This is a genomic window from Agrobacterium leguminum (genome assembly GCF_005144435.2).
GTDB classification, from domain to species: Bacteria; Pseudomonadota; Alphaproteobacteria; order Rhizobiales; family Rhizobiaceae; genus Agrobacterium; species Agrobacterium leguminum.
This window is the reverse complement of the sequence record NZ_CP120211.1, coordinates 618,456-1,522,737: the sequence shown is the minus strand read 5'-3', so window position 1 is coordinate 1,522,737 and position 904,282 is coordinate 618,456. Positions and strand designations below refer to the sequence as shown.

870 protein-coding genes, 17 tRNA genes, 3 pseudogenes, 2 riboswitches and 1 other annotated feature (2 of these 893 only partly in view) are annotated in these 904,282 nt (G+C 60.1%); of the genes and pseudogenes, 413 read left to right on the top strand and 477 right to left on the bottom strand.

The genetic code is table 11. The annotated features are described in order from the left end of the window. From CFBP4996_RS07505 to CFBP4996_RS07480, 6 genes are all read right to left on the bottom strand, one after another. A protein-coding gene (locus CFBP4996_RS07505; RefSeq protein ID WP_162935855.1) for an ABC transporter substrate-binding protein crosses the window boundary here: on the bottom strand, nt 1-613 show its 5' portion. The gene continues 569 nt to the left of window position 1, outside the view; only the first 613 of its 1,182 coding nucleotides appear in the window; it begins with the start codon at nt 611-613; its stop codon lies beyond the left edge, outside the window. A gap of 773 nt (nt 614-1,386) precedes the next feature. Beyond that, entirely contained in the window at nt 1,387-1,812 is a 426-nt protein-coding gene (locus tag CFBP4996_RS07500; RefSeq protein WP_080851662.1) for an NUDIX domain-containing protein, read from the bottom strand. 8 nt (nt 1,813-1,820) lie between these two features. Beyond that, the gene (locus CFBP4996_RS07495) at nt 1,821-3,317 is read right to left on the bottom strand and encodes a DEAD/DEAH box helicase (protein ID WP_003520451.1); all 1,497 of its coding nucleotides are present in this window, start codon (nt 3,315-3,317) and stop codon (nt 1,821-1,823) included. A 219-nt stretch (nt 3,318-3,536) separates the two neighbouring features. Then, entirely contained in the window at nt 3,537-4,835 is a 1,299-nt protein-coding gene (locus tag CFBP4996_RS07490) for a M23 family metallopeptidase (RefSeq protein ID WP_080851663.1), read from the bottom strand. Between the two features lie 92 nt (nt 4,836-4,927). Continuing rightward, nucleotides 4,928-5,752, bottom strand: coding sequence for a ferritin-like domain-containing protein (locus tag CFBP4996_RS07485; RefSeq protein ID WP_003522668.1), 825 nt, complete (start codon nt 5,750-5,752; stop codon nt 4,928-4,930). Between the two features lie 14 nt (nt 5,753-5,766). Continuing rightward, the gene (locus tag CFBP4996_RS07480; protein WP_080851664.1) at nt 5,767-6,234 is read right to left on the bottom strand and encodes a peroxiredoxin; all 468 of its coding nucleotides are present in this window, start codon (nt 6,232-6,234) and stop codon (nt 5,767-5,769) included. A 234-nt stretch (nt 6,235-6,468) separates the two neighbouring features. On the opposite strand from CFBP4996_RS07480, the gene CFBP4996_RS07475 reads away from it, so the two are divergent. Next, nucleotides 6,469-9,852, top strand: a complete 3,384-nt coding sequence (locus CFBP4996_RS07475) for a YhdP family protein (RefSeq protein WP_080851666.1) — start codon at nt 6,469-6,471, stop codon at nt 9,850-9,852. A gap of 239 nt (nt 9,853-10,091) precedes the next feature. Here CFBP4996_RS07475 and tyrS read toward each other — a convergent pair whose 3' ends face one another. Beyond that, complete coding sequence (tyrS, locus tag CFBP4996_RS07470) at nt 10,092-11,345, bottom strand: tyrosine--tRNA ligase (RefSeq protein ID WP_080851668.1); 1,254 nt, start codon at nt 11,343-11,345, stop codon at nt 10,092-10,094. Between the two features lie 148 nt (nt 11,346-11,493). Here tyrS and CFBP4996_RS07465 point away from each other — a divergent pair, with 148 nt between their 5' ends. After that, nucleotides 11,494-12,615: an anhydro-N-acetylmuramic acid kinase gene (locus CFBP4996_RS07465; RefSeq protein ID WP_080851670.1), complete on the top strand. Its 1,122-nt coding sequence runs from the start codon at nt 11,494-11,496 to the stop codon at nt 12,613-12,615. A gap of 239 nt (nt 12,616-12,854) precedes the next feature. Here the strand turns inward: CFBP4996_RS07465 and CFBP4996_RS07460 are convergent, their stop codons facing one another. Beyond that, nucleotides 12,855-13,532, bottom strand: coding sequence for an alpha/beta hydrolase (locus CFBP4996_RS07460; protein WP_080851673.1), 678 nt, complete (start codon nt 13,530-13,532; stop codon nt 12,855-12,857). Nucleotides 13,533-13,743: 211 nt separating this feature from the next. Here CFBP4996_RS07460 and CFBP4996_RS07455 point away from each other — a divergent pair, with 211 nt between their 5' ends. The 7 genes from CFBP4996_RS07455 (at nt 13,744) to sufA (ending at nt 20,864) form a co-directional block, all read left to right on the top strand. Then, nucleotides 13,744-14,913 carry a cysteine desulfurase family protein gene (locus CFBP4996_RS07455; protein ID WP_080851676.1) on the top strand — a complete coding sequence of 390 codons (1,170 nt, stop codon included), beginning with the start codon at nt 13,744-13,746 and terminating at the stop codon, nt 14,911-14,913. 197 nt (nt 14,914-15,110) lie between these two features. After that, on the top strand, nt 15,111-16,580 hold the full coding sequence (gene sufB / locus CFBP4996_RS07450) for a Fe-S cluster assembly protein SufB (protein WP_020809911.1): 1,470 nt from the start codon (nt 15,111-15,113) through the stop codon (nt 16,578-16,580). Nucleotides 16,581-16,652: 72 nt separating this feature from the next. After that, entirely contained in the window at nt 16,653-17,408 is a 756-nt protein-coding gene (gene sufC, locus CFBP4996_RS07445) for a Fe-S cluster assembly ATPase SufC (protein WP_003522658.1), read from the top strand. Nucleotides 17,409-17,432: 24 nt separating this feature from the next. Then, complete coding sequence (gene sufD / locus CFBP4996_RS07440) at nt 17,433-18,704, top strand: Fe-S cluster assembly protein SufD (protein ID WP_080853141.1); 1,272 nt, start codon at nt 17,433-17,435, stop codon at nt 18,702-18,704. Further along, nucleotides 18,697-19,947: a cysteine desulfurase gene (locus tag CFBP4996_RS07435; RefSeq protein ID WP_003522656.1), complete on the top strand. Its 1,251-nt coding sequence runs from the start codon at nt 18,697-18,699 to the stop codon at nt 19,945-19,947. The genes sufD and CFBP4996_RS07435 overlap by 8 nt, the downstream gene beginning before the upstream one ends. A gap of 38 nt (nt 19,948-19,985) precedes the next feature. Continuing rightward, entirely contained in the window at nt 19,986-20,369 is a 384-nt protein-coding gene (locus CFBP4996_RS07430; RefSeq protein ID WP_003522655.1) for an SUF system Fe-S cluster assembly protein, read from the top strand. A 105-nt stretch (nt 20,370-20,474) separates the two neighbouring features. After that, nucleotides 20,475-20,864, top strand: coding sequence for a Fe-S cluster assembly scaffold SufA (gene sufA / locus CFBP4996_RS07425; protein WP_003495415.1), 390 nt, complete (start codon nt 20,475-20,477; stop codon nt 20,862-20,864). Between the two features lie 217 nt (nt 20,865-21,081). Here sufA and CFBP4996_RS07420 read toward each other — a convergent pair whose 3' ends face one another. Beyond that, nucleotides 21,082-21,357, bottom strand: coding sequence for a hypothetical protein (locus CFBP4996_RS07420; RefSeq protein WP_080851679.1), 276 nt, complete (start codon nt 21,355-21,357; stop codon nt 21,082-21,084). Nucleotides 21,358-21,531: 174 nt separating this feature from the next. Here CFBP4996_RS07420 and CFBP4996_RS07415 point away from each other — a divergent pair, with 174 nt between their 5' ends. Both CFBP4996_RS07415 and CFBP4996_RS07410 read left to right on the top strand, forming a co-directional pair. Further along, nucleotides 21,532-21,765 (top strand): hypothetical protein, encoded by a 234-nt coding sequence (locus CFBP4996_RS07415; RefSeq protein WP_080851681.1) that lies wholly within the window; start codon nt 21,532-21,534, stop codon nt 21,763-21,765. Nucleotides 21,766-21,781: 16 nt separating this feature from the next. Beyond that, nucleotides 21,782-22,261, top strand: a complete 480-nt coding sequence (locus CFBP4996_RS07410; protein ID WP_170988566.1) for a DUF6714 family protein — start codon at nt 21,782-21,784, stop codon at nt 22,259-22,261. A 77-nt stretch (nt 22,262-22,338) separates the two neighbouring features. On the opposite strand, the gene CFBP4996_RS07405 is transcribed toward CFBP4996_RS07410, so the two are convergent. The 3 genes from CFBP4996_RS07405 to CFBP4996_RS07395 are packed head-to-tail and all read right to left on the bottom strand — an operon-like array spanning nt 22,339 to nt 25,572. Further along, the gene (locus CFBP4996_RS07405; RefSeq protein ID WP_080851685.1) at nt 22,339-23,547 is read right to left on the bottom strand and encodes an ABC transporter permease; all 1,209 of its coding nucleotides are present in this window, start codon (nt 23,545-23,547) and stop codon (nt 22,339-22,341) included. Continuing rightward, nucleotides 23,537-24,256 (bottom strand): ABC transporter ATP-binding protein, encoded by a 720-nt coding sequence (locus CFBP4996_RS07400; RefSeq protein ID WP_080851687.1) that lies wholly within the window; start codon nt 24,254-24,256, stop codon nt 23,537-23,539. Before CFBP4996_RS07400 ends, CFBP4996_RS07405 begins: the two co-directional genes overlap by 11 nt. A gap of 14 nt (nt 24,257-24,270) precedes the next feature. After that, entirely contained in the window at nt 24,271-25,572 is a 1,302-nt protein-coding gene (locus tag CFBP4996_RS07395; RefSeq protein WP_080851689.1) for an efflux RND transporter periplasmic adaptor subunit, read from the bottom strand. Between the two features lie 237 nt (nt 25,573-25,809). Between CFBP4996_RS07395 and CFBP4996_RS07390 the strand changes: the two genes are divergently transcribed. Further along, complete coding sequence (locus CFBP4996_RS07390; RefSeq protein WP_080629607.1) at nt 25,810-25,965, top strand: hypothetical protein; 156 nt, start codon at nt 25,810-25,812, stop codon at nt 25,963-25,965. 14 nt (nt 25,966-25,979) lie between these two features. Here CFBP4996_RS07390 and CFBP4996_RS07385 read toward each other — a convergent pair whose 3' ends face one another. Continuing rightward, nucleotides 25,980-26,204 carry a hypothetical protein gene (locus CFBP4996_RS07385; protein ID WP_137396234.1) on the bottom strand — a complete coding sequence of 75 codons (225 nt, stop codon included), beginning with the start codon at nt 26,202-26,204 and terminating at the stop codon, nt 25,980-25,982. 174 nt (nt 26,205-26,378) lie between these two features. Between CFBP4996_RS07385 and CFBP4996_RS07380 the strand changes: the two genes are divergently transcribed. Further along, complete coding sequence (locus tag CFBP4996_RS07380; protein ID WP_080851690.1) at nt 26,379-27,086, top strand: hypothetical protein; 708 nt, start codon at nt 26,379-26,381, stop codon at nt 27,084-27,086. Nucleotides 27,087-27,135: 49 nt separating this feature from the next. On the opposite strand, the gene CFBP4996_RS07375 is transcribed toward CFBP4996_RS07380, so the two are convergent. From CFBP4996_RS07375 to CFBP4996_RS07365, 3 genes are all read right to left on the bottom strand, one after another. Further along, nucleotides 27,136-27,345, bottom strand: a complete 210-nt coding sequence (locus CFBP4996_RS07375; protein ID WP_137396233.1) for a hypothetical protein — start codon at nt 27,343-27,345, stop codon at nt 27,136-27,138. A gap of 141 nt (nt 27,346-27,486) precedes the next feature. Next, nucleotides 27,487-27,563: transfer RNA gene (locus CFBP4996_RS07370), tRNA-Arg, on the bottom strand. Between the two features lie 48 nt (nt 27,564-27,611). Beyond that, the gene (locus CFBP4996_RS07365) at nt 27,612-27,917 is read right to left on the bottom strand and encodes an ETC complex I subunit (RefSeq protein WP_003507982.1); all 306 of its coding nucleotides are present in this window, start codon (nt 27,915-27,917) and stop codon (nt 27,612-27,614) included. 266 nt (nt 27,918-28,183) lie between these two features. Here CFBP4996_RS07365 and CFBP4996_RS07360 point away from each other — a divergent pair. After that, nucleotides 28,184-28,260: transfer RNA gene (locus tag CFBP4996_RS07360), tRNA-Pro, on the top strand. A 53-nt stretch (nt 28,261-28,313) separates the two neighbouring features. Here the strand turns inward: CFBP4996_RS07360 and CFBP4996_RS07355 are convergent. Both CFBP4996_RS07355 and CFBP4996_RS07350 read right to left on the bottom strand, forming a co-directional pair. Continuing rightward, nucleotides 28,314-29,456, bottom strand: a complete 1,143-nt coding sequence (locus tag CFBP4996_RS07355; protein ID WP_080851694.1) for a ceramide glucosyltransferase — start codon at nt 29,454-29,456, stop codon at nt 28,314-28,316. Nucleotides 29,457-29,669: 213 nt separating this feature from the next. Then, nucleotides 29,670-29,939, bottom strand: coding sequence for a DUF982 domain-containing protein (locus tag CFBP4996_RS07350; protein WP_035262940.1), 270 nt, complete (start codon nt 29,937-29,939; stop codon nt 29,670-29,672). Nucleotides 29,940-30,152: 213 nt separating this feature from the next. On the opposite strand from CFBP4996_RS07350, the gene CFBP4996_RS07345 reads away from it, so the two are divergent. Next, the gene (locus CFBP4996_RS07345) at nt 30,153-30,401 is read left to right on the top strand and encodes a BON domain-containing protein (RefSeq protein WP_003522642.1); all 249 of its coding nucleotides are present in this window, start codon (nt 30,153-30,155) and stop codon (nt 30,399-30,401) included. Nucleotides 30,402-30,461: 60 nt separating this feature from the next. On the opposite strand, the gene CFBP4996_RS07340 is transcribed toward CFBP4996_RS07345, so the two are convergent. Together CFBP4996_RS07340 and CFBP4996_RS07335 are read right to left on the bottom strand one after the other, a co-directional pair. Then, entirely contained in the window at nt 30,462-30,944 is a 483-nt protein-coding gene (locus CFBP4996_RS07340) for a DUF192 domain-containing protein (RefSeq protein WP_059760314.1), read from the bottom strand. Then, nucleotides 30,944-31,522, bottom strand: a complete 579-nt coding sequence (locus tag CFBP4996_RS07335) for a cold-shock protein (protein WP_004442353.1) — start codon at nt 31,520-31,522, stop codon at nt 30,944-30,946. The genes CFBP4996_RS07340 and CFBP4996_RS07335 overlap by 1 nt, the downstream gene beginning before the upstream one ends. A 192-nt stretch (nt 31,523-31,714) precedes the next feature. On the opposite strand from CFBP4996_RS07335, the gene CFBP4996_RS07330 reads away from it, so the two are divergent. Together CFBP4996_RS07330 and CFBP4996_RS07325 are read left to right on the top strand one after the other, a co-directional pair. Beyond that, a complete protein-coding gene (locus tag CFBP4996_RS07330; protein ID WP_078052802.1) occupies nt 31,715-32,155 on the top strand; it encodes a VOC family protein in 441 nt (146 codons plus the stop codon). A 156-nt stretch (nt 32,156-32,311) separates the two neighbouring features. Beyond that, nucleotides 32,312-33,559, top strand: coding sequence for a YcbK family protein (locus tag CFBP4996_RS07325; protein ID WP_162935856.1), 1,248 nt, complete (start codon nt 32,312-32,314; stop codon nt 33,557-33,559). 286 nt (nt 33,560-33,845) lie between these two features. Here the strand turns inward: CFBP4996_RS07325 and CFBP4996_RS07320 are convergent. After that, nucleotides 33,846-33,921 (bottom strand) — tRNA-Lys (locus CFBP4996_RS07320). 282 nt (nt 33,922-34,203) lie between these two features. Between CFBP4996_RS07320 and CFBP4996_RS07315 the strand changes: the two genes are divergently transcribed. Further along, nucleotides 34,204-34,950 (top strand): cytochrome c biogenesis CcdA family protein, encoded by a 747-nt coding sequence (locus CFBP4996_RS07315; RefSeq protein ID WP_003523449.1) that lies wholly within the window; start codon nt 34,204-34,206, stop codon nt 34,948-34,950. Between the two features lie 34 nt (nt 34,951-34,984). After that, the gene (locus CFBP4996_RS07310) at nt 34,985-35,923 is read left to right on the top strand and encodes an AEC family transporter (protein ID WP_080851699.1); all 939 of its coding nucleotides are present in this window, start codon (nt 34,985-34,987) and stop codon (nt 35,921-35,923) included. Here the strand turns inward: CFBP4996_RS07310 and CFBP4996_RS07305 are convergent. Further along, a complete protein-coding gene (locus tag CFBP4996_RS07305) occupies nt 35,907-37,115 on the bottom strand; it encodes a UbiH/UbiF family hydroxylase (protein ID WP_080851701.1) in 1,209 nt (402 codons plus the stop codon). The genes CFBP4996_RS07310 and CFBP4996_RS07305 overlap by 17 nt on opposite strands. Nucleotides 37,116-37,324: 209 nt before the next feature. On the opposite strand from CFBP4996_RS07305, the gene pcsA reads away from it, so the two are divergent. The 10 genes from pcsA to CFBP4996_RS07255 all read left to right on the top strand — a co-directional run bounded on the left by pcsA (nt 37,325) and on the right by CFBP4996_RS07255 (nt 48,564). Beyond that, complete coding sequence (gene pcsA, locus CFBP4996_RS07300) at nt 37,325-38,050, top strand: phosphatidylcholine synthase (protein ID WP_080851703.1); 726 nt, start codon at nt 37,325-37,327, stop codon at nt 38,048-38,050. Nucleotides 38,051-38,261: 211 nt separating this feature from the next. After that, nucleotides 38,262-39,818, top strand: coding sequence for an ABC transporter ATP-binding protein (locus CFBP4996_RS07295; RefSeq protein ID WP_162935981.1), 1,557 nt, complete (start codon nt 38,262-38,264; stop codon nt 39,816-39,818). Further along, nucleotides 39,808-40,899: an ABC transporter permease gene (locus CFBP4996_RS07290; RefSeq protein ID WP_080851705.1), complete on the top strand. Its 1,092-nt coding sequence runs from the start codon at nt 39,808-39,810 to the stop codon at nt 40,897-40,899. Before CFBP4996_RS07295 ends, CFBP4996_RS07290 begins: the two co-directional genes overlap by 11 nt. Further along, entirely contained in the window at nt 40,899-41,819 is a 921-nt protein-coding gene (locus CFBP4996_RS07285) for an ABC transporter permease (protein WP_003523440.1), read from the top strand. The genes CFBP4996_RS07290 and CFBP4996_RS07285 overlap by 1 nt, the downstream gene beginning before the upstream one ends. A gap of 35 nt (nt 41,820-41,854) precedes the next feature. Next, nucleotides 41,855-42,928, top strand: coding sequence for a BMP family ABC transporter substrate-binding protein (locus tag CFBP4996_RS07280; protein ID WP_003523439.1), 1,074 nt, complete (start codon nt 41,855-41,857; stop codon nt 42,926-42,928). Nucleotides 42,929-43,130: 202 nt separating this feature from the next. Further along, nucleotides 43,131-43,868 (top strand): FadR/GntR family transcriptional regulator, encoded by a 738-nt coding sequence (locus CFBP4996_RS07275; RefSeq protein WP_031233913.1) that lies wholly within the window; start codon nt 43,131-43,133, stop codon nt 43,866-43,868. Between the two features lie 223 nt (nt 43,869-44,091). Further along, the gene (gene glmU, locus CFBP4996_RS07270) at nt 44,092-45,453 is read left to right on the top strand and encodes a bifunctional UDP-N-acetylglucosamine diphosphorylase/glucosamine-1-phosphate N-acetyltransferase GlmU (protein ID WP_080851707.1); all 1,362 of its coding nucleotides are present in this window, start codon (nt 44,092-44,094) and stop codon (nt 45,451-45,453) included. Between the two features lie 102 nt (nt 45,454-45,555). After that, the gene (glmS, locus tag CFBP4996_RS07265; RefSeq protein WP_080851710.1) at nt 45,556-47,382 is read left to right on the top strand and encodes a glutamine--fructose-6-phosphate transaminase (isomerizing); all 1,827 of its coding nucleotides are present in this window, start codon (nt 45,556-45,558) and stop codon (nt 47,380-47,382) included. Next, nucleotides 47,379-47,882: a GNAT family N-acetyltransferase gene (locus tag CFBP4996_RS07260; protein WP_080851712.1), complete on the top strand. Its 504-nt coding sequence runs from the start codon at nt 47,379-47,381 to the stop codon at nt 47,880-47,882. Before glmS ends, CFBP4996_RS07260 begins: the two co-directional genes overlap by 4 nt. Before the next feature lie 13 nt (nt 47,883-47,895). Next, a complete protein-coding gene (locus CFBP4996_RS07255; protein WP_059760288.1) occupies nt 47,896-48,564 on the top strand; it encodes a DUF502 domain-containing protein in 669 nt (222 codons plus the stop codon). Nucleotides 48,565-48,567: 3 nt separating this feature from the next. Here CFBP4996_RS07255 and CFBP4996_RS07250 read toward each other — a convergent pair whose 3' ends face one another. From CFBP4996_RS07250 to recG, 4 genes are read right to left on the bottom strand one after another with little or no spacing between them, the layout of a single operon-like run. Further along, entirely contained in the window at nt 48,568-48,951 is a 384-nt protein-coding gene (locus CFBP4996_RS07250) for a type II toxin-antitoxin system VapC family toxin (protein WP_080851714.1), read from the bottom strand. Beyond that, nucleotides 48,948-49,205 (bottom strand): type II toxin-antitoxin system Phd/YefM family antitoxin, encoded by a 258-nt coding sequence (locus CFBP4996_RS07245; protein ID WP_080851717.1) that lies wholly within the window; start codon nt 49,203-49,205, stop codon nt 48,948-48,950. The genes CFBP4996_RS07250 and CFBP4996_RS07245 overlap by 4 nt, the downstream gene beginning before the upstream one ends. A gap of 55 nt (nt 49,206-49,260) precedes the next feature. Then, a complete protein-coding gene (locus CFBP4996_RS07240) occupies nt 49,261-49,533 on the bottom strand; it encodes a hypothetical protein (protein WP_080834739.1) in 273 nt (90 codons plus the stop codon). Nucleotides 49,534-49,545: 12 nt separating this feature from the next. Continuing rightward, nucleotides 49,546-51,651, bottom strand: a complete 2,106-nt coding sequence (recG, locus tag CFBP4996_RS07235) for an ATP-dependent DNA helicase RecG (protein WP_080851719.1) — start codon at nt 51,649-51,651, stop codon at nt 49,546-49,548. A gap of 189 nt (nt 51,652-51,840) precedes the next feature. Here recG and CFBP4996_RS07230 point away from each other — a divergent pair, with 189 nt between their 5' ends. The 3 genes from CFBP4996_RS07230 to CFBP4996_RS07220 all read left to right on the top strand — a co-directional run bounded on the left by CFBP4996_RS07230 (nt 51,841) and on the right by CFBP4996_RS07220 (nt 56,392). Next, on the top strand, nt 51,841-52,152 hold the full coding sequence (locus CFBP4996_RS07230) for an FAD assembly factor SdhE (RefSeq protein WP_080851721.1): 312 nt from the start codon (nt 51,841-51,843) through the stop codon (nt 52,150-52,152). 4 nt (nt 52,153-52,156) lie between these two features. After that, complete coding sequence (gene mfd / locus CFBP4996_RS07225) at nt 52,157-55,654, top strand: transcription-repair coupling factor (RefSeq protein WP_080851723.1); 3,498 nt, start codon at nt 52,157-52,159, stop codon at nt 55,652-55,654. Nucleotides 55,655-56,047: 393 nt separating this feature from the next. Beyond that, nucleotides 56,048-56,392 carry a hypothetical protein gene (locus tag CFBP4996_RS07220; RefSeq protein WP_065660851.1) on the top strand — a complete coding sequence of 115 codons (345 nt, stop codon included), beginning with the start codon at nt 56,048-56,050 and terminating at the stop codon, nt 56,390-56,392. 58 nt (nt 56,393-56,450) lie between these two features. On the opposite strand, the gene CFBP4996_RS07215 is transcribed toward CFBP4996_RS07220, so the two are convergent. Genes CFBP4996_RS07215 through CFBP4996_RS07205 form a run of 3 tightly spaced genes read right to left on the bottom strand, consistent with a single transcriptional unit; the run spans nt 56,451 to nt 59,996 of the window. Next, entirely contained in the window at nt 56,451-57,383 is a 933-nt protein-coding gene (locus tag CFBP4996_RS07215) for a DMT family transporter (RefSeq protein ID WP_080851725.1), read from the bottom strand. A 51-nt stretch (nt 57,384-57,434) separates the two neighbouring features. Then, the gene (locus tag CFBP4996_RS07210; RefSeq protein ID WP_003523423.1) at nt 57,435-58,103 is read right to left on the bottom strand and encodes a DsbA family oxidoreductase; all 669 of its coding nucleotides are present in this window, start codon (nt 58,101-58,103) and stop codon (nt 57,435-57,437) included. A gap of 45 nt (nt 58,104-58,148) precedes the next feature. Further along, nucleotides 58,149-59,996: an extracellular solute-binding protein gene (locus tag CFBP4996_RS07205; RefSeq protein WP_080851727.1), complete on the bottom strand. Its 1,848-nt coding sequence runs from the start codon at nt 59,994-59,996 to the stop codon at nt 58,149-58,151. A 307-nt stretch (nt 59,997-60,303) separates the two neighbouring features. On the opposite strand from CFBP4996_RS07205, the gene CFBP4996_RS07200 reads away from it, so the two are divergent. Then, nucleotides 60,304-60,960 carry an invasion associated locus B family protein gene (locus tag CFBP4996_RS07200; RefSeq protein ID WP_003523420.1) on the top strand — a complete coding sequence of 219 codons (657 nt, stop codon included), beginning with the start codon at nt 60,304-60,306 and terminating at the stop codon, nt 60,958-60,960. 92 nt (nt 60,961-61,052) lie between these two features. Here CFBP4996_RS07200 and hspQ read toward each other — a convergent pair whose 3' ends face one another. The 4 genes from hspQ to CFBP4996_RS07180 form a co-directional block, all read right to left on the bottom strand. Next, a complete protein-coding gene (hspQ, locus tag CFBP4996_RS07195) occupies nt 61,053-61,382 on the bottom strand; it encodes a heat shock protein HspQ (RefSeq protein WP_003523419.1) in 330 nt (109 codons plus the stop codon). Between the two features lie 88 nt (nt 61,383-61,470). After that, on the bottom strand, nt 61,471-62,391 hold the full coding sequence (locus CFBP4996_RS07190; protein ID WP_080851729.1) for a DMT family transporter: 921 nt from the start codon (nt 62,389-62,391) through the stop codon (nt 61,471-61,473). A gap of 100 nt (nt 62,392-62,491) precedes the next feature. Next, nucleotides 62,492-63,901 (bottom strand): type I glutamate--ammonia ligase, encoded by a 1,410-nt coding sequence (glnA, locus tag CFBP4996_RS07185; protein WP_003523416.1) that lies wholly within the window; start codon nt 63,899-63,901, stop codon nt 62,492-62,494. Between the two features lie 71 nt (nt 63,902-63,972). After that, nucleotides 63,973-64,311, bottom strand: coding sequence for a P-II family nitrogen regulator (locus CFBP4996_RS07180; protein WP_003515720.1), 339 nt, complete (start codon nt 64,309-64,311; stop codon nt 63,973-63,975). 358 nt (nt 64,312-64,669) lie between these two features. Between CFBP4996_RS07180 and CFBP4996_RS07175 the strand changes: the two genes are divergently transcribed. Beyond that, entirely contained in the window at nt 64,670-66,145 is a 1,476-nt protein-coding gene (locus CFBP4996_RS07175) for an NAD(P)H-hydrate dehydratase (protein WP_080851734.1), read from the top strand. Between the two features lie 261 nt (nt 66,146-66,406). Here the strand turns inward: CFBP4996_RS07175 and CFBP4996_RS07170 are convergent, their stop codons facing one another. Then, nucleotides 66,407-67,447 (bottom strand): GlxA family transcriptional regulator, encoded by a 1,041-nt coding sequence (locus CFBP4996_RS07170; RefSeq protein WP_020810639.1) that lies wholly within the window; start codon nt 67,445-67,447, stop codon nt 66,407-66,409. Between the two features lie 271 nt (nt 67,448-67,718). Then, a complete protein-coding gene (locus CFBP4996_RS07165) occupies nt 67,719-67,937 on the bottom strand; it encodes a hypothetical protein (protein ID WP_059760262.1) in 219 nt (72 codons plus the stop codon). 126 nt (nt 67,938-68,063) lie between these two features. Between CFBP4996_RS07165 and CFBP4996_RS07160 the strand changes: the two genes are divergently transcribed. Next, nucleotides 68,064-69,002 (top strand): LysR family transcriptional regulator, encoded by a 939-nt coding sequence (locus CFBP4996_RS07160; protein WP_020810641.1) that lies wholly within the window; start codon nt 68,064-68,066, stop codon nt 69,000-69,002. Between the two features lie 53 nt (nt 69,003-69,055). Here CFBP4996_RS07160 and CFBP4996_RS07155 read toward each other — a convergent pair whose 3' ends face one another. Next, nucleotides 69,056-69,976 carry a methylenetetrahydrofolate reductase gene (locus CFBP4996_RS07155; RefSeq protein WP_080851736.1) on the bottom strand — a complete coding sequence of 307 codons (921 nt, stop codon included), beginning with the start codon at nt 69,974-69,976 and terminating at the stop codon, nt 69,056-69,058. 90 nt (nt 69,977-70,066) lie between these two features. Then, complete coding sequence (locus CFBP4996_RS07150; protein ID WP_080851740.1) at nt 70,067-70,843, bottom strand: formyl transferase; 777 nt, start codon at nt 70,841-70,843, stop codon at nt 70,067-70,069. Nucleotides 70,844-71,035: 192 nt separating this feature from the next. On the opposite strand from CFBP4996_RS07150, the gene CFBP4996_RS07145 reads away from it, so the two are divergent. Together CFBP4996_RS07145 and CFBP4996_RS07140 are read left to right on the top strand one after the other, a co-directional pair. Further along, nucleotides 71,036-71,197 (top strand): entericidin domain-containing protein, encoded by a 162-nt coding sequence (locus CFBP4996_RS07145; protein ID WP_003495552.1) that lies wholly within the window; start codon nt 71,036-71,038, stop codon nt 71,195-71,197. A 106-nt stretch (nt 71,198-71,303) separates the two neighbouring features. Continuing rightward, nucleotides 71,304-72,068, top strand: coding sequence for a phosphodiester glycosidase family protein (locus CFBP4996_RS07140; RefSeq protein WP_080851742.1), 765 nt, complete (start codon nt 71,304-71,306; stop codon nt 72,066-72,068). Between the two features lie 9 nt (nt 72,069-72,077). Here the strand turns inward: CFBP4996_RS07140 and CFBP4996_RS07135 are convergent, their stop codons facing one another. After that, the gene (locus CFBP4996_RS07135) at nt 72,078-72,428 is read right to left on the bottom strand and encodes a hypothetical protein (RefSeq protein WP_080853145.1); all 351 of its coding nucleotides are present in this window, start codon (nt 72,426-72,428) and stop codon (nt 72,078-72,080) included. Nucleotides 72,429-72,819: 391 nt separating this feature from the next. Continuing rightward, complete coding sequence (locus CFBP4996_RS07130) at nt 72,820-73,086, bottom strand: hypothetical protein (protein ID WP_162935857.1); 267 nt, start codon at nt 73,084-73,086, stop codon at nt 72,820-72,822. Here CFBP4996_RS07130 and CFBP4996_RS07125 point away from each other — a divergent pair. Together CFBP4996_RS07125 and CFBP4996_RS07120 are read left to right on the top strand one after the other, a co-directional pair. After that, a complete protein-coding gene (locus tag CFBP4996_RS07125; protein ID WP_035260630.1) occupies nt 73,085-74,488 on the top strand; it encodes an L-serine ammonia-lyase in 1,404 nt (467 codons plus the stop codon). The two genes, CFBP4996_RS07130 and CFBP4996_RS07125, sit on opposite strands and share 2 nt — an antisense overlap. A 65-nt stretch (nt 74,489-74,553) precedes the next feature. Next, nucleotides 74,554-74,988 carry a DUF1489 family protein gene (locus CFBP4996_RS07120; RefSeq protein WP_035260632.1) on the top strand — a complete coding sequence of 145 codons (435 nt, stop codon included), beginning with the start codon at nt 74,554-74,556 and terminating at the stop codon, nt 74,986-74,988. Between the two features lie 82 nt (nt 74,989-75,070). On the opposite strand, the gene CFBP4996_RS07115 is transcribed toward CFBP4996_RS07120, so the two are convergent. The 3 genes from CFBP4996_RS07115 to CFBP4996_RS07105 form a co-directional block, all read right to left on the bottom strand. Beyond that, nucleotides 75,071-75,679 (bottom strand): transglutaminase-like cysteine peptidase, encoded by a 609-nt coding sequence (locus CFBP4996_RS07115; protein ID WP_035260634.1) that lies wholly within the window; start codon nt 75,677-75,679, stop codon nt 75,071-75,073. Nucleotides 75,680-76,392: 713 nt separating this feature from the next. Further along, nucleotides 76,393-77,010: a PilZ domain-containing protein gene (locus CFBP4996_RS07110; protein ID WP_003508056.1), complete on the bottom strand. Its 618-nt coding sequence runs from the start codon at nt 77,008-77,010 to the stop codon at nt 76,393-76,395. A gap of 183 nt (nt 77,011-77,193) precedes the next feature. Then, nucleotides 77,194-77,751 (bottom strand): PAS domain-containing protein, encoded by a 558-nt coding sequence (locus tag CFBP4996_RS07105; protein WP_162935858.1) that lies wholly within the window; start codon nt 77,749-77,751, stop codon nt 77,194-77,196. A gap of 354 nt (nt 77,752-78,105) precedes the next feature. On the opposite strand from CFBP4996_RS07105, the gene CFBP4996_RS07100 reads away from it, so the two are divergent. Beyond that, on the top strand, nt 78,106-78,843 hold the full coding sequence (locus tag CFBP4996_RS07100; RefSeq protein ID WP_003523400.1) for a rhomboid family intramembrane serine protease: 738 nt from the start codon (nt 78,106-78,108) through the stop codon (nt 78,841-78,843). A gap of 154 nt (nt 78,844-78,997) precedes the next feature. After that, nucleotides 78,998-79,432 (top strand): CBS domain-containing protein, encoded by a 435-nt coding sequence (locus CFBP4996_RS07095; RefSeq protein ID WP_003523399.1) that lies wholly within the window; start codon nt 78,998-79,000, stop codon nt 79,430-79,432. Between the two features lie 159 nt (nt 79,433-79,591). On the opposite strand, the gene CFBP4996_RS07090 is transcribed toward CFBP4996_RS07095, so the two are convergent. From CFBP4996_RS07090 to folE, 3 genes are all read right to left on the bottom strand, one after another. After that, nucleotides 79,592-80,533 carry a patatin-like phospholipase family protein gene (locus CFBP4996_RS07090; RefSeq protein WP_020811307.1) on the bottom strand — a complete coding sequence of 314 codons (942 nt, stop codon included), beginning with the start codon at nt 80,531-80,533 and terminating at the stop codon, nt 79,592-79,594. Between the two features lie 94 nt (nt 80,534-80,627). Then, nucleotides 80,628-81,080 (bottom strand): phosphoribosyl-AMP cyclohydrolase, encoded by a 453-nt coding sequence (hisI, locus tag CFBP4996_RS07085; RefSeq protein ID WP_080851753.1) that lies wholly within the window; start codon nt 81,078-81,080, stop codon nt 80,628-80,630. A gap of 126 nt (nt 81,081-81,206) precedes the next feature. After that, complete coding sequence (gene folE, locus CFBP4996_RS07080; protein ID WP_003495569.1) at nt 81,207-81,833, bottom strand: GTP cyclohydrolase I FolE; 627 nt, start codon at nt 81,831-81,833, stop codon at nt 81,207-81,209. Between the two features lie 282 nt (nt 81,834-82,115). Here folE and CFBP4996_RS07075 point away from each other — a divergent pair, with 282 nt between their 5' ends. The 4 genes from CFBP4996_RS07075 (at nt 82,116) to thrS (ending at nt 85,575) form a co-directional block, all read left to right on the top strand. Continuing rightward, nucleotides 82,116-82,562: an iron-sulfur cluster assembly scaffold protein gene (locus CFBP4996_RS07075; protein WP_003523393.1), complete on the top strand. Its 447-nt coding sequence runs from the start codon at nt 82,116-82,118 to the stop codon at nt 82,560-82,562. A gap of 3 nt (nt 82,563-82,565) precedes the next feature. Beyond that, nucleotides 82,566-82,925 (top strand): membrane protein insertion efficiency factor YidD, encoded by a 360-nt coding sequence (gene yidD, locus CFBP4996_RS07070; protein ID WP_003523392.1) that lies wholly within the window; start codon nt 82,566-82,568, stop codon nt 82,923-82,925. Then, nucleotides 82,922-83,446: a DUF1697 domain-containing protein gene (locus CFBP4996_RS07065; RefSeq protein ID WP_080851757.1), complete on the top strand. Its 525-nt coding sequence runs from the start codon at nt 82,922-82,924 to the stop codon at nt 83,444-83,446. The genes yidD and CFBP4996_RS07065 overlap by 4 nt, the downstream gene beginning before the upstream one ends. A gap of 125 nt (nt 83,447-83,571) precedes the next feature. Beyond that, nucleotides 83,572-85,575, top strand: a complete 2,004-nt coding sequence (gene thrS / locus CFBP4996_RS07060; RefSeq protein WP_080851761.1) for a threonine--tRNA ligase — start codon at nt 83,572-83,574, stop codon at nt 85,573-85,575. A 223-nt stretch (nt 85,576-85,798) separates the two neighbouring features. On the opposite strand, the gene CFBP4996_RS07055 is transcribed toward thrS, so the two are convergent. Further along, nucleotides 85,799-86,779, bottom strand: a complete 981-nt coding sequence (locus tag CFBP4996_RS07055; protein WP_080851763.1) for an RgsD C-terminal domain-containing protein — start codon at nt 86,777-86,779, stop codon at nt 85,799-85,801. 110 nt (nt 86,780-86,889) lie between these two features. Here CFBP4996_RS07055 and CFBP4996_RS07050 point away from each other — a divergent pair, with 110 nt between their 5' ends. From CFBP4996_RS07050 to CFBP4996_RS07040, 3 genes are all read left to right on the top strand, one after another. After that, nucleotides 86,890-87,471 carry a nitroreductase family protein gene (locus CFBP4996_RS07050; RefSeq protein ID WP_020808944.1) on the top strand — a complete coding sequence of 194 codons (582 nt, stop codon included), beginning with the start codon at nt 86,890-86,892 and terminating at the stop codon, nt 87,469-87,471. Beyond that, entirely contained in the window at nt 87,471-88,082 is a 612-nt protein-coding gene (locus tag CFBP4996_RS07045; protein ID WP_080816851.1) for a flavin reductase family protein, read from the top strand. The genes CFBP4996_RS07050 and CFBP4996_RS07045 overlap by 1 nt, the downstream gene beginning before the upstream one ends. Nucleotides 88,083-88,157: 75 nt before the next feature. Then, the gene (locus tag CFBP4996_RS07040) at nt 88,158-89,348 is read left to right on the top strand and encodes a DUF2336 domain-containing protein (protein WP_080851765.1); all 1,191 of its coding nucleotides are present in this window, start codon (nt 88,158-88,160) and stop codon (nt 89,346-89,348) included. Nucleotides 89,349-89,429: 81 nt separating this feature from the next. Here the strand turns inward: CFBP4996_RS07040 and CFBP4996_RS07035 are convergent, their stop codons facing one another. Next, a complete protein-coding gene (locus CFBP4996_RS07035; protein ID WP_080851767.1) occupies nt 89,430-89,849 on the bottom strand; it encodes a hypothetical protein in 420 nt (139 codons plus the stop codon). Nucleotides 89,850-89,955: 106 nt separating this feature from the next. Between CFBP4996_RS07035 and CFBP4996_RS07030 the strand changes: the two genes are divergently transcribed. Further along, nucleotides 89,956-90,411: a GNAT family N-acetyltransferase gene (locus tag CFBP4996_RS07030; protein WP_080851769.1), complete on the top strand. Its 456-nt coding sequence runs from the start codon at nt 89,956-89,958 to the stop codon at nt 90,409-90,411. A 182-nt stretch (nt 90,412-90,593) separates the two neighbouring features. On the opposite strand, the gene CFBP4996_RS07025 is transcribed toward CFBP4996_RS07030, so the two are convergent. Then, entirely contained in the window at nt 90,594-91,832 is a 1,239-nt protein-coding gene (locus CFBP4996_RS07025; RefSeq protein WP_020808949.1) for an AI-2E family transporter, read from the bottom strand. Nucleotides 91,833-92,061: 229 nt separating this feature from the next. Here CFBP4996_RS07025 and CFBP4996_RS07020 point away from each other — a divergent pair, with 229 nt between their 5' ends. Continuing rightward, nucleotides 92,062-93,795 (top strand): ABC transporter ATP-binding protein, encoded by a 1,734-nt coding sequence (locus CFBP4996_RS07020; RefSeq protein WP_080851771.1) that lies wholly within the window; start codon nt 92,062-92,064, stop codon nt 93,793-93,795. A 24-nt stretch (nt 93,796-93,819) separates the two neighbouring features. Here the strand turns inward: CFBP4996_RS07020 and CFBP4996_RS07015 are convergent, their stop codons facing one another. Continuing rightward, nucleotides 93,820-94,047 (bottom strand): hypothetical protein, encoded by a 228-nt coding sequence (locus CFBP4996_RS07015; RefSeq protein ID WP_080851773.1) that lies wholly within the window; start codon nt 94,045-94,047, stop codon nt 93,820-93,822. 372 nt (nt 94,048-94,419) lie between these two features. Between CFBP4996_RS07015 and CFBP4996_RS07010 the strand changes: the two genes are divergently transcribed. Then, the gene (locus CFBP4996_RS07010) at nt 94,420-95,745 is read left to right on the top strand and encodes an Nramp family divalent metal transporter (RefSeq protein WP_162935859.1); all 1,326 of its coding nucleotides are present in this window, start codon (nt 94,420-94,422) and stop codon (nt 95,743-95,745) included. A gap of 5 nt (nt 95,746-95,750) precedes the next feature. Here the strand turns inward: CFBP4996_RS07010 and CFBP4996_RS07005 are convergent, their stop codons facing one another. From CFBP4996_RS07005 to gpt, 4 genes are all read right to left on the bottom strand, one after another. Next, nucleotides 95,751-96,083 (bottom strand): helix-turn-helix domain-containing protein, encoded by a 333-nt coding sequence (locus CFBP4996_RS07005; RefSeq protein ID WP_162935860.1) that lies wholly within the window; start codon nt 96,081-96,083, stop codon nt 95,751-95,753. A 67-nt stretch (nt 96,084-96,150) separates the two neighbouring features. Continuing rightward, nucleotides 96,151-96,873, bottom strand: coding sequence for a DUF4145 domain-containing protein (locus CFBP4996_RS07000; protein ID WP_205529274.1), 723 nt, complete (start codon nt 96,871-96,873; stop codon nt 96,151-96,153). A gap of 91 nt (nt 96,874-96,964) precedes the next feature. Further along, complete coding sequence (locus CFBP4996_RS06995; RefSeq protein ID WP_080851777.1) at nt 96,965-100,783, bottom strand: vitamin B12-dependent ribonucleotide reductase; 3,819 nt, start codon at nt 100,781-100,783, stop codon at nt 96,965-96,967. A 675-nt stretch (nt 100,784-101,458) separates the two neighbouring features. Further along, nucleotides 101,459-101,956, bottom strand: a complete 498-nt coding sequence (gpt, locus tag CFBP4996_RS06990; RefSeq protein WP_080853148.1) for a xanthine phosphoribosyltransferase — start codon at nt 101,954-101,956, stop codon at nt 101,459-101,461. Here gpt and CFBP4996_RS06985 point away from each other — a divergent pair. Further along, the gene (locus tag CFBP4996_RS06985; protein ID WP_137396232.1) at nt 101,955-102,260 is read left to right on the top strand and encodes a hypothetical protein; all 306 of its coding nucleotides are present in this window, start codon (nt 101,955-101,957) and stop codon (nt 102,258-102,260) included. The genes gpt and CFBP4996_RS06985 overlap by 2 nt on opposite strands. Here CFBP4996_RS06985 and CFBP4996_RS06980 read toward each other — a convergent pair. Continuing rightward, nucleotides 102,257-103,102, bottom strand: coding sequence for a universal stress protein (locus CFBP4996_RS06980; protein WP_035263965.1), 846 nt, complete (start codon nt 103,100-103,102; stop codon nt 102,257-102,259). The two genes, CFBP4996_RS06985 and CFBP4996_RS06980, sit on opposite strands and share 4 nt — an antisense overlap. A 221-nt stretch (nt 103,103-103,323) precedes the next feature. Next, nucleotides 103,324-104,115: a competence/damage-inducible protein A gene (locus tag CFBP4996_RS06975; protein ID WP_003523372.1), complete on the bottom strand. Its 792-nt coding sequence runs from the start codon at nt 104,113-104,115 to the stop codon at nt 103,324-103,326. A gap of 277 nt (nt 104,116-104,392) precedes the next feature. Between CFBP4996_RS06975 and wrbA the strand changes: the two genes are divergently transcribed. Then, nucleotides 104,393-104,992, top strand: coding sequence for an NAD(P)H:quinone oxidoreductase type IV (gene wrbA, locus CFBP4996_RS06970; RefSeq protein ID WP_059760465.1), 600 nt, complete (start codon nt 104,393-104,395; stop codon nt 104,990-104,992). Nucleotides 104,993-105,505: 513 nt separating this feature from the next. Here the strand turns inward: wrbA and CFBP4996_RS06965 are convergent. Beyond that, on the bottom strand, nt 105,506-105,751 hold the full coding sequence (locus CFBP4996_RS06965; RefSeq protein ID WP_003523370.1) for a DUF982 domain-containing protein: 246 nt from the start codon (nt 105,749-105,751) through the stop codon (nt 105,506-105,508). A gap of 94 nt (nt 105,752-105,845) precedes the next feature. Further along, nucleotides 105,846-106,151, bottom strand: coding sequence for a hypothetical protein (locus tag CFBP4996_RS06960; RefSeq protein WP_080851782.1), 306 nt, complete (start codon nt 106,149-106,151; stop codon nt 105,846-105,848). A 709-nt stretch (nt 106,152-106,860) separates the two neighbouring features. Between CFBP4996_RS06960 and CFBP4996_RS06955 the strand changes: the two genes are divergently transcribed. Then, nucleotides 106,861-107,013, top strand: a complete 153-nt coding sequence (locus tag CFBP4996_RS06955; protein ID WP_003495626.1) for a DUF3309 family protein — start codon at nt 106,861-106,863, stop codon at nt 107,011-107,013. A 106-nt stretch (nt 107,014-107,119) separates the two neighbouring features. Here CFBP4996_RS06955 and CFBP4996_RS06950 read toward each other — a convergent pair. Then, nucleotides 107,120-107,193 (bottom strand) — tRNA-Cys (locus CFBP4996_RS06950). A gap of 304 nt (nt 107,194-107,497) precedes the next feature. Between CFBP4996_RS06950 and CFBP4996_RS06945 the strand changes: the two genes are divergently transcribed. The 6 genes from CFBP4996_RS06945 (at nt 107,498) to exoR (ending at nt 115,734) form a co-directional block, all read left to right on the top strand. Beyond that, nucleotides 107,498-108,169 carry a protein-L-isoaspartate O-methyltransferase family protein gene (locus CFBP4996_RS06945; RefSeq protein WP_035263968.1) on the top strand — a complete coding sequence of 224 codons (672 nt, stop codon included), beginning with the start codon at nt 107,498-107,500 and terminating at the stop codon, nt 108,167-108,169. A 390-nt stretch (nt 108,170-108,559) separates the two neighbouring features. Continuing rightward, nucleotides 108,560-109,567, top strand: coding sequence for a cell division protein PopZ (gene popZ / locus CFBP4996_RS06940; protein ID WP_080851784.1), 1,008 nt, complete (start codon nt 108,560-108,562; stop codon nt 109,565-109,567). Between the two features lie 220 nt (nt 109,568-109,787). Further along, a complete protein-coding gene (locus tag CFBP4996_RS06935; protein ID WP_080851787.1) occupies nt 109,788-112,631 on the top strand; it encodes a valine--tRNA ligase in 2,844 nt (947 codons plus the stop codon). Between the two features lie 461 nt (nt 112,632-113,092). Next, entirely contained in the window at nt 113,093-114,376 is a 1,284-nt protein-coding gene (locus tag CFBP4996_RS06930) for an outer membrane protein transport protein (RefSeq protein WP_080851789.1), read from the top strand. Nucleotides 114,377-114,644: 268 nt separating this feature from the next. Beyond that, a complete protein-coding gene (locus tag CFBP4996_RS06925; RefSeq protein ID WP_080851791.1) occupies nt 114,645-114,938 on the top strand; it encodes a hypothetical protein in 294 nt (97 codons plus the stop codon). Between the two features lies 1 nt (nt 114,939). Then, entirely contained in the window at nt 114,940-115,734 is a 795-nt protein-coding gene (gene exoR, locus CFBP4996_RS06920; protein WP_080851793.1) for an exopolysaccharide production regulator ExoR, read from the top strand. Between the two features lie 58 nt (nt 115,735-115,792). Here exoR and xth read toward each other — a convergent pair whose 3' ends face one another. Together xth and erpA are read right to left on the bottom strand one after the other, a co-directional pair. Further along, nucleotides 115,793-116,590, bottom strand: coding sequence for an exodeoxyribonuclease III (gene xth / locus CFBP4996_RS06915; protein WP_080851795.1), 798 nt, complete (start codon nt 116,588-116,590; stop codon nt 115,793-115,795). A gap of 305 nt (nt 116,591-116,895) precedes the next feature. Continuing rightward, nucleotides 116,896-117,228: an iron-sulfur cluster insertion protein ErpA gene (erpA, locus tag CFBP4996_RS06910; RefSeq protein WP_080851799.1), complete on the bottom strand. Its 333-nt coding sequence runs from the start codon at nt 117,226-117,228 to the stop codon at nt 116,896-116,898. A 215-nt stretch (nt 117,229-117,443) separates the two neighbouring features. On the opposite strand from erpA, the gene CFBP4996_RS06905 reads away from it, so the two are divergent. The 13 genes from CFBP4996_RS06905 to CFBP4996_RS06845 all read left to right on the top strand — a co-directional run bounded on the left by CFBP4996_RS06905 (nt 117,444) and on the right by CFBP4996_RS06845 (nt 133,478). Continuing rightward, entirely contained in the window at nt 117,444-118,661 is a 1,218-nt protein-coding gene (locus CFBP4996_RS06905) for a deoxyguanosinetriphosphate triphosphohydrolase (protein WP_078053126.1), read from the top strand. A gap of 75 nt (nt 118,662-118,736) precedes the next feature. Then, a complete protein-coding gene (gene argS / locus CFBP4996_RS06900; protein WP_003522720.1) occupies nt 118,737-120,494 on the top strand; it encodes an arginine--tRNA ligase in 1,758 nt (585 codons plus the stop codon). 66 nt (nt 120,495-120,560) lie between these two features. Continuing rightward, on the top strand, nt 120,561-123,596 hold the full coding sequence (locus tag CFBP4996_RS06895; protein WP_137396231.1) for an SPOR domain-containing protein: 3,036 nt from the start codon (nt 120,561-120,563) through the stop codon (nt 123,594-123,596). Between the two features lie 260 nt (nt 123,597-123,856). Beyond that, a complete protein-coding gene (nagZ, locus tag CFBP4996_RS06890) occupies nt 123,857-124,873 on the top strand; it encodes a beta-N-acetylhexosaminidase (protein ID WP_020811354.1) in 1,017 nt (338 codons plus the stop codon). Between the two features lie 58 nt (nt 124,874-124,931). After that, on the top strand, nt 124,932-125,780 hold the full coding sequence (locus CFBP4996_RS06885) for a segregation and condensation protein A (RefSeq protein ID WP_003522723.1): 849 nt from the start codon (nt 124,932-124,934) through the stop codon (nt 125,778-125,780). Continuing rightward, the gene (gene scpB / locus CFBP4996_RS06880; RefSeq protein ID WP_121490267.1) at nt 125,770-126,504 is read left to right on the top strand and encodes an SMC-Scp complex subunit ScpB; all 735 of its coding nucleotides are present in this window, start codon (nt 125,770-125,772) and stop codon (nt 126,502-126,504) included. The genes CFBP4996_RS06885 and scpB overlap by 11 nt, the downstream gene beginning before the upstream one ends. Before the next feature lie 128 nt (nt 126,505-126,632). Next, nucleotides 126,633-126,839, top strand: a complete 207-nt coding sequence (locus tag CFBP4996_RS06875; RefSeq protein ID WP_003509722.1) for a twin-arginine translocase TatA/TatE family subunit — start codon at nt 126,633-126,635, stop codon at nt 126,837-126,839. Nucleotides 126,840-126,996: 157 nt separating this feature from the next. Next, nucleotides 126,997-127,755 (top strand): Sec-independent protein translocase protein TatB, encoded by a 759-nt coding sequence (tatB, locus tag CFBP4996_RS06870; RefSeq protein WP_080851801.1) that lies wholly within the window; start codon nt 126,997-126,999, stop codon nt 127,753-127,755. Beyond that, the gene (tatC, locus tag CFBP4996_RS06865; RefSeq protein ID WP_003522727.1) at nt 127,752-128,555 is read left to right on the top strand and encodes a twin-arginine translocase subunit TatC; all 804 of its coding nucleotides are present in this window, start codon (nt 127,752-127,754) and stop codon (nt 128,553-128,555) included. The genes tatB and tatC overlap by 4 nt, the downstream gene beginning before the upstream one ends. 101 nt (nt 128,556-128,656) lie before the next feature. Further along, nucleotides 128,657-129,940, top strand: coding sequence for a serine--tRNA ligase (serS, locus tag CFBP4996_RS06860; protein ID WP_078053082.1), 1,284 nt, complete (start codon nt 128,657-128,659; stop codon nt 129,938-129,940). 206 nt (nt 129,941-130,146) lie between these two features. Beyond that, the gene (surE, locus tag CFBP4996_RS06855; RefSeq protein WP_020811580.1) at nt 130,147-130,917 is read left to right on the top strand and encodes a 5'/3'-nucleotidase SurE; all 771 of its coding nucleotides are present in this window, start codon (nt 130,147-130,149) and stop codon (nt 130,915-130,917) included. Continuing rightward, complete coding sequence (locus CFBP4996_RS06850; protein ID WP_003522731.1) at nt 130,914-131,567, top strand: protein-L-isoaspartate(D-aspartate) O-methyltransferase; 654 nt, start codon at nt 130,914-130,916, stop codon at nt 131,565-131,567. Before surE ends, CFBP4996_RS06850 begins: the two co-directional genes overlap by 4 nt. Before the next feature lie 345 nt (nt 131,568-131,912). Then, a complete protein-coding gene (locus tag CFBP4996_RS06845; RefSeq protein WP_162935861.1) occupies nt 131,913-133,478 on the top strand; it encodes a LysM peptidoglycan-binding domain-containing M23 family metallopeptidase in 1,566 nt (521 codons plus the stop codon). Nucleotides 133,479-133,765: 287 nt separating this feature from the next. Here CFBP4996_RS06845 and mobB read toward each other — a convergent pair whose 3' ends face one another. The 5 genes from mobB to moaA all read right to left on the bottom strand — a co-directional run bounded on the left by mobB (nt 133,766) and on the right by moaA (nt 138,280). After that, nucleotides 133,766-134,281: a molybdopterin-guanine dinucleotide biosynthesis protein B gene (gene mobB, locus CFBP4996_RS06840; RefSeq protein ID WP_080851805.1), complete on the bottom strand. Its 516-nt coding sequence runs from the start codon at nt 134,279-134,281 to the stop codon at nt 133,766-133,768. Further along, a complete protein-coding gene (gene mobA, locus CFBP4996_RS06835; protein ID WP_080851808.1) occupies nt 134,278-134,904 on the bottom strand; it encodes a molybdenum cofactor guanylyltransferase MobA in 627 nt (208 codons plus the stop codon). Before mobA ends, mobB begins: the two co-directional genes overlap by 4 nt. Next, on the bottom strand, nt 134,901-136,100 hold the full coding sequence (locus tag CFBP4996_RS06830; RefSeq protein ID WP_020809125.1) for a multidrug effflux MFS transporter: 1,200 nt from the start codon (nt 136,098-136,100) through the stop codon (nt 134,901-134,903). The genes mobA and CFBP4996_RS06830 overlap by 4 nt, the downstream gene beginning before the upstream one ends. A 1-nt stretch (nt 136,101) precedes the next feature. Beyond that, nucleotides 136,102-137,070: a DMT family transporter gene (locus CFBP4996_RS06825; protein WP_080851812.1), complete on the bottom strand. Its 969-nt coding sequence runs from the start codon at nt 137,068-137,070 to the stop codon at nt 136,102-136,104. Between the two features lie 160 nt (nt 137,071-137,230). After that, complete coding sequence (moaA, locus tag CFBP4996_RS06820) at nt 137,231-138,280, bottom strand: GTP 3',8-cyclase MoaA (RefSeq protein WP_080851815.1); 1,050 nt, start codon at nt 138,278-138,280, stop codon at nt 137,231-137,233. A gap of 132 nt (nt 138,281-138,412) precedes the next feature. On the opposite strand from moaA, the gene CFBP4996_RS06815 reads away from it, so the two are divergent. From CFBP4996_RS06815 to CFBP4996_RS06805, 3 genes are all read left to right on the top strand, one after another. Next, nucleotides 138,413-138,781 carry a gamma-butyrobetaine hydroxylase family protein gene (locus tag CFBP4996_RS06815; protein WP_080851817.1) on the top strand — a complete coding sequence of 123 codons (369 nt, stop codon included), beginning with the start codon at nt 138,413-138,415 and terminating at the stop codon, nt 138,779-138,781. Between the two features lie 310 nt (nt 138,782-139,091). Then, on the top strand, nt 139,092-140,903 hold the full coding sequence (locus tag CFBP4996_RS06810; RefSeq protein WP_080851818.1) for a monovalent cation:proton antiporter-2 (CPA2) family protein: 1,812 nt from the start codon (nt 139,092-139,094) through the stop codon (nt 140,901-140,903). A gap of 54 nt (nt 140,904-140,957) precedes the next feature. Further along, nucleotides 140,958-141,566, top strand: coding sequence for a pyridoxamine 5'-phosphate oxidase family protein (locus CFBP4996_RS06805; RefSeq protein ID WP_080851820.1), 609 nt, complete (start codon nt 140,958-140,960; stop codon nt 141,564-141,566). 181 nt (nt 141,567-141,747) lie between these two features. Here the strand turns inward: CFBP4996_RS06805 and CFBP4996_RS06800 are convergent, their stop codons facing one another. The 9 genes from CFBP4996_RS06800 to CFBP4996_RS06760 all read right to left on the bottom strand — a co-directional run bounded on the left by CFBP4996_RS06800 (nt 141,748) and on the right by CFBP4996_RS06760 (nt 149,420). After that, nucleotides 141,748-142,818, bottom strand: a complete 1,071-nt coding sequence (locus CFBP4996_RS06800) for a GGDEF domain-containing protein (protein ID WP_020809132.1) — start codon at nt 142,816-142,818, stop codon at nt 141,748-141,750. 506 nt (nt 142,819-143,324) lie between these two features. Further along, entirely contained in the window at nt 143,325-144,542 is a 1,218-nt protein-coding gene (locus tag CFBP4996_RS06795; RefSeq protein WP_080851823.1) for a molybdopterin molybdotransferase MoeA, read from the bottom strand. After that, nucleotides 144,543-145,034: a cyclic pyranopterin monophosphate synthase MoaC gene (gene moaC, locus CFBP4996_RS06790; RefSeq protein WP_003522743.1), complete on the bottom strand. Its 492-nt coding sequence runs from the start codon at nt 145,032-145,034 to the stop codon at nt 144,543-144,545. Between the two features lie 7 nt (nt 145,035-145,041). Next, nucleotides 145,042-145,857 carry an indole-3-glycerol phosphate synthase TrpC gene (gene trpC, locus CFBP4996_RS06785; RefSeq protein WP_080851825.1) on the bottom strand — a complete coding sequence of 272 codons (816 nt, stop codon included), beginning with the start codon at nt 145,855-145,857 and terminating at the stop codon, nt 145,042-145,044. A gap of 10 nt (nt 145,858-145,867) precedes the next feature. Then, nucleotides 145,868-146,887, bottom strand: coding sequence for an anthranilate phosphoribosyltransferase (gene trpD, locus CFBP4996_RS06780; RefSeq protein ID WP_080851826.1), 1,020 nt, complete (start codon nt 146,885-146,887; stop codon nt 145,868-145,870). A 15-nt stretch (nt 146,888-146,902) separates the two neighbouring features. Beyond that, on the bottom strand, nt 146,903-148,762 hold the full coding sequence (locus CFBP4996_RS06775; protein ID WP_233283538.1) for a peptidylprolyl isomerase: 1,860 nt from the start codon (nt 148,760-148,762) through the stop codon (nt 146,903-146,905). A gap of 46 nt (nt 148,763-148,808) precedes the next feature. Beyond that, nucleotides 148,809-149,033: a hypothetical protein gene (locus tag CFBP4996_RS06770; RefSeq protein ID WP_162935799.1), complete on the bottom strand. Its 225-nt coding sequence runs from the start codon at nt 149,031-149,033 to the stop codon at nt 148,809-148,811. 32 nt (nt 149,034-149,065) lie between these two features. Then, entirely contained in the window at nt 149,066-149,200 is a 135-nt protein-coding gene (locus CFBP4996_RS06765) for a hypothetical protein (RefSeq protein ID WP_003522748.1), read from the bottom strand. A 40-nt stretch (nt 149,201-149,240) separates the two neighbouring features. Next, entirely contained in the window at nt 149,241-149,420 is a 180-nt protein-coding gene (locus tag CFBP4996_RS06760; protein ID WP_003522749.1) for a hypothetical protein, read from the bottom strand. A gap of 436 nt (nt 149,421-149,856) precedes the next feature. Here CFBP4996_RS06760 and coaD point away from each other — a divergent pair, with 436 nt between their 5' ends. The 6 genes from coaD to CFBP4996_RS06730 all read left to right on the top strand — a co-directional run bounded on the left by coaD (nt 149,857) and on the right by CFBP4996_RS06730 (nt 155,148). Continuing rightward, nucleotides 149,857-150,351 carry a pantetheine-phosphate adenylyltransferase gene (coaD, locus tag CFBP4996_RS06755; protein WP_080851830.1) on the top strand — a complete coding sequence of 165 codons (495 nt, stop codon included), beginning with the start codon at nt 149,857-149,859 and terminating at the stop codon, nt 150,349-150,351. A 29-nt stretch (nt 150,352-150,380) separates the two neighbouring features. Then, nucleotides 150,381-150,950: a peptidylprolyl isomerase gene (locus CFBP4996_RS06750; RefSeq protein WP_020810244.1), complete on the top strand. Its 570-nt coding sequence runs from the start codon at nt 150,381-150,383 to the stop codon at nt 150,948-150,950. A gap of 37 nt (nt 150,951-150,987) precedes the next feature. Then, nucleotides 150,988-151,497, top strand: a complete 510-nt coding sequence (locus tag CFBP4996_RS06745) for a peptidylprolyl isomerase (protein WP_020810245.1) — start codon at nt 150,988-150,990, stop codon at nt 151,495-151,497. 243 nt (nt 151,498-151,740) lie between these two features. Next, nucleotides 151,741-152,823: a tRNA preQ1(34) S-adenosylmethionine ribosyltransferase-isomerase QueA gene (gene queA, locus CFBP4996_RS06740; RefSeq protein ID WP_080851832.1), complete on the top strand. Its 1,083-nt coding sequence runs from the start codon at nt 151,741-151,743 to the stop codon at nt 152,821-152,823. Continuing rightward, the gene (tgt, locus tag CFBP4996_RS06735; protein WP_080834623.1) at nt 152,823-153,953 is read left to right on the top strand and encodes a tRNA guanosine(34) transglycosylase Tgt; all 1,131 of its coding nucleotides are present in this window, start codon (nt 152,823-152,825) and stop codon (nt 153,951-153,953) included. Before queA ends, tgt begins: the two co-directional genes overlap by 1 nt. A 37-nt stretch (nt 153,954-153,990) precedes the next feature. Continuing rightward, the gene (locus CFBP4996_RS06730) at nt 153,991-155,148 is read left to right on the top strand and encodes an aminodeoxychorismate synthase component I (protein ID WP_080851833.1); all 1,158 of its coding nucleotides are present in this window, start codon (nt 153,991-153,993) and stop codon (nt 155,146-155,148) included. Here the strand turns inward: CFBP4996_RS06730 and CFBP4996_RS06725 are convergent, their stop codons facing one another. The 5 genes from CFBP4996_RS06725 to CFBP4996_RS06705 form a co-directional block, all read right to left on the bottom strand. Next, the gene (locus tag CFBP4996_RS06725) at nt 155,149-156,426 is read right to left on the bottom strand and encodes a type III PLP-dependent enzyme (RefSeq protein ID WP_162935862.1); all 1,278 of its coding nucleotides are present in this window, start codon (nt 156,424-156,426) and stop codon (nt 155,149-155,151) included. Then, entirely contained in the window at nt 156,410-157,942 is a 1,533-nt protein-coding gene (locus CFBP4996_RS06720; protein ID WP_080851835.1) for an AMP-binding protein, read from the bottom strand. The genes CFBP4996_RS06725 and CFBP4996_RS06720 overlap by 17 nt, the downstream gene beginning before the upstream one ends. Beyond that, nucleotides 157,939-158,202: an acyl carrier protein gene (locus CFBP4996_RS06715; RefSeq protein WP_020810249.1), complete on the bottom strand. Its 264-nt coding sequence runs from the start codon at nt 158,200-158,202 to the stop codon at nt 157,939-157,941. Before CFBP4996_RS06715 ends, CFBP4996_RS06720 begins: the two co-directional genes overlap by 4 nt. Nucleotides 158,203-158,307: 105 nt before the next feature. After that, entirely contained in the window at nt 158,308-159,048 is a 741-nt protein-coding gene (locus tag CFBP4996_RS06710; protein WP_162935863.1) for a hypothetical protein, read from the bottom strand. Nucleotides 159,049-159,335: 287 nt separating this feature from the next. Continuing rightward, nucleotides 159,336-160,463, bottom strand: coding sequence for an S-(hydroxymethyl)glutathione dehydrogenase/class III alcohol dehydrogenase (locus tag CFBP4996_RS06705; protein WP_080851839.1), 1,128 nt, complete (start codon nt 160,461-160,463; stop codon nt 159,336-159,338). 428 nt (nt 160,464-160,891) lie between these two features. On the opposite strand from CFBP4996_RS06705, the gene CFBP4996_RS06700 reads away from it, so the two are divergent. The 3 genes from CFBP4996_RS06700 to CFBP4996_RS06690 are packed head-to-tail and all read left to right on the top strand — an operon-like array spanning nt 160,892 to nt 163,273. Beyond that, entirely contained in the window at nt 160,892-162,106 is a 1,215-nt protein-coding gene (locus tag CFBP4996_RS06700) for a TadE/TadG family type IV pilus assembly protein (protein ID WP_080851841.1), read from the top strand. 1 nt (nt 162,107) lies between these two features. Beyond that, nucleotides 162,108-162,674 (top strand): TadE/TadG family type IV pilus assembly protein, encoded by a 567-nt coding sequence (locus CFBP4996_RS06695; RefSeq protein ID WP_080851844.1) that lies wholly within the window; start codon nt 162,108-162,110, stop codon nt 162,672-162,674. Beyond that, nucleotides 162,671-163,273: a TadE/TadG family type IV pilus assembly protein gene (locus CFBP4996_RS06690; RefSeq protein ID WP_080851847.1), complete on the top strand. Its 603-nt coding sequence runs from the start codon at nt 162,671-162,673 to the stop codon at nt 163,271-163,273. The genes CFBP4996_RS06695 and CFBP4996_RS06690 overlap by 4 nt, the downstream gene beginning before the upstream one ends. Nucleotides 163,274-163,279: 6 nt before the next feature. Here CFBP4996_RS06690 and trmFO read toward each other — a convergent pair whose 3' ends face one another. From trmFO to CFBP4996_RS06670, 4 genes are all read right to left on the bottom strand, one after another. Next, complete coding sequence (gene trmFO, locus CFBP4996_RS06685; protein ID WP_162935864.1) at nt 163,280-164,722, bottom strand: methylenetetrahydrofolate--tRNA-(uracil(54)-C(5))-methyltransferase (FADH(2)-oxidizing) TrmFO; 1,443 nt, start codon at nt 164,720-164,722, stop codon at nt 163,280-163,282. A 303-nt stretch (nt 164,723-165,025) separates the two neighbouring features. Then, a complete protein-coding gene (locus CFBP4996_RS06680) occupies nt 165,026-165,544 on the bottom strand; it encodes a hypothetical protein (RefSeq protein ID WP_233283535.1) in 519 nt (172 codons plus the stop codon). Nucleotides 165,545-165,814: 270 nt separating this feature from the next. Further along, nucleotides 165,815-165,958, bottom strand: a complete 144-nt coding sequence (locus CFBP4996_RS06675) for a DUF1127 domain-containing protein (RefSeq protein WP_003495735.1) — start codon at nt 165,956-165,958, stop codon at nt 165,815-165,817. Nucleotides 165,959-166,438: 480 nt separating this feature from the next. Continuing rightward, nucleotides 166,439-166,585, bottom strand: a complete 147-nt coding sequence (locus CFBP4996_RS06670; protein WP_004433052.1) for a DUF1127 domain-containing protein — start codon at nt 166,583-166,585, stop codon at nt 166,439-166,441. A 665-nt stretch (nt 166,586-167,250) separates the two neighbouring features. Here CFBP4996_RS06670 and CFBP4996_RS06665 point away from each other — a divergent pair. The 3 genes from CFBP4996_RS06665 to CFBP4996_RS06655 all read left to right on the top strand — a co-directional run bounded on the left by CFBP4996_RS06665 (nt 167,251) and on the right by CFBP4996_RS06655 (nt 170,038). Continuing rightward, nucleotides 167,251-167,333, top strand: a tRNA-Leu gene (locus CFBP4996_RS06665). Nucleotides 167,334-167,572: 239 nt separating this feature from the next. Next, nucleotides 167,573-169,051 (top strand): trigger factor, encoded by a 1,479-nt coding sequence (gene tig, locus CFBP4996_RS06660; protein ID WP_080851856.1) that lies wholly within the window; start codon nt 167,573-167,575, stop codon nt 169,049-169,051. Nucleotides 169,052-169,387: 336 nt separating this feature from the next. Beyond that, nucleotides 169,388-170,038, top strand: coding sequence for a hypothetical protein (locus CFBP4996_RS06655; protein ID WP_080851858.1), 651 nt, complete (start codon nt 169,388-169,390; stop codon nt 170,036-170,038). Nucleotides 170,039-170,296: 258 nt separating this feature from the next. On the opposite strand, the gene sthA is transcribed toward CFBP4996_RS06655, so the two are convergent. The 3 genes from sthA to CFBP4996_RS06640 form a co-directional block, all read right to left on the bottom strand. Then, entirely contained in the window at nt 170,297-171,700 is a 1,404-nt protein-coding gene (gene sthA / locus CFBP4996_RS06650) for a Si-specific NAD(P)(+) transhydrogenase (RefSeq protein ID WP_004433043.1), read from the bottom strand. A 752-nt stretch (nt 171,701-172,452) separates the two neighbouring features. Continuing rightward, the gene (locus CFBP4996_RS06645) at nt 172,453-172,986 is read right to left on the bottom strand and encodes a DUF1003 domain-containing protein (protein WP_031233651.1); all 534 of its coding nucleotides are present in this window, start codon (nt 172,984-172,986) and stop codon (nt 172,453-172,455) included. Nucleotides 172,987-173,104: 118 nt separating this feature from the next. After that, the gene (locus CFBP4996_RS06640; protein WP_162935865.1) at nt 173,105-175,045 is read right to left on the bottom strand and encodes an LTA synthase family protein; all 1,941 of its coding nucleotides are present in this window, start codon (nt 175,043-175,045) and stop codon (nt 173,105-173,107) included. 222 nt (nt 175,046-175,267) lie between these two features. On the opposite strand from CFBP4996_RS06640, the gene CFBP4996_RS06635 reads away from it, so the two are divergent. Beyond that, on the top strand, nt 175,268-176,947 hold the full coding sequence (locus CFBP4996_RS06635) for an NAD+ synthase (RefSeq protein ID WP_080851863.1): 1,680 nt from the start codon (nt 175,268-175,270) through the stop codon (nt 176,945-176,947). Between the two features lie 254 nt (nt 176,948-177,201). Here CFBP4996_RS06635 and CFBP4996_RS06630 read toward each other — a convergent pair whose 3' ends face one another. After that, nucleotides 177,202-177,579: a glyoxalase superfamily protein gene (locus tag CFBP4996_RS06630; protein ID WP_080851866.1), complete on the bottom strand. Its 378-nt coding sequence runs from the start codon at nt 177,577-177,579 to the stop codon at nt 177,202-177,204. Nucleotides 177,580-177,770: 191 nt separating this feature from the next. Between CFBP4996_RS06630 and CFBP4996_RS06625 the strand changes: the two genes are divergently transcribed. Both CFBP4996_RS06625 and bluB read left to right on the top strand, forming a co-directional pair. Further along, nucleotides 177,771-178,601 carry a TolB family protein gene (locus CFBP4996_RS06625; protein ID WP_080851869.1) on the top strand — a complete coding sequence of 277 codons (831 nt, stop codon included), beginning with the start codon at nt 177,771-177,773 and terminating at the stop codon, nt 178,599-178,601. Nucleotides 178,602-178,665: 64 nt separating this feature from the next. Further along, a riboswitch (cobalamin riboswitch) is annotated at nt 178,666-178,847 on the top strand. Between the two features lie 77 nt (nt 178,848-178,924). Next, a complete protein-coding gene (bluB, locus tag CFBP4996_RS06620) occupies nt 178,925-179,641 on the top strand; it encodes a 5,6-dimethylbenzimidazole synthase (protein ID WP_080851871.1) in 717 nt (238 codons plus the stop codon). A gap of 205 nt (nt 179,642-179,846) precedes the next feature. Here the strand turns inward: bluB and CFBP4996_RS06615 are convergent, their stop codons facing one another. Further along, nucleotides 179,847-180,962 (bottom strand): DUF2865 domain-containing protein, encoded by a 1,116-nt coding sequence (locus tag CFBP4996_RS06615; protein WP_162935866.1) that lies wholly within the window; start codon nt 180,960-180,962, stop codon nt 179,847-179,849. A gap of 136 nt (nt 180,963-181,098) precedes the next feature. Beyond that, complete coding sequence (locus CFBP4996_RS06610) at nt 181,099-183,414, bottom strand: NADP-dependent malic enzyme (RefSeq protein ID WP_020809546.1); 2,316 nt, start codon at nt 183,412-183,414, stop codon at nt 181,099-181,101. A 227-nt stretch (nt 183,415-183,641) separates the two neighbouring features. On the opposite strand from CFBP4996_RS06610, the gene CFBP4996_RS06605 reads away from it, so the two are divergent. Continuing rightward, nucleotides 183,642-184,481 carry a UDP-2,3-diacylglucosamine diphosphatase gene (locus CFBP4996_RS06605; protein WP_059760137.1) on the top strand — a complete coding sequence of 280 codons (840 nt, stop codon included), beginning with the start codon at nt 183,642-183,644 and terminating at the stop codon, nt 184,479-184,481. Nucleotides 184,482-184,960: 479 nt separating this feature from the next. Here the strand turns inward: CFBP4996_RS06605 and dgcA are convergent, their stop codons facing one another. After that, a complete protein-coding gene (gene dgcA, locus CFBP4996_RS06600; protein ID WP_080851874.1) occupies nt 184,961-185,944 on the bottom strand; it encodes an N-acetyl-D-Glu racemase DgcA in 984 nt (327 codons plus the stop codon). 143 nt (nt 185,945-186,087) lie between these two features. On the opposite strand from dgcA, the gene CFBP4996_RS06595 reads away from it, so the two are divergent. The 5 genes from CFBP4996_RS06595 to CFBP4996_RS06575 all read left to right on the top strand — a co-directional run bounded on the left by CFBP4996_RS06595 (nt 186,088) and on the right by CFBP4996_RS06575 (nt 191,173). Next, nucleotides 186,088-187,248 carry an ABC transporter permease gene (locus CFBP4996_RS06595; RefSeq protein ID WP_080851876.1) on the top strand — a complete coding sequence of 387 codons (1,161 nt, stop codon included), beginning with the start codon at nt 186,088-186,090 and terminating at the stop codon, nt 187,246-187,248. 10 nt (nt 187,249-187,258) lie between these two features. Then, nucleotides 187,259-188,095, top strand: coding sequence for an ABC transporter ATP-binding protein (locus CFBP4996_RS06590; protein ID WP_080851879.1), 837 nt, complete (start codon nt 187,259-187,261; stop codon nt 188,093-188,095). A gap of 8 nt (nt 188,096-188,103) precedes the next feature. Next, nucleotides 188,104-189,474 carry an MlaD family protein gene (locus CFBP4996_RS06585; protein WP_020810470.1) on the top strand — a complete coding sequence of 457 codons (1,371 nt, stop codon included), beginning with the start codon at nt 188,104-188,106 and terminating at the stop codon, nt 189,472-189,474. Nucleotides 189,475-189,489: 15 nt separating this feature from the next. Continuing rightward, nucleotides 189,490-190,095, top strand: coding sequence for an ABC-type transport auxiliary lipoprotein family protein (locus tag CFBP4996_RS06580; RefSeq protein ID WP_080851881.1), 606 nt, complete (start codon nt 189,490-189,492; stop codon nt 190,093-190,095). An 88-nt stretch (nt 190,096-190,183) separates the two neighbouring features. Continuing rightward, on the top strand, nt 190,184-191,173 hold the full coding sequence (locus tag CFBP4996_RS06575; protein ID WP_233283534.1) for an alpha/beta hydrolase family protein: 990 nt from the start codon (nt 190,184-190,186) through the stop codon (nt 191,171-191,173). 21 nt (nt 191,174-191,194) lie between these two features. On the opposite strand, the gene CFBP4996_RS06570 is transcribed toward CFBP4996_RS06575, so the two are convergent. After that, a complete protein-coding gene (locus tag CFBP4996_RS06570; protein WP_080851886.1) occupies nt 191,195-191,632 on the bottom strand; it encodes a PACE efflux transporter in 438 nt (145 codons plus the stop codon). 676 nt (nt 191,633-192,308) lie between these two features. Here CFBP4996_RS06570 and CFBP4996_RS06565 point away from each other — a divergent pair. Continuing rightward, nucleotides 192,309-192,557, top strand: a complete 249-nt coding sequence (locus CFBP4996_RS06565; protein WP_080851887.1) for a hypothetical protein — start codon at nt 192,309-192,311, stop codon at nt 192,555-192,557. A 236-nt stretch (nt 192,558-192,793) separates the two neighbouring features. Here the strand turns inward: CFBP4996_RS06565 and CFBP4996_RS06560 are convergent, their stop codons facing one another. The 3 genes from CFBP4996_RS06560 to CFBP4996_RS06550 form a co-directional block, all read right to left on the bottom strand. Further along, nucleotides 192,794-192,982, bottom strand: a complete 189-nt coding sequence (locus CFBP4996_RS06560; RefSeq protein ID WP_003524758.1) for a hypothetical protein — start codon at nt 192,980-192,982, stop codon at nt 192,794-192,796. Between the two features lie 283 nt (nt 192,983-193,265). After that, the gene (locus CFBP4996_RS06555) at nt 193,266-193,496 is read right to left on the bottom strand and encodes a hypothetical protein (protein ID WP_003524760.1); all 231 of its coding nucleotides are present in this window, start codon (nt 193,494-193,496) and stop codon (nt 193,266-193,268) included. 201 nt (nt 193,497-193,697) lie between these two features. Then, the gene (locus tag CFBP4996_RS06550; RefSeq protein WP_080851890.1) at nt 193,698-193,949 is read right to left on the bottom strand and encodes a hypothetical protein; all 252 of its coding nucleotides are present in this window, start codon (nt 193,947-193,949) and stop codon (nt 193,698-193,700) included. A gap of 444 nt (nt 193,950-194,393) precedes the next feature. On the opposite strand from CFBP4996_RS06550, the gene CFBP4996_RS06545 reads away from it, so the two are divergent. Beyond that, nucleotides 194,394-194,891: a cell envelope integrity protein TolA gene (locus CFBP4996_RS06545; protein WP_233283533.1), complete on the top strand. Its 498-nt coding sequence runs from the start codon at nt 194,394-194,396 to the stop codon at nt 194,889-194,891. A gap of 176 nt (nt 194,892-195,067) precedes the next feature. On the opposite strand, the gene CFBP4996_RS06540 is transcribed toward CFBP4996_RS06545, so the two are convergent. Further along, nucleotides 195,068-195,143: transfer RNA gene (locus tag CFBP4996_RS06540), tRNA-Lys, on the bottom strand. 155 nt (nt 195,144-195,298) lie between these two features. Continuing rightward, nucleotides 195,299-195,553 (bottom strand): GlsB/YeaQ/YmgE family stress response membrane protein, encoded by a 255-nt coding sequence (locus tag CFBP4996_RS06535; protein WP_003524764.1) that lies wholly within the window; start codon nt 195,551-195,553, stop codon nt 195,299-195,301. A gap of 122 nt (nt 195,554-195,675) precedes the next feature. On the opposite strand from CFBP4996_RS06535, the gene CFBP4996_RS06530 reads away from it, so the two are divergent. The 3 genes from CFBP4996_RS06530 to CFBP4996_RS06520 all read left to right on the top strand — a co-directional run bounded on the left by CFBP4996_RS06530 (nt 195,676) and on the right by CFBP4996_RS06520 (nt 200,196). Next, nucleotides 195,676-198,357, top strand: coding sequence for a mechanosensitive ion channel family protein (locus tag CFBP4996_RS06530; protein WP_162935867.1), 2,682 nt, complete (start codon nt 195,676-195,678; stop codon nt 198,355-198,357). Between the two features lie 256 nt (nt 198,358-198,613). Beyond that, nucleotides 198,614-199,885 (top strand): hypothetical protein, encoded by a 1,272-nt coding sequence (locus CFBP4996_RS06525; protein WP_233283532.1) that lies wholly within the window; start codon nt 198,614-198,616, stop codon nt 199,883-199,885. Then, nucleotides 199,882-200,196, top strand: a complete 315-nt coding sequence (locus CFBP4996_RS06520; RefSeq protein WP_137396230.1) for a hypothetical protein — start codon at nt 199,882-199,884, stop codon at nt 200,194-200,196. The genes CFBP4996_RS06525 and CFBP4996_RS06520 overlap by 4 nt, the downstream gene beginning before the upstream one ends. Here the strand turns inward: CFBP4996_RS06520 and CFBP4996_RS06515 are convergent. Next, on the bottom strand, nt 200,184-200,408 hold the full coding sequence (locus CFBP4996_RS06515) for a hypothetical protein (RefSeq protein WP_080851895.1): 225 nt from the start codon (nt 200,406-200,408) through the stop codon (nt 200,184-200,186). The genes CFBP4996_RS06520 and CFBP4996_RS06515 overlap by 13 nt on opposite strands. 61 nt (nt 200,409-200,469) lie before the next feature. Here CFBP4996_RS06515 and CFBP4996_RS06510 point away from each other — a divergent pair, with 61 nt between their 5' ends. Next, the gene (locus CFBP4996_RS06510) at nt 200,470-202,983 is read left to right on the top strand and encodes a GcvT family protein (RefSeq protein WP_065115789.1); all 2,514 of its coding nucleotides are present in this window, start codon (nt 200,470-200,472) and stop codon (nt 202,981-202,983) included. A 162-nt stretch (nt 202,984-203,145) separates the two neighbouring features. Then, the gene (locus CFBP4996_RS06505; RefSeq protein ID WP_003524770.1) at nt 203,146-203,979 is read left to right on the top strand and encodes a response regulator; all 834 of its coding nucleotides are present in this window, start codon (nt 203,146-203,148) and stop codon (nt 203,977-203,979) included. 16 nt (nt 203,980-203,995) lie between these two features. On the opposite strand, the gene CFBP4996_RS06500 is transcribed toward CFBP4996_RS06505, so the two are convergent. Then, nucleotides 203,996-205,552 (bottom strand): phospholipase D family protein, encoded by a 1,557-nt coding sequence (locus CFBP4996_RS06500; RefSeq protein WP_020809894.1) that lies wholly within the window; start codon nt 205,550-205,552, stop codon nt 203,996-203,998. A gap of 158 nt (nt 205,553-205,710) precedes the next feature. Between CFBP4996_RS06500 and CFBP4996_RS06495 the strand changes: the two genes are divergently transcribed. Genes CFBP4996_RS06495 through CFBP4996_RS06485 form a run of 3 tightly spaced genes read left to right on the top strand, consistent with a single transcriptional unit; the run spans nt 205,711 to nt 207,028 of the window. Beyond that, complete coding sequence (locus CFBP4996_RS06495) at nt 205,711-206,025, top strand: ArsR/SmtB family transcription factor (protein ID WP_003524773.1); 315 nt, start codon at nt 205,711-205,713, stop codon at nt 206,023-206,025. Continuing rightward, nucleotides 206,022-206,378, top strand: a complete 357-nt coding sequence (locus CFBP4996_RS06490) for an SRPBCC family protein (protein ID WP_080851897.1) — start codon at nt 206,022-206,024, stop codon at nt 206,376-206,378. The genes CFBP4996_RS06495 and CFBP4996_RS06490 overlap by 4 nt, the downstream gene beginning before the upstream one ends. Before the next feature lie 41 nt (nt 206,379-206,419). Continuing rightward, nucleotides 206,420-207,028 carry an ATP-dependent Clp protease proteolytic subunit gene (locus tag CFBP4996_RS06485; RefSeq protein WP_080851899.1) on the top strand — a complete coding sequence of 203 codons (609 nt, stop codon included), beginning with the start codon at nt 206,420-206,422 and terminating at the stop codon, nt 207,026-207,028. Between the two features lie 583 nt (nt 207,029-207,611). On the opposite strand, the gene CFBP4996_RS06480 is transcribed toward CFBP4996_RS06485, so the two are convergent. The 11 genes from CFBP4996_RS06480 to parE all read right to left on the bottom strand — a co-directional run bounded on the left by CFBP4996_RS06480 (nt 207,612) and on the right by parE (nt 227,588). After that, nucleotides 207,612-208,133, bottom strand: a complete 522-nt coding sequence (locus CFBP4996_RS06480) for a DUF2247 family protein (protein ID WP_080851901.1) — start codon at nt 208,131-208,133, stop codon at nt 207,612-207,614. A gap of 2 nt (nt 208,134-208,135) precedes the next feature. Next, nucleotides 208,136-216,409: a two-partner secretion domain-containing protein gene (locus tag CFBP4996_RS06475; protein ID WP_080851903.1), complete on the bottom strand. Its 8,274-nt coding sequence runs from the start codon at nt 216,407-216,409 to the stop codon at nt 208,136-208,138. A gap of 61 nt (nt 216,410-216,470) precedes the next feature. Continuing rightward, a complete protein-coding gene (locus CFBP4996_RS06470; RefSeq protein WP_233283531.1) occupies nt 216,471-216,752 on the bottom strand; it encodes a hypothetical protein in 282 nt (93 codons plus the stop codon). 14 nt (nt 216,753-216,766) lie between these two features. Further along, the gene (locus CFBP4996_RS06465) at nt 216,767-217,267 is read right to left on the bottom strand and encodes a hypothetical protein (protein ID WP_080851905.1); all 501 of its coding nucleotides are present in this window, start codon (nt 217,265-217,267) and stop codon (nt 216,767-216,769) included. 3 nt (nt 217,268-217,270) lie between these two features. Next, the gene (locus tag CFBP4996_RS06460) at nt 217,271-217,813 is read right to left on the bottom strand and encodes a hypothetical protein (RefSeq protein ID WP_080851907.1); all 543 of its coding nucleotides are present in this window, start codon (nt 217,811-217,813) and stop codon (nt 217,271-217,273) included. Between the two features lie 28 nt (nt 217,814-217,841). Further along, the gene (locus CFBP4996_RS06455; RefSeq protein ID WP_233283530.1) at nt 217,842-218,681 is read right to left on the bottom strand and encodes a tetratricopeptide repeat protein; all 840 of its coding nucleotides are present in this window, start codon (nt 218,679-218,681) and stop codon (nt 217,842-217,844) included. Nucleotides 218,682-218,806: 125 nt separating this feature from the next. Then, nucleotides 218,807-220,807 (bottom strand): filamentous hemagglutinin N-terminal domain-containing protein, encoded by a 2,001-nt coding sequence (locus CFBP4996_RS06450; protein WP_233283529.1) that lies wholly within the window; start codon nt 220,805-220,807, stop codon nt 218,807-218,809. Further along, on the bottom strand, nt 220,804-221,718 hold the full coding sequence (locus tag CFBP4996_RS06445; RefSeq protein ID WP_233283528.1) for a ChaN family lipoprotein: 915 nt from the start codon (nt 221,716-221,718) through the stop codon (nt 220,804-220,806). The genes CFBP4996_RS06450 and CFBP4996_RS06445 overlap by 4 nt, the downstream gene beginning before the upstream one ends. Nucleotides 221,719-221,756: 38 nt before the next feature. Further along, on the bottom strand, nt 221,757-222,320 hold the full coding sequence (locus CFBP4996_RS06440; RefSeq protein WP_080851913.1) for an invasion associated locus B family protein: 564 nt from the start codon (nt 222,318-222,320) through the stop codon (nt 221,757-221,759). A 102-nt stretch (nt 222,321-222,422) separates the two neighbouring features. Further along, nucleotides 222,423-224,414, bottom strand: coding sequence for a ShlB/FhaC/HecB family hemolysin secretion/activation protein (locus CFBP4996_RS06435; protein WP_245310885.1), 1,992 nt, complete (start codon nt 224,412-224,414; stop codon nt 222,423-222,425). Nucleotides 224,415-225,476: 1,062 nt separating this feature from the next. Further along, complete coding sequence (parE, locus tag CFBP4996_RS06430; RefSeq protein ID WP_080851917.1) at nt 225,477-227,588, bottom strand: DNA topoisomerase IV subunit B; 2,112 nt, start codon at nt 227,586-227,588, stop codon at nt 225,477-225,479. Between the two features lie 225 nt (nt 227,589-227,813). On the opposite strand from parE, the gene CFBP4996_RS06425 reads away from it, so the two are divergent. The 4 genes from CFBP4996_RS06425 to CFBP4996_RS06410 all read left to right on the top strand — a co-directional run bounded on the left by CFBP4996_RS06425 (nt 227,814) and on the right by CFBP4996_RS06410 (nt 232,038). Next, nucleotides 227,814-228,695: an alpha/beta fold hydrolase gene (locus CFBP4996_RS06425; protein ID WP_080851919.1), complete on the top strand. Its 882-nt coding sequence runs from the start codon at nt 227,814-227,816 to the stop codon at nt 228,693-228,695. A gap of 212 nt (nt 228,696-228,907) precedes the next feature. Beyond that, nucleotides 228,908-229,678 carry a triose-phosphate isomerase gene (tpiA, locus tag CFBP4996_RS06420; protein WP_080851921.1) on the top strand — a complete coding sequence of 257 codons (771 nt, stop codon included), beginning with the start codon at nt 228,908-228,910 and terminating at the stop codon, nt 229,676-229,678. Nucleotides 229,679-229,794: 116 nt separating this feature from the next. Beyond that, complete coding sequence (secG, locus tag CFBP4996_RS06415) at nt 229,795-230,250, top strand: preprotein translocase subunit SecG (protein WP_003524802.1); 456 nt, start codon at nt 229,795-229,797, stop codon at nt 230,248-230,250. Between the two features lie 159 nt (nt 230,251-230,409). Beyond that, entirely contained in the window at nt 230,410-232,038 is a 1,629-nt protein-coding gene (locus CFBP4996_RS06410; RefSeq protein WP_003524803.1) for a CTP synthase, read from the top strand. Nucleotides 232,039-232,297: 259 nt separating this feature from the next. Here the strand turns inward: CFBP4996_RS06410 and fumC are convergent, their stop codons facing one another. Then, nucleotides 232,298-233,689, bottom strand: a complete 1,392-nt coding sequence (gene fumC / locus CFBP4996_RS06405; protein ID WP_080818713.1) for a class II fumarate hydratase — start codon at nt 233,687-233,689, stop codon at nt 232,298-232,300. Nucleotides 233,690-234,101: 412 nt separating this feature from the next. Between fumC and CFBP4996_RS06400 the strand changes: the two genes are divergently transcribed. Beyond that, nucleotides 234,102-236,051 carry a L,D-transpeptidase family protein gene (locus CFBP4996_RS06400; RefSeq protein ID WP_481158976.1) on the top strand — a complete coding sequence of 650 codons (1,950 nt, stop codon included), beginning with the start codon at nt 234,102-234,104 and terminating at the stop codon, nt 236,049-236,051. Nucleotides 236,052-236,363: 312 nt separating this feature from the next. On the opposite strand, the gene CFBP4996_RS06395 is transcribed toward CFBP4996_RS06400, so the two are convergent. Next, the gene (locus CFBP4996_RS06395; protein WP_080851923.1) at nt 236,364-237,065 is read right to left on the bottom strand and encodes a phosphoglycolate phosphatase; all 702 of its coding nucleotides are present in this window, start codon (nt 237,063-237,065) and stop codon (nt 236,364-236,366) included. Nucleotides 237,066-237,255: 190 nt separating this feature from the next. Here CFBP4996_RS06395 and rpiA point away from each other — a divergent pair, with 190 nt between their 5' ends. The 4 genes from rpiA (at nt 237,256) to CFBP4996_RS06375 (ending at nt 241,694) form a co-directional block, all read left to right on the top strand. Next, entirely contained in the window at nt 237,256-237,951 is a 696-nt protein-coding gene (gene rpiA / locus CFBP4996_RS06390) for a ribose-5-phosphate isomerase RpiA (RefSeq protein ID WP_035262017.1), read from the top strand. 16 nt (nt 237,952-237,967) lie between these two features. Then, nucleotides 237,968-238,537 (top strand): DUF2059 domain-containing protein, encoded by a 570-nt coding sequence (locus CFBP4996_RS06385; RefSeq protein ID WP_003524811.1) that lies wholly within the window; start codon nt 237,968-237,970, stop codon nt 238,535-238,537. 146 nt (nt 238,538-238,683) lie between these two features. After that, entirely contained in the window at nt 238,684-240,069 is a 1,386-nt protein-coding gene (gene gor, locus CFBP4996_RS06380; protein ID WP_080851925.1) for a glutathione-disulfide reductase, read from the top strand. A 248-nt stretch (nt 240,070-240,317) separates the two neighbouring features. Further along, on the top strand, nt 240,318-241,694 hold the full coding sequence (locus CFBP4996_RS06375; protein ID WP_035262011.1) for a class II 3-deoxy-7-phosphoheptulonate synthase: 1,377 nt from the start codon (nt 240,318-240,320) through the stop codon (nt 241,692-241,694). A gap of 67 nt (nt 241,695-241,761) precedes the next feature. Here CFBP4996_RS06375 and CFBP4996_RS06370 read toward each other — a convergent pair whose 3' ends face one another. The 6 genes from CFBP4996_RS06370 to CFBP4996_RS06345 all read right to left on the bottom strand — a co-directional run bounded on the left by CFBP4996_RS06370 (nt 241,762) and on the right by CFBP4996_RS06345 (nt 248,391). After that, nucleotides 241,762-243,501, bottom strand: coding sequence for a TadG family pilus assembly protein (locus CFBP4996_RS06370; RefSeq protein ID WP_080816944.1), 1,740 nt, complete (start codon nt 243,499-243,501; stop codon nt 241,762-241,764). A 1-nt stretch (nt 243,502) separates the two neighbouring features. Further along, the gene (locus CFBP4996_RS06365) at nt 243,503-243,925 is read right to left on the bottom strand and encodes a TadE/TadG family type IV pilus assembly protein (protein WP_080851933.1); all 423 of its coding nucleotides are present in this window, start codon (nt 243,923-243,925) and stop codon (nt 243,503-243,505) included. A gap of 137 nt (nt 243,926-244,062) precedes the next feature. Then, nucleotides 244,063-244,896, bottom strand: coding sequence for a RadC family protein (gene radC, locus CFBP4996_RS06360; RefSeq protein ID WP_080851935.1), 834 nt, complete (start codon nt 244,894-244,896; stop codon nt 244,063-244,065). Nucleotides 244,897-244,910: 14 nt separating this feature from the next. Beyond that, the gene (gene map, locus CFBP4996_RS06355; protein WP_080851937.1) at nt 244,911-245,750 is read right to left on the bottom strand and encodes a type I methionyl aminopeptidase; all 840 of its coding nucleotides are present in this window, start codon (nt 245,748-245,750) and stop codon (nt 244,911-244,913) included. A 31-nt stretch (nt 245,751-245,781) separates the two neighbouring features. Next, nucleotides 245,782-246,501, bottom strand: a complete 720-nt coding sequence (gene sfsA / locus CFBP4996_RS06350) for a DNA/RNA nuclease SfsA (RefSeq protein ID WP_080851939.1) — start codon at nt 246,499-246,501, stop codon at nt 245,782-245,784. A 30-nt stretch (nt 246,502-246,531) separates the two neighbouring features. After that, nucleotides 246,532-248,391: a PHA/PHB synthase family protein gene (locus tag CFBP4996_RS06345; protein ID WP_080851940.1), complete on the bottom strand. Its 1,860-nt coding sequence runs from the start codon at nt 248,389-248,391 to the stop codon at nt 246,532-246,534. A 91-nt stretch (nt 248,392-248,482) separates the two neighbouring features. Here CFBP4996_RS06345 and CFBP4996_RS06340 point away from each other — a divergent pair, with 91 nt between their 5' ends. Further along, nucleotides 248,483-248,956 (top strand): hypothetical protein, encoded by a 474-nt coding sequence (locus CFBP4996_RS06340; RefSeq protein WP_233283526.1) that lies wholly within the window; start codon nt 248,483-248,485, stop codon nt 248,954-248,956. A 33-nt stretch (nt 248,957-248,989) separates the two neighbouring features. Further along, entirely contained in the window at nt 248,990-249,298 is a 309-nt protein-coding gene (locus CFBP4996_RS06335) for a hypothetical protein (protein WP_080851942.1), read from the top strand. 293 nt (nt 249,299-249,591) lie between these two features. On the opposite strand, the gene fnrN is transcribed toward CFBP4996_RS06335, so the two are convergent. Further along, nucleotides 249,592-250,317, bottom strand: a complete 726-nt coding sequence (gene fnrN, locus CFBP4996_RS06330; RefSeq protein ID WP_080851943.1) for a transcriptional regulator FnrN — start codon at nt 250,315-250,317, stop codon at nt 249,592-249,594. A 213-nt stretch (nt 250,318-250,530) separates the two neighbouring features. Here fnrN and hemN point away from each other — a divergent pair, with 213 nt between their 5' ends. The 8 genes from hemN to CFBP4996_RS06290 all read left to right on the top strand — a co-directional run bounded on the left by hemN (nt 250,531) and on the right by CFBP4996_RS06290 (nt 258,644). Further along, complete coding sequence (hemN, locus tag CFBP4996_RS06325; protein ID WP_080851945.1) at nt 250,531-251,880, top strand: oxygen-independent coproporphyrinogen III oxidase; 1,350 nt, start codon at nt 250,531-250,533, stop codon at nt 251,878-251,880. A gap of 114 nt (nt 251,881-251,994) precedes the next feature. Beyond that, on the top strand, nt 251,995-252,279 hold the full coding sequence (locus tag CFBP4996_RS06320) for an acyl carrier protein (protein ID WP_003495848.1): 285 nt from the start codon (nt 251,995-251,997) through the stop codon (nt 252,277-252,279). 88 nt (nt 252,280-252,367) lie between these two features. After that, the gene (locus tag CFBP4996_RS06315; RefSeq protein WP_020810293.1) at nt 252,368-252,847 is read left to right on the top strand and encodes a 3-hydroxyacyl-ACP dehydratase FabZ family protein; all 480 of its coding nucleotides are present in this window, start codon (nt 252,368-252,370) and stop codon (nt 252,845-252,847) included. 209 nt (nt 252,848-253,056) lie between these two features. Next, nucleotides 253,057-254,253, top strand: a complete 1,197-nt coding sequence (locus CFBP4996_RS06310; protein ID WP_080851947.1) for a beta-ketoacyl-ACP synthase — start codon at nt 253,057-253,059, stop codon at nt 254,251-254,253. 11 nt (nt 254,254-254,264) lie between these two features. Continuing rightward, entirely contained in the window at nt 254,265-255,548 is a 1,284-nt protein-coding gene (locus CFBP4996_RS06305) for a beta-ketoacyl-ACP synthase (protein ID WP_003524844.1), read from the top strand. Nucleotides 255,549-255,705: 157 nt separating this feature from the next. After that, a complete protein-coding gene (locus tag CFBP4996_RS06300) occupies nt 255,706-256,734 on the top strand; it encodes a zinc-binding dehydrogenase (protein ID WP_059758710.1) in 1,029 nt (342 codons plus the stop codon). A 5-nt stretch (nt 256,735-256,739) separates the two neighbouring features. Next, nucleotides 256,740-257,669, top strand: a complete 930-nt coding sequence (locus CFBP4996_RS06295) for a lipid A biosynthesis lauroyl acyltransferase (RefSeq protein ID WP_416172051.1) — start codon at nt 256,740-256,742, stop codon at nt 257,667-257,669. A gap of 279 nt (nt 257,670-257,948) precedes the next feature. Continuing rightward, nucleotides 257,949-258,644, top strand: a complete 696-nt coding sequence (locus CFBP4996_RS06290; protein WP_080851949.1) for a nitrogen regulation protein NR(II) — start codon at nt 257,949-257,951, stop codon at nt 258,642-258,644. A gap of 49 nt (nt 258,645-258,693) precedes the next feature. Here CFBP4996_RS06290 and CFBP4996_RS06285 read toward each other — a convergent pair whose 3' ends face one another. Continuing rightward, the gene (locus CFBP4996_RS06285; protein ID WP_031233909.1) at nt 258,694-259,497 is read right to left on the bottom strand and encodes a TSUP family transporter; all 804 of its coding nucleotides are present in this window, start codon (nt 259,495-259,497) and stop codon (nt 258,694-258,696) included. 184 nt (nt 259,498-259,681) lie between these two features. Here CFBP4996_RS06285 and CFBP4996_RS06280 point away from each other — a divergent pair, with 184 nt between their 5' ends. The 5 genes from CFBP4996_RS06280 (at nt 259,682) to recJ (ending at nt 265,850) form a co-directional block, all read left to right on the top strand. After that, complete coding sequence (locus tag CFBP4996_RS06280) at nt 259,682-260,641, top strand: nucleoside hydrolase (protein WP_080853161.1); 960 nt, start codon at nt 259,682-259,684, stop codon at nt 260,639-260,641. A 302-nt stretch (nt 260,642-260,943) separates the two neighbouring features. Then, nucleotides 260,944-262,164 (top strand): LL-diaminopimelate aminotransferase, encoded by a 1,221-nt coding sequence (locus CFBP4996_RS06275; protein WP_059758717.1) that lies wholly within the window; start codon nt 260,944-260,946, stop codon nt 262,162-262,164. Between the two features lie 60 nt (nt 262,165-262,224). Then, nucleotides 262,225-263,535, top strand: coding sequence for a homoserine dehydrogenase (locus CFBP4996_RS06270; protein WP_035260791.1), 1,311 nt, complete (start codon nt 262,225-262,227; stop codon nt 263,533-263,535). A gap of 187 nt (nt 263,536-263,722) precedes the next feature. Further along, nucleotides 263,723-263,947: a hypothetical protein gene (locus CFBP4996_RS06265; RefSeq protein WP_003524853.1), complete on the top strand. Its 225-nt coding sequence runs from the start codon at nt 263,723-263,725 to the stop codon at nt 263,945-263,947. Nucleotides 263,948-264,041: 94 nt separating this feature from the next. Then, on the top strand, nt 264,042-265,850 hold the full coding sequence (gene recJ, locus CFBP4996_RS06260; protein WP_080851952.1) for a single-stranded-DNA-specific exonuclease RecJ: 1,809 nt from the start codon (nt 264,042-264,044) through the stop codon (nt 265,848-265,850). A gap of 142 nt (nt 265,851-265,992) precedes the next feature. Here recJ and CFBP4996_RS06255 read toward each other — a convergent pair. Both CFBP4996_RS06255 and CFBP4996_RS06250 read right to left on the bottom strand, forming a co-directional pair. Further along, nucleotides 265,993-266,067: transfer RNA gene (locus CFBP4996_RS06255), tRNA-Glu, on the bottom strand. Between the two features lie 454 nt (nt 266,068-266,521). Continuing rightward, a tRNA-Glu gene (locus CFBP4996_RS06250) sits at nt 266,522-266,596 on the bottom strand. Between the two features lie 279 nt (nt 266,597-266,875). Between CFBP4996_RS06250 and CFBP4996_RS06245 the strand changes: the two genes are divergently transcribed. Further along, nucleotides 266,876-267,085 carry a hypothetical protein gene (locus CFBP4996_RS06245; protein WP_162935869.1) on the top strand — a complete coding sequence of 70 codons (210 nt, stop codon included), beginning with the start codon at nt 266,876-266,878 and terminating at the stop codon, nt 267,083-267,085. A 122-nt stretch (nt 267,086-267,207) separates the two neighbouring features. On the opposite strand, the gene CFBP4996_RS06240 is transcribed toward CFBP4996_RS06245, so the two are convergent. The 4 genes from CFBP4996_RS06240 to CFBP4996_RS06225 all read right to left on the bottom strand — a co-directional run bounded on the left by CFBP4996_RS06240 (nt 267,208) and on the right by CFBP4996_RS06225 (nt 271,478). Next, complete coding sequence (locus CFBP4996_RS06240; protein ID WP_003524857.1) at nt 267,208-267,981, bottom strand: amino acid ABC transporter ATP-binding protein; 774 nt, start codon at nt 267,979-267,981, stop codon at nt 267,208-267,210. An 11-nt stretch (nt 267,982-267,992) separates the two neighbouring features. Then, on the bottom strand, nt 267,993-269,150 hold the full coding sequence (locus CFBP4996_RS06235; RefSeq protein ID WP_080851957.1) for an amino acid ABC transporter permease: 1,158 nt from the start codon (nt 269,148-269,150) through the stop codon (nt 267,993-267,995). Between the two features lie 2 nt (nt 269,151-269,152). After that, nucleotides 269,153-270,349 (bottom strand): amino acid ABC transporter permease, encoded by a 1,197-nt coding sequence (locus CFBP4996_RS06230; RefSeq protein WP_003524861.1) that lies wholly within the window; start codon nt 270,347-270,349, stop codon nt 269,153-269,155. A gap of 106 nt (nt 270,350-270,455) precedes the next feature. Beyond that, nucleotides 270,456-271,478 (bottom strand): amino acid ABC transporter substrate-binding protein, encoded by a 1,023-nt coding sequence (locus CFBP4996_RS06225; protein ID WP_003524863.1) that lies wholly within the window; start codon nt 271,476-271,478, stop codon nt 270,456-270,458. 376 nt (nt 271,479-271,854) lie between these two features. Between CFBP4996_RS06225 and CFBP4996_RS06220 the strand changes: the two genes are divergently transcribed. After that, nucleotides 271,855-273,042 carry a cystathionine beta-lyase gene (locus tag CFBP4996_RS06220; protein ID WP_080851959.1) on the top strand — a complete coding sequence of 396 codons (1,188 nt, stop codon included), beginning with the start codon at nt 271,855-271,857 and terminating at the stop codon, nt 273,040-273,042. Between the two features lie 2 nt (nt 273,043-273,044). Here CFBP4996_RS06220 and CFBP4996_RS06215 read toward each other — a convergent pair whose 3' ends face one another. Further along, nucleotides 273,045-274,226, bottom strand: coding sequence for an FAD-dependent monooxygenase (locus CFBP4996_RS06215; protein ID WP_080851961.1), 1,182 nt, complete (start codon nt 274,224-274,226; stop codon nt 273,045-273,047). A gap of 30 nt (nt 274,227-274,256) precedes the next feature. Beyond that, nucleotides 274,257-274,502, bottom strand: a complete 246-nt coding sequence (locus CFBP4996_RS06210; protein WP_035261222.1) for a zinc-finger domain-containing protein — start codon at nt 274,500-274,502, stop codon at nt 274,257-274,259. Nucleotides 274,503-274,672: 170 nt separating this feature from the next. Here CFBP4996_RS06210 and CFBP4996_RS06205 point away from each other — a divergent pair, with 170 nt between their 5' ends. The 3 genes from CFBP4996_RS06205 to CFBP4996_RS06195 all read left to right on the top strand — a co-directional run bounded on the left by CFBP4996_RS06205 (nt 274,673) and on the right by CFBP4996_RS06195 (nt 276,819). Continuing rightward, the gene (locus CFBP4996_RS06205) at nt 274,673-275,449 is read left to right on the top strand and encodes an alpha/beta fold hydrolase (protein WP_080853162.1); all 777 of its coding nucleotides are present in this window, start codon (nt 274,673-274,675) and stop codon (nt 275,447-275,449) included. Between the two features lie 200 nt (nt 275,450-275,649). Then, nucleotides 275,650-276,474, top strand: a complete 825-nt coding sequence (cysE, locus tag CFBP4996_RS06200; protein ID WP_035261225.1) for a serine O-acetyltransferase — start codon at nt 275,650-275,652, stop codon at nt 276,472-276,474. Between the two features lie 141 nt (nt 276,475-276,615). Further along, nucleotides 276,616-276,819 (top strand): DUF3126 family protein, encoded by a 204-nt coding sequence (locus CFBP4996_RS06195; RefSeq protein ID WP_003524869.1) that lies wholly within the window; start codon nt 276,616-276,618, stop codon nt 276,817-276,819. Nucleotides 276,820-276,874: 55 nt separating this feature from the next. On the opposite strand, the gene CFBP4996_RS06190 is transcribed toward CFBP4996_RS06195, so the two are convergent. Continuing rightward, the gene (locus CFBP4996_RS06190) at nt 276,875-278,269 is read right to left on the bottom strand and encodes a cytochrome P450 (RefSeq protein WP_080851963.1); all 1,395 of its coding nucleotides are present in this window, start codon (nt 278,267-278,269) and stop codon (nt 276,875-276,877) included. Nucleotides 278,270-278,379: 110 nt separating this feature from the next. Between CFBP4996_RS06190 and CFBP4996_RS06185 the strand changes: the two genes are divergently transcribed. Further along, a complete protein-coding gene (locus CFBP4996_RS06185; RefSeq protein WP_080851965.1) occupies nt 278,380-279,039 on the top strand; it encodes a TetR/AcrR family transcriptional regulator in 660 nt (219 codons plus the stop codon). Nucleotides 279,040-279,136: 97 nt separating this feature from the next. Here the strand turns inward: CFBP4996_RS06185 and fdhA are convergent, their stop codons facing one another. Both fdhA and CFBP4996_RS06175 read right to left on the bottom strand, forming a co-directional pair. Further along, nucleotides 279,137-280,327 (bottom strand): formaldehyde dehydrogenase, glutathione-independent, encoded by a 1,191-nt coding sequence (gene fdhA, locus CFBP4996_RS06180; protein ID WP_003524961.1) that lies wholly within the window; start codon nt 280,325-280,327, stop codon nt 279,137-279,139. Nucleotides 280,328-280,488: 161 nt separating this feature from the next. Beyond that, nucleotides 280,489-281,361: an ATP-binding protein gene (locus CFBP4996_RS06175; RefSeq protein ID WP_065655019.1), complete on the bottom strand. Its 873-nt coding sequence runs from the start codon at nt 281,359-281,361 to the stop codon at nt 280,489-280,491. A 206-nt stretch (nt 281,362-281,567) separates the two neighbouring features. Here CFBP4996_RS06175 and yajC point away from each other — a divergent pair, with 206 nt between their 5' ends. From yajC to CFBP4996_RS06150, 5 genes are all read left to right on the top strand, one after another. Next, nucleotides 281,568-281,915 (top strand): preprotein translocase subunit YajC, encoded by a 348-nt coding sequence (gene yajC, locus CFBP4996_RS06170; RefSeq protein WP_003524964.1) that lies wholly within the window; start codon nt 281,568-281,570, stop codon nt 281,913-281,915. An 80-nt stretch (nt 281,916-281,995) separates the two neighbouring features. Further along, a complete protein-coding gene (gene secDF / locus CFBP4996_RS06165) occupies nt 281,996-284,569 on the top strand; it encodes a protein translocase subunit SecDF (RefSeq protein ID WP_080851966.1) in 2,574 nt (857 codons plus the stop codon). After that, nucleotides 284,569-284,961: an Mth938-like domain-containing protein gene (locus CFBP4996_RS06160; protein WP_080851968.1), complete on the top strand. Its 393-nt coding sequence runs from the start codon at nt 284,569-284,571 to the stop codon at nt 284,959-284,961. The genes secDF and CFBP4996_RS06160 overlap by 1 nt, the downstream gene beginning before the upstream one ends. Nucleotides 284,962-284,984: 23 nt before the next feature. Further along, complete coding sequence (locus tag CFBP4996_RS06155) at nt 284,985-285,830, top strand: phytoene/squalene synthase family protein (RefSeq protein WP_080851970.1); 846 nt, start codon at nt 284,985-284,987, stop codon at nt 285,828-285,830. Between the two features lie 145 nt (nt 285,831-285,975). Further along, entirely contained in the window at nt 285,976-286,434 is a 459-nt protein-coding gene (locus tag CFBP4996_RS06150; RefSeq protein ID WP_080851972.1) for a hypothetical protein, read from the top strand. Nucleotides 286,435-286,454: 20 nt separating this feature from the next. Here the strand turns inward: CFBP4996_RS06150 and CFBP4996_RS06145 are convergent, their stop codons facing one another. From CFBP4996_RS06145 to lipB, 3 genes are all read right to left on the bottom strand, one after another. After that, nucleotides 286,455-287,390, bottom strand: a complete 936-nt coding sequence (locus tag CFBP4996_RS06145; RefSeq protein WP_162935985.1) for a DMT family transporter — start codon at nt 287,388-287,390, stop codon at nt 286,455-286,457. Nucleotides 287,391-287,477: 87 nt separating this feature from the next. After that, nucleotides 287,478-288,545, bottom strand: a complete 1,068-nt coding sequence (locus CFBP4996_RS06140; protein ID WP_080851974.1) for an NAD(P)-dependent alcohol dehydrogenase — start codon at nt 288,543-288,545, stop codon at nt 287,478-287,480. A 66-nt stretch (nt 288,546-288,611) separates the two neighbouring features. Then, nucleotides 288,612-289,343, bottom strand: a complete 732-nt coding sequence (lipB, locus tag CFBP4996_RS06135) for a lipoyl(octanoyl) transferase LipB (protein ID WP_121490270.1) — start codon at nt 289,341-289,343, stop codon at nt 288,612-288,614. A gap of 189 nt (nt 289,344-289,532) precedes the next feature. Between lipB and CFBP4996_RS06130 the strand changes: the two genes are divergently transcribed. Beyond that, nucleotides 289,533-289,617, top strand: a tRNA-Leu gene (locus CFBP4996_RS06130). 198 nt (nt 289,618-289,815) lie between these two features. Here CFBP4996_RS06130 and CFBP4996_RS06125 read toward each other — a convergent pair. Next, the gene (locus tag CFBP4996_RS06125; RefSeq protein ID WP_162935800.1) at nt 289,816-290,061 is read right to left on the bottom strand and encodes a hypothetical protein; all 246 of its coding nucleotides are present in this window, start codon (nt 290,059-290,061) and stop codon (nt 289,816-289,818) included. 217 nt (nt 290,062-290,278) lie between these two features. On the opposite strand from CFBP4996_RS06125, the gene CFBP4996_RS06120 reads away from it, so the two are divergent. After that, nucleotides 290,279-290,704: a PAS domain-containing protein gene (locus CFBP4996_RS06120; RefSeq protein WP_020813199.1), complete on the top strand. Its 426-nt coding sequence runs from the start codon at nt 290,279-290,281 to the stop codon at nt 290,702-290,704. 77 nt (nt 290,705-290,781) lie between these two features. On the opposite strand, the gene CFBP4996_RS06115 is transcribed toward CFBP4996_RS06120, so the two are convergent. After that, entirely contained in the window at nt 290,782-290,949 is a 168-nt protein-coding gene (locus tag CFBP4996_RS06115; RefSeq protein WP_003502827.1) for a Thivi_2564 family membrane protein, read from the bottom strand. 111 nt (nt 290,950-291,060) lie between these two features. On the opposite strand from CFBP4996_RS06115, the gene CFBP4996_RS06110 reads away from it, so the two are divergent. Next, nucleotides 291,061-291,486 (top strand): OsmC family protein, encoded by a 426-nt coding sequence (locus CFBP4996_RS06110; protein ID WP_080851977.1) that lies wholly within the window; start codon nt 291,061-291,063, stop codon nt 291,484-291,486. 3 nt (nt 291,487-291,489) lie between these two features. On the opposite strand, the gene CFBP4996_RS06105 is transcribed toward CFBP4996_RS06110, so the two are convergent. The 3 genes from CFBP4996_RS06105 to CFBP4996_RS06095 are packed head-to-tail and all read right to left on the bottom strand — an operon-like array spanning nt 291,490 to nt 294,604. Beyond that, nucleotides 291,490-291,984, bottom strand: a complete 495-nt coding sequence (locus CFBP4996_RS06105) for a peptide deformylase (protein ID WP_080851979.1) — start codon at nt 291,982-291,984, stop codon at nt 291,490-291,492. A 17-nt stretch (nt 291,985-292,001) separates the two neighbouring features. Beyond that, nucleotides 292,002-292,304, bottom strand: coding sequence for a hypothetical protein (locus CFBP4996_RS06100; RefSeq protein ID WP_080851981.1), 303 nt, complete (start codon nt 292,302-292,304; stop codon nt 292,002-292,004). Next, nucleotides 292,304-294,604 (bottom strand): FdhF/YdeP family oxidoreductase, encoded by a 2,301-nt coding sequence (locus CFBP4996_RS06095; RefSeq protein WP_162935870.1) that lies wholly within the window; start codon nt 294,602-294,604, stop codon nt 292,304-292,306. Before CFBP4996_RS06095 ends, CFBP4996_RS06100 begins: the two co-directional genes overlap by 1 nt. A 266-nt stretch (nt 294,605-294,870) precedes the next feature. Here CFBP4996_RS06095 and CFBP4996_RS06090 point away from each other — a divergent pair, with 266 nt between their 5' ends. The 3 genes from CFBP4996_RS06090 (at nt 294,871) to CFBP4996_RS06080 (ending at nt 296,884) form a co-directional block, all read left to right on the top strand. Next, nucleotides 294,871-295,011, top strand: coding sequence for a hypothetical protein (locus tag CFBP4996_RS06090; protein WP_170988565.1), 141 nt, complete (start codon nt 294,871-294,873; stop codon nt 295,009-295,011). Then, on the top strand, nt 294,998-296,425 hold the full coding sequence (gene mgtE, locus CFBP4996_RS06085; RefSeq protein WP_080851985.1) for a magnesium transporter: 1,428 nt from the start codon (nt 294,998-295,000) through the stop codon (nt 296,423-296,425). Before CFBP4996_RS06090 ends, mgtE (CFBP4996_RS06085) begins: the two co-directional genes overlap by 14 nt. Before the next feature lie 72 nt (nt 296,426-296,497). Further along, nucleotides 296,498-296,884 (top strand): MerR family transcriptional regulator, encoded by a 387-nt coding sequence (locus CFBP4996_RS06080; RefSeq protein WP_003524989.1) that lies wholly within the window; start codon nt 296,498-296,500, stop codon nt 296,882-296,884. Between the two features lie 143 nt (nt 296,885-297,027). On the opposite strand, the gene CFBP4996_RS06075 is transcribed toward CFBP4996_RS06080, so the two are convergent. Together CFBP4996_RS06075 and CFBP4996_RS06070 are read right to left on the bottom strand one after the other, a co-directional pair. Beyond that, nucleotides 297,028-297,993: a heparan-alpha-glucosaminide N-acetyltransferase gene (locus CFBP4996_RS06075; protein WP_080851987.1), complete on the bottom strand. Its 966-nt coding sequence runs from the start codon at nt 297,991-297,993 to the stop codon at nt 297,028-297,030. Nucleotides 297,994-298,062: 69 nt separating this feature from the next. Further along, on the bottom strand, nt 298,063-298,755 hold the full coding sequence (locus CFBP4996_RS06070; protein ID WP_003524993.1) for a DUF599 domain-containing protein: 693 nt from the start codon (nt 298,753-298,755) through the stop codon (nt 298,063-298,065). A 503-nt stretch (nt 298,756-299,258) separates the two neighbouring features. Between CFBP4996_RS06070 and cobU the strand changes: the two genes are divergently transcribed. From cobU to ccoP, 5 genes are all read left to right on the top strand, one after another. Continuing rightward, entirely contained in the window at nt 299,259-299,780 is a 522-nt protein-coding gene (cobU, locus tag CFBP4996_RS06065) for a bifunctional adenosylcobinamide kinase/adenosylcobinamide-phosphate guanylyltransferase (protein WP_080851989.1), read from the top strand. Between the two features lie 239 nt (nt 299,781-300,019). Further along, nucleotides 300,020-301,642 (top strand): cytochrome-c oxidase, cbb3-type subunit I, encoded by a 1,623-nt coding sequence (gene ccoN, locus CFBP4996_RS06060; protein WP_080851991.1) that lies wholly within the window; start codon nt 300,020-300,022, stop codon nt 301,640-301,642. A gap of 11 nt (nt 301,643-301,653) precedes the next feature. Beyond that, nucleotides 301,654-302,385: a cytochrome-c oxidase, cbb3-type subunit II gene (gene ccoO, locus CFBP4996_RS06055; RefSeq protein WP_080851993.1), complete on the top strand. Its 732-nt coding sequence runs from the start codon at nt 301,654-301,656 to the stop codon at nt 302,383-302,385. 13 nt (nt 302,386-302,398) lie between these two features. Continuing rightward, complete coding sequence (locus CFBP4996_RS06050) at nt 302,399-302,551, top strand: CcoQ/FixQ family Cbb3-type cytochrome c oxidase assembly chaperone (RefSeq protein ID WP_003525003.1); 153 nt, start codon at nt 302,399-302,401, stop codon at nt 302,549-302,551. A 3-nt stretch (nt 302,552-302,554) separates the two neighbouring features. Continuing rightward, nucleotides 302,555-303,418, top strand: coding sequence for a cytochrome-c oxidase, cbb3-type subunit III (gene ccoP / locus CFBP4996_RS06045; RefSeq protein ID WP_078053008.1), 864 nt, complete (start codon nt 302,555-302,557; stop codon nt 303,416-303,418). A 236-nt stretch (nt 303,419-303,654) separates the two neighbouring features. Here ccoP and CFBP4996_RS06040 read toward each other — a convergent pair whose 3' ends face one another. After that, complete coding sequence (locus tag CFBP4996_RS06040; RefSeq protein ID WP_080851995.1) at nt 303,655-304,011, bottom strand: VOC family protein; 357 nt, start codon at nt 304,009-304,011, stop codon at nt 303,655-303,657. A 10-nt stretch (nt 304,012-304,021) separates the two neighbouring features. Beyond that, on the bottom strand, nt 304,022-304,426 hold the full coding sequence (locus CFBP4996_RS06035; protein ID WP_080851997.1) for an SRPBCC family protein: 405 nt from the start codon (nt 304,424-304,426) through the stop codon (nt 304,022-304,024). Between the two features lie 118 nt (nt 304,427-304,544). On the opposite strand from CFBP4996_RS06035, the gene ccoG reads away from it, so the two are divergent. The 5 genes from ccoG to gndA all read left to right on the top strand — a co-directional run bounded on the left by ccoG (nt 304,545) and on the right by gndA (nt 310,663). Then, nucleotides 304,545-306,128 (top strand): cytochrome c oxidase accessory protein CcoG, encoded by a 1,584-nt coding sequence (gene ccoG / locus CFBP4996_RS06030; protein WP_080851999.1) that lies wholly within the window; start codon nt 304,545-304,547, stop codon nt 306,126-306,128. Beyond that, complete coding sequence (locus CFBP4996_RS06025; protein ID WP_080852001.1) at nt 306,125-306,625, top strand: FixH family protein; 501 nt, start codon at nt 306,125-306,127, stop codon at nt 306,623-306,625. Before ccoG ends, CFBP4996_RS06025 begins: the two co-directional genes overlap by 4 nt. Next, a complete protein-coding gene (locus CFBP4996_RS06020; protein ID WP_080852004.1) occupies nt 306,622-308,913 on the top strand; it encodes a cation-translocating P-type ATPase in 2,292 nt (763 codons plus the stop codon). Before CFBP4996_RS06025 ends, CFBP4996_RS06020 begins: the two co-directional genes overlap by 4 nt. Then, the gene (gene ccoS / locus CFBP4996_RS06015; RefSeq protein WP_003502794.1) at nt 308,910-309,068 is read left to right on the top strand and encodes a cbb3-type cytochrome oxidase assembly protein CcoS; all 159 of its coding nucleotides are present in this window, start codon (nt 308,910-308,912) and stop codon (nt 309,066-309,068) included. The genes CFBP4996_RS06020 and ccoS overlap by 4 nt, the downstream gene beginning before the upstream one ends. A gap of 164 nt (nt 309,069-309,232) precedes the next feature. Further along, complete coding sequence (gene gndA / locus CFBP4996_RS06010; protein ID WP_080852005.1) at nt 309,233-310,663, top strand: NADP-dependent phosphogluconate dehydrogenase; 1,431 nt, start codon at nt 309,233-309,235, stop codon at nt 310,661-310,663. Nucleotides 310,664-310,730: 67 nt separating this feature from the next. On the opposite strand, the gene CFBP4996_RS06005 is transcribed toward gndA, so the two are convergent. The 3 genes from CFBP4996_RS06005 to CFBP4996_RS05995 all read right to left on the bottom strand — a co-directional run bounded on the left by CFBP4996_RS06005 (nt 310,731) and on the right by CFBP4996_RS05995 (nt 314,881). Further along, nucleotides 310,731-311,057, bottom strand: a complete 327-nt coding sequence (locus tag CFBP4996_RS06005) for an RcnB family protein (protein ID WP_035223395.1) — start codon at nt 311,055-311,057, stop codon at nt 310,731-310,733. A gap of 190 nt (nt 311,058-311,247) precedes the next feature. After that, nucleotides 311,248-312,279, bottom strand: a complete 1,032-nt coding sequence (gene mgrA, locus CFBP4996_RS06000) for an L-glyceraldehyde 3-phosphate reductase (protein WP_080852007.1) — start codon at nt 312,277-312,279, stop codon at nt 311,248-311,250. Nucleotides 312,280-312,382: 103 nt separating this feature from the next. Then, nucleotides 312,383-314,881: a beta-mannosidase gene (locus tag CFBP4996_RS05995; RefSeq protein WP_162935871.1), complete on the bottom strand. Its 2,499-nt coding sequence runs from the start codon at nt 314,879-314,881 to the stop codon at nt 312,383-312,385. A gap of 491 nt (nt 314,882-315,372) precedes the next feature. On the opposite strand from CFBP4996_RS05995, the gene CFBP4996_RS05990 reads away from it, so the two are divergent. Next, the gene (locus tag CFBP4996_RS05990; protein WP_162935872.1) at nt 315,373-316,425 is read left to right on the top strand and encodes a LacI family transcriptional regulator; all 1,053 of its coding nucleotides are present in this window, start codon (nt 315,373-315,375) and stop codon (nt 316,423-316,425) included. 195 nt (nt 316,426-316,620) lie between these two features. Here the strand turns inward: CFBP4996_RS05990 and znuA are convergent, their stop codons facing one another. Further along, entirely contained in the window at nt 316,621-317,613 is a 993-nt protein-coding gene (znuA, locus tag CFBP4996_RS05985; protein WP_080852009.1) for a zinc ABC transporter substrate-binding protein ZnuA, read from the bottom strand. A gap of 104 nt (nt 317,614-317,717) precedes the next feature. On the opposite strand from znuA, the gene znuC reads away from it, so the two are divergent. The 3 genes from znuC to zur are packed head-to-tail and all read left to right on the top strand — an operon-like array spanning nt 317,718 to nt 319,865. Beyond that, nucleotides 317,718-318,644: a zinc ABC transporter ATP-binding protein ZnuC gene (gene znuC, locus CFBP4996_RS05980; protein ID WP_080852011.1), complete on the top strand. Its 927-nt coding sequence runs from the start codon at nt 317,718-317,720 to the stop codon at nt 318,642-318,644. Further along, nucleotides 318,637-319,455, top strand: a complete 819-nt coding sequence (gene znuB, locus CFBP4996_RS05975) for a zinc ABC transporter permease subunit ZnuB (RefSeq protein ID WP_003525036.1) — start codon at nt 318,637-318,639, stop codon at nt 319,453-319,455. Before znuC ends, znuB begins: the two co-directional genes overlap by 8 nt. Further along, entirely contained in the window at nt 319,452-319,865 is a 414-nt protein-coding gene (zur, locus tag CFBP4996_RS05970) for a zinc uptake transcriptional repressor Zur (RefSeq protein ID WP_020809932.1), read from the top strand. The genes znuB and zur overlap by 4 nt, the downstream gene beginning before the upstream one ends. Nucleotides 319,866-319,901: 36 nt before the next feature. Here the strand turns inward: zur and CFBP4996_RS05965 are convergent, their stop codons facing one another. After that, nucleotides 319,902-320,435 (bottom strand): gamma carbonic anhydrase family protein, encoded by a 534-nt coding sequence (locus tag CFBP4996_RS05965; protein ID WP_080852013.1) that lies wholly within the window; start codon nt 320,433-320,435, stop codon nt 319,902-319,904. Nucleotides 320,436-320,463: 28 nt separating this feature from the next. After that, a complete protein-coding gene (locus CFBP4996_RS05960) occupies nt 320,464-321,153 on the bottom strand; it encodes a fumarylacetoacetate hydrolase family protein (protein ID WP_080852015.1) in 690 nt (229 codons plus the stop codon). Nucleotides 321,154-321,290: 137 nt separating this feature from the next. Here CFBP4996_RS05960 and dusA point away from each other — a divergent pair, with 137 nt between their 5' ends. Continuing rightward, the gene (gene dusA / locus CFBP4996_RS05955; protein WP_080852016.1) at nt 321,291-322,301 is read left to right on the top strand and encodes a tRNA dihydrouridine(20/20a) synthase DusA; all 1,011 of its coding nucleotides are present in this window, start codon (nt 321,291-321,293) and stop codon (nt 322,299-322,301) included. Between the two features lie 6 nt (nt 322,302-322,307). Here the strand turns inward: dusA and CFBP4996_RS05950 are convergent, their stop codons facing one another. Continuing rightward, nucleotides 322,308-323,108 (bottom strand): DUF72 domain-containing protein, encoded by an 801-nt coding sequence (locus CFBP4996_RS05950; RefSeq protein ID WP_080852018.1) that lies wholly within the window; start codon nt 323,106-323,108, stop codon nt 322,308-322,310. A gap of 56 nt (nt 323,109-323,164) precedes the next feature. Then, nucleotides 323,165-326,086 (bottom strand): excinuclease ABC subunit UvrA, encoded by a 2,922-nt coding sequence (uvrA, locus tag CFBP4996_RS05945; RefSeq protein WP_003525047.1) that lies wholly within the window; start codon nt 326,084-326,086, stop codon nt 323,165-323,167. Nucleotides 326,087-326,350: 264 nt separating this feature from the next. Between uvrA and CFBP4996_RS05940 the strand changes: the two genes are divergently transcribed. The 3 genes from CFBP4996_RS05940 to CFBP4996_RS05930 all read left to right on the top strand — a co-directional run bounded on the left by CFBP4996_RS05940 (nt 326,351) and on the right by CFBP4996_RS05930 (nt 327,569). Beyond that, entirely contained in the window at nt 326,351-326,926 is a 576-nt protein-coding gene (locus CFBP4996_RS05940; protein ID WP_065655441.1) for a single-stranded DNA-binding protein, read from the top strand. A 93-nt stretch (nt 326,927-327,019) separates the two neighbouring features. Further along, the gene (locus tag CFBP4996_RS05935) at nt 327,020-327,286 is read left to right on the top strand and encodes a type II toxin-antitoxin system ParD family antitoxin (protein ID WP_080852020.1); all 267 of its coding nucleotides are present in this window, start codon (nt 327,020-327,022) and stop codon (nt 327,284-327,286) included. Continuing rightward, a complete protein-coding gene (locus tag CFBP4996_RS05930) occupies nt 327,279-327,569 on the top strand; it encodes a type II toxin-antitoxin system RelE/ParE family toxin (RefSeq protein ID WP_080852022.1) in 291 nt (96 codons plus the stop codon). Before CFBP4996_RS05935 ends, CFBP4996_RS05930 begins: the two co-directional genes overlap by 8 nt. 77 nt (nt 327,570-327,646) lie before the next feature. Here CFBP4996_RS05930 and CFBP4996_RS05925 read toward each other — a convergent pair whose 3' ends face one another. Both CFBP4996_RS05925 and CFBP4996_RS05920 read right to left on the bottom strand, forming a co-directional pair. Beyond that, nucleotides 327,647-328,795, bottom strand: a complete 1,149-nt coding sequence (locus CFBP4996_RS05925) for a CBS domain-containing protein (RefSeq protein WP_080852024.1) — start codon at nt 328,793-328,795, stop codon at nt 327,647-327,649. Between the two features lie 132 nt (nt 328,796-328,927). Beyond that, on the bottom strand, nt 328,928-329,557 hold the full coding sequence (locus tag CFBP4996_RS05920) for a MarC family protein (RefSeq protein ID WP_003525062.1): 630 nt from the start codon (nt 329,555-329,557) through the stop codon (nt 328,928-328,930). A 217-nt stretch (nt 329,558-329,774) separates the two neighbouring features. Between CFBP4996_RS05920 and gyrA the strand changes: the two genes are divergently transcribed. Next, nucleotides 329,775-332,567 carry a DNA gyrase subunit A gene (gyrA, locus tag CFBP4996_RS05915; RefSeq protein ID WP_080852025.1) on the top strand — a complete coding sequence of 931 codons (2,793 nt, stop codon included), beginning with the start codon at nt 329,775-329,777 and terminating at the stop codon, nt 332,565-332,567. A 96-nt stretch (nt 332,568-332,663) separates the two neighbouring features. On the opposite strand, the gene CFBP4996_RS05910 is transcribed toward gyrA, so the two are convergent. From CFBP4996_RS05910 to CFBP4996_RS05900, 3 genes are all read right to left on the bottom strand, one after another. After that, nucleotides 332,664-332,924 (bottom strand): hypothetical protein, encoded by a 261-nt coding sequence (locus CFBP4996_RS05910; protein ID WP_080852027.1) that lies wholly within the window; start codon nt 332,922-332,924, stop codon nt 332,664-332,666. An 83-nt stretch (nt 332,925-333,007) separates the two neighbouring features. Beyond that, nucleotides 333,008-334,501, bottom strand: coding sequence for a D-alanyl-D-alanine carboxypeptidase family protein (locus CFBP4996_RS05905; protein ID WP_080852028.1), 1,494 nt, complete (start codon nt 334,499-334,501; stop codon nt 333,008-333,010). 138 nt (nt 334,502-334,639) lie between these two features. Next, nucleotides 334,640-335,359 carry a hypothetical protein gene (locus CFBP4996_RS05900; protein WP_080852030.1) on the bottom strand — a complete coding sequence of 240 codons (720 nt, stop codon included), beginning with the start codon at nt 335,357-335,359 and terminating at the stop codon, nt 334,640-334,642. A gap of 137 nt (nt 335,360-335,496) precedes the next feature. On the opposite strand from CFBP4996_RS05900, the gene CFBP4996_RS05895 reads away from it, so the two are divergent. The 4 genes from CFBP4996_RS05895 (at nt 335,497) to CFBP4996_RS05880 (ending at nt 336,675) form a co-directional block, all read left to right on the top strand. Then, nucleotides 335,497-335,760, top strand: a complete 264-nt coding sequence (locus CFBP4996_RS05895; protein WP_003525070.1) for a hypothetical protein — start codon at nt 335,497-335,499, stop codon at nt 335,758-335,760. Nucleotides 335,761-335,775: 15 nt separating this feature from the next. Then, nucleotides 335,776-336,003, top strand: coding sequence for a hypothetical protein (locus CFBP4996_RS05890; RefSeq protein ID WP_035261278.1), 228 nt, complete (start codon nt 335,776-335,778; stop codon nt 336,001-336,003). 342 nt (nt 336,004-336,345) lie between these two features. Beyond that, entirely contained in the window at nt 336,346-336,498 is a 153-nt protein-coding gene (locus tag CFBP4996_RS05885; protein WP_162935873.1) for a hypothetical protein, read from the top strand. Between the two features lie 87 nt (nt 336,499-336,585). Next, nucleotides 336,586-336,675, top strand: a tRNA-Ser gene (locus CFBP4996_RS05880). A 130-nt stretch (nt 336,676-336,805) separates the two neighbouring features. Here CFBP4996_RS05880 and CFBP4996_RS05875 read toward each other — a convergent pair. Further along, nucleotides 336,806-337,144, bottom strand: coding sequence for a hypothetical protein (locus CFBP4996_RS05875; protein WP_003523701.1), 339 nt, complete (start codon nt 337,142-337,144; stop codon nt 336,806-336,808). Between the two features lie 318 nt (nt 337,145-337,462). Here CFBP4996_RS05875 and CFBP4996_RS05870 point away from each other — a divergent pair, with 318 nt between their 5' ends. The 8 genes from CFBP4996_RS05870 (at nt 337,463) to CFBP4996_RS05835 (ending at nt 346,907) form a co-directional block, all read left to right on the top strand. Then, complete coding sequence (locus CFBP4996_RS05870; protein ID WP_121490272.1) at nt 337,463-338,551, top strand: septal ring lytic transglycosylase RlpA family protein; 1,089 nt, start codon at nt 337,463-337,465, stop codon at nt 338,549-338,551. Between the two features lie 75 nt (nt 338,552-338,626). Beyond that, a complete protein-coding gene (locus tag CFBP4996_RS05865) occupies nt 338,627-339,799 on the top strand; it encodes a D-alanyl-D-alanine carboxypeptidase family protein (RefSeq protein WP_080852034.1) in 1,173 nt (390 codons plus the stop codon). Nucleotides 339,800-339,934: 135 nt separating this feature from the next. After that, on the top strand, nt 339,935-340,609 hold the full coding sequence (tmk, locus tag CFBP4996_RS05860; RefSeq protein WP_080853168.1) for a dTMP kinase: 675 nt from the start codon (nt 339,935-339,937) through the stop codon (nt 340,607-340,609). Beyond that, nucleotides 340,602-341,627: a DNA polymerase III subunit delta' gene (locus CFBP4996_RS05855; RefSeq protein ID WP_080852036.1), complete on the top strand. Its 1,026-nt coding sequence runs from the start codon at nt 340,602-340,604 to the stop codon at nt 341,625-341,627. The genes tmk and CFBP4996_RS05855 overlap by 8 nt, the downstream gene beginning before the upstream one ends. A 305-nt stretch (nt 341,628-341,932) precedes the next feature. Next, complete coding sequence (metG, locus tag CFBP4996_RS05850; RefSeq protein ID WP_080852037.1) at nt 341,933-343,483, top strand: methionine--tRNA ligase; 1,551 nt, start codon at nt 341,933-341,935, stop codon at nt 343,481-343,483. Between the two features lie 11 nt (nt 343,484-343,494). Then, nucleotides 343,495-344,277, top strand: a complete 783-nt coding sequence (locus CFBP4996_RS05845; protein WP_080852041.1) for a TatD family hydrolase — start codon at nt 343,495-343,497, stop codon at nt 344,275-344,277. A 2-nt stretch (nt 344,278-344,279) separates the two neighbouring features. Continuing rightward, nucleotides 344,280-345,104, top strand: a complete 825-nt coding sequence (locus CFBP4996_RS05840) for an MBL fold metallo-hydrolase (protein ID WP_003523686.1) — start codon at nt 344,280-344,282, stop codon at nt 345,102-345,104. Between the two features lie 21 nt (nt 345,105-345,125). Next, nucleotides 345,126-346,907: a chloride channel protein gene (locus tag CFBP4996_RS05835; protein ID WP_080852043.1), complete on the top strand. Its 1,782-nt coding sequence runs from the start codon at nt 345,126-345,128 to the stop codon at nt 346,905-346,907. Between the two features lie 15 nt (nt 346,908-346,922). Here CFBP4996_RS05835 and CFBP4996_RS05830 read toward each other — a convergent pair whose 3' ends face one another. After that, nucleotides 346,923-347,189 (bottom strand): hypothetical protein, encoded by a 267-nt coding sequence (locus CFBP4996_RS05830; RefSeq protein ID WP_080852045.1) that lies wholly within the window; start codon nt 347,187-347,189, stop codon nt 346,923-346,925. Between the two features lie 216 nt (nt 347,190-347,405). Between CFBP4996_RS05830 and CFBP4996_RS05825 the strand changes: the two genes are divergently transcribed. The 13 genes from CFBP4996_RS05825 to CFBP4996_RS05765 all read left to right on the top strand — a co-directional run bounded on the left by CFBP4996_RS05825 (nt 347,406) and on the right by CFBP4996_RS05765 (nt 357,367). Then, entirely contained in the window at nt 347,406-348,707 is a 1,302-nt protein-coding gene (locus tag CFBP4996_RS05825) for an MFS transporter (RefSeq protein ID WP_080852047.1), read from the top strand. Nucleotides 348,708-348,899: 192 nt separating this feature from the next. Further along, nucleotides 348,900-349,559 carry a TetR/AcrR family transcriptional regulator gene (locus tag CFBP4996_RS05820; protein WP_080852049.1) on the top strand — a complete coding sequence of 220 codons (660 nt, stop codon included), beginning with the start codon at nt 348,900-348,902 and terminating at the stop codon, nt 349,557-349,559. A 184-nt stretch (nt 349,560-349,743) separates the two neighbouring features. Next, complete coding sequence (locus CFBP4996_RS05815) at nt 349,744-350,097, top strand: ArsR/SmtB family transcription factor (RefSeq protein WP_035259343.1); 354 nt, start codon at nt 349,744-349,746, stop codon at nt 350,095-350,097. Nucleotides 350,098-350,180: 83 nt separating this feature from the next. Further along, nucleotides 350,181-350,708, top strand: a complete 528-nt coding sequence (locus CFBP4996_RS05810) for an arsenate reductase ArsC (RefSeq protein WP_080852050.1) — start codon at nt 350,181-350,183, stop codon at nt 350,706-350,708. After that, nucleotides 350,708-351,766 (top strand): ACR3 family arsenite efflux transporter, encoded by a 1,059-nt coding sequence (arsB, locus tag CFBP4996_RS05805; RefSeq protein ID WP_080852051.1) that lies wholly within the window; start codon nt 350,708-350,710, stop codon nt 351,764-351,766. The genes CFBP4996_RS05810 and arsB overlap by 1 nt, the downstream gene beginning before the upstream one ends. Nucleotides 351,767-351,768: 2 nt before the next feature. Then, on the top strand, nt 351,769-352,191 hold the full coding sequence (gene arsC / locus CFBP4996_RS05800) for an arsenate reductase (glutaredoxin) (RefSeq protein ID WP_080852052.1): 423 nt from the start codon (nt 351,769-351,771) through the stop codon (nt 352,189-352,191). Further along, nucleotides 352,166-352,894 (top strand): arsenical resistance protein ArsH, encoded by a 729-nt coding sequence (arsH, locus tag CFBP4996_RS05795; protein WP_233283555.1) that lies wholly within the window; start codon nt 352,166-352,168, stop codon nt 352,892-352,894. Before arsC ends, arsH begins: the two co-directional genes overlap by 26 nt. A 370-nt stretch (nt 352,895-353,264) precedes the next feature. Continuing rightward, complete coding sequence (locus CFBP4996_RS05790) at nt 353,265-353,831, top strand: YceI family protein (RefSeq protein WP_080852054.1); 567 nt, start codon at nt 353,265-353,267, stop codon at nt 353,829-353,831. Nucleotides 353,832-353,943: 112 nt separating this feature from the next. Then, nucleotides 353,944-354,333: a COG4315 family predicted lipoprotein gene (locus tag CFBP4996_RS05785; RefSeq protein WP_080852055.1), complete on the top strand. Its 390-nt coding sequence runs from the start codon at nt 353,944-353,946 to the stop codon at nt 354,331-354,333. Between the two features lie 5 nt (nt 354,334-354,338). Continuing rightward, nucleotides 354,339-354,845 (top strand): sigma-70 family RNA polymerase sigma factor, encoded by a 507-nt coding sequence (locus CFBP4996_RS05780; protein ID WP_080852056.1) that lies wholly within the window; start codon nt 354,339-354,341, stop codon nt 354,843-354,845. Next, on the top strand, nt 354,842-355,621 hold the full coding sequence (locus CFBP4996_RS05775; protein WP_080852057.1) for an anti-sigma factor family protein: 780 nt from the start codon (nt 354,842-354,844) through the stop codon (nt 355,619-355,621). The genes CFBP4996_RS05780 and CFBP4996_RS05775 overlap by 4 nt, the downstream gene beginning before the upstream one ends. A gap of 3 nt (nt 355,622-355,624) precedes the next feature. Beyond that, complete coding sequence (locus CFBP4996_RS05770) at nt 355,625-356,269, top strand: cytochrome b (protein WP_080852058.1); 645 nt, start codon at nt 355,625-355,627, stop codon at nt 356,267-356,269. 468 nt (nt 356,270-356,737) lie between these two features. Continuing rightward, entirely contained in the window at nt 356,738-357,367 is a 630-nt protein-coding gene (locus CFBP4996_RS05765; protein WP_080852059.1) for a DUF1062 domain-containing protein, read from the top strand. 72 nt (nt 357,368-357,439) lie between these two features. Here CFBP4996_RS05765 and CFBP4996_RS05760 read toward each other — a convergent pair whose 3' ends face one another. The 11 genes from CFBP4996_RS05760 to CFBP4996_RS05710 all read right to left on the bottom strand — a co-directional run bounded on the left by CFBP4996_RS05760 (nt 357,440) and on the right by CFBP4996_RS05710 (nt 370,088). Next, nucleotides 357,440-358,138 carry an HpcH/HpaI aldolase family protein gene (locus CFBP4996_RS05760; RefSeq protein ID WP_080852060.1) on the bottom strand — a complete coding sequence of 233 codons (699 nt, stop codon included), beginning with the start codon at nt 358,136-358,138 and terminating at the stop codon, nt 357,440-357,442. A 12-nt stretch (nt 358,139-358,150) separates the two neighbouring features. Then, nucleotides 358,151-358,957, bottom strand: a complete 807-nt coding sequence (locus tag CFBP4996_RS05755) for an SDR family oxidoreductase (protein WP_080852062.1) — start codon at nt 358,955-358,957, stop codon at nt 358,151-358,153. 9 nt (nt 358,958-358,966) lie between these two features. Continuing rightward, nucleotides 358,967-360,643 carry a hydantoinase B/oxoprolinase family protein gene (locus tag CFBP4996_RS05750; protein ID WP_137396229.1) on the bottom strand — a complete coding sequence of 559 codons (1,677 nt, stop codon included), beginning with the start codon at nt 360,641-360,643 and terminating at the stop codon, nt 358,967-358,969. Nucleotides 360,644-360,655: 12 nt separating this feature from the next. Next, on the bottom strand, nt 360,656-362,719 hold the full coding sequence (locus tag CFBP4996_RS05745; protein ID WP_080852063.1) for a hydantoinase/oxoprolinase family protein: 2,064 nt from the start codon (nt 362,717-362,719) through the stop codon (nt 360,656-360,658). 145 nt (nt 362,720-362,864) lie between these two features. Beyond that, nucleotides 362,865-363,803, bottom strand: a complete 939-nt coding sequence (gene nac / locus CFBP4996_RS05740) for a nitrogen assimilation transcriptional regulator NAC (protein WP_080852064.1) — start codon at nt 363,801-363,803, stop codon at nt 362,865-362,867. Between the two features lie 322 nt (nt 363,804-364,125). Further along, entirely contained in the window at nt 364,126-365,334 is a 1,209-nt protein-coding gene (locus CFBP4996_RS05735) for an aspartate transaminase (RefSeq protein WP_080852066.1), read from the bottom strand. Nucleotides 365,335-365,369: 35 nt separating this feature from the next. Next, entirely contained in the window at nt 365,370-366,113 is a 744-nt protein-coding gene (locus tag CFBP4996_RS05730) for a branched-chain amino acid ABC transporter ATP-binding protein (protein ID WP_080852067.1), read from the bottom strand. Further along, a complete protein-coding gene (locus CFBP4996_RS05725; RefSeq protein WP_080817072.1) occupies nt 366,103-366,876 on the bottom strand; it encodes an ABC transporter ATP-binding protein in 774 nt (257 codons plus the stop codon). The genes CFBP4996_RS05730 and CFBP4996_RS05725 overlap by 11 nt, the downstream gene beginning before the upstream one ends. Beyond that, nucleotides 366,873-367,859, bottom strand: a complete 987-nt coding sequence (locus tag CFBP4996_RS05720; RefSeq protein WP_080852068.1) for a branched-chain amino acid ABC transporter permease — start codon at nt 367,857-367,859, stop codon at nt 366,873-366,875. Before CFBP4996_RS05720 ends, CFBP4996_RS05725 begins: the two co-directional genes overlap by 4 nt. A 144-nt stretch (nt 367,860-368,003) precedes the next feature. Next, nucleotides 368,004-368,876, bottom strand: coding sequence for a branched-chain amino acid ABC transporter permease (locus CFBP4996_RS05715; protein ID WP_080852069.1), 873 nt, complete (start codon nt 368,874-368,876; stop codon nt 368,004-368,006). 21 nt (nt 368,877-368,897) lie between these two features. Continuing rightward, nucleotides 368,898-370,088, bottom strand: coding sequence for an ABC transporter substrate-binding protein (locus tag CFBP4996_RS05710; RefSeq protein WP_080852070.1), 1,191 nt, complete (start codon nt 370,086-370,088; stop codon nt 368,898-368,900). A 298-nt stretch (nt 370,089-370,386) separates the two neighbouring features. Between CFBP4996_RS05710 and CFBP4996_RS05705 the strand changes: the two genes are divergently transcribed. Both CFBP4996_RS05705 and CFBP4996_RS05700 read left to right on the top strand, forming a co-directional pair. Next, complete coding sequence (locus CFBP4996_RS05705; protein WP_080853169.1) at nt 370,387-370,527, top strand: DUF1127 domain-containing protein; 141 nt, start codon at nt 370,387-370,389, stop codon at nt 370,525-370,527. Between the two features lie 148 nt (nt 370,528-370,675). Continuing rightward, entirely contained in the window at nt 370,676-371,113 is a 438-nt protein-coding gene (locus CFBP4996_RS05700) for a GNAT family N-acetyltransferase (RefSeq protein ID WP_080852072.1), read from the top strand. A 41-nt stretch (nt 371,114-371,154) separates the two neighbouring features. Here the strand turns inward: CFBP4996_RS05700 and CFBP4996_RS05695 are convergent, their stop codons facing one another. Then, nucleotides 371,155-371,805 (bottom strand): glutathione S-transferase family protein, encoded by a 651-nt coding sequence (locus CFBP4996_RS05695; protein ID WP_080852073.1) that lies wholly within the window; start codon nt 371,803-371,805, stop codon nt 371,155-371,157. Between the two features lie 105 nt (nt 371,806-371,910). Then, entirely contained in the window at nt 371,911-373,122 is a 1,212-nt protein-coding gene (locus CFBP4996_RS05690) for an MFS transporter (protein WP_080852074.1), read from the bottom strand. 245 nt (nt 373,123-373,367) lie between these two features. Between CFBP4996_RS05690 and CFBP4996_RS05685 the strand changes: the two genes are divergently transcribed. Beyond that, entirely contained in the window at nt 373,368-374,024 is a 657-nt protein-coding gene (locus CFBP4996_RS05685; RefSeq protein WP_035217366.1) for a peroxiredoxin, read from the top strand. Between the two features lie 65 nt (nt 374,025-374,089). Here the strand turns inward: CFBP4996_RS05685 and CFBP4996_RS05680 are convergent, their stop codons facing one another. Next, nucleotides 374,090-374,893: a hypothetical protein gene (locus tag CFBP4996_RS05680; RefSeq protein ID WP_080852075.1), complete on the bottom strand. Its 804-nt coding sequence runs from the start codon at nt 374,891-374,893 to the stop codon at nt 374,090-374,092. A 32-nt stretch (nt 374,894-374,925) separates the two neighbouring features. Next, a complete protein-coding gene (locus CFBP4996_RS05675) occupies nt 374,926-375,378 on the bottom strand; it encodes a DUF5680 domain-containing protein (RefSeq protein ID WP_080852076.1) in 453 nt (150 codons plus the stop codon). A 166-nt stretch (nt 375,379-375,544) separates the two neighbouring features. Here CFBP4996_RS05675 and CFBP4996_RS05670 point away from each other — a divergent pair, with 166 nt between their 5' ends. From CFBP4996_RS05670 to fghA, 3 genes are read left to right on the top strand one after another with little or no spacing between them, the layout of a single operon-like run. Continuing rightward, a complete protein-coding gene (locus CFBP4996_RS05670; protein ID WP_080852077.1) occupies nt 375,545-376,000 on the top strand; it encodes a YaiI/YqxD family protein in 456 nt (151 codons plus the stop codon). Between the two features lie 25 nt (nt 376,001-376,025). Continuing rightward, a complete protein-coding gene (locus tag CFBP4996_RS05665) occupies nt 376,026-376,685 on the top strand; it encodes a DUF1345 domain-containing protein (RefSeq protein WP_080852079.1) in 660 nt (219 codons plus the stop codon). Nucleotides 376,686-376,714: 29 nt separating this feature from the next. Then, complete coding sequence (gene fghA / locus CFBP4996_RS05660; RefSeq protein WP_080852080.1) at nt 376,715-377,548, top strand: S-formylglutathione hydrolase; 834 nt, start codon at nt 376,715-376,717, stop codon at nt 377,546-377,548. Nucleotides 377,549-377,608: 60 nt separating this feature from the next. Here the strand turns inward: fghA and CFBP4996_RS05655 are convergent, their stop codons facing one another. From CFBP4996_RS05655 to crcB, 6 genes are all read right to left on the bottom strand, one after another. Next, entirely contained in the window at nt 377,609-377,998 is a 390-nt protein-coding gene (locus tag CFBP4996_RS05655) for a RidA family protein (protein WP_080852082.1), read from the bottom strand. A 249-nt stretch (nt 377,999-378,247) separates the two neighbouring features. Then, nucleotides 378,248-378,736: a hypothetical protein gene (locus CFBP4996_RS05650; RefSeq protein ID WP_059752910.1), complete on the bottom strand. Its 489-nt coding sequence runs from the start codon at nt 378,734-378,736 to the stop codon at nt 378,248-378,250. 60 nt (nt 378,737-378,796) lie between these two features. Further along, a complete protein-coding gene (locus CFBP4996_RS05645; RefSeq protein WP_080852084.1) occupies nt 378,797-379,591 on the bottom strand; it encodes an ATP12 family chaperone protein in 795 nt (264 codons plus the stop codon). Nucleotides 379,592-379,620: 29 nt separating this feature from the next. Then, entirely contained in the window at nt 379,621-380,289 is a 669-nt protein-coding gene (locus CFBP4996_RS05640) for an HAD family hydrolase (protein ID WP_080852085.1), read from the bottom strand. Nucleotides 380,290-380,295: 6 nt separating this feature from the next. Beyond that, on the bottom strand, nt 380,296-381,285 hold the full coding sequence (locus CFBP4996_RS05635) for an RluA family pseudouridine synthase (protein WP_035264040.1): 990 nt from the start codon (nt 381,283-381,285) through the stop codon (nt 380,296-380,298). A gap of 66 nt (nt 381,286-381,351) precedes the next feature. Further along, nucleotides 381,352-381,729 (bottom strand): fluoride efflux transporter CrcB, encoded by a 378-nt coding sequence (gene crcB / locus CFBP4996_RS05630; protein ID WP_003523608.1) that lies wholly within the window; start codon nt 381,727-381,729, stop codon nt 381,352-381,354. A gap of 205 nt (nt 381,730-381,934) precedes the next feature. On the opposite strand from crcB, the gene CFBP4996_RS05625 reads away from it, so the two are divergent. Continuing rightward, nucleotides 381,935-382,237 carry a hypothetical protein gene (locus tag CFBP4996_RS05625; protein WP_080853170.1) on the top strand — a complete coding sequence of 101 codons (303 nt, stop codon included), beginning with the start codon at nt 381,935-381,937 and terminating at the stop codon, nt 382,235-382,237. A gap of 237 nt (nt 382,238-382,474) precedes the next feature. Here CFBP4996_RS05625 and CFBP4996_RS05620 read toward each other — a convergent pair whose 3' ends face one another. Together CFBP4996_RS05620 and CFBP4996_RS05615 are read right to left on the bottom strand one after the other, a co-directional pair. Then, nucleotides 382,475-383,446 carry a copper chaperone PCu(A)C domain-containing protein gene (locus CFBP4996_RS05620; protein WP_080852087.1) on the bottom strand — a complete coding sequence of 324 codons (972 nt, stop codon included), beginning with the start codon at nt 383,444-383,446 and terminating at the stop codon, nt 382,475-382,477. Between the two features lie 90 nt (nt 383,447-383,536). After that, entirely contained in the window at nt 383,537-383,917 is a 381-nt protein-coding gene (locus CFBP4996_RS05615; protein WP_080853171.1) for a hypothetical protein, read from the bottom strand. Between the two features lie 172 nt (nt 383,918-384,089). Between CFBP4996_RS05615 and CFBP4996_RS05610 the strand changes: the two genes are divergently transcribed. From CFBP4996_RS05610 to CFBP4996_RS05575, 8 genes are all read left to right on the top strand, one after another. Then, nucleotides 384,090-384,275 carry a DUF3008 family protein gene (locus CFBP4996_RS05610; protein ID WP_080852088.1) on the top strand — a complete coding sequence of 62 codons (186 nt, stop codon included), beginning with the start codon at nt 384,090-384,092 and terminating at the stop codon, nt 384,273-384,275. A 124-nt stretch (nt 384,276-384,399) separates the two neighbouring features. After that, nucleotides 384,400-384,487, top strand: a riboswitch (glycine riboswitch). 154 nt (nt 384,488-384,641) lie between these two features. Beyond that, nucleotides 384,642-385,781: a glycine cleavage system aminomethyltransferase GcvT gene (gcvT, locus tag CFBP4996_RS05605; protein WP_162935877.1), complete on the top strand. Its 1,140-nt coding sequence runs from the start codon at nt 384,642-384,644 to the stop codon at nt 385,779-385,781. A 28-nt stretch (nt 385,782-385,809) separates the two neighbouring features. Next, complete coding sequence (gene gcvH, locus CFBP4996_RS05600) at nt 385,810-386,172, top strand: glycine cleavage system protein GcvH (protein ID WP_003502678.1); 363 nt, start codon at nt 385,810-385,812, stop codon at nt 386,170-386,172. Next, nucleotides 386,172-389,036 carry an aminomethyl-transferring glycine dehydrogenase gene (gene gcvP / locus CFBP4996_RS05595; RefSeq protein WP_080852091.1) on the top strand — a complete coding sequence of 955 codons (2,865 nt, stop codon included), beginning with the start codon at nt 386,172-386,174 and terminating at the stop codon, nt 389,034-389,036. Before gcvH ends, gcvP begins: the two co-directional genes overlap by 1 nt. A gap of 151 nt (nt 389,037-389,187) precedes the next feature. Continuing rightward, entirely contained in the window at nt 389,188-389,730 is a 543-nt protein-coding gene (locus CFBP4996_RS05590; RefSeq protein ID WP_080852092.1) for a sigma-70 family RNA polymerase sigma factor, read from the top strand. Then, a complete protein-coding gene (locus CFBP4996_RS05585; protein ID WP_080852093.1) occupies nt 389,727-390,443 on the top strand; it encodes an anti-sigma factor in 717 nt (238 codons plus the stop codon). Before CFBP4996_RS05590 ends, CFBP4996_RS05585 begins: the two co-directional genes overlap by 4 nt. 164 nt (nt 390,444-390,607) lie before the next feature. Further along, nucleotides 390,608-391,165, top strand: coding sequence for a fasciclin domain-containing protein (locus CFBP4996_RS05580; RefSeq protein ID WP_080852094.1), 558 nt, complete (start codon nt 390,608-390,610; stop codon nt 391,163-391,165). 156 nt (nt 391,166-391,321) lie between these two features. Then, the gene (locus CFBP4996_RS05575; RefSeq protein ID WP_080852095.1) at nt 391,322-392,125 is read left to right on the top strand and encodes an endonuclease/exonuclease/phosphatase family protein; all 804 of its coding nucleotides are present in this window, start codon (nt 391,322-391,324) and stop codon (nt 392,123-392,125) included. A 39-nt stretch (nt 392,126-392,164) separates the two neighbouring features. On the opposite strand, the gene CFBP4996_RS05570 is transcribed toward CFBP4996_RS05575, so the two are convergent. The 6 genes from CFBP4996_RS05570 to cysG all read right to left on the bottom strand — a co-directional run bounded on the left by CFBP4996_RS05570 (nt 392,165) and on the right by cysG (nt 397,765). Further along, the gene (locus CFBP4996_RS05570; protein ID WP_080852100.1) at nt 392,165-392,680 is read right to left on the bottom strand and encodes a hypothetical protein; all 516 of its coding nucleotides are present in this window, start codon (nt 392,678-392,680) and stop codon (nt 392,165-392,167) included. Between the two features lie 159 nt (nt 392,681-392,839). Then, nucleotides 392,840-393,652: a ferredoxin--NADP reductase gene (locus CFBP4996_RS05565; RefSeq protein ID WP_035264028.1), complete on the bottom strand. Its 813-nt coding sequence runs from the start codon at nt 393,650-393,652 to the stop codon at nt 392,840-392,842. A 146-nt stretch (nt 393,653-393,798) separates the two neighbouring features. Next, a complete protein-coding gene (locus CFBP4996_RS05560; RefSeq protein ID WP_059752880.1) occupies nt 393,799-394,305 on the bottom strand; it encodes a DUF934 domain-containing protein in 507 nt (168 codons plus the stop codon). Between the two features lie 10 nt (nt 394,306-394,315). After that, the gene (locus CFBP4996_RS05555) at nt 394,316-395,986 is read right to left on the bottom strand and encodes a nitrite/sulfite reductase (RefSeq protein ID WP_080852102.1); all 1,671 of its coding nucleotides are present in this window, start codon (nt 395,984-395,986) and stop codon (nt 394,316-394,318) included. Nucleotides 395,987-395,994: 8 nt separating this feature from the next. After that, nucleotides 395,995-396,309, bottom strand: a complete 315-nt coding sequence (locus tag CFBP4996_RS05550) for a DUF2849 domain-containing protein (RefSeq protein WP_003521341.1) — start codon at nt 396,307-396,309, stop codon at nt 395,995-395,997. Beyond that, complete coding sequence (gene cysG, locus CFBP4996_RS05545) at nt 396,302-397,765, bottom strand: siroheme synthase CysG (RefSeq protein ID WP_080852103.1); 1,464 nt, start codon at nt 397,763-397,765, stop codon at nt 396,302-396,304. The genes CFBP4996_RS05550 and cysG overlap by 8 nt, the downstream gene beginning before the upstream one ends. A 218-nt stretch (nt 397,766-397,983) precedes the next feature. Between cysG and CFBP4996_RS05540 the strand changes: the two genes are divergently transcribed. After that, a complete protein-coding gene (locus CFBP4996_RS05540) occupies nt 397,984-398,616 on the top strand; it encodes a deaminase (RefSeq protein ID WP_424243864.1) in 633 nt (210 codons plus the stop codon). A gap of 77 nt (nt 398,617-398,693) precedes the next feature. Further along, nucleotides 398,694-399,539 (top strand): nucleoside triphosphate pyrophosphohydrolase, encoded by an 846-nt coding sequence (gene mazG, locus CFBP4996_RS05535; protein WP_080852107.1) that lies wholly within the window; start codon nt 398,694-398,696, stop codon nt 399,537-399,539. 229 nt (nt 399,540-399,768) lie between these two features. Here the strand turns inward: mazG and hflX are convergent, their stop codons facing one another. The 8 genes from hflX to dusB form a co-directional block, all read right to left on the bottom strand. Then, on the bottom strand, nt 399,769-401,205 hold the full coding sequence (gene hflX, locus CFBP4996_RS05530; RefSeq protein ID WP_170988564.1) for a GTPase HflX: 1,437 nt from the start codon (nt 401,203-401,205) through the stop codon (nt 399,769-399,771). A gap of 92 nt (nt 401,206-401,297) precedes the next feature. Next, nucleotides 401,298-401,540: an RNA chaperone Hfq gene (gene hfq / locus CFBP4996_RS05525; RefSeq protein ID WP_003496145.1), complete on the bottom strand. Its 243-nt coding sequence runs from the start codon at nt 401,538-401,540 to the stop codon at nt 401,298-401,300. A 184-nt stretch (nt 401,541-401,724) separates the two neighbouring features. After that, nucleotides 401,725-403,101, bottom strand: a complete 1,377-nt coding sequence (gene trkA / locus CFBP4996_RS05520) for a Trk system potassium transporter TrkA (RefSeq protein ID WP_080852108.1) — start codon at nt 403,099-403,101, stop codon at nt 401,725-401,727. 48 nt (nt 403,102-403,149) lie between these two features. Beyond that, on the bottom strand, nt 403,150-404,514 hold the full coding sequence (gene ntrX, locus CFBP4996_RS05515; RefSeq protein WP_003521348.1) for a nitrogen assimilation response regulator NtrX: 1,365 nt from the start codon (nt 404,512-404,514) through the stop codon (nt 403,150-403,152). Beyond that, the gene (locus CFBP4996_RS05510; RefSeq protein WP_059752857.1) at nt 404,504-406,765 is read right to left on the bottom strand and encodes a sensor histidine kinase NtrY-like; all 2,262 of its coding nucleotides are present in this window, start codon (nt 406,763-406,765) and stop codon (nt 404,504-404,506) included. The genes ntrX and CFBP4996_RS05510 overlap by 11 nt, the downstream gene beginning before the upstream one ends. A gap of 150 nt (nt 406,766-406,915) precedes the next feature. After that, nucleotides 406,916-408,367, bottom strand: a complete 1,452-nt coding sequence (gene ntrC, locus CFBP4996_RS05505; RefSeq protein WP_003521350.1) for a nitrogen regulation protein NR(I) — start codon at nt 408,365-408,367, stop codon at nt 406,916-406,918. Beyond that, complete coding sequence (locus CFBP4996_RS05500) at nt 408,364-409,512, bottom strand: two-component system sensor histidine kinase NtrB (protein WP_035264009.1); 1,149 nt, start codon at nt 409,510-409,512, stop codon at nt 408,364-408,366. The genes ntrC and CFBP4996_RS05500 overlap by 4 nt, the downstream gene beginning before the upstream one ends. After that, entirely contained in the window at nt 409,509-410,525 is a 1,017-nt protein-coding gene (dusB, locus tag CFBP4996_RS05495) for a tRNA dihydrouridine synthase DusB (protein ID WP_080852109.1), read from the bottom strand. Before dusB ends, CFBP4996_RS05500 begins: the two co-directional genes overlap by 4 nt. Nucleotides 410,526-410,801: 276 nt before the next feature. Between dusB and CFBP4996_RS05490 the strand changes: the two genes are divergently transcribed. Further along, complete coding sequence (locus tag CFBP4996_RS05490) at nt 410,802-411,989, top strand: bifunctional 2-C-methyl-D-erythritol 4-phosphate cytidylyltransferase/2-C-methyl-D-erythritol 2,4-cyclodiphosphate synthase (protein WP_080852110.1); 1,188 nt, start codon at nt 410,802-410,804, stop codon at nt 411,987-411,989. Continuing rightward, on the top strand, nt 411,986-412,495 hold the full coding sequence (locus CFBP4996_RS05485; RefSeq protein ID WP_080852116.1) for a CinA family protein: 510 nt from the start codon (nt 411,986-411,988) through the stop codon (nt 412,493-412,495). The genes CFBP4996_RS05490 and CFBP4996_RS05485 overlap by 4 nt, the downstream gene beginning before the upstream one ends. On the opposite strand, the gene CFBP4996_RS05480 is transcribed toward CFBP4996_RS05485, so the two are convergent. After that, a complete protein-coding gene (locus CFBP4996_RS05480) occupies nt 412,477-412,932 on the bottom strand; it encodes a type II toxin-antitoxin system RatA family toxin (protein ID WP_080852117.1) in 456 nt (151 codons plus the stop codon). The genes CFBP4996_RS05485 and CFBP4996_RS05480 overlap by 19 nt on opposite strands. 9 nt (nt 412,933-412,941) lie before the next feature. Further along, entirely contained in the window at nt 412,942-413,511 is a 570-nt protein-coding gene (locus tag CFBP4996_RS05475) for a P-loop NTPase family protein (protein ID WP_080852118.1), read from the bottom strand. A gap of 239 nt (nt 413,512-413,750) precedes the next feature. Between CFBP4996_RS05475 and CFBP4996_RS05470 the strand changes: the two genes are divergently transcribed. The 3 genes from CFBP4996_RS05470 to CFBP4996_RS05460 all read left to right on the top strand — a co-directional run bounded on the left by CFBP4996_RS05470 (nt 413,751) and on the right by CFBP4996_RS05460 (nt 415,812). Beyond that, the gene (locus CFBP4996_RS05470; RefSeq protein ID WP_003496171.1) at nt 413,751-413,927 is read left to right on the top strand and encodes a hypothetical protein; all 177 of its coding nucleotides are present in this window, start codon (nt 413,751-413,753) and stop codon (nt 413,925-413,927) included. A 127-nt stretch (nt 413,928-414,054) separates the two neighbouring features. After that, nucleotides 414,055-414,789: a helix-turn-helix transcriptional regulator gene (locus tag CFBP4996_RS05465; RefSeq protein ID WP_080852119.1), complete on the top strand. Its 735-nt coding sequence runs from the start codon at nt 414,055-414,057 to the stop codon at nt 414,787-414,789. A 93-nt stretch (nt 414,790-414,882) separates the two neighbouring features. Further along, nucleotides 414,883-415,812, top strand: coding sequence for a DMT family transporter (locus CFBP4996_RS05460; RefSeq protein ID WP_080852120.1), 930 nt, complete (start codon nt 414,883-414,885; stop codon nt 415,810-415,812). Nucleotides 415,813-416,014: 202 nt separating this feature from the next. Here CFBP4996_RS05460 and lipA read toward each other — a convergent pair whose 3' ends face one another. The 16 genes from lipA to CFBP4996_RS05380 form a co-directional block, all read right to left on the bottom strand. After that, complete coding sequence (gene lipA, locus CFBP4996_RS05455; protein WP_003521361.1) at nt 416,015-416,986, bottom strand: lipoyl synthase; 972 nt, start codon at nt 416,984-416,986, stop codon at nt 416,015-416,017. A 103-nt stretch (nt 416,987-417,089) separates the two neighbouring features. After that, a complete protein-coding gene (locus CFBP4996_RS05450) occupies nt 417,090-417,338 on the bottom strand; it encodes a GlsB/YeaQ/YmgE family stress response membrane protein (protein WP_003521362.1) in 249 nt (82 codons plus the stop codon). 99 nt (nt 417,339-417,437) lie between these two features. After that, a complete protein-coding gene (gene lpdA, locus CFBP4996_RS05445; protein ID WP_080852121.1) occupies nt 417,438-418,883 on the bottom strand; it encodes a dihydrolipoyl dehydrogenase in 1,446 nt (481 codons plus the stop codon). Between the two features lie 60 nt (nt 418,884-418,943). Continuing rightward, nucleotides 418,944-419,588, bottom strand: coding sequence for an SGNH/GDSL hydrolase family protein (locus CFBP4996_RS05440; protein WP_080852122.1), 645 nt, complete (start codon nt 419,586-419,588; stop codon nt 418,944-418,946). Nucleotides 419,589-419,600: 12 nt separating this feature from the next. Further along, a complete protein-coding gene (locus CFBP4996_RS05435) occupies nt 419,601-420,977 on the bottom strand; it encodes a pyruvate dehydrogenase complex dihydrolipoamide acetyltransferase (RefSeq protein ID WP_080852123.1) in 1,377 nt (458 codons plus the stop codon). A gap of 14 nt (nt 420,978-420,991) precedes the next feature. Further along, a complete protein-coding gene (locus CFBP4996_RS05430) occupies nt 420,992-422,404 on the bottom strand; it encodes a pyruvate dehydrogenase complex E1 component subunit beta (protein WP_080852124.1) in 1,413 nt (470 codons plus the stop codon). A gap of 17 nt (nt 422,405-422,421) precedes the next feature. Next, nucleotides 422,422-423,465, bottom strand: a complete 1,044-nt coding sequence (pdhA, locus tag CFBP4996_RS05425; RefSeq protein WP_035262411.1) for a pyruvate dehydrogenase (acetyl-transferring) E1 component subunit alpha — start codon at nt 423,463-423,465, stop codon at nt 422,422-422,424. 153 nt (nt 423,466-423,618) lie between these two features. After that, the gene (locus CFBP4996_RS05420) at nt 423,619-423,936 is read right to left on the bottom strand and encodes an FtsB family cell division protein (RefSeq protein WP_003502598.1); all 318 of its coding nucleotides are present in this window, start codon (nt 423,934-423,936) and stop codon (nt 423,619-423,621) included. Nucleotides 423,937-424,297: 361 nt separating this feature from the next. Beyond that, nucleotides 424,298-425,572, bottom strand: coding sequence for a phosphopyruvate hydratase (gene eno, locus CFBP4996_RS05415; RefSeq protein WP_003521367.1), 1,275 nt, complete (start codon nt 425,570-425,572; stop codon nt 424,298-424,300). A 150-nt stretch (nt 425,573-425,722) separates the two neighbouring features. Next, nucleotides 425,723-426,568, bottom strand: a complete 846-nt coding sequence (gene kdsA, locus CFBP4996_RS05410; RefSeq protein WP_078053958.1) for a 3-deoxy-8-phosphooctulonate synthase — start codon at nt 426,566-426,568, stop codon at nt 425,723-425,725. After that, nucleotides 426,568-427,437, bottom strand: a complete 870-nt coding sequence (locus CFBP4996_RS05405) for a VOC family protein (RefSeq protein ID WP_080852126.1) — start codon at nt 427,435-427,437, stop codon at nt 426,568-426,570. Before CFBP4996_RS05405 ends, kdsA begins: the two co-directional genes overlap by 1 nt. 126 nt (nt 427,438-427,563) lie before the next feature. Continuing rightward, nucleotides 427,564-428,001, bottom strand: a complete 438-nt coding sequence (gene derI, locus CFBP4996_RS05400) for a D-erythrulose-4-phosphate isomerase (protein WP_003521371.1) — start codon at nt 427,999-428,001, stop codon at nt 427,564-427,566. Nucleotides 428,002-428,062: 61 nt separating this feature from the next. Beyond that, nucleotides 428,063-428,707 carry a dihydroxyacetone kinase subunit DhaL gene (gene dhaL / locus CFBP4996_RS05395; protein ID WP_080852128.1) on the bottom strand — a complete coding sequence of 215 codons (645 nt, stop codon included), beginning with the start codon at nt 428,705-428,707 and terminating at the stop codon, nt 428,063-428,065. 11 nt (nt 428,708-428,718) lie between these two features. After that, the gene (locus CFBP4996_RS05390; RefSeq protein WP_080852129.1) at nt 428,719-429,711 is read right to left on the bottom strand and encodes a dihydroxyacetone kinase subunit DhaK; all 993 of its coding nucleotides are present in this window, start codon (nt 429,709-429,711) and stop codon (nt 428,719-428,721) included. Between the two features lie 57 nt (nt 429,712-429,768). Further along, a complete protein-coding gene (locus CFBP4996_RS05385) occupies nt 429,769-430,644 on the bottom strand; it encodes a sugar phosphate isomerase/epimerase family protein (RefSeq protein ID WP_080852131.1) in 876 nt (291 codons plus the stop codon). A 151-nt stretch (nt 430,645-430,795) separates the two neighbouring features. Further along, nucleotides 430,796-431,683 carry a LysR substrate-binding domain-containing protein gene (locus CFBP4996_RS05380; protein ID WP_080852132.1) on the bottom strand — a complete coding sequence of 296 codons (888 nt, stop codon included), beginning with the start codon at nt 431,681-431,683 and terminating at the stop codon, nt 430,796-430,798. A gap of 169 nt (nt 431,684-431,852) precedes the next feature. On the opposite strand from CFBP4996_RS05380, the gene CFBP4996_RS05375 reads away from it, so the two are divergent. The 8 genes from CFBP4996_RS05375 to CFBP4996_RS05340 all read left to right on the top strand — a co-directional run bounded on the left by CFBP4996_RS05375 (nt 431,853) and on the right by CFBP4996_RS05340 (nt 439,533). Then, the gene (locus CFBP4996_RS05375; protein WP_035262426.1) at nt 431,853-432,614 is read left to right on the top strand and encodes an SDR family NAD(P)-dependent oxidoreductase; all 762 of its coding nucleotides are present in this window, start codon (nt 431,853-431,855) and stop codon (nt 432,612-432,614) included. 59 nt (nt 432,615-432,673) lie between these two features. Next, nucleotides 432,674-433,546 carry a transketolase gene (locus tag CFBP4996_RS05370; protein WP_080852133.1) on the top strand — a complete coding sequence of 291 codons (873 nt, stop codon included), beginning with the start codon at nt 432,674-432,676 and terminating at the stop codon, nt 433,544-433,546. Further along, entirely contained in the window at nt 433,543-434,574 is a 1,032-nt protein-coding gene (locus tag CFBP4996_RS05365; RefSeq protein ID WP_080852134.1) for a transketolase family protein, read from the top strand. The genes CFBP4996_RS05370 and CFBP4996_RS05365 overlap by 4 nt, the downstream gene beginning before the upstream one ends. 121 nt (nt 434,575-434,695) lie before the next feature. Then, a complete protein-coding gene (locus CFBP4996_RS05360; protein ID WP_059752824.1) occupies nt 434,696-435,703 on the top strand; it encodes a TRAP transporter substrate-binding protein in 1,008 nt (335 codons plus the stop codon). A gap of 120 nt (nt 435,704-435,823) precedes the next feature. Further along, nucleotides 435,824-436,357, top strand: coding sequence for a TRAP transporter small permease (locus CFBP4996_RS05355; protein ID WP_035261735.1), 534 nt, complete (start codon nt 435,824-435,826; stop codon nt 436,355-436,357). Continuing rightward, a complete protein-coding gene (locus tag CFBP4996_RS05350; protein WP_059752818.1) occupies nt 436,354-437,613 on the top strand; it encodes a TRAP transporter large permease subunit in 1,260 nt (419 codons plus the stop codon). Before CFBP4996_RS05355 ends, CFBP4996_RS05350 begins: the two co-directional genes overlap by 4 nt. A gap of 247 nt (nt 437,614-437,860) precedes the next feature. Continuing rightward, nucleotides 437,861-438,583, top strand: coding sequence for a transcriptional repressor LexA (lexA, locus tag CFBP4996_RS05345; protein ID WP_035261730.1), 723 nt, complete (start codon nt 437,861-437,863; stop codon nt 438,581-438,583). 272 nt (nt 438,584-438,855) lie between these two features. Beyond that, complete coding sequence (locus CFBP4996_RS05340; protein ID WP_080852135.1) at nt 438,856-439,533, top strand: glutathione S-transferase family protein; 678 nt, start codon at nt 438,856-438,858, stop codon at nt 439,531-439,533. 20 nt (nt 439,534-439,553) lie between these two features. Here CFBP4996_RS05340 and CFBP4996_RS05335 read toward each other — a convergent pair whose 3' ends face one another. After that, nucleotides 439,554-441,983, bottom strand: a complete 2,430-nt coding sequence (locus CFBP4996_RS05335) for a ComEC/Rec2 family competence protein (RefSeq protein ID WP_080852136.1) — start codon at nt 441,981-441,983, stop codon at nt 439,554-439,556. A gap of 307 nt (nt 441,984-442,290) precedes the next feature. On the opposite strand from CFBP4996_RS05335, the gene gltA reads away from it, so the two are divergent. Further along, nucleotides 442,291-443,580, top strand: a complete 1,290-nt coding sequence (gltA, locus tag CFBP4996_RS05330; protein WP_003502585.1) for a citrate synthase — start codon at nt 442,291-442,293, stop codon at nt 443,578-443,580. Between the two features lie 76 nt (nt 443,581-443,656). Here gltA and CFBP4996_RS05325 read toward each other — a convergent pair whose 3' ends face one another. The 19 genes from CFBP4996_RS05325 to CFBP4996_RS05235 all read right to left on the bottom strand — a co-directional run bounded on the left by CFBP4996_RS05325 (nt 443,657) and on the right by CFBP4996_RS05235 (nt 461,750). Next, nucleotides 443,657-444,391, bottom strand: a complete 735-nt coding sequence (locus tag CFBP4996_RS05325) for an amino acid ABC transporter ATP-binding protein (RefSeq protein ID WP_080852137.1) — start codon at nt 444,389-444,391, stop codon at nt 443,657-443,659. Beyond that, nucleotides 444,369-445,028 carry an amino acid ABC transporter permease gene (locus tag CFBP4996_RS05320; protein ID WP_003521390.1) on the bottom strand — a complete coding sequence of 220 codons (660 nt, stop codon included), beginning with the start codon at nt 445,026-445,028 and terminating at the stop codon, nt 444,369-444,371. Before CFBP4996_RS05320 ends, CFBP4996_RS05325 begins: the two co-directional genes overlap by 23 nt. Then, complete coding sequence (locus tag CFBP4996_RS05315) at nt 445,025-445,696, bottom strand: amino acid ABC transporter permease (protein WP_035261720.1); 672 nt, start codon at nt 445,694-445,696, stop codon at nt 445,025-445,027. Before CFBP4996_RS05315 ends, CFBP4996_RS05320 begins: the two co-directional genes overlap by 4 nt. Before the next feature lie 82 nt (nt 445,697-445,778). Beyond that, nucleotides 445,779-446,564 carry a transporter substrate-binding domain-containing protein gene (locus CFBP4996_RS05310; protein WP_035261717.1) on the bottom strand — a complete coding sequence of 262 codons (786 nt, stop codon included), beginning with the start codon at nt 446,562-446,564 and terminating at the stop codon, nt 445,779-445,781. Between the two features lie 6 nt (nt 446,565-446,570). Next, nucleotides 446,571-447,281, bottom strand: coding sequence for a GntR family transcriptional regulator (locus CFBP4996_RS05305; RefSeq protein WP_080852138.1), 711 nt, complete (start codon nt 447,279-447,281; stop codon nt 446,571-446,573). 163 nt (nt 447,282-447,444) lie between these two features. Next, complete coding sequence (gene lpxB / locus CFBP4996_RS05300; RefSeq protein ID WP_080852142.1) at nt 447,445-448,629, bottom strand: lipid-A-disaccharide synthase; 1,185 nt, start codon at nt 448,627-448,629, stop codon at nt 447,445-447,447. Beyond that, nucleotides 448,629-449,492 (bottom strand): LpxI family protein, encoded by an 864-nt coding sequence (locus tag CFBP4996_RS05295; protein ID WP_162935878.1) that lies wholly within the window; start codon nt 449,490-449,492, stop codon nt 448,629-448,631. The genes lpxB and CFBP4996_RS05295 overlap by 1 nt, the downstream gene beginning before the upstream one ends. Nucleotides 449,493-449,495: 3 nt before the next feature. Continuing rightward, the gene (gene lpxA, locus CFBP4996_RS05290; RefSeq protein ID WP_003521399.1) at nt 449,496-450,311 is read right to left on the bottom strand and encodes an acyl-ACP--UDP-N-acetylglucosamine O-acyltransferase; all 816 of its coding nucleotides are present in this window, start codon (nt 450,309-450,311) and stop codon (nt 449,496-449,498) included. After that, complete coding sequence (gene fabZ / locus CFBP4996_RS05285) at nt 450,308-450,775, bottom strand: 3-hydroxyacyl-ACP dehydratase FabZ (protein ID WP_003521400.1); 468 nt, start codon at nt 450,773-450,775, stop codon at nt 450,308-450,310. The genes lpxA and fabZ overlap by 4 nt, the downstream gene beginning before the upstream one ends. Then, on the bottom strand, nt 450,768-451,835 hold the full coding sequence (gene lpxD / locus CFBP4996_RS05280) for a UDP-3-O-(3-hydroxymyristoyl)glucosamine N-acyltransferase (RefSeq protein WP_080852143.1): 1,068 nt from the start codon (nt 451,833-451,835) through the stop codon (nt 450,768-450,770). The genes fabZ and lpxD overlap by 8 nt, the downstream gene beginning before the upstream one ends. A 49-nt stretch (nt 451,836-451,884) precedes the next feature. Then, a complete protein-coding gene (bamA, locus tag CFBP4996_RS05275; protein WP_080852147.1) occupies nt 451,885-454,209 on the bottom strand; it encodes an outer membrane protein assembly factor BamA in 2,325 nt (774 codons plus the stop codon). A 199-nt stretch (nt 454,210-454,408) separates the two neighbouring features. Further along, nucleotides 454,409-455,530: an RIP metalloprotease RseP gene (rseP, locus tag CFBP4996_RS05270; RefSeq protein ID WP_003521404.1), complete on the bottom strand. Its 1,122-nt coding sequence runs from the start codon at nt 455,528-455,530 to the stop codon at nt 454,409-454,411. Between the two features lie 49 nt (nt 455,531-455,579). Further along, complete coding sequence (locus CFBP4996_RS05265) at nt 455,580-456,413, bottom strand: phosphatidate cytidylyltransferase (protein WP_003521405.1); 834 nt, start codon at nt 456,411-456,413, stop codon at nt 455,580-455,582. Beyond that, on the bottom strand, nt 456,413-457,156 hold the full coding sequence (locus CFBP4996_RS05260; protein WP_080852148.1) for an isoprenyl transferase: 744 nt from the start codon (nt 457,154-457,156) through the stop codon (nt 456,413-456,415). Before CFBP4996_RS05260 ends, CFBP4996_RS05265 begins: the two co-directional genes overlap by 1 nt. 65 nt (nt 457,157-457,221) lie before the next feature. Continuing rightward, nucleotides 457,222-457,779 (bottom strand): ribosome recycling factor, encoded by a 558-nt coding sequence (gene frr, locus CFBP4996_RS05255; protein ID WP_003521407.1) that lies wholly within the window; start codon nt 457,777-457,779, stop codon nt 457,222-457,224. Nucleotides 457,780-457,842: 63 nt separating this feature from the next. Continuing rightward, nucleotides 457,843-458,565 (bottom strand): UMP kinase, encoded by a 723-nt coding sequence (pyrH, locus tag CFBP4996_RS05250; RefSeq protein WP_003502561.1) that lies wholly within the window; start codon nt 458,563-458,565, stop codon nt 457,843-457,845. A gap of 97 nt (nt 458,566-458,662) precedes the next feature. After that, the gene (tsf, locus tag CFBP4996_RS05245) at nt 458,663-459,589 is read right to left on the bottom strand and encodes a translation elongation factor Ts (protein ID WP_003521408.1); all 927 of its coding nucleotides are present in this window, start codon (nt 459,587-459,589) and stop codon (nt 458,663-458,665) included. Between the two features lie 358 nt (nt 459,590-459,947). Further along, nucleotides 459,948-460,715, bottom strand: a complete 768-nt coding sequence (gene rpsB, locus CFBP4996_RS05240) for a 30S ribosomal protein S2 (RefSeq protein WP_003496241.1) — start codon at nt 460,713-460,715, stop codon at nt 459,948-459,950. A gap of 192 nt (nt 460,716-460,907) precedes the next feature. After that, nucleotides 460,908-461,750, bottom strand: coding sequence for a cell envelope integrity EipB family protein (locus CFBP4996_RS05235; protein WP_065653928.1), 843 nt, complete (start codon nt 461,748-461,750; stop codon nt 460,908-460,910). A 116-nt stretch (nt 461,751-461,866) separates the two neighbouring features. Between CFBP4996_RS05235 and CFBP4996_RS05230 the strand changes: the two genes are divergently transcribed. From CFBP4996_RS05230 to CFBP4996_RS05215, 4 genes are read left to right on the top strand one after another with little or no spacing between them, the layout of a single operon-like run. Beyond that, nucleotides 461,867-462,337, top strand: coding sequence for a RidA family protein (locus tag CFBP4996_RS05230; RefSeq protein ID WP_003521410.1), 471 nt, complete (start codon nt 461,867-461,869; stop codon nt 462,335-462,337). Continuing rightward, the gene (locus tag CFBP4996_RS05225) at nt 462,334-463,074 is read left to right on the top strand and encodes a glycerophosphodiester phosphodiesterase (protein WP_162935879.1); all 741 of its coding nucleotides are present in this window, start codon (nt 462,334-462,336) and stop codon (nt 463,072-463,074) included. Before CFBP4996_RS05230 ends, CFBP4996_RS05225 begins: the two co-directional genes overlap by 4 nt. After that, the gene (locus CFBP4996_RS05220; protein WP_080852149.1) at nt 463,071-464,264 is read left to right on the top strand and encodes a GNAT family N-acetyltransferase; all 1,194 of its coding nucleotides are present in this window, start codon (nt 463,071-463,073) and stop codon (nt 464,262-464,264) included. Before CFBP4996_RS05225 ends, CFBP4996_RS05220 begins: the two co-directional genes overlap by 4 nt. A gap of 22 nt (nt 464,265-464,286) precedes the next feature. Then, complete coding sequence (locus tag CFBP4996_RS05215) at nt 464,287-464,718, top strand: HIT family protein (RefSeq protein WP_080852150.1); 432 nt, start codon at nt 464,287-464,289, stop codon at nt 464,716-464,718. A gap of 176 nt (nt 464,719-464,894) precedes the next feature. Here CFBP4996_RS05215 and CFBP4996_RS05210 read toward each other — a convergent pair whose 3' ends face one another. After that, complete coding sequence (locus CFBP4996_RS05210) at nt 464,895-465,746, bottom strand: urea carboxylase-associated family protein (RefSeq protein WP_080852152.1); 852 nt, start codon at nt 465,744-465,746, stop codon at nt 464,895-464,897. A gap of 110 nt (nt 465,747-465,856) precedes the next feature. Here CFBP4996_RS05210 and CFBP4996_RS05205 point away from each other — a divergent pair, with 110 nt between their 5' ends. Next, nucleotides 465,857-466,720 (top strand): LysR substrate-binding domain-containing protein, encoded by an 864-nt coding sequence (locus tag CFBP4996_RS05205; RefSeq protein ID WP_080852154.1) that lies wholly within the window; start codon nt 465,857-465,859, stop codon nt 466,718-466,720. A 17-nt stretch (nt 466,721-466,737) separates the two neighbouring features. On the opposite strand, the gene CFBP4996_RS05200 is transcribed toward CFBP4996_RS05205, so the two are convergent. From CFBP4996_RS05200 to CFBP4996_RS05175, 6 genes are all read right to left on the bottom strand, one after another. Continuing rightward, on the bottom strand, nt 466,738-467,082 hold the full coding sequence (locus CFBP4996_RS05200) for an AzlD domain-containing protein (protein WP_162935880.1): 345 nt from the start codon (nt 467,080-467,082) through the stop codon (nt 466,738-466,740). Next, nucleotides 467,079-467,837, bottom strand: coding sequence for an AzlC family ABC transporter permease (locus tag CFBP4996_RS05195; protein ID WP_020810567.1), 759 nt, complete (start codon nt 467,835-467,837; stop codon nt 467,079-467,081). Before CFBP4996_RS05195 ends, CFBP4996_RS05200 begins: the two co-directional genes overlap by 4 nt. 170 nt (nt 467,838-468,007) lie before the next feature. Beyond that, complete coding sequence (gene clpA, locus CFBP4996_RS05190; protein WP_003521419.1) at nt 468,008-470,521, bottom strand: ATP-dependent Clp protease ATP-binding subunit ClpA; 2,514 nt, start codon at nt 470,519-470,521, stop codon at nt 468,008-468,010. Between the two features lie 10 nt (nt 470,522-470,531). Further along, on the bottom strand, nt 470,532-470,888 hold the full coding sequence (clpS, locus tag CFBP4996_RS05185) for an ATP-dependent Clp protease adapter ClpS (protein WP_003521420.1): 357 nt from the start codon (nt 470,886-470,888) through the stop codon (nt 470,532-470,534). A gap of 283 nt (nt 470,889-471,171) precedes the next feature. Next, a complete protein-coding gene (gene cckA / locus CFBP4996_RS05180) occupies nt 471,172-473,757 on the bottom strand; it encodes a cell cycle histidine kinase CckA (RefSeq protein WP_080852156.1) in 2,586 nt (861 codons plus the stop codon). Between the two features lie 174 nt (nt 473,758-473,931). Next, nucleotides 473,932-474,210, bottom strand: a complete 279-nt coding sequence (locus CFBP4996_RS05175; protein WP_080852157.1) for a hypothetical protein — start codon at nt 474,208-474,210, stop codon at nt 473,932-473,934. A 235-nt stretch (nt 474,211-474,445) separates the two neighbouring features. Here CFBP4996_RS05175 and CFBP4996_RS05170 point away from each other — a divergent pair, with 235 nt between their 5' ends. Further along, on the top strand, nt 474,446-475,696 hold the full coding sequence (locus CFBP4996_RS05170) for a flagellar biosynthetic protein FliO (protein ID WP_162935881.1): 1,251 nt from the start codon (nt 474,446-474,448) through the stop codon (nt 475,694-475,696). A gap of 109 nt (nt 475,697-475,805) precedes the next feature. Here CFBP4996_RS05170 and dksA read toward each other — a convergent pair whose 3' ends face one another. After that, the gene (gene dksA, locus CFBP4996_RS05165; RefSeq protein ID WP_003496274.1) at nt 475,806-476,225 is read right to left on the bottom strand and encodes an RNA polymerase-binding protein DksA; all 420 of its coding nucleotides are present in this window, start codon (nt 476,223-476,225) and stop codon (nt 475,806-475,808) included. A 302-nt stretch (nt 476,226-476,527) separates the two neighbouring features. Between dksA and CFBP4996_RS05160 the strand changes: the two genes are divergently transcribed. The 4 genes from CFBP4996_RS05160 to CFBP4996_RS05145 all read left to right on the top strand — a co-directional run bounded on the left by CFBP4996_RS05160 (nt 476,528) and on the right by CFBP4996_RS05145 (nt 480,378). Next, the gene (locus CFBP4996_RS05160) at nt 476,528-477,004 is read left to right on the top strand and encodes a SixA phosphatase family protein (protein WP_059753198.1); all 477 of its coding nucleotides are present in this window, start codon (nt 476,528-476,530) and stop codon (nt 477,002-477,004) included. A gap of 129 nt (nt 477,005-477,133) precedes the next feature. Beyond that, nucleotides 477,134-478,612 (top strand): YcjX family GTP-binding protein, encoded by a 1,479-nt coding sequence (locus CFBP4996_RS05155; protein WP_080852159.1) that lies wholly within the window; start codon nt 477,134-477,136, stop codon nt 478,610-478,612. Further along, complete coding sequence (locus tag CFBP4996_RS05150; protein WP_080852160.1) at nt 478,609-479,688, top strand: YcjF family protein; 1,080 nt, start codon at nt 478,609-478,611, stop codon at nt 479,686-479,688. The genes CFBP4996_RS05155 and CFBP4996_RS05150 overlap by 4 nt, the downstream gene beginning before the upstream one ends. Nucleotides 479,689-479,817: 129 nt before the next feature. Then, entirely contained in the window at nt 479,818-480,378 is a 561-nt protein-coding gene (locus CFBP4996_RS05145; protein WP_003521427.1) for a hypothetical protein, read from the top strand. Nucleotides 480,379-480,392: 14 nt separating this feature from the next. Here CFBP4996_RS05145 and folK read toward each other — a convergent pair whose 3' ends face one another. The 3 genes from folK to folP all read right to left on the bottom strand — a co-directional run bounded on the left by folK (nt 480,393) and on the right by folP (nt 482,142). Then, nucleotides 480,393-480,908, bottom strand: a complete 516-nt coding sequence (folK, locus tag CFBP4996_RS05140) for a 2-amino-4-hydroxy-6-hydroxymethyldihydropteridine diphosphokinase (RefSeq protein ID WP_170988575.1) — start codon at nt 480,906-480,908, stop codon at nt 480,393-480,395. Nucleotides 480,909-480,912: 4 nt separating this feature from the next. Further along, on the bottom strand, nt 480,913-481,278 hold the full coding sequence (folB, locus tag CFBP4996_RS05135; protein ID WP_003502532.1) for a dihydroneopterin aldolase: 366 nt from the start codon (nt 481,276-481,278) through the stop codon (nt 480,913-480,915). Nucleotides 481,279-481,356: 78 nt separating this feature from the next. Then, entirely contained in the window at nt 481,357-482,142 is a 786-nt protein-coding gene (gene folP, locus CFBP4996_RS05130) for a dihydropteroate synthase (RefSeq protein WP_080852162.1), read from the bottom strand. Nucleotides 482,143-482,321: 179 nt separating this feature from the next. Between folP and CFBP4996_RS05125 the strand changes: the two genes are divergently transcribed. Then, the gene (locus CFBP4996_RS05125) at nt 482,322-482,948 is read left to right on the top strand and encodes a DUF922 domain-containing Zn-dependent protease (RefSeq protein WP_020810826.1); all 627 of its coding nucleotides are present in this window, start codon (nt 482,322-482,324) and stop codon (nt 482,946-482,948) included. Between the two features lie 310 nt (nt 482,949-483,258). Here CFBP4996_RS05125 and CFBP4996_RS05120 read toward each other — a convergent pair whose 3' ends face one another. Together CFBP4996_RS05120 and CFBP4996_RS05115 are read right to left on the bottom strand one after the other, a co-directional pair. After that, a complete protein-coding gene (locus CFBP4996_RS05120) occupies nt 483,259-483,579 on the bottom strand; it encodes a 2Fe-2S iron-sulfur cluster-binding protein (protein ID WP_080852164.1) in 321 nt (106 codons plus the stop codon). A 130-nt stretch (nt 483,580-483,709) separates the two neighbouring features. Beyond that, entirely contained in the window at nt 483,710-484,078 is a 369-nt protein-coding gene (locus CFBP4996_RS05115) for an Hpt domain-containing protein (RefSeq protein WP_080852165.1), read from the bottom strand. A 479-nt stretch (nt 484,079-484,557) separates the two neighbouring features. Here CFBP4996_RS05115 and CFBP4996_RS05110 point away from each other — a divergent pair, with 479 nt between their 5' ends. Continuing rightward, nucleotides 484,558-490,911, top strand: a complete 6,354-nt coding sequence (locus CFBP4996_RS05110) for an apolipoprotein A-IV repeat region-like domain-containing protein (RefSeq protein ID WP_137396228.1) — start codon at nt 484,558-484,560, stop codon at nt 490,909-490,911. A gap of 113 nt (nt 490,912-491,024) precedes the next feature. On the opposite strand, the gene CFBP4996_RS05105 is transcribed toward CFBP4996_RS05110, so the two are convergent. After that, nucleotides 491,025-491,942 carry a PhzF family phenazine biosynthesis protein gene (locus CFBP4996_RS05105; RefSeq protein WP_080852167.1) on the bottom strand — a complete coding sequence of 306 codons (918 nt, stop codon included), beginning with the start codon at nt 491,940-491,942 and terminating at the stop codon, nt 491,025-491,027. 303 nt (nt 491,943-492,245) lie between these two features. Here CFBP4996_RS05105 and CFBP4996_RS05100 point away from each other — a divergent pair, with 303 nt between their 5' ends. Next, nucleotides 492,246-493,019, top strand: coding sequence for an NAD kinase (locus CFBP4996_RS05100; protein WP_020810264.1), 774 nt, complete (start codon nt 492,246-492,248; stop codon nt 493,017-493,019). A 21-nt stretch (nt 493,020-493,040) separates the two neighbouring features. Further along, the gene (locus CFBP4996_RS05095) at nt 493,041-493,541 is read left to right on the top strand and encodes a hypothetical protein (RefSeq protein ID WP_080853178.1); all 501 of its coding nucleotides are present in this window, start codon (nt 493,041-493,043) and stop codon (nt 493,539-493,541) included. A gap of 27 nt (nt 493,542-493,568) precedes the next feature. Here CFBP4996_RS05095 and CFBP4996_RS05090 read toward each other — a convergent pair whose 3' ends face one another. The 4 genes from CFBP4996_RS05090 to CFBP4996_RS05075 all read right to left on the bottom strand — a co-directional run bounded on the left by CFBP4996_RS05090 (nt 493,569) and on the right by CFBP4996_RS05075 (nt 499,380). Then, complete coding sequence (locus CFBP4996_RS05090; RefSeq protein WP_080852169.1) at nt 493,569-494,039, bottom strand: cysteine hydrolase family protein; 471 nt, start codon at nt 494,037-494,039, stop codon at nt 493,569-493,571. 75 nt (nt 494,040-494,114) lie between these two features. Beyond that, nucleotides 494,115-495,246, bottom strand: a protein-coding gene (gene prfB, locus CFBP4996_RS05085) for a peptide chain release factor 2 (protein WP_161987956.1) whose coding sequence is annotated in 2 segments (ribosomal slippage) — nt 494,115-495,176 and nt 495,178-495,246 — 1,131 coding nt in all. Because the reading frame shifts where the segments join, the coding sequence is not laid out codon by codon here. Between the two features lie 98 nt (nt 495,247-495,344). Next, nucleotides 495,345-497,792 (bottom strand): penicillin-binding protein 1A, encoded by a 2,448-nt coding sequence (locus CFBP4996_RS05080; protein ID WP_080852171.1) that lies wholly within the window; start codon nt 497,790-497,792, stop codon nt 495,345-495,347. A gap of 328 nt (nt 497,793-498,120) precedes the next feature. Further along, nucleotides 498,121-499,380 carry an N-acetylmuramoyl-L-alanine amidase gene (locus CFBP4996_RS05075; RefSeq protein WP_080852172.1) on the bottom strand — a complete coding sequence of 420 codons (1,260 nt, stop codon included), beginning with the start codon at nt 499,378-499,380 and terminating at the stop codon, nt 498,121-498,123. A 645-nt stretch (nt 499,381-500,025) separates the two neighbouring features. Between CFBP4996_RS05075 and CFBP4996_RS05070 the strand changes: the two genes are divergently transcribed. After that, the gene (locus CFBP4996_RS05070) at nt 500,026-502,920 is read left to right on the top strand and encodes an Rne/Rng family ribonuclease (protein ID WP_080852174.1); all 2,895 of its coding nucleotides are present in this window, start codon (nt 500,026-500,028) and stop codon (nt 502,918-502,920) included. A 148-nt stretch (nt 502,921-503,068) separates the two neighbouring features. Here the strand turns inward: CFBP4996_RS05070 and CFBP4996_RS05065 are convergent, their stop codons facing one another. From CFBP4996_RS05065 to CFBP4996_RS05055, 3 genes are all read right to left on the bottom strand, one after another. After that, nucleotides 503,069-503,773, bottom strand: a complete 705-nt coding sequence (locus CFBP4996_RS05065) for an SDR family oxidoreductase (RefSeq protein ID WP_080852175.1) — start codon at nt 503,771-503,773, stop codon at nt 503,069-503,071. 126 nt (nt 503,774-503,899) lie between these two features. Continuing rightward, a complete protein-coding gene (locus CFBP4996_RS05060) occupies nt 503,900-504,265 on the bottom strand; it encodes an antibiotic biosynthesis monooxygenase family protein (RefSeq protein ID WP_080852177.1) in 366 nt (121 codons plus the stop codon). Next, nucleotides 504,262-504,588 carry an NIPSNAP family protein gene (locus tag CFBP4996_RS05055; RefSeq protein ID WP_003521451.1) on the bottom strand — a complete coding sequence of 109 codons (327 nt, stop codon included), beginning with the start codon at nt 504,586-504,588 and terminating at the stop codon, nt 504,262-504,264. Before CFBP4996_RS05055 ends, CFBP4996_RS05060 begins: the two co-directional genes overlap by 4 nt. A 74-nt stretch (nt 504,589-504,662) precedes the next feature. Here CFBP4996_RS05055 and CFBP4996_RS05050 point away from each other — a divergent pair, with 74 nt between their 5' ends. Continuing rightward, entirely contained in the window at nt 504,663-505,346 is a 684-nt protein-coding gene (locus CFBP4996_RS05050; protein ID WP_080852179.1) for an ArsR/SmtB family transcription factor, read from the top strand. 24 nt (nt 505,347-505,370) lie between these two features. Here the strand turns inward: CFBP4996_RS05050 and CFBP4996_RS05045 are convergent, their stop codons facing one another. Further along, nucleotides 505,371-506,528 (bottom strand): pyridoxal phosphate-dependent aminotransferase, encoded by a 1,158-nt coding sequence (locus CFBP4996_RS05045; protein ID WP_003521454.1) that lies wholly within the window; start codon nt 506,526-506,528, stop codon nt 505,371-505,373. Nucleotides 506,529-506,701: 173 nt separating this feature from the next. Between CFBP4996_RS05045 and CFBP4996_RS05040 the strand changes: the two genes are divergently transcribed. The 6 genes from CFBP4996_RS05040 to CFBP4996_RS05015 all read left to right on the top strand — a co-directional run bounded on the left by CFBP4996_RS05040 (nt 506,702) and on the right by CFBP4996_RS05015 (nt 511,082). Continuing rightward, nucleotides 506,702-507,469 carry a DsbA family protein gene (locus CFBP4996_RS05040; protein ID WP_003521455.1) on the top strand — a complete coding sequence of 256 codons (768 nt, stop codon included), beginning with the start codon at nt 506,702-506,704 and terminating at the stop codon, nt 507,467-507,469. Between the two features lie 125 nt (nt 507,470-507,594). Continuing rightward, nucleotides 507,595-508,032 carry a type II 3-dehydroquinate dehydratase gene (gene aroQ, locus CFBP4996_RS05035; protein ID WP_077982408.1) on the top strand — a complete coding sequence of 146 codons (438 nt, stop codon included), beginning with the start codon at nt 507,595-507,597 and terminating at the stop codon, nt 508,030-508,032. Between the two features lie 25 nt (nt 508,033-508,057). Beyond that, nucleotides 508,058-508,549: an acetyl-CoA carboxylase biotin carboxyl carrier protein gene (gene accB, locus CFBP4996_RS05030; RefSeq protein WP_059752742.1), complete on the top strand. Its 492-nt coding sequence runs from the start codon at nt 508,058-508,060 to the stop codon at nt 508,547-508,549. Between the two features lie 12 nt (nt 508,550-508,561). Continuing rightward, a complete protein-coding gene (gene accC / locus CFBP4996_RS05025) occupies nt 508,562-509,908 on the top strand; it encodes an acetyl-CoA carboxylase biotin carboxylase subunit (protein WP_003521459.1) in 1,347 nt (448 codons plus the stop codon). A 6-nt stretch (nt 509,909-509,914) separates the two neighbouring features. Next, the gene (aat, locus tag CFBP4996_RS05020) at nt 509,915-510,559 is read left to right on the top strand and encodes a leucyl/phenylalanyl-tRNA--protein transferase (RefSeq protein ID WP_080852180.1); all 645 of its coding nucleotides are present in this window, start codon (nt 509,915-509,917) and stop codon (nt 510,557-510,559) included. Nucleotides 510,560-510,638: 79 nt separating this feature from the next. Beyond that, nucleotides 510,639-511,082 carry a hypothetical protein gene (locus tag CFBP4996_RS05015; RefSeq protein WP_233283524.1) on the top strand — a complete coding sequence of 148 codons (444 nt, stop codon included), beginning with the start codon at nt 510,639-510,641 and terminating at the stop codon, nt 511,080-511,082. Between the two features lie 17 nt (nt 511,083-511,099). Here the strand turns inward: CFBP4996_RS05015 and CFBP4996_RS05010 are convergent, their stop codons facing one another. The 5 genes from CFBP4996_RS05010 to gatB all read right to left on the bottom strand — a co-directional run bounded on the left by CFBP4996_RS05010 (nt 511,100) and on the right by gatB (nt 514,861). Then, nucleotides 511,100-511,537 (bottom strand): DUF2155 domain-containing protein, encoded by a 438-nt coding sequence (locus CFBP4996_RS05010; protein ID WP_003521462.1) that lies wholly within the window; start codon nt 511,535-511,537, stop codon nt 511,100-511,102. A gap of 132 nt (nt 511,538-511,669) precedes the next feature. Further along, complete coding sequence (locus CFBP4996_RS05005; RefSeq protein ID WP_003521463.1) at nt 511,670-512,068, bottom strand: NADH:ubiquinone oxidoreductase subunit NDUFA12; 399 nt, start codon at nt 512,066-512,068, stop codon at nt 511,670-511,672. A 109-nt stretch (nt 512,069-512,177) separates the two neighbouring features. Then, entirely contained in the window at nt 512,178-512,651 is a 474-nt protein-coding gene (locus CFBP4996_RS05000) for a GNAT family N-acetyltransferase (protein ID WP_080852184.1), read from the bottom strand. Beyond that, the gene (locus CFBP4996_RS04995) at nt 512,648-513,145 is read right to left on the bottom strand and encodes a GNAT family N-acetyltransferase (RefSeq protein ID WP_003521465.1); all 498 of its coding nucleotides are present in this window, start codon (nt 513,143-513,145) and stop codon (nt 512,648-512,650) included. Before CFBP4996_RS04995 ends, CFBP4996_RS05000 begins: the two co-directional genes overlap by 4 nt. 210 nt (nt 513,146-513,355) lie before the next feature. Beyond that, entirely contained in the window at nt 513,356-514,861 is a 1,506-nt protein-coding gene (gene gatB, locus CFBP4996_RS04990; RefSeq protein ID WP_080853179.1) for an Asp-tRNA(Asn)/Glu-tRNA(Gln) amidotransferase subunit GatB, read from the bottom strand. A gap of 151 nt (nt 514,862-515,012) precedes the next feature. Here gatB and CFBP4996_RS04985 point away from each other — a divergent pair, with 151 nt between their 5' ends. Beyond that, nucleotides 515,013-515,330, top strand: a complete 318-nt coding sequence (locus tag CFBP4996_RS04985; protein WP_162935988.1) for a DUF1294 domain-containing protein — start codon at nt 515,013-515,015, stop codon at nt 515,328-515,330. On the opposite strand, the gene CFBP4996_RS04980 is transcribed toward CFBP4996_RS04985, so the two are convergent. After that, complete coding sequence (locus tag CFBP4996_RS04980; protein ID WP_035238364.1) at nt 515,327-515,836, bottom strand: GNAT family N-acetyltransferase; 510 nt, start codon at nt 515,834-515,836, stop codon at nt 515,327-515,329. The genes CFBP4996_RS04985 and CFBP4996_RS04980 overlap by 4 nt on opposite strands. Nucleotides 515,837-516,110: 274 nt before the next feature. Here CFBP4996_RS04980 and CFBP4996_RS04975 point away from each other — a divergent pair, with 274 nt between their 5' ends. Next, a complete protein-coding gene (locus CFBP4996_RS04975; protein WP_003521470.1) occupies nt 516,111-516,368 on the top strand; it encodes a YjhX family toxin in 258 nt (85 codons plus the stop codon). A gap of 69 nt (nt 516,369-516,437) precedes the next feature. Here CFBP4996_RS04975 and CFBP4996_RS04970 read toward each other — a convergent pair whose 3' ends face one another. From CFBP4996_RS04970 to CFBP4996_RS04955, 4 genes are all read right to left on the bottom strand, one after another. Beyond that, the gene (locus tag CFBP4996_RS04970; protein WP_080852187.1) at nt 516,438-516,905 is read right to left on the bottom strand and encodes a GNAT family N-acetyltransferase; all 468 of its coding nucleotides are present in this window, start codon (nt 516,903-516,905) and stop codon (nt 516,438-516,440) included. A gap of 20 nt (nt 516,906-516,925) precedes the next feature. Continuing rightward, a complete protein-coding gene (gene gatA / locus CFBP4996_RS04965; protein ID WP_080852188.1) occupies nt 516,926-518,407 on the bottom strand; it encodes an Asp-tRNA(Asn)/Glu-tRNA(Gln) amidotransferase subunit GatA in 1,482 nt (493 codons plus the stop codon). 54 nt (nt 518,408-518,461) lie between these two features. After that, nucleotides 518,462-518,749, bottom strand: a complete 288-nt coding sequence (gene gatC, locus CFBP4996_RS04960; protein ID WP_003521472.1) for an Asp-tRNA(Asn)/Glu-tRNA(Gln) amidotransferase subunit GatC — start codon at nt 518,747-518,749, stop codon at nt 518,462-518,464. Nucleotides 518,750-518,874: 125 nt separating this feature from the next. After that, on the bottom strand, nt 518,875-519,579 hold the full coding sequence (locus tag CFBP4996_RS04955) for a metal-dependent hydrolase (protein ID WP_080852189.1): 705 nt from the start codon (nt 519,577-519,579) through the stop codon (nt 518,875-518,877). Between the two features lie 84 nt (nt 519,580-519,663). On the opposite strand from CFBP4996_RS04955, the gene CFBP4996_RS04950 reads away from it, so the two are divergent. Together CFBP4996_RS04950 and ruvX are read left to right on the top strand one after the other, a co-directional pair. Next, nucleotides 519,664-519,966 (top strand): alkylphosphonate utilization protein, encoded by a 303-nt coding sequence (locus CFBP4996_RS04950; RefSeq protein WP_003521474.1) that lies wholly within the window; start codon nt 519,664-519,666, stop codon nt 519,964-519,966. Between the two features lie 14 nt (nt 519,967-519,980). After that, nucleotides 519,981-520,460, top strand: a complete 480-nt coding sequence (ruvX, locus tag CFBP4996_RS04945; RefSeq protein ID WP_003521476.1) for a Holliday junction resolvase RuvX — start codon at nt 519,981-519,983, stop codon at nt 520,458-520,460. Here ruvX and CFBP4996_RS04940 read toward each other — a convergent pair. From CFBP4996_RS04940 to CFBP4996_RS04910, 7 genes are all read right to left on the bottom strand, one after another. Continuing rightward, nucleotides 520,412-520,729, bottom strand: coding sequence for a DUF6105 family protein (locus CFBP4996_RS04940; protein WP_003521478.1), 318 nt, complete (start codon nt 520,727-520,729; stop codon nt 520,412-520,414). The two genes, ruvX and CFBP4996_RS04940, sit on opposite strands and share 49 nt — an antisense overlap. Continuing rightward, complete coding sequence (locus CFBP4996_RS04935; RefSeq protein WP_279511113.1) at nt 520,726-520,857, bottom strand: hypothetical protein; 132 nt, start codon at nt 520,855-520,857, stop codon at nt 520,726-520,728. Before CFBP4996_RS04935 ends, CFBP4996_RS04940 begins: the two co-directional genes overlap by 4 nt. A 278-nt stretch (nt 520,858-521,135) precedes the next feature. After that, a complete protein-coding gene (locus CFBP4996_RS04930) occupies nt 521,136-521,780 on the bottom strand; it encodes a TetR/AcrR family transcriptional regulator (RefSeq protein WP_003521480.1) in 645 nt (214 codons plus the stop codon). A 154-nt stretch (nt 521,781-521,934) separates the two neighbouring features. Further along, the gene (locus CFBP4996_RS04925; protein WP_080852190.1) at nt 521,935-522,309 is read right to left on the bottom strand and encodes a type II toxin-antitoxin system RelE/ParE family toxin; all 375 of its coding nucleotides are present in this window, start codon (nt 522,307-522,309) and stop codon (nt 521,935-521,937) included. Beyond that, complete coding sequence (locus CFBP4996_RS04920) at nt 522,306-522,602, bottom strand: type II toxin-antitoxin system ParD family antitoxin (RefSeq protein WP_080852191.1); 297 nt, start codon at nt 522,600-522,602, stop codon at nt 522,306-522,308. Before CFBP4996_RS04920 ends, CFBP4996_RS04925 begins: the two co-directional genes overlap by 4 nt. Nucleotides 522,603-522,665: 63 nt before the next feature. Beyond that, on the bottom strand, nt 522,666-523,277 hold the full coding sequence (locus CFBP4996_RS04915) for a GNAT family N-acetyltransferase (protein WP_080852193.1): 612 nt from the start codon (nt 523,275-523,277) through the stop codon (nt 522,666-522,668). Nucleotides 523,278-523,414: 137 nt separating this feature from the next. Further along, nucleotides 523,415-525,067: an acyl-CoA dehydrogenase family protein gene (locus CFBP4996_RS04910; protein ID WP_020808932.1), complete on the bottom strand. Its 1,653-nt coding sequence runs from the start codon at nt 525,065-525,067 to the stop codon at nt 523,415-523,417. A gap of 324 nt (nt 525,068-525,391) precedes the next feature. On the opposite strand from CFBP4996_RS04910, the gene CFBP4996_RS04905 reads away from it, so the two are divergent. The 5 genes from CFBP4996_RS04905 to dprA all read left to right on the top strand — a co-directional run bounded on the left by CFBP4996_RS04905 (nt 525,392) and on the right by dprA (nt 530,121). Further along, entirely contained in the window at nt 525,392-525,823 is a 432-nt protein-coding gene (locus tag CFBP4996_RS04905; RefSeq protein WP_080853180.1) for a DUF6841 family protein, read from the top strand. A gap of 238 nt (nt 525,824-526,061) precedes the next feature. Then, the gene (locus CFBP4996_RS04900; protein WP_003521487.1) at nt 526,062-527,003 is read left to right on the top strand and encodes an aspartate carbamoyltransferase catalytic subunit; all 942 of its coding nucleotides are present in this window, start codon (nt 526,062-526,064) and stop codon (nt 527,001-527,003) included. After that, nucleotides 527,000-528,292, top strand: coding sequence for a dihydroorotase (locus CFBP4996_RS04895; protein WP_080852194.1), 1,293 nt, complete (start codon nt 527,000-527,002; stop codon nt 528,290-528,292). Before CFBP4996_RS04900 ends, CFBP4996_RS04895 begins: the two co-directional genes overlap by 4 nt. Before the next feature lie 48 nt (nt 528,293-528,340). Next, complete coding sequence (gene plsY / locus CFBP4996_RS04890; protein ID WP_020808929.1) at nt 528,341-528,958, top strand: glycerol-3-phosphate 1-O-acyltransferase PlsY; 618 nt, start codon at nt 528,341-528,343, stop codon at nt 528,956-528,958. A gap of 20 nt (nt 528,959-528,978) precedes the next feature. Next, on the top strand, nt 528,979-530,121 hold the full coding sequence (gene dprA / locus CFBP4996_RS04885; protein WP_080852196.1) for a DNA-processing protein DprA: 1,143 nt from the start codon (nt 528,979-528,981) through the stop codon (nt 530,119-530,121). Here the strand turns inward: dprA and CFBP4996_RS04880 are convergent. After that, on the bottom strand, nt 530,074-530,307 hold the full coding sequence (locus tag CFBP4996_RS04880; RefSeq protein ID WP_003521491.1) for a hypothetical protein: 234 nt from the start codon (nt 530,305-530,307) through the stop codon (nt 530,074-530,076). The genes dprA and CFBP4996_RS04880 overlap by 48 nt on opposite strands. A 258-nt stretch (nt 530,308-530,565) precedes the next feature. Between CFBP4996_RS04880 and topA the strand changes: the two genes are divergently transcribed. The 6 genes from topA to rpmG all read left to right on the top strand — a co-directional run bounded on the left by topA (nt 530,566) and on the right by rpmG (nt 538,219). Further along, nucleotides 530,566-533,250 carry a type I DNA topoisomerase gene (gene topA / locus CFBP4996_RS04875; RefSeq protein ID WP_080852199.1) on the top strand — a complete coding sequence of 895 codons (2,685 nt, stop codon included), beginning with the start codon at nt 530,566-530,568 and terminating at the stop codon, nt 533,248-533,250. Next, entirely contained in the window at nt 533,247-535,601 is a 2,355-nt protein-coding gene (rnr, locus tag CFBP4996_RS04870) for a ribonuclease R (protein WP_080852200.1), read from the top strand. The genes topA and rnr overlap by 4 nt, the downstream gene beginning before the upstream one ends. 44 nt (nt 535,602-535,645) lie before the next feature. Next, complete coding sequence (locus CFBP4996_RS04865) at nt 535,646-536,089, top strand: DUF983 domain-containing protein (RefSeq protein WP_059752697.1); 444 nt, start codon at nt 535,646-535,648, stop codon at nt 536,087-536,089. A 62-nt stretch (nt 536,090-536,151) separates the two neighbouring features. Then, nucleotides 536,152-536,778 (top strand): NUDIX hydrolase, encoded by a 627-nt coding sequence (locus CFBP4996_RS04860; protein WP_003521495.1) that lies wholly within the window; start codon nt 536,152-536,154, stop codon nt 536,776-536,778. Nucleotides 536,779-536,795: 17 nt separating this feature from the next. Next, a complete protein-coding gene (locus tag CFBP4996_RS04855) occupies nt 536,796-537,962 on the top strand; it encodes an MFS transporter (RefSeq protein ID WP_162144073.1) in 1,167 nt (388 codons plus the stop codon). 89 nt (nt 537,963-538,051) lie between these two features. After that, nucleotides 538,052-538,219, top strand: coding sequence for a 50S ribosomal protein L33 (gene rpmG, locus CFBP4996_RS04850; protein ID WP_003496403.1), 168 nt, complete (start codon nt 538,052-538,054; stop codon nt 538,217-538,219). 899 nt (nt 538,220-539,118) lie between these two features. Here the strand turns inward: rpmG and CFBP4996_RS04845 are convergent. Continuing rightward, nucleotides 539,119-540,489, bottom strand: coding sequence for a PleD family two-component system response regulator (locus CFBP4996_RS04845; RefSeq protein ID WP_020810655.1), 1,371 nt, complete (start codon nt 540,487-540,489; stop codon nt 539,119-539,121). A gap of 18 nt (nt 540,490-540,507) precedes the next feature. Continuing rightward, on the bottom strand, nt 540,508-540,879 hold the full coding sequence (locus CFBP4996_RS04840) for a response regulator (RefSeq protein ID WP_003521498.1): 372 nt from the start codon (nt 540,877-540,879) through the stop codon (nt 540,508-540,510). Nucleotides 540,880-541,010: 131 nt separating this feature from the next. On the opposite strand from CFBP4996_RS04840, the gene CFBP4996_RS04835 reads away from it, so the two are divergent. After that, nucleotides 541,011-541,319 (top strand): DUF3572 domain-containing protein, encoded by a 309-nt coding sequence (locus CFBP4996_RS04835; RefSeq protein WP_003521499.1) that lies wholly within the window; start codon nt 541,011-541,013, stop codon nt 541,317-541,319. A 21-nt stretch (nt 541,320-541,340) separates the two neighbouring features. On the opposite strand, the gene CFBP4996_RS04830 is transcribed toward CFBP4996_RS04835, so the two are convergent. Together CFBP4996_RS04830 and CFBP4996_RS04825 are read right to left on the bottom strand one after the other, a co-directional pair. Then, complete coding sequence (locus CFBP4996_RS04830) at nt 541,341-541,601, bottom strand: BrnA antitoxin family protein (RefSeq protein WP_003502419.1); 261 nt, start codon at nt 541,599-541,601, stop codon at nt 541,341-541,343. Continuing rightward, a complete protein-coding gene (locus tag CFBP4996_RS04825; protein ID WP_080852202.1) occupies nt 541,567-541,854 on the bottom strand; it encodes a BrnT family toxin in 288 nt (95 codons plus the stop codon). The genes CFBP4996_RS04830 and CFBP4996_RS04825 overlap by 35 nt, the downstream gene beginning before the upstream one ends. 179 nt (nt 541,855-542,033) lie before the next feature. Here CFBP4996_RS04825 and CFBP4996_RS04820 point away from each other — a divergent pair, with 179 nt between their 5' ends. Next, complete coding sequence (locus CFBP4996_RS04820; RefSeq protein ID WP_080852203.1) at nt 542,034-543,317, top strand: DNA polymerase IV; 1,284 nt, start codon at nt 542,034-542,036, stop codon at nt 543,315-543,317. A 169-nt stretch (nt 543,318-543,486) separates the two neighbouring features. Continuing rightward, on the top strand, nt 543,487-544,725 hold the full coding sequence (locus tag CFBP4996_RS04815; protein WP_080852204.1) for a L,D-transpeptidase family protein: 1,239 nt from the start codon (nt 543,487-543,489) through the stop codon (nt 544,723-544,725). A 22-nt stretch (nt 544,726-544,747) separates the two neighbouring features. Here CFBP4996_RS04815 and dnaE read toward each other — a convergent pair whose 3' ends face one another. From dnaE to CFBP4996_RS04685, 26 genes are all read right to left on the bottom strand, one after another. After that, nucleotides 544,748-548,248, bottom strand: a complete 3,501-nt coding sequence (gene dnaE, locus CFBP4996_RS04810) for a DNA polymerase III subunit alpha (protein WP_080852205.1) — start codon at nt 548,246-548,248, stop codon at nt 544,748-544,750. 530 nt (nt 548,249-548,778) lie between these two features. Next, nucleotides 548,779-549,462, bottom strand: a complete 684-nt coding sequence (locus CFBP4996_RS04805) for an ABC transporter ATP-binding protein (RefSeq protein ID WP_003521506.1) — start codon at nt 549,460-549,462, stop codon at nt 548,779-548,781. 15 nt (nt 549,463-549,477) lie between these two features. Next, entirely contained in the window at nt 549,478-550,785 is a 1,308-nt protein-coding gene (locus CFBP4996_RS04800) for a lipoprotein-releasing ABC transporter permease subunit (protein WP_003521507.1), read from the bottom strand. A 124-nt stretch (nt 550,786-550,909) separates the two neighbouring features. Beyond that, on the bottom strand, nt 550,910-552,232 hold the full coding sequence (proS, locus tag CFBP4996_RS04795; RefSeq protein WP_003521508.1) for a proline--tRNA ligase: 1,323 nt from the start codon (nt 552,230-552,232) through the stop codon (nt 550,910-550,912). A gap of 655 nt (nt 552,233-552,887) precedes the next feature. Further along, entirely contained in the window at nt 552,888-553,193 is a 306-nt protein-coding gene (locus CFBP4996_RS04790) for a DUF1467 family protein (protein ID WP_003521509.1), read from the bottom strand. A 133-nt stretch (nt 553,194-553,326) separates the two neighbouring features. Then, the gene (locus tag CFBP4996_RS04785; protein ID WP_003521510.1) at nt 553,327-554,994 is read right to left on the bottom strand and encodes a ribonuclease J; all 1,668 of its coding nucleotides are present in this window, start codon (nt 554,992-554,994) and stop codon (nt 553,327-553,329) included. A gap of 203 nt (nt 554,995-555,197) precedes the next feature. After that, the gene (locus CFBP4996_RS04780) at nt 555,198-555,938 is read right to left on the bottom strand and encodes a biotin--[acetyl-CoA-carboxylase] ligase (protein WP_035262833.1); all 741 of its coding nucleotides are present in this window, start codon (nt 555,936-555,938) and stop codon (nt 555,198-555,200) included. Between the two features lie 26 nt (nt 555,939-555,964). Continuing rightward, nucleotides 555,965-557,407, bottom strand: a complete 1,443-nt coding sequence (nuoN, locus tag CFBP4996_RS04775; protein WP_003521512.1) for an NADH-quinone oxidoreductase subunit NuoN — start codon at nt 557,405-557,407, stop codon at nt 555,965-555,967. Between the two features lie 18 nt (nt 557,408-557,425). After that, the gene (locus CFBP4996_RS04770; protein WP_080852207.1) at nt 557,426-558,937 is read right to left on the bottom strand and encodes an NADH-quinone oxidoreductase subunit M; all 1,512 of its coding nucleotides are present in this window, start codon (nt 558,935-558,937) and stop codon (nt 557,426-557,428) included. Next, nucleotides 558,937-560,934: an NADH-quinone oxidoreductase subunit L gene (nuoL, locus tag CFBP4996_RS04765; protein ID WP_035261474.1), complete on the bottom strand. Its 1,998-nt coding sequence runs from the start codon at nt 560,932-560,934 to the stop codon at nt 558,937-558,939. Before nuoL ends, CFBP4996_RS04770 begins: the two co-directional genes overlap by 1 nt. 7 nt (nt 560,935-560,941) lie before the next feature. Then, a complete protein-coding gene (gene nuoK, locus CFBP4996_RS04760; protein ID WP_003521516.1) occupies nt 560,942-561,250 on the bottom strand; it encodes an NADH-quinone oxidoreductase subunit NuoK in 309 nt (102 codons plus the stop codon). A gap of 28 nt (nt 561,251-561,278) precedes the next feature. Further along, nucleotides 561,279-561,893 (bottom strand): NADH-quinone oxidoreductase subunit J, encoded by a 615-nt coding sequence (locus CFBP4996_RS04755; RefSeq protein WP_003521517.1) that lies wholly within the window; start codon nt 561,891-561,893, stop codon nt 561,279-561,281. 136 nt (nt 561,894-562,029) lie between these two features. Beyond that, nucleotides 562,030-562,521, bottom strand: coding sequence for an NADH-quinone oxidoreductase subunit NuoI (gene nuoI, locus CFBP4996_RS04750; RefSeq protein WP_080852210.1), 492 nt, complete (start codon nt 562,519-562,521; stop codon nt 562,030-562,032). A gap of 36 nt (nt 562,522-562,557) precedes the next feature. Continuing rightward, nucleotides 562,558-563,604: an NADH-quinone oxidoreductase subunit NuoH gene (gene nuoH, locus CFBP4996_RS04745; RefSeq protein WP_003521518.1), complete on the bottom strand. Its 1,047-nt coding sequence runs from the start codon at nt 563,602-563,604 to the stop codon at nt 562,558-562,560. Between the two features lie 13 nt (nt 563,605-563,617). Further along, on the bottom strand, nt 563,618-565,699 hold the full coding sequence (gene nuoG / locus CFBP4996_RS04740; RefSeq protein WP_080852211.1) for an NADH-quinone oxidoreductase subunit NuoG: 2,082 nt from the start codon (nt 565,697-565,699) through the stop codon (nt 563,618-563,620). Between the two features lie 149 nt (nt 565,700-565,848). Continuing rightward, complete coding sequence (nuoF, locus tag CFBP4996_RS04735) at nt 565,849-567,153, bottom strand: NADH-quinone oxidoreductase subunit NuoF (protein ID WP_020012329.1); 1,305 nt, start codon at nt 567,151-567,153, stop codon at nt 565,849-565,851. Nucleotides 567,154-567,163: 10 nt separating this feature from the next. Then, nucleotides 567,164-568,261, bottom strand: coding sequence for an NADH-quinone oxidoreductase subunit E (locus tag CFBP4996_RS04730; RefSeq protein WP_080852212.1), 1,098 nt, complete (start codon nt 568,259-568,261; stop codon nt 567,164-567,166). 16 nt (nt 568,262-568,277) lie between these two features. Beyond that, complete coding sequence (locus CFBP4996_RS04725; RefSeq protein WP_003521522.1) at nt 568,278-568,538, bottom strand: hypothetical protein; 261 nt, start codon at nt 568,536-568,538, stop codon at nt 568,278-568,280. Further along, a complete protein-coding gene (locus tag CFBP4996_RS04720) occupies nt 568,538-569,728 on the bottom strand; it encodes an NADH-quinone oxidoreductase subunit D (RefSeq protein ID WP_003496461.1) in 1,191 nt (396 codons plus the stop codon). The genes CFBP4996_RS04725 and CFBP4996_RS04720 overlap by 1 nt, the downstream gene beginning before the upstream one ends. A 1-nt stretch (nt 569,729) precedes the next feature. Beyond that, complete coding sequence (locus CFBP4996_RS04715) at nt 569,730-570,158, bottom strand: GFA family protein (RefSeq protein ID WP_059752670.1); 429 nt, start codon at nt 570,156-570,158, stop codon at nt 569,730-569,732. Beyond that, a complete protein-coding gene (locus CFBP4996_RS04710; protein WP_003496465.1) occupies nt 570,155-570,757 on the bottom strand; it encodes an NADH-quinone oxidoreductase subunit C in 603 nt (200 codons plus the stop codon). Before CFBP4996_RS04710 ends, CFBP4996_RS04715 begins: the two co-directional genes overlap by 4 nt. A 20-nt stretch (nt 570,758-570,777) precedes the next feature. Continuing rightward, the gene (locus CFBP4996_RS04705) at nt 570,778-571,362 is read right to left on the bottom strand and encodes a NuoB/complex I 20 kDa subunit family protein (protein ID WP_003521524.1); all 585 of its coding nucleotides are present in this window, start codon (nt 571,360-571,362) and stop codon (nt 570,778-570,780) included. Further along, a complete protein-coding gene (locus CFBP4996_RS04700) occupies nt 571,353-571,718 on the bottom strand; it encodes an NADH-quinone oxidoreductase subunit A (RefSeq protein WP_035259670.1) in 366 nt (121 codons plus the stop codon). The genes CFBP4996_RS04705 and CFBP4996_RS04700 overlap by 10 nt, the downstream gene beginning before the upstream one ends. A 437-nt stretch (nt 571,719-572,155) precedes the next feature. Continuing rightward, nucleotides 572,156-572,232, bottom strand: a tRNA-Asp gene (locus tag CFBP4996_RS04695). Nucleotides 572,233-572,271: 39 nt separating this feature from the next. Next, a tRNA-Asp gene (locus tag CFBP4996_RS04690) sits at nt 572,272-572,348 on the bottom strand. A 98-nt stretch (nt 572,349-572,446) separates the two neighbouring features. Beyond that, the gene (locus CFBP4996_RS04685) at nt 572,447-572,752 is read right to left on the bottom strand and encodes a hypothetical protein (RefSeq protein WP_162935801.1); all 306 of its coding nucleotides are present in this window, start codon (nt 572,750-572,752) and stop codon (nt 572,447-572,449) included. Between the two features lie 41 nt (nt 572,753-572,793). Between CFBP4996_RS04685 and CFBP4996_RS04680 the strand changes: the two genes are divergently transcribed. Both CFBP4996_RS04680 and CFBP4996_RS04675 read left to right on the top strand, forming a co-directional pair. Further along, nucleotides 572,794-572,869, top strand: a tRNA-Val gene (locus CFBP4996_RS04680). A 318-nt stretch (nt 572,870-573,187) separates the two neighbouring features. Beyond that, nucleotides 573,188-573,325, top strand: coding sequence for a hypothetical protein (locus tag CFBP4996_RS04675; protein WP_003521525.1), 138 nt, complete (start codon nt 573,188-573,190; stop codon nt 573,323-573,325). Nucleotides 573,326-573,531: 206 nt separating this feature from the next. Here CFBP4996_RS04675 and CFBP4996_RS04670 read toward each other — a convergent pair whose 3' ends face one another. The 5 genes from CFBP4996_RS04670 to clpP form a co-directional block, all read right to left on the bottom strand. Further along, nucleotides 573,532-575,730, bottom strand: coding sequence for an esterase-like activity of phytase family protein (locus CFBP4996_RS04670; RefSeq protein WP_080852213.1), 2,199 nt, complete (start codon nt 575,728-575,730; stop codon nt 573,532-573,534). A 353-nt stretch (nt 575,731-576,083) separates the two neighbouring features. After that, the gene (hupB, locus tag CFBP4996_RS04665; RefSeq protein ID WP_006312721.1) at nt 576,084-576,359 is read right to left on the bottom strand and encodes a DNA-binding protein HupB; all 276 of its coding nucleotides are present in this window, start codon (nt 576,357-576,359) and stop codon (nt 576,084-576,086) included. A 289-nt stretch (nt 576,360-576,648) separates the two neighbouring features. Then, entirely contained in the window at nt 576,649-579,066 is a 2,418-nt protein-coding gene (gene lon / locus CFBP4996_RS04660; protein WP_059752644.1) for an endopeptidase La, read from the bottom strand. Between the two features lie 415 nt (nt 579,067-579,481). Beyond that, nucleotides 579,482-580,759: an ATP-dependent Clp protease ATP-binding subunit ClpX gene (clpX, locus tag CFBP4996_RS04655; RefSeq protein ID WP_059752638.1), complete on the bottom strand. Its 1,278-nt coding sequence runs from the start codon at nt 580,757-580,759 to the stop codon at nt 579,482-579,484. 293 nt (nt 580,760-581,052) lie between these two features. Then, entirely contained in the window at nt 581,053-581,685 is a 633-nt protein-coding gene (clpP, locus tag CFBP4996_RS04650; protein WP_003521529.1) for an ATP-dependent Clp endopeptidase proteolytic subunit ClpP, read from the bottom strand. 452 nt (nt 581,686-582,137) lie between these two features. Here clpP and CFBP4996_RS04645 point away from each other — a divergent pair, with 452 nt between their 5' ends. Both CFBP4996_RS04645 and CFBP4996_RS04640 read left to right on the top strand, forming a co-directional pair. After that, nucleotides 582,138-583,385 carry a GGDEF domain-containing protein gene (locus CFBP4996_RS04645; protein ID WP_080852214.1) on the top strand — a complete coding sequence of 416 codons (1,248 nt, stop codon included), beginning with the start codon at nt 582,138-582,140 and terminating at the stop codon, nt 583,383-583,385. 83 nt (nt 583,386-583,468) lie between these two features. Next, nucleotides 583,469-584,722 carry a cytochrome P450 gene (locus CFBP4996_RS04640; protein ID WP_170988563.1) on the top strand — a complete coding sequence of 418 codons (1,254 nt, stop codon included), beginning with the start codon at nt 583,469-583,471 and terminating at the stop codon, nt 584,720-584,722. A gap of 38 nt (nt 584,723-584,760) precedes the next feature. Here CFBP4996_RS04640 and CFBP4996_RS04635 read toward each other — a convergent pair whose 3' ends face one another. From CFBP4996_RS04635 to CFBP4996_RS04625, 3 genes are all read right to left on the bottom strand, one after another. Further along, complete coding sequence (locus CFBP4996_RS04635) at nt 584,761-585,102, bottom strand: cupin domain-containing protein (protein ID WP_059752625.1); 342 nt, start codon at nt 585,100-585,102, stop codon at nt 584,761-584,763. 114 nt (nt 585,103-585,216) lie between these two features. After that, the gene (locus CFBP4996_RS04630) at nt 585,217-585,729 is read right to left on the bottom strand and encodes a hypothetical protein (protein WP_059752622.1); all 513 of its coding nucleotides are present in this window, start codon (nt 585,727-585,729) and stop codon (nt 585,217-585,219) included. A 153-nt stretch (nt 585,730-585,882) separates the two neighbouring features. Next, on the bottom strand, nt 585,883-586,347 hold the full coding sequence (locus tag CFBP4996_RS04625) for a hypothetical protein (RefSeq protein WP_080852215.1): 465 nt from the start codon (nt 586,345-586,347) through the stop codon (nt 585,883-585,885). Nucleotides 586,348-586,611: 264 nt separating this feature from the next. Between CFBP4996_RS04625 and CFBP4996_RS04620 the strand changes: the two genes are divergently transcribed. Continuing rightward, nucleotides 586,612-586,968 (top strand): MarR family winged helix-turn-helix transcriptional regulator, encoded by a 357-nt coding sequence (locus tag CFBP4996_RS04620; RefSeq protein ID WP_233283523.1) that lies wholly within the window; start codon nt 586,612-586,614, stop codon nt 586,966-586,968. 151 nt (nt 586,969-587,119) lie between these two features. On the opposite strand, the gene CFBP4996_RS04615 is transcribed toward CFBP4996_RS04620, so the two are convergent. Next, complete coding sequence (locus CFBP4996_RS04615; RefSeq protein ID WP_080852217.1) at nt 587,120-588,403, bottom strand: O-acetylhomoserine aminocarboxypropyltransferase; 1,284 nt, start codon at nt 588,401-588,403, stop codon at nt 587,120-587,122. A 74-nt stretch (nt 588,404-588,477) separates the two neighbouring features. Beyond that, nucleotides 588,478-588,912, bottom strand: coding sequence for a CoA-binding protein (locus CFBP4996_RS04610; protein ID WP_080852218.1), 435 nt, complete (start codon nt 588,910-588,912; stop codon nt 588,478-588,480). 907 nt (nt 588,913-589,819) lie between these two features. On the opposite strand from CFBP4996_RS04610, the gene CFBP4996_RS04605 reads away from it, so the two are divergent. The 6 genes from CFBP4996_RS04605 (at nt 589,820) to CFBP4996_RS04580 (ending at nt 594,783) form a co-directional block, all read left to right on the top strand. Continuing rightward, nucleotides 589,820-590,656, top strand: coding sequence for an EamA family transporter (locus CFBP4996_RS04605; protein ID WP_080852220.1), 837 nt, complete (start codon nt 589,820-589,822; stop codon nt 590,654-590,656). 249 nt (nt 590,657-590,905) lie between these two features. Then, nucleotides 590,906-591,370 (top strand): 50S ribosomal protein L13, encoded by a 465-nt coding sequence (gene rplM, locus CFBP4996_RS04600; RefSeq protein ID WP_003502335.1) that lies wholly within the window; start codon nt 590,906-590,908, stop codon nt 591,368-591,370. Between the two features lie 2 nt (nt 591,371-591,372). After that, a complete protein-coding gene (gene rpsI, locus CFBP4996_RS04595) occupies nt 591,373-591,840 on the top strand; it encodes a 30S ribosomal protein S9 (protein WP_080852221.1) in 468 nt (155 codons plus the stop codon). Nucleotides 591,841-591,970: 130 nt separating this feature from the next. Beyond that, nucleotides 591,971-592,924, top strand: coding sequence for an agmatinase (speB, locus tag CFBP4996_RS04590; protein ID WP_003521541.1), 954 nt, complete (start codon nt 591,971-591,973; stop codon nt 592,922-592,924). A 70-nt stretch (nt 592,925-592,994) separates the two neighbouring features. Further along, a complete protein-coding gene (gene argC / locus CFBP4996_RS04585) occupies nt 592,995-593,927 on the top strand; it encodes an N-acetyl-gamma-glutamyl-phosphate reductase (protein WP_080852222.1) in 933 nt (310 codons plus the stop codon). Nucleotides 593,928-593,937: 10 nt separating this feature from the next. Then, nucleotides 593,938-594,783, top strand: a complete 846-nt coding sequence (locus CFBP4996_RS04580; RefSeq protein WP_080852223.1) for an aminoglycoside phosphotransferase family protein — start codon at nt 593,938-593,940, stop codon at nt 594,781-594,783. Between the two features lie 6 nt (nt 594,784-594,789). Here the strand turns inward: CFBP4996_RS04580 and CFBP4996_RS04575 are convergent, their stop codons facing one another. Then, nucleotides 594,790-595,893, bottom strand: coding sequence for a COX15/CtaA family protein (locus tag CFBP4996_RS04575; RefSeq protein ID WP_162935989.1), 1,104 nt, complete (start codon nt 595,891-595,893; stop codon nt 594,790-594,792). A gap of 143 nt (nt 595,894-596,036) precedes the next feature. Between CFBP4996_RS04575 and CFBP4996_RS04570 the strand changes: the two genes are divergently transcribed. Together CFBP4996_RS04570 and uppA are read left to right on the top strand one after the other, a co-directional pair. Continuing rightward, the gene (locus CFBP4996_RS04570; RefSeq protein ID WP_020811154.1) at nt 596,037-596,249 is read left to right on the top strand and encodes a DUF2842 domain-containing protein; all 213 of its coding nucleotides are present in this window, start codon (nt 596,037-596,039) and stop codon (nt 596,247-596,249) included. 97 nt (nt 596,250-596,346) lie between these two features. Continuing rightward, the gene (gene uppA / locus CFBP4996_RS04565) at nt 596,347-597,573 is read left to right on the top strand and encodes a polysaccharide biosynthesis GNAT family N-acetyltransferase UppA (protein WP_020811153.1); all 1,227 of its coding nucleotides are present in this window, start codon (nt 596,347-596,349) and stop codon (nt 597,571-597,573) included. Nucleotides 597,574-597,591: 18 nt separating this feature from the next. Here uppA and uppB read toward each other — a convergent pair whose 3' ends face one another. Beyond that, entirely contained in the window at nt 597,592-599,862 is a 2,271-nt protein-coding gene (uppB, locus tag CFBP4996_RS04560; protein WP_080852226.1) for a polysaccharide biosynthesis protein UppB, read from the bottom strand. 210 nt (nt 599,863-600,072) lie between these two features. Between uppB and uppC the strand changes: the two genes are divergently transcribed. The 6 genes from uppC to CFBP4996_RS04530 all read left to right on the top strand — a co-directional run bounded on the left by uppC (nt 600,073) and on the right by CFBP4996_RS04530 (nt 605,871). Beyond that, complete coding sequence (gene uppC, locus CFBP4996_RS04555) at nt 600,073-600,645, top strand: polysaccharide export protein UppC (protein WP_003521548.1); 573 nt, start codon at nt 600,073-600,075, stop codon at nt 600,643-600,645. A gap of 16 nt (nt 600,646-600,661) precedes the next feature. After that, nucleotides 600,662-601,804, top strand: coding sequence for a polysaccharide biosynthesis type 4 glycosyltransferase UppD (gene uppD, locus CFBP4996_RS04550; RefSeq protein WP_162935884.1), 1,143 nt, complete (start codon nt 600,662-600,664; stop codon nt 601,802-601,804). 223 nt (nt 601,805-602,027) lie between these two features. Then, a complete protein-coding gene (gene uppE, locus CFBP4996_RS04545; RefSeq protein ID WP_080852228.1) occupies nt 602,028-603,581 on the top strand; it encodes a polysaccharide biosynthesis glycosyltransferase UppE in 1,554 nt (517 codons plus the stop codon). Beyond that, nucleotides 603,578-604,819, top strand: coding sequence for a polysaccharide biosynthesis O-antigen ligase family protein UppF (gene uppF / locus CFBP4996_RS04540; protein ID WP_080852229.1), 1,242 nt, complete (start codon nt 603,578-603,580; stop codon nt 604,817-604,819). Before uppE ends, uppF begins: the two co-directional genes overlap by 4 nt. Before the next feature lie 79 nt (nt 604,820-604,898). Beyond that, the gene (locus CFBP4996_RS04535; RefSeq protein WP_003521552.1) at nt 604,899-605,048 is read left to right on the top strand and encodes a hypothetical protein; all 150 of its coding nucleotides are present in this window, start codon (nt 604,899-604,901) and stop codon (nt 605,046-605,048) included. Nucleotides 605,049-605,220: 172 nt separating this feature from the next. Next, complete coding sequence (locus CFBP4996_RS04530) at nt 605,221-605,871, top strand: hypothetical protein (protein ID WP_080852231.1); 651 nt, start codon at nt 605,221-605,223, stop codon at nt 605,869-605,871. 71 nt (nt 605,872-605,942) lie between these two features. On the opposite strand, the gene CFBP4996_RS04525 is transcribed toward CFBP4996_RS04530, so the two are convergent. Further along, on the bottom strand, nt 605,943-606,479 hold the full coding sequence (locus tag CFBP4996_RS04525; protein ID WP_003521556.1) for a DUF1269 domain-containing protein: 537 nt from the start codon (nt 606,477-606,479) through the stop codon (nt 605,943-605,945). 218 nt (nt 606,480-606,697) lie between these two features. Between CFBP4996_RS04525 and CFBP4996_RS04520 the strand changes: the two genes are divergently transcribed. From CFBP4996_RS04520 to CFBP4996_RS04510, 3 genes are all read left to right on the top strand, one after another. After that, nucleotides 606,698-606,774 (top strand) — tRNA-Pro (locus CFBP4996_RS04520). Nucleotides 606,775-606,912: 138 nt separating this feature from the next. Next, nucleotides 606,913-607,173: a hypothetical protein gene (locus CFBP4996_RS04515; RefSeq protein WP_080852235.1), complete on the top strand. Its 261-nt coding sequence runs from the start codon at nt 606,913-606,915 to the stop codon at nt 607,171-607,173. A 103-nt stretch (nt 607,174-607,276) separates the two neighbouring features. Next, a complete protein-coding gene (locus tag CFBP4996_RS04510) occupies nt 607,277-607,480 on the top strand; it encodes a hypothetical protein (RefSeq protein WP_020811145.1) in 204 nt (67 codons plus the stop codon). Nucleotides 607,481-607,549: 69 nt separating this feature from the next. Here CFBP4996_RS04510 and CFBP4996_RS04505 read toward each other — a convergent pair whose 3' ends face one another. From CFBP4996_RS04505 to CFBP4996_RS04475, 7 genes are all read right to left on the bottom strand, one after another. Beyond that, on the bottom strand, nt 607,550-608,047 hold the full coding sequence (locus CFBP4996_RS04505) for a ferritin (RefSeq protein WP_078054033.1): 498 nt from the start codon (nt 608,045-608,047) through the stop codon (nt 607,550-607,552). 73 nt (nt 608,048-608,120) lie between these two features. Further along, nucleotides 608,121-608,576, bottom strand: coding sequence for a pseudoazurin (locus tag CFBP4996_RS04500; protein ID WP_080852236.1), 456 nt, complete (start codon nt 608,574-608,576; stop codon nt 608,121-608,123). Further along, nucleotides 608,573-609,394 carry an ABC transporter ATP-binding protein gene (locus CFBP4996_RS04495; protein WP_080852237.1) on the bottom strand — a complete coding sequence of 274 codons (822 nt, stop codon included), beginning with the start codon at nt 609,392-609,394 and terminating at the stop codon, nt 608,573-608,575. Before CFBP4996_RS04495 ends, CFBP4996_RS04500 begins: the two co-directional genes overlap by 4 nt. After that, nucleotides 609,378-610,442 (bottom strand): FecCD family ABC transporter permease, encoded by a 1,065-nt coding sequence (locus tag CFBP4996_RS04490; RefSeq protein WP_121490273.1) that lies wholly within the window; start codon nt 610,440-610,442, stop codon nt 609,378-609,380. Before CFBP4996_RS04490 ends, CFBP4996_RS04495 begins: the two co-directional genes overlap by 17 nt. Before the next feature lie 112 nt (nt 610,443-610,554). Continuing rightward, the gene (locus tag CFBP4996_RS04485) at nt 610,555-611,667 is read right to left on the bottom strand and encodes an ABC transporter substrate-binding protein (RefSeq protein WP_170988562.1); all 1,113 of its coding nucleotides are present in this window, start codon (nt 611,665-611,667) and stop codon (nt 610,555-610,557) included. Nucleotides 611,668-611,963: 296 nt separating this feature from the next. Beyond that, a complete protein-coding gene (locus tag CFBP4996_RS04480) occupies nt 611,964-612,518 on the bottom strand; it encodes a dual specificity protein phosphatase family protein (RefSeq protein WP_003521565.1) in 555 nt (184 codons plus the stop codon). 138 nt (nt 612,519-612,656) lie between these two features. Continuing rightward, nucleotides 612,657-613,244, bottom strand: a complete 588-nt coding sequence (locus tag CFBP4996_RS04475; RefSeq protein ID WP_080852239.1) for a YqaA family protein — start codon at nt 613,242-613,244, stop codon at nt 612,657-612,659. 511 nt (nt 613,245-613,755) lie between these two features. Between CFBP4996_RS04475 and CFBP4996_RS04470 the strand changes: the two genes are divergently transcribed. Then, nucleotides 613,756-614,400, top strand: a complete 645-nt coding sequence (locus tag CFBP4996_RS04470) for an exopolysaccharide biosynthesis protein (RefSeq protein WP_003521567.1) — start codon at nt 613,756-613,758, stop codon at nt 614,398-614,400. 3 nt (nt 614,401-614,403) lie between these two features. On the opposite strand, the gene CFBP4996_RS04465 is transcribed toward CFBP4996_RS04470, so the two are convergent. Further along, nucleotides 614,404-614,682 carry a hypothetical protein gene (locus tag CFBP4996_RS04465; protein WP_020811139.1) on the bottom strand — a complete coding sequence of 93 codons (279 nt, stop codon included), beginning with the start codon at nt 614,680-614,682 and terminating at the stop codon, nt 614,404-614,406. Nucleotides 614,683-614,858: 176 nt separating this feature from the next. Between CFBP4996_RS04465 and CFBP4996_RS04460 the strand changes: the two genes are divergently transcribed. Next, a tRNA-Asn gene (locus tag CFBP4996_RS04460) sits at nt 614,859-614,933 on the top strand. Between the two features lie 85 nt (nt 614,934-615,018). On the opposite strand, the gene CFBP4996_RS04455 is transcribed toward CFBP4996_RS04460, so the two are convergent. After that, nucleotides 615,019-615,378 (bottom strand): DUF2934 domain-containing protein, encoded by a 360-nt coding sequence (locus CFBP4996_RS04455; RefSeq protein ID WP_020811138.1) that lies wholly within the window; start codon nt 615,376-615,378, stop codon nt 615,019-615,021. 168 nt (nt 615,379-615,546) lie between these two features. Here CFBP4996_RS04455 and CFBP4996_RS04450 point away from each other — a divergent pair, with 168 nt between their 5' ends. Further along, a complete protein-coding gene (locus CFBP4996_RS04450; RefSeq protein ID WP_080852241.1) occupies nt 615,547-615,786 on the top strand; it encodes a hypothetical protein in 240 nt (79 codons plus the stop codon). Between the two features lie 69 nt (nt 615,787-615,855). On the opposite strand, the gene CFBP4996_RS04445 is transcribed toward CFBP4996_RS04450, so the two are convergent. From CFBP4996_RS04445 to CFBP4996_RS04435, 3 genes are all read right to left on the bottom strand, one after another. After that, nucleotides 615,856-616,299 (bottom strand): TIGR02594 family protein, encoded by a 444-nt coding sequence (locus CFBP4996_RS04445; RefSeq protein WP_080817213.1) that lies wholly within the window; start codon nt 616,297-616,299, stop codon nt 615,856-615,858. 113 nt (nt 616,300-616,412) lie between these two features. Beyond that, the gene (locus CFBP4996_RS04440) at nt 616,413-616,970 is read right to left on the bottom strand and encodes a methylated-DNA--[protein]-cysteine S-methyltransferase (RefSeq protein ID WP_078054041.1); all 558 of its coding nucleotides are present in this window, start codon (nt 616,968-616,970) and stop codon (nt 616,413-616,415) included. Nucleotides 616,971-617,105: 135 nt separating this feature from the next. After that, on the bottom strand, nt 617,106-617,375 hold the full coding sequence (locus CFBP4996_RS04435) for a DUF982 domain-containing protein (RefSeq protein WP_003521573.1): 270 nt from the start codon (nt 617,373-617,375) through the stop codon (nt 617,106-617,108). 189 nt (nt 617,376-617,564) lie between these two features. On the opposite strand from CFBP4996_RS04435, the gene CFBP4996_RS04430 reads away from it, so the two are divergent. From CFBP4996_RS04430 to sseA, 4 genes are all read left to right on the top strand, one after another. After that, entirely contained in the window at nt 617,565-619,004 is a 1,440-nt protein-coding gene (locus CFBP4996_RS04430) for a cryptochrome/photolyase family protein (RefSeq protein WP_080852243.1), read from the top strand. A gap of 122 nt (nt 619,005-619,126) precedes the next feature. Further along, a complete protein-coding gene (locus CFBP4996_RS04425; protein ID WP_080852245.1) occupies nt 619,127-620,164 on the top strand; it encodes a cysteine synthase A in 1,038 nt (345 codons plus the stop codon). 12 nt (nt 620,165-620,176) lie between these two features. Next, nucleotides 620,177-620,914: an alanyl-tRNA editing protein gene (locus CFBP4996_RS04420; RefSeq protein ID WP_080852247.1), complete on the top strand. Its 738-nt coding sequence runs from the start codon at nt 620,177-620,179 to the stop codon at nt 620,912-620,914. A 16-nt stretch (nt 620,915-620,930) separates the two neighbouring features. After that, nucleotides 620,931-622,352, top strand: coding sequence for a 3-mercaptopyruvate sulfurtransferase (gene sseA, locus CFBP4996_RS04415; protein ID WP_080852253.1), 1,422 nt, complete (start codon nt 620,931-620,933; stop codon nt 622,350-622,352). 153 nt (nt 622,353-622,505) lie between these two features. On the opposite strand, the pseudogene CFBP4996_RS04410 reads toward sseA, so the two are convergent. Then, a pseudogene (locus tag CFBP4996_RS04410) lies at nt 622,506-622,625 on the bottom strand (DNA-binding protein); the annotation flags it as partial. A gap of 54 nt (nt 622,626-622,679) precedes the next feature. Then, on the bottom strand, nt 622,680-623,567 hold the full coding sequence (locus CFBP4996_RS04405; protein ID WP_121490274.1) for a DUF4344 domain-containing metallopeptidase: 888 nt from the start codon (nt 623,565-623,567) through the stop codon (nt 622,680-622,682). 164 nt (nt 623,568-623,731) lie between these two features. On the opposite strand from CFBP4996_RS04405, the gene CFBP4996_RS04400 reads away from it, so the two are divergent. The 3 genes from CFBP4996_RS04400 to CFBP4996_RS04390 all read left to right on the top strand — a co-directional run bounded on the left by CFBP4996_RS04400 (nt 623,732) and on the right by CFBP4996_RS04390 (nt 626,828). Beyond that, nucleotides 623,732-624,199 (top strand): DUF1203 domain-containing protein, encoded by a 468-nt coding sequence (locus CFBP4996_RS04400; protein WP_080852255.1) that lies wholly within the window; start codon nt 623,732-623,734, stop codon nt 624,197-624,199. A 97-nt stretch (nt 624,200-624,296) separates the two neighbouring features. Then, a complete protein-coding gene (locus CFBP4996_RS04395; protein ID WP_003502271.1) occupies nt 624,297-624,632 on the top strand; it encodes a PilZ domain-containing protein in 336 nt (111 codons plus the stop codon). 207 nt (nt 624,633-624,839) lie between these two features. Beyond that, complete coding sequence (locus tag CFBP4996_RS04390; RefSeq protein ID WP_059752563.1) at nt 624,840-626,828, top strand: bifunctional 2',3'-cyclic-nucleotide 2'-phosphodiesterase/3'-nucleotidase; 1,989 nt, start codon at nt 624,840-624,842, stop codon at nt 626,826-626,828. A 44-nt stretch (nt 626,829-626,872) separates the two neighbouring features. Here CFBP4996_RS04390 and CFBP4996_RS04385 read toward each other — a convergent pair whose 3' ends face one another. After that, complete coding sequence (locus CFBP4996_RS04385) at nt 626,873-627,415, bottom strand: DUF2087 domain-containing protein (protein WP_080852257.1); 543 nt, start codon at nt 627,413-627,415, stop codon at nt 626,873-626,875. 272 nt (nt 627,416-627,687) lie between these two features. Next, nucleotides 627,688-628,656 carry a LysR family transcriptional regulator gene (locus CFBP4996_RS04380; protein WP_080852258.1) on the bottom strand — a complete coding sequence of 323 codons (969 nt, stop codon included), beginning with the start codon at nt 628,654-628,656 and terminating at the stop codon, nt 627,688-627,690. Between the two features lie 149 nt (nt 628,657-628,805). Between CFBP4996_RS04380 and CFBP4996_RS04375 the strand changes: the two genes are divergently transcribed. Continuing rightward, nucleotides 628,806-629,423 (top strand): FMN-dependent NADH-azoreductase, encoded by a 618-nt coding sequence (locus CFBP4996_RS04375; protein ID WP_003521585.1) that lies wholly within the window; start codon nt 628,806-628,808, stop codon nt 629,421-629,423. Nucleotides 629,424-629,465: 42 nt separating this feature from the next. Here the strand turns inward: CFBP4996_RS04375 and CFBP4996_RS04370 are convergent, their stop codons facing one another. From CFBP4996_RS04370 to ilvA, 3 genes are all read right to left on the bottom strand, one after another. After that, nucleotides 629,466-630,731, bottom strand: a complete 1,266-nt coding sequence (locus tag CFBP4996_RS04370) for a GGDEF domain-containing protein (RefSeq protein ID WP_020811124.1) — start codon at nt 630,729-630,731, stop codon at nt 629,466-629,468. A gap of 117 nt (nt 630,732-630,848) precedes the next feature. Further along, entirely contained in the window at nt 630,849-631,160 is a 312-nt protein-coding gene (locus CFBP4996_RS04365) for an HlyU family transcriptional regulator (protein ID WP_065654027.1), read from the bottom strand. A 70-nt stretch (nt 631,161-631,230) separates the two neighbouring features. Beyond that, complete coding sequence (gene ilvA, locus CFBP4996_RS04360) at nt 631,231-632,505, bottom strand: threonine ammonia-lyase (protein ID WP_080852259.1); 1,275 nt, start codon at nt 632,503-632,505, stop codon at nt 631,231-631,233. Nucleotides 632,506-632,585: 80 nt separating this feature from the next. Here ilvA and CFBP4996_RS04355 point away from each other — a divergent pair, with 80 nt between their 5' ends. Both CFBP4996_RS04355 and CFBP4996_RS04350 read left to right on the top strand, forming a co-directional pair. Continuing rightward, nucleotides 632,586-634,043, top strand: coding sequence for a TrkH family potassium uptake protein (locus CFBP4996_RS04355; protein WP_170988561.1), 1,458 nt, complete (start codon nt 632,586-632,588; stop codon nt 634,041-634,043). A gap of 106 nt (nt 634,044-634,149) precedes the next feature. Continuing rightward, a complete protein-coding gene (locus CFBP4996_RS04350) occupies nt 634,150-634,404 on the top strand; it encodes a heavy-metal-associated domain-containing protein (protein ID WP_003521591.1) in 255 nt (84 codons plus the stop codon). A gap of 431 nt (nt 634,405-634,835) precedes the next feature. On the opposite strand, the gene CFBP4996_RS04345 is transcribed toward CFBP4996_RS04350, so the two are convergent. From CFBP4996_RS04345 to CFBP4996_RS04270, 16 genes are all read right to left on the bottom strand, one after another. Next, nucleotides 634,836-636,329, bottom strand: coding sequence for an ABC transporter substrate-binding protein (locus CFBP4996_RS04345; protein ID WP_080852260.1), 1,494 nt, complete (start codon nt 636,327-636,329; stop codon nt 634,836-634,838). Between the two features lie 230 nt (nt 636,330-636,559). After that, a complete protein-coding gene (locus CFBP4996_RS04340) occupies nt 636,560-637,570 on the bottom strand; it encodes an ABC transporter ATP-binding protein (RefSeq protein ID WP_003520823.1) in 1,011 nt (336 codons plus the stop codon). 12 nt (nt 637,571-637,582) lie between these two features. After that, nucleotides 637,583-638,665, bottom strand: coding sequence for an ABC transporter ATP-binding protein (locus CFBP4996_RS04335; RefSeq protein ID WP_080852262.1), 1,083 nt, complete (start codon nt 638,663-638,665; stop codon nt 637,583-637,585). A gap of 139 nt (nt 638,666-638,804) precedes the next feature. Further along, entirely contained in the window at nt 638,805-639,710 is a 906-nt protein-coding gene (locus CFBP4996_RS04330; protein WP_020810437.1) for an ABC transporter permease, read from the bottom strand. Next, nucleotides 639,700-640,644 carry an ABC transporter permease gene (locus CFBP4996_RS04325; protein ID WP_080852263.1) on the bottom strand — a complete coding sequence of 315 codons (945 nt, stop codon included), beginning with the start codon at nt 640,642-640,644 and terminating at the stop codon, nt 639,700-639,702. Before CFBP4996_RS04325 ends, CFBP4996_RS04330 begins: the two co-directional genes overlap by 11 nt. Nucleotides 640,645-640,716: 72 nt before the next feature. Then, nucleotides 640,717-641,205 (bottom strand): Cu(I)-responsive transcriptional regulator, encoded by a 489-nt coding sequence (gene cueR / locus CFBP4996_RS04320; RefSeq protein WP_003520818.1) that lies wholly within the window; start codon nt 641,203-641,205, stop codon nt 640,717-640,719. Between the two features lie 11 nt (nt 641,206-641,216). Then, nucleotides 641,217-642,227, bottom strand: a complete 1,011-nt coding sequence (locus CFBP4996_RS04315) for a 2Fe-2S iron-sulfur cluster-binding protein (RefSeq protein WP_080853185.1) — start codon at nt 642,225-642,227, stop codon at nt 641,217-641,219. 12 nt (nt 642,228-642,239) lie between these two features. After that, a complete protein-coding gene (locus tag CFBP4996_RS04310) occupies nt 642,240-644,744 on the bottom strand; it encodes a heavy metal translocating P-type ATPase (RefSeq protein WP_162935886.1) in 2,505 nt (834 codons plus the stop codon). 164 nt (nt 644,745-644,908) lie between these two features. After that, nucleotides 644,909-644,994 (bottom strand) — tRNA-Leu (locus tag CFBP4996_RS04305). A 235-nt stretch (nt 644,995-645,229) separates the two neighbouring features. Next, nucleotides 645,230-645,958, bottom strand: coding sequence for a nuclease (locus tag CFBP4996_RS04300; RefSeq protein ID WP_080852264.1), 729 nt, complete (start codon nt 645,956-645,958; stop codon nt 645,230-645,232). 163 nt (nt 645,959-646,121) lie between these two features. Then, nucleotides 646,122-646,655 carry a MerR family transcriptional regulator gene (locus CFBP4996_RS04295; protein WP_003520813.1) on the bottom strand — a complete coding sequence of 178 codons (534 nt, stop codon included), beginning with the start codon at nt 646,653-646,655 and terminating at the stop codon, nt 646,122-646,124. 274 nt (nt 646,656-646,929) lie between these two features. Continuing rightward, nucleotides 646,930-647,268 carry an integration host factor subunit alpha gene (locus tag CFBP4996_RS04290; protein ID WP_003502236.1) on the bottom strand — a complete coding sequence of 113 codons (339 nt, stop codon included), beginning with the start codon at nt 647,266-647,268 and terminating at the stop codon, nt 646,930-646,932. Between the two features lie 244 nt (nt 647,269-647,512). Then, nucleotides 647,513-648,484, bottom strand: a complete 972-nt coding sequence (locus CFBP4996_RS04285; RefSeq protein WP_059752548.1) for a beta-ketoacyl-ACP synthase III — start codon at nt 648,482-648,484, stop codon at nt 647,513-647,515. A gap of 4 nt (nt 648,485-648,488) precedes the next feature. Beyond that, nucleotides 648,489-649,550, bottom strand: a complete 1,062-nt coding sequence (gene plsX / locus CFBP4996_RS04280) for a phosphate acyltransferase PlsX (protein ID WP_035261625.1) — start codon at nt 649,548-649,550, stop codon at nt 648,489-648,491. Between the two features lie 98 nt (nt 649,551-649,648). After that, nucleotides 649,649-650,212, bottom strand: coding sequence for a YceD family protein (locus CFBP4996_RS04275; RefSeq protein ID WP_059753164.1), 564 nt, complete (start codon nt 650,210-650,212; stop codon nt 649,649-649,651). A gap of 8 nt (nt 650,213-650,220) precedes the next feature. After that, on the bottom strand, nt 650,221-650,760 hold the full coding sequence (locus CFBP4996_RS04270; protein ID WP_080852265.1) for a ubiquinol-cytochrome C chaperone family protein: 540 nt from the start codon (nt 650,758-650,760) through the stop codon (nt 650,221-650,223). 271 nt (nt 650,761-651,031) lie between these two features. On the opposite strand from CFBP4996_RS04270, the gene CFBP4996_RS04265 reads away from it, so the two are divergent. Next, entirely contained in the window at nt 651,032-651,562 is a 531-nt protein-coding gene (locus CFBP4996_RS04265) for an outer membrane protein assembly factor BamE (RefSeq protein ID WP_003520808.1), read from the top strand. 76 nt (nt 651,563-651,638) lie between these two features. Here CFBP4996_RS04265 and CFBP4996_RS04260 read toward each other — a convergent pair whose 3' ends face one another. From CFBP4996_RS04260 to CFBP4996_RS04205, 12 genes are all read right to left on the bottom strand, one after another. Then, complete coding sequence (locus tag CFBP4996_RS04260; protein WP_003520807.1) at nt 651,639-653,777, bottom strand: sodium-translocating pyrophosphatase; 2,139 nt, start codon at nt 653,775-653,777, stop codon at nt 651,639-651,641. Nucleotides 653,778-653,995: 218 nt separating this feature from the next. Then, nucleotides 653,996-655,219, bottom strand: a complete 1,224-nt coding sequence (locus CFBP4996_RS04255; protein ID WP_080852269.1) for an MFS transporter — start codon at nt 655,217-655,219, stop codon at nt 653,996-653,998. Between the two features lie 21 nt (nt 655,220-655,240). Continuing rightward, on the bottom strand, nt 655,241-655,738 hold the full coding sequence (gene nusB / locus CFBP4996_RS04250) for a transcription antitermination factor NusB (protein WP_004441180.1): 498 nt from the start codon (nt 655,736-655,738) through the stop codon (nt 655,241-655,243). A gap of 4 nt (nt 655,739-655,742) precedes the next feature. Then, nucleotides 655,743-656,189 carry a 6,7-dimethyl-8-ribityllumazine synthase gene (locus CFBP4996_RS04245; RefSeq protein WP_020809943.1) on the bottom strand — a complete coding sequence of 149 codons (447 nt, stop codon included), beginning with the start codon at nt 656,187-656,189 and terminating at the stop codon, nt 655,743-655,745. A gap of 163 nt (nt 656,190-656,352) precedes the next feature. Then, entirely contained in the window at nt 656,353-656,985 is a 633-nt protein-coding gene (locus CFBP4996_RS04240) for a LysE family translocator (RefSeq protein WP_003520803.1), read from the bottom strand. 298 nt (nt 656,986-657,283) lie between these two features. Then, nucleotides 657,284-657,895, bottom strand: coding sequence for a riboflavin synthase (locus tag CFBP4996_RS04235; protein ID WP_059752541.1), 612 nt, complete (start codon nt 657,893-657,895; stop codon nt 657,284-657,286). Continuing rightward, complete coding sequence (gene ribD / locus CFBP4996_RS04230; RefSeq protein ID WP_080852271.1) at nt 657,895-659,139, bottom strand: bifunctional diaminohydroxyphosphoribosylaminopyrimidine deaminase/5-amino-6-(5-phosphoribosylamino)uracil reductase RibD; 1,245 nt, start codon at nt 659,137-659,139, stop codon at nt 657,895-657,897. The genes CFBP4996_RS04235 and ribD overlap by 1 nt, the downstream gene beginning before the upstream one ends. 2 nt (nt 659,140-659,141) lie before the next feature. Next, nucleotides 659,142-659,621 (bottom strand): transcriptional regulator NrdR, encoded by a 480-nt coding sequence (gene nrdR, locus CFBP4996_RS04225; RefSeq protein ID WP_003496675.1) that lies wholly within the window; start codon nt 659,619-659,621, stop codon nt 659,142-659,144. A 14-nt stretch (nt 659,622-659,635) separates the two neighbouring features. Then, nucleotides 659,636-660,925 (bottom strand): serine hydroxymethyltransferase, encoded by a 1,290-nt coding sequence (glyA, locus tag CFBP4996_RS04220; protein WP_020809946.1) that lies wholly within the window; start codon nt 660,923-660,925, stop codon nt 659,636-659,638. Between the two features lie 196 nt (nt 660,926-661,121). After that, nucleotides 661,122-662,453 carry a L,D-transpeptidase family protein gene (locus CFBP4996_RS04215; RefSeq protein WP_003520799.1) on the bottom strand — a complete coding sequence of 444 codons (1,332 nt, stop codon included), beginning with the start codon at nt 662,451-662,453 and terminating at the stop codon, nt 661,122-661,124. Between the two features lie 366 nt (nt 662,454-662,819). Beyond that, the gene (gene ldtR, locus CFBP4996_RS04210; RefSeq protein ID WP_026363448.1) at nt 662,820-663,329 is read right to left on the bottom strand and encodes a transcriptional regulator LdtR; all 510 of its coding nucleotides are present in this window, start codon (nt 663,327-663,329) and stop codon (nt 662,820-662,822) included. Nucleotides 663,330-663,563: 234 nt separating this feature from the next. Further along, nucleotides 663,564-664,001, bottom strand: a complete 438-nt coding sequence (locus CFBP4996_RS04205; protein WP_003496683.1) for a DUF6163 family protein — start codon at nt 663,999-664,001, stop codon at nt 663,564-663,566. A 174-nt stretch (nt 664,002-664,175) separates the two neighbouring features. Here CFBP4996_RS04205 and hemB point away from each other — a divergent pair, with 174 nt between their 5' ends. The 4 genes from hemB to CFBP4996_RS04185 all read left to right on the top strand — a co-directional run bounded on the left by hemB (nt 664,176) and on the right by CFBP4996_RS04185 (nt 666,988). Then, entirely contained in the window at nt 664,176-665,189 is a 1,014-nt protein-coding gene (gene hemB, locus CFBP4996_RS04200) for a porphobilinogen synthase (protein WP_080853186.1), read from the top strand. Nucleotides 665,190-665,286: 97 nt separating this feature from the next. Continuing rightward, nucleotides 665,287-665,745 carry an RDD family protein gene (locus CFBP4996_RS04195; RefSeq protein ID WP_035217820.1) on the top strand — a complete coding sequence of 153 codons (459 nt, stop codon included), beginning with the start codon at nt 665,287-665,289 and terminating at the stop codon, nt 665,743-665,745. Nucleotides 665,746-665,923: 178 nt separating this feature from the next. Continuing rightward, the gene (locus CFBP4996_RS04190; RefSeq protein ID WP_080852273.1) at nt 665,924-666,682 is read left to right on the top strand and encodes an arginyltransferase; all 759 of its coding nucleotides are present in this window, start codon (nt 665,924-665,926) and stop codon (nt 666,680-666,682) included. A 60-nt stretch (nt 666,683-666,742) separates the two neighbouring features. After that, complete coding sequence (locus CFBP4996_RS04185; RefSeq protein WP_080852274.1) at nt 666,743-666,988, top strand: AbrB/MazE/SpoVT family DNA-binding domain-containing protein; 246 nt, start codon at nt 666,743-666,745, stop codon at nt 666,986-666,988. A 74-nt stretch (nt 666,989-667,062) separates the two neighbouring features. On the opposite strand, the gene parC is transcribed toward CFBP4996_RS04185, so the two are convergent. Further along, nucleotides 667,063-669,315, bottom strand: coding sequence for a DNA topoisomerase IV subunit A (parC, locus tag CFBP4996_RS04180; RefSeq protein ID WP_080852276.1), 2,253 nt, complete (start codon nt 669,313-669,315; stop codon nt 667,063-667,065). A 229-nt stretch (nt 669,316-669,544) separates the two neighbouring features. On the opposite strand from parC, the gene CFBP4996_RS04175 reads away from it, so the two are divergent. After that, complete coding sequence (locus CFBP4996_RS04175; RefSeq protein ID WP_003520791.1) at nt 669,545-670,735, top strand: aq_1923 C-terminal domain; 1,191 nt, start codon at nt 669,545-669,547, stop codon at nt 670,733-670,735. A gap of 43 nt (nt 670,736-670,778) precedes the next feature. Here CFBP4996_RS04175 and CFBP4996_RS04170 read toward each other — a convergent pair whose 3' ends face one another. The 4 genes from CFBP4996_RS04170 to aspS form a co-directional block, all read right to left on the bottom strand. Continuing rightward, entirely contained in the window at nt 670,779-672,260 is a 1,482-nt protein-coding gene (locus CFBP4996_RS04170; protein ID WP_080853187.1) for a SulP family inorganic anion transporter, read from the bottom strand. A 74-nt stretch (nt 672,261-672,334) separates the two neighbouring features. After that, nucleotides 672,335-672,390 (bottom strand) — a sequence feature (sul1 is cis-regulatory element that is thought to sense ions involved in sulfur or methionine metabolism; They are found in Alphaproteobacteria). Between the two features lie 77 nt (nt 672,391-672,467). After that, the gene (locus CFBP4996_RS04165) at nt 672,468-674,573 is read right to left on the bottom strand and encodes a methyl-accepting chemotaxis protein (protein ID WP_080852278.1); all 2,106 of its coding nucleotides are present in this window, start codon (nt 674,571-674,573) and stop codon (nt 672,468-672,470) included. Between the two features lie 312 nt (nt 674,574-674,885). After that, nucleotides 674,886-676,331, bottom strand: a complete 1,446-nt coding sequence (creD, locus tag CFBP4996_RS04160; protein WP_080852280.1) for a cell envelope integrity protein CreD — start codon at nt 676,329-676,331, stop codon at nt 674,886-674,888. Between the two features lie 256 nt (nt 676,332-676,587). Beyond that, nucleotides 676,588-678,375, bottom strand: coding sequence for an aspartate--tRNA ligase (aspS, locus tag CFBP4996_RS04155; protein ID WP_080852282.1), 1,788 nt, complete (start codon nt 678,373-678,375; stop codon nt 676,588-676,590). 191 nt (nt 678,376-678,566) lie between these two features. On the opposite strand from aspS, the gene CFBP4996_RS04150 reads away from it, so the two are divergent. The 8 genes and pseudogenes from CFBP4996_RS04150 (at nt 678,567) to CFBP4996_RS04115 (ending at nt 686,018) form a co-directional block, all read left to right on the top strand. Further along, nucleotides 678,567-679,838, top strand: a complete 1,272-nt coding sequence (locus CFBP4996_RS04150; RefSeq protein WP_080852283.1) for an MFS transporter — start codon at nt 678,567-678,569, stop codon at nt 679,836-679,838. Between the two features lie 82 nt (nt 679,839-679,920). Further along, nucleotides 679,921-681,081, top strand: coding sequence for a ribonuclease D (rnd, locus tag CFBP4996_RS04145; protein ID WP_003520785.1), 1,161 nt, complete (start codon nt 679,921-679,923; stop codon nt 681,079-681,081). Nucleotides 681,082-681,111: 30 nt separating this feature from the next. Beyond that, nucleotides 681,112-681,372, top strand: a pseudogene (locus tag CFBP4996_RS04140) (hypothetical protein); the annotation flags it as partial. A gap of 207 nt (nt 681,373-681,579) precedes the next feature. Continuing rightward, nucleotides 681,580-682,608, top strand: a complete 1,029-nt coding sequence (locus CFBP4996_RS04135) for an adenylate/guanylate cyclase domain-containing protein (RefSeq protein ID WP_080852285.1) — start codon at nt 681,580-681,582, stop codon at nt 682,606-682,608. Nucleotides 682,609-682,761: 153 nt separating this feature from the next. After that, a complete protein-coding gene (locus CFBP4996_RS04130; RefSeq protein ID WP_080852287.1) occupies nt 682,762-684,120 on the top strand; it encodes an esterase-like activity of phytase family protein in 1,359 nt (452 codons plus the stop codon). 240 nt (nt 684,121-684,360) lie between these two features. Further along, the gene (locus tag CFBP4996_RS04125) at nt 684,361-684,708 is read left to right on the top strand and encodes a YunG family protein (RefSeq protein WP_065654053.1); all 348 of its coding nucleotides are present in this window, start codon (nt 684,361-684,363) and stop codon (nt 684,706-684,708) included. A gap of 174 nt (nt 684,709-684,882) precedes the next feature. Continuing rightward, nucleotides 684,883-685,230 (top strand): hypothetical protein, encoded by a 348-nt coding sequence (locus CFBP4996_RS04120; protein WP_059752498.1) that lies wholly within the window; start codon nt 684,883-684,885, stop codon nt 685,228-685,230. Nucleotides 685,231-685,385: 155 nt separating this feature from the next. Next, nucleotides 685,386-686,018, top strand: a complete 633-nt coding sequence (locus CFBP4996_RS04115) for a DapH/DapD/GlmU-related protein (protein ID WP_080852289.1) — start codon at nt 685,386-685,388, stop codon at nt 686,016-686,018. A gap of 47 nt (nt 686,019-686,065) precedes the next feature. Here the strand turns inward: CFBP4996_RS04115 and ppx are convergent, their stop codons facing one another. Genes ppx through CFBP4996_RS04095 form a run of 4 tightly spaced genes read right to left on the bottom strand, consistent with a single transcriptional unit; the run spans nt 686,066 to nt 691,774 of the window. Continuing rightward, a complete protein-coding gene (gene ppx, locus CFBP4996_RS04110; protein ID WP_003520777.1) occupies nt 686,066-687,589 on the bottom strand; it encodes an exopolyphosphatase in 1,524 nt (507 codons plus the stop codon). Beyond that, complete coding sequence (locus CFBP4996_RS04105) at nt 687,586-689,889, bottom strand: RNA degradosome polyphosphate kinase (protein WP_416172040.1); 2,304 nt, start codon at nt 689,887-689,889, stop codon at nt 687,586-687,588. The genes ppx and CFBP4996_RS04105 overlap by 4 nt, the downstream gene beginning before the upstream one ends. Further along, complete coding sequence (gene hdaA, locus CFBP4996_RS04100) at nt 689,886-690,614, bottom strand: DnaA regulatory inactivator HdaA (protein ID WP_080852290.1); 729 nt, start codon at nt 690,612-690,614, stop codon at nt 689,886-689,888. Before hdaA ends, CFBP4996_RS04105 begins: the two co-directional genes overlap by 4 nt. Nucleotides 690,615-690,616: 2 nt before the next feature. Next, nucleotides 690,617-691,774 carry an AI-2E family transporter gene (locus CFBP4996_RS04095; protein ID WP_003520774.1) on the bottom strand — a complete coding sequence of 386 codons (1,158 nt, stop codon included), beginning with the start codon at nt 691,772-691,774 and terminating at the stop codon, nt 690,617-690,619. Nucleotides 691,775-692,017: 243 nt separating this feature from the next. Between CFBP4996_RS04095 and CFBP4996_RS04090 the strand changes: the two genes are divergently transcribed. From CFBP4996_RS04090 to CFBP4996_RS04065, 6 genes are all read left to right on the top strand, one after another. Further along, nucleotides 692,018-692,812 (top strand): class I SAM-dependent DNA methyltransferase, encoded by a 795-nt coding sequence (locus CFBP4996_RS04090; protein WP_080852292.1) that lies wholly within the window; start codon nt 692,018-692,020, stop codon nt 692,810-692,812. 123 nt (nt 692,813-692,935) lie between these two features. Then, nucleotides 692,936-694,009, top strand: coding sequence for a phosphoribosylformylglycinamidine cyclo-ligase (gene purM / locus CFBP4996_RS04085; protein WP_080852301.1), 1,074 nt, complete (start codon nt 692,936-692,938; stop codon nt 694,007-694,009). Further along, nucleotides 694,006-694,680, top strand: a complete 675-nt coding sequence (gene purN / locus CFBP4996_RS04080) for a phosphoribosylglycinamide formyltransferase (protein WP_080852304.1) — start codon at nt 694,006-694,008, stop codon at nt 694,678-694,680. The genes purM and purN overlap by 4 nt, the downstream gene beginning before the upstream one ends. A gap of 131 nt (nt 694,681-694,811) precedes the next feature. Further along, the gene (locus CFBP4996_RS04075; RefSeq protein WP_080852306.1) at nt 694,812-695,747 is read left to right on the top strand and encodes an omptin family outer membrane protease; all 936 of its coding nucleotides are present in this window, start codon (nt 694,812-694,814) and stop codon (nt 695,745-695,747) included. A gap of 112 nt (nt 695,748-695,859) precedes the next feature. Further along, nucleotides 695,860-696,099 (top strand): type II toxin-antitoxin system Phd/YefM family antitoxin, encoded by a 240-nt coding sequence (locus CFBP4996_RS04070; RefSeq protein WP_035261672.1) that lies wholly within the window; start codon nt 695,860-695,862, stop codon nt 696,097-696,099. Then, nucleotides 696,099-696,497: a type II toxin-antitoxin system VapC family toxin gene (locus CFBP4996_RS04065; protein ID WP_080852308.1), complete on the top strand. Its 399-nt coding sequence runs from the start codon at nt 696,099-696,101 to the stop codon at nt 696,495-696,497. Before CFBP4996_RS04070 ends, CFBP4996_RS04065 begins: the two co-directional genes overlap by 1 nt. Nucleotides 696,498-696,504: 7 nt before the next feature. On the opposite strand, the gene CFBP4996_RS04060 is transcribed toward CFBP4996_RS04065, so the two are convergent. Beyond that, nucleotides 696,505-697,122, bottom strand: a complete 618-nt coding sequence (locus tag CFBP4996_RS04060) for an NUDIX domain-containing protein (protein WP_080852310.1) — start codon at nt 697,120-697,122, stop codon at nt 696,505-696,507. Between the two features lie 55 nt (nt 697,123-697,177). After that, nucleotides 697,178-699,400, bottom strand: a complete 2,223-nt coding sequence (locus CFBP4996_RS04055; RefSeq protein ID WP_162935887.1) for a molybdopterin-containing oxidoreductase family protein — start codon at nt 699,398-699,400, stop codon at nt 697,178-697,180. Nucleotides 699,401-699,441: 41 nt separating this feature from the next. Here CFBP4996_RS04055 and CFBP4996_RS04050 point away from each other — a divergent pair, with 41 nt between their 5' ends. Continuing rightward, on the top strand, nt 699,442-700,305 hold the full coding sequence (locus CFBP4996_RS04050; RefSeq protein WP_080852312.1) for a 23S rRNA (adenine(2030)-N(6))-methyltransferase RlmJ: 864 nt from the start codon (nt 699,442-699,444) through the stop codon (nt 700,303-700,305). A gap of 4 nt (nt 700,306-700,309) precedes the next feature. Here CFBP4996_RS04050 and CFBP4996_RS04045 read toward each other — a convergent pair whose 3' ends face one another. Next, nucleotides 700,310-701,257, bottom strand: a complete 948-nt coding sequence (locus tag CFBP4996_RS04045) for a lysylphosphatidylglycerol synthase domain-containing protein (RefSeq protein WP_003520764.1) — start codon at nt 701,255-701,257, stop codon at nt 700,310-700,312. Nucleotides 701,258-701,464: 207 nt separating this feature from the next. Between CFBP4996_RS04045 and CFBP4996_RS04040 the strand changes: the two genes are divergently transcribed. Continuing rightward, a complete protein-coding gene (locus CFBP4996_RS04040; protein ID WP_080852314.1) occupies nt 701,465-702,238 on the top strand; it encodes a ribonuclease T2 family protein in 774 nt (257 codons plus the stop codon). 112 nt (nt 702,239-702,350) lie between these two features. Beyond that, nucleotides 702,351-702,947, top strand: a complete 597-nt coding sequence (locus CFBP4996_RS04035; RefSeq protein ID WP_059752466.1) for a glutathione S-transferase — start codon at nt 702,351-702,353, stop codon at nt 702,945-702,947. A gap of 118 nt (nt 702,948-703,065) precedes the next feature. On the opposite strand, the gene CFBP4996_RS04030 is transcribed toward CFBP4996_RS04035, so the two are convergent. Continuing rightward, nucleotides 703,066-703,722, bottom strand: coding sequence for an outer membrane protein (locus tag CFBP4996_RS04030; RefSeq protein WP_035261664.1), 657 nt, complete (start codon nt 703,720-703,722; stop codon nt 703,066-703,068). A gap of 350 nt (nt 703,723-704,072) precedes the next feature. Between CFBP4996_RS04030 and CFBP4996_RS04025 the strand changes: the two genes are divergently transcribed. The 5 genes from CFBP4996_RS04025 to CFBP4996_RS04005 all read left to right on the top strand — a co-directional run bounded on the left by CFBP4996_RS04025 (nt 704,073) and on the right by CFBP4996_RS04005 (nt 708,314). After that, on the top strand, nt 704,073-704,861 hold the full coding sequence (locus CFBP4996_RS04025) for an SDR family oxidoreductase (protein ID WP_080852317.1): 789 nt from the start codon (nt 704,073-704,075) through the stop codon (nt 704,859-704,861). Beyond that, nucleotides 704,858-706,909 carry an excinuclease ABC subunit UvrC gene (gene uvrC / locus CFBP4996_RS04020; RefSeq protein ID WP_162935888.1) on the top strand — a complete coding sequence of 684 codons (2,052 nt, stop codon included), beginning with the start codon at nt 704,858-704,860 and terminating at the stop codon, nt 706,907-706,909. The genes CFBP4996_RS04025 and uvrC overlap by 4 nt, the downstream gene beginning before the upstream one ends. 103 nt (nt 706,910-707,012) lie before the next feature. Next, on the top strand, nt 707,013-707,600 hold the full coding sequence (pgsA, locus tag CFBP4996_RS04015; RefSeq protein ID WP_059752461.1) for a CDP-diacylglycerol--glycerol-3-phosphate 3-phosphatidyltransferase: 588 nt from the start codon (nt 707,013-707,015) through the stop codon (nt 707,598-707,600). Beyond that, nucleotides 707,600-707,854: a molybdopterin converting factor subunit 1 gene (moaD, locus tag CFBP4996_RS04010; protein ID WP_065654069.1), complete on the top strand. Its 255-nt coding sequence runs from the start codon at nt 707,600-707,602 to the stop codon at nt 707,852-707,854. The genes pgsA and moaD overlap by 1 nt, the downstream gene beginning before the upstream one ends. 4 nt (nt 707,855-707,858) lie before the next feature. Beyond that, nucleotides 707,859-708,314: a molybdenum cofactor biosynthesis protein MoaE gene (locus tag CFBP4996_RS04005; RefSeq protein ID WP_080852318.1), complete on the top strand. Its 456-nt coding sequence runs from the start codon at nt 707,859-707,861 to the stop codon at nt 708,312-708,314. A gap of 111 nt (nt 708,315-708,425) precedes the next feature. Here CFBP4996_RS04005 and CFBP4996_RS04000 read toward each other — a convergent pair whose 3' ends face one another. Beyond that, nucleotides 708,426-709,322, bottom strand: a complete 897-nt coding sequence (locus CFBP4996_RS04000; RefSeq protein WP_080852320.1) for a branched-chain amino acid ABC transporter permease — start codon at nt 709,320-709,322, stop codon at nt 708,426-708,428. A 52-nt stretch (nt 709,323-709,374) separates the two neighbouring features. On the opposite strand from CFBP4996_RS04000, the gene CFBP4996_RS03995 reads away from it, so the two are divergent. Together CFBP4996_RS03995 and CFBP4996_RS03990 are read left to right on the top strand one after the other, a co-directional pair. Beyond that, nucleotides 709,375-709,935 carry a CGNR zinc finger domain-containing protein gene (locus CFBP4996_RS03995; RefSeq protein WP_170988560.1) on the top strand — a complete coding sequence of 187 codons (561 nt, stop codon included), beginning with the start codon at nt 709,375-709,377 and terminating at the stop codon, nt 709,933-709,935. Continuing rightward, nucleotides 709,932-710,444: a hypothetical protein gene (locus CFBP4996_RS03990; protein WP_020813409.1), complete on the top strand. Its 513-nt coding sequence runs from the start codon at nt 709,932-709,934 to the stop codon at nt 710,442-710,444. Before CFBP4996_RS03995 ends, CFBP4996_RS03990 begins: the two co-directional genes overlap by 4 nt. A 299-nt stretch (nt 710,445-710,743) precedes the next feature. Here the strand turns inward: CFBP4996_RS03990 and ndk are convergent, their stop codons facing one another. Together ndk and CFBP4996_RS03980 are read right to left on the bottom strand one after the other, a co-directional pair. After that, a complete protein-coding gene (gene ndk, locus CFBP4996_RS03985) occupies nt 710,744-711,166 on the bottom strand; it encodes a nucleoside-diphosphate kinase (RefSeq protein WP_003496769.1) in 423 nt (140 codons plus the stop codon). 103 nt (nt 711,167-711,269) lie between these two features. Further along, on the bottom strand, nt 711,270-711,965 hold the full coding sequence (locus tag CFBP4996_RS03980; protein ID WP_020813408.1) for a glutathione S-transferase family protein: 696 nt from the start codon (nt 711,963-711,965) through the stop codon (nt 711,270-711,272). 259 nt (nt 711,966-712,224) lie between these two features. On the opposite strand from CFBP4996_RS03980, the gene CFBP4996_RS03975 reads away from it, so the two are divergent. After that, complete coding sequence (locus CFBP4996_RS03975) at nt 712,225-713,271, top strand: GGDEF domain-containing protein (RefSeq protein ID WP_162935889.1); 1,047 nt, start codon at nt 712,225-712,227, stop codon at nt 713,269-713,271. A gap of 69 nt (nt 713,272-713,340) precedes the next feature. Next, nucleotides 713,341-715,224 carry an ABC-F family ATP-binding cassette domain-containing protein gene (locus CFBP4996_RS03970; RefSeq protein ID WP_080852322.1) on the top strand — a complete coding sequence of 628 codons (1,884 nt, stop codon included), beginning with the start codon at nt 713,341-713,343 and terminating at the stop codon, nt 715,222-715,224. A gap of 35 nt (nt 715,225-715,259) precedes the next feature. On the opposite strand, the gene CFBP4996_RS03965 is transcribed toward CFBP4996_RS03970, so the two are convergent. After that, nucleotides 715,260-717,200, bottom strand: coding sequence for an EAL domain-containing protein (locus tag CFBP4996_RS03965; protein WP_080853193.1), 1,941 nt, complete (start codon nt 717,198-717,200; stop codon nt 715,260-715,262). A gap of 111 nt (nt 717,201-717,311) precedes the next feature. Continuing rightward, nucleotides 717,312-718,526 carry a GGDEF domain-containing protein gene (locus CFBP4996_RS03960; protein WP_080852323.1) on the bottom strand — a complete coding sequence of 405 codons (1,215 nt, stop codon included), beginning with the start codon at nt 718,524-718,526 and terminating at the stop codon, nt 717,312-717,314. 309 nt (nt 718,527-718,835) lie between these two features. Here CFBP4996_RS03960 and CFBP4996_RS03955 point away from each other — a divergent pair, with 309 nt between their 5' ends. Further along, entirely contained in the window at nt 718,836-719,762 is a 927-nt protein-coding gene (locus CFBP4996_RS03955) for a Gfo/Idh/MocA family protein (protein ID WP_080852325.1), read from the top strand. Nucleotides 719,763-719,793: 31 nt separating this feature from the next. On the opposite strand, the gene CFBP4996_RS03950 is transcribed toward CFBP4996_RS03955, so the two are convergent. The 3 genes from CFBP4996_RS03950 to CFBP4996_RS03940 form a co-directional block, all read right to left on the bottom strand. Next, nucleotides 719,794-720,822, bottom strand: a complete 1,029-nt coding sequence (locus CFBP4996_RS03950) for a sensor domain-containing diguanylate cyclase (protein ID WP_080852327.1) — start codon at nt 720,820-720,822, stop codon at nt 719,794-719,796. Between the two features lie 204 nt (nt 720,823-721,026). Continuing rightward, a complete protein-coding gene (locus CFBP4996_RS03945) occupies nt 721,027-721,476 on the bottom strand; it encodes a DNA polymerase III subunit chi (protein ID WP_003520745.1) in 450 nt (149 codons plus the stop codon). Nucleotides 721,477-721,501: 25 nt separating this feature from the next. Further along, nucleotides 721,502-722,995 carry a leucyl aminopeptidase gene (locus CFBP4996_RS03940; protein WP_080853194.1) on the bottom strand — a complete coding sequence of 498 codons (1,494 nt, stop codon included), beginning with the start codon at nt 722,993-722,995 and terminating at the stop codon, nt 721,502-721,504. A gap of 298 nt (nt 722,996-723,293) precedes the next feature. Between CFBP4996_RS03940 and CFBP4996_RS03935 the strand changes: the two genes are divergently transcribed. The 7 genes from CFBP4996_RS03935 (at nt 723,294) to CFBP4996_RS03905 (ending at nt 731,777) form a co-directional block, all read left to right on the top strand. After that, complete coding sequence (locus CFBP4996_RS03935; protein ID WP_035263025.1) at nt 723,294-724,463, top strand: LptF/LptG family permease; 1,170 nt, start codon at nt 723,294-723,296, stop codon at nt 724,461-724,463. Then, nucleotides 724,460-725,548, top strand: a complete 1,089-nt coding sequence (gene lptG / locus CFBP4996_RS03930) for an LPS export ABC transporter permease LptG (RefSeq protein WP_035263022.1) — start codon at nt 724,460-724,462, stop codon at nt 725,546-725,548. Before CFBP4996_RS03935 ends, lptG begins: the two co-directional genes overlap by 4 nt. After that, complete coding sequence (locus tag CFBP4996_RS03925) at nt 725,548-727,929, top strand: LPS-assembly protein LptD (protein ID WP_080852329.1); 2,382 nt, start codon at nt 725,548-725,550, stop codon at nt 727,927-727,929. The genes lptG and CFBP4996_RS03925 overlap by 1 nt, the downstream gene beginning before the upstream one ends. 297 nt (nt 727,930-728,226) lie before the next feature. Further along, complete coding sequence (locus CFBP4996_RS03920; protein WP_003520739.1) at nt 728,227-729,174, top strand: SurA N-terminal domain-containing protein; 948 nt, start codon at nt 728,227-728,229, stop codon at nt 729,172-729,174. A 26-nt stretch (nt 729,175-729,200) separates the two neighbouring features. After that, nucleotides 729,201-730,223 (top strand): 4-hydroxythreonine-4-phosphate dehydrogenase PdxA, encoded by a 1,023-nt coding sequence (gene pdxA / locus CFBP4996_RS03915; protein WP_080853196.1) that lies wholly within the window; start codon nt 729,201-729,203, stop codon nt 730,221-730,223. Beyond that, entirely contained in the window at nt 730,223-731,053 is an 831-nt protein-coding gene (gene rsmA / locus CFBP4996_RS03910; protein WP_080852331.1) for a 16S rRNA (adenine(1518)-N(6)/adenine(1519)-N(6))-dimethyltransferase RsmA, read from the top strand. The genes pdxA and rsmA overlap by 1 nt, the downstream gene beginning before the upstream one ends. Before the next feature lie 73 nt (nt 731,054-731,126). Beyond that, nucleotides 731,127-731,777, top strand: a complete 651-nt coding sequence (locus CFBP4996_RS03905; protein WP_080852333.1) for an alpha/beta hydrolase — start codon at nt 731,127-731,129, stop codon at nt 731,775-731,777. A 32-nt stretch (nt 731,778-731,809) separates the two neighbouring features. Here the strand turns inward: CFBP4996_RS03905 and vapC are convergent, their stop codons facing one another. The 9 genes from vapC to fabD all read right to left on the bottom strand — a co-directional run bounded on the left by vapC (nt 731,810) and on the right by fabD (nt 739,571). Beyond that, complete coding sequence (gene vapC / locus CFBP4996_RS03900; protein WP_020810687.1) at nt 731,810-732,208, bottom strand: type II toxin-antitoxin system tRNA(fMet)-specific endonuclease VapC; 399 nt, start codon at nt 732,206-732,208, stop codon at nt 731,810-731,812. Beyond that, nucleotides 732,208-732,441: a type II toxin-antitoxin system VapB family antitoxin gene (gene vapB / locus CFBP4996_RS03895; protein ID WP_031233980.1), complete on the bottom strand. Its 234-nt coding sequence runs from the start codon at nt 732,439-732,441 to the stop codon at nt 732,208-732,210. Before vapB ends, vapC begins: the two co-directional genes overlap by 1 nt. A gap of 93 nt (nt 732,442-732,534) precedes the next feature. Then, on the bottom strand, nt 732,535-733,197 hold the full coding sequence (gmk, locus tag CFBP4996_RS03890; protein WP_080852335.1) for a guanylate kinase: 663 nt from the start codon (nt 733,195-733,197) through the stop codon (nt 732,535-732,537). A 5-nt stretch (nt 733,198-733,202) separates the two neighbouring features. Continuing rightward, nucleotides 733,203-734,090, bottom strand: coding sequence for a YicC/YloC family endoribonuclease (locus CFBP4996_RS03885; RefSeq protein WP_003520732.1), 888 nt, complete (start codon nt 734,088-734,090; stop codon nt 733,203-733,205). A 67-nt stretch (nt 734,091-734,157) separates the two neighbouring features. Next, on the bottom strand, nt 734,158-735,378 hold the full coding sequence (gene mltG / locus CFBP4996_RS03880) for an endolytic transglycosylase MltG (RefSeq protein WP_020810689.1): 1,221 nt from the start codon (nt 735,376-735,378) through the stop codon (nt 734,158-734,160). Between the two features lie 329 nt (nt 735,379-735,707). Further along, the gene (gene fabF / locus CFBP4996_RS03875; protein ID WP_035261994.1) at nt 735,708-736,970 is read right to left on the bottom strand and encodes a beta-ketoacyl-ACP synthase II; all 1,263 of its coding nucleotides are present in this window, start codon (nt 736,968-736,970) and stop codon (nt 735,708-735,710) included. A 248-nt stretch (nt 736,971-737,218) separates the two neighbouring features. Then, nucleotides 737,219-737,455 (bottom strand): acyl carrier protein, encoded by a 237-nt coding sequence (locus tag CFBP4996_RS03870; RefSeq protein WP_003502080.1) that lies wholly within the window; start codon nt 737,453-737,455, stop codon nt 737,219-737,221. Nucleotides 737,456-737,805: 350 nt separating this feature from the next. Further along, entirely contained in the window at nt 737,806-738,543 is a 738-nt protein-coding gene (gene fabG / locus CFBP4996_RS03865) for a 3-oxoacyl-[acyl-carrier-protein] reductase (protein ID WP_003520726.1), read from the bottom strand. 83 nt (nt 738,544-738,626) lie between these two features. Further along, the gene (gene fabD / locus CFBP4996_RS03860) at nt 738,627-739,571 is read right to left on the bottom strand and encodes an ACP S-malonyltransferase (RefSeq protein ID WP_121490275.1); all 945 of its coding nucleotides are present in this window, start codon (nt 739,569-739,571) and stop codon (nt 738,627-738,629) included. A gap of 224 nt (nt 739,572-739,795) precedes the next feature. Between fabD and CFBP4996_RS03855 the strand changes: the two genes are divergently transcribed. From CFBP4996_RS03855 to rplI, 5 genes are all read left to right on the top strand, one after another. Then, on the top strand, nt 739,796-740,839 hold the full coding sequence (locus CFBP4996_RS03855; RefSeq protein WP_080852339.1) for an aldo/keto reductase: 1,044 nt from the start codon (nt 739,796-739,798) through the stop codon (nt 740,837-740,839). Nucleotides 740,840-741,131: 292 nt separating this feature from the next. Continuing rightward, entirely contained in the window at nt 741,132-741,593 is a 462-nt protein-coding gene (gene rpsF / locus CFBP4996_RS03850; protein WP_003520723.1) for a 30S ribosomal protein S6, read from the top strand. A gap of 16 nt (nt 741,594-741,609) precedes the next feature. Next, nucleotides 741,610-741,858 carry a 30S ribosomal protein S18 gene (rpsR, locus tag CFBP4996_RS03845; RefSeq protein WP_003502063.1) on the top strand — a complete coding sequence of 83 codons (249 nt, stop codon included), beginning with the start codon at nt 741,610-741,612 and terminating at the stop codon, nt 741,856-741,858. A 187-nt stretch (nt 741,859-742,045) separates the two neighbouring features. Then, complete coding sequence (locus CFBP4996_RS03840) at nt 742,046-743,020, top strand: DUF2232 domain-containing protein (RefSeq protein ID WP_080852341.1); 975 nt, start codon at nt 742,046-742,048, stop codon at nt 743,018-743,020. A 14-nt stretch (nt 743,021-743,034) separates the two neighbouring features. Next, the gene (rplI, locus tag CFBP4996_RS03835; protein ID WP_035261991.1) at nt 743,035-743,610 is read left to right on the top strand and encodes a 50S ribosomal protein L9; all 576 of its coding nucleotides are present in this window, start codon (nt 743,035-743,037) and stop codon (nt 743,608-743,610) included. Between the two features lie 259 nt (nt 743,611-743,869). Here the strand turns inward: rplI and CFBP4996_RS03830 are convergent, their stop codons facing one another. From CFBP4996_RS03830 to CFBP4996_RS03820, 3 genes are read right to left on the bottom strand one after another with little or no spacing between them, the layout of a single operon-like run. Further along, entirely contained in the window at nt 743,870-744,937 is a 1,068-nt protein-coding gene (locus tag CFBP4996_RS03830) for an HlyD family secretion protein (protein WP_059753145.1), read from the bottom strand. Between the two features lie 19 nt (nt 744,938-744,956). After that, a complete protein-coding gene (locus CFBP4996_RS03825) occupies nt 744,957-746,702 on the bottom strand; it encodes an MFS transporter (protein ID WP_162935890.1) in 1,746 nt (581 codons plus the stop codon). Then, nucleotides 746,699-747,154 carry a MarR family winged helix-turn-helix transcriptional regulator gene (locus CFBP4996_RS03820; protein ID WP_080852347.1) on the bottom strand — a complete coding sequence of 152 codons (456 nt, stop codon included), beginning with the start codon at nt 747,152-747,154 and terminating at the stop codon, nt 746,699-746,701. Before CFBP4996_RS03820 ends, CFBP4996_RS03825 begins: the two co-directional genes overlap by 4 nt. Nucleotides 747,155-747,466: 312 nt before the next feature. Here CFBP4996_RS03820 and CFBP4996_RS03815 point away from each other — a divergent pair, with 312 nt between their 5' ends. Then, nucleotides 747,467-748,963: a replicative DNA helicase gene (locus CFBP4996_RS03815; RefSeq protein WP_003520716.1), complete on the top strand. Its 1,497-nt coding sequence runs from the start codon at nt 747,467-747,469 to the stop codon at nt 748,961-748,963. A gap of 67 nt (nt 748,964-749,030) precedes the next feature. Here the strand turns inward: CFBP4996_RS03815 and CFBP4996_RS03810 are convergent, their stop codons facing one another. The 4 genes from CFBP4996_RS03810 to CFBP4996_RS03795 all read right to left on the bottom strand — a co-directional run bounded on the left by CFBP4996_RS03810 (nt 749,031) and on the right by CFBP4996_RS03795 (nt 752,913). Then, nucleotides 749,031-750,725, bottom strand: a complete 1,695-nt coding sequence (locus tag CFBP4996_RS03810; RefSeq protein WP_080852349.1) for an ABC transporter ATP-binding protein — start codon at nt 750,723-750,725, stop codon at nt 749,031-749,033. Nucleotides 750,726-750,913: 188 nt separating this feature from the next. Beyond that, entirely contained in the window at nt 750,914-751,216 is a 303-nt protein-coding gene (locus CFBP4996_RS03805) for an AzlD family protein (protein WP_080852351.1), read from the bottom strand. Continuing rightward, nucleotides 751,213-751,917 (bottom strand): AzlC family ABC transporter permease, encoded by a 705-nt coding sequence (locus CFBP4996_RS03800; protein WP_080852353.1) that lies wholly within the window; start codon nt 751,915-751,917, stop codon nt 751,213-751,215. Before CFBP4996_RS03800 ends, CFBP4996_RS03805 begins: the two co-directional genes overlap by 4 nt. Before the next feature lie 138 nt (nt 751,918-752,055). Beyond that, the gene (locus CFBP4996_RS03795; RefSeq protein ID WP_162935891.1) at nt 752,056-752,913 is read right to left on the bottom strand and encodes an AraC family transcriptional regulator; all 858 of its coding nucleotides are present in this window, start codon (nt 752,911-752,913) and stop codon (nt 752,056-752,058) included. A gap of 202 nt (nt 752,914-753,115) precedes the next feature. On the opposite strand from CFBP4996_RS03795, the gene alr reads away from it, so the two are divergent. The 14 genes from alr (at nt 753,116) to rarD (ending at nt 765,280) form a co-directional block, all read left to right on the top strand. After that, nucleotides 753,116-754,291, top strand: a complete 1,176-nt coding sequence (alr, locus tag CFBP4996_RS03790) for an alanine racemase (RefSeq protein WP_080852355.1) — start codon at nt 753,116-753,118, stop codon at nt 754,289-754,291. 65 nt (nt 754,292-754,356) lie between these two features. Continuing rightward, on the top strand, nt 754,357-754,611 hold the full coding sequence (locus tag CFBP4996_RS03785; RefSeq protein ID WP_003520710.1) for a type II toxin-antitoxin system ParD family antitoxin: 255 nt from the start codon (nt 754,357-754,359) through the stop codon (nt 754,609-754,611). Next, a complete protein-coding gene (locus CFBP4996_RS03780) occupies nt 754,608-754,919 on the top strand; it encodes a type II toxin-antitoxin system RelE/ParE family toxin (protein WP_080834033.1) in 312 nt (103 codons plus the stop codon). Before CFBP4996_RS03785 ends, CFBP4996_RS03780 begins: the two co-directional genes overlap by 4 nt. A 6-nt stretch (nt 754,920-754,925) precedes the next feature. After that, nucleotides 754,926-756,332: a DNA repair protein RadA gene (gene radA / locus CFBP4996_RS03775; protein ID WP_003520708.1), complete on the top strand. Its 1,407-nt coding sequence runs from the start codon at nt 754,926-754,928 to the stop codon at nt 756,330-756,332. Between the two features lie 89 nt (nt 756,333-756,421). After that, a complete protein-coding gene (locus CFBP4996_RS03770) occupies nt 756,422-757,009 on the top strand; it encodes a CvpA family protein (RefSeq protein WP_003520707.1) in 588 nt (195 codons plus the stop codon). 139 nt (nt 757,010-757,148) lie between these two features. Next, nucleotides 757,149-758,657: an amidophosphoribosyltransferase gene (gene purF / locus CFBP4996_RS03765; RefSeq protein WP_003520704.1), complete on the top strand. Its 1,509-nt coding sequence runs from the start codon at nt 757,149-757,151 to the stop codon at nt 758,655-758,657. 145 nt (nt 758,658-758,802) lie between these two features. Beyond that, entirely contained in the window at nt 758,803-759,561 is a 759-nt protein-coding gene (locus CFBP4996_RS03760; protein ID WP_080852358.1) for an SDR family NAD(P)-dependent oxidoreductase, read from the top strand. 217 nt (nt 759,562-759,778) lie between these two features. After that, a complete protein-coding gene (gene cysS, locus CFBP4996_RS03755) occupies nt 759,779-761,164 on the top strand; it encodes a cysteine--tRNA ligase (protein ID WP_080852363.1) in 1,386 nt (461 codons plus the stop codon). A gap of 253 nt (nt 761,165-761,417) precedes the next feature. After that, nucleotides 761,418-761,786 carry an endonuclease domain-containing protein gene (locus CFBP4996_RS03750; protein ID WP_080852364.1) on the top strand — a complete coding sequence of 123 codons (369 nt, stop codon included), beginning with the start codon at nt 761,418-761,420 and terminating at the stop codon, nt 761,784-761,786. Further along, complete coding sequence (locus tag CFBP4996_RS03745; RefSeq protein ID WP_080852366.1) at nt 761,783-762,256, top strand: GFA family protein; 474 nt, start codon at nt 761,783-761,785, stop codon at nt 762,254-762,256. The genes CFBP4996_RS03750 and CFBP4996_RS03745 overlap by 4 nt, the downstream gene beginning before the upstream one ends. After that, nucleotides 762,256-762,720, top strand: a complete 465-nt coding sequence (locus CFBP4996_RS03740) for a GFA family protein (protein ID WP_080852368.1) — start codon at nt 762,256-762,258, stop codon at nt 762,718-762,720. Before CFBP4996_RS03745 ends, CFBP4996_RS03740 begins: the two co-directional genes overlap by 1 nt. Further along, nucleotides 762,717-763,202 carry a GFA family protein gene (locus CFBP4996_RS03735; protein ID WP_080852369.1) on the top strand — a complete coding sequence of 162 codons (486 nt, stop codon included), beginning with the start codon at nt 762,717-762,719 and terminating at the stop codon, nt 763,200-763,202. The genes CFBP4996_RS03740 and CFBP4996_RS03735 overlap by 4 nt, the downstream gene beginning before the upstream one ends. Further along, entirely contained in the window at nt 763,199-764,155 is a 957-nt protein-coding gene (pip, locus tag CFBP4996_RS03730; RefSeq protein ID WP_080852370.1) for a prolyl aminopeptidase, read from the top strand. The genes CFBP4996_RS03735 and pip overlap by 4 nt, the downstream gene beginning before the upstream one ends. A 216-nt stretch (nt 764,156-764,371) precedes the next feature. Then, nucleotides 764,372-765,280 (top strand): EamA family transporter RarD, encoded by a 909-nt coding sequence (rarD, locus tag CFBP4996_RS03725; protein ID WP_035237103.1) that lies wholly within the window; start codon nt 764,372-764,374, stop codon nt 765,278-765,280. Between the two features lie 54 nt (nt 765,281-765,334). On the opposite strand, the gene CFBP4996_RS03720 is transcribed toward rarD, so the two are convergent. Continuing rightward, on the bottom strand, nt 765,335-767,095 hold the full coding sequence (locus CFBP4996_RS03720; RefSeq protein ID WP_080852372.1) for a peptidoglycan D,D-transpeptidase FtsI family protein: 1,761 nt from the start codon (nt 767,093-767,095) through the stop codon (nt 765,335-765,337). A 251-nt stretch (nt 767,096-767,346) separates the two neighbouring features. Next, nucleotides 767,347-767,967 carry an LOG family protein gene (locus tag CFBP4996_RS03715; RefSeq protein ID WP_003520687.1) on the bottom strand — a complete coding sequence of 207 codons (621 nt, stop codon included), beginning with the start codon at nt 767,965-767,967 and terminating at the stop codon, nt 767,347-767,349. 156 nt (nt 767,968-768,123) lie between these two features. Here CFBP4996_RS03715 and CFBP4996_RS03710 point away from each other — a divergent pair, with 156 nt between their 5' ends. The 6 genes from CFBP4996_RS03710 to CFBP4996_RS03685 all read left to right on the top strand — a co-directional run bounded on the left by CFBP4996_RS03710 (nt 768,124) and on the right by CFBP4996_RS03685 (nt 775,866). Beyond that, nucleotides 768,124-770,130 (top strand): LysM peptidoglycan-binding domain-containing protein, encoded by a 2,007-nt coding sequence (locus tag CFBP4996_RS03710; RefSeq protein ID WP_080852374.1) that lies wholly within the window; start codon nt 768,124-768,126, stop codon nt 770,128-770,130. 110 nt (nt 770,131-770,240) lie between these two features. Beyond that, the gene (locus tag CFBP4996_RS03705; RefSeq protein ID WP_080852376.1) at nt 770,241-772,127 is read left to right on the top strand and encodes an ABCB family ABC transporter ATP-binding protein/permease; all 1,887 of its coding nucleotides are present in this window, start codon (nt 770,241-770,243) and stop codon (nt 772,125-772,127) included. Between the two features lie 163 nt (nt 772,128-772,290). Continuing rightward, the gene (locus CFBP4996_RS03700) at nt 772,291-772,989 is read left to right on the top strand and encodes a phosphatidylserine decarboxylase (RefSeq protein ID WP_003520681.1); all 699 of its coding nucleotides are present in this window, start codon (nt 772,291-772,293) and stop codon (nt 772,987-772,989) included. Nucleotides 772,990-773,011: 22 nt separating this feature from the next. Further along, the gene (pssA, locus tag CFBP4996_RS03695) at nt 773,012-773,881 is read left to right on the top strand and encodes a CDP-diacylglycerol--serine O-phosphatidyltransferase (protein ID WP_080853200.1); all 870 of its coding nucleotides are present in this window, start codon (nt 773,012-773,014) and stop codon (nt 773,879-773,881) included. Between the two features lie 172 nt (nt 773,882-774,053). Then, nucleotides 774,054-774,185 (top strand): hypothetical protein, encoded by a 132-nt coding sequence (locus CFBP4996_RS03690; RefSeq protein ID WP_003496883.1) that lies wholly within the window; start codon nt 774,054-774,056, stop codon nt 774,183-774,185. A gap of 388 nt (nt 774,186-774,573) precedes the next feature. Then, nucleotides 774,574-775,866 carry a GGDEF domain-containing response regulator gene (locus CFBP4996_RS03685; protein ID WP_059752370.1) on the top strand — a complete coding sequence of 431 codons (1,293 nt, stop codon included), beginning with the start codon at nt 774,574-774,576 and terminating at the stop codon, nt 775,864-775,866. A gap of 15 nt (nt 775,867-775,881) precedes the next feature. On the opposite strand, the gene CFBP4996_RS03680 is transcribed toward CFBP4996_RS03685, so the two are convergent. Next, complete coding sequence (locus CFBP4996_RS03680) at nt 775,882-776,643, bottom strand: SOS response-associated peptidase (protein ID WP_080852378.1); 762 nt, start codon at nt 776,641-776,643, stop codon at nt 775,882-775,884. Between the two features lie 35 nt (nt 776,644-776,678). Further along, nucleotides 776,679-777,002, bottom strand: coding sequence for a YnfA family protein (locus CFBP4996_RS03675; protein WP_031234127.1), 324 nt, complete (start codon nt 777,000-777,002; stop codon nt 776,679-776,681). Nucleotides 777,003-777,134: 132 nt separating this feature from the next. Here CFBP4996_RS03675 and CFBP4996_RS03670 point away from each other — a divergent pair, with 132 nt between their 5' ends. The 9 genes from CFBP4996_RS03670 (at nt 777,135) to CFBP4996_RS03630 (ending at nt 783,109) form a co-directional block, all read left to right on the top strand. After that, on the top strand, nt 777,135-777,551 hold the full coding sequence (locus CFBP4996_RS03670) for an NUDIX hydrolase (protein ID WP_003520673.1): 417 nt from the start codon (nt 777,135-777,137) through the stop codon (nt 777,549-777,551). A gap of 113 nt (nt 777,552-777,664) precedes the next feature. After that, nucleotides 777,665-778,102, top strand: a complete 438-nt coding sequence (locus CFBP4996_RS03665) for a TIGR02301 family protein (protein ID WP_080852380.1) — start codon at nt 777,665-777,667, stop codon at nt 778,100-778,102. A 105-nt stretch (nt 778,103-778,207) separates the two neighbouring features. Further along, nucleotides 778,208-778,465: a hypothetical protein gene (locus tag CFBP4996_RS03660; RefSeq protein WP_003501987.1), complete on the top strand. Its 258-nt coding sequence runs from the start codon at nt 778,208-778,210 to the stop codon at nt 778,463-778,465. A gap of 14 nt (nt 778,466-778,479) precedes the next feature. Next, a complete protein-coding gene (locus tag CFBP4996_RS03655; RefSeq protein ID WP_080852382.1) occupies nt 778,480-779,247 on the top strand; it encodes a hypothetical protein in 768 nt (255 codons plus the stop codon). Between the two features lie 122 nt (nt 779,248-779,369). Then, on the top strand, nt 779,370-780,218 hold the full coding sequence (gene ygfZ, locus CFBP4996_RS03650) for a CAF17-like 4Fe-4S cluster assembly/insertion protein YgfZ (RefSeq protein WP_080852383.1): 849 nt from the start codon (nt 779,370-779,372) through the stop codon (nt 780,216-780,218). 2 nt (nt 780,219-780,220) lie between these two features. Next, nucleotides 780,221-780,844: a YfbR-like 5'-deoxynucleotidase gene (locus tag CFBP4996_RS03645; protein WP_162935892.1), complete on the top strand. Its 624-nt coding sequence runs from the start codon at nt 780,221-780,223 to the stop codon at nt 780,842-780,844. Beyond that, nucleotides 780,841-781,359 carry a tyrosine phosphatase family protein gene (locus CFBP4996_RS03640; RefSeq protein ID WP_080852385.1) on the top strand — a complete coding sequence of 173 codons (519 nt, stop codon included), beginning with the start codon at nt 780,841-780,843 and terminating at the stop codon, nt 781,357-781,359. The genes CFBP4996_RS03645 and CFBP4996_RS03640 overlap by 4 nt, the downstream gene beginning before the upstream one ends. A gap of 75 nt (nt 781,360-781,434) precedes the next feature. Beyond that, nucleotides 781,435-782,256, top strand: a complete 822-nt coding sequence (locus CFBP4996_RS03635) for a mechanosensitive ion channel family protein (protein WP_035260750.1) — start codon at nt 781,435-781,437, stop codon at nt 782,254-782,256. Nucleotides 782,257-782,422: 166 nt separating this feature from the next. Then, nucleotides 782,423-783,109 carry a metal-binding protein ZinT gene (locus CFBP4996_RS03630; RefSeq protein ID WP_003520665.1) on the top strand — a complete coding sequence of 229 codons (687 nt, stop codon included), beginning with the start codon at nt 782,423-782,425 and terminating at the stop codon, nt 783,107-783,109. 163 nt (nt 783,110-783,272) lie between these two features. On the opposite strand, the gene xopAW is transcribed toward CFBP4996_RS03630, so the two are convergent. From xopAW to CFBP4996_RS03610, 4 genes are all read right to left on the bottom strand, one after another. Further along, nucleotides 783,273-784,043 carry a XopAW family type III secretion system calcium-binding effector gene (gene xopAW, locus CFBP4996_RS03625; RefSeq protein WP_279511034.1) on the bottom strand — a complete coding sequence of 257 codons (771 nt, stop codon included), beginning with the start codon at nt 784,041-784,043 and terminating at the stop codon, nt 783,273-783,275. 338 nt (nt 784,044-784,381) lie between these two features. Next, entirely contained in the window at nt 784,382-785,200 is an 819-nt protein-coding gene (locus CFBP4996_RS03620; protein ID WP_003520664.1) for an ABC transporter permease, read from the bottom strand. After that, the gene (locus tag CFBP4996_RS03615; RefSeq protein ID WP_003520663.1) at nt 785,197-785,985 is read right to left on the bottom strand and encodes an ABC transporter ATP-binding protein; all 789 of its coding nucleotides are present in this window, start codon (nt 785,983-785,985) and stop codon (nt 785,197-785,199) included. Before CFBP4996_RS03615 ends, CFBP4996_RS03620 begins: the two co-directional genes overlap by 4 nt. Nucleotides 785,986-786,194: 209 nt before the next feature. Further along, nucleotides 786,195-787,238: an ABC transporter substrate-binding protein gene (locus CFBP4996_RS03610; RefSeq protein WP_080852390.1), complete on the bottom strand. Its 1,044-nt coding sequence runs from the start codon at nt 787,236-787,238 to the stop codon at nt 786,195-786,197. Between the two features lie 290 nt (nt 787,239-787,528). Here CFBP4996_RS03610 and CFBP4996_RS03605 point away from each other — a divergent pair, with 290 nt between their 5' ends. The 4 genes from CFBP4996_RS03605 to CFBP4996_RS03590 all read left to right on the top strand — a co-directional run bounded on the left by CFBP4996_RS03605 (nt 787,529) and on the right by CFBP4996_RS03590 (nt 793,619). Next, entirely contained in the window at nt 787,529-789,088 is a 1,560-nt protein-coding gene (locus tag CFBP4996_RS03605; protein WP_080852391.1) for a VOC family protein, read from the top strand. Nucleotides 789,089-789,352: 264 nt separating this feature from the next. After that, nucleotides 789,353-792,124, top strand: a complete 2,772-nt coding sequence (locus CFBP4996_RS03600; RefSeq protein WP_170988559.1) for a DUF2339 domain-containing protein — start codon at nt 789,353-789,355, stop codon at nt 792,122-792,124. Next, a complete protein-coding gene (locus CFBP4996_RS03595) occupies nt 792,121-792,765 on the top strand; it encodes an HD domain-containing protein (protein ID WP_080852393.1) in 645 nt (214 codons plus the stop codon). The genes CFBP4996_RS03600 and CFBP4996_RS03595 overlap by 4 nt, the downstream gene beginning before the upstream one ends. An 11-nt stretch (nt 792,766-792,776) precedes the next feature. After that, nucleotides 792,777-793,619 (top strand): MOSC domain-containing protein, encoded by an 843-nt coding sequence (locus CFBP4996_RS03590; RefSeq protein ID WP_080852395.1) that lies wholly within the window; start codon nt 792,777-792,779, stop codon nt 793,617-793,619. A 119-nt stretch (nt 793,620-793,738) separates the two neighbouring features. Here CFBP4996_RS03590 and CFBP4996_RS03585 read toward each other — a convergent pair whose 3' ends face one another. Continuing rightward, a complete protein-coding gene (locus tag CFBP4996_RS03585; RefSeq protein ID WP_080853202.1) occupies nt 793,739-794,473 on the bottom strand; it encodes a class I SAM-dependent methyltransferase in 735 nt (244 codons plus the stop codon). Between the two features lie 181 nt (nt 794,474-794,654). Between CFBP4996_RS03585 and CFBP4996_RS03580 the strand changes: the two genes are divergently transcribed. Then, nucleotides 794,655-795,869, top strand: a complete 1,215-nt coding sequence (locus CFBP4996_RS03580) for an MFS transporter (RefSeq protein ID WP_162934057.1) — start codon at nt 794,655-794,657, stop codon at nt 795,867-795,869. Here CFBP4996_RS03580 and recO read toward each other — a convergent pair whose 3' ends face one another. The 9 genes from recO to CFBP4996_RS03535 form a co-directional block, all read right to left on the bottom strand. Continuing rightward, on the bottom strand, nt 795,870-796,649 hold the full coding sequence (gene recO, locus CFBP4996_RS03575; RefSeq protein WP_003521134.1) for a DNA repair protein RecO: 780 nt from the start codon (nt 796,647-796,649) through the stop codon (nt 795,870-795,872). Between the two features lie 56 nt (nt 796,650-796,705). Next, nucleotides 796,706-797,083 (bottom strand): response regulator, encoded by a 378-nt coding sequence (locus CFBP4996_RS03570; RefSeq protein ID WP_035262668.1) that lies wholly within the window; start codon nt 797,081-797,083, stop codon nt 796,706-796,708. 138 nt (nt 797,084-797,221) lie between these two features. Then, complete coding sequence (locus CFBP4996_RS03565; RefSeq protein WP_080852398.1) at nt 797,222-797,974, bottom strand: Crp/Fnr family transcriptional regulator; 753 nt, start codon at nt 797,972-797,974, stop codon at nt 797,222-797,224. 260 nt (nt 797,975-798,234) lie between these two features. Then, nucleotides 798,235-799,185, bottom strand: coding sequence for a GTPase Era (era, locus tag CFBP4996_RS03560; RefSeq protein ID WP_162935895.1), 951 nt, complete (start codon nt 799,183-799,185; stop codon nt 798,235-798,237). A gap of 75 nt (nt 799,186-799,260) precedes the next feature. Then, nucleotides 799,261-799,980 (bottom strand): ribonuclease III, encoded by a 720-nt coding sequence (rnc, locus tag CFBP4996_RS03555; RefSeq protein WP_035218055.1) that lies wholly within the window; start codon nt 799,978-799,980, stop codon nt 799,261-799,263. After that, nucleotides 799,977-800,723 carry a signal peptidase I gene (gene lepB / locus CFBP4996_RS03550; protein ID WP_003496938.1) on the bottom strand — a complete coding sequence of 249 codons (747 nt, stop codon included), beginning with the start codon at nt 800,721-800,723 and terminating at the stop codon, nt 799,977-799,979. Before lepB ends, rnc begins: the two co-directional genes overlap by 4 nt. A 208-nt stretch (nt 800,724-800,931) precedes the next feature. Beyond that, nucleotides 800,932-801,336, bottom strand: a complete 405-nt coding sequence (gene acpS, locus CFBP4996_RS03545; protein ID WP_003521129.1) for a holo-ACP synthase — start codon at nt 801,334-801,336, stop codon at nt 800,932-800,934. Beyond that, nucleotides 801,333-801,911, bottom strand: coding sequence for a DUF2062 domain-containing protein (locus CFBP4996_RS03540; protein WP_035262677.1), 579 nt, complete (start codon nt 801,909-801,911; stop codon nt 801,333-801,335). The genes acpS and CFBP4996_RS03540 overlap by 4 nt, the downstream gene beginning before the upstream one ends. A gap of 445 nt (nt 801,912-802,356) precedes the next feature. Then, nucleotides 802,357-802,503, bottom strand: a complete 147-nt coding sequence (locus CFBP4996_RS03535) for a DUF3563 domain-containing protein (protein WP_162180472.1) — start codon at nt 802,501-802,503, stop codon at nt 802,357-802,359. On the opposite strand from CFBP4996_RS03535, the gene CFBP4996_RS03530 reads away from it, so the two are divergent. Beyond that, nucleotides 802,502-802,675 (top strand): hypothetical protein, encoded by a 174-nt coding sequence (locus tag CFBP4996_RS03530; protein WP_162935896.1) that lies wholly within the window; start codon nt 802,502-802,504, stop codon nt 802,673-802,675. The genes CFBP4996_RS03535 and CFBP4996_RS03530 overlap by 2 nt on opposite strands. Nucleotides 802,676-802,700: 25 nt before the next feature. Here the strand turns inward: CFBP4996_RS03530 and CFBP4996_RS03525 are convergent, their stop codons facing one another. Continuing rightward, nucleotides 802,701-804,935, bottom strand: coding sequence for a RelA/SpoT family protein (locus tag CFBP4996_RS03525; RefSeq protein WP_003521127.1), 2,235 nt, complete (start codon nt 804,933-804,935; stop codon nt 802,701-802,703). Nucleotides 804,936-805,067: 132 nt separating this feature from the next. Then, on the bottom strand, nt 805,068-805,460 hold the full coding sequence (gene rpoZ, locus CFBP4996_RS03520) for a DNA-directed RNA polymerase subunit omega (protein WP_035262680.1): 393 nt from the start codon (nt 805,458-805,460) through the stop codon (nt 805,068-805,070). Between the two features lie 392 nt (nt 805,461-805,852). On the opposite strand from rpoZ, the gene CFBP4996_RS03515 reads away from it, so the two are divergent. Continuing rightward, the gene (locus CFBP4996_RS03515) at nt 805,853-806,422 is read left to right on the top strand and encodes a LabA-like NYN domain-containing protein (RefSeq protein ID WP_003521125.1); all 570 of its coding nucleotides are present in this window, start codon (nt 805,853-805,855) and stop codon (nt 806,420-806,422) included. A 218-nt stretch (nt 806,423-806,640) separates the two neighbouring features. After that, complete coding sequence (locus tag CFBP4996_RS03510) at nt 806,641-808,140, top strand: methyl-accepting chemotaxis protein (RefSeq protein WP_080852401.1); 1,500 nt, start codon at nt 806,641-806,643, stop codon at nt 808,138-808,140. Nucleotides 808,141-808,334: 194 nt separating this feature from the next. Here the strand turns inward: CFBP4996_RS03510 and smpB are convergent, their stop codons facing one another. Together smpB and dapA are read right to left on the bottom strand one after the other, a co-directional pair. After that, nucleotides 808,335-808,817, bottom strand: coding sequence for an SsrA-binding protein SmpB (gene smpB, locus CFBP4996_RS03505; RefSeq protein ID WP_003524122.1), 483 nt, complete (start codon nt 808,815-808,817; stop codon nt 808,335-808,337). Between the two features lie 161 nt (nt 808,818-808,978). Then, nucleotides 808,979-809,863: a 4-hydroxy-tetrahydrodipicolinate synthase gene (gene dapA, locus CFBP4996_RS03500; protein ID WP_003524121.1), complete on the bottom strand. Its 885-nt coding sequence runs from the start codon at nt 809,861-809,863 to the stop codon at nt 808,979-808,981. A gap of 362 nt (nt 809,864-810,225) precedes the next feature. On the opposite strand from dapA, the gene CFBP4996_RS03495 reads away from it, so the two are divergent. Beyond that, complete coding sequence (locus CFBP4996_RS03495) at nt 810,226-812,298, top strand: lytic transglycosylase domain-containing protein (protein WP_162935897.1); 2,073 nt, start codon at nt 810,226-810,228, stop codon at nt 812,296-812,298. Nucleotides 812,299-812,471: 173 nt separating this feature from the next. Here CFBP4996_RS03495 and CFBP4996_RS03490 read toward each other — a convergent pair whose 3' ends face one another. Both CFBP4996_RS03490 and CFBP4996_RS03485 read right to left on the bottom strand, forming a co-directional pair. Beyond that, nucleotides 812,472-813,536 (bottom strand): porin, encoded by a 1,065-nt coding sequence (locus tag CFBP4996_RS03490; protein ID WP_080852403.1) that lies wholly within the window; start codon nt 813,534-813,536, stop codon nt 812,472-812,474. A gap of 602 nt (nt 813,537-814,138) precedes the next feature. Further along, on the bottom strand, nt 814,139-815,206 hold the full coding sequence (locus CFBP4996_RS03485; RefSeq protein WP_080852405.1) for a porin: 1,068 nt from the start codon (nt 815,204-815,206) through the stop codon (nt 814,139-814,141). 617 nt (nt 815,207-815,823) lie between these two features. On the opposite strand from CFBP4996_RS03485, the gene CFBP4996_RS03480 reads away from it, so the two are divergent. Next, entirely contained in the window at nt 815,824-816,348 is a 525-nt protein-coding gene (locus CFBP4996_RS03480; protein WP_080852408.1) for a chloramphenicol phosphotransferase CPT family protein, read from the top strand. A 94-nt stretch (nt 816,349-816,442) separates the two neighbouring features. Here CFBP4996_RS03480 and CFBP4996_RS03475 read toward each other — a convergent pair. Further along, a tRNA-Ser gene (locus CFBP4996_RS03475) sits at nt 816,443-816,533 on the bottom strand. A 162-nt stretch (nt 816,534-816,695) separates the two neighbouring features. Here CFBP4996_RS03475 and CFBP4996_RS03470 point away from each other — a divergent pair. Together CFBP4996_RS03470 and CFBP4996_RS03465 are read left to right on the top strand one after the other, a co-directional pair. Further along, complete coding sequence (locus CFBP4996_RS03470; protein WP_020812132.1) at nt 816,696-817,037, top strand: hypothetical protein; 342 nt, start codon at nt 816,696-816,698, stop codon at nt 817,035-817,037. An 89-nt stretch (nt 817,038-817,126) separates the two neighbouring features. Further along, nucleotides 817,127-817,303, top strand: a complete 177-nt coding sequence (locus CFBP4996_RS03465; protein ID WP_162935899.1) for a hypothetical protein — start codon at nt 817,127-817,129, stop codon at nt 817,301-817,303. Between the two features lies 1 nt (nt 817,304). On the opposite strand, the gene CFBP4996_RS03460 is transcribed toward CFBP4996_RS03465, so the two are convergent. Further along, nucleotides 817,305-818,105, bottom strand: coding sequence for an aldolase/citrate lyase family protein (locus CFBP4996_RS03460; RefSeq protein WP_080852413.1), 801 nt, complete (start codon nt 818,103-818,105; stop codon nt 817,305-817,307). Nucleotides 818,106-818,112: 7 nt separating this feature from the next. Continuing rightward, on the bottom strand, nt 818,113-819,330 hold the full coding sequence (locus CFBP4996_RS03455; RefSeq protein WP_080852415.1) for an NAD(P)/FAD-dependent oxidoreductase: 1,218 nt from the start codon (nt 819,328-819,330) through the stop codon (nt 818,113-818,115). A 306-nt stretch (nt 819,331-819,636) separates the two neighbouring features. Here CFBP4996_RS03455 and CFBP4996_RS03450 point away from each other — a divergent pair, with 306 nt between their 5' ends. Next, nucleotides 819,637-819,981, top strand: a complete 345-nt coding sequence (locus CFBP4996_RS03450) for a hypothetical protein (protein ID WP_020809517.1) — start codon at nt 819,637-819,639, stop codon at nt 819,979-819,981. 155 nt (nt 819,982-820,136) lie between these two features. Here CFBP4996_RS03450 and CFBP4996_RS03445 read toward each other — a convergent pair whose 3' ends face one another. Together CFBP4996_RS03445 and CFBP4996_RS03440 are read right to left on the bottom strand one after the other, a co-directional pair. Next, entirely contained in the window at nt 820,137-821,333 is a 1,197-nt protein-coding gene (locus CFBP4996_RS03445; protein WP_080852416.1) for a ZIP family metal transporter, read from the bottom strand. Continuing rightward, entirely contained in the window at nt 821,330-822,475 is a 1,146-nt protein-coding gene (locus CFBP4996_RS03440; RefSeq protein ID WP_080853205.1) for a multicopper oxidase domain-containing protein, read from the bottom strand. Before CFBP4996_RS03440 ends, CFBP4996_RS03445 begins: the two co-directional genes overlap by 4 nt. A gap of 440 nt (nt 822,476-822,915) precedes the next feature. Here CFBP4996_RS03440 and CFBP4996_RS03435 point away from each other — a divergent pair, with 440 nt between their 5' ends. Continuing rightward, nucleotides 822,916-824,028, top strand: coding sequence for a pyridoxal phosphate-dependent aminotransferase (locus tag CFBP4996_RS03435; protein WP_080852418.1), 1,113 nt, complete (start codon nt 822,916-822,918; stop codon nt 824,026-824,028). A gap of 391 nt (nt 824,029-824,419) precedes the next feature. Here the strand turns inward: CFBP4996_RS03435 and CFBP4996_RS03430 are convergent, their stop codons facing one another. After that, nucleotides 824,420-824,683, bottom strand: a complete 264-nt coding sequence (locus tag CFBP4996_RS03430) for an SEL1-like repeat protein (protein WP_003524109.1) — start codon at nt 824,681-824,683, stop codon at nt 824,420-824,422. Between the two features lie 599 nt (nt 824,684-825,282). On the opposite strand from CFBP4996_RS03430, the gene CFBP4996_RS03425 reads away from it, so the two are divergent. The 6 genes from CFBP4996_RS03425 (at nt 825,283) to CFBP4996_RS03400 (ending at nt 828,784) form a co-directional block, all read left to right on the top strand. Beyond that, entirely contained in the window at nt 825,283-825,621 is a 339-nt protein-coding gene (locus CFBP4996_RS03425; RefSeq protein ID WP_003524108.1) for a DUF2147 domain-containing protein, read from the top strand. Nucleotides 825,622-825,782: 161 nt separating this feature from the next. Then, the gene (locus CFBP4996_RS03420; RefSeq protein WP_080852420.1) at nt 825,783-826,379 is read left to right on the top strand and encodes a P-loop NTPase family protein; all 597 of its coding nucleotides are present in this window, start codon (nt 825,783-825,785) and stop codon (nt 826,377-826,379) included. A gap of 158 nt (nt 826,380-826,537) precedes the next feature. After that, nucleotides 826,538-826,720: a hypothetical protein gene (locus tag CFBP4996_RS03415; RefSeq protein WP_020809511.1), complete on the top strand. Its 183-nt coding sequence runs from the start codon at nt 826,538-826,540 to the stop codon at nt 826,718-826,720. Between the two features lie 10 nt (nt 826,721-826,730). Next, the gene (locus CFBP4996_RS03410) at nt 826,731-826,904 is read left to right on the top strand and encodes a hypothetical protein (RefSeq protein WP_003509979.1); all 174 of its coding nucleotides are present in this window, start codon (nt 826,731-826,733) and stop codon (nt 826,902-826,904) included. A 105-nt stretch (nt 826,905-827,009) separates the two neighbouring features. Then, nucleotides 827,010-828,515, top strand: a complete 1,506-nt coding sequence (gene amn, locus CFBP4996_RS03405) for an AMP nucleosidase (protein ID WP_080852421.1) — start codon at nt 827,010-827,012, stop codon at nt 828,513-828,515. Between the two features lie 59 nt (nt 828,516-828,574). Next, nucleotides 828,575-828,784 carry a type II toxin-antitoxin system VapB family antitoxin gene (locus tag CFBP4996_RS03400; protein WP_080853206.1) on the top strand — a complete coding sequence of 70 codons (210 nt, stop codon included), beginning with the start codon at nt 828,575-828,577 and terminating at the stop codon, nt 828,782-828,784. Between the two features lie 296 nt (nt 828,785-829,080). On the opposite strand, the gene CFBP4996_RS03395 is transcribed toward CFBP4996_RS03400, so the two are convergent. From CFBP4996_RS03395 to CFBP4996_RS03385, 3 genes are all read right to left on the bottom strand, one after another. After that, nucleotides 829,081-829,551, bottom strand: a complete 471-nt coding sequence (locus tag CFBP4996_RS03395; protein WP_080852422.1) for an OsmC family protein — start codon at nt 829,549-829,551, stop codon at nt 829,081-829,083. A gap of 59 nt (nt 829,552-829,610) precedes the next feature. After that, nucleotides 829,611-830,987, bottom strand: coding sequence for an aspartate aminotransferase family protein (locus CFBP4996_RS03390; RefSeq protein WP_162935900.1), 1,377 nt, complete (start codon nt 830,985-830,987; stop codon nt 829,611-829,613). 285 nt (nt 830,988-831,272) lie between these two features. Beyond that, entirely contained in the window at nt 831,273-832,181 is a 909-nt protein-coding gene (locus CFBP4996_RS03385) for a diacylglycerol/lipid kinase family protein (protein ID WP_080852424.1), read from the bottom strand. Nucleotides 832,182-832,416: 235 nt separating this feature from the next. Between CFBP4996_RS03385 and CFBP4996_RS03380 the strand changes: the two genes are divergently transcribed. Together CFBP4996_RS03380 and mgtE (CFBP4996_RS03375) are read left to right on the top strand one after the other, a co-directional pair. Beyond that, a complete protein-coding gene (locus CFBP4996_RS03380; protein WP_080853207.1) occupies nt 832,417-833,661 on the top strand; it encodes an MFS transporter in 1,245 nt (414 codons plus the stop codon). Nucleotides 833,662-833,943: 282 nt separating this feature from the next. Further along, nucleotides 833,944-835,320, top strand: a complete 1,377-nt coding sequence (gene mgtE, locus CFBP4996_RS03375; RefSeq protein ID WP_080852425.1) for a magnesium transporter — start codon at nt 833,944-833,946, stop codon at nt 835,318-835,320. A gap of 171 nt (nt 835,321-835,491) precedes the next feature. Here mgtE (CFBP4996_RS03375) and CFBP4996_RS03370 read toward each other — a convergent pair whose 3' ends face one another. Then, nucleotides 835,492-836,328 (bottom strand): undecaprenyl-diphosphate phosphatase, encoded by an 837-nt coding sequence (locus CFBP4996_RS03370; RefSeq protein ID WP_080852426.1) that lies wholly within the window; start codon nt 836,326-836,328, stop codon nt 835,492-835,494. 120 nt (nt 836,329-836,448) lie between these two features. Continuing rightward, nucleotides 836,449-836,838 (bottom strand): winged helix-turn-helix transcriptional regulator, encoded by a 390-nt coding sequence (locus tag CFBP4996_RS03365; protein ID WP_003524094.1) that lies wholly within the window; start codon nt 836,836-836,838, stop codon nt 836,449-836,451. Nucleotides 836,839-836,941: 103 nt separating this feature from the next. On the opposite strand from CFBP4996_RS03365, the gene CFBP4996_RS03360 reads away from it, so the two are divergent. After that, on the top strand, nt 836,942-837,958 hold the full coding sequence (locus tag CFBP4996_RS03360; RefSeq protein ID WP_080852427.1) for a zinc-binding alcohol dehydrogenase family protein: 1,017 nt from the start codon (nt 836,942-836,944) through the stop codon (nt 837,956-837,958). A gap of 87 nt (nt 837,959-838,045) precedes the next feature. Here the strand turns inward: CFBP4996_RS03360 and CFBP4996_RS03355 are convergent, their stop codons facing one another. Both CFBP4996_RS03355 and CFBP4996_RS03350 read right to left on the bottom strand, forming a co-directional pair. Next, a complete protein-coding gene (locus tag CFBP4996_RS03355) occupies nt 838,046-838,786 on the bottom strand; it encodes a pentapeptide repeat-containing protein (protein WP_080852428.1) in 741 nt (246 codons plus the stop codon). A 401-nt stretch (nt 838,787-839,187) separates the two neighbouring features. After that, nucleotides 839,188-840,852 (bottom strand): electron transfer flavoprotein-ubiquinone oxidoreductase, encoded by a 1,665-nt coding sequence (locus tag CFBP4996_RS03350; RefSeq protein WP_080852429.1) that lies wholly within the window; start codon nt 840,850-840,852, stop codon nt 839,188-839,190. A gap of 712 nt (nt 840,853-841,564) precedes the next feature. Between CFBP4996_RS03350 and argC (CFBP4996_RS03345) the strand changes: the two genes are divergently transcribed. Then, complete coding sequence (gene argC / locus CFBP4996_RS03345) at nt 841,565-842,542, top strand: N-acetyl-gamma-glutamyl-phosphate reductase (protein ID WP_137396225.1); 978 nt, start codon at nt 841,565-841,567, stop codon at nt 842,540-842,542. A 143-nt stretch (nt 842,543-842,685) separates the two neighbouring features. On the opposite strand, the pseudogene CFBP4996_RS03340 reads toward argC (CFBP4996_RS03345), so the two are convergent. Both CFBP4996_RS03340 and CFBP4996_RS03335 read right to left on the bottom strand, forming a co-directional pair. Next, nucleotides 842,686-842,987 (bottom strand): annotated as a pseudogene (locus CFBP4996_RS03340) (cation transporter); the annotation flags it as partial. A 123-nt stretch (nt 842,988-843,110) separates the two neighbouring features. Continuing rightward, nucleotides 843,111-843,824 (bottom strand): DNA helicase, encoded by a 714-nt coding sequence (locus CFBP4996_RS03335; protein WP_080852431.1) that lies wholly within the window; start codon nt 843,822-843,824, stop codon nt 843,111-843,113. 343 nt (nt 843,825-844,167) lie between these two features. Between CFBP4996_RS03335 and CFBP4996_RS03330 the strand changes: the two genes are divergently transcribed. After that, nucleotides 844,168-844,980, top strand: a complete 813-nt coding sequence (locus tag CFBP4996_RS03330; RefSeq protein WP_245310899.1) for a hypothetical protein — start codon at nt 844,168-844,170, stop codon at nt 844,978-844,980. Nucleotides 844,981-845,038: 58 nt separating this feature from the next. Here the strand turns inward: CFBP4996_RS03330 and CFBP4996_RS03325 are convergent, their stop codons facing one another. Continuing rightward, nucleotides 845,039-845,959 (bottom strand): cation diffusion facilitator family transporter, encoded by a 921-nt coding sequence (locus CFBP4996_RS03325; RefSeq protein WP_003524087.1) that lies wholly within the window; start codon nt 845,957-845,959, stop codon nt 845,039-845,041. Nucleotides 845,960-846,141: 182 nt separating this feature from the next. Here CFBP4996_RS03325 and CFBP4996_RS03320 point away from each other — a divergent pair, with 182 nt between their 5' ends. Next, entirely contained in the window at nt 846,142-846,930 is a 789-nt protein-coding gene (locus tag CFBP4996_RS03320) for an SDR family oxidoreductase (RefSeq protein ID WP_078054243.1), read from the top strand. A gap of 18 nt (nt 846,931-846,948) precedes the next feature. Here CFBP4996_RS03320 and CFBP4996_RS03315 read toward each other — a convergent pair whose 3' ends face one another. Then, the gene (locus tag CFBP4996_RS03315; RefSeq protein ID WP_162935901.1) at nt 846,949-847,926 is read right to left on the bottom strand and encodes a sensor domain-containing diguanylate cyclase; all 978 of its coding nucleotides are present in this window, start codon (nt 847,924-847,926) and stop codon (nt 846,949-846,951) included. 408 nt (nt 847,927-848,334) lie between these two features. Between CFBP4996_RS03315 and CFBP4996_RS03310 the strand changes: the two genes are divergently transcribed. From CFBP4996_RS03310 to CFBP4996_RS03300, 3 genes are all read left to right on the top strand, one after another. Further along, nucleotides 848,335-849,633, top strand: coding sequence for an Hsp70 family protein (locus CFBP4996_RS03310; RefSeq protein WP_080818772.1), 1,299 nt, complete (start codon nt 848,335-848,337; stop codon nt 849,631-849,633). 43 nt (nt 849,634-849,676) lie between these two features. Beyond that, nucleotides 849,677-850,576: a uracil-DNA glycosylase gene (locus CFBP4996_RS03305; protein ID WP_080852432.1), complete on the top strand. Its 900-nt coding sequence runs from the start codon at nt 849,677-849,679 to the stop codon at nt 850,574-850,576. 151 nt (nt 850,577-850,727) lie between these two features. Next, nucleotides 850,728-850,919 carry a hypothetical protein gene (locus CFBP4996_RS03300; protein ID WP_003509784.1) on the top strand — a complete coding sequence of 64 codons (192 nt, stop codon included), beginning with the start codon at nt 850,728-850,730 and terminating at the stop codon, nt 850,917-850,919. A gap of 430 nt (nt 850,920-851,349) precedes the next feature. On the opposite strand, the gene CFBP4996_RS03295 is transcribed toward CFBP4996_RS03300, so the two are convergent. Further along, on the bottom strand, nt 851,350-852,285 hold the full coding sequence (locus CFBP4996_RS03295; RefSeq protein WP_080852433.1) for a DMT family transporter: 936 nt from the start codon (nt 852,283-852,285) through the stop codon (nt 851,350-851,352). Nucleotides 852,286-852,725: 440 nt separating this feature from the next. Between CFBP4996_RS03295 and pepN the strand changes: the two genes are divergently transcribed. From pepN to CFBP4996_RS03280, 3 genes are all read left to right on the top strand, one after another. Further along, the gene (gene pepN / locus CFBP4996_RS03290) at nt 852,726-855,374 is read left to right on the top strand and encodes an aminopeptidase N (RefSeq protein WP_080852434.1); all 2,649 of its coding nucleotides are present in this window, start codon (nt 852,726-852,728) and stop codon (nt 855,372-855,374) included. Between the two features lie 130 nt (nt 855,375-855,504). After that, nucleotides 855,505-855,825: a carboxymuconolactone decarboxylase family protein gene (locus CFBP4996_RS03285; RefSeq protein WP_080853210.1), complete on the top strand. Its 321-nt coding sequence runs from the start codon at nt 855,505-855,507 to the stop codon at nt 855,823-855,825. A 237-nt stretch (nt 855,826-856,062) separates the two neighbouring features. Beyond that, entirely contained in the window at nt 856,063-858,399 is a 2,337-nt protein-coding gene (locus tag CFBP4996_RS03280; RefSeq protein ID WP_080852435.1) for a PAS domain-containing sensor histidine kinase, read from the top strand. Nucleotides 858,400-858,626: 227 nt separating this feature from the next. Here CFBP4996_RS03280 and CFBP4996_RS03275 read toward each other — a convergent pair whose 3' ends face one another. Beyond that, a complete protein-coding gene (locus tag CFBP4996_RS03275; RefSeq protein WP_080852436.1) occupies nt 858,627-861,596 on the bottom strand; it encodes a bifunctional [glutamine synthetase] adenylyltransferase/[glutamine synthetase]-adenylyl-L-tyrosine phosphorylase in 2,970 nt (989 codons plus the stop codon). A gap of 287 nt (nt 861,597-861,883) precedes the next feature. On the opposite strand from CFBP4996_RS03275, the gene CFBP4996_RS03270 reads away from it, so the two are divergent. After that, entirely contained in the window at nt 861,884-862,747 is an 864-nt protein-coding gene (locus tag CFBP4996_RS03270) for a MipA/OmpV family protein (protein WP_162935902.1), read from the top strand. 130 nt (nt 862,748-862,877) lie between these two features. On the opposite strand, the gene CFBP4996_RS03265 is transcribed toward CFBP4996_RS03270, so the two are convergent. The 21 genes from CFBP4996_RS03265 to CFBP4996_RS03165 form a co-directional block, all read right to left on the bottom strand. Continuing rightward, on the bottom strand, nt 862,878-863,303 hold the full coding sequence (locus tag CFBP4996_RS03265; RefSeq protein WP_080852437.1) for a thiol-disulfide oxidoreductase DCC family protein: 426 nt from the start codon (nt 863,301-863,303) through the stop codon (nt 862,878-862,880). A gap of 173 nt (nt 863,304-863,476) precedes the next feature. After that, the gene (locus CFBP4996_RS03260; protein ID WP_080852438.1) at nt 863,477-864,886 is read right to left on the bottom strand and encodes a sensor histidine kinase; all 1,410 of its coding nucleotides are present in this window, start codon (nt 864,884-864,886) and stop codon (nt 863,477-863,479) included. A gap of 9 nt (nt 864,887-864,895) precedes the next feature. Next, nucleotides 864,896-865,654: a response regulator transcription factor gene (locus CFBP4996_RS03255; RefSeq protein ID WP_080853212.1), complete on the bottom strand. Its 759-nt coding sequence runs from the start codon at nt 865,652-865,654 to the stop codon at nt 864,896-864,898. 302 nt (nt 865,655-865,956) lie between these two features. Continuing rightward, nucleotides 865,957-867,555, bottom strand: a complete 1,599-nt coding sequence (locus CFBP4996_RS03250) for a Do family serine endopeptidase (RefSeq protein ID WP_080852439.1) — start codon at nt 867,553-867,555, stop codon at nt 865,957-865,959. Nucleotides 867,556-867,711: 156 nt separating this feature from the next. Then, nucleotides 867,712-868,176, bottom strand: a complete 465-nt coding sequence (locus CFBP4996_RS03245) for a cytochrome c-type biogenesis protein (protein WP_162935903.1) — start codon at nt 868,174-868,176, stop codon at nt 867,712-867,714. A 122-nt stretch (nt 868,177-868,298) separates the two neighbouring features. Then, on the bottom strand, nt 868,299-870,290 hold the full coding sequence (locus CFBP4996_RS03240; RefSeq protein WP_080852441.1) for a heme lyase CcmF/NrfE family subunit: 1,992 nt from the start codon (nt 870,288-870,290) through the stop codon (nt 868,299-868,301). Beyond that, complete coding sequence (gene ccmE / locus CFBP4996_RS03235; RefSeq protein ID WP_080852442.1) at nt 870,287-870,799, bottom strand: cytochrome c maturation protein CcmE; 513 nt, start codon at nt 870,797-870,799, stop codon at nt 870,287-870,289. The genes CFBP4996_RS03240 and ccmE overlap by 4 nt, the downstream gene beginning before the upstream one ends. Then, on the bottom strand, nt 870,796-871,959 hold the full coding sequence (gene ccmI / locus CFBP4996_RS03230; protein ID WP_162935904.1) for a c-type cytochrome biogenesis protein CcmI: 1,164 nt from the start codon (nt 871,957-871,959) through the stop codon (nt 870,796-870,798). Before ccmI ends, ccmE begins: the two co-directional genes overlap by 4 nt. A gap of 161 nt (nt 871,960-872,120) precedes the next feature. After that, nucleotides 872,121-872,549: an RT0821/Lpp0805 family surface protein gene (locus tag CFBP4996_RS03225; protein ID WP_031233367.1), complete on the bottom strand. Its 429-nt coding sequence runs from the start codon at nt 872,547-872,549 to the stop codon at nt 872,121-872,123. A gap of 105 nt (nt 872,550-872,654) precedes the next feature. Further along, nucleotides 872,655-874,055, bottom strand: a complete 1,401-nt coding sequence (locus CFBP4996_RS03220; protein ID WP_003521230.1) for an ATP-binding protein — start codon at nt 874,053-874,055, stop codon at nt 872,655-872,657. Beyond that, complete coding sequence (locus CFBP4996_RS03215; RefSeq protein WP_003509815.1) at nt 874,045-874,716, bottom strand: response regulator transcription factor; 672 nt, start codon at nt 874,714-874,716, stop codon at nt 874,045-874,047. The genes CFBP4996_RS03220 and CFBP4996_RS03215 overlap by 11 nt, the downstream gene beginning before the upstream one ends. A 94-nt stretch (nt 874,717-874,810) precedes the next feature. Beyond that, nucleotides 874,811-875,065, bottom strand: a complete 255-nt coding sequence (locus CFBP4996_RS03210; protein WP_003497070.1) for a hypothetical protein — start codon at nt 875,063-875,065, stop codon at nt 874,811-874,813. 137 nt (nt 875,066-875,202) lie between these two features. Continuing rightward, nucleotides 875,203-875,409 carry a hypothetical protein gene (locus CFBP4996_RS03205; protein ID WP_035262738.1) on the bottom strand — a complete coding sequence of 69 codons (207 nt, stop codon included), beginning with the start codon at nt 875,407-875,409 and terminating at the stop codon, nt 875,203-875,205. A 34-nt stretch (nt 875,410-875,443) separates the two neighbouring features. Next, on the bottom strand, nt 875,444-879,253 hold the full coding sequence (locus CFBP4996_RS03200; protein ID WP_080852444.1) for a baseplate multidomain protein megatron: 3,810 nt from the start codon (nt 879,251-879,253) through the stop codon (nt 875,444-875,446). Between the two features lie 15 nt (nt 879,254-879,268). Continuing rightward, a complete protein-coding gene (locus tag CFBP4996_RS03195) occupies nt 879,269-879,703 on the bottom strand; it encodes a C40 family peptidase (protein ID WP_080852445.1) in 435 nt (144 codons plus the stop codon). Then, on the bottom strand, nt 879,700-880,584 hold the full coding sequence (locus tag CFBP4996_RS03190) for a phage/gene transfer agent baseplate hub protein (RefSeq protein WP_080852446.1): 885 nt from the start codon (nt 880,582-880,584) through the stop codon (nt 879,700-879,702). Before CFBP4996_RS03190 ends, CFBP4996_RS03195 begins: the two co-directional genes overlap by 4 nt. Beyond that, complete coding sequence (locus CFBP4996_RS03185) at nt 880,581-881,219, bottom strand: TIGR02217 family protein (RefSeq protein ID WP_080852447.1); 639 nt, start codon at nt 881,217-881,219, stop codon at nt 880,581-880,583. Before CFBP4996_RS03185 ends, CFBP4996_RS03190 begins: the two co-directional genes overlap by 4 nt. A 56-nt stretch (nt 881,220-881,275) precedes the next feature. Beyond that, on the bottom strand, nt 881,276-881,857 hold the full coding sequence (locus tag CFBP4996_RS03180) for a phage tail tape measure protein (RefSeq protein ID WP_080852448.1): 582 nt from the start codon (nt 881,855-881,857) through the stop codon (nt 881,276-881,278). Between the two features lie 70 nt (nt 881,858-881,927). Further along, entirely contained in the window at nt 881,928-882,137 is a 210-nt protein-coding gene (locus tag CFBP4996_RS03175; protein WP_080852449.1) for a rcc01693 family protein, read from the bottom strand. Further along, nucleotides 882,134-882,493 (bottom strand): gene transfer agent family protein, encoded by a 360-nt coding sequence (locus CFBP4996_RS03170; protein WP_080852450.1) that lies wholly within the window; start codon nt 882,491-882,493, stop codon nt 882,134-882,136. Before CFBP4996_RS03170 ends, CFBP4996_RS03175 begins: the two co-directional genes overlap by 4 nt. Further along, nucleotides 882,493-882,900 carry a phage major tail protein, TP901-1 family gene (locus CFBP4996_RS03165; RefSeq protein ID WP_003521219.1) on the bottom strand — a complete coding sequence of 136 codons (408 nt, stop codon included), beginning with the start codon at nt 882,898-882,900 and terminating at the stop codon, nt 882,493-882,495. Before CFBP4996_RS03165 ends, CFBP4996_RS03170 begins: the two co-directional genes overlap by 1 nt. 90 nt (nt 882,901-882,990) lie before the next feature. On the opposite strand from CFBP4996_RS03165, the gene CFBP4996_RS03160 reads away from it, so the two are divergent. After that, a complete protein-coding gene (locus CFBP4996_RS03160) occupies nt 882,991-884,190 on the top strand; it encodes an MFS transporter (RefSeq protein ID WP_162935905.1) in 1,200 nt (399 codons plus the stop codon). A gap of 7 nt (nt 884,191-884,197) precedes the next feature. Here the strand turns inward: CFBP4996_RS03160 and CFBP4996_RS03155 are convergent, their stop codons facing one another. The 11 genes from CFBP4996_RS03155 to CFBP4996_RS03105 all read right to left on the bottom strand — a co-directional run bounded on the left by CFBP4996_RS03155 (nt 884,198) and on the right by CFBP4996_RS03105 (nt 892,890). Beyond that, entirely contained in the window at nt 884,198-884,593 is a 396-nt protein-coding gene (locus tag CFBP4996_RS03155) for a DUF3168 domain-containing protein (protein ID WP_080852451.1), read from the bottom strand. Next, nucleotides 884,590-884,925, bottom strand: coding sequence for a phage head closure protein (locus tag CFBP4996_RS03150; RefSeq protein ID WP_003521215.1), 336 nt, complete (start codon nt 884,923-884,925; stop codon nt 884,590-884,592). The genes CFBP4996_RS03155 and CFBP4996_RS03150 overlap by 4 nt, the downstream gene beginning before the upstream one ends. Nucleotides 884,926-884,928: 3 nt before the next feature. Then, the gene (locus CFBP4996_RS03145) at nt 884,929-885,498 is read right to left on the bottom strand and encodes a head-tail connector protein (RefSeq protein ID WP_080852452.1); all 570 of its coding nucleotides are present in this window, start codon (nt 885,496-885,498) and stop codon (nt 884,929-884,931) included. Nucleotides 885,499-885,697: 199 nt separating this feature from the next. Then, entirely contained in the window at nt 885,698-886,966 is a 1,269-nt protein-coding gene (locus CFBP4996_RS03140) for a phage major capsid protein (RefSeq protein ID WP_080852453.1), read from the bottom strand. Nucleotides 886,967-886,996: 30 nt separating this feature from the next. After that, nucleotides 886,997-887,569, bottom strand: coding sequence for an HK97 family phage prohead protease (locus CFBP4996_RS03135; protein WP_080852454.1), 573 nt, complete (start codon nt 887,567-887,569; stop codon nt 886,997-886,999). 28 nt (nt 887,570-887,597) lie between these two features. Further along, complete coding sequence (locus CFBP4996_RS03130; RefSeq protein ID WP_020808622.1) at nt 887,598-887,918, bottom strand: DUF6107 family protein; 321 nt, start codon at nt 887,916-887,918, stop codon at nt 887,598-887,600. A 195-nt stretch (nt 887,919-888,113) separates the two neighbouring features. Then, complete coding sequence (locus CFBP4996_RS03125; RefSeq protein ID WP_080852455.1) at nt 888,114-889,280, bottom strand: phage portal protein; 1,167 nt, start codon at nt 889,278-889,280, stop codon at nt 888,114-888,116. Between the two features lie 255 nt (nt 889,281-889,535). Next, the gene (locus CFBP4996_RS03120; protein ID WP_003522330.1) at nt 889,536-889,844 is read right to left on the bottom strand and encodes a Dabb family protein; all 309 of its coding nucleotides are present in this window, start codon (nt 889,842-889,844) and stop codon (nt 889,536-889,538) included. Between the two features lie 58 nt (nt 889,845-889,902). Next, nucleotides 889,903-890,541 carry a hypothetical protein gene (locus CFBP4996_RS03115; RefSeq protein ID WP_080852456.1) on the bottom strand — a complete coding sequence of 213 codons (639 nt, stop codon included), beginning with the start codon at nt 890,539-890,541 and terminating at the stop codon, nt 889,903-889,905. Between the two features lie 565 nt (nt 890,542-891,106). Next, the gene (locus CFBP4996_RS03110) at nt 891,107-892,366 is read right to left on the bottom strand and encodes a DNA-packaging protein (RefSeq protein ID WP_162935906.1); all 1,260 of its coding nucleotides are present in this window, start codon (nt 892,364-892,366) and stop codon (nt 891,107-891,109) included. Further along, nucleotides 892,363-892,890, bottom strand: a complete 528-nt coding sequence (locus CFBP4996_RS03105) for a hypothetical protein (protein ID WP_080852457.1) — start codon at nt 892,888-892,890, stop codon at nt 892,363-892,365. Before CFBP4996_RS03105 ends, CFBP4996_RS03110 begins: the two co-directional genes overlap by 4 nt. A 427-nt stretch (nt 892,891-893,317) precedes the next feature. On the opposite strand from CFBP4996_RS03105, the gene CFBP4996_RS03100 reads away from it, so the two are divergent. Then, the gene (locus CFBP4996_RS03100; RefSeq protein ID WP_162935991.1) at nt 893,318-894,958 is read left to right on the top strand and encodes an alpha/beta hydrolase; all 1,641 of its coding nucleotides are present in this window, start codon (nt 893,318-893,320) and stop codon (nt 894,956-894,958) included. A gap of 23 nt (nt 894,959-894,981) precedes the next feature. Here CFBP4996_RS03100 and CFBP4996_RS03095 read toward each other — a convergent pair whose 3' ends face one another. Continuing rightward, on the bottom strand, nt 894,982-895,821 hold the full coding sequence (locus tag CFBP4996_RS03095) for an SDR family oxidoreductase (RefSeq protein WP_080852459.1): 840 nt from the start codon (nt 895,819-895,821) through the stop codon (nt 894,982-894,984). A 142-nt stretch (nt 895,822-895,963) separates the two neighbouring features. On the opposite strand from CFBP4996_RS03095, the gene CFBP4996_RS03090 reads away from it, so the two are divergent. Beyond that, entirely contained in the window at nt 895,964-896,332 is a 369-nt protein-coding gene (locus CFBP4996_RS03090; protein ID WP_003509204.1) for a winged helix-turn-helix transcriptional regulator, read from the top strand. 198 nt (nt 896,333-896,530) lie between these two features. On the opposite strand, the gene CFBP4996_RS03085 is transcribed toward CFBP4996_RS03090, so the two are convergent. Continuing rightward, on the bottom strand, nt 896,531-896,962 hold the full coding sequence (locus CFBP4996_RS03085) for an Lrp/AsnC family transcriptional regulator (RefSeq protein WP_003522324.1): 432 nt from the start codon (nt 896,960-896,962) through the stop codon (nt 896,531-896,533). A 144-nt stretch (nt 896,963-897,106) separates the two neighbouring features. Between CFBP4996_RS03085 and CFBP4996_RS03080 the strand changes: the two genes are divergently transcribed. Next, a complete protein-coding gene (locus tag CFBP4996_RS03080) occupies nt 897,107-898,207 on the top strand; it encodes a saccharopine dehydrogenase family protein (RefSeq protein ID WP_080852460.1) in 1,101 nt (366 codons plus the stop codon). A gap of 173 nt (nt 898,208-898,380) precedes the next feature. Here CFBP4996_RS03080 and CFBP4996_RS03075 read toward each other — a convergent pair whose 3' ends face one another. Then, complete coding sequence (locus CFBP4996_RS03075; protein ID WP_080852461.1) at nt 898,381-899,841, bottom strand: protein adenylyltransferase SelO; 1,461 nt, start codon at nt 899,839-899,841, stop codon at nt 898,381-898,383. A 522-nt stretch (nt 899,842-900,363) separates the two neighbouring features. Here CFBP4996_RS03075 and CFBP4996_RS03070 point away from each other — a divergent pair. The 3 genes in view from CFBP4996_RS03070 to CFBP4996_RS03060 are tightly spaced (at most 30 nt apart) and all read left to right on the top strand, a layout consistent with a single transcriptional unit that may run on beyond the window. After that, entirely contained in the window at nt 900,364-903,102 is a 2,739-nt protein-coding gene (locus tag CFBP4996_RS03070; RefSeq protein WP_162935907.1) for an autotransporter domain-containing protein, read from the top strand. Nucleotides 903,103-903,132: 30 nt separating this feature from the next. After that, complete coding sequence (locus CFBP4996_RS03065) at nt 903,133-903,360, top strand: hypothetical protein (protein ID WP_080852463.1); 228 nt, start codon at nt 903,133-903,135, stop codon at nt 903,358-903,360. Beyond that, nucleotides 903,357-904,282 carry the 5' portion of a glycoside hydrolase family 32 protein gene (locus tag CFBP4996_RS03060; RefSeq protein WP_121490277.1) on the top strand. The gene runs 790 nt beyond the window's last position, so only the first 926 of its 1,716 coding nucleotides appear in the window; the start codon lies at nt 903,357-903,359; its stop codon lies off the right edge, out of view. Before CFBP4996_RS03065 ends, CFBP4996_RS03060 begins: the two co-directional genes overlap by 4 nt.

Below are 904,282 nucleotides of genomic sequence, written 5' to 3'. Positions count from 1 at the left end.
TGCGGTCGACCAGCTCGCGGCTGTAGATCGTGCCGTCATCCACAAGTCCGATGGAATGTCCCTTCCAGTCGCGCAGGATGATCTCCGCGATCCTGTCCGATTCGGCCCTGTCGGACGGGGCGAGGCGAAAGAGCGGCCAGCCGTATTTCAGCGCGTCTTCCATCAGAATCGGCGCGCGGCTGGAAAGCGTGATGGCGGGAATGGCGGCCGCTTTCAGCGGCGGCAGAACATCCTGAAGCGTTTCGGTGCACAAGAAACCGATTGCGGCGCTGACCTTGGCGGCCACGAGGCCATCGGCTATCGCGCCGCCGCTGCCATCTTCGCAGCTTTCATGGATTTCGACCACATCCAGCCCGAGCTTTGCCGCCGCCGCCTTCGCACCCTGCCGTACCTGCTGCCCCAGAAGTTCGTAAGGACCGCTCTGGGGCGCAACGATGCCAATCGATGCCGCGCTTGCTGAGCCCGCGAGGGCAAAACCGGCGATGATCGTTAGCAGGCGAAGTGAAAGCATGACGTGATAGAAATCCTGTTGTCCCGGCTTGATGTTTATCGGCAACAACCGGTTTTCCAAAGGAAAAATCGCCGATGTTCCATCATATTCGCATATCGCCATCCGCGGGACGGCGGATTTGCTCTGAAGTTGTCCGATTCGAGAGGGCAGGTCGTCGTCGCAGCTTGTAGTTGTTGCTGTCCGATATAATTGCGCACCATGTTTTTATTGAAGGATTATTTTTGCCGACGAGCAATTCGCTCCTGCGCCGGATGGGTGGGGAAGTATTTCACATCATTGTCGCGGCGGGCGTTACTTCATAAATCCATTACATGTGGCGCGTATAAGCACAGTTTAGAAAAAGCCGGCCCGCGATTCTGCTTTTTAAAGTGCAGCACAAAAAGATGCACATTTTATTTTCATATTTGTAATTTATTGATATATAACGTAAATATATAAACCTTCCCATCATTCACCTCTTTTCCGCCATGTTTTTTTCGCATTTGCGAGAAGATTTGCTTGACGGAAAGTAAATGATTAGCTTAGATGTAACTGTTTCAGGGGACGACTGAAATTGGCTGTAACAGGCCTCGGAAAGTGTTCCGATTATAAGCACTGCCAGACTATATTGCATTTCATATTCTATTTTTTTCATTACGTATAAACCGCTTCGGGAAACTGGGGCGGTTTTTTATATGAAGCTAATTTAAGCAATTTAAAATTGAATTAGAAAAGCCCTGCGCAAAGACGTTCTTTCATTTTCGAATTTATGGAAAAGATATCGCGCGGAGAGGGCGAAGCCGGCTCCGAGGTACAGATCAACATGGCTGCTTGAAAATGCCCCGTTGACGGCCATTATCGCCCGCGAGCGAGTTCGGTCGGCCGCCTGTGCGGCTTTATTTCAGGGCGGCCAGGGCGTCTCTGGCAAAGGCGGAGATGGGTTCGGGAAGCTTATCCGGATCGAACCAGCCGATGGCGGAAAGCTTGTCGGGTTCGGTCAGTGCCGGCTCACCCTGCGCATCGCGGGTGACGAAGATCAGCGAAACCCAGTGGTGACGATCTTCCGTATCGATGAATTCGCTATGGCAGAGGAATTCGACGTCGCCGATCTTGAGCCCGGTTTCTTCTTCGGCCTCGCGGCGCGCTGCGGCGAGGGAAGTTTCAAGGTGATCGACCTTGCCGCCCGGAATGCTCCAGTATCCGGCTTCCGGCGCCTTCAGGCGCCGGCATAAAAGCACGCGGCCATCACGCATGATGGCGAGGCCGACGCCGACACCCGGAAAATCGAGACCTGGCCTGGCGGTCGGCGTCATGCTGTCCATTCCCGCGGTCAGGCCTTGGCGTTGGCCACGATCAGCATGAAGGCGGGGATGTCGTCGCCGAAACCAACCGGTGTCGGGCCATCGTCATGGTCGCGATAATGGCGGCGGCGGTCGCGGTTGTCGTCATTGGCGTGCAGCGGATTGCGGCTGTTGCGGTCGGAATTGCGCGGGGTCTTTTCCTGCTTGCGTTCTGCTTTCACCTTGTCGTCTCCATGAGCCGCGATGTCCGTATCCGCAGCGGATTGTGCACCCTGATTGATGTTTTCGACCGGCGCTGCGTCGCGACGGTTGCGGTCGCGGCCCCTGCCGCCCCGTTCCTTGCCCCGGCGGCCGGAATTGCTTTCAAAGCTTTCCATCGGCGCGGGAAGGGTGGAGAGGTCACCGTTCTGCCACTCGATCTTTTCGCCGATCAGCTTTTCGATCGCGTCGAGATACTTCGTGTCGCTCCTGGTGACGATGGTGAAAGCCTTGCCCGAGCGGCCGGCACGACCGGTACGGCCGATGCGGTGGACATAGTCTTCCGAATGAATGGGAATGTCGAAGTTGAAGACGTGGCTGACATCGGGGATGTCCAGGCCGCGTGCGGCAACATCGGAGGCGACGAGCAGCTTCAGATTGCCGTCCTTGAAGTTCTGCAGCATCGTGGTGCGCGAACGCTGGTCCATATCGCCATGCAGCGCGCCGACGGAAAAACCGTGACGGTCAAGCGAGCGGAACAGGTCGGCCACATCCTTCTTGCGGTTGCAGAAGATGATGGCGTTCTTCAGTTCGGCTTCTTCGGCGCGGACGAGATCGCGCAGCACGGCGCGCTTTTCATAGTCCTTGTTGTGCGCGGCGACGATGCGCTGGGCAACGGTCTTTGCCGTGGAGGAGGGCTTGGCGACCTCGACACGGACGGGGTTCTGCAGGAACCGGTCGGCCAGCTTCTGGATTTCAGGCGGCATGGTGGCCGAGAAGAACAGCGTCTGCCGGGTAAACGGGATCATCTTGGCGATGCGCTCGATATCGGGAATGAAGCCCATATCCAGCATACGGTCGGCTTCGTCGATGACGAGGATTTCCACGCCGGTCATCAAAAGCTTGCCGCGCTCGCAATGGTCGAGAAGGCGGCCGGGGGTGCAGATCAGCACATCGGCGCCGCGCTCAAGCTTGCGGTCCTGGTCTTCGAAGGAAACGCCGCCGATGAGGAGCGCGACGTTCAGCTTGTGATTCTTGCCGTATTTCTCGAAGTTCTCCGCCACCTGCGCTGCCAGCTCACGGGTCGGCTCGAGGATCAGCGTGCGCGGCATTCTGGCGCGGGCGCGGCCCTTCTCGAGCAGGGTGAGCATCGGCAGAACGAAGGACGCGGTTTTGCCCGTGCCGGTCTGTGCGATACCGCAGATATCACGCTTTTCCAGCGCCGGCGGAATGGCGCCAGCCTGAATGGGTGTCGGCGTCGTGTAGCCGGCATCTGCAATAGCGGAAAGAACTTTTTGGCTCAGGCCAAGATCAGAGAATGTTGTCAAAGGAAGAACTTTTTCCGTTCTGGTTCGGTAAGAACACCTGCGTGCCGCGACGGCACTTGCAAAGACTTGGCGCGGGGATATGCCCAAATTGCCGGAAAGTCAAGGAAACAACGGGAAAAGCGCGCGAAACAGCGGGGTTCGGGCGGGGCTTCTGGGCCTTTGGTGCAGATTTCAGCGATTTATCGTAAAAAGCGCAAAAAAAGCATTAAAATCGGGCTGCTATTTTAAATAGGTTTTGAGTTCCGTTCCGGCGATCAGGAACCGCATCGGATCGACCGGCGTATCGTTGCGGCGCACCTCGTAATGCACATGCGGACCGGTGGAGCGACCGGTGCTGCCGGCGCGGCCGATGACGTCACCGGCCTCGACCCTGTCGCCGGCTTTCACCAGAATGGCGGAGAGATGGCCGAATCGCGTCGAGACGCCCTGGCCGTGATCGATCTCGACCATATTGCCGTAGCCGCCGGAATTTTCCGCCACCGTCACCTTGCCCGCGCCGGTGGATTTGACGTCGGCACCGGTTTCGGCGCGAAAATCGATGCCGGTATGCAGCGCCGGGCGGCCGAGAAACGGATCCATCCGGTTGCCGAATCGGCTGGTGATCGCCCGGCCGGGGGCCGGGTTGCCGAAGGGCAGGTTGGTCGCGGTTTCCTTGACGATGTCGAGCCGGTTCAGCGCATTGTCGAGATTGGTGAGCGACAGGTTGAAAGGATCGGTGTCACCGCGCTCGGGATCGGCATAGGGGCCGCCTATGTCGTCATTGCCGTTCTCTTCGATTTTCAGGCCCGCCTGCCGGATGATGTCCTGCATCGCATTCGCCTTGTCCTCGGCGTCGCTGGTCAGTCTGGCGATGCGCGATATCTGCTGGCGTTCGATATCCTTCAGCGACAGTGTCACCTTGGAAAACACCCGGTCGGCCCGGTCGGATGGCGTTTCGCCGGCTTCGGATACATAGGCGGCGCGTCTGTCCGATGTGGCGGGCTTTTCCGCCTGCGGCTTGCGTGGCGTCATCAGCTTTTCAATGGCCGAAAGGCCGCCGGAGAGGTCAGCGCGTTTTTCCGGCGCCATGGCGTTCGAAAGAGACGAGGGCGCGGCCGGGGAGGCGGCGATGCCGGAGTTCTCGGCGCGCTCCAGCAATTCGCTCATGCGGCCGTGCCGCGAGGTCAGTGCCGCCTGCTGTTCCAGCAGCTTTTCCACTTTCTTTTCAACGACCTGCTGATCGAGCAACTGCCGGGAAGTGACGCGGTCCACCTGGGCTCTCAGCGCTGCGATGCGGTCTTCATAGTCGTTCTGCATGCGGGTCTGGCGGGCCATGGTCGCGCCGATCAGGTCGTCACGCAAAATGAGATAGCCTGTGGCTCCGAGATAGCCGAGCGAAAACAGGCCGATCGTGCAGCCGGCAAGCGCCGCCATCCACGGACGGATGGTCATGTGCCGCACCCTGTCGCCGCGCGCGAGAATGAGCACGTGCGGCTCACGCTTTTTGCCGAATACCCGGTTTTCCGCCGTATCAGTCACAATCTCTCTCCGGACTGGCCGATTTCTTAAGGGAAATCATAATTCGTTAAGGTTAACGAAGTTTTGCCGGAGAGGCCTTTCGGCGGTGTCGGCTATTGGCTGACGGATGTGAGCGAGCGATAAAAGGAGGGCGTCAGGCCGGCTTCGGCGCGGGCAATGTCGTTGAAGGGCGGTTTCAAAGGGCCGCGGAAATTGGCGCGCACCAGCTGCCTGAAGGTCGCGGCCGGGTCCTTCTTTTCACGCGCGCACAGGAACCGGAACCATTTCGCGCCGATGGCGACATGGCCCTTTTCGTCATTATAGATGACATCGAGAACGGCAGCGCTTTCGAGATCGCCCGTCTCACGCATCTTCGCCTGCAGGGAAGGGGTGACGTCCAGTCCGCGCGCTTCCAGGATGAGCGGCACGACGGCGAGCCGTGCGGTGAGATCGTTGCGAGTGGAATGCGCGGCCTGCCAGAGCCCGTCATGGGCCGGCAGATCGCCATAGTCGGCGCCGAGGCTTCTCAGCCTGTCCCGCACCAGCCGGAAATGTTTCGCCTCCTCGAAGGCGACCTGCATCCAGCCGTCGAAAAAGGAATGCGGTACCGGCTCGCTGGCATAACGGGCGACGATATCGAGCGCGAGATCGACGGCGTTGAGTTCGATATGGGCTATGGCGTGCAGCAGCGCGATGCGGCCCTTGATGCTGTGAAGGGAGCGGCGTTCCACGGCGGTCGGCGGCACGAGTTCCGGCTTCTCGGGCCTGCCCGGCCGCTCAGGCAGCGGCGGGTCGAGCGGCGAGCGCAGCGACAGTCGGCGCTCGAACCAGCGTGTCGCCGTTTCCTGCGCGAGTGCGGTCTTTCTGTCGAGATCGGCGCTCACGATGGCATCCGTCGCGCCGCCTCGCAGCGAGATGATTTTGAACGGGGGCGTCACGACGGGTTGGTCCCTCAGAGCTTCTTCACAGCCTCGAGAACGGCCTGGGCATGGCCCGCGACCTTCACCTTGTTCCAGATTTCCGCGATTTTTCCATCCGGGGCAACGAGGACGGTCGTGCGTTCGACGCCCATGTATTTTTTCCCATACATGCTTTTTTCCTTCCAGACGCCATAGGCTTCCAGAACCTTCCTCTCCTCGTCGGAAGCGAGCATGACGGAAAGGGAATGTTTTGTCGCAAACTTGTCGTGGCTTTTGACGCTGTCGGGCGAAATGCCGATGACGACGGCGTTGGCTGCCTCGAATTCGCCGCCCAGCGCGCTGAAGTCGATGGCTTCTGCGGTGCAGCCGGAAGTATCGTCCTTCGGGTAGAAATAGAGGATGACGGCCTTGCCTTGCAGTTTGGACAATGTCACCGTCCCTTCACCGTTGCGGGGCAAAGTAAAATCGGGAGCCGGGCCGCCAATCGTCAAGTCTGTCATAATCTACCTTTCTTTCGCCGGGATGTTGAGGGAAAGTCGCCACATTCGATATATAGCGAAACCGCGCGTCGTCCAGATCACGATTGAGATTTCAGATGGTTTCGACCTTAAATCTCAATCGTGATCTGGATTAAAGAATTAGAGCGGCATTCCGGACGAAAACCGCTTACACTTTTCGCCATCCGCTCCGGTGTTGCGGCGAAACAAAAGCTATTCAGGGGCAAACACGGGCGTATGGCTGAAGTAAGGGGTGAAAAGGTCAAGTTCGGCAGACGCGATATAATTGCGCTGCACGATCTTCCTTCGGCGCAGGCCGAAGATCCCATCATCGTGCATTGCCCGGCGCCGCGCTCCATGGTGCGCGCCTTCATCAAGATTTTCGCAGCGCTTTTCGTGCTGGCCTTCCTGTCCATCGGCGGCATCATTCTTTCCGTCGAGACCGGATCGATCGATGCGACGCTTTCCAGCCAGGCGCAGCAGGCGCTGGAAAGGGCGCTCGGCCCCCATTACAGCGCGCGGATCGGTTCCTCGGCGATCAGGTTTTCCACCGGGCTGCGCCTTGCGCTGGTGGCGGAGGACGTGGATATCATCGAGAAGGAATCCGGCCAGCATATGAGCCGGGCGCGGGCAATCGGCATGGCGCTTGATCCGCTTGCGCTTCTTACCGGCCGCGTCTCGGTGGAGAGCCTCGAGGCCGATGGGATGGAGCTCGATACGGCGCTTTTGCCCAAGGGTAACGGGTTCGATCTCGCCAGCGTCAAGCTCGACGCCGTGCCGCAGCAATTGCAGGAGGCCTTCGGGCAGCTCGACAAGCTCGCTCAGGCTTTTCTGAGCAGCGGAACCGAGGAAATCGATATTTCCAGCGTTTCGGTTCACCTGCCGCCCGGAGAGTTGGGCAAGCCGCGCACCGTCGAAGTGCGCGAATTGTCGCTGACGCCCGATCAAGAGGGCGGATATTCGCTCGATGGAGAAACGCTGTTTAACGGTGAAATTGCCAGCGTGTCGTTGCAGACTTCGGGATCGGGTGGCCGGATAGACGGTTTTGAAGCCCGCATCGACGGTTTCGATATCGGCCCGTTTCTTGAGAAATACGATCCCGACGGGAATCTCCATGAAGGCCTGAACGTCAAGACGGGTATCAATATTGTCGCTCGGCGCGCCATGAAAGGGCAGGAGCCACGGCTGGAGATTTCGCTCGGCCTCGGCAATGGAACGCTGATGATCGGCGGTGAGTCCCAGACCTTTACGGCTGGCAACGTCCATGCGCGTTATGACTTTGCCAAGAGCACCCTTGTCATCGACAATTCGCGGCTGGAGCTCGGGCGGACAATTCTTCCGGTCGCCGGTGAAATCAGCGATACCGAAGACGGTTTCGGCCTTTCGCTGCGGATCGACAACGCCGTTGCTTCGTCCGAAGCTTCGGGCGAGGCCCCGGTTCCTTTCAGCCTGAAGGCGGACGGGCATTTTACGGCGGCAACGAAGCAGCTCGACGTTCCCTCGCTTTATGTGACAGGCCCGCTTGGAGATATGGCGGGATCGCTGAAAATCCGGTTCGGCCAGGGGTCGCCGGAAATCAGCTTCGGCGGGCAGATTCCGAAGATGGAGGCCACGGCGGTCAAGCAGCTCTGGCCGTTCTGGATGGCGCATAAGCCGCGTGACTGGGTGGTGTCCAATCTCTACGGCGGCACCGTCACCAATGGTTCAATCGCGATCTTCATCCCGCAGGGACGGATGTGCGGCCCCGGCTGCCCGCTGGTGCTCGGCGAAAGCGAAATGCAGATCCGTTTCGATATTGACGATACGCGTCTCAATACCACCGGCGACATTCCGCCGTTGCGCGATGTCGATGCGCATTTCGATCTCGTCGGCGGCAAGATGGCCGTCGATATCAAGCGGGGGACATCCTATTTCCCGTCGAACCGGTCGCTCGCGCTGGAGAACAGCCGTTTTCTCATTTCCGCTGTTTACGACAAGCCGCTGCTCGGAAATCTCGAACTGAACGTTTCGGGCTCGGCCGATGCCGTGGCCGAGCTTGCGGCGCTCAAACCCATCAATGCGCTCAAGGATACGCAGTTCAAGCCCGAGGATTTCACCGGCGATGTCAAAGCCCATGCCAACCTGACCGTTGGCCTGCTTTCCAGCCACAACCCGCCTCCGCCGGTGTGGACGGCCGATCTCGATCTGAAGAACCTGTCGCTGACCAAACCCTTTGCGGGCCACAAGGTGACTGCGCTCGACGGTTTCATGACGCTGGACGACCGCCAGCTCAAACTGGAGGGCAGGGGCCGCGTGGACGACGTGCCGATGGACATCGTGATGACGGAGCCGGTGCGCAAGAACAGCGATATCGCACCGACGCTGTCGTTGAAGGCAAGCCTGAACGAAACTCAGGTTGCCAAGCTCGCTCCGGAACTTTCCACGGTCCTCGGCGGCACGACGGCGATTGAAATCGACGGCGCCGACCCGAAACGCCAGGATATCCGGCTCGATCTGACCAAGGCGTCGATCATTCTGCCGGGGCTTGGCTGGAGCAAGGGTATCGGCATTCCCGCCAGCGCCACCTTCACTATGGAAATGGGAGACGGGCGCACGACGATCAGCGACTTTTCACTCGATGGTGATGGCTTCGGCGCTGCCGGCGATATCGCCTTCAGCAAGAACGGGCTGATTTCAGCCGATCTCAGCCGCGTGCAGCTTTCGCCCTCCGATAATTACGCCGTTTCGGTCGCCGCTTCGAAGAACGGCTATATCATCAACGCATCGGGGAAATCCGCCGATGTCAGGCCTTTCCTCTCAAAGCTTCGCAGCTCTTCCGGCAGCGGCGACGGGACGTCGCGTTCGCAGCCATCCCTTGCCATCAAGACGCAATTCGACAAGGTCTATGGGTTCAACGATGAAATCCTTGCCAATGTCAGTTCCGATGTCAGTGTGCGGGACGGCAAGGTCCGCTCCATCGATTTCCGTGGCGTCACCGGCAACGGCCAGGCGGTGGTGGCGCAGACCGTCAATCGCGGGGCGACGGGAACCGTGACGCTGACCAGCAGCGATGCGGGTTCGCTTGCCCGTTTCGCCAATATCTACAGCCGTATTCGCGGCGGCCTTCTCAACCTTGCGCTGACGACCTCCAATGGCAGCGACTGGAGCGGATCGCTCGACCTGCGCAATTTTGCCGTCGTCAACGAAGCCAAGCTTCAGGACATCGTGGCCACGCCGACGGGCGAGGACGGCAGGAGCCTCAACAATGCGGTGCGCCGCAATATCGATGTCAGCTCGGAAAAATTCCAGCGCGGCTTTGCCCGGCTGGTTTATGTCAACGGTTCGGTGGCGGTGGAAAACGGCGTCGTGCGCGGCGAGCAGATCGGCGCGACCTTCCAGGGGCTTCTGAAGGACCAGAGCGGCCGTATGGATATGACCGGCACCTTCATGCCCGCCTATGGCCTGAACCGGCTGTTCGGCGAGCTGCCCTTCATCGGCATCTTCCTCGGCAATGGCCGCGACCGGGGCTTGCTCGGCATCACCTTCAAGCTCTCCGGCCAGACGGACCAGCCGAAGCTGACGATCAATCCGCTGTCGCTGATCGCGCCGGGCGTCTTCCGGCAGATTTTCGAATTTCAGTGAATGGAGCGTCGCAAAGCTTGGCGCAAGCGGCTGTTTGGCGAGAATGGGTGCACCCGCACTCCGTCACCCCGGACCTGATCCGGGGTCCAGTGCGATCAAGTCCTTGATCGCGCGAGAGCCCTTTCACGGCGCAGACGTGCCGTGGCTGGATGCCGGATCTAGTCCGGCATGACGGAAGTGGGGGTATCGGCGCATCGAGGACCGCTTTCGCAGTCCTCGACACGATGTTTTTGTAAGTCTTACGCCGGGCGAACCAGAACGTGCTTCTTCTTGCCGACCGACAGCTTGATGACGCCGTCGCCGGTGATTTCACCGGAACCGACCGTCTGGCGCTCATCCGAAACGCTGACGTCGTTGATCTTCACCGCACCGCCCTGAACGTGGCGGCGGGCCTCGCCGTTCGAGCCGGCGAGACCGGCACGGACGATGAGCGAGAGAACGCCGAGGCCGGCATCGAGTTCGGATGTCGGAACCTCGATGGAGGGCAGGTTTTCGGCGAGCGCACCTTCTTCGAAAGTCTTGCGCGCCGTCTCGGCCGCTTCTTCCGCAGCAGCGCGGCCATGCAGGATGGCGGTCACTTCGGTCGCGAGGATTTTCTTCGCCTCGTTGATCTCCGATCCGCCAAGGGCGGCAATACGGGCGATTTCGTCCATCGGCAGGGTGGTGAAGAGCTTGGCGAAGCGAACCACGTCCGCATCTTCCGTGTTGCGCCAGTATTGCCAGAAATCATAGACCGGCAGCAGGTCCTTGTTCAGCCACACGGCACCGGAAGCCGACTTGCCCATCTTCGCACCCGAAGAGGTGGTCAGAAGCGGCGAGGTCAGCGCGTAGAGCTGCGGCGTCCCCATGCGGTGACCGAGATCGATGCCATTGATGATGTTGCCCCACTGGTCCGAGCCACCCATCTGCAGGCGGCAACCGGTGCGCTGGTTCAGCTCCACGAAGTCGTAGGCCTGCAGGATCATGTAGTTGAATTCGAGGAAGGACAGCGACTGCTCGCGGTCGAGGCGGGTCTTTACGCTGTCGAAGGACAGCATGCGGTTGACCGAGAAATGGCGGCCGACATCGCGCAGGAATTCGAGGTAGTTGAGGCCGCGCAGCCAGTCGGCATTGTTGATCATCAGCGCCGGATTATTGGCGCGGTCATAATCGAGGTAATTGGCGAAGACATGCTTGAGCGAGGTGATGTTGTCCTCGATCATGTCGATCGTCATCAGCTTGCGGGCCTCTTCCTTGAAGGAGGGGTCGCCGACCATGCCGGTGCCGCCGCCCATCAGCGAGATCGGCTGGTGGCCGGTCTTCTGCATCCAGTGCAGCATCATGATCTGGGTGAGGTGGCCGACATGCAAACTCGAAGCCGTCGGGTCATAGCCGATATAGGCGGTCACGGTTTCCTTGGCGAACAGTTCGTCGAGACCTGCCTCATCGGAGATCTGGTGAATGAAGCCGCGCTCATCGAGCGTGCGGAGGAAATCGGACTTGAACCTGGACATAACCTTTTACTTTCTGGTTTGATCTTTGCGGTCATTGAGAACCAATGAACGTCGCGGCTTTATCATTGTTTTTTGAAATGTGCACCCGTTTCGGCCATGAATATCGGGATTCACATCATCATGATTCGAGAATGCAGGGGAGCGGCAGGTGGGCGAGATCAAAACGGCAATCGGGCTGATGAGCGGCACATCGATGGACGGCATCGATATAGCACTTCTGCGCACCGATGGCGAAAGCGTGGTGCGACACGGGCCGAGTGGGTATTTCCCCTATGATCCGGGCCTGCGCGCCATCTGGCAGAAGGCATTGGTCACGGCCAAAGCCATTCGGGAACGGCGTGAACGTCCCGGCGATCTGGCGGAGGCCGAGCGCAAGCTGACGCTCGCCCATGCTGTGGCGGTCAAATCCTTTCTCGATCGTCACCGGCTCCAGCCCGGCGATATCGATGTGATCGGTTTTCATGGTCAGACGGTGCTGCACCGGCCGGATGAGGCGCTGACCGTGCAGATCGGTGATGGGCCTCTGCTGGCTGAGGAAACCGGCATCGATGTGGTTTACGATATGCGGGCCAACGATATGGTCCATGGCGGGCAGGGTGCACCGCTGATCCCGGCCTATCACATGGCGCTTTCCGCCAATCTGCCCGATGGGTTCGAAACGCCGGCCGTCTTCGTCAATATCGGCGGCATCTCCAATCTCACCTATGTCGGTGAGGCGGGGCGGCTCGCGGCTTTCGACAGCGGGCCGGGCAATATGCTGATCGACCAGTGGATCGAGGCGCATACGGGGAAAGCCTTCGACAAGGGCGGCAAGACGGCGGCTGGCGGCACCGTCGTCGCGTCGCTGGTGGCGCGTTATATGGAAAGCCCGTTTTTTTCAGCCAATATCCGTCGGTCGCTGGACCGCAGCGATTTCGTGCCGCCGAAAAAGGGTGAAGTCTCGCTGGCGGATGGGGCGCGGACGCTGGCGCATCTGACGGGGGCGGCGATTCTGAAGTCGGCGAGCTATCTGCCCGAAGCGGCGAAGACCTATGTGGTCTGTGGCGGCGGGCGGCTCAATCCGGTGATCATGGCGGAGTTTGCAGACCTTGCCGCGAAGTCCGGAGCGCGGGTGATCGCGGCGGAAGAGGCGGGTTTCGATGGCGGGGCGATGGAGGCGGAGGCCTGGGCGTATCTTGCCGTGCGCTCGCTGAAGGGTTTGCCGCTGACCTATCCCGGTACGACGGGGGTGAAGGAGCCGGTGACGGGTGGGGTTTTGGTGCGGGGGTAATTGGCGACGGCGGGCTGGGTTTACCCCCCTCTGCCCTGCCGGGCATCTCCCCCTCAAGGGGGGAGATCGAATCGCGGCGACCTTCCGGTTATCTTTAACGCAGAGGCTTAGGCGAGGAGCATGCGTCTAGCTGATCTCCCCCCTTGAGGGGGAGATGCCCGGCAGGGCAGAGGGGGTAAGCTTCACCCGCCGGCGATCATTGTAGAAAAATCGAGCCGCCCGCCAAGAGGCGCAGCCAATCACCGAATGCGCTTGGCCGCCGGTTCCGGCACCAGTTCGCCATTGAGGCGACGGTCGAGATAGTCCTCGCATTGGCCCATCAGGTCGTCCACCTTGCCGTTGAAGAAGTGGTTGGCGCCGGGAACGGTGCGGTGGGTGATGAGGATGCCCTTCTGGGTCTTCAGCTTCTCCACCAGGCCGTTCACATCCTTCTCAGGCGCGACCTTGTCGCTATCGCCGTTGATGATGAGGCCCGACGACGGGCAGGGGGCGAGGAAGGAGAAGTCGTAGGTATTGGGCTGCGGCGCAATCGACATGAAACCTTCGATTTCCGGGCGGCGCATCAGAAGCTGCATGCCGATCCAGGCGCCGAAGGAGTAACCCGCGACCCAGCAGCTCTTCGAATCGGGATGCAGGCTCTGCACCCAGTCGAGCGCAGAAGCGGCATCGGAAAGCTCGCCGGCGCCATGATCGAATTCGCCCTGGCTGCGGCCGATGGAGCGGAAATTGAACCGGAGCGTCGTGAAGCCGCGCTTCTGGAAAAGATAGAAGAGCTGATAAACGATCTGGTTGTTCATCGTGCCGCCAAACTGTGGGTGCGGATGAAGGATGATCGCTATCGGCGCGCTCTTTTCCTTGGAGGGTTGATAACGGCCTTCGAGGCGACCCGCAGGGCCGTTAAAGATGACTTCGGGCATTGGTACTCCGGTCGTGTTTTTTCATTCTCCAACCGCATTCTTCCGATGAGAAGACTTGACGAACTCTGTCATCTTTTCTAGAACGCAGTTTAGAATAATTCGAAACTTTGCGTGTGCTAAAGCACTCGGGTGGTGTCATAAGGCAAGCGCAACTGTAATTTCAAGAAAAATGCGTTTTGGCGCATTGAAGATTGGATGAAGCCTCATCGTCATGACGGTTTTGACGCGGACATATATGGACTGGAACGCCACGGCGCCGCTTTTGCCCGCCGTGCGCGATGTTCTCGTCTCCGCGCTCGATCTTGCCGGCAATCCGTCTTCCGTCCACCGGGAAGGGCGTGCCGCCCGCGCCGCCGTTGAGGGCGCCCGCCGCGAGGTTGCGGCACTTGTTAGCGCGCAGGCTGCCCATGTCACCTTTACCAGCGGCGCGACGGAAGCTGCCAATCTGGTGCTGACGCCTGAATTCAAGATGGGGCGCGCTCCCGTGCGCTATGGCCGTCTTTACGTCTCCGCTATCGAGCACCCCGCTTTCCGCGAAGGCGGCCGGTTCGGCAAGGCTGACGTTACGGAAATTCCCGTTACGTCAGCGGGTGTCATCGATCTTGCGGCACTTCAGACGCTGCTGTCTTCGCACGATGCTTCGACCGGCCTGCCGATGGTTGCCTGCATGATGGTGAACAATGAGACCGGCATCCTCCAGCCGGTGGCGGAAGCGGCGCGGCTGGTGCATGCGGCGGGCGGATTGATGGTGGTCGACGCCGTGCAGGCGGCAGGCCGGGTTCCGCTCGATATCAATGCGCTCGATGCCGATTTCCTGGTCATCTCGTCCCATAAGCTCGGTGGCCCCAAGGGTGCTGGCGCGCTGGTCTCGCGCGGCGAGGTGATGATGCCGAAGCCGCTTATCCATGGCGGCGGGCAGGAAAAGGGGCATCGTTCCGGCACGGAAAATACCCTGTCGGTTATCGGTTTTGGTGCCGCTGCCGCTGTGGCTGCCAAGAATCTCGAGATTGAAGCGGCGCGTCTTGCCGTTCTGCGGGCGCGGCTGGAAGACGGCATGCGGGTGAGCGCGCCGGACGTGATCATCCACGGCGAGGACGTTGCCCGCGTTGGTAATACCACGTTTTTTACCCTGCCGGGCCTGAAGGCGGAAACGGGGCAGATCGCTTTCGATATCGAAGGCATTGCGCTGTCGGCCGGTTCGGCCTGCTCGTCCGGCAAGGTGGGGGAAAGCCATGTGCTGACGGCGATGGGGCGTGATCCCAAGCTTGGCGCACTCCGGATTTCCCTTGGCCATGCGACTGATGAGGCCGATATAGAACGGACGCTTGCGGCGTTTGCGAAAATTGCCGGGCGGCGCAGGCTTTCCGGTCAGGCCGCTTAAAATGCGGCAAAGAATTGCGGAATAGCAATTTTCCGCTTGCCGGGATGTGTGAAAAGCGCCATCCCGCACTTACATGGGTATAAGCTCCGCCCCGCTTAACGGCGCGGTGACATTGCCCGAAGATGGATAAGGCGGCTTTCCGCCTTGATACGTTGACAAGCCACCGGACCTTGGCTCCGGCGAGATTGGAGAACGACATGGCAGCGGTTCAGGAAACGATCGATCAGGTCCGCCAGATCGATGTGGACCAGTATAAATATGGCTTCGAAACCAATATCGAAGTCGACAAGGCCCCGAAGGGCCTTTCGGAAGAGGTGATCCGTTTCATCTCGGCCAAGAAGCAGGAGCCGGAATGGATGCTGGAATGGCGTCTTGAGGCTTACAAGCGCTGGCTGACGATGGAAGAGCCGACCTGGGCGCGCGTCAGCTACCCCAAGATCGACTTCAACGATCTCTATTACTACGCCGCGCCGAAGACCGCGCCCGGCCCGAAGTCGCTGGATGAAGTCGACCCGGAGCTTCTGAAGGTCTATGAGAAGCTCGGCATTCCGCTGAAGGAACAGGAAATCCTTGCCGGCGTCGAAAAGCGCCCGGTCGCCGTGGATGCCGTGTTCGACAGCGTCTCGGTCGTCACCACCTTCAAGGCGGAACTGGCGAAAGCCGGCGTCATCTTCATGTCGATTTCGGAAGCCGTGCGCGAGCATCCGGAACTGGTGAAGAAATATCTCGGCTCTGTCGTTCCGACGACGGACAATTTCTACGCGACGCTGAACTCGGCCGTCTTCACCGACGGTTCCTTCGTCTTCGTGCCGAAGGGTGTGCGGTGCCCGATGGAACTTTCCACCTATTTCCGCATCAACGAAAAGAACACCGGCCAGTTCGAGCGCACGCTGATCATCGCCGAAGAGGGAGCCTACGTCTCCTATCTGGAAGGCTGCACGGCACCTCAGCGCGACGAGAACCAGCTTCACGCGGCCGTGGTCGAGCTTGTGGCGCTCGATGATGCCGAAATCAAATATTCCACCGTCCAGAACTGGTATCCGGGCGACAAGGAAGGCAAGGGCGGTATCTACAACTTCGTGACCAAGCGTGGCGATTGCCGTGGCGACCGTTCGAAGATTTCGTGGACGCAGGTGGAAACCGGCTCGGCGATTACCTGGAAATACCCGTCCTGCATCCTGCGCGGCGATGACAGCCGTGGCGAGTTCTATTCGATCGCGGTCTCCAATGGCCATCAGCAGATCGATAGCGGCACCAAGATGATCCATCTCGGCAAGAACACGTCGAGCCGCATCATCGCCAAGGGCATCGCCGCCGGTTTCTCGGAAAACGTCTATCGCGGCCAGGTTTCGGCTCATCGCAAGGCGACCAATACGCGCAACTTCACGCAGTGCGACTCGCTGCTGATCGGCGACAAGTGCGGCGCGCATACGGTGCCCTATATCGAGGCGAAGAACTCCTCCGCGCATTTCGAGCACGAGGCGACGACGTCGAAGATTTCCGAAGACCAGCTGTTCTATTGCCTGCAGCGTGGCATTCCCGAGGAAGCGGCCATCGCGCTCATCGTCAACGGTTTCGTGAAGGAAGTCATTCAGGAACTGCCGATGGAATTTGCCGTGGAAGCGCAGAAGCTGATCGGCATTTCGCTGGAAGGTTCGGTCGGCTGATCGTCACCCAGACACGCACTTGAGTGCGCGATGTTCGCGCACCTTCGCTCACACAATTCTTAGGATACATCCATGCTTGAAATCATCGACCTGCACGCAAAGATCGCCGATACCGAAACCGAGATCATCAAGGGTCTCAACCTGAAGGTTGCCGCCGGTGAGGTTGCTGCCATCATGGGGCCGAACGGTTCCGGCAAGTCGACGCTGTCCTACATCCTGTCGGGCCGCGAAGATTATGAAGTCACCTCCGGTGACATTCTCTATAACGGCGAAAGCATTCTGGAACTGGATGCCGCCGAGCGCGCCGCCAAGGGCATCTTCCTTGCCTTCCAGTATCCGGTTGAAATTCCCGGTGTCGCCACCATGCAGTTCCTGAAGGTTGCGATGAACGAGCAACGCAAGGCGCGCGGCGAGTCCGAGCTGACGACGCCGGACTTCATCCGCCGCGTCAAGGAAGCTGCCGGCGATCTGAAGATCGACATGGAAATGCTGAAGCGTCCGCTCAACGTCGGCTTCTCCGGCGGTGAGAAGAAACGCGCTGAAATCCTGCAGATGGCGCTCTTGGAGCCGAAGCTCTGCGTTCTCGACGAAACCGATAGCGGTCTCGACATCGACGCGCTGAAGATCGTGGCTGACGGCGTCAATGCGCTGAAGTCGCCGGATCGCGCCACCGTCGTCATCACCCACTATCAGCGCCTGCTCGATTACATCGTGCCTGACAGCGTTCACGTTCTCTACAAGGGCAAGATCATCCGCTCGGGTGACAAGGCTCTGGCGCTGGAACTGGAAAACAACGGTTACGCCGACATCATCGGTGAAGCGGCCTAAGTTAAAGGCCAGGAGGTGATGTCCATGAACATTCAAGCTACCAACCGGCTGACGCCAGCGGAAACCGCGCTGGTCGACGCTTACACCGCCAAGTTCAGCGAATTGCCGGGCGACGGCGCTGTTGTTGCCGCGCGTGACGTGCTGTTCGACGATCTGAAGACCGGCGGTCTTCCGACCCGTCGCATCGAGGCGTGGCACTATACCGATCTGAAGAGCCTGCTGCGCGCCGTTCCGGAAGACCGGCCCGCGCCTGTTATCGAGAAGCTGGCGCCGACGGTTGCCGGCTCGCTGGTTGCCTATCTGCAGCATGGCACGGCCGATATCGGCAAGATTGAAGACGTCCGCGTGTCGCGTTTTGCCGAAAGCCTGCTCGACGGCTCCGCCGCCGCCGGCCTCGCTGAAGCCAGCAAGGATGACGCGATTGGCCGCATCAATGGCAGCTTCGTGCGCGACGGTCTGGTGCTCGAGATCCCGGCCGATGCCGAGATCGAGAAGCCGATCGAATTGCAGGCGATCCATGGCGCAGGCCAGGTTCACAGCCGCTTCCCGGTCCGTTTCGGCAAGGGTTCCAAGGCAACCGTCATCGAACGTCACCTTTCGGTGACTTTGGATGCAGCCTTCGTTTCCTCCGTCAGCGACATCGTTGTCGAGGATGGCGCGGAAGTGACCTGGATCATCCTGCAGCAACAGGGTGCGGCCGATATCCATCTTGGCCAACTGCGCATGAAAATCGGCGCGGACGCCAAGATTCGTCTGTTCATTGTCAATGCCGGCGGCAAGCTGGTGCGTCAGGAACTGCGCATGGACGTGGAAGGCGAGGGCACTGACCTCATCGTTCGCGGCGTTAACCTTCTGGGCGGCGAAACCCATACCGACGTGACGATGGTTCTCGGTCACAACGTGCCGAACACGACCTCGACGGAAGTATTCCGCAACGTGGTGTTCGACCGCGCAAAGGGCATTTTCCAGGGCATGATCCGGGTGGCGCCCGATGCCCAGAAGACCGATGCGAAGATGGCGTGCAATACGCTGCTGATGTCCGACGATGGCGAGTTCTCGGCAAAGCCGGAACTGGAAATCTTTGCTGACGATGTTCAGTGCGGCCATGGCGCGACGGTTGCCGATATCAGCGACAACCATCTCTATTATCTGATGGCGCGCGGCGTGCCGGGGGCCAAGGCGCGGGCGATGCTCGTCAACGCCTTCGTCGCCGAGATCGTCGAGGAACTGGAAGAAGAAAATCTGGTAGAGGCGCTGGAGACGATCATCTCCGGCTGGCTGGAACATCATGCCTGAGAGCGAACGCGCCGCATTGGCGGCCCCTTATGACATCGAAGCCGTGCGCAAGGATTTCCCGATCCTGTCGCGCGAGGTCTATGGCAAGCCGCTGGTCTATCTCGACAACGGCGCGTCCGCTCAAAAACCGCAGGTGGTGATCGACGCCGTTTCGCATGCTTATGCCAATGAGTATGCGAATGTGCATCGCGGCCTGCATTTCCTCTCCAATGCCGCAACCGACGCCTATGAGGCGGCGCGCGAAAAGGTGCGCCGTTTCCTGAACGCCGGTTCGGTGGACGAGATCGTCTTCACCAAATCCTCAACGGAAGCGATCAATACGGTCGCTTACGGTTACGGCATGCCGAAGATCGGCGAGGGCGACGAGATCGTCATTTCGATCATGGAGCATCATTCCAACATCGTGCCGTGGCACTTCATTCGTGAGCGGCAGGGTGCGAAGCTCGTCTGGGTGCCTGTGGACGATGACGGCGCGTTTCATATCGAGGCTTTCGAAAAGAGCCTGACGGAGCGCACCAAGCTTGTCGCCATCACCCATATGTCGAATGCGCTCGGCACCATCGTGCCGGTCAAGGAAATCTGCCGCATTGCCCATGAGCGTGGCATTCCGGTGTTGATCGATGGTTCGCAGGGCGCGGTTCACATGCCGGTCGATGTGCGCGATATCGATTGCGACTGGTATGTGATGACCGGCCACAAGCTTTACGGTCCGTCGGGCATCGGCGTGCTCTATGGCAAGGCCGACCGCTTGCGCGAGATGCGGCCGTTCCAGGGCGGCGGGGAGATGATCCTCGACGTTTCCGAAGACAATGTGACCTATAACGAGCCGCCGCACCGTTTCGAAGCCGGCACGCCGCCCATCGTGCAGGCGATCGGCCTCGGTTACGCGCTGGATTACATGGACAATCTCGGCCGCGCCGCGATTGCCGCGCATGAGGCCGATCTTGCCGCTTACGCTGCCGAGCGTCTGCGAGAGATCAATTCGCTGCGCATCATCGGCAATGCGCCTGACAAGGGCGGCATCTTCTCCTTCGAGCTTGAGGGCATTCACGCCCATGATGTCTCGATGGTGATAGACCGGCGCGGCGTTGCGGTACGTGCGGGCACCCATTGCGCCATGCCGCTCTTGAAACGCTTCGGCGTTACCTCCACATGCCGGGCATCGTTCGGCCTTTACAATACCCGCGCCGAAGTAGACTCTCTTGTTGAGGCGCTGGAATATGCGCGCAAATTTTTCGCCTGATATCGGGATTTGAGAGATCAGGATTGAGGTTTAAGACCATGACTGCCGAAGCCACTGCAAAGACCCAGGATGCGACCGAAGCTCAGGAAAAGGTTTCGACCATTCCGCCGGATGAGCTGGCACGCCTCAGCGATGACGTGATCGCGGCGCTGAAGACCGTCTACGATCCGGAAATTCCGGCCGATATCTTCGAACTCGGTCTCGTCTACAAGATCGACATCGAGGATGACCGGATGGTCAAGATCGTCATGACGCTGACGGCCCCCGGTTGCCCGGTGGCCGGTGAAATGCCGGGCTGGGTGGAAAATGCGGTTGGCGCCGTCGAGGGTGTTTCCGGTGTCGTGGTCGAAATGACCTTCGATCCGCCGTGGACGCCGGACCGCATGTCGGAAGAAGCACAGGTCGCTGTCGGCTGGTATTGACGTGATTTGACTGATGTCATCCCTTGATGACACTCTCAGGCGCTATTAGATTGAAATCCATAAGCATCGAGCCTTGAACTCGATTGTCGAAGGAGAATTAGGCCCATGGGCTTTGCGATCATGACCATGACCGGGGCTGCTGCCTCGCGCGTTAAAGCAATCGTCGAAAATTCCGGGCCGGATGCCAGGGGCGTGCGCGTCGGCATCAAGAAGGGCGGCTGCGCGGGCATGGAATATACCATCGACCTCGTGACCGAGCCGGATGCGAAGGACGATTTGGTTGAATTCGAAGGCGCAAAGGTCTGGGTTCAGCCTTCCGCCGTGCTTTATCTGCTCGGCACCCAGATGGATTTCGAAGTGACCAAGATGCGCTCCGGTTTCACCTTCAACAATCCGAACCAGACATCGGCCTGCGGCTGCGGTGAATCGGTTGAGCTGAAGCCGGCCGATCTGGCGGCGCTGGCAAAGCAGCGTGAGGCTGAGGCCAACGTTTGATTGGTTACGCTATCTCTGCGATGGAGAGACAGACCTTTCTTACGCACACAGCGTTCCTACAAACGCGACGTCATCCTCGGGCTTGACCCGAGGATCCATCCCCGTCAAATCCCTTGAGACGTTTGTAGATCCTCGGGTCAGGCCCGAGGATGACGGATGAGAGGTTTCAGATTCATTTTCCGCAAACTGCGTCCCGCGCAAATCAGCTTTCAAAGGATCATGACTGCTGTTTCAGCGTATCGATAAAATCCGCCAGCGGATGAACCGATGGCGTCGTCGTCAATAGAGGCTCGAGAGCTGCCGCGATCTTCCCGCAATCCTCCCCGGCAAGCGGCCTAAGGCTCGAGCTGACTCTGTTGTAGTCGGGCGTCCCGCGTGACGCGAGGGAGCGATTGATCACAAACAGCTCCGTCTGTCCGTCAATCCGTTCGACGAAGAGGGCGAGCGAGCCGCCGTCTGCGGCAGCGGCGCTGTCCGATACCGATTTGAACATCCAAACTCCATCCGGTAAACTTGAGGGCGAGCCTATCCGATTGACGCCCTGACGCAAGATCAGCAAGGATATCGGATATTCTGCGAGGTTTGGCGGGAGGGGCGGAACCGCCCGCCGCCCATGCTGGAAGGCGTTTCGGACCGCCGGCAGGATTATCGTGGGGAGTGAAGCGGGATGGACATCAGCAGCGCCTCGATTGATATCTGGACGATAGGGCTGATCGTCGCCAGCGTCGTGGCTGGCCTGACGCTGATTGTCGGTATTGTTTGCCTTGCGTTTTACTGGGAGGAGATAAAGGGATCTGCGGCATCCAGGGATGACGCGTTGAATAGTCCCCCGCTCGAACGGACCGAGGGTGGAGACTGGCCGACAGTGCATGGTGACGGGAGTGGGGGAGCCCATCATTGAACAGGCAGACTATGTGATGAGGCAGGAACCCGACAATATTGCGAATGCGAAAGCCGCGGTGCGAGAGGCATTCGCGGGTGTCACCCTGGGCGGCGGCGTCGGCCTTTCCGAGGCACAGGCGCTTGACGATTATGCGAGCAATGAGGTTCGCGCCGCATGTCGCGCTGGCGATGAGAAGAATGATTGGGCGGCAATCCCGCTGAAGGACCTCAACAGACATTCCGGCAGCCCCGCCTTCCTTGATGCTGAAGGAATGCGATTTCATCTGCCCGCCTATATGATCGCCGATCTCGATGGCGACTACAGGCACGAATTCGCCACCTATCTGCGCGGGTGCCATGAGACGTTTTCCTTACTGACCCCTTTGCAACGGAATGCGGTGGAAATGTATCTCCGCGCCATCAGCGAGAAGGAAAACCTGCCGTCCTGTCAGGACGACATAGAGCGCGCGCTCGAAGAGTGGGTGGATAGTGCACGCTCCCCGGTGAGCGACTGAAGCGGATCGGGTCAATCCCCGGGAAGAGGCTGCCGTTTCTTCTCACACAAAGCCGGTTGCGGTTTGAACGCCGGCTTTCATTCATGACGCAAGGCTTCTATCGGGCTCAGGCTCGCCGCCCGTCGTGCCGGGAAATAGCCGAAAATCACCCCGATGGCCGCCGAAAAGGCGAAGGCGAGGAAGATGATCGACGGGCTGGTGACGAAGGGCACGTTGAGATAACCGACGACGGCATAAGCGAGGCCGAGGCCGGTGAGGATGCCGACAAGGCCGCCAAAGGCCGACAGCATGACGGCTTCCACCAGAAACTGCGTCAGTACCTGTTTTTCCAGTGCGCCGATGGCAAGGCGAATGCCGATCTCGCGGGTGCGTTCCGTCACCGAAACCAGCATGATGTTCATGATGCCGATACCGCCGACCAGAAGGCTGACGGCGGCGACGGCACCCAGAAGACCGGTGAGCAACGTCGTCGTGCCGGTCATGGCCGAGGCGATCTGCGTCATGTCGTTGACGGTGAAATCGTCCTCTCGGCCGATGCCGATGCGGCGGCGTTCGCGCAGCAGGTTTTGCAGGTCGCTCTGCACCTTGGCAGTCGAAACGCCATCCTGTGCCGAGACCATGATAGATGAAATGGTGGTGGTGCCGCCGATGCGCCGCTGATGGATCTTAAGCGGCATGATGATCGTGTCGTCCTGATCGTCACCGAGGCCGGACTGGCCTTTCCTGCCCAGCACACCGATGACGGGGCAGGAGATGTTGCTGACGCGGATCGTCTGCCCCACCGGGTTTTCCGCACCGAACAGTTCCTGCCGCACCGTCTCGCCGATGATGCAGCCGATCTGGCCGCCGCGATCTTCGGCGGGCTGGAAATCGCGACCGAGCGCGATGGTCCAGTCCTGTGCCACCAGATAATCGTTGGTGGTGCCGATGACGCTTGTCTGGTGGTTCTTACCGCCGAAAATGACGGTTGCGGCGGAGCTGCGGTTCTGCGGTGCCACGGCACGGATGTCTGATATCTGGTTGCGGATGGCCTCGACATCGCGGTCATCGAAGCGCTTGGCTTCGGTGCTGGCCCTTCCGGGGCCGAACTGGCCGGGGCGCACGAACAGCATGTTGGTGCCCAGCCGCGAAAGCTCCGATTTCACCTGTTCGGTCGTGCCGTTGCCGATGGTGACCATGGCGATGACGGCGGCCACGCCGATGACGACACCGAGCACGGTGAGGAAGGAGCGCAGCAGGTTGCGGCTGATGGCGCGCAGCGCAAGACGCGACGTTTCAAAGAACATCGGCGGTCTCCTTTTTGTCCATCGCGCTGTCGGAGGCGAGGTGGCCGTCGACGAAACGCAGGAGTCGTCCGGCATGGGCGGCGATATCCTCTTCATGGGTGACCATGACCACCGTGATACCCCTGTCGCGGTTGAGCGCGGTAATCAGTTCCATGATTTCGATGCTGGTCTTCGTATCGAGATTGCCGGTCGGCTCGTCGGCCAGAAGCAAAGCGGGGCGGGTGACGATAGCGCGGGCAATAGCCACGCGCTGCTGCTGGCCGCCGGAAAGCTCCTGCGTGGTGTGGTCCTCGCGGCCTTTCAGGCCCACCTGCGCCAGCGCCTCCATGGCGCGCGCGCGCCGCTCCGAGGCCTTCATGCCGCGATAGATCAGCGGCAGCTCGACATTCTCCACCGCCGAGGTGCGCGAGAGAAGGTTGAAGCCCTGAAACACGAAGCCCAGCATATGCCGGCGCAGCAGCGTCAGATGTTCGTTGTCGAAGCCGCTGGTCGGCACGCCCTGGAACAGATATTCGCCTGATGTCGGCACATCCAGACAGCCGATGATATTCATCGAGGTGGATTTGCCGGAGCCGGACGGCCCCATGATGGCGACGAATTCCTTCTCATGAATGGAGAGGCTGACGCCATCGAGCGCGCGGATGGTCGCTTCGCCGCGGCCATATTGCTTGACGACATCGCGGAATTCGATGAGCGGCGGCTGTTGCATGGGCTTGTCCTCCGTCAGCCGGCGTTGCGGGCCGTTGCGTCGGTAATCACCTGATCGTCGGCTTTCAACTCGCCCGATTTTACCACGGTATGCTGGCCGTCGGTGGAACCGGTTTCGATAGCGACGGAGACTGGCGTGTTGTTACGCAGCACCCAGACCGTTCTTTTGCCGGCGGCAGCCGCCTGGCCGGCATCGCGGTTCTGCGAGCGGCCCATGCGCGGCGGGCGGAACAGGCTCATCAGCCCGCCGCCACGGGAGGCGGATTCGCGCGGCGGCGTATAACGAAGCGCGGAATTCGGCACCAGCAGCGTATCCTTGATCTCTTCGACGATGATATTGGCGGTCGCCGTCATGCCGGGGCGCAGCAGCAGTTCCTCATTATCGACCGTCAATATGCCCTTGTAGGTCACGACGTTGGATACGGTTTCGGAGGCGAAGCGCACGGTCTCGATCTCGGCCGGGAAGCTGCGGTCGGGATAGGCATCGACGTTAAAATTGGCCTTCTGACCGGTCTCGACCTTACCGACATCGGCCTCATCCACCGAGACCTGCAATTCCATGTGGCGCAGATCGCCGGCGATGGTGAACAGCACCGGGGCATTGAGCGAGGAGGCGACGGTGGCGCCGGGATCGACGCTGCGGGTGAGGATGACGCCATCGATGGGCGAGACGATCTTGGCCTTGCCGAGATTGACTTCGGCAAGCCTCAGATCCGCTTCCGCCGAAAGCACGGTGGCCTCATTGACTTCAAGCGTCGCGGCAGCCGCATCATGGGTGAACTGCGCGGCGTCCAGATCCTGCTGGCTGGAGACCCGGTTCTGCACCAGCGACTTCAGGCGCTCCATGGAGGTTTTGGCCGAACCGAGATCGGCGCGGGCCTTCAGCACATTGGCCTTGGCGGAGGCAAGCTTGGCGCGGGCGCTCTGCACATCGGCTTCGAGCTTGTTGGTATCCAGCTCCGCCAATACGTCTCCCGCCTTGACCGGGCTGTTATAGGTGACGTTGACCTTGCGCACGGTGCCGGAGAGTTCGCTCGATATATCGACCTGATCCGTCGGCTGAACCGAGCCGGTAGAGGTGACGATGACCGAGAGATCGCCCTGACGCGCAGCTTCCGTGGTGTAGCTATAAGCAACGCCTGCCGCACGTGACTGGTAATAATAACCAAGGCCCCCGCCAATCAGCACAATGGCTGCTGCGGCATAAAGATACCGACGCGACTTTTTCTTGCGGCCGTTTCTGTTCGTTCCCAGAATCTCGCGCAGATCGGGCTGGCTGTTTTCGGTATCGCTGCCACTCGTATTGGCGTCATTCATTCTCGTCACCCGCAAAGTTCAAAATACCACAGAGGGTTGTCGCCGCTCTCCGGTTTGTCCGTCCATCTATCGCCGTTGTATTCCTCTGATTGTGGGAAGTGACATAGCTTGCCCCAAGGGTGAAGTGAAAACTTGGTAATATTTATGATAGTTCTGGTCTGCTAGAGATAAATCCGGGAAGATCGATGCCATAAACGCGGCTGAGCTCTCAGCAGCGATAGTCAGGACGAAGATAGAATGAACGACAATGTGGTGAAGTTCCGCAAACCGGTGCCGCCGAAGAAGCCACGCGAACCGCTGGGACCGAAAGCCAGGAAGGCTTTGACGATTGCGGCTGTCATTGCGTTTTTCGTGGCGGTGTGGGGGTATTTCACGTTGATGGGGCAGGGGTAGGCCGCAAGGGCCGACTAGAGGCACCACGATCGTTGTGATGATCCATTGCCAAACGGTTTCGATTTCAGGAGCGGCTTCTCCGGATCGACATTCTGGACAGGCAGCGTCGGCTCAACGATAGCAGCGCTATCAACAAGATCTTCGCCCGGCGGCAACTCCGGTCCTGACGGCTTTTCAGACTGAACCTGTTTTCCATCGCCGGTGTATCCACTGGCGAGCAATGCCTGCTCGAAGCGCACGGCATAATCGGCAACCTTGCGAGCGCTTTTCCCAGTCGACGGCAAAAGGCCGGCTGGGAGCGTCTAACCGCAGGTAGGACATGTACAAATGGGTATCGCTCATTCTGCACGTTCCCATTGAAAGAATACGAACGACTCAACTACTGTCTGACCGAATTGAAGACGGGGAGACTTATGAGGGAACACTGGGACAGATGGGGATGGATAATTCCCTTCATTATTATCTCGATTGTTATGTTGCGGATCACTATGGGCAGAGCAGCGTTCTGTGGCGCTGAAACCGAACATTGTCTTAGGGAATGGCTTTCGGCAGTTGGCGGATGGGCAGCAGTTGGTGCGGCAGTTCCCTCTATCCTGTACCTTGCTAAGCAAGTTAAGGACGCCGAAAATCAGTACAAGATCAGCAAATCTATGGAGGTCAGAAGGCTTAGAGCACTGGCGAACCACATAATTGACCACAGCACCAAAGTAGAAAAATTGACGAAGGACCACATCGAGAAAACGAAGCAGCACAAACTCAACGGAACTAGCTACACTTATAAGACCGTCATAAGTGAGGTCGATGTCGTACATCGTTTCATTCAGAGCAGTCATTTTGTTAACTTCGAGAAAGACGTATTCGTCCCTCAACGAAGCGCGACATTTATAAAAGCTCAGTTCGATTTTATTCTCGATATGTGGGGCGCGCTGAAGCCTGACGCAAAACTCGATCAGGATGCGTTGGGTGTCGCGATGACTGTCATGGAGGTAGCATTGGAATACGCCAGTTCGATAAAAGAACAGGCCGCCATCTATCTGAAAGACACCGCCCGCTTTGACATGAGTTTGCTCACCGATGAGGCACAAAAACTCAATCATGACCGAAACGCCTCTTCAACATAGGCCAGCGCCGCTTCGATCTCCGGCCGCTCGCGTTCGTCGCCGAGCTCTTTCAGCAAAGCGAAACGGTGGCCTTGCTCACGCCAAGGGCGCGGGCCATGTCCGCCTGCGAGATATCGAGGTAGGTTACGGTGATATAGATCGCGAGCCGTCGCAGTCTGGTTGCCCGCATCCATTGTTCGTCGGCCGTCGCCCAATTGGAGGGATCGGCGGAAAGAATAATACCCGGCTGCACATTGGCCTTGTGCGTCACCAGCGCCACGGCCAAGCGCTATGTGGATTTCGAATCTGATTATATCGAGGGTGACGTGCTGGGCGGGCGGAAAGCCCGTCTAACAGACATGTCGGATGGTCGAACCCATGTCGGAAAAATAACGGAAGTCATCGATTTTGCTTAGATTTTTGGCGACCCCTGCAGGACTCGAACCTGCGACCTACTGCTTAGAAGGCAGTTGCTCTATCCAGTTGAGCTAAGGGGCCGTCATGCCGGGCAATCGATACTCCGGCAAAAACTTTGATCGTCGTGTTTCAGTGCGTCCAGGGCTGGGTGCGGTTGAAACGGAAATTGTCGGTGTAGGAAACGACCTTGCGGGTCGCTTCCTTCGGCTGGATGACGCGGTATTCGATGCCCTTGCGCTGGGCATAGGCTTCGGCCTGTTCCTGCGTCTCGAATGTCAGCTTGAGCTGCTGCTTCATGTCGGAACTGGAGGTGTAGCCCATGATCGGATCGATCTTGCGCGGAACCTCGGCGTCGAATTCCAGAACCCAGACATTGGTCTTCGCCTTGCCGGATTGCATGGCGGTTTTTGCAGGGCGGTAAATCTTCGCAGACATGTCGAAACTGCTCCGGTTGGACAGCGGGGCGAAACGCCCCGAATTATTCATCACGTACCTGAATAGAATAACCAAATCGTGTCAGGAACGTTGAATTTGAAATGGACTGACTTCAGGTGAGAGTCAAGACGATTATCCCCTTGCCGTCCGATCCTGCGCCATCGTTTCGAGGTTACGTTTTGCTCATCGGGGCCGTGGCTGAACAAAGATGAATTTCCCTGTTGCGGACTGCGGGTGAACCGTGTATTCCCCAGCCATCGCCTCGGCGGAGTGTAGCGCAGTCTGGTAGCGCATCTGGTTTGGGACCAGAGGGTCGGGAGTTCGAATCTCTCCACTCCGACCATTTTAAAGCAAAACATCAGCTTTCCGGCGTAACTTCTTCCAAATAGCTGTGATTTATTCCGCGGACGGACCGGCCAGAGTGCTCTCTGCCGTGCCGATCGTCATGACATTGCCGCGCCATGCCACCGCGCTGCCGATCCAGCTTCGCGCCCAGACGACAGGCATGATCATGTCACGGGCGATCATTGCCGGCAGCGTATGGAGCGATATCGGCCAGCGGTTGAGGGCTGCAAGCGCAAGTTCCGGCACATACATGAGGGCGAGGACGGCAAAGGCGGTTATGGCGAGGTTTACATCCATCATGGCGGCGGCGGCGAGCGCGAAGAGGAGCGGGGGAAGTGCGCCGGTGAGGATTTCAGGCGCGAAATATTGCGGGAAGGTCACGCGTCGCAACCGCGCCCAGCGGGTCTGGCGAGACCAGATCTCGCCGGCATGGCGCTGGCCGAGAGGCTGTTCGAAGGGGGCGCAGACCAGATGCACCTTGCGGCCGGCGCTTCGCACCAGCTTCGTCGAGGCGGCGTCTTCTGCGATTTCAGCAGCCAGCGCGCGAATGCCGCCATTGTCTTCCAGAAACGGCTTGTTCCACAACATCGACTTGCCCTGTGCGAAACCCATGCCGATGGCTTCCGCCGCATATTGCCAGCGCCCCTGCGAGCCGTTGAGGAAAGCGCATTCCACATGCGCCCAGAAACCCGCAGGCCTTGACCCGAGCGGCGGCGAGCAGACGAGCCCGCTATCCTGCCGCCAGGCCGACATCATGGTCGCAATATAGGATTTCGGCATCAACACGTTCGAATCGGCCAGAATCACCCATTCATGCCGGGCGGCCCGCCAGCCCTTGACGCAATTGTTCAGTTTCGGATTGGCGCTGATGCGGTCATCGCCAATGAGCAATTGCATGGAAACCGAGGGGAAGGCGGCTTGCGCTTTGCGAACTTCCTCGATCACGGGGTCGAATTCATCGGCGACGCAGAACAGCAGCTCATAATCGGGCCAGTTGAGTTCGAAGGCGCGCGACAGCGTCAGGGGCGTGAAGTTCTCCACGCCGCGCAGCGGCACCACAAGCGAGACAGGCGGCTTTTGCCGGACGAGATCGTTTTCCGTGTCCCGCCTCGTCAGTCGCCAGCCGGCCAGAACGATGCCGAGAAGATTGAAGCCGAGGAGCAGAATTGCGCAAAGGGCAAAGACAGTTTCCATGCTGGCCAGTTCCACTCCCAAGCTTTTGGCGGTCTGCGCGCCAATCGATTCCATGGAATTCGTCTCTGCCGATTATAACGTTTGCGTGACAGTTACATGTCATCATCGGCCGGTGTGCAGGCTGCGCCGTGCATGGAAGCGTCGCAGAAGCCGCGCGCAAAAGAAAAAGCCCTCCGCATGGAAGGGCCCAATCGTCATGACGGTCGATGAATTTTAGTGGACGTTCAGGATATGGGCATGACTGCTTGCGACAAGAAACGATTCCCGCGCTTTCTCGATGTCGCATCTGCCGGCGATGGCATCGAGGCAGTTCCTGCGCGCCTCTTCATATTCCGGCCCGTGTTCCTCGGGCCAACGGTACATCAGCATGTCCAGCGCCACCAGCGGGCTGTAGATTTCCACGGCGACGCACAGCGGCAGGTGGATCGCCACCGGTTTCATCCACGAGGCGTGGTGACACGGCTCCGTTCTGTTAATCAGCATGTCATTCTCCTCCCTGTTTTACCTGCCTTGAAGGTCTTTCATTCTCCCATGCGCGAAATGCCCGCCTCACGAAATGGTTCCCGATCACCTAAAATGTGATCGATCAGGGGGTTCCAATTTTCCAAGATGAATGGAAGATGAACAAATAGATGAACCGGAGATGAACAAAACCGCCCTCAGGGCGTTGTTATGTCCATAAGAAGGAGAACGCATATGTTCAATTTGTCAGGCATTCAGGAAAGCTTCTTCGGGGACCGCATGGCCGGCGTATGCCAGGCAATCACGTCGGCTCTGGCCTTCGAATCGGGGCTCGAAAAGTCGCGCATTTCCGCAACCGTCGAAAATGATGTGATCTATCTGGAAGGCACGGCCGATTCGGTCGAAGCGATCGACATCGCCATCAACCTTGCCGCTTCCATTTCCAATTGCCGGATTCTGAGCCATATCGAGCCGGTCTACTGAATATTGCGCCAGCCGGGCGAAAGCTCGTCCGGCTCATTCAGACGCAATAACGCGGCAACGTCATTTCCGGTTGCCGATTTGCGCGCTGCGAACCATATCGCCCGGCTTGATGCCATAGCGCTTCGCGGTGCCGCCATTCAGTTCAAGCACGAATTTTACTGGCCCGCGGGAGCTGATGATCGCTTCCGAATGCGGAACCGCGTTTTCGTGAATATGGGTAATGCGGCCGTCGCGGCCAATGAAAAGCATGTCGAGCGGAATAAGCGTGTTCCGCATCCACATGGCGACGTCACGCGGTTCACCGAAGTCGAACAGCATGCCGTTTTCAAGCGGCATGCTCTTGCGGAACATCAGGCCCTGTTCGCGCTGGGCATTGTTCAGCGCCAGTTCGGCAGTGAAATCGTGGCTCTTTCCCCCGGCGGTTTCAATCTGCAGCGGTTCGGAGGTGAAAGTCTGCTGTTGCTGAGCCTGGGCGGCGGCGGCGAGCGTGAAAAAAAGAAGCGCCATAACGGCGCTTTTCACCATATGGGGCAGGGCGGACATCAATGCGACATCCCGATGGAAACCGGGTTGTCGGGGTGGATTTCCGCCGCCATCAGGCCCTTGTCGCCATCGCCGTAACGCACCAGAACCACCTGGCCGGGGCGAAGCTCCGTCAGGCCGAAACGGCGCAGGGTTTCCATATGCACGAAAATATCTTCCGTTCCTTCGCCGCGCGTCAGGAAGCCGAAACCCTTGGTGCGGTTGAACCACTTGACGATGGCGCGCTCAAGCCCGCTCGAAGGCGTTACCTGGACATGGGTGCGCACCGGCGGCAGCTGCGAGGGATGAACGGCGGTCGACTGGTCCATGGACAGGATGCGGAACGCCTGGAAACCGCGGTCGCGCCGCTGGATGAGGGCGACGATGCGCGTTCCTTCAAGAATTGTCTGGTAACCGTCGCGGCGCAGGCAGGAGACGTGCAGCAGCACATCCTGCGTGCCGTTGTCGGGCACGATGAAGCCGAAACCCTTGGCGACATCGAACCACTTCACGACGCCGGTAATTTCGGTCAGGTCCACGGCATCGCCCGAAAGGTCCTCGACATCGACTATCGTTTTCGATGACATCCTATCAGCCATATCCTGCCAACCCCTCGATTACGCGCCATACACCGGTCAACTGATTCCTGTGCGCCAGATTAACATCTTGGTAACGGTTTCACGCAAGCCCTAGTTTTTGATTTACGCAGCTGCTTTTATGTCGCCGTCCTTGTCCGGGGCTTGCCATCATGCGTTTAACGGCTCCGGACCCGTGTAATGGAGAGGAAGAAAATGCGGTATCTGCACACAATGGTTCGCGTCAAAGACCTTGGCGAATCACTGAAATTCTATCGCGACCTGCTGGGTCTTGAGGAAATACGCCGAATCGAGAACGAAAAAGGCCGATTCACTCTGGTGTTTCTTGCGGCGCGTGACGACATTGCTGCGGCAAAGGAAAACAAGGCGCCGTGCCTCGAACTCACCTATAACTGGGATACCGAGGATTATACCGGCGGCCGCAACTTCGGCCATCTGGCTTACGAGGTCGACAATATCTACGATTTCTGCGCCCGGCTTCAGCAGAACGGCATCGTTATCAACCGGCCGCCGCGCGACGGACATATGGCCTTCGTGCGCTCGCCGGATGGTATTTCCTTCGAAATTCTGCAGAAGGGCGAAAGCCTCGCACCAGCCGAACCGTGGATATCTATGCAGAATACCGGTTCCTGGTAGGGATTTTCCGGTGAGCAGCGGCGTTTTCGGGTGCTCTTGCCTTGTCCCGAGGGGATGAGGCATAGTCCGCGAATCGAAACGGCCAGTCCCGTTTTGGGGAAGCACACGCGCCCGTTCCCGTGCTGCTGTTGGAAATGCAAGATACGGAGGCCACCCATGACAACTGTCGAGAGCGCGAAAGGACGTCTGGTCCGTCAGCGTCTCGTCATCGCGGTTTCGCTGCTCGGGCTTTCCGGATGCGTTTCGGCGGTGACCGACGATGAGATGGCGGCGGCGACCAAAAAGCCGGAAATTTCCGCACAACAGAAGCCGCAGACCGCCGCTTCAACTGCTGCGGCCGGCGCGCAACAGGGACATTATGTGGATCCGGCCGTGGCATCGGCGGCCGGAGCGGCCGCGCCAGCCCAGCCGCAGGCATCGGGCGGCCCGGCGCAGGCCTATGGCGCCGCCCCCGATATCGGCGGATTGACGACGCAGCCAACGGCAATCTCCGCAGGGACAACGAGCATTTATTCCACCGCATCCGCAGCAGCAGCGCCCGCCAGTGCTGCGGGCGCTCCTACCCAGAGAATCGTTCCCGCCGTCAGCAGCGTCTATTCGGCGCCGGTACAGGCGGCGCAGCCGCAACCGGTGGCAGCGCCGGCTCAGGTCCCGGCAGCCGCACAGGCGCCGGCGGAACAGCACAGCGAAAATCGTCAGCCGGTTCCCGTACCCGTGCCGCAGTCGGCATCGGAACAGCTCGCGGCCGTTGCCGCGCAACCAGCCAAGGACGCCAAGGCGGCGGGCGAGGGGCAGGAAAGCGAGGGTAAGGGCGTAACGCTTGCGGCATTTTTCGCCGGTGCGGCCAAAAAGCGCCTGCCGAAAATGATTGAAAGCGGCACGGCCGGCAATACGCAGGTCGCGGCATTGCCCGGAGTTTCGGACGGGACGATGGGCATCGCCCTTTCCGGCCGCTCCATGATGTCCGACGAATTCGACGACGCCCATCTCGATGAAGAGGATGACCAGCCGACCGGCCTGATGAAGCTCGCTTCGCTCTCCGGCCTCACCCGCGTCGCCCCGAACGGGCTTTTCCTGCAGACGGACCGTGTCGAAGTCGGCTGTTTCAAGCCGGAACTGGTGCGGATGATCAAGGATGTGGAGCGCCACTATAACAGCCCGGCGATCGTCACCTCGGGCTATCGTCCGCCGAAGGGCATAAGGCAGGGCTCCAAGCACTATACCTGCGATGCCGCCGACATCCAGATCAAGGGCGTCTCCAAATGGGAGCTTGCCACCTATCTGCGTTCCCTGCCGGAACGCGGTGGCGTCGGCACCTATTGCCACACCGAATCGGTCCATATGGACACGGGTGAGCCAAGAGACTGGAACTGGCGCTGCCGCCGTACTGCCGCGCGCAAATGATCTCCTGATTGGGTTTGCCGGAATATTAAATACGGTGATTTCCGTGGCTGAGACTTTCGACCTGAGGAACTATTCCAAGCGATTGAAAGCGACTGTCCGGTCATGCCGGGACGCTGGCACATGAGCTGGTGGCCCTAATCGCAGCGGCTGTTATGAAATCCGGGCTTGCGGCGGATATCGCTATTTTACCCTCGAGGACTGTGGGCGAATCTTTTCAATTCCCGCCGGAGTTCGGTCACCTTCGGCGCTAACTCTTTGTGAAATATCAGAAAATTGTATTTGAAAGTGGTGAGAGCGCAGGGATTCGAACCCTGGACCTACTGATTAAAAGTCAGTTGCTCTACCGGCTGAGCTACGCTCTCCCGTGTCGGGGCTTGGCTGCCCTTCGGAAGTGCGCGGAACATAGGTAGAGCGATCCGTTCGGTCAACCCAAAAAAAGCGGTTTCGACAATCAATCCGGTTTTTTTTGTCGCACCCCCGAAAAGGTGATTGGAGAGAGGGGGCGGCTGGGGATAAAACCGGCTTCAGACATGTCGGCCGGACGGGTGAAATCCTTTTGCAGCAATGACATGCACGAAAATGAAGCGTGAAGTGCCAGCGAAGCTCGAGAATCGCGGCGGCTTTGCGGAATGCGGAGTTCTTTCTTGTCGATTGCCGATATTTCCCTGTTCAGCGCGCTTCTGGCCGGCGCTCTTTCGTTTCTGTCGCCCTGCGTTCTGCCGCTGGTGCCGCCTTATCTCTGTTATATGGCGGGTGTTTCGGTCGAGCAGTTCAGGACGGAAGATACCGCGCCGCGGCCGGAGATCCGCAGGGCCGTGCTGTTTTCGGCCTTCTTCTTCACGCTCGGTTTCGCCACGGTCTTCGTGGCCCTTGGGGCCGGCGCCTCGACGATCGGCACGCTTCTGCGCCAGAATCTCGATATTCTCGCCAAGATCGGCGGTTTCATCATCATTCTAATGGGCCTGAATTTTCTCGGCGTGTTCCGCATCGGCCTGTTTTCGCGCGAGGCGCGGTTTCAGGGGGCGGGCAAGCCTGCCACGCTGTCCGGGGCCTATGTCATGGGTCTTGCCTTCGCCTTCGGCTGGACGCCCTGCATTGGCCCGGTTCTGGGGGCTATTCTCGGCGTCGCCGCCGCGCGCGATACGGTTGGCGACGGTGCGGCGCTGCTTGCGGTCTATTCTCTTGGCCTTGCGGTACCGTTCTGGATCGCGGCGGCGTTTTCCGGCTCCTTCATGCGTTTCCTCGTCCGCTTCCGCCGCCATCTCGGCCTCGTGGAAAAGCTGCTCGGCGTATTGCTGGTGCTGACCGGTCTCGCTTTCATGTCCGGTTTTATCACCAATGTGGCGATCTGGTTCCAGGAGACCTTTCCGATCCTGATGCAAATCGGCTAAGCCTCCCGCTGGAGTTGCTTGCGGGGGAAACATAGTGACGGATATCGTCGGATTGCTGTTACCGTTTTTCGGCCTGATCTTCATCGGCTACGGAGCGGCGCGCATCACGAAGCAGCCGGTCGAGGCGATGGGCTGGCTGAACACCTTCATCATCTATGCGGCGCTTCCGGCGCTGTTTTTCAAGCTGGTGTCGAAAACGCCGGTGGAGGAACTGGCGCGGATGGATTTCGTCGCGGCCAGTCTCGCCTGCACCTATGGTATTTTCTTGGCTGTGTTCCTGATCGGCCGGTTCGTGCGGAAAAACAGCCTTGCCGAAACCACGATCCAGAGTTTCGCGGCAAGCTACGGCAATATCGGCTATATGGGACCGGGGCTTGCGCTTCTGGCGCTTGGCGAAAAGGCGGCGGTGCCGGTGGCGCTGATCGTCTGTCTGGAAAACGCCGCCCATTTCATCGTCGCGCCGGCAATGATGGCGGTTGCGGGCGGTGACAAGCGCTCTCCGGCAAGACTTGCGCTGGATGTGGCGCGCAAGGTCTTCACCCATCCCTTCATCGTCTCCGTCATCGCCGGATTTCTTGCCGCTTCGCTGTCATGGCAACCGCCGGAGGCGGTGCAGCGGCTGGTGGATTATCTGGCGCAGTCGGCGGCGCCCTGCGCATTGTTTGCCATGGGCGTGACGCTGGCGCTTCGGCCGATGAAACGGGTGCCGGTGGAAATCAGCTATATCGTGCCGGCAAAGCTGATCCTGCATCCGCTCGCCGCTTATCTCTTGCTCTCGTCGCTCGGGCGGTTCGAGCCGGTGTGGATCTATTCGGCCGTGCTTTTGGCCGCGCTGCCGACCGCGACGAATGTTTTCGTCATCGGCCAGCAATATCACGTCTGGCAGGAGCGGGCGTCGGCAACGATCCTGATCTCGACGGTGCTGTCGGTCCTCACGCTGACCGGCGTGGTCTATTTCATCCAGCCTTTTTGAAGCTGCCGAACAGCAGGGAGGGCAGGGCCTTCAGCCCACGGCCCGGTTCGATGCCTTCGCGCATGACCATGCTTCTAAGCGTGCCGATGCCGGAAAGCACGTGCAGGCCCGCCGCGCGCGCCATCTGCACCGGCAGGAGGTCGGAAAGCAGCGAGCGGTTCAGGAGATCGACGCTCAGTGTGCGGCTGTAGACATCCGCCCGTCGCCTGCGGTCGAAGCTGCTGCCGGCATCGGCCGCAATCGGCCGGTCGGAGACGGCGCTCAGCAATTCCGCCAGCGCGATGATGTCGCGCAGGCTGAGGTTCAACCCCTGCGCGCCGATGGGCGGAAAACCATGTGCGGCCTCGCCGATCAGGGCCACGCGGCCCTTGCCGAAGCGATGCGCCGTCATGGAAGAGAGCGGCCATGCCTGCACGCTGTCCTCGACGGTGACGGCTCCCAGCATGGATTGCATGCGCTCCTCGACCCGGAGGCTAAGCGCTTCCAGCGGTAGCGCCGTCAATTCCTCCGCCTGTTGCGGGGTGACGACCCAGACGAGGCTGGAGCGGTTGCCGGGCAGGGGAACCTGCGTGAAAGGGCCGGTGGGGGTGTGGAATTCCGTCGAGACATTGCCATGCGACCGGCTATGGCCGAAGTTCAAAACAATGGCCGTCTGCGGATAGGACCAGGATTTGACGCCGATGCCGGCAGCATCGCGCACCATCGATTTGCGGCCATCCGCACCGATGAGGAAATCGGCGGAGAGCGTTTCGCCATTCGCAAGCGTCACCGTCACGCGGTCGTTGCCGATGTCGATTGTCTCGGCGGACGTGTCGAGGCGGGTAATATTGTGTTCCTGCCCGACCGCTTCGCTCAGAACGCCGAGCAAAGCCTCGTTGGGGATGTTCCAGCCAAAGGCGTCCAGCCCGATTTCGGAGGAACGGAACTGCACGGTGGGTGCACGCAGCAGGCGGTCGGTGCCGTCTATGATCTGCATGGTGGAAAGGCGTGCGGCCGAAGGCGCAATGCGCGACCACAGGCCGAGACGGTCCATGAAGCGGATGGACTGGTCCATCAGCGCCGTGGTGCGCTGGTCCTTCCTGTCGCTGGAAGGTGCAATGAGCGCCACGTGGCGGCCCGCCCGCGCCAGCGCGATGGCCGCGATCTGGCCCGCAAGTCCCGCACCGGTGATGGCGATATCGAAGTGTCTCATGGTCCTGATCCGTTGTTATTTTCAAAGCATCATAAAGGCTTTGGTCGGGTAAATCCACTTCGGTCCCGGAACATCCGGTTGCGAAGATTCGTTGGTTGTGCCGCGATATTAGTCTTAGGATAAGCGGATTGAGCCGGTTGCAAAGCGTGGTGAATGGCCGCATACCGGAATGAACAGGCGGATGAAAAAACGGGGCACAGACGCTGACTATGAAAATTTTCAACTATAAGCGTGTTCCCTACGCGGAAATCCGCGCCTTTTCCGTCCATATGCTCACGGCCTCCGGCTCGTTCCTGGCTTTTCTCGGCGTGGTCGCCGCAGCCGAACACCGTTTCGTCGACATGTTCTGGTGGCTGGGGCTTGCGCTTCTGGTGGATGGCATCGACGGTCCCATCGCCCGCAAGGTCAGGGTGAAGGAAGTGCTGCCCAACTGGTCCGGCGATACGCTCGATAATATCATCGACTATGTTACCTATGTGCTGCTGCCCGCCTTTGCGCTTTATCAGAAGGGCATGATCGGCGAGCCGCTATCCTTCGTGGCGGCCGGCATGATCGTGGTGTCTAGCGCCATTTATTATGCCGACATGGGCATGAAGACGGACGAATATTTCTTCTCCGGCTTTCCGGTGGTGTGGAACATGGTGGTGTTCACCCTGTTCGTCATGGACGCCAGCGCCACAACGGCCATGGCCGTCGTTACGTTTTCGGTGTTCCTGACATTCCTGCCGATCAATTTCCTGCATCCGGTGCGGGTGAAGCGGCTGAGGCCGCTCAATCTCGCCGTGGTCTTCATCTGGTGCGCGCTTGGCGGTTATTCGCTGCTGATGCATTTCGAAACCCCGACCTGGGCCGTGATCGGCTTTGTGGCGAGCGGCATCTATCTTTATTGCATCGGTGGAATATTGCAGTTTTTCCCCTCGTTCGGCGCGAAATAAGAAAAGGGTAAAGCCGTTTATTGCTTGTGCAAATTGCATTTAAGCGGCTTCTTTTTCAGTTGTGCGCAGCAGCAAAACCGTTATCAATAAGTTCTGATCGCGTATCATTGCATACTTTTTGGTGCGGGATTGGGAACAATTACCGCAACCGTTTGAAACGCCTCGAAGAAGGCATGACGGTTGGTGAGAGAGGGAACTCGTGACTGGAACTTTGGCGCCGGAGGCCGTGCCTCTCCTGTCCGTTCGCAAGCTGACCAAGCTGTTCGGCAATTTCGCCGCCTGCAACGGCATCGATCTCGATATTGCGCCGGGCGAAATCCACGCGCTTCTGGGGGAAAACGGCGCGGGCAAATCCACGCTCGTCAAGATGCTGTTCGGCGTTCTCGCACCGACCGAGGGCGATATTATCTGGCAGGGCCAGCCGGTTTCCGTCGGCTCACCCAGTGAGGCCCGCCGGCTCGGCATCGGCATGGTCTTCCAGCATTTCTCGCTGTTCGAGGCGCTGACCGTTGCTGAAAACATCGCCCTGTCGCTCGATCCGAAAATTTCATTGAAGGAAATCGCCGGGCAAGCGGAAACGCTGTCGCGCGCCTACGGTCTGCCGCTCGATCCCAATGCGCATGTGGCCGATCTTTCGGTCGGCGAGCGCCAGCGCATCGAAATCGTCCGCGCTTTGCTACAGAATCCGCGCCTCATCATTCTCGACGAGCCGACCTCGGTGCTGACGCCGCAGGAGGCCGATAAGCTGTTCGAGACGCTGGAGAAGCTGAAGGCCGAAGGCCGCTCCGTGCTTTATATCAGTCATCGTCTCGAAGAGGTGCAACGCATCTGCGACCGCGCCACCGTTCTGCGTCACGGCAAGGTGACGGGCGCCTGCGATCCGCGCAGGGAAACGCCGGCATCGCTGGCGCGCATGATGGTCGGCAGCGATGTCGCAAGCGTTTCGCGGGCCACGGGCGAGGCGCTGGGTGCGCCGCAGATCGAGGTCATGGGGCTTTCGGTCGCGCCACGCACGCCTTTTGCCGTGGCGTTGAAATCGATTTCCATGACCGTGCGCGCCGGCGAGGTACTGGCGATTGCCGGCGTTGCCGGAAACGGTCAGGGCGAGCTGTTCGATGCGCTTTCGGGCGAATATCCGGTCTATAATAACGATGCGATCCATCTGCGCGGCAAGCCGGTCGGCCGTATCGGCATCAATGGCCGCCGGCTGATGGGCGCGGGTTTCGTGCCGGAAGAGCGCCATGGCCATGCTGCGGTTCCCGGCATGAGCCTTTCCGACAATCTGCTGCTGGCGCGGGCGCGCTCCGACCGCAAGGCGTTTCTGACCGGCGGTTTCCTGCGCATCGTGCGTGGTTCAGTCATCAAGGCGGCGGCGCGGCGTATTTCGGAAACCATGGATGTGCGCAAAAGCGGGGCCGATCCGCTGGCCGGGTCGCTGTCGGGCGGCAACCTGCAGAAATTCATCGTCGGGCGCGAGCTTGACCGCCAGCCTGCCGTGCTGGTGGTCAACCAGCCGACCTGGGGCGTGGATGCTGGTGCGGCAAGCCGCATTCGCCAGGCGCTTGTCGATCTTGCCAGGGCGGGCTCGGCCGTCATCGTCATCAGCCAGGATCTCGATGAAATATTCGAAGTCGCCACCAATATCGCTGTCATTTCCGACGGCAAGCTGTCAGAGACCCATCCCGTGGAAGACATGACGCTTGAAAAGATCGGCCTGCTGATGGGCGGCATCCACACACATTCGGGAGCCGCCCAGCATGCGCATTGAGCTTGAAAAACGGGCAGGGGTCTCGAGGCTTTTCACGCTGCTTTCGCCGCTTCTGGCGCTCACGCTGACGCTGCTCGTCGGCGCTGTCATGTTCGCCATGCTCGGCAAGAACCCGCTGGATGCGCTTTACGCCTTTTTCGTCGAGCCGCTGCTGGAAGTCTGGTCGCTGCACGAGCTGGCGATCAAGGCCGCACCGCTGATCCTGATCGGGGTCGGCTTGTCGATCTGTTATCGCTCCAATAACTGGAACATCGGCGCGGAGGGGCAATTCACCATCGGCGCGATCACCGGCTCCATTCTGCCGGTGCTTTATCCCGACTGGCATTCGCCGCTGCTTTTGCCTTTGATGCTGGTGATGGGCGCCGTGGGCGGTGCGCTTTATGCCGGTATTCCCGCACTTTTGAAGACGAAGTTCAACACCAACGAGATCCTCGTCAGCCTGATGCTGGTCTATGTCGCGCAGCTTTTCCTCGACTGGCTGACGCGCGGCATCTGGCGCGATCCGGGCGGCTACAACTTCCCGCAGACCAAGCCGTTCAACGACAGCGCCGTTCTGCCGGAAATGCTGGCCTCGGGCCGCGCGCATTGGGGTTTCGTTTTCGCCATCGTCGCGGCCATCGCGCTGTGGTTCATGATGCGCTACATGCTGAAAGGCTTTGAGGTCACCGTGCTCGGCCAATCGGCGCGGGCAGGGCGTTTTGCCGGTTTTTCCTCAAGCCGCATGATGTGGTTTTCGCTGCTGCTCTCCGGTGCGCTGGCGGGGCTTGCGGGCATTTCGGAAGCCTCCGGCTCCATCGGCCATTTGCAGCCCAGCATCTCGCCGGGTTACGGCTTTACCGCCATCATCGTCGCCTTTCTCGGCCGTCTTAACCCTCTCGGTATCATCCTTTCCGGGCTGGTGCTGGCGCTGACCTATCTGGGCGGCGAGGCGGCCCAGCTTTCCATCGGCGTCTCCGACAAGGTGACGCGCGTGTTTCAGGGGCTGATGCTGTTCTTCGTGCTCTCCTGCGATACGCTGATCTTCTATCGCATCAGGGTGGTCTTTTCCGGCAAGGCGCATCGTAAAGAAGGAGCGGCATGATGGATATGCTTCAGGCCATTCTCCTCACCGTCATCACCGCCGCCACGCCGCTCGTCATCGCCGCTTCCGGCGAGCTGGTGACGGAGCGCTCCGGTGTGCTCAATCTCGGTGTCGAGGGCATGATGATCATGGGTGCGGTCTGCGCTTTCGCGGCCGCGCATATGACCGGGTCTCCCTATCTCGGCATTCTGGCCGGCATTGCCTCGGGTGCGGTTTTCTCGCTGCTCTTCGGTTTCCTGACGCTGACGCTCGTTGCCAATCAGGTGGCGACGGGCCTTGCGCTCACCATTCTCGGCCTCGGCGTCTCGGGCATGCTGGGTGAAAGTTTCGTCGGCCTGCCGGGTGTGAAACTGCAGCCCATCGTCTTTCCGCTGCTATCGGACATTCCCTTCTTCGGTCCGCTGCTGTTCCGGCAGGATTTGATCTTCTACCTCTCCATCGCGCTTGTCGCCGGCATTGGCTGGTTTCTGTTCAAGAGCCGCACGGGCCTGAAAATCCGCGCCATCGGCGACAGTCACGCTTCGGCCCATGCGCTCGGCATCAATGTCATCCGCACCCGTTATCTCGCCGTCATGTTCGGCGGCGCCTGCGCGGGTCTCGCCGGCGCGCAGCTCTCGCTTGTCTACACACCGCAATGGGTGGAAAACATGTCGGCCGGGCGCGGCTGGATTGCGCTGGCGCTCGTCGTCTTCGCCTCCTGGCGCCCATGGCGGGTGCTGGCGGGCGGTTACCTGTTCGGCGCCGTCACCATCGGCCAATTGCACGCGCAGGCCTTCGGCATCGGGGTGCCGTCGCAATTGCTTTCGGCGCTGCCCTATCTCGCAACTATTGTCGTGCTGGTCATCATCTCGCATAATCGCCGCACGACCTTGATCAATACACCGGCGTCGCTTGGCAAATCCTTCGTGCCGGACAGGTGAAGAAGTCTCAAGTCTCCAAACCAACAGGGGTAAAAATGAAAAAACTGGTCATCGCACTCGCCGCTTCCGTTGCGGCTCTCGGCGGCGTCGTTTCCTCGGCGGAAGCCGCCGACGCCAAGAAGGTCTGCTTCATCTATGTCGGTTCAAAGACCGACGGCGGCTGGACGCAGGCGCATGATATCGGCCGTCAGGAACTGCAGGCGCATTTCGGCGACAAGATCGAAACGCCGTTCCTCGAAAGCGTTCCGGAAGGTCCGGATGCCGAACGCGCCATCGAGCGCATGGCCCGTTCGGGCTGCGAACTGGTGTTCACCACCTCCTTCGGCTTCATGGATGCGACCGTGAAGGTCGCCCAGAAGTTCCCCAAGGTGAAGTTCGAACATGCCACCGGCTTCAAGACCGCCGAAAATGTCGCGACCTACAATTCGCGCTTCTATGAAGGCCGCTACATTCAGGGCCAGATCGCCGCGAAGATGTCGCAGAAGGGGCTCGCCGGCTACATCGCCTCCTTCCCAATCCCGGAAGTGGTGATGGGCATCGACGCCTTCGTGCTCGGCGCGCAGTCAGTCAATCCCGACTTCAAGGTGAAGGTCGTCTGGGCCAACACCTGGTTCGACCCCGGCAAGGAAGCCGATGCCGCCAAGGCGCTGATCGACCAGGGCGTCGACATTCTGACCCAGCACACCGACACCACCGCGCCGATGCAGGTTGCGGCCGAACGCGGCATCAAGGCTTTCGGTCAGGCTTCCGACATGATCGCGGCCGGTCCGAAGACGCAGTTGACCGCCATCAAGGACACCTGGGGCGCCTATTACATCAAGCGCACGCAGGCTCTTCTCGATGGTACCTGGAAGTCCGAATCCGTCTGGGACGGCCTGAAGGACGGCATCCTGACCATGGCGCCCTATACCAACATGCCTGATGACGTGAAGAAGATGGCTGAGGACACCGAAGCCAAGATCAAGTCGGGCGAGCTGCACCCCTTCACCGGCCCGGTGAAGAAGCAGGACGGTTCGGAATGGTTGAAGGCGGGTGAAAAGGCCGAGGACGGCGTTCTGCTCGGCCTCAACTTCTACGTCGCCGGCGTGGACGACAAGCTGCCGCAATAACGGGACTTTCCATTCCCGCCGATAACAGGCCGCGCATGAAATTCATGTGCGGCCTTTGTTATTTTCATATGTTTTACGCCGTGGACGAAGTTTGCCTTTGCTTTTCAGGCGACTTGATGTTTTTCACTATATTCTGACTTGAGATATACACGTCTGGCGCGATCGCCAACCGAACGGAAGGACATGGCACTTGCAGCGCGGAATGCTCGATGCGGCTATCGGTTTTCGAAAGCTGCGGACAAATCATGCACAGGTCGTTCACAAGCTCGGTCTCGATATCGTGTCCGGCACCTTCAAGACGGGCGATATCCTGCCGGGCGATGCCGAGCTGATGGAGCGGCTGAAAGTGTCGCGCACAGTGCTGCGCGAAGCGATGAAGACGCTGACCGCCAAGGGCATGATTTCCCCCAAGGCGCGTATCGGCACCCGGGTGACGGAGCGCGAAAGCTGGAACATGTTCGACAGCGAAGTGCTGCTCTGGCATTTCGAGGCGGGCGTCAGCGACGAATTTCTGCTGCATCTTTACGATATCCGTCAGGCTTTCGAGCCCTATGGCGCTGGTCTTGCCGCGACGCGGGCAAAGGATGCGGATATCGCCAAGCTCGCCGCTTATGCCAACGAGATGGGCAATACGGCCTATTCCAAGGAAAAGCGCGCGCTTGCGGATATGAATTTCCATGTCCTCATCACCGAAATGTCCGGCAATCCGTTCATGCGCACCGTCGGTTCGCTGATAAAGGCGGCTCTGGTGGGCATTTTCCGGATGAGCAACCCGGAAACCGATCCCAATGAGATTTCCGACGTTTCCGCGTCCCACCTGCGGCTCGTGGAGGCGTTTCGCCTGCGCGATGAGGCCGCAGCGCGCCGCGAGATGGAAAGGCTGATCGAAAACGGCCGCCAGCAGGTGCTGGAATTCACGGCCCGCAACCCCCGGCGATAAATCACACCGCGGGAGCGGGATGCGATCCCGTTCCAATCACGTTTGATGAAAATCGGTGCGGAAATTTGGTGCAGATTTGCATGGTTTCTTAAGTGGGCCGCCGTTATAGCAATTCCGGAATGAAATTACCGATGCGCCCGTTCGTTTTTCCGGACGGCGTGAAGTCAAACATATGCCGCCGTCCTGGCCGCCCTGCGGTCGGTGACTGGGTGTTGGAGGTCTTATGGAGCGCAGCTCTCTAGCCGTTATTCTCGCAGCGGGCGACAGCACGCGCATGAAATCGTCGAAATCCAAGGTGCTGCATCCGGTCGCCGGGCGTCCGATGATCAGCCATGTGGTTGAGGCGGTGGCTGGATCTGGCGTCGGCACGGTGGCGCTGGTGGTCGGGCGCGATGCCGACAATGTCGCTGCTACCGCAAGCATGAAGGGTCTTCAGGTCGAAGCTTTCCTGCAGACGGAACGCAAGGGCACCGGCCATGCGGTTCTTGCCGCACGCGCAGCCATCGAACGCGGTTTCGACGATCTCATTGTTGCCTATGGTGATGTGCCGCTCATCACGTCTGCAACGCTCGACCGGGCGCGTGAGGCGATTGCCGCCGGCGCCGATGTCGCCGTCATCGGTTTCCATACCGACCGCCCGACCGGTTACGGCCGGCTGCTGGTCAAGGATGGTGAGCTCGTCGCTATCCGCGAGGAGAAGGACGCGACCGATGTGGAGCGTAAGGTTACCTGGTGTAATAGCGGCCTGATGGCCATCAACGGTCGCAACGCGCTGGACCTGCTCGACCGGATCGGCAACAGCAATGTGAAGGGCGAATATTATCTGACCGATGTGGTCGAGATCGCCCGTTCCCTCGGCCGCCGCGCCGTCGCCATCGATGCGCCCGAAACGGAACTGGTCGGCTGCAACAACCGCGCCGAACTGGCCTTTATCGAGAAGCTCTGGCAGGAGCGCCGCCGCCACGAACTGATGGTGGACGGCGTTTCGATGATTGCGCCCGAAACCGTCTTTCTCTCCTATGACACGAAGATCGGCCAGGACGTTTTGATCGAGCCGAATGTCGTCATCGGTCCCGGCGTCACCATCGAGCCGGGCGCCGTCATCCATGCGTTTTCGCATCTGGAAGGGGCGCATGTCGCCGAAGGTGCGGCCGTCGGTCCCTATGCGCGGCTGCGTCCGGGCGCGAACCTGCACGCCAATGCCAAGGTGGGCAATTTCTGCGAGGTCAAGAAGGCGGAGATCGGTGAGGGCGCCAAGGTCAATCATCTGACCTATATCGGCGATGCATTCATCGGCGCGGGCAGCAATATCGGCGCTGGCACCATCACCTGCAATTACGACGGCTACAACAAGGCCGAAACGCGGATCGGTGCCAACAGCTTCATCGGTTCGAACTCGTCGCTGGTCGCTCCTGTCACCATTGGAGAGGGGGCCTATATCGCCTCCGGCAGCGTGATTACCGATGACGTGCCTGATGATGCGCTAGCGTTCGGGCGCGCGCGGCAGGAGATGAAGCCGGGCCGGGCGACCGTTGTGCGCGAGCGGGCGAAGGCGCTGAAGGAAGCGAAGAAAAAGTCGTCCTGACGGACGTTACCAAACGATACCGAAAGTGACCGGCGCCATAATTGCGGATTGTTCGGGAACGGTTAGTAGTTTCGGCGAAGAGATCGCCGTCTGGAGAAATATATGTGCGGAATTGTCGGAATTGTCGGAACCCAGCCCGTTGCTGAACGGCTTGTCGATGCGCTGAAGCGTCTCGAATATCGCGGTTACGATTCGGCTGGTGTCGCCACCATCGACAATGGCGCGATGGACCGTCGCCGGGCGGAAGGAAAGCTCTTCAACCTGGAGAAGAGACTTTCGGAAGAGCCGCTGCCGGGCGTGGTCGGCATCGCTCACACCCGCTGGGCGACCCATGGCGTTCCGAACGAAACCAATGCCCATCCGCATTTCGTCGACGGCGTCGCCGTCGTCCACAATGGCATCATCGAAAACTTCGCCGAACTGCGCGAAGAGCTGACCGCCGGAGGCGCGAGCTTCACCACCCAGACCGATACCGAAGTGGTGGCGCAGCTTCTGGCGAAATATACCCGCGACGGTCTCGGCCATCGCGAGGCGATGCTGAAGATGCTGAACCGCGTGACGGGCGCCTATGCTCTGGTGGTGATGTTCAAGGACGATCCCGGCACGCTGCTTTCGGCGCGTTCCGGCCCGCCGCTTGCCGTCGGTTACGGTCGGGGTGAAATGTTCCTCGGGTCCGACGCCATCGCGCTGTCGCCCTTCACCAACGAGATCACCTATCTGGTGGATGGCGATTGCGCCATCGTGACCCGTCAGGGTGCGGAAATCATCGATTTCTCGGGCAAGCCGGTGAAGCGCGAGCGTCAAATCTCGCAGGCGACGGCCTATGTGGTCGACAAGGGCAACCATCGCCACTTCATGGAAAAGGAAATCTACGAGCAGCCGGAAGTCATTTCCCATGCGCTCAGCCATTATGTGGATTTTGCCTCCAAGACCGTGAAGCAGGCCGACACGGCCATCGATTTCGCCAAGCTTTCCGGTCTTGCCATTTCCGCCTGCGGTACGGCCTATCTGTCCGGCCTGATCGGCAAATACTGGTTCGAGCGTTATGCGCGTCTGCCGGTGGAAATCGATGTCGCCTCGGAATTCCGTTACCGCGAAATCCCGCTCGTTCCCACGCAGGCCGCACTGTTCATTTCGCAATCCGGCGAAACCGCCGATACGCTGGCGGCCCTGCGCTATTGCCAGCAGGAGGGGCTGAAGATCGGCGCGGTGGTCAACACGCGTGAATCCACCATGGCGCGCGAATCCGATGCGATCTTCCCGATCCTTGCCGGTCCGGAAATCGGCGTCGCCTCCACCAAGGCCTTCACCTGCCAGCTTGCAGTGCTCGCTTCGCTTGCCGTTGCCGCCGGAAAAGCACGCGGTACGGTCACGCCCCAGCAGGAAACCGAACTGGTTCGCCATCTGACCGAGATGCCGCGTATCATGAGCAAGGTTCTCAACAGCATCCAGCCGCAGATCGAAGCGCTGTCGCGCGATCTGTCGCGTTTCAAGGACGTGCTTTATCTCGGCCGCGGCACCAGCTTCCCGCTGGCGCTGGAAGGCGCGCTGAAGCTCAAGGAAATCTCCTATATCCACGCCGAAGGTTATGCCGCCGGCGAGCTGAAGCATGGGCCTATCGCGCTGATCGACGAGAACATGCCGGTCATCGTCATCGCGCCGCATGATCGTTTCTTCGAGAAGACCGTTTCGAATATGCAGGAGGTCGCCGCGCGCGGCGGCCGCATCATCTTCATCACCGATGAGAAGGGGGCCGCCGCTTCCAAGCTCGACACCATGGCGACGATCACGCTGCCCAATGTCGATGAGCTTATTGCGCCGATGGTCTTCTCGCTGCCGATCCAGCTGCTCGCCTATCACACCGCCGTCTTCATGGGCACGGATGTGGACCAGCCGCGCAATCTGGCGAAATCGGTAACGGTGGAATGATCATCCGGCCGGAGCGTCAGGGCGATGAAGCGGCGATCGCTCGCGTTACGGAAGATGCTTTCCGTAACGTCGATTACAGCGACAAGACGGAACATCTGATCGTCGAGCGGTTGCGCAGGGCGGGTGCGCTCACGGTTTCACTGGTTGCCGAGGATAGCGAAGGCATCATCGGCCATATCGGTTTTTCGCCGGTGACGCTCACCAGCGGCGAGACCGGCTGGTTCTGCCTCGCGCCGCTTTCCGTGACACCGGAACGGCAGGGGCAGGGCGTCGGTTCAAGGCTGGTGAGGGACGGGCTTGCCGTTCTGGAGCGTCTGAATGCTTCCGGCGCGGTTGTCGCGGGCGATCCGGACTACTATGGCCGCTTCGGTTTTCGCCATGTCGAAGGGGTGAATGCGGAAGGGATTCCTGACGAATATTTCACAGTTCTTCGCTTGCATGGTGGAACTCCATCCGGCATTGTCGGTTTTCATCCGGGTTTCGATGGCGACAACGCTTAATTCCGAACGGTAAATGACCGATATTCCAGTCAAAATTTCATTCGCAGCCCGCCTGCGCAATAGTTTCCTCACGGGCGTTCTGATCCTTGCGCCCGTCACCATCACCATGTGGCTGGTGTGGAGCTTCCTGCAATGGGCCGATAGCTGGGTGAAGCCCTATATTCCGGCCCGTTACGATCCCGAGCAATATTTCGATGTGGCTATTCCCGGTTTCGGCCTGCTGATCGCCGTCATCGGCATCACCCTCATCGGTTTTCTCGGCAATAACCTCATCGGCAAATGGATTTTCGGCGTCGGCGAATCCATCCTCAACCGCATGCCGCTGGTGCGGCCGATCTACAAGAGCATCAAGCAGCTGTTCGAATCCGTCCTGAAGGAGCATTCGAATTCCTTCAAGAAGGTCGGCCTGATCGAGTTTCCGTCATCCGGCACCTGGGCGATGGTGTTCGTCGCCTCCGAGGCCAAGGGCGAGCTTGCCCATCGTTTCAATGAAATGGGCCAGCAGATGGTCGCCGTCTTCCTGCCGCCGACACCGGTGCCGACGGCCGGTTTCCTGCTGTTCGTGCCGAAAGACAAGATCGTCATGCTGGACATGACACCGGAAGATGCGGCGAAACTGCTGATATCCGGCGGTCTGGTGGCCCCGGATTTCAAACCGCCGAAAATGATTGCGCCGGTTTGACGGTTAGAGAACGCCGAGGATGTCCGTCTGCGAAAAGTCGTTGCCGACATAAAGCAAGGGGCAACCCTCGGTTTTCGCCAGCTCGTAGGCAAAGCAGTCGCCGAAATTCAGTCCGGCGGGATGAATGCCCTTGCCCCAGATGCGGTAAGCTTCGGAAACGCCACGCGCCGATTTGGGGGTAACTGGTCTGATTTCGGCGCTCAGACCTTCGATCAGCATCTCTAGTTCCCGGCTGCGATCGCGCCGCTGCGCCACGATCATGGCTTCCGCAAGCGTCCCCGCGGAAATGAGCAGAGCCTCATCCGTTTCGAGAGCTGCGGCGCAGGCATCCGCTTTGGGTTCATCAAGCAGGATCGCCATCAGAGCCGACGTATCGATAACGATCATTTCGGAAGGCCGTGCTCGTCATAGAGAAAATCCTGACTATGCGCGGCATTCGGGCCATCATCGGCTTTGTTGGCGACAGTCGCGCGTACTTTTGCGAGCGCGGCCCTGCGGGAGGTTTTATCCGCCACGGCAGTGACCGGAACCAGCCGCACGGCGGCGTGGCCATGACGGGTGAGAATGACCTCATCACCGGCTTCGGCGCGGCGCACCAGTTCGGTAAGCTGACTTTTTGCATCCGTCACGGATATCTGCACGGCTAACCTCGGGCGTTAAAGTTAGCATTATAATTAGTCCATTCAATGGACCATATCAATCCTCGTCATCCAGATCATCCACTTCCGTCCCCGTATTGGTCGCGTGGAATACGGGAACGAAAAGCCGCATGTAGACCAGCCGCACGCTCCAGCCTTCTTCCAGCGCCTGGCTCCAGGCCTTCTTGCGGCCGGGCTTCTTGAACGCCTTGCCGATTGCCTTTTTCGCGCTCTTCGCAAATGTCTCCGGTTGCAGGATATTCTGCGGCGAACAGAGCGCGTAGCCCTTGCGGAAGGCGGGTGGCGGGCGGCGCGGGTCGATCATGTTCATGGCGGTTCACTTTCAGCCGGCGTGCAGGAAGCGGATCGCTTCGTCGCGGCGGTGCAAATAGAGCAGGGTGCGCAGCGCATTGCCGCGCGGGCCTGTCAGTTCGGGGTCGCGCTCGATGACGTAAGCTGCGTCCTTGCGGGCGATTTCCAGAAGGTCGGCATGGGCTTCGAGGCTGGCGATGCGGAAGCCCGGCGTGCCGGACTGGCGGGTGCCGAGGAGCTCGCCTTCGCCGCGCAGCTTCAAATCCTCCTCGGCGATCAGGAAGCCGTCCTCGCTGTCGCGCAGGATGGAGAGCCGGGCGCGACCGTTTTCGCTGAGCGGGCCTTTATAGAGCAGGATGCAGGTGGAGGCCTCGTCGCCGCGGCCCACACGGCCGCGCAACTGGTGAAGCTGGGCGAGGCCGAAACGTTCGGCGTGTTCAATGACCATGATCGTCGCGTCCGGCACGTCGACACCGACTTCCACCACGGTCGTTGCCACCAGCAACCGGGTTTCGCCATTCTTGAAGGCCAGCATGGCGGCATCCTTCTCCGGGCCGCTCATGCGTCCGTGGATAAGGCCGATGTTGGCGCCGAGCATTTGCGAGAGAACCGCATGCCGCTCCTCCGCCGACATCAGGTCGGATTCTTCCGTCTCCTCCACCAGCGGGCAAATCCAGTAGGCCTTCTTGCCTTCCTTCAGCGCCGCGCGCAGTCGCTCGACAATGTCGCCGATCCGTTCGGTGGGGATCGTCACCGTCTGGATGGGTTTGCGGCCGGCCGGCTTTTCGGTGAGCTTGGAGACATCCATATCGCCGAAGGCTGCCAGAACCAGCGTGCGCGGAATGGGCGTGGCGGTCATGACCAGCATATGCGGCGTGATGCCCTTGGCGGTGAGGCGCAGGCGCTGGTGAACGCCGAAGCGATGCTGTTCGTCGACTACGGCCAGCACGAGGTTCCTGTAGCTCACGCTGTCCTGAAACAGCGCATGGGTGCCGATGACGATCTGCGCTTCGCCGGAAGCCACGCGTTCCTCGATCTCGCGGCGCTCCTTGCCCTTGGTGCGGCCGGTCAGCACTTCGACGGTGATGCCCGCTGCCTGAGCGAGTTTGGATATGGTGGCGTAGTGCTGCCGGGCAAGGATCTCGGTCGGGGCCATCAGCACCGCCTGTCCGCCGGCCTCCACCGCCGTTGCCATGGCCATCAGCGCCACCAGTGTCTTGCCCGCACCGACATCGCCCTGCAGCAACCGCAACATGCGGTCTTCGCCGGCCATGTCGGTCAGGATATCTTTCACGGCGGCGCTCTGGCTTGCCGTCAGCGAGAAGGGCAGTTGCGACAGGATTTTCGCGGCGACGTCACCCTTGGCGCGGATCGGCTGGCCCGCCACCTTGCGCAGCCGCTGACGCACCAGCGCCAGTGACAGCTGCCCGGCGAGGAATTCGTCATAGGCGAGCCGTCTGCGCGCCGGGGCCTGCGGCTCGATATCGGCGCTGTCGCGCGGGTCGTGCAATTCGCGGAAGCTTGAGGCGACATCGCCGAAACCCTGCCGGGTCTTGAGCGTCTCGTCGATCCATTCCGGGAAGACCGGCAGCTTCGACAGCCCGCCTTCGATGGCGCGGCGCAGCACCTTGGGCGATAGTCCGGCGGTCATGGGATAGACCGCTTCCACCAAAGGCAGGTTTTCCGCCTCGGAAAGCTTCACCATGAAATCCGGATGCACCATGGAAGCGCGGCCGTTGAACCAGTCCACCTTGCCGCTGACGAGAACCTCTTCATCGACGGGCAGGGCCTTGGACAGCCAGTCGCCCTTGGCGCGGAAAAAGGTCAGCGCCAGTTCGCCGGTCTCGTCATGCAGGAAGACGCGATAGGGCGCGTTGCGGTTTCCCGGCGGCGGTGGCTGATGCCGGTCGACGCGTCCCTGAATGGTGACAATGGCGCCGGGGCTGGCCAGCGCAATGCCGGGGCGGTTGCGGCGGTCGATGACGTTGGATGGCGCGTGAAAGAGGAGATCGATGACGCGGGTGTCGTCGGCGCTTTCCCGGCTCAAAAGCTTGGCCAGAAGATCGGCAAGTTTCGGCCCCACACCGGCAAGGGTGGAGACGGAGGCAAACAGCGGATCGAGAATGGCCGGGCGCATGGGTCAGCAAAATCGGGGAAGGGGGCGGCTTATGCAAGACTTCGCTGGCCACAAAGGCGGGTTATCACCGGCAGATTTTCACTACTGCGGCATTATTTCGATAAAAACCGGTTCCCAAGCGTTCGCCTCCTGTTCTATAGGAAGTCGCAGTCAACAATTTGTTGATTAATCAACCGAAAGGTGAATGCGATGACTGGACTGGTGCGCACGAGTGCCGACCTCGATCCGAGACGCCGGCGGATTCTTTACCGCTGCTGGCATCGGGGCATTCGTGAGATGGATCTGGTGCTCGGGCAATTCGCGGAAGACAATATTGCCGGGCTTTCCGATGACCAGCTCGATGAGTTGGAAGTCATCATGGCGGAAGAGGATAACGACCTCGTCAAGATGGTGACCGGCGCCCTTGCGATACCGGAGAAATTTCAGACCCCGCTGTTCGAGAAGATCGCCTCCTACCGTCCCGATTTCGATCTCGTCACCGCCGAAACCCTGAAAGCCTGAAAATATGATAGCCGGATTCGATGCAAAGCTGGTGTCGTCGGCCGATACGCCGCTGACCATCGGAAACGTGCCTTCCGGCATGGAAGCCCTTTTGCTTGCCGATATGGCACGGGCGGGCACGTCGGTCGCCTATGTGATGTCGGATGGCCAGCGGGTCGCCGATCTCGAACAGATCCTCGGTTTCGTCGCGCCTGACATTCCAGTGATGACGCTGCCCGCCTGGGACTGCCTTCCCTATGACCGCGTGTCACCGAGCGCCGACACTTCGGCGCGCCGGCTGGCGGCGCTCTCCGGCCTCATCGCTCACGCGAAAAAGCCGCATCCGGCCATCGTGCTCGTCACCGTCAACGCCATGCTGCAGAAGATGGCGCCGCGCGATATTATCGAGAGCCTCGGCTTTTCGGCCCGCCCCGGCAACCAGATCCGCATGGAAGAGATTGCCGCGCGGCTGGAACGCAACGGTTTCGACCGGGTGGCGACGGTGCGCGAAGTGGGTGAATTCGCCGTGCGCGGCGGTATTCTCGATGTGTTCGTGCCGGGCACGGAAGAGCCGGTGCGGCTCGATTTCTTCGGCGATACGCTGGAGAGCATCCGCACCTTCGATCCGGCCAGCCAGCGCACCATCGGTCAGGCGCGCTCGCTCGATTTGAACCCGATGAGCGAAGTGACGCTAACGCCGGATACGATCAGCCGTTTCCGCAAGAATTACCTGTCGCTATTCGGCGCGGCGACCCGCGACGACGCGCTTTATCAGGCCGTCTCCGAAGGTCGCCGTTATGCCGGCATGGAGCATTGGCTGCCACTGTTTTACGAGCAGCTGGAGACCGCCTTCGATTATCTGAAGGATTTCCGCATCGTCACCGATCACACGGCGCGGGAGGCGGCGAAAGAGCGCTCCAAGCTGGTGCTCGATTATTACGATGCGCGCCGCAGCTCCGGCGAAACCAAGGGCTCGACCCAGGGCGCGCCCTATAAACCAGTTTCCCCCGGCCAGCTTTATCTCGATGGCAAGAGCTTCGATGCCGCACTCGCCGCCGTCAACGCGGTACGCCTGACACCCTTCAACGAGCAGGACAGCGAAGGCCGCCCGGTCGCCACGCTCGATGCCCATGTCGGGCCGCGCTGGGCGCGTCCGCCAACCGAGGGCGAGAGCGAAGAACGGATCAACGTTTTCGATCTGGCGGTGAAGCACATTGCCGAACGCCGCGCCAAGGGCTGGAAGGTGCTGATAACAGGCTGGTCGGAAGGTTCGCTCGACCGGCTGTTGCAGGTGCTGAATGAGCACGGGCTTGAAAAGATCAAGCCAGTCACCTCGCTGAAAGAGGTAGAGAAGCTCGGCAAGGGCGAGGCGGCCTCGGCGGTTCTGAGCCTTGAGGCGGGTTTCGAAACCGGAACGCTGGCGGTTATCGGCGAGCAGGATATTCTCGGCGACCGCATGGTGCGCCGCTCCAAGCGCCGCAAGCGCGGCGCGGATTTCATCTCGGAAGTGGCGGGGCTGGATGAGGGCTCGCTGGTCGTCCATGCCGAACATGGCATCGGCCGTTTCGTCGGCCTGCGGACAATCGAGGCGGCGGGTGCGCCGCGCGCTTGTCTGGAACTGCATTATGCCGATGACGCCAAGCTGTTCCTGCCGGTTGAAAACATCGATCTTCTGTCCCGTTACGGTTCGGATGCGGCGGAAGCGCAGCTGGACAAGCTTGGCGGCGGCGCATGGCAGATGCGCAAGGCCAAGCTCAAGAAGCGCCTGCTGGACATGGCAGACGAGCTTATCCGCATCGCCGCCGCGCGCCTGGTGCGCCATGCGCCGGTGCTGACGGCGCCGGATGGGCTTTACGACGAATTCGCCGCCCGTTTCCCCTATGACGAGACGGAAGACCAGCTGAACGCGATTGAGTCCATTCGCGAGGATCTCGGCGCCGGCCGGCCGATGGATCGGCTCATCTGCGGCGATGTCGGTTTCGGCAAGACCGAGGTGGCGTTGCGCGCCGCGTTCCTTGCCGCCATGAACGGCGTGCAGGTGGCTGTGGTGGTGCCGACCACGCTGCTTTCCCGCCAGCATTTCCGCACCTTCTCGGAACGTTTCCGTGGGTTGCCGATCCGGGTGCAGCAGGCTTCGCGCCTCGTGGGCTCCAAGGAATTGACGCTGACGAAAAAGGAAGTTGCCGATGGCAAGACGGATATTGTCGTCGGTACCCATGCGCTGCTCGGCGCAGGCATCAGTTTCGCCAATCTCGGCCTGCTGATCATCGATGAAGAGCAGCATTTTGGTGTGAAGCACAAGGAGCGGCTGAAGGAGCTGAAGAGCGACGTGCATGTGCTGACGCTCTCTGCGACGCCTATTCCGCGCACCTTGCAGCTTGCCATGACGGGCGTGCGGGAACTGTCGCTCATCACCACGCCGCCGGTGGACCGCATGGCGGTGCGCACCTTCATTTCGCCGTTCGACCCGCTCGTCATCCGCGAGACGCTGATGCGCGAGCATTATCGCGGCGGCCAGAGCTTCTATGTCTGCCCGCGCCTTGCCGATCTTGCTGACATTCACGCCTTCCTGCAATCGGATGTGCCGGAACTGAAGGTGGCGGTGGCGCATGGGCAGATGCCGGCCGGCGAACTCGAAGACATCATGAACGCCTTTTATGACGGCAAATATGATGTGCTGCTGTCGACCACCATCGTCGAATCCGGCCTTGATGTGCCGACTGCCAATACGCTGATCGTGCACCGCGCCGACATGTTCGGCCTTGCCCAGCTTTACCAGCTGCGCGGCCGTGTCGGCCGTTCCAAGGTGCGCGCCTTCGCGCTCTTCACCCTGCCGGTCAACAAGGTGCTGACGACGATGGCCGAGCGGCGGCTGAAGGTGCTGCAATCGCTCGATACGCTGGGCGCCGGCTTCCAACTGGCGAGCCACGACCTCGATATTCGCGGTGCGGGCAATCTGCTCGGCGAGGAACAGTCCGGCCATATCAAGGAAGTCGGTTTCGAGCTTTACCAGCAGATGCTGGAAGAAGCGGTTGCCGAAGTGAAGGGCGACGAGCAGGTGCAGGATAGCGGCTGGTCGCCGCAGATTTCGGTCGGCACCTCTGTCATGATCCCGGAGGACTATGTTCCCGATCTGCATCTGCGCATGGGTCTTTACCGCCGTCTCGGTGAGCTTGCGGATATCAGCGAGATCGATGGTTTCGGCGCGGAAATGATCGACCGTTTCGGCCCGCTGCCGAAAGAGGTGCAGCATCTCCTCAAGATCGTCTACATCAAGTCGCTCTGCCGCACTGCCAATGTCGAGAAGGTGGATGCCGGGCCGAAGGGCGTGGTCGTGCAGTTCCGCAACAAGGAATTCCCCAATCCGGCAGCACTTGTCGCCTATATCGGCAAGCAGGGCACGATGGCGAAGATCCGCCCCGATCACAGCCTGTTCCTGACGCGCGACCTGCCGACGCCGGAAAAGCGGCTGGCGGGTGCGGCGATGATCATGACACAGCTTGCCGAACTGGCGCGGTCCTAAAACTTCGGGAGGTCGTCGACCCAAAGCAGACCGAGGCGCGTGGGGCTTACCCCCCTCTGTCCTGCCGGACATCTCCCCCTCAAGGGGGGAGATCGATCTGTGGCAAGGTCTCGCCCATCTGGAAGCTTGAAAATGAAGCGACAAAAGGGCCTCTTGCCGATCTCCCCCTTTGAGGGGGAGATGCCCGGCAGGGCAGAGGGGGGTAAAGCCCCACCCACCCTCGGCTTGCTAACAAATGGCCAATCCTCGAAAAACCCAACCCGCAAGGCTCAGCAAAAATTACGCCGATGTAACGAAACGGACATGCGCTGGTAGTCTTCACGGGCGTAGTCTCAGCTCCATACCCGGTGCGGCGGATCGGTAGATGCCGCCGGGTGATGAAGGAGCAGGACGATGTGGACCAACATCAACAGGTTTGCCACCGCTGGTCTGGTTGCCTTGACAATTGCGGGCACCACAATTGCCACCACCAGCCAGGCGGAAGCGCGCAATAATTTCGGCCGCGGCCTTGCCGCCGGCATTGCCGGCACGATCATTGGCGGAGCGCTGATTGCGGGTGCAAGACATCCCGGCTACGCTTATGGCCCCGCATATTACGCGCCCGCCTACGGTCCACCCGTTTATGCCGCACCGGCCTATGGCCCGCCGGTTGTTTACCAGCCGGCCTACCCGCGCTGCCACGTGGCGTGGAGGCAGAACGCCTGGGGCGATATGTATCGGGTCAGGGTTTGTGATTGATCGAATGCCATGCCGGCGACGTGAATACGCGTTGCCGGTTCTTCGCATTCGTTATGCTTCAGCGCCCGTCTTCCGGCGTGATGCCGACGGCCACGTTCTGGTCGGTGGCGGCGATCGAGGCGGGCAGCGGCACTTTTCTCTGTTTCTCGCGGATCAGCGTGAGCAGGCCGGAACCGACGATGAGGGCGATGCCGACCAGCATCCAACCGTCGATACGGTCGCCGAAAATCAGGTAACCGAACAGGATGGCCCAGAGCATCTGGCTATATTGCGTTGGGCCGATCATGGCGGCGGGCGCATATTGGGCGGCATACATGACCAGTACGTTGCCAAGCGCGCCGAGCAGGCCATATCCCGCCAGCAGCAGCCATTGCTCGCCGGCTGGCATGACAAAAGTCGGCACCATGGCGATGCCGCTTATGGTGAGACAGCCGAGCACGCCGGCACCATAAAGCGAGACGTTCTTTTCCGACGGGCCCATCGCGCGGAAGATGACGATGCTGAGCGCACCGCTGAAGCCGCCGATGATGGCGCCGAGATGGCCGACGCCCAGTTCGCGGAAGCCCGGCCGCAGGATGACCAGCACGCCGAGGAAACCGATGATGACGGCCGACCAGCGCTTGATGCCCACCTGTTCCTTCAGGAACACCACCGACATGATGGTGACGAAGGAAGGGAGCAGAAAGATCAGCGCGAAGGCTTCCGCCATGGAAAGATGGGTGAAGGCGGTCACGCTGCCGACTGCGCCGGTGCCGGCGGCAAAAAAGCGGATGATCCATAAAGGGCGGTTCGTCGTTTTCACCACATCCACCCAGCGATCGTTGCGTTTGCGGATGAAGGGCAGGGCGACGAGGCCGAAAAGGGCGCCGAAGAAGGCCGATTCGATCGGCGAAATCTGGCCTTCTATGAGTTTAACGCTTGCATCGCTCCAGGCGTAGGCAGCGAAGGCGGCAAAGGCGAGCAGAATGCCTTTCAGGGTCTGGTCGGACACGGAAACACCGGCGAAAAATCGAGTTGATGAAAACCGCCGGTGGTTTGACCGTCAGTTCATCGATCTATGCTCGTCCGCCTTGATTTTTGCAATATCCCGCAGTGCAGCAATCAATACATCCGGCGTTTGTGCACCGCTTATGGCGTATTTCTGGTCGATGATGAAGAAGGGCACGCCGGCGACGCCCATTTGCTGCGCCGCATCAATTTCGGCGATGACGGTATCCTTGTCGGCGTCCGAGGCCAGAAGCCGGGCTACGACCTTGGCGTCCATGCCGGATTTTTCGGCCACATCGGTCAGCACTGCGTGATCGCCGATGTTGCGGCCTTCCTCGAAATTGGCCTTGAACAGGGCGGTGACGACCTTTTCCTGAACGTCGCGGCCTTCGGAATGCGCCCAGAGCGACAGCCGATGGGCGTCGAGCGTGTTCGGGCCGATCTTGATCGCATCGAAATCGTAATTGATGCCGACTTCCCTGCCGAGCTGCACCAGCGTGGCATGCGCCTGTTCCAGGCGCTCCTTGCCGAGCTTTTCCTCGAGAGCGGCTTTCTGGTCGACGCCTTCAGGCGGATAATCCGGGTTGAGGCGGTAAGGACGCCAGTTCACGTCGACGCTGATTTCGTCCTGCACCTCGGCAATGGCGAGATCGAGCCTTGCCTTGCCGAGATAACACCACGGGCAGACCATATCCGATACGACGTCGATAACGATGCGTTCCATGGTTTTATCTTCCCTTTTCTCTGCCGGGGATGGGTGCGGTGCGGTTTATTGCGCCCGTGCATCCCACCAGGTCTGTTTCTGATTGCCGGATATCGGCGTCATATCCGGGCGGTCGATATATTTCCAGCGGGCCACCCATTGCGCGCCGATATAATAGAGCGGAATGACATAGTGGCCGGCAACGAGAAGGCGGTCGTAACCGCGCACCGCCGCCTGAAAATCCTCCGTCGACCTTGCCTGCAGCAGGGCCTCGATCATGCGGTCTATATCGGGATTTGCAGCACCCGCATAGTTGAAGCTGCCCTGCGCATCCCGCGAGAGCGAACTCCAGCGGTTGAGCTGTTCCATCCCCGGCGAAAGCGAGGACGGCAGGGAGCGGATGATCATATCATAGTCGAAGCTGTTCGAGCGGGCCTGATATTGCCCGTCATCGACCGAGCGGATGCCCATGGCGACGCCGATCAGGTTGAGCGAACGCTGATAGGCAAGCGCAATGCGCTCCTGCGCCGGGTTCTGCGTCATGATTTCGAAGGCAAGCTGACGGCCATTGGCGTCGGACATCCTGCCGTTCTTGATGCTGTAGCCAGCCTCTTTCAGCTTGTCGACGGCCATTTTCAGAACTTTGCGGTCCGCGCCGGTGCTGTCAGTGGTCGGCATGGCATAGGTTCCCGCCAGCAGTTCCGGCGGCATGGTTTTCGCCGCATCGCCAAGCAGGGCAAGCTCACGCTCGTCGGCGGCATTGCCATAGGCGCCGAGCGGTGAGTTCTGCCAGTAACTCTGCGTGCGCTTGAAGGAGCCGCCGAGGATGTTCTTGTTCATCCATTCGAAATCGAGCGCATAGGACAGGCCCTCGCGCACCTTTTCGTCGGCGAAGACGGCGCGGCGGGTGTTGAAAACGAGGCCGAACATGCCGGTGGGCAGGCGCGGCTGGAAGACGTCCTTGACGATATCGCCGCGATGGACGGCCGGGAAATTGTAAGCCTGTCCCCAGTGCGAGGTATCGGAAGTGCCGTTGATGGCGTCGCCTTCAGGATAAATGTCGATATCGCCCTTCTTGAAGGCCTCGAACATGGTGGTGACCTGAAGGAAATAGGTGACGCTGATCTCGTCGTAATTGTCGAAGCCGACCTTGCCCGGAATATCCTTGCCCCAATAATCCGGGTTCCGCTCCCAGATGATTCGTTCGCCCGGCCGCAGGGTTTTGATTCGGTATGGACCCGAGCCGACGACCGCGCCGAGGCCCGCCTGCTCGAATTTTTCCGGATCGATCGCATGTTTCGGCAGGATCGGGGTGGAGGAGGCGAGAATGAGCGGCGTTTCGCGGTTCGCCTTGTCATTGAAGGTGAAACGCACGCTGCGATCGCCGATTTTTTCCAGCTTCGCCACGCCGTCCAGACGGGTGTTGAAGGGTGGGCGGCCTTTTTCCTTCAGGAGGTTGAAGGTGAAGATCACGTCATCTGCGGTCACCGGCTCGCCGTCGGACCATTTTGCCTTCGGGTTGAGGTTGAACTGTACGAAGCTGCGCTCCTCATCCCACTCCGCGGTTTCGGCGAGCAGGCCGTAAAGGCTGAAAGGCTCGTCGCTGGAGCGCAGCATCAGCGGTTCGTAAAGAAGATTGCCGAATTCCGGGTCCCAGACGCCGCGTGCGGTGGTCCGCATTCCCTTGAGAACGAAGGGATTGAGGCTGTCGAAGGTGCCGACGACGCCATAGGAAATACGGCCGCCTTTCTTCACGTCCGGATTGACGTAAGGGAGGTGGCGGAAATCTGCCGGCAGGGCGGGTGTGCCGTGCATGGAAATGCCGTGAAGCGGCTGTGCCAGGGCGGTTCCGGCGGGAAGCAGGGATGATCCCAGAAGGAACAATGCGGGGATGAGGGCCGCAAGGTTGCGCATGTCACTATCCTGTCTCAACGGTCAGTCCGATATGTGGACCTGACCGGTTTATCGTCATGATTCTGGCAGATATGTAGCACACGGACATTGCATGACCCATGCAACGGCGGGAAATCTTGGGTCAGCTCAAGAAAAAGTTAAAGAAGTGCTGGATATCGCCGCGATCGGCATGTAACAGGGGGACCGGAAGAGACGGGTCACGCATTTGCCTCATTTAAACGACAGTTGAACGGGCAGAAGGATACCGCCATCGGCGAACAGGATCTTGCGGTTCTGTTCTGGCAGACATTCAGGAGACGGAACTCTTATGATGCACAAGGCAAACACATTCACCCGGACGGCTCTGTCCGCTCTGGTCCTTTCTCTCGGCGCAATGTCCGCTCCGGCCATCTCGCAGGCGCAGGATGCCGCGCCCGCCGCTCAGGGCGCCGGCGCTCCGCCGCTCGGCTGGTTCAAGACCTGCTCCAAGCAGGAAGACAACGATGTCTGCGTCGTGCAGAACGTGGTTCTTGCCCAGAACGGCCAGATGATCACCGCCGTCGGCCTCATCACCGTTGAAGGCAAGGTCAACCGCAAGCTGCTGCAGGTCTCCGTTCCGACCGCGCGCCTCGTTCCTCCGGGCGTGATGATGCAGATCGACGGCGGCAAGGGCCAGAAGCTCGACTACGCCGTTTGCCTTCCCGACAAGTGCACGGCCGAAGTTCCGCTGACGGACGCCATGATCGCTTCCCTGAAGAAGGGTAGCGAGGTGGTCTTCACCTCCATCAACTTCCGCCGCGCGCCGAACCCCATCAAGATTGCACTCTCCGGCTTCACCGGTGCCTATGACGGCCCGGCGATCACCCAGTCGCAGCTGGCCGAAAGCCAGCGCAGCCTGCAGGAAGGCATGCAGAAGAAGGCTGAAGAGGCCCGCAAGAAGCTGGAAGCCGCACAGGATGCTGCCAAGGGCGCGCCGAAGCCCTGATTGCAGCGTAAGCTCCCAAAACAGGAAAACCGGTCTGGCGACAGACCGGTTTTTTTATGCCCCTGGGAGGGAGGGGAGAAATTTGGCGGGCGTCAATGCGCCGTCGACATTTTTGGGCGCCATTCGCCGTTCGGCGCCTTGTCGAAGATGCGGCCGATATTGGGATTTCGGAGCGGCGTCTCGTTTTCGTCGTGGACGAGGTTCTGTTCGGAAACATAGGCGACATATTCCGTCTCCTCGTTTTCGGCCAGAAGATGATAGAAGGGCTGGTCGCGATCCGGCCTGATTTCCGCAGGGATGGCGTTCCACCATTCCTCGGTATTGGCATATTCCGGGTCCACGTCGATCACCACACCGCGGAACGGAAACACCTTGTGGCGGACGATTTCGCCAAGCGTGAATTTTGCGTTTCTTTGTTTCATGGCATGTACTTCCTTTCCCAATACTAGTTGGTATCGGAATGCGAAATATCAAGACCTAGCGGTTTTGGCGCCGGTCTGCCGTCCGCGTTCAGCGCCTTCTGCCGATGGGCGCGGTGGCGATGATGACGCCGCCGGTGACCAGCACGATGCCGATGGCGTGATAGGTCTCGAAAGTCTCCCCCAGGAACAGCGTGGCCATGAGGATCGAGACCGGCGGCATCATGTAAAGCGTGATGCCAGCGGTCGCGGGCCCGAAGACGCGCACCGTATGGGTGAAGCAATAAAAGGCCAATAGTGAGGCGAACAGGATGATGCCGCCGATCTTGGCCCAGGCCATTGGCGTGGCGGGCAACATGCCGCCCTGCGCCAGTTCCAGCGCCGCCGGCGGCAGAAGCACGAGCGCGCCGGAAAAGGCGATCAGGCCGAAAAGGCTGAAAGAGGCCATCTGCCGTGCGGCGGGATCGCGAAGCAGCAGCGAATAGACCGCAAAGGCGATGGCCGCCGTCAGGATCGCGAAATCGCCAATGTTGAAATTCAGGTGCCAGAGAGCGGACATATCGCCCTTGAGCACGATGGCCGCCACGCCGGCAAAGGCGATGACCATGCCCGCCACTTCCAGCTTCCGGATCGGGCGGCCCTGGAAGACGCGCTGGAACAGGATGATGAACAGCGAGGACGTGGTGTAGATCAGCGTGCCGTTGGCGGCCGTCGTCATGGTCAGCCCCCAATAGACCACGCCGCCGCAGATGCCCATGCCGAGAATGCCGAGGATGAGCCAAAGGAGCGTTTTCCGCCGCACGAAGGCAAGGCAATTGCGCCAGTCGGCGATCATGAAGGGGGCGATGATGAGGGTCGAGCCGATCCAGCGGATGAAGGCGGCGATGAAAGGCGAGACTTCGCCGACGACGCCACGGCCGAAAATGACATTGCTGGAGAAAAAGAACGGCACCGCCAGAAAGATGAGCCAGTCCGTGAGGCGCGTTTGCTGAGAGGCTGGCTTGTTCGACATTCTTCGCAATGATGGCTGGGCTTCAAAAGAAAACGGCGGCTTTCCAGGGAAAACCGCCGGAATGGATGGAGCGCCCCGATGGGAGCGCTCCAAAGGCCGATCAGGCCGAGTAGTACATGTCGAATTCGACCGGATGCGGGGTCATTTCGAAACGCATGACTTCCTGCATCTTCAGCTCGATGAACGAGTCGATCTGGTCGTCGTCGAACACGCCGCCGGCGGTCAGGAACTTGCGGTCCTTGTCGAGGCTTTCCAGCGCTTCACGCAGCGAGCCGCAGACGGTCGGGATCTTCTTCAGTTCCTTGGCGGGAAGGTCGTAAAGGTCCTTGTCCATCGGCTTGCCGGGGTGGATCTTGTTCTTGATGCCGTCAAGGCCGGCCATGAGCATGGCCGCAAAACCGAGATAGGGGTTCTGGGTCGGATCCGGGAAGCGGACTTCGACGCGCTTTGCCTTCGGGTTGGAGCCGAAGGGAATACGGCACGATGCGGAACGGTTGCGCGCGGAGTAGGCGAGCAGAACCGGCGCTTCATAACCCGGCACCAGACGCTTGTAGGAGTTGGTGGTGGGGTTGGTGAAGGCGTTGATGGCCTTGGCGTGCTTGATGATGCCGCCGATGTAGTAGAGGCAGGTCTCGGAAAGGCCTGCATATTCGTCACCTGCGAAGGTCGGCTTGCCACCCTTCCAGATCGACTGGTGAACGTGCATGCCCGAGCCGTTATCGCCGAAGATCGGCTTCGGCATGAAGGTTGCCGTCTTGCCATAGGCATTGGCGACCTGGTGCACGACGTACTTGTAGATCTGCATCTTGTCGGCGCTGGAGACGAGCGTGTCGAACTTCACGCCCAACTCGTGCTGTGCGGCAGCCACTTCGTGGTGGTGCTTTTCGACGACCACGCCCATTTCGGCCAGAACCGTCAGCATTTCGGAGCGCATGTCCTGGAGGCTGTCGATCGGCGGAACGGGGAAATAACCGCCCTTGACGCGCGGACGGTGGCCGAGGTTGCCGGTCTCGTAATCCGTGTCGTCGTTGGACGGCAGTTCGGACGAATCCAGCTTGAAGCCGGTGTTGTAGGGATCGGCCTTGTACTTCACGTCGTCGAAGACGAAGAATTCCGGCTCCGGGCCAACGAAAACGGTGTCGCCGATACCCGACGCCTTGAGGTAGGCTTCGGCCTTCTTGGCGGTGCCGCGCGGGTCGCGGTTATAGGCTTCGCCCGAGACCGGGTCGAGGATGTCGCAAAGGACGACCAGGGTGGACTGGGCGAAGAACGGGTCGATATGGGCGGTGGCCGGATCGGGCATCAGCACCATGTCGGACTCGTTGATGGCCTTCCAGCCGGCGATCGAGGAGCCGTCGAACATGACGCCATCGGCGAACATGTCTTCGTCCACACAGACAACATCCATGGTGACGTGCTGCAGCTTGCCCTTGGGGTCGGTAAAGCGCAGGTCCACGAACTTGATGTCGTTATCCTTGATCTGCTTCAAGATATCGTTTGCGGTCGTCATTTAAACGTTTTCCTTGAGTGTGATGATGACGAGGTGAAAACCCAAGCCTCCCCGGCTCGGGACGTTCTTGATTATATGGCGTCCACGCCTGTTTCACCGGTACGGATGCGGATGACTTCCTCGACATTGGAAACGAAAATCTTTCCGTCGCCGATACGTCCTGTCTGCGCCGCATTGCGGATCGCCTCGATGACGGCTTCCGCATTCTCATCCGCCAATACGACTTCGACTTTCACTTTCGGCAAAAAGTCCACGACGTACTCTGCTCCGCGGTAGAGTTCCGTGTGGCCCTTCTGACGACCAAAGCCTTTTGCTTCCGTGACCGTGATTCCCTGAAGTCCGACTTCCTGAAGGGCTTCCTTCACTTCATCGAGCTTGAAAGGCTTAATGATCGCTTCGATCTTTTTCATGAGAAAATATCTCTCCGCTTCTCCCGTTAAAGCAGGTAACTCCCGCTCTGCCACAAGAATGCACGTATTGTGCCAGATCGGAAGCGGGCTTGAAGAAAAAACTTCGATCCCCCGGCTTTCCGACACAAAATGCATTCGCTTTTTGCGCTTTTCCAGCCAATTTCTCGCGGAAACCCGAAAAATCCATCAGCATTTCTGTGAATTTGTATTATTTTAGTTTTTTTGAATATTTGGAAAGGTGTGATCAGAACAATAGCCGTTTGTTTATATTTTATGCATTTGTCTATTATTTAGACATGGCTATTTGCTTATTTTTGTATCGATTGCCTTTCCGGCGTTTTGAAGGGATGATCGGGACATGAAATCCCTTCCGCGCCTCTTCCTGATCGATCCTGTTGCCATGGCCCGCATCGATGCGGCGGCCGGGCAATCCGGCATTCCTCTTTATGATCTGATGGAGCGGGCGGGGCAGGCGGTTGCCGCCTCGGTGCTGCGTCACTATCCGCAGGCGCAGCGTTTCGTCGTGCTCTGCGGCGGCGGCAACAATGGCGGCGATGGTTATGTGGCGGCGCGGGCGCTTTTGCAGAGCGGGGCGGTCGTCGCGGTTCATCATCTCGGCGATGTCGGCGCGCTCAGCGGCGATGCGCGGACGGCATTCGAGCGGAGCGGCGTGACGCCGCTGCCGCTTGACGGCTATGCGCCTCTTGCCGGCGACGTGGTGATCGATGCGGTGTTCGGGGCCGGATTGTCCCGCGATGTTCCGCAGGAGCTTATTCGGGTGATCGAGGCGGTCACGCGGGCGAAGGTGCCGGTTCTCGCCGTCGACCTGCCCTCGGGCCTCTGCGGCAGGCGGGGCGTGCCTCTCGGCGCATCGTTCAGAGCCGAGCGGACGGTGACCTTCATGGCGCGCAAGCTGGGTCATCTGCTGATGCCGGGGCGGGAGCTTTGTGGAACGCTCGAGGTATTCGATATCGGCATTCCGTCCCGCATCCTTGACGCCCATGCGGGATCGGTGGCGGAAAATAGCACGCTGATCTGGCGGGATGCCTTGCCTCATGCCGATATGGAAACCCATAAATTCCGTCGCGGGCATCTGACCGTCTTTTCCGGCCCGGCCCATACGACGGGCGCAAGCCGCATGACCGCGCTTTCGGCACTGAAGGCGGGGGCGGGCATCGTCACCATCGCCGCGCCGAGGCAAGCGCTCGACGTGCTGTCCGTCACGCTGACGGCGGTGATGAACGCACCGGTGGACGATGCCGACGATTTGCAGTCGTGGCTGGACGATGGGCGTCATGGCACTTTCGTTCTCGGCCCGGGTTTCGGCGACCTCGAAAAGGCGCGGCAATTCGTGTCCCTGCTTGGAGACAAGGCGGTGGTGCTGGATGCCGATGCGATCACGGCTTTCAGGGATCACAAGGAGGACCTGTTTGCGCACGTCACGTCAGGCACGGGCAAATTCGTGCTGACGCCGCATGAGGGCGAGTTTGCGCGACTGTTTCCCGATCTTGCCGCCGACAAGATGCTGAGCAAGATCGAGAAGGCGCAGGTCGCCTCGGCGCGCAGCGGCGCCATTCTGGTCTACAAGGGAGCGGATACGGTGATTGCCGCGCCGGATGGCCGGGCGCTGGTCAACACCAATGCTCCCGCGAGCCTTGCTACGGCTGGGTCAGGCGATGTGCTGGCCGGTATCATCGGCGCGCTGCTGGCGCAGGGAGCTCCCGCCTTCGAAGCGGCCGCGGCCGGTGTCTGGCTGCATGGCGAGGCTGGCCATAGGGCAGGCGACGGCTTGACGGCGGAGGACCTCGCCCATGCGGTTCGGCCGTTTGGGTGACTTGGTCTGATTGTGTTGGAGCAGGACTGTGAACCGGGTCGTTGCTGGCCGCTCGCTGAACCTGCGATCTTACCACAGTTTTATCATCCGCACTCCGTCACCCCGGGGCTTCGGGGTCCAGTGCGATCAAGTCCTTGATCGCAGGAGACTCTTCTCACGGCGCAGACGCGCCTTGGCTGGATGCCGGATCTAGTCCGGCATGACGAAGGAGAGGTTTATCCCTGAAGCAAGTCCGTCGCGTTTGCGGCATTCAGCCCGCATTCAATGCGCAGCCTTGCCTGCCTGGCTCGCCATTGCCATCCGCGAGGCGCTGATAAGGAGTTTGCGTTCGGCGCGCTCCTGCTGCGGCGTGCGATTGTAGATTTCGCGATAGCACTTGGAAAAATGCGAGGCGGAGACGAAACCGCAGGCGACGGCGACTTCGACCACCGGCATGGCCGATTGCACCAGCAGGTGGCGGGCGCGGTCGAGGCGGATTTCGAGATAATAGCGGGCAGGCGAGCGGCCCATTTCCTGGCGGAAGAGGCGTTCCACCTGCCGGCGCGACAGATCGGCGGCGTCGGCGATATCGAGCAGCGACAGCGGTTCGGCAAGATTGCCTTCCATCAATTCGATGATCGACAGAACCTTGCTGTTCTGCACGCCGAGGCGGGCCCGCAGCGGCAGGCGCTGGCGGTCATTGGGGCTGCGCACCCGGTCGGTCAATTGCTGTTCGCAGACGCGGTTGACGAGGTTTTCGCCGAAATCCTGGCCGATCAGGCTCAGCATCATGTCGAGCGAGGCCGTGCCGCCGGCGCAGGTATAGATGTTGCTGTCGACTTCGAAGAGGTCCGCGTAGACTTCCACCTGCGGGAAGGCCTCGGAAAAACCGGGCAGGTTTTCCCAGTGGATCGCGCAGCGCTTGCCGTTCAAAAGGCCCGCCTGTGCGAGAATATGGGCGGCGGTACAGAGGCTGCCGATGGCGATGCCGCGATTATAGGCTTCGCGCAGCCAGGCATTGACGGATTTGTTGATGTGTTGATCCACATCGATGCCCGAACAGATGATCGCCATTTCCGGGCGGTTTTCGCCGCTGACGTAGCGCCGCTCATCGGCAAGACAGGTATCGGGCTCAAGACAGATGCCGCTTGACGACATGACCTTCTGGCCATCGAGCGAGGAGAGACGCCACTCATAGGCCTGATAGCCCAACATTCGGTTGGCGATGCGAAGCGTTTCAACCGCTGCGGCGAATGGCAGCATGGTAAATTGCGGAATGAGAAAAAAGACGATTGAGCGCTTCTTCTGGGAGTTTCTGCTCATTTGCCCGTGCTCCGTTGCGAATACGCAATTCCTCCCTTGGAATTGGTCTTCTGGATGTCCTGTTTACGACATCTTTAACGAAAAATACGCCGTGGAATCGGGGCTGTCAAAAAATCGCTTTTGAAATATGCAAATTTTGCGACAAGCCTTTAAAAAAGGCGGTGTGTCGCATGTAAAACAGGCAGGCTATTTTGCGCCCTTGTCCTTCCATTCGAAGGACGGGCAGGGATGGCTCGCACGTCTGGAAACGTTGCGAGCCACCGGTTGAATGTCATCTGCGGATGACGTTTATGCGGCTGTTGTCCGTCGTCGGCCATCCGATATCCTTCAATGTTTCAGGCGGCAATGCCTCCAGTGCGCGAAGCATTTTTTCGCGACGCCATGCGGCGTAACGGGCGGCAACATGGTCGGACAGGCGATGAAGCCAGCCGCTGGATGACGGGCGGTGCGAGGAACGGTTCGCCACGGGGAGATAATGTATCATGGTCATGTCTTGATCCTTTCCTGAACCACGATCCTGTTTGCGACTTCGGTATGTGCTTGCCGACGAGGCTAAATCCGCCCCGTCAATCGATGTCCCGGATGGTGCGCGCTTGTTGACATTCAATCAAACGAAATGATATCCATCTATAAATCAAAATATTTGAAGGTGCGTGCCATGACCGTGACTTTCCGCCAACCGCTACCGTTGCTGGATAACGACATATTGAGAACCTTCGTCGCCATCGCGGAAACGGGAAATTTCTCCACCGCCGCAGAAGTGGTGTTCAGAACGCCGTCTGCGGTTTCCATGCAGATCAAGAAGCTTGAAGAGCAGTTGAAAACGACGCTTTTCCTGCGCGATGCCCGCTCGGTGACATTGACGGCGCATGGGGAGACGCTTTTGACCTATGCGCGGCGCATGATCGCGCTGTCCAACGAGGCCGTGTCGCGTTTCGTCATGCCGGAGCTTTCCGGCGTCGTCCGTCTCGGCGCGCCGGAGGATATTGGCGAGCGTGGCCTGCTGCCGGGCATTCTCAAGCGTTTTGCCGAGGCTTTCCCCGGCATCATGATCGACGTCACCATCGATTCCAGCTCCAATCTTTATAAGCGCATGGATGAGCAGAGGCTCGATCTTGCCCTCGTCAACTGTGCCTCCCATCCCCTTCGGGATACGGGCGAGGTGCTGATGCGCGAGCGTCTGGTCTGGGCGGGCGCAAAATGCGGTACCGCCTATCTGCGCGATCCGCTGCCGATCTCCATCTGGGAAGAGGGCTGCATCTGGCGCTCGGAAGCGATCCATTCGCTGGAAAAGCGCGGCCGTAATTTCCGCGTGGCCTATCTCAGCGGCCATACCATGGCGCAGCGCGCGGCGATTGCCGCCGATCTCGCCATCGCGCCGCTGCCGCGATCCTATGTGCAGAACGACATGGTCATTCTGGGCGACAAGGAAGGCCTGCCGGAACTCGGCTGTTTCGATATCCGCCTGATCATGGGTGACAAGGCGTCGCGCCCTGTTCTTGCCGTGGCTGAAAGCATTCGAAACGCTTTTGTCGAAGTCGCCAAGGCGGCCTGAGATATTGGAGGTGCGCGGCGGCCGTGGCTCGTCGCGCCGTTAGAATCGCGGTTTTAGCCCGCCATCGAATCCGGCGATGCCGAACGGTCCACCGCGCCGGTTTGCCAGCTTCCACGCTTGACCAGCCAGTCGGCCGAATTCTGCAATCCACCGAAGGGGAAGACGTGAATTTGCCGGATCGGCCCCTGCGGATTAGCCTGCCAGTGCCGCTCGATGGGTCCGACGATGCTTTCCGGTGAATGGCCCTTGGCGAGCGTCGTCAGCGAAAGCGCATTTTTCTTGAGATAGGCGATAGAATTGCCGACGCCGCAAAGCGCGGCATATTTCAAAAGCGTCGTGATCTTGGCCGGGCCGGAAACGCCGATATGCACCGGAAGCTCGATGCCTGACGCCGCTAACCCTTCCGCCCAGGCGATGAAACGCGCGGGATCGAAACCGAATTGCGTGACGATGCGCATTGCGGCATCGCTTCTTTCGGCAAAATCGCGTTTCAGCCTGAGTGCGGCCATCGCCGTTTCGTCGTTGAAATCCGGGCTGCCTTCCGGGTGGCCGGCGATGGCGATCTGCCTTATGCCGCAACGATCGAAAATGCCGGTGGACAGCATGTCCATGCTGGATGCGAAGGTACCGGCCGGGCGGTCGACGCCGCCGCCGACAACCAGAACATCGGTTACGCCCGCTTCTCCGGCAAGCCGTTTTACCTGTTCCTCAAACGCTGCGCGGGAGGGGATGCGCCGCGCTGCAAGATGCGGCACCGGCTCGTAACCGAGGTCGCGCAAATGTCCTGCGGCTTCGACGAGCCTTTCCTGCGAGGCGGCTCCAGTGTCGGTGAGATAGACGCGCACGCCCTGCGGAAAGAGACCGGCAAGGTCGGTCGAGCCAAGCACCTGCGCGGGCGAGGCTTCGATGGAGGCGGGAATGATGGAAGCGGCGGAAATATCGGGCAATTTGTGCGTGATCCTTTTTATTATCATGCACCTATTTTGCGGCGAAGTCTGTGCCTGTTGCGGCAAGACAGGCTTGCATCTGCGACGAAGCTCGGCCCTAAACCCTGACGCGCGGCTTCACCAGATCCGTTTCGTCAGGCCGTTCCAAAGCCAGGTCCAGATGGTCGGCGGGAAGCGCAGTACCGATTTGCCGGGTGAGGGCGGCTGCGGTGCAAGGCTGCCGGAAAGGGCGTCCTCGATGGCGCTGACGGCGATATCCACCGAAGCGGCGGTCAAAAGCAGCGGGTAGGTGGCAATTGTGTCGGAAGGGGATGGTTTCAGCCGCTTCTCGTAGAGCGTAGCGCCGGTATCCACGCCCTTGTCGACCAGATGCACGGTCGCGCCGAAATTGCCGCGGTCTTTTTCCACCAGCGCCCAGTAGCCGCCCATCTGCCCGCGATAGGCGGGGTTGATGCCGGCATGGAAATTGATGACCGGGCATTGCAGGGCCTGAAGCGTGGTCGGTGTCAGCAGGCGGCAGGAAATGGTGAAGATCGCCGCCGGTTTCAGCAGATTGGCGGCCTTGCGGCATTCCTCATCGTTGAGCGAGGCGAATTGGGTGACGGGGAGGCTGTGGTGGAGATCGGGAGAAAGGCCGTGTTCGGCGATGATCTCATCGCTTCTGCGAAGCGTGAAGCGCTTGCCGAGCCGTGAGGCGATCATCGTCGCCATCTGGCCCGCAGCGACTATCCAGCCGAGCCGTCGCGCGCGCCGCCTGAGAATGACCGATTTGCTTTCCGGCTGCTCCATGAAAACATGGATGTCGGGAAATCGGGCCGCCAGCGCATTGATCATGACATTAGGGTTCACCCCGCCCGCCGTCATCACCAGAAGCCGATTGTTGATGTCAGTCATATCACCCACGGGATTTTCCTAAGCCATGATCCAGACGCCGAGTTTCACGCGTGAACTTCAAAACCATGTTAATTTTCATCGACAGGATTTTTTGAAATGCCGCTGGAACGGATTTTTGGGACTCACGTTATTGTGACGCATATCACATCGGTACTTGCCTTTGGACGGCAAGTCATAGGGGAGTAGTTTCACATGATCACACGCATTCTTTCGACCGTTTTCGTGGCTTTGTTGACCGTTGTCACCCTGAGCTCCTGCGGTAACACCATTCGCGGCATGGGTCGTGACACGGCGAACGCCGTCGACGCGACGCAGGATGCAGGCCGCAATGTGGACCGCGCCGCCCGTCGCTGACGACATCTCCCCTTAAAGGTCCGGCGTCATCCTGAAACACGGGTGACGCCTTTTCTTTGACCGAATTTTTCTGCGAATGTGCCCCGACGAGAATCACGGGGCGGGCATGAACGGATCGATGAAAAGACTGGCGAAGCTGCTGTTGCCATTGCTGTTGCCGTTTTCGGCTCAGGCCGGCGGGCAGGCGGATTTCTGCAGGGTCATGGACCATGCGGGCGGTCGTTATACGGTCTGCAGTTTCGACCCGGCAAAAAGCACCATCCGGATTTACGACCGCGATCATGTCTCCGGCGAGGGATATGGTTCATTCGCCGCTCTCTCGTCGGCGCTATGGCGGCAGCACATGTTCAGCGTCTTTGCCATGAATGGTGGCATGTATCATTCGGACTATTCCCCCGTCGGGCTCTTTATCGAAAATGGCATCGAACGCTCGCCGATCAGCACCGGCGGCGGCTGGGGCAATTTTCATCTTCTGCCCAATGGCGTGTTTTATCTGAAGGGGGCCGCGGCCGGCGTGCTGGAAACGCAGGCCTATCTGGCGGCCGGCGTAAAACCGGACTTCGCCACGCAATCCGGGCCGATGCTCGTCATCGATGGCAAGCTGCATCCGCGCTTTCTGCCCGATAGCGACAGTCTGAAGCGGCGCAACGGCGTCGGCGTTTCCCGCGACGGCATTGTGCATTTCGCCATTTCGGAAAATACCGTGCGCTTTTACGATTTCGCCACGCTGTTCAGGGATGTGCTGGACGCGCCGAATGCGCTCTATCTCGATGGCACCATATCCAGCGTCGATATTCCCGCGATGAAAAGGCGGGACTCGCTGTTCCTGATGGGGCCGATCATCGCCGTTGTCGACAGGGTGCCGGATTAGCCTGAACGATCAGATCGGCGCCTTGGGATAGGCTTTTTCGAGACCGGCCGATGCCGTCAGCCCCTTGCGGAAGGCGAGAAAAGCGGGATGCTGGCTCGCCCTTGCGGTTTCCGCGATGCGAATCTGCAGCCGGGCAGGGGCATTGCCGCCAAGCCATTCGCCGGTTGTTTCCAGCTTCAGGCTGTTGAGGAAGCGGGCATTGGTCTGCTGGTCGAGATAAAGATTGAGGCCAGCCAGCAGGTTCTCGTCCTGCAGGGCGTTTTCCATCAACAGCAGCACCCAGGCTTTATCCTCGCTTGCAAGCGAAGTGAGCTTCGATGCGACCGTTTCGCGATCAGGGAAGGAGGATGCCTGCTGCATGGGGTGACTCGCATCGTTGCCGTTGCCATCGTCGATAAAGCACAGGTTACGCCCTTTCAAGGCGCAGTATTTCAGCGCGGGAAGTTCGACCGTAACGTGCCGGCGGCCGGGGTTTTCAACAGGCGTTTGTGCATAAGCTTTAAATAACGGTTACACTTTAGTCCAAATTGCGGCGATCGCCAAAATGGCGCTTATGCGGGCTTCACGCTAACGCCTTGTTTTTTCACATACCTATGCACGGGGCGAATGGCAGCTTGTCAAAAACGCCTTCATTTAGCCGCTTTTTGCATTTGCCTTCGCCGCCGGATTTTAATAAATGCTTGCCTCAACGGGCCGGGTCTTGAAGATCCCCCGGAGAGTGAATAGCTGGAGTAATCATGGAAGAAACCGCTCAGAAATCCTGCTGGGGCGTCACCTTGCGCGCACTTGCAGGCTTTGCCGCTTTTCTCGCATTGACGTACATTTTTGGCAGCCCATAAGCATCTCTCCTGAATGACGGGTTTTGAAACGGCGCGGTTTTCCTTTGGAAACCGTGCTGTTTTCGTTTGAAGGCAATTATGTCGCAGCTGCGCAAACCGCTGACGCTCTTTTGTGGCGATCCGTTTCGGCTTTGGATATGATGGTGGTGGAATCCATTCTTATTCAAGGCGAACTTCATGTTTCTTTCGGTCTTTGACGTCTTCAAGATCGGTATCGGTCCTTCGAGTTCCCATACGATGGGGCCGATGACGGCAGCCAACCGCTTTCTGGCGCTGATCCTCAGCGATGAGTGGCCGCGGCCGGCAGGCGCGGCCGTTGCGCAGCTGAAGGTCAGCCTGCATGGCTCGCTCGCCTTTACCGGCATCGGCCACGGTACCGGGCGTGCCGTCATTCTCGGCCTCACCGGCGAACGGCCGGATATTGTCGATCCCGATGCGATGGACGCCATTATCGAGACGGTGGAAAAGGCCGGCACCGTGACGCCGCCCGGCCATCCTTCCTATGTGTTCCGCCCGGCCGAAGATCTGGTCTTCGACAAGAAGAACCCGCTGCCCGGCCACGCCAACGGCATGACCTTTTCCGCCTTCGACAATCAGGGCAGGCTGCTCATCAAGCGCATCTATTATTCCGTCGGCGGCGGTTTCGTCGTGACCGATACGGAGCTGGAGGCGATCAAGCAGCGCGGCAAGACCATCGATAACGGTCCGCGCGTGCCTTATCCCTTCGCCACCGCGCGGGAAATGCTGGATATGGCGGCCCGTTCCGGCCGCACCATCGCCCAGATGAAGCGCGCCAACGAGGAGACGGTGGTTTCCCGCGAGGAGCTGAACGAGCGTCTCGACCAGATCTGGGAAGCGATGAACGGCTGCATCGAGCGCGGGCTGAAAGTGGACGGCATCATGCCTGGCGGCTTGAAGGTGCGCCGCCGCGCCCGCTCCATTTACGAGAAGCTGAATGCGGAATGGCGCAGCAACCGGCTGAACCCGGTCATGGCCAATGACTGGCTGAGCGTCTACGCCATGGCGGTGAACGAGGAAAATGCCGCCGGCGGCCGCGTGGTGACCGCGCCGACCAACGGTGCGGCAGGCGTCGTTCCTGCCACCGTCAGATATTTCCGGCATTTCCATGAGGATGCGAGCGTCGATGACGTGCGCGACTTTTTGCTGACGGCGGCCGCCATCGGCGGCATCATCAAGCACAATGCTTCGATTTCAGGCGCGGAAGTGGGCTGTCAGGGCGAAGTGGGCTCGGCTTCCGCCATGGCGGCGGCGGGCCTTGCCGCGGTCATGGGCGGATCGCCGGAACAGGTGGAAAACGCCGCCGAGATCGCGCTCGAGCATCATCTCGGCATGACCTGCGATCCGATTGCCGGGCTTGTGCAGGTGCCGTGCATCGAACGTAATGCCATGGGCGCGGTGAAAGCGGTGACGGCGGCCTCGCTGGCGCTGAAGGGCGACGGCCAGCATTTCGTGCCGCTCGATGCCTGTATCGAGACCATGCGCCAGACCGGCAACGACATGAGCGAGAAATACAAGGAAACCTCCACCGGCGGCCTTGCCGTGAACGTTGTGGAGTGCTGAGCGGGCAGGGCGTCAGGCATGGTTGCCATGCTTGACGCCCGCCGCAAAAAGGCATTGATAGAACCATGCCTCTACATCTCATCAAACTTTGCGTCGGCGCGGATTCAATCCAGGACTTGAGAGACTGGGTCGCGCATCGTGCTCTGACCGCAATTGCCGCAGGCCTTGAGCCCCACAGCGTCCACACCACCCGGATGATCCCGAAACGTGTCGAGGAATTGCTCGAGGGCGGTTCGCTCTACTGGGTCATCAAGGGGCAGGTGCAGGCGCGGCAGAAACTTCTCGATATCCGCTCCTTCAAGGGCGAAGACGGCATTTCCCGCTGCGATCTCATTCTCGGCCCGGAGGTTATCGAAACCTCACCTGCGCCGAAGCGCCCGTTTCAGGGCTGGCGTTACCTGAAGGACGACGAGGCGCCCCGCGATCTCGGCGGCGGCACGGGCGGCGAGGATATGCCTTCCGATCTCAGGCGGGAACTGGCGGAGCTTGGGCTGCTCTGACGCTCAACGGATTTGAACATGAAAAAGCCGGCATCCTTGCGGAGCCGGCTTTTTCATTTGGGGAGACGGGTCGGTCGTGCGGTCAGTTGATGCCGCCGACCGCATTGGTGGCGCGGCCATCCTGAATTTTGACCCAGCGGCCGGGATTGGCGGTGTCCTGGCGCTTCAGGTAGGTATATTCGGTTTCCGACCAGTTCATGACCTTATTGCGCATGTTGTCGAGAACGAAATCGCCACGATCGGTGCGGACGGTCAGAACGGCATGGCCTTCGCCATTCGGCTGCAGAACCACGGTGATCAACAGGTTGGAAGCGGAGAAGCCCTTGTTCATCAGCATCTTGCGCTTCAGGAGCACGAAGTCTTCGCAATCGCCGACCGTGGTGGGATAGGCCCAGCGTTCTTCGACGCCATAGATTTCCATGTCGGTCATCGGCGTAATGGTGGTGTTGACGGTGTAGTTGACGTCGAGCATCGTCTTCCAGCGCTCTTCGGTCAGCTTCATCGGGCCGTTGTCCAGCGAGGTCGGCTGGCATTCGCTCTGATAGGTCTGGCAGAATTCATAGTGGCCGATCGGCGGATTGGCCTTGCCGATGACGCGCATGACGGCGGCCGGCGAGGCGCTTGCCTGATGCGCGAAGGCGCTGACGATGAATGCGATCAGAGTGAAAACGAAACGGTTGTTCTTGTTCATTGCTTGTCTCCCCGTGGTGAGGAGACATTCGCAGGTATATTTTGACCCGGCGGAAATTTGCGAAGCGCAATTTGAGCTTAAATTTCAGCAAATTAGCCGTTGTTTTGAACTGTATTCGAACTAGTTTTTATGCGTGTTTGAAGCAAATTTTATTACAATTTTACGCATCCTGGCTTTAGGCTTTTGGTAGCCATCTAGACCGCTGTATTGACAGCGGTTTTCGGCGTCCTGCGGTTTCTGCGGTCGCGCGCAGCGGGCTGGCGGCGCGTGGCGAAGAGGTGGATTTCCCGTTTTGGGATGGCTGTTTCAGGCTGGGACAGGCCGGAAAAAGCGACAAAAAAACTTCAAAAAAACTGCATTTTTTCTGGAAAAAAGTTTTGCGGAGCGATTTTCGTGCCGTTGATGATCTGGCCAAGGGCGCAACATGTTCCGCCGCGCTCATCCTTTTTACCGACTATGGTGGATCCAGGTCGGTCTGCCGCATGCCATAGGCGTCAGGGTATGAAATGGGAGTTCGGTAGCGAGAAGTGAGAATAAAGCACCTGACGCCAGGAGCGGCTGGTGAGCCCGATATGGGCGAAGACAGAGCATTGACTGCCAAGGCGCCGTCGGGGAATCTTCGCAATTATGCGATTGGGGCGAGCGCAAAACGCGCCCAAAATGCCGTACGCATTCTTACGGGCGCAAAACCTGCCGTGTCCGGGTGGAACTAGTTAGAGAAATTCGATCAGTGCGTCGGGCGACTGGACGCGGTCGAATTCGACGGCGACGCCTTCCATGAAGTGGCGCACGATCTTGCCGCTCATGTTCTTGCCGAGCTGGACCCGGCTTCCGAGCGGCGGCCGGTTTTCGATCTCGATTGCCGCGCCCGACAGGGAAAGGTCGATCAACCTGCAGGCGACGAGCACGCCGTCTTCCAGAACGAGCTGGGCTCTCGCATTGCGCGGCGTCAGGCGGTCGTGGCGACGGTCTTCCGGCAGGCCGAGCAATTGACGCTTGGCGATCCAGGCGAGCTGCGCGGCGAGTTTTTCCCGCTTGCGCTCCGGCGCGTTGATGGCGATGAGGAAGCCCGATGCGGTGAGCGATGTCACCGTGCCTTCGATCCGGCCGATATGCTGGAGATAGGCGATGACGCGGTCACCGTGGCGGGCAATGCCCGAGCAGGTGAACTGCGCCCTCTCGGCGGTCATCTCGGTCGCAGTGCAATCATATTCTTCATGGTCGGGCAACATCAGACGGCCGGTGAAGGACACACGGACGGCGTCGTCGAGATGAGCTTCCTCAACCGGACGCAGGATTTGGGCGGTGTTGACCGAGCGGGACGAAAACATGGGCAGCGCAATTGTAATGAATGATGACGGTAAGTTTCTACCCTGCGCGAGTTAACAGACTGTATTGTTTAATCTCTACAATTTTTCTGATCGGCAATATCGTTACAGTTCTGACGTATTTTTTTGAGATTCCGGTGCTGCCGGACCTCTCCCGGAGGGGCGGAGAGCGTTGGAACAGGTCCGTCAGCAGCTTTCGGTGCGCGGTGTATCCTCGGCCCCCTTGTTCAGCGGATACCCTGCCGGTGCGATGTCCAGGCGCAGCAGGCGGCTGCTTTGCATGGACAGGCACTGGATGGGCGCGGCGAATTCGTGTCGCGGCCGCTCCGCAAGCAGTGCCCCGAGCAACCTTGGGGCGGTGTCGGGATCGGTGCGTAGCGGCAGGAGCAGCATTTCGAATGCCAGCGGTGCCGCGCCATAGCTGTCCTCTGCCTCGACATCGAAGACCACGGGCAACTGGTGGTGCAGGATGCCGCGCGCGACACGGCAGGGGAAGACGGCATTTGCCGGCTGCCACAATTCCGAAAATGGGCGATCCCGCAATTCCCGGCCGAACAGATCGCAAAGACGTGTACCGGCAAGGCGGAAAAACGGGGTGTTCTCTCCCTTGTCCGTGAGGATAAAAAGATCGCCAAGGTGATGTTTCAGCTTTGCGGGATCGATGTCCTCGCGTCGCGGGGCCGATCGCTTGCCGCGCAGTTCATCCCAATAGGCATATATGTCCAGTCCGGCCATGCTCTTCATAGCATCTCTCCATGTTCGTTTTTGGGACATCATGTCCATCCGAACGTCTGTATCTGGAGGTGTAGCGATTTTCGTGCCAAGTGGATTTGTTAAGGTTAACAAAGGGTTGATATTGCCCAATGGCGATAGTCGTGGCATCGGAGCGGCCATGTCGGGGAAAGCTCCGTCAGCACAATTCGATGGCGTCGCCTGTTATTTTAAGGCGGGCCCGCAAGCCGGACCGCCCGCGGCCCGGCGTCCTTGCCGATAGCGGTTTGGGCGTCGAGCGCTTCGAAGGCGGGACGGCTTTTTTTTCGTTCGGGCTTCCTATATTGCTCGGGGAACGCAAAATTCGACCAAGACAGGGATGGGATCATGTCCTATGGGGACGGCGAACAGCCGCCGGTTTCGGAAACGCCGGAGCCGAAAGACGACACGAACAATCCCGTCTTCAACCTGCCATCGCTGCTGGTCGGCATTCTGGCCGCGCTGATCGTCGCTTATGTCGTTCCCGCCTATCTTCTGTCGGAGGAAGGTAATGGTTGGTTCATCTTCACCTTCGGCTTCATTCCGCTACGTTATGCGGTGCCGTTTTCCCAGCAGGGGCTGGAATGGCTCTGGACGCCGGTGACCTATTCTTTCCTGCATGGCGGCATCGAGCACATTCTCTTTAACGGATTGTGGCTGATGGCCTTCGGAGCGCCCGTTCTGCGCCGGATCGGAACAGTGCGCTTCGTGCTGTTATGGTGCATTTCCGCCGCCGTTTCCGCCTTCGGTCATGCGGCGCTGAACTGGGGCGATGTGACGGTGCTGATCGGGGCGTCGGGTGTGGTTTCGGCGCTGATGGGGGCGGCCTGCCGCTTCGCTTTCCCGGCACGTGGCGGATATAGCGCCTCCTTCGGCCATCTGATGCCGCGGCAGAGCATTCTTGGTGCGCTCTCCAACCGCACCGTGCTGATCTTCACGCTGATGTGGCTGTTCGGCAATGTGCTGATCGCGGTCGGCGTGCCGCTGTTCGGCGATGTCGGCGGTGAAATCGCCTGGGATGCGCATGTCTTCGGCTTTCTGCTCGGCTTCCTGTTCTTCGGGCTTTTCGATCGACGCTTGGTCTGAGCCGATCACGCTCCTTGTCGGCCGTGGCGCAAATTTGCTTTCGCGCGTCCCATCCGGGATTGCATTCATGCGGACCTCAGCGCACCATATCCCATGATTTGCAACCGCCGGGGGAGACTGCGGCGCTGCGTATCGCTGAAAAGAGGAGGAAGGCATGCCAACATTCGTAAAGGATCTTCTCGACCGCAAGGGCCGGGACGTCGTGACTGTCGGTCCGGAGGTCAGCATTGGCGAAGCGGCGGGAACGCTGCACGCGCATAAGATCGGTTCCGTCGTCGTGACCGACGCCGATGGCGTCGTTCTCGGCATCTTCACGGAGCGCGATCTGGTAAAGGCCGTGGCGGGCCAGGGTGCCGCTTCCCTCCAGCAATCCGTGTCGGTGGCCATGACCAAGAATGTCATTCGCTGTCATCACAATTCCACCACCGATGAGCTGATGGAAATCATGACGGGCGGGCGCTTCAGGCATGTGCCGGTTGAAGAGAACGGCCGCCTTGCCGGCATCATTTCCATCGGTGACGTGGTGAAGGCGCGGATTGGCGAGATCGAAGCCGAAGCGGAGCACATCAAGGCCTATATTGCCGGGTGAGTTAGTTCGCGAAGCGTATCGCTTCCCTCATTCCTGTGCTTGTCACAGGAATCTAGTCAGCCCAAGTCCTTGGGCTGAAAGGACTCCTCTCTCCACGCAGACGCGTTTCGGCTGGATTCCTGTGACAAGCACAGGAATGAGGGGCGAGGGTCTCGCGCATCAGCGCCGGAACGCCTGCTGCATGCGCTCGAGCTCCGGAATGCGGGAGCGCGTTTCCTCATATCCCCGGTCGATGGCTTCGCTGGCGCGATGGAATTCCGAGAGGCCGATATCGTTGATGCGGGGGTGAAGCATGAGGTCGGGCGGGTCGCCCGCCAGGCGCGAGCGCGAAATCCTGTCCTGAATGATGTTGAAAGCCTGCACCATGACGCCCGGCAGGCCGGGACGCGGCGGGCTTTCCACCGCCGGTGCGACGCCGCCATGCGATGGCGAGGCGGCGTGCTTGACAACGGCGGAACGGCCGAAGAGGTCGTAATTCAGATTGACGGCGACGACCAGCGCCTGCTCATAGGCCCGGCAGACCGAAACCGGCACGGGGTTGACGAGCGCGCCGTCGATCAGGGTGCGGCCGTTGCACTGCACGGGTTCGAAAATGCCCGGCAGCGCGTAGGAAGAGCGCAGCGCGGTGACGAGATCGCCCTGGTGAATCCAGACCTCGTGGCCGGTGCGCAGTTCCGTCGCGACCGCGATGAAGGGATGGTCGAGGTTTTCGACGCGCAGGCCTTCCAGATGTTCCTGCATGCGCTTGGTCAGCCGCATGCCGCCGAAGAGCCCGCCGCCGCCGATGGTGAGATCGAGCAGGCCGGCAATGCGGCGCATCGTCAGCGAACGGGCGAATTCTTCCAGCTCATCGAGCTTGCCGGCGAGATAACAACCGCCGACCAGCGCGCCGATAGAGGTGCCGGCGATCATGCCGATCTTCACCCCGGCCTCATCCAGCGCCCGCAGGACGCCGATATGGGCCCAGCCGCGCGCAGCCCCGCCGCCAAGGGCGAGCGCTATCCTGCGCGTATCGACGATCTGGGTGACCGGCGGTTCGTTGCCGAAGGCTTCGGGGTTGCCAGCCGAAAGTTGATTGTGACGATTTCCCCATCCCAACATGACCGCACTCCCTGCCAGTTCCGTCAGGCTCCGTCCTATCCCCGGAACCCGCTATATTGGTAGCAAATTGGTGCGGCCGATGGAAGGTGGCCGTTCAAGTTGCGGAATAGGTGGTCGCCGGATCGAAATGGCGGGTATCGTCGGTGATCTTCGTCACCGCCTGGCCGTCGGAGAGTTCGACCGTGCGATAAAAACAGGAGCGGCGACCGGTGTGGCAGGTGGCGTCATGGCCGGCGACGGATACCTTCAGCCACACGGCGTCCTGATCGCAATCGGTGCGGAATTCCTTCACCGTCTGCAGATTGCCCGACGTTTCGCCCTTCTTCCAGATCTTGTCGCGCGAACGGCTGTAATAGTGGGCGATGCCAGTCTCCAGCGTCAGCGACAGGGCTTCCGCATTCATATGGGCGACCATCAGCAACTCGCCGTCACGCGCATCGGTGACAACGGCGGTGACGAGGCCGTGCGCATCGAATTTCGGTGAAAAAAGACCTGCGTTTTCGAGCACTTCCTTATCCGCAGAGGCGGATGGAAAGGGAATGGACATGGTAACCCCGGAAAATCAACTGGCGGAACGATGGGAGCGGCGGATAAACGGATCTGCTTCCGCCACTCTGAATTTTCTTGCGCATCGGATTTTCCGAAAACCGCGTTACGGCCTTCGGTCCGGCGCTTAGCGGTTCCGCACCATGGTCATGAAGCGCACCTGTTCGGCCGGATCGTTCTTGAACGTGCCGGTAAAGCTGGTGGTCAGCGTCGTCGACCCCTGCTTGTTTACGCCGCGCATGGACATGCACATATGTTCAGCGTCGATCATGACGGCCACGCCGCGCGGTTTCAGGGTTTCCTCGATGGATCTCGCGATCTGCGCGGTCATGTTTTCCTGCGTCTGCAGGCGGCGGCCGAAGATTTCGACGACGCGGGCGATCTTCGACAGGCCGAGCACGCGGCCCGCCGGAAGATAGGCGACATGCGCCTTGCCGACGATCGGCACCATATGGTGTTCGCAATGGGAGAAGAAGGGGATGTCGCGCACCAGCACAACATCGTCATAACCGCCGACTTCCTCGAAGGTCGTGCCGAGCACGTCCTGAACGTTCAGCTCATAACCGGCAAAAAGCTCGCGATAGGCCTTGGCGACGCGCTTCGGCGTATCCAGAAGTCCTTCGCGGGCGGGATTTTCTCCTGCCCAGCGCAGAAGAACGCGCACTGCTTCTTCCGCTTCGGCCTGGCTTGGGCGAGCTTCTGCCACGTCGGGTTTTGCGCCAGCGCCGGGGAAATTCTTCACGATCGCATCCATTCCGTCTCTCCCGATGCGGGTAAAGGCCGCACCTGAATTCGTTTTTCATCGCGAACTCTTGTTCGCAGTTGCTGCTATCTGGTTGTTTTACAGCATTTTGGCAAGACCGATGCTGTTATTTCGGTATCGGAGCCGTTAATTTCATCACGGCTTGATGTCCAGAAAGCTCGTTAGCATATAATGAGAATGAAGGGCAGGAAAGCTTCACTGCGACAAACGCTGTGTTTGAAAAATTTGACCTGTCCTGTTTTTGGGCAATCTTGAGCGCGCCGGGCACCGACGATGGACGATATCTACAATAATCGCATTCTGGACTTTGCCGGGAATATTCCGCTCATCGGCGTTCTTGAGGATGCCGATGCCAGCGCCGAGAAACACTCCCGGCTGTGCGGCTCCAAGCTCAAGGTCTATCTGAAGGTCGAAGGCGGCATCGTGACGGCGTTTTCGCATGAGGTTCGCGCCTGCGCGCTCGGCCAGGCCTCCGCCTCCATCATGGCGCACCACATCATCGGGGCTTCCAGCGGCGAAATCCGGCAGGCGCGGGAAGACATGCTCGCCATGCTGAAACAGGACGGCGAAGGGCCGACGGGCCGTTTCGAGGATATGCGGGTGCTTCAGCCCGTCCGCGATTTCAAAGCGCGCCACGCCTCCACCATGCTGACCTTCGAAGCGGTGGTCGATGCGCTCGACCAGATCGAAGGGCGGCCGGCTCTCAACGCCGCGGGTTAGGCGATGTGCGGCGAACCGGGCTGCCGGCACCAGCAGACGGCGGAAAAAGCGGGCCGATCCCGCAACTGGACGGGCAGCTTTGCCAAAACGCCGGGGCGGCTTCTGGGCGTCGGTTTCATCCGGCTTTATCAGCTGACGCTATCCGGCTTCATTGGAAATTCCTGCCGCCATATCCCCACCTGTTCCGAATATGGCTATGAGGCGATTGCCCGACACGGGCTCTGGGCCGGTGGCTGGATGACGCTGTTTCGCGTCGCGCGCTGCGGGCCGGGCGGCACCAGCGGGCTGGACCCGGTGCCGGAAGTGCTCGATGGCCGCAGGCGCTGGTGGATGCCGTGGCGTTACTGGAGCCTGCATCGATGAATGACTATGTGGCCCTGCTGCATAGCATCGTGCTCGGCGCGGGCAAGCGGCTCGTCATGGCCGATTTGCGGGCAATGGCGGAAGAGCTGGGATTTGCCGAATGCAGAACCCTGGTCGCGACTGGAAATCTGGTTTTCCGTGCCGGGGCGGCACCTGTTCGTGAGATTGAGGACAGGCTGGAGCGCGCCTTCGAAGACCGCTTCGGCAAACATGTCGATATTCTCGTTCGTTCGGGCGGCGACTGGCTGAAACTGGCGGCGGACAATCCTTTCGTCCAGGGCAATCCGCCGGATGTCTGCGTCCGGGTGATGCGGGCGCCGCTGGACAACGGCGTCCTCGAATTGCTGGAGAAATACCGCGGGAGGGAAAAGATCGCTCTTGCCGGCGGCGATCTATGGATCGATTTTGGCGGCAAGCCAAGCGAGAGCAGGCTGCTGTCCGTGCTGACCACCAAAAGGCTCGGTATCGGCACGACCCGCAACGCCAATACGGTCAATGGTCTCGCGCAAATGCTTCGCTGAGCTGTCCTTCGCCTTTGACTGCAATGGCAAAAGCCTTTATCAGCCTGCCTGTCCGCTTGTCGCGGGCAAATCATTATTCCAACACCACCCGCATTCGTTGGCGGGACTGGACAGGAGATTAGACAATGTCTGAAGCTGTTTCCCTTACATTTCCCGATGGATCCGTGCGCAGCTACCCCGCCGGTACGACCGGCCGCGAGGTCGCCGAATCCATCTCCAAATCGCTTGCCAAGAAGGCTGTCGCCATTGCGCTTGACGGCACCGTGCGCGATTTATCCGAGACCATCACCGATGGCAAAATCGAGATCGTCACGCGTGAAGACGGGCGTGCGCTGGAGCTCATCCGTCACGATGCCGCCCACGTCATGGCCGAAGCCGTGCAGGAACTGTGGCCCGGCACGCAGGTGACGATCGGCCCTGTGATCGAGAACGGCTTTTATTACGACTTTGCCAAGAACGAACCTTTCACGCCGGAAGATCTGCCGAAGATCGAAAAGCGCATGAAGGAAATCATTCTGCGCAACAAGCCGTTTACCCGCGAAGTCTGGTCGCGCGAAAAGGCCAGGCAAGTTTTCGCCGACAAGGGCGAGAACTACAAGGTCGAGCTGGTCGATGCCATTCCGGCAGGTCAGGACCTGAAGATCTATTATCAGGGCGACTGGTTCGATCTCTGCCGTGGGCCGCATATGGCCTCCACGGGGCAGATCGGCACGGCCTTCAAGCTGATGAAGGTAGCCGGGGCCTATTGGCGCGGTGACAGCAACAATGCGATGCTGTCGCGCATCTACGGCACCGCCTGGGCGACGCAGGAAGAGCTGGACAATTATCTGCATGTGCTGGCCGAAGCCGAAAAGCGCGACCACCGCCGTCTCGGCCGCGAAATGGACCTGTTCCATTTCCAGGAAGAAGGCCCGGGCGTCGTGTTCTGGCACGGCAAGGGCTGGCGGATGTTCCAGACGCTGACGGCCTATATGCGCCGCCGGCTCGCCAATACCTATCAGGAAGTCAACGCGCCGCAGGTGCTGGACAAGTCGCTGTGGGAAACCTCCGGTCACTGGGGCTGGTATCAGGAGAACATGTTCGCGGTGAAATCCGCCCATGCCTTCACCCATCCCGATGACGAGGAAGCCGATCAGCGCGTCTTCGCCTTGAAGCCGATGAACTGCCCGGGTCACGTTCAGATCTTCAAGCATGGCTTGAAGTCTTACCGCGAAATGCCAGTCCGCCTTGCGGAATTCGGCACCGTGCATCGTTACGAGGCTTCTGGCGCGCTGCACGGCCTGATGCGCGTTCGCGGCTTCACGCAGGACGATGCGCACGTCTTCTGCACGGAAGAGCAGATGGCGGCGGAATGCCTGCGCATCAACGACCTGATCCTGTCCGTCTACGAGGATTTCGGTTTCAGCGAAGTCGTCGTCAAGCTCTCTACGCGTCCGGAAAAGCGCGTCGGTTCCGACGATCTCTGGGATCGCGCCGAAAGCGTGATGATGGATGTTCTGAAGACCATCGAGGAGCAGTCCGAAGGCCGCATCAAGACCGGCATCCTGCCGGGCGAGGGTGCGTTCTACGGGCCGAAGTTCGAATATACGCTGAAGGACGCCATCGGCCGTGAATGGCAATGCGGCACGACGCAGGTGGACTTCAACCTGCCGGAACGCTTCGGCGCCTTCTATATCGACCAGAACTCCGAAAAGACGCAGCCGGTGATGATCCATCGCGCCATCTGCGGCTCCATGGAGCGCTTCCTCGGCATCCTCATCGAGAACTTCGCCGGCCATATGCCGCTGTGGTTCGCGCCGCTTCAGGTGGTCGTCGCGACGATCACCTCGGATGCGGATGATTACGGCCGTGAGGTTGCCGAAGCGCTGCGCGAGGCTGGCATGGCGGTCGAGACCGATTTCCGCAACGAGAAGATCAACTACAAGATCCGCGAGCATTCGGTGACCAAGGTTCCGGTCATCATCGTCTGCGGCCGCAAGGAAGCGGAAGAGCGCACGGTCAACATCCGCCGTCTCGGTTCGCAGAACCAGACGCCGATGTCGCTGGAAGATGCGATTACGAGCCTCGTGGATGAGGCGACGCCGCCGGATGTGAAGCGCAAGCTTGCGGCGAAGAAGCAGGCTGCGTGAGAAATGACAACGGCCTCTTCGGGGGCCGTTTTTGTTTGTGGGGCAATGTGCTCAGCAGCGGTATGATTGGCAGAAGCGGGGCACCGCATTCCGTCACCCCGGACTAGATCCGGGGTCCAGCGCGATCAAGTCCCTGATCGCGAAAGACTCTCTTCACGGCGCAGACGCGCCGTGGCTGGATGCCGGATCAAGTCCGGCATGACGGATGAGATGTAGGTGACGCCTACTCGAAATCCCCGGTCATATCTTCCGGCGCCTGATCCTTCATCAGCACTTCCACGTCCGAATCCCGGCCGGAGGTTACTTTGAAGTTGCGCTGGAAAACCTTGTCCTTGTTGCGGGCGATGGCGGTATATTCGCCTTCCGCCAGCACCATGGTCGAAAAGGCGCTGACGCTTTCGTTCACCACGTCGCCGCCGCCGTTCAGCACCGACCAGGCCGTATCGGCAATGGCCTCGCCGCCTTCTTCGGAGACGAGCTTGAGGGTGATCTGGGCGGCTTGATGCTGGAGCGTCGCTTCCGTCAGCTTGCCGGCTTCCACCTGGATGTCGGCGCGCACCACCGCGTTGACGTTGCCATATTCGGAAACCACGTGATAGGTGCCGGCATTCAGCCGCACGATGGTGTTGGGCTTGATATCGGCCATGACGAGGCCGCGCTCGCCATCGGGGCGGGCGTCTGACGAATAGACGGAAAATTTGAGCTGGTTGCCGGAAATCTGCTTGTCGGAACCCGCAACCGCATTCAGCACGAAGCCGCCGGCATCGAGAATCAGCACCTGTTTCTGCACATTGCCGGAAGTCGGAACATTGAGTTTCTTGGTGACGCCCGCACGGCCGAAGGCGACGTTGACGAAATATTCGCCCGGCACCAGATGGAATTCCGCCGAGCCGCCTTCCGAGCTTGCCAGCATCGGCAACTTGCCGTCCGCGCCGGGAATGGGGCTGAAGACGCGCCAGGACAGGCCTTCCTTCACCGCTTCGCCTTCGCTGGTCAGCTTGGCTTCCATGCTGATATCGCGGGCGGTGCTTTCCGGGGCGTTGGGTGCGGAAGGGGCGGTGAAAGCGTTCAGCTTCGGCATTTTAGGCGTGCCGCCGAGCTGCTTGAAGTCTTTGAAGGCGTCCTGCGAAAAAGCGGCTTGCGATAAAAGGCCAAGCACGGCACATGCAATGGTCAGACGTGCCGCGATTTTGATTGCCGACATTTTCGATACCGATTGACTTCTTGATTTTCCCGGATCACTTCAAAACCAATGCCGTGGCTATTTCAAGGCCCATGTTTTTGCGATGACAGCAGAATGGAAGATTTTTGATCATGACAAATGATATCAAGCTCCTCGATTATCTCAAGGTTCGCCGTTCCACGCCGGCCCTGCAACTTGCCGAACCGGGACCTTCGAAGGCGGAAATCGAGGACATCCTGCGCCTTGCCGTGCGCGTGCCTGACCATGGCAAGCTCGCCCCCTGGCGCTTCGTCGTCTATCGCGGCGAGGAGCGCGTGCGTCTCGGTGAGACGGCGCTGAGGATCGCGCTTGAAAAGAACCCGGAACTTGACCTGCAGCAGCAGGAAGCGGAACGCACCCGCTTCACCCGCGCGCCCGTCGTTATCGCCGTCATCAGCACCGCAAAGCCGCATTTCAAGATTCCGGAATGGGAACAGGTGATGTCCGCCGGTGCTGTGTGCCTCAACCTCATCTTCGCCGCCAATGCCAGCGGTTTTGCGGCGAACTGGCTGACGGAATGGTTTGCTTTCGATTCCGCATTCCTCGCGGAAATCGAGGTCGGCGCGGAAGAGAAGGTGGCCGGGTTCATTCATATCGGCTCGACGACATTCCCGCCGGTGGAGCGGCCGCGGCCGGAGCTTGCCGACGTCGTCACCTGGGTCGGGGACGTTTGATGTTCTACACCACGGACACCAACCAGCATGGCCTGCCGCATGATCCGTTCAAGGCCATCGTCGCACCGCGTCCGATCGGCTGGATCGGCTCGAAGGGCAGGGACGGTTCCCTCAACCTCTCGCCCTATTCTTTCTTCAATGCGATTTCGGACCGGCCAAAGCTTGTGATGTTCTCCTCCAGCGGCAGGAAGGACAGTCTGCGCAATGTCGAGGAAACCGGTGTCTTCACCGCCAATCTCGTCAGCCGCCATCTGGTGGACCGGATGAATGCGTCTTCTGCCCCCGTCGGTTATGATGTCGATGAGTTCGCCCTTGCCGGTCTCACCGCCGTTGACGGGCGGGTGGTGGATGCGCCTTTCGTCGGCGAGGCGCTGGCGGTTCTGGAGTGCCGCGTGACCCAGATACAGCAGCTTAAGGACGTCGACGGCCAGCCGGCGGATTCGTGGATGGTGATCGGACAGGTCATGGCGATCCATATCGATGAAACGATCATTCGCGACGGGCGCATCGATATGGGGCTGTCGCGACCCGTGGCGCGCATGGGCTATATGGATTACTGCGATGGCGGCAGCGATGTATTCCAGCTGCAGCGCCCCTCTACTGCGCCATAAATATAGTCCTTCTTCGGCTACGGTTAATTTTTATGGTGAACCAAACGTAAACCATTTGCGCCTAGAGTTTTATACATGGTGGCGGCGATGATGCCGCCATCCATTGTTGCGAATGTTTTCGAGGCTCAGGTGATCGTACAGGCATTTCTTCGCTGGTCTGAAAAGGCTGGCTCGACCGAGCGGGCGAAAGCCGCCAATGCTCTCGGCCGTGCCTATCTTCAGTCCGACATGGCGCGCGAGAACCGCGATGCCGCCTATATGGCGATGACCTATCTGCTCGACGATCCTTCGCCGCGTGTGCGACTGGCGCTTGCCGAAGCGCTGGCGGATGCCCATGACGCACCGCGCGCCATTCTCGTTTCACTCGCCGAAGACCAGCCGGAAATCGCCTGCACCGTCATTGCCCGCTCGCCGGTTCTCGGCGAAGCCGATCTGGTCGACCTCGTCGGGCGCGGCGAAAGCCTGACGCGATCCCTCATCGCCGCAAGGCCGGGCCTGCCGCGCGGTGTCTGCGCAGCGCTTGCCGAAGTCGGCGACCTGCCGGAAACCATCATCCTGCTCGAAAACGACGATGCTTTCATCACGCCGTTTTCGCTCAGGCGCATCGCCGAGCGCCATGGCTCGGACGCCGATATTCGCGATCTCCTGCTTCGCCGCGAGGCGCTGCCCGCCGATGCGCGTCACCTGTTGATGGGCCGCATCAGCGAAGCTCTCGCGGGCTCCGCGCTGGTTCACGCAATGATCGCGCGCAACCGCGCCGACAGTCTTTTCCGCGAGGCGGAAGATTCCGCCACCATCCTTATCGCCGCCAGCGTTTCCTCGCCGGAGCTGCCGGCGCTGGTGGAGCATTTGCGCCAGCGGCTGGAACTGACGCCAGCGCTGCTCATCCATGCCGTCTGTTCGGGCCGGCTGGAATTCTTCACGGCGGCCATGGTCAATCTCTCCGGTCTCGATGACCGCAAGGTGCGCGCCATTCTGGCGACGGGGCGGCCGCATGCCTTGAAGGCGTTGTTCCAGTCGGTCGGTCTTTTCGGCGATGTTGTCGACGTCTTCATCGAGGCGACGCTGATGTGGCGCCGCGCCGCCCGCTCGCAGCTCTCTGATGTGGCGGCCTCCGTCTCGGCGGAACTGCTGGCGCATTTCCGTGACGTCAACGGTTCCGAAACGCTGTTCGAACTGCTGCATGCCGTGCGCAAGCTCGCCATCGCCGAAGAGCGGCAGAAGGCGCGGTATTATGCGGAAGCGCTGACGGTCGAGGCGGCGTGAGGCCCGGGTTTCCGCGGGTGCATCCTCTCACCCTCATTCCTGTGACAAGCACAGGAATGAGGGAAGATCGGTTCCCAGCAATCACTTATCGAACCGTTTGGCGATCCACGAATAGCTGTTTTCAACCATCCTCACCGGTGTCCCCAAAAGATGCTTTATGCCTTCGGTGGAAGGCAGGATACGGCTGACGCGGCTGATTGCCTGTTTGGTGAGGCTTTCCTCTTCCTTCGGCGTAACAGCCGCCGTTGCCTGCGGTGCAGCGGCCGGTGCCGAGGCGGGAGGTTGCGTGCCGGCAGTCTGCGGGGGCTGTTCGCCTGGTGTCTGGCACACGGCCACCACGACGGGGTAGGGTGCGTTGGCGTAACGCTCCAGCTCCTTTTCCGACACGGCGTCGCACAGTTCGATGCTCGTCCAGCGCTGCTGTGAGGTCGCGAGGTAATGGCAATCGGTGGCGCTGTCGTCGCAGCCAAGGAAGGTCATGAGAACGAGGGCTGTTTTCATGGTGTGTGTTGCCTCTGTCGGGATTTATGCTCTAGAAACTCATCTATCCCGATTGCAGTGACATTACGACGAAATACGCATTTTTATAGAGAAGGCAGGCATCGCATTGGCCACCGAAATCAAGCTTGAAACACCCCGGCAGGATGCGGTTCTGCGCCTCATCGACCTTTCCAACGTCTATATGGCCTCGCTTTACCCCGCTGAGAGCAATCATCTGGTCGATATCGGCGCGCTCGAGCAGGACAATGTCTCGTTTTTCGTGGCGCGGCATAACGGCCGCGTCGTCGGTTGCGGCGCGCTGGTGGAGGCGGGTGACGGCACGGCGGAGGTCAAGCGCATGTTCGTCGATCCCGAGGCGCGGGGATTGCGGATCGGCAAGCTGATCATGGATACGCTTGTCGCGCGCGGCGCCGAGCTTGGCCTTTCCGTCATCCGTCTCGAAACCGGCATCAGCCAGCCGGAGGCGATAGGTCTTTACCGCAAGGCGGGGTTTGTGGAGATCGAGGCCTTTGCGCCTTATAAGCCGGATCCGCTCAGCCTGTTCATGGAGAAGGTGCTTTAGGCCTACTGCGCGAGTTTGCCGTATCCTGCACGTCATCCTCGGCCCTGTGCCGAGGATCTAATCACGTATCGTCGAATCAATCGGTAGCAGATGCTCGGGACAGGCCCGAGCATGACGGATGCACGGTTTAAGGACTATCTATCGGCACCAGCGTCAAGGCGTCTGCCCGCAGGCTTCACCGATCAAAACGCCGCTTTCCGAAAAGCGGTCGTTTCCTCGCTATTGTCTTCGAGCGCGGCAACCTCATCGATGGCGTCTTCCTGCGTGGGCGGCGGGGGCGGAGCCTCGGCGCTGGCGGCGGCGGAGATTTCCACTTCACGCACCCATTCGCGCCAGATCGCGACCAGGAGCGCCATCAGCACCGGGCCGATGAAGAGGCCGAGGAAGCCCATGGTCTTGACGCCGCCGACGAGGCCGAAAAAGGTGGGCAGGAAGGGCAGTTTGATCGGGCCGCCGACGAGTTTCGGACGGATGGTCTTGTCGACGATGAAGAGTTCCACCGAACCCCAGACGAACAGCGCCAGCCCGTGGGCGGGCGAGCCGCTGGCGACCAGATAGATCGACACCAGGGTAAACGAGAGCGGCGCACCGCCCGGAATGAGCGCCATGACGCCGGTGAGCACGCCGAGCGTGACGGGCGAGGGCACGCCGGCGATCCAGTAGGCGATGCCGAGGATGATGCCTTCGCCGATGGCGATCAGCGTCATGCCTGTGACCGTGGAGCTGATGGTGGCGGGCACGACGCGGGAAATGCGTTCCCATCGCGTCGGCAGGATGCGTTCGCCGACCAGATCGACCTGCCGGGTGAAGCCCGCGCCGTTGCGGTAGACGAAGAATAGCGCGATCAGCATGAACAGCAGGGTCAGCACCAGGTGGAACGCGCCGTTGCCGGCGGCGAGGATCGCCCGGTAGATATTGCCGATATTGGCGCCGCTGACGAGCTGGATGAGCTCGCCGATGGCGCCCGGCGTGCCGATATATTTCACCCATTGTTCGCCGAGCCAGGGGCCGACGGCGGGCAGCGCCGCGATCCAGTCCGGCACGGGGGCGCCGGTCTTGTTGACATGCACCGCCCAGCCGAACCATTCGCGGATTTCGCTTGCCGTATAGGAGGCGGCGATGAAGATCGGCACCACGAGGAAGGCGAGGATGAGGATGATGGCGATGGTGGCGCCGAGCGTGGTGTTGCCGCCCACCTGCCGCAGAAGCCGCGTATAAACCGGCCAGCTGGCGAAACCGATGACGAGAGCGGCGAGAACGGGGACGAGAAAGCCATGGAAGAAATAAATGCCGGCAAGGGCGACAAGAACGAGAAGCCAGCGCGCAGCCGAGATGGGCGGGATCAGGGCGATCCGCGTCGGGCTGGCGGGACCAAGCCATCTCGGTTCGCCACTGGGCTTACGGCTGTCAATGTTACTCACGGCAGGCTCTTTCTCGCATTCTCCCCGAAGGGTGCATTCACTCTGTCACACCGATACATATAAGTGCAATATAATCGGATCACATTACCGTTGTGTGTTTATTGCTGAACCTATTGAACGATTTTGGTAAAAATAGAACATCGGTCTTGGCGCGCGCATCGAAATATGAGAATTGAACTCCGTTTTTCTTGCGGCGTAAGGTTGCCGCGCCCGATCTCCAGGTCATGCCATGCTCCGCCGTTTCTTCGCCTATTACCGTCCCTATCGCGGTCTGTTCATTCTCGATTTTTCCTGCGCGGTTTTGTCGGGCGTGCTCGAACTCGGTTTTCCGATGGCGGTGAAGGCCTTTGTGGATGTGCTGCTGCCGGGCGGTGAATGGGCCATCATCCTTGCCGCTTCGGTCGGGCTGCTGGTCATCTATGTGCTGAATACCGGGCTGATGGCGACAGTCACCTATTGGAAACATATGCTCGGCATCAATATCGAGACCGACATGCGGCGTCTGGCCTTCGATCATCTGCAAAAGCTCTCCTTCCGTTATTTCGACAACCAGAAGACCGGCCATCTTGTCGGACGGCTGACCAAGGATCTGGAAGAGATCGGCGAGGTGGCCCATCACGGCCCCGAGGATCTGTTCATCGCCATCATGACCTTCATCGGCGCGTTCCTCTTGATGCTTTCGGTTAATGTGCCGCTCGCGCTCATCACCGCCGCCGTCGTGCCCGTTACCGCCTGGGTGACCAGCCGTTACGGCGGCCGCATGACGCAGAATTTTCGCGCGCTTTACGGCCGTGTCGGCGATTTCAACGCCCGTATCGAGGAAAATGTCGGCGGCATGCGGGTCGTGCAGGCCTTCGCCAATGAGGATCACGAGCGGGCGCTGTTCGAGAAGGACAATCAGAAATACCGCCGCACCAAGCTCGATGCCTACAAGATCATGGCGGCCAGCACCTCGCTCAGCTATATGAGCATGCGCCTGACGCAGATGATCGTGATGATCTGCGGCGCCTGGTTCGTGCTGACGGGCAGCCTGACCGAAGGCGGCTTCGTCGGCTTCCTGCTGCTGGTGGGCGTATTTTTCCGCCCGGTGGAAAAGATCAATTCGGTCATCGAGACCTATCCGAAGGGCATTGCCGGTTTCCGCCGCTTCACCGAACTGCTGGACACCGCGCCCGATATCGTCGATGCGCCGGATGCGGTGGAAGCGCCGCTGCTGCGCGGCAATATTGAATATCGCCATGTCGGTTTCGGTTATGCCGAGGGCAAGACGGTTCTTACCAATATCGACCTGAAGATTAGCGCCGGCGAGACGGTGGCCTTTGTCGGCCCTTCGGGGGCGGGCAAGACGACGCTCTGCTCGCTTTTGCCGCGTTTTTACGATGTCACCAGCGGCGCGATCACCATTGACGGCATCGATATCCGCAAGATGAAGCTTGCTTCGCTGCGCAACCAGATCGGCATCGTGCAGCAGGATGTCTTCCTGTTCGGCGGCACGATCCGCGAGAATATCGAATATGGCCGGCTCGGCGCCTCGGATGCGGACATCATGGATGCGGCGCGGCGCGCCCGTCTCGATGGCGTCATCGAGGCCATGCCGCTCGGGCTCGACACCGTCATCGGCGAGCGCGGCGTCAAGCTTTCCGGCGGCCAGAAACAGCGCCTTGCCATTGCCCGCATGTTCCTCAAGAACCCGCCGATCCTCATTCTCGATGAGGCGACCTCGGCGCTCGACACGGAAACCGAACGCGCCATCCAGCAATCGCTGACCGAGCTTGCAAAAGGCCGCACCACACTCGTCATCGCCCACCGGCTGGCGACGATCCGCGACGCCTCGCGCATCGTGGTGGTGGACCAGACCGGCATTGCCGAAACCGGCGCCCATGCCGAGTTGCTGGCCGCCAAGGGCCATTACAGCCGGTTGCACGAGGCGCAGTTCAGCGGGCACCTTGCGGGCCTGAGCTGATAAGCGGCGCGTTGACGCCGCAATCTATTCGCCGTTCTCGGCTGCCTGTTCCTCCACGATGCCGGGGTTGGGCTCCGGCTTGCCGGGATGGCTGGTGACGAGATAACCCATGGCGACCGCGGCGGCGACGATGAACAGCAGTACGATGCCGCTGATCGTCATCAGCCAGTCGCGCGGTTTTCTGTGCGCCATAATATATTTCGGCCATCGGCTCGGATGGTTCACCAGGCTGAATTTGTGGCCCTGTCGCATGAATTTTCCCGCAATAGGTTGCTTCCTGAAAGATCAACGCAGGCGGGTACGCGACCGTTCCGAAGTCGACGGGGCAGGGCGATGACAAGGCCGTGAGGCCCTCGAGATGACAGCGTCTCCGCATTCGCTGCCGCTCTCTTTCCCGACCTCCATCATCCCTGCCTTAGACGGAATCCAGCCGGCGCACGGCGGGAAGGAGAGGAGGGCCAGCCATAAGCGCGTGATGGTGTGTCGGTTCGCGCCCGAACCGGGCACGCGCCTGCGGCATCGTACGTCGATATCCGGCCGCAAAACTCCCCTTGTCAGCCGTTGCCTCTTATGCGAATGATTTGCAATTGCACCAATTCAATCTCCCATTTGAAAGCGCAGAAAATGGACAAGCCAGTCTTTGGATGGCGACGGAACGGCGACGATCTCTCGTTGTCCGACGTTCACAGCTCGATCCGGGTCAAACCGAATGCCGGCACGTTTCGCCGGGCGATGGCCTTTTTCGGCCCCGGCTATCTCGTTGCGGTCGGTTACATGGATCCCGGAAACTGGGCGACGTCGCTCGCCGGCGGCTCCAGATTCGGCTACACGCTGCTCACCGTCGCGCTGGTCTCGAACATCATGGCGATCGTGCTGCAATCGCTCTGCGCCCGTCTTGCGATCGCCTCCGGCCGCGATCTCGCCCAGGCCTGTCGCGATGCCTATCCGAAACCCGTGGCGATGGTGCTGTGGCTGCTGGCCGAAATCGCCATCATCGCCACCGATATCGCCGAGGTTATCGGCACGGCCATCGGCCTCAACCTCATTTTCGGCATTCCGCTCGAACTCGGCGTTCTCATCACCGCGCTCGATGTATTCCTGATCCTTTATCTGCAGAAGCTCGGCTTCCGCTGGGTGGAGGCGCTGGTAATCACCCTGCTTGGCGTCATCGCCGTGTGTTTCGCCATTCAGGTGGCGCTCGCCGATCCCGACTGGGGGCAGGTGATCCTCGGTTTCGCGCCGACGACGGAGATCGTCACCAATCCGGACATGCTTTATCTGGCGCTCGGCATTCTCGGCGCCACCGTCATGCCGCATAATCTCTATCTGCATTCGGGCATCGTGCAGACCCGCGAAATCGGTGAGACGCTTGCCGAAAAACGCGAGGCGCTGAAATTCGCCACGCTCGATTCCACCATCGCGCTGATGTTCGCGCTCACCATCAACGCCTCGATCCTCATTCTGGCGGCGGCGACCTTCAACAAGGCGGGGCAGACCAATGTTGCCGAACTCGGCGAAGCCCATAATCTGCTGGCACCGCTGCTCGGCCTTGCCATTGCGCCGACGCTGTTCGGCGTGGCGCTTTTGTGCTGCGGCATCAATTCCACCGTCACGGCAACGCTTGCCGGGCAGATCGTGATGGAAGGTTTCCTCAAGATGCGGCTCGCCCCCTGGCTACGCCGCCTCATCACCCGCGCCATCGCCATCGTCCCCGCCGCCGGCGTCACCATCTTCTATGGCGATAGCGGCACGGCGGAACTGCTGATCCTGACGCAGGTGGTCTTAAGCCTGCAACTCTCCTTCGCCGTCTTCCCGCTCGTGATGTTCACCTCCGACCGCGCCAAGATGGGCGCGCTGCGCGCGCCGCTGTGGCTCTCGGCCTTTGCGTGGCTGATCGCGGTGGTGATCGCGGCGCTGAATGTGAAGTTGCTGGTGGATTTTATGGGGTGAGTGGGTCAGGCCGCGCCTTTACGGAGCGCGGCCGCCGTTCCCTCGGGGTCGACGGCGATGACTTTTAGATAGGCGCGGGCAGGCTGGTCCGGTTCGCTGCGGCCCTGTTCCCAATCGCGCAGGGTGCCGAGCGGAATATGATAACGGACGGAAAACTCCTCCTGCGTCAGCTTCAGAGCCCGGCGGATGATCTTGATGCGCGGCATTCTTCGGGCGGAGGCGATCTGTTCTGCGGAGAACGGTGGGCTGTCGGGATCGGCAAGCGCGTTTGCTTCCGCCTCTTCGTCCGTCATGGCGTGAAGACGGGCCCAGTCGGTTTGATCGATTTTACCAGCCATTGCACCGACAAAGCACTTTGTTTTCATCCAAAAATGCGGCTTTTCGCTTCATAAAGTTGGTTGTAATTTAATAGCTATTTTTTTTCTGTTCTTTAATTGTGGCAATTCTCGCCACCTGCGCAAAGCGCTCTTCTCGCTTTTGGCGGGCTACGTACCATTCATCAAAAAGACTCTCTAGAAGTCCGATAAGTACTAACGCTTCGTTTGGATCGACATCAACGATATTGTTTATGTCTCTTTCCATGTGTGCGCCAATGTTTCCAATTTTTCGAATCGCGTCGATCGCTTCTAAGCTCTCTTCCGAGACGCCTTTAACTCCAGTCCCATTTTCGAACCTCGATTTAATTTCTAAAATTTCGTCGACCAACCTGCTCTTTGATATTTTACAAAAATCTCTGATCATTCCCTGCAGGCATCTTCGTGCTAGAGTCGCCGAAGCTTTTGGGCTTAAATTGGCAATTCGGCATGCCTCGTAATAGTCTTGAGTAATTGCAGCCGGAACATAATCAGGAATTATTTTTGCAGAGCTTTCTGGTGTTACTTTTACGTGCTTTATTTCCGTAACATCTATGATGTTTCCGTCTCTATCTTCGATAGTGTTCCCGTACGTAAAATCTACCGAAACTTTCTTGCATTCTCGATTTGAGCATCCGATCGCGATAATGCGGAAGCCCACTTCACCGTCTGCATTACTACCGACGTGGATGCTATAATCCCGCACGTGTAGCTTTTCGTTGGAAACAGTTTGATGACGATTACAAAAAGGACAAATCCAATTAAATTCCGTCATCGCATAGATCCTAGCTGTTGCCTTTTTGTTCTATTATGTAATCCAGCCCGAATAGAATTCGGGCTGGGATTTTACTCTATAGTTTGTTTTCTCAGCTGCAACCGCTCGTAGCGCCACAAGTATCGCACTTCTCGCAGGTGCCGTTCCGCACCATCGTGAAGTTCTGGCACTCCGAGCACATGTTGCCCGTGTAGCCCTGGGCAATCGAGCGCATGCGGCGTTCGTTTTCCACCTTCTTGGCTTCCGTCTTGGCCGATGCGGCGTCGGCGGCGGCCTTGTCAGAGAAGAGGGCGGTTGCCGTCTGCTGGGATTCCTGGGCGACGTCGTCGATCACTTCCTCGGCGATTTCTTCGGCCAGTTCCCTGGCGCGCTCTTCATAGTCCCGCTTGAAGGAGACGATTTCGGAGGTTGCGACGGAGACGGTCGGTTCCAGCTTGCGGGCGGCGGAGCCGGCGAAGGAGGTGACGTTGGCCGAGGCGCGGGCAGGGGCTGCCGTTGCAGAGCCCTTCGGCTCGGAAGACGAACGTTCGCCGCCATTGCTGGAAACCAGCGTCGGCTTGTAACCGCGGGTCCAGCCGGTGGAAACGAGGTTGGTCTTGCCTTCCTGAATACCCTTGCCGAGCGCCGTGTTGGAGAAATCCGACGTATCGACATGGGCCAGATCATGGCGGCCGAGATAGGAGACGGCGAGTTCGCGGAACACGTAGTCGAGGATCGACGTGGCGTTCTTGATCGCGTCGTTGCCCTGCACCATGCCGGCCGGTTCGAACTTGGTGAAGGTGAAGGCCTCCACATATTCTTCCAGCGGCACGCCATATTGCAGGCCGAGCGAAATGGCGATGGCGAAGTTGTTCATCATCGCACGGAAGGCAGCACCTTCCTTGTGCATGTCGATGAAGATTTCGCCGATGCGGCCATCGCCGAATTCGCCGGTGCGCAGATAGACCTTGTGACCGCCGACAGTTGCCTTCTGGGTGTAACCCTGACGGCGGTTCGGCAGCTTTTCACGCTCGCGCGAGACGCGCTCGATGACGCGTTCGACGATCTTTTCGGTGATCGTCACGGCCTGCTGTGCAGCCGGCTGCTGGATCAGCTCTTCGATCAGGTCTTCTTCGTCCTCATCTTCCACCAGCGAAGCGTTGAGCGGCTGGGAAAGCTTGGAACCATCGCGGTAAAGGGCGTTTGCCTTCAGCGCCAGCTTCCAGGAGAGCATGTAGGCGCTGCCGCAATCCTCGACCGTCGCATCGTTCGGCATGTTGATCGTCTTGGAGATCGCACCCGAGATGAAGGGCTGTGCCGCCGCCATCATGCGGATATGCGATTCGACCGAGAGATAACGCTTGCCGATCTTGCCGCAGGGGTTGGCGCAATCGAAGACCGGCAGATGCTCGGCCTTCAGGAACGGTGCGCCTTCCAGCGTCATCGCGCCGCAGACGTGAACGTTTGCCGCTTCGATGTCCTTCTTGCCGAAGCCGAGGTGCTCGAGCAGGTTGAAGCTCATGTCGGAGAGCTGCTCGTCGGAAACTTTCAGCGTTTCCTTGAGGAAGTCGGCGCCGAGCGTCCACTGGTTGAAGACGAACTTGATGTCGAAGGCGCTCTTCAGCGCGCCGTTGACGGCCTCGATCTTCTCATCGGTGAAGCCCTTGGCCTTCAGCGTGGAAGGGTTGATGCCGGGCGCCTGGTTGAGATTGCCATGGCCGACGGCATAGGCTTCGATCTCGGCGATCTGGCTTTCGGAATACCCAAGCGAACGCAGCGCATCCGGAACGGCGCGGTTGATGATCTTGAAGTAACCGCCGCCGGCGAGCTTCTTGAACTTTACCAGCGCGAAGTCGGGCTCGATGCCGGTCGTGTCGCAATCCATTACGAGGCCGATCGTGCCGGTGGGCGCGATAACCGTCGTCTGGGCGTTGCGGTAGCCGTGCTGTTCGCCGAGCGTCAACGCCTTGTCCCAGGCGGCGACGGCATGGGCGATCAGGTCCTGATCCGGGCAATCGCCATGGATGAGGGCGACCGGGTTGACCGACAGGCCCTCATAACCTTCCGACTGGCCGTGAGCGGCGCGGCGGTGGTTGCGGATGACGCGCAGCATGTTGTCGCGGTTCGGCGCAAAGCCCGGGAAGGGGCCAAGCTCGCCGGCCATTTCGGCCGAGGTGGCGTAGGACACACCGGTCATGATGGCGGTGAGCGCACCGGCAATGGCGCGGCCCTCGGCGCTGTCATAGGGAATGCCCGAGGACATCAGCAGGCCGCCGATATTGGCGTAACCGAGGCCGAGCGTGCGGTATTCATAGGAAAGTTCGGCGATCTGGCGCGACGGGAACTGCGCCATCATGACCGAGACTTCGAGCACGACGGTCCACAGGCGAACGGCATGTTCGTAATCGGCGATATCGATGCGCTTCGTTGCCTGATCCTTGAACTGCAGAAGGTTCAGCGAGGCGAGGTTGCAGGCCGTGTCGTCAAGGAACATATATTCCGAGCACGGATTGGAGGCGCGGATCGGGCCGGCGGCCGGCGAAGTGTGCCAGTCGTTCATGGTGGTGTTGAAGTGCAGGCCGGGGTCTGCCGATGCCCAGGCGGCGTGGGAAATCTTTTCCCAGAGGTCGCGGGCCTTCAGCGTCTTCATGACCTTGCCGTCCTTGCGGGCGGTGAGGTTCCAGTCGCCGTCATTTTCGACAGCGCGCAGGAAATCGTCCTTCAGCGAAACGGAGTTATTGGAGTTCTGGCCGGATACCGTGAGGTAGGCTTCGGAATCCCAATCCGTGTCATAGGTCTTGAACTGGATGTCCTTGTAACCCTGTTCGGCGAACTGGATGACGCGCTTGACGTAGTTTTCCGGCACCATGTCCTTCTTGGCGGCGCGAATTTCGCGCTTCAGGGCAGGGTTCTTGGCCGGGTCGAAGCAATCGCCATTGTCGGCCTCGCAATTGACGCAGGCCTTCATGATCGCCTTCAGGTGCTTGGCGACGATCTTGGAGCCGGTCACGAGAGCGGCAACCTTCTGCTCCTCGTTCACCTTCCAGTCGATATAGGCTTCGATATCAGGGTGATCGGCATCGACAACGACCATCTTCGCTGCACGACGGGTCGTGCCGCCGGACTTGATGGCGCCCGCTGCGCGGTCGCCGATCTTGAGGAAGCTCATCAGGCCGGAGGAGCGGCCGCCGCCGGAAAGCTTTTCGCCTTCGCCGCGCAGATAGGAGAAGTTGGAACCGGTGCCGGAACCGTATTTGAACAGGCGCGCTTCACGCACCCACAGGTCCATGATGCCGCCTTCATTGACGAGATCGTCCTCAACGGACTGGATGAAGCAGGCATGCGGCTGCGGATGTTCGTAAGCGGACTTGGACTTGGTCAGCTTGCCGGTGAAGGGATCGACATAGAAGTGGCCCTGGCCGGGGCCATCGATGCCATAGGCCCAATGCAGGCCGGTGTTGAACCATTGCGGGGAATTCGGCGCAACGCGCTGGGTGGCGAGCATATAGGCAAGCTCATCGCGGAAGGCCAGCGCATCTTCTTCGGACGAGAAATATTTGCCCTTCCAGCCCCAATAGGCCCAGGTGCCGGCCAGACGGTCGAAAACCTGACGCGCATCGGTTTCGGAGCCGAAACGCTCGGCTTCGGGCACATCCTTCAGCGCCTTTTCATCGGGCACCGAGCGCCACAGGAAGGAAGGAACGTCGTTTTCCTCAACCTTCTTAAGGAACTTCGGCACGCCGGCCTTGCGGAAATATTTCTGCGCCAGAACGTCGGTGGCAACCTGGCTGAACTGCGCGGGAACGTCGATATCCGCCAGACGGAACACGATCGATCCATCCGGGTTCTTGATTTCACTGACGGCCTTGCGGAAGTCGATTTCCGCATAAGGCGATTGGCCGGGCTTCGTGAAGCGGCGTTCAATGCGCATGGTTTCTGTCCTCGTCCATTGGGCGCCCCGGTGAAGGGCGCAAAAATCCGGTCCAGCCGTGCGATGCCTTCGCGCAGCCGGTTGTTGCCGATCTGAAAGGGATGTTCATCCTTGGATGTCATCCCTGTATCTCGTGGCTTATTCGGCTGCAAGCATGTCATGGAATACTAAATATAGTATCAACAGCTTCCTGCCGCCAGTCCCCGCGTCATGTTTTTGGCGGTTCCGAAAGGCGCGCAAAAGCCTGCGGCGAACCGCCCCCTCATGGCCGGGACGCCGCTTTGGACATGCGCGCTGAAGATGGAGAGGAACCGGCCTCGTTACTTTCCGGTCCGTTGCCGCCGCAACATAATTGTCACTTTCCTCTCGCGGCACAGATTCGTCAAGCCATAGATTGAAACCCATTTTTAACCACAAGATATTGTGTGGAGTGCCTGTGGAAAACGGGGATAGGAAAAGCTCTTAGAAAAATCAGTGACTTGGCGGGAAAGTTTGAAGCTTGCGCGAGGCTGGTTTCCGCAAGGGAAAGGCAAAACCCCGCATTTCCGGGGTGAGGCATAAAGGCGACACTGCGGTTTTTCCGTGTTTTTTAGCTGTCGCCATAAAGGCGTTTCCCGACAAAAAAACCGCCCCGATGGGGCGGTTTCAAAGCGTGATTTTTCTCTGCGGGGCTGGTCAGCCGCGCGATCCCTTGGCAATCGGCTCCTGATAGGTGAAACCCATGTCCCAGGGGAAATAAATCCAGGTGTCCTGGCTGACTTCGGTGACGAAGGTGTCGATGGTCGGCACGCCCTTCGGCTTGGCGTAAACACAGGCGAAATGCGCCTTGGGCAGCATTTCGCGCACTTCGAGCGCCGTCTTGCCGGTATCGGTCAGGTCGTCCAGCACCAGCACGCCTTCGCCGCCATCCGCCGAAAGTTCCGGGGCGACACCCTTCAGCAGAACCGTTTCGCCCTGATTGACGTAATCATGGCGGGTGGCGATGCAGACCGCGTCGATCAGGCGGATATTCAGTTCGCGGGAAATGATCGCCGCCGGCACGAGGCCGCCGCGGGTGATACAGACGATCGCGCGGAACTCTTTGTCGAGGCCGGCAAGACGCCAGGCAAGCGCACGGGCATCGCGGTGGAACTGGTCCCAGGAGACGGGAAAGGCTTTATCGGGAAGGGACATGTCGTCTACCATCTGGTCAAAATTGTCGATGGCTTTGGCTAATAGCCGCAAGACCGGCAAAAAGGCAAGCTTTCCGCTTAAAGGACAGAGCTGGAGATTGCCGCTTGTTTCTTCTCCCCGCCGGGGAGAAGGTGGCCCGAAGGGTCGGATGAGGGGGCAACGCTGCCGTAACTCACTGCCCTTGCCCCCTCATCCCGCTGCCGCGGACTTCTCCCCGGCGGGGAGAAGAAACAAGGGGCAAACGCTCATTTTAACCGAGATGGCGGGGCTTGCGGCGCGCTGTTTGCGCCGCATCCATTTTTAACGCGACAGCAGCGTCAGCGCCGTCATGGAATCGAGCAGGGTGCGGGTGACACCGCCAAACAGCAGTTCCCACCAGCGGGAATGGCCGTAAGCGCCCATGACAAGAAGGTCGATGCTGTTATCGGACAGCCGGTTTTCGATGGCCGCCTGCGGCGAGACACCGGCGATCTTTTCTTGCGAGGTCACGGTAACGTTGACGCCGTGGCGGGCGAGCGTGGCGGCCAGTTCCGCACCGGCGAGGCCGGAAGACTGCGTTTCGCTCTCGGCCTGATCGACGGAGAAGATCTCGACGCTATCGGCCGCCTTGAGGAAGGGCAGGGCGTCGAACGTGGCGCGGGTCGCCTCGCGCGAGCCGTTCCAGGCGATCAGGACGCGCTTGATCGGTTTCGCAACGGTCAGCACATGCGGCACGAGGAGAACGGGGCGGCCGCTTTCATAAAGGAAACCGTCAATATCCGAACGGCTGTCGGAGAGTGCGGAGGAGTTGCTCTGGCGGGCGACGATGAGATCGGCGCAACGGGCGCTGTCGATGGCGGATGCGGAGGCGTAACCCACCGATGTGACGAAGCTGCGCCATTCATGCGAGATGCCGTTGGCGGACAGCGTACGCTCAAAAATAGTCCCGACATCGGTGGTTTCCTTATGCGCCACGTCCTGCAGCGCCTGCACGGTGGCGGGATCGGGAATTTCCATCGGTGCGACGAGGGGAACGGCGGCCAGCGTTTCCATATGCAGGCCGATCACATGCGAGGAAAACTGATCGGCAAGGCTTACCACGAATTCGCCGAGCTTTTGCGTGTTCGAAACATTGTCGACCACTGCCAATATCGTCTTGTAACCCATTTCTCTCTCCTCGGTGACATGTCGTTTTCAGATCGTTCTGGCTTTTCTTCGAATCGCCAGAACGATCCAAGTCTCTGTTTTATGCATTGTCCGGACGGAAAAGCTGTTCCGCTTTTCCTGGAAATGCTCAGGGGGAGAGTGGCCGCCTTTACAGGCCGCCACCTTGATTTTGGTCAAAGCTTCCCGGTCTCAAGCCTTTTCTGTCTCAAGCCTTTTCTGCCTTAGGCGGTTGCATCGCCCTTGCTGGCTGCCAGTCTTTTCTCATGGCCGATGGTCTCGATCATGGCGGCAACCGCGTCCGCTGCCGCCTTCAGGACGCCGGCGTCGCGGGCGCGCACCACGATTTCCGTCGAAAAGCGCTGCCCGTCATATTTGGGATACGAGCCGATGCTGGTTTCGGGATGGGCTTTCTGGATGGCCGTCAGCGGCGTGCCGATATCGCCTTCGCCATAGGGCGACCGCACCGCCTGCGACATGACTTTTGCGCCGGTGCGCAGCGTCGGCATGACATTGTCCAGCATGGCCTGAAACACCTGCGGCACGCCGGCCATGACGTAAACATTGCCGATGACGAAGCCGGGGGCGACGGAAACGGGATTGGCGATGTGGGCGGCTCCTCTCGGCATGCGCGCCATGCGCTTGCGCGCCTCGGTGAACTCCATCTCGCGGACGCGATACATGTCACCCAGCAGGCGCAGCGCCTCGGCATCGTGCTCGCAGGGCAGGCCGAACGCCGCAGAGACCGCATCCGCGGTGATGTCGTCATGGGTCGGGCCGATGCCGCCTGATGTGAAGACATAATCATAGCGGCCGCGCAGCGCGTTCAGCGCTTCCACGATCGCTTCCTCCTCGTCGGCGACGATGCGCACTTCCTTCAGGTCGATGCCGGACATGGTGAGGACATCCGCGAGGTGGCCGATATTCTTGTCCTTGGTGCGGCCCGAAAGCAGTTCGTCGCCAATGGCAAGCATGGCGGCGGTCACGACGGATTGGGCGGAGGAGGGATTGGACATGGTTGCACTCGTCATCTGTTTCACCCGACGTTAGCCCCGCTCCCGGGGAATGCAAAGCGGTTTTGAAAAAATGTCTTTTTGTAAATGGTTGACGTTCCGGTTTTCCGTTCACTCATGGTGAACAGTGCGTATGCCAATCCCCGGCTGGCGGGATAAGGGCCTCTCGGCTAGGTTTTCTTCACATACATTTGACGGGTCAACGCCGATGATCATTGAATTTTTGAAGAAGCTTATCGCCGGTACGCCGGAAACAGTTACAACAAAGGAAACGAAGAGAATGACGAAAGTTCTTGTACTCTATTATTCTTCTTACGGTCATATCGAAACGATGGCTTACGCTGTCGCCGAAGGCGCAAAATCGACGGGCGCCGATGTCGTCGTGAAGCGCGTTCCAGAGCTAGTGCCGGAAGAAGTCGCCAAGTCCTCGCATTTCAAGCTCGATCAGGCAGCGCCGATCGCAACGGTGGACGAGCTTGCCGAATATGACGCTATCATCGTCGGCGCCGGCACGCGTTTCGGCACTGTCGCCTCGCAGATGCGCAATTTCTGGGACCAGACCGGCGGCCTGTGGTTCGGCGGCAAGCTGGTCGGCAAGGTCGGTTCGGCCTTCACCTCTTCCGCCACGCAGCATGGCGGTCAGGAATCGACCATCCTCGGTTTCATCCCCACCTTCCTGCACCATGGCATGGCGGTCGTCGGTCTGCCCTATGCTTTCCAGGGCCAGATGGGCGTCGATGAAATCAAGGGCGGCTCACCCTATGGCGCCTCCACCATCACCGATGGCGACGGCTCGCGCCAGCCTTCCGCAATCGAACTGGAAGCCGCCCGTTTCCAGGGCGCGCATGTGGCGAAACTCGCCGCCAAGCTTTCCGCCTGATTGGGTGATGTGTTGAAAAAAAATGCGGCCCACAAGGCCGCATTTTTTAATGCCGGAACGTCACGTCGCCGGTCCTGTCGAAGAAGAATTTTTGCCGTGGGTCAGATCGGTAGGTTGACCATGAAAAGGCAGCTTGCGACCACGAAGCCGAGCATCGAGATTTCGAGAAAACCGTTCAATCCGTCACGCATTCCAATCCTCCTCCTGTTGGATGAAAAGAGAACGGCCAGAGTTTATCGCGGTTCCATAACGAAAGAATGAAATTCAGGAAATTCTAATGTCCACTCGCCCCGTCTTCCGGCGAAGGGGATTTTCGCGCTTCAGCCGGTGACGACGAAGGCCACCACGAGGTGGCCGAGAAGGCCGATCGCTAGGCAGGAGAGGAGAAAAATGAACAGGGCTTTTTTCATGTTTCCGGAAGCTTCCATCTGTTGCGATCCATCCAACGTCTTATTCTGAAAAGCTGACGCCGCAGGCGGCATTTTTAGTCGACGGCCGGCAGGTGTTCCGCCGTCAGGCCTTGATATCGAGGCCGGCTTCGATTGCTGCTGCGATGAAGGCCTTGCGCGCATCCTCGGGCTTTTTCCTGCCGGCATCGACGGCGGCGCAGATCAGCAGCGCCTTGTCCAGCGCATCGCCGTCTTCAATCGGCCAATCCTCGATCAGCGCCCAGGAGGCCGCCTGCGTGGTGTCGATGCTCGTATAGTCGCCCGGCGTTTCGAACGCGATCAGGACGGGTTTTTGCCAGCGCGTATTCATCGCCTATCCATAGTGGTTGTTGCGCCCGGCTCTAAACCAAGCGGTCAGGATGCGCAATCCCGTTCCCGGCCCGTTTCGCGCGGTTGCGGTGCGGTCAGTCGTCGCGCCCGAACAGCCATTCGCGGATGATGCGGCGGTCGATGAGTTCCAGCGAGCGGTCCGGCGCGATGCGGTAGGTTTCCACCGCCCGCGTGCTGGCGTCGATGCGGAATTCATGGGTAAAGGTGCTGCCGATCGGCGATTTCGTCAGTTTGGTGCGCGGCTGGCCCCTGTAGATGATACTGCCGGGAATGGGTTCGACATAGGGCGCGGGGCCGACATAGGCGGCCGGTCCGGCCGTGGTGCATCCGGCAAGCGCCAGTGTGAGCGTGATAGCGGCCGACGATACGAGCGTTTTCATCCTGTCCTCCGAAGTGCGTCTGGGAAAACGATATCGAGGCGCGGCGGTTCCCGGCGGGCAGGGGGCCGGAGACGATTTCCCCGGACTATTTGCTCTTCGGATTCTGAATGTCGCGCGCGACCCAGCGAAAGAAAAAGTAGACGAGGAGGCCGAAGATGAAAAGCGGGATGAGGTTCGCAAAACCGGACATATGATTCTCGTTTCTCCCTCCCGGTCCGGGGTCTAGCCGGAGTGAAACCGGCAAGGCAAGGGAAACGCCAAACACAGCCGGTAAAATATCCGTGTGCCTGCAAAGGAGAATTCGAGGAGCGTGGGGAGGGGCGGGAGAGATCTGGCGCACTGCCAGTGATGCCAGATCTCTCCGTCTCCCGCCAGTTTCAGGGTACGGGGGACTGGCGCTAATATGACGGACAACTGCCGATAGACATAGGCCGAGAAATTACCTCGAATAAATCGCTGCTTTGGTCGATCCCGGTGAAGGCCGGCCCGCAGCAGGCCTTCAGGGCTTCTTGCGGCGATATAATTAGCCAGAGAATTATTTCCCGAGACGGAGCAGGCAAGGCCGCATTCCCGAATTTCCGGTGTAACCCGTTGAAACGGAAGAGGATGCCTTTCCACCATTATGCTGCCGGCTATACAGGAAAGGGAACTTTTTGCGCGTTTCATCATTCAAACAGGCAGGGCACATGCCAATAGTGGAGGGTTACACATGCTCGGCACCATCCTCGTCATCCTGCTCATTCTTTTCCTGATCGGCGCACTGCCAAGCTGGGGTTACCATAATTATGGCTATGGCCCGTCAGGCGGTCTCGGACTGGTTCTGGTGATCGTCCTGATCCTGGTTCTGCTTGGGCGGATCTGATCATACAAAAAGGGGCAGCGTCGCTCGCATGATGACAGGCGAGTTGAACTCAAGCGCCTGTGTGGCGCTGCTCAGTTCATACCGAAATTGGGTGTGATGGAAGATATGGAGGCCTCGCCCGGAATTGAACCGGGGTACAAGGATTTGCAGTCCTCTGCGTCACCACTCCGCCACGAGGCCTCAACCGCTCGTCGTCTTGAGCGATGGCGGGCATTTAGAACGAATCCATTTAGGGTGCAAGGCCCTAATTTCGAATGCGCTTGTTTTTTAGTTTCTGCGCACGAAGACAGATCGTTACGATAAAAAGTCTCCTTCATGGGCGTGATATCCTGTCGCTTTTTCCCACACATCCGGCTTAGCGCGCTTGAAAGCGTGCGCTTGGGCAATTATGAGATTATCCAAAGGCGAGGGTGAGCCCCTGCCGTTTTGAGCTTTTGGAGCCGAGGCTTCCCGACCGGCATCCATGAAATTGAGGCGATACGATATGATGGATTTCGAAACCGCACGCGCCAATATGGTCGACAGCCAGTTGCGCACGACCGACGTGACGTCGCATTCCGTGCTGAAGGCGTTTTTGAGCGTGCCGCGCGAGGCATTCGTGCCGGCGGGCGTGCGGCAGATTGCCTATGTGGACGAGGACCTGCAGATCTGTCCCGCCCGCGATGGCCGTCCGGCCCGTTATGTCATGAAGACCTCGCCGCTGGCGAAGCTGCTGCAGCTTTCGGCCGTGTCGAAGGAGGACGTGGTGCTGGAAGTCGGCGGCGGCGCAGGTTATGCGGCCGCCATCCTTTCGCAGCTTGCCGGTTCGGTGGTTTCGCTTGAAAGCGATGAGGCGCTGGCCGCACAGGCGACCGAGACGCTCGCTTCGCTTGGATATGACAATGTCGCCGTCGTGACCGGCGACCTCGAAAAGGGCTATGCGGGCGAAGCACCCTATGACCTCGTTTTCATCAACGGCTCGGTGGAGGAAGTGCCGGCGGCACTGACCGACCAGCTGCGTGACGGCGGCCGTCTGGTTGTCGTCGTCGGATATGGCGGCGCCGCGAAGGCCACCGTCTATCGCCGCGATGGCAACAGCACATCGGCCGCCACTTTCTTCAATGCTTCGGTCAAGCCGCTGCCGGGTTTTGCCAAGGCGGCCGAATTCGTTTTCTGATCGGCAAACGATCATCTTCTTTTTTGACGCCGGGGTGGAGTTTCCGCCCCGGCGTTTTTATGTTCGGTTTGCCGGCGCGGCGCGTCCTTTCGGGCCGTTCTCACAAAGCTGTGCATCATCACGAAACTTGTCGAATCAGTGATTTAGTTCCTCGCTATGCTGACCTAAACTAAGGGTGATTCGGGGTGTGCGTATTTCTGCCCCGCATGATCCTGCGACGGGGACGGCGAAATGCTCAGGCGCTTGGCCGGCCATGTTTCAGAGCATCGGTGTGACGATCGATTTCGGTTGTCGAAAACGCGATGTGAAAATTGAACAGGTCAAGGAGCGCTCATCCGGTGTCCGAGGGATGCGGCAAGGGCGTTCGAAGAGTGGAAACCGGGGATTGATATGGCTCAGCCAAGCGTAGCGCGTGAACCGTCCATGGAAGAGATTCTGGCGTCTATCCGCCGGATCATCGAAAGCAACGAGACCGGACCTGCCGGTGCGTTTTCCGGGCAATTGCCGCCGGTCTATGACGACGAAGACGAGGCTGCGAGCGAAGCGGCCTTCGTGGCGGAGCCCATCAGCCCGCCGGCGCGCGTTCCCCCCGCCGCAAACCAGGCTTTTGGCGCACGGCCTGCGCAGGATTTTTCGCCGATTTCTGAAGGGCCCATGGCTGAACGGCAGGAAAGCTCCGCCGAGAAGACCATGTCCCTTGCCGATGTTGCCGCCCGTGTGCGTGCCGCCGCAGACCGTAACGCCGCCATGGGGCCGCAGGCTTTCGCCGCGCAGGCCCAGCGTGGCGCGGCCGAGACCGCACCGCAGGCTGCTGCGCCGACCGTATCGCAGCCTTTGTCCGCGCCGTCTTCCGAACGCGCCGCACCGCAGCGCCCGACGGATGTTCGTCCGCTGATGGCGGCTGCGGCCGCCGCGAGCGTGAGCGAGCAGCCGGCATCTGGCGTAAGCGAGCAGCCGGTATCTTTTGCCGCTGAGGATCGCGCTGCCGCTGCCGCCATCGAAAGCGCGTCTTCGGCCGAAAACCGCTTCGATCAGCTTTCGCTGCGCGGCGCTCTCGAAACGCCGCTGACAGCGGAGCGTTTCGACATAGCGGTGCTGGAACCTGCCGTTGAGAAACCGGCATTCGATCTGGCTGAGCCACAGGCAAAAGACGAGGTGGGTGTTGAGGGCGGTCTGTCGCTCAATCTTCTTTCCGCCGCTGCCGGTGCGCAGATCGCCCGTTCGTTCAGCGAGCTTGCAGAGGTTTTCGACGGCGTCGAGCGGCGCTCGATCGAGGATATGGCCGCCGAAATGCTGCGCCCGATGCTGCAGGACTGGCTGGAAGACAATCTGCCGACGCTCGTGGAGCGTCTGGTGCGCGAGGAAATCGAGCGCGTGGCGCGCGGTTCGCGCCGCTAAGTTCCGCTCCGGCCGCATGTGCGATTGCGGCGGATGCGACGAAACAGGGGCCGCTCCGGCATCGGGGCGGCTTTTTTGTTGAAGATGAAGGTGTTATGGGGTCATAGTCACCCGTGGGTCCGCTCAACGGTTGGCTCGCGGGCGGGTTTCTGTTGACTCTCTCCCGTCCATCCTTATTTAAAAAAAATCCACACAAGAACTCTAAAATTCAGGTCAGGAAATGCTCGAAAAGACCTACGATTCCGCATCCGTCGAACCGAAGATCGCCAAAGCCTGGGACGAGGCTAACGCTTTTCGTGCCGGCGCCAACGCCAAGCCGGGCGCGGAAACCTTCACCATCGTCATCCCGCCGCCGAATGTGACCGGCTCCCTGCATATGGGCCACGCGCTCAACAACACGCTGCAGGATATTCTGGTCCGCTTCGAGCGCATGCGCGGCAAGGACGTGCTGTGGCAGCCGGGCATGGACCATGCCGGCATCGCCACGCAGATGGTCGTCGAGCGCAAGTTGATGGAGCAGCAGCTTCCGGGCCGCCGCGAGATGGGCCGCGAGGCCTTCGTGGAGAAGGTCTGGGAATGGAAGGCCGAATCCGGCGGCCTGATCTTCAACCAGCTGAAACGTCTCGGCGCTTCCTGCGACTGGTCGCGTGAGCGCTTCACCATGGATGAGGGGCTTTCCGAGGCCGTTCTCGAGGTATTCGTCACCCTTTACAAGCAGAACCTGATTTACAAGGACAAGCGCCTCGTCAACTGGGACCCGAAGCTGCAGACTGCGATTTCCGACATGGAAGTCGAACAGATCGAGGTGAAGGGCAACCTTTGGCACTTCCGTTATCCGCTGGAAAAGGGTGTCACCTATCAATACCCGGTTGCTTTCGACGAGGAAGGCAAGCCCACCGAGTTCGAAACGCGCGATTATATCGTCGTCGCCACGACACGGCCCGAAACCATGCTCGGCGATACCGGCGTTGCGGTGAACCCGAAGGATGAACGTTACAAGGGCATCATCGGCAAGCATGTCATCCTGCCGATCGTCGGCCGCAAGATTCCGATCGTCGCCGATGACTATGCCGACCCGACGGCCGGCACGGGCGCTGTGAAGATCACGCCTGCGCATGACTTCAACGATTTCGAAGTCGGCAAGCGCTGCGGCCTGCGCGCCATCAACATCATGAATATCGACGGCACGATCTCCATCAAGGAGAACGAGGATTTCCTCGAGGGTCTCAGCCATCCCGCGGCGCTGCATGGCGCATGGGACCGTCTGGAAGGACAGGATCGCTTCTTCGCCCGCAAGGTTATCGTCGAAATCTTCGAGGAAGCCGGTCTGCTCGATAAGATCGAGCCGCACAAGCATGTCGTGCCGCATGGCGACCGTGGCGGCGTGCCGATCGAACCGCGCCTGACCGACCAGTGGTGGGTGGACAACAAGACGCTGGCCCAGCCGGCGATTGCCTCGGTTCGCGAAGGCCGCACCAATTTCGTGCCGAAGAACTGGGAAAGCACCTACTTTCAGTGGATGGAAAACATCCAGCCCTGGTGCATTTCGCGGCAATTGTGGTGGGGTCACCAGATCCCCGCATGGTACGGTCCGGACGGACAGGTCTTCGTTGAGAAGACCGAAGAAGAGGCGCTTCAGGCAGCCATCCAGCATTATATTGCCCACGAAGGTCCCTGGAAGGCCTGGGTCGAGGAGAAGCTTGAGAACTTCAAGCCGGGTGAAATCCTGACCCGCGACGAAGACGTGCTCGACACCTGGTTCTCGTCGGCGCTGTGGCCGTTCTCCACGCTCGGCTGGCCCGAGCAGACACCGGAACTGGCGCGCTATTATCCGACCAATGTGCTGGTGACCGGTTTCGACATCATCCCGTTCTGGGTGGTGCGGATGATGCAGATGGGCCTGCATTTCATGAAGGACGATGCGGGCAACCCGGTCGAGCCTTTCAGCACGGTCTATATCCACGCGCTGGTTCGCGACAAGAACGGCCAGAAGATGTCGAAGTCCAAGGGCAACGTCATCGATCCGCTGGAACTGATCGACGAATATGGTGCGGATGCGCTGCGTTTCACGCTCGCCATCATGGCGGCGCAGGGTCGCGACGTGAAGCTCGATCCGGCGCGTATTGCCGGTTATCGCAATTTCGGCACCAAGCTCTGGAATGCGACCCGTTTTGCCGAGATGAACGGCGTGAAGCGCGATCCGCATTTCCTGGCCGAAACCGCGTCGCTGACCATCAACCGCTGGATCCTGACCGAGCTTGCCAATACGGCGCGCGACGTGACGGCGGCGCTCGAGAACTTCCGTTTCAACGACGCCTCCGGCATTCTCTACCGTTTCGTCTGGAACCAGTTCTGCGACTGGTATCTGGAACTGCTGAAGCCCGTCTTCAGCGGCGAAGACGAAAAGGCCAAGAGGGAATCGCAGGCCTGCGCGGCCTATGTTCTGGACGAGATCTACAAGCTCCTGCATCCCTTCATGCCCTTCATGACGGAAGAGCTGTGGGCGCATACGGCGGGCGAGGGCGAGGAGCGGGATAATCTGCTTTGCCTGACCGACTGGCCGGTGCCGGAATTCCGCGACGATGCCGCAGCGGCCGAAATCAACTGGCTGATCGATCTCGTCTCCGGCATTCGCTCCGCGCGCGCCGAGATGAACGTGCCGCCGGGCGCCACCGCTTCGCTGGTGGTTGTCGGCGCCAATACCTCCACCGAAGCGCGGCTCGACCGCCACGCCGCCGCCATCCGGCGCCTGGCGCGGGCGGATGAAATCCGCGCCGCCGATGTCGCCCCGAAGGGCTCGGCGCAGATCATCGTCGGTGAGGCCACGGTCTGCCTGCCGCTCGGCAAGCTCATCGATCTGGCCGCTGAGGAAGCCCGTCTCGAAAAGGCGATCGGCAAGGTGGATGCGGAAATGGAACGCATCGACAAGAAGCTGTCGAACGAAAAATTCGTGGCCAATGCCGATCCGGAAGTGGTCGCCGCCGAGCGCGAGCGCAAGGCGGAGCTGGAAGTGCAGCTTGCAAGCCTGAGAACGGCGCTCACGCGGGTTAGCGAAGCGGGGTAATAGCTGCCTCTGGCTCTTTTATGGAAACAAAAACGCCCCGTTCGAAACGGGGCGTTTTTGTTTCTGCGTAACAATCCGTCTCGATTGATTGCTGCACTGCAATGGCGAATCATGGGCACCCGAAAGAGCGATTATTTCATGCCATGCCCGGCCAAGAACCTCTGAAACAGCCAAAAAATCCAACAAAAACGGCCTGATAAGCGCGTTTCCTCGGGAAACTCGCGAGTGTGGTTATTTGGCGACAATTCCTGTCTCAAGTGGGAATTTGTTTCATTTTATGTCTGATTGCTTCAATTGGATTAGAAAAATAACCTAAAATGATTATGCAAGGGGATCGACATGAAATTCTTACGTAAAAAATGGAGAAGTGTCGCAGAACTGTGCCAGAGTGCGGCAGATTGTCATTTGCTGCGAAGCGCTTCACTCTTTTGATGATCACATTGCCTTGATTGGGGAGAGAGATGGCAAAAACTGCAATTTTTCGCGGCGCGGTATGTTTCGCAGTCAGCATCGCGGCGGTAACGCCCTCACTGGCGAGTGGCCTTGAGCGCGGCGGCTACAATATCGATCTGCTGTTCGATCCGTCCGATTACGTTCTCGACAGTTCCGCCACTTTCGTCGCGCCGCAGCGCAAGGTGGAGAATGCGCGCGATAATCCGCTGAAGAGCGGCGGTCCGCTGCCCGGTTCCTGGTCGACCACCGCCGACGATTCTGAAAACTACTGGTCGACGCGCGTTGGCGCCAAGGCGGCCATCGGCGATTTCGGCGACTGCATGTTCGACTATTCGCAGCCCTGGGGCGCGGATTTGAACCCCGGCATCTGGCAGGGGTCGAGCTACAATATCGAAACCAAGGTCAAGTCGCATAACTACGCCACCACCTGCCGCGTGAAGTTCGATCTCGGCAAGGGCGATTTCTCGATCATCGGCGGCGGCTTCTATCAGGAAGTCAGCGGTTATAAATACCGTCAGGTGATTTCCCCGACGGCGCTCGGTCCGGCTTATCCTTCCCTTTATTCCGGTGTCGGCAAGCTCGATATGGAAGGCGACGGCTGGGGATGGCGCGCAGGTATCGCTTATGAGATACCGGAAATCGCTTTCCGCACGAGCCTCGTTTATAACAGCGCGGTCGATCACGATCTGAACGGTACGGTCGACCTCAGAAGCCTTCCGGCAGCCGGCAGCCCGGCTCTCATCGCTTACGGCGGCAAGGTTACCCCGGTTTACGGCTCGGTTTCCATGCCTGACAGCCTGGAACTCAAGGTGCAGTCCGGTATTGCGCCGAACTGGCTCGCTTTCGGTTCGGTCAAGTGGACGGACTGGAGCCAGATTCAGGTCGTGCCTTTCTGCCAGGTCGGTGTCCCGTCCTGTATTGCGGGCGTCACCTCGCTCACCACGCTCGATCTTTATTATCGTGACGGCTGGACGGTTACCGGCGGTATCGGCCACAAGTTCAACGACCAGTGGAGCGGCGCCGTCAGCCTGACCTGGGATCGCGGCACATCGACGGTTATCGGCACGCAGACCGATACCTGGATGGTCGGCACCCAGCTCGTTTATTCGCCCACGCCGAACGTCGAGTTCAAGATCGCCGGTGCTGTCGGCCTGCTGACCTCGGGTGAATCCTCGATCAGCGGCGGCCGCTGCAGCAACGTCGGCACCGCGACCTGCGGCGACGAGGCTGGCTATAGCTTCGGCAGCGACGTCGTGGCGGCGATCTCGACCGGCGTGAAGGTCAAGTTCTGACATCATCCTTCCGCAGATGCTAAAATAAAGGTCCGGTTTACCAACCGGGCCTTTTTTCATGCGCGACTATGATTCCTGCTCGATAAAATTTTCTAGCCCGAAAGTTTTGTGACGATTTGGCAACACTTTTCTGCAAGCGTGTGGTCGCGTTGGAATGTGAGCATATCTGTCCATTTCCCGCCACAAACAGGGTGCTTGGCTTATGTTTAGGGACGCGGGAATGGAAGAACATGCAGGCGTTTGATGTGGTGGTGCGCAAGGCCGGAAAGTGAAAACGGGTTTGGATTCAGGGTTTAAGCAAGTAATACGGGAATTTCATCCGGCTTTCTTGTTTGGCGCTGACCGGTGGACGGTGAAATGCCGTTATATTGCCGGAAATTATGCCTATATCTGTCTCACTGGAAAATTAGGGCAATTGCCGCAAAAGACCACCGGTGGTGCGCTGGAAAGTGCTGCCGGAAAGACGCAGTGTGTTCGAAAAATCGCGACCCGGCGGGGTTCGGCTTTGCAGTATTCCGCAAGTATTGGCTATATGCCGGGAAGAGTGAGAGAAGTTCGCTGAAATGCTGAAATGTGAAGCCAACGTTTTAAAGCCGCTCCTCATGGGCATGTTGCTTGCGTCGCTCGCAATGCCTGCTGCGGCTTTTGACATCAATGCGGGCGTGACCAAGGAATCCGGCCCCTTCGACCTGTTCAAGTTCGGCTTCAAGGCCTACAAGAACGGCAATAAGGGCGAAGCCGTCGAGGCCTATCGCTACGCGGCTGAAAAGGGCCATACCGGCTCGCGCTGGGCGCTTGCCAATATGTATGCCTTTGGCGATGGCGTCGCCAAGAACGACTTCGAAGCTTTCAAGATCTACAGCGAAATCGCTAATCAGGGCGTGGAGCCGGGTTCGGAAGATACCGGCTTTTTCGTCAATGCACTGCTTTCCCTTGCCGATTATTACCGTCACGGCATTCCCGGCAGTCCGGTGAAGATGGACCTGTCGCAGGCCCGCCAGCTTTATTTCCAGGTTGCTTCCACCTTTGGCGTCGCGGAGGCGCAGTTCCGTCTGGCGGAGATGATTCTCGCCGGCGAGGGCGGCCGCGCCGATGTGCAGCAGGCCAAGAAGTGGCTCAACCAGGCCCGCAAGCACGGCCATGCCGGCGCCATGTCGATTTTCGGCAACCTGATCTTCCAGGAAGGCCAGACGACACAGGGGCTGGCCTTCATGACGGCGGCGCTCGACAAATGCACGGCGGCGGACTGCACCTGGATACAGAACCTGCAGGAGCAGGCTTTTTCGCTTGCCGGTGAGAACGATCGCCGCGCCGCCATCGCCATGGCGCAGAACATGCAGTTCAACGATCCGGATTGAGAACGGGCCGGATTGAGAATGGCGATCGAGGCGGCTTCTTCCGTCTGATGGAAGCCGGTCAGCCGACCGGACTGAAATCGAAATAACCGCAGACCGGCACATGGTCGGACGGTTTTTCCCAAGCCCGCACATGTTTTTCGATGCTGACGGATTGCAGCCTGTCGGCAGCTTCGGCCGACAGCATCAGATGATCGATGCGGATGCCGTTGTTTTTCGGCCATGCGCCGGCCTGATAATCCCAGAAGGAATAAAGTCCTGCTTCATCCGTCGTCGCACGTGCGGCGTCGGTGAAACCCAGATTCTCCAGCTTGCGGAAGGCTGCGCGTGTTTTCGGCAGGAACAGGGCGTCGCCCTCCCAGACACGGGGGTCGTGGCAATCGAAGGGTTCGGGAATGACGTTATAGTCGCCCGCAAGGATTAGCGGTTCCTCGAGCGCGAGGCGATCTTCGGCAAAATGCCGTAGCCGTTCCATCCAGGCAAGCTTATAGGGATATTTCACCGGATCGTCCGGCGGATTGCCGTTCGGCAGGTAAAGCGAGCAGACGCGGATCGCGCCGCCATCGACGGAAAACACGCCTTCGATGAAACGCGCCTGTTCATCGGCATCGTCACCCGGCAGGCCGCGATTGACCTCGTCGGGCTTGACCTTCGAGAGCAGGGCGACACCGTTGAAGCCCTTCTGGCCATGGGTCTCGACGTGATAGCCGAGCGCCTCCAGCTCCAGCCGGGGGAAACCGTCGTCGACCGATTTGATTTCCTGAAGGCAGACGATATCGGGCGATGAATCCTTCAGCCACTGGCAGAGGTTTTCGATACGCGCCTTGACGCCATTGATGTTCCAGGTGGCAATCTTCATCGGAGTTTCCCTTTTGCGAGGGTACTTTTACCCGATGCAAAAGCGATTGCCACCGTTTTTGGAAATTGATGGTGCGGATGTGGTGGAAAGACGCCGGGCGGGCGGGGTCGCTGCGTTTCTCCTCCCTCATTCCTGTGCTTGTCACAGGAATCCAGCCAGCCAAGTCTTTGGGCTGAAAGGACTCTTCCCGCCGCGCAGACGCGCGTCGACTGGATTCCTGTGACAAGCACAGGAATGAGGAGAGAGATGCGAGTTACTTCAAAGCTTGGTGACTGGCGTGCGGATTGCGCGCCGGTATTTCCCACTCAAATAGAAAAGCTGGTGCCACAGCCGCAGCTTGCCACAGCATTCGGGTTCTTGATCTGGAAGGACTGGCCGAGCAGATTGTCGACGAAGTCGATTTCAGAGCCGGCCATATAGACGACCGACAGGCTGTCGATCAGCACCGTGGCGTCGCCGCGGGCAATCACGATGTCGTCATCGGCTTTGTCTTCAGCCAGATCGAACTTGTAGGAGAAGCCCGAGCAGCCGCCGCCTTCCACCGAGACGCGCAGCGCCTGTTTGCCGGCTTCGGCCGCGACGATCTGGGCGATTCGCTTCGCCGCAGCTTCCGAAAGGGTAATGTCGCTGTTTTCCATGTCGTTTCTCCTGCCGGGGTCAAGAACCGGAGAGCAATAATCTCGTTGTCACCATTATAAACCGGTCAAATTAACGGTCTATAGCCTGTGTGAAGGCGGTCAGCGCGGCGATGATGCTTTGCGCCGACCTCTGCGATAGGTATGAAGGGTGAATGAAAAGGTCAATGGCCGAGACCAAAAGGAAGTCCCGGCTGGAGAAGACAACAGGTGGATGCATGATCATAGACCAGCGCGCATTGGGTTTCGGAAGCGGCGAGAGGGCGGTTTTCGCCTCCGATCCATGGACCACGCGCGGGCGTCTTTTTCCCGAAACCGGAAGCCTGACGCGCTCGGAGTTCCAGCGCGACCGCGACCGCATCGTCCACACGACAGCCTTTCGCCGCCTGAAGCACAAGACGCAGGTGTTCATCAGCCCTGACGGCGACCATTATCGCACGCGTCTCACCCACACCATCGAGGTGGCGCAGATCGCCCGGGCGCTCGCCCGCGCGCTGAAGCTCGATGAGGATTTGGCCGAAGGCGTGGCGCTGGTGCATGATTTCGGCCATACGCCCTTCGGCCATACCGGCGAGGATGCGCTGGATGCGGTGCTTTTGCCCTATGGCGGCTTCGACCACAATGCCCAGTCGCTGCGCATCGTCACCAAGCTGGAGCGTCGTTACGCCGAATATGACGGCATCAATCTGACCTGGGAGACGCTCGAAGGGCTGGTCAAGCACAATGGCCCGCTGGTGAATGCCAGGGGCGAGGGGATCAAGGGACCGGTTCCGCTGCCCATCCTCGAATATTGCGAGCTGCAGGATCTGGAAATCGGCAGCTATGCCAGCCTCGAGGCGCAGGTGGCGGCGATTGCCGATGACATCGCCTATAATACCCACGACATCGATGACGGGTTGCGTGCCGGTTATCTCACCTTCGAGATGCTGGAGGAGGTGCCGTTCCTCGGCGGCCTGATGGCCGAGGTGCGGGCGAAATATCCCGTACTCGACAAGGAGCGTTTCGCCAATGAGATCATGCGTCGGCAGATCACCCATATGGTGGAGGATGTGATCGGCGTCGCACAGCAGAATCTCGCCCGTCTGAAGCCGAAGAGTGCGGCGGATATTCGCGCTGCCGATTTCACCGTTGCGACTTTCTCGCCGGAAATGGCCGAGACCGACCGGCAGATCAAGAAACTGCTGTTCGGCCATATCTACCGCCACCCGGAAATCATGCGCATTCGCGCCGGCGCCACACAGATCGTCACCGATCTTTTCCACCGTTATATGGAAACGCCGGCGGAAATGCAGAGCCACTACTGGGTGGACAGCATTTCCGGCATGAGCGTAGCTGCAAAAGCCCGGCATGTGGGCGACTATCTGGCCGGCATGACCGACAGTTATGCACTGCGCGCCCACCAGCGGCTGTTTGACCACACCCCCGATTTGCGATAGGGCAGCGGGCGATCGCGAAGCCGACCCGGTTAAAAGGCCGGATATAAACAGAAGCCCTTCGCGCAGGTTGGAACGATGAACATTTTTGCCGATTTCGATACCAGGATCAAAAACGCGCTCGAGACCCTCGATCTCGTGAAAGAGAACCGCGAAAAGGTCGATTTCAGTCGAATTACCGTCGAATCCCCGCGCGATCTCAGCCACGGCGATGTCGCAACCAATGCCGCCATGGTACTGGCGAAGCCGCTCGGCACCAATCCGCGCGCGCTGGCAGAACTCATCGTGCCCGCCCTTCAGGCCGATGGCGATGTCGATAGCGTCAATGTCGCGGGTCCGGGCTTCATCAATCTCAAGGTTTCCGTCGGTTACTGGCAGCGTCTGCTTGCCGACATGATCGGGCAGGGCGTCGATTTCGGCCGTTCCACTATCGGTGCGGGCCAGAAGATCAACGTCGAATATGTTTCCGCCAATCCGACAGGCCCGATGCATGTCGGCCATTGCCGTGGCGCCGTCGTCGGCGACACGCTGGCGAACCTGCTCGCTTTTGCGGGTTACGGCGTTACCAAGGAATATTACATCAACGATGCCGGCTCGCAGATCGATGTGCTGGCCCGTTCGGTGTTCCTGCGTTACCGCGAGGCGCTCGGCGAAGATATCGGCACCATTCCGTCCGGTCTATATCCCGGCGACTATCTCGTTCCCGTCGGTCAGGCGCTGGCGGATGAATATGGCATCAAGCTGCGCGCCATGCCCGAGGAAAAGTGGATGCCGATCGTCAAGGACAAGGCGATCGACGCGATGATGGCGATGATCCGCGAGGATCTGGCGCTGCTCAACGTCCGGCACGATGTGTTCTTCTCGGAGCGCACGCTGCATGAGGGCAATGGCGGCCCGATCCTCTCGGCCATCAACGATCTCACCTTCAAGGGCCATGTCTACAAGGGCACCCTGCCGCCGCCGAAGGGCGAATTGCCGGAAGACTGGGAAGACCGCGAACAGACGCTGTTCCGCTCCACCGAGGTGGGCGACGACATGGACCGCGCGCTGATGAAGTCGGACGGTTCCTACACCTATTTCGCCGCCGACGTTGCTTATTTCAAAAACAAGTTCGACCGTGGTTTCTCTGAGATGATCTATGTGCTCGGGGCCGACCATGGCGGTTACGTGAAGCGGCTGGAAGCGGTTGCGCGCGCCGTATCGGAAGGCAAGTCGAAACTGACGGTGCTTCTGTGCCAGCTCGTCAAGCTGTTCCGCGATGGCGAGCCGGTGAAGATGTCGAAGCGCTCCGGCGACTTCGTCACGCTGCGCGATGTTGTCGACGAAGTGGGTCGCGATCCGGTGCGATTCATGATGCTTTATCGGAAGAATTCCGAGCCGCTGGACTTCGATTTCGCGAAAGTGACCGAACAATCGAAGGATAATCCGGTTTTTTACGTGCAATATGCGCATGCCCGCTCGATGTCGATCTTCCGGCAGGCGCAGGAAGCGTTTCCGGGGCTTTCTCCGTCGGCTGAAGAGATGGCGGCCTCTGTTGCTTTGATTAGCGATATCAATGAGTTGCAGCTGGTTGCAAAGCTTGCGGAATATCCGCGCCTGATCGAATCGGCGGCCCTTTCGCATGAGCCGCACCGGCTTGCTTTTTACCTCTACGATCTCGCCAGTTCCTTCCATGGACACTGGAACAAGGGTAAAGACCAGCCGGAATTACGTTTTATTAACGATAAAAACCGAGAATTGAGCATTGCCAGACTTGGGCTGGTGAATGCTGTCGCAAATGTTTTGAGGTCCGGCCTTACGCTTTTAGGAGCGGACGCACCTGCTGAAATGCGATAACATATCACCATTATTTGCTCACAATACGCTGGCAAGAGCTGCAATGCGTAGATGGTGGAACACGTAATGGTCGAAAAAAATGTCGCGTATAACCGGGACGCCCGGTCCGAAGGGTTCGCTGACAACGATCCTCTGGCAGAACTGGCGCGTATCGTCGGCTTCGAAGATCGTCCTTCGCATGCGGGTTCCGAGGCTGCGCCATCGGTGACCCGCCGCGAACCCGAATTCAATCTCGAAGATGAGCTTCTGAGGGAATTCGAGGTTTACGACGCACCGCACGCCGATCCGGTCGTTCTTGATCCGGCAAACGATGTTCGTGCGGGCATCCACCCCAACGATTTCATGCAGCGTGTCGAATCGGTTTTCGCCCGCCGCGAGCCCGAGCTTGCGCCGGCGGATGAACCCGCGCCCGTGGCAGCATCCGCACCGGAGGTGAGGGAAGAGCCGCTTCCGGAAGTCGATCAGGCCTATATTCACAACTATGTCGAAACGACCACGCAGGATATTCGCGCGGATTTCCGCGACGATGCCTCCGCGGTGGCGGAAGTTTTCGATGTGCATTCGCGCCAGTCGCGTCCCGCCGAGCCGATGGTTTACCAGCCCGCCGCCCAGCAGGTGGCATGGGAAGAACCGCAGGCCGTAGAGCCAGAATGGCACACGATGCCGGAGCTTCCGGCCGATGTTTCGAGCAACATTCACGCCGATGTTCATTCCTATGCGCCGGAGCCGCAGGCTTTCGATCTCGCCGATGAGGTGGAAATAGCTGTCGCCGAGGAAGCGCCCGCACCGGTTTCCGTGCGTCCGCCGTCGCATGGCGGCCGTTCCTCGCTGGAATTTTCCAGCCTGCGGCTGCCGCTTGCCAATTTCGGCGCGCGCCGGGATGTTTCGGCCGCCGATCCGAAGCGGGTCGAGCCGCGTTCCGAACAGCAGCCTGCCGCAGCCCGTATCGAGCCGCAGGTCGAGCCCGCTCCCGCACCTGCCGTCGTTCAGGCGGAAGAGACCGCGCCGTCCTTTACGCCTTCGGTCGCCGAGACCTTTGCGCCTGCCGCAGAGCCTCTGGCGTTCGAGGTTGCCGAGAAACCGGCAACGAAACATCTTTCGCCGATGGACGAGCTGATTTACGACGTCGCGAAATATTCCATTCCCGGTCGCGGCGAAACACCGCTGGTGCAGGACGTTCCCGCTGCGCAGGCCGCGAAGGTGGAGCCGCCCGTGGTTGCCGCTGCGCCGGTGAAGGCAGCGCCGATTGTCGCTGCCGCGCCCGCAGCACCCGCTGAGGAGCTTGATTTCACGGATTTCGCCGGCTTCAACGATGATGATTTCGAGCTTGCGCTCGACGATCTCGATCTTGATCTGGACCTGTCTGAAATCGCCGAGGCGGAAGTTGCGCCTGCGCCCGCACCGCAGCCCGTTCGCCAGCCGCCGGCCGCTCCGGTTGCCGCTGCTGCCGTTGCGCCGCAGCCGGTGAGGGAACAGCCCGCGCCGCAGCCGCGCCCGGCTCCCGTTGCCGTTGCCGCACCCGTGGCCGCTGCTGCGGTTCAGCCGCGTCCGGCCGCCGCAGCACCGCAGCCGGCCGCGCCGCAGACGCTGGAAAGCCTGCCTTTCGATCCTTCCCAGATCGGCGAGACGGAAGAACATCCGGAAAACATCGTCGAGATGGACGTGCCGGAACTGCCGGTCGGGGTTTTCGAACCCAAGCCGGCCGCGCGCCGCCACGAGGAAGATCTCGATATCGATACCGAGCTTGCGACGCTGTTTGCGCCCGCGGTTGCCGGTGGTCTCGACCGTCATAAGCATGCGGAAAACCGTGGCGCTGCCCAGGCGCGTCCCGCGCAGGCTCCGGAAGAGGCCGATGAATTCGAACGGGCGCTGGAAGAGGATTTCCGCCGCTCCATGCAGGAGGCTGCGGCTTCCCGTGGCAGCGCCCCGCGCGATGCCGAAAACACCTATGTCGACCATCAGGCGGCCTATCGTGAGGAAGATGAACGCGGCGGTCGCCGCTGGATCATGCCGGTTGCCGCTGCAATCGGTCTGGTGTTGATCGGTGGCGGCGTTTACGCGCTGGTCTCCGGCGGTTCGTCCAGCACCGGTTCCAATGGCGCACCGGTCATCATTTCCGCCGATAACGATCCGATGAAGGTCGTGCCGGAAAATCCGGGCGGTCGCGTTGTGCCGAACCAGGACAAGGCGGTTTATGACCGCGTGGCCGGTGGCAGCGCTGCCGATCCGAAGCAGCCGGCGCTGATTTCCAGCAACGAGCAGCCGGTGGATGTGGTGCAGCGCACGCTGATCCCTGAACAGTTGCCGCTGGAAGGCGAAAACGACGCGGATATGGAAGCCGCCGGCACGCCGGTTGGCGAAACCGAGGATCCGCGCCTGCTTTCGCCGGAAGAAAAGGCCGCACAGACCGAAGGTTCGGCTGCAACCGGCGTTTCGCCGCGCAAGGTCCGCACCATGATCGTCAAGCCTGACGGCACGCTGGTTGCCCAGGAAGTCGAGGTACCGGCAGCCCAGCCGCCGAAGGCCGACAAGGTTGAGGAGCTTGCAGCGCCGCAGACCGCCAAGCCCGGTGAGGGCGCTCCCGCCGTCATCGCCGCATCGCGGGTTCCGGTCGCGCCGGAACAGGCTCAGCCGCAGGCAAATACGCCTGCCGCTACGACACCGACCGCCCATACGGCACCGGCTGCCCAGTCGGCGGCGCCCGTTCCTGCGGCACGTCCGTCCTCGCAGCCCGCCAATGTGGTGGCAACGGTGACCAACCAGGGCAATGTCCGCCCCGCGACCGCTCCGGCGCAGCCGCAGGCCGCGCAGCAGCAGACGGCAGCCGCGACGCCTGCAGCGACCAGCACGCCTTCCGCCGGTGGCTACTACATCCAGATCGCCTCGCTGCCGAGCCAGGCCGAAGCCCAGAAGTCCTACCAGAACATGTCGGCCAAGTTCGGCTCGGTCATCGGTGGACGCGGCGTCGACATCAAGGCCGCCGAAATCGCCGGCAAGGGCACGTTCTACCGCGTCCGCATCCCGGCGGGTGACAAGAACGAAGCCGTGGCGCTGTGCGAAAAGTTCCGCTCGGCCGGCGGTAGCTGCCTCGTGGCGCGGTGATAGAGACGCGCCGGGGGTAGTACCCCGGCGCTGTTGTCTAACGACAGTGACGGAGCACCTAACCTCCGTCATGCCGGACTTGATCCGGCATCCAGCCACGGCGCGTCTGCGCCGTGAAACGAGTCTTACGCGATCAAGGACTTGATCGCGCTGGACCCCGGCTCGGAGGCCGGGGTGACGGACGGTAAACGTCGCCGCCCCGGCATTGGCCGAGGAGCAGGCAAAGTTCTTCCCATCTATTCTGTAACAGGCGTGACACCATGACCGATTGCAAAGCTATGATCCTCGGATGCAGCGGGCTTTCGCTGACTGCCGACGAGATTGCCCTTTACCGCGATGAGCAGCCCTGGGGCTTCATCCTGTTCGGGCGCAACATTGGCGAGCCGCAGCAGATCACCGATCTCGTCGCCGCCATGCGCGATGCCGTCGGGCGGCCAGACGCGCCGGTTCTTATCGATCAGGAGGGCGGTCGCGTGCAGCGCATCAAGCCGCCGATCCTGCAGGCCTATCCGAACGCCCGCATTCTCGGCGAAATCTATGAGCGCGACCGGGGGGCGGGTCTGCGCGCCGCCTGGTTGATGTCGCGCCTGCATGCTTTCGACCTTATGAAATTCGGCATCAATGTCGATTGCCTGCCGGTGCTCGATGTGCCGGTGGAAGGTGCCAGCAATGTCATCGGCAACCGCGCCTATGGCTACACGCCGACCATGGTGGCCGAGATGGGGCAGGCGGCGGCGGACGGGCTGAAGGCGGGCGGCATGCTGCCTGTCATGAAACATATGCCGGGCCATGGCCGTGGCATGGTGGATTCGCACCATGAACTGCCGGTCGTCGATGTGCCGCTCGATGAGCTGGACGCCCATGATTTCGTGCCGTTCCGGGCGCTGAACCGCGAATTGATGGCGATGAGCGCGCATCTGGTATTCAACGCCGTCGACCGCGAACGGCCGGCGACGACCTCGCCGAAGGTGATCGAGGAAATCATTCGCGGCCGGATCGGATTTGACGGCCTGCTGATGTCCGACGACAGTTCCATGAATGCGCTGAAGGGCACGCTCGGTGAAAGAGCTGCGAATATTGTTGCGGGCGGCTGCGATATAGTCTTGCATTGCAACGGTGTGATGGGTGAAATGCTTGAGGTCGTGAAGGAGGTTCCCGTTCTTTCCGGCCGTTCGCTGGAGCGGGTGCGGGCCGTGGAAGCGGGTTTCCCCGTTGCGGACCCTTCCGACGAAGCGGAACTGAGAGCCGAATTCAACGCCATGTGGGCCGTTTCCTGACAGTCGGGCGGCGGCCCGTTAATCGGGACGACAGGCCGGACGCCCGGCGGATGGAACAATGGCCGCAGACAAGTCTCGCAATTCGACACCGATGGACAAGCTCTGGCAGGATGTGACGCCGGAGCGGCTGACGGGCGAGGCCGGGCTGGTCATCGATGTCGCGGGTTTCGAAGGCCCGCTCGATCTGCTGCTGCATCTTGCCCGCACGCAGAAGGTCGATCTGTCGCGCATTTCGGTGCTGGCGCTTGCCGAACAATATCTGCAATTCGTGGAAAGCGCGCGCCGCGTGCGTATCGAGCTTGCGGCCGATTATCTCGTCATGGCGGCGTGGCTCGCCTTTCTCAAATCCAAGCTCCTCATTCCGCAGCAATCGAAGGATGACGGTCCCTCGGGCGAGGAAATGGCCGCGACGCTCGCTTTCCGGCTGAAACGCCTGGAAGCGATGCGCGAGGCGGCGGAACGCCTTGTCAACCGCGCCCAGCTCGGCCGCGATGTTTTTGCCCGTGGCGCGCCGGAGCATATTCCGCATATCAACCGCTCGGCCTATGAGGCGAACCTCTACGATCTCCTGAGCGCCTATGCCAATCTGCGGCAGCGGCAGGCGATTACCCAGGTCACGATTGAAAAACGGCAGGTCTGGTCGCTTGTCGAGGCGCGTGAGCTTCTGACCCATCTCCTCGGCGATGTCGGGGAATGGACCGTGCTCGATCAGTATCTGCTGCAATATGTGCCCGATCCCGCCATGCGGGTGACGGCGATTGCCAGCGCCTTTGCCGCTTCGCTGGAGCTGGTGCGCGAGGGCTCGCTGCAAATCCGGCAGGAGGGCGCTTTCCAGCCCATTTATATGCGTAAGGGTGGACGAGACGACCGTGCGGTGAATGCCGAAAGGACTGACAATGATGAATGACGACGAGACCGCCGAGGCCACCATCGCGGCCGAAGGGGCCGAGCCCGAACCCGCGGTATTTTCCGAGCGCCAGCTGAGGGAGGCCGAGCGGATCGCCGAGGCCCTGGTTTTTGCCTCGTCCGAGCCGGTTTCCGTGGCTTTCATCGCCGAGCGCTTGCCGCGCGGCATGGATGTCGTCGCCATTCTGCAGCATCTCAAGGTTCTTTATGCGGAGCGGGGCGTCAATCTCGTGCAGGTGGGCGGGCAATGGGCCTTCCGCACCGCCGGTGATCTCTCCTTCGTGATCCGCGCCGAGGAAAAGGAGCCGAAGAAGCTGTCGCGCGCGGCGCTGGAAGTTCTGGCGATTATCGCATATCATCAACCGGTGACACGCGCCGAAATCGAGGAAATCCGAGGCGTGCAGACCTCTCGCGGCACGCTTGATGTGCTGATGGAGGCGGGCTGGGTCAGGTTCCGTGGCCGCAGGCGCACACCCGGCAGGCCGGTGACGATCGGCACCACGGTGGAGTTTCTCGACCATTTCGGCCTTGAGGAATTGCGCGATCTGCCGGGCCTCGAGGAGCTTAAGGGGGCAGGGCTGCTTTCGGGCCGCATTCCCTCCAATTTCGGCGTTCCTCTGCCAATGATGAGCGACGAATTGCGCGAGGACGAAGACCCGATCACGCAGCTCGATCTCGAGGAACTGGGCCTGCTTGCGCCGGGCGGCGGCGATGGCGACGACTGATATCGCCATCCTGTTGGCGGGGCCACGAAAACTTTATGCGCACTCGCTGTCGAAGCGGCGATTTGTCGTTTGAAAAAGCCTTTCAAACGTCTTACATCGTCTGAAAGCGAAATTCAGGAGTTTCAGTTATGGGTTCTTTTAGTGTGTGGCATTGGCTCATCGTGCTGGTGATCGTTCTCGTCCTCTTCGGACGCGGCAAGATCCCGGAATTGATGGGCGATGTCGCAAAGGGCATCAAGAGCTTCAAGAAGGGCATGGCTGACGAAGACCAGACGCCGCCGCCGGCCGATGCCAACACGAAGACCGTCGACCACAAGGCTGACGAGATCAAGTAAGCGGCCTGTCGCCGCTTGGTGTGGGACTGGCGCTAGAGCGCCGTGCGTTCTTTCGGACGCACAAGGACGCTCTACCACTTGTATGTTGCGCATCGTTCCGGTCGAAAATCGATTCCGATTTTTAGGGCCGATGCGCTAGGGTCTCGGGAGCATATTGATGTTAGATATCGGCTGGAGCGAGCTTCTGGTGATTGCGGTCGTGTTGATCGTGGTCGTCGGGCCGAAGGACTTGCCGCCCATGATCCGCGCTTTCGGCAAGACGATGGCCGGCCTTCGCAAGATGGCGGGGGATTTCCGCACCCAGTTCGACGAGGCCCTTAAAGAGGCCGACATGGACGATGTGCGCCAGACCATCTCCGATGTCCGCAATCTCAACCCCACCAATTCGCTGCGCGATGCGATGAACCCGCTTCGCCAGCTTGGCAATGAGATCAAGTCCGATCTGCAGAAGGCGACCACCCCGCCGGACGGCCTGTCTTCCACCCCAGCGCCCGTCACAAGCGAGCCGGTTGCGCCGCTGGTCAGCGTGCCCGAGCCGGAGATGAAGCTGCCGGATGCGCCGCCTGCTGTCGCCGCGCCGGTCGCCGCAGCCGTCGCTGCGGAGGAGAAGCCGAAGCGCGCGCGGGCGAAATCGATTGCGACCGTGGAGGCCGAAGCGGTTGCCGCCAAGCCCAAACGCGCCGCCCGCAGCAAGGCCGCGGCGGCAGCGCCCGAAACCGCACCGGCCACGAAAACCGCCGCGAAAACCAGTGAGCCCGCCGTTTCGAAGCCCGCTGTTTCCAATCCCACCGTGAAGGCCGTCGCCAAAAAGGCGGCCGTCAGGAAGTCTGCCGCAGACAAGGCGGTCGTGGCCGAGACCAAGCCGGCGAAAACGGCAAAAACCAAGGCCGCAAAGCCCAAAAAGGATGAAGCATGAGCGGGGATATCGAGGACAAGCCGCAGCCGCTTATCGAGCATCTCATGGAGTTGCGCACGCGGCTGATCTGGGCGCTCGGCGCGTTCTTCGTCGCCTTCATCGCCTGTTTCGCCGTTGCCAAGCACCTGTTCAACCTGCTCGTCATTCCTTACAAATGGGCGGTTCTCTGGGCGGGCCTCGATGTCACGAAATCGTCGCTGATCTATACCGCGCCGCAGGAATTCTTCTTCACGCAGATCAAGGTCGCCATGTTCGGCGCGATGGTGATCTCGTTTCCGGTGGTCGCCTCGCAGCTCTATAAATTCGTGGCGCCCGGTCTCTATAAGAACGAGCGGGCGGCCTTCCTGCCGTTCCTCATCGCGTCGCCGATCCTTTTTCTCATCGGTGCGGCGCTTGTGTATTTCTTCTTCACGCCCATGGTCATGTGGTTCTTCCTCGCCATGCAGCAATTGCCCGAGGATGGCGAGGTGGCGATTTCGCTGATGCCGAAGGTGTCGGAATATCTGAGCCTCATCATGACGCTGGTTCTCTCCTTCGGTCTGGTGTTCCAGCTGCCTGTCGTCACCACGCTTCTGGCGCGCGTCGGGCTTTTGACCAGCGACTGGCTGCGGGAAAAGCGCAAGTTCGCGATCGTCCTCGCCTTCGTGGTCGCCGCCGTGCTGACGCCGCCGGATCCCATGTCCCAGATCGGTCTTGCGCTGCCTGCGATCATTCTCTACGAGATTTCCATCTACATGGCTCGACTCGTGGAGAGGAAACGTGCGGCGGAATCCAAAAGCACGGAGCTGGAGGAGACCTGACATTCTTGAAGGTCTCGCCGCTCACGACATTTCCTCGCGCCGGGCTCATGCCCGGCGTTTTGCTGTAAAACGCGACGATGCAACAACGGTCTGGAACGACGATGCACGACATTAAATGGATACGCGAAAACCCCGAAGCTTTCGATGCGGCGCTTGCACGCCGTGGCGCGGAGCCCGCCGCCAGCGGCCTGATCGCGCTGGATGAAAAGCGCCGTTCCGTCATCCAGTCCCTGCAGGACATGCAATCGCGCCGCAACGCCGCCTCCAAGGAAATCGGCGCCGCCATGGCGCAGAAGAACATGGAGCTTGCCGAAAAACTCAAGGCGGAAGTCGCCGATCTCAAGGAAAACATGCCGCGTGCGGAGGAGGAAGACCGTCAGGTTACCGCCGAGCTCAACGATGCGCTGTCGCGCCTGCCCAACATGCCCTTCGATGACGTGCCCGACGGCAATGACGAGCATGACAATGTGGTGGCCCGCGTGGTCGGCCAGAAGCCCGGCTGGAACCATGAGGCCAGGGAACACTTCGATATCGGCGAAGCGCTCGGCTATATGGATTTCGAGCGCGCCGCCAAGCTTTCCGGTGCACGTTTCACCGTGCTGACCAGCCAGCTCGCGCGTCTGGAACGGGCGCTCGGCCAGTTCATGATCGACCTGCATACCGGCGAACACGGTTATACCGAAGTGTCCTCGCCGCTGATGGTGCGCGATGAGGCGATGTTCGGCACCGGCCAATTGCCGAAATTCACCGAGGACCTGTTCAGGACCACGGATGGCCGCTGGCTAATCCCGACGGCGGAAGTGACGCTGACCAACCTCGTCTCCGGCGAAATTCTCGACCAGGAGAAGCTGCCGCTGCGCTTCACCGCGCTGACGCCGTCCTTCCGTTCGGAAGCGGGCTCGGCCGGCCGCGACACGCGCGGCATGCTGCGCCAGCACCAGTTCTGGAAGTGCGAACTCGTCTCCATCACCGATGCGGAAAGCGCCGTTGCCGAACATGAGCGCATGACGGCCTGCGCCGAAGAGGTGCTGAAGCGCCTTGGCCTGCATTTCCGCACCATGACGCTCTGCACCGGCGACATGGGCTTCAGCGCCCGCAAGACCTACGATCTGGAAGTGTGGCTGCCCGGGCAGAACACCTATCGCGAAATTTCGTCCTGCTCGGTCTGCGGCGATTTCCAGGCGCGACGCATGAATGCGCGCTATCGCGGCAAGGACGACAAGGCGACGAAGTTCGTACACACGCTGAACGGCTCCGGCACGGCCGTCGGCCGCTGCCTGATCGCGGTTCTCGAAAATTATCTCAATGAGGACGGTTCCGTCACAATTCCAGACGTGCTGCTGCCCTATATGGGCGGTCTGAAGCGCATCGAGAAGGCGGCCTGATTGTTCGTCTGCTAAGGGCGCGGCCGTCATTCCGGCCTTGAGCCGGAATCCAGCCAGCCCAAGTCCTTGGGCTGAAAAAGACTCTTCCCGCCGCGCAGACGCGCGTCGACTGGATTCCGGCTCAAGGCCGGAATGACGGTCGTGGGGGTGCTTCTGTGAGAGAAATCATTGTGTCCTCATAGTGGGATGCAGCAGCGGAGGAAAACATGCGGATTTTGCTGACGAATGACGACGGTATTCACGCCGAAGGTCTGGCCGTGCTGGAGCGTATCGCCCGCACGCTGTCCGACGATGTCTGGATCGTCGCGCCGGAGACCGACCAGAGCGGTCTTGCGCACTCGCTGACCCTGTCCGAACCGCTGCGTCTGCGAAAAGTTTCCGACAAGCATTTCGCGCTGCGCGGCACGCCGACCGATTGCGTCATCATGGGCATTCGCGAAGTCCTGCCGGAAAAGCCGGATCTCGTGCTCTCCGGTGTCAATGCCGGCGCCAACATGGCCGATGACGTGACCTATTCCGGCACCATTGCCGGCGCCATCGAAGGCACGCTGCAGGGCGTGCGCTCCTTTGCGCTCAGCCAGGCCTTCAGCCATGCCGACGGCCGTGTCGTGCCGTGGGAAGTCGCCGAGACCTATGCGCCGGATCTTTTGCGCAAGCTGATGAATGTCGATCTGCCCGATGGCACGTTCCTCAATCTGAATTTCCCCAATTGCGCGCCCAAGGATGTGCAGGGCGTTTCCGTGACCGGACAGGGCAAGCTCGATTTCGGCCTGACGGTGGAAGAGCGTCAGGATGGCCGCGGTTTTCCCTATTACTGGCTGCGCTTCGGCGAGCGTCTCGGCACCTTCCGCGAAGGCACCGATATCCACGCTTTGAAACATGGCAAGATTTCCGTCACACCGCTTAAGCTTGACCTGACGGACTACACGGTGAAGGATCGGGTTGCGCAAGCACTTGGATTCGGAGTCGCCGATTGAAATCCGCAATGGTCGAAAAGGAAGGTTTTGCCGCTCTCGTTCTCCGCTTAAGGGGCGAGGGGATTTCCGATCTTGACCTTCTGACGGCGGTCGAGCAGACGCCACGCTCCAAATTCGTGCCGCCGCAATTTGCGGCGGACGCCTATTCCAGCCGCACGATCCCGATCGACTGCGGCGCCTTCATGGAAGGCGCCGACATGGCGGTGAAGATCCTTGCCCGTCTGCAACTGAAACCCGGCCAGCGCGTGCTGGAAATCGGCACGGGCAGCGGTTTCATGACCGCGATCATCGCTCGCCGGGTGGAGCGCGTCTTTTCGCTGGAGCGTTACAAGACGCTGGTGCAGCAGGCGCAGAACTGTCTCGACGATCTCTCCATCCGCAACGTCGTCATCCGTCAGGCGGATGGCAGCAACGGTCTGGTGGGCGAGGGTACCTTCGACCGCATCGTCTCCACCGCCGCCTTCACCACCATGCCCCGCTTCTTTGCCGAACAGATCGTTTCGGGCGGCATGATGATCGCGCCGATCATTCTCGAAGACGAGCGTTGCGTGATGACGCGCTTCTCCAAGACCGGCAGCCGCTTCGAGAAGGAAGAGCTGTTCGAGGCGCCTTACCTGCCGCTCAGCACTCATATTGCGCGTCATTTGTGACAAAATGAAAATTTTGGCGACATTCTATTTTTGTATCCTAATGTTCTGAATTGCCGCAACTATCTGATTTTCAATATCATTATTGTATCAACATGACGCATCCGGTTTTCGTCATGGTTATCGAAGTGTCAAAAAAGCGCTGAACGGCTTAACGTTTTAACGGCGTGGTAACACTAACGCGCTTTAATCATAAACATCGACGCATGGTTTTCCCCACTTCGGGAAATGGGCCTTGCAAGAAGTGAAATTTGTGCCGGATCGGTCTCGATGCGGCGGGTTGGCGTCAGTGTAGATCGAGTCATGCGTATGAGACATTCGTCTAAAATCGGAAAATCAGTCGCAAAAATGTTCGCAGCGGCATTGCTGGCAAGCGTCGCAACGGGCTGTAGCTCGGATGCAACGCGGTTCAGCGGCCTCTTTTCCAGTGGACCGGATCAGATGACCACGGCGTCAATTCCTGCCCGTCAGGGCGGCGGTGCTTACGGGCAGGCCCCGGTTCCGCAGGGCGACATGAATGGCGGTTACGCCTCTGCCGCACCGCAGGGCGGTTATGCCAACCAGAACATGGCGGGCAATTCCTACCCGCAATCGGGCGGTTATGGCGGCGTTCAGCCTTCCACGGCCCGCTCGGCTTCGGCCTCTCCGGTGCAGCGTTCCGAACTGTCGGCGCCGACGGCGGTGGCAAGCCGCGATCCGTCGACCCGCAACGAAGCCATGGCCCAGCCTTTCCCGTCCGCTCAGCCCAAGGCCGCACCGTCTCTTGCAGCGCCCGCCCGGCAGGCTGCCGCTCCCGTCACCGACAATCTGACGACCGCAACCGTTCGTTCCGACAAGAACGGCTGGCACACCGATGGCGCTTCCTCCGTGACCCTGCGTCCCGGAGAAAGCATCGCGACCCTCTCCAACCGCTACGGCGTTCCGGAAAAGGAACTGCTGCGCGTCAACGGCCTGAAGACCGCATCCTCGGCGCAGGCCGGCCAGTCGATCCTCATTCCGAAGTTCGGTCAGGTCCGCAATGCCGCCAAGGACGCGGCCGGCGATATCGCTCTCAACCGCAATGGCGACCAGCCGACACCGCTGCGTAGTCCTGAAGGGAACGTGGCCGTGCTGCCGTCGCAGGCCGCCGCCCGCGACAAGGTTTCCTCCGAGACCGGCAAGCTGACGCCTCCCGGCGGCAAGCCGCTGCCGCCGACCGGTGGCTACAAGGTTCAGCCGGGCGACAGCCTGGCGAAGATCGCCCGCGAAAACGGCGTGTCCGTCGCTGCCCTCAAGGCGGCAAACGGTCTCAGCAACGAAAGCATCCGCGTCGGCCAGACGCTCACCATGCCCGGCGCTTCGACGGATGCCATCAAGACGGCTTCCGTTCCCGCCAAGGAAGCGGCCAAGCCGGTCGAAACCGCATCGGCCAAGCCTGAGCCGTACAAGGCGCCGGCTGCTGCCGCGGCTCCGACTGCGCCTGCCACACCGGCCACCGCCAGTGTCAGCGACATCGAGAAAAAGGCCGACATGGCTTCCGTCGCACCGGAATCCACGGGCATCGGCAAATATCGCTGGCCGGTTCGCGGCGCGGTCATCAACAATTTCGGCGACAATGTCGAAGGCAGCCGCAACGATGGCATCAACATCTCCGTTCCGGAAGGCACGCCGATCAAGGCCGCCGAAAACGGCGTGGTCATCTATGCGGGTAACGGCCTGAAGCAGCTCGGCAACACGGTTCTCGTCCGCCATGACGACGGCAAGGTCACCGTTTACGGCAACGCCGCCAATCTCGATGTGCAGCGCGGCCAGAAGGTTCAGCGCGGCCAGACCATCGCCACATCGGGCATGACCGGCAGCGCCAAGCGTCCGCAGGTTCACTTCGAAGTTCGCAAGGATGCGACGCCGGTGAACCCCTCCAGTTTCCTTGAATAGGTATTGCGTCTCAAGGAATGATGAAGCCGGGTGAAGAGCCCGGCTTTTTCATTTTTGGGTGGGGGATCACGGAAGCTTGCGTCGTCGTTGCGGCAGGCGTTGTGGGTTTCGGCTTCATGGCACATCTCCTCCGTCATGCCGGACCTGATCCGGCATCCAGCGCGTCGGCGCGGCGAGAGGGTCCTTTCAGCCCAAGGACTTGGGCTGGCTGGATACCGGCTCAGGGCCGGTATGACGGAAGTGGGGAGGCGGCCTGGGCGCCGACGCTGCTCCGTTCTGACGCCTGTTTACGCCCTCACTAACCCAACCGTCTTCTCGATGAAATCGGCAATGGCGCCGGTATCGTCGAGATCGAAAACCGGCAGCGCCGTGCCCGTCACCGCGTGATCGGCGGCAATGGCGACGATATGCGGATCGAGCGGCGCAAGCGGTTCGGTCTTGGCGGCCTCCAGCCGGCGTGCTTCGATCTTCGGCACCGGCTCGTATTTGTAGCCTTCGATCAGCACCAGATCGCAGGGGGCGAGGCGGGCGAGAATATCCTCGAAGGAGGGTTCCGGTTCGCCGCGCAATTCATGCATGATGGCGAAACGGGTGCCGGAAACGATGGTGACCTCATGTGCGCCGGCCTGCCGGTGACGCCAGCTGTCCGCGCCGACCTTGTCGATATCGAAATCATGATGGGCGTGCTTGATGGTGGAGACACGGTAGCCGCGCGCCGTCAGCTCGGTGACGATACGGACCGCAAGGCCGGTCTTGCCCGAGTTTTTCCAGCCGGCGATGCCGAAGACTTTTTGTGCCGTCATGATTGCAGGTTCTCCAGATAGCTGCGCGCCAGCGCCAGTTCATCCGGCGTGTTGATGTTGAAGAACGGATCGAGGCTGCCCTTTGCCGTTTCCAGCGGCGGGAAGGCCACGCCGATGGTGACATGCCGGGCGAGATAGGCACGGATGCGCCGGTTCGCATCGTTCTTCAGCCACGCCTCGAGATCGTCGGCCAGCGCCAGCGGCCACAGCGCAAAGACCGGGTGAAGCTGGCCGCTGGAGGCGGCGATGACGATCGCATTGTCCGACAGGTGTTCGTAAAGCCGCGCCACGAGATCGTCCGGGAAAAACGGGCTGTCGGCGGGCGCCGTCAGGAAGTGGCTCGCCGCATCCCTGCGGTGCTGGAAATGGCGCATGCCGGCCAGAATACCCGCGAGCGGCCCGGCATGGCCGTTCATCGTATCGGGCAGCAGCGGCAGGCCGAAACTCTCCGCCCAGCCATTGGCCGCGTTGATGGTGACATCTGAGACCTGCGGCGTGATGCGGTTGATGACATGGGAGATGAGGGGCGCATCGCCCAATTGCACCATCGCCTTGTTGCTGCCCATGCGCCGCGAAAGCCCGCCGGCGAGCACGAGACCGGGTATTTCGAAAGGGGCCGTCATTCCCGCTTTTCCTGCAGCCTTACGACATAGGTGGTGAGGAGGGCGACAAGGCCGGTCGCCAGCATCACCAGAAGAAGCGGCCAGGTTCCGTCCTCCCTGGACAGGACCGAGGAGGCGAGCACCGAGAGCGCTGCGCCGCCGCCGATGGTCATCGCGCCGCCAAGGCCGGAGGCGGAACCGGCCAGATGCGGCTGGACGCTGACCATGCCTGCATTGGCGCTCGGCAGTGTCACGCCGTTGCCGACGCCGATCAAGGCGAGCGGCACGAAAAACGCATAGGCGCTTTCCGCCCCGGCGGAGATCAGCATCATGGTCGTGGCGATGCCCGCAATGGCGATGACATTGCCCGACAGCATCATGCGGGTAATGCCGATTTCGCTGGCATAACGGCCGGAGATGAAGTTGCCGAGCATGTAACCGCTGGCCATGAAGAAGAATTGCAGGCCGAGCATGGCCGGCGCAAGCCCGTAAAGCACGCTGCCGACGAAAGGCGCACCGCCGAGGAAGGAGAAGAACATGCCCGATGAGAAGGTCGAGGTCAGCGCATAACCCCAGAAGAGCGGCGAGCGCAGAAGTTCCGGCCAGGCGTGAAACTGCTGCGAAAAGCTCGCCGATTTATTGTGGTTGGTTTCACCGAGATCGAACCAGGCGAGCACCAGAATGCCGACGCCGAGCAGGGAGAGGAGGGCGAAGCTCGACTGCCAGCCGGAAATGTCGTTAAGCAGCCCGCCAACCGTCGGCCCCACCATCGGCACCACGGACATGCCCATGGTCACGTAGCCGATCATCGAGGCCGCCTGTTCCATGGGCACCATGTCGCGCACGATGGCGCGCGCCAGCACGAAGCCGGAAACGACGGCCGCCTGCGCAACGCGCCCGATCATGAAGACGGTGATGTTGGGCGCGAGCATGCAGACGAGCGTTGCGACGATCATGATGGCGATGCTGGCCAGCATGACCGGGCGGCGTCCGAAGAGATCGGAGAGCGGGCCGATGATGAGCTGCAGGCAGGCGGTGGCGGCAAGATAACCCGAAACGGCAAATTGCATCACCGCGTAGTCGGTCTCGAAATAAACCGCCATGGCCGCAAGCGAGGGCAGGAACACATTCATGCACAGCGCCGCAACGCCGGCGATGACCACCAGCGTGATGATGTGGGGCGGGGTGGTCCTGTCCAGAAAACGGCCGCTGTTCATGTCATTCTCCCGCCTCTTCCGTAACGGCAGTTTTCGTTACGGAAGCCGGCCGTACCGTGGTCGCGGCGGTGGGTGTGGCGGCTGCGCGCTTGGCCATCTGCGAGCGCTTGCGCAGGCTTTCGCGGTAGAAGGTATAAAGGCCCGAGCCGATGACGATCATGGCGCCGACGATGGTGTAATTGTCGATCTTTTCATTGAAGAAGAACACGCCGATCATGAAACCCCAGAGCAGGCCGGTATAACGGAACGGCGCGACGAAGGAGATTTCGCCCGATCTCATCGACAGTATGATCGCCTGATAGCCGACCAGCACGAGAATGGCCGAAGCGGCCATATGCGATACGATCATGAAGTTCATCGGTTGCCAGCCGCCGAAGGGCACGATCAGCAGGCCGCCCACCGCCATGTTGACGAAGGCAGTGATGACGGTGATGGCGAGCGAGGGCACATCGGCATACATTTTCCGGGTCAGCAGATCGCGCGCGGCGGTGACGGCGAGCGATGCGACGACCAGAAGAGCACCCGGCGTGAAGCCTTCGGGGCCGGGCCTGATGATGACGAGCACGCCGATAAAACCGACGATGATCGCCACCCAGCGCCGCCAGCCCACGGGTTCGCGCAGAAACAGCGCCGCACCCAGCGTCACCACCAGGGGCAGGGACTGCAATATGGCCGAGGCATTGGAAAATTCGATAAGGCCGAGCGCCGTCAGATAGAGCACGGCCGCCGTCACCTCGCAGAGACAGCGCAGGATGATAATGGGGCGCATGAGGGTTTTCAGCGGCCGGAGCGCGCCGAAATGGCGGGCGGCGATGTAGATCAGCACCACCGTCATGATGCCGCGGACGAACATGATCTGGCCGGTGTTGATATAGGGGGTGACGGATTTCGTCAGGGCGTCGTTGGCCGTGAAGCTTGCCATGGCGAGCGCCATCAACAGGGCGCCGCGCGTATTGTCCGTCAATGCCATTCCAAAATATCCCAGACCATGCGCGGTTTTCCCGGCCGCCCTTTCGGGGCGATTTGGGCCGCCTTTCCGGCGTGACCGCGCATTCCTCCATGTAAAGAGACGTGGCACGGCACAGCCGGCATTTCAACCGTTTATATGGGTGGGTGGACGAGAAACAGTGTCAGCCGCCGGTCACGCTCATATGGCGGGAGACGGCAGGCCGGTTGTGGGTGCGGTCGATGATGAAATCATGCCCCTTCGGCTTGCGCAGAAGGGCTTCATCGATGGCGCTGGAAAGATAGGCGTCGCTGTCTGAGGCGCGCAGCGCGGTGCGCAGATCGGCGGCGTCATCCTGGCCCAGGCACATATAAAGCGTGCCGGTGCAGGTGAGGCGGACGCGGTTGCAGCTTTCGCAGAAATTATGGGTCATCGGCGTGATGAAGCCGAGCCGGCCGCCGGTTTCCTTCACCGTCACGTAACGGGCGGGGCCGCCGGTCTGGTAGTCGCTGTCGATGAGCGTGAAGCTCTTTTCCAGATCGGCGCGCAACTGCGAAAGCGGCAGGTAGCGGTCGGTCCGGTCTTCCTCGATCTCGCCCATCGGCATGGTTTCGATCACCGTCAGGTCCATGCCGCGACCATGGGCGAAACGCATGAGATCGGGAATCTCGGCGTCGTTGAAGTCCTTCAGCGCCACCGCGTTGAGCTTGACCTTGATACCCGCGGCCTGGGCGGCGTCTAGCCCCTCCATGACACGGTCGAGATCGCCCCAGCGGGTGATGTGGCGGAATTTATCGCGGTCGAGCGTATCGAGCGACACGTTGATGCGGCGCACGCCGCAATCGGCGAGTTCCGCGGCGAATTTCGCAAGCTGCGAGCCGTTGGTGGTCAGCGTCAGCTCGGTGAGGGCGCCTGTGCGCACATGTCGGCCGAGGTTCCTCACCAGCGACATGATGTTCTTGCGCACCAGCGGCTCGCCGCCGGTCAGCCTCAGCTTGCGCACGCCGCGCGTTATGAAGACGGAACAGAGCCGGTCGAGTTCTTCGAGCGTCAGAAGGTCCTTCTTCGGCAGGAAGGTCATGTGTTCGGACATGCAATAGGTACAGCGGAAATCGCAGCGGTCGGTGACGGAAACGCGCAGATAGGTGATGGCGCGGCCGAAAGGGTCCACCATCGGTGTGCTGTTTTCCGTCAGGGTTTTCGCTTTTTCAAGCGAGCCGGAGAAACCGTTCACGTCTCCATCCTCAATGCGCCTTGCGCCGGGCACACACGCCGAATGTGTGCTCTATCAGGTGATGTAGTGGCTTGCCTATCGTGAGGCAAGTCCGTAATTCTGACGCATATGACGAGCTTGCGGAAGTGAAAAATGAGCGATGCCTGGCCGACCGAGCTGCTTGTGTCGAAAGACCGGCGCGAATTGACCGTTTCCTTCGACGATGGAAGCGTTTACCGGCTTCAAGCCGAGATGCTGCGCGTGCTTTCGCCCTCTGCCGAGGTGCAGGGCCATGGGCCGGGACAAAAGGTCACGGTGCCCGGCAAACGCGATGTTGCCATCCGTTCCATGGTCGCCACCGGCAATTATGCGGTTCGCATCGTTTTCGACGATGGCCACGATAGCGGCATCTACACCTGGAAATATCTGAAGGAACTGGGTGAGACCGGCGATGCGCTGTTTGCGGATTATGAGCGGCAGCTCACCGAAAAGGGCTTGAGCAGGGAACCGCGATACCGGTAGGCGGACGCAAGGCCTGCGGACGCTTCTCCCCTCATTCCTGTGCTTGTCACAGGAATCCAGCCAGCCCAAGTCCTTGGGCTGAAAAAGACTCCTCCCGCCGCGCAGACGCGCGTCGACTGGATTCCTGTGACAAGCACAGGAATGAGGGGGAGGAGGACAGCGGCATCTGAAGCCCTCATGCCTGATGGACAAATAACCCGTTGAATCTGCGCATCGTCCTTCAGTAAAATCGTTTTCGCTTTTCACGCCGATGCGCTAGGAAGTGAGGGAGGGAACACCCTCGTCTTATCGAATTTCAGCGGGGTGGCGTGTGGCTGTAGAAGCGAACGGAAATGATCTGGCCCAGGTGGTCGTGTTGCTGGCGGCAGGCGTTGTCGCTGCGCCGATCTTCAAGCGCATCGGCCTCGGTTCGGTGCTCGGCTATCTGGCCGCCGGCCTGGTGATCGGGCCTTACGGTCTCGGTTTTTTCTCCGATTCGCAGGCCATTCTGCATATAGCGGAACTCGGCGTGGTGATGTTCCTGTTCATCATCGGCCTTGAAATGCAGCCGTCGCGGCTGTGGTCGATGCGGCAGGATATTTTCGGGCTGGGGGCGCTGCAGGTGCTGGTCTGCATGGCGGGCCTGACATTGATCGGGGTCGGTCTCGGTTTTCCCGTCATCATGTCCTTCGTCGCCGGCACCGGTTTCGTGCTGACATCGACGGCGATCGTCATGCAGATGCTGCAGGAGCGCAACAGCATGTCGAGCCTGAAAGGCCAGCGCATCATCGCCATCCTGCTGTTCGAGGATCTGGCCATCGTGCCGCTGCTGGCGCTTGTCGCCTTCCTCGGTTCGGGCGGCGAACATGTCACGGCGTCGGAGCGCTGGGCTTCCGTCGGCATCGCGCTTGCCGCCGTCGGTGCGCTCATTCTTGCCGGGCGTTATCTTCTCAACCCGTTCTTTCGCCTGCTCGCGGCTTCCGGCGCGCGGGAGGTGATGACGGCCGCGGCGTTGCTGGTGGTGCTGGGTTCGGCGCTTCTGATGCAGGTCAGCGGTCTTTCCATGGCCATGGGCGCCTTTCTAGCCGGCGTGCTGCTGTCGGAATCCTCCTTCCGCCATCAGCTGGAAGCGGATATCGAGCCGTTTCGCGGCATCCTGCTCGGCCTGTTTTTCCTCGGCGTCGGCATGGCGATCGATCTTGCCGTCATCGCCTCCAACTGGCAGCTCGTGGTCATCAGCGTCGCGGGCTACATGCTGCTCAAGGCCTTCCTGATTTATGGCGTGGCGCGGGCGCTCGGCACCACCCGGCGCGAAAGCCTGGAACGGGCGGTGCTGATGGCGCAGGGCGGCGAATTCGCCTTCGTGCTTTATTCTGCCGCCGTCAGCGCCGGCATTCTCGACCGGGAGGCGAACGCCATACTGACGGCGACCATCATCATCTCCATGGTGCTGACGCCGCTGATGGTCATCCTGCATGACCGGCTGGTGCCGGCGGCGGTTCCAAATACCGACGATCTCGACGTGCCTGAAAATGTCGAGGGCAGCATTCTCCTGATCGGCTTCGGACGTTTCGGCCAGATCGTCAGCCAGCCGCTTCTGGCGCGGGGCTACACTCTGTCGCTGATCGACAAGGATGCCGACTTTGTGCGTGAAGCGGCGGAATTCGGTTTCAAGGTCTATTATGGCGACGGCTCGCGGGCGGAAATCCTGCATGCCGCCGGTGCGGGCACGTCGCGCGCGGTTCTCATCTGCGTCGACGACAAGGAGGCGGCCGTCAGGATCGCGGAGATCGTCAAGCACGAATTCCCGCTGGTTCCGGTTCTCGCCCGTGCTTACGACCGCGGCCATGCCATCGATCTGCTGAAGGCGGGCGTCGATTACCAGATCCGCGAAACGCTGGAATCGGCGCTGAATTTCAGCGAGGAAGTGCTCGGCGCCATGGGCGAGGAGCGGGAAGACGCCGCGCGTCTGGTGGAAGAATTCCGCGACCGCGACGAGGAACGTTTCGCCATGGAAGTCGTCGGTGGCATTTATGCCGGCCGTTCGCTGATCCGCGGCAACGCCCAGCCGGCCGATCTCGTTGCCGCCCGCACCGCGCGCGAGCGGGCCGAGCGGGAAAAGGCGGAAGCGGCAGAGGAATAGGACGCCCCGGTCTTTCGGCGGCGACAGAGGGAATTGGCAGGGATAGGAACGGACATGACGATCATTCGCACGGTTGAGGAATTGAAGGCCATCTATGACAGCACGAGTGAGGCATCGATCGCCAAGGTGACAGCGACGCTGACGGCCGAATACCGGCTGATGATCGAGACTTCGCCCTTCCTGGCGCTGGCGACGGTCGGACCGGAAGGCATGGACTGTTCGCCGCGCGGCGACAAGGGCGGCGTGGTCCGGGTGGCCGATGAGAGGACCGTGCTTTTGCCGGACTGGCGCGGCAATAACCGCGTCGATTCGCTTCTGAACATCGTGCGCGATCCGCGCGTGGCGCTGATGTTCCTGATACCCGGCTCGAATACGACGATGCGCATCAACGGCCGCGCCGTGGTCTCCGTCGATCCCGATCTGCTGGAGAGCTTCGAGATGGATGGCAAACATCCGCGCACCGTCATCGTGGTGACAATCGATGAAGTCTATTTCCAGTGCGCCCGGGCGCTGATGCGCTCGGAATTGTGGAACGCCGATAATTTCGTCGACCCGGCCTCGCTTCCGACACCCGGTCTTCTGCTCAAGGCGGCCAAGGCGGAATTCGATCAGGAGACCTATGACCGGGAATGGGCGGCGCGGGCGGCGAAGACCATGTGGTGAGGCTTCCCCCTCCCGCCCTCATTCCTGTGCTTGTCACAGGAATCCAGTCGACGCGCGTCCGCGCGGCGGGAGAATCCTTTCAGCCCAAGGACTTGGGCTGGCTGGATTCCTGTGACAAGCACAGGAATGAGGGTGGGGAGAGCGCCGTGTTTTTAATGCGCCCAAATTGGCGCAATTTGCTTCACGTCCGATAGATCAGCCAGTTCTTGCCGGTATAGTTCTTCTGCATGCCGTCCTCGTAATAGACGGAGCGGTTCCGGCCGGTTTCCTTGGCGTGGTAGAGCGCCGTATCCGCATGGCCGTAAAGCTCGCTCGGGTTGGTGGCCTGCGCGGCTGAAGCGAAACCGAGGGAGATCGTCACCGTGCCGTAGTCGGCGCCCGATCTCGAATTGCGGAAGGGCGTGCTTTCCAGCGACAGGCGGATGCGCTCGCACATCACCATCACCTCTTCCGGCGTATTGCCGTCCAGAATGATGGCGAATTCCTCGCCGCCGCTTCTGGCGACGAAACCATCCTTGCGGACATTGGCGCGGATGACCGAGGCGACGGTGGCGAGAATCTTGTCGCCGACCGGATGGCCGAAAGTGTCGTTGATCCGCTTGAAATGATCGATATCGAGCAGGACGAGCGTGGTATATTGCAGGCCGATGGAGCTGTCATAGACGGATGCCAGCCGGTCGTCGAAGGCGCGCCGGTTGGACAGGCGCGTCAGCGAATCCGTATTGGCGATGCGCTTGTACTCATCCAGCTCCAGACGCACCTGATGCATTTCCTCGGCATGGCGGTTGACATCGTTGAAGGCCTTTTCGCCGTCGATGATCTTCGAGCCGGTGGCCTCGGCCAGCAGCGAAATCGCATTCCTCAGAATATTGCTGCTGGCGGCATTCTTGTCATCGATGCGCTGGCGCGTTTCGCCGAGAATCCTGTTGTAGTTTTCGATGGAGGATTGTTCGCGCCTCAGTGTGCCCAGAAGGCCCTCCAGTTCGCGCCTGAGCTTCTCATGCGCATCGTCGATGGACCGGGCGGGATTGCCTTCCCCGTAACGCGAGGACAGCTCGTCCAGATCCTCCTGCGTGACCCGGTTTCCAAGCGCGGCCAGATCCTTCGTCAGGGCAGGGTTCGAACCGATATAGGCTTCGTAAAAGAGGCTGTAGTTACGCGGGATCGGCGAAACACCCATGCTCCGCATGGCATAGGCAATCTGCCCGGCAATGTCGGGCCCCGTGGTTTTGGGCGTGGATGCCGTGTTCATCAAGAAACTCCAGTGAGTCTGCTTATCGACTATGATTATTATTATGAAGCTCGTTTTGGAAAGCTTAATTTATGGGAAACTAATTTTTGTGCCCGGAAACTTCATTTTCGTCACTTTTTATTTTATTTAATTGATAAATATAAGTAATTTTCATTTTGAAGAATTCCGGAACTTTTTCCCTCTACTATTCGCCTTGGTGACAGCATCGCATTTATTCTGTCAATCCCAATAACGGGATTCGTGTGATTTATTTTGGCACAACAATATGGAGAAATAATCCCGCGGCGGAAAGGCATGGTGGTTTTTGAATTCGTGGAAATCCCGCCTATAGGCGGTTTTTTTTATCATTCGTGTCGGGATACAGGAATGTTACAGTCTTATCTTCGGTTTCCGTGCCATGCGGCACGTGGCGGTGCCGTTTTGTGACGGCGCGGCAACCATTCGGTAAGGTTCAGGAAGAGGCGAGTTATGCTGCCGGCCGCAGGTCCGGCCGTATCGCCTGCGTGTCAGGATCTCAGCCTGATGACCGGGCATTCCGCCCCAGCCGCCGCCGCCGGCGCATTTGGCGGGCGCACGATCAGCCCGTCGGAATGGGCCAATATCTTCATCATCGATGAATCCTGCTTCGCATGGGCTTCCGCCACCAGCAGGCCGTTTTCGTCCGTGCTGAAACGGGCGCGCAGATAATCCTGCCGGTGATCATTCGCTTTCAACGGCGTGGCGGTGCGGGCGGTCGTCGTGCGTTGCAGCGGCGCGCGGCGGGCGATGCTGCGGAGCAGCGGTTCGAGGAACAGCAGGCCGCAGACGAGGCTGGCAACCGGGTTTCCGGGCAGGCCCAGAACCTGCATGGCGCCGATGGACCCGACCATCAGCGGTTTTCCCGGACGCATGGCGATGCGCCAGAAATCGAGCTGCATGCCTTCCGCCTTCAAGGCGGCCTGCACGAGGTCGTGGTCGCCGACGGAGGCGCCGCCGAGCGTCACCAGCACATCGACCTTCGCCGCGACCGCCTTGCCGATGGCGGCGCGGATCAGCCTGTCATCATCGGCGATGATGCCGAGATCGAGAACCTCGGCACCGGCCTGCCGGGCGAGGGCTGCGACGCCGAAGGTATTGGAGGCGATGATCTGGGCGGGCTGTGGCGCGCTTCCCGGCGGCAGCAACTCATCGCCGGTGGCGAGGATGGCGATGCGCGGCCTGCGATAGACGGTGAGCGCGGCATGGTTCATCGCCGCCGCGAGCGTCAGGTCGGTGAAACCGAGTTCCCGCCCGGCCGTGAGGGCCGCTTCGCCTTCGGTAAAATCCTGTCCGCGCGGGCGGATATGTCGCCCCGCGGTGACGTCGAAGGCGGTGCGGATTTTCCCGCCCTCCAGCACTTCGGCATCTTCCTGAATGAGAATGGTATCCGCACCCTGCGGCACGGGCGCGCCGGTGAAGATGCGCACGGCCTGGCCTTCACCCACCGTGCCGGTAAAGGCATGGCCGGCGGCGGCCTGACCGATGACGGTGAGGACCGAGCCGATCTCCGCCGCATCGGCGCTGCGCAGCGCATAACCGTCCATGGCCGAGGCATCGAAGGGGGGCTGGGTGAGGCGTGCAATGAGATCGGCCGAGAGAACCCGGCCATCGCATTCGGCGAGCGGCAGGGTTTCGCTTTCGGTCACCGGAACCGCTGCTTCCAGAAGGCGTCTCATGGCCTCATCCACGGGCAGCAGCGGTTTCATTCAAGTCTCCTGTCGCCGGAAATCGCCGGATTTGCCGCCGCTCTTTTCCAGAAGGCGGATATTGACGATTTCCATCGCCTTGTCGGCGGCCTTGGCCATGTCGTAGATCGTCAGGCAGGCGATGGATACGGCGGTCAGCGCTTCCATTTCCACGCCGGTCTTGCCGGACAGTTTCACCAGCGCTTCGACCCGCAGGCCGGGCAGGGCGGCGTCTTCGGCAATGTCCACCGCCACCTTGGTCAGCATCAGCGGATGGCAGAGCGGGATAAGATTTGCCGTCTGTTTGGCGGCCATGATGCCGGCGAGGCGTGCGGTGCCGATGACATCGCCCTTCCTGGCGTTGCCCTCGCGGATGAGCGCCAGCGTTTCCGGCTTCATTTTCACGAAGCCTTCGGCGACGGCGACACGGACGGTCTCGGCCTTGTCGCCGACATCGACCATATGCGCTTCGCCGCCAGCATCGATATGGGTGAGCTTTCCCGCCTCGCTCATCGGTGCATTATTCCGCGGCCAGAATGCCGGATTGGCCGGTCAGAAGGGCTTTGGTGGCCGCCGTCACATCGTCCTTGCGCATCAGGCTTTCGCCAACGAGGAAGGTGCCGATGCCGCTTTTTTCGAGACGCTGGCAATCCTCGAAGGTGAAGATGCCGCTTTCGCCGACCAGCAGCTTTTCCGTCGGCACGAGGCCTGCGAGCTTCTCGCTGGTTTCGAGGCTGACCTCGAAGGTGCGCAGGTTGCGGTTGTTGATGCCGAGAAGCGGCGAGGCGAGCTTCAGCGCCCGTTCCGTTTCTTCCTCATCGTGCACTTCCACCAGCACATCCATGCCGAGCGCGAAAGCCTCGTCTTCAAGGCGTTTCGCCTCGTCGTCGGAAAGCGAGGCCATGATGAGGAGAATGCAGTCCGCGCCCCAGGCGCGGGCCTCATGCACCTGATAGGTCTCGAACATGAAATCCTTGCGCAGCGCCGGCAGGGCGCAGGCATTGCGGGCGGCGGTCAGGAATTCCGGGGCGCCCTGAAAGCTTGGGCTATCCGTCAGCACCGAAAGACAGGCGGCGCCACCGGCTTCATAGGCGGCGGCCAGCGCCGGCGGATCGAAATCCGGACGGATGAGGCCCTTGGAGGGGCTGGCCTTCTTGATTTCGGCGATCAGGCCGAACTTGCCTTCGGCCTGCTTTGCCCGGAGCGCCCTGTAGAAACCGCGCGGCGCGCTTTGGCCTGCGGCCATGGCCTTCAGGTCGGCCAGCGAAACCTTCGCCTTGGCGGCGGCGATTTCCTCGCGCTTGTAAATCTCGATCTTTTTCAGAATGTCGCTCATGATCTCGCTCTCATTCCTGATCCTCGTTGGACACGGCAACCAGACGGTCGAGCGCGGCTGCGGCCTTGCCGCTATCCAGCGCCTCGCTGACGATCGCCATCGCCTGAGACAGTGTTTCCGCCCTGCCGGCGATAACCAGTGCTGCGGCCGCGTTGCACAGCGACACGTCGCGATAGGCGTTGCGCTTGCCGGACAGGACCTCGCGCAGCGCCGCCGCATTGGCAATGCCGTCGCCGCCCTTCAAATCTTCCATGGAAGCGGGCTCGACACCGAAATCCTTCGGCGTCAGGTCGAAGGTGCGGATCTTGCCATTTTCCAGTGCCGCGACATGGGTAACGCCCGTGGTTGTCACCTCGTCCATGCCGTCGCCATGCACGACCCAGATGCTTTCCGAACCCAGATCGCGCAGCACTTCGGCAAGCGGCACCAGCCAGCGCGGCGAAAAGACGCCGAGCAATTGCCGTTTGGCGCCGGCCGGGTTGGAGAGGGGGCCGAGCAGGTTGAAGATCGTGCGCGTGCCGAGTTCGACGCGGCTTGGGCCGACATGGCGCATGGCCGAATGGTGAAGCTGCGCGAACATGAAGCCGAGACCCGCCTCGCTGATGCAGCGGGCGATGAGTTCAGGACCGATATCGAGCTTTACGCCGAGCGCGGAGAGCGCATCCGCCGTGCCGGATTTGGAGCTCAGCGCCCGGTTCCCGTGCTTGGCGACCGGCAGGCCGGTGCCGGCGACGATGATCGAAGCGAGCGTCGAGATATTATAGGTGCCGATGCCGTCACCGCCGGTGCCGACGATATCGATGGCATTGGCGGGGGCCGAAACCGGCAGCATGCGGGAACGCATGGAGGAGACGGCGCCGACGATTTCGTCCACCGTCTCGCCGCGCACGCGCAGCGCCATCAGGAAACCGCCGATCTGCGACGGCGTGGCTTCGCCCGACATCAGAATGTCGAAAGCCGCCCGCGATTCCTCGCGGTTCAGGCTTTCTCCATTGGCGACCTTGGCGATCAGCGGCTTCAGTTCGGCCATCTTGTCGCCCCCGGGTTAGAAGCCGACCATCGCCTGATCGGCGAGGGCCTGATTGATGGTGACACCATAGTCATTCTGCAGGCGGTTGACCATCTGGTCCAGCATGTCGTCGCCGGCCGCGCGGGCAATGGCGGCGAACTGCTGGTCGTCATTGGCGAGCGCGTCGGCAGGCGCATTGGTGTCGACCGAGGTGACCTTGAAGAGGATACGGCTGGAACCGTCGGCATCGGCCGCCGTGCCCACCTTGCCCTCCGCGCCGGAGAAGACCGCCGCAATGGTCTGCTGGCCGAAAATAGCGTCTTCGCTGTTGCGGCGCAGGCCGGATTTCTGTTCGACGGCAAGGCTCAGCTCACCGGCCACGGCTTCCAGCGTGTCGCCCTTTTCGACGCGCGCCTTCAGTTCCTCGGCCTTGGCGGCAAGCGCGTTGCGCTGCTGCTCCGCCGTCCAGTCGGCCACGACATCGTCGCGAACTTCAGCAAGTGTGCGGTCGCGGGCCGCGATGATCTGGTCGACATCGAACCAGATGTAGCCTTCACGGCCGAGATTGATCGGCAGCGCTTCCGTGCCGGGTTCGGTCTTGAAGACCTCCTGCGCGAGCTGCGGGGAGGGCAGGCCCTGAACCGAATCGCCCTTTTCATCGAGGCCGGAAGCGTCGATGGCGGCGATGGTGACGGGTTTCAGGTTCAGCTGCGTTGCCGCATCGGCGAGCGAAGAACCGCCGGCGCGCAGATCCTCGTAACGGTCGTGAACATTGGTGATTTCTTCCGCCGCGGCGGCGGTGGCGAGGTCCTTGCGGATATCTTCCTTCGCCTCTTCCAGCGTGCGGGTCGTTTCCGGCTTGATGCCGGTGACGCGCAGGAGAACCGGGCCGAAGGAACCCTGGACCACCGGCGATACGCCGCCATCCTTCTGTATGGCGAAAGCGGCGTCGGCAATCGACTGGTCGGGGATGGTATCCTTGGTGAATTCGCCGAGGGTGACGTCGGAGGCGGTCTTGCCCTGATCCTTCACCACCTGGTCATAGGTGGTGTTGCCGAGGCGGATCTGCTCGGCGGCGGCCTCCGCCATTTCCTTTTCAGGGAAGGTCAACTGCTCCACCGTGCGACGGCCGGCGGTGCGGAAGCTATCCTTGTGGCTGTTATAATAATCGGCGATCTGGGCGTCGGTGACGGCGGCCTGATCGGCGATATCGGACGGCTCAAGCTTCACATAGGTGAACTTGCGGAACTCGGGCGCGCGATATTTCGTCTTGTTGGTTTCGAACCAGGGGGCAAGCACGTCGTCGCCCGGCGCCTTGACCGGCGGAATGACGGCGTTCGAAAGAATGACGTAATCGACGGCGCGCTGCTCGTTGCGATATTGCTTCAGCGCATCCACCAGCACCTGCGGCGCGGCAAAACCGTCGGAAACGGCTTCGACGATCTGGCTGCGGACGGCGACCTTGCTGCGTTCCTTGATATAGTCATCCTCGCGGAAGCCGGAATTGCGCAGGCGTTCGCTGAAGAGATTGCGGTCGAACTGGCCGTTGACCGCCTTGAAGGCAGGGTCTTCGGCAATGAGATTGGCGAGGCGGTTTTCCGAAAGGCCGAGATTCATCCTTGAGGCCAGCTCATCAAGCGCTGCACCGGCCGCAAGCTGACTGAAGACCTGACGGTCGATGCCGAAGGCCTTGGCCTGCTCGGTCGTCAGCCTTGTGCCGAACTGGCGGCTGAGATCGGAAATCTGGCGCTGATAGGCGAGGCGGAATTCCTCCGGGCTGACCGTCTGGTCGCCCACCGTCATGACGGCGTGGGAATTGGCGGTGACAAGCGATGCGGAAACGCCCCAGATGCCAAAAGAGACAACAAGCAGGAGAAGCAGCAGCTTGGCTGCCATGGTTCGAGAAGCATTTCTCAGGGAATCGAGCATCGTTATGCAAACCTCACAGGAACGTCATCGCGGTCGCCGGCTGTCCGGCCCGCAACGTATCGGCGTTCCTTAAATCAATCCAAACGGAAATTGAAGGGAATTTGCCTTGGAAAAACGGGGTTTTGAAAACGCTTGTGTGATTGGAGGCGGGATTTTCCGCCATCGTCTTCGCCCCATCGCCCCCCGCGAGGCGCAAAATAAAACCGCCCGGAAGGTCCAGGCGGTTGAAAAGAATCACTTTTAAGCGGCCGTCTGCCCGGCCCGTCGCGCTCAGAAGGCGCGGTCGCGCCGGATCATCGCCTTGAATTCCTCGTCTTCACGTCGCATCTCGGCGACCACGGAGACCATCGATGTCACGAACATAACGCTGATCAGGGCAAGAAGCATTGTCAGAAATGTGAACATGATATGGTCTCCGGGAGTTTCGAGAAAATTCTCTCCGCTATCAGTAGTAATTCATATACTGATAACGGGCGGTCAGCTGCGGATAGTCCGGGCCCAGCTTTTCAGGCTTCTGTTCATAAAGGCTAAACGTCGTTGCTACCATTGCGATAACCAGTACTGTCCAGGCTGTGCTGATCACGCTGATTTTCGCCGAAGTAGACTGTTTTTCTCTTATAAACATCTGTCCGTTCCTTTGGTTCTTTCTTAACGCGCCATGTCTCGACATGTTCCGCGTCAACCGTAAAAATCGATTAGCATCGCGCCTGTGAAACTTCCTTGAATGGCTCGTTCATCTGGCGTTCAGGAAACTGGCTGATGTCGTCATTCGAGAAAAAGATACTCGGCTGCGAATGAAGCGATGATCGAAAGGACGATCATGAAGGCCAGCATTTTCAATTCTCCGGATGCTTAACGAGTGAGGGGCGTTTCGGTTTCCCGATGCCGTGCATTTAGACAAAATAGCTGTGAAACCGCACTGAACGGCCCATTCATCCGCGGTTCACGCCGCAGCCGCGCTTGTGAGGGGTGGTTATAAAGTCTTGCGCCGCGTGCCTCTCCATGACAAAAGGCGGCACATATGCTGAAGCGTCGAGACGCGCCCACCACCTGAGAGCGATATGACGATTGCCTTTTATCCAGGATCCTTCGATCCGATGACCAACGGACATCTGGATGTGCTTCTCCAGGCGCTGAACGTGGCGTCGAAAGTCATCGTTGCGGTCGGCATTCATCCCGGAAAAGCGCCGCTGTTCAGCTTCGAGGAGCGGGCAGGGCTGATAAAGCGGGCGCTTGCCGAACATCTGCCGGGCGAAGCGGCGCGCATGGAAGTCGTCTCTTTCGACAATCTTGTTGTCGATGCCGCCCGCCAGCACGGCGCGCGCCTTCTGTTGCGCGGCCTGCGCGACGGCACCGATCTCGATTATGAAATGCAGATGGCCGGGATGAACCGCCAGATGGCGCCCGATATCCAGACCGTATTCCTGCCCGCCGGCACCTCGTCGCGACCCATTACAGCCACATTGGTCCGGCAGATCGCCGCCATGGGCGGCAATGTCGACGCCTTCGTGCCGAAAGCCGTGCTTGAAGCCCTCAACGCCAAGCTGAAGCGCTGACTTCAGCCCCACATTCTGGAGCCAATCCGATGAAACTCGTTCGATTTGCCTTTGCCGGCGCCATGTTTGCAGGCGCGCTTGCCGCCAGCACCTTCGCTTCCGCCGCCGAACTCCTGACCGTGCAGCTGAAGGACGGCCCCGTTGTCATCGAACTGATGCCGGATGTCGCGCCGAAGCACGTGGCGCAGATCGAAGCGCTGGCCAAGAAGGGTGCTTATGACAATGTCGCCTTCCACCGCGTCATCGACGGCTTCATGGCGCAGACCGGCGACGTGCAGTATGGCAACATGGAGAAGGGCTTCAGCGCCCAGCGCGCTGGCACCGGCGGTTCCGATCTGCCGGATATTCCGGCCGAATTCTCCAAGGTTCCCTTCACGCGCGGCGTGGTCGGCATGGCCCGCTCGCAGGATCCGAATTCCGCCAATTCGCAGTTCTTCATCATGTTTGCCGACGGTCCGTTCCTGAACGGCCAATATACCGTGGTCGGCAAGGTCGTGTCCGGCATGGAAGCCGTGGACAAGATCAAGCGCGGCGCCGGCGGCAACGGCGAAGTTTCCAACCCCGACCGGATGATCAAGGTCACCGTCGGCAAAAAGTAAGGTAAGGGCAATGGAGCCCGAACAGAGGAGAATAGTCATGGCCGAGATCAAGGATCCGGAAAACACCATCATCATGGAAACGACGACCGGCAAGGTCGTGATCCAGCTGCTGCCGGAAGTTGCTCCGGGCCACGTCGCCCGCATCAAGGAACTCGTATCGGAAGGCGCTTACGATGGCGTCGTTTTCCACCGCGTCATCGAAGACTTCATGGCCCAGACGGGCGACGTGAAGTTCGGCAAGAAGGGTGCGGAAAGCTTCAACCCGGCCCGCGCCGGCATGGGCGGCTCCGACAAGCCGGACCTGAAGGCCGAGTTCTCCGCCATTCCGCACGTGCGCGGCACCTGCTCCATGGCCCGTTCGCAGAACCCGAACTCCGCCAACTCGCAGTTCTTCATCTGCTTCACGGATTCTCCGTGGCTCAACAAGCAGTACACCGTCTGGGGCCAGGTCATCGAAGGCATGGAAGCCATCGACAAGGTCAAGCGCGGCGAGCCGGTGAAGGACCCGGATTCGATCGTTTCCATCAAGCTCGCTTCTGCGGCCTGAGGGGTAAAGAATCAAGCCGCCCCGCAGGCGACTGCGGGGCGGTTCGAATGTTGAGAAGGTGTCAGAACCTCTCCGTCGTCATCCTCGGGCTTGTCCCGAGGATCCAACCACGTTGACGATGTGGATCGTTAGATCCTCGGGACAAGCCCGAGGATGACGCCTCGTTAGAGGAAGCCTTGTCACCACCTTCCACCCGCCCCATGCAATGCAGGGCGGGTTTTGATATTTTCGAGAGCCCTTGCAATGCGTGTAGACCTGTTCGATTTCGATCTGCCCGAGGAGAATATCGCCCTGCGCCCGGCGAACCCGCGCGACAGCGCGCGCCTGTTGGTCGTCGATCCGAATGAAAACCGCATGGAAGACCACCGCGTCTTCGACCTGCCGTCCTTCCTGAAGCCCGGCGATGCGCTGGTGTTCAACGATACCCGCGTCATTCCCGCCCAGCTTGAGGGTGTACGGCTGCGCGAAGGTGCGCCGGAGACGGCGGTTTCGGCCACGCTGCACATGCGCGCCGATCAATCCCGCTGGAAAGCTTTCGCGCGTCCCGGCAAGCGCATCAAGCAGGGCGACCGCATCCGTTTCGGTTACGAGCGCGACAATGCCTGCGGCTTTGCCCATCTGGAAGCCACCGTCGAGGAGAAGGGCGAGGAGGGCGAGATCACGCTGCTGTTCGACGTCTCCGGTCCTGTGCTGGACGAGGCGATCGCCTCGGTCGGCCATATTCCCTTGCCGCCTTATATCGCGGCGAAACGCCCGGAAGATGCGCAGGACCAGACCGATTACCAGACCATCTATGCCCGCGAGAAGGGAGCCGTTGCCGCTCCCACCGCCGGGCTGCATTTCACGCCCGATCTGTTTGCCGCGCTGGACAAGGTGGGCATCGAGCGGCATTTCGTGACGCTTCACGTGGGGGCAGGCACCTTCCTTCCGGTTAAGTCCGACGATACCGACGATCACAAGATGCATTTCGAGGTCGGCCATGTGTCGCAGGAAACCGCCGACCGGCTGAATGCCGTCAAGGCGCGCGGCGGACGGATCGTTTGCGTCGGCACGACATCGCTGCGCCTGATCGAAAGTGCCGCCGACGAGAATGGCGTTGTCCACCCATGGTCCGACGCCACCGGCATCTTCATCACGCCGGGATATCGCTTCCGCGCGGTCGATATTCTGATGACGAATTTCCACCTGCCGAAATCGACGCTGTTCATGCTCGTTTCGGCTTTCTGCGGTCTCGAAACGATGCGTGACGCTTATAAGCACGCCATCGAAACCGGATACCGCTTCTATTCCTATGGCGATTCCAGCCTGTTGTTCCGGAAAAACTGATGCACGACAAATTCACCTTCACCCTGAAAGCCACGAGCGGCGGCGCGCGCCTCGGCGAAGTCGCCATGCCGCGCGGCGTCATCCGCACGCCCGCCTTCATGCCGGTCGGCACGGTCGGCACCGTCAAGGCCATGTATCTCGATCAGGTGCGGGAGCTTGGGGCCGATATCATTCTCGGCAATACCTATCACCTGATGCTGCGGCCGGGTCCTGAGCGTGTTGCCCGCCTTGGCGGCCTGCATGAGCTGATCCGCTGGCCGCACCCGATCCTCACCGATAGCGGCGGTTTTCAGGTGATGTCGCTTTCCGGCCTGCGCAAGCTTGACGAGCAGGGTGTGACCTTCAAAAGCCATGTGGACGGTTCGCTGCACCATATGTCGCCGGAACGGTCCATCGAAATTCAGGGCATGCTTGATTCCGACATCCAGATGCAGCTCGATGAATGCATCGCGCTGCCGGCCGAGCGCAAGGAAATCGAGCGCGCCATGGAAATGTCGCTGCGCTGGGCCGAGCGCTGCCGCGTGGCCTTTGGCGATCAGCCCGGCAAGGCCATGTTCGGCATCGTGCAGGGCGGCGACCAGCCGGACCTGCGCGTCCGTTCCGCCGAAGGGCTGAAGCAGCTCGATCTGAAGGGCTATGCGGTCGGCGGCCTTGCCGTCGGCGAGCCGCAGGATGTGATGCTCGGCATGCTCGATATCACCCTGCCGGTGCTGCCCACCGAAAAACCGCGTTACCTGATGGGCGTCGGCACGCCCGATGACATCCTGAAATCGGTGGCGCGCGGCATCGACATGTTCGACTGCGTGATGCCGACCCGTTCCGGCCGCCACGGGCTTGCCTTTACCCGTCGCGGCAAGGTCAATATCCGCAATGCCCGCCATGCCGAGGATATGCGCCCGCTTGACGAGCAGTCCAACTGCCCGGCCTCGCGCGATTATTCCCGCGCCTATCTGCACCATCTCACCCGCGCCAACGAGGCGCTGGGCGGCATGCTGCTCTCCTGGCACAATCTTGCCTATTATCAGGAGCTGATGCAGGGTATCCGCAAGTCTATCGAGGAAGGCCGTTTCGCCGATTTTTATGCGGAAACCATCGAAATGTGGGCGCGGGGCGATATAGACCCCATCTGACTCTTCCCGACTTTTTCTCCTGTTTCGGACGCTTTCCTTGGCACACGCGCCTTACGTTCTTTTCCGGGATGATACGACCGGCACGGTGACAGCCTTCACCGAGCCGGAAGAGATCATCGTCGCGGATGAACCGGCGTCGTTTTTTGCTGCGCTGAAGCGCATGGAAGAGCTGCGCCGGGCCGGGAAATACCTCGCCGGCTATATGTCCTACGAAGCGGGTTTCCTGTTCGAGCCGAAACTTGCGCCTTTCGCGGACGAGCCTCGCAACGTGCCGTTTCTCAATTTCGGCGTCTTTTCCGGCCCGCAGCCGGATGAGGGGCGGTTCGCGCGCCCAGCAAATCTGCCGGATGCGGATGCGTTTCTGTCCGATCCCGTGCCGGCATGGAGCCTTCAAGACTATTGCCAGCGTTTCGCGCGGCTGCACGGGCATCTGCGTCGCGGCGACTGTTACCAGGGCAATCTGACCATGCCCGTTTATGCCCGCTGGAGCGGCGATCCGCTGACGGCCTTCTGGTCGCTGATCGAACGGCAGCCGGTGAAATATGGCGCGCTGGTCGATCTCGGCGGCCCGGTCATCCTGTCGCGTTCACCGGAACTGTTCTTCTCGGTCGACGGGGAAGGTTTAATCGAAACCCATCCGATGAAGGGAACGACGCCGCGCGGAGCCGATGCGGAAGAAGACCGGGCGATTGTCGCCGCAATGCTGGCGGACGAAAAGACGCTCGCCGAAAACCGCATGATCGTCGATCTGCTGCGCAACGATATTTCCCGCATCACCGAAGTCGGCAGCCTTGATGTGCCGCGGCTGTTCGATATCGAGACCTATCCGACCGTGCACCAGATGGTCAGCCATGTGCGGGCGAAACTTCTGCCTGACGTGACGGTGGAAGATATCTTCGCCGCCCTGTTTCCCTGCGGCTCCGTTACTGGCGCGCCGAAAATGTGGGCGATGAAAATCCTGCGAGAGCTGGAAGCGACGCCGCGCGACGCCTATTGCGGCGCAATCGGCTTCATGTCTCCAAGTGGTGAGATGCGGTTCTCCGTGGCGATCCGCACGCTCAGCCTGTTTGACGACGGCCGCGCCGTCTTCAATGTCGGCGGCGGTATCGTGTTCGATTCCGTTGCCGAGGCGGAGTATGACGAGTGTCTGCTGAAATCGAAATTCGCGGTGGGGGACAGGTTGCTTCGGGGGTGATTATCGCCCTATCACCTCGAACACTCCATTCTCCACCAGCACCTCCTTCGCCGCCGCATGGCTCAGAAAACCCGCTGGGCTGGCGCTGGCGCCATAGGCGCCCGATTGCAGGATGGCGAGGAGATCGCCGGCCTTGAGCTTCGGCAGCGCCGCATTGCGGGCGAGCGTATCGAGCGGCGTACAGAGCGGGCCGACGATGGTTGCCGTTTCCTCATGCTCCGCCCGCATCATGGCCGGTGCGACGATGGGGTAGTTGCGCTTGACGATCTGGCCGAGATTGCCGGAGGCGGCCAGGTGGTGGTGCATGCCGCCATCCATCACCACGAAGGTGGTGCCGCGCGAGGTCTTTACCGAATTCACCTCCGCCACATAGACGCCGCCGGGACCGGCGAGGAAACGGCCGGGTTCGACGATGACATGGGCGTCGGTTATCAGCGGATGCGCCTTCAGGAGCGCCTTGAGATCGGCAATGGCGGCGCTGACTTTTTCAAGATCGAGCGGCGTTTCGCCTGCGAAATAGGGAATGCCGAGACCGCCGCCGAGATCGATGGTTTCGAGCGGCCTGCCGAGCATCTCGGCCATGCGCGCGGCAAGGGAAATGCTGTGTCTCCATTGGGAGACAAGCATGTCGGCATCGAGGATCTGCGTGCCGCCGTAGATATGGACGCCGACGAGATCGATATATCGGGCGTCCTTGAAGAGCGGCAGGACATTTTCCAGCTCTTCCTCATCGAAACCGAAGGCCGTGGCCTTGCCACCCATGCGCATCGCGCCGGCCTGTGCATCCGGCACCGGATTGATGCGGATCGACGCCTTGACCGGCTTGCCGATTGCCTCGATGCGGGCGATTTCCTCGGCGCTTTCGATGTGGATTTCGCCGATGCCGCCCTCGATCACTTCGCGCAACTCGGCCATGCCTTTGCCGGGGCCGGCGAAGATGATGTTTTCCGCTGCGACACCGGCCTTGATGGCGGCGCGGTATTCGCCGACGGAAGCGATTTCCGCACCCGCACCTTCCTGCCGGAAAAGCGAAACGATGGCGGGCAGGGGGTTGGCCTTCACCGAATAATAGATATCGGCAAAACCGTCGAGCGCGGTTTCGAGATCGCGATAGGCGCGGCGCATGGCGGCGGCGTCATAGAGGAAGCAAGGCGTTCCGGTCCCGGCGACAATGTCGCGCACGGGAAGTCCGCCGATCATCAGATCGTTCTCGCTTATGCCGAATAACGCGGCTGCAAAAGCCGGGCCGTGGCTCTGGGGTTTATCCGTTGGCGCCATTGTCCGTCCGTTCGCGCACCAGCGCGCGGTAATCCACCTTGCCGTTGGCCGTGACCGGCAGCCGTTCCACCAGTTCGATAGCGCGCGGGATCATGAAGGGGGCGAGCATTTCGGCCGCCTTCTTCAGAGCCGCCGTCACATCGATATTCTGGTTGGCGGCAGTCGCCACGGCATGGACCTTTTCGCCCGCAAAGGGGTCCGGCAGGCCGATGACGGCGACCTGCTGGAAAAGGCCTGTCGACATCAGGCTTTCCTCAACCTCGGTCGGGCTGATGCGATAGCCCGACGATTTGATCATCGCATCGTTGCGGGCGACGAAGCTGAAGAAACCATCCTCGTCCTCCACCGCCAGATCGCCGGAATAACACACGGTCTCGCCGCCCATCGCCGCCGGAATGAAGGGGTGAGGGCGCAGCACCTTTGCCGTATCCTCCGGCCGGTTCCAGTAACCCAGCGAGACGGTCGGGCCGCGATGCACAAGAATGCCAGACTCACCCGGCTTCGCCCTTTGTCCCTCGGCGGTGACGATGAAGATTTCGCATTCGGGAATAGCCTTGCCGATGGAGGTCGGGCGGCGGTCGATTTCATCGGGCGGCAGGAAGGTGGAGCGGAAGGCTTCCGTGAGGCCATACATCAGGTAGATTTTCGTATCCGGCAGCTTCTCGCGCAGCGCCTTGACGGTTTCCTGCGGCACGCGTCCGCCGGAATTGGTGATGTAACGCAGATGCGGCAGAGGCGTCTTTGTGAGCGACGGGGCCGCTTTCGTCAGGATCGCCCAGATCGTCGGCACGCCGGCGAGACCCGTGATGGCATGGTCGCGCAGATCGCGGACGATCTCATCGCCCAGCCGGAAGGTGGAGATGATCGTGGCCGCGCCCTGTTCCACCGCCGTCAGCAACTGGTTCAGGCCATAATCGAAGCTGAAGGGCAGGAGGGACAGAATGCGGTCTTTGCCGGTGATGTTCAGATAGGTGCGCACGATGCGGGCGCCGGCGAGAAGATTGCGGTGCGACAGCATCACGCCCTTCGGCGAGCCGGTGGAGCCGGAGGTATAAAGAATGGCGGCCAGGTCTTCCCCTATTGCCGCTGAAGGCCGGGCGGGTGCGCCGGCGCGGGCCTCTATCTCTTCCGCCAGCAGGACCGTGACGTCGGGAAGGTCTTCCAGTGCCGCTTTCAGCTCATCCATCATAGCGGCGTCGCTGATGACGATTTTTGCGCCGCAATCCCTGACGATATGGCGGATCTGCTGCGCCTTCAGCAATGCGTTCACCGGCACGAAGACGCCGGACGCCATGCTCACGCCAAATATCGACCAGCATTCCTCGATGCCGCGCGGCAGATAGATGACGACGCGGTCACCGCGTTGCGCTCCCGCTTCCTGCAATGCCGCCGCACAACGGGCCGCTGCTGCGGAAAATTCGCGATAACTCAGCGATCGGTCCTTGTGGACGAGGGCCTGATCGTCGCTCGCCGCGCGGACGGTAAGCAGGTGGTGCAGCAGGAAATGGGGTGTCATCTCCTCCGTTCCCTGAGGACGAAGGCGATGAGATCGGCCGGCGTGCCGAGATTTTCGGGCGTGAAATGTTCGTCATCGAGAATGATGCCGAAACCCTCGCCGAGGAAGATCATCAGTTCCAGAAAGCCGAGCGAATCGATCACGCCGCCTTCGAGAAGCAGCGTGTCGGCGGAAAAGGGGGCATAGGCGGGAAAACGGTTGGAGAGGTAGGAATAGATGGTATCGGCAACGTCGATTTCACTCTTTTTCGCTGCAAGCATGCTCGTTCTCCGATTTCCCGCGTGTTTCCCAATGACCTGCCCGGAACGGCGCTTTTTCTGTAGAGGCCAAGATTCCGTCAAGTCGCGCACGACTCACTAAAATACCTACGGTGGCAATAACACCAACTCTGAGTATGCTTCGTTAATAAATCGTGGGTTCCATGCGCCTTTTACTTGTATCGGTGCAGATTTATGTGCGGCAAGCCCGCCGGCCTTTCGCTCTGCGCCCATTGCCGCCATGGTCAGCGCAAGCCGGCCATGGCCGAGAAGGTGGCGGGCAATTGCGGATATGTGCCTTTGCGCGACCTGCCGGTCTTCGCAATGGATGAGGCGCGCGGATGGCAATCTTTTGGTCGTGGTTTTCAGGAAGACCAGCGGGTAATGGCGGTTCTCCGCCTCCATAACCGCCACGATGCAGCCGAGACGGGCATGGTCTTCCAGCATGTCGCGCATTTCGGCGGAGAGTATTTCCGGTTTTATCTCTCCTGGCGGGCGCAGCCGTGCGCTTGCCGGGCGAAGCGCTGCAAAGGGCAGCGGATAAAAAAGCGTGCAATCGGTCACCGTCGCAAAGCCCAGCCTCTCATTCAGCTTGCAGGCTTCGGGAGAGGGGGTGAGATCGGTGAAGATTTCGTCCTCATTGGAGGATGCCATCTGCAACATGCGCGGGGCGAACCAGCGGCAGGAAGGCTCCACATACCAGCTGGACAGGTTGACGACGATCCTGCCGGTCTCCGGCAGACGGCTTTTGATCGTCAGCAGAACGCCTGCGGCATCGTCGCCCTTCATCAGCAATTGCCCGATAGCGCCGAGTTCGCGCCGCTCGTGATGTTCGCTGACGAGCGACAACCCGCGCGACCAGAAGGCCTCGCTTTTTTCCGGGAAGCCTTTCGCCAGAAGAGCGACGGCGGCGACGCGGTTTCCGTTGTCGATCGGTACGATTTTCAGGGTCGCTCTCCGCAGGTCTGGCGTCGTTCTGGGCGGGGATGGATTTTCAACTCCACCGCGTAGTATCGGCTTACGACGATAGATTTACCGTCCCGTTAATCGCAATGGCTGCAGCGGGTTGGAGGCGATCACATTTGCATGAATGGCGGGCGCGCGCGGTTACGCGCGCCCGCCTGCGTCTTGTTCAATCAATAAACCACGACGCCGCGAATGCTTTCGCCCTTATGCATCAGGTCGAAGCCCTTGTTGATGTCTTCGAGCGGCATGGTGTGGGTGATCATCGGGTCGATCTGGATCTTGCCTTCCATGTACCAGTCGACGATCTTCGGCACATCCGTGCGGCCGCGTGCGCCGCCAAAGGCGGTGCCCATCCAGTTGCGGCCGGTGACGAGCTGGAACGGGCGCGTGGAGATTTCCTGGCCGGCGCCGGCAACGCCGATGATGACCGACTTGCCCCAGCCGCGATGCGAGGCTTCCAGCGCCTGACGCATGACCCTGGTATTGCCGGTGCAATCGAATGTGTAATCGGCGCCGCCGATCAGGTCGCCATTGCGCTTCGTCATGTTGACGAGATAGGGCACGATGTCGTCGCCGACTTCCTTCGGGTTGACGAAGTGGGTCATGCCGAACTTCTCGCCCCAGGCCTTGCGGTCGGGGTTGATGTCCACGCCGATGATCATGTCCGCGCCGGCAAGGCGCAGGCCCTGCAGCACGTTGAGGCCGATGCCGCCGAGACCGAAGACGATTGCGGTGGAACCGATCTCGACCTTGGCGGTGTTGATGACCGCACCGATGCCGGTCGTCACGCCGCAGCCGATGTAGCAGACCTTGTCGAAGGGCGCGTCGGGATTGATCTTGGCAAGCGCGATCTCCGGCAGAACCGTATAGTTCGAGAAGGTCGAGCAGCCCATATAGTGATGGATCTTGTCCTTGCCGATGGAGAAGCGCGAGGTGCCGTCCGGCATCACGCCCTGGCCCTGTGTGGCGCGGATGGAGGTGCACAGATTGGTCTTGCGCGAGGTGCAGGAATAGCATTCGCGGCATTCCGGCGTGTAGAGCGGAATGACATGGTCGCCCTTCTTGACCGAGGTGACGCCCGGTCCGACATCGACGACGACGCCCGCGCCCTCATGGCCGAGAATGGCCGGGAACAGGCCTTCCGGATCGGCGCCCGACAGGGTGAAATCGTCTGTATGGCAGATGCCGGTCGCCTTGACCTCAACCAGCACTTCGCCGGCGCGCGGGCCTTCGAGTTGAACGGTCATGACCTCAAGCGGCTTTCCGGCCTGAATGGCAACTGCGGCGCGAACGTCCATATCTTATCTCCTGGCATTGTCTTGTGATTGAACAGGGCTGTTTTGCCCGAGCTTGGCTGGAGGGACAAGGGGCGAGCCCAAGTTTGTGTTTTCGGAAGAAACCGTGAATGCAAACCCCACACTGCCGTTACGCGGTCATACGATTTTATTGGCGAGCTCTAATTTACTAATAAATAAACTAAGCATATGAATTTGCTTCATATTTTTAGGTTTCGATTGAGCTTTGATTTACGGTTTGCGTGTTAATTGACCCCTGTATTTCAGTGGTCAGGCGAAGTTGCTCGAAAAGCAGCGCCGCCGGCGACCAACGAGCAATTTTAGAGCGATCGGCGTGAGCCGGACATTTTTTAGCGTCGCAGAAAGCCAGGCCTGTCGCTTTTCACAGCGCGCCTTTCCCATGGCGATGAGCGACATGAGACGGTGTTTTGATGACGAGCAGGCGGATAAAAAAAGCGGCATGGAAATGGAGCCTGTTTTCATCGCTCCTCAGGGACCGTGCGGGTACCTTCGCCATCATGACCGCGCTGCTGCTGCCGGTCTTTATCATTTTGCTGGGGCTGCTTTTTGAGGGTGGCAGGGCGCTGGCCTATTACAACCAGTCAAAGCGGGTCATGGCGATGGCATGCGAAAGAGCCACCAAGCCGACTCGCACCTACACGTTGCTTGACACTGTCCGGCGCGACAATGTGACCGCGGCCTTCGATGCCATGATTCAATCCACCAAGCAGAAGGTCCTCTCGCGCGACGTGAAAGTGAAGTGGACTGAGACAGAAATCAATGCCGAGTTCAGTTACGGGCTGATTTTCTCGGAGATGTTCAATCTCGAGAAGCTGAAATATCGCCTTGCCTACTCTTGCGAGGGCATCCCACCCTATCCCGAGGACGATGCGGTCATCATTGACAATATGTTCGAGAGCAACGCTCTCGGCGTCGAGCGGGTTCTGAAAAACGGCGTTACCAAGGAAACCCCCGGCGGTTGCTGGGGTGTCTATCCCTATTCGGAAATCGGATGGGATGGCGGGACCGGCCCCGGCGTCGAGTTGCAGGACTGGAGCAGCCCCTGCTGCCGCCGCAACCACAATTGGGAGGGCTATCCGGCGGGAATGCAGAGCAAGAAACTCAACGAGGCCCCTACCGCCAACGACAAAGCCTGTACTTTGAAGGAGGTCGATAAGGCAAAGACCACCGACAAGATCGAAATCGACAAGAAGCCGGGCACCGAGCTCTCATTGCCAACCCGTTATGTCATGGAGCTCGATAGTGACTGGGGGCCGCCTGAGCCCGGCAAGAAAAAAAATATCGAAGCCAATAGCTCGATCTACAAGGATGTCGAGCTTCATCCCGGAATATATAAGATCATGGTTTGGTACAATGGGCGCCGGGCCGTCGAGAACGTGGAAAAAACAAACGGAATCAAGATCTCGCTCCAACAGCTCCTTCCTGACCTGAAACCCCAGCAACGGGTGTGGGAGTTGACCCAGGATAAAAACAGTATTGCCTGGACACCGAGGGAGTACATTTTAAGGGTCAAGGCCTACTCGATCTATCGGGTGACGATTGAGGCAACCGGCCTGAGCGACAGCTTCGGTGGCATCATCACCGGTTTCCAGCTCATCTATGTGGATCGAATGGAAGAGGGCTGAGATGAAGTCCTTACTTTCCCCGCGTCAGGATAAAAGCCGTGGTGGCCCGCGCAGATGCCGGTTCGCGCATGCCGCATGTTATCGGCTATTTGGCGACCGAAAGGCAGCAACGGCAGTTGAGACGGCTCTGCTGTTGCCGCTGTTTTTTGCGCTGATTTTCGGGACGCTCGAAATCGGCCTGCTGATGCTCTATTATCTTTATCTCTCGTTCGCATCGAATGCGGGTATCGAATATCTCCGTAAGGCGGCGGCGGACGGTAAACCGGCGACCGAGATTGCGTTGCGCAAGGCAATTTCCTCTCGCTTTATTGGCGGGACGGATGAGACCACTCTCAAGATTGCCCTTTTGCCGATCCCCGACGACGATATTGCCGAAGCCAAAGTGCCCATACCGATCGTGAACGATTTTCGCCCGCCCGCCGATACCGCCGGGCAGTACATTCTGGCCATCGGTTACAACTGGAATTTTTTGATGCCGACGACGCGTTTCCTCGTGCCGGACACGGGCGGCATTCATCAGTTGCGCAACATTTCCCTGGCGATCACTGCCGTGCGGGTGACGGAATGAAAAAGGCGACATGGGTTTTGCGTCTTGCTGGTTTCGGCCGTTGCCGTTCTGGCGCTGCGGCGTTGGAAATGGGGCTTTTGGCGCCGCTGCTTGTCCTTATGCTTGCAGTGATCATTGAGGTCGGGCGGGGTTGGCTCAGCTATGACCGGTTCATGACGATAGTCGACGATTCAGCGCGCTGGGCGGCAAGATTCCCCGAATTCGAGGAACGGGTGCGCACGGGGGTTCCGAGTTTCGTCGTCCTTTCCGGCAGCGGCATTCTCCAGGCGGGCAAACTCGACCTGACGCTGAGAAGCGTCAAACTGGTGGATAAGGTCGCCCGGCTGCAATTTCCCGCCCACAATTTTCTGGGATCTGCCGAAGATGTGCCTTGGGAGAAAACCGTGATTGCCAACGGTTTCGTCGCTCAGGAAGCTATCATTGTCGTCTCTGGGCGGTACAGCTATCGGCCTCTGATCGCTGCCGTGGCCGATATCTCGCTCAAATTCGAATATGTCGCGGCGGTCAACCCGTTCTTTTCGCAGCGATATCCTTACCAGAGCGGCAAATCGGATTTCGCAAAATGGAACCTCAAGCGCTCGCCATTCAAACCGAACTGATCGGCCTCAGACAGCCTCTGTCTCGGCCTGGCTTTCGCCGAGCCACGCCGCGCAATCCCGCAACGCCCGCGCTGCAATAAGCTGGCGTTTCATGATCGTCTTGTCCTTGCCGCGGAAACGCTTCACGCCTTCCGGCTTGACGATTGAGCCCGGCGCCAGTTCCGGGAAGAGGCCGAAATTGATGTTCATCGGCTGGAAGGAGCGTTTGCCCGGCTCATCATCGGAGGAGAGGTGGCCGCCGGTGATGTGGTTGAGGAGCGAGCCGAGCGCGGTGGTGGCCGGCGGCAGGCTCGGGGCCTCGCCTTTCTGTTCGGCGGCGGCGAAGCGGCCGGCGAGAAGGCCGACGGAGGCGCTTTCCACATAACCTTCGCAGCCGGTGATCTGGCCGGCGAAACGCAGGTCCGGCCGGGATTTCAGCTTCAGCGAGCGGTCGAGCAGGATCGGGGAATCGATATAGGTGTTGCGGTGCAGGCCGCCGAGGCGCGCGAATTCCGCATTTTCGAGGCCGGGTATCATGCGGAATACATCCGCCTGCACACCGTATTTCAGCTTGGTCTGGAAACCGACCATGTTGTAGAGCGTGCCGAGCGCATTGTCCTGTCGCAGCTGCACGACGGCATAGGCCTTGATGGTGGGGTTATGGGCGTTGGTCAGTCCCATCGGCTTCATCGGCCCGTGGCGTAGCGTCTCGCGGCCGCGCTCGGCCATGATCTCGATAGGCAGGCAGCCGTCGAAATAGGGCGTGCCTTCCCACTCCTTGAAACCCACCGTGTCGCCGGCAATCAGCGCGTCGATGAAGGCGTTATACTGCTCTTCGTTCAGGGGGCAGTTGATGTAATCCTTGCCGGTGCCGCCGGGGCCGACCTTGTCGTAACGCGACTGGTACCAGCAGATATCCATATTGATGCTGTCGCGGTGCACGATGGGGGCGATGGCGTCGAAAAAGGCGAGCGCATCCTCACCCGTCTCTGCCTGAATGGCGGCTGCAAGATCCGGCGAGGTGAGCGGTCCGGTGGCGATGATCGAGTTGCCCCATTCCTTCGGCGGCAGGCCGTTCACCTCTTCGCGGATGATTGTCACCAGAGGGTGATTTTCCAGCTCTTTCGTCACGGCCTCGGAGAACCCATCACGGTCGACGGCAAGCGCGCCGCCGGCCGGCACCTGGTGCCTGTCGGCGCAGGCCATGATCAGCGAGCCGGCAAGCCGCATTTCGGCATGGATGACGCCGACCGCATTGGCGGTCGCATCGTCGGAGCGGAAGGAGTTGGAACAGACCAGTTCCGCCAGCGTATCGCCCTTATGCGCATCCGTGCCGCGCACGCCGCGCATTTCATGCAGGATGACGGGCACACCGCTTTCAGCGATCTGCCACGCGGCTTCCGAACCGGCCAGTCCGCCGCCCACGACGTGAATGGGAGAAGTGGTCTTGTCTTGCATGCTGGCGTCCATCTGGCGTCCATGGGCCGCATGCGGGGCAGAGGCTCCCGTCCGGCGGCTGTCTCTTGAGTGATTGTTTCGCGCGGGTCCCAGAGGACGCGGCATTGTTGCGGGATGCACTAGCATGCATGGCTGAGGCAGCCAAATGTTTTTGGGGGGGAGGACCGGGATGGGGTGCAGGGCATCGTGAAACAAGTGATTGAGATGCTGCAGGCGCGAAATACTTTCGCGCTCCCTCCACGGCAGCGATTCAATTATCTGCTATTCTGCATCGCTCAAATCGTCGCAGTCAAACTTGGCTCAAGCAATGTTGAATCACGCTTCGAGCGATTTGGGAGCCGGGTCAATGGTGGCAGGTGCGTTTTTCGTTTTCGAAGTCTCGCAAACCTTGCCGTCGCGGACTTCGATCCAGCTGGATTGCTGGTGCGCGGAGCAACGGTCAAATATGGTCCATCCAGGCTGACCCTCGGCGGTCATAAACGAAACTACATACAGCCCGCCTGCCAACGCAATCGAGAGTTCCGGAAGTCGCCCGAATAACGCGGCGCATTGAACGTCACGACCGATAAGTGACTGAAAAATCTCTTCCCAGCCTTCTTCGTCGCTCCAACTCCCGCAGACAATCGCGTCTTCACTTTCGATCCGCCAACTCCATTCGATCATGACTGTGACGTCGCCATGCGAATTTCCCGCTGTGCCGTCGCGTTTCTCTTGGGGCGATAAGCCGCCAAACTCCAAGAAAATTGCCGAGCCATGGCCCCGCCACACCGCCGATAACGGTTTTGTTAAAAGTGCAGATCGATACTTTTCGAAAACTTCCGGAGACGACGGCAACGTGTCCCTCCCAACCCATGACGGATGGAATTTCCTGACGATCTAGAACTTTGTCAATAGGACCTGAATGCAGTCAGTTTAGCTGTCCGCGAGAGGCACATCGGCATTGTAAAACCGAATAGTCGTGGGCGACCAGATTAAATCGTCGGAACTAGAATGTTTGCCGCAAATATCGCCAGAATCAAAAACGGCGCCAGAGGCGCCGCTTTTTTTACCTGTCGCTCAATCGTCGCGCCCTGGAGGTCGGGCAGCGGGACGATCGTTTACGCCTTAGCGGAACGAACGGGCTGCTACGTTACGGATGTCGTAACGGGTCAGGCCGATGTCGCTCAGAGCCTGGTTGGAAAGGCTGCCAAGTTCGTTGATCGTGCGGCGGTAGGAGATCCAGTTCTTTGCGATGCGGATGGGGTTCATGGTCGTTTCCTCAATCTATCTCTGTTGATTTCGTCTGCCGGCTCAGCGTTTCTCTGTGCTCTCGGCTGTTGAGGTTTATATATAGACATTGAGCCATGTTGTGCAGTGCAGAATTTAGGCTACTGCCATGCATTTGTGCAGTATGTCGGCTAAATTTGCGGCTTTGAATATCATCTGAGCAAAATATGAGCGGAAATGCCTGTGTTTCAGGCGGTTTTGACTGATATGGCAGCCTTTGGCGGCGCTAAAGGCGCTTTCAGGTGTGAAAAGGCGCGTCGGGAGGGGCTCGGACGCTATCCGGGCGCTGCGTAAATGGTCGGCCATCGATGCATTTTTCATCTGCCGACCCTGCTGGCGGCTGTGGCAGTGCCGCTTCGACGCGGAGAACCGCCCAAAACGAAAAAAGGCCGGAGGCGGGAGCCTCAGGCCTTTTTGGGTAGGTCGTCTCGCATCCGCCGCAAGGAGCGGCGGGGCATATAATCAGAAGCCGACGGCGGTCTTGGCGACGCGGCGGATGTCCTGACGGCCAATGCCGAGGTCACTCAGTTCGCGGTCGGTCATGCGGCCGAGTTCGGTTACGGTCTGACGATACTTGCGCCAGTTGGTGAGCGAGCGTGCAATGTTCATTTTCATCTTCCTCTTCGTGCTGTTCAGTCTCTGCGGCCAGTCTTGGGAGGCTTTGGTCCGGGGCTGAACTCGATCTCTGTATGACCATGAATATAATCGGTTTAATCAAAACAAAAACAGACAAAGCAAGATGTCACCTATGCACGTATTGCAATGCAAGCCGGTAAAACAGGCCGATTGCGGCGATTCATGCATAATTTGTGACCAATTTGTGTGCTTTTGGTGGTCGCCTGGGGCTTCCGCAGTGCGAAGGCGTGAGGGATGACCGGATAAGGGGCGTGGCAGGGTGCGAAAGCCCCTCAATCGCTGGTCTGGAGCAGCGCCCGGCAATCCGGCAATGTGGGCTGCGGGGCGCGCTATATATAATGTCAATGTAGCCGCATAAATATTGCCTGTTTTCTCCGCCGGCCTGCATTCGATGTGCCGGGCGAGGTGGGGTGGGAAGGCGATGAGAGGCGGATGCGGTGCGGCTTGCTTTTTTCCGCGCCAAATCGCCTCTGTCCGGCTGTTGCGCGCTGTTCCCCGGTGCGGGTGGCGAATAAGCGGAGAGCGCGGCCGCCTCCTGCCACCGGCGCGGGGGATGAGAAAAGTCCGGAGGAAACGAAAGGCGGCGATAAGGCGTGCTTGACCCTTTCTGAACATTGTGACATACCGCCGCCCAACGTGCGGGTATGGCGGAATTGGTAGACGCATTGGTTTTAGGTACCAACGCTTCGGCGTGGGAGTTCGAGTCTCTCTACCCGCACCACAAGCAAGGCATGGCTGCGCCACGCTTGCGCCAGAGTGCATCTTTATAAGATGCGGGGAGCTTCGGGGTTCATTTCTCCCCTTTGGTCTTTTCTCCGGTGCAGGCTAAATGGTGTCCGGCAGGCGCTTGTGTAAAGAAATAAGGGAAGCCACGGCCGGGGAACGACGTTTCCGGCGCAGTGCTCGAAAGTAAACCAACGGCTGTCTGAGCACCGCCGCCATGATGTGAAGGTTAGGAAAATGCAGGTTATCGAAACGCTCGCTGAAGGGCTGAAGCGCGAACTCAAGGTCGTTATTCCGGCCGCCGACATGAAGGCCCGTCTGGACGAGCGCCTGGTTGACGCCAAGGACAAGGTTCGCATCAACGGTTTCCGTCCCGGCAAGGTGCCGATGGGCCACCTGAAGAAGATGTACGGCAAGTCCATCATGGCCGACCTCGTCAACGAGCTGGTTCGTGAAAAGCCGACCGAAATCCTCTCCAGCCGCGGCGAAAAGTCTGCGACGCAGCCGGCCATCTCCATGACCGAAGACGAGCAGGAAGCCGAAAAGATCCTGTCGGCCGAATCCGATTTCGAGTTCACCGTTGCCTACGAAATCATTCCGGCCATCGAACTGAAGGTCAATGACGGCATCAAGGTTACCCGCGAAGTCGTTGAAGTCTCCGAAGACGAAATCAACGAGCAGATCCTCAAGATCGCCGAAAGCGCCCGCACCTACGAGACCAAGAAGGGCAAGGCCGCCGATGGCGACCGCGTCACCATGAACTATCTCGGCAAGGTTGACGGCGTTGCCTTCGACGGCGGCGCTGCCGAAGATGCCGAACTGGTTCTCGGTTCCGGCCGCTTCATCCCCGGCTTCGAAGACCAGCTGGTCGGCGTCAAGGCTGGCGATGAAAAGACCATCACCGTGACCTTCCCGGCCGATTACCCGGCTGCGAACCTTGCCGGCAAGGAAGCCAACTTCGACATCACCGTCAAGGAAGTCGCTGCTGCCGCTGCTGTTGAAATCAACGACGAACTGGCCACCAAGCTCGGTCTCGAATCGGCTGAAAAGCTGAAGGAAATCGTCAAGGGTCAGATCGAAAGCCAGTACGGCAACATCACCCGCCAGAAGGTCAAGCGTCAGATCCTCGACCAGCTCGATGAGATGTACAAGTTCGACACGCCAGCTGGCCTCGTCGACGCCGAGTTCGACAACATCTGGCGTCAGATCAACACCGATCTTGCCCAGTCCGGCAAGACCTTCGCTGACGAAGACACGACCGAAGAAGAAGCCCGCGAAGAATATCGCAAGCTTGCTGAACGCCGCGTCCGTCTCGGCCTCGTTCTCTCCGAAATCGGCGAAAAGGCCGGCGTTGAAGTGACCGAAGAAGAAATGCAGCGCGCGCTGTTCCAGCAGCTGCAGCAGTTCCCGGGCCAGCAGAAGGAAATCCTCGATTTCTTCCGCAACACCCCCGGCGCTTCCGCTTCGCTGCGCGCTCCGATCTTCGAAGAAAAGGTCATCGACAAGCTGCTCTCCGAAATCTCGGTAACGGACAAGACCGTTTCCAAGGAAGAGCTTCTGGCTGACGACGCCGAAGAAGCAACGGAAACCAAGAAGAAGGCCCCAGCCAAGAAAAAGGCTGCCGCCAAGGCTGACGACGCCGCTGAAGGCGAAGAAGCCGCTCCGAAGAAGAAGGCTCCGGCCAAGAAGAAGGCCGCTGAAGGCGACGCCGAATAATCTTCTTCAGTGCAAGCTGATTGAAAAAAAAGGCCGTAGCGAAAGCTGCGGCCTTTTTGTTTTGGGCGTCCGGTTTCTGGGCGGTCGCGCGGGCTTCCCTACCTTCGTTTCGATCACAATGCAGTGCAGCATGATTTTTTGCTGCATCTGCTCTTGTTCATCTCCCGTTCATCTGGCACCCTGCGCAGCATGATTTGCCCCGGCCGCTGCATGCGGTCGTTCGGGCATTGTGTGCCGCCCTTGCGCGGCCCTATCGCTGCCAAACCATTGGCCTTAAGCTTTTACCGTGCCTGCCGGGTTCTCCCGGTGCGCCCTTAATTTGCAAGGGGACAAGATATGTCGCCACGAACGGGTTTTACCCTTCTATTGTCTCTTTTCACCGCCGCTGGCACTGCGGCACACGCCGATGAGGCGGGGCTGATCTGGAAGCCGGTGAAGAATTCAGACCGTTCCTATACGGCGCGCATCGGCGCGAAACTGCCGGTCGATACGCCCATTCGCGCGGGGCTGGAAATGGGCATGAGCGCTTCCAAGACGGGGCAGGTGGTGGATACACCGGTGCGGGTATGGGGTAATGTCACGCTGCTGGCCGAACAGCTGCCCGGCGTTTCCCTGGCCCGTGATGTCGGTGTGATCGTCAACGCGCTGACGGGGTCGAGCAGCCTTTCCGTGACCTCGCAGCAGAAGCGCATCGTTACGCCGGAGCTGGATATCGAGGCGAACCGCAATTTCACCGTGCGTTATGACGGCACGGCGCAGCAATGGAACGGGCTGGATGTGTCGCAGTCGCTGCGCCTGTCCCGCTCGGAAACCGGCACGGCCTTTGTGCTGACGGGGGCGAGCCGCAACAGTTTCAACGAGTTCAGCAGCGGCGTGGCGGTGGAGCAGAAGATCGGCGACAATCTGACTGTGCGGGGGACGCTCGATCAGGGCTATGCGGATCATTTCCGGCCGGGGGTGAGTGCGCGGTATAGTATTCGGTGGTGAGGGGGCGGGCTGGCTGTATACGGTTAGTTCGCAGGTGAGAAAGTCTCTTTAGGGGCGCAAACCTTTCCTCCGTCATGCCGGGCTTGACCCGGCATCCAGTCACGGCGAGTCTGCGCCGTGAAAGAGTCTTTCGCTATCAAAGACTTGATCGCGCTGGATCCCGGCTCGAGGCCGGGATGACGGGGTGGGGATGCTATGCTTTCTCAAAAGGCCGATTACGGCAACTCCGCCGTCTCAAAAGCCGCCCCCGGTGCAACCTCAATCCTTCTTGATCTCACCCATGCGGTTCCACGCATCGAGCCCCGCAATCTTATAAGCCTCGGCAAGTGTGGGATAGTTGAACGTATTCTCGACGAAATATTCCACCGTGCCTTTCAGATTCAGCACCGCCTGGCCGATATGCACCAGTTCGGTCGCGCCTTCGCCGACGATATGGACGCCGAGCAGGCGGCGGGTTTTGAGCGAGAAGATCATCTTCAACAGCCCGCTGTCGAGACCCATGATGTGGCCGCGCGAGGTTTCGCGGAAATGGGCGATGCCGCATTCATAGGGAATGCCGCGTTCGATGACTTCTTCTTCCGTCAGGCCGCAGGTGGAAATTTCCGGTACGGCATAGATGCCGTAGGGGAAGAATTGCGGCGGTTCGCCTGCCGGTGCGCCGACGGCGTGGCGGGCGGCGATGCGGCCCTGTTCCATGGAGGTGGAGGCAAGGCTCGGGAAACCGATGATGTCGCCGGCGGCATAGATGTTCGGCACCGAGGTCTGGAAGGTCTCGGGATCGACCTTCAGGCGGCCGCGGCTGTCGGCCTCCAGCCCGCAGGCCGAAAGATTGAGCGTATCGGTGGCGCCGACGCGGCCGGCGGCAAACAGCACCGTCTCGGCCTTCAGCACGCGGCCATTGCCGAGCGAGACGAGGCATTTGCCGCTTTCGTCGCGCTCCACCTTTTCCGCCTTCTGGCCGAAGATCAGCTTCATGTTGCGGTCGCGCAGCTGATAGGTGAAGTCCTCGACGATTTCCTTGTCGATGAATTCCAGCATGGTTTCGCGCGGCTCCACCACCGTCACCTGCGTATCGAGCGCGCTGAAAATGGTGGCATATTCGATGCCGATGACGCCGGCGCCGACCACGACCATGGAGCGCGGCAGTTCCTTGATCTCGAGAATCTCGTCCGAATCGAGCACGGCCTCGCCATCGAAGGGAATATGCGGCGGTCGATAGGGGCGGGTGCCGATGGTCAGCAGGATGGAGGTGCCCGTCACGGTCATGATCTCGCCGTCGCTCTTCACCACCTTCATGGTGTTGGCGTCGATGAAGCTCGCCGTGCCGCGAATGTGCTGCACGCGGTTGCGGGCGAACTGGTGTTCCAGCACTTCCACTTCGTGATCCAGCGTGATGAGCAGGCGGCGGCGCAGGTCTTCCGCATCGATCTCCTGCTTGACGCGATAGGCACGGCCGTAAAAACCACGCTCGCGCCAGCCGGTGAGGTTGAGCGCCGTCTCGCGCAGGGTCTTCGATGGAATGGTGCCGGTGTGCACGGAAACGCCGCCGACGCGGCTGCCCTTCTCGATGACCAGAACCCTCTTTTCGAGCTTGGCGGCCTGAATGGCGGCCCGTCTTCCCGCCGGACCGCTGCCGACAACAATCAGATCGAACTGGTGCATGAAAAACCCCGGAACAGAATTATTGCAATGACCGGATGTCGCATCCGGCATGGCGTCGCCGCGAAATGGTCGTGATGCCATTTTGACGATGGGGAGTGATTCCCCTTCAGCCTTGCCCGCAAGAGTGCAATGCAACAAACGCCTGCGTCAATCTGTAGCGTAAGAATCTGACGGATTCGTAACTGGGGGTGAGGTTTCAGGAGGTTGTGCGATTCATGGGGGGAGGAGGAGCGCGGGGCTTTACCCCCCTCTGCCCTGCCGGGCATCTCCCCCACAAGGGGGGAGATCGGCAAGACGCATCTTTATTGCTTCAATCTCCAGCTTTGTGTCGGACGAGACCGCGCCGCAGATCGATCTCCCCCCTTGTGGGGGAGATGCCCGGCAGGGCAGAGGGGGGTGAAGCCCCATGCACTTTCGGTCTATTGGGAATGGAAATGCCCAAAACCCAACAGCTTCATCCCGCCCAGCGTTACCGGTCGGGGATATTCTGCCTCGGGCGATTGCCCGGCTGCGCTTCGGTTGAGGTTGGTGTGGGTCGGATGCGTTGCGCAGCCGGGTCTTTCACCATGCCGTATTTCGCAAGCGGCGGTGCACCGCCTTTTGCGAAATGGTCCTTTCCACGAACGTTGCCAGCGTTCCACCACCAGGACCGTCCCTCGGTTTCCGCCACGTCTGGCGTCCACCCGGCGGGACTGCGTTTAATCTAACAGCGCGTCGCGGGGTGGGGAAAAGCGGGGATGAATTTTCCGGCGTCAGTCTTCCTTGCGGGTGACATGGCGGTGAAGTGCTGCAAGGTCCTGACGGAGCGCGGCCAGTTCGGCCAGCACCTTCACATCGATCTTTTCATGCAGGGAAAGAACCTCAAGCTCGGCCTTCAGGTTCACCTCGTAGTCCTTGGCGGCCTCGAAACGGTCGCGGGCGGCCTGACGATTCTGCGACATCATGATGATCGGCGCCTGAATGGCGGCCAGCATGGAAAGCAGCAGGTTGAGGAAGATGAAGGGGTAGGGATCGAAAGCGCCGGTCGTCAGGATGATGGTGTTGATGATAGCCCAGAAGATCAGGAAAAAGCAGAAACCGAGGATGAAACCCCAGGAGCCGCCGACCTTGGCGATATTGTCGGCCAGCCTGTCGCCGAAACTCGCGCCAGCGGAAAATTCCGCATTGGTGTCGCTCGAAACCAGCTTCTTCTGGTGCGACAGTTCCAGAATGCGCCGCTCCACTTCGCCGATTTCGCGAGAGGAACGCTTGAAATGCGAAACGATATAGTCGGAGATATCTGACACGGTGTGTCTCCGGTTCTGATGGGGCGATGCGGATGTTATCCCGAGATAAACCCGCATGGCGGTGGAATTCAAACGATTTCCGCCGCCATGCGGTTCAGGCGTCCCCCGCCGAAAAACATCAGACCGATGGCGCACCCTCGTGCAGCCAGTTGAAACCGGGGAAGAAGCGCTCGCGGCCATATTGCTGGCCGAACATCATGTCGAATTGCAGCAGGCGGTAGTCGCGCACCACGTCGGGAACAGCGTTCGGGGCAATTGACCAGTCGGGCAGGGCCTTGCCGTCGGTCGTCACCAGCATATGTCGGTCGATGACGGAAAAGGCCTGCTGAACCTCGCCAAGCGTTCCCGTGTAGAAGGGATCGGAAAAGCCGGCGGTCTTCAGCACATGATAGGGCAAAAGCGCCGGGCTGATGGTTCCGATATTCTTGCGCACGCCCTTTTTGGAAGACCAGACGACGAGCGGCGTCTCGTGTTCCTTCTTCATCACCTCCAGCGGCGCGCGGCGGCTGGCCACCATGCCCGGCATGTAGCCGCTTTCCACGAAGGTCTGGCCGAGCGGCGGCAGATGGTCGCCGAACAGGACAACGATGGTTTCACGGTCGCGCTTCTTCGCCCAGCGCATCAGTTTCAGCAGCGCTTCGTCAGCCTCCGCCACCCCTTGAGAATAGGTGGCGAGCGCCTGCGAGGCCGAGGCGGAGAGATCGCCTTCGACGCCGATGGTGTTTTCGGCGTAACGGGTCGCCTCGTAGGGACCATGTCCCTGAAGGGTGACGGCGAAGAGGAAGAGCGGGTTCTGAGCCTTTTCGGCCGTCGCCATGATCTCGTCCATCAGCGCATCGTCGGAGGCGAAGTTGCCGCGTTTCTCCATGGCCGGCAAAGTCTCTTCAGAGCGGAATTCCTCGAAGCCGAAATTCCTGTAGACCTGCTTGCGGTTCCAGAACCATTCCTGGAAAGGGTGCATGGCGATGGCGGAATAACCTTCACCACGGAAGAAGCTGGCGAGCGACGGCACCGGGCGGCGGATATATTGCTGATAGGGAATGCTGCCATAGGGCAGGAAGGCGTTGGAAAAGCCGGTCAGCGCCTCGAATTCCACATTCGCCGTCATGCCGCCGAATTCCGGGGAAAAGACATTGCCGGACTGTTTGGCGCGGATCGTCGGCATGGGATCGGCGGAGAGGTTCACATTTTCCAGCCGCGTCGGATCCCACAGCGATTCGCTCATCAGCATGATGACATCGGGGTAATCGCCCTTGTTGGCGACGAAGGCGGCGGGCTCGGAGGTCAGGTCGGCAATGGTGTTTTCGCCGTAACCCTGCGGCGCCGAGACATTGGCCATCGGAATATTGAAGGCGAAGGCCATCAGGAAGCCGTTATGGCGGTAATTTTCCTGCTGATCCCACATCATGGGAATGATGTTGAGGCGATCGCGAACCCAGGAATAATGCGAATAGTCCATAAGCGAGGCGAGACCGGCAAGAAGCGGCAGCGCCAGCGCGAGACCGGCGGCGCGTTCGCGCCAGCTCAAGCCCGGTGAATGGCGGCGCGCCAGCAGCCACAGCGCTGCGAGAGCGGCAATCGTGGCGCAGATGCCGAGGGCGACGAGGGCTGCCGTCATCGGCTGGGCTTTCAGCATGGTCGGCAGAAGCTCGAGAATCTGGCGGCCGAACAGCAGGTCGGATGGATAAAGCGGATCGGAAAGATAGGTCTGTTTCTGTGCCGAAATCAGCCCCGTCAGCGCGCAGAGCGGCGCAAGCGCGATCAGCGACAGGTAACGCCTGCCAAGAAGTGCATCCAGCGCCACGAGAAGGGCAAGCACGGCGGCAATGGTGGTCATGCCGGGGCGGGCGGAGGAGGTGAGGAAAGCGCCGACATCCGTGAGCGAGCCGCGGGCGATCCACTCCAGCGCCACGACCAGCACGACGGACGCGACCGTCAGATTGGCAAGCGGATAGGCGATGCCCGAAAGCTTGGAAAGGCTCCTTGTCCATGCAGGCGAAAAGACGAAACCAGCCTTTTCGGAAGCCGTTGTTTTTGGCGCCGAATCTCTCAAACTCATACTCCGGTATTGCAGGCGGCACGGCCGATCCGGGGAGATGAATCGGGTGTCGCAAAATTGTCATGTAACTGTCACATAAGCGCGATGAACGCGACATGAACTTTGAGCAACCTGGCCGGTGCGGCGATAACCTTAGCGTGAACGCGCGCCTGCCATGCGTAACGGGCGTCGCCATGCAATTGCCGCGTTGCGGAGCGGCCACGGGCGCGGTATTGAAAAGCCATGAGCGACAGACACGATATCCAGAACCATCTCCGGATTGCCGTCGGGCAGTTCAATCCCACTGTTGGCGACGTGGCGGGCAATCTCGCCAGGGCGCGCGAGGCAAGGGCCGATGCGGCGACGCAGGGCGCCGATCTTCTGCTCCTGACGGAGCTGTTCATATCCGGCTATCCGCCGGAAGATCTGGTGCTGAAACCGGCTTTCCTGAAAGCATGCCTGAAAGCCGTGGAAGAGCTGGCGGCGGAAACCGCCGATGGCGGGCCGGGCATCGTCATCGGTTTTCCGCGTCAGGGCGAGACGGGCCGGCACAATTCTGTAGCGCTTCTGGATGGCGGCAAGATCATCGCGCTGCGCGACAAGATCGACCTGCCGAATTACGGCGAATTCGACGAAAAACGCGTTTTCTCCGAGGGCTCGATTTCCGGTCCCTATAATTTCCGTGGGGTCAGGATCGGTATTCCGATCTGCGAGGAAATCTGGAACGATATGGGTGTCTGCGAGACGCTTGCCGAAAGCGGGGCGGAAATCCTGCTGGTGCCGAACGGTTCGCCCTATTATCGCGGCAAGCTGGATGTGCGCCATCAGGTGGCGCTGCGGCAGGTGATTGAAAGCGGCCTGCCGCTCGTTTTCGCCAACCAGTTGGGTGGGCAGGATGAGCTGGTGTTCGACGGCGCGAGCTTCGGCTTCAATGCCGACAAAACGCTCGCCTTCCAGATGAGTCAGTTCGAGGCCACACTTGCCGTCACCGACTGGAAACGCACGGCAGACGGCTGGCATTGCGACAGCGGGCCTTTTTCGAAGATTCCCGAAGGCGAGGAGGCGGATTACCGCGCCTGCATGCTGGGCTTCCGCGATTACGTCAACAAGAACGGCTTCAAGAGCGTGGTTCTCGGCCTTTCCGGCGGCATCGATTCGGCCATCTGTGCTGCCCTTGCCGTCGATGCGCTGGGCGAGGAGCGGGTGCGCTGCATCATGCTGCCCTACCGTTATACTTCGGAGGAATCGCTGAAGGACGCAGCCGATTGCGCGAAAGCGCTGGGCTGCCGTTACGATATCGTGCCGATTTCAGAGCCGGTGGAAGGATTCCTCTCGGCGCTTTCCGATCTCTTCGAGGGCACGGAAGAGGGCATTACCGAGGAAAACCTGCAGAGCCGTACGCGCGGCACCATTTTGATGGCCGTCTCGAACAAGTTCGGCTCAATGGTGGTGACGACGGGCAACAAGTCGGAAATGTCGGTGGGTTACGCCACGCTTTATGGCGACATGAATGGCGGTTTCAACCCCATCAAGGACCTCTACAAGATGCAGGTCTATGCCATTTCCAGCTGGCGCAACGCCCATGTGCCGCCGGGCGCGCTCGGCCCTTCCGGCGAAGTGATCCCGGCCAATATCATTTCCAAGGCGCCCTCGGCCGAATTGCGCCCCAACCAGACCGACCAGGATTCGCTGCCGCCCTATCCGGTGCTGGACGATATTCTGGAATGCCTCGTCGAGAAGGAAATGTCGGTCGAGGAAATTCTGGCTCGCGGCCATGATGTGGCGACGGTGCACCGGGTGGAGCATCTGCTCTATCTCGCCGAATACAAGCGCCGGCAATCGGCGCCGGGCGTTAAGATCACCAAGAAGAACTTTGGGCGTGACCGGCGTTATCCGATCACCAACCGGTTCCGAGATCGGTGATTAAACAGGTAGCGCGGGTAGGGAGATGTTTGCCCGGCAATGCCGCGTGTTTCTTCTCCTCGCCGGGGAGAAGGTGGCCCGAAGGGTCGGATGAGGGGGCAACCTCTCGGTCTATCGCTGACGTCGCCCCCTCATCCCGCTGCCGCAGACTTCTCCCCGGCGGGGAGAAGAAACAAGGGGCATGCGCTCGTTCCACAAAAAGCCTTCGTGTTTAAGCAAGCGGCGCGGAGAAAACCCCGCGCCGTTCGCTCATCTCAAATAACCTGCCCCACATCGATGCGGTTGCCATCCGGGTCTTCAAACACAAAGGCGCGCAGGCCGTAATCCTTGTCCTGTAGGCCCTTGATGATGCGCAAGCCCTGGCTCTTGCAGAGTGCGTGCAGCGCGTCCACATCGCTCACCATCATATGCGCCACATTGAAGGGTGCTGCCTTGTGACTGGGCTGCAATGTCAGGTGCAGCTCGGCATTGCCCTGTTTGAGGATCATGAAGCCGACGGGGTTGCCGTTTTCGAAGGTCTTTTCGAAGCCCAGCACGCTGACGTAAAAATCATGGGCCTTTTCGATGTTCTTGACAGGAAGCATTGCGGCGATCCGGCCGAAGCGGATGCCGTGATCGGCGATGGTATTCATCGCGGAACCTCGGTTTTAGGAGAAACGGCAAGGGTCACGGACGGTGCCGAAGCGCTGGCGTTTTTTCCGGTTTGAATTTGCAGGACGGTGCCTGCCGCCCTAGGATCATAATCGAGGCGATGGCGGATGCAAACGGAATGTCTGCATTGCCGGGCGCTTTGAACGAGACACGGACACGCCCGGGAGGCAGAATGCGCAGCTCCATCGAAATCTTCAACATCCGCACCCGGCAGATGCGGGCGGTGTGGCAGACGCCTGATCTCTTCGAAGCGCCGAACTGGTCGCCGGATGGAAAATATCTGCTGCTGAACAGCGAAGGGCTGCTTTACCGCCTGTCCCTTGCCGGTGATGCGTCGCCGGAAAAGGTCGATACCGGCTTTGCGACGCTCTGCAACAACGATCACGGCATTTCGCCGGATGGTTCGCTTTACGCCATTTCCGACAAGGTGGAATTCGGCAAGAGCGCCATTTATCTCATGGCCTCGGCAGGCGGTGCGCCGCGGTTGATGACGAAAAATCTTCCCTCTTACTGGCATGGCTGGTCGCCAGATGGGAAGGGCTTTGCCTATTGCGGCATTCGCGATCAGGTCTTCGATATCTATTCGATGGATATAACAAGCGGCGTCGAGACGCGGCTGACCCATGGCGAGGGCCGCAATGACGGACCGGATTATTCGCCTGACGGTGAGTGGATCTATTTCAATTCCAGCCGCACCGGGCGAATGCAGATCTGGCGCGTGCGGGTGGATGGCTCAGCCGTCGAGCGCATCACCGACAGTTCCTATGGCGACTGGTTTCCGCACCCGTCTCCGAAGGGAGAAAAGGTGGTGTTCGTTTCCTATGACGGCGACGTTTTCGACCATCCGCGCGATCTCGATGTGCGGGTGCGGCTGATGGACATGGATGGCGGCAATGCCGAGACGCTGTTCGAACTTTTCGGCGGGCAGGGCACGATGAATTCGCCCAACTGGTCACCGGATGGGGATGAGTTCGCTTATGTGAGGTATTTCCCGGTGGAATGATGGGGGTGAGGCAGGCCACATTGCCGCACCACCGGCAGGATGCTTGCATTCGCAAACTTTTTTGCCCATAGCTTGCCTGTCAGGTGCCTGCCCTTGCGGCGGGAGAATCGGGAATCCGGTGAAAGACCGGAACGTGCCCAGCGCTGTGAGGCGGACGTTCTTTTTTTAAGCCACTGAAGCAATTCGGGAAGGCGAAAAGGGCGGATGAAGCCAAGTCAGAAGACCGGCCTGACGGGATAGACCGAACCGCGCGGACGGCGGCAGGTTGTTGTCGAGGCGGGGTGCGCATTTGCGCCCGGCCTTCGCATTGTTGGGGATAAACGATGCCAGCCGATCCGTCCGTAAGCAATCCGCCCGGCGCCAGTTCGTTCGATCACGCGCTCTCGCCCGCCCGCCCGTTTTCCTGTGAGGAACGCGAGGCGATTTACCGCGCCATCGAGACCCGTCGCGACGTGCGCGACCAGTTCCTGCCGGATCCGCTGCCGGACGATCTGGTGGAGCGTCTTTTGAAGGCGGCCCATTCCGCGCCCTCGGTCGGTTTCATGCAGCCGTGGAATTTCACCCTCGTCACCGATGGCGCGATCCGTCAGGCGGCCTTCGTGGCCTTCAGCCGCGCCAATGAGGAAGCGGCGGCGATGTTCACGGGCGAGCAGCAGGCGCTTTATCGCAGTCTCAAGCTCGAAGGCATCCGCAAGGCGCCGCTCAGCATCTGCGTTACCTGCGATCCGACGCGTGGTGGCAAGGTGGTGCTGGGCCGCACCCATAATCCGCGCACGGATGTCTATTCCACCGTCTGCGCCATCCAGAATCTCTGGCTCGCGGCGCGCGCCGAAGGCATCGGCGTCGGCTGGGTCAGCATTTTCCACGATAGCGACATTCGCACCATTCTCGATATTCCCGATCATATCGAAATCGTCGCCTGGCTTTGCCTCGGCCGTATCGATGCGCTCTATAACGAGCCGGAACTGGCGGTGAAGGGCTGGCGGCAGCGCGTGCCGCTGGAGGAACTGGTGTTTCGTAACCGCTGGGGCGGGGTGTAGAAGCGGAGGCTTGTGAACAAGGCGGGACGTTGCCGCGTGTTTCTTCTCCCCGCCGGGGAGAAGGTGGCCCTAAGGGTCGGATGAGGGGGCAAGCTCTCCGAACATCGCTGACGCCGCCCCCTCATCCCGCTGCTGCGGACTTCTCCCCCTTGGGGAGAAGAAGCAAGGCGCGCGCGCTCGCCCCACTACGAGCGCGGAAGAGATTTCACTGCTGCGGCTGTATACCCTTCAGTGCCGGGTTCTTCAGGTCGATCCGGCCCGTCTGGTCGGGTAAGAACTTCGGGCCGATGACGCGGACGCGGCTATCGTTCGGGTCATAGTCGCGTTCGGGAACGGGCTGTTCCGGCGGCTTGGCGGCCTGTTGCTGTTCGGCGGGTTTCTCAGCCTTGTCACCTCGCGGTGATGGAATGATGGTGATGCCGGAATAGGGTTTTTCGGGCTGCGGCCGGGCGGCCTCTTCCTGCTTTTGCATTTCATTGTGATAGGCGGCCATGTTGCAGGCGCAGCCCGGCGCTTTTGCCGTGGCGTTCCTGTAAGCGAAGGCGGTTGGCAGGTCCCTGTAGGGTTTGCCTGTTTCTGCAGACACCATATCGGCGGTTTCCTGATCCGTCATGGAGTGGAAATAAAGCTCCGTCTCGGTGCCCGGACACATCTTTTCGCACTGCTCCGCCTGGGCGCGGAAATCGAGCGGCGAGGCATTGGAAGCGATGGGGAAAAACGAGCCGTCGCAGGTACGCACGCACAGCGTCCGCAGCCCGCCCTCGGCGGCGGCGTTGGGGTAGGGCGAAAGCCTCGCCTGTCCCGGCGCGTCGCCGTTCTGCGGGCCGTTCTGCCGAAAGGCGTCGGGATAACGCGTCACATCCGGAGGCGGCGGCAATTGCGTTTCCGTCTGCGGCACGGTGTTGCAGCCATTGGCATCGAGGGCGGCGAGAATGCGCTGACGCCTGATGTCGGCGTCGTCGCTACGCGCGGCCGCCATGGCGTCGTCGCGGTCACGGATGATGGCGTCGCGCTCGCTTTCCGCTTCCGCCAGCGCATCGCCGATTTCGGCGCAGACGCCGGCATTGGGATTGCCGTAGACGATGACGCTGCCGGATGAGCAGCCATAGCCGCGCAGGTCGTTCCTGATCTTGCGGATGACGATGTTCTGGCGGGCGAGCGCATTGGCGTAACGCCGCACCTCGGCCGTGTTGCCGATGACGCGGGGCGGCTCGCGCAATTGCGCATAAAGCGTATCGCAGACCTCATCCGCGAAAGCGGCGGCCGGGGCGATGAAAACAAGGGGAAGCAGGAGGCCGATGATGCGGCTGCGGCGGGTCAATTGTTCGATCCGTTCGATGTCCCCGGCCGGTGGCAGGGGCGTTATACTTCACGAAATCCGTGTTTCGGGAAGATAACATAAGCTGTTGCCGCAAGGCGGCAACAGCCTGTTCAAAATTGCGTTAATGCGGCCTCTATCACACCGAAGGGTGCGATGCCTGCACCACGGCGAAGGCCGCCATGTTGACCACGCCGCGCGAGGTGACGCTGGGCGACAGGATATGGGCGGGCAGGGCCGTGCCGAGCAGGATCGGGCCGACATGCAGGCCTTCCGTCAGGGTGCGGGTGACACCGAGGGTGATGTTGGCGGCATCGAGGTTCGGGAAGACCAGAAGGTTCGCTTCGCCCGTCAGCACGCTGTTCGGCATGGCGCGCTTGCGCAGCGCTTCCGAAAGGGCCGAGCCGCCCTGCATTTCGCCATCCACTTCCAGTTCCGGTGCGGCTTCCTGCACGATCTTCAGGGCGCGGCGCATCTTGCGGGCGCTTTCGGAATCGCGCGAGCCGAAATTGGAATGGCTGGCGAGGGCGATCTTCGGCGTGATGCCGAAGCGGCGGATTTCCTTGGCCGCGAGAATGGCCATTTCCGCCACTTCCTCGGAGGTCGGGTCGTAATTCACGAAAGTATCGGTGAGGAACAGCGCGCCCTGCTGGGTGATGAGCAGGCTGAGGCCGGCGAAGGAACGCACGCCCTCCTGCTTGCCGATGATCTGGTTGACGTCGCGCAGGTGGCGGTCGTAACGGCCTTCGAGACCGCAGATCAGCGCATCCGCTTCGCCGCGCTTCACCGACAGCGCGCCGATGACGGTGGTGTTGGTGCGCACGATGGTGCGGGCTGCTTCCGGGTTGATGCCGACGCGGCCGACAAGGGCGAAATAGTCATCGACATAGTCGCGGTAGCGCGGATCGTCTTCCGGGTTGACCACGGCGAAATCCGTATGCGGGCGGATGCGCAGGCCGAAGCGCTTCAGGCGTGTTTCGATGATCTGCGGACGGCCGATGAGGATCGGGATGCCGGTGCCTTCTTCCAGCAGAACCTGGGCGGCGCGCAGCACGCGCTCGTCTTCGCCTTCGGCAAAGATGATGCGCTTCTTTTCGGCGGCTTTTGCGGCATTGAAGACCGGCTTCATGATGAAGCCCGAACGCCAGACGAAACGGTTCAGCTGGTCGAGATAGGCTTCGAAATCGGTGATCGGCCGGGCGGCGACGCCGCTTGCGGCCGCAGCGCGGGCAACGGCTGGCGCAATGCGCAGGATGAGGCGCGGATCGAAAGGCGAGGGGATAAGGTAGTTCGGGCCGAAGACCGGCGTTTCGCCGCTATAGGCCTTTGCTGCCACTTCGGAGACTTCCTCCCGCGCGAGTTCGGCGATGGCCTGCACGGCGGCCATCTTCATTTCCTCGTTGATCGTGGTTGCGCCGCAATCGAGCGCGCCGCGGAAGATATAAGGGAAGCAGAGAACGTTGTTGACCTGGTTCGGGAAGTCCGAACGGCCGGTGCAGATCATCGCATCCGGTCGGGCCGCACGCGCCGCCTCCGGCATGATTTCCGGATTGGGGTTGGCAAGCGCGAGGATCAGCGGGTTTTCCGCCATGCGCTCCAGCAGTTCCGGCTTCAGCACGCCGGCGGCGGAAAGGCCGAGGAAGACATCCGCACCGTCGATGGTTTCGGCCAGAACGCGCTTGTCGGTCTTCTGGGCGTAAACTTCCTTCCACTCGTCCATCAGCGTGTTGCGGCCATCGTAAACGAGGCCTTCAATGTCGTGGACCCAGATGTTTTCCTTTTTCGCGCCCATGGCGACGAGTAGGTTGAGGCAGGCAAGGGCTGCCGCGCCAGCGCCGGAGGCGACGATCTTGACGCTCGAGAGCGATTTTCCGGCGAGTTCCAGCGCATTGGTGACGGCGGCGGCGACGATGATCGCGGTGCCGTGCTGGTCATCGTGGAAGACCGGGATGTTCATCTTTTCGCGCAGCTGGCGTTCCACCTCGAAACATTCCGGCGCCTTGATGTCCTCAAGGTTGATGCCGCCGAAGGTGGGTTCCAGCGCTGCGATGGTGGAGACCATGTCGTTGATGCCGGGCGCATCGATTTCGATATCGAAAACGTCGATGCCGGCGAATTTCTTGAAGAGGACGGCCTTACCTTCCATCACCGGCTTGGAAGCGAGCGGGCCGATATTGCCGAGGCCAAGCACCGCCGTGCCGTTGGAAATGACGGCGACGAGGTTGGCGCGGGCGGTATATTCCGCCGCCGTTTCCGGATTTTCGTGGATCGCGAGGCAGGGGGCGGCAACACCCGGCGAATAGGCCAGCGCCAGATCGCGCTGGTTGCCGAGCGGCTTGGTAGCCTGGATTTCCAGCTTGCCGGGGCGCGGATAGCGGTGGAAAAAGAGCGCCTGTTCCTCGATGTCGGCCTTTGCCGTGTTGGCGGGCGTGTTGTTCTTATCGTGAGAGGTCATTTTCCACCGTCATGTCTGGTTCAATTCCGGACCCCTGAATACAACAAACTTCCCCGTGGTACAGCCGTTATTTGACCGCACCTTATGCAAATGCGGCCATGGCTTATTCGCGTTTTCGTGAAGGCTTTCGTCATATTCCCTATAAAAACCGGCGTCTGTCATGTTGCTGAAACACGAGTCTGGTTCTGAGAGGTAAGAAAGCCGCAGGGACGCAACCGAACAGGGGGATGAAATCCGTGGCCGGTCAAATCGAAACCAGACAGTTCAGAACGCTTTTCATTTCGGATGTTCATCTTGGCTCCAAGGCGGCCAAGACGGATTATCTGCTCGACTTCCTGAAATATCACGAGGCCGAGACGATCATTCTCGTCGGCGACATCGTCGACGGCTGGCGCCTGCGCCGCAGCTGGTACTGGCCGCAGGGCTGCAACGACGTGGTGCAGAAGCTTCTGCGCAAGGCCCGCAAGGGAACGCGCATCGTCTATATTCCCGGCAATCACGATGAATTCCTGCGGGAATTTCCGGGCATGCATTTCGGCGGCATCGAAGTGGCCGAGCGCATGATCCATGAGGCCGCCGACGGCAAGAAGTACCTCATCATCCATGGCGACGAGTTCGACGTGGTGGTGCGCAACGCCCGCCTGCTCGCCTATCTCGGCGACTGGGCCTATGATGCGGCGATTGCGCTCAACATCGCCATTGCTGCCGTGCGCCGCCGCATCGGCCTGCCTTACTGGTCGTTTTCGGCCTGGGCCAAGCTGCAGGTCAAGCACGCGGTCAACTTCATCGGCGAATTCCAGCGCGTGGTGGCCGAAGAAGCGCGCCGCAACAATGTCGATGGCGTCATCTGTGGCCACATTCACCATGCGGTGATGGAAGACATGGACGGCATCCGCTACATCAATACCGGCGACTGGGTGGAAAGCTGCACGGCGATTGCCGAAAACGCCGATGGCAGCTTCGAGCTGATCACCTGGATGCAGACGAGCGACGTTACCGCCGAACAGGCATCGGACGAGATGGAGCCGGTGGATATTCCGGGGCTGATCGGGAAGCACGCGGCCTGAATTGGGCGCTGCTTGATGGCGGCGGCGATCCCTAAGCGTGGTCTCACTCTCTGGCGTCATCCTCGGGCTTGTCCCGAGGATCTGCAGCAGATCGATTTCACGCGACGTGAATAGATCCTCGGGACAAGCCCGAGGATGACGTCAAGTGTGCGGCAAAGCTGATGGTCGTCTTCATGCGATGTTGCAAGAGCCACTTTGACGGTCGGCGCGGTGCATTCGCGCGAAACTCGAACGTCAATCGTTATCCTCAAAATCTCGTTAGGACTGCGTTCTTCATAGACGAGCCTCGACTAGCTCATATGGAGCAAGCGGATGCCGCTTGTTTCTTCTCCCCGTCGGGGAGAAGTCCGCGGCAGCGGGATGAGGGGGCGAGCTCTCCGTATACCGCTAGCGTTGCCCCCTCATCCGACCTTCGGGCCACCTTCTCCCCGGCGGGGAGAAGAAACCAGCGGCGAGGTTGCGTGCATGTTTGTTGGGGCTTACCCCCACAGTTCCGGCCGCGCCGGATAAACCAGCGAACCCTCATAAACCAGACCGGGCTCACGATCCTCGGCCAGCAGCAGCGGCCCGTCCAGATCGGCAAAGGCCGTGCCCTGCGCCGCCAGCACGGCAGGGGCCATGCCGAGCGAGGTGCCGAGCATGCAGCCGACCATGATGGTGAAGCCTAGCCGTTCCGCTTCCGCCTTCATGACGAGCGCTTCGGTCAGGCCGCCGGTCTTGTCGAGCTTGATGTTGATCGCATCGTAACGGTCGCGCAGGCCGGCGAGGTCCTTCGTGGAATGCACGCTTTCATCGGCGCAGATCAGCACCGGATGGTCGATGCGGGCGAGGATGTCATCCTTGCCGGCGGGTAGCGGCTGCTCGATCAGCGATATCTTCAGCTCTGCCGCAAGCCGCAGATAATATTCGATATTATAATCGTTCCAGCCCTCATTGGCGTCGATGATGATGCGCGCTTCAGGTGCGGCGGCGCGCACGGCCCTTAGACGCGCTTCGTCATCCGCCGTACCGGTCTTGATCTTCAGCAGCGGGCGGCCTGCGTTTTCCGCCGTTTTCGCGGCCATGGTCTCGGGGTCTGCAAGCGAGATGGTGTAGGCGGTGACGAGCGGCTTTGCCGCCTGTCCAAGGATGCGCTCGGCAACGGTTTTGCCGGTGATCTTGGCTTCGAGGTCCCACAGCGCGCAATCGACCGCATTGCGGGCGGCGCCGGGTTGCATCGCCTGCTGTAGTTCCTGCCGTGTCACGCCGCTAGCGATCTGTTCCGCCATCGCCTCGATATCGGCGATGACGCCGTCGATACTTTCGCCATAACGCGGATAGGGCACACATTCGCCAATGCCGGTAAAGGAACCATCGCGGATGGTGCACGTTACGACATCCGCATGTGTGCGGGTGCCGCGTGAAATGGTGAAGCTGCCGGCGACGGGAAAACGTTCCGTTGTGGCTTGAAGGTAACGGGGCATGTTTTTTCACTTCCGATTGGGCGGCAAAAGACACATGACGCCAAATTTATCACGAATTGTCGGCCGTCACTGTGGCTTGCCGGGGGGCAAAACGTTATGAAACCTTTAAGAATCTCGTGACGGCTGCACTCGCTCGGAGCATTATGCAAGAACAGGACACACGGCAACAGGCGAACCCGGCCGCAATCACCGAAGACGATAACGTCTCCGGCGGCGGCTTGCGTTTTGTCATGAGCGGTTCCTGGCGCAACAGCAATCTCGCGGGTGTTTTCCCCAGTCTTGAAAAGATCGAAAAGAGCAAATCCGCCGGTCCGGTGGAAATCGATCTTTCTTCCGTCGAGGCCATCGATACGACGGGCGCATGGATCATCCAGCGCCTGCGCAAGGACCTCGAGGCAAATGGCGCCACCGTCACCGTGACGGGCAATGACCGTATCGAAGAGGTCATCGGCCAGTTGCCCGAAAAGGTGGAGATGGAGGGCGAAGCCGCTGCGAAGGTAGGGCTCGTCGAGCGTATTTTTGCGCCCATCGGCAAGGCCGTCATCCAGAACGGCGCGGATTTCCTGGCGGGCATGTATATTCTCGGCTCGGCCGTGCGCGGCGCGCAGATGAAGCTCGGGCGCGGGCGCGGCGTCTCGCCGGCGGCGATCGTCAACCAGATCGACCATATGGGCGTGCGCGCCGTGCCGATCATCATGCTGATGTCGTTCCTGATCGGTGCGATCATCGCCCAGCAGGGCGCGTTCCAGCTCCGTTATTTCGGTGCGGAAGTCTTCGTTGTCGATCTCGTCGGCATTCTGCAATTGCGCGAAATCGGTGTGCTTCTGACCGCGATCATGATCGCCGGCCGTTCCGGCAGCGCGATCACGGCGGAAATCGGCTCGATGAAGATGCGCGAGGAAATCGACGCGCTGAAGGTGATCGGCCTCAACCCCGTGGGTGTGCTGGTGTTTCCGCGGCTGGTGGCGCTCACCATCGCGCTGCCGCTTTTGACCATTCTTGCCAATTTCGCAGCGCTTTTCGGCGCGGCCATCGTGGCATTGCTTTATTCCGGCATTACGTTTGAGGTGTTCCTGTCGCGCCTGCATGGCGCTGTCGAGGAATCGACCATTGCCGCCGGCATGATCAAGGCGCCGTTCATGGCGCTCATCATCGGCATCGTCGCGGCCGTTGAAGGCATGAAAGTGGGCGGTTCGGCCGAATCGCTCGGCCAGCACGTCACCTCCTCGGTGGTGAAGTCGATCTTCGTCGTCATTCTGGTGGATGGTCTTTTCGCCATCTTCTACGCAGCCATCGATTTTTAGGGAGGGCGCGTTGGAGAAACTGGACCAGAAACCGCAGGAGAGCAGAACCGGGAAAGACGGGCGCGAGGTGGTGCTTTCCGTCGAGGGCGTGACCGTCGGTTTCAATGGCCGCAATGTGCTCGAAAATCTCGACCTCGATGTCTATCGCGGTGAAATCCTCGGCTTCATCGGCCCCTCCGGTGCGGGCAAATCCGTGTTGATGCGCGCGATCTTGCGGCTCCTGCCGCGGCAGGCGGGTGCGATCCGTATTCTTGGCACCGATTACGACAAGGCGAGCGAAGACGACCGCATGATGCTCGACCAGCGGCTTGGCGTGCTGTTCCAGCAGGGGGCGCTGTTTTCCGGCCTGACGGTGAAGGAAAACATCCAGCTGCCGATGCGCGAATATCTCGACCTGCCGAAAAAGCTGATGGACGAGCTTGCCTATCTGAAGATCGAGATGGTGGGGCTGAAGCCCGATGCGGGCGACAAGTATCCTTCCGAGCTTTCCGGCGGCATGATCAAGCGCGCAGCCCTTGCCCGGGCGCTGTCGCTTGATCCCGACCTCGTCTTCCTCGATGAGCCGACGTCCGGCCTCGATCCCATCGGGGCGGCGGAATTTGATATGCTGATTGCGCGCTTGCGCGATTCGCTCGGCCTGACCGTTTATATGGTGACGCACGACCTCGACAGCCTCTTCTCCGTCTGTGACCGCATTGCGGTGCTGGGCCAGAAGAAGGTGCTGGTGGAAGGGACATTGCAGGACATGTTCGCCTGCGACGACCCGTGGGTGCAGTCCTATTTCCGCGGCAAACGGGCGCGCTCTGTCGTTCTTCCGGACGGCAGACACGAAAATCCGGTGGAGTAACAAGAAGCATGGAAACCAAGGCGAACTACACCATAGTCGGAATTTTCACGCTGATCGTGATCGCCGCCGCATTCGGCTTCGTTTACTGGATGGCGGAATTCGGTCGTGGCGGCCCGACGGCCCAGCTTGTCGTGCGTATTCCCGGCTCCGCGAACGGTCTTTCCGTCGGTTCTCCCGTGCGCTTCAACGGTATTCCGGTCGGCACCGTGCGCGGCCTTGCCATTGACCGCGATGATCCGGCCTATTCCATCGCCTTTACCGAAGTGCAGGCCGATGCCCCGGTTTTTCCGTCGACGCGCGCCGTGCTTGAAATTCAGGGCCTGACGGGCGCTGCCTATATCGAGCTTTCCGGCGGCAACAAGGATGGCGAGCGCATTCTGCAGAAAGCCGTTGAAAGCGGCGTTCCGGCCGAGCTGACGGCCGATCTTTCCAGCGTCACCAACCTGCTCGCCACCGCCGATAAAATCCTGAAACGCGCCGATGGGGCCATCGGCGAATTGCAGGGTTTCGTGCAGGATGCGCGTGGCCCTCTGACGCAGACGGTGCGCAATGCCGAAAAATTCTCCGATGCGCTGGCGGCCAATTCCGACGGCATCAAGAATTTCATCGCCAGCCTCAGCTCGCTTTCCACAACGGTGCAGTCGGTTTCGGTGCGTCTCGACGGCACGCTGACGGCCATCGAGGATCTGGTGAAGGCGGTGGATGCCGGCAAGATCGATTCCATCCTGTCGAATGTCGACAAGGTGACGAAGGATGTTGCTTCCGCTTCCAGCGATATTCAGGGCATCATGGAGACGGTGCAGAGCACGGCGCGCAATTTCGAAGCGGCGAGCACGGAAGTGCAGACCGTGGTGAAGCGCGCGGATGAGCTTCTCGCCTCCGTCGATCCGGCCAAGGTGGGCACCGTGGTTGATGACGTTTCCTCTGCGACCGCCGATGCGCGCGATGCCGTGGCGAACTTCAAGCGGATCGCCGATGACGTCGGCGCCCGCCGTGCCGATATCGACCAGGCGGTTTCCGACTTCACCGAAATGGGTCGCAAGCTGAACCTCGCCTCCAGCCGCGTCGACGGCATTCTCGCCAAGGTGGACGGCATGCTCGGCACCGATGACGCCAATTCGCTGTTTGCCAAGGCGCGTGAAACGCTGACCTCCTTCAAGGCGGTGGCGGATAATCTCAACGCCCGCATCGGGCCGATTGCCGACAATCTGACGCGTTTCTCCAGCTCGGGCCTGAAGGATTTCCAGGCGCTGATCGGCAGCACGCGGGTCACGGTCGACAATCTCAACAATGCCATCACCAATATCGACCGCGATCCGCAGCGGTTGATTTTCGGCGGCGAAACCGTGAAACAATATGATGGCAGAACAAGGCGTTAAGAGGGGTATGGGCCAATGACACGATTGATGAACGGCCGTCAGCGCCGCGCCCTCATTCTGGCTCCGCTGTTTGCCGCCTTGATGGCGGGCTGCGCGGGTGCGCCGAAGAACGATACTTTCGATCTCTCCGTCTCTTCGGCGGCGGTGGCGCAGGGGCCTTCGCTGAAAAGCCGGCAATTGCTGATCGCCGATCCGACCGCCCTGAAGGCACTCGACAGCGAAAATATCGTGGTGCGCCTTTCCGGCTCGGAGGTGCAATATCTCGGCAATTCGCAATGGAGCGACCGCCTGCCGCGCATGGTGCAATCCAAGCTGGTGGAAGCCTTCGAGGATACCGGCAAGCTCGGCGGCGTCGGACGGCCGGGGCAGGGGCTGGCAATCGACTATCAGGTCGTGACCGATATTCGCGCCTTCGAAATCGATACGGCGAAGAATATCGCCAATATCGAGATATCGGTGAAGCTCTTGAACGACCGCAACGGCACGGTGAAGGCGCAGGACGTGTTCCGCGCCAGCGCCCGCGTCAGCGGTTCCGGCAACGCCAATTTCGTGAAGGCGCTGGATCAGGCCTTTGCCGCCGCCACGCGCGATATCGTGGCCTGGACGCTGAAATCGCTTTAAGCGTTCGGTGTTATTGTCGTCACAGGAAACCGCTTTATGTTCGCGTAGCGCCGGTCACCGATCGGCCTATGCATGATGGTTCCGATCCATGAGCCCGATCCGTGAGTTGGTGATGCGATTTCTGCTGCTGCTTTGCCTTATGTTTTCCGCCCTGTCTGGAACGGGCGCCGCCATGGCGGCCGGTCTCCGGCTGATCGACGTTCCGTCGGCGAACGGCAAAGCTGCCATGAAGGCTGCGGTGTGGTCGCCCTGCGCGTCCGCACCGGAAGAAGTCAGGATCGGTCCCTTCCTTTTGCCCGCCGTGCGCGATTGCCCTGTTCCTGATGGCAAATATCCGCTCATCGTCATCTCCCATGGCTTTGGCGGCACCTATTTCAGCCATCGGGACACGGCGGCGGCGCTGGCGGATGCCGGCTTCATTGTCGCGGCGATCAATCACCCCGGAGACAATGCGCTTGAAATGAAGAAGGCGGGCGAGCTTTCCGCGCTGACGGGCCATCCGGCGGATATTGCCCGGTTGCTCGATCATCTGCTTGAAGGTTTTAGCGAAGCCGGTTCCATCGATGCCGGACGGATCGGCGTCTTCGGATTTTCGCGCGGCGGTTATACCGCGCTGGTGCTTGCCGGCGGCACGCCTGATTTTGCCAATGCCGGGCTGCCCTGTCCCGACCCGCAGGCGCCGATTTGCACGCAGATGCGGCAGAAGACGACGTTGCCGCAGCATGGCGGTCAGGATGCGAGGATAAGGGCTGTGGTTGCCGCCGACCCGTTGAATGCCTTTCCCGGCGCGGGCGACCTGAAGAATATCACGATCCGCGTCCAGCTCTGGAGTTCGGAACGCGGCGGCGATGGTGTCGCGCCGCAGGATGTTGCAAGGCTGCGCAACGATCTGCCGGTGAAACCGGACTATCGGATGGTAAAAGGGGCGGGGCACTTTTCCTTTATCGCCCCTTGCCCCGCCGAGATGGAAAAGGCCGTGCCCCAGATTTGCAGCGATGCGGCGGGTTTCGACCGGGCGGGGTTTCACCGCAGCTTCAACGCCGAGGTGGTCAGCTTCTTCAAGGCGTCGCTGCGCTGACGTTTTTCCTTTCCGCGCCGGTCAGGCGGCGTCCTGCTGCGACTTCCATTCCGGCAGGGGGAAAACCCGGTCGTAGCTCCAGTTGAAGACAAAAGCATAGACCACGTAAAACAGCGCAAACGAGATATCCATCACCAGCGCGTGGGCAAGGCTGATATTCAGATACCAGGCGATGAAGGGCATCAGCACGATCAGCAGACCGAGTTCGAACAGCACGGCATGGGCGACCCGAAGGGCGGGCGTCTTCAGCGTCGTGCCTTTCAGTCGCTGCATGGCGTGGTCGAAACCAAGATTGTAGACATAGTTCCAGACCGTCGCCAGCGTGGCGCTGACGATGCCGACAATGCCGATATCTTCCATCGGCATGCCAAACAGCAGCGCACCGAGCGGAATGATGAGCAGGAGGCCGATGATTTCGAAGCTGAGGGCGTGGCGGATACGATCTTGCAGGGAACGCATTTCATTCTCCGGTATGTGACCGGGCCGTCCCGCATGCTGTCGCCGATGTGGCCGAGGTCGTCCTCGCGCTGAGGCATATAGAGGTTTTGGGCGAATTTTTCAAGCGCGGGCGTTTAGGCAGTCAATGTCACGGGGAGAGCGCCACTTGTTTCTTCTCCCCGCCGGGGAGAAGTCCGCGGCAGCGGGATGAGGGGGCACGTTCTCCGCATATCTCTGCGCTAGCCCCCTCATCCGACCCTTCGGGCCACCTTCTCCCCGGCGGGGAGAAGAAACAAGCATCGACGCCTCGACCTCTCTCGGAGCAAAGAGAGGGCGATGCGGAACAAGACCGGCGCATTTTCGTTATCGCTTATGGAAGGAGGCGTGCCATGCAGAATTCCTCTGAGGGGAGAACGATAAAGGCCGCCAACACGGCGAAGGTTTCTACTTACACGCCAAGCCTCATTTCTCTTAAGGGAAGTTATGTGGCGATGATATTTCGCAGACCGCTTTGCCGAAATCCGCTGGATGTGCGGAAGAAATAGGGGCGACGGCATTTGCCTGTTGCCTGCCTCCGCACATCGATGACGACGACTGCTGAAATGATGATGACTTTAGATGTCTCTAAAGTGTGATTTTCAATCCGGCCCGTCTCCACCTAGACTGGAGATCGCCACCAGAGCGAAGGGAGAATGACATGAAATCAGTTCTCATTATCGCCGCTGTCTTTGTTTTTTCCGCCAGTGCAGCGCTTGCGGAATGCGCAGGTCATCAACAGATCAACGCTTCCGTTCCTGCCGTAGACCGTGAATTCAAAACCGCAAGCATCGTTCCGCCGACAGATCCGGTGGAAAAGCCAGTCGTCATCCTGAAAAAGACCGACCGCCTTCCTGCGACGGTTGCGACGACCGGTGAACCAGAAGCCGCAATGCAACGCATGCAATAAACAGGAACAATAACCTCTTCATTCTAAAAATCCCGTGCGTGAGGTGATCCGCACGGGATTTTGCTTTCAGGAGGAAGGCGGGGCAACCGTCGCTTTCACAGCGCCGCTCTTGCCGGTTCTTTGCATCGGCGACTAGAGCATTTCCAGTAAAAGTGCGAAGCGGTTTTACGTCCGGAAAATGCGTAAAAACAAAGAGGTAGAGCACGTCCACCGATTCCGTTTAAACCGGGCGTGCTCTAGCTGTCGAGTTTCAGCGACAGCTGTTTCGGCCCTTCGTTCTTTTTGAGCACGTAAAGCGGTCGGGTGATGATGACTTCCGTTCGCCGTTGTAGCTCGCGCCGCCGCTCGAGCGCGCGTTCGCGCATATCGCGGGAGCGGGCGACAACGGAAAGGGCATTTTCTATGGCTGCGTCTGCTGTGTTCATCGCTGACCTCCATAATGTTCACTTTATGTTCTCATTATCGGTGGCTTGTGTCAACACTATGGCAGGGTTGCCGGCAGGTGTTTTGGCCCCGGCGCGATGAACGGATCGGGGTGCGACAGGCTGCGTCGGCGTGCCGCGCGGGATCGGCTTTGCCCACACGTCGACCTTCACAGCACGAACCTGTTCCGGCAGTGTCGACAGGGACACTCCGGACCTGCTGTGTTGATTTTTACGATGATGTTTCGATGACGCCGGCGCTGATCCGCCCGGCTTGAGGAGGGTATCAGGAGAGGGGGCGTTGATCCGGCGCGGGAACGCCGCCGGCGGACAATAGATCGGTGAGATGCTCGCTGGCGAGCGCGACGATGGCAAGGGCGGCCTGCTGGCGGTTCCAGCCGGCATGTTCGGCTTTTTCGATCAGCCCGTGAATGGAAGGTTCCAGTGCGAACTGGCACTCGGCCTGATAGTCCATGGTGTCGATCGAAAGCGACGGGGAATTGATTGCGGCCCGCATCCTTTGGTCTCCCTGTTTTCCGTCATGTCCACATACGCGAGACGCAAATCGGAACATGCACATTCAGAGGCCGGTGATATCGGGTATGCTCATGAGGCCCGCATATCACTGGCAGCGAATCCCCCAGCAGGCGGACGTTAGCGGCAAGTCTTGATCGCTGTCAACGCGTGTGCGGCGGCGATGACGTCGCCATCTCCGTTTTCAGAGCCTTCCGTTCCGGAAAGGCTTTCGCCGCCAGATCAGCAGCGCCATCACATAAAGCGCAAAAAGCACGAACCATGCGACGGGCAGCACCATGAAAAGCGCTGCATAAGCGCAATTTCCCTCAAAACAGGAGCCGAGAAATCCGGAATCGGCAAGCGCTGCCGATAATAAAAACGCACATATCCCGCTCCCGACCGCGCCGAGAATGAAAAGCAATATGTTGATGAGCAATCTCATGGTCCCGATCATAAGGACGATTGAGACAGCTTTGGGGAAACGGGCGGTGCCGCAACGCCAATAATCATCTTTTCGGCGGCCACATGGAAAGCCGGTTGCCGCAGTTGAGCCTGCGCTCTTACGGGGAGGGTCGTGATTGCCAGGGCGTGGGGTGTATATGTCCAGACCGGCGGTTCACCTCACGCGGAGAGCTGACGGCATTATATATCTCTGTGTTTTTGGTGTCTTTTATTTGTATATCTCTGTATTTTATGTTTCTAAATTCGGATTTGCTTGATGATTTTGATGCAAATCGTAATAATTTTCTTCATTCTGCAATTTATTTTAATTTAAAGTTGTTTTATTTTTGGTTTTTATTGATATGTTTAGGCTTGCTGCGATCGTGAAACTTAAGAGCGGGCGAAGCCCCGCAATGCTGCGCTTAATTCTTATTGACGAAATTGATTTCAAGAAACGGTGACGGTCGGTCTGTCCATGCAGGCGGATCTGGCTTCGGTAGAGGGTATTGATTTGATCCCGCATTGGTTTCCATTCGCCAGCGCGTTCAGGCTGTCAGGCCTCGCGGCGCTGGTCCTGTTGTCCGCCGGTTTTTCGACACAGGCTTCAGGCCAGTCACGGGTCTGCAACGATCCCACGCCGGCCGGCAATATCGATGAAATGTTCGATGCGATCTATGCCTGCTGGGTGCCGCCGGAAGACACTGCGGGGCTTGTCGTGACATTGCAGTTCATTCTGCACAAGGACGGACAGATAAGGGGCAAGGTGGTGGTCACCGCCGCGCGCCCACAGGAAGACAGCCCGAGGCGCAAGGCCTTCATCGATTCCGCCATCGAGGCGGTCAAGCGGGCGGCACCTGTGCCTTTCACCGAGCAATTTGGAAGCCGTATCGCGGGGCGGCCGCTGGCGCCGCGTTTTGTCGGGGCAGACATCAAGGCGCCGGAAACGGAATTATAAGCGCTTTTGACACCGGCCCGACCGTTGGCGCTGCCGCGCGTTGCAGGTGACGAGAGCGGCTCTATGCGCAACCACTATCGAAACATTATCGAAAAAGAACGGTTTGGCGAAAGCCAAGCGCGCTTATGCGATGCTTCAATTTAGCATCGCAACGTCTTGTCATTTCAGGAAGAATTTGGTGGGTGATGTAGGGCTCGAACCTACGACCCGCTGATTAAGAGTCAGCTGCTCTACCAACTGAGCTAATCACCCGACCGGCACCGTGTGGCGGTGTGAGGGGGCGTATAAAGGGGAAGTTTGGGCTTGTCCAGCGCGGAAATGAAATTTCTTCGATTTTTGTGACGAAAAAATTTCAGTCGCGCTGGAAAAGTCTGGAAATCCGGGGTTTTACGGATTTTTCCTTTTATTCATCCGCGCCTGAAAGCCCGGCCGATAAGGATGAGGATGCAGGCGCCGATGAAGCCGGCGATGAGATAACCGAGCCAACCCGTCAAAACGATTCCAAATACCGAAAGGATGGCGTTGGCGACGATCGCGCCGACGATTCCGAGAAGGATGTTCATGAAAACACCCATATTGCTTTTCATGAATTGTTCGGCGAGCCACCCGGCGACACCACCGATGATGATGGCTGCGATCCAGCCAATGCCAGCAGATTCCATGATTTCCTCCCATGTTGCTGCATCATCAAAGGTGATGATTCTCGTGGTGAAAAGCAAGGCAAACTCCTGAAAACCTCGCTTTATGCGGGTGGTTTTCCGCGCGGCAGGCGCTAAAAAGCCTGATGCGGCGCAAAGAGACGAAAGGCATGGATGTGCGGTTGATGTTCGGCGGATTGATGGACGGCAGAAGGATGTTCGACGGCCTGGTGCGGGATCGGCGGCAAAGGAGCGCCATGGCGGCGATAATGGCCATGGTGCTTTTTCTGGCTGGCGGTCTTTTGTCGGCAATGCCGGCGGCGGCGCAGGGGGAAACAACATCGCCCGCGCCGGTGGCGATCCAGGCCTCGACCGTCGAACAGGCGAGGGCGGAGCTGGAGAAATGGAAGGCCGATGTCGCGGCGATTGCCAAACAGGTGGAAGCGGGCGGCAGCGACGATGTGCAGCTTGTGGACCTGAAGGGCCGCGCCGACACCATCGCCGCCGATGCCGCCGCCGCCAACACCAAGCTGCGCACCCGTCTCGACCAGATCAAGACCCGGCTGGATGCGCTGGGTGCGGCGCCTGCGGACGACCAGCCGCCGGAAGCGAGCATGGTGACGGAGGAGCGAAACCGGCTGACGGCGGAACGGGCCGAGGTGAATGCGATTGCCGGGGAAGTGGAGAGCACGGCCACCAATGCCGCGCAGATTTCCAATAACATCACTGCCGTTCGTCGGGCGCTTTTTGCCGCCACGCTGTTCAAGCGCACCGAAGTTTCGGCGCAGACACTGGGCGACGCCTCCTCCGCCTTTCTGACCGAATTGACCAACCTCAACAACGCTTTCAGCAGTTGGGCGAGCTTCGTCTGGAACTACAAGCGCCTGCCGATGTTCGGGGCGGTGACGCTGTCGATCATGGCGGCGCTGCTGTTTCTCGTGGGCGGTTACCGCTTTTTCGGCAGCCGCATGGACCGGCGGGCCTTTACGGGCGAGCCTTCCTATCTGAGACGGCTTTCGGTGGCCTTCTGGTCGACCATGGTGCAGTCGCTGTCGCTGTTCCTGTTTCTCGTCACCTCCGCCTTCTTCCTCGATAATTTCAACGTGCTGCGGTCAGACATCGCGCCGATCCTGTTCGGGGCGATGGCGATCACTGGTTTCGTTTATTTCGTCTCGCGGCTGAGCTATGCGATCTTTGCGCCGACGCAGCCGGAATGGCGCCTTCTGAAGGTGTCCAACAAGGGCGCGCACACGCTGTCCTCGGCGGTGCTGCTGATGGCGCTCGTCAACGGGCTCGATTACCTGCTCGGCACGATCAGCGAGACGCTTTATTCGCCGCTGATCGTCACGGTTGCCAAAAGTTTCCTCGCCTCGATCATCATCGGCCTTATCCTGCTGACCGTATCGTTCCTGCGGCCTGTGATCGGCGAGGGGCAGGATTATGAGACCGGCAATCAGCGCCTGCCGCGCTGGCTCGTCATCCTGCTGCGGGTGGGCGGCCTCGTTCTCATCGGCGCCTGCCTGACGGGTTATGTCGGGCTTGCGCGCTTCCTTGCCACGCAGATCGTCGCCACCGGCGCGGTGCTGGCGACGATGTATATCGGCATTCTCTCGGGCAAGGCGATTTCGCGACAGGGCGCCTTTGCGGAATCGCTTGCCGGCCGCTATCTCGCGCGGCGTTTCGGTCTCGGCGTGGTGGCGCTCGATCAGGCCGGTCTTGCCGCGGGGCTTGGCATCTATGCCGTCGCGCTTGCCTTCGGTGTGCCGCTCATCCTGTTTTCCTGGGGCTTCCAGCCGGGCGATATCGAAAGCTGGGCCTATCGTCTGTTAACCGGCATCACCGTCGGCAATGCCTCCATTTCGCTGATCGGCCTCTTCGGCGGCGTCCTCGTCTTCGCCATCGGTTACATCATCACCCGCTGGTTCCAGAAGTGGCTGGACAATAACGTCATGGCGCGCGGCCAGGTGGATGCCGGGGTGCGCAACTCGGTCAAGACCGGTATCGGTTATCTCGGTATCGCGGTGGCGGCCATCTTCGGCGTGTCTTCGGCCGGTCTCAACCTCTCCAGCCTGGCGCTGGTGGCGTCGGCCCTTTCGGTCGGTATCGGTTTCGGCCTGCAGAACATCGTCTCCAACTTCGTCTCCGGCCTCATCTTGCTGGTCGAGCGTCCCTTCAAGGTGGGAGACTGGGTGGTGACAGGCACGACGGAAGGCACCGTCAAGCGGCTTTCCGTGCGCGCCACCGAAATCGAAACCTTCCGCGGCCAGTCGATCATCGTGCCGAATTCGGAATTCATCAATTCCTCGGTCGGCAACTGGACACACCGCAACCGCATCATGCGCGCGGAAATTCCCGTTTCCGTCTCTTACGATTCCGATCCGCAGAAGGTGATGGATATTCTGCTGGAACTGGTGCGCGCCCAGCCGCCGGTGCTGCGCAATCCCGAGCCGCATGTGGAGTTCCTCCGCTTCGGCGATTTTTCGCTGGATTTCGAACTGCGTTTCCACCTTGCCGATCTCTCCAACGGGCTTGGCGTGAAAAACGCGCTCCGTATCGCAATCCTCCAGCGCTTCCGGGAGGAGGGGATCGACATCCCGTTCCCGCAGCGCAACCTCAACATCCACGTGGAAGGCGACGCCAATCCGCAGATGCTGGCGGCGCTGCTTTCTGAGGAGGGCGACAAGGCGGTGGTGGCCCATACGGGGGCGGCATCGCCCGTTGCCGGCGCTGTGCCGGAAAAGGATGCGGGCAAGGCAGCTGACAAGACGGGCGACAAGGCCGTTGCGGAACAGCCGACGGCGGCGAAGGTGGTCGGCAAGGACAATTGAGCGGCTGCGGCCGATCTCGATCATTGGGCCGTCGGTATGGGTTCCGATGGGTGCGGGACCAGGTCTCGCACCCGGCTGCGTTGCTGTGAATGATGGGTACTTCCCGGGACAGCTTTTTACTTTGATGGACGTCGGATATGCCCGGCCGCCGTCATGAAAAATAATCGAAATACCCGCAATGACTGTATTGATATGTAAACTGTAAGTTGATATATTATGGTATTATTTAGTTTATTTCTTTCCTGTCGGGGTTCAAATGCCGGATCCAGTCGATGAGAATGCCCAGCCTGCCCAGCCTGCCCAGCCTGCCCAGCCTGCCCAGCCTCCGGGCCCGGTTCCTGCAAAAACATCTCTTCGGGAGAAGCTGAAGGGGCTTTGGGCGTGGACGCAGCCCCATGCAGCCCGGCTGTCCCTTCTGACGGCGGGGGTCGTTATCGGCTCGGCGGGTCTGTTTTTCCTGATGGGTGAAGCGGATGTGACCGACGAATACCTGCCGAAGCGCTGGAATGAATCCATCCGACGGCTCGGCATCGAACCGGTCTATCCTCCGCAGGAGGATATCTATGTGGGAGACATCATCGCCGAAATTGTCGATTCAGGTCACAAATTCAAATCCTTACCTGCCGATCTCGAAAGCGAATCCTTCATCGGCCGTTACGTCAAGATAACCCAGATACCAAATTTGCGGGGTTATCTCGGGGTGAAGTCGGAGGCGCCCTATTTCGGGGACAGCACATGGCTGGAGGACAAGAAGACGCTCTCGGTTTCGCAACCTCGAGCGGAGATTGCAACGGACGGAACCACCTCGGGCCTGCAGGTGAAGGACGCGCTTTTTCCCGTCATCAAGATCGAGCGCAAGGAGGGTATGGCGGGGCTTCTTCGCAATATTGCTTTCGGCGGCGCACGGGCGGATGTCGAGGAAATCGAACTTCAGAATGTTCAGACCTACGCGATCAACCCCTTCCATGCGCAAAATGCGCTGATGGGGTTTTGCAATGATCAAGATACCAAGGTCTATTGTGCGGATGAATATCTTCGCGAGAAACTGTCCTATATTCTCAGCCGCGACATTTTGAGAACCGCGGATACGGAGGATTGTGGTCCGCGTTATATTTACGATATCCGCCTGCTGGTTGTGCGCCAGGCGTTTCTGACCCGCGGCGTCAAGGTTACCAACGGTCGGGGCCGCTCAGCTTTTCTGGATGCGGGGGGTAACAGGGGAGACCCCGAAAAGGGCATATCCGATGCTGCGGCGGCTGCGACCACCGGGCCGCAGGGCAAACAGCCTGTGGTCCCCGTGGTCAATGACGCGGCCGCTAGTGACAACGCCATTCACAGCACAAACAGCTCCGGTCTGTTTTCCGACCGCCAGTTTGCACGCCCGCTTGTCATAGGCTTCAACAGCGTTTCCATCGGCATGCGCAACAGCACGCCTGCCTGGCTGGATGCTGCAGCAAAGGCGGCTGCCGGTAAGGACGTGAAAGACCGCGCCAGGATTTGTGCTTCTTCGCAGGAGGTTGCGAAATGAGACGGGTCATTTTTCTCTTCGGTATGTTTTTGCCGGTTTTAGCAGGTGCGCAGGATGTCGTTCGCCCGTCTGTGACCGCGGGGGGCCTTGAGCAATTCACCGCTGATTGCATCTACCGCATTCCGCCTTGTGGCGGCGGTGGCTTTCCGCCGCCACCGCCTCCGCCCGGTGGGGGCGGTGGGATACACAATCTGCCAGGTGGTCCTGTCTTCAAGGATTCGATCATCGTTCCCGGCAATGATGTCCTCAAGGGTTTGAAACTGGACGGCCCGGATGTGCGGGGGCTGCAAATGCAGCTTCAGAACCGATAGCCGGCAAGTCCGGCCCGTGGCCTGCCTTTTAGGAGCGTGTTGCAGTTCCCGGTCTGTGCCGGCCCGATATTTCTCGACATCTTTGCCGCCGTCTCTGCAAGCGCGGCGGCGGCAATACGAAAGCCCACCCCGATGGCGGCAATTTCTTCCCTGTCGCAGCACCCTATGGCCATGTCGCAATCAGGCGGCTGAACAACCCGCAAGCGCTTCATATTCCTCCCATCCAATGTCGGCGGAATAAGGCAAGGCCGGCGCTTTTCAGGGGTTCTGTAAATGAAGACACATGCACGGGCGGTGGTGATCGGTGGCGGCGTCGTTGGCGTTTCGACGCTTTATCATCTTGCCAAGAAGGGCTGGAGCGACAGCGTTCTCATCGAGCGCAAGGAGCTCACCTCGGGTTCCACCTGGCATGCGGCCGGGCTTCTGCCGCTGTTCAACATGAGCTATTCGGTCGGCCAGATTCACAAATATTCCGTGAAGTTCTATGAGGAGCTTCAGGAAGAGACCGGCATGAATGTCGGCTTCTCCAAGGTCTCGAATATCCGTCTCGCCCGCACCAAGGATCGCTGGGACGAATATATGTATTATGCCGGCATCGCCGAGACCATCGGCGTGCGCGTCAACATGCTGACGCCGGAGCAGGTGAAGGAAATCTGGCCGCTCTGCGAGACGGACGGCCTGCTTGGCGCCATCCAGCATCCCGACGACGGTTATATCCAGCCTGCCGATCTGACGCAGGCGCTGGCCAAGGGCGCGCGTGACCGCGGGGCGACCATCTATCGCAACACCACCGTCACCGCCATCGAGCAGCTGGAAGACGGTCACTGGAAGGTGACGACCGACAAGGGTGAGATCATCGCCGAGCATATCATCTCCTGCACGGGCTCCTTTGCCCGCAAGACCGGCGAGATGGTCGGCATCAACATTCCGGTCATCCCGGTCGAGCATCAATATATCGTCACCGAGCCGCACCCGGCCATCCAAGAGCGTCGTCGCCAGGGTCTGCCGGAAATGGGCGTGCTGCGCGAATCCGACTCGGCCTGGTATATGCGCGAGGAAGCGGGCGGCCTGATTCTCGGTCCATACGAAGTCGGCGCGCCGGTCTGTTATGTCGACGGTCCCTCCGATGACAGCGAATATGAGCTGTTCCAGGAAGAACTCGACCGCCTGATGCCGCATATCGAAACCGCCATGGTGCGCGTTCCGGCCTTCGGCGAAGTGGGCATCAAGAAGGTCTATAACGGCGCTATCGCCTATACGCCTGACGGCAACCCGATTGTCGGCCCCGCACCGGGCCTGAAGAATTTCTGGCTGAACGAAGGCCATTCCTTCGGCATCACCGCTGCTGGCGGTGCCGGCTGGCAACTGGCCGAATGGATCGTCGACGGCGAGCCGACGCTCGACCTGATGGGTGTAGATCCGCGCCGCTTCGGCCCTTACGCCACGGAAGGTTACCTCATCGCCAAGAACGAGGAAGCCTATGCCAACGTCTTCACCATGCATTACCCGGATGAGGAGCGCTCCGCCGCCCGTCCGCTGAAGACGACGCCGGTTTATGACCGTCTGAAGAAGCTCGGCGGCGTGTTCGGCTCCGTCTATGGCTGGGAGCGTGCCAACTGGTATGCGCCGGAAGGTTATGCGCTCCGCGAGGAAGATCTCGGCGTGGGTGCGGATGTCATCACCAGCCACAACCATGCGCCGGCCTTGGATGACGGTCGTATCGTCGAGAAATGGTCGTTCCGCCGCTCGAACTATTTCGAACATGTCGGCAACGAGGTGAAGAATGTCCACCAGAATGTCGGCGTGCTCGACATGTCGGCCTTCGCGAAGATGGAGGTTTCCGGCCCCGGTGCGCGGGCATGGCTCGACAGCATTCTCGCCAATGCGGTGCCGAAGAAGCGTGGCCGTATCGCGCTCACCCATCTTCTGACGCCGAATGGCGGCGTGAAGGCGGAATTCACGGTCTATGAATGGGCGCCGGGCCGCTTCTACATGGTTTCGGCCGGTGGTCTCGAAGCGCATGACCATGACGTGCTGCGCCGCCTTGCGCCCACCGATGGTTCGGTTGTGCTGCAGCCGATCACGCAGAAATACGGCGTGCTGGTTCTTGCCGGTCCGAAGTCGCGCGATCTCCTGAAGAAGCTGACCCGCACCAGCCTTGAGAACAAGGATTTCCCCTGGCTCACCGGCAGGCAGATTTCCGTCGGCGTGGCGACGGCGCATGCGCTGCGCGTCAACTTCGTGGGCGAGCTTGGCTGGGAACTGCACCACCCGATCGAGATGCAGAACTATATCTTCGACCGGCTGATGGAAGCGGGCGCCGAATTCGGCATCAAGCCCTTCGGTATCCGCGCCATGGTCTCGATGTCGCTCGAAAAATCCTATCGCAACATGGGACGCGAGCTTTCGGTGGAATACAACGCCTATGAATCCGGTCTCGACCGCTTCCTTCGCCCGGAGAAGAGCTTCATCGGCCGCGATGCGCTGGTGGCCTATAAAGAGGCCGGCGTGAAGTGGGTGTTCTCGACGCTCACCGTATCAGGCAATACGGATGTCGATGCGCGCGGTTCGGAAGCGATCTTCGATGAAAGCGGCGCGCTCGCGGGCCGCGCGACGAGCGGCGGCTTCGGCTGGCGTCTCGGCAAATCCATCGCGCTCGCCATGCTCAAACCGGAATATGCGGCGGTGGGCACCAAGCTCAAGATCCGCATTCTCGGCACCTCCTATGATGCCGAAGTGGTGGAAGAAAGCCCGTTCGACACGGACAATGCGCTTCTGCGCGCCTGAGACAAAATATCCCCTCCCAAAGTCGGAATACGGCCCCTCGTGGGCCGTATTTCCGTTTAGGTAAGCATGTGTTCAACTGCTTTTCCGGCAAAAGTGTTATTAATGATTCTGAAAAATGAGCCTGCTATCTTTCCCTGACATACGATGGGGGATCGGGGCAGAATGAATTTTCTAGGCATTACGGGCATGCAATATTCTGGCGTGCCTTTTACCAACAGCCGCATCTTGCTGGCGGAAGATACCAATGTGTTCACCCAGATGGTGAGCATGCGCCTGAAGGAACTGCTGGGCGTTACCGTGGAAGTGTGCCGCAATTTCGAGGAGTTGCAGGCCTGTTACGAACATTCTCCCGAACCGGTGACGCTGGCGATTTCCAACATCAACCTGCCGGGGGCGGAAAAGGGCGAGGCGCTGGAATATCTGATCGATCTTTCGATCCCGACCATCGTTTTCACCAGCACTTTTCATGAGGCGACGCGCGAAACGCTGATCGCCAAGGATGTGGTCGATTATATTCTGAAGGACAATATTTTCGCCGTGGATATGCTGACGGAATCCGTCTGCCGCTTTCTCACCAACCACCGCCATCACGTGCTGATCGTCGATGACAGCCCGACGGCGCGGGCGCTGCTTTCGAGCCGTCTCAAGCGTTATAATTTCCGCGTCAGCCTGGCGGATAGCGGTGCGAAGGCGCTCGATATTCTGAAGGCCAATCCCGATATCGGCCTCGTTGTGACCGATTACAACATGCCCGATATTGACGGTTTCGAACTGACGCGGCGCATCCGCACCGTGCGCGGGTCGCATGAACTGCGCATCATCGGGGTGTCCTCCTCCACCAATCGGCTGCTTTCGGCGCGGTTCCTGAAGGCGGGCGGCAATGATTTCATGCTGCGCCCCTTCATCGACGAGGAGTTTTATTGCCGGGTCAACCAGAACCTCGATACGCTGGTGCAGATACAGCTGGCGAAAGCGGGGGTAAGGCCGGCGGCCTGAGCTTAGGCTTTCCTCCCTAAAGCTGCGATTCCAGCGGCAGGAAGCGCATGATACCGGCGACGATGCGGCGGCTGATGGTGGCGTCGGGTTCGCGCCGGTATGTCCTTGTCCGCCCCTGTTCTTCCGTCATCCAGACGATGTGCCTGCCTTTGTCGATTTCAAGCTCGAAACTCATGGTGCGGCGGATTTCGCCCGCGAATATCTCGTCCATACGGGCAACCAGCGGGGCCGAGTTGAACACGACGCCCATTTCCGTATTGAGCGAGGCGGAGCGTGGATCGAAATTGAGCGAGCCGATATAGCCGGTCCTGCCGTCACGGGTGAAAGCCTTGGTGTGCAGGCTCGCCTGTCCCGAGCCGCGCAGGGTGAAGTTTGACTGATCCGCCTGCGCGCGCAGCTCGTGCAGGCGCACCCCGCCGGAGAGAAGCGGTTTTCGGTAGCGGGCATAACCGGCGTGCACGGCGGCCACATCCGTCGCGGCCAGCGAATTGGTGAGGATGGCGACCGACACGCCGTTCTCGGCGAGCTGTAGAAATATCCCCACACCCTGTTTGCCGGGAATGAAATAGGGGGAGGTGATGTGCAGGCTGTCGCTTGCCGCCTGCATCAGCGGCAGCAGGCTTTCCATCAGGAAGTTATGACCCTTGCGGCGTTTGCCCGCCGCCTTTTCCGGCGGGTCGGCGAGGATATCCGCCGCCTCGACCCAGTGCAGACGGTCCGACATCAGGAAATGGTCGCGGCCATACTGGCTTTCGACCCGCTCCAGATAGGGTTTTGCCGCTTCGCTTTTCGGCAGGGCATCGAGTTCGCGCCGCAATCTGGCGAGTTTGCTCGGCCTGCGCGCCAATAGCGAGCGCACGGGCACGGAAACGGCGCTGTTCCAGTAATCGTCGAAGATTTCCGTGGCGTCGGCGACGATCCTGCCGAAACCGAGAATATCGAAATCGTGGAAATTCGCCCGCTCGGCGGCGTCGAAATAGGCGTCGCCAATGTTGCGCCCGCCGACGATCACGGCCCGGCCATCGGCAATCCAGGCCTTGTTGTGCATGCGCCGGTTGACGCTTCGGAAGCGTAGCACCAGCTCGATGCTTCGATGCAGAATGTTTTCCCGCGCCCTGGTGGGGTTGAACAGTCGCAACTCGATATTCGGATGGCTGTCGATGGCGTGGAAGATGCGGTCGGAGATGGAGACGCCGAGATCGTCGAGCAGCAGGCGCACGCGCACGCCGCGATCGGCGGCGGCGATGACTTCACGCATCATCAGCCGTCCGGTCAGGTCGGCATTCCACATGTAATACATCAGATCGAGGCTGCGCCCGGCGGCACGCGCCGCCGCCACGCGCACCGCAAAGGCATCGAGGTTGGAATGCAGCAGGCAGAGCGCATTTTTCTCGTTCCAGCCGTTTCTTATCGATTGCCAGTGCCGGTCCAGCGTCGTTGCGTCTTCGGCAAGGGGCAGGGCGGTGGAAGGGCGCTTGGGAATTGCCTTTTCCCGCTGTTTGCCGATGACGACAAACAGGCTCGGCCCTATGACCATAAGAAGAATGACGATGAAGACCGTAAATGCAGTCACTTGTTTTGATCGCTCCCGGCCCGAAGAGTATCAGGCGGGATGAAAACGCGCGAGCGGATAAAGCGTTCACGGCACCTCGTGCCATCGGCGTGAAAAGGCGCGTTTTCCACGCGCCGAAAGGGCTTGTGAATCACATAAGTGTATGCTTATGTGTTGTCATGACAGAGAACGATATTTTCCGGGCGCTGGCCGATCCGACGCGCCGCGCCATTTTCGAAAAGCTGGCGGATGGCGCCATGAACGCTTCCGCCCTGCGTGAGGGGATCGAGATCAGCCAGCCGGCCATGTCGCAGCATCTTTCAGTGTTGCGCGGGGCAGGGCTGGTGGTCGAGAAACGGCAGGGCCGTTTCGTCAATTATGAAGTGGATCCGGACGGGCTGACGCGCATTGCGGCCTGGCTCGGCAAATATCGCGCCTACTGGCCGCAGCGCATTGAGGCTCTCAAACTCCTGCTGAAGGATATGGACCAATGAACAGTCAGACACCGGAAGCGCCGAAAAACGGCATCGAGCTTGAATATGATCTGGACGAGCCGCCGCAAAAGGTCTGGCGCGCCATCAGCATTCCGGCGTTTCGTGAAAACTGGCTGCCGAAGGAGGCTTTGGCGGAACCCGATGCGATCGATATCAAGCCCGGCGAGGAGGTTCGCTACCGGCTGCGAGAGGATAATCCGCCATTTCTGGAAAGCACCGTCACCTTCAGGATCGCGGCGAATGCCCATGGCGGCACCAGCCTGCGCATCATTCATGATCTGCCCGTCAATACCGGCCGGATGATAAAGGCCGCCGCAAACCATAACGGTTCGCCGATCAAGCTCGCCGCCTGATCCGGAACGTTCCCCGACATTTCAACGACAGGAGTTCGCCGATGCGCGAAGCGATGCAACTCGTCCCTATGGTAGTCGAACAATCGTCAAGGGGAGAAAGGTCTTTCGATATCTATTCCCGGCTGTTGCGGGAAAGGATCATCTTCCTCAACGGTGAGGTGAACGATGCGGTTTCGGCGCTGGTCTGCGCGCAATTGCTGTTTCTCGAGGCGGAAAACCCGAAGAAACCGATCCATCTCTATATCAATTCGCCGGGCGGTGTGGTGACCAGCGGTCTCGCCATGTATGACACCATGCATTATATCCGCGCACCGGTTCATACGCTCTGCATGGGAACGGCCCGCTCCATGGGATCGTTTCTGCTGATGGCGGGTGAACCGGGCGAGCGGAGCGCCCTTCCCAATGCCAGCATCCATATTCATCAACCGCTGGGCGGTTTCCAGGGGCAGGCGTCGGACATGCTGATCCATGCCGAAGAGATGCGGCAGGCGAAGCACCGCATGACGCGGCTTTATTCCGAACATTGCAAACGCAGTTATGAAAAATTCGAGGCGGCCATGGACCGTGATTTTTTCATGACGGCGGAGCAAGCTCTGGAATGGGGACTGATCGACCGCATTCTGGGCGTTCGCGAGGATATCGCGGCATAAGCCGGACGCTTATTCGGAGGTTTGACCTAAGAGCGCGCGGAGTTGGTCCCCGCTACCGTCAACCCTCCACGCCTCGCGTTACACCTACCGCTTCATCGAGTAGGCGCGGCCTTCGTAAAGGTTTCTCGCGAAATCTGTACTCATCTTCTTGAATTTCTGACTCATCGCCAAGATGTCGCTCGACAGGGGACGGAGCTGCCGAGGCTCTTTCTGCCTTGAATTTTCGCAAACCATGCGAGTGCGGCGTCAACCTCAACCCGCCCTTTAAGTTCACGCTCGGCAATGTCGCAAAATACGGACTTTGCGACGCAACCTCAGCGCAAAGTGAGAAATCTCGACGGCTGCTTCATCGGACGCTCCCCTCCGGCGGCGGAGCCATCCAGAGTTTCATGTTCGATGTCATCTGGTCCGACAGCCGAAATCATCGCCGTCCCGATCCGGCGAGACGATTGGGAAACCGGGAACGCTCGTTCCACACCATGCGAAGCACTGAGCGAATCTGGGTCAAAACATCATCGATTTGCTGGGTTGCATAGCAAAATTGCTGATGTGGTTGGACTTGTGAGTAAACTCCTGCGTCCAATCAGCCACTTTGCTTCCCAAGTGAGGTCAGTGTTTCTTTCTCTTGGTTCAAATAATTCTCCCATTTCATCAGCAATCGCGACCTGTTCTCTTCCAATGAATGAGATGTGGGATCGTATCCATCTTTGGGCGGCATATAAGGAACAAACTCGTCCATGCAGGCGGGGTAATCGAAGTCAGCATAAACTTCCTCTATGCAGGAAAAAACATCGCTGTAAGCGGACCTGTGGTTGAATAAATAGGACAAGGCAATAAAAAGCCACTTCCGTTTTGAATCGAATCCAGTATCAGGTAAAGTAGAAGATGCTAATGTGACCAAGAGAGCGGTAATGTTACTTTCATTCTCAAACTCTTGAAGCGCGAGTGAAATTTCCTCTTCAGAGTAACTGCCTGACTGGATCCGGGATTCCGCAAATTGAATTGCGAAACGTTCATCTATTAGACCAAAATTAACCGCCCACTGGATGTCTATCCAGTTCAATTTGATGAAAGGGCCGACAGAACTAAATTCTAATTTCATCATGATTATGGTTTCACTCGTTGATTTGGTGCGCCATTGATTACTCCTCCTTCGATGAACCTTTGATGGGTTACACCTTTACCTGATTGAAATATATACTCAAATATTCCGCTCTTTCCGTTATATTCAGCTTTGGTTTGCAAGAGCGTTCGCTTTACGCCATCCCCTCCAACTAATTCGAAGACCTTTCCAGTCATCAACTGTTCTGCAGTCGCAAAACTAGCGGCTCGATGCGAACTATCAGCTTTCAGACCACTTCCGATCCGCGGCGCACCTAGTATCATGTCAGCAATGGGACGGCCAACAACGTGACCGACGATCCCCCCAACGACGGAGCCAGGAGCAATCCCTACTGTGACAATTCCGGCTCCCAAAGCGGCGGTGGCCGCCTGCTGATCCGCTAAGGACAACTTCTCAAAACTACCGTCGCCTGCCATCCAGGCGCGAATACCGCGATTGACGCGCGTACGCTCCTCGTCGCTCGTTTGCTGGAAGCGGTCCCGACCCGCCGCCACGGCGTCTCCCATGCCAAGGCTGTCAGCCAGTGCACTGAGAGCCGGCATCATACGCGCCCAAGTATTCCCCCCCAGATCGGAGGCATCGCCCATGGCCAGCAATTGATATTGAAGCGTGGAAATCATGCCCCAGGCCGAATCCGGGTCGGCCTGTGCGATTTTAGCGACATCATAGAGCTGGGAGCCCCAGTTTATGCTCTCATCGTTGAGGTTCTTGATGAGCTTCGCATCAACGGCCTTGGCAATCTGGATTGCATTGGCGCGGGCCACGGCAAGATTGGCATCGGCCCTGTAGCGGCTTTCGTCACTGATGGCGCTGGTGTTCGTTTGCAGATAATTTTCAATGTAGCCGAAGGCATCGAATGAGCCGCCCTGAATGGTCCAGGCAATGGCGCAATCAAGTGCGGCCTGAATTGCAGCATCGATGTTCGTCTGGGGTTGGAGCAGAGTAACAAGCGAGGAATCGATGAAACTCTGTACCTTGTCAGGTGAAAGCTTGCTAAGTTCATTTAGCGGCACTCCGCACGGACTTGAGCCGTAACCGTTGGTTCCGCAGTCCGTGACGATCTTGAGCTGATTGTCCTTCTTGTCGAAGAACAGTTGCTCGCCCGCTGCTGTAAGATAGAGAATCTGAGAGATCTCTTCCTTTGTCTTCTCACCAGACGCAATTGCCGCAGACAGATTGTTCCGTTTCACGAGTTGGTCGTGAAACTCCTGCGAGGCCATATAGTTCTGCAACTCTGCTCCAGTCAGCCCGCGCACGATAGCGTCACGATAGAGATCGATGGCTTCCGGCCCTTGCGCCGCGACAGTTTCGGGAATTGCCGCGTTCTGCGCCCGCTGATAGTTCTGAATCTTCTTCAGATTATCGCCAAACTCGATCAGGTTCTGCACATCAAGCTCACCCGACAGCTTGGTGTAGTCGTCCTTCGTGATCTCCTGATACTTCGAGGCATCCTTGTTGATGGAAGCGAGAAGCTGCTCGGCGGCCGCCTTGTCCGCTTCCGTTCCGGTGACACCATCCTTGTCGGCATCGCGAATGGTGACGTTCAGATCACCGGACGCATCAAGCGTCGTGCGGGTTTCGCCCTGCTTGTCCTTCTTTTCATAGGAGAAGCCGACGGAGTTCAGCCCGCCGCCATTGAGACCGATCGAGCCGCCAACGTTTTTGTATTGGTCTGTGTCCTTCAGGTCAGCCACGGTCAGTGTGCCGGTATCGAGGCTGATATCGCCATCGGTCGCCTGAAGCAGCGCGCCGACCAACGTGGTGTCTTCGGCAACCTTGATATCGATGCCCTGTGCCGCGACAATCTCCGAGCCGGAGGACCATGCCTTGAAACCGTCCTCCTTCGAGCCGCGAACGCTCCAATCGGCGGGGTTGACGCCAACCGTCAGGCCGAAGGAAAAGCCGTCGCGCCAGCCCTGAGCCTGCGGCGAGAGGATGGTGAGATCGCGCCCGACATCGAGATCGACCGTCCTGCCGATGATGTTGCCGCCCAGAAGCGCCGTATCGCGGCCCGATGTCAGCGAAACATTGCCGGCGGAGGTGATGGAGGCATTCGTCAGCGTCTCGTCATAGCCCTTCGACTTGCCGATATCGAAGCCGATCGAGGACAGGGAGAGTTGCAGGCCGAAGGAAGACGACTTGTCCTTGGCATAATCGACAAGCGCCGCCATGAGGATATCGCGGCCGGCATCGATGGAGACATCGCCGCCGGAGACCATCTTCGTGCCCTGATCCAGAATGACGTCCAGCCCGGCCTTCATGACGATATCGCCGCCAGCCGTCAGTTCTGAAACCTGGCTCTCGCTCCAGCGCTGCTCGCTCTTCCAGACGGACAGGTTGATGCCGACAGTCTTCGCTATCGACCCTGCCGTAATTTGTCCTGTTCCAGGATCTCTGAAAGATTTGAGGGGATCGAGTGCGGAACCAACCACACCGCCCTTGCTGGGTCCGAGGGTAGCGTCCACAGCACCGCCGAAAACGGAAGCTCCGGTGGTCGCCAGATTAACGGCAGCCAGCCCCGCCGCAAGGCCATTGTCGGCATTGGCAAGCGTTGCGAGTTTCGCCGTGATCGGATTGATGCCGGCAAGGCCGGAAAGGATCTGGCCGCCGGAGCCGCCCTTCAGCGCGGCATCTATGCCGGCCGATCCCGGGAAGCTCAGCCCGACGTAAAAACCCTTCTCCGTGAAATAAAGCGCATCCTGCGCCGCTTCCAGCCGGATCGTGTCATCGGTCTTCATCAGAAGGTCGTTGACGGCGGCGATCTTCACACCCGTACCGGTGATCGGACCCTTGGCGTTGAGCGAGACATCATTGCCCGAAAGCCGGGTGACGGTCGTATCGACGTCGTTCCACGCCTGCTTGACCGAGCCCCAGCCCAGACCCTTGAAACCCCATTCCTTGTAGCGGTTCTCGACTTCCTCACTGACGGCACCCATGTCGATTTTACCGGTGGCGTCGATCGAGAGCTTGTCGAAGGCGCTGACCAGCGCGCCGTTCAGAAGAACATCGCCAGGAGCGGTTCCCTTCGCGCACAGGCTGCCACCGTCGCATACGCCGTAGCCGGCAAGGATCGAGACATCGCCAACCAGCGACTGGGCGCTGGCCTCGGCTGTGGTGATCTCGTTGCGCAGCACCGTGATACCCGACAGGAAGCCGCGCTTCTTGTAATCTTCAGCGACGAAACTGTCCTTCAGCGTCTCGAAGGTCACATCGCGTCCGGCCGCCAGCAGCATGTCGGTGACGGAGCCGAGTGTACCGCCGCTATTGACGATATCCCGGTCGGCGATGACGGTTAGATCCCGTCCGGCCGAGATGGATGCAACATTATAATCGGTGCGCAGGGTGCCGCAGGCCTTGCCAACACAACCGTCCTGTGAATCGACGGTGCGGGTGTAGCGCTCTGTTTCGTTGATCAGCGAGCCGCCGATCCTCAGATCGATGTCGCCTGCCGAGGCAAGCGTGCCGCCCCGATTCAGAAGATCGCCATCGGTCGCCATGAACAGCGTGCCGGCAGAGATGAGGCCGCTGTCGCCACGCCCACCGGCAAGTGCGCGGTCACGCTCATCGAGGTCGATCAGGCGCTGGTTAAGGATAGAGGAGGCGGAAATCGAGGCGAGCCCGGAGGCCACAATCGCGCCGCTGTTGTTGAGCTTCCCGTCAATATCGATCAGGAGATCGTCGGCAGCGATCAGGCCGGCGCCGCGCCCGCCACGGAGCAGTTCGTCCTGCGAGGGCAGGTAAAGGCGCGGAACAAGCACCGGCTTGCCGTCGATGATGCGGGTTTCATGCCACACGATCGGCTTTTCGAGAGCAGCGCGCTGCGCCTCGGTCAAGGCCACGCCGTATTGCGCGCCGGTGCTCGCCGCGAATTCCGCAGCGTTGCGGTAAAGCTGCTCCCGTTGCTCTTCCACGGAGAGGGACGGATCGACGACCAGATGCGTACCAGCCTGCTGGCGGGCCGCCTCGGCGAGAGCCTTGGCTTCCGCGACCGGATCCGCATAGAAGGTGAGCGCCGCGCCATCTATGCGCGCCGAGCCGAGAAGGCGCGCGGCTTCGGCCGAGCCGGTAACGCGCACGAGGTTGCCGAAATCGGCGGCGTTGACACTGTGCAGGTTCCGCGCTTCGAAAGCCCCGAGGTCGAGAGGCGGAACCGAGACATCATCGAGCACGAAGTTGACGATACCCAACTGACCTGCGGCGTTGCCACTGATGCCACCGGGCGTCGTGCCGCTATAATTGCCGAAGCCGGAACCATCGATGCCGCCCGGCGCGCCAAGGCCGTTTTGCAACTCACCTGCCTCGATGGACACGAGGCTTCCCGAAAGCGTACCGCGATTGGTGATCGCAGCGCCGCCGTCGATCATGAGGGAGCCGCCCGATTTTATCATGGAGCCGACACCGACCGTGGCGGTTCCGACATATGTTTTCGTGGCGTTGCCGTAGGGTCCACTCCCGACGTCTGCCATACGGCTGCCGATCATGATCACATCGGGAATATTGTTCGGATCGATACCGAGCGCAGCCAGATCAAGCAGACTTGCCGCGTCCGCGTATTCGATGACCTGGACGGCGCCTCCGTTGATAACGCCATCCTTGTATTTCTGTTTGCCCGAATAGGTGATCGTCACCGGCGACTTGCCCTTGGAAATGACAATCATCCGGTTGCCGCCTTCAGCGCGTTCGGCAAGCGCCGGGTCCTTGAAAACGGCGGGGTTGAATTGTGCCACGAACCATCGCGGATCGGCGCCAACGGGCGCATGGAACTTGCCGGACCCGTTATCCATGAAGCCCCGGACACCGCCCCATTGCACGCGATAGTGATCGATGTTGCTGGTGACCATGTCGTTGAGGATACGGTTCACGTCGATGGAGAGGTCCTTGACCGCGAGGATACGACCTTCGCGGTTTTCAAGGGCATCACCTGAAATCTCCATGTTTGCGCCGGCGCGGATCGTGCCGGGCAATCGAACCCGAACAATCCCGGAGAACTCGTCGCGCGTGGCAGTCATCGTCCCCCAGTACCGCGCAGGGCTACTGGTGCGCTCGGTCGCATAGAGAATGCTGAGATCGCCGAGCTGGTAATAGTCCTGCGCGCTGTCCGTCCCATCCAAGGCGGTATTGATCAGTGCCGTCGCCTTGATCTGCATATCGGCGCCGCTTTCGATGCGGGCCGACGCGTTGGTCAGTGTTGCCAGGACCTCGATTGCAAGATTGCCGCCAGCGAATATACGGCCGAGGTTGTTGTCGAGATTGCCGCGAACCTCGAGGATCATATTGCCACTGGATTTGATTGCGGCATTGGTCCCGACATTGGCGAGCGACGCGGCCTGGGCTTTCAATCCCGCTCCGGCATGGATCAGCGCTTCGTTTGTCAGCAGGCCGCCAACCACGGCGTTCAGTGTTCCGGGTGTCAGGATCGAACCAAGATTGTGCAGGTTTCCACTAACACTGGCCTCTATCGCGCCGGCATCGATTTTACCTGTGGCGCCGTTGACAAGATTGCCTTTGACATCGAGACCAAGCTTGCCGGCGACGGCAAGCAGCCCGGCATTGGTGAAGGAAGAGCCAAGGATGAGGTCGAGGTTGCGGGCCACCAGACGGGCAGAGGAAGAGCCGGGAATATAGCTATAGGTCTGAAGACGCAGATTTCCACCAGCCTCAATCGATCCGCTGTTGCCAAGGCTCGTTGCCGCTGAAAGCAGCGCACCGTTGACCGAAACGATCTGACCGAGATTGGAGAGACTTCCGGAAAGGTTTACGGTCAATTCGCCAACGGCTACGGGGCCATTTTCTGTCTGGCGTGTCGAACCGGCATATATGCGTCCTGCTTGCTGGTTATCGAGCTTCTCAGCCGAAACTGAAAACCCCTCTCTGCCTTGCAGAAGACCGGAATTCGACAGAGTGGTGTCTGCCGAAAGCCTCAGCGTCCGGCTGGACGCGATTGAACCGGTGCCACTGTTGATCAGATCGCCTACAGTCAGCTCCAGATCACTGGCGGCATGGATAGAACCGCTGTTGGCGAGAAGACCGGAAACGGTTGCGTTCAACGTTGTATCAGAAACGAGTTTGCCGAGATTGACCAGATCACCAACGACCCTGGTCTCTATTGTCTTGGCGACGATTTCGCCGCTTGTGGCATTTTGCACTCCCTGTCCCGCCTGCAAGATCAAATCCCCAGACGCAGCAATCAGACCCGCATTGCGTAGAGTGCCCGAAAGGGTGATGTTTACGTTTGCCGCATAGGTCCCGATCAATGCCGACGCACCGGAATTGAGGAGATCAGCCGCCACGAGAGTGAGGTCTGCATTGGATCGGATCGCACCGGTATTCGTGATCGCGCCGCCGGCGGTGATATCGACGGTTTCGAGTGCGCTAATCGCTCCGTTGTTGCGGAGTTCGCTCCCGAGGATCAACTCTGCCTTCTGGGCGGCCAATTTTGCCCCCTGCGAGTTGGCGATATAATTTACGGCATCGAGTTCAAGTTCACCTGCTGCGGTGATCTTTCCATCATTTGTTACGCTTCCGTCAGAAAGAAGCGTAAGCGTCGTTTCGGAGAGGAGGCTTCCCAGATTGGTGAGATTGCCTGCGGTCGTTATCCTGAGCGTCCCGGCCTTGATGACACCCGTTGCATCAACGATAGCCTGCTGAGCGTTGATCGCGAGCTGGCCGCTTGAAAGGAGTACGCCGGCATTCCTGAAGTTGCGGACATCGAACAGGTGGTCGCCCGTCGTGAACTTGCCGGTATTCGAAATAGCCAGGTCCCGGAAAGCCATGAAAAGCTTGGAATATTCCCCAGTATCGATCCGGGTGCCGATGGTCAGCTCTTCGGCTGCGTTGATAAATACCTTGGAGGTCTTTTTGAACTGGGTGCCGTCACCGATCTCGACATTCGTTGCCGTGATCGAACCCTGTTTTCCCGGTTCGAACCAGGTCGATGTGAGCCTGACATCCTTCGCCCTGATGTCGATGTTCGGTGCGACAAGGGTCGCCGTGTCGGTGGCAAGTTTGTCTGTCGCACGCAGGTTCATATTGCCGACGCTGGCGATAATACCGGACAGAGAAGCACTGCCGCCCGCTTCCACCGTCATCGCACCGCCGGATTTGAGGACGGCAGCGGAAACGATGTCGGCACTCGCGACGATGGAAAGGCCGCGCCCGCCCTCTACGGTCGCCGTATCGAGGAGAGAAACATCGCGGGCGGTGATGGAGATTTCTCCCTGGGCCGCGAGATCGCGCGCAATCTGAAGCGCGCCTGCTGCACGCAGGTCGGCGTTGCCCGCCACACCGCCTGACACCATCCGGATATCACCAGCGGAGACAAGCGAAAGTGCGCCCGGCAGGAGCGCGCCATTGGCGTCGAGCATACCAAGAGCCTGTATGTTGCCAGCCAGCGAAATTCCTGTGCTCAGATCGCTGGAAAGGGCTGCAATCGATGCCGCGCGTAGAACGCCTGCCGCGCTCGAAACGATCCCCTGGCCCGCGGCATCGCCGGCGATGGCCGTCGTTTTGCCCGTTGAACCATCCGTGCGATTGGAGCCGGCCTTGAGGTCGATACGACCCCGCGCATCGATCAGGCCATCGATCCGGATCGACTTTGCATCAAGCCGGATCTCGTCCGGCGACTGGCCGCCCGCGGCCGAAACGCCAGCACCGGAAATGGTGATGTCACCAGACCTGGTTTCCAGTCCCACCGTGCCCGCATTGTAGTCGATAAGCGGTGTCCCGGTCGTCAGCGTCGCGCGGCCGGTGTTGATAAATCCGCATCCCATGCAATCGATGCCATTAGGATTGGCCACGATCACGTCAGCCTTAGAACCAAAAACCTCCGTCACACCATTGAGGTTCGAACGTCTGCTGCCGGTTACTTCGTTGACGATGATCTTGGCGGAGCCGCCACCGACGAGATTGGGATTGGATTCAACCTTGCCGCCGATGATGGAGGTTCCGCCAAGCCCGGAATTGTTCAGGATCAACCCGCGCGTATCGATATTGTACTCGCGCAATTTGTTGTGACTGACGCCGCCGCTCGACGGCTTGACGATGTTTAGCGTCGGCGTTCCGTTGCCCGAAGACGTCACATTTGGACGAAACTCAATTGGCGCGGTCGGATCTGTGATGACCTGCGCACTGGCGGGTGCAAATGAACTGGCGATCGTCGTCAGTACAAGGCTGACCGACGTCACCAATGCGGTCGCCTTCTTGACCAGCTTGCCCGGTCTGGACTTGCGGATCAGCGCTTTGACCATCATCGTTTTCATTCGGATACTCCCACCAGCAATGGCAATTGAGTTCATATTCGGGTAGGCGCAAACCGCGCCGTCAGCAGTTCTTTATGAGGACGGTCCAGATATATTGCGTGGTCCATCCCGGATGGCGGTAAACCGGGCGAGATGTTTCGCTCATGTCGGCGATGGTCGCCCCCGGTCGGCATTTTTCGAGGACAGCCTTTTTGCAGGATTGCTCCGTCGGGGTGACGATCGAATTGGTGCATGTCGCCGACATGATCTTTTCGCCGTTCAGTGTCGCGACCGGCTGCGGATCGGTGGGCCGGCAGCCGGCAGCCAGGGCCAGCGAGAGGAAAACGGGAAGGAAACGCGTCATCTTCCAACAAGCCATTATTTTATTCCTTGCGACTGCCGTGCGTGCCGGAAGGCGATAGCTGCCTCAAGGAACGCGCGCGAACGCGACACTTCACCGGCAATCTCCTCGTCAAAACCACGGATCAGCAATTTGCGATAGATATCCGAAGCGTCCGGGTCGTTTTTCACCGAGACCGGCAACGCTGCCTTCTGCGCGCGACCGTAGGCCGCGACATCCCGCAGATTGTCGAAGAAGCCCGTATATTGGTTTCTGACCGCCGGACTGTAGCCGACAAGGGTGCCGTTGCGCCTGAAATAGGCGCAATCGTCGTTTTCAGGCGGCATCTGCCGGCGAGCGATTGTCAATCGATTTGCCTCATCGATCATCGTGCAAAACGCCTGTGCGTTGCGCAGATTCGCTTGTTCGATTTTTTCCCGCCTGGCTGCCTGTTCAGCAGACGGAGCAGCCCCCTGACATCCGACAAGTCCAATCAGGCTGAATGCGATCAACGCCTTGCCGACAAATGTAACGCGCATGTCTTACCTCGCCCCCGATGCCAGATATTGCCGACCGCGACCCGTCGCTACGGCCGCGTGAGAGAAAGCTCCACTGTCCGCGACGACGGCAACCTCGGTTTCCTTGAACCCGCGAAGGATCATCTTCCGATAAACGATTGCTCCATCCTCGGATTTCAGATGGGCTGGTATTTGCGCTTTCTTTGCGCGTTCCTCGTTGGTCGCCTTTTCCGCCGCCTGGGCGAGTGCAACGACGCCGCCAATCGGCACGGGGATCCCGTTGAAGGCAAAATTCGGTAAAGGCGTCGGGCGGCCGTCGAAACCCACAAGAGTATTGTTCCTGCGCATATAGGCGCAGTCGGGTGCATGTAATGGCTTCTCGTCCACCTTGGTCCTGCGCTGATTGAGCAAATCCACCAGTCCGCAATCCGCCTTGGCGACTCGATCATTCTCGCGATTGTATTCGTCCTGTTTCGCCTGTTGCTCCGGAGAAAGCGGCTTCGCCGTCTGGCAACCCGCCAACAAAAGTGCAGCCCCCGCCGCGATAAAAATCGTCGTGATCTTCATGGTCCCTCTCGAAATTCAATGTGATCGATCAATTTGCTTCCACGGCCTGAGCCGGTTTCCAGTTGCGGGCACGCGCCTGCGCATCCTCGATCTCTGTCGGTGTCATGCTCGCTGTCAGGCGCTCGAGAGCGGCACGCGCGCCGGGATGTCCGCGTTCATTGGCGAGATTGTAATAGAGGTGGGCACGGATCGGATCGGCAGCCACACCTTCACCCTTTTCCAGCATCTCGGCGAAACCGTAGAGCGAGACCGGGTTTCCGAGTGACGCGCCCTGTTCGAACAGCTTCACCGCCCTGGCGAAGTCCTGTTCGGTTCCGGTACCGGTTCGAAGAAGTGCGGCCTCCATGTTGCGCGCGCCGGTGTGGCCATTTTGCGAGGCCTTCTCGTAATAACCGAAGGCAATTGCGGCATCCTTGGCGCGACCAAGACCATCGAGAACAAGACCTGCGCAATTGAACTGGGCTTCCGGATTACCGAGATCGGCAGCCTTGCAGATGAGTTCAGCCGCGGCAGCAAAATCCTGGCGGACATTTTCGCCGCGAAGATGCATGAGCCCCAGCCGGTTCATCGCCGCAGCCGAACCTTTTTCCGCCGCAGCAATATAAAGAGCCCGCGCTTTCACCGCGTCGGGCGTAAAACCCACACCAAGCTCGACCATGCGCGCCAGATGAAAGCCGGCTTCTCCATCGCCCTTGTCAAAACCGTCGGCAAAAGCCTTTGCCGCATTGGAAAAATCCTTCTTTTCCAGAAGCGCCTTGCCATCTTCAAGAGGGCCAGCCGCTGTGGGATGGGCTAAACCCAAAGCGCTCATGAGGGCGATAACTGCCAGAGAGGTGAGGGCCGGTCGGCGGCATGATGTGTTGCGCATGGATTGAACTCCGTGATCGGGATTTTCCGGGTCATGCCCGGGAGCAATGTCGTCTTTTTTCGGCGCCGTGAGTTTGGGCGTCACGGCGAACAGGAATGGTGATTTCCGGTGAATTCGGCCTGCCATCATCTACCCACCATCCCCGGAAAGAGCCCGATGGAGTCGAGGCCGAACGGGTATTCTTCGCCTGCCGTTTCCTTGAAGGTTTCGATGCCTGAGGGGGCAAAGACACCATCTCGCGCCCGCAGCGTGCCCGCAGTCACCTGAACAGGACGGAAGGCATTGATCGTGATACTGCCCTGGGGCGCCTCAAAAACGCCGCCCTGATCACCGGTCCCGATCCACGCGGTCGATCCACCCCAGAAATTGTAGAGGCCGGTTGGACGCTGAACGACGGTCGGGATCGAGCCCCCCTCCAGCACCACGGAGGGAGCACTCGCGTTGATGCTGCCGTAGCTGACGATCTGGCCATATCTGTTCAGGATTGAGGATGAGGCGCGCAATTCGATATTGCCGTTGGCATTGATGGCGCCACCCGAAACATTTGTCGTGGACGAGCCATAACCGATGCAGGTCAACCTGCATCGATTGACGAACTGCAGGGAGCCGGACAGGCCGCCCTCATTGAGGATGCTACTGCCTTCAATATACACCGACCCGGAATCAGCATTGATCGAACTGCCGCGGTTAACGATGTTATCGCCAGCCTTCACCGAAACGCTACTGCCGATTATATATGCCTGTCGGCCGGGTAGACGCGGCTGGCCGTAGTTTATGCTGATAGTTTCGGTCGTTTCCCGCGATCGCCAGAGCGTGTACCAGAGGCGTTTGCCGTCGTCTTTCTGGTGGTGCCAGACACCTTCCCCGTTCAGGATGTCCGCAATATTAAGGACGTCCTTGCCTGCATCGATTGTCGTCTCGCTGTTGGAGAGGAGCCTGCCCGTATTGTTGATAACGGAGCCTTCGGCCTGCACATCAAGCCTTCCCTCTGAACCAAAGACGATTGCCAGTTGATCGGTATTTTCGGTCAACAGTTTTACATCGCCAGCGGCTTTGACGAATGCCTGGCTTTTCCCGCTCATCAGAACACCGGTATTTGTGATGTCACCCGTCCTGGCAAGAAGCGTCAACGCGCCGTTGATGGCTTCGATTCTGCTTTGAGGCTGACCGGCCAGTGAGCGGGCCTCTATCGAGCCCGCCTTAACATGGACATTGTCCTTCGCTTCAATTGATCCGCTCGTCGCGACCTTGCCAGACGCATCGATAACGAAATCACCCAGCATCGCGAGCCCGTTGCCCGCGTGGCTGACACCTGCGCCATTGTTGGTGGCGCGGATGCGGATCGTATTGGCCTTCAACGTTCCGCGGGAGGTTATTTCAATGGCGACAGAATTGTCGTCGCTTCCTTCTGCCTCCATCCGCCCCCAGCTCTGGAGATCGGAGTTCGGAAGAATCGCTGAATCGTATTCGACGGAGCTGCCGCCGGCGGTTAATTCTATAGTAGAACGGAGTTGACCGGCGCTGTTTTCGACAGGCCCGTCTATGCGAATACGCCCGGCCAGCATGTGCAGAGTGCTCATGGCGCCGGACAAGCCGCCGGGACCGACATTGATCGTCCCGTCTTTTGTCTTGAGCAGGACATTGTCCTGGTATGACGTTGGTGTAACTTCGAAGCTCCTGATCGACGCCTCACCGGTGGAAAGTACGACGCCGCCGGTGTTGTGGAAGGATGCGCCGTTCACGGAAATGCCGTTGGGATTGGCAATGATGACATGCGCGGGGTCGCCTACCACCCTCAGCGGGCCATTAAGATTGGAGATGCGGGAAGACGTCACTTCGTTCAGAATCGTGCGTGCATGGACCGTACTGTTGTCGAGATTGACCCCGAAAGGGCTGACAGAAAACTCCGTATAAGTGTTGTGACTGATGGTGGACCCGGGGCTGCCGACCGGTTCGGCTATATGAACCGTCGTTGCACCAGTCGCGACATCGGTGCTCGTCCTCGTATTGCTGCCACCGTCGGGAACGACCTGCGCGAAGGCTGGCAACGCAACGCCGCACAGCAGCAAGGATAGGCTAGCTGCGAGGGAATGCTTCATGTTTGCCAACTGGAACGTGCTTCTCATCTGGAGATGGACTCCCCTGTCTTGCTCGTCAGCCCTGTCAATTTGCACGGGTCGGCCAGTTCAGCCTTGCCGACGATCCACAGGTAATCGTAGAGCCTGCGCTCCTCGTCGGTGATATTTTCACCTTCGGCGAAAGCGCCAACGGTCAGAACCGACGCGTCTGCCTGCGCAAGGGCCTGATAAAGAGAGCGGTCCTTGCGGCCGTGACCACGGCCGACCTGCAGCAGAACACCATGCTTCAACATTCGGGCCTGCTCTGCGGAACCTGCCATCGAAAGATCGCGGCGGATCTGATGGTCGGCGTTCAGCGTGGCCTGCCGGTCCGAGATCAGGCCGCAATGCGCTACCATCATTGCTTTCGTCCAGCTTTCGCGGACTGCGGTTTCGGCTGCACCGAGCCGTTTGCGGATCGCCTTTTTCTCGCCTGGTGTCAGTTCGCTCGTGCGTCCATCTTTTTCCGCCAGATCGCCGCCACGTAACGGAATGCGAAGGCTGAATGCGCGCTCAACGAGCGGCAACCAGTTGTCGAAGGCTGGCCAGCCTCGCGTCCACCATTTAAGTTCTGCGCCCAGCCCGGCCGGTGTTTCCGGATGGTTTTTGCGATAGAGGGCAATTGCCGCATCGTCATCGCGCGAGAGCATTTCCATCACGACGGTTACGGGACGATCATCCTTTGCCATTGCCGACAGCACACAGGACGACGCAACTGCCTGCTCCCTGACGCCATGCCGTTCGCCAAAGAGCACGTAGTCCACCTTGCCGACGCGACCGGCCAGATCGGCAAAAGAGATCGGGCGGCTGTTGGACACTTCTTCAATCCTGCCCGTGCAGTCCTTGAACTCGCCGGGCGCCGCCAATCCTTGTCCGGCCATTGATAGCCAGCCTGCAGCCATCAGTACCGCAGCCAACACATGGCGAGCTATCCCTGCGCATATCTCCCTGTCTGGTCTCATGGTGTTGCCGCATCCAGCGCGTCGATACCGGCGCTGATCCCGTTGAGTGAAACCTTGAGCGGAATGGTGGTTGCCTTGGTGTCCTTGAGAGCGACCGTCAGAACATTTCCCTTGCGCAATGCGCCGAGCAGCGAGCCGTTGAGAGCAAAGCCGGCGTGGCATCCGGAAATATTGCAGGTCTCGAAGATAACGCGCTGTCTCTGCCCGCCATCGATCTTCAACTCCAGACCTGCAGGCAGATAGACGTTCAGGGGCGTCGAAATGATCGCGACACGTTGTTTTCCCTGCCTCGCAATGTTGAACAGAAAGACAACATCCTTCCCGCCGTTGACGGCCTGCGCCTGCTGGAGACGGCATGCTCCGCTTTCCGCTTTCGGCGTGGCGGAAGCCGCCTGCGGCTTGCAGACCAGTTCCCAGTCGCCATAACGTTTGGGCTCTACGACTGCTTCTGCCGCAACCCCGGAAGTCTCTTCCCGGACAGCGGGAGCCTTGCCGTCCTCCGCATTTGCTTTCGCCGCAGGCGCGATCAGCAGTAATCCAACGGCAACAAGCGCCGCCATGCCAATTCCGGATACTGATGAGACCCGCCAGCAGCACAGCCCGAACGTGAGGTGATTATCGCCAGCATTTCTTGAGGGAGGATCGAACAAAAACGGCATGGCTCAAAAAACCTTCAAACGCAGTGTCATGAACAACTCGCCCTTTTCCTCGCTCACGCGCCGGCTTCGGCTGTCTTCAGCAACCCGCCAGGCGTAGCCGATGTCGAAAGAAAGCCGCGGGCCGCCATATCGCAGGCCCACACCACTGCCGACCCGATAGCCGGTGACTTCATTGGCAACGTCGCGGCCGAGCCCGGCGTCGAGAAAGAGATAAGGGTTGAGACGGGAGAGGGTCGTTCGCGCCCATTCCGACGATGGGGCGGATATTTGCACTGGACCCTGGCTGTCCGGCTGTGTGCCTGATCCGGCCTTCTCCAAAAGCAAATCGACCGGCATCGCGAAGGCGACCTCGTTGCGCCACACCGCGCCCCGGTCAGCCTTGAAGCTTCCATTGGAAAATCCGCGCACCGAACTGCGCGAGCCGATCGTCATCTGGTCGTCGGAATAAAGCGCGGTTGCTGCCCATTGTGTGGACAGGCTGGACGAAACGGAGGCGCGCCCGGGGAAGACATAAGACCCCGAAAGAGATGCATCCAACTTTGTGAACTGGCTGTGGGGCGTGGAGTCATCGATATCGTCGGCATCTTCGCGTGCATTGAAGATAGAGAGCCCCTGGCTGGCACCGATCCGGGCCGACAGGTTGGCGCGTTCGAAAAAGCGGCTGTAAGTCAGACCCGCCTGAAGCGGAGAAACGCGCTGGTCCATCAGCCCAACGCCGTTGATGTAGCGGTTCTGTTCACGGTGCGCGACCGTGAAATCGGCGACGAGCCGCTCCGTGCGCGATGAATGAACGATCCAGTCGGCACCCGCGCTAACGTTCCAGGTCGTCATGAACAACTCGGAAAGCGGACCAAGGTCGATCATGTTCTCGGACCAATCGCCCTTCAGCCTCATTGTAGCGCGTCCCACGGGAACAGCGAAATCGCCGCTTAGCTCGTTAGTCTCGACGCCGCTCTTAAGCGTCAGCCCCCACATATCGTTAATGCCGATGAGATTGTCTTTCTCCGCCGTGATCCCGAAGCGAAGCTTATCCACACCTTCAATTGATTCCGTGTCGTAACCGCCGTAGAGCCTGAACGCGTCATTGATGCGGTTCGTGATCTGCACATCGGAGGTCGCCGGCCTTTTGCCCGGAACAAGCTCCGCCTTTGCCTTGTTCGAAGGAACCCTGTTGAGGCTATCGAGTGTGTCCTGCAGGCGATCGACATGCAGAACATCGTCTTTGGCAATTGTGCCAGTCATCGCGATCCGGGCGGATGGCGGCAGCAAGGTCAGGCGTTCGAGATCGTCATCAAGGCCCTCCCACCAGGCATCTGCCTGCTGCACGAACTCGGAAATGGACGTGGATCGTGCGACGTTGCCACTTAATTCGGCCATGCGGGGAAAGAACGCCTTATAAGGCTGCTGCTCCTCCTTGTAGGTGACCGCATCGATCCGCCCGGGCACAACGCGCAGGACCAGCGTTCTGCTGGCGGCAATGTCTTGCTCCGGCAACCAGGCCTGCGTCGTGGCAAAACCCCTGTCGGCAAAAAGGCCGTTTACCGCCTTTAGTAATCCGCCGACGCTTTCATTGCTCTGGCAGGACAATGCGAAGGGTCTTGTCACGTCCTCCACAGCTTCGCTGCCAATGAGTTCGTGGCCGCCTTCGATGCGGATCGTGTCTACCGGAAAACATGGTGAAGCACCGGACGTCGCATTATCAGATATAGGACCTGCAAATGTCTGGATCGTCAGGGCAGGCTCCTGCGATGCGGCGACACCTGGATCTACCTGACCTGCGTTTGCCTCTACCGACGATCGTTTGTTGAGATCATCCCGTGACAATGCCGTTTGTGGAGCAAAGCAAAGAGCTGCGCAGAGAACGACGACCAAGTTTCGCAACGCGGGTGAGGTCAGCGCGATACCGCCGATCACCTTCCCGTCGAAACCACTTGCTGTAGATGATTTGGTAGCTGCCGGAACGACGAATCGCGCTCTGGCCAGATATCTGGTCATCAATAAACTTCAACCCCATGTTGCCCAATGTGACGCATTAATCAATAGAGGGTGTTTTGCAAGACAACTCTGGCGCGCTTATCAAAAGAATGAGAATTGAGTTACCAATTTGCATCAGTTATTCGTTGGATTTCGTTGAGATCGAAGCTCGCACGGCGCTGGCCAGAGTGGATTCAAGGGGCGATACTTCACGTCAGAATTATAGTTAAGTGTTTGCTATTGCTGGTTTTATTTTTCCGGCCGAAGTTAAGCAGGCAGCCGGTTGCAAGCAGTTGAATTGGTCGCAGGATAAGATGCAAAAAGTCATATGTGATTGTTTGTGATCTGCCCCAAATGCCGGCATGGGCACGAAACGCGGCGAATCCGGGACAGATTTTTTGATTTGCCCGACCAGTAACGGCGAAGATGAACGACCTTTACGTGTGTTTTCTAGGCGGTGATTGGGGGAAGGGGCTGTAGGCTCGCGGGTCTGTCCCTATTTTCGCTGAAGCCGGGAAGAGGCAGGCGCTCGGGGCCGAGAAATCCACCTTTCCAGCCGGAGATCGGGTAGTTTCCCCCTGACAAACAGGTAACTCCCTTAATCCGAAACAGCCACCGTCTCCCGAAAACCTGCAGGGAGACTCGTATGTCCATTCAAGACAACCCGAACATCATTAGAATCAATGGAGCGGTAAAGGAATATAACCGGTGGTGGGCCGTCTCCACCCTAAACGAACGGCGTTCAGTTTGGCCCGGGCTATACCGCACGACGACATCATCGAAGCCCTTTGGGCCATCGGTCTCGTACGAGACCTCGACGACATGCGGGGTCTCCGGATTGCGAAGGCCTGAAGCATGTATCCAGAAGAACCGAGCCTGATAGTCGTGCCCGTCCCAACTTGCAATCACCGCGTCTGCCATAATCCAACACCGGGCCTGTCTAGTTTATTCCTGTTTTGTTCCTTAAGGTATTTTCCGGGCACCTTTCAGCACCCGGAAACAGTAGAATGTGGTTTGGCCAGTTTTAGCTTCCAAAATGGCCAGATCTAACGCCTTTTGGCCAATACTTAGATCGGTTTCTCATCAGATATCCAGATTATCCGCGAATGCCGCCCGTTCCTGAATGAAACGGAAGCGGGCATCGGCCTTGGTGCCCATCAGATTGTCGACGGCCTCGCGGGTGCCTTCGAAATCCACATCGTCGATCTCGACACGCAGCAGGGTGCGCTTTTCGGGATCCATGGTGGTTTCCTTCAGTTGCTGGGCCATCATCTCGCCGAGGCCTTTGAAGCGGCCGATTTCGACCTTCTTGCCCTTGAAAACGGTTTCCATCAGCTCGGCGCGGTGGGCGTCGTCGCGGGCATAGGCGCTCTTGGCACCCTGACGGATGACGTAGAGCGGCGGCACGGCGAGGTACAGGTGATTGCCGCGAATGAGTTCCGGCATTTCCTGATAGAAGAAGGTGATGAGCAGCGAGGCGATATGGGCGCCATCGACATCGGCATCGGTCATGATGATGATGCGCTCATATCGCAGGTCTTCTTCGCGATATTTGGTGCGCGTGCCGCAACCGAGCGCCTGGATGAGATCGGCGATCTGCTGGTTGGCGGAGAGCTTTTCGCGGCTGGCGCTGCCGACGTTGAGGATTTTACCGCGCAGCGGCAGAATGGCCTGATTGGCGCGGTTGCGCGCCTGCTTGGCCGAGCCGCCCGCCGAGTCGCCCTCGACGATGAAAAGCTCAGCGCCTTCTGCGGTGTTCTGGGCGCAATCCGCCAGCTTGCCGGGCAGGCGCAGCTTGCGCACGGCGGTCTTGCGGTTGACTTCCTTTTCCTTGCGGCGGCGCAGGCGCTCTTCCGCGCGCTCGATCACCCAGTCGAGCAGCTTGGCCGCTTCGCCCGGATTGCCGGCGAGATAATGGTCGAAGGGATCGCGCAGCGCGTTTTCGACGATGCGCTGAGCCTCGACGGTGGCGAGCTTGTCCTTGGTCTGGCCGACGAATTCCGGCTCGCGGATGAAAACGGAGAGCATGCCGGCGGCCGAGATCATCACGTCATCGGTGGTGATGTCCTTGGCGCGCTTGTTCTGCGTCAGGTCCGCATAATTCTTCAGGCCCTTGGTGAGCGCAATGCGGAAACCGGCCTCATGCGTGCCGCCTTCGGGCGTGGGAATGGTGTTGCAATAGGAATGGATCTGCGTATCGCCGCCATACCAGGTCACCGCCCATTCCAGCGCACCGTGGCCGCCGGTTTTTTCCGTGCGGCCCGAGAAAATCTCGCGGGTGACGGTGAATTCCTTGCCGAGCGTGGCGGCGAGATAATCCTTCAGGCCGCCGGGGAAATGGAACACGGCCTTTTCGGGGATTTCGCCGCCGGCCGGCACCATGCCGGGATCGCAGCTCCAGCGAATTTCGACACCGCCGAAGAGATAGGCCTTGGAGCGGGCCATGCGGAAGATACGGGCCGGTTCGAATTTCGCGTGGTCGCCGAAGATTTGCGGATCGGGATGGAAACGCACGCGGGTGCCGCGGCGATTGTGCACGTCGCCCAGCTCTTCCAGCGGACCGATCGGCAGGCCGCGCGAGAAACGCTGGCGGTAAAGCTTGCGGTTACGGGCCACTTCCACTTCAAGAAGATCGGACAGCGCATTGACCACAGAAACGCCGACGCCGTGCAGGCCGCCCGATGTCTCATAGGCCTTGCCGTCGAACTTGCCGCCGGCGTGCAGCTTGGTCATGATGACTTCGAGCGTCGACTTGCCCGGCACCTGCGGGTGGTTTTCCACCGGAATGCCGCGGCCATTGTCGGTGACGGTCAGGAAACCTTCGGCGTCGAGGTGAACCTCGATGAAATTGGCGTGGCCGGCGACGGCCTCGTCCATGGAGTTGTCGATGACTTCGGCGAACAGGTGGTGCAGCGCCTTCTCATCGGTGCCGCCAATATACATGCCGGGGCGCATGCGCACCGGCTCCAGCCCTTCGAGCACGCGGATCGAGGACGCGCCGTAGTCGTCACCGGATGGTGATACGGGGGCGGGCGGCGTCACGGCCGCAACGGCTGCGGGTTTCGGCTGCACATTCGCGTTGGCGGCTGCGGTCGCCGGGGCATTTACGGCTTTCACCGTATCCTCGTTCGTTTCCGTTTCGCTGTTTCGTGCTGCCGGAAGACCGGAGAAGAGATCGTTGCTGTCGTCCATCATGTCCAAAGTTCAAAGTCGTGTGTCAGAATTTCGCCATGCGAATCATTATGCCAGTAGCGTCAATCATAACGCCAAACGCGGTTCCCGTCCGATTTGAAGTGGGTCCGTCTGGCAAACGCGGCGCATCCTATGCCACGATTGTGTCAGGGTTTCGCAACAGGAGGATTGCGCTGGCGAGGTTGCAATGGCAAGTCTCGCAGCCACGAATGAACGGTTAGCCAAGGCATGTCCACAGCTCATTTCACGTTTTGTACTCTTTTCAGCCTGAGTGTTGCGGCCATGCCGGTTGCAGCCTTCGCCTCCGATGGGCCGTTGCGTCCCTTCAAGGATGAGCTGTTTTCCGCCCAGACGGTGCTTTCCACGGCCGATGGTGGCGCTTCCGAGGTCATCGACTATCAGGAGATGCGCGATATCAACGGCCGCGACGAGGTGCCGGAGCGGCGGGTGAAACGGCAATATGTCGATATGACGCCGAAGAAGGCGCAGGCGCTGGAAAGTGTTTCCGTTGAGGGTAGGGCGCTTGAGGTTGGCCGCGTCGGGCCGGCAAGCGGGCAGGCCTTCACGGTCATCTTTATCCATGGGCGCGGCGGTGACCGGCGGCTCGGCATGAACGACTATACGTTCGGCGGCAATTTCAACCGGCTGAAAAATCTGGCGGTCGCCAATGGCGGCACCTATTATGCGCCGAGCGTGCGATCTTTCGATGAGAACGGCGTTGCCGATGTTGCGGCGCTGATTGCCGATGCGGCGAAAAAATCGGGCGGCAAGCCTGTCATTTTGACCTGTGCCTCCATGGGCAGTTTCATCTGCTACGGCATCAGCCGCGACAAGGCTGCCGTCGCCAATCTCAAGGGCATGGCGATCCTCGGCGGTGCGGTCGATCCGGATTTTCCGAAAAGCGTCTTTGCCAGGGCGAAGAAGCCGGTCTGGTTCACCCATGGCAGCGCCGACAAGGTCTATTCTGCTGATCAGCAGGCCACGATCTTCCGTTCCTTGCTGAAGGCCGGCGAGCCGGCGCGGTTCACGCGCTATGAGACCGGCAGCCACGGCACACCGGTGCGCATGACCGACTGGCGGGCGGTTTTGAACTGGATTTTGAGCCGCTGAGGCGTCGATTTGGGTCAGCAACGGCAAATTTTTAGAAATTGCCCGTCGTTTTGAACCCTTCGGCCGCTTTTTTGTACCATTTGTTGCCGGCTGAGGTTAAAGGAATATCCCGGGATTTCCGGCAGTGTTTCTGTCGCGATTATGGGCCGTGATACGGCTGAGGGAAGGGGCGCCGCCACAGGCGGCCTCAAGACAAAGGGAATGGGATACGCATGACGCCGAATGTTCGACCGCTTGTTGCCGGAAACTGGAAGATGAACGGCACCCGTGCCTCGCTCGATCAGATCAAGGCCATGGCAGAGGGCGTCAAGGGCGCGCTGTCCGAAAAGGTGGATGCGCTGATCTGCCCGCCCTCGACATTGCTCTACGTCTCAACGGCGCTGTGCGATGACAGCCCGCTGATGATCGGCGCGCAGGATTGCCACCAGAACGCCTCCGGCGCGCATACCGGCGATATTTCCGCCGAGATGATCGCAGACTGCTTCGGCACCCATGTCATCGTCGGCCATTCCGAGCGCCGTACCGACCATGCCGAGACGGATCATCTGGTGCGCGCCAAGGCCGTGGCCGCCCATCAGGCCGATCTCATCGCCATCGTCTGCATCGGCGAGACGGCGGATGAGCGCAAGGCGGGCCAGACGCTCGATATTCTCAAGCGCCAGCTCGCCGGCTCCCTGCCGGATGAGGCGACGGCCGAAAATACCGTCATCGCCTATGAGCCCGTCTGGGCGATCGGCACGGGTCTGACACCCACCGTGGACGATGTGCGCGAGGCTCATGCCTTCATGCGCGACGAACTCGTCAAGCGCTTTGGCGACGCCGGCAAGACCATGCGCATCCTCTATGGCGGCTCGGTGAAGCCCGCCAATGCGCTGGAGCTGATGGGCGTCGAGAACGTGGATGGCGCGCTGATCGGCGGCGCGAGCTTGAAAGCCGCAGACTTCCTGTCCATCTATGCGGCATACGAGCAACTGACGGCCTGAGACAGGTTTTCCTGTTACAGATGGCGGGAAAGGGGCTTGGAATAAGCCTTCGCCTCATGTAAAGAGCCGCGAAACCTTCTTTGTAGTGCTCCGCGCGGGGCATGGAATGGATTGTCATGCAGACCGTTTTGATTGTTATTCACCTCATGATCGTGCTGGCGCTTGTCGGTGTGGTCCTGATCCAGCGTTCCGAAGGCGGCGGCCTCGGTATCGGCGGCGGTTCGGGCTTCATGTCCGCGCGCGGAACGGCCAATGCGCTGACGCGCACCACGGCGATCCTTGCCGCGTTGTTCTTCGCGACCTCGCTCGGCCTCGGTCTTCTGACGCGCTACGAATCGCGCCCGACCGATATTCTGAACCGTATTCCGGCCACGCAGGGCCAGGGTAACGGCATTCTCGATACGCTCGGCCCGGCGACGACGCCGTCGACGCCCGCTCCGGCTGAGAATGGCGTTCCGACCAATGGTGCAGCCGCACCGGCTCAGACGACCCCGGCTCCGGCCGCTTCCGGCACGGCCGCTCCGGCCCCGGCGCAGCCCGCCGATCCGAACGCAGTTCCGACCGGTCAATAAGCCCGGTTTTGATTTAACGCTCCGGCAGGCCAAAAGCCTGCCGGTTTTCTTTTGTTCGCATTCCGGCCTGACCCATTGCCAATTCGTCAACAGCGAATTTGCAACAGCATGAAATTTGGGCTGGCGGAATCAGAGGTAAAAAGGTATCCGGTGAATCCCATGGCGCGATATGTATTCATCACAGGCGGCGTGGTCTCCTCTCTAGGTAAGGGCATCGCCGCGGCAGCACTCGGAGCTTTGTTGCAATCCCGTGGTTATCGGGTGCGGCTTCGTAAACTCGACCCCTATCTGAACGTCGATCCCGGCACCATGAGCCCGACACAGCACGGCGAAGTGTTCGTGACGGATGACGGTGCCGAGACGGACCTCGACCTTGGCCACTACGAGCGCTTCACGGGGCGTTCGGCCACCAAGACCGACAACATCACCACCGGTCGCATCTACAAGAACATCATCGACAAGGAACGGCGCGGCGACTATCTCGGCGCAACGGTTCAGGTCATTCCGCATGTCACCAACGAGATCAAGGATTTCGTGATCGAAGGCAATGACGATTACGACTTCGTCATCTGCGAGATCGGTGGCACGGTGGGTGACATCGAGGCGATGCCGTTCATGGAGGCGATCCGTCAGCTCGGCAACGACCTGCCGCGCGGCACGGCGATCTATCTTCACCTGACGCTGATGCCCTATATTCCGGCGGCTGGTGAATTGAAGACCAAGCCGACCCAGCATTCCGTGAAGGAACTGCAGGCGCTCGGCATTCATCCCGACATTCTGCTGGTGCGCGCCGACCGGGAAATCCCGGAAGCGGAACGCCGCAAGCTTTCGCTGTTCTGCAACGTGCGTCCTTCCGCCGTCATCCAGGCGCTGGATGTGGCGAATATCTATGACGTTCCGATTGCCTACCACAAGGAAGGCCTCGATTCGGAAGTGCTGGCCGCGTTCGGCATCGAGCCTGCGCCGAAGCCGCGTCTGGAGCCCTGGGAAGAGGTCTGCAACCGCATCCGCACGCCGGAAGGCGAAGTGACGATTGCGATTGTCGGCAAATATACCGGCCTCAAGGATGCCTATAAGTCGCTGATCGAGGCGCTGCATCACGGTGGCTTCGCCAACCGCGTCAAGGTCAAGCTGGAGTGGATCGAGTCGGAAGTCTTCGAAAAGGAAGACCCGACGCCTTATCTCGAAAAGGTCAACGGCATTCTGGTGCCCGGCGGCTTCGGCGAGCGCGGTTCGGAAGGCAAGATCATGGCGGCGCAGTTCGCGCGTGAGCGCAACGTGCCCTATTTCGGCATCTGCTTCGGCATGCAGATGGCGGTCGTAGAAGCGGCCCGTCACCTTGCCGGCATCGAAAATGCCTCCTCCACCGAATTCGGCCCGACTTCCGAGCCGGTCGTTGGCCTCATGACCGAATGGGTCAAGGGCAACGAGCTGGAGAAGCGCTCCTCCAAGGGCGATCTCGGCGGCACGATGCGTCTCGGCGCCTACAAGGCGGCGCTGAAGAAAGACACCAAGATCGCCGAAATCTACGGCACCACGGATATTTCCGAGCGCCACCGTCACCGCTATGAGGTGAATGTGGATTACAAGGACCGGCTGGAAGAATGCGGCCTGGTCTTCTCGGGCATGTCTCCGGATGGTGTCCTGCCGGAAACGGTGGAATATCCCGATCACCCGTGGTTCATCGGCGTTCAGTACCACCCGGAACTGAAGAGCCGTCCGCTCGACCCGCATCCGCTGTTTGCGAGCTTCGTGGAAGCGGCGGTGGAGCAGAGCCGGCTGGTTTGACGGTTTGAATGAGATGAAGAGGGCCGCTTTTGCGGCCCTTTTTTATTGATACGTTCTCCGTCGTCATGCTCGGGCCTGTCCCGAGCATCTGCTACGTTGCGATTGGCGATACGTTGGCAGATCCTCGGTACAAGACCGAGGATGACGGCGCGTTTGAGGAGAGGTCTGTCGCCTACCCGATAACGTCTGCGGCCATATATGTTTAAACAAAAAAACGGGCCCGAAGGCCCGTTCTGCATTCCACCAGAATCCAAACCGATTACTTCGGCCCGATCATGTTCTCTGGGCGCACATACTGGTCGAATTCCTCGTTGGTGAGGTATCCGCCGCCAACGGCCTCGTCGCGCAGCGTCGTGCCGTTCTTGTGCGCGGTCTTGGCGATCTTGGCGCAGATGTCGTAGCCGAGCTTGCTGTTCAGCGCAGTGACGAGCATCAGCGAGTTCTCGACGCCCTTTTTGATGTTGTCTTCGCGGGCCTCGATGCCGACGACGCAATTGTCGGTGAAGGAGACGGCCGCATCGCCCAGAAGCTGGACCGACTGCAGGAAATTGTAGGCCATCATCGGGTTATAGACGTTGAGCTCGAAGTGACCCTGCGAACCGGCGAAGGACAGTGCTGCATTGTTGCCGAAGATGTGGGCGCACACCTGCGTCAGCGCTTCCGACTGGGTGGGGTTGACCTTGCCCGGCATGATCGACGAGCCGGGTTCGTTTTCCGGCAGCGACAATTCACCGAGACCGGCGCGCGGGCCGGAGCCGAGGAAGCGGATGTCGTTGGCGATCTTGAACAGCGCAGCAGCGGCCGCATTGATCGCACCGTGCGAGAAGACCATGGAATCGTGCGAGGCGAGCGCCTCGAACTTGTTCGGCGCAGTCACGAAGGGCAGGCCGGTAATCTTGGAGATTTCCTCGGCGACCTTTTCGGCAAAGCCGATGGGGGCGTTGAGGCCCGTGCCGACGGCCGTGCCGCCCTGGGCGAGCTTGGAGAGTGCTGGCAGGGTGGTTTCGATATTGGCGATGGCAGACGCCACCTGCGCGGCGTAGCCGGAGAATTCCTGGCCGAGCGTCAGCGGCGTTGCATCCTGCGTGTGGGTGCGGCCGATCTTGATGATCTTTTCGAACTGCTTGACCTTCGCTTCCAGCGCCTTGTGCAGGTGCTTGAGGGCGGGCAACAGGTGATGAACGATTTCTTCCACGCAGGCGATGTGCATCGCGGTGGGGTAGGTGTCGTTCGAGGACTGGCTCATATTGACGTGGTCGTTCGGATGAACCGGCTTCTTGGTGCCCATTTCGCCGCCGAGCATCTCGATTGCGCGGTTGGAAATCACCTCATTGGCGTTCATGTTGGACTGGGTGCCGGAGCCGGTCTGCCAGACGACGAGCGGGAAATGCTCGGTCAGCTTGCCGTCGATGACTTCCTGTGCGGCGGCGATGATGGCGTCACCGACCTTGGGGTCGAGGCCTGCCAGCGCCATGTTGGCGCGTGCGGCTGCCTGCTTGACGATGCCGAGCGCGCGAACGACAGAGGCGGGCTGCTTTTCCCAGCCGATCTTGAAGTTGCCGAGCGAGCGCTGCGCCTGCGCGCCCCAATAGCGATCGGCCTGAACTTCAATGGGTCCAAATGTATCGGTTTCCGTCCGTGTGGCTGTCATCAATCTTGCCTTTTTACTCGTTTTCCTCCGCCAAAACGGCGCCTTCGCCCGCCTTGTGCGGCCGATATATAGAATCATCGCGCCGGCAATGAAAGCGCTGCAATGCAGCGGAGGCAGATATTTCCCGCCGCGCAAAAGCGATTTCGCCGTAAGGCGCGGTGCAGGGTGAAAAAGGCGCCGGCGTGTCATTTTTACTACGACGCGAAATGGCTGGAAAACCGGGCTTTCCGGGGCACCCGGAAGGTCTGATGGGGCAGGGCAAAGTGAATGAAATAAATGGAAATTTAACCATTCTCGCCAATTCTGGAAATTACGTTTTTACGGCTTTGGCTGTATCATAAGGTTCATTTCGGCACGGTTGTGGGCTTTTTCGCGTTTTCTTTTCAACGGGCCGTCGATCGGCTAGACAAGCATGAAACTGATGCCCGCCCTTTCGCTGGCGGTGCTGGGTGCTACGAGGATCAAATTGCAAGTCACATCTGGAAAAACATCGGCAGCACTGGTGCTGGCTCTCGGTCTTTCCGTTTCCACCGCTCTTCCCGGCAGCGCCGGTGCGGTAACGCTGATGGACCTCCTGCGCGGCGGCCCTGGCAAGATCGCGCGTGATCGCGGTGAGTTGCCGCCGGCCGGCATCGTCACCTCGCCCCCCGGATCGAGTGCCGGCCAAAGTGCCGATGCTTCCGATCCCGAGCCGCTGCCGCGTGTTTCCGGCCCGCGCTATTACGACTACAAGGCGGATGCGGCCCGTGCGGTGAACACGGCGAATTTCGGTGAAGGCCTTGCCAATCTGAAATTCAGCGCCACCCCCGAGATCGCCAAGGCGCTGGAAGCCTATTACGGCGCCGGTGGCAAGACGCTCTGGGTTTCGGAAGGCGAGCTGACCGCGCGCGCCAATGCTGTCATCGCCTTTCTCGAGACGGTCGGTGAAAGCGGCCTCGATCCGGCCGATTACAGCATTTCGTCGCCGGCAAAGGATGTGACGGCCAGCATCAGCAACGCTTCCGGTGCGGCTGCGACCGATACGCCGGTGGAGACGGCCTCGGCACCCGTGTCCGACGCCTATCAGCGGGCGCAGATGCAGTTCGAGCTGGCGCTTTCCGCCAAGGTTCTCGCCTATGTGCAGGATACGGCCCGTGGCCGTGTCGATCCGAACCGGCTCTCCGGCTATCACGATTTCAAGCGCAAGACGGTGAACCTCGCACCGGTGCTGAAGCTTGCGGGCCTGAGCCCCGATGTTGCCGCCTATCTGCGCAGCCGCGAACCGTCTAGCGCCGAATATCTGGCGCTGAAGGCGGAGCTTGCCCGCCTGCGCGGTGAGGGCGATGCGGCGCATGTCGTCCGCGTTCCCGCCGATCTGGTGCTGAAGCCCGGCAACAGCAGCGCGGATATGGCCAATGTCGTCAAGGCCATCGAACATCGCGCTTCGCCCGCCTTCAAGGCCGAGCATGCCGCGATCATTTCCGCTTACCAGCAGACGCCGGACTATACGCCCGATCTCGTCGATCTGGTGAAGGCGTTCCAGAGCGAAAACGGCCTGAAGCCCGATGGCGTGATCGGCCGCGCCACCGTGCGCGCCATGGTCGGCGAAAGCAATGACGCGAAGATCGCCAAGGTGCAGGTGGCCATGGAGCAGGTCCGCTGGCTGCCGGCCGATCTCGGCCAGCGTTATGTCTTCATCAACCAGCCCGCCTTCATGGCCTATTACCACAATGACGGCCAGGAACAGTTCGGCATGAAGGTGGTCGTCGGCTCCAAGGCCAATCAGACCTATTTCTTCCAGGACGAAATCCAGACCGTCGAGTTCAACCCCTATTGGGGCGTGCCGCAGTCGATCATCGTCAACGAGATGCTGCCGAAGCTGCGCCGCGATCCGTCCTATCTCGACCGGCTGGGTTACGAAGTGCAGGTGGGCGGTCGTGCCGTCTCCTCCACCAGCGTCAACTGGTATGGCTCCACAAACGCCGTTTCCGTGCGCCAGCCGCCGAGCAGCGACAATGCGCTGGGCGACCTGAAAATCCTGTTCCCCAATGCGCATGCCATCTACATGCATGACACGCCGGCCAAGAGCTTCTTCAACCGCGACATGCGGGCGCTGAGCCATGGCTGTATCCGTCTGGTCGATCCGCGCCGCATGGCCGCCGCCGTTCTCGGCACCAGCGTCGACAAGGTCGGAGAGCAGATCGCATCCGGCAAGAACCGCGCCGTGCAGGTGCCGGAGAAGGTTCCGGTCTACGTGGCCTATTTCACCGCCTGGCCGGACAAGGACGGCAAGGTGCAGTTCTTCGACGATGTCTATGATCGCGACAGCTATGTGCAGAAGGCGTTCGCCGTGACGACGAAGGCGCGGGCCGCGTCGATCTGATTAGGATAGCATCAAGAAAAAAGCGCCGGAGACGGCGCTTTTTTGTTTGAAGGAAAGGCCTGCCCAATTTGTTTGGTGCTGGAGTCCGCCTGCTACATTTTGGCGTTAACGGCAACACCGTACTCCGTCACCCCGGACTTGATCCGGGGGCCAGCGCGATCAAGTCCTTGATCGCACGAGAGCCCTTTCACCGCGCAGACGCGCCGTGGCTGGATGCCGGATCAAGTCCGGCATGACGGAAGAGAGGTTGTTCAGCTCTCATCGACGTCGGAATCGCCGTTCCCTGGCGCTTTACTTGTCTGGTCCAGCCTCTCAGGCGGCTGCTGCACCCTTCGCAACCAGTTCTTCGAACAGCGCCGGCGTCAATTCAGTGAAATCGTCGATCACGACATCCGGCTCCAATTCAACCATCGGCACATCCGAATAACCGAAGGTCACGCCAATCGACGGGACGGCGGCGTTCTTTGCAGCGAGAATGTCGTTGATGCTGTCGCCAACCATGATGGAGCGCTGGACGTCGCCGCCGGCTTTTTCGATGGTGCCGAGAATATGGCGGGCATCCGGCTTGCGGAAGGAGAAGGTGTCGCCGCAGGTGATGGCGGCGAAATAGCGTGTCAGACCGAGTTCTTCGAGCAGCGGCAGAGCGAGGATTTCAGTCTTGTTGGTGCAGACGGCAAGCGTGATGCCGGCTTCCGAAAGCGCCTCCAGAGTATCGACAATGCCGGGATAGGGGCGGCTCTCGCCGGGCATTTCGGCGCGGTAATGGGTGATGAAGCGCTCATAGAGCGGCTCGATTTCGGCTTCCGGCAGTTCCGTCTCGCGAAGCGCGAAGGCGCGCTTGATCATGACCCGCGCGCCCTGGCCGACGAGGTGGGTCAGGTCGTCATAGGTGACGGGGGCAAGGCCGGCTGCGGCAATGGTGTGGTTGAGGCTCGAGACCAGATCGGCGGCGGTATCGACCAGCGTGCCGTCGAGATCGAAAATGGCGAGCGGGGAGAGCGGGCGGGATGTCACGGGAACTGGCCTCTCGGGAATGCGTGTAACTGATGTATCGGTGCTTGCATTCACGCCAAGCCTAGGCAAACGGGCCTGTCTTTGCAACCGCGTCACAACGTTCTGTTCGTTGGCTTGAAAAAGGCTTTCGTTTGGCTTTCGACCCGTGTAAACAGCACGGCGACGACAAAGTTACCGGAGTTTCAGGCACATGGATGCCCGCCAGATGAAGATCAAGGCCGCCGAGGCCGCATTGTCCCACGTACAGGATGGGATGCGGCTCGGTATCGGCACGGGTTCGACGGCCGAGGAATTCGTCAGGCTTCTGGCCGAAAAGGTCGCCGCCGGTCTGAAGGTCGAGGGCGTGCCGACATCCGAGCGCACCGCGCGCCTGTGCGTCGAGCTTGGCGTGCCGCTGAAATCCCTCGACGAGTTGCCGGAACTGGATCTGACCATCGACGGTGCGGATGAGGTCGATCATGCGCTGCGTCTCGTCAAGGGCGGCGGCGGCGCGCTGCTGCGCGAAAAGATCGTTGCGGCGGCATCCGCCCGAATGATCGTGATTGCCGACCAGAGCAAGGTGGTGGAGACGCTGGGCGCCTTTCCGCTGCCCATCGAAATCAACCCGTTCGGCCAGGTGGCGACGCGTATCGCCATCGAAAAACTGGCGGCGCGTTCCGGGCTTTCCGGCACGCTGACGATGCGTTCTTCCGGCGACGGCGCCTTCATGACCGATGGCGGGCACCTTATCCTCGACGCATCTTTTGGCCGTATTCCTGATGCAGAAGCGCTAGCACGCGAGCTGAACACGATTCCCGGTGTCGTCGAGCACGGACTTTTCATAAATTTGGCATCGCTTGCCATTATCGCGGGTCCTGAAGGTGCCCGCGTGATGCAGGCAGTATAACAGGAGCGAGATTTTCATGGTCAAACTAGCGGGACTGGGCAAAGCTGCCGCTGCTTCGATCCTCATTTCCGGCATCGTGTTCGGTACTGCCGCACGCGCTCAGGAAATTTCGGAAGCGCATATCGCTGCCGCACGGCAGGCGATCACCTCTCTTGGCGTTACCGACCGTTTCGACGACATTCTGCCGGGTCTGGCGGAGCGTCTGAAGGCCGAACTCATTCAGGCTTCGCCGAACGTTCAGGACGCAATCACCGAGACTGTTGACGCGAAGGCTCTCGAGCTTGCGCCGCGCCGCGCCGATCTGGAGCGCGAAGCAGCGCTCACCTATGCGCGCGCCTTCACCGTCGAAGAGCTGAACGCCATTTCCACCTTCTACAGCAGCGAAGCCGGCAAGAAGCTCCTGAAGGACGGCCCCATCGCCACGCGCGAACTGATGAAGGCCGCCGACATCTGGGCAGCCGGCATCAACCGCGACCTCAACGCTTCCAGCATGTCGGAACTGCAGAAGGTTGCCGGCGCCGATCTGAAGCCGCTTCCGGCCGATCAGAACGCCACGGGCGGTGCTCCGGCGGCTCCCAAGCCCTGATTGAATGAACAGACAGTTCAGAAATATTCAAAGCCCGGTCGCAAGACCGGGCTTTTCATTTGTGCGTTGCAGCACCTATATGTGCCGTGAAGACGCCACCGTTCGCCTTGAGGCTGATGGCGTCGTTTTGATCAGGGGTTTTGACTATGACAGCTTATGACTACGATCTTTTCGTCATCGGTGGCGGTTCAGGCGGCGTGCGCAGCGGCCGCGTGGCGGCCTCGCTCGGCAAGCGCGTCGCAATCGCCGAGGAATACCGCTATGGCGGAACCTGCGTCATCCGCGGCTGCGTGCCGAAGAAGCTGTTTGTCTATGCCTCGCAATTCCCTGAGCATTTCGAGGATTCGGAAGGATTCGGCTGGAGCGTCGGCGAGCTCAGCTTCGACTGGAAGAAGCTGATCGCGGCCAAGGACAAGGAAATCACCCGTCTCGAAGGGCTCTACCGCAAGGGTCTGGAAAACGCCAAGGCCGATATTTTCGACAGCCGGGCGGAACTGGTCGACGCCCATACCGTGAAGCTGACGAAAACCGGCGAGACCTTCACCGCCGAGCGCATCGTGATTGCCGTCGGCGGTACGCCGAACGAGCACAAGGCGCTGCCCGGCCATGAGCTGACGATCTCGTCCAACGAGGCCTTCGACCTGGAAGAGCTGCCGAAGTCGATCCTGATCGCCGGCGGCGGTTACATCGCGGTCGAATTCGCCAATATATTCCATGGGCTCGGCGTCGAAACGACCCTGATCTATCGCGGCAAGGAAATCCTGTCGCGTTTCGATCAGGACATGCGCAAGGGCCTGCACGAGGCCATGGAAGCCAAGGGCATCAAGATACTGCTCGGCGATGTCATCGAAGAAGTGACGAAGGGTGAGGGCGCATTGCAGGCCCGCACCAAGAACCATGGCACGCTTGCCGTCGAGACGGTGATGCTGGCGCTCGGGCGCGATCCGAACACGAAGGGTCTCGGTCTCGAAAACGCCGGCGTGAAGCTGGATGCGCGCGGCGCGATCGTCGTCGACGACTATTCGCGGACCAACGTTCCGAATATCTTCGCTCTGGGCGACGTCACCGACCGGGTACAGCTGACGCCGGTGGCGATCCATGAGGCCATGTGCTTCATCGAAACCGAATACAAGAACAACCCGACCAAGCCGGATCACGAGTTGATCGCGACGGCGGTGTTCTCGCAGCCGGAAATTGGAACCGTCGGTCTTTCGGAAGAGGAAGCCGGTAAGAAATATCCGGAACTGGAAGTTTATCGCGCCCAGTTCCGGCCGATGAAGGCGACGCTTTCCGGCCGTCAGGAAAAGACGATCATGAAGCTGATCGTCAATGCCGCCGACCGCAAGGTCGTCGGCGCGCATATTCTCGGCCATGAGGCAGGCGAGATGGCGCAGCTTCTCGGCATCACGCTGAAAGCCGGCTGCACCAAGGATGATTTCGATCGCACCATGGCGGTTCATCCGACGGCCGCCGAAGAGCTGGTGACGATGTATTCGCCGAGCTATCGCGTCGTGAATGGCGAGCGTGTGTAACGCCGGTACAGGCGTGATATAATCGTCGCCCACATCAGCCTGCCGCCCTTTGAAAGCGAAGTTTTCGAAGGGCGGCGGGGTTGTTAAATCGTTTGAATTGACTTTTGTGCGTCTGGAGCGCTCAAAACGGGCAGAATGAGCCGGATGGCTCAGGGATCGGCTATGCAAAGCCGATGCTTGGAGCTATAAGCCGCTCAATTTTTCGAGGCGGCCGCGCGACGTCGCGCGGGCGAGAAAAGGGTGAGAACATGGCACAGAATTGGACCCCCGGCAGCTGGCGGCAGAAACCGATCCAGCAGGTTCCCGAATATCCGGATGCGGCAGCGCTTGCGGCAACGGAAGCCACGCTTGCGACCTATCCGCCCCTGGTCTTTGCCGGTGAAGCCCGCCGCCTGAAGAAGCAGCTTGCCAATGTGGCGGAAGGCAACGCCTTCCTGCTGCAGGGCGGCGATTGCGCCGAAAGTTTCGCCGAACATGGCGCGGACAATATCCGCGACTTCTTCCGCGCGTTCCTGCAGATGGCCGTCGTGCTGACCTATGGCGCGCAGCTGCCCGTCGTAAAGGTCGGCCGCATTGCCGGTCAGTTCGCCAAGCCGCGCTCTTCCAACGTGGAAGCGCAGGATGGCGTGACGCTGCCGTCTTACCGCGGCGACATCATCAACGGCATCGAATTCAACGAGGCCTCGCGCATTCCGAACCCGGAGCGCCAGCTCGACGCCTACCGCCAGTCGGCGGCGACGCTGAACCTGCTACGCGCTTTCGCGATGGGCGGTTACGCCAACCTTGAAAACGTTCACCAGTGGATGCTCGGTTTCATCAAGGACAGCCCGCAGGCGGACCGTTACCGCAAGCTGGCCGACCGGATTTCCGAGACCATGGATTTCATGAAGGCGATCGGGATCACGGCGGAGAGCAATCCGAGCCTGCGCGAGACCGACTTCTTCACCAGCCATGAGGCGCTGCTTCTCGGTTACGAAGAGGCGCTCACCCGCGTCGATTCCACCTCCGGCGACTGGTACGCCACCTCGGGCCATATGATCTGGATCGGCGACCGCACGCGCCAGCTCGACCATGCGCATGTGGAATATTTCCGTGGCATCAAGAACCCGATCGGCCTGAAGTGCGGCCCGTCGCTGACGCCCGACAATCTGATCGAGCTGATCGATGCGCTGAACCCGGCGAACGAGGCCGGCCGCCTGACGCTGATTTGCCGTTTCGGTCATGACAAGGTGGCGGACAGCCTGCCGAAGCTCATCCGCGCGGTGGAAAAAGAGGGCCGCAAGGTCGTCTGGTCCTGCGATCCGATGCATGGCAACACGATCACGCTCAACCACTACAAGACGCGTCCGTTCGAGCGCATCCTGTCGGAAGTGGAAAGCTTCTTCCAGATCCACCGCGCCGAAGGCACGCATCCGGGCGGCATCCATATCGAGATGACCGGCAAGGACGTGACGGAATGCACGGGCGGCGCGCGCGCCGTGACGGCGGATTCGCTGTCCGACCGTTACCACACCCATTGCGATCCGCGCCTCAATGCCGATCAGGCTCTGGAACTGGCGTTCCTGCTGTCCGAGCGCATGAAGAGCGGCCGCGATGAGAAGCGTCTGGCAATCGCCAACGCCTGATCTGACAACCATAAACAAAAAAGCCGCCGGGAGACCCTCCGGCGGCTTTTTCATGCGCGGTACTGAATTATTGCACCAGCGCCGGCTGTTGGCAGCGGACATCCGTGACCCGCACATCGGCTTCGCCGATCTTGACGCCGAGAACCAGAAGCACGTTGTAGAGCAGCTGATCGACCGGAGCGGTGACTGCCGCGAGCGTGTTGGCAAGCGCCGACTGAATGCCCGCCAGACCTCCCAAATCCAGGTTGAGGAAGAGAAGCCTGATATCCAGGTTGAGGTTCTTCAGCAGTGAACTGACAAGAGTGGTGACGGTGTCCTTGGTGGAGACACTCTTGATCTTGGCCTGGGTAATATCGGACTGCGTGAAGGTCAGCTTGGTCTTGGTCATATTGGTGGCGTTGATGAGGGCGCTGCCATTGATGGCGAGCAGCGCCGAGTCCACGATTGCGGCCTTGGTGACGCGCGGGTCCCTGCCGAAATTGGCAAAGGCCGTGGTATCGACATTGCCAAGGGCGATTTCGACGACGCCGGGAACGACCTCGACATCGACGGTGCCCTGTCCGCCGCCCGTGCAGCGAATATCGGCAAGCCGCGCTTCGGCATGGGCGACTTCCACATAAAGCGGGAGATTGACCTTGAGGCCGGCAATGGCCTGAAGCCCGTCCACCACGACACTGACCGCAAGACGGGTCTGTGCGGTGCGCACCACGGTGCCCTGACCGCCGACGGCAAGCGATGGCGTTTCGACCGGCGGTTCACCGATGGCGAGCGTTGCCTTGACCGAGGCGAGGCCGAGAAGATTGGCGTTGATATTAAGCCCCAGCTGGTTGCCGCCATTGCCCGCCACGGCGGCGGCATTGATGAGATCGAAGACGCCGGCGGTGACCTTGAGGTTTTCGCCCGTCCCGATCAGCTTGTCCGAGAACGGGCCGAGATTGAGGATCTCCTCGAGCTTGATCTTGACATTGCTCTTGTTGACCGTTTTTTGCAGCGTATTCAAAATGTTGACGACCGCCGGCTGCAATCCCGTGGTTTTCGTCAGCACGTCGAGGAATTTGCCGTAGCTGATTTCCGTCTTCAGAACATCCTTATAGGTGCCGGCGGTGAGGTTGAGATCGATGGCCAGCGCCTCGACGATCTTCAGCGCATTGACATCGGCGGCGAGAAGCGCCTGATAATCCATGAGTTTCAATGAAACCGTGGTGCCGAGCAGGCCGCCGAGCAGGCTGTTGAGAATTCCCTCATCGAGGCTGGCGAGCCGCGATCCCACCGAAAATGCCGCGATCCTCTGGGACGAGGCTGTTCCGACCGCCGAGACCTTTGGCGGCTTGGTGAAGGCGGAAGCGAAGAATATCTGGCCCTGTTCGACGATGTTCACCTTTATCGCATTGGTGGGCAGGGCGTTATCGACGAAACGCTGGCCGACCGGGACTGTCGCATCCGGCTCGTAGTGACCCTTGATGACCTCGGCATAACCCTTGCTGTTGGCGAATTCATTCAGCGGGTCGAAGGGTTGCAGGCCCTTTTCGGTCAAAAGGCCCTGGGCCGTCCTGACGCCGAGATCCATGCCATTGAGGGCGAAATATTGCTGAACCGCCTTTTCGGCGTCCGTGGCGTTGGCTGCTGCCGATATGGCCGCGAGATCGGCGGTCTGCTGCAATTGCCGTTTCTGCAATGTCAGATAACCGTAGTCGACGCCGAGCGCCAATATGCCGATGAAGAGCGGTGCGGTGAGCCCCGCCGAAATGGCGATGTTGCCCGTTTTATCCTTGAGGAAGCGGGGAAGCAGGGAATGAATATCTCGCATGTCATGCTCCTCCGATCCGGATGGTGGAAAAACGCCGGATGACCGGCTCGGGCAGGGTGTAGCTGTAGAGGCTCCAGATCGGCAGATCGCGGGCGTCATATTCGACCTTCACCGTGAACTGGTTGGCATTGGTGGGATCCGTGGCGACATTGACGGTGAAGCGGCTCTTGTCCATGAAGGCGTAGCTGAGGTCGCTTTTGGTGACGAAATCCCGGGCAAGCTGCTGGCGCTCGGTCGTATTGAGGCCGGCAACCGCCGTCCGCGCCGCGTCGGCGGCGATCTGCTGCACCGAATAGGCCGCCATCAGATAAATGCCATAGGCGATCATGGTGAGCAGGACGAGAAAGAATATCGGTGCGACGATGGCGAACTCGACAGCAGACGAGCCAGATCTATCGCGAAAGAAACGCACTCCATTAAACATAAAGCACCCCCGTTCCTTCAGGCATCAAGGTTCGATGCCTTGATTTATTATTTTCGGAAATGCTAATTTATAGGTGTTAATTTTGTGTTGATGCCGCTCCTATGGGTTGCAGCTCTTCTTAAACTTTCGCGTTTACTTCAAATCAGCCGAAGGCCTTTGAAGCTGGCGTGGCCGTCCTTGCCGATGATGATGTGGTCGTGGACGGTGATGCCGAGCGGCTTTGCCGTATCGATGATGGTCTTGGTCATCTCGATATCGGCGCGCGAAGGGGTTGGGTCTCCACTTGGATGATTGTGGATTAAAATCAAGGCGGTAGATGAAAGTTCAAGGGCGCGGCGCACCACTTCGCGCGGGTAGACCGGCGTGTGATCCACGGTTCCCTGACCCTGCACCTCATCGGCGATCAGGACGTTGCGCTTGTCGAGGAACAGGACGCGGAACTGTTCGCGCGTTTCATGGGCCATGGCGGCATGGCAATAATCGATGACCGAGGACCAGGAGCCGAGCACCTGCTTGTTGCGGATTTCGCTTTTCAGCATGCGCTGGGAAACGGAGGCGACAAGCTTCAGATCGAGCGCCACGGTTTCGCCCACGCCCTTCACCTCCTGCAACAGCGGCAAGGGCGCGCCGAGCACGCTGCCAAGCGTTCCGAAACGGGCGATCAGGGCCTTGGCGATGGGTTTGGTATCGCGCCGCGGGATCAGCCGGAAGAGAAGAAGCTCCAGCAATTCATAATCGGCGAGCGCCGCGTCGCCGCCATCGCGATAACGCGCCCGCAGCCGGTCGCGATGTCCATGATAATGGACGGTATCCGTTTCCTGTTCGACGATGGCTGCCGGCCTTTTCGCGCCGCTTCGCGATTCGGCAAAAAAACCGCGCTCATCCGCTCCGTTGAACAGATCGCCTTCGCCCGCCTGAAAGCCGGGAGTTTTGGAAAGATCGGCGGAAGGCGGGGCGGGGCGTTTTGCCATAGGCGGGTCTGGCCTTATGCGGGGGGAAGCGGCGGCAGGCCCGGACGGTCGAAGCCGCCGGGCGACAGTGTGAAGATTTCGCAGCCCGTGGCCGTGACGCCGACGGCATGTTCATATTGGGCGGAGAGCGACCGGTCGCGCGTTACCGCCGTCCATCCGTCGGAAAGCACCTTCACATGCGGTTTGCCGAGATTGATCATCGGCTCGATGGTGAAGATCATGCCTTCGCGGATTTCCGGCCCTTCGTCCGGGCGGCCGTAATGCAGGATGTTCGGCGTGTCGTGGAACAGGCGTCCGACGCCATGGCCGCAGAAATCGCGCACGACAGAGCAGCGCTCGGCTTCCGCATAGGCCTGGATCGCCGCGCCGATTGCGCCGGTGCGCACGCCGGGCTTCACCGCCGCGATGCCGCGCAGCAGGCATTCATAGGTCACTTCCATCAGCCGCTCGGCGGCGCGCTTGATCTGGCCGACCGGATACATGCGGCTCGAATCGCCATGCCAGCCATCCAGCACATAGGTCACGTCGATATTGACGATATCGCCTTCGCGCAGCGGCTTCGCATCCGGAATACCGTGGCAGACGACGTGGTTGATCGAGGTGCAGACGGATTTGGTATAGCCGCGATAATTCAGCGTTGCCGGCAGCGCGCCGTGGTCGGCGCCGAATTCCAAGACGAAACGATCGATGGCGTCGGTCGTCACGCCCGGCTTGACGATTGCGGCGAGTTCATCGAGGCAGCGCGCCGTCAGCTGGCACGCCTTGCGCATCCCGTCGAAGTCCTCAGCGGTATAGAGGCGGATGACGCCGGTATTCTTGAGGGGGGCGGAGGCTGCGTCGATATAGGTGACCATCTTGGTGCTTTCTGTCTCTTTACGTCCCTGTTCATAAAACAGCCGGACGCCATTCGTCCATCTTAACCGTTCCGCTGACCGAAATTTGTGCCGGGGAGACCGTGCATTTCACCGCATAGGCCTCCACGCCGCGCGCCATCGCCCGCTGAAACGCCAGCGCATAGACGGGATCGAGATCGTCGCAGATGCGCATCCGGTCGCAATCGTCGCGCTGGATGAGATAGAGCATCACCGTACGGTAACCTGCTTGCGCAGCGTCACCCAGTTCCTCCAGATGTTTCGCACCGCGTTTGGTGGCGGTATCGGGAAATTCGGCGAGGCCTTGTTCGCGCATGAAATGCACGTTCTTCACTTCCACATAGGCGTCCGGCCGGCCGGGCTCGGACAGCAGGAAATCGATGCGGGAATTGCGGCCGTATTTCTGTTCGCGCCGGATCGTCGAATAGCCGGCAAGTTCCGGAATACGGCCGTTCAGGATCGCTTCTTCCGCCAGCCGGTTCGGCATGCCGGTGTTGATGCCGACCGTGGTGCCATCGGCCTCGACCATTTCCAGCATGTGCCGGTACTTGCGGGTCGGGCTGTCATGTTCCGACAGCCATATGCGGGAGCCCGGAGCCGTAAGCCCGCGCATGGAGCCGGTATTGGGGCAAGAGCCGGTGATCGCAGTGCCGTCTTCCAGAACAGCGTCGAACAGGAAACGCTTGTAGCGGGAAATCAGCGTGGCGGGAGTAAGCGGGTGTGTGAAGAACATGTGGCCTGAAAGGTGAGAAATGATGGAGGGTCAGGAGAGGACGTAGGTTCCCGGCGCATCGCCGAGCACGGGGCGCTTGCCGTCCTCCGGTTTTCGCGCCTTTACCTTCTCGCCATCCTGGCTTTCGATCCAGTTCTGCCAGTGCACCCACCAGGAGCCCTTATGCGGGGTGGCGACGGCCTGCCAGGCATCGAAGTCTCCGGCCGGTGACGGGCCTGTCCAATATTGGTATTTTTCAAGCTGCGGCGGATTGATGACGCCGGCTATGTGGCCGGATGCGCCGAGCACGAATTCCACCGGCCCGCCGAACAGCGCAGCACCCGTAAAGACCGATTTCGCCGGGGCGATATGGTCGTCGCGGGTGGCGAGATCATAGACCGGGATTTTGATATCGCCGAGATTGATCCGCTTGCCGGCGACCCGCATCAGCCCGCGGGCGAGATTGTTCTCAAGGTAACAATTGCGCAGATAAAACGAGTGGCTGGCGGCCGTCACCCGCGTCGAATCGGAGTTCCAGTAGAGCAGGTCGAAGGGCAGGGGCTCGGCGCCGCGCAGGTAGTTATCGACCACATAGGGCCAGATGAGATCGGAGGCGCGCAGCATGTTGAAGACGGTGGCCATGATCGAGCCGTCGAGATAACCGACCGCCTGCATGTGCTTGTCCAGCGCGGCAAGCTGGCCTTCGTCTATGAAGACCTTGAGATCGCCGGCATGGATGAAATCGGTCTGGGCCGCCAGCAGCGTGGCGCTGCGGATGCGCTCATCGCCTTGCTGCGCATGCAGCGCCAGCGCCGAGGATAAAAGCGTGCCGCCGACGCAATAACCGATGGCGTTGATTTCTTTTTCGCCGGTCCGCTCCTCGATGGTGTCCAGCGCAAAATCGATGCCTTCGCGGACGTAATCATCCCAGCCCTTGTCGGCGAGGCGGGCATCCGGGTTGATCCAGGAGACCATGAAGACGCTGTGGCCCTGCTCGAGGCACCAGCCGACGAAGGATTTCTGTGGGTTGAGATCGAGGATGTAGAATTTGTTGATCCATGGCGGCACGATCAGCAAAGGCCGTTTGAAGGCCTTTTGCGTCGTCGGCGCATAGTGGATGATTTCGCAGAGCGGGCTTTTCGCCACCACTTTGCCCGGCGTGACGGCGATATTCTGGCCGATGACGAATTTGCTGTAATCGGTCTGGCGCAGTTTCAGGTGGCCGTTGCCGGCCGCGACATCCTCCGCCAGTTGCGCCATGCCCTTGACGAGATTGGCGCCGCTGGAGGCGACCGTTTCGCGGAAGACCTGCGGATTGGTGAAGACGAAATTGGCCGGCGAAAGGGCCTCCGTCACCTGGCGCATGTAAAACAGCGCCTTGGTGCGGGTATGTTCGTCCAGCCCGTCTGCCTCCGTCACCATCCGGTCGGCGAAACCAACGGTGGTCTGGTAGGCTTTCAGGAGAAAATCGAAGAACGGATTGGCCTGCCAGTCGGCGTCGGCAAAACGCCTGCTCCTGCGTTCCGCAGGGCCGCTTTCGGTGGGTTTTTCCGGGGCCGAATCGGCATCGCCGGAAAACTGCGCCACTGATTTCGCCCAGAGATCGTAATAGCTGGAAAGCAGTTGGGTCTGCGCCTCGAGCGAGCGCTTCGGTTCGGCCATCCAGTATTCGGCGACGTCGGAGAGCGTCTTGACGAGATCGGTTACCGGATCGGCGCTGGTCTGGGGAATCTCACCGCGTTCGCGCGGCGCCAGCCACTCGGATGCGGCCTTGCCGAGATTTTCAAGCGCACGGGCGATATTGATCGCGAAGGTTTCCGGGTCGCGGATCAGGTAGGCCTCGGCGGAGCTGGCGTCGAAGCCGGGCGTTTTGCCGCCCTTTTTCGCGTCCCCGCCGTCAACACCTGCCATGCACCATCCTCCACCAAATTTGTGTTTGCACATTCTGCATGAAAACGAATACAAGTTCCACCAGCAAGGGGAGGCCGCAAAGGGCCGAACCATGGTCGAATTCGATATCGGCAGATATCCTTACAGGCGGAACATGACGATGGGCAAGCACATGGGCACATGGGGAACATATGCGGAAAATGCGGCAAGAATCGCTGTGCTTTCGCTCTCCGGCGCAATGCTCGCCGCCACACTTGCCGCCTGCAAGGCTCCGGAGCCGATCGTCGCGCCCGCCCATATGCGCCGCCCGACGGCCGAAATTGTCGGCCCGCGCCCGGTCAGCGACACTGCGGTGAGCCAGAAGCGCGACACCGGCACCTATCCGACCTTCTCGCAGCCGCTGACGGCCGCAGGCACCCAGATGGGCGAGGATGAGGCCTCCACCATGGAATCGAGCCTGTCGCGCCTCGGTGCGGCACGGCGCAACGGCCAGATTTCGGAAGCCGAATACAAGCGCCGCGTGGCGGAGCTGCGGGCGCTTGCCGAAAACCAGAAGCCGGTTGCGACGCCTGCCGCCTCGCAATAAATCCCAAATCAATACATGCTATGGCCATCGCGTATGGCAGCTTTGGCGCTATATTTTGCGAAACCGGTTTTGGTCGAAATGCGCAATCCAAAAGTGCTTTTAGTTTTTGTAGTTTTGTTGGGCGTTCTGCCTCTTGTCCTGCGCTTACTCGACGTAGGGCCGTCGATGTTTCTCGGTATATCGATCTTTGTTCTGAATATTTTAGTTTGCTTGTGGGGTGCGGCCACGCGATATCGTTTAGGGTGGCTAAGTTACGGGGTCGCCTGCGTATTCGCTTTTGTACTGGCCGGCATGTCCAGCCCTCTCTCCCTCGTCCTGTTGCTGCTTGCAGCGAAAGCCTGATTTGCTTCGACGGCTCTCTCTTGCGGGAGGAGCGGCAATCATAACCCCTTCTTTACCCTGCCTCTGAACCTTCCGCTTACCCAAGATGTTAAGCGGATGGATGAGGTTTGCCGCTTATGATGCGGCCATAACAAACAGGCCGCTGAAAAAGCGGGGCACGGGGTGAAATATCATGAAATGCATCGCCGCTTTGCTGGTTCTTGCCGGTTTTGCGCTCGCACCCGCTCAGGCGCGGGCGCCGCACATCAATTTCGGGGCACCTGCACTTCAGGGGCAGTGAGAGGCGAATTCCGTCAGTCGTTGCCGGCGGCTTCGCTCAGCACGTCGAGATCGGGCACGGTGATGTGGCGATTGTTCTCGATGCGGATAATGCCTTCCTTGCGCAGCTTGGTCATTTGCCGGCTAACGGTCTCGATGGTGAGCCCGAGGAAATCGGCGATATCGGCGCGTGAAAGCGGCAGGTCGAAACAGGATTTGTCGTCGTTTTCCGGGTCGATATGGGTGGCGATCATGTAAAGGAAGCTGGCAACCTTTTCCTGCGCCGATTTGCGCCCCAGTGTCAGCATCCAGTCGCGCGCCTCGTCCAGCTCCTTCAGGGACTGGTTGTGGAGCTTGCGTTCCATATCGGGCACTTCGGAAACCATCCGGTCGACGACGCGGCGCGGGAAGAGACAAATCTCCACATCGGTTGCGGCTTCCGCCGTCATCTTGCTTTCCGCCATGAAGGGGCGGCCGAGAAAGTCCGGTGCGAATTGCAGGCCGACGATCTGCTGGCGGCCGTCCGACATCATTTTCGACAGCTTCACTACGCCGTTCAAAATATTGCCGTAGGAGGTGACGAGTTCGCCCTGGCCAAGAAGCTCATTGCCCGCTTCCAGTTTCTTACGGCTGGAATGGCGGTTCAGCTCGCAAAGCTGCTGGGGCGTCAGGCTGCTGCAAAGCCCGCCATGGCGCGCCTCGCAGGAGCGACAAACGACGGGTTCTTCCGAATTGTGGATGGTCTTCTGCAGCGTGTCCATAAGCCTTTTCCAATGCTGGCTTTTTCAGGACGATTGCGACCGTGGGTGTCAAATCCGGTCTCATGCAAGGCTTTCGCCACGTAGCCGTCGCCCCTGCGTCTACTTTAGCAAGAACTTACGGTGCAATTTGATTGAAGTCAAAGTTGCAAACTGTCGCAGCCGTTACTGAAAGAGAGGAAATCGACATTTTCTTGATAAAAGGCAAATCGGGCGATGAATACCGAACTTCTTCACAAATATTCGGGTGCAGTGCCGCGTTACACGAGCTATCCGACCGCGCCGCATTTCCACGAGGGAATCGATAATGGCGCCTATCGCCGCTGGCTCGGCGCGCTCGGTCACAGGAATCGCCTGTCACTTTATCTGCATATTCCCTATTGCGACCGGCTTTGCTGGTTCTGCGCCTGCCACACCAAGCACACGCTGAAATACGAGCCGATTGCCGTTTATCTTGAAGCACTTAAGCAGGAGATCGAAGCCGTCGGCGCACTTGTTTCGCCGGATGCGGTGGTGAGTGCCGTGCATTTCGGCGGCGGCTCGCCCACCATGCTGAAGCCGGAGGACATGCAGAGCCTGATGGACTGTCTGCGGCGTCATTTCACCTTCGGCCTCGCACCCGAGATCAGCGTCGAGATGGACCCCAACGATCTGGATGACAGCCGCTACGATGCGCTTGCCGCCATCGGCATGTCGCGGGCGAGCCTCGGGGTTCAGGACTTCGATGACAAAGTGCAAAAAACCATCAACCGCATCCAGTCCTTCGAACAGACGAAATCCGTGGTGGATGCGGTGCGGGCGAGGGGTGTTCACTCGGTCAATTGCGACATTCTTTATGGGTTGCCGTTCCAGACCTGCGGGACATTGGAAAAGACGGTGAACCAGATCGTGTCGCTCGACCCCGATCGCATCGCGCTTTTCGGTTATGCGCATGTTCCGTGGATGAAAAAACACCAGTCGTTGATCCCGGAGCACGCCCTGCCGGATATTGCCGAGCGCTACCGCCAGATGACGATGGCGGCGGAGATGCTGAAACAGGCGGGTTACGAGGCCATCGGCATCGATCACTTCGCCAAGCCGACCGATACATTGTGTCAGGCCGCCGAAGCGGGCGCCCTGCGGCGGAATTTTCAGGGTTATACGACCGACACGGCCGATGCGCTGATCGGGCTTGGCGCATCATCCATCGGCAGGCTGCCGCAGGGCTATGTGCAGAACATGGTGGCGACGGGGGAATATCAGCGGATGGTGGGCGAGGGCGGTCTTGCCGCCGTCAAGGGCATAGAGTTGTCGCAGGACGATCATCTGCGCTCGCATGTCATCGAAAGGCTGATGTGCGATTTCGCTATCGATCTTTCGCATTTGCAGCACCGTTTCGGCAAGGCGAGCCATTCCGTGAGAGCCCAGGCGCAGCATTTTGCCGCAAGCGACAGGGATGGCGTGGTGCGGATGGACGCCGATATTTTTGCGGTGACGGAGGCTGGAAAGCCCTTCGTGCGTAACATCGCGGCAATCTTCGACGCCTATCTCGGCAATGGACGCGGCCGTCATTCGGTTGCTGTTTAGGCAACAGTTTTGGGGCAAATTTCAAAGTTACGTCACGAAACCATTGGCTTTTTTGTGCGACTTGCCTATGTGGTGCGTCAGACAGGATAATTCATACGAACGACAATAAGGATTATGGGCGTGACAGCTACATTCGACAAGGTTGCCGACATTATCGCCGAAACCAGCGAAATCGACCGCGAAACCATTACGCCGGAGAGCCACACGATCGACGATCTGGGCATCGACAGCCTCGACTTTCTTGATATCGTTTTCGCGATCGACAAGGAATTCGGCATCAAGATTCCGCTCGAGCAGTGGACGCAGGAAGTCAACGAAGGCAAGGTTTCCACCGAAGAATATTTCGTGCTGAAGAACCTTTGCGCCAAGATCGACGAATTGCGCGCAGCCAAGGGCTGATGTGACCATGCCCGCTTGCAGCGGGCATTTTCTTTTGATGCCGCCTGCGGGCAAACCATGACTAACCGACCAGAGACGGGCCGGACGGATGCTGCTTGAATATTTTCAGATGATCGACAAGGTCGAAGCCGTGGACATGACGACGCGCACGTTGAAGGCGCAGTCTGTCGTTCCCGACAAAAGCCCGGTTTTCGAAGGCCACTTTCCCGGCATGCCGCTGGTTCCGGGCGTGCTTCTGATCGAGACCATGGCGCAGGCTTCCGGCATGCTGGTTCTGGCATTTTCCGATTTTGCGTCCATGCCGTTCCTGATGTCGGTGGACGGCGCCAAGATGCGGACCTTCGTGGAGCCGGGCGCTGTTCTCGACATCGAGGCGGTGCTGGAGCATGACGGTTCCGGCTTTGCCGTTACCAAGGCGAAGATCACCTCGGATGGCAAGAAGGTCTGCGACGCGCAGCTTAAGCTCAGGACCATGCCCTTCAGCGAAATCCCGCTTGGGCCTATCGTCAAGAAGCGGGCCGAGGAAGTCGGCCTGATGGCGGCGATTGCCGCGGATGCGCAGAAATAAGCGTTTCCGTTCGTTTCGAAGGAGAGCGTTTTTCCCGCCGGCCCGGTTTTTGAGCACGAAAATCGTGGGCTCGCGACGGCGGATCAGGCCTTCACCATTGCCAATCCGCATCGCGCGCTTTATTCCGCAACGCATGAAGTGGTTGTTCGCGACCGCTGTTGGATAGCCGTGACCGTTTCGACGGGGCCGGCTGCAAAGGATGACAGACGATGAAATCTGACAATGATGTGGTGATAACAGGGGTCGGCATCGTGACCTGTCACGGCGTCGGCAGCCAGGCGCATGTGGCGCTTCTTTCGGGAACCGCCGTGCCGGAGCCGGTGGTCGAGACCGAAAAGTTCAAGCCCTATCCGGTCCATCCCATGCCGGAGATCGACTGGTCCGCGCAGATCGCCAAGCGCGGCGACCAGCGCCAGATGGAAAACTGGCAGCGCCTCGGCGTTTTCGCCGCCGGTCTCGCACTCGACGATGCCGGGCTGAAGGAAGATGCCGAAGCCTGCGCCACCATGGACATGATCGTTGCCGCCGGCGGCGGCGAGCGCGACATCAATGTCGATACACTGATCGTCGACGAGGCGCTGAAGCGCAATGATCGCGAAAAGCTGCTCAATGAGAAGCTGACGACGGAATTGCGCCCGACGCTGTTTCTCGCCCAGCTTTCCAACCTGATGGCCGGCAATATTTCCATCGTGCACAAGGTTACCGGCTCTTCCCGCACCTTCATGGGTGAGGAAGCGGCCGGCATTTCCGCCGTCGAAACCGCGTTCCACCGCATCCGCTCCGGCGAATCGAGCCATGCGCTGGTGGGCGGCGCTTTCTCGGCGGAACGTCCCGACATGATCCTGCTGTTCGAAGCCATCGGCGCGCATGCGCAGGGCGGCTGGCAGCCGCTATGGTCGCGCGAAGGCCAGGAAGGCGGCGGCATGGTTTCCGGTTCGCTCGGAGCCTTCCTGGTGCTGGAATCGCGCAAGCACGCCAGCGAGCGCGGCGCGCGCATTTATGCCCGCATCGACGCCATCGAGGGCGACCGCGGCAGCCGTGACGAAGGCAAGATGGAAAAGCGTATGGAGCGGCTGCTTGCCCCCGCCAAGGACAGCGCGGCGACCGTCGTATTTTCCGGCGCGAGCGGTTATGACGGCGTGACGGCCCGCGAGAAGGACATTCTCGAAAAGGCCCTGCCAAATGCCGTCATTCGCGGTTTTGGCGGCGTCACCGGTCATGGGCTGGAAGCACAGTTTCCGCTCGGACTGGCGCTTGCCGCACTGACGCTTGAAAGCGGCGCGAAGGTGCCTACCTTCGATGCGGCTGAGGAAAAGCCCATGGGCGAGGCGGCCAGCGAAGCCGTCGTCACCACCGTCGGCCATGTGCGCGGCGAAGGTGTCGCCGTTCTGTCCCGCGACGTTTGAGGAGAAAGACCATGACTTCCAATTTCAGGGATCATCTCGGTCGTCCCATCGTCGCCGTCACCGGCATGGGCATCATCACGTCGCTCGGGCAGGGGCTTGCCGATAATTGGGCGGCGCTGACGTCGGGCAAATCGGGCATTCACAAGATCACCCGTTTCCCGACCGAGGGGCTTTCGACCCGCATCAGCGGCACGGTGGATTTCATCGATATCCCGGTTCCGAATTCCGTCGAGCGTTCCTATGCTTTCGCGCGCGAAACCACCATCGAAGCGCTGGCGCAGGCCGGTATCTCCGGCGATTTCGACGGCCCGCTGTTTCTCGCAGCGCCGCCTATCGAACCGGAATGGAGCGCCCGTTTCGAGCTTGCCGACCGGTCTCCGCCGGCCGCCCAGCCGGGCGATGCCTATGAGCGGTTCCTGACGGCCTTCCGCCAGCGTCCCGACCCGGCATTCCAGGAAGCCGCCCTGTTCGGCGCGATTTCCGAGCGTCTTTCCGACCGTTTTGGCACACGCGGCCTGCCTGTCACGCTGTCTACGGCCTGTGCATCCGGCGCGACCGCGATCCAGCTCGGCGTCGAGGCCATCCGCCAGGGACGCACCGAGCGGGCGCTGACGGTTGCGACCGACGGTTCGGTTAGCGCCGAGGCGCTCATTCGCTTCTCGCTTCTCTCCGCGCTTTCGACCCAGAACGACCCGCCGGAAAAGGCCTCCAAGCCGTTCAGCAAGGACCGTGACGGTTTCGTGATCGCCGAAGGTGCGGCCACACTGGTGCTGGAATCGCTGGAAGCCGCCGTTGCACGCGGCGCGAAGGTGCTCGGCATCATCAAGGGTGCGGGCGAGAAGGCCGATAGCTTCCACCGGACGCGGTCTTCGCCCGATGGCGGCCCGGCGATTGCGACGATCCGCGCGGCACTGGCCGATGCGGGCGTGGCCGAAAGCGATATCGGTTACATCAACGCCCACGGCACTTCGACGCCTGAGAACGACAAGATGGAATATGGCTCCATGCTCGCCGTCTTCGGCGAGGGCCTGAAGGATATTCCGCTGTCGTCCAACAAGTCGATGATCGGCCATACCCTGACCGCCGCAGGCGCCGTGGAAGCGGTGTTCTCGCTGCAGACCATGCTGACCGGCACGCTGCCGCCGACGATCAACTACAACAATCCCGATCCGACCATCACGCTCGACGTGGTGCCGAATGTAAAGCGGGATGCTCAGGTGAGCGCGGTTCTGTCCAACTCCTTCGGGTTCGGCGGGCAAAATGCAAGCCTTGTCATGACGCGGGAACCGGCTTAACCGGTTTCGCCATCAACAGGAGCGTTTCCGCGGCAATTGCGGAAACGCTCTCGCTTCTTTGATTACGCATTCCGGCCGCAAAACGGTTACAGAGTTTTGCGGGAATAGCTTTTAGATAACGCCCCCAGATAAACGCCCCTGGGCGAAGGACTGATATATGCGCGCTCTTCAACTCGTGGACGACCGGAAGCTCGAAAAAGTGGACCTGCCCGAACCGGATGCGCCGGCGCCGGGCGAGGTGACGCTGCGTGTCAAGGCGGTTGCGCTCAACCACATCGACGTATGGGGCTGGCGCGGCATGGCTTTCGCCAAGCGCAAGATGCCGCTCACCATCGGTGCCGAGGCTTCGGGCGTGGTCGAAGCCATCGGTCCGGGCGTTTCGAATGTGCTGCCCGGCCAGCTCGTGTCGATCTACGGCGCGCGCACCTGCGGGCTGTGCAAGCCCTGTCGCGAAGGCCGTGACAATCTGTGCGAACATGTTCAGGGCGTGCACGGTTTCCACCTTGACGGTTTCGCGCAGGAAAAGATCAATATTCCCGCCCGCCAGCTCGTGCCCGCGCCGCATGGCGTCGATGCCGTTGCTGCGGCTCTCGCACCGGTGACCTTCGGCACCGTCGAGCACATGCTGTTCGACAATGCCAAGCTGGAGTCCGGCGAAACCATCCTCATCCATGCCGGCGGTTCCGGCATCGGCACGGCGGCGATCCAGCTTGCCAAGAAGATGGGCTGCACCGTCATCACCACTGTCGGTTCCGACGACAAGATCGAACGGGCGAAGGCGCTGGGCGCCGACCACGTCATCAACTACCGGACCGACCGTTTCGAAGGCGTCGTGCGCAAGCTCACGAAAAAGAAGGGCGTCGACGTCGTGTTCGAACATGTCGGCAAGGACACCTGGGCGGGTTCGATGTTCTCGCTGAAGCGCGGCGGCCGTCTCGTCACCTGCGGTTCCACGTCGGGCGTCTCCACCGATATCAACCTGATGATGCTGTTCCAGCAGCAGCTGAAGCTGCTCGGCTCCTTCGGTTGCCGCATGGAAAACATGGCCAACGCCATGCAGAAGATGGCGCGCGGCATCGTTCATCCCGTCATCGACACCGAAGTGACCTTCGACGATATCGACCGGGCGCTGGAGCGCATGGAGACGCGCCAGGTGTTCGGCAAGATCGTTCTGCGAATGGACTGAGCATCTTGAAGCTGTTCCTGACACGGATTGTCCTGAAACTGGACCACTTCCGGCAGTGGCTGATTGCGACATTCGCCTTCGGCCTCCTCAATCTGCTGAAGCTTTTTCCCGCCGATGCGGGTATTCGCGCCGCCGACCGGCTGGCACGCTGGGTGGGGCCGAAAACCGGCCGCCACAAGCTGATGCTCCATAATCTGGCGCGCGCCTTTCCGGAGAAATCCGAGGAGGAGCGGCTTGAGATCGCCATGGATAGCTGGGCCAATATGGGCCGGCTTGCGGCGGAATATGTGTTTCTCGACCGGCTGTTCGATTTCGATCCGGAAAAGAACGAACCGGGTCGCATCGAGGTCGAGGGCATTCCGACCTTCCTCGAGCTGCGCGACAATCCGCGGCCCTTCATCGTCTTTACCGCCCATAGCGGCAATTTTGAATTGCTGCCGGTGGCTGGCTCGGCTTTCGGTCTCGATGTGACGGTGCTGTTCCGTCCGCCTAACAATCCATTCGTGGCGGACAAGGTGTTCAATTTCCGCAAGGAGCGCATGGGCAATCTCGTGCCGTCGCACGCCGGTTCCTCTTTCGCGCTTGCGCGGCAGCTGGAAAAGGGCGGCGGTGTCGGCGTGCTCGTCGACCAGAAGTTCGGCAAGGGTCTGACGACGAAGTTCTTCGGCCTTGAAGTCCGCACCAATCCGCTGCTTGCCAAGCTGGTGCGGCAGTTCAACTGCGATGTCTATCCGGCCCGTTGCGTGCGTCTTCCCGATAATCGCTACAGGCTGGAAATAGAGCCCAAGGTTGAAATTCCGCGCGATGAGAAGGGCAATGTCGACATTCAGGCGACGGCGCAGCTTCTGAACGACAAGGTGGAAAGCTGGGTGCGCGAATACCCCGGACAATGGCTGTGGTATCACGACCGCTGGGACGTGAAGCACCGGATTTGAGGTGACTGCCGTGCGGCCGGATTTTCCGCGACTTTCACGAAATTCGGTCGGGAAACCGTGCGTTTCGGTGCTTTTCCATATTAGCGGAACCTCATTTTTCGTTCATGGATTATCGAAATTGAAAAATTGGCGGCTGCTGTGATATTTTGGACAACAATCCTCGCGGCGTTCCTGCGTTTCGTTACGTCATTTTTAAGCGCAAAGACGCTATAATCAGGGGGCAAAGGGTTAATCCGTTCGCATTGGGAACCGGGTTATGCCCGTTCAGGGAGAGTTGGGTTGAAAGATTTGATTGAGTTGTTCTGGCTGCGTTATACGGAACTGCAATCTGCCGTTGGTAAAAACGAAGCCGACAAGATCGCAGTGCTGGAGCGTGAACTGGAGCAGCTTCTCGAGCGGGTCGTCGGACGCAAGACAGAAAATTCCGAAGATATTCGCGAGCAGTTCCGTTTCGCCATCGACCTCCTGAACCACGAGGCGGAGGATCTCGGCTGCGTGCAGCGCAATTCCGAGCTTCTGAGAACCCTGGTCGACCGTTATGTCGGCATGCCGCCCAAGGCCAAGGTCATCGGTGACGAGGACGAGGACACCCTGGAATGGCATCACCGCCATCTGATCCTCGATGAGGACATGCTCAACGATCTGGACGAGCCGGTGGTCATCGTTTCTCCCGGCTACCGCGTGTCCTTTGCCAATGCGCTTGACGCTTTCCAGCGCAATGCGCCGGAAGGGCTCGTCGGCTGCCACATCGCCGAACTCGTCGGCGTCCACCGCTTCCAGAACGACCTTCGGGAAAAACTCGACAATTGCTTCAAGGGCGATACGTCGAAATATACCTATGCGGAAGATCAGAACGGCCGGACGATCGTGAAGTCGCTGGAAATGTCCCCCTGCTATTCCTCCGCCTACAAGCTCGTGGGCGCCATGGTGGTGATCCGGGAAATTGCCGATCGCAGACGTCGCGCCACGGCGTGACGGCAGGCGTTAGTCTCTGACGACACTCTCCCGGCTTTGCTGTTTCCTGCTATTTCGGGAACACGGTTTCCCATATCGCGGCGATGGACCATGCGGATGATGCGTCCGCAAGGAGCTTCGTCGCCATGGCCAGGCAGGAAAGCACCAGCAGCGGGCGGATGATCTTCGCGCCGTTCTTCATGGCGAAGCGGGAGCCGATCTGTGCGCCGATGAACTGGCCGACGCCCATGGCGAGGCCGAGCTTCCACAAAACCGCACCACCTATCGCAAACACAACGAAACCGCCGAAGTTCGAGCCGAGGTTCAGAAGCTTGGTATGGGCGGTTGCCTTCAACATGCCGAAACCGGCAAGCGCCACGAAGGCGAGCATGTAGAAGGATCCCGCGCCGGGGCCGAAAACACCATCGTAGAAGCCCACCAGCGGCGCGACGGTGAAGCCGAACACGAAAGGTGTGATGCGGCGGTGGCTGTCGATATCGCTGAGCTGCGGCTTGAAGGCGAAATAGATCGCAATCGCGATCAGCAGGAACGGCATGATGGTGCGCAGCAGGTCGGACGGCACGAAGGCGGCGGTGACCGCGCCGAGCCCGCCGCCAAGCATGGCCATGACGGCCATGGGCAGTTGTTCCCTCAGATTGACATGGCCGCGCCGGGCATAGGCGATGGTGGCGGAGGCAGAGCCGAACTGCGATTGCAGCTTGTTGGTGCCGAGCGTATCGAGCGGTGCAATACCCATGATCAGCATCGCCGGAATGGTGATGAGACCGCCACCACCGGCGATGGAATCGATAAAGCCGGCAAAGATGGCGACGCAGAAGAGAACGATAAATACGTTGAGGGCGATGTCTTGCACTGGGGATGTCCGGGCAGGCGGCGGGAGAGGGCTTCTTCTTTCACTGAAAAGACCGCCACGCAATATTTTTCTGCATGATATGCCGCCTGCGGGGGGATTGCGGTGTTGCCGCTTATCGTTATGTTTCCGTGGCGCGTCGCCGGCAGAAGCGGATGGCGCTTGAAGACATATGGATGAGGGCATTATGCATAAAGTGATATTCGATACGGATCCCGGTGTAGACGACGCCATGGCGCTTCTGTTCCTGCACCGCCACCCCGATATCGATCTGATCGGCGTCACCACGGTTTTCGGCAACGCCCCCATCGATATCACCACCCGCAATGCGCTCTTCCTCAAGCGGGAATGGCAGATGACCGCACCGGTCGCGAGAGGCGCCGGCGTGACTTTCGATCCCGCCCGCAAGGAAGGCCATTGGCCGACCTTCATCCACGGCGAAAACGGCCTCGGCGATATCGATATCCCTGAAACCATCGATCTGCCGCTCGATCCGCGCCCGGCGCATCGCTTCATCATCGAGACGGTGAAGGCAAATCCCGGCGAGGTAACGCTGATCGCAGTCGGCCGCATGACCAATCTGGCGCTGGCACTGCGTGAGGAACCGGATTTTGCGGCGCTGGTGAAGGAGGTGATCGTCATGGGCGGCGCCTTCGACATGAACGGCAATGTCTCGCCGGCGGCCGAGGCCAATATTCACGGCGATCCGGAAGCGGCCGATCTCGTCTTCACCGCGCCCTGGCGTGTGGTCGTCGTCGGTCTGGACGTGACGACAAAAACCGTGATGACCAGCGCCTTCATGGCGGAGATGGCAGAGGCCGGCGGCAAGCCCGTGCAGCTGCTTTCCGACCTGTCGCAATTCTATATCGATTTCTACAAGACCCGCACCGGCGACGGCATGGTGGTGCATGACAGCTGCGCCTGCGTTTATCTCGTCGCGCCGGAACTGTTTATCACCCGCAGCGGCCCGGTGCGTGTCGTCTGCGGCGGTCTTGCCGACGGCCAGACGATCCAGAAGCCGGATGGCCGCGCCTTTCCGCCGGGCGACTGGGACGGGCATCCGAGCCAGCTCATCTGCACGGATATCGAGCCGGAGCGCGTGCTTTCGGTCATCCGCGCGGCAATTGTGAAGGGTGAGCGCGGCTGAAGGGCAGGAATGGCCGTTCTTGAGCATGGCTTGCCTTGCATTTTCCAAGAATCTGGCGTTATGCAAGTTCCCTGATCATAATGCGCGATCCGCCTTGCCGGCGGGGCTGAGAAGGCCGTGCCGGAAGGACGGGCGGATCACCGCTATGCGGCGTGGGACGAGAAAAGCCTTGTAGGTTTTCCCGTGCTTTGCGCTACAATGAATAACGCCTGCCGGGTCGGTTCGTGTCGGCGGCGTTTAACAACAAAAAACGAACCTTCGTTATGGGCCGGCAGAACCGGTCCATTCCCATGAGGAAAGAGATGGAAGAGTTTCACAAGGTCCGGCGTCTGCCGCAATACGTCTTCGAACAGGTCAACCGTTTGAAAGCGAGCGCGCGAGCGGCCGGGGCCGATATCATCGATCTCGGCATGGGCAATCCCGACCTTCCGACCCCGAAGGCCATCGTCGACAAGCTTTGCGAGGTCGTTCAGGACCCGCGCACCCATCGCTATTCCTCGTCCAAGGGCATTCCCGGCCTTCGCCGCGCGCAGGCAGCCTATTATGCCCGCCGTTTCGGCGTGAAGCTGAACCCTGACACGCAGGTCGTCGCCACGCTCGGCTCCAAGGAAGGCTTCGCCAATATGGCGCAGGCCATCACCGCACCGGGTGACGTGATCCTGTGTCCGAACCCCACCTATCCGATCCATGCCTTCGGCTTCCTGATGGCGGGCGGCGTTATCCGTTCGATGAATGTCGAGCCGGATGACAGCTTCTTCGGACCGCTGGAACGGGCCGTACGCCACTCCATTCCGAAGCCGCTGGCGCTGATCGTCAACTACCCGTCGAACCCGACGGCGCATGTCGCCTCGCTGGATTTCTACAGGGACGTGATTGCATTCGCCAAGAAGCACGAGATCATCGTGCTTTCCGACCTTGCCTATTCGGAAATCTATTTCGACGAAAACAATCCGCCGCCATCGGTTCTCGAAGTTCCCGGCGCAATCGACGTTGCGGTGGAGTTCACCTCCATGTCGAAGACCTTCTCCATGCCCGGCTGGCGCATGGGCTTTGCCGTCGGCAACGAGCGGCTGATCGCGGCGCTGACGCGTGTGAAGTCCTATCTGGATTACGGCGCCTTCACGCCGATCCAGGTTGCGGCGACGCATGCGCTGAACGGTGACGGTTCCGACATTGCCGAAGTGCGCAATGTCTATCGCCGCCGCCGCGATGTGATGGTCGACACCTTCGGCAAGGCCGGTTTCGAAGTTCCGCCGCCGGCGGCGACGATGTTCGCCTGGGCGAAGATCCCGGAAAAATTCCGTCATCTCGGCAGCCTGGAATTCTCCAAGCTTCTGGTCGAGAAGGCAGATATCGCCGTTGCTCCCGGCATCGGCTTTGGCGAGATGGGCGACGATTACGTCCGTCTCGCGCTCGTGGAAAACGAGCATCGAATTCGTCAGGCAGCGCGCAATCTGAAGCGTTTCCTGTCGAGCGCAGACGAAACGATGCATAACGTCGTTTCGCTCAACGCCCACAGATAAGGGCAACCCAAGGCGGCCGGGTCCCGGCCGCCACCATCAACAGCAATCAGGAACATACCCATGGCAGATTCATTGAGAATCGGCATAGCGGGGCTCGGCACTGTCGGCGCTTCGCTCGTGCGCATCCTCCAGCAGAGAAGCAACGAACTTGCGATTACCTGCGGACGCGCGATTGAGATTATTGCGGTGAGCGCGCGCGACCGTTCGCGTGACCGCGGCATCGATCTCACGGGTATTACCTGGTTCGACACGCCGGAGCAGCTGGCGAGCGAAGCCGAGATCGACGTCTTCGTCGAACTGGTCGGCGGTGCTTCCGGTCAGGCGGAAAATGCGGTGCGCGCCGCGCTCGCACGCGGTCTCCATGTGGTGACAGCCAACAAGGCGCTGCTGGCCAAACATGGCGTCGAACTGGCGACCATTGCCGAAGACAAGGGCGCGCTTCTCAATTTCGAAGCGGCGGTGGCCGGCGGTATCCCCGTCATCAAGGCGCTGCGTGAATCTCTCACCGGCAACCATGTGTCGCGCATCTACGGCATCATGAACGGCACCTGCAATTACATCCTGACCAAGATGGAGAAGGAAGGGCTGTCCTTCGAGGCCTGTCTGAAGGAAGCGCAGCGGCTGGGCTATGCCGAAGCCGATCCGGCCTTCGATATCGAGGGCAACGATACGGCCCACAAGCTGGCCATCCTGACGACGCTTGCCTTCGGCAACAAGATTTCGGCCGATGACATCTATCTGGAAGGCATCACCAATATCTCCAGCGAGGACATTCAGGCGGCCGCCGAACTCGGTTATCGCATCAAGCTTCTCGGCGTGGCGCAGGTGACCGAATCCGGCATCGAGCAGCGCGTGCATCCGACCATGGTGCCGCTCGATTCCGTTATCGCCCAGGTGGATGGCGTCACCAATGCGGTGGCTATCGAATCCGATATTCTCGGCGAATTGCTGATGGTTGGCCCGGGTGCGGGCGGCAACGCCACGGCGTCCGCCGTACTGGGCGACATTGCCGATATCGCCAAGAGCCGTCCGGGCGCCCAGCAGGTGCCGGTTCTCGGCCGTCCGGCGAAATCGCTGACGGAATACCGCCGCGCCAAGATGAAGAGCCATGAGGGCGGTTATTTCATTCGCCTCACGGTGAAGGATCAGGCCGGCGTCTTTGCCTCCATCGCCACCCGCATGGCGGATAACAACATCTCGCTGGAATCCATCGTGCAGCGCCAGCGCGTGCATGTGGAAGGCGCGCCGCAGACCATCATTCTCGTTACCCATGCGACGATGGAAGATGCGATCCGCAAGGCCGTGAAGGCGATCAAGAACGAGAAATATCTCGTCAGCGAGCCGCAGGTCATCCGTATCGAGCGCACCTGAGACGCTTCGTCATCTTGATGTTATCGAGGGCCGCGCTTCCGGATGGAGGCGCGGTTTTTCGTTCTATGACTGCCTGCATCATGCCGGGAATCTCGCGCCCATAAAATTTGGGGGGACGGCGTCGGAAGCGCTGGAAAACAAGGCGATTCGGCACTATGGTTAATCCTGTTCACCAAGCGAGGGAGGCGTGGCCGTGACATCGATCATCCTGTTCAAGGACAATAAGCGTGCAGGCGTTGCGGCCGCCCATCACCGGGCGCGGCCTCACAATGCCAATGACAATATCCGCAGCATGGAATTCGATATGGGGGAGCATGAGCGCAACTGGTGTTCGCTTGCCGTGTTCTCGCTGCTGCTGCTTGTTGGCGCCGTCTCGATCGTCAGCCCGTTTTTCTCGATTTTTTCGGTGTGAATCCTCATAAGCGCGTTTTTGCTTGAAAAACGCGCCATCGCCATTTAGCCCGTTTTAAAGCGCGATTGGGCGCATGACAGGATGAATGGACAGGATGGCAATGATGGAGCCGGCCGATACCGTGGCCCGCGCGTTTCTAAGCGTGGAGCGGTCGGCGACAGAACAGCGCTGGGTGTCGCGGCTGGATCAGGCCGGGCAGAACCGCGCGCTGGCCATGTCCCAGATCCACGCCATTCCAGAACTGATCGCACGGGTGCTTGCCGGGCGCGGTGTGGGTGTCGATGACGCCCTGGCGTTCCTCGATCCGACCATTCGTTCCCTGATGCCCGATCCGCATGTGCTGACCGATTGCGAAAAGGCCGCCGAGCGGTTGGTGCGGGCCATCGAGACAGGCGAGAAGGTGGCGATCTTTGGCGACTACGACGTCGACGGCGCTGCTTCCTCCGCTTTGATGTACCGGTTTCTCGCGCATTTCGGTCTGACACCGGAAATCTATATTCCCGACCGTATTTTCGAGGGCTATGGGCCGAACCCGGCGGCGATGCAGCAGCTTGCCGCCAATGGTGCGACGCTGATCGTGACGGTCGATTGCGGCTCCACCAGCCATGAATCGCTGAAGGCTGCCAGGGATGCGAGAACGGATGTGGTGGTGATCGACCACCATCAGGTCGGCACGGAGCTGCCGCCGGCCGTGGCGCTGGTCAATCCCAACCGCGAGGACGATCTGTCGGGGCAGGGGCATCTCTGTGCCGCCGGCGTCGTGTTCCTCGTGCTGGTGGCCACCCTGCGGCTGTTGAAAGAAAAGCGGCACAGGCAGGCCTTCACGCTCGATCTGCTGTCGCTTCTCGATATCGTCGCGCTTGCCACCGTGTGCGATGTGGTGCCGCTGAAGGGGCTCAACCGCGCCTATGTGGTGAAGGGGCTGATTGCCGCGCGCCATATGAACAATGCCGGGCTTGCTGCCTTGTTCAAGAAGGCGGGGCTGGGCGGGCCGGTGACGCCCTATCATTTCGGTTTCCTGATCGGGCCGCGCATCAATGCCGGCGGCCGCATCGGCGACGCTGCGCTCGGCAGCCGTCTCCTGACCATCGATGATGCGTCGCAGGCCGAAGTCATTGCCGAGAGGCTGGATGAGCTGAACCGCGAGCGGCAGGCCATGGAAGCCGCCATGCTGGCGGAAGCAGAAGCGGAGGCGCTGTTCGAATATGGCGACGGCTCGGGTGCGGGCGTCATCGTGACTGCGCATGAAAACTGGCATCCCGGCATTGTCGGTCTGCTTGCCTCGCGTCTGAAGGATCGCTTCCGCCGTCCCGCCTTCGCCATTGCCTTCGATCCCTCCGGCAAGGGCACCGGTTCCGGCCGTTCGATCAACGGCTTCGATATGGGGCGCATGGTGCGCGCCGCCGTGGAGGCCGGCTTGCTGGTCAAGGGCGGTGGGCATGCTATGGCGGCCGGCCTGACGGTGGAGCGCGCCAATCTCGGCAAGCTCAGGACTTTCTTCGAGGAAGCGGCGGCAAAGACCGTGAACGAGCTGGTGGAAAGCAGCGTGCTGAAGATCGACGGTGCCATCGGCGCGTCGGGCGCGACATTGCAGCTTGTCGACCAGCTGGAGCAGGCCGGTCCATATGGCTCCGGTCATTCGCAGCCCATCTTTGCCGTGCCGGCGCATCGTCTGCGCGATGTGCGGCTTGTGGGTACAGCTCACGTCAAGATCACGCTGGAAGCCATGGACGGCTCGCGACTGGACGGCATCGCGTTCCGCGCCGCAGAAGCGCCTCTGGGGCAGATGCTGCTGAATGCACGCGGCCGGAATATTCACGTCGCCGGCACCGTGGGCGCCGATCTCTGGCAGGGCCAGAGGCGCGTTCAACTGCGCGTTCTGGACGCGGCTTTCGCGCCCTGACTTTGCGCACTGACAGGGCCTTCCAGCTATCTTGGAATTTCATCGGACACCGGCCCAGGCGAGTGGATGAGACACAACGAGACTTCTTTACGCGGTGCGTGAAGATTTTCGTGCAGGCAGCTGATTTTAAAGGAGAAGCAAGTGGCACGCCCTAGGGGAGTCGAACCCCTCTTTTCAGAATGAAAATCTGACGTCCTAACCGATAGACGAAGGGCGCGTGCGCTTGTGGTGTGGCGCCCTTATAGTCAGGCTCCGGTTGGTCCGCAAGCGGAAAAATTGATTTTTCTCGCTTCGTGACGAGTTTTTTTATGGAGGCCGGAAGGGCTGTGGAAAACTGCGCCAGAACTGGCCAAGGCCTTGAAATATCGCCCCTATCGCTGCGGGTCAGTAATGCCCTCATGCCTTGCGGGAGGCTGTGGACGCAGTTTTCCAACCCTTAGCTGGCATAGGCTGCCGGCTGGATGAAGCGGATGCTGTGGGGAGGACTGAAGGGGAAAGGCAAGCCGGGCCGATTTGCCCGTTGGCGTTTCGTCCGGCTTGCCTTCCATCGGGGGGACAGCATTCTAACGTGCCCGGCGGGAATCGGTTCCGGCGCATCGATCACGCGTGACGAATTTGCGAGCTGATGCGATGCTGTCATATTTTTTAATGGGGGAGAACACGAAGGCAAGTGGCACGCCCTAGGGGAGTCGAACCCCTCTTTTCAGAATGAAAATCTGACGTCCTAACCGATAGACGAAGGGCGCGTGCGCTTGTGGTGTGGCGCCCTTATAGTCAGGCTCCCGAAGGTCTGCAAGCGGAAAAATGCATGATTTGACAAAAAAATGACATGAGCCGCCACAAGCCCTGAAAAACAAGGATTCTTGTTTCGTAACAAATGGTTAAACGGTCGGAGTTTGCTATTTTGCGTGAGTGATATGGCTCGGCTCCAATTGCCTTGCGAAACATGTGGTTTCTCAAGGCTGCGGGCTAGCGAAAATCAAGTCAGGTATTTTCCATATATCAGCAGGCCGGAGAGTATTATTATGATTGCATTGATCGCATATGCCATCCACCGCACAAAATTTGATTTCGGGGGACTGCCGGATATCAAGCTGCTTAATATGTCTCCTAGAAATACAAGCAAACCATCCATCGCAAATATGTCCAAGGCCGCGATCAAATTATCACTACGACTATATCAGGCTGGCCAGTTAGAAGTTCAAGTATTGCTGCTTGGGTCGAGAATAAAATAATAAAGAGGCTCCGGTTTCACTTGCGGCCCTCGGTTTCAGTATCAAAAAAAGAAACGGGACCGTGAGGTCCCGTTTTTGGGTTTGCAATTTGAAAACGTCCGTTCCCGACGCCTCTTCAATGATCAGTGCAGAATCTGGCTGAGGAACAGCCGGGTGCGCTCGTGCTGCGGATTGTCGAAGAATTCGGCGGGCGAGTTCTGTTCGACGATCTGGCCCTGGTCCATGAAGATGACGCGGTTTGCCACCTGGCGGGCGAAGCCCATTTCGTGGGTGACGCACAGCATCGTCATGCCGTCTTCGGCAAGGCTGACCATGGTGTCGAGCACTTCCTTGACCATTTCCGGGTCGAGCGCCGAGGTCGGCTCATCGAACAGCATGATCTTCGGCTTCATGCAGAGCGAGCGGGCAATCGCCACGCGCTGCTGCTGGCCGCCGGAGAGCTGGCCGGGATATTTGTTCGCCTGCTCGGGGATCTTGACGCGCTTCAGATAGTGCATCGCCACTTCTTCGGCTTCCTTCTTGGGCATCTTGCGAACCCAGATCGGCGCCAGCGTGCAGTTTTCGAGGATCGTCAGATGCGGGAAGAGGTTGAAGTGCTGGAACACCATGCCGACTTCACGACGCACCTCATCGATCTTCTTCAGGTCGTTGGTGAGCTCGATGCCATCGACATTGATCGTGCCCGACTGATGTTCTTCAAGCCGGTTGATGCAGCGGATCATGGTCGATTTGCCGGAGCCCGAAGGGCCGGCGATGACGATGCGCTCGCCCTTCATGACCTTCAGGTTGATATCGCGCAGCACGTGGAAGTCGCCATACCACTTGTTCATGCCGATGAGTTCGATTGCCACGTCCGTTGTCGAGACGGTCAGTTTTTTTGCTTGGGTTTCTGCCATTTGAGCGTCCCTTATCGTTTATGCCCGGTGTCGAGGTGCCGTTCCATGAACAGCGAATAACGCGACATGCCGAAGCAGAATATCCAGAATACGAAGCCTGCGAAAATATAGCCAGTCATGGCGGTGACGGGCGTGGCCCAGTTCGCATCCGATTGGTTGAGTGTGACAATGCCGAGCAGGTCGAACATACCGATGATCGAGACCAGTGATGTGTCCTTGAACAGCCCGATGAAGGTGTTGACGATGCCCGGAATGACGAGCTTCAGCGCCTGCGGCAGCACGATCAGTCTCGTCTTCTGCCAGTAGTTCAGGCCGAGCGAATCCGCACCTTCATATTGTCCCTTCGGAATGGCCTGCAGGCCGCCGCGGATCACCTCCGCCATATAGGCCGAGGAGAACAGCGACACGCCGACGAGCGCGCGCAGGAACTTGTCGAAGGTCCAGCCGTCGGGCAGGAACAGCGGCAGCATGATGCTGGCGAAGAACAGGACGGTGATCAGCGGGATGCCTCTGATGACTTCGATGAAGAGCACGCAGAGCATCTTGATCACCGGCAGGTTCGACCGCCGGCCGAGCGCCAGAAGAATGCCGAAGGGGAGCGACACCGTGATCCCGAAGAACGACAGGATGAGGGTCACCATCAGGCCGCCCCAGAGCTGCGTTTCCACCTTCGGCAGGCCGAAGACGCCGCCGATGAGCAGGAAAAACGCAATGAAGGGCAGGATGATGAAAAGCGCCAGCGCATTCAGTCGCTTGAACGGCGCTTTTGGAATCAGCATCGGTATCAGCATGATGGCGAACGCCACCATCACCAGGATGGGACGCCAGCGTTCGTCGATCGGATAGCGGCCGAAGACGAATTGGCCGAGCTTCGCCGAAACGAAAGCCCAGCACGCACCGGACTGGCCGTCCGGCAGCGCGCCGCCCTGCGAAGCGGTCAGGCAGGCGATACGATCGCTGCCGGTCCATACCGCGTCGATGAACAGCCACTTGATGATCGGCGGCACCAGATAGGCGAGCAGGGCAAGGGCGATAACCGTCAGGACGGTGTCCTTCGGTGTGGCGAAAAGTTTGGTGCGCAGCCAGTGGCCGAAGCCGACGGCGCTCGAGGGCGCGGGTTTGGCGTCCTCGATGGTCTGTCGCACGAATGCGTGATTGCTGATCGTCATCGTTATCGCTCCACCAGGGCCATTTTCGCATTGAACCAGTTCATGACCACGGCCGTGAGCAGGGACAGCGAGAGATAGATGACCAGCCAGATTGCAACGACTTCGACTGCCTGTCCCGTCTGGTTCAGGATCGTGCCGCCGACCGAGACGATGTCGGCGAAGCCGACAGCGACCGCAAGCGAGGAGTTCTTGGTCAGGTTGAGATACTGGCTCGTCAGCGGCGGGATGATGATGCGCATCGCCTGCGGAACGACGATCAGGCGCGTCGTGGTGCTGGAGCGAAGTCCCAGTGCATCCGCAGCTTCCGTCTGACCCTTCGCCACGGCCTTGATGCCGCCGCGAACGATTTCGGCGATAAAGGAGGCGGTGTAGAAGGAAAGCGCCAGGAACAGCGACATGAATTCAGGTGCGACGACTGCGCCGCCCGAGAGATTGAACCGCCCGGCAATCGGATAGTCGAATGTCAGCGGCGCCCCGAGCGCCAGAAATGTCGCCAGCGGCAGGCCGATGATGAGAAGCGTCGCCGTTATTCCGGTGCGGAACTGCTGTCCGGTTCTTTCCTGTCTGGCCTTCGCCCAGCGGTAAACGAAGACGCTGAGAACGATGGCGACGAGGAAGGCCAGCGGCACGAGCCAGGTGCCTTCTCCCCACAGCGGCTTGGGAAAGAAGAAGCCGCGATTGTTGAGGTAGGTTCCAAGCGGAAGCTCGAGCGACTCGCGCGCCTGCGGTAGAACCGAGATGACGCCCTTGTACCAGAAGAAGATGACGAGCAGCGGCGGGATGTTGCGGAAGATTTCCACATAGGCCTGCGCGAGTTTCGAAATCAGCCAGTTGTTGGACAGCCGGGCGATGCCGACGATGAAACCGATGATCGAGGCGGCGATGATGCCGAAAAACGCAACCTGGATCGTGTTGAGAATGCCAACGAGCAATGCCCGGCCATAGGTCGCATCGCTGGTATAAGCGATCAGCGACTGGCCGATATCGAAACCGGCTCTTCCGTTGAGGAAGCCGAAGCCGGACGAGATGTTTGACCGTTGAAGATTGGTGATCGTATTCGTCACGATGATCCAGACGAAGGCGGCCAGGACGACGACTGTCAGGACCTGATAAAAAATGCCGCGTATGCGTGGATCGTAGATAAGTGACGACGCGCTTTGCGCGCGCGATCGTTGCGAACTGACCGCGTTGCCTGCCATAGGCACCTTTCCCTTTTATGTGCTCTTTGCGAGCTTATTTATATAATTTGAAGTGGAGGCCGGGCGTCGCCCAGCCTCCTTATGATCTAGCCGGTAATGGGGCCGATCAACGGACCGGCGGTGCGTATTGCAGGCCGCCCTTGGTCCACAGCGCGTTCTGGCCACGCTCGATCTTCAGCGGAGAGCCAGCGCCGACGTTGCGGTCGAAGACTTCGCCGTAGTTACCCACCAGCTTGATGATGTTGTAGGCCCAGTCGTTGGTCACGCCGAGATCGGTACCGATCTTGGTGCCTTCTTCCGTGCCGAGCAGGCGCTTCACGTCCGGATTGGCGCTGTTCTTCTGCTCATCGACATTCTTGGAGGTGACGCCAAGTTCTTCGGCGTTGACCATCGCATAGTGAACCCAGGTCACGATGTCGAACCACTGATCGTCACCCTGGCGAACGGCCGGGCCAAGCGGCTCCTTGGAGATGACTTCCGGCAGAACGACGTTTTCGTCCGGGTTCTTCAGCTTCAGACGGATTGCATAAAGACCCGACTGGTCGGTGGTGTAAACGTCGCAACGGCCCGAATCATAGGCGGAGGTTGCGTCGGATTCCTTTTCGAAAACGACCGGGTTGTACTGCAGATTGTTGGTCTTGAAGTAGTCGGCCAGGTTGAGCTCGGTGGTCGTGCCGGTCTGAACGCAGACGGCGGCGCCGGAGAGCTCGAGAGCCGACTTCACGTTGAGGCTCTTCTTGGCGATGAAGCCCTGGCCGTCATAATAGTTGACGGTGCGGAAGTTGAAGCCGAGCGACGTGTCGCGGCTGATCGTCCAGGTGGTGTTACGGGTCAGAACATCGACTTCACCGGACTGGAGAGCCGGGAAGCGGTCCTTGCTCGAAAGGGCGACGAACTTGGCTTTCGAAGGATCACCGAAAACCGCGGTGGCAATACCACGGCAATAGTCCACGTCGATACCGGACCATTCGCCCTTGTCATCGGGATTGGAAAATCCCGGAATGCCCGCGCTGACGCCGCAGGTGACGAAACCTTTTCCCTTCACATCCTGAAGCGTCGCAGCCGAAGCGACCGAGGCTCCTCCCAAAACTGCTGCGCCGATGGCGGCTGACAGAATTGCCTTTTTCATTTTTCCCAACCTTTGTTTGTTATCGTCACTTGGAAGGGGACCGGCATGTTTGTCTTCCCCAGCTCCCCCTTCAGCGAGATCTTTTTCGATCCGCTTTTTCTATCACAATCACAATTGGCAGCGGGGTCAAGACGTGCGGGCAATAATTGTGCCTATAAAACGGAATTTTCCAAATTTTGGTCGGGAAGTGTGCAAAGGGTGAAAATATAAGCATATTTTTGCGGAAATTTGCACTTGCACAGTATTTGTATACTTCTTGTATTCTGGTCGGCGGTGGATCAATCCGACCTGCTCAGGCGTCTCTGCGGGACTTGACCTTGCGTTGCGGTCTTAGCATTGTCGCACGCGTCAATGTTCCTTCGAAAGCTGATCTGAAATGACCAAGACAAATGACCTGCTTTCCGCCGCAGGTGTGAATACGCGCCTGACCCATGGCGGCAACGATCCCGCGGACTGTTTCGGTTTCGTCAATCCGCCCATCGTGCGCGGTTCGACCGTGCTTTTTCCCGACGCGGAGACGCTTTCGACCGAAAACCAGAAATATACCTATGGCACCCACGGCACGCCGACGACGGATGCGCTATGCAATCTCGTCAACGAGCTGGAAGGGTCTGTCGGAACCATTCTCGTGCCCTCGGGCCTTGCGGCCATCACCGTGCCGTTCCTTGCCTATCTCGGCGCCGGCGATCATGCGCTGATCGTCGATTCCGTCTATTTTCCGACGCGCCGTTTCTGCAATACGATGCTGAAGAAGCTCGGTGTCGAGGTGGAATATTACGACCCGGCAATCGGGGAGGGCATCGAGGCTCTCATTCGGCCGAACACCAAGCTGGTGCATCTGGAAGCGCCGGGCTCCAACACCTTCGAGATTCAGGATGTCAGGCTGATCACGGATATCGCTCACCGGCATGATTGCGTGGTGACGATGGACAATACCTGGGCGACGCCGCTTTATTTCAAGCCGCTCGATTTCGGCGTCGATGTCTCCATTCACGCCGCCACCAAATATCCTTCGGGTCATTCGGATGTGCTGATGGGGTTCGTTTCGGCCAATGAAAAGCACTGGAAGGCGCTTTATCAGGCCAATACCAATCTCGGCATCTGCGTCACCTCTGACGATGCCTATCAGATCCTGCGCGGCATGCGCACCATGGGAATAAGGCTGGAACACCACCAGAAAAGCGCGCTCGATATCGCCACATGGCTGGAGAGCCGTGACGACGTCGTCCGTGTGCTGCATCCGGCGCTGCCGAGTTTTGCCGGGCACGAACTCTGGAAGCGCGATTTCAAGGGCGCAAGCGGTGTCTTCTCCTTCGTGCTGAAGGCGGAAGAGGGCAAATACAAGCAGGCGGCGGCCGCCTTCCTGAATGCGCTGACCTTTTTCGGGCTCGGCTATTCCTGGGGCGGATACGAATCGCTTGCCGTTTCGGTCTCGCTTGTCGACAGGACCATTGCCAAGGGTCCGTCGGAAGGGCCGGTCATCCGCCTGCAGATCGGGCTCGAGGATATCGCCGATCTCAAGAAGGACCTCGAGGCCGGATTTGCGGCAGCGACAGGGGTTTGACCTCAGCCTTTGGCGCGATAGCCGTAGAGCCAGTCGAAGTCCTTCAGGAAGGCGTCGGTGGGGCGCGTGGAAAACACGAAGTCCCGCGCAATACGCACCGGGCCAGTGGCGTGATAGGCAAAACGATTGAGAGAGGCCCGCTTGCGGGCCTTTTCTATGCGCGGCAGGCGCAGGGCCTCGAAGCTGGCAAGGGCCTGCGGCAAGGGCAGGGGCTTTTCGGCATTGCCGCCTGCCGTCGCTCCCGCAAGTTCGAAAGCATCCTCTATCGCCATCGCCGCGCCCTGTGCGGCGAAGGGCATCATGGCATGCGCCGCATCGCCGATCAGCACCGTGTCGCGGCCATTGTGCCAGCGGCCCGGGCCGGCCTGATAGAGCGGCCAGAAGGTGGGATTTTCAGACGAATCGAGCAATCGGACGATATCCGGGCTGAAACCGCGAAACTGTTCCAGCAGCATGGCTTTCTGTCGTCCGCTCGATTCCGCCCGCCAGGTTGCGCCGGGATCGGCACCGAGCGCGATGGCGACAATGTTGAAGCCGCCGACTTCCTTCAGCGGATAGGCGACGATATGGCCGCCGGAACCGAGATAGGCGGTCACTGCGCTTTTGTTGATGGCTGACGGCACGTCGTTTGCGGCAACGGTGAAGCGCCAGGCAATATTGCCGGAGAAGGTGGCTGTGGGGGCGGAAGGGACCGCGAAGCGGGCCGCCGACCAGACACCGTCCGCGCCGACGATCAGATCATGGTCACGGAAGGTGGTTGCGGCAATCGCGTCCACCGTCGCGTTTTCGATGCGCTTGCCGAGATGCAGGCGGCAGAGCGGGTTGCGTGTCACCGCCTGGAGAAGCGCATTCTGCAGCGTCGAGCGGTGCAGCACGCCATAGGGTGCGCCCCAGCGTGTGCGAGCCACCGCGCCCATCGGCAGCGACAGCAGCGTGGCGAGCGATTTTCCGGAGGCGAGTTCGACGCTGACCGGTTCGGTCCAGCGCGCTTCGATTTCCGGCAGCACGCCGAGTTCGGCGAGAATGCGGGCGGCATTGGGCGAGAGTTGCAGGCCTGCGCCCACTTCCGTCAGCTCACCGGCCTGCTCGATGATGTCACAGTCGATACCGTATCGGGCAAAGGAAAGGGCGGCGGTGAGACCGGCGATGCCGGCACCGACAATGGCTACGGATTTGATGGGCATTGGTGCGCCCCGATCAGGAAAAGTGGAAGGTCAGGCGGCCTTCACATGGAAGACGCAGCCCGGAGGATTGGTCTGCTCGGCCTTCAGCGACGGATTGTAGCGGTAAAGGGTGGAGCAGTAGGAACAGACCTTCTCGTTGTCGTCGCCCATATCGATGAAGATATGCGGATGATCGTAAGGAACGGAAGCGCCGGTGCACATGAATTCCTTGACGCCGATCTCGATCATGCGGTGTCCGCCATCGTTCTGGAAGTGGGGAATGGAATGCCCGGCCATGTTCGTCTCCAAATGCAATATCGTTATCGAGCCGCAATCCGTCTTCGCGTGCCGGCTCGTCGTTGCGGATATGTAGCCTCAAACGCATTGCATCTCCATAAAAATCGTCAGCAAAACATGTTCAACATTGCTAATTCCTGCCATATGGTCCGGCAAAAAGGATGTCCTTGATGAATCTCAACACGCCGCAGTTTTCCGATTTTTCCCATGACGGCCTTCGCCTTGCCTATTTCGACGAGGGCGATCCGGCGGGCGAACCGGTTCTGCTGATCCACGGCTTCGCCTCCAGCGCCAATGTCAACTGGGTGCATCCCGGCTGGTTGAAGACGCTGGGCGACGCGGGCTACCGGGTGATCGCCATCGACAATCGCGGCCACGGCGCAAGCGACAAGCCGCACGATTCCGAAGCCTATTATCCGCCCGTCATGGCCGGGGATGCGGTGGCGTTGCTCAACCATCTCGGGATCGCCGAAGCGCATGTGATGGGATATTCCATGGGTGCGCGCATTTCCGCCTTTCTGGCCATGGCCCATCCTGAGCGCGTGCGTTCGCTGGTCTTCGGCGGACTCGGCATCGGCATGGTCGAAGGTGTCGGCGACTGGGATCCGATTGCCGAGGCGCTTCTCGCACCTTCGCTCGATGTCGTCACCCATGAGCGCGGCCGCATGTTCCGCGCCTTCGCCGACCAGACGAAAAGCGACCGGCTGGCGCTGGCCGCCTGTATCGAGACGTCGCGGGTTCTCGTCACGCGCGAACAGGCTGAGAAAATCGATGCGCCAACGCTGATCGCGGTCGGAACGAAGGACGATATCGCCGGATCCGGTGCGGAGCTTGCAGCGATCATGCCGCATGCGCGGGCAATCGATATTCCCGGCCGCGACCACATGCTGGCCGTCGGCGACCGGGTGTTCAAGGCGGCGGTGCTGGAATTTTACCGCTCGCTTTGATCGGGAGCATTTCCGGGAAAAGCGGAGCCCGGTTTTCCGTCCGGAAATGCGGCAACGCTGAGGACGGCAAGAAACGGTTTTTCATGCTGCATGAAGAAAAACTGAAGCCTTGCCGCCTTTAAAGTCGTCATTCGAATCCCATTTCTAATGCACGTCTTTTTCTGTATAAAGAACGACCACTGCAAACGAGGAGACCATTCATGGTCGCACGTACCGAGGCCCGTCAGCCCGAACAGCTGGCGATCGTCGATCCCATCTGGGGCAGCCTGCTCAATGAAGCCCGCAGCGCCGCGGCGCAGGACCCGCTGCTTTCGGCCTTCCTTTATTCGACGATCCTCAATCACCGGTCTCTCGAAGAATGTGTGATCTACCGCATCTGCGAACTCCTCGATCATCCCGACATGCAGGCCGTACTTCTGCGCCAGACCTTCCAGGACATGCTGGATGACTGGCCGGAATGGGGAAGCGTGCTGCGCGTCGACATTCAGGCCGTTTACGACCGCGATCCCGCCTGCACGCGCTTCATGGAGCCGCTCCTCTATTTCAAGGGGTTCCAGGCTATCCAGACCCACAGGCTCGCCCACTGGCTGCTGCAGAAGGGCCGCAAGGACTTCGCGTTTTATCTGCAGAGCCGCTCCTCGAGCATTTTCCAGACGGATATCAATCCGGCCGCGCGCATCGGCAAGGGCATCTTCCTCGATCATGCCACCGGGCTTGTCGTCGGTGAAACGGCGGTGATCGGCGACAACGTCTCCATCCTTCACGGCGTCACGCTCGGCGGCACCGGCAAGGAAGGGGCGGACCGCCATCCGAAGATCGGAAACGGCGTGATGATCGGGGCCGGGGCGAAAATCCTCGGCAATATCGAGATCGGCAGCTGCTCGCGCATCGCTGCCGGTTCGGTGGTGCTGAAGCCGGTTCCGCCCAAGACGACCGTTGCCGGCGTGCCGGCGCGCGTGGTGGGAGAAGCAGGGTGTTCCGAACCCTCGCGCCTGATGGACCAGCTTATCGGGGCCGATATCTGACTGGCCCTGCCGCGCTCCGATGGGGCCGGCATTTTCACGGTCGTCCGTGTGGAAGACACGGATGACTTGCCGCTTTCACTTTACTTTGGCCTTTGTCCCATGCCAAAAGCGGGCCAACGCGAACCGCACAGGAGAATAGTGGTGAAAGCCGACGAAATCAAAAAACTCGACGCCTATTTCAAGCGCACCTTCAACCCGACGATGGTGGTCAAGGCGCGTCCGCGCAAGGACGATTCCGCCGAAGTGTATCTTGGCGAAGAGTTTCTCGGCGTCGTTTATATCGATGACGAAGACGGCGACCGCTCCTACAACTTCTCCATGGCGATCCTCGACGTCGATCTGTGATCGTCACCATCCGGTGACGGATGGAGTTTCGCACTGAACCAGTCGCCCGTGGCGGTTACGCCGCGGGCGATTTGTTTTTTCGGCTGCTCACCTGCATCATCAGGCGGTTTTCCGGCCGCAAGGTGACCCGCATCAGCGGCTCGGTATTTGCCGGGCTTTTGTTCCTGAGGTGGTCGTTCTGCAAAAGCACGGCAAGGATTGCGACAGCCTCCATCATGGCAAAGGCGTTGCCGATGCAGACGCGCGGGCCAGCGCCGAAGGGCATATAGGCATAGCGGTGGCGCGCCTTGACCCTTTCGGGCTCGAAGCGTGAGGGGTCGAAGCGGTCGGGTTCTTCCCACAGTGTTGTGTGCCGGTGGACGGCGTAGATCGGCACATAAAGAACGGTGCCGGCGGGGATATCGTGTTCGCCGAGCCTGAAGTCCTGCAATGCCGTGCGTGTCACGACAGGGGCGGGTGGGTAAAGCCGCATCGCTTCCGAAAATACCTGTCTGGTATAGGTCAGACGGGCGATATGTTCGGCCGCGACCGGTTCACCTGCGGTAACGGTTTCGATCTCGTCGATGACCTTGCGCTCCACGTCGCTGTTTTGCGAGAGCAGATGGAAGGTCCAGGCGAGGCCGAGGGCCGTGGTTTCATGCCCGGCGGTGATGAAGGTCAGGAGATTGTCGATGATTTCCGTATCGCTCATCATGCGCCCGGTTTCCGGATCTTTCGCTTCGAGCAGCATGGAAACCAGATCGTTCCTCTCGATTGGCTTCCGGCGCCTTTCGGAAATGACGGTTGCAAGGCTGGAGCGAAGATAATCCACCGCCGCGCGCGCCTTGCGCCGGCCCGGATGCGGCAGCCATTCCGGTGCCCCCAGCATGGCAAGCGCGAAGGTCCAGCCCGTGGGTTTCAGATAATCGGTGATGCTTTGCTCGACGCGGGCTATATCGATCCCATGGCCGCCGGACATCATGGTTTCGACGATGATGTCGAAGGTCGTCCGCATCATCTCATGGCCGATATCGATGTCGCCGGCAGGCGATGAGTGCCAGCGCTCTTGCGCGCGGCGCGCGGCGTCGATCATGACCGGCAGCAGTTCCTGCAGCTTCTCGTGCCGGAACGCTGCGGCAACGGATTGCCTTTGCCACTTCCAGTGATCGCCATCGGCTGTCAGAAGCCCCTGGCCGAGCGCGGGGCCGAGGGCGCGGCGCACATCTTCGCCCTTGCCGAGTAGCGGCGCGTTCTTGACCAGCGCCTCATGAATAAGCGCAGGGTCGGCAAGATGAACCCGCATGATGCCGCCGAGACGGGTAAAGACCGCCGGCTCGCTGAAAATTTCCGGCGGCAGAGCCTTCAACGGATTGCGGATGAGCGACAGCGCGACGCGGGCTGTTGCGAATTTGGAGACGGGAGCGATTCCGGGCGTATCCGGGGAGGCGGTGCGAAGGTCGGTTCCGGTCATTTACAGGTCCTTTGTCCGCGTTGAACACTTACATTTCCTGTTAAGGTGTATACCTTATTGTGAGTATTTAAGGTGCTTACCTTAGATTTCAATGGTCGGGTTCGAAATCAATGAAGAAAAGCAGTACCGGGCGGACGGCGGCACGCCCCACACGCCAGAGAATTCTCGACGCCGCTCTCACTCTGTTTAACGAGCGCGGGCCCGATCACGTGACGACCGCCGAAATTGCAAGGGCGGTAGAGATCAATGAGGGCAATCTCTATTATCACTTCCGCACCAAGGAAGCGCTGGTTCTGGCGCTGTTTGCCCGGTTCGAAGCCGACGCGCTGGCAATTGTCGGAAAGATTGACGGGGCCGATGAGGGAGCGGCGGCAACCTATGCCGGTTTTCTGCGGCTCTGGTTTTCGCTGGTGTGGGACTATCGTTTCCTGTTTCGCGATCTGGTCGGTCTTGTCTCTTCCGCCCCGGCGCTGGTGGAGCCCGTGCGCGCCATAAGCGCCGCGATGCGCCTTGCCGTCGGCGATATCGTCGCGCGCATGGAGAAAGCGGGCCTCGCCGCGATACCCGAGGAAGAGCGGCCTGCCGTTCTGACGAACCTCTGGATCGTCTCCACCTATTGGGCGTCCTATCTCAACCTTCAGGAAGGCATCACCGAGTTCGGTCCGCCGCAGCTTGACTGGGGATTGAAGCAGGTCTCAAGCCTGTTCAGGCCCTATCTCTCCGCGGAAGCGAAAGCCGAGCTGGAAGTGTTGCTGGTAGGGGAGCCGTAGGTTTCACCGGACGGTGATATGGCCGGAAAACAGGTACGCCCGCAACGATATCCGTCGCGGGCGCTTTTACGAGTATCAGCCATATGCCGCTGAAGTATCAGGCGGCCTTCAGCAGATCGCCATGCGGATCGAGGACGAACTTGGTGGCTGCGCCCTGATCGAAGCTTTCATAGCCCTGCACCGCATCGTCGAGCGCGATGATCTTGGCGTTGACGATATCGGCAATCGGCAGGCGGTCGTGCAGGATCGCCTGCATGAGCTGGCGGTTATATTTCAGCACCGGCGTCTGGCCGGTGTGGAAGGATTGCGCCTTGGCCCAGCCGAGGCCGAAGCGCAGCGACAGGCTGCCCTGTTTCGCCGCCGCATCCACCGCGCCGGGGTCTTCGGTGACATAGAGGCCCGGAATGCCGATGGAGCCGGCGGCGCGGGTGATTTCCATCATCTGGTTGAGAACGATGGCCGGCTGTTCGCCGCCCGCATGGCCGCGCGCTTCGAAGCCGACGGCGTCGATGGCGCTGTCGACTTCGTTGGTGCCGACGATTTCGGCGATCATGTCGCCCAGCCGGTCGCCCTTGGAAAGATCGACGGGTTCAAAACCGACTTTTGCCGCGTGCGCAAGGCGATCCTTGTTGAAATCGCCGATCATGACGACCGCAGCACCCAGAATACGGGCGGATGCGGCGGCGGCAAGGCCTACCGGGCCGGCGCCCGCGACATAGACCGTGGAGCCGACGCCGACGCCCGCCTTGACGGCGCCGTGGAAGCCGGTCGGCAGAATATCCGACAGCATGGTGAGGTCGCGGATCTTCGACATCGCCTTGTCGCGGTCCGGGAACTTCAGCAGGTTGAAATCGGCATAGGGGATGGTGACATAACGGGCCTGTCCGCCGATCCAGCCGCCCATATCGACATAACCGTAAGCGCCGCCGGCGCGGGACGGGTTCACCGTCAGGCAGACGCCGGTATCCTGCGACTTGCAGCAGCGGCAGCGGCCGCAGGCGACGTTGAAGGGCACCGAGACGATATCGCCGATTTCCAGCATCTCGACATCGACGCCTTTTTCGATGACTTCGCCGGTGATTTCATGGCCGAGGACGAGGCCCGGCATCGCCGTGGTGCGGCCGCGCACCATATGCTGGTCGGAGCCGCAGATGTTTGTGGAAATCACCTTGAGAATGACGCCGTGCTCAATGCGGCGGCCATCCGGCGCCTCAAGCTTCGGGTCATCGATATCGCGAACCTCGACCTGACCAGGCCGCATGTAGACGACGCCTCTGTTCCTGCTCATATCCATCTCCTCCATGGTTTGAACACCGTACCTGTCCGCTCCTCCGGAAACAGGTGACTCCATGGGGGCAGCAAACCATGTGAGGGGAGATGTGGCGTTCGGGAATACGACACGCGGTGTGGTCGTAACGACACCGCGTGTCGCCCGATGTCACGGTGGCGTTATCTGTCGAGCGGTTTTCTGAGGCGGCCGGCGGCGTCCTGAATATATTGCCAGGCGACACGGCCCGAGCGGCCGCCGCGCGTGGTCGCCCATTCCAGCGCCTCGTGATGCAGCGTTTCGCGGTCCAGACCCAGATCGAAATGCGTCGCATAGCTGTCGATCATCGTCAGATAATCTTCCTGGCCGCATTTGTGGAAGCCGAGCCACAGGCCGAAACGGTCCGAAAGCGAGACTTTTTCCTCCACCGCTTCCGAAGGGTTGATGGCGGTGGACTGCTCGTTTTCCATCATGTGGCGTGGCAGAAGATGGCGGCGGTTGGAGGTCGCATAAAACAGCACATTGTCCGGCCGTCCCTCGATGCCGCCGTCGAGCGCCGCCTTCAGCGATTTATAGGCCGTATCGTCATGGTCGAAGGAGAGGTCGTCGCAGAAGACGATGACGCGATGGCCGGAGGCTTTCAATATGTCGAGCAAAGCGGGCAGGGTGTGGATGTCCTCGCGGTGCACTTCCACCAACTTCAGCGAAACGCCGCTTGCCGCGCGCACATCTTCGTGAACGGCCTTGACCAGCGAGGATTTACCCATGCCGCGCGCACCCCACAACAGCACGTTATTGGCGGCAAAACCCTCCGCGAAACGCAGTGTGTTTTCGTGGAGAATGTCGCGGACATGGTCAACACCACGGATGAGCTTCAGGGCGATGCGGTTGGGGCGGGGAACCGGCTGGATAAAGGAGTTGACTGGCGCCCAGACGAAACAATCGGCCGCATTCCAGTCGTTTACGGCGGGCGCCGGCCCGGCCAGACGTTCCACGGCGATGGTGAGCCGGCGCAGTTCTGAAAGAAGCAGGGAGGCCGTTTCTTCTCGAATCATGGTGTTTCTTCCGCTTGTCTGGTGTTCAAAACTCTGTTTTGCGCCCGGCCTAGCATGGCGTTTCAGGCCCATAAAGGTTAAGAGGTCCGGAATCGGTACGGCGTGGGTCCTGCATCTGTTGCAATCCCGGCGTTCCCCACTATATTCCGGCGGCTTGAAAGCTGGGGCGGCATCCAAGGTCGTGCCGTAATTCTGAGGAGTTTTATATGTTCATTAGTCAAGCTTTTGCCCAGGACGCAGCGGGCGGCGCATCGGCCTTCGGTTCCGGCCTTGAAATGCTTTTCCTGTTTGCGCCGCTCATGGTGGTCTGGTACTTTTTCCTTATCCGCCCGCAGCGCGCGCAGATGAAGAAGCGCCAGGAAACGCTGACCAATATTCGCCGTGGCGATCAGGTCGTTCTCGGCGGCGGCATCGTCGGCAAGGTGACCAAGGTCATCGATGACAATGAACTCGAAGTCGAAATCGCCGAAGGCGTGAAAATCCGTGCCGCCCGCGCCTACATTGCCGAAGTGCGTGTGAAGGGCGAAGTGGTCAAGACGGAAGCCGCTTCCTGATCCTGCCGGATTATCGAATGCCCGATTGCGAATTTTGACGGGTTGCGCACAGCGCGACCCCAACCCTGACCGAGATCGAAATGCTTCATTTTTCCCGTTGGAAAACAGTCTTCATCTGGCTGCTTGTGCTGGCAAGCGTCTTCATCGCCTCTCCCAACCTGTTTACGGACAAACAGCTGGAGGGCATGCCTGCCTGGTACAAGGACAACAAGGTAACGCTCGGTCTCGACCTTCAGGGCGGTTCGCACATTATGCTCAAGATCGAGCGTTCCGACATCGTCAAGGAACGGCTTGAAACGATCGTGGGCGATGTGCGTACGCAGCTTCGCGACGCCAACATCCGCTATTCGGGGCTCACCGGCAACGGCCAGCAGATTCAGGTCCGCATCAGCGATCCCGCTCAGGTGGAAGCCGCCAAGAACGCGCTTCGCGACCTGACGCAGCCGGTGTCCGCCGGCACGCTGGTCGGCGGCTCCATCACCGAAGTGACGATGAATGACGGCGGTGACAATCTGCTCAGGCTCAACCTGACGGATGAAGGCATCGACTACCGCCTGTCGTCCGCCGTTTCGCAGTCCATCGAAGTCGTGCGCCGTCGCGTTGACGAAGTCGGCACCACCGAGCCGCTCATCCAGCGTCAGGGGTCGGACCGCATCATCGTGCAGGTGCCCGGCCTTCAGGATCCGCAGCGCCTGAAGTCGCTTCTGAACCAGACGGCAAAGCTCTCCTTCCGCATGGTCGATACGACGATGCCGGTACAGGAAGCCATGAACGGCCGTCCGCCCGCGACCTCCGAGGTTCTCTATTCGCAGGACGATCCGCCGGTTCCCTATCTGGTGGAACGTCGCGCGCTTGTTTCCGGCGACAATCTCGTCGACGCGCAGGCAAGCTTCAACCAGCAGACCAACGAGCCGGTCGTCACCTTCCGCTTCGACAGCCGCGGTGCGCAGCGCTTCGCGCAGGCAACGCAGCAGAATGTCGGCAAGCCTTTCGCCATCGTGCTCGATAACCAGGTCATTTCCGCGCCTGTCATCCGCGAGCCGATCATCGGCGGTTCGGGACAAATCTCCGGTAACTTCTCGGTACAGGGCGCCAACGACCTTGCGGTTCTGCTGCGCGCCGGCGCACTGCCGGCCACGCTGACCGTGGTTGAAGAACGCACCGTCGGCCCGAGCCTCGGTAACGACTCCATCACCGCCGGCCTCACGGCCAGCGCCATCGGCGCCGTCGGCGTCCTCATCTTCATGTTCGTCTTTTACGGCTTCTTCGGCCTGCTGGCGAACATCGCCCTCATCGTCAACGTCATCATGTTGCTCGCTGTGTTGAGTGTGATCGGATCGACGCTGACCTTGCCGGGTATTGCCGGTATCGTCCTGACCATCGGCATGGCCGTGGATTCGAACGTTCTGATCTATGAGCGAATACGCGAGGAGGTGAAGAGCGGCAAACCGCTGATCCAGGCTTTGGATAATGGCTTTACCCGCGCCTTTGCGACCATTATCGACGCCAACCTGACGACGCTGATCGTCGCAAGCGTGCTGTTCTACATGGGCACAGGCCCGGTGAAGGGCTTCGCAGTCACGCTGGCCGTCGGTATCATCACCACCGTCTTCACGGCCTATACGCTGACGGCATGGATGTTCGGCTACTGGGTTCGCCGCAGCCGTCCGAAACACCTGCCGAAGGGTGTCCGCACCGCCATGTTCGACGGTCGCGACATTCCCTTCATGCGTTATCGCCGCGTGGTGTTCATGATCACCGGCGCCATCATGCTCGCTTGCGTCGGCGGTTTCGTGGCCAAGGGTCTGAACCTCGGCATCGATTTCCAGGGCGGTTCGGTCATCGAAGTGCGCGCCAAGCAGGGCGAGGCCGATCTCGCCGATATTCGCGATCGTCTGAACCAGCTCAATCTCGGTGAAATCCAGGCGCAGAATTTCGGTACGCCGCAGGATGTTCTCATCCGCATTCAGGCGCAGGACGGCGGCGAAAATGCCGAGCAGTCCGCCATCACCATGGTACGCGGCGAGCTTGAGGACAAATACGACTTCCGCCGCGTGGAAGTCGTGGGTCCTGCCGTTTCCGGCGACCTGACCGTTACCTCCACCATCGGCGTTATGCTCGCCATGGCGGCGATCATGGTCTACATCTGGGTTCGCTTCGAATGGCAGTTTGCACTCGGCGCGGTCATCTCCATGGTGCACGACGTGGTCTTCACTATCGGCCTGTTCGTCTTCCTCGGGATAGAGTTCAATCTGACCAGTATCGCGGCGATCCTTACGATCATCGGATATTCGCTGAACGATACCGTGGTCATCTACGACCGTGTCCGTGAGAACCTTAGGCGATACAAAAAGATGCCGCTTTCCATGATCATCGACGTGTCGCTGAACCAGACTCTGTCGCGTACGATCCTTACCGGTCTGACCGTACTTCTGGCACTGCTGGCACTGTATCTCTTCGGCGGCGAGGTCATCCGTTCCTTCACCTTCGCCATGCTGTTCGGTGTCGGTATCGGCGTGTTTTCCTCGGTCTACATCGCCGCTCCGGTGCTGATCGCCTTCAAGCTGCGTCCTGACAGCAAGGATGCGGAAGACGAGAAGGACGACAAGAAAGAAAACAACACCGGCGCCATTGGCGGCAAGCCTGCCGTCTGATGGCCGGCGGGATTGAAATACGCCCGGCCCATTTTCCCGGCCGGGCGCCCATCGATGCCTATGGCAATGGCGGGTTCCGTTTTGCCGACATGTCGCATCGCGGTTCGCTTCTGCTCCTGCCTTCGGGCATCTATGGGTGGGAGCTTGTCGATGCGAAAGAACTGACGGTCGGACATTTCGAAAAGGTTCTGGCGGAAGCGCGGGATATCGAAGTGCTGCTGATCGGAACGGGCGACGGCATGCGGGTCCTGCCGAAGGAATTGCGCGCCGCCTTCAAGGAGGCGGGCATTTCGGTGGATCCGATGAGCACGGGCGCCGCCGTGCGCACCTATAATATCATGCTGTCGGAATCGCGCGCCGTGGCCGCGGCGCTGATTGCCGTCGAAGGCTGACAGGACGTTTCGCGCGGGGAACCATGGCACCCACAGAAAATCTCGACGTCTGCCTCACGACGCTGCGCGATACCGATCGCGACCGCTATCTCGCCTGTCTTCTGTCGCCTGCCGACAGGCGTAATGCGCTTGCCGCGCTATACGCCTTCAATGCCGAAATCGCCCGCATCCGCGATTCCGTGCGCGAAGCGCTGCCCGGCGAGGTGCGCATGCAATGGTGGCGCGATCTTCTCGACGGCAATCCGCACGGCGACAGCCAGTCCCACCCGGTGGCTGCAGCGCTTTTGACGACGATCGAGCACTATCGCCTGCCGCGCCCTGTTCTCGCCAATATGATCGAGGCGCGTATCTTCGATCTCTATGACGACCTGTTCGAGGATCGCAATGCGCTGGAAGGTTATGCCGGAGAGACCGCATCCGCATTGATCCAGCTTGCAAGTCTCGTGCTTTCCACAGAAGACGCCGCATCCAGCGCGGAGGCGGCAGGGCACGCGGGCGTGGCGCAGGCCATGGCGGGCATGCTGCTGCTCATGCCGCTGCACCGGCGTCGCGGGCAGGTCTATATTCCCGCCGATATGCTGGCTGCGGCCGGGCTCGACCGCGAGACCTTTCTTGAAGGGCAGGACAGGCAGCGCATCGGCATCGCCATCGAAATTTTCGCGGCCCATGCGCTGGATCATATCGAGAAGGCGCGACGCGCGAAGATTTCGAAAAATGTCTTTGCCGCCTATCTTCCCGTCGCCCTGTCCGGGCCGGTCATCGCTGCCGCGAGAAAGGCGGGGAGCGGCGTATTCGACGGCGACCTGCAACTGTCGCAGCTTCGCCGGCAATGGCTGCTGGCAAAGGCTTCCTTCCTCAAGCGTTTCTGATGGCACGGATCGCGCCAGACTGCGAAACGACGTCGATCCCGCAAAGCCACACTTCACACAAGCCTCGGTCTATATGAACCTGAACCGGGTTCGCATCGTTTCGATTCGCGAATCTTGATGTTTCGATGCTGAGGGAGCGTCCCGGATGAGTATTGCGATCTGGATTATCGTTTTCGTGCTGCTTTCGGTCTTCGCTGTTTATGCCTGGCGCATGTCGCGGGCGACGGATGAGGATAACAGTCATGATGTGGGGCAGGCGATCATGGATTTCGCCCGCGCCTTTCCCAATGAGGCGATCAGAAGTCTGCATATGACGGCGGATGGCGGCGCAGCCTTCGTGCGGCTGCACGACAACAATGCCGGCTTCATGCGCAATATGGGATCGCATTATGTGTGCGTGATGATCGATCCCGAGCGCATCCGGGTCGAAAGTCTTGAAAGCGGCGACGGTTTCGTCGTCAGCTTTTTCGACATGCCGAAATATAGCGGCTCATACCGGTTCAAATCGGCCGGAGAAGCGGCCGAGGTTTCCCTCTGGCTGCTCGGCAGTCTTGTGGAGGCGCAGGACCATCACGACGAAGGGCCGCTGCCCTCGAACGGTTGAGGCACGTCAGGTGTCGGCTGTCACTGTCCGTCAAGCGGCGGGTTCGCACCGGCCTGCTGGCGCTCGCGCCAGATGATGAACAGGCCGGATGCGACGATGATGAGGATGCCGAGCCATTTCGACGGCGTCGGGAAATCCGAAAACAGCGCATAACCGAGGATCGTCGCCGAGATGATCTCGAAATACTGGAACGGCGCCAGCAGAGAGAGCGGCGCCAGCCGGAAGGCCCTGACAATCAACAGGTGCATGTAGCCGGATATCGACCCCAACAATACGAGCAGGGCAAGTGCGAAGCCGGATTGCGGCAGCGAGACGGCAAAATCCTTGTCGCCAAGTGCATCGCCGGCGAAAAGTGCGCCCCCCATGAACACGGTCCCCGCAATGCCGGACATTGTCTGCATGACAAGCGGGCTGTCGGCATCGCCGATGGCGCGGTTCAGGAAGAGGTAGAGCGTATAAAGAAAGGCGCATGCGACCGGCAGGAGCGATGTCCAGCCGAAGATTTCGAAGCTGGGCTGTATGACGATCAGCGCGCCGCCGAACCCGACCGCAATCGCCGTCCAGCGCTTCCAGCCCACCTTGTCGCCGAGGAAGAGGGCCGACATCATCGTCAGCATGAAAGGCTCGACGAAATAGATCGCGAAGACATCGGCGAGCGGCATGTATTTGACGGCGGCGAAGAACATCAGGCTGGCCGAGGCGTGCAGGACGCCGCGCAGGCAGTTCATCCACGGTCGTTTGGCGCTGAACAGCGCCCTGGGCGACACCACGAGCAGCAGCGGCAGGGTGCAGAGCACCTGGAAAAAGAAGCGGTAGAAGGTCACCTGCGCCGGCGACATGCCGCCGCTCACCGCCATGTATTTGGCAATCGCATCCATGACCGGCAGCACCAGCATGCAACCCGCCATGATGGTCATGCCCTTGGCGATATCGTTGAAACCGGTCTGGCTGGTCATGGATCGGGGAGTCATGGGTCAGGCTGCGCTTTCGACCAAAAGGTCCAACGGGAGAGGGGACGCCCGCAAGGTCGCCCCCTTCCGGGGTCAGGCGGCCTTCTGGCGCGGCAGGCTCTTCATATCAATGACGAAGCGATAACGCACATCGCTTTTTATCATGCGTTCATAAGCGTCGTTGATCTGATCGATATCGATCATCTCGATTTCGGCGGCGATGCCTTTTTCGGCGCAGAAATCCAGCATTTCCTGCGTCTCGGGAATGCCGCCGATCATCGAGCCGGCAAAGGTCTTGCGGCCGGGAATGAGGCTGAAGGCCATAACCGAGAGCGGCTTTTCCGGTGCGCCCACCTGCACCAGCGCGCCATCGCGTTTCAGCAGCGCCAGATAGGCGTTGATGTCATGGTCGGCGGCCACGGCATCGATGATGAGATCGAGGCTCGAAGCGGCCTTTTTCATCTGCTCGGCATCGCGCGAGACGATCACCTCGTGGGCGCCGAGCTTTTTCGCGTCCTCCGCTTTGGCGGGCGAGGTCGTGATCATCACCACGGTTGCGCCCATGGCATTGGCGAGCTTGACCGCCATATGGCCAAGACCGCCGAGACCGACGACGCCGACACGCTTGCCGGGTCCGGCGTTCCAGTGACGCAGCGGCGAATAGGTGGTGATACCCGCGCAGAGCAGGGGTGCTGCCGCCGCCGGATCGAGGCCTTCGGGAATGTTGAGGACGTAACGGTCATCGACGACGACGTGGGCGGAATAACCGCCGAGCGTATGCGCGCCGCCGCCCATCGCTTTATCGGGCGAATTATAGGTGCCGGTCATGCCGTTTTCGCAATATTGCTCCAGCCCCTCGGCGCAGCTTGCGCATTCCCGGCAGCTATCGACAATACAGCCGACGCCGACGCGGTCGCCCGCCTTGAACCGGGTGACCTGCGCGCCCACCCGCCCGACGCGGCCGATGATTTCGTGGCCGGGAACGCAGGGATAGAGGGAGCCCGGCCATTCGCTGCGGGCAGTGTGGATATCGGAGTGGCAGACGCCACAGAATTCGATCTCGATTTCGACATCGCGCGGGCCGGGATCGCGACGCTTGATGGTCGCGAGCTTCATCGGCGAAGAGCCGTCATCGCAGGCATAGGCGGACGTAGTGAACATGATCGTTCCTCCTCTTGTGGTGATCGATGCTGGAAACACCGGCCTGCGGCAAAGGTTGCGGTGGGATCAGCCGCTTGCGCCGGTTTCGGGCGCTGCCTCGCCAAACACCTCCTCAAAGGCCTCGCGCAGCAGAACGTCGACGTCGCCGATCATAACCGGCAATCCAAGATCGACAAGGCTGGTGACGCCATAGGCGCTGATGCCGCAGGGAACGATGCCGGAAAAATGCGAGAGGTCTGGATCGACATTGATCGAGAGCCCGTGGAAGCTCACCCATTTGCGCAGCCTGATGCCAAGTGCCGCGATCTTGTCCTCGGCCATGCCGCCATCGGGAAGCAAGGGTTTTTCCGGACGCCTGACCCAGACGCCGACGCGATCCTCGCGCCGTTCGCCACGCACATTCATCTTGTCGAGCGTGCGGATGATGACATCCTCCAGCGCCGCCACATAGGCGCGGACATCCTGCCGCCGCCGCTTCAGGTCGAGCATGACATAGACGACCCGCTGTCCCGGCCCGTGATAGGTATATTCACCGCCACGACCCGTGGCGAAGACGGGGAAACGCTCCGGCTCTATAAGGTCGGCGGCATCGGCGCTGGTGCCGGCGGTATAGAGCGGCGGATGTTCCAGAAGCCAGACGAGCTCGTCTGCTTCGCCGCTGGCAATGGCGGCGACTTCACGCTCCATTTCCTCAATCGCCTGCTCATAGGGGACGAGGCCTTCCGAGATTCGCCAGCGAATGGGCGGCGAACCGGCGGCGGGTAGCATGTTTGTCTCGATATCGGTGCGTGTGAGCATGAAAAAGTCCTTTCCACAGCCTTCTCGCAAAATGGCGACAGGGCCGCAACCCCAGCATTTCCGGGCTTCCTGCATATAGGATGGTGCGGTGCGATTTTTAATTTCAAAAAACTGTCACGACGCTCTTGTGCACCGAAAATCCTTTTGCTACATGCACCCCCGTCGGCGCAAGTCGACGCCTACCACGATGCGGTCGTGGCGGAATTGGTAGACGCGCAGCGTTGAGGTCGCTGTGGGGCAACCCGTGGAAGTTCGAGTCTTCTCGACCGCACCAAAGAAACCCGCTTCGGCGGGTTTTTTCTTTTTTAGCCAGTTATTTAGCTTGCTCTCTGTTTTCTGTCCCAGGTTCGTTGGACCGTCTCGGATGTGTCCCACGCCACACCAATCTGCTTTATCCCGCAGCCAGAGCGCCATGAATTAACGGCGGCAAATTATCGACCTGCCGCCGTTCGAATTGAATGGACGAGGTGGATCAGCGTCGGTTGCGCTGCCCGTCGCCGACACGGTAGGGGTCACCGTCCATGACCTGATCCATGCGCCACTCGTTTCCACGATATGGACTATGCCACGTCTGGCACCCGGCCAGAAAGACGGTTGCGGTCAGCAATCCGAAAGTGAGGGCGGCTCGCACCATATTGAACTCCTTCGACATGTCATCCCAAGCCATGTAGGCGCAGGCAGGTGATTTTGCGATGCCTCTTCGAAATTTATCGTCCATTTCGAAACCCTGGAGCACGTCCGGTCAAAACGAAATCGTCGGACGTGCTCTATCGCTTTGTTTTTTCGCATTTCCAGACGTAAAACCGCTACGCACTTTTACTGGAAATGCTCTAGCTGGATTCGGCCATCGTCAAATTTCGGTGGATATCGATGCACGCTGCAGTAGTCGTGCGGTTCCCCCCTACAAAAACGAGGGGTGGAATATTAGAGGTCCGATGTTAGCTTTTGTCAGGAAAATATGTCTGGGGGTTTTCGTGCTGGGGGACAAAACGGATTCAGACAATGCGCTTGGCTATTACATGTGGAGCATTTCCGACAACAGGCTGATCATGGATGCGGTCACTGCGGAATGCCACGGGTTTTCGGAGCCGGTTGCGTCACGCGGGGTGACGATCGAGGAGATTCTCGAAAGAATCGATGTCGAGATGCGCGATCAGGTGGCGCAGGCCATTTTTGAAAGCATCACTACCGGTGTGTTTTTCGACCAGCGCTACAAGGTCAATCTGCCGGACGGGTCGGACCGGTGGATTGTGGCGAAGGGCAGGGCGATTTTTGATGCCGACAATACACCGTTTCTGGGTATTGGCAGCGTTCGGGATATTACCCTGAAAAAAACCTATCAGTTCGAGCCTCGGCAATAGCGACCGGACGGGGTGAAAACCGTGCATAAAAAGAGGCGGCTTTCGCCGCCTTTTTTCGTCTGCACCGTGCGGGGACATCAGAAGACGGCAAGATATTTCAGCAGCGAAATAATGCCGATGATGATGACGATCACCTGTGCGATCTGTTTCGCACCGCCGCCGACCGGCAGTCGCGCGATAAGCCACAAGACGAGCACAATCACCAGGAAGGTGATCAGAATGCTGACGAGCGTAGATGTAACCATATGTCCCAGCTCCCTTTTCAATCAATACTCAACGGTCGTTCACCGTTGCGTGAGTAAAAGCGCGAGGCTAATTTTGGTTCCATCGGGTGAAATCGCGGTGTGAGGTCGGGCATGAATCAGTTCAGGGTTAAAAAGCGGCCGACGGGCGCTGTCGTCACTCTTGGCCGTCTCGGGCATCCCGATGTCGTCACGGCCACCGGAGGCGCCCTGACGGTGGTGACGGCGGCCTCGGAGCCGGGTTTCAATCCGCTCGACCTTCTTTATTCGTCGCTGTCGGCCTGTCTGGCGCTCAGCGCCCGGATTGCGGCGAGCCGCATGGGTGTGCTCGACCGGTTCGAAAAGGTCACGGTGCATGTATCCGGCGAAAAGGCTGAGGAGGAGCCGTCGCGGATCGTGCGTTTCGATGTCCGGATCGAGATAAAGGGGGATTTCGATGAGGCCACGCGCGGCGCCATCGCCCATATGGCGGAGGAAATCTGCACCGTCAGCAACACGCTGAAGGGCGATGCGGAATTTGCGCTGTCGATTACCGGCTGACCATCAGGATTTCCGGGATTTTTCCCATTTTTTCACCAGCCGGTCGCGCTTGAGTTTCGAGAGGCGCTTCAGCCAGAAAATGCCGTCCAGCTGGTCGATCTCGTGCTGGATGCAGATGGCGTGAAATCCCTCGGCGGGCTGCCGGTGTTCGCCGCCGGCTACGTCCTGAAATCTCACCTCGATTTCGGAAGGCCGCTCCACCTCGTCGGTAAATCCCGGCATGGAGACGCTGCCCTCCATATGGCGCATGGTCTGCGTGGATTGGCTGACGACTTCAGGGTTGATGTAGGTAAGCACGGTTCCCGGTGTCAGCTCCAGCACGAAAACTCGCTGCTTGACGCCGATATGGGCGGCGGTGATGCCGACGCCGGGCGCGGCGCGCATCGTGTCGATCAGGTCCGTCACCAGCTCCTGCAATTGCCCGTCGAAAGCCGTGACCGGCGGACAGATTTCGGACAAGCCGGGATGGGGGTAGGGCAGGATCGGCCTGATTGCCAAGGAATGCTCCGTTCGTTTCAAATCAGCAGGGACGCCGCCGCAAGGGCCTGTCCTTCTTCGGTTGCCTCCAGAAAGCTGCGCTGGGTGCGGGCATCGCGTTTTGTCACCCGCACGAAACGTGGCGACAGGGCAGTGATTTCGCGCAGAATGAGGGCGTGTGCAAGCCCCAGCCGGTTGGCGATGCTGCGGCTGTCAGCGGCGATGTTCAGATAAACCGAAAGAAGGATCGCTGCGCCCGTGGCTGTCAGCGCCCGTGAGGAGCTTTCATGAACCCGCTCCACCGCCGCCATGAACGCGGCGGCGGATTGCTTCTCTTCCATCAGGAGGCATCCCGGCGCAGGCGAACGGAGACGAGCACCGATTTCGATGTCGGCGTGAAACTGCCTTCGCCATAGCTCGACAGCGGCACCAGCACGTTCAGTTCGGGATAATAACCGCCGACACTGCCCTGCGGGATATTATAGGGCACCAGCCGGAAATTCCGCGCAATGCGTTCCACGCCGTCGCCATATTCGCCGATGACATCGACGCGCTGGCGGGAATGGGCACCGAGCGCTTCCATGTCCTTCGGGTTCATGAAGATGACGTGGCGCTCGCCATAGACGCCGCGATATCGGTCATCCATGCCGTAGATCGTGGTGTTGTACTGATCGTGGCTACGGAAGGTCTGCAATACGAACAGGTCATCGCGCGTGAGCGCCTGCTGGTGTTCTGTCTGTTCGGGCAAGGGGCCGCTATAGAAGGTGGCCTTTTTCGCCGGTGTGTTCCATTCCCGTTCGGCTGCCGCGTTACGCAGATGAAAACCGCGCGGCACGCGGACGCGCTCGTTGAAATTATCGAAACCGGGAATGACCCGCTCGATCATGTCGCGGATGAGGTCGTAATCATCGGCAAGCGCCTTCCAGTCGACTTGGGCATTGCCAAGCGTCGCCTCGGCGATACCGGCGACGATGGCGACTTCCGAACGCAGCTCATCCGAGGCCGGCGGGTTGATGCCGCCGGAACCGTGCACCATGCTCATGGAATCTTCGACCGTGACGATCTGCGACCGGCCGGCCGAATTGCGGTCGATTTCCGTTCGGCCGAGGCAGGGCAGCACGAAGGAGGTTTCGCCCGGCACCAGATGCGAATGGTTGAGCTTGGTGGCGATATTGACGGTCAGCTTCTGCTTTTCGAAAGCCTTGACGATCAGCGGGCTGTCGGGCGTCGCGCGCATGAAATTGCCGCCGAGCGCGATGAAAGTCTGAGCCTCGCCGTCCAGCATCGCGGCGACGGCTTCGACGGTATTGTGGCCGGGCTTGCGCGGCATGGGGACGCCGAGTTCCTTTTCCAGCGCGTCGAGAAGTGCGGGCGGGGCTTTTTCATCGATGCCGACGGTGCGGTCGCCCTGCACGTTGGAATGGCCGCGCACCGGGCAAAGGCCGGCGCCGGGCCGACCGATATTGCCGCGCAGCAGCATGAAATTGGTGATCTCGCGAACGATGATGACCGAATGCTTGTGCTGGGTGACGCCCATGGCCCAGGTGGCGATGACGGAACCGGCATTCATGTAGATACGGGCGGCTTCCTCGATTTCCGCGCGGGTGAGGCCGGACTGGTCGAGAATGCTTTCCCAGCTCGTCGCATCGACGGCAGCGCGATAGGCCTCGAACTCCGCTGCATGTTCGGCGATGAAGTCGTAATCGATGATGGCGGGTTCGCCCGCCGCCCTTGCGGCATCGTCAGCGGCGAAGACCGCCTTGCTCATGCCGCGCACGGCCGCCATGTCGCCGCCCTGGCGCGGTTGGTAATAATTGGTGGCGATGCGGGTGCTGCTGCCGGTAATCATCTCCACCTTGTCCTGCGGGTCGGCAAAGCGCTCCAGACCCTTTTCGCGGATGGGGTTGAAAACGGCGATGCGGGCGCCGCGAAGGGCGGCGCGGCGCAGGTCTCCCAACATGCGGGGATGGTTGGTGCCGGGATTTTGTCCGATTACGAAAATGGCGTCCGTCTGCTCGAAATCCTCAAGCAGCACGGTGCCTTTGCCGACGCCGATCGAAGCCTTCAGGCCGACGCCGCTTGCTTCGTGGCACATGTTGGAACAGTCGGGGAAATTGTTGGTGCCGTAAAGCCGGACCATCAGCTGATAGAGGAAGGCAGCCTCGTTGGAGGCGCGGCCGGAGGTATAGAACTCCGCCCGGTCCGGGCTGTCGAGACTGTTGAGGATACGACCGATTTCGGCGAAGGCATCGTCCCAGGAGACGGGCAGATATTTGTCGCTCGCCCGGTCATAACGCATGGGGTGGGTGAGGCGGCCCTGCTTTTCCAGATCGTAGTCGGACCAGCTGCGCAGTTCCGAGACGGTGCGGCTGGCGAAGAAGTCCGGCGGCACCCGGGCTTCCGTCGCCTCCCATGATACCGCCTTGACGCCGTTTTCGCAGAACTCGAAAGAGGAACCGTGTTCCGGGTCGCCCCAGGCGCAGCCCGGGCAGTCGAATCCGTCCGGCTGGTTGGTCTTCAAAAGCGTGCGGGCGCCGGAAATCGGGGCACCGGATTCGAGAAGGCGTTTGCCGACGCTTTTGAGTGCGCCCCAGCCGCCTGCGGCGGTCGATGCCTTGCCTATGAAGTCCGTCTTGCTCATGGTCCTGATTCCCGGAATCTGTCTTCTCGTGCCCGCCTGTCGGCGTTTGCCGTTTGTCAAATGCCTATCCAGAAGCGCCGTTCCACGCTGCCTGTCAATGTCTTAATTGTGCATTGCGGCGAAACCTTTGTTCGCCCGTTCGACATTTAAAACGGGAACGGCGTAAAGGGGGTGGGCGTTGTCGCAAAACAAGCTGCAAAGCTTGGCTAAACATGCCTATAGCCGCTGGCCGTGGCTAAGCCTGCGAACCGGAAGAGGAATGTTGAATGGATTTTTCGCCGCAGCCGGAGAGCTTGTTTATTTGCCGCTATCCGGTTGTTGACAATAAACCTTTTAACGCCATTCTGCCTGCGCATCCGTGCACTGCGGCATTTGAATACAAGGGGACGCCAGATGACAGACCGTGACGACGATCCTGTCGCGCCCGAGGACATGAAGCCTGCGGAAGCGCCCTCCGATATTTACGCAGAAGACGGGTCCGTCCGCTCGGATTTTCTGACGATGGTGGGTGCGGCGATCGCTGACCGTGATCTGCTTTTCCTGCGCAAGAACGTGGCGCGGCTGCACGAATCCGAACTCGGCGACCTGCTGGAATCCATCCTGCCTGAACAGCGCCATGCGCTCGTGCGCCTTCTCGGTTCCGACTTCGACATGACGGCGCTGACCGAGGTGGATGAGGGTATCCGCCTCGATATCGTCGATCAGATGTCGAACGAGCAGATCGCCGCCGGTATCGGCGAGCTGGATTCGGACGACGCGGTCTATATTCTCGAGGATCTCGACGACGAGGACCGCGAGGATATTCTCTCGCAACTGCCGTTCACCGAACGTGTGCGGCTGATGCGGGCTCTGGATTATCCGGAAAGCTCGGCCGGCCGCCGCATGCAGACGGAATTCGTGGCCGTGCCGCCGTTCTGGACCGTGGGGCAGACCATCGATTATCTGCGCGAGGAAGAGGAGCTGCCGGATTCCTTCACGCAGATCTTCGTCATCGATCCCACCTTCAAGCTGGTCGGCGCGCTCGATCTCGACAAGGTGCTGCGCGCCAAGCGTCAGGTGAAGATTGAAACGATCATGCACGAGACCAACCACTCCATTCCGGCCGAGATGGACCAGGAAGAGGCCGCGCAGCTCTTCGAGCAATATGACCTTCTCTCCGCCGCCGTGGTCGACGACAACGGCCGACTAGTGGGCGTGCTGACCATCGATGACGTGGTGGACGTCATTCAGGAAGAGGCCGAAGAGGATCTGCTGCGCCTTGGCGGTGTCGGTGACGAAGAGCTGTCTGACTCGATTGCCAGCACGTCCCGTTCACGCGTGCCCTGGCTTGCGGTCAATCTCATCACCGCCTTTCTCTCCGCCTCTGTCATCAGCCTGTTCGATGCGACGATCCAGCAGATCGTCGCGCTGGCGATCCTGATGCCGGCGGTGGCCGGCATGGGCGGCAATGCCGGATCGCAGACCATGACGGTGTCGGTACGTGCACTCGCCACCAAAAGCCTCGATATTCACAACGCCGCCCGCATCATCAGGCGCGAGGCGGGTGTGGGTATCCTGAACGGCATGCTGTTCGGTTGCGCCATCGGCGTTGTCGCCGGTATCTGGTTTCAGGATATCCATATCGGCGGCATCATCGCCACGGCCATGTGTCTCAACATGCTGGCGGCGGCACTGGCGGGCATTCTCATTCCGCTGGTGCTCGACAAGTTCGGGGCGGACCCGGCGGTCTCTTCGGCGGTCTTCGTCACGGCGGTCACCGATATTGTCGGCTTTTTCGCCTTTCTGGGGATCGCGACCTGGTGGTACGGTATTTCCGGGTAGGGCCACGCGGGCGAAAATTGACTTTTACGTGAAGGTCAAATAATATCATCCGGTTATGAATCGGATAGGCCCTTGGACAAGTATTATAGCATAACCGAACTGACACGCGAATTCGGTGTTTCCACCCGTACCTTGAGATTTTACGAGGACGAGGGGCTGATTCACCCTGAGCGTCGGGGGCGCACACGGCTTTTCAGGGCTGCGGACCGCCGCCTCATTCAGGAAATCCTGCGCGGCCGCCGTATCGGTTTCACGATCTCTGAAATTCGCGAAATCATCCACGTCTACAAGGAACCGCCGGGCGAATCGGGCCAATTGGTGCTTCTGATGAAGAAGGTCGATGAAAAGCGCGCCGAGCTTCGGCAAAAACGCAAGGACATCGAAGAGACGCTGGCGGAACTCGACAATGTCGAAGAAGCCTGTCTGACGCGGCTTGCCGAAATCGGCGTTGGGACGTGAACGAAATTTCGGGCGATATTCGCGCTGCGTCATCGTTTAAGAATTAATATGTCTCCTCCGTCATCCTCGGGACAAGCCCGAGGATGACGCCGAGTGCGGATGGGAACGCTCGAAAACGTCGGCTCGATTTGGCCCACTCGTACCTACTGCGCCTCAACCGTACACTGTTGCGCCACCTCGCTGACCTTCGTCTGCTGATCGGCGCTGAGCTTGCCTTCCATCATCGTGTCGAACAGGTTTTCCGCCTGCAGCTTCTCCAGCGTGCAGCCGCAGAAACGCTGGCACAGTTCCAGCCCGTTCGCCTGCTCGACGCAGCTCTTTTCACAGCTCGATTTGTAAAGCTCGACCTGATCGACAGGCGGGGGCGGGGCGATGAGCGACAGGGTGTAGACGAGGCCGATCAGCACCGGCTGGTGGATGAGGTAAAAGGCAAGGCTGTGACGGCCGGCGCCTGCGATCAGATTGCGAGGCGAACTCGGGCTTCGAAAGCGGTCGAGCCAGTCGCGCGGTATGACGAATTGCGAGACCGCAAGTCCGGCGAGGAAGGGCGCAAGCCAGGGCAGCAGCGGCACATAATCGTTCGAGCGGGGCGGCATGGTGGAAAAACCGATCCAGGCCAGCCATTTTGCGTTGAACAGTTCGGATTGCAGATAGTGCGGCAGGATGAAAGCGATCGCTGCAAAAAGCAGCGTCACGGCCGCGGGGGCTCGCAGGAACAGCAGCCCGACAAGGCTTGCGGCGGCGATATTGTGCAATATGCCGAAGAAGATGAAGCTGTCCGGAAAGGCGAAATAGGTGGCGACGGTAATGAGCAGCGCCGAGCCGGCCACCATCGCAAAACGCTTGCCGAAGGACGGCCAGTTCACGCCCTTGCCATGGGCGAGAAACAGGCTGAAACCCGCCAGAAACAGGAACGAGCTGGCGATGCCGCGCGCATAGAGTTTCCACAGGCCGGTCGTCGCCGTGCCGGGTTCGAGATAGCCGAAATATTCCAGATTCCAAGTGAAGTGGTAGGACGCCATGGCGATGAGGGCCAGCCCGCGCAGGGTGTCGAGACCGCCTATGCGGCCTTTGCGGCGGTTTTCGTTTGCGGCTGCGTTCGTGTCCATGGTTTCCGTTTTTCAAGCTTTCGGGGAGGCCGGTACCACGCTGGGCTTGGCCCTTGAAGTGCGGCTATTTCAAGGCCTGTTTTCTTCCATGATGGCGCGTCGCGCTTCGGAAAAGAACTGGCGGCGCAACAGCGCCACGATGATGATGACCGTGCTGGCGATGAAGACGTAAGGGCTGATGAACCAGCCGAGATAACCGATGGACAGAAAGATGGTCCGCAGGCCGTCATTGAAGTTCTTAGCAGCGATGATGTTCATCTTTATGACGTTTTCGGCCGCCCGCTCCGCCGCCTCGCGATCGGCGCCGACATCGTGGACCATGGGAATGGCGCCGAACAGGATCGTGCAATAGTTGAACAGGCGGTAGGACCAGCCGAACTTGAAGAAGGAATAACCGAAAAGACAGGTGAGCCCTATGACCTTCAGTTCGAAGGCCGTGCGCCCGGCATAATGCACGAAAGGCATGTCGCGAAACACCGATTCGACCTGTTCGGTCGCGCCCAGAAGGGCGAAACATCCGCCGATGGCGAAGATGGAGGTGGAAGCGAAAAAGGCGGTGCCGTTCTGCAGGCCGGCCATGATCTGCGTGTCGATCATCTTCAGGTCGCGCTTCAGCGAATTCATGATCCAGTCTCGCCGACGCTCGGCCATGGCCTGATTGAGGCTGGCTCTCGAAAACAGCCTCGTTCCCGTCGTGACATGGGTATAGACGGCCCATAGCAGGATGAAAACGACGATCGAGATATAGTCCATGACGGTCATCACGGGCAGGTCACCTTGCTGTTTGCGAATCTTCGAAAGCATATTGATTTGAAGGCCATGGCAAGGCAATGGCGGCGGCTGCCGTCACTCCATATTCTCCTTTGGCGTTGCGGTTTCATCATTCGGTTTTTCGCTAACTTTCCGGTAACCAAGTCGCTTTATCAATCTTGCCGCGGACGACAGGTCTGCCGGTTCCGGATTAAGGTTTTGCGTCCCGGTTCCGCCTGATTTTTGGCTAACGGCAGGGACCGATTGACAGGATGGCCGTTCGCACCTAGCCTTTCATCAGGACCGGTGTTTCCGGTATCCGGAGCAGCCAAGGCTGATATGCCCCGCATCCTGCAGGCAGGTCTTGTTTTCTCCGGCCCGGTATCAGCGGCAGTCCGGCATGAGCAACCGGGGGACGCCTTTTTCTACGAATCGTTCCCTTCATGTCTGCCTGTCCCTGGCTTGCGACACGGCGAAGATGCCGGTCCGCTTCATTCTTTTCCTTCAGGTTTTAGATGACAGATAAAAACCGCTCCGTTTTCATTCTTGGCGGCGCGCGCTCCGGCAAGTCCCGTTTTGCGGAGGAGCTTGCGGGCAAGTCCGGTGGAAGCCTGCATTATCTGGCCACCGGCCGGGCATGGGATGACGAGATGCGCGACCGCATCGTCCATCATCAGGCGCGGCGCGGCGGCGAATGGGCCACCCATGAAGCGCCCGTCGATATTGCCGCCGTGCTGGAGCAGCTCGACGCGCCGGAAAATGTCGTTCTCATCGATTGCCTCACCCTGTGGCTCACCAATCTGATGATGGAGAATGCCGATATCGAGGCTGCCTTTGCGGCGCTTGAGGCGGCGATTGTATCGGCTCGGGCGAGGCTGATTTTCGTCTCCAACGAAGTCGGTCTCGGCATCGTGCCGGAAAACCGCATGGCGCGGGAATTTCGCGATCACGCCGGCCGCCTGCATCAGCGAATCGCCGCCATTGCCGGTGAGGTCTATTTTGTCGCCGCCGGTCTGCCCCTGAAGATGAAGGGCTGAAACGGCACCAGCGAAAGCAGGGCCGACGTCGCCGCGCATTTTTGCTCTTACGCAAATTCCTCTCAGAAAGCCGCGCCCCGTTTTGCCGGGGCTGCGACAGCTTTGCTTTCTTGATCTGGATCAAGGTGGCGTTCCCCTGCCGGTGGCAATGCTCCAACCGACGCAAAGGCGCGTTTCCGCTCTCCCAGGCGCGTGCCGTGCCTTTCGTCGGTCGGCTTGCACGTTGGGGGAAACCAACAATGAATTACACGTTAGAAACCGCGATCGTGGCGCTCGGCGCCTTTCTCGCGTTGCTCGGGGCAGCCTTTGCCCATGACAGTCTTTTCGCCGCCCATATGTGGGTGCTGTTCTTTACGCTTCTGGTCAGCACGGTGCTTCTGCTGCGCCGTGTCTCCTTCGCGCCTGTCGATTCAGCCGCGCGTGCCCGCCTCAAGTCGGAATATTTCGACGAGGTGGTGAAATACGGCGTCATCGCCACCGTGTTCTGGGGGGTCGTCGGTTTTCTGGTCGGCGTCGTGGTGGCGCTTCAGCTCGCCTTTCCCGATCTTAATATCGCGCCCTATTTCAATTTCGGCCGGATGCGGCCGCTGCACACATCGGCGGTGATCTTCGCTTTCGGGGGAAATGCGCTGATCGCCACTTCCTTTTACGTGGTGCAGAGAACCTGTCGGGCGCGCCTGTTCGGCGGCAATCTCGGCTGGTTCGTGTTCTGGGGCTACAACCTCTTCATCGTCATGGCCGCCACCGGCTATCTGCTCGGTATTACGCAGGGCCGCGAATATGCGGAGCCGGAATGGTATGTGGACATCTGGCTGACCATCGTCTGGGTCGCCTATCTGCTTGTGTTCCTCGGTACGATCCTCACGCGCAAGGAGCCGCATATCTATGTGGCGAACTGGTTCTATCTGAGTTTCATCGTCACCATCGCCATGCTGCATATCGTCAATAATCTGGCGGTGCCGGTGTCCTTCCTCGGGATCAAGAGCTATTCGGCCTTCTCGGGCGTGCAGGACGCGCTGACGCAATGGTGGTACGGCCATAACGCCGTCGGCTTCTTCCTGACGGCCGGCTTCCTCGGCATGATGTACTACTTCATCCCGAAGCAGGTGAACCGCCCGGTCTATTCCTACCGCCTGTCGATCATCCACTTCTGGGCGCTGATCTTCATGTATATCTGGGCCGGTCCGCACCACCTGCACTACACAGCGCTGCCGGACTGGGCGCAGACGCTCGGCATGGTGTTCTCTGTCATGTTGTGGATGCCCTCGTGGGGCGGCATGATCAACGGTCTGATGACGCTTTCGGGCGCATGGGACAAGATCCGTACCGATCCCGTCGTGCGCATGATGGTGATGGCGGTTGCCTTCTACGGCATGGCGACCTTCGAAGGCCCGATGATGTCGATCAAGGCCGTCAACTCGCTCAGCCACTATACCGACTGGACCATCGGCCATGTTCATTCCGGCGCTCTCGGCTGGAACGGCATGATCACCTTCGGCGCGATCTATTACCTGACGCCGAAACTGTGGGGCAGGGAGCGCCTCTATAGCCTGCAACTGGTCAACTGGCACTTCTGGCTCGCCACGCTCGGTATCGTCGTTTACGCCGCCGTCATGTGGGTGGCCGGCATCCAGCAGGCGCTGATGTGGCGCGAATACGATGCCCAAGGCTTCCTCGTCTATTCCTTCGCGGAATCGGTCGCAGCGCTGTTCCCCTATTACGTGATGCGTGCATTGGGCGGCCTGATGTTCCTCAGCGGCGCGCTGATCATGGCCTACAACGTCACGATGACCATCCTCGGTCATCAACGCGAGGAGGGCGCCAGCAAAGGCGCGACACCCTCGCTGCAGCCTGCCGAATAAGGAGGGGCCCCATGTCCATTCTTGACAAACACGCCGTCATCGAACGCAACGCGACGCTGCTTCTGGTCGGTTCCCTGCTGGTCGTTTCCATCGGCGGCATCGTTGAAATCGCACCGCTCTTTTATCTCGAAAACACCATCGAGAAGGTGGAGGGCATGCGACCCTACACGCCGCTGGAGCTGGCCGGGCGCAACATCTACATCCGCGAGGGATGTTATGTCTGCCACAGCCAGATGATCCGGCCCTTCCGCGACGAGGTGGAGCGTTACGGGCATTACAGTCTGGCGGCGGAATCCATGTACGACCACCCGTTCCAATGGGGTTCCAAGCGCACGGGGCCGGACCTCGCGCGCGTCGGCGATCGTTATTCGAACGAGTGGCACGTGCAGCATCTGGCCGATCCGCGTTCGGTGGTGCCGGAATCGATCATGCCCTCCTATGCGTTCCTGAAGACCACGACGCTGAAGATCACCGACGTTTCCATGGAGCTGAAGGCCAACCGCGCAGTCGGCGTGCCCTATAGCGACGAGATGATCGAAAAATCCGCCGCCGATCTTGCCGCCCAGGCCGACCCGAATGCGGATTCGTCGGAACTTCTGGCGCGTTATCCGAAGGCGAAGGTGGGCGATTTCGACGGCGATCCGGCCAGGCTTACCGAAATGGATGCGCTGGTCGCCTATCTGCAGATGCTCGGCACGCTGGTCGATTTCTCGACCTATGACGATGCCGCCGGATACCGGTGAGGAGGTTTAAGCCATGGAAACCTACACGGCCATGCGCCACTTCGCCGATAGCTGGGGCCTGCTTGCCATGACCCTGTTCTTTGCCGGCGTCGTCGTTTTCACCCTTCGCCCCGGCTCCAGACAAGCCGCGGACGATGCCGCCAGCATTCCGCTCAAGGAGGACTAGGATATGTCCGAAAAACACATTGATGACATCAGCGGCGTCGAAACCACCGGCCATGAATGGGACGGTATCCGCGAGCTGAACAATCCCATGCCGCGCTGGTGGGTCTGGACCTTCTATTTCACGATCCTGTGGGCCATCGGCTACACCATCGCCTATCCGGCATGGCCGCTGATCAATGGGGCGACGCAAGGGTTGCTCGGCTGGAACAGCCGTGGCGATATTGCCGCCGAAATTGCCGATGCAAAACAGTCGCAGAGCGTCTTTGTCGACAAGATCGCTAATTCGTCGCTTGCCGAAATTCAGGCCGACCCGACCCTGATGCAATTTGCCCTTTCCGGCGGCGCTGCCGCTTTCAAGGTCAATTGCATTCAGTGTCACGGTTCGGGCGCGGAAGGCGGGCAGGGTTATCCCAACCTCAACGATGACGACTGGATGTGGGGCGGCAGCGTCGACGACATCTATACGACGGTGAAGCACGGCATTCGTTTTGCCGACGATGCGGATACGCGTGCTTCGGAAATGCCCGCTTTCGGTGAAATTCTGAAATCGGACGAAATCCGCGAGGTTGCTGCCTACGTTGTCAGTCTCACCGGCACCCCCTCCAACCCGGCTCTGGTGGAGCCTGGCAAGCAGGTCTTTGCTGACAATTGCGCTTCGTGTCACGGCGAAGATGCCAAGGGTAATCGCGAATTCGGCGCGCCCAATCTGGCCGATGCGATCTGGCTGAAGGCGCATGGGGAGGAAGGCATCGTCGCGCAGATCCGCTCGCCCAAGCACGGGGTCATGCCCGCCTGGGGTGAGCGTCTCGGTGATACGACGGTTAAGCAGCTGGCGATCTTCGTGCACTCGCTTGGCGGGGGCGAGTGATTGCTTGAGGTAGAAAAGCAAAGGGCCGCGTGATGCGGCCCTAAGGCCACGCGGAGATGTTTTGGGCAGAGTGCCTCATCCGCACTCGTCACCCCGGACTTGATCCGGGGTCCAGCGCGATCAAGTCATTGATCGCAAAAGACTCTTCTCACGGCGCAGACGCGCCGTGGCTGGATGCCGGATCAAGTCCGGCATGACGGAGAGGTTTCAATGTGGGCCGCGATGCGGCCTTTTTCTTATCGATCCGACCAGACGGCCAGTTCATACCCGTCCGGATCAGTGAAGTGAAAACGCCGTCCGCCCGGAAACTCGAAAAGTGCAACACTGATCTCTCCGCCGGCGGCTTCGACGCGTCGTTGCACATCCTCGATATCGGCGGCGTAGAGAATGACGAGCGGTCCGCCCTTGGCCGAGACCGGCGCCGTGGTGGTGAAACCGCCGGTCAGTCGGCCATCGGAAAACTCGCAATATTGCGGACCGTAATCCTTAAAGGACCAGCCGAAGGCGCCGCCGTAAAATTCCTTGCTGCGCTCGATATTGGCGACGTTGAATTCGATATAGTCGATCCGCCGGTCGTTCGTATTCGTGGTCATGCTTCCTCCATCAATCCTTTTCGAGCAGCGCCTTCAGCGTTTTGAGATCGGCCGTGATCGCTTTTGCATCCTGCTCGAAATCCTCGTCCGTCATGCCCTGAAGGCGAAGCAGGGTGAAACTCACCTCCGTACCGCTGCCGTTCGGCGTGACCCGTAGCGCGTTATAAACCTTCACGCCATCCGGCAAGGTCACGACATGGTCGATGACGCCGAACTCGTTTGCGGGCGCGAAATTGACGCGCACCTCGCCAAGCGGCCCGCCCTCGGCGATCCAGTCCTCGCCGTCCGGTGTGAGGCCGCCCGCAAGACCTGCGGCCCAGCGGGGCATGTTCTGCGGGTTGGAGGCGAAGTCATAGACATGGCTCCAGGGTTTTTCGACCGACAGATGAATGATTCTCGACTGCATGACAGGCATTTCATCCTCCCTTGGCGGCGCGTTCCCATCTGCGCCACTTTGTCGTCACTTGATGTAAGTCAAGGATGTTTCACCGGGGAGATGGGAGAAAGCAAGGAGATAAAAACGGACTCCTATCATGAACATCTATCGCGCCGGACAGGATCGCCCGCAACAGCCCGTCGAGAGGCTGGAGGCGGAAGCCGTCAATTCCGCAAAAACGCGCAAACCGCTCTACGAAGCACGCAGGAAGATTTTTCCCAAGCGCGCGGAAGGGCGGTTCCGGCGGTTCAAATGGCTGGTGATGCTGGTCACGCTCGGCATTTATTATCTGACGCCGTTCCTGCGCTGGGATCGCGGTCCCTATGCGCCGGATCAGGCGGTGCTGATCGATATCGCCAACCGGCGCTTTTATTTCTTCTTCATCGAAATCTGGCCGCAGGAGTTCTTCTTCGTTGCCGGATTGCTGGTCATGGCCGGGCTTGGGCTCTTTCTTGTCACTTCCGCTGTCGGGCGCGCATGGTGCGGTTACACCTGTCCGCAGACCGTCTGGGTCGACCTGTTTCTGGTGGTCGAACGGGCGATAGAGGGCGACAGGAACGCGCGCATGAAACTGGATGCCGCGCCCTTCACATTCGGCAAATTGCGCAAGCGGGTGCTGAAACACGCGATCTGGCTGGTGATCGGCGTTCTGACCGGCGGCGCCTGGATTTTCTATTTCGCCGATGCGCCGACGCTGGCCATGCAGTTCATGACCGGGCAGGCGCCGATGATCGCCTATTCCACCGTCGCCATCCTCACCGCCACCACCTATGTCTTCGGCGGGCTGATGCGGGAACAGGTCTGCACCTATATGTGTCCCTGGCCGCGCATTCAGGCGGCGATGCTGGATGAGAATTCGCTTGTCGTCACCTATAATGACTGGCGCGGCGAACCGCGCTCGCGGCATGCCAAGAAGGCTGCGGCGGCAGGGGAGAGCATCGGCGATTGCGTCGATTGCAATGCCTGCGTCGCGGTCTGTCCCATGGGCATCGATATCAGGGACGGGCAGCAGCTGGAATGCATCACCTGCGCGCTCTGCATCGATGCCTGCGACGCGGTGATGGACAAGATCGGCAAGCCGCGCGGGCTGATCGCCTATGCGACGCTTTCCGAATACCAGTCCAACATGGCGCTGGCGACCGGCAATGGTGAGCATGCCATCCGCCCCGCCAATGTGCGCGAGGAGGACGGCAGCTTCAGGAAGAGCATCCGCCACTTCAACTGGCGCATCGTCTTCCGGCCGCGCACGCTGCTTTACACGGCAATCTGGTCGGCGGTCGGTATCGGCATGCTGTTTGCGCTGGTGACGCGCGAGCGGCTGGCGCTGAATGTGCTGCATGACCGCAATCCGCAATATGTGCTGGAATCGAACGGCTCCATTCGCAACGGCTATACGGTGCGCATTCTCAACATGGTGCCGCAGCCGCGCATAATGAGCCTGACCATCGAGGGCATTCCGAATGCGGTGATGAAGATCAACGGCATGCCGGATACGGCCGCGCGCACCTTCGAAGTGACGGTGGAGCCGGACGAGGCGACGACGCTGAAGGTCTTTGTCACCCTGCCGGGCAAAGATGTTGCGCGGGCGGCGGAAAATTTCGAATTCATCGTCAGCGATACGGGTGGCCATGAGACGGCCCGCTACGATGCTGTCTTCAACGCTCCGGGAGTGAAAAAATGACCGTGAACAATCGCCAGACGTCCGGTTTCACGTTCACCGGCTGGCATATGCTGGGTGTCATGCTGCTGTTTTTCGGCACCGTCATCACCGTCAACATGGTGATGGCCTGGAACGCGGTCAACAGCTGGAGCGGGCTCGTCGTGCCTAATACCTATGTGGCCAGCCAGCAGTTCAACGCCAAGGCGGAAGCCGCCAAGGCAAGGGCTGCCACCGGTATCAAGGGCAAGCTCATCGTGGATGAAAAGACGGTGCGTTACGAGGTGTTTCATCCCGACACCGGCCCGGTCGACACCGATAGGGTGACGGCGCATTTTCGCCGGCCTGTCGGGGAACGCCAGAATTTCGACATGGAGCTGACCCCGGTTTCCACCGGCGTCTTCACCGGCCCGCATGACATGCTGCCGGGCCAATGGATCGTCGAGGTTACCGCCGTCAAGGACGGCCGGATTATCGTGCATGAGGGCACGCGGATTGCCGTCATCAGGGGGCGCAAATGAGCTGCTGCGCACCGGGAACGGAAGGTTCGCTTCAACTCGGCGAGCCGGTCAATCCGCCATCGTCGGAGGAATTGCTGCTGGCGAGCCGCGATCTGGGGCAGGGGTTGCGCCAGACCGATCTCAGCGTGCCGGATGTGTATTGCGGCGCCTGCATCACAACCATCGAGACCGCGCTTAACCGTTTGCCGCAGGTGGAACGGGCACGGGTGAACCTGTCGTCCAAACGTGTGGCGGTTGTGTGGAGGGAAGAGGTCAATGGCGTCAGGACCGATCCCGCCGAGATTGCCCGTGCAATTCTGTCGACGGGATACCGCACTCATCTTTTCGCCAGCGCGCAGGATGCTTCCGACTCGTTGCGCTCGCAGCTGATAAGGGCGGTGGCGCTGTGCGGTTTTGCCTCCGCCAATATCATGCTTCTGTCCGTCTCCGTCTGGTCGGGGGCGGATGCGGCGACGCGCGACATGTTCCACTGGATTTCGGCGATGATCGCCGCGCCGGCGCTGATTTATGGCGGGCGTTTCTTCTATCAATCGGCCTGGAACGCACTGAAACACGGCCGCACCAATATGGATGTGCCGATCGCCCTTGCCATCACGCTTTCCTATGCCGTTTCGCTGTGGGAGACGATCCATCACGGCGAACATGCATGGTTCGATGCGACCGTATCGCTGCTGTTCTTCCTGCTGATCGGCCGAACGCTTGACCATATCATGCGTGACAAGGCGCGTTCGGCCATTGCCGGGCTTGCCCGTCTTTCGCCGCGCGGGGCAACGGTGATCGGTGAGAATGGAACGCGGGAATATCGGCCGCTTGCCGATATCCAGCCGGGAATGTCGATGGCGATTGCGGCCGGGGACCGCGTGGCGGTGGATGCCGTGGTCGTCTCCGGCAGCAGCGATCTCGACATGTCCATCGTCAATGGTGAAAGCGCGCCACGCCGCGTTACGGCAGGCGACAGCCTTCAGGCCGGTACGCTCAATCTCACCGGTTCGCTCACCGCACGGGTGATGGCATCGGCGAAGGATTCCTTCCTCTCGGAAGTGATCGGGCTGATGGAAGCGGCCGAAGGCGGGCGGGCGCGTTACCGGCGCATCGCCGACCGGGCCGCAAGCTATTATTCTCCCGTGGTGCATCTTCTTGCGCTGGTGACGTTTCTCGGCTGGGGCATTTTCGGTGGCGACTGGAAACAGGCGATGCTGATCGCTATTGCGGTTCTCATCATCACCTGCCCCTGCGCGCTTGGTCTTGCCGTTCCCGTCGTGCAGGTGGTGGCCGCCGGAAGGCTTTTCCGGCACGGCATCATGGTCAAGGAAGGCTCGGCCATGGAGCGGCTGGCCGAAATCGATACCGTGCTGTTCGACAAGACCGGCACCCTGACCGTCGGAAAACCGAGATTGGTCGAGACCGGCGATGTGAAGCCTGCCACCATGGCGATTGCAGCCGGGCTTGCAGCCCATTCGCGGCATCCTCTGTCGAAAGCCTTGCATGCGGCTTATAGTGGCGCTGTGCCGGCCTATGAGGCGGTGCGGGAAATTCCGGGCTCCGGCGTCGAGGCGGAGACGGAAGCCGGAACCTACCGGCTGGGCAATCGCCGTTTCGCATGCCCGGATGAAGTGAGCGTCGACAATGGCGATGCGCGCTCGGAAGTGGTGCTGTCCCTCGATGGCAGGCATCTGGCGAGCTTCGGTTTCGAGGATAATCCGCGCGCGGGTGCGGTTGCGGCATTGCGCAGCCTGTCGGTGCGGGGCCTGATGCAGGAAATCGTTTCGGGTGACCGGGCAGCAGCCGTCAGCGCCATGGCGCAGCGACTGGGGATCGGCAACTGGCGTGCCGACCTTTCGCCGAAGGACAAGGCGGCGCGTTGCGCCGAGCTTGCCGGCGAGGGGCGCAGGGTGCTGATGGTGGGAGACGGTATCAACGACGCGCCGGCGCTCGCCGCCGCGCATGTGTCCATGGCGCCCGCCACCGCCGCCGATATCGGCCGGCAGGCCGCCGATTTCGTGTTCATGCAGGAGGATCTCGATGCCGTGCCTTTCGCAATCGAGACATCGCAGCGGGCAGGAAGGCTAATTCGGCAGAACTTCGCGCTTGCCATCGGCTACAACATCATTGCCGTGCCGATTGCGATTGCCGGTTATGCGACGCCGATGATTGCGGCCATCGCCATGTCGACATCGTCCCTGATCGTCGTGGCCAATGCGTTGCGTCTTGCCGGTACGGCTGAAACCGTCCGTCCTCAGAACCAAGCGAAGACCGGATTTGCAGGCGAGGGGGCGCAACTGGCATGAATATGCTGATCTATCTCATTCCCGTCGCGCTGTTCTTAGGCGCGCTTGGCCTTTTCGCCTTCCTCTGGTCGGTGCGCTCGGGCCAATATGAGGATATGGACGGGGCCGCCTGGCGGGCGCTGGATGACGGTGACGACCGGCCCCGACGATCATAAGAGGCGAGGCGGGCTTGGCGTTTTGAACCGGCCTCGACCTGTCGCAAATATGCAAAGCTGATTTGCGTCATCAAAATTTAATCGTTTCAGTCCCGGCTAGCCTTGCCGTTTGTTCATTACAGTGCCACAACACGACCACCAAAAAGCAAGATGGAGGCACATCCGTGGAACAGGCAGAAATCGGTTTGATCGGTCTCGGCGTCATGGGCTCGAACCTGGCGTTGAACATCGCGGAAAAGGGCAACAAGATTGCCGTATTCAACCGAACCCCTGAAGCGACGAAAAAATTCTACGCCGAGGCTGGGGAGTTGCAGGGACAGTTGATCCCCTGCGAAACCATCGAGGAATTCGTCGCCGCCATTCGCCCTCCGCGCCCGATCATCATCATGATCAAGGCCGGCGATCCGGTCGACCAGCAGATGGAAATCCTGAAACCGCATCTCGCCAATGGCGACATCATGATCGATGCCGGCAATGCGAATTTCCGCGATACGATCCGCCGTTTCGACAATCTGAAGGATAGCGGCCTGACCTTTATCGGCATGGGCGTTTCCGGCGGTGAAGAAGGTGCGCGCCACGGACCGTCGATCATGGTTGGCGGCACCGAGGACAGCTGGAAGCGCGTCGAGAAGGTGCTGACTTCCATTTCCGCCAAGTACAATAACGATCCGTGCGTGGCATGGCTCGGCAATGACGGCGCCGGCCATTTCGTCAAGACCATCCATAACGGCATCGAATATGCCGACATGCAGATGATCGCCGAAATCTACGGCATCCTGCGTGATGGCCTTGGCATGAGCGCCGTCGAAATCGCCGACGTGTTCGCAGAATGGAACAAGGGCCGCCTGAATTCCTACCTGATCGAAATCACCGAGAAGGTCCTGCGCGCCGCCGATCCGATCACCGGCAAGCCGATGGTCGATTTGATCCTCGACAAGGCCGGCCAGAAGGGCACCGGCAAGTGGTCGGTCATCGAGGCGCAGAATATGGGCGTCGCTGCAACCGCCATCGAGGCGGCCGTGGCTGCCCGTATCCTGTCGTCGCAGAAGGATGAGCGCGAAGCTGCCGAGAAGATCTTCGGCCTGCCGACACTCGCAGCGGCACCGGCTGACAAAAAGGCCTTCATCGCCGATCTGGAAAGCGCGCTTCTGGCCGCCAAGGTCGGCGCTTATGCGCAGGGCTTCGCCATCATGTCGGCCGCTTCCAAGGAGTTCAACTGGAACCTGCCGATGCCGACGATTGCCCGCATCTGGCGCGCCGGCTGCATCATCCGCTCGGAATTCCTCGATGAGATCACCTCGGCCTTCACCAAGGACCCGCATGTGGCCAACCTCATCGTGACGCCTGCCTTTGCCGGCATCGTCAAGGATACGGACGCGCCGTTGCGCCGTGTCGTTTCCTATGCCGTTCTGTCGGGTCTGCCGGTTTCGGCGCTGGCTTCGGCACTTGGTTATTTCGACGCCTATCGCCGTGGCCGCGGCAGCGCCAACCTCATTCAGGCGCAGCGCGACTTCTTCGGCGCGCATGGTTTCGAACGCACCGACGGTGTGGACAAGCCGCACGGCCCTTGGGGCAGCGGCGCCGACATTTTCTGATCGGCTGAAACGACAAACGACAAAAGGCCCGCGCGAGCGGGCCTTTTTCATTTCATCTATGCCTGGATTAGCGGGCGGCGGCGAGGCCGACGATCAGGCCGCTGACGGCATTGATGAGCAGGAACTGGTTGTCGACGCGCACCCAGCGCTGGTCGCGGCGCGGCTCGGCAAGGCGATAGCGGCGATAATCGCGGCGGTCGATGACGTGGCGGCGTTCACCCGCAGACAGGCGCTGGCCGCGATCCCAGCGGTGCTTCTTGACGATGACCTTCTTGGTGGTGACCTGACGCTCGACGGTGACGCCGCGATGGCGATCGTCGTGGCGGCTTTGGGCCTGAGCCATCGGAGCGGCGAGAACGGTGGCGGCCAGAAGAATGGTGACGAACTTTTTCATGGAAGTTTCCTCTTGGGTTTCGATGAGGAGAACTTACGGATAAACGAATGAACGGAAACTGAATTTAAAATTACATTTATGTAATGGTTGTTAACGGTTAGGGGTGGGAGTTAATCTTTTGTTTTGAGATTTTTGGCCCGGCTTTTGCAATGTGCAGACCGCCCGGCGGAACCGGGCGGTCTCTCCTCAGTCAGACGCGTTCGGCGGATTTTGCCCAGAGGTTGATATCCGCTTCCTTGGCGTAACGGTCGATTTCGGCAAGTTCCTCGGCCGTGAAATCCGGCTTGTCGAGCGCCTTCACGCAATCCTCGACCTGTTCGACACGGCTTGCGCCAATGAGCGCCGAGGTGATGCGGCCGCCGCGCAGAACCCAGGCAATCGCCATCTGCGCCAGCGTCTGGCCGCGCCGCTCGGCAATGCTGTTGAGTGCACGGATGTTCTCGACATTGCGCTCGTTGAGGAAAGCGGGGTTCAGCGACTTGCTCTGCGCGGCACGGCTGCCCTGCGGCACGCCACCCAGATATTTCGTCGTCAACATGCCCTGCGCCAGCGGGGAGAAGACGATGGAGCCGATGCCCAGTTCTTCCAGCGTATCGACGAGACCGTCTTCCTCGATCCAGCGGTTGATCATCGAATAGCTCGGCTGATGGATGATGCAGGGCGTGCCGAGGTCCTTCAGGATCGCGGCGGCCTCGCGGGTGCGCTTCGAATTGTAGGACGAGATGCCGACATAAAGCGCCTTGCCCGAACGCACGATCTGGTCCAGCGCGCCGCAGGTTTCCTCAAGCGGCGTATTGGGGTCGAAGCGGTGGGAATAGAAGATATCGACGTAATCCAGACCCATGCGCTTCAGGCTCTGGTCGCAGGAGGCGATTACGTATTTGCGGCTGCCCCATTCGCCATAGGGGCCGGGCCACATGTTGTAACCGGCCTTGGAGGAGATGATCATCTCGTCGCGATAGCCGGCAAAATCCGTCTTCAGGATTTCACCGAAGGCGGTTTCGGCGCTGCCGGGCGGCGGGCCGTAATTGTTGGCGAGATCGAAATGGGTGATGCCGAGATCGAAAGCGCGGCGGCAAATGGCCTGTTTGGTCTGGTGCGGCGTATCGTTGCCGAAATTGTGCCAGAGCCCCAGCGAGATTGCCGGCAGTTTCAGGCCGGTCTTGCCGCAATGATTATATTTCATGGATGCATATCGGTTTTCGGCCGGTTGCCAAACCATGGGTCTTCCTCCGCTTGCTGATGACTGGCTGCCGGAGAACCCGGCAACCTTTTGAACCGATGAAGACAGGCGTGGGTTCACCTGTCATTCCCGAGAGGGATGGTTATGCCTTTCTCCGCATGGTTTCAATGCCGGGATTGGGCGAGGATTGGCAGGTATGAAGATCGAAGATGCGGAAATGCGGCTGGGGGCCGTCCGCTTTCGGGGTGAAGATGATACGGCGCGTTTCGCCGGCGGCAAGATCGAAGAGATTGTCGGAATAACGTCCGGGCTGATCTGCCTCCAGCATGACGAAGAGGGCGAGACCGGTGGCGGTAACATCGATTTCGAACTGGCCGTTTTTCAGTGTATTGGTGGTGAATGTCAGGCCGGCGGGCTGAAGCTCCAGCGCCTTGTAGCTATCGCGCACATGGTGGCCTTCGCCGGTCATGCCGTTGGAAGCGATGAAGCTCCAGGCAAGGACGGCGCCGTCAGGCAGGCTGTCCATGTCGATATCGGTCAGCATGGCGGCCCTGTCGGTCGCGCAGGTGCCGTTGGCGGATTTCAGCGGCACGCGGTTGCCGTCCATGGTCAACGCAATGATGTTCATGTCGATCTCCACATCCTCCGCCGTGTCGTTGACCATGGAGAAGTTCACCCGGCGTCCATCTTCTGAGGGGATGGCCGAGACCGTGACGGGCTGGAAGAAACGGCGGGCGGCATAATGCAGCGCTTTCCAGCCGCCGCCATAATCGAGGCTCGACCATGAGGCGACCGGCCATGTGTCGTTGAGCTGCCAATAAAGCGTGCCCATGCAATGGGGCTTGAGCGAGCGCCAGTAATCGACAGCCGTGCGGATCGCCAGCGCCTGCTGCACCTGGCTGAGATAAATGAAATTCTCGAAATCCTTCGGAAAGCGGAAGTAGCGGAACATGGTGCCCGCAATCCGCTCATTGCCGCCGACATTCTTCTGGTGCAGCTCGATGACTGGGGAGGCGATGTTCATGTCCCTGTCTTCCGCGTAGGTGCGGATGACGGGCATGGATGTATAGGACTGGAAACCGAATTCGGAGCAGAAGCGTGGTTTCACCGAACGATAATTGTCGAACGACTTGTTCTCGTGCCAGACGGACCAATAATGCATGTCGCCGGAACCATCCGCGTGCCAGGCATCGCCATAATCGAGATAACCGGAGGCGGGGCTCGATGGCCACCAGTGCGCTTCGGGGGCGGCTTTTTTCAGGGCTCTTTCGATCGTGCGGTTCAGGCGGTCATAGGCCACGAGATAACGGTCGCGATTGTTGCGGGATTCATCGAACCAGGTCAGCGCACCCACCAGCTCATTATCGCCGCACCAGAGCGCGATGGACGGATGGGAGGAGAGGCGTTTAACCTGATAGTCGACCTCGTGTTCGACATTGTCGAGGAAGTCCTCGCTGCAGGGATAGAGATTGCAGGCGAACATGAAATCCTGCCAGACCAGCAGGCCGAGGCGGTCGCAGAGATCGTAGAACCAGTCTTCCTCATAGAACCCGCCGCCCCAGACGCGGATCATGTTCATATTGGCCTCGACCGCGGAGCAGAGAAGGTCTTCGGTCTTTTCCCGGCTGGTCAGCGAATAAAGCGCATCGGCGGGGATCCAGTTGGCGCCGCGGCAGAAGATTTCCCGGCCGTTGATGCGGAAGGCAAAGCGGCTGCCTGCCTCGTCTTTGTCCGTCAGAAGCTCGATGGTCCTGAAGCCGATCTGCCGGGTCACGGTCTCATCGGGCAATTCCACCGTCAGCCTGTAGAGCGTCTGTTCGCCACTGCCGGCTGGCCACCAGAGCTCCGGGTTTTCCACGAAGAAGACGTGGCGCACCACCGTTTCGCCGACGCCGACGCCGCAATCGAGCCTGAGCCTTTCGTCATTCAGCGACAGATAGACCGGCAGGCTCGCGGGGCCTTCGGCAAACAGCGTGACGGCCACATGCAGTTCCACGCCGCCTTCGACATGGTGCTGCGAGGTGACGACATGTTCGATGCGGGCTGTATCGAGGCGCTTCAGCAAGATTTTGCCGTAAAGGCCGAGCGGGGCAATCGCGATATTCCAGTCCCAGCCGAAATGGCATTGCGGCTTGCGCAGCATGTTGCCATTGGCAATCGGCGAATTGCCAGGGTGATAGGGAATATAAAAAGGCTGCCGCGCCTGCCGTTCCGCGCCGGCCGCGATGTTGGAATGGAAATGGATGCGGATGGTGTTTTCACCCGGCCGCACAGCCCGCGAAACATCCGGGCGGTAACGGCGGAAACAATTGTCGGCGCTCAGCACCGGGATGTCGTTGACGAAGACGATGGCGACGGTGTCGAGGTAATCGATATCGAGATACCAGCTGGCATCCCCCTCATCGAGAATGAAGGTTCGCTCGAGGATCCAGTCCTGCTGCGCGACCCATTGTACCGCCTTCTCATTGGCGCCGTGATAGGGATCTGGAATGATGCCCGCATTTTTGAGCGCGGTGTGAATATCGCCCGGTACGGAAAGCTGGGTGGCGTGGTCTCCTTCCACCGAGGTCAGGCGCCAGGACCCGGCCAGATCGATGACGGTTTCGGGCGAGGAAGAAGAAATCATAATCGGACCCTGCATAATATGAATTCGAAGAAGACTGGCCTGCATCATGGTGCAGGCTTGTGTCAGAATCTGGGGGGAAATGGACGCTCGCAAAGCGGCTGCCTCACATTTATCCGGCTTTGCGATTTCCTCCCTTCGGCAACGTTACCGTAAAACAATCGTTCCGTCATTCCTTTGAGTGGGAATCAGTAACATGAAAAATGTCGGGGAACGCCGGGGCTTGACAATGACGTTGTCTCGCTCAGTAATTCGTGAGTTTTTTTATTTTATATTAGTATTTTATGTCAGTTTTTTAATCTGTAAAATGAGAATTTTTATTCCATGATATTCGGACTTTTGGCCCCGTAAGAAAAGGATCGCAGTCGGGAAATATTTTCCGGACCTATATCGTTTTAGCTGAATTGGCGGATAGCCGGACAAGACCGGCCTTTGACCGCAGACCTTTGCCTTTGCAACGGAGCAAAAGCTATCTATGATTATCGTTCGGTAAAGCGTGGCGAAATGACATGAACGATACTGGCAAATCCGGCAGGGACGACATACCCGCGACCACGGGCGAGCGTCCGACCTTGAAGACAATCGCCTATATGACGGGTCTCGGCATCACCACCGTCTCGCGCGCACTGAAGGATGCGCCCGATATCGGCGCTGAAACCAAGGAGCGCGTGCGGCTGATCGCCCGGCAGATCGGTTACCAGCCAAACCGGGCCGGGGTGCGCCTTCGCACCGGCAAGACCAATGTGATTGCCCTTGTGTTGAGCGTCGATGAAGAACTGATGGGTTTCACCAGCCAGATGGTCTTCGGCATCACCGAGGTTCTTTCCACAACACAATATCATCTGGTCGTGACGCCCCACATCCATGCCAAGGATTCCATGGTGCCGATCCGCTATATTCTCGATACCGGTTCGGCGGATGGGGTCATTATTTCGAAGATCGAGCCCAACGATCCGCGCGTTCGTTTCATGACGGAGCGCAACATGCCCTTCGTCACTCATGGGCGGTCCGATATGGGCATCGACCATGCCTTTCATGATTTCGATAACGAAGCCTATGCCTATGAGGCGGTCGAGCGACTGGCGCAATGCGGACGCAAAAGGATCGCGGTCGTCGTGCCGCCATCGCGGTTTTCATTCCACGATCACGCCCGCAAGGGGTTCATGAGGGCAATCAGGGACTTCGGCCTTAGCGAATTTCCGCTGGATGCCATCACCATCGAAACGCCGCTCGAAAAAATCCGCGATTTCGGCCAGCGGCTGATGCAATCCGATGACCGTCCCGACGGCATCGTTTCGATCAGCGGCAGCAGCACAATCGCGCTGGTGGCCGGTTTTGAGGCAGCGGGTGTGAGGATCGGCGAAGATATCGATATCGTCTCGAAACAGTCCGCCGAGTTCCTGAACTGGATCAAACCGCAGATCCACACCGTCAATGAGGATATCAAACTGGCGGGCAGGGAGCTTGCGAAGGCCCTTCTGGCGCGCATCAACGGTGCGCCGCCGGAAACCCTGCAGAGCATCAGCAGCCCTGTCTGGTCTTCAATGGCGCCGAAGCCGTAACGAGCTGCTTTGCGATTGATGGCGCGACGTCTTTACCCAGCGATTGTCGCGCCTCGTTTCCTCATGCATTACTTTATATTTCAAGCGCAAGTAACTTGTTTGAAATATGTATTCTTCCGATCACTCACGCCTCGGCCCGTATTCCGGTTCAAAGCCGGAATGACGGAACCGGGGTGTTAGGGGCGGCAATGCGCATCAGGACAGGCAATCCTTCAGCGAGCCTGCAATGCCGCGCATCAGCTTGAAATAGAGGTCCGGGCCGGGTTCCAGTGTCGCTGCCTCCGGATCGAGCGTCGCCGATTTCGCGGCGGTGCCTTCGGTAATGACCGAAATCAGCTTCGGCTCGAATTGCGGTTCAGCGAAAACGCAGGTTGCGCCGAGCTGGCGAACCTTTTCCTGCATCTGCTTGACGCGGTCCGCACCGGGCAGGGTTTCGGGGCTGACGGTGATCGACCCCGCCGTCTTCACGCCGTAACGATGCTCGAAATATTGATAGGCATCGTGGAAGACGATGAAGGGCTTGTCCTTCACCGGCTTGACCGTTTCCCTGAGTTCGGCATCGAGCGCATCGAGGTCGTCGATCAGTTTTTTGGTATTGGCCTGATAGGTCGCGGCATTGCCGGCATCGGCGGCGATCAGCGCGGTTTCTATCGTCTGCGCCATGGCCTTGGCATTGGCGGGATCGAGCCAGAGATGGGTGTCATATGCGCCGTGGTCATGGCCTTCGTGACCCTCCGCATGGTCGTGTCCATGATCGTGCGCGCCTTCCTCTTCAGCGTGGCCGTCATGCGCTTCGTGGCCTTCATCGCCATGGTCATGTGCTTCAAACGGGCCGCCTTCACGGAAGGGCAGCTTTTCCAGACCCTTGGCATCTTCCAGTTCCACCACGGTCGCCTTGCTGGCAAGCGCTTCGAGCGGCTTTTCCAGGAATGCTTCCAGTCCCGGCCCAACCCAGAAGACCACATCGGCCTTTTCGAGCTTGCGGGCATTGGACGGTCTGAGATTATAGGTATGCGGCGAAGCCGCGCCGTCGACGATGAGCTGCGGTTCGCCGACGCCCCGCATGATGGTGGCGACGAGGGAATGGACGGGCTTGATCGAGACCACGACATCGGGCGCGGCGGTGGCGCCGGAAGCGGCGGCCGCTATTGCCACCGATGCCATGAGCGGGATCAGGAACGATTTCATGAAATGCACTCCACTTGAAGAAGTATAGTTATGTTATTACATTTATTGCGTAACTCTATAACGTATGCAATAGCGGTAAGCAACATCGCCGAACGGACAATCCCATGCTTCATTCCGCCCATCGGGGCAAAGAGATACTTGTTTCCCTTGCCAATGCCGGCGTGCAGCGCAACGGCCGCTGGCTGGTGCGCGGCGTGGAGTTTTCCGTCAGCAAAGGCGAGATCGTCACGCTGATCGGGCCGAACGGTTCCGGCAAATCCACCAGCGCGAAAATGGCGATCGGCGTGGTGAAGCCGACCGAGGGCGAGGTTTCGCGCATTGCCGGTCTGAAGGTCGGTTATGTGCCGCAGAAGCTTTCCGTGGACTGGACCATGCCGCTTTCGGTGCGCCGGCTGATGACGCTGACCGGGCCGCTGCCAGCCCGTGAAATCGACGCGGCGCTGAATGCGACGGGCATTGCGCATCTCGCCAATGCGGAAGTGCAACACCTTTCCGGCGGCGAGTTCCAGCGCGCGCTTCTGGCCCGCGCCATCGCCCGTAAACCCGATCTGCTGGTTCTTGACGAGCCCGTGCAAGGTGTCGATTTCTCCGGCGAGATCGCGCTCTATGATCTGATAAAAAATATCAGAAATTCAAATAATTGCGGAATTCTGTTAATCTCGCATGATCTGCATGTGGTGATGGCCGAAACAGACACCGTCATATGCCTGAACGGCCATGTCTGCTGCCGGGGCACGCCGCAGGCGGTGAGCCAGAGCCCGGAATATATGCGGCTGTTCGGCGGCGCCGCAGCCAAGGCGCTTGCCGTCTATAGCCACCATCACGATCATACGCATCTGCCCGATGGCCGGGTGCAGCACGCGGATGGTTCGGTGACCGATCATTGCCACCCCGAGGATGGGCACCATCATATGCATGACCACGGTCACCATCACGACAGCCATGACGAATGCGGCTGCGGCCATGAGCATGAGCATGAGCATGAGGGCCATACGCCTCCCGGCCAGCGGCAGGGAGAGCGCCATGTTTGACGATTTCTTCGTTCGCGCCATGGTCGCCGGTATTGGCGTTGCGCTCACTGCCGGTCCTCTCGGCTGCTTCGTCGTCTGGCGTCGCATGGCCTATTTCGGCGATACGATGGCCCATTCGGCGCTGCTCGGCGTCGCGCTGTCGCTGCTGTTGCAGCTCAACCTCATCGTCAGCGTCTTTCTGGTGGCGTCGGCCGTGTCGGTGCTGCTGCTCTTTTTGCAACGGCGTCAGGCGCTCTCCGCCGATGCGCTGCTTGGCATTTTGTCCCATTCGGCGCTGGCGATCGGTCTCGTCATCGTCGCTTTCATGAGCTGGGTGCGCATCGATCTCGTCTCGTTCCTGTTCGGCGATATTCTCGCCGTCACCCGCAGCGATATCGCCCTGATCTGGGGCGGTGGGCTGGTGGTCATCGTCTCCATGGTGTTCCTGTGGCGGTCGCTGCTTGCCTCCACCGTCAATACGGAGCTGGCCGAAGCCGAGGGGTTGAACCCGGAGCGCGCAAAGCTGATCTTCACGCTGTTGATGGCGCTGGTGATCGCCATTGCCATGAAGGTGGTCGGCATCATGCTCATCACGTCGTTGCTCATCATACCGGCGGCGACCGCCAGACGCTTTTCCGCGACGCCTGAGGTTATGGCGGTGGTGGCTTCGCTGATCGGCGCGGTTGCCGTTGTCGGCGGTCTGTTCGGCTCGCTCACCTACGATACGCCGTCCGGCCCATCCATCGTGGTTGCCGCGGTGATCCTCTTCGTTATAAGCCTGTTGCCGGCGCCGGGTTTTTCCCGCGCCGCGGATGAAGGAGGCAAATCATGAATGCGCAGACCCAGCAAAACCTCACCAAGAACCAGTCGCTGGTCATGAATGCCCTCTCAAACGCGCATCAGCCGCTCAGCGCCTATATGATCCTCGACAAGCTGCGCGACGAAGGTTTTCGCGCGCCGCTGCAGGTTTACCGGGCGCTGGAAAAGCTGGTGGAGTTTGGTCTCGTGCACCGGCTCGAGAGCCTTAACGCCTTTGTCGCCTGCACCCATACGCAGGCGGAGTGCTGCTCGCACCACCATGGCACGGTGGCTTTCGCCATCTGCGAATCCTGCGGGCAGGTGACGGAATTCCACGATCATGAAATCGACCACCGTCTCGAGCGCTGGGTGAAGGACAGCAAGTTCAAGGCGGAAAAGACCACCATTGAAATTCGCGGCCTCTGCGCCGCCTGCTCGGCTTAGTCTCACGGCAGGGCGGGCGTGGATGCCCGCCGTTTCCTATCCTTCGATGATCGCCAGATCCTTAGAAAAGCGCTTCCAGTTTTCGATGTATTTTTCCGCCGAGCGGCGAAGCCCCGCGATGGCCTCGTCATCCAGCGTGCGGATGGCGCGCGCCGGCGAGCCGACAATCAGGGAATTGTCCGGAAATTCCTTGCCCTCCGTCACCAGCGCATTGGCGCCGACGAGGCAGTTGCGACCGATCTTTGCGCCATTCAGGATCGTCGCGCCCATGCCGACAAGCGAATTGTCGCCAATGGTGCAGCCATGCACGATGGCGTGGTGGCCGATGGTGCACATTTCGCCGATGACGACGGCAAAGCCGGGATCGCTATGCACCATCACGCCTTCCTGAATATTGGTGCCGCGCCCGATGCTGATCGGCTCGTTATCGCCGCGCAGCGTTGCGCCGAACCAGATGCCGACATCCTCACCGAGCGTCACCGAGCCGATGACATTGGCGTCGGGCGCCACCCAGTAGCGATCGGGCGCAGGGGTCTGCGGCACACGGTCGGCGAGACGGTAAAGCGGCATGCTGGTGTCCTCCCTTTTTTCGACGGCCTCAGGCAACCGTCACGCCCAGCGTGCCGACACCCTCGACGCCGCATTCGATGCGGTCGCCACGCACGATGGGGCCGACGCCGGCCGGCGTGCCGGTCATGATGACGTCACCGGCGGCAAGCGTGAACAGCTTGGAAAGCTCGGCAATCACTTCCGGCACCTTCCAGATCATCTGGGCAAGATCACCCGTCTGCTTGCGTTCGCCATTGACGTCAAGCCAGATCGCGCCCGTGGCGGGATGGCCGATCCTGTCTGCCGGGACGATTGGGGAGACCGGTGCGGAATATTCGAAGGCCTTCGCGCCTTCCCAGGAGCGACCCATCTTCTTCAGGCCGTCCTGAAGGTCGCGGCGGGTCATGTCTATGCCGACGGCGTAACCCCAGACATGGTCCAGCGCCTCGGACGTCGGGATATCGGCACCGCCGCTTTTCAGAACCACGACACATTCGACTTCGTAGTGCACATTCGATGACAGCGGCGGGTAGGGGAAGTCCTGACCGGCGGGCAGCAGATTGTCCGGGTTTTTCTGGAAATAAAAGGGCGGCTCGCGCGAGGGATCGTGGCCCATCTCAATGGCGTGATCGGCATAATTGCGGCCGACGCAATAGACCCGCCGGACGGGGAACAGATCGCCCGTGCCTTCCACGGGCAGGAGAACGGGTTTCGGAGCGGGGATGACGGTGGCGGCCATGTCGATTTCCTGTCGTCTTTTTCGGTGCAATTCTTGTCCCGCGATTCCGGGGCGATTTCCAGTTCAAAATGACCCTGGCAGCAAAACTGGCTTTTTACGGTCCTTTGCTGTAGAAGCCGGCGCAAAGAGGTTAATCCATGTACAGACAAGCGCTTGCAAGCGGCGAAAAAATCTTCGCCGTGGCCCCCATGATCGACTGGACCGATACCCGCTGCAGATTTCTGCACCGGCAATTGTCGAAGCGTGCGCTGCTTTATACCGAAATGATCGTCGCCGATGCCATCATCCATGGCCAGCGCGACAGGCTGCTCGGTTATCACCCTGAGGAACATCCCGTCGCGCTGCAGCTTGGCGGGTCTGATCCGGCCAAGCTCGCCGAGGCGATGCGGATCGCCGGCGATTACGGATATGACGAGATCAACCTCAATGTCGGCTGTCCCTCGGATCGGGTGCAGTCCGGTACCTTCGGCGCCTGCCTGATGCGCGAGCCGGAGGTGGTGGCGCAATGTGTCTCCGCAATGAAGGCTGTCGCCAGCGTGCCGGTTACGGTGAAATGCCGGATCGGGGTGGACGATCAGCAGCCGGAAGCGGTTCTGCCGGATTTTCTGAAGCGGGTTGTTGCGGCAGGCGCGGACGCCGTCTGGGTTCATGCGCGAAAAGCCTGGCTGCAGGGGCTTTCGCCAAAGGAAAACCGCGAAGTGCCGCCGCTCGATTATGATCTCGTCTATCGCATGAAGCGGGAAAACCCCGATGTCTTTATCGGCATCAATGGCGGTATCGCCGATCTCGATCAGGCGAGCGAACATCTCCAGCATATGGATGGTGTGATGCTCGGCCGTGCCGCTTATCACAACACGTCCATTCTTGCCGATGTCGACCATCGCATCTATGGCGAAGAGGTTAGGCAGCCAGACTGGATAGCGCTGCGTGACGCGATGATGGCCTATGCCGCCGACTATATCGCCGCGGGCGGACGTCTCAACCACGTCACCCGCCACATGGTCGGTCTGTTTCAGGGCATGCCCGGCGCGCGCCGTTTCCGGCAAATCCTCTCCAGCGACGCCACCCGGCCAGGCGCCGGTCCGGAGGTTATCGAGGCAGCTTTCGCGGCCATCGATTTCAGCCCGACGAAAGACATGGCGGGCTGAAAGAGTTCAGACCGCCTTTTGCAGTTCCTGCGCACCAACAGGCGCATTGACCTTGCCGCCGGTAATGAAGAAGGCGAAGACATCGCGCGGTGTCTTTTCGACCTTCCGATCCGGCGCTATCAGCGGCAGATCGTCCGGCACGCCGCCCTTCGTATAGGTCTTTACCCGCTCGGCCCAGTGGTCGATGTCTCTTTTCGGGTAACAGGTCTTGATATCGTCTTCGCCCTTCTGCAGGCGGCAATAGACGAAATCGGCCGTCACATCCGGCAGCATCGGATAATCATGATGATCGGCGCAGACGACGGCGACCTTGTGCTTGGCGAGAAGATCGATGAATTCCGGAACCTGAAATGTCTCGTTGCGCACCTCGACGACATGGCGAAGACGGATGCCGTCCTGCTTCTCGGGTAACAGGGACAGAAATGCGCCAAAATCCTCCGCATCGAATTTTTTCGTCGGGGCGAATTGCCAGAGGATCGGGCCGAGATGGGACCCAAGCTCCGTCAGCCCCTGCGTCAGAAACTTCGTCATCGATTCGCCGGCCTCGGCCAGAACCCTGCGGTTGGTGACGAAGCGGCTTGCTTTTAGCGAGAAGACGAAATCCTCGGGCACTTCGGAAGCCCATTTGGCAAAAGTTTCCGGCTTCTGGCTGCTGTAATAAGTGCCATTCACCTCGATTGCCGTGAGCTGCCGGCTGGCATGCTCCAGCTGGCGCTTCTTCGGCAGTTTTTCAGGGTAGAAAGTGCCTTCCCATGGCTCGAAGGTCCAGCCGCCGATACCGGTGCGGATCGTGCCTGATGTCGACATATGCTGTTCCTCCTCCGGCCTTCGGCCTATCGAACCCTTGCGACGAAAGCTGCGGATTACTCCGCAGCCTCCCGTTTTCCGGCCGGCCGGCGCTCGAGAAGCTCCTTCAGGAAGTGACCGGTATAGGAGCGATCGACCTTGACGATGTCCTCCGGTGTGCCGGTCGCCACCACTTCGCCGCCGCCCGTGCCGCCTTCGGGTCCGATGTCGATGATCCAGTCCGCCGTCTTGATGACTTCGAGATTATGCTCGATCACCACGACGGAATTGCCCTGTTCGACCAGCGCATGCAGCATTTCCAGGAGCTTGTTGACATCGTGGAAATGCAGGCCGGTCGTCGGCTCGTCGAGAATATAGAGCGTGCGGCCCGTCGAGCGTTTCGACAGTTCCTTGGCGAGCTTGACGCGCTGCGCCTCGCCGCCGGAGAGCGTATTGGCCTGCTGGCCGACCTTGATGTAACCGAGGCCGACATCGAAGAGCGATTGCAGCTTGTCGCGCACGGCCGGGACGGCGGCGAAGAACTCCACGCCTTCCTCCACCGTCATATCCAGCACATCGGCAATGGATTTGCCCTTGAAGGTGACATCGAGCGTCTCGCGATTGTAACGCTTGCCGTGACAGACATCGCAGGTGACGTAGACGTCAGGCAGGAAGTGCATCTCGATCTTGATGACACCGTCGCCCTGGCAGGCCTCGCAGCGGCCGCCCTTGACGTTGAAGGAGAAACGGCCCGGCGCATAACCGCGCGCCTTGGCCTCCGGCAGGCCGGCGAACCAGTCGCGGATCGGCGTGAAGGCGCCGGTATAGGTGGCCGGGTTGGAGCGCGGCGTGCGGCCAATCGGCGACTGGTCGATATCGATCACCTTGTCGATGAATTCGAAACCGTCGATGCGGTCGTGTTCGGCCGGGATTTCGCGAGCGCCCATCACCCTTCGAGCCGCCGATTTGTAGAGCGTCTCGATCAGGAAGGTGGATTTGCCGCCGCCCGAAACGCCGGTTACGGCAGTGAAGACACCGAGCGGCACGGCGGCCGTGACATTCTTCAGGTTATTGCCGCGTGCGCCAAAAACCTTGATCTCGCGGCCCTTCTTGGGCTTGCGGCGCTCCGCTGGCACGGCGACGCCGAGTTCGCCGGAGAGATATTTGCCGGTCAGCGATTTCGGATTGGCCATCACCTCCTGCGGTGAGCCTTCAGCGATCACCTGACCGCCATGAATGCCGGCGGCTGGGCCGATATCGACCACATAATCCGCCGTCAGAATGGCGTCCTCGTCATGTTCGACCACGATGACGGTATTGCCGATATCGCGCAGGTGTTTCAGCGTATCCAGCAGGCGGGCATTGTCGCGCTGGTGCAGGCCAATCGACGGTTCGTCGAGAACATAGAGAACGCCGGTGAGGCCCGAGCCGATCTGCGAGGCGAGACGGATGCGTTGGCTTTCACCGCCGGAAAGCGTGCCGGAATTGCGCGACAGGCTGAGATAATCCAGCCCGACATCGTTGAGGAAACGCAGGCGTTCGCGGATTTCCTTGAGGATGCGGACTGCGATCTCGTTCTGCTTGGCGTTGAGGCTTTCCGGCAGCACCTCGAACCAGTCGCGCGCGGTGCGGATCGACATTTCGGTGACTTCGCCGATATGCAGCCTGTTGATCTTGACGGCGAGCGCTTCCGGCTTCAGGCGATAACCGGCGCAGGCCGGGCAGGGGGCCGCCGACATGTAGCGTTCGATTTCCTCACGCGCCCAGGCGCTGTCGGTCTCTTTCCAGCGACGCTCCAGATTGGGCACGATGCCTTCGAAATTCTTCACCGTCTTGTAGGAGCGGGCGCCGTCCTGATAGTTGAATTCGATCTTGTCATCGGTGCCCTGAAGGATGGCGTGCTGCGCCTCTTTCGAAAGATCCGACCACTTGCTCGACAGCTTGAAGCCGAAAGCCTTGCCGAGCGCTTCCAGCGTCTGATTGTAATAGGGAGAGGAGGATTTCGCCCAGGGAGCGATGGCGCCGTCGCGCAGGGTACGGGCGGGCTCCGGCACGATCAGGTTTTCATCCACCTTCTGCTGCGAGCCGAGGCCATCGCAGCTCGGGCAGGCGCCGAAGGGATTGTTGAAGGAGAACAGCCGCGGCTCGATTTCCGGAATGGTGAAGCCGGAAACGGGGCAGGCGAATTTTTCCGAAAACAGCACACGCTCATGGGTCTCATTGAGCGATTTGTTTGCGGAACCACCGGCGGCGGTTTCTTCCGGCGGCAGGGGCTTGTCGGCGAATTCGGCGACTGCCAACCCGTCGGCGAGCTTGAGGCAGGTCTCGAGACTGTCGGCAAGGCGCGCGGCCATATCCGGGCGCACCACCGCACGGTCAACCACCACGTCGATATCGTGCTTGTATTTCTTGTCGAGGGCGGGCACGTCGGCGATTTCGTAGAACTGGCCATCCACCTTGACGCGTTGGAAGCCCTTCTTCATCAGGTCGGCGAGTTCCTTTTTATATTCGCCTTTGCGGCCGCGCACCATTGGCGCGAGAATATAAAGACGTGTGCCTTCCTCGAAAGCGAGGATGCGGTCGACCATCTGGCTGACCGTCTGGCTTTCGATCGGCAGGCCCGTGGCCGGCGAATAGGGCACGCCGACACGCGCGAACAGCAGGCGCATATAGTCGTAGATTTCGGTGACCGTGCCGACGGTGGAACGCGGATTGCGCGATGTGGTCTTCTGCTCGATGGAGATCGCCGGCGACAGGCCGTCGATCTGGTCGACATCCGGCTTCTGCATCATTTCCAGGAACTGGCGCGCATAGGCCGAAAGGCTTTCGACATAACGGCGCTGGCCTTCGGCATAGATCGTATCGAAGGCAAGCGAGGACTTGCCCGAACCGGAAAGGCCGGTCATGACGATCAGCTTGTTGCGCGGCAGGTCCAGATCGATGCCCTTGAGGTTGTGCTCACGGGCGCCACGGATGGAAATCGTCTTCAGTTCACTCATGACAAGGCTCGGACAAAAATAACAGGCTTGATGGCAGCGCGTCCTTATGTAGTGACGCAGCCGGATGTGTCGAGGTCTATTCCCAATCGGTCGCAGCTTTTCGGAATGCTTGACTCGAAATCTGCGATTTAATAGAACAAAAAAGGAACGAATTGCAAGCGCGAATGTCTGCTCCCGCAGCTTAAGATTATTCTTTGTGGATAGTTCCATGCTTGCGGTGCCCTTTGCGGGCGGCGGCAGCTATTGTGTGGCGAATTTTTTGAAATGCAATTGCCGGTCATGATGGCCGGCGGACAGGATGACGAGATGGCTGGTAGCGTAAACAAGGTAATTCTGATCGGGAACGTGGGCGCCGATCCCGAAATCCGCCGGACGCAGGACGGCCGCCCCATCGCCAATCTGCGTATTGCCACCTCGGAGACCTGGCGGGACCGCAACAGCGGCGAGCGCCGCGAAAAGACCGAATGGCACACCGTCGTCGTCTTCAACGAAGGCCTGTGCAAGGTCGTCGAGCAATATGTCAAGAAGGGCGCCAAGCTCTATATTGAAGGCCAGCTGCAGACGCGCAAATGGCAGGACCAGACCGGTAACGACCGTTATTCCACTGAAATCGTGCTGCAGGGCTTCAACTCCACGCTGACGATGCTCGATGGTCGCGGTGAGGGCGGTGGCCGCAGCGGCGGCGATTTCGGCGGCGGCAATGATTATGGCAGTGGCGGCGGCTCCAGCTATGGCGGCGGTTACGACCAGCAGTCCTCGTCGCGCGGCGGCTCTTCCCGTGGCGGCGGCCAGCCTTCCGGCGGCTTCTCCAACGACATGGATGACGATATTCCGTTCTGACGCTGATATCGAAGAAACTATCACAAGTCGGAATTTTTGTGATTTTTTCCTATTCTCTGGTATCTTGGAGGGACTGACGGGGGATTTAAACACATGGCGACCATGACCGTTTCCTTGCCAGATCCCATGAAAGAATGGATCGAGACCCAGGTCCTGACAGGCGAATATGCCAGCGTTAGCGACTATGTGCGGGATCTGGTGCGTCGTGACAGGGCGCGGCGAGGGCAGGAGTTCAGCGTTGATGAGCTTCGCCAGATCGTCGCGGATTCCCGCGCGAGCGGCATCGGTTCCCGCAGCATGGATGATCTGTTTACGGAAGCCGAACGGATAGCGGCGGCACGTGGAGTTGTGCGTGAATAGCTATCGGCTGACTAAACAGGCCGAAAGCGAAATTCTCGATATCTTTATCTATGGCGTTGAACAGTTCGGATTGAGACAGGCACATTTTTACAAGAATGAAATGAAAAGCTGTTTCCAGTTGCTTGGCGATAATCCGCGCATGGGACGTCTTGCCCCGGCGATTGGGGAAGGTGTACGCCGACATGAGCATGGAAGCCATATCATCCTCTATGAAATTGACGGTGCAGGCGTCCTCATTCTCACGGTGGTGCATGGTCGAAGCATCCGCCGCCTGAAGCTTTGACGCTTTCGGGTAGCGGTCGACGTCCTTGGAATTTTTCAGCGCGTGTTCTTCCCGTTCATTGACTTGAGTGCTGCCGCTTATGCCGCGACCTTGTCCGCCAGCATCGCGACCATGACATCGGATTGCGACACGATGCCGACCATCTTGCCTCTGGCGTCGATGACCGGCAGGTAGTGCAGTCCTTCTTCGGCAAAGCGGATGATGGCTTCCTCGATTGCCGTTTCCGGCCGTACGGTTCTGACCGGCGATGTCATGATGTCCTTGACGGTATCGTTGGGGGCGCTTGCGCCGGAGAGGATGAGGCGCAGCCGCTGCAGGAAACCGATGGAGGGACGGCCGTTTCTCCAGCTCGCCTTTTCCAGAAAATCCGTCTGGGTGACGATGCCGACGATCTCCGCTTTATCGTTGGTGACCGGCAATGCCTTGAAATGGTGGCTGTGCATCAGCGCGTGGGCGTGCCGCAGACTGTCATCAGGCGCAACACCGACGACATCGCGCGACATGACGCTAGCGCAATCGAGATGCAGCGCACGGCGACGCCAGGAGCGCAGTTCGGTCTTGCGTAAAATGGTTTCGAGCTCGTCACGGTCGATATCGAGGACCTGGTCATATTCCTTCAGCACCTCGTCGAGGTCGTTGGAGGAAAAGCCTATTTTCTGGATGGGGGTCGGATCCGTGGTGCCATGGGCGGCCTTGCCAAGCTTCAGGCCATGAGGATAGGCGCGGCCGGTGGCATTGTTATAGGCGAGGGCCAGGGCAAGAAGGATCAGCGAATTTCCGGCGACCGGCCACAGCAGAAAGCCATAACCGAGGCTGTGCACGGCAGGGCCGCCGAGAACGGCGGTCAGCGCCACCGCACCGCTTGGCGGGTGCAGGCAGCGCAAAGCCATCATCGCGGCGATGGCGAGGCTGATGGCGAGCGCGCTGGCAAGAAATAGATCCGGAACCAGCAGCGCCACGGTTACGCCCACGAAGGCCGAAACAAGGTTGCCGCAGAGGATCGACCAGGGCTGCGCCAGCGGGCTGGAGGGCACGGCGAACAGAAGCACGGCCGAAGCGCCCATCGGGGCGATCATGGCGGGCAGGGTGGGATCGAAACGCAGAGCGAGACTTCCCATAAGGCCGGTCAGCAGAATGCCGACAAAGGCGCCGGTTGCGGAGCGCAGCCTTTCCCTGTTGCTGACGGGTGCGGCATCCGGGATGAGGCGACGCAGCGTGGAACGCATGGAGATAACTTTCGAATCCGAAAAAACATGCGTCTTTTAGCCGAAGCGGCGGTCGGATTTAAAGGGAGGATTTTCCGGCGTTTTAGCGGTTGGCGGGAATTTATTGCGCAGGCACCGCCAAGGGTCGGCTTTTCAAAAAGCGAAGGCTGATTTTATGCCGTCGACCACGAACTGCACGGAAAGGGCGGCAAGCAGCACGCCGAGCAGACGGGTCAGGATCGCGCGGCCGGTATTGCCGAGAAAACGGTCCATCCGCTCCGAGACGATCAGCGCGGCATAAACGAGGGCCATGGCGAAAGCGAGGATCAGGATGAGCACCAGCATCTCGACGGTGGTTTTCATCGAGCCGGCAAGTAGCACGGTGGCGGAAATGGCGCCCGGCCCGGCGATCAGGGGCAGCGCCAGCGGAAAGACCGCCAGATTGTGAAGGTGGTCCTTGGTGATGGCGATCTCGGATGTCTTTTCCTTGCGCTCCTGGCGTTTTTCGAAAATCATCTCGAAAGAAATCCAGAACAGCAACAGGCCGCCGGCGATGCGGAAAGCGCCGAGCGAGATGCCGAGGAGATTGAGGATGGCGAGGCCGAAGAGCGCGAAGACGGCGAGAATGCCGAAGGCGATGATGGAGCCGCGCAGCGCCACCTGGCTGCGCTGGTCGCGCGTCATGCCGGCGGTCAGCGCCAGAAAGACGGGGGCAAGGCCCGGCGGATCGAGCGTGACCAGAAGTGTGGTAAGCGCGTTGATGAGCGTTTCGCTGCTGGCCATTCTTTCCCCGTCTCATCTGTTTTTAGGGCGGAGCCTACGCAAGTCGTCGGCACTTTGAAAGGGAGCGGCGGCGCTTTTGCCGGGCTAAATCGTGAAATGCGGCGTTCGTCTTGCAAATGACGCAAAAGCCTGTTCAAAACTCGCCGGGAAATTGGCTTAACGTGGCTGTTTCCGCTATAAAAATCCATCCGATTCTTAACAGAGAATGTGATCCGTTTTGACTGACCAGAGCCCCCCCGGCGGCGGAAAACTTCCGCCAGGCATTGAACCGATTTCCATCATGGAGGAAATGCAGCGGTCGTATCTCGATTACGCCATGAGCGTCATCGTGTCCCGCGCGCTTCCCGATGTGCGAGACGGCCTGAAGCCGGTTCATCGCCGTATTCTTTACGGCATGTCCGAACTCGGCATCGACTGGAACAAGAAATACGTCAAATGCGCCCGCGTTACCGGGGACGTGATGGGTAAATTCCATCCGCACGGCAATGCGGCGATCTATGACGCTTTGGCGCGTATGGCGCAGGACTGGTCGCTCCGCCTGCCGCTGATCGACGGGCAGGGCAATTTCGGCTCCATCGACGGCGATCCGCCGGCGGCGGAACGTTACACCGAATGCCGTCTGGAAAAGGCAGCCCATTCGCTGCTCGACGATCTCGACAAGGAAACGGTCGATTTCCGCGACAACTATGACGGTACCCTGCAGGAACCGGTCGTCATTCCGGCGAAGTTCCCGAACCTTCTGGTCAACGGGGCAGGCGGCATCGCGGTCGGCATGGCCACCAATATTCCGCCGCACAATCTCTCGGAAGTCATCGACGGCTGTATCGCCATGATCGACAATCCGGCGATCGAGCTGCCGGAGCTGATGCAGATCATTCCCGGTCCGGATTTCCCGACAGGCGCGCTGATCATGGGCCGTTCCGGCATCCGTTCGGCCTATGAGACCGGCCGCGGCTCGGTCATCATGCGCGGCCGCGCCACCATCGAGCCGATGCGCGGCGACCGCGAGCAGATCATCATCACCGAAGTTCCCTATCAGGTGAACAAGGCGAACATGATCGAAAAAATGGCCGAACTGGTCAAGGAAAAGCGCATCGAGGGCATTTCCGACCTGCGCGACGAATCCGACCGTCAGGGCTATCGCGTCGTCATCGAATTGAAACGCGACGCCAATGCGGAAGTGATCCTGAACCAGCTTTACCGCTACACGCCGCTGCAGACCTCCTTCGGCTGTAACATGGTGGCGCTTAACGGCGGCAAGCCGGAGCAGATGACGCTCATCGACATGCTGCGCGCCTTCGTGGCTTTCCGCGAGGATGTCGTCAGCCGTCGTACGAAATATCTGCTGCGCAAGGCGCGCGAGCGTGCGCATGTGTTGGTTGGTCTGGCGATTGCGGTTGCCAATATCGACGAGGTCATCCGGGTTATCCGTCATGCGCCCGATCCCGCTTCGGCCCGCGAAGAGCTGATGACGCGGCGCTGGCCGGCGCAGGATGTGGAAAGCCTGATCCGTCTGATCGACGATCCTCGCCACCGCATCAACGAAGACGGCACCTATAATCTCTCGGAAGAGCAGGCGCGCGCCATTCTCGAACTGCGCCTTGCCCGCCTCACCGCGCTCGGTCGCGATGAAATCGGCGACGAGCTGAACAAGATCGGTGCTGAAATTTCCGAGTACCTCGAAATCCTGTCGTCGCGCCTGCGCATCCAGCAGATCGTTAAGGACGAGCTTGTCGCCATCCGTGACGAGTTCGGCACGCCGCGCCGTTCCGAGATCGTCGAGGGCGGTCCCGATATGGACGATGAAGACCTCATCGCCCGCGAGGACATGGTCGTCACCGTTTCGCATCTCGGCTATATCAAGCGCGTGCCGCTGACCACGTACCGGGCGCAGCGTCGCGGCGGCAAGGGCCGTTCCGGCATGGCGACGCGCGACGAGGATTTCGTCAACCGTCTCTTCGTTGCCAATACCCATACGCCGGTGCTGTTCTTCTCCTCGCGTGGCATCGTCTACAAGGAAAAGGTCTGGCGCCTGCCGATCGGCACGCCGCAGTCCAAGGGCAAGGCCCTCATCAACATGCTGCCGCTGGAGCCCGGCGAGCGCATCACCACCATCATGCCGTTGCCCGAGGACGAAACCACCTGGGAAACGCTGGATGTGATGTTCTCGACGACGCGCGGCACGGTTCGCCGCAACAAGCTCGGCGATTTCGTGCAGGTCAACCGCAATGGCAAGATCGCCATGAAGCTGGACGAGGAGGGCGATGAAATCCTCTCCGTCGAAACCTGTACGGACCGCGACGACGTGCTGCTGACGACCGCGCTCGGCCAGTGCATCCGCTTCCCCGTGGACGATGTGCGCGTCTTTGCCGGCCGCAACTCCGTCGGCGTGCGCGGCATCAACATGGCCGAGGGTGACCGCATCATCTCCATGACCATTGTGGGCCATGTGGAAGCTGAACCTTGGGAGCGTGCGGCCTATCTGAAGCGCTCGGCTACCGAGCGGCGTGCCGCAGGCGTCGATGAGGACGATATCGCGCTCGTCGGCGAAGAGGTGACGGAAGAGGGTGAACTCAGCGAAGAGCGCTATCAGGAACTGAAGGCACGCGAAGAATTCGTGCTGACTGTTTCCGTGAAGGGCTTCGGCAAGCGTTCCTCTTCTTACGATTTCCGCACCTCGGGTCGCGGCGGCAAGGGCATCCGCGCCACTGATACCTCGAAGACCAACGAGATCGGCGAACTCGTCGCGGCCTTCCCCGTGGAAGAAGGCGACCAGATCATGCTGGTTTCCGATGGCGGTCAGCTCATCCGCGTGCCGGTCAATGGCATCCGCATCGCCAGCCGCGCCACCAAGGGTGTGACGATCTTCTCGACCGCCAAGGATGAGAAGGTGGTTTCCGTGGAGCGTATCAACGAGCCGGAAGGCGACGATGAAGGCGAAAACGGCAATGGCGAAGAGGCCGATGACAATCTGCCGGATACGCCTGAGGCACCGGAGAGCGAGGCGTAAGCCGCCTCGTTATCTTCGGTTACCAATCAACAAAAACCCCGCGGCGCTCAGGCTCCGCGGGGTTTTTGTTTGTGTCTTGTCGACTGCGTTTGATCTTCAGCGAATGCGAATATGGACCGGAGCGCGACCCGAGCGGCTAGCGACATGAAGGTGGATGTTCGCTTCCGGCTGATTGGAGCGCCAGGCGCGGGCGCCATGCGACAGAAGCAGCGCCACGAGATCGCGTGTCTTCGCCTTGGAACGATTAAGACCGAGATCGGCGATACGCATCGCCGCTTCGTGAATGGGATGCAGAACCGACAGGCTGCCATGCCCGCTGCCAGACGCAATGTCCGAATAATTCTCGTTGACTGCCATCTTGGAAAGCCTCGCTACACATTACAAACTTCGAGGAGACAGGCGATGTTTCGACTATGAACCACCGCCTGCGGAAACGTCTGTTACTGGAGTGACGCCCAGCAGCTGACGCCTTTCTTTTTCAATGCATTGCATGCATTCACCGCAGCGTTCTGGCCATCGAAGCCGCCGAAACGGGCGCGGTAGATTTGGGAGCCGTCCTTGCTGAAGGCGACCGTGAAGGGTTTTGCGGAGCGCAGTGCCGCGCCGCCCTTTTCCTGCGCGTTCTGCAACAGGCCACGTGCGGAGTTCTCATCGGGAGATGCACCGATCTGGATCACCCAGCCGCCCTGCGGAGCCTCGGACCTGGCCGAAACCGAAGGGGCGGAGAGGACAGGCGCCGTGGTGGAGGCGGTAACGATATTGTCCACCTTGGTCGAGTTGGTGATCAACTTGCGGTCCGGTGCAGCGGGCGCCTGATTGATTGGATCCTTGCCCTTCTGCCAGGTGGCGGCTTCCATGGCCTTGACGGCTGCATTGGAAGAGGAGCCTGCGAAGGCGCTGACCGGCGCTTCTTCGTACCGGGTCTGCGGCACCGGACCGGAATTGGGCAGGCCGGCTGCGGTTGCTGCAACTGCCACGGAAGGAACAGCAGCGGCCACGGCGACGGGCTCTTCGACCGGCGCTGAGCGGGTCTGCGCGATCAGGTTGCTGTTGCCGCCACGCGATGCCTGCGGCAGATAGGTTGCGACAAGCTTGCGCATGGTGGCGTCACGGGCAGCGCTGGAGCGGCCGCCGAGAACGACGGCGACAATGGAGCGACCGTCAAGTTGAGCCGATGTGGCAAGGTTGCTGCCGGCTGCACGGGTATAACCGGTCTTGATACCATCCACGCCCTTCACTGTTCCGACGAGGCGGTTATGGTTGCCGATAACCTGCTTGCCGAAATTGAAGGTGCGGGTGGAGAAATAGCCGTAATATTGCGGGAAATGCTGGCGAAGCGCGACGCCGAGACGGGCCTGGTCGCGTGCCGTCGTCATCTGCGCCGTGTTGGGCAGGCCGTTGGCGTTGCGATAGGTCGTGCGGGTCATGCCGAGTGCGCGGGCCTTGGCGGTCATCATTCTGGCGAAACGGTCTTCCGAGCCGCCGAGATATTCGCCGAGCGCGGTTGCCATATCATTTGCAGACCGGGTGACGAGAGCAAGGATAGCCTGTTCCACGGTGATGCTGCCGCCGGCGCGCACGCCGAGCTTGGATGGCGGCTCCTTGGCGGCGTTGGCTGACACCGGCACCTTGGAATCGAGCGAGATACGTCCGGTATTGAGCGCCTCGAATGTCAGATAAAGCGTCATCATCTTCGTCAGTGAAGCCGGATAACGCAGCCCGTCGGGATCCTCGCCATAGAGGACCTTGCCGGTCTTGGCATCGATGACGATGCCCGCATATTTCGGATCGGCCTTTGCGGTTTGAACGGATGTTGCGGTTATGAACGCCGCAGCAAGGGTTAACGCAATAAACCTTACGAAAGACGTCGCACCCGCTTTGCGCGAATGTGCCCCAGATAGACTTTTCAACACTGCTGAACTCTTCAATCGCATATTTCTGTTCCGCTCGGACACGCCCCGCCCGATGCTCCGGGAAGAAACTTTATCGGGATGGCGTTACCAAGTGGTTTATGAAAGGTATCTGCCTTCCATAAAATGCGACTTTTCGCACGCAATCTGTGCCGTGCTGTTTCACCGATTTCCGTCTTTTACGAGGCGGCGCTCGATATAGTTTTTCACATCCGCGTCCAGCTTTTGCCATTGCGGCAGCAGGGTGGAGGAGAAACGGTAGAACAGGCTGAGGTCCTGTCCGGCGTGAATATCCCTCTGGCAATCGCTGCCGGTGGCCGCCTGCGGCGTTTGCGGCAGCAGGCAGCGCACCACATAGGCGCTTTCGCCTTCGCGCTCGCCGGTCAATATGACTTCCTTGCCGTAACCGGAATCAGCGCGCAGGCGGTGCAGCAGCAGGCCGTGCTTCAACGGCACCGGCTCTCCTTCCGTCAGCCGCGAATAGATCGGCCCGAAACGACCGGACATGTCCTCGGACATGGTGCTTTGCGAAAGCTGGATGAAGATCAGCCCTGCCGCCTGCGCCGGATCGTCGAAGACGGCGCGATTCGCTTCCTCATAACCCTTGAGGTCAGGCCAGCTCAGATAAAGGTCGACGCGCTCGCGTTCTCCGCCGAGGCGCTCGGAAGGCGCCCGCAGGGTGTTTTTGGCAAGCTTCAGCCGGTCGTTGCCGATGACGATCTCCACCTCCTCGGTGGCCGTCGTATGGCCCGCCTGGAGAATCCGCTCGCCATACCATTTGATGCCGACATTGAGGGCGCCGAGAAAGATGAGAAGAATTCCGGCGATGAGAGCGGCCCGGAGCATGAGTGACGATGAAAGCAGGGGTTTCTGGTCGTTCATGGGCTTCCATATTCGTTCCGGCCGCCGGATGAGTTTCCGGCCGGAAAATAGCCGTGCAAAGCTTTAACCCGAGGCGATCGGCATTGAAATGATGTTTTGCCGCTGCTACCTGATAACGACCAAGCAAAGGACGGCATATGGCAGCGCGCGACAGATATTCCCGGAAGCTCGAATGTTCCAAATGTGGTCATCAGGGGTTTGCCGAAGCATCGGAATCGGATGACAAGAGCCGCCGGGACGTCGATTTTCGCATCGATGAAATGCCGCGTGGATTCCGCGCGGAGCGCGCCTCGGGCGATCCGACGGATTTCATGATCCGCTGCGCCCAGTGCGGCAATATATTCCGTTTCCTGCAGAAAACCGCCTATGCGCCCGGAGGCGAACCGCGCGTGAAGGCCTGAAGGGAAGGTGCCGGCATGACTTTACCGCAACAACCGAACGGCGCGCCGCAAAGGCGCAAGCCGATCTGGCCGTGGATCGTGCTGCTGGTGCTGACGCTTTCAGCCATTTATTCCTATAATCGCGCCAATGAAATCATCGCGGAATTGTCCGATACCTTGCCGCCGGCGCTGCTGAACCTGTTCGAGGATATTCTCAGGGGTGACGGCCGGCATGGCAATGGCGGGCCGAGCATCGGCGTCTGAGGCGAGGGCGGTATAGAGAGCCGCTGGCCTTTTTGGCCGCGCTTCGTCTTCTGGGGCCATAAAAGAAAAAAGCCCCGCAAAGAGGCGGGGCAGGTTGATCGCTCGGGGAAAGTTGGGCAATGCCCGGGAGCGATGGCTTGATATAAGTGACAATAGTGCTGACGCGATAGGCCATTTCCGTCCCAAACAGTACGCCTATGCATAAATTTCGCTCAATCAGCAGATTTTTGAACGATGAGTTTGGAAAATCTGTAAGACAACTTGACAGACTTTCGCTTTATTCTTCGCATTGCCTCGAATTGCACATATTCGCCTTTAACATAACGTGACATGAGCAGACGCATGGATAAATCGGGAATCCTCTTCGTGGCGCTTTTGCTGGTGCTTGTCGCAATCGTCTTAAGCCTGACGTTATTCGATACGGCTCAGCAGGTGCCCTCGATACCTTCAGGCGACGGATCCCTGCTGCCGCCGGCAACGCCCCCGGGGCAATGATCTGCCAACCATAAGAGAAGGGCGACACAGCTCGCCCGGGCGGGATTGACGGCCTTTTTCAAACCGCTATAAAGCCTCACCACCGATGGATGGGTGTCCGAGTGGTTTAAGGAACCGGTCTTGAAAACCGGCGTGCGTGAGAGCGTACCGTGGGTTCGAATCCCACCCCATCTGCCATCAAGCGCAAAGATCATTCGAACAACGCTGCGACGAGGGATGCCTCGATCGCTTTGCTCAGCTTTGGAATGGCTCGAATCTAGCGCGAATGAGAAACCCGCCTTGCGGCGGGTTCCATGTGTTCATCCAATCAGATTTCCGGGCAGCCCCGTTCATTGGCGAAGGTGATGCGATCCGGTCCTCGGCGCGTGAAGCCTTCGACGACGACACGACCAGGGGTGACGCGCACGACCTCTGGATCGCGCAGGCCTGCCTCACGGGCGGCGGCGCGGGCTTCGCGTTCGCTGCAGCCACGCATGCGGGGCGGGCCGCGGCGGTCTACGTCCCGGTCACGATCGCGGATGACGGGGCGAACGCCGTCGGGGCCGATTCTGAGTTCCATGTCCTGTGCACCTGCGGGGATCGGCGCGGCGAAGGATACCAGGGCGATGCCCATCGCCAGAGCTGTGGTTTTCATAAGCTTGATCATGTTTCCTCCTTCAGCCGAAACCGGCGGAAAGCTCGTTTGTTTGCGGGGAGAGAACGCGGTTGCCGTCCGTTTGTTCCTTGCCGATGCGGTGAATGGGAGATGTTGAGGCGGGTAAATTCGGTCCGATGGGTGGGCTTAAAAGATAGAAATCATTAACCACGTTCGTTACAATTTTATCGAATTTGCAGAAGTCGTTCGCATTTTCGCCACGTTATGCACAAGATTAAGCGACTGTTAGGTGCTTCGATGGCAGGGGCAAATAATCGAGGCAAGTGAGGGTGCGGTTCTCCGAGCCAATAGCAGCGTGGGGCAGACGATTTGAATTCTACGGTCAAGAAACTCGGCATCAACGCCAGGTCGGGCGTGAAGTGGCTTGCAATTTCCGTGCTTTGCGCCGCAACCGCATCGTGTTCCACGACATCCGAGACCAAGCCTAAGCCCAAGCGCAGCAAGGAATATTTTTCCGAATCCGAATATGGCGTCAAAGCCAGCCCGCGTGTGGCCGATGGCAAAGCCATTCCCAAGGGCGGCGGGCGAGAGCTGATCGGCAATGCCTATACCGTCAAGGGCCGCCGTTATTTCCCGAAGGAAGAGCCGGGTTACAACAAGACCGGTCTTGCTTCCTGGTACGGTTCCGCCTTCCATGGCCGGCTGACCGCCAATGGCGAAGTCTACGACAAAGAACATCTTTCTGCCGCACATCCGACATTTCCCCTACCGAGCTACGCGCGCATCACCAACATGGAAAATGGCGCTTCGGTTCTGGTGCGCGTCAACGATCGCGGACCGTTCCACGAAGGCCGCCTGATCGACGTTTCCAGCAAGACGGCCGATCTTCTCGACATGAAGGCCACCGGCACGGCCAATGTGCGGGTACAATATGCCGGCCGAGCACCGCTCGATGGTCACGACATGCCTTATCTGATGGCATCCTATATTCCGAAGGGTTCGCGTTCGCCGGGTGTGGCGCCCGAAGGGCAGATCGCGACGGGCGTGATGGTGGCTTCGGCCTCGCCGAATTTCGTTCCGGCTCCCGCGTCCAACCCGAATTATGGCGGCTCCGCACAGACGGCACTCGTCGGTTCCAAGAAGAATGCGGCGCTTCAGGCCATGCCTCTGGTCAACGGCCCGGCGCCGGCTTTCGAGCAGTTCGCGATCCTGCCGGAAATCGGCCCTATCCTGGCGGAGCGTCCGGAAGGCAATTTCATGCGTGAGCCGGCGGCGCCCGGCGGCAATTATCTGCGCGTGCCGACGCCTTCCTCCAAATTTGCGGCGGCCTATTCCGAAGAATCTGCTACGGTCTCCAGGACCGCGAGCGCCTTCGACAGCGTGCTCGTCGACCGTGGCGCGCTGAACGAACAATCGATACTCGCCCATGTGAAGCGTCAGCAGGCCAAGTCGCGCTGACGGATTGAAGGATACGGCCGGCCTCTCGCCTTTATCGCGGGCAGCCGGTTACGGCAGGCAGGACTGGGCGGTTTCATGCGCAAGGCCATTCATCGCTCCTATTGTTCGGTCGTCGCAGCGGCAGCGTTTGCGTTTTTCAGTGCAGGCCCGGTGCAATCGCAGACCGGCCCCTTCATTGCAAAGGCCGAACAGGCCTACATGATCGATGCCGAAACAGGCACGGTGCTTCTTTCGCAAAACGAGAATCAGCCTTTTCCGCCCGCGTCGCTTGCCAAGCTGATGACGGTGGAAGTGGTGCTGGATGCGCTGTCAAAGGGGCAGGTGACGGCAGAGACGGCTTACCCCGTCTCGGAATATGCCTGGCGCACGGGCGGCGCGCCCTCGCGCACTTCGACCATGTTCGCGGCGCTGAAATCCTCCGTCAGCATCAACGATCTTTTGACCGGCATCATCGTGCAGAACGCCAATGACGGCTGCATCGTCGTTGCCGAAGGCATGGCGGGTTCCGATTCCGCCTTCGCCAAGCGCATGACGGTGCGGGCGGGCGAACTGGGCATGAGCAGCAGCACCTTCACCAATTCGACCGGGCTTCCCGACCCCGGCAACCGGACGACCGCGAGGGACATGGTGCGTCTTGCGCAACATCTGCATGATACCTATTCCGAGCATTACGGGCTTTTCACCAAACCGGATTTCGAATGGAACCGGATTTTCCAGCGCAACAAGAATACGCTCCTGATGCCCGGCAGCGGTATTGACGGTCTCGGTCTCGGTTTTGCGGAAGGCAGCGGTTTTGCCGCTGTCGTTTCGGCCGAGCGGGACGGCCGCCGGGTCTATCTGGCGCTTGCCGGCATCGTGGACGACAAGACGCGGCAGGAAGAGGCCCGCCGGGTGGTGGACTGGGGCCTGACCGCCTTTGAAAAACGCCATCTCTTCAGCAAGGACGAAGCGGTCGGGTCTGTCAGCGTTTATGGCGGCGATGTTTCGCATATCGATCTTTCGCCGAAGGAAGATGTCAGCGTGCTTGTGCCGGTCAATAATCCGGATCGTATTTCCGGCAGGATCGTCTATCGCTGGCCCCTGAATGCGCCGCTGGACGTCGGTGCAAATGCCGGAACGCTTAAGATTTTTTCGGGCGAGCGCCTGTTGCGGGAAGTGCCGCTTTATACGAAGGCGGCGGTCGGCAAGGGGTCGCTCACCCAGAATGCGACAGGCGCGCTGAAGGAACTGTTGCTGTTCTGGCTCTGAAAGCCTGTTCCACGGGCGGCCTTGTTCCTATGCTTTTGTTCAGGCACCGGATTTTCTGAAAAGCGCTTCACAGATTTCGGTTCGATGCTGTAAACAGGCATTTCGAATTCGAGGAAACCCGTGCAGGACGTGACATTGGCCGAAAAGACCGGATTGTTCATCAGCTTCGAAGGTGGCGAAGGCGCCGGCAAGTCGACGCAGATTCGCACGCTTGCCGAGGCGCTTCGCGGCCGTGGTTTCGAGGTGATCGTGACGCGTGAGCCGGGCGGCTCGCCGGGTGCGGAGGCCGTTCGGCATGTTCTGCTCTCGGGTGCGGCGGAATCCTTCGGGGTGCGGATGGAAGCGATCCTGTTTGCCGCGGCGCGCAACGACCATGTCGAAGAGGTCATTCGCCCGGCGCTTGCGCGCGGCGAGATCGTGCTCTGCGACCGGTTCCTCGATTCGTCGCGCGTCTATCAGGGCACGACCGGCAATCTGGAGCCGGATTTTATCGAGACACTGCAACGCATCGCGATTGACGGTGTCGTGCCGGAACTGACGCTGATTTTCGATATCGCCGCCGAAAAGGGGCTCGCCCGCGCCAGAAAGCGCGCGGATGAAGGCGCTGCGCCGGACCGGTTCGAAAAAGAGGAAATCGAGACCCACGAGAAGCGGCGTGAGGCCTATCTGGATATTGCGCTTGCCGAGCCGCGTCGTTGCCGGATCGTCAACGCCGACCAGCCGGAAGAAAAAGTGGCGGAGGATGTCATGTCCTTTGTCGATCCCTTGCTCAAACAGCTGAAAACAGCAGCGGGCGCGGCGCATGAGTGAGGTTCAGGGCGTTCTCGACGGTGCGATTGCGCCGCAGCAGAACACGAAGCTTTTCGGACATGAGGAAGCGGAAGCCTTCCTTGCGCAATCCTATCGCTCCGGCAAGGGCCATCATGCCATACTGATCGAAGGGCCGGAGGGGATCGGCAAGGCGACGCTTGCCTTCCGTTTCGCCAATCATGTGCTCAGCCATCCCGATCCGTCGCTGGCGCCGGATTTTCTCGCCGATCCCGATCCGCAATCGCTGGTTAGCCGGCAGATTACCGCAGGCGCCTCGCATAATCTGCTGCATCTGACCCGTCCGGTGGATGAAAAGACAGGCCGTGTGAAATCCGCCATTACGGTGGACGAGGTGCGGCGGGCAGGGCACTTCTTTTCGCAGACCTCCGGCACCGGCAACTGGCGTATCGTCATCATCGATCCCGCCGACGATCTCAATCGCAACGCCGCGAATGCGATCCTCAAAATACTGGAGGAGCCACCGAAGCGGGCGATGTTCCTCGTCCTGTCGCACGCACCGGGCAAGTTGCTGCCGACCATCCGCTCACGCTGCATGCCCTTGAGGCTCCTGCCGCTTTCCGATGCGGCCATGGTGCAATCTCTCGATCATCTCGGCATAAGCCCGGAAGGCGAAAAGCGCGACGCCCTGCTTGCCGCCTCCAAGGGCAGCGTGGCGCAGGCGTTGAAGCTGATGAATTACGGCGGCTCCGACATTGTCGAGGCCTTTGCGGAGGTCATGGCTTCCGAAGGGCCAGGCGTGCGCAAGCAGATGCATAAGCTCGCCGAGGTTCTGGCACAGAAGGATGGTGACATCGTTCTCGGCTTCTTCATGGAGCATGTGACGGAAGAACTGATGGAGCGCGCAAGGGCGGCGGCGATGGCGGGCGATATTGCGGCGGCGGAAAAACATGCACGGCTTTCCTCGGCGCTCTCGGAACGCATCACCGTGGCGCAGGCCTATAATCTCGACAAGAAGCAGATGGTGCTTTCCATTCTGGAAGATATTCGCGGCGTTTGAAGGCGAGGGATCGTACGGAATGTACGATTCGACGGTGCATAAATTCTCCTCCGTCATGCCGGACTGGATCCGGCATCCAGCCACGGCGCGTCCGTGCCGTGAAGAGAGTCTTTTGCGATCAAGGACTTGATCGCGCTGGACCCCGGATCCAGTCCGGGGTGACGGTAGTGCGGATGCCAAGCGCTCGCCAAATCCAATTTGTCTGCAGGCTGTCGTACAAAACGTACGCTTTTTCTTTCGCTGCTGCGAACAATGGTTTAAGAGCGGTCTATCCAAAAAACAGCCTGTAAAGTCGATAGACCGTCATGACAGACAAGACACCATTCTACATCACCACCGCGATCTCTTATCCTAACGGCAAGCCACATATCGGTCATGCCTATGAGTTGATTGCGACGGACGCCATGGCACGCTTTCAGCGCCTGGATGGAATGGATGTGTTCTTCCTGACCGGCACCGACGAACACGGCCAGAAGATGCAGCAGACGGCGCGTGCGGAAGGCATTTCGCCGGAGGAACTGGCTGAGCGCAATTCCGACCAGTTCCGCGCGATGGGCAAGCTGCTCAACGCCTCGAACGACGATTTCATCCGCACCACGGAAGAACGTCACCACGAGACCTCGCGCAATATCTGGAACCTGATGGCCGACAGCGGCGACATCTACAAGGACAGCTATGCCGGCTGGTATTCCGTGCGCGACGAGGCCTATTACGCCGAGGACGAAACGGAAGTGCGCGCTGACGGCGTTCGTTACGGGCCGCAGGGCACGCCGGTCGAGTGGGTGGAGGAGGAAAGCTACTTCTTCAAGCTCTCCGAATATCAGGACAAGCTGCTGAAGCTCTATGAGGAGAACCCGGAGTTCATCGGCCCGGCAGAACGCCGCAACGAAATCATCTCCTTCGTCAAATCCGGTCTGAAAGACCTGTCGATTTCCCGCACCACCTTCGACTGGGGCATCAAGGTTCCGAACGATCCAAAACACGTCATGTATGTTTGGGTCGATGCGCTGACCAACTACATCACCGCCACGGGTTACATCGAGGATAAAAACGGCCCGCGTGCCAAATATTGGCCCGCCGACGTGCATATCATCGGCAAGGACATTATCCGCTTCCACGCGGTTTACTGGCCCGCCTTCCTGATGAGCGCGAAGCTGCCGCTGCCCAAGCGGGTCTATGCGCATGGCTTCCTGCTCAACAAGGGCGAGAAGATGTCGAAGTCGCTCGGCAACGTCGTCGATCCGGCCAATCTGGTGAACCATTTCGGTCTCGATCAGGTCCGTTATTTCTTCCTGCGCGAAGTCTCCTTCGGCCAGGACGGCAGCTATAGCGAAGAGGGCATCGCCACCCGCATCAATGCCGATCTTGCCAATGGAATCGGCAATCTCGCCAGCCGTTCGCTGTCGATGATCGTCAAGAATTGCGATGGTCAGATCCCGACGCCCGGTGAGTTCACCGAAGAAGATAAGGCGATGCTCGCCTCCGCCGACGGGCTGCTTGAGATTTGCCGCGAGGAAATGGGCAAGCAGCTGATCCACCGCGCGCTTGCGGCTATCATCGCCGTCGTCTCGGAAACCGACCGCTATTTCGCCTCGCAGGAGCCGTGGGCGCTGAAGAAGACCGATCCCGAGCGCATGGGCACCGTGCTTTACGTTACGGCGGAAGTGGTGCGCCAGATCGGCATTCTCCTGCAACCCTTCATGCCGGAATCCTGCGAGAAGCTGCTGGATCTCGTTGCTGCCCCTGCCGACAAACGTGATTTTACAGCACTCGGCGAAGCGGGCCGTCTGGTTCCGGGCACGCCGCTGGAAGCACCGAAGCCGGTCTTCCCGCGTTACGTCGCACCGGAAGCGTGAAGGCGAGACCCATGCTGATCGATACGCATTGCCATCTGGATTTTCCCGATTTCGAGGCTGAGCGCGACGATATCATCGCCCGCGCCCATGCTTCTGGTGTGAGTCAGATGGTGACGATCTCGACCCGGGTGCGCCGGTTGCCCGAACTTTTGAAGATCACGGAAAAATATCCGTCGGTCTTCTGTTCGGTCGGCACGCATCCGAACAATGCCGATGAGGAACTGGATATTTCCGCCGACGAGCTTGTGCGGCTGGCGGAGAGCCATGACAAGATCGTGGCGATCGGCGAGGCGGGTCTGGATTATTTCTACGATACGCAGAAGCCGGAAGACCAGAAGACCGGCCTCATTCGCCACATCGAGGCCGCAAGACGAACGAAGCTGCCGCTTGTCATCCACAGCCGCAGCGCCGATGACGATATGGCCGCGATTTTGCGCCAGGAAAGCGACAAAGGTGCCTTCCCGTTCATCCTCCACTGCTTTTCCGCCGGTCCCGAGCTGGCGAAAACCGGTGTCGAGCTTGGCGGCTATGTCTCCTTTTCCGGCATTCTGACTTTCCCGAAATCGCAGGATATCCGCGATATCGCCGCCACCGTGCCGCTAGACCGGCTGCTGGTGGAAACGGACGCGCCCTATCTTGCGCCGAAGCGCTGGCGGGGAAAGCGCAACGAGCCTTCCTATGTGGTCAATACCGCTGAGGTTCTGGCCGAGGTGCATGGCGTTTCTTATGAGCGCATGGCCGAAATCACCACCGAAAACGCCTTCCGCTGCTTTTCCAAGATGACAAGGGTGTAGGTGTGGCAATCTACCGTCGTCGCTTCACGGTTCTCGGTTGCGCGTCGTCGCCCGGCGTGCCGCGCATCAACGGCGACTGGGGCGCCTGCGATCCCGAAAACCCGAAGAACCGGCGCACGCGAACGGCCTTCATGGTGGAGCAGATCGGCCCGGATGGCGGCAGGACGACTGTCGTCATCGATACCGGCCCGGATTTTCGCGAACAGATGATCGCGGCGAAGGTGGAGGCGGTCGATGCGGTGCTTTACACCCATGCCCATGCCGACCATCTGCACGGTATCGACGATCTGCGCATCTATTTCGCCCTTCAGCAAAACCGCATTCCGATCTATGCCGATCCCATTACCATGGCGCGGATAAAGGACGGTTTCGCCTATTGCCTGGAGACCCCGCCGGGCAGCAGCTATCCGCCCATCGTCGAACCGCGGATCATCGCCGATATCGACGCGGCGCTGATCATCGATGGGGCAGGCGGGCCGATCCCATTCAACGTGCACATGCAGCAGCATGGCGATGTGCATTCGCTGGGCTTCCGCATCGGTGACGTCGCCTATTGCACCGATGTCAGCGATTTTCCGGCAGAAAGCCTACCGAAGCTTGCCGGTCTTGATGTCCTCGTCATCGACGCGCTGCAGCACCGTTATCACCCCAGCCATCTTTCGCTGGAACAGGCGCTTGGCTGGATCGAAAGATTCGCACCCAAAAGGGCGATCTTGACCCACATGCATATTCCGCTCGATTATGAGACGGTGATGCGGGAAACGCCTGATCATGTCGAACCGGCTTATGATCAGATGCGTTTCGAGATCGAGATCGAAGCAGCCTGACGCCGCCTGAAAAGGAACAGCATGTCGACCAAGCCTTTCCGTGCACCCAGTATGGCGAGCTTCTTCGACAATCTGCGCGCCAGTCGCCTGCGGGCGATGTTCCGGCGCGGCGAGCTGGGACTGGTGCTCCTTGCCGTCTTCATCGGCATTGCGGCGGGCCTTCTGGTGGCGTTGATCGGCGCCTTGAGCACGGCGTTGCATATGCTGGTTTTCGGCGTCGAGCGGCTGAGCAGCAGCGATCTTTCCGGACGGATCGTGCTTGCCGGCCCGATCATCGGCGGCATCGTGCTCGGGCTGATCATCTTCATCCTTTCGAAGACCCGCAAGAAACCCATGGTCGACCCCATCGAGGCGAATGCGCTGCATGGTGGCCGCCTGTCGCTGACGGACAGCATTATCGTCTGCGTGCAGAATATCGTCTCCAACGGTTTTGGCGCGTCCGTTGGGCTTGAGGCCGGTTACACCCAGATCGCCAGCGGCGTCGCCTCGAAGATCGGCATCAAGCTGAAACTGCGGCGAGGGGACATGCGTATCCTTGTCGGCTGCGGTGCGGCGGGTGCGATTGCTGCTGCCTTCAATGCGCCTCTGACCGGGGCGTTCTACGCCATCGAACTCATCATCGGCACCTATACCGTGGTGACGCTTGCGCCGCTCATCGTCTCGGCACTGGTGGCGACGACGGTCATCGGGATCATCGGCGGTCACGGCATCTCGATCGATATTGTCGATGCCAGCCGTGTAACACCGGCCGATTATGTGCCCGCCATCTTTCTCGGCGTCGTATGTGCGGCCATCGGCATCGTGCTGATGCAGGCGGTGTCCTTCATCGAAGAAACCGCACGCAAAAGCGCCATTCCGGGCTGGCTGCGTCCCGCCATCGGCGGCGTGGCGGTGGGCGGACTTGCGCTGATTTCACCGCAGGTGCTGTCGAGCGGCCATGGCGCGCTGCATCTCAATATCGATGCGGAACTGACGATATACGGGGTGGCCGGGCTGTTCCTGCTGAAAGCGGCGGCCAGCGCCATTTCCATCGGTTCGAATTTCCGCGGTGGCCTGTTTTTCGCGTCGCTGTTCATGGGCTCGCTGCTCGGCAAGATTTTCGCGCTCTGCGCACCCTATATCGGTTATGGGTCGACAGCGCCCATCGTCTATGCCGTGATCGGCATGAGCGCCTTCGCCGCCGCCATCATCGGCGGTCCGCTGACGATGACGTTTCTGGCGCTGGAACTGACTGGCGACTTCCAGATCACGGCGCTGGTGCTTGCCGCCGTCATCACCACCTCGCTGGTGGTGCGCACCACCTTCGGTTACTCCTTCGCCACCTGGCGTTTTCACCTGCGGGGCGAGAGCATTCGCAGCGCCCATGATATCGGCTGGATCCGCGACCTGACGGTCGGCAGGATGATGCGCGCCGATATTCGCAAGGCCAATGTCAGCATGGGCCTTGCGGCCTTCAAGGAGAAGTTCCCGCTCGGTTCGACGCAACGGGTAATCATGACCCATGATGACGGGCGTTATGCCGGCATCGTCCTGGTGCCAGAAATCTACGCCGACCCGATGGATCGCGACCCCAGCAAAATCAGCCTCGAAACCTATCTGCAATACAAGAACGATGTGTTGCTGCCGACCATGAATGCCCGTCAGGCGGCGGCAGCCTTCGATGCGGCGGAGAGCGAAGCGCTGGTTGTCGTCAATGACAAGATCGAAAATCGGCCTGTCGGATTGCTTACCGAAAGCCATACGCTGAGGCGCTATAGCGAAGAACTGGATTTGAGACGCCGGGAGGCGTCAGGCGAGTTTTGAAATTGCATGAGACTATCAGTTTTGTCTATTGATATAATTATATTTTTTATAATCTAGTTTCATTGCTTTTAATCCTTGATCGCGAACGGTCTTTTCGCCGCGCAGACGCGCATCGGCCGGATTCCTGTGACCGACACAGGAACGAGGGCGGAGGAACGGCTCCAGCCTGGGGAGCCAATTTGTCGCGTATGTGATGCACAACAACTCCACCAGAGTCAGCTTCTGGCCCAGCATCCTGGCGGCACTGAACATGTGATCCCGCACGGCATTTTTCGCTGTCATGTCATTTTTCTCAGTGCCCGCTTGACAAAAAAACATTCACCGCAATAAATAGACTGACTACTTAATTAATTAAATTCCAAGCCGGAAAGAGCCTGTCGGGGAAGGCGAGGTGGGACATGTTCGCACCCGTCCGGTCCTGAAGCCCGAGTGGCCAGATATTTTACTGCCTTCATCCTTACCGGCAGCGCCGGGAGCCGATGAAACTTGGAGAGTGCGATGCCTTCAGACAGCAGCACGGTTGAGACGATGCCTCTTGCGATGTCCTGTGGTGAACTCGAAACGGTTTCGGGGGCCGGGTTTCGCGGGCTTAGTCTTCCGCATCGTCGTGCGCCGCTTTATGGCGTCATCCTTGCCGGAGGCCTGTCGCTTTTCGGCAATGCGGTGGCGGCCGTTGCGCTGCCGTGGATCGTGCTTTCCCTGACCGGCAATGCCGCCTGGACAGGGATAGCGGCGGCGGCGGGCATGATACCGCTGGTTATCGGCGCTTTCTGCGGCGGCCCTGTCGTCGACCGTTTCGGTTCGCGCATCGTTGCGGTTACCGCCGATCTTGCCAGCGCGCTGAGTGTCGCGGCCATTCCCTTTCTCATGATGGCGGGGCAGATGGATATCGGCCTTCTGCTCGGCCTGATCGTGGTCGGGGCGCTGCTCGACGGACCGGGTATGATCGCCCATGATGCAAGGGTGCCGGAACTTGCCCGCATCGCCCGGATGCCGATCGAGCGGGTCACCTCGATAGATGAATTGCTCGAAAATGCGGCGATGATTTTCGGCCCGCCGGTCGCGGGCATCGCCATTGCCGCTCTCGGGATGGAATATGCCTTGATGATCACGGCGGCCTGTTCGCTGCTCGCCGCCATGATCGGCGCGGTCTGCCTGCCGCGCCATCGGCGCAAATCCGCCGGCACGGATAGCGGCGATGCGACATTTGCGGGTCTGCGCTTTCTGCTGGCGGAGCCGCTTCTGCGTCTCCTGCTTATCGTCGCCATGGTGATGCTCGCGGTTTTCGGGGCGCTCAACGCCGTTGTCCTGCCGGTGCTGTTCAAGGCCAGCGGCGCGGATGTCCTCGATCTCGGGCTGTTTCTTTCGGTCTCCGGGGCAGGAGCGGCTTTGTCGGCGGTGGTTTTCGCCATTCGCGGCCACTCCTGGAACGGACGGGCCGTGCTGCTCGCCGGCATATCCGGCGCGACGTTTTCCATCGGCCTCATCGCTTTCCTTCAGAGCGGTCCCTTGCTGCTCATCGCGGCGGCTCTGATCGGTCTTTCCACCGGCGCGCTCGGCCCGCTCGCCAATGCGATGTTTCTGAAGCGCGCGCCGGCCGCGATCCGCGGCAGCGTGCTTGGAACCACGGCGGCGATTGCGATGATGGCGACGCCGCTTGCCGTGCTGATCGCCGGTTTCGGTCTGGAAGCCGTTGGCGCCGTCTGGTTCTTGTGGGGGCTCACCGCCACGCTCTGCCTGCTGGTGTTCTGGGTTTTCTTCAGCCCGGCTGCACGCGCGCTGGCGAAATCGCCGCCATGAGCGGGCGGCCACCTGTTCTTTTGCGATGCAATCAAACCCGCTCGTGTGCCGGAGTATACGCCTGGCAACCGAAAATCCGGTCTGGGTGGGTGCTTCTCCGCTACCAATTCGCCTTTTACGGGTAAGTCAGATTGACAGGCGATCATGATATAATTAATGGACTAAGTGCTCAATTAATTTATGGGAGCAATCATGGCCCGCAAGCTGGATCCAGCCAAGCATGAAGCCAAGCGGCAGCAGATTCTCGAGGCCGCCATTACCTGCTTCGCGCAAAACGGCTTTCACCAGACCACCACGGCGCAGATTTGCGCGGCGGTCGGCATGAGCTCCGGCAATCTCTTCCATTATTTCGACAGCAAGGAAGCGATCATCGAAACGATCGTTGCCGAAGAGCGACGGGAAACCGCTGACTATTTCGCCGAACTCGGCGCGGCGGACGATCAGTTCGGTGCGATTTTGGGTTTCGTCGATGCCTCGCTGGAGCTTGCGACCGATCCGACCTATGCCCGGCTGGTGCTGGAAATCGCTTCCGAAGCCATTCGCAATCCAGCCATTCATGCGCTTGTACGCACCGCCGACCAGGAAATTCGCGCGGGCATCGCCGATCTCGTGCGCAAGGGAATGGAACGGGGACAGATCGACGCCAATCTCGACGCCGAGCGCGCCGCCACGTGGATCGCCGCGTTGATAGACGGTGTTTTCTCGCGTCTGGCGGTCGATCCCGATTTCCAGCCCCTGAAAGAGGCCGAGATGATGCATCTGATCATCGGCCGCTTCCTGTCGGCACGGCAATATTCCAATGCAGCGGATCAAACCGGACGATGTCCGACGCCGGCAACGGCTGGGGCATAGGCCCGTACCGAATAGTCCCGGAAAACCGGACTGCGGTCTCAAGGACGGTCGTGTCGCGGCTTTATGACGCGAAGCTGGTTCAAGCGCTTGCAGGGGCAGGGCGAGGGGAATTTCTTCGCCCGGCCTGTCGACCATGACGATATCCGTCACTTGACACATTCAATATATCCATTATTCTGGATATATGGATAACAGTAGTGCAATAACCGCGCTCGGCGCGCTCGCCCAATCTACCCGACTGGAGACCTTCCGGCTACTCGTGCGCCACGAGCCGGATGGCATTCCGGCCGGTGAGCTTGCGCGTCTTGTCGACGTTCCCCAGAACACGATGTCGGCGCATCTCGCCACGCTTTCCCGGGCCGGTCTGGTCAAGAGTGAGCGGCAGAGCCGGTCTATCATCTATCGCGCCGATCTTGACGGGTTGCGCCTGCTGACCCTGTTTTTGCTGAAGGATTGCTGCGGTGGTTCGACCGAGCTTTGTGCGCCTTTGATTGCAGAACTGACACCCTGCTGCAGCCCGCAGGCGAAGCCGTCATAAACGCCGCCGGGCTGGTATCCACCATCTCTTCTGCTTCGATCGCGGGGCTTGCCAGACCACCGATCTAACCACGGACCGAAACCATGACCGACAAGATCTATAACGTGCTCTTTTTGTGCACGGGCAATTCCGCTCGCTCCATTCTTGCCGAATCCATTCTCGCCAAGGAGGGTGAGGGGAGGTTCAATGCCTATTCGGCCGGCAGCCAGCCGAAGGGAGAGGTAAATCCTCACGCGCTGAAGGAACTGGCGCTGCTGGGGTATCCTACCGGCGGCTTCACCTCGAAAAGCTGGGACGTGTTTGCCGGGCCTGATGCGCCGCGGATGGATTTCATCTTCACGGTGTGCGACAGCGCCGCCGGCGAAGCCTGTCCGGTCTGGATCGGCCATCCGATGACGGCCCATTGGGGGATAGAGGATCCCGCCGCTGCGGTTGGCTCGGAGATCGAGGTTCAGCGCGCCTTCGCGCAGGCCGCGCGTTTCCTCAAGAACAGGATCGCGGCTTTCGTCAGCCTGCCCCTGCAATCCATCGATCGGATGGCGCTGGAAACGCAGCTTCGACAGATCGGTGCGTTGGATGGAACCACCAATCCTGAAGGAAAGTCGGCCTGATGTCCTTGTTCGAACGATATCTGACGGTCTGGGTGTTTCTGTGCATCGTCGCCGGTGTCGCGCTCGGTCATTTGATGCCCGGCGTCTTTCAGCTCATCGCCGCGGCCGAGATCGCAAAAGTAAATATTCCGGTCGCGATCCTGATCTGGCTGATGATCATTCCGATGCTGCTCAAGATCGATTTCCGCTCTCTTTCGCAGGTCGGCATGTTCTGGCGCGGCATTGGCGTGACGTTGTTCATCAACTGGGCCGTCAAGCCGTTCTCGATGGCGCTGCTCGGCTGGTTTTTCATCGGCTGGCTGTTCCGGCCTTATCTTCCGGCTGGTGAGATCGACTCCTATGTCGCCGGGTTGATCATCCTTGCTGCGGCTCCATGCACCGCCATGGTCTTCGTCTGGAGCAACCTTACACGCGGTGAGCCGCTGTTTACGCTGTCGCAGGTCGCGCTCAACGATGCGATCATGGTCGTGGCCTTTGCTCCCGTGGTCGGCCTGCTGCTCGGCCTTTCCGCCATTACCGTGCCCTGGGATACGCTTGTTCTCTCCGTTGCGCTCTATATTGTCGTTCCGGTCATCCTTGCGCAGCTGATCAGGCATCGGCTCATGACTGACGGCACGTCACGGATGCTGGATTACCTTCTGGCAAAGCTGCAGCCGGTTTCTCTGGCGGCGCTGCTCGCGACACTCATTCTTCTCTTCGCCTTTCAGGGCGAGCAAATCATCGCCCAGCCCGCCATCATCGGCCTGCTCGCCATTCCCATCCTCATCCAGGTCTATCTGAATTCGGGGCTTGCCTACCTCCTGAACCGCATGACGGGTGAGCGCCATTGCGTCGCCGGGCCTTCCGCACTCATTGGCGCCAGCAACTTCTTCGAACTCGCGGTCGCGGCCGCCATCAGCCTGTTCGGCTTTCAGTCAGGTGCGGCGCTGGCAACCGTTGTCGGCGTCCTCATCGAAGTTCCGGTCATGCTTTCGGTCGTCTGGATCGTGAACCGCTCGAAGGGCTGGTATGAGGCTGCGCCCGCCGTTTCCCGAACCATAATGACCGAAAGGCAGTGACCATGGACGCCACCATCTATCACAACCCGTCCTGCGGGACGTCGCGCAACACGCTGGCGCTGATCCGCGCGGCAGGGATCGATCCGACCGTGATCGAATATCTGCGGGAACCGCCGACACGCGAAAATCTCGCAAGAATGATTGCGGATGCGGGCCTGACGGTGCGCGAAGCCATGCGCGAGAAGGGGACGCCTTATGCCGAGCTCGGTCTCGACAATCCGGACCTGACTGACGATCAGTTGCTCGATGCGATGATGGAAACGCCGATCCTTATCAATCGCCCTTTCGTCGTGACACCGCTCGGCACCAGGCTCGCCCGTCCTTCAGAGGTCGTGCTGGATATTCTGCCGGACACTTTCAAAGGACCGTTCTTCAAGGAGGATGGCGAGCAGGTTCTCAATAATGAAGGAAAGCGCATTGTCTGACAGGTTTCCCGCGTTGCAGGGGCATCGCCTGCACAGCATTGACCCGGAGGCTCTGCGTCCGGCGTTTTCGACCCACAAACCACGCATCCTGATCCTTTACGGCTCGCTGCGTGAGGTGTCCTATAGCCGTCTGCTGGCATTCGAGGCTGGGCGGCTGCTCGAACGGCTCGGTTGCGAGGTTCGGATATTCAATCCGAAGGGCCTGCCTTTGCCCGATGAAGCACCGGCCAGCCATGCCAAGGTGCGGGAACTGCGTGAACTTTCAGAGTGGTCGGAAGGACAGGTCTGGGTAAGCCCGGAACGCCATGGCGCAATGACCGGCATCATGAAGTCGCAGATCGACTGGATTCCTCTTGCGATCGGTTCTGTACGGCCGACACAGGGCAAGACGCTCGCCGTCATGGAAGTGTCCGGCGGCAGCCAGTCCTTCAACGCCGTGAACCAGATGCGAATTCTCGGCCGATGGATGCGGATGATCACCATTCCCAACCAGTCCTCGGTGGCAAGGGCGTATCAGGAATTCGACGCGGAAGGCCGGATGAAGCCGTCATCCTATTATGACCGGATCGTGGATGTCTGCGAGGAACTGGTGAAATTCACGCTGCTGACGCGTGACGCTTCCAGCTATCTCACAGATAGATATAGCGAACGCAAAGAGTTGGCAGATGAACTTGAGAAACGTGTTTCGCTAAAATCAATCTGACGGGCTGGGTTCGGTTCAACGCTTCGTGCTTTTCAATCCCTGAACCATATGATCGGTTCGATTGCGGCAGGAGAAGATATTCCCGGGCTTTCGAGGCGTTGAACCAGCCATGGCTAGATCGTGCAGCGACGTATATAACCAGCAATAGCCACACAAATCCGGAACTACATCATCAAATTAGTTCCATAATCTATCTTATGCGATTATTGTTTGTGGATTGAATCTAGCTCCCTGACGGGTGTTTTCCCAGCGCCGAGAACGCTGGTCTTCCCCTATGGACGGGATTTTGACGATCTGCCGGCGTGGTGCGGATTAAACCTCTTCCTGTGGTGTTCTCCTGAGTGCGACTACTCATCAAGGAGCTTGCGCCGTGAAATATTTCCACTCCATCACTCTCCTTATCCTGACATTGGTTTGCTCGCCGGTCTCTGCCAGTCCATTCTCGTCGGCGGCCGGACGCTATCGTATCGATCCGGCCTCTCACATCCGCTTTTCAATTGCGCAGGTTGCCGGCCCTGGGATCAAGGGCACAATTCCTGATATTTCCGGTCGCTTCGACATCGACCCGGACCAGCCGGCCAGGTCTTACGTGGAAATCAGTCTCAACCCTTCTAGTGTCCAAACCGGGCAAGAACGGGTGGAAAACTTCCTGCGATCCAGCGCGGTCTTCAATATCGCCGTTTATCCGCAGATCGTGTTTCGCTCCAGCCGCGTTACGCAGGACGGGCCGCGCAGCGCGGTGGTTGAAGGCATATTGACAGCCAGAGGCATATCCAGACCCGAAACGTTTCACGCGACATTCGTTGAACAACAGAAGGGATCCGTCACCTTCCACGTCACCGGCAATGTTGCACGCCTGCCTTATGGCATGGGTGTCGGAGTACCGCTCTATTCGAATACGGTTGCATTCGACATCGATTTGAAGGGCGTCAGATAAAGGCGCTGGGTCAGCAAAAAATCGAGCGGCGATGGGATTAAAAGCCGCGGGCGGGTGTTTTTCTAATATCGGGCATGTTGTCCGATCCGCTACCCTTCAGAGGATTATCTTCATGCGTGCACATCATTTCGTTCTGGCCGGCGTTGTAGCGCTTGCCGCCACAGCTGCCCTAGCCGAACCCTATGCCGGTGGCGCCGTGGTTGAAAAGGCAACGACCAAAGGCACGATCCTGACCGACGCCAAGGGCATGACCCTCTATACGTTCGACAATGATACCAATGGCGCATCGGTCTGCTACGACGGCTGCGCAAAGAAATGGCCGCCCCTCGCCGCCTCGAAAACCGACAGGGCGGATGGCGACTATAAACCAATCTCCCGCAAAGATGGTACGATGCAATGGTCGCATGACGGAAAGCCGCTCTATCGCTGGCAGATGGACAGGAAGCCCGGCGATGTCACGGGCGATGGCGTCGGCGGCGTCTGGCACATTGCCAAGGAATAGTATCCATGCCGGATTTTCTGGATGAGATGACGAGTTGCATACCAGCGCTTCGCCGCTACGCGAATGCGCTCACGCATGACCGTGACACGGCTGACGATCTCGTCCAGGACTGTCTGGAGAGAGCGATCCGTAAAAAGGCGCTGTGGAAACCGCAGGGACCGTTGCGTCCGTGGTTGTACCGGGTGCTCGTCAACGTCTACCGCAACAATCTGCGCGGCCGCAATCGCCGGCCCTCGCAAATCCCGATTGACGATGTTGCGGAACAGCTGTTCGTGCCGGCGGCGCAGACGGGCCGGATTGCGCTTGCCGAAATGGCCCGCGCTATTGAAAAGCTTTCCGGCGAACATCGCGAGGCCCTGCTCCTCGTCGTCGTCGAGGGTCTCAGTTATGCGGAAGCGGCAGATGTTCTTGAAATTCCGCAGGGCACGCTGATGTCCCGTCTCGGGCGGGCCCGAACGGCTCTCGCCCGAATGACCCAGGAAGACCAGCCAAATCTCAAGGTGATAAAATGACCGGCAGCGAACCGCAGATAACCGAAGCCGATCTGATCTCTTATGTCGACGGGCAGCTCGAAGACAGGCAGCGTGACGCCGTTCGTGCCCACCTCGCCTCCAATCCGGCCGACGCAAGCAAGGTCGCGATATGGCAACAGCAGAATGCGACGCTGAAGGCTCTCTACGGCCCTATTGATACCGACGCCCTGCCCGAGCGTCTCGATGTGTACCGCATCGAGCGGCGTCTGCGGTCGCAGCGCGCCGATTGGCGTAACATGGCGGCGGCATCGATCCTTATTCTGGCCGTTGGCTTGACAGGCGGCTGGTTCGGGCGCGGGCTGGTGTCCCAGGTCACGGAACCGACCCACTCCATCGTGGCGGATGCAACGCAGGCACATAAGCTGTTTGCGAGCGAGGTTCTGCATCCGGTGGAAATCCGGGCCGATGCGGAGAATGCTTCCAGCCTGCCGAAATGGATTTCGAAACGGCTGGACCGCAAACTGAACATTCCCGACCTCACCCGCCACGGTCTGTCACTTGTCGGCGGCCGTGTTCTTCCCAGCTCCGAAGGCGCCGCCGCCCAGCTGATGTATGAGGATAAAAGCGGGCAGCGCGTCACTCTTTATATCGTGGCTGCGGCCGATTCGAGCGACACCGCCATGCAGCGTTCCAGCCTCGGTTCGCTGGAGGCCATCTCCTGGGACGACGAAACCATCCGCTGCGCTTTGGTCGGCAACCTGCCATCCGACCGCATGGACGCCATCGCGAAAGATACCTATCAACAATTGAGCTAGCCGATGAGATATTTCGACCATCATTCCGATAGCGCATCGATGCGGGAACGGCCGTGGCGTAATACGCCCATATCCTACGGCTTGGTGGCAATCGTGTTCCACTGGACGATTGCTGTGCTTTTCCTGATGCAGCTTGCGCTGGGATACGTGATGAGCCGCGACAATATCGACCCGGTTCTTCAGTTCGACCTGTTCCAATATCACAAGTCGATAGGATTTCTGGTGCTGGCCCTCGCCGTGCCGCGTTTCCTATGGTCGGTTTTCAGCAAAAAACCGCAGGCTCTTGAAGGCGAAGGGCTGGCATTGAGGCTTGCCGCACGGGCCGCTCACGCCGCGTTGCTGTTCCTGACGCTCGCCGTTCCCCTCGCCGGCTGGGCAATTGCGTCGACCTCGCCTCTGCAAATCCCCAGTTACGTCTTCGACCTCGTGGTCGTGCCGGGATTGCCTCTGGTGATTTCCGATCAGGCGGAGGCCTTCTGGAGCGAGGTTCACGCCACCCTCGCCTACCTTGCCGCAGCCATCGTCTTTCTTCATGTAGCGGCGGCGTTGTGGCACCATTTTATCCGCAAGGATTCGACGCTCCGGCGTATGCTTCCGTTTCCGACAGCCGCAGATAACAGGCGTAAAACTGCCTCCTCCCGGAAATAAACCCACAAGCCGTTGTTATGTAAGTATATGTTTCCATTATTTTTTATGAGAGATAAAATCCGTCTGTCGACGTCGTTTGGTCAGAGAAGAATGGGCGGGTCACCTGACGTTGCATAAAAGTCGCATCGCAACGGCTTTCGGCCTTTTCGCCGCACTGGATGACTCTGTTTCGGAGCGATCATTTGTTATTCTCGCCGCCGAAGAGCATTGGCCCATCGAGGTAGACTTTGCCTAAGTAAATACCGGTCTCAATCCAGTTTCACCCGTATTGCCGGATAGCCGCAGGCTGTCGGCGTATGATCATGTTCATCGGGTGGTGGCAAGAGACCGGTCTGGCATTGTTACAATGTGCCCTGCGCAGCGCCGCTGTCTCAGCTCTTCACCGCCCCAGAACACCGCCATGCCGTTCCCGCAAGGGTTTTCTCCTGCACCATCTCGGTGGACTTCCGAATGGAAGACCAAGAGACTATGTGCAACTTACTTCGGGTCCAATGGACCATTACGCCACGAACGGCGCCCCAGCCCTGGCTTGCATGCAGCGGATGCGGCGGCCTGAGGGCATTTCAGGCCAGCGGCAAGATCCGGCTCAATGCTAATGGCCGCAAACTGGATGCCTGGCTTATCTATAGATGCATAATCTGCGACAAGAGCTGGAACAGGCCGATTTTCGAACGCCAGAATGTCCGGGACATCAGCCCTGCCGTTCTCGAAGCGCTGCAGTCCAACGATCCGCAATGGATAAGGGCGGAGACATTCAATCTCGAAGCCTTGCGGCGCAAATCGCAGCGCGTCGACGAGTTTCCCGAATTCGATATCGCGAAACAGATAAGGGATGAACCTCCCGACTGGGCCATGGCGGAGATCGATCTCACGGTTCCGTTTCAGACCGGCATACGCCTTGACCGACTGCTGGCGTCTGAACTCGGGCTTTCGCGGTCGATGCTGCAGAAGCTTCAGGATGACGGTTGGCTTCGGGCGCAGTCCGACCGTTCCGATCTTTTGCGGCGGCGCGTTAAAAACGGCACCCGGATTGTGATCGCGCGCTGCGACGGCTTCGATCCGGAGCATTTGTGGAGACCCGTCACGGCGGATTTCTAACGGCATGGCGAGGGCCTGAAGGTTCAGGCCCTCGCTTGCGGCATCGTTCAGCCGGAAAACCCCTGCTCCGCCTCAGGCGAGCGCCTTCTTCACCGCGGCGAGACCGCGGCGCAGGAACGGATCGGAATGGACGTAGAAGAATTGTACGCCGCGCTCCCGCCAGTGCGGCATTTCATCCAGCGTCGCAAGCGTTCCCGCGATTTTTCCGGCTGCGCGTATCTTGTCGACAGCAATGGCGACCTTCTCCGTCACCACATCCGGGCGCGGCTCACCGAATGGCGGCGCGGGCGGATAGCCCATATCCTGCGAAAGATCGCCGGGGCCGATGAAGAAGACGTCGATACCCTCGACCGTCAGCATCTCGTCCAGAGCATCGACCGCATCGACGGTCTCGATCATGGCGATGACAAGCCGCTTTTCATAGTCTGACGGCAGGGCGTAACGCACTGCATCGACAATCGAGCGGGCCTCGTCGGCATTGCCGACCATGGGCACCATGATCCCGTCCGCACCGGCATTGAGATAGCGAATGATGAGCGGCCGCTCGTGCGAATGCGGGCGCACGATGGCAGCGCCCCCAACGGAGCGCACCACCTGCCCGGTCGCCCGCACATCCTCAAAGCTCCATGTGCCGTGCTCGCAATCGAGGAAGATTGCGTCCGCGCCCAGTTCCACCAGCCGGGCGGAAAGGCCCGACGACGTATGGTGCGGGGTGAACATGCTGATGGCTTCACCCGCCGCAAGGCGGGCGCGCAGCTTTGCTCCATTCATGGACGTCTCTCCCTAGTTCTTTTTCGGCATGTCCGACGTATCGTCCGGCGCGCCTACCCAGCGCGCGACCTCGATATCCTTCGAGGTGTCGCGCATATGGGTCGGGCAGATGTGCAGTTCCGGGATGACCGCGCCTCTGCTCAGGCTGGCGCAAAGTGTGATGGCGCGAGCCACGTCATGCGGATCCATCATCACGGCGCGTTCTTCCTTCAGAGGCGGACGCGCGCGGTTGTTCATGATCGGCGTATCCGTCTCGCCCGGCAGAATGGTCGTCGCGCGGATACCCTGGTTGCGATAGGTATTATGCAGGAAGGTCATGAAGTTCTTCACGCCCGCCTTGGCAGCGCCATAGGCCACGCCGCCCAGAAGATTGGGATTGAGGGCGGCGAGCGAGGAGACGGTGATGATGGTCCCCTCACCCTTTTCGATCATCTCCGGCAGCACCGCCTGTGTCAGGTTGAACACGGCCGTCAGATTGACGTTGATGGTGGCGTTCCACTCCTCCTCGCCGATGAAGCGGGCGTTGAGCACCTTGCTGGCGGAACCGGCATTGTTCACCAGAATATCAATGGGACCGACGGCCTCGCGGATCGACTTCACCGTGTCGAAGATCGCCTCGCGCGAGGCGATGTCGAGCGTGCGAGCGATGGCCTTGCCCTTCTTCTTTTCGATCAGTTCCGCGACCTCGCGCAGCGGATCGAGGCGGCGTCCGGTCAGAACGACCGTCGCCCCTTCTTTCGCCAGCAGAATTGCGGTTTCGCGGCCGATGCCTGAACCGGCGCCGGTTACCAGCGCAATTTTTCCGTTCAGCAGTCCCATTCTCATCTCCTATTCGGCTGCGGCAGCAATGGCGCCAGAATAGCCGAAGATTTCTTTCGCCGCCTTCGCGGTGACCAGACCTTCGGAAATATCCTGTTCGATCAGTGCGCGCGAACGCTCGCTGGCCCTGCCCCAGCCGCCACCGCCGGGTGTCTGAACTTCCAGACGTTCGCCGGTCTGAAGAACGACCTTGCCCTTGGGGAAATGCGACTTGCCCTGCTTCATCACCTTGCCGGCGGACCCGCTCTGGCCTTCCACCACGCCGAAGCAGGGATGGCGGACGCGTTCCGATGCCAGATAGATGTTCATCGGGTTCTTGCCGAGATTGCGCAGAACGACACGCTGGCCAAGGCCGCCGCGATGTTTGCCGGCGCCACCGGAATCGGCGATGAGTTCCTTGCGTTCCGTCAGCACCGGAACGGCGACCTCGAACATTTCGATGGCCGTAACCTTGCAGTTGGAGGGGAAGCTCAGCGTATCCAGCCCGTCGAATTCGGCGCGTGCGCCCTGTCCGCCATGGAAATTCTGCACGGAACCATATTGCGTGCCATCGTTACGCTGGCCGACGCAGTTGGCCGCCCAGATCGGCGCGCCGCCGCTATCGCCCAGCACCTTTTCCGGCACGATGCCTTCCAGCGCCTTGAAGATCAGCGAAGGAATGACGTGACCGATGAGGTTGCGCGAATTGCCCGCCGTCCATTCCTGCGGATTGAGAATGCAGCCGAGCGGCGCCTCGTCGGTGATCGGGACGATGCAGCCCTCATTATTGGGCGTTTCGGCATCGAGCAGGCATTTCAGCGCGTAGACCGAGTGGGCGTAACGATAATTGGTGCGGCAGTTGATTGAATGCAGGACCTGATCCGACGTGCCGGTATAATCCACATGGATGGAATCATCCCTGACGATCACGGCAGCTTTCAGTGTGACGTCGACATCGTAGCCGTCGAGCAGGACTTCGGCGGAATAGGTGCCGTTCGGCCATTCGCGGATCGCCTTGCGCGTCTGCGCCTCCGAACGGGTGTGGATGGCGTCGGCCAGCCCATCGACATCGTCCAGCCCGTATTCATCGAGGAATTTCACCAGTTCGCGGCCCATGACATTGTTGGCGGCGATCATCGATTCCAGATCGCCGCGCACTTCCGTGGGAAGGCGGACGGAGGCTGCGATGATATCGAACACATCCTCGTTCGGAACGCCGGCCTTGAGCAGCTTGACGATGGGGAAACGGATGCCTTCTGCGAAAATGTCGCTGGCTTCCGAATGCAGCGGCGCGCCGCCAATATCGGGAAGATGGGCGATGGACCCCGCATAGGCGACGACCTTGCCGTTCTTGAAGATCGGCGTGATCATCGTCACGTCAGGCAGGTGGCCGGTTCCGATTTCCGGATCGTTGGTGGCCAGAACATCGCCCTCCTCCAGCGTCTCGACCGGAAACTTCGGCAGGAAATATTTCTGCGCCGCCGCAGGCAGCGAGGTGATGAAGACAGGGATCGACCAGGTGCATTGCGCCAGCGCCCTGCCCTTACTGTCGAGAAGTACCGTAACGTAATCATGGTTCTCACGCACGATCGGCGAAAACGCCGTCTTGCCGAGCACGTTATCGGCCTGATCCGCGATAAAGATCAGACGGTTCCACATGACCTGAAGGTTGATCGGATCGTTGAAATCGGTTGCGGGTTTCGACATCTGACTGTCCCCTTAGAGAATGTTGATCACGAGATTGCCGTGGGCATCGACATAGAAGACGCCGCTCGGCCCGACGACAGCCGTCGATTCACGCTGTTCCACAATGGCAGGCCCCTTTACCTCGTGGCCGACCGGCAGCTTGTAGTGGTCGTAAACCGAGGTTTCGACATAGCCGCCAGCCTCCTGAAAATAGACCTGCCGGCTGCCCTTGCGGGCTTCGGCAACGACGGTTTCATGCGGCCGGGTGACCTGATCCTTCTCGCCGCTGGCGCGCAGACGCCAGGTGATGACTTCCAGGGGTGCGGCCACCGTGCGGCCGAACAATTCGCGATAGAGCTTGAAGAAACTGCCGCGCAATTCTTCAAGGAAAAGGTCTTTCGGCAGGTTACGGTCGGGCAGTACCACCGTGATTTCGTGACCCTGCCCCACATGGCGCATATCCACGGTATAACGATTGGTGATCGTCTCCTTCGGAACGCCGGCGGCCGAAACGACTTCCGCACCCTGAGCGGAAAGATCATCGAGCAGGCGGTTCATCGCATCGATATCCCAGGCGTCGAGCGCCATCGGATGGCTTGCGGAGAGATCGACGGCGACCGGCGCGATCAACAGGCCGATGGCGGAGCTGACGCCCGCGCCCGTCGGGCAGATGATGCGCGAAATACCGAGCTTGCGGGCGATGCCATAGGCATGGACCGGTCCTGCCCCGCCGAAAGCCACCATCGGCAAAGAGCGCGGATCGACGCCGAGATCGGTCGCATGCATGGCAGCCGCCTTGCTCATGGATTCATTGACGAGATCATGGATGCCCCAGGCGCAGCGCTCGACAGACACATCGAGAGAAGTGGCCAGTTTCGACATCGCCTCATGGGCCGCGTCCTTCGACACCTTGAACGAGCCGCCGACGAAGGATTCCGTTCCCATGTAGCCGAGCAGAATATCGGCGTCGGTTACCGTCGGTTCGGTTCCGCCGCGCTGGTAGGCCGCCGGTCCCGGCATGGCGCCGGCGGAATGCGGACCGACATCGAGAAGACCGAGAGGGTTCTTCGCCGCGATGGAGCCGCCACCGGCGCCGATCTCGATCATCTGAATCGACTGGATTTTCAGCGGAAAACCGGAGCCCTTGCGGAAACGCTGGTAATGCGCGACTTCGAGATCGGTGCCGACATTCGGTTCGCCATCGGGAATGAGGCAGAGCTTGGCGGTGGTGCCGCCCATGTCGAAGGAAAGCACGCTCGCCTCACCTGCCGTGCGGCCGAATTCGGCGGCGGCGACAGCACCTGCGGCGGGGCCGGATTCGATCAGGCGCACGGGAAGTTCGGCGGCACGGCGGCTCGGCACAAGACCGCCCGAAGAGGTCATCCACAGCACCTGCCGGTCGATGCCCTTCTCAGCAAACTCCCGCTGCAGATGCGCGACGTGGCCCGACATTTGCGGGCGGGTATAGGCATTCACCACTGTCGTCGAGGCGCGGTCGAATTCACGCATTTCCGGGCAGACTTCGGAAGACAAGGACACGAAGATATCCGGGTCCTCTTCGCGCAGAAGGGCGGCGACGCGCTGCTCATGCTGCGGATATTTGTAAGCGTGCAGCAGGCAGACCGCCACAGAGCGGATGCCCTTTTTCTTCAGCCGTCCGGCAATCTCGCGAACGGTCTCTTCCTTGAGTTCCGTCATCACCTCGCCATCGGCGGCGATGCGTTCTTCGGCACCGAAACTGTTGGCGCGGGTGACCAGCGGATCGGGATATTTGATGTTCAGATCATAGAGATCGTAACGCCCCTCGTTGCGGATCCGCAGCATATCCTGAAAACCGTCGGTGGTGACGAAACCGGTCTCCACGCCCTTGCGCTCCAGCACGGCATTGGTGACGACGGTGGTTGCGCCAAGCACCTGCAGGTTCCCGATGGCAATCGCATCGCCATGTTTTTCGAGCAGTTCCGATACGCCCTGGACAACGGCTTCCGCCGGATTTTTCGGCGTGCTCAGGACTTTATGGAGGTGAAGTTCGCCGCTGTCGTCCAGAAGCGCGAAATCGGTAAAGGTACCGCCAGTATCGAAAGCCAGTTTTGCCATTGTTTCCCTCGAGCGACCATGCAGCCTCTTTGGCTGCCTTGTGGACCCAAATTTGAATCCGTTCACTGATGGAAAATTGAAGCCTTCAGCCGGCCTTTACCAACACAACCTCGGTCTGCCGCCATAGGGTTTGCTTATAGCGAATTCAGATGGCGCGAATGCCGGGGTGGTGGCCGCTCTTGAGCTTGGTGACGATCTCGAGAAGCACGGAACGCGCCGCCAGAGCCGGCTCGGAAAGCGGCATATGATCGGAGACGCAGAGCGAAACCGTGGCGTCGATGACTGGGGTTGTGAGCGGGTGCAGCTGCGCGCCGCTGAAGCTCGGGGTTTCCAGAACAACGGAGGCTGGAAGGATCGTTGAGCCGAGACCGTCCAGTACCGCCGCGCCCAAAGCAGGCACGGATTCCAGCTCGGAAATGACCTCCGGCTTTGCCCGCGCCCGCGCCAGCCCTTCATCGATGAGCCGGCGAAGGAAATGCGCCTTGCTCGGCAGCAGCATCGCGTGGCCATCCAGCGCCGAGAGCGGAAGCGGCTGACCGGGTTCGGCCGGCAGCTTCATGTCGGCGGGCGAGACGAGGAACATTTCTTCCCGGAACAAAGGTTCCAGCGTCACGCCCTTGATCGGATCGGAGGTGTAGATCAGCGCCATGTCCATCTTGCCGGTCATGATCAGCTCGCTGAGAATATGGCCGAAACTGTCGTTGATATGGACCGTAATGGCGGGAAACCGCGCCCTCATCTCCTTGATGAGCGGCAGGGACAGCGCGCTGGAGGAGGAATAGGTCGCGAGCCCGATGGAGACGCGGCCGGAGACCGAGCGGGCGGAGCGGTCGATATCGGTCTGCGCCTGCTCGATCTGCTTCAGCATGATCTGTGCATGGCGATAGAGGATCAACCCCGCTTCGGTCGGTGCGATGCCGACATTGCTGCGCAACAAAAGCTGGTGTTTGAAATGCTGTTCCAGCGACGCGATCTGCTGCGACAGCGCCGGCTGCGCCACACGCAGAATGCCGGCGGCACGCGAAACGCTGCCGGTATCGACGATCTTGACGAAGCTCTTGAGTTTTTTGAAATCGACGCTCATCGGTCCCCACTTTTTGGGGAAATCCTAGCGTATCGAGGAGGAAACAGGAATGGATTTCTGCAAGGACGGCGCGTAATTTCAATGGGATAGAGCGTTTCACATGTCCCGAACACTGTAGACGACACAAGTGCTTTATGTAATCGGATATTCCCTCGCCCTCATTCCTGTGCTCGTCACAGGAATCCAGCCGACGCGCGTCTGCGCGGCGGGAAGAGTCCTCTCAGCCCAAGGACTTGGGCTGGCTGGATCCCTGTGACAAGCACAGGGATGAGGGACGGTGAGCGGACCGCAAAAAAGCCTCCTTTGGGCCGAGCGGTCTGTCTTACCGCAGGGCCGCCACCGCGCTCTCAATGCGGTCGCATGCATCCTCCAGCACTTCCATGGAGGTGGCAAAGGAAATGCGGAAATAGGGCGAAAGCCCGTAGGCCGCGCCCTGGAGAGCCGCCACGCCGACGCTATCGAGGAGATAGAGGACGAAATCGAGATCGTTTTCGATCACCTTGCCATCCGCCGTCGTCCTGCCGATCACCCCGGCGCAGCTCGGATAGAGGTAGAAGGCCCCATCCGGCGCCATGCAGGAAAGGCCGGGGATCGCGTTCAGGCGCGCGCAGGCGTAGTCGCGCCGCTGTTTATAGACCGCGACACTTTCCGTCACGAATGTCTGATCGCCCGAAAGCGCATGGGCGGCGGCGGCCTGGCTGACCGAGGACGGGCAGGATGACATTTGCGATTGCAACTTGTTGATGGCGGCAATGAGGGCTGCCGGCCCTGCCCCGTAACCGATCCGCCATCCCGTCATGGCATAGGATTTTGAAACGCCGTTGGTCAGAAGCACACGGTCCTTCAGTTCAGGAACGACGGCAACGAGGGTTTTCATCGGCTCATCCCTGAACCAGACCTGATCGTAAATATCGTCGGAAAGGACCATGACATGCGGATGGCGCAGCAATACGTCGCCGAGCGCCTTCAGTTCCACTTCGTTATAGGCAGCACCCGTCGGGTTCGAGGGAGCGTTGAGGATCAGCCAAAGCGTTTTCGGGGTGATCGCCGCTTCCAGCGCTTCGGCCGTCAGTTTGAACCCCGTTTCCTCCGGGCATGCGACGATGACGGGCGTGCCGTCATTGGCGATGACCATATCGGGGTAAGACACCCAGTAGGGAGCCGGAATAATCACTTCCGCACCATTCTCCACACTTGCCATCAGCGCCAGGAACAGGATCTGCTTGGCGCCGCCGCCGACGCAGATTTCGTTATCGCCATAGGTGATGCCGAGACGTCTCTGGAAGTCGCCGATGATCGCCTTGCGAAGCGCCGGCGTGCCGTTGACTGCTGTGTATTTGGTCTCTCCCCGGTCGATGGCGGTATGCGCCGCCGCCTTGACGGCTTCCGGTGTATCGAAATCCGGCTCGCCCACCGTCAGGTCGGCGATGTCGCGGCCGGCGGCCTTCAATTCGCGGGCGCGGGCCGCTGCCGCCGTGCTCGGCGATACCTTGATTTTCGACACGCGCGATGCAGGCACAAAAGTGCTCATGGTCTTTCCTCGTCTGATATAAAGCTTTGGACCTGTCAGTGCGCGGCTTCGAGTTCGCCACGCATCTTTCCGGTCAGGAACAATTCGCCAAGTTCGTCATGGGTGATCTCCGCAGGCGTGCCGTCCCAGATCACCTTGCCGAGACGGAGAATGACGGCGCGCTCAGCCACCTCCATGGCCTTTTTGGTGTTCTGCTCGACCAGCAGGATGGTCATGCCATTCGCATGCAGCCGCAGCAGCTCGTCGAACACGATGCCGATTGCGGCCGGCGACAGGCCGACCGAGGGCTCATCCACCAGCAGCACCTTCGGCCGCTGCAGAACCGCCATCGCCACTTCGAGCAATTGCTGCTCGCCGCCCGACATATTGCCTGCGAGCGTCGAGCGCCGTGTCTTCAGGATTGGGAAAAGATCGTAGACATAATCCCGGTCCGCCTTCACCTTCGCATCCCGGATGGTATAGGCGGCCATTTGCAGGTTTTCATCGACGGTCATGACCGGGAAATTGCAACGGCCCTGCGGCACGAAGGATATGCCCTCCCCCAGAATGGAGCGCGACGATAATCCGGCGATGTTCCTGCCGCGCCAGTCGATGCCGCCTTCCTTGATGGTCGTCATGCCATAGAGCGTCTTGAGCAGGGTGGATTTGCCCGCACCGTTCGGCCCCATGAGGGCCACGAATTGCCCGGCCGGCACATCCAGATCGACGCCGTTCAGGATATCGAGATTGCCGTAACCCGCGCGCAGGCCCTTGATGGAAAGATTGCTGTCAGCCGCCAAGATAGGCCTCCCTCACACGCTGGTCCTGAATGATGTCATGCGGCAGTCCCTCGACCAGTTTCGTTCCCTGATCGAGCACGACGACACGCTGGCAGATGCTGGTAACGACATCGATATTGTGTTCGATGACGAGGAAGCTGACGCCGAGCGATTTATTCGCATATTGGATCGTCTCCACCACACGCTCGATGATCTTCGGGTTGATGCCTGCCATCGGCTCGTCGAGCAGGATAAGCTTCGGTTCCGGCATCAGCATGGAAGCGAACTGGATGAGTTTCTGCTGGCCGCCGGAGAGATTGCCGGCGGGCTGATGGCGAACGTCCCAGAGGCCCGCCATCTTGATCAGCTCGCGCGCCCGCTCTCTCAACCCGGCCACGCGGCGGCGCGACATGCCGCCGAGGCCGAATGTCGACAGGAGCGAGGGAAAGGTGAACATCTGGCCGGCGATGATGAGGTTCTCCTCCACATCGAGCGCCTTGAAGGTCACCGTCTTCTGGAACGAGCGCAGCATGCGGCCTTCGCGGGCGATGCGGTTGAGCGACCAGCCGGTGATATCCTGCCCGTCCAGTATCACCTTGCCGGTATCCGGCCGGGCAAGCCCAGTGCTGCAATCGAAGAAGGTGGACTTTCCGGAACCGTTCGGGCCAATCAGCCCGGCGATTTCGCCGCGATTGATGTGCATGCTGACATCGTTGACCGCCTTCACCGCACCATAGGACTTGCTGAGGTTCTTTATCTCAAGGATGGGAAGATGAGCCGTCATTTCGAACCTCCGATCGCGTTCCAGAAGCGATTGATCAGGGGAGCAAAGCCCTTTTTGAACCAGAAGACGAGAACGAGAAGGCAGAAGCCATAGGCGATCATCCGCACTTCAGGAGCTACGCGCAGCGCCTCGGTCAGACCGACGAAAAGCAGGCTGCCGAACACGGTTCCCGAAATCATGCCAGCACCGCCGCCGAGAACGATGATCAGCATCGTCGTGGAATAATACATCTGGAAGGTCAGCGGGCTGACCACCGTGAGGTAGTGGGCATAGAGGCTGCCCCCTACCCCGGCAAAAACGGCGCTCAGCATGAAAACGATCAGCTTGTAACGCCATGTGGGTACGCCGAGAGACTCCGCCAGCGTTTCGTTTTCGCGAATGGCGACCATGTTGCGGCCGGCCGGCGAGCGGACGATTGCCCATGCGGCGAGCGTTCCCAGCAAGCAGATGGCCAGAGCCAGATAATAGAAACTGGTGGTTCCGCTGACCGTGAAGGAGAGCGGGCCAAGCTCGAAATAGGGTTTCGGAATACCCGAGAGGCCCATGTCGCCGCGGGTCAGCGAAATCCAGTTCTTGGCGATTGCCTGGCCGATGATGACGAAACCGAGCGTACACATGACGAAGGACGTCGAGCGAAGCCGCAACGCCGGAATGCCGAGCGGCAGGGCGAGAGCGCCGGAGACCAGGCCGGCGGCAATCAGGTTCACATAAAACGGCGTTTCATAGTGCACCGCCAGCAGGCCGGCGGTATAGGCGCCGATGCCGAAGAATGCCGCCTGCGCCAGCGATAACAGGCCGGTATAACCGACGAGCAGATTGAGGCCATGCGCCGGCAGCATGAAGATGAGCGCGATGATCAGCGAGTGGGTAACGTAACGCGTGCCGATGAAGGGCGCGGCAAGTGCTACGACGATCAGGACGGCGGCGAGCGGAATGCGCAGATCGCGGCGGCGTGCCTGGGGAACGGTGTCTGTGAGAGACATGTCGAGTCCTCAAAATTCGAGTAAATTCGGCGGGCGCGGCTTCTAAAGCGCGTCGCGTTTAATTGAGCTCATGCGACGCGCTTTAATTTTGTTTTTACGCATGTCTTTGTCCCAAAACCGCTGCACACTTTTGGGAGACATGCTCTAAAAGCGCGCCTGCGTCGAAAACAGGCCGTGCGGACGCCACATCAGCATCAGGATCAGCGTTGCGAAACCAACCGTGTCGCGGAATTGCAGCCCGACATAGGTGGCGACGAGGCTTTCGGCGATGCCGAGGATCATGGCCGCGAAGAAGGTGCCGCGCACGTTGCCAAGGCCGCCCATGATGATGATCGGCAGGGTCTTGAAGGTGATGAGCTCCCCCATGCCGCCATAGACGCTGACATTGACCGGAGCTGTCAGCACGCCGGAAAGCGCTGCAAGTGCGGCGCCCAGGATGAAGGTGCGCAACACGACCTGCGAGACATCGATGCCGACCACGCCGCAGCATTCGACATTTTGCGAGACCGCCCGCATCGCCATACCGAGACGGCTATAGGTCACCATCAGCTCCAGACCGACGAAGACGATCAGACACACGACCAGAATGAGCACGCGCTGCTGCGCCAACGTGAAGCCGAGGATGGAAATCGGCTCGATATAACCGCCGGCGAAAAACTTGTAGCCGCCGCCGAAGACAAAAATGATCGTGTTCTGCAGGATCAGCGCGATACCGAGGGTGGCGAGAACGCCGGACTCGGCCGGCGCCCCCACCATTCTGCGCATCACGAGCTGGCCGACCACATAGGCCACGACCACGGTGGAAAGAACGCCGACGACGATCGAAGCCTCATAGGAAAGGCCGAGATAATCGATGGCGAACCACGCCCCGAAGGTTCCGAGCATGTAATATTCGCCATGAGCGAAGTTGATGGCTCTCAGCACCCCGAAAATCATGGTCATGCCGACGGCGACGATCGCGTAGACGGAACCGGTGACGATCCCGTTTACGACTTGCTCGAGAGTTGTCGAGAACATGGCTGTACCCCTCCCGGTCTATCAGTTCGCAGGGTACTGGATTTCCGCCGTATAAGCGCCCTTTATGCTCGGCTTGCCGTTCTCGATCTGCAGAAGGATCATCGGAAGGCGCGCCTGATTGTGATCGTCGAAGGTCACTTCGCCGACCGGGCTCTTGTACTTGATCTTGGAGAGCGCTTCGCGGACCGCATTGCGATCAGCGCTTCCGGCTTCCTTGATCGCCTGGGCGAGCAGGTTGACGGTATCCCAATGCACATAGGCGTGATTGTTCGGCGCTTCCTTGTATGTCGCGATGAATTTCTCGACGAAGGCCTTGCTGGCCGGACTATCGAATTGCGGCAGCCAGGCTGCGGCCTCAACAGCGCCCTCCATGGCTTTCGGCGCGGATTTGATTGTCTTTTCGGTGTTGAATTCACCGTTGCCGATCAGTGTAACCTTGCCGGCAAGTCCGAGTTCCAGCATCTGACGGGCGACAATCGGCGTCGTGTCGGCGAGACCGTACATGATGATCGCCTGCGCGCCGTTATCGCGGATCTTCGCCAGCACGCTGCGGAAGTCGACCTCGCCTTCCTTGTAATAATCCTCGCTCAGAATTTCTCCCTTGAAGTCGGGCAGATATTTCTTGGTGAAGGTGATGGCGGAACGGCCGTAGTCGCTATCGACCGACAGGACGGCGAATTTGGTGAAACCACGCTGTTCGGCGGCGTATTTCGCCACGACAAGCGCACGGTTCTCATCCGTCGGATAGTTGCGGAATGTCCATTTGAAACCGCCGACGCCAGCCTGATAGGTGATCTTCGGGTTGGAGGACGCGGCGTTCAGCAGCAGAACCTCGGCATCCTCGGCGACAGGCTGCATCGCAAGCGTCACGGAGCTGGAGACATCGCCGATGACGAAATCCACCTCGTCCTGATCGATCAGGCGGCGGGTGGCCGAAACGCCTTCGACCGGCGTGCCCTGGCTATCGGCATTGAAGAGTTCGATCTGCTGGCCGTTGATGCCGCCAGCCGCGTTGATGTCCTTTACCGCGAGTTCCGCGCCATGCATGGAGAAAGCGCCGTAGCGCGCATTCGGGCCGCTCATCGGCGCGACGAGGCCGAGCCTTATCGTCTCTGCCGCATAAGCGGAGGCGGAGAGCGCCGGCGACAGGCTCAGGATCGGAGCGACCGCTGCGGAAACCAGTAGAAGTCTGCGAGTAATACCGTTTTTCATGTTCCCACTCCTTTTCGGATTTATCTGTTCCGGCTTTGGCCGGGCGAGCTTTTGCCGCTTTTGCGGTTCTTGTCGATTAACGTCATGCTAATCTTTCAGGCAGAGTAGGTTCATCGCCGGATATTTTGCCAACACAAGTCCTTTCTGCCGCTATAGCGTTTCCTTATGCCGGCAGTCGTTTCCCCCTATCCAGACGTCGGGTTTCGATTTTTGCATGTCTTCCATGCAGGCAAATGCCTGTATTTTTCGCGTCGGAATGGGCATATTTTATGCAATCTCATCACTGGAAACCACGAAAATGAAACTTCACGAAACCGTTCGAAACTATTTCCGCAACCGTCGCGCCGTGGCCGAACTGAGCGCGCTCGACGACAGAAGCCTTTCCGACATCGGCGTCAGCCGCTCGCATATCCGTTCCGCTGTGGAAGGCCGCCGCTAACAGGCAGAAGTGGCCGCCTTCATGGGCGTCCGCGCGCAGCTCGATCTTCAGGCGCTGAAAATTGCGCCTCAGAATCGGTAAAGCTCCTGTAGAACTCTCCTCCACATATTGGGCGGCGCTGTCAGAGCGCGGCCAAGAGGAGAGTCGAATGAACCAACCCGATTATTCCCCTGACTATTCCATCGTCGCGAGAACCCCGTCTGTCGAGGACTATCTGCGCCTTCGCGCCGTGGCCGGGCTAAGCCCCTTTTCACGGGAGGCGGCGGAGAAGGGTTTGCAGGGCACGGTCTTCTCCGTGCTGGTTCTGCATGCAGGTTCCGCCATCGGCATGGGCCGGCTGATCGGCGATGGCGGCTGCTTTTTTCAGGTCGTGGACATTGCCGTCGATCCCGCCCATCAGGGCCGAGGCTTGGGCAAGAAGGTCATGGAGGCGCTGATGGGCCATGTGAAGAGAGAGCTTCCCGCTTCGGCCTATGTCAGCCTGATCGCCGATGTGCCGGCAAACAGGCTATACGAAAAATTCGGCTTCAAGGAGACCGCGCCGAGGTCGCTCGGAATGGCCTATCGCGTCAGCACCTCGGCTTGATCGCAGGCAGTCCGCAGTGAGGGGCCTCCCGTCGATGCGGTTCAGCCGTTCGATGCAGCTTTGAAAATCGCCAACTGATCGGTAAAGGCGCGTTTATAGGCGGGACGCGCCTCGCCGCGAGCGACATAGGCCGCGAGATTTGCGTATTCATCGAGAATGCCCGAACTCTTTATCCGTTGCAGCACCGATATCATCAACAGATCGCCGGCGCTGAATGCGCCGTCGAGCCATTCGGCCTTCCCCAGTCGGTGGGACAATTCGCCGAGCCGCTTGCGGATGCGTTCATCGACGATCTGCAGTCGCTCGCCGTGCCAGCTTTTGTCCCTTTCGAGAAAACCGGTGACAAAATGCTCGACAATGGGCGGTTCCATGGTGCTGAGCGCGGCGAACATCCACATGATCGCGCGCGCCCGCGCATCCGCATCCTGTGGCAACAGGCCGGCATGGCGTTCGGCTATATGGAATATGATCGCACCGGATTCGAACAGGACGAGATCACCCTCCTCATAGGTCGGGATTTGCCCGAAGGGTTGAAGCGCCAGATGCGCCGGTTCCCGCATCGCCTTGAAGGAAAGAAGGCGGACGTCATAGGGCTGGCCCACTTCTTCGAGTGCCCAGCGGACGCGCATGTCGCGGGCGAGACCCTTGCCGCCATCGGGCGAACGTTCAAAAGCGGTAATGGTGATTGTCATTGCTGTTCTCCATCACTCCCCACCCCGGAATGCTGTCGCCTGACGTTACGTCACACTATGCGCTGGGATGAGCGAAAACAACGTCGTCGTGTTTTCGGCACAGGCTCAGGCGGCGGCGCGCTTTCGACGGGATACCCAGATCAACACCGGCAATGCGGTAAAAGACAGTGCGGCGCCCGCCAGGAAGGTGCCGAAGGAACCATGGAGGTCCCACAGCAAGCCGGCGATGACATTGCCGACCAGCACCGCCAGACCTGTCATCAGATTGAAGACGCCGAAGGCCGTTCCCTTGAGATGTGACGGTGCCGTTTCCGCAATCAGGGCTGCGAGCAGACCCTGCGACAGACCCATATGCAGCCCCCACAGCAGAATGCCGAACAGGAACAACGGAATGGAATTGGCAAAAGCGAGCGTCAGATAGGAGGCCACCAGCACGGCCACGCTCGCCGCGATAATTCCTGAGCGGCCGATCCTGTCCGAAAGCCGGCCGGCGGGATAGGCTGTCAGGCCGTAGACGGCATGCATGATGACCATCGTGATCGGTATCCATGCCGGCCGGAAGCCTGCCTCTTCGGATTTCAACAACAGGAATGCTTCGCTGAAACGAGCGAAGGTCAGGAGCGACGCCGCGATGATGACGATCCAGACCGCCTGATTGAGTTTCGCAAAATCGGCGAGCCGGAATGGCTTTTCGGCTTTCGGTCTTGCGGGCGCATCCGGTTCCTTCACACCGGCGATGAGGATGAACACCGCAAGGAAAGCGGGAATGACCGCGATCCAGAAAATGGCGAGCACATTTTCGCTGAGCGCGAACATCAGCCCGATGGCCGCCAGCGGCCCGATGAAACCGCCGACCGTATCGAGCGACTTTCTGAGCCCGAATGCGGCGCCACGAATTTCGGGCGGCGTCACATCGGCAATAAGGGCATCGCGCGGCGTTCCGCGAATGCCCTTGCCGACCCGGTCCACCGCCTTGGCGGCGACGATCCAGCCAAGCGAGGTTGCGAAGGGAAAAGCGAGTTTCGAGATTGCGCCGAGACCGTATCCAAGCACGGCGAGCATTTTCCGCCGCCTCGTCCAGTCCGCGATAATCCCGGAAAACAGCTTGGTCGTGGTGGCGATGGCAACCGACATGCCCTCGATGAAACCGACAGTGACCGCGGAAGCGCCGAGACCGGAAACGAGATAATAGGGCAGCAGCGTCTGCACCATTTCCGAAGAAATATCCATCAGAAGGCTAACGATGCCCAGCACCCAGACCGTCGCTGGAATGCGTGCCCGAACCGTTGCAGAAACAGGCGCAGAAGAAGTCGTCATGATGGCCCCCCGATCGTCTCTGGAATAATCATGTCCTCCTGAAACAATCAACCGGGCGGATATCGCGCAACCGCGACAAACGGGGAAAATCAGGGCCATCAAATCTCTGTGGGGCTGAAGCAAATACCGCCGAAGTCCGATGAAAGGGCTGGCCATTTCACGCAAAAACTCTAAGCTCCAGCGCCGGACACGGATTGCCGAGAACCATCAGTTTTCAGTTCAAATCATTAGGGAGAAAACATCAGATGAGCCTGCGTATCAACGACATAGCACCCGACTTCACCGCCGAGACCACCCATGGTCCGGTGAGCTTCCACGACTGGATCGGCGACGGCTGGGCGGTCCTGTTTTCGCATCCGAAGAACTTCACCCCCGTCTGCACGACGGAACTCGGCGCGATGGGCGGCCTGCAGCCGGAATTCGAAAAGCGTGGTGTCAAGATCATCGGTATTTCGGTCGATCCGGTCGAAAGCCATGAAAAATGGAAGAACGATATTCGCACCGCGACCGGTTTCAACGTCGACTATCCGCTGATCGGCGACAAGGACCTGAAAGTCGCCAAGCTCTATGACATGCTGCCCGCCGGCGCGGGCGACAGTTCCGAAGGCCGCACGCCTGCCGACAACGCCACCGTGCGCTCCGTCTTCGTCATCGGGCCTGACAAGAAGATCAAGCTGGTTCTCACCTACCCCATGACCACCGGCCGCAACTTCGAGGAAATTCTTCGCGCTATCGATTCCATCCAGCTCACATCCAAACATCAGGTGGCGACCCCGGCCAACTGGAAGCAGGGCGAGGATGTCATCATCACGGCCGCCGTTTCCAACGAGGATGCGATTGCCCGTTTCGGCTCTTACGACACGGTTCTTCCGTATCTGCGCAAGACCAAGCAGCCCGGCTGATTTGAAGTCAGTGATGGGGCGGTGAACATCATCGTCCCATTCGCTCCCAGGTAAGACAGCGGGCTCTAGCCGGCTTCCTGCCTGACAACGCGCAGCATGGGCCGGGCATCGAGTTCGGCGGGCGCGAAACGCGCAAGAAGGTCGAAAGATGTTATGGCTTCGCCGGCAGCGAAGCGTCGCCCGTTGACAACGAGATGCCCGAGGCCGAATAGCGTGAGAAGCGCTTCCGTCGCATCTCCGGCCGGGGTTTCGAAAAGCAGATTCGTCTGGCCGAAATGTTCCAGACCCGTTGTCCAGGCCCTGATCTTTTCCCCCTCCTCCATCACGAAGGTTCCGAAGGCCAGCATCGTTGCCATTTGCTGCGGCTGGTCCAGATGGCTGTTTGCGTAATTCAGATAGTCATCGAGATTGGCGCGGCCGACGATCATGTCGAGATAATGCAATGCAACGGCCTGCATGGGGGCGACCTGATGAATGCCGAGCAGGGCTGAGGCGATCTCGTTATGGGCGATTTCAGGATCGTCCTCATCCGCCATGATGAGGAATTTGAACTCGCACTGATGTGTTGCGCGGCTGAAATCGTCATATGCCGCTTTGGCATCGACGCAAAAGGTCTTTGACCAGTCGACGCTGGCCTCTGCGACTGCCGGATATTGGGCCGGTGCAACCGGCGCCACTGCGACCGGCTCGGGAGTGCCTACAAAAACCCTGGTCGAACCGCGCAGGCCGTCAAACACGCCCTTTTCGCTCAGCCGCTCACATTCATATCCCTCCTCGCCCCACGCTTCTGTCAGCGTCAAATCCGAGATCGCGGGTTCGCTGTCGAAATAGAGTGTCGCCTTGAAAAATTGAGCGTCGCCATTTGCCATTGCAAATTCCCGTCCATGGCATTTCCTGCGCTCTATGGCTTTATGATCCCGCCATGATAGTCAAGCCGGTATGTTTCGACATGGCCCCGGTAAATGCGCTCGATGCCGGTGAAGGACCGGAATTCGCCTTCATTCGTATCGACATAGACAAGATTTTCCACCGGGTGGGTGAAGCCGCCAAGGAACCGGCCCTCCCGATAGAGCGTGGAAAGCGACCGCTGAATGACACTGCCAGCCGTGGCGCCGTCGATCATGTCGTGCCGGAGGATGCGGCCGTAGTAACTCATCGCCCACACCGCTGTTCCCTCATGCCAGACGACCTCCTGGCCGATGAAATCGGTTCCACCGAAATAGCTGTCGATATAGTGCCAGTCGCCGCTCTGATAACCGAGATCGTGCGATCCCTTGCGCGTGGGCGTCGCGGATTTGTTGCCGCCGCCGACATAGGTGGCGGACTTGGCCTGCACGATGAACTCTTCCAGCATGGGAAACCTTTCGGGACAAGAACATAAAGTGAACATAAGCGATTTTTGGGGTGGTCGCAAGTGCGGTCCCTGCCCGGCATCAAACCCGCATTTCAGCAATGGCGGGCTTGGTAATCGCGGCGTTTGCGCTTAGAAGCGTTGCAGGAATTATCCGAAAAGAGTGCCCATGCCGCAAAACCCGCAAATCTATGTCGATGCCGATGCCTGCCCCGTGAAGCCGGAGATTCTCAAGGTGGCGGAGCGGCATGGGCTGGAAGTGACCTTCGTTGCCAATTCCGGTCTGCGCCCATCGCGTGATCCCATGGTGAAAAACGTCATTGTTTCCGCTGGTTTCGACGCGGCGGACGACTGGATCGCCGATCATGCAGCCGAAAACGACATTGTCATCACCGCCGATGTGCCGCTGGCCGGGCGCTGTGTCGCCAAGGGGGCGCTGGTGACCGGGCCGACGGGCCGCGTTTTTGACCAGTCGAATATCGGGATGGCGACAGCAATGCGCGATCTTGGCGCGCATCTGCGCGAAACCGGTGAAAGCAAGGGATATAATGCGGCTTTTTCACCGCGTGACCGCTCCGCCTTTCTGGAGACGCTTGACCGTTTCTGCCGCCGTGTCAAAAAATGACGGCGCCAACGGAAAGGTGCCGCCCATGACCCCGGCCAATATGAAAAGCAACAGCTATCGCCGCCATCAACCTTTCGTCATTGCCTTTTTGGTCGGCGCCGTGAGCCTCGGCCTGGCGCTGGTTTTTGCGCCGCCGCTGGCGATAGAGATCGCGGCCGTTCTGTTCTTCCTGACCTACCTCGCCCTGATTACCTTTCGCTTATCGGGCCTGACGGCGCAGCATCTGAAGGCCCATGCCGATAGCGACGATCTGCCTGCGGTCGCCATCATCGCCATCACGCTGCTTGCCGTTGCCGTCGCGGTGGTATCGCTGTTTCAGGCCCTCAACCATACCGGCGAAACGGTCTGGGCGCTGCTCATCGCCTTCGCCTCGGTGATCTTCGGCTGGCTGACCATCCACACCATGACCGCCCTGCATTACGCCCATCTTTACTGGCGGCCCGCCATGGTGGACGGCAAACGCCAGCATCGCGGCGGCATGGATTTTCCTGGCACGAAGGAACCCTGCGGTTACGACTTTCTCTATTTCGCCGTGGTGATCGGCATGACCGCGCAGACGTCGGACGTGGGGATAACCACGACCGCCATGCGCAAGGTCACGCTGCTGCACTCCATCGTTTCTTTCTTCTTCAATACGGTTCTGGTGGCGGCCGCGGTCAATGCAGCCGTCTCGCTTGCGGGCTGAACCGGGAAATTTTCACAAGGAATGGCTTCATGAACATTATTTCGCAAAATACGGCCTTTGGCGGCATGCAGGGCGTATTTTCGCACACATCGGAAACCCTGAAATCTGAGATGAGCTTTGCGGTTTATGTGCCGCCGAAGGCGATCCATGAGCCCTGCCCTGTCCTGTGGTATCTTTCCGGCCTCACCTGCACCCATGCCAATGCCATGGAAAAAGGCGAATATCGCCGCATGGCCTCTGAACTCGGGCTGATCATCGTCTGCCCGGATACCAGCCCGCGCGGCAATGACGTGCCGGACGAATTGACCAACTGGCAGATGGGCAAGGGCGCCGGATTTTATCTCGATGCCACAGAGGAGCCCTGGTCCGAGCACTACCGGATGTATAGCTATGTGACGGAAGAATTGCCTGCCCTCGTCGGCCAGCATTTCCGTGCGGATATGAGCCGCCAGGGCATTTTCGGCCACTCAATGGGCGGCCATGGCGCGATGACCATTGCGCTCAAGAACCCCGAGCGTTTCAAGAGCTGCTCCGCCTTTGCACCGATCGTGGCTCCCTCTTCGGCCGACTGGTCCGAGCCGGCGCTGGAAAAATACCTCGGTGCGGATAAGGCCGCATGGCGCCAATACGACGCCTGTGCGCTGGTCGAGGACGGTGCGCGTTTTCCCGAGTTCCTGATCGATCAGGGCAAGGCCGATAGTTTCCTTGAAAAGGGCCTGCGGCCCTGGCTGTTCGAAGAAGCGATCAAAGGCACGGATATCGGCCTGACGCTGCGCATGCATGAGCGTTACGACCACTCCTACTATTTCATTTCCACCTTCATGGATGACCATTTGAAGTGGCATGCGGGGCGGCTGGGATAAGGATGGAGAAGCAGGCTGGCGGCGCCCTGTAAGCGCCGCCGTTTCGGATTTAACCTGACATTACGGGATGCGGGCAATGACCTTGATCTCGAAATCGAAACCGGCAAGCCAGTTGACGCCGACAGCCGTCCAGTTCGGGTAAGGCTTTTGGCTGAAAATCTCCTGCTTGACGGTCATGATCGTTCCGAACTGGTTTTGCGGGTCCGTGTGGAACGTCGTTACATCCACAATATTGTCGAAAGTGCAGCCCGCCGCTGCAAGCGTGGCCTTGAGGTTTTCAAAGGCCAGCCGGACCTGACGTTCAAAATCAGGTTCAGGCGTTCCATCGGCACGGCTGCCGACCTGGCCGGAAACGAAAAGAAGGTCACCGGATCGAATAGCTGCGGAATAGCCATGCTCCTCGTAAAGCGCATGCCTGTTAGCGGGGAAAATTGCTTCGCGTGCGGTCATTATGCATCTCTCTTTTGGCTGAGTGGTCATGGATGCCGAGAAGCGTTGCTCTTTTTAAAAGAGGGCTTCGGACGCCCATTTACATACGTTACGTATGCCAGATAGTTACATACGCGCCGCATGTCAATTCCATATACGCGACGTATGTGAATTTAAGAGCATCGAAGATGCGCCCGATTGAAGCTTGAAATATTTCGGAAGCTGAAATGCGGACGAATAGGCGTCACGCCCTCGCCTTTTGTGTCCCGCTTATGGAAACAATGCCGTCGCCAGCGTTGTCGGGCCGGGCCGGCTGAGCCTGAATTCGCGGATCACGCGTTCGGCGACGCCATAGGCAAGTTCCTGCTCTATCGACTGATTGTCGAAGCTGACGACAGTGGCGGTAAATTTGGCTTCCGCGATCACCTCTCCCGTCGCAACGGCGGCGGCGCGGACGATGACCTTGGCTGACGCCCTTTCCCCGAACAGGAACGGGCCGCGTGTAACGGATGCGAGACGGATGGTCAGTACCACGCGCGGCCGGGTTTCTCCACGCGCCGTGGTTTTGATCGCATTCTGCACCTGCGCATGAATGGACTGCATCAGCGCCGGAGCGACATCCGGGCGTGCCGCAACGAATGCGCCGCGCACATCGTAAAGCAGCCGGTCGGTATTGGTCGCTTCCGGTTCCAGCCTGAAAGACATGAGCGTGAAACACGCCAGCACAATGGTGCCAAGGCGTTTCAGCGTAGTATTCATGATTTGCGGCTCCCCTAACGTGAGGTAACCGCATACTCGGCCATCAGGGTTAGAAAAGCGTTAAGAAGCGCTCTTCAGCGACTCCAGAACATTGAGGGCAGCACGCATATCGACAAGCCTGACGGCGCGGCGCTCCAGCGCCTCCTCGTCCTCGCCCCATTGCTCGGCGGTCCAGTCCTCGTCCAGATGGGCGAGCGCCCAGGCTTCCTCCAGCGTCAGCTCCCCTTCCGCCAGTGCAAGGGCCAAAATGGCGGAGCCGGTCAGCGATGTCATGGTGTGAAGAGCGGCAAGCGCGATCGGTGTGTCGTATTTCTTCAGCGTTACCGCAAAAGCCGCGATGGCTTCGCGCGGCTGATCCTGATGCATCACGCCTTCGACGAGAATGAAGCGCGCTCCGAGCACATTGGCCGCCCAGTCCAGAACCGGATCCCAATGGTCCGTCTGCCGCGCAACCAACGCTTCCGGATCGCCGGCGCGATAGCAGAGGAGATCGGAAGAGGAAAAACGAAGTATGTCTTCAAAAACCGCCTGGGTATCGTTGGAGACGCCATCAATGGCCGTGTTCACATGCCGAGAGACGGGCATGACCACCGGATTGACCACTTCTTTCTGGGCATCCCACTCATCGCGAAGCAGTTCCGCCAGCGCGCGCGTCGGGACGGTCAGCGGCTTCTTGGCGGGGGTACGCAGTGGCTTGCCATCGAGAAGGATGGTAAAGCCGCCCTCCTCCGCCTCGCCAACGGTGACATCCTTGTAGAACCGTTTCGGCAGGGGTTTCTGCATCTGGATCTGCGCGCGCAGGATCGGGTCGGGATGGCTCAGGCCCTCCGAAAGGTCGTTCAGGAGATCACGCATGGCACGTCCTCGTCAGTCGGATAGAAAGGTTATTCAAGAATATCGGCCGGAACATAGGCCGGAATTTCGCGCGGGTGGCTGACAACCGCATCCGCGCCCGCCTTCCAGAGATCGTCGACCGAGGCATAACCCCAGGCGACGCCGATTGCTTTCGCGCCGGCAGCCTTGGCCATCTGCATGTCGTAGATCGCATCGCCGATAACCACAGTATCGGCCGGAACCATGCCGGTTTCATGGCAGCATTCCATCACCATGGCCGGATGCGGCTTGGAGGGGCAATCATCCGCCGTGCGCGAAACGATGAAGTGATCGGCTAGGCTGTGGGTCTGCAGGATATGGGTAAGGCCGCGCCGACCCTTGCCGGTCACAGCGCCGATCAGCACATCGTCGCGTTTCGAAAGCGTATCGATCAGCGTGGCGATACCGTCGAAAAGCGGCACGGTCATTTCCGGCCGCTCCCGCAGGGGATGATAGATTTCCCTGTAGCGCTCCGTCATCGCCTTCGCTTCGTCATCCACATGCGCCTTGCCGAGCATGCGGGCGATGGCGATATCCAGCGTCAGGCCGATAATCGCCTTGGTCTCGGAGATGTCGGGGCGCGGCTTGCCGAAATCAGCGAAAGTATCGGCCATGACGGCATGGATCAGGCCGGCGCTATCCACCAGCGTTCCGTCGCAATCGAAAAGAACGAGTTTCATGGGCTGTCAGTCTTCCCTATCGCCATCGGCCACGTCGAGACCGAGCAGGTTCCAGGTCTGTACCATATGCGGCGGCAGGGGTGCGCTGACCCGAAGCCGGCCGCCATTCGGATGCGGTATGTCGATATGGCGTGCGTGGAGATGCAGGCGCTTCTGGATGCCGCCCGGAAAATCCCAGTTTGGATCGTCGATGTAATATTTGGGATCGCCGATGATCGGGTGACCCATATGCAGCGCATGGACGCGAAGCTGATGGGTGCGGCCGGTATAGGGTTCCATTTCCAGCCAGGCGAGGTTCTGCGCGGCGGTATCGATGACGCGGTAATAGGAAACGGCGTGATCGGCCCCCTCCTCGCCATGCTTGGCGATACGCATGCGATCGCCATCCATGGTCTGTTCCTTGACCAGCCAGGTGGAAATCTTGTCCTGATGCTTGCGCGGCACGCCCTTGACCAGCGCCCAATAGGTCTTCTTGGTATCGCGTTCGCGGAAGGCGGCGGTCAGCTTCTGCGCAGCACCGCGGGTGCGGGCAACCACCAGCACGCCCGACGTATCGCGGTCGAGGCGGTGCACCAGACGCGGCTTTTCGCCCTTCTGGTTGGTCCATGCTTCCAGCAGCCCGTCAATATGGCGGGTAACGCCGGAGCCGCCCTGCACGGCAATGCCGGCCGGCTTGTTGAAAACGAAGACCTTGTCGTCCTCATGCAGGAGCATGCGTGCGAGAAGCTCGCCATCTTCGGAATGTTTGAGGTCCTTCGATCCGATCGGGCCGCTCTTGACCTTGAGATCGGAATCGACCGGCGGTACGCGCACCATCTGTCCCGGCTGCACGCGTGCATCCGTCTTCACCCGGCCGCCATCCACACGCACCTGGCCGGAGCGCAGAAGCTTCTGCAACTGCCCGAAACCAAGTCCCGGATAATGAATCTTGAACCAGCGATCGAGGCGCATACCGGCCTCGTCGGCCCCGACCTTGATATGCTCGATACCTGCCATGAAATTTCCAGTCTTTCTGTCCTGATCGCGCGCTCACATCTCTGGCGCGCCGTTTGGACCAAGCCTTTAGAACAAACTGCGGCCCAAGGCCAGCCCGGCGAAAACCGCCGCGATGGAAACCGCAAGGCTTGCAAGCACGTAAACGGCCGACAGCCCGAGCGCGCCGCGTTCGAACAGCGCGACCGCATCGAGCGAGAAGGACGAGAATGTGGTGAACCCGCCGAGCACGCCGGTGACGAGAAACAGGCGCATTTCCATCGAGGCGTTCAGCCGCCGCGCCACAAGCTCGACCAGCAGACCGATCAGGAAAGATCCGACCACATTGACGGCAAGGGTTCCCCAGGGGAAATTCGGTCCGGCCAACCGCATGCTCCAGACCCCGACCAGATAACGGAACACGGAACCGATTGCGCCGCCTGCAGCGACAAGGGCGATATTGATCATGGGGGGAATGTGTCTCCGGAAGAAATCGTCGGACCGGACGGTCCAGGACATTTTTAGACTATGGGAACCGCCGGCGAAACCCCTTAGCCCGGCGCTTTCGGCTGTTAAAATACGATTAAATTGCAGCTGTGCGATTTAGCCTTCCAACAATGGGCAGCTGTTAATCTCCGGCTTTTCAGGGTCGGCGAAGATGGCCGGAGGTTCGATGACACAGGTTCTTTCCGTTTCCGCGAATACAGCGGCCTATGCGCTGGAGGCCATGAAGCCGCCGCAACGCGTGCCGCGCAAGAGCGAGGTTGAAGAGGCCATTCACGAACTGGCGCGCAAGGCCGAACATGGCGATGACTTCCAGCTCAGGGGCCTGATGACGACGATCAAGCCGCCGGCCCTCACCCTCTATTTCCTGATAGCAAGCAGCCAGCGTCAGGAGCCGCAGGCGACGCTGGAGCAGGCCGTGGAGGCCTACGAGGAAAACAGCCTCGCCTCAAAATCTGAAAGTAATTTATAAATCAGGTGGATATATAGATATTTTAATGTCGATTCTTCAATTTCGCGCCATATGGGCGAAATCCCTGCGTTCAGCCTGGTGTCAGATTGATCTTCTAGAGATTTGCGATCGAGTTCCGGAAAATCACGTGGGCGAATGCCATCCTGCTTTTCCGCCACGGCGCTGAAGACCAACACGATAGATGAAAATTTGCGGCTACCGGACCTGTCACGCGTTCCGGTAGCCGTTTTTCATTGGTCAATTATGCTGGTGGTCGCCGCCGCCCTTGGCCGCGCCTGCGGACAGCACGATCTCCACCTTGCCGGCCTTTTCGAAGATGAGCGTCACTGGCACCTTGTCGCCTTCGGCAAAGGGCTTCTTCACATCGAAGAACATCATGTGCAGGCCGCCGGGCTTCAGCTCCACCGTCTGGCCGGCGGGAATGACGATGCCGTCATCCAGCTTGCGCATTTTCATGACGTCATTGACCATGGCCATCTCGTGGATTTCAGCACGTCCGGCGGACGAAGATTCGACACCAATCAGCTTGTCGTCGCTATCGCCGGCATTCTTGATGGTCACGTATCCACCGCCCACGGGCTGGCCCGGCAGCATGGCTTTGGTCGTGCCGCCCGACACTTCGAGGCTGCCGGCTTTTACGACATCCATATCCATGGCGGAGTGATCATGGCCGCCGGCATGTGCGGACTTTGCGGCAACGCGAATGGTGGGAGCGGGACTTTTCAGGGAATGCGGATCGACGCCGGCCGCTGCCACTTCATCCCAGGAAACCTTGCCCTTGTCGCCGCAAAGCTGCGTTACCTTGAATGGCAGGTCCTGCCCCGCCTCTATACCGGAGATTTTTCCCTGCACGGCGAAGGTGTCGTAGAATTCATCCGGCAGGTTGCCGCCCTTCCAGCGGATTTCGACCGGTCCGCTTTTAATCTCCTTGCCGTGGTTCTTGTAGGCCTTCTGGTAGTCTCCCTTGATGACCTCCAGTTCCCAACCAGCCTTGGGCTGGGGCTTGGCGGAAATGAATCCTTCCGGCAGCTTGATCTGAACTTCGGTGGTGGCGAGCCCGCCTTCGCAGCCATGCGGCACCTGGAGGGCGGCAACGACAGTGCTTTCCTGTTCGGCCGAGCCGTCAACGAATGTGGCGTGGGCGAAAGCCTGCGCGGTCGAAACCGAGGCAACGAAAAGGCTGCAGGTAATGATCTTGGTGGTTTTCATTTGCTTGTCCCTGCGACTGCTATCCCTCTGGGGCCGCGCAGCCGCTCCGTGCCGCCAAAAAGGCGGCGATGATCCCGTAAAACGAAAAAATCAGGCGGACAGGGATGGCGGACCGCGCGCGGCGGGCTTCTGGATCGTCAGCACGGAGCGGAAGCACCATTCCGCAGGCAGGCGATTGTCGAGCCAGGCAAACTCAGTCTTCAGCCAGCCAGCCGTATCGGGCATCGGCAGAAGAATGGACGAGGCCAGGAGGCAGGCCTCGCAAAACAGGATGGCGTCGCCGGAATGGGCGGGGCCTTCCTTGGTATGGGAAGCATTGACGCCGTTGCCATGGCCAAGGCAGATTTCCGCAAAGCTGCCGTCCGGCAGCCGGTAACTCTCATCCAGCGCAACGGCGGGTGCTTCGGCAAGTGCCGGCTTGTGGGCAAAACCAAGGGACAACATCAGGGTCGCGCAGAAAATGCGAAGCATTTTCTCCATCCCCATCAACCGTCTTTTTCGATTTGCATCCATGTTCTAGGCGATATCCCTGTTTCTCTCCGATTTCAAAGGGGAATTTTGCCGCAGGCCACACCGTCGCAAGGGAACAATAGATGCCAGGCGGCATTTTCCTGCCGCAACCATCGTTCAAGGGAGGCCCGACATGCCAGCAAAATCGAAGGCCCAGCAGAAAGCGGCGGGCGCCGCACTGGCGGCTAAACGCGGAGAAATGAAGAAATCCAGTTTAAAAGGTGCTTCAAAAAGCATGGAGAAGTCCATGACAGAAAAGGAACTTGAGGATTTCGCATCGACAAAACACAAGGGTCTGCCGGAGAAAAAATCCGACTGAAGAAAGCCGCCAAGACCATCTGCCGCCCCGGATCGCTCCACCGATGGCGCAGATGGAGCAAGAATCTGTTCAGATGCGTCATTTGGTCCTTGCCAATAACGGGTCTTCGAAGATAATGAGCGTCGCATCATCGTTGGGAGAAACCGCTTCACTGCGGTGCCGAAGGAGCAACCGCCCCGGAAACTCTCAGGCAAAAGGACCAGCGGTGACGACGGAACTCTGGAGAGAAGCCACCTTTCATAAGGACGGCTCGCCGAAGGGATAACAATCTCAGGCGACAAGGACAGAGGGGGCTCTTGAACCCGGTGCGTTTTTCGCGCCATGACCTGAGCCCGCGCGATGTTTCGCGCAACCCTGGAGGCGTCCTTGGACGATACCGCCGAGCTTCAAATCACGCCGCTCAATTCCCTGCATCTATCGCTTGGCGCCCGCATGGTGCCTTTCGCCGGTTATGACATGCCGGTGCAATATCCGGCCGGCGTTCTGAAGGAACATCTCCAGACCCGCACCTCCGCCGGTCTGTTCGATGTGTCCCATATGGGCCAGGTGATCGTGAAGGCGAAATCCGGCAACAGTGAGGATGCCGCGCTCGCGCTGGAAAAACTGGTGCCGGTCGACATTCTCGGCCTGAAGGAAGGCCGCCAGCGTTACGGTTTCTTCACCGATGAAAATGGCGGCATTCTCGATGACCTGATGATCACCAATCGCGGCGATCATCTGTTTGTGGTCGTCAACGCCGCCTGCAAGGACGCCGATGTCGCCCATATGAAGGCGCATCTTTCCGACGCCTGCGAGATAACGCTTCTCGATGACCGGGCGCTCATCGCGCTTCAGGGACCGCGCGCGGAGGCGGTTCTGGCTGAACTCTGGGCCGGCGTCTCGGAAATGAAATTCATGGATGTGCAGGAAGTGCCGCTGCATGACGTGCCCTGCATCGTCTCCCGCTCCGGTTATTCCGGTGAAGACGGCTTTGAAATCTCCGTGCCGGCCGACAAGGCCGAAGAGATTGCCAAAGCCCTGCTCGAGCATCCCGATTGCGATCCGATCGGACTTGGTGCGCGCGACAGCCTGCGCCTCGAAGCCGGCCTTTGTCTTTATGGCAACGATATCGACACCACGACCTCCCCCATCGAAGCCTCGCTTGAATGGGCGATCCAGAAGGCGCGCCGCGCTGGCGGCGACCGCGAGGGCGGTTTTCCCGGCGCAGAGCGCATTCTCGGCGAACTGAACGACGGTACATCGCGTCGCCGCGTTGGCCTGAAGCCCGAGGGCAAGGCGCCGGTGCGCGGTCATTCGAAGCTTTTCGCAGATGCCGAAGGCAAGACGGAAATCGGTGAAGTGACCTCGGGCGGTTTCGGCCCTTCGGTCGAAGGTCCCGTCGCCATGGGTTACGTGCCTGTTTCCCACGCTGCTCCCGGCACGGCTGTCTTTGCGGAAGTGCGCGGCAAATATCTGCCCGTCACCGTCGCCGCCCTGCCCTTCATCAAGCCCACCTATAAACGATAATCCTCATCCCATCTCCGGAGAGAATACGATGCTGAAATTTACCGCAGAACACGAATGGCTGAAGTTCGAAGGCGATATCGCCACCGTTGGCATCACCAGCCACGCCGCTGAACAGCTTGGCGATCTCGTTTTCGTCGAATTGCCGGAAGTGGGCGCCACCTTCTCCAAGGATGGCGACGCGGCGACCGTTGAATCCGTCAAGGCGGCTTCCGACGTCTATTGTCCGCTGGATGGCGAAGTGGTGGAAATCAACCAGGCCATCGTCGATGATCCCTCGCTGGTCAATTCCGACCCGCAGGGCGCCGGCTGGTTCTTCAAGCTCAAGCTTTCCAACGCCGCAGATGCCGATACGCTGCTCGACGAGGCAGCCTACAAGGAGCTGATCGCGTAATGACGACGCCCACCGAATTCCATTTCACCGACTATCAGCCCTATGATTTCGCCAACCGGCGTCACATCGGGCCGTCACCGTCGGAAATGGCCGAGATGCTGAAGGTCGTTGGCTATAAGAGCCTCGACGCCCTGATCGACGCCACCGTTCCCTCCTCCATCCGCCAGAAAGTGCCGCTGACCTGGGGTGCCGCGCTGACCGAACGCGAAGCGCTCGACCGTCTTCGTGAAACGGCCAACAAGAACCAGGTTCTGACCTCGCTGATCGGCCAGGGTTATTACGGCACGATCACTCCGCCGGTCATCCAGCGCAATATTCTGGAAAACCCGGCCTGGTACACGGCCTATACGCCCTATCAGCCGGAAATCAGCCAGGGCCGCCTTGAGGCGCTGCTGAACTACCAGACCATGGTCTGCGATCTGACCGGTCTCGATGTTGCCAACGCATCGCTGCTCGATGAAGCAACAGCGGCTGCCGAAGCCATGGCCATGTGCCAGCGTGTTGCGAAATCCAAGGCGACCGCCTTCTTCGTTGATGCCAATTGCCATCCGCAGACCATTGCGCTGATCGAGACCCGCGCGGCCCCGCTCGGCTGGAAGGTGATTGTCGGCAACCCGTTCACCGATCTCGATCCGGTCGACGTGTTCGGCGCGATCTTCCAGTATCCGGGCACGCACGGCCATGTCAGCGATTTCTCCGGCCTGATTTCCCGCCTGCATCAGACGGGTGCGATTGCCGCCGTCGCCGCCGATCTTCTGGCGCTGACGCTCTTGAAGTCTCCGGGTGAAATGGGTGCGGATATCGCCATCGGCACGTCGCAGCGTTTCGGCGTTCCGGTTGGTTACGGCGGTCCGCATGCAGCCTACATGGCCGTCAAGGATGCGCATAAGCGCTCTATGCCCGGTCGTCTGGTCGGCGTTTCGGTCGATGCGCGCGGCAACCGCGCCTATCGCCTGTCGCTACAGACACGCGAGCAGCATATCCGCCGCGAAAAGGCGACGTCGAACATCTGCACCGCACAGGTACTGCTCGCCGTCATGGCCTCGATGTATGGCGTCTTCCACGGCCCGCAAGGCATCAAGGCGATTGCCCAGCAGACCCACCAGAAGGCCGTGCTGATGGCCAAGGGACTGGAAAAGCTCGGCTACACCATCGAGCCGGAAACCTTCTTTGACACGATCACCGTTGAAGTCGGCCACATGCAGGGCGTCATCCTGCGTTCGGCCGTGGCGGAAGGCGTGAACCTGCGCAAGGTCGGCGCGACCAAGATCGGCATGAGCCTTGACGAGCGCACGCGCCCGGCAACGCTGGAAGCCGTCTGGCGTGCTTTCGGCGGCAATTTCTCGATCTCGGATTTCGAGCCGGAATATCGCCTGCCGAAGGAACTGCTGCGCACCAGCCAGTACATGACGCATCCGATCTTCCACATGAACCGTGCCGAAAGCGAGATGACCCGTTACATCCGCCGCCTTTCGGACCGCGATCTGGCGCTCGACCGCTCGATGATCCCGCTCGGTTCCTGCACCATGAAACTGAATGCGACAGCGGAAATGCTGCCTATCACCTGGCCGGAATTTTCCGACATCCATCCCTTCGTACCGGCCAATCAGGCGCTTGGCTACAAGGAGATGATCGACGATCTTTCCGAAAAGCTGTGCTCGGTCACCGGTTACGACGCCTTCTCCATGCAGCCGAATTCCGGTGCGCAGGGGGAATATGCCGGGCTTCTGACCATTCGCAACTACCACCTCGCGAATGGCGGCACACATCGCGACGTCTGCCTCATTCCGACCTCGGCGCATGGCACCAATCCTGCCTCCGCGCAGATGGTCGGCATGAAAGTGGTGCCGGTCAAAGTGCGGGATAATGGTGACATCGATATCGATGATTTCCGTGCAAAAGCAGAACAGTATGCGGAAAACCTCTCGTGCTGCATGATAACCTACCCGTCCACCCACGGCGTGTTCGAGGAGACGGTTCGCGAGATCTGCGAGATCACCCACAAGTATGGTGGGCAGGTCTATCTCGACGGCGCCAACATGAACGCCATGGTCGGTCTCGCCCGTCCCGGCGATATCGGTTCGGACGTTTCGCATCTCAACCTGCACAAGACCTTCTGCATTCCACATGGCGGCGGTGGCCCCGGCATGGGACCGATCGGCGTCAAGGCGCATCTTGCTCCCTACCTGCCCGGCCATCCGGCGACGGACGGTCGTGAGGGTGCTGTGTCTGCTGCCCCCTTCGGCTCGCCGTCGATCCTGCCGATTTCCTGGAGCTATTGCCTGATGATGGGCGGCGAAGGGCTGACGCAGGCGACCAAGGTGGCGATCCTCAACGCCAACTACATCGCCGAACGGCTGAAGGGCGCTTACGACGTGCTCTACAAGTCCGAAACGGGACGTGTGGCGCATGAGTGCATTATCGATACCCGCCCGCTGGCAGATAGCTGCGGCGTGACGGTGGACGATGTCGCTAAGCGCCTCATCGACTGCGGTTTCCATGCGCCGACAATGAGCTGGCCGGTTGCCGGCACGCTGATGATCGAGCCGACGGAATCCGAAACCAAGGCGGAAATCGACCGTTTCTGCGATGCAATGCTGGCGATCCGCGAGGAAGCCCGCGACATCGAGGAAGGCCGTGCGGACAAGACCAACAACCCGCTGAAGAACGCGCCGCACACGGTGGAAGACCTCGTCGGCGAATGGGATCGTCCCTATAGCCGCGAAAAGGGCTGCTTCCCGCCCGGCGCCTTCCGCATCGACAAATATTGGTCGCCGGTCAACCGCATCGACAATGTCTATGGCGACCGCAACCTCATCTGCACCTGCCCGCCGATGGAGGCTTATGCCGAAGCGGCTGAGTAAGGTTTATTTCGTTCAACATAAAAAGCCCGGAGCGATCCGGGCTTTTTTATTGCCTAAATCGCAATGGGCCTGTCCGAGGCTTTCACGCACAGGGGCTTGTGTTTTTTCTGATCTGTCTGTCTAACTTATGGACGAGGCGGAGAATGTGCGGATGCAAGGCGACGAGATTGCAGTCCTGATCGGGCGCGTTGCGCTCGGAGACCGCTCCGCATTCGCCGCGCTCTATCAGGCCACCAGCCCGAAACTTTTTGCGATCTGCATCCGTATCTTGAAAGACCGGACGGATGCGGAAGAGGCGTTGCAGGAAATCTATGTCAGGATCTGGCAGAGAGCGCAGTCCTTTGCAAGCCGCTCGGGGCATGCCCTTGCCTGGCTCGCCACCATCGCTCGAAACCATTGTATCGATCTCATCCGGGCGCGAAGGCCCGTGACCGACGATATCGATACCGTGCTGGACCTTGAAGACCGCGCGACCCCCGACCCGGAAATGCAGATCGTGATGCGCGATGAAGGCCGGCGGATCGACAGATGCATGGAGGAGCTGCGGCCGGAACAGGCTGCCGCCGTGCGGCGAGCCTACGTGGAAGGTATGAGTTATGCGGAACTTGCGGAGGAGATGAACGCGCCGCTCAACACGGTGCGGACATGGCTTCGCCGCAGCCTGTTGAAACTGAGAGAGTGCATGGAACGATGACAGCTGGCGAACATAGTCGTGGCGACACGCCGCAGGATGAAGTCCTTGCGGCTGAATATGTGCTTGGTCTTCTTTCGCTGGAAAAGCGCCGGATGGTCGAAAAGCGCATGACGGAGGATGCCGACTTTCAGCGTCTCGTGGAACGCTGGCAGATCGACACCGAAACGTTCAACGACGCCTATGGCGAGGTTCCCCCCGACGCCTCGATATTCAGCCGTATCGAAAAGCGCCTGTTCGCCGGCCGTCCCGATGACGCGGCCGGTTCGCTCTGGCAATCGCTCGTCTTCTGGCGCAGCCTGGCTCTGGCCTCATCGCTTGCGGCTGTCGTTGCCATTGTCTTCGCATCGGGCCTGTTTCCGCCCGACGGCGGGCGCGGGGCGCCGCTCATTGCCAACCTCACCGCCCCCGGCAACGTGATCGATCTCGTGGCGTCCTACGATGCCTCGAGCGGACGCCTGAAAATCACGCCGGTTGCTGCGGACAGTGGCGAACGCCGGTCGCTCGAACTATGGCTGGTGCCGCCGTCGGGTAATCCGAAATCGCTCGGTATCATCGACGCGGCGGTCGATGCAGAAATAGTCATTCCCTCCGGGATACGCGCGACACTCGGCGAAGGTTCCGTGTTTGCCGTCAGTCTTGAACCGGCCGGCGGTTCGCCCACCGGCCTTCCCACCGGCCCCATCGTTGCCTCGGGTACTGCGCGCCGCCTGTAACAGCAAGCAGATAATCCTTTTTAAAATCAGCTATTTATTATTTTTTCTGGTCCGCCTGAAACTTCGCGGGACCAGCCTCCGTCTCTTGTATCGCTACGGATGACCGATAGCGGCCGCTGGAAGGACTACTTTCGGGGCCTTGATGTCACCAAGGAGGAATAACGATGTACAAAGTTTCCGTTCGCGCCCTGACGCTGGCCGCAGCTCTTTCCATCGGCATGGTTTCCGCTTATGCCGCAAACCCCAAGGTTGGCGGCGCCGCGATGTTCGAGGACAAGAACATTGTTGAAAATGCGATGAATTCCAAGGACCACACGACGCTCGTCGCAGCGGTGAAGGCCGCCGGGCTGGTGGAAACGCTTCAGGGCAAAGGCCCGTTCACGGTGTTTGCGCCAACCAACGAAGCTTTCGCGGCCCTTCCGAAGGGTGCCGTCGAAGATCTCCTGAAACCCGAAAACAAGGAGAAGCTGGTCAAAGTGCTGACCTGCCACGTGGTTGCCGCCAATGCACTGTCAACCGCCATCGAAAAGATGATCGCGGACGACAAGGGCGCGCATGACGTGAAAACGGTCGGCGGCTGCGTGCTCAAGGCCAAGGAACGCATGAACAAGATCACCCTGACCGACGAGAACGGCACGGTTGCTCATGTGACCATCGCTGACGTCAAACAATCCAACGGCGTCATACACGTCATAGACAAGGTGCTGCTGCCGAAAATGTAATGTGGCGCTGCACGACGCGAAACGGCTGGCGTTGCGCCGGCCGTTTCGATGACATGGCAGTATGACGACAACCGAGGTCCAAAAAACGGCACACGATTGATCGTCGTCCATTCCATGCTAAACCGGATCATGCAATTCCGTGGCCATGGAGCATGAATGCGTCTGATCTGCCTGAACGGCTGGGGCGGAAAGCTCCATGGTGAGCTTGTTCCCTACCTATCCTCATCCGACCCCGATATTTTATGTCTGCAGGAAGTGATACATACGCCGGCCGCCGCGCAAGACTGGCTCACCTATCGCGATCACGGCATTCACTTGCCACAAAGGGCGAATTTCCTGCGGGATGTGGCGAACGCTCTGCCCGATCACGTAGCGATGTTCTGTCCCGCGGCGCAGGGCGATCTCTGGCTGAGCGAGACTCGATATCCCTCCCAATGGGGACTGGCGACCTTCGTGCGTAAATCCATAGCCATTATCGCGCAGGCGCAGGGTTTCGTTCATGGCGCCTTCTCCTCGGACGGGTATGGCGATCATCCACGGTCGCGCACCGGCCACGCCATTCGTGTTTTCGATTTCGAGACCCGCCGGCCCGCCGTCATCGCCCATATGCATGGGCTGCGGGATATCCATGGCAAACACGATACGCCCGCACGTCTGACGCAGGCAAAGCGCCTTGTCCAACTTGTGAAAAACATCGCCGAGGATGGCGATAGCATCGTCGTCTGCGGTGATTTTAATGTTCTGCCCGATAGCGAAACCTTCGCCATACTGAAGGAACTGAACCTCGTTGAACTGGTAACGGCACGCGGCTTTACCGACACCCGCACCTCGTATTACGCCAAACAGAACCGCTATGCGGATTACATGCTGGTTAATCCGGCCGTGAAAGTCGATCGCTTCGATGTGGTGAAACAGCCGGAAGTCTCGGACCATTGCCCACTGCTGCTCGAATTTAACTGATAGACCGAGCTGTCTCTTCCGATATCTTCGGTTGCTCGATCAGCGCACCAGCCTTATATCGCTCGTTACCACCGTCTTGCCTGTCTTCCCATCCTTGTCGGTGGTGCGTAGCCGCAGACCATTATCGCCGATCTTCTCTATGGTCATGGCGGCGATGCGGTCACCATTGACATCTCGGTGCCAACGGACAGTGAGATTGATCGCATTTCCCCGGCGATTGCCGGCGAGCGCCGAAGGACGGCCGGAAGGTCCCGTGTAGGTGCCGCTGTAACGCGCGCCGCTGGCAGCCAGATCGGCAGCGATGGCGCGCTTTACCACGAGCAATCCCCGGCAGGTGCCGGACATTCGCAGCGCCGTTTGCCGGGCGTTGGAATTCAGCGTGCAATTTACGCTGATTGCCGGCGTGCCTATACGGGTAATCACCGTACCCTTCCCGGTCCATGTGCCCTGAAGCGACGACAGGAATGTACTTTCATCGGCGGCGGCGGACTGCACGGCAAAAAAACCTGCCGTAACGGCAATGATCGTGGCGCGGATTGTTCGTGTTCTTGTCATGGAGCGGCTTCATGGGTTCGGTTTCGTTCGAACGCTAACGCGCCATCGCGTTCGGATGTTCCAGCCCCATGATACTGCGGGGGTCACCCAATCGGCTTTAAAAACAAAAAGGAGGCCTTGCGGCCTCCTGTCCTGTTCGGTTGCATCGGAAATTCCGCGTCAGCCGACGAAAGCGCGCTCGATGACGAATTCGGCGGGCTTGTTGTTGGCGCCTTCGTTCAGGCCGGCCTTTTCCAGAAGCTCCTTGGTGTCCTTCAGCATGGCCGACGAGCCGCAGATCATGCCGCGATCGATTTCGGGGTCGAGCGCCGGAACGCCGAGATCCGCAAACAGCTTGCCGTTCTCGATCAGCGTGGTGATACGGCCCTTGAAGGGGTAATCTTCGCGGGTGACGGTCGCATAATGCTTCAGCTTGTCGCCGACGATCTCGTTCAGGAATTCGTGGTTGCGGATTTCCTCGACCAGATCGAAGCCGTATTTCAACTCGGCCACGTCGCGGCAGGTATGGGTGAGGATGACTTCCTCGAACTTCTCATAGGTTTCCGGATCACGGATCAGGCTCGCAAAAGGCGCGATGCCGGTGCCGGTGGAGAACATGTAAAGCCGTCTGCCGGGCGTCAGCGCATCCAGAACCAGCGTGCCTGTCGGCTTCTTGCGCATCAGCACGGTATCGCCGGGCTTGATCGCCTGAAGATGCGATGTCAGCGGACCGTTCGGAACCTTGATCGAGAAGAATTCCAGTTCCTCGTCCCAGGCGGGGCTGGCGATGGAATAGGCGCGGTAGATCGGCTTGTCGCCGACCATCAGGCCGATCATGGCGAATTCGCCGGAACGGAAACGGAAGCCGGCCGGGCGCGTCATGCGGAAACGGAACAGGTGGTCGGTATAGTGTTCCACCGATAAAACCGTCTCGGCGTAAACACCGTCAGGTATCTTGATCGCGAAATCTTCCGTCTTGGCTGGCGCGTTCATTTCAGGTTCCGTCCATTCTTATTCGATGCGACATTCTCCGACCGGGCAATTATACCATTTTTGCTCCGGTTTGAAGGCATGAGAATGTCAATACTGCCATGTGCGTAGGAAATATGTATCAAAAACTCATATTTCCACGCAACGTGTCATAGAGACGCACGACGACGCCAGCTATAGGCCTCGCCGCCGCTCGCAGGCTTGGCTGTCGGCTGGTAATAAACCGGGATTTCCGGCAGGCGATTTTCGGACAGTCGGCGGATGGCCGTGCCGTTCGTTACCGCAAAGCTGGTGAAGCCGGTGCGAAGCATCAGCGGCACCTGATCGATCAGAACGTCGCCAACCGCCCTCACCTCGCCCGCAAAACCGAGACGGCTGCGCAGCAGCGAAGCGTGGCTGAACCCGCGACCGTCATTGAAGGCCGGGAAGCTTACAGCGACAAGGTCGATACGGTCGAGATAGGGTCCGAGCCGCGTCACATCGTCGGCGGGCGTGATCAGAACGCCGAGGCCGATATCGTTGCTTTCGGCGGCACGAACCAGAAAATCGGCAAGCGGCAGTACGGGCTTCTGCTCCGCCGTCGCTTTCACTTCTTCCGTTTCGATTACCCAGGGATCGTTTTCCACGAAGCCGTCGCGGTTCCAGATTTTCGTCATGACATTCTCCTCAGGCGGCTTCTGCAGCGGAACCGTAGAGCGCATCCTTGAATGGCTGCGGTCCAACGCGGCGATAGGCTTCGAGGAAAATTTCTTCCTTCGAAAGGCGAAGCCCGAGATAGGTGTCGACGATGGTTTCGATGGCGTCGGTGACTTTTTCCGGCTCGAAGCCACGGCCGATGATTTCACCGATCGAGGTGTTCTCATCGCCCGATCCGCCAAGCGTGATCTGGTAGAGTTCCGCGCCCTTCTTTTCCACACCCAGCAGGCCGATATGACCGACATGGTGGTGGCCGCAGGCATTGATGCAGCCGGAAATCTTGATCTTCAGCTCACCGATTTCCGCCTGACGCTCCGGCGAACCGAAGCGGGTGGAAATTTCCTGCGCCACCGGAATGGAGCGCGCATTGGCGAGCGCGCAATAGTCCAGCCCGGGACAGGCAATGATATCGGTGATCAGCCCAGCATTGGCGGTCGCAAGGCCAGCGCCTACCAGCGCGCGATAAACCGGCTCGAGATCGGCCAGCGCCACATGCGGCAGGATGATGTTCTGCTCATGGCTGATGCGGATTTCGTCGAAGGCATATTCCGCGGCGATATCGGCGACGAGTTCCATCTGCTCATCGGTCGCATCGCCCGGAATGCCGCCAATCGGCTTCAGCGAAATCGTCACCATGCCGTAGTCGGGATGCTTGTGCGGCGCGACGTTCTGCTCGACAAAACGGGCAAAGCCTTCGTCGGCCCGCTTCCAGCGCGCCAGGCTTTCCCAGCCTTCCGGCCGGTCCTTCAGTGCCGGCGGCGCGAAATAAGCGGTGATTGCCGTAATATCGGTATCCGGAAGCTTCAACTCGGTGTTCTTGAGTTCAGCGAATTCGACCTCGACCTGGCGGGCCAGTTCTTCCGCACCGGTCTCATGCACGAGGATCTTGATGCGCGCCTTGTATTTGTTGTCGCGACGGCCGTGCAGGTTATAAACGCGCATGATCGCCGTGGTGTAGGACAAAAGGTCCTCTTCCGGCAGGAAGTCGCGGATTTTCTTGGCAATCATCGGCGTGCGGCCCTGCCCGCCGCCGACATAGACGGCGAACCCGATCTCACCCTTGTCGTTCTTTTTCAGATGCAGGCCGATATCGTGCACCTGAATGGCGGCACGGTCGCGCTCGGCGCCGGTGACAGCGATCTTGAACTTGCGCGGCAAGAAGGAGAATTCCGGGTGTACGGAAGACCACTGGCGCAGGATTTCCGCATAGGGACGCGGATCGGCGACCTCATCGGCGGCCGCGCCGGCGAAATGATCGGCGGTGACGTTGCGAATGCAGTTGCCGGACGTCTGAAGCGCGTGCATTTCCACGCTCGCCAGTTCGGACAAGATATCCGGCGTATCGGAAAGGCGCGGCCAGTTGTACTGGATGTTCTGGCGGGTGGTGAAGTGGCCGTAACCCCGGTCATATTTGCGGGCGATATGGGCCAGCATCCGCATCTGCTTCGAATTCAGCGTGCCGTAAGGAATGGCGACGCGCAGCATATAGGCATGCAGCTGAAGATAGACGCCGTTCATCAGGCGCAGCGGCTTGAACGCATCCTCAGCCAGCTCACCGGACAAGCGGCGCTCAACCTGATCGCGAAACTGTGCCACGCGGCCTTCAACAAATGCGTGATCGAACTCGTCGTAACGGTACATATTCTTCCTCAGACTGCGATGAATGCTGCATCGGCCGGCTTGAAGCCGGTGGCATAGTGCACGGTGGGGCCAGCGGCGCGAATGCGTTCGCGAAGACGCGTCGGCCAAAGCTTGCCGTTCTCCTCTATGACATCGATGACGGCCACATCGACGACCTTGTTGGCGGAGAAATCCCGCTTGCCGATTTCCTCGAACGAGGCGACGGCCTCCGCATGGCGGGCAACGATTGCGCCCTGCAGGTTCTCCGTCCACTCCCCGTTGGCATCGAGCCAGACGGCGATGCCATCGCTCAGGCGGTTGGCGGTCAAAACCTTGTCAGCCATTTACATACTCCCGTTTGAAATCCGCCGGCCGCACTGACGATGCAAGCGCCTCGGACCTGTCAAAATTGGCGCCCGCCACCGCATCGCCGATGATGACCATGACCGGTCCGGTCAGTTCATCGCGATGTTCGAGCTCGGGCAGATCGTTCAGTGTGCCATGCAGCAGGCGGCGATCCGCGCGGCTGGCGTTTTCGATGACGGCGACGGTGGTTTCCACACCCAATCCCGCGTCGATCAGCCGCTTCGCGACCGAAGCGGCAACACTGCGGCCCATATAGACGGCGATGGTGGCGCCGGAAACGGCAAGCCGTGCCCAATCGGGCAGGACATCGCCAGCCAGATCGTGGCCGGTGGTGAAAATCAGCGATGAAGCGACGCCGCGCAGCGTCAGCGGCAATTCGAAATCCGCAGCCGCGGCGAAAGCCGACGTGATGCCGGGCACGATCTCATAGGCAATACCGGCCTCGCGCAGCGCGGCCATTTCTTCACCCGCCCGGCCATAGACCAGCGGATCGCCGGATTTGAGGCGCACGACGCGCTTGCCATCTTTGCCGAGGCGCACCAGCAGGCGGTTGATCTCATCCTGCGACTTGCTGTGGCAGCCCTTGCGCTTGCCGACGGAGAGGCGCTCCGCATCGCGGCGGCCCATATCGACAATCGCCTGCGGCACAAGCGCGTCGTAAACGATCACATCGGCTTCCATCAGCACGCGCTGCGCGCGCAGCGTCAGCAGATCTTCAGCGCCCGGTCCTGCGCCGACGAGCCAGATACGGCCTTCGCTGCGTTCGGGCGATTGCAGCAGGCGGTCGACGGCCTGACGGGCGGAGAGCGTGTCGCCAACGGCGACGGCATCCGCCACCGCACCTGAAAAGAACCGTCGCCAGAAATTGCGCCGCAAGGCGCCCTTCGGCACGTTCTCCTCGGCCGCATCACGATACTGCACGGCAAGGCGCGCAAGCTTGCCAAGCGACGGCGACAGCATCTGGTCGATGCGGGCGCGGATCATCTGGGCAAGAACCGGCCCTGCCCCTTCCGTGCCGATAGCCACGGCGACGGGCGCGCGGGCGACGAGCGCCGGGGTGAAGAAATCGCAGAATTCCGGCTGATCCACCGCATTGGCGGGGATTTTCGCGGCGCGCGCGACGGTGACGATCTCACGGTCCAACGCCTCATCGCCGGTAGCGGCGAAGACCAGCGTGGCGCCTTCGATCAATTCGCCGGCGAAAGCCAAAGCCCGATGATCAATGCCGTTTTCGCTGATATAACGGGCAAAATCGGCTTCCGGCTGATCGGCATAGGCAACGATATGCGCGTTGGTGTTGGCGAGAAGCCTTACCTTCGCGAAGGCTTCATCGCCATTTCCGAAAACAGCGACCTGCCGCCCCTCGACCCGGAAGAAAGCGGGGAAGGTTGAAAGGCGGTCGCCAGCAGCGGAAAAATCATGTTCGTTGTGCATTGGACATATATCCCGCATTGCGGTGCAAGATTGAAGAAACAGAAATTCAAGCCTTTCCGGCACCTGGATTTTTATTTCTCGAAGACCCCGGTTTTGGAGGAAAACAAACCGGCGATGCTTTTCCACACCTGCGCAAGCCCTGAGAATCCCCTCGCAATCCCTTGACAAAGCGGGTCCTCGCGCCGAACAAGGAGCGACCATCGACTGTCGATTTCCCCATGCGAAGACCGCTTTTTCTTAAAGCGGCACGAAGGACCAGACCCTTGACCAGCTCCACCCTCGCCGCCCGCCTTCTCGATGTCATCGAACACGATATTCTGCCCTTGACGGCACGTGGCGTCAGCCTTGGCAACAAGGTTTTCGGTGCGGCGATCCTGCGCAAATCGGACCTGTCGCTGGTAATCGCCGAGACGAATAACGAGCTGGAAAATCCGCTCTGGCATGGTGAAGTGCACACGCTGAAGCGGTTTTACGAGCTGGGCGAAAAGCCGAACACGAAGGAGCTGATTTTTCTCTCCACCCACGAACCCTGCACCATGTGCATGTCCGCCATCACCTGGGCCGGCTTCGATAATTTCTACTCCTTCTTCAGCCACGAGGATTCCCGCGACGCTTTCGCGATCCCTCACGACCTGAAAATCCTCAAGGAAGTTTTCGGACTGGAACCGGGCGGCTATCGCCGCAACAATGCCTTCTGGAATTCGTATTTCATTGCCGATCTGGTGGAGGGTGAAGACGATCCGCTGAAGACCACGTTGAAGGCACAGACGGCCCGCATCAAGGCCGCCTATGACGATCTTTCCACCAGCTACCAGTCGTCCAAGAGCGGCAACGATATTCCATTGAACTAGAGCATTTCCGCAGGAGGTGCGCGGCGGTTTTCCGTCCGGGCGATGCGCAGAAACAAAAAACGAAGGTTTGAGACACTATGGAAGCCTCGAAGGATATTTCCCGCCTGATCGAGATCATGGAAGCCCTGCGGCAGCCGGAAACCGGTTGTCCATGGGATGTCGTTCAGACCTTCGAGACGATCAAGCCCTATACCATTGAAGAGGCTTATGAAGTCGCCGACGCCATCGAGCGCAAGGATATGGACGATCTTTGCGAGGAGCTGGGCGACCTTCTGCTGCAGGTGGTTTTCCATGCCCGGATTGCCGAAGAGATGGGCGAATTCGCCTTTGGCGACGTGGTGCATGCCGTGACCTCGAAGATGATCCGCCGTCATCCCCATGTCTTTGCCGTATCCGACGCCGACACGCCGGACGGCGTCAAACTGCAATGGGATCGCATCAAGGCGGAAGAAAAACGCGATCGTGCAGAGCGACGCGCGCGACGCGGCATCACCGAGGATTTCAAGGCAGGCTTTCTGGGCGGCGTACAGCGCAGCCAGCCGGCGCTGACCGAGGCCCTGAAGCTGCAGGAACAGGCAGCGCGTGCCGGTTTCGACTGGTCGAACCCCGCTCCCATTCTCGACAAGATCGAGGAGGAAATCGCCGAACTGCGTGAGGCGCTGGCGGAGGGAAGACCGGAGAAGGTCTCGGACGAGCTCGGCGATCTCATTTTTGCGCTCGTCAATATCGGTCGGCATGTCAAAGCCGATCCGGAAGATGCGCTGCGCGGTACGAACACGAAATTCCGCAGACGTTTCAATCACATCGAAACGTCGCTAACTCAAAATGGCGAAACGCTGGAAGAAGCGAGCCTCGAGAGAATGGAAGATCTCTGGCAGGCGGCGAAACGCATCGAACGTTCGCTTGATACGGTTTCATCCTGATCGCAGGGATATGCAGTGAAGCCGGTAAGGCACAGCACTTCCACTATGACTGCCGAATGCATCTGGCAGCAGCGCAGCATCCGCAACCGTCACCCCGGATTTAGTCCTAGCTCCAGCGCGATCAAGTCTTTGATCGCAAAAGACTCTTCTCACGGCGCAGACGCGCCGTGGCTGGATTCCGGCTCAAGGCCGGAATGACGGAGAGAGTTTGGGACAATGCAAGGAGCGCTCAGCGCTCCCAGTCCTCGCGTTCGCGGACAGTCACTTTACCAAGCTTCCGTTCCAGTTCGGCCGCTTGCGCTTCGGACAGGCGCACATCGAGTGCGACCGATCCGTCCTCATGATCTTCACGACCGTCGACAATGGAATTGTTGTAAATCCAGGAGATAAGCGGCAATTGCTCGACAGACAGAAGCACCGTCGTTTCCGTCAAAACACCGGAAAGACGCTTTGAAATCTCGTCCATCAGGGCATCAACGCCCTCACCCGTGATGGCCGAAACGGCGCGGATATCCGAACGGCCCTCGGCACGCTGCATGATCGCGTCGTGCGCTTCCGGCTCGAGACGGTCGACCTTGTTCCAGACCTCGATGATGCGCTTTTCCGCTTCCTTCTCGTCAATGCCGAGGTCACCGAGAATACGCAGCACATCCGCAGACTGGGCGGCATTGTCCGGATCGGACATATCGCGCACATGCAGAACGAGATCGGCTTCCAGCACCTCTTCCAGAGTGGCGCGGAAAGCGGCGACCAGATGCGTCGGAAGGTCGGAAATGAAACCGACCGTATCGGACAGGATGACGGTGCGGCCATGCGGCAACTTCATGCGGCGCAAGGTCGGGTCCAGCGTGGCGAACAGCATATCCTCCGCCAGAACGCCGGCGCCGGTGATGCGGTTAAACAGCGTGGATTTGCCGGCATTGGTGTAACCGACCAGTGCGACGATCGGATGCGGCACCTTTCGGCGCTTGGCGCGGTGAAGCTGGCGCGTGCGCACCACCTGCTCCAGCTCGCGCTCCAGCTTGACGATGCGTTCCTGCAAAAGCCGACGGTCGGCTTCGATCTGGGTTTCACCCGGACCGCCCATGAAGCCCGCACCGCCGCGCTGGCGTTCAAGGTGAGTCCAGCTTCGGACGAGGCGGCCCTTCTGGTAGTTCAGATGCGCAAGATCGACCTGCAGCGTGCCTTCCTTGGTGGAGGCGCGGCGACCGAAGATTTCAAGGATCAGGCCCGTGCGGTCGATGACCTTGCAATTCCACTGTTTTTCGAGATTGCGCTGCTGCACCGGGGTCAATGGATGATCGACGATCACCAGGCCGGAATCGGTCTCGTCGAGAAGATGACCGATTTCTTCGATCTTGCCGGTTCCGAACAGTGTGGCCGGGCGCGGCTGGTTCACCGAAACGATGAGACCCTGCGTCACTTCCAGATCGATGGCGAGCGCCAGTCCCTTTGCTTCCTCAAGCTTGGCTTCGACCGAACGGCCGGGGGCAGCCGGGCCGGCAGCTGCATCGCGGGTTTCGCGCTGCTTGAGGACCGGCACGAGGACAACCGCACGCATGTCGTCGCGGCGCTTTTCCTGCTCCGGAATAATCGATTCGTTCGAGGTGTCGCGCGTTGAAATGGGTTCAGCCTTGTCCAGAAAGAGGATTACGGCCGACCGCATCCGCGCGGGCGGCCATGGGAATTAACCTGACGGAACGGGAAATGTTCCCGGTCCGGGTCAGTCTATGTCGAATATCCGTCGAGGGAGCCCGATCAGGCAGCGCCTTCTTCGCTTTCGAACATCTGCATCGGCTGGCCGGGCATGATGGTGGAGATCGCATGCTTGTAGACAAGCTGCGAATGACCGTCACGGCGCAGAAGCACGCAGAAATTGTCGAAGGAAGTGACAACGCCCGTCAGCTTGACGCCGTTGATCAGGAAAATCGTGAGCGAAATCTTTTGCTTACGAACGGTATTGAGGAAGAGATCCTGAAGGTTTTGAGAACGTTCCGCCATGGCGCCGCTTCTTTCTTTTTTGCCGGCAGGGATACCGGAAAATAATCAATCAATAATAAGCCGGCCGAGTCTTGTCCCCCGCTTGGCCGACCTCAAACTCTGGTATCAAATCGTGTTCCGTTCCGCAACGGTCAAAACAGCCGAATGAGTACGAGTATTGACCCACATTTTCAATTCGGGACAGTCAAAAATATTGTATCGAAACACGGAAAAGTTGTTCCACGTCGCGCACCGCATCGGCGGATGCAAACAGCACGACCCGGTCCTTCGCCTTGATTTTCGTGCTGCCATCCGGGCGGATCACCACGCCGTCGCGATAGATCGCCCCAATGCGCACACCCTCCGGCATATCGATGTCGCGGAAGGACTGGCCGACCAGCGGCGACGTCTCCAGCGCTTCCGCCTCGATCACCTCCGCCGAGCCGCGCTGGACGGCATAGACTGAGCGGATGCGGCCCTTGCGCACGTGCTGAAGCACGCGGGAGATCGTCACGGCGCGCGGGTTGATATAGGCATCGAGCCCCAGAGAGCGGGCGACGTCGTGGAACGACGTACTGTTCAAAAGCGCCAGATTCGATTTGCAGCCGAGCTGCTTGGCAATCACCGCGGCCAGAATATTGGTCTGATCGTTATTGGTGAGCGTCACCATCAGATCGGCATCCTGAATATCGGCCTGCATCAGGATTTTCTGGTCGAGCGCCGAGCCGTGCATGACGATGGTATTGCTGAGCTGTTCTGATGCGGCAACCGCCCTGTCGCGGTCCGCCTCGATGATCTTCACCCGCGTTTTCGGCTGCATTTCCTCGATCTTGCGGGCGACGAAGTGGCCGATATTGCCGGCGCCGGCAATCACGATGCGCTGCGCTTCCTGCTCCTCATGGCCGAAAAGGCTTAAGGTGCGGCGGGCGTGCTGGCGTTGGCAGATGACATAGGCAAGATCGCCCACCCGCAGCTGCTCCGAAGAATGCGCCACCTTGAGGATACCATCCCGATACACGCCCACCACCGTGGCGATGAGGTCTGGAAAGAGGCTGGAGAGCTGCTGCAACGGTGTGTTGATGACCGGGCAATCCTCCATGCATTCGATTGCCAGCATGTAGATCGTGTCGTCGGCGAAACGCACCACATCCGTTGCGCCCGGAAAGGCGATGCGCCGGAGCACCATCTTGCCGACTTCGACTTCAGGCGAAATCGTCACGTCGATGGACATGTTCTCGCGGCTGAAGAGATCGGCATATTCCGGCTTCAGATAGCTCTGGTCGCGGATGCGGGCGATCTTGGTCGGCACGCTGAACAGGGCATGCGCCACCTCGCAGGCGACGATATTGATCTCATCATGCAAGGTCACGGCGATGATCATGTCGGCCTGGTCGGCGCCGGCCTTGGCCAGCATGTCGGGATGCGCGCCATGGCCGACATAACCGCGCACATCCAGCGTCTCGGTAATGGCGGTGATGAGCGGCGCGGCGGTATCGATCACCGATACTTCATTATCTTCCCGCGACAATTGTTCGGCGATGCCGTAACCCACCTGCCCTGCGCCGCAAATGATGACTTTCATGCTGTCTCTCTGACGGAATAATCGGTTACGGCGAAGCGCCTTCTTTCCTTATACGCCGAGAGATTTCAGTTTGCGATGCAGTGCAGACCGTTCCATGCCGACAAATTCCGCCGTTCGCGAAATATTGCCGCCGAAGCGGTTGATCTGCGCCATCAGATAGTCGCGCTCGAACATTTCACGGGCTTCGCGCAACGGCAGGGTCATGATGTGCTGATCGCCCTGCGCCGAAATCTTCGGCAGCATGTCGCCAATATCCGACGGCAGCATGTCGGCCGAGATCGGCGCTTCACCGCCCTCGGGACGGGCGAGAATCATCAGCCGCTCGATATTGTTGCGCAGCTGGCGGATATTGCCCGGCCAGTCATGTGTCTGGAGAACGGCCATGGCGTCGTCGCCGATCTTGCGCGGACGGATGCCGGCCTGCTCGGAAATCTGGCGCATGAACATATCGACGAGGAAAGGAATATCCTCGCGCCGTTCGGAGAGCGCCGGCACCTTCACCGGCACAACGGCGAGGCGATGATAGAGATCTTCACGAAACTGGCCTTCGGCGATCAGGCTTTCGAGGTGATGGGCGGTCGAGGAAATGATGCGCACATCCACCTTCACCCGTTTGCCGCCGCCGACGCGCTCGAACTGCTGATCGACCAGCACGCGCAGGATCTTGTTCTGCGTTTCGCGCGGCATTTCGCCGACTTCATCGAGATAGAGAACGCCGCGATGGGCTTCTTCCAGAGCGCCCACCTTGCGCGGTTGTCCGGGAAGGCCCTCCGTTCCGAAAAGCGCGATTTCCATGCGGTCCGGCGTGATCGTCGCGGCATTGAGCGCCACGAAGGGTCCACTCGCACGCGAGGACTTCTTGTGCACCATGCGCGCCACAAGTTCCTTGCCGGAACCGGAGGGGCCGAGGATCATGATGCGGCTGTTGGTGGGCGCAACCCGGTCGATGGTTTGGCGAAGCTGCGACACCGCAAGCGACGCGCCGACGAGTTCAACTGCATCACCGGTGCGCTTTTTGAGTTCCTGAACCTCGCGCTTCAGCTTGGAGTTTTCCAGCGCCCGCTCGGCGATCAGAATGAGGCGGTCGGCCTTGAACGGCTTCTCGATAAAGTCGAAAGCGCCGCGCTTGATGGCGTTGACGGCGGTTTCGATATTGCCGTGACCGGAAATCATGACCACCGGGATTTCGGGGTGGCGGCTCTTGATCTCATCCAGCAGCGCCAGACCGTCGAGCTTAGAGCCTTGCATCCAGATATCGAGAAAGATCAGACGCGGCACGCGCTCCGAAATGGCGGCCAGCGCGCTGTCGCTGTCGAACGCCATGCGGGTCTCGTGGCCCTCGTCGGAAAGAATGCCCGCTACGATTTCGCGAATGTCCGCCTCGTCATCCACGACCAGAATATCAGACGCCATATGCTGCTTCCTTGTTATTTTCGCCGCCGACCGCCTCGATATAGGGCAGCAGCACTCTGATCATGGCGCCGTGGCCGTGATCGAACTCCGGCGGGGCATCGTGGAGTTCCAGATACCCGCCATGCTCTTCGATGATTTTCTTGACGATGGCGAGGCCGAGGCCCGTGCCCTTGTCCCGCATCGTCATATAAGGTTCGAGAATGCGGTGACGGTTCTCGACGGGAAGGCCGCGGCCATTGTCGATGATGTCAGCCACGAAACGCGAATTGGCTTCGTCGAAAGCGGCGCGCACCAGAATTTTACCCGGCCGCTTTTCGCCTTCTACCGCCTCGATGGCTTCCGTCGCATTCTTGATGAGATTGCCGAAGGCCTGACCCAGCATGCGGGCATCGAACATGCCCTCCAGCGGGATATCGCCCAGTTCGGTTGAGAATTTCGTATCGGCGGCGCTGATCTCGCGCAGGAACGCCGCATCCTTCAGGATCGCCCGCAGATCCGACTTTTCCTTCGTCGGCTTCGGCATGCGCGCAAAAGCGGAGAATTCGTCCACCATCCGGCCGATATCGCCGACCTGCCGGACGATGGTGTCCGTACACTGGTCGAAGACGGCGCGGTCGCTCTCGTCGATCTGCTTGCCGAAACGGCGCTTGATGCGCTCGGCGGAAAGCTGGATCGGCGTCAACGGGTTCTTGATCTCATGCGCGATACGGCGCGCCACATCCGACCATGCGGTCGAACGCTGGGCGATGACGAGATCGGTGATGTCGTCGAGGGTGATGACGTAGCTGTCACGGCTGTCGCGGGCGTCCTCACGGGTCACCTGCACATTCAGCGTCCGTTCCTTGCCGCGCCGCATGATGTTGATCTGCTTGCGGAAGTTGCCGCGTGACCAGGTATTAGCCTCGTTGACGACCTGTTCGATTTCGGGTGCGATCTCCGACAGTTGCGCGCCGATAAGCTGCTCGGATGTCTGCGCCAGGAATTCTTCGCCCGACGGATTGACGATGGTGATCCTGCGGTTCTCATCGACACCGATGACGGCGGCGGTGACGCCTGACAGCACGGCCTCGATGAAGCGGCGGCGGTCGTCGATATCGTCCTTGGCCTCGATGATCTGTTCCTGCTGGCTACGCAGTTCCGAGACCATCTTGTTGAAGGTGCGCGACAGTCGCCCGACGTCGCCATCGACCGCGCGGACGGGAACCAGCACATGCATGTTGCCGGTGGCGACACTGTCTGCCGCACTGATGAGGAGACGGATCGGCCGCACGATACGGTCGGCCACCGCAATCGCCGTCCAGATGGCGGCGAGAAGCACGATCAGCGCGAAACCGAGATAAAGAATTGCAAAGGCGATCTGCAGCGGCGCGCGGCCCGCCTCCATCGCCTTGTATTCAGCGCGGTTCTCTTCCATCAGCCGCATCGCGCTCATCACCTTGGGATCGACGGCGCGCACCGTGTAAAGGAAAGTGCCGCTGATACCTTCGAGCTTGATAATGGCGCCGACGAGGTTGGTGATACCGGGCGGTATCAGCGTCGGCTGGCCCGCGGCCGCCTTTTCAAGCGCGTCATGCGGTATGGCGGGAAGCGGTTTTTCGGTCTTGATGTCGGCCTGAGCAACGGCGTCGCCGTCCTCCTGCACCAGAAACGCGCCGAGAAGGCCGCGCCCCTTGGCCTGACGGGTCATCAGGTCGACGAAGCCGGTACGATCCAGATAAAAAAGCGCACGGTTGCGGTCGAGGTCGGTTGCCATCGACAGGGTCTGACCCTGAAGATAACCGGCATTCTCCATCATATAGGCTTGGGCGATATTGCTCGATGAATCGACGATCGACTGCGTGCGCAGCGAAAACCAGCGGTCGAGGCCTACATTCAGTGTCAGACTGGCGAAGATGGCGACGAGCACCGCGGGCGTAATCGCCACGATGGAGAAAAGCACGACGATGCGCACATGCAGACGCGCAGCCGCCCTGCCCTTTTTACGCGCTTTCAGCAGCCGGTTGATTTCGCGCCCGATGAGGAAGATCAGGCCGATCACGAAGATCGAATTGATGACGACGGAGGCAATGACGACGTTCGATGTCGGCGCGATTGGCGTGACGCCCAGAAGCACGAACAGGGTGAGGATGGCGCAAACGAGAGCAACGCCGGCGAGCACCAGCCCCGGCAAAGCGAAAGACATCCTGCGATCGGCAACCACCATGCCCGCTGCTTCATCGGCAACGGCGTTTTCGGCGGCGGGTTTCCGCATGCACTACTCCCAATCGCTGGCCAGCCAGCACCACATTTCTGAAGTCAGGCGAGACGCGCATCAGACCGGCGAATCTCTCTCCTTCCTAGTGTTTTTCAAGCAACACAATGTGGCGAAAGTGCAACGACAAATGCGACCTTGTCAACATTCTCAGGTTGGGCGGGAGCTGCGATAAACGGAAACGCCAAGCTCACGGATTTTCTTGCGCAGCGTATTGCGGTTCAGGCCGAGAAGATCGGCGGCCTTGATCTGGTTGCCGCGCGTCGCCGTCAGAGCCGCGAGAATCAGCGGATATTCGAGTTCGCGCAGAACGCGGTCGTAAAGGCCGGGCGGCGGCAGGCCATCGCCGAAACTGGCGAAATAATCCCGCATATTTTCCTCGACCGCCTGCGAAATCGTGAGCGAACCGGTGCGAACCGCCATCTTGTCGAGCGGGCTGTCGGGAACATCCGATTGCAGCTCCTGCTCGATGATCTCGCGGGTGATGACTTCCTGCGGGTAAAGCGCCATCAGGCGGCGGATCAGGTTTTCCAGCTCGCGCACGTTGCCCGGCCAGGCATAGGCCTTCATGACCTCCAGCGCCTCGCTCTCGAAACGCTTGCCTTCCAGACCTTCCTTTTCGCCCTGCTGGATGAAATGGCGCACCAGATCGGGAATATCCTCAGCGCGGTCACGCAGCGGCGGCAGCCGCAGCGGCACGACGTTCAGGCGGTAATAAAGGTCTTCGCGGAAAAGACCCTGATTGATCGACTGTTTCAGGTCCTTGTTGGTGGCAGCGACGATGCGGACATCCGTGCGGATCGGCGTGCGGCCGCCCACCGTGGTATATTCGCCCTGCTGCAATACGCGCAGCAGGCGCGTCTGGGCATCCATCGGCATGTCACCGATTTCGTCGAGGAACAGCGTGCCGCCCTCAGCCTGTTCGAAACGGCCGGTGGAGCGGTTCTGCGCGCCGGTGAAGGCGCCCTTCTCATGGCCGAAGAGTTCGGATTCGATCAGGTCGCGCGGGATAGCTGCCATGTTGATGGCGACGAAGGGACCGTTGCGGCGCTTGCCGTAATCATGCAGCGCACGCGCCACCAGTTCCTTACCCGTACCGGATTCGCCTGTAATCATCAGCGTCAGGTCTGTCTGCATCAGGCGGGCGAGAACGCGGTAGATTTCCTGCATCGCGGCAGAGCGGCCGACGAGCGGCATACCGTCCTGCATGTCGTCATCGAGCTTCGCCGGCTTGCGCTTCGGCTCAGACAAAGCGCGGCCGATGATGGCGATCAACTCCGTCAGGTCGAAGGGCTTCGGCAGATAGTCATAAGCGCCTTTTTCCGAGGCCTTGATGGCCGTCATGAAGGTGTTCTGCGCACTCATGACCAGAACCGGCAGGTCCGGGCGGGCCTTTTTGATGCGCGGCAGCAGGTCAAACGCGTTTTCATCCGGCATCACGACATCGGTTACGACAAGATCGCCCTCACCCGCCGAAACCCAGCGCCAGAGCGTGGCGGCATTGGAGGTGATGCGCACGTCGTAACCGGCGCGGCTCAGCGCCTGGTTCAGCACCGTGCGGATTGCGGCATCATCATCGGCGACGAGGATCGTAGCTGTCATTGGTCATTTCCTGTCGTGTTCGGCAAAGAGCGGTCGTCGAGCGCCACTTCCGGCGAGACGGGCATCAATACGCGGAAAGTCGTGCGGTGGTTCTGGCTGTCGCATTCGACAATGCCGCCATGGGCGCCGATCAGCTTGGCGACAAGCGCCAGCCCAAGGCCCGAACCATTCGTCTTGGTGGTGATGAAAGGATCGAAAAGATGCGGCAAAAGATCGGCCGGAACGCCCGGGCCATTGTCATGCACGCAGAATTCGAGCGGCAGCGAGATGCGCTCGCGGCTGCCGGCAACCGAAAGCCGCATGCCGGGGCGATAGGCGGTGGTGAGGATGATCTCGCCATCCGGCTGGTTGCCCACGGCTTCCGCCGCATTCTTCACCAGATTGAGAAAGACCTGCACCAGCTGGTCGCGATTGGCATAAACAGGTGGCAGCGACGGGTCGTAGTTTTCCGAAATCTTGATGTTGCGGGCAAAGCCGGCCTTGGCGATAGCCTTCACATGATCGAGCACGGAATGGATGTTGACCGGCACGCGATCCACCGGCCGCTCGTCGGAAAACACCTCCATGCGATCGACCAGCGAGACGATGCGGTCGGTCTCGTCGCAGATCAGCCGCGTCAGCGCCCTGTCTTCATCGGCAACCGACGTCTCCAGCAGCTGGGCAGCGCCACGAATGCCCGAAAGCGGGTTCTTGATTTCATGCGCGAGCATGGAGGCAAGGCCGGTAACGGAGCGCGCTGCCGCCCGGTGGGTCAATTGCCGGTCGATCTTGTCGGCCATCGACCTTTCCTGGAAAACGACGACCACCGATCCCGGTTCGCTGACAACGGGCGCAACGTAAAGATCGACCAGCTTGTCCTGGCCAAGACGCGGCGAACTCAGATCGACGCGATATTCGTTGACCGGCGCGCGGCGCTCCCGCACCTGATCGATCAACGCCAGAAGCGGGCTGCCGAAGGGAATGAAGGTGGAAACGCGGTAGCGCGCGAGATGGGAGGCGCTCGCCCCGAAAAAGGCTTCGGCTTCCCAGTTGGCAAAGGCGATGAAACCTTCGGCATCCACCAGAATGACGGGGTTCTGCACCGCGTTCAGAACCGCCATGGCAAGCGGGTTTGCATCTGCCGGGCTGTGTTTGTCAGCGCTCATGCGGCCTTCCTTGCGGCGTCTTCGCCCGCATTTTCGCTAAGGGCGGAGCGCAGCAGATCCGCCACTTCCGCCGTGTCACGCGATGTCATGATTTCAGCCTTGTCAGTCGTGGCGATCTCCGGCGCGAAACGGTCGAGATACCAGCCAAGATGTTTGCGGGCATGCCGGAGACCGGCTTCCCTTCCGTAGAATTCCAGCATCATCTCGTAATGTTCGATGGCGATGGCGGGAATATCGTCGCGGTGCGGCGCTGAATGTCCGGCAAGCACCGCCGGCAGCCAGGGCTGCCCCTGCGCGCCGCGACCGACCATGACGGCATCCGCACCCGAACGGCGCAGGATTTCGCGTGCATCATCGGCCGTTTCCACATCGCCATTGGCGATCAGAGGCACCGAAATCACCTCGCGCACGGCGTGGATGGCGTCCCAATCCGCATGCCCCTCGTAAAACTGCATACGGGTGCGGCCGTGAATGGTGATGAGCTGGACGCCTGCGGCTTCGGCACGGCGGGCGATCTCCGGCGCATTAATGGTGTTCTCATCCCAGCCGAGCCGCATCTTCAGCGTCACAGGTACGTCGACTGCATTGACCGTCGCCTCGATGAGCGAGAGTGCATGATCGGGATCGCGCATCAAAGCCGAACCGGAATAACCGCCCGTGACCTTCTTGGCAGGACAACCCATATTGATATCGATGATTCCAGCGCCGTTATCGGCCGCGATCTTCGCCGCCTCGGCCATGAAATGCGCCTCGCGTCCAGCAAGCTGCACCATATGCGGAACCATGCCGGCATTTTTCAGCCGCGCCCAGGATTCCCCGCGATTGGCGACGAGCTCACGGCTTGCCACCATTTCCGTGACAACAAGGCCCGCGCCATAACGCCAGGCGAGCTGCCGGAACGGCAGATCCGTCACGCCCGACATGGGCGCCAGCACGGCACGATTACGGATCGTGACTGAGCCGATGCTGAACGGTTCTGACAACTCCGGAAGATGCAATTGATGATCTTTCATGCAGAAGGGTTATTTGCATTATTTTTAGACAGTGTTTGTGCAGTTGCCAAGCACTTTTAGAGGGTTGCACCTTTTATTTGCTGGGCGACTGCCTGCCTGTTTTGCTGTCGGCAGCAATTTGTGCAGGTTCGAACACACAATGGCGGCTGATCCTGCGGCATGCAGGGGCGAATGCGCGTCTTATCGGGCTGGCCATCCGGGTTTTGAAACGCTAGAGCAGGACTGTCAACCGCTAAGGGTTGCGCACAAAGCATAAGACCAATGCAGGAAAGTACTATGAAACTCGGCATCGTTATCGTCGCCGCCGGACGCGGAGAAAGAGCGGGCTCTCCCGAGGAAGGGCCGAAACAATATCGCCCTATCGGAGGCAGGGCCGTGATCGAGCATACATTGTCGACCTTCCTTGCCTGGGATCATGCCTCCCCCATCGTGATCGTCAGTCATGCAGACGATGCGGCACTGCTGTCGCCGATCATCCAGCGGCTTGATGCCGGAGAGCGGATCGTCACCGTCACGGGCGGCGCAACACGCCAGCAATCGGTGCTTGCCGGGCTGGAAGCGCTCGCCTCGGAAGAGCTAACGCATGTGATGATCCATGATGCCGTGCGGCCTTTCGTTCCAGTGGACATGCTGGAACGCATTGTCGCCCTGCACCGGGCCGGCGCCAGTGGCGTTCTGCCTGCCCTCTCCGTCACTGACACCCTGAAGCGCGGCTCGGATGGTCGCGTCTTGGAAACGGTTTCCCGGCAGGGGCTTTATGCCGCGCAGACACCGCAGAGTTTCGGCTACGGCGATATTCTCGCCGCGCACCGCGCCGCTGCCGCCTCCGGAAAATCCGATTTTACCGATGATGCTTCGATTGCCGAATGGGCGGGACTGACGGTGACGCTGACCGAAGGTTCGGTCGACAATGTAAAACTCACTCTCAAGCGGGATATCGCCATGGCCGATGAAAAGCTCTCCCACGGATTGCCGGACGTGCGCACCGGCAATGGTTACGACGTGCATCAGCTGGAGGCCGGCGACGGTGTGACGCTCTGCGGCGTCTTCATCGAACACGACCAGAGACTGAAAGGTCATTCGGATGCGGATGTGGCTTTGCATGCACTGACCGATGCGCTGCTCGCCACCTGTGGTGCTGGCGATATCGGAGATCACTTCCCGCCTTCCGATCCGCAATGGAAGGGAGCGGCCTCGCGCATCTTCCTCGAACACGCGGCCAAAGTGGTGCGCGACAATGGCGGCACGATCATGAATGCCGATGTCTCGCTGATTGCGGAAGCGCCGCGCATCGGCCCGCACCGGCAGGCCATGCGCGAAGCGCTCTCGGACATGCTCGGCATCGCGCTGGAGCGCTGCTCGGTAAAGGCGACGACCAATGAGACCATCGGTTTCGTCGGACGCCGGGAAGGCATAGCGGCAATCGCCACCGCTACCGTCGTCTACAGGGGCAGACCTTTATGAGCCTTTTTCCCGCTGACATAGAAGAGTTGGCGCGGCAGATCATTGCCGATTTCACCGCGCATGGTTTCATGGTCTCAACCGCGGAAAGCTGCACGGGCGGCCTGATCGCCGGTGCCCTGACGGAGATTGCCGGCTCCTCCGCTGTCGTCGACCGTGGTTTTGTCACCTATACCAATGAAGCCAAGATGGACATGCTGGGCGTTGGCGCCGAGACGCTGGCGAATTTCGGTGCGGTATCCCGACAGACGGCGTTGCAGATGGCGCATGGCGCCCTCTTCCGTTCACGGGCGGATTTTGCGGTGGCGGTAACTGGCATCGCCGGTCCGGGTGGCGGTTCCCCCGACAAGCCGGTGGGGCTGGTGCATCTGGCCGCCAGGGCGCGCAGCGGTAAAATCCTGCATCGGGAAATGCGTTATGGCGAGATCGGCCGCACCGAAATCCGGCTTGCGACGGTGAGGACCGCGCTTGAGATGCTGATTGCCCTCAATCAGACCGGGTCTGTATAGATTTTATCCGCACGCGTTTCGAAGGCTTCCGCGAACATGCGGAAGGCCCGGTCGAACATCGACCCCATCACCGCGCCGAGCAGACGGTTCTTGAACTCATAATCGATGAAGAAATGAATGGCCGATCCGCCCTCGTCCGAGGCCTCGAAACGCCAGCGATTGTCGAGATATTTGAACGGGCCGTCGATATATTTCACGTCGATGGCGCGCTCGGCCGGATTCAGCAGCACCTGCGTGGTGAAGGTTTCGCGAATGGCCTTGTAGCCCACCGTCATATCCGCCACCAGCAGCACCTTGCCATCGCGCTCCTTGCGCGAGCGGATGGTGAGCGCCTCGCAAAGGGGCAGAAACTGCGGATATTTCTCCACATCGGCGACGAGGTCGTACATGCGGTCGGGCGAGTGTTTGACGTGGCGATGCGTTTCGAACTGTGGCATGAGCGGCAGTTAATCCTCGATACGCAGAAGATCAAGAAGGCGGCGAAACTGTTTTCGGCTTTTCAGCTGGAATACCGGCACATCAGGACCATAAAGCGCGAAATTCTGCTCGAAGATCGGCGTATGGCGCCGCTCGAAATTCCAGATATAGCGCAGGAATTCGATGTCTATTCTCTCGGGGCACCCCTCCGCCATTTCCGGGCGGGCCTTGCCATAACCCTTGATCGCCCGGCTGACGGCGCCCCACAGGCAGAGCCAGCGCGGCATGCGCACCCACAAAACGATGTGGGATCGCGGCAACCGTATATCGAAAGACGACGGATTGCTGCCGTCCATCAGCCAACGCTCCTCGGTAATGATGGTGGCTATCCTCTCTCGCTGCTCCTCGCGCGGGCGCGCCTGCCAGCCGGGCAGCCAGAAAACATCTCGATCCATGGAGATGTAGCGAAGTCCGAAATTGCGCGCGAGCTTCTGCGAAAGCGTCGATTTGCCGCCGCCGGAACAGCCCACGACCATGATTCGCTGCGCCCCGGCGATGATCGCAGCAGCATCTTCCACCCTGTGAAGATAGTTTGGCATTTCAGAAACCTCATCTGACTGCTGGATTTTTTTGCCATTGCCCCGCAGCGATATCTTCGCCGCGCATGACAGTTACGGAAAATTGACTATTGTAACCCCGTCGCAGGGATTGCTATTTATTTGCGACTAATATTACACCCATTGGATGCAACGGCGCTGGAAGCTCCCGATTTCACCCAGCGTATTCATCCTTGGGTTCAGACCCGACATATAACCGCTTTGAGCCACTGAGTGAGCCGATGGACGATTTTTCCAACATCATCAACCTTCTCGAATCCGCCAAGCAACTCGCATCGATGAACGGCATGCCCGTGCTTGCCTATCTGATCGACGTCGCGAAATGCGAGGCGAGAGAGAACAAGCCGGTTCTGCGCAAACGCAAACGCGGCGAATCGACCGCCAAGGAAGACTGTTAATTGCCGGCGCGCAGAGCCGACCGATAAAGCCGACTGGCCCAATCTTCAAGACGATGTCATAATCAAACAATGAACTGGCCGCTTTTTCGAGGCGGCCATTTCTTTGCACAATGGAAACGACAGCGTCATGACAGCCGCATCCGCCGATATCAGAACCTACAGGGAAGAAAGACCGAAGGAACGGCATGGCTTCGTTCAGATCGTTCTTCCGGTCTCCGGGCGTCTTCTGATCGATGTGGCCGGACGGCAGGACGAATTGTCGACCGGACGCGGCGTGTTCATCCATCGCGACGCGCCGCACACCCAGGAAGCGACGGCAAGAAACCGCTCGCTGGTGATCGATATCGATGAAAGCGCCCTTCCCGAGCAAACGCTCGAGAAATTCGTTCGATCGCCGTTTCTCGACATAGCGCAGAATACGCGTCAATTGATCGCCTATATGCGCGGCGTCATCGGAACAGAGGGGCAACGCGACGATATTGCCGGCCTGTGGGCTCCGCTCCTGGTCGACAGCCTTGCCAATGAGAAAGCCGACATCCGCCAACGCCTGCAAAGGCTCGTTGCACTCGTCAGGGCGGAACCGTTCTTCCCCTGGACCATCGAGATGCTCGCCTCCTGCGTGACGATCAGCGACAGCCGCCTGCATGCGCTGTTTCTCGAGGAATTCGGCCTCCCGCCTCACCGCTGGCTGGCCGGGCTGCGCATGGACAAGGTCTGCGCATTGCTCAGCAATTCCACCCTGCCTATTGCCGAGATCGCCTTGCGGGCCGGTTTTTCCGACCAGACTGCACTGACGCGCGCCATGCGCAATGCAGTGGGTGAAACGCCCGCAGCCTACCGTCGGACCTACGGGATTCATTAAAACCGCCAGCACATCCGTCAGGAGTTTTTGTCAAGACAGCCGCAAAGGGCTGTGGCACATCGCAGGCCAATACGAATGCGGATGTGACATGACATGAACAGAACAGGTCTCGGTGTTTTTTACGGCATGCTGGCGGGCGCGCTCTGGGGTGGGATTTTTCTCGCTCCCAAACTCGTGCCGGATTTTTCCGCCCTGCAACTGTCGACGGCGCGTTATCTCACCTATGGGCTGATTTCCCTCATCATCATCGGGCCGCGCCTGAAACGCGTGTCGGCCCATTTTGGCGCGCGGGAGTGGATAGCGCTCGGCTGGTTGAGCATGATCGGCAACATCGCCTATTATGTCTTCATATCAACGGCGGTGAAGCTGAGCGGCGTCGCCTTCACCTCCATCATCATCGGTTTCCTGCCCGTCGCCGTCACCATCATCGGGAGCCGCGATCACGGCGCGGTGTCGCTGAAGCGGCTTTGGCCGTCGCTCGCCTTCGGCGCGATAGGGATTATCGGCATTTCCTGGCAGTCGCTGACGGAAAACGATGCCGGGCTCGATGTCTCTCGCGTCATCGGGCTTGCCTGTGCGCTCGGTGCGCTGGCGTCATGGACGGCCTTTGCGGTTGGCAATGCCCGGTGGCTCTCCCGCCTTCACGATGTCAGCGCCGATGACTGGAACATGATGACCGGTGTGGTGACCGGCGGGCTTGCGCTCGCGCTCGCCATCCCGGCCTTTGGCTTTGGCGGCGAAAGCCATAGTTCAGGCGACTGGCTGCATTTTGTGGCTGTTGCAGCCGGGCTGGGTTTCACCGCCTCTATTCTCGGCAATGCCCTATGGAACCGCATGAGCCGTCTTCTGCCGCTCACCATGGTCGGGCAGATGATCCTGTTCGAAACGCTGTTTGCGTTGCTTTACGGATTTTTATGGGAAGGACGCGGGCCGACGATTATCGAGATCGTGGCGATCTGTTCGGTGGTGCTGAGCGTGATCTTGTGCATGCGGGCGCATAGGCCGGAGAAGGTAGTGGTGTGATTGGGTTGAAGGCCGGCGACAGGCGGCTAAGCCATTTCACAAGCCTCGCTCCCACTCAACGTCATCCTCGGGCCTGTCCCGAGGATCCAATCACGTATCGTCCAATCGATAGGTCGTAGATGCTCGGGACAAGCCCGAGCATGACGTGGAAAGAGCGCACATCGCCCGATCCAGCGCCTATATTACCGAACCTTTCCGTCCCTTACTCAGCAGCTGCCAGCAGCTTCTTCTCGCGCGCCGCACGCAGGCGCTCGAAATCGTCACCGGCGTGGTGGGAAGAACGGGTCAGCGGGCTGGAAGAGACCATCAGGAAGCCCTTGGTATAAGCCACGGTCTCGTAGGACTTGAACTCTTCCGGCGTCACGAAGGCCTCGACCTTGTGGTGCTTGCGGGTCGGCTGCAGATACTGACCGATGGTCAGGAAGTCCACATCGGCGCTGCGCAGATCGTCCATCAGCTGAAGCACTTCGTTGCGCTCTTCGCCGAGGCCGACCATGATGCCCGACTTGGTGAACATGGTGGGATCGAGTTCCTTCACCCGCTGCAAGAGGCGCACGGAGTGGAAATAGCGCGCGCCGGGGCGAACCGTGAGGTAGTTGCCCGGGACGGTTTCCATATTGTGGTTGAAGACATCGGGCTTGGCGGCGACGACCCGTTCCAGCGCGCCGGGCTTCTTCAGGAAGTCGGGGGTGAGGATTTCGATGGTCGTCGTCGGAGACGCAGCACGGATCGCCCAGATGACCTTCTCGAAATGTTCAGCGCCGCCATCGGCGAGATCGTCTCGGTCGACCGAAGTGATGACGACGTGGGAAAGGCCCATCTGCTTGACGGCCTTGGCGACGTTCTCGGGCTCGGCCATATCCAGCGGGTTAGGCTTGCCGGTCGCGACATTGCAGAAGGCGCAGGCGCGGGTGCAGATTTCACCCATGATCATGAAGGTCGCGTGTTTCTTGTCCCAGCATTCGCCGATATTCGGACAGCCGGCTTCCTCGCACACCGTCACCAGCTTGTGCGAACGCACCAGTTCACGCGTCTCGTGATAGCCCTTGGATGTCGGCGCCTTGACGCGGATCCATTCCGGCTTGCGCATGACCTCGGTATCGGGCTTGTGCGCCTTTTCCGGGTGGCGAATGCGCTTTTCGTCGGACGACGTCCTGTCGAGAATAGTGACCATTAAAAACCTGCTTCCATCGCCCCTGGCGACCTAAACATCTGTTGGCCCGATGCTTTAGAACAATTCCAGAAAAAGCGTAAGCCCCTTCCGGCCACGAAGCCTTTCAGCGCCGTACCAGCTTCGCCAGAAACAGCAAAAGGCTGGCGCCAATGAACGACGTGACGAAATAGCCGAGCCTGCTGTCCTGCACGAAAACATCGAAGGTTCGAAGCACCGCAACGGCAACCACCGAACCGACAATGCCGAGGATGATGTTCATGAAAATGCCGAAGCGCATATCCATGAGCTTGCCCGCAAGCCAGCCGGCGAGACCGCCGATGATGATTGCTGCAATCCAGCCTACACTTTCCATTCCCACGCTCCCTGAAAGAACCAGCCCCTTTTAAGGAGCCTGCATCGAGACATATGGGACACCCGGCATGGTTAGACAATGCCGGGTATCACGGAGCACTTATGCGTTCAGCACACGCCCATAGGCGTCGAGCACGCTTTCCTTCATCGATTCCGAAATGGTCGGATGCGGGAAGATCGTGTGCATCAGGTCTTCCTCAGTGGTCTCGAGATTCATGGCGACCACGAATCCCTGAATGAGTTCGGTGACTTCCGCACCGACCATATGCGCGCCGAGCAGCTCGCCGGTCTTCTTGTCGAAGATGGTCTTGACCATGCCCTGGTCTTCCCCGAGCGCGACAGCCTTGCCGTTCGCCGCAAAGGAGAAGCGGCCGACGCGGATGTCGCGGCCCTGTTCCTTCGCCTTGGCTTCCGTGAGACCGACAGAAGCGACCTGCGGGTTGCAATAGGTGCAGCCCGGAATTTTGAGCTTGTCCATCGGGTGCACATTCGGCAGACCGGCGATCTTTTCGACGCAGATCACTGCCTCATGCTCGGCCTTGTGGGCGAGCAGCGGCGGGCCGGCGACATCACCGATGGCGTAGATACCAGGCACGTTGGTCTTGCCGTAACCGTCGATGACGATGAAGCCGCGATCCGTCTTCACGCCGGCAGCCTCAAGCCCGATGCCTTCGATATTGGCGACGACGCCGACGGCCGAAATCATCCGATCGGCGGTGATCTTCTCGGAAGAACCGTCCTTCTTCTCCAGCGTCGCGGTGATGGAGTTCGCGCCCTTCTCCACCTTGGAAACCTTGGTCTCCAGATGGATTTTCATGCCCTGCTTTTCGAGCTGCTTCTTGGCGAAGGTGGAGATTTCCGCATCCTCGACCGGCATGACCTGGCTCATGATCTCGACGACGGTGACGTCGACGCCCATGGTGCGGTAGAAGCTGGCGAATTCGATGCCGATGGCGCCCGAGCCCATGACGAGCAGCGACTTCGGCAGTTCTTCCGGCTTCATCGCCTCGAAATAGGTCCAGATCAGCTTGCCATCCGGCTCAATGCCGGGCAGCGCGCGCGGGCGCGCACCTGTGGCGACGATGATGTGCTTGGCGGTATAGGTGCCCTCGCCCAGCGTATTCTTCGGCACGGGACCCTGCGGCTGAACCACCGGCTTGGTGGATTTGCCGACGACGATCTCGCCCGGCTTGGTAATTTTTGCTTCACCCCAGATGATATCGACCTTGTTCTTCTTGAACAGGAAACCGACGCCATTGTTCATGCGCGCGGCAATGCCACGCGAGCGCGCGACGATTGCCTTGACGTCCGGCTTGATCGAGCCTTCCAGCGTCAGGCCGTAATCCTTGGCATGGGTGGCGGTGTGCATCACATCGGCGGTGCGCAGCAGGGCCTTGGTGGGAATGCAGCCCCAGTTGGAGCAGATGCCGGCCAGATGCTCGCGCTCCACGACGGCAACATTCATGCCGAGCTGGGCTGCGCGGATCGCGGCAATATAACCGCCCGGTCCCGAACCGATGATGATGACGTCATAAGATTGAGCCATTGGAAATCCTGCCTTGTCTTATTCGGAAAACGGCAAACCGCCCCGAAACGAGAATGAGTGTCAAAGTCCGAGCATCATGCGAACGACGGGCTCCAGCCCGCGGCCGATGGCCCGCGTGTTTTCAGCATCGAGATGAACGCCGTCCACCGGCGTCGTGCGGGCAACCGACCCGGCATCGAAAAAGCCGCAATCGAGTTCGTCGGCAAGGTCCCGGTAAACCGAAGCCAGCATGGCCGATTCATCGATCGCATCGCGATAGATCGCCCCCATCACGGGGTTTGCCGTTTCGCAAAGCTGCGGCGGCGCGACGATCAGAACATCCGGCGCTTCCCAGTCAGCGACTTGCCAGACGTGATTGCGCGTGAGTTTCACCAATCGCTCGACACCCTTCATGGCGACAATGGCCGATCCGTGGATCGACGGTTTCATGTCGTTGGTGCCGAGCATGATGATGACGAGGTCGAGCGGTTCATGGCTGTGCAGCAGCGTCGGCAGAAGCCTTGCGCCATTGCGGTCGCAATCGGCCGTCAGATCGTCATAGGCGGTGGTACGGCCGCCCAGCCCTTCGTGGATCACGTGCACGTCGGGACCGAGCGCCTTTTGCAAGACGCTCGGCCAAAGATCGTCATGGCTGTGACGGCCACCCGTTTCCGCATTTGATCCCCAGGTCAGGGAATCGCCAAAGCAGAGGACCGATTTCACCATGTCACGCTCCGATCAAACCAGCATGCCCATCGGGTTTTCGATGTAGCGCTTGAAGGCGCCGATCAGTTCGGCTCCGAGCGCGCCATCGACGCAGCGGTGGTCGGTGGAGAGCGTGACCGTCATGACGTTGGCGATCTTGATCTCGCCATTCTTCACGACAGCGCGTTCTTCACCTGCACCTACCGCCAGGATGGTGGCATGCGGTGGATTGATGACGGCGGAGAAGCTCTTGACGCCCATCATGCCCATGTTGGACACGGCGGTCGTGCCGCCCTGATACTCCTCGGGCTTCAGCTTGCGCTCCTTGGCGCGCTTGCCGTAGTCCTTCATCTCGTTGGAGATGGTGGAGAGCGACTTCTCTTCCGCCTTGCGGATGATCGGCGTGATCAGGCCACCCGGAATGGAAACGGCAACGCCGACATCCGAATGCTTGTGCTTGACCATGGCGCTTTCCGTCCAGGAGACGTTGGCATCAGGAACATCACGCAGCGAAAGCGCCAGCGCCTTGATGACCATGTCGTTGACCGACAGCTTGTAGGCGGGCTTGCCGTCCTTTTCGGGGGCAGCCGCATTGAGCTGGGCGCGCAACGCCAGAAGCGTATCGAGCTCGCAATCCACGGAAACGTAGAAATGCGGAACCGTCTGCTTGGATTCGACCAGACGCTTGGCGATGACCTTGCGCATGCCGTCATGCGGCACAAGCTCATAGGAGCCCTGTTCGAACAGCTTGAGAACGGCTTCGTCCGACGGGCCCTTGGCGAGAGCCGGAGCCGGTGCGCCTGCGGATGCAGCAGCGCTCGGCGCAGCCTTGGCACCGCCGGAAGCGGCAGCCTTTTCCACGTCGGTCTTGACGATACGGCCATGCGGGCCGGAACCGGAAACGGCCGAGAGGTCGAGACCGGCTTCCTTGGCGAGACGGCGGGCAAGCGGCGAAGCGAAGATGCGCTCGCCGGACGCCGACGCCGGAGCGCCATTGCCGACACGGTCGCCTCCAGCCGAAGCTGGACTTGCATTACCGACAAAACCGTTTCCAGCGACTGCCGGGGCAGCAGCTTCTACCTTGGCTTCCTGTTTGGGTGCCTCGGCCTTTGCCTCCGCCTTGGCGGGAGCAGCAGCGCCGCCCTTTGCCGCTTCGGCCACATCCTCGCCATCGGCGGCGAGGATGGCGATCAGGGCGTTGACCTTGACCGCTTCAGTGCCTGCCGGAACAACCAGCTTGGCGACCGTGCCTTCGTCCACGGCTTCCACTTCCATGGTCGCCTTGTCGGTCTCGATCTCGGCGATCACGTCACCGGGTGCGACCTTGTCGCCTTCCTTGACCAGCCACTTGGCCAGATTGCCCTCTTCCATCGTCGGAGAAAGGGCAGGCATGGTGATGTTTATCGGCATCGAAACGCCTCCCCTTACTTGTAGCAGACGGTTTTGACGGCCTGAACGACTTCATCGACGTTCGGCAGAGCCAGCTTTTCGAGGTTTGCCGCGTAAGGCATCGGAACGTCCTTGCCGGCGATCGTCAGGATCGGCGCATCGAGATAATCGAAAGCGGCGCGCATGACCTGGTTAGCGATGAAGTCACCGACCGATGACTGCGGGAAACCTTCCTCGACCGTAACCAGGCGACCGGTCTTCTTGACCGATTCGATGACGGTGGGCAGATCCATCGGACGAATGGTGCGCAGATCGATCAGTTCGACGTCGATGCCGAGCTTTTCGAGTTCAGCAACCGCCTTGATGGCATAGGTCATGCCGATACCGAAGGAAACGATGGTCGCATCCTTGCCCTTGCGGTGAATGCGCGCCTTGCCGATCGGCAGCACGAAATCATCGAGCTTCGGCACTTCGAAGCTCTGGCCGTAGAGAATTTCATTCTCAAGGAAGATGACCGGGTTCGGATCGCGGATGGCTGCCTTGAGCAGGCCCTTTGCATCGGCTGCCGTGTAAGGCATGACGACCTTGAGGCCCGGGATATGGCTGTACCATGCGGCGTAACATTGCGAATGCTGAGCGCCGACGCGGGCAGCAGCGCCCGAGGGACCGCGGAACACCATCGGCGCGCCCATCTGGCCACCCGACATGTAAAGCGTCTTCGCCGCCGAGTTGACGATCTGGTCGATCGCCTGCATGGCGAAGTTGAAAGTCATGAATTCGACGATGGGCCGCAGGCCCGTCATCGCTGCACCGACGCCGATACCGGCAAAGCCGTGCTCGGTGATCGGGGTATCGATAACGCGACGCTCACCAAATTCCTGCAACAGGCCCTGGGTGATCTTGTAAGCGCCCTGATATTCGGCGACTTCCTCACCCATGACGAAGACTTTTTCGTCGGCGCGCATTTCTTCGGCCATGGCGTCGCGCAGCGCTTCACGCACCGTCGTCATCACCATTTCCGTGCCTGCCGGAATATCCGGATCGGCTGCGACTTCGATCTTGGGTGCTGCCGGAACCTTGGCGGCTTCCTTGGCAGCACTCGGCTCCTCGGTCGCTTCGCGGGTCTTGCCGCCGGCCGCATCCGAATCGGAATTTGCGGCTTCAGCCTTCGGCGCGGGAGCGGACGCGACGTCGTCGGCGCTTTCGCCTTCCTGAAGGAGAACGGCGATCGGCGTGTTGACCTTGACGCCTTCGGTGCCGGCATCGATCAGCAGCTTGCCGATGACGCCCTCATCCACAGCTTCCACTTCCATGGTCGCCTTGTCGGTCTCAATCTCGGCGATCACGTCGCCGGAGGTAACCTTGTCGCCTTCCTTTTTAAGCCATTTGGAAAGCGTGCCTTCCTCCATGGTCGGGGAAAGGGCGGGCATAAGAATTTCTACTGGCATGGGTTTCCCTTTCCCGATCAGAGCAGAATGTCGGTGTAGAGCTCGGATACATCCGGCTCTGGGTCGTTCTGGGCGAAGTCCGCGCTGTCGGCGACGATATCACGGACATCCTTGTCGATGGCCTTGAGTTCGTCTTCGCTTGCCCAGCCCTGCTCCAGAAGCCGTGCCTTGACCTGCTCGATCGGGTCATGTTCGGAGCGCATCTTCTGCACTTCGTCTTTAGAACGGTATTTCGCCGGATCGGACATGGAGTGACCACGGTAACGGTAGGTCAGCATTTCCAGAATGATCGGACCCTTGCCGGAACGGCAATGTTCCAGCGCCTGATCGGCGGCGGCCTTGACGGCGCGCACATCCATACCATCCACCTGGATGCCGGGAATGCCGAAGGACTGGCCGCGCAGCGAATAGTTCGACTGGGCGGTGGCACGGGCGGTCGAGGTGCCCATAGCGTAACGGTTGTTCTCGACGATATAGATGATCGGCAGTTTCCAGAGAGCGGCCATATTGAAGCTCTCGTAGACCTGGCCCTGGTTGGCGGCGCCGTCACCGAAATAGGTCACGGAGACATTGTCGTTGCCGCGATAGCGGTTGGCGAAAGCCAGACCGGTTCCGAGCGAAACCTGCGCACCGACGATGCCGTGGCCGCCGTAGAAATGTTTCTCCTTGGAGAACATGTGCATCGAGCCGCCCTTGCCTTTCGACAGGCCGCCCTTGCGGCCGGTCAACTCGGCCATGACGCCACGCGCGCTCATGCCGAGCGCCAGCATGTGGCCGTGGTCGCGGTAAGCGGTGATGACCTGATCGCCTTCCTTCTGCGACATCTGCATGCCGACGACGACAGCTTCCTGACCGATGTAGAGGTGACAGAAACCACCGATGAAGCCCATGCCGTAGAGCTGGCCGGCCTTTTCCTCGAAACGGCGGATGAGCAGCATTTCACGATAAGCGTGAAGCTCTTCTTCCTTCGAGAAGTCCGGGCTGTTCTTGCCGGTGAATTCGGTTGCGGCCTTTGCCGTGGTCTTGCGGCCGGATACGGTCGCTGGTTTTCGCGGCGCCATTCATCCCTCCCTGAGTTGCCGTTTGAATGGATAGAGTGGCGCGTACCATATGCAAGAAAATGCCATGCAGCAATGCTTTAAACGCATGGCACATATTCACGCTAAGATGCTGTGAATAAATCAGAAATGTTAAATTAACTCGATTTCGGTTAATTAGAAATATGTGTTCATGATGACGATTTCGTCCGTGCGGGACATATTCAGCTGGTAACGGGAAATCTCGTCGATCATGTCCCGCTCCAGCGAGCCATCGCTCATCAATTCCACCTGCCGTTCCAACGCAACACGGGCCTGCGTCAGCTTTGCAAGCTCCGCAGTGCGGGTGATACGCTGCCGCTCCAGCCGCTCCGTTGCCTGAAGGCCGAAGTCGCCATGGATGGAATGATAGCCGAAATAGGAAAGAAAAGCGATCGTGATGGCCGGAACGATCAAACGGCCGAATCGTCTCTTTTTATGATGTCTGGTCCACATGCCGGAGAGAAGCCTTAAAACGCATAACGTGAGTCTCGAGACTAAGGCGGATTGTTTAACTATCCGTTGACCTTAAATTCCAATCGGCAGATGGACGCAAAAAAAGCCCGCCGAAGGGCGGGCTAAGAATGGCAGCGACGTCAAAAGAACCCTCGTCATGCCGGCCCCCGGAACAAGCCCGAGGATGATCCGATATCCAGCCACAGCGCGTCTGCGCTGTGGGGAGAGTCGTTCGCGATCAAGGACTTGATCGCGCTGGACCCCGGATCAAGTCCGAGGCGACTGAATGCGGATGCTACCGCTCGCCCCTGAATGAGCCCGCCAGAGCGGCGGGCCGCATCACAAACCAATACTGCCGGAATTACCCGCGCAGGATCGAACGGCCGGCGTAAGCGGCCTGCGGACCCAGCATTTCCTCGATGCGGATCAGCTGGTTGTACTTTGCGAGCCGGTCGGAACGGGCGAGCGAGCCGGTCTTGATCTGACCGCAATTGGTGGCGACAGCGAGATCGGCGATGGTGGAATCTTCGGTTTCGCCTGAACGGTGCGACATGACGGCGGTGTAACCGGCCTTGTGCGCCGTTTCGACCGCGTCCAGGGTCTCGGAGAGCGAACCGATCTGGTTGACCTTGACGAGGATGGAGTTTGCAACGCCCATCTTGATGCCGTCGCGAAGACGCGCGGAGTTGGTGACGAAGAGATCGTCGCCGACGAGCTGGCACTTGTTGCCGATGAGATCGGTCAGCGTCTTCCAGCCTTCCCAGTCGTCTTCGGCCATGCCGTCTTCGATGGAAATGATCGGGTACTTGGCAACGAGTTCGGCCAGATATTCCGCCATCGCGCCCGATTCCAGTGTGCGGCCTTCGCCTTCGAGAACGTATTTTCCGTCCTTGAAGAATTCGGTCGATGCACAGTCAAGACCGACGAACATGTCGTCACCCGGACGGTAGCCGGCCTTTTCAATCGACTTCATGATGAAATCGAGTGCGGCCGGTGCGCTTTCGAGACCCGGTGCGAAACCGCCCTCGTCGCCGACATTGGTGTTGTGGCCCTGTGCCGCCAGTTCTTTCTTCAGCGTATGGAACACTTCGGAACCCATGCGCACGGCTTCGCGGATGTTTTCCGCGCCGACCGGCAGGATCATGAATTCCTGGAAGTCGATGGGGTTATCGGCATGCGCGCCGCCATTGATGATGTTCATCATCGGAACCGGCAGCAGATGTGCGTTCGGGCCGCCGACATAACGGTAAAGCGGCAGGCCGGAGGCTTCGGCGGCAGCCTTGGCGACGGCAAGCGACACACCGAGGATGGCGTTCGCGCCGATGCGCGACTTGTTCGGCGTGCCGTCGAGCACGATCATCGTCTGGTCGATCTGGATCTGGTTTTCAGCGTCGAAACCGCCGATGGCGTCGAAGATTTCGGTATTGACGGCTTCGACCGCCTTTTCCACGCCCTTGCCGAGATAACGCTTGCCGCCATCGCGCAGCTCAACCGCCTCGTGCGCGCCGGTGGAGGCGCCCGAAGGAACGGCAGCGCGGCCCATGGAGCCGTCTTCGAGGTAAACATCGACTTCAACGGTCGGGTTGCCGCGGCTGTCGAGGATTTCGCGCGCGATGATATCGGTAATGGCAGTCATGGTCTCTCCCTTGGGAATGGAACAGATATTTTCCGTCGCCTGTCTTAGACGATGGCGAAGAAATTACAATGACGACGGGCGGCAGAAACGGCCCGCCCGCCATTAAAATCGATTGGCACAGACAGTGCCCGCCGCAACGCCCGCCGCCCCTCAGGCTTTGGTAATGGCGTCGAAGGCGAGCAGCTTTTCCAGCAGTTTCGGCATGTCCTTCAGATGGACCATGTTGGGGCCGTCGGACGGTGCATTGTCCGGGTCCTCATGGGTCTCGATGAAGAGGCCTGCGACGCCGACAGCAACCGCCGCCCGCGCCAGAGTCTCGACGAATTCACGCTGGCCGCCCGTGGAACCGCCCTGCCCGCCCGGCTGCTGCACCGAATGGGTGGCATCAAAGACAACAGGCGCGCCGAGCGAAGCCATGATCGGCAGCGAGCGCATATCGGAAACAAGCGTGTTGTAACCGAAGGAGGCGCCGCGCTCGCACAGAAGCACATTCGGATTGCCGCTCTCGTTGAGCTTGGCCAGCACATTCTTCATGTCCCAGGGGGCCAGGAACTGGCCCTTCTTGACGTTGATGACGCGGCCGGTTTTCGCGGCGGCGACGAGAAGATCGGTCTGGCGGCTGAGAAACGCCGGAATCTGCAGCACATCCACCACTTCGGACACGATGGCGCATTGTTCTTCGGTGTGAATGTCGGTCAACACCGGAAAGCCGAATTCCTTCTTGAGATCGGCGAAAACCTGCATGGCGCTCTCAAGGCCGATGCCGCGCTTGCCGGAAAGCGAAGTACGGTTCGCCTTGTCGAAGGACGACTTATAAACGAGCCCGATCCCCAGCTTGTCGCAAAGCTCCTTCAGGACACCGGCGATCATGAAGGCATGTTCGCGGCTCTCCATCTGGCAGGGGCCGGCGATCAGGGAAAATCGCTCGCTATTGGAAAAGGAAACCGAATTGGCGCCGTCGCCGGCGGTGACTTTGAGATTGTTCGTAACGCTCATCATTTTTCCTCGAAGGCGAATGCAACGCCCTGACCGGGCGCGGCGGACACCACCAGACGGCCGCCCGCTTCTGCGCTGGAGACGCCATTAGCAGCAAGCACCGCTTCTGTCACGGCAAGATCGTCAACGGAAAAGACGATGCCTGCGCCGTGCAGTCCATTGGGAGGATTGAGCAGGCTTTCGCTGAAGGCCGGTTTTTGGTTCAGCCTGATGCGCGCATTGCCGGTCGCAAAAAGAATATCTCCATCTGGAGACATCTCCTCCTCACAGGCAAATACCGTTTCGATCAGACGTACAGCGTTGGGATCGCCGCCGGAAAACAGAACGATCTCGCTGAGACCGGAAGCACCATTGGCGTGACGCTCCAGCGCCGCCCGGTCACTCGGCAAAGCCTGCAATCGCTGGCAACTGAACAGAAAGAAATCCGAAGCCGCGCCGCTCGCTGCGAATGCCAGCCGGAATGCCGCCTCACTCTGTGAGCCGTCCGGCATCCGCACGGGCCGTGAAAATTCAAAGATATCGCCTGCCGAGAAGCCGGACGCGGAAAACCTGTCATGATCGGCAATGGCGCTTTCGCTTCTTGCCACCAGGGCTGAAAAACCGTCCTCGCCATGACGCTGCCGAAAGGCCCGATCCCTACCGGTGAACACGTCGCGCCTGTTCACCGAGTCATTATATTTAGCCGGATCAGCAATGGCGAGCGGTTCCAGATAGGTGCCGTCCGCGAAGAAAACGCAGGCATTCTGCGTGCCGAAGGGATGGAGGGCCTCCGGAGCGACGGTGAAGCCGAGAAGCTCAAGGCGGTCTTTCGCCACAGCAAGAGACTGTACCGGCAAAACGAGATGATCGACACTATTTCGGTTCGCCATGATCGAGCCCCTGTGCTGCGCGGCAGGGCGTCAAGCCGAGCCGGTTTGTGCGTGACCAAAGCACAGATGACGCCAGCAATGCAAACGATCAGCTTCGCCGGCCCGGCCCGGTCACGCACCTATGGCTCACCGGCATGCATCGAGACGGTTGATCGCCTCCACGTTTTTCGCCGAAGATCCTTTCGGATCGAAATCCGATGCCAGCCAGGTGTCGACGATGGCTTTCGCCAGTTCCGGGCCGATCACGCGGGCGCCCATGGTGATGATCTGGGCGTTGTTGGATTTCGCCGCCCGTTCGGCGGAATAGGTATCATGGGTCAAGGCGGCGCGGATGCCGGGCACCTTGTTGGCGGAAATGCAGACGCCGATGCCGGTTCCGCAAAACAAGAGGCCGCGATCGAACTCGCCGGCGATGATGCTGCCGGCCACAGCTTCGGCCAGATCGGCATAAAATCCGTCCTGGCTTCGATCCACGACCGTCAGCCCTTGCCTGCCCGAGAGATGGGCGAGCACCGCATCCAGCAGGGGTTTTCCGGCGCTGTCGGCGCCCGCGACAATTCTCATTTCCAAATCTCCGGTTAGTCGCGCGCGAGCCCCGACGGGCTGCGGCCGCTATCTTCTGTTTTCACGATTGCAATCTGGCCTGTGCGCCTTCGGCAAGGCTTCGCAGGATGAGCGCGCAGGAGGTGGCGCCCGCATCGAGAACACCGAGCGAGCGCTCGCCGAGACGGCTGGCGCGGCCGATCTTCGCCACGAGATTGATGGTCGAATCCCTGCCGGTTTCGGCGGCGACGACAAGGGCTGCGGCAGCATCGTGGAATGACGCGCCCGAGGCGGTGGCGGTGTCGAATGCCGTAACGGCCGGCACCAGCGTATCCAGCAGCGTCTTGTCGCCCACCTTGGCCGAACCGATGGAACTGACGCCTTCGAGGCCGGCATGCAGCATTCTGCTGAAGGACGGTGCATCAATAACATCGGCATTTTCGATTTTCTCGGCGAATTCCGTAAACATCACCCCATAAAGAGGCCCCATGGAGCCGCCGATTTCCGTCATCAGGATCGTGCCGAGCGTATCGAGCGCCTTGGCAAGCGAGGCGTCCTGCCCTCTCAGCCGGTCTGCGGCCATGCCGAATCCCTTGGCCATGTTCACGCCATGGTCGCCATCACCGATCTTGCCGTCGATCTCGCTGAGATAGGCGCGGTTTTCGATGATCCTTTCGGCCATGGAGAGAACGATGTCGCCGGCCTTGGCGTTCTGAAAAGACTGCATGAATTTTCTCCTCACAGCATAACGGTGCAAAGCGCCTCGGCATCGAGCAGCGGTTTCAGCTCGTCATCCAGCGCCATCACGGTCAAAGTCGCGCCCACCATCTCAAGCGATGTGAAATAGTTGCCGATATAGGTTTTGTGGATTTTCAGGCCACGCGCCGAAATCTCGGATTCTATCGTGTCGTTGAGGATGTAGAGTTCGTTGACGGGCGTCGCGCCAAGGCCGGAGACCAGCACCGCCACCTCGCTGCCGGCCGGCAGGTTGTGATCGTCGAGCACGATCTTGCACATGTCCTTCGCCACATCAGCGGCGGATTTCAGCTTCTCGACGCGAACGCCGGGTTCGCCATGGTGGCCTATGCCCACTTCCATCGCGCCCGGTTCGATCTGGAAGTTGGGATGGCCGACCGCCGGCAGGGTGCAGGGGCCGAGACCGACGCCGATGGAGCGGCAATTGTCGATGGCCTTCTGGGCGGTTGCCCGCACCTCCTCCAGCGAAGCGCCGCCTGCCGCCTTGGCGCCGCCGATCTTCCACATGAAGATTTCGCCGGCGACACCGCGGCGTTTCTCACGCTCCTGCGGGGCCGCGGAACACACATCGTCATTGGCGACGACGGTGGCGATCTCGATGCCGTCTTTGGCGGCGAGCTTTGTCGCCATCTTCACATTCATATTGTCGCCGGCATAATTGCCGTAGAGCACGATCACGCCCCTGCCGCCATTGGCTTCGCGGATCGCGTCGTGAAAGCTCTTGGCCGTGGGTGATGAAAACAATTCGCCGACGGCGACGGCATCCAGCATGTTGCGGCCGGTGTAACCGATAAAGGCCGGCTCGTGGCCCGAGCCGCCGCCCGTGACCACGCCGACCTTGCCGGCGACCGGTGCACATCTGGCAACGACGACACGCGGATTTTCCGCAAGGCGCACGATGTCGCGATGGGCCTTGACGAAACCTTTTACCGTATCCTCGACCACCTCGTCGGGGTTATTCACAAATCTCTGCATTACTCTCCTCCTTTATGCCGTCTACGCGCCAGCCCCTATCGCTTCTCGGGCCGCCTCTCAGGCGACAGCGGCCGAGCTTGCGGCTCCGCCCCCGGCCAATCCTCTTTTGACCGCGTCAAGCGAAACCGTCAGCGCCTGCTCTATTTCCCGAAGCGATGCGGGGCTGATACGCCTTACCGGCTGGGCATCCGCGCGACGGTGAAGGCGCGCTGGAAACTCGATGCTGATCGGCATCTCCGGCTTTTTGGCAATCTCACCGAGCAGCTTGCCGCAATCGATATCGCCTTCGCCCACCGGCACGAAAAACCAGCCTTCCGGCGTTAGTTTAACGTCCTTGATATGCGCGTGGACCGAGGCGGGCAGCGCCGCCACCGCGTCATCGGCAAAATTTTTGAGTTGCGGACGATGGGACGCGGTATTGGCCGCGTCATAATTCAGCCCAAGCCATGGGGAGCCGAAACGCCGCGTGAGCGCGATGCCCTCCTGCGCGATGTTGAAAAGGTTGTCGCTGCCATCGCCGGGATTTTCCAGCCCGATTACGATGCCGAAGGCCTCGGCACGGCGCAGAAGCACCTCGATATTGCGCAGGAACCGGTCTTCGCGCTGCCGGGCCGAGGCATTGGTGGCGATTACCTTCGCGCCGATTCCCGCCGCAAAAGCCATTCTGCCGGTGAAAATTTCTACGGAATCCTCCAGTCCAAGATCGATATGCGACGACATGGCATGGCAGCCGAGCCCGGCATCGCTCAGCGACCGGCGCCATGACGCCATTTCAGCCGGCAGGAACGCGCTTTCGTCGAATGGTTCGGTGTAACCGACGATAAAGGCAGGCTCCACATGGCGAAAACCGATCCTGGCGATGCTCTCCAGCATCTCCTCGCGCCCATAGCCGTCATATGGCGCGCCGGACGCCGATATGATGCGATCTTTCATGCAATCCTCCCCTTGAGCCGCAGCCGAAGGGACGATGCCGATCACGCTGCAACCTCATTATTCCGACCGGAAAATGACGGAGAGGTCCGCTCGTGAGCAAGCGGAAAAAATTAACGCGCCAGTGAATTCAATTCACGTAACAATCGCATTCCTATTCAAATGCAGGATCCTGAAGATCTTCGATCAGCCAGTCGGCAAAGCGTCTTGCCAGCCTGCGCTGGCTGCCGGATTTGGGATAGGTGAGATAATGGCCGACATAGTGAAGGTCCTGCGTCGCGCCGCTCAAGGGCGCGACCAGCCGCCCGGATTTTATCTCGCGATGGGCAAGCCGTGTCGATTCCAGCGCCACACCGACGCCATTGGCGGCGGCATCGATCGCCAGGAAACTGCGGTCGAAACTCATGGCCTGAATGGGCGGCTTGCCGAGCCCATTGGCCTCGAACCAGTCCGGCCATTGCAGACGTTTGTTGTCGCTTCGAATAAGCAATTGCCGGTTCAAATCCCGGGGTGTCCTGATCTCGTCCGCGAGCGCCGGCGAGCACAGCGGCGTGACACGCTCCCTGCCCAGCGGAATAATGATGAGATCGTCTCCCTGCGGTTCGCCATAGATGATATCGGCATCGAATTCACCATCGACGAAACGCACATAGGCCGTGCTGGCGGCCAGCCGCACCTCAATGCCCGGATTGGCGTTCAAGAATTGCGGCAGGCGCGGAGACAATACCTGCGCCGCATAGCTCGGCGCGCAATGCAGGCGCAGAAGATGGGAGCGGTTGGAGGACACCACCTCGATGCCCTGCCGCAACTCCTCGAAGGCGTTCGATGCATGTGCCAGAAGCGTCTGCCCCGCCGCAGTCAGGCGCACGGTTCGTGTGGTGCGCTCGAAAAGCGGCGTGCCGAGCACCCTTTCGAGCTTGACGATGGCGTGGCTGACGGCGCTCGCCGACAGGTTGAGCTCATCGGCAGCGGCCCGGAATGAGCCGAGCCGGGCGGCGGATTCGAAGGCGCGGATGGAGGTGAGTGAAATGCCGTTCAACATTCGATTACTGAAGCAGATTCATGAGATGATGTAAACTTCGCGTTTGAAGCGCCCTCTGCCCATCTGCAATATCGAGGCTGCATTCGTCGCAGGACTGGATGCGGCGGCAGGTCGGGAGCACCGCCGTCAAGCGTATGGAGCCGGCCCGCCCGGCTTGGGAGGATTGCTTATGTTGTTGAATGGAAAGACCGCGGTTATTTCAGGCGCCGCCAGCAAACGCGGCATCGGCCGCGCCACGGCGGAACTTTTCGCCCGCCACGGCGCCCGCGTCGCCATCGTGGATCTGGATGAAGCCGGCAGCATCGAAGCCGCAGCCTCGCTTGAAAAAGTGGATGGCGGCGAGCATCTCGGCGTCGGCGGCAATGTGGCGGATCGCGCCTCCTGCGAGGCGGCCGCGCAAAAAGTCATCGCCGCTTTCGGCAAGATCGATATCCTCATCAATAATGCCGGCATTACCCAGCCGGTGAAGACGCTCGACATTACCGGCGCGGACTGGCAGCGTATCGTCGATGTCAACATGACCGGTGTGCTGAATTTCAGCCAGGCCTTCATTCCCAATATGCGCGACAATGGCGGCGGCTCGATTGCCTGCATGTCGTCGGTCTCCGCACAGCGTGGCGGCGGCATCTTCGGCGGACCGCATTATTCGGCGGCAAAGGCGGGCGTTCTCGGTCTCGCAAAGGCCATGGCGCGTGAATTCGGACCTGACGGCATTCGCGTCAACTCCGTCACTCCCGGCCTGATCCAGACCGACATTACCGGCGGCAAGCTGACCGACGACATGCGCCGCGACATTCTCAAGGGCATTCCGCTCAACCGTCTCGGCGATGCCATCGATGTCGCCAATATCTATCTTTTCCTCGCCTCGGACCTCTCCTCCTACGTCACCGGTGCGGTTGTCGATGTGAATGGCGGAATGCTCATTCACTGAAAACCACCTGTCGAAGCCGGGAAGCCGGCTTCGATTTTTCTGACCGGGAGGAGGAAACCATGGCTCAGGGATATCGGCACGCAGATGCAACGAAGGAAGTGGCGCTGGCGAATGTATCGCTGGCGGAACGCGCCTGGCGCATCCGGCGCAACGCCCTTTTGATGGGTGAGGTGCAGGGACAGGGTTATGTCGGCCAGGCGCTCGGCATTGCCGATGTTCTGGCGGTGGCCTGGTTTCACACCATGCGTTACCGGGCGGACGATCCCCATTGGGAAGGCCGCGACCGGTTTCTGCTCTCCATCGGCCATTATGCGATTGCACTTTACGCAGCGCTCATCGAGGCGGGCATCATTCCGGAAGATGAGCTGGAGACCTATGGCTGCGACGGCTCGCGCCTGCCCATGTCCGGCATGGCCTCCTATACGCCGGGCATGGAAATCACCGGCGGATCGCTCGGCCATGGGCTTGGCATAGCGGTGGGCATGGCTCTTGGCCTCAAGCGCAAGAATTCAGACCGGTTCATCATCAACCTGATGTCGGATGGCGAGTTGGGCGAAGGTTCGACCTGGGAGGCCGCCATGGGCGCATCCCATCACAGGCTCGGCAATCTCATCAATCTCGTGGACTTCAACAATCAGCAGGCGGACGGCCCTTCCCGCGAGATGCTGTCCTCCGAACCTGTGGACGCCAAATTCGCAGCCTTCGGCTGGCATGTGCAGCGCGTGGACGGCAACGATATCGACAAGGTTCGCGAGGCCTTCGATATCGCCATGTCACTTACCGATGACAGGCCGCGCGCCATCATTTTCGATACCCGGATGGGCCACGGCGTGCCCTTTCTCGAAAACCGCGAAATCACCCATTTCATTCGCGTGGAAGCGCATGAATGGAAGCTGGCGCTCGACGCCCTTGAAGAAGGACGGCCGCAATGAGTGCAGCAGCCCCGCAGAAGCGCCTCACCACATCGGCGATGATCGCCTCCATCGCCGCCGAGGGCCAGCCGACACGCCCTGCTCCCTTCGGTCACGCTCTCGTTCAGCTGGCGAAGGAACGCGAGGATATTGTCGGCCTCACGGCCGATCTCGGCAAATATACCGACCTGCATATTTTCGCCAAAGCCTTTCCCGAGCGCTTTTATCAGATGGGCATGGCCGAGCAGCTTTTGATGAGCACCGCCGCCGGTCTGGCGCGCGAAGGTTTCGTGCCCTTCGCGACCACCTATGCGGTCTTTGCCGCCCGCCGCGCATATGATTTCATCGCGATGGCAATTGCCGAGGAAAACCTGCCGGTGAAGATCGTCTGCGCCCTGCCCGGCCTGACGACGGGTTACGGCCCCAGCCATCAGGCAACCGACGATCTGGCGATTTTTCGCGCGCTGCCGAACATGACGATCATCGACCCGTGCGATGCGACCGACATAGAAGGCGCGGTGCCGGCGATTACGGATTATAACGGCCCCGTTTATATGCGCCTGCTGCGTGGCCAGGTGCCGGTGGTGCTCGAAGAATATGGCTATCGGTTCGAACTTGGCAAGGCGAAGCTTATCCGCGATGGTGCGCAGGTCCTTTTCATATCGTCCGGCATATTGACGATGCGGGTTCTCGAAGCGGCTGCCCTGCTTGAGAAGGAGGGCGTCGGCTGCGCCGTGTTGCATTCCCCCACCATCAAGCCGCTCGATACCGCCTCGATCTTCGCGGAAGTGGACCGGGCGGATCGTCTGGTCATCGTGGCGGAAAACCACAGCGAAATCGGCGGGCTTGGAGAGGCCGTGGCAATGGCGCTGATGAAAAGCGGCCGGGCGCCGCGCCTGCGGCAGATCGCCCTGCCCGATGCTTTTCTGGATGCGGGTGCGTTGCCCACCCTGCATGACCGCTACGGCATCTCGACGGCGATGATCGTGGCGCGCGCAAGGACGTGGCTGGAGAATGAAAGTTTTGAAGTACCGCGCGGTTCGGTCTAAAGGCTGAAGCTCAAACAGAGTGCGGAATCAGCCGGAGGGAGCCGGCGGTTTCAAGGGAGTGGAGCGCGTTATCCGCGTGATCGGACAACGCCGAGGGTGTTTAAATCCAGGGAGGAGAAAAATGAGTATTTCCATCAACAGGCGTATGTTCCTGACCGGTACCGGACTGGCACTGGCTGCGCCGGCCATTCTGACGACAGCCCGCAACGCCCGGGCCGCCACGACGCTGACGCTCGGCCATGGGGCTGCGCCGGGCAATCCGCGCACGCTCGCGGCCGCGAAATTCGCGGAACTCGTTGCCCAGAAAACCGAAGGCCGCGTGGCGATCAATGTCGCCGGTTCGGAAACGCTTGGCAGCGACGCCGCCATGCTGACCAGCCTGCGCACCGGGGCGCTTGATTTCACCGCCAACAGCCAGGGTCCGGTTTCGAGCGTTGTTCCAGAACTCGCGGCGCTCGGCCTGCCCTTCCTGTTCAGCAATGCCGATCAGGCGATCAAGGTGCTCGAAGGCGATGTCGGCGCATCGCTCGATGCGCGCTTCCAGAAGGTCGGCATCGTGCCGCTCGACTGGTGGGACAACGGCATCCGTCATGTCTCCAATTCCAAACACGCCATCACCAAGCCGCAGGACGTCGCGGGCCTGAAAATCCGTACCCCCGCCGACCCGATGACCATGGATATTTTCAAGGCGCTCGATGCGGCGACGGTTCAGATCGCCTTCGGCGAACTCTACATCGCGCTTCAGCAGGGCGTCGTCGACGGGCAGGAAAATCCGCTGGTGAATATCGAAAGCTCCAAGCTTTACGAGGTCAACAAACATATCAGCCTCACCGCCCATAAATGGGAGTCTACCCCGTTCCTGATGTCCAAATTCGCCGAGGGGCGGCTGGGCAAGGATTTCGAGGCGGTCAAGGCGGCGGCGAAGGAGGCAGGAGCGCTTCAGCGCAAACTCTCGGCGGAAAAGGCAAGCGCGTCTCTGGCCGCCTTCAAGGCCAACGCCGCCATCGAGGTGGTGGAGGACATCGACCACGCCGCTTTCGCGAAAGCGACCGCGCAGGTGCTGGAGACATGGAAGCAGAAGCCCTTCGGCGATTTCGTCGCCGAGCTGGAGAAGGCCGCCAAGGGCTGACGATCAGGATGCCGGGCCGGTTCATGCCGCCCGGCCTCACCTTCATGTCCACCGACAGGATCGGCGGGAGCCTCGCTCACGCCGACATTCATACGGTTTCAGTTTTCAGGAGATGCGCCAATGCTCGAAGGAGCCTTGTCCGCCGCCAATCGCGTTGACAGTTTCATCGCCATCCTCTGCCGCATCATCATCGTGGCAACCGGCATTCTGCTCACGGTCATCATGACCGCAAACGTCATCGTCCGCTATCTATCGACATCCGGCGGGCTGGATTTTGCGGAAGAATTGCCGACCATGCTGTTTCCATGGTTCATCGTCGCCGGCATTACCCTTGCCGCGCAGAGCGGCGCGCATATGGCGGTTGAATGGATCTATGACAAGTTCGACGAACGCGGCAAGGTGGCGGTTCTGCTGTTCGCCAATCTCGTGACGGTCGCAAGCTTCGTCATTCTCGCGCAGCAGGCGCTTGTCGTCGCCGAGATCGCCGGCGCGGAAATCAGCCCTGTGCTGCAACTGCCCAACAGCATCGGATATTATTCCATCGCCTTCGGCGCGGCACTGGTCTCGGTCACGACCGCAACGGCAAGCCTGCGCATTCTCTCCGGCGGCTGGCATGCCCGCCCGCACGGTGCAACCGAGGAGATGCCGCTATGACCATCGTGATGATCATCGCATTTTGTATTCTCATGATGATTGCGGTTCCGGTCGGCTATGCGCTGATCATCTCTGCCGGCGTCGCCGTGCTGTGGAACGGTTATGTGCCGCTTTCGATCGTGGCGCAGCAGGTTTACGACCAGACGCAGTCTTTCCCGATGCTGGCGCTGCCGTTCTTCATGCTCGCGGGCACACTGATGCTCGGCGGCAAACTTGGAACCCAGCTTCTCGAACTCGCCTCCAAGGCCATGCAGCGCTGGCGCGGCGGCCCGCTTTCCACCACCGTCATTTCGTCGGTCGTGTTCGGCGGCGTTTCCGGCTCGGCGGTCGCCAATGCGAGCGCACTCGGCTCGGTGCTCATTCCATGGCAAAAGCGCCAGGGCTACCCCGCTCCCCTTTGTGCGGCCAACAATGCCACCTCGGCTGTCATCGACGTGCTCATTCCGCCGTCGATCCCGATGATCCTCTATTCGCTGGTCAGCGGCGTCAGCATCGCCAATCTGTTCATCGCCGGCATTCTGCCGGGCCTGCTCATGGCCGTCGGTTTCATCTTCGTCTGCTGGGCCATTGCCGTGCGGCGGGGCTATGCGGTGCGTGACGAACGCATCCGCAAGCGCGATCTGGCGCTACTTGCATTCCGCAGCCTGCCGGCGATCCTTCTGCCGATCCTTATCATCCTCGGCCTGCGATTCGGCTTTGCAACGCCGACAGAAGTGGCCGTTCTTTCCGTCGTCTATTCGCTCGTGCTCAGCATCTTCTTTTATCGCGATCTGACGTGGAAGCGTTTCTGCGACAATTTTGTCGAGGCCGGCTCTGCAACCGGCGTCGTCATGCTGGTCATCATGGGCAGTGCGGCGGTGGGCTGGGTGCTCACCTTCGATCAGGCGCCCCAGCATTTCGCCACCTGGGTAGCCGAGAATATCTCCAACCCGATCCTGATCATTCTGATGATGAACATCCTGATGCTGATCATCGGCATGCCGCTCGATCTGCCGCCGTCGATCCTGCTGCTCGGACCGATCTTCGTGCCGCTTGCGGATATGATCGGGCTCGACCGGGTGCAGCTCGGCATGATGATGGTGATCAATCTCGGTATTGGGCTCTATACGCCACCGATCGGCACCACGCTCTTCATCTCGTCCTCCATAGCCAGAGCGCCGCTCGGCGCAACGACGAGGGAATTGTGGCCGTTCTTCACCATGGCGATGCTGCTCCTTATCGCGGTCAGCTTCATTCCTGCGCTCACGATCTACTGACGTTCGGCGCGTAGCAAATCGGCAGCCAGAAACCACCGGCCGGGTCTCCCGGTCGGTGGTTTTAGTATTCAAGATGTGCCGCTTACATCGTTCAATCTGCTTTGTTCATGGTTTCGACGATCAAATCACGATCTGCGATGCACCCTTCACGAAATTTTAGGGGATTGCGGAACACATATGGAACATATAGTGTTCGTTCTGTATTTGTTTCGCGACTTCAACGACGATTCTCAAGGGTGTTTTCCTCATGCTCACGCGCAAACAGCAGGAATTGCTTCTCTTCATTCATGAAAGAATGAAAGAGTCCGGCGTGCCGCCCTCCTTCGATGAAATGAAGGACGCACTCGATCTTGCCTCCAAATCCGGCATCCACCGGCTGATCACCGCACTCGAAGAGCGCGGCTTCATTCGCCGGCTACCTAACAGGGCGCGGGCGCTGGAAGTGATCAAATTGCCTGAGGCCTATGCGCCGGGTGCAAGGCCGCAGCGCGGCTTCTCGCCGAGCGTCATTGAAGGCAGCCTCGGCAAGCCGAAGACGCCGGAGCCGGCCCCTGCCCCCAAGGCGCCGGCCAATGATCTCGGCGGCGCCGTCACCGTGCCGGTCATGGGCCGCATCGCCGCCGGTGTGCCGATTTCCGCCATCCAGAACAACACCCATGATGTGGCCGTGCCGGTCGACATGCTCGGCTCAGGCGAACATTACGCTCTTGAGGTCAAGGGCGACTCGATGATCGAGGCCGGCATTTTTGATGGCGATACCGTCATCATTCGCAACGGCAATACGGCTAATCCGGGCGATATCGTCGTAGCACTGGTGGATGATGAAGAAGCGACCCTGAAGCGTTTCCGCCGCAAGGGAGCCTCCATCGCTCTGGAAGCGGCTAATCCCGCCTATGAGACCCGTATTTTCGGACCGGACCGGGTGAAAATCCAGGGCAAGCTGGTTGGACTGATCCGCCGCTACCATTAATTGGCACCCCGCCTTTTTCGCTAGGGGCGTCATCGAAATGATGACGCTCCCTTTGAGGCATCTTGGCTTGTTCCCTGGAACAATGCGGCTCAGCGGAAGTAAAGAGAGGGTGTATTTCGCCTCATCTCCGGGCGGTGACTTGGATATGCCTCCTTCTCCCTGCCCTCAACTTCCCATTCATCAACGCGGCTTATGGGAGCCATGGATTATTTGAAATATTCCAAGGGCCATCCGCCGGTATAGAAATGCGCGTCATATCGGGGAAACACGTCATGTACGATCTTTATATCGCCAACAAGAACTATTCCTCATGGTCGCTGCGGCCCTGGGTATTGATGCGCACGCTCGGCATCGCCTTCGATGAAAAACTCATTCCCTTCGGCGAAGGCGTTTCCTTCTCCACCTTCTCGCCGACCGGCAAGGTGCCCTGCCTTGTCGATGAGGGCGTGACGGTTTGGGAATCGCTGTCGATCGCCGAATATCTGGCGGAAAGACATCAGGGCGTCTGGGCGAGCGACAAGCAGGCAAGGGCCTGGTCACGGTCGGCGGCGAGCGAAATGCATGCGGGCTTTTCCTCGCTGCGCAATCTCTACCCGATGTCGGTCGGCATTCGCGTAAAACCGAAGGGTGGCGATGCCGGGCTTGCGGCCGATATAAACCGCATCGATACGCTGTGGAGCGAAGGTCTCGCTAAATTCGGCGGACCTTTTCTTGCCGGCCAGAAATTTACGGCGGTCGATGCCTTCTTCTGCCCGGTGGCATTTCGTTTCCAGACTTATGGCGCGGAACTTTCGCCCGCGGCGAGAGCCTATTGCGACCGGCTGCTCACCCTTCCCGCCATGCGCGAATGGTACGAGGCCGGGTTGAAGGAAGTCTGGCGCGACGCGGCGCATGAAGAGGAAATTAGCGGGATCGGCGAATTGACCGCGGATCTGCGCATCAAGGCGTGACGGTCCATGCTGGCGGCGCTCTATTGCGATGCCGCCAGCAACCGCATGACGGCATCGGGCACGTCGCGATCGAAACGGCCGCTTTTCCAGTCGTAATAGCGATGTTCGCTCCAGGGCCTGTCCATTCCGACGATTGCGGCGCGCAGCCTGCCGACTACCCCTGCCTGATCGCTGCCGGCGAAGTCCATTTCCAGCGAACCGATCCGCCGCAGGATATCGCGGTTCAGCAGAAGTGCGCCCGAGCGGCATTGGGAGAATAACGTTCTGCGGGAGACGATAACGATATCGGCAATATCGCAAGCCTTTCCAGCAAAGCGGCCATCTTCCAGAACGATGATCCATTCGCCGCTTCCCGCGCGCGCAACGCACCATGTGCCTTTGCTGCAGGTGAAAACACCGGGCTCGGCGTCTCTCAGGGCTGCCGTCATCTGCCGTGCAACCGCGCTCATCTCTTGCGGATCAAGCCTCGCCTTCGTGGTCAAAGCCGCGGTGTTTGCCGTGGCCTCGGTCTTGAGAAAGACCGGCGGCACAGGCTGTTCCGGCAAAAGCAGCGCCCTTTGCCACTGGCCATAAACGAAACCCTGCGGCTGAGCCTTCGTCGTGTAGGCTTTGCCGTCCTCCAGCAGCGCCACCAGCTCGCCATCCTCGTGAACAAGCAAATCGGGCGGATCGCGATAGGCCGTGGCGGATGACAGGCCGAAGGCGAGGAACAGAAGCGGCATGCCCAGAAGCGCAAGCCGGCTGCGCAGCAAAGTCAGCAGCAGAAAACCAGCCGAGGCGAGCCCCAGAAACCACCCGTGTGGCCGGCCCGTCGCTGCACTTCCGCCCCAGGACGCCACCTCCTGCGCAACCTCGATGACGAGGGCCATGCCGTATCCCATGACCTTCAGGAATGGTGCGTCGAGCCCGAAAGGCATCAGCAGCATGGCGACGAGGCCGAAAGGCATGACGATCAGCGACATCAGCGGCATGGCGGCCAGATTGGCGAAAAGTCCATAGGTGGTGACACGCTGAAAATGCTCGACCGAATAGATCGCCGTCGAAAGACCGCCGATCAACGACGTCGTGATGACACCGCCGATAATGGCGCCCGCCGTTTGCGCCACCGTCATCCATGCCGGTTTGCGCCCAATGAACAGACGCTCGCGATCAATACGCCAGCGGCTCCAGGCGGCGTAGGAGGCGACGAGCGCGATGGTCGCGGCAAAAGACATCTGAAAGCTCGGACCCATGATTTCCGAGGGCGAAAAAGCGAGAATGACCAAAGCGGAAAGCGCAACATTCCTGAGGCTGAGCGAGGGTTGATCGAACAGCACCGCGATCAGCATCACCGACATCATCAGCCAGGCGCGTTCGGCGGAAACGGCGAAACCTGAAATCAGATAATAGGCAAGCGTCATCAAGAGTGCGGCGAAAGCCGAAATCTTCTTCACGGGCCAGCGCTGCGCAAATGCCGGAAAAAGACTGAAGGCAAGCCTCAGCCCCACGAAAAATATGCCCGACGCCAGCGCCATGTTGAGCCCGGATATGGCGACGATATGGGCAAGGCCGGAAAGCCGCAACGCTTCCATCGTTTCGGCGGATATGGCCTGTCTCTCATCGGTGACAATGGAGGCAGCAAAGGCGCCGGCATCGCCGCCGATGGTGTTGCGAATGCGTTCGGCAATGGCGGTGCGAAGGCCATAGAGCCGCATGTCGGCCCATTCCAGCCAGTTCGTCTTCGCGTCGATGCCGGGTGGAGTGAGCGTCTGTGGCGGTTTATAGAAGAATCCGGTCGCGCCTATGCCCCTGAAATAGGAGGCGAAGGCGAAATCGTTGAGCCCCGGCAAGGCCGGGCCAGATGGCGGCGAAAGTCGCGCCTTGCCACGAATGGTCGCGCCGAGTGCGGCGGGCTCGCCTCCCCCGCGTGACAGGAGCGAGACCTTGCCCGGCGGGCGTGACAATGCCGGCGCTTCCGTTGCGGTTAGTTGCACCACATATCGCCAGTCCCCGCGCGCATCCACCTCCCGGCGGGTCACCGTGCCGGTAATGGTGGTGGTGACGGGCGTATCCAGCACCACCGTTCCCGCACGCCATGTTTCGACCCCGGCGAAAAGCATGCCCAGCAAAAGCAGCGCGAAAAGGCCGCAGGCCGTCGCTGCGAAACCCGAGCGATATTTCGCGAAGAACGCCAGACCGGCGGCGATGAGACATGTGATCACCAGAACGGAGAATGAAGGCGAGGTATTGAGGGAAAACCAGAGGATCGCGCCGCAGCCGATGAAAACCGGGACGAAAAGAAAATCGTGGCCGAATGCGCGCTCCTCGGCGACGCATGCGGCGATTTTTTGAGAGGCGACAACTCGCAGGTTCGGCTTGCTGACAAGGGCGGGCGTGTCATATGTCGCGACATCGCCGGTTCTGCGAAGCGGATAAAGGATTTCCGCCGTGCCGGGCAAATCGCCCTGCATCGTTTCGGCATATCTGAAATGCTGTTTTTCCCCTTGACCGAGCAATCCGCGCCGCGCCCCTGCCGCACCGGGAACAGGTTTGCAGGCGGATGCGAGGGATTGCAATCCTTTCCTTTAACCCTGCGTTGACTGAGATTGAATTGCCATCGCTGGGAAAGACGAAAGCAAGGCAATTGCGTTTGCCGCAATGCACAATTTGACCTTTGGATAGCTTGGCATCTGCGCAAGGATCATATAGCTAATCGGTAGACGCTTAACCGCGGGGCGTATCTCAACGCCCCCACCCGCATGTTTTCGGAGGATCAGTATGACGGAAAAAAGCGCTACAGTGACACTTGGCGAAAAGCAGGTCGAACTCCCGGTCAGGGAAGGCACGATCGGACCAAGCGTCGTCGATATCGCCACGCTGTACAAGCACACGGGCTCTTTCACTTACGACCCGGGTTTCACGTCGACGGCCTCCTGCGAATCCAAGATCACCTATATCGACGGTGACGAAGGCGTTCTCCTGCATCGTGGCTTCCCCATCGAGCAGCTCGCCGAACAGGGCGACTTCCTGGAAACCTGCTATCTGCTGCTTTACGGCGAACTGCCGACCGCGGCTCAGAAGAAGGATTTCGACACCCGCGTCACGCGCCACACCATGGTGCATGAACAGATGAGCCGCTTCTTCACCGGCTACCGCCGCGATGCGCATCCGATGGCCGTCATGTGCGGCACGGTCGGTGCTCTCTCCGCCTTCTATCACGACTCGACCGACATTACCGATCCGCACCAGCGCATGGTCGCTTCGCTGCGCATGATCGCCAAGATGCCGACGATCGCCGCCATGGCTTACAAGTACCATATCGGCCAGCCCTTCGTTTACCCGAAGAACGACCTCGATTACGCCTCGAACTTCCTGCACATGTGCTTTGCCGTGCCCTGCGAGGATTACAAGGTCGATCCGGTTCTGGCCCGCGCCATGGACCGCATCTTCATCCTGCATGCCGATCACGAGCAGAACGCCTCCACCTCCACGGTGCGTCTTGCCGGTTCTTCGGGTGCGAACCCGTTCGCCTGTATCGCGGCTGGCATCGCCTGCCTCTGGGGCCCGGCTCACGGCGGCGCCAACGAAGCGGCGCTCAACATGCTGAACGAAATCGGCACGGTTGACCGTATTCCGGAATATATCGCCCGCGCCAAGGACAAGAACGATCCGTTCCGCCTGATGGGCTTTGGCCACCGCGTCTACAAAAACTACGACCCGCGCGCCAAGATCATGCAGAAGACGATGTACGAAGTGCTGGAAGCCACCGGCAACTCCGACGATCCGATCATGCAGGTCGCGCTGGAGCTGGAAAAGATCGCCCTTTCCGACCCCTACTTCGTCGAAAAGAAGCTTTACCCGAATGTCGACTTCTATTCCGGCATCACGCTGAAGGCGCTCGGCTTCCCCACGACCATGTTCACCGTTCTCTTCGCTCTTGCCCGCACCGTCGGCTGGATCGCACAGTGGAACGAAATGATCGAAGATCCGCAGCAGCGCATCGGCCGTCCGCGCCAGCTCTATACGGGCGCCGGCAAGCGCGATTACGTTCCGGTTTCCAAGCGCTAAGCCGAGAAACCCTATAAGATCAAAGGCCGGCAGGTTTTCACCCGCCGGCCTTTTTTGTTGGGCACCCAAATGGTTCTCAGTGGCGTGCAGCAACGCCCAGGAACTGCTTGAGTTCGGGTGTTGCTGGATTGGAAAACACCTCTTCCGGCGGGCCAATTTCATGCACCCTGCCCTCATGCATGAAGACGACGCGGGAGCAGACGTCGCGCGCAAACTTCATTTCATGCGTCACCATCAAGAGCGTCATGCCTTCAGCGGCAAGTTCACGTACGACGGCCAGAACTTCCGCGACAAGTTCGGGATCGAGCGCCGAGGTGATTTCATCGCACAGCAGCGCGATCGGCTGCATGGCGAGCGCGCGGGCAATGGCGACGCGCTGTTGCTGGCCGCCGGACAATTCATCGGGATAGGCATCGAATTTATGCGCCAGCCCGACCCGTTCCAGCATCTTGCGGGCTACGGCTTCCGCTTCCGGCTTTGGGGTCTTCTTCACCACGGCCTGCGACAGCATGACGTTGCCGCCGACGGTCTGATGCGGGAAGAGGTTGAACTGCTGGAAGATCATGCCGACCTTCAGCCGCAGGGCTTTCAGATGCAGATCGTCTTCGAGAAGCTGCGCGCCGGCGACCGATATGGAACCGGCCGAAATCGTCTCCAGCCCGTTGATGCAGCGAAGCAGGGTCGATTTTCCCGATCCGCTCTTGCCGATGATGGCGATGACCTCGCCCGGCTCCACATCGAGGTTGATGCCCTTCAGAACCTCGTTGCTGCCATAGCTTTTGCGGACTTCAGTGATTTCGATGAGCGACATTGAGCTTCCTTTCGAGGATCTGGCTGCTCTTCGACAGAGGCCAGCACAGCGCGAAATAGATGAGGGCGACGAGGCCATAAACGGTGAAGGGCTGGAAGGTGGCGTTGGTAACGACCGTGCCGGCCTTGGACAGTTCCACGAAGCCGATGATCGAGGTCACGGCCGTTCCCTTGATGACCTGCACGAAGAAACCGACGGTTGGCGGAATGGCGACCCGCATGGCCTGCGGCAGGATGACATAACGCATCTGCTGCAGGCGTCCCATGGCAAGGCTCGCCGATGCCTCCCATTGGCCCTTGGCGACGGATTCCACGCAGCCGCGCCAGATTTCGGTGAGGAAGGCCGCTGCCCACAGGATCAGCGTCAGGCCCGCCGCCAGCCAGGCCGGCACATCGATGCCGAACAGGCCGAGGCCGAAAAAGGCGATGAAGAGCTGCATCAAAAGCGGCGTGCCCTGAAAAAGCTCGACATAATAGCGTGCGAAAGCCCGCATCGATTTTTTCCGAGAAATGCGCATGAACAGCAGAAGCAGCGCCACCAAGCCGCCGCCGGCAAAGGAGACGAGCGAGAGCAACACCGTCCAGCGCGTGGCGAGCAGCAGGTTTCTGAGAATATCCCAGGTGGAGAATTCGATCATCGGACACTCCTGCGCGGAAAGATGAGGTTGCCCCCCATCACCAGCACCTGCCGGAGAAGGATGGCGAGCACGAGATAAATGACGGTGGAGACCATATAGGCTTCGAAGGCGCGGAAGGTGCGCGACTGGATGAAATTGGCCGCGAAGGTCAAATCCTCGGCAGCAATCTGCGAGACGACCGACGAGCCAAGCATGACGATCACCACCTGCGATGAAAGAGCGGGCCAGATGCGTTGCAGCGAGGGTACCAGAACCACATGCCGGAAGGTTTCGAAACGGGTCATGGCAAGGCTTGCCCCCGCCTCGAACTGCCCCTTCGGCGTCGCCTGAATGCCGGCGCGGATGATTTCGCAGCTATAGGCCCCGAGATTGACCACCATGGCGATATTGGCGGCGGTCAATTCCGACAATTGCAGGCCAAGCGATGGCAGGCCGAAAAAGATAAAAAACAATTGTATGAGGAATGGCGTATTGCGAATGAGTTCCACATAGGTCGCGACCGGCGGCCGCAGCCATTTGGGCCCCAGCGCGCGCACCCAGGCGCAGACGATGCCGAGTGCGATGCCGAGAACGCCGCCAATGGCAATCAATTCCAGCGTAACGGCGATGCCCTTGGCGATCTGCGGGTAATAGTCGAGAAGCCATCCAAAATCGAATGTGTATTTCACCCGATGCTTCCTTTCGGCGAGGACAAACCATGCGCCGGTCCTGCCTCAAAGCGAGGCCGGCGCATGCATTTTGCCGGGTTGCTCAGAGATCCTTGGGCAGGTCGGTTTTCAGCCATTTCTGCGCGATCGTGTTCAAGGAACCATCGGTCTTTGCGGTGGCGATGATGGCGTTGACCTTTTCAAGCAGCGCCGGCTGCTCCTTGTTCAGGCCGATATAGCAGGGCGAATTCTTGATCAGGAATTTCAGCTCGGGGCGCTTTGGCGGGTTCTTGGCGAGAATGGCGGCGGCCACGACATTGCCCGTGGCCACGGCTTCTACCTGGCCGGCGAGGAAGGCAGAGATCGTGCCGTTATTGTCCTCATAACGCTTGATGGTCGTATCGGCAGGCGCCACCTTCGTCAGCTCCAGATCCTCGACCGCGCCACGGGTGACGCCAATGGTCTTGCCGGACAAATCCTCCGCCTTGGTGACGGCAACCGAATCCGGAGCGAACACGCCGTTGAAGAAGGGCGCATAGGCGGTGGAGAAGTCGATGACCTTTTCACGGTCCGGGTTCTTGCCGAGGCTCGAAATCACGAGATCGACCTTGTTGGTCTGCAGATAGGGAACGCGGTTGGCGCTGGTGACCGGCACGAGTTCGACCTTCACGCCCAGCTTCTCGCCGATCAGATTGGCGACGTCGATATCGTAGCCCTGCGGGGCCATATCCGTGCCGACGCTGCCAAAGGGCGGGAAATCCTGTGGGACGGCAACGCGGATCGTGCCGCGGGAGGTGATATCACCGAGCGCATCGGCAAAGGCTGCGGGCGAAAAACCAAGCGTTGCGGAAATCGCGGCAATGGCAAGCAATGAACGTCTGGAAATCATTGGGAATTACTCCTTGGGGCTTGAGGAAAGGGGCTGAAGTGAAAGGGAATTGCGAAGCTCGTAGAGCGGATCCGGCCTGCGGGTGAGATCGAGACCGGTTTCGACTTCATCGAGATGGCGGATGGCGAGTTCGGCGGCGCCATGAAAATCGGCAGCCTTTATCGCTTCGAAGATACGGCAATGTCCGTCATGCGATTGCTGCGCATGGAAATCGGACTGATAGAGCATGGAGATGAGGATGGTTCTCGCCGTCAGGTCGCGCAGCGTTTCGACGATGATCTCGTTGCCGGCGATTTCAGCGATGCGAATGTGGAAATCGCCCATCAGGCAGGTCAGGCGCTGGCGGTCGCCTTTGGCAATCGCCGCCTTTTCCTCATCGAGATGATCGGCGAGGATGGCGATGCCTTCCGGGCTGACGCCGGAAAGATTGCGCAAGAGCCCATATTCGATAATGCGCCGTGCTTCATAGACCTTGATGGATTCTTCGGCGGAAGGCTCCACCACGAACCAGCCACGGCGCGGGCTGACGGTGACGATGCCGCGCGTCTCCAGCCGCATCATGGCCTCGCGAATGCGCGTGCGCGACACGCTGAAGAGGCTGGCGAGCTGGTTCTCGCTGAGGCGGGTTCCCGGACGAATGCGCGCGGAAAGAATGCCGGAGATGATGGCGTCTTCTACCGCGCTCTGGGCGCTTTCTGATGTATGGCTATCTTGCATACAAGATTGAAAGCAAGAGGTGTGCCAGACGGAAATTTATGGGCCGGGAGCTATCAGGTGGTCAGCCGTTTGCCGCACTAACGATCAAATGCAGTAAAATCGCGCCCTCGCCTGCCTGCATCGGCAGCAGGACGGCAGCCCGTGGGAGAGAGTGCTTATATGATTATTGTGAGGGACGAGCTTTGCTCTTCAGGACATCCAGAAGAATGCGCGCACCGGTTTCGCCCGGAGGCACATCCGTGTGCAAACGCTGCTGCACGAGTGCATAACCTTCGAGCATCGCCTGCCGCTCGGTGGTGTCGGAAGACAGACGCTCTGCCCAGCGCAGCATCGAACCTGCCCTTACCACCTCGTTGAAATATTCCGGCACGACGGCGTAATCGGCAATCAGGTTCGGCAGCGCCCCCGTCCACGTCTTCACCCGCTTGCTCAGCATGGTGAAAATCCAGTCGGTCTTGTAGACCGAGATCGTCGGCACGCCCGCGAGCGCGAGTTCCAGAATGACCGTGCCGGAAGCGGCAATCGCCGCATCGGCTTCAGCAAACGCATTCCATTTGAAAGCGGAATCGATACCGATTTCAGGCCTGATATCCTCCGGCCATGACGCTGCCAGTTCGCGGATGCGTTTTTCCTGACGCGGCACGGTGGGCAACAGGAACCGCGTCGGACCGTTGCGCTCCACAAAAGCTCTCGCCGCCGCCTGAAACGGCTCCATCAGCCGTGTTGTTTCAGTGGAGCGCGACCCTGGCAGGAGGAGAATAGTCTTCGGTTCGCCATCCGCCGGCAGAAAACGTTCCGCCCGCTTCTGGCGCACGGAGAGCACATCGGGGTCGACGCTGAGGCGATGACCGACAAAAGTTGTCGGCGGGCCGCCGAGACGGCGCATGGCCTCCGGCTCGAAGGGCAGCAGAGCGAGCACATGATCGACATAGGAGAGCATCGCGGTGGCGCGATATTCCTTCCACGCCCAGACGCTGGGGCAGACGTAATTGACGACCGGCAGATGCGGCAATTGCTGCCGGACTTTTTTCGCAACGCGATGGGTGAAATCCGGGCTGTCGATAATCAGCAGAATATCGGGCTTTGCGGCGGCGATTGCCTGAGCGGTCTGGTTGATCCGCGCAATGAGCTTCGGCAGTTTTTTCAGAACCTGCGTAAAGCCCATGATGGAGAGTTCGGAATAGTCGAACAGGGAAACCAGTCCCTGCGCTTCCAGCGCCTCGCCACCGACCCCGACCAGCTCGACAGGCCCCGTATATTGGGCCTTAAGCGAGCGGATCAGATCCGCGCCTAAAAGATCGCCGGATACTTCCCCGGCTATGACCGCCACTTTTAATGCCGCCGTCATCAGATCATGTCTCCGCCAAGTGATGTATCGATGCCGCAGACGAATATGCCCGCCTCATCGGCCGCTTTCAACATCGCCTCGCGATCGAGCACCAGCGCCCGCCCGGCTTCGACGGCGATACCCGCCAGCCCGGCTTTTCGCGCATTCTCCACCGTTTCCACACCGATTGTCGGCAGGTCGGCGCGCACATCCTGCTGCGGCTTGCAGAGCTTTACGAGCACACCCCTGCGGCGCGGGGATATACGTCCTTTGGCGCGCAATGCCGCAACGCGCGCCAGCATGGCATCCGTGCCCTCAACGCCTTCCAGCGCAACGATGCGGCCGCCGACGGCGACCGCGCCCTGCCCCACATCGAGCTTGCCGAGCGCAAGCGCGGCTTCAGCCGCCTTGCGTATATCGCGCAGATCATCCTCGGCAGGTTTTTGCGTACCGAAAGGGCCTATCGCGGCCAGCAGGCCGGGGGCGATCTCGTGAGCGCCGATGACTTTTGCGCCGAGCGTGCCGATGATCTTGATAACCATCTGCAGAACGGCGTCGTCGCCGCTCGACAGCAGCGTCCTGACAATGGAAGGCAATTTGAGCAGTATGCCGACTGTAGGGCGGATCTCGCGCCATTCCGGACGCCGCGCCACGGCGCCGGACAGCACGACACGGTCTACCCGGTTTTCGCGCAGCAGGCGGCCAAGCCCGGCAACATCGCCGACACTGATGACGGCATTGTCGAAACCGCTCCAGTCGAAACGGGAATCATCACGCAGGCGCACGATGAAAGGGTTCTCGCCCATCTCACGAGCGGCGGCCGCCACATAAAGCGGCAGCTGGCCGCTGCCGGCCACAATGGCGAGACGCCCGCCGCCTGTCACGGCTCACTTGCCCCGGTTGGGCGAAGAGATCGCGCGGTCGCTATCCGCACCGATGAAATCGATGACTTCAAGCGCCTGCGGGCAATCCAGATAATCGTTACGGTCGATGGCCGCTGCATTGCCGCGGATCGTGCCTTCGGCCTCGAAAATCGCCTTGTAGACGCGTCTGACCTTATGGATATCGGCGCGCTCGATGCCGGCACGGGTCATGCCGACGACGTTCAGGCCGCCGAGGATGCCGGGATTGCCATTCAGCATGCCATAGGGAATGACATCGTAATTGACCGCCGAAAGTCCGCCGATAAAGGCCTGGCGGCCGATGCGGGTGAACTGGTGTACGGCGCAGCCGCCGCCGAGAATAGCGCGGTCCTCAATGGTGACATGGCCCGCCAGCATCACATTGTTGGAAAGCACGATGTGGCTGCCGAGGCGGCAATCATGCGCCACATGCGAATTGGCGAGGAAGAGATTATCGTCACCGATAATGGTCTTGCTGCTGCCATCGGAGCTGCCGGCGTTCATCGTCACGCCTTCACGCATGATGCAGCGCTCACCGATCTCGAGGGTCGTTTCCGAACCGTCGTGGCGAATTGCCTGCGGCGTCCCGCCGATGACCGCCATGGGATGGACGACCGAGCCACGGCCGATGACGGTCAGGCCGGAAACAACGGCGTGATTGTGCAGCTGAACATCGTCATGCAGCGTGACTTTCGCGCCGACATAGCTCAGCGCACCGATGACGACGTTTTCACCGATCACCGCACCGTCTTCGATCACGGCGCTCGGGTGAATTCTGGCCGAGGCGGCAATCGTGCTCATTGCTGATCCTCGGGGATCATCATGGCGCCGACATCTGCCTCCGCCACCAGCGCGCCGTCCACCTTCGCTTCGCAATGGAATTTGAAGACATTACCGCGCTGGCGCTGCTTGACGACATGGATTTCCAGACGATCGCCGGGAATCACGGGTTTGCGGAACCGTGCATTGTCGATTGTCATGAAGTAAACTAGGTGACCGCCCTCGCCCTGGCTGCGAGCGCAGATCGCGCCTGCCGTCTGGGCCATGGCCTCGACGATCAGAACGCCCGGCATGATCGGCCGGTCCGGGAAGTGACCGGTGAAATGCGGCTCGTTGACCGTCACGTTCTTGATGCCAATGGCCGAGTTGTTACCGTCGATCTCGATGATCTTGTCGATCAGCAGGAATGGGTAACGATGCGGCAAAAGCTTCATGACTTCCAGAATGTCAGCCGCGCCGAGCGCCGTCTTCGTTTCTTCAGTCATTGTTTTTCTCTCCTGTTTTTTTATCACGCCCTTCAGCGCGTGCCAGAATTTCGGCCATGTCGCGCAGGAAATATTTCATCGGACGCGCGGGCGTGCCGCCATAACGGGCGCCTGCCGGAACGTCCGCCACAACGCCGCTCATCGCCGCGATCTGTACGCCGTCGCCAATGTTGATATGGCCATTGATGCCGGCCGCGCCGCCAATCATCACACCGTCGCCGATGCGGGTGCTGCCCGCAATGCCGACCTTGCTGACGATGCCGCAATGGCGGCCGATGCGGACGTTGTGGCCGATCTGGACCTGATTGTCGATCTTGGTGCCTTCGCCGATGACCGTATCATCCATGGTGCCGCGATCAATCGTGGTGTTGGCGCCAATCTCGACATTGTCCTGAATGATGACCCGGCCGATCTGCACGATCTTCAACATGCCGCGCGGACCGGGAGCATAACCGAAACCGTCCTGACCGATGCGCGCGCCGTTATGGATAATCACATTATTACCGATGAGGGCTGCAAGAACGCTTGCGCCGCCGGCAATGGTGCAATCGCGTCCGATCTGCACATCCTGCCCGATGATGACGCCTGGACCGATGCGCGTACCAGAGCCGATATGGGCGCCAGCTCCAATCACGGCGAGAGACTCGACGATGACACCCGCCTCCAGCTTTGCGGATGGATCGACATGCGCAGCATGAGAAATTTCGGCTTCCATACGCGCGATCGGACCGGGCCGCATGGCGGAGGGATGCAGCAAGGCACCCACCTGCGCAAAAAGCGTGTGCGGGTTTTTCGATATCAGCGCAGGGGTGTGAGACGGAAGCATGTCTACAAGTGCGGCGTCACAAATGACGGCGCCAGCGTCGCAGGTCTGCAGCTCATCGCGGTTCTTGCGCGAAAGAATATAGCAGAGCTGATCGGGTTTTGCCCGGTAGACCGGCGCAACGGACCGAATGATCCGCTCTCCCGCCGCATCATCAGACAGTTCCGCCCCAAAACGGTCCGCGATATCTTTCAATCGCAGTCCCTCGTGGGGCGGAAAAAAGGCGTTGTATTCCATCAGCCGGAAACTCCAGAACGTTCAAAGTTGCAGTTCTGGACTGCCGATATCAGAAAGTGTTGGACATGCCAAACCGGAAACGCTGTTCCTCGTCGTAGTCTTCCTTGGCAATCGGCACGGCGTAGTCGACGCGGATCGGACCGAAGGGCGACGCCCACATCACACCGATACCGGCGGATGCACGGATGGAGTTGTCGTCCTTCACACCTGCACTGTTGGCGACCTTGTTGCCATACAGCGTGCCGGCATCCACGAAACCAGCGAGACGCAGGCCGAAATCTTCCGGAACGCCAGGCATCGGAGCCGTGATTTCAGCAGAAGCGGCGAAATAGGTCGTGCCGCCGATGGAGTCGGAACCGATGCGCGGACCGATACCGTCGTTCTTGAAGCCGCGAACCTGACGACCGCCAAACTTGAACTGATCGAATACCAGCAGGTTGTCACCCGTCGGCATGACGTGGCCCGCCTGACCCGTGATCGAACCAATGACATCGTACTCGTCAGACAGCGTGTAGAAGAAGCGAGCCTTGGCGTAAATCTTGTAATATTCGGAATCGCCGCCGAGACCTGCAAATTCGTTCGTCAGAGCAGCCTGCCAGCCTTCACGCGGCATGTTGCGGTCGTCGAGCGTATTGTAGTTCAGCGTGTTCGAAATGATGGACTGTGTCCAGTCACCGCCACGGATCAAGTCTTTGTAGGGCTCGGCAAGGTTGCTGCCGGTTTCCCAGTCGCCTTCGCCATCATAATTGATCTGCTTGTAGGTGTATTTGAACGTCGTCGAGAGGTCCTCGGTGATCGGCGCGGTCACGCGCAGCGAGAAGCCCTGCTCGTCGTAGTCATAATAGTCTTCGCTGCGGCTCTGGCTCTTGAACAGGTCGAAACCTGCGGCAAGGCGGTAGCCGAGGAAATAGGGTTCCGTGAAGGACAGCGTATAGCTGCGCGCATCGTCTTCACCCGCACCGGCGGCGAGACGGATGTACTGGCCGCGGCCGAGGAAGTTCTTTTCTTCGATGGAGGCTTCGAGCAGCACACCGTCGTTCTGCGAATAGCCGGCGCCGATACCGAACGAACCCGTCGACTGATCTTCTACGTCGACAACGATGACGACGCGGTCAGGCGCGCTGCCGCCGGCGGTCGAAATATTGACCTTCGAGAAATAGCCGAGCGCTTCGAGACGGCGCTTTGCAGCCGTGATGACCGTCTGGTTGAACGCATCGCCTTCGGAAATATCGAACTCGCGACGGATGACATAGTCACGCGTACGGGTGTTTCCGCGGATTTCGATACGCTCGACATAGGCGCGCTCACCCTGGTCGACGATATAGGTCACACCGATGGTGTTGCCAGCCATGTCGCGGTCGCCGCGCGGCGTTACGCGGGCAAAGGGATAACCTTCGCCGGCCACGCGCTTGGAAATCGCTTCCATGCTCTGCTGAACTTCCTTGGCGCTGTAGCTTCCGCCCTGGTGGGTTTCCACGAGGCCCTGAAGCTCCGAACCGTCGACGCCCGGAACGGTCGATTCGACCGCGACGTTGCCGAAGTTGTAACGCTGACCTTCATCGACCGTAATGGAGATGGTGTATTCGTTCTTGGACTCGTCCAGCACAGCCTCGGAGGACACGACACGGAAGTCGGCATAACCGCGGTTGTAGTAGAACTGGCGCAGCGCCTCTTCGTCGGCGCGCAGCTTGTCCTCGTTATAGACGTCCTTACGCGTCAGGAACGACAGCATGTTGGACTTCTTGGTATTGATGACGGCGGCCAGACGACCATCGCTATAGGCATTGTTGCCGACGAAATCGATACGGCCGATCTTCGTGCGCTCGCCTTCATTGATGACGAAAGCAATGTTCACACGGCCCTGACCGACGGAAACGGTCTGCGTGGTGACTTCAACATCGCTACGGCCGATGGCGGCGTAGGCTTCCTTGATGCGGGCAATATCCGCCGTCACGATGGCCTGATTGAACGGGCCGAGGGACTGGGTCTGCACGACGCCGGCGAGCTTGTCGTCCTTGATCTTGCGGTTACCGTTGAAGACCACCTGGTTGACGAGCTGGTTCTCATTGACGGTCACGACCAGCGTGCTGCCGGAAACGCGCATGGAAACATTCGAGAAGTAACCGGTGGCGTAAAGACGCTTCACCGATTCATCGATGTCCGAATTGGAAAAGTTCTTACCCGGCGCAATGGTGATGTTGGAACGCACGGAGTCCGCACCGGACCGGTCGGCCCCGCGAACATCGATCCTGCTGATGACGGCCGCATTTGCAGCGCCAGCAGAGGCAAGCACGCCAAGGCCCGCAACCGAAGCAACACCGGCAGACAGAGCAACCGCCGACACAGCGTTCAAAAATCTTGAACCAGCCTTCATTTCAATTCTTACCTTTTTACGTTGTCCCTCAGCGGGCGGAACCCGACTCCGGCCATGTGCGTCGTTTTACCTGCTTTTCCCCTACAAGCAAGCGCGAACGTTAAATTCTGTTTACTTCGTGCTCCAGAGTGGCTCATTCGCCACTTCGGCATAAAAACAAGGTAAACAAATAACTAACAAAACCGTTAAAACACAATCCTCAGCCGATCAAGCTGCTGATATCATTCCATGTTGCAAAAACCATAAGACCCAAAATCATCATCATCCCGATACGGAACGCGACTTCCTGCGCGCCCGCGCCGAGCGGCCTGCCGCGAATGGCCTCGATGGCGTAGAACACCAGATGCCCGCCGTCCAGAACCGGCACAGGCATCAGGTTCAAAAGACCGATGGAGACGGAAAGAACGGCGGCAAGCTGGATAACGGCAGAAATGCCGAGCGTCGCCATCTGGCCGGAGGCCTGCGCCACACGCACCGGACCGCCAAGCTGATCGGCATTCATGCGCCCCGTCACGAGATTGCCGATATAGTTGAATGTGCCGGTGATGACGTGACCTGTTTCGCGCACGCCTTCGACCAGCGCCTCGGACGGCGAATATTCGATATGGCGGAAATTGCCGCTGGTCTGGTCGGTGACGATGCCGATAATGCCCATTTCCAGCTTGTTGCCGAACTGGTCTGTGGTTTCGGTGCGGGTCGGGACCATCGGCAGCTTCAGCTCCTCGCCCGCCCTTTCGACCGTCACCGTGATCGGCGTGCCCGGCCGGATGCCGACGTAACGGCGGACATCCTCGAAGGTCATCACTTTTTCGCCATCGATCGCGATGAGCCGGTCGCCGGGCTGCACGCCCGCGGCGGCAGCCGCGCTGTTTTCACGGACTTCCGCTACGACCGGATCGGCGATCATCCGGCCATAGATACCGAAGAGCACCGCGAAGATGAGAATGGCGAGAATGAAATTGGCGATCGGGCCCGCGGCAACCGTGGCCGCTCTTTTCCACAGCTTTGCGCCGGAAAGCGTCTGCGCCCTCTCCTCCAACGACATATGCGACAGGCCGGAACTATCCGGCTTGCTCGCCGCATCCTCATCGCCGAAGAACTTGACGTAACCGCCGAGCGGGATCGCGGAAATCTTCCATCGCGTGCCGCGTTTGTCGGTGAAACCGATCAGCTCCGGGCCGAAGCCGATGGAGAATGCGGTGGAGCGGATGCCGCACCAGCGACCGACCAGATAATGGCCCATTTCATGGACAAAAACGAGCAGTGACAGCACCAGGATGAAGGGCACGATATAGCCGGTCAGAAAGCCGGTCGCCGCCATTACTGTGTTCATGACAATCTGCCCTTTGTGTCGTGACCTTTCGCGCCGCTCAGAAACCCGGCAACAGACCGCCGCCCGATCCGGGCACGTCGCCGGTTGCCGCCGCATGCACGAAAGCAATGAGGAATACCGTAAAGCAGGCGAAAACAAGACCGTCGACACGGTCCATGAAGCCGCCATGGCCCGGAATGAGATGACTGGAATCCTTGACCTGGAAGCGCCGCTTCACGAAGGATTCGAAGAGATCGCCGATCTGGCTGAACACCGAGAGGATAAGGGCGAGCCCCAGCACCAGCACGCTGATCCTGCCGTGATAGGCCATGGACACCGCACCGCCGCCGATCACGGCCGCTACCGCCCCGCCGATCGCGCCGGACCAGGTCTTGCCGGGCGAGATCGAAGGCGCAAGCTTCGGCCCGCCAATGGCGCGTCCCACGAAATAGGCGAGAATATCCGTCGACCAGACGACGGCGAAGATAAACAGGATGGACACGAAGCCGGTCAGCTCGTCACCACGGATGGCCGCCAGCGATATGCCGCTCAGGCCCGCATAAAAAATGCCGCCTACCAGCCACCAGTTCCTGCCGCGCAAAATTGGAAACAGCGCCGCCGTCAGCGTAAAGCCGGATAAGAGCGGCAGATCGAGCGAGGATTCGCCGAAAATCGTATTGCCGGCGATGACGGCGACCGCGAACCAGCCCCAGGCATTGCCGGTCGAATTGGTCTCCGACAGCCGGGTAATCGTCGACCATTCATAATAGATGAGGATCGCCAGAAGGCCCGCGACGATGCGGAACAGAATGCCGCCATACCAGGTCGCGGCCAGAATGACCGCCGCCATGACGATTGCGGACACGATCCGCAGTCTGAGTTCACGGCTCATCAGGCGCCTGCCACGGCAACCTGCTCGGTGAGTGCACCGAAGCGGCGGTCACGCGTTGCATATTGCTCGATTGCGGAGAAGAATCGCTGGCGGTCGAAGTCCGGCCAATATTCGGGAACGAACAGGAACTCGGAATAAGCGGCCTGCCAGAGCAGGAAGTTCGACAGGCGCTCTTCGCCGCTGGTGCGGATGATGAGATCCGGATCTGGCATCCCCGACGTGTCGAGTCTGGCCGAAATCATCTCCGGCGTAATGGATTCGGCATTAAGCCGACCTTCGGCGACATCGCGCGCAATCGCCGCTGTCGCACGCGCGATCTCGTCGCGGCTTCCGTAGTTGAAGGCGATCACCAGCGTCAGCTTGGTATTGTCCGCCGTCATCTGCTCCGCCTCTTCGAGGAGAGAACGTATGTCGTGCTTCAGCCCCTGCCGGTCGCCGATGATCCGCACGCGGACATTTTCGCGGTGCAGTTCCGCAAGATCACGCCGGATGAAGGCTTTCAAAAGCCCCATCAGATCGCTCACCTCGGATTCGGGTCTGCGCCAGTTTTCCGACGAGAAGGCAAAGAGCGTGAGATAGCGTATTCCGCAATCGCCGGCCGCGCGCACGGTCTCGCGCACGGCCTCCACACCGCGGCGATGCCCCATCACGCGCGGAAGACCGCGCTGCTTTGCCCAGCGTCCATTGCCATCCATGATGATGGCGACGTGCTCGGGTATGGAGGAACGTGTCGTCGTCGGCATATCGATCCAGTAACAGGGCAGCGCGGAATTAAAACGAATAAAATACAGGTCTATCGCGAACGATATCAGACCTGCATGATTTCCTTTTCCTTCTCGGCAAGCAAGCGGTCAATTTCCGAAATCGTGTCATCGGTCATTTTCTGAACCTTTTCCGACTGTCCACGGCTTTCGTCCTGACCGATGTCACCGTCCTTTTCGGCTTTTTTCAGACCATCCATGCCATCGCGACGCACATGGCGAATCGCCACCTTGGACTTTTCGGCATAATCATGGGCGACCTTGACGAGCGATTTGCGGCGCTCCTCGTTGAGTTCAGGCAGCGGGATACGCAGGTTCTGGCCGTCGACGATGGGGTTGAGGCCGAGATTGGATTCGCGGATCGCACGGTCGACGGCGTTGACCATCGACTTGTCCCAGATGTTGACGCCGAGCATGCGCGGCTCCGGAACGGTGATGTTTGCGACCTGATTGAGCGGCACGCGCGAGCCGTAGGCCTCAATGGTCACCGGATCGAGAATATTGGCCGAAGCGCGGCCGGTGCGAAGCGATGCGATATCGCTCTTGAATGCATTGATGGCGCCGTCCATACGGCGCTTGATATCGTTGAGGTCAACACCACTCATCTTGATACTCCATCTTGTCGGCCAAGCCGGCCGTAATCGCCTCTTGAGGCGGCATCGTTTTGATTATTTGTCGTGCACGATGGTCTTGCGGCCGCCGCCGGTCAATATCTGCGCGAAACCGCCCTTTTCATGGATCGAGAAAACAATGATCGGGATGTGGTTTTCGCGGGCAAGTGCGACAGCTGCGATATCCATGACCGCCAGGCCCTTGCCGAGCACCTCGCTATGGGTCAGCTCGTCGAAACGGGTCGCCGTCGGGTCCTTCTTCGGGTCGGCGGAATAGATGCCATCCACCTGCGTGCCCTTGAAGATCGCTTCGGCGCCCATTTCCGCAGCGCGCAATGCTGCGGCAGAATCAGTGGTGAAGAATGGGTTGCCCGTGCCGCCAGCGAAAATCACCACACGCCCCTGCGCGAGATGATGGAGCGCTGCACGCTGCGAGAAGCTCTCACAGATTTCAGGCATGGCGATTGCGGAGAGAACGACGGTGTCGATGCTGAGCTTGCGCAGCGAGGTTGCGAGCGCCAGCGCGTTGATGACGGTCGCCAGCATGCCCATATGGTCGCCGGTAACACGGTCGCCGCCCTTGGAGGCCACGGCAACGCCACGGAAAATATTGCCGCCGCCGACGACAACGCCGACTTCGACGCCCATCGCCCTTGCCTCGGCGATATCGGAAGCGATGCGGTCAGCCACCGCCACATCGATACCGAAACCCTGATCGCCCATGAGGGCTTCGCCGGAAGCCTTGAGAAGAACGCGTTTGTAGATCGGCTTGGAAGACATCATGACTCCTCGGAAATGTAACCGAAACGCGGATACACGAAGGGCACCGCGTTGTCACGCGATGCCCTCCCGTTTTCCCAAGATTGGGTAAATATAATCAGCCCTTGGCGACGGCTGCGACTTCGGCTGCGAAATCGCTTTCTTCCTTCTCGACGCCATCGCCGAGCAGCAGGCGAACCATGCCCGTCACTTCGATGGAAGCGCCGGCTTCCTTTTCGGCTTCCTTGACGGCAGCGCCGACGGTCAGGTCCGGGTTGATGACGAAAGCCTGCGACAGAAGGGCGACTTCTTCGAAGAACTTGCGCATACGGCCATCGACCATCTTTTCGATGATGGCTTCCGGCTTGCCGGATTCGCGGGCCTGTTCGATGAAGACGTTGCGCTCGCGCTCGGCAACGGCGGCGTCGACTTCTTCAGCGCGGATGGCGAGCGGGTTGGTCGCAGCGATGTGCATGGCAACCTGACGGCCGATGGAGTTCAGAACGGCCTTGTCGCCTTCCGACTTCAGGGCAACGAGAACGCCGAGCTTGCCGATGCCGTCGCCGGCAGCGTTGTGGATGTAGGTCGCAACAACGCCGTGCGGAACTTCGAGCGCTGCCGAGCGGCGGAGCGTCATGTTTTCGCCGATGGTGGCAATCGCGTCCTTGATGCTGTCGGCAACGGACTTGCCGGTTGCCGGATAAGTGGCAGCGGAAACAGCGTCAACGGTGCCGTTGGTGGTGAGGGCAACCTGGGCGATACCGCGGATGAGGTCCTGGAACGCATCGTTACGGGCAACGAAGTCGGTTTCGGAGTTCAGCTCAACGACGACAGCCTTGTGACCCATGGTGGCAACGCCGACCAGACCTTCGGCAGCCGTGCGGCCGGACTTCTTGTCGGCCTTTGCGATGCCCTTGGCGCGCAGCCAGTCGATCGCCGCTTCCATGTCGCCATTGGTCTCAGCAAGAGCCTTCTTGCAGTCCATCATGCCTGCGCCAGACTTTTCGCGCAGTTCCTTCACCATTGCGGCTGTGATTTCGGTCATTGTTTGCCTCTTATCGGTTCGATCGGTCAGCCGGCGGAATTTGCCGTGCCGAAGTTCTGGGTGATGACTGTACCCGGCCGCACACCCTTTGAAACCGGAGAGGATTTCAGGAAAGGGGCATGCGCATTCCCAAGTGCTGCGGCGTCTCCATGCATCGAGATGATGGGTGCCGCTGAAGTATGACAGCGTTATGAAGACTGCCTTCCGTTTCAACCGCATCGGACGCCAGCGATTTCATAAAAACGTGGCGGAGCGCTTGAAACGAACAAGGCCGTCAACCCATTGAAGGTCTTTGACGGCCTTGTCATATCCTGGTCGAGGAGACGGCGACCGAGATCGCCGCCAGACAGGGCCTATATCAGGCGCCAGCCTCGTCTTCGAGAGCGGGCTCGATCGGAGCTTCTTCCGAAGCGCCGATGTCGCGGCCGGAAGCGCCCTGCTGACGGGCAATACCGTCGATGGCAGCGCGGGCGATCAGGTCGCAGTAAAGCGAGATGGCGCGCGAAGCATCGTCGTTACCCGGGATCGGGTAGTCGATGTGGTCCGGGTCGCAGTTGCTGTCGATGATCGCAACGACCGGAATGCCAAGACGCTTGGCTTCTTCGATCGCGATCTTTTCCTTGTTGGTGTCGATGATGAACATCAGGTCCGGAACGCCGCCCATATCGCGGATACCGCCGAGAGCCTTTTCAAGCTTTTCGCGTTCGCGCTCAAGGTTCAGGCGTTCCTTCTTGGAGTAGCCGGAAGCTTCCGAGTTCAGGATCTCGTCGACCTTGCGCAGGCGCTGGATCGAGTTGGAGATGGTCTTCCAGTTGGTCATCATGCCGCCGAGCCAGCGGGAGTTGACGTAGTACTGGGCCGAACGCTTTGCGCTGTCGGCGATGATTTCGGACGCCTGGCGCTTGGTGCCGACGAACAGAACGCGGCCGCCGCGAGCGACGGTGTCGGACACGACCTGAAGGGCGCGCGACAGCATCGGAACGGTCTGGGCCAGGTCGATGATGTGGATGTTGTTACGGTCGCCGAAGATGTACGGCTTCATCTTCGGGTTCCAGCGGTGCGTCTGGTGGCCGAAGTGAACACCAGCTTCCAGAAGCTGGCGCATAGAAAAATCGGGCAATGCCATGCCTTGTTACTCCTTTTCCGGTTTAACCCCCGCGAAGCGAACAGCACCGATTTTCATCGATACCACCGGGCGGAACGGACCGGATTTCTCCCGGAACATCCCAAGCTTCGCGTGTGGAATGGTGAGCCGCATACAGTCGCCCGCGTGAAAATGCAAGCATTTATGCGAAAAAACCGCAGAAACCGCCGCCTTTCAGCGGACAGGCTTGTTTTCGCAGGTTTCGGGCTTGAGAATATCAAGCTTCGTAAGCTTTCCCGTCAGAACGAAATCGCCGTAATCCATCGTCAGATCGCGGGTGATTCCGTTTTCGTAAAGCTTGAACGACATGCGGTAGATCGGCAACGCGTCCGTGCCGGTCTTGTCGTTGTAATAGGCGATGGTTACCGGCCAGAATGCCGCCTTGGCGAATTCGCCCGCCTTGCCGGCGTCGGCATCGCCATCCTTCGGCATCTGCGACTTGCCGACGAGGGTGGAGGTGATCAGGCTTTCATCGCCGTCATCAGAACCGTCGAATATCCGGGATTCGAAGATGCGCTTTCCCTGTTTCGCATGTTCAATGACCTGAAACATATGCTGCGTCGGGAATTCGCTGGCGACAAGGCTGACCTGGCGGGCATCCGGGCGGGTCAGATCGACCTTCACGCCATCGGTGCCGTCGGTCGCAGCGCCCTGCACTTCCTTGTCCAGCTTGTCGTCGGTGTAGGACTTGGTTTCGAAGGTGAATTTCTTGGCCGTGAGATCCTCGAAGGTCGTGGTCTGCTGGTCGGTCATGCGAACCGCGTCGCCGGTGTTGATCTGCGTCACGAAACGGAAATCCGTCTTGTAGCCCTGACAGGCCGAGCCGGTGAACTCATAGACCATGCGGCCCGTCATGCCCTCGATGCCGGATCGATCGGACGCATCCTTGAGTTCGAGATCGTAGACGGCGCGGTGGGCGACGAGATCGGGAACCGTGACGGGCAAGGCATTGGCAGCGTTTGACAGGCCGGTCATAAGCCCTGTTGCGGCAACGAAACCAAGCGTCCTGACAAACATGCAATATCTCCTGTTGGACTCACCGCTCATATTGTACAAGCAACCGCCCGGCTTTTGGATCAACATCTTCTGAATGCCGGATTCTTGAAGGATTTACAACAAAACCGGAGACGAAAATGTCGGACGTCATCGAAGGCCGCCTCAAGGAACTTGGCTTTACGCTCCCCGTAGCCGCAGCACCAGCCGCAAACTACGTTCCATTCACCATCAGCGGCAATCTGCTTTATGTATCGGGTCAACTGCCGATGGAATCGGGCAAGATTGCGGTGACGGGCCTCGTTGGTCGCGATGTCGACGTGCCAGGCGCCCAGCGCGCGGCCGAACTTTGCGCCGTCAACATTCTCGCACAGGTCAAGGCCGCTTTGAATGGCGATCTCTCGAAAATCCGCCGTGTCATCAAGCTGAATGGCTTTGTTGCGTCGGTTCCGGAGTTCGTCGAACAGCACCTCGTCATCAACGGTGCTTCCAATCTCATTGCCAATGTACTCGGTGAGCCGGGCAAACATGCCCGCGCCGCCGTCGGCATGGCCTGCCTGCCCTTCAATGCCGCCGTCGAAATCGACGCCATCGTGGAAATCGACGTATGACGCTGAAACTCTCCTGGCTGACGGCTCAGCCCGTCGCCCATCGCGGTTATCATGATCTCAATAAGGCGGTCTGGGAAAACACGCTTTCCGCCTTTTCCCGCGCCATCGAAGCCGGTTTCGCCATCGAATGCGACGTGCAGCTGGCCGCCGACAGTGTGCCGGTGATTTTTCACGACGACGACATGGCCCGCCTGACCGGCATCAAGGGCGATGTGCGCGAACGCACATCGGCCGAGCTGTCGCTTCTTGCCGTCGGCCAAACCGGGGACCGGGTCCCTACTCTCAAGCAGCTTCTCACGCTCTGCGCCGGCAAGGTGCCGCTGGTCATCGAGCTGAAAGGCCGCGCCGGTGAAGGCGTCGACGACGGTTTTGCCGAGGCGGTGCTGGAAGACCTCGAAGGCTATAAGGGCCACGTGGCGCTGATGAGCTTCGACCACCATCTGCTGAAAGATCTGAAGGCGGCCGGCTCGCCCTGGCCGCTGGGTCTGACGGCCGAAGGCGACAAGCCGGAAGACTTCTTCAAACATGACGAAGCGATGCAGATGGGGCTCGATTTTATCTCCTATCATTGGGGTCATCTGCCCAACAGCTTCATCGAGGCGCAAAGAAAACTTGGCCTTCCGGTGATTACCTGGACGGTCAGGGATGAAAATGCGCGCGAGACTACCTATAAATATGCGGACCAGATGACATTCGAAGGTTTCGACCCAAGAGAGAACCCGTCCGCCACGGCATGACAGAAGACTATTCCATCAGCATTGCGCAATCCTTCAGGGATATCGATCCGGAAAGCTGGAAACGGCTTTCCGGAACCTCGCGCAATACGTCAGGAAAAACATACAACCCCTTTATCTCCCATGATTTTTTATCATCCATGGAAGAATCGGGGTCGGCGACAGCCAAAACCGGCTGGCTCGGGCACCATCTGCTTCTCGAAAACGCCTCCGGTGCTCTCGTCGGCGCGGTGCCGGCCTATCTGAAGAACCACAGCAAGGGCGAGTACGTCTTTGACCACGGCTGGGCGGATGCTTTCGAACGGGCTGGCGGTCATTATTATCCGAAACTGCAATGCTCGATCCCTTTCACGCCGGCAACCGGACCACGGTTGCTCGTCTGCGAAAACGAGGACGAGACACGTTTCAAAGCGCTCCTGGCCTCCGGTCTCGCGCAGGTGACGGAAAAGATCGGCGTCTCCTCGGCACATGTCACATTTCTGGAAGAGAACGATCTCTCCGCCCTTCTGCCCCGCGATTTCCTGCACAGGACCGACCAGCAGTTCCACTTCATCAATGACGGTTATCGCGACCACGGTGATTTTCTCGACGCCCTTTCCTCGCGCAAGCGCAAGGGACTGAAGAAAGAGCGCCGTGCGGCGCTGGAAAACGGCATTGAGATCGACTGGCTGACCGGGAGCGACCTGACCGAGGATATCTGGGACCAGTTCTTCGCTTTCTACATGGATACCGGCGGCCGCAAATGGGGCCGGCCCTATCTGACGCGGGAATTTTATTCGCTGATCGGCGAGCGTATGGCCGATGATGTGCTGCTGGTGATGGCGAAACGCGAGGGGCGCTATATTGCCGGCGCGATCAATTTCATCGGCTCGGATGCGCTTTATGGCCGCCACTGGGGCTGCATCGAGGATCACCCCTTTCTGCATTTCGAAGTCTGTTATCATCAGGCGATCGATTTCGCCCTCTCCAGGGGATTAAAACGGGTGGAAGCGGGTGCGCAGGGCGAACACAAGCTGGCGCGTGGCTACATGCCCGTCACCACCCATTCGGCGCATTTCATCGTCCATCCGGGCCTGCGCCGCGCCATTGCCGATTATCTTCAGCGCGAGCGCGAGGAAGTCGAGCATATCGGCGATTATCTTGATGAACACACGCCCTTCCGCAAGGGCGAGAGACAGGAACCGGACGTATAGTCCGCCATGAGGAGAGATCACGATGACGGCCAGCGCCTATGACGACAACAATATCTTCGCAAAAATCCTGCGCGGCGAAATTCCGAGCCACAAGCTTTACGAAGACGAGCATACGCTTGCTTTCATGGATGTGATGCCGCAGGCCCCCGGCCATCTGCTCGTGGTTCCCAAGACCGGCTCCCGCAACCTGCTCGATGCCGACCCGGAAGTGCTGGCGAGGACCATTCCCGTCGTGCAGAAACTGGCCGTGGCGGCCAAGGAAGCCTTCGATGCCGATGGCGTCTTCATCGCGCAGTTCAACGAACCGGCGGCTGGCCAGACCGTTTTCCATCTGCATTTCCACGTCATTCCGCGCAAGGAAGGTGAGCCGCTGAAGCCGCATTCCGGCGTGATGGCCGACGGCGAGATATTGAAGGCCCACGCGGAGAAGATAAAGGCCGTGCTTGCTTCGTGATGGTTGCCCAGCAGGCGCGTGTCCTGCAAAGCGTAGCACATCCCCACGCCGTCACCCCGGACTTGGTCCGGGGTCCAGTGCGATCAAGTCTTTGATCGCGAGAGAGTCTTCTTACGGCGCAGACAGGCCGTGGCTGGATGCCGGATCCAGTCCGGCATAACGAAAATGGTGTTTTTTCACTCCACAGGCCGATAGGCATTCTTTTCCGGCCACGGCCAGCCTTCAAGCGCCACCATATCCGGCCGGAATATTTCCACCTTCAGCGGATAGCAGGCTGCCGTATCGCTCGAATGCGTGGCGCTGCAGTCACCGCCCGGGCAGGCGGAAAGCGCGCCGACAAGATCGATCTCCGCAAAAAGCTCCAGATAATCACCCGGCCGCACCGGGCTCGCCTTCATGAAATATTGGTGTGTGTCGCGGGTGAAACCCGTGCACATGAAGACGTTGAGGACGTCATGCACATGCGGCTCCGCCTGCCGGAATGACAGGCCCTTGGCGGAGGCCAGCGCATTGGTCAGATTGGAATGGCAGCAATGGTGGTAGTCGTCGCCGCTCAGGAGCTTGTTGGTATAGGGATCGCAGCGTGTGCCGATCACATCATGCACACTGCCGCCGTCTTCGTCGAAGCCATACCATGATAGCGTATCATGCGTGATCGTCGCCATCGGTCGCAGGGACGGCAGGTTGCTCCACAACCGGTTGCCGACCGAAACATGGGTGGCGTGCAGGGCGCGGGTCTTGCCGCTGAAAAACCGCTCGGTCAGATCATGGGCGTTCCAGAGGTTCAGGTCTCCGACCTGCGGACCTTCAACGCTTACGATGCGAAAGAAATGCCCCTTCGGCACATGAAAGGTGCGGCCGTCACGCGGTGGCACGATGACCTCATCGATCTTTTCCATGCTTCGTTTGGCTTCTTCCAGACGCGCGAGGTCTGGCATTTCAAGCGTCCCGTTCGGATAAACGACAACAGGACGGATGGCGCGGCGTTCAGCGGCGTCGACGGGTTCGGCGGCGGGCATGGCGGTCATGAAATCCTCGGGCAATCAAAATCTGGAAGCGAAATTGCGCCATGCTTGCTCGCCTGACAAGACGGGTTTTTCTTGCGCTCAGGCCAAGTCTTACTTACCCTTGAGACACCATGAAATTGCCGCCGCTCACCACCCTCCGCGCATTCGAAGCCGCAGCCAGAAGAACGAGTTTTTCTCTGGCTGCGCAGGAACTCGGCATGACGGCAACTGCCGTCAGCCAGCATGTGCGCAATCTGGAGGCCTGGCTTGGCGTTGCCCTGTTCGAGCGGCATGCGAGGGGTGTGAGGCTTACCCGGTCCGGAAAGGAATTCGGCACGACGGTTTCGGCCGCCCTACGGCAGATTGCCTCAGGTGCCGTCCGGATCCGTCAGGGCCATGACCGCATGACCGTTCGCCTTGCCAGCCTGCCCTCTGTCGTGGCGCATTTTCTGACGCCCCGCCTGCCCAGCTTTCGGGCGCTTTACCCCGATATACAGGTATCCATCAGCTATTCCGGCGCGCATCACGCAATACCGGCAGATCTCACCATAGGACATGGCATCGCCTCCGGGGAAAATGCGGTTGCGCTTTTCAGCGCGGAGACGCGGCCGACATGCGCGCCGGGCTATGCCGCTAAATTCGGTCCTTTCGACAATGTTGACAGCCTGTTACGAGCGGAATTGCTGCATGACGACACCGAGGCGGCCTGGCAGAACTGGTTCGCAGCCGGGGGAATATCCCTGCCCGATAACGCCGGTCCGGTTTTCGCGGATTTCAATCTGCTCGTGACCGCTCTCAAAGCCGGTCAAGGCATCGGCCTCTGCCCGACGGCGCTTCTTCACGACGAGATTGCCGAAGGTCGACTGACCGTGCTCTTCGACCGGGCGGCCGATACGGAGAAATATTACTGGCTGACGGAAGCCGAAGAGATGACCGCACCGGCTAGACTTCTTGCGGATTGGCTTGTTGCGGAAGCCCAAGAGAGCGGTCTCTGAGGTCGAATATACCAGTCTCAGAAACCGAACGCGAATAACCCACCCGCCAGAAGCAGGATCGGCACCGCCACGCCGACGATGACCCGCTGACCTGCCATCAGAAAAGCGATGAAACCGAGCGCGGCAGCGCCGATGCGCAGCCACAGGGGGGATGCTTCCAGCGTTCCGGTTGGAAAGACGATCAGCTTGGCGGTGACGGCCATGACGAGTGCGGTGGCGACTGCCCTTACCCAGTGCAGCGCTTCGGAATCCTCCTTCAGGCGGTTACCGGCGAGAACGCCGAGCCAGCGCCAGAGATCGGTCGCCAGCCAGCCGGCAATCGCGATGAAGAGATAGGGCGCCCACCAATGTTCGGTCATCATGGTTCGCTCTCCGGTGAAACGGGTTTTATCCGGCGACGGAACACGAGGCGGTCGATCAGATAGGCCGCCGTGCCCCCGCCTATCCCGGCATAAAGAATATCGAATTCCGGTGCGATGACCGCGAAGGCAGGCCCGGCGATGACGCCGATGACGAAGGCGACCTTGACGACGGAATGACGGGCCGAAGCCCAGATCGATGCCACGAAATAGACCGGCGTGAGAAAAAACAGCACACCGGCGACAAGCGGCGGAAAGGCGGCGACAACGCCGTAACACAGGCCGACGATGATGGCGTTGACCACGGTGAGCGTCATGCCGAAACCGGCGAACCAGGCGGCGCGGGCTTCACGCGGCACCCTGGAAAGATTCTGTGTGGCAAAGACCCAGGCGGTGATTGCGACGAAATGCGAGAGAAACAGCAAAATCCATGTCGGGGTCTTCGCGCCGCGCATTTCCGGAACGATGGAGGCGACCATCGGCATCATCCGGACCGACGACAGCGTCACCGCCAGAAAGCAGGCGGCAAGATTAGCTCCGCCGACCATGGAGCCGATCAGGATCATCTTGGCCGGCAGGGCCCAGATCATCAGCGTCATGAACACGGCTTCACCGCGCGCGACACCGGATTCCAGCGCGAAGGCGCTGAAACCGACGAAAGATGTCATCAGAATGAGCGAGGGCAGCGAAAATATGCCCCGCATTCCCCTGAAAAACCAGCCGCTCAGGGGGATGGTATCGCTGTCGGCAGTCTGCATTGCTGACCCACTTGTGCATGTCACCCGAAACTGTGCCGCAGCTTCGGGGGAACGTCATGCATAAAACAAAAAATGAAACGCGCCGGAGGTATCAGGGAAAACGCGGCGCGCTTCATACATGAAAATGCCGGGCTTTCGCCCGGCATCGGTTTATCGGTCGAAGACCTTGATCATTTCTTCTTCGGCACTTTCGGCACCGCATTGGTCTTGCGCCGCGGCTTGCTGTCCTCGTCCGACTTGTCGGCCTCGGCAACAAGGACATCCGCCTCTTCATTGGCCTTCGCCGCCTTGGAAGCAGGTTTCGTCTTGGCCTTTGCCTTGCCGGGCGATTTGGCCGCCTTCAGTTCGGCCTCCGGCTGCGGCTTCACGGGTGCCGTCTCCGGCAGGACCTCGAGTATGAGACCTTCGGAGCCGTCATCCTTCTTGCCGACGGTGACGCTGACGACACCGCCCTTCTTGAGCTTGCCGAAGAGGATTTCGTTGGCGAGCGGCTTCTTGATGTTTTCCTGGATCACGCGCGACAGCGGACGAGCGCCCATCTTTTCGTCGTAACCCTTCTCCGCCAGCCAGGAGATCGCATCTTCATGCAGATCGAAGGTGACGTTGCGCTCAGACAGCTGGGTTTCCAGCTGCATGACGAACTTCTGCACGACCTTGTGGATAACGGCAGTCGGCAGCGGCGAGAACGGAATGATCGCATCCAGACGGTTGCGGAATTCCGGCGTGAACAGGCGGTTGATCGCCTCTTCGTCCTCGCCCGTGCGCCGCGAAGAACCGAAACCGATGGCGGATTTCGCCATTTCAGATGCGCCCGCATTGGTCGTCATGATGAGGATGACGTTGCGGAAGTCGATCTTCTTGCCGTTATGGTCGGTCAGCGAGCCATGGTCCATCACCTGCAACAGAATGTTGTAGATGTCGGGATGCGCCTTTTCGATTTCGTCCAGCAGCACCACGGAATGCGGGTGCTGGTCGACACCGTCGGTCAACAGGCCGCCCTGATCGAAGCCGACATAACCGGGAGGTGCGCCGAGCAGACGCGACACGGTATGCCGTTCCATATATTCCGACATGTCGAAGCGCAGCATCTCGACACCGAGCGAGGCGGCAAGCTGCTTGGCCACTTCCGTCTTGCCCACACCGGTCGGGCCAGAGAAGACATAGGAGCCGATCGGCTTGTTCGGTTCACGCAGGCCGGCGCGTGCCAGCTTGATGGCCGTGGCGAGCGCCTCGATGGCGATATCCTGACCGTAAACGACGGAACGCAGTTCCTTTTCGAGATTGGCGAGAACCATCTCGTCATCCTTGGAGACTGTCTTCGGGGGAATGCGCGCCATCGTCGCGATGGTTGCCTCGATTTCCCGCTCGGTGATCAGCTTGCGGCGCTTGGAGGCCGGCAGCAGCATCTGCGCCGCACCGGTCTCGTCGATCACATCGATCGCCTTGTCCGGCAGCTTACGGTCGGAAATGTAGCGGGCAGACAGTTCGACGGCAGCCTTGATCGCCTCGTTGGAATATCTGAGGTGATGATAATCCTCGAAGTAAGGCTTCAGCCCCTTCATGATCGCAATGGCGTCATCGATGGAAGGCTCGTTGACGTCGATCTTCTGGAAACGGCGCACGAGTGCACGGTCCTTTTCGAAGAACTGCCGATATTCCTTGTACGTGGTGGAACCGATGCAGCGGATCGCGCCCGACGACAGGGCCGGCTTCAGCAGGTTCGATGCATCCATCGCGCCACCGGAGGTCGCGCCCGCACCGATGACGGTATGGATTTCATCGATGAACAGAACCGCGCCCGGATATTCCTCAAGCTCCTTGACGACCTGCTTCAGCCGCTCTTCGAAATCGCCGCGATAGCGGGTCCCGGCCAGCAGCGTGCCCATGTCGAGCGAAAAGATGGTGTCATTGGCGAGCGCTTCCGGCACCTTGCCTTCGACGATGCGCTTGGCGAGACCTTCGGCAATCGCCGTCTTGCCCACGCCCGGATCGCCCACATAAAGCGGGTTGTTCTTGGAGCGGCGGCAGAGGATCTGGATCGTGCGGTTGACCTCGTCGTGGCGGCCGATCAGCGGATCGATCTTGCCGTTTTTCGCCTTTTCATTGAGGTTGATGCAATAGGCCTTCAGCGCATCCTGCTGCTTCTTGGCGGACGATCCGTCTTCCTCAGGATTGCTGCGGCTCGCCTTGTTTTCGCTTTCCGGTTCATCGGCACCGCGCGGCGTGCGCGTCTGCGACGTGCCGGGGCGCTTACCGATACCGTGGGAGATGTAGTTGACCGCGTCGTAACGGGTCATCTCCTGTTCCTGCAGGAAATAGGCGGCATGGCTTTCGCGCTCGGCGAAAATGGCCACAAGCACGTTCGCGCCGGTCACTTCCTCGCGGCCGGACGATTGAACATGGATGACGGCCCGCTGGATGACCCGCTGGAAGCCGGATGTGGGTTTGGAATCCTCGTCATAACCCGTGACGAGGTTCGTCAGTTCATTGTCGACGTAATCGCTGACAGTCTTGCGAAGCGCATCGAGATCGACATTGCAGGCGCCCATCACGGCGGCGGCATCCGCGTCGTCGATCAGCGCCAGAAGGAGATGTTCCAGCGTCGCATATTCGTGGTGACGCTCATTTGCAAAGGTCAGTGCCTGGTGCAGCGCCTTCTCGAGACTTGGGGAAAAAGTTGGCACGTTGCGATCCTCATTTCTTTTCCATGACGCATTGCAGCGGATGCTGGTGCTGTCGGGCGAAATCCATGACCTGGCTTACTTTCGTCTCTGCGACCTCATATGTAAACACCCCGCATTCGCCCACGCCGTGCTGGTGCACGTGCAGCATGATGCGGGTTGCCGCTTCGCGATCCTTCTGGAAAAAACGCTCCAGAATGTGGATGACGAATTCCATGGGAGTGTAGTCGTCATTCAGTAAAAGAACACGGTACAAATTCGGTCTTTTTGTTTTTGGCTTGACGCGGGTGATAACAGACGTTCCGCGGTTGGTGCCGCCGCCGTCTTCCCCTTCGCCCTCGCCCTGCATGTAGATCGGCCTAGCGATCATCTTTCATCATTCTCCAAACCGTTCTCAAACCGACAGTTCTTTGCCAGGAGGGAGAACTTCGCCTCTTCATATCTAGGTCGTTAAGACGCGATTTTAAGCCCCTTGCGAAACGGTGCAATCACTATTGCGTTTGCCAAGAGGCAAACCTCGGGAAAAGTGCGGATATGGGAGCAGCCAGGGCGCAGGAAGACACGGAACCGCAGTAGCGGCGTATTTTTCAGGCCGGATGCAAATGGATGCGACAGGTCGCGGCGCAGCCGAATCCGGTTCGCCGCCTCCGGCCTTATTCCTTGTCGTCAAGCATTTCGCGAACGGCGATGGCGAGCTGCTTGAGCGAGAAGGGTTTCGGCAGGAAGCCGAACTTGGCGTCCGCCGGCAGGTTCTTTGCGAAGGCATCCTCGGCATAACCGGACACGAAGATGAATTTCAGGTCCGGATAGGATTTGCGCAGTTCTCTCAGCAGCGACGGACCGTCCATTTCCGGCATCACGACGTCGGAAACGACGATGTCGACCTTGCCTTCCAGTTCCTCCATCACCTCAAGGGCTTCGGTGCCGGAGCCGGCCTCGTGCACGGTGTAGCCTCGGGTTTCCAGCATGCGCTTGCCGCCGCGCCGCACCGCTTCCTCGTCCTCCACCAGAAGCACGACGGCGGATTTACCGGTCAGGTCAAGCGGCTCTTCCTTCACCGGCTCGGCTGCGATGACCGGAGCAAGCGCCGCCTCTCCGGGCTGCCCGTTGCTCTGAACGGCCTCAACCACATGGCGCGGCAGATAAATGCGGAAGGCGGTGCCCTTGCCCACTTCCGATTCGGGATAGATATAACCGCCCGACTGCTTGACGATGCCATAGACCATCGACAGGCCAAGGCCGGTGCCCTTGCCGACTTCCTTGGTGGTGAAGAAGGGCTCGAAAATCTTGTCCATGATCTCCGGCGGAATGCCCGTGCCGTTATCGGCAACTTCCACCATCACCATGTCCTCGGCCGGGAATTCCGGACGGCCAAGCGCTGCGATTTCCTTCGCGTCGACGTTGCGCGTCCTGATGGTGATCTTGCCGCCGTCGGGCATGGCGTCGCGTGCATTGACGCAGAGATTGATGAGCACCTGCTCGAATTGCGACAGATCCGTCTTCACCGGCCACAGATCACGGCCGTAATCGACCTCCAGCTTGACATTGGTGCCAGAAATCAGCCTGTCCACCAGCATGCGCAGATCGCCGATCACATCCGTCAGGTTGAGGATGGCCGGACGCATGGTCTGCTTGCGCGAGAACGCCAGAAGCTGGCGCACCAGCACGGCCGCGCGGTTGGCGTTGCGCTTGATCTCCATGAGATCGGCGAAGCTCGGATCGGCAGGCCGCGCCTGTAGCAGAAGATGGTCGGACGACAGCAGGATGGCGGTCAACACGTTGTTGAAATCGTGGGCGATGCCGCCTGCGAGCGTGCCAACGGCATTCATCTTCTGTGTCTGCGCCATCTGTGTCTCGAGCGCCTTCTGCTCAGTCACCTCTATGGCGTAGACGATAGCCACCTCTTCCGGCGCTTCGTCGTCCTGATCGATGACGGCATTGACGTAGAAACGGAAATGCCTGCCCTCGTCGCTCGGGTGGCGGGAGTCGAAGGGTGCAATGTCACCCTGACGGTCTTTGGCCTCGGCCAGCGCCTGTTCGAGCCGCGGCTTCTCATTGTCGTGAATAACCGTCTCAAGCGCGACGCCGCGATCAATATCGTCACGACCGACAACGCCGGAGAACAATTTCAGGAAGGGCGCGTTGATCCGCAGGATGCGGCCTTCGCCGTCGAGCGAGGCAATCGCCATCGGCGTGTTGTTGAAAAAGCGGGTGAAACGCATGGCGGAGGAGGATTCCGTATCCTCCTGCCCCTTTGGGCGCATCAGGACGATGGTGCGGCTCTCGCCGGGCGCGCCATCTTTCGAGGTGACCTGATGCACGAGGCGGGCCGGCATGCTCTGGCCGTTCACCCGGCGCATGTCGAGATCGAGGATTTCAGTGCGCTTCGCCGTGCCCTGCGGGTGTACCGATTCGATCAGCGCCATGCCCTCGCCGGCGACGATATCGGAAACGGTCATCGAACCGGGCGAAAACTGCGCCAGATCGATGCCGAGCCATTCCGACAGGGTGGCGTTCAGATAAACGATCTCGCCGTTGCGCCCGGCGGAAAAGAAACCGGCCGGGGCGTGATCGAGGTAATCGATGGCATTCTGCAATTCGCGGAAGAAGCGCTCCTGGTCCTCGCGCTCCGGCGTGATATCGGCGATCTGGAAGACGTGCAGCCCCTCGCCGCCCGCATCCTTCAGCACCCGGCCCTTCAGCCTGTACCAGTGCGGGCCCGCGTTGGAATCCTCACCCAGCGGCTTCAGCAACCGGAACTCTTCGTAGCCGTCGCGGCCTTCGCGCAGCACGTTGATGAGCCGGTAAAGCGCTTCAGTCGATTCCCGGCTGCGCGACAGGAGCGTTTCGAGACTCTGGATATCGCTCGCCTTGGTGGTGCCGCTCATCCGGCAATAGGTGGCGTTGGCATAGACCATATGCCCCTTGGCGTCGGTGATCAGCGTGCCTTCGGGATGAGCCGAGAGGAATCGGCGGGCAAGCCCGTCGGATTGCGACTGCGGCATGACCTCGATGAAACCGATGATCGACGAGACCAGAAAGAAGATGCCCATCATGGCCAGCACGCCGAGAATGCCGAGCACGATTTCGTTTTCGAGCGAATCCTTGAAATAGACGAAGGCGGCAGCGGCAGCGATCAAAACCAGCGCCAGAAGCAGAATGCGCAAGACCGTGCCGGAACGGGCGCGCCTGTCCACCAGCGGAAGGTCGTTGTCGCTTGTCTCGCGCACCCGTGTCATCTTGGCCTCGCAGTCGTGCAGGTCGTCATTCGGTCAGCCCCATTTCCCTGACGGAATCGGGCAGTAAAATTTCTTGTAGCAACTCGCTTGACCGGCAAAAAGCTCCGCCAGGACACAAAGGCTTAAAAACGCACAGCGAAAACGGCCTGAAAGGTGTATAAAAGCCTTAAAAGACTACTGCCTTGTACAGGTCAGCTCCTTCACCTGACATTGAATGCGCGGCGCGGAACAGACGATCTTGCCGTCAGCGACGGTGCAAACCGAGCATCCGTCGGTGAAGTCGACACAGGAAGGATTGTCGCGCACGAATTCAGCCATGGTCGCTGCGTTATCCGGCACCTTGTCTTCGGCCCAGGCCATCGAATACGGAAACGCGAAAAACGGTGGCAACAGCAAAACAACACGCATCAAATGCCGTGCGAGGGAGCCGTTAATGCGCAATGACTGGGGCATTCGGGAACGCTCCTTCGGCAAAAGAATTGCAACTTTCACTGTCTTTCAGCATTGAAGGACGAGATATGGCGCTTTGGTGGCGTCGTTACGGTTGAGGCGGCAATCCTGTGGGGCGAAATGAATAAACCTTGTATCGCGCTCAAAAAAATCGTCTTTTCCTGCTTGACGTTCACTTTATAAGAACCACGGCAATATTAATTGCCCAAGAAACGAAAAAGCCAAAAAATCTGAAGGGATGATCTCCATGATGGAAGATTTTATCGGCGCTTATGGAAACCGTCTCATCGTCGCCGTCGTCGGTGTGGGTGTGGCCCTGCTTGTTCTGGCGATTGCGCTGTGGCTTCTGCGCAGGCGCAGCGGTTCTGCCCCTTTCATCCGGGGCGGGCGCAACCGGCAGCCGCGATTGCAGGTTCTCGATGCGACGGCCGTGGACGCACGCCGCCGTCTGGTGCTGGTGCGCCGTGACAATGTCGAGCATCTCGTCATGATCGGCGGTCCGACGGATATCGTCATCGAAAGCGGTATAGGCGCGATCCCCATTGTCAGGGACGTGCAGGAGCCGGAATTGAAGGCGCTGCCGCACCAGGAAAGCGAGCAGAAGAGAGCCGAGCCGGCGATCCAGCAGGAACGTCGCCCCGCCCTGCCGCAACAGCAGCCCGTTGCGGCTGCGGCTCCCGTTTCCGCGCCTGAAGAACCCGTGAAGCAAGCACAGCGGCCGGAGCCGCCGGCATCTGTGCCGTCGCCGCGTCCAGCACCCGTTGCGGCCGCCGCCGCACAGGTTCCGCCACGCCCATCAACCCCGCCGCAACCCGTACCCACGCCTTTAACGGCGCGCGAAACCGCGCCGCCGGCAAGACAGGCGGCACCCGAGCGGGAGACAGCGCGCGCCACGCCGCCGCCAATACCGGTTGCAACGGCTCCGGTCGCTGCCGTCTTGCCGATGGCGGCTGCATCGCTCGACGTGGCTGCGGCCCGAACGGAACCCAGGCGTGCCGAGCCCGTCGTGCCGGCTCCGGCACCGGTCGCACCGCCAATCCCTGCACAGGCGCCCGTCGAGGCAAAGGCGGAAGAACGGACTGCGGAGTTCGCCCCGCCGGTCTTTGCCGCGCGCGAGCCGGTGATCGATCAATCCATCGCCGCCGATTTTCTCGACGCTGCACGGGAGCGCGTCCTTCCCGACCTGAAGCCGGGACAGACAACGCCGCCCGCACCTTTCCCGCCCAAGCCTGAAAATCCGGCAGTGGCTTCCAACGACGCCGAGCCGAAATTTTCCGATGAACTCGCCAGCGATTTCGAAAGCTTCCTTGAGGCTGAGATCGCCAAGAGCAAGGAGGCGGATAATGAGCCGTCCATCGCTCCTGTCGCGGAAAAGCAGATCAAGCCGCAACCAGCTTCCCCGCCTGTCACCGGCGCTTCACCGGATGGAGACATGCAGAAGGAAATGGCGCGTATCTTCGGAGAGCTTTCCGTAACCCGCGACCGCTGACGGGCGCGGGTCTCCCGACCTGAACTTTGAAATAGAAAAAGGGCACGGAAGCGATTTCCGTGCCCTTATTATTTGTCATGCGATTTGCCGACCTCTCGGCCGCAGCGCCTTATTCGTCGCGATAGACTTTTTCGCGACGCTCGTGACGCTCCTGCGCCTCGATGGAAAGCGTTGCAATCGGGCGGGCGTCCAGACGCTTGAGGCCGATAGGCTCACCCGTTTCCTCACAGTAACCGTAAGTGCCGTCTTCGATCCGCTGAAGAGCTGCATCGATCTTTGAAATCAGCTTGCGCTGACGGTCGCGGGCGCGAAGTTCGATCGCCCGGTCCGTTTCGGAGGAAGCCCGATCGGCGAGATCGGGGTGGTTGGCGCTTTCTTCGGCGAGATGTCCGAGGGTCTCGCGCGCTTCTCTCAGGATGTCATTTTTCCAGGCGACCAGCTTCGCGCGGAAGTAAGCCCGCTGGCTGGCATTCATGAACTCATCGTCTTCCGAGAGCACATATTTGCTAAGATCGATCTTCTCACTCAACGCGATTCTCCTCGAAGAACATCTCAATGCGGCGGTGTATACTCCAATGATAGTGGCCGATTCAAGTCTGCAGATCAGTTTTCAGGCATTTTTAAAACTGACACAAAAATCATCTAAATGACTAATTTTTATCCTTTATTCGTATTGAAGCGAACTCTTCTTCAATCACTTCAACGCGACTTACCAACAGGAAAGAGGACTTGCGGTCCTGCAACCCTATCCTGTAGCATTCAACCCGTGCCCTGACATTCGAACGCCGGTCCCCGCCCTTGACAGCATCTTCCCCGAGCCGAGTTTATCTTCTGCGCCACGCCAAGGCCGCCTGGGCGGCGCCGGGAGAACGGGATTTCGACCGGGGATTGAACGAAGCCGGTTTTGCCGAGGCGGAGGTCATCGCCGACCTTGCCGCCGACCGGCATTACCGCCCCGATCTGCTTCTGTCATCCACGGCCGCGCGCTGCCGGCAGACCACGCAGGCTTGGCAGCGTGCCTTCAACGAGGGCATAGACATCTTCTACGTCGATGAGATGTATAATGCGCGCAGCGAAACCTATCTTTCCCTCATCGCCGCGCAGGCGCAGGCGCAATCGGTGATGCTGGTGGGCCACAACCCCACCATGGAGGCGACGCTGGAAGCGATGATCGGCGAGGATTTGCTGCATGCCGCCCTGCCCTCGGGCTTTCCGACATCGGGCCTTGCGGTTCTCGACCATGATGACAGCGCCGCAAACGGTAAAAATAGCTGGCGGCTGGTCGATTTTCTCGCGCCGGGCAAATAATCGCTGCGGCCCTTCGTAAGAATTTTGCAAAGCCGCCCTGCTGAAAATCCGCTGGAGCGCTTCTTTTTTGGGCAGCCATACCTTCCTATATTGCAGCCGTGACCGTTAAACACAGCCAGGAAACTGCCATTGCCGCCTTCTCTTACGTCCCTGACAGACAGCGCGCTTATCGCATTCGATAATCTGGCCGACCGTGCGAGCAACCTCACCCACCCGACATTGCGGCTTGGCGTTACCGGCCTTTCGCGGGCGGGCAAGACGGTTTTCATCTCTTCCCTCGTCCACAATCTCCTGAATGGCGGCCGGCTGCCGCTGTTCGAGGCCATGCGGTCCGGACGCGTCTCGAATGTGCGGCTGGAGCCGCAGCCGGATGACGCCATTCCCCGTTTTCAATATGAGGATCATATTCAGGCGCTGGTGCGCGACCGGCTGTGGCCGGATTCGACACGGGCGATCTCGGAACTCAGGATAACGCTGGATTATCAGAGCGCCAGCGGCTGGGGCCGATGGTTTTCGGCCGGCAAGCTTTCCATCGATATTGTCGATTATCCCGGCGAATGGCTGCTCGACCTGCCGCTTCTGTCGCAGGACTATAAACAGTTCAGCGACGCGACCGTCGCCCTTGCCGGAAGCGGCATCCGCGCCGAACTGGCGCAGGAATGGCTGGCGATCGCCTCTTCGCTCGATATCAACGCACCGGCCGACGAGATGACGGCCCGACGTTTGGCCGAAAGTTTCGCGGCCTATCTGAAAGCCTGCAAATCAGACGAAAGGTCGCTTTCCACTTTGCCGCCCGGCCGCTTCCTGATGCCCGGCGATCTGGAAGGATCGCCCGCGCTGACCTTCGCGCCACTTCCCGGCCTGACGGATGAGAAAGCGCCGAAAGGCTCGCTGCGTGCCATGATGGAACGGCGCTATGACGCCTACAAGTCGATTGTGGTCAAACCCTTCTTCCGTGAGCATTTCGCCCGTCTCGACCGGCAGATCGTTCTGATCGACACGCTGCAGGCGGTCAATCGCGGCCCTGAAGCCGTGCAGGATCTGGAGCGGGCGCTGGGCGACGTTCTCGCCTGTTTCCGCCCCGGCACCAACAGCCTGCTGTCGTCGCTGATCGGCCGGCGTATCGACAAGGTGCTGATCGCCGCCACCAAGGCCGATCACCTGCATCACGAAAGCCACGACCGGCTGGAGCGCCTGACCCGCCGTCTGGTGGACCGCGCTATCACCACCATCGGCATGAATGGCGCCGGCATCGAGGTCATGGCGCTCGCTTCCGTGCGCGCCACCAGAGAGGCGAGCGTGCGACAGGATGGCCACGAGCTGCCCGTTATCGTCGGCACGCCCATGGCCGGTGAAACCATCAATGGCGAGACTTTCGACGGCAATCGCAAGACGGCGATCTTTCCCGGCGATCTGCCTGAATATCCCGAGCCGCTTTTCCGCAGCATCGATAGGGATGGCGACAAGGCGTCGCTGCCGGACGTCAATGTCGTGCGCTTCCGCCCGCCGAATATCGATGAGCCGGGCAGCGGCGGCATCAGGCTTTCCGTTCCCCATATCAGGCTCGACCGCGCCATGCAGTTCCTGTTCGGAGACAAGCTCGCATGAAGCTTCCCACACGAAACGATCCGCAGGCGCGCCGTCCGGCCGCTTTCACGCTTGAAACCGAAGAGAGGGCACGACCGTCCGCCGCACAGAAACGCGCGCCGCGCAGCTTCGACGCCGAGATTTCGCTGACGCCCGACGAGGACGATCCGTTTCTGGCGCCTGAGGAGATCGATGCCGCCGCCTTGCCGGTGGCGTCTCCGAAGAAAAGCCGCTTCTCCTTCGGCAAGCTTGCGCTCGGCGCGCTTGGCGTCTTGTTCTCGCTCGCCTTCGGGCTGTGGGCGGATCAGCTCATCCGCAACCTGTTCTCCCGTTCCGACTGGCTGGGTTACACGGCCACTACCGCTCTTATTGTGGCGCTTTTCGCCGTTCTCGTTCTCGTCGGCCGGGAAGTCTTCGGCATCATGCGGCTTAACGCCGTGCAATCCTTGAAGGCCGATGCCGAGACGGCGAGCCTCGACAAGAGCCCGAAACCCGCACGCGCCATCGTCGCCCGCCTGAATGCCGTTCTCTCCCATCGGGCCGAAACGGCCAAGGGGCGTGCGGCGCTGAAGGAAACGGAAAACGATGTGATCGACGGCCCGCATCTGATCGAGCTTGCCGAGCGTGAGTTGCTCGTTCCGCTCGACCGGCAGGCCCGCGCCCTCATTCTCAATTCGTCCAAGCGCGTCTCCGTCGTCACCGCCGTCAGCCCGCGCGCGGTGGTCGATCTCGCTTATGTGCTGTTTGAAGTGACGCGGCTGGTGCGCGCCATGGCGGAGCTTTATGGCGGCCGTCCCGGTACGCTCGGCATGCTGAAGCTCCTGCGCGATGTCGTCGCCCATCTTGCCGTCACGGGCTCGATCGCCGTTGGCGACGGGCTCGCCCAGCAGGTTCTCGGCCACGGTCTTGCCTCGAAACTCTCGGCGCGACTCGGCGAAGGCGTCGTCAACGGCCTGATGACGGCGCGAATCGGCATTGCCGCGATGTATCTGTGCCGTCCGCTGCCGTTCAGGGCGGTGAAGCGGCCGGGGATCGGCGATTTCATGTCCGACCTCACACCCGATTTAAGCGGTGGAAAAACCGGTGAAAAAGCCTGATTGCTCCGGCTTGGGCGGTTCAAAAGGTTACGAACGACGCCGCAAATGAGAGCGAAATAAACCAAGCATTAACCATTCCGCCGGTAGATTGCAGCCTATCGAACAGGCATCTTCGCCGGGGAAAGTATCATGTATTCGCGCTTCTTTTCGCTTGTGGGCGGGCTTGCCGCCATATTGTCCGTCAGCGGCGGTTTCGGCATGTCTGACGTCCATGCGGCATCGCGCGATCGCGACGACGTGTTCTTCCGCTCCGTGGCCGGTGTCTGGAAAGGCCCGGGCGAAATCGTCGCCGGCAAATACAAGGGCACGAAGTTCACCTGCGATCTGACGGGCGAGCCGCTCGACGACAAGCAGACCGGCATCAAGCTCGGCGGCACCTGCCGCGTCGGCGTCTTCAGCCAGCCCATGTCCGCCGTCATCAGCCAGAAGGGCAACTCTTACGAGGGCAAATTCCTCGACGGCGCCGAAGGCAAGGGACTGGACATCACCTCCGGACAGGTCAGCGGCGACAAGGTCGTCGTCGGCATCAACCGCGCCAAGCTCAACGGTGCGATGGTCGCCCGCGTCTCGAACGACAATTCGATGAACATCACCATTTCGGTCAAGGTCGCCGACCAGATGATCCCGGTCATCGGCGTGACGCTGGCGCGCGATATCGACCAACTCGCCGTCGGTTCGATCAAGCCGTAAAAGCCATACTCTTCTCAGCCATCGCCAAGCGGGAGTGTCCACCACTCCCGTTTTTCGTTTGCGCTGACAATGCCCGTCTTGTCCGCCTGTTGAAGCCATTGCCGCACGGGCTTGCCTTTTACCTCAAGGTCGGGCGCGATATCGGCAAGCGGCATCAGCACGAAAGCGCGCTCCGTCATGCGCGGATGCGGCACTTCGATGCTTTCCGTAACGAGAGACTCATTCCCATAGGTCAGCACATCGATATCGATGGTGCGCGGACCCCAGCGTTCCGTGCGCACCCGCTTCATGCCCTTTTCGATGTCGAGGCATAATTGCAGCAGCGCAGGCGCTGAAAGCGAGGTTTCGACCAAGGCGCAGCAATTGAAGAAATCCGCCTGATCCGTCTTGCCCCAGGGCGGCGTGCGGTAAAGGTCGGACACGGCCAGCAGGCGGCAATCGTCACGCGCATCGAGTTCGCGCAGCGCCCTTGCCATGGCGGCGGCAGGATCGCCGATATTGCCGCCGAGCCCCAAAGCGGCGACGGTCATCTTTTCAGGCACGGTGTTCAACGCTCACCTGCGCATAATCGAGAATGCCGGGAACCGGCGCCGAAGGTTTGCGTACCGTGATCCTGAGCCAGACGATCTGCGGATAACGGGCGCGAAGCGCCTTGGCGATGTCGTTCGCCAGCGCCTCGATGAGATAGCGGCGCTGGCCGACAACGATTTTTTCGATGACGGCGAAAGCCACGCCATAATCGACGGTGTTTTCGATATCGTCGGTTTCCAGCGCATCACCCGCCTCGACTTCCATCTCGGCATCGACGAAAAAGCGCTGGCCCAGCACCTCCTCCTGCTCGAGAAGGCCATGACGGGCGAAAAAAGAACAGTTTTTCAGGATGATGGTATAGCGGCTCATCGCATCGCCTCCATGGCAGGACTGTTTCGCCCAAAAGCCGCGCCACCTTCGGGACACGGCATTCGGGCACTCGTTGATCTACGCATCGGCCTTTGCCGACGTTTTGGCAAGAACCGCATCGGCGATTGCCAGCGCATCGCGGGTTGCGGCAACATTGTGCACGCGAAAAATCGAAGCGCCGGCAAGCCTCAGGATCGCGGTGGTCGCAGCCGTTCCGATATCGCGTTCATGGGCCGCATCCCGGCCCGTCAGCGACCCGATGAAACGCTTGCGCGACGTACCGGCGAGAACCGGCAGGCCGAAAGCGGCAAGTTCGCCGAAACGCGCCATCAGCGCGACATTTTCGCTCTCGTCCTTGGCGAAACCGAAACCGGGATCGAGCACGACGGCGTCACGGGCAATACCCGCATCCTCGGCGATCTCCAGCGAGCGATTGAGGAATTCGAACTGGTCGACGATGACATCGGCAAGCTTCTGCCGGTCGCGGCCGGTATGCATGATGCACACGCCGGCGCGGGTGGCGGCGACCACGCCCGCCATCTCCGCGTCTTTCTGCAGGCCGAAGACATCATTGACGATATGTGCGCCCGCCCCGACCGCCAGCCGCGCTGTCGAGGCGCGATAGGTATCGACGGAAATCAGTACATCCGTCTCGCGGCGCAATTTTTCGATGACGGGAAGCACCCGGTCCTGTTCCTCGGCCTCCGTTACTACGGCCGCACCCGGCCGGGTGGATTCGCCGCCGATATCGATGATGTCAGCGCCCTCCTCCACACAGGTCAGCGCATGGGAAAAAGCCGCATCGACGGCGAGATAACGGCCGCCATCGGAAAAGGAATCGGGCGTTGCATTGACGATGGCCATAATACGGCCACGCCCATCAAGTTTCAGGGAGCGGCCATGGGCCGCTTGCCACGCGTTGCTGCCGGCTGTTATCACGTAACACGCGCCTTTCGGGAATAACGGAGTGTTATGCCAATTCTTATAAGTTCCGCTCCGCCTATGCAGCAAACCTTTTTCAAGTTCAACCGGAAGGCCGGGTCATGACCAAATCATCGCGTGCTCTTTGCGCCGCTTTAGCGGCCGCAGTGGCACTTTCCCTACCCGGATCGGCTTTTTCCGAAACCATCGTCCGCAAGACCTATTCCTATTTTTCGATCAGCGGCAAAACCGCCGCCGACCTCGACCAGCAGCTTTCCAGGCACGGCCCGCTGACGCGTAATACCGGCGCGCGCCATCCCGGCGCTACCGAAATCAAATTCGGCGGCGAGCTCACCTATGTCGAGAAAAACGGCCTTTGCAGCGTCGGAACGGCCAAAGTGGTGCTGAATACCCGCATCCTCCTGCCGCAATGGAAAAACCGTCGCCGCACCACGGCGGAACTGGCCTTCATCTGGGATACGCTGCTTGCCGATATCAAGCGCCACGAGGAGCGCCACGCGGAAATCGCCCGCACCCATGCCCGCTCGCTTGAAAGACAGCTGACGTCGCTTCGCCCGCAGAAAAGCTGCGAGACGCTGCAGGAAATGGTCGGCAAGATCACCCAGACGGTGATGGACGAACACGACCGCGATCAGTTGCGCTTCGATGTGGTGGAATCGAAAAATTTCGATGCCCGCATGACACGGCTTTTGAAGAACAGGCTCGAGCAGGGCCAGAACCGCCGCTGACGGTCGCTGGACGTACCTTCCCCAAATCCAAACGAACAACACGGGACATGACGTAACGTCATGTCCGATATCACCCGTGAATTCTCGTCATGGTGCGGCCGGCAAGACTCATTGTAGCTTGTTCATACGGTTTGAAATGGTTGCGGCCCACGGCGGGTCCGACGGTTGCAACCGTCTCCGGTTCTCCCGGTGCGCACTTGAGGGCTCGCAGGTGTTTCCTCCCTCGCCTGCATGCTGCGTACCCGCCTCGCCCCGCTCCCCGCTACCAGGTGAGCGGGGCTTTTTCTGCGTTTAGCAATGACGAAAGATTTCAGCCCTGACGTTCGGGAACATGAACGACGAGACCATCGAGCTCCTCGTTCATCTTGATCTGACAGGAAAGGCGCGAGGTGGGGCGCACGTCGAAGGCGAAGTCCAGCATGTCCTCTTCCATCGGCTCCGGTCCGCCGACACGCTCCGACCAGGCGTCGTCGACATAGACATGACAGGTCGCACAGGCACAGGCGCCGCCGCATTCCGCATCGATGCCGGGAATGGAGTTGCGCACCGCATTCTCCATGACGGTGGAGCCATTGCTCACGTCGAGTTCATGGGGCGTGCCGTCAAAGGCAACGATGGTCAGTTTTGTCATGCCGGAAATCCAAAATGTGATCTAAGAACTGTTCTAAACACATAGAAAGGCCGGTCCGCCTTGGCAACCCGCTTCAAGGGCGCACAGACGCAACCGGCCTTGCAAAATGACAAATTTGATGGGTTACACCTCAGCGGCAGAGCTTGAGGATGAAATTTTCGGCCTCGACGATGGTCGCCGCGAGTTTTGCTATCGCCGCGCTGTCATTGCCCTTGTCTTCCACCACGGCTGCGGCCGCGGAAACGGCCGCGGCGCCGACGGCCTGCGCAGACCCCTTCAAACGATGGGCCGTCGCCATGACGGCCTTGTCGTCGGCGCCTGCCATTTCATGCAGGGCGGCGCGGGCGTTGCGGCTGAAGAGTTGCAGCACTTCGATCTCCAGATCCTTGTCGCCCATCGTCTGCCGGGCGAGATGATCGAAATCGATCGGTTTTTTACCGGCGGCGGGCGCACCGCCGCAATTGTCGGGAGCTTCGAAAGCAATACTGACCGCTGCCATGGCTGAAATTCCTGTCTCGCCGTTTCCTGTTTCGTGTCACATCTGTGTCGTATTCACGCATCCGGGCCGCTGCTATCGGCTTAAATTACGGCGTGACGCGGGCGAAAATCTTCTGCTATGGTTAATTTATGTTAAACTTATGCGAAACAAGGCGTTCAGCGTGAAACTCAGGTTTAAAAACTGTTAAAAAGCCGACACTTCGCCACCGCCGCAAATCCGCATTAATTGTTTCGAACACCTAAATGTGTCACTACGGTACTGCCGTTCCCACGAGGCTTAAGCTCAAGCTTTGTTATTGCGGCACAGTGATGTAATTTCGCCCGAAAGCTGGACCACCAGCAATTCGGGATTTGGTAAATGGCGGAATTGTTCTCTCTTCAAGGGATAATGTTCCGCTGGCATGATGGCGGCAGTCCGCTTGCGGAACGCAAGTGGTCAACGGCATGAAGCCGGGCGTATGTGTAACGAGGCGTAACCGCATGGCGAATAACAAGATCAGCGACTCTGTCGACGAGACTGCATTTCAGGCGTTGGAAGACGCCCTGCAGCTTGGTGCTTTCGAAGAAAAGCCGGAGACGCGGAAAACTGCAGCGCCGAAGCAGCCGGAGGCCAGATTGAAGGAAGCAAGCAGACAGACCCCTGCTCCCGAGGCCGCCCGCGCGCCTGCCGAACAGACGCCCAGATCGCCCAATCTCGAAGCGGCCAATGACGGCTCCAAGCGCAGCCCGGCCATGATCCTGAAATCGCTGGAAGGCGGCTCCATCGGCGGCGCGCTGCGCAACGCCACGATCATGTCGGTCATCTGGGCGCTCGGCGGTCTTGGCATCGCACATCTTCTTTATGGCAACGCGCTGTGGAACATTGCCTCGCTGGCCGATCTCACCGCGATCCCCGGCCTGATGGCGATCGTCGTTGGCATCCTCGTTCCCATCATGCTGTTCTTCGCCTTTGCGATCATGATGGCGCGCGCCCGCGATCTGCGCAACGCCGCCCGTTCCATGGCCGAAGTCGCCCTTCGCCTTGCCGAGCCGGAAACGGTCGCGTCCGACCGCATCATGTCCGTCGGCCAGGCGGTTCGCCGTGAAGTCTCGGCCATGAATGACGGTATCGAGCGCACAATCGCCCGCGCGACGGAACTCGAAACCCTCGTGCATTCCGAAGTCAACGCGCTTGAGCGCAGCTATGCAGACAACGAACTGCGCGTGCGCAGCCTCGTGCAGGAACTGACCGCCGAGCGTGACGCCATCGTCAATCACGCCGAGCGTATCCGCTCCTCCATCGTCGGCGCCCAGGAACAGATCAAGGAAGAGCTTTCCATCGTCGGTGAAGAGCTTTCGATGCGGATCGCCACGACCGGCGAGGCTTTCGCCTCGATGATCGACACCCGCTCGGCCGCGCTTTTGGAAAAATCGCGCGCCTCGACCGAAGCGATGGGCAGCCTGATCGCCGCCAAGACCGAAAACCTGCTTCAGGCGCTGAATTCCTCCGGCGCGACGCTGTCCAACGAATTCGACATGCGCCTGCACAACCTCACCTCGACGCTGGATGAGCGCGGTGAAGTCCTGCTCGAGCGTTTCGCGATCCATGCCTCGACACTGGATAGCGGTGCGGAAAGCCTCAACAGCGCGCTTGAAGAGCGCACCCGCCAGCTCAACGAAACGCTGTCCACGCGCACGCTCGAACTCAACCGCAATATCGACCGCGGCCAGCAGATCATCGGCGGTTCGCTGGATACCGTTCTCGACAAGCTGTCCACAACGCTTGAGGAGAAGGGTCTCTCCTTCCGCCAGAGCCTGCAGAGCACGGCGGACGATGCGATCATGGATCTCGATCTTCGCTCCGGCCTCTACGAAGAGCGGATGCAGGCGACGGTCGGCCAGGTCAACTCTGCCTTCGACGAGCATGTCGCGCAGTTCGCCAGCGCCTTCGACCAGCGCGCCGGCAGCCTCGACAGCAAGCTGATGGAAAGCCTCGCCCGCATCAACGAGACCGTTGCCGGCGGCTCCGAAGCGCTCGACACCATGCTGAGCGCCGGTCTGGAGCGCATCGGCACCACCATGACCGATCAATCGCTGGCGCTCGCAACCGCGCTCGGCACGGGTCAGGAAATGCTGGAAAGCGCGCTTGAAAGCCGGACACAGGCCTTCAGCGACGCAATCGGCCAGCGTACCGCCGAAATCACCGATGCCTTCACCAGTTCGCACGAGAAGATCGACGCCGTGCTGGCGGAGCGCAGCAATGCCCTGTTCGGCGCACTTTCGGCCAGCCAGAACCGTTTCGACGAAGCGCTCGCCAGCCGTTCGATGGCGATTACCGGCTCCGTCTCCGGCACGGCCGAACGTCTCGCCGCCATGCTCGACGAACGCGCCGCCGCGATCAACAACGTCGTCGCCGATGTCGAGCGCCGTCTTGCCGAAACGCTCGAAACCCGGGCGGCGGCCATCACCGGCGCGGTTTCCGGCATCGAGGACCGCATTTCCGACACACTGGAAAGCCGCACGGCTGCCCTGCATGACGTCGTCTCCGGCGCGGAGAGCCGTATCGCCGATACGCTTGACGGCCGCACTGCCGCGCTTTCCAGCGCCATTTCCGGCGTCGAGGAACGCATCGCCGACACGATGGACAGCCGCACGCTGTCGCTCGACATGACCTTTGCCAATGTCGAGGAAAGACTTTTCGAGACGCTCGACAACCGCACCTCTGCCCTCACCGGCATTGTCGCAAGTGCTGAGGAAAAGATTGCCGGCGCGCTCGACAGCCGCACGGCAACCTTCGGAGACGTGGTCGCCGGTGCTGAAACCCGTATCGCGGAAACGCTGGATGGCCGCACCGCAGCCCTCAACGCCGTGGTCTCCGGTGCCGAAGAACGCATCGCCGATGCGCTCGACAGCCGTACCATGGCGCTCGACATGGCATTCTCCGGCGCGGAAGAAAAAATCGCCGAAGCGCTCGACACCCGCACCGCAGCCCTTGGCGAACTGGTGGCCGGCGCCGAGACCCGTATTGCCGGGGCGCTCGACAGCCGAACCGAGTCGCTGAAGACCGTCGTTTCCGGCGCGGAAGAGCGGATCACCGATGTGCTCGACAGCCGCACCATGGCGCTCGATATGAGCTTCTCCGGTGTCGAGGAAAAGATCGCCGATATTCTCGACGGTCGCACCACAGCGCTGCATAATGCCGTTTCCGGTGTCGAAGACCGCATTGCCGGCGCGCTCGACAGCCGTACTGCGGCCCTCTCGGGCATCGTCTCCGGTGCGGAGGAGCGCATCGCAGACGCGCTCGACAGCCGCACCATGGCGCTCGACATGGCGATTTCCGGCGTCGAGGACCGTATTGCCGAGGCCATGGATGCCAGAGCATCGTCGCTTTCGCTTGCCGCAGCCGGCGTCGGCCAGCGCCTCGAAGCCACCGCATTCACGCTTGAAAACGCGCTTGCCAGCGGCCATGAGCGGCTCGAAACCATGCTCGGTTCGCAGGCTGAACGCATTGCCGGATCGCTGGAGCGCAATAGCGGCCTGATCGAGCAGAGCGTTTCGGGCGCGGCCAACCGCATCGAAAGCGTTGTCGAAGACGGCAGCACCCGTTTTGCCCAGACGGTGGAAGAAGGCGTGTCCCGCCTCGAAAGCAATCTGTCGCAATCGCATGAGGATATTCGCACCGCGCTCGATCAGCGCCAGGCGGATCTTGCCGCGACGCTCAGCTCTGCCACGACCCAGATGGGCGACATGCTCTCCGAACAGGCGATGATGATCGGCACCACGGTCGCCTCCAGCGCCAGCATGCTCGAACTGTCGCTCGAAACCCAGCAGGAAACGCTGCAGAAGGCAATCGACGGCAGCGCGCAGACGCTGGAAGAGCGCCTGCGCAACAGCGCCGGCGACATCGCCGTCAAGATCGGCGAGGCTGCCCGCGAAATCGGCGGTGCGACGGATGCCCTGTCCTCGAAAATCGAGACCTCTATCGGCAATGTCACCACCCGTCTCGACGAGACCGGCGCCCGTATCGAGACCTCGCTCGATACGCTGCAGGCACGCGTCGGCGGCGATCTGGCCAATGTAAACACCTCGATCGAAGATGCCGGCCGCCGCTTTGCCGAAGCGCTGGAAGACAAGACGGCCGTCTTCGCCCGCACCAGCGACGAGGCAGCCGAGCGCATCACCGGTATTCTGGACGAACAGACCACGCGTGTCGCGGACACGTTCGAAAACCGTACCAGCCGTCTGGCAGAGACCTTCGATACCGGCACGGCCCGCATCGATGAACGCCTCGGCACCATGGACCGGGCGTTGACCATCGGTCTTGAAAACGTCAACCGCACCATTGAAGGCAAGGCGAGCGATCTCGCCGTCAGCCTGCGCGGCGCGGTCACCTCCGCCACCCAGAGTATCGGCGAAGAAGCCGTGCGCTCCACCTCCCTTCTCGCCAAGTCCGGTTCGGAATTCGCCGAACAGGTGCAGGCGCAGAACGAGGCCTTCACCAAGGCCATCGAGGAACGCTCCGGCGAGATCGTCAACCGCATTTCGGATGCCCAGACCCGTCTTTCCGGTCAGGCCGCCGCCGTGGCTCAGACCTTCTCCGAGGCGGGCAACATCATCGTCAACAAGGTTGCCGAGGCTGAAGCCGTCGTTCGCTCTCAGGTCGGCGTCATTTCCGAGACGCTCACGGGTGTCGAATCCGCTCTGGACGCCCGCGGCGAATCCATCCGCTCGGCGCTGGACAACCGCACCCGCGAACTCAACTCGATGCTGGCCAGCCGCTCCGCCGAGCTTTCGCGCCTGATCGAGGAGAAAGCCAAGCCAGTCGTCGACGAATACGCCACCATCGGCCGCGAAGCCGCCGAAAAGATCGTTTCCGCAGCCCAGCAAAGCGCGGACCTTCTGTCGCAGAGCAACAGCGGCATGGTCGGCATGGTGGAACAGGCGATCAGCGACTACGCCGCTGCCGGAACGGATGCGGCAAGCAAGCTCGTCGCGGCCACCCGCCAGAGCACCGACATGCTGTCCGAGACGCATACGGCCATGGCGGACGCCGTCGAACAGGGCATCGACAAATATGCCCGCGCCGGCAGCGATGCGGCCAACAAGCTGGTGGCCGCCACCCGCCAGAGCACGGATATGCTGTCGCAGACCCATAACAGCATGGCGGAAATCGTCGAACAGTCGGCAACCAACTTCAATTCCGCTGTCGAGCGCGCCGCACAGGGCTTCGGCGCGGCAGACGAGGCATTGAACGCCTCGGCGACCCGCTTCTCCGAATCCGCCTCGCAGGCCGCCGACATGGTGTCCAGCTCCAGCCGTCTGCTCGAAGGAAAGATCGACCGCCTGTCGAATATTTCCGGCCAGACGCTGGCGCAGGTTGCCGGCATCGTCGGCCGTTTCGAGGAACATTCGAAGGTGCTGAGCCAGGCTTCCGAGCTCCTCAATGCCGCACAGTCGAGCCTCGTCGGCACGCTGGAGGAGCGCCAGGACGCGCTGCGCAGCCTGTCCGTCGGCCTCGTCAAGCGTTCCGAGGAAATCGAAAGCGCCATGCGCAACGTCATCGGCGTGGTGGAAACCACGCTCAACGAGGCCGAGGAGCGTTCGCAGAACGTCGCCGGTAATCTGCGCGACAATCTGCAGGCCTCCTTCTCCGATATCGGCCGTTCGCTCGATGAGACCGAACAGCGCGCCCGCTCGGCGGCACAGACCATGCGGGGCGCCCTGCTCTCCGCCGGTCAGGATGCCAGCCGCTCGATTGAAAGCACGCTGTCCGACGCGCAGAAATATTCCGACGAGCTGGTCAACCGCCTGCGTGGCGGTGTCGAATCCTCGCTTTCGGAAGTCGACAATCTTCTCGGCAGCGCCTCGGAAAAATCGAATGCCGCCGCAGCCAGCCTCAAGGAAACTTTGCGTCAGGCCGTGGAAGAAGCCGTCAGCCGCTTTGCCGGCGCGACGGACGAAATCCGCCGCTCGAGCCACGATATCCGCCGCGAACTGGATGCGACCCGTGCGGAACTGAAGCGCGGCGCCTTCGACCTGCCGGAAGAGGCCAAGGAAAGCGCTGCCGCCATGCGCCGCGCCGTTTCCGAACAGATCAAGGCCCTGCAGGATATTTCCCAGCTCGTCGGTCGTTCGACCCACCAGATGGAAGTCTCCGAACCGGTCGCCCGCGCCATAGCCGCAACCCAGCCGGCAGCCGAGCGCCGTGTCGAGACGCGTCCGCAGCCGGCAGCTCCGGCTCCGGTTCAGCAGCAGCGCCCGGCCCAGCCGCAGCCTGCTCCCGCACCGGCCGCATTGCGCGGCACCCTGCCACTTGAGAACCGTCAGGTCGAGAGCCGTCAGACGCCTGCCCCGGCCCAGCCGGGTGCTCCGGCCGGACGCCGCGAAGAAGGCGGCGGCTGGATCAGCGATTTGCTGCGCGGCGCATCACAGGAAACGCCAGCGGCGTCCGCACCACGCGCCGGCGCGGAACAGCAGCCGACCCGTGCGGCCGACACCCGCAATCCACGCCACATGGTGGAATCGCTGAACTCGCTCTCGGTCGACATCGCCCGCGCCATCGATCACGATGCCTCCGTGGAGCTGTGGCGTCGCTACCAGCGCGGCGAGCGCGACGTCTTCACCCGTCGCCTCTATACGCTGAAGGGTCAGACGACCTTCGACGAAATCAAGCGCAAATATGAGCGGGAAGCGGAATTCCGCACCGCCGTGGACCGCTACATCACCGATTTCGAGAAGCTGCTTGCCGACGTGGCCCGCACCGACCGCGACCGGACCGTGACACAATCCTACCTCACCTCCGATACCGGCAAGGTCTATACGATGCTTGCCCATGCGGCGGGCCGGTTCAACTGAGCCGATTGACGCTGAAATGACAAAACCCCGGTCAAGACCGGGGTTTTTCTTTTGGCTCTGCTCGCTGTTTCATCGCTCCTCGAAGACATCGAACTGAGCGAGTGACGCTGAAATCAAATCTCGAACGTGCCCGAAGCAACGCGCACCGCGTGGCCGCCGATGCGGGCGCGGGCGATTTCGCCGTCCTTGATGTCCATGCGCAGGTGGATATGGGACGGTCGTTCCATCTCCACGCCCTGCTCGATGAGCAGCGGATAATGGCCGTCGGTCAGGCCATCGAAATGGTGGATGGCGCCGGAAAGGGCGGCGGCGGCAGAACCGGTGGCGGGGTCTTCCGAAATGCCCATATCCGGAGAGAACATGCGAGCGTGGAACTTCGCCGCGTGATTGACGCCGCCGCGACAGTAGATATAGGCCGCCGTCAGGCGTCCTTCGACCAGTGGCGCGGTCCGCAGCCAAAGATTGGCATCGAAATCCATGTCCCTGATGGCGGCGATATTGTGCAGCGGTACGATGAGGAACGGTACCCCGGCCGTCCAGATCGACGGTACATGGTTTTCAAAGCCGAGATGCGCCTCGCTGACGCCCAATGCATCGGCAAGCGCGGTGTGATCGAGCGGCAGCTCGACGCGGGACGATTTGCGCGGCAGGTCGAATTCGGCGAAGCTGACCGCACCGGCGCGCATCTTCACCGCACAGCGCACCGGACCCACCTGCTCTTCCAGCACGCAGACCATATCGATATCGTCATCGCCCTCGCCGCGATTTCGCTCGGCGATGGCCACCGCCGCGCCGACTGTCGGATGGCCTGCGAAGGGCAATTCACCCGATGGCGTGAAGATGCGCAGCGAAGCCGCATGGGCCGGATTGCTGGACCGGTTGACGAAAACCGTCTCGGAGAGGTTCATTTCCCGCGCTATCGCCTGCATCGTGGCCTGGGGAAGATCGTCGGCGTCATACATGACCGCCAGCGGGTTTCCCGCCATTTTCGTCTCGGTAAAGACATCGTAGATATCGTAGTTCAGCGCCACATCCGTCTCCTGCCACTCGTCATTCCGACTGCCTTGGCAAACTGCATCAGGCCGTCCCGCATCGCAACCCTTGTCGGCGGGCGCAAATCAAGAAGCTGTGGACCGGAGCGGTGCGGTCCGCCGCCAGGGAACGCCTGCGTCTTCGAAAGGCCTTGTCGCCAGCCGCCGTCTTCATGTACCAAGGGTGCGTCTGGCGGCTTGATATCGACCTCCCTGTTGAGGTTTCAAGATTTCGAGCCGCTTCAACGGGTTACAGCGCCTTGCGTGGACGGTTTCCGGTCTGCGCGTTGTCGAGGGAAGCGGATGTCGCATTCTACCTATTCACTGTCCTTCGTCGCCTCCGCAACCGAGGAGGCGCAGACGGCGCTGAAAGAGCTGAAAGGCATTTATGGCGATACGCCGTTCGAAGAGGCGGAAGTGATCGTCGCGCTCGGCGGCGATGGCTTCATGCTGCAGATTCTCAACGAAACGATGAATTCCGGCAAGCGGGTCTATGGCATGAACCGGGGGTCCGTCGGCTTCCTGATGAATGACTACCGGGTGGACGGCCTGCTGGAGCGCATCGCGGTGGCGAGCGGCAACGATTTCCATCCCCTGCGCATGACGACGACGGATTCCGACGGCGACGAATTTACGGCACTTGCCATGAACGAGGTCAGCCTGTTTCGCCAGTCGCATCAGGCCGCGAAGCTTCGTGTGGAGGTGGACGGCAAGGTGCGGCTTGAAGAATTGATCTGCGACGGCATGATGGTCGCAACGCCTGCAGGGTCGACAGCCTACAATTTCTCCGCCCATGGACCGATCCTGCCGCTGGAATCGCCGCTGCTTGCGCTCACCCCGGTCAGCGCTTTCCGGCCGCGGCGCTGGCGCGGCGCACTTTTGCCGAATAAGGTAACAGTCGATATTCATGTTCTCGAACGCGACAAGCGCCCTGTGAATGCGGTGGCCGACCACACCGAGGTGAAATCCGTTCGTCACGTTCGGATCGCACAATCGCAGGACAGGACGGCCAGAATTCTCTCGGATCCGGATCGTTCATGGTCGGACCGGGTTCTCGCCGAACAGTTCAACAATTGACGCCCACAATCGACAATGGCCATGCAACTGACAAGACCTATCCTCGCCGCCTTTCTTTTCGCCGCCGCCGCGCTTCCCGCGCGGGCGCAGACGGAAGCGATTGACGCGCTGCCGGTTTCGGCGATCTTCGTCGTCAGCAGCGGCATGTGGGAAGATCGCAATCTTGAACCGGTGAAAGGCCCAGACGGGCAGTTGCGGCCGCCGCCTGCCTCGCCCACGCGCGGCTATTACAAGGTTATCGCCATCCGCCAGGGCGACGGCACGGCGAAAATCTACCTTCAGCGCATCGTCTTTACCGCCGAAGGGCCGAATCTCCTGGAAAATATCGAGCTGGAAGAATTCAGCCAGATGAAATCCTATGTCACGGATATTCGCCCCGAAAGCTCGAATGGCGCCCCCGCCTCGCCCGGCCTGTTCGTGACCGTCTACCTGAAGACGGACCCGATAGCCAAGGAAGCCGAAAGCTGGACGATCCTGATCGACGAGCTGGGCGAGATGAAGATCGAGAAAGCGTCCAACTGATCGGCCCGATGCCCGGGCCGGGCAAGGTTACGCTTGCAGCGCCTCTGGCCCGGCAAGAACCGCACCGAAATGATGTTTCCACAATCTCGCACCGAGTTCACCGCTGCGGTCGAGACTGGAGCCCACCGTCAGCCACGGCAACAACGTGGGATGCAGCCCCGCATCGAAGAGGGCAAAACCGGCGGCCAGCACGCAGGTATCGGCCTGAATGCCGCAGACCAGCACCCTGTCGAGTTTCAGCGACAGAAGATGGTCGATGACCTCCCGGGGTGGCGCATAGCCGTGTTTGATGAAAACGCGATCTGCCGCAACAAGCGACTCGTCGTCCCTGCCCGGTTTCCAGCCGAGTTGCCGCTCGAAGGGTGTCACGCTTTCGTCATGGCGCTCGACGGTGGCGATGCTGGGCATCGTCAGGGCGAGAGCGGATATTTCCGCCACCAGCGCAGCCGGCGGATTGAAGCTTGGCTGGACGTCGACGATATAAAGCGCCTGTTTCATGCTTGTCCTCCAACGAAAAACCCCTCGCAATGGGTTTGCGAGGGGTAATCTTTTTCAATCGACGCGCTTGGCGCGTCAGTCGATATCCGCGACTTCCACATCCGCGCCACCGCTGATGCGATGCGCGAGGGCCGCTTCCATGAACTCGTTCAGATCGCCGTCCAGCACGTTGCCGGGTGCGGTGCTTTCCACGCCCGTGCGCAGGTCCTTGACCAGCTGGTAGGGCTGCAGAACGTAGGAGCGGATTTGGTGGCCCCAGCCGATATCAGTCTTGGATGCGGCCTGGGCGTTTGCCGCCTCTTCCCGCTTCTGCAGCTCCACCTCGTAGAGGCGCGCGCGCAGCATGTCCCACGCCTTGGCGCGGTTTTTGTGCTGGGAACGCTCCTGCTGGCAGGCAACGGCAATACCGGTCGGAATATGCGTGATACGCACGGCCGAGTCGGTGGTGTTGACGTGCTGGCCGCCTGCGCCGGACGAACGATAGGTATCGATGCGGCAATCGCTCTCGTTGATGTCGATCTGGATCGAATCGTCGACGACGGGGTAAACCCAGACGGAAGAGAACGATGTGTGGCGACGGGCATTGCTGTCATAGGGCGAAATACGAACGAGGCGATGCACGCCCGATTCCGTCTTCAGCCAGCCGAAGGCATTGTGGCCCTTGACGAGGATCGTCGCGGACTTGATGCCGGCTTCTTCGCCGTCGTGAACTTCGAGCACCTCGACCTTGAAACCTTCGCGGTCGGCCCAGCGGGTATACATGCGCAGAAGCATGTTCGCCCAGTCCTGGCTTTCGGTGCCGCCGGCGCCGGAATGCACTTCGAGATAGGTATCGTTGGTATCGGCTTCGCCTGAAAGCATGGCTTCCACCTGACGGCGGTTCGCCTCGCTCTTCAGCGCCTTCAATGCGTCTTCGGCGTCCTTGACGATCTCGTCATCGCCTTCCATCTCGCCGAGTTCGATCAGCTCGATATTGTCCTTGAGCTGCTGCTCGAGCGCCTTGACGCCATTGATGCTGTCATCCAGCTGCTGGCGTTCGCGCATCAGCTTCTGGGCTTCAGTGGCATCGTTCCAGAGGGTCGGGTCCTCTGCCTTGTTATTCAACCAGTCCAGTCGTCTTATCGCCTGGTCCCAGTCAAAGATGCCTCCTCAGCAGGCTTATGGCCTGCTTGATTTCGTCGACTACGTTCACGATTTCATTGCGCATTTCGCTGGTTCTTCACCTTCATTGAAACTCGTTGCTCAAATAAATGCGGGGGGCGCGGATGTAAAGACCCGCGCCCCCGCCAAACGTCATGAGTGATATCAATAAAGACCGCCGCCACCGCCGGTGATGGCCTGCTGCGCCTGCGGCGAGGTCTTCAGAATGTCTTCCTGCGACATATATCCGTCATCGCCGATGACAGAGAAGGTGGAAGCAGGACCCGTGCCGGGCTTGAAGGCTTCCATGATGGTATCCGGCTCGCCCTCGACCGCCGCCATGCCGGTCTTGCGGTTGACGGCGACGAAGTTCATGCCGCTCGGTACGATGAACTTGCTCGGCTCCATGTGCTTGGCCGCATCGGAGATGAACTCGCCGAAGATCGGCGCCGACAGCGAGCCGCCGGTGCCGCCACGGCCGAGCGGTGCGGGCGAATCGAAACCGATATAGAGGCCGGCGACCATGTCCGGCGTGTAACCGACGAACCAGGCGTCCTTTTCATCGTTGGTCGTGCCCGTCTTGCCGGCAACCGGCAGATCGACCTTGATCTTGCCCGCCGCCGTGCCGCGCTGCACGACGCCTTCCAGCATCGAGGTCGTCTGATAGGCGGTCATCGGGTCGAGAACCTGTTCGCGATTGTCGACGATGACAGGCTCATCCTGGTTCTGCCAGCTTGTCGCGTTGCAGCCCTCGCAAGCGCGCTCCTCATGCCGGAAGATCGTCTTGCCGTAGCGGTCCTGAATGCGGTCGATCAGTGTCGGCTTGATCTGCTTACCGCCATTGGCGATGACCGAATAGGCCGAGACCATGCGCATCACGGTCGTTTCACCCGAACCGAGCGACATGGACAGAAGCGGCGGCATCTTGTCGTAGATGCCGAAGCGTTCGGCATATTCCGCGACCAGATTCATGCCCATATCCTGCGCCAGACGCACCGTCATGAGGTTACGGGATTTCTCGATACCGAGACGCAGGGTCGACGGGCCGGCGGAACCGCCGCCGTAATTCTGCGGCTTCCAGACCTGATTGCCGGAAACGACCTCGATCGGCGCATCGAGAATGACCGACGCCGGCGTATAGCCGTTATCGAGCGCCGCCGCGTAGATGAAAGGCTTGAAGGAGGAGCCCGGCTGGCGCATCGCCTGTGTCGAGCGGTTGAATTCCGACTGCGCATAGGAGAAGCCGCCGACCATGGCCAGAACACGGCCGGTATGCGGGTCCATCACCACCATGCCGCCCTGCACTTTCGGCGGCTGGCGCAGGCGATATTCATTGCCGGAATTGGAAAGCGGCTGTGCATAGATCACATCGCCTGCCGCCACGACACCGACCGGCGACTTGGCGGTCGCCTTCTTGCCAGTCGCATCGCGGAAAGCCCAGCGCATGTTTTCAGCGGAGATATGGCCGCGCGTGCGCTTGTCGCCATCTTCCGTTTCCGTGTCCGGCTGTACGCCGATATCGACGCCATCGGCAGCGACGGCGAGCACCACGGCGACTTTCCATTCCGGAACGTCGCGCAGGCCCTTGACCTTGGCGAGCGCCGCCGTCCAGTCACCCGCAGTCTCGATCTTTTCGACGGGTCCGCGGAAACCGCGACGCTCATCATATTGCACGAGACCGTCCTGAAGCGCCTTGCGTGCCTCCATCTGGATCTGCGGATCGAAAGAGGTGCGGACCGAGAGCCCGCCTTCGAGAAGCGCTTCCTCGCCGTATTTCTCGACGATCTGGCGGCGAACTTCTTCGGCGAAATAATCGGACGCGAAGATATGCGCGCCACCGCGACGCAGATTGACGCCAAGCGGCTGCTTTTTGGCGTCCGTGGCGTCGGCGACCGTGATGTAGCCGTTTTCGGCCATGCGGTCGATCACCCAGTCGCGACGCTCGAGAGCCGCCTTTTCGCGGCGGATCGGATGGTAATTGGCCGGACCCTTCGGCAGCGATGCGAGATAGGCGGTTTCCGCAATCGTCAGTTCCGTCACCGATTTGTTGAAATAGGTGAGCGCCGCGCCGGCTATGCCGTAGGAATTCAGGCCGAAGAAAATCTCGTTGAGATAAAGCTCGAGAATCTTGTCCTTGGAATAGGTCTGCTCGATGCGGAAGGAGAGAATGGCTTCCTTGAGCTTGCGGTCGATGGTCTGGTCGTTGGTCAGAAGGAAGTTCTTCGCCACCTGCTGGGTGATGGTGGAGGCGCCGACCGGACGGCGGCCGGAGCCGAGATTTTGGATATTGACGAGAATGGCGCGGCCGAGGCCGAAGACATCCACACCCGGATGGTTGTAGAAATTCTTGTCTTCCGCCGAAAGGAAAGCAGCCTTCACGCGGTCGGGAATGGCCTGGATCGGCAGGAACAGGCGTTTTTCATGCGCATATTCCGCCATCAGCGCACCGTTGCCGGCATGCACGCGGGTCGTCACCGGCGGCTCATAGGTGCTCAAAACTGCGTAATCCGGCAGGTCTTTCGTCACGCCGTGCAAATAAATCGCACCGGCGGCGGCGGCGCACAGGAAGAGCACGCTGGCCAAGCCGAAAAAGTATCCAATCAGTCTGATCATACCAAGCTACCGATAATTCGAATCGTAACCATCAACGCCCGACGATATACGGGCGCATCCTTGCATATCGCGTGCCGTTTTGCACACCATACCTTCGATGACAAGCCGGATACGGCAGCATTCGCTGATATGTTACCGGGCGGCAGGCCCGCAATCGCGCTGCGGACGCTTTGCGGATCGCCACCGAATCCGCTTTCCGAGTAACGCGGCGAATGTGAGTAAAATAGGGCTTCGCCTTCGTAATCGTCCGCAAGACCCAAGAATTGAACAGCTTTTCGACGGTCAATGGCAGGGCGGCAACAGCATTGCCGCTCCGCCGGCTGGCCTCTCAGCCGCCATTTGCCATGGCCTTGGCGCGGTATCGCCCAACGGCGGTTGCCAGCGTATCGGCCACCTTCTTGCGCCATTCCCCATCGAGAAGCAGCTTTTCGTCTTCCGGATTGGAGAGGAAACCGAGTTCCAGCAGCACCGACGGCACATCATGGGCGCGCAGCACCATGAAACCGGCGTAACGGTGCGGATTGTTGATGAGCCCTACCTGCCCCTCGAAGGAGGAGACGATGTTTTCAGCCAGCGTCACCGAAAAGGCCTGCGTTTCACGGCGGGTGAAATCGAGAAGAATATCGGCGACCTCCGGCGGCTCGCTGGAGGCAGCGACGCCCGCGATCTGATCGGACTTGTTTTCGCGCTCCGCCAGTTCCTGCGCCTGCCGGTCCGATGCCCGGTCCGACAATGTATAGACGGTCGCGCCCCGGATGCCCTTTTGCTTCAACGTATCCGCATGAAGAGAGATAAAGAGGTTGGCATTGTTCTGGCGGGCGATGGTCACCCGTTCCGACAAGGCGAGAAAGGTATCGGAATCGCGCGTCAGGAAAGCCCTGATGCCGGGTTCGCGGTTCAGCCGCTCGGCAAGTTCCTTGGCGAAAGTCAGCGTGATGACCTTTTCCTCGGTGCCCGTGGTGCCGCCGGTGGCGCCCGCATCGATGCCGCCATGGCCGGCATCGACCGCGATGACGAATTCCGCTGGCCGCGACGTCTTGTCATCCGGCGTGATCGCGGCAGTCGTCACCGGGGCCGGCGCCTGCCACTGCTGATCCTTCACCAGTTCCGCGAACTTGCCCTTGGTGGTGATTTCCGTATCGAGCACGAAATGGAAAGACTGGCCGTTATCGGTCTTTTTGGTTTCGGCAACCGCCACCTGGACCGGCTTTTTCGCCGTCAGCACGATGCGGGCGCTGTTCTGCCCCATGCTGCCGAAACGGATATCCGAAAAAAGACCGGTCGGCTTCAGGTCGGATGCGGGGAAGCTGAAATTCACCGCCGGAAAGTCCACAACGATGCGGGCGGGCGAATCGAGATAGTGAACGTCGAATTCCGGCTCTTCGGCGAAGTCGAGAACGATGCGCGTGCGCGCCTCATCGCCGATGATCCGCGCCTGATGGACGACGAGCGGCTCCACCGCATGGGCTGCCGGCGCGGCGGAAACAGAGGCGACGACGGAAAATGCCAGAGCCGCCGCAAGCCGCGCGATTCGCGCGCCAAGCCGCCCTCTCCCACCGAATATCGCTGCGTTGCGCGTGAAATTCATGGTCTTCAAGAAATTCCGTATTTCAGTCATTTTCGATAAACGGCGAGGAAAAACGCCGGCAACAGTGCCGTTTCGACCACGCCGTACGATAGTTTGCGCGTTTGCGCCCCACAATCGCAGGCCTTGGTGAACCAATTGTTAACCCGGAAATTCCACCAATAATATGGCATATTTAGCCAGCCTATTGCTATTATGACAGAGAAAACATACAACACGGATGAGGGTTAAAAGTGTTGACGGGATAGATGCCCGCCGGCTGCCAATCGAAAAAGACGCTGGCGCTGCAAATCGGGCAATCATCTGCCGTCGTTACATTTATCCTGAAACTCGATCAATTCCGGCCGTGGCCGGAGACCTACCCGGTGGCGCTGCCACCGCCGCTCTGAGGAGAGCAAATTCATCGGATCCCAAGGGGTCTATATATTATTGTCGTTCCGCCTGGCCAATGATGTCGCAGCAGTTTTCACATGAACCGGATACCAGGAGCAGGCCAAGCGCCTCGCCGTCGGTCCGGATGCTGCCAGTTTACAGACGCCCGGCAGGAGACTTCATTTCCGGCACATCCTTGCACTCATATGAAAGGCTCGTCCGTGTGGCGGGCCTGTTCTCGTATAAAACAAGGCTGCGCCGAGGAGCACAGCTTACATGGCAGACAAAATGCTTATCGACGCCTCCCACGAAGAGGAGACACGCGTAGTCGTTGTCCGTGGGAACCGGATCGAAGAATTCGATTTCGAATCGGAGCACAAGAAACAGATCCGCGGCAATATCTATCTTGCCAAGGTTACGCGCGTTGAGCCTTCCCTCCAGGCGGCCTTCGTCGACTACGGTGGAAATCGCCACGGCTTTCTCGCTTTTGCGGAAATCCATCCGGATTATTACCAGATCCCGCTCGCCGACCGTCAGGCCCTCCTGAAAGCGGAAGCCGAGGATCATCGCCGCAGCGACGATTTCGAATCCGCTGACGCACCCGAGCCCGGCGCCCCCATGATCGACCTTTCGCAGGTGGATCAGCCGGATGTCGGCATTGTTTCCGCCAGCGAAACCACTGAAACGGTCGTCGTGGAAGAGACTGCGCCTGCCGCAGAAGAGGTTTCCGGAGAAGCGGCCGTCGAGGCCGTAGCCGAAGAAGCGCCCGCCGAGGAAGAAAAGCCGAAGAAGCGCACCCGTCGCCCCCGCGCCAAGAAGAAGACAGCGGAAGAAGAAGCCGCAGCGGTCGAGACCGCCGAAGCGTCTTCTGAAGACGACGGCAGCGCCGGCGGCGAAATGGCCGCCATGGTCGATACCGACACGATTTCCGAGGAAGTCGAGGGTCTTCGCCGCGGCAATGACGATGATGACGACGACGATGACGATCACCACGAAAAGGAAGTGATCGAATCCGTCGGCGCCGAAGACGCCATGGAAGAGGTTCCGGACCGCGTCGCCCGCAAGCCGCGCAAGCAGTATCGCATTCAGGAAGTCATCAAGCGCCGCCAGATCCTTCTGGTGCAGGTGGCCAAGGAAGAGCGCGGCAACAAGGGCGCGGCGCTGACCACTTATCTGTCGCTTGCCGGCCGTTATTCCGTTCTGATGCCGAATACGGCGCGTGGCGGCGGTATTTCCCGCAAGATCACCCAGCCGACCGACCGCAAGCGCCTGAAGGAAATCGCGCGCGATCTGGAAGTGCCGCAGGGCATGGGCGTCATTCTGCGTACCGCCGGCGCAAACCGCACCCGCGTCGAAATCAAGCGCGATTTCGAATATCTGATGCGTCTGTGGGAAAATGTCCGCACGCTGACGCTGAACTCCACGGCCCCCTGCCTCGTTTACGAGGAAGGCTCGCTCATCAAGCGTTCGATCCGCGATCTTTACAACAAGGATATCGGCGAGATCATCGTTTCGGGCGAAGACGGCTATCGTGAAGCCAAAGACTTCATGAAGATGCTGATGCCGAGCCACGCCAAGGTGGTTCAGCCTTACCGCGACATTCACCCGATCTTCTCGCGCTCCGGTATCGAAGCCCAGCTCGACCGGATGCTGCAGCCGCAGGTCACGCTGAAGTCCGGCGGTTACCTCATCATCAACCAGACGGAAGCGCTGGTTTCCATCGACGTCAACTCCGGCCGTTCGACCCGCGAGCATTCCATCGAGGAAACCGCGCTGACGACGAACCTCGAGGCGGCGGAAGAAGTGGCGCGCCAGCTGCGCCTGCGCGATCTTGCCGGCCTTGTCGTCATCGACTTCATCGACATGGAAGAAAAGCGCAACAACCGCGCTGTCGAGAAGAAGCTCAAGGATTGCCTGAAGAACGACCGCGCCCGTATTCAGGTCGGCCGCATCTCGCATTTCGGCCTGCTGGAAATGTCGCGCCAGCGCATCCGCGCTTCGGTGCTGGAATCGACCACGCAGGTCTGCCAGCATTGCGGCGGCACGGGCCATGTTCGCTCGGAATCCTCCATCGCCCTGCATGTTCTGCGCGGCGTTGAGGAATATCTGCTTCGCAACACCACCCACAACATCACGGTGCGCTGCACGCCGGAAACGGCACTTTACCTGCTCAACCACAAGCGCGGCACGATCGTCGATTATGAAGGCCGTTTCGGCGTGTCGATCATCATCGCTGCTGACGCCGGCGTCGGCGCGCAGCATTTCGCCATCGATCGCGGTGAAGCCGTCGAAAATCCGGTGAAGATCGAAAGCCTCATCCAGATGCTGCCGAACTTCGTGGAAGAGGAAGACGATTTCGTCGCCGAGGTGGAAGAGGACGAAGACGAGGAAGAAATCGTCAAGGCGCAGACCTCCGAGCCACGCCAGCAGCAGCAGGGCGACAATGGCGAGGAAGGCAAGCGCAAGCGCAAGCGCCGCCGCCGCCGTCGCGGCAAGGGCGGTCAGGGCGAGCAGAACGGCGCGCTCGACGCCCAGTCCGGCGATGGAGAAGGCGATGATGCCGAAGGTGACGACGATGGCGTCGAAACCGATGAAGCCGATGCTGAAACCGAAAACGGTGCAGCGGAAGCCGTAACCTCCGAAGAGGACGGCAAGCGCAAGCGCCGCCGTCGTGGCAAGCGCGGCGGACGTCGCAACCGTGCGGAAGACGAGGCTCTCGATGCCGCCGGCTCGGAAGCCGAAGGTGAAAGCGAAGAGGCTTCCGCCGAAGCATCCGTAACCGAAGAGCCGACTGCCGCCGAGGTGGTGGAAGGTGCGGTTGCCGAGGTCGCGGAAGAGGACGTGCCGAAAAAGCCGCGCCGCACCCGCAAGGCAAAGGCCAAGACTGAAACCGAGGAAGCGCCGAAGGCCGAAGCCGTTGAAACGGTGGAGCCGGTGATCGTCGAGGAAACCGTCGTGGACGTGGCCATTGAAGAAGTGGGTGAGGCTTCGGCCGATCTGGCTTCGGAAGCGGAAGCACCGGCCACGGAAGAAAAGGTCCGCGCGAACCGGGGCAGCAATGTCTCGAGCTCGGAGCCGGTGGTCACCTCTTCCGGTTCCTCCACGCCCGCCGATGGCGACGAGCCGAAGCCCCGCAAGGGCGGCTGGTGGCAGCGCAAGGGCTTCTTCTGAGAGAAGCCACATCCTGAATAAAAGACGCCCGCAACGATGTTGCGGGCGTTTTCTTTTGTCGATGCAAAGAGCGGGTGTTTTTTGAGCCGCTGACATTTCCTCATTCCTGCGCTTGTCACAGGAATGAGGAGTGGGAGAGGCCAACCCGTCAAACAGACCGCGTCAGCCCGCCATCAACGCGGATATTCTGACCGGTAATATACCCGCCCCCCTCAGAGGCAAGGAATGCCACGGTGGCGGCGATTTCCTCGCTCTTGCCGTAACGCTGCATCGGCACGCTCTCGCGGCGTTCCTCCGTCGACGGCAGGCTGTCGATCCAGCCGGGCAGAACATTGTTCATGCGCACATTGTCGGCCGCATAGGTATCGGCGAAAATCTTGGTGTAGGAGGCAAGGCCGGCGCGGAACACGGCGGATGTCGGGAACATGCTGCTCGGTTCGAAAGCCCAGGCGGTCGAGATGTTGACGATGGCGCCCGCTTTCTGTTTCACCATGACGGGGGCAACGATCCGTGTCGGGCGGATGACGTTCATAAGGTAGACATCGAGGCCGGTGTGCCATTGCTCGTCGGTAATATCGAGAATGGAGGCGCGCGGGCCATGGCCGGCGCTGTTGACTAGCACATCGATACGGCCGAATTTTTCGAGCGTCAAATCCGTGAGTCGCTGGAGATCGTCATTGGACTGGTTGGAGCCGGTGACGCCGATGCCGCCCAGCTCCTGCGCCAGCGCCTCTCCCTTGCCGGAAGAGGACAGGATCGCGAGTTTGTAGCCATCCGCGGCCAGACGTTTCGCCACGGCAGCCCCCATGCCACTGCCGCCTGCCGTTACAATCGCTACTTTTTCTGCCGACATCGCTTTTCTCCTTGTCCAATCCTAAGGGTGTCCCGCACCACATTGGCCCATCTATAACGGGTTTCAAAGACGAGTTCGAACCAGAAAGCCTTGCAGCGGCATGCAGAAAAACTGATGCTGGAAATATCAGCCTAGGCCATTTCCCTCTGCCGGATGGGCTTTCCGGCTGTCGGCTGGCGCTTCCTCCCGCTCCTCCAGGCCATAGTCGCGGATCACCTGCGCGATACGCAGCCGGTAATCGGAAAAAACACCGGACCGGCCCAGCGACTGCGCGGCGCGATGTGGCAGGGTGTTGCGCCACGCCCTCACCGCCTCCTCATCCCGGAAAAAGGACAGAGAGAGCATCTTGTCCGGATTGCCGATGCTTTGAAACCGTTCGACGGACAGGAAGCCGTCGATGGTTTCCAGCTCAGCCCGCAGGCCTGCCGCGATGTCGAGATAATGCTGCTTCTCGCCTTCAGTCGGCCAGACCTCGAAGATAACGGCAATCATTGTCCACCTCCAGCATGCGGAGCGGAGGCGAGACGCAGGAAAAGCCGGTCCTCTCGGCGGATGAACTGTTCGCGGCGGGCGAATTCGTAATTTTCCCGCCCCGCAGGATCGGCGGCGAGCCGTGCCCTGTAGGCTTCGTAGGCGGCGAGATTTTCGATGTTGTAGACACCGTAGGCAATGGTGCTCGATCCCTCCTTCGGCGCATAATAACCGATCAGATCGGCCCCGCAGCGGGGTATCGCCTCACCCCATGTGCGGGCATATCGCTCAAAGGCATCGACCTTGAAAGGATCGATCTCATAGCGGATGAAACAGGTCAGCATCGTTTGTCTCCTCGTGTTTTGCCTTTCTCTTTTACGCCATTGCTTTGCATCAATGCTTCGGCTACCATCGAAGCATGAAAGACGGACCCCTGATCGCCAATGTCGCCGCGCTGATCGGCGACCCTGCCCGCGCCAACATCCTGACGGCGCTTATGGATGGACGCGCGCTGACCGCAAGCGAGCTTGCCGAAGCCGCTGGCGTGACCTTGCAGACCGCCAGTGGGCATCTGTCGAAGCTCTCCGAGGCGCAGCTCCTGAAAGCGGAAAAACAGGGGCGGCACCGCTATTTCCGTCTTTCCGATGAGGATGTGGCGCATGTTCTGGAAGCGTTGATGGGTCTTGCCCAGCGCACGGGTGCAGTCCGCGTCCGCACGGGACCGAAGGACAAGGCGCTGCGGGAAGCGCGCATCTGCTACGATCATCTGGCCGGGGAAAGCGGCGTGGCGCTGCTTGCCGCCATCACCGCAAAGGGGCTCGTGACGTCAGGTGACGATCCTGCCCTGACGGAGATCGGACGCGACTTCTTCTCAAGCTTCGGCATAGACCTTTTACCGCTCGAAAAGGCCCGTCGCCCGGTCTGCCTGCATTGCCTGGACTGGAGCGAACGCCGCCATCACCTCGGCGGCGGCCTTGGCGCATCGCTGCTTGAAGCCATGCAGCAACGCGACTGGCTGCGGCGCGGAAACGGCCGTGTGCTGACCTTCACGGCAAAGGGCGAAAAGGCGTTCAACAGCACCTTCGGCTGCACGCCCGCCTGATCTCCCTAATCGGATGATCCCAACTTACTTCAGCCAGCCGGCAATACGTCCAACGGCCTCGGCGATATCCGACACGGAACCCGCATAGGAAATGCGCAGCGCCCTGTGGCCTTCCTCGGGGTCGAAATCCATGCCGGGCGTCGCCGCCACATCGATTTCCGCCAGCATGCGCTTGGCAAAATCCATGCTGTCATTGGAAAAGCGGCTGGTATCGACATAGGCGTAAAAAGCGCCATCCATCGGGGATGCCAGCGGCAGGCCGATCTCCGGCAGGCGCGCCATCAGGAAATCGCGGTTGGTGCGGTAGCTTTCCCGGTAGACATCCAGCTCCTCCGCTGCCGAAAAGGCCGCCGTCGCCGCCAGCTGCGACAGTTCGGGCGCGGAAATATAAAGGCTCTGGGCCAGACACTCGACGGGGCGGACCAGATTTTCGGGCAGCACCATCCAGCCGATGCGCCAGCCGGTCATGCAATAATATTTGGAGAAGGAGTTGATGATCACGGCATTGTCGGTGATTTCGAGCGCACTCGTCTCTTCGCCGACAAAGGTGAGGCCGTGATAAATCTCGTCCGAAATGAAAGCCATGTCGCGGCTTTCGCAATAGCTGGCCAGCCGCTTCAGCGCCTCACGGCCGGTAACGGTGCCGGTCGGATTGGCCGGGCTTGCCAGAAGCACGCCCTTCAGCTTGCAGCCGGCCTTTGTCTCTGCCCGCTCCAGACTTGCCGGTGTCAGCGTATAGCCGGTTTCAGCCGTGACCGGCACTTCCACGACATTGAGGCCGAGAGCCTTCAGAATATTGCGATAGGCAGGATAGCCGGGCCTTGCGATGGCGACATAATCGCCCGCATCGAAAAGGCTGAGGAACGCGAGGTTGAAGGCCGCAGATGAGCCCGTGGTCACGGCGATGCGGGCCGGATCGATGGCGACCTGATGGCGCAGCCGGTAGTGGCCGGCGATCGCCTCACGCAGCTCACGCAGGCCGAGCGCATCGGTATAACCGATCCGCCCATGCTTCAGCGCCGCCTCAGCCGCCGCAAGCGAGGCTTTCGGCGCGGGATGGGAGGGCTGGCCGACCGCCATGGAAATGACGGGGCGGCCCGCCTGCCTGCGCCGATTCGCTTCCGCCAGAATATCCATGGCGTGAAAGGGTTCGACTGCGCTCCGCTTCGACATCGTGATCAAGGGCATGCTCTTTCCTGAACCGTATTTCAGAGACTTGCCGCAGAATCACAATCTTCACAATCATGCGATCATAATGCGGACAAGTATTTTTGCCGTATGGCATTTGGCTTAAAGTAAGGTAATTGCCTTCATAAGATTTCAAGTGGCTCCGGCCGCACAGAATGAGGACCGATATGGCGCATTTTCTCCGTTCCACCCTTCTCGCCAGCGTGACGGCCCTTTCGACGGTATTCGCCTCCCTGCCCGCCCATGCGCTCGACGAGCAGCAGAAGAAGGAAATGGGCGAGTTCATCAAGCAATATCTGATCGAGAACCCGGAAATCATGCTCGAGGTTCAGGATGCGCTTGAGCGCAAGCAATATGCGGCGCGTAATGCCAAGGCGGCGGAAGCCGTCGCCGACAACAAGAAGGCGATTTTCGAATCGAAATTCGATCTGGCGCTCGGCAACCCGGATGGCGACGTCACGCTGGTCGAGTTCTTCGATTACAATTGCGGTTACTGCAAACGCGCCATGGGCGACATGGACAATATCCTCAAGAGCGACAAGAAGGTGCGCGTCGTCCTCAAGGAATTCCCGATCCTCGGACCGGAATCGGTTGCGGCCCACCGTGTTTCCAATGCCGTGAAGCTGCTTGCGCCGGCCAAGTATCCCGAATTCCAGCGCACGCTCCTCGGCGGTCGCGGACGGGCGAATGAGGACAGCGCCATGGAAGTCGCGACCTCGCTCGGCCTCAAGGAAGCCGACATCCGCAAATCGATGGCGGAGAACCCCAATGACGAGCAGGTGCAGGAGACTTACAAGCTGGCAACCAGCCTCGGCATCACCGGAACGCCGTCCTATATCGTCGGCGACGAGGCGGTTTTCGGTGCGGTCGGCGCCGACCCGCTGAAGGAAAAAATCGCCAATATGCGCAGCTGTGGAAAAGCCACCTGCTCCTGATTGCTAAAAAAGCCACTGCATTCCCTGTGAGATGCCTGCCAAGCGGCCGGTTTAGGGCTTGCGGGGGCTTTTCCTTGACGGCTGCGCAGTCTATAGGTGTCGCTGATTTTCTTATGGAAACGTGAATGAGCAACATCATCATCGTCATCAACGGCCCCAATCTCAACATGCTGGGAAAAAGGGAACCGGGTATCTATGGTGGCAAGACGCTGAAGGACATCGAGAATGATTGCCTTCAAGCCGGTGCCGATCTCGGTTTCGCAGTGGAATTCCGCCAGTCCAACCACGAAGGCGTGCTGGTGGACTGGTTGCAGGAGGCGGGCGAGCGGGCGGCAGGCGTCGTCATCAATCCCGGCGCCTATAGCCACACATCCATCGCGTTGCATGACGCCATTCGCGCGATTTCCACGCCCGTCGTGGAAGTGCACATTTCCAACATCCACGCCCGCGAAGAGTTCCGTCACAAATCGATGGTATCACCCGCGGCAAAGGGCATGGTCTGCGGTTTCGGACCATATGGATACATCATGGCGCTTCACGCGCTGAAAAACATCACGGCATAAAAAGAAACAAAGAATAGGGTTTGTCATGTCTGAAAAGAAACAGGGTATCGACAAGGAACTGATCCGCGAACTCGCGAATATCCTCAACGATACCGACCTTTCGGAAATCGAAGTGGAGCAGGACGACCTGCGCATCCGCGTTTCCCGCGCCGCTCCCGCCGCCACGGTCTATGCCGCAGCGCCTGCTGCTTATGCGCCCGCACCGGCAGCAGCCCCCGTTGCTGCACCGGCCGCAGCCGCGCCGGCCGCCCCTGCGGCCTCCGCAGCGCCTGCCCGCAACCCGGCCAACACCGTGTCGTCGCCGATGGTCGGTACGGTCTATCTGTCGCCTGCCCCGGGCGCACGCCCCTTCATCGAAGTGGGTGCAACCGTCAAGGAAGGCCAGACCATCCTCATCGTCGAAGCCATGAAGACCATGAACCAGATCCCGGCTCCCAAGTCCGGCAAGGTCGTGGAAATCGTCGTCAACGACGCTCAGCCCGTGGAGTATGGCGAAGCCCTCGTGGTCATCGAATAAAGGCGGTTCAGCATGGTTTCGAAGATCCTCATAGCCAACCGCGGCGAGATTGCGCTACGCGTCCTGCGCGCCGCCAAGGAGCTTGGCATTCCGACGGTGGCCGTGCATTCCACGGCCGACGCGGACGCCATGCATGTGCGCCTTGCCGACGAAAGCGTGTGCATCGGCCCGCCGCCCTCGCGTGACAGCTACCTCAACATCCACCAGATCGTTGCGGCCTGCGAAATCACCGGTGCGGACGCCGTTCACCCCGGTTACGGGTTCCTGTCGGAAAATGCCAAGTTCGCCGATATTCTCGACGCGCACGGCATCACCTTCATCGGGCCGACCGCCGAACATATCCGCATCATGGGCGACAAGATCACCGCCAAGCAGACGGCGCAGGAACTCGGCATTCCCGTGGTTCCCGGTTCCGATGGCGAAGTGAAGCCTGAAAACGCGCTCGAAATCGCCCGGACGATCGGCTTCCCGGTCCTCATCAAGGCGACGGCGGGCGGCGGCGGTCGCGGCATGAAGGTGGCGAAGACCGAAGCCGATCTGGAAGAGGCCGTTGCGACGGCCCGCTCCGAAGCGGCAGCAGCCTTCGGCAACGACGCCGTCTACATGGAAAAGTACCTCGGCAAACCGCGCCATATCGAAGTGCAGGTTTTCGGCGATGGCGAAGGCAATGCCGTTCACCTCGGCGAACGCGATTGCTCGTTGCAGCGCCGTCACCAGAAGGTGCTGGAAGAAGCCAATTCGCCGGCTCTGACCGTCGAACAGCGCATGAAGATCGGTGAAATCTGCGCGAGCGCCATGCGCAAGCTGAAATATCGCGGCGCGGGCACCATCGAGTTCCTCTATGAAAACGGCGAGTTCTATTTCATCGAAATGAACACCCGTCTGCAGGTGGAGCATCCGGTGACGGAAGCCATCACCGGCATGGATCTCGTGCAGGAACAGATCCGGGTCGCTTCCGGCCAGGGCCTGTCGGTCACGCAGGACGATATCGAATTCCATGGCCATGCCATCGAATGCCGTATCAACGCCGAGGACCCGCGCACCTTCGTTCCCTCGCCGGGCACGCTAACCTACTTCCACACGCCGGGCGGTCTTGGCGTGCGCGTCGATTCGGGCGCCTATCAGGGCTACAAGATCCCGCCCTATTACGACAGCATGATCGGCAAGCTGATCGTTCACGGCCGCGACCGTGACGAGTGCATTCGCCGCCTGCGTCGGGCGCTGGATGAGTTCGTCGTCGACGGCATCAAGACCACGCTGCCGCTTTTCCAGGACCTCCTCCAGAATGAGGATATCCTGAACGGCGATTACGACATTCACTGGCTGGAAAAATATCTGGCCGGTGACGCGTCTCACTAAGACGATATGGTTGGGCGGCGCAGCAGAAATAACGGCATAACGGTCGATATCCTGCTGCGCGCCTATTCCGCCGGCCTGTTCCCAATGGCCGATTCGGCTGACGATCCCGAGCTTTTCTGGGTCGAGCCGGAAATTCGGGGAATCATCCCGCTCAATGGTTTTCACGTTTCCAAAAGCCTCGCCAAGGCGATGCGCAGGAAGCCGTTCGAGATTCGCTTCAACACCGCCTTCGAAGCGGTGATGGCCGGATGCGCGGCGGAAGCGCCGGACAGGCCAAGCACCTGGATCAACGCCACCATCCGCAGGCTCTATACCGAGTTGCACCAGATCGGCCACGCTCATAGCGTCGAGGCCTGGGAGGGCGAGGAGCTCGTCGGCGGGCTCTACGGCGTCTCGCTGGGCGCCGCCTTCTTCGGCGAGAGCATGTTTTCCCGCCGCACCAATGCATCGAAGATTTGCCTCGTGCATCTGGTCGAGCGTTTGCGGCAGCAGGGATTTACGCTGCTCGACACGCAATTTACGACCGAACATCTGAAGACATTCGGGGCAATCGATATTCCAAAGTCGGAATATGGCACGATACTTGAAGCGGCTGTCGACAGGCCGGATGTGCCCTTCGAAAAATTGTCGGCGCAAGAAAATCCACGCTGAAAACAACCTGAGATTTTGCTTGCAACCCTCAAAAACATGACCTATCCGATCATGATATATGGTTCACCGGGGGATTGTCATGCGCTGGATTGCGGCCTTGTTATTGATGTTGACGCTGGCGGCGAATGTCACCGCTGCCGAACAGCGCCCCAACCCGCAGGCCGCCTGGCGGGGCGAAATTTCCCGAGCCTTGACGGGCGTAACCGGCCGCCCGGAATTCAAGGTCGTGCGGACGAACAAGAAGCAGGTGCTCCTTGTTACTTTCCGCGTTGACCCGGCGGGAAAGACGCAGGCTGTTCAGGTCAAAAACATAAGGGATAGCACCTATCAGACAAGAACGGCCGTGAAGAGGGCGTTCTCGGAAATCAGGTTCCCCTCACCTCCCGCCGGCGATCAGCCCAACAAGTTCACCGTTCCGATCGTGATCGAGCCAGAACTGACACGGGAGGAAATGATCGAACAACTGGAAAGCAAAAGCAAAGCCCTGGCCGATTTGGCCGAGAAGCTCAGACGCCAGAAATAGGCGCGGTCGTGGGTTAATTACTTGCTTGCCGTAGAGGGAGCGGGAACTTCCGAGTCCTGCTTGCAGCCCGTCAGCCACACGTCGTAGATCGGGTGTTCCACGGCGTTTAGGCCAGGGCTGTCGGCGAACATCCAGCCCGTGAAAATCCGCTTGATCTTGCGGTCGAGCGTGATTTCATCGACCTCGACAAAAGCGTCGATCTTCTGGGTTTCCGTCTGGTCGCGGGAATAACAGACTTTCGGCGTCACCTGAAGCGCGCCGAACTGCACGGTCTCATCGATATAGACATCGAAGGAAGTGATGCGGCCGGTGATCTTGTCGATGCCGGAAAACACCGCCACGCGGTTTTCGAGACGGGCGGCGGAGACGGGCGAAATGAGGATGACAGCAGAGACCGCTGCAAACAGCGAGACTGTCAGCGCACGCAAAGAACGATCTCGCGTGAATTTCCTCATACGATATGTCTCCAAATATTTGCCTGTGTCGAACCGCCGACCGGATCAACGCCTAAGGGCGGAATGTGGCAAAAACCGGTGAGGCCGGATGCAAGCGCGGCGTTTTGCACAACACCGCGCATCGCAAGATGCTTAGTTGCCCGGGGTCCACGCGTCGTAGTCGCCAGTCACGCGCGGGCGCTCACCGGCCACGGCCAGCGATCCCTGCGGGCGATAGGCCTTGGACGAACCGGTGAGGTTCGGCTGATGCGGCTTCTGCCAGTCGCGCGCAACGTAGCTTTCCTGGCTCGGCGGCACGTCGGTGCGGTAATGCATCCAGCCATGCCAGCCGGGCGGAATGGCCGACGCTTCGGCATAACCATTGTAGATGACCCAGCGGCGCGGCATGCCCCAGGAAGTGGTGCCGCCTTCGTAATAGGTGTTGCCCAACTCGTCCTGTCCTACCTTCTTGCCGAAACGCCAGGTATGAAACCGCGTTCCGATCGTCTGGCCGTTCCACCAGGTGAAGATTTGCGTCAGGAGAGTCTTCATTCTACGTTCCTCGGGCTTGAATGCGCCGCAGCGATTTTCCGTGCACGGCACAAGACATGCTTATGCCGCCCCTCACGGCAATTGTCCAGCATTTCGAGATATATCCGCGCTATTTCAGCTTCATCCTGAAGCCTAAATGCCGCTTCTCGAAACCCAGCCGCTCGTAGAAGCGGTGAGCGTCCAGCCGGGCCATGTTGGACGTCAGCTGCGCGGCGTTCAGGCCTTGCCGGCGGGCTTCTTCCAGGCAATGATTGATCATCACCGCACCGATGCCGCGACCGCGCATGTCGGCGCGGGTCTGCACCGCCTCGATCACCATGGACTTTGCCCCTCGCCCGACGAGCTTGGTCAGGATCGCCGTCTGAAAGGTGCCGACCACCTCGCCATCCAGTTCCGCCACATAGAGCGTTTCGCTCGGCGACGCTTCGATAGCGCGGAAGGCCGCGAGATAGTCCGGCTGCGCCGATTCCTCCGCGGTATCGCCGTGACCGCCAATCTCGTCAGCGGCAAAAATGGCGGCGAGAGCCGGAAGATCGTCTTCGCGCGCCGTACGGATGATCAGCTTCTGCAATGTCGCATTCATCGGGTCAGGCTCTTTTCCATAACGATGCCGGGTAAACCCTCGATGCCGGCCATGCGCTCGATTCGGTCCACCTCGACAAATCCGACGCCTTCATAAAAGGCGATTGCGACAGTATTTTTAGGCTCGACTTCCAACCGCATGATTTCCGCATCCGGAAAACAGGTTTCGAGTTCCGCGAAAAGATCGCGGCCGATGCCCTGCCGCTGGAGGTCGGGCGCGACATAGAGCTGGTGCAGCAGGGCCGTTTTCGCCATTTTAGTGGACATGGAACCATAGGCCATGCCGCCGATCCGCTTGCCGTCGTCAGCCACCAGAAACTCGCCGCCCTTTTTCTCGATGCGGTCCTTCATGGCCTGCGGCGAATGCCATGCAAGGATCAACTGGTTCACCTTGTCCACGCCGTAGATCGCATCATAGGTCGCGTGCCACGTCGTGGCGAGCAGGGTGCGCACCGGCTCGATGTCACGCAGGCTTGCCGTGCGGATGAAGAACATGATTGGGCTCCGTCTTGAAACAGAAATGCCGGGCGTTGATCCCGGCAGAAGTGATGTCAGTCCCTCGTACCCGACGTCATCCTCGGGCCTGTCCCGAGGATCTGAGCACGTTGGACCTTGTGGGTCGTTAGATCCTCGGGACAAGCCCGAGGATGACGGATGAGAGCTTTCTGCCTCAATGCCTCTTTCGGGGCACGAGGCAAACTCCGCTTACTCTTCCTCGATACCGAGCTTGGCCTTCACCAGCGCCTGCACCGCCTGCGGGTTAGCCTTGCCGCCCGTCGCTTTCATGACCTGACCGACGAACCAGCCGGCAAGCGTCGGCTTTGCCTTCACCTTCTCGACCTGATCCGGGTTGGCGGCGATGATCTCGTCCACGGCCTTTTCGATGGCGCCGGTATCGGTCACCTGCTTCATGCCGCGCGCCTCGACGATTTCCGCGGGGTTGCCGCCCTCGTTCCAGACGATCTCAAACAGGTCCTTGGCGATCTTGCCCGAAATGGTTTCGGCCTTGATGAGATCGATGATACCGCCGAGCTGTTCCGGCGAAACCGGCGTCGTCTCGATATCCTTGCCGAACTTGTTGAGCGCGCCGAGCAGATCGTTGATGACCCAGTTGGCGGCGGCCTTCGCATCGCGGCCGGCGGCGACGGCCTCGTAATAATCGGCAATCGCCTTTTCCGAAACGAGGATCGAGGCGTCATAGACCGACAGGCCAAGATCGGCCACGAAACGGGCCTTCTTGTCGTCCGGCAGTTCCGGCAGATCGACCTTCAGCGCCTCGACAAAGGCATCGTCGAATTCGAGCGGCAAGAGGTCCGGATCGGGGAAATAACGGTAATCATGCGCATCTTCCTTCGAGCGCATGGACCGCGTCTCGCCCTTGCCGGGATCGAACAGGCGGGTTTCCTGATCGATGACGCCGCCATCTTCCAGAATGGCGACCTGGCGGCGCGCCTCATATTCGATGGCCTGACCGACGAAGCGGATGGAATTGACGTTCTTGATTTCGCAGCGCGTGCCGAAACCTTCGCCCGGACGGCGCACGGAGACGTTGACGTCGGCGCGCATCGAGCCTTCATCCATGTTGCCGTCGCAGGTGCCGAGATAACGCACGATGGAACGCAGCTTGGTGAGATAGGCCTTGGCTTCGTCCGACGAGCGCATGTCCGGCTTGGAGACGATTTCCATCAGCGCCACGCCCGAACGGTTCAAATCCACGAAGGACATGGTCGGGTGCTGGTCGTGCATGGACTTGCCGGCGTCCTGCTCCAGATGCAGACGCTCGATGCCGATCTCGATATCTTCGAAATTGCCCTGACGGTCCGGGCCGAGGGAAATGGTGATGGTGCCCTCACCGACGATCGGGTCCTTGAACTGCGAAATCTGGTAGCCCTGCGGCAGATCCGGATAGAAGTAGTTCTTGCGGTCGAAGATCGAGCGATGGTTGATCTTCGCCTTCAGGCCGAGACCGGTGCGCACCGCCTGCTTCACGCATTCCTCGTTGATCACGGGCAGCATGCCGGGCATGGCGGCATCCACCAGCGACACGTTGGAATTCGGCGCATTGCCGAAAGTGGTCGAAGCACCGGAAAACAGCTTGGAATTGGAGAGAACCTGCGCATGCACCTCCATGCCGATCACGATTTCCCAATCGCCGGTGGCGCCGGGAATGAAGCGTTTCGGGTCGGGGGTGCGCACGTCTACAAGGGTCATCTGAAGCTCACGATATACGGGTTCTTTGGCCTTGGTGGGTAGAACAAATGGAGCGCGGGCGCAAGACATCTTGCACCCTCTCACGCCAGGCCCGGGATTTTCGCCGACACAGGATACGCGTTTTTTACGCTTCCCGGTTTCAATTCACGTCATGGTGACGGTCGCTTTCTGTTTCATAACCTATATCGCCTTCAATCTTTTCGTCTTTCTTGTCTATTGGTGGGACAAGGAAGCAGCGAGAAATGGCGGATGGCGCATCCGGGAAAGCACGCTGTTATCGCTTGCGCTCATCGGCGGCAGCCTGGGCGCAATCTCGGCACAACGGCTGCTGCGGCATAAAACACGCAAGGAACCGTTCCGCAGTATCCTGATATCGATTGTGATATTGCAGCTAGGCCTTGTCGCATCGCTCGCCATCATGCCGGATTGGCCGATGCGGCTGGTGGAGGCTTTGCAAACTCTGTCTTAGAAAGCCGGCCCATAAAGACCGCTCTCGACCTCGGCCAATTGCTTCTGCAGGCCTACCGACTGCACTTCGCGGTCGAGCTTCGGCGCATAGGAGACGGAGAGCCAGCGGACGCTATAGCCATGGTGGCGGAAAAAGGCGACGGCTGGCTCATTCTGGGCATGGGTTTCAAGCCGGATGGTCTCGAACCCCCTGTCCTCTATCAGCCTTTCGACATCGCCCAACAGGTGGGTGCCAACCCGCCGGCGCTGAAAATCAGGATCGATCCAGAAATCGGAAATCGTCTCGTCGAAATGCTCCCGCGCCGCCCATCCGGCAACCGAGCCGCCAAACTCCGCCACCCTGATCGCCAGCCATGACGAGCGGGTAAAATTGGAAAAGGCGCTGGCCGCATTGTCGTAAAGGGTCGGGGTGATGCCGAGAGCCGCGGTTGCCTGTCGCCATGCCCTGAGGCCGATGGCCGCCAGAACCTCCGCTTCCTGCTCATGCGCATTGCGAATGACGATCAAGCCGCGCCCTCCATGGCCGTTGAAATTAAACCATTGCCGGCGCGATTCGACCAGCGTGGTTTTCTCGCGCCTGGCGGGACTTGACCGCCTCGGCTTTGCCCGCTACCCAAAAGGAGCAAGAACGGAGTTTTTATGTTCGCTCAATCGGAGTCCCGGTAAAGGCCCTGCCCGCAAGTTTCTTGCGCGCCGGGCCATGCTGAAACCGAGCCGGATGCCTTAACGGCACCCGGATTTGCTTTCACGCGTCTATATGACGCCGACCGGACTTCCAAAAATGGACATTTCCCGCGCCGAACAGCGCATTCTTCACCTGCTCGCCCAAGGCGGCAGAATTGAACTCGTTCGAGACGACGCCCACAAAATCGAAAAACTCGCGCTCTACACGCGTGACGGCTGGATTTTCAGCGGCCTCGATCTCCTCACCTTCCGCAAGCTGAAACGGAAGAGAGCCATCGCCTCCTCGGGCGGCAAACCCTACCGCATCACGACGCGCGGGCTGGAACTCGTGCGAGGTGAGCTGGACAATCGATAAATCAACCGGGCGGCGGCAGTGCTGTCGCCCGGCATTTCGCCGAGAAGCCGCTGCGGCCGTAAGAGCGGGTTATGGCGAGAGCCTGCGCTCTAGCTTCACCTTCTCGAGTTCGACTTTCATGATGTCGGACCATTCCATGCCGCGCCAGACGATCTCAAATCCGCAACGCTCGTAAAGGCCGATGGCTGCGCGGTTTCTGGCATGGGTGTCGATGGTGGCAAGCGGCACGCCTTGCGCGCGCATTCTGTCGAGAAAATGAAGGATCAGGGCTTTGCCGATCCCCTTGCCCTGCCAGTTCGGGTCCACCCAGAGATCGGAAATGTGATGCGGTGCCGTATCGCACGCTCCCCAGCCGGCAACAACGCCGTCCATTTCAGCGACGACAATATCACCGGTCGGAGACTTGGCGAAACTCTCGAATTCGCCCCTCACCCGCTCGATTACATCAGGATCGAGATAGCTGTCGTCGAAGGCGTCACCGGAACGCCATGCCGCAAAACCGACGAAGCCGACCGCATCGCGGTCGGCTTCGTTCATGTCTCGTAGCTTTAGGCTTTTCACCACCATTTGGCGGGGGTGAACTTGCCGGCTGCCTGCTCGATGGCATGCGCCGTCTTGAACAGCGTTTCTTCCTCGAAAGGCTTGCCGATGAGCTGAAGGCCTAGCGGCAGGCCCTTGCCGTCGAGGCCGGCCGGAACCGAGAGGCCCGGAAGACCCGCCATGTTGACCGTGATCGTAAAGACGTCCTGAAGATACATCTTCACCGGATCGGAGGCGAGTTCCTCGTCACCGACTGCGAAGGCGGAAGACGGTGTGATCGGCGCCAGAATGGCGTCGACGCCTTCGTGGAAGACGTTTTCGAAGTCGCGCTTGATGAGGGTGCGGACCTTCTGCGCCTTCAGGTAATAGGCGTCGTAATAACCGGCCGACAGCACATAAGTGCCGACCATGATGCGGCGCTGCACTTCCTTGCCGAAGCCGGCGGCGCGGCTCTTTTCGTACATGTCGGCAATGTCCTTGCCGTCGACGCGCAGGCCGTAACGGACGCCGTCATAACGGGCAAGGTTGGACGAGGCCTCCGCCGGCGCGACGATGTAGTAGGCAGGCAGCGCGTATTTGGTGTGCGGCAGCGAGATATCGACGACCTCGGCACCGGCATCGCGCAGCCACTCGACGCCCTTGGCCCAGAGCTTTTCGATTTCTTCCGGCATGCCGTCGACGCGATATTCCTTCGGAATACCGATCTTCAGGCCCTTGAGCGACTGGCCGATGGCCTTTTCGTAATCCGGCACCGGCAGGTCCACGGAAGTCGTATCCTTGGCGTCGACGCTCGCCATGGTCTTCAGCAGGATCGCGGCATCACGCACGTCACGGGCAATCGGGCCTGCCTGGTCGAGCGAAGAGGCATAAGCGACGATGCCGAAGCGCGAGCAGCGGCCATAGGTGGGCTTGATGCCGACGGTGCCGGTGAAGGCGGCCGGCTGGCGGATGGAACCACCGGTATCGGTTGCGGTGGCGCCGGCGCAGAGATGCGCGGCCACGGCTGCGGCGGAACCGCCGGAGGAGCCGCCGGGCACCAGCTTCTGGTCGGAGCCATTGGCGCGCCACGGGTTGATGGCCGGGCCGTACCAGGAGCTTTCATTGGACGAGCCCATGGCGAATTCGTCCATGTTGAGCTTGCCGAGCATGACGGCGCCCTGATCCCAGAGGTTCTGGGTGACGGTGGATTCATATTTCGGCCTGAAGCCGTCGAGAACATGCGAACATGCCTGCGTGTGCACGTCACGGGTGGCGAACAGGTCCTTCACGCCAAGAGGAACGCCTTCCAGCTCGCCAGCCTTGCCGGCGGCGATGCGGTCGTCGGAGGCTTTTGCCATGTCGCGCGCCTTTTCAGGCGTCAAGGCGACATAGGCGTTCAGCGCGCCGTTGGCCGCATCGATGGCGGAGAGATAGGCGTCGGTCAGCTCGAGGGCGGAAAATTCTTTGGCCTTCAGCTTTTCGCGGGCTTCGGCAATGGTCAGGCTCGTCAGGTCGGTCATGGTCGGCAACGGCTTTCGAAATCTTGGAAAAATCGGGCGGCAGAGGCGGTCGGCTTATTCGACCACTTTCGGGACCATGAAGAAGTCCCGGTCGGTCGCAGGCGCATTGGCGACAATGTCTTCCGCCTTGTTGCCGTCGGTCACCACGTCGGCGCGTTTTTTCATGTCCACCGGGGTCACCGAGGTCATCGGCTCGACGCCGTCGACATTCACTTCCGAAAGCTGCTCCACGAAACCGAGTATGCCGTTCAGCTGGCCAAGCATATTCTGTGCTTCTTCTTCGCTGACTGCGATACGGGCAAGGCGCGCAACGCGCTTTACGGTGGCGAGATCGACGGACATGGTTCTACTCCGGTCAGAATTTTCCTACCCGCTATAATCACCATGTCCGCCATTCGCAACGGTAGAAAGCATGTCGTGTAAAAGAGTGACGCGGTTTTACGCTCGCGACATGCACGGGCAAAATGTCAGAAGGACAGCGTATCGCCGGCCTTTGGCGTGTGGACGCGCGCTTGCGCCCCTTCCATGCCGGCCACGAACTTCTCCGGCGTCTGGTCGATGATCGGGAAGGAACCGTAATGGCAGGGAATGACATTGCCGAAATTGAAGAAGCGCTGGCAGGCGAGCGCGGCGACGGCTCCGCCCATGGTGAAGCGGTCACCGATCGGCACAAGGCCGATATCCGGCTGATGCAGTTCATTGATGAGCTTCATGTCGGAAAAGATGTCGGTATCGCCCATGTGATAGACGGCCGGGCCGTCTTCGAAATGCAGCATCAGACCGTTGGCATTGCCGAGCGAATGGGAGACGCCGTCTTCGGTGATCTGGGCAGAGGAATGCAGCGCATTGGTGAAGGTGACGGAAAAACCGTCGAAATGCACCGTGCCGCCGGTATTGCCCATATCGACCTTCGCGACGCCCTTGGCGGAAAGCCAGGCGGCGAGATCGGCATTCGCGAGCACGGTCGCGCCTGTCTCGCGGGCAAGCTGGACGGTATCGCCGACATGGTCGCCATGGCCGTGGGTCAGGAGAATATGGGTGATGCCTTCGGCTGCCGACTTCCCATCCTGCCCGGCAAAACCGGGGTTACCGGTGAAGAACGGATCGATGAGGATCTTCGCGCTGCCGTTTTCGAGGCGGAAGGCGGAATGGCCGAGCCAGGTGATTTTCATGGGAAGTTCTCCTTTGTATTGCCGGTATATTATGACATAGGACGGCCTGAACAACCGCACTACCAATATTTAAGAGAGGCGACCATGGCCGCAAATGATGACGAGTACGTGTATGACGAGGCGACCGGTGAATGGCGACCGGCCTCCGAACTGGCTGCAGAAGCGGCGCGTGCGAATGAAGTGCGCGATGCGGCGGGCAATGTACTGGCGGATGGCGATTCCGTCACCCTGATCAAGGATTTGAAGGTCAAGGGCACCAGCACGGTCATCAAGCAGGGTACCGTCATCAAGTCGATCCGCCTGACCGATAATCCGGAAGAGATCGATTGCAAACATGATGCGGTGAAGGGGCTGGTGCTGCGCACCGAATTCGTCCGCAAACGATAAAGGCAACACGCGACATGGCAACACTTACCATTGAGGAACTGGCGCAGGCGCTTCAGCCGGGACAGGCGATTGCCGGCCTCGACCTTGGCACGAAGACGATCGGACTTGCCATGTCGGACCTGTCGCGGCGTTTCGCAACGCCGCGCCCCGTCATCAAACGGGTGAAATTCACGCAGGATGCGGAAGTACTACTGGCTTTCGCCGAAAAGGAAAAAGTTTTCGCCTTCATCATCGGCCTGCCGATGAACATGGATGGTTCGGCCGGTCCCCGCGTTCAGGCGACGCGCGCCTTCGTGCGGACGATGGGCGAAAAAACCGCGCTGCCCTTCATTTTCTGGGATGAGCGGCTTTCGACGGTCGCGGCGGAGCGCGCATTGCTGGAAATGGACGTCTCACGCGCAAAGCGCGCCGAACGCATCGATTCGGCAGCCGCAAGCTTCATTCTTCAGGGCGCGCTGGACAGGCTTTCCGCACTCACCCGCGCGGCTGACTGACGGCCCTGCCACCAGGCCGCAATCTGCTTTCTCTTGCGGAAGGCGAGAATCGCAAAAACAATCAGGCTGTCGACGGCGATGGCGCGCGCCACCAGCGGCGGCAGGCTTTCCGGCGGCAGGCCGAGAATATTGCCGTAAATCTCGAACACCAGATCATGGGTCTGGCGTGTGAGCATGTAGAAGCCGAAGCTCATGTCGTAATAGGAAAGCCAGTACCAGCTGCCCAGCAGCGCGACGGGACCGGCCCAGAGGATCAGAAACCACTTCATGCCGCCTGCCCCCGCACAAACATCGTATCGGGAACGCCGGCAAGCACCGCCCAGCGCACCACGGCCATAAGGCAGAGGTTCAGCGTCGGCACGTCGATATCCAACGGCAGCATAACAAAAAACGTCATCATGACGCCTAAAGCTGTCCAGCGGCTCACTTGCGGCTCCCTTATGCGCAGTCATTGCGCATGGTTAACATTTCGTTAATCCACACTGGACCGGCAGCCATGGTGAGGCAAATGAAAGCTGTCATTATGGTTAACGACGGACCGCTGGCATGTGGAAAAGAACGTGATCGCGTGAACGGCCGGCTGCGCCGGGCGGTTGCCGGCCCGGCGAAAACATGACTGATTTTTCTTTAATGCACAGGCCCGAGCGCGACTGCCATCCGCCTGCGGAAACCGGTTCAGCCGTAAACGCCGCGCACCAGCCTTTTGACGGCAGTGGCGATCTTGTCCCAGTCCCGGTCCGATTTGAGCGGTACGCCAGCGAACTGACCGCTGGTGGCAGCGGAAATGACGAGGTGCTGAATGGCGGCGAACAGTACGGCATTGACCGCCGCTGTATCCACCCCCTTCGGCGCCGCCAGCGAACCGCGCATACGCTCCAGCCATTTGCCCAGCGATTTGGCGCGGGCTTCGGCCAGTTGCCGCACCTGCGGTGAACCGTCAGACACTTCCCAGGCGATGATCTTGCAGACGAGAGGATCGCTGCGCAGCGCATCCATGAAATAAAGCGCCAGCTTTTCCATGAGGTCGCCATAGGTCAAAAGGAACATGCCGCCGGTATCTTCCGGAATGCGATCCTTCACCCAGGAACCGAGGTCCTCGCCGATCGCCTCGATCAGGCCATCGAGGCCACCGAAATAACGGTAGATGAGCTGCTTGTCGCAGCCGGCGCGGCGGGCAACGGCATTGATGCCAAAACCCTGAAATCCCTCTTCGGCAAGCAGCGACCGCGCCGCATTAAAAATCGCCTTCTCGGTCTGAGCGCGATCCTTGATGCGCTTTTCCGGTCTGTCGGCTGAAATCGCCTCTGCGGTCGCCAGCATGATTCCCTACCCGTTTTCTGAAAGGCCTTCCTCAACGGGTTAACAAAGCATGAAGGGAAGAACAACGTGGCGGAGAGGATGGACGGAAGGTTCTTGTGGATGAAGGGTACGCCATGCCGTTTCCGGCACGCGCCGGAAAAGCATCCACGCATTTTCAGGCGCTGACATCTCCATAGCCAACCGGGAGATGCCGCTCGATTTCCATGGAATCATGAAGAATGCGACCGATGCCCACCAAATCGGGATTCAACACGCGATACAGCAACAGATGCCTCGGATATTTAACCAGGCCGGTTTCACTTCTCGCCCTCTCCCGGCTGTAACGGAGATGGTAGCTGCGCACATCGTCTGCCACTTCCGGGCGGAGACTTGTTCCGGAACGAAACGGATCCCGCGCAACATCACGCAGCGCCGTGACAAGCAATTTTTCGTAGCGTTTTCTCGCTGCGGCCCCAAATGTCGCGTGGGTCCATCCAAGAATTTCAATAATGTCCGATTGCGCGGCTTCGGACAGACGATACCTCGTCATGCCTTATCAGATTTGGCAAGGCGCGCTTCAGCGTCGCGTCCGAGAGCGGAAATGAAGTCGTCGAGATCATCCTCCGCCACATCCGTAAAACGGTCTTGATCAAGGTCGGCGAAGCCCTGTTGCGCCGCCACCCTCAAGGCTTCCAATCTGGTCACCTCAAGGCGCTCGCGTCTTTCGATCAATCGTAAGCCCTCGCGCAGCACTTCGCTGGCATTTTGATAGCGGCCAGATTTAACGAGTTCGTCTATGATCTCTTCGTGATGCTGTGTCAGAACGACGTTACGCGTTGGCATCGGAGCCTCCACCAGACATTAGCGACGTCCACCAATACCACCGATTGGCATAATCTGCCAATATTACTCCAACGCCATGCCGAACCACACGCTGCCCGGCGTTTCGTGGCTTTCGAGGCGTTTGAAGCCACGGGTTTCCCAGAAGCGCATGCCCGCATGGTTGCGTTCGCTGGCGCCGAGGTGGATGCCGTAGACGTTGTTCTGTCTCGCCATATCGAGCCAGCGCGACAGAAGCCGGGTGCCGCCGCCCTTGCCCTGCGTGCGCGGCAAGAGGTTCATGTGGATATGGGCCGGAAACGGATCGGTGAGCCAGGTGGGTGTGCGGCGCGGATGGTGGATGAACTGGGCGCGGCGCTGGTCGGCGTCCCATGTCTGCTGGTCACCGCCGGGATCGGGATAAAGGCTGCGCAGATGCGGCCACCATTCCCGCTCCAGCCGTTCTTCGTGCACAGCCGTATCGAGTGCGCCGACGATATAACCGCACACACCTTCCTCATCCTCCGCCACGAAAACGGCATCGGGCCAGAGATGCAGATAGGGCACGGAATAGATGTGCCCGACCATGCGGCCATCATTGTAAAGGGCGGTGGCGTCCTGCCCGGCATCGCCGGTGGCGAGGCTTATGGCGTAGAGCGCGTCTTCATCCTCGGAACGGGCGGAACGGAAGGTCAGCATTGGCAGCCGCCTTCCCTTGTCGCGCATCGAAGCGCGAAAGTGTCACGACAGATCAGAACACGCTTTACGCCATTGCTGTTTTTCAAATCCGAGACCCCTCCCGCCGGGACTGCAAAACCTTCATCCGCATGCATCGGTCAAGATGCAGGCGGATAAAGAAGATCGATTATATAATTCGGATCGAAGCGGGAATCGAGCATGCCGTAAGTATGCCGCCAGCCGCCAGCCAGACGGGTCTCGAGGAAGGCATCGGCAATCTTGCCGGCGCCGAGACGGCAAAGCTCGGCGGCAGCGGCCGCAAGCGCGAACTGCTCCACCAGCAGGCGGGCCGCTCCCTCGTCACGCTCAGCAAGGGCGATTGCGGCGCGCAGCACGTCGGTGGTCTTTTTGCCGGCTGCACCCAGATCACGCTCCAGCGTCTGGAAGACGAGATCGAACAGATCCTTGCCGCGCTGGAGAACCCGCAGCACATCCAGCGCCATGACGTTGCCGGAGCCTTCCCAGATGGCGTTGACGGGCGCTTCGCGATAGTGGCGGGCAATCGGCCGCTCTTCCACGTAACCGTTGCCGCCAAGGCACTCCATGGCCTCATAGATAAGTGCCGGCGCGATCTTGCAGCACCAGTATTTCACGATGGGCGTCATCACCCGCGCATAGGCGGCCTCGGCCGGATTGTTGCGGGCAGCGTCGAATGCCGTCGCCAGCCGGAAGGAGAGCGCAGTGGCCGCCGCCACATCCAGCGCCATGTCGGCAAGAACGCGCGTCATGATCGGTTGCGTGACCAGCATCTTGCCGAAAACAGAACGGCCGCGGGCATAATGCACGGCTTCGGCAAGCGAGGCGCGCATCATGCCGGCGGAGGCAAGCGCGCAATCGAGCCGCGTCAGCGTCACCATGTCAAGAATGGTACGGATGCCGCTGCCGGGATCGCCCAGCAGATAACCGAAGGCATCGGTGAATTCGACTTCGGCGGATGCGTTGGAGCGGTTGCCGAGCTTGTCCTTCAGGCGCTGGAAATGCAGGCCGTTCTTCGAGCCGTCCTCCAGATAACGCGGCACGAGGAAGCAGCCCATGCCGTCGCCCATCTGGGCGAGCATGACGAAACCGTCGCTCATCGGCGCGGAGAGGAACCACTTGTGACCGGACAGGCGATAGATGCCCTCGCCCACCCGCTCGGCCGTCGTGCGGTTGGCGCGCACATCCGTGCCGCCCTGCTTTTCCGTCATGCCCATGCCAATGGTGACGGCGGTTTTCTGCAGGGCCGGTTTCTGCGAGGAATCATATTTGCGCGAGAGAATCTTCGGCGCCCATTCCTTCTGCACGCGCGGCGAAGCCATGATGGCGGCAACGGAGGCGCTGGTCATGGTCAGCGGGCAAAGATGCCCGGCCTCGAGTTGCGAGGTCAGGTAGAATTTCGTGGCGCGGGCCTTGTGCTCATTGCCGCGCGTATCGGGAGAATTTTCCCAGACGCTCGAATGCAGGCCTGACGACATGGAACGGCGCATCAGCGCATGCCAGGCGGGGTGGAACTCCACCTGATCCAGACGCTCGCCGCGCGGGCCGTGGGTATGCAGCTGCGGCACGCCCTGATTGGCCATGCGCGCCAGTTCCTGCGCCTCATGCGACGTGACGTAACGGCCGAGCTGGTCGAACTCGTCTCTCAGATTGCGCGACAGGCCGGAGGTGAGATCGACGATCAGCGGATCGGAACGATAAGCGTTGATACCGGACCAGAGGCTTGGCTGGTTCAGTTCGGCGAGCGTTTCTTCTGTCCGGGAATTCTGGGTCATCCGCTGCTTCTAGCTGTTTTGTACTGGCGTTGCATAGTGGGGTGATATTGCATAATTCCACCCGCAGGAAGCGATTGAGACGATTAAACCGCCGCTTTCAGCATTTTTCGGGAGTGATCCCGATTTAGGTATCCGGCCCGGCGAATGCCAAACACGTTTCCGGCAAGGTCAACGACAGTCCCCAAAAAAGCCACGCAGAAGTTGCGGCAACAACCGGCAGGCATGCGGATAAACGCATTCTCCATAATCTGCGGCCTGATGTGGAACCCGCGGCAGGCTTTTTCGGTTGGCGACTTTGCTGAACGGCTGCACAGGGAGGAGACCATGGAGGCCAGCGTAAGAAAGCTCTTCGAGCGATATGAGCGATTTTTCAACAAGTCTCTCAAGGGTGACATGGATATGGAGGAGGTCGCCTCCCTCTACGCCTCCGACTTCATCGCCGCCTCCCCCGCCGGGGTGATGACCGGAAAGAACGATGACCACTTGAAGCAGGTCATGATGAAGGGTTACGAGCGCTACCGGACGATCGGAACGAAGGAGATGCGGATACGCGACATCCGTATCTCGCCCATCGACGACCATCATTGCCTTGCCCATGTTGCCTGGACGGCGACCTTCGATCGCAAGCGACAACCGGATGTCGCAATCGATTTCGATGTTCACTACTTCGTCCAGAGGCTGGATGGGGCGCCGAAAGTTTTCGGCTGGGCGTCAGGCGACGAACAGGCGCTTTTGAAGGAGCATGGCATCGTTTGATGCCTGCGCCTTCCATCGTCAGGCCGTTTGCCCTCGAGGGTTGGGGAAACATCGCCATGTTTTCATTTCAGGAGTTGCGGGCGCTTGCCCCGCGACCATGCAGTCTCTATAGAGCGCAGGACCGAATTCCGCCGCACTCCTGAGGCGTGTTCACAGCGAATGGGAGCGCGCGGATCAGCATTCGGGCGTTCCGGGCATTTTCACGGGAAAATGCGGCGCCCGTCAGGAGGCAAACCGCATGGTCTTCTTCCCCCATCGCCATCTCCTCGGCATCAAGGGGCTTTCCCATCAGGATATTACCCTGCTTCTCGACAAGGCCGACGAGGCGGTGAAAATCAGCCGCCAGCGCGAGAAAAAGACCTCGACGCTTCGGGGCCTGACGCAGATCAACCTGTTCTTCGAAGCCTCGACGCGCACGCAATCCTCCTTCGAACTTGCCGGAAAGCGTCTCGGCGCAGACGTGATGAACATGTCGGTCGGCAATTCCTCGGTGAAGAAGGGCGAAACGCTGATCGATACGGCGATGACGCTGAACGCCATGCGCCCGGATGTGCTGGTCGTGCGCCATTCCTCCGCCGGCGCCGCCGCGCTGCTCGCGCAAAAGGTCGCCTGCTCCGTCGTCAATGCCGGCGACGGCCAGCATGAGCACCCGACGCAGGCGCTGCTCGATGCGCTGACCATCCGCCGCGCCAAGGGCGAACTGTCCGGCATCACGGTGGCAATCTGCGGCGACGTGCTGCATTCGCGCGTTGCCCGCTCCAATATCATCCTGCTCAACCAGATGGGTGCGCGCGTTCGCGTCGTCGCGCCAGCCACGCTGCTGCCCTCCGGTATCCGCGACATGAGCGTCGAAGTCTTCCACGACATGAAGGAAGGGCTGAAGAACGCCGATGTGGTGATGATGCTGCGCCTGCAGCGCGAGCGCATGTCCGGCTCCTTCGTGCCTTCAGTGCGCGAATATTTCCATTATTACGGCCTCGATGCCGAAAAGCTGAAGGCGGCGAAGGAAGATGCGCTGGTCATGCATCCCGGCCCGATGAACCGCGGCGTGGAAATCGCCTCCGACGTGGCCGACGGTCCGCAGAGCGTGATCGAAAGCCAGGTGGAAATGGGGGTTGCCGTGCGCATGGCGGTCATGGAAACCCTGCTTGTCTCGCAAAATCAGGGTGAGCGCGTATGAGTGCCGTTACCGTTCTCAACAATCTCCGCATCGTCGATCCGTCCCGTAACCTCGACGAGACCGGCAGCATCGTTATCGGTGCCGACGGCACCATTCTCGCGGCCGGCAAGGACGCGCATAATCAGGGCGCTCCCGAAGGGGCGACCGTTCGCGACTGCAAGGGTCTGCTGGCCGTTCCCGGTCTGGTGGACGCCCGTGTTTTCGTTGGCGAACCCGGCGCAGAGCACCGCGAAACCATCGAATCCGCCTCGCGCGCGGCAGCGGCCGGCGGTGTCACCAGCATCATCGTGATGCCCGATACCGATCCTGTTATCGATGACATCGCACTGGTCGAATATGTGAAGAAGACGGCACGCGACAAGGCGCTCGTCAATGTGCATCCCGCAGCAGCACTCACCAAGGGTCTGAACGGCGAGGAAATGACCGAATTCGGCATGTTGAAGGAAGCCGGCGCAGTCGCCTTCACCAATGGCCGCAGGGCGCTTTCCGATACGCTGGTGCTGCGCCGCGCCATGACCTATGCGCGCGAACTGGGCGCAGTGATCGCGCTCGAGACGCGCGACAAATATATCGGCGGCGGCGACATGAACGAGGGGCTGTTCGCAAGCTGGCTCGGCCTGTCGGGCGTTCCGAAGGAAGCCGAGATCATTCCGCTGGAACGCGATCTGCGCATTGCCGGGCTGACACAGGCGATCTACCACGCCGCCAAGATTTCCGTGCCGGAATCGGCAGAAGCGATCCGCGTTGCGCGGCAGCGGGGCGTCAAAGCCACCTGCGGCATCTCGATCAACCATCTGACGCTCAACGAGAACGATATTGGCGAATACCGCACCTTCTTCAAGCTTTCGCCGCCGCTGCGCGCCGAAGATGACCGCAAGGCCATGGTGGAGGCGCTGAAGGACGGCACGATCGATATCATCGTCTCCTCGCACGACCCGCAGGATGTCGACACCAAGCGGCTGCCGTTTTCGGATGCGGCGAGCGGCGCGGTCGGGCTCGAAACCCTGCTGGCGGCGGCGCTGCGCCTGCACCATAGCGGCGAAGTTCCGCTGATGCGGCTGATCGATGCGCTCTCCACCCGCCCGGCGAAGATTTTCGGACTGGATGCCGGAACGCTGAAGGTGGGCGCGAAGGCCGATATCACACTGATCGACCTCGACGAGCCGTGGCTCGTGGCAAAGGAGCAGCTGGTCTCGAAATCCAAGAACACCCCGTTCGAGGATGCCCGTTTCAGCGGCCGCGCGGTTGCCACTTATGTGGCTGGCAAAGCCGTTCATTCCTTGGCATAAGATCACCAACAGAGATCACGCGGCCAGCGCGACAGAGGGGACGTTTGAATGAGTGCTTTGACTGACTGGCAGACGGCGCCTGCCCTTCTCGCGCTTTCGGCGCTGATCGGCTATCTGTTCGGTTCCATTCCCTTCGGCCTCATTCTCACCCGCATGGCGGGGCTGGGCGACGTGCGCAAGATCGGCTCCGGCAATATCGGCGCGACCAATGTGCTGCGCACCGGCAACAAGAAGCTCGCCGCCGCAACCCTGCTGCTCGACGCGCTGAAGGGCACGGCAGCGGTACTGGTCGCCAATGCGCTCTGGGGTTACGAAGCGTCGCTGGTTGCCGGTTTCTTCGCCTTTCTGGGTCACCTGTTTCCGGTGTGGCTCGGCTTCAAGGGCGGCAAGGGTGTGGCGACCTATATCGGCGTGCTCTTGGGTGCCGCACCGCTGATGATGCTGGCCTTTGCGCTTATCTGGCTCGCGACCGCCTTCATCACCCGCTACTCGTCGCTGTCGGCGCTCTTGGCCATGCTGGTCATTCCCGTGGCCCTCTGGGTGCTCGGACCTGAAAAGACGGCGCTGCTGGTAACGCTGCTGAGTGCGATTTCATGGTGGAAGCACCGCGAGAACATCGCGCGCCTGCTGGCGGGCACTGAAAGCAGGATCGGGCAAAAGGGCTGAGACCCATTTAAGGATATGCCATGCCGCATGAGGAAACGACACGGCAGGGCATAGAGCTTTCCGCGCGGCAACGGGTCGCGTGGCTGAGGCTCATCCGCAGCGACAATATCGGTCCCGTCACCTTCCGCGAACTCATCAATCATTTCGGCAGCGCCGAAAAGGCGCTCGATGCCCTGCCCGAGCTTTCAAGGCGCGGCGGCTCGTCGCGCAGCCCACGCATCGCCACGCAGGCGGAGGCGGAAGGCGAAATCGAGACCGCGGAGAAATTCGGCGCGCGTTTCGTCGGCATCGGTGAGCCGGACTACCCGCCTGCCCTGCGGCAGCTGGATGGCGCGCCGCCGCTGATCGCCATGAAAGGATCGGCAGTGACCGCGACACGACCGAGCGTCGGCATCGTCGGCTCGCGCAACGCCTCCATCAACGGCGCGAAATTCGCCGCCATGCTGGCGCGCGATTGCGGCCGCGCCGGCTATACCATCGCCTCGGGGCTGGCGCGCGGCATCGATGCGGCCGCACACCGGGCAAGCCTTGCAACCGGCACTGTTGCCATGCTGGCCGGCGGTCTCGACCGCCCCTACCCGCAGGAAAATTTCGGGCTCTTGCAGGAGATATACGATCAGGGCGGCGCGACGATCAGCGAAATGCCCTTTGGATGGGAACCGCGCGCCCGCGATTTTCCCCGCCGCAACCGATTGATCGCCGGCGTCTCCCTCGGTGTTGTCATCGTCGAAGCGGCGGAGCGCTCCGGCTCGCTGATAACGGCAAGGCTTGCCGGAGAAGCGGGACGGCTGGTTTTCGCCGTGCCCGGCTCCCCGCTCGATGCACGCTGCGAGGGCACCAACCGGCTGATCAAGGAAGGCGCGATGCTGACCACGGGCGCGGCCGATATTCTGGAAGCGCTGCGGCCGCTGATGGAGCCGCAATTGCCCTATGAACGCAAGATCGAGGAACCGAGATCCGACACCGAGATGTCACCACCAGGGGACGACGAGCGCAGCATCATCGCCGCCGCTCTCGGTCCCTCGCCCGTGGAAACGGACGATATCATCCGTCACACAGGTTTTTCCGCTGCAACCGTTCATCTGGTGCTGCTGGAGCTTGATATCGCCGGACGTCTAAACCGGCATGCCGGGGGGCGTGTGTCGCTCTTCATCGCGGATTGACAGCTTGCGCCGTCCGCTCTGGATATCGCCGACTTCCACGTAGGCCATCTCGATCAGATAACACAGCATGTCGGCCCCCTCACGGCTTGCGACCTGCCGCAGTTCCGCGAGCATCTGGCGAATGTAAGCCAAGTTCTCTCTGGTCCCTTCATTATCGGCATTATTGTTTGTTGCGTTGGGGACCATATATCTATCCTGCAAAATTTGCCTGAAACGAAGAGCAATAAGTCGATTCAAATGATGTTGCCCATCATAACCAATTTACCAAAGATTGCAATACAACAATAGATTATCCATAGGTTGTAATCACCTTGAAGCGATAAAATCGGCCTTGCCTCTTGACCCGCGCGCATTACCTGTCCATGTCGAAATATAAAGAAGGCGAATTGCGGCATTGCGCCGTGACCCGGCCACGTTAACGGACCAGTTCCAGAGAAAAACAATATGAATGTCGTCGTCGTAGAATCTCCTGCCAAAGCCAAGACGATCAACAAGTATCTTGGCTCGGGCTATAAGGTTCTTGCATCCTTTGGCCACGTCAGAGACCTTCCTGCCAAGGACGGATCGGTGCTGCCCGACCAGGATTTCGAAATGTCCTGGGAGGTCGACAGCGCATCCGCCAAGCGCATGAAGGATATTGCCGATGCGGTAAAATCCTCCGACGGCCTCATTCTCGCAACCGACCCGGATCGCGAAGGCGAGGCCATCTCCTGGCACGTTCTCGATCTCTTGAAGAAGAAGCGTGTCCTCGGCGACAAGCCGGTAAAACGCGTGGTCTTCAACGCCATCACCAAAAAGGCCGTGCTGGACGCCATGGCGAACCCGCGCGACATCGATGTGCCGCTGGTCGACGCCTATCTCGCCCGCCGCGCGCTGGATTATCTCGTCGGCTTCAACCTGTCGCCCGTGCTGTGGCGCAAGCTGCCCGGCGCGCGTTCCGCCGGCCGCGTTCAGTCGGTTGCGCTGCGCCTCGTCTGCGACCGCGAATCCGAGATCGAGCGTTTCGTTTCCGAAGAATACTGGAACATCAGCGCGCTTCTGAAGACACCGCGCGGTGACGAGTTCGAAGCCAAGCTGGTTTCGGCCGATGGCAAGCGCCTGCAAAGCCGCTCGATCAAGACCGGAGACGATGCGAACCGGCTGAAGGCGCTGCTGGAAGGCGCGAGCTATGTGGTCGAAAGCGTCGAGGCGAAACCCGTCAAGCGCAATCCCGGCCCGCCCTTCACCACTTCGACGCTGCAGCAGGCGGCCTCCTCGCGCATGGGCTTTTCCGCCTCGCGCACCATGCAGGTGGCGCAGAAGCTTTACGAAGGCATCGATATCGGCGGTGAGACCGTCGGTCTGATCACCTATATGCGTACCGACGGCGTGCAGATGGCCCCGGAAGCGATCGATGCCGCCCGCCGCGCCATTGGCGAGCAGTTCGGCGGCCGTTACGTGCCGGAAAAGGCGCGTTTCTATTCGACCAAGGCCAAGAACGCCCAGGAAGCGCACGAAGCGATCCGCCCGACCGATTTCAACCGCACGCCGGATCAGGTGAAGCGTTACCTCGATCCCGATCAGCTGCGTCTTTATGACCTGATCTGGAAGCGCGGTATAGCGAGCCAGATGGCCTCGGCGGAAATCGAGCGGACCACGGTGGAAATCCTCGCCAGCAATGGCGGCGAAAAGGCAGGCCTGCGCGCCGTCGGTTCGGTGATCCGCTTCGACGGTTTCATCGCCGCCTATACCGACCAGAAGGAAGATGGCGAACAGAGCGACGACGGTGACGACGAAGGCCGTCTGCCGCCGATCAACGAGCGCGAGAACCTCGCCAAGCAGAAGATCAACGCCAGCCAGCACTTCACCGAACCGCCGCCGCGTTATTCGGAAGCCTCGCTGATCAAGAAGATGGAAGAGCTCGGCATCGGCCGTCCTTCCACCTATGCGGCGACGCTGAAGACGCTGAGCGACCGTGAATATATCGTCGTCGACAAGCGCAAGCTGATCCCGCATTCGCGCGGCCGGCTGGTGACGGCTTTCCTCGAAAGCTTCTTCACCAAGTACGTCGAATACGACTTCACCGCCGCGCTTGAAGAAAAGCTCGACCGGATTTCCGCCGGCGAGCTGGACTGGAAGCAGGTTCTGCGCGATTTCTGGAAGGATTTCTTTGCCCAGATCGAAGACACCAAGGAACTGCGTGTCACCAACGTTCTGGATGCGCTGAACGAGGTTCTGGCGCCGCTGGTCTTCCCCAAGCGCGAGGACGGTTCCGATCCGCGCATCTGTCAGGTTTGCGGCACCGGCAATCTTTCGCTGAAGCTCGGCAAATACGGCGCTTTCGTCGGTTGCTCCAACTATCCGGAATGCAACTACACCCGCCAGTTGACCTCGGACGGTTCGGAAGCCGAAGCTGCGGCTTCGAACGAGCCGAAGGCGCTGGGTGCCGATCCAATGACCGGCGAGGAGCTGACGCTGCGCTCCGGCCGTTTCGGGCCCTATATCCAGCGCGGCGACGGCAAGGAGGCCAAGCGTTCCTCGCTGCCCAAGGGCTGGAAGCCTGAAGATATCGACCACGAAAAGGCGCTGGCGCTCATCAACCTGCCGCGCGATATCGGCAAGCATCCGGAAACCGGCAAGATGATTTCCGCCGGCCTCGGCCGCTACGGGCCGTTCCTACTGCATGACGGTTCCTATGCGAACCTTGAAAGCATCGAGGACGTGTTCTCTATCGGCCTCAACCGCGCCGTGACCGTGATTGCCGAAAAGCAGAGCAAGGGACCGGGTCGCGGCCGCAGCGGCACGCCGGCGGCGCTGAAGGAACTGGGCGACCACCCCGATGGCGGCTCGATCACCGTTCGCGACGGGCGTTACGGCGCTTACGTCAACTGGGGCAAGGTCAACGCCACCATTCCGAAGGGTCAGGACCCGGCTTCGGTGACGCTGGACGAGGCGCTGGTGCTGATCGCCGAGCGCATCGCCAAGACCGGCACCGGCGGCAAGCCTGCCAAGGGCAGGAAGACGGCTGCCAAGAAGGCCGATGGTGACGCCGCAGCTAAGCCGAAGGCGACCAAGGCCAAGGCGGCAGCAAAGAGCAAGACGGCCGCCAAGCCGAAGGCAGCGGCCAAACCCAAGAAGGCAGCAGAGTGAGCAAAGCGCCGCGTCAGAGACAGGGTTCCGCCAGCGACGGTTTCGGACGCACCGGGCGCGGCAAGCGGGTCAGTGAAGGTGAAGGCATCATCCATGGCGAGGTGCCTCCCCGCGAGGTGCTGCTGAAATTCATCGCCGACCATCCGCAACAGGCCTCCAAGCGGGAAATCGCCAAGGCTTTCGGGCTGAAAGGCGAGAACCGCGTCGTTCTCAAAGCGCTGCTGAAAGAGCTTGAAACCGACGGCATGGTGCAGAAGAGCCGCAAGTCGCTGACGCGGCCGGGCGGCCTGCCGCCGGTTACGGTTCTCGATATCACCACCCGTGACAAGGACGGCGAATTGATCGGCCGGCCGGCAGAATGGCCGGAGGATCAGGGCGCGGCACCGGCCGTGCTAATCCGCCAGTCATCGCAGGATCGCGGCAAGAAGGCCCCGGCGGCGGGTCTTGGCGACCGCATTCTGGCGAAAATCTTCCCCTCCAAGGAAAGCTCCGGCCCGGCCTATACGGCCCGCGTCGTCAAGCTGATCGACCGCCGCCAGAACGCGCTGCTCGGCGTGTTCAAGGAGACGGCGGGCGGCGGCGGACGGCTGATGCCGATCGACCGGCGCGGCGAAGAAATGGTCATCGACCCCGATGGCGTCGGCGATGCGAAAGACGGCGACCTGATCGAGGTGGAAACCTCGCGAAACAGCGGCCGTTACGGGCTGACGCGCGCCAAGGTGCTGTCGGTCATCGGCTCCGTTGCCTCGGAAAAGGCGATCTCGATGATCGCGATCCATTCCCACGGCATTCCGCATATCTTCCCCTCGAACGTTCTGGCCGAGGCGGATGCCGCCAAGGCGGCCAGCATGTCGCACCGCGAGGACTGGCGCGACCTGCCGCTTATCACCATCGATCCGGCCGACGCCAAGGACCATGACGACGCAGTCTATGCCGAGCCCGACACGTCGCCCGACAATCCTGACGGTGTCATCGTCACCGTCGCCATTGCCGATGTCTCCTGGTATGTGCGATCAGGCGCACCGCTCGACCGCGAAGCGCTGAAGCGCGGCAACTCGGTCTATTTCCCTGACCGTGTCGTGCCGATGCTGCCGGAGCGCATCTCCAACGATCTCTGCTCGCTGAAGGAAGGCGTCGACCGCCCTGCCCTTGCCGTGCGGATGATCTTTTCGAAGGAAGGCCGCAAGGCCGGCCACACCTTCCACCGCATCATGATGAAGAGCGCTGCCAAGCTCTCCTACAGCCAAGCTCAGGCGGCCATCGACGGACGGCCGGATGACAAGACCGGCCCGCTGCTGGAACCGATCCTGAAGCCGCTATGGCACGCCTATGCGGTGATGAAGCGTGGCCGCGACCGTCGCCAGCCGCTGGAACTCGATATGCCGGAACGCAAGATCCTGCTTCGGCCTGACGGGACGGTGGACAAGGTCGTCATTCCTGAACGCCTCGACGCGCATAAGCTGATCGAGGAAATGATGATCCAGGCGAATGTCGCCGCCGCCGAGACGCTGGAGAAGAAGAAGCAGCCGCTGGTCTATCGCGTCCACGATGCGCCCACGCTTTCCAAGCAGGAAGTGCTGCGCGAATTCCTCGGCACCATCGGCATTTCCATGGCCAAGGGTGCGGCCATGCGCGCCAATTCCTTCAACGGCATTCTGGCCCGCGCGCTCGATACGCCGCACCAGATCATGGTCAACGAGATGGTGCTGCGCAGCCAGAGTCAGGCGATCTACAGCCCGGAGAATATCGGCCATTTCGGCCTCAACCTGATGAAATATGCGCATTTCACCTCGCCGATCCGCCGTTATGCCGACCTCATCGTGCATCGCGCGCTGGTGGGGTCGCTTGGCCTCGGCGAAGGCGGCATCACGCCGCAGGAAGAGGCGACGCTGGACGATATCGCCGCCGAAATCTCGACCTTTGAGCGCCGCGCCATGGCTGCCGAACGCGACACCATCAACCGGCTGATCGCGCATCATCTCTCCGAACGGGTGGGCGAAGAATTCGAGGGCCGTGTTTCGGGTGTCACCAAGGCGGGACTTTTTGTCGCGCTTCCGCAATTTGGCGCGGACGGCTTCGTTCCTATATCTACACTCGGAACCGACTATTTCCTTTACGATGAGGCCCATCAGGCCCTGACAGGAGAGAAGACGGGCCTCGGATACCAGCTTGGCGACACGGTTCAGGTGCGGCTTGCGGAAGCGGTGCCTTTGGCAGGCGCGCTTCGTTTCGATATGCTGAGCCCGGGGCGCAAGATGCCAGTCGGCTCGCGGTCGTTCCACAAGGCAGGCCGGCGGACATCGCGTCCTGCCGCAAAGCCCGGGACGCGACCGCCCAGAAGGCGACGATAACAAGACCGCTTCAGGCGGTTGAAAAACGGGAGAAGGACTTAAGGATGAGTGCACATCAGGGCTCGGAAACAGTCACCTTCGGAGACGATAGCGCGGAACGGCCGCTTGGCCGCTCGATCATGCGGGGAATGGCCAATCGCTGTCCTGCGTGCGGCAGCGGACGCCTGTTCCGGGCCTTTCTGAAGCCGGTGGACGCCTGTGCCGCCTGCGGCGAAGAAATGCACCACCACCGGTCCGATGACCTGCCGCCCTATATTTCCATCGTCATCATCGGCCATATCGCTGTCGGCGGTTTCATGATGACCGATATGGTGTTTTCCGTTCCCATGTGGGTGCATTTCGCCATCTGGGTGCCGATTACCATTCTCGCCGCGCTTTTGACGCTGCAACCCATCAAGGGCGGTGTCATTGGCCTGCAATGGGCGCTGAAGATGCACGGCTTCGACCGAAAACAGCAAAAAGCGCAGATCGACGGCTCGTCTCACTGACGGCGGGCGGGATCTTGCACGTGACTCAGCTTCCCCGGCGTACCGAAACGGCGAGCGCGCCCATGCGGCCGCGCGACGCCGCCTCCATCATTCTGTTCGACCGTTCCGGCTCGCAGCTCAGGGTGCTGATGGGCCAGCGCAGCAGCGCCCATGTCTTCATGCCGGGCGCCTATGTGTTTCCCGGCGGCAAACGCGATCCGCGCGACCATGCGCTGCCCTTTTCGGGCGATCTGCATCCCGCCGTCCTCCACAGCCTCACCGCCTCCGCAGCGCGGCGGCTGAGCGCTGCCGGCGCGAGAGCTCTGGCGCTTGCCGCCGCGCGCGAGCTTTTCGAGGAAACCGGCGTGGATCTCGGCTTGAGCACCAGGGGTCCCGATCTTTCCCGTTTCCGATATGTGGCCCGCGCCATCACCCCACCCGGCAATGTGCGGCGCTACGACACGCGATTCTTCTGCTGTTATGCCGACGAATTGCGGCTGGATACCCGGCTAACCCGTGATTCCGACGAGTTGCACAATGTGCAATGGCTTGACATGACAGACCTTTCCGGTCTGAACATGCCGAAAATCACGCGCACGGTTCTCGAAGATGTCACAAAACTCATGATAGGTGATCCCTCATTGCCCTTTGAAAGCCCCGCGCGGCTCTATGTCACGCGCCACGGCCGGTTCATTCGAGACTTTGTATAAAGGCCGTCATGTCACAAATGAAATGCGAAGAAGCGGACGCCATTCACTGGCCCTCACTGATCGCCGCCATTTCCGCCATCAGTGCGGTCGGTGTCGCCATCGGCCTTGGCCTTCCGCTCCTGTCGATCATCCTTGAGAAGCGCGGCATCTCTTCCACCATGATCGGGGTGAATTCGGCCATGGCCGGCGTCGCGGCGATGATGGCGGCCCCCGTGACCACCAAGATCGCACATGATTTCGGCGTAGCGCGAACCATGCTGTTCGCAGTCGTCGTTTCGGCGCTGAGCGCGCTCGGTTTTTATTTCGCCGAAGCCTTCTGGATGTGGTTTCCGCTGCGAATCGTTTTCCACGGCGCCACCACCACGCTTTTCATTCTCTCCGAATACTGGATCAACATGACCGCGCCGCCCAGGAAGCGGGGCATGGTTCTCGGCATCTACGCCACCGGCCTTGCGGTTGGCTTCGCGGTCGGTCCGCTGCTGTTTTCCGTGGTCGGCAGCGAAGGCATATTGCCGTTTCTGGTCGGCGCGGCGATCATCCTGCTCGCCGCGATCCCGATATTCATGGCGCGCGGCGAAAGCCCGGAGCTGGACGAACGGCCCAACCACCATTTCGTCCGTTATGTCTGGCTGGTGCCCATGGCGTCCGCGGCGGCCTTCGTCTTCGGTTCGGTGCAGGCCGGCGGTCTTTCGTTGTTTCCGATCTATGCGACGCGGGAAGGCTTCAACGAATCGCAGGCAGCACTTCTCCTTACCGTGATGGGCATCGGCAATATGGTCTTCCAGATACCGATCGGCCTGCTTTCGGACCGGATGAAAGACCGGAGGACGATGCTGGGGCTGATGGCCTTTGCCGGCGTCTGCGGCACGCTGGCGCTGCCTTTCCTGGTGGAAAGCTGGCTTCTGGTGGCGGCCCTGCTGCTGTTCTGGGGCGGGCTGGTTTCCGGCATGTATACTGTCGGCCTCACCCATCTCGGATCGCGCCTGAAGGGCGCCGATCTGGTAGCCGCCAATGCCGCCTTCATCTTCTGTTACGCCATGGGCACGATTGCGGGGCCGCAGGCCGTGGGCATTTCCATGGACCTTGCCGGAACCGACGGCTTTGCCTGGTCGCTGGCGGTATTTTTCGGGCTTTACGTGGTGCTTTATATCGTCCGTTTTGTTTTCCGGGCAAAACAGGCTTGACTTTTCAGGCGCGATACGTAGTTTCGCGCCAGATTTAGCCGAGGTGAGAAGCGCCTGCGGCTTCTCTTTTGTTTAAAGGCAGGACGACCATGGCGAAAGCTACAACAATCAAGATCAAGCTGCTGTCGACAGCCGACACCGGTACCTTCTACGTCACCACCAAGAACAGCCGTACGTTCACGGACAAGATGACGAAGACGAAGTACGACCCGGTTGTACGCAAGCACGTTGAATTCAAGGAAACCAAGATCAAGTAATTTCTTGATCGGGTCTCCGACAAAAGCGCGCCCAACGGGCGCGTTTTTTGTTTGTGCCGAAGGAAGAGGCTGCCACCAGCCTTGTCGCGCCCAGAGGCTTTGCAGGCGGCCAATAAGGCCCGCCTTCCCCCGCTGCCCCGGAAATTGCCGCCGTTACTGGCAAAGCGCGCGAGCAGCCATGGGTAAGTCCGACCATATGCTCTGACGCCCCGCCCGCCGCCGCAATCATTCAAATGATCAGAAGAAGAAGTATCCCAAGGGCCACGCATCCCCCCTGCCCCGTATCACGACCTCACACATGACGTGAACGAAGACGACCGCACAAGCCGCTACGCTGCGACACGCGCACCACGAACAGGCAATTTTCGGGAAGAAGGCGGTCGGCCAACGATGCGATTACGGCACGAGGAACCGATTCGTACATCGTCAGCCGACCGACCCCACGATTCAGGAGATGCGGCGGACCTGAGCATCATGGGGCATTCAAACTACGCAATACCAGCCCCTGACGAGCGAAATCGCGACGGCTAAAGCCGCTATCATTCATCATCACAAGACGGATAAACCGCCGGAAGAACTGTTACTCTCAATAGGGAGTGTGCGCAGAAGTAAAATAAAAATCAACAAATTCTTAAGCCAGAGATACATCACCTGGGAAACATGGTTAAGTATACAAAGCTGGCACACTATAGTTGCCGGAGAGATTGAATTCAACGCATTTTTCAACTTGAACTCTATTTATATCGCCAATCTGCATCTTTTCATTGCAAAGCGATAAAATACATCCAAGGTCAATGGCTTGCAGTCTCGCGACGCCCGCCCCGTATCCCCGAATAACTATTTCGCCGGGATATGACGGAGAGATTGCGCAATATTCTTAGTTAATCCGCCGCTGACGCTCAGGCAGCGGCGGCAACGACGCGGTTGCGACCAGCGTGTTTCGCCTCGTAGAGCGCCTTGTCGGCCTGCTTCAGGATTTCATCCGGTGCGCCGAAGGCGCCACTGCTGGTGGCGATACCGAGGGAGGCGGTAATGCTCAATTCCCGGTCGATGGAACGAACATAAAAAGGCTTGTCCTCGACTATCGCCCGCAGGCGCTCGGCGACGCTTGCCGCAAGCTCCATCGGCGTATCGGGCATGACGACGACGAACTCCTCCCCGCCATAACGGCAGGCGAGATCCGCGCCGCGCACCGTGCTGCGAATGCGCGCTGCAAATTCCCGCAGCACCTCATCACCGACATCGTGGCCATAGGTATCGTTGACCAGCTTGAAGCGGTCTATATCGGTCATGCAGATGGAGATCGGTCGGCCGCGAACGGCAGCACGGTCGAAGAGTATCTTCAGGTGGTTGTCGAGGTAACGGCGATTGTTGAGGCCGGTCAGCCCGTCGACAATGGCGAGTTCCATCGTGTGCTGGAGATTGAGCCGCAGATGCTCGTTGTAGCGCTTGCGCCTGATCTGCGTCAGCGAGCGCGCGACGAGTTCGTTCGGATCGATCGGGCGGAGAATGTAATCATTCACGCCGAGATCGAGCGCCCGCGCCACCATATCGTCCGCCCCCTGCTCCGCCACCAGAAGCAGCGGCAGGAAACGGGTGCGTTCCAGCGAGCGAAGCTGCGAGCACAGCCTCAGCGGATCGTAATTCTCGAAATTGGAATTGACGATGACGAGCTCGAACGGATTGCCCGCGGCCTTGAGCAAGGCCGCCTGCGGCTCGGTGACGGCATCGACCTCCGCAACCGGCTTCAGCGCCCGCACGATACGTTCCTGCGAGCTGGCGCGGCCATCCGCAACCAGCACGCGGCCGGGCGTCTGCATCAGGCCATCGCTGCGCAGCATCTCCTCGATGCCGATCTGCCGTGCGGTTTCGGCGCGCAGCCGCAATTCGTCGCTGACGGCCTTGAGGCGCACGAGGCTTTTGACACGGGCGATGAGTTGAAGGTCGTTGACCGGCTTGGTGAGAAAATCGTCGGCGCCGGCCTTGAGGCCGCGCACGCGGTCTGACGGCTGATCGAGTGCCGTGACCATCACCACCGGAATATGTGCGGTATTCGGATTGGCCTTCAGCCTTTCGCAGACCTCGAAACCATCCATGCCCGGCATCATGATATCGAGCAGGATGATATCGACCTGCTCTTCGTCGCAGATCGCCAGCGCCTTGAAACCATCCTCGGCGGTGACGACATCGAAATATTCCGCCAGAAGGCGGGCTTCGAGAAGCTTCACATTGGCCGGAATATCGTCAACAACCAGAACTCTCGCCGTCATAACCGTTCCCCAGTCGCCTCACGCATCGCCCAGATAAGTCTTGATGACTTCGATGAACTTCGGAACGGAAATCGGCTTCGACACATAGGCCTCGCATCCGCCCTGGCGAATCCGTTCCTCATCGCCCTTCATGGCGAAGGCCGTGACCGCGATGACCGGGATGACATGCAACTCGTCATCTTCCTTCAGCCACTTCGTCACCTCCAGCCCCGAAACTTCCGGCAGCTGGATATCCATGAGGATGAGGTCCGGGCGGTGCTTGCGGGCGAGATCGAGCGCTTCCATGCCGTTGCGCGTCTGAATCGTCGTATAACCGGACGCCTCGATCAGGTCGCGAAAGAGCTTCATGTTCAGCTCGTTGTCTTCGACTATCATGACCTGCTTGGGCATGGTGAGCAGTCCCCGTTTCGCTTTGAAACCTTCATCCAGACATATAAGTTGCCAGAGAACCGATTCCATCGTCCATTTGTTGCGCAAGGCTAGAGGGATTTGGTTTCAAAATAGGTAACTTCGGGGAAGAAATGCTGCGCGATACGAAAAACAAAGGCAATGCCGGCCAGGATCCGCAAGAAACGGCAGCCGCCATACTTGGCTGGTTGGCAAACGAACCGGAAATGCTGGCGCGTTTTCTGGCGCTGAGCGGGTTGCAGGCCAATATGCTGCGCCAGGCCGTCAACGATCCCGGCTTTCTTGCGGGCCTCACCGATTTTCTGATGAGCCATGAACCGGACCTGATGGCGTTTTGCGCCGCGACCGATACTTCCCCCGAAACAGTGGCGGCCGCCTGGCATCACTTTTCCGGGCCGGGGCTGGATTCAGGCGTGTATTGACGGGTCGCCAGCCGGAGGCGGTCAGCGTTTCAGCAATGTGCGGGCATAGGATTCCAGCACCGCATTCATGCGCGTCTGGTATCCCTTGCCGGTGGATTTATAAGCCTCGACGACGGACTTCTTGACCCTCAGCGTGATCTGCTGCGTCCCTTCCGGCTCCACGAGTTTTGCATTCGCCCAGAAGCGCTCATCCAGTTCGGGAATATCGCTGTAGTCAATCTTCTCGTCAGGCAAGGCTGCCAGTTCTTCAAGGCTCAGTTCTTTTTCGTATTTCTTCGTCATAACGTTTCCTTTCGCGGCGGTTTGCCGGCCGGGCGGAGATGATGCGGGTTCGACCGGCACGATCGGTATGGATGACCGCCAGAAATACTATTCCTTCGATCTGCCCTATGCTGTGATAGCGCGTCTCTCCATAGGCCGCGCGCTCATCGACCCATGAAAGAACCGCACCCTCGAAGATTCGAATCGCCGTCTGAAATCCGACGCCATGCTTTCGGATGTTGGACCGGTTTTTCTCTTCATCCCATTCGAACATGCGTAAAAAATCATCTACAATTGTAACTACAAATATGGGTGAAGATCAAATATTTCTCTACGATGTGCAAGTTTTCCCATGTACCGGGGTTTTCATATCCGGGCTTTGTCGCGAACGCCCCTTGAGCCGTTCCCACGGCCGGAGTATGGTCAGCAACGTTCTGGTTTTGTTTTCGGCCCATGTCCACGTCGCAACCCTATGATCCCGGTTTTTGCCGCGACTGTCTGGCCGGCCAGCCAGAGGGGCTGAGGCGTTGCCGCGCCTGTGGCAGCCCGCGGCTTGTTTATAATGCCGAACTCTACGATCTGAGCATTGCCCATATCGACTGCGACGCCTTTTATGCCTCCGTTGAAAAACGGGACAATCCGGAACTGGCCGACAAGCCTGTGATCGTTGGCGGCGGCAAGCGTGGGGTGGTTTCCACCGCCTGTTATATCGCCCGCATTCACGGCGTGCGTTCCGCCATGCCCATGTTCAAGGCGCTGGAAGCCTGTCCTGACGCAATCGTCATCAAGCCGGATATGGAAAAATACAGCCGTGTCGGGCGCGAAATCCGGGCGATGATGCAGGAATTGACGCCTCTGGTGCAGCCGCTTTCCATAGACGAGGCGTTTCTCGATCTTTCCGGCACCGAGAAGCTGCATCACGATCCGCCGGCCCGTGTGCTGGCGAAATTCGCCCGGCGCGTGGAAAAGGAAGTGGGCGTGACCGTTTCCGCCGGGCTTTCCTATTGCAAATTTCTCGCCAAGGTCGCGTCCGACCTGCAAAAGCCGCGCGGCTTTTCGGTGATCGGCGAAACGGAGGCGCTGTCCTTTCTGGCGACACGGCCGGTCACCACCATCTGGGGCGTCGGCAAGGCCTTCGCGGCGACGCTGGAGGCGGACGGTATCCGCATGATCGCGCAACTGCAGGAGATGGAGGAAAGCGAGCTGATGCGCCGCTATGGCGTGATGGGGCAACGCCTCTTCCGGCTTTCGCGCGGCATTGACGAGCGGCATGTGCACAATAACGACCCCGTCAAAAGCGTCTCTTCCGAAACCACCTTCTTCAACGATATTTCCCGCCATGAGGATCTGGTGCCGATCCTGCGCTCGCTTTCCGAAAAGGTTGCCTGGCGGCTGAAAAAGAGCGGCATTGCCGGCCAGACGGTGGTGCTGAAGATGAAGACGGCAGACTTCAAGCTTCGCACCCGCAACCGCAAGCTGGACGACCCCACGCAGCTTGCCGACCGGATTTTCCGCACCGGCCTTTCGCTGCTGGAAAAGGAAACGGACGGCACCAGGTTCCGCCTCATCGGCATCGGCGTCAGCGATCTGCGCGATGCGGGTCTGGCCGATCCGCCCGATCTCGTCGACAAACAGGCGGGGCGCCGGGCTGCGGCGGAAGCGGCGATGGACAAGCTGCGTGACAAGTTCGGCAAGGGCAGCGTCGAGACCGGCTATACGTTCGGAACGCGCAAATAACAGTTGCGGGATTGTGCGACAGGTCGCGCAATCCTGTCCTGGCCGCCTCGCGACGGATATATTTTAGATTTTACACAAATTAGTGATGTTGCGAATGAGCGGTCCTTAAACTTCATTAAACTTCGCATGATTGAGTGAGGCAAGTTTTGTACATGTGGTGTATTGCGTCATGTCCCTCCGCCTCCGTCTTATGGCCGGCATGCTGTCGGCCAGCATTCTTGCCTTTCCGGCGCTTGCCGCTGACAGCAGGTCCCTGCAGATACTGGTATCGAAAAGCGACCAGTCGCTCGCGCTTTATGAGAACGGCGAAATCGTCGCCACCTCGAAGGTCTCCACCGGCAAGGCCGGACATGAGACACCGAGCGGCATCTTCTCGATTCTGGAAAAGCGCAAATACCACGAGTCGAATATTTACTCGGCCGCGCCCATGCCCTTCATGCAGCGGCTGACATGGTCCGGAATCGCACTGCACGAAGGCAAGGTGCCGAACTATCCGGCCTCGCATGGCTGCGTGCGCCTGCCGTCCAAATTCGCCAAGTCTCTCTTCGGAGATACCCGGACCGGCGTGCATGTCATCATCACCGACCGGCCGGTCTCGCTGCGCTTTGTGCAGCATCCGGCGCTGTTTCAGCCGCGCGACGATGCCGATGACGGCAAGCTGCTTCTTTCGGATGTGGAATTGCGCCCGGCGACTTTCGATGCGGCTTTGGGGACGGTCGAGGTTGCCGTCAATGAAAAGACCCAGGCCCTCAAGCCGGTGGCGAAGACCAGGGAGCCCTCGCCCCTGCGCATTCTCATCACCCGGCGCGGCGAGCGGGAAAAGGTGATGGATATTCAGACCGTGCTGACCCGCCTCGGCTTCGATGCCGGTTCAGCCGATGGTTATGCCGGGGAGATGACGATCAGCGCCATCAATGGTTTCAAGCGCTGGAAGGGGCTGAAAACCACCGGCCCGCTTTTGACCGACGCCTTCGTGACGGCGCTTTATGCCTCCGCCGGTGAAGACCACCCACCGACCGGCCAGATCATGGTGCGGCAGGATTTCAAGCCGCTGTTCGAAGCAGCCATCGACATCAAGGACCCGGAAGTGGCGCTCGGAACCCATTTCTTCGAAGCCGTATCCGTGGATCGCGCCGCCGGAACCGCCGAATGGAACGGCGTGACGCTGGAAAACCATCTGCCGGCGGCGGCCCGCAAGCGGCTCGGCATCTCCGTTACCGAAGCGCCGGGCGGTTTCGATCAATTGAGCGCCGTACTCGGCCGCCTCGAAATTCCGACGGAAATACGCAGCCGGATCGAGCAGGAGCTTTCAAGCGGCAGCTCGATCACCGTTTCCGATATCAGTCACCAGCTGGAGACAGGCACTGGAACGGACTTCATCACCGTGACTAAAGAAGGGCCGGTATGAGCGATGTGTGAGGCCTCAAGCCTCACACCAGTTCCACATCGACGACACCGGGCGCGGACCGCAGCGCAGCGGCGATTTCCGGTGAGATGCGGTATTTCTCCGTCAGCTCCACCTCGATTTCGCGGCTGCCCTCATCCTTGATGACGATGAAATAGACCGAGCCATCGCCCTTCGTATTGAGGTGGCGGGCCACCGTTTTCAGCGGGCCGGAATCGCGCACATAAACACGCAACGCCTTCTGCATCTGCACGGATTTCTCTTCCAGCGACTGCGCCGTCTGGATACGCAGACCGATGCCTTCCGGACGCTCTTCCGCCTGCACGGTGATGACCAGCGATTTACCGACCTCGAGCAGATCGCGGAACTGGCCGAGCCCTTCGGAAAACAGCACCGCCTCATATTGGCCCGATGCGTCCGAGAAGGTGACGATGCCCATCTTGTTGCCGGTGCGGGTCTTGCGCTCCTGCTTGCCGGTCACGGTGCCGGCCAGACGCCCGGCAGTCGCGCCCTGTTTCACCGCGGCGGAAAAATCGGCGAAATTCTGCACCCGCAGCTTTTCCAGCACGGGGCGGTAGGTATCGAGCGGATGGGCGGTGAGGTAAAAACCGAGCACCTGATATTCGCGCAGCAGCTTTTCGGAGGCGAGCCAGGGCTGGAAGGCGGGAAGGATGAGCTTTTCCGGGCCGCTTCCACCACCCGAGCCAAACATGTCCGATTGTCCAATGGCGCGGTTGTTCTGCGCCATCTGCGCATAACCGATGATGCGGTCCAGCCCGCCGATCAGCTCGGCGCGGTCGCGGCCGAAACAATCGAAAGCGCCGGCATTGATCAGGCTTTCCAGCACACGCCGGTTGATCTGCTTGGGATCGATGCGCAGGCAGAAATCCTCAAGGCTCGTGAACGGCTTGCCGTCGCGTACCTGGACGATGTGCTCCACCGCCCCTTCGCCCACGCCCTTGATGGCGGCGAGCGAATAATAGATGCGGTTCTCGCCCGTCTCGAATTGCCGGAACGACGTCTGCACCGAAGGTGCGACGACCTCGATGCCAAGGCGGCCGGCATCCTGGCGGAAATCGTTGAGCTTTTCCGTGTTCGCCATATCGAGCGTCATGGAGGCCGCCAGGAACTCCACCGGATAATGCGCCTTCATATAGGCGGTCTGGTAGGACACGATGGCGTAGGCGGCGGCGTGGCTCTTGTTGAAGCCGTAATTGGCGAATTTCGCGAGAAGGTCGAAGATGGTGTTGGCCTGCGGCTTCGAGACGCCGTTCTCGATGGCGCCGTCGACGAAACGCTCGCGCTGCTTGTCCATCTCCTCCTTGATCTTCTTGCCCATGGCGCGGCGCAGAAGATCGGCTTCGCCGAGCGAATAACCGGAGAGGACCTGGGCGATCTGCATCACCTGTTCCTGATAAACGATAACGCCCTGCGTTTCCTTGAGCAGATGGTCAATGGTCGGATGGATCGATTCCAGCTCCTCCTCGCCATGTTTGCGGGCATTATAGACCGGGATGTTTTCCATCGGGCCGGGGCGATAAAGCGCCACCAGCGCGATGATGTCCTCGATGCAGTCCGGCCGCATGCCGATCAGCGCCTTGCGCATGCCGGCACTTTCCACCTGGAACACGCCGATGGTTTCGCCGCGCGAGAGCATCTCGTAGGTTTTGGCGTCATCCAGCGGAATCGCCGCGAGATCGACCTTGATGCCGCGCTTGGCAACGAAATCGACGGCGACCTTCAGCACCGTCAGCGTCTTCAGGCCGAGGAAGTCGAATTTGACGAGGCCGGCGCTTTCCACCCATTTCATGTTGAACTGGGTGACCGGCATATCCGAGCGCGGATCGCGATACATCGGCACCAGCTTCGACAGCGGGCGGTCACCGATGACGATACCGGCGGCGTGGGTGGAGGCGTGGCGGTAAAGCCCTTCGATCTTCTGGGCGATATCCAGAAGGCGGGCAACCACCGGCTCCTTGTCCGCCTCTTCCTGCAGGCGCGGCTCTTCCTCGATCGCTTTCGACAGGGGTGTCGGGTTGGCCGGGTTGTTGGGCACCAGCTTGCAGATCTTGTCCACCTGCCCATAGGGCATTTCCAGCACGCGGCCGACATCGCGCAAGGCCGCGCGCGCCTGCAGCGAACCGAAGGTGATGATCTGCGCCACCTGCTCGCGGCCATATTTGGCCTGCACGTAACGGATCACCTCTTCGCGACGGTCCTGACAGAAGTCGATATCGAAGTCGGGCATCGAAACGCGTTCAGGATTGAGGAAGCGTTCGAACAGCAGCGAGAAGCGCAGAGGATCGACATCGGTAATCGTGAGCGCATAAGCGACTAGCGAGCCCGCACCCGAACCGCGGCCCGGCCCAACTGGAATATCGTGCTGCTTGGCCCATTTGATGAAGTCGGCAACGATCAGAAAGTAACCGGGGAACTTCATGCGCGAGATGACACCGAGTTCGAAATCGAGCCTGTCGCGATAGTCCTGCTCGGTATAGCCGGCCGCCATGCCGAGCGCCGCCAGCCGCTGATCCAGCCCCTCCACCGCCTGGCGGCGAAGCTCTTCGGCTTCGGCGTGTTCCGCCGCCTCCGGGTCATCGCTGGCGCCGGTGAAACGCGGCAGGATCGGCCCGCGCTTCTTCAGCACATAGGAGCAGCGCAGCGCGATCTCGACGGTGTTTTCCAGCGCCTCGGGAAGATCGGCAAACAGCGCCGCCATTTCCGCCCGACTTTTGAGGTAATGGTCGGGCGTGAGCCGGAACCGGCTGTCATCGGAGACGATGGCGTTATGCGCCACAGCCATCAACGCATCATGCGCCTCATAATCGGCCTTGGAAGGGAAAAACGCTTCGTTGGTGGCAACCAGCGGAATATCATGGTCATAAGCAAGGCCGATCATGCGCCGCTCATGGGAACGGTCATAACCAGACTGGCGCTGCAATTCGATATAAAGCCTATCACCGAAAAGTGACTTCAGCGTCAGCAGCCGTTCTTTCGCCTGGGCAGCGTGACCTTCCTTCAAGGCCATATCCACCGGACCGCCGGATGCGCCCGTCAGCGCGATCAGGCCGGCATTGGAAGCTTCCTCCAGCCATGCACGGGTAATATGCACGGAATGGCCGCTGCCCTCGCCTTCCAGATAGGCGCGGCTGACGATATCCACCAGCCGCTCGTAACCTTCGGCATTGGCCGCCAGCAGAACGATGGCGGGAAGTTTCTGAAGGTGGCTGTTGTGGTTGCGGCGGTCCTCCGCCGCATCCTGCATGTCGATCGACAGCTGGCAGCCGATGATTGGCTGCAAACCTTCATCGCGCGCCTTTTCGGAAAATTCCAGCGCAACAAAGAGGTTGTTGGTATCGGTAATGGCAATGGCCGGCTGGCCGTCCGAGACGGCCTTGGACATGATTTTCTTGAGGGGCAAGGCCCCCTCAAGCAGGGAATAGGCGGAATGAACCCGCAAATGGACGAAACCGGGAGTTTTCAGCGTTTCGCCAGAGGTCTCTCCACGCACAACCGCATCGCCCATATCATCATCCTGTCATTCTGAATCGAGGGGGCGATTTTCCGATTTCCGGCGCTCAAAGTCCACCGCTTTACGGCGTCCATACAGGTTTCTGCGCCGGCGTGCCCTTCACAGGGCGGTGAGTATCACCGAAAAGCTGGCTACGAAGACAGCGATGGAGGCAAAAGCGGCAACGTCACGGATGAAATCAGTCATTGGTCTCTCCTTACTCGTTATGTTCCAACTTTGTTCTCATTTTGTTCGATTGTCAACAGGGTTTTGCTGATATTCCCCTTGCTAATGCCGCAGAATCGCCTTCGGTTCCCGCAGGGGGAACAGCAAACCCCTGACTCCAAAGCGAAAAAACCCGGAGGTAAAAACACCGCCGGGTTCGGAAAAAATTCAAACTTGGAGAACAGGCGTTCTCTGGAGGGATCGACTCGCCAGCTTGGCGCAACCCGTCCCGGAACCGTCATTCACCACAATTGGCGGGAATGATCGTTTCGAGTGCTATGAAAAAATTGGCGCACGAGGGTCTTGCCTCGCGCATCAGCTCAGAAATCGACGATCTTGCCGTCGGCCAGCGTCACACGCCGGTCCATGCGGGCGGCGAGTTCATGATTGTGGGTGGCGATCAGCGCCGCGAGGCCGGATTGGCGTACCAGCGCCTCCAGCGCGTCGAAAACATAGTGCGCTGTTTCCGGATCGAGATTGCCGGTCGGCTCATCGGCGAGCAGCAGCAACGGCGCGTTGGCGACGGCGCGGGCAATGGCGACACGTTGCTGTTCACCGCCGGAGAGTTCCGCCGGGCGGTGCTCACCGCGATGCCCCACCCGCATATAGTCGAGCAGCGCACTGGCGCGCTTGTGGGCTTCGGCCTGTGTCAGACCGGCGATGAGCTGCGGCATCATCACATTTTCCACCGCCGAGAATTCCGGCAGGAGGTGATGGAACTGGTAGACAAAGCCGATATCGCTGCGGCGGATCGCGGTTCGCGTTTCATCCGGCAGGTCATTGCAGGGTGCGCCGTTAATATAGACCTCGCCGGCATCTGGATGTTCGAGAAGTCCCGCCAGATGCAGCAGCGTGGATTTGCCGGTTCCCGAAGGAGCGACCAGCGCCACCATCTCGCCGCTCTTCAATTCGAAATCAGCCTTGCGCAGAATGGAAAGCGACGTCTCGCCCTGACCATAGGTTCTCTCGACGCCAGTAAGCCGCAGCACTGTTTTTTTTGCCATATTGCGAAGCGGTCCTTATTCGTAACGCAGGGCCTGCACCGGATCGAGCTTGGAAGCCCGCCATGCTGGAAAGATCGTTGCCAGGAAAGAGAGCGTCAGCGCCATGATGACAACGGAAATGGTCTCGCTGATATCCATTTCGGCCGGAAGCTGGCTCAGGAAATAAAGCTGCGGGTCAAACAGCACCGTGCCGGATATCCAGGAGAAGAACTGCCGGATGGATTCCACATTGAGGCAGACGATGACGCCGAGCGCCACGCCGGCAAAGGTGCCGACCATGCCGATGGCCGCCCCGGTCATGAAGAAGATGCGCATCACGGAGCCGGAGCTTGCGCCCATGGTACGCAGAATGGCGATGTCGCTGCCCTTGTCCTTCACCAGCATGATGAGGCCGGAAATGATGTTCAGCGCCGCCACCAGAACGATGAGGGTGAGGATCATGAACATCACGTTTCTTTCCACCTGCAGGGCGGAAAAGAAGGTCTGGTTCCGCTGTCTCCAGTCGGTGATATAGATCTGCCGTTCGGCGGCCTGTTCCACCAGCGGACGGATTCCGTCGACATCGTCGGGGCGGCTGACATAAAGCTCGATGGACTGCACGAGGCCTTCGGCATTGAAATAAAGCTGGGCTTCGGACAGCGGCATATAGATCATCGAGGCGTCATATTCCGACATGCCGATCTCGAAGACGCCGGATATCTTGTAGGATTTGACGCGCGGATTGACGCCCATCGGCGTCACGTCGCCTTCCGGGGAAATGAGGGTGATGTCGTCACCGGCCGTTACGCCGAGCTGGGCGGCGAGCCTTGAGCCGACAAGAACGCCATCTCCGGCCATGAAGCCAACCAGATCGCCAGTCTTGATGTTGGTGGCGACTTCCTTGACCTTGTCGATATCCTCCTGGCGCACGCCGCGCACCAGAGCGCCGGAACCCGCGCCGCCGCGGCCGGAGGCGAGCGTCTGGCCTTCCACCAGCGGCAAGGCCATGGTGACGCCGGGAACGGCGGCAAACTTCTTCGCCAGCTCATCATAATTATTGAAGGGCTGGTCGATAGGCTGCACGATCATATGGCCGTTGATGCCGAGAATGCGCGAAATGAGCTCGGTACGGAACCCGTTCATCACCGCCATGACGATGATGAGCGTCGCCACGCCCAGCATGATGCCGACAAAGGAGAAACCGGCGATGACGGAAATGAACGCTTCCTTGCGCCGCGACCGCAGATAACGCCAGGCCACCATGCGTTCAAAAGCGGAAAACGGCCGGGCGGTCTTTGCCCCGGCGGAAACAGCCGCACCCTTGTCAGCCTCGGCTTGTGCCATGTCGTCTCCCTGATCTCAAACTGCAAGGCCGGTCTTTTCCGAAAACCGGCCCATATTTCTGCGGCATCTGCGTTACGAAACCGGAGCGGACTTCGGGTGAAGCCGCTCCGTCTTCAGCTCGCTCTTAGCCGAGCACCCTGTTCATCGCCGCCTCGATCGTCACGGTCTCCCGCTCGCCGGTCTTGCGATCCTTCACTTCGACTTCGCCATTCGCGACCGAACGCGGCCCGACGATGATCTGCAGCGGCACGCCGATCAGGTCGGCGGTGGCGAATTTCTGGCCTGCACGGTCGTCCGTGTCGTCGTAAAGAACATCCTTGCCGGCGTTGGAGAGCGAGTAATACAGCTTTTCGCAAGCCGCATCACAGGCAGCATCGCCAGCCTTCATGTTGATGATCACGACATCGAAGGGAGCGACCGAGGCCGGCCAGATGATTCCGTTCTCGTCATGCGATGCTTCAATGATGGCGGGAACAAGGCGTGTCGGCCCGATACCATAGGAACCCATGTGGACAGGGTGTTCCTTGCCATCCTTACCCTGCACTTTCGCGCCCATCGGCTCGGAATATTTGGTGCCGAAATAGAAGATGTGGCCGACTTCAATGCCGCGCGCGGAAAGGCGCTCGCCATCGGGAATGGCGTTATAGGCGGCTTCGTCATGCATTTCGGACGTGGCGGCATAATCGGCCGTCCACTCGTCGAATACGCCCTGCAGGGCCGCAACATCGTCGAAGTCGGTGTTTTCGGCGGGAATGGCGCGATCGAGGAAGCTCTTGTGGCAGAAGACTTCGGATTCGCCGGTATCGGCCAGAATGATGAATTCATGGCTGTGATTGCCGCCAATCGGGCCGGTATCGGCACGCATCGGAATGGCGCGCAGGCCAAGGCGCTCGAAGGTGCGCAGGTAAGCCACGAACATCTTGTTATAGGAATGGATCGCGTCTTCCTTGGTCAGATCGAAGGAATAGGCGTCCTTCATCAGGAACTCGCGCGAACGCATGGTGCCGAAACGCGGACGCACCTCGTCGCGGAACTTGAGCTGGATGTGATAGAGGTTCAGCGGCAGGTTCTTGTAGGACTTCACATAGGAACGGAAGATGTCGGTGATCATCTCCTCATTGGTGGGGCCGTAGAGCATCTGGCGGTCCTGACGGTCCTTGATGCGCAGCATTTCCTTGCCGTAGTCATCGTAACGACCGCTTTCCTGCCAGAGCTCGGCCGATTGCAGCGTCGGCATCAGAAGCTCGATGGCGCCGGAGCGGTCCTGCTCCTGACGGATGATCCGGTTGACCTTGTCCAGCACGCGCTTGCCGAGCGGCAGCCAGGAATAGATGCCAGCCGATTGCTGCCGGATCATACCGGCGCGCAGCATGAGGCGGTGAGAGACGATCTCCGCTTCCTTGGGGTTTTCCTTCAGGATGGGCATGAAATAACGGCTGAGACGCATGACGGCTTCCATTGATGCGGACGACAGCGCGCAAAGGCGCGGGAATCGCCCCGAATAGAGGGATATTGGCGCCGGATATAGCCGTTTCCGGCCCAGATGAAAACCCGCCATGAAAAGAGCGTTAAAGGCGATTTTGCGGTATTTTCGCGATAGCTAATTCGCGTCAAAACGCTTTGATCGGAATATTATTCTTGATCCGGTGCGACAAATTGCACCACGGAGAATTTTTTGCCGACTGTAACAAATATGCAAAAAATGAGATGACAAGCATGGGGCTTTGGGCTAGCTTTAGCTTACAAAAGAGGCAGGAAGTTTAAATTCTTGTCATTTTCGCGGTCAGTCTTGGGAGGATCAGATCTTAGGCGCGCTCGTCGCAGCCCCGGCAACGGTTACAGATCACGCGAAACCTGGAAAACAAGGCTGAAAGGCCTTGTTTTTTTTTGCTTCTACACAAAGAACCCCGCCCCGCCGCTATATTCCGGTAAAATTATGGCGGTGAATCAGGCACCGAGCACGTTCTTGCTGTGTGCACGACAGATATGACATCCATATGACAGAATCCCGGCCATATCCGCCGGAAACTGCCGCGACCATGGATTCACCGCCAGTCTGAGTGGGCAGATGCGCGCGGAACGGCGATCACCTGCGCAGCTTTTCAATCGAAAACGGGAATAATTCTCGGCAGGTCATCGAGGCTGACACCGAACCACCAGGTTCCGCCGTACCACAGCCCACAGATCAGGGCCGAGATCAGGGTCGTCCATAAAACGATCCGCCCGCCCTTGAACCTTGATGGCGCACTGGCAACCGTGCCCAGCGCCACATCGCCCTCCTCATCCTGAGTGCGCAGGCCAATCGGCAGCACGATGAAAAGCACCGTCCACCAGACGATGAAATAAACGGCGAAGGCCGAAAGAAGCGGCATGTGATCCTCCTGCACAATGGGCTTCTTGTAACGCATTCATCCGCAGATCGGAATCACTTCTCCGCAAGAAACCCTAAAAGAAAAACAGAAGGGCCGCGCTTTGCGGCACGGCCCTGGAATCATCGGGAAAGAGACAGACGCCCCGGCCGATTGCCGGTAAGCTCCCGGCTCAGACCTTGGTTACAAAAACCGTCACGATCGGCTTCTTGCCCCAGCTCTGGTTGGCGGCGGCGCGCACGGCGCGACGCACCGCTTCGCGCAGCAGATCCAGATCCTTGCGGCGGGCGCGCGGAATGCTTTCGACGGCGCCGAGCACGGCGTCATAAAGCGTGTCTTCCATCGCCTCGTCCTCGTCATCGAATTCCGGCAGACCGAAGGGCACCACATCGGGATCGCCGAGGAAATCGTAACGGCTATCCAGCACGACATTGACGGCCACATGGCCGGCGAAGGACAGCTTGCGGCGGTTGCTGATGCCCATCTCGTCCATATCACCGACGAGATTGCCATCCTTGAAGACCCGGCCATGCGGCACGTCGTCGATGACTTCCGCAGGACCCGGCGCAAGGCGCAGAACATTGCCGTTGCGCACCTTCGGCACCTGCGAGATGCCGGCCTGTTCGGCCAGTTCCTTCTGCGCCACCAGATGCGCCGCCTCGCCATGGACGGGCACGACGATCTGCGGCTTCGTCCATTCGTACATCTTCAGAAGTTCATTGCGGCGCGGATGGCCGGAGACATGCACCAGCGCCTCATTGTCGGTGACGATATGGACGCCCTGCTCGATGAGGCCGTTCTTGATATCGATGATCGCCTTCTCATTGCCGGGGATGGCGCGCGATGAGAACACCACCGTATCGCCGGAAGCCAGCGCCACATTGCGCATCTCGTCGCGCGAAAGCTTGGCGAGTGCGGCGCGCGGCTCGCCCTGCGAACCGGTCAGGATCAGCACCACCCGGTCGCGCGGAATATAGCCATATTCGTCTTCGGCGAGGAACGGCTTGATGCCTTCCATGATGCCGAGATCCTGAGAGACGTTGACGACGCGCTTCAGCGACGAGCCGAGCAACAGCACCTCGCGGCCGGCTGCTTCCGCGGCCTGCGCAATCGAGCGGATGCGACCGACATTGGAGGAGAAGGTGGTGACGGCCACACGACCCTCGGCATTTTCGATGATCTGCCGCAGGCCTTCGGAAACCTCGTGCTCCGAGGGCGACACACCATCGCGCACCGAATTGGTGCTGTCGCACATCAGCGCCAGCACGCCTTCTTCGCCGATAGCGCGGAAGCGGGCTTCATCCGTCAACGGACCGAGCGACGGGGCTTCGTCGATTTTCCAGTCACCGGTGTGGATGACATTGCCGAGCGGCGTGCGGATGACCAGCGACATCGGCTCCGGAATGGAGTGGTTGACACCGACAGCCTCGATTTCGAACGGACCGACATTGATGCGGTCGCCCGCCTTGAAGATCGTCACCGGAATTTCGGCACGCGTGCCTTCATAGGCGCGCTTGGCTTCCAGCATACCGGCGGTGAAGGGCGAGGCATAGACCGGCACGTTGAGGCCGGGCCAGAGATCGTTCAGCGCGCCGTAATGATCCTCATGGGCGTGGGTGATGATGATGCCCTTGAGGTTCTTTTTCTGCTCGGCGATATAGCTGATGTCAGGCAGTACCAGATCGACGCCCGGCAGATCCGGGCCGGCGAAGGTCACGCCGCAATCCACCATGATCCATTGGCGTTTGCTTTCCGGCCCGTAGCCGTAAAGCGCCAGATTCATGCCGATTTCACCCACGCCGCCAAGCGGCACAAAGACCAGTTCGTCCTGTTTAGCCATTATTTTTCTTATCCATTCACGAAAGCACGCAGGCGACGGCAATCTGCCGCGCCCGCCGCGCTCTTAAGCATCGGACCTGTTGAACCATCTGATCGACCGGGCCGATGCGGAACCGGTTTGTCACCCTGCTTTTCATGAGCCGCAGGAAAGCTCCAACCCGTCGAAAGCGGTTCGGCGCGGGCCTTCGGGTCGCGCCGTTCACCTCATCCGAAAAACACGTCGCCGGCGGCAATCGAGCGCCTCGCGCCCTCATCCTCATCCAGCAGCAGATAACCATTATCATCAATCCCGACGAAACGCCCGCCAATCGAACGGTCTGGGAAGTTGACGGTGATATGTTCGCCGATACCGCAGGCGGCGGCACGCCAGCCAGCCATGATGCCGGCAACGCCCCTGCCCTCGTCCCAATCCCCCAGCACCTCCGCCGTCTCGCGGAAAAGATGGGCGAACAATTCGTCGGGCGAGCAGGACGCCCCATGTTCGGAGAGCATGGTGACGGGGTAAAGCGGATTTTCCGGCTTATGGGCGATATTGATGCCGATGCCGATGACGATGGCGCGTCGGCCATCCGGCAGCAACTCCGCCTCCATCAGAATGCCGCAGGTCTTGCGGCGTCCGATCAGCACGTCATTCGGCCATTTGATTTCCAGCGGCTCACCACCCGTCGGCAGCACCGCGCGGATGGCGCGATAAACAGCCAGCGCGAAGGCAAGCGGCAGAGACCCTATACGGTCCATCGGAGCGGGATCGATCAGAAGAAGCGAAGCGTAAAGATTGCCAGGTTCGGAAACCCATGGACGGCCGCGACGGCCGCGTCCGCCAGTCTGGCGGATGGCGGTGATCCAAAGATTGCCGCCATCGCCCGCCCTTGCCTGGGCGAAACATTCCAGATTGGTCGATGGCGTTTCCGCCATCGCCTCGTGCCGGAAGTCATCGATGGACATCCGGCCCGTATGCTTGTGCGTGCTGCTCAAAAGAAGGTCTTCGCCGCAACTGTCACCGCGTTGCCGAGTGCACCGCCGAAGACGATGAAGGCGACAACGAAGAGGCCGGAAAGCGCGTAAACGACTTTGAGTTCGCCGGCGGGACGCTCGAATTTGTCCTTGGCTTCATCGAACCACATGACCTTGACGACGCGAATATAATAATAGGCGCCGACAACAGAGCCGATCACACCGATGATGGCGAGCGGATAGAGCTTCGCCTCGATGGCTGCGAGGAAGACATAATACTTGCCGAAGAAGCCGGCGAGCGGCGGGATGCCGGCAAGCGAGAACATCAGGATCGTCAGCACAACCGCCATGAAGGGGTTGGAGGAGGAAAGACCGGCCAGATCCTCGACAGTCTCGACATTGCCGATTTCCTTGCGGCGCATGGAGAGAATGCAGGCGAAGGTGCCGAGCGTCATGACCATATAAACGGTCATGTAGAGAATGACGCCGGCAACACCGGCTTCGGTGCCCGCAGCAAGACCGACCAGCGCATACCCCATGTGGCCGATGGAGGAATAAGCCATCAGGCGCTTGATGTTCTTCTGGCCGATTGCGGCAAAGGAGCCGAGCAGCATGGAGGCGATGGAGATGAACACGACGATCTGCTGCCAGTCGGCGAAGACCGGCTGGAACGCCTCGATGACGATGCGAACGAGGATCGCCATGGCGCCAATCTTCGGCGCAGCCGACAGGAACGCCGTTACCGGGGTCGGCGCACCTTCATAAACGTCCGGCGTCCACATGTGGAACGGCACGGCCGAAATCTTGAAGGCGAGACCGGCGAGAACGAACACCAGACCGAAGACCAGACCGAGCGAACGGGTTTCCGAGGCCAGAACCTGCGCGATTTCGGTGAAGCCGGTATTGCCGGTGAAGCCGTAGACCAGCGACATGCCGTAAAGCAGCATGCCGGAAGACAGCGCGCCGAGCACGAAATACTTCAGGCCCGCTTCCGTGGAGCGCAGGCTTTCCCGGTTGATGGCGCAGACGACGTAGAGCGCCAGCGACTGCAGTTCCAGCGCCATGTAAAGCGAGATCAGGTTGTTGGCCGAGATCATCAGCAGGATGCCAAGCGTCGCGAGGACCAGAAGCACCGGATATTCGAAACGGCCGATGGGTTCGAAACGGCCCTGACCGACGGCGAGGATCATGGCGGTGATCGAGCCGATCAGCGCCAGCACCTTCATGAAGTTGCCGAAGGCATCGGCGATGTAGACACCGCCGAAGGCCACACCCGAGGCGGGGGCAAAGATGATCCAGAGACCGACGACGAGCAGGAGGGCAACGGCAAGGCCGGTGACCGTCGTTGTCGACTTGTCGCCCGAGAAGACGCCAATCATGAGCAGCGCCAGCGCGCCGACCGCAAGGATCAGCTCGGGCGTCGCAATGTGCAGACTGGCAAAAAGGATTTCAGCGGTCATGTCCAACGGGTCCTGTCGTCAATTCATAGAGAGCGCAACATTTTGCGCCGCCTGCAATGCAGCCGTATAGTTGTTTACCACAAGATCGACCGATGCGGCTGTCGCATCGAACACCGGCGCCGGATAGACGCCGAAGAAGATCGTCAGCACAACCAGCGGATAAAGGATGACCTTTTCGCGGGTCGACAGATCGAGCATCGACTTCAGGCTTTCCTTCTCCAGCGCACCGAAGATCACGCGGCGGTAAAGCCACAGCGCATAAGCGGCCGAGAGGATGACGCCGGTTGCCGCAAACAGCGCGACCAGCGTGTTGGCGCGGAAGACGCCGATCAGCGTCAGGAATTCACCGACAAAGCCTGACGTGCCGGGCAGACCGACATTGGCCATGGTGAAGATCATGAAGGCGACGGCATATTTCGGCATGTTGTTGACGAGGCCGCCATAGGCCGCGATCTCGCGGGTATGCAGGCGGTCGTAGACAACGCCGACGCAGAGGAAGAGCGCGCCGGAGACGATGCCGTGCGACAGCATCTGGAAGATTGCGCCCTGCACGCCCTGAACGTTGGCGGCGAAGATGCCCATGGTCACGTAACCCATGTGGGCGACGGAGGAATAGGCAATCAGCTTCTTGATATCGTCCTGCATCATCGCGACCAGTGAGGTGTAGATGATGGCGAGAACCGACAGCGTGAAGACGAAGGGGGCGAAATAATCAGACGCCAGCGGAAACATCGACAGCGAGAAGCGGATGAAACCGTAACCGCCGAGCTTCAGCATGACGCCGGCAAGGATGACGGAGCCTGCGGTCGGCGCCTGAACGTGGGCATCCGGCAGCCAGGTGTGCACCGGCCACATCGGCATCTTGACCGAGAAGGCCGCGAAACAGGCAAGCCAGAGCCAGGTCTGCATGCCGGCCGGGAAGCCGTATTTCAACAGTTCCGTCATGTCGGTCGTGCCGGCCTGCCAGTACATGGCCATGATGGCGAGCATGGTGAGAACCGAGCCGAGCAGCGTGTAGAGAAAGAACTTGTAAGATGCGTAAACGCGATCCTTGCCGCCCCAGACGCCGATGATGATGAACATCGGGATCAGCGTCGCTTCGAAGAAGACGTAGAAGAGAACCGTATCCAGCGCCACGAAGACGCCGACCATGACGACTTCCAGCAGCAGGAAGGCGATCATGTATTCCTTGACGCGCTTCTCGATCGAATCCCAGCTTGCCAGCACGCAGAAGGGCATGAGGAAGGTGGTGAGGATGACGAACAGCATGGAGATACCGTCCACGCCCAGATGATAGGCGGCGATGTTGCCGAACCAGGCGTGTTTTTCCACCATCTGGAAACCGGGGTTCGAATTGTCGAAACCGATCCAGACGAACAGCGACACCAGGAAGGTGAAAACGGTCGTCAGCAGCGAGACATTGAGAATGTTGCGGCGACCGTAGGGGCCGTTCTCATTCGTCAGAAGCAGGAGCACCACGCCGACGAGCGGCAGAAAGGTGACCGTTGAAAGAATGGGCCAATCGGTCATCAGAGGGCACTCCCGAGCATCATCCAGGTGACAAGCGCCGCGATGCCGATCAGCATCGCAAAGGCATAATGATAGAGGTAACCGGATTGCAGGCGGACCATGCGGTTGGTCACGTCAACCACACGCGCTGCAATGCCGTTCGGTCCATAATGGTCGATGACGGCGACGTCGCCCTTCTTCCACAGGAAGCGACCGAGCGCCTTGGCGGAACGAACGAAGAGGAAATCGTAGAGTTCGTCGAAGTACCACTTGTTCAAGAGGAACTGGTAGAGGCCGCGATGGGTCTCGGCCAGACGCTTCGGCGTCTCCGGCGACTTGATGTACATGTACCAGGCGGTCACGAAACCAAGCGCCATGGCGAAGAACGGACTCCACTTCACCCACAGCGGCACGTGGTGGAATTCCTCGAGGATTTCGTTTTCCGGAAGCGTGAACAGCGCGCCCTTCCAGAATTCGGCATATTCATGGCCGAAGAAATAACCTTCGAAGGCCACACCGGCAAAGATCGCTCCGACCGTGAGGATGAAGAGCGGGATCAGCATGACCATCGGCGATTCATGCACATGGTGCATGACGTCGGCGGAAGCGCGCGGCTTGCCGAAGAAGGTCATGAAGGCCAGACGCCAGGAGTAGAAGCTGGTGAACAGGGCCGCGATGACCAGCAGCGTAAAGGCGACGCCGGAGAGAACCGAATGGGACGCATAAGCGGATTCGATGATGACGTCCTTCGAGAAGAAGCCGGCAAAACCGATCATCGTGCCCGGAATACCAACGCCGGTCAGCGCCAGCGTGCCAACAGTCATGGTCCAGAAGGTGATGGGGATATGCTTGCGCAGGCCACCCATGTAACGCATGTCCTGCTCGCCATCGACGGCATGGATGACCGAGCCGGCGCACAAGAACAGCAGGGCCTTGAAGAAGGCGTGCGTGAAGAGGTGGAACACGGCAGCGCCATAAGCACCGACGCCGAGCGCCACGAACATGTAACCGAGCTGCGAGCAGGTTGAATAGGCGATGACGCGCTTGATGTCGTTCTGCACGAGGCCGACGGTTGCCGCGAAGAAGGCGGTGATCGCGCCGATCAGCGTCACGACGGTCAGCGCATCATGCGACAGTTCGAAGAGCGGCGACATGCGGGCGACGAGGAAGACGCCGGCGGTGACCATGGTTGCGGCGTGAATGAGGGCAGACACCGGGGTCGGGCCTTCCATCGCGTCCGGCAGCCAGGTGTGCAGCAGGAACTGCGCCGATTTACCCATCGCGCCCATGAAGAGCAGCAGGCAGACGCCCGTCATCGCATTGGCCTTGTCCAGCTGCATGCCGAACAGGTTGATAACGGTTTCCGAGGAGGCAGCGCCTTCAGCCGGCAGATAGGTCGCAGCGGCAGCGAAGATCGTTTCGAAATTGATCGAGCCGAACAGCACGAACACGCCGCCAATGCCGAGAATGAAGCCGAAGTCACCGACGCGGTTGACGATGAAGGCCTTCATGGCGGCGGCCGATGCGGACGGCTTCTTGAACCAGAAACCGATCAGCAGATAGGATGCCAGACCCACGCCTTCCCAGCCGAAGAACATCTGCAGCAGGTTGTCGGAGGTCACCAGCATCAGCATGGCGAAGGTGAAGAGCGACAGATAGGCGAAGAAACGCGGACGATGCGGATCGTGATGCATGTATCCGATCGAATAGAGATGCACCAGCGTCGAGACCGTGTTGACGACGACGAACATGACGGCCGTCAACGTATCGATGCGGAACGCCCATTCGACGTCGATGCCGCCGGACTGGATCCAGCGCAGCACGGTGACCTTGATCACCTCGCCCGGCTCGCCATGGGCGAGCGCGACGGTGAAGAACACGATCCACGACAGGATGGCGACCACGATCATCAGACCGGTGGTGACATATTCCGAAGCCTTGGCGCCGATGGAGCGACCGAACAGGCCGGCGATCAGGAAGCCGATCAGTGGAAGAAAGACGATAGCCTTGTAGATCATAGCCTTATCAGCCCTTCATCATATTGACGTCTTCGACGGCGATCGATCCGCGGTTGCGGTAGAAGACAACGAGTATTGCAAGACCGATGGCCGCTTCGGCGGCTGCGACGGTCAGAATGAACAAAGCGAAGACCTGGCCGACGATATCGTTCAGGAAGGCCGAGAAGGCCACCATGTTGATGTTGACCGCAAGCAGGATGAGTTCGATCGACATAAGGATGACGATGACGTTCTTCCGGTTGAGGAAGATGCCGAAGACGCCGATCGTGAAGAGGATCGCGCTGACCGTCAGGTAGTGGGAAAGACCGATTTCCATGTTCTGTTTCCTTGGATCCGTTCGCGCCTCAGATGCCCTGGCCCGGCTTGACCTTGACCGTGGTAACGGCGGTCTTCGGGTCACGGCCGACCTGCGTGGAGATATCCTGCCGCTTGATGTCGGTGCGATGACGCAGCGTCAGCACGATGGCACCGATCATGGCCACCAGCAGCACGAGGCCGGCGAGCTGGAAGAAGTAGACGTAATTGGTATAGAGCACGTCGCCGAGTGCGGCCGTATTGGTGCGTTCGGTGACAGGCGGGATCGGCATGGTGATGGACTTGGCCGCAATCGGGTTCAGCATGCTGCCGCCGACCACGACGATCAGTTCCGCCGCCAGGATGACACCGATCAGCGCCCCGACCGGGGCATATTGCAGCACGCCCGAGCGAAGCTCGGCGAAATCCACATCCAGCATCATGACGACGAAGAGGAAGAGCACCGCCACGGCGCCGACATAAACCACCAGCAGGATCATGCCGAGGAACTCGGCGCCCGTCAGCAGGAACAGCGCGGCTGCGTTGAAGAAGGTCAAAATCAGAAACAGCACCGAATGAACAGGGTTCTTCGATGCAATGACCATGAACGCAGACGCCACGGCGACGAAAGCGAATATATAAAAGAATACAGCGTGCAGACCCATGTTGGTGCCTTCTTGTCCTCATCGGGCAAAGATGGCTCGAAGGCCCCTCACCCGTTTCGTCCCCGCCGGCGAAAACCGCGCAGGCATTTTACTTTTCATCGCTCTCCGGGGTTTCCCCCGGAAAGACGGTTGCGCCTTAACGGTAAGGCGCATCCAGTGCGAGGTTGCGTGCGATTTCACGCTCCCAGCGGTCGCCATTGTCGAGAAGCTTCTCCTTGTCGAAATAAAGCTCCTCGCGGGTTTCCGTCGCGAATTCGAAGTTCGGGCCTTCGACAATGGCATCCACCGGGCAGGCTTCCTGGCAGAAGCCGCAATAGATGCACTTCACCATGTCGATATCGTAACGCACCGTCCGGCGGGTGCCGTCATTGCGGCGCGGGCCAGCTTCGATGGTGATCGCCTGAGCGGGACAGATCGCTTCACACAGCTTGCAGGCGATGCAGCGCTCTTCACCGTTCGGATAACGGCGCAGCGCGTGCTCACCACGGAAACGCGGAGAGACCGGGCCCTTTTCGAAAGGATAGTTCACCGTTGCCTTCTGTTTGAAGAAGTGGCGCATCGTGAGCAGGATCGCGCCCACGAACTCCTTGAGGAACAGTGAATTGACGGCTTGGGAGAGGCTTGCCATCTCAGTCTCCAGATTTCTGAGCGAGGAGTACGGACATCAACCGGCCCACCCCGTCAGCTTCAATACGAATGCAACAATAACGACCATGGCGAGCGACAGCGGCAGGAACACCTTCCAGCCGAGACGCATGAGCTGGTCATAACGGTAACGCGGAACGAAAGCCTTGGTCAGAGCGATCATGAAGAAGACCATGCAGCCCTTCAGCGCGAACCAAACAATGCCCGGAACCCAGTTCAGGAACCATACATCCACGATCGGCAGCCAGCCGCCCATGAACAGGATCGTCGTCAGGCAGCAGATCAGGACAATCGCAGCATATTCGCCGAGCATGAACATCATGTAAGGCGTGGAGCCATATTCGACCATGTGACCGGCAACCAGTTCCGATTCCGCTTCCGGAAGGTCGAAGGGCGGGCGGTTGGTTTCGGCAAGGCCGGAAATGAAGAACACGATGAACATCGGGAACAGCGACAGCCAGTGCCAGTCGAGGAACGAGGCCGGCAGGCCGAGCATGGTGCCGAGGCCGGTCTTCTGGGCCAGAACGATGTCCGTCAGGTTCAGCGAACCGACGCAGAGCAGAACGGTGACGATGACGAGGCCGATCGACACTTCGTAGGACACCATCTGCGCGGCAGAACGCAGCGCGCCGAGGAACGGGTACTTCGAGTTCGAAGCCCAGCCGCCCATGATGATGCCGTATACTTCAAGCGAGGAAATCGCGAAGATATAGAGAATGCCGACATTGATATTGGCGACGACCCAGCCCTCATTGAAGGGAATGACGGCGTAGGTGGCGAGCGCCAGCGTCACGGCGACCAGCGGCGCCAGAAGGAAAACGGCCTTGTTGGCGCCGGCCGGAATGACAGGCTCCTTCAAGATGAACTTCAAAAGGTCGGCGAAGGACTGGAAGAGACCGAAGGGACCAACGACGTTCGGACCACGGCGCAGCTGCACCGCCGCCCAGACCTTGCGGTCGGCAAGCAGCAGGAACGCGATAGACACCAGAAGGCAAACGAGAAGCAGCAGGGACTGGCCGACCATGATCAGCGCGGGCCAGACGTAGCTCCAGAAAAACTGTTCCATAAATCCCCTACCCTTACTCTGCCGCAGCCTGGAAATTGTTGCGGGCCAATGCGGAGCACTCGGCCATGACGGCGGATGCGCGCGCAATCGGGTTCGTCAAATAAAAGTCTTTTACCGGCGAGGCAAACGCCGACTTGTTGAGCGAGCCGGCCTTGCCAGCCAGTGCTTCGATATCCGTGGCCTTGCCGGCGACGATCTCGTCGGTCTCCGCCAGATGCGGATACGCGACATAGAGCTGGCCGCGGAGCGCCGACAGCGAATCGAACGGCAGCTTCTTGCCGAGCACGTCGGACAGCGCACGCAGGATCGCCCAGTCTTCGCGGGCTTCGCCCGGTGCGAAACCGGCGCGGTTGCCCACCTGCACGCGGCCTTCGGTGTTGACCCAGATACCGGATTTTTCGGTATAGGCCGCACCCGGAAGGATGACGTCGGCGTTCATCGCGCCCTGATCGCCATGGCTGCCGATATAGACGGTGAACTTGGCGCCCTTGTTCGACAGGTCGAGTTCATCGGCGCCGAGCAGGAAGAGAACATCCATGGAGGCGACCATATCAGCGGCGGCAACACCGCCCTCGCCCGGCACGAAGCCGATATCGAGACCGCCCACGCGGGCAGCGGCGGTGTGCAGAACCGAGAAGCCGTTCCACTCTTCGGTGACAGCACCTACCGAGGTAGCGAGCTTGGCAGCGGCAGCCAGTACGGCTGCGCCATCGGCGCGCGCCAGCGCACCCTGACCGATGATGATCAGCGGGTTCTTGGCGGATTTCAGCTTGTCGATGAAGCTGTGCGAGCCATTGGCCAGATCGGACAGCGTTTCAGCGCCGGAACCGAGATATTCGTAATTGTAGCGCAGTTCGCCGGCTTCACCGATCACGCCGATCGGGAAACCGCCGCGACGCCAGCGCTTGCGGATGCGGGCGTTGAGCACGGCCGCTTCGTAGCGCGGGTTGGAACCAACGATCAGCAGGGCGTCGGCCTGTTCGATACCTTCGATGGTGGAATTGAAGATGTAGCTGGCGCGGCCGAGCGAAGGATCGAGTGCAGCGCCATCCTGACGGCAATCCACATTGGCCGAGCCGAGCGACGCCAGAAGCGACTTCAGCGCGAACATTTCTTCGACGGAGGCCAGATCGCCGGCAATCGCACCGATCTTTTGGCCGGAGGTCGCGGCAACCGCCTGCTTGATAGCGCCGAAGGCTTCACCCCAGCTTGCGGGCTGCAGACGGCCATCCTTGCGGACGTAAGGGCGGTCGAGACGCTGTGTCTTCAGGCCGTCCCAGATGAAACGGCTCTTGTCGGAAATCCACTCTTCATTGATCGCCTCGTTGACACGCGGCATGACGCGCATGACTTCGCGGCCACGGGTATCGACGCGGATGGCCGAACCGAGCGCGTCCATCACATCGATGGTTTCGGTCTTGTTCAGTTCCCACGGACGGGCGGTGAAGGCGAAAGGCTTGGAGGTGAGCGCGCCGACCGGGCAGAGGTCAACGACGTTGCCCTGCAGCTCCGACGTCATGGCCTGCTCGAGATAGGTGGTGATTTCGGCATCTTCGCCGCGGCCGATGAGGCCGAGTTCGGCAATGCCGGCCACTTCCGTGGTGAAACGGACGCAGCGTGTGCAGTGGATGCAGCGGTTCATGACCGTCTTGACGAGCGGTCCGATATATTTGTCTTCAACCGCGCGCTTGTTTTCCGCGTAACGCGAACCGGCGATACCGAAGGCCATGGCCTGGTCCTGCAGGTCGCATTCGCCGCCCTGGTCGCAGATCGGGCAATCAAGCGGATGGTTGATGAGCAGGAATTCCATCACGCCTTCGCGGGCCTTCTTGACCATCGGCGTGTTGGTGAAAACCTCAGGCAATTCGCCGTTCGGGCCGCCGCGAACGTCGCGAACACCCATGGCGCAGGATGCGGCGGGCTTGGGCGGTCCGCCCTTCACCTCGATAAGACACATGCGGCAGTTACCCGCGACCGACAAGCGCTCATGAAAACAAAAGCGCGGAACTTCGGCACCAGCCTCCTCGCACGCCTGCAACAGCGTGAAATGATCCGGAACCTCGATCTCTTTACCGTCAACCTTGAGCTTTGCCATGGTCCTACTTACGTCCTGTTGCCTGTTCGTCCCATGTCTCACACGGTCCGCAACAAATCCTTAATCGCGTCCGGCACTCATATCGTCTGCCAGACGCTTCATGGTGTCGCGAGGCCGGAAAACTCCGGCTCCGCCTGAAGCCTTATTGCTTATTCAGCGGCTTCCAGAACAGCGCCATCATCCATGGCCCTGTAGGTATATTGGTCGATGCGCTTTTCGATTTCCGGACGGAAATTGCGGATCAGCGCCTGTACCGGCCATGCGGCGGCGTCGCCAAGCGCACAGATGGTGTGGCCTTCGATCTGCTTCGTCACTTCGAACAGCATGTCGATTTCGCGCTTCTGGGCGTTGCCCTTGACCATGCGCTCCAGCACGCGCCACATCCAGCCGGTGCCTTCGCGGCACGGCGTGCACTGGCCGCAGCTTTCATGCTTGAAGAAGGCCGCGATGCGGGCAATCGCCTTGATGACGTCGGTGGACTTGTCCATGACGATCATGCCGCCGGTGCCGAAGGAAGACTTCACTTCGCGCATGCCGTCGAAATCCATGATGGCGTCCTTCATGTCCTCACCACGAACGATGGGGCAGGATGCGCCGCCGGGGATGACGCCAAGCAGATTGTCCCAACCACCGCGAATGCCACCGCAATGGTGTTCGATCAGCTCGCGGAAGGAGAGGCCCAGCGCGTCTTCGAAGGTACAGGGACGCTCGACATGGCCGGAGACCATGAACAGCTTGGTGCCGACATTGTTCGGACGGCCGATGGACGAGAACCAGGCCGCACCGCGACGCAGGATGGTCGGCGCAACGGCGATGGATTCGACGTTGTTGACGGTCGTTGGGCAGCCATAAAGACCCATATTGGCCGGGAACGGCGGTTTCAGGCGCGGCTGGCCCTTCTTGCCTTCGAGGCTTTCGAGCAGAGCCGTCTCTTCGCCGCAGATATAGGCGCCGGCGCCGTGATGGACATAGATGTCGAAATCCCAGCCGTTCTTGTTGTTCTTGCCGAGCAGGCCGGCATCGTAGCACTCATCGATGGCCGCCTGCAGCGCTTCACGCTCACGCATATATTCGCCGCGCACGTAGATATAGGCGGTATGCGCGCCCATGGCGAAACCGGCGATCACGCAGCCTTCGATCAGCGTATGCGGATCGTTGCGCAGGATTTCGCGGTCCTTGCAGGTGCCGGGCTCGGATTCGTCGGCATTGACGACGAGATAATGCGGGCGGCCGTCATTTTCCTTCGGCATGAAGGACCACTTGAGACCCGTGGGGAAGCCAGCGCCGCCGCGACCGCGGAGGCCGGAAGCCTTCATCTCGTTGATGATCCAGTCACGGCCCTTTTCGATGATCTGCTTGGTGCCGTCCCAGTGGCCGCGCGCTCTCACGCCCTTCAGGGACTTGTCCTTGAGGCCGTAGAGATTGGTAAAGATGCGATCCTGATCTTTTAACATGCTTCACCTCTTACCGCGGCTTCTTGCCGAAGACCTTGATATACTCGGCTTCGCCACCCTTGGCGAGCGCCTCGGCCTGCTTGATCCACTCGTCGCGTTCGATGCGGCCCTTGAAATTCAGATAACCGTCGACCCAGTCGCATTCGGCCTTTTTCCAGCCGGCGATCTGCGCATAGGTAAAGATGCCGAGCTCGTGCAGCGTGCCTTCGATCTTCGGACCGACGCCGGAAATGAGCTTCAGGTCGTCGGGCGTTGCGGGCTTTTCGATGCCGGCCGGACGATCCTTGGAATCGAGCGACGGCTTCGCAGATCCAGAAGCTTCCTTTTCGGCGGTCTTCACATTCGCTTCGGCAGCCTTCGGCGCGGTCGCCGGCGTCTTCAGCTTCGGATCGGTTTCCGGGGCGTCCGTCTTCGGCTTGGCGGCGTTGGACGGCGGAACCGGCGCGGCGTCCGCAGCCACTTCGGCCGGCTTGTCGAGATTGGAGCGATCCGGCTTGATCTCTTCCGTCAGCGTCGTCAGGCCGCCGACCGGGACCGACTGGTGACGGTCGATCTGCGGGCCAGTCTTGACGGTGTCGCCCTTGCCTGCCTCGAACGTATCGATGATCTCTTCCAGACGCTCGGGCGTCAGGTCCTCATAGGCGTCCTTGAAGATGATGACCATCGGCGCGTTGACGCAGGCGCCCTGACATTCCACTTCTTCCCAGGAGAGCGTGCCGCTCTCATTGGTGTGCAGCGGATCGTGGTGGATCTTCTTGCGGCAGACATCCATCAGCGCTTCCGAGCCGCGCAGCATGCAGGGCGTGGTGCCGCAAACCTGAACGTGGGCGCGCGTGCCGACCGGCTTCAGCTGGAACTGGGTATAGAAGGTCGCCACTTCCATGACGCGGATATAGGCCATATCCAGCATGTCGGCGATTTTCTCGATGGCGGCGCGGGTAACCCAGCCGTCCTGCTCCTGCGCGCGCATGAGCAGCGGGATGACCGCCGATTGCTGGCGTCCCTCGGGATATTTCAGAATCGTCTTTTCCGCCCATGCGGTATTTTCCGCATTGAAGGCAAACGCCACGGGCTGGAACTGATCTTCGGCTAGTCGACGAACGGACATACTTCCTCACGCCTTTTCAGTTTAACGTCTCACAACGCGATCTCGCCACCGTGACGAATTCGCAGGCGTAAGCCGCCTTGTCTTTCTGCATGAACACGATGAACTTGCTGCCATTGGGAACCGAGGCCTTGATCTCGTATCCCGACGACAGAAGCTGCTTGATGGTCGAAGAGCCGCCGCTCGACAGCGATATGCCGCCCTCGTCCGTCGCCGTCTGGGCGAGAGCGGGGGCAGACATCGCAGCGAGAAAAGCCGGTATGGCCAGCGGCAGACGCATCAGCGGTCGACCTCCCCGAACACGATGTCGAGGGAGCCGAGAACGGCTGTAACGTCGGCAAGCTGATGGCCCTTGCACAGGAAATCCATAGCCTGCAAATGTGCGTAACCCGGAGCGCGGATCTTGCAACGGTAGGGCTTGTTCGAACCGTCTGCGACCACGTAGACGCCGAACTCGCCCTTCGGCGCTTCGACGGCGGCGTAAACTTCGCCGGCCGGAACGTGGTAACCTTCGGTGTAGAGCTTGAAGTGGTGGATCAGCGCTTCCATCGAACGCTTCATCTCGCCGCGCTTGGGCGGAACCACCTTGCCGTCAAGCGAGGACACAGGGCCGATGCGGTGCTTGCCGGAGAGAAGATCGACGCACTGCTTCATGATCTTCACGGATTCGCGCATTTCCTGCATGCGGATCAGGTAACGATCATAGCAGTCGCCGTTCTTGCCGACGGGAATGTCGAATTCGAGATCGGAATAGCACTCATAGGGCTGCGCGCGGCGCAAATCCCAGGCAGCGCCCGAGCCGCGCACCATCACGCCCGTGAAACCCCAGGCGAAGGCGTCTTCAAGCGAGACGACGCCGATATCGACGTTGCGCTGCTTATAGATGCGGTTATCGGTCAAAAGGCCTTCGATATTGTCGAGAACGGTCAGGAACGGATCGCACCACTTGCCGATATCATCGACCAGTTCCGGCGGCAGGTCCTGATGCACGCCGCCCGGACGGACATAGGCCGAGTGCATGCGGGCGCCGCAGGCGCGCTCATAGAACACCATCAGCTTTTCGCGCTCTTCGAAGCCCCAGACCGGCGGCGTCATCGCGCCGACGTCCATGGCCTGCGTCGTGACGTTCATGATGTGCGACAGGATACGGCCGATTTCCGAATAGAGAACGCGGATCAACTGGCCGCGCATCGGGATTTCGAGACCGAGCAGCTTTTCGACGGCGAGCGCGAAAGCATGTTCCTGGTTCATCGGCGCGACGTAGTCGAGACGGTCGAAATAGGGAACAGCCTGCAGATAGGTCTTGGTCTCGATCAGCTTTTCGGTGCCGCGATGCAGGAGACCGATATGCGGATCGACGCGCTCGACGATTTCGCCGTCCAGTTCCAGAACCAGACGCAGCACGCCGTGCGCGGACGGATGTTCCGGACCGAAGTTGATCGTGAAATTGCGGACGTTATGCTCAGTCATTCTAGTGCTCCGCCGAGGTGATCATGGCGATGAATTCGGGGCCGGTCATGTTCTGCGTGGTTTCAGCGAAAGAGTAGCTCGAGGGCTTCTCATCCGTGAAAATCTGCGACGCGAACTTGAAACTGGAAGGGTTATCGAAAGCCTGCAGCGAAACGGCGAAATGCTTGCCGTCCTTCGAGCGCCACATCAGCGTGCTGCCGCAATTCTTGCAGAAGCAGCGCTCACCCCATTCCGACGAGGAATAGACGCCGAGGTTCTCTTCGTTTTCGACGGAGATATCAGCGCATTCGACAGCCAGAAACGCACCGCCGGACCAGCGGCGGCACATGGAGCAATGGCAAACGCCGAATTCGCGGGCACCGATGACGGCATTGAGGCCGACGGCGCCGCAAAGACATTGCGCATGCTCTGTCGCGGGGGCTTGGCTCATTGCTTGGCCTTTTCGTCACCCGGGAGAACATATTCGGTTCCTTCCCACGGGGAGAGGAAATCGAAGTTGCGGAATTCCTGTTTCAGTTCGACCGGTTCATAAAGAACCCGTTTCAGCACGTCATCGTAACGCACTTCCACAAAGCCGGTAACCGGAAAATCCTTGCGCAGCGGATGGCCTTCGAAACCGTAATCCGTGAGGATGCGGCGGAGATCCTTATGGCCTTCGAACGGAATGCCATACATGTCCCAGGCTTCGCGCTCGAACCATTCGGCACCCATGTAAACGGAGGTCGAAGACGGCACGCCCTCGTCTTCCGCGACCTGCAGCTTGACGCGCACGCGCAGGTTCTGGCGCGGCGACAACAGGTGATAGACGACATCGAAACGCTTCTCGCGCTGCGGCCAGTCGACACCGCAAATATCGATGATGTTGACGAAACCGCACTGCACGTCGTCACGCAGGAAGGTCAAAAGCGCGATCACGCTTTCAGGCGTCGTGTTCAGCGTCAGCTCGCCATAGGCGATATCGGCCGACACCACGAGGGAACCGCGCGCTTCCTTAACGTAAGCAGCAAGATCGTTGAGAGCTTCGCTCATTCTTAATCCGTCCTTTGCCCTTAGCGCTCGATCGTACCGGTACGACGAATCTTCTTCTGCAGCAGAAGCACGCCGTAAAGCAGCGCCTCCGCCGTGGGGGGACAGCCCGGAACGTAGATATCCACCGGCACGACGCGGTCGCAGCCGCGCACCACGGCGTAGGAATAATGGTAATAGCCGCCGCCATTGGCGCAGGAGCCCATGGAGATGACGTAACGCGGCTCAGGCATCTGGTCATAGACCTTGCGCAGAGCCGGCGCCATCTTGTTGGTCAGCGTGCCGGCGACGATCATCACGTCGGACTGGCGCGGTGAGGCGCGCGGTGCGACGCCGAAGCGCTCCATGTCATAACGCGGACCGGACGCCTGCATCAGGCCTTCGACGGCGCAGCAGGCGAGACCGAACTGCATCCACATCAGGGAGCCGGTACGGGCCCAGGTGATCAGCTCGTCGGTCGAGGTGACGAGAAAGCCCTTGTCGGCCAGCTCGTCATTGATTTCCGTGAAGTAGGCGTCGTTGCTGCCAACCGGCTTGCCGGTCGAGGGATCGATGATCCCCTTCGGCTGCGGCGCAACGAGCGTGGTGTTGTTCTGGCTCATGCCCATTCCAGCGCTCCCTTCTTCCACTCATAGATAAAGCCGATGGTGAGAACGATGAGGAACACCATCATCGACCAGAAACCGAACCAGCCCATCTCGCCGAAAGACACCGCCCATGGAAACAGGAAGGCGACTTCCAGATCGAAGATAATGAACAGAATCGACACCAGATAAAAGCGGATATCGAACTTCATGCGGGCGTCGTCGAAGGCGTTGAAACCGCACTCGAAAGCGGAGAGCTTTTCCGGGTCCGGCGCCTTGTAGGCGACAGCGAAAGGCGCAATGAGAAGCGCCAGGCCGATGACGAGAGCGATACCGATGAAGATTGCGATCGGAATGTAGGAACTGAGGAGTTCAGTCATGGTCTCTTCCCTGCCCGGCCGGGTGCCGGACCTGCCTTTGTGACCCGAAGTCTCAAAGAGCGCACAAATATGTTGCAACGCCAAAGTCGTTAGCGCAGCCGCGCTCTCTCTGCAAGAGTTTAGGCACCATTTCAAGACACCTGCCGCATTGATTGGCAACAATATTGCCGGAATTGACGCAAATTTGGGCCACAATTCCGGCCTAAGCCCCTCAAATACAATAATAATCGATTGAACGACGCAACCGCAAAAAAGTCACACGAATTTTACGTCCGGATGGCGGTGAAGTGACGATATTCGGGAATCGAAACTTGACTAAAAAATGCAGGAAAAATCGCGTTTAAAAAGCCCGGAATCAGGCGCTGGAATCGTCAATAGACGAGCGCGCAAATCGCGCATCGATCTGTTTTTTGAGGAGACATTTCAGGAGAAAGAAATGGCGCGAGTGACGGGGCTCGAACCCGCGACCTCCGGCGTGACAGGCCGGCACTCTAACCGACTGAGCTACACCCGCGCACCACAGACATTCATCTGCGTTTTCCGAGGGACAGGATGGCGCGAGTGACGGGGCTCGAACCCGCGACCTCCGGCGTGACAGGCCGGCACTCTAACCGACTGAGCTACACCCGCATCTCCTGACGACCGGAACCAGTCCCGCCGCTCGAACCAGCCTCGGCTGTTCGATGAGCGGCTAACTACGGCGTTCGTGCGGGGGTGTCAAGCAGGTTTCACGACAAAAGAATAAGCTTCTTCATTTTGATCGGGAAAAACCGGAAGGCCTTGGAACGCGATTGCGGCAAACGCCCTGTTTTGCGGGCTTTTCCCAACGAAAACAAAAAACTTGTCCACAGCCGCAGGCTTCCGTAACGGGATTTCCACATGGTCATCAAGGCGTCCTCGGGTCTTGTCTCAGGCAAAAAGCCCGCAGTTCCCGGCTTTTTGCCCCCGCCCCCCGGCGACGGAAAATTCTCTCGGCAAAAAAAACAAAAAAACTTCACAAAAGCCCTTGCGGTTTTTTTCCGATCCGAATACATCACGGCCACCGACGCGGCGGACACGATCCGAGACACGCGAAGGGCGATTAGCTCAGTTGGTAGAGCGCCTCGTTTACACCGAGGATGTCGGGAGTTCGAGTCTCTCATCGCCCACCATTTTCTCAGAAGATTTAAATATCATCCGCCAAACCGAGCTCCTTCGTGTCTGCTTTCGCGATGCGATAAGCTCTCGAGTATTCGGAATTATCGCCCCTGCCCTCACTGCGGTCGGTAAAGCGTCGTCATGATTCCCAACCGCTGGAATCGCTTTTCTCCAGTTACACCATGCCAAATCGGCACTGCTGTTCCATATTCCGACAGCTTGACCACCCCCTGTATCAGCCCGCAACATACCGGAAAATAAGGAAGATTCAGACTTTCTAAAGAGATTTCAGGCATTGTTTGCGCACCGTTTCATGATGAACGGTTGAACTGATGGATGAAACCATGTCGATCGACGCGTTTGTAACACTCGCGCTTATTGCGCTGCCTGTTTATATTTTTTTCCGCTGGGTCCAGCAGGACTCGGAAAAACAAGATACTCCCAAAAGCAAGAATTCCCTGGGGCGGTGATCCGTTACGATCGATCCGCAGCATTTTCCCGGATGGCTTCCGGACGAAATCCTCCACAATCCGATATCGAAGCGGCAATGCCGATTTTAACGGCTTGCATCGTCAGGCATCGTGCAAGATCGGGAAACCCGGCCAAGGGGCTCCTCGCCGCACAAAAAAGCCGGGCATAGCCCGGCTTTTCTCATTTGCGGCGCCAATCGGCTCGATCAGTTGATCGCCTTCATATTGACGGTGAAGAACAGCGTTTCGCCGGAAGAATCGTCCACGCCGTCATTGTCGGTCACGGCATAGGCCGTTCCCGCCTTGTCGAAGGTGAAGCCTTCCAGCTTGTCGACGACATAACCGTTGGTCTGGGCCTTGAGGTCGGGCAGGAAGTCATGGGCTTCCTGCTTGGCCACCAGCGGCAGTTCGCCGCCGATCTTGCCCGGCTTCAGGTCCGCGATCGCAACGCGGTAGAGCTTCTTGATCTTGGCCTTGTCGCCGATCTGGTTGTCGCGCTCGACGATATAGACATAGTCGCCCTGCGCGGCGATTTCGGAGAGGCCGACCCAGCCTGCCTCGGTCTTGTCGAGCGGGTAACGCACGGCGCCCCATTCCTTGGACTTCGGATTGTAGGAGACGAGCTTGACGAAGCCCTTCTCGTCCGTGCCCCACTCACGCTGTACGGCCATCCACAGCGTCGCGTCGTCGCCCTTGCCGATCATCGTTACGCCTTCGAAACCGAAGCGGGTGTCGCCGGCGAGAAGTTCCTTCGGCAATGCGATCTCAGCCTTGATCTCGCCCTTGGCGTTGACGTTATAGAGCGCGTGGGGGACGAGCTTGGCGCTGTCGCCTTCAGAAGCCAGCCAGAAACCGCCCTTGCCGTCCAGCGTGATGCCTTCGATGTCGAGCTTTTGAGCGGCGATGCCGTCACGCTTGACGCGCAGGACGCTGGTGATGGTGGCGGGCTTTTTCGTCGCATCGATGGTGAAGATCGACGGCTGGTTGCCATAGACCGAGTCAGAGACGGCATAAAGAATGCCGGGCTTTTCGGCATCGCCGACCAGACCCGAAAGAGCGCCCCAGCCGATCGGTGCACCATCGACGGTCGCGGAAACGAGCTGCGGATAGGCTGCTTCACCTTCACCGCGTTCATAGAGCATGACATGCGAGCGGACGCCGCCGTCTTCGATCAGATCGACCTCATTGGCCGTGGCAAGGAGGTTACGCGACGGGATGGCGACAGCGCCTTCCGGCGAAACGCCTGAAGGCAGGAGCTGCGTCAGTTCCGGCTCCTTGCCAGTGTCCTTGTAGACAGCGACGACAGAGGCGCGTTCGGACAGCACGAAGAAATATTTCTGGTCGCCGAATGTCGCCGCTTCCAGACCTTCGGGCTCGATACCCTTGGCCTTGGAGCGCTTTTCCGGATAGTGGCCGATGGCCGCAACCGCATGTTCGAGCGAGGAGCCGGATTCGTAGACGAGCTTGCCGGTCTTGTCGAAGATGGTGAAGCCACGCGAACCGCCCTGCCAGTCGCCCTCATTGGCGATGACGATGCGGTCATTGTCCAGCCACTTCACGGCGTCCGGCTCGCGCTTGCGGCCTTCCTGCTTGTCGGTGAACTTCAACTGGCCATCGGTCTTCGTATCGATGCCTTCAAGATCGACCTTGCCGGCGGAGAAATGCGTCTTCACCGTGCCGGTCTTGCCGTCGAGAATGACGATATGATTGTTTTCCTGAAGGGTCAGCGCGATCTCGCCATTGGCATTGATCGAGACGAATTCCGGTTCCGGATCTTCCGGGGCGATTTCCGCAAGGCCAGTCAATTCGATCTTCTTCAGCGTTCCGCAGTCGGCGACGCCGTTCTTCAGGCCGACCGTGACCAGATAACCGGCGGGCATCTGCGGCAGAGCGCCTTCGTCTACCTCTTCATCGCGCTCGTTTTCAATGGCGATGGCGGCGAAGGTCTTGTCCGGGGAAACGGCGACGGAATCGGGCTGGCCGCCGAGATCACAGCTTGCTTCGATCTTCTTGGTAGCAATATCGACCGTCACCAGCTTGCCGGAGGGCTTGGCGCGGTTTTCCGACGTGTTGACGCCGGCCAGCACCTTGAGACCGGCAACGGCAACGGAGGTCGGCTCGCCTTCGAGCAGCAGCGCGCCGCCGGCCTTGGGAGCCTTGGCGTCGGTGATGTCGATGAAACCGATGCCGCCAAGCGGGCTGTCCGAATAGATCAGCGTCTTGCCGTCTTCGCTGGCGGTAATGATTTCAGCCGAGGTGACGGACTTGGCGTCCTTGTCCGCGGGAAGGTTTTTCGCCACCGGGAAAGATGCGATGCGGTTGAAAACCGGCTCGGCAGCGGCCGGGATGGCTGCGGACGTAAGCAGTGCAGCGGTCAAAGCCATTTGAGAAAATCGGAACGCCATTTTAATCCCCCTTGGGTCCAGAAATACCCCAAGGCTTCTGCGTTACAGACATGACAGTGGCATGACACTTCCTGACCGCTGAATCAAAAAGCCCGGCCTAGAAGGCCGGGCTTTCGTGTTTATGCCCACATTCCGCGTAGAAAAACGCCGTGTGTCCGGATGGAAGCTACACAGGCGCTTCCCTGCTTTCATTCACATCTTGACCGGGAAAACCCGGCCTGTCCGAAAAGAGCTTCTCGAAACACCGCCCACTTTTGGCGGCGATGTGACGGCGTCAGGGCGTCAAAACATGTTTCCTCGTGAACCTGAAAAGCCGCCCGCCCGCCGCCGGGCGTTGCGGCTTTCCGGAAACCTTACGAGTTGACGGCGTCCTTCAGGCCCTTGCCTGCGGAAAACTTCGGTACGTTGCGAGCCGGGATATCGACTTCAGCACCCGTGGAAGGGTTACGGCCCTTGGAGGCTTCACGACGGCTGACGGAGAAGCTGCCGAAGCCGGCCAGACGAATGTCGCCACCGTTCTTCAGTTCGCCCTGTACAGTTTCGAATACAGCATCAACAGCGGAAGCAGCATCTGCCTTCGTGAGACCAGCCTTTTCGGCAACAGCAGAGACGAGCTCGTTCTTGTTCATGTTTCCACCCCTTTCAATGGTTTGAAACGACTCAAATTAAGCCGGCGCAGAATACGTTCGCATCCGCGCGCAGCAACCCAAAAGCGCTGGAATCGCCTGAAAAACAAGGGGTCTGCGTTTTTTTTCACAAAAAAGGCCGACATTTCTGCCGGCCTTCCACATATTCGTGCCAAATTCGCATCACTTGTGCGCAGCTTTACGCCACATGCGCCATCAGACACCTAACACATTGAATCTATGCAGCAGCCGTCGCGAAAGGCGATTCCCGCCCCTCGCGACGATGCATGCATCAATGCGCGATGGTCTGGCTGCCGTCGTCGACGCCTTCGACGGTTGCGATCACCGGCGTCTCGATGCTGCCGTCCCACTCGATGGGCTCCGGCTGGCGGATAAGGGCGTGCTTGATGACCTCGCCCATGCGCGACACCGGGATGATTTCCATCTCGTTCTTCACATTATCCGGAATTTCCGCCAGGTCCTTGGCGTTTTCTTCCGGGATCAGCACCTTCTTGATGCCGCCGCGAAGGGCCGCAAGCAGCTTTTCCTTCAAGCCGCCGATCGGCAGCACGCGACCACGAAGCGTGATCTCGCCCGTCATCGCCACATCCTTCGAGACCGGGATGCCGGTCATGATGGAGACGATGGCGGTGGCCATGGCAACACCGGCGGACGGTCCGTCCTTCGGGGTCGCACCTTCCGGAACGTGCACGTGGATGTCGCTCTTGTCGAAGCGCGGCGGCTCGATGCCGAAGTCCACGGCGCGCGAACGGACATAGGATGCCGCCGCCGAAATGGATTCCTTCATCACTTCCTTGAGGTTGCCGGTAACCGTCATGCGGCCCTTGCCCGGCATCATCACGCCTTCGATGGTGAGCAGCTCACCGCCGACTTCCGTCCAGGCAAGACCCGTGACGACGCCGACCTGATCCTCGCGCTCGGCCTCGCCATGGCGGAACCGCGGAACGCCCAGATAATCCGGCACGTTGGCAGCGGTGACTTCCACGGACTTGACCTTGCCCTTGATGATCTCGGTGACAGCCTTGCGCGCCAGCTTCATCAGCTCGCGTTCGAAGCTGCGCACACCGGCTTCACGGGTGTACTGCTGGATCACGACCATCAGGGCGTCATCGGTAACCGAGAACTCTTCCGGACGAAGGGCATGTTCCTTGATCGCCTTCGGCAACAGGTGACGCTTGGCGATTTCGCGCTTTTCGTCTTCCGTGTAACCGGCGATGCGGATTACTTCCATACGGTCCATCAGCGGGCCGGGAATGTTCAGCGTATTGGCCGTGGTCACGAACATCACGTCGGACAGGTCGTATTCCACTTCAAGGTAATGGTCCATGAAGGTGGAGTTCTGTTCCGGATCGAGCACCTCGAGCAGAGCCGACGACGGATCGCCACGGAAATCCATGCCCATCTTGTCGATTTCGTCGAGCAGGAAGAGCGGGTTCGCCTTCTTGGCCTTCTTCATCGACTGGACGATCTTGCCCGGCATGGAGCCGATATAGGTACGACGGTGACCGCGGATTTCCGCCTCGTCACGCACGCCGCCAAGCGCCATGCGCACATATTCGCGGCCGGTCGCCTTGGCGATCGACTTGGCGAGCGAGGTCTTGCCGACGCCGGGAGGGCCGACGAGGCACAGGATGGGTCCGCGGATCTTCGAGGCGCGCGCCTGTACGGCGAGATACTCGACGATGCGTTCCTTGACCTTGTCGAGACCGAAATGATCCTGATCGAGGATTTTCTCGGCAGCGTTGAGGTCTGCCTTGATCTTCGACTTCTTGCCCCAGGGCAGACCGAGCAGCCAGTCCAGATAGTTGCGCACGACGGTCGCTTCCGCGGACATCGGGCTCATCTGGCGAAGCTTCTTCATTTCCGCCTCGGCCTTTTCCTTGGCCTCCTTGGAAAGCTTGGTCTTGGCGATGCGCTCTTCCAGTTCGGCCATCTCGTCACGGCCGTCCTCGCCGTCGCCGAGTTCCTTCTGGATCGCCTTCATCTGTTCGTTCAGATAATATTCGCGCTGCGTCTTCTCCATCTGGCGCTTGACGCGCGAGCGGATGCGCTTTTCCACCTGCAGCACGGAAATTTCGCCTTCCATGAAGCCGAGCGCCTTTTCGAGCCGCTGCTTCACGCTGACGGTTTCCAGCATTTCCTGCTTTTCGGTGATCTTGATCGACAGGTGCGAAGCGACCGTATCGGCAAGCTTCGAATAATCGTCGATCTGGCCGGCAGCGCCTACAACCTCGGGCGAAATCTTCTTGTTGAGCTTCACATAGCTCTCGAATTCAGACACGACCGAACGCGACAGCGCCTCGATCTCGACCGGATCTTCGGCAGGCTCCTGCAACGGCGTCGCAGTGGCTTCATAGAAGTCTTCACGGCCGGTGTAGCTGTCGATCTGGGCGCGGCCCTTGCCTTCCACCAGCACCTTCACGGTGCCGTCGGGAAGCTTCAGGAGCTGCAGGACATTGGCGACCGTGCCGACCTTGTGGATGGCCTCCGGGGCCGGATCGTCATCGCTGGCGTTGATCTGGGTGACAAGCATGATCTGCTTGTCCGAGCCCATGACTTCCTCGAGCGCACGGATGGATTTTTCCCGCCCGACGAACAGGGGAACGATCATATGCGGGAAAACGACAATGTCGCGCAGGGGAAGTACCGGATAGGTACCGCCAGATGCCGCAGACGTGATGTTCGTCATATCATTTCCTTTCCATGGTCCCTTTCGGGACACTTTGCCGGACAGCTTGGGGCATCCGGCACATTCATTTCTCGAGACTGAAAGTGGAGTTTCGAAACACCGATTTCAAGTCGCCGGAACAGACGGTCCCGCTAAGCCGCAAGACCGTGAAATTCAACAAAACCCAGCGCCGGCTAGTACTCCCGACATTTCCGGTTATCCCGAAGGACATGGGAACCGGGTCGCCGACGGGAATTCACATTTCCGTCATATCGCGCTGCAAATCAGTTGTAAGACTTTATCAGCAAAGCGCAATCCGCTCCAAACGCAAAATCGGGCTTCGCCAAGTTAGGCGCAAGTTTCACACCCGGCGACAACAGAAAAGGCCCGCACGGAGGCGGGCCTTCTAACTTCATCGAAGCACCGGACCGACCGATCAGGCCGAAACGTTGGTCTTTTCTTCCTGACGATCCGCATAGATGTAGAGCGGGCGTGCAAGGCCACTGACGACCTCGTCGGAAATGACCACTTCGCGCACGCCTTCCAGCGTCGGCAGTTCGAACATGGTGTCCAGAAGGATCTTTTCCATGATCGAGCGCAGGCCGCGGGCGCCGGTCTTGCGGGTGATCGCCTTGCGGGCGATTTCGCGAAGGGCGTCCTCGTGGAAGGTCAGTTCCACATCTTCCATCTCGAACAGGCGCTGATACTGCTTGACCAGCGCGTTCTTCGGCTCGGACAGGATCTGGATCAGCGCATCCTCGTCGAGGTCTTCCAGCGTGGCGAGAACCGGCAGACGGCCGATGAATTCCGGAATGAGGCCGAACTTCACCAGATCTTCCGGCTCCAGCTCGCGCAGAACCTCGCCGACGCGGCGATCGTCTTCCGCCTTGACGGTCGCACCGAAGCCAATCGAGGTCTTTTCACCACGGGCCGAGATGATCTTGTCGAGGCCGGCAAAGGCGCCGCCGCAGATGAACAGGATGTTGGTCGTATCCACCTGCAGGAATTCCTGCTGCGGATGCTTACGGCCGCCCTGCGGCGGAACGGAAGCGACCGTGCCTTCCATGATCTTCAGAAGCGCCTGCTGAACGCCCTCGCCCGACACGTCGCGCGTGATGGACGGGTTGTCCGACTTGCGGGAAATCTTGTCGACTTCGTCGATATAGACGATGCCGCGCTGGGCGCGCTCGACATTGTAATCCGCAGCCTGCAACAGCTTCAGGATGATGTTTTCCACGTCCTCGCCGACATAACCGGCTTCGGTCAGCGTCGTTGCGTCCGCCATGGTGAAGGGAACGTCGATGATGCGGGCGAGCGTCTGGGCAAGATAGGTCTTGCCGCAACCCGTCGGGCCGACGAGCATGATGTTCGACTTCGCAAGCTCGACATCGCCATTCTTGGAGGCGTGCGCGAGGCGCTTGTAGTGGTTGTGAACGGCAACAGACAGGATCTTCTTCGCCTGCTTCTGGCCGATGACGTATTCGTCGAGGATCTTGATGATATCCTGCGGGGTGGGAACACCCTCGCGCGACTTCACCATCGACGTCTTGTTCTCCTCGCGGATGATGTCCATGCACAATTCGACGCATTCATCGCAGATGAATACCGTCGGTCCGGCAATGAGTTTCCGGACTTCGTGCTGGCTCTTGCCGCAGAATGAACAATAGAGTGTATTCTTAGAGTCGCCGCCGTTGCTGCCGCTGACTTTGCTCATATCTCTTTCCTTCCAGCACGCCGCAGGTCCGCCAAACGGATCGCGGTCAACTTACCGCCCGCCGATACGGCAGCCCTTGGGGTGCATCGCCGTATCCGCCTCGTTTCCCGGGGTACTAACCGGTATCAGATACATGAGCTGACAACCGGCTGCAACGAATTCCCCATCAAACCAAAGGCCACGTCATAAAAATTCAACATAGCCTTTATATATACTAATATCGCTTTCTGTTGCGGTTGAAAGCCCCGAAATTACTTTTGCGGATTCAAACAAACGTCAAAAAGCGGCGCGCCTCAATTCGCGGCGGCGCCTTCGATTTCCTGGCGCGAGGTCAGGATCTTGTCGATCACGCCCCAGTCCTTCGCCTCGTCTGCATCCATGAAGTGGTCGCGATCAAGGGTTTTTTCAACCTCTTCGAGCGTACGGCCGGTGTGCTTCACGTAGACTTCATTGAGGCGACGCTTCATCTTGATGATGTCGCGGGCGTGGCGCTCGATGTCCGAAGCCTGGCCCTGGAAACCGCCGGAAGGCTGGTGCACCATGATGCGGGCGTTCGGGGTTGCGAAACGCATTCCCTTTTCACCGGCGGCCAGAAGCAGCGAGCCCATGGATGCGGCCTGGCCGACGCAGAGCGTGGACACCGCAGGGCGAATGAACTGCATCGTATCGTAGATCGCCATGCCGGCGGTCACGACGCCACCTGGCGAATTGATGTAGAGCGCGATTTCCTTCTTCGGGTTTTCAGCCTCGAGGAAAAGCAGCTGCGCGCAGACGAGCGAAGCCATCTGGTCTTCCACCGGGCCGGTGAGGAAAATGATGCGTTCCTTGAGAAGACGGGAAAATATGTCGTAGGAGCGTTCGCCGCGATTGGTCTGCTCTACGACCATCGGCACCAGAGCCATGGCGGTATCAACTGGATTTTTCATGTCCGTCCTTTGTCAAACTCTGCCCTTCGCGAAAAACCGCTCCGGAATCACTTCTAACCTTCATACTCCCTACATAGAGTGTCCCTGCCCCGTACTTCAAGACACGAAGCCGCATATCCTTAACGGCTCAACAGCGTTTGCAGGCCTTTCGGGCCGAGGTTGACAGGGCTTTCGGACCGGGCGGCGCCAGCCGGGCCTCTTTCCCTCGCCGCCACCATTTTTTTACTATGGCAGGCGACGACGGCAAAAATCGCCCACCATACACAGATATAACTTCTCACCGGCAAGAACTCGTTAGTATTTGCTGCCGATACTGGCCAGCGAATTTCCGGTTCCCGTTGGGGAATGGGCCCATCCGGGCGAAATGGCAGCTCAACAATTCCAGCGGGCATAACGCACCTCGTGCGAGAGAGCCCGCTTTTACCGCATTATGGCGCAGATAGGATTTTGCAATGCTGGATGCAAAGACGAGCACGCTACTGTGGGCGGCGGAAACGCTCACCCTTGCCGTGCTTTTGGGAACGCTGTGGCTGCACCGCCCTTCCCGCCGGCATAATCTCTATTTCGCGGCCGGTTTCCTCACCACGGGCATCGGCACGGTAATGGTGGCGCTTCGCGGGGATATTTCCAGTTTTATGTCCATTCAGGTCGGCAATACGCTCGCACTTTCCGCCTTCGGTTTCTGGCTTGCGGGCCTGCTGTGCTTCGAGCAGCGGAAAATCGGCGGCTGGGTCGCCATTCCGGCTCTGCTGTGGATCGCCGGAATGTTCCTGCCGCCCGTGCGTGAAAACATGGTGGCCCGCATCCTGCTTTATCATGCCAGCGCGGCCACCGGTTATTTCATGCTCGCCGGCGTCCTTCTGGCCAGCAAGGCGCGCGCCTCACGCAGCCGCCGGGTTCTGGCCGCGATCCTGGTCCTGCAGGCTTTTGCGGGAGCGTTCGTCGCATCCATCGTCATCCCCGCCAATGCCGCGGCCCCCAATGCCATTCCGCTGACATCGGCGCTTGCCTTTTCCGGCATGCTCGGCTTCACGGCCATCATCATGATCAGCGCCAAGATCATCATGGAAGACACGGAGATTCGTCTCCACCGGCTGGCCATGACCGATCATCTGACCGGCGTTCTCAACCGTCGCGGTCTGCTGGAGGAGTTCGAGCGTATCAAGAAAAGATCGCCGGCCTCCAGCCGTTACGTGGCGCTGGTGCTGTTCGATATCGACCATTTCAAGAAGATCAACGACAGATACGGCCACCAGTCCGGCGATACGGTGCTCGTGCATTTCTGTCATATCGCTCAGCGCGCAATCGGCGATCGTGGCCTTTTCGTCAGAATGGGAGGCGAGGAATTCGCTCTGGTTGCCGAAGTCGAAAGCCCTTCCAGCACGGCGACGCTTGCGGAAGCCATCCGCAGCAATCTGCGCCTTTCGAAGATCAGTTCGCGCGGTGAAGCCATCGAGGTGACCACCAGCGTCGGCATATCGGAAGCCATGATAAAAGATGCCGACCTCAACACGATGATGACGGAAGCCGACCGCGCGCTCTATGCCGCCAAGAAGGCCGGGCGCAACCGGACCGTCATCCATGTCAATTCAGCCAATGTCGTCGTGCCCGCCTCGGACCGCGACGAAAATCCGATGGACAACAATGCCGACCGCCAGGTCGCGGCGCTGAACCGGATATCCGCCATCGCCAGCCGATGACGATGTAACCACCCAGTGACAGGCATAGAGATATCCGGAAGGGATTTCCCTCCCTTCCCAAAGCGCCGCGCGCGGAATAGACCATGGGCATGACAGCGACATTTCCGTTTCTCAAAATCGATCCCGCCACCCGCCGCGTTTCCCTTGATGCCCGCGACCCGGCTTTCTACAACGATCCGAACCCGGTCTATGCGGCCCTTCACGCTGAATGTCCTACCTTCTACTGGGAAGAGCAGCGGCAGTGGTTTTTCACCGGATACGACCATGTGAGCGCGCTTTTGCGTGACCGCCGCTTCGGACGGCAGATCCTGCATGTGGCAAGCCGCGAAGAGATCGGCCTGGCGGAGCCGCTCGAACATGTGAAGCATTTCGACGCCGCCGAGCAGCATTCGCTGCTGGAACTGGAACCGCCGGAGCACACGCGCCTGCGCACGCTCATCAACCGCGCCTTCGTGTCGCGGCATGTCGACAAGATGAAGCCGGAAATCGAGGAACTCGCCAACCGTCTGATCGACGCTTTCGAAAGCAAGGGCGAAACGGAACTGCTCTCCTCCTATGCCGATGTAATTCCGGTGACGATGATCGCCCGCATGATCGGCATTCCCGAGGAGATGGGGCCGCAGCTTCTGAAATGGTCGCATGCCTATGTCGGCATGTATATGTTCAAGCGCACGCCGGAAGACGAGCTGCTGGCCGACAGGGCCGCGCATGAGTTTTCAGACTATGTGCGCAGCGTGATCGCCGAGCGGCGGGCGGAACCGAAGGACGATCTGCTGAGCCACATGATCCACACGGAACACAAGGGCCAGTACCTCACCGACGATGAGCTCGTCTCCACCACCATCGTGCTGCTGAATGCCGGGCACGAGGCGACCGTGCACCAGATCGGCAATTCCGTGCGCATCATTCTGGAAAGCGGCATCTCCCCCGAGACGCTGTTTAACGACGAGGCGACCACAGAACGGACGGTGGAAGAAACCCTGCGCATCTGCGCCCCGGTGCATATTTTCCAGCGCTGGGTTCTGGAGCCGGTCGAAATCGACGGCATCGCGTTCAAGCGCGGCGACAAGGTCAGCCTCATCCTCGCCGCCGCCAATCTCGATCCGGCAAAATTTTCCGATCCCCTCACCTTTCGGCCGGACCGGAACGAGGGCGCCAACGTCTCCTTCGGAGCCGGCATCCATTTCTGCATCGGCGCGCCGCTGGCGAGGCTGGAGCTTAATCTTGCCCTATCCCTGCTTTTCAAACGCCTGCCGGGCCTGAAGATCGCCGAGCCGCCCAGGGTCAAGGATGTCTATCATTTCCATGGTCTGGAGCGGCTCGATCTCAGCTGGTGAGATTTGGCCGGTAGAGCACTCGCAAGGACCATCCGGTTTCAGAGCCGGATGACATAATCCTTGCGCGTCGTCTCCACGACCTCCCAGGTGCCCGTAAAGCCCGGACGCAGGATAACGCGGTCGCCCGGCCTCAGATCGCGCGGCGCACCGCCGTCTTCGGTCAGGATGGAATGGCCTTCGAGAATGTTGAAATATTCCCACTCGTCATAGACCACCCGCCATTTGCCGGGCGTGGACTGCCAGATGCCGGCATAGATGCCGCCGGGAGCTTCCTCGATATTCCATGTGGTGAATTTGGGATCGCCGGAAATCAGTCTTTCCGGTGCTGGCGCACCGTATTCCAGCTCGGCGATATCATCGAAGGACAGAAAATTCGTCATGACGTCCCCTGTCCGTCAAATATGGTTGGCCATATAGCTTTGCTCAATTGTGGGCGCTTCGTCAAATAGTCTTGGGTGTTCCGATTGGGCGTTGCCACCGAGGAAACGAGGCGCCTACTCCATCTTCGTCCAGCCGAAAACCAGCCAGGTGTATTTCGACTTCTTGTCGGGTTCGGCGGTGTACGTCATCTGTATATCGCCGTCCTTCGCGTAAATATCGAGCCGGGGCGCGGTATCCAGCTTCAGCCACAGCGAACTCTTGTCAAAGGACCAGGTGCCGCACCAGACGCATGAACCTGAGGGATCGCCGGGTTGATGGAAATTGTAGCGACCGTCCGCCGTGATCTCCAGATAATCAAACGCGGAATAAAATGTCGTCACCGTCTCCTGGAACAGTGTCGCATCCGCTTCCTGCTGGGCGGTAGGCTCAGTCTTCATGTCGCGCGGCGGGCGGCTGGTCGCGCCGGTGAGCTTCCATTTCCCGACAAAATCCTGCTGCGTCGGGAAATATTCCGCCTCTGCCTTTGCCGGCGAAACCGAAGCTACGACCGGTATATCAGCCACACCCGCGACCCCGATTGCAAGGAGAAGGGTGACAATACGGAGCATTCCGGTTCGGTTTTTCATGTGGCGTATCTTTCGCGATGGGACTGCAGGGGTCTGTTCTAGGCGGATTCGGCGCTTTGAGTAAGATGGTCGCGGATGAACGGAAGCAGCGCGCCGTTAAACCTGGCACCGAGGTTTTCTCCACAGACCGGTGGAAACTGGCGGCGTACGGTCTCAGTTTCCCGCTGATTTCGCGAGCGCGATGAACAGGAGGACCACCGCAAGAAACTCGATGGGAAGCCGCCAGCGGCTCAATCGGACCCATCTGGCCGCAGCATTGGAAGCGGCCGTTGCGTCCCCGGCCAATCCCGTCTCAAACCGAAGCGCCATTGGGATGAAATATGCAAAGGACCAGATCCGCGCTACAAGATGCGCGGCGAGTGCGGACCATATCCAGACGCGAATTGCCGGGTGAGCCCATGTCAGCCAGACAGCGAGGAGCAAGGCCACCTCAAACAGCCCGTGAGCGGGACCCCAGAAAAGCTTTCGGTTGATCCCGCCCCGTTCAGGCTGGATCAGCATCGGCTGCGAAGGCCACACCTTATCGACAAGGAGCGTCTCGTAGATGCCGCCGCCCAGCCCGACGCTCCCAAGAACAGCGGCGACGACAATCGCGTAGAAAACCAGCGGATCGAACATCTTTCACCTCTTCCAGAAATCGCCGTGACGCCTGCGAGAGCATGGCCAGCACACATTTTCCACTTTTCGACGCTCACAGGCGTAAGCGGCACATTTAACGCTGGCGAAATCGCATCCGGCCGATTATCTTTATGACTATAATTTCTTAATTATTGAGATATTCAAATGTCAAGAGATATCCTGGATCGCCGGTTGACCGATGCACTTCGCCAGGCCAGCGCGCAATCATTGCTCATCAGCCAGTCCATCGCGGCAAAGGCTCGGATGAACACCACCGATCTGGAGTGCCTGGACATCCTTCAGATGCAGGGTCAGGCGAGTGCAGGTGAACTTGCAAGATCGACCGGCCTGACGACCGGAGCGGTGACGGCGCTACTCGACCGGCTGGAGAAGGCCGGCTTCATAAGACGTTTGCCCGACCCTACGGATCGTCGGCGCGTGCTGGCAGCGCCTCATCCCGAAAAAATGCGGGAATTGTTTCAGATGTATGCGCCCCTTCAGGAAAAGATGGAGGCGCTCTATGGGGAATATGATGAAGAGCAATTGCAGCTCATCATTGGCTTCATGGAAAAATCATGTGCCATTTCGAAGGACTTCATTGGCACTTTGCAGAAAAAATAAGCTGAATGCAGCCGAGCGAGTGCACCTCGCCGCAACACGCAAATCCGCTGCCGCCGAAAACACATTGTCCCACGGTTTTCCGGCGGCCGCTCAATCACACTAAAATATGCTTGGGTGTCACGCGGGCACCAAACTCGCGTGAGCCACCACATCAGACCTTGGCGAGCGATTGCTCGAGATCGGCGATGATGTCCTTGACGTCCTCGATGCCGACCGACAGGCGAACCACATCCGGCCCGGCGCCGGCGGCCGTCTGCTGTTCCGGTGTCAGCTGCGCATGGGTGGTGGAGGCCGGATGGATGACGAGAGAGCGCGTGTCGCCGATATTGGCGAGATGGGAGAAGAGCTGCAGCCCTTCCACCAGCGCCTTGCCAGCCGCATAACCTCCCCTGACGCCGAAGGTGAAGACGGAGCCCGCCCCCTTTGGCGAATAATGCTGCTGGATAGCGTGGTTGTCGCTGTCTTCCAGCCCCGCATAATGCACCCAGCCAACCTTGGGATGCGCTTTCAGCCATTTCGCGACGGCAAGCGCATTGTCGGAATGGCGCTGAACGCGCAGCGGCAGCGTCTCGATGCCGGTCAGTATGAGGAAAGCGTTGAAGGGCGAGATCGCCGGGCCGAGGTCACGCAAGCCCAGCACACGGCAGGCGATGGCGAAGGCGAAATTGCCGAAGGTCTGGTGCAGCACGACGCCGGAATATTCCGGCCGGGGCTGTGACAGCGCCGGGTATCTGTCCGTCGCCGACCAGTCGAAGGTCCCGCCGTCCACAATGATGCCGCCCATGGAGTTGCCGTGGCCGCCGAGGAATTTCGTCAGCGAATGCAGCACGATATCCGCGCCATGTTCCAGCGGCCGCAGCAGATAGGGGCTCGCCATGGTATTGTCGACGATCAGCGGCAGGCCGTGCCGGTGGGCGACATCGGCGATTGCGGCGATATCCACGAAAGTACCGCCCGGATTGGCAAGGCTTTCGATGAAGACGGCACGGGTGCGCTCATCGATCTGCGCCTCGAAGCTGGCCGGATCGGTGGCGTCGGCCCAGCGGACCTGCCAGTCGAAGCCCTTGAAGGCATGGCCGAACTGGTTGATCGAGCCGCCATAGAGCTGGCGGGCGGCGACGAAATTGTCGCCGGACTGCAGCAGCGTATGGAACACCAGCAATTGCGCGGCATGGCCGGACGCGACGGCAAGCGCGGCCGTGCCGCCCTCAAGTGCTGCCACGCGCTCTTCCAGAACCGCCTGGGTGGGGTTCATGATGCGGGTGTAGATATTGCCGAACTCTTTTAATCCGAACAGGGCGGCGGCGTGATCGGCGTCGCGGAAAGCATAGGCCGTGGTCTGATAAATGGGTGTGGCACGCGCGCCGGTGGTCGGATCGGATTGCGCGCCCGCATGAACGGCCAGCGTCGAAAACCCGGGATTGCTGCTCGGCATGATGTTTCCTCCAATTGGAATTTCGGAGGGATCATAATGCCTTGCCGCCAAATGGTAAGTCCGATCCGTACCAACTATCGCGCAATATTGAGACGCGGATACTCAATTGCAGGACAACGGTCCATTACGACTTCCATACCGTAGGCTTCCGCCTTGGCGGCGGCATTGTCATCGCGAACGGAAAGCTGGCCCCAGATTACCGATGGCCGCTCCGGCAGCAATATCGCCTCCTCGACGATTGCCGACAAATATTCCGGCGCCCGGAAAACGTCGATCATGTCCACCGGCTCGGGAATATCGGCGAGTCTGGCATAGACCTTCTGCCCCAATATCTCCTTGCCTGCCTGGCCGGGATTGACCGGAAACACACGATAACCCCTGGACAGCAGGAAGCGCATCACGCCGTGGCTCGGCCTGTCCGGGTTGGGCGAAGCACCGAGCAGGGCGATGGTTTTGACATCGGTCAGAATTTTTCTGAGGTAATCAGGCTCGTAACTATCATGCTGCATGTCAACTTATCCCTTCTGGAGCGTCGCATGGTTTGAAGAATACCAATGCAGCTGCGCCATTCGAAAGCGCCGCGAGCATAGCGTCTCCTGCATAATTCCACCGACACATTCCTAACGTTACCGGTTGCGTCCGCCCTTCCATCTAGGAAGGTTCTTCGCTCTCTTGAACCCCTGCCCGGCTGAAAAATTGCCGCTACGGCAGACAACCCCGTCGCGCAGTGGCACGTTTTCGCCCACGCAAAATGATTTCACCAAACGCCGGAATGCCGGTTGTACTGACTATTTTTGTCCAGTTTTCAAAATGACGCGAATTGCCGCAAATAAGGGCTCAAACAACATTAGCGTGCAATTCATGCGCTCTTCGTCTCCTGTTTGTTTTCATTCCGTTCACAGGAAAATTAGAGACGTCTAATTTTCATAAAGTTATTCTGTAAATCAATCTATATACAAATCTACAACGTTACAGTCGCCCATTCGTGAAAGATATGAAATTTCTTTTCATGCGCGCCTTCGCCCGATTGATACACCTTGCGCCCGAAGCGCCATGGCGCACTGGGCGCTAATATTTGACAAATTTGGTAGTATTTTTAGCGAAAATTCGTCGTGAGGCGAAACCATAAGCTGTGCGTCGGACGCTCATGCCTCCATCTGACGGATGAAATCATGAGCAGAACGTCATATCGCCTCAGCGCAAAATCATTCCCCGGCGCCATGACATGCACAAAGCATAAATTTTACGCGCGTTGCAGTATCCGCTGCGATCACAGGCCGTTTGCGGGCGGTTCCACGGGCGCAAAACGCATGCTCGAACAATCGGGAAAGGCTTGCCGCCCTCGCCGAAAATCGATTCCGGTTTTCAAGCCGATGCTGTAGGTTGCCCAAAGTAGCCCGCGAGCGAGTCTCTATTGTGACATTTGACATTCTTCTTCTGGTGCTCCTGGGCGCGATGCTGCATGCCGGATGGAATGCGCTGGTCAAGGCCGGATCCGACAAATCGCTGGACGCCTCGCTGATCGCGGCGGGCGCGGCTGCCTGTTCGCTGCCGTTTCTGCCTTTCCTGCCATTTCCAGCTCCGGTCGCCATTCCCTTCCTGATCGCTTCGGCCATTCTGCAATTCGCCTATTTCCGGCTTGTCGCCGCTGCCTATACGATCGGCGACATCGGCCTTGTTTATCCCGTCATGCGCGGCGTGGCGCCCCTGATCGTCGCTGCGACGAGCAGCCTGTTCCTCAGCGAGATTTTAAGCCCGCTGGCCCTTGCCGGCATCGCCGTCATCTCCGGCGGCATTCTGACGCTCGCTTTCGAGGCGCGGCGCGGTGGCGGAAAGGCGATCATGGTCGCCCTGCTCAACGCCTTCGTGATCGCATCCTACACCTTCGTCGACGGTGTCGGTGCAAGGCTTTCCGGCAACGCCATCTCCTATACGTTATGGATGTCGCTTCTGCCGCCCGTGCTGCTTTTCGGCTTTGCCTTTTACCAGCGCGGCGTGGGCCCGGTCGCGGACCATGTCCGGCGCAACTGGTGGCGCGGCCTGATTGGCGGCGGCGGCTCCATTCTCTCCTATGGGCTGGCGCTCTACGCCATGACCAAGGCGCCCGTCGCCGTCGTCGCGGCGCTCCGGGAAACCTCCATTCTTTTTGCGCTGGTGATCTCCGTGGTGATCCTGAAAGAACGCGCCAGCATCTGGCGTTATCTTGCCGGAGGCATCATTGCAGCGGGCGTTCTGGTGATGCGACTGGGATAAAACAGGACCGCTCGATGAGGTAAAATAATACCCCATAATCAAGCCATTGTTTTTGCTGCCTTATTTTTACGATCTCCAGAATCTGTCATATTGACGCTTTCGCCCTCGCACCGTATAAGCGCGCCAGATCGGATTCCAGCCGGAATAGGGTCATTTGCGGTTGCCTTTGACGGCAACCAAACCAAGCAACAAGAAACGCCCGTATGCTCTTAAAAGAGGATGCCGGGTCCACGTTAGAAAGTGAAATCCATGTCTACTTTCGTTCAGAAGCCTGCTGAGGTGGAGAAGAAGTGGGTCATCATCGACGCCGAAGGCCTCGTTGTTGGTCGCCTCGCCACCATCGTTGCAACCCGCCTGCGCGGCAAGCACAAGGCTACCTACACCCCCCACGTTGATGATGGCGACAACGTCATCGTTATCAACGCGGAAAAGGTTGCCTTCACCGGCAACAAGTACTCCGACAAGAAGTACTACTGGCACACCGGTCACCCGGGTGGCATCAAGGAGCGTACGGCTCGCCAGATCATCGAAGGCCGCTTCCCGGAGCGCGTCGTTGAAAAGGCCATCGAGCGCATGATCCCGCGTGGCCCGCTCGGCCGTCGCCAGATGAAGAACCTGCGCGTTTACGCCGGCTCGAACCATCCGCACGAAGCACAGCAGCCCACCGTTCTCGACGTGGCCGCGCTTAACAAGAAGAACGTAAGGAGCGCCTGATAATGGCCGATCTTTCCTCTCTGAAAGACCTCGCCCCGGCATCGGAAGCTTCGGCTCCCGTGCATGTCCGCAAGGTTGACACCCTCGGCCGCTCCTACGCGACCGGCAAGCGCAAGAACGCCGTAGCCCGCGTATGGGTCAAGGCCGGTTCTGGCAAGATCATCATCAACGGCCGCGATTTCACCACGTATTTCGCACGTCCGGTTCTGCAGATGATCCTTCAGCAGCCGATCGTCGCCGCTGCCCGCGCGGGTCAGTTCGACATCATCGCCACCGTTGCCGGTGGTGGTCTGTCCGGTCAGGCCGGCGCCGTTCGTCACGGTCTGTCCAAGGCCCTCACCTACTTCGAACCGGGCCTGCGCTCCGTTCTGAAGAAGGGCGGCTTCCTGACCCGCGACAGCCGCGTTGTCGAGCGTAAGAAGTACGGTAAGGCCAAGGCCCGCCGTTCGTTCCAGTTCTCGAAGCGCTAATCGCTTCTCAGAACGGTTCGTTCAGAACTTCGAAAGGCGGGGCTTCGGCTCCGCCTTTTTTCATGGTTTCCTCCCTTGTTTTTTCATCAGGAAGACAGCAACCTCGGCGCAAATCGCAATGGGGTGATCAATGCCGTCCAAAACCATCGACCATGCCTTCACCGCAACGACCCTGACATCGGCCGCCACCGACCCGACCCATGCGGGCGTCCTTTCCTTCATGCGGCGCAAATATACCAAGAACCTCAAGGGTGTATCGACGGCCATCTGGGGCATTCCCTTCGATGCGGCCACCTCCAATCGGCCGGGCGCCCGTTTCGGGCCGCAGGCGATCCGCCGCGCCTCGGCGATCTTCGACAACGATCCGCAATATCCCTTCGCGCGCGATCTTTTCGCCCATATGCCGACCATCGACTATGGTGACTGTCTGCTGGACTATGGCAATCACTGGAAAACGCCTGATACAATCGAAAAGGAAGCGCGCCGGATCATCTCCAAGACGGATTACCTGCTGACGCTCGGCGGCGATCACTTCATTACCTGGCCGCTTTTGAAGGCGCATGTGGCCAAGCATGGGCCGCTGGCGCTGGTGCAGTTCGATGCGCATCAGGACACCTGGTTCGACGATGGCAAGCGCATCGACCACGGTTCCTTCGTGGCGCGCGCCGTGCGCGATGGCCTGATCGATCCGGACCGGTCCATCCAGATCGGCATCCGCACCCATGCGCCTGACGATTTCGGCATTCGCATCCTCCACGGTTACGAGGTGGAGGAAATGCGGGCGGGCGATATCGCTTCGCTGATCGTCAAACACACGGCCGGCATGCCCGCCTATCTGACCTTCGATATCGACTGCCTCGATCCCGCCTTTGCGCCGGGAACCGGAACGCCGGTGGCCGGCGGGCCGACCAGTGCCAAAATTCTCTCCGTTCTGCGCGGGCTTGGCCAGCTCGATATTCGCGGCTCGGACGTGGTGGAAGTCGCGCCCGCATATGACCATGCTGACATTACCGCCATTGCCGGAGCCACCGTTGCAATGTATATGCTTGGCCTGCGCGCCGAACGGCTGGCCAAGGCCGGCTGATAACGAAAACGGCGCCTGCTAAACTGATTCCGATTACCCTCGCAACCCTTTGAAAAGTCAGGACAAGGACATGACAGCGAAGATCTTCATCGATGGCGAACACGGCACCACGGGTCTGCAGATCCGCACGCGCCTTGCCGGTCGCCGCGATATTGAGCTGCTGTCCATACCCGAAGCCGAGCGCCGCAATGCGGCGATGCGCGAGGATATGCTCAACAATGCCGACATTTCGATCCTCTGCCTGCCGGACGATGCTTCCCGGGAAGCGGTCTCGATGGTGGCCGGCAATAGCAATGTCCGCATCATCGATACCTCGACCGCCTATCGCGTCCATCAGGACTGGGCCTATGGCTTTGCCGAAATGGACAAGGAACAGGGCGAGAAGGTTCGTTCCGCCCGTCTCGTCGCCAATCCGGGCTGCTACCCGACCGGCGCGATCGCCCTTCTGCGCCCGCTGCGCGCCGCAGGCCTGCTGCCGGACGGTTATCCGGTCAGCGTCAATGCGGTTTCCGGCTACACCGGCGGCGGCAAGCAGATGATCGCCCAGATGGAAGACCAGAGCCGCGATGACGCGATCAGCGCCAATAATTTCCTCTATGGCCTGACGCTCAAGCACAAGCACGTGCCGGAAATGACCATTCATGGCCAGCTCGACCGCGCACCGCTGTTTTCACCCTCCGTCGGACGTTTCCCGCAGGGCATGATCGTGCAGGTGCCGCTGTTTGCCGCCGACCTGAAGGAAGGCGCGACCGTGGAAACGATCCATGCGGCGCTGACCGCCCATTATGCAGGACAGGACATCGTCAACGTGGTGCCGCTTGCCGAAAGCAAAGGGCTCGCGCGCATCGACGCCGAGGAACTGGCGGGCAAGGACACGATGAAGCTCTTCGTCTTCGGTACGCCGGGCGGCGAACACATCAACCTCGTCGCGCTGCTCGACAATCTCGGCAAGGGCGCATCCGGTGCTGCTGTGCAGAACATGGAACTGATGCTCTCCGCATGAGACTTTTCTCATGAAGATTGCCCCGCCCCCTTTTCCGGCCTCGTGGAATATCGAGGCCGCGAAACCTCTTGCCGATACGCCGGCCGGGGTGGTCTACGAGCTTACGCGCGGCGACGGTTCCCTTGCCGTCGCCAAGGTTCTGAAAAAGAAAGTATTGAAGGACAGCCTTCGCGGCGCGGATTTCATTAAATGGCGCGCCGGCATCGGCTGCGTGGAGCTGCTCGACCGCTCCGACGATATTCTGCTGATGGAACATGCCGGCACGGAGACTCTGCGCGACGTGCTGTTTCGCGACGGAAACGACGATGCCACCACGGAAATCGCCGCCGATGTCCTGCTCAGATATCATCAGCCATCGCAGCAACCGCCGCCTTCAAGCCTGCTGACGCTGCCGCTCTATTTCGAGAGCCTGTTCCGCAAGGCCGAACAGGACCGTACCGACGGCGTGGACAGCCCCTATGTCGAGGCGGCCATGCTGGCGCAGGCACTGATCGACCGGCAGCGGGATGTGAAGCCGCTGCACGGCGATCTGCATCACGAGAACATCATGCGCAGCGAACGCGGCTGGATCATCATCGACCCGGCCGGCCTGATCGGCGATGCGGCGCTCGATGTCGCCAACATGTTCTCCAATCCGCTCGACCGTTTCGACCTCACCCGCAGCGAGGCACGCATCGCCTCCATGGCGGCGATCTTTGCGAAGGCGCTGCAACGGGACGAACGGCTATTGCTGCAATATGCGTTCGCCTATGGCTGCCTTTCTGCCGCGTGGCACGAAGAGGACGGCAATGCGGAGGAACGCGACAACGAACTCGCCGTCGCGGCCACCATCAAAACGGTACTCGGGCAATTCTAAGCCGCCTCAGTCCCTGACTTCGACCGCAACGGGCGCCGGATATTCGCCGATGAAACCGCGCCAGTGGGCGACGGCGAAACCGAGCACGATCAGCGCCATGCCCTGATGAGCGAGCGCGACGTGAATATCCACATGCATCAAAAGCGTAGTGATGCCGAGCGCCGCCTGAATGGAGACGAGCACGAAGAACAGCACCGCGCGGCGGGCATGCGGTGTATTGGGCAAGGCGCGCGCCATAGACACCATATGCCACAGCGTGGCGGCAAACAGCGTGTAGGCGCCAAGGCGGTGGACGAATTGTACCGTCTTGGGGTTCTCGAAGAGGTTGATCCACCAGGGCTGTTGCAGGAAGAGATCGCCCGGCACCAGCGAACCGTCCATCAGCGGCCAGGTATTATAGGAAAGGCCGGCATTCAGCCCCGCCACCAATGCGCCGAGATAAATCTGGAAGAGACAGAGCACCGTCAGCAGCGCGGCGAAACCCCTGCCCGTCTTTTCGTCGGCCGCCTCGGGGGAATGATGCGACAGTCCGCGCAAAATCCACATGCAGCCCGCAAAGATGAGGCAGGCGATGGTCAGATGCGTGGCAAGGCGATATTGCGAAACATCCGTTCGGTTGACGAGGCCGGAAGAGACCATCCACCAGCCGATGAAGCCCTGAAAGCCGCCCAGCGCCAGAAGGCCAACCAGCGGCAGGCGCAGGCGCTTTTCAACGCGGCCGGTGAGCCAGAAGAAGGCGAGCGGCAAAGCGAAGATGACGCCGATGGTGCGGGCAAGCAGCCGATGCGCCCATTCCCACCAGAAAATCGTCTTGAACTCGTCGAGCGACATGCCCTTGTTGATTTCCTGATATTGAGGAATGCGCTTGTAAAGCTGGAACTCCTCTTCCCATTCGGCAACGGAAAGCGGCGGAATGGCGCCGTGGATCGGCTTCCACTCGGTAATCGACAGGCCGGATTCGGTAAGTCGCGTGGCGCCGCCGACGAGGACCAGACAGAAGAGCGTGAAGAGCACGACGCGCAGCCAGATGCGCAGCAGGCGGCGGTCCTTTTCCTGTTTCTGCAGGGCAGCCTCCACCACCATTTCCGCAGAACCATTTGCCATCGTCATGCCGCTCGAACGCATCTTTCAGGTCTCCCTCATACAGTCATGTTGATTAGCCCCAACCGGCACCACAAAACAAGGCCTCAGGGTTTGCGGCATGCGGTCGCGGCGCTATAGTCCCGCACAGATACTCAATGACGGAAGACTTCATGCACCCTCGCCTCAGATCGCTTATCGGCACCATCGTCATCATCTGCCTCGTCGTCGTTTACGCCGTGGTGGCGACGGCAATTGCATCGGCGGCGCTGGCGCAATCGCCCTGGTGGGTGCATCTCGCTTATTTCGTGCTGACCGGAATCCTGTGGGTTCTGCCGGCGATGCTGATCATCAAATGGATGGCCGGACCCAAAAAGCAGGGTTAAGCGCCGACCACTGCATGACACCCTGAGGTCGCAATTTTATAAACCGATTGTTTGCCGCTCAGCGATATAGTCCGACCGAAACAACCGGAGAGAGTGGATGGCGGCTGAGGGGCCGGTCTTTATCAGCGACGAGCAAGCGCCGACCGCCGTGCAAAACGAGCGGCGGGGTGCTGATCGTCTGTTGATCGATCTGGTCGATGACGCCTCCACCATCCGTGCCGACTGGGAGCGGCTGGAAAACGACCCGCTCAATTCACTGCATCAGGGTTTCGGCTGGTGCTCCATCTGGGCGCAGACGCAGGACAGCGCGCTCCTGACGCTTCGTGGCCGGCAGGGCGGCAAGACGATCTTTCTGCTGCCGCTCGAAATCGTACTGGAAGGCGGCATCCGCAAAGCGCGTTTTCCCGGCGGCCGTTTCAACAATATCAATACCGGGCTTTTCGACCCCTCCTTTGCCGAACAGGCCGGACAGGAAATCGCAGCGGCGATTGCCCGCGAAGCGCGGAAGCTGCTGCATGGCCGGGCCGATATTCTGGCCTTGCAGAACATACCGCTGACGTGGCGCGACAGGACCAATCCCCTCTCGCATCTTGCTTCCGTCGAAAACCAGAATCCGGCCTTCCAGCTTCCCCTGTTCGAAAGTTTCGAGGCCACGCTTCGGCAGGTCAATGCCAAGAGGCGACGGAAGAAATTCCGCATCCAGAGCCGAAGGGCCGAGGAAATGGGCGGTTACAGCCATGTGATCGCACGGTCGCCACAGGAAAAGTGCGAATTGCTGCAGGCGTTTTTCCGCCAGAAGGCTGCCCGTTTCGCCTCGCAGGGCATTCCGGATGTGTTTCGGGATCAATCGGTGCGGGATTTCTTCTACGATCTGGCCAATTTTCCCGAGACGGGCACGGACAGTCTGCTGGAGCTGCACGCCATTCGCCTGCATGGCGAAAGCGAAGGCGTCATCGCCGCGATAGCCGGCCTTTCGCGCAAGCAGGATCACATCATCTGCCAGTTCGGTTCGATCGATGAATCCGTTTCGGAACTCAGCCCCGGTGAATTGCTGTTCTGGTTGATGATCGAAAGGGCATGCCGCGAAAAGGCGGCAATCTTCGATTTCGGCGTCGGCGACCAGCTCTACAAACGCAGCTGGTGCCCGCTTTTCACCGTGCAGCACGATATATTCCTGCCGGTGACGCTGAAGGGTCGTGTTGCGGCCTCGGCTTATGTCGCCATCGCCCGGACAAAGAGCCTGATCAAATCCAATCCGGCGCTTTATGCGCTGATTCAGCGTTTTCGCGCCGGACGCTCGAAGATGGACACCGCCACCGACTGAGCAGGGTTTTGCCTCGCCTCAGGCCGCGCTCAGATGGTCCGGCTTGCGCATGCCGGTCATCGGCAATGCCTGTTCATAGCCCTCAGCAACCAGTTCACCGAGCGTCTTTTCCAACAATTCGCTATCCTTGCCGGGAACCGAGACAATGATTTCCGCCGGCAGGTTGCGCAGCATTTTGCCGAGGCTCGAAATCTGCACCGCGCCGCATTCGACGAGGACGGTATCATAAGCGTCGGAGAGCGCACCGAGGATCATCGTCAGACGGTCTATCGCGCGCATGGCCTCGCGCGGCTGCGCATTGCCGCGCGGCACGATATGGGCGTCGGACAGGCGGTCGCCGTGAATGGTTTCACCGAAGGCGGCCGCGCCCGCCAGAAGATCCATGACACCGGGAAGCCCGGCTTCCGGCGCCATCAACCGCGTCGGACAGGCTGACGCCGTCATGTCGACGAGAACGACCGAACGGCCCATTTCGGACAAAGCGCGCGCCAGCATGACGGACGTGGTCGAACCGCTATCACCGGCCGGAGACACGATTGCGGCGACCGGTTTGGCAAGGCGGGTGGCCAGGAAACCTGCGACCGCGTCGATGGAGAAATCGTCATCGGTATCGATTTCCTCCTCCATTGCCTCCTCTTTCGCAGCCGCGACATCTTCCACCGGCAAGGCCGGCATGGCAGCAGCAGCGGCGACTGCCGGTACATGCCGTTCTTCTTCTTCGGCAACGGGCTGGTATGCCGCGACCGGCATGGCCCGAGCAGCGGGCTGTATGGTTTCATGGCGCGCGGCTACAGACTGTTCCGGCACGTCCGTGGTCTTATCCGGATCGGCTGGAGCACGCGAAGGAGAAGGCGGATCGGAGAGCGGCGGAACCTGATTCCTGCCCATCGGCTTCAAAGCCCGACCGGTGAAAAGCTCCACCAGCATGACGACGATGCAGGACAGCAGAAACGCCGCCAGCGTTACGACGATGGTGATGGCGCCCGTCTTCGGGAAATAGGGTTCGCGCGGCTCCACCGCCGTCGAGATGACGCGCGCATCGGCCGGCGTGGAATCCACCGAGCCGGCGCGCGATGTCGCTTCGCGGTAACGGGCAAGATAGGTTTCCAGAAGCTGCCTTTGCGCCGAGGCTTCCCGCTCCAGATCGTTGAGACCGACCTGCTGTTCGCCCGCACGCACGCTTTCCGATTTCAGCATGTTCAGCTGCTGGACCAGTTGCCGTTCCCGCAGGCGCGAAACATTGGCCTCGTTTTCGAGACTTGCCAGCACCTTGCGGGTCTCTTCCTGAATCTGCCGCTGTATGCCGTCGAGCTGGTTGCGCAGCGCGCGGATGCGCGGATGGCCTTCCAGCAGCGAGGATGAGAGATCGGAAATCTGGCTGCGGATCGTCGTTTCGTTTTCCTTCAGCCTCTGGATCGTCGGGGAACCGACGACATCGGGAAAAGTATCGAGCGGGCGGCCGCTTGCAAGCGCGCTGCGCACGCCTTCCGCCCGCGCCTCCGCATTGGCGCGCTCTCCGCGGATACGGCCAAGTTCGGTGGAGATATCGCCGAGCTGACGGGTGGCGAGCGTTTCGCCCTGCCCCGCCGAGAGAAGATCGGAGGAGGCGCGGTAATCCGCGACCTTCCTGTCGGCCTCGCGCACCTTTTCGCGCAGATTGGCGATTTCCGGCTCCAGCCAGCGCGCCGCTTCCGTGCTTGTATCCAGCTTCGCGCCGCTTTGCAGGGCGATATAGGCCTTCATCATCTCATTGGGGATGGCGGCGGCGAGTTTCGGATCCTGCGAGGAAAATTCGACCGTGATGACGCGCGAGCTTTCGACCTGATAGACCTGCAGCTTTTCCCGGAAGGCCTTCAGCACTCGCTCTTCGGGCAGTACCTGAAGCGGGTCCTTCTTGACGCCGATGGCGACCAGGAGCTGCGAGATGAGCGAAGGATGGGCCTCCGGATCGAACTCATCCAGCTCGTAAAGCTTCATGTCTTTGGCGACCTGCTTGATAAGGTCGACCGATTGCAGGATCTGCACCTGGCTGGAGACGGTCAATTCATCGAGCACGGGTTCGGCGGGCGCATTGGACTGCTGCGAAGCGCCGAAGGAGGCCGCGCGGGATTCGATCAGCACGCGCGCCTCGCCCTTGTAGGCGGGCGACATCATGCTTGAGATCACGAAGGCGGCGCCCCCGGCCAGAAGCGTGATCGCCGCAATCCGGCCCTTGCGCTGCCATATGGCCGCGACAAGCTGCGCAAGATCGATATCCACATCCCTGTCGTCAATGCGATCGCCGTTCATGCGGGCTCCGTAACCGAGACAAACCTCGGGCGCTCAAATATAGATGGTCAATTTTCGCGAAGTTTAAGTCTTGCCGGTAACACAACAGTTAATCCCGACGAATCCGACGAAATAAAGCCGATATTACCACCGCTCGCGCCGGTCGTTTACCGCACATTAACCCTAACAGAACGATAAGAATGATCAAAGTTCGACTCGGAGCCAGATGAGATGCCGCTCGCCGGATCACGACATGTCACCGCACTGACGCTCGCCGTTCTGACGGCCCTTTCCGGCTGCGCGGCATATCAACCCGCTCCGAGGTCTTTCAACGAGGCCGCCCTGCAACCCTATCATGTCGATAGCGGCGACAGGCTGCGCATCAACGTGTTCGAGCAGACCGGGCTGACCAATACCTATACGGTCGATCAGGCCGGCTATGTCGCCTTCCCGCTCGTCGGCCAGGTTCCGGCACGCGGCAAGACCCTGCCGCAGCTCGAAGCCGCCATCGCCGCCAAACTGCGCCAGGGCTATCTTCGCGATCCGGACGTGACGATCGAGATCGACCGTTATCGCCCGGTCTTCATCATGGGCGAAGTCGGCCGTCCCGGCCAATATTCCTACGTGCCGGGCATGACCGTGCAAAACGCCATCGCCATTGCCGGCGGCTTCACCCCGCGCGCCAATCAGGCCGATGTCGACATTACCCGCAAGATCAATGCCGAGGTGATGACCGGCCGGATCGGTATCACTGCGCCCATTCTGGCCGGCGATACCGTCTATGTGCGTGAACGCTTCTTCTGAAAACGGAGTGGCGAACGTGTCGGATGACGGCCCTCCCCTGCGCATCATTCACTGCTTCCGCTCCCCGGTGGGCGGTGTTTTCCGCCATGTGCGCGACCTCATCGAAGAACATGTGAAACAGGGCCACAAGGTCGGCATCGTCTGCGACAGCTCCACCGGCGGCGCGCATGAGGAACGGCTTTTCGCACAGATCACCCCGATGCTGGAGCTTGGCCTCACCCGCCTGCCCATCCGGCGGTCCATCAGCCCTGGTGACCTCATGGCGCTGTGGAAATCCTACAAGCACATCAAAAGTTTGCGGCCGGACATTTTGCACGGGCACAGCGCCAAGGGTGGCGCTCTTGCCCGGCTGATCGGCTCACTCCTGCGGGCGAACAGGTATCGCGTAGCCCGCCTCTATTCACCGCATGGCGGCAGCCTGCATTATGCTCGAAACAGCCTCAAGGGGCAGCTTTTCCTGCGGCTGGAGCGGTTTCAGGAGCATTTCACCGATGCGCTCTGTTTCGTCTGCAATTTCGAGCAGGCGACTTACGAGGCCAAGGTCGGCAGGCCGCGCACTCGAACCGCGATGATCTATAACGGCGTGCAGGAAAGCGAGTTCGAAACCGTACCCGCCCGCGAAGATGCGGCCCGTTTTCTCTATATCGGCATGTTGCGCGACCTCAAGGGACCGGATGTCTTCATCAGGGCATTTGCAAAAATGGAACGCAGCATCGGCCAGCCGATGACCGGCGTGATCGTCGGCGACGGACCGGACAGGGACAAATATGCCGCGATGATCGACAAGGCCGGGCTTTCCCGGCGGATTTCCATGCATGCGGCCATGCCCGCCAGGCAGGCCTTCGAACTGGCAACGACAGTGGTGGTGCCGTCGCGCGCCGAAGCCATGCCCTATATCGTGCTCGAAGCGCTTGCGGCGGGGAAAACGGTCATTGCCTCGCATGTCGGCGGCATTCCCGAAGTCCTTGGAAAAGACAGCGAGGCGCTCGTACCGGCTGGCGATGCCGATGCGCTGGCACGGATCATGGTCAAGGATGCCGAGGATGCCGGCTGGGCGCAGCGGATCATGCCTCGCCCGGACAGCTTCAAGGCGAAATTTTCAACCCCGGTCATGGCGGATGAGATGATGAAACTCTACCGCGACCTGTTATCGACCTAATAGCCATTTCAAAAACACGATTTTTAATTGTATATTCCGGCCGTCCTGTAGAAACTCATCATAAACGTTTCTTAGCATGTTTCGGCTAGTTTTCTGCTCGTAGAGCGCGCGTGTCCATTCGGATGCACAAAGGGCGCTCTACCACTTTGAGGTTGCGCATCGTTCCGGTCGAAAATCCAATGCGATTTTAAGGCCGATGCGCTGGAGGGTGCGGACCAAAGCAATGACCAAGACTGACAAGGACAGACTGCAATTCGATCTGGCGTCATTGCGCAAGAAACTCTCCGACCATGAAGCCGGCGGGGCTTCGGCCTCCGAAACCGTCGTTCTCAATCCGCTTGCACGGCAGATCGCCAACCAGCTTCGCGCCGGCAACCATTCGCCCAACATGGTGATCGGGCAATTGCGGCTTCTGGAATTCACGATGCTCGTCGTCATCGCCGCCATCGTCAACGGCATCGCAGCCGATCGCGGTCTCGAAACCTTTCTGTCGGTTTTCGGCGGCGGCGTGCTGGGGGCGGCGCTCTGCGTGTTTCTGTTGCAGGCCGGTGATTGCTATCAGCTTCCGACGCTGCGTACGCCGCTGAAGATGTTCGCCCGCATTCAGGGCGCAGTGTGCCTTTCCTTCGTGGGAATTGCCTGTTTCCTTCTCCTCTTCTTTCCCGATGCGCTGCATTCCTGGCAGGCCTTCGGCATCTGGTATGCAACGGGTGCGGTGGCGATCTTCGCCGGGCGGCTGATCCTCGGCTTCGCCATTCGCCACTGGGGCCGCAACGGCGTGATGGAACGCCGTGCCGTCATCGTCGGCGGCGGCGATACCGCCAAGGACCTTATCCGCTCGCTGGAGCAGCAGTCCGATAACGATATCCGCATCTGCGGTATCTTCGATGACCGGAAAAGCGCCCGTTCTCCCGAGGTTGTCGCCGGCTATCCCAAGCTCGGAACCTTCGCGGAGCTGGTGGAATTTGCCCGCCTGACGAAGCTGGACATGCTGATCATCGCCCTGCCGCTCAGCGCCGAGGCGCGCATTCTCCAGCTTCTGCGCAAGCTATGGGTGCTGCCGGTCGATATCCGCATCGCAGCGCATGCCAATAAATTGCGTTTCCGCCCCCGTGCCTATTCCCATGTCGGCAAGGTGCCGATGCTCGATGTGTTCGACAAGCCGATCCGCGACTGGGATTCGGTGGCGAAACGGGTGTTCGACATCACCTTCAGCCTCATCGGCATCGCCCTTTTATGGCCGGTGATGGTGGGCGCGGGAATTGCCGTGAAAACAACTTCGAAAGGCCCGGTCCTTTTCAAGCAGAAGCGCCACGGCTTCAACAATGAGACCATCAACGTCTGGAAGTTCCGTTCCATGTATACGGAACTCAGCGATCCGACTGCGAAAAAGGCCGTGACGAAGAACGACCCGCGCGTCACGCCCGTCGGCCGCTTCCTGCGCAAATCCTCGATGGACGAGCTGCCGCAGCTTTTCAACGTTCTTTATGGCGATCTTTCGCTCGTCGGGCCGCGCCCGCATGCCGTTCATGCCCAGACGGGCGACCTGAAATATACCGAGGTGGTGGAGCACTATTTCGCGCGCCACAAGGTCAAGCCCGGTGTCACCGGCTGGGCGCAGATCAACGGCTGGCGCGGCGAGATCGACCACGGCGACAAGATCAAGTTCCGCACCGAATACGATCTCTATTACATCGAGAACTGGTCGCTGTTCCTCGATCTGAAAATCCTGTTCCTCACGCCGATACGGCTGCTGAAATCGGAAAACGCCTATTGACCCACACCGGCTACCAGCACGCAACGGATTTCGACGCGCCGCTGGCCGCCATGCGGCTCGTCGGTTCGTTCTTCATCGCATTCGGCGTGTTCCTTTCCGGTTTCGTCATTTCCGAGCCGGCGCCCTATGAGCTGATGATGGTGGGACAGGTGGCCCTGTGGTTCCTGCTCGGCCTTCGCCTTTCGCGCACCGTCATCCTGCTTCTGTGCCTGCTGCTGGCCTTCAATGTCGGCGGTTATCTTTCGCTCACCACCATGGCCGATCTGGATGAGGGACCACTTTATCTCGCCGTCTCGACCTTTCTGGCGCTGACCTCGGTTTTTTATGCGGCGATCATAGAGGACAAATACCAGCGGCTGCTTCTGATTTTCCGGGCCTGGCTTGCGGCGGCGCTGATCACCGCCCTGCTCGGCATCATCGGATATTTCCACGCCATTCCGGGTTTCGAGGTCTTCACCCTTTACGACCGCGCCAAGGGCGCCTTTCAGGACCCGAACGTTTTCGGTCCCTTTCTGGTGACGCCCTCGCTTTACCTCATTTACGGCCTTCTAACCGGCAAGGCGATGCATGCGCCCTGGCGGATCGCCGGGCTGCTCATTCTGTCGCTTGCTGTGTTCCTGTCGTTCTCGCGTGCGGCCTGGGGCCTGTTTCTGTTCGCCACCATCCTCCTCGTCTTCGTGATGCTGCTGAAGGAGCGCACGGCCGCGTTTCGCCTGAATATCCTCGTGCTGTTTCTCGTCGCCGCCGGGCTGATGGTCGCGGCGGTCATCATCGCGTTGCAGTTCAAGCAGGTGGCGGATCTGTTCTCCAGCCGCGCTTCGGCGGTACAATCTTATGACGGCGGCCATCTCGGACGTTTTGCCCGCCACTATCTCGGCTTCCTGCTCGCCATGGAACACCCGCTCGGTATCGGCCCCATGGTGTTCGACAATATCTTTCCCGCCGCCGAACATAATATCTGGCTGAAGAGCCTGACGACGCATGGCTGGTTCGGTTTCGTGATCTATCTGGTTCTGATCTGCTGGACCATTGCCGCCGGGTTCAGGCACCTGCTGCGGCCACGGCCCTGGCAGCCGTTCCTCATCATTTCCTGGGTAACTTTCGTGGGACATGTGATGATCGGCGCCGTCATCGATACCGACCACTGGCGACACTTCTTCCTGCTGCTCGGCATATTGTGGGGATGCATGGCGCTTGAAAAACGCGAAAGCCTGCGCCGCCGCACGCGTGCCGCCTAAAATGCTTCCCCTTACGGAACCTTACGCCATTTCATGCGTTTAGCCCCCGATTCTGATTGTCAAACGGGGAGACATCTTAATGACGCAGACCAATAATCTCTATCTTATCATCGGCGCGCTCATCGTGGTCATCGCAGGCCTTGGCATCTATGTCTGGCACGAGGAAAGCAAACCGAAGGGGATCGAGATGAATATCGGCCCGAACGGCGTCTCCGTTCAGGAGAACTGATCCGCAAGCGTCGCGCAAAGTCCGGCCATTAAGACCGGGTGCATCCCAAGCCGAAAACGGCCGGGATTCGCCCGGTCTTCTTATGAGAGGAGACGAAAGGCGGGATCGATGCCCGCCGAGCCGGTTCGATACGAATGATGCGTATCGCCCGATCAAGGAAACAGCTAGCGCAATGGTCTCCTCCATCGACCTGTCCACACGCCTCACCGCCACCAGACTGGCCCTCAAGGCCATCAAGGAGCAGGAAGACAATTCCGCCGCCACATCCTCCTCCTCGACGCGGACATCTCTCCTCGATTCCTACGGGCTGGACACCTCCTCCTCGTCTTCCACCAACACGCGGCTCACGCAGCTTCTGGCGCAATATGCCCAGACCTCGAACGAGGATACGCAGACCGACGACACGGATACCGAGCTTTCTTCCGGCGATATTACCAAGGCCGACTTCATGAAGGAGCTGAAGGAGACGCTGGAAGAACTGACCACGGATCCGGACAAGGCTTCGCAGGCCAAGGCCATGCTGGAGGCTTTGACGGCCGGCACGCTGACCGTCTCCGATCCCGCCGAGGGTGCGCAAATCAAGGCCTGGGATGTGTCCTCCGATACAGAAACCACCTCCAGACCGGCCTCGGATATCGCCATGACGGGATGGAGCGACTTTCTGAAAGACCATCTCAAGCGCGACGGCTCGGCCTATGCGAGAAGCGAAACCGGCGCCTATGTCGATACCATTTCCGGCGACAACGCGTTTTTCGGCAGCGTCGGCAGCCGCTATTATTATCTCACCTGGCCGCAGGCGAAAAACGGCACTTTGACCGTATAAGCCGAATTCCCCGATGCCCGAGCGGATGGCTGCGACATGGAATCTGCCGCAGCCTCGCTTTCATCGTCTGCTCAGACGGCAGGCGCGGCAGCCGGTTCGGCTCCGCCGGAAAGCGCCTTTTGCAACTGCGCTTCCTGCGCCGGCGACAGCGACGTCTTGATGACCCGTCCGCGCAGTCCTTCGAATTCCGCCAGCACCTTTTCCGGCTGCACCTTGCGGATCAGCACGAACAGCGCCGAAGAACCGTTGGGAATGGTCTCGCCGAGCGATTTGATGAAATCGTCATCGATGCCGAAATCCGTCAGCGAACCCGCAAGAGCGCCCGTACCGGCACCGATGGCGCCGCCGATGGCAAATCCCGCCAGCGGATTGAGGAACAGCAGGCCGACGAGGCCGCCCCAGAGACCGCCGGACAGGAAACCGGAGCTTGCGCCGATCGCCGTCAGATTGACGCTCTGTTTCAGATGCACCTTGCCGTCTTCATCGCGAACGACAACCACGGCATCTTCCAGATCGACCAGATATTCCTTTTTAAGGCCTGCAAGCTTCAGAAGCACCCTGTCGGCCACTTCCGTTCCGTCAAAACCAACAACGACGAGTTCGGACATAGTTCGTCTCCCTGAGTTTCAATTCCGCTGCGATTGAACGCCGAAGCGGGCGGCTTGTTCCGGCAATGATGAAAAGAGGATGTGTCATGCGTTTGACGGCCGCCCATCCGGGCTGCTTAGTCCCCTCTGCGCCATCCACACCCTTTGCTCCTTTTTTTATGAAAAGACCATTTTCCGCTTGCGCCCTAACAGGCTTATATATAAACGGCTTTCAGGTTCGGAGCGTAGCGCAGCCCGGTAGCGCACTTGACTGGGGGTCAAGGGGTCGTGGGTTCGAATCCCGCCGCTCCGACCATTAAAATCAGATAGATAGCCAGTTCCCCCAGAGCTGGCTATATTTGTTTCAGCTATCTGGTAACCCGCGCCATGCGCGAATTTAAAAGACCGGATTCGGCTATACGTTTGTCCAGGCCTGAGAACGAGGTGTGCCGAGATGGCCAAAAAAACAAGAATTGAACACTCAGAATTCTCGGGCGAGTTTGAAGACGACGGTATCACGGTTCTGGTTGATATCTACCGGCCCGCTGGCACCCAGCAGGATTGGACGCTCGAGGTCATCAGCGAGCATGACGATGTCACCACCTGGGACGAACCCTTCGCGACCGACAAAGACGCCTGGGAAGAATTCCTGGCCACGTGTGAGAAAGACGGGATTCGCAGCTTTCTGGATGGCGAGGATCCGTCGGTCCATTAACGTTCAACTCCGCAGTGCCGGACTGTAAAGGGCGACGCCCATTGCCTTGTTGACTCTCTGCTAAAATTAGAACATTTAGTGAACAAAAGAGAGGTCATCCACTATGTCCGACGCTGAAAAAATCACCCCCATACGGCCCGACGACATAGCCGGATATGTCATCCAGTGTCATGACGGCGATGCGAAGGCGGCTGTCGAAGCCCTTCTCGGCGAAATCGAGCATCTGCAGGAACAGCTTTCCCTGGCGGTCGCCATCATGGGAAAGGGATATACGCGCGGATGGACGCCGGATATCGGACGCGATTGAGCCGACGGCCTCCACTCCACAAGCCGTGTTCGATGCAGCTTGTGGAGCGCAAGAAAACTGGCGCAGCAATCAGCCCTTGTCCGCCAGCTGACCGATTTCGCGGTCGATCAGGTAAAGCGCATTGGGGCCGTCGCCGATCAACTCGATCTTGCCGAGTATGGTGCGGCAAAGGCTGTCTTCCTCATGCTGCTCATCCACGAACCATTGCAGGAATGAGGTGGTGGCGTGGTCTTTTTCCACGTGGGCAAGATCGACTGCCGCGTTGATGGCGGCGGTGACGCGGGATTCGTGCTCCGTCACGATGGTGAACAGGCCTTTGATGTCGTTTGCCGTGACCTGCGGCGCTGGCAGTTCGGAAAAGGTGACGCGTGCGCCGAGATCGTTCAGGAAGCCGAAGATGCGGTGCATGTGCTCCAGCTCTTCCGCCGCGTGGCCGAGCAGGAATTTATAGCAACCGTCGAGATTGCGTTCCGCCGCCCATGCGGCCGCCTGAAGATAGGCGTGATGGGCGCGCAGCTCGCCATTGAGGAGATCGTTCAGCGTCGTTTCGATCACTTTGTTTGCCATGGTTTCATCCTTGGTTTCGGGGTTGAAGAAGCGGGTTTGCGGTGCGGATTGGCGCGGCCTGAAAGGCGGGGCGTTATTGTGCGGGCGTCACCTGCCCCAGCGCCGCCTCCAGCCTTTCGCTCTTCATGACGAGCTTGGGCCGCAGCTTCTCGGCCTTTTGTCTGACGGCTTCGAGATTGACGGGCTTGCCGACCTGAATGATGCCGATCATCGCCATCATCAGATGCGGCGGGCAATAATAGAGATAGACGCCCTCCTTCTCGACGGTGACGGTGAAGACCTCATCGAGCTTGCTTTTCCAGGGGCTAACGCCTTCCGGAACCGCATAGGACTGCACATAGTGGCTGGAATTTTGCGGCGCGAAGGTAATGGTGTCGCCCGGCTCCGCCTTCACATAGGAAGGCTCGAACACCATGCCGCCATCCTTGCCGTAATTGAGCATCAGGATCTTGTGTTCGGCGGAAAGGGATGGCGTGACGGGCAGGATTACGGCCAAAGCCGTGGCAAGCGTCATCAAAAATCGTTTCATGCAATTATTCCTTCAAGGGTTTTGAAATGTTCGAGCGGCGGGTCGCCCGCCGGCTGGATGACGGGATTGCCGCGCCGGTCGCGCAACACCTCCACGGCAACACCATAGGTCTCGGAAATGAGCTTCGGCGTGACGATATCGCCCGGTGCGCCGGTCGCCTTCAGCGCGCCATCCGAAATCACCAGCAGGTTGTCGGCATATTGGCAGGTGAGGTTGAGATCATGCAGCACGACAAGCGTCACCCGGCCATTGGCGCGGGTTTCCTGCCGCACCAGATCGAGAAGCGCCACCTGATGCTTGAGGTCCAGCGCGCTGACCGGCTCATCTAGCAGCATCGCCTGCGGCTCACGCATCAGAACCTGCGCGAAAAGCGCCATCTGCCGTTGCCCGCCGCTGAGCGAGGCGATCTCCCTGCCCGCCAGATGGGCTATTCCGGCCTGATGCAGGCGTGTCATGGCCAGATCGAGCGTTTCGTCGTCGATATGAAGCGAAAGCCGGCCGAAGCGGCCGAGCGCCACCACCTCCAGCACGCTGAGCGCTATATCGGCGGCCGTATCCTGCGGCATATAGGCAAAACGATCCCGCCAGTCCCTTCTGTGCCGCCCTGCCCTTTCCCCGGCCTGAAGGCGACGATCGCCGAGGCTGATGGCGCCTGCGGCGAGCGGCAGATCGCCGAAGATCGCTCTGAGAAGCGTCGTCTTGCCCGTTCCGTTCGGGCCGATGACGGCATGGATGTGCCCGGGTTCCAGACGTGCCGAGAGGTCTCTCACAACGGTCTGCCCGCCCCGTTCGACGGAAATATTATCCAGAACCATCATTGGCCACGCCTCTTCGGAGCGAAATCAGCCACAGGAGAAACGGCACGCCGACAATGGCGGTGACGATGCCGACCGGGAACAGAGCGCCGGGAATGATCGATTTGGAGAGGATCGAGGCTGCCGAAAGCATCAGCGCGCCGCTCAGTACCGACATGGGCAAAAAGAAGCGCTGATCCTCGCCCACCGTCATACGGGCGATATGCGGCGCGACCAGCCCGATGAAACCGATGACCCCGACAAAACTCGTTGCCGTCGCTGTCATGATGGCGACGATGATGAGAACCTTCATGCGCAGCCGGCGAACATTGATACCGAGGCTCGCTGCCCGCATTTCCCCCATCCTCAGCGCCGTCAGTTTCCAGCAATCCGCCATCAGCAGGGCGCAGCAGAAGGCGGTGACGGCGGCCGTCAAACCAAGCGTTGGCCAGGTCGCCTTGGTCAGGCTGCCGAACAGCCAGAAAAGAATCTGCTGCGACAGTTCCGGCGAGGACAGGAACTGGATGAGCGACAGCAGCGACTGAAATAGAAAAAGAAGCGCGATGCCGCCGAGAATGATGGTTTCGGCCGTCATCTGCCGCATGGAGGCCAGCATGAAAAGGAAAAGCGCGGCGAGCATGGAAAAGACGAAAGCGCCGAGCGGAACGGCAATCATCGCATCCAGCCCGAGACCGCCGAGCGCAAGCACCAGCGCGGCGCCAAAGCCCGCCGCAGCCGCCATGCCGAGCGTATAGGGGCTTGCCATGGGATTATTCAGCAAGGTCTGCATCTGCGCGCCGCCGGCGCCGAGCGCCGCTCCGACGGCGAGCGCCATCAGCGCCATGGGCAGGCGAAGGCCGCGCACGATGGAATCGGTCATCGCGGCCCGTTCGCCAAGGCCAGTCAGCGACTTCACCACTTCGGCGGGCGACAGCAGCGAGGGACCGGTGGCGATATCGAGAACGAGGCTTACCGCCATCAGCACGAAAAAGACCAAGACGACGCGCCAGCGACGACGTTCACGCAGCCGGTGCGCACCGATGGCTTCGGCATTGCGGGCGGCAATTGTCATGGAAAACCTGTTTGAAAAAGACGCTGAAAAGCGGACGCCGTGCAGTGGCGTCCGCAGAATTTAACCTTCAGCGGCAAGCAAATGTGCTTTTCCGCCGCCGGCAATAGAACCATCAATCCTTGACGGCGATGGCAAAGGTGCCTTCAGGCGTGACCGGCAGGTACTTCCTGTAATAGCCGAGATAGTTGGCGATCGGATCGACATCCTTGAACTGCTCGGGATAAAGCTGCTTGGCGATATATTGCACCATGGCGAAATCGGAGAGCGTGCGCGACGCGCCCTGATAGACACCGAACAACTGCCCGTTCTTGATGGCCGGCAATTCACTCCAGCCCTGACGGGTTTCGAAGGCCTTGAGCTTTTCGCGGGCATCCGCGGCCTTCACCGCCTGCCCCATCGGCAGCGCCGCGGGGTTCTTGTTGTTTTCACGGCCGGAAATGAAGATGGCGTCGGGCTTCGAAGCCAGAACCTGCTCGGGATTGATCGGTCCCCACCACTCAACGAAAGGTGCTGCGATATTGTCGCCGCCAGCGGCGGTGGACATGGCGCCCCACATGTTCTTGCCATAGGTGAAGGAATATTCGGCCGGTCCCTTATTGCCGAATTCGACATAGACCTTCGGTTTCGGCTGACCGGATTTCGCCACCCGTTCGGCGACATCCTTCAGCGAACCGGCGTAGAATTCGGCAATTTCCTTGCCGCGCTGTTGCTGGCCGGTGAGTTCGCCGAAAAGCCGGGTGGAGGCGACGTGGCGCTCGACCGTCTGGGCGTTATAGTCGACGACAACGACGGGAATACCCTCTTCTTCCAGACGGTCGGCATCGAGACCGAGCGCCTTGTATTGCCAATCCGCCAGGATCACCAGATCGGGATTGAGGCTCAGAACTTTTTCGACCGAGAAGGTCTGGGCTTCGACTTCGCCGACATCGGCAATATCTGCAAGCGAAGCGCGGTGGGCGAGATGCATTTTCCAGTTGGCGGGAACCCAGCCTTCCCACGCTTCGCGGGAAATGCCGACGACGGAATCATAGGCCTTTTCGCCACCGACCGCCATGTAGTCCTCGAAATAGAAACCGAGAACGACGCGTTTTGCAGGAAGATCAACCTTCACCTCGCGTCCGATGACGTCGGTGATGGTCTTCTCTGCGGCGATGGCGGAAGGTGCGATAAAGAAAACGGATAAGAACGATGCGGCAAGGCCGCCGATAAATGTTTTGCGGGTCATGATGCGATCCAGAAGTTGAAACAATGCCGCTGTATAAAAGGTGACACTATGAGTCAACTTAAATCGCAAGATCACATAAGTTGCTAATATAAAAATGAAAACTGTCATTTTCGGCAAAAATGCATGCCGTGAAATATTGCGCTGGGCGACGGCAATAGATGCTGCGCCGCCGCGCCCTCAGCCAGCCACGATCTTTTGGTTGCGCCCGTCCCGATAACCTCCGTCATCGAGACAGGACGCAAGATCCATTCAGATCATGAAAGTGCTGCCCTGCGGGAAATGCGCCCGAGCCGACTTCAGAACTCGTTGGAGGCGATGGCGAAATCGTCGACGACAGGCATCTTTTCCGCGTTTTCCCAGGTCCGGTCCATGGCATAGGTTTCGGAGAGATAGGGAATGCCGATATGGCCGAAGCGGAAGGAAAGCTGGCTTTCCGCCTGTTCCTCATCAAGCTTTGCCACGCGGCTGAGATAGAGTGCGGTGGCGAGGCCTGTCCTGTCCGCACCGGCCTTGCAATGAATGAGAATGGGCTTCGGCGCATCGCGCATGATGGCGACCAGCTCGTTGACCCTGTTCATGTCGAGCTCCTGACTTGCCGACATGCCGAAATCGATATGATTAAGTCCCAGTTCGCGGGCGGTTTCGACCTCATCGCGATACCAGGCCTTGGATTCGTTCGCGCCGCGCAGATTGATGACCGTCCTGATACCGTGGTCTTTGGTATAGCGGACGAGCTGCTCATTGCTCGGCTGGTTGGAGCGATAGAGCTGCCCCGCGACAACCTCGTGAAAATTGCCCAGGAGCTGAATGGCGTAGAGATAACCGCCTGCCGCAAGCACAGCAATACCCATGCCCCAAAAGGAGCACTTCCAGAATCTTCGCATAATAAAACGGTTCCCTCATTCGACGAGAGAACCGATACAGGCGGATTCTGACAGTAAGCTGAAAGTTATGCGACAGTATTGTAAGAGTAGAAAATTTGCGCTCGATCAACGCACGAAAACGTAAACCGCATAGACCGCGATAAGCGCGGCGGCCGCCGCTGCGGTGATGGCGCCAAGGCGTTTTTCGATGAAATGACGCACCGATTCCCCGTATTTCTGCAGCAATCCGGCAAGAATGAAAAAGCGCGCGCCGCGCGTGACGACCGCCGAAAGAATGAACAGGCCAAGGCTGATATTGGCCGCGCCGGAAAGGATCGTCACGACCTTGATCGGCGGCAGATGCGCGAGCCCCGATGTCACCAGCAGGAGAACGATGGTTTCGTAATCCACGGAGTTCTTCAGATGCTCGAAGCTGTCGAGCTTGCCGTAAAATTCGAGAATGGGTCGGGCGATGCTTTCAAAGGCATAGTGGCCGAGGAACCAGCCGGCGATGCCGCCGAGAACCGAGGCGACAGTTGCCACGAGCGCATAAAACATCGCCTTTTTAGGCTTGGCCAGCACCATGGGCAGGAAAAGCACATCGGCAGGCACGACGAAGATGGAGCTTTCCACGAAAGCCACGATTGCCAGCCACCACACGGCGGTTTTGCGCGCGGCGAGCGCCATCGTCCAGGCATAGATGTTTTTCAGCATGTCGTGTCCCCGGGGAAGAGTGTTGCGGAGTGAAGGCAGGCGGGAGCCAAGGCATATCGGCGGTAGTTCATGCGGTTGCCGATGGGCCGGAGAGACCGGCCCCGAATGAGGATTAGAGACAACGCAAGAGAATGGCAAATGTTGGAAAATTTATTTTTGCATCGCAAAAAATCATAAAGACGAGCGTTTCCAGCCCTCATCGCAAGCCGGTTGTTGCAATGCGAAATTTCATCCTGCGGTAGATGAACTCGCCTTTTTGCTGTAGAATAAGAGGTGGAGGAAAGAGGAGGAAGTTATCATGGACTATGTAAACTTCGTTACATCGATCAATCCGGTCATACTTGTCATTCTGCTGGTGGTTCTTCTTGCAGGCGCCTACAGCAACTGGGTTTCGCACTGATCCAGGCGAACCGCGCGACCAAATGTGATGAGGCTCCTTTTCTATCGGCGATAGGCATCGGGCCGGATGGATGTTATCAATCCCGGAGTTAAACAACTTCCGGGAAGCCGCATGACGAACGAATTCGCATTCACTGATACGTCTGAAAAGCTCAGCACGACGCTTGAGAAGCTGATAGGAAAGCTGCAGGGTCAGACGATCACGTTGCGGGAGTTGATGGAAGCGATCGGCGAACAGGGCCTTTTGCTTATCTGCGCAATCGCCTCCCTGCCCTTTCTCATCCCGGTTTCCATTCCCGGCGTCAGCACGGTCTTTGGTGCGGCGATCATCCTTGTCAGCCTGGCAATCACCCTCAACCGCCTGCCATGGCTGCCGGCAAAAATCCTCGACCGGCAGATGGAGACGGCAAAGCTCGTTCCAGCCCTTCAAAAAGGTGTCGCCATTGTCTCCAAGCTCGATGGTTTCATTCGCCCGCGCATTCCCGCGCTGACGACCGGCATTATCGCCAACCGCATAAACGGGCTTGCGCTGATGACGGCGGGCGTATTGCTGATGATGCCGCTCGGCTTCATTCCCTTCTCCAACACCCTTCCAGGCGTCGCGATCCTGCTTTTTTCAGCCGGGATGATTCAGAGGGATGGCGTCACCGTGCTCGGGGGCTACCTGTTTCTGGGGCTGACGGCGATTTATTTCGCAGCGCTCGCCTATGCGGCCTTCTGGGCCGGCCAGGGCATCAGCAGCTCCATCGGCGCATAAGACCTATTGCCGGCCGCCATTGCGGGTGTCGCGGCGGTTCTGCCGCGATGCCCACCAGACCGCCAGCCGTCGCCGCTGGCGGCGAACCGCCGGCAGATCGTGGGAAAGCACGACTAGACCGAGCGGAATCATCCAGAAGCCGAGAACGGGCAGGAAACCCAGCGTTCCGCCCACCACCAGCGCCGAGCCGGTCGCAATCCTGCCGACGCGCGAACGCGGCATGGCAAAGCTCCATTTTCCGACATGGAGGCGGTGCGTTCTGTGGTCGATACCGAATTTCATTCCATCCTGCCCTTTTGCATCTGGCCTGTGGATAATTTTTTCACCGGCGATAAGCCCGGAAAATCGGGACTCTGGAGGGATAAAACAAGAGGAATGCGTTTTTTTTGAAAAAACCGCTTGGCAAATCGGAAAAGCATTTGTATTACCCCGCTCACACCGCGCCAAGCGGTGGACGTTCCCTGGTAGCTCAGCGGTAGAGCATTCGACTGTTAATCGACAGGTCGCCGGTTCGAATCCGGCCCGGGGAGCCATTTCTCTCAAAACATGTGATGAAGAGCGTAAGACGGCTTTCTTCCCGGCCGGATTGACGTATCGCGCTTTTTGCGCCTGAAGACTTCAGGCTTTCTTCGGTGCGCGTTTCGTTGCCCGTGTTGTATTGGTGAGCGCCGGTGGATCGCTTGCGGGGAAACTTTCTTCAAGGCTCTCGGTCAAATCGTCATCCTTCTCGGGATGAGATGCCTTCTGCTCTTTCTGAAGCGACTTTACGGCCGGTGACTTCGGTTTTTTGGCCGGTGCTTTGGCGGCGGGGGATTTTTTTGTGCCGCTCTTGCTGGCCGATTTCGTCTTGCCTGCGTTACTGGAGACTTCCTGCTCCGCTTCCATCCAGTGCCGCTCGTGGTGTCCCTCCGGTCTTCCTTCCTTCTCCCATATTGCGCGGGCTCTTTCCCGGATTTTGGCTTCGCGATCGTGGTCCATAACGGCCTCCCTCTTTTCGTGGCACCGGCTTTATTCTGCCCATGGAAAACCCGAAAAAGCCAGAGTTTGTTCCGCCTTCGACAGCCGTAAATGCGGATTTCGCGAGGAGCGAAGGAACCGCCCTTGCCGACCGATCGTTTGCTCCCCAACAACAGCAGGAGAATTCCGATGACCGGCACCAGGCACAGAAATCCCGAACCTCTCGATATTCAACAAAAAGACGTGGCGGGTTTTGAAACCGACAGCGAGCTGAAGTCCAAAGACAGTGAAATCTATCCCGATGAATCGATCAGCCTTCGTGCCCGCAGGCAAGCGGCGCGGCAGCATGAGGATGCCTTTATCGTGGCAACCGATCTGGAAGACGACGATCAGCGCGACGCCGCGCCCGGCACCAGAGAGCAGCCCTAAGCCCGAAAATGGAAAAGGCGGGTCAAAGCCCGCCTTTATCGAAAAATGCCGTCAAAAATGTCCGGAGATTTATCGGCGGACCGAAACGATGGCCTTGCGGTTGAAGTTCGACACCTGCACCCGGCCGGACTGGTTGCCGCCGAGGATTTGGGCGGTCTTGCCGCTCATGCTCTTCAAAATGCCGGCGTGGTAACCACGGCCGTTGCGAATGACGACAACATCGCCGGGCTTTGCCTGACTGACGGGCACGGCATAACCGAAGGATGTCCAGGACTTCGCAAATCCATAGGATTTGGGAGATTGCCGGCCGGCCTTGCTGGCGACCGCATGCAGGAAAAGGCCGCACCATGGGGTGCTGCGGGGATTTGCGCCAAGAATGTTCTTGAGGCTCTTGTTGTTCTTGGACTCGTGCAGCCCGGTGTATTTTTCTGCCTGGTTCAGCATGCCGGCAGAGGCCGATGCAACGACTGTAAAAGACAAGGCTACCGATAGAATTAACGCGGATACTCTCAAACGTCTCGCCCTTATGTTAGAGGGCGCCCGTGTATTGTGACAATTTAGCGACAATTTGACGAGAAATGGGCAGAAATCAGACGCCTATTCATGTGCGCTGATCTGTCATTGCTTCAAAACAGGCTGCCCTGCGCCTCGTCAGTGCGGCTGCGGCCGGCATTTTCGAGATCCAGCATACGCAATTTGGTGGTGGTTCCGCCCGGTGCGGAGAAGCCGCCAAGCCTGCCGCCGGCGGCGAGAACCCGGTGGCAGGGAATGATCAGCGGCACCGGATTTTTCGCCATGGCCTGACCGACATCGCGGGCCTTTTCCATGCCGAGACCGAGGGTCTTTACGATGCCGCCATAGGTCGTCGTGTCACCCCAGCCGATCTGCCGCGCAACGGCGTAAACATCGAGGAAAAAACGCTCCTGCCCGGCGAGATCGAGTTCGACGGCGGTAAAATCGATCTCCTCGCCGCCGAAATAACGGGTGATCATCGCAATCACCTCACGCGTGCGTGTTTCGGGAACGGCGATTGAGGCGGATGGCAGGCGCTTCTGGAGAAGTTTTTCGGTCTCGCCGGCATCAGAGCCGGGCAATTGCAGACGTACGATGCCCCGCCCCGCCCATGCGAGACCGCAATGGCCGAGGGCTGTGGGAAAAACAATATAGCCGTAGTGGTTGCTCATTGCCGTCGCTCATCCGCTTTTTCGCATGCACGATGCCATATCCCGCATTCGAAACAACCCGTTTCCTGCTTCTCAACAAACAAGGCCACCCGTTTTGGGCGGGTGGCCTTATACGCATCAGTTCCGAAAATCCGTTCAGGACGCGATTTTGCCCGGTTCTTCCACAAGGCACTGCGCCTGCCGGCTGGCGGCAACGAAGGCCGTGCGGGCAATTTCCCCCGCCACGTCGCCCATCAGCGAGGCGCGGCACAGACGCAGCGCCTGTTCATGCACCTTGTCGCCACGCTCAGGCCATTCGTGCTGGAGAAAATCGAAGGCTTCGTAAACGCCATTGAAAATCCGGGGAGCACCGTTTTCAAGGGAGATGGTAACGGGCTTTTCCCACTTAACGTCATTCAGCAACATTGATTGCACTTCCATGCTCTATTAACCCGCGACAAACGCCGGCTCCTCCAGTTGGTTCCCTTTATCAGCGGTTTCAAGGGCGAAAAAATAACCCTCGAAAAACCATGCGCCTCCATCTTTCCATTCTAGCCGATTTGCGGAACAAAGCGTTTCAACACTCGTTCAAGCGGAAGTGAACCGGGTCCTTTCATGCCGACAACAGCCTCCCCCGCCATCGTCTGGTTCCGCAAGGACCTGCGCCTTTCGGACAATCTCGCCCTGCTTGCCGCCGTGGAGCATGGCGGCCCCGTCATCCCAGTCTATATAAGGGAAAAATCATGCGGCCCGCTGGGCGGCGCACAGGAATGGTGGCTTCACCACTCCCTCACGTCCCTCGCCGCCGCACTGGAGAAAATCGACAGTCGCCTCGTGCTTCTCAGCGGCGACGCCGGCAAGACATTGCGCCATCTGATATCCGAAACCGGTGCAGAAGCGGTATTCTGGAACCGCCGATACGATCCCGCCGGCATGGCGACAGACAAGGCGCTGAAACAAACGCTTCGGGATGACGGTCTGACGGTCCGCAGCTTTTCCGGCCATCTGCTGCATGAGCCATCGAGGCTGCAGACGAAATCCGGCGGTCCCTACCGGGTCTATACGCCCTTCTGGCGGGCGCTGGAGGGCGGCGAGGAGCCACATGCGCCGGCGGATGCGCCGAAGGGTCTGAAGGCGCCGAAGACGTGGCCGAAATCGGAAAAGCCTGGCGATTGGAAACTGTTACCCACCAAGCCGGACTGGGCGAAACACTTCAGCGACATATGGTCTCCCGGCGAAAGCGGGGCGCGGGAAAAACTTGACGATTTCATCGATGGCGCTTTGAAGGGTTATGAAGAAGGCCGCGACTTTCCGGCAAAGGACGCCACCTCTCTGCTTTCCCCGCATCTGGCGTCCGGCGAAATATCGCCTTCTACCGTCTGGCACGCGACGAAGGGGCTTTCCCGCCATATCGCCTCAAACGATATCAGCCGTTTTCGCAAGGAAATCGTCTGGCGCGAATTCTGCTATCACCTGCTGTTTCATTTTCCCGAACTCGACGAGAAGAACTGGAACGACAGTTTCGACGCCTTCCGCTGGCGAGACGATGAAAAATCCTTCACGGCGTGGACGCGCGGCATGACAGGATACCCCATCGTCGATGCCGGCATGCGGCAATTGTGGAAACACGGCACCATGCACAACCGGGTGCGCATGATCGTGGCGTCCTTTCTCATCAAACATCTGCTGATCGACTGGCGGAAGGGCGAGAAATGGTTCCGCGATACGCTGGTCGATGCGGACCCGGCCTCCAACGCCGCCAACTGGCAATGGGTGGCGGGTTCGGGTGCGGATGCCTCACCGTTTTTCCGCATCTTCAACCCCATATTGCAGGGCGAAAAATTCGACACCGATGGCGATTATGTGCGCCGTTTCGTGCCGGAGCTTGAAAAGCTCGAGCGAAAATACATCCACAAGCCGTTCGAAGCGCCGAAAGAGGCCTTGAAGAAGGCGGGCATCGAGCTTGGCAAGACCTATCCGCTGCCGATTGTCGACCATGGAAAAGCGCGGGAAAGAGCGCTTGCGGCCTATGCCGACGTCAAGAAGAACGCATAAAATTGGGTATCGGCAAAATTTTGCGTGGCTAAGCCAAAGCCGGGAAGATAATTTCTTGCGTTGAAGCGGTTGTAACGGGACATAACGGCACCTAATTTCCGCTCAGACAAGAAGGCTCAATCATGACCATTCACTCCTCTGCGCTCAGTGCTATCGGCAATACGCCGCTCATCCGTCTGAAAGCCGCCTCTGAAGCGACGGGGTGTGAAATCCTCGGCAAGGCGGAGTTCCTCAATCCCGGTCAGTCGGTGAAGGATCGCGCCGCGCTCTACATCATCCGCGACGCCGAACGGCGCGGACAATTGCGGCCCGGCGGCACCATCGTGGAAGGTACTGCGGGCAATACCGGCATCGGCCTGTCGCTGGTCGCCAATGCGCTGGGCTACAAGACGGTCATCGTCATTCCCGAGACGCAGAGCCAGGAAAAGAAGGACGCGCTGAAACTGCTCGGTGCGAAGCTGGTCGAGGTTCCGGCCGCGCCCTATTCCAATCCGAACAATTACGTGAAGGTCTCCGGCCGGCTGGCGAAACAGCTTGCCGCAACCGATGAAAACGGCGCGGTCTGGGCCAACCAGTTCGACAATATCGCCAACCGTCAGGCCCATATCGAGACGACGGCGCCTGAGATCTGGGATCAGACGGATGGCAAGGTCGACGGTTTCATATGCTCGGTCGGTTCCGGCGGAACGCTTGCGGGTGTGGCCGACGGCCTGCGCGATTTCAACCCTGATATCAAGATCGGCCTTGCCGATCCCGAAGGCGCAGCCCTTTACGAATTCTACAAGAACGGCGTGCTGAAATCCGAAGGCTCCTCCATCACCGAAGGCATCGGACAGGGACGCATCACCGCCAATCTGGAAGGTTTTACGCCCGACTTTTCCTATCGCATTTCGGATGCGGAGGCGCTGCCGGTGCTGTTCGATCTGGTTACGAAAGAGGGCCTTTGCCTCGGTGGTTCCTCCGGCATCAACATTGCCGGTGCAATCCGCCTTGCCCGCGAGCTTGGTCCGGGGCATACAATCGTGACCATACTGTGCGACTACGGCAATCGTTATCAGTCGAAGCTGTTCAATCCGGATTTCCTGCGCTCCAAGGGGCTTCCGGTTCCGCAATGGCTGGCGACGAAAAGCGAGATTGCGGTTCCGTACGAAACCGTTTGAGGACATGCCGACATGCCTGTGAATGCCCTGTTCCGTGACGATTTTTATCTTTCCACCGCAGAAGCGATCGTCACGGCGGTGCATGAGGATGGCGGCATCGAGCTGGATCAAACCTGCTTTTACGCCACCTCCGGCGGCCAGCCGGGCGATAGCGGCTTTCTTGAGCGGGCCGATGGTTCGCGCATCGAACTCGGCATTACCAAAAACGGTTCCGACAAGAGCGTGATCATCCATGTGCCGCTCGAAGGCCAGCCTTCTCCTGAAGTCGGCGAAAAACTCACCCTGCATGTGGACTGGCCGCGTCGCTACAAGCTGATGCGGATGCACACCGCCTGCCATCTGCTCTCTGTCGTCTGCCAGTGGCCGATCACCGGAGCCGCCGTCGGCGAGGATGAATCGCGTGTCGATTTCGACATGTCGGAAACCATCGACAAGGACGAAGTGACGGCAAAGCTGATGGAGCTGGTGAAAGCCAACCATCCCGTCTTCCTGCAATGGATCACCGACGAGGAGCTGCAGGCCAATCCGGGCATCGTCAAATCCAAGAATGTGCGCCCACCGATGGGCCTTGGCCGGGTCAGCCTCGTCTGCATCGGCGAAAATTCCAGCATCGACAGCCAGCCCTGCGGAGGCACCCATGTTTCCGAAACGCAGGAAGTGGGCGATATTCACATTGCCAAGATAGAAAAGAAGGGCAAGGAGAACAGGCGGTTCCGCATTCGTTTCGGCGCGCCTGAAGCTGTTGCCTGAGATTGGGAGAAACATCGTGAGCACGGATAAGAGCCGTTTCGTCGTTTCGGCGGACTGGGTGGAAAAGCAGCTCGGCACGGCCGGGTTTCGTGTCGTTGATGCCTCCTGGTATCTGCCGGCGCACAAGCGCAACGGTGCGGAAGAATTCGCAGCCGGCCATTTGCCCGGCGCGGTATTTTTCGATCAGGACAAAATCGCCGATCATACCACCGGCCTGCCGCATTCCCTGCCCTCGCCGGAATTCTTCGCGGAACAGGCTGGCGCGCTTGGCCTCAGCGACACCGATACGATCGTGGTTTACGATGGTCCCGGTTTCTTTTCCGCGCCGCGCGTGTGGTGGATGCTCCGGGTGATGGGCGTGCGCAAGGCCTATGTGCTGGATGGTGGTCTCGACGGCTGGAAGCGCGAAGGCCGGCCGCTTGAGGCGGGTACGCCGGAAATCGAGCCGGCAACCTTTACGCCTGATTTCAACGAAAAGCGCGTAACCTCGCTTGGCGCCATGCGCGGCATCGTCGACAGCGGTGAAAAGCAGATTGCCGACGCCCGTGGCGCCGGACGCTTTACCGGCGACGAGGCCGAACCGCGTGCCGGCATGCGTTCCGGCCACATGCCCGGCGCGCGCAGTCTGCCCGCGACAGCCTTTTCCGAAAACGGCCACTTCAAGGACCTCACCGCCATCCGCAAGATGGTGACCGATGCCGGTATCGATCTTTCGAAGCCCGTCGTCACCAGTTGCGGTTCGGGCGTCACCGCCGCCGTCATTACGCTTGCGCTGGAATCGCTCGGTCACAAGGATAATTCGCTTTACGACGGCTCATGGTCGGAATGGGGCGGATTGCAGGATACGCCGGTGGTTACCGGTCCGGCGGATGCAATCCCCGCACTGTCGCACGGACCGCTGAAGGCGCATGTGACGCAGCTGGAAATGACGGCTCCGCCGAAAGTCAGCCTGCCGATCCCCGTGAACATCCAGACGGCGCTGATGCGGGTCAACAATATTCCCCTGCATTTCTACCGCTATCTTTACTGGCGGGTGGGGAAACGCTGGCACTGGCAGAAGCGCATGCGCATGAGCGATGCGGAGCTTTCCGCCATTCTGCGCGATCCGAAAAACAGCGTTACGGTTCTCTATATGAACGGTGCGCCCGCCGGTTTCTTCGAACTGAACAAGGCGAGCGACGAGGTGACCGAGCTTTCCTATTTCGGGCTGCTCGAAGAGGCGATCGGCGCAGGCGTCGGCAAATGGTTCCTGTTGCAGGCGCTTTACGCCGCCTGGCAGGACAATCCGCAACGGGTGACGGTGACCACCAACACGCTCGACCATCCGCGCGCGCTGCAGCTTTACCAGATGATGGGCTTTTCGCCCGTCGGCACCTATGAGGCCTGGGTGGAGCCGCTTGCCGATACCGAGCTTCTGGAGATATCGCTGCGCAACTGAGTAGCGCCCTTGAGAGCAACGCGTGCCATTCTCCGATAAGGAGTGTCTAGTCCCCCCTCATTCCTGTGCTCGTCACAGGAATCCAGTCAGCCCAAGTCCTTGGGCTGAAAAGGACTCTCTCGCCGCGCAGACGCGCGTCGGCTTGATTCCTGGGACAAGCCATTGGTGCAACTCTTCGCCGTTCACACCCAGCGGGTTCTGCAGACTCTGGTCTGGCCCCGCGTCATATCCGTCAAGCGAGATGGCGAAATTGCGAACGACAGCTTTCGGCACGGCACTCTCCTCCCATATCGGGAAGCCGGATTGCCAGCGTCCGACAATCTGGCCTCAGATTTCCCGTTCCAGATTTGCGGCGGCCGTCGGGATTTGCCCGCCGGCAGCGCCCTTGTCTTCCGTGACGGTGTTCAGCAGGTGATCGGCAATCAGTTCCGCCTGGAACTTGCCGAGTTCATAGCAATAGGTGATCTCGCGCTTTTCCGCCGACCAGTAGACATCGGGACGGCCGCAGGACTTGGCCGTCAGCTTGACGTCCCCCTTCAGGCCATAGCTGCTGAAGCTGCGGCTGATGAGATCGAGAACCTTCGATTCCTTGATCATGATGGCGTAGGGCTCAAGATCCGGGTCGCGCGGCGGCACGTAGCTGACGGAGAATCTGGAAGGCGTCTGGCTGCGGTGGGGCGAGAGAAAGTTCTCCCAGGCCGAAGCGACGCCCGGATAGGCGGCGGCGCATTTGCCGAATTCGGCATTGTTGAGCCCCATCATGGCGGCCAGATCGCCATAACCGTCCTTGTCACGACCGACCATCAGGCAGGCCATGTTGCGATCGCGGCTCCTGTCGGGCACCAGCGCGGAAAAGACCGGGGCTTCGTGCTCAGGCAAAGTCTCTGCCTCACGCGCCAGATACCAGCTGTCGGTAGCATTGACGAGCGCGGTGTCGAGCCATTCCTCGTTGGCCTGGAGGATGAGCGTGCCAGCCAGTTGATCGGCCGGCGCCTGCACACTTGCCGTGTCCGCCGTTCCGAAATCCGAGATCAGCATGCGCGCGCCCTCGTGATAAAGCGAGAAGATCGCATTGCCGATGACGAAATTGACCGCCTGCTGAAGCTGTTCGTCGGACAGGCCATCGAGACCGGAGGCGACCTGCGCCTCGGCCTCAAGCGGAGCCGTCAACGAAACGAAAGCCAGCGGAACGGCGGCCAGAAAACGACGGAACATAAAATCAGACCTTCCGGGATCGAGGAGCGTCACTGATTCCCGAAGCTAACGAGTCACGCAATGGGCTGGTTGCATCGCCTGTCAAGAATCGGGTGGATAGTGATCCATTTCGGGACCATAGCTGCAAAGAAGCAACGCCGATCCCAACCCAGGAGGTCTCCGCCATGACCGATCTCGTTTTCACTGCAATGCCGGCTAAGGAAGCCGAAGCCTACCGGTCTGGAGCCGCCGACGCCTATGGCAATCCGCCGGAGAAAGCCGTTTCTCCCGGCGGCATGCCCTGCCGCCACTGCCTTTGTCAGATCGGGGAAGGCGAAGGGATGCTGATCCTCGCCTACCGGCCCTTTCCCTCGCTGCAGCCCTATGCGGAAACGGGCCCGGTGTTTGTGCATGCCGACGCCTGTGAGCGCTATCCGCAGACGCAGGCCATTCCGCCGATGCTGGAGAGCCCCGATTATATCGTGCGCGGTTATGGAGCCGATGACCGCATCGTCTACGGCACCGGCGCGGTGACGGCGACAGGCGAGATCGTTTCTCGCGCGCGACACCTTCTGGAGCGCGCGGATGTCGCTTATGTGCATGTGCGCTCCGCCCGCAATAATTGCTATCAGTGCCGTATCGACACAGCATAATCGGCAATTACATGCAATTTTAAGAGAAGAACTAAACGGCTCTCAAGTTTTCCGCGCCATGATGCAGGTATCGGAAACAATTGATTTGAGCAGCAAAATGACAAACAACCTCAATATGGCGACCCGGACCGCGCCCCGCAGCAAGACCAGGATTTTTGCGACCGTGCATTATTTCAGCCAGTCGACCAGAGGGCGTGTGGTCGATCTTTCCGCCACCGGAATGGCGCTCGAGCTGGACGGACCTTTCGCCGCCGCCAAGGGCAGCCGGGTCAAGGTGCAGAGTGAGGATCTGGGCTTCATCGAGGGCGTCGTGCAATGGCAGCACATGAACCGCCTCGGCCTGCAGCTCAAGCTTTCCACCAACACGCTGGCGCAGCTCTCCTCCTATTTCCGCTTCTTCCACGAAGAAGTGAAACCGACCCTCGCCCGCTGATCCTGAGCACGGCAATGCACAGAACGGAGGATGCGTATTCTCCGGTGCGGCGACACCTGCGCCGCACTCCCGCGATAAAAAATTTATCAAACGGTTGAAAACCGGCCCGTCTGTCACGGGCCTGTCATTTTGGTGATGGACTCCTCTGCGATTGCTTCTACCCTGTCATTTTTCAAGACAGAGCAAGCTTCATCCGAAGGAGTTCCCATGTCGTCGCTTCTCGCTCTCCACCCCATTACCCGGCGTTCGCTTCTGGGCGGCATCGCAGCCTCCTCGGCGCTGGTGATGCTGCACCCTTTTGCTGCGCGTGCGGCGGCCAACCAGGCGCATCTGCGCATCATGGAAACGACCGATATCCATGTTCACGTCTTTCCCTATGATTATTACGCCGACAAGCCGAACGACACGATGGGACTGGCGCGCACCGCCTCGATCATAGACACCATCCGCGCCGAAGCCGGAAACTCGATGCTGGTGGACAATGGCGACTTCCTGCAGGGCAACCCGCTCGGCGACTATATCGCCTATGAGCGCGGCATGAAGGCCGGCGACAAGCACCCCGTGATCAACGCCATGAACGTGCTGGGTTACGATTGCGGCACGCTCGGCAACCACGAATTCAATTACGGTCTCGACTATATGTCGAACACGCTGGCGGGTGCGGGTTTCCCTTACGTCTGCGCCAACCTCACCAAGGGCCAGCTTGCTTCCGATCCGAAGAACGACGAGCTGTTCTTCAAGCCCTATGTCATTCTGGAAAAGCAGATCCGCGACGGCGGCGGCGTGACGAGCCCGGTCAAGGTCGGCATCATCGGCTTCGTGCCGCCGCAGATCATGATGTGGGATTCCAAGAACCTCGAAGGCAAGGCGCAGACGCGCGATATCGTCGAGGCGGCGAAAGCCTGGGTTCCGGTCATGAAAGAGGAAGGGGCGGATATCGTCATCGCCCTTTCCCATTCGGGTATCGACGGCAAGGGCCAGACCGAGCGCATGGAAAACGCCTCGCTTTATCTGGCAGGTGTCGAAGGCATCGACGCGATCTTCACCGGCCACCAGCATCTGGTCTTCCCAGGTCCGAAGACCTGGGACGGCATCGAGGGTGCGGATGCCGTCAAGGGCACGCTGATGGGCAAGCCGGCGGTAATGGCCGGTTTCTGGGGCTCGCATATGGGCCTCATCGACCTTCTGCTCGAAAAGGACGGCAAGAGCTGGAAGATCGTCGACTTCACCTCCGAAGCCCGGCCGATCTACCACCGCGACGAAAACCGCAAGGTCGTCGCCGATTTCACCGACAAGGCGGAAGTCCTCGCCGCCGCCAAGGCCGATCACGAGGCGGCCCTTGCCTATGTGCGCCGTCCCGTCGGCAAGACCTCCGCGCCGCTCTATTCCTATTTCGCGCTGGTGGCCGACGATCCTTCCGTGCAGATCGTCTCCAATGCCCAGACCTGGTACATCAAGGACATGCTGAAGGAAGGGCAATATAAGGATTTGCCCGTGCTTTCGGCGGCAGCCCCCTTCAAGTCCGGCGGTCGCGGCGGTGCGGATTATTATACCGATGTCCCCGCCGGTGACATCGCCATCAAGAACGTCGCCGATCTTTACCTCTACCCCAACACGGTGCAGGCGGTGCTGATCAACGGTGCGCAGGTGAAGAACTGGCTGGAAATGTCGGCCGGCATGTTCAACACTGTCGAGGCCGGCGCCAAGGATGCGCCGCTGCTGAATGCGGACTTCCCGTCCTATAATTTCGATGTCATCGACGGCGTGACCTATCAGATCGACATTTCCAAACCGGCGAAATTCGACAAGGACGGCAAGGCGGTCAACCCGGACAGCAACCGCATCGTCAACCTGCAATTTGAAGGCAAGCCGATCGATCCCGAGCAGAAATTCGTGGTGGCGACCAATAATTACCGGGCGAGCGGCGGCGGCAAATTCCCCGATATCGCCGGCGACAAGGTGATCTTCGTGGCCCCCGATACCAACCGCGATGTCATCGTGCGCTATATCATCGATCAGGGCACCATCAACCCGTCTGCGGATGCAAACTGGTCCTTCGCCCCGGTGGCCGATACCACGGCGATCTTCGAAACCGGCCCCAAGGGCCGCCACTATGCGGCCGATATAAAGGGCGCAAAGATCGAGGATGCCGGCGACGGCGCGGAAGGTTTCGCGAAGTTCCGTCTGGTTCTTTAACGATAGAGGCCCGCCCGCCGACTTGTCGTCGGGAGGGCATTTCCCTATTCGCGCCCACCGAGCGCTCGCAGCAGAAGCGGCAGTTCCAATGGCGGTTTCTGCTCGATGCGCCGATAATCGCTGCCGTCACGGTTACGGCGGATGAGCTTCAGGCCGACCATGTCGCGCCTCAGCATGGCCGCATCCCCGAACAGGTGCAGACTATCCAGAAAGCTGCTGAATTCGCGCTCTGAAAAGCTCCGCCCGGCGGGAATTTTCGCCCATAGATACCAGAGGCACAGTTCCTGCTGCGAGCGGCGGGCCGGCCATTGTATCAGCCGGCCGGCAGCGTCGAAGACACGAACGGTCTTCAGCACCCTGCCCTCATTGGCTGCCGGCAGCATCTCTGGCCGGGATGGTCCGCTGTCATCGGATGGCTCGCGCGAGGCTCGCAAGTGTTGGAAATTTCGGAACCCGGCAGCCCGGCTCAGAAGATTGAGCATCTCCACATGGCTTGGCTTTCGGTCCAGCCTGCCGATCTGCTCGCGGACGGATTTGGCGAAAGTCGAGAGGTCGGCGATATCAATGGAAAGGATCGAACGTGGCATGACTTACCCTCAAGTGCCATTCCGAAAAGGTGTCGCTGATCGCCGGCTTCCGACATGGCACGGGATAAGTGCTGTCAAACTTTAAAAATGCAGGTTTAGCTTCCCTTGCGGGACGGCGATGCCTCGGTGAACTGCTGACCGTGATTTAGGTATAGGCAGGCGGCCCGCCCACGTCAATTGGCCTTGCTGGCATAGCGCCGAGGTTGCCGCGCGTTTCGTCTCCCCGCCGGGGAGAAGCCGGCCCCGCTCGGTCCAGATATAATTAGGCAATGTCACTCAGCGGCGACAGAAATGGTCCTCTGCTTGTGCGCCGCAAGCATCCCGTTGAAATCCTTGTGGTTCGGGCAGGCAGAGAGGCGTTGCTGAAATGCTTCGGCAAGCCATTGGCCGGCAGGGCCGGCGGGTGAATCGACCCGCCGCAGCGCAAAGAGCGGATATTCGCCCTGTTCATAGGCCTCGAGTTCAAGCGCCTTGAGGCTGCCATTGGTGATGTCGTTACGGACGATCGATGCGGGCAGGCCGCCCCAACCCAGACCGCCCTTGATGAGCTGGTATTTTGTGGCGATATCGCTGACCCGCCATGTCTTGTAGGAAAGCACATTGAAATCGCGGCCCTTGGTCAGGCCGGATGCATCGGTGACGACAAGCTGAACCTCCTCGCGCACATCGGCAAGGCCCAGCGGCCGCTCGATCTGCGCCAGCGGGTGATCCGACGCGACGACCGGCAACATGAAGGAATGGCCGACCTTTTCGACGACGAGTTCATCGTCCTGGCGCAGCATCGCCCCGCCAATGCCGATACCGGCCTTGCGGGAGAGCACCATCTCCATGACCATGCCCAGCTCGCCGACATTGAGGCTGAGGGTGACGGTTGGGAATTGCTGGCGAAAATCCCGCAGCACGGCCACCATGGCCTCCGCCGGCACCATGGTGCTGATGGCGACCGAGAGTTCCGCCTCAAGCCCCTGCTTCAGTCCCTTGGCGCGGGCGCGCATCTCCTGCAGGCCGGCGACGATGCGCCTTGCATCCTCCAGCATGGCGCGGCCTTCATCCGTCAGCTTCGGCTGGCGCACGCCGCTGCGCTCGAACAGCGTCACTTCAAGCTGCGCCTCGAGATTGGCGATGGTGTAGCTGACCACCGACTGGGCGCGATTGAGCGCCCGTGACGCGGCGGAAAAACTGCCGGTCTCGGCAACCGTCAAAAATACCTGCAATTGATCGAGCGTCGGGTTCGCGTCCATGTCCCATCCATTTCATCGATAGATTGCTTCCACATTATCACAGTTTTCTTGATGGCAGTAATTTTTCATATAGAGCGCAAAGGAAGGGCATCGTGCTCTCCCGCCCTCCCAAGGCGCCCGTCAATTCATCGCATATGCAAGGAAAGACCATGTCCAACATTCTTCTCATCACCTCCAGCCCGCGTGGCGACGAATCGGTTTCGAACAAGTTTGCCGGTGAACTCGCAAACAAGCTGAAGGCCAAGTCGGCTTCCAACACCCTTGTCCACCGCGATCTCGCTGCTGACCCGATCCCGCATCTCGACACCGTCAAGACCGCCGCCATCCGCAAGGCGCCCGACCAGCGCACCGCCGAAGAAGCGGTTGCCGCCGATTATTCCGACAAGCTGGTGACCGAGCTTCTGGCCGCCGACACCGTCGTCATCGGCACCGGCCTCATCAATTTCAACATTTATTCCGGCCTGAAGTCGTGGATCGACAATGTCGCCCGCGCCGGTCAGACCTTCAAATACACCGAAACCGGCCCGGTCGGCCTCGCCACCGGCAAGAAGGTCTATATCGTTCTGGCCGCTGCCGGCGTTTACTCCGAAGGCCCAGCGGTCTCGATGAACCATGCCGTTCCTTACCTGAAGACCGTTCTCGGCTTCATGGGCATGACGGATGTGGAAGTCATCTATGTCGAAGGCCTGGCATTCGGTCCCGAAGCCGTCGAAAAGGCTGTGGCCGCCGCTGAAGCCAAGGTTGCCGAGCTGGCGCAGGCCGCCTGAGGCCATTGAATGTCTGGGCGATGCCGGCCAGGATTGCCGGTATCAGCCGACCCACATTCCGTAACGGCCGTGGACCTGGTCCCGGCCGTTATTTTTTGCCGCATAGAGCCGCGCATCGGCCTCCGACAAGAGCGCGCGGAAAAGCTGTCCATCCTCGAAAGCGGTGGCGACGCCGATACTGACGGTCAGCGGCGAACCGTCCGGCCGCTGCAGGTCCGCAAGGATCGCGGCCCGGAGACTGTCCGAAAATGCCAGCGCCGTTTCATGCGTCATCGCCGGCAGGAGCGCCACGAATTCCTCGCCGCCGAAGCGGTAGAGATGTCCCAGCGGCTGCACGGCGCGCTTCAGGACGGCGGCGAATTCCCGCAGGATCTCATCGCCCTGCAGGTGCCCGAACGTATCGTTGACGGTCTTGAAATGATCGATATCGACAATCAGCACGCTGACCGGCCGCTTTTTCTCAAGGCATTCCACGACGACCGAGGGCGCATCGAGCTCCATGCGGGCGCGGTCCGACACGCCGGTCAGCATATCGCGTCCGGAGCGGGACAGAAGCTCCTCGTAACGTTCCCTGAAAGTGAGATCGTTGAAGACATCGGCAACGCTGCGGCGTGTCAGAAAGCGGCCCTTGGCCGATGTCAGCCAGAGATAAGTGGCAAACAGCAGCGAATAGATGCCGACTGCCGCCATCTTCGCCTTCCAGCCATCGTAAAAGACATCGAGAGGTGCGTTGAACAACAATCGCAGCGCCCCATAAAAACCTGCCTGATCGAAGCTCAGGATAACAACGCCGCAGATCGCGAAGCGCAGCACGATATGGCGCTGCAGATAACGCCCCAGCTTTTCGTAAAACAGGATGATGGCGATGGCGTCGATATAAAGCAGGCTGGTTCCCCAGACCATCAGCACGCCCATCTCATCCAGAAATGCGGTGCTGACCGATTGCCCGGGAACGATCGCCACCGTCTGGTGGAAACGGATGATCTGCGCCATGGCGACTGTCACTATATTGCCGAGAAACAGGCCGTAGATCGGCTGTCGAACGACCGCCGCGTCCTCCCGCATATAGAGCATGAGGATCATCATCAGCTTGCCGGCAAAAAGGATCGAGGAGCCGGGCGACGCCACACCGAAAGGCAGCTGCACGTAAAAGACGGCCGCCAGATAGGTTTCCAGAAAATGCATGACGCCCAGCGCGGTGAGAAAGACACCGATGCCGAGAATATGCCGGTAATGAAGGAATGCCGTCATTACCGAAAAATAGACGATGGCCTCCGTCAGAAAGAGGGCCAGATTTGCCCATTGCATCGGCACATGCCCTATCGATCCATATCGCGCGGGTTGATTGGCGCGACTCCATGCCCTCTAGAGACGATAGGCCGAAGCAAACAACGGAATCTTAATATCCGCGGCAAGAATGCGTCATCATTTTCCTGGGAAAAGCGAAGCGCCGTTCTGGTCGATGATGAGCTTTGCCTTGCGGATCGTGAACTCCACCGCATCGTCCATGCTGGTGAAGACGTCGGCGCGCACGAATTCATGCACCAGCACTTCATCGCCGGCCTTTTTTTCGATGCGGCCCGCCAGGCGGAACTGGCCGCCTTCCTTGATCGGCGTCGCATAGATCAGATAGTCGCCATGCGCATGCGGCTCCGCCTGGGCGACCTTCTGCGGCGCGTCGGAGGACGGCTGGCCGGAGCCGAAGGCCGAGAGGATTTTGGAAAAAAACGATGCCATGGCTTTCACTCCCTCAATCTATGTCACGTTTGAAGGGCGGAGGCGATCCGCCCTTCCCTGCCTCTTCCGATCAGATGATCAGGTTCGACAGGATGTCGTTTTCGGTGATGTCTTCATAACCGAGGCCGGCCGCTTCGAAGCGTTCCAGCAGGCCGGCGAAGTTTTCCTTCGCGCTGGTTTCGATGCCGATCAGGATCGAACCGAAATTGCGGGCCGATTTCTTCAGATATTCGAAACGGGCGATATCGTCATCCGGGCCGAGCAGGTTGAGGAAATCGCGCAGCGCGCCAGGGCGCTGCGGCAGGCGCAGAATGAAGTATTTCTTCACGCCCGTATAACGCATGGCGCGTTCCTTCACATCCGGAAGGCGCTCGAAATCGAAATTGCCGCCGGAAACCACGGCGATGACCGTCTTGCCTTCCAGCCTCTCGCGGCCGAGCTTTTCCAGCGCGGCAATCGCCAGCGCACCGGCCGGCTCCAGCACCACGCCTTCGAGGTTCAGCATCTCGATGATCGTCACGCAGATGGCGTTTTCCGGGATGAGCATGACCTGCTCGGCCGGAAAATCCTTCAGGGCCTTGAAGTTCAGGTCGCCGATGCGGGCGACGGCGGCGCCGTCGACGAAATTGTCGACCTTGGTGAGCGTCACCGGTTCGCCGCGTTCGAGGCTTTTCTTCAGGCTCGGCGCCCCTTCCGGCTCGCAGAACACGAAGTTCTCCTTGCGGACCGTGCCGGCGAGAAAGCCCGAAAGACCGGCAGAAAGACCGCCGCCGCCAACGGGCATGACGACGATATCCGGCTTCGTGCCTTCCGGAAGCTGATCCATGATTTCGGCAGCGACGGTCGCCTGACCTTCGATGATGTCCTCATGATCGAAAGGCGGCACCATGTAGCCGTCATTGTCCTCAACATATTTGCGGGCAGCGGCGTAACACTGGTCGAATATATCGCCCACCAGACGGATGCTGATGAATTCGCCGCCGAAGATGCGGGTCTTTTCGATCTTCTGTTGCGGTGTCGTCACCGGCATGAAAACAACGCCGTGAACACCGAAATGACGGCAGGCGAAAGCAAAGCCCTGCGCATGGTTGCCGGCCGAAGCACAGACGAAGACCTTGCCCTTGCCGGCCTTGGCCACCGCCTTGCGCAGGAAGTTGAATGCGCCTCTAATCTTGTAGGAACGAACCGGGGACAGATCCTCACGCTTCAGCCAAATCGACGCGCCATACCGACGGCTGAGATGTTCATTCAACTGCAACGGCGTTTCGGGGAATATTTCCCGCACTTCTCGCCGCGCTGCTTCCACAAGCTGCTTGTCCACGATAGTCAATCCATTGAAATTCATAATGGCACCCGCTATGCCATAGGAAGACGTCCGAGACAAAGACTCATTTCAGCGCGGCAACAAACTCCGGGTTTCATTTCTTGAACAGCAACCTTCTGCGCTCGGTCATATATGTGGCGTCCATCTTCGGGCTTTACATGGCGACGGCCATGTTTGTGCCGGCGCTCACCGATCTATATTACGGCAATGATGACTGGATGGTGTTTGCGCTGTCGGGTTTCATGTGCGGGGGCTTTGCGCTTGCCTGCGCGCTGGCGACGCGCGGGCCGATTGCGGCCTTCAACAAACGTTTCGGCTTTCTGCTCGTCAACCTGCTCTGGCTGGTCTTTTCCATTGTCGGCGCGGTTCCGTTTTATCTGTCCGAACTCGATCTGACGCTTGCCCAGGCCCTTTTCGAATCCATTTCCGCCATTACGACAACGGGATCGACCGTCATTGCCGGTCTCGACAATGCACCGCAGGGTATCCTTCTGTGGCGTTCGCTGCTGTGCTGGCTCGGCGGTATCGGTATCGTCGCGCTCGGCCTCTTCATCCTGCCGCTGCTGCGCGTCGGCGGCATGACCTTCTTCCGTATGGAATCCTCCGATACCGGCAACGATCGGCCTTTCGCACGGCTGGCGAGCTTCACCCGGGCTTTCGTGGGCATCTATATCATCATGACACTGGCCTGCACGGTCGCATACGATTTTGCCGGCATGTCGCATTTCGATGCGCTGAACCATGCCATGTCGACGATCGCGACCGGCGGTTTCTCCACCCATGACGCCTCTTTCGCCTATTTCGACAACACGGCGCTCTTGTGGATCGCCACCATCTTCCTGATCTTCGGCAGCCTGCCCTTCTCGGTCATGATCCTGCTTGCGGTGCGCCGCCGGCTGGAGACGCTGCGCGACCCGCAGATCGCCGTCTTTCTCGGCTATCTCTGCGCGATTTCCATCGCTGTCGGCGTCTATCATCATCTGAGGAACGGCGTGCCGCTGGACGATGCGCTCAGCCACTCCTTCTTCAATATGACCTCGATCCTTTCGACCGGTGGATTTGCCAGCGACGACTATACGCTCTGGGGGCCTTTCGTCATCATCGTCGCCTTTTTCGCAACCTTCATGGGCGGCTGCTCCGGCTCCACCGCCGGCGGCATCAAGGCATATCGCTTTCTCATCATGTTCAATGCGGTGCGGGCGGGGCTGAAGAAGCTGATCTATCCGAACGCGGTCTATTCGGTGCGTTACGGCCAGCAGGTTGTCGATCCCGATACGATCAGGACGGTCTTCCTGTTCGTCAGCTGTTTCATCGCGCTTTGGATCGCCGGCAGCCTTGCCATAAGCCTGATGGGTTATGATTTCCTCACAGCCACATCGGCGGTGGCGACCTCGCTCGCCAATGTCGGGCCCGGCATCGGCCCGATCATCGGACCGGCGGGCAATTTCTCCACCATCAGCGATCCCGCGCTTTATGTCCTGTCGGTCCTGATGCTGCTCGGACGTCTGGAAATCCTGACGGTTCTGGTGCTGCTGATGCCGATCTTCTGGCGCAGCTGATGTCATGGCACACTTGTTGAGCGCCCGCGAATAAAGCGCTTGACCTTCCCACGTTGGAATAGTCCAGGCTCCTCCTGTTAGAATTCCAAACCATGGAGAACCGCCTATGTGCACCGCTCACCAGCATCACGCCGAAACCACCACGGCACCGGTTGATGCAGACCTTTCTTTTCACGTTGAAGACATGACCTGCGGTCACTGCGCCGGAGTGATCAAGGGCGCGATCGAAAAGACCGTTCCCGGCGCTGCCGTGCATGCCGATCCGGCAAGCCGCACGGTTGTGGTTGGCGGCGTCTCCGATGCGGCACGTATTGCCGAAATCATCACCGCTGCAGGCTATACGCCGGAAGCGCGCGCCTGATCCGAAGAGATACCGGCGGCGCTTCATCCCTGCGGCCGCCGGATCGCCCCACCTGCCCCGCTTCACGCTGAATTATGTGACGGGTTTTGGACGGCATCCGTCCCTCTTTCCTCCCCGATGGCGAACGCCCTCTCCCTTTCAATCAGGGATAACGGAGGAGATTTTTCCCAGTTTAATGAAGCGAATCATCACATGCCGTCACACCGGCCTTGTGAACCTGTCTGTTCCCCTCCTCCGTCATTCCGGCCTTGAGCCGGAATCCAGCCGACGTGAGTCTGTACGGCGGGAAGACTCCTTTAAGCCCAAGGACTTGGGCTGGCTGGATTCCGGCTCAGGGCCGGAATGACGGAGGAGAGGTTCAAGGGCCTCATCACAAAAAAGACCCGGCTCTTGCGAGCCGGGTCCCTCTCAATCAGCACCATCACACCAACTTACTTCGTTGCCAGATCCTTGGTCATGACAAAATAGTTCAGCGGATGCGGCTTGTAGTTTTCGAGCTTGGCCGAATAGGCGTCGAACACGGTCTCGTGGATGAGGAAGACGGAGACGGCTTCGTCATAAATCTTCTTCGCCGCTTCGCCGTAAATGGCGTAACGCTTGACGGGTTCACCCGCCGAATAGGCGGATTTGATCAGCTTGTCCGTCTCCGCATTGCAATAATGCGAGATGTTGTAACTGCCGCCACAGGTATAGTCGGCATTCAGGAAACCGGCCGGTTCGGCGACATCGGTGGCGTAACCGCGAGACAGCAGCGCCATGTCGAAGTTGCCGGCCAGCATATCGGGCTCGATGGCGCTGTAATCGGCAACGCGGACATCGACCTTGATGCCGATTTCCTGCAACTGCGCCTGGATGATCGCCGCGACGTCCTTGAGTTCGGTCTTTGCGGTATAGGCAAGGAGCGTCACCTTCAGGCTGCCGGGTGCAACGCCCGCCTCTTTCAGCAGATCCTTGGCTTTTTCCACGTCATAGGCGGGTTTAGTTTCCTTTGCAGCCCACGGTTCGCCGGCCGCAAAAGGCATGGTCGCGCCCTTGACCACGCCTTCATAGATACTCTCGGCGATGCCACCCGTATCGATGGCGGCCTGGATCGCCTGGCGCACCTTGATATTGTTGAAAGGCGGCTTTGAATTGTTCAGCAGCAACTCGGTGATACGCGGCGATGGGATTGGCGCGACCTTGACGCCATCGGTGGATTCGATGGTCTTGACCGTCCATGGCGGCACGAGCCGCGAAACCTGCGCTTCCCCGGTTCGGACCTGGGTGGCGCGTGTGTCGGCATCGGGCACAAAATTGACACGGCCGCCGGAAAGTTTCGGCATGCCGCCCCAATAGTCGTGATTGGCCGTCAGAACCATATGCTGGCTGGGATCGACCTCGGTGATCTTGAAAGGTCCGGTGCAGGTTCCGATGGGATCGACCTTACCGTCCTTATAGGCGGATGGAGCAAGGATGGAGGTGGCGGGGCTTGCCATCTGCGCCGGCAGCAGCACAGAGGGTTCGATCGTCGTGATCTTCACCACATCATCGCCGCCAGCTTCAACGGCGGCAATCAGCTTCGGAGAGAAGGCACGGGCGGGCACGGGTGCTTTTAAGAGATTGCTGAGTGCATTGACCGCGGCCTTGGCATCGAGCGGTTCGCCGTTCTGGAACTTGACTCCCTTGCGCAGCTTGAATTCCCACACCTTGGGATCAGTCTGCTTCCAGGACTCGGCAAGGCTTGGCTCCAGCTTCATGTCATAACCGACACGCACCAGGCTTTCGAAACAACCCGCACGCGAGCCGAGATAGGCGTCGTCGGAAGCCATCTGCCAGCCGGTCTTCACACCGAAATTATCGTCATAGGTAATCGTGGCGGCCTCTGCCGCATGCGTTCCAAACGAAACCACAATGGCGCATGACGCCAAAAGTGCGTGCTTCATCATAGAATATTCCCCTTTTATTTTTGATGACAACGCTCACAATTCGTATATTTTCACGAAATTTCACTCAATCATTACAAAGGCAATAATAATACCCTATGGATATCTCTCGATTATCCATTCGAATATTATCTATTTTACGTTTTGTACTCGGAATTTTATTCCGATATTAATCCGCAAACACACAATTCATCTGTTTTTACGGCAACAGAAAACTGTAACTGCGTTGTCCGTCAGCCCCATTCCCGCCAGCGATGGCAGCGCGCGAAATGCTCGCCGGAAACGCCTTCCAGAACGGGTTCCACCTCGCCGCATATCTCGGTCGCATATTTGCAGCGGGTATGGAATTTGCAGCCGTTCGGAGGATTGAGAGGGCTCGGCAGATCGCCGTCCAGAAGCATCTCCGGTGCATATAACCCCGTCTCGTCCAGCATCGAAGATGCTATGAGAGCCTTGGTATAGGGATGCTTCGGCGCCCGAAAAAGTTCCTCCCGGTCGGCGATTTCAACGACGCGTCCGAGATACATCACGGCGATGCGATCGCAGAGATAACGCACCACGCGCAGATCGTGGGAAATCATCAGAACTGTCAAACCGTGACGGCGCTTCATGTCCATCAGAAGGTTCAGGATCTGCGTGCGCATCGAGGCGTCGAGCGCCGATGTCGGCTCGTCGCAGACAAGGAAGCTCGGATTGAGAAGCAGGGCGCGGCCGATGACGACGCGCTGCAACTGTCCGCCGGAACACTGGCTCGGATACCGATCGTAAAAAGAGCCGTCGAGGCCGACCTCTTCCAGCATCCGGAAAACCCGGGCCGTGCGCTCCTCGCGCGTGCCGATGCCATGCTGGGCAAGCGGCGCTTCCATGCTCTGGCCGATACGCATGCGCGGATCGAGTGCGGAATAAGGGTCCTGAAACACCAGTTGCACGACCCGGCGCATGCGCCGCAGCGCCTCGCCCTGCATGTGCAGCATATCGTTCTGCCCGATGCTGACCTCGCCTTTCGTTGCGTGGGTCAGCCGCGTAATCAGCCCGGCAACCGTGCTTTTGCCGCATCCGGATTCACCGACGAGACCAAGCACTTCCCCCTCGCCGATGGTCAGGGAAACATCGTCGACGGATTTCACCACACGGTGACCGAAGCCCGATATGGGATAATATTTGCAAAGGTTCTTCGCGACCACGAAGGGTCGCTTGCCGTTTTCCGCCGATGGCGGGGTCTGTGTCGTCGCTGTCGCTAGCATCGTCGCCCTCCCTCAGCAGACCGTGTGACTGGCATGATCGTGACCGGCATGATCGTGGTTGGCATGGTCGTGGCCGACCGCCCAGCACCGCGCCTTGCGCCCTTCGGGCAAGGCATTCAGATCCGGTTCCGAGGCCATGCAGCGGCCGCTCATACCTGCCGAATTGGCAAGCGCGCAGCGCGGATGAAACCGGCATCCACAGGACATGTCATGGGCCTGCGCACTGGAGCCGGGGATCGTCAGCAACTGTCCTTCGCTGTCGGTGGTCAACAGCGAACAGCTGATGAGCGCCTTGGTATAGGGGTGCTGCGGCGCCTTGAGGATTGCCTGGGTCGGCCCCTCCTCCACGATGCGGCCGGCATACATGACCGCGATCCGGTCGGCGAAGGCGGCTACGACCGAGAGATCGTGGGTGATGAGCAGCGTGGCAAGCCGGCGCTTGCGGCGTTCGTCGTCGAGCAGGCGCAGGATTTGTGCCTGGACGGTGACATCAAGCGCCGTCGTCGGTTCGTCGGCGATCAGAAGCTGCGGATTGCCGGAAAGTGCGGCCGCAATCATTACACGTTGCGCCATGCCGCCGGAAAGCTCATGCGCGAAGCATTGCGCCCGCGCCGACGGATCGGGAATGCCGACGTCCGACAGGAGACCTACGACCCGGTTAAGTGCGGCGTGCCGGCTCATTTTACGATGAATCCAGAGCGGCTCCGCCACCTGCGTCCTCACCCGGCTGGTCGGGTCGAGCATGGCCTGCGGCTGCTGGAACAGCATGCTGATATCGGCGCCGCGCAGCGCATCGAGTTCGGAAGATGAAAGAGCGAGAATATCGCGCCCGGCAAAGGAAATACGGCCGGAATTGATTTCCGCGCCCTGCGGCAAAAGCCGCATCAGCGACAGCGCCGTCATGCTCTTGCCCGACCCGGATTCGCCGACGAGAGCGACGACTTCTCCGGCGTTGACGGAAAGCGTCAGGCCCGAAATAACAAACTTGCGGCCATTTTGCGCCGGCACGGAAACGTGCAGGTCCTCTATCTCCAGAAGCGGTGCGCATTCAGGGGACATGGCCGTATTGGCAAGCGTTTGTCCTTCGATATTCATAAGAGTTCCCCTTATTTTTATTGAATCGGAGGCATTGCGTATTCTTCATGCGGCTTCAGACGATATTACTCTCCTTCCGGTTCCGTTGCGTCATCTATGTTTGACAATCGTCAAATCGACCATTGCCCGTTGGCAGGCATCAATGACCGTTGGTTTTTTTCGTTTCCAGGTTCAGGCCATGGCCGATCCACGTCACGCTGAGCGCCGCCAGGAAAATCGCCAGACCCGGTGCGATGACGAGAACGGGCATCCGTTCCGCGTAAGCCTGCGCATCGGCCAGCATCAGCGCCCAGTCGGCGGCCGGCGGCTGTACGCCAAGGCCCAGAAACGACAATCCGCCCACCGTGATCAGCTTGTGGCCAAAGCGCAGGAACGCCACGGCCGCGATGGGCCAGATCGTGTTGGGAATGATATGCCGGAAGATGATGAAGCGCCGTGTGCAGCCGAGCACCTCTGCCGCGCGGATATATTCGCGGGAATTGATCGATAGCGTCAGCCCCCGCGCCAGCCGCGCAAAAGGTGTCCAGCCAACGATGGTCAGCGACGCGATCAGCGTGCCATATCCCGGACCGAAAATGGCGACGAGGAAAATCGCGATCACCACGTCCGGTATGGCGATGAGCAGGTCCACGATGCGCATCAGCACTTCGTCGAGGATGCCACGGCTGCGGCCGCTGATGATGCCGATGAAGGTTCCGATCACCACCGACAGAATGACGGTGATGGCGGCAATCGTGACCGTGAAGCGGCCGCCGATCAACAGCCGGCTCAAGACATCGCGCCCGAGATGGTCCGTCCCAAGCCAATAGGCGGCGCTCGGCGCATTCAGCCTGAGCCGAAGGCTCTGCTTTGCCGGATCGTAGGGCGAAATCCACGGTGCGATCACCAGCAGCAGGATGATGACGAGAAAAATCGCCGATCCCGCATAGAAAGTCCAGTGCCGGCGGCGGATGAAATCCGTGAACCGGGCGAGGTTCGAAGGGCGCTTGGGCGTGGTCATCGGCATGGCGGCGGCAGACGCGCTCGGGAAGTGGCTAATGGTCATGGTGAGCTCGCATTGCTGGATTGATCAGGACATAAAAGCTGTCGGCCAGGGTATTGATCAGGATGGAGAGCGCCACGATGCAGATGAAACCGCCCTGCAGCATCGGAATGTCGCGATTGACCACGGCGTCGTAGAGAAGCCGGCCCATGCCGGGAATGGCGAAGATCACTTCCACGACCACCGATCCGCCAAGCAGGCCGGCAAGCCACAGGGCGAAGAAGGTGACCACCGGCAGCGAGCCGTTACGGATGCCATGGCGCATGACCGTGCCATGCATGCCGAGACCGCGGCTGCGGGCCGCCGTGATATAGGGCGCGCGCAGCACCTCGGCCATTGCCGCGCGCGTCACCTGGGTGAAATAGGCGAGCGGCCGCAGCGTCAGGGTAAGCGCGGGAAGCACCAGCGAACGCCAGCTATCCCATCCGGCCGAGGGCAACCAGCCGAGATAGAGCGCGAAGACCAGCGCCGACATGGGCGCAAACCAGTATTCGGGCGTTGCAACGAAGGTCTGGATCATCAGCGTCGCGAAATTGTCCAGCCGACCGCCCGGCCGCATGGCGGCCAGAGTGCCGAGCGGCAGGGCAACGGCCACCGCGACCGCCAGCGCCGTCAGCGCCAGCGTCACCGACACCCAGAGCGACCGCAAAAGCTCGGCGGAGACCGGCTGGCTGCTGGTGAAGGAAAATCCGAGATCGCCCCGCAGCGCGCCCGACAACCATGCGAAATATTGCACATAGAGCGGGCGGTCCAGTCCGAGGCTGACCCTGAGCGCCTCGACCGCATGCGGATCGAGAGCCGTATCGCGCATGCGCGACATGAGAATGGTGCGGGCCGGATCGCCGCCCGCCATATAGGGCAAAAGAAACGCGATGACGGACACGATCGCCAGCATCAGGCACAGAATAAGGAAGCGCTGTATTATCTGTATCCACATGGCTTGGTCTCCTTCACCACAATTGGCGTCTGCACTGCAATCCACGCCCGTTTCCCAAAGGAAAACGGCCGCTTATTTCACCGGGCGCTGTAGATCCATCACCGGACCGGAGGTGCCCTTCAGCATTCCGGTGCGCTTGGGCACGATGGCCACGGTCGTAAAATCGATATCCTCGGCATGGGCGAGATCATGGATGATCGGGCAATCCGGCTCACCGTTGTCAGGGCAATAGGTTGCGAGGTTTCGCAGCGTGTCGGCCATCTCGCGAAGCGTATGCATCTTCGCTTCCAGATCGACGACATGTTCCATGACGATGCGTTTGACATCGCAGGAGGCGCCGCCCGGATCGCGCCAGAGCGTCATGAGCTGCCTGATCTTTTCGATGGAAAAGCCGAGATCGCGTCCGCGCCGGATGAAACGCAGCGTTTCCAGATCATTGGCCGTATAGACCCTGTATCCCGACTCCGTGCGGTTTGCCGATTTGATCAGGCCGATTGTCTCGTAGTGCCTGATCATCTTCGCAGAAACACCGGATGCGGTGGCGGCTGTGCCAATATTCATCGATCCTGCTCCTATCTTTCCGGGGTGAAAAACACGTCTGCATGAATGTCGGCGGTGCGCATGCCGCGCGCCAGAAGCTGCGGCACCGTCGCCTCGATCATGGCCGGCGGGCCTGCAATATAGGCTTTCCAGCCATCGAGATCGTCGAAATCATCCGCCACGGCCGCACCGACATAACCGCACCGGATATCGGCATGTTCCTCATGCGAGAGAACCGGAACGAAACTCAGGTTGCCATGCCGCGCGGCAAGATCGCCGAAGCGGTCGAGCATATAGAGATCACGCTCGGCGCGCGCGCCGAAATAGACATGAACCGGTCGTTCGCGGCCCGTTGCGAGCGCCGCCTCGACAACGGCCTTGACGGGAGCGAGCCCCGAACCGCCGGCAATGCCGAGGATCGGCCCGCAATGTTTTTCCCGCAGGAACGAAGAGCCGAAAGGCCCGACTATCGTGACGGGGTCACCCGCGCTGGCGAGCGAGAAGATGCGGCTGCTCGTCATGCCGCCGGGAACATGCCGGATGTGGAATTCAATCAGTTCCTCATCCACCCTGCTGGCAATGGAATAATCGCGCGGCGAACAGTCGGGATAAAGCAGGCGCACATATTGTCCGGGTTTGAAGGTAAACCGCCCGCGATCGTCAAGCCGGATGCGGATGAGCTTGATATCATGCGTCGCGTCCACCGCCTCCGCAACCACGCCCTCAAAGCGGCCGGTCGGAATATCGGCGATCTCATCCGCCCCGTCGAGCCAGCTGATCGTCATGTCGCTCAGCGGCACGGCACGGCAGGCGAGCGTCAGGCCATCGGCTTTATCCTCTTCGGTCAAGGAGAAGGGCGTATGCTTGAGAAGATCGATTTCGCCGGAAATGAGATGAGACTTGCAGGCGCCGCAGCGGCCCATGCGACAGCCATGCGGATAAGTAACCCCTGCCGCCAGTGCGGCCTGAAGCACGGTCTCACCCTGCGCCGCCATGATGCTGCGTCCGATCTGCGGCAGATAGATTGTGTTGCCAGGCGTCATCATGTCCGCCTCCTATTCGGCCGCTGCGAGCTGCATGCCGGACGATCTGTCCACCAGCGGCGCGCGGAAGCTTTTCAGGCGCAGCGCGTTCGTCAATACGAAGACGCTGGAAAGCGCCATGGCTCCGGCGGCAAGGACAGGCGACAGCAGAACGCCGTTGACAGGATACAATATTCCGGCCGCCACGGGAACGAGAGCGGCATTGTAAGCGAAGGCCCAGAACAGATTCTGGCCGATATTGCGGATCGTGGCCTTGGAGAGCGCGATGGCATTGGCGACGCCGCGCAAATCGCCAGACATCAGCACCACATCGGCGCTTTCAATGGCGACATCCGTGCCCGTGCCGATAGCAAGGCCGACATCGGCGGCGGCCAGCGCCGGCGCATCGTTGATGCCATCGCCGACAAAGGCGACACGTCGCCCGCCGGCGGCAAGCCTCTTGACGGCCTCCACCTTGCCGTCGGGCAGCACTTCCGCAACAACCTCGTCAATGCCGAGGCGGCGGGCGATGGCTTCAGCGGTGCGGCGATTGTCACCCGTGATCATCGTGACCTTGAGGCCGAGCGCATGCAGCGCCGCAATCGCTTCCGGGGTGGTTTGCTTGACCGGATCGGCAACCGCGACGATCGCGGCCAGCCTGCCATCGACGGCGGCGTAAAGCGGTGACTGCCCTTCCCTGCCCAGCCGCTCGGCATCGTCTGCGAACATCGCGACATCGTAACCGAGCTTCGCCATGAACCGGTCCGCGCCCGCTTCCACCCTGCGGCCGTCGACCATGGCTGCAACACCAAATCCGGGGGTCGCCTCGAAGCCTTCCGCATCGGCAAGCGTCAGGCCGCCATGTTTCGCAGCCTCAACGATCGCTTCGGCAATCGGATGTTCGGAATGGTTCTCCAGCGAGGCGACGAGGCGCAACACCTCATCCGCATCGAAGCCCTCTGTCGTGGTAAAATGCACCAGTTTCGGCTTGCCGAGCGTCAGGGTGCCGGTCTTGTCGACGGCGATCACATCGGCATCGCGGAGCGTCTGGAGCGCATCGCCGCGGCGGAACAGCACGCCCATTTCGGCGGCGCGGCCGGTGCCGACCATGATCGAGGTCGGCGTGGCAAGGCCCATGGCGCAGGGACAGGCGATGATAAGCACCGCAACCGCATTGACGAGCGCGAAGGTCAAGGCCGGATCAGGCCCGAACATGAACCAGACGATGAAGGTGGCGAGCGCTGCCAGCATCACCGCCGGCACGAACCAGTTGGTCACCTTGTCCACCAGCGCCTGAATGGGCAGCTTGTCGGCCTGCGCCTCCTCGACCATGCGGATGATCTGGGCGATCAGCGTATCGGCGCCGACCTTGGTGGCGCGGAAGGTGAAAGAACCGTTGCGGTTGACCGTGCCGCCGACGACTTCGGACCCCGCCGCCTTGGTGACCGGCACCGGTTCGCCTGTGATCATCGATTCATCGACATAGGAAGAGCCACTGAGGACCAGCCCATCGACCGGCACTTTCTCGCCGGGGCGAACGACGATCACATCGCCAGTGCGCACATCCTGCAACGGCACATCGATGGTTTCGCCATCGCGCAGCACGCGAGCGGACTTGGCCTGCAGGCCGACGAGCCGCTTTATCGCCTCGCTGGTGCGGCCTTTGGCGCGCGCTTCCAGAAAACGTCCGAGAAGGATGAGCGTGACGATGACCGCCGCCGCCTCGTAATAGACATTGGCCGTGCCGCTCGGCAGGATTTTGGGCATGAAGGTTGCGACAACCGAAAATCCCCAGGCGGCGGCGGTGCCCAGCACGACGAGCGAATTCATGTCCGGCGCCAGCCGCAGAAGTGCGGGTATGCCCTTTTTGAAGAAGCGCAGGCCGGGCCCGAACAGAACCAGCGTCGTCAGCGCAAATTGCAAATACCAGCTTTCCTGCATGCCGACCGTTTCCATCACGAAATCATGGATGGCGGGCACCAGATGCGATCCCATTTCCAGCACGAAAACGGGTAGCGTCAGAACAACGGCGACGGCGAGGCTGATTTTGAGGCTGCGCAGTTCCGCCTCGCGCTTGTCCTGCTCTCCATCCGTGGCTTTGTCGGCAACAACCTCGTTCGCCTTATAGCCCGCCCGTTTGATGGCATCCGAAAGGTTGGCCGCAGAGGCGGCGTTGCCGGCGACGCGGACGGTGGCGCGTTCCGTCGCCAGATTGACGCTTGCACCGGAAACACCGGAAACGGCCTTCAACGCCTTTTCGACACGTCCGACGCAGGAGGCGCAGGTCATGCCCTCAATATCGAGTTCGATGGTTTTCTCTTCAACGCTGTAACCGGCCTGCCGCACCGCCTCGATAACGGCCGGCACATCCGGCGGCCCGGAGAAGGAAATGTCGGCACGTTCCGTTGCCAGATTGACCGAAGCTTTCAGAACGCCCGGCACCTTGGCAATGGCCTTTTCCACGCGTCCGACACAGGAGGCGCATGTCATGCCATCGATCGCAATCTGATGGCTCGCCCGGATCTCCATTTGTGACATGCGTATGACCCCTCTTTTCTGTGTTAAAAAAAAGATAGGGCTTCCCATCGTGGCAAGGTCAATAGGTTCTTTTTGATGATTTTCAAGTGACGATGCCGTGCACGTGAACGGGCGTTTTACGCCGGCTCAGAAAGTGGACACAGACGATAAGTCAGGGAAAAAAGTGGTGCGGACGGCGGGACTTGAACCCGCAAGACCAATGGTCGGCAGATTTTAAGTCTGCTGCGTCTACCGATTTCGCCACGTCCGCATTGCCGCGCCGCGTACCGTTTCGGTCGGGGCGCTGCAAAAAATCGTCATGCTTCTGGCGCCCGGCGCTGGGGCCGGTCCCAAACACGACTGAGCCTCATCTACACAGGCCGAACCGTTTCGGTCAACGGGGCCTCGGAGCATTTCCAGGAAAAGTGGGACCCGGTTTTCCGTCCGGAAATGCGGCAAACAAAGAGCCGGAGCGTTTTCGCGATTCGAAGAAAAGCGAGAACGCTTTAGCCACACCAGGACTGATTTTTTGCCGATGCCGGATGCGCGAGCCCTTCCCGCACAAGTTGATCGGCGAAGGATACGCCCGAACGCGAAAGCCGTTTGCGTTCCATGGATTGGCCGCCCGCAGCACCGGAGGACGCCACATCGAAGGCGCCGGCATTCAGCATGTCACGAAGCCTGACCTTCGCAACGAAGCCGCGCTGGCGCTCTTCCATGCAGCGCGCCCGGTCGATCTGCGGCACTTCTATGCCGGCAAGCTGCATTTTCACGCCCTTCATCCAGAAGGTGTTGCCATCGGCCACGCAATTGTTGAGGCCGGAACGACCGCAAAAGGCAAAAATACCGCTTTTTTCACCGAGCGAGATTTTTTCGACCGAAGGACGGGTTTCCGGCAGGATAGCGGCGACCTGGCTCGGCTGCGAGGCGGATGGCATGGCGATCGGGCGCGGCTGCACCGGGCCGTTGCCGGGTAGAGCCGGCAATGCGGGGCGGATGGACGCCACTTTTTCCGGCGTGACGGAATCGCGTTTGGCCGCCATCGCGACTTTCGAAGAACTCGTGGCCGGAGATGTCGCCTTTGCAACATGACGCTGCGGCAAAAGACTGTCGCGATGTTCGTAAGCTTGAATGCCGCCGGCAACGACGCCCAGCATCAGCACCCATGGCCAAACGCTGCCGCCACCCGATTTCTTCGCCGTGCGGCGTCGTGCTGTCGATTTTCGATTGCTCACGATCGGACTCCTTTTTACGGAGCCGCATTATCGGCCAAAGGAGTTTCCGAAAGGTTGGCATTGCCGGGCGTTTTCGTTTTTCAGAGAATCGGGAAAACGCCTTAACCCCTTGTTTTCTCGATTTCCCGAATGGAAAGCACGCAAATGAGCTGTGGATAAACCCTCAGCGAACCTGATCGAGAAGGCGCTTGCATTCGAGGAGATCGAACAGGGCTTCCTGCAAAAGCGCCTGATCGTCCTTGCCGATGCTCGACTTGCCGACCGATATTTCCGCATCGCCGCCGCCACCGCCGAAGCCGAAAAAACGGCCGCTTGGCTTGGCCTTCGGGCGACCGACGACCTCGTCCCCATCGGTATCGACGACACGCGGTTCGGCGACTTCCTTTTCACCGCTCGCCGCCATGATGGCTTCCATGGTCGCAAGATCACCGGAGGCGATGGCCGCCACGAAGCGGTTGCCATTGGCTTTCAGCAGCTTCTGCACGCCCTTGATGGTGTAACCATGGTCATAAAGAAGGTGACGAATGCCCTTCAGGAGATCGATATCGTCAGGACGGTAATAACGGCGGCCCCCGCCCCGTTTCATCGGCTTGATCTGCGGAAAACGTGTTTCCCAGAAACGCAGCACATGCTGCGGCAGGTTCAGCTCATCCGCCACTTCACTGATCGTCCGAAACGCGTCGGGGCTTTTATCCAAATTTCCACTCCCATCCGAACCGGAGCGCCATGCATCCGGCCGGACACTGAACGAGAACGCTTTTCACCCGCCGGTCAAACACCACGCAAAGTCGGTTACGACCCCGCGCCGACGCCGTTGCGGCGAGATACAAATCACTAAAATTGATTATGATGTGAGTCGACCGGATTTCAACGGCTTGCACGTTGAAATTCAAGTGTGTTCACAAGAAGAATGGGGAAAAAGGCTTGCGATACGGCAAAAAAGGCGTCTCGCCTGGACCTTGAGAGAGGGATTATGCCCCGGCCTTCTGGCCCTTCTGCTTGGCCTTGCGGGCCGTATGGGCCTTCAGAATGCGCTGCTTCAGCACGTTCGAGGCCTTGAAGGTCATGACGCGACGTGGGGAAATCGGAACTTCCTCACCCGTCTTCGGGTTGCGGCCGATACGCTCGTTCTTTTCCCGTATCTGGAATGTCGCGAAGGACGAAAGCTTGACGACTTCGCCACGCGTGATCGCGTTGCATATTTCGTCGATGATCGTCTCGACCAGTTCGGCGGATTCGGTGCGGGACAGCCCGACTTTACGAAACACAGATTCTGCAAGATCTGCGCGTGTCACTGTCTTCCCGGCCATTTTTCCCCACAAACCGTGTCTGAACTCTTCTCTAGGAGCCGCCGAGATTATTTCCCTTGTGGCGACCGGTCAAGGGATTGTTCCAGATTCATTTGAGGCTTTCGGCAATCAGTGCAAGGGCTTAGAGCGAGTGATACGGTTTTGACACAGGCTCGGGCCGCTCCGGCGCTTCCGATCGGGGCGAGAGCGCGAAAATCACAACCGATTTCGCGCCATCGCCCCGGCAAACGCGGAAATCAGGCCTTTACCAGCGCAGCAGCACCGCGCCCCAGGTGAAGCCGCCGCCCATGGCCTCCAGCATGACCAGATCGCCCTTCTTGATGCGTCCGTCACCGGCGGCAACGGCGAGCGCCAGCGGAATGGAAGCGGCCGAGGTATTGCCGTGCTGATCGACGGTGATGACGACCTTTTCCGGGTCGATGTTGAGCTTCTTCGCAGAACCGTCGATGATGCGCTTGTTGGCCTGATGCGGAACCAGCCAGTCGAGATCGTCGGACGTCGTGCCCGTCGCCTCGAAGGCCTGTTCGATGACGTCGGTGATCATGCCGACGGCGTGCTTGAACACTTCCCGGCCTTCCATGCGCAGATGACCGACCGTTCCTGTGGTGGAAGGTCCGCCATCGACATAGAGCTTTTCCTTGTGCGAGCCGTCGGAGCGAAGCTGCGCCGTCAGAATGCCGCGATCGGCAGAAGTGCCCTCGCCTTCGCCGGCCTCCAGAACCAGCGCGCCGGCGCCGTCGCCGAAGAGAACGCAGGTGGTGCGGTCCTTCCAGTCGAGGATGCGCGAGAAGGTTTCGGAACCGATCACCAGAACGCGCTTGGCCATGCCGCCGCGAATATAAAGATCGGCGGTCGATACGGCATAAACGAAACCGGAGCAGACGGCCTGCATATCGAAGGCGAAACCATGGGTCATGCCAAGACGGTTCTGGATGTTCACCGCCGTTGCCGGAAAGGTATTGTCCGGGGTCGAGGTGGCCAGAATGATGAGGTCGATATCGTCGGGCGTCAGGCCGGCATTGTCGAGCGCGGCGCGCGCCGCCGCTTCGCCGAGCGACGCGGTTGTTTCACCTTCGCCGGCGATATAGCGCTGCTTGATGCCCGTGCGCTGCACGATCCATTCGTCGGAAGTCTCGACGACCCCTTCGATTTCGCTGTTGGTCATGACACGCTTCGGAAGCGCTGCCCCGAAACCACGGACTATAGAGCGGATCATTCCCTTATTCCTCGTCAGCCACGAGAGCTTCGGGCGCCGGGGGCGGAAGCCGTCTTGCGTGGTAAATCTTCAGATCATTTTCAATCTTGGCCGTCAGGCCGTTGTGGACCATGTCGTAGCCGACATCGACGGCGGAGGCAAAACCGATGGCATCCGTGCCGCCATGGCTCTTGATGACAATGCCGTTCAGGCCCAGAAACACGCCGCCATTGACCTTGCGCGGGTCCATCTTTTCACGAAGCACATCGAAGGCGCTTTTCGCCAGGATATAACCGATCTTGGCGAAGAAGCTGCGGGAGATCGCCTCACGCAGCAGCGTGGTGATCTGGCGGGCGGTGCCTTCGGCGGCCTTGAGCGCGATGTTGCCGGTGAAACCTTCGGTCACCACCACATCCACCGTGCCCTTGCCGATATCGTCGCCTTCGACGAAACCGCGATAATCGATGGTGGCGAGATCGGCTTCGCGAATGAGGCGCCCGGCCTCACGCACCTCTTCCTGACCCTTGACCTCCTCGACGCCGACATTGAGCAGGCCGACGGTCGGCCGGTCGATATCGAAAAGCGCACGCGCCATGGCGCCGCCCATCAGGGCGAAATCCAGCAGCTGCTGGGAATCGGCGCCGATGGTCGCGCCGATGTCGAGCACGATGCTTTCACCCTTCAGCGTCGGCCAGATGCCGGCGATTGCCGGGCGTTCCACCCGCGCCATGGTGCGCAAACAGAATTTCGCCATGGCCATCAGCGCGCCGGTATTGCCGGCGGAAACGGCGACATCCGCCTCGCCGAGCTTCACGGCCTCGATGGCGCGCCACATGCTGGAGACGTAGCGGCCACGGCGCAGCGCCTGGCTCGGCTTCTCGTCCATGCTGACCGAGACTTCACAATCGTGAAAGACCGACTTTTCCCGAAGCGCGGGATATTGTGCCAGAATGGGGTCGCATTTGCTCTTCTGCCCGTAGAGCAGAAAAGTTACATCGTTGTGCCGTTCAAGCGCCTTGGCGGCACCGGGTATGGCAACATCTGGGCCGAAATCGCCACCCATGACGTCAATTGCAATTCTGATCACTCGTCCCTTATCCTTCTTCCCGCCAATCAGCGGTTTTGCGCGAAAATACCTTTTCCGGCCTTCGTTACAATAAAATTATTTCAGCCCAACGGGGCCATTCAGTCTTTTTTCCAATCTTTGAGCACGGCAAAGGGCGACGGGCGCTTTTCTTCTTCAGGCTCTTTTTCGGCCGCTTCGGCAAATTCCGCATCCGGTTTACGCGGATAGGGATCGATCGCGAGCGCCGCAAATTCGGCAACCACAGCGCCGACATCGATGCTGTCGCCGGTGAACTGGTCGGGAATATCCGGGCCGTCGGGGTCGAGCACGATCTCGCCTTCCTCATTGGTCACCATCCGCGCCAGTTTCGAACCTTCCGGAACGAAAATCTGCTCGACTGGCTCGTCGATCTTGCTCGAGATCGGCTCCAGCGTGACGACGCAGGATTGCGTTACCGCCGCATGCACTTCGCCCTTGATCTTAACGCCATCCTTCTTCCAGCGGGAAACCTGCAGCTCCGCCTTCAGATATTCGACGGAAACCACATTCCAGAATTTCGCCAGCGCCTTCAGTTCCTCGGCACTGGCTTCGAGACCAATCCTGACCGGATTGGCGGAAATATGGCCTACCTTTACGGGATAGGAAAAAGGCAGGTCGTCATTTGCAGGGTGTCGCGCGTTCATCGTGAACCTCATCGTCCAGGCAAGGGCAGCGTCAGGCTTCCGGTTGCTATTGTGTCTTCGGACTGGTCGGCAAGTTCCGTGGATGCGTCCATCATCCAGCCTGCCAGCCCCTCCATCTCGGGCGCCTTCTCATCTACCTGCGGATATATATTGCGCCGGAGCGCCGCGGCAAGGGCAACGCGGTCGGAAGCATCCAGCGCCGCCGCATAGGATTCGAGCCGCCCATAGAACATGCCGGCGAATTTCTTCATGCGCTTCGGCACGCCCTGATCGCCGATTCCCAGTTCGCGGATGGAATGATCGAGGTCCTGAAAAAAGGCGTCGACGATCTCCTGAGCAATTTCCTGCCCGCTCACATCGGAGGATTTGGTACGGCGGAAATAGAGAATCATAATGACCGACAGCATCTCGAAGCGGCCCATGACCGTATCCGGAACACCGAGATCGAGATAGAAAGCGGGCGTGCGGGCAGCGGCGGTCAAAGTCGCATATTGCCGGTCGACAATGGCGCGATTGTTGTTTTTCTTCTTGAACAGCCCGAATATCATCGTTTTTTTTCCGAACGGGACGGGTGAATTCGCTTACCGCCCATCGCACTTGTTGCATGATCGTCAAAGCTGGTTTACCGAAGCATCCACGAATTGCAATGCTGTCGCGGTCACGTTCGTCTTTCGCCTGAAACAGTCGAAGAGAACCGGAGGAGTTCCAAAAGACCGGGAAAGCATTGAATTTGGGGAGTGACCGGGATTTTCCGTCCCCGGATTGACACAATCATGTGCACAGACACTGTGCACCACGCAATGCCGGAAGGTGCCATTCATGATCGCAGTCGGGGAAAAGCAGTTGAGCAAGCAGAAATCCGCAAGTCACGGCAATGTTCTGAGCAAGACCGCCATCGCAATCGTCCTCGCATCCGGCCTGCTTTCCGCCTGCAGCAGCACGACCGATGTGTTCCATAACGGCTACGTCATGGACGAGCAGTCGCTCCAGCTGATCCCGGAAGGTTCGAGCCGCGAGCAGGTTCTGCTGACCATGGGCACGCCCTCCACCACCGCGACCTTCGGCAACGAGGTTTTCTATTACATCTCGCAGAAGCGCGTGCGCCGCGCGGCCTTCATGAAGCCGGCGCTGGTCGAGCAGAACATTCTCGCGATCTACTTCAACAAGGACGGCGTGATCGAGCGCAAGGCAAACTACACGCTGCAGGACGGCAAGGTCTTCGACACGATTTCGCGCACCACGCCGACGGGCGGCAAGGACCTCACCTTCCTGCAGCAGCTGCTTTCCGGCGGTACCTCGGGCGCCAATATCGCCAAGAGCATTCTCGGTCAGGGCAACAACACTCCCTGATCGGAAGAAGAAACGGAAAATTCAAAGGCCCGGGGATCGCTCCCCGGGCCTTTTTCATTTGTCGGAACCCAAGCCCTCAGTGGGCAAGAACCGCAAGCAGCAGCAGCGCGACGATATTGGTGATCTTGATCGCCGGGTTGACGGCCGGACCGGCGGTATCCTTGTAGGGATCGCCGACCGTATCGCCCGTCACCGACGCCTTGTGGGCGTCCGAACCCTTGACGTGGCGCACGCCGTCCTTGTCGATGAAACCGTCTTCGAAGCTCTTCTTGGCATTGTCCCATGCGCCGCCACCGGAGGTCATGGAAATCGCCACGAAGAGGCCGTTGATGATGACGCCGAGCAGCGATGCGCCAAGCGCCGCGAAGGCCGACGCCTTGGAGCCGGAAATGGCCAGCACGCCGAAATAGACGACAAGCGGCGCCAGAACCGGCAGGAGCGACGGGATGACCATTTCCTTGATCGCCGCCCGTGTCAGTAGGTCAACGGCCTTGCCGTAGTCAGGCTTTTCCGTTCCGGCCATGATGCCGGGCTTTTCGCGGAACTGGCGGCGCACTTCCTCGACGATCGAGCTTGCCGCCTTGCCCACCGCCGTCATGGCGATACCACCGAAGAGATAGGGGATAAGGCCGCCGAACAGCAGGCCGGCAACCACGTAAGGATTGGCAAGGCTGAAAGAAATCTCGCCAATGTCCTTGAAGTAGGGATAGGTATCGCCATTGGCGGCGAAGTAGGACAAGTCATTGGCATAGGCGGCGAACAGCACCAGTGCGCCGAGACCGGCAGAGCCAATGGCATAACCCTTGGTGACGGCCTTGGTGGTGTTGCCGACGGCGTCCAGCGCATCGGTCGCCTTGCGTACGTCAGGATCGAGACCGGCCATTTCGGCGATACCGCCGGCATTGTCCGTGACCGGGCCGAAGGCGTCGAGCGCCACGATCATGCCGGCAAGGCCGAGCATGGCGGTGACCGCGATGCCGGTGCCGAACAGGCCGCCGAGCTGGTAGGTTCCGATGATGCCACCGACGATGACAATGGCCGGCAGCGCCGTCGATTCCAGCGAGACCGCAAGACCCTGGATGACGTTGGTGCCATGGCCCGTGACCGAGGCCTGGGCGATGGAGTTGACCGGCCGCTTGTTGGTGCCGGTATAATATTCGGTGATGACGACAATCAGCGCCGTCACGACAAGACCGACCAATCCGCAGAAGAAGAGGTTGGTGCCGGTGATTTCCATGCCGGCCACCGTGCCTACCGTGCCCCAGCCGACCGTGGCATGAGTGGCGACCGCAAGACCCGCAACCGAGAAGACACCGGTGGCGATGAGGCCCTTGTAGAGCGCCCCCATGATGGAATTGTTGGTGCCGAGCTTCACGAAGAAGGTGCCGGCAATCGACGTCAGGATGCAGGCGCCGCAGATCGCCAGCGGATAGACCATGGCGCTTTCCAGTATCGGCGTTCCGGCAAAGAAGATCGCGGCGAGAACCATGGTCGCGACGACAGAGACGGCATAGGTCTCGAAGAGGTCGGCGGCCATGCCGGCGCAGTCGCCGACATTGTCGCCGACATTGTCGGCGATGGTTGCCGGGTTGCGCGGGTCGTCCTCGGGAATGCCGGCCTCCACCTTGCCGACGAGGTCGCCGCCGACATCCGCACCCTTGGTGAAGATGCCGCCGCCGAGGCGGGCGAAGATGGAGATCAGCGATGCGCCGAAGCCGAGCGACACCAGCGCATCGATCACCTCACGCGAGCCGGCCGGATGGCCCATCACCGAGGTGAGGATGAAATAATAGATCGAGACGCCGAGTAGCGCGAGACCGGCCACCAGCATGCCGGTAATGGCGCCCGACTTGAAAGCGATATCAAGACCGGCAGAAAGGCTGTGCGAGGCGGCCTGCGCGGTGCGCAAATTGGCGCGCACGGAGACATGCATGCCAACGAAGCCGGCAACGCCTGAAAGCACCGCGCCGACGAGGAAGCCGATGGCTGCCATGGATGACAGAAGATACCAGGCCAGAATGGCGACGATCAGTCCGACGATGGCGATGGTGAGATATTGACGGGTGAGATAAGCCTGCGCACCTTCACGGATAAAACCTGCTATTTCACGCATACGCTCGTTGCCCTGATCGGCATCGAGAACGCTTTTGGTGGCCCATACCGCGTAAACGACGGAAAGGACACCGCATAAAATTACTATGGGTATTACGGTCATGCGCACTTACCTCCCAAAAGGCCGGGTCTCACTCCCTCCCCGGCGTGGCGAAACCTTGTGCAGGGAGATGCGGACGGCCTGTCCCAAATCCCGTCTTGGGCATTTGTTCCCCTCCCAAGGAAAAATGTCCTCGGAGCGGAGATTGCGTTGGCGCGAGGTGCCGCGTCAAGCCCACAAATTTGCCTGAAACTTGAAAGGAGTAGAGTGCGGCGCGCGACTCAGGCTGCTTTTTTGCGGCTTGTCAGGACGAGTGACAGGACAAGCAGGAGGCAAAGCCCGGCAACCGGCCAGATGACGAGGTTCATCACCGACCAGCCCCAGGCCGTAAACACCTTGCCGGAAGAGAAGGATGACAGCGCCACGGCGCCAAACAGCACGATATCGTGGAAACCCTGCACCTTGTCCGCTTCATGCGGGCGGTAACTGGAGGTGATGATGGCGGTTGCGCCGATGAAGCCGAAATTCCAGCCGAGGCCGAGCAGGATGAGCGCCGCCCAGAAATTCCACAGCTCTATGCCCATATGGGCAACGATGGCGCAGGCCATCAGCACGATGAGGCCCGCCGCGACGATTTTTTCCGAACCGAATCGGGAAATCAGCATGCCGGTGAAGAAGCTCGGGCCGAACATGGCGAGAACGTGCCACTGGATGCCGAGCGTGGCGAGTTCGGTGGGGAAACCGCAGCCGACGACCATGGCGAGCGGTGCGCCGGTCATCATGAAGGTCATCAGGGCATAGGAACCGATGCCGCAGATCATGCCGGTGACGAAACGCTGCGTGCGGACGATTTCCGACAGCGGCCTTGCCGATTCGACATGGGCGGCCGCAGCCTTGGGGTCGGGCAGTTTCAGAAACGCCAGAATGGCGATGGAAACGAGGCCGAGCGGAACGAGCGCCAGAAAAGCGCCGGCAAAGGTGACCGGCGCCAGAAAATCCTTGCCGAAGATGGCGAGTTGCGGCCCAACGATGGCGGAAATGATGCCGCCCGCCAAAATCCAGGAGATCGCCTTAGGCTTGTAAAAGGATGGAGAGGCGTCGGCTGCGGCGAAACGGATTTTTTGCGTAAAGCCGCCGGAAATGCCGATCAGCAGCAGGCCGACGGCAAACAGCCAGAAATCCGAACGGAAGAGCGCCACGGCGGCAATGCCGCCGCCGATGGAGCACATCAGCGCGCCGACCATGAAGCCTGCCTTGCGGCCGAGGAAGCGGGATGCAGCCGCCACGCAGATCGCGCCAAGCGCAACGCCGATATTGAAGCCGGTGAGAGGCGCGGTCGCCAGCGACTTGTCCGCGCCGAGCAGCTGATAGCCGGCAAGTGCGCCGACCGAGAAGCTCAGGGGCGCAGCCGATCCCATGATCGCCTGCGCGATGGTGAGGAGGAAGACGTTGCGCTTCGCCTCGTCCAGTTGAACTTCAAGTCCGGGGACGGAAACCGCGCTCATCTCTTCCTCACCTAACGTATTTTAGCGTTTTGCCTCGCCGCGCACCTGCTTGGCAATGCGGTCCAGAACCGCATTCACCAGCTTGGGCTCGTCATGCTCGAAGAAAGCACGGGCGATTTCGACATATTCCGTGACGATGACGGCGACCGGCACGTCCTTGCGCTCCAGAATCTCGAAAGTGCCTGCACGCAGGATGGCGCGCACGGTGGCATCGAGGCGCGACAGCGGCCAGTCTTCCAGAAGGGCGGAGCGAACCAGCGGGTCGATCTTCGTCTGATCGCGGACGACGCCGGAAACGATGGAACGGAACCAGGACGGGTCGGCCTTCAGATAGGTATCGCCGTCGACTTCCTGCCCGAGACGGTGCGCTTCGTATTCAGCCACGACTTCCATGACGCCGGTTCCGCCGACATCCATCTGGTAAAGCGCCTGCACGGCCGCAAGGCGGGCCGCGCCGCGCTGGTTGGCGGGCTTTACCGAAGGCTGGCGCGGTTCGCCGCCATTTTCAACGTTCGACATGCGCTCAGCCACCCAGCTTCTTCTTCAGCTCGATCATCGTCAGCGCCGCACGCGCCGCAAAACCGCCCTTGTCCTTGTCGGAACGACGCACGCGCGCCCATGCCTGCTCGTCATTCTCGACGGTGAGGATGCCGTTGCCGATCGGCAGCGATTCGCTGACGGCAAGATCCATCAGGGCGCGGGAGGATTCGTTGGAGACGATGTCGAAGTGGTAGGTCTCGCCACGGATTACCATGCCGAGCGCGACGAAACCGTCATATTCCGTGCCGTCATTGTCAGCACCGTCAAGCGCCATGGCGATAGCGGCGGGGATTTCCAGCGCACCGGGAACGGTGATGACGTCATAGGTGGCGCCGGCTTCATCGAGGGCGAATTTCGCGCCTTCGAGAAGGGCATCCGCCATATCGTCGTAAAAACGTGCTTCCACGATAAGAAGATGGGGTTTGGACATGATATTTTCCTGAAAGCTTGATGCCGGATCATACCGGCTTTTGCGGCGGTCAAACCACGGCTGGCCGTTTTTGGCAAGTAATTTCATGTATCAGCGGCGCGAGGGGCCGCGTCTGCAAGGCATTTGGCCGGGTTTCACGCCTTCCGGCGAGGCTCCGCGACAATCAGGTTTTCTGGAAGGCTAGATGGACGCCGAGCCCCATCAACACCGTCCCGGCCGCGCGCCGGGCAAGCACCTGCACCGTGCCGGAACGCTTCAAACGCCCAACCATGGCGCCCGCGAGAAGCACCCCGACGAGATCGGCCGAGGAGAAAATGAAATTGACGGCAATGCCGAGGATCAGCAATTGCAGCCAGACCGGAAAGGCTGCCGCAGGGTCCACGAATTGCGGCAGGAAGGCCAGAAAGAACAGTGCTGTCTTCGGATTGAGCACATCGACGATGATGCTGTCGACAAAGGCGCGGCGGGCCGATTTCGGCTCGATGGCCAGATTGACCGCCTCACCTTCGAGCTTGCTGCGCAGCATCGAGAAGCCGAGCCACACAAGATACAGCGCGCCGCAGAGCTTCACGGCGAGATAAAGCCACGGCACGGCCTGAAACAGCACCGAAAGCCCTGCCGCAGAGGCAAAGATGTGGAAATAGCAGCCGACATGGATTCCAAGCACCGCCATCAGCCCGGCAAACCGGCCGCGCGCCATGGTCTGCGCCGCCGCATAAAGCATGGCCGGACCGGGGATATAGGCGAACAAGGCGGTGGTTATGAAAAAGGCGGTCAGCAGTTCGAAGGACGGCATGATGTATTTCCCCTACCCCGTTTGGCTCGCAGTCGATATCAAACGGCCTAAAAAGTCTTATAGCGTTTCCAGCTTCATCGGAAGCGGGTGCTTGAGAACAATTGCAATATGCCGCGATTTCAGGTGTTGGCCACTCCCCTTTCCGTCATTCCGGCCTTGAGCCGGAATCCAGTCGACGCGCGTCTGTACGGCGGGAAAAGTTCTTTCAGCCCAAAGACTTGGGCTGGCTGGATTCCGGCTCAGGGCCGGAATGACGGAGGAAGCGTCGGTGCGTCATCCTCTCCAAAGCATCGTCACATTACGCTGAGGGAAACTCCGCAAGCCTTGCGGCATAACGCGCCATGGTATCGACTTCGAAATTGACGAAATCACCCGGCTGGCGTTCGCCCCATGTGGTGACGGTCAGCGTGTGGCGGATCAGCAGCACGTCGAAATCCGTGCCTTCGACGGCGTTGACGGTCAGCGAAGTGCCGTCGAGCGCCACGGAACCCTTGGGCGCCACGAATTTCGCCAGATGCTCCGGCGCACGCAGGCGAATGCGCACCGCCTCGCCTTCCGGCTCCACCGAAAGGATTTCCGCCCTGCCATCGACATGGCCGGAAACGATGTGGCCGCCAAGCTCATCGCCGATCTTGAGCGCCCGCTCCAGATTGACGTGGGTGCCCTTTTGCCAGCCGGCAATCGTCGTCAGGCGCAGCGCCTCTTCCCATGCCTCGACCTCGTACCAGCGCTCGTTGCTGCCGTCTTCCGGCAGTCTCGTCACCGTCAGGCAAACGCCGCCATGGGAGATCGATGCGCCCATATCGATGGTCTTGGGATCGTAATTGGTCGCCACCCGCAGACGCACGCCTTCGGCCAGAGCTTCGAGCTCGGAAACGGTTCCGACGTCGGTGACAATTCCGGTAAACATCAAATCGGCCTTTCATAATCGAAGCAACGATCCCGCCCATAGGCGGTCTCGCTGACCAGAGCATAGTCACCCGGAATATCGGCACGTTTGAGCGGCGTTTCAATGCCGCCCTCACCGATCACGACCGGGCTTTCGAACAGCATGATACGGTCCACCAATCCTGCTTCAAGGAATGATTTTGCGGCAAAGGCGCCGCCTTCGACCAGAAGTTCCGACATGCCGCTTTCGGCGAGGATGTGGAGGAGGTTTTTAAGTGTTGGGGCTTCGAGGATCTGGACGCCGGCGTCGGTGAGAAGTTGGCGTCGGTGGTCGCGGTTACCCCCCTCTGCCCTGCCGGGCATCTCCCCCTCAAGGGGGGAGATCGGCAAGGGGCTGTCCGCTCGTTCAAATTGCGCCTCCGGCTCGCCCTCTCCGGCCGCCGATGCGGGGCGAAGCGGCGCTCCATCGATCTCCCCCCTCGAGGGGGAGATGCCCGGCAGGGCAGAGGGGGGTATCGCCGCAACGATCAACGGCACCTCCCGCGCTGTCTTCACCAGCTTCGATGTCAACGGTAATTCAAAATGCCGATCCAGCACGATCCGCACCGGGGAACGCTGCTCCATGCCGGCAATACGCACCGTCAATTCAGGATCATCAGCAATCGCCGTGCCAATCCCCACAAGAATGCAATCGCAACGCGCCCGAAGTTCATGCACGGCATGGCGCGCCTCGGGACCGGTAATCGCCACCTGCCCCTCGCCTTTCCTGCCGATCATGCCATCGGCGGAAACGGCAAGCTTCAGAATCACATGCGGGCGTTTTTTCACCTGACGCATGAGGTAACCGGCCAGCGCCCTCTTACCCTCATCCCGCAACAGGCCGGTTTCCACGACAATACCGGCATCCCGTAAAATCGTATAGCCGCGGCCGGAAACGCGCTCGTCCGGATCATCCACCGCAACCACGACGCGGGCGACGCCGTATTCCACCAGGGCATTGGCGCAGGGCGGGGTCTTGCCCCAGTGGGAACAGGGTTCGAGCGTCACATAGGCGGTCGCGCCGCGCGCCGCCTCGCCGGCGATTTCCAGCGCCTGCCGTTCGGCATGGGGGCGGCCGCCAATGGCGGTCACGGCTTCGGCGATGATTTTCCCGTCCTTGACGAGCACGCAGCCGACGGAGGGATTGGTAAGCGTCTGGCCCTGATGGCGAAGCGAAACCTCGATTGCCCGGGCCATGAATCTTTCGTCATCGGCACGGGTGGTCACGGCTAGACTCCGGCGTCCGTATCGCGGGCGATCTTGGCGTTGATTTCGGCAATGACGTTCTCGAAATCCTCGGCATGGCTGAAATCGCGATAGACCGAGGCGTAACGCACGAAGGCCACGTCATCGAGGCTCTTCAGCGCTTCGAGAACCTGCAGGCCGATTTCTTCCGAGGGAATTTCCGTCTCGCCCGAACTTTCCAGGCGGCGGACGATGCCGGAGACGGCGCGCTCGATCCGGTCGCGATCGACCGGGCGCTTGCGCAGCGCGATCTCGAAGGATCGCACCAGCTTTTCCCGGTCGAAAGGCAGCTTGCGGCCGCTTTTCTTGATGACCATCAGCTCGCGCAGTTGCACGCGCTCATAGGTCGTGAAGCGGCCGCCGCAATCGGGGCAGATGCGCCGCCGGCGGATGGAGGTATTGTCCTCCGCCGGACGCGAGTCCTTGACCTGCGTGTCTTCAGAACCGCAAAAAGGGCAGCGCATCTTCGTCCTTTCTTTTACATGTACGGATACATGGGGAAACGGTCCGTCAGGCCGACGACCTTTTCACGCACCGCAGCCTCGACGGCGGCGTTGCCCTCATCCGAATTGGCAACCTTCAGGCCATCGAGAACCTCGACGATCAGCTTGCCGATTTCGCGGAATTCCGCTTCCTTGAAACCGCGCGTCGTACCGGCCGGCGTGCCGAGACGGACACCGGAGGTGACGAAGGGCTTTTCCGGATCGAAAGGAATGCCGTTCTTGTTGCAGGTGATGTAGGCGCGGCCAAGAGCTGCTTCCGCGCGCTTACCGGTGGCGTTCTTCTTGCGAAGATCGACCAGCATCAGGTGGTTGTCGGTGCCGCCGGAGACAACATCCAGACCGCCTTCGACCAGCGTTTCGGCCAGCGCCTTGGCGTTCTTGACGACCTGAGCGGCATAGTCCTTGAACTCGGGCTTCAGCGCTTCACCGAAGGCGACGGCCTTGGCGGCGATGACGTGCATCAGCGGGCCGCCCTGCAGACCGGGGAAGACGGCCGAATTGAACTTCTTGGCCAGATCCTCGTCATTGGTGAGGATCATGCCGCCGCGCGGGCCGCGCAGCGATTTGTGCGTGGTGGTGGTGGCGACATGGCAGTGCGGGAACGGCGACGGATGCTGGCCACCGGCGACGAGACCCGCGATGTGCGCCATGTCGACCATCAGGTAGGCGCCGACTTCATCGGCGATCTCGCGGAAGCGCTTCCAGTCCCAGACGCGCGAATAGGCGGTGCCGCCGGCGAGAATGAGCTTCGGCTTGTGTTCCTTGGCCTTACGCTCCACCTCGTCCATGTCGAGCAGATTGTCGCCTTCACGCACGCCGTAGGAGACGACGTTAAACCACTTGCCGGACATGTTGACCGGCGAACCATGCGTCAGGTGGCCGCCCGAGTTCAGATCGAGGCCCATGAAGGTATCACCCGGCTGCAGGAGCGCGAGGAACACGGCCTGGTTCATCTGCGAACCGGAATTCGGCTGCACGTTCGCGAAGTTGACGCCGAACAGCTTCTTGGCGCGTTCGATGGCGAGTTCTTCAGCGATGTCGACGAACTGGCAGCCGCCGTAATAACGCTTGCCCGGATAACCTTCCGCATATTTGTTGGTCATGATCGAACCCTGCGCTTCGAGCACGGCGCGGGAAACGATGTTTTCCGAGGCGATCAGTTCGATCTCGTGGCGCTGGCGACCCAGTTCCTTCTCGATCGCGCCGAAAATTTCCGGATCGACATCGGCAAGCGGACGGGAGAAGAAAGCATCTGTGTTCGACATGGTGAGGCTCCTGAAACAGTAATGCGATGGCGTCTTAGCGCCCTGCCCCGACAAGAGCAATACGGGCAGCGAGATTTGCCCGTCAAACTGCGACGTTGCGACAAAAAACGACAGATGTTTTCAGAAAATCGCCAAGAAAAAAGCCGCACCCGAAGGTGCGGCTCATGGTGATGGAATGAAATGGCGGTAAGCCGGATCAGTTGCGCGGCAACAGATCGTCATCCACCGGGCCGGCGGGCTGTTCCATGCCGCTCGTGGTGTTGAGCGCCAGTTCGGCGTTGCCGTCCTTTTCATAGATGTCGTCGCGGAACTGCACCACGCCGTCCTTCGCCGACCACGCGGTGATGTAGACGAAATAGACCGGGATTTCCTGCGCCAGCTTGATCGGCGTGTTGACGCGGGTGGCGATGACGCGCTCCATTTCCTGACGCGACCAGCCGGGCGTGTCGCGCAGCAGCCAGCTCGTCAGGTCGCGCACGTTCTGCACGCGCACGCAGCCGGAGGATTCGAAACGCATCAGCTTGTTGAACAGGCCCTGCTGCGGCGTGTCGTGCATATATTCGTTGTTCGGATTGTGGAAGTTGATCTTCGTCGACGACATGGCGTTGATCTTGCCGGGGTCCTGACGGAACATCAGGTTCGGAGCCTTCGGCGCGAACCAATCGACTGCGGTTGGCGAAACTTCCTGCCCCTTGCCGTCGATGAGGCGGATGTTGTTCCGCTCCAGATAGGTCGGATCCTTCTGCATCAGCGGCACGATGTCCTTTTCGACGATCGAGCGCGGCGCGGTCCAGTAGGGGTTGAGGATGACCTCGTAAATCTTGGAATTGATCACATGAGTCGGGCGGCTGGCGCGGCCGACGACGGCCGTGTTGCGCAGCACGACGCGTTCATTTTCAACGGCTTCGATGGCGGCGGCCGGGATATTCACCATCAGGTGACGCTGGCCGAGATCGCCGGACATGGACTGGATGCGAACGAGGTTGGTCTGCAGCTGCGCCAGACGGATCTGCGCGGAAACATTAAGCGCCTTCGTGGTGTATTCGCCGCTGACGCCATCGGCCGGAAGGCCGTGGCGAGCCTGGAAACGCTTCAACGCGCCATCGACGTAACTATCGAAGGCGCTGGAAATGCCGGCTTCACGCGGCAGGTCGCCGGACACCATCAGTCGCTGGCGAAGCGCCTGTACGGAAGGATCGGAGACGCCGATCTGGAGACGCTGCTGGGACGCCGGCACTTCCGGCCAGCCGCCATTCTGTACGATCTGCTGATATTGCATGATCGCCTGCTGCATGTAGACCGGCGCTTCGCGTCCGAGAACCGGATTGTTGGAAACGACGCCCACGGCCGAACGCGACGTATTGGCGTCGAACTGGTCATCCCAGTTGCCGCGGCGCGAAGAGCCCATGAGATCGTTGAGCGCGTTCTGCGCAAAGGCCGGCGCGGCAAGCGCGGCGGCGCCAACGGAAACGGCCGAACGCAGAAGCGCGCGGCGCGATACGGAATCGGAAACGGATTTCTTTGTCATTCTACCTACCAGCCACTCTCTTCGGCATTCTCAACAATGCCTAAATCAATATGATTAACAAACACGTACAACGTGTCTGCCGGCTGGTAATACTCGACACCCATCCATTGGGCGCCATTGTCTGGCAGAACAGTCGGGACTTGCCGCGACAGCAGGAGAAACAGCCGGCTCCTTCAACCTTGCCGGTCCCATATCAATATGGCCGATTCGTGTCACGGCTCTCATCTCACGAAGCTTTGTTCGCCTGAGAAACAGGGCGAAGGCTCGAAGAAGGGCTGGGCTTGACACGCAAAAACGCACAACGCGGAATCCGCAAGCCGGGAGCAAAAGGATGCTCCCGGCTTAAACAGTGAAACCGTCGCGATACTACAGGCGGTAAGCGATCGAGTCGTTCCAGAAGCGATCGAGGCGCTGCAGCAGCTTGTTCATTTCGGAGAACTCGCCGGTGCCGATGCCGCCAACCTTTTCGATCGAACCGACGTGGCGTTCATAAAGACGGGCAACCGTTTCGGCGATTTCCTGGCCCTTTTCCGTCAGGCTGATGCGGACCGAACGGCGGTCGACACGCGAGCGCTGGTGGTTGATGAGGCCGAGATCGACCAGCTTCTTGACGTTGTAGGAGACGTTAGAGCCGAGGTAATAACCGCGGGAACGAAGCTCGCCGGCCGTCAGTTCGGAATTGCCGATGTTGAACAGCAGCAGGGCCTGAACGGCGTTGACGTCATCGCGACCCTGACGGTCGAACTCATCCTTGATGACATCGAGGAGGCGGCGGTGGAGACGTTCCACCAGGTGCAGCGACTCCATGTAGAGCGAGCGGATGGTATCTTCATGTGCATCGGCAACAACGGCCTGGGGCTTAACTTTGCTATTGATCATGACTGCCTCACTGTTTTGTTTGGCGGTGTGTTTGTTTGTCTCCCGCCTTGAGTGAGAACCTAATCAATGCGCATAAAATTCTACTTAAAAGCTACGATTAACAAATGGTTACCTGCATTTTCCCCGGAGGGCCCAACTTGTGGCGAAGCGGGAATGGCCCAAGGTCATGTATTATAAATCAATGACTTAGCTATTAAATGCGGCCCAAAATCAGGCCGAATTGCTTTATTCTTATGGTAAATCAATTCTTGCGCGTTCTTCATTCTGGCGCTGATCCAGCCAGAAAGCGACCAGGAATAGTATATAAATGGTTGCCACGAGGCCGTGCATGACGGGTACGAGTGTGTTGGCGCCGAAGATATGCGGCCACACCTTATACATGGCGATCTGCGCACCCGCGCCCATAACCCACATGACCGCGCCCCAAGAGGCCCCGAGCCAGAGGCCGAGTGCTGCGACAGGGAAAATAACGGCCAGCGCGCTGCCGGCCACGCGCCAGGGCAGGTTCAGCATATCGAACCGCCCATGGCCCCCAAGCGAATAGCCCGTCAGCATCGCCCAATATTGCAGGCCGAACCAGAAACAGGAAACCGCGACCAGCCTCATGAAGACCAGAAAGAGGATTTCCGTAAGCGGGCGTTTCGGCAGAGGTTGAGAATCAGGTTCCATGGCAGGAAGATACGGTCTCGACGAACGGGCGACCAGCCCATATTGAATCCCGCCGCCCGCCTTGTCAAAGCATCATCGTCATCGCAGGACGCCGATGAGGGAAGATTGTCGCATTCGCATGGGCCAAGCTTCATGCTATGCAGCTTTCCAAATTTGATCGAAGGACATTCTTACATGCAGGACAAAACGCATCTGGTCGACGAGATCACCGGCCATCGTCGCATGCGGCGCAATCGCAAGGCGGATTGGACGCGCCGTCTGGTGCAGGAAAGCCGCCTCACCGTCGACGATCTCATCTGGCCGGTCTTCATCGTGCCGGGCAGCAATATTCTCGATCCCATTCCGGCGATGCCGGGCGTCAACCGCATGAGCGTCGACAAACTGGTGGAAGCCGCGAAAGAGGCCGCCGATCTCGGCATTCCGGCAATCGCGACCTTCCCGAACATCGAAATGGAGCTGCGCGACGAAACCGGTTCCAACGCGCTCGAGGCGAATAATCTCATCAATCAGGCAACCATCGCCGTCAAGAAAGCCGTTCCCAATATCGGCATGATCACCGATGTCGCGCTCGATCCCTTCACCAGCCACGGCCATGACGGCATTCTGCGCGGCGACGAGATCGTCAATGACGAGACGGTAGAACAGATCGTCAAGGCGGCGATCCTGCAGGCGGAAGCCGGATCGGACATTATTTCTCCATCGGAAATGATGGATGGCCGGATCGGCGCCATCCGTCGCGGCCTCGATGCCGCCGGACACCAGAATGTCGGCATCATGTCCTATGCGACGAAATTCGCTTCCGGTTACTACGGCCCCTATCGCGAGGCCATTTCCACGGCCGGCCTGCTGAAGGGCGACAAGAACAGCTATTACATCAGCCCCGCAAATGGCATGGAGGCGATCCGCGATGCCGCTCTCGACGTGGAGGAAGGTGCGGATATGCTGATGGTCAAGCCCGGCCTGCCCTATCTCGACATCTGCTGGCGGCTGAAGGAGAATTTCGGCCTGCCGACCTTCGCCTATCAGGTGTCCGGCGAATATACCCAGATCAAGGCAGCCGCGATGAACGGCTGGATCGATGGCGAACGCGTGATGATGGAAACGCTTCTCTGTTTCAAGCGTGCCGGTTGCGATGGCGTTCTCACCTATTTCGCTATCGAGGCCGCACGTAAACTGGCAAAGGGCTAAGACCCGCACTTATTGTATTCGGTCGTTTTCTTCCCATATTGTCTGCTGACACGGCACTCATGCCGCGCTGTCATGCCTTCTCAGGAGAAAACGACCGATGAGCCTCGACCAGAACCCCACCTATGCCGCACCGGATGACTGGCGCGCCTATAGCGGCGTCCTGAGCCGGCGTGTCTTCGCATTCCTGATCGATTATGCGATCGTTCTCCTGCTGTGCATTCCAGCGGCGGTGATCGTCTTCTTTCTTGGCGTGATTACTCTTGGCCTCGGCTTCTTCCTCTATCCGGCGCTGTTCGTCATCGTTGCCGTGCTTTATTTCGGCATGACGCTCGGCGGCCCCTCGCAGGCCACCCCCGGCATGCGGGCGATGGGGATCGCCATGGCGCGGATGGACGGACGGCGAATCGATTTCCTGCTGTCGACCGTTCACATCGTGCTTTTCTGGGTCATCAACTCGGTTTTGACGCCGCTGATCCTGCTTGCAGGCCTGTTTACCGAGCGTTCGCGCCTCGTTCACGACTTCCTGCTAGGCACCGTCATCGTCAGAACGCGCTGATATTGCGGAAAGCCACGCAAACGTGGCTTTCAAACCCCGCAAATGCCGCATCTCGCAGTTGACGTTTTCCGGCATTTTGCCATTCTGTGACATTATGCATGTCGCTTGAAGCGTCGCCGCCAACCCCGTGAAATCGCGGCGCGCTTTCATAACAGACGCAGGAGGCGATCACGGTTCGATGAACACGCAGGCGACGCCCTCTCCCCAATTCTATCTTACGGCGCCGGCCACCTGCCCCTATCTGCCGAACCAGATGGAGCGGAAGGTCTTCACCCATCTGGTCGGCCCGCGCGCTTCGGAAATGAACGATCTTCTGACCCAGGGCGGTTTCAGGCGCTCGCAGAACATCGCCTATCGCCCGGCCTGCGAAAACTGCCGCGCCTGCGTCTCCGTGCGCATCCTGACCGAACAGTTCCAGCCGACGAAATCCATGCGGCGTGTTCTTGCCGCCAACAAGGATGTCGTGGCCACCGTTCACGCCGCCGAGCCTTCCACCGAACAATTCGCCCTGTTTCGCCGCTACCTCGACCACCGCCATCAGTCCGGCGGCATGTCCGACATGTCGGCGCTGGACTATGCGATCATGGTGGAAGACACGCATGTGAACACCCGCATCATCGAATACCGTGTGCGCGAGCCCGGCTCCGGCATCGATTCCAGCAAGCGCGGCGAACTTCTGGCCGTGGCGCTCAGTGATGTGATGAGCGACGGCCTGTCGATGGTCTATTCCTTCTTCAATCCCGATCTGGAAAAACGCTCGCTCGGCACCTTCATGATCATCGATCACATCACCCGCACCCGCGCCCTTGGCTTGCCGCATGTCTATCTCGGCTACTGGGTCGATGGTTCGGAAAAGATGGGCTACAAAACCCGCTACCATCCGCAAGAGCATCTGACGCCGCGCGGGTGGGAGGTTTATACGCCGGAAGAAAAGTAACGGGCTGGTCCAACCGTCAAAATCGCATGCTAAACTCCAATCAAACTTGGAGTATTTCAGATGAAAGCAACCATTTGCGAGTTCGGTGAAGAGGCAGGCGTTGTCATCCCGAAGGATATGCTTGAACGGCTTGGCTGGAAGATTGGCGACGTTCTCAGTTCAAGAACTGACGGCAACGTACTTGAGTTGCGAACTGCTGAGAGCCCGAACGAAGAAGCAACAGGTGACTTTGATCGTCAGCTGGAACATGCACGGCAAGCGATGCGCAAGTACCACGTTGCTTTAAAAGCGCTCGCGAAGTCATAAGCACTCGGTGGTTTGATTGCCAAACACATGAGATTGAAAACGTCCCGGGACAGCCCCGGGACGACGTTCAAATATCAGCCGCCAAACTTCCCGCTGCGCGGAAAGCCCTTCGGCACGGTGCGGCCTGCCGTTGCGCGGTCGGCCAGCCATTCGCGCAGTTCTTCACCCACCTTGTTGAAGAGACGCCCGGCCGTGTCGGACCAAGACAAGCCTTCGGCAAGCGCGAAACATTTGACGTCGACGACGCCACCATCCTTGTAGCGCTGCAGGCGCACACCCTTGCCGCGCGACATTTCCGGCACCTGCGCCAGCGGGAAGGCCAGGAGCTTGCGGTTTTCGCCGACGACGGCGACATGGTCGCCCGTGACCGGCACGGCGAGCTTGGCTTCATCGGGCATCGAGACATTCATGATCTGCTTGCCCTTGCGGGTATTAGCGACCATTTCACTCTCGGGTACGATAAAACCGTTGCCGGCCGTGGAGACGAGCAGCAGCTTGCGGGATGGATCGTGCACGAAAGCGGTCAGGATGTCCTGATCGTTCTCCATATCGACCATGATGCGGATCGGCTCGCCATGGCCACGACCGCCCGGCAGCTTGTCAGCGCCGAGCGTATAGGCCTTGCCGCCCGTCGTCAGCAGCAGCAGCTTGTCGGTCGTCTGCGCCGGGAAAGCGAGTTTCGGGCCGTCGCCTTCCTTGAAGGTGAGCGACGAGGTATCGGACATATGCCCCTTCAGCGCCCGGATCCAGCCCTTCTGCGAGATGACGATGGTGACCGGTTCCTTTTCGATCATCGCCTGCTGGATGGCCTCGATATCGGCATCCGGCGCATCGGCGAACTGCGTGCGGCGGCGACCGATCTCGGTTGCCTTGGCATATTTCTTTTTGACCTCGCCGATTTCCCAGGCGACGGTCTGCCATTGCTTGTCATCGGAAGCGAGCAGCGCCTCGATCTCGGCCTTTTCGTTGCTGAGGTCGTCGAACTCCTTGCGGATTTCGAATTCCTCGAGCTTGCGCAGGTTGCGCAGCCGCATGTTGAGGATGGCTTCGGCCTGATTGTCGGTGAGCGACCACTTGGCCATCATCACCTGTTTCGGCTCATCCTCCTCGCGGATGATGCGGATGACCTCATCGAGATTGAGATAGGCGACAAGCAGGCCGCCCAGAATTTCCAGCCTGCGGTCGATGGCCGCCAGACGGTGGCGGGAACGGCGGACCAGGACGTCCTTGCGGTGCGCCAGCCACTCGCTCAGCACCTCGTTCAGCGCCATCACCTTCGGCACCTTGCCGAGCGACAGCACGTTCATGTTAAGCGGCAGGCGGCTTTCGAGGTCGGACAGGCGGAACAGCGATTCCATCAGCAGCGTCGCATCGACGGTGCGGCTCTTCGGCACCAGCACGATGCGCACGTCTTCGGCCGATTCATCGCGAATATCCTCCAGAAGCGGCAGCTTGCGGGCAATCAGCAGCTCGGCGATCTTCTCGATCAGGCGCGATTTCTGCACCTGGAAGGGAATTTCGGTGATGACGATCTGATAACCGCCGCGGCCGAGATCTTCCATTTCCCATTTGGCGCGCACGCGGAAACCGCCACGGCCGGTCTTATAGGCATCGAGAATATTCTCGCGGCTCTCAACGATCACACCGCCGGTCGGCAGGTCGGGGCCGGGAATGAATTCCACCAGCTTTTCAACCGTCGCATCGGGATGCTTGATGAGATGAAGCGCCGCGTCGCAAAGTTCATGGGCGTTGTGCGGCGGGATAGAGGTCGCCATGCCCACCGCAATACCGGAGGCGCCGTTGGCGAGCAGATTGGGGAATGCGCCCGGCAGGACGACCGGTTCCTCGTCTTCCTCGTTATAGGTGGCGCGGAAATCCACCGCATCCTCGCCGATGCCCTCGAGCAGCAACGCCGCAACCTCGGTCATGCGCGCTTCGGTGTAACGATAGGCGGCGGCGCCGTCGCCATCGATATTGCCGAAATTGCCCTGCCCGTCGACGATCGGATAACGCTGCGAGAAATCCTGCGCGAGACGTACCAGCGCATCATAGACAGACTGATCGCCATGCGGGTGGAATTTACCGATCACGTCACCGACGATACGGGCGCATTTCTTGAAGGCCGAGTTGGGGCGGATGCCCATTTCGCTCATGGCGTGAATGATGCGGCGGTGAACCGGCTTCAGGCCGTCGCGCACATCCGGCAGCGCACGATGCATGATCGTGGACAAGGCGTAAGCGAGGTAGCGCTCTTCAAGCGCCGCCTTCAAATCGACCGGATGAATGTTATCGTCTCCGCCGGACGGAGGTACAAGATTTTTTCCCATGGTGCTTGACTAGCGGAAATGCCGATTCCCGGCAAGAAATTCGGGGGTCGCGCCTGTGGATGAACGCAACCCTTTCATGCGATTTTTTGTTAACCGCGTTGCAAATGCCGCAATGCCGCCGTCATGGGAATCGATCTAAATCCTATAGACCTTTGAATAATCGCGAATATAAGTATCAGCATTCGAATTCGAACACGGTACACAGCCGTACGTTGAGGGAAGAAACATCATGAGACTGAAATCCACCCGGCAGGTTCTTTTCGCGAGCGCCGCGCTTCTTACGCTTTCGGCGCCGGCTTTCGCGCTGGATGGCGGGGATGTGCTGAAGAAGATCAATGCGGCCTATGCCGCACAAGGCGGCGAGATCGCGGCCGGCTCCGTCGCCGTCAACGGCTCGACGGTGACCCTGAACAGCGTGACCTTCAACGCCGTCGCCGATCCGGCCAAGAAGATCCCGGTCGGTAATGTGACGCTCGAAGGCGTCGAGGAAAACAACGGCGGCTACAAGATCAAGAACGCCCGCTTCGACAATATCGACTACAAACAGGAAAATGTGGAAATCAAGGCGAGCGACATTTACATGTCCGGTCTCGTCATTCCCGCAGACTCCACCACCGGCACCGTCGATGCGCTGATGTTCTATGACGAAGCACATAGCGGTCCGGTTTCCGTTTCCATCGACGGCAAGCCGGCTTTCTCGCTTGAGGAAACCAGCGCGACAATGTCGGTCAGCGATGACAAGAACTCTATCGGCTTCGAACTCGACGCTTCCGGTTTCAAGGCCGATCTCAGCGAAGTGACCGATCCTGCGACCAAGGACGCGATCGAAAAGCTGAAGCTGCAGGCGCTCTCCGGCGACATGACCATGAGCGGCAGCTGGGAAGTGGCCTCCGGTACTATCGATGTTGAAGAATACGCCATCGACCTCGATGATGTCGGCCGCCTGAACATGTCGTTCGGTTTCTCCGGCTACACGCTCGCCTTCATCAAGTCGATGCAGGAGACGGTGAAGGCGCAGGCCGCCAATCCGAACAAGGAACAGGCGGACCAGGCGGCAAGCCTTGCCATGCTCGGCCTGATGCAGCAGCTCTCCTTCATCAACGCTGAAATCAGCTTCGAAGACGCCAGCATCACCAAGCGCGCCATCGACTATGCGGCAAGCCAGCAGGGCATGACGGGCGATCAGCTTGCCCAGACCATCAAGGGCATGGCGCCGATCATGATGGCCTCGCTCAATGTGCCGGAACTGCAGAACATGGTGTCGGCGGCCGTCAACGCCTATGTCGACAATCCGAAGAACTTCTCGATCACGGCGGAGCCGGAAAAGCCGGTTCCGTTCCCGATGATTATGGGCGCTGCCATGGGCGCGCCGAACACCCTGCCGAAAATGCTCGGCGTCACGGTGACGGCAAACGAATAAAACTAAAAAAAGCCCCGGTCATGCCGGGGCTTTTCTTTTGCGCTCAGTGCAGCGGCGCGGCAGCGCCATCCTGTTTATCGTGCAGGGCGAAGCGGTCGATCATGTGGGCGCTCGCCTCGTTGGCGCCGATCACCTCGACCCGCTTGCCGGCCTTGCGGAATTTCAGCACCACCTTGTCCAGAGCGCCGACCGCGGAAATATCCCACAGATGCGCCTGGGTGACATCGATTGTCACCGCCTCAACCTCCTCGGCGAAATCGAAGGCGGCGATGAAGCTTTCCGTCGAGGCAAAGAAAATCTGGCCATCGACGCGATAAATCCGCTCCCGGCCATCGGTCGAAAGCTCCGGCCGGACATGGAAGAGTTTCGACACCTTGCCCGCGAAAAACACGCCGGAAAGAAGCACGCCGGCCAACACGCCCTTTGCAAGATCATGGGTCGCAAGCACCGTACCGACCGTCACCAGCATGACGATGCTGGAAGATGGCGGGTTGCGGCGCAGATCGAGGATGGAGCGCCACGAGAATGTGCCGATGGACACCATGATCATCACCGCCACCAGCGCGGCCATGGGAATGATGCGCACAAGATCATCCAGCACCAGTATGAGGAACAACAGGAACACGCCCGCGACGAAAGTGGACAAGCGGCCCCGACCGCCCGAACTGACATTGATGACGGACTGGCCGATCATGGCGCAGCCGCCCATGCCGCCGATGAGGGCGGAGGCGATGTTGCTCGTCCCCTGCCCGATGCATTCCCGGCTCTTGTTGCTGTCGGTATCCGTCATATCATCGACGATCTGGGCCGTCAGCAACGATTCCAAAAGACCGACGGCGGCGAGCGCCACGGAATAGGGAAAGATGATCTGCAGCGTCTCGAAGGTCAGCGGCACCTGCGGCAGGGCGAATATCGGCAGCGTCGAGGGCAACTCACCGAGATCGCCGACCGTGCGGATATCCATGCCGGAGAAGACGGCGACACAGGTGAGAGCGATGATGGCGACCAGCGGCGACGGCACGATCTTCGTGACCAGCGGGAAGAGATAGATGATCGCAAGACCGGCCGCGATCATGACGTAGGTTTCGACCGGCACGCCGATCAGCTCGGGCAATTGCGCCATGAAAATCAGGATCGCCAGCGCATTGACGAAGCCGGTCATGACCGAACGCGAGACGAAGCGCATCACCCGGCCGAGTTTCACAAGGCCCGCCAGGATTTGCAGCACGCCCATGAGAATGGTGGCGGCGAAGAGATATTGCAGCCCGTGTTCCTTGACAAGCGTGACCATCAGGACGGCGGTGGCGGCGGTTGCCGCCGAGATCATGCCCGGTCTGCCACCGGTAAAGGCGGAAACGCAGGCGATGGCGAAGGAGGCGAACAATCCCACCTTCGGATCGACCCCGGCGATGACGGAAAAGCCGATGGCTTCGGGAATGAGGGCGAGCGCCACGACGATGCCGGAAAGGAGATCGCCGCGAATATTGGAAAACCACTCACGTCTGTAAGTCTGAAATCTGTTCATCTGATTTTTTCGCAAAGAATGACGCACCGGCGGGAGCCATGTCCGGTAGATTGAAATGAAATGTCGGTGCTTTGCGTTGTCTGGCGGATCGGCGGCCAGAAGAGCCACCCGGAATTTCACCGGGTCCGTGGTGAGTAACTCACCTATAAACAGCAAAAAAGCGGGCCGCAAGTTGCGCGCCCGCTTTCGATGTCTCCGATGGTATCCTCAGGCCGCTTCGCGCCCGCCATACTCCCGCATTTCTGCATCGCCCAGACGGAACTGATGGACCAGTTGCTTGAGACGCGCCGTCTCGCCCGCCAGCATGGCGCTGGCGGCATTGTTTTCCTCGACCATGGCGGCGTTCTGCTGCGTGCCCTGATCGAGATGATTGACTGCGGTGTTGATCTCGGAGAGCCCCAGCGACTGCTCTTTTGTCGCTGCGGCGATGGCTTCGATATGGTCGTTAATCGTCTTCACCGAGCCGCCAATGCGCGACAGGGCCGCGCCGGTTTCCCGCACGAAGCGCGCGCCGTCCTTCACCTCTGTACCGGAGGCATGGATAAGCACCTTGATTTCGGCGGCGGCCTTCGCGGAGCGCTGCGCCAGTTCCCTGACCTCCTGCGCGACGACGGCAAAACCGCGCCCCGCCTCGCCTGCGCGCGCCGCCTCAACGCCGGCATTGAGCGCAAGAAGGTTGGTCTGGAAGGCAATCTCGTCGATGACACTGATGATATTGCCGATACGGCCTGACGATTGCTCGATCTTCTCCATCGCCATGATCGTATCGACAACGAGGTCGGCCGTGCGGCTGGCGTCCTCGTCGGTCGAATGGGCGACCGCGCGGGCTTCCACCGCACGTTCCGCCGAAATGCGGATATTCGCCGTCAATTCATCCAGCGCGGCGGCGGTTTCCTCCAGCGAGGCGGCCTGCTGCTCGGTGCGGCGGGCGAGATCGGCGGCACTCTGGCTGATTTCCTGACTGCCGCCATCGATGGCCACGCTAGACTGCACGACGCCGGACATGGCGGCATCGAGCTGGCGGATCGTCCGGTTGAGATCGTGACGCAGGGCTTCGAAATCCGGGGCGAAAGGCTCGTTCAGTTCGAAGGAGAGATCGCCGTCGGCAAGGCGGCGAAGTGCGGCCGCAAGGCCGGTCGTCGCCTGCATCAGCCTTGCCTGCGCTTCGGTTTCCGCCTCGCGCTGGAACCGCGCCTTTTCGGCTTCGGCCTGCTGCCGGGCTGCGAGCGCCTGCATCTCCAGTTCGATTTTTGCGATGGCCGCCTGCCGGAAGATTTCCAGTGCATGGGCCATGGCGCCGAATTCATCCCGGCGGTGCAGACCGGGAACGGCAAATTCCGTTTCGCCCTCGGCCAGACGGCGCATCGCTCCGGTAATCGCGGTCGCCGGGCGGGTTATCGAACGACCGATGAGATAGACCCCGGCAAAAAGGCTCGCGACGGTGAGCGCGATAAGGCCGACGACAATCGAAACCGTTCTATCCGCCGCGGCGCTGTTCTCGAGAGCGCTTGCTTCCCGCTCCTGCCGGTAAATGGTGGAAATCTCCGCGACCGCGGGCAGCAGCGCATTATAGGCGGAGGCGACGGTTTCGCGCGCCTTCTCCTCCTCCAGCACGGCCTGAGCATAAAAGCGGAAGGAGGCGGTATATATTTCCAGTGCATCCATGATGCGCTGACGCTCCGCGCCGGGCCGATATTCCAGCTTCACCAGCGCCTTGAAGGTCTCTACCTCGGCTGCGTGTTTTGCGACATAGGCCTCATCCCGCCGCAGGATGAAATCCTTTTCGTGCCGGCGCATCATCAGCATGCTGGCGCGGATTTCGGCATTGGCGACGACGTCGATCAGTTTTTCGATGGAATGCACGCCATTGCGCATGGCGCCCTCAAGGCCCTCGGCAGGCGTGAGGCCCAGCTCCGCGTTCTTGGCGACCAGCGCCTTCATGCGATCGCCATAGGCAACGACACCCTGCGCGAGCGCCTCGAGTTTCGCACGCGTCTGCGGTGCGGCACCGCCGCCAAGGGAAGCGACGGACTGCTCGACCTTCCCCATCGTCTGGTCGAACTGCGCGACGGAATTCATATCTCTCGACAGCAGGAAATCCTTCTGGTTCAGGCGGCTTTCATGCAGGGCATCCACCAGTGTGGTCAACACGCCGTCCCTCTGGATCAATGCATCTTCAGCGACGCGATAACGCGCCTCCATCTGTCTTTGCCAGAGCAGCATGCCCGCGATGACGGCGATACCGCACAGCGCAGCCAGCGCCAGCATGGACACGCGATGCGCTATTTTGAACGTCGAGAACAGCGAAAACATTCAACCCTCGTTGTGAAATTTCATGAGGGCGATGAATGATCGACAAGACTTAAGAAGTCCTCTACCGGATTTGTCAGTTTAATTAAGTTTTTATGACAACCCACAGGTCAAATGGAATAGTCTTACGACACTAGCAAGCAACAGGCCTGCGCGAGCAAGATGTCTGCAATAGAAAAGAATGGATAAGAGGCGGGAAAGCAATGCTTTCCCGCCTCGCCCCATGCTCCCCGCTCTTCACGCCGGATGCCAAGCCGGATAAGGAAAATCCGGTGTTGTGGCCGTCCGGACGGATCCCTTCGGAGCGGACGGAAACTATGCCATATTGTCCGAGGTATTGCCCGCGCGTGCGGATGCGGTGCCCGACCAGTCGACCTGCCTGGTGGCGTACATGGTTGCTGCAATGGCAATGAAGGAAATCACCGCACCGGCCAGCAGCGCATATTCATCTTCATTCAGAACCAGATACATGACGCCATAGGCGACCGCCAAAACCGTAAACAGCGCTACGCCACTCCTGCGACTATTGGTTGCGCTTCCGAGATAGGAGGCGATCAGCGCCGCCGTCGACATCGATGCCGTGGCATAGGCGACCATAAAGCCCGTATGCTCGGAGAGTGCAAGCAGCAGAACATAGAATATGACCAGAGCCAGCCCCGTCAGCACGTATTGTATCCAGTGCACGACATTGCCGCCCTTGAGTTCGACGATGAAGACGGCGAGGAAAACCAGCGAGATAAAACCGATCGAATATTTCAGCGTCCGCGCAATGATCTGGTAGAACTTGACGGGTTCGACGAGATTGATCGTCATCAGGCTGCCCGACAGCGGCAGGCGCGTACCCTCCACCACCCGGTCTATGCCCCTTGCAAGATAGGGAATTGTCCAGCTGGCCTTGAAATCCGTGGCGGTGACAGTCTTTTGCTCGGGCAGGAACAGGCCTTCGAAGCCCGGATGCGGCCAATCGGCGTTCGCTGCAAAACTCGTCGTCTGGCCCGCCGGCGCAACGGCGAAACTGCCGGAGCCATTCAGGGAAAAGGCGATGTCGAAAGCGAAGCCCGTTTCGATGAGGTTTTTCTCAATCGGCCTGTGCACACCGGCGTCGGACCGGATCGATACCTCCGGACCGGCGCGGTTGGTCATGACCGAAATATCCCGCATGCCGGGATCAAAGGGCAGAACCGGGCCGCCATCGATTTTGACGCCGGCGCTGGAGCGGATGCCGGTAATATCCTGAATGCTGAGAACGAGAATGGCATTGTCCAGTCGCGGCGTGCCGGAGAAGCGCGCAAGGTCCTGCAGGATACCGGAACCGAAGCGGCCTTTCAGCAAGAGGTTGCCGTTATAGACCGGCAGACTGTAGATCGACAGTTGCTTCTCCTCCGTCTTCAGGTCAGCCGTGACATCAAGCGTTTCCGGCATGACCAACACCCACTCGGTGATGCGGTCGACGATGCTGCGACCGTCCACCTCGCGGCGGCGCTCCACATCGAAGGGCACGGCAAGATAAGGACCGTTCACGACCTGATCGCCGCCCCAGCCATTCGCGATGCGTCCGGAAACCTCTTCCGCTCGCGAGGCACGCTCTTCCGTCAGCCCCCAGACCAGCAGGAGCGGCACGAGCAGAACCATCGATATGAAGCCGATCATCAGGAACTTGGCGCCCGGCGAGCGCAGACTGACAGCGAAATTGCCGCGCGGATGGGCTGGAGGAACCTGCCCGCCCGCCGGGGCGGTATCTTTTCCCGTTTCATGTACCATTCTGAAATCCTTCTAAATATGATCGCACCGGAACCGAAAGCGAAGTTCGGCCGGCGCTGTCCCAAGTTTAAAACCCCTGATAGTCTTGCGTCCCCCAAGTGAACGCGGGACCTATACTGGGATCGGATTTCGGCTGATTATGTGCGGAATTCGGTTCGACTCGCGGTAAAATTGTGGCTTTGCCGCGTTCGTTGTAAAAAACGCAAAGGGCCGGCGTTGCCGCCAGCCCTTTGTTCGAAATCTGAATGGCTCCAGATCAGTCCTTCTTGGACGGAACGACGCGCAGCGCCAACTCACGAAGCTGGGTCGGCGTTGCCGGCGACGGCGCGTTCATCAGGAGGTCCTGCGCCTGCTGGTTCATCGGGAACAGCGTGATTTCGCGCAGGTTCTTGGCGCCGACCAGCAGCATGACCACGCGGTCGATGCCGAATGCGCAGCCGCCATGCGGAGGCGCGCCATACTGGAAGGCACGGTAGAGACCGCCGAAACGCTCTTCCACATCGCTCTGCGACAGGCCCACCTTTTCGAAGGCCTTGACCATCAGCTCGGGCGACTGGTTACGGATCGAGCCGGAGGCGATTTCGAAGCCGTTGCAGACCGCGTCATACTGGAACGCCTTGATGGAGAGCGGATCCTGCCCCTCCAGCGCTTCCAGACCGCCCTGCGGCATGGAGAAGGGGTTGTGGGCGAAGTCGATCTTCTTTTCTTCCTCGTTATATTCGAAGAAGGGGAAATCGACGATCCAGCACATTTCGAAACGGTCGCGGTCGATCAGGTTCAGCTCGTCGGCAGCGCGGGTGCGCGCCTCACCGGCGAACTTGTAGAACTTGGCGGGATCGCCGGCGACGAAGAAGCAGGCGTCGCCCGCCTCAAGGCCGAGCTGCTGGCGCAGCGCCTCGGTGCGTTCTTCGCCGATGTTCTTGGCGAGCGGACCGGAACCGCCGACCTTGCCGTCCTCTTCCTTCCAGAAGATGTAGCCGAGGCCCGGCTGGCCCTGCGACTGCGCCCATGCGTTCATGCGGTCACAGAAAGCGCGCGAACCGCCGGTCTTGGCCGGGATGGCCCAGACCTGAACCTTGGGGTTGGAAGCGATCATGTTGGCGAAGACCTTGAAGCCCGAACCGTCGAAATGTTCGGTCACGGCTTCCATGACGACCGGGTTGCGCAGGTCCGGCTTGTCGGAACCATATTTGCGGATCGCCTCGTCATAGGGAATGCGCGGCCACTCTTTGGTAACCGGCTTGCCTTCGGCGAATTTCTCGAACACGGCCGTCATCATCGGCTCCATCGTGGTCCAGACATCTTCCTGGGTCACGAAGCTCATTTCGACGTCGAGCTGGTAGAACTCGCCCGGCAGGCGGTCGGCGCGCGGGTCTTCATCGCGGAAGCACGGCGCGATCTGGAAATAACGGTCGAAACCGGCCACCATCAGAAGCTGCTTGTACTGCTGCGGCGCCTGCGGCAGGGCGAAGAACTTGCCTTCATGGATGCGCGAGGGCACGAGGAAGTCGCGCGCGCCTTCCGGCGAGGAAGCGGTGAGGATCGGCGTCGTATATTCGGCAAAGCCGGCATCGGCCATGCCGGTGCGCATGGCGGAGATGATCTGCGTGCGCTTGACGATGTTCTTGTGCAGCGTTTCGCGGCGAAGATCGAGGAAGCGGTATTTCAGGCGAACGTCTTCCGGGTACTCAGGCTCGCCGAAGACCGGCAGCGGCAGTTCCTTGGCAACGCCGAGAACCTCGATTTCCTGCGCATAAAGCTCGATCTCGCCGGTCGCCATGCCCTTGTTGACGGTGTCTTCCGAGCGTGCCTTGACGAGGCCGTCGATGCGGATGACCCATTCGCCGCGGACCGTCTCGGCAACCTTGAAGGCCGGGCTGTCCGGATCGGCCACCACCTGGGTGATGCCGTAATGGTCGCGAAGGTCGATGAAGAGAACGCCGCCATGATCTCGCACGCGATGAACCCAACCGGAAAGGCGAACGGTTTCGCCGACGTCGGACTTGCGGAGAGCGGCACAGGTGTGGCTGCGGTAACGATGCATTTTTTTATCCTGGAACGTGTCGTGGGCCTGATGGAGGCCAGATGGGCGGCACTGTCGAAATTTGCCGGAAAAGCGCATGGCCAGCCTGATTTGTCAAGGCAAAGCACAACAATGTCGCCTTCAGCCTGTCCTTTCCCCTGCCTTCGCTTTAGATAGGACTAATCCAGCCCGCCAAACCGAGTCGGCCCGCAATGAGCCAGATCAGACCTCTTATCCCGCTTCTCGTCACCGCCGGTATCCTGATCGGCGGCAACGGCCTGCAGGGAACCTATATAGCGCTGCGCGGTCTCTCCGAAGGATTTTCCGCCAGCACCATCGGCCTCATCAGCGCCGCCTACAGCTTCGGTTTCGCGCTTGGCTGCATTTCGGTGACGCGGCTTCTGCGCAAGATCGGCCATATCCGCACCTTCGCCACCATGGCGGCCGTCGCATCCGCCGCAGCGATCGCCATGCCGCTCCTCATCCATCCCCTGTTCTGGATGCTGATGCGCTTCGTCACCGGCATTGCCGTTGCCTGTCTTTTCGCGGCCATCGAAAGCTGGATCAACGCCCAGGTCACCAATTCCAATCGGGCGCGCACGCTCTCCATATATCGTTTCGTCGATCTGGGCTCCGTCACGCTTGCGCAATATATCATTCCCGTCGCCGGCATCGACGGACCGGTGGTGTTTTCGCTGATCGCCATGGCGCTGACGCTGTCGCTGGTGCCGATCTCGCTTGCCGACAAATCCAACCCCGCGCCGCCGAAACAGATACCCTTCAATCTCTTCGCGGTGTGGCGCATCTCGCCGCTTGCCGTGGTCGGCTGCGTGGCCGTCGGCCTCAGCATGGCGGCGTTTCGCAATATCGGCCCGATCTATGCCGAACAGATCGGCCTTTCCGTCACCGCCATTGCTACCTTCATGAGCGCCGGCATCATCGGCGGCGTGGTGCTGCAATATCCTCTCGGCGTCTATTCCGACCGTTATGACCGGCGCATCATCATTCTCGCCACCACGGCGGGCTCGGTCGTCGTCGGCCTGTTCCTCGCCTTCTTCGCCGGAACCGATGAGTGGAGCAACATCATCGGCGTCTTCATCTTCGGCGCCTTCGCCCTGCCGCTCTATTCGCTGAGTTCCGCCCATGGCAACGACCATGCCAGGGAGGGCGAACACGCGATGATGTCGGCCGGACTGCTGTTCTTCTGGTCGGTGGGCGCAACCGTCGGGCCGCTGCTCGCCTCCGTGCTGATCGACCAGTTCGGCCCGAAGGCGCTTTTCAGCTATACGGCCGCGATCCAGATCGTTTTCATCGCCTATACCATCTATCGGCTGCAGGTGCGCGAAGGTGTGCCCGTGGAGGAGCGGAACTGGCGGTTCAGCTCGCTTTTGCGCACCTCAGCCTATTTCCAGAAGCTCGCCGCGACTCCGCCACCCAAAAAGGATGAAGCGGAGCCCCATCCGCCCGAGAAAAACGATCCTTGAGCCTTCAAAAGCGGGCTTTGTATTGACATGCGCCCGGCAAAGGGAAAGTAAGACGGATAATTCTCACGATTGGCCAATAACAATGATTGAAACGACTGCCGCCCTCGCCGAAGCCTGCACGGAACTGGCGAAATCGGAATTCATCACCATCGACACCGAATTTCTGCGGGAAACGACCTTCTGGCCGGAACTCTGCCTCGTGCAGATGGCAAGCCCGACGCTCGAAGTGCTGGTCGATCCGCTGGCGAAGGGTCTCGACCTGACCCCGCTTTTCGAACTGATGGCCAATCCCGATGTCGTGAAGGTTTTCCACGCCGCGCGACAGGATATCGAGATCATCTATCATCTCGGCGGGCTTATTCCGCACCCGATCTTCGACACGCAGGTCGCCGCCATGGTCTGCGGTTTCGGCGATTCGATCTCCTACGACCAGCTGGTGCAGAAGATCAAAAACGTGCAGATCGATAAATCCTCGCGTTTCACCGACTGGAGCCGCCGTCCGCTGACCGAAAAGCAGCTGGATTACGCGCTGGCCGACGTGACCCATCTGCGCGATGTCTATCTCTCGCTGAAAGCCCAGCTCGAGCGCGAAGGCCGCTCGCTGTGGCTGACCGAAGAAATGGATATTCTCGAGTCTCGCGACACCTATGACATGCATCCCGACGATGCCTGGTTGCGGTTGAAGTCGCGCCTGCGCAAGCCGACGGAACTCGCCATCCTCAAATTCATCGCCGCCTGGCGCGAGCGTGAGGCGCGCTCCCGCAACGTGCCGCGCTCGCGCGTCCTGAAGGACGATGCGATCTTCGAAATCGCCCAGCAGCAGCCGAAGGACGCCGAGGCGTTGTCGCGGCTTCGCACCATTCCCAAGGGCTGGGAGCGCTCCGCCTCCGGCACCGCCATCGTCGAAACGGTGAATGCGGCGCTGGCGCTGCCGAAAGAGGAAATGCCGAAGGCGCCGCGTCACAGCCACGCACCGGAAGGCTCCGGCGCTGCCGTGGAACTTTTGAAAGTTCTGCTGAAGCTGACGGCGGACAAGCATGGCGTCGCCGCCAAGGTCATCGCCAATAGCGACGATCTGGACAAGATCGCCGCCGAGGGCGAAAAGGCAACCGTGGCGGCGCTGACCGGCTGGCGGCGGGAACTCTTCGGCGATGTGGCCCTGAAGCTCATCAATGGCGAAGTGGCCCTGCGTTTCGCCGGCAAGAAGGTCGAGGCGGTGGAGGTTGCGGCAAGCGAGCCGTAACGGCCCGCCGCTCTCCACCCCAACGGCGACGTCGTCGACCGCTATAATCGCGACCCGAAAGGCAGGGGCTGCGGCTTGAGCGGCTGGAGGGAGAATATTCCCTTCGACGTTGACGGCCGCACCTGCGCCGCCATCACCTTCGCCCGCAAGGGAGAAACCCTGTTCGACCGGGCCTGGATCGACGGCAACCGGCTGCGTTTTTCCGCCTTCCCTGCCAAATGGTCGAACCGCTCGGCGGACGACCGGCCGCAATCCCCGCTTGAAACCGTCTATTACAGAACATCCTATTAGGCGTATAAGGGCGGCAACGCCGATTTTGCGGCAACAGCGCAACAGCCTTACCAATCCTTCATGCAACCTTACCGATTGCTCACTTTTTGCGGCGCTTTTTCCACATTAATGTCGCATATGACCTGAACAGAAGCTTCGCCCGAAGGGAGCGGCCTGCCCTTCTTTCCCGAGACTAAAGCCTTCCCTTCCCGAGACCCAAGAACCGACATGAGAAAATTGCTGCCCATTCTGGATTACGTGGTGCTCTTCGTTGCCGTGGCCGGCAGCGGCGTGGCCTACGCCTTTCTGGAATATGGCGGCGGTGCATTGATCGGCGCGACCTATGCGCTGTTTGCCTGCGCACCCATCCTCGCCTTCGAGCGCGGTTACATCATGCCCGGCCTGTCGCGGCAGGTGAGCGCCCTGCCGACGCCGGCCTATATCGCCGTCGGCCTCGTCATCTATGCCATCCTCGTCTTTTGCGGCTTCGGGCTTGGCGGCACGATCCTGTGGTTGAGCGGGATATTTCCCGGCACCTGGAAACGCGCCGTCCATGCCGAGGTGCAGACGCTGATCTTCACCCTCATTGTCTGCGGCATCATCGTCTTCATCATGCGGGTGCGCGAGCTTCTCGGCCGCGATATCTTCATCGACCTCATCCTGGGGCGTTATCGCCGGCCGGTCAGCGAAGACCGCGTCTTCATCTTTATCGATCTCGTCGGCTCCACCTCCTTCGCCGAAACCCATGGCGACCTGAAGGCCCAGGAATTTCTCGGCGAAATCTTTGCAAGTTATGCCGCACCGGTCAGAAAACACGGCGGCGTCATCGACGACTATATCGGCGACGCCGCCATCATCACCTGGCCCTATCACATGGCGATAAGGCGGGCGGCCTGCGTGCGCTGCGTCTTCGATATTCAGGCGACCATTGAAAGCACCCGCGACATGTGGCTCTCCCGCTTCGGCGAGGTGCCGCGCCTGCGCTTCGCCATTCATGGCGGGCCGGTCATCACCGCGGAAATCGGCGTCGACCATCACAAGATCACCTATTTCGGCGATACGGTGAACACGACCTCGCGGCTCGAATCGTTGAGCAAGATGCTCGGCCACCCGGTGCTGATTTCCGCTGATCTTGCCCATCAGCTAGTGCTTCCGAAGGGCGTGCGCAGCGAATATCTGGGCGAACATGCGGTGAAGGGCCGTGGCCAGACGCTCGGCGTCTGCACGCTCAGCCAATATCAGGCGCCCGCCGCATAAGGGCCATCGACGGAAAAAAGCCGTGCGGCCCATCTGCGGATGATGGCCGTCATCAAAATTCATCAAAGCTTCAAACGGCAATCACCTGCCTGTCATGCGACGCCCCTATCGCGTCAATCCTGTCTTCAACAGGTATTGAGAGGGGTCTCCATCATGAAGCATATTCTTTTTGCACCTTTCGCGGTTCTCGTGCTCGCCGCCGCGGCGCATGCGGCGGAAAAGGAATTTCCGACAAAGCTGGTCTCGCATGCCATTCTGCCTGCCAATACCATGATCGCCGCACCTGCCGATGCGCCGGAGCACCTCAAAACCTCCGCCAAATTCACCACGGCCGACCGCAAGCGCGCCGAGGGCCTCGGCACCGTGCCCGGCAAGGACGGTGTGCGCCTGACCGGCCTTTCCATGCCGTTCAACGGCCAGCCGATGCAGGGCTTTTCCGGCATCAGGGCGATGCCGGACGGCAGCTTCTGGAGCCTTTCCGACAACGGTTTCGGTTCCAAGCTCAATTCCAGCGACGCCATGCTGATGCTTCACCATCTGAAGTTCGACTGGGACGCCGGCAAGGTCAACGCGCTTGAAACCGTGTTCCTCTCCGATCCTGACATGAAGGCGCCCTTCCCCATCGTTCTGGAAGGCTCAAGCAAGCGTTACCTGACGGGCGCGGATTTCGACGTCGAATCCATTCAGCCGGTCGCAGACGGTTTCTGGGTCGGCGAGGAATTCGGCCCCTACATTCTGAAATTCACCCGCGACGGCAAGCTGACCGACGTGATCTCGACCAAGGCTGGTGACATCGAGGTGAAATCTCCCGACCATCCGGCTCTTGCCCTGCCCGGCAATCCCACGCAGAAAATGCCCGCTTTCAACCTGAAACGTTCCGGCGGTTATGAGGGCATGGCGCTCTCCAAGGACGGCTCGAAGCTCTACGGCCTGCTGGAAGGCCCGCTCTACATGGCCGACGGCCAGGTGGAAAAAACCGAAGACGGCGCGACCGCGCTGCGCATCATCGAACTCGACACCGCAAAGAAGGCGTGGACCGGCCGCAGCTGGCTTTATCCGCTGGCGGAAGGCGGCGAGGCAATCGGTGACTTCAACATGCTGGACGACACCACCGCCCTCGTCATCGAACGCGACAACGGCGCCGGCACGGCCGACAAGGCCTGCGCCGACCCCAAGGCTCCGGCTGCGGATTGCTTCGCCCGCCCTGCCAAGCTGAAGCGCATCTACAAGATCGAATTCAATGACGCCAATGTCGGCAAGGCCGCCCGCAAGATCGGCTATATCGACCTGATGAAGATTTCCGACCCGGATAACAAGAAGCGCCAGGGCGGCGGCAACGGCTATTACGACATGCCTTTCGTCACCATCGAGAATGTCGACCGCGTCGATGCCACCCATATAATCGTCGGCAACGACAACAACCTGCCCTTCTCGGCCGGCCGTGCACTGGACAAGGCTGACGACAACGAATTCGTTCTGCTGGACGTCAAGGACCTGCTTGAGGCGAAATAAGACCAAGGCTGCTGTCACTTGCTTTGACGGCCGCGAATGATCCGGACGGAGCGCCCGGCAGACACAAATGTCTGCATGGCGCTCCGTTCCGATTTTCCAGAGCTAGAGCAACTCCGGTGAGCACCGGTTCACCTCCATTGCTATAACTCTTTGTTTTTACGCATTTCCGGACACAAAACCGAGCGCACTTTCGCTGGAAATGCTTTAACCGAAACATGCTTGCGGAAAAGAAGACGTTTCATGCAGGACCATGCAGAAAGACTTTATTACGCCCTGAAGAAAAGCTGGTCGGGGGAGACGAGCGGCCTCTGGTCGCGCGAAAACCCTGCCAAGGGGCAAGGCAGCGTCACCGCGCTGGTGGTGCAGGATATTTTCGGTGGAGAGCTTGCCAAAACCGCTGTCAGCGGCGCCGACCATTTTTACAATATCGTCGAAGGCACCCGCTGGGATTTCACCTTCAGCCAGTTCGATATTCCGGTCGGCTATCAGGACAGGCTTGCCAGCCGCACGGAGGCCATGGCGACGATAACGCCGTTGCAATATGCCTATCTCAGCGCCTGCATCCGCAAGGCGCTCGGGCACGGCTGAGCCGTTTGCAAAGCAGTGCCAGCCCATTGCCGTTTCGATCCGCGCATCGCGGCACGGTGGCCAGCCAGGGTGTTGCGTTTCAGGACCACGATGTCAATCTTTCCCGCAAAGCGGACACAATCCTTGCGATAATATCGCGCGGTGGAATGGTTGCACCGACAGGAGAGATATTCGATGAGTGAGAGTTGCCCGGTCCTGACACCGGCGGAACGGCAGGTACAGGCCATATTGGAACGCACGGAAGCAGCGATGATGGCCACCATTCACGCAGCGCTCGAACGTGCCAGCAAAGAGGTCACTGAGGCATTCCGGGCCGTCGATTCAGACATGCAACCGCCGCCCCACGACTATTTTGCCGCTGTCGCCCATCAGCAGCTCTTCCTGATGTTATGCGGAGCCGACCCGAAAACCTTCGAGGGCGGAGACCCCGAAATCGCCGGCCACATCATTCGGAACGCTCAAAACATATCCGACCACTACTGGAAGAAAACGCCTGCCGCGGCGGATGTCCCCGGCAAGTGACACACTCCGCGTGAAGACAGGATTTCGCGTCACGCGGCATCGCGCGCGACCTGCGTTTTAGAAAGGAGGCCCGGCCCAGCCGGCCCCCTATGACCATTCCACGTCACAGCACCTTCATCATCGCCGGCTAAGCAGGCGCAAATCCGGAGGCTGGAATGGATTCGACCGTACAGATCAAGCGCCCGAAAATCGCAGAGACCGTCATCCATGCGACGGCGAGCATAAGAGATTCCAATATCGGCGAATGCTGCGAAATTCTCGCTGACACCTCCCTGCACAATGCCGAACTCGGCAATTACTCTTATCTTGGCCCCCGTTGCATGGTGGGCGATGCAACGATCGGAAAGTTCTGCGCCATCGCCGCAGAGGTCAGGATAGGCGCTCCGAACCATCCGATGGACCGGCCATCCATGCACCGTTTCAGCTATTGCCCTGAATATTATTCTGCGGATGCCGTGCGCGATGACGCCTTTTTCGACCGGCGCAGGGAGGACCGCGCCGTCATCGGTCACGATGTCTGGATCGGTCACGGGGTTATCGTCTTGCCGGGAGTCACCGTTGGAGACGGGGCAGTGCTCGCCGCCGGCGCGGTCGTCACCAAAGATGTGCCGCCCTACACCATCGTCGGCGGCGTTCCCGCAAAGATCATTCGCGAACGATTTTCGCGATCCATCGCGGAAAAGCTCGTATCAATCGCATGGTGGGACTGGCCATTCGAAACGATCATGGCACGGCTTTCCGACTTTCAGTCGAGCGACATAGAAGCCTTTTGCGAGCGCTGGTCCTAGCGGACGCAAGAACCGTTCCTGTCACAAAACGGAAACATCGCCGTTCGTTATTCGAACACGAACGCCAGCCGCTTGCCCGTCAGCTTCGCCAGTTGCTGCAAACGCCCGTCCAGTCGCTCGCCGGCGAAATCGCAATAATCGTGCGGCACGACGAATTCCAGATCGAGATCGGGATTGCCGGATTTGCGGAATTTGAGGTGGTCGACGACGCCCGGCATCGAGGCCGAGAAGAGATAGACGACGCGCAGCAGGCCGCCGAGCAATTTACCAAGCTCCTGCAACCGGTCGCCCGCCATAGCGGCGAGCGGCTGCGTGGTGCCGTTGTCGTTCAGACCTTCGAAACGATAATAATTGGCGAGCGCAATATAGGCGCGGCCGGGATGGGTGATCGCCACGAAGGAAGAATGGGCGATGATGTTGAGCGCCTGCAATCCGCGATAATCGGGATGGGCGCGCCAGCTGATATCGGCGAGAAGGCAGGCCGCCTGCCGGTAACGGCTCTCCTCTTCGGTCTCGTCAACGCCGAAGACCGGGAAGGTGCGGCCGCTCCAGTCCGCCAGTTCGCGCGCATGTTCCGGCGAGCGGGCGCGCAGAATGGCAAGTTCATCGGCGGCAACCAGCAGCGGATCGGAATCCCGCTCTTCTTCCGTCAACAGCGAATAAAGATAACCTTCGCGCACGCCCTGCGCCGAGAAGGCGATCCTGGCCGGCTTCATCATTTTCAAAACTTCGCGCATGGCGATGGCGCCGAAGGGCAGAAGCGAACGACGGTTCTTGGAGACCGCCTGCCAGGCCGGGTCCTTGCTATCCCGGGAAACGATGACCTCTTCGAGAAAATTCAGCATTTCCTCCAGCGGCAATTCGTAGCCCTGCATCATATGCAGCGGATAGCCCGATATCTCCATATGCAGCTTGGCGATGTTTCGCCAGGTGCCGCCCACCGCGTAAAAGGTGCGCCCCTCACCCGCCGCCAGAAGCTTGGCGAAGGATTTGACGTGTTTTCTGGCAATCGTCGCCGCTTTTTCCAGCGAGCCGTCCGACTGCTCCGACAGCCGCAGGCCGCCGAGCGGCAGGGTGATGCCCTCGCCGCAGCTCTTGCCCTTGATGTCGATGAGTTCGAGCGAACCGCCGCCCAAATCGCCGGCAATGCCGTCTGGATCATGGAAACCGCTGATCACGCCATAGGCGGAATAAAGCGCTTCCTTTTCGCCTGACAGCACCTCGATCTCGCAGCCGAGAATGGCTTCGGCCTCGCGGATGAAATCCGGGCCGTTTTCCGCCTCACGCGCCGCAGCCGTCGCCAGCACATAGAGCTTCTGCGCCTGCGCCTGCTCGGAAAGGACATGAAAACGCCGAAGCGCCATCAGCGCCCGGCTGACGCCTTCCTCATGCATGCGGCCCGTCAGCGCCAGTCCCTTGCCAAGGCCGCACAGGACCTTTTCGTTGAACAGCACCGCAGGCGCGCGGGAAAGACCTTCATATACGACGAGACGAACGGAGTTCGAACCAATATCTATGACGGAAACGGGGGCAAGGCCGGTCAGCCGCCCCTGTGCTTCTGATCGAGTCATTCAGCCTGTTTCTTGCGGGACGAAATCAACCCGGCAATCAATTTGGGCGCACTGGATTTCAAGGCTTCACCACGTCCGGAAAGGCTGGGATTGGTCATGAAATAGTGCTGCGCGTTGAACGGTTCTTCGCCTTTACGCACCTCGATGCGCCTCGACGTTCCGTCCGCAAGTATCTCGTAGCTCTGCTGGTTGTCAATGAGATTGCCCAGCATAATCTGTGAAAGAACCTGCTCATGCACGGTGGGATTGGTGAGCGGAACCAGCGTTTCCACGCGCCGATCAAGGTTGCGCGGCATCATGTCGGCCGAGCCGATATAGACCAGCGCCTTGTCCGACGGCAGGCCGAAACCATTGCCGAAGCAGAAGATGCGGCTGTGTTCGAGGAAGCGCCCGACAATGGATTTGACGCGGATATTGTCCGACAGACCGGGCACCTGCGGGCGCAGGCAGCAGATGCCGCGCACGACGAGATCGACCTCCACACCCGCAGCACTTGCACGGTAAAGAGAATCGATGATTTCAGGGTCGACCAGCGAATTCATCTTCATCCAGATCGCCGCCGGCGCACCGCGCTTGGCATGCTCGATCTCTTCATTGATGTGCTTCACGATGCGTGCGCGCAGCGTATAGGGCGAAATGGCGAGCTTCATGCCCTCTTCCGGCTCGCCGTAACCCGTGATGAAGTTGAAGATATTCGCCATGTCGTGGGCGATCTTCGGGTTGCAGGTGAAGAAGGACAGGTCGGTATAGATCTTGGCGGTGATCGGGTGATAGTTGCCGGTGCCGAGGTGGCAATAGGTTCTGAGCTTGCCGTCCTCGCGGCGCACCACCATCGACATCTTGGCGTGGGTCTTGAGTTCGATGAAGCCGAAGACGACCTGCACGCCGGCCCGCTCCAGATCGCGCGCCCAGCGGATATTCGCCTCTTCATCGAAACGCGCTTTAAGTTCCACCAGCGCGGTGACGGATTTGCCGGCTTCGGCCGCATCGATCAACGCGCGAACGATCGGGCTGTCATTGGAGGTGCGGTAAAGCGTCTGCTTGATGGCGAGCACTTCGGGATCTCGCGCCGCCTGCAGCAGGAACTGCACGACCACGTCGAAGCTTTCATAGGGGTGGTGAACCACCATGTCCTTTTCGCGGATGGCGGCGAGGCAATCGCCGGCATGTTCGCGCACGCGCTCGGGGAAACGGGCGTTGTATGGTTCGAATTTCAGGTCGTCGCGCGGCGCGCGGACGATTTCCGAGATGGTGTTGAGCGCGAGAAGGCCGGGCAGAACGGCAACGCGATTATCAGGCACGCCAAGCTCGTGCACCACGAATTGCCTGAGCGACTGCGGCATTTCGCTGTCGGTCTCGATGCGGATAACGGAACCGCGGCGGCGACGCTTCAGCGCGCTTTCGAAGAAACGGACCAGATCTTCCGCCTCTTCTTCGACTTCGATATCGCTGTCGCGGATGATGCGGAACGTGCCGAATCCCTTGACGCTATAGCCGGGATAAAGCCGGTGAATGAACAGGCCGACCACATCTTCCAGCGTGATGTAACGGATGGCGTTCTTGTCATCCGGCAGGCGCACGAAACGGTCAAGCGCCGGCGGCAGGCGCAGGAGCGCCGTCATCGGCTCGCGGCCATTGACGCTGTCGAGCTGCAGACCCATCGAGAAACCGAGGTTCGGAATGAAGGGGAACGGATGCGCCGGGTCGATGGACAGCGGCGTCAGCACCGGGAAAATGCGTTCCTCGAATTCGGTGCCGAGCCAAGCGCGATCCGCATCCGAAAGTGCGGCCGGCCGCACGATGAAGATTTCTTCCTTGGCGAGATATTGTTGCAGAACGGCGAGCGATGCCTGCTGCTCCATCTGCAGATTGTCGATTTCCTTCAGAATATCTTCGAGCTGCTCGGCCGGCGTCTTGCCGTCCGGCGTCTTGACGGTGATCTTCTGGCGCACCTGCCCTTCGAGGCCGGCGACGCGGACCATGAAGAATTCATCGAGGTTGGCGGCCGAGATGGAAAGGAAACGCAGCCGCTCCAGCAGCGGATGATCCGTATTCAGCGTTTCTTCGAGAACGCGGCGGTTGAACTGGAGCCAGGAGAATTCGCGGTTGATGAAACGCGCCGGGCTGTCCCACAGGCTCTCGCCTTCGGTCACCGGCTGAACCTTATTGAAGTCTTCCTGCGCGATAGCGTCCATTCCCTGTTCCATCCCCTGACCGATTTCCGTCCCGTGATCCTGCTGCATCGCGCGATCGTCCTTCTTGCCCGTATAACAGTTTGACGACGGAACTGTGACAGTCAATCGACGTCCAGTCCGCTGCCCGCTGCTGCGTTGTCCATCGCATTGAGGACCTCCGCCACCAGCGGCCGTGTAATTCTCGTTCCACGCGAAAGCGCCAGCCGGTCGATCCGGTCCACGATCGTCTGCGCCGTATCGAGCGAACGCTCCATTCTATTGACGATGTAACCTATGAGTTTGTCATCCATGTAAAGCTGCCGGTCGGCGAAGAGTTTCACCAGCACCTGCGCCAACAGCCCCTCGTCCGGCTCTCCGGTTTCCACCACCGTTACCGCTTTGAGGCGCGAGCGCAGATCGGGCAGCGTCACCGGCCATGCGGCCGGCCATTGCCGGCTCGTCATCAAAAGCGTGGTGCCGTGCTGGCGAACGCTGTTGATGACATGGAAAAGTTCCGTTTCGTCAAAACCGCGCCGGTCGGCGTCCTCGAAAAGAACAGGTCCCGTTTCGGCAGCACGCGCGGCATCGGAACCCGTCTCGGGGTGAATGTCGCGCGCGTCGCTGATGTTTTTCCAGATATTGGCGAGATGCGATTTTCCCGAACCCGGCGGCCCGGCCAGCACGACGACGGGCGAGCGCCAGTTCGGCCATTCATCGATGAGGCTGACGGCAGCCGCAAGCGAGGCGGAGACGAGGAGATCATCCCTGCCGGAAGCGGACTGGTGCGAGAATGCGAGCGGCAGCTGCTCGGCCTTCGACCGGGCGTTGTCGGTTTTGATTTGGTCAGTCATCGTCAGCTCTGAGAGTCAACCTTGCCGGAGGACGTTTCCCCTTCTTCCAGGGCAGGGTTTGTGTCCCAGGGAAGGTTGGCGGCATGCCCGTGGTAAAGATCGCTTTCAAGATACCGCGACAAGGCGAAGCGGACAAGCACGCCGACCGCCGCCGCCGCCGGCACCGCGACGAGAAGCCCGACGAAACCGAAAAGCGCACCGAAGGCGAAAAGGGCGAACATCAGCCAGACCGGATGCAGGCCGACGCTTTTGCCGACGAGCTTCGGCTGCAGGATGTTGCCTTCGATGAATTGGCCGGAAAAGAACACAACGAGCGTCAGAAACACATAGATGTAATCCGGCCAGAACTGCACGATGGCGACGCCGACGGCGAGGATGAGGCCGACCATGGAGCCGATATAGGGAATGAAGCTGATGAGGCCTGAGAAAAGGCCGATCAGCAGGCCGAAATTCAAACCCACCAGCGACAGGCCGACGGCGTAATAAACGCCGAGAATGATGCAGAGCGACCCCTGCCCGCGCACGAAACCGGCAATGGTCTTATCCATGTCGCGGGCGATCTGGCGGACGGTATGGACATAATCGCGCGGTATCCAGCTATCGACCTTGTCGATCATCCGGTCCCAGTCGAGCAGCAGATAGAAGGCGACCACGGGCGTGACGACCAGCAGCGACATGACATCGACCAGCGATTTGCCGGAATTCCATATCTGCGTCAAAAGCGTGCCGATGAAACCGGCGCCTTCGGTCAAAAGCTTCGAAAAATTCTCCTTCACGGCGTCGATCTGGCTGCTCACCCAGTCCGGCAGGAGATTGGTGTCGGCGCCGGCAATCAGCTGCTGCAATGACGAGATATATTGCGGGATGCGCGTGATGAATTCCGAGGCCTGGGCGACGATCAGCGGAATGATGATGATGAGCGACAGCGCGAAGAGCAGAACGAAGGAGACGAGAATGACGACGGTGGCCATCAACCGGCTAAGGCCGCGCCGTTCCAGCCAGTCGGCCACCGGGTCGAGAAAATAGGCAAGCGCCATGCCCGCCACGAAAGGCAGGAGAATGGAGCTGAAGACCATCAGGAAAAGGACAAAGACGGCAAGCACGCCGATCCAGAAAAACACCTGCCGGCGCAGGCTCGTACCGCTTACATGGGGTTGCATCCGTTCATCCTTTATCGCCGCATCGTCACCGCCCATGATGGAGATAGGATGCGCATATGCACATGGTCAAGACCGGCGCTTTCGCGCGTGGGCAGAAGGAGACTGCCCGCACAGCGGTAAAATCCCTCATTTCCGGCCAACCCCTCGCAACGGCAGGTTGACCGACGATAAATATTAGACAACTATCAAATATTGCCGGGCGGGCCAGCGGCGCTCCTTCATGTCCGGCGGCCGGGGGGCACGATGCAGAGCACCAGTGAAAATGGCATCGCGGAATATAATGCCGGTCTCTTCGATAATCCCGAAGTTGCCGAATGGTATGACAACCAGCAGCTTTACCCGGCCGAACGCATCATTCTCGACCAGTTCCGCCATGCCTATGCGGGCAAGCGGCTGCTTGACCTCGGCGTCGGCACCGGCCGAACGACGAAGCCGCTTCTGCCGCTAGTGGGAGACTATATCGGCATTGACCGTTCGCAGCCGATGCTTGCGCTGGCGCGGCGCAATTTTCCCACCGCCACGTTTCTCGATATGGATGTGCGGGCGATCGGCCAGTTCGGCGCGGAACGTTTCGATTGCGTGCTCGGCGCGCTCGCGATTCTAAGCGCCTTCGACCATGAGGACCGGCTTGCCATCATCCATGCCGTGCGAAGCATTCTCGCACCCGGCGGATATTTCATCTTTTCGTTTCACAATCGCCAATGGAAACGGGCCGGCGGCATGCCGCTGCACCGCCGCTCCTGGCACCCGCGCGAGGTGGTGAATTCGCTGCATCCGCAAAGCTGGATCAACTATCTGCGACTGCAACCTTCGACACGGCGGACACCGGAATATGCCATTCTCGCGGATCAGGCGCATCGCTGGAGCGGCCTGTTTTATTTCATCGACCTTGCCGCCCAGACCCGCCAGCTGGAAGCGGCGGGCTTTGAGATCGCCGCACGTTATGGCGAGAACGGGCGGCCGATAGAGGAAAATTCCGATACGTCCAATGACGGCCTGCTCAATCTCGTCTGCCGCGCCGCGCCGCAGCCGTCGTGAGCACCCAATCCGGCTAGCCCCGCCAAAGCCGTTAAAAACCGGAGCTTTTGCCACTCAAACCCTTGCATCAGGCCCCGTCCCGTGCGAATGGCGACGCCAAAGGAACCAGCGGAGACGAGAGCCATGAGCCAGTCGGGCAAGAACGGTCTTACCTATAGTGATGCAGGTGTGGATATCGACGCCGGCAACCTGATGGTCGAAAAGATCAAACCGGCGGTGCGTTCGACGCGGCGTCCCGGTGCGGACGGCGAAATCGGCGGCTTCGGCGGCCTGTTCGATCTGAAAGCCGCAGGCTTCACCGATCCGGTTCTGGTGGCCGCCAATGACGGCGTCGGCACCAAGCTGAAGATCGCCATCGATGCTGACTATCACGACACCGTCGGCATCGATCTCGTCGCCATGTGCGTTAACGATCTCGTCGTCCAGGGCGCAGAACCGCTGTTCTTCCTCGATTATTTCGCCACCGGCAAGCTCGACCCCGACCAGGGTGCGGCCATCGTTTCCGGCATCGCCGCCGGCTGCCGCGAATCCGGCTGTGCGCTGATCGGCGGCGAAACCGCTGAAATGCCCGGCATGTATTCCGATGGCGACTATGATCTCGCGGGCTTTGCCGTGGGTGCGGCCGAACGCGGCCAGCTTCTGCCGGCCGGCGACATTTCCGAAGGCGACGTCATTCTCGGCCTCTCCTCTTCCGGCGTTCACTCCAACGGCTTTTCGCTGGTGCGCAAGATCGTGTCGATCTCCGGCCTCGACTGGAACGCCCCTGCCCCCTTCGCGGATGGCAAGAAGCTCGGCGAAGCGCTGCTGACGCCGACCCGCATCTATGTGAAGCCGCTTTTGAAGGCGATCCGCGAGACCGGCGCGCTGAAGGCGCTGGCGCATATTACCGGCGGCGGTTTCCCGGAGAATATTCCGCGCGTTCTGCCAAAGCATCTCGCTGCCGAAATCGATCTCGACGCGATCGAGGTTCCCGCCGTCTTCTCGTGGCTGGCGAAAACCGGCGGCGTCGAAGCGAAGGAAATGCTTCGCACCTTCAATTGCGGCGTCGGCATGATCGTCGTCGTTTCGGCTGAAAATGCCGAAAAGGTCACCGAGGTTCTGACCGCCGAAGGCGAGACCGTCTTCCCGCTCGGCCGCATGGTCGCCCGCGAAGAAGGCGCGCATGGCACCATCTACAAGGGCGCTCTCGGCCTATGATGAGCGCCGCCTTCCCGTCCGGCCGCAAACGCGTCGTCGTTTTCATTTCCGGCAGCGGCTCCAACATGGTGTCGCTGGCCAAGGCCTGTCAGGCGGCGGATTTTCCGGCGGAAATCGTCTGCGTCATCTCGGACAAGGCGTCTGCGGGCGGGCTGGAAAAGGCACGGGGCATGGGCATTCCCACACTCGTCTTCGAGCGCAAGACCTATGCCAGCAAGGCCGAACATGAGGGCGCCATTCTGGCCGCACTTGGTGAAATCGCGCCCGATATCATTTGTCTCGCCGGTTACATGCGGCTGATATCGGGGGATTTCATTGCTCCCTATGAAGGGCGCATCATCAATATCCATCCTTCCCTGCTGCCGCTTTTCCCCGGCCTGCACACCCATCAGCGCGCCATCGACAGCGGCATGAAGATTTCCGGCTGCACCGTGCATTTCGTCACCGAAGGCATGGATGAAGGCCCGACCATCGCGCAGGGTGCGGTGCCGGTCGTTTCCGGCGATACGGCCGACACGCTGGCGGCGCGGATCCTGACAGTTGAGCATCAGCTCTATCCGCTCACCCTGAAGCGGCTTGCCGAAGGCAAGGTTCGAATGGAAGACGGCAAGGCGGTCTCCACGGATGGCGAAAGTAATATTGAGTATTCCAACCTCATATCCGCCTCCTGATAAAGCTATAACTAAAGTACAAAAACACCAATAATGGTATTTTTCAGAAAATAAACCGATCGTTTACCATAATCATCTTTAATGCCGGCAACGGCCCTTATTTCGGGCCCTCCGGTCATTTAGGAGCGATTATGCCATTTTCGAGATTTTCCCTGCCGCTTTCGGTTGTTCTGCTGGCGGGCGCCAGCCTGCCCGTCGCGGCTGAGCAAAGCGGCATTACAGCCTCAGTGGATGCCGGCGTTCTCAATCTCCGCGCGACGGAAACCGTCCATATCGGTGGTCGCAAGCTGAGCGAACTCGAATGGGAAACCAAAAACGCCGTGGCATTGCGCGGCTCGCTCGGGCTTGAACTAGCGCCCGGCTGGCGCGTCAAGGCGGAAGGCCGCGTCGGCTTCGAGGGCGACGGCTATATGACCGACTATGACTGGGTTTGGCCTTTCTCCAGAGATAGCTCGAAGGACAATTGGAGCCACCGTTCCCAGCATGACGACACGCGGCTCGACCATTATTTTTCGGGAAGCCTCGAACTCAATCGCATGCTGCTGGACGATCCGCAGCAATATCTCAGCGCCGGCGTCGGTTTTCGTTATACGGATGTTCAATGGTCGGCTTATGGCGGCAACGCCGTTTACAGCGTTTTCTCCCCCCGCGATTTCTCCGGCAAATTCAAGGATGGCCTCAAGGGGATCACCTATCGCCAGCAAATCCCGGTCTTCTACGGCAACCTGACGGGCGGCCAGAGGTTCGGCAACTGGTCGCTCAATCTGGGCCTCGAAGGCGGCGCCATGGTCTACGGCAAGGCGACGGACGATCACTGGCTGCGCGACATGCGCTTTACCGACAAATTCGACGTCGCCGGCATGTTCGGGGTGAAGGCTGGCGTCGCCTATGACCTGACCGAGAATGCCTCGATCTATCTCGACGGCGCATATGACTATACCAGCCTCGGGCGCGGAGACACCCACTACAGCGGCGCAGGCGCCGGCGACCTGTCATCGGAAAAGAATGCCGGCGGCGGTGACTTGCAGTCGATTTTCGTGGGGATGGGTGTGAGAGGACGCTTCTGATTTCGATGGCGACCGTCGAAAAGAGATCGACCTGACGTGCTTGGCCAACCACTTGACCAAGTACGATGGCGCTCCTACTATCATCATGAATATGAGCGAGGCCATGGCTGCCATGACGATTACGATCAAAGTCGGTGAAGCAAAAACGCACCTTTCAGAGCTTCTGGCCAAGGTCGAGGCGGGAGAAGAGGTCGTTATTGCGCGTGGAAATGAGCCTGTGGCGCGTCTCGTCAGGGCGAACGATTTCCAGTCCCGCCAACAGCTCGTCGCCGCGATACGCGCAGAGAGGTCGCAACGGGCCAAGACGACGGCGGATGAAATCAGAGCGTGGAAAGAAGAAGGCCGCAAATAATGGCCTTCGTTGTGGATGCATCGGTTGTCGCGGCCTGGTTCCTGCCTGACGAGGATGGCGCAGTTGCCGACGACGCTCTGGCGCGACTGGAAACGCAGGACGCTTTCGCACCCGATCTTCTGTCACACGAGTTGCGCAACATATTGCTTTCGGCCGAACGCCGAAAGCGTATTTCCGCGGATGACATCTTTGCAATTCTCATGCGTTTCACCAGCCTGCCGGTTACGCTTTCATCAAGCGCCGATCACGTGTCGATTATTCGTCTGGCGCAAAAACATGCCCTTTCCGCTTATGACGCTGCCTATCTGTCGCTCGCGATTTCGCACAACGCGCCTCTGGCAACACAGGACAGAAAGCTTGCGGCTGCCGCAAAGCTGGAAAACGTCGCGTTCGTCTAAGGTTTGTTCAGAGCCGGGCGCGATTTAACATCGCCCATTGCAGCAGAATGATCGTCTTGGAATCGGTGATTTCACCCGATGCGATCATCGCGAAGGCTTCGTCCAGCCGGTAGGTCAGAACCTCGAGATCCTCGCCTTCGTCCTCCAGTCCGCCGCCGCTGCCGGCCTGCACGTCAAGATCGATGCGGGCGACGAAGAGGCTGACCTTTTCCGTCAGCGTGCCAGGGCTGGCATACATATCGAACAGATAATCGACCTTTTCGACGGCGTAGCCGGATTCTTCCATCGCCTCACGGCGGATGGCGACAGCCGCATCGTCGTCGTCGAGAAGCCCCGCCGGCACCTCGATCATGAAGCTTTGATCGCCGTTCACGAAGGCGGCGGGGCGGAACTGGCGCACCATCACCACGCTGTCGCGCTTCGGATCATAAAGAAGAATGGCGGCGGCGCTGCCATGGTCATGGACTTCACGGACGATACGGATGGTTTTGCCATCCGGCATGCGCTGGTCGAAAACGAGCTTCTGCATATGCACGAAGCCCTTCCAGACGGTTTCTTTTTCCACCAGCCGGATTCTGCCCGCATCCGTGTCGGCCGGAATATTTTTCGCCTGCGTCTGTGTCACCGGATATGTCCTTGCCTGTCGTGGGATTTCAGCCTGCCCGTGTTGCGGCGCAATATCAAGCCTCGCGGGCCTCGTCATCGCGGCGGAGCCAGACCTTGTTGTCGTGAAAAGCCGCACCGCCATAGGGAGCGACGGCATCGGCGCCGGTCAGCACATTGATGCCTTCGCCATCCAGATGCGCCCTGTTTGGCCACAGCCCTTCGGCGATCAGCACACCCGGTCTTGCACCCTCCACGATTTTCGCATGGAGACGCACTTCGCCGCGCGCATTGCCGATGCGGACGATATCGCCATCGGCGATGCCGTTGCCGCTCGCATCCTCGGGACAGATCATCAGTTCCGGGCGGCCTTCCTTCTGCACGGAGGTCTTCGTTTCCGCGAAGGTGGAGTTCAGGAAGTTGCGCGCCGGCGATGTCGCCAGCCGGAAGGGATGGTCACCGTCCACGGTTTCGATGACGTCGACCTGATCCGGGAATTTCGGAAATTGCGCAACAGGCCCCATCACACCGATATTTTTCGGCGGCTTGTTCGGAGAGGGTCCGGTTGCCCATTCGGGACTGAAGCGGAATTTGCCATCACCGTAACCGAATCCTTCGAGATAATGCGCCACCTCGAAGGAGGGTTGCGCATCGATCCACTTCTCTTCAGCCAGCGTGTCGAAATCGCCCCAACCGCTGACTTTGAGCATTCGGTCGACATGATCGCGGGCCGAAAGGCCGAAGCCCGGCATATGGTCGACGCCGAGGCGTTTTGCCAGTTCCTCGATGACGAAGAGATTGGTGCGCACCGTTTCCGGCGGCTCCACCAGTTTGGGCCCAAGCAGAATGTGGTTCTGGCCGCCGGCGCGGTAGATGTCGTCATGTTCGAGGAACATGGTGGCGGGCAGCACGATATCGGCCACATCGGCCGTCTCGGTCATGAACTGCTCATGCACGGCGACGAAGAGATCGTCGCGCAGGAAGCCCTGTTTCACCAGCCGCTGTTCGGGCGCGACATTGACGGGATTGGTGTTCTGGATGAGCAGCGCCGTCACCGGGCCGCCATGGCGCAGCGCCTCCGCGTCCCCCGTCAGCACGCGGCCGATCTGCGACTGGTCGAGCTGGCGCACCTCGGGGTCGGCGTAAGAACTGCCCATCAGCTCCGCCTTGTTGAGCCGGAAGATGTCGCCATTGTTGTGGAACGCGCCGCCGCCCTCATATTGCCAGGAGCCGAGAACCGTGGCGATGGAAAGCGCCGCATGCATGGCGACCGCGCCGTTGCGCTGGCGGGCAAAACCATATCCGAGCCGGAAGAAGGTCTTCTTCGTGGCGCCGACCAGCCTTGCGAAATCCTCGATTTCGTCGACGGAAAGGCCGGTGATTTCGGATGCCCATTGCGGCGTCTTCGTCTTCAGATGCGCCTCGAGCCCGGCCGGATCGTCGGCGAAGCGCGCCATATAATCACGGTCGGCGTAACCGTCGCGGAAGGCGATGTGCATGACGGCGCAGGCAAGTGCGGCATCCGTGCCGGGGCGGACGACGAGGCGCATATCCGCCTGCTTCATGGTCGGATTGTCGTAGATATCGACGACGACGATCTTCGCGCCGCGTTCCTTACGGGCTTTCACCGCATGGGTCATGACATTGACCTGCGTGGCGACCGCGTTGGTGCCCCAGATGACGACGACATCGGCCTTGGCGATCTCGCGCGGATCCGGGCCACGCAATGCGCCGGTGCCCATAACATAACCAGTCCAGGCCATGTTGGTGCAGATCGAACCGAAGAAGCCGGAATATTTCTTGGCGTGGCGCAAGCGCTCGATGGAATCCCGCTGCACCTGCCCCATGGTGCCGGCGTAGAAATAGGGCCAGATGGCCTCAGTACCATGCCGCGCTTCGGCCTTGACGAAAGCGTCCGCCACCTCGTCCAGAGCCGCTTCCCAGGAGATTTCCTGCCAGTCGCCGGCGCCCTTCGCACCCTTGCGGCGCTTCGGGGTCAGAAGACGGCCGGGATGATAGATGCGTTCGGAGTAACGCGCCACCTTGGCGCAGATCACGCCGGCGGTGTACGTATTGGCGTTAGCCCCGCGCACGCGGCCGATGCGGCCATCCGCATTGATGTCGACCTCGAGCGCGCAGGCGCTCGGACAGTCATGCGGGCAGACCGTGTGTCCGATACGGACTTCGGACTTCGGGGCGGCTTTTTCAGCGGAAATCGGGGTCGCAACGTTCATGTCTTTTGTATATTGCATCAACGATGCGGCAAAAAGGCCGAAGTGACGTCCATCAAGAATATTCATCCTGACCATTCATCCGGATAAACGGCAAGCGAGACACATCCATGAACTACCGCCACATCTATCACGCCGGCAATTTCGCGGATGTCCTCAAACATGCCGTTCTCGCCCGCCTCGTGCGTTATCTGCAGAACAAGGACAAGGCCTTTCGCGTGCTGGACACCCATGCCGGCATCGGGCTTTACGACCTGACCTCGGAAGAAGCGCAGAAGACCGGCGAATGGCAGACCGGTATCGGCAAGCTGATGGAGGCCGATCTGCCTGCCCCCATCGCCGAACTGCTGGAGCCCTATCTTGACGCCGTGAAGGAGCTCAATCCGGAAGGTGGCGTGAAATTCTACCCCGGCTCACCGAAACTCGCGCGCATGCTGTTTCGCCCGCAGGACCGGCTTTCGGCCATGGAACTGCACCCGGATGACAGCCGGGCGCTCGCACGCCTGTTCGAGGGTGATTACCAGGTGCGTGTCACCGAGCTGGATGGCTGGCTGTCGCTCGGCGCGCATCTGCCGCCGAAGGAAAAGCGCGGCCTCATCCTCGTCGATCCGCCTTTCGAGCTTGAGAATGAATATCAGCGTCTGGCCGATGGCTTGAACAAGGCCTATCGGCGTTTTTCCACCGGCACCTATTGCCTGTGGTATCCCTTGAAGAAAGGCGCACCGATCAAGGACTTCCACGAGCGGCTGCAATCCTTCGACATTCCGAAGATGCTGTGCGCGGAGCTTTCCGTCAGAAGCGACCGGCTGGATGGCCTGAGCGGCTCCGGCCTCATCATCGTCAATCCGCCCTATACGCTGAAGGACGAGTTGCACACGCTGCTGCCCTACCTGAAGACAACGCTGGCGCAGGACAGGTTTGCCTCGCAGCGCGCCTTCTGGCTGCGCGGCGAGGAAAAATCGGAAGACAATTGAGGGGCTATCTCAGCCCTTCCCGCCTCTGCGCCTGCGCAAGCTGTGACCGTTCGAAGAACAGGATCACGAACAGGGCCATGATAAAGGGAATGATGAGGTAGAACAGCCGGAAGACCAGAAGCGCCGCGATGACGTCCGCCGGGTTCATGTCCGGCAGGCCGGTGACGAAGACCAGCTCCAGCACCCCCAGGCCGCCCGGCGCATGCGAGATGAGCGCCGCCGAGAAGGAAACCAGAAATATGCCGAGAATGACCATATAACCGGGATTTCCGGCTTCCGGCAGCGCGAAATAGATGATGCCCGCCGCGCCGATCAGCTCAATCGGGCCGATGACGAGTTGCTGCGCAACAAGCTTCGGCGCGGGGTACGGCAGCACGAAGGAACCGATTTTCAGGGGTTTCAGCCTGAGCAGGCTGCCAAGAATATAAAGGCCGACGAAAAGGAGCAGCAGCACGCCTGTGGTGGTGGAGGCTTCGACGGGCAGAATGCCGGTAAACCGTTCGGTGATGTCAGGCTCGTAAAGCAGCACCAGCCCGATCAGCATGATCGTGCCGATGAGGAAGGTGAAGGAGCAAAGGCCGACAAGCACGCCCACTTCCGCTACACTCAGCCCCTTGGACGTATAGGCCCGATATCGCACCACGGCGCCCGAGAATACCGAGGCCCCGACATTGTGAGACAGCGCATAGGTGGTGAAAGAGGTAAGCGTGATGAAGAACCAGTTCACTTTGCGGCCAAGATGCTGCAACGCGATGCGGTCGTAACCGGCGAGCGCGGCATAGGCCAGCAGGGTTGCAAGGCCCGAACACAGCCAGTCCCGCACGCGAATGGCTTTCAGACTGTCCCAGAGATCATCGAGCGACAGGCCGCGCAGTTCGTGAAAGAGCAACCATGCGGAAAAACCGATCGTCGCGAAGCCAACGACGGGCCAGATATATTTCTTGAATTTCATGCGGTCATGCCCGCCTATTTCCTCCAGCCTCACCCCAGCCCTGTTCCGTCTTTGCGGAAGATTCGTTCGACTTTATTCGTTATGCGGCAAAGCTTTCAACCTTTTCATCAAAGATTGGCGGTTTGCCCCGTTCACAAGTTGATGTAAGACCGGATCGTCGCCCGCCGGCGATGTGAGGTCGTCCATTTTCCGGAGAACGTACACGGAATGAAGCGTTATGCCGGTTTCATCGCCCTGGGCCTTCTGTCGCTCGGCGCATTGTGGTTCGCGCGGGAAAATCCGGCACCGACCGACCCCGCCGGCAACCGGCAGACGCAATCCCAATCGCAGACCGCCGGCAACTCCCGGCCGGACGCTCCAGGGCGTAACGTTTCCCGACAGGAGACGGGCAAAAACCCTGCGCCCCGCGGAAACGGGTTCGATTTTTACGTGTTGTCGCTCTCCTGGTCACCGGCATTCTGCGCCAGCTCCGAAGGCTCGGGCAACCGCCAGCAATGCGGCAGCGACAGGCGTTACGGTTTCGTGGTGCACGGGCTGTGGCCGCAGAACGAAAACGGCTATCCGGAATTCTGCCAAAGCGGCGAGCCCGACCGTGTTCCGGACGCGATCGGCCGCACCATGTTCGATATCATGCCGTCCATGGGTCTGATCGGCCACCAGTGGCGCAAGCACGGCTCCTGCTCCGGCCTGTCGCAGAGGGACTATTTCTCGGCGACACGCGCCGCCTTCGAAGCCATCCGGCTGCCGGGAAAGATCGCCTCGGGCGCCGAAGCCGCCACTCTCTCCGCTGACGCCATCGAAACCGCCTTCACCGACGCCAATCCCGGCCTGTCGAAACGCGGCATCTCCATCAGCTGCGACGGCAGGCGCCTAGAGGAAGTGCGCATCTGCCTCAACAGGGACATGACATTCCGCGACTGCCCCGAGCTTGACCGCAAGGGCTGCCGCGCCAACGCCACGGAAATCATCCCCATTCGCTAGAGCGCATCGAATGTTGCCTGTTGCGCTCTTCTACACATTTTCCAGACATAAAACCGCTATGCAGTTTTATTGACTATTCCAGTCCCCAGACGACAACCCACAGGACCCGACCATGGAACTGCTCTACTCGCCCGCCTCCCCCTACTCCGCCAAGGTACGTATGGCCGCGCGCCATCTCGGCATCGACATTACCTCCGTGCGCGTCGATACCAGTGCCGAGCCCGCAACGCTGATGGACAACAATCCGCTCGGCAAAATTCCGGTCCTGCTTCTGGATGAAGGCGGCTCGGTCTATGACAGCGTGGCGATCATGCATTATCTCGACCGTCTTTCGGGCGGCAAGCTCTACCCGAAAAAGAACGGCAAGCGCACGGATGTGGAAATTCTCGAAGCGCTGTGCGACGGCATCATGGATTGCCTGCTCGCCATCGTTTACGAGCGTCGTTTTCGCCCGGAAGACAAGATCCATCAGCCATGGATCGACAAGCAGTGGAGCAAGGTGGTCCGCGGGCTTGATTATCTCAACACCAACCTGCCGAAAACCGGCAAGAAGCTGCATGGCGGCCATTTCGCCCTTGCCGCGATGATCGGTTATCTCGACCTGCGTTTCGCCGGCGAATGGGCCGAAGGGCGCGATGCGCTGGCCGGCTGGCCGGAAACCTTCGGCAAGCGTTTCGAAGCCTATGCGGAAATGAAGGCCGCCGCCTGAGGCGGATGCAGAAGCACGCCTGGCCGGAAGGCCGGGCATTCATGCCGACACATAAGACCGAAAAACAAAAAAGCCGGGGCGAAAACCCCGGCTTTTCCAAATAGCGATCCTTGAGGGATCAGAACTTGACGCCGATACCGGCCTTGACGGAGTGGTCGTCATAACCACGCGAGAAGGCGTCGTTGCCGAGCGTGTAGTCCTTCTTCTGGTAGTCGCTGTAGCGATATTCCAGACGAGCGGTGATGTTGTCGGTAACCATGGCTTCAACACCGGCACCAACCGTGTAACCGAGAGCCGTGGCGCTGTCCTTGTTGACGCCGTCACGAACCTTGTTGTCGGAAACAGCAAGACCGGCCGTACCATAGAGCAGGAACGGGTTCATGTCGTAACCGACGCGGCCACGCAGCGAGCCGTTGACGCCCTGCTTGCCTTCGACGGCGCGACCTGCGACCGTACCGGCAGAACCGCGCTCGTCACCGAGGTTGACGTCTGCTTCCGCACCGTAAACCAGCTGGCCGTTCTGCCAGTTGTAACCGCCGTAGAGACCGCCGCCAGCGCCCTTGGCGTCACGACCGTCGTTGCTGGAGCTGAAACGGCCCCAATCGTAGTTGACCGTACCACCGAGGTAGGCACCGGACCAATCCTTGACCGGTGCGGGCTGGTCGTAGGAAACCGGTGCCTGCGGCACTTCATTTACGGCGTCAGCGGCGTGAGCAGCCGAAAAGCCGGCGGCTGCCATGGTCGAAGCCATAAGGGTTGCTACGAAAATACGCATGCTATTCTCCTTTCAGGACCGCTCTGTACTCAAAACTATTGTTCTCAGACGCGGTGTAAACTCGTCGGGTTAATCGCCCCTCTGGAAACTGAATTTGATAGGAGAATGCGGAGATCAAAGAGCCAAAATGTGAATTGTTTGGGGCAGCGACGTGACTAGAATTAGACGTTGCCTAATTGCCACAAGGGGTTTATTAACCCTAACAGAAGCCTAACCAGCAATAGATCGTCTTTAAACTTAGTTATATTCAAATTAAACCGAAATTGCATTGCGAATAAAAAATCGCCCAATTCTTTTGGGGCCGATGGACAGCTTGCGATTTGCATTTATATCCAGCAAATAGGACGGATATGAGCAAATGCAGGTCAGCCGTGAAAGAAAATATACAAAAGACAGTCTTGATAACGGGAGCCGCCCGCCGGCTCGGGCGGGCAATCGCCACCGATCTGGCCGCCCATGGCTTCGCCATCGCCGTCCATGCCAATGCATCCATGGCCAGCGCCGAGGAATTCGCTAACGAAATAAGGCAGAAAGGTGGCAAGGCCGTTGCCGTTCAGGCGGATCTGACACAATCCGGGCCTGCTTCGGGGCTCGTCGAACAGGCTGCGTCAGTGCTGGGGCCTATCGGCGTCGTTATCAACAATGCGTCGGTTTTTCTCGACGACTCGGCGGACAAGCCCGATCCGGTGATCTTCGACACACATTTCGCCGTGCATGTGCGGGCGCCCTCCCTCATCGCCGCCGCCTTTGTCGAGCAGCTGCCCGCGGATAAATCCGGGCTGATCGTCAATATCATCGACCAGCGTGTGCTTGCGCTCACGCCACGGTTTTATTCCTATACGCTTTCGAAATCGGCACTCTGGACGGCCACGCGGACGATGGCGCAGAGCTTTGCGCCGCGTGTGCGGGTCAACGCCATCGGGCCGGGTCCCACCTTCAAAAGCGAAAGACAGGCGCCCGAGGACTTTCAGGCGCAGATCGACGGCCTTATATTAAAGCGTGGTCCCGCACCGGACGAGTTCGGGCGGACGATTCGCTTTCTTTTCGACACGCCGTCGGTCACCGGACAAATGATCGCGCTCGACGGCGGCCAGCATCTTGGCTGGGAAACCCCTGACGTGGCGGAGATAAATGAATGAACGGAAAGAAGCTGCCTGATGGCGGTATTCTCTTCGATGAAACCGACGACGAAGACGACGATGCAAACCTTGCCGCGACCGATGCGGCCGAGGTATCGAGCGACGTTGCCGGCATGGACTGGAATGCGGGCTGGAAGAACGAATCCGGCCTGAAGGGCATGGATCTGATCGGCGAATTCGTCAAACACCTGCCGAATGCGCCGGGCGTCTATCGCATGTTCAACGAGGCGAACGACGTTCTTTATGTCGGCAAGGCGCGCTCGCTGAAGAAGCGTGTCGGCAATTACGCGCAGGGCCGCGTGCATTCCAACCGCATTGCCCAGATGGTGCGGCTGACCGCCCATATGGAATTCGTCACCACCCGCACAGAGACCGAAGCGCTTCTTCTGGAAGCGAATCTCATCAAGCGCTTGCGGCCGCGCTTTAATGTGCTTTTGCGCGACGACAAGTCTTTTCCCTATATTCTCATTACCGCAGACAACCGCGCGCCGGCGATTTTCAAACATCGTGGGGCGCGGGCGCGCAAGGGCGATTATTTCGGCCCCTTTGCGTCGGCCGGCGCAGTCGGCCGCACGATCAATTCGCTGCAACGCGCCTTTTTGATCCGCACCTGCACCGACAGCGTGTTCGAAACCCGCACGCGTCCCTGTCTACTTTACCAGATCAAGCGCTGTTCCGGCCCCTGCACGCATGAGATCAGCGATCAGGGGTATGAAGAACTCGTCAAGGAAGCCAAGGATTTCCTGTCCGGCAAGAGCCAGAGCGTCAAGACCGCGATTGCGCGGCAGATGAACGAGGCGGCCGAGGACCTCGATTTCGAGCGCGCCGCCGTCTATCGCGACCGGCTGGCCGCGCTTTCGCATGTCCAGAGCCATCAGGGCATTAACCCAGCCGGCATTGAGGAAGCGGATGTCTTCGCCATCCACCATGAAGGCGGCATCTCCTGCATTCAGGTGTTCTTTTTCCGCACCGGGCAAAACTGGGGCAACCGCGCCTATTTCCCGAAGGCCGACCCTTCCCTGCCCGGTTCGGAAATCCTCAATGCATTCCTGGCGCAGTTTTACGACGACAAGCCGGTGCCGAAGCAAATACTGCTTTCCGAAACGGTGGAGGAGCAGGAGCTGCTGGCCGCAGCACTCGGCGAAAAGGCCGGGCACAAGGTGACAATCAGCGTGCCGCAGCGCGGCGAGAAGAAGGACATCACCGACCATGTGCTTGCCAATGCCCGCGAGGCGCATGGCCGCAAGCTGGCGGAAACCTCGTCTCAGGCGCGGCTGCTGAAAGGTTTTGCGGAAACCTTCGGTCTTTCCTATGTGCCGCGCCGGATCGAGATTTACGATAACTCCCATATCATGGGCACCAATGCCGTGGGCGGCATGGTGGTGGCGGGGCCGGAAGGTTTCGTGAAGAACCAGTACCGCAAGTTCAACATCAAATCGACCGACATCACCCCCGGTGACGACTTCGGCATGATGCGCGAGGTGATGACCCGTCGCTTCTCGCGTCTGTTGAAGGAAGAGGGAAAGCCCGACCGTGGGCAGACGCAGACGCCGACGCCGGAGGAAGCCGCCGATATGCCCTTCCCCGCCTGGCCCGATGTGATCCTGATCGATGGCGGCCAGGGCCAGATGACGGCGGTACGGGCCATTCTCGACGAACTCGGCATTCGCGACTGTGTGACCGCCATCGGCGTCGCCAAGGGCGTGGACCGCGAGGCGGGCCGCGAACGCTTCTTTGCGGATGGGCGCAGCGATTTTTCGCTGCCGCCGCGCGATCCCGTGCTCTATTTCATTCAGCGTATGCGCGACGAGGCGCACCGCTTCGCCATCGGCTCGCACCGGGCGCGTCGCAAGAAGGAAATGGTGCGCAATCCGCTCGACGAAATCTCGGGAATCGGTCCGGGCCGCAAGCGCTCCCTGCTGCAGCATTTCGGCACGGCCAAGGCGGTTTCCCGCGCCGGCCTTAACGATCTGATGGCTGTCAGCGGCATTTCGGAGACGGTTGCGCGGCAAATCTACAATCACTTCCACGAGAGCGGTAGCGATTGATGCCGCGCCGTCGTGGCGAACTGCTAAAAAAACATAATCACATGTTGACGCTATGCCCTGGCGGCGGCATCAAGGCAGCTAATCTTAGACTGACAGGTTTCCCATGGCTTCGCGCGCATACAGCATTCCCAACCTACTCACCTATGGCCGCATCCTCGCGGTTCCTGTCATCGTTTTGTGCTTTTTCATCGAAGGGAAACTGGAAAGCTCGGATTTCGCGCGCTGGACGGCATTGTGGCTGTTCATCATCGCCTCGCTGACCGATTTCCTCGATGGTTATCTCGCACGCATCTGGAACCAGACGTCGAATATCGGCCGTATGCTGGACCCGATCGCCGACAAACTGCTGGTCGCCTCCGTCCTGCTTTTGATGGCGGCGGATGGCACCATTGCCGGCTGGTCGCTCTGGGCGGCCATCACCATTCTCTGCCGCGAAATTCTGGTCTCGGGCCTGCGCGAATATCTCGCGGCGCTGAAGGTTAGCGTTCCCGTCACCCGCATCGCCAAATGGAAGACCACAATCCAGATGGTCGCCATCGCCTTCCTGCTCGCGGGTCCTGCGGGCGACAAGGTTCTGCCCTACACGACCGAAATGGGCATTACCCTGCTGTGGATCGCGGCGGCGCTGACCATGTATACCGGCTATGATTACTTCAAGGCCGGCCTGAAGCACATCGTGGACGAAGACTGATGACACGGATCGTTTATTTCGCCTGGGTTCGCGAGAAGATCGGCACGGATGAAGAAGAGCTGGACATCCCCTCCTCCGTCACCACCGCCGGTGAGCTGATCGCCTGGCTTGCGACACGCGGCGAGAATTACGAAGCCGCCTTCGAATTCCCCAACGTGATCCGCGTCGCCGTCAATCAGGAACATGTCGAGCATGATGAAAGCATCGTCGGCGCGCGCGAGATCGGCATCTTCCCGCCGATGACGGGGGGATGAGCGGATGCAGCCAACGGTCCGCGTGCAGGCAGAGGATTTCGACGCTGCGGAAGAAACCCGCCGGCTGACGGAAGCTGACAGGAGCATCGGCGCGGTCGTGGCCTTCACCGGGCTCTGCCGGGATGATGGCGGCACGCTTGCGGCGCTGGAGCTTGAACACTATCCCGGCATGGCGGAGGCGGAAATAACCCGCATTGCCAAACTTGCCATGGAGCGTTTCGGCCTTCTCGGCCTCACCGCCATCCACCGCCACGGCAAGATCGCCACCGGCGAAAATATCGTCCTCGTCATCGCAGCTTCATCGCATCGACAGGCCGCCTTTGATGGCGCCAATTTCGTGATGGATTATCTCAAGACATCCGCCCCGTTCTGGAAAAAGGAACATGGCAAGGATGGCTCGGCGGGCGACTGGGTTGCGGCAAAGACAACCGACGACACGGCCAAGGACAAGTGGCGATAGAGCATTTCCAGGAAAAGTGGAGCCCGGTTTTCCGTCCGGAAATGCGACGAAACAAAGAGTTAGAGCGCTTTCGCGATTAGAAGAAACGCGAAAGCGCTCTAGGGGCCAGACTCAGGGTGCTTCCACCCTGCTGCGCATGACAATCAGCCAGCCGACCAGCATCGCCAGAACCACCGCATCGCGCCAGGCGGCCGGTCCGTAACCGACCCAGAAAGTTTCCGCAAAGCCGACGGCGGCGGCCCCAAGGCCGCAGATCAGCGGACTGGCATAACCGCCCGCCGCCGAAATCAGCACCACCTTCAGCCCAAAGACCAGACCGGCGCCGAAATCCATGGTGCCGTAATAAAAAGTGGCCAGCACGCCGGCGATGGCGGCCACGAGGCCCGCCGCACAATAGGAGACGAGAAATATCCGACCCGCATTCACCCCGCATAAAGCGGCGGCGAAAGCATCGTCCGAGACCGCCTTCCAGCGCCTGCCGAAAGCGGAACGGCCAAGATAAAGCGAGCCTGCGAGAATGAGCAGGCAGAAGGCCGCCGTGTTCAGCATCTGCATCGGCGTCAGGGTCACGGCAAAGCCACCATCGGCCCAGAAGCGCACCGGCTGAGACAGAAGCGGCGGCAGCCATAATTGCCTTGTGTCGGCGGCCAGCCTCGCGCTTTCGGTCAGCGCGATCAGCACGCCGACGGAGGCGACGGTCACGGCATTGGGGGAGGCTTTCGCCAGCGGCCGCATCACCGCCCTGCCGACAAAACCCGCCGCCCACAGCCCGCCCAACAGGCCCGCCCCTGCCCCGAGCGCCAATGTTGCCGGCAAAACCAGCCACAGCCGGTTCCAGCCGAAATCGGCAAATAACAGGCAGGTCTGGCCGGCAAAGGCGAATATGGCGCCATAGGTGACATCGGCGCGTTTGGTGACCGAAAAGGCGATGGCATAACCAAAGGCCAGAACCGCATAGAGCGAGGCGACCGGCACGGCATTCAGCAATTGTTGCAGGAAATAGGCCAAGCGCGTCCTCCCGCCATGATTATAACTGTTAAAACTCATTTTGACAGTTATAATGCGCAGCATGACCTTTCGCTGGACAGAACATCGTTTCGCAGGCGGCGCATTGGCGCTGGATGTCGCCAACAGCGTGATCCTGCGCTCGGATGCGGCAAAATCAGTCGACCGTTTTGCCGTGCCGGCGCAGATCGCAGCCTTTGCCGAAGCGGCCACAAGGCTCGGTGCGGAACGTGACAGGTTTCCCACGCTCATCGCGCCCGAGGCGGAAAAGCAGGCGGTTTTTCTCGATCTTCGCGAGGCTGTCGACGATTATTTCCGCGCCGCCATTACCGGCGGCGGCGATGGCGACGGCAGGCTGGCCGGGCTTCTCTTCGCCTGCGGCACGGCGCTGCGGACGTTTCCGCTTGCCGAAAGCCTCGGCAACGCCACCGCCCATTCCGCCCTCTCGCTGCTTGCCGGTGAGACACGGGAGCGGCTGCGGATCTGCGGCAATTGCGGCTGGCTTTTCATCGACCGCAGCAAGAACAGAAGCCGTATCTGGTGCGATATGGCGGTGTGCGGCAACCGGCAGAAAGCCAGCCGGCACTATCACCGGAAGAAGGACGTGCGATCATGAGAAGAATTGCCCTTCCCTTGCTGGCGATTGCGGGAATGCTCGCTCTTTCAGGCTGCCAGCGGGACGAACCGCGCGAAGTGGCGAAGGTTTCCGGCCGGATGTTCGTTTTCAACTACCGCGTCGCCATCGCCACCTATCTGGTGACGCTTCAGCGCATCGCGCCCGTTCGCGATGGCAGCACCGTGGAAGCGACGTTCGAAAACCCGCGCGGCGGTCCAGACCTCACCAGCCGCGAGAAGATTTTCCCGAAGGACGAAAAGATCACGGTTCAGAGCCCACCGGTGGAATGCGTGAAGCAGGACCGGCCCTATAAGGTCACCATCCGCATCAAGGGGCCGGAAGGCGACATTCTCCAGACCATCGAAACCACGATCCGCTCCGACACCGACCAGTCGCTTCTTCCCGCCAAGCCGCTGGTGGTCGGCCCGCTTTATACGCCCAATCCGGAGGTGTTCAAACCGGATGGTACGACGGATATGCGGCCGGCTCAGGGGTGTCCGGCGTCATAGGCACGACGGAATGAATGACGTGAAGACGTCCCCTCCCTCATTCCTGTGCTCGTCACAGGAATCCAGTCAGCCCAAGTCCTTGGGCTGAAAGGACTTCTCTCGCCGCGCAGACGCGCGCCGGCTGGATTCCTGTGACAAGCACAGGAATGAGGAAGGTGGAATGACTGCGGCTGCGGCCCAGCCCTTTACCACCTATCAAAACAAAAAAAAACGGAGCCTTTCGGCTCCGTTTCTTCGAGTCTTTTCAGCAGCTTCATGCAATCGCCTGCAACAGCGATTCAAGCCGTTGAGATTTTGAATCAGCCGACGATTTCGGTTTCGGCGAACCAGTAGGCGATTTCCTGTGCGGCGGTTTCCGGGGCGTCGGAGCCGTGAACGGAGTTTTCGCCGATGGAGAGCGCGAAGGTCTTGCGGATGGTGCCTTCAGCGGCCTGGGCCGGGTTGGTGGCGCCCATGATTTCGCGGTTCTTGAGGATGGCGTTTTCGCCTTCCAGAACCTGAACGATGGTCGGGCCGGAAGTCATGCCTTCAACGAGTTCGCCGAAGAAGGGACGCTCTTTGTGAACGGCGTAGAAGCCTTCGGCTTCGCGCTTGCTCATCCAGACGCGCTTGGAGGCGACGACGCGCAGGCCGTTGTCTTCAAATACCTTGGTGATCGCGCCCGTCAGGTTACGCTTGGTTGCGTCCGGCTTGATCATCGAAAATGTGCGTTCAATCGCCATATGTCCGTTTCCTTTTCCTTCAGAGAAAGTGGGCGGTCTTTACCCGCCCAAAGGCCCGAAAACAAGGGGGATCGACGAGATTGCGACGATGATGCCAGACATTTCACGCCGCTGTCACACTGCGGCCTCTCGCATCGTAGAGATCGAGGCAGCCTTCGAACCAGTCCCGCACGGGGTCGTTATCGGCGAACAAATCCGCCCCGGTGGTGATCCGCGCCCATTGCAGCGCGCCGAACACGATGTAATCCGCAAAAAGCGGCGATGTGCCGCCGATGAAAGGCTGGAAGCTCAGCATACGCCGGATCGGCGCAAGCAATGCCGGAAAGGCTGCGATTTCCGCCTCGCGGTTCGCCACCACATCCTCGAGCGGGCGGCCGAGCGCTTTCGTGCGGCTATCGCGGAAATAACGGCGATCCGGCTCATCCAGCATATTGTGGATATCGAGCACGGCAATGCGCACGATGGCCGGGTGAAGCACCGTCTGCGACCAGCTTTCGACGAAACGGGCCATTGCCTTGCCGCCCTCGCCGTTGAACAGCGACGGGCGCTCCGGGTAAGCCTCGTCCAGATAAAGCGCGATTTCGAAACTGTCGCTCACCAGCTCGTCACCGTCGCGCAGGATCGGCACGGTCTTCGAAAACCCGTCCTCCACCGTCGGGATCACCGTGAAGGGTAAAGGCCGCTCCTCGAAATCCAGCCCCTTATGCGCCAGCGAAAGCACGGTTTTCCAGCAATGGGGAGAAAATGGCCGGGAAGTATCGCTTCCGCATAGCGAATAAAGCGTTCTGGAAGTCGTCATGGGCTGCCCCTCTTCTGCAACATCGATGGAGCGATATAAAAACGGTCGCCGCCCGAAATCAAATCAGGATTTGTCATATTATCGATCAAGGAACGCTTGGGGGCACACCCGCCTTCCGCAACGCGGAATTTATGCTTCGTGACGGCAAAATTCTTCGTGGATTTATTCTATTTTAAACCGTCGCTTGTAAGAATAACGCCGTTCAACAATCGGTTATCGCCGGTCCATTCATAATATTCCATTGCTATTGGGGCTGTCAGTGACGATATCGGCGGGCGATAAAAAACGCGAACAGGCAAGAAGCGCTCTTGTCGTTACCAAGATCACGCAGTTCATCGCCAAGATGAACATTGCACCTTTGCCACGCAATTATGAATTGATCTATGAAATATTGTCCGGACACAATCCGGCCATGGGCCGTGACATTCTCGCGCTCGGCAATGCGCCGCAGCAGCATGAAATCGACCTCATCGGCCAGCGGCACAATCTGCCCGGCTTTTCGCGCATCGAAGCCGAACAGATGGCAAGCGAGGCCTTCGATACACTGACGCAGATTTCCGCGCGGCTGGATGCAAGCCTTCAGCGCACCGAAACTTTCCTGGCCAGCCTTGAGCAGGATGAGGATGGCGAGCCGCCCGCAACGGAGCGCTTCGTCGATTTGCTGGGCGATATCCACGAAGAACAGACGAGCCTTCGGCATTTCATCGCCATGGGGCTGGTGAAAATCCGCGAGGTTGAAAGAAATCGCGGGGAGCTTCAGGCCGCCTCGCTGCGCGATGCGCTAACCGCGCTTCCCAACCGGGCTGCCTTTCTTGAAAAGCTCGGCGGCCTGTTTTCAAAGGACCGGGCCGCCTCCGCCACCACGCTCGCGCTGCTGGATATCGACCATTTCCGGGAAATCAACGGCAAATACGGCTCCGCCGCCGGCAACAAAGCGCTCAGAAGGCTTGCCGCCCTGTTTCGCAAGACCATCAAGAAGGACGATTTCGTCGCCCGTATCGGTGGCGATGAATTCGCCTTCCTGTTTGCCGGCGTGCCGCAGAACACGGCCGAGGCCATTGCCGAGCGGTTGCGGCAAAGCGTGGAGGCGCTGCGTTTCGTGACGCAGGAAGGAGACGGCGAACATCTGACCGTTTCAATCGGCGTCGCCGCGGTGGATGGAACCGCAACGCCCGCTGAATTTTTCAGCCATGCCGAACTCGCTCTGCTTTCGGCCCGCTGCGGCACGCGCAACTGCGTCGTCGGTTATTCGCGGGAGGTGGCGCAGCATAGCCGCAGCAGCTATCTGGCGCAGCTCGGCGATTGACAGTTTAATCTCGCCCGATGTGGCGCGGGCGCTCTTGCCTTGGCCAGACAGTTCGGCCAAAACGGCGCCATGATTACGATTACCGATCTTTCCGCTCGTATCGCCGGGCGTCTGCTTCTCGACCATGCCAGCGTGACGCTTCCCGCCGGTGTGAAGGCGGGCCTTGTTGGCCGCAACGGCGCCGGCAAATCCACCCTGTTCCGGGTCATCACCGGCGATTTCTCGGCGGAAAGCGGTTCGGTGACAATCCCGAAACAGGCCCGCATCGGCCAGGTGGCGCAGGAAGCCCCAGGCACGGAAGAATCGCTGATTTCCATCGTGCTTTCGGCCGACAAGGAGCGCAGCGCGCTTTTGGCCGAGGCGGAAACCGCAACCGATCCGCACCGTATCGCCGAAATCCAGATGCGGCTTGTCGATATCGACGCCCATTCGGCGGAAGCGCGCGCCTCCAGCATTCTTGCCGGCCTCGGTTTCGATCATGAGGCGCAGCTTCGCCCGGCCTCCTCCTTCTCCGGCGGCTGGCGCATGCGCGTGGCGCTCGCCTCCGTGCTGTTTGCAGAGCCCGACCTGCTACTGCTCGATGAGCCGACCAACTATCTCGACCTCGAAGGCACGCTCTGGCTGGAGGATTATATCCGGCGTTATCCGCATACCGTCATCATCATCAGCCACGACCGCGATCTTCTCAACAATGCCGTCAACTCCATCGTGCATCTGGACCAGAAGAAGCTGACCTTCTATCGCGGCGGTTACGACCAGTTCGAGCGGCAGAAGGCCGAGGCCGACGAATTGCAGATGAAGGCGAAGGCGAAGAACGACGCCGCGCGCAAACACCTGCAAAGCTTCATCGACCGTTTCCGCGCCAAGGCCACCAAGGCGCGGCAGGCGCAGAGCCGCATCAAGGCGCTGGAGCGCATGGGCACCGTCGCCGCCGTGATCGAGGATCACGTCCAGCCGATCACCTTCCCGGAGCCGGAAAAGCAGCCCGCCTCCCCCATCGTCGCCATCAATGGCGGGGCTGTGGGTTACGAGCCGGGCAAATCCATTCTGAAGCAGCTCAATCTCAGGATCGACAATGACGACCGCATTGCGCTGCTCGGCTCCAACGGCAACGGCAAATCCACCTTCGCGAAATTCATTTCCGGCCGGCTTGCGCCGCAGGCGGGCGATCTTCGCGTCGCCCCTGGCCTGAAGATCGGTTTCTTCGCGCAGCATCAGCTCGATGACCTCGTGCCGGATGAAACGCCGGTCGAACATGTGCGCAAGCTGATGCCGCTGGCCCCGGAGGCGCAGGTGCGCTCCCGCGTGGCGCAGATGGGTCTCGCGACGGAAAAGATGGCGACGGCGGCAAAGGACCTTTCCGGTGGCGAAAAGGCCCGGCTTCTGATGGGACTTGCGGCCTTCCACGCGCCGAACCTGCTCATCCTCGACGAACCGACCAACCATCTCGATATCGACAGCCGCCGTGCGCTGATCGAGGCGCTGAACGATTACAGCGGCGCGGTTATCCTCATCTCGCATGACCGCCATCTCATCGAGGCGACGGTGGACCGGCTGTGGCTGGTGGCTGACGGCACGGTCAAGACCTTCGAAGGCGACATGGAGGAATATCGCGATCTCGTCGTTTCCTCCGGCAAAAAGAAGGAAGACAAGACCGACGCTGTGGCCGATCAGGCTTCCAAAGCCGATCAGCGCAAGGCAAGCGCGGAAAAGCGCGCCCAGCTCGCGCCGCTCAAGAAAAAGATCAACGAAATCGAATCCCTGACGGCAAAGCTTGAGAAAACGATTCAGTCGCTCGACGCCGAGCTGGCGGATCCCGTCCTATACGAAAAAGCGCCCGCCAAGGCCGCACAGAAAGTGAAGGAGCGCGGCGAGGCCGCCGCGAAGCTTTCGGATGCGGAAGAGCAATGGCTGCTGCTTTCGAGCGAATATGAGGAAGCAATGGCGGGGTGATGCGCAACTGCGCTTTCGGTTAAACTGGAAATGCTCTAGGCGCATGCCCTGCGCGGTTGCAGGCGGTCGAGCGGTACGGCGGGGGAATAAAGATAACCCTGCCCGAAGCGAATGCCCATCTGCATGAGGAGCCGGCTCTGCTCCTCGGTTTCTATGCCTTCCGTCACCAGCTTTGCGCCGTAACGCTCCGCACTCTCGAAGGCGAGCGCAATGGCCTCCCTGAACCGCGACTGGTCGAGCCTCGATGTCATCCAGTGATCGATCTTGACCTCTTCGAACGGGAACCGCGCCAGCAAAGTGAGCGCGGCATAACCGGTGCCGAAATCATCGAGCGCCAGCCGGATGCCCGCGGCAATCAGCGTATCGAAATTCTGCTGCACAACATCGGTGGTCGGTATCCTGCTCATCTCCGTCACTTCGATCGAGAGGCGATGCGCCGGCACCGCCATTTCGTGCAGCAGCGCCACGACCCGGTCTGCGAAATGCGCGCTCGCAAAGGACGAAGCGGAAATATTCACCGCCAGATGAAAATCCGCCTCGAGGCCGTGCAGGTCGCGAAGATCGCGCACGACGGCTTCGATCGTCGACCATTCGAATTCCACCAGCAGCCGATGGCGTTCGGCGATCTCCAGCACATAATAAGGCGAAAGCGCCTGCCCCCGCGCATCGACCGCGCGCAGCAGCGCTTCGGCGCCGATCATGCGGCGATTGCGCATTTCGAATTTCGGCTGATAACAAATGGGCGGCGTGCCGGATTTGATCCAGTTGACCAGCATCTGCCGCACCGCCTCGTCCCGTGTCGCTTTTTCGGCAAAGGAGAAGGGGAAAATCTGCACCGGATGATCGCTTCCTTTGAGCGCGAGGCTGAGGTGCCTGAGGAAGGAGGCTACGTTCTGCCGGGAAAGCCGGTCCAGATTCGCCGCCCCGATTTTGAGATGCGGCACCGGCCCCGCCTCCGCCGAGCGGCAAAATGCGCTCAACCCGTCATGCAGATGCATCATGAGTTTCGCACTTTCAGACTTCTCCAGCGAAATCCCCCGCATGACGACCGCAAGTGTCGTATCGCCGAACATGAAGCTGCAGGGCGTATTGGACCTGCACAGCAGGCCGTCTTCGCGGTCGCAGATTTCCCGCGCCAGCCTCGGCCAGAAAAGATCGCTCCAGTCCTCGCCCTCGCAGGCGGCGACATCGGCGATATTGATGATCTCGATCAGAATGAGGGCGTGCGGAACAGCCGGCTCCTGCCGCATCGTCGCTTCAATATGGTCCTTGAGGGCGCGCCGGTTGGGCAGGCCGGTCAATGAATCCGTCCGCGCCGCCACCTCGCGTTGCCTCGTCTCTTCCCGCGCCCGCGCCTCGCTGCGCAGAAGGATGAACAGGCAGAAGATCATCGGCAGGCCGACGGCGACCGCGCCCAGCGTGCGGCGACCTATTGCACTCAAAAACAGCGACTGGTCGACCAGACCAAGGGCGAATGAGACAGAGACGGCGAGCAGCACGGCAATGAACCTGACCGCGAAGACGGTGAGAATATCCCTAATTCCCAGATCGGCGAGGCGGCGCTTGCGCATCCAGCCGTACATGATGATGCCGCAGGCCGAAATGACGACCATGTCCTGCAGGGCCGCAAAAAACAGCACGGGACCGCCGAACACGAAACGCCCCGCTGCCACGAGCGACAGGCTGATCAGCCCGCCCTGCCAGGACCCCAGTACCCCGGCCAGAAACAGCAGGTCGGAGCGGATATAGGGCTTGGAGGGCAGCTTGATGAACTCGGAAACCAGCAGCGTCAGCAGAAAGCCCGCCACTCCGAAGACGATGCCGTAATAGACTTTGTAGCGAGGATCCTCGAGGGCAATGTTTCGCCGCAGAAGGATCAGTACGGACACCATGCCAACCACGGCGGCCGCCTGAAGCAGCAGGAATGGAAGCTCGGCAGCCGATGCTGCCGCTTGTGCGGCGATCAATTCCATCATCTGCATTCCCCGGTTATTATTTGTTCTGGCGCCGGCATTCCGGCACATGGCCTTCATAAATCCTGCTTCGTGCAGGACAGAATTTATATCACATCGCCCGACCTTCAGGGCCTAAGCCGATATTGCAGCTTCGACGCCGCAAAGCTCCGCTGGTCCGATAATCGTCGCCATATTCCCGGAGGCGAGCACCAGCCGGTCGCGTCCCTGACGCTTCGCCTCGTAAAGCGCCATATCGGCCCGGTTCACCATCTCGTATATGATTTCCCTGCCGTCACCGGAAACGGCAATGCCGAGGCTGACCGTGACGATTTCCCGCCCGTCGGGACGGTTGAGATGGGGTATGGCCTCGTCGATCACGGCCAATCTGAGCCTTTCGCCGATGGCGAGCGCGGCGGAAACAACGCAATTGTCGAGCAGAACCACAAATTCCTCCCCACCATAGCGTGCGACGAAACTTCTGTCGCCATCGTCCTTCCGCAAGCCGCCGCGCAGCCTGCCGGCGATCCTGCGCAGGCAATCGTCGCCAGCCAGATGGCCCTCCGAGTCATTATAATTCTTGAAATAATCGACATCGATAAGGATGAGCGCGCGGGGCCGGCCGCTGCCGCCCGAAGCCTCTGTCGCCGCCTCGTCAAAGCTGCGGCGGTTGCGAATTCCGGTGAGCTGGTCGGTATTGGAAAGCTGCTGAAGCTCGTGATTTGCGTTCTGGATCCTCTGCAGCAGCGTCTTTTCACGCAGCGAGGCGAGATAATCCCGCCTTTCCACCTGTTCGATGCGATAGGCCGCAAACAGCGAGACGGCGCTGATCCCGACCGAGCACATGATGGCCGGTATTCTGGCCACCTCGCTCGTCACGGCGACATATTGCATACCACCGATGAAAACCGCCATGCAGCCGACCGTTCCGAGGACAGCAAGCGGAAACGGCTTGCGGTGTATCGTATTCATGTAGAGGACGACGGTGACGATGCCCATATAATATTCGCTCGCCGAGGCGGTCTTCGCACTGGCATATATGTACATCAGCGACGCCACGACCAACATGCAGCCTAGCCCGTGCAGAACCTCATGCGCCACGGCATCGGCGCGCGCCCTGAGCGCATAATACCGGGCTGGAAAATAAAGAAACAGAAGCGGCGTGATGACGAACAGGCGGACCGTCAGATCAAGCCAGATGATCTCCGGCACCAGATTCATGTCCACAAACACGTAGAGATTGTAGAGGATGGCGCCGAAAATCAATCCATATGTATTGAATTGACGGCTGCTTTCATTGACTTTCCGAACGAAGCCAGACGAACGGTCATCTTCAAGTAAAATCACCACGCACCCGTTCTTTAAAAATCTACTCAAGCGAAATCTAAAATTATTATGGATATTCGCAGAATATACCTAAAAAAATTAAAATTAAAACCGTCACTCAGAGAAAACAACACTCTAAAACACAGTAAAATATTTGCACCCATCAAATATTACGCTATCAAAGAATACACATGTCGAAAATTTGTTATGACGTTACAGTTTGAAAAAAGACGTTCCCGGTGGAAACGATCACCTTGCTCCTTCGGTCGTTTCTGCTAAAAACTTGTAAAAATCACACTTTATCCCATGCAGCACTCACACGGGTTCCACTTCATGTCAGCCACCAAGCTTGCCATCGTCGGCGTCGGCAAAATCGTTCGCGACCAGCATCTTCCCGCCATTGCAGGCAATCCGGATTTTGAATTGATCTGCACCGCAAGCCGTCACGGCACCGTGGACGGCGTCGCTTCCTATGGCACCATCGAGGCCATGCTGGAGGCTGTGCCCGATATCGATGCGGTATCGCTGTGCATGCCGCCGCAATATCGTTACGAGGCGGCCTACGCGGCGCTGAATGCCGGCAAGCACGTCTTCCTCGAAAAGCCGCCGGGCGCCACCCTTTCGGAAGTGCAGGATCTCGTCCGGCTGGCGGATTCGAAGGGTCTTTCGCTGTTTGCGAGCTGGCATTCGCGTTATGCGCCGGCGGTCGAGGCTGCGAAGGCGTTCCTGGCTTCCACCAAAATCGACAGTGTGCATGTCATCTGGAAAGAGGATGTGCGCCACTGGCACCCGAACCAGGCCTGGATCTGGCAGGCGGGCGGTCTTGGCGTGTTCGACCCCGGCATCAACGCGCTTTCGATCATCACCCATATCCTGCCGCGCGCCCTGTTCCTGACCAAGGCGACGCTGGAATTCCCGGAAAACCGCGACGCCCCGATCGCCGCCGACCTGCATTTTTCCGATGTGACGAAAACGCCCGTCCATGCCGAATTTGACTGGCGCCAGACCGGCAAGCAGAGCTGGGATATCGTTGCCGAAACGGCAGCGGGACGGATGGTGCTTTCGGAAGGCGGCGCAAAGCTCTCGATCAACGGCGAAGAAAAACTCTCCCAGCCGGAACGGGAATATCCGGCCCTTTACGCGCGTTTCTCGGAAATCATCAAGGCAGGCCGCTCCGATGTCGATCTTGCGCCGCTGACCCACGTGGCCGACGCCTTCCTGCTCGGCCGTCACAAATTCGTGGATTCCTTCTACGACTGAGAAGCCGAAACGCTTCCCGAAGGACAATGCCTCAAAGGGCGCGGCTGACGAAACGGTCGCGCCCTGATTTTTTGGCCTGATACAGCGCTTCGTCGACGCTGCATAGCAGCGTTGCCCGGTCTGCACCCGCCTGCGGAGCAAGCGCGCCGCCGATGCTGAGGCGGGCGTCCACCTCCTGCCCGTCCACGTCAAAGGGGTTCCGGAAAGCGGCCAGAAGCCGGTCCGCCAGCCCGTTCATGACATCGGGAGCGTCGGGCCGTGGTATAAAGATCGCGAATTCATCGCCGCCCATGCGCACGACGATGTCCTCCTTGCGGATTGCCTTGCGGATACGTCCGGCGGCAGCGGTCAGAACGCGGTCGCCGGCAGGATGGCCGAACGTGTCGTTGATGGTCTTGAAACCGTCCAGATCAAGATAAAGGACACCGAAGGCCTCGTTTGCACGCAGGGCCGCGCCGAGCTGGCCGTCGACAATCGCCTCCAGCGCCTTGCGATTATAAAAACCGGTCAGCGGATCGGTCATCGCCGCATCACGCAATTCGCGTTCGGCCAGACTCATGGTGAAATTGGCTTTCTGAAGCCGTAGCAATGCAGCCGCCAGCAACGCGAAATGTCTGAGATTGTCGATTTCGATGCGGGAAAAATTTCTCGGCACCGTATCGACCAGACAAAAGGCGCCAACAACAAGACCGGGCTCAAGTTCGATCGGCGCACCCGCATAGGAACGCAGCTCCGGCCCCCCTTTGACATAGGACATGAAGCGGAAATGCGGATGCTCGGTCAGATCGGAAATCACCACCACATCCTGCTTGGCGATGACGCGGTTGCAGATCGACAGATCGCGCGGGCATTCCGACAGTTCCATTCCCGCCTGCTCGGCGATATGAAGCCAATCCTCGTCGACAATATTGACCGCCGCGCGCGCCACGCCAAAAACCCCCTGCCCCAGTTGCGACAGCACTTTCAGCTCCGGCATCTCGGCATTCTTGAAAGACATGATCGACCGCACCGCGACCAGACGCTCGGTTTCTCCCTCCGGTCGCGATATCGCCTGTCCCATACTCATGTCCTTCTGCTGTTGCGTTACAGGAAGCCGCCCGAGGCAGAGCAGGTCAAACCAGCCGCCTCGCTCGAAGCGGAAGCCATTCCGCTACGTTTCCTTCGGGCGCATAATGCAAAAACCGGCAATTGACGCCACGTGCGAATTTTTGCCGGTCTGTTTGCGTATGGAACAAATCGTGGGGATGCCCAATCGGCGGTGCGATCAGGCCTTCTTCTGCCAGCGGCCTTCAGGCGACTGCTGCCAATAGGTCAGGGAATGCCCCTCCGTTTTCAGCCTTTTCCAGTGATTCCGCGCCATTTCGAGCTGGTAGGCATCGTACCCGTCGAACATGAACACGATACGCTCATAAGCCTCGACCGCCGGCGGCTCGGCGCCATCGACGAGAAAGCGGACACTTGCCGCGTTGGCGTTCTCGTCGGACGCCGTCAGGAGAATCGGCTGGTTTTGCGGTGCGGGCGAAGTATCGGTGGCGTGCGGCAGGAAACTGTCGTCACGAAAGGTCCACAGATGCGTGTCGAGGAAATCACGGCGCTCCTCGCCCACCGTCTGGATCGCGACTTTCCAGCCGCGTTCCAGCGATTTCTCGAGCAAGGGCGGCAACGCATCCTCCAGCTTCGATTCCGTCAGATGGTAAAACAGAATTTCAGTCATCCGCAGACGTGCCGCTCCGCTCGCTTCAATCTTCGTAATGGGCACGAACGAGTTCGTTCAGCAGCCGGACGCCGTAGCCCGATCCCCAGGACTGGTTGATCTCGGTCAGCGGCGAACCCATGGCGGTGCCGGCGATATCGAGATGCGCCCAGGAGGTTTCGCCCACGAAACGCTTGAGGAACTGCGCGGCGGTGACGGAACCCGCCAGACGGCCCGAGCTGTTCTTCATGTCGGCGAATTTGGAATCGATGATCTTGTCGTAATCCTTGCCGAGCGGCATGCGCCACAGTTTTTCGGCCGTCACATCGCCCGCCTGCGTGAGGCGCGCTGCAAGCTCGTCGTCATTGGAGAAAAGACCGGCCTGAAGATTGCCGAGCGCCACCGTGATCGCGCCCGTCAACGTGGCGAGGTTCACCATGAATTTCGGATTGAAGCGATCGTTGGTGTACCAGAGCGCATCGGCCAGAACCAGTCGGCCTTCGGCATCGGTATTGATGATCTCGATGGTCTGGCCGGACATGGAGGTGACGATATCGCCCGGACGCTGGGCATTGCCGTCAGGCATGTTTTCCACGAGGCCGATGACGCCGATTACATTCGCCTTGGCCTTGCGGGCGGCCAGCGCATGCATCAGGCCGGTCACGGCGGCGGCCCCGCCCATGTCGCCCTTCATATCCTCCATATTGAGGCCGGGCTTCAGCGAAATGCCGCCGGTATCGAAAACGACGCCCTTGCCGACGAAGGCAATCGGCTCATCCTTCTTGTTGCCGCCGTTCCACTGCATCACCGCAAGTCTGGGCGGACGCGCCGACCCCTGCGCCACACCGAGAAGCGCATTCATGCCGAGCTTCTTCAGCTCCTTCTCGCCGAGGACTTCCACCTCGACGCCGAGCTTGCGCAGCTCCTCCGCCTTCTCGGCAAATTCGACGGGGCCGAGAGCGTTCGGCGGCAGGTTGACGAGATCGCGCGCCAGGGTAACACCGCCCGCAACAGCCTCGGAGACGGCAAAAGCCTTTTCCGCTTCCTGATGGGCGGCCGTGACGATGACGATCTCGACCTTCTTCGGCGTCTTCTCTTCGTCGGACTTTTTCTTGGTCTTGTAGGCATCGAAGCTATAGGCGCGCAGCAGCAGGCCAAGCGCGAAATCCGCAGCCGCCTGCGCACCGACCTCTACGCCCGGCGCATCGAGATAGATGACGACCTTATCCGCCTTCTTGAAACTGGCGGCGGCGGTGCCGCCGGCGCGCAGCCAGTCATGGGCGACCAGCTTCGAGGGCTTGCCGAGGCCGATGACGAGCAGCCGGTCGGCGGCGGAACCCTGCGGCGCGATCACGTCGAGCGTCGTCATGGACTTTGCGGAAAAGCCCGAAATCTTCGCCGCCCTTTCGATCACACCGCCCGGATCGGCCTCAGAGGCGCCGGCGACGGCCTGCGCCTCACCCGAGGCCTGCAGCACAACGGCGAGCGCGTTTTCAAGCGCGGCGGAATTGGCGAAAGAAATATCGAATTTGGCGGACATGTTTTCCTGCTCTTCTTCTACGACTTGCACGATGCGCATGATCATGGCCTTTTCGGCCACGGGCGCAACCCCGCATTCTTTAAAGGCCTACAGTCGTTAAAGGAAAGGCATTTTTGTGGAATGCGAAATCGCGTCATGAAACCGACAGCTTGTTCCACAAAAAGACACAGGCGATGGAAAAATCATCGCGCAAAACATATTTGTGAGCACGCCGGAATAGCCAATTGCAAACGATGCGATTAGATAGGCGGAAATTCGGCGAGCGATCGCACGGAAAAACAATGTCGAACAGGGCCGTATGAAGCTTCTCGAGAACTATATCCTGCGGCGGACAACGCAGATGTTTCTGGTCGCGCTGCTGCCGGTGCTGGCCATCATCTGGACCATCCAGGTTCTCCAGAGAATCAATCTCGTCACCGATACCGGCCAGTCGATGGGTTCCTTCATGGCGCTCGCGACGATGATCCTGCCGACGCTGATCCCGGTCGTCCTGCCTTTCGCGCTGGTGATCGGCATCACCCAGATCTTCACGACGATGAACAACGATTCCGAGCTTGCCATCATCGATGCGGCGGGATCGCCCCGTTCGATCATGTATCGCCCGGTTCTCATTCTGGCCGCCATTCTGAGCGCGTTTTCCTTCACCATCACCAATTTCATCGAGCCGCCCGCCCGCAGCTCCGCCCGGCAGATGGTGGCCGCCGCCTATGCCGACCTTCTGTCCTCGGTGATCGAAGAAAAGACTTTCCGTACCATTCAGGACGGTCTTTACGTGCAGATCGCCCAGCGGCAGGGCCGCATCCTCAAGGGCCTGTTCGTCGCCGACCGCCGCGATCCGAATTTCGATCTCATCTATTATGCCAAGGAAGGCATGATCGATGAAAGCGGCACGTCGCTGACCATGCGCGACGGCGAAGTGCAGCAGAAGACGCCGGACGGCAAGGTTTCGATCGTCAAGTTCCTGTCCTATGCCTTCGACCTTTCGACCATGTCGGAAAAGCAGGATTCCGAGCCGTCGCTCTCTCCGGGCGACGCCAGCCTCGGTTTCCTTCTTTCGCCCGACGAGAACAATGCGAGCTACAAGCGCTCGCCGGAAGCCTTCCGCAGCGAGCTGCACAAGCGCCTGTCGGACTGGATGTTCGCTTTCTCCTTCGCGCTGATTTCGCTGGTCATCGCCGCCGATGCCCGTTCGCACCGCGAAGCGCGCCTGCATCCGATGGTCGCCGCACTGGTGACGGCCTTCATGCTGCGGTGGCTTGGTTTTTACGTCACCAATCAGATCAAGCAGAGCGCGGCCTTCATTCCGCTGGTCTATGCCGTTCCGGGCCTCAGCGGCGGCGCCGCCGCCTTCATTCTGCTGACCGGCCGCAAGCCGAAAATGCCGAAAATCATCGCCGATGCGATGGGTCGTCTGCGCCGTCTCTTCTCCAGCCGGATGGCGAAAAGCTCTGGGAGCGGCAACGCATGATTTTCAACACGCTCTCCCGGTATTTCCTGAAGCGATATCTGATCACCGCCATCTGGTTCGTGCTCGGCGTATCCTCGATCATTTACCTTGCCGACTTCAGCGAAACGGCACGGCGCATGTCCGGCCTGCCCGGCTATTCCGTTCCGGCCGCCCTTGGCCTGACGGCGCTTCGTCTGCCGCTTATCCTGCAACAGACCGTACCCTTCATCGCGCTTTTCGTCGGTATGACGACGCTGATCTCGCTCAACCGGCGTTACGAACTGGTGGTGACGCGCGCCGCCGGCATTTCCGCCTGGCAGTTCATCCTTCCCTTCGTGCTCGGCGCGGTTTTCATCGGCATCCTGTCGGTCACCATCCTGAACCCCATCGCGGCATGGGGCCAGAACAAGTCGCTGGCGATGGAAGCCGGCCTGCGCAACGAAGCGGGCGGCGGCCGCCAGCAGGAGATCATTCCGTGGATGCGCCAGGCAAGCGGCGGCCAGGATACGATCATCGGCGCCAAGAGCTTCGAGGACAATGGAACGCTGCTTCTCGACGTGGTTCTGATCGACATCGACAAGGACGGAAACATCGTCTCGCGTAAGGATGCGAAGTCGGCTAAATTGGAAGATGGTTACTGGCTTCTTAACGGCGTTTCGGAAACCCGCGCCGGGCATGTGCCAGTTCGGCAAGAAAGCACGCGGATCAGTACCAATCTGAGACGGGAATTCGTTCAGGAGCGCATGACGCAGACGGAAACCGTTGCTTTCTTTGACCTTTCTCACAAGATCGAAGTTGCAAAGTCCTTTGGACTATCTTCGAAGGCGCTTGAGACGCAGTATCATTTCCTGCTATCGACGCCCCTGCTTCTGGTTGCGATGACCTTGATCGCCGCGACCGTTTCATTAAAGTTCAGCCGCTTCGCCCAATCGCGCTCCGTGATTCTGGGTGGAATCGTTTCCGGCTTCGTGCTTTATGTAGTAACCGTGCTCGTAAGGGCATTCGGGAGTGGTGGTGTTGTCCCTCCCACCGTCGCGGTCTGGGTTCCAGTCATCGTGGCGTTGGCTTTGGGGGCAACCATTCTGCTTCATCAGGAGGACGGCTAGTGGCGGTATATGACCGCGGGAATATCAGACGGCTTTGGACGGCCCTTCTGACAGGTGCCGCTGTGTGCGCGTATTTGGCATCCAGCCCGGTCGCTTTCGGCCAGGATGGTTTGCTTGCGTCGGCAAGCCAAGACGATTCGAAACTCCTGCTTACAGCAAATGAACTGACCTATAATCGCGATTCCCAGCGCGTGATCGCGAAGGGCGTGGTTCGCATGAAATATTCGGGCTACCGCATGGTGGCCCAGCAAGTGGAATATAACCAGCAGACCGGCCGCGTGATCGCCCATGGCAATATCGAGCTGATCGAGCCGGGCGGCAACAAGATCTATGCCGACGAGATGGACGTGACCGACGATTTCGGTCAGGGCTTCGTCAATGCGCTGCGCGTCGAGACCACGGACAATACCCGTATCGCCGGTGAAAGCGCCGAGCGTCTCGAAGGCGACCTGATGGTGCTCAATAACGGTGTCTACACCGCGTGTCTGCCCTGCGCCGAGCGGCCCGAAAAGGCGCCGCTGTGGCAGGTCAAGGCCGAGCGCGTCGTTCAGGACGGCAAGACCCATACGGTGCGGCTGGAAAAGGCCCGCCTGCAGCTTTTCGGCCATTCGATCGCCTATCTGCCGTTCCTTACGGTTCCGGACAATACGGTGAAGCGTAAATCCGGCTTCCTGTTCCCGCAGATGAGCATTACCGACAATCTCGGTTTCGGTATCGGTGTCCCCTATTTCCACGTCCTGTCCGACACTTCGGACGTGACCGTCACGCCGACCTATTACACGACGCAGGGTCTGCTGCTGCAGGCGGAATTGCGCCAGCGCTTCGAAACCGGCATGCACACGGTCACGATTGCGGGCATCAGCCAGCAGAAGTCCGAAACCTTCACGGCCGGCACCAGCGACGCCCTCAACGACAATCGCGGCATGATCGCAAGCAAGGGTGATTTCTCGATCAACCCGCGCTGGGCGTTCGGCTGGGATGCCATGGTGCAGACCGACAATAACTTTTCGCGCACCTATGGGCTGAAGGGTTATAAAAACGACGTTCAGACCAACCAGATTTATCTGAACGGTGCGAGTGAGCGTAACAGCTTCGAAGCCCGCGGTTATTATTTCAACGTTCAGGATACGGACAATACCGAAGCCAAGGAACGCAAACAGGCAATCGTCCACCCGGTTGTCGACTACCGTTATTTCGTGCCGGATCCGGTTTATGGCGGCGAACTTTCGCTGACCACCAACCTGACGAGCATCACGCGCCTGCGGCAGGATGCTTACGCGCTCGGCGGTTATCCGCGTTTCAGCGGGCTTGAGGGCGACTATACGCGCCTTTCCACCGAAGCCGAGTGGAAGCGCACCTTCACGATGGACAGCGGCCTGCAGATCACGCCGATATTCGCCGCGCGCGGCGACGCGCTCTGGACGGACATGTCTCCTGCGGCCTTCACCTCGGGCGGGACCTCCTATGCCTATGAGGGCATGATGCATGACGGTGCGGCTTTCCGCGGCATGGTCACCGGTGGCCTGGAAGTGCGTTACCCCTGGCTGTTCACCGCGCTCAACAGCAGCCACGTGATCGAGCCCATTGCACAGATTTTCGTGCGTCCGAACGAACAATATGCCGGCCGCCTTCCGAACGAGGATGCACAGGCATTCGTCTTCGACGCGACCAATCTGTTCGAACGCGACAAATTCTCCGGTTTCGACCGGATCGAAGGTGGCACGCGCGCCAATATCGGCTTCCGCTATAACGGTACGTTCGACAATGGCTACGGCGTTCGCGCCATTGCCGGTCAGTCCTTCCATCTGGCGGGCGACAATTCCTTCGCCTCCTACGATCTCGTCAATGCGGGCGCCAATTCGGGCCTCGAATCCGACCGTTCGGATTACGTCGCCATGGCCGCTTTCGATGCGCCGATCGGACTTTCGCTGTCGTCGAGCCTGCGTCTCGACAAGGACGATTTCGACATCAACCGTTCGGAAACCGGTATCAGCTATTCGGACCGTCGCCTTACCGGCAAGCTCAGCTATACGCAGGTCAAGGCACAGCCGAAATACGGCTATAACGAAGACCGCGATATCATCCAGGCGTCCGGTTCGCTGCGCATGGACGACAATTGGTCGCTGTTCGGTTCGATCAATTACGATCTGAACGGGAAGTTTGCCGCCGAACGCCGCATCGGCATTGCCTATCAAGATGAGTGCACGATCCTGACGGTCAGCTATTCCGACGAAGGCAATATCAATTCCAGCCGTCAGGCCGCCAATGACTGGTCGATCAATGCCCGTCTGGCCTTCCGTACGCTCGGCGATATCAGCGTCGGTTCAGCCAATGAGGACTGGAACGACATGGATATTGGCTGGAAGCCAAACAACTACTGAGTTTAGAGGCAGGTTACGCAGCATCGTGACCTGCCTTTTTACCATTTGGCCAGTAAAGCCACGGTTTCGCCGCAACAACACGCCAATGTCGGCCGCGCATGGAACCTATCGGGTTTTCTTTCAACAAACCGACACATTGCCGTCTTGCGGATCGCGATGATATATACGTGGCAAATTCGCGGTGCGGATGCACAGTTGCAGGTCTGAAAAGCGGGAGAGTTCAATATTTCCCTCATCAGGCAGAACAGATTGGCGGGACAGGGCAACAGGCCCCTGCCCGACGAAAGGGAGAAGGATATGATGAATTTCGGAAAGACGGCTTTGCGTGGCGCTGCTTTCGCCTTTGCGATATTCGCCGTTCCCATGGCCGTTGTGCCCTATGCCGGCCAGGCCTTCGCCGATAGCACCGTCAAGATCGTCGTCAACAAGACCCCCATCACCAATGACGATATCGCCAAGCGCGTCGCCTTCCTCAAGCTGCAGCGCCAGTCCGGTAATCTCAATGAAAAGGCGCGCGAGCAGCTTGTCGATGAAGCGCTGAAGCGCGAGGAAATCGGCCGCGTCAAGATGTCGGTCAGCACCGACGATGTCGATGCGGCCTTCGCACGCTTTGCCGGCAACAACAAGATGACCCCGCAGCAATTGACGAAGGTGCTTGCGCAGGCGGGTGTCGGAGCCGATCATTTCAAGGCCTTCATCGCCGTTCAGATGAGCTGGCCGCGCCTTGTCAACGCCCGTTATGGCGCACGCGGCAAGATGTCGACGCAGGATCTCGTTACCCGACTGAAGGAACGCGGCGACAAGCCCGTCACCACGGAATATTTCCTGCAGCAGGTCATCTTCGTTATCCCGGAATCGAAACGCAACGCCATTACCGGCAAGCGCAAAGCCGAGGCTGAAGCATCGCGCAAGCGTTATCCCGGCTGCGACCAGGCCATGAGCTTCGCCGCAACCATGCGCGACGTGGCGATCAAGGACCTTGGCCGCATTCTGGCGCCGGAGCTGCCGGAAGACTGGAAGGCGCTGGTGGAGAAGACCAAGGAAGGCGGCACCACCGGCACCCGCGTCACCGAAAAGGGCGTCGAATATCTGGCCATCTGCAAGCAGCGCCAGGTTTCCGACGACTATGCGGCGGAAATGGTGTTCAAGTCCGAAGATCTGATGAAGGCCAAGGACGGCGAAAACCCGAACGAAAAGAAATATATGGATGAGCTGCGCAAGAAGGCGCAGATCGTCAACACCTGATATTGATACGAGAGCCGGGTCTTTCCGTGACATATGCATCCCTGCCGCTTGCCCTGACACAGGGAGATCCAGCCGGTATCGGCCCCGACATCGCCATCACCGCCTGGGCTAAGCGCCGGGAGAACGGCGTGCCGCCCTTCATCTTCATCGGCGATCCCGATGTGGTGGCGAGCCGCGCGGCGCTGATCGGCGTGCCGGTCAATATCGAGACCTGTGATGCGGAAAGCGCCGTCGGCCTGTTCGAACAGGCTTTCCCCATCCTCCCCCTTCCTGTCGGCTTCGAAGTGCAGGCGGGTCAGCCGCATGTCGGAGCGGCGCACGCGACGATCAAGGCCATCGAGACCGCCGTTTCCCTCACGGTCGAGGGCAAGGCTGCGGCCGTCGTCACCAATCCGATCGCGAAATCGGTGCTTTATGAGGCGGGTTTCGGCTTTCCCGGTCATACGGAATTTCTGGCCGATCTCGCCCTGCGCCAGACCGGCGAGCAAGTCATCCCGGTCATGATGATTGCCGGCCCCAAGGTCCGTGTCGTCCCGGTGACGATCCATATCCCCGTGAAAGACGTGCCGGCCGCTCTCACCGAAGAGCTGATCGTCACGACCTGCCGGATCATCAACGCCGATCTCCGGCAAAAATTCGGCATCGAGGCGCCGCGTCTGGCGGTTGCCGGCCTCAACCCGCATGCGGGTGAAGATGGCGCACTCGGCACCGAGGATCGCGATATCGTCCACCCGGCGACCATGCGGTTGCGGAAGGACGGGATCGATGCCTTCGGACCCCTGCCCGCCGATACCATGTTCCACGATGCCGCCCGCAAGCGTTATGACGTGGCGGTGTGCATGTATCACGATCAGGCGCTCATTCCGGCCAAGGCGCTCGGCTTTGACGATTCCGTCAATGTCACGCTCGGCCTACCCTTTATCCGCACCTCGCCCGACCATGGCACCGCCTTCGGTATTGCCGGCCAGGGCATAGCCAATGAGGCGAGCCTGGTGGCGGCGCTGAAGATGGCGGCGGACATTTCCCTCCGCAGCCAGGCCAACGCATAATGGCGGCCATCGACGGACTGCCGCCGCTGCGCGATGTCATCCAGCGCCACGGGCTCGACGCGAAGAAATCGCTCGGCCAGAACTTCCTGTTCGACCTCAATCTCACCCAGAAGATCGCAAGGACAGCAGGGCCGCTAGACGGCGTGACGGTGATAGAGGTCGGCCCCGGTCCCGGCGGGCTCACCCGCGCCATTCTTTCGCTCGGGGCAAAAAAGGTCATCGCCGTCGAACGCGACAGCCGCTGCCTGCCGGCGCTGGCGGAAATCGAAGCGCATTATCCCGGACGGCTCGAAGTCATCGAGGGCGACGCCCTCAAGACCGATTTCGAGGCTCTGGTTCCCGCCGGCGAACCGGTGCGGATCATCGCCAACCTGCCCTACAATGTCGGCACGCAATTGCTGGTCAACTGGCTGCTGCCGAAACAATGGCCACCCTTCTGGCTCTCCATGACGCTGATGTTCCAGAAGGAAGTCGGCCAGCGCATCGTGGCCGAAGAAGGCGACAACCATTATGGCCGGCTGGGCGTTCTCGCCGGCTGGCGCACGGTCGCCGAAATGGCCTTCGACGTTCCGCCACAAGCCTTCAGCCCGCCGCCGAAGGTAACCTCCACCGTCGTGCACCTGCTGCCGAAGGACAAGCCGCTGCCCTGCGATGTCGCCAAGCTTGAAAAGGTGACGGAAGCCGCCTTCGGCCAACGCCGCAAGATGCTGCGCCAGAGTGTAAAAAGCCTTGGCGGCGAAACGCTTCTGGAAAAAGCGGGGATCGATCCCACACGGCGAGCGGAAACGCTGTCGGTGGAGGAATTCGTCACTTTGGCGAACTGCCTGTAAATCCGTCGTGGAATGTGCCATTCCGAGCAGCGGGACACGGGTTCGTGGAGATTGCGAATAAAGGAAGAAGTGCGTGGAGAGTGCCGGTTTTCATTACAAGCTCGACATTCCCGCTGAAACGCCCGACTGCGCGGTTGTCTTGCTGCATGGATCGGGACGAACGGAAGACGATCTCATTTCTTTTGGCCGCACCGTCTTTCCTAACGGTGTCTTATACGCGCCGAGAGGCGCCGTTCCCTGGGAAAATGGCTTCGCATTTTTTCGCAGAAAACCCGACAGACAGCTCGATATTGACGACCTCAAACATCGAGCGACCAGCCTCTGCCAGTTCATAGACTTTGTATTTCATGAGACCGGGCAGAGACCCCTTCTCGTTGGATATTCGAACGGCGCGATCATAGCGGCTGAAACCATATGTCTGAATCGGAATTTGTCGAGGGGAGCCATTCTACTTCGCCCGCTTTCTCCAAGAACGGATCAGGCTCTCCCAAACCTCTCAGGATACCCCATACTCCTGCTCGCCGGCGCCTACGACGAAAGGCGTCACCCCACCGATGCGCCGCATTTGGCCAACCAACTGGCATCGGCCGGTGCGGATGTTGTTCTGCAGACAGTTGAGACGGGCCACGGCTGGGCTGAAGACGCCGCAGACGAGCAGCTATCTCGCCAATGGGCGGCAAATGAACCTATCTCCCAGAGAGCAGCAGCGACTCCCATCGGTTAGCCGAACGTTTTGGAACAGGGCGAGGCCGAGGACTAAACCCAGTTTTCAACTCGCAAACCGGGCATCCGGACAAACTCGCGCATATTATTGGTTACGACGATCAGCCCCTCGCTACGGGCATGACCACCAATCTGCATATCATGAACGCCGCATGGCGTTCCAGCCTTGGCAAGTTCGGCCCTGATCTGTCCGTAATGTGCGGCGCCTTTGTCGGCGAAAGGCAGAACGTCCAAACGCGCGGTAAAATTTTCAATGGCGTTGATGTTTTCCTGGCGCCGGACGGATTTTTCAGCACCATAATAGAGCTCGCCAAGTGTGATGCTCGAAATACACAGTTGATCTGCCAGAGCGTTGAATTTCTCCCGCAGCTCCGGAGGATAAGTCTTCATCACATAGATACATATATTGGTATCGAGCATATATGTGAGCATCAGAAGGGCTCGCGCTCATCCAATGCAGGCTCTTCGCGAACGGAAAGAAAATCATCCGTTGCACGAGGGCCGGTCAGAAAAAGGTCGTCCCAGCGCTTTCCCTGCGGCACTATAACACGCGCGAGACCGATTTTCAGAACATCGACCTTATGCACGTCATCAGGAAAAGCCACGGCCTTCGGTAGCCTTACAGCTTGACTGCGATTGCTTATAAAAACCGTTGACGTAGCCATTGTCAGAGCCTCGTATATCCTGCTGGGATATACATAACGTCTAACTGCTTCGGTTTCAAGGTTTTGGGGCCGGTAGCCAAACGCTACCTTCCATCAGAGCTTCGGCTCTTCCTCGAGCAACGCCCGCACGAAATCGAACATGCCGTGGCGCCGGTCGCGGCGGACGCGTTCGGCCTTCACGATGGCTTCGACGGCCTCGAAGGCGGCCTGCAGGTCGTCATTGAGGATGACATAGTCATAGTCGCGCCAGTGCTCGATTTCGGCACGGGAATTGAGGAGCCGGGTCTTGATGACCTCTTCGGTGTCCTCGGCGCGGCGATGCAGGCGCGATTGAAGTTCGGTCATGGTCGGCGGCAGGATGAAGATCGAAACGACGTCCGCCTTCATCTTGTCCTGAAGCTGCTCGGCGCCCTGCCAGTCGATATCGAACAGCATGTCGCGGCCGGCAGCCATGGCATCTTCCACCGGCCCACGCGGGGTGCCGTAAAAATTGCCGTGAACTTCAGCCCATTCCAGCAGCGCATCGCTATCCCGCAGGCGCTCGAATTCACGAGTGGAAATGAAATGGTAGTGGATGCCGTCAATCTCGCTCTGGCGGCGCGGACGCGTCGTGACGCTGACGGACAGGCCGATATTCTTGTCCTTGTCGAGCAGGTTGCGCGCAATCGTGGATTTGCCCGCGCCGGATGGCGAAGAAATCACCAGCATCAACCCTCTGCGGGCAATCGTGACGGGAGAATTATTCACCGGGGCCATGGGGTCTACTCCAGATTTTGGACCTGCTCGCGGAACTGATCGATCACCACTTTCAGCTCTATGCCTGCTGCGGTTACCGCACTGGCGTTCGATTTGGAACAGATTGTATTCGACTCGCGGTTAAATTCCTGTGCAAGAAAATCGAGCTTGCGTCCTACCGGCCCGCCATTGGCCAAAAGCTCCCGCGACGCCTGAACATGGGCGTGCAGCCGGTCAATCTCTTCGCGCAGATCCGCCTTGGTGGCGAGCAGCGCCGCCTCGGCATGCAGCCGGTCACGGTCGAGACCATGCAAGCCGTCGCCGATAAGGGCGATCTGTTGGGCGAGCCGTGCCGCGATCTGTTCCGGCTGGCGGGAAGGATCGCTTTCAATGATGTCCGCGAGCTGCTCGATCCGGTTGATATGACCGGACAGGATCGCAAACAGCGACGCCCCTTCCCGCTCGCGCATATCCTTCAGCTTCTCGACGGCGGCGGCGAAGCCGGCAAGCACATCGCCGTTGCGCGCGGCCTGCGCCTCCGCGTCATCTTCCGCCTCACGAAAATCGACGAGCCCGCGCAGCGTGAGCAGCGTGTCGAAGCTCAGCGGCTTGTCTTCCACGACGTCGCCAAGCTCCTTCTTCAGCGCCAGAACCGCCGCCAGAGCATCGCGGTTGATCACCGCCTCCAGCCGGTTTTCCGCAATCGCCAGCGTCAGACCCGCCTGGATATTGCCGCGGGAAAGATGCTCGCCTGCGATTTCGCGCAGAGCCGTTTCCAGCGCTTCAAGACCGGTCGGCAGACGCAGGCGCACATCGAGCCCCTTGCCGTTCACCGAACGCAATTCCCACGCCCAGCGGTAACGGCCGGAGGTTCCTTCGCTGCGTGCGAAGCCGGTCATCGATTGCAATGTCATATCTGGAAGCCCCCCGTCATACTGTGCAAAACCGGGCCTGTGCGGACGCAGGGCCCGGTCAGGATTTTCAATTGTTGGCCGGCTTTTCCGCCTCGGCCCCGCCCGGCTGGCCATCCACGACAACATCGGGATTGGCGCCGGAGGCCGCCTTTTCGGCCTCTATCTTGCGCCAGCGGCGCACATTGGCGTTATGCTCTTCAAGCGTCTTCGCAAACACATGGCCGCCGGTGCCATCGGCAACGAAATAAAGGTCATCCGTGCGCCATGGATTGGCCACGGCCTCAAGCGCCGCCCGGCCCGGATTGGCGATGGGCGACGGCGGCAGGCCCTTGATGACATAGGTGTTGAACGGCGTCTGCTTCTGCAGGTCCGACTGGTAAATCGGGCGGTCCGACGGTTTGCCGTCGCCACCGAACAGGCCATAGATGATCGTCGGGTCGGATTGCAGGCGCATGCCCTTCTTCAGACGGTTGTAGAACACCGAAGCGACATGGGCGCGCTCGTCATCCTTGCCGGTTTCCTTCTCGACGATAGAGGCAAGCGTCACGAATTCCTCGACGGTCTTGATCGGCAGGTCGGGATCGCGCCGTTCCCAGATCATGTCGATCAGCTTGTCCTGCGCCGCACTCATCTGGTTGATGATTTCTTCGCGCTTGGTGCCGCGGGTGAAGCGATAGGTATCGGGGCGCAGGCTTCCTTCCGGCGGCAGGGCCGAGGGCAATTCGCCATCCAGCACTTCATCCGCTCCAAGGCGCGCGAACATCTGCTTCACGGTCAGGCCTTCCGGCAACGACACCGAATAAAGGATCGACTTGCCGGACTCCAGCAGCATCATGATGTCCTTCATCGATGCGCCGGCCTTGATCTCATATTCGCCGGCCTTCAGCGTCTGGTCCTTCTGCAGGTAGCTGCCGGTCATCAGGCGGAAGACACGGGCGTTGGAGATGACCTCGTTACGCTCGAGATTATTGGCGATCTCAATGATGCCGGCGCCGTTGCGCACCGTGAAATGTGTGTTCGTCTGGAGCGGACCGGGCTCCTGGAACGCATCGATCATGTAATAGAAAGCGGCAATGGCCAGCACACAGACGGCAACCGCAAGCGTCATCAGAAAATTCAGAAAGATCACAAGCTGGCCGTGGGCCTTGCGGGAGCGCTTGGGCGGAGCCGGCACTTTTTCCGGCCGCAGGGCTTCCGTCGGGGATTTCGGAATGATCGGGCCGCGATTGCCTTCGCCCGCGCCGTTTTGTCCGTATGGTCCCTGGCTGTTCTGGTTCGTGTCGCTCACCGTCGGTCCTTTTCAGTTCGGCGTTGTCAGCGCTTTTTGCGCAGGTAATGCGGCAAAAACAGGTTCGGAATGTCTTCCTGCACCACATAGAGATATCGTGAAGCCTTGCTATTCCGCTTCACGAACATCGTTTCGGACAAAGCCGATGGAGGAAGCAGCCTGCGGCCGGAAATCACCCCGAACCGGCAAACGCTTCCCATAAACGACTACAATATCGGCGCGAAAACCGGAATGGCTTTCGCAAGCCGCAATGCGCTCTTCAAAGGAAAGAACGTCCTTTGTCAGCACCCGGTGGGAGGGCGCCAGCGGCGGCAGAGCCGCCGCCGCAATTATGCTTCGTAACGACGCAGCACGAGGGAGGCGTTGGTGCCGCCGAAGCCGAAGGAGTTCGAGAGCGCCACATCGACCTTCCGCTTGCGCGCCTTGTGCGGCACGAGATCGATCTTCGTCTCCACATCGGGATTGTCGAGGTTCAGCGTCGGCGGAACGATGTTGTCGCGGATCGCAAGCGTCGCGAAGATCGCCTCGATAGCGCCCGCCGCACCCAGAAGATGGCCGGTGGCCGACTTGGTGGAGGACATGGAAATCTTCGAGGCCGATTCGCCGACAAGCCGCTCGACCGCGCCAAGCTCGATCGTATCGGCCATGGTCGAGGTGCCATGGGCGTTGATGTAGTCGATATCGTCAGGCGTGAGACCTGCACGCTTCAGCGCCATCGACATGCAGCGATAGGCGCCTTCACCATCCTCGGACGGTGCGGTGATGTGATAGGCATCGCCCGAAAGGCCGTAACCGACGACTTCCGCATAAATCTTCGCGCCGCGCGCCTTGGCATGTTCTAGCTCTTCCAGAACGACGATGCCCGCACCTTCACCCATGACGAAACCGTCGCGGTCACGGTCATAGGGGCGCGAGGCCTTTTCCGGATTGTCGTTATGCTGGGTGGAGAGCGCCTTGCAGGCGGCGAAGCCGGCAAGCGCGATGCGGCAGACCGGCGATTCGGCGCCACCGGCGACCATGACGTCGGCATCGCCAAGCGCGATCAGACGGGCGGCGTCGCCAATGGCGTGCGCGCCGGTCGAGCAGGCCGTCACCACGGCATGGTTCGGTCCGCGCAGCTTGTGGCGGATGGAAACCTGGCCGGATACGAGGTTGATCAGGCGGCCGGGAATGAAGAATGGCGAAATGCGCCGCGGGCCCTTGTCGCGCAGCGTATAGCCCGCCTCGACAATGCCCTCCAGGCCGCCGATGCCGGAGCCGATCAGAACGCCGGTGGCGATCTGGTCCTCGTCCGTTTCCGGATGCCAGTCCGCGTCGGCAAGCGCCATGTCGGCGGCAGCCATGCCGTACAGGATGAAAGGATCGATCTTGCGCTGTTCTTTGGGTTCCATCCAGTCATCGGCATTGAAGGTGCCGTTGGAACCATCGCCCACGGGAATACGGCAGGCGATCTTTGCCGGAAGGTCTTCGACTTCGAATTCAGTCACGAGACGGGCGCCGTTCTGGCCGGCCAGCAGCCGCTCCCAGGTCACTTCCGTCCCACATCCAAGAGGAGATACCATGCCGGTACCGGTGATAACGACACGCCTCATCGCCAATGCTCCGCCCTTATCCAAATCATCGGTCTTCATGCAACGCCGAACATCGGGAGATGTTCATCGGATGCTGCAGTATTTCAAATCTCAGCATGACGGTTGTGGGCGCCGTTTCCGGCCCGTGACCCCATGCATTGCCCGGAACACGCACCGTCAGGGGCATGTTACCGTCTGCCTATAAAACATTGGCCCGGACGAGCCGGGCCAAGGACGGGAGGATATTGCACCTCCCCCATCAAGGTCGATCAGGCCTGGGCCTTCTCGATGAACTTTACGGCGTCGCCGACGGTCAGGATCGAGTCAGCTGCGTCGTCGGGGATTTCAACGCCGAATTCTTCTTCGAAAGCCATGACCAGTTCAACGGTGTCGAGCGAATCAGCGCCCAGATCGTCAATGAAGCTGGCGCCTTCAACAACCTTGTCGGCGTCAACGCCAAGATGATCAATTACAATTTTCTTTACGCGTTCTGCGATATCGCTCATGTCGGTTTCCTCGACCTTTATTTTGAAGGGAATGCCTTGCGGCACCCTGCCCTGTTAGAAGCCCTCATGCGCCGTTCAAATCCGGCACTGCTGGCAAACCCGTTCAACCCGGTCCAAGCTAGACATCGTCACGCAAAATCGCAACGGCTTCCTGTCTCTCCGGGACGACTGTTCACAGTCTTGGCCCGCTTAACATGGTTTCAATCGGTCGAAAAGCCTGAAAACGCGCTAAGCACAGCGTATGACAGGCAATTTCGCCGAAAACCAGCCGGCGGGGCCTTGCGGCGCCAGCTACCCAAGAAGGTGCTTAAACAGCGCCGCAATCCTTTTCATGACGGTCACAAGTGCCGTCAGATCATCGCCATGCCGCCGTTGACGTGCAGGGTCTGGCCGGTCATGTAGCCCGCCTCGTTGGAGGCGAGGTAAAGAACGGCCGAGGCGACCTCAGCACCGGTTCCCATGCGCTTCATGGGAATGGCGCCCATGATGGCGTCTTTCTGCTTGTCGTTCAGCTTGCCGGTCATGGCGCTTTCGATGAAGCCCGGCGCCACGCAGTTGACGGTAACGTTGCGGGTGGCGATTTCCTGGGCCAGCGACTTCGAAAAACCGATCATGCCGGCCTTGGAGGCGCAGTAGTTGGCCTGGCCGGGATTGCCGGTAACGCCGACGATGGAGGTGATGTTGATGATGCGGCCGAAACGGCGGCGCATCATCGGATGCGTCAACTCGCGCGTCAGGCGGAACATCGCCGTCAGGTTTACTTCGATGACGTTATCCCAGTCCTCGTCGCTCATGCGCACGAAGAGGCCGTCCTTGGTGATACCGGCATTGTTGACGAGGATATCGACGCCTTCCAGTTCGGCTTCGGCCTTTTCACCGAGCGCCTTCACCTCGGCGCGGTCGGCAAGGTTCGCCGGGAAAATCTTGACGCGCTCGCCAAGTTCCGCCGCCAGCGCTTCGAGCTTTTCAACGCGGGTGCCGTGCAGGCCAACGGTTGCGCCCTGGCTGTGCAGAAGGCGGGCGATTTCTTCGCCGATGCCGCCGGTCGCGCCGGTTACGAGAGCCTTGCGGCCTGTCAGATCAAACATGTCCTATTCCTTCTTTAGAGCTTCGGACTGAAAATGTTCAGCGCAGTTGCGCCCGATGAATGCGGCAGCCGGAGTATCCCGTCTCAGCCGATGAGGGTGGCAAGAAGCTGGTCGATATCGGCAGCACCGTTGACGGCAACGCCGTTCACCGTCTTGTCGATGCGGCGGGCAAGGCCCGTCAGCACCTTGCCGGAGCCGATCTCGTAAAGCTGCGTGACATTGTTGGCGGCGAACCATTCCACCGTCTCGCGCCAGCGCACCTGACCCGTCACCTGCTCGACCAGCAGGGCGGCGATCTCATTGGCATCGGAAACGGGTGCGGCGCGCACATTGGCGATAACCGGCACGACCGGGTTGTGCTTTTCAACGGCCGCCAGCGCCTCGCGCATGGCTTCCGCCGCCGGCGCCATCAGCGCGGAGTGGAAGGGTGCGGAAACCGGCAGCATGATGGCGCGCTTGGCGCCCTTTTCGGAAGCGATCGCCGCAGCCTTCTCGACGGCGGCCTTGCCGCCGGAAATGACGAGCTGACCGCCGCCATTGTCGTTGGCGATCTGGCAGACGCCGAGAATGGCCGCCTCTTCGCAGATTGCCGAAACGGCGTCATGCTCAAGCCCGATGATCGCCGCCATGGCGCCCTCGCCCACCGGCACGGCGGCCTGCATGGCGTTGCCGCGGATGCGCAGAAGACGGGCGGTATCGGCAACCGAGAAGGTGCCGGCGGCACAGAGCGCCGAATATTCGCCGAGCGAGTGGCCCGCGACATAAGAAACCGTATCGGACAGTTTGAAACCGCGCGCTTCGAGAACCCGCATGACCGCCATGGACACCACCATAAGCGCCGGCTGGGCGTTGGCGGTCAGCGTCAGCGTCTCTTCCGGGCCGTTCCACATGATATCGGAAAGCTTCTGGTCGAGCGCCTCGTCGACTTCCTGAAACACGGCGCGCGCTTCCGGATAGGTATCCGCCAGCTCCTTGCCCATGCCGACGGCCTGGCTTCCCTGTCCGGGAAATGTGAATGCAATACCCATGGGATGTCGTCCTTCTTGTCTGGCCTTGCCTTTATTCTTTCGGACTTCCATTCACATTCCCGCCAGCGAAGTCAAGGCTTGAAGCCCCATGGCAGGCCCTTGTCAGGGGTTTTGCCGTCCTGTTTTCCCCTTTCTTTTCATCATATTTTTTCTTGCACTGCGGCAATTCCCCATTACTTTCACACCACCTTCCAAACTATCTGGCCAAGCACCGGGACATTTCCATGAAACAGAGACTATTGGGCCGCACGGATATTTCCGTGTCTGAAATCTGCCTCGGCACGATGACGTGGGGCACGCAGAACACCGAAGCCGACGCGCATGCGCAGATGGATTACGCCGTCGAAAACGGCGTCAATTTCTTCGATACGGCAGAACTCTACCCCACCACCCCCGTTTCCGCCGAGACCCAGGGCCGAACGGAAGATTATATCGGCACATGGTTCGAAAAGACCGGCAAGCGCGATCAGGTCGTGCTCGCCACCAAGGTCGCCGGTTCGGGACGCGATTATATTCGCGGCGGCCGCGATATCGACGCCGCCGCCATCCGCGAGGCGGTGGATACCAGCCTCAAGCGCCTGAAGACGGACTACATCGACCTCTACCAGATTCACTGGCCGAACCGCGGCACCTATCATTTCCGCGGCGTCTGGAGCTTCGACGCCTCCGGTCAGGAAAAGCAGCGCACGCTCGCCGAAATCACCGAAAAGCTCGAAACGCTCGGCGAACTGGTGAAGGCCGGCAAGATTCGCGCCATCGGCCTTTCCAACGAGAGCGCCTGGGGCACGCAGAAATATATCGACATCGCCAAGGCCAACGGCCTGCCGCGCGTCGCCACCATCCAGAACGAATATAACCTGCTCTATCGCAGCTTCGATCTCGACATGGCGGAAGTCGCCCATCACGAGGATGTCGGCCTGCTCGCCTATTCGCCGCTGGCGGCGGGTCTTCTGACCGGCAAATACCAGAACGGCGCGCGCCCGGCGGGATCGCGCGGCACCATCAACAGAGACCTCGGCGGCCGCCTGCAGCCGCTTCAGGAAGCGCCGGTCAAGGCCTATCTGGAGCTTGCCGCACAGCATGGAATCGATCCGGCAAAGCTCGCCATCGCCTTCTGCCTCACGCGCCCCTTCATGGCCTCGGCCATCATCGGCGCGACGACGATGGAACAGTTGAAGGTGGATATTGCGGCTGCGGATGTGACGTTGTCGGAAGAGGTACTAAAAGGGATTGCGGCGATCCATCGCCAATATCCGATGGCGATCTGACGGCTCTACGGCGCGCTTTTTCACCGCTTGCCCTTGCATTCCGGGCAAAATTGCGTATAAGCGCGCTGTTCACAACACCCGGTTCAATTGGCTGGTGGCTGAACGGAGGGCTGGTTCCGGTAACGGAACAGCAGGAACCATAAGGTTTTTCCGGCCTCCCGTGTCTCCGCTCTCGACCGTCTCGAACAACGCTTTTCTTGCTTCAAGGCCTTACCGCCTTACCCAAGAGCAGTCGTTGAGGCTTAGCGCCGTTGCCGGGTGAAGGACGAAACGCAAGAAAGGCAAAGCTTAAATGGCTCTTTACGAACACATCTTCCTTGCCCGGCAGGATATTTCTGCCCAGCAGGTCGACGCACTTGTCGAGCAGTACAAGGGCGTTATCGAATCGTTCGGCGGCAAAGTCGGACGCATCGAGAACTGGGGTCTGAAGTCCCTCACCTACCGCATCAAGAAGAACCGCAAGGCTCACTACGCTCTCATGGACATCGACGCTCCGGCGGCCGCCATCCATGAAGTCGAGCGCCAGATGCGCATCAACGAAGACGTTCTTCGCTACATGACCATCGCCGTCGAAGCCCACGAAGAAGGCCCGTCCGCGATGATGCAGAAGCGCGACCGTGACGACCGTCCGCGCCGCGATGGCGACCGTCCGGACCGTGGCCCGCGTGAAGATCGTGGCCCCCGCGCACCGCGCGAAGGTGGCTTCGGCGACCGCGAAGACCGTCCGCGCCGTCCGCGCGAAGACCGTGCATAAGAAGGAGTTTTGACCAATGGCTGACGCATCCTCTTCCCAGGCACGCCGCCCGTTCCACCGCCGTCGCAAGACGTGCCCCTTCTCCGGCGCAAACGCTCCGAAGATCGACTACAAGGACGTTCGTCTCCTGCAGCGCTACATTTCCGAGCGCGGCAAGATCGTTCCGTCCCGCATCACGGCCGTTTCCCAGAAGAAGCAGCGCGAACTCGCCCAGGCGATCAAGCGCGCCCGTTTCCTCGGCCTGCTGCCTTACGTCGTAGCGTAATGAATTGAAGCGAGGCCGCGTTTCGGCGCGGCCTCGTTTGTCCTCGAAGCAGCTGACTCTTAATCAGCGGGTCGAGAAATACTCATCCTTCCGCGTTGGGCGCGGATCGATACTCTAAAAACCCATGTTGGGGATGAGGCTCTCAGGAGCGATCCTCTAACTGCTTTCGTTTCAGCAGGACAGCGAAGTGCAAAAGTTGAACCAGACAGTGCTGATCACCGGCGTTCTCGCCGGCATATGCGCCGCGTTTTTGACGCTTGGCGCAACGGCACAGTCGTCCTTTTCCTTCCTGCTCTATGCCGGTTCCGCCATGCCGATCCTGATCGCAGGCATGGGCTGGGGCAATCGCGCTGCCATCGTCGCGATCATCACCACGGCCATCATCGGCGCTCTCGTCATGTCGCCGCTGTTTGCGCTGACCATCGCGATCTTCACGCTGATCCCGGCGGGTTGGCTTTCGCATCTCGCCAATCTGGCGCGCCCGGCTTCCGAACTCGGCGGCCCGGACGATCTTCTCGCCTGGTATCCGCTCTCCGGCATCGTCCTGCACCTGTGCATTCTGGTCTCCATCGCCGTCGTCATTCTCGGCTGGATGATCGGTTACGGTCCCGATCTGGTCGCCCGCATGGTCGATATCATGATGACCTCGGTGCAGAACCGTGAGCCGCTGTTCGAACCCAATGCAGAGGCGCTCGCCCAGACGAAATCGCTGCTGGTGCTGATGCTGCCGATCGTGCAGGGCGGCCTGTGGGTCATCCTTCTGTTTGCGGCCTATTATTTCGCAACGCGGCTGGTCGGCTCCTTCGGCAAGGGCCTTCGCCCGCGCGAGGACATCGCCTCCGCGCTGCGCATGCACCGCAACGCCATCTTCATTTTTCTGGCCGGCATTGTCGCCATGTTCCTCGGCGGCGTCGCAGCCATGGTCGGCGCAGTCATCTGCGGCACCTTCGGCGCGGGCTTCCTGATGGCGGGTTACGCCTCGCTGCACAAACGAGCGCGTGGAAAGGACTGGCGGCTGCCGGTTCTCATCCTCGCCTATCTCTCGGCGGTCTTTGTCTTTCCGCTGTTCATCATTCTCGTGTTCGGCCTGAGCGACGTGCGCAGCACGATCTCTCTTACTCCGACGCGGAAAACCGACAATACGAACGAAACCAAACCATAGAAAGGATCAAGAAGATGGACGTCATTCTTCTCGAACGCATCAACAAGCTCGGCCAGATGGGCGAAACCGTAAAGGTTCGCGATGGCTACGCCCGTAACTTCCTGCTGCCGCAGGGCAAGGCGCTGCGCGCCAACGCTGCCAACAAGGCACGTTTCGAAACCGAGCGCGCAACGCTCGAAGCCCGTAACCTCGAGCGCAAGTCGGAAGCCCAGAAGGTTGCCGAGGCTCTGGAAGGCAAGTCCTTCATCGTCGTCCGTTCGGCTGGCGAAACCGGCCAGCTCTACGGCTCTGTCGCCGCTCGCGACGTCGTTGAAATCCTGGCTGCCGAAGGCTTCAACATCGGCCGTAACCAGGTTGAACTGAACACGCCGATCAAGACCATCGGCCTGCACAACGTTACCCTTCACCTGCATGCCGAAGTCGAGCTGCAGGTCGAGCTGAACGTTGCCCGTTCGGCTGAAGAAGCTGAGCGTCAGGCCAAGGGCGAAAGCCTCACCTCCGCTGACGCCATCTACGGCGTTGACGAAGACGCGCTGCGTCCGGAAGACTTCTTCGATCCGGAAGCCGATCGCGACGGCGACGACGAATAAGATTTGGCTTAACGGTCAAAAGAAAACCCCGGATGGAGACATCCGGGGTTTTTTGTTGGGTTGAATTCGCGGAGGAATACCCCCCTCTGCCCTGCCGGGCATCTCCCCCTCAAGGGGGGGAGATCGAATCGTGGCTACCGTTCGGCCATCTCAACGTTGCGATTATGGCGATGTAAGCCCGCCTTGCCGATCTCCCCCCTTGAGGGGGAGATGTCCGGCAGGACAGAGGGGGGTGCCTCTCGGCAAACTCCACGCCCGACTACTTCTCCGCCGTCTCCGCCCCCTCCGGCGCCACGCTCTTATCCACATGCACCACCACCGACATGCCGGGCGACAGATCCGCCGCCAGCGGCTGATCGGCATCGATGGCGATACGCACGCCGAGACGCTGGGCGATTTTCACGAAATTGCCCGTCGCATTATCCGGCTTGATGACGGCGAATTCCGAGCCGGTGGCGGGCGAAAACCGTTCCACATGGCCGGTAAGCTTGCGGCGATGCAGCGCATCCACGGAGATCGTCACCGGCTGGCCGACCTGCATGCCGGCAAGCTGGGTTTCCTTGAAATTGGCGATGACCCAGACATCATGCGGCACGACGGCCATCAGTTGCGTTCCGGCGGTGACATATTGGCCGGTGCGAACGCCGACTTCGCCGAGCCTGCCATCCACCGGCGCGTGGATTTCGGTATTGGCAAGGTCGATCCGGGCAAGCTCGACGGCCGCTTCAGCATTGGCGACGGCCGCCTGCAGCGAGCTGCGGTTGACGATGATGGTTTGCAGATCCTGCCGCGAAACTTCAAGCGCCGCCTTGGCCTGCGAAAGCGACGCCCGCGCCTTTTCGAGCGCGGCATGCGCCTCTTCCTGAAGGCTGGAGGTTCCCGCACCGCTCTTGATGAGGTTATCCTGACGGTCGGATGCGAGCTGCGCCTGTTTCAGCGAGGCCTGCGCGCTGTCGACGGCCGCCTGGCTGGAAAGAATATTGGCATTGGCCGCATTTTCCTGCTGGCGGGAATTATCGAGAGCCGCCTTCTGCGTATCGAGCGTTGCCTCCGCCTGTGCCTGCTTCTGGCGGTAGATGCGGTCGTCGATCTTCGCCAGCAGCGCGCCCTGCTTGACCTCCTGATAATCCTTCACCGGCACGTCCACGACATAGCCGCTCACCTGCGGGCTCATCGTCGTGACATAACCACGCACGAAGGCGTTGTCGGTCATTTCGACGGTGGAAAGGAACGGCGGCAGCCGCCAGGCGTAAAGCACCAGCGCCACACCGGCGAGACCGCCGAGCAGCACGAGAATGGAAACGGGGGTAAAAAACTTCTTCAGCATTTTGTCACTCTTGGAATGGTCAAGACTGTGGTGCCGGTGCGGCATCGATTTCTTCCCGGAAAAGGAAAGGACGGATGCGCAGCCATGCAAGGTGGATCAAAAGCGTGGCCAGCGCCAGCGCAGAGACGACGGAGATCAGCAGGAACGTATCATTATAGGCAAGCACATAGGCCTCCTTGCTGACCTGCTGGCCAAGCAGCGACAGTCCCTCGGCTTTCAGCAATGCCGGATCGGTGATGACATGGCTATAAGCGCCGGAAAGCTGCGAGACACGCTGGGCGACCATCGGATTGGTGAGCAGGATATTTTCCACCAGAATATTGGAGTGGAATTTCTCCCGCAGCGTCACGAAACTGCCGAGCAGGCCGGTCATCAGCATCGATCCGGTGATCTGGGTAAACAGGAAGATGGTGATGAAATTCACCAGATAGGGCGCACCCCGGGCCAGAGCGGCGGCAAAACCCTTGGCCATGACGGGCGGCAGGAACATGGCCGCGCCAAAGGCGATCATCATCTGGCTGAGATACATCTCACCCGGCCGTGTCAGATTGTTGGACTGGCTATCCATGAACGAACCGGCGGCGATCAGCGCCAGCGCAATCACGTGGGCGGTATCGACGTATTTCGTGAGCATCAGCCACGCACAGGCCGCACCGCCGAGAATAGTCGCCAACAGCACAAGTGCATAAAGTGTCGTCGTCTGTTCGTTCAGCAGGCCGAGTTGCTGGTAAAAGCTGACCGCCGTTGAAGATTGCTCGGAGGAAACCGCACGGTAGACGAGCAGGACCGCAATAATGTGCAGGTTGGTTTTCGAGAAAATCCAGCGCAGGTCGAGCAGCGGATTCTTGCGTGGCAATTCGATGAAAGCCATGAGGGTCAGAAGTGCGATCGACGTCGCGAGAAGGACGCCCAGCCACCAGGTTTCGAACCACCAGTAGAACCGGCCGAGCGTGAGCATGACCGCCAGACAGCCGAGACCACCTGCAAACAGAAGATAGCTCAGAATATCCATGCGCTCGATAACTTTCGCGCGCGGCGGCGGCGTGACTTTCAGCACATAGATCATGGCGAAAGCGATCAGCGCGAATCCCACTTCCATGGAATAGAGCGCATTCCAGCCGTCGATTTCCAAGAGGGATGGCGAGACGATGCGCGCGAGCGGCGCCGACAGCAGCGTACCGGTCAGCGCTATGCTGAAACCGAGCGAGAATTTCCGCGCAGGCGGAAAGGCCTCCAGAATATAGAGAAAGCCGAGCGACGAGATCGGTGCGGCGGCCATGCCACTGACAAAACGGATAACGATTGCCGAATGCAGGTCTGTCACGAACAGGTTGAGACAGGAAGCGACGACAAACACGATAATCGAAACTTCGGCAAAGGGCCGCAGGCCATATTGCGCCCGGACCTTGAACAGCGCGATGGAAAAGGTGGCATAGGGCGCCATATAGGCGGCGGAGAGCCATGCGACCTCGGCCACGGTGGCGGAAAACTCGCCCTGCAACTGGTAGATATTGGCCATGACGAGGTTCATGCCCAGACCCTGGGTAATGAAGAACGACAGGCCCGCGAAGATGAAACACAGCCGCAGCCATAGCGGCCGCTCGACCGGCTGAGGTGCGGCGGCGGCAGGCTCTGGCACGGTTTCACCCGCGCCCGAAGCACTCATCGGCGTCACAGCCTCTTCGGGAAGGTCGGCGGGTTTGGAGACCGCCTCGGCATTTCGGGCAGCAGCCTCCTCTGCGGTTTGTGGCACCGGGGTACTCACGACTGCACCCTCCCCGCCGCCAGATTTTGCAGATTGGCCGAAAGCCGGCGCATGACATCGAGCGCCATGGCCAGTTCCTGCGAAGAAATATCGGCGGCGATCTCGGAGCGCAGCGACTTCGCCATCGCCTGCACCGTCTCGGAGGTTTTCTCCCCTTCCGCCGTCATGTGGATGCGTTTGGCGCGGCGGTCGTTCTCATCGGAACGGCGTTCGATGAGGTTCTGTTTCTCCATGCCGTCGAGCACCCGCACCAGCGTCGGCGTTTCGATTTCCATTTCCTCGGCAAGCTCGGTCTGCGTCAGCGGCCCACGACGCGAGAGCGCAAAGAGCGCCCGCGCCCGTGCAAGCGTCAGCCCGCTCTCCCCCACCCGCGCATCGAAAAACGCGCGCAGTTTGCGGGTGAAAGCGGAGACTTCATCCAGAAGCTGTTCCTTGTCGGTCTCGCGGGACATATCAGCAAGCCTTATAATTAGCACACTACTTATTTTCTGCCTATTTATTCGTAAGACTGACGATTTTCAAGTTTCTTTCACGCCGGGTCTGCCATGCGATAAACTCATGGCAGCGAATCACCTTGCCGGAAGGATCCGGCGCCTTGTCCCCAACCCGCCTGTGGATTGCTGGGGACAACTGAAGAAGTGATCGAGCTTCGCAGAGCGGACGTCAGCCTGCCATAGAGTGTTGCAACATTATCATTGACTGCCATGCCCCAGAAAGCCAAACCCGAGGTTCAAGGACAAAGGCAAAGGGAGATCGCGCAAACCATGAACGACGCTGTGAGAAAGATCACCCCCGCGCAACCGGCGGAACCGCATTACCGCGAAGCGCCGAACAACATCGAGGCCGAACAGGCGCTGCTCGGCGCCATCCTCGTCAATAACGACGCCTATTACCGCGTGTCGGACTTCCTGAAGCCCGTGCATCTTTACGAACCGCTGCACCGCAAGATTTTCGAGGTGGCGGGCGACATCATCCGCATGGGCAAGACCGCTAATCCGGTGACGATCAAGACCTTCCTGCCCGCCGACGACAAGATCGGCGATCTGACGGTGGCGCAGTATCTCGCACGTCTGGCGGCGGAAGCCGTATCGATCATCAACGCGGAAGATTACGGCCGCGCGATCTACGATCTGGCGCTGCGCCGCGCGCTGATCCAGATCGGCGAGGATGTCGTCAACATCGCCTATGACGCGCCGCTCGACATGCCGCCGCAGGCGCAGATCGAAGACACCGAACGCCGCCTGTTCGAGCTGGCGGAAACCGGCCGTTACGACGGCGGTTTCCAGTCCTTCAACGATGCGGTGGCGCTGGCGATCGACATGGCGGGCGCCGCCTTCGAACGCGACGGCAATCTCTCCGGCATCTCCACCGGCATTCATTCGCTCGACGCCCGCATGGGCGGGTTGCAGCGTTCCGACCTTATCGTGCTTGCCGGTCGTCCGGGTATGGGCAAGACCTCGCTTGCGACCAACATCGCCTACAATATCGCCGCATCCTATGAGCAGGAAGTGCAGCCGGACGGGTCGTACAAGGCCAAGAACGGCGGCGTCGTCGGCTTCTACTCGCTCGAAATGTCGTCAGAACAGCTCGCCACGCGTATCATTTCCGAGCAGACCGAAGTGTCTTCCTCGAAAATCCGCCGCGGTGACATTACCGAGGCCGATTTCGAAAAGCTCGTCGCCTGCTCCCAGATGATGCAGAAGGTGCCGCTTTACATCGACCAGACCGGTGGTATCTCGATTGCCCAGCTTTCCGCCCGCGCCCGCCGCCTGAAGCGCCAGCGCGGCCTTGACGTTCTGGTGGTCGACTACGTTCAGCTGATGACCGGCTCCGGCAAGAGCGGCGAAAACCGCGTGCAGGAAATCACCCAGATCACCACGGGTCTGAAAGCGCTCGGCAAGGAACTCAACGTTCCGATCATTGCGCTGTCACAGCTCTCCCGTGCGGTGGAAAGCCGCGAAGACAAACGCCCGCAGCTTTCCGACCTTCGTGAATCCGGCTCCATCGAGCAGGACGCCGACGTGGTGCTTTTCGTGTTCCGCGAGGAATATTACGTCAAGAACATGGAGCCGCGCGATATTTCCGATCCCAAATACGCCGAATGGGAAGCGCTGTTCGACAAGGTGAAAGGCACGGCCGACGTCATCATCGCCAAGCAGCGTCACGGACCGACCGGCACGGTGAAGCTCGCCTTCCAGTCCGAATTTACCCGCTTTACGGATCTGGCCGATCCGAGCTTCAGCCAGTACGAAGAACATTGAGGCGCAGCCACTCCGGCTATCGGTAGAACCTCCGCCCCGTCCTGCTTCAGGATGGGGCAGAATCTTTTCAATGGCTTGGGACTGACACCTCAGAAGCCGATTCATCGATTGTACCGCTCGGCAATGCAATGACCTGATCGCCGGCGCGGATGCTGCTCTGGCGGTGGGTGATGGCGATGATGGTGATATCGCTGTCGACCCGTCTTAAATGGTCCATGATTTCCCGCTCCGTCTCCTCATCCAGCGCCGAGCTTGCCTCATCGAGCAGCAGAATGGACGGTTCGCCGTAAAGCGCACGGGCAATGGCAACCCGCTGGCGCTCACCGCCGGAAAGCTTCAGCCCCCTTTCCCCGACAATCGTGTCGAAACCCTCCGGCATCGCCTCTATCCTGTCGAGTATCGCCGCGCGCTCGGCCGAGCGGCGCAGTTTTTCCTCATCCAGCACCCGCCCAAGCACGACATTGCTGCGCAACGTATCGTTCAGCAATTGCACCTCCTGCGGAACGATGCCGGCAACGGCAAACCAGTCGTCGCGGCCGATTGCGGTCAGGTCGGTGCCATCGATGGTGATACGACCCGATTGCGGCGCCATGGTTTTCTGCAGAAGCCGGAAGAGTGTCGATTTGCCGGAACCGGTCTCGCCGGTAATGAAGGTCAGACGCCCCGGCGTTGCAGTGAAAGAAACGCCTTCGACGCCGCGACCGTTTTCGTAGCGAAACCCCACATCGTCGAATTCTATCGCTTTGCCCGATAGCCGCAGTGGGTTGGCATGAGTCGGTTCCTCCTCTTCCGGCGCATTCCACATGCGGGCATAGGGCGCGAAGTGAGCGAATGAACGAACCGCCTCGCTGATCGATTGCCCGATCAGTTCAAAAGGCATGTTGAGCTGAAGCAGAAGCGTGTTGAAGAGAACGATATCGCCTATCGACAGGGCTCCCGCCTCGTAACGTGGCAACAGGAGATAAAAGCCGATGACCATCTGCATGGCGAGTGCCAGCGATATAGTGAAGACGAAGCCGATCCGGCGCAGGGAATAAAGCCGCCAGTTATGATAGATCGAACCCGCATTATCCGCAAAACGACGCTTCATCCACTCCGTGCTGCCCGTGTGCCGCAAAGGCTCAATCATGCCGATGGCGTTTCCGACAAAACCGGCATTTTCCTGCCCGGCTTCGATGGCCTTTTCCAGAAAAGGCGTGGTCAGGCGGTTCGAAGCGAGCGTGAGCGCAATGAAGGCCGTGCCGTAAACGACGACGATGGCGACCAGATCCGCACTGAGGACCGTTCCCAGCAACAGGGTGCTGAACAGGAACGTGGCGATGCCCGGCACGAAATAAATAAGGCCGATCTGCATGATCGCCGAGGCGGCCGAAGCGCCCCTTGTCTGCGCAGCCTGAATTTCCGCCGGGTTGTGATCGTTGAAGAAGGACGGTTTTTTATGGACGATGCGCTCGAAAAAGCGCGTCGTCGCGACGTATTCGAGCCGCTCCGAATGGATGACCGACATATATTGCGTGGAGCGCTGAATACCCGTCGCCAGTGCCGTCAGGCCCGCATAGAGCGAAAAACCGAGCATCCATTGCAGCGGCGCATCCGGCAGATCGTCGATCAGGCGGGAAAACACGTAAGGCCCGGCGGTGGCGAGAACAGACCCGAGCAGGATCGTCAGCAGCAAAAAGGTGATGGACGGCCATGACGTCTTCAGGTCTTCGGCATAGATTCGGGAAAGCGGTCCGAATGCAACTTCGCGATTGCCTGTCATCACTCTCTCCCGCCCGGCGCTGCTTGAAAGATACGGCAGGCATTGGATAACGGCTTGGAAGCGCTTGCTCAAGTCCGGACTATCGTCCTCGGTTCACATTCAATATTCCGCATGAAACGGGCCTCAGCCCTATCCCGCCCGTTCTGTTCCCAAGGGCGGAATCTTTTCAACGGTTTGACCGGATTGTCTCACAATCCGATTCCGCGCAGCAGCGCAACGGCGGCAACACCGAGCGTTGCGGCCGGCAGAAGGCTGAGGCGTAGCGCCGCAACCGCGGTGATTGCGCAGGCGACGGTTTCCGCCGGTCCGCTGGCGAGCGCCGTCGGCGTCACCACGGCCATCAGGACGGCGGGCGGCACCACGCCGAGCGCCTTTTTCAGGCGTGGTGTCAGCGTAAAATGAGTGACCAGCAACAGGCCGCCAAGACGCGTGGCGACGGTTGCCGCCATCATGGCAAGGATTGTCAGCAGCGTATTCGGGTCGAGCGTCATGCCGGCTGCTCCGCCTGTTCCTCGTGGCCGAAGGCGGCGACGGCGAGACCCGCCAGCGCGCCGGTGGCGATATACCAGGCGCCGGGAACCAGCGCGTGGGTAAGACAGGCGGCGGCAGCACTTGCCAGAAGCACGAAGCCGGTTTCCCTGCCCTTCCAGAACCCCATGAGCAGCACGATGAAGACGGCGGGAAAGGCGAAATCCAAACCGATGACCGACATGTCCCCCACCACCGAACCGAGCAGCGCGCCGGCAAGGGTTGCAAGGTTCCAGACAAGATAGATCGAGAGCGCAGCACCGGTGAAGAAACCCGCCGTCAACCGGCCGGCAATGACACGAAATTCCGACAATGCCCAGGATTCATCCGTCAGCACCAGCATGGCGGCATATTTGCGCCAGCCCCTGAAATCATCCAGCTTGCCCGCTATGGAGGCGCTCATCAACACATGGCGCAGATTGACCAGCAGCGCCGCAAAGCCGAGTGCGCTCCAGCTTGCCGGATGCGTCCATAGATCCATCGCCACGAATTGCGAACCGCCGGCAAAGACCAGCAGCGACATCAGCGACGCCTCAAGCGGCGACAGGCCCTTGCCGATGGCGACAGCGCCGAACACCACGCCAATCGGCACCATGGCGACCAGCAATGGCGCGGCCGCCCGCAATCCGGCGCTGAATTCCGCACCTTTTCCCGATATCGACATCGCATTCTCCCTTTCGAAAGAGAGGGATTACGCTTGCGACATTCTTCGGTCTTGAACGAAAGTGACGTCAGGCGTTTTTCTGCTGAAGCGTCGCTTTTTCTTTTGTCGCATTTCCGAACGGAAATGCGGGCTTTGAACTCAGGCCAACCGGAACTGCCCCGGTGTGACACCGGTGCGGGCCTTGAAATGCCGGGTGAAATGCGCCTGGTCGGCAAAACCGCACATCGCCGCCACCTCGGCCGGCATCTCGCCGGCGCGCAGAAGCCGGCGCGCCCTGCGGATGCGCACATCCGTCAGATAGGCATGCGGGGTGATGTGAAACTCTTTCCTGAAAGCGCGAATGAGATGCGCGCGGCTGAGACCGGCAATGGAAGCCAGTTCCTCTAGGCCGATATCGGTCTCGTAATTGTCGGAAAGATAATCGCGGGCAGTATAAACCGCCGTTTTCTCGCGTGTTTCGACGGGCAGGATAATGGCGCTGCCGTGCCTGCCGAACAGGGCGGCGAGAACCGAGAACATCCCCTCATCCGCCTCCAGAGCGCCGGATTTCTCCTCCAGCCGCCGGTGCGCCATCTGGAAAGCCGCCGCCATCTGCGGATCGCGCGGCAGGAATCTCGGAAAGGAGGGCGTGCCGTGAAAGGCTCTGCCCGTCACATCCTCGATAATATCGCGCAACAAGACGATATCGGGATAGATCATCCGATAGCGATAACCGCCGCCGCCCGGTGCGCCATCGTGAACCTCATCCGGGTTGATGAGATAAAGATGCCCCGGCCCCGTCTGCTCGGTGGTGCCCTGAATGGTGGAAATCTGCGAACCGCTTTCGATCGCACCGATCGAGAAGGTATCATGCGCATGCGGCGAATATTCATGGGTCAGGAACGTCGCGCTCAGACACTCCATGTCGCCAAAACGCCTGTCACGCCAGAAACGCGTGGTTTCCGTCGTCGCAATCGGCATGACATCTATGGCCTGTTCCTGCGAAACATTGTGCATGGAACGAGTTTAAACCAATCGGCCATTACCGTCTTGAACAAAAGTGCCCGAGCTTCATTCCCGCACATTTCCACAAATGCGCGGGTGCGCGGGAATGAAGCTCTAACACTTTGAATCTACGCATCGTGCTTTGCAAAAATCGATAACGATTTTTGCGCCGATGCTGTAGGGTCCGGCAGTTCCCATCAACCGGACGCATGGCATGACAGACGACTTCGAAGACAGCTTTCCCGAAAACGAAACCGATGCTTTCGAGCACGCGCCGCTGAGGCTCACCATTGATCTCGGCGCTCTGGCCGATAATTGGCGTGACATGAAGAGGCGTTCCGGCAAGGCGCGGACGGCGGCGGTCGTCAAGGCCGATGCCTATGGTCTCGGGATCGAGGATTGCGGAGCGACGCTTTACCATGCCGGTGCGCGGGATTTCTTCGTGGCGACGGTGGCCGAGGGTGCGACCCTGCGGTCCTATGCCCCGGAAGCGCGTATCTTCGTGCTGTCAGGCATCTGGCAGGGCCAAGAGCGGCAGGTCTTCGACAACGATCTGGTGCCGGTTCTGGCCTCCGAGGAGCAGCTGTCCTTCTGGATGGCGACGGTTGCCGAGCGGGGCGATCACCCCTGCGCGCTGCATGTGGATACGGGCTTCAACCGCCTCGGTCTGCCCCTCGACGACGCGCTGTTTCTGGCCGACGACGTGACGCGGCCGGCGAGTTTCGATCCGGTTCTGGTGCTGTCGCATCTCGCCTGCGCCGACACGCCGTCCTCGCCGATGAACAAGGTCCAGCTCGAATCATTCCGAAAGGTTAGCGCCGCTTTCGAAGGCATCGAATCAAGCCTGTCGGCTTCCGCCGGGATTTTCCTCGGCTCGGACTATCATTTCGACCTCACCCGCCCGGGCATCGCCCTTTATGGCGGCGAAGCGGTCAACGGCATGGCGAACCCGATGCGGCCCGTCGCCACAGCCGAAGCGCGGATCATTCAGATTCGCGAAGCGGGCGAAGGTCAGACCGTGAGTTATGGCGGCACCTTTCTGCTGAAGCGCGCAAGCCGCCTTGCCATCGCTTCCGTGGGTTATGCGGATGGATATCAGCGCTCGCTCTCCGGTTCCGGCATTCCGCTGCGCGAAATGGGCCATGGCGGCGCCTATGGCGTCGTCAACGGCCACAGGGTGCCGGTCGCCGGCCGCGTGACCATGGACCTCACCATTTTCGACGTGACGGATGTTCCGGCCAATGCCATCCGTGCCGGCGACTATATCGAGCTTTTCGGTCCCAATGTGCCTGTCGACGAGACCGCGCGGGCGGCCGGCACCATCGGTTACGAGATGCTGACGGGGCTTGGCCTGCGTTACGAGCGGCAATATCTGATGGCCGACGACTGAGCCGCGCCTTTAGCCCTTGGAAAGCGGTGGCGACCTGTGCTAGAAGAGAACAAAAGGAGATCGAAATGCCCGAAATCCATTTGAGCGAGCAGGACGAGAAGTTCATCGAGGAGCAGGTGGCGGCGGGCATCTACAGCGATGCGGACGCGGTTATTCATGCGAGCCTGCAATTGTTGAGCAGTGACGAGGGACGACTTGCGGAGCTCCGGAAGATGATTCACGAAGCTGACGCAGAGTTCGAACGGGGTGATTACGTGACCTTTTCGACGGATGATGATCTGACCGCCTACATCATCGAACGCGCCAGAAACGAAAAGTGACGAAGGCCCGCATCTATTCCCTGTCATCGCGCGCCATTCGTGATCTTATCGATCTCTATAAATTTCTGGAGGACAAAAATCCGGTCGCCGGCGAACAGCTTGTGTCGGCCATTGAGCGGAAAATCCGGGATACAGCCCGGCTGGGTCTGACCGGAGTTTCCCGTGACTGGATCAGCAGCGGTCTTCGTGCCGTAAATCACAAGAATCGCTGCATCTATTTTCGTGTAAAAGAAAACGAATTGCGCATATTGCGCATTGTCCACGGCCATCAACACATTGGCGCTGAAGACGTAGAAGAAGAAAACTGACACAAGATGGCCAAAGCCAAGACCCAATTTGTGTGCCAGAACTGCGGCACGGTTCACACCCGCTGGGCGGGAAAATGCGAAGGCTGCGGCGAGTGGAATACCATCGTCGAGGAAGACCCGATGGGCGGCATCGGCTCCGGGCCGGGCAAGACACCCAAGAAGGGTCGGCCTGTCACCCTCACCTCGCTTTCCGGCGAGATCGAGGAAGCGCCGCGCATTCCTACCGGCATCAGTGAACTCGACCGGGCGACCGGCGGCGGTTTCGTGCGCGGTTCGGCGGTTTTGATCGGCGGCGATCCGGGCATCGGGAAGTCAACGCTCCTCATGCAGGCAGCGGCGGCTCTTTCGCGGCGCGGGCATCGCATCATCTATGTCTCGGGCGAAGAGGCGGTGGCGCAGGTGCGTCTGCGCGCGCAGCGTCTCGGAGCTGCGGAAACCGATGTGCTGCTGGCGGCGGAAACCAATGTCGAGGATATTCTGGCGACGATTTCCGAAGGCAAGCGGCCCGATCTCGTCATCATCGATTCCATCCAGACGCTTTGGAGCGATACGGCCGATTCCGCCCCCGGCACGGTGACGCAGGTGCGCACCGGCGTGCAGGCGATGATCCGTTTCGCCAAGCAGACAGGCGCGACCATGGTGTTGGTGGGGCATGTGACCAAGGAAGGCCAGATTGCCGGTCCGCGCGTGGTCGAGCACATGGTCGATGCCGTGCTTTATTTCGAAGGTGACCGCGGACATCACCATCGCATTCTGCGCACCGTCAAGAATCGCTTCGGGCCGACCGATGAAATCGGTGTTTTCGAAATGTCGGATCGCGGCCTTCGGGAGGTGTCGAACCCCTCCGAACTGTTTCTCGGCGAACGCAACGAAAAGTCGCCGGGTGCTGCGGTTTTTGCCGGCATCGAAGGCACGCGACCCGTGCTTGTCGAAGTGCAGGCGCTGGTCGCTGCCACCTCGCTTGGTACGCCGCGTCGCGCCGTGGTCGGCTGGGACAGTTCCCGCCTCGCGATGATTCTGGCCGTGCTGGAGGCCCATTGCGGCGTGAAGCTCGGCCAACATGATGTCTATCTGAATGTCGCCGGCGGCTATCGTATTTCCGAACCGGCCGCCGATATGGCGATTGCCTCGGCGCTCGTTTCCTCGCTTGCCGGTCTTGCCCTGCCCGCCGATTGTGTTTATTTCGGCGAAATCAGCCTGTCGGGCGCGGTTCGGCCGGTTTCGCATACGGGCCAGCGATTGAAAGAAGCTGAAAAACTTGGCTTTTCCGCCGCACTTCTGCCTTCTGCTTCGGCTGAATTGCCGAAAGGCGGCAAGGGGCGCTGGACGGAAATCGAAAGCCTTCCGGACCTCGTGGCCCGCATCGCCGGCTCCGGCAACCGATTCAAACAGGTTGAGGACGACGAATATTGATCCTTTCGCCAAGGGAAACAGTGGTGTAAGAGGATCGCAAAATTGGCAAGGCAGCGTCTGACAAGGCGTCGCACCTCCGGAGTTGGTATATGCCCATTACAATTTTCGACGGCATCGTCATCGCCGTTGTTCTTTTCTCCGCCCTTCTAGCAATGGTGCGCGGTTTTTCACGCGAGATTCTGTCGATTGCAAGCTGGGGCGGCTCGGTCGCCGCCGCCTATTATCTCTATCCGGTCCTGCTGCCCTATGCGCGCAACTATACCGATGACGACAAGATTGCCATTGCCGGTTCGGCAGGCGTGGTCTTCCTCGTCTCGCTGATCGTGATTTCCTTCATCACCTCGCGCATTGCCGATTTCATCATCGACAGCCGCATCGGCGCGCTGGATCGCACGCTCGGTTTCCTGTTCGGCGCGGCGCGCGGCATTCTGCTGCTTGTCGTCGCGGTCGCCTTCTGGAACTGGCTGGTGGATGTGAAGACGCAGCCCGAATGGGTCACACAGGCGAAGTCCAAGCCCTTCCTCGACGGGCTGGTGGGCAAGCTGGAGGCGGTTCTGCCTGACGATATCGAACCGCAAATCCGCGCCCGCATCCTCGGGAAACCACAGGAACCGACAGCCACGCAGGCGCCTGCGGAAGATGTGCCGGCAACAAATCCGCCGGCAACGAATAATTGACACAGTGTCGCGCCTTGCAATGCATGCAAGGCGCGCTATTTGTGCTAAATATCAAGCACGACACAGACGGACCGACCGGGGGAAATACTCACCGGAGAGGTCTTTCTTTTTTTCTCGGTAGAGAGCAAGGGCAAGCCGGATGATTGAGCCGCTTTCGCATTCCCCGTTCCCTGGGGCCACTTTCAAGGAAGAGATCGACGGCGATACGCTGCATGAAGAATGCGGCGTGTTCGGCATTCTCGGCCATGCCGACGCCTCGGCGCTGACCGCTCTCGGCCTGCATGCGCTTCAGCATCGCGGCCAGGAAGCAGCTGGCATCGTCTCCTTCGATGGCAAGCGCTTCCATCAGGAACGCCATATGGGCCTCGTCGGCGATCATTATACCGATCCGGCAACGCTCGCCCGCCTGCCCGGCTCCATCGCCATTGGCCACACCCGTTATTCCACGACCGGCGAAGTGGCGATGCGCAACGTGCAGCCGCTGTTTGCCGAGCTGGAAGAAGGCGGTATTTCCATTGCCCATAACGGCAATTTCACCAACGGCCTGACGCTTCGCCGCCAGATCATCGCCACCGGCGCCATCTGTCAGTCTACCTCCGATACCGAAGTCGTCCTTCACCTCATCGCCCGCTCACGCCACTCCTCCACAGCCGATCGCTTCATCGACGCCATCCGCCAGATGGAAGGCGGTTATTCGATGCTGGCGATGACGCGCACCAAGCTGATCGCCGCGCGCGACCCGATCGGCATCCGCCCGCTGGTCATGGGCGAACTGGACGGCAAGCCGATCTTCTGCTCGGAAACCTGCGCTCTCGATATCATCGGTGCGAAGTTCGTTCGCGACGTCGAGAACGGCGAAGTCATCATCTGCGAAATCCAGCCGGACGGCTCGATCACCATCGATGCGCGCAAGCCCTCGAAGCCGCAGCCGGAGCGTCTCTGCCTGTTCGAATATGTCTATTTCGCCCGCCCCGATTCCGTCGTCGGCGGCCGCAACGTCTATACGACGCGCAAGAACATGGGCATGAACCTGGCCAAGGAAGCGCCGCTGGAAGCCGATGTCGTTGTCCCGGTTCCCGATGGCGGCACACCGGCAGCACTCGGTTTTGCGCAGGAAAGCGGTATTCCCTTCGAATACGGCATCATCCGCAACCATTATGTCGGCCGCACCTTCATCGAGCCGACGCAGCAGATCCGCGCTTTCGGCGTCAAGCTCAAGCATTCCGCCAACCGGGCGATGATCGAAGGCAAGCGCGTGGTGCTGGTGGATGATTCCATCGTGCGCGGCACGACCTCGGTGAAGATCGTGCAGATGATCCGCGAGGCCGGCGCCAAGGAAGTGCATATCCGCGTCGCCAGCCCGATGATCTTCCATCCGGACTTCTACGGCATCGACACGCCGGACGCAGACAAGCTGCTCGCCAACCAATATGCCGATGTCGAGGCGATGGCGAAATATATCGGCGCCGATTCGCTGGCCTTCCTGTCCATCGACGGGCTTTACCGCGCGGTGGGCGGGGAAAACCGCAACCCGGCGCGTCCGCAGTTCACGGACCATTATTTCACCGGCGATTATCCGACCCGCCTCCTCGACCAGAATGGCGAGGCGATGGGCAGCAAGATTTCCATGCTGGCCAGCAACGGCTGATACGCCTCACACAAAGCGGCCATCCGGCTTCCGGTGGCCGCTTTTTTCTTGCCTTTTGTTCAGGCCCTCGCATGCGACGATATGATCGCTTGCGAAAAGCCAGCGGCGCTTCGTAGAAGGAAGCGCAATCATTTCGGGGGAGACAATGACTATCGATCTGAAGGGGACTATCGATCTCAAGGGCCGCATCGCTCTCGTTACCGGCGCTTCGCGCGGCATCGGCTATTTCACGGCGCTGGAACTCGCCAGGGCCGGCGCGCATGTCATCGCCTGCGCCCGCACGGTGGGCGGCCTTGAGGAGCTGGACGACGCCATCAAGGTCGTCGGCGGCACGGCGACGCTCGTTCCCTTCGATCTCTCCGACATGAAAGCCATCGATGCGCTGGGCGCGAATATCTTCGAGCGCTGGGGCAGGCTCGATATTCTCGTCGCCAATGCCGGCGTTCTCGGCGTCATCTCGCCGGTCGGACATATCGAGGCGAAAGTCTTCGAAAGGGTCATGAACATCAACGTCACCGCCACCTGGCGGCTGATCCGCTCGGTCGAGCCGCTGCTTCTGAAGTCGGATGCCGGCCGCGCACTGATCCTGTCTTCGGGCGCCGCCCATAGCTGTCGCCCCTTCTGGGGTGTCTATTCCACCTCCAAGGCGGCTGTGGAAGCGCTGGCCCGCACCTGGGCGGCGGAAACGCAAAGGAGCGCGCTTCGCGTCAACAGCATCAATCCCGGCGCCACGCGCACGGCGATGCGCGCGCAGGCCATGCCCGGCGAAGACCCGGCCACCGTGCCGCATCCGTCAGAGGTGGCTGCGGCCATTCTTCCGCTCGCCTCGCCCGATCTGACCGAAACCGGCAAACTCTTCCTCGTGCGCGAGGGAAAATTCGTGGACTACCGTCAGCCGGAGTGAATATTTTCCGCTCGGGGCGGCGATTTGGCCACTACGGTTGCTCTTGACCGGGCCGCACCGCCGCGCCATAAAGCAAGATATGAGAACGATGATCTGCACCTGCTGCTGAGATTTTTTTTGCTGGTTCGCCACCGGCCAGATCGTTTTCGTCTCCCGCAAGGTCAAGAAAGATAAACGTTCCGGCCAGGACAATATTCTGCCTTTAGGGAACTGCCGCATGTCCTTGCGCCTGAAATTTCACAATACACTCACACGCGAAAAAGCGGAATTTGCACCGATCGACGCTGACAATGTGCGCATGTATGTCTGCGGCCCGACGGTCTATGATTTTGCCCATATCGGCAATGCGCGCCCGGTCATCGTGTTCGATGTTCTCTACCGGCTGCTGCGCCACGTCTTTGGCGAAGACCATGTGACCTATGCCCGCAACATCACTGATCTCGATGACAAGATCAACGCGCGGGCGCTGCGCGACTATCCGCATCTGCCGCTGAACGACGCCATTCATGCGGTGACGAAAAAGACCGCAGACCAGTTCCATGAGGATGTGGCCATGCTCGGCTGCCTTCCGCCGACCGTCGAACCGCGCGCCACCGATTATATTGCCGAGATGATCGATCTCATCGAAAAACTGATCGCCCGCGGCCATGCCTATACGGCGGGCGGCGAGGTGCTGTTCGACACCCGCTCGATGGCCGATTATGGCCAGCTTTCCAAGCGGCCGCTGGACGAACAACAGGCCGGCGCACGCGTGGCGGTGGAAGCCCACAAGAAGACCCCCGGCGATTTCGTACTGTGGAAACTGTCCTCGGATAATGAACCGGGCTGGGAAAGCCCCTGGGGCCGCGGCCGTCCGGGCTGGCACATCGAATGCTCGGCCATGGCCGGTCGCTACCTCGGCGAGGTCTTCGATATTCACGGCGGCGGGCTCGACCTCATTTTCCCGCACCACGAAAACGAAATCGCGCAATCGCGCTGCGCCAACGGCACGCATGTCATGGCCAATGTGTGGATGCACAACGGCTTCGTGCAGGTGGAAGGCCGCAAGATGTCGAAGTCCGAGGGCAACTTCGTGACGATCTATGAATTGCTGCACACAGAGAAATTCGGCGGCCGGAAATGGCCGGGCGAGGTTCTGCGCCTTGCCATGCTGATGACGCATTATCGCGAGCCGATCGATTTTTCGGTGAAGCGTCTGGAAGAGGCCGAACGCCTGCTCGCCAAGTGGCCGGCAGCGGAAGCCTCCGATGCAGCACCGGACGAAACCGTGCTTGAAGCGCTTGCCGACGATCTCAATACCGTTGCCGCCGTGCAGGCGCTGCATGCGCTGGCGCATGCTGCCAACACCGATCCATCCAGGCTGCCCGCCTTTGCGGCAAGTGCTGCCCTGCTGGGTGTCTTGCCGAAGAAGGCGGAAATGGACGAGGCCATCGTTTCGGCCGTCGATGCGCTGGTGCAGCTGCGTCTGGAAATGTTGAAGGCGAAGAACTTTGCGGAAGCGGATCGTTTGCGTGATGAGCTTTCCGAAAAGGGCATTCAGCTGAAGGATGGCAAGGACAAGGAGACCGGGGAGCGGACGACGACGTGGGAGTTGAAGCGGTAGGGCTGCGATTCGCGGCTTACCCCCCTCTGCCCTGCCGGGCATCTCCCCCACAGGTGGGGAGATCGACTCGTGGTTAGGCCCCGCATTTCTCTTCGGTCGAAATGGAGCGACGCAGGCGCGTCATGTCGATCTCCCTCCTTGTGGGGGAGATGCCCGGCAGGGCAGAGGGGGTACCCTCTCTCACCACAATCCGCTTGCGGTTTTGAGTTACCTCAACCAATCTAAGTTGAGGCACTAAACAGCGAGCCAAATCATGCCGCATGCAGACGTCGATCCGATGCATCGCCAATATGCGAAGCAGATGCGTAAAGTCATGACGGATGCCGAGCTGAAGCTCTGGAATGCCATTCGCGCTCATCGCCTTGAACGACTAAGTTTTCGCAGACAAATGCCGATTGCCGGCTTTATCGTTGATTTCGCCTGCTCGGATCATCGTCTGATTGTTGAGGTAGACGGTTCTCAACACACATCTGAAGCGGCACTGCGCTACGATCAGGCAAGAACTGCCCGGCTTCAGGAAGACGGCTGGACAGTCCTCCGTTTCTGGAACGAGGATATCCTCGGAGACATAGACAATGTCTGTCTCCACATTATCCGAACGGTGAAGGAGGACCGACCATGACGACATATACCGGCGGATGCCAGTGCGGTGCGATCCGTTTTCGCGCCTCGGGTGAACTAAAAGACAGTTCCATCTGCCATTGCCGCATGTGCCAGAAGGCTTTCGGAGCCTATTACGCGCCGCTGGTTTCGGTGCGCGGCGTGCAATTCGAATGGACCCGGGGAGAGCCGAAACGCTTCCAGTCCTCCAGCGTCGTCAAGCGCGGTTTCTGCCCCGAATGCGGAACCCCGCTGACCTATGAGGCGCCTGACGGTGTGGCGGTGGCGGCCGGGGCCTTTGACGATCCCGCCGCACTGCCGCCGACCATTCAGTGGGGCGTTGAACGTAAGATCGATTTCGTCGACACGCTTCACACGCTGCCTGCGGTTGCCACCGAGGACGACCTGACGCAGGTGGATTACCTCGCCGATCTCGTTTCCTACCAGCACCCCGACCACGACACTGAAAACTGGCCACCGGAGAAGAGATGATGAGCGAAGCGGGATTTTCCGGCGGTTGCCAGTGCGGCGCCGTGCGTTTCCATGCGGGCAAGCTCGGCCGGGCCTCCATCTGCCATTGCCGCATGTGCCAGAAACATTTCGGCAATTTCTTCGGAGCGCTGGTCAGCGCCGATCAGGCGCATCTGACCTGGACGCGCGGCCAGCCGTCCCTCTTCCGCTCCTCGGCAAAAATCCATCGCGATTTCTGCAACAAATGCGGCACGCCGCTGACCTATCATTATCCCGGCGGCGTGGAGATAGCCATCGGCGCTTTCGATGAGCCCGAGCGGATCGAGCCGCAGGTGCAGGTCAATTTCCACAAGCGCATGCCGTGGATCGAGCAGCTGTTCGGCAAACCGGCCATGGAACAGGGCGTGGACGAGGCGGAGATCACCTCCTATCAGCACCCGGATCACGACACGCAGGTCTGGCCGCCGGAAGACGAGCGCGCATGAGCGGGGCCGAGGGTTTCAGCGGCGGATGTCAGTGCGGCGCGGTGCGTTATCGGATAGGGGGCGGTCTTCGTTATCCGCATCTGTGCCATTGCCGCATGTGCCAAAAGGCATCGGGCAATTATTTCATGCCGCTTGCCGCAAGTACGCTTACGCAGTTTGAAATGACCCGTGGCGAAGCAGCGTGGTTCCAGTCCTCCGATCACGTGCGTCGCGGCTTCTGCGGCCGATGCGGCACGCCTTTGTTCTACGACATGCCGGGCGCCGATTTCATCAATATCACCCTCGGTTCGCTGGACGAACCGCAGCGGGTAAGGCCCGAGGCGCAATCCAATCTCACAGCTAAAATGCACTGGTTCGGCACACTCGATGGCTTGCCGGTCGAGCCGGAACCTGCAACGGATAGCCCTCCCCCTCGGGTGAACAATTGCCAGCACCCGGACCATGATACGGCCGAATGGCCAGCGAAGGATGATGACCCATGACCGAAGAATTGCGCGGCCTTTACCCCGAGATCGAACCGTTCGAGACCGGCATGCTCGATGTCGGCGACGGCCACACGATCTATTGGGAACGGGTGGGCACGCGCGGTGGAAAACCGGCGGTATTCCTGCATGGCGGTCCCGGCGGCGGGGTGAACCCCACGCATCGCCGCGTTTTCGATCCCGCCCTTTACGACGTCATCCTGTTCGATCAGCGCGGCTGCGGTCGCTCCACGCCGCATGCGGAGCTTGAAGCCAACACCACATGGCATCTCGTTGCCGATATCGAAAGGCTGCGCGAACTCTGCGGCTTCGAAAAATGGCTGGTTTTCGGCGGCTCCTGGGGTTCGACGCTGGCGCTCGCCTATGCCGAAACCCATCCCGACCGCGTCAGCGAATTGGTCCTGCGCGGCATCTACACCGTCACCAGGCCGGAACTGGACTGGTACTACCAGTTCGGCGTTTCCGAAATGTATCCGGATCAGTGGGAAAAATTCATCGCTCCCATCCCGCAAGCCGAACGCGGCGAGATGATGCAGGCCTATAACCGCTATCTCACCGGCGCCGACGAGGCGAAGAAACTCGAATGCGCCAAGGCATGGAGTCAGTGGGAAGGGGCGACCATCTCGCTCGTCAGCGATCCCGACCGGGTCGAGGATTTCGGCGAGGATAAATACGCCATCGCTTTCGCCCGCATCGAGAACCACTTCTTCGTCAATGGCGGCTGGCTGGAGGAAGGGCAATTGCTGCGCGACGCCGGCAAACTGAAAGATATCCCCGGCGTCATCGTGCATGGGCGTTATGACATGCCCTGCCCGCTGAAATACGCTTGGCAACTGGCCAAGGCCTGGCCGAAGGCGGATTTCCACATCATCGAGGCGGCCGGACACGCGATGAGCGAGCCGGGCATTCTTGACCAACTGATCCGCGCCAACGACCGTTTTGCCGGGAAATAACCAGTCCTCTCAGCGCCTTGCAACGGCCGGATAAGACAATGATTCATGCAGGGCTTCCTGCGTGAATCATTTCCTGCTGTCGCGGGGCAGCCCATTTCAAGGGCAGCGCGCCTTTTATTCATGCAGTTTTTCTCATGAACCCTTCACGGAAATGAATTGGCCGCCACTGTGGCGATCCGTTATAAAACGCCATCCGAACAATTGGCGGTACTCCCCATGGCACTCGACAAATCGCTCCCGGCCCAGGAGGGCGGCGACAGCGCGCGCGGTTTTGCTTTCGCGCTTTCCGCTTATCTGCTCTGGGGGTTCCTTCCCTTTTACATGAAGGCGGTTGCGCATATTTCGCCGATCGAGGTCATCGTCCATCGCGTCGTCTGGTCGGTGCCGATTGCGGCGGTCGTGCTGATTGCGCTCGGACGCACGGCGGAAATCAGAACCGCGCTCAGAACCCCGAAGATGCTGGCGATGGCAAGCCTGACGGCCATCCTCATCAGCATCAACTGGGGCGTCTATATCTGGGCGATCGGCGCAGGCCGCGCGCTCGATGCCGCACTCGGCTACTTCATCAATCCGCTGTTCAGCATTTTCCTCGGCGCGGTTCTGCTCAAGGAAAAGCTTTATCCGGCGCAGATCGCCGCCATCGGCCTCGTGGCGCTGGCGGTGGCCATCCTCACCTGGCATGCGGGCAGCCTGCCCTGGGTGTCCATCGCACTCACCGTGTCCTGGGGTTTTTACGCCTTTTTCCGCAAGACTTTGCCGATTGGCGCGACGCAGGGCTTCCTGCTGGAAGTCATGCTTCTCTCCATCCCCGCCGTGCTGGTGATGATCTGGCTTGCCTTTAACGGACAGGCGCATTTCATGGGCGGCAATTCCGCCGATACCTGGCTTCTGGCGACAAGCGGGCTCATCACGGCCGTGCCGCTCATCCTCTATGGCAATGGCGCGAAATTGCTGCGGCTGTCGACCATCGGCATCATGCAATATATCGCGCCGACGATGATCTTCCTCATCGCCATCTTCGTCTTCAAGGAGCCGTTCGACATGGTGCGCATGGCCGCCTTTGCGATGATCTGGGTGGCGCTGGCGATCTATACCGGCTCCAGCCTGCTGCGGCTCAAGCGGTAATCCGGGCTGCTTCCCTCATGCCTTTGCTCATCACGGGAATGGGGAGAAGTGGCGTCAATAATCCACCAGCAATTGCGGGTTGGCATCATAGCCGAAACGCGGTTTGACGCCGAGAAGACCTGCCGTCTGGGCGATGATTTCGCGGGTCATGGGGGCTGCGGTGGAGGCCGCGGTGCGCCCGCCGTTCACGCCGGTTCTCGGGGCGTCGATCATCGTCAGCACGACATATTTCGGCTTGTGCATGGGAAAACCGGCCACGAAGGCGTTGAAATTGATATCCTTGGCGTAACGGCCATTGATCACCTTGTCGGCGGTTCCGGTCTTGCCGCCCACATGAAATCCTTCCACCTGCGCGCCACGGCCGGAACCCTTGATGCCGTTCCAGTTGAACAGGTAGCGCATATCGGCGCTCGTCCTGTCGTTGATGACGGTGCGCGCGAGCGATGCGGCAGCTTCTTTCGAACGCGGCAGGAAGGTCGGCGAAATCAGGTTGCCGCCATTGATCAGCGCGGCAGCGGCCACCGCCGTCTGCAACGGGGTGGTGGCGACGCCATGGCCGAAGGAGATGGTGACGGAATTGATCTTCTTCCAGTTTCTCGGCTGGGTGGGCGTGGCAACGCCCGGCATTTCCGTGTCCATTCTGGTAAGCAGCCCGAGCTTCGTCAGGAACTGCTGATGTCCCTCGACGCCGACTTTGTCGGCCACCGCCGCCGTGCCGATATTCGATGAATATTGAAACACTTCCGGAATGGAGAGCGGCCGGTTCCGGCCCTTGAAATCCTTGATGGTGAAGCCGCCCATGCGGATCGGCCGCGACGCATCCACCACCGAATTCAGCGTGATCGCCCCGGCATCCAGCCCCATGGCGAGCGTAAAGCTCTTGAAGGTGGAGCCCATTTCGAAGGTGGCGTTGCTCATCCGGTTGAACCAGCCCTTTTCGTACTCCCTGTCGATGCTGCCATCGGCAAGGGTGCGGGAAGGCTCGTTCGGATCGTAATCCGGCACGGAGGCCATTGCCAGCACCTCGCCCGTCTCCACGTCGAGGATCACCGAACCTGCCGCTTCGGCCTGATAGGCGCTTTTCGCCTTCACGACCACTTCGCGGACGATGTTCTGTACCCTGAGATCGATGGAGAGACGCACCGGCTCCAGTGGCGCGCCGCTGGCAAGACCCACGGCGCGCAGATCGGCCAAGCCCTGCTGGTCGAGGTAACGCTCCATGCCGGCAAGCCCCTGATTGTCGACATTGACGTGGCCGATAATGTGCGAAGCGGTGGGGCCGCCCGGATAAAACCTTCGCTTTTCCGGCCGGAAGCCGATGCCCGGTATGCCGAGATTGAGAATATCCGCCTGCTGCCGGGGCGTCAGCTGGCGTCGCAGCCATTGAAAGCCGGTATCCGAGCGCAACCGGCGGTGCGTTTCGCGCCAGTCGAGATTGGGAATGACGGTCGCGAGTTTCTCCACCACCTCATCCGGATCGACGATCCGGCGCGGATCTGCATAGAGCGAGACCATGTTGAGATCGGTCGCCAGAAGCGTGCCGTTGCGATCGACAATATCCGGCCGGGAGGCGACGGCGTTGACGCCGGTATTGATCCATGCGGTCGCCACCGGTTCGGCAAGACCGTATTGGACGAGACGCGCCGCGACGACGCCATAGATGGCGACGAAGACGGCGATCAGGATGCCGAGCCTCATGCGCGCATCGACCCTGCGGCGGGCGGCGGAACCGAGGAGCGCCTCCCTGCCCTTCGCGGAATTTCTCTGAATAATAAAATGCGCCCGGCTTTTGAGCCGCACCACAAAAGCAATCATTTCCCGATGACACCCACTCTCATGGCGGCGAAACGAATTCCGCGACAACCAACGCCTTATTGAGGCTGGCACATGATCAGTCGTGGGGCCATGAAAAGAGCGGGCGGAACGATGCCGCCGTTAAATCTGTATTAATATACATTTAAAATTGTAACGAGCCGCCCGGGCGGCCGTTAACGATCGTCACGCCGATCAGGATGAGCAGACCGGGATTTAAGGCGAAAACCGCTTACGCTTTTCGCCATCCCGGCCTAGAGGCGGGAGATCACCGAAGGGTCGCCTTCCGGGTTCTGCTGCGCCAGCGCCCGGTCGATGATGGCCGGCACGATATCCTTCACCTCGTCGATGACGAGCGGGTTGAGAAGATGCGCGCGGTGGATGAAACCCTGGTCGCGCATGTGCTGCACCAGTTCCAGCATCGGGTTCCAGAAACCGTTGATATTGGCGAAGACCATCGGCTTGGCATGGCGGCCGAGCTGCGCCCAGGTCATGATCTCGACGATCTCCTCCAGCGTGCCGACACCGCCCGGCAATGTCACGAAGGCATCGGAGCGCTCGAACATCATATGTTTACGCTCATGCATGTCCTTGGTGATGACAAGCTCGTTCAATTGTCCGAGAGAATGGCGCGTCGCCTCCATATCGACCAGAAATTCCGGTATGATGCCGGTCACTTCGCCGCCATTGGAAAGAACGCCGCTAGCAACCGCGCCCATGATGCCCTTGGTGCCGCCGCCATAGACGAGGCGAATGCCGTTTTCGGCAATGGATTTCCCAAGCGCGCGGCCCGCTTCCATATGGGCCGGATCACGTCCGGGCTGGGAGCCGCAATAAACGCAGATGGATCGAATCGCTGTATTTTTGTCCGTCATGAAGGGAAGGAACTATGTGCGATGCGGCACGTCAAGAAAATTTGGGAAATCCCTTGCAAATATGGCCTTTTGGCCACTCGCCGCTTGTCTGGCGCAAGGTAAGACGCTAGCAATCTCAACTCGTGTGAAAAGCTTGAAATACCCGGAGATTCCAGGATGAAAAACAATAAGGCCGGTTTGCTGGCGCTGATCGTGCTGGGCGTTGCGTCCCTGCTCATGATCTTTTTCGTCCTGCCGCGGATTTCAAACGACGGCAAACCGATCGGCGACGCCATCAACGAGGCCGGCAACGCCGTGAAGAACAGCGTTGAAATGGGCGCCGACAAGGCGGGCGACATTCTCTCCGACGCCGCCGAGGAAACCGCCAATATCGCCGACAAGGTCGGGCGGCGGGCGGCTTCCGCTACCCAGTCGATCAAGGATCTGACGACGCTTTTCGCCGATAGCAAGGTTCCCTCCGACGCCGATTTCGCGGCGGCGCGCAAGAAGGTCGAGACCTCGCTCAAGGAACTGACGAATATCGAAATTCCAGAGTCGCTGGACGAAACGACGTCACGGCTCATCACTACCGCCCGCACGGCGGCCGAACGCACCACGGCGTTCCTGCGCGGCCTGCCCGACAATGCGGCGGCGGCAGCGGCACAGGTGCGTCGTCTGGCAGGCGTTTTCGCCGGCACCGACGATGGTGCGCCCGAACCGGCAAAGCCGGCCGCAGCACCCGCCGATGCGGCACAATCGTCTGCCGCCACGCCGACTTTCGACGTACTACGCGTCGAGCCGGACGGTTCGGCCGTGATTGCCGGCAAGGCACAGCCCGGCGCAAAGCTCGAAATCTTGAGCAACGGCAAGGTGGTCGCCCAGACGACCATCGACGGCACCGGCGATTTCGCCGCCGTTTTCGACAATCCGCTTCCCCCGGGCGATCACGAGCTGGTGCTGCGTTCGACCGATGCCAGCGGCAAGGCGACGCAATCCGAAGAAGTGGCGACGGTTTCCGTGCCTGACGGCAAGACGGGCGAGCTTCTGGCCATGGTTTCCAAGCCCGGCAAGGCAAGCCGCGTACTGGCCATGCCGGAGGCGGCTCCTCCGGCGCTTCAGCCGCAAGCCGCGCCGTCGCAACAGCCTGCGGCAACGTCCGAAACCAGCGCCAACACCGCTTCCGCACCGCTCGCCGGTACTGCGGCTCCGTCCGCTACGGCCCCGCTGACGTCGAGCGTTCAGGTCACCGCCGTCGAGTTCGAGGGATCGAAGATTTTCGTCGCGGGTTCCGCGCCCGCCGGTTCGACGGTGCGCGCGCTGGTCGATGACAGGGAAATCGGCAAGAGCATCACGGAAGCCTCCGGCCATTTCGTCGTCGAAGGCGATGTCGATCTTAGCGTCGGCAGCCATATCATCACCGTCGAGGAACTGAATGCCGACGGCACCGCGAAGGTGCGTGTGCGCGTTCCCTTCGAGCGGCCGCAGACCGACCAGGCAACGGTCGCCATGCAGTCGCCGTCCGCTTCGTCGTCAGCGACCACGACTGCGGCGCCGGCCGAAAACCAGAGCACGGCAAGCGACCGCGCCGCTTTCGAAAAGCTGCGCACCGATGTCGCCAAGGCCTTCGGCATTCTTTCCAGTCTCTATAAGGATCAGGCCACGCCGGCGCTCGATCAGGCCATTGCCGGCCGCTCCGCCGTCGTCATCGGCCTCAAGTCGCTTTCGGAATTCCGCACCGCAGCCGCGACCGAACCCGGCTTCACCGCTTTTGCGGGCGATATCACCGCCAAGGCGCGCCAGTTGCTGACATCGGTTGAAGCATGGCCGAACGATGTGGCGGCAATCGGCAAGGGTATCGCCTCGCTGGCAAGCCGCCTTGCCGAACTCCACATCACGGCACCCTCTGCTCCCGCGCCACAGGCGCCCGCCGGCCCGCAGACCTTCGAGCAGGCGCCGCTGGCCGAGAGCCAGAACAGCGTCATCATCCGCCGTGGCGATACGCTCTGGCAGATTTCCCGTCGCGTCTACGGTCAGGGTGTGCGTTACACCACGATCTACCTCGCCAACGAAGATCAGATCAAAAACCCCGATCTGATCGAGCCCGGCCAGATTTTCGGCGTGCCGAAAGAGGCGCTGCCGAATGCGGAAGAACTTCACCGCAAACGGCTGAAGAGCGGCTCCTGAGCATTTGAAGCGTTGCGGTGAACCCGCAACGACCCTATCTGTGACACGCGCGGCGGCTTGACCAAAGCCGCCGCCCTGCTGTCGGCTTCCGGCAGTGACCGGAGCGAATGATGGCCACGAAGAAAAAAACCATTTCGGCGGATTCCAGCAATCCCACCCAGACGCTGATCAATCTCTGGCCCTATATGTGGCCGGAGGGGCGGTGGGACCTGAAGATGCGAGTGATCTGGGCCACCGTGTACCTGATCTTCGCCAAGCTGGTGCTGATCTCCGTTCCCTATTTCTTCAAATGGGCGACCGATGCGCTGAACGGCCGGCTGGACATGGCCGGACTTGTTCCCGCCTTCCTGCTCGGCGCCGTCGCGCTGGTGATCGCCTATAATCTGACGCGGCTGATACAGGTGGGGCTCAACCAGCTGCGCGATTCGCTTTTCGCCAGCGTCGGCCAGCATGCGGTACGCCAGCTCGCCTACAGGACTTTCGTGCACATGCACCGGCTTTCTTTGCGTTTCCATCTGGAGCGCAAGACCGGCGGGCTTTCGCGGGTCATCGAGCGTGGCACCAAGGGCATCGAAACCATTGTCCGCTTCACCATTCTCAACACCGCGCCGACCTTCATCGAATTCCTGCTGACGGCGATCATCTTCTGGGCCTCCTACGGTTTTTCCTATGTGCTCGTCACGGTCATCACGGTCTGGGCCTATATCTGGTTCACCGTGCGGGCCAGCAACTGGCGTATCGGCATTCGCCGGGCCATGAATGACAGCGACACCGACGCCAATACCAAGGCGATCGACTCGCTTCTGAATTTCGAAACCGTCAAATATTTCGGCAATGAGGAGATGGAGGCGCGGCGTTTCGACGTCGCCATGGAGCGTTACGAAAAATCGGCGGTCTCGATCTGGACCTCGCTCGGCTGGCTGAACTTCGGCCAGGGCGTGATCTTCGGCATCGGCTCCACCGTCATGATGGTGATGTCGGCGCTTGCCGTGCAGCGCGGCGAACAGACCATCGGCGATTTCGTTTTCGTCAATGCGCTGCTGCTGCAGCTTTCGGTGCCGCTCAATTTCATCGGTTTCGTCTATCGCGAAATCCGCCAGGGCCTGACCGACATCGAACAGATGTTCGATCTTCTGGAGGTGGAGGCGGAAGTCACCGACAGGCCGGATGCAAAGCCGCTCGCAGCTGGACCGGGCGCGATCTCCTTCCGCGACGTGCATTTCGCCTATGACCCCGAAAGGCCGATCCTGAAGGGCGTTTCCTTCGACGTGCCGGCCGGCAAGACGGTGGCCATCGTCGGCCCTTCGGGGGCGGGAAAATCGACGATCTCGCGGCTGCTTTATCGCTTCTACGATATTCAGGAAGGCTCCGTCACCGTCGACGGGCAGGATATTCGCGATGTGACGCAGAAGAGCCTGCGCTCGGTGATCGGCATGGTGCCGCAGGATACGGTGCTTTTCAACGACACGCTCGCCTACAACATCCGTTATGGCCGCCCCTCGGCCACCGACGAGGAACTGAGGGCGGCTGCGGATGCGGCGCAGATCAGCGCCTTCATCGGCAAGCTGCCGGAGGGTTATGCCACCATGGTCGGCGAACGCGGCCTGAAGCTTTCCGGCGGGGAAAAACAACGCGTGGCGATTGCCCGTACCATCCTCAAGGCGCCGCCGATCCTCATTCTCGACGAGGCCACCTCGGCGCTCGATACGCATACGGAACAGGAAATCCAGAGCGCGCTCGACATCGTTTCGAAGAACCGCACGACGCTGGTTATCGCCCACCGCCTTTCCACCGTCATCGGCGCGGATGAGATCATCGTGTTGAAGGAAGGGCAGATCGCCGAACGCGGCACGCACAGCTCGCTGATGGGGCAGAACGGCCTCTACGCCTCGATGTGGAGCCGCCAGCGCGAGGCGATCCGGGCCGAGGAAATGCTGCGCCATGTGCGCGAAACCGACGATCTGGGTGTCATCGACCGCGGGGAACCCGCGCATTGATGGGTATAGCCGGGGTAACAGGGCTGACGGGCGAACCCCACCATTGCCGGACGGCCCTTTTGGCTGTAACCAGCTAGGCAAAATTTGTCGCATTGCCGTTTGGATCGTGTCGTATCACGACCACATATAGACGCGACAGACGGAAACCGGAGCAAGGAATCTCATGAATCTGTTCGACACCATTCGCAACACCATCGTACCGATCCACAAGGAAGGTTATGTCTTTGTGGCGGCCTTCTTCGTCGCATCGCTGGTGCTCGGCTGGATCGCCGAACCGCTGTTCTGGGTCGGTCTGGTGCTGACGGCCTGGTGCGCCTATTTCTTCCGCGATCCCGAGCGCGTCACGCCGCAGGATGACGACCTCATCATCAGCCCGGCCGATGGCAAGGTTTCCGCCGTGCAGAGCGTCGTTCCCCCGCTGGAGCTGGAACTCGGCAAGGAGCCGCTGGTGCGCATCTCGGTGTTCATGAATGTGTTCAACTGCCATGTGAACCGTTCGCCGGTACGCGGCCGTATCGTCAATGTCGCCTACCGTCCCGGCCTCTTCCTCAATGCCGAAGTCGACAAGGCTTCCGAAGACAATGAGCGCAACGGCCTCGTCATCGAGACGTCGCACGGCAAGGTCGGCGTGGTGCAGATCGCCGGCATGGTTGCACGCCGCATCGTCTGCTGGGTAAAGCCGAATGAACCAGTCGATGCCGGTGAGCGTTTCGGTCTTATCCGTTTCGGTTCGCGCCTCGATATCTTCCTTCCCGCAGGTTTCGAGCCGCGTGTATCGGTCGGCCAGACGGCGATTGCCGGTGAAACCGTGCTCGCCGAATTCGGCTCCGCCAAGGGTCCGGTCGTCAGCCGCCGCGGCTGACGGAAACAGGAAGGGCATGCGCATGGAAACGCCGATCGCCGAGCCGCAACAGAACGGCAAACCAGAGGGCCGCAGCGACAGCGGCCGTGGACCGCGGCTGAGGGAAATTCCCTTTCGCCTCGTCGTTCCCAATCTCATCACCGTTCTGGCCATCTGTGCGGGTCTGAGCGGCGTGCGTCTCGCCATCGAGGGCCGCTTCGAGCTGGCCGTCGGCATGGTGCTGCTGGCCGCCTTCCTCGACGGCATAGACGGGCGCGTCGCCCGCATGATGAAAGCGACATCCAAATTCGGAGAGCAGATGGATTCTCTGGCCGATATCGTCAATTTCGGTGTCGCCCCTGCTCTGGTGGTCTATGCCTACCTTCTCGACCAGGCACGCTCCATCGGCTGGATCGCCGCCCTCATTTACGTCATTGCCGCCGGCCTGCGTCTGGCGCGTTTCAACGTCATGATCGAGCGGCCGGTGAAGGCGCCCTGGCAGAATGAGTTCTTCGTGGGCGTTCCCGCCCCGATGGGCGCCATGCTGGTGCTGCTGCCGGTTTATCTCGGCTTCCTCGGCGTCGAGCCGGACAAGCCCTTCGCCTATGTCGCCGCCGCCTATACGGTGCTGATCGGTTATCTCCTCATCAGCCGCCTGCCGGTCTGGTCGGGGAAATCGGGCACCAGCCGCATCCGCCGCGATCTGGTGCTGCCGATGATCCTCGTCGTCGTGCTCTATGTGGCGATGCTGATGAGCTTCACCTGGGAAGTGCTGGTTCTGACGGTTGCCGCCTATCTCGTCTTCATTCCCATCAGCGCCCGCCTCTGGCACCGCCGCTACGGCACGCTGACCATCGAGGAAGACGTGCATGACGACGCCAATGGCGGCAACGGCCTCGATCGCGGCATTTAAAACCGCAGGTTTATTTTTTCTCGCACAAGCCGGCGCAGGATGTGACGCAAAATGTCGCAGCCTGAAAAGCCGGCTTCGTTTTTCTTCGCCTCGAATCCGTCAAGATTAGCCGCGAAAGAAGTGGCTCACACGCATCGCAACGGCGATTGGCGTGAATTGTGGAGAGAGAGAAATGACGAACGAGACGAAGGCGCAGCCGCAGGCGAAGCCCGACCTCAACAGCCACTACCGCCCGCTCGGACTGAAGGCCGTTGCGGCCGCAGCCCTGATGCTGAAGCGCAAGCCTGCCGCCAAAACCGCCTGAAAATATTCGATTTTTTGATTTTTCGAATTTTGCGGACTGCCCGGAAAACGGAACGTTCCCAACGGAAAATCGTCAATCACGCGGCGCCTTTTCCGGGCGCCGTTTTTGTTTCAAGCACTGCCGCTAAACTGCAGAGCGTCAGTCATTCATAAAATCGGCAGCCTTCTGTAACGAAGCTGCAACGAAAGTGTAGTAAAAAGCTCGCCTTCCACAAGAAGGCTATACGAACACCGACGTATAGATTAGTGAATACAAAAGAACTTTTCTATTCCGCATTTTTTTCCACAACAATGCATAAGCCGGCTTTCGAATCCGCAGACACGCGGATGACGAATATTCGGCGTTGAGGGAAGATTGTGAAGACAGGCCAGGGGGGCTTGGGACGGCCATGCAGGATAAAATCCTTCTGATTGAAGATTCCGTTGCTCTTTCCATGCTGCTGAAGACGCGGCTTTCGGAAGAAACGGAAGCCGAGGTCGTCCATTGCGACAGCATGGCCGCGGCCGATACTCTCATGCAGGCCCATAATTTCACGCTGGCGCTGACGGGTCTCAACCTGCCCGATGCGCCGAAGGGCGAAATTCTCGCACTTCTATCCGAGCGCAAGGTGCCGGCGATCGTTTTCACCGCCACGGTGGATGAGGAGGCGCGCAAGCGCTACGCCGAAAAGAAGATCATCGATTACATCGTCAAGGACGGCCATCGCACCGTCGATGCGGTCGTCAGAACCGTCCAGCGGATTTTGAACAACAAGCTCTTCTCCGTTCTTGTGGTCGATGATGTGCGCGCGGCACGGTCCGGCCTCGTGGAAATTCTGGAGCGGCAAAATTTCAGGGTCAGCGAGGCCCACTCCGGCAAGCAGGCGCTGGAAATCCTGTCGCAGAACCCGACGATCCAGCTCGTCATCACCGATTATCATATGCCTGACATGGACGGTTATGAGTTGACGCGCCGCATCTGCGACAGCCGCTCATCCGAAGATTTGCGGGTGATCGGCATATCGTCCTCCACAGACCGGTTGCTTTCGGCAAGCTTCCTGAAGGCTGGCGCCTCGGATTTCGTCTACCGCCCCTTCGTGCCGGAAGAATTGCAGTGCCGTATCGATAACAATATCGAGACGTTGAAGCAGCTCAAACGCCTGCGCGAACTGGCCGAACGCGACCACCTTACCGGCCTGCCGAACCGCCGCTCCTTCTTCGAGCGCACGCGGGCGCTGATGGATGTCATCAACGGCAATGACGAGAGCGGCGCCGTCGCCATTCTCGACATCGACCATTTCAAGAAGATCAACGACACGCTGGGCCACGATGCCGGCGACAGGGCGCTGAAAAAACTGGCAGAACTGCTGCATGACATGTGCGGCGAGCAACGCCACATTCCCGCCCGCCTCGGCGGCGAGGAGTTTGCCGTGTTTCTGCGCGGGCTGGATGCGCGCGCCGCCTATCAGTTCTGCGAGGAGCTGCGCGGACAGGTGGAAAAGAACGGCCGGCAGCTGAGCGGCAGCAGCCTCGCCCTGACGATTTCGCTCGGCGTCGTGGAGATCGAAAAGGGCGAACCCTTCGACAACCAGTTGAATGCGGCGGACCAGCTGCTCTATCTCGCCAAGGCGAATGGCCGCAACCGCGTTTATTCCGACATCATGATCCAGGAAGGCCTGCAGAAGATCGGGCGGAACGGCTGATTCTCTCGGGTGCGGTCAAAACAGCGACATCTGCCCTTCGTCCTTCGCCGGCTTGATCTTCGCCAGCGGCGCGCTTTCCGGCACCGGCTCGATGAGATCCGCGCCGACATTCGCGACCTTGTTGACCTTGTCCGATACCGGAATCATCTCGAAAAAATCATCCTGAACCGGCCGCATCAGATCGGCGACCTCGCGCGGCTCCTGGGTCTTGCAATCCAGCCAGCGGGTGAAATCCTCGGGCGCGATGACAACAGGCATGCGGTCGTGAATACGGCCGATCGCGGCATTGGCGGCGGTGGTGAGGATCGCGCCGGTATCGACCTCCGAGCCATCGGCGGAAGACCAGGTTTCCATGAGACCGGCGAAGGCGACGATGCCGCCGCTTTTCGGGCGAATGAAATAGGGCTGCGGTTTGCCGCCCTCCTCCTTCGGCGGGCGTCGCCATTCGTAAAAGCCGGTGGCGGGAACGAGGACGCGGCGATGGCGCATGGCGGCGCGGAAGGAGGCCTTGCCGATGGCGGTTTCCGACCGCGCATTGATGAGCAGCGGAAAATCCTTCGGATCCTTCACCCAGCCGGGCAGAAAACCCCAGCGGACCAGCACGGCCCGGCGATTGGGCAGGTTGCTGCCGCGCTCCTGTCGTTCGCCCTCCATCACGACCAGAATGGGCTGCGTCGGCGCGATGTTGAAACGGGCGGGAAAATCCTCAAGGCCGATCAGATCGAGATAATCGGCGATCTCTTCCGGCGTCGCCTTCAGCACGAAACGTCCGCACATGGCCTTCTCCTTGAGCATTGTTCACCGGAAATCTTCTAGGCCCTTGGCCCGAACAGGATGATGGCGGTGCCGGCAAGGCAGACGGCGCCGCCGGCAATATCCCACCGGTCCGGCGCATGGCCTTCCACGCCCCAGAGCCAGAAGAGCGAAGCAGCAATGTAAATCCCGCCATAGGCGGCATAGGCCCTGCCCGCCGCCTCTGTCGGAACCAGCGTCAGAAGCCATGCGAAAGCGGCCAGCGCCACCATGCCGGGCAGCAATATCCACCCGGTCTTGCCGAGTTTCAGCCAGGCCCAGAAGGAAAAGCAGCCGGCAATTTCGGCAAGAGCCGCCAGAACATAGATAAGATAGACCTTCATTCCACCGTCTTTAACATGCACAATCGCGCCAGTTCCGGACTATAAGCACCGGCACGGAAACCGGAATCGATTTTTCCGAGCCACGTACCACTATACACAGGCCGGCAACGGCCGAAACAAGCGAAACCATTCATGACCCTCCGTATCAAGCCCCGCCCCGCCTCCTCCGCCATTGTCAGGAACGGCGACCGGCTGCTTCTCGTGCGCCGCATCAACCCGCCCTCCAAGGACATGTTCGCCTTTCCGGGCGGTCGCGGCGAAGACGGCGAAACGCCGGCCGAAACGGCGCTGCGCGAATTGCATGAGGAAACCGGCATCGTGGCGCGCAGGCCGCAGCTTTTCGCGACATACGATCTTCCCTCCCGCGACGCTGAAGGTGTGCTGACGAGCCATTATTTCCTGTCGGTCTTCACCGTGGAGACCGATGCCGATCCGCTCGTGACTGTCGGCGACGATGCGGCGGATGCGGGCTGGTACACATTGGCGGAAATCCGCCTTCTGCCGGCGCCGGAAAGCGTCGTCGAATGCGCCGAACGCCTGCTTGCATGATTGCCAGCCAGCCAGAATCGCTATTATCTAGGGCTGATCCGCCCGCCGGATGGTCGCGAGCCAACAGTTCACGAGCCAATAGTTCACGAGTATGTGTGGGGCAGAATAGAATTTTGATACGGCCAACCATCTTCCTGTCTCTTTTTCTGACAATGCTTGCCACCGCCGGGCAGCAGGGCATCGCTTATGCGCAGCCTTCAAAACCCGGTTCCGAGGTGCGTCCGGCGGAAGCCGCGCCGCCCAAGCCCGCCCCTTATGACGACAAGCTCGCACGGCTGTCGGAGATACTGGGCGCGGTGCAATATCTCAGAACCCTGTGCCCTTCTTCCGGACCGGAGGACTGGCGCAGATCGATGAGCGATCTTCTGGCTGCGGACACGGCCAACGAACCTGAACGACGTCAGCGCATGACGGCTGCATTCAACCGTGGATACCGCTCCTTTGCGGCCATCCACACCAGTTGCACACGCGCCGCCATCATGGCAGAAGAGAACTACCGTAACGAAGGGGCAACACTCGCGCAGGAAATCGCGTCCCGGTTCGGAAATTAGAGGATTATTAACCTCTTTTCGCCGCAGGCCGTGCCGTTTTGATAAAAGGCTGCTAGTGTTGTTAACAGGGTGGTAAGGACTTGCCCGCCCTGTCGAGGATGAAAGATGCAGACAAGCCGTAACGAAATCGACGATATGATCGTGCATGAAAAGATGCAGGTCGCTCTGGAACACCAGAACGAGGCATGGGCTGACGGCATGGCCGACGGCATCGAGCCGGAGATCATCGCCGATGCCGCCATCGCTCTGGCCATGCGCGAAACCATCCGTATCCATGGCGAGGCCGGCGCTGAAGCAATGCTGGAATCGCTGCGCCAGCGCATGCTTCAGGGCGAATTTTCGCCGCAGCGGGTAATACAGTAAAGCCGGGGTCTATCATGTCTTGCCTGAGCAAGGGGCTTTTGCGCTCTTCCGCCCTGCTGTCCATCCTGCTTGCCCTGACCGCCGGGCCGATTGGCATGCCAGGCCGCGCCTTTGCCCTTTCCGAGCTGAAGCCGGCGCAGAACACCGAAAGCGAGCCGAAGGCTGAGAATGGCGGTGAGCCGCAGCAGGCCCAGCCTTCGGAGCCGGACGAGATCGAAGGCGATTCGGAAGGCATTCCCCTGCCCGACCCTCTGGTGGACCGTTCCGCCAGCCAGTCGAACCAGCAATCCTCCAAGCCCGACAACACGCCGGAAATGTCCGTGGTGATCGAGCACGACATTTCCAAGGCGCCGGAACCCGTGCGCAAGCTGCGCCAGCAGATCATCGATGCCGCCGCCTCCGGCGATATCGAAAAGCTGCGGCCCTTCATCGCCGCCGGCCAGAAAGAATTCCGCATCGACGGCAATGACGGCGAAGACCCGATTGCGGCGCTGAAAAGCTATTCCGGCGATCCTGACGGGCTGGAAGTGCTGGCGATCATCATCGACCTGCTATCGACCGGTTATGCCCATATCGATGCCGGCACGCCTGACGAAGCCTATGTTTTCCCTTATTTCGCCGGAAAGCCGCTGAATACGCTGACTGCGCCGGAAAAGGTGGAGCTTCTGCGCATCATCACGGCGGGCGATCTGGCCGACATGCAGGAATATGGCAATTACAGCTTCTACCGGGTCGGCATTTCGCCCGATGGCAAGTGGAAGTTCTTCACCGCCGGCGATTGATCGCATCGCGGTGCTTGCCGTTCTCTGGCAAAAATCCTAACTGTGCGGAATGAGCATTCCGGCAAAACGCATCTGCTTTTTGCCGGAGATCACAGAGTCTCGACGAACCGAACGGTGACGCCATGCCTTCCGCCCTTCTTGCCGACCGCCGCCTGATCCGGGTTTCCGGCACCGGCGCCGAGGAATTTCTGAACAACCTCATCACCGCAGATGTTGAAAACCTGCCGGAAGGCGAAGCACGGGCCGCAGCCCTTCTGACGCCGCAGGGCAAGATCCTGTTCGATTTCCTGATCTGGCGCGATGGCGGGGATTATCTGATCGAAACGGGCGTCGCCGAACAGGACGCGCTGCTGCGCCGCCTGACCATGTACAAGCTGCGCGCACCGGTCGAGCTCAAAGCCGAGACGGTCGAAGGCGTGAGCGTTTTCTGGAACGAGACTGCGCCGACGGCAGGCATTCGGGATGGTCGTTTCGGCAAGGCTGGCATCGATCTTTACCGTATACCGGGCGCGTCCGCATCCGGCGACATCGCGGCCTATGATGCGCTCCGTATCGAGCATGGTATTGCCGAATCCGGTCGGGATTATGCGCTGCAGGATGCTTTTCCGCATGATGTGCTGATGGATGTGAATGACGGCGTTTCCTTCAGGAAGGGCTGCTTTGTCGGTCAGGAAGTCGTCTCGCGCATGAAACATCGCGGCACGGCAAGACGCCGCGTCGTCACCGTTTCGGCCGAAGGCGCGCTTGCCGCCAGCGGGACGGAGATTACCGCCGATGGAAAACCGGTCGGCACGCTCGGAACCGTTTCCGGCAACAGGGCGCTTGCCATCGTTCGGATCGACCGCATTGCCGATGCGCTCGCATCCGGCACGCCGCTTCTGGCGGAGACTGTTCCCGTAACCGTGGCCCTGCCCGCCTGGAGCGGCCTTTCCTTCCCGGCGGCCGATCCGGCGGCGCGGGCGGAGGACTGAGAGTGGCTGCTGCAAAAAGCCCGCGCGCCTGGCAGCGCATGCTGTCCGGCCGGCGGCTCGATCTGCTCGATCCTTCGCCGCTCGATGTGGAAATCGCCGATATCGCCCATGGCCTTGCCCGCGTCGCCCGCTGGAACGGCCAGACGCGCGGCGACCACGCCTTTTCCGTCGCCCAGCATTGCCTCATCGTCGAGACCATCTTCTGCCGCATGTGCACAAGCGCGACACCTGATGACATGCAGATGGCGCTTCTGCACGATGCACCGGAATATGTCATTGGCGACATGATCTCGCCGTTCAAATCCGTGGTCGGCGGCGGTTACAAGACCGTGGAAAAACGGCTGGAAGCCGCCGTGCATCTGCGTTTCGGCCTGCCGCCGCATGCATCGCGCGAATTGAAGGACCGCATCAAGAAGGCCGATACGGTCGCCGCCTTTTTCGAGGCGACGGAGCTTGCCGGTTTTTCCACCGCAGAGGCGCAGAAGTTCTTCGGCCTGCCGCGCGGCATTACCCGCGACATGTTCGACATCACGCCCCTGCCCTCAACCGAAGCGCAAAAGCAGTTCATCGAACGTTTCGAGGCGATCGAGGCGATGCGTGCGGTCAAGACGGGGAGTGCGACATGACGGCCATTGTCGTATCGCCGCTGTCGCGGATCGCGGAGATGGCCGTCAAACACAAGGCCCGCGAAATGGTGACGCTGATCGCCAAAGAGCAGTCCTTTCACCGTCCCGCCGTCATTGCCGTAGACCGGCATCTGACGCTTGCCATGAACGACATCGCATTCAAGGGCACCGCCGATCTCATCGCGCCAGACGATGCCCATGTGCTGAAACTGATCGATTTCGCCCGCGAATGGGACCAGTCCGCGCCGCTGCTCATCCATTGCTGGATGGGCGTTTCCCGCTCACCCGCCGCCGCCGTCATCGCCGCGCTCAGCCTTTATTCGGACCAGGACGAGATGGAACTTGCGATGCGCCTGCGCGCCGTCTCGCCCTATGCCACGCCCAATGCCCGCATCATCGCCATCGGCGACCGTCTGCTCGGTCGCGATGGCCGGCTGGTGGCGGCGATCAAAAAAATCGGCAGGGGCGCGGATACGGATGGTAACGTGCCTTTCGTGCTGCCGCTTTGCAACTGAGGCCGTTTTGGCGGAACCCCCACGGCGTCCAGCCGTTACCAACCCTGAAGAGCAATGAAAATCACAGGATAATTCATGGAACAACAGGCAACGGATATCATCGTCGCATCGCAGGCGGCGTTGCAGCAGGCAAGCGCGCTTGCGGTGCAATATTCCTTCTCGGTCGTCGGTGCGCTTCTGCTGCTGATCATCGGCTGGCTGGCCGCCACCTTCCTGCAACGCTGGGCTTTTCAGGGCCTGTCGCGCATTCGCGGCTTCGATGCCACACTCGCCGGTTTCTTCGCCGGCGCCATCCGCTATGTGGTTCTCATTCTGGTGCTGGTCATGGTGCTTGGCCAGTTCGGGGTGCAGACCGCCTCCATCCTCGCCGCCCTTGGCGCCGCCGGTCTGGCCATCGGCCTTGCGTTGCAGGGCACGCTGCAGAATATTGCCGCCGGTATCATGCTTCTGGTGCTGCGCCCCTTCCGGGTCGGCGAATATATCGAGACCAGCACGGTCAGCGGTACGGTGATCGAGATCGGGCTGTTTGCGACTGAGCTGAAGACCAGCGACGGACTTTACCGTCTCGCACCCAACTCCACGCTCTGGAACGTGCCGATCACCAATTACAGCCGCTTTCCCTCGCGCCGTCACGAACTCAGCCTGACGGTCAAGAATGACGAGGATCTGGCGGCCGCACAGGATATGTTGATGAAAGTCGTGCGTTCGGAGAGCCGGGTTTTGCTGGACCCCGCCCCCGTCACCTTCGTCGATTCGGTCAGCGCCGACAGCGCCACCGTCAAATTGCGCTACTGGGTGCGCAGCGACACTTATTTCGCGACGACCCGCGATGTGACGAAAGCCATGAAACTCGCCTTCGACGAGCGCAAGGCGCAAGTGAGCGCCCAGCCGGCCTGAGACCTCACGTCTCCCCTCTTTTCAAGCGCGGTGGCTGCAACAGCCATCGCGCTTTTTCGTTGCACCACGTTGGAGCGCGCACTTGCATCCCGCGAATGCGGCCTCTATAGGTCGATACGTAATGTTATTACGTAACTATCTTTATCGATATGAGAGGCCCGAAACAATGCAGAAGATACTCACCCGCGTCACCGGCGCCGTCGCACTTGGTTCCCTGCTGCTGGCGGCGACCGCGGCAATGGCTGCCGGTGGCGACAAATCCGCTGCCCACAGCCACGACCATGGGCACGATCACGGCCACCAGATGACCGAGGCTGAAAAGCAGATCTACAAGGGTTATTTCGAGGATGCGCAGGTGAAGACGCGCACGCTTTCCGACTGGGAAGGCGACTGGCAGTCGGTCTATCCCTACCTGCTGAACGGCTCGCTCGATTCCGTCATGGCCGAAAAGGCAGCGCATGGCGACAAGACGGCGGCGGAGTACCGCGCCTATTACGAAATCGGTTACAAGACCGATGTGAACCGCATCGTCATCAAGAGCGACAGCGTGGCGTTTTATAAGGACGGCAAACCCGCTGAAGGCACCTATGTCAGCGATGGCCATGAAATCCTGACCTACAAGAAGGGCAATCGCGGTGTCCGCTACATCTTCAAGAAAACCGGCGGCGATGAGGCCGCACCGCAATTCATCCAGTTCAGCGACCACTCCATCGCCCCGGTCAAGGCGGGCCATTACCATCTCTACTGGGGCAACGACCGCAAGGCGCTGCTGGACGAAGTGACCAATTGGCCGACCTACTACCCGTTCCTGATGGACGGCGGCGATATCGTGGAAGAAATGGCGGCGCATTGAGAGCGCCCGGATGCGAAAAAGACGCCCTGCCATTGCGCAGGGCGATCGCATTCAGCCAGAGGCCACGTCTGCGCACCTCGGCAAGAAACGCCACTGCAAGAGCCGGATGCGAGGCTCTTGCAGGCTCTGGATCGGTCTCAGCCAACCCTTTTCCAATGCAACATCAGGCCGTAATGGACTGAGTTGCCGCTTCATCCGTATTAAAAGCCATATAGGCCTTGGCGATCTCTTCCAGACGCGACAGAAGGTCTTCGATAGCTGTTACACTCTCTGTCGATTGATCATCCTCGCCAGTCCGACCAGCCGAAATATCCGGCGGCGGCGGACCTTTGGGCGGCGTCATGGCAGACAATTCGTCACTGCTGACAACACCATCGCCATCAGTATCGAGCTGCGTGAACAGGTTCGTCGCCATGTCCTCGCTGACATCCTCTGGGCGTCCAGCAAGGAACTCGCTTACGGAGAGGGAGCCGTCGCCGTCCGTATCCAGGTCAGCAAGCATATCCGCGCTGTCTCGAGCATCAGGCCCACCGGCGGAACCCGGCCGCGGACCCTTGGGCGGCGCCATTGCGGAAAACTCCTCGCCGCTGACAACACCATCGCCATCGGTATCGAGCTGCGTGAACAGGTTCGTCGCCATATCCTCGCTGACATCCTCAGGGCGTCCGGCAAGAAACTCGCTCGCGGACAGGGAGCCGTCGCCATCCGTATCCAGCTCAGCAAGCCGATCCGCGCTGCCCGGCGAATTTCCACCGGATGAATCCGACGATCCGGATGATTGGCCACTCGAAAGATTCATGATCATGTTCACGAGCATCGTGAGCAGCTGGTTCGTCGCCGCACCGCCTGCAGCGCCGCTGTCCTCCTGATCTGACCCCAGCGAGGAAATGCCGTTTCCCGACTTGGCGGACGCCTGGATTTCGTCGGCACTCACGATGCCGTCACCATTCCTGTCAAGGCTGCTATAATTCTTCGCGCTATATTGGTAAGCGCCAAGCGATGAAACGCTGGTCATACAGGTCTCCCGTCAACGGATTTTTCAAAGCTGATTAGTTCAGGGGGGGGACATGTCCGCGTCACGCGATAAAGGCGAACCACTACACAATATCGTGATTTGCTTTATCAGGCAAAAATATTTTCGAGCCGTAAAAAGTTATATTATACAATGAAATAACAATGACTACGCCATTCGCGCAGCGTCGGAATCTCCGCTCACTGAGGCTGTTTTAACCGAATCGCTGGCAAAGAGAGGCCGCATCCAGGCGGCCTCAATTACTGCCCCATAGTGGAGCGATGCGCCCAGCCGGTCATGCGCTTTTCAAGCCAGGCCATGATCGCATACATGACGATGCCTTCCACCGCGAGCATCAGCAGGCCGGCAAAGACGAGCGGCACATTGAACTGGCTTTGCGCCGAACTCATCATGTTGCCGAGGCCGTAATTGGAGGCGACGGTTTCCGACACGACCGAGCCGACGAAGGCGAGCGTGATGGCGATTTTCAGCGAGCCGAAGAAATAGGGCATGGAGCGCGGAATGCCGACCTTCAGCATGATGTCCATCTTCTTTGCGCCAAGCGCCCGCAGCACATCCTCCGTTTCCGGCTCTATGGTGGCAAGCCCGGTCGCGACGTTGACGACGATGGGGAAGAAAGAGATCAGGAAGGCGGTCAACACGGCGGGAACCGTGCCGATGCCGAACCAGATGACGAGAATTGGCACCAGTGCCACTTTCGGGATGGCGTTGAAGCCGATCATCAGCGGATAGAGCCCGGCATAGATGGTTTTGGACCAGCCGATGAACAGGCCGATAGCGAGACCGGCGGCCACCGCAATGGCGAAACCCAGCGTCGTGGTATAAAGCGTCTGCAGCGAATTCTTCCAGATCGGCGACCAATATTGCACGATGGCCTGTCCGACCCTTACCGGTGAAGGCAGAATGGTGGGCGGCATTTTCAGCGCGTAGACCAACAGTTCCCACAACACGAAAAGCGCCAGCGTATAAAGCCAGGGGGCGGCTTTCACCCAGTTGACGCGGGCAATCAGCGGCTTGCGCGGCTCGGCCGCAACGGTGCCTTCCATGATCGCGCTCATGCCGCCACCCTCGCCTGCGCGATTTCGCCATGCAGTTCCTGCACCATGTCGTTGAAACCCTTGTCATACATGATATCGAGCTGGCGCGGGCGGGCAAACGGCACGCGGTGTTCCGCCAGCACCCGGCCCGGCCTTGCGCTCATCACGAAAATCTTGTCGGCCAGAAATGTCGCCTCGCGCAGATCATGGGTCACGAGGATGATGGTGACCCGCTGCGCGGCGTGCAGGTCGCGGATGACGCACCATAATTCCTCGCGGGTGAAGGCATCGAGCGCGCCGAAAGGCTCGTCCAGCATCAGTAGCTCCGGCTCGTGGATCAAGGCCCGGCAAAGATTGGCGCGCTGCTGCATGCCGCCGGAAAGCTGCCACGGATACTTCGAACCGAACCCCTTCAGGCCGACGATTTCCAGAAGACGCTCGGCTTTCGCGACATATTCAGCCTTGTGGGCGCGCAGGCGCCGGCGATGTTTCTCGACGATCTCCAGCGGCAGCAGGATGTTTTCAAGCGTGGTGCGCCAGGGCAGCATCGTCGGGTTCTGAAACGCCATGCCGACGATGGAAACCGGCTCCGTGACCTGCCGCCCGGCAACGATGACATTGCCCTTCTGTGGAATGTGCAGTCCCGTCACCAGCTTCATCAGGGTCGACTTGCCGCAGCCGGAGGGTCCGACCACGGCCGCGAATTCGCCCTTGTCGACCGTCAGGTTCAGGCCGGATACGGCCAGCGTGCCGGCGGAGCCGCCATAGCGCATGTCCACACTGTCTATTTCCACGAGATGTGACATTGCTGTTCCTGTTTTAAGTTGCAGATCGGGCGGCTGAACCCTGCAGCGTTGCGGCTTGTTTCTTCTCCCCGCCGGGGAGAAGGTGGCCCGAAGGGTCGGATGAGGGGGCAGCGCCAGCGATAGACCGAGAGCTTGCCCCCTCATCCCGCTGCCGCGGACTTCTCCCCGCCGGGGAGAAGAAGCATGCCGCACCCGCTCAACTCCGTCCATTACGGAAGCATGCGCTCTTCCTTGGCCGGCAGATAGGTCGCGTCGAACACCTGCTCCGCCTTGACGTTGCCCTTCAGGCCGAGGGAAACCTTCAACGTCTCGATGGAGGCGGAAAGCCGGGCCGGATCGACGCCGCCCATGCCGTTTTCCACCACATAGGGCGTCTTGATATTCATGCTGTTGGCCATGTTGAGGCGTTCAAGCTCGATGGCGCTGTCGAGCGTCTCGTTGCGCTTGAGCACGGCCGCCACGCCCTCTTCGGGGTTCTTGACGGAATCGGCGAAGCCCTTGGCCAGCGCTTTCAGGAAGCCCTTCACGGCATCCGGGTTTTTCTCTGCGAAATCAGTGTTCACCAGCACCGCATTGCCATAGAGATTCAAGCCGTGCTCGGCCATCAGGATGGTCGAGATATCGTCATCGGCGATGCCCTGTTTCTTGAGGTTGAGGATCACCGAAAAGGCAAAGCCGAAAACGGCGTCGACATCGCCCTTGGCGAGCATCGGTTCACGCACCGGAAAACCGATCGATTCGATCTTGATCTTGCTGTCATCGAGACCTGCGACCTGCTTGAAAGCGGGCCATTGCGCAAAGGCGCCATCCGGCGGCGGTGCGCCGAGCTTCTTGCCTTCCAGCGACTTCGGATCGCCGGTGACACCGAGCGACTTGCGACCCACCACGGCAAAAGTCGGGCGCTCATAGACCATATAAACGGCCTTGATCTTCTGGCTCGGATCCTCGTCGAGGAACTTCATCACCGAGTTGATGTCGCCGAAACCCATCTGGTAGGCGCCGGTCGCCACGCGCGGAATGGCTTCCACCGAGCCGTTGCCGCTATCGATGGTGACATCGAGGCCTTCAACCTTAAAGTAACCCTTGTCGAGCGCCAGCAGGAAACCGGCGGCGGGGCCTTCGAACTTCCAGTCGAGCGTGAATTTCACCGGCGTTTCGGCCCGCGCCTCGACGACCGGCAGCGAAAAACCAGCGGTTACACCGATGGCAGCAATGGCCAGAGCCCTGGTCAACAACCTGCGCGTTAAAATCATCTATTCCCCCTGATGGTTTTGTTGGATTGGTTGCATAAGACCCAATTCCAGCCCTCAAGGCAAGATAAAATTGCATACAAAATAGCCGTTATTTTGTATGCTTATTTTATATGCACAAACGCGCACAAGGCAGGCAAAAAGCCGGCATTTTGCCCATAGCGCATGCAACGAAGCGAAAGCGGGATCGTTCACGCAGAGAACACAGCGTTCTCATTTGCCGGGGTTGCGGATCAGGGGCAGCGTGCGACAAATAGGGCCACGAACAGCAGGCGAAACAGCGGGACAGCAAGATGAATTCTGCACTGGGCATACACCACATCACCATGATTACCCGGAAGGTGCAGGCGAATGTGGATTTTTACGCCGGCTTTCTGGGCCTGAGGCTGGCCAAGCGCACGGCCGGTTTCGAAGACGCCATGCAGCTTCACCTGCTTTATGGCGACGATATCGCCTCGCCCGGCTCGCTTCTCACCTTTCTCGTCTGGGAAGATGGCGGCCAGGGCCGTGTCGGCTATGGCCAGACGCTGGAGATTTCCGTGGCCATCGATCCCGCCGCCATCGGCTTCTGGCTGACGCGGGCGCTGAAATTCGGCATCCGGGCGGAAGGCCCCTCCGATGAGTTCGGCGCTCCGGTCATCCGGCTGAAGGATCCTGACGGCCTGATCGTCAAGCTGGTCGGCACCCACGCCTTTGCCGATGCCACGCCGCATGTGACGGACGATATTTCCGCCGAGGACGCCATTCGCCGAATCTATGGCGCGACGGTGCTGAGCGAAGTGCCGGAAGAAACCGTGGCGTTTCTGGAGAAACATTTCGGTTACCGGCAGGAAAGCCAGGCAGGCGCAATCCGCCGGCTCGTTTCTGAAAGCGGCGACATTATCGATGTGCGCGACGCAACCGGCTTCTGGTCCAGCGCGCCGGGCACCGGCACCGTCGATCATATCGCCTTCCGGGCGAAGGACATGGATGAGCTGAACGCGGTTCATACGGGGCTGAAATCGCTGAATTCCAGCACCACCAACGCCCATGACCGCAAATATTTCCACTCGCTCTACGTCCGCGAACCGGGCGGCGTGCTGATCGAAATGGCAACCGACGGGCCGGGCATGACCGTGGACGAACCGTTGGAATCGCTCGGGGAACAACTGTTCATCCCGCCGCTCTTCATGAAGGACGAGGCGGATGTGCGTGTCGCCCTGCCGCAATTCGCGATGCCGGGCGAAGAGCGCATCGTCTATCGCGACCTGCCCTTCGTGCACCGTTTCTATACGCCCGAGGAGCCTGACGGCAGCACCATCATCCTGCTGCACGGTTCCGGCGGCAGCGAAACGAGCCTGATGCCGCTGGCGCACCGGGCAGCGCCGCGCGCCACCCTTCTCGGCGTGCGCGGCCGCAGCACGGAAGAAGACATCGCCCGCTGGTTCCGCCGCAATCCCGATTTCAGCTTCGACCAGAAGGATATCGTCGCAGAAGCGGAAGCCTTCGCCGCCTTCGTGGAGGGGGCGATACGGTCCTATGGTCTCGACCGTTCGAAACTGCGGTTTATCGGCCATTCCAATGGTGCAAATTTCTACGCGGCCTTTGCCGCGCTTTATCCCGAACTTGCCGGAGACGCGCTGCTCTATCGCCCGATGCCGGTTCTGGAAACATGGCCGCAGACCGATCTTTCCGGCCGCAATGTCCTGCTTGTGGCGGGAGAACGCGACAAATATCTCGACAAGGCGCACGAATTGCAGGGCCGGCTGGCGACGAGCGGAGCAAGAGCCGAGATGGAAACGGTTGAGGATGGGCACGAGCTCGGGCTTGCCGATATCGAAGCGGCGCGGCGCTGGCTGGCGGCTGCTTCCTGATTTTCGAGCGATGCGCATGAGCCGAGCCGGTGCCGCCAATTTCTTCTCCCCGTCGGGGAGAAGGTGGCCCGAAGGGTCGGACGAGGGAGCGACGTCAGCGATAAACTGAGAGCTTGCCCCCTCATCCCGCTGCCGCGGACTTCTCTCCCGCGGGGAGAAGAAACAAGCGGCTTACTCCCTCGCCAGGCGCATCCGTCATCAACCGGGCCTTGCATAAATTCACCAAAAGGGCTTTAAAAACAGCTTCGTAATTGGAGAGTCCGTTTGGAAATCCCGCTGTTTATCCTCGCCCTCGTTGCGGCCTTCATCTACACGCTGGTCGCGAGCATCCGCAATTCAAGTCGAATCAAATCGCTGGAACGGGAAGTTCTCAGTCTCAAGCGGCTGATGGCTGTGGGCGTGACGTCGCCTGTGGCGGCGCAGGCGGAGAGCGCGGAATCCACGGCAAAACCGGATTTCGAGACGGAAGAGGAAAGCAGGACGCCTGCGGAAGATGCAGCCTCCCAGGCTGAATACGCCTCCGAGCCGCAGGAAGCCGCCGCCATGGCGCAGGCGGAAGACGCCGTCCGCGAGGAAGCGCCTTCCGCTCCTGCGAGCGAGGCGGCATCCGCACCGGCAACGAAGGAAAGCTTCGAAAGCCTGCTCGGCGCACGCTGGGCGGTCTGGGCCGGCGGGCTGGCGCTGGCGCTCGGCGGTATTTTCCTCGTCAAATATTCGATCGAATCGGGTCTCTTGAGCCCGGCGGTCAGGCTGTCGCTCGCCGCCATTTTCGGCCTCGTCCTCGGACTTGCAGGCGAGGCTGTCCGCCGCAAGGCGGTGCCGGGCATCGCCGCCACCTATTCCAATGCCATGATACCGGGCGTGCTGACGGCGGCCGGCGCCTTGACGCTGTTCGGCGTCGTCTACGCCGCCTATGGCATTTACGGCTATATCGGCCCCGGCATTGCTTTTGGCCTGCTTGGGCTCGTCGCCTTCGCCACCATCGGGCTTTCGCTGCTGCACGGGCAGGCGCTGGCCGGTCTCGGCCTTCTCGGTTCGATGCTGACGCCGGCGCTGATTTCCACCGAAACGCCGAATATCTGGGCGCTCTTCGTGTTCCTCACCATCTCCTGGCTGGCAACAGCGGCCGCGGCGCGCAGGCAGGGCTGGACCGTGGTTCCCTCTCTCGCCAATGCCGGCCTCGGCCTCTGGGCGCTCGGCTATATCGGCTTTTCCGAAACGATCAGCGCCGAACCGCCAACGCTTGCCCTGCTCGTCATGCTGGCGGGAACCATATTCCTCTGGCCGGGCAAGACATTCGACACGCCGCCTGCAGAGACCGGCGAAACCGCCGCTCCCGAGCGGCGCGCCATCCGCGCCCTGCGGCTTCTGCTGCGCCCGTCGCTCGCCCTCAATCTCACCGTCTCGATGGCCGTGATCCTGCCGGCCATCGGTTTCCTCTTTGCCGATGGCGGTATCAATACCCATCCGGCGCTCATCGTTTCAGCGCTCATCGCCGCCCTTGCGGCGCTTGGCGCCGCCCGCCACTATGCGGTCTGGCCAGCCATCATCGCAGCGCTCGGTGCGCAGGCTGCCGTGTCGCTGATGTCGCGGCAGGGCATCGATTTTATCGGCCTTATCAACGATACGTCCGTGTCCCTTCCGCCCGTATCGGTCGGCTACACGGCGGAAATCGCCATGGCGCTCGGCCTCGGAGCCGTCTTCGTGCTCTGCGCCTTCTCCTTCCTGAAACGCAAGGGCGCTGACGATGCGGATTTCGGCCAGCTCTGGGCCGGTATCGCAGCACTTTTCCCCGTCTGGCTCGCAACCGCAAGCTTTGTCGAATACGGCAATCTCGGCCGTGACTGGCTGCACGCCGCCTATGGCCTCGGCCTTGGACTGGTGTTGCTTGCCGGCGCCGAGTGGCTGCACCGGCAGAACAACGAGGCCTATCGCAAGCCGCTGAACATCCTTGTGCTCGGCTCCTTCGCCGCCTTCGCGCTTTGCCTGCACACGCTGACGCAGGGGCTTGCAACGACCGTGCTGCTCTCCGTCATCGGTTTCGTTTATGTGCTCGCGACACGTTACCGCAACTGGGATGTGCTGCCCTGGGTGATGGCGGTGGCAAGCGTTGCCGTTCTCGGCCGCATCGCCTGGGAACCCACCATTGTCGGGCCGCAAAATCTTGGGCTCACGCCGGTCTTCAACGCGCTTCTGCCGGGTTACGGCATTCCCGCACTGCTGGCCGTCGCCTCGGCATGGCTGCTGCGCGACTGGCCGGGGGTCAGGGCAAAGAACTTCCTGCAGGCGATTGCCAGCGTCATGGGGCTTCTCGCCGTCGCCATCCTCATCCGCCACGCGATGAATGGCGGCACGCTGGATGACAGCGTGCCGACGCTTGGCGAACAGTCGATCTACACGCTGCTGACCATCGGCTTCTCGGGCGTCTTGATGACGCTGGACCTGAAGAGCCCGAGCCCCGTCTTCCGTTACGGCTCGATGATTGCCGGCGTGATTGCCGTCATCAACGTGCTGACGATGCATTTCTTCACGCTCAACCCCTATTTCACCGGCGAAAATACCGGCAGCATCCCGTTCCTCAACCTGCTGCTGATCGGCTACCTGTTGCCGGCGCTCGCCTATGGCGGCCTTGCCTATTATGCGCGCGGAAAACGTCCGCCGCCCTATGTCAGCATGCTGGCGGTGGCTGGCGCCGCACTCGGCTTTGCCTGGGCCACGCTTTCGGTGCGCCGCTTCTGGCAGGGCGAGAACATTGCCGACTGGAAGGGCTTCCTGCAGGGCGAGACCTATAGCTATTCGGTGGTCTGGCTGCTGATCGGCGTGTTGCTGCTCGTGCTCGGCTCGCGCTTTAATGCCCGCAGCCTGCGTCTTGCATCGGCCGCCTTCGTGCTGATCTCGGTGGCCAAGGCCTTCCTGATCGACATGAGCAATCTCGAAGGCGTGCTTCGGGCGCTGTCCTTCATCGGGCTCGGCGCGGTGCTGATCGGCATCGGCCTGTTCTACCAGAAAATCCTCACCCGGAAGCCGCAGGCATGATTGCGGCCGAGGCTTTCGCGCCCTATGCGGCGCTTGCGCAGGATTTGATACCGCACGCCGCCGATACGGGCGACGGCTCGCATGATCTTGCCCATATTCACCGCGTCTTCCGCAACGCCATGCGCATCCATGCGGGCGAAGGCGGCGATGGCACCGTGCTGGCCGCCAGCGTGCTGTTGCATGATTGCGTGGCGGTGGAAAAGAACTCTCCGCTCCGCGCGCAGGCCTCACGGCTGGCGGCGGAAAAGGCATCTGGCATTCTCGAGTCTCTCGGCTGGCGACGGCAGGATATCGACGCCGCCGCCCATGCCATCACCACCCACAGCTTTTCCGCCAATATCGAGCCGCAGACGCTGGAGGCAAAAATCCTTCAGGACGCCGACCGGCTGGACGCCATCGGTATGGTGGGGGCGGCGCGCTGCTTTTATATTGCCGGGCGCATGGGCTCGGCTCTTTACGACCCGGCCGACCCGCTGGCGAAGGAGCGGCCGCTTGACGACCGCGCCTTTGCCATCGACCATTTCGAAACCAAGTTGTTCAAGCTGGCCGACGGCTTTCTCACCGAGACAGGCCGGCAGATGGCCAAGGCCCGCCATGAGCGGCTGAAACAGGTGCTGGACCTGTTTCTCGACGAGATTTGAGGAGACCCGAGATGCGTGTGACCGAACTCAACATCTATCCGCTGAAAAGCGCGCGCGGCATTCCCCTCTCCGAAAGCACTGTTTCGGCGGAAGGCCTGCCGGGCGACCGTCGCGCCATGCTCATCGACCCTACCGGCCATTTCATCACCCAGCGCGAATTGCCGGCCATCGCCACGGTTCTGGCCCGTCATGAAGATGGCGGCATGGTGCTTTCGCGGGAAGCGAATGGCGAGGTTCTCGCAAGGCCTTCCGGGGAGCGCATGGATGTGGCGGTGTGGAAATCGATCGTCAGCGCCAACATAGCCGATGACGAGACCAACGACACGCTCTCGGCATGGCTGGGGCGCGAGGTGAAGCTGGTGTTCTTCGACGACGCCTCGAAACGCATTGCGAGCCTCGAATGGACCGGCAACGAAACGCCCGTCACCTTTGCGGACGGTTACCAGATCCTCGTCACCACCACCGCCTCGCTTGCCGCGCTGAACGACAATATGCGCGCCAATGGTGAGGACGCGGTCGGCATGGAGCGCTTCCGGCCCAATATCGTGCTTGATACGGACGAGCCATGGGCCGAGGACCGCTGGGCGGCCATCGAGATCGGCGGCATTCGCTTCGATCTCGTCAAACCCTGCGCCCGCTGCATCATGACCACGCAGGACCAGACGACCGGCTCCCGCGATGTGCCCTCCCCCATGAAAGCCATGGGCCGTATCCGCATGTCCGGCGACCGGCGCGTGCCCGGCCCGCTGTTCGGCTGGAACGTGACGCCGCGCGGCGAAGGCAGGCTGTCGGTTGGCGATGTGGCGAAGGTGATCGAGGAAAGGCCGGAGGGCTGGGCGATCAAGCGTCGGTAAGCTACTGGTTCGGTCAAACCGAACCCACAGCCCACGGCGAAAAGTTTCATAGGCTGGCGCACCTCTCTCCCTCATTCCTGTGCTCGTCACAGGAATGAGTACACGGAGGGTTCATCGCCTCACGGCTTGCGCGCCCCGACGATCAGGAAAATCGGGCGGCGATCTTCGTGCCTGAGTCCCGGCCGCTCGGCCATCAAAGCGGGATCCGGCCTCGGTTCCGCCAGCCGCTTCAAAACGAATCCGGCGGCCAGGAGACCGTTGAGAATGCCTGACACCGTGCGGTGATATTTGACCACATCGTCCGCCATCCAGTTGGAATGGCGCACGCCCTCGCTTTGATAATTATCGAGCGGCCAGTGCAGGATTTCGCCATCCTCGCCATAAAACCAGTCCTGTTTTTCCAGCGCCGTGAAAACGGGATGTTCGATGGAAAAGATGAAATCGCCGCCGGATTTCAGCACGGCGAAAATCTTTTCGAATGCCATGTCGAGATCGCGGACGTAATGCAGGGCGAGAGAACTCAGCACCACATCGAAACTTTCCTGCGGAAAATCGATGTCTTCGATAGCGGCGCGACGGTATTCGATGCCGGGCCCGCCATTTATCTCGGCGGCGCGGCGCAGCATATTCTCCGACAGATCGACGCCAACGATATGGGCCGCCCCCTGCTCTGCGGCATAACGACAATGCCAGCCGAAACCACAGCCGAGATCGAGAAACTCCGTGCCTTTCAGGTCCGGCAGCATGGTGCGCAATTCATGCCACTCGCCGGCCTGACGCAGACCTTCCACGGAGCGCGGCATGGCGCTGTAACGCTCGAAAAACCCGGGATCGTCGTAGATATTCTGTTTCATCGTCGTCTCTCCGGTGGCCGGCATGCGAGGGTATTCCATCAATCCCATGAATAGTGGCCGTCAAGAAAAGTCGCTAGTGGGACCGGCTGACAAAAGATAATATTCATCTCACCGTAGCGGAATCCGCGGCAAGCCATGTCTCTCTTTTTTTGGGACGAGGCGCCGCGATGGGGGAATATTCATGTCGCAAGCCACACGCCAGACCATGCCCTGGCTGATTATCGCCGCCGGGTCGCTGATTGCGGTCATGACCTTCGGCCCCCGTTCGGCCATGGGCTTTTTCCAGCTGCCGATGCTCGCCGATACCGGCTGGGACCGCTCCACCTTCGGTCTCGCCATGGCCCTGCAGAACCTCTTCTGGGGGCTCGGCCAGCCCTTCTTCGGCGCCATCGCCGATAAATACGGCACGGGCCGCGTGCTCGTGCTTTCCGGCCTGCTTTATGCCGCCGGCCTCATCTGCATGTCCTTCGGCACCTCGCCCTTCTGGCTGCATTTCGGCGGCGGCGTGCTGGTCGGGCTCGGCATTGCCGCCGGCTCCTTCAGCGTCATCCTTTCGGCCTTTGCGCGCCATGTCACGCCGCAGCAGCGCTCGCTCGCCTTCGGCATCGGCACCGCGGCGGGCTCGGCCGGCATGTTCCTGTTCGCGCCGATCAGCCAGGGCCTGATTTCCACCTATGGCTGGTCGGATAGCCTCGTCTGGCTTGCCGCGATGATGATGCTCGTGCCGCTGCTCGCCTTTCCGATGCGCGGCAATTCCTCTTCCGGCAGCCAGTCGCAGGCGCAGTTCCAGCAGACAGCGGGCGAGGCGCTGAAGGAAGCGCTCGGCCATAAAAGCTACCTGCTTTTGACCACGGGCTTTTTCGTCTGCGGTTTTCAGGTGGCCTTCATCACCGCGCATTTCCCGGCCTATCTCGGCGATATCGGCATTGAACCGCGCTACGCCGTCATCGCCATGGCGCTGATCGGCTTCTTCAACATCATCGGGTCGCTTGCCGCCGGCGTCATCGCCCAGCGTTATTCGAAGCCCTATCTGCTGGCCTATATTTATCTCGCCCGTTCGGTTGCCGTCACCGCTTTCCTGCTTCTGCCGCAATCGCCGCTTTCGGTCATCATTTTCGCCGCCGTGATGGGCATTCTCTGGCTTTCCACCGTGCCGCCGACCAATGCGCTGGTGGCGATCATGTTCGGCACGCGCCATCTCGGCATGCTCGGCGGCGTCGTGTTCCTGTCGCACCAGATCGGCTCGTTCCTCGGCGTCTGGCTCGGCGGCTTCCTTTACGACAGGCTGGGTTCCTATGATCTCGTCTGGTGGCTGGGCGTCGGCATGGGGATTTTCGCAGCCATCGTGCATTGGCCCATTCAGGAGCGACCGGCTCCGCGGCCTGCAATGGCCTAGTCAGACAGCCTTATCGAGGGCGGGCGGCATCGCCCTGCCCTCCGTTGCCCTGCGCTCAAGCGCCTTCAGCGCCGCCTGCACAAAACCGTCGCGGGCGGCGTTTTCGTTGAGGCCACGCGGATCGTAGACATGCCGATTGAGGAAATGAGCGGTGAGGCGGAAAGCAGCCGCAAGACTGTCAGGATCGGCGGCCTTCGACTGGCCTTCGCTCAAGAAAGCCGGAAGCGACAGCATCCGCTCCGCATAGGGCGCACCTGCCGTGCGGCAAACCGCCCTGCCCGTTTTCGGCGATACATAGATGAGGTCGGTGCGCAGCCCCGTCGCCGCACATTCGGTAAGATCGAGCCCGAAACCGAGTTCGTTCAGCACCGCCAGTTCGAAGCGCACGAATAACTCCCCTGCATCGACGGGGTCATGCAGATTGTCGAGAATGATATCCAGCGCCTGATAGAGATGCGGGTGCGGATCGCGCTCCGGCAGAAGCCTGAGCAGAGCGCCCATGGCCTGTACGCCATAAACGGCGGTCGCCGTTTCCATAAGCTGCGCGGCGCGCAATTGCAGCGGCTCGATGCGGAATTCACCCAGATGATCGTGAAGGCGCGCCCGCCAGATGACATCCACCCGGTTGCCCGCCTGTAGCACGGGCTGCATGCTGCGGGAACGGCCGGAACGCACCAGCCCCAGATGGCGGCCACGCGAAGGCGTCATCACCTCGGCGATGACACTCGTCTCGCCATGGCGTTTGACGCCGAGAATGATTGCCTCTTCCTGCCACTGCATGAAACGCGTCCGAATTTCGATTCAGGTCCGATCATACCCGATCTGGCGGCAAAACGTTATTCTTTTACGGCATCGTCGACCGCGCCGACGAGGTTGAGAACGAAATCGATAATTTCGTTTTCCCCGAAGGGTTTGCCGAGCAATGGGGCGTGCATGAGATCTTCCGGAAAACCCGTCGTGTCGCCATAACCGCTGACGAAACCGAAGGGAATGCCCGCATCGCGCAGCCCGCGCGCGAAATCGTAGCTCTTGCCGTCGGTGAGGCTGACATCGAGAAGCACGCAATCGGCGCCGTCCTCTTCGACGGCCTGCCTCGCCTGCGCAAGCGTGGTGGCGATGGCGACGGATTCCACCCCCATGGACTGGAGAACCGCTTCGACATCGAGCGCCACCAGATATTCATCCTCAACGATGATAACCCGTTGTGGCACCATATGTTTTCTTCTTCCCAAAAAAAGACGACCGCACGGCTCGAAGCTGCGGTCTCCGACATGATTCTCCCGTGAGATATCACGACAGGAGTCGCAAATTACGGCTCCACCGTCATTTAAAAAAGACATGTCGAAGGAAGATCAGATGAAGGGTCTTTGCCGCTTTTCATCGCTTTCCCAGCCCGCCAGGTTGCTCAGCCCGGCGTCGTCCAGCACCAGACAGCCCTTGTCCGTCCAGCGGATGAGACCGCGATCGACGAGCTTTCTCAAGGTCTTGTTGGTGTGAACGATGGACAGGCCAAGCGTGTCGGCAACGTGTTGCTGGGTGACCGGGATCGGTGTTTCGCCGGGGATGAGATTGACCGCTTTCGCCTTGCGATAGAGAAACGCGATCAGATAGGCGGCGCGTTCCAGCGCGGTGCGCCGGCCGATGCTGAGGAGATGGCTGTCCAGCATGCGTTCTTCACTCGCCGCGATCCAGGTGAGGTCATAGGCAAGCGTCGGATGATCGGTGAAGAGGTTGTTGAGGCGGGACCGCTCGAAGACGCAGAGCGTCACCGGCGACAGCGCCTCCACCGAATGCTGCATTTCCCCCATCACCGTGCCCTGCAGACCGACGAGATCGCCGGGCATGACATAGTTGAGGATTTGCCGCCGGCCGTCCTCCAGTGTCTTGTAACGGAAAGCCCAGCCCTGCAAAACGGTGTAAAGATGGGCGCTGTGCGAGCCCTCCATCAAGATGACGGAGCCGCTTTCCACCGCAAGTTCCCCCGTTTTGAAACGCGAGACGAAATCCAGTTCGGAAGAGGAAAAATCCCGGAAATGCGGCAGGTCGCGCAGGGGACATTGCTGGCACGGGGTGGTGGAAATTCCGTTCGGTTTTTTTGGCGACATGAATATCCGTCATCGAAAAAGGTTGCGCCCAATTGTTTTGGAACAACCCGCCCGAACGTATTCGGTTCCGGATGGTGGGTGAAGATATTCAATTCGTGCTTTGTGCGTCGTTCCGCTTCCCCCACTCTCTCTCATTCCTGTGCTCGTCACAGGAATCCAGCCGACGCGCGTCTGCGCGGCGAGAGAGTCTTTCCAGCCCAAGGACTTGGGCTGGCTGGATCCCTGTGACAGGCACAGGGATGAGGGAGGATGCCTGGCAATTACCCCCGTGGGAATTCCAGTCCCATTTCACGGAAGCGCTCGGGGTCGTCGCCCCAGTTCTCGCGCACCTTGACAAACAGGAAGAGATGCACCGGCTGTTCGAGGATTTCCGACAGTTCCTTGCGCGAGGCGGTGGAGATGGCCTTGATCGCATCGCCGTTCTTGCCGAGCGCAATCTTCTTCTGGCTGTCGCGTTCGACATAGATCACTTGCTCGATGCGCACGGAGCCGTCCTTGCGTTCTTCCCATTTTTCCGTCTCGACATGCGAGGCGTAGGGAAGCTCCTGATGCAGGCGCAGGAACAGTTTTTCGCGGGTGATTTCGGCGGCGAGCTGGCGCATCGGCAGATCGGAGATCTGATCTTCCGGATAATACCACGGACCTTCCGGCAGAGCCTCCACAAGATAATCCATCAGGTCTTCGCAACCCGAACCGTTGGTGGCCGAAATCATGAAGGTGCGGTCGAAGGCGACTGTCTCATTGGCGGCGGCGGCCAGCTTCAGCAGGTCTTCGCGCTTCACCTGGTCGATCTTGTTGAGGCAGAGGATCTTCTTCTGCGGAACATCCTTCAGGCCTTCGAGAATGGCCTCTGCGTCGCCTTTAAGACCACGCTCGCTGTCGATCAAAAGCAGGATGAGATCGGCATCCTTCGCGCCGCCCCAGGCGGAGGTGACCATGGCGCGATCAAGCCGGCGGCGCGGCTTGAAGATGCCGGGCGTGTCCATGAAAACGATCTGCGCATTCTTGTGAATGGCGATACCGCGCATGACGGCGCGCGTCGTCTGCACCTTGTGGCTGACGATCGAGACCTTGGCGCCCACCAGCCTGTTGACCAGCGTCGATTTGCCGGCATTGGTCGGGCCAATCAAGGCCACGAAGCCGGAACGGGTCGGAAGGTTATTGTCTTCGCCGGCGACGGCGGGGTTTTCGTGATCGGTCATGTTATCCATCAAGGTCAGAGGTATTCAACATGCGGCCCGCGGGTCCGCCATGCGCTCGATTTTGGCACCCGGCTCGCCGGGTGCTCAGTTCCGGGTGGAGGTCTTCTGCCAGACGCCTTCGCGTTCCAGCAATCTTGTTGCCGCCACCTGTTCGGCCGCGCGCTTGGAGCGCTCGACACCGGTTTCCGGCTTCACGCCGGGAATTTCGACAGTCACCGTAAAGCGGGGATCGTGATCCGGTCCGGAGCGATCGTCAACCCGGTAAGAGGGTGTGGTCGCAAATCTGGCATGCGCCCATTCCTGCAACTCGGTCTTGGCGTCGCGTCGCCCGGCATCCACGCTGGTTGCGCGGCCCTGCCAGTATTTCAGAATGAATTTGCGCGATGCTTCCAGCCCGCCATCCAGATAGATGGTGGCGATCAGGCTTTCGACGACATCGGCGCGCACGTTCAGCATCGCCTTGCCGGTCAGCTTCTTCACATCCGAGCCGGTGCGGATGAAATTATGCAGGCCCATCTCGTCGCCGATCGCGGCGCAGGATTCGGCGCTGACAAGCTGGTTCAGACGGACCGAAAGCTCGCCTTCGGTGGCGTTACGGAAGGTGGAGAACAGCAATTCGGCGACGCAGAGACCGAGAACACGGTCACCTAAAAATTCCAGCCGCTCGTAATTGCCGGCCGCCGCCGAGCGGGCGCTGGCATGGGTCAAGGCCCGGTCGAGCCGGGCCTTTTCCTTGAACTCATATCCGATCAACGCTTCCAGACGGGAAATCTCGTCCGCCGAAAGCGGCTTGGTCTTGCTCATTCCACAACCTTGAAGAGGCGGTCCCAACGCATGTTGGCCGGCCATTCCCAAATGCGGCTGAACGGCGTGTCATTGCCCAGCGAGAAGAAGATGACGCTGGCGCGGCCGATCAGGTTTTCTTCCGGTACGAAACCGACGTCGAAGCGGCTATCGAGCGAATTGTCGCGATTGTCGCCCATCATGAAATAATGGCCTTCCGGCACCACGAATTCGCGGGTGTTATCGCCGCGCGAGTCGGGCGATTGATCGAGCGTGTCGTAGGTGACGCCATTGTCGAGCGTTTCGCGGAAGACAGGCACGTTGGCGCCCGGATCGGCGCGGTAATCGGAGGTGAAGGTGCCATCGGGTTGCTTCGGCACCGGCTGGCCGTTGATGAACAGCACGCCGTTCGTCACCTGGATACGGTCACCAGGCAAGCCGACGAGACGCTTGATGTAATCCACTTCAGGATTGGGCGGCAGGCGGAAGACCACGACATCGCCGCGCTTCGGCTTGCTGAATTCGAGAATGCGGCCCGAAAACAGGTTCGGCGAAAAGGGCAGCGAATATTTCGAATAGCCGTAGGAGAACTTGTTGACGAAAAGATAGTCGCCAACCAGAAGCGTCGGCATCATCGAGCCGGACGGGATCGTGAAGGGCTGAAACAGCACGGTGCGGATGACCATGGCCAGCAGCAGCGCCTGAATGATGACCTTGACGTTCTCCCAGAGGGCGTTCTGCTTCTTTTCAGCTTTTTCCGACACTTAAAGACCTGCCTGATTGTTTCCCGGCTTCTTCGGCTTCACGAAGGCTTCCGGGCCGTTGTTTGTCGCGCCTGCGGCGGGTGAAGCGGTTTCACGCAGCCGGCAACGCTTTCATATTTCTGCGACTTCTCTAGAACCTTTCCAGCCCGAAGGGAAGCGCTTCTGTGACACGTCCGCAAATAGGACGCCAATGCGGCTTCACCGGGTCTTACCCGTTCACGGGAAGCGCCTCGATAATCACAAATGCCTGAGCGTAAGGAAAATCATCCGTGATCGTCAGGTGAATATTGGCGCGGTGGCCGGCGGGCAGCAGCGCCGCCAGCCTTTCCCCTGCCCCATTGGTCAACACCATGGTCGGCTTGCCGCCCGGCAGATTGACGACGCCCATATCCTTCCAGAAAACGCCGTTCGCAAGGCCGGTTCCCAGCGCCTTGGAACAGGCTTCCTTGGCGGCGAAACGCTTGGCATAGGAAGCGGCGCGGTTCTTGCGGCCATCGGATTTGGCGCGCTCGATATCGGTGAAACAGCGATGGGTGAAGCGCTCGCCGAAACGTTCGATCGATTTTTCAACGCGGCGGATGTCGATCAGGTCGCTGCCTAATCCAATGATCATTTCAGCATCTCCAGAGAAGCATTCTTGTTGGCGGCGCGATGCGCGAGATTTTCCATCTTGCGGCGCTGGAAACCGCTGATGAGACCATAGACGGCGATATAGGCGATGACCGCGCTGATAACGGCAGGAAGCAGCGCGCCGATGGTCATAGGTTCCAGCACCGGCGTCCATATCTGCCGGAATTCGAGATGGCTGAACAGCGCCACGAAATCCACATGCGCAGCGCTTTCCGTCTTCTGCCGGCCGAGGATGAAGTGCCCCAGCTCCCAGGTGGATGCCCAGATGAACGGAAATGTCAGCGGATTGGCGAAGGTGGTGCCGAGCGCCGCCGCCACGAGATTGACGCGCATGAGAAAACCGAGCGCCATGGCGATGATGATATGAACGCCGAGAAACGGCGTCCACGCCACGCCGACACCGAGAGCAACACCGGCGGCAACCGAATGCGGAGAGGCGGAAAGCCGCAGAAGGCGCAGCTTCATATAGCGCAACGAACGGGAAAAACCCGTGCGCGGCCAGAAGAGGTCGCGAATCTTCTCTGAAAAACCAACGGGTTCACGGCGGCGAAACGGCATGGGGGCAGTCTATTTCATCGCCCGGGCAGAGCCAAGAGCATCCTAGATGACGCAGGGATTTCTTTTGCAGGTGTATTCTCCGCTTCCGTCATTCCGGCCTTGAGCCGGAATCCAGCCGACGAGCGTCTGCACGGCGAGAAGACACTTTCCAGCCCAAGGACTTGGGCTGACTGGATGCCGGATCAAGTCCGGCATGACGGACGCGGGATGTCACGAATACAGTGAATATCGAGCCTTCGATATCAGTCCCAATTTAGTGTCGTCTATTGCGACAGGGGGACTGAACCGGGATTTTTTTGCGGCGTATTGGTCAACCAGTTTGGGACAACCGCTTGAAGCGCGCATTCACATAGTTTTGCAAGATAGAGGGGCGAGCGTGCCAACGACGGCCGCGCACCCTCCGAGTCTCATACGCATGGCGATGGGCTGCCATGCGCTGAGTGCATTACCGGCGGAACAGGCCGCGGTCGATTTCGCGCTGGCGGAATTCCAGGTCGACATTCGACACCGAAGCGCTGAGATATTCGAATTCGCGTTCCTGGGTGGTCTTGCCACGAACGGCGCGAGCGATCTTGCGAAGCGGAGTAAACATGATTTTCGGTCCTTTCGGTTTGGAACTGGCGTTTCTCATCGGTGTTCATCCACCGGCACGCCGCGTTTCCTTCTCTTCAATTTCTGAGAAGAAAATAGTCGCAAACCGCCTCCACCACCAGAGACAGGAAAAGGCCGCTGCCATGCATTCAATGCATAACAGCGGCCTTTGAGTGATTGCAAAGGATCAAAAATGCCTCAATCGAAGGCACGCGTCACGGTCGAGACGCAATCGAGATCCTTGAGCTGCGACAGAAGCTGGTTCAGCTGCCTGAGATCCCAGACTTCGACATCCAGCGCCAGCTCGGAGAAATCCGTGCCGATGCGGACCATGTTGAGACCGCGAATATTGACATCGAGCGTGGCGATGGACTGCGCCACCGAGGCGAGCGTGCCCGGCTCGTTCAGCGCATTGATCATCACCCGCGCCATGAAGCGCGACTTGTTCGCCTCATCGAGATCCCAGCGCACATCGATCCACCGCTCCGGCTCGTCGTCGAAGCGTTGCAGCGCCGGCGCCTGAATGGGATAGATGGTGATGCCCTTGCCTTTTTCCATGATGCCGACGATGCGGTCACCCGGAACGGCGCCGGCGGCGCCGAAATGCACGTCGACATTGCCGGAAAGGCCACGGATGGGCAGCGGGTCCGGTCCATCCAGCATCTCGGCCGCACCGTCGTCCTCGAGAACCGAGCGCGACTTGCCGGGGATCTTGAAGACCATGCCGGAGGCGCTGCGCATGTTGAACCATCCGTCGTCGCCGGTCATCTTCACCGTGACTCGCTCGTCCTGATAATCCGGATAGACCGCACGCAGCACATCGAGCGAGGAGACCTCACCGCGACCGACGGCGGCGATGGCGTCTTCGACATCCTTCTGCGCCAGGCGATGCAGCACGGGCTTCAGCGCTTCCCGCGAGAAGGCCTTGCCGGCGCGCTCGAAGGTGCGTTCCAGAATGCGATAACCGAGGCCGGAATATTGCTTGCGGATGGCCATGCGGGTGGCGCGGCGAATGGCCGAACGGGCCTTGCCGGTCACCACCACCTCTTCCCATGCCGCCGGCGGCACCTGCACGCCGGAACGGATGATCTCCACCTCGTCGCCGTTGTTCAGGCGGGTGACGAGCGGCATGATCCGCCCGTTGATCTTCGCGCCAACGGTGGTGTCGCCGATATTGGTGTGCACCGCATAGGCGAAATCGATGGGCGTCGCGCCGCGCGGCAGGGCGATCAGCTTGCCCTTGGGCGTGAAGCAGAACACCTGATCCTGGAAAAGCTCGAGCTTGGTGTGCTCGAGGAATTCTTCCGGGCTGTCGCCTTCGGCCAGCGATTCGATGGTGTGGCGCAGCCAGGAATAGGCGTTGCTCTCCGGCGAGAGCAGATCGCCCTCCCCGTTTTCGCCATCCTTGTAAAGCGCATGGGCGGCGATGCCGAATTCGGCGATCTCATGCATGCGCTTGGTGCGGATCTGCAGCTCGATACGCTGGCGCGACGGGCCGACGATGGTGGTGTGGATGGAGCGATAGTCGTTCTGCTTCGGCGTGGAGATGTAATCCTTGAAGCGGCCCGGCACCACGCGCCAGCGGGTGTGCACGATGCCCAGCGCCCGATAGCAGGAGGGAATGTCATCGACCAGAATGCGGAAACCGTAGACATCGGAAAGCTGCTCGAAAGAGAGCGACTTCGACTGCATCTTGCGGAACACCGAATAGGGCTTCTTTTGACGCCCTTTGACATTGGCCCCGATGAGGCCGTTCGCCACGAGAAGCTCGCGCAGCTCGTCCTCGATCTTCTTGATCAGCCCTTCATTGCGCGTTTCCAGTTCCTGAAGACGGTTGGTCACCGTCTCATAGGCTTCCGGATTGAGGTAACGGAAGGACAGGTCCTCCAGCTCATCGCGCATATCCTGCATGCCCATGCGGCCGGCGAGCGGCGCATAGATTTCCATGGTTTCTTCGGAAATGCGGCTGCGCTTGTCGGCCGGCATATATTCCATGGTGCGCATATTGTGCAGACGGTCTGCGAGCTTCACCAGCAGAACGCGCACGTCGTCGGAAATGGCAAGCAGCAGCTTGCGCAGGTTTTCCGCCTGCTTGGCCTTGCGGGTAACGAGGTCGAGCTTCTTGAGCTTGGTCAGCCCTTCCACCAGCCGGCCGATATCCTCGCCGAACAACTCGTCGATTTCGGCGCGGGTGGCGGTGGTGTCCTCAATCGTATCGTGCAGCAGCGCCACCGCGATGGTCGATTCGTCGAGATGCATTTCGGTGAGGATCGCGGCAACTTCGAGCGGATGCGAAATATAGGGGTCGCCATTGGCCCGCTTCTGCTGGCCGTGTTTCTGCATGGCGTAAACATAGGCCTTGTTCAGCAGGGCCTCATTCGCATCCGGTTTATATTTTTGAACCCGCTCGACGAGTTCGTATTGCCGCATCATGCGATATTCCACAAAAAGAAAGCGCGCCAACCTGAGGGTCGGCGCACAATGCTGCATCAATAGGGATCAGATTATGACGGCAACTATTGACAGACGGTAACCGCCGCCTGCCAAAGGCATCATAAAATCCTATCAATAGTCGTCATTTTTTTCCGGCGGCACAAGGCCTTCGATACCGGCCAGCAGTTCTTCTTCCGACATCTGGTCGAAAGTAACGGTTTCTGGCTGGTCGTCTTCTTCGCCATCGGCAATGGCGGAGGCGGCGAGCGTGACCGGATCGGGCTCGGGCTCGTCCACTTCCACGTGCTTCTGCAGCGAATGGATCAGGTCTTCCTTCAGATCGTCGGGAGACAGCGTCTCGTCGGCGATTTCGCGCAGCGCCACAACCGGGTTCTTGTCGTTGTCGCGGTCAACCGTGATGGAGGACCCTTGAGAAATCTGGCGCGCACGGTGGCTGGCGAGAAGCACCAGCTCGAAACGGTTGTCTACTTTATCAATGCAATCTTCAACTGTGACGCGGGCCATTGCCTGTCCTTTGCGGGTCGTAATGTCGTGGATCAGAGCGCCGTGCGATGTTCGGGGTGCACAAGGGTTGCTCTAACCTATTGAATCTGCGCTTCGTGCCTTGCGAAAAACATTCAAGATTTCTCGCGACGATGCTTTCCAGCTTCCGATACAGCCATTGGCCGCGGAATTCAAGTTTTTCCTGTCTTTGGCGTCTTTTGGCACCTTATTGCCCACCTTTGGCGTCTGATGAACAAAATGTCTAGAAGAATTGTCTTGGAATAAGGGGGAAGGTAGCTTACTTAAAACGCAACGGCGATACGCAAAGCTCGTTGATACGACATGTTTTTTTGCGTTATCGACCGGATATAAAAGCCAGATAATGGCCTTTCCAAAAAAAGGAATGGGATGGAATGTTCGATCCACGGGAGAAAATTGCGCTCTTCATAGACGGAGCCAATCTTTATGCAGCATCGAAAAGCCTGGGATTCGATATCGACTACCGCAAGCTCCTGAAGGCGTTTCAAAAGCGTGGATACCTGCTGCGCGCCTATTATTACACCGCGCTCATCGAGGATCAGGAATATTCCTCGATCCGCCCGCTGATCGACTGGCTGGATTATAACGGCTACAAGGTCGTGACGAAGCCAGCGAAGGAATTCACCGACGCTCTCGGCCGCCGCAAGATCAAGGGCAACATGGATATCGAACTGGCAGTCGATGCCATGGAACAGTCCGAGACAGTCGATCATCTGGTGCTCTTCTCCGGCGACGGCGATTTCACCACGCTGGTAGACGCGCTGCAGCGCAAGGGCCGCAAGGTTTCCGTGGTTTCCACCATGGCCACGCAGCCCGCCATGATCGCCGACGACCTGCGTCGCCAGGCCGATCACTTCATCGATCTGATGACGCTGAAGGCCGAGATCGGGCGCGACCCGAACGAGCGCCCTGCCCGGCACGCCGAAAGCCCGGAAACGATCTGATCCCGGCTTTCGCATCGCTTGATATTTCAGAAACGCGCCCGTCGCAAAGACGGGCGCGTTTTTGTTTGACACCCTGTCGGCAGGGCAAAAATTCCCCCTGGAATTAACAACCGTCAAATCCGGCCAGTCGAAATTATATCTTGGTTAATTTTAGACGTGTCTAAATCACGCAACGGCACCAGCGACGTGATTTGGGTGTCAAAGCAGGATGACTAGACATGCATGGCCAGACAAAAACCGACCGACAGCTCGATGAAAGACTGAATTTTCTGGGGCTCGGCCACGAGCAGCGGCAAAATCTTTCAGACATGAAGGGCGTCATCACCGGCTCTCTCGATGCGTCTCTGGATCGTTTTTACGCGAAGGTTCGCTCAGTGCCGGAGACGGCGAAATTCTTCGCCAACGACGCGCATGTGCAGCACGCCAAGGGCATGCAGCTCAAACACTGGGCAAGGATCGCCTCCGGCACATTCAATGCGGATTATACCGATGCCGTAACCGCCATCGGTCGCACCCATGCGAGACTGGGGCTGGAGCCGAGATGGTACATCGGCGGTTACGCCCTGATGCTCGACGGCATCGTCAAGGCCCTGATCGAGTCCGAATTGAAGGGCTTTTTCATGGAGAAGAAGGCCAAGAAGGTGAAGGACGCCTTGTCGGCCACCATCAAGGCCGCCCTTCTCGATATGGATTATTCGATCTCCGTCTATCTCGACGCGCTGGCCGCCGAGCGGCAGAAGGTGGAAGCCGAACAGGCGCAGATGAAGAAGGAGCAGGAGCACGTTCTCGCACTGCTTAACAGTGCCCTCGACAGGCTGGCGAATGGCGACCTCACCTCCAGCATCGGCGAAAAGACCGCACCGCAATTCGAAGGGCTTGTCGCCAATTTCAACGCTGCCGTCGGCAATCTCTCCGGCGCATTTGCGCAGATCGTCGAAGAGGCGAACAAGATTTCCGGCAATACGCGCGAGCTGACTTCCGCGACCGATGACATGGCCCGCCGCACGGAGCAGCAGGCCGCCGCCCTTGAGGAAACCGCCGCCGCCGTCGAGGAAATCACCACCATTTCCAAATTGTCGGCGCAGCGTTCCGAAGAGGCGAAGGCCATCGTCGAAAGCTCAGCCGTCGAAGCCGCGCGCTCGCGCGATGTGGTGACGGAAGCGGTGAAAGCAATGGGGGCCATCGAGGACTCATCGCAGAAGATCACCCAGATCATCTCCGTCATCGACGAGATTTCGTTCCAGACCAACCTTCTGGCGCTGAATGCAGGCGTCGAGGCCGCGCGCGCCGGCGAGGCCGGCAAGGGGTTCGCCGTCGTCGCCCAGGAAGTGCGTGAACTCGCACAGCGCTCCGCCACCGCCGCGAAGGAAATCAAGACGCTGATCGCCAAGTCTTCCGAAGACGTGATGCAGGGTGTCTCACTGGTCAACAAGACGGGCGAATCCTTGAATATGATCGGCAACAAGGTGGATCATATTCAGGAACATATCGCCTCGCTGACCAAGGCGGCGCAGGAACAATCCGTCGGCATTCAGGAAATCAATGCCGCCATCAACAGCATGGACAATCTGACCCAGAAGAATGCGGCCATGGTGGAAGAGACGAATGCGGCGACGCATAATCTGAGCGATGTCAGCGCCAATCTGGCGGCACTTGTCAGCCGGTTCAGCGTTTCGACGACAAAGGCGCATGTGGAGCGGACGTACCGGGCCGCTTGACGGGCGCAGCGGGCAGCAACACACTCCCGTCATCCCGGCCTTGAGCCGGGATCCAGCCAGCCCAAGTCCTTGGGCTGAAAGGACTCTTTCCACGGCGCAGACGCGCCGCGGCTGGATGCCGGATCAAGTCCGGCATGACGGAAGAACAAGTGGCGAAAGGCCGCTACCCTCTACGCCGCGAAATCTCCTGCCGCTTAGGCGTTGCCACCCTTCAGCAACCGCGATTTCTGCCGGTTCCAGTCGCGTTCCTTCTCCGTCTCGCGCTTGTCGTGCAGCTTCTTGCCCTTGGCGAGCGCCAGCTCCAGCTTCGCGCGGCCCCTGTCGTTGAAATAGATCTTCAAGGGCACCAGCGTCATGCCTTCACGGTTGATGCCGGCGCGCAGGCGGTTGATCTCGCGCTTGCTCAGAAGCAGCTTGCGGCGGCGACGCGGCTCGTGGTTGAAGCGGTTGGCCTGCAGATATTCCGGCAGGTGGGAATTGATGAGCCAGATTTCATCGCCTTCGTCCGAGGCGTAGGATTCGGCGATATTCGCCTTGCCTTCGCGCAGCGACTTGACCTCGGTGCCGGTCAGCACGAGCCCTGCCTCATAGGTGTCGATGATTTCGTAGTTGAAACGAGCCTTGCGGTTTTCCGCAACGATCTTGTTCACCACGCGCTGGCTGCCTTTGGGGGCCATGATATTTCAATCCCTTGTTTTTCTTATTGCGCCTTCGGCTTACCGCCGAGAGCGGTTTTCGAACCCCTATTTAATGTTGTCGCCGCGAAAAGAAAAGGCGCGCCGAACGGCTTCTGTTGCGAAGCGGTTCATGGCGCGCCTTAAACGCTTTCGGGCCTGTCTCAGTTCATCAGGCCGGCGTGCTTCAGCGCCGCGTCGATGGCCGCTTCCGTCGCCGGTTCCAGCGTACTCATCAAGGGCGAGCGGACCCGGCGGTTGCCGCCGCGCGTCTTCGACAGCGCATATTTGGTGCCGCAGACGCCGGGCTCCATGAAGATCGCCTTGTGCAGCGGCATCAGACGATCCTGATAATCCAGCGCCTTGGCATAATCGCCGGCGAGCATCGCCGCCTGGAACTCCGAACAGAGGCGCGGCGCGACATTGGCGGTGACCGAAATGCAGCCGACGCCGCCATGGGCGTTGAAGCCGAGCGCCGTGCCATCCTCACCCGAAAGCTGGATGAAGTCCTTGCCGCAGGAAATGCGCTGTTCGGAAACGCGGTCGATCTTGCCGGTTGCATCCTTGACGCCGACGATGTTCCTGTGCGCCTTGACCAGTGCGCCCATGGTTTCCGGCGACATATCCACCACCGAGCGCGGCGGGATATTGTAGATGACGATCGGCAGCTTCACCGCTTCGGCAACGGCGGAAAAATGCGCGAACAGGCCCTTCTGGGTCGGCTTGTTATAATAGGGAGTGACAACCAAGAGCGCATCCGCGCCGGCTTCCTGCGCGTGCAGCGCAAGCTCGATCGCCTCATCGGTATTGTTGGAGCCAGCGCCCGCAATGACCGGAACCCGTTTCGCCGCTACCTCGATGCACAGCTCGACGACACGTTTGTGCTCGTCGTGGGACAGGGTTGGAGATTCCCCCGTCGTGCCCACAGGCACAAGTCCGTTGCTGCCTTCGGCGATCTGCCATTCCACATGGGCGGCAAATGCCTGTTCGTCCACGGCGCCATTGTCCGTGAACGGGGTAATGAGGGCGGGAATTGATCCCTTGAACATGCAAAGCTCCTGGCGCCGAGCCGGTTCATGCTTCGGCCGCATTCGATGGTTAAAACCGGCACACATTAGTGCCAGCCCTTGGCGCCGACAAGCGCAAAGGCAGGGTATTTTGTCCGAAATTGTCGGAAGTGTGACAGTCTCCGGGCTGCAATCGGCAAGCATAAAAAGCAGGCGCCGAAATGAGACGCCGCTCGCAGGGCGGTGAATAAAAGTTGATTGAATTGCAGGGCGGCGATTAACATTTCATTAAGCCTGAAATCCCAAGATTTCCGGGTGGGACATCAGACCGTTTTCGGCAATCCCGCTGCAATGAAATGATATTACAAGAAAGTCGGCAACTCCGTTACACGATGAAGAACGGCATGAAAAAGACAGTCTGGGGATTGATGGCGGCGGGCCTTGCCGCAACCGTTTGGAACGCATTGGCCGGGCCGCTGCCGGAAGGTGCGGCGCCGCTTCCCTATGTCAAGCCGAATGCGCCGACCGTTCCGGCCTTCATGCCGGCCTCGCCCGAGATCACCGGCGCCATACCGCGCCTCGACCGCCCCGACGATACAAGCCAGTTGAAGGCCGGTCTCGACGCGCTTTCCAGCCGCGATGCGGCCCGGGCGATTGCGTTGCGCAACACCATGCCGACCGGCAGCCTCGACCGCCATATCCTTACCTGGGCAATCGCCGTTTCCGGCCAGAAGGACGTCGCTTCCGCCGAAATCGCCGCCGCCCAGCGCGAGCTCTCCGGCTGGCCGGGTGCCGCCACCCTGCGCGCCAATTCCGAAAAAGCGCTTTACCGCGAAGATCCGCCGGCGTCCCAGGTGCTTGCCGCCTTCGGCAACGGCCGGCCGGAAACCGCGGAAGGCAGCGTGGTGCTCGCCAAGGCGCTCGCCTCCTCCGGCAAGGGTGCGGAATCGCAGCGTCTCATTCGCCAGCTCTGGGTGAGCGAAGGCATGGACAAGGACATGGAAGACCGTGTTCTTGCCGAGTTTCCCACCTATCTGACGCCCGCCGATCACAAGGCGCGCATGGATTATCTGATGTATCGCAGCCGCATCGGCCAGGCGAAGCGTTTCGGCGATCTCGGCAAGGCGCAGTCGCTTTACAATGCCTGGGCAGCCGTGCTGCAGCGATCCACTACTGCGACTGCGCTGCTCGGCAAGGTCGATGCCTCCTGGCGCAGCGACCCCGCCTATCTTTTCGCGCGGGTAGAAAACCTGCGCAACCAGCAGAAATACTCCGAAGCCGCCGTGCTTTTGCGGCAGGCCCCGAAGGAAACGGCCAAGCTCGTCAATCCGGGCGAATGGTGGAACGAGCGGCGCATCATCGCACGCGGCGTCGCCGATCTCGGCGATTTCGCCGAGGCCTATCGCATCGTCGCCAATCATTCGGCCACCTCCGCCGTTGATACCGCCGATGCGGAATTCCATGCCGGCTGGTATGCGCTAAGAGCGCTGCGCGATCCGGCCACGGCTTCACGCCACTTCAACACGCTGCTTCAGACTTCGAACCGGCCGCTTTCGGCGTCGCGCGCCTATTATTGGCTCGGGCGGACGGCGGAAGCGGGCGGACCGGGGGATGCCCGTGATTTCTTCACCAAAGCCGCCGCTCATCCCGGCACGTTTTACGGTCAGCTCGCCGCTGCGCGAATCGGCGCCAAGACACTGAATGTCACCTATCCGAGCCCCAGCAGCGGCGACCGCGAACGTTTCGCCGGTCGTGAAGCCGTGCGCGCCATCGACCGGCTGGAAGCGGCCGGTTACGGCTGGCGGGCCGATAGCCTTTACCGGTCGCTGGCCGAACAGCTCGACAGCCCCGGCGAGCTTGCCATTCTGGCGGCGCGGGCGGAGGGCAACGGCAATCATCAGGTTTCGCTACAAATCGGCAAGACGGCTTTCAGCCGCGGCATCGATGCGGCCGCACTCGCCTATCCGCTCGGCGTCATTCCCGCCAGCGCCAATATTGCCGGCTCCGGCAAGGCGCTTGCTTACGCGATTGCCCGGCAGGAAAGCGCCTTCAACCCGGCCGCCGTCTCCGCCGCCAATGCGCGCGGCCTGCTGCAACTGCTGCCCGGAACCGCCAAGGGCGTAGCCGGACGCCATGGCCTGCCCTACACCCAGGCACGGCTGACCACCGATGCGGGCTATAATGCCACGCTCGGCGCGCATTATCTCGGCGAGCAGATCGACAGCTTCGGCGGCTCCTATATCCTCACCTTCATTGCCTATAATGCCGGACCAAAGCGCGTGCCGGAATGGATCGCCCGCTATGGCGACCCGCGCGGCAAGCCGATCGACGAGGTGGTCGACTGGATCGAGCGCATCCCCTTCCCCGAAACCCGCAATTACGTGCAGCGGGTAATGGAGAATTATCAGGTCTACAAGACGAGGCTCGGGCAACAGGCCGATATCGTTGACGACCTGCGCCATGGGCGTGCGGGGTAAAGCCGGTATTCTTTCACCAGCCGCTGACGATTTTAAAGATATTCAAGCATCGGTTCGCCCGGTGCTTTTTTGTTTTCCGCGTCCGAATTAACGCTCCGTTGCGCCAAAATCCGTCAAAAGAAAAACCCCGGCATTTCTGCCGGGGTCTCCATCACTGACAATGTCAGATCAGATTAGAACGAACGCTGAAGGCGAACGAAACCGGTCCACTGGTCGCCAGCACCGTTGTCAACACCTTCGGTGCCGTCAACGTCCTGGTAGTTAACAGCAACCTTGGTAGCGAGGCCCTGCGTGATCTGGTAGTCGAACGTTACGCCAGCGCGCCATGCGTCGCGGTCGCCGGTGAAGTCGTTGTCAGCACCGATGTCAACCGTACCGAAGTACTGAGCGCCGGGGGTGATGGTCAGCTTATCGGTTGCCTTGATTGCGTATTCAGCAGCAACAGTCCACTCAGACTCTTCGTAGTAAGAGTTTGCGCCGGAAGCCCATGCACCCGAGAGACCAAACGTGCCCGGACCGATGTCAGCCGTGACGATTGCACGGAGTGCACCGTTTTCCTGGTCGGTGTCGTAGGAGCCGAGCAGGTTTGCGCTAACTACGCCGAACTTCGCACCGATGATACCGCTGATACCAACGTTGTTCGGGCCTTCGATGAAGCCGCCCTTGGTGATGCCGAGGTTCGAGTCGGAGTCAAGCGGGGTTTCCAGTTCTTCAACCGAAATACCAGCGTAGAAGGAGCCGGCATCGTAGGTGTAACGCAGAGCGTTTGCACGGGTGGAGTTCGAAGACAGGATGTCGGTTTCGCCGGAGAGATCGTCATCCCACCAGGTGTACATGTAACCGACCTTCAGGCCGCCGAGTTCGATGAAAGCCTGGTCGACGTTGACGCCACGGTTGCTGTCATTGTCAGCTTCGCCACGGAAACCGATGAAGCCGCGCAGAGCGCCGAGCTCGGTGTCGGTACGGGTGTCAATCTCGAACTGAGCGCGCGTGAACGAATCCCAGTCAGACGTGCCGGATTCGTTACGACCGAAGTCGGTCTGGAAACGGATGTAACCGCCGAACTTCAGGCAGGTTTCGGTGCCGGGGATGTAGAAGAAGCCGGTGCCGAAAGCGTCGCAAACGCGAACGTATTCCAGGGGCTCGGGCTCGGCAGCGACGATAGCGTCAGCGGCCTGTGCGCCGGATACTGCTGCGAGAGCTGCAGCGGAGCCGATGAGAAGGCTCTTGATGTTCATGGTTGACCTCCAGTCAAACGCTTAATCTTCTAAGCAGCGGGTGGGAAAGCACTTCAGAAATGCGTGCCGCTTATGGAGATGATTAGAGCCAAAACCGGTCGCTCAGGCAATCGCAATCGTGACAGAAGCAAGACAGTAAGGTGTCCTTAGTTTTTCATTGTTGCGAAATAGCTACAATTCTAACGTACGGGACCCCATTCGTTAAAAAATGATTAATAACTCATGCTTTTCAGTCACTTAACCAGAGACTCGAAAAATCCGCTTTGAGAAAACCTACGAGATCACCTGAATCTGGACACGATCAGGCCACTGGAAATTGTTCAAAAGACGATTGCAATGTGCAGAGGCCCCTACTTCTGCAAGAAAAAACTGACCGAAAAGCAAAAGCCTACAGCTTCGGATTCCTTAAACGACTCAAGGCTCCCGATACCGAGCGAATCGATGGGCATGCGTAGCGGCCTGTTCCGAGGATAAAGCTGCGGAAAATCGGAACGCCGCCACGATCTCGCCACCCGCCGCGATGTCCGCCCTATCAAGATACCATTCAAAAAAAAGCCCGGCTCAAGAGCCGGGCTTTCCATCACTGACAATGTCAGATCAGATTAGAACGTGCGCTGAAGGCGAACGAAACCAACCCAGCTGTCGCCAGCGCCGGTGTCAACACCTTCGGTGCCGTCGACGTCCTGGTAGTTAACCGAAACGAGCGTGGAGAGGCCCTGGGTGATCTTGTAGCCAACAGCTACACCAGCGCGCCATGCATCGCGGTCGCCAACCCAGTCGTTATCAGCGCCGAGGTCGATCGTGTTGAAGTACTGGAAGCCGGGGGTGATGGTCAGCTTGTCAGTTGCCTTGATTGCGTATTCAGCAGCAACCGTCCATTCGGACTCTTCGTAGTAGCGGTTTGCGCCAGAAGCCCAAACGCCGGAGAGACCAAGCGTACCCGGGCCGATGTCGGCCGTGACGATAGCGCGGATTGCGCCTTCTTCAGCGTCGGTGTCGTAGCCACCGAGCAGGTTAGCGTTTACACCACCGAACTTGGCGCCAACGATAGCGGAGATACCAACGTTGTTAGCACGTTCGAACGAACCGCCCTTTACGAAGTCTGCGGAGATGTTGGAGTCGCCACGAGCAGCTTCCAGCTCTTCAACAGCAGCGCCGACGTAGAACGAGCCAGCGTCGTAGGTGTAACGGATAGCGTTCAGACGGGTCTGGTTCGAAGCAAGGCTGTCGACTTCGCCGGAGAGACCATCATCCCACCAGTTGTAGTAGTAACCGACCTTCAGGCCGCCGAGTTCGATGAAAGCCTGGTCAACAACAACGCCACGGTTGCTGTCGTTGTCGGCCTGGCCGCGGAAGCCGATGTAACCGCGCAGAGCGCCGAGCTCGGTGTCGGTACGGGTGTCGATGTTGAACTGAGCGCGCGTGAACGAATCCCAGTCAGACGTGCCGGACTTGTTGCGGCCGAAGTCGGTCTGGAAACGGATGTAACCGTCGAACTTCAGGCAGGTTTCAGTGCCGGGGATGTAGAAGAAGCCGGTGCCGAAAGCGTCGCAAACGCGAACGTATTCCAGGGGCTCAGGCTCAGCAGCGACGATAGCGTCGGCAGCGTGAGCGCCGGATACTGCTGCGAGAGCCGCAGCGGAGCCGATGAGAAGGCTCTTGATGTTCATGGTTGACCTCCAGTCAAAGTTTTTAAGTGGGTCTGGGTACTTTCGCTGAAGGACAGCATTCCCTGCCCCATTCCCGTGTTCTTAGAAGCCAAACGATCCACCGCCTCGCTTCTGGTGGTGAAAATACAAAAGGTTTCGCCGCTTGCAATCGCCAACATCCGATAAATAGCATTTACGTATATGCTTCATTTCGGTTTGTTGCGGAAACAACACACAGTGCTTAGCCGGCCTGCAGGCGGCTTTACCATGCGTTAAGAAATTGCTTGAAAATCCGTTAGTTAGCGAGGTTAACAAGGTCTTTCTAAACTACCGGCTTTTTCGGCGAAACCTTGCCTCGCCGGGCAAGGATGATGGAAACTTTTGCTTCGTTCCCGCCTGCATCTGTCACGCCGCGACAGCGCGTATGAAGAAACAGCGGAAAAAACCATGCCTTTTGCCAACGATTCCTCGCGCAACGATTCGAAGGGCCTCCCCCGGACTGGTTACGACACCGACATGCCGCCACCAATCCGTATCGACTGGAGACTTGATTGACGACGCGACATCGCGCTTGAAACACTATCCTTTAATATCGATTCACGAGTGCCAATTCGAAACAGACGGAAGAACAGATCGACATGCGGAATGGTCGTATTATTTTATTGAACGGCACCTCGAGTGCCGGCAAATCGACACTCGCCAAGGCGCTCAGGTCGGCGCTGACGGAACCCTTTTGTTATTACGCGTCTGATCAGCTTGCCGATGGCGGCTTTCGCACCATCAAACAAAAAACGCCGCATACCGGCCTGAGCAATGAGCGCGCCAGGTTCTTTGACGGTTTTCACCGCTCCATCGTGTCCTTTGCCGAAGCTGGAAACGATATTGTCGTCGAGCACATCGTTGAAGAGGCAGGCTGGGCACGGCAATTGCGGGCGTTGTTCGCGCATCTGGACACGTTCTGGGTCGGCGTACACGCTCCCCTCGCGGAGATGGAACGACGCGAGCGGGAACGCGGGGACAGGACAATCGGGGAAGCGCGGTATCATCTGAAAACACATGATTACTGCCGGTACGACATCGAAGTCGACACCACCGAGCCGCTTGATTCGCTCGTTTCTTCCATAATCGAGACCTGGCGGGCGCGACCATCCGCGACTTCATAGTGCGTACGGCTGCGCGTATTCACAAAGACGCGTGCGGTTGTGATCTGGAACTGGCGGGACGGTGGAGCTGGGATTTTCCGGTCTTGTGCCGAAGTGGCGGAGAGGATGGGATTCGAACCCACGATACGCTTTTGACGTATACTCCCTTAGCAGGGGAGCGCCTTCGACCACTCGGCCACCTCTCCGGTGCGGCCTGATTATTGCGTAAAAAAAATGATTGCAAGGCTTTTTCGCCAAGAAGCACAAAAACCTGTTGGCTGAACATCGTCCCGCGAAACTTTGCGGGCCTTTCGGGAACTTTTTGCAGGCCGGCACGTTCTGCCTTGGGTAACAAAAGAGGTGTTCTAATGGCTCAGACCAAACTGAATGTTGTCGAAGACACGATCGAAAACCAGATTGCGGAATTGCGTTCGCAGATCGCATCCCTCTCCAAATCCGTCTCCGCCCGCGCGGAAGGCGTGAGCGAGGATGCGTCCGAATTTCTGGATGAGGCGCGCGGACGCGTTCGCAAGGCCGCGCATAATGTCCGCGCCCAGGGCCAGAATGTCGTGGAAGCCGTCAAGGAAAATCCCGGCACGGCGACCTCTCTGCTGACGATCGTTGGCGCACTCGGTTTTGCCATCGGTTATGCGGTTGGTGCGAGCACGCAGCAGAACTCGTCGAACAGCAGCCTTTATCGCTGGCGCTAATCGCCGCATGGACTTAAAATTCAGGCAAGGCGGATCAATCCTGCCTTGCCTTTTCGTATGGGTTTGAAATGTGATGAATGGGGGCGGATATGCGGTTCAGTGACGATCTTGAAACGGCTTTGTCGGATTTTGCGAGGGATCACGGCGTCGACAGGGATGAGGCCATCCAGCGCATCATTCGCGCCGCCCTTATCAACACCGGTTATCTCGCCTCCGGCGAAGAAGGCATTCCGCCTGAAAAGCTGAACGCCAGCAACGACGACTGAATTAATAGCCAGACCGGGATGGCGCAGGCGCTGCCCCGCCCTTGTAACGGGCCGAGAGCGCACGCAGGGTACTGGCGAATTCGGTCACATCCGCACCGACGGCCACGAAGGACGCGCCGAGTTCGAGATAGCGACGATTATAGGTTTCGTTGAAGGTGAGAATGCCGGCGGCCTTGCCCGCCTTGACGATCTTGACGATCGCCGCCTCGATCACCGCCTGCACTTCCGGCTCGTCTATCCTGCCGAGATAACCCATATCAGCGGCCAGATCCGCCGGGCCGATGAAGACGCCGTCCACGCCCTCCACCGCAAGAATATTGTCGAGATCGTTGATCGCTGCGCGCGTTTCGGCCTGCACCAGCAGGCAGACGCTGTCGGAGGCGCTGTCGGCATAGTCGGTTATCGTGTTGAAGGCGGAAGCGCGGGCAACGGCAGCACCCATGCCGCGAATGCCGCGCGGCGGATAATGCATGGCGCTGACCAGATCCTTCGCCTGGTCGGCCGAATCGACCATCGGCACCAGAAGCGTGCGCGCACCCGCATCCAGAAGCTGCTTGATCATCCAGCTTTCGCCGACCGGCACGCGCACCACGGGCTCCGCAGACGATGTGGCAAGGGCGCGCAGCTGATCGATGATGCTGCGCAGATCGTTCGGCCCATGCTCGCCGTCAATCACCAGCCAGTCGAACCCCGCCGTACCGGCGATTTCCGCCGTGATGGCCTCGCCCATATCGAGCCAGAGGCCGATCTGCGGCTTGCCGGCATGGATGGCGGTTTTAAAACGGTTTTCGGGAGCAGGCATGATGTCCTCAGGAAAGCAGTAATTTCAGATCGGCGGAAGCATCCGCCAGGATGGCGCGATCCGGCTCGGCGCCGGTATCGAGCAGTTTCTTGCCCGCGACATAGGCCTTGGCATCGTTGACGGCATCCACCGCCACGAATCGCCCATCGCGGAAATACCAGACGGACCAGCTGCCCTCACGCGCGCCCTGCCTCCGCATCGTCTCGTCGTAACCCAGGTTGAAGCCGGCGATCTGCAGCTTGGCGTCATATTGATCCGACCAGAACCATGGCTTCGGATCATAGGCGACTTCAGCCCCGGTGAGCACGGCAGCGGCCGCCTCGGCCTGATCGACAGCATTCTGTACCGATTCGAGACGCACATGCTGGCCGCGCCAGGGCAGCAGCGCGCAGTCGCCCACGGCGTGAATGGCGCTGTCGGAGGTGCGGGTGTGGTCGTCCACCACGATGCCATTGCCGACATCAAGGCCCGATTCGCGAGCGAGGCGGTCATTCGGCGTCACGCCGATGCCGACAATCACAAAGTCCACATCCAGCGTCGAGCCGTCGGAGAGTTCGGCAGCGGCCACCCGGCCATCCATGCCGACAAGACGCACAAGGCCGGTCTTTTCGCGAATGGAAACGCCGTGGGCCTGATGGATGCCGCGCATGATATCGGCGGTTTCCTTCGCCGCCACACGCTGGAGAATGCGGTCGGCCATTTCGATCAAAGTCACTTCGAGGCCGAGCTTGCGGGCGACGGCCGCTGCTTCGAGACCGATATAACCGCCGCCGATTACCAGCAGCCTACGGCCCGGCTTCATCTCCTCCATAAGCCGGTCGGCATCGCGCTTGTCGCGAACGGTCAGGACGCCTTCCAGATCGCCGCCAATGCTGGCGGGCAGTAGGCGGGGAGCCGCCCCGGTCGCCAGCACCAGCCTGTCATAGGAAAGCGTGCTGCCATCCTGCATGCGCAGGGATTTGGCGGCGCGATCTATCTCCTCGACCCAGGTGGAAAACCGGATATCGACATTGTTCTCCGCGTACCATTCTTCCGGCCGGAACATCAGCCGGTCAAAGCTCATCTCGCCGAGGAGGTATTTTTTGGAGAGCGGCGGCCTCTGGTAAGGATAGGCATCCTCGGAACCGACGATGGTGATGGGACGCTCATCCTTCAGCGCCCGAAGCTTCGACGCCAGCGCGAAAGCGGCCTGCCCCGCCCCGACGATTACCAGCCTTCCCGTCACAGTCCACTCCCAGAAGAATCACGAAGCGCCGGTCCTGCCGAGCCTCGCGAAGCGATATTGCAAGGCTCAGGCGTAACGCCAAGTACGGCCCCAGTCAACACCAGCCCCGTGCAAGCGTGGCGCAGTATCAGCACAGGCTGCAACCGGATGGGACCGAAGGCATTTCCATAGCGGAAACATCGGCTTCCGAAGGGAAGATTGGTCGAGATCGAGACAGAGAACAGACAATTGCGCGCATTTCCTTCATGCCCTGGCAAGGAAGCGGCGTTAAAATCGGTATCAAAAGAGGCAATCCGGGAGGTTGTCATGGCTTTGCATATGGATCCCCGTCAGAACGTCCCCCAGGACGAGATGTACGAGAAATTTCAGATCGACCGGCCCGGCAAGATCACCTTCATCGGGCATCATCTCAGCGCCAAGGACACCATGCGCTGCCTGGTGCGGACCATTTCCCTTTACGGCGCGGAACTGGATGTCAGTCCCGATCTGGAAATGCCGGCCAATTTCTATCTGGAAATTCTCGGTATCCGCGATGAGATCGGCTGCACACTGATCCGCCGCGAAGAGGAAAAAGTGACGATCGGTTTCAATATGCTGATCGATGCGGAGTTCCTGCACCATGTGCGACGCCTGAGCTTCGAAACATCATGATGACCGCCGTAAAAGCGCGGCTCACGGAATAGGCATGCGAAGCGGCGGGACCGCCACCTCGCTGTAGCTGATAGATTCGGCATCCAAATCTGCCGCCCCATTCTTCCGGCGCACCGCATCGCAGGCAGAGATCGAGACTATCGGGGCGGTCGTCATCATATCTTCACGACCGCCGCCGTGACGTACATGAACATTACTCCCGCTCCGAGACCGCCAAGAACCGCCGGAGACAGGGAGAGAGAAGCGAAGTTGCGGGCGTTGCTGCGGACCATATAGGCCGAGACCTCGACAATGACCTGCAGGATGGCTCCGGCCCCGATGGCGAGGGCGAAAGCTGTCCATTGCGGTGCATAAGCGAGACTGCCGAGCCACATGCCAAGCACCGCCGGGCCGCCAGCCAGAAGGGTAAGCCCGGCGAAAATCCACAATGACGGCCGTTTTTTGAGGATCGGCGCGGCGATGCCGATACCCTCGGTAATGTTGTGGATCGCAAAGCCCAGCACGAGAAACGCACCGAGCCCCGCCGAGCCCGCCGCAAAGGCAGCGCCGATAGCCAGCCCTTCGCCGAAATTATGCAGGCCGATGCCAAGCGCGATGTAAGTCGCGAGCGCAAGCCCGGTCGGCGTGCCATGCCGGCGGCCAACCGCCATCAGGATCAGGAAGGCCGCAAAGGCGCCGAGCACAACCATCACCCGGCCCTGAAACAGCGCCGCCGTTTCGCCGGCGATTTCCAGCGCCTCTTCCGTCATGTCGATGAGAAGATAGAGCAGCAGGCCGATTGTCAGCGCCAGCAGGAAATTCATGCCGCCCTGGTCGACATTGCGCAAAGCGGGATAGAACATCAGGCCGATGGCGACGGGAACGACGCCGACGATGATGCCGACCAGAGCCTGAATCCAGAGTTGTCCGGATGTCGCGGTGGGCGTCGGCACCGCCACGGCGATCTCGTGGTCGAAGCTCGCGCCGGTGTTGGTGACCACGGTGACGGCGTGGGTATCGGCGAGATTCCACGGAAAATCGATGTTGAGCCAGACGGACGCCCCCCTCGGGATCTCGCCCGCAGGCGATTGCGTGAATGTCCAGTAGGCCGCATCCACCTGTACCTGCGCTATCGTCATCGGCTCCGAACCGCCGGCCCGGACCAGCAATTGCAGGCCCCTGTCGTTGAGGATGGTGCGCTCGAAGGTGAGGTTTTCGACGGGCGGCGCGCCGTTGTCGAGCCGCCCGAGCGGGTCGGCGGCGAAAATCCAGGCGATGGCGGCGGCCAGCGCCAGAAGCGGCAGGACGATCCAGATGAGCGTGAGGCCGGAGCGGGCGGGCGCGGATGTTTTCTTCGTTTCCATGACATTCATGACAGCGACTCCACGACGTCGAACATGCCCATCCAGCCGAGTTCGGTGAACTCCGTCTGATGGGGGTGGAACATATAAAGTCCGGGCTCGTGCTCGGCGAAGCTGAATTCCAGAATGCCGCGCTCCGCCTGGCATTGGGTGATGAGGTCGACGGTCTGCAATGTCGGCGTCAGCGTCGTTCCCTGATTGAAATAGTTGAAGAAATTCGCATGCAGATGGAAGGAATTGATCGGATCGAATTCCAGCACGTTGACGAGATAGATGCGCACCGGATTCGAGCGGAGAATTTTGATCGGCTTCTTGGCGAAGGCGTGTGCGACTGTATTGACGGCGTAGAACTCGTTCTCCTCGTCGAAATTGGTGTCGAAAGCGTTCGACACCATCACCATTTCCTGCCAGCCCGCATTTTCCGGCGTGCCGAGCAGGCGCGAGCGGGCGACCTCGGCGTGCTCGGGATGCCGGTCGGGATCCGGATCGATGATGAAGGCGCCGTACATGCCCTTGTGCATGTGCCGGCGCAGCGGCACGTTGTGGCAATGATAGAGGTGGCAGCCGAAGGGCCTGGCGTCGAATTCGTAGGTGAATTCACCGCCCGGATCGACCATGCCCGGCGTGCCCGGAATGCCGTCCATCCTTGCTGAATGAATGCCGTGGAAGTGCAGGGAATGTGGGTGGGAACCGTAATTCCTGAAATTCACCCGGATACGGTCACCTTCCCTGGCGCGCAGGGTCGGTCCCGGCACGCGGCCATTGTAAGTCCAGGCCGGAAACATGACGCCGGGTGCAATCTCGATATCCTTGTCCTCGGCGGTAATCTCGAAGGTGCGAAGGGTGCGCCCGTCAGCGGTGCGCTCCACCGTGCCGGTTTCCCAATCCGTCAGCATATCGTGGGGGTCGAAACCGTTGGTTTTCGGATCGACCTCGCCGACCGTCATCATCGAACCATGCGCGCCGTGGGCTTTCGCCGCGCTATCGGCCGGAGCCAAGCCCGGCGCTGCCGCCCCGTGAGCTGAATGCGCGGTCTGGCCGGAGGCGCTGGTGGCCAGAAGCGCCCCTCCTCCCGCAGCCACGAGCCCGCCGGCGAGCAACCCTCTGCGGCTGACCAGTTCACCCGTCAATCGCGTCGGTGACGTCTTCTTCATTTGCGACTTTCTTTCCATTTTCATCTCTTGCGGCGGCTGTTTGTCGTGAAAACTATCGATTTCATTTGCATTTTTGCAATTAAGAATCATTTGCAATAAAAATAACTATACTCGCCAGCTTATCTATATTCTGCAATTAGGAATTAATTGCAACAAGCATTTGACGAACGGGTGCAACATTGCGGCAATCCATTGCTTTGCCGTCTGCGGAGCCCAGCCTGGGAGGTCGATTTTCAACCGAGATCGTCAAAACCGGGACGTCGCGCCGTGGAGCTAAGCCCCACTGGGACAGCATTTCCAGCCGCCCGTCGCGCCTGTGGACCGGGCATGAGCGTAAATTCCGGCAGGAAGGGGTTTCCAAACCGTCGGAAATCTGACCCATTGTGGCGAATTGAGCTTTGCTCGGAACGAGACTTTCCAACTGCATATCGGATCAAACAATGTCAGCCTTTTCCCGCCTCACGCCGCTTGCCGCTTCGCTTCCCTCAACCGTTCCCTTCGTCGGCCCAGAGGCCATCGAGCGCAACCGCGGCCTGAAGGTTGAAGCGCGTATCGGCGCCAATGAGAGCGGCTTCGGCCCCGCCCCTTCCGTGCTTCTGGCCATGCGCGATGCGGCGGCGGAGACATGGATGTACAGCGATCCGGAAAATTACGAGCTGAAGGAAGCGCTTGCCATCCACCATGGCGTTGCACGCGGCAATATCGCCATCGGCAGCGGCGTCGATGGGCTGCTGGGTGAGATCGCGCGGCTGATCGTCGAGCCGGGCACGCCTGTCGTCACCTCTTTTGGCGGCTACCCCACCTTCAACTACCATGTGAACGGTTTTGGCGGGAGACTCGTGACCACGCCCTATGTCGACGATCACGAAGACCTTGACGGGCTTCTCGATCTCGTCATCCGGGAAAATGCGCCGCTCGTTTATTTTGCCAATCCCGACAATCCGATGGGAAGCTGGTGGGAAGCGAGCGAAGTCGTCGCCTTTGCCCGCGCCCTGCCGGAGACCTGCCTGCTCATTCTGGATGAAGCCTATTGCGAAACCGCGCCGGCCAGCGCCGTGCCGGCCATCGACGCGCTGATCGGCCAGCCGAACATTCTGCGCATGCGCACCTTCTCGAAAGCCTATGGGCTAGCGGGTGCGCGTGTGGGTTACGCCATCGGCACACTCGGCAATGTCGAAGCCTTCGACAAGATCCGCAACCATTTCGGCATGGCGCGCATTTCGGTCGCCGGCGCTTTGGCGGCACTGAAGGATCAGACCTATCTGCATGAAGTCGTTGGTAAAATTTCTGACGCCCGTGAGCGGATTTCGGCAATCGCGCGCAATAACGGCCTTTCACCGCTCCCCTCCGCCACCAATTTCGTCACCATCGATTGCCATCGCGACGGGGCTTATGCCCGCGCCATCGTCGATGGGCTGATGGAACATGGCGTCTTCATCCGCATGCCGGGCGTCGCGCCGCTCAACCGCTGCATTCGCGTGAGCGTGGGGCCGGGTGACAAGCTCGATCTGTTCGAGCAGGCATTGCCGAAGGTCCTCAAGGCGATCGGGTAAGCTCCTACGTCTCCTCATTCCTGTGCTTGTCACAGGAATCTAGTCAGCCCAAGTCCTTGGGCTGGAGGGACTCTTTTCGCCGCGCAGACGCGCGTCGGCTGGATTCCTGTGACAAGCACAGGAATGAGGGTTGGAAAGTGCCGCGCGTTGCACGCATCGATTCAACATTCACCCGCAAGCCCCTGCCCGCGAATCGTTTTCCGGCGAAGAGACATCGCTAAACATAAGAAAACCGCGCCGGCCTTGTTCCTGCCGGTCGCGGTTTGATGTGTCAGCGCAAAAGCCCTTTTCAAAGCCCTCGCCGCGTTCCCCTTCGGGTTTACTTTCGTTTGCGCCGGTCATCGGGACTGGAGGGAACCGGACCGGAAATCTCAATAAAGGCTTGGGTAAATCAGTGCATCGTCATCCAGTCGCGGGCGGCGCGCAGCGCTTCGGCCAGTTCCGATTTCGTCATGTTGCGGGCGAGATCGGCGCGCAGCGAAGCGGCTCTTTCCGATCCGCGGATCGCGGCGATGTTGAGCCATTTATGGGCGGCGATCAGGTCCACCTTGCAGCCCCGGCCGGTCGCATAGACCAGGCCGAGATTGCAAAGAGTGTCGGCGCGGGTTTCGCCACCGGCAGCCATTTCGATATCGCGAATTTCAAAGCGTGCCATTGTTTTAATCCCTGTCCTTCTGCCTGTTTCATCATTCGCCTTCTTGTCGAGGCCATCGTCCGGACCTGCCGTCTTTTGCGGCTTTTTTGTCCTTTCGTCCGGCAGGTTTTCCCTGCGCTTTTGATGAGTTCACTATGCCACGGGGCCTTCAACGGTCGCTTAAAAGGCATGATTAATGCGCCGCAAACAAACTGCAAACGATTGGTAAAATTGGGTTTTCGTTAAATATCACGAGCCGCGGAAATTAAGGACTTTGCGGCGAATTTTACGAAAAGTTTAGAATTGGATTTAAACCCTTCCTTCACCACGATCAAAACAGCGATTTTCCAATTCTCCCTCTTTCGCTCCCCCCGTCGCTGCAAATGCCGCGCCGGGGCCGCAAATTTCTGTTTCCTTTTACGTGAACGTCAAATACTATCCGCCCTGCCCGTCATGAGGATGAAACGGGCACAGGATAGCGCGGTGCAAGGAGCGATCGTTGCGCCGCAGGCGGCTTGGGCCAGAGATGGCGCATTCGCACGCCAAAAGGGTTTGATCTGCGCATCGCGTCTTTGGGCCGCTGGCTCGAGAAAGCCTGCGCGAATTTCGGGAGGAATTTTATGAAGCGTATAATGACGATTGCCGCCGCCCTCATGCTGAGCGGCAACCTTGCCTTCGCCGCCGAGGCAATCGAAGGCAACTGGAAGACCGCCAGCGGCGAAACCGCCGTGATCGGCCCCTGCGGCGGCGCCTTCTGTGTGACGCTGAAGACCGGCAAACACGCCGGAAAACAGATCGGCAAGCTTTCCGGCAAGGGAAACAGCTATTCGGGTGAAATCACCGATCCCGCCAATGACAAGACCTATAGCGGCTCCGGCACCGTTTCCGGCAACTCGCTGAGCATGAAGGGCTGCGTGCTGAAGGTTCTGTGCAAATCGCAGACCTGGACGCGGCTGTAATCGACAGGGCGGCGGGCGGGCTTCTGTCCTGCCGCCTGCGGTCCCGCGCCTGACCGCGCGGTGCGCTGCCAAGGATTGCCTCCGAGACTGCGGGCGCACGCCGCATGGAAGCCATATATCCGTTGATGTATCGTTGCGCCCAACACCAACGAGAGCGACGCATGCGCCCCACCCTTTCGACAATCCTGATTGCGGGCACCTCGCATGTCGGCAAAAGCACCCTTGCCGGCCTGCTGAGCGAAAGGCTGCGCTGCGAAGCAATATCGACCGACAGTCTCGCCCGCCATCCGGGCAGGCCATGGCCGGGCATCCCGGCACCGGTGGAAGAATATTACGCACGGCTCTCGGCGGAAACGATCCACTGGTTCCTGAAGATACATCATCAGAACATCTGGCCGCTGATCCGCACGATGATCGACAGCAGGTCCGGCACCGGCGGTTCCACAATCTTCGAGGGCGCGGCCCTGCGGCCGGAATTGATATCGCCCCTGCTTGGCGGCAGCGTCGCCGGTGTCTTTCTCCATGCCGGCAATGATTTTCTTCTCGAGAGAATGCGCTCTCACGCCCGCTATGAAGATGCAACGGCTGAGAAGCGACGGATCGTCGACGCCTTCATCGAGCGTTCGTTGCGGGAAAACACGGACATGCTGGCATCCGCGCAGGAGCACCGCGTGCCGGTTGTCGATGTGAGGCAGCCTCAGGCGTTCGAGACCCTGCTGACCGATCTTGCAGCACGTACGGAAGCCCCTCTGTCATGATCGAAAAGCGGGTGGCCCACGAGATGCCCGGCGCCATTGCGGCATCAATCCGTCATGTCACCGCCCGTTAACATCCCTGAATGCCATATGAACCGGGGTCTCAGGGTCCGTTCAGTCCGAGTGTGGCAAAACTCTGTCCATCAACTCCAATAAGGGGAATGGACATGGCAAAGCTGATCAGCCGACTGGCAATCTTCGCGTTTCTCATGGCGATCTTCGCCATGTCCTTCGCCTCGCTCGTCGTTAATCCGAACCGCAGTTTCCAGCGGGTGAATGCCGGTGCGGCCATCGCCTGCCAGCACAGCCCCTCGCCCGCCGCCAATTGCCCCGTCGTGTTGTGAGGACAGGCCGATGACGACAAGTTTTTCCAACGGCCTGTTTTCCGCGCTGCGGCTGGTGCTGATGGCCTCGATCTTTCTCGGTCCGGTCGCCGGACTTGCGGTTTACAAGGCCGATCCCCGCCCCGCCTCCAAGGGCGCCGGCTTCGTGCTTTTGATGAGCCTGCAGCGTGGCGCGCTCGGCTGAAATTTCCGCCGACCCGCTGTTATTCGAACTACCTTTTTGCGTTTCTTTTCAGTTTCTTCGTATTTCTGTCGCTTGCCTGTCGAAATTGCCCTCTTATAATGGGCCATGACAATAGCAAAACCAACGATTCCGCCCCTCACCTTCGTCACTCCTGAGCCTTTCGCGCCGCAGACATTCACGGACCCGAAAGAAGCCGTGGCGGCTTTGAACGCGCTTTACGAACGCAACACGGCGTTCCTGATCAATTCCTTCACCGAGCTTGCCAAGGGCGCGCCGATTGCCGGGCGCTACCGCGCCTGCTATCCGCAAGTGAGCCTCGAGACCGCCACCTTCGGCCATGTCGATTCGCGTCTCTCCTACGGCCATGTCACCGCCCCCGGCGTTTACACGACGACCATCACCCGGCCGGAGCTTTTCCGCCATTACCTCAAAGAACAGCTCGGGCTTCTGATGAAGAACCACGGCGTTCCGGTCACGGTTTCGGAATCGGCCACGCCGATTCCGCTGCATTTCGCTTTCGGCGAAGGCGCTTATGTCGAGGCGGCGGCGGCCTCCTCGCTGTCTGACGTGCCGCTGCGCGATCTGTTCGATACGCCCGATCTCAACAACACCGACGATCTCATCGCCAATGGCGAATATGACCAGGTGCCGGGCGAGCCCGCGCCGCTCGCCCCCTTTACCGCGCAGCGCATCGATTATTCGCTGGCCCGCCTCAGCCACTATACGGCGACCAGCGCCAGCCATTTCCAGAACTTCGTGCTGTTCACCAACTACCAGTTCTATATCGATGAATTCGCCGCATGGGCGCGGCAGTTGATGAAGAATGGCGGCGAGGGTTACACGGCTTTCGTGGAGCCGGGCAATATCGTCACCCCCGCCGGTTGCGACAAGCCGGAAACGGATGCCGTGCTCGCGCGCCTGCCGCAGATGCCCGCCTATCACCTGAAGAAGAAGGGCCATGCCGGCATCACGCTCGTCAATATCGGCGTCGGCCCCTCCAACGCCAAGACGATCACCGACCATATCGCCGTGCTGCGCCCGCATGCCTGGCTGATGGTTGGCCATTGCGCCGGCCTGCGCAACAGCCAGCGGCTTGGCGATTATGTTCTGGCGCATGCCTATGTGCGCGAAGATCACGTGCTTGATGACGACCTGCCCGTCTGGGTGCCGATCCCGGCTCTGGCCGAAGTGCAAGTGGCGCTGGAAGGCGCCGTGGCGGAAGTCACCGGTTACGAAGGCTTCGAGTTGAAGCGCATCATGCGCACCGGCACCGTCGCCACCATCGACAACCGAAACTGGGAACTTCGCGATCAGGCCGGCCCCGTCAAGCGCCTGTCGCAGTCCCGCGCCATAGCGCTCGACATGGAATCGGCCACCATCGCCGCCAACGGCTTCCGCTTCCGCGTGCCCTACGGCACCCTGCTCTGCGTTTCCGACAAGCCGCTGCATGGCGAACTGAAACTGCCCGGCATGGCGACGGAGTTCTACCGCACCCAGGTCGCCCAACATCTGCAGATCGGCATCCGCGCCGTGCAGAAGCTCGCCGCCATGCCGACGGAAACGTTGCATTCGCGCAAGCTTCGAAGCTTTTACGAGACGGCGTTCCAGTAAGATCGCGCATCTTCGCCCTCAAGGTGCTGATGTTGGTTCATTCACCTTGGGGCGTCGAAATGCGTGTGACTATCGACCTTGATGACGAACTGATCGCAGAGGTCATGGAAATTACCGGTCTCTCCAGCGCTGAAGCGGCGGTTGAAGAGGCCTTGAGAGAATTTATCCGGATACACCGGCAGAGACGTGCACTTGAGGAACTGCGGGGCATCGGCTGGGAAGGTAATCTCGATGAAATCCGCGATAGTTGGAGCACGGATGAAGCCTAGCAGGCTAAAGATAGAGTGAGGCCGTCATCCTTGGGCTTGTCCCAAGGATCTAAACACGTCGACAAAGTCAATCCGTTGCAGATCCTTGGGACAAGCCCAAGGATGACGTTGGGGTGTTTGGCACGATTCACCATCCCATCTGACGACGCCACGCTCCATTCGTTTCCGGCGCGCCGCGACACGTCTGAAGGTCATGGACCTTGTAGAGAAGTCTAACCGGAAAGCGGTGGGCAGACCCGAGCATGACGTCGAGTGTGAGGTAGGCCGCAAATCGCGGGGAAAGACTGGCGTGAGCCTCAAACCACCTTCACCGTCCCCTCCACGCGGATGGGAAAATTCACCGAGCGTGCGATGAAGCATTTCTCGTGTGCATCATGGTGCAGCTCATCCGCTCTGGCCGGATCGCCTTTCGAAATGGTGATCACCGGTTTCAGCACCACTTCGCTGAATTGCCCCGCGCCATCCTTTTCCATCACCAGCGTGCCTTCGGCATTGTCGACATAGTCTTCAACGATGATGCCATTGACCGAGCAGAAATGCAGGTACCAGAGCTTGTGGCAGGCCGAGAGCGAGGCGACCAGCAGGTCTTCCGGGTTCCAGCGGGAGGGATCGCCACGGAAGGCGGGGTCGGAGGAGCCGGCTATGTCAGCCTTTCCCGAAGTGGAGATCGTGTAGTCGCGTTCATAGTCGCGATAACCCGACGTCCCCTTGCCGCGATTGCCCGTCCATTTCACCTGAACGGCGTAATGATGTTCCTGGCCTGCCATGTTAGTCCTCCCTAAGAGTTTTTCGTCGCATTTTCCGAACGTAAAACCGCTACGCAGTTTTACTGGAAATGCTCCCGCGTATCGCGCAGGTGGTCGAGCCCCTTGCGCAGCGTTTCTATAATCTGGTCCACCTCCGAGCGGCTGATCGTCAGCGCCGGTGAGGCCAGCATGCGGTCGCCGGTGGCGCGCATCACAAGGCCGTTTGCCAGGCAATGGTTGCGCACGGCGGTTCCGATGTCGTCCGGCTTGGCGAAACGCCGGCGCGTCGCCTTGTCGGCGGTAATCTGCAGGCCGCCCATCAGGCCGACATTCACCGCCTCGCCGACCAGTTCGTGATCCATCAGGCTTTTCCAGCCTTCGGAGAAATAAGGGCCGATATCGTCGCGCACCCGCTCCACCAGCCCCTCCTCCTCGATGATGCGGAGGTTTTCCAGGGCGGCGGCGGCGCAGACGGGATGGCCGGAATAGGTGAAGCCGTGGTTGAAGTCACCGACCTCAGACAACATCACCTCCGCCACCCGATCCGAAACGATGACGCCGCCAATCGGCAGGTAACCGGAAGACAGGCCCTTGGCGACGGGCGCAAAATCCGGCTCCACGCCGAAATGCTGGTAACCGAACCAGGAGCCGAGACGGCCGAAACCGCAGATCACCTCATCGGAGACGAGCAGGATGTTGCGCGCCTTGCAGATGCGGGCGATTTCCGGCCAGTAGGTTTCCGGCGGCACGATGACGCCCCCTGCCCCCTGAATGGGTTCGGCCACGAAAGCGGCGACATTTTCCTCGCCGAGTTCATCGATCTTCGCTTCCAGTTCGCGCGCCACCTTCAGGCCGAATTCGGCCGGCGAAAGATCGCCGCCCTCGGCATACCAATAGGGCTGGCTAATATGGGCCACGCCCTCGATCGGCAGGTTGCCCTGCTCGTGCATCCATTTCATGCCGCCGAGCGAAGCGCCCGCCACCGTCGAGCCGTGATAGCCGTTGCGGCGGGCAATAACTTTCGTCTTCGTCGGATGGCCGAGCGCCTTCCAGTAGACTCGCGCCATGCGAAACCAGGTGTCGGTCGCTTCCGAGCCGGAATTGGTGAAGAACACATGGTTCATCTTCGACCCGGCGCGCGACGCGATCTTCTGCGCGAGAAGCGTCGCGGGCGGCGTGGTGGTGCCGAAAAACGCATTGTAATAGGGCAGTTCGTTCATCTGGCGCTGCACGACATCGGCGATCTCGCGGCGTCCGTAACCGATATTCACGCACCAGAGGCCGGCAAAGGCATCGAGATACTTCTTGCCGGTGCTGTCATAGATGAACACCCCTTCGGCGCGCTCGATGATGCGGGTGCCGGCGGCATTCAGCTTGCCCATGTCGGAAAAGGGGTGGAGGTGATGGGCGGCATCGATGGCGGCAAGATTGGACATCGGCTTGGAGATTTCATTCATGACAGATCGCACTCCCATAAAGGCAACGGCGCTCACGCTGCCGCGCCTGCCGAACATGGCCGGGCGGCTTCGATTTGGCAAGGCTGGCGTTTTTTAGGGGGCGGCTTGGACAAGCGGAAGCGGCTGGGTTTCTTCTCCCCGAGGGGGAGAAGGTGGCCCGAAGGGTCGGATGAGGGGGCTAGCTCTCCGAATATCTCGACGCTTGCCCCCTCATCCCGCTGCCGCGGACTTCTCCCCCTCGGGGAGAAGAAACAAGCGGCAACCGCCAATTCGCAGTCAGTTGCGCTATGCGAAGAATGACCGCCCCACCAGCACCTTCAATTCGCCGGCGTGAACCTCCAGCGCCACATCCCGCTCCATCGGCAGCAGTTCGCCATCGATGACGTAGCGCAGGTCATGGCGTTTCTTCGGAAAATGCAGTTCCACATCCGTCACCGTCATGGCGGTCACGGCGGCGTTTTCCTTCAGCCTGCCGCGCAGAATATCAAAAGCGAGTTTCGCGACACCTGAAGGACGCAACGGATCGGCGAGATAAAAGCCGAGATGGCCGCCCGAGACATTGTCCGCGACCATCAATGCGCTCTGGCCGAATTCATTGTTGGAGACGGAAATGGCCGAGACCTTGCGATGCTGCGTTTTGCCGTTGACGGTATATTCCACCTCGAAGACCGGCGGATTGAGGATGACGCTGATGGCGGCGCGGATGCTTGCCTTGATCTTGCCGAGGCGGGAGGCAAAAGCGAGATTGTTTCGGTAACGCACCATGCGCGAATGCAGGCCCGCGGAAAACTGGTGGACGAAGAGCCGGCCATTGGCGCTGGCAATGTCGACACTGGCAATCTCGCCATTCGCCAGCGTTTCCAGCGCCTGGCGAATATCGAGCGGCAGCTTCAGCGAGCGGGCGAAGAGGTTCATGGTGCCGGCCGGAACGATGCCGAGCGCGATGCCGTGTTTCCAGGCGATGGCGGCTGCTGCGGAAATCGTGCCGTCACCGCCGCCGGCAATGATGCCTTCAATGCCCGGTTCATCGGCGGCGCGTTCCATTTCCTCGACGATATCCTTTCCCGAGACCAGACGGCAATCGATGGCGTGGCCGGCGCGGGTGAAGACCTCGCGGGCATGGTCGCAATAGGCCTCCATGTCGGTGGTGCGAAACGTGCCGCCGTCACGATTGAAAATTGCAATGAGCTTCATGTTTCCAACCCGATCCAGTGAGGCAGCCGCGCGTAAATGCCTGACCCTATATAGGGTTCCGAACACCATCGCGTGAAGATGCTCTTTTGCCGAGAATCGCTCTACCGCAACGCATCATTTCATGTTAGGGATCACTTAAGGTCATTTTCATGACCGCGCATCTCCAGTCAGGGCAGACCGCTCCCATACGGTCTTGCCCTTTTTTCTGTGGGCCCTTCCCGCTTTTCAGGTCACGATGAGCCAGTCGAATATTTCCGAAGCCCGCCCTGGCGCGGAGAATGAAACCGTTTACACGGCCGCCCCTGCCGTGGCCCTCTCCCCGCTTGCCATTGCGCTCATCGAACTGGCGCTTGCCGCCGGCGGCTTCGGCATCGGCACCGGCGAATTCGCCATCATGGGCCTGCTTCCCGATGTCGCCACCACCTATGGCGTCACCGTTCCGCAGGCGGGTTATGTCATCACGGCCTATGCGCTCGGCGTCGTCATCGGCGCACCGATCATCGCGGTTCTCGCCGCGCGCATGACGCGCCGCACGCTGCTTCTCGGCCTTATGGGGCTTTTCGCGGCCGGTAATATCTTGAGCGCCGTCGCACCGGATTTCCTGAGCTTCACCGTCCTGCGCTTCATCACCGGCCTGCCGCATGGGGCTTATTTCGGGGTTGCGGCGCTGGTGGCGGCCTCCATGGCGCCGATCCACAAGCGCGCCCGCGCCGTTGGCCGCGTCATGCTCGGCCTCACCATCGCCACCCTGCTCGGCACGCCGCTCGCTACCTTCTTCGGCCAGCTGCTTTCCTGGCGCGCGGCCTTCATGCTGGTCGGCGGCATCGCGCTTCTGACGGTGGCCCTGCTCTGGTTCTTCCAGCCGCGTGACAGGGTGGAGGAAGGCGCCAGCGTCTGGCGCGAACTCGGCGCTTTCCGCCGCGTGCAGGTGTGGCTGACGCTCGCCATCGCCGCTGTCGGTTTCGGCGGCATGTTCTCGGTCTTCAGCTATATCGCCAAGACCACCACCGATGTGGCGATGATGCCGGTTTCCACCGTCTCCATGGTGCTGGCGCTGTTCGGCATCGGCATGAATGTCGGCAATGTGGTCGGCTCGCGGCTGGCTGATATCTCGCTCAACGGCACGATTGGCGGCATGCTCGCCTTCAACGTGCTTGTCATGGCCGTGTTCGGCATGACGGCGGACAATCCTTTCATGCTCTGCCTCTGCGTCTTCCTGATCGGCTGCGGTTTCGCCGCCTGTCCGGCCGTGCAGACGCGGCTGATGGATGTGGCACAGGATGCGCAGACGCTCGCCGCCGCCTCCAACCATTCGGCCTTCAACATTGCCAATGCGCTCGGCGCCTGGCTCGGCGGCCTCGTCATCGCCATGGGTTTCGGTTACGCCTCCACCGGTTATGTCGGTGCGGTTCTTTCCCTTCTCGGGCTTGGCGTTTTCCTCGTTTCCGTCACCGTCGAACGGCGCGAAAAGGCGGCTTGAAGCCGCCTTTTTTACAGCCTGCGCCGCCGCCCCTCGCCGCGGTGCAGAACCTTGCGGAAATTTCATAATCGGGTGCTTGACTCTTTTCGGTTTCAGGCGCAACACGGCCTTACGCGCATGCCGACCGGCACGGCGCGGATTTCAACGGAGCATCATTGGATGTCTAGCGACAGTAGCAGTCGATTGCCTTTGCCGAGACCGGCGAACGTGAACTGATCCGACCGCTGTCGGCTCACCACCGCGTTCGCCGTGATCGGCGAATCGACGGAAAGGTGAGCAATCATGAACTTCCACAACCTCTCCCAGAGGGCCAGCAAGGCCGCACGTCTTCTTCGTAGCGGAAACGCCGGTTCCTCCACCACCATCGCCGAACGCGTCGAGCACCTCAACACGCTTGATGTCAGCGAAGCCGCAACCGCCCTTCTCGCCATGCCGCAGGCAAAGGCTGTCGCCATTCTCGACCGGCCGGAACTGCATGGCGCAGCCGCCATCATCGCCCATATTCCTGTCGAACAGGCAGCCCGCTTCGTCAATCTGATGTCTGACGACCGGGTGGCCGACGTCATGGCGGAAATGGAAGAAGAGCCACGGGCAAAGCTGTTTTCCCGGCTGGACCGCACGACAGCGCTCTCCATCCAGCATCTGATGGGTTATCCGCCGCGTACCGCCGGCTCGATCATGACCACGGAATTCGTCAGCGTGCCGGACAATTGGACGGTGGAACAGACCCTTTCGCACATCCGCGTCGTCGAGCGGTCGCGTGAAACGGTCTATGCCATCTATGTGCTGGCTGAGGACGGAACGCTCTCCACCGTCGTGACGCTGCGCCGCCTGCTGACCGGCGAAGCCGGCGCCTCCATCCTCTCCGTCGCATCGAAGGAAGGCATCGTCTGCGCCAGCCCCCTGATGTCGCAGGAGGATGTCGCCCGGCTGATCCGCAAGCACGACCTTCTGGCCCTGCCCGTCGTCGATGACCGTTCGCATATTCTCGGCATCGTCACCGTTGACGACGTGATCGACACCATGATCGCCGACACGACGGAAGACGCCCACAAGTTCGGCGGTATGGAGGCGCTCGGCAAGCCCTATATGACGATCGGTTTTCCGGACATGATCCGCAAGCGCGCCGGCTGGCTCGCAGCGCTCTTCCTCGGTGAAATGCTGACGGCCAGCGCCATGCAGCATTTCGAGGGCGAGCTGGAAAAGGCCGTGGTGCTGACGCTGTTCATTCCGCTCATCATGTCTTCGGGCGGTAACTCCGGTTCGCAGGCCACCTCGCTCATCATCCGGGCGCTGGCGCTTGGCGAGCTGAAGCTTTCCGACTGGTGGCGAGTGCTGCTGCGGGAAATCCCGACGGGCCTGACGCTCGGCTGCATTCTGGGCGCCATCGGCTTCCTGCGTCTGAGCCTCTGGCAGCAGGCCGGCTTTTATGACTATGGCGAGCACTGGCTGCTGGTGGGCGCCACCGTTTTCGCGGCGCTCGTCGGCATCGTCACCTTCGGTTCGCTCGCCGGTTCCATGCTGCCCTTCGTGCTGCAGCGCCTGCGGCTCGATCCCGCCAGCGCCTCTGCCCCCTTCGTCGCGACGCTGGTGGATGTCAGCGGGCTCATCATCTACTTCTCGGTGGCGCTGGTGATCTTGAGCGGTACGTTGCTGTAAAAAACGAAAGGCCCGCTCCGAAGAGCGGGCCTTCAACTTTTTAGGGCACAGAATAATCTCTCCTCCGTCATGCCGGACTTGATCGCGCTGGACCCCGGATCAAGTCCGGGGTGACGGAGTGCGGATGATGCAACTTTGCCAAAAGCGTCGTTTCAATCGACAAAGCCCTAATCACCCACCCGCGTTGATCACGCCCGTTCCGAGCAGTCCAAGCAAAATAAAACCAATGACCACGCGGTACCAGACGAAGGGCATGTAGCTCTTGGTGGAGACGAGCTTGAGGAAGACGACGATCACGGCATAACCGACAACGAAGGCGATCAGGGTCGCGAGCCCCGTCGGACCCCAGCCAACCGGATTGTCTTCGCCGATGCTTTTGAAGAGCTGGTAAAAGCCGGAGCCGAAGACGGCGGGAACGGCGAGCAGGAAGGAATAACGCGCCGCCGCCTCGCGGGTATAGCCTAAAAGCAGGCCGGCGCTGATGGTGCCGCCCGAGCGCGAAACGCCGGGGATGAGCGCCATGGCCTGCGCGAAACCGAACAGGATGCCATCGCGCCAAATAAGCTGGTTCAGCTTGTAACGCTTCTCACCGATTTTATCGGCAACGCCGAGAACGATGCCGAAGACGATCAGCATCACGGCGGTGATGTAAAGGTTGCGCAGCGAGTGCTCGATGGCATCTTTGAAGAACAGGCCAAGAAAGACGATCGGCACGGAACCGATGATGATGAGCCAGCCGAGCCGGGCATCGGCCTTGTTATACTCGCCGAGGCGAAAGTTCTGCCGGAGCCAGGCGATGGCAATGCGCATGATATCCGACCAGAAATAGACCAGCACGGCCGCTTCGGTGCCGATCTGCGTAATCGCGGTGAAGGCGGCTCCCGGATCCGCGCCGGAGGGCAGGAGCTCCCCGGCGATCCTCAGATGCGCGCTTGAAGAAATCGGAAGAAATTCCGTAAGCCCTTGCAAAAAGCCGAGAAATGCGGCCTCCAACCAACCGATGCTCATGTGTCCTGATGTCCCTGCTGCGAATCGAGATCGCAGCATTATGCATCAATCGGGGCAAATACATGTTGCATCGCACCATGAAAAAGGCGCGCGAAAGGGTGCGCTTTTACCCGTGATTTTTCAGGCGGCCTTTTCCTTCGCTTCGGGAAGGCGGGTATATTTCTCGCCGTTCCTGCACACGACATGGGCGTCGCCCCAGCTTTTCAGCGCCGAGATCACCGGTATCATCGTCTCGCCGAGCGGCGTCAGCGCATAATCCACGCGTGGCGGCACCACCGGAAAGACGGTGCGGGAAATCAGGCCGGCCTCTTCCAGTTCGCGCAGCTGCTTGGTGAGCATGCGTTGGGTGACGCTGGGAATATGGCGGCGCAACTCGTTGAAGCGCAGCGTGCCCTCATTGATGAGGTGATAGAGGATCACGCCCTTCCATTTGCCATCGAGGAAACTTAAAGCCGATTCCACCGGGCAGCCGGGAAAGTTGCCGGTGAGCTTGGCGCGCGGTCGCGACATAACAGTATCCTTTTTGTATGTATCATCACAAAATGTGCATTCTTGCGATCGATGTTCATATGTATCAAGTAAGAGGCACGCAAACAAGCAAAGGAGACTGTTCATGCGCGCCATCGGTTACAGGACCAGCCAGCCCATCACCGCGAAAGACGCCCTTGTCGATATCGACCTGCCCCAGCCGGAAGCGAAGGGGCATGATATTCTGGTGGAAGTGAAGGCCGTTTCGGTGAACCCCGTCGATACCAAGGTGCGCCGCAACCAGTCGCCGGAAAATGGCCAACCCCGCGTGCTCGGTTTCGATGCGGCGGGCGTGGTGAAGGCCGTCGGCGACAAGGCCTCGCTGTTCAAACCGGGCGACGAGGTGTTTTACGCCGGTGTCATCAACCGCCCCGGCTCTAACAGCGAGTTCCATCTGGTCGATGAACGTATCGTCGGCGCAAAGCCGAAGTCCCTGAATTTCGAGGAAGCCGCCGCGCTGCCGCTCACCGCCATCACCGCTTACGAGACGCTGTTCGACCGGCTGCGGGTGAAAGAGCCGGTTCCGGGCGCGGCCAACGCCATTCTGGTTATCGGCGGCGCGGGCGGCGTCGGCTCCATCGCCGTCCAGCTTCTGCGGGCGTTGACCGATCTCACCGTCATTGCCACCGCTTCACGGCCCGAGACGATTACCTGGGTGAAGGAACTCGGCGCGCATCACGTCATCGATCACAGCAAGCCGATAGCCCCGCAGGTGGAGGCGCTCGGTCTCGGTGCGCCGGGCTTTGTCTTCTCCACCACCCATAGCGACCTTCATGCCGCCGACAGCGTGGCGACCATCGCGCCACAGGGCCGTTTCGCGCTAATCGACGATCCGGCCGGCGGTTTCGACGTCATGGCCTTCAAGCGCAAATGCGTATCGATCCATTGGGAAATGATGTTCGCCCGCGCCGTTTTTCAGACGCCTGACATGATCGAGCAGCACAGGCTGCTGAACCATGTGGCCGGGCTTGTCGATGCCGGCAAGATCAAGACGACGCTGACCGAGGTTTTCGGCACCATCAATGCCGCAAATCTCATCAAGGCGCATGCGCTGATCGAGAGCAACAGGGCCAAGGGCAAGATCGTGCTTTCGGGCTTCTGATCGCCGGTGAGGCGTCCGCATCGCGGACGCTTCTCTTCCGCTTATGGAGATGTTTGGGCCGAGCGCAAAAACGCCCGGCTATTCCTGTCAATCGTCGTCCGGATCTTCCGGGCACGGCCAGGAGGCCGGCGCGGTGAGACCGTTCGGCAATTTGGTCTTGGCGTCGCCGCAGGCAATGTCGATCTGCTTCTGATCAAGGCCGGTGGCCATGGAAAGATCGAGCCCTTCGATCCTCGTCAGCAGCAGGAATGCGCTGGTAAAATCCACCGGGCCGCCGAGCTTGGCGCCGCCGAAACGGGCCCGCGACAGATTGGTCAGGGAGAATTTCGAGTCGTTCAGTGTCGCGCCCTCGAAATCGGCGCGGCCGAGTTCAGCCTTGGTGAAATCCGTGCCGTCCAGCTTGGTGTTTTCGAATTTGGTCCGCTGCATTTCAGCATTGACGAATTTGGCGTTGGTGGCGTCAGCGGCGGAAAAATCGCTGCGATAGGCTTCCACCTTGGTCAGATTGGCGCCCTGCAGGTTCGCCTCGCCAAGGGCCGTGCGGATAAGCTTGGCCTTCTCGAGATTGGCGCCCTTCAGCGAAGAACCGCGCAGGTCGGTATAGGTGAAATCCGTGCCGTAAAGCATTGCCGAATCGAGATTGCTGCCGCCCAGCATCAGCAGGCGCTTGTTGCATTCGCGCCAGTCGATGCCGGCCATGGCGTCGGTACGGCAGCTTGCGGCCACCAGCGGACCGCCGCTGAAAGAAACGGCAATCATCGCAAGCGTCGCCACACCGGCAACGAACCCTGTCTTCCGCACGATATTCAGCCTTTGAAAGCCGGACATTCCTTCACTCCCTGTCGTCGGGCGACGGCACTTAGGACCATATGCACATTCAAGGCGTTACCGCATCGCCGAACCACAATCCACGGGCCACGCGACCATGCAACACCCCAACATCCTATATGTAAGAAATCGAAGAGCAATCCACAAATACTGACGGGGAGACGGGCTGTGGACGCTGCTCTTCCGTCATGTAGGGACCTGATCCGGCATCCAGTCACGGCGCGTCTGCGTCGTGGGAAATGAGCTCTTCGATCAGAGGTCTGCCCGTTCCGCAAATGTCGTCACTCCCGGCCGCATGACACAATGGCTCAGAGTGATTGCGAGCGGTCTTCCCACGCTCGACGTCATCCTCGGGACAGGCCCGAGGATGACGGAAGAGAAGGCTTCGGCCGTAATCGCCATCACATATTGGCGTAAACCGGCCCCTCGCCGCCCTGCGGCGGCACCCAGTTGATGTTCTGGTTGGGGTCCTTGATGTCGCAGGTCTTGCAGTGCACGCAGTTCTGGGCGTTGATGACGTAGACTTCCTCGCCGTCCTTCTCCACCCATTCGTAAACGCCGGCCGGACAATAACGCGTCGAAGGGCCGGCAAAGACGTCGTGCTCGGACAGTTTTTGCAGCACCATGTCCTTCACCTGAAGATGCACCGGCTGGTCCTCTTCATGGTTGGTGGAGGAGAGGAACACCGAAGACAGCCGGTCGAAGGTCAAAACGCCATCCGGCTTGGGATAGGCGATCGGCTTGTGCTTTGAGGCCGGTTCCAGGCTCTGCGCATCCGTCTTGCCGTGCTTCAGCGTGCCGAAGAAGGAGAAACCGAACAGCTGGTTGGTCCACATGTCGAGGCCGCCGAGGCCGACACCGATGAGCGTGCCGAATTTCGACCAGAGCGGCTTGACGTTGCGAACCCGCTTCAGGTCCTTGCCGATATCGCCGTCGCGCCACTCAGCCTCGATCTCGGCCACCTCGTCATGGGCGCGGCCGGCGGCAATCGCCACGGCGATCTTTTCCGCCGCCAGCATGCCCGACAGCACCGCATTGTGGCTGCCCTTGATGCGCGGCACGTTGACGAAACCGGCCGAACAGCCGATCAGCGCGCCGCCGGGGAAGGTCAGCTTCGGCACCGACTGGTAGCCGCCTTCGGTGATGGCGCGCGCACCATAGGAAATGCGCTTGCCGCCCTCGAAGGTCTCGCGGATGGCCGGATGCGTCTTGAAGCGCTGGAATTCCTCGAAGGGATAAAGATAGGGGTTCTTGTAGTTGAGATGCACCACGAAGCCGACGGCGACGAGGTTATCCTCGAGATGATAGAGGAAGGAACCGCCGCCGGTCTTGAAGCCGAGCGGCCAGCCGAAGGAATGCTGCACGAGGCCCTGTTTGTGCTTCTCCGGCTTGACCTGCCAGAGTTCCTTGATGCCGATGCCGAATTTCTGCGGCTCGCGATCCCTGGACAAATCGAATTTGGAAATCAGCTGCTTGGCGAGCGAACCGCGCACGCCCTCGCCGATCAGCACATATTTGCCGTGCAGTTCCATGCCGCGAGTGAAGTTCGGGCCCGGCTCGCCGTTCTTCTCGATGCCCATATCGCCGGTGGCGACACCGATGACGGCGCCCTCGTCGTCATAGAGCACTTCGGTTGCGGCAAAACCCGGATAGATCTCGACGCCGAGCCCTTCCGCCTTTTCCGCCAGCCACCGACAGACGAGGCCAAGCGAGACGATGTAATTGCCGTGATTGTTCATCAGCGGCGGCATCATGAAATTCGGCAGGCGAATAGAGCCGGCCGGGCCTAAGAACATGAACTGGTCGTCCTTGACCTCGGTCTTGAAGGGATGCCCCTCCTCTTCGCGCCAGCCCGGCAGCAGCCTGTCGATGCCGATCGGATCGACCACCGCGCCGGAGAGAATATGCGCGCCGACTTCGGCGCCCTTTTCGAGAACGACAACCGAAAGCTCCGGCTCCACCTGCTTCAGCCGGATCGCGGCGGCAAGGCCCGCAGGACCCGCGCCAACGATCACAACGTCGAATTCCATCGCTTCGCGTTCGGGCAGTTCCATCGCTTCCGTCATCTCATCCTCTCCGCATCGCCGGTCCCATCCGGCTGTTGTTATATCCGCTTTCCGGCATTCCCGGCGCATCGCCCGCGCCAGTCAAAAAACCATCCGCGACACCGCATCCACCAGCGCCTGTCTTCGCAAAGCCGGACGCCTTTGTCGAGCTTCTATAGCGGCAAAACATGTCGCACGCCAGTCGATTGTCAGACAACCTGATGATTACGTTATTACTTTTACGTTCACGTAAGTTTTAAATAGAAGCTGAGAGTGTAGGCGTCAAGGGTAGTCGGCATTTGTGCCGCTCTCGCGTCTACCCCCGCAACTGAAACGCCCATTCGGCTAACTTCATCAATGGCGGCGCTTCCGTTTTGCGCCAGAAGCGGACATTGACAGGTGTCACACAGTCTCGCCGTTAGGCCCGAGAAGTGTGAGGGCATGATCAATGCCAGCCGCATATGAATGATCAGTCAACATTCAGCTTGACTATCAATGGGTCTGGTGTCACAGGCCAAAGCCATGTTCAGAAACCCGAGCCTTTGTGATCGACGCCGACGCCGCTGCACCCACGCGGAGGCCTTTGGGCTGCGCGTCGATCAGCGTCCGTCTGTGTGGTGACCGTCTCAACATAGGTTTCACACACCGGAGTGACACCGGCCCGCTTTCCTGAACCCCCGCAGCCCTCGGCTTCGGGGGTTTTATTTTATCCGAATTCCAGAAGGACAGCACAATGAAGATTCGCGCCGGTATTGTCGGTATTAGTGGTTTTGGCGGCGGAGAAGCGATGCGCCTGATCGCGGGCCACCCATCTTTCGAACTCGTATATGCGGCTGGCGAGGGCAGTGCTGGCAGCATCTTGGTTGAACGCTTCCCCGGAGTGCCTGCCCGACTGGCCGATCTGGTGATCGATAAATGGGACCCCGCGACTCTACCGAAACTCGATGTACTATTCGCATCATTGCCGACGGGCACTTCGGCCGAGGCGCTGGCGCGTGTACCCGGTGACGTGAAGATCATCGATATAGGCGGTGACCACCGCTATGCCGAAAACTGGGCATACGGCTTGGCCGATATCTGGCCGGACGAGATCAAGGGGCGGAACCGCGTAGCCAATCCCGGTTGTTTTCCTGCAGCGACGCTAAACGCATTGGCACCCTTGCTGGTCAATGGGCTGATCGAGCCCGGAAACATAGTGATCGATGCCAAGACGGGCATATCCGGCGCTGGTCGGGGCGGCGGCGATAACAAATTCGGCTATGCCGAGAGCAACGAGAACCTTATTCCTTACGGTCTGCTCAAACACGTCCACATGCCCGAGATCGCCAGCACCATCGAGCGGCTGAGCGGCGGCAGCGCGGATGGCCTGGTGTTCACGCCTCACCTGATCCCGATGACGCGCGGTATCCTCGTCACCATCTACTGCAGGGGCCAAGCAACTACGGCGCAATGCCTCGACGCGGCTCGACGCTTCTATGCCGACCGGGCCTTCGTGCGCGTGACCGACAGGCCCCCGCAGACAAAATGGGCTACCGGATCGAACCTGTCGTTCATCAGCTATGCCGCCGATCCCGAACGCAATCTAGTGATCGCCATGGGCGTGGTCGACAATCTCGGGAAAGGAGCGGCTGGTCAGGCTGTGCAAAACGCAAACCTGATCTGCGGCTTGCCGGAGTCCACAGGCCTGGACGGCGCTCCCTTCTGGCCATGAAGTGTTTGTGATTCTACGAAAGTTATCGGTTGTCTTATGGTTGAGTATCATTGGCGAATAGCGGTTGCGTAATCACTCATTTTCGCGACGGGCCGTGTCCGCTTCGGCCCCCAAGCCGACTTAGCTAAAATCACTCTCCAACATCAAACCGCCCATTCCTCATCCGTCGTGAACACGATCGTCCACCAGCGGTCACTCCCCTCGCCGCCCAGCGCATCGCCGATTTCGTCGCGGATCGCGTCCCATTCCTCCAGACGCCGGAGCGGCCAGTTTTTCGGGACGATGAGAAAAGAGTTCGATCTGACGGCCGCGGCCGACGCGGGCGACATAGGAATAGTGCGAGGAGAAACCGAATTTCTCCACCGTCTCGGCCGCCACCCGGTCCACATGCTGCCTGAATTCCAGCGGGGCGTCAGAAGTAGCCCGCCAGCGCCTGTTTCACATTACTTCTACAGCGACGTGGCATTTTGCTGCCGTCTTCTCATTCGTTTCAGGCACGTTTCCGCGCTATGCCGAAGCCAGATTTCAGGAGTGTGACTGCCGCGACCCGTCAAGTCGCGGCAGGCAATCAGGCGACGTCCTGAAGTTGCGCTTCGCCGTCGTGGAGGAAGCACGCCCTGTTAAAAAGGCCGAGATCGACGAAGTTCGGAAGGCGAATATCGCGGATGTCGGGAAGCCGCTTGCTTTCCGGATCGAACGATCTGTCGATTTGCGAAATGAAGCCCAGAACGCAACCTGACCGTCGCGCAAAATCACCGAGGGCTCGTAGCTGCTCGGAAAGAACGGGCTTGCTCCGCTGTTGATCCAGCGCCTGGAGATAGTCGATCACCGCGACTGTTCCCGGTCGCGACCCCGACATCCGATCGATGATGTAGTCCGCACTAATTTCATCGGAAGTGACCATCTGAACTTGGTTGGCGAAGCCGTCAGTCTCCCTTTCAAGCGATTGGAGATATTTTCCCGCCTGTTTTTCGGTCAATTCCAACGTAAACAGAAACGCCTTGCGGCCGTCCCGGGCCGCATCGATCAGAAGTTGAAGACCGAGCATGGTCTTGCCCTGTCCCGGTCGGCCAGCGAGCAGTAACAGGTCGCCGGCATCGAGACGGGAAAGTACCGTTTCGGAAAGTGGCCTGGAAGACATCCGGGACGACAGCATGCTCCACCTTGCAAAGCCCTCTTCTTGCGCGATCTGATCCAGCGCTTCGTTCAGTGGAACATCATTGTTTCGCGCCATGAGCTTTGCACGGCGTTTAAGCTGAAATATCGGTGCAGAAAGTTTCATCAAAGACCTCCATTGCGAGCCGAAACGCAACCCCTCCTCATGCGATGCTCGAACAGATGGTTCGATGATTTGGCGTCACCCTGCATGTGCGATGCTTTCCCGAAAGGAGGGGGGAGGCTTGGGTCTAGCCTGTAGTTGAAAGCTAGCGGGTTGCGCGATTCGCAGCAAGGGGCGCAAGCCATTCGCCACATCGCAATTACCGGATCCTGTCTTCGTAAAGCAGGACGCCTTTGTCGAACTTCTTGAGCGGCAAAACAGGCCACTATAACCGGCCGGCAGATCGTCGGAATTGCTACCTGATGTTGCGCTCGAATTGCGGGCACCATAAAACCTGTCATGCACCATGAAAAAGAACGTTCGTTCAATTGAGGAGAACGCCACCTTGAAGCGATTGATTCCCGCGCTGTTGCTGTTGTCCTGGTTTGGCGCGATGCCCTTGGTGGCAAAGGCCGATGTCTCTTCCGCCAATCAAAACGAATCGGCCGCAGCATTTCAGGGCCTCGACACGCTCGCGCGGGAAACGCGCGCGCAGGGGGATTTACCGCGATTGTCCAACCCCGCTCATGCGAAGGTGCTGGACCGGCTCTGGAATGTGGAGGGGACCCTTGGCAGGCAGCCATACCGCTCCGCCGATGTTCCGGCGCTCATCGCCATAGGCGCGAATGCGGGCGCCGTTCTTAAAACCTATGCACTGTTTACCCCACAGAACGGCAGTCTTCCGGACACAGCGGCAAATACGTTCAAATACCAGGACGAAATCGCACGCGCCGGAGCCTATCTATTACATGTCCAGGCGGCTCAGCTGGAGGCGATTGCCGATTTTGTCGCCGTGCTTCCTGCCGATCAGATGAACAAGGCGCGCCGCGATGGCCTGCGCCAGATGCGCCTTGGCATCATGGAGCAGTTTACCGGACTGACCCTTATGCTGCGCTCACCGGATTTGCGATCCGAGAACCGGCTCATTTTGCTGAACGCCCTCAATGCCAGCGCCATTCCCGTGGTCGCCGCGACCTCCCTTGCCGACCGAACCGCCATGGCCACCCAGATCGACACGATTTTGCCGGGGCTGTCCGGGCTTGAACACGAAAAGGCGCAGGCGTTGAAATCGCTCTTCATGAACCAGAATTGCGACGGGCTTTGCGCGATGGATCGGTAGCCGCTCAATACCCGGTTGACGCAAAGGGGCTGCAACTCCGCCCCTCAGACCTTCCCACTCAAACCGCCCATTCCTCATCCGTCGTGAACACGATCGTCAGCCAGCGGTCGCTCCCCTCGCCGCCCAGCGCATCGCCGATCTCGTCGCGGATCGCGTCCCATTCTTCCAGACGCCGAGGCGGCCAGTTTTTCGGCACGATGAAGAAGAGTTCGATCTGACGGCCGCGGCCGACGCGGGCGACATAGGAATAGTGCGAGGAAAAGCCGAATTTCTCCACCGTCTCGGCCGCCACCCGGTCCACATGCTGCTTGAATTCCAGCGGGGTCACCAGAAGGATGTCCGCGAGCGCCTGTTTCACATTGCCGAGCGGCATGGGAATGATGACGAGGCAGACCAGCGCCAGCACGGCCGGGTCGATATAGGGTGCGAGCCATGCCTGCGCCGTTCCCGTGAGCCCGTAACCCACGGCGAAGGCGACGAAGAGCGCCATGCTCAGAAGCGCGCTCATCAGCCAGCTTTTGGCGTCCAGCGCCACGAAGGCGGATTTCAGCCGGCGGTTCTGCCGTTTGACGAACCATGCCATGGCGAGCGAGACGGCGAAGCTGACGAAGGTGACGACGATGGCGTAATCGAACTCGATCGATCTGCCGCCATCCATCAGGCTGTCGACGGCATTGATGAGGGCGTAGATCGCAGCCCCCATCAGGAGCGTGCCGTTAAGCCCGAGCACCATCGGCTCCAGATGCCAGAAGCCCATGGTGAAACGCTCCACCAGCCGGCCGCCGGGCTTCGGCGCGGCGGAAGCGGCGATCAGCCGCGCGACAAGCAGCGCCAGCACCGTCATGAAAGCATCCGTCAGCGCATAGACACCATCGAAAACCACGGCGAAGGAGCCGGAGAACAGGCCTGCGCCGATGCCGAAGAGCGCCAGGAGAACCGTGACGGCAATGGAGAATTTGAGCAGGGATTGTTCTGTCATGACGTGTATTTTACCTTCAAAACCGGACGCCGCCTTGCTGGAGCGCTTTCTCTTTTCCTCGAATCGAGAAAACGCTCTAACTCTTTGTTTTGTAGCATTTCCAGACGGAAAACCGGGGTCCACTTTTCCTGGAAATGCTCTATAAACAGCACATTGAGCACTCACAAGACAGGACAAAACCCATGGATCTCGGCATTTCCGGCAAACGCGCCCTCGTTCTCGCCTCCTCTCGCGGCCTTGGGCTGGGCATTGCCACCGCGCTGGCGAAAGAAGGCGCACATGTCCTTCTTGTCGGCAGAAGCGGTGAGAAGCTGGAGGCGAATTGCAAGGCGATCAATGCGCTCGGCAAGGGCAAGGCCGACTGGGTCTGGGGCGATCTGGCCGAGGACAATTTCGTCGAGGCCATGGTTCAGGCCGTCAGGGAAAAGCTCGGCGGCATCGATATTCTCGTCAACAATACCGGCGGCCCGACGCCGGGCCTTGCGCAGGAGATGACGGCCGACAAGCTGGATACCTTCTTCCAGTCGATGGTGCTGCGCGTCATCACGCTTACCAATGCGCTTTTGCCGCAGATGAAGGAACAGGGGTTCGGCCGCATCCTGACCGTCGCCTCCTCCGGCGTGTTCGAGCCGATCGCCAACCTGGCGCTGTCCAATACGCTGCGCGGCGCACTGGTCGGCTGGAGCAAGACGCTGTCCTCCGAAGTGGCCGGTTTCGGCATCACCTCCAACCTGCTGCTGCCCGGCCGTATCCATACCGACCGCATCGATGAACTCGATGGGGCCAACGCCAAGCGCCTGGGCAAAAGCGTCGAGGAAATTCGCGAGGCTTCCGTCAAGAGCATTCCGGCCGGCCGCCTCGGCACGGTGGAGGAATTCGCCGCCGCCGGCGCTTTTCTTTGCTCGGTGCCGGCAAGCTATATCACCGGCACGATGCTGCGGGTGGATGGTGGCGCGGCGAAGTCGAATTAAGGCCGCGACGGCGCGTTATCAAACGGGCGCATCGTGGATGACGAAGCGGTTGCGCCCCGTATTCTTGGCCCGATAAAGCGCCGTATCCGCCCGACGCAGCGCTTCAGCCGCGCAATCGCCGGGGCGCACGAAGGCAATGCCCGCCGAACAGGTGTAACGGAAATCCGGGACCTGTTCGAGCGGCGAGGCCTCCCGCAGCGACGCAAACAGGGCTTCGACGACGCTTTCGGCATTGTGCATTCGCGCGCCGCTCAGCCCCAGCAGAAACTCCTCGCCGCCGATACGCCCGATGAGATCGTCGCGGCCGGCGGCGGCGCATAGTTTTTCGGCGAAATGTTTCAGCACCCTGTCGCCCGATGCATGGCCGAAGCGATCGTTGATACTCTTGAAATGATCGATATCGAGCAGCACCAGTGCCAGCGCCTGCGCCTTGTGGGGGCCGAGGCTGTGACCCAGATTGTCCATCAGGTAACGGCGATTGCCGAGCCCCGTCAACTCGTCGCAGAGGGCGGATTTGAGCGCCCTGTCGCGTTCCTGTCTGAGGTCGCGAAGCTCTATGCCGAGTTCGGAAATATCGGTGATGACGCACAACATCCAGCCGCCCGGCAAAGTCGTTTCCGTCGTCAGTATCCAGCGCCCGTCATTGAGGCTGGTCTCGATGGTGCGGAAGGGCAGCTTGCCGCGCCTCGTCCTGGCGGAACGCAACCAGACTTCGAAGTCGGAGGTCTCGATTGCAGTGCCGGTGGAGTTGCCGTAGCCGCTACGCATCAACTCGACCCAGCTTGGAAATTCATCCGGAGCGACATCCAGCGCTTTGCGGAAAGCCGCATTCGCAAAACACAGCCTGTCCTCGCCATCGAACAGCGCATAGCCCTGCTGCGATGCCTCAAGAAGGTTCATGAGCTGACGGTTGAAAACGCCGGCATCGCCCCGAACGAGGCCGGGATGATCCGGCGATACATTGTCGAAGTTGGAACTGGTCGTCTTGCGGGACATTGAATTTTCCAGATGACAAAGCGACAGGCAAAACCGAAGGGAGCGTTGAGTTAAACCCTTATCGTCGGGCTCCGCCAGTACAAAAAACAATGCATGCGCGCCGGCTGCCATTGCGCTGTTCCACGGCAGCGGCTTCGTTACCAGCATAACCACAAACCCCTAAGAACATTGTCAAAAAACTGCCGCGTTCTTTCACGAGTGCGGAGGCGGATCGTTTACCATCTTCCCTACCCGGCAGACGCTGCCGTCAATCTGCGAAAAACGGCGGGGGAAAAGCTTGCCATTCCATCGGGCCTGTGCAATCAACCGCCCTCCTCTGACATCGGGGTGCCAAAGGCATCCCTTATTTTCACGCCGGGCCGCCTTTCAGGCCGGGCGGGTGTTTCTATCGGCAACAAGGATATGGCGATGACGCAAAAGCGGGCTCTCGGCCTCGATTTCGGCACGACCAACACGGTCATGGCTCTTTCCGACACGGGCGGCGCCAGCCGGTCCATGCGCTTCACCAGCAGCGCGGGCACGGATGACAGCATGCGCACGGCGCTCTCCTTCATGAAGGATGCCGGCCTTGGTGCGGCCGCCCTGCATGTGGAAGCCGGCCATGCCGCCATCCGGCAATTCATCGACAATGCCGGCGACTGCCGTTTCCTGCAATCGATCAAGACATTCGCCGCCTCGCCGCTGTTTCAGGGCACGCTGATCTTCGCCAAGCGCCAGAGCTTCGAGGATCTGATGGACGTTTTCCTGCGCAAGCTGAAGGCCTATGCGGGCGAGGAATGGCCGGGGGACGTCTCCACCGTCATCGCCGGCCGGCCGGTGCGTTTCGCCGGCAGCAATCCGGATGAAACGCTGGCGCTCGCCCGTTACAACGAGGCGCTCACCCGGGCCGGATTCCCGGAAATCCACTATGTCTATGAGCCGGTGGCGGCCGCCTATTATTTCGCCCAGAGCCTGAAGAAGGACGCCAATGTGCTGGTGGCGGATTTCGGCGGCGGCACCACGGACTATTCGCTGATCCGCTTCGAAACCCATGCCGGCAAGCTTTCCGCCACCCCCATCGGCCATTCCGGCGTCGGCGTGGCGGGCGATCATTTCGACTTCCGCATGATCGACAATCTGGTCTCGCCGGAAATCGGCAAGGGCAGCAAGTTCAAGAGCTTCGACAAGGTACTGGACGTGCCCTCCGGCTATTACGTGAATTTCGGTCGCTGGAACCAGCTGTCGATCTTCAAGACCTCGAAGGAATTCACCGACCTCAAATCGCTGGTGCGCTCGGCGCTGGAGCCGGAAAAGCTCGAACTCTTCATCGATCTGGTCGAACATGACGAGGGTTACCCCCTCTATCAGGCGATTTCCGCCACCAAGATGGCGCTCTCCTCGGCGGAAGAAGCGGAATTCAACTTCGCACCATTGGGCAAGGCCGGCCGCAAGATGGTGAAGCGCAGCGATTTCAACAACTGGATCGCCGAAGACCTCGCCAAAATAGAAGAAGCGCTCGACGAGGTTCTGGAAAAGACGAAAGTCGCGCCCGAAGCCATCGACAAGGTGTTCCTGACCGGCGGCACTTCCTTCGTGCCGGCGGTTCGAGAGCTTTTCACCCGCCGTTTTGACGCCGACCGCATCGAAAGCGGCGGCGAGTTGCTCTCGATTGCCCATGGTCTGGCCATGATCGGCGAAAGCGGCGACATTCAGCGCTGGACAGTGTGATTTGCGGGTTTCCCGGGCCGGGAACATGGGGTAATTTCCGCCCATGATCGCCGCTCACGACCTCTCCCCGGCCGAACTCGCCGCCCTCCTGCATTTCCATGCGGATGCGGGCGTGGACTGGCTGCTGGAAGACAAGCCGGTCGATCGTTTCGCCGAATTTGCCGCCGCCCGCCCGGCCCGATCCGCGCCTGCGCAGGAGACCGCAGCAGCTTCACGCCAGATCGAAAGGCCGGCGGACCGCCGTGCCGATGCGCCTCAGCGGCAGGCGGCGACGCGCAACGCCCCGGCGCGCGGCGCACCGGCGGCCCCCGCCATTCAGCAGAATGTCGCCATGCCGGACGAGCAGGCCGTGGCGGCGGCGCGTTTTGCAGCCGAAAGCGCAAGATCGCTTGCCGAGCTGAAAACCGCACTCGACGGTTTCAGCGGCTGCAACCTCAAGAACAGCGCGCGCAATACGATTTTTACCGAAGGCGACCCCGCCTCCGCCATCATGGTCATCGGCCCGATGCCGGATGCCGATGACGACCGCGAAGGCCTGCCCTTCGCCGGCAAGACCGGGCTGTTGCTCGACCGCATGCTGGCGGCCATCGGGCTTCAGCGCAGTGCCATCATGCTCGGCAATGTCGTGCCCTGGCGGCCGCCGGGCAACCGCCCGCCGACTCAGGCCGAAATGGATATCTGCCGGCCCTTCATCGAGCGTCAGATCGCCCTTGCGGAGCCGAAACACCTGTTGCTTCTCGGCAACTTTACCGCACGTTTCTTCTTTGGCGGCACTGGCACGATCCATACGCTGCGCGGACAGTGGCGTGATGTCGCAGCCGGACACCTGATTTTGCCCGCTTTGGCCAGCCTGCATCCGCAGGAACTTTTGAATGCGCCTGCCAGCAAGTCATTGGCATGGCAGGATTTATTGGCTTTTCAGGCGAAGATTACCGAAAGCTGACTGCCTTATTCTTGCTCAATGTAAATGAATTATGAAAAAAGCCATGCACAATGCGCATAACAGCGGCGCATTTGCTCAGCTTGCCGAATCCATGCTGCGCTGCGATATAGGCCGCATGTCTTGGGAGGAATAGGTTTAAGGAACCAAGGCAATGACCACTCGCTTCCGTCCGGTACATTCCGGCTTTGAAACGCTCCGCCTGGCGGGCCTCGGCCCTCGCTCCAGTCAGGGCTACCATCGTTTCGGCGCTGCCGCAAACGAACAGATGACCGCACGCGCTGCCATGCAGCAGGTCCGCGTGACGCGTCCCTCGGCAGTCTTCGCGGATTTCCGCGAGCGCTGAGAAGCACTCAGGCCAGTCTAGCGCTGGTCCACAGATATGATTGCGCGCTGGCGTCTTTCTTCGGGAAGGCGCCTTTTGCTTTTGTGGTTTTTTTCGAAAGGTTGCGACGAAGTCTTGAACCGAGTCACAAGGTTGTAGTGCGCGCCCAGCCGTCCCTTCTTCCGTTAACGCCGGTTGAGACGAAAAACGGCACTCTCAATCTTGTCTTCCACCATGCGTCATCCAATCCGTCATTCCGGCCTTGAGCCGGAATCCAGCCAGCCCAAGTCCTTGGGCTGAAAAGACTCTTCTCGGCGCGTGAGAGCCGCGTCGGCTGGATCCCGGCTCAAGGCCGGGATGACGGAGGAGAAGCATTTTTCGTGAAATTCGGTGGTTGAGAATGCTGCGCGCTTGTCCTGGAAACAGGCAAGACGCGCTGATTTGGGTTCCCTCACCCCTGCGGCGTCGAGGCCTTGCGGGCCGCCCGTCTTGCCAGGCCCAGCTGATGCTCGCGGAAGATGATGAAGATACCGGCGAGGATAACGATCGCCGTGCCGATCAGCATCGTCACCGTGGGAATATCTCCGAACAGAATGTAGGAGACCGCGATGCCGAAGATGATGGAGCTGTATTCGAAGGGCGCGATGACCGAGACTTCGGCGTGCCGATAACTCTCCGTCAGGAAGATTTGCGCAACCCCGCCGCAGATGCCGCTGGTGATCAGCAGCATGGCCTGCAACATGCTCAACGCGCTCCAGCCGAAGGGCACGCTGACAAGCGACAGCAGGGTGGCGGTGAGCGAAAAATAGAGCACGATGGTCGGCGTCTTTTCCGTCTCCACCAGTTGCCGCACCTGGATCATCGCCAGACCGCCGAGCGCCGCACCGCACAATACGGCAATGGCCCCCAGCCCCTCGCCTGCGGCAAAACCGCCTTCCCGCAGAAGCGTCATCTTCGGCCAGAGAATCACCAGCACGCCCGTCATGCCGACGAAGACCGCGCTCCAGCGATAGATGCGCACCTTTTCATGCAGGATGACGGCGGCAAAAACGACGGCAAGAAGCGGCGAGGCATAACCGATGGCGATGAATTCCGGCAGCGGCAGCATGGTCAGCCCGTAAAAGCCGCAGGCCATGGACAGGATGCCCAGAAAACCGCGCTTGAAATGGCCGAAAAGATTATTTGTGTGCAGCGCGCTGGTCAGCGCATGCAGCCACGCCAGATAGACGACAATCGGGAGAATGGCGAAAGCGGAGCGGAAGAAGGTGATCTGGCCGGCAGGCACATCGCCTGCGGCCTTGATACAGGTCTGCATGACAAGAAAAAAGCCGACCGAAATCAGCTTCAGGCTAATCCCGCGAAAGGGATTCATCGGTTCGGCGTTCATTGGCAACTACTCATATCGGCTGCGCAAACACGCCATCGGGAGATTTTTCATGCGGGGAGGACGACGCAGGGGAATTGGATTTGTGCAAGGCTAGAGCATTCCCCCAGCGCTTTACAACAAAAAATGTGATTTACCCGTGAATTCCGTTGATTTGGGAAGGGATTGTTTTCGCGGCTGCGGAAATGATGCAAACCAAAAGCGACGCGCGCTAAAATTTGAAGAAAATAAAATATAATTTCAGCAATCGTTCAACATTTGCTGCCATGGTCCACAGGTCCGGCGGCGGGAGGATTGTCTGCATGGCCGGCAAAGCCTTCCATGGCGGGACAGAACGTCCTCCGACGCGCACATGAACGTGACGAATATTCTACCCATTTTACATCCGGGCCTTATGACGACATGATGCCGGGAAGACCACGCAAAGTTATTCAGGGACAGTCATGCGAACAGACACGGGCCAGATCGTTCACCTGGCAGATTACCGCCCCACCGATTTCGTTCTGGAGCGGGTGGATCTCACCTTCGAACTCGACCCCAAGAATACCAAGGTCGAAGCCCGTCTGATCTTTCACCGGCGCGAGGGTGCTGAGCGGCAGGCGCCGCTGGTTCTCGATGGCGACGAGCTGAAGCTTTCCAGCCTGCTGCTCGATCAGGTGGAGCTTCCCGCCGGTCAATATGAGGCAACGCCGGAGAGCCTGACCATCCGCGACCTGCCGGCGGAGGCGCCCTTCGAAATCTGCGTCACCAATTACATCAATCCGCAGGTCAATACGCAGCTTATGGGGCTCTACCGCACCAATGGCGTTTATTGCACCCAATGCGAGGCGGAAGGTTTCCGCCGCATCACCTATTTCCCGGACCGCCCGGATGTTCTGGCGCCCTATACGGTGACGATCATCGCGGCGAAGGAAGGCAATCCGCTGCTGCTCTCGAACGGCAATTTCCTCGGCGGCGGCAATTACGATGAAGGCCGTCACTTTGCGGCATGGTTCGATCCGCATCCGAAGCCCAGCTATCTTTTCGCACTCGTCGCCGGCGATCTCGGCGTGGTGGAAGATACCTTCACCACCATGTCCGGCCGCGACGTGGCACTGAAGATTTATGTCGAGCACGGCAAGGAGCCGCGTGCGGCCTATGCCATGGACGCGCTGAAGCGTTCGATGAAGTGGGACGAAGAGCGCTTCGGCCGCGAATACGACCTCGATATCTTCATGATCGTCGCCGTGTCTGATTTCAACATGGGCGCGATGGAGAACAAGGGTCTCAACGTCTTCAACGACAAATTCGTGCTGGCCGACCCGGAAACCGCCTCCGATGCTGACTACGCCAATATCGAGCGCATCATCGCGCATGAATATTTCCACAACTGGACGGGCAACCGCATCACCTGCCGTGACTGGTTCCAGCTCTGCCTGAAGGAAGGCCTGACGGTCTATCGCGATCAGGAATTCTCCGCCGACATGCGCTCGCGGCCGGTCAAGCGCATCGCCGATGTGCGCCATCTGAAATCGGAGCAGTTTCCCGAGGATTCCGGCCCGCTGGCGCATCCGCCGCGCCCCGATACCTATCGTGAAATCAACAACTTCTACACGACGACCGTTTATGAAAAGGGTGCCGAAGTCACCCGCATGATCGCCACGATCCTCGGGGAAAACGACTTCAAGAAGGGCATGGACCTCTATTTCGAGCGCCATGACGGCGAAGCCGCAACCGTCGAGGATTTCGTCAGGAGCTTCGCGGACGCCAGCGGCCGTGACCTTTCGCAGTTTTCGCTGTGGTACACCGAAGCGGGCACGCCGCTCGTCTCCGTCTCCTCGGCTTATGATGCGGGCAAGTCCACATTCAAACTCACTCTGGAACAGACGACCGCGCCGACGCCCGGCCAACCGGTGAAGCAGCCGCGCCATATTCCGCTGTCGCTGGCGCTGATCCTCGACAATGGCCAGATCGCCGAACCGCAGGCCGTCGAAGGCGGCGACTATCGCGACGGCGTGCTGCACCTGACCGAACGCAACCAGACATTCTCCTTCTCCGGCATCTCGTCGCGGCCGGTGCTGTCGATCAACCGCAACTTCTCGGCGCCGATCAATCTGGATTTCGAGCAGAATGCGGCCGATCTGGTGCAGATCGCCCGGCATGAGACGGATATGTTCGCGCGCTTCCAGGCGCTGACCGATCTTGCCCTGCCGGCGCTGATTGCCGCCACCAGGGCCGTGCAGGACGGCAAGGACGTTCAAACGGATGCGGAGCTGACCGCAACGCTTATCGAAATCATCGGCAACGACGCTCTTGAGCCCGCCTTCCGGGCGCAGGCGCTGGCCTTGCCGAGCGAAACGGATATCGCCCGCGAAATGGGCGGCGACAACGATCCGGACGCCATCCACAAGGCGCGTAACGCCACCATCAAGGCCATTGCGACGGCCGGGCTCGAAACGCTGCGGCGGCTTGCCGACAGCACGGCTGATGGCGAGGCCTACAGCCCGGATGCGGCAAGTGCGGGACGCCGTTCGCTGCGCAACGGCGCGCTGACCTTCCTCGCCCTTGCCGAGGAAACGCCGGCCCGCGCGGCAAAGGCCTTTGCCGACGCCACCAACATGACCGATCTCGCCCATGCGCTCAGCGTGCTGACCCAGCGTTTCCCGGAAAGTACCGAAACAAAGGAAGCGCTTGCCGCCTTCGAAAAGCGCTTCGCCGACAATGCGCTGGTGCTCGACAAGTGGTTCTCGCTGCAGGCCGCCATTCCCGGCGACGGCGCGCTCGACCGGATCAAGGCGCTGATGAAATCGAAACATTTCATCGCCACCAATCCGAACCGGGTTCGCTCGCTCGTCGGCACGCTTGCCTTCGCCAACCCCACCGGCTTCCACCGTGCGGATGGCGCCGCTTACCGGTTCCTGGCGGAGCAGATCATCGCCATCGACAAGCGCAATCCGCAGCTTGCCGCCCGCATTCTCACATCCATGCGCTCCTGGCGGTCGCTGGAGGCAAGCCGTGCCGAACACGCCAAAGCTGCGCTTTCGACCATCGCCGACGCCAAGGGGCTGTCGACGGATGTAAGCGACATAGTCGGGCGCATCCTGAAGGGCTGACCGCCCCGCCAAAACTCCGGAAAATACCGATACGCCGTCTTGATCGCCATCAAGGCGGCGTATTGCGTTGCGCGACATGATGGTTCGCGAGAGGCCGGGAACGGCTGAAGAGACCGGAAAGGAATTTCAGATGACGGACATGTCCAAGACCAGCGCTTCGTTTCAGCGCTTCATGACCGATGCTCCGGCCCACAAGGCGGCATGGTTTCAGGCCGTGCAGGGTCTCGGGGCGGCGTCCACGCTCGATGTGAAGACGCAGAGCCTGATCTATATCGGCATTCTTGCCGCCCTGCGTCTGGAAAGCGGTCTCGCCTTTCACGTGATGGAAGCCAAGGTGCGGGGCGCAAGCCGTGACGATATCATCAGCGCGGTGCTGACCGGTCTTCCCGCTGCGGGCAATGGCGTGATCAGCGCGCTTGGCCCCGCTCTTACCGCCTTCGACGGAGCATGAAGCCTGTTTCTCCCGCATTCCGCAACAACCGGATCAGATTGCCGGCTCACTGATTTCGTTCATAATTCCCGCCTTCTCCAAAGCGGAAACAGACCGTCCCGAAAAAATACGGAGTCGGTTCAAGGGGTTAAAATTCTTTTAACTTTTGCCTCTGGACACGGCGAATCGCATTTGATTCACTAGTCATATTCGAGCGGCGGCGCTTCGAATCACTGGGGACATCTTGAAGGCGGGACAATGACGAACGTGCGGCGGGCGACTGCGGGCGATGAGCGGCCGTATGCCAAATTTTCTGATCTTGCGGCCTGGGGCGAAAGGCTTTCCAGCGACCTGATGGGTTTGATGAATGGCTCCGACCGCCCGATGCCGCAGGTCGAGACCCTGCTGAAACGTCTCATTCCCATTCTCATCCTCGCCTTTCTCGTCGTCGTCGCGGCCTCGCGCATGCTGGGCATCGTTGCCGAATATAGCCGCATGGAAGAGGCCGCCCGCCATTCCACGGCGCTGACGGCGCTGACGGCCAAGGCGGCCCTTCTCAACAACGATACCGTCTTCACCGCGCAGGATCGTGCCCGCGCCGAAGCCAACCTCGTCGCGGCGCTGCCGTCGGGCAGCCTTGCCGACGGTACGATGGTACTTCTTTCGGGCAGCAATGGCCGCATTTTCGCCGGCGCCGGCAAGGAAGCGATGCTTTATATCGGCACGTCGCTGCCGGCTTTGCTTCCGGAAATCGCCATCGTGCAGCGTTTCCCCGGCGCGCCCGGCACCATCGAGACCAATATCGACGGCCAGCAGCACTATGCGACGATGATCCCCTTCGGCGACGATGGCGCGATGGTGATCGCAGCCCGCTCGCTGCAGCCGATCCGTTCCTTCTGGCGCAGCGAAATCGCCATGAACGTGACGCTGTTTGCCGGCATCTCCTCGATCCTGCTGGTCGTGCTCTATGCCTATTACATGCAGGTGAAGCGCGCCCGCGACGCCGACGACATCTTCGCCGAATCCAACCTGCGGGTCGAAACCGCGCTGTCTCGCGGCCGTTGCGGGTTGTGGGATTTCGATCTTTCCAGCCGGCGCATGTTCTGGTCCGGTTCGCTTTACGAAATTCTCGGGCTGCCGCCGAAGGCCGCACCGCTTTCCTTCTCCGACGCGGCGCGCATGATGCATTCCGAAGACGGCAATCTCTATGAGCTTGCCCGCGCCGTCGGCTGCGGCAACCTGCGCCAGATCGATCAGATCTTCCGCATGCGCCATGCCAAGGGCCATTATGTCTGGCTGCGCGCCCGCGCCCAGGTCATCCGCACCAATAATGGACCGCGCGTCATCGGCATCGCCATGGATGTGACCGAACAGCACCGCCTTGCGCAACGCTACGCCGAAGCCGACCAGCGCCTTGCCGACGCCATCGAGTCCACCTCGGAAGCCTTCGTGCTGTGGGACAAGAACGACCGTCTGGTGATGTGCAACACCCATTACCAGAAGGCCTATGGCCTGCCGGACAGCGTGCTGGTGGCAGGCACGGAAAAAAGCACCGTCCATGCCGCAGCCGCCCGCCCCGTCGTTGAACGTCGCGTTGCCGATCCGGACCAGTCCGGCCTGTCGCGCACCACCGAAGTGCAGCTTGCCGATGACCGCTGGCTGCAGATCAACGAACGCCGCACCCGCGATGGCGGCCTCGTCTCGGTCGGCACCGATATCACCCTTCTGAAGCGCCATCAGGAGCGCCTGCGCGATTCCGAACGCCGGTTGATGGCTACCATCGGCGACCTCTCCGCCTCGCAGCACAAGCTGGAGCGGCAGAAGACCGAGCTTTCCGACGCCAACGCCAATTATCTCGCCGAAAAAGAGCGTGCGCAGGCCGCCAACCGGGCGAAATCCGAATTCCTCGCCAATATGAGCCATGAGCTGCGCACGCCGCTCAACGCCATCCTCGGCTTTTCCGACATCCTGCAGAACGAGATGTTCGGACCGGTCGGCTCGCCGAAATATTCCGAATATGCCCGCGATATTCACGATAGCGGCAAACACCTGCTCAACGTCATCAACGATATTCTCGACATGTCGAAGATCGAGGCGGGCCATATGCGCATCAACCGCGAGACCATCGATCTCGCGCCGCTGATCGAGGAGACCCTGCGCCTGACGGCCATTCAGGCCGAACAGAAGAACATCACCGTGCAGCAGAAGGTTTGCGCCGGGTTGACCATGCAGGGCGACCGCCGCGCCATGAAGCAGATCATGCTCAACCTGCTCTCCAACGCCGTGAAATTCACCGGCGACGGCGGCCGCATCGCGCTGCGCACCCATGTGCATCAGGCCGCGATGATCCTCACCATCGCAGACACCGGCATCGGCATTCCCGCCCAGGCGCTCAACAAGATCGGCCAGCCTTTCGAACAGGTGCAGAGCCAATATGCCAAGAGCCAGGGCGGCTCCGGCCTCGGGCTTGCGATTTCCCGCTCGCTCGTCAAGCTGCATGGCGGCACGATGAAGATCCGCTCGTGTGAGGGCCGTGGCACCGTGGTGACGATCATCATTCCGCATGCGGCGGGGTGCTGTGGGACGGTGCATTGAGTTGGCGTCGGACGCGCTGACTTTCCTGCAATATGTAAAGGTCGAGTGCGCGATACCCCCTCTGCCCTGCCGGGCATCTCCCCCTCAAGGGGGGAGATCAGCTAGACGGATGCTCCTTGCCAAATTCGCAACGTTTGAGATGATCGCGCCGTTGCCGCATATCGATCTCCCCCTTGAGGGGGAGATGCCCGGCAGGGCAGAAGGGGGTGAAGCCTCACCCACCCACATCAACCACCATTCTTCACCGTCCCCACAAACGCCTTCCGCACCGCCTTCGCCAGCCGCTTCACCTCACCCTCCAATGTGGGAATGTCAGGGCAATCACCCGCCCGGCAAACGAGATCGGTGAGGCCCGCCGGCGCTTCCTTCGGGTTGAAGGCGCCATCGATGCATAGCCGCACGATTTGCGAGATTTCGGTGTAGAGCGCCATCGCCGCCATGCAGTCATCAAAGGCCTGCGGCTCCATGACAGGGGCGGCGAGCGCCTGCAGCGCCTCGGCCGTGTTGCGCCCCGGTTCATGCGCGGCAAGCCCCTTTACCGGTCCCACCAGCGCCAGATATTGAGCGATGAATTCGAGGTCGATCAGCCCGCCATTGATGAGCTTGAAATCCCAGTTGTTTTCCGGCGGCTTTTCCTGCTCGATCAGGCTGCGCATCTCCAGCACATCGGCCGAGACCTTGGCCACATCGCGCTTTTGCGACAGGATGGAAGCGATGATGCGGCGCGCGTCCTCCATCAGCGAAGCATCGCCGCAGATCAGGCGAGCGCGGGACAGTGCCATGTGCTCCCAGGTCCAGGCTTCCTCGCGCTGGTATTTCTCGAAGGCGGAAATGCGGGTCGCCACCGGCCCCTTGTTGCCGGAGGGGCGAAGCCGCATGTCCACCTCGTAAAGCACGCCTTCCGCCGTCGGGGCCGACAGCGCGGCAATCAGCCTTTGCGTGACACGGGTGAAATAACGCACGACATCGAGTGGCTTTGCGCCGGTCGATTCATGGGCGGCATCGTCATAATCGTAAAGCAGGATAAGATCGACATCCGAACCGGCCGTCAGCTCGAAGGAGCCGAGCTTGCCCATGCCCATGATAGCCACGCGCCCGCCGGGATAGGGCCCATGCGCCGCTTCCATCTCCGCCAGAACCGCATTCAGCGCCGCCTCGATCACCAGATCGGCAAGGTGGGTGAAGGCGCGAGCGGCAACCTCGCCGCGGATCGCACCGGTGAGGAGCCGAACGCCGATGAGGAACCGCTGTTCGGCGGCGAAAATGCGCAGCCGGTCGAGAATATCCTCATAATGCCGGGCGTTGGAGAGAAAGCTTCCCATGCGGTGGGCGAGATAGTCGCGCGTCGGCACGTCGCTCATCAATGCCGGGTCCAGCATGCCGTCGAAGACATGCGGACGCGCGGCGATGATTTCGGCAAGGCGCGGTGCGGACGACATGATCGTCACCAGCAGATCAAGCAGCGCCGGGTTGTTGCCGAGCAGCGAAAAGAGCTGGATGCCGGCCGGCAGACCGGAGAGGAAATTGTCGAAGCGCAGCAGCGCTTCATCGGCGCGCTTGCTTTCACCGAAGGCGCGCAGCAGGTCCGGCGTCAGCTCCGTCAACCGCTCGCGCGCCTCCACCGATTGCGTCGCCCGGTAACGGCCATTGTGCCAGGTGCGGATGACGCGGGAAATATCCTCCGGCCGCTGGAAACCAAGGGTGGAGAGCGTCTTTAACGTATCGGGATCGTCCTTCTGGCCGGTAAAGACCAGATTGCCGGCCTCACCGGAGAGCTTCGTTTCCTGTTCGAAAAGCGCCGAATAACGGCGCTCCACCAGCCGCAGCACCGCTTCCAGCTTTTCCGAAAAGGTTTTGGTGTCCTCAAAACCGAGCATGAAGGCGATGCGTTTCAATTCGGCTTCGGTGTCCGGCAGCACATGGGTCTGCTCGTCGCGCACCATCTGGATGCGGTGCTCCACCTCGCGCAGGAACCAATAGGCTTCCGTCAGGCTGTCCCGCGTTTCGGCATCGATCCATTTCGCTTCGGTCAGCGCCGCAAGCGCCTCCTGCGTTGCGCGCACTCGAAGCGCCGGCATGCGGCCGCCGGCAATCAGCTGCTGTGTCTGCGCGAAGAATTCGATCTCGCGGATGCCGCCGCGCCCGAGCTTGACATTGTGGCCCTTCACCGCAATGGCACCGTGGCCCTTATGGGCATGGATCTGCCGCTTGATGGAATGAATATCGGCAATCGCCGCATAATCGAGATATTTGCGGAAGATGAAGGGCGTCAGCTCGCGCAGGAAATTCTCACCCGCCCTGATATCGCCGGCCACCGGCCGCGCCTTGATATAGGCGGCGCGTTCCCAGTTCTGGCCCCTGCCCTCGTAATAAAGCAGCGCAGCCTCCACGGGAATGGCGAGCGGCGTCGAGCCGGGATCGGGCCGCAGCCGCAGATCGGTGCGGAAGACGTAACCATCGGCCGTGCGCTCCTGCATGATGCGCACCAGACGGCGCATCATGCGGCCGAAATTCTCCGTCGCATCATAAGGATCGTCCATGATGCCGGCTGAGGGTTCGAAGAACACCACGGCGTCGATATCGGAGGAATAGTTCAGTTCCCGCGCGCCGAGCTTGCCCATGCCGAGCACGATGAGGCCCGACCCGTCGCTCGGGGCTGCGACATTTTTCAGTTTCAGCTTGTCGCTCTCATGGGCGGCGAGCAGCAGGTGATCGATGGCGGCGGAAAGCGATGCATCCGCCATGTCGCTCAGCCAGCGTGTCGTATCGCGCGCGGTGAAGATGCGGGCGAGATCGGCAAGTGCCGCGATGAAAGAGAGCCGCCGCTTGGCTACCCTCAGCCGCGACATCACCTCGTTTTCGCTCGGCACCCCGCCTTCTTCGCCCGGCTTCCAGCAATCGCGCGCCTCATGGACGAGACCCGCCAGCAGCGGCTCGAGCGGTTTCGACATCGCCAGCGACAAAAGCCCCTCATCCGCAGACGCCATGTCACGCAGATAGGGGGACAGCGTGAAAGCCGCGGCGATAAACTCTTTGAGTGCACTTTCCCCGACAAGCAGCGCGGCCACCGCCGGCTCGCTTTTGCCGATATCCTTCAGCGTCGAAAGAACGGATTTCAGTTCCGTCTGCGTATAGGGGCGGATCACGCCCGGCAGAACCTCGCTCAGCCGCCTTTCGGCGGTTTCCCGTTTCGTCACTGTGTCTCTCCCTCTTCCGACTATCCTCTCGCCGCTCCCCGACATGCGACTTTCAGGACCGGATGCGCCGCACCCGAAACGTCCCTGCCGCCGCACCTCTTAGAATCCTCCCGGCGCATGCATCTGGCGTTGTAACAAATGCAGGCCGCTTTGCGATCATAAAACCGCCGATGGCGATGTTTTCCAAAGCCCCGTACCCCGTAATGTCTCCGCAATTGTGCCGGCGTAGCGTCAGCCTCAACGAAACCCGACTCCCCGGTTTTCCAACGCTCGATGTTGCAACGGATATGATCATGAAACAGATTTTTACAGTGAAATTGCAAAAGAACCTGCGCGCGATGGCCCTTTGCCTGACGACGCTGCCCATGGCGCAGGCCGTCTGCACGCCCGTTTTTGCCGCCGATATCGGCAAATCAGACCGGGTGGCCGATCCGCAGGGCAATTTCGACAATGCCCGCTACAGCAGCTCCAGCGACTGGAAGATCACGCTCGGTGTCGGTGCCGCCTACGCCCCGAAATATGAGGGTTCGGACAAGCTGGAAGCAGGCGCCGTGCCGCTGGTTTCCATCGAGTATGGAGATACGCTGAGCATCGATTTCAGCGGCGTCACCGTCAACCTGCTGAACCACAACGGCTTCAGACTGGGTGTGAAGGGCGGCTGGGAAGCCGGGCGCAAGGAAAAGGACGACAGGAAAAACCTGCGCGGAATGGGCGATATCAAGGCGGCCGGCGTGGTCGGCGGCGTCATCGCCTATGGCGTGGATCCCTTCGAAATCTACGCCAAGGTGGACAAGACCATCGACGGCAGCGAAGGCCTGACCGCGACCATCGGCGCCAGCGTTTCGCACAAGGTCGATCAGTTCATCCTGGGCGCCGACCTCTCCGCCACCTGGGCGGACGACAAGCACATGAAATCCTATTTCGGCGTCACCTCGGCCCAGTCCGCCCGCTCGGGCCTGCGCCGCTTCGACGCGAAATCAGGCTTCAAGCGCGTCGACGCCAGCGCCTCCGTCACTTACCTTATGACCGAGAACTGGTCTATCACCGGCACGGGCGGCGTCGGCTTCCTGCTGGGCGATGCCAAGGACAGCCCTCTGTCGAAGAAGGATATTCAGCCGTTTGCGATGGTGGGCGTGGCTTACACGTTCTGAACCGTGAGCAGGAGAACCGCGCGGCCACGGATGCGCACTCCGGCACGTCCCCAATGAGGAAAGGCGTCCCCGCCCTCACGCCTCCTCACCCGGTGAAGCGCCGCAAGGCGTTTCACCGGGGCCGCGATGCTTAGAGTATCCTGTCCCGGTATTCCGGCGGCGCTACCCAGCATTCTTCGCGTTTTCCGAACCAGCGGTAGCGATTGCGGGCGACAAAGCGATAAACGGGATCGCGCAGGAATGCGGGAACGATGCGTAATATGGTGATCAGCCGCCAGGGTAGGCCCAGCGCTTCATATATGCTCAGCACGGCATCGCTGTCCTGCCGCACCCTGCCGCCCTCCACGACCAGCATGCTGACCGGATCTTTCGGGTCCATGCCGCAGCGTCGGTAAATTTCCGCGCCGATATCGCCCTGCATGGACGCCAGGCGGAAATATCCGGCCCTGTCATGCCGCAGCACGAATTGCGCATTCACGGAGCACAGCACACATTCCGCATCGAACAGAATGATCGGGCCGTGCCCGTCATCGGTCAAGGGAACCGTAGCTGCCACCCGTCACACATCCTTTCGTCCATCGCACGCGATTTCCGAACAGAGCCATTGCCGTCAATCAATCGGACTATTCTTCAGATCATCTTGCAATACAATCTTGAAAAACAGTCATTTTCCGGATGGCGAAGACTTTGCGCACAAATCCCGGTGAACGGCATCGTCAGCCGCGATGCCTAAGCCTTCGAGACGGGAAACACCATCGAAACGGTCAGCCCCGGACAGGCGGCATTCGTGGCGTCCGTATCCGATAGCATCAGCGATCCGCCATGCAGTTCCATCACGGCCTCCACCAGCGACAGGCCGAGCCCGGTTCCGGGTTTCGAGCGGCTTTCATCCAGCCTGACGAAGCGTTTCAGCACCTCGCCGCGTTTGTCGGCGGGAATGCCGGGGCCGTGATCGGCGACGGAGAGCACGATGGCCTCCGGCTCCCTTGCCAAACGCACAACGAGCTTTTTGTCGCCTTCGCCCTCGCAGGCATATTTCATGGCGTTGTCGATGAGGTTGGAGAGCGCCTGGCCGATCAGCTCGCGGTTGCCCTTTACCGACAGGTCAGCCTCTATTTCGGCCTCCAGCACAAGCCCGGCATCCTCGGCCACCGGCTCATAGAGTTCGGCGCTGTCGGCGGCAATCGCCGAGACGTCCACATCGGTCATTTCTGCTGCAATTGAGCCGGCCTCCACACGGGAGATCATCAACAGTGCGTTAAAGGTGCGGATAAGCTGGTCGGATTCGGCGATGATGCCTTCAAGCGCGGCACGCCGTTTCGTCTCGTCATTGTCGTCAAGCGCTGCGGCCGCCTTGTTGCGCAGTCGCGTCAGCGGCGTCTTCAGATCATGGGCGATATTGTCGGAGACTTGCCGCAGGCCTTCATTCAGCTTTTCGATGCGGCCTAGCATGGCGTTGAGCGAGCCGGACAGGCGGTCGAATTCATCGCCGGAGCGGCCCTGCGGCAGGCGCTGCGAAAGGTCGCCCGCCATGATCTTCTTGGTCGCCGCCGACATGCGGTCGATGCGTTTCAGCGCGTTGCGGCCGATGCCGAACCAGATGAGCAGCGCGCCGCCGCCCATGATGGCGAGCGCCACCATCAGTGCGTTGCGCACCAGTGCCCGAAACTTGGTGGGTTCGCCGAGGTCGCGGCCGATCAGGATGCGCAGGCCATTATCCAGCATGAAGACATTGGCGGTGGCCAGATGCTGCACGCTGTCGCCGCTTTCGGAGTAACGCTCGTAACGGAAAGGAAAACCTGTCCAGCCTTCCTTGTCGAAAACACCTGGCTGCACCGAAGCGACGTTGCCGGCAAGGATTTCGCCATTCGGCCCGGCGATGACGTAAAGGCTCGCCCCCGGCTGGCGGGCGCGGCGTTCCATCATCCGCAGCAGCGGGTTGATGCCGCCGCGATTATAAATGCGCTGCACATCCGAGACTTCCTGCAAGACGGCATCGCGCGTCTGCTGGTTCAGCAGCCTTTCGGAAAGGGCGGTGACATAAAAGACGAGGAAGGCGGCGCAGAGTGCGAACAGCAGAATATAGAGCGCCGAAAGGCGCACCGCTGTCGACCGGAACACTATTCTGAGGCGGGCCATTTTCGCCAATCAGCCCTCGTCCTTCATCATGTAGCCAGCGCCGCGAATAGTCTTCAGCAGCGGCTTCTCGAAGTCCTTCTCGATCTTCGAGCGCAGGCGGGACACATGCACGTCGATGACATTGGTCTGCGGGTCGAAATGATAGTCCCAGACGTTTTCGAGAAGCATGGTGCGGGTGACGACCTGACCGGCATTCTTCATCAGATATTCGAGCAGGCGGAATTCGCGCGGCTGCAGCAGGATTTCCTTGCCGCCCCGGCGAACATCGTGGGACAGCCGGTCGAGTTCGAGATCGCCGACCCGGTAGATCATGTCCTGCTCGGGCTTGCCCTTGCGGCGGCCCAGCACCTCGATACGGGCGAGCAGTTCGGAAAAGGCATAGGGCTTCGGCAGATAATCGTCGCCGCCGGCGCGCAGGCCGGTGACGCGGTCATCCACCTGCCCCAGCGCGGAAAGGATCAGAACCGGCGTCTCGATGCCGCGGCGGCGCAGCTCGCTGATGACGGAAAGCCCGTCGCGGCGCGGTAACATGCGGTCGATCACCATCACGTCGTAAGCGTTCTCGCAGCCCATGAACAGGCCGCTCTCGCCGTCGCTCGCATGGTCGGCGACGATCCCGGCTTCGCGGAACGCCTTGGTCATATAGGCCGCAGCCTCGAGGTCGTCTTCAATGACAAGAATCTTCATGTGCGGGACAATAGCGCCCTCGCCCTTTTCCGCACAACCGGAAACAGATGCGACAGACATTTCCTGAACCTTGTTTTCCATGAGGTTTCCTCCGAAGACCTGGCCTTGAAGCACCATCGCGCTTCAAGGCGGAACAATCGCCTATGGATCAGGCGGGCGCCGCTTGTTTCTTCTCCCCGCCGGGGAGAAGGTCGCGGCAGCGGGATGAGGGGGCAAGGCCAGAGATTTACCGAGAGGTTCCCCCCTCATCCGACCCTTCGGGCCACCTTCTCCCCTGCGGGGAGAAGAAACGGGCCATAGCGCCCTGCCATACTCAACCGCCCCGTCTCAAGAGCGCGATGCGACGCCGGCTCCCGAAAGAACCGGCATCGCCATTCGAGTTATCAACCCTGGTCGATATCCAGCGCGATGAAGCGGCTGCCATCGTCCGTCTGGATCTGGAACAGCGCCTTGGAGCGTCCGTCCTTCTTGGCCTGTTCGAGGATCTTCTCGATATCGGCGGCGGAAGCGACCTGCTGGTTGTTGACCGAGGTGATCTTCTCACCCGTCTTCAGGCCACGGGCGGCGGCATCGCTGTCGGGGTCGACATCGGTGATGGCAAGGCCGTTGCCGTCATCGGCGGGCGCAACCGTCAGGCCGAGGCTGGAGAGCACCTTCTCGCTGGAGGACTGGCCGCCCTTATCGTCGTTCTGGGCAGGCGTCGCCTTGGAAGCATCGTCGCTGGCGAGATCGCCGAGCGTCACCGTGACAGGCTGCGACTTGCCGCCGCGCCACAGCGAGATTTCAACCTTGGTGTTGGGCGCCATGCCGCCGATGCGGCGCGACAGGTCGCGGGCATCCTTGACGGGCTCGCCATTGACGGCGGTGATGATGTCGCCCTGCTTGATACCGGCCTTGTCGCCCGGCGAGCCGGCCTGTGGCGAAACGACAAGCGCGCCGCTGGCTTCGGAAAGGCCGAGCGATTCGGCGATATCCTTGCTGACGGGCTGGATCTGCACGCCGAGCCAGCCGCGTTCGACCTTGCCGTCCTTCTGCAGGTCGGCGATCACGTCCTTGGCGACCGATGCCGGAATGGCGAAGGCGATGCCGACATTGCCGCCGGAAGGCGAGAAGATGGCCGTGTTGATGCCGACGACTTCGCCGTTGAGGTTGAAGGCGGGACCGCCCGAGTTACCGCGGTTCACGGCGGCGTCGATCTGCAGGTAGTCGTCATAGGGGCCGGAACCGATATCGCGGCCGCGGGCCGAGATAATGCCGGACGTCACCGTACCGCCGAGACCGAAGGGGTTACCGACGGCGACGACCCAGTCACCGACGCGGATCTTGCTGTCATCGGCGAACTGGACATAGGTGAACTTGCGGTTCACATCGACCTTCAGCAGCGCCAGATCGGTGCGCGGATCGCGGCCCACGAGCTTGGCGTCGAGTTCGGTACCGTCATTCATCACGATCGTATAGGCGGAGCCGTCATCAACGACGTGGTTGTTGGTGACGATGTAACCGTCTTCGGAAATGAAGAAGCCGGAGCCCTGAGCGACGGGGCGCAGCGGACCCTTGCCGTCACGGTGGCGGTTCGGGCCACGGTCGGAGCGATCCTGGTTGGGGCCGCCGAATTCCTTGAAGAAGCGCTTCAGCGGATGGTCGTCCGGCAGCTGGTCGAGGCCACGGCCGCCGAAATTGAAGGAGAAATTGCTGCTATCATCGGAAGCGGGCTGCACGTTGGACTGCACGCGAACGGAGACGACGGCGGGCGACACCGCATCGACCACATTGGCGAAGCTCGGAACCTGCGGCGCATTCACCTCGACGGGGGCGGCAAACGAATGGAGGATCGGTGCGGCGATGCCAGTGGAAAGCATCAGCGCCGCAAGGCCGCCAACGGTCGTGGCCTTCAAAGCCGTCTTCAGCGAGGCCGTCTTCAGCGAGGCCGCCTTCAGCGAGGCCGCCTTCAGCGAGGAATGGCCGTTTTGCGAATGAGACATGGTGTACCTTCTTTCTTCATTCAGACTGGAGCCCGTTTGACCGGGGGAGAAGCGGTGGATGATGAAGATATAGGAGGCGACACCTTACGGCGAAGTGTCTGACGAATGAAAAATCCGTAATGTTGAAAAAGAACCGGGGAGAAAAATGAAAACCGGTTATTTTTCAATGAGATTGCGAATTCGCTCTTCTTCGTCCGCGCTCAGTTTCTGTGGCTGTTCCTGGGTGGCGCGACGGCGGGAAAAGACGAAGACGGCGAAAATTCCCGCAAGGGTGAGACCGATGGGCGCGCCCCACAAAAGCACGGTGTGCAGGCTGAGGCGCGGTTTCAGGAGCACGAACTCGCCATAGCGCGACACGACATAATCGATGACGGCCTTGTCGCTGTCGCCCTCGACCAGCCGTTCGCGCACCAGAACGCGCAGATCACGCGCCAGCTCGGCATTGCTGTCGTCGATGGACTGGTTCTGGCAGACCATGCAGCGGAGCTGAGACGTGAGGTTGCGCGCGCGCTGCTCCAGCACGGGGTCTTTCAGCACTTCGTCCGGGTTGAAGGCGAAGGCCGGCCATGACGTAAACATGAGGACGAGAAGGAGCGTGAGCCCCGCCACAACCTCCCTCATTCCTGTGCTCGTCACAGGAATCCAGCCAGCCCAAGTCCTTGGGCTGAAAAAACTCTTTCGCCACGCAGACGCATGTCGGCTGGATTCCTGTGACAGGCACAGGAATGAAGAGAACGCAGATATCATTCCGCCGCCTCCGGCATTGCAGCCCGCACCGGCTTCGCCTTGCGATTCGGCGCTCCGACCCGCAAACGCCTGTCCGAGAGCGAGATGAAACCGCCCGCCATCATGAACAGCGTGCCGCCCCAGATGCACAGGATGAAGGGTTTCCACCAGATGCGCACCACCATGCCGCCATCGGCCATGGGGTCACCCAGCGAGACATAAAGCTGGCTGAGGCCGAAGGTCAGGATGCCGGCTTCCGTCGTCGGCATGCGCCGCGCGGTATAGAGCCGCTTGGACGACCAGACATCGGCCACCTCCACCCCCGCCTTGCGCACGGTGAAATGGCCGCGATCCTCGGTGAAATTCGGGCCGACGGCGTGGCGGACGCCATCGAAGGTCAGGCTGTAACCGCCCGCTTCCGCCGCCATGCCCTCTTTCATTTCCAAGACCGTCTCGGTCTCGAAAGCGGTGACGATGACGATGCCGAGCACGGTGATGCCGAGCCCCATATGCGCCAGCGCCGTGCCGAAGGCCGAACGCGGCAGGCCCTTCAGGCGGCGGAACGCAATACCGAAGGCGAGCTTGCCGAAATTGGCGCGATACCAGAGATCGGCGAAAGCGCCGAAGATCAGCCAGAAACCGGCGGCGATGCCGAGTGCGGCCAGCACCGGACCGCCATTTTCGATGTACCAGAGCGTCAGCCCGGCAAGGGCCGCAAGCGCTGCGGCCACATAAAGCCGCTGGAAGGCTCCGAGAAGATCGCCGCGCTTCCAGGCGAGCATCGGCCCGAACGGCGTGACGATCAGGATCGGGATCATCAGCAGGCCGAACGTAAGATTGAAGAAAGGCGCACCGACCGAGATTTTTTCGCCCGTCAGCGTTTCCAGAATGAGCGGGTAAAGCGTGCCGATCAGCACGGTCGCGGTCGATACCGTCAGGATCAGGTTGTTGAGGACGAGCGACCCTTCGCGCGAAATCGGCGCAAACAGGCCGCCGGCCTTCAGGGAAGGTGCACGCCATGCGAAAAGCGCGAAAGCGCCGCCGATGAAGACGGTCAGGATGCCGAGAATGAAGATGCCGCGGCTGGGATCGGTGGCGAAGGCATGCACCGAGGTCAGCACGCCGGAGCGGACGAGGAAGGTGCCGAGCAGCGAGAGCGAAAAGGTCATGATCGCCAGTAGCACGGTCCAGATCTTCAGCGCCTCGCGCTTTTCCATGACGAGCGCCGAATGCAGCAGCGCGGTGCCGGCAAGCCATGGCATAAAAGAAGCGTTTTCCACCGGGTCCCAGAACCACCAGCCGCCCCAGCCAAGTTCATAATAGGCCCAGTATGAGCCCATGGAGATGCCGGCGGTCAGGAAGGTCCATGCGGCGAGTGTCCATGGCCGCACCCAGCGCGCCCAGGCGGCGTCGATGCGTCCTTCCAGCAATGCGGCGACCGCGAAGGAGAAGCAGACGGAAAAGCCGACATAACCGAGGTAAAGCAGCGGCGGATGGATGGCGAGGCCGAAATCCTGAAGAATGGGATTGAGGTCCTGCCCCTCGGCGGGCACCGGCTCCAGCCGCAGGAACGGGTTGGAGGTGAGCAGGATGAACAGCAGGAAGGCGACCGAAATCCAGGCTTGTACCGCAAGAACATTGGCTTTGAGCGTTTCCGGCAGGTTACGGCCGAAGGCGGCGACAAGCGCGCTGAAAAACACCAGAATCAACAGCCACAGCAGCATGGAGCCTTCGTGGTTGCCCCAAACGCCGGTCAGCTTGTAGATCATCGGCATCAGCGAATGCGAGTTTTCCCAGACATTGCGCACGGAAAAATCCGAGACGGTATAAGCCCGCGTCAGCGCCGCGAAGGAGAACGCGACCAGCAGGAACATCAGGACGGAGCCGAGCGAGGCGACATCCATCAGCGCCCGGTCGTTGCGGCGCGCGCCGATGACCGGCAGCGTCGAGACGATCAGCCCCACACCGAGCGCCAGAACCAGAACATAATGGCCGATCTCGTTGATCATCTGGTCGCTCCGGTCTTGTCGGAAGAAGTTGCGCTGGCCGCTGGCGTTGCGGCGGCGGGTTCTTCGCCTTCTCCCGCATGCTGCCACAGGCCCTTGTCCTTCAGCCGGTCGGCCACTTCCTTCGGCATGTAGTTCTCGTCGTGCTTGGCCAGCACGCTGTCGGCAACGAAGCCGTGGGTCGCGGCATCGAACATGCCTTCGGTCACCACGCCCTGCCCTTCGCGGAAAAGATCGGGCAGGATGCCGGTATAGCTGACCGGCACGTTCGCTTCACCGTCGGTCACCGTGAAGCTCACCGTGCGGCCCTCGCCGCGCTTGATCGAGCCTTCCGCCACCAGCCCGCCGAGGCGGATGCGGGTGCCGGGGTTGACGGGCGTTTTCTCCAGATCGGCCGGCATGTAGAAATAGGCAATGGACTGGCCGAAGGCGAACATGACCAGCAGCACGGCTGCAACGATGAAGCTCATGCCGCCGCCGATGATCACTAGGCGTTTCTGTTTGCGGGTCATTGCGTCACTCCCTGCGGCGCGGCATCCTGCTGCCCGTTCATGCGGATCGGTCCGGCGGAAACGCCCAGTTCCTTGGCCAGCGCCAAAAGCTGCCGGCCCTGCTCGCCCTCCGGCGGGAAAGCCTTCAGCCCCGCTCGCAACGCCTCTCCAGCCTTGGCTTCGTTCTTCAGCACGGAATAGGCGCGAACGAGACGCATCCAGCCTTCAAAATCGGCCGGGTTTTCCTTCAGCTTGGCGTCGAGGCTCGACACCATGCCTTCGATCATCGCCTGCCGGTCCGTCGCCGTCATGTCTTTTGCCGCCGCCATGTCCTCAGCGGTCGGGCCGGGTGCGGCGGGGGTCGCCGCGCCGCCGGTGCGGGCGATATGCTCTTGAACCAGCGGCAGCCACGGCGCACCGGCGGGCGCATCCGCCGCCAGTGCGGTGAAGGCGGCGCGCGCTTCCTCGGCCTTGCCGGCCTGTTCCAGCGACAGCGCCAGATAGAAGCGGGCGCGCGGATTGCCGGGCTTCAGCTCTTCGGCCTCAGCAAAAGCAGCACGCGCGGCCTCGATGACGATGCCGTCATTGCCGGCCACCAGCGTTTCGCCAAGGCCCGTCAGCCGTTCCGGGCTCGGTCCCAGAATACGAAGCGCATTGCGATAGGCAAGCTCGGCATCGCCAAGCCGCAATGTCTTGAAATAGATCGGCGCTAGAATGTCCCAGCCGGCGCCGTCCTCCGGGTTCTGCGCCAGATGCCGTTCCGCCCGGGCGACCAGCAGGTTCATGTCGTTACCGGGCTTTTCAAGACGCGCCTCGAGCGGCATGTCCGGCACTTCCGGACTGCCGTTCCAGATGTAAAGACAGAGACCGAGCGCGGGCAGCAGAACCGTGATGAGGCTGGCGGCGAGATTGTGCCGGCGCGGCCGGGTTTCTTTGCCGGATTGCTCCTCCGCTTCGGCGGCGGCGAGAAGCCGGCGGCCGATTTCGGCGCGGGCATAATCCGCCTCGGTGTCGCCGATGAGGCCGGCGGCGCGTTCGCGGTCCAGTTCGGCCAGTTGATCGCGATAAACAGCGACTTCACCGTCGCGGCGCGTCTGCGGCGCCTCGGTCTTCCGCATCAGCGGGTACATCAGGACGATGGCGACAGCCGCCGTCAATATCGCAACGACAATCCAGAACATAAGGCTCAATTACTCGAATGCGCGGCACATGGAAACATGAAGCGCGGGGATGACGTGAATTTGAGACATCACGCCGCACCGCAGGCCATCTCCCGGCTGCACCGCCATGCCTCTTCTTGTCATCGCAAAAGGCCCGTGACCTTGATTTACGTCAAACTATTTTAAGTCAGCGGCGACCAGCTTCCATCGGCATTGCGGCAGGCTGCGCCGCGCGCCCTGGTTTCGCGTCCGTCGACCGTCAGGGTGTGCGAATATTGCCGGCAATTCTGGTTGCCGACCTGATAGGGCGCATTGGCGACCACCTGTCCCTTGGCGTCATCGCCGGTCCAGGACACAGGCGTGCCGACGGGGGCCGTTTCCAGCGCCTTGTATTCGGCTTCCAGCGCCTTGGTCTGGTCACCCCTGTCGAGCTGCACGCCGCTTCGCCCGACAATGCCGCCTTCCAGATTGGCAAGGAACGGCGTCGAGGGCTGCGCAGAGCGGCCGAACAGGCCGCCGCCCGCCGGGCGGGTGCCCGTGGTGGTGCAGGCGCTCAGCATCGATACGCACAGGATCGAGAGAAGTGCCGGGCGTGACACCAGCGAACGCATTGTCACGGAGCGGCAGCCATCATACACGTCAACCAAACCCTGTCCTCTTTCCTACCGCATTGCACCCAATATAGTGCCATTGAATTTCTTGCCTTTTTTCTTGCCTCACGCAAGCTCTTTCGAAAGGCCCGGCAAAATCAGATCGGCTTTCAGCCCGCCAATGGCGCTGCGCGACAGCGAAAACCGGCCATGGTACTCTGACACCACCTCGGAAACGATCGACAATCCGAGGCCCGTGCCCGGCCGGCTCTCGTCCAGCCGCCGCCCGCGCTTCATCGCTTCGCTGATCTGTTCCGGCTCAAGCCCCGGCCCATCATCCTCCACCGTCAGCTCCACCCAGGAGCGACGGGCAATTTCCGCATCGGAGGATGGGTGCGTGCCGGTCGCAAGCGTGATGACCACGCGCGTCTGCGCAAAACGCGCGGCATTTTCCAGAAGATTGCCGACGACCTCTTCCAGATCCTGCTGCTCCATGCCGAGTACCGCGCCGGGTTGCTCGAAATTCAGCACGAACTGCTTGTCGGGGTTCAGGCGGCGCATCACGCGCACCAGCCGTTCCAGCGCCGGTTCCGCTTCCACGCGGGCAAGGATCGAGCCGCGCTGGGCGGCGATGCGGGCGCGGGAGAGATAGGATTGCACCTGCGCCTGCATGGCGTCCGCCTGCGCGCGCACCAGATCGCCATGCTGCGGCTCCAGCGTGCGGGCCTCGTTCAGAAGAACGGCGATCGGCGTCTTCAGCGAATGCGCGAGATTGCCGACCTGCATGCGGGCGCGCTCCACCAGCCGGCGATTGCTGTCGATCAGCGCATTGACCTCATTGGCAAGCGGCTGGATTTCACGCGGGAACTCGCCTTCGAGGCTTTCCGCCTCCCCGCCCCTGATCTTGCCGAGCGCCACGCGAGCCTGATCGAGCGGTCGCAGACTGTAGAGAATGGCAAGACCGTTGACGACCAGACTGCCGACACCGAAAACGGCGAGCGCCAGATAAAGGCTGTTGGAGAAATCGCGCACATCGTCTTCCACGACGTTCAGATTGCCGGAGACACGGAAACGCGCCGCGCGCCCCTCGCCATCCAGCACGACTTCGGTTTCCGCCACGCGCACCTGATTGCCGGCCTCGTCGGTGACGGCATAAAAGCGCTCATAGCGGTTGTCGAAGGGCGCATCGAGAATGCTCGGCACCGGCAAAGTGGAGACGCCGAGCGACGATGACACCAGCGGCGCGGTCTGGAAATTGCCGAGCGGCTCGACAACCCAGTACCAGCCGGTATCGGGCTGCGAAAAGCGCAGATCGCCGAGCTGCGGGCTGCCGGCCAGCGTGTTCTCGTTGGAAATCGTCACGGAATTGATGACGTTATAAAGCTGTGCCCTCAGAAGATCGGTGAAGCTACGCTCCACCCCCTGCCGGTAAAGCGTCGAGATCACGACGGCGATCACCACCAGCGCCAGCACCGACCAGAGCGAGGCGAGCAGCAGAACGCGGGCGGTGAGGGAATTACTTCGCATCTGCCGGCGCTTGCATCCGGTAACCGAGACCGCGGATCGTCTCGATCAGATCAACACCGAGCTTCTTGCGCAGACGGCCGACAAACACCTCGATGGTGTTGGAATCGCGGTCGAAATCCTGATCGTACATGTGCTCGACCAGCTCCGTGCGCGAGACGACCTCGCCCATGTGGTGCATGAGATAGGACAGCAGCCGGAATTCGTGCGAGGTGAGCTTCAGCGTCGTGCCGTTGACGGTGGCCTTGGAAGATTTGGTGTCGAGCCGGACCGGTCCGCACACCAGTTCGGAAGAAGCATGGCCGGCGGCGCGGCGGATGAGCGCGCGCACGCGGGCAAGCACTTCTTCCACATGGAAAGGCTTCGTCACATAGTCATCTGCACCGGCGTCGATGCCGGCAACCTTGTCGCTCCAGCGGTCGCGGGCGGTGAGGATGAGCACCGGCATGGCCTTGCCGGCCGCACGCCATTTTTCAACGACGGTGATGCCGTCGAGCTGCGGCAGGCCGATATCGAGAACGATGGCGTCATAGGGCTCGGTATCGCCGAGATAATGGCCTTCCTCGCCGTCGAATGCCTGATCGACAACATAACCGGCTTCTTTCAGCGCATCGGTCAGCTGACGATTGAGATTGGCATCGTCCTCAACAACGAGAATACGCATTGTCCGCCCTTTCCTGTATCCCGGCCCGCAGGCGCGTCGCCGGTCATGCTAAATGTGTCGGATTGTTTTCCGATATTTCGGCGATGCGGGCAAGCTACATCGGCACGCGCATCGTCACCTTGCGCGGGCGTTCGCCATTGCCCTGGACGAGAACGGTGACGACACAGGATTGACCGTCGCCGGAAGGATAGACCGAAAGCAGCTGACCGCCGGTTTCGCGCACGACGCGGGCGACGGCTGCGCCGCAATCGCTCGCCGCCAGAATGTAATGGCCCTGCAGATCAGCCTCGGGCGCCGTGAAACCGGAAAGCCCGGCTGCAAGCGTCGCGATGATGAGAGGTGATGCCATTCTACAAACTTCCAAAAAACCGGGTGCGTCTCGAACCGTATTCTGACCGAATATGTAGCGCAAAGCGTCTGAATGGCAAATGAATGCCGCCCCCGCCGCATGGGCGCAAGACGGGAACGGCGTCGTCGCGGGCGCTGTCAGCGAATGGCACTGGTCGCCGAAAGACGGCCGTAAAGTGCGACCAGACCACCGATTCCGCCCGCAACCGTCACCAGCCCGTCCGCAAGTTCTCCTTGCAGACCGGCGGGCAGATCGAGGCCGGCGATGCTGAAAAGCGGTGCGAAAACCGCGACCAGGGCGCCCCAGATCGTGCGCGATTGATACCATGCTTTGGTACTGTCCATAGTCTCATCCTTTGCGTTGTTTTTCAGGCACATGTCAGATCGGGAGGGTGGCCTGCGCCACCACGCCCGAGGGCACCGCGCGGCCGAGCATTCGGACACGCACGGAAATGTGATCCCGCAAAGCCGGGAAATCTGTGAGTTCGTCCGCGGCGGGGTAAAACCAGAAGGGTTGCGAAACCTCCGCCATGCGCCGCACGGTCTCGCCGTCCAGCACCTCGATGCGATAAAGCTCGAAGGGCTCGTCCAGCGGGATGTCGCTCGCATCCCAGCCATCGGCCTCCACCCGGCCCCGGCGTTTCCACCTGACGAAAACGCCGTCGCCGCGCCGCTCGGCGGCAAGATGCACCGGCGCGAGAGGTGTCAGCGCCCGCACGCCGCCCTCGAAGGCAAAAGGACCACTCGGCACGCCCGCCATTCCGGCGGCTTCCGCGATCCAGTTCAGGCGTCGCCCGCGCTCGCTCGCGGCAAGACCGAGCGGCTGCACCGCCGCATCCAGAACCACCACCGGCGCACCTTTCGGCGCGCCTGCGGCGAGCGCGTCTTCCGTGCCGGCGAGCCCCCGCAGGAGAGCGGAGAGCCGCCAGCGTGCGGGTGCGATTTCCTCGGCCTTTGCAAAGGCGACGATTTCCCACACGCCGTTCGCCGCCTTGATGGCAAGACGGTTCTCACCGTTCAGCACCGAAAGCTCCCCGGCCGACGAGACCTCGCCGAAGGGCAGATCGACGACAACGATGTTTTTCCGGTCGAAGCGGCCGGAAGGGCCTGATGTCAGCGGCATTGCCAGAGCGCCGATCATCGCCGGCCGGTCCAGCAGCACGCGCTGCCGGTAACCTTCCCTGCCCGGCGACGCGGAAATGACGATTGGCCGCCAGGGCTTTGCAAGCGCCGCAATCCGCGCCGAATCCTCCGGCGCGGTGCCGTCATGGTAGGGCAGATCGAGAAACAGCAGCTCGGGCGCGAAACCTTCCGCTCCGCTTGCGCCGCTGCTGCGCCGTTCCTCCGCGCCGCCGGCAAAGACCGGAAAGGCAGCGGAAAAGGCCCGCGCCTCCACCTGCCGCACCGCGCCGTCCTCGATCCGGCTGACCAGAAACCGCCCTGCCGGCGCCTGCGGAAAGGCCCCTTCCGCCAGGCGGATACAATCACCCGGTTCAAGCGCGATATCGCAAGGCGGCAGAGCAAAGCGCAGGCTGCGCCGCGCCTGCCGGTTGTCGCGCAACAACGCCTCGACGGCGGCTTCCGCCGTTTCCGCAGGCAGGGCGGCGTTGAGATCGAGCCGCATCACCCGGCTGCCGGCATTGTCGATGCGGCGGGACCGTACACTTCCCTGCTCGTAATCCAGCGCCGGGTTGAAAGACGTCAGCACGGCTTCGGCGGCGAAATCGCTGTCATGGCCGCGATTTTCCGACCAGAGCGGCTCGTCCTCCAGATCGGCCAGCACGGCTATATCCCGCACCGGCAAGACCGCCGTATTGCGGGAGCGGAAGCGCAGGGTTCCGCCATCTTCCGTCACATCCACCTGAAACGCCGCCATCAGCGGCTCCAAGAGGTTGCGGGCAGAGGTCACGTCTCCCTGCACATAACCTCCCAGATCGCCGCTGACGGCGGAAACATCGAAGTCTGAAAAGCCGTGGTCGGTGAGGATGGCGGCGATGGCATCGGCGAGCGTTGCCGTGCCCAGCCTCCCGTTCAGCCAGTGGCCGGTGCGCCAGTTCGCCCCATCGCTCCAGGCCGCGCTATTCTGCGGAAAGGCCGGAAAGGGCCGTGCATCCCAGGTCCACAGATAGACCCGGCTTGCATCGACCATCGCCGCATCGCCCTTTCCCCAATGGTCGAGATGCGCCTCCAGAAACCGCCGCTGCTGGCTGTCGGCGCGGTTGCGGCGGGAAAAATAGGGAAAAGCGTTTTCCGCCGATTTCGGATCGGGAAAGACATTGGGGCGGGTCGCGCTCTTGTCCACCGCCGGGCAGCCGAGTTCGGTGAACCAGATGGGCTTCGAGCGCGGCGCCCATGCCGTCGGCGTTGTTTTCTCGGTTCCTCGCACCCGGTCGTAATGGAGGTTTCCCCACCAGTTGCGCAAGTCCTTGTAACGGAACACCCACGGCTTGCCCTTCAGCCCGTCGGTAATCGGCGTGCGCGTGCGCGCGGCGCGGTCCGCATCGCTGGCATAATACCAGTCGAAACCCTCCCCCGCCGTCATCGCGAGGCGGAAGGCGCTCACATCGTCCGGGCCGGTCATGCCGTCCGGATTGCCGTTTGCGGCATCCCCGTCACGCCAGTCGGAAAGCGGCATGTAGTTGTCGATGCCGATGGCGTCGATATTCGGGCTCGCCCAGAGCGGATCGAGATGGAAGAACACGTCGCCCGAGCCGTCCGCCGGCTGGTGGCCGAAATATTCGCTCCAGTCCGCCGCATAGGTCAGCTTCACCGCCGGCCCCAATATCGCCCGCACATCACCCGCCAGCCGCAGCAATTCCCCGACAAAGGGAAAGGCGTCGTTCTGGTCCCTGAGGGAGGTCAGCCCGCGCAGCTCCGAGCCGATCAGAAAGGCATCCACTCCCCCTGCCTGGGCCGCCCGGGCCGCCAGCGCCGCATAGTGCAGCACCATACGGCGATAGCCTTCATCGCGGTTGCAGAAGGCGGAAACCTGCGCCCTTGCGCCCGCGCTGCGATCCGCAGAGCCGGCCCTGCCGGGTGCGGGAAAGCAGGTGATGCGCCCGCGCCAGGCATAGGCGTCCTGCTCGCTTTTGCCATAGGGGTCCGGCAGCCCATTGCCGATGGGAACATCCATCATCACGAAGGGGTAAAGGCACACCCGAAGGCCGCGCGCCCTGAGATCGGCTATCGCCTGCAACACGCTTTCGTCGTTCGGCGTGCCGCCATAGGCCGGGCTGCCGCCATGATGGCTGACAGGATGCGCCTCATCGCGCGAAAGGCCGGCGACGGACCATGGCATGGTTTCCCCAACCCGGCCGGCCACTTCCACGCCCGGCAGAATGCGGCATTCCCCCGCCCGCATATCCGTGCCGAACCAGCTCACCACAAGCGCCACGCTCTCAAGATTGGGGCACAGATCCAGCAACTCGTCGATCGCGGCACCCCAGTCGGTCGAAGCGGTCAGGCCGTTGCGGTTCATGATGCGGCTTTGACCGATCCCCGTGCGTTCGCAAACCTGCGCGGGGGCGTAACCGTGCTCCGTTGCCCCCGGAATGACGGTGATGGCGCGGATGGATTTTTCCAGCCGGCCGACCGGTCGCACCACTTCGAACTGCATGAGCGGAATGCGGTTGCCGAAGCCGTCGAGCGGCAGGCGTTCGAACACCACATAGGCCAATCCGCGAAAGGCCGGCGCATTGCCCGCCCCCTGCTTCGCCTCGATCAAAGGATCGGGCAATTGCGTCTCGCTGCCGGGATAAAAGCGCATCTCCATGGCACTCAGGTCCAGTTCCCGCCCATCGGCCCAGACGCGCCGCACCCTTGCCGCCTCGCCTTCGCACAGGCCGATGGCAAAGCTGGCGAAATACCGAAAGGTCTCCACCTTCGGGCCGCGATTGCCCTTGCCGCCGCGCCGCTCCACCTCCACGCTTTCTTCGAAACGTGTCGCCCAGATCAGCGTGCCGCCGATCCGCGCTGCGCCATAAAGCCGGTTGATCGCCGCTCCCTCATCCGCGCCGGGAATGCGCGCCGTCGAGAGCCGCGCGCCCGTTACCGTCCGCCCGTTCGAAAGCAGCGTGCGGTCAATGACATTGCCCGCCAGCGCCCCGGCCGCCCGGCCGATTACTGCGCCCAAAGGACCGAAAATGCCGCCGAGTGCCGCGCCCGCCGCCTGAAAAACGATTGTCGCCATGCTTGCCTCGAAAAATCAGGGATCGGGAAAACGGAAGACGCCGGCGATGCGCCGCCGCCAGCCCGGCACCAGCGCCGAACGCAGCACCGCCGCCTGTTCATAGGCATGGATGAAATGCTGCGGACCGGCCAGAATGCCGAGATGCTTGGCCGCCGCATCGGCCCGCCAGCGGAATAGCAGCAGGTCTCCCGACCTAGCCTCTTCCAGGCCCGCCACCGCCGGAAAATGGCGTTTTGCCGCCGCCATCAGCCGGTCCTCGCCGCCGCGTTCGGCCCAATCGGCCGCATAGGGCGGCGGCAATTCCGGTTCGTGGCCGTAAAGGTCCCGCCAGATGCCACGAATGAGGCCGAGGCAATCGCAGCCGACACTCTTCAAAGAGGCCTGATGCCGATAGGGCGTGCCGATCCAGCTTTCGGCGAGCGCCAGCACTCTTTCGCCGGTATCGCTCATGAAAACAGCGCCCCGCCGTCATGGCTCTCGCCGCCCGCCGCATAGGAATAGGCGAAATCCGCCCCTGGCAGATGCGGAAAGCCCCGGAAATTCAGATGATTGGCGAATTTTGCCCGGCAGGTGGAAAAACTCTTGTCGCAGCCGGCGGTGACGGAAAACGTATCTCCCGGCGAAGGCGTCTGTTCCGGCGGCAGCCAGAAGGACAGAAGCATCCCGCCGTCACGCCGCTCCTGCCCGTCGAGATCAAACCCCTTGCCGGCGAGCGGGCCGGTCAGAAAACGCAGCTTCCCCCGGCTGAAGAAACCATCGGCAAAGGCATCGAGACCGGAGACGATCAGGTCGCCCGAAGCATCCACCGCCGCGACGCTGCCATGCCCGGTAAAGCGCGCCAGATCGACACTGCAACGCCTGTCGCCAAGGGCGGCGTCGCAGCGCCGCCCATAGACCCTGCCCTGCGGCTGGCCGAGGCGATGCGCAAGGCTGCGCAGCTCGGCGCGAAACGCCCCGCCGGCCCGCGTCACCTCGCCAATCTCGCGCCTGTTCAGCAGCACATGCTGGTCCGGTGCCTGCCAGTTGACGAGGAAAAGCTCCACCCTCGCCCCATCGAAACGCCCGGCGGACAGATCGTCTTCCGCAATCGCCTCGTTCGAAAAACCGCCGGCCACCTCCCCGGCACCTGCGCCCAGCCCCGTTTCGCCGTCACTATCGCTGGCCGAAAAGCCGCTGGCGGCAAGGTAGGACAGACCACCGAGTGATATCGTCTCGTCATGATCGGTAAAACCGATCACCGCACCGTCCTTCAGTGTCACCTTCCAGCAATGGCATGTCGTCGTCGCATCTTGCCCGAGATGCCCGGCAAGGGCGGTGGGAATGGTTTTCATGGCAGGATTTCCATCAGTGGAATGGAGGGAATGCGGCCTGCCTCGAAAGCGGTCAGGTTCACGTCGATACGGTCGATCCCGAAGCGGACCGGCACGTCGAATTCGAAACCGGCGCGGATCGCGGCGCCGGCGGGCGGCACCCGCCCCGCACGGAACACGATCATTCCGGTTACATGATCGACCGCCACATCAGCCGCTTCGACCTTCACCCCCTCGACCGAAACCATGACCGAGCCTTCGACCGGTTTTTCTATCCGCCGCACGAAGGAGCCGCCCGCATCGGCATAGGTCTTCCGCAACTGAAAACCCGCTGTCACGCCGTCGCCGGTGCCGATCCTCTGATCGGTCGCGGCAGTCGTCTCCCCCGGCGGGCAGGATTTGAAATCCACCGGGTCGCGAAAACGAAAGCCGTAAAGCTCACCGCGCCGCGCCTCGAAAAAGGCAAGCACCTCATAAAGATCGGCGACGGAGCGGATACCGGATCCGGCGTCATAGCTGCGTCTGGCGTTCCTCCAGCGCTGATTGCGGCTTTCGCGGCCATTGGACAGGTTGACGATGTCCGTCCGCCGCACCGGCCCACCGCTCACCCCGAGCGCAAGCCGCAGCGGAAACCGCACTTCATGAAATGCCGCCATGTCGTTGTTCCTGGATTCTTTTCGATGGTCTTGAAACGTGGGAGGACGCGCGTGCTTCACAATCCGCGCTGGCCGCGCCCGACGCTGCGTGCCAGCATGGCGGCGATCTGGCCTTCGCTTTTCCGAAAGCTCGCAGCATCCGTCGCCGTCACGTTAAAAACGATCTGCGCCCCGCCGCCGCCGGACGGCGCGGCAACGCCGAGAGCGCCATCCGAACCGCGCTTCAGCGGCAGGATCGCTTCCGCCCCCGCCTCGCCCATCAGGCCAAGCCCGCCGCCCATCGGAAAAAAGGCGGGGCTGGAAACGACGCCGCCATCGGCAAAGGGCGTGATGCTGCGTCCCGGCACACCGCCATCGGCAAAAGCGAATAGCGAACCGCCGCCGTTCAAAAGCCCGCTGACGGCATTGCCGATCATGCCCTCAAGTGGCTTCAGACCGGCCGAGAGTGCGATGCCGGACAGCCGCTGCCCCAACCCGCGCAACACATCGTCCAGCCCCCTGCCGCCCGCCGTCGCCGCCTGCAGGGCCGAGGTCAGGGCCGCGCCGAACCGCTCGGACCGGCGCTCAAGATCGCCCATCGCCTCGGACAGCGCCTCCGCCTCTTGCCGGTTCTCCGCCATCGATCCTTCGCCCGCCATCGCGCTTGCCTTTCTGATTCAAATCGGAAACGTAAATTTTTGAAATGCTTGATCGTTTTAGGGGATCAACTCACCCATCCGGAAACCGCCGCATCATCGCCTCCATCGCCTGACGGTCGGGGCCGAGGAGAACGGCGTTGCCGCCCGTCATCGCGAAGAATTCCTTTGGGGTCAGCCGCCAGAAGGTTTCGGAGGAGAGCCGCAGCAGGCAGAAGCCGGCATGGATCGCCGCCTCCCAGGGAAATGGGCGCGGCGTCGCTTCGCCTGCTGCGGCGCTCAAGGGTCCGGCGGCGTCTCGCCTTTCAGGCCGCCGAAGGTCGCGGTCAGAAGATCGGCGACGATGGCGGCATGGCCGGCAATGCCGCCTTCCATCGTGGCGGCGGCCACATCCTCATCGGAAAAGACATTGCCCGCGCCGCGCAGGCCCGCGCCGATCACCCTTATCATGTCGACCGCCTTCATGCGGCCGCTCGCAAAACGTTCGGCGAGCGCGGTGAGGTCGTCGGCTGCAAAGGCGGTTTCGAGTTCGGCCAAGGCCCCGAGCGTCAGGCAGAGAACGCGCCTTTCGCCGTCGATCAGCGCTTCGATCTCGCCGCGATGGCGGTTCGCCCGCCCGTAACGCAAACGCTCAGCCATCACAGCGCTCCGAATGTGAGAAGACCGGCCGATTCCAGCGCGATCTCGAATTGCACCTCGCCATCGTGACGGCCGGAATATTCGAGCGCCACGATCTGGAACGGCCCGGTAACGATGCCGAAACCGGGAATGACGATCTGCCAGCCGGGAATGCTGCCCGCAAAAAATGCGCCGCGCACCAGCGCATCGCTCGCCTGATCCTTGAAGATGCCGGAGGCCGTGAGCGATGCCCGCTGCACGCCGGCGCCGGCAAGAAGCTCCCGCCAGCGCCCGGCGCTTTCGGCATCCGTCACATCGACCGCCTGGGCATTGAAGGCCAGCCGCTTTGTCCTCAACCCCGCAACGGTTGCGTAGGAACCGGCATTGTCGATCTTCAGCAGCAGGTCCTTGCCCTTCTGCGCCACCATGTTGTTTCCTTTCGTCTCGATTGCTGTTGCGGGGTCGCGACGGGCCTGCTACCAAAAGCATTCCTGCACCTCGCACCCCGCGATCTCACCATGTCCGACGCTGCCCCCCTGACGTCTCGCGCGCGCCTTATCGGCGTGCTTGCGGTCGGGCAGATCGTGAGCTGGGGTAGCGGTTTCGATATGCTGGCCGTCCTCGGGCCACGGATCGGCCAGGAACTGGCCATCACCAATGGCGTGGTTTTCGCCGGCCTCACGATCATGATGACCATCAGCGCCCTGTGCGGCCCGCTGCTTGGAAGAATGCTGATGCGCCACGGCGCGGCGCCCGTGCTGGCGGCCGGTTCGGTATTTTTCGCAGCCGGCTTTGCCGTGCTCGCCTTTGCGGGCGGGGCGGTGAGCTATCTCTTCGGCTGGGCCGTGATGGGTTTTGCCGCCACCTGCGGCCTGACGACGGCGGCCCATGCGGCCGTGGTGGAACGCGTGGGCGCGGAAAGCGGCCGGCTGCTGACGCTGCTGATGCTGTTCACCGGGCTTTCGGCGGCGGTTTTTCTGCCGGTCACCACCATTGCCGATCAGCATCTCGGCTGGCGCGGCACGCTTGTCGCCTATGCCTGTCTGCAAATCTTCATCCTGCTGCCGCTCTATCTTTTCGTGCTTCCCGGCCGGCCGGCCCGAAAAGAGGCAAAGCCGAAAGAAGAGACGGCGATGTCGCCCTCACCGGTCGATACGCGGCGCGCCTTCGTGCTACTGGCCGCGATGACGACGATCAGTGCGTTTACGACCTTCGGCCTGTCACCGCTTCTGCCGCTGCTTCTGGTTCAGGCCGGCGCAACGCAATCGCTTGCGGTGCAACTGGCATCGGCACGCAGCGTCCTTGCGATTACGGCGCGCGGGCTGGATTTCCTGCTCGGGAAGCGCGGGAATCCCTTCCTCACCGCCATGATCGGCTTCTGTCTGCTGCTCTTTTCCCTGCTGCTGTTGCTCGTTTTTGCTCCGGCCATGCCCGCCTTCATCGGTTTCATCGTTTTCTTCGGCTTTGGCGCCGGCGTACTCACCGTCAGCCGCGCCGTGTTGCCGCTGGCTGTGTTTTCGCCGGAAGAATATGGGCTTCAGGCCGCGCGCATTTCCCTGCCGCAGAACCTCGCCATTGCCGTGGCGCCGGTCATCTTCACCCTGGCGCTGGATCGCGGCGGCGTATCCGCCATGCTCACCATCGCCTCCGTGCTGATCGGCATTTCGTTTCTGCTGCTGATCGTTCTGTGGAAAACCGTGCGCAGGCAGGGCTCCTGAAACGGCGCTACTCCGTCACCGCCCTGAAGCGCATTTCCGCGATGAAATTCCGTGTCTTCGCCTCGCGGCGCGAGCGGCTGGAAAGAAGATGCAGATTGACGAGAGAAACGCCGGCAATCGGCAGCGCCGCATCATCGAGCAGAATCTTCACCCGGTCGACGATTTCGCCGGCACCCCTGCGGCCATTGGCGTCGCTCCATATCTGCAGCGACAGAAAATGCTCCTCGGCTCTTTCCGTCGCCGTCGAATAGTCCCGGCTTTCGAGATCATCGATAACTATGCACGGCAGAACCGGGCGCGGCAGAAGCCGGTCGACAATGCCGCCGGGGATAAGCGCCATCAGCGCCGCATCGCTGCCGAGCCTTGCGAAAATTGCCTGCAGAAGCAGATTTGCGGCGCTCATCGGCTCTCCTCCTCGCAGCGGCAGACGATGAAGCGACGCGTCTCATCCGGGTCCATCACCGCCCGGATCGCCAGAATGCGGCGGCCCTTGCGAAAGCGCATGCCGGCGGCGATGTCGCCGCGGTAAGCCAGCCAGACGCGGTGGGTGATCGTCACGCCCTCGGCCGAGGCCCGTTCATGGGATGCCTCCGAAACGGGTTCGATAGCAGCCCAGAGCGACCGCAGGAAATTCCAGCTTTCGGCAGCACCGCCCTGCCCGTCCGGCGTTTCGGTCCGCACGTCCAGTTCCAGCCGCGCCGTCAACCTGCCGGGATCGAGAAAAACAAGGTTCATGTCTCAAAGCCCCAGACGGCAGAAGGGCGCCACCAGCCGCTCGTAGCCGGCGGGAATGGCGGCGGGCTGGTTTTCCGGGGCGACCGCACCGCGAAAGGCGAACATCTGCGCCACATGCATCAGCATGGCGCGTTTCAGCGTGTCGGGCACATCCGTTCCCGCTTCACCGTAGCCGGCAATGAAATCGATCTCGATGCCGTTCATCGCCCGTCCGGGGGCCGGCGGATCGCGCAGCCACAGTCTTGCCGGACGCGCCGCGCCATCGAGCAATTTTTCCCCGGCGGTGATATCCGCCGAGCGCCCCTCACCGTCAAAAACCAGAATCGTTTCGATGGCTTGCACCGGTGTCCTGCCAATCGGAATCACGCCGCTCTCAGGCCACCGGTCGAGATAAAGCCGCCAGGTCTGGCGGATGAGGCAAAGTCCGGTCGTGCGTTCCAGATGCTCGCGGGCGGTGCGGATGAGTGCGGCAAGAAGCGCATCCTCATCGCCGCTATCGAGACGCAGATGCGCCTTCACCTCGGCAAGCGTCAGCGGCTCCGCCTGCGGCGGATGAATGAGGGCATAGGTCATGGGGTCTCCGGGATGACGGCAATTACAGGCTGGATGAGCGAGCGGGTGCAACGAATTTCTTCTCCCCGTGGGGGAGAAGTCCGCGGCAGCGGGATGAGGGGGCAAGGGTAAAGATATCCGGCAACGTTGCCCCCTCATCCGGCCCTTCGGGCCACCTTCTCCCCGTCCGGGGAGAAGAAAGGAGCGGCACCGTCGAGGTTCAATTCACCCCGAATTTCACCAGCTTGATCGCCTCGAAATTCTGCACACCGCCGCCCACGCGTTTGGTGGTGTAGAACAGCACATAGGGTTTGGCCGAATAGGGATCGCGCAAGATGCGCACCCCAGTACGGTCGACGACGAGATAGCCGGCGCGGAAATCGCCAAAGGCGATGGCGAAGCTGTTGGCCGCCACATTCGGCATGTCCTCCGCCTCCGTCACCGGAAAGCCCATCAGCGAGGCCGGCTGGCCGGCGGCGGCGGGCGGGTGCCAGAGATAGGCGCCGCTGGTATCCTTGAAGCGGCGCAACGCCCCTTGCGTCTTGCGGTTCATCAGGAAGGTTCCGTTCTGGCGGTGGCCGGCCTTCAGCGCATAAACGGCATCGAGCAGCACATCCATCGGCCCGGCCGAGGCGAAACCGGCCGAAACGCCGGTCGCGACATAACCGATATTGCCCCAGCTCCAGCCATCATTGGCGACGGCGGTATAGGAGAGGAAACCCCTGGGTTTGTTGACGCCATCGCCGGCGATGAAGGCGGCGGCCTCCTGTTCGGCGAAAGCAATGTCCACTTCGGAGGCGATCCAGGCTTCGATATCGACTGCCGCATCATCCAGCACCCCTTGAGTCGCGGCCGGCATGGCGTAAAGCTCCATGGTCGGGAAGGAAAGCTCGGCGAGCTGCGGCGTTGCCGTCTGCGGACGCGCCGCCGTCTCAGAAACCCAGCCGGTCGTCATGCCGCCGGGCGAGAAGGGTTTCTTCAGCACGGCGGCGGAAACCTGCCGCACGGTGGCCAGCGCACGGATCGGCGAAATCGCCGTCATGCGCCGGCCGATCTCGCCATCCGTCTCGTTCGGCAGCAGAAAACCGCCATCGGCCCCAGCCGAACCGGCAAAGGCCTTGGCCTCCAGATCGCGCAGCGCCCCCTCCTCGCCGCGACGGATATAGGCCTCGAAAGCGGCCTTGTGCTCTTCGGCATCGTGGGAAAGCGCATCCTTGCGGCCAAGCGCGGGGCGCGCTTTCTTGAGCGCCAGATCGTCCATGATCCGGCGGTTGTCGTCGAGCGCCCTGTCGATGCGGTCGAGCTTGTCACGCGTCACGACATCCGCGCCCATCTTGCGCTCGATATCGGCAAGCCGCTGGTCGTTGGTCTCGCGAAAGGCCTCGAAGGCCTCCATGAACTCGTCGAAGGCCGCCGTCACCGTATCGGGCACGGCCTTCACCTGCGGCGCGACGGTCATCGGGGCCGGTTTCGTCATCTGGTCTGTCATGTCGTTTCCTTGTTGGTGATTGTCCGGAAGTCAGCGTTTGGGTGTCGTGTCGAACAGCGCGCGGGCGGCGCGGCGCATGGTGCGCACCAGCTCGGTCTCGCGGTCGCGGAAGAAGCGGGCATGCTTGACGTCGGAAACGCGCGCCGAGGGCAGCATCGGGAAGGTCACGACCGAGATTTCCCAGAGGTCGGCTTCCAGGATGCGCCGGACACCCTGGCTGGCCGCCTTGCCGGAACGCACCGTTCGGAATCCGATGGACAGCCCGTCCAGCGCCCCGGTCTTCATCAGTGAATGCACCTCGCGGGAGCGGGCGACGCCGGGGGCGAGAACGCCCTCGACATAAAGGCCGCGCTCGTCCTCGCGGATGGTGCGCCAGGCGCCGATGGGCTCGGCCGGATCGTGCTGGTAGAGCATGCGGATGCCGGCTGCGCCCCGCTCCTCGATGGAGCGGCGGAAAGCACCGCGCTCGATGACATCCTGACCGAGATCGACCTCGCCGAAAACGCTGGCATAACCGGAAAAGGTGCCATCGCTGGCAATGCCGCGCAGTTCCAGATTGGCGAATTTGCGCGTGGCGGGACGCGGCCCGCGATAAACGTGCATGGAAAACTCCTGCGATAAGAAGGAAGTGTCAGGCGCGCGGGCGCGCACCGTAACGGTCGGCGATGCGCACCAGCACGCCCAGCCCCCACCACGCGCCCATGCTGGCGGCGGCGGAACCCGCCACCATGATTTCCCGGCCCGAAAGCGCGCCGGCGATATCGAGCTGCTGCACGATCCACAGGCCGATAGGCCCGCCGAAGATCATGCCGCAGGAAACGCCGGTGATGAAACGGCTCGCGGCCTCGCGTTTGCTTTTCGGCAGGAGATAAACGAGCGATACACCCGCGCCCGCCACGGCGCCGGTGATGCGGGCGGCCCAGATGCCGGCCTCATTGGCGAATTCAGACATGGGTAATCATTCCGTTCTAGGATGTGGTTATCGGGCGGACGCGCCGCGTCGCACGCAAGCGCTTTTTGCGCGCCTGCGCCGGGTGATTTTGCGAATCTTCGGAATCGCTTGGGCGGAAGACCTCACAAAGAGAGTCCACCTCTTCAGAAAATGATTGAACAGGAAACCGGGGTTTCGATCCCGCCGGGGCGGCGATCAATAACCGACGGCTTCGCGCTTTTCCTCGTCGCTCAGGAACGAGGCCGCGCCGATGCGCGCCCAGAGCGCATCCCGCTCGCCGGCAAGCCCGGCAATCCGGTCGAGATCGGGTTCGAGCCTCAGCCCAGAGCCGAAGACCGGAGAAAGCCAGCCGCAGAGCCTTGCCGCCGTGCGATAAACGAGCGGCAGGACGGTCAGGCGATAAAAGGCGCGGTTCGCCTCCTGGTAATTGGCATAGGTATTGTCGCCGGGAATGCCGATCAGCATCGGCGGCACGCCGAGCGAAAGCGCGATATCGCGCGCCGCCCCATTGCGGGCCTCCAGAAAATCCATGTCGCGCGGCGAAAGACCCATGGCCTTCCAGTCCAGCCCGCCTTCCAGAAGCAAAGGCCGGCCGGCATTCATCGCCCCCTGATAGCCTTCCTCCAGCTCACGCTTCAGCCGCTCATATTGTTCGGTGGAGAGATTGCCGCCCTCCTTCGGCTGGTAGACCAGCGCGCCGGAGGGCCGGGCGGAATTGTCGAGTAGGCGCTTGTTCCACTGGCTTGCGGCATTGTGCAGATCGAGCGCGGCCCCTGCGGAGGCGAGCGGCGCAAAACCCGCCCGGTCATCCAGCGGGTGGAAAAGTTTCAAATGCAGCAGCCCCAGCCCGTCGCGCTCGGCGGCGATGCGCCGGGATGCGCGGCCCTCGGCACGGTAATCATAGGCCACCGGCCAGCCATCCGGCCCTTCGACGATGCTGACCCGGTCGGGCCGCAGCAGATGCAGCTCGCGCAACCGCCCGCCCACCGTCAGCGGCTCGATATAGGCATTTCCGGCGAGCATGAGGTGGCCATAAAGCGCCTCGAAGAAATCCGGCCCGCCCATATGGGCTCCCGGTTTCGCAAGCAGCGCCAGAAGCGGGTGATCGGCGAGTTCCTCTTCGCCATCATAAAGCAGCCAGCTGACGGAAGCCGAGGTCTCCGCCACCATGCGGGCGGCCCGGTGCGCCACCGGGTTCTTCATGAAGCCCTCGCGGGCAAGTGCGGCATAGGACCGGCCCGACCAGAAAGCCTGCCCGCCCTGCACGGCAACTGCCATGAAGCCATCGGCCATTTTCCGGCTTTCAGGCACGGCTCTGCCATCCGCCGGGCGCAGCCACGGCAGGGAAAAGGGAAATCGCATGGAGTTGTCCTTGTTTTGATGGCGGCTCAGGCGCCGATGCCCTCATCCCTGTGCCTGTCACAGGGATCCAGCCAGCCCAAGTCCTTGGGCTGAAAAGACTCTTCTCGCCGCGCAGACGCGCGTCTACTGGATTCCTGTGACGAGCACAGGAATGAGGGTACAGGGGCCTCAGCCCCGCGACGGAGTAAAGGTTTTCTTCCGCTCTCAGCAGACTACTTGCGGATGCACGTCACTTTCGCAGCCGAAACCGGACGTTTACCGGATCGGCGCTTTCACCGCCGTATCGCTGTCGAAATCGGCGGCGACGCGGGTTTCGCGCAGCGGCTTTACCGTGCGGGTCGAAAGATCATAAGCGGGATCGGCCTTGTAAGCGGCGAGCGCCGCCTCGTTTTCGAACTCGCCATAGACGATGAAATCGACCGAATTGCCCCATTGGTCCTTCTTAACGTTCTCGCCGATTTCCAGCTTCAGCGAATGCGGTATCGCGGTCAGGCCAGAAAGCCCCCTGCGAACGGCGTCGCGGTTTTCCTCGGGAACGGTGAAAAAGACGATATGGCGGATCACGGTGTCACCTGTCATGCAGAATTCGGAGGCAGCCTTTTCGGCACCGGGTAACGGGTTATCATCTGGCCCGCCCGGGTTCAATCCGCGCCGCGACAAGCGCATGATGAAATGCGCGCCCGTAACCGCCCACCAGCCGCGCCCGGTCGCTGCCATTGATGATGGCGCGGGCGCCATCCCAATCCTCGCGCCTGTCGCTGAAGAAATCGGAGAGCCTGCGGCCGGTAAAACCGCCGCCCGCCATGCCGTGGATCAGGATCGCGGTGGCCACCTCCGCCTCCATGGCGCGCTCGGGCCGTTCCAGGAGATCGACGCCGGTCAGCGCCGACATGGCCTCGTAATTGCGCCGATGCGTCAGCTGCACGAAGCCGCGCCCCAGCCAGCTCTTACCCTCCGTGTCCGGCCGCCAATAGGGCTTGCGCACCATGGGCAGCCTGCCCGCCGCAAAGGCGCGGTCGAGCCTTGCCATCGCCTCGGCATCGCTTGCCGCCAATGTCTCGCGCACCGGCTGCATGGTTGCCGCCGTCTCGTGAAAGGCCGTCGCCAGCATATAGGCGAGCCAGCGCGGATCACCGCCCGGCATCGACTTTTCAAATCCTGCCAGCATCGTTTTCGTGCCGGCAAGCTGGGCCGCGCGCAGGCGACCGCCAAAAATGGAAATCCGCGCCGACGCGAAGAATCGCGCCTCGTCATAGGCCATGATGGCTCCTGAAAATGATGGGCGATACGACGCCCGGTTTTTCCACATGCAGGCCGCCGGAACTAAATCGATTTGAAAAAACCTTAATCGATTTTAATCCGCGCCCCGGGGTTTTAGGGTAAAAAATTCCTTGAATTCCGGAACCTTAGCGCGCTAACTCCATTCACCGCGCAATCCCGCAGCGTTAACCATTCAAGGAGGAATGCCACCATGACAGCGACAATCCCCCAGACCGTTTATGACCGTCTCGAAAACGAGTGGCGCCAGATGCGTGAAACCGGCTCCCAGCCGAAACCGGCGCAATCCCCGAAGAAATAATATCCGCCAGACGCCCGATTTCGGGTGACTACGGCGCTGCCAATTTCTTCTCCCCGGCGGGGAGAAGATGGCCCGAAGGGTCAGATGAGGGGGCAAGCTCTCCGCATCTCTCTACTCTCTCAGCACATCTTGACCGTGGCCCCCTCATCCGGCGCTGCGCGCCACCTTCTCCCCGGCGGGGAGAAGAAACGGGGCATCCGCTGACCGGTAATTGGCTCTCCTTCGCGGGAGCCAATAATCAGCCAGCTCACATCCCCCGCACCTTCGGTTCACTCACCACCATTGTCGTCAGCGCCGTGATCGCCCAGACGAGCGCATCCAGCCTGTCCGGCGAGCGCCCTGACGAAAGACCATCCGGCCCGAAATCCGTCATCTGGTCTTCCAGCTTTTCAAACCGCGCGGCGTGGCGCACCCTGCCCTGCTCGTAGAGTGCGGCAACCGGCTCAGCGCGGGTGAATTTGCCGCGGCTTGCCCGCACCAGCGTCAGCGGCAGGTTGGCGTCGATGCTCTGCAGCATGGCGCGCACCATCTCCCCGCCCTGATTGACCTCCGCCACCACCCGATCCGCCTCGTGGCGGCGAAAGGCGGCGACCACGGCGCGGGCCCAGCCGGCCGGCGTTTCGCCCTCCACCGAACAATCCGCCAGCACGTTAAGACGCCCGGACATGCCGAGCCCCGCCACGACGATGCCGCAGCAGGAATGTTCACCAACGCCGGCGGGCGGGTCTACCGCCACCACGATCCGCGTGAGCGGTTCATGCGCCGCTTCGACGATCGCTTCCAGATCGGCGCGTTTCCACAGCGCGCCTTCGCGCTCGTCGATCAATTCACCGCCGATTTCCTGACGCCCCAGCCGGGTGCCGCCATAGCGGTCCTGCATGGCTTTGAGAAAACCGGGAGAGAGATTGCGTGCATTCATGGCCGTCGGCATCCGCGCCACCCGCCTCGAAGGATCGGCGAGAAACGCCTTTAAAAGCGGAATGGGCCGCGGCGTGGTGGTCACCAGTTGCCGGGGCGTTTCACCCAGACGCAGGCCGAATTGCAGCATGTCCCACGTTTCCTGCGGATATTTCCATTTGCCCAGCTCATCCGCCCAGGCCATGTGGAATTGCGGGCCACGCAGGCTTTCCGGGTCTTCCGAAGAAAACACCTGCGCCATCGCGCCATTCGGCCAGAGGAGCCGTCGGCGCGACACTTCGAAGGCGGGGCGATGGCGGTGGGCGATGCGGCAGATGCCGGAAATGCCGTCGATCATCACCTCGCGGGCGTCGCCCAGCGTTTCGGCCACGAGCGCGATGCGCAAATCCGACTGCTTGCCGGCGGAGGCGACGCGATGCACCCATTCCGCCCCGGCGCGGGTCTTGCCGGAACCGCGCCCGCCGACCAACAGCCATGTCCGCCAGTCGCCCTCCGGCGGCTGCTGCGGCAGGTTGCCGATGAAGCGCCAGTCGCGCAGGAGGTTGAAGACCTGCGCCGGCAGATGGGGTTCGGTCGACATATCCGTCATGTGTCGGCTTCTGCGGAGAGGCTGTGGGCCGGATCGGCCGCCATCTTCGCGCGGCATTTCTGTTCAGCCAGTTCGTCGATGCGGTTGAGGAAATGCGCCACCGCCGCTTCGTAATTCCCGGCCTCGGTTTCGTCTTCGCCGAAAATAGCTTCCCTCTCTTCCGCCAGCACCCGTTGCAGGGCGTCGATCCGCTCCAGCGTGCGGACGATCAGCGAAAGCTGGTCCGTCGCAGCCTTCACATCGGCGCGCGCCAGCTTGCCCGAAGCATCCTCCGCCGTCGCCAGAAAGGCCGCTTCGCTCGCCTGGCGGAGATTGCGGTACAGGCAGAACTGCTCGCGCATCTCCTCCGTCAGCTCGTTCAGCAATTGCCGCAAACTGCCGTTGCGCGCCGCATCTTCGGCGGCCAGCCTGTCGGCCCGCGACTTCGTCTCCGGCGCGGCTTCAAGCGCGTCCTCAGCCGCATAGGCGGGCGTTTCCGGCCAGACGCCGTAGAGCGCCGGATCGCAATTGTTGGACATTGTCATGGGATTGGCCTGCGAGAAAAAGATCAAATAAAGACGAGCGTGGGAACAAGGCACATTTGCATGCACCTCACTCACCCTCATTCCTGTGCTTGTCACAGGAATCCAGTCGGCGCGCGTCTGCGCGACGAAGGGACTTTCTTTCAGCCCAAGGACTTGGCTGGCTGGATTCCTGTGACAAGCACAGGAATGAGGTGGTGAAGAAAGCGCCACGGGCAATCCCAAGGACAACCATTGCCGTTCAGCCGCAAATCTCCGACCGTAGCCAAACACTATCAAACCACCGTCACGCTGTAAAGGATTATTTTCCTATCTTTGTGATTTTTATCCTTACCGCAGGATTTGCACCCTCGTCCGTCACATATTACACTCAGCACCAGGCGCTGAGTACAAGGGGCGAGTCAAGTTGGTGAAACAATGGGTTGAGCGGTTGTTTGCAGGTCTTTCGGCAACCGGCATCGTCTTCGGCACTATTCTGTTCTGCGCTTCGCTCACGCCCTCGCTCCTGCCGCGCACATGGCTGATGCAGGGGGTGCTGTGCGGCTTTTCCTTCGCCATCGGTTATCTGATCGGTGTCGCTTTGCACGCCATCTGGGCCTATCTGGAGCTGCCCGAACCCTCCCGCCACAATGCGCGCGGCATTCGTTTTCTCATTGCGCTCGCCGCCGCCATCACGGCCATCGCGTTTTTATGGCAAGCGAAGGACTGGCAGAATTCCATCCGCGTTTTGATGGAGCTCGATCCGCTGCCCAGCGCCCACCCCACCAAGACCGGCGGCCTTGCGGTGCTGGTCGCCGCCATCCTCATCGGCGCCGGCCGGCTGTTCCAGCTTATCCGCCGGTTCTTTGCCGCGCGCAGCCGTCATTTCCTGCCCCGCCGCCTTGCCAATGTGCTTGGTATCGCAGTGGCAATCATCCTCTCATGGATGCTGCTCAATGGGCTGATCTTCGATATCGGCCTCAGATTTGCCGATTCCTCGCTGAAACAGGTGGATGCGCTGATCGAACCGGATGTGCCGCGCCCGTCAGACGCGCTCAAGACCGGCAGCAGCGCCTCGCTGATGACATGGGAATCGCTCGGCCGACGCGGGCGTGAATTCGTCGCCGAAGGCCCGGCGGCCACCGAAATATCCGCCTTCACCCATCGCCCGGCAAAGGAGCCGCTCAGGGTCTATGCGGGCCTCAACTCGGCTTCGACGCCGGAAGAAAGAGCGGCCTTAGCGCTGGAGGAGCTGAAACGGGTCGGCGGTTTCGAGCGCAAGGCGCTTCTGGTGGTCATTCCCACCGGCACCGGCTGGATCGACCCGGAAGCGCTCGATACGGTCGAATATCTGCATGACGGCGATATCGCCAGCGTCGCCGTGCAATATTCCTATCTCTCAAGCTGGATCGCGCTGCTGACGGAGCCGGATTACGGTGTCGAGACCGCGCGCGCCCTGTTCGAGGCCGTCTATGGCTACTGGACCACGCTGCCGAAGGAAACGCGGCCGAAGCTTTACCTGCATGGCCTCAGCCTCGGTTCGCTCAACTCGCAGAAATCCTCGGATCTCTACGATGTGCTCTCCGATCCGTTCCAGGGTGCGCTGTGGAGCGGCCCGCCCTTTTCCAGCCCGACATGGCGCATGGCCACCAATGGCCGGGTGAAGGGCACGCCGGAATGGCTGCCGCGATTCCGCGATTCCTCCGTCATCCGCTTCGCCAACCAATATACCACCGCGCATATGCCCGATGCGGAATGGGGGCCGATGCGGATCGTCTATCTGCAATATGCCAGCGACCCGATCACCTTCTTCGAGGCCGCCTCGCTTTACCGGCGGCCACAATGGATGGCGCATCACGGGCCTGACGTTTCGACATCCTTCCGCTGGTTCCCGGTCGTCACCCTGCTGCAGCTCGGTCTCGATGTCGCCGCCGCCACCACCGCGCCCATCGGTTATGGCCATGTCTATGCGCCGGAACATTATATCGATGCATGGACGGAAGTAACCGCGCCAAGCGGCTGGAACCCCGAGGAGATCCAGCGGCTGAAGATGTTCTTCAAGGCCCGCCGCGGCTCCACCGATCCGGCGTGAGCGCGGCGGGCTTACTTTGAGCCTCAGCCCTTCAGCCGGTCCAGATTGTCGGCGATATAGGTCTCCAGTGAACGCGGCGCATGGCCGGTCAGCGTCTCGACATCGCCGGTCACCAGTGCTGTCCAGCCTTCGCGCACGGGATAAAAGATCGAAGCGAGGAACGAGGCATAGTCCTGCGGCACGCCCGCACCGGTAAGGATGCCGATGAAGACCTCATCCGAAACGGCAGCGTAGGACACCGGCTTGCCGATCGCCTGCGATATCAGCGCGGCCGCTTCGCCGTAACCGAGGGCTTTCGGGCCTGTCAGGTTTAAAGCCTTGCCGTTAAAGGCGTCAGAAGTCAGGGCTGCGGCAGCGCTGTCGGCGATATCACGCACGTCGATAAAGCTCGACTTGCCCTCGCCGGCCGGCACGGCGATCTGGCCGTGGTCGATGCCCGCCTTCCAGTAGCTGTGGAAATTATCGGCAAACCAGTTGGGGCGCAGGATGACGTAAGGCGTGCCCGAAGCGATGATCTTCAGCTCGATCTGGCGATAGGGAATGGAATCGTCGGCATCGACGCCGAGGACGCTGAGGAACACGATTTTCACCTTGCGGCGCGCCGCTTCCTCGACCACAGGCGTCAGCGCGCCGATGGCATCCAGACGCCCGCCCGCGAGGATAAGGAACAGACGGTCAACACCGTCGAAGGCATCCGCATAAGTCGATGCGTCCGTATAATCGAAACGCACGCCTTCCGCGCCGTCCGTGGCGTTGCCGCTGCGGGAGGCGGCCTTCACACTTTCGCCCTTCGAAAGGAGCGCTTTCACCAGCGGCGTGCCGATGGTGCCTGTGGAACCGATTACGAGTATCTTGCCTGTCATCTCAAATCTCCGTAGTATCTAATGGAAACCATGTTTCAAAAACACAGGTACTGCGTTTGCGAAATCATGAAAAGAGAGCACTTTTCGGTTATCTGGTTTCCTTTCGGAAACCGGCATGGCCCTGAAACGACGGAACAAACCCATGGAACGTATCTATGACGTCTATGAAGATCGCTGCCCCACCCGCATGGTGCTGGACAGGATTGCCGACAAATGGGCGCTGCTGATCCTCGACCGGCTGCGGGTGGAAGCGGTGCGCTTCAACCTGCTTCGGCGGGAGATCAAGGGCATTTCGCAAAAAGTCCTGTCACAGACGCTCAAGAAGCTCGAGCGCGACGGGCTGATTTCGAGGCAGGTGTTCCCGACCGTGCCGGTGACGGTCGAATATTCGCTGACGCCGCTGGGGCGGACGCTGACCGACACGGTGGCGGCGCTTGCCCATTGGGCGGAGGGGAATATCGACGCGGTGATGGCGGCGCAGAGGGCTTATGATGAGCGGGCGGTGGTTTAAATTGAGGCGCGGCATACCCATGCGTCCCTCATTCCTGTGCTTGTCACAGGAATCCAGCCAGCCCAAGTCCTTGGGCTGAAAGGACTTTTCTCGCCGTGCAGACGCGCGTCGGCTGGATCCCTGTGACAAGCACAGGGATGAGGAGGAGAGAGCGTCCGAATAACAGTCAGCGCTGCGCCTGCCGCGCGCGCCGCCCCCCTACCGCGAAATCCGCGTCGACAGAATGATCGACGACAGCGTGCGCTCCACGCCGTCAAGTGCGCCGATGCGGTCGATCAACCGGTCGAGATCAAGGATCGAAGGTGCGGCCAGAATGGCGATGAGGTCGAAGGTGCCGCTCACCGAATGCAGCGTCGTCACCTCCTTGATGGCGGCGAGCGCCGCCGTCACACCGGGCAGCGCCTTCGGCCCGATGGTAATCAGCACATGGGCGCGCACCAGCCCGGAAAGATAACTTTCCGAAAGCCTGAGGCCATAACCCGCGATCACGCCGTCCGCCTCCAGCCGCTCGATACGGGCCTGTACCGTGGTGCGCGAAAGGCCGAGCTTGCGCGCCAGTTCCGCCACCGGCATGCGGGCATTTTCGGAAAGCAGGGCGAGCAGCGCCCGGTCCTTGTCGGCAATCGTCATAGTGACCAATCCCATCGTCTTATTGCCTAATATTAACCCGCTATCCGCACATAGTGAAGCTGCGAATCGTCAATAAAAACTGGCATTCTGTTGTCGAAGCGCATCTGCGCTGACACATTTGCATTCACTGCGGGGAACAAAAACATGAAAAACATTGTCGTCATCGGCGCGGGCAATATCGGGTCGGCCATCGCCTGGATGCTGGCCGCCACCGGCGATTATCGCATCACCGTCGCCGACCGTTCGGCCGATCAGCTGGCCAATGTGCCGGCGCATGAACGGGTCGATACCGAAATCGTCGACATTACCGACCGTCCCGCTCTGGAAGCACTGCTGAAAGGCAAATTCGCCGTGCTCTCCGCCGCCCCCTTCCACCTGACGGCGGGCATCGCCGAAGCGGCCGTTACTGTCGGCACGCATTATCTCGATCTCACCGAGGACGTCGAATCCACCCGCAAGGTCAAGGCCTTGGCGGAAACGGCCGAGACGGCGCTCATCCCGCAATGCGGCCTCGCGCCCGGCTTCATCTCCATCGTCGCTGCCGATCTTGCCGCCAAGTTCGACAAGCTGGACAGCGTGAGGATGCGCGTCGGCGCGCTGCCGCAATATCCGTCCAATGCGCTCAACTATAACCTCACCTGGAGCACGGACGGGCTGATCAACGAATATATCGAGCCCTGCGAAGCGATCGTCGAAGGCCGCCTTACCGCCGTTCCGGCGCTGGAGGAACGTGAGGAATTTTCGCTTGACGGCGTTACCTACGAGGCGTTCAACACCTCGGGCGGCCTCGGTACGCTCTGCGCCACGCTGGAAGGCAAGGTGCGGACGATGAATTACCGCACCATCCGTTACCCCGGCCATGTGGCGATCATGAAGGCGCTGTTGAACGACCTCAACCTGCGCAACCGCCGCGATGTGCTGAAGGACCTGTTCGAAAACGCCCTGCCCGGCACCATGCAGGATGTGGTCATCGTCTTCGTCACCGTCTGCGGCACCCGCAACGGCCGTTTCCTGCAGGAAACCTATGCCAACAAGGTCTATGCCGGCCCGGTTTCCGGCCGCATGATGAGCGCCATCCAGATCACCACCGCCGCCGGCATCTGCACGGTTCTCGATCTGCTCGCCGAAGGCACCCTGCCGCAGAAGGGCTTCGTGCGACAGGAGGAAGTGGCCCTGCCGAAATTCCTCGAAAACCGGTTCGGCCACTATTACGGTTCGCATGAGCCGCTGGCCCGGGTTGGCTGAGAAAGAGAAAACGGGCGAGAGAACATCTCCTCCCATTCCTCCGTCATACCGGCCTTGAGCCGGTATCCAGCCAGCCCAAGTCCTTGGGCTGAAAAGACTCCTCTCGCCGCGCAGACGCGCGGCGGCTGGATGCCGGATCAAGTCCGGCATGACGGCGAGGATTGACCAACCCGTTACGTCCCGCAAAAGGTCCTGAACACCCGCTCATGGCTCATCGGCGGCTGCATATAGACGAAATTATCCGGCCGCTCCTCAAAAGGCGTGGCGATTGCTCTCAGCATGGCGTGGAAGGGCTCGAAATCCCCCTCTTCCACCGCTGCCTCGATCAGTTCCTCGATGCGATGGTTGCGCGGGATGATGGCGGGATTGACGGAGAGCATCGCCGCTGATCTTTGGGAGTCGGAAATCCCCTCGCGACCGGCTCTTTCCCGCCAGCGCGCCAGAAATTCGTCCGCTCCCGCAATATCGATGAACATGCCACGAAACGGTTCGGCATCGCCATTGGCCGCATGGGAAAGACGCCGGAAGGTCAGCGTATAATCCGCTTCCGATGCCTGCATCAGCGCCAGCAGCGCCTGCACCAGATCGATGTCGCCCTCTTCCTCCACCGTAAGGCCAAGCTTTTCGCGCATGCCGGCAAGCCAGCGTTTGGGAAAGGCAGCGGCGAAATCGGCGAGAACGGCATTGGCGAGTTCGGCGGCTTTCTCCACCTGCGGATCGAGCAGCGGCAACAGGCATTCCGCCAGCCTTGCAATGTTCCATTGCGCGATGCCAGGCTGGTTGTTGAAGGCATAACGGCCCTGCGCATCGATGGAGGAAAAGACCTTGTTGGGGTGATATTCGTCAAGGAAAGCGCAGGGGCCGAAATCGATGGTTTCGCCTGACACCGCCATATTGTCGGTATTCATCACGCCATGGATGAAGCCCACCATCATCCAGCGGGCGATGAGGTCGCATTGCCGTTGCGCTATGCCTTGCAGCAGGGCGAGATAGGGATTGTCTGCCTGTTTCGCCTCGGGATAATGACGGTCGATCACATAGTCCGCGAGATTCCTGATCGCCTCGTCATCCTCGCGCGCGGCGAAGAACTGGAACGTGCCGACCCGAATATGGCTTGCCGCCACGCGGGTGAAAACACCGCCCGGCAAGCCGACTTCACGCTGCACCCTTTCACCGGAGAGGACGGCCGCCAGCGCCCGCGTGGCGGGAATGCCGAGCGCAAACATCGCCTCCGACACGATATATTCGCGCAGCACCGGGCCAAGGGCCGCTCGCCCGTCGCCCCGGCGCGAAAACGGCGTCGGGCCGGAGCCCTTGAGCTGGATATCGCGGCGTCTGCCGTTCCTGTCGATCACCTCGCCGAGCAGAATGGCGCGGCCATCGCCGAGCTGCGGCACAAAACCGCCGAACTGGTGGCCGGCATAGGCCATGGCTAGCGGCTCGGCCCCCTGCGGCACGACATTGCCGGAAAAGATCGCCGCCAGCCTTTCATCGTCAAGGCCTGCCACATCGAGAAGGAGTTCATCGGCCAGCCCACGATTGAAGGCGATGAGCCGCGGCGCCTTCACCGGCGTCGGCAACACGGCGGCACTGAACCGTTCCGGCAGGCGGGCATAGGAATTGTCGAATTTCATCACGGGTAAACTCCATCTTCAGGAGCATATGTAGGACGCAAGAAGGCCGGATGGTAGGGAGAAACAGCCAATACTGCCCGGAGCCGATATTTGTCGTGCCGCAAAACCGGGCGCTTTTATCGGATTGCCATCGTCTACGGCCACCCCAATCCCCCCAGCCATCCTCCCCATGATCGCAAACGTGCTCGGCGACGGCCAATTCAAAATATATACGAAGATTTCACCCCACACATAGAAGCATCAATAAACTGTAACAAATATAAAATACCTAACCGGCGGTTAATCTAAATAATAATACAAATTACTAATTCTTCACCATATAAAATATTGAATAATAAAACAAAGAAATATCGAATATTATTTATATTCTTAGGAATTAATTTAATGATAAACAGATACTATACGATTTTTCTATCCTCAATATTCTTGCTTGCGAACGCTCCCTCCCATGCTCAGGACGCCGGCATTGAGAAGATTAAAGCTTCGCGTGACGGCTGGTATAACGTTCTCAAAGGAAAGGTTATGCGACCCTTCCCGGTCTTGGGTACATGGGAGTCCGAGGTCGATCGACTGGAAGTGCTTCGGCTTTCAGCCATAACGGGACCGCGGAAGGATCTGGCTTCGAGTGATGCGGAGCAAGACCCAAAAATCGTTTACGACAGTTTCACGCCAAGCGCGCTCGGCAAGCATGCAGCCTCGCTCGACCTCTACGACAATCCCCTTTATGAAAAAGCGAAAGCATATGTCGACGCCGCAGGTTACGCAACCGATCCCGGTACCGCCATCGACAAGAAGAGATGGGGCACCCAGCGCTCGCTGGATTTCATTCTGAAGGACGCTTACGGACGCAGTCGGCCAAATACCGTGCTTTCGAAGGTTGACGGATCATATATCCCCGGAAAGGAAAAGACCACTTCGACGTCCTCTTCCTATCCGAGCGGCCATACGTGGGAAGGTTTTCTGCAAGCTGAGATTTTAAGCCTCATCTTTCCCGAACGTGGACAAGAGCTTATCTCGCGCGCCATCCAGTATGGCGAAAGCCGTGTCATTCAAAAGTCGCATTTTCCAACGGATACGATCGGTGCCCGCACCGCCGCGTATTTCATGCTGGCAAACGCGCTGGCCGACGACGAAATTGCAGATGCCATTGCCGCCAACAGCAAAGCCATGCGCCAGGAGATCGGCAATATCTGCGGAAGCACCCTGCGCCAATGTCTGGAAGCCGAGGCGACGCCGCTTTACGACGAGCATGCGCGTGCGAATTTTTCAATCGGCTATTACGGTCAGCGACAGTCGACAGGCAGCACATCGCTTGCGCCCGAACATTTCGACCCGCAATCCGGGCATTTGCTGCGCCTGCGTTTTCCCTATCTTTCCGCGGAAGACCGTCGTGCGATCATTGCTGGCACCGCCTATCCGGCCGACTCCCTCGCCGGATGGGGTAGCGATCTGCAGAACAATCAGTCGACCTGGGGTCTGATCAACCTGCCCGCAGCCTATAACGGACCAACCTATCTTTATACCGACGTGACCGTGGAGCAGACAGCGGGCAAGGCGGACGACGTCGCCGGTTTCGGCGAATGGGATATCTGGAAGAACGACATAGCGGGCGTCGGACGCCTGACCAAAGCCGGAGACGGAACACTCGTACTTGCCGGCAACAACAGTTTCGGTGGCATCGAATTGCAGGGCGGCAAGCTCGTCCTGAATGGAAAAAACGATTTTTCCGGCAGCTCCACCATCAGCAATGGTGACTTGGTGATCAACGGCGAATTGCTCTCCGATATCGACGTGAAAAAGGGTGGGCAGGTTTCCGGCAAGGGCAGGATCAGTAAGATGATCGTCGGCGATGGCGGCGTCGTCGCACCCGGCAATTCCATCGGCACGGTTTCCACCGCGTCGATAGAGTTTCGTCCGGGATCGACCTATGAGGTCGAGGTCAATGCGCAGGGCGAGAGCGACAAGATTCTCGTCTCCGGGCAGGCCGCCATTACTGGCGGTACGGTCAATGTTCAGGCGGAAAACGGCAATTACGGTCCAGGCACGCGCTACGAGATCCTGAAGGCGAACGGAGGATTGGTCAGAGGCGGCGCGTCGAACGGGTTCGACGCGGTGACGAGCAATTTCGCATTCCTGAACCCCTATCTGAGTTACGACGCCACGAGCGTCTATCTCGATCTGGTGCGAAACGGCGTGTCGATTTGCCTGCCCGGATCGTCGAAGAACCAGTGCAGCGTCGGCAAGGCCCTCGAAGTCGCGGGATCGGCCAGCGAGGTGTACCGGTCGGTCGTCATGATGGACTCGGCAAGGGCGGCGGGGGCTCTCGACAATTTATCCGGTGAGATTTACGACGCCGCACAATCCGCACTTGCCATGAACAGCGGCCATCTGCGCAACGCGATAAACGAACGAATGCTGCTTGATGGCGCGAGCACGAGCGGGCCGGGCGGCTGGATGACATCATGGGGGTATGATGCCCGTATCCATGGCGGAAATGGCGCGAAAGCGGTCAACGACAACGGCTGGGGCGTCCTGGCGGGTCTGGATGGCGTTCTCGACAACGGCTTGACCGTCGGCATTTTTGCCGGTCACGGACAAAGCCGCCTCTCAGACAAACAGAAATCGCGTATCGAGGTCGATGCCTACCATCTCGGCGGCTATGCCGGTGCGGCGGTCGGCGCGGTCAATCTTCGCGGCGGCGCAAGTTATGCCTATCTCGACAGTGACGCTTCGCGCGAGATCTGGGTTCCGGGGCTTGCCGGCAGAATGCAGGGCGGCATGAATGGCTGGCAATACCAGATATTCGGCGAAGCAAGCACGGACATAGCAGTCGATGCCGATATCGAATTGTCTCCCTATGCCGGACTGGCGCATGTCGGCACCGATCTCGGCGATGCTCGCGAAACCGGCGGGCCGGCGACGCTTCATGTGCGCGGCGGCGCGGATAACGTCACACTCGCCACCCTCGGCCTGCGCGGCGCGGTGAAGTTGCCAACAAGCGACATCAACGCCTTCTTCTCCTGCAACCTCGGTTTCACGCATGCATTCGGCGAAATTCACAGCGCAAGCCAGCAATCCTTCGCGGGCGGAGCCGCTTTCCCGATCAGCGGTGCAGAAGTATCGAGAAACGCAGCGGTCCTCGATGCGAAATTTACCTTCGACATTGCCGAGCAGAACACGATAACCATGGGATATCGCGGGACATTCTCCAAAGGCTCGACCGACAACGGCGTGAACCTGCGCTGGGACGTCAAGTTCTGACGGCAACGGCAAAACCAGGAAAACCGGGGCGTGGCTGACGCGCCGGTTTTCATTTCGGCGATAAAAATTCCGGCAAGGGGTCACAGCTTTGACCGTCCGGACCGGCTGCCGTTCGAACCGGAAGCCAATACGAAACTTCACCGCCGGAATGAAGCTGGACGGTTCGCGAAGGCGAGACCTCCGACGATTGAACTTTCTTTCGTCCCATTCGTTGCGTTTCCTGAACGAGAAACGCCGCAACGAAAGGAACGGGAATGACCGTCGTTGAAGCTATAGCCGAGCCGGAAAGCGCCATCCGCACCATTCATACCGATCTGCCCGTCAACGCCACCTTCCATGTCTGGCTGAAGGCGAAGAAAGATGCCGAGCCGGGTGCTGTGTCCTTTTCCAATCAGAATGGAAAATTCGCTGAGGTTTCAAGCGTCAACACGGAAGAGTTCGGTTTTCGAATCTATCAGGTTTTCGGCGGCGGCCATGTAGAACTGAGTTACGACACGGTCACAACAGCCGTTTCCGTCATCTACTGGTTCACGGCATCGGATGTGCTGGAAACCGGCATTACCGTCGTCCATACCAAGCCTGATAATGCCGCACCCGAACTTCCCGGCAGCTATCACTTCCGCCCGCCTTTCGGCTGGATGAACGACCCGAACGGTTTTGGCCGTTTCGAGGGGCGGCCGCATCTGTTCTATCAGCATTATTCGCATGGGCTGCGCTGGAACACCATGCATTGGGGCCATGCCGTCTCGTCGGATTATCTGCGCTGGCGGCACCTGCCGATTTTCCTCTTCCCGTCAGAGGATCTGACGACACGGCCGGACAAGCGCGGCGGCGCCTATTCCGGCTCCACCATTCCGCTGGTGGAAGGCACGGGCATCCGTGTCTTCTTCACCGAGCAGGTGCAGGACCGCATTCCCGAACAGCAGATACAGCTCACTGCCACCTCCTCCGATCTCATCATGGCCGGGCAGGCCGAGGTCATTCTGGGTACTCGTCCGGACGGACAGGGGCTGACGCCGGATTTCCGTGACCCCTATGTTTTCCGCGGCCCTGATGGCCTATGGAAAATGGTGCTCGGCAGCCAGAGCGATGGCGGCGGTGTGATCCTGCTTTACGAGACGCTGGACCCCACCGCCGCATCGGGCTGGACCTATGTGGGCAAGCTGTGGGTGGAAACCCG

Excerpts from the sequence above, each read along its gene's own strand:
- CFBP4996_RS07150 (WP_080851740.1), bottom strand. The coding sequence starts at position 70,843 with ATGACTGACATCAACAATCGGCTTCTGGTGATGACGGCGGGCGGGGTG.
- fdhA (WP_003524961.1), bottom strand. The coding sequence starts at position 280,327 with ATGAGCAGGAACAGAGGCGTCGTCTACATGCGGCCTGGTCAGGTCGAG.
- yidD (WP_003523392.1), top strand. The coding sequence starts at position 82,566 with ATGTGCGGCGAACCGGGCTGCCGGCACCAGCAGACGGCGGAAAAAGCG.
- CFBP4996_RS06235 (WP_080851957.1), bottom strand. The coding sequence starts at position 269,150 with ATGACGATCAGCAATCACGCATTCGTGCGACAGACCATCGAGGACGCC.
- CFBP4996_RS05735 (WP_080852066.1), bottom strand. The coding sequence starts at position 365,334 with ATGAGCACTTTTGTGCCTGCATCGCGCGTGTCGAAAATCAAGGTATCG.
- CFBP4996_RS03070 (WP_162935907.1), top strand. The coding sequence starts at position 900,364 with ATGCGACCCTTCCCGGTCTTGGGTACATGGGAGTCCGAGGTCGATCGA.
- CFBP4996_RS06945 (WP_035263968.1), top strand. The coding sequence starts at position 107,498 with ATGATGGATTTCGAAACCGCACGCGCCAATATGGTCGACAGCCAGTTG.
- CFBP4996_RS03935 (WP_035263025.1), top strand. The coding sequence starts at position 723,294 with ATGAAGCTTCTCGAGAACTATATCCTGCGGCGGACAACGCAGATGTTT.
- rplM (WP_003502335.1), top strand. The coding sequence starts at position 590,906 with ATGTCTACTTTCGTTCAGAAGCCTGCTGAGGTGGAGAAGAAGTGGGTC.
- CFBP4996_RS06455 (WP_233283530.1), bottom strand. The coding sequence starts at position 218,681 with ATGCGCAACACATCATGCCGCCGACCGGCCCTCACCTCTCTGGCAGTT.
- CFBP4996_RS03810 (WP_080852349.1), bottom strand. The coding sequence starts at position 750,725 with ATGACAGGCAATCGCGAAGTTGCATTCGGACCGCTTTCCCGAATCTAT.
- cueR (WP_003520818.1), bottom strand. The coding sequence starts at position 641,205 with ATGAATATTGGCACAGCCGCCACCGCATCCGGTGTTTCTGCGAAGATG.
- CFBP4996_RS03410 (WP_003509979.1), top strand. The coding sequence starts at position 826,731 with ATGACGACAAGTTTTTCCAACGGCCTGTTTTCCGCGCTGCGGCTGGTG.
- CFBP4996_RS04500 (WP_080852236.1), bottom strand. The coding sequence starts at position 608,576 with ATGAAACGATTTTTGATGACGCTTGCCACGGCTTTGGCCGTAATCCTG.
- CFBP4996_RS03615 (WP_003520663.1), bottom strand. The coding sequence starts at position 785,985 with ATGTCACATCTCGTGGAAATAGACAGTGTGGACATGCGCTATGGCGGC.
- arsC (WP_080852052.1), top strand. The coding sequence starts at position 351,769 with ATGGACGCCACCATCTATCACAACCCGTCCTGCGGGACGTCGCGCAAC.
- CFBP4996_RS04825 (WP_080852202.1), bottom strand. The coding sequence starts at position 541,854 with ATGTTCGAATGGGATGAAGAGAAAAACCGGTCCAACATCCGAAAGCAT.
- CFBP4996_RS03785 (WP_003520710.1), top strand. The coding sequence starts at position 754,357 with ATGCCCGAAATCCATTTGAGCGAGCAGGACGAGAAGTTCATCGAGGAG.
- CFBP4996_RS06595 (WP_080851876.1), top strand. The coding sequence starts at position 186,088 with ATGCAAGAACAGGACACACGGCAACAGGCGAACCCGGCCGCAATCACC.
- vapB (WP_031233980.1), bottom strand. The coding sequence starts at position 732,441 with ATGGCTACGTCAACGGTTTTTATAAGCAATCGCAGTCAAGCTGTAAGG.
- scpB (WP_121490267.1), top strand. The coding sequence starts at position 125,770 with ATGATGAATGACGACGAGACCGCCGAGGCCACCATCGCGGCCGAAGGG.
- CFBP4996_RS05760 (WP_080852060.1), bottom strand. The coding sequence starts at position 358,138 with ATGAATGGAGCAAAGCTGCGCGCCCGCCTTGCGGCGGGTGAAGCCATC.
- rpsF (WP_003520723.1), top strand. The coding sequence starts at position 741,132 with ATGGCTCTTTACGAACACATCTTCCTTGCCCGGCAGGATATTTCTGCC.
- hemN (WP_080851945.1), top strand. The coding sequence starts at position 250,531 with ATGAATACCGAACTTCTTCACAAATATTCGGGTGCAGTGCCGCGTTAC.
- ccoP (WP_078053008.1), top strand. The coding sequence starts at position 302,555 with ATGTCCGAAAAACACATTGATGACATCAGCGGCGTCGAAACCACCGGC.
- CFBP4996_RS06515 (WP_080851895.1), bottom strand. The coding sequence starts at position 200,408 with ATGAAGCGCTTGCGGGTTGTTCAGCCGCCTGATTGCGACATGGCCATA.
- CFBP4996_RS03680 (WP_080852378.1), bottom strand. The coding sequence starts at position 776,643 with ATGTGCGGACGTTTCGTGCTGAAGGCGACGCCGGAAGAGATCGCCGAT.
- CFBP4996_RS04130 (WP_080852287.1), top strand. The coding sequence starts at position 682,762 with ATGAAGCATATTCTTTTTGCACCTTTCGCGGTTCTCGTGCTCGCCGCC.
- CFBP4996_RS03190 (WP_080852446.1), bottom strand. The coding sequence starts at position 880,584 with ATGAAAACCATTCCCACCGCCCTTGCCGGGCATCTCGGGCAAGATGCG.
- CFBP4996_RS03300 (WP_003509784.1), top strand. The coding sequence starts at position 850,728 with ATGACCACTCGCTTCCGTCCGGTACATTCCGGCTTTGAAACGCTCCGC.
- CFBP4996_RS06560 (WP_003524758.1), bottom strand. The coding sequence starts at position 192,982 with ATGAACACAGCAGACGCAGCCATAGAAAATGCCCTTTCCGTTGTCGCC.
- znuA (WP_080852009.1), bottom strand. The coding sequence starts at position 317,613 with ATGAAATCGTTCCTGATCCCGCTCATGGCATCGGTGGCAATAGCGGCC.
- CFBP4996_RS07285 (WP_003523440.1), top strand. The coding sequence starts at position 40,899 with ATGGATATGCTTCAGGCCATTCTCCTCACCGTCATCACCGCCGCCACG.
- zur (WP_020809932.1), top strand. The coding sequence starts at position 319,452 with ATGAATGCGCAGACCCAGCAAAACCTCACCAAGAACCAGTCGCTGGTC.
- CFBP4996_RS06690 (WP_080851847.1), top strand. The coding sequence starts at position 162,671 with ATGAAAAAGGCGACATGGGTTTTGCGTCTTGCTGGTTTCGGCCGTTGC.
- CFBP4996_RS06505 (WP_003524770.1), top strand. The coding sequence starts at position 203,146 with ATGAATTTTCTAGGCATTACGGGCATGCAATATTCTGGCGTGCCTTTT.
- bamA (WP_080852147.1), bottom strand. The coding sequence starts at position 454,209 with ATGAAGGCTGGTTCAAGATTTTTGAACGCTGTGTCGGCGGTTGCTCTG.
- CFBP4996_RS05050 (WP_080852179.1), top strand. The coding sequence starts at position 504,663 with ATGAAAGACGGACCCCTGATCGCCAATGTCGCCGCGCTGATCGGCGAC.
- CFBP4996_RS06175 (WP_065655019.1), bottom strand. The coding sequence starts at position 281,361 with ATGATTCGAGAAGAAACGGCCTCCCTGCTTCTTTCAGAACTGCGCCGG.
- CFBP4996_RS04315 (WP_080853185.1), bottom strand. The coding sequence starts at position 642,227 with ATGACGCCTGGCAACACAATCTATCTGCCGCAGATCGGACGCAGCATC.
- CFBP4996_RS03700 (WP_003520681.1), top strand. The coding sequence starts at position 772,291 with ATGAATCTGTTCGACACCATTCGCAACACCATCGTACCGATCCACAAG.
- CFBP4996_RS04450 (WP_080852241.1), top strand. The coding sequence starts at position 615,547 with ATGACCGGCACCAGGCACAGAAATCCCGAACCTCTCGATATTCAACAA.
- CFBP4996_RS06760 (WP_003522749.1), bottom strand. The coding sequence starts at position 149,420 with ATGTTTATAAGAGAAAAACAGTCTACTTCGGCGAAAATCAGCGTGATC.
- CFBP4996_RS06570 (WP_080851886.1), bottom strand. The coding sequence starts at position 191,632 with ATGCGTTCCCTGCAAGATCGTATCCGCCACGCCCTCAGCTTCGAAATC.
- trpC (WP_080851825.1), bottom strand. The coding sequence starts at position 145,857 with ATGAGCGACATTCTGAAAAAGATCGAGATTTACAAGCGCGAGGAAATC.
- CFBP4996_RS04195 (WP_035217820.1), top strand. The coding sequence starts at position 665,287 with ATGAGCCTCGACCAGAACCCCACCTATGCCGCACCGGATGACTGGCGC.
- uppB (WP_080852226.1), bottom strand. The coding sequence starts at position 599,862 with ATGAACGGCGATCGCATTGACGACAGGGATGTGGATATCGATCTTGCG.
- speB (WP_003521541.1), top strand. The coding sequence starts at position 591,971 with ATGCCGTCCAAAACCATCGACCATGCCTTCACCGCAACGACCCTGACA.
- CFBP4996_RS03720 (WP_080852372.1), bottom strand. The coding sequence starts at position 767,095 with ATGATTGCTTTTGTGGTGCGGCTCAAAAGCCGGGCGCATTTTATTATT.
- fabD (WP_121490275.1), bottom strand. The coding sequence starts at position 739,571 with ATGGGTATTGCATTCACATTTCCCGGACAGGGAAGCCAGGCCGTCGGC.
- ruvX (WP_003521476.1), top strand. The coding sequence starts at position 519,981 with ATGGCAACACTTACCATTGAGGAACTGGCGCAGGCGCTTCAGCCGGGA.
- CFBP4996_RS04615 (WP_080852217.1), bottom strand. The coding sequence starts at position 588,403 with ATGCCGAGCAGCAATCCCGGGTTTTCGACGCTGGCCGTTCATGCGGGC.
- CFBP4996_RS03710 (WP_080852374.1), top strand. The coding sequence starts at position 768,124 with ATGAAAAACAATAAGGCCGGTTTGCTGGCGCTGATCGTGCTGGGCGTT.
- CFBP4996_RS07420 (WP_080851679.1), bottom strand. The coding sequence starts at position 21,357 with ATGTTCAAATCGGTATCGGACAGCGCCGCTGCCGCAGACGGCGGCTCG.
- trpD (WP_080851826.1), bottom strand. The coding sequence starts at position 146,887 with ATGGCCGAACTGAAGCCGCTGATCGCCAAGGTCGCCAATGGAGAAAGC.
- CFBP4996_RS04780 (WP_035262833.1), bottom strand. The coding sequence starts at position 555,938 with ATGTCCATCGATGACTTCCGGCACGAGGCGATGGCGGAAACGCCATCG.
- CFBP4996_RS06635 (WP_080851863.1), top strand. The coding sequence starts at position 175,268 with ATGAGCGACAGACACGATATCCAGAACCATCTCCGGATTGCCGTCGGG.
- CFBP4996_RS05115 (WP_080852165.1), bottom strand. The coding sequence starts at position 484,078 with ATGGCAGCGGTCAGTATTGCTTTCGAAGCTCCCGACAATTGCGGCGGT.
- CFBP4996_RS07255 (WP_059760288.1), top strand. The coding sequence starts at position 47,896 with ATGACCGATATTCCAGTCAAAATTTCATTCGCAGCCCGCCTGCGCAAT.
- CFBP4996_RS03280 (WP_080852435.1), top strand. The coding sequence starts at position 856,063 with ATGACGAACGTGCGGCGGGCGACTGCGGGCGATGAGCGGCCGTATGCC.
- CFBP4996_RS06800 (WP_020809132.1), bottom strand. The coding sequence starts at position 142,818 with ATGAACACGGCATCCACGCCCAAAACCACGGGGCCCGACATTGCCGGG.
- parE (WP_080851917.1), bottom strand. The coding sequence starts at position 227,588 with ATGATGGACGACAGCAACGATCTCTTCTCCGGTCTTCCGGCAGCACGA.
- lpxD (WP_080852143.1), bottom strand. The coding sequence starts at position 451,835 with ATGGAATACAACGCCTTTTTTCCGCCCCACGAGGGACTGCGATTGAAA.
- gatC (WP_003521472.1), bottom strand. The coding sequence starts at position 518,749 with ATGTCCGTCGATCTCGCCACCGTAAAGCGCGTTGCGCGCCTTGCCCGT.
- CFBP4996_RS05405 (WP_080852126.1), bottom strand. The coding sequence starts at position 427,437 with ATGGCGAACCGAAATAGTGTCGATCATCTCGTTTTGCCGGTACAGTCT.
- CFBP4996_RS03460 (WP_080852413.1), bottom strand. The coding sequence starts at position 818,105 with ATGCCTGCTCCCGAAAACCGTTTTAAAACCGCCATCCATGCCGGCAAG.
- pepN (WP_080852434.1), top strand. The coding sequence starts at position 852,726 with ATGCGAACAGACACGGGCCAGATCGTTCACCTGGCAGATTACCGCCCC.
- tig (WP_080851856.1), top strand. The coding sequence starts at position 167,573 with ATGCAGGTTATCGAAACGCTCGCTGAAGGGCTGAAGCGCGAACTCAAG.
- CFBP4996_RS04770 (WP_080852207.1), bottom strand. The coding sequence starts at position 558,937 with ATGACCGATTGGCCCATTCTTTCAACGGTCACCTTTCTGCCGCTCGTC.
- CFBP4996_RS06965 (WP_003523370.1), bottom strand. The coding sequence starts at position 105,751 with ATGAATACGCGCTGGCAAAAACCCGTCCTGATCGCGTTCGAAACGCCG.
- pip (WP_080852370.1), top strand. The coding sequence starts at position 763,199 with ATGACCGAAGAATTGCGCGGCCTTTACCCCGAGATCGAACCGTTCGAG.
- CFBP4996_RS07455 (WP_080851676.1), top strand. The coding sequence starts at position 13,744 with ATGACGGTTTTGACGCGGACATATATGGACTGGAACGCCACGGCGCCG.
- CFBP4996_RS06385 (WP_003524811.1), top strand. The coding sequence starts at position 237,968 with ATGGTCAAACTAGCGGGACTGGGCAAAGCTGCCGCTGCTTCGATCCTC.
- fabZ (WP_003521400.1), bottom strand. The coding sequence starts at position 450,775 with ATGACTGAAGAAACGAAGACGGCGCTCGGCGCGGCTGACATTCTGGAA.
- rarD (WP_035237103.1), top strand. The coding sequence starts at position 764,372 with ATGGCACTCGACAAATCGCTCCCGGCCCAGGAGGGCGGCGACAGCGCG.
- CFBP4996_RS04235 (WP_059752541.1), bottom strand. The coding sequence starts at position 657,895 with ATGTTTACCGGAATTGTCACCGACGTCGGAACCGTTTCCGAGCTCGAA.
- CFBP4996_RS03185 (WP_080852447.1), bottom strand. The coding sequence starts at position 881,219 with ATGGCGGCATTTCATGAAGTGCGGTTTCCGCTGCGGCTTGCGCTCGGG.
- CFBP4996_RS04440 (WP_078054041.1), bottom strand. The coding sequence starts at position 616,970 with ATGAGCAACCACTACGGCTATATTGTTTTTCCCACAGCCCTCGGCCAT.
- CFBP4996_RS06145 (WP_162935985.1), bottom strand. The coding sequence starts at position 287,390 with ATGACCAGCCAGACCGGTTTCAACGATATCGCCAAGGGCATGACCATC.
- CFBP4996_RS05380 (WP_080852132.1), bottom strand. The coding sequence starts at position 431,683 with ATGTTGAACGGCATTTCACTCACCTCCATCCGCGCCTTCGAATCCGCC.
- CFBP4996_RS04880 (WP_003521491.1), bottom strand. The coding sequence starts at position 530,307 with ATGGTCCCCAACGCAACAAACAATAATGCCGATAATGAAGGGACCAGA.
- CFBP4996_RS03675 (WP_031234127.1), bottom strand. The coding sequence starts at position 777,002 with ATGAAGGTCTATCTTATCTATGTTCTGGCGGCTCTTGCCGAAATTGCC.
- CFBP4996_RS05665 (WP_080852079.1), top strand. The coding sequence starts at position 376,026 with ATGACCCCGGCCAATATGAAAAGCAACAGCTATCGCCGCCATCAACCT.
- ygfZ (WP_080852383.1), top strand. The coding sequence starts at position 779,370 with ATGCCTTCCGCCCTTCTTGCCGACCGCCGCCTGATCCGGGTTTCCGGC.
- CFBP4996_RS05360 (WP_059752824.1), top strand. The coding sequence starts at position 434,696 with ATGAGTATTTCCATCAACAGGCGTATGTTCCTGACCGGTACCGGACTG.
- CFBP4996_RS06345 (WP_080851940.1), bottom strand. The coding sequence starts at position 248,391 with ATGGCAGGTGTTGACGGCGGGGACGCGAAAAAGGGCGGCAAAACGCCC.
- ccoN (WP_080851991.1), top strand. The coding sequence starts at position 300,020 with ATGAATTACACGTTAGAAACCGCGATCGTGGCGCTCGGCGCCTTTCTC.
- moaC (WP_003522743.1), bottom strand. The coding sequence starts at position 145,034 with ATGAGCGAGGCGGGAAAGCTCACCCATATCGATGCTGGCGGCGAAGCG.
- CFBP4996_RS03705 (WP_080852376.1), top strand. The coding sequence starts at position 770,241 with ATGGCCACGAAGAAAAAAACCATTTCGGCGGATTCCAGCAATCCCACC.
- CFBP4996_RS07110 (WP_003508056.1), bottom strand. The coding sequence starts at position 77,010 with ATGTTTTCGTCCCGCTCGGTCAACACCGCCCAAATCCTGCGTCCGGTT.
- dusA (WP_080852016.1), top strand. The coding sequence starts at position 321,291 with ATGTACAGACAAGCGCTTGCAAGCGGCGAAAAAATCTTCGCCGTGGCC.
- CFBP4996_RS05910 (WP_080852027.1), bottom strand. The coding sequence starts at position 332,924 with ATGGCAGTCAACGAGAATTATTCGGACATTGCGTCTGGCAGCGGGCAT.
- CFBP4996_RS05475 (WP_080852118.1), bottom strand. The coding sequence starts at position 413,511 with ATGCCAAACTATCTTCACAGGGTGGAAGATGCTGCTGCGATCATCGCC.
- CFBP4996_RS07500 (WP_080851662.1), bottom strand. The coding sequence starts at position 1,812 with ATGGACAGCATGACGCCGACCGCCAGGCCAGGTCTCGATTTTCCGGGT.
- CFBP4996_RS04370 (WP_020811124.1), bottom strand. The coding sequence starts at position 630,731 with ATGCAATGGGCAAATCTGGCCCTCTTTCTGACGGAGGCCATCGTCTAT.
- CFBP4996_RS05470 (WP_003496171.1), top strand. The coding sequence starts at position 413,751 with ATGGACGATTTTTCCAACATCATCAACCTTCTCGAATCCGCCAAGCAA.
- erpA (WP_080851799.1), bottom strand. The coding sequence starts at position 117,228 with ATGGAAAACAGCGACATTACCCTTTCGGAAGCTGCGGCGAAGCGAATC.
- CFBP4996_RS04860 (WP_003521495.1), top strand. The coding sequence starts at position 536,152 with ATGCGGCCGCGCGACGCCGCCTCCATCATTCTGTTCGACCGTTCCGGC.
- pcsA (WP_080851703.1), top strand. The coding sequence starts at position 37,325 with ATGAAAATTTTCAACTATAAGCGTGTTCCCTACGCGGAAATCCGCGCC.
- lon (WP_059752644.1), bottom strand. The coding sequence starts at position 579,066 with ATGACGAACATCACGTCTGCGGCATCTGGCGGTACCTATCCGGTACTT.
- hupB (WP_006312721.1), bottom strand. The coding sequence starts at position 576,359 with ATGAACAAGAACGAGCTCGTCTCTGCTGTTGCCGAAAAGGCTGGTCTC.
- lexA (WP_035261730.1), top strand. The coding sequence starts at position 437,861 with ATGCTCACGCGCAAACAGCAGGAATTGCTTCTCTTCATTCATGAAAGA.
- ccmE (WP_080852442.1), bottom strand. The coding sequence starts at position 870,799 with ATGACCCGCAAACAGAAACGCCTAGTGATCATCGGCGGCGGCATGAGC.
- CFBP4996_RS07250 (WP_080851714.1), bottom strand. The coding sequence starts at position 48,951 with ATGATCGTTATCGATACGTCGGCTCTGATGGCGATCCTGCTTGATGAA.
- CFBP4996_RS04245 (WP_020809943.1), bottom strand. The coding sequence starts at position 656,189 with ATGTCCAAACCCCATCTTCTTATCGTGGAAGCACGTTTTTACGACGAT.
- CFBP4996_RS03320 (WP_078054243.1), top strand. The coding sequence starts at position 846,142 with ATGGATCTCGGCATTTCCGGCAAACGCGCCCTCGTTCTCGCCTCCTCT.
- folB (WP_003502532.1), bottom strand. The coding sequence starts at position 481,278 with ATGAGCCGCTATACCATCATCCTGAAAAACTGTTCTTTTTTCGCCCGT.
- hflX (WP_170988564.1), bottom strand. The coding sequence starts at position 401,205 with ATGCGGTCGGCCGTAATCCTCTTTCTGGACAAGGCTGAACCCATTTCA.
- CFBP4996_RS03640 (WP_080852385.1), top strand. The coding sequence starts at position 780,841 with ATGACGGCCATTGTCGTATCGCCGCTGTCGCGGATCGCGGAGATGGCC.
- CFBP4996_RS05435 (WP_080852123.1), bottom strand. The coding sequence starts at position 420,977 with ATGCCGATAAACATCACCATGCCTGCCCTTTCTCCGACGATGGAAGAG.
- CFBP4996_RS06320 (WP_003495848.1), top strand. The coding sequence starts at position 251,995 with ATGGGCGTGACAGCTACATTCGACAAGGTTGCCGACATTATCGCCGAA.
- CFBP4996_RS05610 (WP_080852088.1), top strand. The coding sequence starts at position 384,090 with ATGCCAGCAAAATCGAAGGCCCAGCAGAAAGCGGCGGGCGCCGCACTG.
- CFBP4996_RS03760 (WP_080852358.1), top strand. The coding sequence starts at position 758,803 with ATGACTATCGATCTGAAGGGGACTATCGATCTCAAGGGCCGCATCGCT.
- rpsR (WP_003502063.1), top strand. The coding sequence starts at position 741,610 with ATGGCTGACGCATCCTCTTCCCAGGCACGCCGCCCGTTCCACCGCCGT.
- CFBP4996_RS06225 (WP_003524863.1), bottom strand. The coding sequence starts at position 271,478 with ATGAAAAAGGCAATTCTGTCAGCCGCCATCGGCGCAGCAGTTTTGGGA.
- CFBP4996_RS03095 (WP_080852459.1), bottom strand. The coding sequence starts at position 895,821 with ATGACAGGCAAGATACTCGTAATCGGTTCCACAGGCACCATCGGCACG.
- CFBP4996_RS06610 (WP_020809546.1), bottom strand. The coding sequence starts at position 183,414 with ATGACCTCTCACGATAAGAACAACACGCCCGCCAACACGGCAAAGGCC.
- CFBP4996_RS05755 (WP_080852062.1), bottom strand. The coding sequence starts at position 358,957 with ATGGGACTGCTGAACGGAAAAATTGCGCTGGTAACCGGCGCCGGTTCA.
- CFBP4996_RS07095 (WP_003523399.1), top strand. The coding sequence starts at position 78,998 with ATGCCAACATTCGTAAAGGATCTTCTCGACCGCAAGGGCCGGGACGTC.
- CFBP4996_RS03205 (WP_035262738.1), bottom strand. The coding sequence starts at position 875,409 with ATGGACAGTACCAAAGCATGGTATCAATCGCGCACGATCTGGGGCGCC.
- CFBP4996_RS06565 (WP_080851887.1), top strand. The coding sequence starts at position 192,309 with ATGAAATCAGTTCTCATTATCGCCGCTGTCTTTGTTTTTTCCGCCAGT.
- CFBP4996_RS07000 (WP_205529274.1), bottom strand. The coding sequence starts at position 96,873 with ATGACGGAATTTAATTGGATTTGTCCTTTTTGTAATCGTCATCAAACT.
- CFBP4996_RS03870 (WP_003502080.1), bottom strand. The coding sequence starts at position 737,455 with ATGAGCGATATCGCAGAACGCGTAAAGAAAATTGTAATTGATCATCTT.
- CFBP4996_RS04920 (WP_080852191.1), bottom strand. The coding sequence starts at position 522,602 with ATGCCAACGCGTAACGTCGTTCTGACACAGCATCACGAAGAGATCATA.
- argS (WP_003522720.1), top strand. The coding sequence starts at position 118,737 with ATGAACATTTTTGCCGATTTCGATACCAGGATCAAAAACGCGCTCGAG.
- ccoS (WP_003502794.1), top strand. The coding sequence starts at position 308,910 with ATGAATATGCTGATCTATCTCATTCCCGTCGCGCTGTTCTTAGGCGCG.
- CFBP4996_RS06155 (WP_080851970.1), top strand. The coding sequence starts at position 284,985 with ATGGCACCCACAGAAAATCTCGACGTCTGCCTCACGACGCTGCGCGAT.
- CFBP4996_RS07475 (WP_080851666.1), top strand. The coding sequence starts at position 6,469 with ATGGCTGAAGTAAGGGGTGAAAAGGTCAAGTTCGGCAGACGCGATATA.
- CFBP4996_RS03740 (WP_080852368.1), top strand. The coding sequence starts at position 762,256 with ATGAGCGAAGCGGGATTTTCCGGCGGTTGCCAGTGCGGCGCCGTGCGT.
- CFBP4996_RS04290 (WP_003502236.1), bottom strand. The coding sequence starts at position 647,268 with ATGGCCGGGAAGACAGTGACACGCGCAGATCTTGCAGAATCTGTGTTT.
- CFBP4996_RS03325 (WP_003524087.1), bottom strand. The coding sequence starts at position 845,959 with ATGACAGAACAATCCCTGCTCAAATTCTCCATTGCCGTCACGGTTCTC.
- CFBP4996_RS04265 (WP_003520808.1), top strand. The coding sequence starts at position 651,032 with ATGATCGCAGTCGGGGAAAAGCAGTTGAGCAAGCAGAAATCCGCAAGT.
- CFBP4996_RS04310 (WP_162935886.1), bottom strand. The coding sequence starts at position 644,744 with ATGTCACAAATGGAGATCCGGGCGAGCCATCAGATTGCGATCGATGGC.
- CFBP4996_RS04465 (WP_020811139.1), bottom strand. The coding sequence starts at position 614,682 with ATGAAATTCGGTATCGACCACAGAACGCACCGCCTCCATGTCGGAAAA.
- coaD (WP_080851830.1), top strand. The coding sequence starts at position 149,857 with ATGACGATTGCCTTTTATCCAGGATCCTTCGATCCGATGACCAACGGA.
- CFBP4996_RS05430 (WP_080852124.1), bottom strand. The coding sequence starts at position 422,404 with ATGCCAGTAGAAATTCTTATGCCCGCCCTTTCCCCGACCATGGAGGAA.
- CFBP4996_RS03750 (WP_080852364.1), top strand. The coding sequence starts at position 761,418 with ATGCCGCATGCAGACGTCGATCCGATGCATCGCCAATATGCGAAGCAG.
- CFBP4996_RS04480 (WP_003521565.1), bottom strand. The coding sequence starts at position 612,518 with ATGGGTATTGCTGTGCTTGCGGCAGGCGGTTATCTCTACGCCATTCAG.
- pyrH (WP_003502561.1), bottom strand. The coding sequence starts at position 458,565 with ATGTCTTCCAAGCCGATCTACAAACGCGTTCTTCTCAAGGCTTCCGGC.
- CFBP4996_RS04345 (WP_080852260.1), bottom strand. The coding sequence starts at position 636,329 with ATGATGAAGCACGCACTTTTGGCGTCATGCGCCATTGTGGTTTCGTTT.
- CFBP4996_RS03745 (WP_080852366.1), top strand. The coding sequence starts at position 761,783 with ATGACGACATATACCGGCGGATGCCAGTGCGGTGCGATCCGTTTTCGC.
- CFBP4996_RS07325 (WP_162935856.1), top strand. The coding sequence starts at position 32,312 with ATGACAACTGTCGAGAGCGCGAAAGGACGTCTGGTCCGTCAGCGTCTC.
- CFBP4996_RS06335 (WP_080851942.1), top strand. The coding sequence starts at position 248,990 with ATGGCAGCTTTGGCGCTATATTTTGCGAAACCGGTTTTGGTCGAAATG.
- CFBP4996_RS04375 (WP_003521585.1), top strand. The coding sequence starts at position 628,806 with ATGTCCAACATTCTTCTCATCACCTCCAGCCCGCGTGGCGACGAATCG.
- CFBP4996_RS05060 (WP_080852177.1), bottom strand. The coding sequence starts at position 504,265 with ATGATTGCCGTTATCTTCGAGGTCTGGCCGACTGAAGGCGAGAAGCAG.
- purM (WP_080852301.1), top strand. The coding sequence starts at position 692,936 with ATGAGCCAGTCGGGCAAGAACGGTCTTACCTATAGTGATGCAGGTGTG.
- fumC (WP_080818713.1), bottom strand. The coding sequence starts at position 233,689 with ATGACAGCCACACGGACGGAAACCGATACATTTGGACCCATTGAAGTT.
- CFBP4996_RS05540 (WP_424243864.1), top strand. The coding sequence starts at position 397,984 with ATGCGAAGACCGCTTTTTCTTAAAGCGGCACGAAGGACCAGACCCTTG.
- trkA (WP_080852108.1), bottom strand. The coding sequence starts at position 403,101 with ATGAAAGTCATCATTTGCGGCGCAGGGCAGGTGGGTTACGGCATCGCC.
- CFBP4996_RS04150 (WP_080852283.1), top strand. The coding sequence starts at position 678,567 with ATGAGCCAGATCAGACCTCTTATCCCGCTTCTCGTCACCGCCGGTATC.
- CFBP4996_RS06555 (WP_003524760.1), bottom strand. The coding sequence starts at position 193,496 with ATGCGGGCCGCAATCAATTCCCCGTCGCTTTCGATCGACACCATGGAC.
- CFBP4996_RS05355 (WP_035261735.1), top strand. The coding sequence starts at position 435,824 with ATGCTCGAAGGAGCCTTGTCCGCCGCCAATCGCGTTGACAGTTTCATC.
- CFBP4996_RS03830 (WP_059753145.1), bottom strand. The coding sequence starts at position 744,937 with ATGCTGAAGAAGTTTTTTACCCCCGTTTCCATTCTCGTGCTGCTCGGC.
- mgrA (WP_080852007.1), bottom strand. The coding sequence starts at position 312,279 with ATGGTTTGGCAACCGGCCGAAAACCGATATGCATCCATGAAATATAAT.
- CFBP4996_RS04430 (WP_080852243.1), top strand. The coding sequence starts at position 617,565 with ATGCCGACAACAGCCTCCCCCGCCATCGTCTGGTTCCGCAAGGACCTG.
- dgcA (WP_080851874.1), bottom strand. The coding sequence starts at position 185,944 with ATGCCCCGTTACCTTCAAGCCACAACGGAACGTTTTCCCGTCGCCGGC.
- CFBP4996_RS03210 (WP_003497070.1), bottom strand. The coding sequence starts at position 875,065 with ATGGCATCACCTCTCATCATCGCGACGCTTGCAGCCGGGCTTTCCGGT.
- CFBP4996_RS05785 (WP_080852055.1), top strand. The coding sequence starts at position 353,944 with ATGCGTGCACATCATTTCGTTCTGGCCGGCGTTGTAGCGCTTGCCGCC.
- CFBP4996_RS07130 (WP_162935857.1), bottom strand. The coding sequence starts at position 73,086 with ATGAAGTTCGCCTTGAATAAGAATGGATTCCACCACCATCATATCCAA.
- CFBP4996_RS06040 (WP_080851995.1), bottom strand. The coding sequence starts at position 304,011 with ATGACCACGAATACGAACGACCGGCGGATCGACTATATCGAATTCAAC.
- CFBP4996_RS05550 (WP_003521341.1), bottom strand. The coding sequence starts at position 396,309 with ATGGCTGACAAGGTTTTGACCGCCAACCGCCTGAGCGATGGCATCGCC.
- CFBP4996_RS07410 (WP_170988566.1), top strand. The coding sequence starts at position 21,782 with ATGAGGCAGGAACCCGACAATATTGCGAATGCGAAAGCCGCGGTGCGA.
- CFBP4996_RS05965 (WP_080852013.1), bottom strand. The coding sequence starts at position 320,435 with ATGCCGCTTTACCGTCTCGCCGACCGTGTGCCGCAGACCCCTGCGCCC.
- CFBP4996_RS06440 (WP_080851913.1), bottom strand. The coding sequence starts at position 222,320 with ATGGCGGCGCTTGTTGCCGTTGGATTACTGCTGATCGCGCCTGCGGCG.
- CFBP4996_RS04055 (WP_162935887.1), bottom strand. The coding sequence starts at position 699,400 with ATGAATATTCTTGATGGACGTCACTTCGGCCTTTTTGCCGCATCGTTG.
- sufA (WP_003495415.1), top strand. The coding sequence starts at position 20,475 with ATGGGCTTTGCGATCATGACCATGACCGGGGCTGCTGCCTCGCGCGTT.
- CFBP4996_RS05485 (WP_080852116.1), top strand. The coding sequence starts at position 411,986 with ATGAGCCTTTTTCCCGCTGACATAGAAGAGTTGGCGCGGCAGATCATT.
- CFBP4996_RS04330 (WP_020810437.1), bottom strand. The coding sequence starts at position 639,710 with ATGACCATTAGCCACTTCCCGAGCGCGTCTGCCGCCGCCATGCCGATG.
- CFBP4996_RS04005 (WP_080852318.1), top strand. The coding sequence starts at position 707,859 with ATGCAGCCAACGGTCCGCGTGCAGGCAGAGGATTTCGACGCTGCGGAA.
- trmFO (WP_162935864.1), bottom strand. The coding sequence starts at position 164,722 with ATGGACGCCAGCATGCAAGACAAGACCACTTCTCCCATTCACGTCGTG.
- CFBP4996_RS03540 (WP_035262677.1), bottom strand. The coding sequence starts at position 801,911 with ATGCCGTTTCGCCGCCGTGAACCCGTTGGTTTTTCAGAGAAGATTCGC.
- CFBP4996_RS03350 (WP_080852429.1), bottom strand. The coding sequence starts at position 840,852 with ATGACGGAAGCGATGGAACTGCCCGAACGCGAAGCGATGGAATTCGAC.
- recJ (WP_080851952.1), top strand. The coding sequence starts at position 264,042 with ATGGCAATGATGGAGCCGGCCGATACCGTGGCCCGCGCGTTTCTAAGC.
- CFBP4996_RS05580 (WP_080852094.1), top strand. The coding sequence starts at position 390,608 with ATGTACAAAGTTTCCGTTCGCGCCCTGACGCTGGCCGCAGCTCTTTCC.
- CFBP4996_RS05090 (WP_080852169.1), bottom strand. The coding sequence starts at position 494,039 with ATGAAACAGGCGCTTTATATCGTCGACGTCCAGCCAAGCTTCAATCCG.
- serS (WP_078053082.1), top strand. The coding sequence starts at position 128,657 with ATGCACGACATTAAATGGATACGCGAAAACCCCGAAGCTTTCGATGCG.
- CFBP4996_RS04385 (WP_080852257.1), bottom strand. The coding sequence starts at position 627,415 with ATGCCACGTTCGATCCTTTCCATTGATATCGCCGACCTCTCGACTTTC.
- rpsI (WP_080852221.1), top strand. The coding sequence starts at position 591,373 with ATGGCCGATCTTTCCTCTCTGAAAGACCTCGCCCCGGCATCGGAAGCT.
- CFBP4996_RS04390 (WP_059752563.1), top strand. The coding sequence starts at position 624,840 with ATGTCGTCGCTTCTCGCTCTCCACCCCATTACCCGGCGTTCGCTTCTG.
- nuoK (WP_003521516.1), bottom strand. The coding sequence starts at position 561,250 with ATGGAAATCGGTCTTTCCCACTACCTGACGGTCAGCGCGATCCTCTTC.
- CFBP4996_RS04610 (WP_080852218.1), bottom strand. The coding sequence starts at position 588,912 with ATGCAGCATGATAGTTACGAGCCTGATTACCTCAGAAAAATTCTGACC.
- CFBP4996_RS06695 (WP_080851844.1), top strand. The coding sequence starts at position 162,108 with ATGAAGTCCTTACTTTCCCCGCGTCAGGATAAAAGCCGTGGTGGCCCG.
- CFBP4996_RS03200 (WP_080852444.1), bottom strand. The coding sequence starts at position 879,253 with ATGGCGACAATCGTTTTTCAGGCGGCGGGCGCGGCACTCGGCGGCATT.
- CFBP4996_RS05705 (WP_080853169.1), top strand. The coding sequence starts at position 370,387 with ATGAAACTTCACGAAACCGTTCGAAACTATTTCCGCAACCGTCGCGCC.
- CFBP4996_RS03610 (WP_080852390.1), bottom strand. The coding sequence starts at position 787,238 with ATGATTTTAACGCGCAGGTTGTTGACCAGGGCTCTGGCCATTGCTGCC.
- CFBP4996_RS04930 (WP_003521480.1), bottom strand. The coding sequence starts at position 521,780 with ATGCTGGCGACCGCAGAGGCGATTTCAGCCGACAGACCGGAAAAGCGC.
- CFBP4996_RS06365 (WP_080851933.1), bottom strand. The coding sequence starts at position 243,925 with ATGTTTAATGGAGTGCGTTTCTTTCGCGATAGATCTGGCTCGTCTGCT.
- CFBP4996_RS07065 (WP_080851757.1), top strand. The coding sequence starts at position 82,922 with ATGAATGACTATGTGGCCCTGCTGCATAGCATCGTGCTCGGCGCGGGC.
- CFBP4996_RS03260 (WP_080852438.1), bottom strand. The coding sequence starts at position 864,886 with ATGGCCCGCCTCAGAATAGTGTTCCGGTCGACAGCGGTGCGCCTTTCG.
- CFBP4996_RS04035 (WP_059752466.1), top strand. The coding sequence starts at position 702,351 with ATGGAACTGCTCTACTCGCCCGCCTCCCCCTACTCCGCCAAGGTACGT.
- CFBP4996_RS06020 (WP_080852004.1), top strand. The coding sequence starts at position 306,622 with ATGAGCTGCTGCGCACCGGGAACGGAAGGTTCGCTTCAACTCGGCGAG.
- CFBP4996_RS04435 (WP_003521573.1), bottom strand. The coding sequence starts at position 617,375 with ATGTTGCTGAATGACGTTAAGTGGGAAAAGCCCGTTACCATCTCCCTT.
- CFBP4996_RS05695 (WP_080852073.1), bottom strand. The coding sequence starts at position 371,805 with ATGACAATCACCATTACCGCTTTTGAACGTTCGCCCGATGGCGGCAAG.
- CFBP4996_RS05320 (WP_003521390.1), bottom strand. The coding sequence starts at position 445,028 with ATGATCGAATTCTCCACCTGGGATATTCTCAGAAACCTGCTGCTCGCC.
- sufB (WP_020809911.1), top strand. The coding sequence starts at position 15,111 with ATGGCAGCGGTTCAGGAAACGATCGATCAGGTCCGCCAGATCGATGTG.
- CFBP4996_RS04285 (WP_059752548.1), bottom strand. The coding sequence starts at position 648,484 with ATGATCCGCTCTATAGTCCGTGGTTTCGGGGCAGCGCTTCCGAAGCGT.
- CFBP4996_RS06765 (WP_003522748.1), bottom strand. The coding sequence starts at position 149,200 with ATGTTCACATTTCTGACAATGCTTCTTGCCCTGATCAGCGTTATGTTC.
- CFBP4996_RS03195 (WP_080852445.1), bottom strand. The coding sequence starts at position 879,703 with ATGAGCGATACCGGCGAAAGAGTGCTGGCGCTCGCCGAAAGCTGGATC.
- CFBP4996_RS05990 (WP_162935872.1), top strand. The coding sequence starts at position 315,373 with ATGAACGATACTGGCAAATCCGGCAGGGACGACATACCCGCGACCACG.
- CFBP4996_RS04510 (WP_020811145.1), top strand. The coding sequence starts at position 607,277 with ATGTCCGACGCTGAAAAAATCACCCCCATACGGCCCGACGACATAGCC.
- CFBP4996_RS04380 (WP_080852258.1), bottom strand. The coding sequence starts at position 628,656 with ATGGACGCGAACCCGACGCTCGATCAATTGCAGGTATTTTTGACGGTT.
- CFBP4996_RS07050 (WP_020808944.1), top strand. The coding sequence starts at position 86,890 with ATGACAAATGATATCAAGCTCCTCGATTATCTCAAGGTTCGCCGTTCC.
- CFBP4996_RS03635 (WP_035260750.1), top strand. The coding sequence starts at position 781,435 with ATGGAACAACAGGCAACGGATATCATCGTCGCATCGCAGGCGGCGTTG.
- CFBP4996_RS06830 (WP_020809125.1), bottom strand. The coding sequence starts at position 136,100 with ATGAACAGCGGCCGTTTTCTGGACAGGACCACCCCGCCCCACATCATC.
- CFBP4996_RS03125 (WP_080852455.1), bottom strand. The coding sequence starts at position 889,280 with ATGCGATTTCCCTTTTCCCTGCCGTGGCTGCGCCCGGCGGATGGCAGA.
- CFBP4996_RS04925 (WP_080852190.1), bottom strand. The coding sequence starts at position 522,309 with ATGACGAGGTATCGTCTGTCCGAAGCCGCGCAATCGGACATTATTGAA.
- CFBP4996_RS06805 (WP_080851820.1), top strand. The coding sequence starts at position 140,958 with ATGACGATCATTCGCACGGTTGAGGAATTGAAGGCCATCTATGACAGC.
- CFBP4996_RS03400 (WP_080853206.1), top strand. The coding sequence starts at position 828,575 with ATGCGTGTGACTATCGACCTTGATGACGAACTGATCGCAGAGGTCATG.
- CFBP4996_RS06120 (WP_020813199.1), top strand. The coding sequence starts at position 290,279 with ATGTTAGCTTTTGTCAGGAAAATATGTCTGGGGGTTTTCGTGCTGGGG.
- CFBP4996_RS03305 (WP_080852432.1), top strand. The coding sequence starts at position 849,677 with ATGATCGCCGCTCACGACCTCTCCCCGGCCGAACTCGCCGCCCTCCTG.
- CFBP4996_RS03090 (WP_003509204.1), top strand. The coding sequence starts at position 895,964 with ATGGAACGTATCTATGACGTCTATGAAGATCGCTGCCCCACCCGCATG.
- CFBP4996_RS04215 (WP_003520799.1), bottom strand. The coding sequence starts at position 662,453 with ATGACAAAGAAATCCGTTTCCGATTCCGTATCGCGCCGCGCGCTTCTG.
- ccoG (WP_080851999.1), top strand. The coding sequence starts at position 304,545 with ATGAACATCTATCGCGCCGGACAGGATCGCCCGCAACAGCCCGTCGAG.
- CFBP4996_RS05725 (WP_080817072.1), bottom strand. The coding sequence starts at position 366,876 with ATGACGGCTCATCTTCCCATCCTTGAGATAAAGAACCTCAGCAAGTCC.
- CFBP4996_RS07395 (WP_080851689.1), bottom strand. The coding sequence starts at position 25,572 with ATGAATGACGCCAATACGAGTGGCAGCGATACCGAAAACAGCCAGCCC.
- hspQ (WP_003523419.1), bottom strand. The coding sequence starts at position 61,382 with ATGAAACAAAGAAACGCAAAATTCACGCTTGGCGAAATCGTCCGCCAC.
- CFBP4996_RS06245 (WP_162935869.1), top strand. The coding sequence starts at position 266,876 with ATGATTGCATTGATCGCATATGCCATCCACCGCACAAAATTTGATTTC.
- tpiA (WP_080851921.1), top strand. The coding sequence starts at position 228,908 with ATGACGCCGAATGTTCGACCGCTTGTTGCCGGAAACTGGAAGATGAAC.
- CFBP4996_RS05305 (WP_080852138.1), bottom strand. The coding sequence starts at position 447,281 with ATGCAAGATAGCCATACATCAGAAAGCGCCCAGAGCGCGGTAGAAGAC.
- CFBP4996_RS05750 (WP_137396229.1), bottom strand. The coding sequence starts at position 360,643 with ATGTCGAAACCCGCAACCGATTTCAACGATCCGATCAACCTTCAGGTC.
- CFBP4996_RS06150 (WP_080851972.1), top strand. The coding sequence starts at position 285,976 with ATGAGTATTGCGATCTGGATTATCGTTTTCGTGCTGCTTTCGGTCTTC.
- rseP (WP_003521404.1), bottom strand. The coding sequence starts at position 455,530 with ATGGCGGCGACCGGCTTTCTGACCGGCTATATCGTGCCCTTCATCCTG.
- bluB (WP_080851871.1), top strand. The coding sequence starts at position 178,925 with ATGCCAGCCGATCCGTCCGTAAGCAATCCGCCCGGCGCCAGTTCGTTC.
- dprA (WP_080852196.1), top strand. The coding sequence starts at position 528,979 with ATGCCGCATGAGGAAACGACACGGCAGGGCATAGAGCTTTCCGCGCGG.
- rsmA (WP_080852331.1), top strand. The coding sequence starts at position 730,223 with ATGGCGGCCATCGACGGACTGCCGCCGCTGCGCGATGTCATCCAGCGC.
- hfq (WP_003496145.1), bottom strand. The coding sequence starts at position 401,540 with ATGGCGGAACGTTCTCAAAACCTTCAGGATCTCTTCCTCAATACCGTT.
- CFBP4996_RS06475 (WP_080851903.1), bottom strand. The coding sequence starts at position 216,409 with ATGAAAACGATGATGGTCAAAGCGCTGATCCGCAAGTCCAGACCGGGC.
- CFBP4996_RS05465 (WP_080852119.1), top strand. The coding sequence starts at position 414,055 with ATGACAGCCGCATCCGCCGATATCAGAACCTACAGGGAAGAAAGACCG.
- CFBP4996_RS07165 (WP_059760262.1), bottom strand. The coding sequence starts at position 67,937 with ATGACCATGATACATTATCTCCCCGTGGCGAACCGTTCCTCGCACCGC.
- CFBP4996_RS03450 (WP_020809517.1), top strand. The coding sequence starts at position 819,637 with ATGGCTTTGCATATGGATCCCCGTCAGAACGTCCCCCAGGACGAGATG.
- CFBP4996_RS03315 (WP_162935901.1), bottom strand. The coding sequence starts at position 847,926 with ATGTCCCGCAAGACGACCAGTTCCAACTTCGACAATGTATCGCCGGAT.
- nuoH (WP_003521518.1), bottom strand. The coding sequence starts at position 563,604 with ATGGAACAGTTTTTCTGGAGCTACGTCTGGCCCGCGCTGATCATGGTC.
- CFBP4996_RS04725 (WP_003521522.1), bottom strand. The coding sequence starts at position 568,538 with ATGCGTCTGCCGCTGGCCATACCGGCTTTTCTCGCTGCGATGTCTGCC.
- gatA (WP_080852188.1), bottom strand. The coding sequence starts at position 518,407 with ATGACCGACCTGACGAGCCTGACCATTGCCGAAGCCCGCGAAAAGCTG.
- CFBP4996_RS05565 (WP_035264028.1), bottom strand. The coding sequence starts at position 393,652 with ATGAACGCGCCAGCCAAGACGGAAGATTTCGCGATCAAGATACCTGAC.
- CFBP4996_RS04645 (WP_080852214.1), top strand. The coding sequence starts at position 582,138 with ATGCTGGATGCAAAGACGAGCACGCTACTGTGGGCGGCGGAAACGCTC.
- CFBP4996_RS04720 (WP_003496461.1), bottom strand. The coding sequence starts at position 569,728 with ATGACTGAGCATAACGTCCGCAATTTCACGATCAACTTCGGTCCGGAA.
- CFBP4996_RS04570 (WP_020811154.1), top strand. The coding sequence starts at position 596,037 with ATGCACCCTCGCCTCAGATCGCTTATCGGCACCATCGTCATCATCTGC.
- CFBP4996_RS07175 (WP_080851734.1), top strand. The coding sequence starts at position 64,670 with ATGAAATCCCTTCCGCGCCTCTTCCTGATCGATCCTGTTGCCATGGCC.
- CFBP4996_RS07260 (WP_080851712.1), top strand. The coding sequence starts at position 47,379 with ATGATCATCCGGCCGGAGCGTCAGGGCGATGAAGCGGCGATCGCTCGC.
- CFBP4996_RS03815 (WP_003520716.1), top strand. The coding sequence starts at position 747,467 with ATGAACGACGCTGTGAGAAAGATCACCCCCGCGCAACCGGCGGAACCG.
- znuB (WP_003525036.1), top strand. The coding sequence starts at position 318,637 with ATGTTTGACGATTTCTTCGTTCGCGCCATGGTCGCCGGTATTGGCGTT.
- CFBP4996_RS04025 (WP_080852317.1), top strand. The coding sequence starts at position 704,073 with ATGAGCAAATGCAGGTCAGCCGTGAAAGAAAATATACAAAAGACAGTC.
- ntrC (WP_003521350.1), bottom strand. The coding sequence starts at position 408,367 with ATGACAGCTACGATCCTCGTCGCCGATGATGATGCCGCAATCCGCACG.
- CFBP4996_RS04125 (WP_065654053.1), top strand. The coding sequence starts at position 684,361 with ATGCAGGACCATGCAGAAAGACTTTATTACGCCCTGAAGAAAAGCTGG.
- CFBP4996_RS04070 (WP_035261672.1), top strand. The coding sequence starts at position 695,860 with ATGACGATTACGATCAAAGTCGGTGAAGCAAAAACGCACCTTTCAGAG.
- CFBP4996_RS04970 (WP_080852187.1), bottom strand. The coding sequence starts at position 516,905 with ATGAACGAAGCCGACCGCGATGCGGTCGGCTTCGTCGGTTTTGCGGCA.
- CFBP4996_RS06435 (WP_245310885.1), bottom strand. The coding sequence starts at position 224,414 with ATGACCAGATATCTGGCCAGAGCGCGATTCGTCGTTCCGGCAGCTACC.
- CFBP4996_RS06075 (WP_080851987.1), bottom strand. The coding sequence starts at position 297,993 with ATGGACACGAACGCAGCCGCAAACGAAAACCGCCGCAAAGGCCGCATA.
- CFBP4996_RS05365 (WP_080852134.1), top strand. The coding sequence starts at position 433,543 with ATGAGTGCAGCAGCCCCGCAGAAGCGCCTCACCACATCGGCGATGATC.
- xth (WP_080851795.1), bottom strand. The coding sequence starts at position 116,590 with ATGAAGATTGCCACCTGGAACATCAATGGCGTCAAGGCGCGTATCGAA.
- CFBP4996_RS07035 (WP_080851767.1), bottom strand. The coding sequence starts at position 89,849 with ATGAAAACAGCCCTCGTTCTCATGACCTTCCTTGGCTGCGACGACAGC.
- sufD (WP_080853141.1), top strand. The coding sequence starts at position 17,433 with ATGAACATTCAAGCTACCAACCGGCTGACGCCAGCGGAAACCGCGCTG.
- CFBP4996_RS05835 (WP_080852043.1), top strand. The coding sequence starts at position 345,126 with ATGTCGACCAAGCCTTTCCGTGCACCCAGTATGGCGAGCTTCTTCGAC.
- CFBP4996_RS06050 (WP_003525003.1), top strand. The coding sequence starts at position 302,399 with ATGGAAACCTACACGGCCATGCGCCACTTCGCCGATAGCTGGGGCCTG.
- CFBP4996_RS07365 (WP_003507982.1), bottom strand. The coding sequence starts at position 27,917 with ATGTCTGCGAAGATTTACCGCCCTGCAAAAACCGCCATGCAATCCGGC.
- CFBP4996_RS05950 (WP_080852018.1), bottom strand. The coding sequence starts at position 323,108 with ATGTCGACATCAGGCACGATCCGCACCGGTATCGGCGGCTGGACCTTC.
- CFBP4996_RS03425 (WP_003524108.1), top strand. The coding sequence starts at position 825,283 with ATGAAGCGTATAATGACGATTGCCGCCGCCCTCATGCTGAGCGGCAAC.
- CFBP4996_RS04640 (WP_170988563.1), top strand. The coding sequence starts at position 583,469 with ATGGGCATGACAGCGACATTTCCGTTTCTCAAAATCGATCCCGCCACC.
- ndk (WP_003496769.1), bottom strand. The coding sequence starts at position 711,166 with ATGGCGATTGAACGCACATTTTCGATGATCAAGCCGGACGCAACCAAG.
- CFBP4996_RS03490 (WP_080852403.1), bottom strand. The coding sequence starts at position 813,536 with ATGAACATCAAGAGCCTTCTCATCGGCTCCGCTGCAGCTCTCGCAGCA.
- CFBP4996_RS03685 (WP_059752370.1), top strand. The coding sequence starts at position 774,574 with ATGCAGGATAAAATCCTTCTGATTGAAGATTCCGTTGCTCTTTCCATG.
- CFBP4996_RS03580 (WP_162934057.1), top strand. The coding sequence starts at position 794,655 with ATGTCGCAAGCCACACGCCAGACCATGCCCTGGCTGATTATCGCCGCC.
- CFBP4996_RS06480 (WP_080851901.1), bottom strand. The coding sequence starts at position 208,133 with ATGATGAAATTAGAATTTAGTTCTGTCGGCCCTTTCATCAAATTGAAC.
- CFBP4996_RS06315 (WP_020810293.1), top strand. The coding sequence starts at position 252,368 with ATGCTGCTTGAATATTTTCAGATGATCGACAAGGTCGAAGCCGTGGAC.
- CFBP4996_RS04730 (WP_080852212.1), bottom strand. The coding sequence starts at position 568,261 with ATGTCCGTTCGTCGACTAGCCGAAGATCAGTTCCAGCCCGTGGCGTTT.
- CFBP4996_RS04050 (WP_080852312.1), top strand. The coding sequence starts at position 699,442 with ATGAACTACCGCCACATCTATCACGCCGGCAATTTCGCGGATGTCCTC.
- tyrS (WP_080851668.1), bottom strand. The coding sequence starts at position 11,345 with ATGTCCAGGTTCAAGTCCGATTTCCTCCGCACGCTCGATGAGCGCGGC.
- CFBP4996_RS05645 (WP_080852084.1), bottom strand. The coding sequence starts at position 379,591 with ATGCGTGATCTCCTGAACGACCTTTCGGAGGGCCTGAGCCATCCCGAC.
- CFBP4996_RS06605 (WP_059760137.1), top strand. The coding sequence starts at position 183,642 with ATGAAATCCGTGGCCGGTCAAATCGAAACCAGACAGTTCAGAACGCTT.
- CFBP4996_RS07240 (WP_080834739.1), bottom strand. The coding sequence starts at position 49,533 with ATGAACATGATCGACCCGCGCCGCCCGCCACCCGCCTTCCGCAAGGGC.
- CFBP4996_RS07275 (WP_031233913.1), top strand. The coding sequence starts at position 43,131 with ATGCTCGATGCGGCTATCGGTTTTCGAAAGCTGCGGACAAATCATGCA.
- CFBP4996_RS04420 (WP_080852247.1), top strand. The coding sequence starts at position 620,177 with ATGCCTGTGAATGCCCTGTTCCGTGACGATTTTTATCTTTCCACCGCA.
- CFBP4996_RS04400 (WP_080852255.1), top strand. The coding sequence starts at position 623,732 with ATGACCGATCTCGTTTTCACTGCAATGCCGGCTAAGGAAGCCGAAGCC.
- CFBP4996_RS06270 (WP_035260791.1), top strand. The coding sequence starts at position 262,225 with ATGGCAGATTCATTGAGAATCGGCATAGCGGGGCTCGGCACTGTCGGC.
- CFBP4996_RS03255 (WP_080853212.1), bottom strand. The coding sequence starts at position 865,654 with ATGGAAAACAAGGTTCAGGAAATGTCTGTCGCATCTGTTTCCGGTTGT.
- CFBP4996_RS07340 (WP_059760314.1), bottom strand. The coding sequence starts at position 30,944 with ATGTCCGCCCTGCCCCATATGGTGAAAAGCGCCGTTATGGCGCTTCTT.
- thrS (WP_080851761.1), top strand. The coding sequence starts at position 83,572 with ATGTCTGAAGCTGTTTCCCTTACATTTCCCGATGGATCCGTGCGCAGC.
- CFBP4996_RS04805 (WP_003521506.1), bottom strand. The coding sequence starts at position 549,462 with ATGGCAAAAAAAACAGTGCTGCGGCTTACTGGCGTCGAGAGAACCTAT.
- CFBP4996_RS06035 (WP_080851997.1), bottom strand. The coding sequence starts at position 304,426 with ATGCCTGTCATGCAGTCGAGAATCATTCATCTGTCGGTCGAAAAACCC.
- CFBP4996_RS05780 (WP_080852056.1), top strand. The coding sequence starts at position 354,339 with ATGCCGGATTTTCTGGATGAGATGACGAGTTGCATACCAGCGCTTCGC.
- CFBP4996_RS06700 (WP_080851841.1), top strand. The coding sequence starts at position 160,892 with ATGACGAGCAGGCGGATAAAAAAAGCGGCATGGAAATGGAGCCTGTTT.
- CFBP4996_RS06930 (WP_080851789.1), top strand. The coding sequence starts at position 113,093 with ATGGCAAAAACTGCAATTTTTCGCGGCGCGGTATGTTTCGCAGTCAGC.
- CFBP4996_RS03085 (WP_003522324.1), bottom strand. The coding sequence starts at position 896,962 with ATGACGATTGCCGACAAGGACCGGGCGCTGCTCGCCCTGCTTTCCGAA.
- CFBP4996_RS05560 (WP_059752880.1), bottom strand. The coding sequence starts at position 394,305 with ATGACGAAAATCTGGAACCGCGACGGCTTCGTGGAAAACGATCCCTGG.
- CFBP4996_RS03990 (WP_020813409.1), top strand. The coding sequence starts at position 709,932 with ATGAGAAGAATTGCCCTTCCCTTGCTGGCGATTGCGGGAATGCTCGCT.
- gatB (WP_080853179.1), bottom strand. The coding sequence starts at position 514,861 with ATGACCCTTGTAGACGTGCGCACCCCCGACCCGAAACGCTTCATTCCC.
- cysS (WP_080852363.1), top strand. The coding sequence starts at position 759,779 with ATGTCCTTGCGCCTGAAATTTCACAATACACTCACACGCGAAAAAGCG.
- aroQ (WP_077982408.1), top strand. The coding sequence starts at position 507,595 with ATGAGCAACATCATCATCGTCATCAACGGCCCCAATCTCAACATGCTG.
- tsf (WP_003521408.1), bottom strand. The coding sequence starts at position 459,589 with ATGACCGAAATCACAGCCGCAATGGTGAAGGAACTGCGCGAAAAGTCT.
- sufC (WP_003522658.1), top strand. The coding sequence starts at position 16,653 with ATGCTTGAAATCATCGACCTGCACGCAAAGATCGCCGATACCGAAACC.
- CFBP4996_RS06450 (WP_233283529.1), bottom strand. The coding sequence starts at position 220,807 with ATGAGAAGCACGTTCCAGTTGGCAAACATGAAGCATTCCCTCGCAGCT.
- CFBP4996_RS03660 (WP_003501987.1), top strand. The coding sequence starts at position 778,208 with ATGCAGACAAGCCGTAACGAAATCGACGATATGATCGTGCATGAAAAG.
- rpsB (WP_003496241.1), bottom strand. The coding sequence starts at position 460,715 with ATGGCATTGCCCGATTTTTCTATGCGCCAGCTTCTGGAAGCTGGTGTT.
- arsB (WP_080852051.1), top strand. The coding sequence starts at position 350,708 with ATGTCCTTGTTCGAACGATATCTGACGGTCTGGGTGTTTCTGTGCATC.
- CFBP4996_RS07055 (WP_080851763.1), bottom strand. The coding sequence starts at position 86,779 with ATGTCGGCAATCAAAATCGCGGCACGTCTGACCATTGCATGTGCCGTG.
- aspS (WP_080852282.1), bottom strand. The coding sequence starts at position 678,375 with ATGCATCGTTACCGCAGCCACACCTGTGCCGCTCTCCGCAAGTCCGAC.
- CFBP4996_RS03145 (WP_080852452.1), bottom strand. The coding sequence starts at position 885,498 with ATGACCTATGCCCTCATTCATCCGCCGCAGGCGGAGCCGCTGACGCTT.
- CFBP4996_RS05570 (WP_080852100.1), bottom strand. The coding sequence starts at position 392,680 with ATGACAAGAACACGAACAATCCGCGCCACGATCATTGCCGTTACGGCA.
- CFBP4996_RS03510 (WP_080852401.1), top strand. The coding sequence starts at position 806,641 with ATGCATGGCCAGACAAAAACCGACCGACAGCTCGATGAAAGACTGAAT.
- CFBP4996_RS03250 (WP_080852439.1), bottom strand. The coding sequence starts at position 867,555 with ATGTCTCATTCGCAAAACGGCCATTCCTCGCTGAAGGCGGCCTCGCTG.
- CFBP4996_RS07155 (WP_080851736.1), bottom strand. The coding sequence starts at position 69,976 with ATGATAATAAAAAGGATCACGCACAAATTGCCCGATATTTCCGCCGCT.
- CFBP4996_RS04710 (WP_003496465.1), bottom strand. The coding sequence starts at position 570,757 with ATGAGCGAAGCTCTCAACGATCTTGCTGCTTACGTTAAGGAAGCGCGC.
- CFBP4996_RS05890 (WP_035261278.1), top strand. The coding sequence starts at position 335,776 with ATGACTTTACCGCAACAACCGAACGGCGCGCCGCAAAGGCGCAAGCCG.
- CFBP4996_RS05170 (WP_162935881.1), top strand. The coding sequence starts at position 474,446 with ATGATCTCCATGATGGAAGATTTTATCGGCGCTTATGGAAACCGTCTC.
- CFBP4996_RS04525 (WP_003521556.1), bottom strand. The coding sequence starts at position 606,479 with ATGTCCGAACTCGTCGTTGTTGGTTTTGACGGAACGGAAGTGGCCGAC.
- lpxA (WP_003521399.1), bottom strand. The coding sequence starts at position 450,311 with ATGAGCACGATTGCCGCCTCGGCCAGAATTCACCCGAGCGCCGTGATC.
- CFBP4996_RS05865 (WP_080852034.1), top strand. The coding sequence starts at position 338,627 with ATGCGCAAGGCCATTCATCGCTCCTATTGTTCGGTCGTCGCAGCGGCA.
- CFBP4996_RS07415 (WP_080851681.1), top strand. The coding sequence starts at position 21,532 with ATGGACATCAGCAGCGCCTCGATTGATATCTGGACGATAGGGCTGATC.
- CFBP4996_RS05715 (WP_080852069.1), bottom strand. The coding sequence starts at position 368,876 with ATGTTCTCGACAACTCTCGAGCAAGTCGTAAACGGGATCGTCACCGGT.
- CFBP4996_RS05770 (WP_080852058.1), top strand. The coding sequence starts at position 355,625 with ATGAGATATTTCGACCATCATTCCGATAGCGCATCGATGCGGGAACGG.
- CFBP4996_RS03330 (WP_245310899.1), top strand. The coding sequence starts at position 844,168 with ATGAAAAAGAACGTTCGTTCAATTGAGGAGAACGCCACCTTGAAGCGA.
- CFBP4996_RS05420 (WP_003502598.1), bottom strand. The coding sequence starts at position 423,936 with ATGTGGACCAGACATCATAAAAAGAGACGATTCGGCCGTTTGATCGTT.
- CFBP4996_RS03995 (WP_170988560.1), top strand. The coding sequence starts at position 709,375 with ATGCGCAGCATGACCTTTCGCTGGACAGAACATCGTTTCGCAGGCGGC.
- CFBP4996_RS06775 (WP_233283538.1), bottom strand. The coding sequence starts at position 148,762 with ATGGCAGCCAAGCTGCTGCTTCTCCTGCTTGTTGTCTCTTTTGGCATC.
- CFBP4996_RS06885 (WP_003522723.1), top strand. The coding sequence starts at position 124,932 with ATGGCCGCAGACAAGTCTCGCAATTCGACACCGATGGACAAGCTCTGG.
- CFBP4996_RS04840 (WP_003521498.1), bottom strand. The coding sequence starts at position 540,879 with ATGCCCAAGCAGGTCATGATAGTCGAAGACAACGAGCTGAACATGAAG.
- CFBP4996_RS05195 (WP_020810567.1), bottom strand. The coding sequence starts at position 467,837 with ATGCAGACTGCCGACAGCGATACCATCCCCCTGAGCGGCTGGTTTTTC.
- CFBP4996_RS03820 (WP_080852347.1), bottom strand. The coding sequence starts at position 747,154 with ATGTCCCGCGAGACCGACAAGGAACAGCTTCTGGATGAAGTCTCCGCT.
- CFBP4996_RS03630 (WP_003520665.1), top strand. The coding sequence starts at position 782,423 with ATGCAGAAGATACTCACCCGCGTCACCGGCGCCGTCGCACTTGGTTCC.
- CFBP4996_RS03885 (WP_003520732.1), bottom strand. The coding sequence starts at position 734,090 with ATGACATTGCAATCGATGACCGGCTTCGCACGCAGCGAAGGAACCTCC.
- uppC (WP_003521548.1), top strand. The coding sequence starts at position 600,073 with ATGCCGCTCGCCGGATCACGACATGTCACCGCACTGACGCTCGCCGTT.
- CFBP4996_RS03165 (WP_003521219.1), bottom strand. The coding sequence starts at position 882,900 with ATGGTGGCGCAGAAGGGCAAGGACCTGCTGCTGAAGATCGACAATGCC.
- CFBP4996_RS05500 (WP_035264009.1), bottom strand. The coding sequence starts at position 409,512 with ATGAGCGCTGACAAACACAGCCCGGCAGATGCAAACCCGCTTGCCATG.
- CFBP4996_RS04800 (WP_003521507.1), bottom strand. The coding sequence starts at position 550,785 with ATGGCACAAGCCGAGGCTGACAAGGGTGCGGCTGTTTCCGCCGGGGCA.
- purN (WP_080852304.1), top strand. The coding sequence starts at position 694,006 with ATGATGAGCGCCGCCTTCCCGTCCGGCCGCAAACGCGTCGTCGTTTTC.
- CFBP4996_RS05625 (WP_080853170.1), top strand. The coding sequence starts at position 381,935 with ATGACACAGGTTCTTTCCGTTTCCGCGAATACAGCGGCCTATGCGCTG.
- CFBP4996_RS04785 (WP_003521510.1), bottom strand. The coding sequence starts at position 554,994 with ATGGCTAAACAGGACGAACTGGTCTTTGTGCCGCTTGGCGGCGTGGGT.
- CFBP4996_RS03570 (WP_035262668.1), bottom strand. The coding sequence starts at position 797,083 with ATGGTGCCACAACGGGTTATCATCGTTGAGGATGAATATCTGGTGGCG.
- CFBP4996_RS06205 (WP_080853162.1), top strand. The coding sequence starts at position 274,673 with ATGAATCTCAACACGCCGCAGTTTTCCGATTTTTCCCATGACGGCCTT.
- CFBP4996_RS06210 (WP_035261222.1), bottom strand. The coding sequence starts at position 274,502 with ATGGCCGGGCATTCCATTCCCCACTTCCAGAACGATGGCGGACACCGC.
- CFBP4996_RS04075 (WP_080852306.1), top strand. The coding sequence starts at position 694,812 with ATGCCATTTTCGAGATTTTCCCTGCCGCTTTCGGTTGTTCTGCTGGCG.
- exoR (WP_080851793.1), top strand. The coding sequence starts at position 114,940 with ATGCTGAAATGTGAAGCCAACGTTTTAAAGCCGCTCCTCATGGGCATG.
- CFBP4996_RS04490 (WP_121490273.1), bottom strand. The coding sequence starts at position 610,442 with ATGACAATTGCCGCCCGCAATGCCGAAGCCATCGGTGCGCACCGGCTG.
- CFBP4996_RS03150 (WP_003521215.1), bottom strand. The coding sequence starts at position 884,925 with ATGAACCTTGTTTTTCTCGATCCCGGCAGGTTGACGGCGCGGCTGGAA.
- rplI (WP_035261991.1), top strand. The coding sequence starts at position 743,035 with ATGGACGTCATTCTTCTCGAACGCATCAACAAGCTCGGCCAGATGGGC.
- CFBP4996_RS05440 (WP_080852122.1), bottom strand. The coding sequence starts at position 419,588 with ATGGTGAAATCGGTCCTCTGCTTTGGCGATTCCCTGACCTGGGGATCA.
- CFBP4996_RS03075 (WP_080852461.1), bottom strand. The coding sequence starts at position 899,841 with ATGAAATTCGACAATTCCTATGCCCGCCTGCCGGAACGGTTCAGTGCC.
- CFBP4996_RS04905 (WP_080853180.1), top strand. The coding sequence starts at position 525,392 with ATGGAGGCCAGCGTAAGAAAGCTCTTCGAGCGATATGAGCGATTTTTC.
- CFBP4996_RS05065 (WP_080852175.1), bottom strand. The coding sequence starts at position 503,773 with ATGTCGGCAGAAAAAGTAGCGATTGTAACGGCAGGCGGCAGTGGCATG.
- CFBP4996_RS07460 (WP_080851673.1), bottom strand. The coding sequence starts at position 13,532 with ATGCCCGAAGTCATCTTTAACGGCCCTGCGGGTCGCCTCGAAGGCCGT.
- CFBP4996_RS05390 (WP_080852129.1), bottom strand. The coding sequence starts at position 429,711 with ATGCAGAGATTTGTGAATAACCCCGACGAGGTGGTCGAGGATACGGTA.
- tatB (WP_080851801.1), top strand. The coding sequence starts at position 126,997 with ATGTTAGATATCGGCTGGAGCGAGCTTCTGGTGATTGCGGTCGTGTTG.
- sfsA (WP_080851939.1), bottom strand. The coding sequence starts at position 246,501 with ATGTTCTTCACACACCCGCTTACTCCCGCCACGCTGATTTCCCGCTAC.
- CFBP4996_RS03295 (WP_080852433.1), bottom strand. The coding sequence starts at position 852,285 with ATGAACGCCGAACCGATGAATCCCTTTCGCGGGATTAGCCTGAAGCTG.
- CFBP4996_RS06715 (WP_020810249.1), bottom strand. The coding sequence starts at position 158,202 with ATGCTTGCAGCGAAAAAGAGTGAAATCGACGTTGCCGATACCATCTAT.
- CFBP4996_RS07400 (WP_080851687.1), bottom strand. The coding sequence starts at position 24,256 with ATGCAACAGCCGCCGCTCATCGAATTCCGCGATGTCGTCAAGCAATAT.
- CFBP4996_RS03390 (WP_162935900.1), bottom strand. The coding sequence starts at position 830,987 with ATGAATGAAATCTCCAAGCCGATGTCCAATCTTGCCGCCATCGATGCC.
- radC (WP_080851935.1), bottom strand. The coding sequence starts at position 244,896 with ATGGCAAAACGCCCCGCCCCGCCTTCCGCCGATCTTTCCAAAACTCCC.
- CFBP4996_RS05620 (WP_080852087.1), bottom strand. The coding sequence starts at position 383,446 with ATGAAAACCACCAAGATCATTACCTGCAGCCTTTTCGTTGCCTCGGTT.
- CFBP4996_RS06530 (WP_162935867.1), top strand. The coding sequence starts at position 195,676 with ATGCGGCGCAAAGAGACGAAAGGCATGGATGTGCGGTTGATGTTCGGC.
- CFBP4996_RS05825 (WP_080852047.1), top strand. The coding sequence starts at position 347,406 with ATGCCTTCAGACAGCAGCACGGTTGAGACGATGCCTCTTGCGATGTCC.
- CFBP4996_RS04985 (WP_162935988.1), top strand. The coding sequence starts at position 515,013 with ATGGTGACGGTCGCTTTCTGTTTCATAACCTATATCGCCTTCAATCTT.
- dnaE (WP_080852205.1), bottom strand. The coding sequence starts at position 548,248 with ATGGGCGATGCGGTTGTGCGTGGAGAGACCTCTGGCGAAACGCTGAAA.
- glyA (WP_020809946.1), bottom strand. The coding sequence starts at position 660,925 with ATGTCGAACACAGATGCTTTCTTCTCCCGTCCGCTTGCCGATGTCGAT.
- gpt (WP_080853148.1), bottom strand. The coding sequence starts at position 101,956 with ATGTCCCTTCCCGATAAAGCCTTTCCCGTCTCCTGGGACCAGTTCCAC.
- CFBP4996_RS06240 (WP_003524857.1), bottom strand. The coding sequence starts at position 267,981 with ATGGCAGAAACCCAAGCAAAAAAACTGACCGTCTCGACAACGGACGTG.
- CFBP4996_RS05675 (WP_080852076.1), bottom strand. The coding sequence starts at position 375,378 with ATGCTGGAAGAGTTCATCGTGCAGGCCAAGTCCGCCACCTATGTCGGC.
- CFBP4996_RS06375 (WP_035262011.1), top strand. The coding sequence starts at position 240,318 with ATGGCACAGAATTGGACCCCCGGCAGCTGGCGGCAGAAACCGATCCAG.
- CFBP4996_RS03770 (WP_003520707.1), top strand. The coding sequence starts at position 756,422 with ATGCCCATTACAATTTTCGACGGCATCGTCATCGCCGTTGTTCTTTTC.
- CFBP4996_RS05145 (WP_003521427.1), top strand. The coding sequence starts at position 479,818 with ATGTATTCGCGCTTCTTTTCGCTTGTGGGCGGGCTTGCCGCCATATTG.
- CFBP4996_RS04340 (WP_003520823.1), bottom strand. The coding sequence starts at position 637,570 with ATGCTAGCGACAGCGACGACACAGACCCCGCCATCGGCGGAAAACGGC.
- CFBP4996_RS03495 (WP_162935897.1), top strand. The coding sequence starts at position 810,226 with ATGAAAAAGACAGTCTGGGGATTGATGGCGGCGGGCCTTGCCGCAACC.
- clpX (WP_059752638.1), bottom strand. The coding sequence starts at position 580,759 with ATGAGCAAAGTCAGCGGCAGCAACGGCGGCGACTCTAAGAATACACTC.
- CFBP4996_RS03160 (WP_162935905.1), top strand. The coding sequence starts at position 882,991 with ATGTCCGACGCTGCCCCCCTGACGTCTCGCGCGCGCCTTATCGGCGTG.
- ccmI (WP_162935904.1), bottom strand. The coding sequence starts at position 871,959 with ATGTTCTGGATTGTCGTTGCGATATTGACGGCGGCTGTCGCCATCGTC.
- CFBP4996_RS06220 (WP_080851959.1), top strand. The coding sequence starts at position 271,855 with ATGACCAAGACAAATGACCTGCTTTCCGCCGCAGGTGTGAATACGCGC.
- CFBP4996_RS05110 (WP_137396228.1), top strand. The coding sequence starts at position 484,558 with ATGGCGAATAACAAGATCAGCGACTCTGTCGACGAGACTGCATTTCAG.
- CFBP4996_RS06400 (WP_481158976.1), top strand. The coding sequence starts at position 234,102 with ATGAAACTGATGCCCGCCCTTTCGCTGGCGGTGCTGGGTGCTACGAGG.
- pdhA (WP_035262411.1), bottom strand. The coding sequence starts at position 423,465 with ATGGCGCCGCGAAAACCAGCGACCGTATCCGGCCGCAAGACCACGGCA.
- CFBP4996_RS04535 (WP_003521552.1), top strand. The coding sequence starts at position 604,899 with ATGACGCAGACCAATAATCTCTATCTTATCATCGGCGCGCTCATCGTG.
- CFBP4996_RS04575 (WP_162935989.1), bottom strand. The coding sequence starts at position 595,893 with ATGACGATGGCAAATGGTTCTGCGGAAATGGTGGTGGAGGCTGCCCTG.
- purF (WP_003520704.1), top strand. The coding sequence starts at position 757,149 with ATGATTGAGCCGCTTTCGCATTCCCCGTTCCCTGGGGCCACTTTCAAG.
- CFBP4996_RS03140 (WP_080852453.1), bottom strand. The coding sequence starts at position 886,966 with ATGACAGACCAGATGACGAAACCGGCCCCGATGACCGTCGCGCCGCAG.
- CFBP4996_RS06510 (WP_065115789.1), top strand. The coding sequence starts at position 200,470 with ATGAAGACACATGCACGGGCGGTGGTGATCGGTGGCGGCGTCGTTGGC.
- CFBP4996_RS05510 (WP_059752857.1), bottom strand. The coding sequence starts at position 406,765 with ATGCGGAAACCCGCCGCCGAAAACGCCGTTGCCGATGAAGCAGCGGGC.
- mazG (WP_080852107.1), top strand. The coding sequence starts at position 398,694 with ATGGAAGCCTCGAAGGATATTTCCCGCCTGATCGAGATCATGGAAGCC.
- CFBP4996_RS03380 (WP_080853207.1), top strand. The coding sequence starts at position 832,417 with ATGAGCCAGTCGAATATTTCCGAAGCCCGCCCTGGCGCGGAGAATGAA.
- CFBP4996_RS04625 (WP_080852215.1), bottom strand. The coding sequence starts at position 586,347 with ATGTTCGATCCGCTGGTTTTCTACGCGATTGTCGTCGCCGCTGTTCTT.
- CFBP4996_RS04635 (WP_059752625.1), bottom strand. The coding sequence starts at position 585,102 with ATGACGAATTTTCTGTCCTTCGATGATATCGCCGAGCTGGAATACGGT.
- CFBP4996_RS03535 (WP_162180472.1), bottom strand. The coding sequence starts at position 802,503 with ATGTTTACTCCGCTTCGCAAGATCGCTCGCGCCGTTCGTGGCAAGACC.
- CFBP4996_RS04455 (WP_020811138.1), bottom strand. The coding sequence starts at position 615,378 with ATGGACCACGATCGCGAAGCCAAAATCCGGGAAAGAGCCCGCGCAATA.
- CFBP4996_RS07390 (WP_080629607.1), top strand. The coding sequence starts at position 25,810 with ATGAACGACAATGTGGTGAAGTTCCGCAAACCGGTGCCGCCGAAGAAG.
- CFBP4996_RS04705 (WP_003521524.1), bottom strand. The coding sequence starts at position 571,362 with ATGGGCATGAGCCAGAACAACACCACGCTCGTTGCGCCGCAGCCGAAG.
- CFBP4996_RS06895 (WP_137396231.1), top strand. The coding sequence starts at position 120,561 with ATGGTCGAAAAAAATGTCGCGTATAACCGGGACGCCCGGTCCGAAGGG.
- CFBP4996_RS04045 (WP_003520764.1), bottom strand. The coding sequence starts at position 701,257 with ATGAAATTCAAGAAATATATCTGGCCCGTCGTTGGCTTCGCGACGATC.
- CFBP4996_RS04895 (WP_080852194.1), top strand. The coding sequence starts at position 527,000 with ATGAGTGCCGTTACCGTTCTCAACAATCTCCGCATCGTCGATCCGTCC.
- CFBP4996_RS05075 (WP_080852172.1), bottom strand. The coding sequence starts at position 499,380 with ATGAATTTCACGCGCAACGCAGCGATATTCGGTGGGAGAGGGCGGCTT.
- CFBP4996_RS06095 (WP_162935870.1), bottom strand. The coding sequence starts at position 294,604 with ATGAGCAAGACGGACTTCATAGGCAAGGCATCGACCGCCGCAGGCGGC.
- CFBP4996_RS03435 (WP_080852418.1), top strand. The coding sequence starts at position 822,916 with ATGTCAGCCTTTTCCCGCCTCACGCCGCTTGCCGCTTCGCTTCCCTCA.
- popZ (WP_080851784.1), top strand. The coding sequence starts at position 108,560 with ATGGCTCAGCCAAGCGTAGCGCGTGAACCGTCCATGGAAGAGATTCTG.
- CFBP4996_RS07020 (WP_080851771.1), top strand. The coding sequence starts at position 92,062 with ATGCTCCGCCGTTTCTTCGCCTATTACCGTCCCTATCGCGGTCTGTTC.
- CFBP4996_RS06190 (WP_080851963.1), bottom strand. The coding sequence starts at position 278,269 with ATGACCGGAACCGACCTTCGCACCGCCTCCCCGGATACGCCCGGAATC.
- mgtE (WP_080851985.1), top strand. The coding sequence starts at position 294,998 with ATGACAGACCGTGACGACGATCCTGTCGCGCCCGAGGACATGAAGCCT.
- era (WP_162935895.1), bottom strand. The coding sequence starts at position 799,185 with ATGGATAACATGACCGATCACGAAAACCCCGCCGTCGCCGGCGAAGAC.
- CFBP4996_RS06465 (WP_080851905.1), bottom strand. The coding sequence starts at position 217,267 with ATGCGCGTTACATTTGTCGGCAAGGCGTTGATCGCATTCAGCCTGATT.
- nuoL (WP_035261474.1), bottom strand. The coding sequence starts at position 560,934 with ATGATCTACAAGGCTATCGTCTTTCTTCCACTGATCGGCTTCCTGATC.
- folP (WP_080852162.1), bottom strand. The coding sequence starts at position 482,142 with ATGGCCATCGTCAATGCAACGCCCGATTCCTTTTCCGATGGCGGCCGT.
- CFBP4996_RS04335 (WP_080852262.1), bottom strand. The coding sequence starts at position 638,665 with ATGAATATCGAAGGACAAACGCTTGCCAATACGGCCATGTCCCCTGAA.
- CFBP4996_RS05260 (WP_080852148.1), bottom strand. The coding sequence starts at position 457,156 with ATGCCGACGACGACACGTTCCTCCATACCCGAGCACGTCGCCATCATC.
- CFBP4996_RS07290 (WP_080851705.1), top strand. The coding sequence starts at position 39,808 with ATGCGCATTGAGCTTGAAAAACGGGCAGGGGTCTCGAGGCTTTTCACG.
- ccoO (WP_080851993.1), top strand. The coding sequence starts at position 301,654 with ATGTCCATTCTTGACAAACACGCCGTCATCGAACGCAACGCGACGCTG.
- CFBP4996_RS06410 (WP_003524803.1), top strand. The coding sequence starts at position 230,410 with ATGGCGCGATATGTATTCATCACAGGCGGCGTGGTCTCCTCTCTAGGT.
- CFBP4996_RS03385 (WP_080852424.1), bottom strand. The coding sequence starts at position 832,181 with ATGAAGCTCATTGCAATTTTCAATCGTGACGGCGGCACGTTTCGCACC.
- CFBP4996_RS04135 (WP_080852285.1), top strand. The coding sequence starts at position 681,580 with ATGAGAAAATTGCTGCCCATTCTGGATTACGTGGTGCTCTTCGTTGCC.
- CFBP4996_RS04090 (WP_080852292.1), top strand. The coding sequence starts at position 692,018 with ATGCAGAGCACCAGTGAAAATGGCATCGCGGAATATAATGCCGGTCTC.
- CFBP4996_RS04975 (WP_003521470.1), top strand. The coding sequence starts at position 516,111 with ATGGACATTTCCCGCGCCGAACAGCGCATTCTTCACCTGCTCGCCCAA.
- CFBP4996_RS06745 (WP_020810245.1), top strand. The coding sequence starts at position 150,988 with ATGGCCGAGATCAAGGATCCGGAAAACACCATCATCATGGAAACGACG.
- CFBP4996_RS06985 (WP_137396232.1), top strand. The coding sequence starts at position 101,955 with ATGTCGTCTACCATCTGGTCAAAATTGTCGATGGCTTTGGCTAATAGC.
- CFBP4996_RS03440 (WP_080853205.1), bottom strand. The coding sequence starts at position 822,475 with ATGAAGAAGACGTCACCGACGCGATTGACGGGTGAACTGGTCAGCCGC.
- CFBP4996_RS05055 (WP_003521451.1), bottom strand. The coding sequence starts at position 504,588 with ATGCTGACCTGTTTCATCCGCTATGAGATCGATCCTTTCAAGGTCGAT.
- CFBP4996_RS05215 (WP_080852150.1), top strand. The coding sequence starts at position 464,287 with ATGACGGCCAGCGCCTATGACGACAACAATATCTTCGCAAAAATCCTG.
- CFBP4996_RS05690 (WP_080852074.1), bottom strand. The coding sequence starts at position 373,122 with ATGACGACTTCTTCTGCGCCTGTTTCTGCAACGGTTCGGGCACGCATT.
- CFBP4996_RS03270 (WP_162935902.1), top strand. The coding sequence starts at position 861,884 with ATGATCATGAAACAGATTTTTACAGTGAAATTGCAAAAGAACCTGCGC.
- CFBP4996_RS05815 (WP_035259343.1), top strand. The coding sequence starts at position 349,744 with ATGGATAACAGTAGTGCAATAACCGCGCTCGGCGCGCTCGCCCAATCT.
- znuC (WP_080852011.1), top strand. The coding sequence starts at position 317,718 with ATGCTTCATTCCGCCCATCGGGGCAAAGAGATACTTGTTTCCCTTGCC.
- CFBP4996_RS04505 (WP_078054033.1), bottom strand. The coding sequence starts at position 608,047 with ATGGCAAACAAAGTGATCGAAACGACGCTGAACGATCTCCTCAATGGC.
- CFBP4996_RS04040 (WP_080852314.1), top strand. The coding sequence starts at position 701,465 with ATGAAGCGTTATGCCGGTTTCATCGCCCTGGGCCTTCTGTCGCTCGGC.
- CFBP4996_RS05575 (WP_080852095.1), top strand. The coding sequence starts at position 391,322 with ATGCGTCTGATCTGCCTGAACGGCTGGGGCGGAAAGCTCCATGGTGAG.
- CFBP4996_RS07140 (WP_080851742.1), top strand. The coding sequence starts at position 71,304 with ATGAACGGATCGATGAAAAGACTGGCGAAGCTGCTGTTGCCATTGCTG.
- CFBP4996_RS05745 (WP_080852063.1), bottom strand. The coding sequence starts at position 362,719 with ATGGCAAAACTGGCTTTCGATACTGGCGGTACCTTTACCGATTTCGCG.
- CFBP4996_RS07405 (WP_080851685.1), bottom strand. The coding sequence starts at position 23,547 with ATGTTCTTTGAAACGTCGCGTCTTGCGCTGCGCGCCATCAGCCGCAAC.
- CFBP4996_RS04395 (WP_003502271.1), top strand. The coding sequence starts at position 624,297 with ATGACAAACAACCTCAATATGGCGACCCGGACCGCGCCCCGCAGCAAG.
- CFBP4996_RS06845 (WP_162935861.1), top strand. The coding sequence starts at position 131,913 with ATGTTCGCAGCGGCATTGCTGGCAAGCGTCGCAACGGGCTGTAGCTCG.
- CFBP4996_RS05640 (WP_080852085.1), bottom strand. The coding sequence starts at position 380,289 with ATGAAACTCGTTCTTTTCGATTGCGACGGAACGCTGGTGGATAGCGCC.
- argC (WP_080852222.1), top strand. The coding sequence starts at position 592,995 with ATGACAGCGAAGATCTTCATCGATGGCGAACACGGCACCACGGGTCTG.
- CFBP4996_RS05935 (WP_080852020.1), top strand. The coding sequence starts at position 327,020 with ATGGCGACCATGACCGTTTCCTTGCCAGATCCCATGAAAGAATGGATC.
- CFBP4996_RS03355 (WP_080852428.1), bottom strand. The coding sequence starts at position 838,786 with ATGTCCGGCTTTCAAAGGCTGAATATCGTGCGGAAGACAGGGTTCGTT.
- cobU (WP_080851989.1), top strand. The coding sequence starts at position 299,259 with ATGACAGATAAAAACCGCTCCGTTTTCATTCTTGGCGGCGCGCGCTCC.
- CFBP4996_RS05265 (WP_003521405.1), bottom strand. The coding sequence starts at position 456,413 with ATGAGCCGTGAACTCAGACTGCGGATCGTGTCCGCAATCGTCATGGCG.
- CFBP4996_RS04865 (WP_059752697.1), top strand. The coding sequence starts at position 535,646 with ATGAGTGCACATCAGGGCTCGGAAACAGTCACCTTCGGAGACGATAGC.
- CFBP4996_RS03215 (WP_003509815.1), bottom strand. The coding sequence starts at position 874,716 with ATGCGTATTCTCGTTGTTGAGGACGATGCCAATCTCAATCGTCAGCTG.
- CFBP4996_RS07305 (WP_080851701.1), bottom strand. The coding sequence starts at position 37,115 with ATGAGACACTTCGATATCGCCATCACCGGTGCGGGACTTGCGGGCCAG.
- clpP (WP_003521529.1), bottom strand. The coding sequence starts at position 581,685 with ATGAAAAATCCAGTTGATACCGCCATGGCTCTGGTGCCGATGGTCGTA.
- CFBP4996_RS07075 (WP_003523393.1), top strand. The coding sequence starts at position 82,116 with ATGGACGATATCTACAATAATCGCATTCTGGACTTTGCCGGGAATATT.
- CFBP4996_RS05585 (WP_080852093.1), top strand. The coding sequence starts at position 389,727 with ATGACAGCTGGCGAACATAGTCGTGGCGACACGCCGCAGGATGAAGTC.
- uvrA (WP_003525047.1), bottom strand. The coding sequence starts at position 326,086 with ATGAGTGAACTGAAGACGATTTCCATCCGTGGCGCCCGTGAGCACAAC.
- CFBP4996_RS06310 (WP_080851947.1), top strand. The coding sequence starts at position 253,057 with ATGAAATCTGACAATGATGTGGTGATAACAGGGGTCGGCATCGTGACC.
- CFBP4996_RS06640 (WP_162935865.1), bottom strand. The coding sequence starts at position 175,045 with ATGAGTTTGAGAGATTCGGCGCCAAAAACAACGGCTTCCGAAAAGGCT.
- CFBP4996_RS04270 (WP_080852265.1), bottom strand. The coding sequence starts at position 650,760 with ATGATATTCGGGCTGTTCAAGAAGAAAAACAACAATCGCGCCATTGTC.
- CFBP4996_RS05925 (WP_080852024.1), bottom strand. The coding sequence starts at position 328,795 with ATGCGTTCCACGCTGCGTCGCCTCATCCCGGATGCCGCACCCGTCAGC.
- CFBP4996_RS07280 (WP_003523439.1), top strand. The coding sequence starts at position 41,855 with ATGAAAAAACTGGTCATCGCACTCGCCGCTTCCGTTGCGGCTCTCGGC.
- CFBP4996_RS05680 (WP_080852075.1), bottom strand. The coding sequence starts at position 374,893 with ATGGCAAATGGCGACGCTCAATTTTTCAAGGCGACACTCTATTTCGAC.
- derI (WP_003521371.1), bottom strand. The coding sequence starts at position 428,001 with ATGAGAATTGTCGCGGGCGCCGACAGCGCCGGAAAACCCCTGCTGGAT.
- ppx (WP_003520777.1), bottom strand. The coding sequence starts at position 687,589 with ATGACTCGATCAGAAGCACAGGGGCGGCTGACCGGCCTTGCCCCCGTT.
- CFBP4996_RS06160 (WP_080851968.1), top strand. The coding sequence starts at position 284,569 with ATGGCCGGCGGGATTGAAATACGCCCGGCCCATTTTCCCGGCCGGGCG.
- CFBP4996_RS05310 (WP_035261717.1), bottom strand. The coding sequence starts at position 446,564 with ATGATTTCCAGACGTTCATTGCTTGCCATTGCCGCGATTTCCGCAACG.
- CFBP4996_RS06535 (WP_003524764.1), bottom strand. The coding sequence starts at position 195,553 with ATGGAATCTGCTGGCATTGGCTGGATCGCAGCCATCATCATCGGTGGT.
- nrdR (WP_003496675.1), bottom strand. The coding sequence starts at position 659,621 with ATGCGCTGCCCTTTTTGCGGTTCTGAAGACACGCAGGTCAAGGACTCG.
- CFBP4996_RS03370 (WP_080852426.1), bottom strand. The coding sequence starts at position 836,328 with ATGAGCATCGGTTGGTTGGAGGCCGCATTTCTCGGCTTTTTGCAAGGG.
- sthA (WP_004433043.1), bottom strand. The coding sequence starts at position 171,700 with ATGCACCAGTTCGATCTGATTGTTGTCGGCAGCGGTCCGGCGGGAAGA.
- acpS (WP_003521129.1), bottom strand. The coding sequence starts at position 801,336 with ATGATCATTGGATTAGGCAGCGACCTGATCGACATCCGCCGCGTTGAA.
- CFBP4996_RS06875 (WP_003509722.1), top strand. The coding sequence starts at position 126,633 with ATGGGTTCTTTTAGTGTGTGGCATTGGCTCATCGTGCTGGTGATCGTT.
- mobB (WP_080851805.1), bottom strand. The coding sequence starts at position 134,281 with ATGACGGCACAAAAAGTCTTCGGCATCGCCGGCTGGAAAAACTCGGGC.
- CFBP4996_RS04170 (WP_080853187.1), bottom strand. The coding sequence starts at position 672,260 with ATGAACAGATTTCAGACTTACAGACGTGAGTGGTTTTCCAATATTCGC.
- clpS (WP_003521420.1), bottom strand. The coding sequence starts at position 470,888 with ATGATCGCTAGGCCGATCTACATGCAGGGCGAGGGCGAAGGGGAAGAC.
- dapA (WP_003524121.1), bottom strand. The coding sequence starts at position 809,863 with ATGTTCAAGGGATCAATTCCCGCCCTCATTACCCCGTTCACGGACAAT.
- hisI (WP_080851753.1), bottom strand. The coding sequence starts at position 81,080 with ATGTCCATTCCCTTTCCATCCGCCTCTGCGGATAAGGAAGTGCTCGAA.
- CFBP4996_RS04165 (WP_080852278.1), bottom strand. The coding sequence starts at position 674,573 with ATGTTTTCGCTGTTCTCGACGTTCAAAATAGCGCATCGCGTGTCCATG.
- CFBP4996_RS07380 (WP_080851690.1), top strand. The coding sequence starts at position 26,379 with ATGAGGGAACACTGGGACAGATGGGGATGGATAATTCCCTTCATTATT.
- CFBP4996_RS04485 (WP_170988562.1), bottom strand. The coding sequence starts at position 611,667 with ATGACCCGCAAAACATTTATCGGCGGCCTTGCCGCATCGTTCTTATCC.
- CFBP4996_RS07010 (WP_162935859.1), top strand. The coding sequence starts at position 94,420 with ATGGACAAGCCAGTCTTTGGATGGCGACGGAACGGCGACGATCTCTCG.
- CFBP4996_RS05995 (WP_162935871.1), bottom strand. The coding sequence starts at position 314,881 with ATGCAGGGTCCGATTATGATTTCTTCTTCCTCGCCCGAAACCGTCATC.
- CFBP4996_RS05005 (WP_003521463.1), bottom strand. The coding sequence starts at position 512,068 with ATGAAGACTCTCCTGACGCAAATCTTCACCTGGTGGAACGGCCAGACG.
- CFBP4996_RS06585 (WP_020810470.1), top strand. The coding sequence starts at position 188,104 with ATGGAAACCAAGGCGAACTACACCATAGTCGGAATTTTCACGCTGATC.
- CFBP4996_RS07335 (WP_004442353.1), bottom strand. The coding sequence starts at position 31,522 with ATGGCTGATAGGATGTCATCGAAAACGATAGTCGATGTCGAGGACCTT.
- CFBP4996_RS06100 (WP_080851981.1), bottom strand. The coding sequence starts at position 292,304 with ATGGAAGAGAAGCAATCCGCCGCCGCGTTCATGGCGGCGGTGGAGCGG.
- CFBP4996_RS04425 (WP_080852245.1), top strand. The coding sequence starts at position 619,127 with ATGACCATTCACTCCTCTGCGCTCAGTGCTATCGGCAATACGCCGCTC.
- CFBP4996_RS05070 (WP_080852174.1), top strand. The coding sequence starts at position 500,026 with ATGGCAGACAAAATGCTTATCGACGCCTCCCACGAAGAGGAGACACGC.
- CFBP4996_RS03110 (WP_162935906.1), bottom strand. The coding sequence starts at position 892,366 with ATGACGGATATGTCGACCGAACCCCATCTGCCGGCGCAGGTCTTCAAC.
- CFBP4996_RS06955 (WP_003495626.1), top strand. The coding sequence starts at position 106,861 with ATGCTCGGCACCATCCTCGTCATCCTGCTCATTCTTTTCCTGATCGGC.
- CFBP4996_RS07435 (WP_003522656.1), top strand. The coding sequence starts at position 18,697 with ATGCCTGAGAGCGAACGCGCCGCATTGGCGGCCCCTTATGACATCGAA.
- CFBP4996_RS04365 (WP_065654027.1), bottom strand. The coding sequence starts at position 631,160 with ATGGCATCGTTTTTTTCCAAAATCCTCTCGGCCTTCGGCTCCGGCCAG.
- CFBP4996_RS03590 (WP_080852395.1), top strand. The coding sequence starts at position 792,777 with ATGCGTGTGACCGAACTCAACATCTATCCGCTGAAAAGCGCGCGCGGC.
- CFBP4996_RS04495 (WP_080852237.1), bottom strand. The coding sequence starts at position 609,394 with ATGATGGTTCTGGATAATATTTCCGTCGAACGGGGCGGGCAGACCGTT.
- CFBP4996_RS06490 (WP_080851897.1), top strand. The coding sequence starts at position 206,022 with ATGAACAGTCAGACACCGGAAGCGCCGAAAAACGGCATCGAGCTTGAA.
- CFBP4996_RS05765 (WP_080852059.1), top strand. The coding sequence starts at position 356,738 with ATGTGCAACTTACTTCGGGTCCAATGGACCATTACGCCACGAACGGCG.
- vapC (WP_020810687.1), bottom strand. The coding sequence starts at position 732,208 with ATGCTCACATATATGCTCGATACCAATATATGTATCTATGTGATGAAG.
- lptG (WP_035263022.1), top strand. The coding sequence starts at position 724,460 with ATGATTTTCAACACGCTCTCCCGGTATTTCCTGAAGCGATATCTGATC.
- creD (WP_080852280.1), bottom strand. The coding sequence starts at position 676,331 with ATGGTACATGAAACGGGAAAAGATACCGCCCCGGCGGGCGGGCAGGTT.
- CFBP4996_RS07355 (WP_080851694.1), bottom strand. The coding sequence starts at position 29,456 with ATGGAAACTGTCTTTGCCCTTTGCGCAATTCTGCTCCTCGGCTTCAAT.
- CFBP4996_RS07040 (WP_080851765.1), top strand. The coding sequence starts at position 88,158 with ATGGTGGCGGCGATGATGCCGCCATCCATTGTTGCGAATGTTTTCGAG.
- rpmG (WP_003496403.1), top strand. The coding sequence starts at position 538,052 with ATGGCGAAAGCTACAACAATCAAGATCAAGCTGCTGTCGACAGCCGAC.
- CFBP4996_RS03715 (WP_003520687.1), bottom strand. The coding sequence starts at position 767,967 with ATGACGGACAAAAATACAGCGATTCGATCCATCTGCGTTTATTGCGGC.
- CFBP4996_RS04260 (WP_003520807.1), bottom strand. The coding sequence starts at position 653,777 with ATGACCGTAATACCCATAGTAATTTTATGCGGTGTCCTTTCCGTCGTT.
- CFBP4996_RS07045 (WP_080816851.1), top strand. The coding sequence starts at position 87,471 with ATGTTCTACACCACGGACACCAACCAGCATGGCCTGCCGCATGATCCG.
- CFBP4996_RS05000 (WP_080852184.1), bottom strand. The coding sequence starts at position 512,651 with ATGAATGCGACATTGCAGAAGCTGATCATCCGTACGGCGCGCGAAGAC.
- mfd (WP_080851723.1), top strand. The coding sequence starts at position 52,157 with ATGATAGCCGGATTCGATGCAAAGCTGGTGTCGTCGGCCGATACGCCG.
- nuoF (WP_020012329.1), bottom strand. The coding sequence starts at position 567,153 with ATGTTAAAAGATCAGGATCGCATCTTTACCAATCTCTACGGCCTCAAG.
- CFBP4996_RS06025 (WP_080852001.1), top strand. The coding sequence starts at position 306,125 with ATGACCGTGAACAATCGCCAGACGTCCGGTTTCACGTTCACCGGCTGG.
- CFBP4996_RS06495 (WP_003524773.1), top strand. The coding sequence starts at position 205,711 with ATGACAGAGAACGATATTTTCCGGGCGCTGGCCGATCCGACGCGCCGC.
- CFBP4996_RS05920 (WP_003525062.1), bottom strand. The coding sequence starts at position 329,557 with ATGGCCAGCAGCGAAACGCTCATCAACGCGCTTACCACACTTCTGGTC.
- CFBP4996_RS07220 (WP_065660851.1), top strand. The coding sequence starts at position 56,048 with ATGTGGACCAACATCAACAGGTTTGCCACCGCTGGTCTGGTTGCCTTG.
- CFBP4996_RS03080 (WP_080852460.1), top strand. The coding sequence starts at position 897,107 with ATGAAAAACATTGTCGTCATCGGCGCGGGCAATATCGGGTCGGCCATC.
- accB (WP_059752742.1), top strand. The coding sequence starts at position 508,058 with ATGTCTGAAAAGAAACAGGGTATCGACAAGGAACTGATCCGCGAACTC.
- CFBP4996_RS06630 (WP_080851866.1), bottom strand. The coding sequence starts at position 177,579 with ATGAATACCATCGCCGATCACGGCATCCGCTTCGGCCGGATCGCCGCA.
- CFBP4996_RS06140 (WP_080851974.1), bottom strand. The coding sequence starts at position 288,545 with ATGTTCACTACGTCCGCCTATGCCTGCGATGACGGCTCTTCGCCGATG.
- CFBP4996_RS06980 (WP_035263965.1), bottom strand. The coding sequence starts at position 103,102 with ATGGGTTACAAGACGATATTGGCAGTGGTCGACAATGTTTCGAACACG.
- CFBP4996_RS04820 (WP_080852203.1), top strand. The coding sequence starts at position 542,034 with ATGTCCACGTCGCAACCCTATGATCCCGGTTTTTGCCGCGACTGTCTG.
- CFBP4996_RS05015 (WP_233283524.1), top strand. The coding sequence starts at position 510,639 with ATGCGCTGGATTGCGGCCTTGTTATTGATGTTGACGCTGGCGGCGAAT.
- CFBP4996_RS07115 (WP_035260634.1), bottom strand. The coding sequence starts at position 75,679 with ATGAACAAGAACAACCGTTTCGTTTTCACTCTGATCGCATTCATCGTC.
- CFBP4996_RS03285 (WP_080853210.1), top strand. The coding sequence starts at position 855,505 with ATGACGGACATGTCCAAGACCAGCGCTTCGTTTCAGCGCTTCATGACC.
- CFBP4996_RS06005 (WP_035223395.1), bottom strand. The coding sequence starts at position 311,057 with ATGAAAAAGTTCGTCACCATTCTTCTGGCCGCCACCGTTCTCGCCGCT.
- gor (WP_080851925.1), top strand. The coding sequence starts at position 238,684 with ATGACAGCTTATGACTACGATCTTTTCGTCATCGGTGGCGGTTCAGGC.
- CFBP4996_RS06705 (WP_080851839.1), bottom strand. The coding sequence starts at position 160,463 with ATGGACGTTCGCGCCGCAGTTGCCATTCAGGCCGGAAAGCCGCTTGAG.
- CFBP4996_RS05480 (WP_080852117.1), bottom strand. The coding sequence starts at position 412,932 with ATGCCACAGTTCGAAACGCATCGCCACGTCAAACACTCGCCCGACCGC.
- CFBP4996_RS05385 (WP_080852131.1), bottom strand. The coding sequence starts at position 430,644 with ATGAAAGATCGCATCATATCGGCGTCCGGCGCGCCATATGACGGCTAT.
- CFBP4996_RS03595 (WP_080852393.1), top strand. The coding sequence starts at position 792,121 with ATGATTGCGGCCGAGGCTTTCGCGCCCTATGCGGCGCTTGCGCAGGAT.
- hemB (WP_080853186.1), top strand. The coding sequence starts at position 664,176 with ATGCAGGACAAAACGCATCTGGTCGACGAGATCACCGGCCATCGTCGC.
- CFBP4996_RS03220 (WP_003521230.1), bottom strand. The coding sequence starts at position 874,055 with ATGCGAAGTAATTCCCTCACCGCCCGCGTTCTGCTGCTCGCCTCGCTC.
- CFBP4996_RS07145 (WP_003495552.1), top strand. The coding sequence starts at position 71,036 with ATGATCACACGCATTCTTTCGACCGTTTTCGTGGCTTTGTTGACCGTT.
- CFBP4996_RS03515 (WP_003521125.1), top strand. The coding sequence starts at position 805,853 with ATGTTCGATCCACGGGAGAAAATTGCGCTCTTCATAGACGGAGCCAAT.
- CFBP4996_RS07200 (WP_003523420.1), top strand. The coding sequence starts at position 60,304 with ATGATGCACAAGGCAAACACATTCACCCGGACGGCTCTGTCCGCTCTG.
- CFBP4996_RS06960 (WP_080851782.1), bottom strand. The coding sequence starts at position 106,151 with ATGAAAACGCTCGTATCGTCGGCCGCTATCACGCTCACACTGGCGCTT.
- CFBP4996_RS03245 (WP_162935903.1), bottom strand. The coding sequence starts at position 868,176 with ATGAGGGAGGTTGTGGCGGGGCTCACGCTCCTTCTCGTCCTCATGTTT.
- CFBP4996_RS04175 (WP_003520791.1), top strand. The coding sequence starts at position 669,545 with ATGAGACTGAAATCCACCCGGCAGGTTCTTTTCGCGAGCGCCGCGCTT.
- uppE (WP_080852228.1), top strand. The coding sequence starts at position 602,028 with ATGACCAAGACTGACAAGGACAGACTGCAATTCGATCTGGCGTCATTG.
- CFBP4996_RS06670 (WP_004433052.1), bottom strand. The coding sequence starts at position 166,585 with ATGAACATTGCACGCTCGCTCACCAACTGGCGCAAGTATCGTCAGACC.
- folE (WP_003495569.1), bottom strand. The coding sequence starts at position 81,833 with ATGGATGCGATCGTGAAGAATTTCCCCGGCGCTGGCGCAAAACCCGAC.
- CFBP4996_RS06935 (WP_080851787.1), top strand. The coding sequence starts at position 109,788 with ATGCTCGAAAAGACCTACGATTCCGCATCCGTCGAACCGAAGATCGCC.
- CFBP4996_RS05150 (WP_080852160.1), top strand. The coding sequence starts at position 478,609 with ATGAAGCTTCCCACACGAAACGATCCGCAGGCGCGCCGTCCGGCCGCT.
- glmS (WP_080851710.1), top strand. The coding sequence starts at position 45,556 with ATGTGCGGAATTGTCGGAATTGTCGGAACCCAGCCCGTTGCTGAACGG.
- glmU (WP_080851707.1), top strand. The coding sequence starts at position 44,092 with ATGGAGCGCAGCTCTCTAGCCGTTATTCTCGCAGCGGGCGACAGCACG.
- CFBP4996_RS05650 (WP_059752910.1), bottom strand. The coding sequence starts at position 378,736 with ATGAATACTACGCTGAAACGCCTTGGCACCATTGTGCTGGCGTGTTTC.
- CFBP4996_RS06580 (WP_080851881.1), top strand. The coding sequence starts at position 189,490 with ATGACACGATTGATGAACGGCCGTCAGCGCCGCGCCCTCATTCTGGCT.
- CFBP4996_RS03470 (WP_020812132.1), top strand. The coding sequence starts at position 816,696 with ATGGCTCAGACCAAACTGAATGTTGTCGAAGACACGATCGAAAACCAG.
- queA (WP_080851832.1), top strand. The coding sequence starts at position 151,741 with ATGCGTGTAGACCTGTTCGATTTCGATCTGCCCGAGGAGAATATCGCC.
- moaD (WP_065654069.1), top strand. The coding sequence starts at position 707,600 with ATGACACGGATCGTTTATTTCGCCTGGGTTCGCGAGAAGATCGGCACG.
- CFBP4996_RS03335 (WP_080852431.1), bottom strand. The coding sequence starts at position 843,824 with ATGAAACTTTCTGCACCGATATTTCAGCTTAAACGCCGTGCAAAGCTC.
- CFBP4996_RS06485 (WP_080851899.1), top strand. The coding sequence starts at position 206,420 with ATGCGCGAAGCGATGCAACTCGTCCCTATGGTAGTCGAACAATCGTCA.
- CFBP4996_RS04675 (WP_003521525.1), top strand. The coding sequence starts at position 573,188 with ATGGATGAAACCATGTCGATCGACGCGTTTGTAACACTCGCGCTTATT.
- CFBP4996_RS05615 (WP_080853171.1), bottom strand. The coding sequence starts at position 383,917 with ATGCTTCGCATTTTCTGCGCGACCCTGATGTTGTCCCTTGGTTTTGCC.
- CFBP4996_RS03365 (WP_003524094.1), bottom strand. The coding sequence starts at position 836,838 with ATGTCGCGACCGCGCGCCAAGCTCACCGGCAACTTTCCCGGCTGCCCG.
- CFBP4996_RS06975 (WP_003523372.1), bottom strand. The coding sequence starts at position 104,115 with ATGTCCAATCCCTCCTCCGCCCAATCCGTCGTGACCGCCGCCATGCTT.
- CFBP4996_RS05210 (WP_080852152.1), bottom strand. The coding sequence starts at position 465,746 with ATGACCGCCATGCCCGCCGCCGAACCCGTCGACGCCGCTGAACGCCGC.
- CFBP4996_RS05885 (WP_162935873.1), top strand. The coding sequence starts at position 336,346 with ATGGATAAATCGGGAATCCTCTTCGTGGCGCTTTTGCTGGTGCTTGTC.
- CFBP4996_RS06425 (WP_080851919.1), top strand. The coding sequence starts at position 227,814 with ATGTCCACAGCTCATTTCACGTTTTGTACTCTTTTCAGCCTGAGTGTT.
- CFBP4996_RS06655 (WP_080851858.1), top strand. The coding sequence starts at position 169,388 with ATGTCGCCACGAACGGGTTTTACCCTTCTATTGTCTCTTTTCACCGCC.
- gcvH (WP_003502678.1), top strand. The coding sequence starts at position 385,810 with ATGCTGAAATTTACCGCAGAACACGAATGGCTGAAGTTCGAAGGCGAT.
- CFBP4996_RS05900 (WP_080852030.1), bottom strand. The coding sequence starts at position 335,359 with ATGAACGACCAGAAACCCCTGCTTTCATCGTCACTCATGCTCCGGGCC.
- CFBP4996_RS03950 (WP_080852327.1), bottom strand. The coding sequence starts at position 720,822 with ATGGGACAGGCGATATCGCGACCGGAGGGAGAAACCGAGCGTCTGGTC.
- CFBP4996_RS04755 (WP_003521517.1), bottom strand. The coding sequence starts at position 561,893 with ATGGGTCTGCACGCTGTATTCTTTTATATATTCGCTTTCGTCGCCGTG.
- recG (WP_080851719.1), bottom strand. The coding sequence starts at position 51,651 with ATGCGCCCGGCCATTCTCGATCCGCTGTTTGCCTCCGTCTCCACCCTT.
- CFBP4996_RS06185 (WP_080851965.1), top strand. The coding sequence starts at position 278,380 with ATGAAGAAAAGCAGTACCGGGCGGACGGCGGCACGCCCCACACGCCAG.
- CFBP4996_RS06370 (WP_080816944.1), bottom strand. The coding sequence starts at position 243,501 with ATGCGAGATATTCATTCCCTGCTTCCCCGCTTCCTCAAGGATAAAACG.
- smpB (WP_003524122.1), bottom strand. The coding sequence starts at position 808,817 with ATGGCCCCCAAAGGCAGCCAGCGCGTGGTGAACAAGATCGTTGCGGAA.
- CFBP4996_RS03310 (WP_080818772.1), top strand. The coding sequence starts at position 848,335 with ATGACGCAAAAGCGGGCTCTCGGCCTCGATTTCGGCACGACCAACACG.
- proS (WP_003521508.1), bottom strand. The coding sequence starts at position 552,232 with ATGCGTCTCAGCCGTTATTTCATGCCCATCCTGAAGGAAAACCCCAAG.
- CFBP4996_RS03970 (WP_080852322.1), top strand. The coding sequence starts at position 713,341 with ATGATTACGATTACCGATCTTTCCGCTCGTATCGCCGGGCGTCTGCTT.
- rpoZ (WP_035262680.1), bottom strand. The coding sequence starts at position 805,460 with ATGGCCCGCGTCACAGTTGAAGATTGCATTGATAAAGTAGACAACCGT.
- CFBP4996_RS05720 (WP_080852068.1), bottom strand. The coding sequence starts at position 367,859 with ATGTCTCTCACAGACACCGTTCCCCAGGCACGCCGCCGCGATCTGCGC.
- aat (WP_080852180.1), top strand. The coding sequence starts at position 509,915 with ATGGTTGGGCGGCGCAGCAGAAATAACGGCATAACGGTCGATATCCTG.
- CFBP4996_RS04630 (WP_059752622.1), bottom strand. The coding sequence starts at position 585,729 with ATGAAAAACCGAACCGGAATGCTCCGTATTGTCACCCTTCTCCTTGCA.
- wrbA (WP_059760465.1), top strand. The coding sequence starts at position 104,393 with ATGACGAAAGTTCTTGTACTCTATTATTCTTCTTACGGTCATATCGAA.
- CFBP4996_RS07205 (WP_080851727.1), bottom strand. The coding sequence starts at position 59,996 with ATGCGCAACCTTGCGGCCCTCATCCCCGCATTGTTCCTTCTGGGATCA.
- fnrN (WP_080851943.1), bottom strand. The coding sequence starts at position 250,317 with ATGGACACGCTGCAGAAGACCATCCACAATTCGGAAGAACCCGTCGTT.
- CFBP4996_RS05555 (WP_080852102.1), bottom strand. The coding sequence starts at position 395,986 with ATGTACCGTTACGACGAGTTCGATCACGCATTTGTTGAAGGCCGCGTG.
- cckA (WP_080852156.1), bottom strand. The coding sequence starts at position 473,757 with ATGACACGGGTGCGCGAGACAAGCGACAACGACCTTCCGCTGGTGGAC.
- CFBP4996_RS05670 (WP_080852077.1), top strand. The coding sequence starts at position 375,545 with ATGCCGCAAAACCCGCAAATCTATGTCGATGCCGATGCCTGCCCCGTG.
- dusB (WP_080852109.1), bottom strand. The coding sequence starts at position 410,525 with ATGAAAGATCATCAATTGCATCTTCCGGAGTTGTCAGAACCGTTCAGC.
- tgt (WP_080834623.1), top strand. The coding sequence starts at position 152,823 with ATGCACGACAAATTCACCTTCACCCTGAAAGCCACGAGCGGCGGCGCG.
- rnd (WP_003520785.1), top strand. The coding sequence starts at position 679,921 with ATGATTGAAACGACTGCCGCCCTCGCCGAAGCCTGCACGGAACTGGCG.
- CFBP4996_RS05230 (WP_003521410.1), top strand. The coding sequence starts at position 461,867 with ATGTCGGACGTCATCGAAGGCCGCCTCAAGGAACTTGGCTTTACGCTC.
- fabG (WP_003520726.1), bottom strand. The coding sequence starts at position 738,543 with ATGTTTGATCTGACAGGCCGCAAGGCTCTCGTAACCGGCGCGACCGGC.
- tatC (WP_003522727.1), top strand. The coding sequence starts at position 127,752 with ATGAGCGGGGATATCGAGGACAAGCCGCAGCCGCTTATCGAGCATCTC.
- CFBP4996_RS07180 (WP_003515720.1), bottom strand. The coding sequence starts at position 64,311 with ATGAAAAAGATCGAAGCGATCATTAAGCCTTTCAAGCTCGATGAAGTG.
- CFBP4996_RS03480 (WP_080852408.1), top strand. The coding sequence starts at position 815,824 with ATGCGGAATGGTCGTATTATTTTATTGAACGGCACCTCGAGTGCCGGC.
- secDF (WP_080851966.1), top strand. The coding sequence starts at position 281,996 with ATGCTTCATTTTTCCCGTTGGAAAACAGTCTTCATCTGGCTGCTTGTG.
- CFBP4996_RS07430 (WP_003522655.1), top strand. The coding sequence starts at position 19,986 with ATGACTGCCGAAGCCACTGCAAAGACCCAGGATGCGACCGAAGCTCAG.
- frr (WP_003521407.1), bottom strand. The coding sequence starts at position 457,779 with ATGAGTGGTGTTGACCTCAACGATATCAAGCGCCGTATGGACGGCGCC.
- ilvA (WP_080852259.1), bottom strand. The coding sequence starts at position 632,505 with ATGAATTTCAATGGATTGACTATCGTGGACAAGCAGCTTGTGGAAGCA.
- nagZ (WP_020811354.1), top strand. The coding sequence starts at position 123,857 with ATGACCGATTGCAAAGCTATGATCCTCGGATGCAGCGGGCTTTCGCTG.
- lipB (WP_121490270.1), bottom strand. The coding sequence starts at position 289,343 with ATGCTCACACGCACCGATATCGAGACAAACATGCTACCCGCCGCCGGT.
- CFBP4996_RS06815 (WP_080851817.1), top strand. The coding sequence starts at position 138,413 with ATGAGCGATGCCTGGCCGACCGAGCTGCTTGTGTCGAAAGACCGGCGC.
- CFBP4996_RS04815 (WP_080852204.1), top strand. The coding sequence starts at position 543,487 with ATGTCCCTCCGCCTCCGTCTTATGGCCGGCATGCTGTCGGCCAGCATT.
- CFBP4996_RS03965 (WP_080853193.1), bottom strand. The coding sequence starts at position 717,200 with ATGATGGAATTGATCGCCGCACAAGCGGCAGCATCGGCTGCCGAGCTT.
- CFBP4996_RS05820 (WP_080852049.1), top strand. The coding sequence starts at position 348,900 with ATGGCCCGCAAGCTGGATCCAGCCAAGCATGAAGCCAAGCGGCAGCAG.
- lpdA (WP_080852121.1), bottom strand. The coding sequence starts at position 418,883 with ATGGCTCAATCTTATGACGTCATCATCATCGGTTCGGGACCGGGCGGT.
- CFBP4996_RS05855 (WP_080852036.1), top strand. The coding sequence starts at position 340,602 with ATGAGTGAGGTTCAGGGCGTTCTCGACGGTGCGATTGCGCCGCAGCAG.
- CFBP4996_RS03605 (WP_080852391.1), top strand. The coding sequence starts at position 787,529 with ATGAATTCTGCACTGGGCATACACCACATCACCATGATTACCCGGAAG.
- CFBP4996_RS04405 (WP_121490274.1), bottom strand. The coding sequence starts at position 623,567 with ATGTTCCGTCGTTTTCTGGCCGCCGTTCCGCTGGCTTTCGTTTCGTTG.
- folK (WP_170988575.1), bottom strand. The coding sequence starts at position 480,908 with ATGACCGTCGCCGCTTTGGGGCTCGGCGGCAATATCGGCGATCCTGCC.
- CFBP4996_RS05120 (WP_080852164.1), bottom strand. The coding sequence starts at position 483,579 with ATGACAAAACTGACCATCGTTGCCTTTGACGGCACGCCCCATGAACTC.
- CFBP4996_RS03655 (WP_080852382.1), top strand. The coding sequence starts at position 778,480 with ATGTCTTGCCTGAGCAAGGGGCTTTTGCGCTCTTCCGCCCTGCTGTCC.
- CFBP4996_RS07090 (WP_020811307.1), bottom strand. The coding sequence starts at position 80,533 with ATGTTGGGATGGGGAAATCGTCACAATCAACTTTCGGCTGGCAACCCC.
- CFBP4996_RS07160 (WP_020810641.1), top strand. The coding sequence starts at position 68,064 with ATGATATCCATCTATAAATCAAAATATTTGAAGGTGCGTGCCATGACC.
- kdsA (WP_078053958.1), bottom strand. The coding sequence starts at position 426,568 with ATGAGCGTTACGAACAATCTCAAAGTCACCGCCGGCGACGGCGCCAAT.
- lpxB (WP_080852142.1), bottom strand. The coding sequence starts at position 448,629 with ATGACGGCGGCATTAAAAGTGGCGGTCATAGCCGGGGAAGTATCCGGC.
- CFBP4996_RS05810 (WP_080852050.1), top strand. The coding sequence starts at position 350,181 with ATGACCGACAAGATCTATAACGTGCTCTTTTTGTGCACGGGCAATTCC.
- CFBP4996_RS03980 (WP_020813408.1), bottom strand. The coding sequence starts at position 711,965 with ATGACGACTTCCAGAACGCTTTATTCGCTATGCGGAAGCGATACTTCC.
- CFBP4996_RS06340 (WP_233283526.1), top strand. The coding sequence starts at position 248,483 with ATGGTCGAATTCGATATCGGCAGATATCCTTACAGGCGGAACATGACG.
- nusB (WP_004441180.1), bottom strand. The coding sequence starts at position 655,738 with ATGTCGAACGTTGAAAATGGCGGCGAACCGCGCCAGCCTTCGGTAAAG.
- pssA (WP_080853200.1), top strand. The coding sequence starts at position 773,012 with ATGGAAACGCCGATCGCCGAGCCGCAACAGAACGGCAAACCAGAGGGC.
- CFBP4996_RS06725 (WP_162935862.1), bottom strand. The coding sequence starts at position 156,426 with ATGGCGCCAACGGATAAACCCCAGAGCCACGGCCCGGCTTTTGCAGCC.
- rpiA (WP_035262017.1), top strand. The coding sequence starts at position 237,256 with ATGGATGCCCGCCAGATGAAGATCAAGGCCGCCGAGGCCGCATTGTCC.
- cysG (WP_080852103.1), bottom strand. The coding sequence starts at position 397,765 with ATGCACAACGAACATGATTTTTCCGCTGCTGGCGACCGCCTTTCAACC.
- CFBP4996_RS04900 (WP_003521487.1), top strand. The coding sequence starts at position 526,062 with ATGGTCTTCTTCCCCCATCGCCATCTCCTCGGCATCAAGGGGCTTTCC.
- CFBP4996_RS03180 (WP_080852448.1), bottom strand. The coding sequence starts at position 881,857 with ATGGCGGGCGAAGGATCGATGGCGGAGAACCGGCAAGAGGCGGAGGCG.
- CFBP4996_RS04935 (WP_279511113.1), bottom strand. The coding sequence starts at position 520,857 with ATGACGTTTTTTGTTATGCTGCCGTTGGATATCGACGTGCCGACGCTG.
- CFBP4996_RS07210 (WP_003523423.1), bottom strand. The coding sequence starts at position 58,103 with ATGGAACGCATCGTTATCGACGTCGTATCGGATATGGTCTGCCCGTGG.
- CFBP4996_RS04580 (WP_080852223.1), top strand. The coding sequence starts at position 593,938 with ATGAAGATTGCCCCGCCCCCTTTTCCGGCCTCGTGGAATATCGAGGCC.
- CFBP4996_RS07190 (WP_080851729.1), bottom strand. The coding sequence starts at position 62,391 with ATGTCGAACAAGCCAGCCTCTCAGCAAACGCGCCTCACGGACTGGCTC.
- map (WP_080851937.1), bottom strand. The coding sequence starts at position 245,750 with ATGGTCACCTATATCGACGCAGCCTCCGCCCCCCTCAAGAATACCGGC.
- CFBP4996_RS04955 (WP_080852189.1), bottom strand. The coding sequence starts at position 519,579 with ATGAAAATCACCTGGCTCGGCCATTCCGCCTTCCGCCTCGAAAACGGC.
- topA (WP_080852199.1), top strand. The coding sequence starts at position 530,566 with ATGAATGTCGTCGTCGTAGAATCTCCTGCCAAAGCCAAGACGATCAAC.
- CFBP4996_RS03155 (WP_080852451.1), bottom strand. The coding sequence starts at position 884,593 with ATGAGCGCCGCAAATCTGCTTCTGCAGGCAATTTTCGCAAGGCTCGGC.
- CFBP4996_RS03465 (WP_162935899.1), top strand. The coding sequence starts at position 817,127 with ATGCGGTTCAGTGACGATCTTGAAACGGCTTTGTCGGATTTTGCGAGG.
- CFBP4996_RS03795 (WP_162935891.1), bottom strand. The coding sequence starts at position 752,913 with ATGCACAATGTTTCGCAGGAACAGGCCATAGATGTCATGCCGATTGCG.
- CFBP4996_RS04845 (WP_020810655.1), bottom strand. The coding sequence starts at position 540,489 with ATGACGGCGAGAGTTCTGGTTGTTGACGATATTCCGGCCAATGTGAAG.
- CFBP4996_RS05175 (WP_080852157.1), bottom strand. The coding sequence starts at position 474,210 with ATGCCCCAGTCATTGCGCATTAACGGCTCCCTCGCACGGCATTTGATG.
- radA (WP_003520708.1), top strand. The coding sequence starts at position 754,926 with ATGGCCAAAGCCAAGACCCAATTTGTGTGCCAGAACTGCGGCACGGTT.
- CFBP4996_RS03395 (WP_080852422.1), bottom strand. The coding sequence starts at position 829,551 with ATGGCAGGCCAGGAACATCATTACGCCGTTCAGGTGAAATGGACGGGC.
- CFBP4996_RS06215 (WP_080851961.1), bottom strand. The coding sequence starts at position 274,226 with ATGCCCATCAAATCCGTAGCCATTGTCGGTGCCGGCATCGCCGGTCTC.
- CFBP4996_RS06305 (WP_003524844.1), top strand. The coding sequence starts at position 254,265 with ATGACTTCCAATTTCAGGGATCATCTCGGTCGTCCCATCGTCGCCGTC.
- CFBP4996_RS06125 (WP_162935800.1), bottom strand. The coding sequence starts at position 290,061 with ATGGACGATAAATTTCGAAGAGGCATCGCAAAATCACCTGCCTGCGCC.
- CFBP4996_RS05490 (WP_080852110.1), top strand. The coding sequence starts at position 410,802 with ATGAAACTCGGCATCGTTATCGTCGCCGCCGGACGCGGAGAAAGAGCG.
- gcvP (WP_080852091.1), top strand. The coding sequence starts at position 386,172 with ATGACGACGCCCACCGAATTCCATTTCACCGACTATCAGCCCTATGAT.
- rnc (WP_035218055.1), bottom strand. The coding sequence starts at position 799,980 with ATGAGCAAGACCAAGCCGCTTTCGGCGGACGAGATTTCCCGTCTGGAA.
- CFBP4996_RS03445 (WP_080852416.1), bottom strand. The coding sequence starts at position 821,333 with ATGAATGTCATGGAAACGAAGAAAACATCCGCGCCCGCCCGCTCCGGC.
- CFBP4996_RS04065 (WP_080852308.1), top strand. The coding sequence starts at position 696,099 with ATGGCCTTCGTTGTGGATGCATCGGTTGTCGCGGCCTGGTTCCTGCCT.
- CFBP4996_RS04700 (WP_035259670.1), bottom strand. The coding sequence starts at position 571,718 with ATGACTGAACTCCTCAGTTCCTACATTCCGATCGCAATCTTCATCGGT.
- parC (WP_080852276.1), bottom strand. The coding sequence starts at position 669,315 with ATGGGAAAAAATCTTGTACCTCCGTCCGGCGGAGACGATAACATTCAT.
- CFBP4996_RS03800 (WP_080852353.1), bottom strand. The coding sequence starts at position 751,917 with ATGTCGATATCGGGAAAAGGTGCGGAATTCAGCGCCGGATTGCGGGCG.
- recO (WP_003521134.1), bottom strand. The coding sequence starts at position 796,649 with ATGCAGTGGCAGGAAGAGGCAATCATTCTCGGCGTCAAACGCCATGGC.
- CFBP4996_RS06750 (WP_020810244.1), top strand. The coding sequence starts at position 150,381 with ATGAAACTCGTTCGATTTGCCTTTGCCGGCGCCATGTTTGCAGGCGCG.
- CFBP4996_RS07005 (WP_162935860.1), bottom strand. The coding sequence starts at position 96,083 with ATGGCTGGTAAAATCGATCAAACCGACTGGGCCCGTCTTCACGCCATG.
- CFBP4996_RS05080 (WP_080852171.1), bottom strand. The coding sequence starts at position 497,792 with ATGATCAGACTGATTGGATACTTTTTCGGCTTGGCCAGCGTGCTCTTC.
- CFBP4996_RS05685 (WP_035217366.1), top strand. The coding sequence starts at position 373,368 with ATGAGCCTGCGTATCAACGACATAGCACCCGACTTCACCGCCGAGACC.
- amn (WP_080852421.1), top strand. The coding sequence starts at position 827,010 with ATGACAATAGCAAAACCAACGATTCCGCCCCTCACCTTCGTCACTCCT.
- fabF (WP_035261994.1), bottom strand. The coding sequence starts at position 736,970 with ATGAGGCGTGTCGTTATCACCGGTACCGGCATGGTATCTCCTCTTGGA.
- yajC (WP_003524964.1), top strand. The coding sequence starts at position 281,568 with ATGTTCATTAGTCAAGCTTTTGCCCAGGACGCAGCGGGCGGCGCATCG.
- CFBP4996_RS03620 (WP_003520664.1), bottom strand. The coding sequence starts at position 785,200 with ATGAGCGCGATCATGGAAGGCACCGTTGCGGCCGAGCCGCGCAAGCCG.
- CFBP4996_RS04790 (WP_003521509.1), bottom strand. The coding sequence starts at position 553,193 with ATGCGTTACAAGAAGCCCATTGTGCAGGAGGATCACATGCCGCTTCTT.
- nuoG (WP_080852211.1), bottom strand. The coding sequence starts at position 565,699 with ATGGCAAAGCTCAAGGTTGACGGTAAAGAGATCGAGGTTCCGGATCAT.
- CFBP4996_RS04030 (WP_035261664.1), bottom strand. The coding sequence starts at position 703,722 with ATGCGTATTTTCGTAGCAACCCTTATGGCTTCGACCATGGCAGCCGCC.
- CFBP4996_RS03170 (WP_080852450.1), bottom strand. The coding sequence starts at position 882,493 with ATGGCTGAGCGTTTGCGTTACGGGCGGGCGAACCGCCATCGCGGCGAG.
- CFBP4996_RS04255 (WP_080852269.1), bottom strand. The coding sequence starts at position 655,219 with ATGAGCGCGGTTTCCGTCCCCGGACTTGAAGTTCAACTGGACGAGGCG.
- CFBP4996_RS06110 (WP_080851977.1), top strand. The coding sequence starts at position 291,061 with ATGAATCAGTTCAGGGTTAAAAAGCGGCCGACGGGCGCTGTCGTCACT.
- plsY (WP_020808929.1), top strand. The coding sequence starts at position 528,341 with ATGAGTGCTTTGACTGACTGGCAGACGGCGCCTGCCCTTCTCGCGCTT.
- CFBP4996_RS07170 (WP_020810639.1), bottom strand. The coding sequence starts at position 67,447 with ATGAGCAGAAACTCCCAGAAGAAGCGCTCAATCGTCTTTTTTCTCATT.
- CFBP4996_RS03240 (WP_080852441.1), bottom strand. The coding sequence starts at position 870,290 with ATGATCAACGAGATCGGCCATTATGTTCTGGTTCTGGCGCTCGGTGTG.
- CFBP4996_RS04095 (WP_003520774.1), bottom strand. The coding sequence starts at position 691,774 with ATGCAACCCCATGTAAGCGGTACGAGCCTGCGCCGGCAGGTGTTTTTC.
- CFBP4996_RS03135 (WP_080852454.1), bottom strand. The coding sequence starts at position 887,569 with ATGCACGTTTATCGCGGGCCGCGTCCCGCCACGCGCAAATTCGCCAAT.
- CFBP4996_RS05200 (WP_162935880.1), bottom strand. The coding sequence starts at position 467,082 with ATGATGACCGAACATTGGTGGGCGCCCTATCTCTTCATCGCGATTGCC.
- CFBP4996_RS06460 (WP_080851907.1), bottom strand. The coding sequence starts at position 217,813 with ATGAAGATCACGACGATTTTTATCGCGGCGGGGGCTGCACTTTTGTTG.
- CFBP4996_RS05940 (WP_065655441.1), top strand. The coding sequence starts at position 326,351 with ATGCAATTGCCGGTCATGATGGCCGGCGGACAGGATGACGAGATGGCT.
- CFBP4996_RS05655 (WP_080852082.1), bottom strand. The coding sequence starts at position 377,998 with ATGACCGCACGCGAAGCAATTTTCCCCGCTAACAGGCATGCGCTTTAC.
- CFBP4996_RS03485 (WP_080852405.1), bottom strand. The coding sequence starts at position 815,206 with ATGAACATCAAGAGCCTTCTCATCGGCTCCGCTGCGGCTCTCGCAGCA.
- CFBP4996_RS04185 (WP_080852274.1), top strand. The coding sequence starts at position 666,743 with ATGAAAGCAACCATTTGCGAGTTCGGTGAAGAGGCAGGCGTTGTCATC.
- CFBP4996_RS07480 (WP_080851664.1), bottom strand. The coding sequence starts at position 6,234 with ATGACAGACTTGACGATTGGCGGCCCGGCTCCCGATTTTACTTTGCCC.
- CFBP4996_RS06995 (WP_080851777.1), bottom strand. The coding sequence starts at position 100,783 with ATGCGCATTGAACGCCGCTTCACGAAGCCCGGCCAATCGCCTTATGCG.
- nuoI (WP_080852210.1), bottom strand. The coding sequence starts at position 562,521 with ATGGCAAGCCTCTCCCAAGCCGTCAATTCACTGTTCCTCAAGGAGTTC.
- CFBP4996_RS05350 (WP_059752818.1), top strand. The coding sequence starts at position 436,354 with ATGACCATCGTGATGATCATCGCATTTTGTATTCTCATGATGATTGCG.
- CFBP4996_RS04205 (WP_003496683.1), bottom strand. The coding sequence starts at position 664,001 with ATGGAACCTGATTCTCAACCTCTGCCGAAACGCCCGCTTACGGAAATC.
- CFBP4996_RS04940 (WP_003521478.1), bottom strand. The coding sequence starts at position 520,729 with ATGAAGTGGTTTCTGATCCTCTGGGCCGGTCCCGTCGCGCTGCTGGGC.
- mobA (WP_080851808.1), bottom strand. The coding sequence starts at position 134,904 with ATGACGGCCCCTTTCGAAATACCCGGTCTCGTGCTCGCCGGCGGGCTT.
- uppA (WP_020811153.1), top strand. The coding sequence starts at position 596,347 with ATGGCGGCTGAGGGGCCGGTCTTTATCAGCGACGAGCAAGCGCCGACC.
- CFBP4996_RS04950 (WP_003521474.1), top strand. The coding sequence starts at position 519,664 with ATGGCCGCAAATGATGACGAGTACGTGTATGACGAGGCGACCGGTGAA.
- CFBP4996_RS05235 (WP_065653928.1), bottom strand. The coding sequence starts at position 461,750 with ATGTTTGTCAGGACGCTTGGTTTCGTTGCCGCAACAGGGCTTATGACC.
- CFBP4996_RS03225 (WP_031233367.1), bottom strand. The coding sequence starts at position 872,549 with ATGCGTTCGCTGGTGTCACGCCCGGCACTTCTCTCGATCCTGTGCGTA.
- CFBP4996_RS04120 (WP_059752498.1), top strand. The coding sequence starts at position 684,883 with ATGAGTGAGAGTTGCCCGGTCCTGACACCGGCGGAACGGCAGGTACAG.
- CFBP4996_RS04275 (WP_059753164.1), bottom strand. The coding sequence starts at position 650,212 with ATGAACGCGCGACACCCTGCAAATGACGACCTGCCTTTTTCCTATCCC.
- CFBP4996_RS06520 (WP_137396230.1), top strand. The coding sequence starts at position 199,882 with ATGAGACGGGTCATTTTTCTCTTCGGTATGTTTTTGCCGGTTTTAGCA.
- CFBP4996_RS04715 (WP_059752670.1), bottom strand. The coding sequence starts at position 570,158 with ATGAGCCAAGCCCCCGCGACAGAGCATGCGCAATGTCTTTGCGGCGCC.
- CFBP4996_RS04915 (WP_080852193.1), bottom strand. The coding sequence starts at position 523,277 with ATGCTGACCTTCCGTTCCGCCCGTTCCGAGGATGAAGACGCGCTCTAC.
- CFBP4996_RS06905 (WP_078053126.1), top strand. The coding sequence starts at position 117,444 with ATGATCATAGACCAGCGCGCATTGGGTTTCGGAAGCGGCGAGAGGGCG.
- CFBP4996_RS06575 (WP_233283534.1), top strand. The coding sequence starts at position 190,184 with ATGAGCCCGATCCGTGAGTTGGTGATGCGATTTCTGCTGCTGCTTTGC.
- CFBP4996_RS04350 (WP_003521591.1), top strand. The coding sequence starts at position 634,150 with ATGTGCACCGCTCACCAGCATCACGCCGAAACCACCACGGCACCGGTT.
- CFBP4996_RS03415 (WP_020809511.1), top strand. The coding sequence starts at position 826,538 with ATGGACATGGCAAAGCTGATCAGCCGACTGGCAATCTTCGCGTTTCTC.
- CFBP4996_RS03565 (WP_080852398.1), bottom strand. The coding sequence starts at position 797,974 with ATGTCGCCAAAAAAACCGAACGGAATTTCCACCACCCCGTGCCAGCAA.
- CFBP4996_RS05460 (WP_080852120.1), top strand. The coding sequence starts at position 414,883 with ATGAACAGAACAGGTCTCGGTGTTTTTTACGGCATGCTGGCGGGCGCG.
- CFBP4996_RS03945 (WP_003520745.1), bottom strand. The coding sequence starts at position 721,476 with ATGACTGAAATTCTGTTTTACCATCTGACGGAATCGAAGCTGGAGGAT.
- CFBP4996_RS03920 (WP_003520739.1), top strand. The coding sequence starts at position 728,227 with ATGATGAATTTCGGAAAGACGGCTTTGCGTGGCGCTGCTTTCGCCTTT.
- CFBP4996_RS03530 (WP_162935896.1), top strand. The coding sequence starts at position 802,502 with ATGATTTTCGGTCCTTTCGGTTTGGAACTGGCGTTTCTCATCGGTGTT.
- CFBP4996_RS05220 (WP_080852149.1), top strand. The coding sequence starts at position 463,071 with ATGACAGAAGACTATTCCATCAGCATTGCGCAATCCTTCAGGGATATC.
- CFBP4996_RS05700 (WP_080852072.1), top strand. The coding sequence starts at position 370,676 with ATGAACCAACCCGATTATTCCCCTGACTATTCCATCGTCGCGAGAACC.
- CFBP4996_RS04470 (WP_003521567.1), top strand. The coding sequence starts at position 613,756 with ATGACGAACGAATTCGCATTCACTGATACGTCTGAAAAGCTCAGCACG.
- CFBP4996_RS06675 (WP_003495735.1), bottom strand. The coding sequence starts at position 165,958 with ATGAACCCCATCCGCATCGCAAAGAACTGGATCTCCTACCGCCGCACG.
- nuoN (WP_003521512.1), bottom strand. The coding sequence starts at position 557,407 with ATGACCGCTGAAATCCTTTTTGCCAGTCTGCACATTGCGACGCCCGAG.
- CFBP4996_RS04530 (WP_080852231.1), top strand. The coding sequence starts at position 605,221 with ATGGTCTCCTCCATCGACCTGTCCACACGCCTCACCGCCACCAGACTG.
- CFBP4996_RS03360 (WP_080852427.1), top strand. The coding sequence starts at position 836,942 with ATGCGCGCCATCGGTTACAGGACCAGCCAGCCCATCACCGCGAAAGAC.
- eno (WP_003521367.1), bottom strand. The coding sequence starts at position 425,572 with ATGACTGCCATTACCGATATCATCGCGCGCGAAATCCTCGACAGCCGC.
- CFBP4996_RS06070 (WP_003524993.1), bottom strand. The coding sequence starts at position 298,755 with ATGACCGTCATGGACTATATCTCGATCGTCGTTTTCATCCTGCTATGG.
- CFBP4996_RS04115 (WP_080852289.1), top strand. The coding sequence starts at position 685,386 with ATGGATTCGACCGTACAGATCAAGCGCCCGAAAATCGCAGAGACCGTC.
- accC (WP_003521459.1), top strand. The coding sequence starts at position 508,562 with ATGGTTTCGAAGATCCTCATAGCCAACCGCGGCGAGATTGCGCTACGC.
- CFBP4996_RS03430 (WP_003524109.1), bottom strand. The coding sequence starts at position 824,683 with ATGGCACGCTTTGAAATTCGCGATATCGAAATGGCTGCCGGTGGCGAA.
- CFBP4996_RS04190 (WP_080852273.1), top strand. The coding sequence starts at position 665,924 with ATGAACACGCAGGCGACGCCCTCTCCCCAATTCTATCTTACGGCGCCG.
- CFBP4996_RS03805 (WP_080852351.1), bottom strand. The coding sequence starts at position 751,216 with ATGACGCTCGACCCGAATACGCTGCTGACAATCCTTGCCATGATGGCG.
- CFBP4996_RS07230 (WP_080851721.1), top strand. The coding sequence starts at position 51,841 with ATGACTGGACTGGTGCGCACGAGTGCCGACCTCGATCCGAGACGCCGG.
- CFBP4996_RS05960 (WP_080852015.1), bottom strand. The coding sequence starts at position 321,153 with ATGGCCGCCACCGTCATCCCCGCTCCGAAACCCGTTCTCCTGCCCGTG.
- CFBP4996_RS05775 (WP_080852057.1), top strand. The coding sequence starts at position 354,842 with ATGACCGGCAGCGAACCGCAGATAACCGAAGCCGATCTGATCTCTTAT.
- CFBP4996_RS05100 (WP_020810264.1), top strand. The coding sequence starts at position 492,246 with ATGTCGCATTCTACCTATTCACTGTCCTTCGTCGCCTCCGCAACCGAG.
- CFBP4996_RS07345 (WP_003522642.1), top strand. The coding sequence starts at position 30,153 with ATGTTCAATTTGTCAGGCATTCAGGAAAGCTTCTTCGGGGACCGCATG.
- CFBP4996_RS06550 (WP_080851890.1), bottom strand. The coding sequence starts at position 193,949 with ATGATCGGGACCATGAGATTGCTCATCAACATATTGCTTTTCATTCTC.
- CFBP4996_RS06470 (WP_233283531.1), bottom strand. The coding sequence starts at position 216,752 with ATGACGCGTTTCCTTCCCGTTTTCCTCTCGCTGGCCCTGGCTGCCGGC.
- nac (WP_080852064.1), bottom strand. The coding sequence starts at position 363,803 with ATGAGCGTCGATTTCAAAAAACTCAAGAGCTTCGTCAAGATCGTCGAT.
- CFBP4996_RS05335 (WP_080852136.1), bottom strand. The coding sequence starts at position 441,983 with ATGCAGGGCGATTTGCCCGGCACGGCGGAAATCCTTTATCCGCTTCGC.
- CFBP4996_RS04670 (WP_080852213.1), bottom strand. The coding sequence starts at position 575,730 with ATGGCGTTCCGATTTTCTCAAATGGCTTTGACCGCTGCACTGCTTACG.
- CFBP4996_RS06275 (WP_059758717.1), top strand. The coding sequence starts at position 260,944 with ATGGAAGAGTTTCACAAGGTCCGGCGTCTGCCGCAATACGTCTTCGAA.
- CFBP4996_RS05040 (WP_003521455.1), top strand. The coding sequence starts at position 506,702 with ATGGCGCATTTTCTCCGTTCCACCCTTCTCGCCAGCGTGACGGCCCTT.
- CFBP4996_RS03585 (WP_080853202.1), bottom strand. The coding sequence starts at position 794,473 with ATGAAACAGAATATCTACGACGATCCCGGGTTTTTCGAGCGTTACAGC.
- mgtE (WP_080852425.1), top strand. The coding sequence starts at position 833,944 with ATGAACTTCCACAACCTCTCCCAGAGGGCCAGCAAGGCCGCACGTCTT.
- crcB (WP_003523608.1), bottom strand. The coding sequence starts at position 381,729 with ATGATCAATATCGCCCTTGTCGCTGCAGGCGGCGCAATCGGTTCCGTG.
- CFBP4996_RS04325 (WP_080852263.1), bottom strand. The coding sequence starts at position 640,644 with ATGTGGATACAGATAATACAGCGCTTCCTTATTCTGTGCCTGATGCTG.
- uvrC (WP_162935888.1), top strand. The coding sequence starts at position 704,858 with ATGAACGGAAAGAAGCTGCCTGATGGCGGTATTCTCTTCGATGAAACC.
- CFBP4996_RS03670 (WP_003520673.1), top strand. The coding sequence starts at position 777,135 with ATGACCCTCCGTATCAAGCCCCGCCCCGCCTCCTCCGCCATTGTCAGG.
- argC (WP_137396225.1), top strand. The coding sequence starts at position 841,565 with ATGAAGATTCGCGCCGGTATTGTCGGTATTAGTGGTTTTGGCGGCGGA.
- CFBP4996_RS05875 (WP_003523701.1), bottom strand. The coding sequence starts at position 337,144 with ATGATCAAGCTTATGAAAACCACAGCTCTGGCGATGGGCATCGCCCTG.
- CFBP4996_RS05370 (WP_080852133.1), top strand. The coding sequence starts at position 432,674 with ATGGCTCAGGGATATCGGCACGCAGATGCAACGAAGGAAGTGGCGCTG.
- CFBP4996_RS04995 (WP_003521465.1), bottom strand. The coding sequence starts at position 513,145 with ATGTTCTTCATCCGCACGGCAAGCCTGCGTGACATCGAGCCGGTGCGC.
- CFBP4996_RS04515 (WP_080852235.1), top strand. The coding sequence starts at position 606,913 with ATGGCCAAAAAAACAAGAATTGAACACTCAGAATTCTCGGGCGAGTTT.
- CFBP4996_RS04835 (WP_003521499.1), top strand. The coding sequence starts at position 541,011 with ATGCTGCGCGATACGAAAAACAAAGGCAATGCCGGCCAGGATCCGCAA.
- CFBP4996_RS07100 (WP_003523400.1), top strand. The coding sequence starts at position 78,106 with ATGTCCTATGGGGACGGCGAACAGCCGCCGGTTTCGGAAACGCCGGAG.
- CFBP4996_RS07120 (WP_035260632.1), top strand. The coding sequence starts at position 74,554 with ATGCCTCTACATCTCATCAAACTTTGCGTCGGCGCGGATTCAATCCAG.
- CFBP4996_RS03115 (WP_080852456.1), bottom strand. The coding sequence starts at position 890,541 with ATGGCCTATGACGAGGCGCGATTCTTCGCGTCGGCGCGGATTTCCATT.
- CFBP4996_RS05590 (WP_080852092.1), top strand. The coding sequence starts at position 389,188 with ATGCAAGGCGACGAGATTGCAGTCCTGATCGGGCGCGTTGCGCTCGGA.
- dhaL (WP_080852128.1), bottom strand. The coding sequence starts at position 428,707 with ATGCAGTCTTTTCAGAACGCCAAGGCCGGCGACATCGTTCTCTCCATG.
- CFBP4996_RS03105 (WP_080852457.1), bottom strand. The coding sequence starts at position 892,890 with ATGACAATGTCCAACAATTGCGATCCGGCGCTCTACGGCGTCTGGCCG.
- CFBP4996_RS05450 (WP_003521362.1), bottom strand. The coding sequence starts at position 417,338 with ATGGAAAGTGTAGGCTGGATTGCAGCAATCATCATCGGCGGTCTCGCC.
- CFBP4996_RS06300 (WP_059758710.1), top strand. The coding sequence starts at position 255,706 with ATGCGCGCTCTTCAACTCGTGGACGACCGGAAGCTCGAAAAAGTGGAC.
- CFBP4996_RS05845 (WP_080852041.1), top strand. The coding sequence starts at position 343,495 with ATGCTGATCGATACGCATTGCCATCTGGATTTTCCCGATTTCGAGGCT.
- metG (WP_080852037.1), top strand. The coding sequence starts at position 341,933 with ATGACAGACAAGACACCATTCTACATCACCACCGCGATCTCTTATCCT.
- lipA (WP_003521361.1), bottom strand. The coding sequence starts at position 416,986 with ATGGTCACTATTCTCGACAGGACGTCGTCCGACGAAAAGCGCATTCGC.
- CFBP4996_RS03420 (WP_080852420.1), top strand. The coding sequence starts at position 825,783 with ATGCGCCCCACCCTTTCGACAATCCTGATTGCGGGCACCTCGCATGTC.
- CFBP4996_RS03130 (WP_020808622.1), bottom strand. The coding sequence starts at position 887,918 with ATGTCTGAATTCGCCAATGAGGCCGGCATCTGGGCCGCCCGCATCACC.
- secG (WP_003524802.1), top strand. The coding sequence starts at position 229,795 with ATGCAGACCGTTTTGATTGTTATTCACCTCATGATCGTGCTGGCGCTT.
- fghA (WP_080852080.1), top strand. The coding sequence starts at position 376,715 with ATGAACATTATTTCGCAAAATACGGCCTTTGGCGGCATGCAGGGCGTA.
- CFBP4996_RS03955 (WP_080852325.1), top strand. The coding sequence starts at position 718,836 with ATGTCAGCCACCAAGCTTGCCATCGTCGGCGTCGGCAAAATCGTTCGC.
- cysE (WP_035261225.1), top strand. The coding sequence starts at position 275,650 with ATGGTCGCACGTACCGAGGCCCGTCAGCCCGAACAGCTGGCGATCGTC.
- gmk (WP_080852335.1), bottom strand. The coding sequence starts at position 733,197 with ATGGCCCCGGTGAATAATTCTCCCGTCACGATTGCCCGCAGAGGGTTG.
- CFBP4996_RS04855 (WP_162144073.1), top strand. The coding sequence starts at position 536,796 with ATGAAATGCGAAGAAGCGGACGCCATTCACTGGCCCTCACTGATCGCC.
- alr (WP_080852355.1), top strand. The coding sequence starts at position 753,116 with ATGACAGACGACTTCGAAGACAGCTTTCCCGAAAACGAAACCGATGCT.
- CFBP4996_RS03735 (WP_080852369.1), top strand. The coding sequence starts at position 762,717 with ATGAGCGGGGCCGAGGGTTTCAGCGGCGGATGTCAGTGCGGCGCGGTG.
- CFBP4996_RS04685 (WP_162935801.1), bottom strand. The coding sequence starts at position 572,752 with ATGTATTCGGATCGGAAAAAAACCGCAAGGGCTTTTGTGAAGTTTTTT.
- CFBP4996_RS05905 (WP_080852028.1), bottom strand. The coding sequence starts at position 334,501 with ATGCGATTGAAGAGTTCAGCAGTGTTGAAAAGTCTATCTGGGGCACAT.
- CFBP4996_RS06795 (WP_080851823.1), bottom strand. The coding sequence starts at position 144,542 with ATGAAACCGCTGCTGCCCGTGGATGAGGCCATGAGACGCCTTCTGGAA.
- CFBP4996_RS04910 (WP_020808932.1), bottom strand. The coding sequence starts at position 525,067 with ATGACCCAGAATTCCCGGACAGAAGAAACGCTCGCCGAACTGAACCAG.
- CFBP4996_RS06625 (WP_080851869.1), top strand. The coding sequence starts at position 177,771 with ATGCGCAGCTCCATCGAAATCTTCAACATCCGCACCCGGCAGATGCGG.
- CFBP4996_RS06115 (WP_003502827.1), bottom strand. The coding sequence starts at position 290,949 with ATGGTTACATCTACGCTCGTCAGCATTCTGATCACCTTCCTGGTGATT.
- CFBP4996_RS06090 (WP_170988565.1), top strand. The coding sequence starts at position 294,871 with ATGGATTTTTCGCCGCAGCCGGAGAGCTTGTTTATTTGCCGCTATCCG.
- CFBP4996_RS07330 (WP_078052802.1), top strand. The coding sequence starts at position 31,715 with ATGCGGTATCTGCACACAATGGTTCGCGTCAAAGACCTTGGCGAATCA.
- CFBP4996_RS05830 (WP_080852045.1), bottom strand. The coding sequence starts at position 347,189 with ATGACAGCGAAAAATGCCGTGCGGGATCACATGTTCAGTGCCGCCAGG.
- pgsA (WP_059752461.1), top strand. The coding sequence starts at position 707,013 with ATGGCTTCGCGCGCATACAGCATTCCCAACCTACTCACCTATGGCCGC.
- CFBP4996_RS03690 (WP_003496883.1), top strand. The coding sequence starts at position 774,054 with ATGACGAACGAGACGAAGGCGCAGCCGCAGGCGAAGCCCGACCTCAAC.
- CFBP4996_RS05710 (WP_080852070.1), bottom strand. The coding sequence starts at position 370,088 with ATGAAAAACGGTATTACTCGCAGACTTCTACTGGTTTCCGCAGCGGTC.
- gltA (WP_003502585.1), top strand. The coding sequence starts at position 442,291 with ATGACGGAAAAAAGCGCTACAGTGACACTTGGCGAAAAGCAGGTCGAA.
- CFBP4996_RS07015 (WP_080851773.1), bottom strand. The coding sequence starts at position 94,047 with ATGCGACAGGGCCACAAATTCAGCCTGGTGAACCATCCGAGCCGATGG.
- CFBP4996_RS04240 (WP_003520803.1), bottom strand. The coding sequence starts at position 656,985 with ATGCCGTCCTTCGAACTGCTGACCGCCTTTTTCATAACCACCGCCTTG.
- CFBP4996_RS03525 (WP_003521127.1), bottom strand. The coding sequence starts at position 804,935 with ATGATGCGGCAATACGAACTCGTCGAGCGGGTTCAAAAATATAAACCG.
- CFBP4996_RS05325 (WP_080852137.1), bottom strand. The coding sequence starts at position 444,391 with ATGTCGCTCATCGAAATCACTGAAGTCCGCAAAAGCTATGGCAGCAAC.
- CFBP4996_RS03855 (WP_080852339.1), top strand. The coding sequence starts at position 739,796 with ATGAAACAGAGACTATTGGGCCGCACGGATATTTCCGTGTCTGAAATC.
- CFBP4996_RS05340 (WP_080852135.1), top strand. The coding sequence starts at position 438,856 with ATGTACGATCTTTATATCGCCAACAAGAACTATTCCTCATGGTCGCTG.
- CFBP4996_RS04620 (WP_233283523.1), top strand. The coding sequence starts at position 586,612 with ATGAACACCACCGATCTGGAGTGCCTGGACATCCTTCAGATGCAGGGT.
- surE (WP_020811580.1), top strand. The coding sequence starts at position 130,147 with ATGCGGATTTTGCTGACGAATGACGACGGTATTCACGCCGAAGGTCTG.
- CFBP4996_RS06825 (WP_080851812.1), bottom strand. The coding sequence starts at position 137,070 with ATGGCATTGACGGACAATACGCGCGGCGCCCTGTTGATGGCGCTCGCC.
- glnA (WP_003523416.1), bottom strand. The coding sequence starts at position 63,901 with ATGACGACCGCAAACGATATCTTGAAGCAGATCAAGGATAACGACATC.
- CFBP4996_RS05205 (WP_080852154.1), top strand. The coding sequence starts at position 465,857 with ATGAAATTGCCGCCGCTCACCACCCTCCGCGCATTCGAAGCCGCAGCC.
- CFBP4996_RS05010 (WP_003521462.1), bottom strand. The coding sequence starts at position 511,537 with ATGAGGAAATTCACGCGAGATCGTTCTTTGCGTGCGCTGACAGTCTCG.
- CFBP4996_RS06230 (WP_003524861.1), bottom strand. The coding sequence starts at position 270,349 with ATGGCAGGCAACGCGGTCAGTTCGCAACGATCGCGCGCGCAAAGCGCG.
- CFBP4996_RS07350 (WP_035262940.1), bottom strand. The coding sequence starts at position 29,939 with ATGCTGATTAACAGAACGGAGCCGTGTCACCACGCCTCGTGGATGAAA.
- CFBP4996_RS04830 (WP_003502419.1), bottom strand. The coding sequence starts at position 541,601 with ATGACGAAGAAATACGAAAAAGAACTGAGCCTTGAAGAACTGGCAGCC.
- CFBP4996_RS05095 (WP_080853178.1), top strand. The coding sequence starts at position 493,041 with ATGCAACTGACAAGACCTATCCTCGCCGCCTTTCTTTTCGCCGCCGCC.
- CFBP4996_RS04475 (WP_080852239.1), bottom strand. The coding sequence starts at position 613,244 with ATGCTGAAAAACATCTATGCCTGGACGATGGCGCTCGCCGCGCGCAAA.
- CFBP4996_RS05225 (WP_162935879.1), top strand. The coding sequence starts at position 462,334 with ATGACGCTGAAACTCTCCTGGCTGACGGCTCAGCCCGTCGCCCATCGC.
- CFBP4996_RS05895 (WP_003525070.1), top strand. The coding sequence starts at position 335,497 with ATGGCAGCGCGCGACAGATATTCCCGGAAGCTCGAATGTTCCAAATGT.
- CFBP4996_RS06525 (WP_233283532.1), top strand. The coding sequence starts at position 198,614 with ATGCCGGATCCAGTCGATGAGAATGCCCAGCCTGCCCAGCCTGCCCAG.
- ntrX (WP_003521348.1), bottom strand. The coding sequence starts at position 404,514 with ATGGCGTCTGATATTCTGGTCGTGGATGACGAGGCGGACATTCGCGAA.
- CFBP4996_RS06280 (WP_080853161.1), top strand. The coding sequence starts at position 259,682 with ATGCATAAAGTGATATTCGATACGGATCCCGGTGTAGACGACGCCATG.
- hdaA (WP_080852290.1), bottom strand. The coding sequence starts at position 690,614 with ATGACTGACCAAATCAAAACCGACAACGCCCGGTCGAAGGCCGAGCAG.
- CFBP4996_RS07105 (WP_162935858.1), bottom strand. The coding sequence starts at position 77,751 with ATGAAGAGCATGGCCGGACTGGACATATATGCCTATTGGGATGAACTG.
- CFBP4996_RS05635 (WP_035264040.1), bottom strand. The coding sequence starts at position 381,285 with ATGGCAGGTATCGAGCATATCAAGGTCGGGGCCGACGAGGCCGGTATG.
- CFBP4996_RS06720 (WP_080851835.1), bottom strand. The coding sequence starts at position 157,942 with ATGACACCCCATTTCCTGCTGCACCACCTGCTTACCGTCCGCGCGGCG.
- CFBP4996_RS07135 (WP_080853145.1), bottom strand. The coding sequence starts at position 72,428 with ATGCAGCAGGCATCCTCCTTCCCTGATCGCGAAACGGTCGCATCGAAG.
- CFBP4996_RS05375 (WP_035262426.1), top strand. The coding sequence starts at position 431,853 with ATGTTGTTGAATGGAAAGACCGCGGTTATTTCAGGCGCCGCCAGCAAA.
- CFBP4996_RS07125 (WP_035260630.1), top strand. The coding sequence starts at position 73,085 with ATGTTTCTTTCGGTCTTTGACGTCTTCAAGATCGGTATCGGTCCTTCG.
- CFBP4996_RS03940 (WP_080853194.1), bottom strand. The coding sequence starts at position 722,995 with ATGTCCGCCAAATTCGATATTTCTTTCGCCAATTCCGCCGCGCTTGAA.
- CFBP4996_RS05125 (WP_020810826.1), top strand. The coding sequence starts at position 482,322 with ATGACCAAATCATCGCGTGCTCTTTGCGCCGCTTTAGCGGCCGCAGTG.